Origin of the sequence: Serratia sp. MYb239 (assembly GCF_002966855.1) — a bacterium.
GTDB classification, from domain to species: Bacteria; Pseudomonadota; Gammaproteobacteria; order Enterobacterales; family Enterobacteriaceae; genus Serratia_B; species Serratia_B rhizosphaerae.
Window position 1 is genome coordinate 1,144,339 of record NZ_CP023268.1, and the last position, 916,986, is coordinate 2,061,324.

General features: G+C 57.1%; 864 protein-coding genes, 15 tRNA genes, 2 other RNA genes, 11 pseudogenes, 1 riboswitch and 2 other annotated features (2 of these 895 cut by a window edge). Of the genes and pseudogenes, 495 read left to right on the plus strand and 397 right to left on the minus strand.

From position 1 onward, the window contains the following. From lipA to leuS, 13 genes are all read right to left on the minus strand, one after another. Positions 1–910 carry the 5' portion of a lipoyl synthase gene (gene lipA, locus CLM71_RS05420; RefSeq protein ID WP_105230098.1) on the minus strand. The gene continues 56 nt to the left of window position 1, outside the view, so only the first 910 of its 966 coding nucleotides appear in the window; it begins with the start codon at positions 908–910; its stop codon lies off the left edge, out of view. 235 nt (positions 911–1,145) lie between these two features. After that, positions 1,146–1,811, minus strand: a complete 666-nt coding sequence (gene lipB / locus CLM71_RS05425; protein ID WP_172606306.1) for a lipoyl(octanoyl) transferase LipB — start codon at positions 1,809–1,811, stop codon at positions 1,146–1,148. Positions 1,812–1,945: 134 nt separating this feature from the next. Further along, the gene (ybeD, locus tag CLM71_RS05430) at positions 1,946–2,212 is read right to left on the minus strand and encodes a DUF493 family protein YbeD (RefSeq protein WP_015671288.1); all 267 of its coding nucleotides are present in this window, start codon (positions 2,210–2,212) and stop codon (positions 1,946–1,948) included. Between the two features lie 102 nt (positions 2,213–2,314). Further along, complete coding sequence (gene dacA / locus CLM71_RS05435) at positions 2,315–3,526, minus strand: D-alanyl-D-alanine carboxypeptidase DacA (protein ID WP_105230099.1); 1,212 nt, start codon at positions 3,524–3,526, stop codon at positions 2,315–2,317. 173 nt (positions 3,527–3,699) lie between these two features. Then, entirely contained in the window at positions 3,700–4,764 is a 1,065-nt protein-coding gene (gene rlpA, locus CLM71_RS05440; RefSeq protein WP_105230100.1) for an endolytic peptidoglycan transglycosylase RlpA, read from the minus strand. 10 nt (positions 4,765–4,774) lie between these two features. Next, positions 4,775–5,887, minus strand: a complete 1,113-nt coding sequence (gene mrdB, locus CLM71_RS05445; protein WP_105230101.1) for a peptidoglycan glycosyltransferase MrdB — start codon at positions 5,885–5,887, stop codon at positions 4,775–4,777. A 6-nt stretch (positions 5,888–5,893) separates the two neighbouring features. Next, the gene (gene mrdA, locus CLM71_RS05450) at positions 5,894–7,789 is read right to left on the minus strand and encodes a peptidoglycan DD-transpeptidase MrdA (RefSeq protein ID WP_105230102.1); all 1,896 of its coding nucleotides are present in this window, start codon (positions 7,787–7,789) and stop codon (positions 5,894–5,896) included. A 39-nt stretch (positions 7,790–7,828) separates the two neighbouring features. Further along, positions 7,829–8,299, minus strand: coding sequence for a 23S rRNA (pseudouridine(1915)-N(3))-methyltransferase RlmH (gene rlmH, locus CLM71_RS05455; RefSeq protein WP_015671293.1), 471 nt, complete (start codon positions 8,297–8,299; stop codon positions 7,829–7,831). Positions 8,300–8,302: 3 nt separating this feature from the next. Continuing rightward, positions 8,303–8,620: a ribosome silencing factor gene (gene rsfS, locus CLM71_RS05460; protein WP_015671294.1), complete on the minus strand. Its 318-nt coding sequence runs from the start codon at positions 8,618–8,620 to the stop codon at positions 8,303–8,305. 60 nt (positions 8,621–8,680) lie between these two features. Then, the gene (gene nadD, locus CLM71_RS05465; RefSeq protein ID WP_105230103.1) at positions 8,681–9,343 is read right to left on the minus strand and encodes a nicotinate-nucleotide adenylyltransferase; all 663 of its coding nucleotides are present in this window, start codon (positions 9,341–9,343) and stop codon (positions 8,681–8,683) included. Next, positions 9,333–10,367: a DNA polymerase III subunit delta gene (gene holA, locus CLM71_RS05470; RefSeq protein ID WP_105230104.1), complete on the minus strand. Its 1,035-nt coding sequence runs from the start codon at positions 10,365–10,367 to the stop codon at positions 9,333–9,335. The genes nadD and holA overlap by 11 nt, the downstream gene beginning before the upstream one ends. After that, positions 10,364–10,924 carry an LPS assembly lipoprotein LptE gene (lptE, locus tag CLM71_RS05475; RefSeq protein WP_105230105.1) on the minus strand — a complete coding sequence of 187 codons (561 nt, stop codon included), beginning with the start codon at positions 10,922–10,924 and terminating at the stop codon, positions 10,364–10,366. Before lptE ends, holA begins: the two co-directional genes overlap by 4 nt. Positions 10,925–10,938: 14 nt before the next feature. Next, on the minus strand, positions 10,939–13,521 hold the full coding sequence (gene leuS, locus CLM71_RS05480; protein ID WP_105230106.1) for a leucine--tRNA ligase: 2,583 nt from the start codon (positions 13,519–13,521) through the stop codon (positions 10,939–10,941). Positions 13,522–13,783: 262 nt separating this feature from the next. On the opposite strand from leuS, the gene CLM71_RS05485 reads away from it, so the two are divergent. After that, positions 13,784–14,266, plus strand: coding sequence for a zinc ribbon-containing protein (locus CLM71_RS05485; RefSeq protein ID WP_105230107.1), 483 nt, complete (start codon positions 13,784–13,786; stop codon positions 14,264–14,266). 45 nt (positions 14,267–14,311) lie between these two features. Here CLM71_RS05485 and CLM71_RS05490 read toward each other — a convergent pair whose 3' ends face one another. From CLM71_RS05490 to miaB, 15 genes are all read right to left on the minus strand, one after another. Continuing rightward, positions 14,312–14,725, minus strand: coding sequence for a putative T6SS immunity periplasmic lipoprotein (locus CLM71_RS05490; protein WP_105230108.1), 414 nt, complete (start codon positions 14,723–14,725; stop codon positions 14,312–14,314). Positions 14,726–14,729: 4 nt separating this feature from the next. Next, entirely contained in the window at positions 14,730–15,146 is a 417-nt protein-coding gene (locus tag CLM71_RS05495; RefSeq protein WP_234008616.1) for a putative T6SS immunity periplasmic lipoprotein, read from the minus strand. 68 nt (positions 15,147–15,214) lie between these two features. Further along, on the minus strand, positions 15,215–15,640 hold the full coding sequence (locus tag CLM71_RS05500; protein WP_105230110.1) for a putative T6SS immunity periplasmic lipoprotein: 426 nt from the start codon (positions 15,638–15,640) through the stop codon (positions 15,215–15,217). A 176-nt stretch (positions 15,641–15,816) separates the two neighbouring features. After that, entirely contained in the window at positions 15,817–16,227 is a 411-nt protein-coding gene (locus tag CLM71_RS05505; RefSeq protein ID WP_105230111.1) for a putative T6SS immunity periplasmic lipoprotein, read from the minus strand. A 5-nt stretch (positions 16,228–16,232) separates the two neighbouring features. After that, the gene (locus CLM71_RS05510; protein WP_105230112.1) at positions 16,233–16,775 is read right to left on the minus strand and encodes a type IV secretion protein Rhs; all 543 of its coding nucleotides are present in this window, start codon (positions 16,773–16,775) and stop codon (positions 16,233–16,235) included. A 167-nt stretch (positions 16,776–16,942) separates the two neighbouring features. Then, positions 16,943–17,875 carry a pyrimidine-specific ribonucleoside hydrolase RihA gene (gene rihA / locus CLM71_RS05515; protein ID WP_105230113.1) on the minus strand — a complete coding sequence of 311 codons (933 nt, stop codon included), beginning with the start codon at positions 17,873–17,875 and terminating at the stop codon, positions 16,943–16,945. A gap of 101 nt (positions 17,876–17,976) precedes the next feature. After that, positions 17,977–18,702, minus strand: a complete 726-nt coding sequence (locus CLM71_RS05520; protein WP_105230114.1) for an amino acid ABC transporter ATP-binding protein — start codon at positions 18,700–18,702, stop codon at positions 17,977–17,979. Further along, entirely contained in the window at positions 18,702–19,376 is a 675-nt protein-coding gene (gene gltK / locus CLM71_RS05525) for a glutamate/aspartate ABC transporter permease GltK (RefSeq protein WP_105230115.1), read from the minus strand. The genes CLM71_RS05520 and gltK overlap by 1 nt, the downstream gene beginning before the upstream one ends. Then, on the minus strand, positions 19,376–20,116 hold the full coding sequence (locus tag CLM71_RS05530) for an amino acid ABC transporter permease (RefSeq protein ID WP_015671307.1): 741 nt from the start codon (positions 20,114–20,116) through the stop codon (positions 19,376–19,378). The genes gltK and CLM71_RS05530 overlap by 1 nt, the downstream gene beginning before the upstream one ends. A 237-nt stretch (positions 20,117–20,353) precedes the next feature. Beyond that, the gene (locus tag CLM71_RS05535) at positions 20,354–21,250 is read right to left on the minus strand and encodes an amino acid ABC transporter substrate-binding protein (RefSeq protein ID WP_105230116.1); all 897 of its coding nucleotides are present in this window, start codon (positions 21,248–21,250) and stop codon (positions 20,354–20,356) included. A gap of 345 nt (positions 21,251–21,595) precedes the next feature. Then, a complete protein-coding gene (gene lnt / locus CLM71_RS05540; RefSeq protein WP_105230117.1) occupies positions 21,596–23,125 on the minus strand; it encodes an apolipoprotein N-acyltransferase in 1,530 nt (509 codons plus the stop codon). A gap of 7 nt (positions 23,126–23,132) precedes the next feature. Further along, a complete protein-coding gene (gene corC, locus CLM71_RS05545) occupies positions 23,133–24,011 on the minus strand; it encodes a CNNM family magnesium/cobalt transport protein CorC (protein WP_105230118.1) in 879 nt (292 codons plus the stop codon). An 83-nt stretch (positions 24,012–24,094) separates the two neighbouring features. Continuing rightward, positions 24,095–24,568, minus strand: a complete 474-nt coding sequence (gene ybeY, locus CLM71_RS05550; protein WP_105230119.1) for an rRNA maturation RNase YbeY — start codon at positions 24,566–24,568, stop codon at positions 24,095–24,097. Further along, complete coding sequence (locus CLM71_RS05555; protein ID WP_015671312.1) at positions 24,565–25,620, minus strand: PhoH family protein; 1,056 nt, start codon at positions 25,618–25,620, stop codon at positions 24,565–24,567. Before CLM71_RS05555 ends, ybeY begins: the two co-directional genes overlap by 4 nt. Positions 25,621–25,959: 339 nt before the next feature. Then, on the minus strand, positions 25,960–27,384 hold the full coding sequence (gene miaB, locus CLM71_RS05560; RefSeq protein WP_105230120.1) for a tRNA (N6-isopentenyl adenosine(37)-C2)-methylthiotransferase MiaB: 1,425 nt from the start codon (positions 27,382–27,384) through the stop codon (positions 25,960–25,962). 303 nt (positions 27,385–27,687) lie between these two features. On the opposite strand from miaB, the gene ubiF reads away from it, so the two are divergent. Then, positions 27,688–28,863, plus strand: coding sequence for a 3-demethoxyubiquinol 3-hydroxylase (gene ubiF, locus CLM71_RS05565; protein WP_105230121.1), 1,176 nt, complete (start codon positions 27,688–27,690; stop codon positions 28,861–28,863). Positions 28,864–28,989: 126 nt separating this feature from the next. On the opposite strand, the gene CLM71_RS05570 is transcribed toward ubiF, so the two are convergent. From CLM71_RS05570 to nagB, 11 genes are all read right to left on the minus strand, one after another. After that, positions 28,990–29,064 (minus strand) — tRNA-Gln (locus tag CLM71_RS05570). A gap of 23 nt (positions 29,065–29,087) precedes the next feature. Further along, positions 29,088–29,164, minus strand: a tRNA-Met gene (locus CLM71_RS05575). A 39-nt stretch (positions 29,165–29,203) separates the two neighbouring features. Continuing rightward, positions 29,204–29,278, minus strand: a tRNA-Gln gene (locus tag CLM71_RS05580). A 47-nt stretch (positions 29,279–29,325) separates the two neighbouring features. Further along, a tRNA-Gln gene (locus tag CLM71_RS05585) sits at positions 29,326–29,400 on the minus strand. A 28-nt stretch (positions 29,401–29,428) separates the two neighbouring features. Next, positions 29,429–29,513, minus strand: a tRNA-Leu gene (locus CLM71_RS05590). Between the two features lie 8 nt (positions 29,514–29,521). Continuing rightward, positions 29,522–29,598, minus strand: a tRNA-Met gene (locus CLM71_RS05595). 219 nt (positions 29,599–29,817) lie between these two features. Beyond that, positions 29,818–31,482: an asparagine synthase B gene (gene asnB, locus CLM71_RS05600; protein WP_105230122.1), complete on the minus strand. Its 1,665-nt coding sequence runs from the start codon at positions 31,480–31,482 to the stop codon at positions 29,818–29,820. 356 nt (positions 31,483–31,838) lie between these two features. Beyond that, positions 31,839–32,591 carry an HAD-IIA family hydrolase gene (locus tag CLM71_RS05605; protein ID WP_015671317.1) on the minus strand — a complete coding sequence of 251 codons (753 nt, stop codon included), beginning with the start codon at positions 32,589–32,591 and terminating at the stop codon, positions 31,839–31,841. A gap of 58 nt (positions 32,592–32,649) precedes the next feature. Further along, positions 32,650–33,873, minus strand: coding sequence for an N-acetylglucosamine repressor (locus tag CLM71_RS05610; RefSeq protein WP_105230123.1), 1,224 nt, complete (start codon positions 33,871–33,873; stop codon positions 32,650–32,652). A gap of 23 nt (positions 33,874–33,896) precedes the next feature. Beyond that, entirely contained in the window at positions 33,897–35,036 is a 1,140-nt protein-coding gene (gene nagA / locus CLM71_RS05615; protein ID WP_105230124.1) for an N-acetylglucosamine-6-phosphate deacetylase, read from the minus strand. Positions 35,037–35,058: 22 nt separating this feature from the next. Continuing rightward, complete coding sequence (nagB, locus tag CLM71_RS05620) at positions 35,059–35,859, minus strand: glucosamine-6-phosphate deaminase (protein WP_105230125.1); 801 nt, start codon at positions 35,857–35,859, stop codon at positions 35,059–35,061. A gap of 333 nt (positions 35,860–36,192) precedes the next feature. Between nagB and nagE the strand changes: the two genes are divergently transcribed. From nagE to CLM71_RS05645, 5 genes are all read left to right on the plus strand, one after another. Next, on the plus strand, positions 36,193–38,226 hold the full coding sequence (gene nagE, locus CLM71_RS05625) for an N-acetylglucosamine-specific PTS transporter subunit IIBC (RefSeq protein ID WP_105230126.1): 2,034 nt from the start codon (positions 36,193–36,195) through the stop codon (positions 38,224–38,226). A 251-nt stretch (positions 38,227–38,477) separates the two neighbouring features. Next, entirely contained in the window at positions 38,478–40,145 is a 1,668-nt protein-coding gene (glnS, locus tag CLM71_RS05630) for a glutamine--tRNA ligase (protein WP_105230127.1), read from the plus strand. A gap of 587 nt (positions 40,146–40,732) precedes the next feature. Continuing rightward, on the plus strand, positions 40,733–42,178 hold the full coding sequence (locus CLM71_RS05635; RefSeq protein WP_105230128.1) for an OprD family outer membrane porin: 1,446 nt from the start codon (positions 40,733–40,735) through the stop codon (positions 42,176–42,178). A gap of 48 nt (positions 42,179–42,226) precedes the next feature. Further along, positions 42,227–42,568: a ChiQ/YbfN family lipoprotein gene (chiQ, locus tag CLM71_RS05640; RefSeq protein WP_105230129.1), complete on the plus strand. Its 342-nt coding sequence runs from the start codon at positions 42,227–42,229 to the stop codon at positions 42,566–42,568. 2 nt (positions 42,569–42,570) lie between these two features. Continuing rightward, entirely contained in the window at positions 42,571–45,234 is a 2,664-nt protein-coding gene (locus CLM71_RS05645) for a family 20 glycosylhydrolase (RefSeq protein WP_105230130.1), read from the plus strand. 114 nt (positions 45,235–45,348) lie between these two features. Here the strand turns inward: CLM71_RS05645 and fur are convergent, their stop codons facing one another. The 4 genes from fur to ybfF form a co-directional block, all read right to left on the minus strand. Further along, positions 45,349–45,795, minus strand: a complete 447-nt coding sequence (gene fur, locus CLM71_RS05650; protein WP_105230131.1) for a ferric iron uptake transcriptional regulator — start codon at positions 45,793–45,795, stop codon at positions 45,349–45,351. Between the two features lie 304 nt (positions 45,796–46,099). Then, a complete protein-coding gene (gene fldA / locus CLM71_RS05655; protein WP_105230132.1) occupies positions 46,100–46,639 on the minus strand; it encodes a flavodoxin FldA in 540 nt (179 codons plus the stop codon). 206 nt (positions 46,640–46,845) lie between these two features. Beyond that, positions 46,846–47,133: a LexA regulated protein gene (gene ybfE / locus CLM71_RS05660; RefSeq protein WP_105230133.1), complete on the minus strand. Its 288-nt coding sequence runs from the start codon at positions 47,131–47,133 to the stop codon at positions 46,846–46,848. Between the two features lie 250 nt (positions 47,134–47,383). After that, entirely contained in the window at positions 47,384–48,166 is a 783-nt protein-coding gene (ybfF, locus tag CLM71_RS05665) for an esterase (protein WP_105230134.1), read from the minus strand. A gap of 270 nt (positions 48,167–48,436) precedes the next feature. On the opposite strand from ybfF, the gene seqA reads away from it, so the two are divergent. The 4 genes from seqA to CLM71_RS05685 all read left to right on the plus strand — a co-directional run bounded on the left by seqA (position 48,437) and on the right by CLM71_RS05685 (position 51,771). Next, positions 48,437–48,970, plus strand: a complete 534-nt coding sequence (gene seqA, locus CLM71_RS05670; protein WP_105230135.1) for a replication initiation negative regulator SeqA — start codon at positions 48,437–48,439, stop codon at positions 48,968–48,970. A 75-nt stretch (positions 48,971–49,045) separates the two neighbouring features. Next, positions 49,046–50,689 carry a phosphoglucomutase (alpha-D-glucose-1,6-bisphosphate-dependent) gene (pgm, locus tag CLM71_RS05675; RefSeq protein WP_105230136.1) on the plus strand — a complete coding sequence of 548 codons (1,644 nt, stop codon included), beginning with the start codon at positions 49,046–49,048 and terminating at the stop codon, positions 50,687–50,689. A gap of 168 nt (positions 50,690–50,857) precedes the next feature. Continuing rightward, a complete protein-coding gene (locus CLM71_RS05680; RefSeq protein ID WP_105230137.1) occupies positions 50,858–51,466 on the plus strand; it encodes a PadR family transcriptional regulator in 609 nt (202 codons plus the stop codon). Further along, positions 51,466–51,771: a DUF3861 domain-containing protein gene (locus tag CLM71_RS05685; protein WP_105230138.1), complete on the plus strand. Its 306-nt coding sequence runs from the start codon at positions 51,466–51,468 to the stop codon at positions 51,769–51,771. Before CLM71_RS05680 ends, CLM71_RS05685 begins: the two co-directional genes overlap by 1 nt. A 5-nt stretch (positions 51,772–51,776) precedes the next feature. Here CLM71_RS05685 and kdpE read toward each other — a convergent pair whose 3' ends face one another. The 6 genes from kdpE to CLM71_RS05715 all read right to left on the minus strand — a co-directional run bounded on the left by kdpE (position 51,777) and on the right by CLM71_RS05715 (position 59,706). Further along, positions 51,777–52,466 carry a two-component system response regulator KdpE gene (gene kdpE, locus CLM71_RS05690; RefSeq protein ID WP_105233227.1) on the minus strand — a complete coding sequence of 230 codons (690 nt, stop codon included), beginning with the start codon at positions 52,464–52,466 and terminating at the stop codon, positions 51,777–51,779. A 12-nt stretch (positions 52,467–52,478) separates the two neighbouring features. After that, on the minus strand, positions 52,479–55,172 hold the full coding sequence (kdpD, locus tag CLM71_RS05695; protein WP_105230139.1) for a two-component system sensor histidine kinase KdpD: 2,694 nt from the start codon (positions 55,170–55,172) through the stop codon (positions 52,479–52,481). A gap of 78 nt (positions 55,173–55,250) precedes the next feature. Continuing rightward, the gene (gene kdpC, locus CLM71_RS05700; protein ID WP_105230140.1) at positions 55,251–55,817 is read right to left on the minus strand and encodes a potassium-transporting ATPase subunit KdpC; all 567 of its coding nucleotides are present in this window, start codon (positions 55,815–55,817) and stop codon (positions 55,251–55,253) included. Between the two features lie 18 nt (positions 55,818–55,835). Next, positions 55,836–57,905 (minus strand): potassium-transporting ATPase subunit KdpB, encoded by a 2,070-nt coding sequence (gene kdpB / locus CLM71_RS05705; RefSeq protein WP_105230141.1) that lies wholly within the window; start codon positions 57,903–57,905, stop codon positions 55,836–55,838. Positions 57,906–57,928: 23 nt separating this feature from the next. Continuing rightward, positions 57,929–59,617, minus strand: coding sequence for a potassium-transporting ATPase subunit KdpA (gene kdpA, locus CLM71_RS05710; RefSeq protein WP_105230142.1), 1,689 nt, complete (start codon positions 59,615–59,617; stop codon positions 57,929–57,931). Next, the gene (locus tag CLM71_RS05715) at positions 59,617–59,706 is read right to left on the minus strand and encodes a K(+)-transporting ATPase subunit F (RefSeq protein WP_105230143.1); all 90 of its coding nucleotides are present in this window, start codon (positions 59,704–59,706) and stop codon (positions 59,617–59,619) included. Before CLM71_RS05715 ends, kdpA begins: the two co-directional genes overlap by 1 nt. Before the next feature lie 401 nt (positions 59,707–60,107). Here CLM71_RS05715 and CLM71_RS05720 point away from each other — a divergent pair, with 401 nt between their 5' ends. From CLM71_RS05720 to nei, 11 genes and pseudogenes are all read left to right on the plus strand, one after another. After that, entirely contained in the window at positions 60,108–60,314 is a 207-nt protein-coding gene (locus CLM71_RS05720; protein ID WP_054305327.1) for a YbfA family protein, read from the plus strand. 189 nt (positions 60,315–60,503) lie between these two features. Continuing rightward, the gene (phrB, locus tag CLM71_RS05725) at positions 60,504–61,937 is read left to right on the plus strand and encodes a deoxyribodipyrimidine photo-lyase (protein ID WP_105230144.1); all 1,434 of its coding nucleotides are present in this window, start codon (positions 60,504–60,506) and stop codon (positions 61,935–61,937) included. Between the two features lie 23 nt (positions 61,938–61,960). After that, positions 61,961–62,941, plus strand: a complete 981-nt coding sequence (locus tag CLM71_RS05730; RefSeq protein WP_105230145.1) for an MBL fold metallo-hydrolase — start codon at positions 61,961–61,963, stop codon at positions 62,939–62,941. A gap of 66 nt (positions 62,942–63,007) precedes the next feature. Next, positions 63,008–63,751 carry a type 2 GTP cyclohydrolase I gene (locus CLM71_RS05735; protein WP_105233228.1) on the plus strand — a complete coding sequence of 248 codons (744 nt, stop codon included), beginning with the start codon at positions 63,008–63,010 and terminating at the stop codon, positions 63,749–63,751. A 261-nt stretch (positions 63,752–64,012) separates the two neighbouring features. Further along, positions 64,013–64,669, plus strand: coding sequence for a 5-oxoprolinase subunit PxpB (gene pxpB / locus CLM71_RS05740; protein WP_172606348.1), 657 nt, complete (start codon positions 64,013–64,015; stop codon positions 64,667–64,669). Next, positions 64,663–65,595: a 5-oxoprolinase subunit PxpC gene (gene pxpC, locus CLM71_RS05745; protein WP_105230147.1), complete on the plus strand. Its 933-nt coding sequence runs from the start codon at positions 64,663–64,665 to the stop codon at positions 65,593–65,595. Before pxpB ends, pxpC begins: the two co-directional genes overlap by 7 nt. After that, entirely contained in the window at positions 65,585–66,322 is a 738-nt protein-coding gene (gene pxpA / locus CLM71_RS05750; RefSeq protein ID WP_105230148.1) for a 5-oxoprolinase subunit PxpA, read from the plus strand. The genes pxpC and pxpA overlap by 11 nt, the downstream gene beginning before the upstream one ends. 91 nt (positions 66,323–66,413) lie before the next feature. Further along, a complete protein-coding gene (locus CLM71_RS05755) occupies positions 66,414–67,145 on the plus strand; it encodes a DUF969 domain-containing protein (RefSeq protein ID WP_105230149.1) in 732 nt (243 codons plus the stop codon). After that, positions 67,142–68,149, plus strand: coding sequence for a DUF979 domain-containing protein (locus tag CLM71_RS05760; RefSeq protein ID WP_105230150.1), 1,008 nt, complete (start codon positions 67,142–67,144; stop codon positions 68,147–68,149). The genes CLM71_RS05755 and CLM71_RS05760 overlap by 4 nt, the downstream gene beginning before the upstream one ends. Before the next feature lie 8 nt (positions 68,150–68,157). After that, a complete protein-coding gene (pcp, locus tag CLM71_RS05765; RefSeq protein ID WP_105230151.1) occupies positions 68,158–68,805 on the plus strand; it encodes a pyroglutamyl-peptidase I in 648 nt (215 codons plus the stop codon). Positions 68,806–68,867: 62 nt separating this feature from the next. Then, a pseudogene (nei, locus tag CLM71_RS05770) lies at positions 68,868–69,660 on the plus strand (endonuclease VIII). 67 nt (positions 69,661–69,727) lie between these two features. Here nei and CLM71_RS05775 read toward each other — a convergent pair. Then, complete coding sequence (locus tag CLM71_RS05775; protein WP_105230152.1) at positions 69,728–71,014, minus strand: citrate synthase; 1,287 nt, start codon at positions 71,012–71,014, stop codon at positions 69,728–69,730. 693 nt (positions 71,015–71,707) lie between these two features. Between CLM71_RS05775 and sdhC the strand changes: the two genes are divergently transcribed. From sdhC to pnuC, 28 genes are all read left to right on the plus strand, one after another. Continuing rightward, the gene (gene sdhC / locus CLM71_RS05780) at positions 71,708–72,097 is read left to right on the plus strand and encodes a succinate dehydrogenase cytochrome b556 subunit (protein ID WP_015671352.1); all 390 of its coding nucleotides are present in this window, start codon (positions 71,708–71,710) and stop codon (positions 72,095–72,097) included. Next, on the plus strand, positions 72,091–72,438 hold the full coding sequence (gene sdhD, locus CLM71_RS05785; RefSeq protein WP_105230153.1) for a succinate dehydrogenase membrane anchor subunit: 348 nt from the start codon (positions 72,091–72,093) through the stop codon (positions 72,436–72,438). The genes sdhC and sdhD overlap by 7 nt, the downstream gene beginning before the upstream one ends. Positions 72,439–72,441: 3 nt before the next feature. Beyond that, a complete protein-coding gene (gene sdhA, locus CLM71_RS05790; RefSeq protein WP_105230154.1) occupies positions 72,442–74,208 on the plus strand; it encodes a succinate dehydrogenase flavoprotein subunit in 1,767 nt (588 codons plus the stop codon). 17 nt (positions 74,209–74,225) lie between these two features. After that, the gene (locus tag CLM71_RS05795) at positions 74,226–74,942 is read left to right on the plus strand and encodes a succinate dehydrogenase iron-sulfur subunit (RefSeq protein ID WP_105230155.1); all 717 of its coding nucleotides are present in this window, start codon (positions 74,226–74,228) and stop codon (positions 74,940–74,942) included. 294 nt (positions 74,943–75,236) lie between these two features. Beyond that, a complete protein-coding gene (sucA, locus tag CLM71_RS05800; RefSeq protein ID WP_105230156.1) occupies positions 75,237–78,044 on the plus strand; it encodes a 2-oxoglutarate dehydrogenase E1 component in 2,808 nt (935 codons plus the stop codon). A gap of 18 nt (positions 78,045–78,062) precedes the next feature. After that, positions 78,063–79,277, plus strand: coding sequence for a 2-oxoglutarate dehydrogenase complex dihydrolipoyllysine-residue succinyltransferase (gene odhB, locus CLM71_RS05805; protein ID WP_105230157.1), 1,215 nt, complete (start codon positions 78,063–78,065; stop codon positions 79,275–79,277). Between the two features lie 119 nt (positions 79,278–79,396). After that, the gene (gene sucC, locus CLM71_RS05810; protein ID WP_105230158.1) at positions 79,397–80,563 is read left to right on the plus strand and encodes an ADP-forming succinate--CoA ligase subunit beta; all 1,167 of its coding nucleotides are present in this window, start codon (positions 79,397–79,399) and stop codon (positions 80,561–80,563) included. Continuing rightward, the gene (sucD, locus tag CLM71_RS05815) at positions 80,563–81,435 is read left to right on the plus strand and encodes a succinate--CoA ligase subunit alpha (protein WP_105230159.1); all 873 of its coding nucleotides are present in this window, start codon (positions 80,563–80,565) and stop codon (positions 81,433–81,435) included. The genes sucC and sucD overlap by 1 nt, the downstream gene beginning before the upstream one ends. Positions 81,436–82,107: 672 nt before the next feature. Continuing rightward, positions 82,108–83,676 (plus strand): cytochrome ubiquinol oxidase subunit I, encoded by a 1,569-nt coding sequence (gene cydA, locus CLM71_RS05820; protein ID WP_105230160.1) that lies wholly within the window; start codon positions 82,108–82,110, stop codon positions 83,674–83,676. Between the two features lie 14 nt (positions 83,677–83,690). Then, a complete protein-coding gene (cydB, locus tag CLM71_RS05825) occupies positions 83,691–84,830 on the plus strand; it encodes a cytochrome d ubiquinol oxidase subunit II (protein WP_105230161.1) in 1,140 nt (379 codons plus the stop codon). A 17-nt stretch (positions 84,831–84,847) separates the two neighbouring features. Next, complete coding sequence (cydX, locus tag CLM71_RS05830) at positions 84,848–84,961, plus strand: cytochrome bd-I oxidase subunit CydX (protein ID WP_105230162.1); 114 nt, start codon at positions 84,848–84,850, stop codon at positions 84,959–84,961. After that, on the plus strand, positions 84,961–85,254 hold the full coding sequence (gene ybgE, locus CLM71_RS05835; RefSeq protein ID WP_105230163.1) for a cyd operon protein YbgE: 294 nt from the start codon (positions 84,961–84,963) through the stop codon (positions 85,252–85,254). The genes cydX and ybgE overlap by 1 nt, the downstream gene beginning before the upstream one ends. 130 nt (positions 85,255–85,384) lie before the next feature. Next, the gene (gene ybgC, locus CLM71_RS05840) at positions 85,385–85,789 is read left to right on the plus strand and encodes a tol-pal system-associated acyl-CoA thioesterase (RefSeq protein WP_041412013.1); all 405 of its coding nucleotides are present in this window, start codon (positions 85,385–85,387) and stop codon (positions 85,787–85,789) included. Continuing rightward, positions 85,786–86,469, plus strand: coding sequence for a Tol-Pal system protein TolQ (tolQ, locus tag CLM71_RS05845; protein WP_015671365.1), 684 nt, complete (start codon positions 85,786–85,788; stop codon positions 86,467–86,469). The genes ybgC and tolQ overlap by 4 nt, the downstream gene beginning before the upstream one ends. A 12-nt stretch (positions 86,470–86,481) precedes the next feature. After that, on the plus strand, positions 86,482–86,910 hold the full coding sequence (tolR, locus tag CLM71_RS05850) for a colicin uptake protein TolR (protein ID WP_015671366.1): 429 nt from the start codon (positions 86,482–86,484) through the stop codon (positions 86,908–86,910). A 78-nt stretch (positions 86,911–86,988) separates the two neighbouring features. Further along, positions 86,989–88,107, plus strand: coding sequence for a cell envelope integrity protein TolA (tolA, locus tag CLM71_RS05855; RefSeq protein ID WP_105230164.1), 1,119 nt, complete (start codon positions 86,989–86,991; stop codon positions 88,105–88,107). A 132-nt stretch (positions 88,108–88,239) separates the two neighbouring features. Further along, positions 88,240–89,532 (plus strand): Tol-Pal system beta propeller repeat protein TolB, encoded by a 1,293-nt coding sequence (gene tolB, locus CLM71_RS05860; protein ID WP_015671368.1) that lies wholly within the window; start codon positions 88,240–88,242, stop codon positions 89,530–89,532. Between the two features lie 44 nt (positions 89,533–89,576). Beyond that, positions 89,577–90,092: a peptidoglycan-associated lipoprotein Pal gene (pal, locus tag CLM71_RS05865; RefSeq protein ID WP_105230165.1), complete on the plus strand. Its 516-nt coding sequence runs from the start codon at positions 89,577–89,579 to the stop codon at positions 90,090–90,092. A gap of 9 nt (positions 90,093–90,101) precedes the next feature. Then, on the plus strand, positions 90,102–90,872 hold the full coding sequence (cpoB, locus tag CLM71_RS05870; RefSeq protein WP_105230166.1) for a cell division protein CpoB: 771 nt from the start codon (positions 90,102–90,104) through the stop codon (positions 90,870–90,872). Between the two features lie 178 nt (positions 90,873–91,050). Continuing rightward, positions 91,051–91,126, plus strand: a tRNA-Lys gene (locus CLM71_RS05875). A gap of 32 nt (positions 91,127–91,158) precedes the next feature. Beyond that, a tRNA-Val gene (locus CLM71_RS05880) sits at positions 91,159–91,234 on the plus strand. 7 nt (positions 91,235–91,241) lie between these two features. Beyond that, positions 91,242–91,317 (plus strand) — tRNA-Lys (locus tag CLM71_RS05885). Between the two features lie 18 nt (positions 91,318–91,335). Next, a non-coding RNA gene (locus CLM71_RS05890) (RtT sRNA) lies at positions 91,336–91,456 on the plus strand. A gap of 70 nt (positions 91,457–91,526) precedes the next feature. Next, positions 91,527–91,602: transfer RNA gene (locus tag CLM71_RS05895), tRNA-Lys, on the plus strand. A 102-nt stretch (positions 91,603–91,704) separates the two neighbouring features. After that, a non-coding RNA gene (locus tag CLM71_RS05900) (RtT sRNA) lies at positions 91,705–91,841 on the plus strand. 664 nt (positions 91,842–92,505) lie between these two features. Then, complete coding sequence (locus CLM71_RS05905) at positions 92,506–93,675, plus strand: cupin domain-containing protein (RefSeq protein WP_105233229.1); 1,170 nt, start codon at positions 92,506–92,508, stop codon at positions 93,673–93,675. 233 nt (positions 93,676–93,908) lie between these two features. Further along, entirely contained in the window at positions 93,909–94,970 is a 1,062-nt protein-coding gene (gene nadA / locus CLM71_RS05910) for a quinolinate synthase NadA (protein WP_105230167.1), read from the plus strand. 26 nt (positions 94,971–94,996) lie between these two features. After that, on the plus strand, positions 94,997–95,722 hold the full coding sequence (pnuC, locus tag CLM71_RS05915; RefSeq protein WP_105230168.1) for a nicotinamide riboside transporter PnuC: 726 nt from the start codon (positions 94,997–94,999) through the stop codon (positions 95,720–95,722). Positions 95,723–95,762: 40 nt separating this feature from the next. Here the strand turns inward: pnuC and zitB are convergent, their stop codons facing one another. Genes zitB through CLM71_RS05930 form a run of 3 tightly spaced genes read right to left on the minus strand, consistent with a single transcriptional unit; the run spans position 95,763 to position 100,514 of the window. Continuing rightward, on the minus strand, positions 95,763–96,719 hold the full coding sequence (gene zitB, locus CLM71_RS05920; RefSeq protein WP_105230169.1) for a CDF family zinc transporter ZitB: 957 nt from the start codon (positions 96,717–96,719) through the stop codon (positions 95,763–95,765). A 25-nt stretch (positions 96,720–96,744) separates the two neighbouring features. After that, positions 96,745–99,912 carry a transporter substrate-binding domain-containing protein gene (locus CLM71_RS05925; protein WP_105230170.1) on the minus strand — a complete coding sequence of 1,056 codons (3,168 nt, stop codon included), beginning with the start codon at positions 99,910–99,912 and terminating at the stop codon, positions 96,745–96,747. Beyond that, entirely contained in the window at positions 99,909–100,514 is a 606-nt protein-coding gene (locus CLM71_RS05930; RefSeq protein ID WP_105233230.1) for a response regulator transcription factor, read from the minus strand. Before CLM71_RS05930 ends, CLM71_RS05925 begins: the two co-directional genes overlap by 4 nt. A gap of 211 nt (positions 100,515–100,725) precedes the next feature. On the opposite strand from CLM71_RS05930, the gene aroG reads away from it, so the two are divergent. Beyond that, complete coding sequence (gene aroG / locus CLM71_RS05935) at positions 100,726–101,781, plus strand: 3-deoxy-7-phosphoheptulonate synthase AroG (RefSeq protein WP_105230171.1); 1,056 nt, start codon at positions 100,726–100,728, stop codon at positions 101,779–101,781. 68 nt (positions 101,782–101,849) lie between these two features. Here aroG and gpmA read toward each other — a convergent pair whose 3' ends face one another. The 8 genes from gpmA to modE all read right to left on the minus strand — a co-directional run bounded on the left by gpmA (position 101,850) and on the right by modE (position 110,258). Next, positions 101,850–102,602 (minus strand): 2,3-diphosphoglycerate-dependent phosphoglycerate mutase, encoded by a 753-nt coding sequence (gene gpmA, locus CLM71_RS05940; protein ID WP_015671378.1) that lies wholly within the window; start codon positions 102,600–102,602, stop codon positions 101,850–101,852. A gap of 211 nt (positions 102,603–102,813) precedes the next feature. Next, positions 102,814–103,158, minus strand: coding sequence for a PsiF family protein (locus CLM71_RS05945; protein ID WP_105230172.1), 345 nt, complete (start codon positions 103,156–103,158; stop codon positions 102,814–102,816). 182 nt (positions 103,159–103,340) lie between these two features. Then, the gene (gene galM, locus CLM71_RS05950; RefSeq protein ID WP_105230173.1) at positions 103,341–104,387 is read right to left on the minus strand and encodes a galactose-1-epimerase; all 1,047 of its coding nucleotides are present in this window, start codon (positions 104,385–104,387) and stop codon (positions 103,341–103,343) included. Then, on the minus strand, positions 104,381–105,532 hold the full coding sequence (gene galK / locus CLM71_RS05955) for a galactokinase (RefSeq protein ID WP_105230174.1): 1,152 nt from the start codon (positions 105,530–105,532) through the stop codon (positions 104,381–104,383). The genes galM and galK overlap by 7 nt, the downstream gene beginning before the upstream one ends. Next, a complete protein-coding gene (gene galT / locus CLM71_RS05960; RefSeq protein ID WP_105230175.1) occupies positions 105,532–106,581 on the minus strand; it encodes a galactose-1-phosphate uridylyltransferase in 1,050 nt (349 codons plus the stop codon). Before galT ends, galK begins: the two co-directional genes overlap by 1 nt. Before the next feature lie 287 nt (positions 106,582–106,868). Further along, the gene (locus CLM71_RS05965) at positions 106,869–107,690 is read right to left on the minus strand and encodes a CPBP family intramembrane glutamic endopeptidase (protein WP_105230176.1); all 822 of its coding nucleotides are present in this window, start codon (positions 107,688–107,690) and stop codon (positions 106,869–106,871) included. Positions 107,691–107,903: 213 nt separating this feature from the next. Beyond that, complete coding sequence (gene modF / locus CLM71_RS05970) at positions 107,904–109,376, minus strand: molybdate ABC transporter ATP-binding protein ModF (protein WP_105230177.1); 1,473 nt, start codon at positions 109,374–109,376, stop codon at positions 107,904–107,906. Positions 109,377–109,466: 90 nt separating this feature from the next. Next, entirely contained in the window at positions 109,467–110,258 is a 792-nt protein-coding gene (gene modE / locus CLM71_RS05975) for a molybdenum-dependent transcriptional regulator (protein WP_105230178.1), read from the minus strand. Positions 110,259–110,583: 325 nt separating this feature from the next. Here modE and CLM71_RS05980 point away from each other — a divergent pair, with 325 nt between their 5' ends. The 4 genes from CLM71_RS05980 to modC all read left to right on the plus strand — a co-directional run bounded on the left by CLM71_RS05980 (position 110,584) and on the right by modC (position 113,444). Further along, a complete protein-coding gene (locus CLM71_RS05980) occupies positions 110,584–110,727 on the plus strand; it encodes an AcrZ family multidrug efflux pump-associated protein (RefSeq protein WP_071889351.1) in 144 nt (47 codons plus the stop codon). A 189-nt stretch (positions 110,728–110,916) separates the two neighbouring features. Then, the gene (gene modA / locus CLM71_RS05985; protein ID WP_105230179.1) at positions 110,917–111,690 is read left to right on the plus strand and encodes a molybdate ABC transporter substrate-binding protein; all 774 of its coding nucleotides are present in this window, start codon (positions 110,917–110,919) and stop codon (positions 111,688–111,690) included. Beyond that, positions 111,687–112,376 (plus strand): molybdate ABC transporter permease subunit, encoded by a 690-nt coding sequence (gene modB, locus CLM71_RS05990; protein WP_105230180.1) that lies wholly within the window; start codon positions 111,687–111,689, stop codon positions 112,374–112,376. The genes modA and modB overlap by 4 nt, the downstream gene beginning before the upstream one ends. Then, a complete protein-coding gene (gene modC / locus CLM71_RS05995; RefSeq protein WP_105230181.1) occupies positions 112,377–113,444 on the plus strand; it encodes a molybdenum ABC transporter ATP-binding protein ModC in 1,068 nt (355 codons plus the stop codon). A gap of 30 nt (positions 113,445–113,474) precedes the next feature. Here modC and CLM71_RS06000 read toward each other — a convergent pair whose 3' ends face one another. Beyond that, positions 113,475–114,296: a pyridoxal phosphatase gene (locus CLM71_RS06000; protein ID WP_105230182.1), complete on the minus strand. Its 822-nt coding sequence runs from the start codon at positions 114,294–114,296 to the stop codon at positions 113,475–113,477. A gap of 174 nt (positions 114,297–114,470) precedes the next feature. Here CLM71_RS06000 and pgl point away from each other — a divergent pair, with 174 nt between their 5' ends. The 3 genes from pgl (at position 114,471) to CLM71_RS06015 (ending at position 116,666) form a co-directional block, all read left to right on the plus strand. Then, positions 114,471–115,463, plus strand: a complete 993-nt coding sequence (pgl, locus tag CLM71_RS06005; protein ID WP_105230183.1) for a 6-phosphogluconolactonase — start codon at positions 114,471–114,473, stop codon at positions 115,461–115,463. Positions 115,464–115,767: 304 nt separating this feature from the next. Then, positions 115,768–116,310: a type IV secretion protein Rhs gene (locus CLM71_RS06010; protein ID WP_105230184.1), complete on the plus strand. Its 543-nt coding sequence runs from the start codon at positions 115,768–115,770 to the stop codon at positions 116,308–116,310. Between the two features lie 2 nt (positions 116,311–116,312). Further along, positions 116,313–116,666: a putative T6SS immunity periplasmic lipoprotein gene (locus tag CLM71_RS06015; RefSeq protein WP_105230185.1), complete on the plus strand. Its 354-nt coding sequence runs from the start codon at positions 116,313–116,315 to the stop codon at positions 116,664–116,666. Between the two features lie 180 nt (positions 116,667–116,846). On the opposite strand, the gene CLM71_RS06020 is transcribed toward CLM71_RS06015, so the two are convergent. After that, entirely contained in the window at positions 116,847–117,329 is a 483-nt protein-coding gene (locus tag CLM71_RS06020) for a kinase inhibitor (protein WP_105230186.1), read from the minus strand. 263 nt (positions 117,330–117,592) lie between these two features. Between CLM71_RS06020 and CLM71_RS24430 the strand changes: the two genes are divergently transcribed. Beyond that, positions 117,593–117,994, plus strand: a complete 402-nt coding sequence (locus CLM71_RS24430; RefSeq protein WP_105230187.1) for a YkvA family protein — start codon at positions 117,593–117,595, stop codon at positions 117,992–117,994. A gap of 3 nt (positions 117,995–117,997) precedes the next feature. On the opposite strand, the gene bioA is transcribed toward CLM71_RS24430, so the two are convergent. After that, positions 117,998–119,272 (minus strand): adenosylmethionine--8-amino-7-oxononanoate transaminase, encoded by a 1,275-nt coding sequence (bioA, locus tag CLM71_RS06030; protein ID WP_105230188.1) that lies wholly within the window; start codon positions 119,270–119,272, stop codon positions 117,998–118,000. A 90-nt stretch (positions 119,273–119,362) separates the two neighbouring features. Here bioA and bioB point away from each other — a divergent pair, with 90 nt between their 5' ends. From bioB to bioD, 4 genes are read left to right on the plus strand one after another with little or no spacing between them, the layout of a single operon-like run. Beyond that, a complete protein-coding gene (gene bioB / locus CLM71_RS06035) occupies positions 119,363–120,400 on the plus strand; it encodes a biotin synthase BioB (RefSeq protein ID WP_105230189.1) in 1,038 nt (345 codons plus the stop codon). Next, positions 120,401–121,552, plus strand: a complete 1,152-nt coding sequence (bioF, locus tag CLM71_RS06040; RefSeq protein ID WP_105230190.1) for an 8-amino-7-oxononanoate synthase — start codon at positions 120,401–120,403, stop codon at positions 121,550–121,552. Beyond that, positions 121,536–122,303 (plus strand): malonyl-ACP O-methyltransferase BioC, encoded by a 768-nt coding sequence (gene bioC, locus CLM71_RS06045; RefSeq protein ID WP_105233231.1) that lies wholly within the window; start codon positions 121,536–121,538, stop codon positions 122,301–122,303. Before bioF ends, bioC begins: the two co-directional genes overlap by 17 nt. Beyond that, positions 122,296–122,970, plus strand: coding sequence for a dethiobiotin synthase (gene bioD, locus CLM71_RS06050; protein WP_105230191.1), 675 nt, complete (start codon positions 122,296–122,298; stop codon positions 122,968–122,970). Before bioC ends, bioD begins: the two co-directional genes overlap by 8 nt. Positions 122,971–123,002: 32 nt before the next feature. Here bioD and CLM71_RS06055 read toward each other — a convergent pair whose 3' ends face one another. Beyond that, positions 123,003–123,713, minus strand: a complete 711-nt coding sequence (locus CLM71_RS06055; RefSeq protein ID WP_105230192.1) for an ATP-binding cassette domain-containing protein — start codon at positions 123,711–123,713, stop codon at positions 123,003–123,005. A gap of 1,161 nt (positions 123,714–124,874) precedes the next feature. Between CLM71_RS06055 and uvrB the strand changes: the two genes are divergently transcribed. After that, complete coding sequence (uvrB, locus tag CLM71_RS06065) at positions 124,875–126,887, plus strand: excinuclease ABC subunit UvrB (RefSeq protein WP_105230194.1); 2,013 nt, start codon at positions 124,875–124,877, stop codon at positions 126,885–126,887. Positions 126,888–126,998: 111 nt separating this feature from the next. Next, on the plus strand, positions 126,999–127,244 hold the full coding sequence (locus tag CLM71_RS06070) for a VF530 family DNA-binding protein (RefSeq protein ID WP_105230195.1): 246 nt from the start codon (positions 126,999–127,001) through the stop codon (positions 127,242–127,244). Positions 127,245–127,622: 378 nt separating this feature from the next. Here the strand turns inward: CLM71_RS06070 and yvcK are convergent, their stop codons facing one another. Then, complete coding sequence (yvcK, locus tag CLM71_RS06080; protein ID WP_105230196.1) at positions 127,623–128,540, minus strand: uridine diphosphate-N-acetylglucosamine-binding protein YvcK; 918 nt, start codon at positions 128,538–128,540, stop codon at positions 127,623–127,625. Between the two features lie 417 nt (positions 128,541–128,957). Continuing rightward, positions 128,958–129,096: riboswitch (molybdenum cofactor riboswitch) on the plus strand. Between yvcK and moaA the strand changes: the two genes are divergently transcribed. The 7 genes from moaA to CLM71_RS06115 all read left to right on the plus strand — a co-directional run bounded on the left by moaA (position 129,083) and on the right by CLM71_RS06115 (position 133,277). Then, positions 129,083–130,069: a GTP 3',8-cyclase MoaA gene (gene moaA / locus CLM71_RS06085; protein WP_105230197.1), complete on the plus strand. Its 987-nt coding sequence runs from the start codon at positions 129,083–129,085 to the stop codon at positions 130,067–130,069. It overlaps the preceding riboswitch by 14 nt. 29 nt (positions 130,070–130,098) lie before the next feature. Continuing rightward, positions 130,099–130,611 (plus strand): molybdenum cofactor biosynthesis protein B, encoded by a 513-nt coding sequence (gene moaB, locus CLM71_RS06090; protein ID WP_105230198.1) that lies wholly within the window; start codon positions 130,099–130,101, stop codon positions 130,609–130,611. 4 nt (positions 130,612–130,615) lie between these two features. Beyond that, positions 130,616–131,095 (plus strand): cyclic pyranopterin monophosphate synthase MoaC, encoded by a 480-nt coding sequence (gene moaC / locus CLM71_RS06095; RefSeq protein ID WP_105230199.1) that lies wholly within the window; start codon positions 130,616–130,618, stop codon positions 131,093–131,095. Continuing rightward, positions 131,092–131,337, plus strand: a complete 246-nt coding sequence (gene moaD / locus CLM71_RS06100) for a molybdopterin synthase sulfur carrier subunit (RefSeq protein ID WP_105230200.1) — start codon at positions 131,092–131,094, stop codon at positions 131,335–131,337. The genes moaC and moaD overlap by 4 nt, the downstream gene beginning before the upstream one ends. Positions 131,338–131,339: 2 nt before the next feature. Then, positions 131,340–131,792, plus strand: coding sequence for a molybdopterin synthase catalytic subunit MoaE (gene moaE, locus CLM71_RS06105; protein ID WP_105230201.1), 453 nt, complete (start codon positions 131,340–131,342; stop codon positions 131,790–131,792). A 128-nt stretch (positions 131,793–131,920) separates the two neighbouring features. Then, a complete protein-coding gene (locus tag CLM71_RS06110; RefSeq protein WP_015671410.1) occupies positions 131,921–132,631 on the plus strand; it encodes a Bax inhibitor-1/YccA family protein in 711 nt (236 codons plus the stop codon). Between the two features lie 202 nt (positions 132,632–132,833). Next, positions 132,834–133,277, plus strand: a complete 444-nt coding sequence (locus tag CLM71_RS06115) for a DUF2628 domain-containing protein (protein WP_105230202.1) — start codon at positions 132,834–132,836, stop codon at positions 133,275–133,277. A 37-nt stretch (positions 133,278–133,314) separates the two neighbouring features. On the opposite strand, the gene CLM71_RS06120 is transcribed toward CLM71_RS06115, so the two are convergent. The 6 genes from CLM71_RS06120 to cecR all read right to left on the minus strand — a co-directional run bounded on the left by CLM71_RS06120 (position 133,315) and on the right by cecR (position 139,438). Then, on the minus strand, positions 133,315–133,644 hold the full coding sequence (locus tag CLM71_RS06120; protein WP_105230203.1) for a hypothetical protein: 330 nt from the start codon (positions 133,642–133,644) through the stop codon (positions 133,315–133,317). A gap of 74 nt (positions 133,645–133,718) precedes the next feature. Then, positions 133,719–134,825 (minus strand): ABC transporter permease, encoded by a 1,107-nt coding sequence (locus CLM71_RS06125; protein WP_105230204.1) that lies wholly within the window; start codon positions 134,823–134,825, stop codon positions 133,719–133,721. 9 nt (positions 134,826–134,834) lie between these two features. Then, positions 134,835–135,989: an ABC transporter permease gene (locus CLM71_RS06130; RefSeq protein WP_105230205.1), complete on the minus strand. Its 1,155-nt coding sequence runs from the start codon at positions 135,987–135,989 to the stop codon at positions 134,835–134,837. Further along, positions 135,989–137,722, minus strand: coding sequence for an ATP-binding cassette domain-containing protein (locus tag CLM71_RS06135; protein WP_105230206.1), 1,734 nt, complete (start codon positions 137,720–137,722; stop codon positions 135,989–135,991). The genes CLM71_RS06130 and CLM71_RS06135 overlap by 1 nt, the downstream gene beginning before the upstream one ends. A 9-nt stretch (positions 137,723–137,731) precedes the next feature. Beyond that, complete coding sequence (gene hlyD / locus CLM71_RS06140) at positions 137,732–138,718, minus strand: secretion protein HlyD (RefSeq protein WP_105230207.1); 987 nt, start codon at positions 138,716–138,718, stop codon at positions 137,732–137,734. 12 nt (positions 138,719–138,730) lie between these two features. Next, a complete protein-coding gene (gene cecR, locus CLM71_RS06145) occupies positions 138,731–139,438 on the minus strand; it encodes a transcriptional regulator CecR (protein WP_105230208.1) in 708 nt (235 codons plus the stop codon). Positions 139,439–139,767: 329 nt separating this feature from the next. On the opposite strand from cecR, the gene rhlE reads away from it, so the two are divergent. Both rhlE and dusC read left to right on the plus strand, forming a co-directional pair. After that, positions 139,768–141,135, plus strand: coding sequence for an ATP-dependent RNA helicase RhlE (rhlE, locus tag CLM71_RS06150; protein ID WP_105230209.1), 1,368 nt, complete (start codon positions 139,768–139,770; stop codon positions 141,133–141,135). A 119-nt stretch (positions 141,136–141,254) separates the two neighbouring features. After that, complete coding sequence (dusC, locus tag CLM71_RS06155) at positions 141,255–142,202, plus strand: tRNA dihydrouridine(16) synthase DusC (RefSeq protein ID WP_105230210.1); 948 nt, start codon at positions 141,255–141,257, stop codon at positions 142,200–142,202. Here the strand turns inward: dusC and CLM71_RS06160 are convergent. The 3 genes from CLM71_RS06160 to ansP form a co-directional block, all read right to left on the minus strand. Then, positions 142,192–142,944: an arylamine N-acetyltransferase gene (locus tag CLM71_RS06160; RefSeq protein WP_105230211.1), complete on the minus strand. Its 753-nt coding sequence runs from the start codon at positions 142,942–142,944 to the stop codon at positions 142,192–142,194. The two genes, dusC and CLM71_RS06160, sit on opposite strands and share 11 nt — an antisense overlap. A 120-nt stretch (positions 142,945–143,064) precedes the next feature. Further along, positions 143,065–144,921: a hypothetical protein gene (locus tag CLM71_RS06165; protein WP_105230212.1), complete on the minus strand. Its 1,857-nt coding sequence runs from the start codon at positions 144,919–144,921 to the stop codon at positions 143,065–143,067. A 200-nt stretch (positions 144,922–145,121) separates the two neighbouring features. After that, positions 145,122–146,588, minus strand: coding sequence for an L-asparagine permease (gene ansP, locus CLM71_RS06170; protein WP_105230213.1), 1,467 nt, complete (start codon positions 146,586–146,588; stop codon positions 145,122–145,124). 700 nt (positions 146,589–147,288) lie between these two features. Between ansP and CLM71_RS06175 the strand changes: the two genes are divergently transcribed. Then, complete coding sequence (locus CLM71_RS06175; RefSeq protein WP_105230214.1) at positions 147,289–147,726, plus strand: MarR family winged helix-turn-helix transcriptional regulator; 438 nt, start codon at positions 147,289–147,291, stop codon at positions 147,724–147,726. 40 nt (positions 147,727–147,766) lie between these two features. Here CLM71_RS06175 and CLM71_RS06180 read toward each other — a convergent pair whose 3' ends face one another. Then, positions 147,767–148,204, minus strand: coding sequence for a PACE efflux transporter (locus CLM71_RS06180; RefSeq protein ID WP_105230215.1), 438 nt, complete (start codon positions 148,202–148,204; stop codon positions 147,767–147,769). A gap of 121 nt (positions 148,205–148,325) precedes the next feature. Between CLM71_RS06180 and CLM71_RS06185 the strand changes: the two genes are divergently transcribed. Together CLM71_RS06185 and CLM71_RS06190 are read left to right on the plus strand one after the other, a co-directional pair. Further along, positions 148,326–149,207 (plus strand): LysR family transcriptional regulator, encoded by an 882-nt coding sequence (locus CLM71_RS06185; RefSeq protein WP_105230216.1) that lies wholly within the window; start codon positions 148,326–148,328, stop codon positions 149,205–149,207. Between the two features lie 59 nt (positions 149,208–149,266). Then, on the plus strand, positions 149,267–149,893 hold the full coding sequence (locus CLM71_RS06190) for a LysE family translocator (protein WP_105230217.1): 627 nt from the start codon (positions 149,267–149,269) through the stop codon (positions 149,891–149,893). 248 nt (positions 149,894–150,141) lie between these two features. On the opposite strand, the gene CLM71_RS06195 is transcribed toward CLM71_RS06190, so the two are convergent. After that, entirely contained in the window at positions 150,142–150,696 is a 555-nt protein-coding gene (locus CLM71_RS06195; protein ID WP_105230218.1) for a DedA family protein, read from the minus strand. 90 nt (positions 150,697–150,786) lie between these two features. On the opposite strand from CLM71_RS06195, the gene CLM71_RS06200 reads away from it, so the two are divergent. The 3 genes and pseudogenes from CLM71_RS06200 to CLM71_RS06215 all read left to right on the plus strand — a co-directional run bounded on the left by CLM71_RS06200 (position 150,787) and on the right by CLM71_RS06215 (position 154,071). Then, positions 150,787–151,890 carry an adenosylhomocysteinase gene (locus tag CLM71_RS06200; protein WP_105230219.1) on the plus strand — a complete coding sequence of 368 codons (1,104 nt, stop codon included), beginning with the start codon at positions 150,787–150,789 and terminating at the stop codon, positions 151,888–151,890. 228 nt (positions 151,891–152,118) lie between these two features. After that, positions 152,119–152,989, plus strand: a pseudogene (gene pbpG, locus CLM71_RS06210) (D-alanyl-D-alanine endopeptidase). Positions 152,990–153,153: 164 nt separating this feature from the next. Then, a complete protein-coding gene (locus tag CLM71_RS06215; RefSeq protein WP_105230222.1) occupies positions 153,154–154,071 on the plus strand; it encodes a DUF808 domain-containing protein in 918 nt (305 codons plus the stop codon). A gap of 40 nt (positions 154,072–154,111) precedes the next feature. On the opposite strand, the gene CLM71_RS06220 is transcribed toward CLM71_RS06215, so the two are convergent. The 6 genes from CLM71_RS06220 to CLM71_RS06245 form a co-directional block, all read right to left on the minus strand. Further along, positions 154,112–154,636, minus strand: a complete 525-nt coding sequence (locus CLM71_RS06220) for a GNAT family N-acetyltransferase (RefSeq protein WP_172606304.1) — start codon at positions 154,634–154,636, stop codon at positions 154,112–154,114. Positions 154,637–154,743: 107 nt separating this feature from the next. Then, positions 154,744–155,772, minus strand: coding sequence for a MerR family transcriptional regulator (locus tag CLM71_RS06225; RefSeq protein ID WP_105230223.1), 1,029 nt, complete (start codon positions 155,770–155,772; stop codon positions 154,744–154,746). A gap of 132 nt (positions 155,773–155,904) precedes the next feature. Continuing rightward, the gene (locus CLM71_RS06230) at positions 155,905–156,717 is read right to left on the minus strand and encodes a MetQ/NlpA family lipoprotein (protein WP_105230224.1); all 813 of its coding nucleotides are present in this window, start codon (positions 156,715–156,717) and stop codon (positions 155,905–155,907) included. A gap of 113 nt (positions 156,718–156,830) precedes the next feature. After that, on the minus strand, positions 156,831–157,655 hold the full coding sequence (locus tag CLM71_RS06235) for a DUF1460 domain-containing protein (protein WP_105230225.1): 825 nt from the start codon (positions 157,653–157,655) through the stop codon (positions 156,831–156,833). A 101-nt stretch (positions 157,656–157,756) separates the two neighbouring features. Next, entirely contained in the window at positions 157,757–158,296 is a 540-nt protein-coding gene (locus tag CLM71_RS06240; RefSeq protein WP_105230226.1) for a GNAT family N-acetyltransferase, read from the minus strand. After that, complete coding sequence (locus CLM71_RS06245) at positions 158,296–158,763, minus strand: acyltransferase (RefSeq protein ID WP_105230227.1); 468 nt, start codon at positions 158,761–158,763, stop codon at positions 158,296–158,298. The genes CLM71_RS06240 and CLM71_RS06245 overlap by 1 nt, the downstream gene beginning before the upstream one ends. Positions 158,764–159,001: 238 nt before the next feature. Here CLM71_RS06245 and CLM71_RS06250 point away from each other — a divergent pair, with 238 nt between their 5' ends. Further along, positions 159,002–159,592: a Yip1 family protein gene (locus tag CLM71_RS06250; RefSeq protein WP_105230228.1), complete on the plus strand. Its 591-nt coding sequence runs from the start codon at positions 159,002–159,004 to the stop codon at positions 159,590–159,592. Between the two features lie 58 nt (positions 159,593–159,650). Here the strand turns inward: CLM71_RS06250 and CLM71_RS06255 are convergent, their stop codons facing one another. Further along, on the minus strand, positions 159,651–160,502 hold the full coding sequence (locus tag CLM71_RS06255) for a DMT family transporter (RefSeq protein ID WP_105230229.1): 852 nt from the start codon (positions 160,500–160,502) through the stop codon (positions 159,651–159,653). Between the two features lie 424 nt (positions 160,503–160,926). Between CLM71_RS06255 and CLM71_RS06260 the strand changes: the two genes are divergently transcribed. Beyond that, positions 160,927–161,805: a dihydrodipicolinate synthase family protein gene (locus CLM71_RS06260; protein WP_105230230.1), complete on the plus strand. Its 879-nt coding sequence runs from the start codon at positions 160,927–160,929 to the stop codon at positions 161,803–161,805. Between the two features lie 118 nt (positions 161,806–161,923). Here the strand turns inward: CLM71_RS06260 and CLM71_RS06265 are convergent, their stop codons facing one another. The 14 genes and pseudogenes from CLM71_RS06265 to CLM71_RS06330 all read right to left on the minus strand — a co-directional run bounded on the left by CLM71_RS06265 (position 161,924) and on the right by CLM71_RS06330 (position 172,248). Then, complete coding sequence (locus CLM71_RS06265) at positions 161,924–162,187, minus strand: immunity protein (RefSeq protein WP_105230231.1); 264 nt, start codon at positions 162,185–162,187, stop codon at positions 161,924–161,926. Then, complete coding sequence (locus tag CLM71_RS06270) at positions 162,187–162,639, minus strand: S-type pyocin domain-containing protein (RefSeq protein WP_234008618.1); 453 nt, start codon at positions 162,637–162,639, stop codon at positions 162,187–162,189. Before CLM71_RS06270 ends, CLM71_RS06265 begins: the two co-directional genes overlap by 1 nt. A 252-nt stretch (positions 162,640–162,891) precedes the next feature. Beyond that, complete coding sequence (locus CLM71_RS06275; RefSeq protein ID WP_105230232.1) at positions 162,892–163,164, minus strand: hypothetical protein; 273 nt, start codon at positions 163,162–163,164, stop codon at positions 162,892–162,894. Further along, a pseudogene (locus CLM71_RS06280) lies at positions 163,161–163,421 on the minus strand (colicin); the annotation flags it as partial. The gene CLM71_RS06275 and the pseudogene CLM71_RS06280, both read right to left, overlap by 4 nt. 234 nt (positions 163,422–163,655) lie before the next feature. Beyond that, a complete protein-coding gene (locus CLM71_RS06285) occupies positions 163,656–163,919 on the minus strand; it encodes an immunity protein (RefSeq protein WP_105230233.1) in 264 nt (87 codons plus the stop codon). A gap of 2 nt (positions 163,920–163,921) precedes the next feature. Next, positions 163,922–164,404, minus strand: a pseudogene (locus tag CLM71_RS06290) (klebicin D activity protein); the annotation flags it as partial. 227 nt (positions 164,405–164,631) lie between these two features. Beyond that, a complete protein-coding gene (locus CLM71_RS06295; protein ID WP_105230234.1) occupies positions 164,632–164,922 on the minus strand; it encodes a hypothetical protein in 291 nt (96 codons plus the stop codon). Between the two features lie 25 nt (positions 164,923–164,947). Beyond that, a complete protein-coding gene (locus CLM71_RS06300) occupies positions 164,948–165,373 on the minus strand; it encodes an S-type pyocin domain-containing protein (RefSeq protein ID WP_234008621.1) in 426 nt (141 codons plus the stop codon). A 248-nt stretch (positions 165,374–165,621) separates the two neighbouring features. Next, positions 165,622–165,912, minus strand: coding sequence for a hypothetical protein (locus tag CLM71_RS06305; protein WP_105230235.1), 291 nt, complete (start codon positions 165,910–165,912; stop codon positions 165,622–165,624). 16 nt (positions 165,913–165,928) lie between these two features. Beyond that, positions 165,929–167,941, minus strand: a complete 2,013-nt coding sequence (locus CLM71_RS24095; protein ID WP_234008622.1) for an S-type pyocin domain-containing protein — start codon at positions 167,939–167,941, stop codon at positions 165,929–165,931. Between the two features lie 98 nt (positions 167,942–168,039). Further along, entirely contained in the window at positions 168,040–169,167 is a 1,128-nt protein-coding gene (locus CLM71_RS06315; protein WP_105230236.1) for a tail fiber domain-containing protein, read from the minus strand. Positions 169,168–169,469: 302 nt separating this feature from the next. Further along, positions 169,470–171,188 carry a D-lactate dehydrogenase gene (dld, locus tag CLM71_RS06320; RefSeq protein ID WP_105230237.1) on the minus strand — a complete coding sequence of 573 codons (1,719 nt, stop codon included), beginning with the start codon at positions 171,186–171,188 and terminating at the stop codon, positions 169,470–169,472. 56 nt (positions 171,189–171,244) lie between these two features. Next, positions 171,245–172,048, minus strand: coding sequence for a type I methionyl aminopeptidase (map, locus tag CLM71_RS06325; RefSeq protein WP_105230238.1), 804 nt, complete (start codon positions 172,046–172,048; stop codon positions 171,245–171,247). Next, positions 172,045–172,248, minus strand: coding sequence for a ParD-like family protein (locus CLM71_RS06330; protein ID WP_105230239.1), 204 nt, complete (start codon positions 172,246–172,248; stop codon positions 172,045–172,047). Before CLM71_RS06330 ends, map begins: the two co-directional genes overlap by 4 nt. Before the next feature lie 192 nt (positions 172,249–172,440). Between CLM71_RS06330 and ddlA the strand changes: the two genes are divergently transcribed. Both ddlA and CLM71_RS06340 read left to right on the plus strand, forming a co-directional pair. Then, the gene (ddlA, locus tag CLM71_RS06335) at positions 172,441–173,547 is read left to right on the plus strand and encodes a D-alanine--D-alanine ligase (RefSeq protein ID WP_105230240.1); all 1,107 of its coding nucleotides are present in this window, start codon (positions 172,441–172,443) and stop codon (positions 173,545–173,547) included. Between the two features lie 155 nt (positions 173,548–173,702). Beyond that, on the plus strand, positions 173,703–175,601 hold the full coding sequence (locus CLM71_RS06340; protein ID WP_105230241.1) for a methyl-accepting chemotaxis protein: 1,899 nt from the start codon (positions 173,703–173,705) through the stop codon (positions 175,599–175,601). 42 nt (positions 175,602–175,643) lie between these two features. Here the strand turns inward: CLM71_RS06340 and CLM71_RS06345 are convergent, their stop codons facing one another. Next, complete coding sequence (locus tag CLM71_RS06345) at positions 175,644–176,435, minus strand: ABC transporter substrate-binding protein (protein ID WP_105230242.1); 792 nt, start codon at positions 176,433–176,435, stop codon at positions 175,644–175,646. Between the two features lie 28 nt (positions 176,436–176,463). Continuing rightward, entirely contained in the window at positions 176,464–177,618 is a 1,155-nt protein-coding gene (locus CLM71_RS06350) for a methionine aminotransferase (protein ID WP_105230243.1), read from the minus strand. Between the two features lie 115 nt (positions 177,619–177,733). Between CLM71_RS06350 and CLM71_RS06355 the strand changes: the two genes are divergently transcribed. From CLM71_RS06355 to CLM71_RS06365, 4 genes and pseudogenes are all read left to right on the plus strand, one after another. Then, a complete protein-coding gene (locus CLM71_RS06355; protein WP_105230244.1) occupies positions 177,734–178,654 on the plus strand; it encodes a LysR substrate-binding domain-containing protein in 921 nt (306 codons plus the stop codon). A 95-nt stretch (positions 178,655–178,749) separates the two neighbouring features. Then, entirely contained in the window at positions 178,750–181,047 is a 2,298-nt protein-coding gene (gene bglX / locus CLM71_RS06360) for a beta-glucosidase BglX (protein WP_105230245.1), read from the plus strand. 43 nt (positions 181,048–181,090) lie between these two features. Continuing rightward, positions 181,091–181,231, plus strand: a pseudogene (locus CLM71_RS24205) (recombinase family protein); the annotation flags it as partial. Between the two features lie 90 nt (positions 181,232–181,321). After that, entirely contained in the window at positions 181,322–182,203 is an 882-nt protein-coding gene (locus tag CLM71_RS06365; protein ID WP_105230246.1) for an aminoglycoside phosphotransferase family protein, read from the plus strand. A gap of 275 nt (positions 182,204–182,478) precedes the next feature. Here CLM71_RS06365 and CLM71_RS06370 read toward each other — a convergent pair whose 3' ends face one another. The 6 genes from CLM71_RS06370 to CLM71_RS06395 all read right to left on the minus strand — a co-directional run bounded on the left by CLM71_RS06370 (position 182,479) and on the right by CLM71_RS06395 (position 187,219). Continuing rightward, positions 182,479–182,781 (minus strand): hypothetical protein, encoded by a 303-nt coding sequence (locus CLM71_RS06370; RefSeq protein ID WP_105230247.1) that lies wholly within the window; start codon positions 182,779–182,781, stop codon positions 182,479–182,481. Beyond that, positions 182,778–183,413 (minus strand): AAA family ATPase, encoded by a 636-nt coding sequence (locus tag CLM71_RS06375; RefSeq protein ID WP_105230248.1) that lies wholly within the window; start codon positions 183,411–183,413, stop codon positions 182,778–182,780. The genes CLM71_RS06370 and CLM71_RS06375 overlap by 4 nt, the downstream gene beginning before the upstream one ends. A gap of 377 nt (positions 183,414–183,790) precedes the next feature. Then, positions 183,791–184,684, minus strand: coding sequence for a LysR family transcriptional regulator (locus CLM71_RS06380; RefSeq protein WP_105230249.1), 894 nt, complete (start codon positions 184,682–184,684; stop codon positions 183,791–183,793). A gap of 50 nt (positions 184,685–184,734) precedes the next feature. Further along, positions 184,735–185,919 carry an MFS transporter gene (locus CLM71_RS06385; protein WP_105230250.1) on the minus strand — a complete coding sequence of 395 codons (1,185 nt, stop codon included), beginning with the start codon at positions 185,917–185,919 and terminating at the stop codon, positions 184,735–184,737. Between the two features lie 301 nt (positions 185,920–186,220). Further along, positions 186,221–186,523 carry a DUF1330 domain-containing protein gene (locus CLM71_RS06390; protein ID WP_105230251.1) on the minus strand — a complete coding sequence of 101 codons (303 nt, stop codon included), beginning with the start codon at positions 186,521–186,523 and terminating at the stop codon, positions 186,221–186,223. A 3-nt stretch (positions 186,524–186,526) separates the two neighbouring features. Beyond that, positions 186,527–187,219, minus strand: a complete 693-nt coding sequence (locus CLM71_RS06395) for a GntR family transcriptional regulator (protein ID WP_105230252.1) — start codon at positions 187,217–187,219, stop codon at positions 186,527–186,529. A 420-nt stretch (positions 187,220–187,639) separates the two neighbouring features. Between CLM71_RS06395 and CLM71_RS06400 the strand changes: the two genes are divergently transcribed. The 6 genes from CLM71_RS06400 (at position 187,640) to CLM71_RS06425 (ending at position 193,980) form a co-directional block, all read left to right on the plus strand. Next, a complete protein-coding gene (locus CLM71_RS06400) occupies positions 187,640–188,242 on the plus strand; it encodes an amino acid synthesis family protein (RefSeq protein WP_105230253.1) in 603 nt (200 codons plus the stop codon). Next, positions 188,217–189,041 (plus strand): alpha/beta fold hydrolase, encoded by an 825-nt coding sequence (locus tag CLM71_RS06405; protein ID WP_105230254.1) that lies wholly within the window; start codon positions 188,217–188,219, stop codon positions 189,039–189,041. Before CLM71_RS06400 ends, CLM71_RS06405 begins: the two co-directional genes overlap by 26 nt. Next, complete coding sequence (locus CLM71_RS06410) at positions 189,031–189,960, plus strand: flavin reductase family protein (RefSeq protein WP_105230255.1); 930 nt, start codon at positions 189,031–189,033, stop codon at positions 189,958–189,960. The genes CLM71_RS06405 and CLM71_RS06410 overlap by 11 nt, the downstream gene beginning before the upstream one ends. Positions 189,961–189,979: 19 nt before the next feature. Further along, positions 189,980–191,017, plus strand: coding sequence for an LLM class flavin-dependent oxidoreductase (locus CLM71_RS06415; RefSeq protein WP_105230256.1), 1,038 nt, complete (start codon positions 189,980–189,982; stop codon positions 191,015–191,017). Between the two features lie 11 nt (positions 191,018–191,028). Then, positions 191,029–192,498, plus strand: a complete 1,470-nt coding sequence (locus CLM71_RS06420) for an aldehyde dehydrogenase (protein ID WP_234008623.1) — start codon at positions 191,029–191,031, stop codon at positions 192,496–192,498. Between the two features lie 87 nt (positions 192,499–192,585). Next, positions 192,586–193,980 carry a cytosine permease gene (locus CLM71_RS06425; protein WP_105230257.1) on the plus strand — a complete coding sequence of 465 codons (1,395 nt, stop codon included), beginning with the start codon at positions 192,586–192,588 and terminating at the stop codon, positions 193,978–193,980. A 20-nt stretch (positions 193,981–194,000) separates the two neighbouring features. Here CLM71_RS06425 and lsrK read toward each other — a convergent pair whose 3' ends face one another. Further along, complete coding sequence (gene lsrK, locus CLM71_RS06430) at positions 194,001–195,566, minus strand: autoinducer-2 kinase (RefSeq protein WP_105230258.1); 1,566 nt, start codon at positions 195,564–195,566, stop codon at positions 194,001–194,003. A 182-nt stretch (positions 195,567–195,748) separates the two neighbouring features. Between lsrK and lsrG the strand changes: the two genes are divergently transcribed. After that, positions 195,749–196,042, plus strand: a complete 294-nt coding sequence (gene lsrG, locus CLM71_RS06435) for a (4S)-4-hydroxy-5-phosphonooxypentane-2,3-dione isomerase (protein ID WP_105230259.1) — start codon at positions 195,749–195,751, stop codon at positions 196,040–196,042. 37 nt (positions 196,043–196,079) lie between these two features. Here the strand turns inward: lsrG and CLM71_RS06440 are convergent, their stop codons facing one another. The 3 genes from CLM71_RS06440 to CLM71_RS06450 are packed head-to-tail and all read right to left on the minus strand — an operon-like array spanning position 196,080 to position 197,776. Then, positions 196,080–196,736: a DUF799 domain-containing protein gene (locus tag CLM71_RS06440; RefSeq protein ID WP_105230260.1), complete on the minus strand. Its 657-nt coding sequence runs from the start codon at positions 196,734–196,736 to the stop codon at positions 196,080–196,082. Next, the gene (locus CLM71_RS06445) at positions 196,733–197,089 is read right to left on the minus strand and encodes a DUF4810 domain-containing protein (RefSeq protein WP_105230261.1); all 357 of its coding nucleotides are present in this window, start codon (positions 197,087–197,089) and stop codon (positions 196,733–196,735) included. Before CLM71_RS06445 ends, CLM71_RS06440 begins: the two co-directional genes overlap by 4 nt. A gap of 15 nt (positions 197,090–197,104) precedes the next feature. Continuing rightward, positions 197,105–197,776: a CsgG/HfaB family protein gene (locus CLM71_RS06450; RefSeq protein ID WP_105230262.1), complete on the minus strand. Its 672-nt coding sequence runs from the start codon at positions 197,774–197,776 to the stop codon at positions 197,105–197,107. 252 nt (positions 197,777–198,028) lie between these two features. On the opposite strand from CLM71_RS06450, the gene CLM71_RS06455 reads away from it, so the two are divergent. Further along, positions 198,029–198,943 (plus strand): helix-turn-helix domain-containing GNAT family N-acetyltransferase, encoded by a 915-nt coding sequence (locus tag CLM71_RS06455; protein ID WP_105230263.1) that lies wholly within the window; start codon positions 198,029–198,031, stop codon positions 198,941–198,943. A gap of 81 nt (positions 198,944–199,024) precedes the next feature. Here CLM71_RS06455 and CLM71_RS06460 read toward each other — a convergent pair whose 3' ends face one another. Further along, entirely contained in the window at positions 199,025–199,282 is a 258-nt protein-coding gene (locus CLM71_RS06460) for a YdgH/BhsA/McbA-like domain containing protein (protein ID WP_105230264.1), read from the minus strand. Positions 199,283–199,863: 581 nt separating this feature from the next. On the opposite strand from CLM71_RS06460, the gene CLM71_RS06465 reads away from it, so the two are divergent. After that, positions 199,864–200,508 (plus strand): TetR/AcrR family transcriptional regulator, encoded by a 645-nt coding sequence (locus CLM71_RS06465; protein WP_105230265.1) that lies wholly within the window; start codon positions 199,864–199,866, stop codon positions 200,506–200,508. 15 nt (positions 200,509–200,523) lie between these two features. Here the strand turns inward: CLM71_RS06465 and CLM71_RS06470 are convergent, their stop codons facing one another. Then, on the minus strand, positions 200,524–200,961 hold the full coding sequence (locus CLM71_RS06470; protein WP_105230266.1) for an acetyltransferase: 438 nt from the start codon (positions 200,959–200,961) through the stop codon (positions 200,524–200,526). A 269-nt stretch (positions 200,962–201,230) separates the two neighbouring features. Between CLM71_RS06470 and CLM71_RS06475 the strand changes: the two genes are divergently transcribed. Both CLM71_RS06475 and CLM71_RS06480 read left to right on the plus strand, forming a co-directional pair. Beyond that, positions 201,231–202,334, plus strand: coding sequence for a suppressor of fused domain protein (locus CLM71_RS06475; protein WP_105230267.1), 1,104 nt, complete (start codon positions 201,231–201,233; stop codon positions 202,332–202,334). Between the two features lie 31 nt (positions 202,335–202,365). Then, complete coding sequence (locus tag CLM71_RS06480) at positions 202,366–202,893, plus strand: cysteine hydrolase family protein (protein WP_105230268.1); 528 nt, start codon at positions 202,366–202,368, stop codon at positions 202,891–202,893. A gap of 35 nt (positions 202,894–202,928) precedes the next feature. Here CLM71_RS06480 and CLM71_RS06485 read toward each other — a convergent pair whose 3' ends face one another. From CLM71_RS06485 to CLM71_RS06495, 3 genes are all read right to left on the minus strand, one after another. Next, positions 202,929–203,801, minus strand: a complete 873-nt coding sequence (locus tag CLM71_RS06485) for an NAD(P)-dependent oxidoreductase (protein ID WP_105230269.1) — start codon at positions 203,799–203,801, stop codon at positions 202,929–202,931. A gap of 126 nt (positions 203,802–203,927) precedes the next feature. Then, a complete protein-coding gene (locus tag CLM71_RS06490; RefSeq protein ID WP_105230270.1) occupies positions 203,928–205,283 on the minus strand; it encodes an MFS transporter in 1,356 nt (451 codons plus the stop codon). A gap of 183 nt (positions 205,284–205,466) precedes the next feature. Beyond that, positions 205,467–206,372 carry a GntR family transcriptional regulator gene (locus tag CLM71_RS06495; RefSeq protein WP_105230271.1) on the minus strand — a complete coding sequence of 302 codons (906 nt, stop codon included), beginning with the start codon at positions 206,370–206,372 and terminating at the stop codon, positions 205,467–205,469. A gap of 142 nt (positions 206,373–206,514) precedes the next feature. Here CLM71_RS06495 and CLM71_RS06500 point away from each other — a divergent pair, with 142 nt between their 5' ends. The 6 genes from CLM71_RS06500 (at position 206,515) to CLM71_RS06525 (ending at position 211,909) form a co-directional block, all read left to right on the plus strand. Beyond that, a complete protein-coding gene (locus CLM71_RS06500; protein ID WP_105230272.1) occupies positions 206,515–207,543 on the plus strand; it encodes a zinc-binding alcohol dehydrogenase family protein in 1,029 nt (342 codons plus the stop codon). Between the two features lie 138 nt (positions 207,544–207,681). Then, on the plus strand, positions 207,682–208,515 hold the full coding sequence (gene phnC / locus CLM71_RS06505) for a phosphonate ABC transporter ATP-binding protein (protein ID WP_105230273.1): 834 nt from the start codon (positions 207,682–207,684) through the stop codon (positions 208,513–208,515). A 61-nt stretch (positions 208,516–208,576) separates the two neighbouring features. Continuing rightward, positions 208,577–209,509 (plus strand): phosphonate ABC transporter substrate-binding protein, encoded by a 933-nt coding sequence (gene phnD / locus CLM71_RS06510; RefSeq protein ID WP_105233237.1) that lies wholly within the window; start codon positions 208,577–208,579, stop codon positions 209,507–209,509. Positions 209,510–209,585: 76 nt separating this feature from the next. Beyond that, positions 209,586–210,449 (plus strand): phosphonate ABC transporter, permease protein PhnE, encoded by an 864-nt coding sequence (gene phnE / locus CLM71_RS06515; protein WP_105230274.1) that lies wholly within the window; start codon positions 209,586–209,588, stop codon positions 210,447–210,449. After that, the gene (gene phnE, locus CLM71_RS06520; RefSeq protein WP_105230275.1) at positions 210,449–211,345 is read left to right on the plus strand and encodes a phosphonate ABC transporter, permease protein PhnE; all 897 of its coding nucleotides are present in this window, start codon (positions 210,449–210,451) and stop codon (positions 211,343–211,345) included. The genes phnE (CLM71_RS06515) and phnE (CLM71_RS06520) overlap by 1 nt, the downstream gene beginning before the upstream one ends. Positions 211,346–211,444: 99 nt before the next feature. Continuing rightward, the gene (locus CLM71_RS06525; protein WP_105230276.1) at positions 211,445–211,909 is read left to right on the plus strand and encodes a DUF1456 family protein; all 465 of its coding nucleotides are present in this window, start codon (positions 211,445–211,447) and stop codon (positions 211,907–211,909) included. A 61-nt stretch (positions 211,910–211,970) separates the two neighbouring features. Here CLM71_RS06525 and CLM71_RS06530 read toward each other — a convergent pair whose 3' ends face one another. Next, positions 211,971–212,627 carry an SH3 domain-containing protein gene (locus CLM71_RS06530; RefSeq protein ID WP_105230277.1) on the minus strand — a complete coding sequence of 219 codons (657 nt, stop codon included), beginning with the start codon at positions 212,625–212,627 and terminating at the stop codon, positions 211,971–211,973. After that, a complete protein-coding gene (locus CLM71_RS06535) occupies positions 212,624–213,082 on the minus strand; it encodes a DUF5675 family protein (protein WP_105230278.1) in 459 nt (152 codons plus the stop codon). The genes CLM71_RS06530 and CLM71_RS06535 overlap by 4 nt, the downstream gene beginning before the upstream one ends. Before the next feature lie 543 nt (positions 213,083–213,625). Here CLM71_RS06535 and atzF point away from each other — a divergent pair. The 8 genes from atzF (at position 213,626) to urtE (ending at position 225,369) form a co-directional block, all read left to right on the plus strand. After that, entirely contained in the window at positions 213,626–215,458 is a 1,833-nt protein-coding gene (gene atzF, locus CLM71_RS06540; RefSeq protein WP_105230279.1) for an allophanate hydrolase, read from the plus strand. A 2-nt stretch (positions 215,459–215,460) separates the two neighbouring features. Continuing rightward, complete coding sequence (gene uca, locus CLM71_RS06545) at positions 215,461–219,081, plus strand: urea carboxylase (RefSeq protein ID WP_105230280.1); 3,621 nt, start codon at positions 215,461–215,463, stop codon at positions 219,079–219,081. A 10-nt stretch (positions 219,082–219,091) separates the two neighbouring features. After that, positions 219,092–219,799 carry a GntR family transcriptional regulator gene (locus CLM71_RS06550; protein WP_105230281.1) on the plus strand — a complete coding sequence of 236 codons (708 nt, stop codon included), beginning with the start codon at positions 219,092–219,094 and terminating at the stop codon, positions 219,797–219,799. 23 nt (positions 219,800–219,822) lie between these two features. Then, on the plus strand, positions 219,823–221,091 hold the full coding sequence (urtA, locus tag CLM71_RS06555; RefSeq protein ID WP_105230282.1) for an urea ABC transporter substrate-binding protein: 1,269 nt from the start codon (positions 219,823–219,825) through the stop codon (positions 221,089–221,091). A 96-nt stretch (positions 221,092–221,187) separates the two neighbouring features. Beyond that, positions 221,188–222,768: an urea ABC transporter permease subunit UrtB gene (gene urtB / locus CLM71_RS06560; protein WP_105230283.1), complete on the plus strand. Its 1,581-nt coding sequence runs from the start codon at positions 221,188–221,190 to the stop codon at positions 222,766–222,768. Then, positions 222,768–223,844 carry an urea ABC transporter permease subunit UrtC gene (gene urtC / locus CLM71_RS06565; protein WP_105230284.1) on the plus strand — a complete coding sequence of 359 codons (1,077 nt, stop codon included), beginning with the start codon at positions 222,768–222,770 and terminating at the stop codon, positions 223,842–223,844. The genes urtB and urtC overlap by 1 nt, the downstream gene beginning before the upstream one ends. Beyond that, positions 223,841–224,647, plus strand: a complete 807-nt coding sequence (urtD, locus tag CLM71_RS06570) for an urea ABC transporter ATP-binding protein UrtD (RefSeq protein WP_105230285.1) — start codon at positions 223,841–223,843, stop codon at positions 224,645–224,647. The genes urtC and urtD overlap by 4 nt, the downstream gene beginning before the upstream one ends. Before the next feature lie 23 nt (positions 224,648–224,670). Further along, positions 224,671–225,369, plus strand: a complete 699-nt coding sequence (urtE, locus tag CLM71_RS06575; protein ID WP_105230286.1) for an urea ABC transporter ATP-binding subunit UrtE — start codon at positions 224,671–224,673, stop codon at positions 225,367–225,369. Between the two features lie 47 nt (positions 225,370–225,416). Here urtE and sseA read toward each other — a convergent pair whose 3' ends face one another. Further along, positions 225,417–226,262 (minus strand): 3-mercaptopyruvate sulfurtransferase, encoded by an 846-nt coding sequence (gene sseA / locus CLM71_RS06580; RefSeq protein WP_105230287.1) that lies wholly within the window; start codon positions 226,260–226,262, stop codon positions 225,417–225,419. A 474-nt stretch (positions 226,263–226,736) separates the two neighbouring features. Here sseA and CLM71_RS24435 point away from each other — a divergent pair, with 474 nt between their 5' ends. From CLM71_RS24435 to CLM71_RS06600, 3 genes are all read left to right on the plus strand, one after another. Beyond that, positions 226,737–226,982: a tlde1 domain-containing protein gene (locus tag CLM71_RS24435; RefSeq protein WP_105230289.1), complete on the plus strand. Its 246-nt coding sequence runs from the start codon at positions 226,737–226,739 to the stop codon at positions 226,980–226,982. Then, positions 226,960–227,217 carry a hypothetical protein gene (locus tag CLM71_RS06595; protein WP_105230290.1) on the plus strand — a complete coding sequence of 86 codons (258 nt, stop codon included), beginning with the start codon at positions 226,960–226,962 and terminating at the stop codon, positions 227,215–227,217. The genes CLM71_RS24435 and CLM71_RS06595 overlap by 23 nt, the downstream gene beginning before the upstream one ends. A 247-nt stretch (positions 227,218–227,464) precedes the next feature. Beyond that, positions 227,465–227,890 (plus strand): NUDIX hydrolase, encoded by a 426-nt coding sequence (locus CLM71_RS06600; protein ID WP_105233238.1) that lies wholly within the window; start codon positions 227,465–227,467, stop codon positions 227,888–227,890. On the opposite strand, the gene CLM71_RS06605 is transcribed toward CLM71_RS06600, so the two are convergent. Continuing rightward, entirely contained in the window at positions 227,817–228,368 is a 552-nt protein-coding gene (locus tag CLM71_RS06605; RefSeq protein ID WP_105230291.1) for a DUF523 domain-containing protein, read from the minus strand. The two genes, CLM71_RS06600 and CLM71_RS06605, sit on opposite strands and share 74 nt — an antisense overlap. A gap of 339 nt (positions 228,369–228,707) precedes the next feature. Between CLM71_RS06605 and CLM71_RS06610 the strand changes: the two genes are divergently transcribed. Continuing rightward, entirely contained in the window at positions 228,708–229,847 is a 1,140-nt protein-coding gene (locus CLM71_RS06610) for a Gfo/Idh/MocA family protein (RefSeq protein ID WP_105230292.1), read from the plus strand. 124 nt (positions 229,848–229,971) lie between these two features. Here the strand turns inward: CLM71_RS06610 and CLM71_RS06615 are convergent, their stop codons facing one another. After that, positions 229,972–231,456: an MFS transporter gene (locus CLM71_RS06615; RefSeq protein WP_105230293.1), complete on the minus strand. Its 1,485-nt coding sequence runs from the start codon at positions 231,454–231,456 to the stop codon at positions 229,972–229,974. 144 nt (positions 231,457–231,600) lie between these two features. After that, entirely contained in the window at positions 231,601–232,641 is a 1,041-nt protein-coding gene (locus CLM71_RS06620) for an NAD(P)-dependent alcohol dehydrogenase (RefSeq protein ID WP_105230294.1), read from the minus strand. 146 nt (positions 232,642–232,787) lie between these two features. Between CLM71_RS06620 and CLM71_RS06625 the strand changes: the two genes are divergently transcribed. From CLM71_RS06625 to CLM71_RS06655, 6 genes are all read left to right on the plus strand, one after another. Further along, positions 232,788–233,834 carry a fatty acid desaturase gene (locus CLM71_RS06625; RefSeq protein ID WP_105230295.1) on the plus strand — a complete coding sequence of 349 codons (1,047 nt, stop codon included), beginning with the start codon at positions 232,788–232,790 and terminating at the stop codon, positions 233,832–233,834. Between the two features lie 147 nt (positions 233,835–233,981). Next, complete coding sequence (locus CLM71_RS06635) at positions 233,982–234,914, plus strand: ABC transporter substrate-binding protein (RefSeq protein ID WP_105230296.1); 933 nt, start codon at positions 233,982–233,984, stop codon at positions 234,912–234,914. Between the two features lie 82 nt (positions 234,915–234,996). Then, positions 234,997–236,157, plus strand: coding sequence for an ABC transporter permease (locus tag CLM71_RS06640; protein ID WP_105230297.1), 1,161 nt, complete (start codon positions 234,997–234,999; stop codon positions 236,155–236,157). Beyond that, positions 236,154–237,092, plus strand: coding sequence for an ABC transporter ATP-binding protein (locus tag CLM71_RS06645; protein ID WP_105230298.1), 939 nt, complete (start codon positions 236,154–236,156; stop codon positions 237,090–237,092). The genes CLM71_RS06640 and CLM71_RS06645 overlap by 4 nt, the downstream gene beginning before the upstream one ends. Continuing rightward, positions 237,089–237,829 (plus strand): ABC transporter permease, encoded by a 741-nt coding sequence (locus CLM71_RS06650; RefSeq protein WP_105230299.1) that lies wholly within the window; start codon positions 237,089–237,091, stop codon positions 237,827–237,829. The genes CLM71_RS06645 and CLM71_RS06650 overlap by 4 nt, the downstream gene beginning before the upstream one ends. A gap of 62 nt (positions 237,830–237,891) precedes the next feature. Further along, positions 237,892–238,668: a phosphate/phosphite/phosphonate ABC transporter substrate-binding protein gene (locus CLM71_RS06655; protein ID WP_105230300.1), complete on the plus strand. Its 777-nt coding sequence runs from the start codon at positions 237,892–237,894 to the stop codon at positions 238,666–238,668. A 12-nt stretch (positions 238,669–238,680) separates the two neighbouring features. On the opposite strand, the gene CLM71_RS24100 is transcribed toward CLM71_RS06655, so the two are convergent. The 3 genes from CLM71_RS24100 to CLM71_RS06665 form a co-directional block, all read right to left on the minus strand. Then, positions 238,681–238,854 carry a hypothetical protein gene (locus CLM71_RS24100; protein ID WP_172606301.1) on the minus strand — a complete coding sequence of 58 codons (174 nt, stop codon included), beginning with the start codon at positions 238,852–238,854 and terminating at the stop codon, positions 238,681–238,683. Between the two features lie 120 nt (positions 238,855–238,974). Then, positions 238,975–239,469, minus strand: coding sequence for a DUF2878 domain-containing protein (locus CLM71_RS06660; RefSeq protein ID WP_105230301.1), 495 nt, complete (start codon positions 239,467–239,469; stop codon positions 238,975–238,977). Positions 239,470–239,643: 174 nt separating this feature from the next. Continuing rightward, the gene (locus CLM71_RS06665) at positions 239,644–240,297 is read right to left on the minus strand and encodes a metalloregulator ArsR/SmtB family transcription factor (RefSeq protein ID WP_105230302.1); all 654 of its coding nucleotides are present in this window, start codon (positions 240,295–240,297) and stop codon (positions 239,644–239,646) included. 103 nt (positions 240,298–240,400) lie between these two features. On the opposite strand from CLM71_RS06665, the gene CLM71_RS06670 reads away from it, so the two are divergent. After that, positions 240,401–241,876, plus strand: a complete 1,476-nt coding sequence (locus CLM71_RS06670) for an MFS transporter (RefSeq protein ID WP_105230303.1) — start codon at positions 240,401–240,403, stop codon at positions 241,874–241,876. Positions 241,877–241,962: 86 nt separating this feature from the next. On the opposite strand, the gene ompC is transcribed toward CLM71_RS06670, so the two are convergent. Then, positions 241,963–243,060, minus strand: coding sequence for a porin OmpC (ompC, locus tag CLM71_RS06675; protein ID WP_105230304.1), 1,098 nt, complete (start codon positions 243,058–243,060; stop codon positions 241,963–241,965). A gap of 302 nt (positions 243,061–243,362) precedes the next feature. Between ompC and CLM71_RS06680 the strand changes: the two genes are divergently transcribed. Together CLM71_RS06680 and dinG are read left to right on the plus strand one after the other, a co-directional pair. After that, positions 243,363–244,016, plus strand: coding sequence for a glutathione S-transferase family protein (locus tag CLM71_RS06680; protein ID WP_105230305.1), 654 nt, complete (start codon positions 243,363–243,365; stop codon positions 244,014–244,016). A gap of 103 nt (positions 244,017–244,119) precedes the next feature. After that, entirely contained in the window at positions 244,120–246,321 is a 2,202-nt protein-coding gene (gene dinG / locus CLM71_RS06685) for an ATP-dependent DNA helicase DinG (RefSeq protein ID WP_105230306.1), read from the plus strand. On the opposite strand, the gene CLM71_RS06690 is transcribed toward dinG, so the two are convergent. Beyond that, a complete protein-coding gene (locus CLM71_RS06690) occupies positions 246,318–246,755 on the minus strand; it encodes an Lrp/AsnC family transcriptional regulator (RefSeq protein WP_105230307.1) in 438 nt (145 codons plus the stop codon). The two genes, dinG and CLM71_RS06690, sit on opposite strands and share 4 nt — an antisense overlap. Positions 246,756–246,891: 136 nt before the next feature. On the opposite strand from CLM71_RS06690, the gene CLM71_RS06695 reads away from it, so the two are divergent. From CLM71_RS06695 to CLM71_RS06715, 5 genes are all read left to right on the plus strand, one after another. Further along, positions 246,892–247,830, plus strand: coding sequence for a DMT family transporter (locus tag CLM71_RS06695; protein ID WP_105230308.1), 939 nt, complete (start codon positions 246,892–246,894; stop codon positions 247,828–247,830). Between the two features lie 41 nt (positions 247,831–247,871). Further along, complete coding sequence (locus tag CLM71_RS06700) at positions 247,872–248,504, plus strand: LysE family translocator (RefSeq protein WP_105230309.1); 633 nt, start codon at positions 247,872–247,874, stop codon at positions 248,502–248,504. 72 nt (positions 248,505–248,576) lie between these two features. Further along, entirely contained in the window at positions 248,577–248,948 is a 372-nt protein-coding gene (locus tag CLM71_RS06705) for a DUF1493 family protein (protein WP_370446974.1), read from the plus strand. Between the two features lie 143 nt (positions 248,949–249,091). Next, positions 249,092–249,604 (plus strand): GrpB family protein, encoded by a 513-nt coding sequence (locus CLM71_RS06710; protein ID WP_105230310.1) that lies wholly within the window; start codon positions 249,092–249,094, stop codon positions 249,602–249,604. A gap of 287 nt (positions 249,605–249,891) precedes the next feature. After that, complete coding sequence (locus tag CLM71_RS06715) at positions 249,892–250,431, plus strand: DUF2058 domain-containing protein (RefSeq protein WP_105230311.1); 540 nt, start codon at positions 249,892–249,894, stop codon at positions 250,429–250,431. A 65-nt stretch (positions 250,432–250,496) separates the two neighbouring features. On the opposite strand, the gene CLM71_RS06720 is transcribed toward CLM71_RS06715, so the two are convergent. The 11 genes and pseudogenes from CLM71_RS06720 to CLM71_RS06775 all read right to left on the minus strand — a co-directional run bounded on the left by CLM71_RS06720 (position 250,497) and on the right by CLM71_RS06775 (position 258,474). Next, positions 250,497–251,195 carry an RluA family pseudouridine synthase gene (locus CLM71_RS06720; protein WP_105230312.1) on the minus strand — a complete coding sequence of 233 codons (699 nt, stop codon included), beginning with the start codon at positions 251,193–251,195 and terminating at the stop codon, positions 250,497–250,499. Positions 251,196–251,430: 235 nt separating this feature from the next. Further along, complete coding sequence (locus tag CLM71_RS06725) at positions 251,431–251,841, minus strand: ASCH domain-containing protein (protein WP_187043446.1); 411 nt, start codon at positions 251,839–251,841, stop codon at positions 251,431–251,433. Between the two features lie 123 nt (positions 251,842–251,964). Continuing rightward, positions 251,965–252,348, minus strand: a pseudogene (locus CLM71_RS06730) (transposase); the annotation flags it as partial. A gap of 209 nt (positions 252,349–252,557) precedes the next feature. Further along, on the minus strand, positions 252,558–252,905 hold the full coding sequence (gene yajD / locus CLM71_RS06735) for an HNH nuclease YajD (protein WP_105230313.1): 348 nt from the start codon (positions 252,903–252,905) through the stop codon (positions 252,558–252,560). A 100-nt stretch (positions 252,906–253,005) separates the two neighbouring features. Next, positions 253,006–253,269, minus strand: a complete 264-nt coding sequence (locus CLM71_RS24210; protein ID WP_234008624.1) for a hypothetical protein — start codon at positions 253,267–253,269, stop codon at positions 253,006–253,008. A gap of 44 nt (positions 253,270–253,313) precedes the next feature. Continuing rightward, a pseudogene (locus CLM71_RS24215) lies at positions 253,314–253,457 on the minus strand (LysR family transcriptional regulator); the annotation flags it as partial. 69 nt (positions 253,458–253,526) lie between these two features. Then, positions 253,527–254,321, minus strand: a complete 795-nt coding sequence (locus CLM71_RS06750; RefSeq protein ID WP_105230314.1) for a hypothetical protein — start codon at positions 254,319–254,321, stop codon at positions 253,527–253,529. Between the two features lie 563 nt (positions 254,322–254,884). Then, positions 254,885–255,907 carry a methionine synthase gene (locus CLM71_RS06760; protein WP_105233241.1) on the minus strand — a complete coding sequence of 341 codons (1,023 nt, stop codon included), beginning with the start codon at positions 255,905–255,907 and terminating at the stop codon, positions 254,885–254,887. 29 nt (positions 255,908–255,936) lie between these two features. Further along, a complete protein-coding gene (locus tag CLM71_RS06765; protein WP_105230316.1) occupies positions 255,937–256,914 on the minus strand; it encodes a DUF1852 domain-containing protein in 978 nt (325 codons plus the stop codon). Between the two features lie 305 nt (positions 256,915–257,219). After that, on the minus strand, positions 257,220–257,576 hold the full coding sequence (locus CLM71_RS06770) for a cyclophilin-like fold protein (protein WP_105233242.1): 357 nt from the start codon (positions 257,574–257,576) through the stop codon (positions 257,220–257,222). A gap of 100 nt (positions 257,577–257,676) precedes the next feature. Beyond that, complete coding sequence (locus CLM71_RS06775) at positions 257,677–258,474, minus strand: carboxymuconolactone decarboxylase family protein (protein ID WP_105230317.1); 798 nt, start codon at positions 258,472–258,474, stop codon at positions 257,677–257,679. A 672-nt stretch (positions 258,475–259,146) separates the two neighbouring features. Here CLM71_RS06775 and CLM71_RS06780 point away from each other — a divergent pair. From CLM71_RS06780 to CLM71_RS06795, 4 genes are all read left to right on the plus strand, one after another. Beyond that, positions 259,147–260,178 carry a LacI family DNA-binding transcriptional regulator gene (locus tag CLM71_RS06780; protein WP_105230318.1) on the plus strand — a complete coding sequence of 344 codons (1,032 nt, stop codon included), beginning with the start codon at positions 259,147–259,149 and terminating at the stop codon, positions 260,176–260,178. Positions 260,179–260,358: 180 nt separating this feature from the next. Further along, the gene (locus tag CLM71_RS06785) at positions 260,359–261,096 is read left to right on the plus strand and encodes a gluconate 2-dehydrogenase subunit 3 family protein (RefSeq protein WP_105230319.1); all 738 of its coding nucleotides are present in this window, start codon (positions 260,359–260,361) and stop codon (positions 261,094–261,096) included. Positions 261,097–261,112: 16 nt separating this feature from the next. After that, positions 261,113–262,885, plus strand: a complete 1,773-nt coding sequence (locus CLM71_RS06790; RefSeq protein WP_105230320.1) for a GMC family oxidoreductase — start codon at positions 261,113–261,115, stop codon at positions 262,883–262,885. Between the two features lie 10 nt (positions 262,886–262,895). Then, positions 262,896–264,212, plus strand: coding sequence for a cytochrome c (locus CLM71_RS06795; protein WP_105230321.1), 1,317 nt, complete (start codon positions 262,896–262,898; stop codon positions 264,210–264,212). 136 nt (positions 264,213–264,348) lie between these two features. Here the strand turns inward: CLM71_RS06795 and CLM71_RS06800 are convergent, their stop codons facing one another. After that, the gene (locus tag CLM71_RS06800; protein WP_105230322.1) at positions 264,349–264,759 is read right to left on the minus strand and encodes a tautomerase family protein; all 411 of its coding nucleotides are present in this window, start codon (positions 264,757–264,759) and stop codon (positions 264,349–264,351) included. Positions 264,760–265,090: 331 nt separating this feature from the next. On the opposite strand from CLM71_RS06800, the gene CLM71_RS06805 reads away from it, so the two are divergent. The 5 genes from CLM71_RS06805 to CLM71_RS06825 all read left to right on the plus strand — a co-directional run bounded on the left by CLM71_RS06805 (position 265,091) and on the right by CLM71_RS06825 (position 274,553). Continuing rightward, a complete protein-coding gene (locus CLM71_RS06805; RefSeq protein WP_105230323.1) occupies positions 265,091–265,981 on the plus strand; it encodes an oxidoreductase in 891 nt (296 codons plus the stop codon). A gap of 257 nt (positions 265,982–266,238) precedes the next feature. Further along, a complete protein-coding gene (locus CLM71_RS06810) occupies positions 266,239–269,796 on the plus strand; it encodes a hypothetical protein (RefSeq protein ID WP_105230324.1) in 3,558 nt (1,185 codons plus the stop codon). 613 nt (positions 269,797–270,409) lie between these two features. Continuing rightward, positions 270,410–271,420, plus strand: a complete 1,011-nt coding sequence (locus CLM71_RS06815; RefSeq protein WP_105230325.1) for a LacI family DNA-binding transcriptional regulator — start codon at positions 270,410–270,412, stop codon at positions 271,418–271,420. Between the two features lie 108 nt (positions 271,421–271,528). Beyond that, the gene (locus CLM71_RS06820; RefSeq protein ID WP_105230326.1) at positions 271,529–272,950 is read left to right on the plus strand and encodes a glycoside-pentoside-hexuronide (GPH):cation symporter; all 1,422 of its coding nucleotides are present in this window, start codon (positions 271,529–271,531) and stop codon (positions 272,948–272,950) included. 241 nt (positions 272,951–273,191) lie between these two features. After that, positions 273,192–274,553, plus strand: coding sequence for a NosD domain-containing protein (locus CLM71_RS06825; RefSeq protein ID WP_105230327.1), 1,362 nt, complete (start codon positions 273,192–273,194; stop codon positions 274,551–274,553). 146 nt (positions 274,554–274,699) lie between these two features. On the opposite strand, the gene CLM71_RS06830 is transcribed toward CLM71_RS06825, so the two are convergent. Further along, entirely contained in the window at positions 274,700–275,179 is a 480-nt protein-coding gene (locus CLM71_RS06830) for a GNAT family N-acetyltransferase (RefSeq protein WP_105230328.1), read from the minus strand. An 87-nt stretch (positions 275,180–275,266) separates the two neighbouring features. On the opposite strand from CLM71_RS06830, the gene CLM71_RS06835 reads away from it, so the two are divergent. Both CLM71_RS06835 and trpS read left to right on the plus strand, forming a co-directional pair. Continuing rightward, on the plus strand, positions 275,267–276,199 hold the full coding sequence (locus CLM71_RS06835) for a LysR family transcriptional regulator (RefSeq protein ID WP_105230329.1): 933 nt from the start codon (positions 275,267–275,269) through the stop codon (positions 276,197–276,199). Positions 276,200–276,501: 302 nt separating this feature from the next. Further along, positions 276,502–277,506, plus strand: coding sequence for a tryptophan--tRNA ligase (gene trpS, locus CLM71_RS06840; RefSeq protein WP_105230330.1), 1,005 nt, complete (start codon positions 276,502–276,504; stop codon positions 277,504–277,506). 106 nt (positions 277,507–277,612) lie between these two features. Here trpS and CLM71_RS06845 read toward each other — a convergent pair whose 3' ends face one another. Continuing rightward, positions 277,613–278,569, minus strand: a complete 957-nt coding sequence (locus CLM71_RS06845) for a nitronate monooxygenase family protein (protein WP_105230331.1) — start codon at positions 278,567–278,569, stop codon at positions 277,613–277,615. Positions 278,570–278,671: 102 nt separating this feature from the next. Between CLM71_RS06845 and CLM71_RS06850 the strand changes: the two genes are divergently transcribed. Further along, positions 278,672–279,541: a LysR family transcriptional regulator gene (locus CLM71_RS06850; protein ID WP_105230332.1), complete on the plus strand. Its 870-nt coding sequence runs from the start codon at positions 278,672–278,674 to the stop codon at positions 279,539–279,541. 164 nt (positions 279,542–279,705) lie between these two features. Here the strand turns inward: CLM71_RS06850 and CLM71_RS06855 are convergent, their stop codons facing one another. The 3 genes from CLM71_RS06855 to CLM71_RS06865 all read right to left on the minus strand — a co-directional run bounded on the left by CLM71_RS06855 (position 279,706) and on the right by CLM71_RS06865 (position 283,182). Beyond that, complete coding sequence (locus CLM71_RS06855) at positions 279,706–280,506, minus strand: histidine phosphatase family protein (RefSeq protein ID WP_234008625.1); 801 nt, start codon at positions 280,504–280,506, stop codon at positions 279,706–279,708. Between the two features lie 410 nt (positions 280,507–280,916). After that, positions 280,917–282,086, minus strand: coding sequence for an MFS transporter (locus CLM71_RS06860; protein WP_105230334.1), 1,170 nt, complete (start codon positions 282,084–282,086; stop codon positions 280,917–280,919). 166 nt (positions 282,087–282,252) lie between these two features. Further along, complete coding sequence (locus CLM71_RS06865) at positions 282,253–283,182, minus strand: LysR family transcriptional regulator (RefSeq protein WP_105230335.1); 930 nt, start codon at positions 283,180–283,182, stop codon at positions 282,253–282,255. 167 nt (positions 283,183–283,349) lie between these two features. Here CLM71_RS06865 and ybiB point away from each other — a divergent pair, with 167 nt between their 5' ends. Together ybiB and CLM71_RS06875 are read left to right on the plus strand one after the other, a co-directional pair. Further along, positions 283,350–284,303 carry a DNA-binding protein YbiB gene (ybiB, locus tag CLM71_RS06870; protein WP_105230336.1) on the plus strand — a complete coding sequence of 318 codons (954 nt, stop codon included), beginning with the start codon at positions 283,350–283,352 and terminating at the stop codon, positions 284,301–284,303. Between the two features lie 62 nt (positions 284,304–284,365). After that, positions 284,366–286,219: a M3 family metallopeptidase gene (locus tag CLM71_RS06875; RefSeq protein WP_105230337.1), complete on the plus strand. Its 1,854-nt coding sequence runs from the start codon at positions 284,366–284,368 to the stop codon at positions 286,217–286,219. A gap of 16 nt (positions 286,220–286,235) precedes the next feature. Here CLM71_RS06875 and CLM71_RS06880 read toward each other — a convergent pair whose 3' ends face one another. Further along, a complete protein-coding gene (locus CLM71_RS06880) occupies positions 286,236–286,871 on the minus strand; it encodes a flavin reductase family protein (protein ID WP_105230338.1) in 636 nt (211 codons plus the stop codon). A gap of 142 nt (positions 286,872–287,013) precedes the next feature. Here CLM71_RS06880 and rlmF point away from each other — a divergent pair, with 142 nt between their 5' ends. Then, on the plus strand, positions 287,014–287,979 hold the full coding sequence (rlmF, locus tag CLM71_RS06885) for a 23S rRNA (adenine(1618)-N(6))-methyltransferase RlmF (protein ID WP_199776399.1): 966 nt from the start codon (positions 287,014–287,016) through the stop codon (positions 287,977–287,979). 84 nt (positions 287,980–288,063) lie between these two features. On the opposite strand, the gene CLM71_RS06890 is transcribed toward rlmF, so the two are convergent. Then, the gene (locus CLM71_RS06890; protein ID WP_105230340.1) at positions 288,064–289,122 is read right to left on the minus strand and encodes a nitronate monooxygenase family protein; all 1,059 of its coding nucleotides are present in this window, start codon (positions 289,120–289,122) and stop codon (positions 288,064–288,066) included. Positions 289,123–289,211: 89 nt separating this feature from the next. Between CLM71_RS06890 and CLM71_RS06895 the strand changes: the two genes are divergently transcribed. Beyond that, positions 289,212–290,099, plus strand: coding sequence for a LysR family transcriptional regulator (locus CLM71_RS06895; RefSeq protein ID WP_105230341.1), 888 nt, complete (start codon positions 289,212–289,214; stop codon positions 290,097–290,099). A gap of 36 nt (positions 290,100–290,135) precedes the next feature. Here the strand turns inward: CLM71_RS06895 and glnQ are convergent, their stop codons facing one another. The 5 genes from glnQ to dps all read right to left on the minus strand — a co-directional run bounded on the left by glnQ (position 290,136) and on the right by dps (position 293,591). After that, a complete protein-coding gene (gene glnQ / locus CLM71_RS06900; RefSeq protein WP_105230342.1) occupies positions 290,136–290,858 on the minus strand; it encodes a glutamine ABC transporter ATP-binding protein GlnQ in 723 nt (240 codons plus the stop codon). After that, complete coding sequence (gene glnP, locus CLM71_RS06905) at positions 290,855–291,514, minus strand: glutamine ABC transporter permease GlnP (RefSeq protein WP_105230343.1); 660 nt, start codon at positions 291,512–291,514, stop codon at positions 290,855–290,857. The genes glnQ and glnP overlap by 4 nt, the downstream gene beginning before the upstream one ends. A 103-nt stretch (positions 291,515–291,617) precedes the next feature. Continuing rightward, on the minus strand, positions 291,618–292,358 hold the full coding sequence (glnH, locus tag CLM71_RS06910; protein ID WP_105230344.1) for a glutamine ABC transporter substrate-binding protein GlnH: 741 nt from the start codon (positions 292,356–292,358) through the stop codon (positions 291,618–291,620). A 343-nt stretch (positions 292,359–292,701) separates the two neighbouring features. After that, positions 292,702–292,968, minus strand: a complete 267-nt coding sequence (locus tag CLM71_RS06915) for a DksA/TraR family C4-type zinc finger protein (RefSeq protein ID WP_105230345.1) — start codon at positions 292,966–292,968, stop codon at positions 292,702–292,704. 119 nt (positions 292,969–293,087) lie between these two features. Further along, positions 293,088–293,591 (minus strand): DNA starvation/stationary phase protection protein Dps, encoded by a 504-nt coding sequence (gene dps, locus CLM71_RS06920; protein WP_105230346.1) that lies wholly within the window; start codon positions 293,589–293,591, stop codon positions 293,088–293,090. 602 nt (positions 293,592–294,193) lie between these two features. Here dps and CLM71_RS06925 point away from each other — a divergent pair. Then, positions 294,194–295,402, plus strand: a complete 1,209-nt coding sequence (locus tag CLM71_RS06925) for an aldose 1-epimerase family protein (RefSeq protein ID WP_105230347.1) — start codon at positions 294,194–294,196, stop codon at positions 295,400–295,402. Between the two features lie 47 nt (positions 295,403–295,449). Here the strand turns inward: CLM71_RS06925 and nanQ are convergent, their stop codons facing one another. Continuing rightward, positions 295,450–295,923: an N-acetylneuraminate anomerase gene (nanQ, locus tag CLM71_RS06930; protein ID WP_105230348.1), complete on the minus strand. Its 474-nt coding sequence runs from the start codon at positions 295,921–295,923 to the stop codon at positions 295,450–295,452. A 90-nt stretch (positions 295,924–296,013) separates the two neighbouring features. Continuing rightward, positions 296,014–296,901, minus strand: a complete 888-nt coding sequence (gene rhtA / locus CLM71_RS06935) for a threonine/homoserine exporter RhtA (protein WP_105230349.1) — start codon at positions 296,899–296,901, stop codon at positions 296,014–296,016. Between the two features lie 398 nt (positions 296,902–297,299). Between rhtA and ompX the strand changes: the two genes are divergently transcribed. Further along, on the plus strand, positions 297,300–297,818 hold the full coding sequence (ompX, locus tag CLM71_RS06940; RefSeq protein WP_105230350.1) for an outer membrane protein OmpX: 519 nt from the start codon (positions 297,300–297,302) through the stop codon (positions 297,816–297,818). An 85-nt stretch (positions 297,819–297,903) separates the two neighbouring features. Here the strand turns inward: ompX and CLM71_RS06945 are convergent, their stop codons facing one another. The 6 genes from CLM71_RS06945 to ltnD all read right to left on the minus strand — a co-directional run bounded on the left by CLM71_RS06945 (position 297,904) and on the right by ltnD (position 303,582). Then, positions 297,904–298,443 carry a GNAT family N-acetyltransferase gene (locus tag CLM71_RS06945; protein WP_105230351.1) on the minus strand — a complete coding sequence of 180 codons (540 nt, stop codon included), beginning with the start codon at positions 298,441–298,443 and terminating at the stop codon, positions 297,904–297,906. 76 nt (positions 298,444–298,519) lie between these two features. Then, a complete protein-coding gene (locus tag CLM71_RS06950; RefSeq protein WP_105230352.1) occupies positions 298,520–299,878 on the minus strand; it encodes a GntP family transporter in 1,359 nt (452 codons plus the stop codon). A gap of 119 nt (positions 299,879–299,997) precedes the next feature. Further along, positions 299,998–300,777 (minus strand): HPr family phosphocarrier protein, encoded by a 780-nt coding sequence (locus tag CLM71_RS06955; protein ID WP_105230353.1) that lies wholly within the window; start codon positions 300,775–300,777, stop codon positions 299,998–300,000. Between the two features lie 2 nt (positions 300,778–300,779). After that, positions 300,780–301,412, minus strand: a complete 633-nt coding sequence (locus CLM71_RS06960) for an aldolase (protein WP_105230354.1) — start codon at positions 301,410–301,412, stop codon at positions 300,780–300,782. Beyond that, the gene (gene otnK, locus CLM71_RS06965; RefSeq protein WP_304573722.1) at positions 301,409–302,668 is read right to left on the minus strand and encodes a 3-oxo-tetronate kinase; all 1,260 of its coding nucleotides are present in this window, start codon (positions 302,666–302,668) and stop codon (positions 301,409–301,411) included. The genes CLM71_RS06960 and otnK overlap by 4 nt, the downstream gene beginning before the upstream one ends. Further along, complete coding sequence (gene ltnD / locus CLM71_RS06970; protein ID WP_105230356.1) at positions 302,668–303,582, minus strand: L-threonate dehydrogenase; 915 nt, start codon at positions 303,580–303,582, stop codon at positions 302,668–302,670. The genes otnK and ltnD overlap by 1 nt, the downstream gene beginning before the upstream one ends. Before the next feature lie 266 nt (positions 303,583–303,848). On the opposite strand from ltnD, the gene ygbI reads away from it, so the two are divergent. From ygbI to CLM71_RS07010, 8 genes are all read left to right on the plus strand, one after another. Then, a complete protein-coding gene (gene ygbI / locus CLM71_RS06975) occupies positions 303,849–304,613 on the plus strand; it encodes a DNA-binding transcriptional repressor YgbI (RefSeq protein WP_105230357.1) in 765 nt (254 codons plus the stop codon). Positions 304,614–305,066: 453 nt separating this feature from the next. Then, positions 305,067–305,849, plus strand: a complete 783-nt coding sequence (locus tag CLM71_RS06980) for a winged helix-turn-helix domain-containing protein (protein ID WP_105230358.1) — start codon at positions 305,067–305,069, stop codon at positions 305,847–305,849. A gap of 187 nt (positions 305,850–306,036) precedes the next feature. Further along, the gene (locus tag CLM71_RS06985) at positions 306,037–306,681 is read left to right on the plus strand and encodes a response regulator transcription factor (protein ID WP_105230359.1); all 645 of its coding nucleotides are present in this window, start codon (positions 306,037–306,039) and stop codon (positions 306,679–306,681) included. A 613-nt stretch (positions 306,682–307,294) separates the two neighbouring features. Then, positions 307,295–307,828: a fimbrial protein gene (locus CLM71_RS06990; RefSeq protein WP_105230360.1), complete on the plus strand. Its 534-nt coding sequence runs from the start codon at positions 307,295–307,297 to the stop codon at positions 307,826–307,828. A gap of 52 nt (positions 307,829–307,880) precedes the next feature. After that, positions 307,881–308,615 carry a molecular chaperone gene (locus tag CLM71_RS06995; protein ID WP_105230361.1) on the plus strand — a complete coding sequence of 245 codons (735 nt, stop codon included), beginning with the start codon at positions 307,881–307,883 and terminating at the stop codon, positions 308,613–308,615. A 95-nt stretch (positions 308,616–308,710) separates the two neighbouring features. After that, positions 308,711–311,251, plus strand: coding sequence for a fimbria/pilus outer membrane usher protein (locus CLM71_RS07000; protein WP_370446997.1), 2,541 nt, complete (start codon positions 308,711–308,713; stop codon positions 311,249–311,251). 10 nt (positions 311,252–311,261) lie between these two features. After that, positions 311,262–312,617, plus strand: a complete 1,356-nt coding sequence (locus CLM71_RS07005; RefSeq protein ID WP_232251639.1) for a fimbrial protein — start codon at positions 311,262–311,264, stop codon at positions 312,615–312,617. Further along, the gene (locus CLM71_RS07010; protein WP_105230363.1) at positions 312,617–313,348 is read left to right on the plus strand and encodes a molecular chaperone; all 732 of its coding nucleotides are present in this window, start codon (positions 312,617–312,619) and stop codon (positions 313,346–313,348) included. The genes CLM71_RS07005 and CLM71_RS07010 overlap by 1 nt, the downstream gene beginning before the upstream one ends. Before the next feature lie 53 nt (positions 313,349–313,401). Here CLM71_RS07010 and CLM71_RS07015 read toward each other — a convergent pair whose 3' ends face one another. Continuing rightward, positions 313,402–315,441: a choline transporter gene (locus CLM71_RS07015; protein ID WP_105230364.1), complete on the minus strand. Its 2,040-nt coding sequence runs from the start codon at positions 315,439–315,441 to the stop codon at positions 313,402–313,404. 403 nt (positions 315,442–315,844) lie between these two features. On the opposite strand from CLM71_RS07015, the gene betI reads away from it, so the two are divergent. From betI to betA, 3 genes are all read left to right on the plus strand, one after another. Beyond that, positions 315,845–316,441, plus strand: coding sequence for a transcriptional regulator BetI (gene betI, locus CLM71_RS07025; protein WP_105230366.1), 597 nt, complete (start codon positions 315,845–315,847; stop codon positions 316,439–316,441). A 22-nt stretch (positions 316,442–316,463) separates the two neighbouring features. Further along, a complete protein-coding gene (gene betB / locus CLM71_RS07030) occupies positions 316,464–317,936 on the plus strand; it encodes a betaine-aldehyde dehydrogenase (protein WP_105230367.1) in 1,473 nt (490 codons plus the stop codon). Positions 317,937–318,095: 159 nt separating this feature from the next. Next, on the plus strand, positions 318,096–319,763 hold the full coding sequence (gene betA / locus CLM71_RS07035) for a choline dehydrogenase (RefSeq protein ID WP_105230368.1): 1,668 nt from the start codon (positions 318,096–318,098) through the stop codon (positions 319,761–319,763). Positions 319,764–319,862: 99 nt separating this feature from the next. On the opposite strand, the gene CLM71_RS07040 is transcribed toward betA, so the two are convergent. The 3 genes from CLM71_RS07040 to CLM71_RS07050 all read right to left on the minus strand — a co-directional run bounded on the left by CLM71_RS07040 (position 319,863) and on the right by CLM71_RS07050 (position 323,071). Beyond that, positions 319,863–321,485: an FMN-binding glutamate synthase family protein gene (locus tag CLM71_RS07040; protein ID WP_105230369.1), complete on the minus strand. Its 1,623-nt coding sequence runs from the start codon at positions 321,483–321,485 to the stop codon at positions 319,863–319,865. A 256-nt stretch (positions 321,486–321,741) separates the two neighbouring features. Continuing rightward, entirely contained in the window at positions 321,742–322,332 is a 591-nt protein-coding gene (locus CLM71_RS07045; protein WP_105230370.1) for a LuxR family transcriptional regulator, read from the minus strand. A gap of 22 nt (positions 322,333–322,354) precedes the next feature. Further along, positions 322,355–323,071, minus strand: coding sequence for an EAL domain-containing protein (locus CLM71_RS07050; protein ID WP_105230371.1), 717 nt, complete (start codon positions 323,069–323,071; stop codon positions 322,355–322,357). A 638-nt stretch (positions 323,072–323,709) separates the two neighbouring features. Here CLM71_RS07050 and CLM71_RS07055 point away from each other — a divergent pair. From CLM71_RS07055 to CLM71_RS07075, 5 genes are all read left to right on the plus strand, one after another. Next, entirely contained in the window at positions 323,710–324,306 is a 597-nt protein-coding gene (locus CLM71_RS07055; protein ID WP_105230372.1) for a fimbrial protein, read from the plus strand. Positions 324,307–324,364: 58 nt separating this feature from the next. After that, positions 324,365–325,066, plus strand: coding sequence for a molecular chaperone (locus CLM71_RS07060; RefSeq protein ID WP_105233244.1), 702 nt, complete (start codon positions 324,365–324,367; stop codon positions 325,064–325,066). An 11-nt stretch (positions 325,067–325,077) separates the two neighbouring features. Next, positions 325,078–327,573, plus strand: coding sequence for a fimbria/pilus outer membrane usher protein (locus tag CLM71_RS07065; RefSeq protein WP_105230373.1), 2,496 nt, complete (start codon positions 325,078–325,080; stop codon positions 327,571–327,573). Then, positions 327,564–328,553 carry a fimbrial protein gene (locus CLM71_RS07070; protein ID WP_105230374.1) on the plus strand — a complete coding sequence of 330 codons (990 nt, stop codon included), beginning with the start codon at positions 327,564–327,566 and terminating at the stop codon, positions 328,551–328,553. The genes CLM71_RS07065 and CLM71_RS07070 overlap by 10 nt, the downstream gene beginning before the upstream one ends. Before the next feature lie 70 nt (positions 328,554–328,623). Continuing rightward, positions 328,624–329,238 carry a fimbrial protein gene (locus CLM71_RS07075; protein WP_105230375.1) on the plus strand — a complete coding sequence of 205 codons (615 nt, stop codon included), beginning with the start codon at positions 328,624–328,626 and terminating at the stop codon, positions 329,236–329,238. A gap of 88 nt (positions 329,239–329,326) precedes the next feature. Here the strand turns inward: CLM71_RS07075 and CLM71_RS07080 are convergent, their stop codons facing one another. The 4 genes from CLM71_RS07080 to CLM71_RS07095 all read right to left on the minus strand — a co-directional run bounded on the left by CLM71_RS07080 (position 329,327) and on the right by CLM71_RS07095 (position 333,617). After that, entirely contained in the window at positions 329,327–329,782 is a 456-nt protein-coding gene (locus CLM71_RS07080; RefSeq protein ID WP_105230376.1) for a helix-turn-helix domain-containing protein, read from the minus strand. A gap of 342 nt (positions 329,783–330,124) precedes the next feature. Further along, positions 330,125–331,711 carry a malate:quinone oxidoreductase gene (locus tag CLM71_RS07085; RefSeq protein ID WP_105230377.1) on the minus strand — a complete coding sequence of 529 codons (1,587 nt, stop codon included), beginning with the start codon at positions 331,709–331,711 and terminating at the stop codon, positions 330,125–330,127. 445 nt (positions 331,712–332,156) lie between these two features. Further along, positions 332,157–332,861, minus strand: a complete 705-nt coding sequence (locus tag CLM71_RS07090; protein WP_105230378.1) for a glutathione S-transferase N-terminal domain-containing protein — start codon at positions 332,859–332,861, stop codon at positions 332,157–332,159. A gap of 75 nt (positions 332,862–332,936) precedes the next feature. After that, positions 332,937–333,617 carry a helix-turn-helix transcriptional regulator gene (locus CLM71_RS07095; RefSeq protein WP_105230379.1) on the minus strand — a complete coding sequence of 227 codons (681 nt, stop codon included), beginning with the start codon at positions 333,615–333,617 and terminating at the stop codon, positions 332,937–332,939. An 88-nt stretch (positions 333,618–333,705) separates the two neighbouring features. Between CLM71_RS07095 and CLM71_RS07100 the strand changes: the two genes are divergently transcribed. The 7 genes from CLM71_RS07100 to CLM71_RS07130 all read left to right on the plus strand — a co-directional run bounded on the left by CLM71_RS07100 (position 333,706) and on the right by CLM71_RS07130 (position 339,162). Next, complete coding sequence (locus tag CLM71_RS07100; RefSeq protein WP_105230380.1) at positions 333,706–334,050, plus strand: antibiotic biosynthesis monooxygenase; 345 nt, start codon at positions 333,706–333,708, stop codon at positions 334,048–334,050. A gap of 371 nt (positions 334,051–334,421) precedes the next feature. Then, entirely contained in the window at positions 334,422–335,279 is an 858-nt protein-coding gene (locus CLM71_RS07105) for a YPO3983 family protein (protein ID WP_199776405.1), read from the plus strand. Continuing rightward, positions 335,263–335,727, plus strand: a complete 465-nt coding sequence (locus CLM71_RS07110) for a DUF943 family protein (protein ID WP_199776406.1) — start codon at positions 335,263–335,265, stop codon at positions 335,725–335,727. The genes CLM71_RS07105 and CLM71_RS07110 overlap by 17 nt, the downstream gene beginning before the upstream one ends. A gap of 86 nt (positions 335,728–335,813) precedes the next feature. After that, positions 335,814–336,278 carry a DUF943 family protein gene (locus tag CLM71_RS07115; RefSeq protein ID WP_105230383.1) on the plus strand — a complete coding sequence of 155 codons (465 nt, stop codon included), beginning with the start codon at positions 335,814–335,816 and terminating at the stop codon, positions 336,276–336,278. 70 nt (positions 336,279–336,348) lie between these two features. Beyond that, the gene (locus CLM71_RS07120) at positions 336,349–336,798 is read left to right on the plus strand and encodes a DUF943 family protein (protein WP_370446998.1); all 450 of its coding nucleotides are present in this window, start codon (positions 336,349–336,351) and stop codon (positions 336,796–336,798) included. 49 nt (positions 336,799–336,847) lie between these two features. Then, the gene (locus CLM71_RS07125; RefSeq protein WP_105233246.1) at positions 336,848–337,321 is read left to right on the plus strand and encodes a DUF943 family protein; all 474 of its coding nucleotides are present in this window, start codon (positions 336,848–336,850) and stop codon (positions 337,319–337,321) included. 209 nt (positions 337,322–337,530) lie between these two features. Beyond that, positions 337,531–339,162 carry an ABC-F family ATPase gene (locus tag CLM71_RS07130; RefSeq protein WP_370446976.1) on the plus strand — a complete coding sequence of 544 codons (1,632 nt, stop codon included), beginning with the start codon at positions 337,531–337,533 and terminating at the stop codon, positions 339,160–339,162. A 71-nt stretch (positions 339,163–339,233) separates the two neighbouring features. Here CLM71_RS07130 and moeB read toward each other — a convergent pair whose 3' ends face one another. Together moeB and moeA are read right to left on the minus strand one after the other, a co-directional pair. Beyond that, positions 339,234–339,995, minus strand: a complete 762-nt coding sequence (gene moeB / locus CLM71_RS07135) for a molybdopterin-synthase adenylyltransferase MoeB (RefSeq protein ID WP_105230385.1) — start codon at positions 339,993–339,995, stop codon at positions 339,234–339,236. 2 nt (positions 339,996–339,997) lie between these two features. Beyond that, the gene (gene moeA / locus CLM71_RS07140) at positions 339,998–341,236 is read right to left on the minus strand and encodes a molybdopterin molybdotransferase MoeA (RefSeq protein WP_105230386.1); all 1,239 of its coding nucleotides are present in this window, start codon (positions 341,234–341,236) and stop codon (positions 339,998–340,000) included. A 113-nt stretch (positions 341,237–341,349) separates the two neighbouring features. Between moeA and CLM71_RS07145 the strand changes: the two genes are divergently transcribed. From CLM71_RS07145 to gsiD, 6 genes are all read left to right on the plus strand, one after another. Further along, complete coding sequence (locus tag CLM71_RS07145) at positions 341,350–341,886, plus strand: DUF924 family protein (RefSeq protein ID WP_105230387.1); 537 nt, start codon at positions 341,350–341,352, stop codon at positions 341,884–341,886. Positions 341,887–342,208: 322 nt separating this feature from the next. Further along, on the plus strand, positions 342,209–343,168 hold the full coding sequence (locus CLM71_RS07150; RefSeq protein ID WP_105230388.1) for an isoaspartyl peptidase/L-asparaginase family protein: 960 nt from the start codon (positions 342,209–342,211) through the stop codon (positions 343,166–343,168). Positions 343,169–343,183: 15 nt separating this feature from the next. Further along, positions 343,184–345,061: a dipeptide ABC transporter ATP-binding protein gene (locus tag CLM71_RS07155; protein WP_105230389.1), complete on the plus strand. Its 1,878-nt coding sequence runs from the start codon at positions 343,184–343,186 to the stop codon at positions 345,059–345,061. Positions 345,062–345,080: 19 nt separating this feature from the next. Further along, positions 345,081–346,613, plus strand: coding sequence for a glutathione ABC transporter substrate-binding protein GsiB (gsiB, locus tag CLM71_RS07160; RefSeq protein ID WP_105230390.1), 1,533 nt, complete (start codon positions 345,081–345,083; stop codon positions 346,611–346,613). 56 nt (positions 346,614–346,669) lie between these two features. Beyond that, positions 346,670–347,590, plus strand: a complete 921-nt coding sequence (gene gsiC, locus CLM71_RS07165) for a glutathione ABC transporter permease GsiC (protein ID WP_105230391.1) — start codon at positions 346,670–346,672, stop codon at positions 347,588–347,590. A 2-nt stretch (positions 347,591–347,592) separates the two neighbouring features. Continuing rightward, the gene (gene gsiD, locus CLM71_RS07170) at positions 347,593–348,504 is read left to right on the plus strand and encodes a glutathione ABC transporter permease GsiD (RefSeq protein ID WP_105230392.1); all 912 of its coding nucleotides are present in this window, start codon (positions 347,593–347,595) and stop codon (positions 348,502–348,504) included. Positions 348,505–348,549: 45 nt separating this feature from the next. Here gsiD and fghA read toward each other — a convergent pair whose 3' ends face one another. The 3 genes from fghA to CLM71_RS07185 are packed head-to-tail and all read right to left on the minus strand — an operon-like array spanning position 348,550 to position 351,460. Continuing rightward, positions 348,550–349,392, minus strand: a complete 843-nt coding sequence (fghA, locus tag CLM71_RS07175) for an S-formylglutathione hydrolase (protein WP_105233247.1) — start codon at positions 349,390–349,392, stop codon at positions 348,550–348,552. Between the two features lie 19 nt (positions 349,393–349,411). Continuing rightward, entirely contained in the window at positions 349,412–350,539 is a 1,128-nt protein-coding gene (locus CLM71_RS07180) for an S-(hydroxymethyl)glutathione dehydrogenase/class III alcohol dehydrogenase (protein WP_105230393.1), read from the minus strand. 30 nt (positions 350,540–350,569) lie between these two features. After that, positions 350,570–351,460, minus strand: a complete 891-nt coding sequence (locus CLM71_RS07185) for a LysR family transcriptional regulator (RefSeq protein WP_105230394.1) — start codon at positions 351,458–351,460, stop codon at positions 350,570–350,572. A gap of 105 nt (positions 351,461–351,565) precedes the next feature. On the opposite strand from CLM71_RS07185, the gene CLM71_RS07190 reads away from it, so the two are divergent. The 7 genes from CLM71_RS07190 to yeiB all read left to right on the plus strand — a co-directional run bounded on the left by CLM71_RS07190 (position 351,566) and on the right by yeiB (position 360,220). Beyond that, positions 351,566–352,723: a YbfB/YjiJ family MFS transporter gene (locus CLM71_RS07190; RefSeq protein ID WP_105230395.1), complete on the plus strand. Its 1,158-nt coding sequence runs from the start codon at positions 351,566–351,568 to the stop codon at positions 352,721–352,723. Between the two features lie 347 nt (positions 352,724–353,070). Beyond that, positions 353,071–353,733 (plus strand): GTP cyclohydrolase I FolE, encoded by a 663-nt coding sequence (folE, locus tag CLM71_RS07195; RefSeq protein ID WP_105230396.1) that lies wholly within the window; start codon positions 353,071–353,073, stop codon positions 353,731–353,733. Positions 353,734–353,971: 238 nt separating this feature from the next. Then, the gene (locus CLM71_RS07200; protein ID WP_105230397.1) at positions 353,972–355,012 is read left to right on the plus strand and encodes a TAXI family TRAP transporter solute-binding subunit; all 1,041 of its coding nucleotides are present in this window, start codon (positions 353,972–353,974) and stop codon (positions 355,010–355,012) included. Then, the gene (locus tag CLM71_RS07205; protein ID WP_105230398.1) at positions 355,009–356,964 is read left to right on the plus strand and encodes a TRAP transporter permease; all 1,956 of its coding nucleotides are present in this window, start codon (positions 355,009–355,011) and stop codon (positions 356,962–356,964) included. The genes CLM71_RS07200 and CLM71_RS07205 overlap by 4 nt, the downstream gene beginning before the upstream one ends. 15 nt (positions 356,965–356,979) lie before the next feature. After that, a complete protein-coding gene (locus CLM71_RS07210; RefSeq protein WP_105230399.1) occupies positions 356,980–357,696 on the plus strand; it encodes a FadR/GntR family transcriptional regulator in 717 nt (238 codons plus the stop codon). Between the two features lie 2 nt (positions 357,697–357,698). Continuing rightward, positions 357,699–358,889: an L-2-hydroxyglutarate oxidase gene (lhgO, locus tag CLM71_RS07215; protein ID WP_105230400.1), complete on the plus strand. Its 1,191-nt coding sequence runs from the start codon at positions 357,699–357,701 to the stop codon at positions 358,887–358,889. Between the two features lie 149 nt (positions 358,890–359,038). Beyond that, positions 359,039–360,220, plus strand: a complete 1,182-nt coding sequence (yeiB, locus tag CLM71_RS07220) for a DUF418 domain-containing protein YeiB (protein WP_105230401.1) — start codon at positions 359,039–359,041, stop codon at positions 360,218–360,220. 38 nt (positions 360,221–360,258) lie between these two features. Here the strand turns inward: yeiB and sanA are convergent, their stop codons facing one another. From sanA to metG, 7 genes are all read right to left on the minus strand, one after another. Next, positions 360,259–361,002, minus strand: coding sequence for an outer membrane permeability protein SanA (sanA, locus tag CLM71_RS07225; protein ID WP_105230402.1), 744 nt, complete (start codon positions 361,000–361,002; stop codon positions 360,259–360,261). Between the two features lie 174 nt (positions 361,003–361,176). Beyond that, on the minus strand, positions 361,177–362,874 hold the full coding sequence (locus CLM71_RS07230) for an NAD-dependent malic enzyme (protein ID WP_105230403.1): 1,698 nt from the start codon (positions 362,872–362,874) through the stop codon (positions 361,177–361,179). A 221-nt stretch (positions 362,875–363,095) separates the two neighbouring features. Then, entirely contained in the window at positions 363,096–363,980 is an 885-nt protein-coding gene (cdd, locus tag CLM71_RS07235) for a cytidine deaminase (RefSeq protein WP_105230404.1), read from the minus strand. Positions 363,981–364,113: 133 nt separating this feature from the next. After that, complete coding sequence (locus CLM71_RS07240) at positions 364,114–364,809, minus strand: CidB/LrgB family autolysis modulator (RefSeq protein WP_105230405.1); 696 nt, start codon at positions 364,807–364,809, stop codon at positions 364,114–364,116. Continuing rightward, positions 364,809–365,216: a CidA/LrgA family protein gene (locus CLM71_RS07245; RefSeq protein ID WP_105230406.1), complete on the minus strand. Its 408-nt coding sequence runs from the start codon at positions 365,214–365,216 to the stop codon at positions 364,809–364,811. Before CLM71_RS07245 ends, CLM71_RS07240 begins: the two co-directional genes overlap by 1 nt. 111 nt (positions 365,217–365,327) lie before the next feature. Continuing rightward, complete coding sequence (locus CLM71_RS07250) at positions 365,328–366,563, minus strand: MFS transporter (protein ID WP_105230407.1); 1,236 nt, start codon at positions 366,561–366,563, stop codon at positions 365,328–365,330. Positions 366,564–366,788: 225 nt separating this feature from the next. Beyond that, on the minus strand, positions 366,789–368,822 hold the full coding sequence (metG, locus tag CLM71_RS07255; RefSeq protein ID WP_105230408.1) for a methionine--tRNA ligase: 2,034 nt from the start codon (positions 368,820–368,822) through the stop codon (positions 366,789–366,791). A 178-nt stretch (positions 368,823–369,000) separates the two neighbouring features. On the opposite strand from metG, the gene apbC reads away from it, so the two are divergent. Next, positions 369,001–370,113 carry an iron-sulfur cluster carrier protein ApbC gene (gene apbC / locus CLM71_RS07260; protein WP_105230409.1) on the plus strand — a complete coding sequence of 371 codons (1,113 nt, stop codon included), beginning with the start codon at positions 369,001–369,003 and terminating at the stop codon, positions 370,111–370,113. Between the two features lie 54 nt (positions 370,114–370,167). On the opposite strand, the gene CLM71_RS07265 is transcribed toward apbC, so the two are convergent. Then, the gene (locus CLM71_RS07265; RefSeq protein ID WP_105230410.1) at positions 370,168–370,803 is read right to left on the minus strand and encodes a phosphatase PAP2 family protein; all 636 of its coding nucleotides are present in this window, start codon (positions 370,801–370,803) and stop codon (positions 370,168–370,170) included. 218 nt (positions 370,804–371,021) lie between these two features. On the opposite strand from CLM71_RS07265, the gene udk reads away from it, so the two are divergent. The 4 genes from udk to dcuC all read left to right on the plus strand — a co-directional run bounded on the left by udk (position 371,022) and on the right by dcuC (position 375,795). After that, on the plus strand, positions 371,022–371,663 hold the full coding sequence (gene udk, locus CLM71_RS07270; RefSeq protein ID WP_015671637.1) for a uridine kinase: 642 nt from the start codon (positions 371,022–371,024) through the stop codon (positions 371,661–371,663). Positions 371,664–371,788: 125 nt separating this feature from the next. After that, complete coding sequence (gene dcd, locus CLM71_RS07275; protein ID WP_105230411.1) at positions 371,789–372,370, plus strand: dCTP deaminase; 582 nt, start codon at positions 371,789–371,791, stop codon at positions 372,368–372,370. A 34-nt stretch (positions 372,371–372,404) separates the two neighbouring features. Beyond that, entirely contained in the window at positions 372,405–374,246 is a 1,842-nt protein-coding gene (gene asmA / locus CLM71_RS07280) for an outer membrane assembly protein AsmA (protein WP_105230412.1), read from the plus strand. Between the two features lie 190 nt (positions 374,247–374,436). Beyond that, entirely contained in the window at positions 374,437–375,795 is a 1,359-nt protein-coding gene (dcuC, locus tag CLM71_RS07285; RefSeq protein WP_105230413.1) for an anaerobic C4-dicarboxylate transporter DcuC, read from the plus strand. A gap of 33 nt (positions 375,796–375,828) precedes the next feature. On the opposite strand, the gene CLM71_RS07290 is transcribed toward dcuC, so the two are convergent. Then, positions 375,829–377,412 carry a TerC family protein gene (locus tag CLM71_RS07290; RefSeq protein WP_105230414.1) on the minus strand — a complete coding sequence of 528 codons (1,584 nt, stop codon included), beginning with the start codon at positions 377,410–377,412 and terminating at the stop codon, positions 375,829–375,831. Positions 377,413–378,083: 671 nt separating this feature from the next. Here CLM71_RS07290 and galU point away from each other — a divergent pair. The 32 genes from galU (at position 378,084) to gndA (ending at position 419,149) form a co-directional block, all read left to right on the plus strand. Further along, entirely contained in the window at positions 378,084–378,983 is a 900-nt protein-coding gene (gene galU / locus CLM71_RS07295) for a UTP--glucose-1-phosphate uridylyltransferase GalU (protein ID WP_105230415.1), read from the plus strand. A 47-nt stretch (positions 378,984–379,030) separates the two neighbouring features. Next, the gene (locus tag CLM71_RS07300) at positions 379,031–379,924 is read left to right on the plus strand and encodes a UTP--glucose-1-phosphate uridylyltransferase (RefSeq protein WP_105230416.1); all 894 of its coding nucleotides are present in this window, start codon (positions 379,031–379,033) and stop codon (positions 379,922–379,924) included. Between the two features lie 297 nt (positions 379,925–380,221). Further along, positions 380,222–381,358: a polysaccharide export protein gene (locus CLM71_RS07305; RefSeq protein WP_105233248.1), complete on the plus strand. Its 1,137-nt coding sequence runs from the start codon at positions 380,222–380,224 to the stop codon at positions 381,356–381,358. Between the two features lie 21 nt (positions 381,359–381,379). Then, on the plus strand, positions 381,380–381,814 hold the full coding sequence (locus CLM71_RS07310) for a protein tyrosine phosphatase (RefSeq protein WP_105230417.1): 435 nt from the start codon (positions 381,380–381,382) through the stop codon (positions 381,812–381,814). A 17-nt stretch (positions 381,815–381,831) separates the two neighbouring features. After that, a complete protein-coding gene (wzc, locus tag CLM71_RS07315; protein ID WP_105230418.1) occupies positions 381,832–384,006 on the plus strand; it encodes a tyrosine-protein kinase Wzc in 2,175 nt (724 codons plus the stop codon). 389 nt (positions 384,007–384,395) lie between these two features. Beyond that, on the plus strand, positions 384,396–385,799 hold the full coding sequence (gene wcaJ / locus CLM71_RS07320) for an undecaprenyl-phosphate glucose phosphotransferase (protein ID WP_105230419.1): 1,404 nt from the start codon (positions 384,396–384,398) through the stop codon (positions 385,797–385,799). Positions 385,800–385,824: 25 nt separating this feature from the next. Beyond that, positions 385,825–386,889 carry a dTDP-glucose 4,6-dehydratase gene (gene rffG, locus CLM71_RS07325; protein ID WP_105230420.1) on the plus strand — a complete coding sequence of 355 codons (1,065 nt, stop codon included), beginning with the start codon at positions 385,825–385,827 and terminating at the stop codon, positions 386,887–386,889. A gap of 21 nt (positions 386,890–386,910) precedes the next feature. Then, positions 386,911–387,780 carry a glucose-1-phosphate thymidylyltransferase RfbA gene (gene rfbA, locus CLM71_RS07330; RefSeq protein WP_105230421.1) on the plus strand — a complete coding sequence of 290 codons (870 nt, stop codon included), beginning with the start codon at positions 386,911–386,913 and terminating at the stop codon, positions 387,778–387,780. A gap of 1 nt (position 387,781) precedes the next feature. Continuing rightward, positions 387,782–388,318 carry a dTDP-4-dehydrorhamnose 3,5-epimerase gene (gene rfbC, locus CLM71_RS07335; RefSeq protein ID WP_105230422.1) on the plus strand — a complete coding sequence of 179 codons (537 nt, stop codon included), beginning with the start codon at positions 387,782–387,784 and terminating at the stop codon, positions 388,316–388,318. Beyond that, positions 388,315–389,178 carry a dTDP-4-dehydrorhamnose reductase gene (gene rfbD, locus CLM71_RS07340; protein ID WP_105230423.1) on the plus strand — a complete coding sequence of 288 codons (864 nt, stop codon included), beginning with the start codon at positions 388,315–388,317 and terminating at the stop codon, positions 389,176–389,178. The genes rfbC and rfbD overlap by 4 nt, the downstream gene beginning before the upstream one ends. A 31-nt stretch (positions 389,179–389,209) precedes the next feature. Beyond that, a complete protein-coding gene (locus tag CLM71_RS07345; protein ID WP_105230424.1) occupies positions 389,210–390,082 on the plus strand; it encodes a glycosyltransferase in 873 nt (290 codons plus the stop codon). 121 nt (positions 390,083–390,203) lie between these two features. Then, positions 390,204–391,394 carry an O-antigen ligase gene (locus tag CLM71_RS07350; RefSeq protein WP_105230425.1) on the plus strand — a complete coding sequence of 397 codons (1,191 nt, stop codon included), beginning with the start codon at positions 390,204–390,206 and terminating at the stop codon, positions 391,392–391,394. Between the two features lie 46 nt (positions 391,395–391,440). Further along, positions 391,441–392,289 (plus strand): glycosyltransferase, encoded by an 849-nt coding sequence (locus CLM71_RS07355; RefSeq protein WP_234008626.1) that lies wholly within the window; start codon positions 391,441–391,443, stop codon positions 392,287–392,289. A 14-nt stretch (positions 392,290–392,303) separates the two neighbouring features. After that, positions 392,304–392,888 (plus strand): phosphoribosyltransferase, encoded by a 585-nt coding sequence (locus CLM71_RS07360; protein WP_105230427.1) that lies wholly within the window; start codon positions 392,304–392,306, stop codon positions 392,886–392,888. Next, entirely contained in the window at positions 392,885–393,496 is a 612-nt protein-coding gene (locus CLM71_RS07365; RefSeq protein WP_105230428.1) for a haloacid dehalogenase-like hydrolase, read from the plus strand. The genes CLM71_RS07360 and CLM71_RS07365 overlap by 4 nt, the downstream gene beginning before the upstream one ends. Before the next feature lie 188 nt (positions 393,497–393,684). Beyond that, positions 393,685–395,166 carry an MOP flippase family protein gene (locus CLM71_RS07370; RefSeq protein WP_105230429.1) on the plus strand — a complete coding sequence of 494 codons (1,482 nt, stop codon included), beginning with the start codon at positions 393,685–393,687 and terminating at the stop codon, positions 395,164–395,166. A gap of 2 nt (positions 395,167–395,168) precedes the next feature. After that, entirely contained in the window at positions 395,169–396,125 is a 957-nt protein-coding gene (locus CLM71_RS07375; RefSeq protein ID WP_105230430.1) for a polysaccharide pyruvyl transferase family protein, read from the plus strand. Next, positions 396,122–397,105, plus strand: coding sequence for a glycosyltransferase (locus CLM71_RS07380; RefSeq protein ID WP_105230431.1), 984 nt, complete (start codon positions 396,122–396,124; stop codon positions 397,103–397,105). Before CLM71_RS07375 ends, CLM71_RS07380 begins: the two co-directional genes overlap by 4 nt. Positions 397,106–397,226: 121 nt before the next feature. Continuing rightward, positions 397,227–398,723 (plus strand): hypothetical protein, encoded by a 1,497-nt coding sequence (locus CLM71_RS07385; protein ID WP_105230432.1) that lies wholly within the window; start codon positions 397,227–397,229, stop codon positions 398,721–398,723. Between the two features lie 447 nt (positions 398,724–399,170). Next, the gene (locus CLM71_RS07390; RefSeq protein WP_370446977.1) at positions 399,171–400,832 is read left to right on the plus strand and encodes a type I secretion system permease/ATPase; all 1,662 of its coding nucleotides are present in this window, start codon (positions 399,171–399,173) and stop codon (positions 400,830–400,832) included. Positions 400,833–400,880: 48 nt separating this feature from the next. Then, a complete protein-coding gene (locus CLM71_RS07395; RefSeq protein ID WP_105230434.1) occupies positions 400,881–402,212 on the plus strand; it encodes an HlyD family type I secretion periplasmic adaptor subunit in 1,332 nt (443 codons plus the stop codon). 59 nt (positions 402,213–402,271) lie between these two features. Next, positions 402,272–403,591 carry a TolC family outer membrane protein gene (locus CLM71_RS07400; RefSeq protein WP_370446999.1) on the plus strand — a complete coding sequence of 440 codons (1,320 nt, stop codon included), beginning with the start codon at positions 402,272–402,274 and terminating at the stop codon, positions 403,589–403,591. Between the two features lie 206 nt (positions 403,592–403,797). After that, complete coding sequence (gene galE, locus CLM71_RS07405; RefSeq protein WP_105230436.1) at positions 403,798–404,814, plus strand: UDP-glucose 4-epimerase GalE; 1,017 nt, start codon at positions 403,798–403,800, stop codon at positions 404,812–404,814. A 612-nt stretch (positions 404,815–405,426) separates the two neighbouring features. Further along, positions 405,427–406,839 carry a mannose-1-phosphate guanylyltransferase/mannose-6-phosphate isomerase gene (locus tag CLM71_RS07410; protein ID WP_105230437.1) on the plus strand — a complete coding sequence of 471 codons (1,413 nt, stop codon included), beginning with the start codon at positions 405,427–405,429 and terminating at the stop codon, positions 406,837–406,839. 14 nt (positions 406,840–406,853) lie between these two features. Further along, the gene (gene cpsG, locus CLM71_RS07415; RefSeq protein ID WP_105230438.1) at positions 406,854–408,227 is read left to right on the plus strand and encodes a phosphomannomutase CpsG; all 1,374 of its coding nucleotides are present in this window, start codon (positions 406,854–406,856) and stop codon (positions 408,225–408,227) included. Between the two features lie 11 nt (positions 408,228–408,238). After that, a complete protein-coding gene (locus CLM71_RS07420; RefSeq protein ID WP_370447000.1) occupies positions 408,239–409,024 on the plus strand; it encodes an ABC transporter permease in 786 nt (261 codons plus the stop codon). Continuing rightward, positions 409,024–410,241 (plus strand): ABC transporter ATP-binding protein, encoded by a 1,218-nt coding sequence (locus CLM71_RS07425; RefSeq protein ID WP_105230440.1) that lies wholly within the window; start codon positions 409,024–409,026, stop codon positions 410,239–410,241. The genes CLM71_RS07420 and CLM71_RS07425 overlap by 1 nt, the downstream gene beginning before the upstream one ends. Then, complete coding sequence (locus CLM71_RS07430) at positions 410,238–411,530, plus strand: bifunctional 2-polyprenyl-6-hydroxyphenol methylase/3-demethylubiquinol 3-O-methyltransferase UbiG (protein WP_105230441.1); 1,293 nt, start codon at positions 410,238–410,240, stop codon at positions 411,528–411,530. The genes CLM71_RS07425 and CLM71_RS07430 overlap by 4 nt, the downstream gene beginning before the upstream one ends. Positions 411,531–411,532: 2 nt before the next feature. After that, on the plus strand, positions 411,533–415,171 hold the full coding sequence (locus CLM71_RS07435) for a glycosyltransferase (RefSeq protein ID WP_105230442.1): 3,639 nt from the start codon (positions 411,533–411,535) through the stop codon (positions 415,169–415,171). 100 nt (positions 415,172–415,271) lie between these two features. Continuing rightward, positions 415,272–416,417: a glycosyltransferase family 1 protein gene (locus tag CLM71_RS07440; RefSeq protein ID WP_105230443.1), complete on the plus strand. Its 1,146-nt coding sequence runs from the start codon at positions 415,272–415,274 to the stop codon at positions 416,415–416,417. Further along, the gene (locus tag CLM71_RS07445) at positions 416,410–417,543 is read left to right on the plus strand and encodes a glycosyltransferase family 4 protein (protein WP_304573760.1); all 1,134 of its coding nucleotides are present in this window, start codon (positions 416,410–416,412) and stop codon (positions 417,541–417,543) included. The genes CLM71_RS07440 and CLM71_RS07445 overlap by 8 nt, the downstream gene beginning before the upstream one ends. 199 nt (positions 417,544–417,742) lie before the next feature. After that, positions 417,743–419,149: an NADP-dependent phosphogluconate dehydrogenase gene (gene gndA, locus CLM71_RS07450; protein ID WP_105230444.1), complete on the plus strand. Its 1,407-nt coding sequence runs from the start codon at positions 417,743–417,745 to the stop codon at positions 419,147–419,149. 98 nt (positions 419,150–419,247) lie between these two features. On the opposite strand, the gene hisIE is transcribed toward gndA, so the two are convergent. The 9 genes from hisIE to hisL all read right to left on the minus strand — a co-directional run bounded on the left by hisIE (position 419,248) and on the right by hisL (position 426,526). Next, complete coding sequence (hisIE, locus tag CLM71_RS07455; protein ID WP_105230445.1) at positions 419,248–419,862, minus strand: bifunctional phosphoribosyl-AMP cyclohydrolase/phosphoribosyl-ATP diphosphatase HisIE; 615 nt, start codon at positions 419,860–419,862, stop codon at positions 419,248–419,250. Further along, positions 419,856–420,632: an imidazole glycerol phosphate synthase subunit HisF gene (gene hisF / locus CLM71_RS07460; RefSeq protein WP_105230446.1), complete on the minus strand. Its 777-nt coding sequence runs from the start codon at positions 420,630–420,632 to the stop codon at positions 419,856–419,858. Before hisF ends, hisIE begins: the two co-directional genes overlap by 7 nt. Beyond that, positions 420,614–421,351: a 1-(5-phosphoribosyl)-5-[(5-phosphoribosylamino)methylideneamino]imidazole-4-carboxamide isomerase gene (hisA, locus tag CLM71_RS07465; RefSeq protein WP_105230447.1), complete on the minus strand. Its 738-nt coding sequence runs from the start codon at positions 421,349–421,351 to the stop codon at positions 420,614–420,616. The genes hisF and hisA overlap by 19 nt, the downstream gene beginning before the upstream one ends. 5 nt (positions 421,352–421,356) lie before the next feature. Continuing rightward, on the minus strand, positions 421,357–421,947 hold the full coding sequence (hisH, locus tag CLM71_RS07470) for an imidazole glycerol phosphate synthase subunit HisH (RefSeq protein ID WP_105230448.1): 591 nt from the start codon (positions 421,945–421,947) through the stop codon (positions 421,357–421,359). Continuing rightward, positions 421,947–423,014, minus strand: a complete 1,068-nt coding sequence (gene hisB, locus CLM71_RS07475) for a bifunctional histidinol-phosphatase/imidazoleglycerol-phosphate dehydratase HisB (protein WP_105230449.1) — start codon at positions 423,012–423,014, stop codon at positions 421,947–421,949. The genes hisH and hisB overlap by 1 nt, the downstream gene beginning before the upstream one ends. Next, complete coding sequence (hisC, locus tag CLM71_RS07480; RefSeq protein WP_105230450.1) at positions 423,011–424,099, minus strand: histidinol-phosphate transaminase; 1,089 nt, start codon at positions 424,097–424,099, stop codon at positions 423,011–423,013. The genes hisB and hisC overlap by 4 nt, the downstream gene beginning before the upstream one ends. Continuing rightward, positions 424,096–425,403, minus strand: coding sequence for a histidinol dehydrogenase (gene hisD, locus CLM71_RS07485; RefSeq protein WP_105230451.1), 1,308 nt, complete (start codon positions 425,401–425,403; stop codon positions 424,096–424,098). Before hisD ends, hisC begins: the two co-directional genes overlap by 4 nt. A gap of 4 nt (positions 425,404–425,407) precedes the next feature. Next, positions 425,408–426,307, minus strand: coding sequence for an ATP phosphoribosyltransferase (hisG, locus tag CLM71_RS07490; protein WP_105230452.1), 900 nt, complete (start codon positions 426,305–426,307; stop codon positions 425,408–425,410). 69 nt (positions 426,308–426,376) lie between these two features. Then, positions 426,377–426,503: a sequence feature (His leader region), on the minus strand. Then, complete coding sequence (gene hisL / locus CLM71_RS07495; RefSeq protein ID WP_101495319.1) at positions 426,479–426,526, minus strand: his operon leader peptide; 48 nt, start codon at positions 426,524–426,526, stop codon at positions 426,479–426,481. (Overlaps the previous feature by 25 nt.) Positions 426,527–426,754: 228 nt before the next feature. On the opposite strand from hisL, the gene CLM71_RS07500 reads away from it, so the two are divergent. Next, positions 426,755–427,579, plus strand: coding sequence for an SDR family oxidoreductase (locus CLM71_RS07500; protein ID WP_105230453.1), 825 nt, complete (start codon positions 426,755–426,757; stop codon positions 427,577–427,579). On the opposite strand, the gene CLM71_RS07505 is transcribed toward CLM71_RS07500, so the two are convergent. Next, positions 427,572–428,471, minus strand: a complete 900-nt coding sequence (locus CLM71_RS07505) for a LysR family transcriptional regulator (RefSeq protein ID WP_105230454.1) — start codon at positions 428,469–428,471, stop codon at positions 427,572–427,574. The two genes, CLM71_RS07500 and CLM71_RS07505, sit on opposite strands and share 8 nt — an antisense overlap. Positions 428,472–428,709: 238 nt before the next feature. On the opposite strand from CLM71_RS07505, the gene speB reads away from it, so the two are divergent. Next, entirely contained in the window at positions 428,710–429,642 is a 933-nt protein-coding gene (gene speB, locus CLM71_RS07510) for an agmatinase (protein ID WP_105230455.1), read from the plus strand. 56 nt (positions 429,643–429,698) lie between these two features. Beyond that, positions 429,699–431,087, plus strand: coding sequence for a sodium:solute symporter (locus CLM71_RS07515; RefSeq protein WP_105230456.1), 1,389 nt, complete (start codon positions 429,699–429,701; stop codon positions 431,085–431,087). Between the two features lie 48 nt (positions 431,088–431,135). On the opposite strand, the gene rimO is transcribed toward CLM71_RS07515, so the two are convergent. From rimO to CLM71_RS07530, 3 genes and pseudogenes are all read right to left on the minus strand, one after another. Continuing rightward, positions 431,136–432,464: a 30S ribosomal protein S12 methylthiotransferase RimO gene (gene rimO, locus CLM71_RS07520; protein WP_105230457.1), complete on the minus strand. Its 1,329-nt coding sequence runs from the start codon at positions 432,462–432,464 to the stop codon at positions 431,136–431,138. Between the two features lie 288 nt (positions 432,465–432,752). Then, a pseudogene (locus tag CLM71_RS07525) lies at positions 432,753–432,851 on the minus strand (magnesium transporter); the annotation flags it as partial. A gap of 79 nt (positions 432,852–432,930) precedes the next feature. Beyond that, positions 432,931–433,350, minus strand: a complete 420-nt coding sequence (locus tag CLM71_RS07530; protein WP_105230458.1) for a GNAT family N-acetyltransferase — start codon at positions 433,348–433,350, stop codon at positions 432,931–432,933. Between the two features lie 129 nt (positions 433,351–433,479). Here CLM71_RS07530 and CLM71_RS07535 point away from each other — a divergent pair, with 129 nt between their 5' ends. Then, the gene (locus CLM71_RS07535) at positions 433,480–434,586 is read left to right on the plus strand and encodes a PQQ-dependent sugar dehydrogenase (RefSeq protein ID WP_105230459.1); all 1,107 of its coding nucleotides are present in this window, start codon (positions 433,480–433,482) and stop codon (positions 434,584–434,586) included. Here CLM71_RS07535 and CLM71_RS07540 read toward each other — a convergent pair. From CLM71_RS07540 to CLM71_RS07555, 4 genes are all read right to left on the minus strand, one after another. After that, on the minus strand, positions 434,578–435,198 hold the full coding sequence (locus CLM71_RS07540) for a glutathione S-transferase family protein (RefSeq protein WP_105230460.1): 621 nt from the start codon (positions 435,196–435,198) through the stop codon (positions 434,578–434,580). The genes CLM71_RS07535 and CLM71_RS07540 overlap by 9 nt on opposite strands. A gap of 79 nt (positions 435,199–435,277) precedes the next feature. Beyond that, positions 435,278–435,934: an HAD family phosphatase gene (locus CLM71_RS07545; protein ID WP_105230461.1), complete on the minus strand. Its 657-nt coding sequence runs from the start codon at positions 435,932–435,934 to the stop codon at positions 435,278–435,280. 158 nt (positions 435,935–436,092) lie between these two features. After that, positions 436,093–437,238: a PLP-dependent aspartate aminotransferase family protein gene (locus CLM71_RS07550; protein WP_105230462.1), complete on the minus strand. Its 1,146-nt coding sequence runs from the start codon at positions 437,236–437,238 to the stop codon at positions 436,093–436,095. Positions 437,239–437,252: 14 nt separating this feature from the next. Continuing rightward, positions 437,253–438,620, minus strand: a complete 1,368-nt coding sequence (locus CLM71_RS07555) for a cystathionine beta-synthase (protein WP_105230463.1) — start codon at positions 438,618–438,620, stop codon at positions 437,253–437,255. 444 nt (positions 438,621–439,064) lie between these two features. On the opposite strand from CLM71_RS07555, the gene CLM71_RS07560 reads away from it, so the two are divergent. Further along, positions 439,065–440,270, plus strand: a complete 1,206-nt coding sequence (locus CLM71_RS07560) for a serine hydrolase (RefSeq protein ID WP_105230464.1) — start codon at positions 439,065–439,067, stop codon at positions 440,268–440,270. Positions 440,271–440,316: 46 nt separating this feature from the next. Here CLM71_RS07560 and CLM71_RS07565 read toward each other — a convergent pair whose 3' ends face one another. The 6 genes from CLM71_RS07565 to CLM71_RS07590 all read right to left on the minus strand — a co-directional run bounded on the left by CLM71_RS07565 (position 440,317) and on the right by CLM71_RS07590 (position 447,138). Next, entirely contained in the window at positions 440,317–441,684 is a 1,368-nt protein-coding gene (locus CLM71_RS07565; protein WP_105230465.1) for an L-serine ammonia-lyase, read from the minus strand. A gap of 89 nt (positions 441,685–441,773) precedes the next feature. Next, positions 441,774–443,072, minus strand: a complete 1,299-nt coding sequence (locus CLM71_RS07570; protein ID WP_105230466.1) for an HAAAP family serine/threonine permease — start codon at positions 443,070–443,072, stop codon at positions 441,774–441,776. 930 nt (positions 443,073–444,002) lie between these two features. Beyond that, complete coding sequence (deoR, locus tag CLM71_RS07575) at positions 444,003–444,767, minus strand: DNA-binding transcriptional repressor DeoR (RefSeq protein ID WP_105230467.1); 765 nt, start codon at positions 444,765–444,767, stop codon at positions 444,003–444,005. Positions 444,768–444,914: 147 nt separating this feature from the next. Further along, the gene (gene deoC, locus CLM71_RS07580; RefSeq protein WP_105230468.1) at positions 444,915–445,595 is read right to left on the minus strand and encodes a deoxyribose-phosphate aldolase; all 681 of its coding nucleotides are present in this window, start codon (positions 445,593–445,595) and stop codon (positions 444,915–444,917) included. 185 nt (positions 445,596–445,780) lie between these two features. Continuing rightward, complete coding sequence (ybjG, locus tag CLM71_RS07585; RefSeq protein WP_105230469.1) at positions 445,781–446,386, minus strand: undecaprenyl-diphosphate phosphatase; 606 nt, start codon at positions 446,384–446,386, stop codon at positions 445,781–445,783. Positions 446,387–446,391: 5 nt separating this feature from the next. Continuing rightward, complete coding sequence (locus CLM71_RS07590) at positions 446,392–447,138, minus strand: phosphatase PAP2 family protein (protein WP_105230470.1); 747 nt, start codon at positions 447,136–447,138, stop codon at positions 446,392–446,394. A 231-nt stretch (positions 447,139–447,369) separates the two neighbouring features. Between CLM71_RS07590 and eco the strand changes: the two genes are divergently transcribed. Next, a complete protein-coding gene (gene eco / locus CLM71_RS07595) occupies positions 447,370–447,879 on the plus strand; it encodes a serine protease inhibitor ecotin (protein WP_105230471.1) in 510 nt (169 codons plus the stop codon). A gap of 81 nt (positions 447,880–447,960) precedes the next feature. Here the strand turns inward: eco and idi are convergent, their stop codons facing one another. The 4 genes from idi to CLM71_RS07615 all read right to left on the minus strand — a co-directional run bounded on the left by idi (position 447,961) and on the right by CLM71_RS07615 (position 451,161). Then, a complete protein-coding gene (gene idi / locus CLM71_RS07600; RefSeq protein ID WP_105230472.1) occupies positions 447,961–448,506 on the minus strand; it encodes an isopentenyl-diphosphate Delta-isomerase in 546 nt (181 codons plus the stop codon). 23 nt (positions 448,507–448,529) lie between these two features. Continuing rightward, positions 448,530–449,438 carry a UbiA family prenyltransferase gene (locus CLM71_RS07605; protein WP_105230473.1) on the minus strand — a complete coding sequence of 303 codons (909 nt, stop codon included), beginning with the start codon at positions 449,436–449,438 and terminating at the stop codon, positions 448,530–448,532. A 217-nt stretch (positions 449,439–449,655) separates the two neighbouring features. Beyond that, positions 449,656–450,561 carry a UbiA family prenyltransferase gene (locus tag CLM71_RS07610; protein ID WP_105230474.1) on the minus strand — a complete coding sequence of 302 codons (906 nt, stop codon included), beginning with the start codon at positions 450,559–450,561 and terminating at the stop codon, positions 449,656–449,658. Positions 450,562–450,780: 219 nt separating this feature from the next. Continuing rightward, positions 450,781–451,161 carry a DUF4354 family protein gene (locus CLM71_RS07615; protein ID WP_105230475.1) on the minus strand — a complete coding sequence of 127 codons (381 nt, stop codon included), beginning with the start codon at positions 451,159–451,161 and terminating at the stop codon, positions 450,781–450,783. 363 nt (positions 451,162–451,524) lie between these two features. Here CLM71_RS07615 and CLM71_RS07620 point away from each other — a divergent pair, with 363 nt between their 5' ends. From CLM71_RS07620 to CLM71_RS07630, 3 genes are all read left to right on the plus strand, one after another. Continuing rightward, positions 451,525–453,027, plus strand: a complete 1,503-nt coding sequence (locus CLM71_RS07620) for a phospholipase (RefSeq protein WP_105230476.1) — start codon at positions 451,525–451,527, stop codon at positions 453,025–453,027. After that, positions 453,024–453,797: an ankyrin repeat domain-containing protein gene (locus CLM71_RS07625; RefSeq protein ID WP_105230477.1), complete on the plus strand. Its 774-nt coding sequence runs from the start codon at positions 453,024–453,026 to the stop codon at positions 453,795–453,797. The genes CLM71_RS07620 and CLM71_RS07625 overlap by 4 nt, the downstream gene beginning before the upstream one ends. A 113-nt stretch (positions 453,798–453,910) precedes the next feature. Further along, a complete protein-coding gene (locus CLM71_RS07630; protein WP_105230478.1) occupies positions 453,911–454,351 on the plus strand; it encodes a hypothetical protein in 441 nt (146 codons plus the stop codon). A gap of 344 nt (positions 454,352–454,695) precedes the next feature. Here the strand turns inward: CLM71_RS07630 and CLM71_RS07635 are convergent, their stop codons facing one another. Both CLM71_RS07635 and CLM71_RS24355 read right to left on the minus strand, forming a co-directional pair. Beyond that, complete coding sequence (locus CLM71_RS07635; RefSeq protein ID WP_105233250.1) at positions 454,696–456,384, minus strand: aspartate:alanine antiporter; 1,689 nt, start codon at positions 456,382–456,384, stop codon at positions 454,696–454,698. Between the two features lie 10 nt (positions 456,385–456,394). Then, entirely contained in the window at positions 456,395–456,523 is a 129-nt protein-coding gene (locus CLM71_RS24355) for a hypothetical protein (RefSeq protein WP_255414271.1), read from the minus strand. A gap of 167 nt (positions 456,524–456,690) precedes the next feature. Between CLM71_RS24355 and CLM71_RS07640 the strand changes: the two genes are divergently transcribed. Then, on the plus strand, positions 456,691–457,080 hold the full coding sequence (locus CLM71_RS07640) for an inner membrane protein YbjM (protein ID WP_105230479.1): 390 nt from the start codon (positions 456,691–456,693) through the stop codon (positions 457,078–457,080). 28 nt (positions 457,081–457,108) lie between these two features. Here CLM71_RS07640 and CLM71_RS07645 read toward each other — a convergent pair whose 3' ends face one another. Next, on the minus strand, positions 457,109–457,372 hold the full coding sequence (locus CLM71_RS07645; protein WP_105230480.1) for a GrxA family glutaredoxin: 264 nt from the start codon (positions 457,370–457,372) through the stop codon (positions 457,109–457,111). Positions 457,373–457,602: 230 nt separating this feature from the next. Here CLM71_RS07645 and CLM71_RS07650 point away from each other — a divergent pair, with 230 nt between their 5' ends. The 5 genes from CLM71_RS07650 to rlmC all read left to right on the plus strand — a co-directional run bounded on the left by CLM71_RS07650 (position 457,603) and on the right by rlmC (position 461,408). Beyond that, positions 457,603–457,902 carry a YbjC family protein gene (locus CLM71_RS07650; protein WP_105230481.1) on the plus strand — a complete coding sequence of 100 codons (300 nt, stop codon included), beginning with the start codon at positions 457,603–457,605 and terminating at the stop codon, positions 457,900–457,902. A gap of 32 nt (positions 457,903–457,934) precedes the next feature. Further along, complete coding sequence (gene rimK / locus CLM71_RS07655) at positions 457,935–458,837, plus strand: 30S ribosomal protein S6--L-glutamate ligase (RefSeq protein WP_105230482.1); 903 nt, start codon at positions 457,935–457,937, stop codon at positions 458,835–458,837. A gap of 157 nt (positions 458,838–458,994) precedes the next feature. After that, positions 458,995–459,480, plus strand: coding sequence for a YbjN domain-containing protein (locus CLM71_RS07660; RefSeq protein ID WP_105230483.1), 486 nt, complete (start codon positions 458,995–458,997; stop codon positions 459,478–459,480). 219 nt (positions 459,481–459,699) lie between these two features. Then, positions 459,700–460,179 carry a YbjO family protein gene (locus CLM71_RS07665; RefSeq protein ID WP_105230484.1) on the plus strand — a complete coding sequence of 160 codons (480 nt, stop codon included), beginning with the start codon at positions 459,700–459,702 and terminating at the stop codon, positions 460,177–460,179. Between the two features lie 98 nt (positions 460,180–460,277). Beyond that, entirely contained in the window at positions 460,278–461,408 is a 1,131-nt protein-coding gene (gene rlmC / locus CLM71_RS07670) for a 23S rRNA (uracil(747)-C(5))-methyltransferase RlmC (protein WP_105230485.1), read from the plus strand. Positions 461,409–461,438: 30 nt separating this feature from the next. Here rlmC and CLM71_RS07675 read toward each other — a convergent pair whose 3' ends face one another. The 6 genes from CLM71_RS07675 to CLM71_RS07700 form a co-directional block, all read right to left on the minus strand. Beyond that, positions 461,439–462,173 (minus strand): arginine ABC transporter substrate-binding protein, encoded by a 735-nt coding sequence (locus CLM71_RS07675; RefSeq protein ID WP_105230486.1) that lies wholly within the window; start codon positions 462,171–462,173, stop codon positions 461,439–461,441. A gap of 201 nt (positions 462,174–462,374) precedes the next feature. Further along, a complete protein-coding gene (gene artM, locus CLM71_RS07680) occupies positions 462,375–463,043 on the minus strand; it encodes an arginine ABC transporter permease ArtM (RefSeq protein ID WP_105230487.1) in 669 nt (222 codons plus the stop codon). Then, positions 463,043–463,759, minus strand: a complete 717-nt coding sequence (gene artQ / locus CLM71_RS07685) for an arginine ABC transporter permease ArtQ (RefSeq protein ID WP_105230488.1) — start codon at positions 463,757–463,759, stop codon at positions 463,043–463,045. Before artQ ends, artM begins: the two co-directional genes overlap by 1 nt. A 9-nt stretch (positions 463,760–463,768) precedes the next feature. Continuing rightward, complete coding sequence (gene artJ, locus CLM71_RS07690) at positions 463,769–464,500, minus strand: arginine ABC transporter substrate-binding protein (protein WP_105230489.1); 732 nt, start codon at positions 464,498–464,500, stop codon at positions 463,769–463,771. A gap of 36 nt (positions 464,501–464,536) precedes the next feature. After that, entirely contained in the window at positions 464,537–465,265 is a 729-nt protein-coding gene (gene artP, locus CLM71_RS07695; protein ID WP_105233251.1) for an arginine ABC transporter ATP-binding protein ArtP, read from the minus strand. A 257-nt stretch (positions 465,266–465,522) separates the two neighbouring features. Beyond that, positions 465,523–466,071 carry a lipoprotein gene (locus CLM71_RS07700; protein WP_105230490.1) on the minus strand — a complete coding sequence of 183 codons (549 nt, stop codon included), beginning with the start codon at positions 466,069–466,071 and terminating at the stop codon, positions 465,523–465,525. Between the two features lie 250 nt (positions 466,072–466,321). On the opposite strand from CLM71_RS07700, the gene CLM71_RS07705 reads away from it, so the two are divergent. Together CLM71_RS07705 and CLM71_RS07710 are read left to right on the plus strand one after the other, a co-directional pair. Then, entirely contained in the window at positions 466,322–466,645 is a 324-nt protein-coding gene (locus CLM71_RS07705; protein WP_105230491.1) for a heavy metal-binding domain-containing protein, read from the plus strand. Between the two features lie 53 nt (positions 466,646–466,698). Next, complete coding sequence (locus CLM71_RS07710; RefSeq protein WP_105230492.1) at positions 466,699–467,529, plus strand: N-acetylmuramoyl-L-alanine amidase; 831 nt, start codon at positions 466,699–466,701, stop codon at positions 467,527–467,529. Here CLM71_RS07710 and CLM71_RS07715 read toward each other — a convergent pair. Further along, positions 467,524–468,534, minus strand: a complete 1,011-nt coding sequence (locus CLM71_RS07715) for an NAD(P)-dependent oxidoreductase (protein WP_105230493.1) — start codon at positions 468,532–468,534, stop codon at positions 467,524–467,526. The genes CLM71_RS07710 and CLM71_RS07715 overlap by 6 nt on opposite strands. Positions 468,535–468,689: 155 nt before the next feature. After that, a complete protein-coding gene (locus CLM71_RS07720; protein ID WP_105233252.1) occupies positions 468,690–470,129 on the minus strand; it encodes a DUF2867 domain-containing protein in 1,440 nt (479 codons plus the stop codon). 166 nt (positions 470,130–470,295) lie between these two features. Here CLM71_RS07720 and CLM71_RS07725 point away from each other — a divergent pair, with 166 nt between their 5' ends. After that, positions 470,296–470,640, plus strand: a complete 345-nt coding sequence (locus CLM71_RS07725) for a DUF1294 domain-containing protein (RefSeq protein WP_105230494.1) — start codon at positions 470,296–470,298, stop codon at positions 470,638–470,640. Between the two features lie 10 nt (positions 470,641–470,650). Here CLM71_RS07725 and ltaE read toward each other — a convergent pair whose 3' ends face one another. The 5 genes from ltaE to CLM71_RS07750 all read right to left on the minus strand — a co-directional run bounded on the left by ltaE (position 470,651) and on the right by CLM71_RS07750 (position 477,360). Further along, complete coding sequence (gene ltaE, locus CLM71_RS07730; protein WP_105230495.1) at positions 470,651–471,667, minus strand: low-specificity L-threonine aldolase; 1,017 nt, start codon at positions 471,665–471,667, stop codon at positions 470,651–470,653. A gap of 57 nt (positions 471,668–471,724) precedes the next feature. Next, positions 471,725–473,446, minus strand: coding sequence for a ubiquinone-dependent pyruvate dehydrogenase (poxB, locus tag CLM71_RS07735; protein ID WP_105230496.1), 1,722 nt, complete (start codon positions 473,444–473,446; stop codon positions 471,725–471,727). Between the two features lie 146 nt (positions 473,447–473,592). Further along, on the minus strand, positions 473,593–474,597 hold the full coding sequence (gene hcr / locus CLM71_RS07740; protein WP_105230497.1) for an NADH oxidoreductase: 1,005 nt from the start codon (positions 474,595–474,597) through the stop codon (positions 473,593–473,595). Between the two features lie 54 nt (positions 474,598–474,651). Next, positions 474,652–476,301: a hydroxylamine reductase gene (gene hcp / locus CLM71_RS07745; protein WP_105233253.1), complete on the minus strand. Its 1,650-nt coding sequence runs from the start codon at positions 476,299–476,301 to the stop codon at positions 474,652–474,654. A 162-nt stretch (positions 476,302–476,463) separates the two neighbouring features. Next, positions 476,464–477,360 (minus strand): lysine exporter LysO family protein, encoded by an 897-nt coding sequence (locus tag CLM71_RS07750; RefSeq protein ID WP_105230498.1) that lies wholly within the window; start codon positions 477,358–477,360, stop codon positions 476,464–476,466. Between the two features lie 187 nt (positions 477,361–477,547). Between CLM71_RS07750 and CLM71_RS07755 the strand changes: the two genes are divergently transcribed. Then, positions 477,548–479,206 (plus strand): ATP-dependent endonuclease, encoded by a 1,659-nt coding sequence (locus CLM71_RS07755; protein ID WP_105230499.1) that lies wholly within the window; start codon positions 477,548–477,550, stop codon positions 479,204–479,206. A 21-nt stretch (positions 479,207–479,227) separates the two neighbouring features. Here CLM71_RS07755 and CLM71_RS07760 read toward each other — a convergent pair whose 3' ends face one another. Next, positions 479,228–480,178, minus strand: a complete 951-nt coding sequence (locus tag CLM71_RS07760; protein ID WP_105230500.1) for a VirK/YbjX family protein — start codon at positions 480,176–480,178, stop codon at positions 479,228–479,230. Positions 480,179–480,201: 23 nt separating this feature from the next. Here CLM71_RS07760 and CLM71_RS07765 point away from each other — a divergent pair, with 23 nt between their 5' ends. The 3 genes from CLM71_RS07765 to macB all read left to right on the plus strand — a co-directional run bounded on the left by CLM71_RS07765 (position 480,202) and on the right by macB (position 485,534). Next, positions 480,202–482,235 carry a hypothetical protein gene (locus tag CLM71_RS07765; protein ID WP_234008627.1) on the plus strand — a complete coding sequence of 678 codons (2,034 nt, stop codon included), beginning with the start codon at positions 480,202–480,204 and terminating at the stop codon, positions 482,233–482,235. A gap of 240 nt (positions 482,236–482,475) precedes the next feature. Continuing rightward, positions 482,476–483,588, plus strand: coding sequence for a macrolide transporter subunit MacA (gene macA / locus CLM71_RS07770; protein ID WP_105230502.1), 1,113 nt, complete (start codon positions 482,476–482,478; stop codon positions 483,586–483,588). Further along, positions 483,588–485,534 carry a macrolide ABC transporter ATP-binding protein/permease MacB gene (gene macB, locus CLM71_RS07775; RefSeq protein WP_105230503.1) on the plus strand — a complete coding sequence of 649 codons (1,947 nt, stop codon included), beginning with the start codon at positions 483,588–483,590 and terminating at the stop codon, positions 485,532–485,534. The genes macA and macB overlap by 1 nt, the downstream gene beginning before the upstream one ends. A gap of 77 nt (positions 485,535–485,611) precedes the next feature. On the opposite strand, the gene cspD is transcribed toward macB, so the two are convergent. Next, positions 485,612–485,833 (minus strand): cold shock-like protein CspD, encoded by a 222-nt coding sequence (gene cspD, locus CLM71_RS07780; RefSeq protein ID WP_015671737.1) that lies wholly within the window; start codon positions 485,831–485,833, stop codon positions 485,612–485,614. A 335-nt stretch (positions 485,834–486,168) separates the two neighbouring features. Here cspD and clpS point away from each other — a divergent pair, with 335 nt between their 5' ends. Further along, a complete protein-coding gene (clpS, locus tag CLM71_RS07785; RefSeq protein ID WP_105230504.1) occupies positions 486,169–486,489 on the plus strand; it encodes an ATP-dependent Clp protease adapter ClpS in 321 nt (106 codons plus the stop codon). 27 nt (positions 486,490–486,516) lie between these two features. Continuing rightward, the gene (gene clpA, locus CLM71_RS07790) at positions 486,517–488,796 is read left to right on the plus strand and encodes an ATP-dependent Clp protease ATP-binding subunit ClpA (RefSeq protein WP_105230505.1); all 2,280 of its coding nucleotides are present in this window, start codon (positions 486,517–486,519) and stop codon (positions 488,794–488,796) included. Positions 488,797–489,010: 214 nt separating this feature from the next. Here the strand turns inward: clpA and infA are convergent, their stop codons facing one another. The 5 genes from infA to trxB form a co-directional block, all read right to left on the minus strand. Then, positions 489,011–489,229 (minus strand): translation initiation factor IF-1, encoded by a 219-nt coding sequence (gene infA / locus CLM71_RS07795; protein ID WP_002211347.1) that lies wholly within the window; start codon positions 489,227–489,229, stop codon positions 489,011–489,013. A 126-nt stretch (positions 489,230–489,355) separates the two neighbouring features. After that, positions 489,356–490,060, minus strand: a complete 705-nt coding sequence (aat, locus tag CLM71_RS07800; protein ID WP_105230506.1) for a leucyl/phenylalanyl-tRNA--protein transferase — start codon at positions 490,058–490,060, stop codon at positions 489,356–489,358. 19 nt (positions 490,061–490,079) lie between these two features. Next, a complete protein-coding gene (gene cydC / locus CLM71_RS07805) occupies positions 490,080–491,816 on the minus strand; it encodes a cysteine/glutathione ABC transporter ATP-binding protein/permease CydC (RefSeq protein ID WP_105230507.1) in 1,737 nt (578 codons plus the stop codon). A 2-nt stretch (positions 491,817–491,818) separates the two neighbouring features. Further along, a complete protein-coding gene (gene cydD / locus CLM71_RS07810) occupies positions 491,819–493,585 on the minus strand; it encodes a cysteine/glutathione ABC transporter permease/ATP-binding protein CydD (RefSeq protein ID WP_105230508.1) in 1,767 nt (588 codons plus the stop codon). Between the two features lie 187 nt (positions 493,586–493,772). Further along, entirely contained in the window at positions 493,773–494,744 is a 972-nt protein-coding gene (trxB, locus tag CLM71_RS07815) for a thioredoxin-disulfide reductase (RefSeq protein WP_105230509.1), read from the minus strand. A gap of 659 nt (positions 494,745–495,403) precedes the next feature. On the opposite strand from trxB, the gene lrp reads away from it, so the two are divergent. From lrp to CLM71_RS07850, 7 genes are all read left to right on the plus strand, one after another. After that, positions 495,404–495,898 carry a leucine-responsive transcriptional regulator Lrp gene (gene lrp, locus CLM71_RS07820; protein WP_004928318.1) on the plus strand — a complete coding sequence of 165 codons (495 nt, stop codon included), beginning with the start codon at positions 495,404–495,406 and terminating at the stop codon, positions 495,896–495,898. Positions 495,899–496,018: 120 nt separating this feature from the next. Then, positions 496,019–499,666 carry a DNA translocase FtsK 4TM domain-containing protein gene (locus tag CLM71_RS07825; protein WP_105230510.1) on the plus strand — a complete coding sequence of 1,216 codons (3,648 nt, stop codon included), beginning with the start codon at positions 496,019–496,021 and terminating at the stop codon, positions 499,664–499,666. A 186-nt stretch (positions 499,667–499,852) separates the two neighbouring features. Further along, positions 499,853–500,464: an outer membrane lipoprotein chaperone LolA gene (gene lolA, locus CLM71_RS07830; RefSeq protein ID WP_015671745.1), complete on the plus strand. Its 612-nt coding sequence runs from the start codon at positions 499,853–499,855 to the stop codon at positions 500,462–500,464. A 67-nt stretch (positions 500,465–500,531) separates the two neighbouring features. After that, positions 500,532–501,818, plus strand: coding sequence for a replication-associated recombination protein A (locus tag CLM71_RS07835; protein WP_158684859.1), 1,287 nt, complete (start codon positions 500,532–500,534; stop codon positions 501,816–501,818). 109 nt (positions 501,819–501,927) lie between these two features. Beyond that, a complete protein-coding gene (gene serS, locus CLM71_RS07840) occupies positions 501,928–503,220 on the plus strand; it encodes a serine--tRNA ligase (RefSeq protein ID WP_105230512.1) in 1,293 nt (430 codons plus the stop codon). Between the two features lie 275 nt (positions 503,221–503,495). Further along, positions 503,496–503,912, plus strand: coding sequence for an NUDIX domain-containing protein (locus CLM71_RS07845; protein WP_105230513.1), 417 nt, complete (start codon positions 503,496–503,498; stop codon positions 503,910–503,912). A 294-nt stretch (positions 503,913–504,206) separates the two neighbouring features. Beyond that, on the plus strand, positions 504,207–505,358 hold the full coding sequence (locus CLM71_RS07850; protein WP_105230514.1) for an MFS transporter: 1,152 nt from the start codon (positions 504,207–504,209) through the stop codon (positions 505,356–505,358). 50 nt (positions 505,359–505,408) lie between these two features. On the opposite strand, the gene pflA is transcribed toward CLM71_RS07850, so the two are convergent. The 4 genes from pflA to ycaO form a co-directional block, all read right to left on the minus strand. Then, a complete protein-coding gene (gene pflA, locus CLM71_RS07855) occupies positions 505,409–506,149 on the minus strand; it encodes a pyruvate formate lyase 1-activating protein (RefSeq protein WP_105230515.1) in 741 nt (246 codons plus the stop codon). Positions 506,150–506,431: 282 nt separating this feature from the next. Continuing rightward, positions 506,432–508,714, minus strand: coding sequence for a formate C-acetyltransferase (pflB, locus tag CLM71_RS07860; RefSeq protein ID WP_105230516.1), 2,283 nt, complete (start codon positions 508,712–508,714; stop codon positions 506,432–506,434). Positions 508,715–508,765: 51 nt separating this feature from the next. After that, entirely contained in the window at positions 508,766–509,623 is an 858-nt protein-coding gene (gene focA / locus CLM71_RS07865; RefSeq protein WP_105230517.1) for a formate transporter FocA, read from the minus strand. Between the two features lie 422 nt (positions 509,624–510,045). Then, a complete protein-coding gene (ycaO, locus tag CLM71_RS07870; protein WP_105230518.1) occupies positions 510,046–511,809 on the minus strand; it encodes a 30S ribosomal protein S12 methylthiotransferase accessory factor YcaO in 1,764 nt (587 codons plus the stop codon). 549 nt (positions 511,810–512,358) lie between these two features. Here ycaO and CLM71_RS07875 point away from each other — a divergent pair. From CLM71_RS07875 to lpxK, 10 genes are all read left to right on the plus strand, one after another. Beyond that, positions 512,359–514,776, plus strand: coding sequence for a membrane-bound PQQ-dependent dehydrogenase, glucose/quinate/shikimate family (locus tag CLM71_RS07875; protein WP_197951694.1), 2,418 nt, complete (start codon positions 512,359–512,361; stop codon positions 514,774–514,776). A 240-nt stretch (positions 514,777–515,016) separates the two neighbouring features. Then, a complete protein-coding gene (gene ansB / locus CLM71_RS07880) occupies positions 515,017–516,063 on the plus strand; it encodes an L-asparaginase 2 (RefSeq protein WP_105230519.1) in 1,047 nt (348 codons plus the stop codon). Positions 516,064–516,405: 342 nt separating this feature from the next. Continuing rightward, positions 516,406–517,491: a 3-phosphoserine/phosphohydroxythreonine transaminase gene (gene serC / locus CLM71_RS07885; protein WP_105230520.1), complete on the plus strand. Its 1,086-nt coding sequence runs from the start codon at positions 516,406–516,408 to the stop codon at positions 517,489–517,491. A gap of 109 nt (positions 517,492–517,600) precedes the next feature. Further along, the gene (aroA, locus tag CLM71_RS07890; protein WP_105230521.1) at positions 517,601–518,887 is read left to right on the plus strand and encodes a 3-phosphoshikimate 1-carboxyvinyltransferase; all 1,287 of its coding nucleotides are present in this window, start codon (positions 517,601–517,603) and stop codon (positions 518,885–518,887) included. 265 nt (positions 518,888–519,152) lie between these two features. After that, complete coding sequence (gene cmk / locus CLM71_RS07895; RefSeq protein ID WP_105230522.1) at positions 519,153–519,842, plus strand: (d)CMP kinase; 690 nt, start codon at positions 519,153–519,155, stop codon at positions 519,840–519,842. Positions 519,843–520,035: 193 nt separating this feature from the next. After that, complete coding sequence (gene rpsA / locus CLM71_RS07900) at positions 520,036–521,709, plus strand: 30S ribosomal protein S1 (RefSeq protein ID WP_041411759.1); 1,674 nt, start codon at positions 520,036–520,038, stop codon at positions 521,707–521,709. 63 nt (positions 521,710–521,772) lie between these two features. Next, on the plus strand, positions 521,773–522,057 hold the full coding sequence (ihfB, locus tag CLM71_RS07905) for an integration host factor subunit beta (RefSeq protein ID WP_015671760.1): 285 nt from the start codon (positions 521,773–521,775) through the stop codon (positions 522,055–522,057). A gap of 321 nt (positions 522,058–522,378) precedes the next feature. Beyond that, the gene (locus CLM71_RS07910) at positions 522,379–524,517 is read left to right on the plus strand and encodes a DNA internalization-related competence protein ComEC/Rec2 (RefSeq protein ID WP_105230523.1); all 2,139 of its coding nucleotides are present in this window, start codon (positions 522,379–522,381) and stop codon (positions 524,515–524,517) included. 35 nt (positions 524,518–524,552) lie between these two features. Then, positions 524,553–526,301: a lipid A ABC transporter ATP-binding protein/permease MsbA gene (gene msbA / locus CLM71_RS07915; protein WP_105230524.1), complete on the plus strand. Its 1,749-nt coding sequence runs from the start codon at positions 524,553–524,555 to the stop codon at positions 526,299–526,301. Beyond that, positions 526,301–527,281: a tetraacyldisaccharide 4'-kinase gene (gene lpxK / locus CLM71_RS07920; protein WP_105230525.1), complete on the plus strand. Its 981-nt coding sequence runs from the start codon at positions 526,301–526,303 to the stop codon at positions 527,279–527,281. The genes msbA and lpxK overlap by 1 nt, the downstream gene beginning before the upstream one ends. Position 527,282: 1 nt before the next feature. Here lpxK and CLM71_RS07925 read toward each other — a convergent pair whose 3' ends face one another. Further along, on the minus strand, positions 527,283–528,689 hold the full coding sequence (locus tag CLM71_RS07925) for a VOC family protein (RefSeq protein WP_105233255.1): 1,407 nt from the start codon (positions 528,687–528,689) through the stop codon (positions 527,283–527,285). Between the two features lie 541 nt (positions 528,690–529,230). On the opposite strand from CLM71_RS07925, the gene CLM71_RS07930 reads away from it, so the two are divergent. Beyond that, complete coding sequence (locus tag CLM71_RS07930) at positions 529,231–529,440, plus strand: cold shock domain-containing protein (RefSeq protein ID WP_015671765.1); 210 nt, start codon at positions 529,231–529,233, stop codon at positions 529,438–529,440. A gap of 220 nt (positions 529,441–529,660) precedes the next feature. After that, positions 529,661–529,882: a cold-shock protein gene (locus tag CLM71_RS07935; RefSeq protein WP_105230526.1), complete on the plus strand. Its 222-nt coding sequence runs from the start codon at positions 529,661–529,663 to the stop codon at positions 529,880–529,882. A gap of 80 nt (positions 529,883–529,962) precedes the next feature. Here the strand turns inward: CLM71_RS07935 and CLM71_RS23895 are convergent, their stop codons facing one another. Beyond that, positions 529,963–530,106, minus strand: coding sequence for a hypothetical protein (locus CLM71_RS23895; protein WP_158684790.1), 144 nt, complete (start codon positions 530,104–530,106; stop codon positions 529,963–529,965). On the opposite strand from CLM71_RS23895, the gene CLM71_RS07940 reads away from it, so the two are divergent. The 3 genes from CLM71_RS07940 to kdsB all read left to right on the plus strand — a co-directional run bounded on the left by CLM71_RS07940 (position 530,107) and on the right by kdsB (position 532,567). Beyond that, positions 530,107–531,333 carry a winged helix-turn-helix domain-containing protein gene (locus CLM71_RS07940; RefSeq protein WP_105230527.1) on the plus strand — a complete coding sequence of 409 codons (1,227 nt, stop codon included), beginning with the start codon at positions 530,107–530,109 and terminating at the stop codon, positions 531,331–531,333. It abuts the gene before it with no gap. Between the two features lie 305 nt (positions 531,334–531,638). Next, the gene (locus CLM71_RS07945; protein WP_105230528.1) at positions 531,639–531,821 is read left to right on the plus strand and encodes a Trm112 family protein; all 183 of its coding nucleotides are present in this window, start codon (positions 531,639–531,641) and stop codon (positions 531,819–531,821) included. Next, positions 531,818–532,567 (plus strand): 3-deoxy-manno-octulosonate cytidylyltransferase, encoded by a 750-nt coding sequence (gene kdsB, locus CLM71_RS07950; protein WP_105230529.1) that lies wholly within the window; start codon positions 531,818–531,820, stop codon positions 532,565–532,567. Before CLM71_RS07945 ends, kdsB begins: the two co-directional genes overlap by 4 nt. Before the next feature lie 92 nt (positions 532,568–532,659). Here kdsB and elyC read toward each other — a convergent pair whose 3' ends face one another. Then, positions 532,660–533,433, minus strand: a complete 774-nt coding sequence (elyC, locus tag CLM71_RS07955; protein WP_105230530.1) for an envelope biogenesis factor ElyC — start codon at positions 533,431–533,433, stop codon at positions 532,660–532,662. Between the two features lie 151 nt (positions 533,434–533,584). Here elyC and cmoM point away from each other — a divergent pair, with 151 nt between their 5' ends. The 7 genes from cmoM to CLM71_RS07990 all read left to right on the plus strand — a co-directional run bounded on the left by cmoM (position 533,585) and on the right by CLM71_RS07990 (position 544,319). After that, positions 533,585–534,370, plus strand: coding sequence for a tRNA uridine 5-oxyacetic acid(34) methyltransferase CmoM (cmoM, locus tag CLM71_RS07960; RefSeq protein WP_015671771.1), 786 nt, complete (start codon positions 533,585–533,587; stop codon positions 534,368–534,370). Next, positions 534,367–535,689, plus strand: a complete 1,323-nt coding sequence (mukF, locus tag CLM71_RS07965; RefSeq protein WP_105230531.1) for a chromosome partition protein MukF — start codon at positions 534,367–534,369, stop codon at positions 535,687–535,689. The genes cmoM and mukF overlap by 4 nt, the downstream gene beginning before the upstream one ends. Further along, positions 535,670–536,398: a chromosome partition protein MukE gene (mukE, locus tag CLM71_RS07970; RefSeq protein WP_105230532.1), complete on the plus strand. Its 729-nt coding sequence runs from the start codon at positions 535,670–535,672 to the stop codon at positions 536,396–536,398. Before mukF ends, mukE begins: the two co-directional genes overlap by 20 nt. Beyond that, positions 536,395–540,849: a chromosome partition protein MukB gene (gene mukB, locus CLM71_RS07975; protein ID WP_105230533.1), complete on the plus strand. Its 4,455-nt coding sequence runs from the start codon at positions 536,395–536,397 to the stop codon at positions 540,847–540,849. Before mukE ends, mukB begins: the two co-directional genes overlap by 4 nt. A 211-nt stretch (positions 540,850–541,060) precedes the next feature. After that, complete coding sequence (gene ldtD / locus CLM71_RS07980; protein ID WP_105230534.1) at positions 541,061–542,872, plus strand: L,D-transpeptidase; 1,812 nt, start codon at positions 541,061–541,063, stop codon at positions 542,870–542,872. Between the two features lie 185 nt (positions 542,873–543,057). Beyond that, positions 543,058–543,606, plus strand: coding sequence for a YcbK family protein (locus CLM71_RS07985; RefSeq protein ID WP_105230535.1), 549 nt, complete (start codon positions 543,058–543,060; stop codon positions 543,604–543,606). A gap of 65 nt (positions 543,607–543,671) precedes the next feature. After that, a complete protein-coding gene (locus CLM71_RS07990) occupies positions 543,672–544,319 on the plus strand; it encodes an MBL fold metallo-hydrolase (protein ID WP_105230536.1) in 648 nt (215 codons plus the stop codon). 78 nt (positions 544,320–544,397) lie between these two features. Here CLM71_RS07990 and CLM71_RS07995 read toward each other — a convergent pair whose 3' ends face one another. The 6 genes from CLM71_RS07995 to CLM71_RS08015 all read right to left on the minus strand — a co-directional run bounded on the left by CLM71_RS07995 (position 544,398) and on the right by CLM71_RS08015 (position 552,004). After that, positions 544,398–545,588, minus strand: coding sequence for an amino acid aminotransferase (locus CLM71_RS07995; protein ID WP_105230537.1), 1,191 nt, complete (start codon positions 545,586–545,588; stop codon positions 544,398–544,400). A 246-nt stretch (positions 545,589–545,834) separates the two neighbouring features. Continuing rightward, complete coding sequence (gene ompF / locus CLM71_RS08000; RefSeq protein ID WP_277871614.1) at positions 545,835–546,935, minus strand: porin OmpF; 1,101 nt, start codon at positions 546,933–546,935, stop codon at positions 545,835–545,837. A 302-nt stretch (positions 546,936–547,237) separates the two neighbouring features. After that, positions 547,238–548,638 carry an asparagine--tRNA ligase gene (asnS, locus tag CLM71_RS08005; protein WP_105230538.1) on the minus strand — a complete coding sequence of 467 codons (1,401 nt, stop codon included), beginning with the start codon at positions 548,636–548,638 and terminating at the stop codon, positions 547,238–547,240. Positions 548,639–548,841: 203 nt separating this feature from the next. Continuing rightward, positions 548,842–550,047 carry a nicotinate phosphoribosyltransferase gene (gene pncB / locus CLM71_RS08010; protein ID WP_105230539.1) on the minus strand — a complete coding sequence of 402 codons (1,206 nt, stop codon included), beginning with the start codon at positions 550,045–550,047 and terminating at the stop codon, positions 548,842–548,844. Between the two features lie 256 nt (positions 550,048–550,303). Beyond that, positions 550,304–550,735, minus strand: a complete 432-nt coding sequence (locus tag CLM71_RS24440) for a GGDEF domain-containing protein (protein WP_370447001.1) — start codon at positions 550,733–550,735, stop codon at positions 550,304–550,306. 3 nt (positions 550,736–550,738) lie between these two features. After that, positions 550,739–552,004, minus strand: a complete 1,266-nt coding sequence (locus CLM71_RS08015) for a GGDEF domain-containing protein (protein WP_370446978.1) — start codon at positions 552,002–552,004, stop codon at positions 550,739–550,741. Positions 552,005–552,427: 423 nt separating this feature from the next. Between CLM71_RS08015 and pepN the strand changes: the two genes are divergently transcribed. After that, positions 552,428–555,043, plus strand: a complete 2,616-nt coding sequence (pepN, locus tag CLM71_RS08020; RefSeq protein ID WP_105230540.1) for an aminopeptidase N — start codon at positions 552,428–552,430, stop codon at positions 555,041–555,043. Positions 555,044–555,120: 77 nt separating this feature from the next. Here pepN and ssuB read toward each other — a convergent pair whose 3' ends face one another. From ssuB to ssuE, 5 genes are read right to left on the minus strand one after another with little or no spacing between them, the layout of a single operon-like run. Then, entirely contained in the window at positions 555,121–555,894 is a 774-nt protein-coding gene (ssuB, locus tag CLM71_RS08025; RefSeq protein ID WP_105230541.1) for an aliphatic sulfonates ABC transporter ATP-binding protein, read from the minus strand. Then, the gene (gene ssuC / locus CLM71_RS08030) at positions 555,894–556,685 is read right to left on the minus strand and encodes an aliphatic sulfonate ABC transporter permease SsuC (protein WP_105230542.1); all 792 of its coding nucleotides are present in this window, start codon (positions 556,683–556,685) and stop codon (positions 555,894–555,896) included. Before ssuC ends, ssuB begins: the two co-directional genes overlap by 1 nt. Positions 556,686–556,695: 10 nt before the next feature. Beyond that, positions 556,696–557,844, minus strand: a complete 1,149-nt coding sequence (gene ssuD, locus CLM71_RS08035; protein WP_105230543.1) for an FMNH2-dependent alkanesulfonate monooxygenase — start codon at positions 557,842–557,844, stop codon at positions 556,696–556,698. Positions 557,845–557,860: 16 nt separating this feature from the next. Then, positions 557,861–558,835 carry a sulfonate ABC transporter substrate-binding protein gene (locus CLM71_RS08040; protein WP_370446979.1) on the minus strand — a complete coding sequence of 325 codons (975 nt, stop codon included), beginning with the start codon at positions 558,833–558,835 and terminating at the stop codon, positions 557,861–557,863. A gap of 32 nt (positions 558,836–558,867) precedes the next feature. Continuing rightward, entirely contained in the window at positions 558,868–559,440 is a 573-nt protein-coding gene (gene ssuE / locus CLM71_RS08045; protein WP_105230545.1) for an NADPH-dependent FMN reductase, read from the minus strand. A gap of 310 nt (positions 559,441–559,750) precedes the next feature. Between ssuE and pyrD the strand changes: the two genes are divergently transcribed. Beyond that, positions 559,751–560,761: a quinone-dependent dihydroorotate dehydrogenase gene (pyrD, locus tag CLM71_RS08050; RefSeq protein WP_105230546.1), complete on the plus strand. Its 1,011-nt coding sequence runs from the start codon at positions 559,751–559,753 to the stop codon at positions 560,759–560,761. A 235-nt stretch (positions 560,762–560,996) separates the two neighbouring features. Then, positions 560,997–561,545 carry a cell division protein ZapC gene (locus CLM71_RS08055; protein WP_105230547.1) on the plus strand — a complete coding sequence of 183 codons (549 nt, stop codon included), beginning with the start codon at positions 560,997–560,999 and terminating at the stop codon, positions 561,543–561,545. A 2-nt stretch (positions 561,546–561,547) separates the two neighbouring features. On the opposite strand, the gene CLM71_RS08060 is transcribed toward CLM71_RS08055, so the two are convergent. Continuing rightward, complete coding sequence (locus CLM71_RS08060) at positions 561,548–562,651, minus strand: YcbX family protein (RefSeq protein WP_105230548.1); 1,104 nt, start codon at positions 562,649–562,651, stop codon at positions 561,548–561,550. A 103-nt stretch (positions 562,652–562,754) separates the two neighbouring features. Between CLM71_RS08060 and rlmKL the strand changes: the two genes are divergently transcribed. The 7 genes from rlmKL (at position 562,755) to CLM71_RS08095 (ending at position 571,669) form a co-directional block, all read left to right on the plus strand. Beyond that, positions 562,755–564,875: a bifunctional 23S rRNA (guanine(2069)-N(7))-methyltransferase RlmK/23S rRNA (guanine(2445)-N(2))-methyltransferase RlmL gene (rlmKL, locus tag CLM71_RS08065; RefSeq protein WP_105233257.1), complete on the plus strand. Its 2,121-nt coding sequence runs from the start codon at positions 562,755–562,757 to the stop codon at positions 564,873–564,875. Positions 564,876–564,880: 5 nt separating this feature from the next. Further along, positions 564,881–566,785 carry an ABC transporter ATP-binding protein gene (locus CLM71_RS08070; RefSeq protein ID WP_105230549.1) on the plus strand — a complete coding sequence of 635 codons (1,905 nt, stop codon included), beginning with the start codon at positions 564,881–564,883 and terminating at the stop codon, positions 566,783–566,785. A 76-nt stretch (positions 566,786–566,861) separates the two neighbouring features. After that, positions 566,862–568,172: a membrane integrity-associated transporter subunit PqiA gene (pqiA, locus tag CLM71_RS08075; protein WP_370447002.1), complete on the plus strand. Its 1,311-nt coding sequence runs from the start codon at positions 566,862–566,864 to the stop codon at positions 568,170–568,172. After that, positions 568,159–569,805 (plus strand): intermembrane transport protein PqiB, encoded by a 1,647-nt coding sequence (pqiB, locus tag CLM71_RS08080; RefSeq protein WP_105230550.1) that lies wholly within the window; start codon positions 568,159–568,161, stop codon positions 569,803–569,805. The genes pqiA and pqiB overlap by 14 nt, the downstream gene beginning before the upstream one ends. Next, on the plus strand, positions 569,802–570,362 hold the full coding sequence (gene pqiC / locus CLM71_RS08085) for a membrane integrity-associated transporter subunit PqiC (RefSeq protein WP_105230551.1): 561 nt from the start codon (positions 569,802–569,804) through the stop codon (positions 570,360–570,362). The genes pqiB and pqiC overlap by 4 nt, the downstream gene beginning before the upstream one ends. Positions 570,363–570,634: 272 nt before the next feature. Next, entirely contained in the window at positions 570,635–570,802 is a 168-nt protein-coding gene (rmf, locus tag CLM71_RS08090; protein WP_004964703.1) for a ribosome modulation factor, read from the plus strand. Positions 570,803–571,201: 399 nt separating this feature from the next. Then, the gene (locus tag CLM71_RS08095) at positions 571,202–571,669 is read left to right on the plus strand and encodes a hypothetical protein (protein ID WP_158684791.1); all 468 of its coding nucleotides are present in this window, start codon (positions 571,202–571,204) and stop codon (positions 571,667–571,669) included. A gap of 98 nt (positions 571,670–571,767) precedes the next feature. Here the strand turns inward: CLM71_RS08095 and fabA are convergent, their stop codons facing one another. Beyond that, a complete protein-coding gene (gene fabA / locus CLM71_RS08100; RefSeq protein WP_015671798.1) occupies positions 571,768–572,286 on the minus strand; it encodes a bifunctional 3-hydroxydecanoyl-ACP dehydratase/trans-2-decenoyl-ACP isomerase in 519 nt (172 codons plus the stop codon). A gap of 68 nt (positions 572,287–572,354) precedes the next feature. Then, entirely contained in the window at positions 572,355–574,103 is a 1,749-nt protein-coding gene (locus CLM71_RS08105) for a Lon protease family protein (RefSeq protein WP_199776401.1), read from the minus strand. 208 nt (positions 574,104–574,311) lie between these two features. Here CLM71_RS08105 and matP point away from each other — a divergent pair, with 208 nt between their 5' ends. Then, positions 574,312–574,770 carry a macrodomain Ter protein MatP gene (gene matP / locus CLM71_RS08110; RefSeq protein WP_105230554.1) on the plus strand — a complete coding sequence of 153 codons (459 nt, stop codon included), beginning with the start codon at positions 574,312–574,314 and terminating at the stop codon, positions 574,768–574,770. Positions 574,771–574,881: 111 nt separating this feature from the next. On the opposite strand, the gene ompA is transcribed toward matP, so the two are convergent. Continuing rightward, entirely contained in the window at positions 574,882–575,949 is a 1,068-nt protein-coding gene (ompA, locus tag CLM71_RS08115) for a porin OmpA (RefSeq protein WP_105230555.1), read from the minus strand. Between the two features lie 361 nt (positions 575,950–576,310). Next, positions 576,311–576,823, minus strand: coding sequence for an SOS-induced cell division inhibitor SulA (gene sulA, locus CLM71_RS08120; protein WP_105230556.1), 513 nt, complete (start codon positions 576,821–576,823; stop codon positions 576,311–576,313). A 230-nt stretch (positions 576,824–577,053) separates the two neighbouring features. On the opposite strand from sulA, the gene CLM71_RS08125 reads away from it, so the two are divergent. Beyond that, positions 577,054–577,659: a TfoX/Sxy family DNA transformation protein gene (locus CLM71_RS08125; protein ID WP_105230557.1), complete on the plus strand. Its 606-nt coding sequence runs from the start codon at positions 577,054–577,056 to the stop codon at positions 577,657–577,659. Positions 577,660–577,701: 42 nt separating this feature from the next. Here the strand turns inward: CLM71_RS08125 and yccS are convergent, their stop codons facing one another. Beyond that, a complete protein-coding gene (gene yccS, locus CLM71_RS08130) occupies positions 577,702–579,837 on the minus strand; it encodes a YccS family putative transporter (protein WP_105230558.1) in 2,136 nt (711 codons plus the stop codon). A 26-nt stretch (positions 579,838–579,863) separates the two neighbouring features. Then, complete coding sequence (locus CLM71_RS08135) at positions 579,864–580,316, minus strand: YccF domain-containing protein (RefSeq protein WP_105230559.1); 453 nt, start codon at positions 580,314–580,316, stop codon at positions 579,864–579,866. 159 nt (positions 580,317–580,475) lie between these two features. Here CLM71_RS08135 and helD point away from each other — a divergent pair, with 159 nt between their 5' ends. Beyond that, positions 580,476–582,530: a DNA helicase IV gene (helD, locus tag CLM71_RS08140; RefSeq protein ID WP_105230560.1), complete on the plus strand. Its 2,055-nt coding sequence runs from the start codon at positions 580,476–580,478 to the stop codon at positions 582,528–582,530. 36 nt (positions 582,531–582,566) lie between these two features. Here the strand turns inward: helD and CLM71_RS08145 are convergent, their stop codons facing one another. Together CLM71_RS08145 and CLM71_RS08150 are read right to left on the minus strand one after the other, a co-directional pair. Then, a complete protein-coding gene (locus CLM71_RS08145) occupies positions 582,567–583,025 on the minus strand; it encodes a methylglyoxal synthase (RefSeq protein ID WP_105230561.1) in 459 nt (152 codons plus the stop codon). 138 nt (positions 583,026–583,163) lie between these two features. After that, positions 583,164–583,718, minus strand: coding sequence for a DUF2057 family protein (locus tag CLM71_RS08150; protein ID WP_105230562.1), 555 nt, complete (start codon positions 583,716–583,718; stop codon positions 583,164–583,166). Positions 583,719–584,009: 291 nt separating this feature from the next. Here CLM71_RS08150 and CLM71_RS08155 point away from each other — a divergent pair, with 291 nt between their 5' ends. Continuing rightward, entirely contained in the window at positions 584,010–584,423 is a 414-nt protein-coding gene (locus CLM71_RS08155) for a CoA-binding protein (protein ID WP_105230563.1), read from the plus strand. A 54-nt stretch (positions 584,424–584,477) separates the two neighbouring features. Here CLM71_RS08155 and hspQ read toward each other — a convergent pair whose 3' ends face one another. Further along, the gene (gene hspQ / locus CLM71_RS08160; protein WP_054305511.1) at positions 584,478–584,795 is read right to left on the minus strand and encodes a heat shock protein HspQ; all 318 of its coding nucleotides are present in this window, start codon (positions 584,793–584,795) and stop codon (positions 584,478–584,480) included. Positions 584,796–584,873: 78 nt separating this feature from the next. Continuing rightward, positions 584,874–586,064: a 23S rRNA (cytosine(1962)-C(5))-methyltransferase RlmI gene (gene rlmI / locus CLM71_RS08165; protein ID WP_199776408.1), complete on the minus strand. Its 1,191-nt coding sequence runs from the start codon at positions 586,062–586,064 to the stop codon at positions 584,874–584,876. A 242-nt stretch (positions 586,065–586,306) separates the two neighbouring features. Here rlmI and yccX point away from each other — a divergent pair, with 242 nt between their 5' ends. Then, complete coding sequence (yccX, locus tag CLM71_RS08170) at positions 586,307–586,585, plus strand: acylphosphatase (RefSeq protein ID WP_105230565.1); 279 nt, start codon at positions 586,307–586,309, stop codon at positions 586,583–586,585. A gap of 11 nt (positions 586,586–586,596) precedes the next feature. Here the strand turns inward: yccX and tusE are convergent, their stop codons facing one another. Then, the gene (gene tusE, locus CLM71_RS08175) at positions 586,597–586,926 is read right to left on the minus strand and encodes a sulfurtransferase TusE (protein WP_054305514.1); all 330 of its coding nucleotides are present in this window, start codon (positions 586,924–586,926) and stop codon (positions 586,597–586,599) included. Between the two features lie 145 nt (positions 586,927–587,071). Between tusE and CLM71_RS24220 the strand changes: the two genes are divergently transcribed. Next, complete coding sequence (locus tag CLM71_RS24220) at positions 587,072–587,455, plus strand: alcohol dehydrogenase catalytic domain-containing protein (RefSeq protein ID WP_234008628.1); 384 nt, start codon at positions 587,072–587,074, stop codon at positions 587,453–587,455. Continuing rightward, positions 587,452–588,156, plus strand: a complete 705-nt coding sequence (locus CLM71_RS24225) for a zinc-binding dehydrogenase (protein WP_234008629.1) — start codon at positions 587,452–587,454, stop codon at positions 588,154–588,156. The genes CLM71_RS24220 and CLM71_RS24225 overlap by 4 nt, the downstream gene beginning before the upstream one ends. 68 nt (positions 588,157–588,224) lie before the next feature. On the opposite strand, the gene yccA is transcribed toward CLM71_RS24225, so the two are convergent. Further along, a complete protein-coding gene (gene yccA / locus CLM71_RS08185) occupies positions 588,225–588,881 on the minus strand; it encodes an FtsH protease modulator YccA (protein WP_015671816.1) in 657 nt (218 codons plus the stop codon). Positions 588,882–589,109: 228 nt separating this feature from the next. Here yccA and CLM71_RS08190 point away from each other — a divergent pair. From CLM71_RS08190 to CLM71_RS08265, 16 genes and pseudogenes are all read left to right on the plus strand, one after another. Then, positions 589,110–589,197: transfer RNA gene (locus tag CLM71_RS08190), tRNA-Ser, on the plus strand. 882 nt (positions 589,198–590,079) lie between these two features. After that, positions 590,080–590,577, plus strand: a complete 498-nt coding sequence (tssB, locus tag CLM71_RS08195; protein WP_105230566.1) for a type VI secretion system contractile sheath small subunit — start codon at positions 590,080–590,082, stop codon at positions 590,575–590,577. A 33-nt stretch (positions 590,578–590,610) separates the two neighbouring features. Then, complete coding sequence (gene tssC / locus CLM71_RS08200; protein WP_105230567.1) at positions 590,611–592,158, plus strand: type VI secretion system contractile sheath large subunit; 1,548 nt, start codon at positions 590,611–590,613, stop codon at positions 592,156–592,158. Positions 592,159–592,170: 12 nt separating this feature from the next. Then, positions 592,171–593,511, plus strand: a complete 1,341-nt coding sequence (gene tssK / locus CLM71_RS08205; RefSeq protein WP_105230568.1) for a type VI secretion system baseplate subunit TssK — start codon at positions 592,171–592,173, stop codon at positions 593,509–593,511. Next, the gene (gene tssL / locus CLM71_RS08210; RefSeq protein ID WP_105230569.1) at positions 593,508–594,182 is read left to right on the plus strand and encodes a type VI secretion system protein TssL, short form; all 675 of its coding nucleotides are present in this window, start codon (positions 593,508–593,510) and stop codon (positions 594,180–594,182) included. Before tssK ends, tssL begins: the two co-directional genes overlap by 4 nt. Further along, a complete protein-coding gene (locus tag CLM71_RS08215) occupies positions 594,179–595,897 on the plus strand; it encodes an OmpA family protein (protein WP_105230570.1) in 1,719 nt (572 codons plus the stop codon). Before tssL ends, CLM71_RS08215 begins: the two co-directional genes overlap by 4 nt. Position 595,898: 1 nt before the next feature. Beyond that, positions 595,899–596,390 (plus strand): type VI secretion system effector Hcp, encoded by a 492-nt coding sequence (hcp, locus tag CLM71_RS08220; protein WP_105230571.1) that lies wholly within the window; start codon positions 595,899–595,901, stop codon positions 596,388–596,390. A gap of 275 nt (positions 596,391–596,665) precedes the next feature. Further along, positions 596,666–597,298, plus strand: a pseudogene (locus CLM71_RS08225) (Clp protease N-terminal domain-containing protein); the annotation flags it as partial. A 118-nt stretch (positions 597,299–597,416) separates the two neighbouring features. After that, the gene (locus tag CLM71_RS08230; RefSeq protein ID WP_370447003.1) at positions 597,417–599,711 is read left to right on the plus strand and encodes an ImcF-related family protein; all 2,295 of its coding nucleotides are present in this window, start codon (positions 597,417–597,419) and stop codon (positions 599,709–599,711) included. Continuing rightward, positions 599,711–601,303, plus strand: a complete 1,593-nt coding sequence (tssA, locus tag CLM71_RS08235; RefSeq protein WP_105230572.1) for a type VI secretion system protein TssA — start codon at positions 599,711–599,713, stop codon at positions 601,301–601,303. Before CLM71_RS08230 ends, tssA begins: the two co-directional genes overlap by 1 nt. A 43-nt stretch (positions 601,304–601,346) precedes the next feature. Then, entirely contained in the window at positions 601,347–603,101 is a 1,755-nt protein-coding gene (tssF, locus tag CLM71_RS08240) for a type VI secretion system baseplate subunit TssF (RefSeq protein ID WP_105230573.1), read from the plus strand. Further along, positions 603,065–604,150 (plus strand): type VI secretion system baseplate subunit TssG, encoded by a 1,086-nt coding sequence (gene tssG, locus CLM71_RS08245; protein ID WP_105230574.1) that lies wholly within the window; start codon positions 603,065–603,067, stop codon positions 604,148–604,150. Before tssF ends, tssG begins: the two co-directional genes overlap by 37 nt. Beyond that, positions 604,128–604,673, plus strand: a complete 546-nt coding sequence (gene tssJ, locus CLM71_RS08250) for a type VI secretion system lipoprotein TssJ (protein WP_105230575.1) — start codon at positions 604,128–604,130, stop codon at positions 604,671–604,673. Before tssG ends, tssJ begins: the two co-directional genes overlap by 23 nt. 72 nt (positions 604,674–604,745) lie before the next feature. Then, positions 604,746–604,931, plus strand: a pseudogene (locus tag CLM71_RS08255) (phosphatidate cytidylyltransferase); the annotation flags it as partial. 24 nt (positions 604,932–604,955) lie between these two features. Further along, complete coding sequence (tssE, locus tag CLM71_RS08260; protein ID WP_105230576.1) at positions 604,956–605,411, plus strand: type VI secretion system baseplate subunit TssE; 456 nt, start codon at positions 604,956–604,958, stop codon at positions 605,409–605,411. Between the two features lie 35 nt (positions 605,412–605,446). Next, positions 605,447–606,799 carry a VasL domain-containing protein gene (locus CLM71_RS08265; protein WP_234008632.1) on the plus strand — a complete coding sequence of 451 codons (1,353 nt, stop codon included), beginning with the start codon at positions 605,447–605,449 and terminating at the stop codon, positions 606,797–606,799. Positions 606,800–606,831: 32 nt separating this feature from the next. Here CLM71_RS08265 and hpxO read toward each other — a convergent pair whose 3' ends face one another. Next, positions 606,832–607,986 (minus strand): FAD-dependent urate hydroxylase HpxO, encoded by a 1,155-nt coding sequence (gene hpxO / locus CLM71_RS08270; RefSeq protein WP_105230578.1) that lies wholly within the window; start codon positions 607,984–607,986, stop codon positions 606,832–606,834. Positions 607,987–608,320: 334 nt separating this feature from the next. Here hpxO and CLM71_RS08275 point away from each other — a divergent pair, with 334 nt between their 5' ends. The 5 genes from CLM71_RS08275 to CLM71_RS08295 all read left to right on the plus strand — a co-directional run bounded on the left by CLM71_RS08275 (position 608,321) and on the right by CLM71_RS08295 (position 611,881). Continuing rightward, positions 608,321–609,703, plus strand: coding sequence for a nucleobase:cation symporter-2 family protein (locus tag CLM71_RS08275; protein WP_105230579.1), 1,383 nt, complete (start codon positions 608,321–608,323; stop codon positions 609,701–609,703). Next, on the plus strand, positions 609,681–610,181 hold the full coding sequence (gene uraD / locus CLM71_RS08280; RefSeq protein WP_105230580.1) for a 2-oxo-4-hydroxy-4-carboxy-5-ureidoimidazoline decarboxylase: 501 nt from the start codon (positions 609,681–609,683) through the stop codon (positions 610,179–610,181). Before CLM71_RS08275 ends, uraD begins: the two co-directional genes overlap by 23 nt. Further along, entirely contained in the window at positions 610,178–610,510 is a 333-nt protein-coding gene (uraH, locus tag CLM71_RS08285; RefSeq protein ID WP_105230581.1) for a hydroxyisourate hydrolase, read from the plus strand. The genes uraD and uraH overlap by 4 nt, the downstream gene beginning before the upstream one ends. A 258-nt stretch (positions 610,511–610,768) precedes the next feature. Then, positions 610,769–611,443, plus strand: coding sequence for a hypothetical protein (locus CLM71_RS08290; protein WP_234008633.1), 675 nt, complete (start codon positions 610,769–610,771; stop codon positions 611,441–611,443). A gap of 9 nt (positions 611,444–611,452) precedes the next feature. Further along, positions 611,453–611,881, plus strand: a complete 429-nt coding sequence (locus CLM71_RS08295; protein ID WP_234008634.1) for a hypothetical protein — start codon at positions 611,453–611,455, stop codon at positions 611,879–611,881. A 91-nt stretch (positions 611,882–611,972) separates the two neighbouring features. On the opposite strand, the gene CLM71_RS08300 is transcribed toward CLM71_RS08295, so the two are convergent. Beyond that, the gene (locus CLM71_RS08300) at positions 611,973–613,442 is read right to left on the minus strand and encodes an NCS1 family nucleobase:cation symporter-1 (RefSeq protein ID WP_105230583.1); all 1,470 of its coding nucleotides are present in this window, start codon (positions 613,440–613,442) and stop codon (positions 611,973–611,975) included. A gap of 144 nt (positions 613,443–613,586) precedes the next feature. Here CLM71_RS08300 and CLM71_RS08305 point away from each other — a divergent pair, with 144 nt between their 5' ends. Genes CLM71_RS08305 through puuE form a run of 3 tightly spaced genes read left to right on the plus strand, consistent with a single transcriptional unit; the run spans position 613,587 to position 616,017 of the window. Continuing rightward, positions 613,587–614,303: a GntR family transcriptional regulator gene (locus CLM71_RS08305; RefSeq protein ID WP_105230584.1), complete on the plus strand. Its 717-nt coding sequence runs from the start codon at positions 613,587–613,589 to the stop codon at positions 614,301–614,303. Continuing rightward, on the plus strand, positions 614,303–615,046 hold the full coding sequence (gene hpxA / locus CLM71_RS08310; protein WP_105230585.1) for an allantoin racemase: 744 nt from the start codon (positions 614,303–614,305) through the stop codon (positions 615,044–615,046). The genes CLM71_RS08305 and hpxA overlap by 1 nt, the downstream gene beginning before the upstream one ends. Positions 615,047–615,072: 26 nt before the next feature. After that, entirely contained in the window at positions 615,073–616,017 is a 945-nt protein-coding gene (puuE, locus tag CLM71_RS08315) for an allantoinase PuuE (RefSeq protein ID WP_105230586.1), read from the plus strand. Positions 616,018–616,397: 380 nt separating this feature from the next. Here puuE and hpxZ read toward each other — a convergent pair whose 3' ends face one another. Genes hpxZ through hpxW form a run of 4 tightly spaced genes read right to left on the minus strand, consistent with a single transcriptional unit; the run spans position 616,398 to position 619,957 of the window. Then, the gene (hpxZ, locus tag CLM71_RS08320) at positions 616,398–616,784 is read right to left on the minus strand and encodes an oxalurate catabolism protein HpxZ (protein ID WP_105230587.1); all 387 of its coding nucleotides are present in this window, start codon (positions 616,782–616,784) and stop codon (positions 616,398–616,400) included. Further along, entirely contained in the window at positions 616,781–618,178 is a 1,398-nt protein-coding gene (locus tag CLM71_RS08325) for an AtzE family amidohydrolase (protein ID WP_105230588.1), read from the minus strand. The genes hpxZ and CLM71_RS08325 overlap by 4 nt, the downstream gene beginning before the upstream one ends. Further along, complete coding sequence (hpxX, locus tag CLM71_RS08330) at positions 618,175–618,363, minus strand: oxalurate catabolism protein HpxX (RefSeq protein ID WP_105230589.1); 189 nt, start codon at positions 618,361–618,363, stop codon at positions 618,175–618,177. Before hpxX ends, CLM71_RS08325 begins: the two co-directional genes overlap by 4 nt. A 10-nt stretch (positions 618,364–618,373) precedes the next feature. Next, entirely contained in the window at positions 618,374–619,957 is a 1,584-nt protein-coding gene (gene hpxW, locus CLM71_RS08335; protein WP_105230590.1) for an oxamate amidohydrolase, read from the minus strand. 155 nt (positions 619,958–620,112) lie between these two features. On the opposite strand from hpxW, the gene hpxU reads away from it, so the two are divergent. The 7 genes from hpxU (at position 620,113) to hpxK (ending at position 626,541) form a co-directional block, all read left to right on the plus strand. After that, complete coding sequence (hpxU, locus tag CLM71_RS08340; protein ID WP_105230591.1) at positions 620,113–620,952, plus strand: MurR/RpiR family transcriptional regulator HpxU; 840 nt, start codon at positions 620,113–620,115, stop codon at positions 620,950–620,952. Positions 620,953–621,188: 236 nt separating this feature from the next. After that, positions 621,189–621,974: a transporter substrate-binding domain-containing protein gene (locus CLM71_RS08345; protein WP_111737344.1), complete on the plus strand. Its 786-nt coding sequence runs from the start codon at positions 621,189–621,191 to the stop codon at positions 621,972–621,974. Positions 621,975–621,985: 11 nt separating this feature from the next. After that, positions 621,986–622,651 carry an amino acid ABC transporter permease gene (locus CLM71_RS08350; RefSeq protein ID WP_105230593.1) on the plus strand — a complete coding sequence of 222 codons (666 nt, stop codon included), beginning with the start codon at positions 621,986–621,988 and terminating at the stop codon, positions 622,649–622,651. After that, complete coding sequence (locus CLM71_RS08355) at positions 622,651–623,307, plus strand: amino acid ABC transporter permease (protein ID WP_199776409.1); 657 nt, start codon at positions 622,651–622,653, stop codon at positions 623,305–623,307. Before CLM71_RS08350 ends, CLM71_RS08355 begins: the two co-directional genes overlap by 1 nt. Then, the gene (locus tag CLM71_RS08360) at positions 623,288–624,025 is read left to right on the plus strand and encodes an amino acid ABC transporter ATP-binding protein (RefSeq protein WP_105230595.1); all 738 of its coding nucleotides are present in this window, start codon (positions 623,288–623,290) and stop codon (positions 624,023–624,025) included. The genes CLM71_RS08355 and CLM71_RS08360 overlap by 20 nt, the downstream gene beginning before the upstream one ends. A gap of 15 nt (positions 624,026–624,040) precedes the next feature. Beyond that, positions 624,041–625,282: an alanine--glyoxylate aminotransferase family protein gene (locus CLM71_RS08365; RefSeq protein ID WP_105230596.1), complete on the plus strand. Its 1,242-nt coding sequence runs from the start codon at positions 624,041–624,043 to the stop codon at positions 625,280–625,282. Beyond that, positions 625,279–626,541 (plus strand): allantoate amidohydrolase, encoded by a 1,263-nt coding sequence (gene hpxK / locus CLM71_RS08370; protein ID WP_105230597.1) that lies wholly within the window; start codon positions 625,279–625,281, stop codon positions 626,539–626,541. Before CLM71_RS08365 ends, hpxK begins: the two co-directional genes overlap by 4 nt. A gap of 33 nt (positions 626,542–626,574) precedes the next feature. Here the strand turns inward: hpxK and CLM71_RS08375 are convergent, their stop codons facing one another. The 5 genes from CLM71_RS08375 to CLM71_RS08395 all read right to left on the minus strand — a co-directional run bounded on the left by CLM71_RS08375 (position 626,575) and on the right by CLM71_RS08395 (position 633,590). Then, a complete protein-coding gene (locus CLM71_RS08375) occupies positions 626,575–627,873 on the minus strand; it encodes a cytochrome c (protein WP_105230598.1) in 1,299 nt (432 codons plus the stop codon). Between the two features lie 23 nt (positions 627,874–627,896). Continuing rightward, a complete protein-coding gene (locus CLM71_RS08380) occupies positions 627,897–630,149 on the minus strand; it encodes a molybdopterin cofactor-binding domain-containing protein (RefSeq protein WP_105230599.1) in 2,253 nt (750 codons plus the stop codon). Continuing rightward, the gene (locus CLM71_RS08385; protein ID WP_105230600.1) at positions 630,149–630,622 is read right to left on the minus strand and encodes a (2Fe-2S)-binding protein; all 474 of its coding nucleotides are present in this window, start codon (positions 630,620–630,622) and stop codon (positions 630,149–630,151) included. The genes CLM71_RS08380 and CLM71_RS08385 overlap by 1 nt, the downstream gene beginning before the upstream one ends. A 225-nt stretch (positions 630,623–630,847) precedes the next feature. After that, entirely contained in the window at positions 630,848–631,381 is a 534-nt protein-coding gene (locus CLM71_RS08390) for a GDYXXLXY domain-containing protein (protein ID WP_105230601.1), read from the minus strand. Continuing rightward, the gene (locus CLM71_RS08395) at positions 631,371–633,590 is read right to left on the minus strand and encodes a DUF2157 domain-containing protein (RefSeq protein ID WP_105230602.1); all 2,220 of its coding nucleotides are present in this window, start codon (positions 633,588–633,590) and stop codon (positions 631,371–631,373) included. The genes CLM71_RS08390 and CLM71_RS08395 overlap by 11 nt, the downstream gene beginning before the upstream one ends. Positions 633,591–633,865: 275 nt before the next feature. On the opposite strand from CLM71_RS08395, the gene CLM71_RS08400 reads away from it, so the two are divergent. The 5 genes from CLM71_RS08400 (at position 633,866) to lpxO (ending at position 642,561) form a co-directional block, all read left to right on the plus strand. Beyond that, complete coding sequence (locus CLM71_RS08400) at positions 633,866–634,621, plus strand: A24 family peptidase (RefSeq protein ID WP_105230603.1); 756 nt, start codon at positions 633,866–633,868, stop codon at positions 634,619–634,621. Positions 634,622–635,719: 1,098 nt separating this feature from the next. After that, positions 635,720–637,807: an AAA family ATPase gene (locus tag CLM71_RS08405; protein ID WP_232251650.1), complete on the plus strand. Its 2,088-nt coding sequence runs from the start codon at positions 635,720–635,722 to the stop codon at positions 637,805–637,807. Between the two features lie 122 nt (positions 637,808–637,929). Continuing rightward, the gene (gene pqqU, locus CLM71_RS08410; RefSeq protein WP_105230605.1) at positions 637,930–640,080 is read left to right on the plus strand and encodes a TonB-dependent receptor PqqU; all 2,151 of its coding nucleotides are present in this window, start codon (positions 637,930–637,932) and stop codon (positions 640,078–640,080) included. A 561-nt stretch (positions 640,081–640,641) separates the two neighbouring features. Then, on the plus strand, positions 640,642–641,430 hold the full coding sequence (phoH, locus tag CLM71_RS08415) for a phosphate starvation-inducible protein PhoH (RefSeq protein ID WP_105230606.1): 789 nt from the start codon (positions 640,642–640,644) through the stop codon (positions 641,428–641,430). A gap of 228 nt (positions 641,431–641,658) precedes the next feature. Next, entirely contained in the window at positions 641,659–642,561 is a 903-nt protein-coding gene (lpxO, locus tag CLM71_RS08420; protein WP_105230607.1) for a lipid A hydroxylase LpxO, read from the plus strand. A gap of 65 nt (positions 642,562–642,626) precedes the next feature. Here the strand turns inward: lpxO and chaA are convergent, their stop codons facing one another. Next, a complete protein-coding gene (gene chaA, locus CLM71_RS08425) occupies positions 642,627–643,727 on the minus strand; it encodes a sodium-potassium/proton antiporter ChaA (RefSeq protein ID WP_105230608.1) in 1,101 nt (366 codons plus the stop codon). 314 nt (positions 643,728–644,041) lie between these two features. Continuing rightward, complete coding sequence (locus tag CLM71_RS08430; RefSeq protein WP_105230609.1) at positions 644,042–644,860, minus strand: siderophore-interacting protein; 819 nt, start codon at positions 644,858–644,860, stop codon at positions 644,042–644,044. 59 nt (positions 644,861–644,919) lie between these two features. Between CLM71_RS08430 and CLM71_RS08435 the strand changes: the two genes are divergently transcribed. The 3 genes from CLM71_RS08435 (at position 644,920) to cbl (ending at position 647,128) form a co-directional block, all read left to right on the plus strand. Further along, positions 644,920–645,243, plus strand: coding sequence for a hypothetical protein (locus CLM71_RS08435; RefSeq protein ID WP_105230610.1), 324 nt, complete (start codon positions 644,920–644,922; stop codon positions 645,241–645,243). Then, positions 645,237–645,914 (plus strand): gamma-glutamylcyclotransferase, encoded by a 678-nt coding sequence (locus tag CLM71_RS08440; protein ID WP_105230611.1) that lies wholly within the window; start codon positions 645,237–645,239, stop codon positions 645,912–645,914. Before CLM71_RS08435 ends, CLM71_RS08440 begins: the two co-directional genes overlap by 7 nt. 260 nt (positions 645,915–646,174) lie before the next feature. Beyond that, positions 646,175–647,128 carry an HTH-type transcriptional regulator Cbl gene (gene cbl / locus CLM71_RS08445; protein WP_105230612.1) on the plus strand — a complete coding sequence of 318 codons (954 nt, stop codon included), beginning with the start codon at positions 646,175–646,177 and terminating at the stop codon, positions 647,126–647,128. 47 nt (positions 647,129–647,175) lie between these two features. On the opposite strand, the gene CLM71_RS08450 is transcribed toward cbl, so the two are convergent. The 4 genes from CLM71_RS08450 to CLM71_RS08465 form a co-directional block, all read right to left on the minus strand. Continuing rightward, a complete protein-coding gene (locus tag CLM71_RS08450; protein WP_105230613.1) occupies positions 647,176–647,973 on the minus strand; it encodes a DNA/RNA non-specific endonuclease in 798 nt (265 codons plus the stop codon). Between the two features lie 181 nt (positions 647,974–648,154). Further along, entirely contained in the window at positions 648,155–650,149 is a 1,995-nt protein-coding gene (locus CLM71_RS08455; protein ID WP_105230614.1) for a choline BCCT transporter BetT, read from the minus strand. Positions 650,150–650,474: 325 nt separating this feature from the next. After that, positions 650,475–651,935: a TrkH family potassium uptake protein gene (locus CLM71_RS08460; RefSeq protein WP_105230615.1), complete on the minus strand. Its 1,461-nt coding sequence runs from the start codon at positions 651,933–651,935 to the stop codon at positions 650,475–650,477. Between the two features lie 126 nt (positions 651,936–652,061). After that, positions 652,062–652,682: a LysE family translocator gene (locus CLM71_RS08465; protein WP_105230616.1), complete on the minus strand. Its 621-nt coding sequence runs from the start codon at positions 652,680–652,682 to the stop codon at positions 652,062–652,064. A gap of 69 nt (positions 652,683–652,751) precedes the next feature. On the opposite strand from CLM71_RS08465, the gene CLM71_RS08470 reads away from it, so the two are divergent. Beyond that, positions 652,752–653,678, plus strand: a complete 927-nt coding sequence (locus CLM71_RS08470; protein ID WP_105230617.1) for a LysR family transcriptional regulator — start codon at positions 652,752–652,754, stop codon at positions 653,676–653,678. Here CLM71_RS08470 and CLM71_RS08475 read toward each other — a convergent pair. Next, on the minus strand, positions 653,675–654,250 hold the full coding sequence (locus CLM71_RS08475; RefSeq protein WP_105230618.1) for a helix-turn-helix domain-containing protein: 576 nt from the start codon (positions 654,248–654,250) through the stop codon (positions 653,675–653,677). The two genes, CLM71_RS08470 and CLM71_RS08475, sit on opposite strands and share 4 nt — an antisense overlap. A 77-nt stretch (positions 654,251–654,327) precedes the next feature. Between CLM71_RS08475 and CLM71_RS08480 the strand changes: the two genes are divergently transcribed. Further along, the gene (locus tag CLM71_RS08480; RefSeq protein ID WP_105230619.1) at positions 654,328–655,242 is read left to right on the plus strand and encodes a DMT family transporter; all 915 of its coding nucleotides are present in this window, start codon (positions 654,328–654,330) and stop codon (positions 655,240–655,242) included. Between the two features lie 46 nt (positions 655,243–655,288). On the opposite strand, the gene cycA is transcribed toward CLM71_RS08480, so the two are convergent. Further along, positions 655,289–656,689 (minus strand): D-serine/D-alanine/glycine transporter, encoded by a 1,401-nt coding sequence (gene cycA / locus CLM71_RS08485; protein WP_105230620.1) that lies wholly within the window; start codon positions 656,687–656,689, stop codon positions 655,289–655,291. Positions 656,690–657,489: 800 nt separating this feature from the next. Between cycA and CLM71_RS08490 the strand changes: the two genes are divergently transcribed. Continuing rightward, entirely contained in the window at positions 657,490–657,837 is a 348-nt protein-coding gene (locus tag CLM71_RS08490) for a DUF4377 domain-containing protein (RefSeq protein WP_105230621.1), read from the plus strand. Between the two features lie 185 nt (positions 657,838–658,022). Then, positions 658,023–658,451 (plus strand): universal stress protein, encoded by a 429-nt coding sequence (locus tag CLM71_RS08495; RefSeq protein ID WP_105230622.1) that lies wholly within the window; start codon positions 658,023–658,025, stop codon positions 658,449–658,451. A gap of 36 nt (positions 658,452–658,487) precedes the next feature. Here CLM71_RS08495 and CLM71_RS08500 read toward each other — a convergent pair whose 3' ends face one another. The 5 genes from CLM71_RS08500 to CLM71_RS08520 all read right to left on the minus strand — a co-directional run bounded on the left by CLM71_RS08500 (position 658,488) and on the right by CLM71_RS08520 (position 664,717). After that, complete coding sequence (locus CLM71_RS08500; protein WP_105230623.1) at positions 658,488–659,501, minus strand: Ldh family oxidoreductase; 1,014 nt, start codon at positions 659,499–659,501, stop codon at positions 658,488–658,490. Positions 659,502–659,517: 16 nt separating this feature from the next. Beyond that, a complete protein-coding gene (locus CLM71_RS08505) occupies positions 659,518–661,083 on the minus strand; it encodes an APC family permease (RefSeq protein ID WP_105230624.1) in 1,566 nt (521 codons plus the stop codon). Positions 661,084–661,120: 37 nt separating this feature from the next. Continuing rightward, positions 661,121–662,710 carry an aldehyde dehydrogenase (NADP(+)) gene (locus CLM71_RS08510; RefSeq protein WP_105230625.1) on the minus strand — a complete coding sequence of 530 codons (1,590 nt, stop codon included), beginning with the start codon at positions 662,708–662,710 and terminating at the stop codon, positions 661,121–661,123. 55 nt (positions 662,711–662,765) lie between these two features. Beyond that, positions 662,766–663,686, minus strand: coding sequence for a dihydrodipicolinate synthase family protein (locus CLM71_RS08515; protein ID WP_105230626.1), 921 nt, complete (start codon positions 663,684–663,686; stop codon positions 662,766–662,768). A 194-nt stretch (positions 663,687–663,880) separates the two neighbouring features. Beyond that, positions 663,881–664,717: an AraC family transcriptional regulator gene (locus CLM71_RS08520; protein WP_105230627.1), complete on the minus strand. Its 837-nt coding sequence runs from the start codon at positions 664,715–664,717 to the stop codon at positions 663,881–663,883. 326 nt (positions 664,718–665,043) lie between these two features. Between CLM71_RS08520 and CLM71_RS08525 the strand changes: the two genes are divergently transcribed. The 5 genes from CLM71_RS08525 to CLM71_RS24105 are packed head-to-tail and all read left to right on the plus strand — an operon-like array spanning position 665,044 to position 668,803. After that, positions 665,044–665,994, plus strand: coding sequence for a 4-hydroxyproline epimerase (locus tag CLM71_RS08525; protein ID WP_105230628.1), 951 nt, complete (start codon positions 665,044–665,046; stop codon positions 665,992–665,994). Next, a complete protein-coding gene (locus tag CLM71_RS08530) occupies positions 665,991–667,106 on the plus strand; it encodes an FAD-binding oxidoreductase (RefSeq protein ID WP_105230629.1) in 1,116 nt (371 codons plus the stop codon). The genes CLM71_RS08525 and CLM71_RS08530 overlap by 4 nt, the downstream gene beginning before the upstream one ends. Continuing rightward, the gene (locus tag CLM71_RS08535) at positions 667,103–667,351 is read left to right on the plus strand and encodes a 2Fe-2S iron-sulfur cluster-binding protein (RefSeq protein ID WP_105230630.1); all 249 of its coding nucleotides are present in this window, start codon (positions 667,103–667,105) and stop codon (positions 667,349–667,351) included. The genes CLM71_RS08530 and CLM71_RS08535 overlap by 4 nt, the downstream gene beginning before the upstream one ends. After that, positions 667,344–668,603, plus strand: coding sequence for an FAD/NAD(P)-binding oxidoreductase (locus tag CLM71_RS08540; RefSeq protein ID WP_105230631.1), 1,260 nt, complete (start codon positions 667,344–667,346; stop codon positions 668,601–668,603). Before CLM71_RS08535 ends, CLM71_RS08540 begins: the two co-directional genes overlap by 8 nt. Before the next feature lie 47 nt (positions 668,604–668,650). Further along, on the plus strand, positions 668,651–668,803 hold the full coding sequence (locus CLM71_RS24105; RefSeq protein WP_172606292.1) for a hypothetical protein: 153 nt from the start codon (positions 668,651–668,653) through the stop codon (positions 668,801–668,803). Positions 668,804–668,816: 13 nt separating this feature from the next. Here CLM71_RS24105 and CLM71_RS08545 read toward each other — a convergent pair whose 3' ends face one another. Further along, complete coding sequence (locus CLM71_RS08545; RefSeq protein ID WP_370446984.1) at positions 668,817–669,155, minus strand: hypothetical protein; 339 nt, start codon at positions 669,153–669,155, stop codon at positions 668,817–668,819. 634 nt (positions 669,156–669,789) lie between these two features. Here CLM71_RS08545 and CLM71_RS08550 point away from each other — a divergent pair. After that, positions 669,790–670,221 (plus strand): hypothetical protein, encoded by a 432-nt coding sequence (locus CLM71_RS08550; protein WP_105230633.1) that lies wholly within the window; start codon positions 669,790–669,792, stop codon positions 670,219–670,221. Between the two features lie 46 nt (positions 670,222–670,267). Here the strand turns inward: CLM71_RS08550 and CLM71_RS08555 are convergent, their stop codons facing one another. Beyond that, a complete protein-coding gene (locus CLM71_RS08555; protein WP_105230634.1) occupies positions 670,268–670,492 on the minus strand; it encodes a DUF2594 family protein in 225 nt (74 codons plus the stop codon). Between the two features lie 718 nt (positions 670,493–671,210). On the opposite strand from CLM71_RS08555, the gene uvrY reads away from it, so the two are divergent. The 6 genes from uvrY (at position 671,211) to CLM71_RS08585 (ending at position 674,743) form a co-directional block, all read left to right on the plus strand. Beyond that, positions 671,211–671,867 (plus strand): UvrY/SirA/GacA family response regulator transcription factor, encoded by a 657-nt coding sequence (uvrY, locus tag CLM71_RS08560; RefSeq protein ID WP_105230635.1) that lies wholly within the window; start codon positions 671,211–671,213, stop codon positions 671,865–671,867. Continuing rightward, complete coding sequence (gene uvrC / locus CLM71_RS08565; RefSeq protein WP_105230636.1) at positions 671,860–673,692, plus strand: excinuclease ABC subunit UvrC; 1,833 nt, start codon at positions 671,860–671,862, stop codon at positions 673,690–673,692. The genes uvrY and uvrC overlap by 8 nt, the downstream gene beginning before the upstream one ends. Before the next feature lie 57 nt (positions 673,693–673,749). Next, positions 673,750–674,298 carry a CDP-diacylglycerol--glycerol-3-phosphate 3-phosphatidyltransferase gene (gene pgsA / locus CLM71_RS08570; protein ID WP_105230637.1) on the plus strand — a complete coding sequence of 183 codons (549 nt, stop codon included), beginning with the start codon at positions 673,750–673,752 and terminating at the stop codon, positions 674,296–674,298. A gap of 144 nt (positions 674,299–674,442) precedes the next feature. Further along, positions 674,443–674,518: transfer RNA gene (locus CLM71_RS08575), tRNA-Gly, on the plus strand. Positions 674,519–674,573: 55 nt separating this feature from the next. Continuing rightward, positions 674,574–674,647 (plus strand) — tRNA-Cys (locus CLM71_RS08580). Positions 674,648–674,657: 10 nt separating this feature from the next. Next, positions 674,658–674,743 (plus strand) — tRNA-Leu (locus CLM71_RS08585). Between the two features lie 103 nt (positions 674,744–674,846). Here CLM71_RS08585 and CLM71_RS08590 read toward each other — a convergent pair. The 12 genes from CLM71_RS08590 to CLM71_RS08650 form a co-directional block, all read right to left on the minus strand. Continuing rightward, on the minus strand, positions 674,847–675,857 hold the full coding sequence (locus CLM71_RS08590) for a tyrosine-type recombinase/integrase (RefSeq protein WP_105230638.1): 1,011 nt from the start codon (positions 675,855–675,857) through the stop codon (positions 674,847–674,849). Then, positions 675,857–676,096 carry a DUF4224 domain-containing protein gene (locus CLM71_RS08595; protein ID WP_370446985.1) on the minus strand — a complete coding sequence of 80 codons (240 nt, stop codon included), beginning with the start codon at positions 676,094–676,096 and terminating at the stop codon, positions 675,857–675,859. Before CLM71_RS08595 ends, CLM71_RS08590 begins: the two co-directional genes overlap by 1 nt. A gap of 43 nt (positions 676,097–676,139) precedes the next feature. After that, complete coding sequence (locus tag CLM71_RS08600; protein ID WP_105233261.1) at positions 676,140–676,484, minus strand: hypothetical protein; 345 nt, start codon at positions 676,482–676,484, stop codon at positions 676,140–676,142. Positions 676,485–676,665: 181 nt separating this feature from the next. After that, positions 676,666–677,058, minus strand: a complete 393-nt coding sequence (locus CLM71_RS08605) for a hypothetical protein (RefSeq protein WP_105230639.1) — start codon at positions 677,056–677,058, stop codon at positions 676,666–676,668. Further along, positions 677,058–677,363, minus strand: a complete 306-nt coding sequence (locus CLM71_RS08610; RefSeq protein ID WP_105230640.1) for a hypothetical protein — start codon at positions 677,361–677,363, stop codon at positions 677,058–677,060. Before CLM71_RS08610 ends, CLM71_RS08605 begins: the two co-directional genes overlap by 1 nt. Beyond that, the gene (locus CLM71_RS08615) at positions 677,363–677,569 is read right to left on the minus strand and encodes a hypothetical protein (RefSeq protein ID WP_105230641.1); all 207 of its coding nucleotides are present in this window, start codon (positions 677,567–677,569) and stop codon (positions 677,363–677,365) included. The genes CLM71_RS08610 and CLM71_RS08615 overlap by 1 nt, the downstream gene beginning before the upstream one ends. After that, entirely contained in the window at positions 677,566–678,627 is a 1,062-nt protein-coding gene (locus tag CLM71_RS08620; RefSeq protein WP_105230642.1) for a DGQHR domain-containing protein, read from the minus strand. Before CLM71_RS08620 ends, CLM71_RS08615 begins: the two co-directional genes overlap by 4 nt. After that, positions 678,624–679,262, minus strand: a complete 639-nt coding sequence (locus CLM71_RS08625) for a 3'-5' exonuclease (RefSeq protein WP_105230643.1) — start codon at positions 679,260–679,262, stop codon at positions 678,624–678,626. Before CLM71_RS08625 ends, CLM71_RS08620 begins: the two co-directional genes overlap by 4 nt. Then, positions 679,262–679,792, minus strand: a complete 531-nt coding sequence (locus tag CLM71_RS08630; RefSeq protein WP_105230644.1) for a hypothetical protein — start codon at positions 679,790–679,792, stop codon at positions 679,262–679,264. The genes CLM71_RS08625 and CLM71_RS08630 overlap by 1 nt, the downstream gene beginning before the upstream one ends. A gap of 474 nt (positions 679,793–680,266) precedes the next feature. Next, positions 680,267–680,554, minus strand: a complete 288-nt coding sequence (locus CLM71_RS08635) for a DNA-binding protein (RefSeq protein WP_105230645.1) — start codon at positions 680,552–680,554, stop codon at positions 680,267–680,269. Positions 680,555–680,987: 433 nt separating this feature from the next. Further along, entirely contained in the window at positions 680,988–681,374 is a 387-nt protein-coding gene (locus CLM71_RS08645) for a hypothetical protein (protein ID WP_234008635.1), read from the minus strand. Between the two features lie 44 nt (positions 681,375–681,418). After that, entirely contained in the window at positions 681,419–682,069 is a 651-nt protein-coding gene (locus CLM71_RS08650; protein WP_105230647.1) for a S24 family peptidase, read from the minus strand. A 99-nt stretch (positions 682,070–682,168) separates the two neighbouring features. Here CLM71_RS08650 and CLM71_RS08655 point away from each other — a divergent pair, with 99 nt between their 5' ends. The 10 genes from CLM71_RS08655 to CLM71_RS08705 all read left to right on the plus strand — a co-directional run bounded on the left by CLM71_RS08655 (position 682,169) and on the right by CLM71_RS08705 (position 688,330). Beyond that, the gene (locus CLM71_RS08655) at positions 682,169–682,366 is read left to right on the plus strand and encodes a Cro/CI family transcriptional regulator (RefSeq protein WP_105230648.1); all 198 of its coding nucleotides are present in this window, start codon (positions 682,169–682,171) and stop codon (positions 682,364–682,366) included. A gap of 28 nt (positions 682,367–682,394) precedes the next feature. After that, on the plus strand, positions 682,395–682,919 hold the full coding sequence (locus tag CLM71_RS08660; RefSeq protein WP_105230649.1) for a YmfL family putative regulatory protein: 525 nt from the start codon (positions 682,395–682,397) through the stop codon (positions 682,917–682,919). Positions 682,920–683,114: 195 nt separating this feature from the next. Continuing rightward, positions 683,115–684,023, plus strand: a complete 909-nt coding sequence (locus tag CLM71_RS08670) for a conserved phage C-terminal domain-containing protein (RefSeq protein WP_105233262.1) — start codon at positions 683,115–683,117, stop codon at positions 684,021–684,023. Continuing rightward, complete coding sequence (locus CLM71_RS08675; protein WP_158684792.1) at positions 684,004–684,741, plus strand: ATP-binding protein; 738 nt, start codon at positions 684,004–684,006, stop codon at positions 684,739–684,741. The genes CLM71_RS08670 and CLM71_RS08675 overlap by 20 nt, the downstream gene beginning before the upstream one ends. After that, on the plus strand, positions 684,738–685,085 hold the full coding sequence (locus tag CLM71_RS08680; protein ID WP_105230652.1) for a hypothetical protein: 348 nt from the start codon (positions 684,738–684,740) through the stop codon (positions 685,083–685,085). Before CLM71_RS08675 ends, CLM71_RS08680 begins: the two co-directional genes overlap by 4 nt. Beyond that, the gene (locus tag CLM71_RS08685; protein ID WP_105230653.1) at positions 685,082–685,651 is read left to right on the plus strand and encodes an MT-A70 family methyltransferase; all 570 of its coding nucleotides are present in this window, start codon (positions 685,082–685,084) and stop codon (positions 685,649–685,651) included. Before CLM71_RS08680 ends, CLM71_RS08685 begins: the two co-directional genes overlap by 4 nt. Further along, positions 685,648–686,019 (plus strand): RusA family crossover junction endodeoxyribonuclease, encoded by a 372-nt coding sequence (locus CLM71_RS08690; protein WP_105230654.1) that lies wholly within the window; start codon positions 685,648–685,650, stop codon positions 686,017–686,019. The genes CLM71_RS08685 and CLM71_RS08690 overlap by 4 nt, the downstream gene beginning before the upstream one ends. Then, on the plus strand, positions 686,016–687,002 hold the full coding sequence (locus tag CLM71_RS08695) for a DUF968 domain-containing protein (RefSeq protein ID WP_105230655.1): 987 nt from the start codon (positions 686,016–686,018) through the stop codon (positions 687,000–687,002). Before CLM71_RS08690 ends, CLM71_RS08695 begins: the two co-directional genes overlap by 4 nt. 51 nt (positions 687,003–687,053) lie before the next feature. Next, a complete protein-coding gene (locus CLM71_RS08700) occupies positions 687,054–687,452 on the plus strand; it encodes an antiterminator Q family protein (protein WP_105230656.1) in 399 nt (132 codons plus the stop codon). A 146-nt stretch (positions 687,453–687,598) separates the two neighbouring features. Continuing rightward, positions 687,599–688,330, plus strand: a complete 732-nt coding sequence (locus CLM71_RS08705; protein ID WP_158684793.1) for a hypothetical protein — start codon at positions 687,599–687,601, stop codon at positions 688,328–688,330. Positions 688,331–688,422: 92 nt separating this feature from the next. Here the strand turns inward: CLM71_RS08705 and CLM71_RS08710 are convergent, their stop codons facing one another. Further along, complete coding sequence (locus CLM71_RS08710; RefSeq protein ID WP_105230658.1) at positions 688,423–688,782, minus strand: helix-turn-helix transcriptional regulator; 360 nt, start codon at positions 688,780–688,782, stop codon at positions 688,423–688,425. Positions 688,783–688,847: 65 nt separating this feature from the next. Continuing rightward, positions 688,848–689,108: a type II toxin-antitoxin system RelE/ParE family toxin gene (locus CLM71_RS08715; protein ID WP_105230659.1), complete on the minus strand. Its 261-nt coding sequence runs from the start codon at positions 689,106–689,108 to the stop codon at positions 688,848–688,850. 168 nt (positions 689,109–689,276) lie between these two features. Between CLM71_RS08715 and CLM71_RS08720 the strand changes: the two genes are divergently transcribed. From CLM71_RS08720 to CLM71_RS08875, 32 genes are all read left to right on the plus strand, one after another. Then, positions 689,277–689,525, plus strand: a complete 249-nt coding sequence (locus tag CLM71_RS08720; RefSeq protein WP_105230660.1) for a phage holin — start codon at positions 689,277–689,279, stop codon at positions 689,523–689,525. 2 nt (positions 689,526–689,527) lie between these two features. Then, complete coding sequence (locus tag CLM71_RS08725) at positions 689,528–690,007, plus strand: lysozyme (RefSeq protein WP_105230661.1); 480 nt, start codon at positions 689,528–689,530, stop codon at positions 690,005–690,007. Continuing rightward, positions 690,004–690,381 carry a hypothetical protein gene (locus CLM71_RS08730; protein WP_234008636.1) on the plus strand — a complete coding sequence of 126 codons (378 nt, stop codon included), beginning with the start codon at positions 690,004–690,006 and terminating at the stop codon, positions 690,379–690,381. Before CLM71_RS08725 ends, CLM71_RS08730 begins: the two co-directional genes overlap by 4 nt. Before the next feature lie 153 nt (positions 690,382–690,534). Next, positions 690,535–690,819 (plus strand): hypothetical protein, encoded by a 285-nt coding sequence (locus CLM71_RS08735; RefSeq protein WP_105230662.1) that lies wholly within the window; start codon positions 690,535–690,537, stop codon positions 690,817–690,819. Between the two features lie 163 nt (positions 690,820–690,982). Continuing rightward, a complete protein-coding gene (locus tag CLM71_RS08740; protein ID WP_105230663.1) occupies positions 690,983–691,246 on the plus strand; it encodes a DUF1378 family protein in 264 nt (87 codons plus the stop codon). Between the two features lie 81 nt (positions 691,247–691,327). Beyond that, entirely contained in the window at positions 691,328–691,882 is a 555-nt protein-coding gene (locus CLM71_RS08745; protein WP_105230664.1) for a hypothetical protein, read from the plus strand. Positions 691,883–692,067: 185 nt separating this feature from the next. Continuing rightward, positions 692,068–692,277, plus strand: a complete 210-nt coding sequence (locus tag CLM71_RS08750) for a hypothetical protein (protein ID WP_105230665.1) — start codon at positions 692,068–692,070, stop codon at positions 692,275–692,277. A gap of 9 nt (positions 692,278–692,286) precedes the next feature. Beyond that, positions 692,287–693,747 carry a glycosyltransferase family 2 protein gene (locus CLM71_RS08755; protein ID WP_105230666.1) on the plus strand — a complete coding sequence of 487 codons (1,461 nt, stop codon included), beginning with the start codon at positions 692,287–692,289 and terminating at the stop codon, positions 693,745–693,747. Beyond that, on the plus strand, positions 693,729–694,319 hold the full coding sequence (locus CLM71_RS08760) for a hypothetical protein (protein WP_105230667.1): 591 nt from the start codon (positions 693,729–693,731) through the stop codon (positions 694,317–694,319). The genes CLM71_RS08755 and CLM71_RS08760 overlap by 19 nt, the downstream gene beginning before the upstream one ends. Continuing rightward, positions 694,312–694,680 (plus strand): HNH endonuclease, encoded by a 369-nt coding sequence (locus tag CLM71_RS08765; RefSeq protein WP_105230668.1) that lies wholly within the window; start codon positions 694,312–694,314, stop codon positions 694,678–694,680. The genes CLM71_RS08760 and CLM71_RS08765 overlap by 8 nt, the downstream gene beginning before the upstream one ends. Before the next feature lie 171 nt (positions 694,681–694,851). Beyond that, positions 694,852–695,307, plus strand: coding sequence for a terminase small subunit (locus CLM71_RS08770; RefSeq protein ID WP_105230669.1), 456 nt, complete (start codon positions 694,852–694,854; stop codon positions 695,305–695,307). Further along, positions 695,307–696,968 carry a terminase large subunit gene (locus CLM71_RS08775; RefSeq protein ID WP_234008650.1) on the plus strand — a complete coding sequence of 554 codons (1,662 nt, stop codon included), beginning with the start codon at positions 695,307–695,309 and terminating at the stop codon, positions 696,966–696,968. Before CLM71_RS08770 ends, CLM71_RS08775 begins: the two co-directional genes overlap by 1 nt. A 58-nt stretch (positions 696,969–697,026) precedes the next feature. Next, positions 697,027–698,970, plus strand: a complete 1,944-nt coding sequence (locus CLM71_RS08780; protein WP_105230671.1) for a phage major capsid protein — start codon at positions 697,027–697,029, stop codon at positions 698,968–698,970. A 203-nt stretch (positions 698,971–699,173) separates the two neighbouring features. After that, on the plus strand, positions 699,174–700,526 hold the full coding sequence (locus tag CLM71_RS08785) for a phage portal protein (protein WP_105230672.1): 1,353 nt from the start codon (positions 699,174–699,176) through the stop codon (positions 700,524–700,526). Further along, positions 700,519–701,412 carry a phage portal protein gene (locus tag CLM71_RS08790; RefSeq protein ID WP_105230673.1) on the plus strand — a complete coding sequence of 298 codons (894 nt, stop codon included), beginning with the start codon at positions 700,519–700,521 and terminating at the stop codon, positions 701,410–701,412. The genes CLM71_RS08785 and CLM71_RS08790 overlap by 8 nt, the downstream gene beginning before the upstream one ends. A 3-nt stretch (positions 701,413–701,415) precedes the next feature. Next, positions 701,416–701,742, plus strand: coding sequence for a head-tail connector protein (locus tag CLM71_RS08795; protein WP_105230674.1), 327 nt, complete (start codon positions 701,416–701,418; stop codon positions 701,740–701,742). A 67-nt stretch (positions 701,743–701,809) separates the two neighbouring features. Then, on the plus strand, positions 701,810–702,019 hold the full coding sequence (locus CLM71_RS08800; RefSeq protein WP_105230675.1) for a hypothetical protein: 210 nt from the start codon (positions 701,810–701,812) through the stop codon (positions 702,017–702,019). 5 nt (positions 702,020–702,024) lie between these two features. After that, entirely contained in the window at positions 702,025–702,375 is a 351-nt protein-coding gene (locus CLM71_RS08805; RefSeq protein ID WP_105230676.1) for a phage head closure protein, read from the plus strand. Next, complete coding sequence (locus CLM71_RS08810; protein WP_105233264.1) at positions 702,368–702,853, plus strand: HK97-gp10 family putative phage morphogenesis protein; 486 nt, start codon at positions 702,368–702,370, stop codon at positions 702,851–702,853. The genes CLM71_RS08805 and CLM71_RS08810 overlap by 8 nt, the downstream gene beginning before the upstream one ends. Continuing rightward, entirely contained in the window at positions 702,850–703,215 is a 366-nt protein-coding gene (locus CLM71_RS08815; protein WP_105230677.1) for a DUF3168 domain-containing protein, read from the plus strand. The genes CLM71_RS08810 and CLM71_RS08815 overlap by 4 nt, the downstream gene beginning before the upstream one ends. Positions 703,216–703,274: 59 nt before the next feature. After that, positions 703,275–703,772, plus strand: a complete 498-nt coding sequence (locus tag CLM71_RS08820) for a phage tail tube protein (protein WP_105230678.1) — start codon at positions 703,275–703,277, stop codon at positions 703,770–703,772. 48 nt (positions 703,773–703,820) lie between these two features. Continuing rightward, positions 703,821–704,201, plus strand: coding sequence for a phage tail assembly chaperone family protein, TAC (locus CLM71_RS08825; RefSeq protein ID WP_105230679.1), 381 nt, complete (start codon positions 703,821–703,823; stop codon positions 704,199–704,201). Between the two features lie 47 nt (positions 704,202–704,248). Next, complete coding sequence (locus CLM71_RS08830) at positions 704,249–704,467, plus strand: phage tail protein (protein ID WP_105233266.1); 219 nt, start codon at positions 704,249–704,251, stop codon at positions 704,465–704,467. 92 nt (positions 704,468–704,559) lie between these two features. Next, positions 704,560–704,916 carry a hypothetical protein gene (locus CLM71_RS08835; protein WP_105233268.1) on the plus strand — a complete coding sequence of 119 codons (357 nt, stop codon included), beginning with the start codon at positions 704,560–704,562 and terminating at the stop codon, positions 704,914–704,916. Positions 704,917–704,973: 57 nt separating this feature from the next. Continuing rightward, positions 704,974–707,400 carry a phage tail tape measure protein gene (locus CLM71_RS08840; protein WP_105230680.1) on the plus strand — a complete coding sequence of 809 codons (2,427 nt, stop codon included), beginning with the start codon at positions 704,974–704,976 and terminating at the stop codon, positions 707,398–707,400. Beyond that, positions 707,400–707,870, plus strand: coding sequence for a hypothetical protein (locus CLM71_RS08845; RefSeq protein WP_105230681.1), 471 nt, complete (start codon positions 707,400–707,402; stop codon positions 707,868–707,870). The genes CLM71_RS08840 and CLM71_RS08845 overlap by 1 nt, the downstream gene beginning before the upstream one ends. Further along, positions 707,867–708,349 carry a DUF1833 family protein gene (locus tag CLM71_RS08850; RefSeq protein WP_105230682.1) on the plus strand — a complete coding sequence of 161 codons (483 nt, stop codon included), beginning with the start codon at positions 707,867–707,869 and terminating at the stop codon, positions 708,347–708,349. Before CLM71_RS08845 ends, CLM71_RS08850 begins: the two co-directional genes overlap by 4 nt. Positions 708,350–708,359: 10 nt before the next feature. Then, complete coding sequence (locus tag CLM71_RS08855) at positions 708,360–708,740, plus strand: nitrite transporter (RefSeq protein ID WP_105230683.1); 381 nt, start codon at positions 708,360–708,362, stop codon at positions 708,738–708,740. Continuing rightward, positions 708,737–711,820, plus strand: coding sequence for a host specificity factor TipJ family phage tail protein (locus CLM71_RS08860; RefSeq protein ID WP_105230684.1), 3,084 nt, complete (start codon positions 708,737–708,739; stop codon positions 711,818–711,820). The genes CLM71_RS08855 and CLM71_RS08860 overlap by 4 nt, the downstream gene beginning before the upstream one ends. A gap of 58 nt (positions 711,821–711,878) precedes the next feature. Continuing rightward, on the plus strand, positions 711,879–713,687 hold the full coding sequence (locus CLM71_RS08865) for an SGNH/GDSL hydrolase family protein (RefSeq protein ID WP_111737277.1): 1,809 nt from the start codon (positions 711,879–711,881) through the stop codon (positions 713,685–713,687). Between the two features lie 3 nt (positions 713,688–713,690). Continuing rightward, positions 713,691–714,401 (plus strand): hypothetical protein, encoded by a 711-nt coding sequence (locus tag CLM71_RS08870; RefSeq protein WP_105230685.1) that lies wholly within the window; start codon positions 713,691–713,693, stop codon positions 714,399–714,401. Between the two features lie 500 nt (positions 714,402–714,901). After that, complete coding sequence (locus tag CLM71_RS08875) at positions 714,902–715,135, plus strand: hypothetical protein (RefSeq protein WP_105230686.1); 234 nt, start codon at positions 714,902–714,904, stop codon at positions 715,133–715,135. A 341-nt stretch (positions 715,136–715,476) separates the two neighbouring features. Here the strand turns inward: CLM71_RS08875 and CLM71_RS08880 are convergent, their stop codons facing one another. The 5 genes from CLM71_RS08880 to CLM71_RS08905 all read right to left on the minus strand — a co-directional run bounded on the left by CLM71_RS08880 (position 715,477) and on the right by CLM71_RS08905 (position 718,477). Next, a complete protein-coding gene (locus CLM71_RS08880) occupies positions 715,477–715,740 on the minus strand; it encodes a hypothetical protein (protein WP_105230687.1) in 264 nt (87 codons plus the stop codon). Positions 715,741–716,183: 443 nt separating this feature from the next. Then, on the minus strand, positions 716,184–716,399 hold the full coding sequence (locus CLM71_RS08885; protein ID WP_105230688.1) for a hypothetical protein: 216 nt from the start codon (positions 716,397–716,399) through the stop codon (positions 716,184–716,186). A 97-nt stretch (positions 716,400–716,496) separates the two neighbouring features. After that, on the minus strand, positions 716,497–716,685 hold the full coding sequence (locus CLM71_RS08890) for a hypothetical protein (RefSeq protein ID WP_105230689.1): 189 nt from the start codon (positions 716,683–716,685) through the stop codon (positions 716,497–716,499). Between the two features lie 1,035 nt (positions 716,686–717,720). Continuing rightward, positions 717,721–718,092, minus strand: coding sequence for a hypothetical protein (locus tag CLM71_RS08900; RefSeq protein WP_145961138.1), 372 nt, complete (start codon positions 718,090–718,092; stop codon positions 717,721–717,723). Positions 718,093–718,132: 40 nt separating this feature from the next. Further along, complete coding sequence (locus CLM71_RS08905) at positions 718,133–718,477, minus strand: hypothetical protein (protein ID WP_158684794.1); 345 nt, start codon at positions 718,475–718,477, stop codon at positions 718,133–718,135. A gap of 262 nt (positions 718,478–718,739) precedes the next feature. Between CLM71_RS08905 and CLM71_RS08910 the strand changes: the two genes are divergently transcribed. The 3 genes from CLM71_RS08910 (at position 718,740) to CLM71_RS08920 (ending at position 722,496) form a co-directional block, all read left to right on the plus strand. After that, complete coding sequence (locus tag CLM71_RS08910; RefSeq protein ID WP_234008638.1) at positions 718,740–719,501, plus strand: nucleotidyltransferase domain-containing protein; 762 nt, start codon at positions 718,740–718,742, stop codon at positions 719,499–719,501. Positions 719,502–719,806: 305 nt separating this feature from the next. Next, entirely contained in the window at positions 719,807–721,009 is a 1,203-nt protein-coding gene (locus tag CLM71_RS08915) for a BRCT domain-containing protein (protein WP_158684795.1), read from the plus strand. A gap of 401 nt (positions 721,010–721,410) precedes the next feature. After that, complete coding sequence (locus CLM71_RS08920; protein ID WP_234008639.1) at positions 721,411–722,496, plus strand: substrate-binding domain-containing protein; 1,086 nt, start codon at positions 721,411–721,413, stop codon at positions 722,494–722,496. A gap of 37 nt (positions 722,497–722,533) precedes the next feature. On the opposite strand, the gene hemB is transcribed toward CLM71_RS08920, so the two are convergent. Beyond that, positions 722,534–723,502, minus strand: a complete 969-nt coding sequence (gene hemB / locus CLM71_RS08925; RefSeq protein WP_172606290.1) for a porphobilinogen synthase — start codon at positions 723,500–723,502, stop codon at positions 722,534–722,536. Between the two features lie 191 nt (positions 723,503–723,693). After that, on the minus strand, positions 723,694–723,912 hold the full coding sequence (locus CLM71_RS08930; RefSeq protein ID WP_105230695.1) for a hypothetical protein: 219 nt from the start codon (positions 723,910–723,912) through the stop codon (positions 723,694–723,696). 409 nt (positions 723,913–724,321) lie between these two features. Here CLM71_RS08930 and CLM71_RS08935 point away from each other — a divergent pair, with 409 nt between their 5' ends. After that, complete coding sequence (locus tag CLM71_RS08935; RefSeq protein WP_232251653.1) at positions 724,322–724,567, plus strand: hypothetical protein; 246 nt, start codon at positions 724,322–724,324, stop codon at positions 724,565–724,567. Positions 724,568–724,701: 134 nt separating this feature from the next. Here the strand turns inward: CLM71_RS08935 and proP are convergent, their stop codons facing one another. Continuing rightward, positions 724,702–726,225 (minus strand): glycine betaine/L-proline transporter ProP, encoded by a 1,524-nt coding sequence (gene proP / locus CLM71_RS08940; RefSeq protein WP_105230697.1) that lies wholly within the window; start codon positions 726,223–726,225, stop codon positions 724,702–724,704. A 361-nt stretch (positions 726,226–726,586) separates the two neighbouring features. On the opposite strand from proP, the gene CLM71_RS08945 reads away from it, so the two are divergent. From CLM71_RS08945 to CLM71_RS24360, 5 genes are all read left to right on the plus strand, one after another. Then, a complete protein-coding gene (locus CLM71_RS08945; RefSeq protein ID WP_105230698.1) occupies positions 726,587–727,201 on the plus strand; it encodes a hypothetical protein in 615 nt (204 codons plus the stop codon). 160 nt (positions 727,202–727,361) lie between these two features. Next, a tRNA-OTHER gene (locus tag CLM71_RS23900) sits at positions 727,362–727,456 on the plus strand. A gap of 106 nt (positions 727,457–727,562) precedes the next feature. Next, positions 727,563–727,862, plus strand: coding sequence for a hypothetical protein (locus tag CLM71_RS08950; protein ID WP_105230699.1), 300 nt, complete (start codon positions 727,563–727,565; stop codon positions 727,860–727,862). Positions 727,863–727,985: 123 nt separating this feature from the next. Further along, the gene (locus CLM71_RS08955; RefSeq protein WP_105230700.1) at positions 727,986–728,489 is read left to right on the plus strand and encodes a YlaC family protein; all 504 of its coding nucleotides are present in this window, start codon (positions 727,986–727,988) and stop codon (positions 728,487–728,489) included. Between the two features lie 69 nt (positions 728,490–728,558). After that, complete coding sequence (locus CLM71_RS24360) at positions 728,559–728,690, plus strand: hypothetical protein (RefSeq protein ID WP_015671916.1); 132 nt, start codon at positions 728,559–728,561, stop codon at positions 728,688–728,690. A 463-nt stretch (positions 728,691–729,153) separates the two neighbouring features. Here CLM71_RS24360 and CLM71_RS08960 read toward each other — a convergent pair whose 3' ends face one another. From CLM71_RS08960 to mdoC, 3 genes are all read right to left on the minus strand, one after another. Next, on the minus strand, positions 729,154–730,875 hold the full coding sequence (locus CLM71_RS08960) for a potassium/proton antiporter (RefSeq protein ID WP_105230701.1): 1,722 nt from the start codon (positions 730,873–730,875) through the stop codon (positions 729,154–729,156). A 281-nt stretch (positions 730,876–731,156) separates the two neighbouring features. After that, a complete protein-coding gene (locus tag CLM71_RS08965) occupies positions 731,157–731,381 on the minus strand; it encodes a hypothetical protein (protein ID WP_105230702.1) in 225 nt (74 codons plus the stop codon). 353 nt (positions 731,382–731,734) lie between these two features. Then, on the minus strand, positions 731,735–732,868 hold the full coding sequence (gene mdoC, locus CLM71_RS08970) for a glucans biosynthesis protein MdoC (RefSeq protein WP_105230703.1): 1,134 nt from the start codon (positions 732,866–732,868) through the stop codon (positions 731,735–731,737). Positions 732,869–733,127: 259 nt separating this feature from the next. On the opposite strand from mdoC, the gene CLM71_RS08975 reads away from it, so the two are divergent. From CLM71_RS08975 to CLM71_RS08990, 4 genes are all read left to right on the plus strand, one after another. Next, on the plus strand, positions 733,128–734,696 hold the full coding sequence (locus tag CLM71_RS08975; RefSeq protein WP_172606289.1) for a glucan biosynthesis protein G: 1,569 nt from the start codon (positions 733,128–733,130) through the stop codon (positions 734,694–734,696). After that, positions 734,689–737,250, plus strand: coding sequence for a glucans biosynthesis glucosyltransferase MdoH (gene mdoH / locus CLM71_RS08980; RefSeq protein WP_105230705.1), 2,562 nt, complete (start codon positions 734,689–734,691; stop codon positions 737,248–737,250). Before CLM71_RS08975 ends, mdoH begins: the two co-directional genes overlap by 8 nt. A 141-nt stretch (positions 737,251–737,391) precedes the next feature. Further along, positions 737,392–737,637 (plus strand): YceK/YidQ family lipoprotein, encoded by a 246-nt coding sequence (locus CLM71_RS08985; protein WP_105230706.1) that lies wholly within the window; start codon positions 737,392–737,394, stop codon positions 737,635–737,637. A 108-nt stretch (positions 737,638–737,745) separates the two neighbouring features. Continuing rightward, positions 737,746–738,786 (plus strand): IS630 family transposase, encoded by a 1,041-nt coding sequence (locus tag CLM71_RS08990; RefSeq protein WP_004966524.1) that lies wholly within the window; start codon positions 737,746–737,748, stop codon positions 738,784–738,786. Between the two features lie 10 nt (positions 738,787–738,796). On the opposite strand, the gene CLM71_RS08995 is transcribed toward CLM71_RS08990, so the two are convergent. Continuing rightward, entirely contained in the window at positions 738,797–739,342 is a 546-nt protein-coding gene (locus CLM71_RS08995; RefSeq protein ID WP_105230707.1) for a GNAT family N-acetyltransferase, read from the minus strand. Between the two features lie 47 nt (positions 739,343–739,389). After that, on the minus strand, positions 739,390–739,767 hold the full coding sequence (locus tag CLM71_RS09000) for a MysB family protein (protein ID WP_105230708.1): 378 nt from the start codon (positions 739,765–739,767) through the stop codon (positions 739,390–739,392). Positions 739,768–740,225: 458 nt separating this feature from the next. On the opposite strand from CLM71_RS09000, the gene CLM71_RS09005 reads away from it, so the two are divergent. Beyond that, a complete protein-coding gene (locus CLM71_RS09005) occupies positions 740,226–740,624 on the plus strand; it encodes a VOC family protein (protein ID WP_105230709.1) in 399 nt (132 codons plus the stop codon). Positions 740,625–740,670: 46 nt separating this feature from the next. Here CLM71_RS09005 and CLM71_RS09010 read toward each other — a convergent pair whose 3' ends face one another. The 5 genes from CLM71_RS09010 to CLM71_RS09030 form a co-directional block, all read right to left on the minus strand. Beyond that, positions 740,671–742,224: a peptide MFS transporter gene (locus tag CLM71_RS09010; RefSeq protein WP_105230710.1), complete on the minus strand. Its 1,554-nt coding sequence runs from the start codon at positions 742,222–742,224 to the stop codon at positions 740,671–740,673. Between the two features lie 462 nt (positions 742,225–742,686). Further along, on the minus strand, positions 742,687–743,925 hold the full coding sequence (gene mdtG / locus CLM71_RS09015) for a multidrug efflux MFS transporter MdtG (RefSeq protein ID WP_105230711.1): 1,239 nt from the start codon (positions 743,923–743,925) through the stop codon (positions 742,687–742,689). 190 nt (positions 743,926–744,115) lie between these two features. Then, complete coding sequence (locus tag CLM71_RS09020) at positions 744,116–744,400, minus strand: YciI family protein (RefSeq protein WP_105230712.1); 285 nt, start codon at positions 744,398–744,400, stop codon at positions 744,116–744,118. 106 nt (positions 744,401–744,506) lie between these two features. Further along, positions 744,507–745,427, minus strand: a complete 921-nt coding sequence (locus CLM71_RS09025) for a Kdo(2)-lipid IV(A) acyltransferase (RefSeq protein ID WP_105230713.1) — start codon at positions 745,425–745,427, stop codon at positions 744,507–744,509. Positions 745,428–745,688: 261 nt separating this feature from the next. Beyond that, a complete protein-coding gene (locus tag CLM71_RS09030) occupies positions 745,689–746,786 on the minus strand; it encodes an NADH:flavin oxidoreductase/NADH oxidase (protein WP_105230714.1) in 1,098 nt (365 codons plus the stop codon). A gap of 207 nt (positions 746,787–746,993) precedes the next feature. Here CLM71_RS09030 and CLM71_RS09035 point away from each other — a divergent pair, with 207 nt between their 5' ends. Continuing rightward, positions 746,994–748,049 (plus strand): rhodanese-related sulfurtransferase, encoded by a 1,056-nt coding sequence (locus tag CLM71_RS09035; RefSeq protein ID WP_105230715.1) that lies wholly within the window; start codon positions 746,994–746,996, stop codon positions 748,047–748,049. 56 nt (positions 748,050–748,105) lie between these two features. Here the strand turns inward: CLM71_RS09035 and CLM71_RS09040 are convergent, their stop codons facing one another. Continuing rightward, complete coding sequence (locus CLM71_RS09040; protein ID WP_105230716.1) at positions 748,106–748,684, minus strand: YceI family protein; 579 nt, start codon at positions 748,682–748,684, stop codon at positions 748,106–748,108. 24 nt (positions 748,685–748,708) lie between these two features. Continuing rightward, positions 748,709–749,263, minus strand: coding sequence for a cytochrome b (locus CLM71_RS09045; RefSeq protein ID WP_105230717.1), 555 nt, complete (start codon positions 749,261–749,263; stop codon positions 748,709–748,711). 483 nt (positions 749,264–749,746) lie between these two features. On the opposite strand from CLM71_RS09045, the gene CLM71_RS09050 reads away from it, so the two are divergent. Further along, a complete protein-coding gene (locus CLM71_RS09050; protein ID WP_232251674.1) occupies positions 749,747–750,760 on the plus strand; it encodes an AI-2E family transporter in 1,014 nt (337 codons plus the stop codon). 37 nt (positions 750,761–750,797) lie between these two features. On the opposite strand, the gene CLM71_RS09055 is transcribed toward CLM71_RS09050, so the two are convergent. The 6 genes from CLM71_RS09055 to pyrC form a co-directional block, all read right to left on the minus strand. Beyond that, a complete protein-coding gene (locus CLM71_RS09055) occupies positions 750,798–751,418 on the minus strand; it encodes a LuxR C-terminal-related transcriptional regulator (protein ID WP_105230719.1) in 621 nt (206 codons plus the stop codon). A 190-nt stretch (positions 751,419–751,608) separates the two neighbouring features. Beyond that, entirely contained in the window at positions 751,609–752,724 is a 1,116-nt protein-coding gene (gene solA / locus CLM71_RS09060) for an N-methyl-L-tryptophan oxidase (RefSeq protein ID WP_105230720.1), read from the minus strand. Positions 752,725–752,863: 139 nt separating this feature from the next. Further along, positions 752,864–753,118 (minus strand): biofilm formation regulator BssS, encoded by a 255-nt coding sequence (bssS, locus tag CLM71_RS09065; protein WP_015671938.1) that lies wholly within the window; start codon positions 753,116–753,118, stop codon positions 752,864–752,866. Between the two features lie 215 nt (positions 753,119–753,333). Further along, entirely contained in the window at positions 753,334–753,612 is a 279-nt protein-coding gene (locus CLM71_RS09070) for a hypothetical protein (protein WP_105230721.1), read from the minus strand. 149 nt (positions 753,613–753,761) lie between these two features. Then, positions 753,762–754,001 carry a DNA damage-inducible protein I gene (gene dinI, locus CLM71_RS09075; RefSeq protein ID WP_105230722.1) on the minus strand — a complete coding sequence of 80 codons (240 nt, stop codon included), beginning with the start codon at positions 753,999–754,001 and terminating at the stop codon, positions 753,762–753,764. Between the two features lie 76 nt (positions 754,002–754,077). After that, positions 754,078–755,127, minus strand: coding sequence for a dihydroorotase (gene pyrC, locus CLM71_RS09080; RefSeq protein WP_105230723.1), 1,050 nt, complete (start codon positions 755,125–755,127; stop codon positions 754,078–754,080). A gap of 200 nt (positions 755,128–755,327) precedes the next feature. Between pyrC and CLM71_RS09085 the strand changes: the two genes are divergently transcribed. Then, positions 755,328–755,615 (plus strand): putative quinol monooxygenase, encoded by a 288-nt coding sequence (locus CLM71_RS09085; RefSeq protein ID WP_105230724.1) that lies wholly within the window; start codon positions 755,328–755,330, stop codon positions 755,613–755,615. Between the two features lie 52 nt (positions 755,616–755,667). Here CLM71_RS09085 and rne read toward each other — a convergent pair whose 3' ends face one another. Then, a complete protein-coding gene (gene rne / locus CLM71_RS09090; protein WP_105230725.1) occupies positions 755,668–759,012 on the minus strand; it encodes a ribonuclease E in 3,345 nt (1,114 codons plus the stop codon). A 665-nt stretch (positions 759,013–759,677) separates the two neighbouring features. On the opposite strand from rne, the gene rluC reads away from it, so the two are divergent. Continuing rightward, entirely contained in the window at positions 759,678–760,637 is a 960-nt protein-coding gene (gene rluC / locus CLM71_RS09100; protein WP_105230727.1) for a 23S rRNA pseudouridine(955/2504/2580) synthase RluC, read from the plus strand. 3 nt (positions 760,638–760,640) lie between these two features. Here the strand turns inward: rluC and CLM71_RS09105 are convergent, their stop codons facing one another. Then, positions 760,641–761,222, minus strand: a complete 582-nt coding sequence (locus CLM71_RS09105; RefSeq protein ID WP_158684796.1) for a nucleoside triphosphate pyrophosphatase — start codon at positions 761,220–761,222, stop codon at positions 760,641–760,643. A 142-nt stretch (positions 761,223–761,364) separates the two neighbouring features. Between CLM71_RS09105 and yceD the strand changes: the two genes are divergently transcribed. The 15 genes from yceD to CLM71_RS09185 all read left to right on the plus strand — a co-directional run bounded on the left by yceD (position 761,365) and on the right by CLM71_RS09185 (position 774,628). After that, on the plus strand, positions 761,365–761,886 hold the full coding sequence (gene yceD / locus CLM71_RS09110; RefSeq protein ID WP_105230728.1) for a 23S rRNA accumulation protein YceD: 522 nt from the start codon (positions 761,365–761,367) through the stop codon (positions 761,884–761,886). Positions 761,887–761,902: 16 nt separating this feature from the next. Then, the gene (rpmF, locus tag CLM71_RS09115) at positions 761,903–762,070 is read left to right on the plus strand and encodes a 50S ribosomal protein L32 (protein ID WP_015671947.1); all 168 of its coding nucleotides are present in this window, start codon (positions 761,903–761,905) and stop codon (positions 762,068–762,070) included. A gap of 12 nt (positions 762,071–762,082) precedes the next feature. Beyond that, the gene (gene plsX, locus CLM71_RS09120; protein WP_105230729.1) at positions 762,083–763,117 is read left to right on the plus strand and encodes a phosphate acyltransferase PlsX; all 1,035 of its coding nucleotides are present in this window, start codon (positions 762,083–762,085) and stop codon (positions 763,115–763,117) included. A gap of 6 nt (positions 763,118–763,123) precedes the next feature. Beyond that, positions 763,124–764,077 carry a beta-ketoacyl-ACP synthase III gene (locus CLM71_RS09125; protein WP_105230730.1) on the plus strand — a complete coding sequence of 318 codons (954 nt, stop codon included), beginning with the start codon at positions 763,124–763,126 and terminating at the stop codon, positions 764,075–764,077. Between the two features lie 16 nt (positions 764,078–764,093). Further along, the gene (gene fabD / locus CLM71_RS09130; protein ID WP_105230731.1) at positions 764,094–765,023 is read left to right on the plus strand and encodes an ACP S-malonyltransferase; all 930 of its coding nucleotides are present in this window, start codon (positions 764,094–764,096) and stop codon (positions 765,021–765,023) included. A gap of 11 nt (positions 765,024–765,034) precedes the next feature. Continuing rightward, positions 765,035–765,769 carry a 3-oxoacyl-ACP reductase FabG gene (gene fabG / locus CLM71_RS09135; RefSeq protein ID WP_105230732.1) on the plus strand — a complete coding sequence of 245 codons (735 nt, stop codon included), beginning with the start codon at positions 765,035–765,037 and terminating at the stop codon, positions 765,767–765,769. Between the two features lie 154 nt (positions 765,770–765,923). Continuing rightward, a complete protein-coding gene (gene acpP, locus CLM71_RS09140; RefSeq protein ID WP_015671952.1) occupies positions 765,924–766,160 on the plus strand; it encodes an acyl carrier protein in 237 nt (78 codons plus the stop codon). A gap of 79 nt (positions 766,161–766,239) precedes the next feature. Further along, a complete protein-coding gene (gene fabF / locus CLM71_RS09145; protein WP_105230733.1) occupies positions 766,240–767,481 on the plus strand; it encodes a beta-ketoacyl-ACP synthase II in 1,242 nt (413 codons plus the stop codon). A 123-nt stretch (positions 767,482–767,604) separates the two neighbouring features. Next, entirely contained in the window at positions 767,605–768,402 is a 798-nt protein-coding gene (gene pabC, locus CLM71_RS09150) for an aminodeoxychorismate lyase (RefSeq protein ID WP_105230734.1), read from the plus strand. A gap of 12 nt (positions 768,403–768,414) precedes the next feature. Further along, the gene (gene mltG / locus CLM71_RS09155) at positions 768,415–769,434 is read left to right on the plus strand and encodes an endolytic transglycosylase MltG (RefSeq protein ID WP_105230735.1); all 1,020 of its coding nucleotides are present in this window, start codon (positions 768,415–768,417) and stop codon (positions 769,432–769,434) included. Then, positions 769,424–770,062 (plus strand): dTMP kinase, encoded by a 639-nt coding sequence (gene tmk / locus CLM71_RS09160; RefSeq protein ID WP_105230736.1) that lies wholly within the window; start codon positions 769,424–769,426, stop codon positions 770,060–770,062. The genes mltG and tmk overlap by 11 nt, the downstream gene beginning before the upstream one ends. Continuing rightward, positions 770,062–771,072, plus strand: a complete 1,011-nt coding sequence (gene holB / locus CLM71_RS09165) for a DNA polymerase III subunit delta' (RefSeq protein WP_105230737.1) — start codon at positions 770,062–770,064, stop codon at positions 771,070–771,072. The genes tmk and holB overlap by 1 nt, the downstream gene beginning before the upstream one ends. A 13-nt stretch (positions 771,073–771,085) precedes the next feature. Beyond that, on the plus strand, positions 771,086–771,862 hold the full coding sequence (locus tag CLM71_RS09170) for a metal-dependent hydrolase (protein WP_105230738.1): 777 nt from the start codon (positions 771,086–771,088) through the stop codon (positions 771,860–771,862). A 340-nt stretch (positions 771,863–772,202) separates the two neighbouring features. Continuing rightward, positions 772,203–773,636 carry a PTS glucose transporter subunit IIBC gene (gene ptsG / locus CLM71_RS09175; protein WP_105230739.1) on the plus strand — a complete coding sequence of 478 codons (1,434 nt, stop codon included), beginning with the start codon at positions 772,203–772,205 and terminating at the stop codon, positions 773,634–773,636. Between the two features lie 572 nt (positions 773,637–774,208). Further along, positions 774,209–774,628, plus strand: coding sequence for a hypothetical protein (locus tag CLM71_RS09185; RefSeq protein WP_105230741.1), 420 nt, complete (start codon positions 774,209–774,211; stop codon positions 774,626–774,628). A gap of 298 nt (positions 774,629–774,926) precedes the next feature. Here CLM71_RS09185 and zinT read toward each other — a convergent pair whose 3' ends face one another. Next, a complete protein-coding gene (gene zinT / locus CLM71_RS09190; RefSeq protein ID WP_105230742.1) occupies positions 774,927–775,577 on the minus strand; it encodes a metal-binding protein ZinT in 651 nt (216 codons plus the stop codon). 113 nt (positions 775,578–775,690) lie between these two features. Continuing rightward, a complete protein-coding gene (locus tag CLM71_RS09195; protein WP_105230743.1) occupies positions 775,691–776,437 on the minus strand; it encodes an SDR family oxidoreductase in 747 nt (248 codons plus the stop codon). Positions 776,438–776,536: 99 nt separating this feature from the next. Between CLM71_RS09195 and CLM71_RS09200 the strand changes: the two genes are divergently transcribed. From CLM71_RS09200 to CLM71_RS09245, 10 genes are all read left to right on the plus strand, one after another. Next, positions 776,537–776,920, plus strand: a complete 384-nt coding sequence (locus CLM71_RS09200; RefSeq protein ID WP_105230744.1) for a helix-turn-helix domain-containing protein — start codon at positions 776,537–776,539, stop codon at positions 776,918–776,920. A 177-nt stretch (positions 776,921–777,097) separates the two neighbouring features. Beyond that, positions 777,098–777,544 (plus strand): hypothetical protein, encoded by a 447-nt coding sequence (locus tag CLM71_RS09205; RefSeq protein ID WP_105230745.1) that lies wholly within the window; start codon positions 777,098–777,100, stop codon positions 777,542–777,544. 152 nt (positions 777,545–777,696) lie between these two features. Beyond that, a complete protein-coding gene (hinT, locus tag CLM71_RS09210; protein WP_015671968.1) occupies positions 777,697–778,047 on the plus strand; it encodes a purine nucleoside phosphoramidase in 351 nt (116 codons plus the stop codon). A 14-nt stretch (positions 778,048–778,061) separates the two neighbouring features. Then, the gene (locus CLM71_RS09215; RefSeq protein ID WP_105230746.1) at positions 778,062–778,451 is read left to right on the plus strand and encodes a YcfL family protein; all 390 of its coding nucleotides are present in this window, start codon (positions 778,062–778,064) and stop codon (positions 778,449–778,451) included. 24 nt (positions 778,452–778,475) lie between these two features. After that, a complete protein-coding gene (lpoB, locus tag CLM71_RS09220) occupies positions 778,476–779,069 on the plus strand; it encodes a penicillin-binding protein activator LpoB (RefSeq protein ID WP_105230747.1) in 594 nt (197 codons plus the stop codon). After that, positions 779,050–779,904, plus strand: a complete 855-nt coding sequence (thiK, locus tag CLM71_RS09225) for a thiamine kinase (RefSeq protein WP_105230748.1) — start codon at positions 779,050–779,052, stop codon at positions 779,902–779,904. The genes lpoB and thiK overlap by 20 nt, the downstream gene beginning before the upstream one ends. 49 nt (positions 779,905–779,953) lie before the next feature. Next, positions 779,954–780,979 (plus strand): beta-N-acetylhexosaminidase, encoded by a 1,026-nt coding sequence (gene nagZ / locus CLM71_RS09230; RefSeq protein WP_105230749.1) that lies wholly within the window; start codon positions 779,954–779,956, stop codon positions 780,977–780,979. 65 nt (positions 780,980–781,044) lie between these two features. Next, positions 781,045–781,587 carry an alpha/beta hydrolase YcfP gene (ycfP, locus tag CLM71_RS09235; RefSeq protein WP_105230750.1) on the plus strand — a complete coding sequence of 181 codons (543 nt, stop codon included), beginning with the start codon at positions 781,045–781,047 and terminating at the stop codon, positions 781,585–781,587. A gap of 332 nt (positions 781,588–781,919) precedes the next feature. Beyond that, on the plus strand, positions 781,920–783,224 hold the full coding sequence (locus CLM71_RS09240; protein ID WP_105230751.1) for an NAD(P)/FAD-dependent oxidoreductase: 1,305 nt from the start codon (positions 781,920–781,922) through the stop codon (positions 783,222–783,224). Between the two features lie 362 nt (positions 783,225–783,586). Continuing rightward, on the plus strand, positions 783,587–784,138 hold the full coding sequence (locus tag CLM71_RS09245; protein WP_172606288.1) for a glycine zipper 2TM domain-containing protein: 552 nt from the start codon (positions 783,587–783,589) through the stop codon (positions 784,136–784,138). A 95-nt stretch (positions 784,139–784,233) separates the two neighbouring features. Here the strand turns inward: CLM71_RS09245 and mfd are convergent, their stop codons facing one another. Further along, positions 784,234–787,710 carry a transcription-repair coupling factor gene (gene mfd, locus CLM71_RS09250; RefSeq protein WP_105230753.1) on the minus strand — a complete coding sequence of 1,159 codons (3,477 nt, stop codon included), beginning with the start codon at positions 787,708–787,710 and terminating at the stop codon, positions 784,234–784,236. 239 nt (positions 787,711–787,949) lie between these two features. Between mfd and lolC the strand changes: the two genes are divergently transcribed. Genes lolC through cobB form a run of 5 tightly spaced genes read left to right on the plus strand, consistent with a single transcriptional unit; the run spans position 787,950 to position 792,917 of the window. Next, positions 787,950–789,152 (plus strand): lipoprotein-releasing ABC transporter permease subunit LolC, encoded by a 1,203-nt coding sequence (gene lolC / locus CLM71_RS09255; RefSeq protein WP_105230754.1) that lies wholly within the window; start codon positions 787,950–787,952, stop codon positions 789,150–789,152. Further along, a complete protein-coding gene (gene lolD / locus CLM71_RS09260; RefSeq protein WP_105230755.1) occupies positions 789,145–789,849 on the plus strand; it encodes a lipoprotein-releasing ABC transporter ATP-binding protein LolD in 705 nt (234 codons plus the stop codon). The genes lolC and lolD overlap by 8 nt, the downstream gene beginning before the upstream one ends. Further along, the gene (lolE, locus tag CLM71_RS09265) at positions 789,849–791,096 is read left to right on the plus strand and encodes a lipoprotein-releasing ABC transporter permease subunit LolE (protein WP_105230756.1); all 1,248 of its coding nucleotides are present in this window, start codon (positions 789,849–789,851) and stop codon (positions 791,094–791,096) included. The genes lolD and lolE overlap by 1 nt, the downstream gene beginning before the upstream one ends. Positions 791,097–791,152: 56 nt before the next feature. Beyond that, the gene (nagK, locus tag CLM71_RS09270) at positions 791,153–792,067 is read left to right on the plus strand and encodes an N-acetylglucosamine kinase (protein ID WP_105230757.1); all 915 of its coding nucleotides are present in this window, start codon (positions 791,153–791,155) and stop codon (positions 792,065–792,067) included. 13 nt (positions 792,068–792,080) lie between these two features. Then, the gene (gene cobB / locus CLM71_RS09275) at positions 792,081–792,917 is read left to right on the plus strand and encodes a Sir2 family NAD+-dependent deacetylase (RefSeq protein WP_105230758.1); all 837 of its coding nucleotides are present in this window, start codon (positions 792,081–792,083) and stop codon (positions 792,915–792,917) included. A gap of 83 nt (positions 792,918–793,000) precedes the next feature. Here the strand turns inward: cobB and potD are convergent, their stop codons facing one another. The 4 genes from potD to potA form a co-directional block, all read right to left on the minus strand. Next, on the minus strand, positions 793,001–794,047 hold the full coding sequence (gene potD / locus CLM71_RS09280; RefSeq protein ID WP_105230759.1) for a spermidine/putrescine ABC transporter substrate-binding protein PotD: 1,047 nt from the start codon (positions 794,045–794,047) through the stop codon (positions 793,001–793,003). A gap of 207 nt (positions 794,048–794,254) precedes the next feature. Next, entirely contained in the window at positions 794,255–795,031 is a 777-nt protein-coding gene (gene potC, locus CLM71_RS09285) for a spermidine/putrescine ABC transporter permease PotC (protein WP_105230760.1), read from the minus strand. After that, a complete protein-coding gene (potB, locus tag CLM71_RS09290; RefSeq protein WP_105230761.1) occupies positions 795,028–795,888 on the minus strand; it encodes a spermidine/putrescine ABC transporter permease PotB in 861 nt (286 codons plus the stop codon). Before potB ends, potC begins: the two co-directional genes overlap by 4 nt. Then, positions 795,872–796,987, minus strand: coding sequence for a spermidine/putrescine ABC transporter ATP-binding protein PotA (gene potA / locus CLM71_RS09295; RefSeq protein ID WP_105230762.1), 1,116 nt, complete (start codon positions 796,985–796,987; stop codon positions 795,872–795,874). Before potA ends, potB begins: the two co-directional genes overlap by 17 nt. Before the next feature lie 353 nt (positions 796,988–797,340). On the opposite strand from potA, the gene pepT reads away from it, so the two are divergent. From pepT to CLM71_RS09310, 3 genes are all read left to right on the plus strand, one after another. After that, complete coding sequence (gene pepT / locus CLM71_RS09300) at positions 797,341–798,573, plus strand: peptidase T (protein ID WP_105233278.1); 1,233 nt, start codon at positions 797,341–797,343, stop codon at positions 798,571–798,573. 73 nt (positions 798,574–798,646) lie between these two features. Continuing rightward, positions 798,647–799,741, plus strand: coding sequence for a malate/lactate/ureidoglycolate dehydrogenase (locus tag CLM71_RS09305; RefSeq protein ID WP_105230763.1), 1,095 nt, complete (start codon positions 798,647–798,649; stop codon positions 799,739–799,741). A 44-nt stretch (positions 799,742–799,785) separates the two neighbouring features. Further along, complete coding sequence (locus tag CLM71_RS09310; protein ID WP_105230764.1) at positions 799,786–800,532, plus strand: trans-aconitate 2-methyltransferase; 747 nt, start codon at positions 799,786–799,788, stop codon at positions 800,530–800,532. A gap of 59 nt (positions 800,533–800,591) precedes the next feature. On the opposite strand, the gene CLM71_RS09315 is transcribed toward CLM71_RS09310, so the two are convergent. The 9 genes from CLM71_RS09315 to rluE form a co-directional block, all read right to left on the minus strand. Then, positions 800,592–801,713, minus strand: coding sequence for a cupin domain-containing protein (locus tag CLM71_RS09315; protein ID WP_105230765.1), 1,122 nt, complete (start codon positions 801,711–801,713; stop codon positions 800,592–800,594). 108 nt (positions 801,714–801,821) lie between these two features. Then, positions 801,822–803,276, minus strand: coding sequence for a two-component system sensor histidine kinase PhoQ (gene phoQ / locus CLM71_RS09320; protein WP_105230766.1), 1,455 nt, complete (start codon positions 803,274–803,276; stop codon positions 801,822–801,824). Between the two features lie 5 nt (positions 803,277–803,281). Continuing rightward, entirely contained in the window at positions 803,282–803,953 is a 672-nt protein-coding gene (gene phoP, locus CLM71_RS09325; RefSeq protein WP_015671991.1) for a two-component system response regulator PhoP, read from the minus strand. A 233-nt stretch (positions 803,954–804,186) separates the two neighbouring features. Beyond that, positions 804,187–805,557, minus strand: a complete 1,371-nt coding sequence (purB, locus tag CLM71_RS09330; RefSeq protein ID WP_105230767.1) for an adenylosuccinate lyase — start codon at positions 805,555–805,557, stop codon at positions 804,187–804,189. 21 nt (positions 805,558–805,578) lie between these two features. Further along, a complete protein-coding gene (gene hflD / locus CLM71_RS09335; RefSeq protein WP_105230768.1) occupies positions 805,579–806,205 on the minus strand; it encodes a high frequency lysogenization protein HflD in 627 nt (208 codons plus the stop codon). Positions 806,206–806,384: 179 nt separating this feature from the next. Next, positions 806,385–807,497 carry a tRNA 2-thiouridine(34) synthase MnmA gene (gene mnmA / locus CLM71_RS09340; protein WP_105233280.1) on the minus strand — a complete coding sequence of 371 codons (1,113 nt, stop codon included), beginning with the start codon at positions 807,495–807,497 and terminating at the stop codon, positions 806,385–806,387. Positions 807,498–807,594: 97 nt separating this feature from the next. Continuing rightward, positions 807,595–808,041: an NUDIX hydrolase gene (locus CLM71_RS09345; RefSeq protein ID WP_105230769.1), complete on the minus strand. Its 447-nt coding sequence runs from the start codon at positions 808,039–808,041 to the stop codon at positions 807,595–807,597. 9 nt (positions 808,042–808,050) lie between these two features. Continuing rightward, complete coding sequence (locus CLM71_RS09350) at positions 808,051–808,401, minus strand: lysozyme inhibitor LprI family protein (RefSeq protein WP_105230770.1); 351 nt, start codon at positions 808,399–808,401, stop codon at positions 808,051–808,053. 19 nt (positions 808,402–808,420) lie between these two features. Then, the gene (rluE, locus tag CLM71_RS09355; RefSeq protein WP_105233284.1) at positions 808,421–809,047 is read right to left on the minus strand and encodes a 23S rRNA pseudouridine(2457) synthase RluE; all 627 of its coding nucleotides are present in this window, start codon (positions 809,045–809,047) and stop codon (positions 808,421–808,423) included. A gap of 132 nt (positions 809,048–809,179) precedes the next feature. Here rluE and icd point away from each other — a divergent pair, with 132 nt between their 5' ends. The 5 genes from icd (at position 809,180) to CLM71_RS09380 (ending at position 814,292) form a co-directional block, all read left to right on the plus strand. Continuing rightward, positions 809,180–810,433 carry an NADP-dependent isocitrate dehydrogenase gene (gene icd / locus CLM71_RS09360; protein ID WP_105233282.1) on the plus strand — a complete coding sequence of 418 codons (1,254 nt, stop codon included), beginning with the start codon at positions 809,180–809,182 and terminating at the stop codon, positions 810,431–810,433. Positions 810,434–810,656: 223 nt separating this feature from the next. Then, positions 810,657–811,079, plus strand: coding sequence for a translesion error-prone DNA polymerase V autoproteolytic subunit (gene umuD / locus CLM71_RS09365; protein WP_105230771.1), 423 nt, complete (start codon positions 810,657–810,659; stop codon positions 811,077–811,079). Further along, the gene (gene umuC / locus CLM71_RS09370) at positions 811,079–812,347 is read left to right on the plus strand and encodes a translesion error-prone DNA polymerase V subunit UmuC (protein WP_105230772.1); all 1,269 of its coding nucleotides are present in this window, start codon (positions 811,079–811,081) and stop codon (positions 812,345–812,347) included. Before umuD ends, umuC begins: the two co-directional genes overlap by 1 nt. 510 nt (positions 812,348–812,857) lie before the next feature. After that, positions 812,858–813,127, plus strand: a complete 270-nt coding sequence (locus CLM71_RS09375) for a hypothetical protein (RefSeq protein WP_105230773.1) — start codon at positions 812,858–812,860, stop codon at positions 813,125–813,127. A gap of 442 nt (positions 813,128–813,569) precedes the next feature. Then, the gene (locus CLM71_RS09380) at positions 813,570–814,292 is read left to right on the plus strand and encodes a phosphatase PAP2 family protein (RefSeq protein WP_105230774.1); all 723 of its coding nucleotides are present in this window, start codon (positions 813,570–813,572) and stop codon (positions 814,290–814,292) included. A 70-nt stretch (positions 814,293–814,362) separates the two neighbouring features. Here the strand turns inward: CLM71_RS09380 and CLM71_RS09385 are convergent, their stop codons facing one another. Then, positions 814,363–814,653: a Bor family protein gene (locus CLM71_RS09385; protein WP_105230775.1), complete on the minus strand. Its 291-nt coding sequence runs from the start codon at positions 814,651–814,653 to the stop codon at positions 814,363–814,365. A gap of 671 nt (positions 814,654–815,324) precedes the next feature. On the opposite strand from CLM71_RS09385, the gene CLM71_RS09390 reads away from it, so the two are divergent. Beyond that, a complete protein-coding gene (locus CLM71_RS09390) occupies positions 815,325–816,329 on the plus strand; it encodes a hypothetical protein (protein WP_158684797.1) in 1,005 nt (334 codons plus the stop codon). Between the two features lie 320 nt (positions 816,330–816,649). On the opposite strand, the gene CLM71_RS09400 is transcribed toward CLM71_RS09390, so the two are convergent. From CLM71_RS09400 to CLM71_RS09415, 4 genes are all read right to left on the minus strand, one after another. Further along, complete coding sequence (locus tag CLM71_RS09400; RefSeq protein WP_105230778.1) at positions 816,650–817,915, minus strand: cysteine desulfurase-like protein; 1,266 nt, start codon at positions 817,913–817,915, stop codon at positions 816,650–816,652. After that, the gene (locus tag CLM71_RS09405) at positions 817,912–818,490 is read right to left on the minus strand and encodes a 2OG-Fe dioxygenase family protein (protein WP_232251658.1); all 579 of its coding nucleotides are present in this window, start codon (positions 818,488–818,490) and stop codon (positions 817,912–817,914) included. The genes CLM71_RS09400 and CLM71_RS09405 overlap by 4 nt, the downstream gene beginning before the upstream one ends. 498 nt (positions 818,491–818,988) lie before the next feature. After that, positions 818,989–819,237, minus strand: coding sequence for a CsbD family protein (locus tag CLM71_RS09410; protein ID WP_105230780.1), 249 nt, complete (start codon positions 819,235–819,237; stop codon positions 818,989–818,991). 408 nt (positions 819,238–819,645) lie between these two features. Next, on the minus strand, positions 819,646–820,260 hold the full coding sequence (locus CLM71_RS09415; protein WP_105230781.1) for a winged helix-turn-helix domain-containing protein: 615 nt from the start codon (positions 820,258–820,260) through the stop codon (positions 819,646–819,648). A gap of 319 nt (positions 820,261–820,579) precedes the next feature. Between CLM71_RS09415 and CLM71_RS09420 the strand changes: the two genes are divergently transcribed. Continuing rightward, on the plus strand, positions 820,580–821,005 hold the full coding sequence (locus CLM71_RS09420) for a universal stress protein (RefSeq protein WP_105230782.1): 426 nt from the start codon (positions 820,580–820,582) through the stop codon (positions 821,003–821,005). Between the two features lie 278 nt (positions 821,006–821,283). Further along, positions 821,284–822,039 carry an SDR family NAD(P)-dependent oxidoreductase gene (locus tag CLM71_RS09425; protein WP_105230783.1) on the plus strand — a complete coding sequence of 252 codons (756 nt, stop codon included), beginning with the start codon at positions 821,284–821,286 and terminating at the stop codon, positions 822,037–822,039. A gap of 37 nt (positions 822,040–822,076) precedes the next feature. On the opposite strand, the gene CLM71_RS09430 is transcribed toward CLM71_RS09425, so the two are convergent. Genes CLM71_RS09430 through puuD form a run of 4 tightly spaced genes read right to left on the minus strand, consistent with a single transcriptional unit; the run spans position 822,077 to position 826,190 of the window. Then, on the minus strand, positions 822,077–823,357 hold the full coding sequence (locus CLM71_RS09430) for an FAD-binding oxidoreductase (RefSeq protein WP_105230784.1): 1,281 nt from the start codon (positions 823,355–823,357) through the stop codon (positions 822,077–822,079). A gap of 11 nt (positions 823,358–823,368) precedes the next feature. After that, on the minus strand, positions 823,369–824,859 hold the full coding sequence (puuC, locus tag CLM71_RS09435; protein WP_105230785.1) for an aldehyde dehydrogenase PuuC: 1,491 nt from the start codon (positions 824,857–824,859) through the stop codon (positions 823,369–823,371). A gap of 15 nt (positions 824,860–824,874) precedes the next feature. After that, complete coding sequence (gene puuR, locus CLM71_RS09440) at positions 824,875–825,432, minus strand: HTH-type transcriptional regulator PuuR (protein ID WP_105230786.1); 558 nt, start codon at positions 825,430–825,432, stop codon at positions 824,875–824,877. After that, positions 825,429–826,190, minus strand: coding sequence for a gamma-glutamyl-gamma-aminobutyrate hydrolase (gene puuD / locus CLM71_RS09445; protein ID WP_105230787.1), 762 nt, complete (start codon positions 826,188–826,190; stop codon positions 825,429–825,431). The genes puuR and puuD overlap by 4 nt, the downstream gene beginning before the upstream one ends. Positions 826,191–826,408: 218 nt before the next feature. On the opposite strand from puuD, the gene CLM71_RS09450 reads away from it, so the two are divergent. The 4 genes from CLM71_RS09450 to CLM71_RS09465 all read left to right on the plus strand — a co-directional run bounded on the left by CLM71_RS09450 (position 826,409) and on the right by CLM71_RS09465 (position 831,002). Beyond that, complete coding sequence (locus CLM71_RS09450) at positions 826,409–827,827, plus strand: glutamine synthetase family protein (protein ID WP_105230788.1); 1,419 nt, start codon at positions 826,409–826,411, stop codon at positions 827,825–827,827. 126 nt (positions 827,828–827,953) lie between these two features. Beyond that, positions 827,954–829,324: an APC family permease gene (locus CLM71_RS09455; protein WP_105230789.1), complete on the plus strand. Its 1,371-nt coding sequence runs from the start codon at positions 827,954–827,956 to the stop codon at positions 829,322–829,324. Positions 829,325–829,446: 122 nt separating this feature from the next. After that, positions 829,447–829,719, plus strand: a complete 273-nt coding sequence (locus tag CLM71_RS09460) for a hypothetical protein (protein ID WP_105230790.1) — start codon at positions 829,447–829,449, stop codon at positions 829,717–829,719. Between the two features lie 407 nt (positions 829,720–830,126). Further along, positions 830,127–831,002: a nucleoside-specific channel-forming protein Tsx gene (locus CLM71_RS09465; RefSeq protein WP_105230791.1), complete on the plus strand. Its 876-nt coding sequence runs from the start codon at positions 830,127–830,129 to the stop codon at positions 831,000–831,002. Positions 831,003–831,052: 50 nt separating this feature from the next. Here the strand turns inward: CLM71_RS09465 and CLM71_RS24115 are convergent, their stop codons facing one another. Then, positions 831,053–831,229 carry a hypothetical protein gene (locus tag CLM71_RS24115; RefSeq protein WP_172606286.1) on the minus strand — a complete coding sequence of 59 codons (177 nt, stop codon included), beginning with the start codon at positions 831,227–831,229 and terminating at the stop codon, positions 831,053–831,055. A gap of 495 nt (positions 831,230–831,724) precedes the next feature. Here CLM71_RS24115 and CLM71_RS09470 point away from each other — a divergent pair, with 495 nt between their 5' ends. Both CLM71_RS09470 and CLM71_RS09475 read left to right on the plus strand, forming a co-directional pair. Continuing rightward, entirely contained in the window at positions 831,725–832,255 is a 531-nt protein-coding gene (locus CLM71_RS09470; RefSeq protein ID WP_105230792.1) for an anti-virulence regulator CigR family protein, read from the plus strand. Between the two features lie 122 nt (positions 832,256–832,377). Continuing rightward, positions 832,378–832,905: a chorismate mutase gene (locus CLM71_RS09475; protein ID WP_105230793.1), complete on the plus strand. Its 528-nt coding sequence runs from the start codon at positions 832,378–832,380 to the stop codon at positions 832,903–832,905. A 10-nt stretch (positions 832,906–832,915) separates the two neighbouring features. On the opposite strand, the gene CLM71_RS09480 is transcribed toward CLM71_RS09475, so the two are convergent. From CLM71_RS09480 to hutC, 4 genes are all read right to left on the minus strand, one after another. Beyond that, on the minus strand, positions 832,916–834,454 hold the full coding sequence (locus tag CLM71_RS09480) for a serine hydrolase (RefSeq protein WP_105230794.1): 1,539 nt from the start codon (positions 834,452–834,454) through the stop codon (positions 832,916–832,918). Between the two features lie 276 nt (positions 834,455–834,730). Next, positions 834,731–835,534, minus strand: coding sequence for an N-formylglutamate deformylase (gene hutG, locus CLM71_RS09485; protein ID WP_105230795.1), 804 nt, complete (start codon positions 835,532–835,534; stop codon positions 834,731–834,733). Continuing rightward, positions 835,531–836,751 carry an imidazolonepropionase gene (gene hutI, locus CLM71_RS09490; RefSeq protein ID WP_105230796.1) on the minus strand — a complete coding sequence of 407 codons (1,221 nt, stop codon included), beginning with the start codon at positions 836,749–836,751 and terminating at the stop codon, positions 835,531–835,533. The genes hutG and hutI overlap by 4 nt, the downstream gene beginning before the upstream one ends. A gap of 269 nt (positions 836,752–837,020) precedes the next feature. Continuing rightward, positions 837,021–837,770 (minus strand): histidine utilization repressor, encoded by a 750-nt coding sequence (hutC, locus tag CLM71_RS09495; protein WP_105230797.1) that lies wholly within the window; start codon positions 837,768–837,770, stop codon positions 837,021–837,023. Positions 837,771–837,944: 174 nt separating this feature from the next. Between hutC and CLM71_RS09500 the strand changes: the two genes are divergently transcribed. From CLM71_RS09500 to CLM71_RS09510, 3 genes are all read left to right on the plus strand, one after another. Next, positions 837,945–839,315, plus strand: a complete 1,371-nt coding sequence (locus CLM71_RS09500) for a formimidoylglutamate deiminase (RefSeq protein WP_105230798.1) — start codon at positions 837,945–837,947, stop codon at positions 839,313–839,315. Beyond that, on the plus strand, positions 839,315–839,875 hold the full coding sequence (locus tag CLM71_RS09505) for a HutD family protein (RefSeq protein WP_105230799.1): 561 nt from the start codon (positions 839,315–839,317) through the stop codon (positions 839,873–839,875). The genes CLM71_RS09500 and CLM71_RS09505 overlap by 1 nt, the downstream gene beginning before the upstream one ends. 79 nt (positions 839,876–839,954) lie before the next feature. Then, complete coding sequence (locus CLM71_RS09510) at positions 839,955–840,956, plus strand: LacI family DNA-binding transcriptional regulator (protein ID WP_105230800.1); 1,002 nt, start codon at positions 839,955–839,957, stop codon at positions 840,954–840,956. A 36-nt stretch (positions 840,957–840,992) separates the two neighbouring features. Here CLM71_RS09510 and CLM71_RS09515 read toward each other — a convergent pair whose 3' ends face one another. The 11 genes from CLM71_RS09515 to galB form a co-directional block, all read right to left on the minus strand. After that, a complete protein-coding gene (locus tag CLM71_RS09515) occupies positions 840,993–842,435 on the minus strand; it encodes a glycoside hydrolase family 32 protein (RefSeq protein ID WP_105230801.1) in 1,443 nt (480 codons plus the stop codon). Further along, a complete protein-coding gene (locus CLM71_RS09520) occupies positions 842,432–843,682 on the minus strand; it encodes an MFS transporter (protein WP_105230802.1) in 1,251 nt (416 codons plus the stop codon). Before CLM71_RS09520 ends, CLM71_RS09515 begins: the two co-directional genes overlap by 4 nt. A gap of 152 nt (positions 843,683–843,834) precedes the next feature. Further along, the gene (locus CLM71_RS09525; RefSeq protein ID WP_105230803.1) at positions 843,835–845,145 is read right to left on the minus strand and encodes an MFS transporter; all 1,311 of its coding nucleotides are present in this window, start codon (positions 845,143–845,145) and stop codon (positions 843,835–843,837) included. Between the two features lie 150 nt (positions 845,146–845,295). After that, the gene (locus CLM71_RS09530; protein ID WP_105230804.1) at positions 845,296–846,585 is read right to left on the minus strand and encodes a c-type cytochrome; all 1,290 of its coding nucleotides are present in this window, start codon (positions 846,583–846,585) and stop codon (positions 845,296–845,298) included. Then, positions 846,582–848,198, minus strand: a complete 1,617-nt coding sequence (locus CLM71_RS09535) for a GMC family oxidoreductase (RefSeq protein WP_105230805.1) — start codon at positions 848,196–848,198, stop codon at positions 846,582–846,584. Before CLM71_RS09535 ends, CLM71_RS09530 begins: the two co-directional genes overlap by 4 nt. Further along, positions 848,191–848,712, minus strand: a complete 522-nt coding sequence (locus tag CLM71_RS09540; RefSeq protein ID WP_105230806.1) for a sugar dehydrogenase complex small subunit — start codon at positions 848,710–848,712, stop codon at positions 848,191–848,193. The genes CLM71_RS09535 and CLM71_RS09540 overlap by 8 nt, the downstream gene beginning before the upstream one ends. A 23-nt stretch (positions 848,713–848,735) precedes the next feature. Next, entirely contained in the window at positions 848,736–849,140 is a 405-nt protein-coding gene (locus CLM71_RS09545; RefSeq protein WP_234008652.1) for a heme-binding protein, read from the minus strand. Positions 849,141–849,368: 228 nt separating this feature from the next. Beyond that, positions 849,369–850,256, minus strand: a complete 888-nt coding sequence (locus CLM71_RS09550; RefSeq protein ID WP_105230808.1) for a DUF1932 domain-containing protein — start codon at positions 850,254–850,256, stop codon at positions 849,369–849,371. A 16-nt stretch (positions 850,257–850,272) separates the two neighbouring features. After that, positions 850,273–851,352, minus strand: coding sequence for a 4-oxalomesaconate tautomerase (locus CLM71_RS09555; protein WP_105230809.1), 1,080 nt, complete (start codon positions 851,350–851,352; stop codon positions 850,273–850,275). A gap of 1 nt (position 851,353) precedes the next feature. Further along, on the minus strand, positions 851,354–852,067 hold the full coding sequence (locus CLM71_RS09560) for a 4-carboxy-4-hydroxy-2-oxoadipate aldolase/oxaloacetate decarboxylase (RefSeq protein WP_105230810.1): 714 nt from the start codon (positions 852,065–852,067) through the stop codon (positions 851,354–851,356). Continuing rightward, positions 852,064–852,804 (minus strand): 4-oxalmesaconate hydratase, encoded by a 741-nt coding sequence (gene galB, locus CLM71_RS09565; RefSeq protein ID WP_105230811.1) that lies wholly within the window; start codon positions 852,802–852,804, stop codon positions 852,064–852,066. Before galB ends, CLM71_RS09560 begins: the two co-directional genes overlap by 4 nt. Before the next feature lie 128 nt (positions 852,805–852,932). Here galB and CLM71_RS09570 point away from each other — a divergent pair, with 128 nt between their 5' ends. Next, on the plus strand, positions 852,933–854,156 hold the full coding sequence (locus CLM71_RS09570; RefSeq protein ID WP_105230812.1) for a LysR substrate-binding domain-containing protein: 1,224 nt from the start codon (positions 852,933–852,935) through the stop codon (positions 854,154–854,156). Here the strand turns inward: CLM71_RS09570 and aroQ are convergent. The 5 genes from aroQ to pckA form a co-directional block, all read right to left on the minus strand. Continuing rightward, positions 854,153–854,584, minus strand: a complete 432-nt coding sequence (gene aroQ / locus CLM71_RS09575; protein ID WP_105230813.1) for a type II 3-dehydroquinate dehydratase — start codon at positions 854,582–854,584, stop codon at positions 854,153–854,155. The genes CLM71_RS09570 and aroQ overlap by 4 nt on opposite strands. 10 nt (positions 854,585–854,594) lie before the next feature. Then, a complete protein-coding gene (locus CLM71_RS09580) occupies positions 854,595–855,428 on the minus strand; it encodes an amidohydrolase (protein WP_105230814.1) in 834 nt (277 codons plus the stop codon). Then, positions 855,425–856,687 (minus strand): gallate dioxygenase, encoded by a 1,263-nt coding sequence (locus CLM71_RS09585; RefSeq protein ID WP_105230815.1) that lies wholly within the window; start codon positions 856,685–856,687, stop codon positions 855,425–855,427. The genes CLM71_RS09580 and CLM71_RS09585 overlap by 4 nt, the downstream gene beginning before the upstream one ends. Positions 856,688–856,711: 24 nt before the next feature. Further along, positions 856,712–858,091 carry an aromatic acid/H+ symport family MFS transporter gene (locus tag CLM71_RS09590; RefSeq protein WP_105230816.1) on the minus strand — a complete coding sequence of 460 codons (1,380 nt, stop codon included), beginning with the start codon at positions 858,089–858,091 and terminating at the stop codon, positions 856,712–856,714. A gap of 290 nt (positions 858,092–858,381) precedes the next feature. Continuing rightward, positions 858,382–860,001, minus strand: a complete 1,620-nt coding sequence (gene pckA / locus CLM71_RS09595; protein WP_105230817.1) for a phosphoenolpyruvate carboxykinase (ATP) — start codon at positions 859,999–860,001, stop codon at positions 858,382–858,384. 492 nt (positions 860,002–860,493) lie between these two features. Between pckA and CLM71_RS09600 the strand changes: the two genes are divergently transcribed. Further along, positions 860,494–861,840, plus strand: coding sequence for a 2-hydroxycarboxylate transporter family protein (locus tag CLM71_RS09600; protein WP_105230818.1), 1,347 nt, complete (start codon positions 860,494–860,496; stop codon positions 861,838–861,840). A gap of 147 nt (positions 861,841–861,987) precedes the next feature. Here CLM71_RS09600 and CLM71_RS09605 read toward each other — a convergent pair whose 3' ends face one another. Beyond that, positions 861,988–862,197, minus strand: coding sequence for a hypothetical protein (locus CLM71_RS09605; protein WP_105230819.1), 210 nt, complete (start codon positions 862,195–862,197; stop codon positions 861,988–861,990). A 165-nt stretch (positions 862,198–862,362) separates the two neighbouring features. On the opposite strand from CLM71_RS09605, the gene CLM71_RS23905 reads away from it, so the two are divergent. Continuing rightward, positions 862,363–862,527: a hypothetical protein gene (locus tag CLM71_RS23905; protein WP_158684798.1), complete on the plus strand. Its 165-nt coding sequence runs from the start codon at positions 862,363–862,365 to the stop codon at positions 862,525–862,527. A gap of 28 nt (positions 862,528–862,555) precedes the next feature. Here the strand turns inward: CLM71_RS23905 and yniD are convergent, their stop codons facing one another. Further along, positions 862,556–862,648 (minus strand): small membrane protein YniD, encoded by a 93-nt coding sequence (gene yniD / locus CLM71_RS24235; protein ID WP_370447004.1) that lies wholly within the window; start codon positions 862,646–862,648, stop codon positions 862,556–862,558. Positions 862,649–862,984: 336 nt separating this feature from the next. Between yniD and CLM71_RS09610 the strand changes: the two genes are divergently transcribed. Beyond that, complete coding sequence (locus CLM71_RS09610) at positions 862,985–863,377, plus strand: ASCH domain-containing protein (protein WP_105230820.1); 393 nt, start codon at positions 862,985–862,987, stop codon at positions 863,375–863,377. 4 nt (positions 863,378–863,381) lie between these two features. After that, the gene (locus CLM71_RS09615) at positions 863,382–863,984 is read left to right on the plus strand and encodes a hypothetical protein (protein ID WP_105230821.1); all 603 of its coding nucleotides are present in this window, start codon (positions 863,382–863,384) and stop codon (positions 863,982–863,984) included. Positions 863,985–864,036: 52 nt separating this feature from the next. Here the strand turns inward: CLM71_RS09615 and CLM71_RS09620 are convergent, their stop codons facing one another. The 4 genes from CLM71_RS09620 to yebS all read right to left on the minus strand — a co-directional run bounded on the left by CLM71_RS09620 (position 864,037) and on the right by yebS (position 869,825). Next, positions 864,037–864,285, minus strand: a complete 249-nt coding sequence (locus CLM71_RS09620) for a DUF1480 family protein (RefSeq protein ID WP_105230822.1) — start codon at positions 864,283–864,285, stop codon at positions 864,037–864,039. A 159-nt stretch (positions 864,286–864,444) separates the two neighbouring features. Continuing rightward, a complete protein-coding gene (gene rsmF / locus CLM71_RS09625) occupies positions 864,445–865,884 on the minus strand; it encodes a 16S rRNA (cytosine(1407)-C(5))-methyltransferase RsmF (RefSeq protein ID WP_105230823.1) in 1,440 nt (479 codons plus the stop codon). Positions 865,885–865,975: 91 nt separating this feature from the next. Next, positions 865,976–868,609, minus strand: coding sequence for a PqiB family protein (locus CLM71_RS09630; RefSeq protein ID WP_105230824.1), 2,634 nt, complete (start codon positions 868,607–868,609; stop codon positions 865,976–865,978). Further along, positions 868,578–869,825: a membrane integrity lipid transport subunit YebS gene (yebS, locus tag CLM71_RS09635; protein WP_105230825.1), complete on the minus strand. Its 1,248-nt coding sequence runs from the start codon at positions 869,823–869,825 to the stop codon at positions 868,578–868,580. Before yebS ends, CLM71_RS09630 begins: the two co-directional genes overlap by 32 nt. Before the next feature lie 240 nt (positions 869,826–870,065). Between yebS and CLM71_RS09640 the strand changes: the two genes are divergently transcribed. The 4 genes from CLM71_RS09640 to CLM71_RS09655 all read left to right on the plus strand — a co-directional run bounded on the left by CLM71_RS09640 (position 870,066) and on the right by CLM71_RS09655 (position 874,031). After that, complete coding sequence (locus tag CLM71_RS09640) at positions 870,066–870,563, plus strand: GAF domain-containing protein (RefSeq protein WP_105230826.1); 498 nt, start codon at positions 870,066–870,068, stop codon at positions 870,561–870,563. Between the two features lie 96 nt (positions 870,564–870,659). Continuing rightward, positions 870,660–871,349: an RNA chaperone ProQ gene (gene proQ / locus CLM71_RS09645; RefSeq protein ID WP_105230827.1), complete on the plus strand. Its 690-nt coding sequence runs from the start codon at positions 870,660–870,662 to the stop codon at positions 871,347–871,349. A gap of 19 nt (positions 871,350–871,368) precedes the next feature. Continuing rightward, the gene (prc, locus tag CLM71_RS09650) at positions 871,369–873,417 is read left to right on the plus strand and encodes a carboxy terminal-processing peptidase (RefSeq protein WP_105230828.1); all 2,049 of its coding nucleotides are present in this window, start codon (positions 871,369–871,371) and stop codon (positions 873,415–873,417) included. A gap of 191 nt (positions 873,418–873,608) precedes the next feature. Next, positions 873,609–874,031 (plus strand): lysozyme inhibitor LprI family protein, encoded by a 423-nt coding sequence (locus CLM71_RS09655; RefSeq protein ID WP_105230829.1) that lies wholly within the window; start codon positions 873,609–873,611, stop codon positions 874,029–874,031. A 194-nt stretch (positions 874,032–874,225) separates the two neighbouring features. Here CLM71_RS09655 and CLM71_RS09660 read toward each other — a convergent pair whose 3' ends face one another. Then, positions 874,226–874,468 carry a hypothetical protein gene (locus CLM71_RS09660; RefSeq protein WP_105230830.1) on the minus strand — a complete coding sequence of 81 codons (243 nt, stop codon included), beginning with the start codon at positions 874,466–874,468 and terminating at the stop codon, positions 874,226–874,228. Between the two features lie 353 nt (positions 874,469–874,821). Between CLM71_RS09660 and htpX the strand changes: the two genes are divergently transcribed. After that, a complete protein-coding gene (htpX, locus tag CLM71_RS09665) occupies positions 874,822–875,700 on the plus strand; it encodes a protease HtpX (RefSeq protein ID WP_105230831.1) in 879 nt (292 codons plus the stop codon). A gap of 59 nt (positions 875,701–875,759) precedes the next feature. On the opposite strand, the gene CLM71_RS09670 is transcribed toward htpX, so the two are convergent. Next, positions 875,760–877,133 (minus strand): MFS transporter, encoded by a 1,374-nt coding sequence (locus CLM71_RS09670; protein WP_105233286.1) that lies wholly within the window; start codon positions 877,131–877,133, stop codon positions 875,760–875,762. A 202-nt stretch (positions 877,134–877,335) separates the two neighbouring features. Here CLM71_RS09670 and kdgR point away from each other — a divergent pair, with 202 nt between their 5' ends. The 3 genes from kdgR (at position 877,336) to CLM71_RS09685 (ending at position 879,103) form a co-directional block, all read left to right on the plus strand. After that, positions 877,336–878,127: a DNA-binding transcriptional regulator KdgR gene (kdgR, locus tag CLM71_RS09675; RefSeq protein ID WP_105230832.1), complete on the plus strand. Its 792-nt coding sequence runs from the start codon at positions 877,336–877,338 to the stop codon at positions 878,125–878,127. A 191-nt stretch (positions 878,128–878,318) separates the two neighbouring features. Next, the gene (locus CLM71_RS09680) at positions 878,319–878,777 is read left to right on the plus strand and encodes an STM2901 family protein (protein ID WP_105230833.1); all 459 of its coding nucleotides are present in this window, start codon (positions 878,319–878,321) and stop codon (positions 878,775–878,777) included. Then, entirely contained in the window at positions 878,771–879,103 is a 333-nt protein-coding gene (locus CLM71_RS09685; protein WP_105230834.1) for a DUF1493 family protein, read from the plus strand. Before CLM71_RS09680 ends, CLM71_RS09685 begins: the two co-directional genes overlap by 7 nt. A 47-nt stretch (positions 879,104–879,150) precedes the next feature. Here the strand turns inward: CLM71_RS09685 and phnR are convergent, their stop codons facing one another. Continuing rightward, a complete protein-coding gene (phnR, locus tag CLM71_RS09690; RefSeq protein WP_105230835.1) occupies positions 879,151–879,870 on the minus strand; it encodes a phosphonate utilization transcriptional regulator PhnR in 720 nt (239 codons plus the stop codon). 145 nt (positions 879,871–880,015) lie between these two features. Between phnR and phnW the strand changes: the two genes are divergently transcribed. Together phnW and phnX are read left to right on the plus strand one after the other, a co-directional pair. Next, positions 880,016–881,119, plus strand: coding sequence for a 2-aminoethylphosphonate--pyruvate transaminase (gene phnW, locus CLM71_RS09695; RefSeq protein WP_105230836.1), 1,104 nt, complete (start codon positions 880,016–880,018; stop codon positions 881,117–881,119). Between the two features lie 9 nt (positions 881,120–881,128). Continuing rightward, on the plus strand, positions 881,129–881,938 hold the full coding sequence (gene phnX, locus CLM71_RS09700; protein ID WP_105230837.1) for a phosphonoacetaldehyde hydrolase: 810 nt from the start codon (positions 881,129–881,131) through the stop codon (positions 881,936–881,938). A gap of 58 nt (positions 881,939–881,996) precedes the next feature. Here phnX and CLM71_RS09705 read toward each other — a convergent pair whose 3' ends face one another. The 5 genes from CLM71_RS09705 to hxpB all read right to left on the minus strand — a co-directional run bounded on the left by CLM71_RS09705 (position 881,997) and on the right by hxpB (position 886,914). Next, entirely contained in the window at positions 881,997–883,388 is a 1,392-nt protein-coding gene (locus CLM71_RS09705) for an L-cystine transporter (RefSeq protein ID WP_105230838.1), read from the minus strand. A 180-nt stretch (positions 883,389–883,568) separates the two neighbouring features. After that, a complete protein-coding gene (locus CLM71_RS09710) occupies positions 883,569–884,117 on the minus strand; it encodes a metal-dependent hydrolase (protein WP_105230839.1) in 549 nt (182 codons plus the stop codon). A gap of 202 nt (positions 884,118–884,319) precedes the next feature. After that, a complete protein-coding gene (kduD, locus tag CLM71_RS09715; RefSeq protein WP_105233288.1) occupies positions 884,320–885,081 on the minus strand; it encodes a 2-dehydro-3-deoxy-D-gluconate 5-dehydrogenase KduD in 762 nt (253 codons plus the stop codon). An 81-nt stretch (positions 885,082–885,162) separates the two neighbouring features. Further along, complete coding sequence (gene kduI / locus CLM71_RS09720) at positions 885,163–885,999, minus strand: 5-dehydro-4-deoxy-D-glucuronate isomerase (protein WP_105230840.1); 837 nt, start codon at positions 885,997–885,999, stop codon at positions 885,163–885,165. 249 nt (positions 886,000–886,248) lie between these two features. Next, on the minus strand, positions 886,249–886,914 hold the full coding sequence (gene hxpB, locus CLM71_RS09725) for a hexitol phosphatase HxpB (protein WP_105230841.1): 666 nt from the start codon (positions 886,912–886,914) through the stop codon (positions 886,249–886,251). A 226-nt stretch (positions 886,915–887,140) separates the two neighbouring features. Here hxpB and CLM71_RS09730 point away from each other — a divergent pair, with 226 nt between their 5' ends. After that, positions 887,141–887,701, plus strand: a complete 561-nt coding sequence (locus CLM71_RS09730) for a YniB family protein (protein ID WP_105230842.1) — start codon at positions 887,141–887,143, stop codon at positions 887,699–887,701. A 55-nt stretch (positions 887,702–887,756) separates the two neighbouring features. Here CLM71_RS09730 and CLM71_RS09735 read toward each other — a convergent pair whose 3' ends face one another. After that, on the minus strand, positions 887,757–888,626 hold the full coding sequence (locus CLM71_RS09735) for a fructosamine kinase family protein (protein WP_105230843.1): 870 nt from the start codon (positions 888,624–888,626) through the stop codon (positions 887,757–887,759). A 239-nt stretch (positions 888,627–888,865) separates the two neighbouring features. On the opposite strand from CLM71_RS09735, the gene CLM71_RS09740 reads away from it, so the two are divergent. Next, complete coding sequence (locus tag CLM71_RS09740; RefSeq protein WP_105233290.1) at positions 888,866–890,353, plus strand: PLP-dependent aminotransferase family protein; 1,488 nt, start codon at positions 888,866–888,868, stop codon at positions 890,351–890,353. Between the two features lie 10 nt (positions 890,354–890,363). On the opposite strand, the gene CLM71_RS09745 is transcribed toward CLM71_RS09740, so the two are convergent. The 6 genes from CLM71_RS09745 to ghoS form a co-directional block, all read right to left on the minus strand. Further along, a complete protein-coding gene (locus CLM71_RS09745) occupies positions 890,364–891,254 on the minus strand; it encodes a DMT family transporter (RefSeq protein ID WP_105230844.1) in 891 nt (296 codons plus the stop codon). A gap of 99 nt (positions 891,255–891,353) precedes the next feature. Further along, complete coding sequence (locus CLM71_RS09750) at positions 891,354–892,223, minus strand: metal ABC transporter permease (RefSeq protein ID WP_105230845.1); 870 nt, start codon at positions 892,221–892,223, stop codon at positions 891,354–891,356. Beyond that, positions 892,223–893,092, minus strand: coding sequence for an iron/manganese ABC transporter permease subunit YfeC (gene yfeC, locus CLM71_RS09755; protein WP_105230846.1), 870 nt, complete (start codon positions 893,090–893,092; stop codon positions 892,223–892,225). Before yfeC ends, CLM71_RS09750 begins: the two co-directional genes overlap by 1 nt. Then, on the minus strand, positions 893,092–893,991 hold the full coding sequence (locus CLM71_RS09760; protein ID WP_105230847.1) for a manganese/iron ABC transporter ATP-binding protein: 900 nt from the start codon (positions 893,989–893,991) through the stop codon (positions 893,092–893,094). The genes yfeC and CLM71_RS09760 overlap by 1 nt, the downstream gene beginning before the upstream one ends. Beyond that, positions 893,988–894,926 (minus strand): metal ABC transporter substrate-binding protein, encoded by a 939-nt coding sequence (locus tag CLM71_RS09765; RefSeq protein ID WP_105230848.1) that lies wholly within the window; start codon positions 894,924–894,926, stop codon positions 893,988–893,990. Before CLM71_RS09765 ends, CLM71_RS09760 begins: the two co-directional genes overlap by 4 nt. Positions 894,927–895,037: 111 nt before the next feature. Next, positions 895,038–895,337: a type V toxin-antitoxin system endoribonuclease antitoxin GhoS gene (gene ghoS / locus CLM71_RS09770; RefSeq protein WP_105230849.1), complete on the minus strand. Its 300-nt coding sequence runs from the start codon at positions 895,335–895,337 to the stop codon at positions 895,038–895,040. 109 nt (positions 895,338–895,446) lie between these two features. On the opposite strand from ghoS, the gene CLM71_RS09775 reads away from it, so the two are divergent. From CLM71_RS09775 to CLM71_RS23920, 20 genes are all read left to right on the plus strand, one after another. Further along, complete coding sequence (locus CLM71_RS09775; protein WP_105230850.1) at positions 895,447–896,115, plus strand: transglycosylase SLT domain-containing protein; 669 nt, start codon at positions 895,447–895,449, stop codon at positions 896,113–896,115. 309 nt (positions 896,116–896,424) lie between these two features. After that, the gene (locus CLM71_RS09780; RefSeq protein ID WP_105230851.1) at positions 896,425–897,150 is read left to right on the plus strand and encodes a gluconate 2-dehydrogenase subunit 3 family protein; all 726 of its coding nucleotides are present in this window, start codon (positions 896,425–896,427) and stop codon (positions 897,148–897,150) included. A gap of 2 nt (positions 897,151–897,152) precedes the next feature. Beyond that, entirely contained in the window at positions 897,153–898,937 is a 1,785-nt protein-coding gene (locus tag CLM71_RS09785) for a GMC family oxidoreductase (RefSeq protein ID WP_105230852.1), read from the plus strand. Between the two features lie 12 nt (positions 898,938–898,949). Next, positions 898,950–900,287, plus strand: coding sequence for a cytochrome c (locus tag CLM71_RS09790; protein ID WP_105233293.1), 1,338 nt, complete (start codon positions 898,950–898,952; stop codon positions 900,285–900,287). Positions 900,288–900,484: 197 nt separating this feature from the next. Continuing rightward, positions 900,485–900,967 carry a type VI secretion system tube protein Hcp gene (locus CLM71_RS09795; RefSeq protein WP_105230853.1) on the plus strand — a complete coding sequence of 161 codons (483 nt, stop codon included), beginning with the start codon at positions 900,485–900,487 and terminating at the stop codon, positions 900,965–900,967. Between the two features lie 39 nt (positions 900,968–901,006). Beyond that, positions 901,007–901,867, plus strand: a complete 861-nt coding sequence (locus CLM71_RS09800) for a hypothetical protein (RefSeq protein ID WP_145961132.1) — start codon at positions 901,007–901,009, stop codon at positions 901,865–901,867. A gap of 439 nt (positions 901,868–902,306) precedes the next feature. Next, positions 902,307–903,590, plus strand: a complete 1,284-nt coding sequence (locus CLM71_RS09805; RefSeq protein ID WP_105230855.1) for an HAAAP family serine/threonine permease — start codon at positions 902,307–902,309, stop codon at positions 903,588–903,590. Between the two features lie 151 nt (positions 903,591–903,741). Next, complete coding sequence (locus CLM71_RS09810) at positions 903,742–904,875, plus strand: ABC transporter substrate-binding protein (RefSeq protein ID WP_105230856.1); 1,134 nt, start codon at positions 903,742–903,744, stop codon at positions 904,873–904,875. Positions 904,876–904,961: 86 nt separating this feature from the next. Continuing rightward, entirely contained in the window at positions 904,962–905,138 is a 177-nt protein-coding gene (locus CLM71_RS23910; RefSeq protein ID WP_158684799.1) for a hypothetical protein, read from the plus strand. A gap of 157 nt (positions 905,139–905,295) precedes the next feature. Continuing rightward, a complete protein-coding gene (locus tag CLM71_RS09815) occupies positions 905,296–906,864 on the plus strand; it encodes a right-handed parallel beta-helix repeat-containing protein (protein ID WP_105230857.1) in 1,569 nt (522 codons plus the stop codon). Between the two features lie 274 nt (positions 906,865–907,138). Beyond that, a complete protein-coding gene (gene thrS / locus CLM71_RS09820; protein WP_105230858.1) occupies positions 907,139–909,067 on the plus strand; it encodes a threonine--tRNA ligase in 1,929 nt (642 codons plus the stop codon). A gap of 3 nt (positions 909,068–909,070) precedes the next feature. Next, positions 909,071–909,622: a translation initiation factor IF-3 gene (infC, locus tag CLM71_RS09825; RefSeq protein WP_015672100.1), complete on the plus strand. Its 552-nt coding sequence runs from the start codon at positions 909,071–909,073 to the stop codon at positions 909,620–909,622. A gap of 98 nt (positions 909,623–909,720) precedes the next feature. Further along, positions 909,721–909,918, plus strand: a complete 198-nt coding sequence (rpmI, locus tag CLM71_RS09830; RefSeq protein ID WP_004931418.1) for a 50S ribosomal protein L35 — start codon at positions 909,721–909,723, stop codon at positions 909,916–909,918. Positions 909,919–909,961: 43 nt separating this feature from the next. After that, positions 909,962–910,318, plus strand: coding sequence for a 50S ribosomal protein L20 (rplT, locus tag CLM71_RS09835; RefSeq protein WP_004931417.1), 357 nt, complete (start codon positions 909,962–909,964; stop codon positions 910,316–910,318). Positions 910,319–910,432: 114 nt separating this feature from the next. Next, positions 910,433–910,556 (plus strand) — a sequence feature (Phe leader region). Then, positions 910,438–910,482, plus strand: a complete 45-nt coding sequence (gene pheM / locus CLM71_RS24120) for a pheST operon leader peptide PheM (protein WP_121626058.1) — start codon at positions 910,438–910,440, stop codon at positions 910,480–910,482. Its footprint overlaps the feature before it by 45 nt. Positions 910,557–910,696: 140 nt before the next feature. After that, the gene (gene pheS, locus CLM71_RS09845; protein ID WP_105230860.1) at positions 910,697–911,680 is read left to right on the plus strand and encodes a phenylalanine--tRNA ligase subunit alpha; all 984 of its coding nucleotides are present in this window, start codon (positions 910,697–910,699) and stop codon (positions 911,678–911,680) included. Positions 911,681–911,694: 14 nt separating this feature from the next. Continuing rightward, positions 911,695–914,082 carry a phenylalanine--tRNA ligase subunit beta gene (pheT, locus tag CLM71_RS09850; RefSeq protein ID WP_105230861.1) on the plus strand — a complete coding sequence of 796 codons (2,388 nt, stop codon included), beginning with the start codon at positions 911,695–911,697 and terminating at the stop codon, positions 914,080–914,082. A gap of 4 nt (positions 914,083–914,086) precedes the next feature. Next, positions 914,087–914,383 (plus strand): integration host factor subunit alpha, encoded by a 297-nt coding sequence (ihfA, locus tag CLM71_RS09855; protein WP_054307187.1) that lies wholly within the window; start codon positions 914,087–914,089, stop codon positions 914,381–914,383. A gap of 603 nt (positions 914,384–914,986) precedes the next feature. Continuing rightward, positions 914,987–915,457 carry a hypothetical protein gene (locus CLM71_RS09865; RefSeq protein ID WP_145961130.1) on the plus strand — a complete coding sequence of 157 codons (471 nt, stop codon included), beginning with the start codon at positions 914,987–914,989 and terminating at the stop codon, positions 915,455–915,457. Further along, positions 915,435–915,653: a hypothetical protein gene (locus tag CLM71_RS23920; RefSeq protein ID WP_145961129.1), complete on the plus strand. Its 219-nt coding sequence runs from the start codon at positions 915,435–915,437 to the stop codon at positions 915,651–915,653. Before CLM71_RS09865 ends, CLM71_RS23920 begins: the two co-directional genes overlap by 23 nt. An 87-nt stretch (positions 915,654–915,740) precedes the next feature. On the opposite strand, the pseudogene CLM71_RS24240 reads toward CLM71_RS23920, so the two are convergent. Then, positions 915,741–915,986 (minus strand): annotated as a pseudogene (locus CLM71_RS24240) (Presumed portal vertex protein); the annotation flags it as partial. A 161-nt stretch (positions 915,987–916,147) separates the two neighbouring features. Between CLM71_RS24240 and CLM71_RS09870 the strand changes: the two are divergent. After that, positions 916,148–916,986, plus strand: partial view of an MFS transporter gene (locus tag CLM71_RS09870; RefSeq protein ID WP_105230864.1) — the 5' portion only. The gene runs 349 nt beyond the window's last position; the window shows 839 of its 1,188 coding nt (coding positions 1–839); its start codon is at positions 916,148–916,150; the stop codon falls past the right edge of the window.

Here is a 916,986-nt window from a genome sequence, read left to right on the forward strand (position 1 = left end):
ACGGACCGCACGCCGCGTGGGTAAAGCCCATCGCCAGCGCTTCTTCTTTCATCTCTTCAAACTCCGCCGGGCTGACATAGCGCTGTACCGGCAGGTGGTGGCGGCTTGGCTGCAGGTATTGACCCAGCGTCAGCATGGTGACGCCGTGACGGCGCAAATCACGCATCACTTCAATAATTTCTTCGTTGGTTTCCCCCAGACCGACCATCAGGCCCGACTTGGTCGGAATATCCGGGTGTGCTTCTTTAAAGCGCTCCAACAGCTTCAGTGACCACTCATAGTTGGCGCCCGGGCGCACCTGGCGGTAAACACGCGGCACGTTTTCCAGGTTGTGGTTGAAGACGTCCGGCGGCGTCGCCGTCAGGATATCCAGCGCGCGATCCATACGGCCGCGGAAGTCCGGCACCAGGGTTTCGATTTTGATGTCCGGATTTTTAGCGCGAATGGCGCTGATGCAGTCGGCAAAATGCTGGGCGCCGCCGTCGCGCAGGTCGTCGCGGTCAACGGAGGTGATCACCACATAGCGCAGCGCCATATCGGCGATGGTTTGCGCCAGTTTTTCCGGTTCGTTGGCGTCGGGAGCAACAGGACGGCCATGAGCCACGTCGCAGAACGGGCAGCGACGGGTACAGATAGCGCCGAGGATCATAAAGGTGGCGGTACCGTGGTTAAAACATTCAGACAGGTTAGGGCAGGAGGCTTCTTCACAGACCGAATGCAGACCATTCTTACGCATTGCGGCCTTGATGCCCTGAATCCGCGTTGAGTCGGCGGGCAGTTTGATTTTCATCCACTCGGGTTTACGTAACAGCTCCTGCCGTTCGGTGACCACCGTTTTGACCGGGATCAACGCCATTTTGTCTGCATCGCGGTATTTGACGCCGCGTTCCATCTGAATTGGTTTACTCATAGTCGTGCAGGTTCCAGTTACGAAACTCGACTTTTGTTTTTATCTTTTAAGATCAATAAATTAAAAAGCCGTAGTAAGAAGTAGGTAAAAACTTGGCGATACTATACCACTTTTACCGCGATCCATTCAGCCCCTGTATCGCGCTGGGGCGTGTGCGCCATTATACGCGTTCTTACGGCTTTGCCGTAGTTAAGCGGGTGCATCCCGTGCGGTCAGGGAAAGAGGGCGGGCAGCGCTACAGATAATCACCTAAAGCCCAACTGCCCGTTTCAACCTGCCGATAGCCGAGCTGGCGGACAAACTCCTGCACCAGAACCGGCGCCACGTCCTCCAGCGACACAGCGGGCGCCAGCGCGCTGACCTGGGTCATCTGCATGCCGGCATAACCGCAGGGGTTGATGCGCTGGAACGGGCCAAGATCCATTGCCACATTGAGCGCCAGACCGTGGAAGGAGCTGCCTTTGCGGATGCGCAGCCCCAGCGAGCAGATTTTCTGGTCGCCGACGTATACGCCGGGTGCGTCAGGGCGCGCGCGTGAATCAATATGGAAGTGGGTGAGGGTATGCACCACGGTGTCTTCAATCGCGCTGACCAGTTGGCGGACGCCGATTTTATTGCGCTTGAGATCGACCATCACGTACATCACCTGCTGGCCGGGGCCATGGTAGGTGACCTGGCCGCCGCGATCGCTTTGAATAACCGGGATATCGCCGGGCATCAGCACGTGTTCCGCTTTGCCGGCCTGGCCTTGGGTGAAGACCGGGGAGTGCTGTACCAGCCACAGTTCGTCCGTGGTGTTTTCGCTGCGGCGATCGGTGAAGTTGTGCATGGCCTGGGAGACTGGCTCATAGGGTTGCAGCCCCAGCTGACGGACTATGATCTTATCGTGTTGCACGGGCATCGTCAGGTTACAGAAGTGGTGCGGTCATTATATCGGGCGCTCCGGCCGACGACCAGCGTTTAGCGCCCCAAAAATGCGCAACCCGGGCGGACTGGCGTCGGACCCGGGTTGGTCAGTCGTAGTGTCTGTGGCGATTACAGCACCATACGGACAATCTCAATGTTGCCCAGCTCTTCATACAGCTTCTCCACCTGGTCGATATGGGTGGCGTTGATGGTAATGGAGACGGAGTGGTAGTTACCTTTGCTGCTCGGTTTAATCTGCGGATTATAATCACCGGGCGCGTGGCGCTGCACCACTTCAACTACCTGGTCAACCAGCTCAGGCTGTGCCAGCCCCATCACCTTGTAAGTAAATGAGCAAGGGAATTCGAGCAGTTCGTTCAGTTTCGTTTTTTGCATGTGCGGGCGCTCCAGCGTGACATCTTTTCTAAATTATAACTCCCGCCGGAGCGGGAGTTAGTGTTATTTACCATATGGGGGCGTTTTTGCCGGTTTCAAGCGTTAGCCGAACCAGTGGTGGAACATCAGCTTGATGTAGTCCACCAGACGACCGAAGATGCCGCCTTCTTTCACTTCATTCAGCACCACCAGCGGACGCTGGTCGATGGTTTTGCCGTCCAGCTGGAAGTTGATGCTGCCCACGACCTGATTTTTGGTCAGCGGCGCGTGGATTTCCGGCGTGTTGAGCACGTAGCTGGCTTTCAGATCTTTCATCCGGCCGCGCGGAATGGTCAGGTAAACGTCTTTGTCGACGCCCAGCTCAACGCGGTCGGCGTCGCCGAACCATACCGGCTCAGAGGCGAACTCTTTACCTGCCTTCAGCGGTGCGACGGTTTCAAAGAAACGGAAGCCCCAGGTCAGCAGTTTTTTACTTTCGGTTTCACGGCCTTTATAGGTATGGCCGCCCAGCACGGCGGAGATCAGACGCATCTGGCCTTCGGTGGCGGAGGCCACCAGGTTGTAGCCTGCAGCGTTGGTATGGCCGGTTTTGATGCCGTCGACGTTCAGGCTTTTATCCCACAGCAGGCCGTTACGGTTGACCTGACGAATGTTATTAAAGGTGAACTCTTTTTCTTTATAGATGGCGTACTCATCCGGTACGTCGCGGATCAGCGCCTGGCCGATCAGCGCCATATCGCGCGCGGAGCTGAACTGCCCGTCGGCATCCAGACCGTGTACGGTCTTGAAGTGGGTATTTTTCAGACCTAACTGCTGAACGTAGTTGTTCATCAGGTTGACGAACGAATCCTGGCTGCCTGCCACGTAGTCGGCCATCGCCACGCAGGCGTCGTTGCCGGACTGCAGGTTGATGCCGCGCGTCAGTTTGGAGACCGGTACGCGATCGCCCGGCTTCAGGAACATCAGTGAAGAACCTTTGAACACCGGGTTGCCGGTCGCCCAGGCGTCTTGCCCGACGGTGACCAGATCGTCCTGGCCGATCTTACCGGCTTTCAGCGTCTGGCCGATGACGTAGCTGGTCATCATTTTGGTCAGGCTGGCCGGGTCGCGACGCGCATCCGCATTGGATTCCGCCAGTACCTTACCGGAGTTGTAATCAATCAGGATGTAAGATTCCGCATCAATTTGCGGAACACCCGGGATCATGGTTTTGAGATTAGCGTCTTCGGCCTGCGCGCTGCTGGCGGCGCCCATGGCGATAACGGTGCTGAGCGCGATGCCCTTGATTAAGCGAAAAGAAGTTACATTTTTCATGATCTGGACTACAACATCCGTGAAAGTAAGTTAAAAACGTGCCTCACTATAGCAGATGGGATCCCGGCAGGCATTAGCCAATCCTCTGACCGATCGCGGTTTTTACATTTTTAGCTGCGAGAACGTATTTCAACTAAAACTGCGGATCGGCGCGAGCCTGCCGGACGCCATGCTTAAGGTGCGGCGGTGACAAATGATTGTTGTTGCGCTTCCGCGACCAGCCGCTGCTGCAGCGCCAGCGCCTGCTGACGATCGCTGAACGGGCCGAGCTGTACGCGATGTACGGCGCCGTTGACGGATACGCTGCCCGGCACGCCGAACTGCTGGCTGAGTTTCTGCTGCCATGCCTGCGCGCGTGCGGCGTCGCTTAACGCCCCCACCTGAACAACATAGCCGGCGGTTGACGCGGAAGCGGCGGTTGCGGCGCCGGCCGTGGCGGACGCTGCAGCGGCTACCGGCGCCGACGAGGACGCCGCGGCGCTGTTGCCGGCCTGAACGTCGCCGGGGGCCGTGCCGATCAGGCCGCCGTTGCTGCCGGTTTCGGCAGTGGCCTGGCCGTTGGTCAGGCTGCTGTTATCAATGGCGCGTACATTGTTGTTGTTCAGCGCCGGCGCGTCTTGTTGCACCGGGGTACCCATGGCGCCGCTGCTCAGATTCGGCCGCGCGGGCAGGGCATAGCTCTGTTTGGCGACGGTGGTGCCGACGGTGCCTGGCCCGCTCAGCGTACCGTCCGGAGCGACGTTGATAAAATCAACTTTCACCCGCGTATTGTTCGACAGATTCAGGCGGTCGGCGGCGGCTTTCGACAGGTCGATAATGCGCCCTTTCACGTAAGGGCCGCGATCGTTGACGCGCACCACCAGCTGACGGCCGTTGGCCAGGTTGGTGACGCGCACGTAGCTTGGGATCGGCAGCGTCGGGTGCGCCGCGCTCAGGGCATAGGGATCAAACGTTTCGCCGATGGCGGTGCGGTTGCCGCTGGACTCTTCGCCGTACCAGCTTGCCAGCCCGGTCTGTGAGAAATTCTGCGGGTTTTTGACGATGCGGTAGCTGTCGCCGTTCACTTTATAATCCTGCAGCGTGCCCGGGTTATAAGGTTCATAATGAGGCTCCACGCCGCTGATTTCGACCACCGGGCCGTTATAGGGCGCGGCGGGCGGCGCCTGCTGCTCATCAGTGGTGGCACAGGCGGAAAGTAATACCGCTGCCGCGCCGATCCAAAGCCATTCCTTACGCATTACTCACCTCTTATAAACTCTTAGACAGCATTTTACGGTGCGTGTGAATCGACATGATGATGCCGAACCCAGCCATAAGTACGATCAGCGCCGATCCGCCGTAACTGACCAGAGGCAAAGGTACGCCAACTACCGGTAAAATTCCACTCACCATGCCAATGTTAACAAATACATAAACGAACAAAATCAGCATCAGACCGCCGACCATCACCCGGCCGAAGGTGGTCTGGGCTTTGGCGGCGATCATCAGGCCGCGGATAATCACCAGCAGGTACAGCGCCAGTAGCACCAGCACGCCGACCAGCCCCAGTTCCTCGGCCAGCACCGCGAAGATAAAGTCGGTATGGCGCTCCGGCAGGAACTCAAGCTGCGACTGGGTGCCGTGCAGCCAGCCTTTGCCGGACAGGCCGCCGGAGCCGATAGCGATTTTCGACTGAATAATGTGGTAGCCCGCCCCCAGCGGATCGCTTTCCGGGTCGAGCAGCATCATCACGCGGTCGCGCTGATAGCCGTGCATCAGGAAGAACCATAGAATCGGAATAAATGCCGCCAGCAGCAGCGCGGCGATGGCGATCAGCTTCCAGCTCATGCCGGAGAGGAACAGCACAAACAGGCCGGATGCGGCGATCAGAATCGAGGTGCCCAGATCGGGTTGTGCGGCGACCAGCAGGGTCGGCAGGAAGATCAGCACCAGCGCAATGCCGGTATTTTTCAGCGACGGCGGACAGACGTCGCGGTTCATAAAGCGCGCCACCATCAGCGGCACGGCGATCTTGGCAATTTCCGACGGCTGAAAGCGCACAAAGCCGAGATCAAGCCAGCGCTGTGCGCCTTTACTGATCTGGCCGAAGGCGTCGACCAGTATCAGCAGGATGACGCAGAAGATATACAGGTAGGGCGCCCAGCTTTCATAGACGCGCGGCGGGATTTGCGCCATCACGGCCATCACGATCAACCCCATCACGATTTGGCCGATCTTGCGCTCCATCATGCCGAGATCCTGGCCGCTGGCGCTCCACATCACGAAGGCGCTGTACACCAGCAGGGCGAGAATCAGCAGCAGAAACGTCGGGTCTATATGGATCTTGGTCCAGATCGAGCCCTTTTTTTGGCTTTCGGTCATGGTCTGTTAGTCACCTTCTGAGCCGGGCGCCGCCGGCGGCGCGTCCGGTAATTGCGTATTGTTGTCGCCCAACAGGATATGATCGAGAATCTGGCGGGTTATGGTGCCGACCGCCGGGCCGGCGCCGCCGTTTTCCAGGATGATCGCCACCGACACCGTCGGGTTGTCATAAGGGGCGAACGCGGTCATCAGCTTATGGTCGCGCAGATGTTCCGCAAGTTTGTGGGCGTTATAGGTTTCGTAACCAAATACCTGTGCGGTACCCGATTTCGCCGCGATTTTATAAGGGGCGCCGGCAAAAAATTTGCGCGCCGTGCCGTTGGCGCGATTGGCAACCCCGTACATACCGTCTTTGGCAATTTCCCAGAAGCCGGAGTGGATATCTCCGATTGGTGCCTGAGCTTCCTGGCGGAACGGCACCAGGGAACCGTTTATTTTTTTGCTGTGCAGCAGGTGCGGCGTTTTTACCACGCCGTCATTAATCAGCGTATTTTGCGCTTTTGCCATTTGGATCGGCGTGGCGGTCCAGTACCCCTGACCAATGCCCACCGGAATGGTGTCGCCCTGATACCACGGTTTTTTATAGCGTTTGAGTTTCCATTCACGGGTCGGCATCAGGCCGGAACGCTCTTCGGACAGATCGATGCCGGTATATTGGCCGTAGCCGAATTTTGTCAGCCAGCTGGACAGGCGGTCAATGCCCATATCATAAGCCACCTGATAGAAATAGGTATCGGCGGATTCTTCCAGCGCCTTGGTGACGTTCAGACGGCCGTGCCCCCATTTTTTCCAGTCGCGGTAGCGCTTTTCCGAACCGGGCAACTGCCACCAGCCCGGGTCGAACACAATGGTGTTTTTGGTGATGACGCCGGCGCTCAGTGCCGATACGGCGATATAGGGTTTTACCGTCGAAGCCGGCGGATAGACGCCCTGTGTGGCGCGGTTGATCAGCGGCCGGTTCGGGTCGTTCAGTAACCCCTGATATTCCTTATTGGAAATGCCGTCGACAAACATGTTCGGGTCGTAGCTTGGGTTGGATACCATCGCCAGAATTGCGCCGGTACGCGGATCGCTGACCACCACGGCGGCGCGGCTGCCGACCAGCAGTTGTTCGATATAACGCTGCAGGTTGAGATCCAGCGTCAGATAAATATCCTGGCCGGCGGAGGGCTGCTGCTCATGCAACTGGCGGATCACCCGGCCGCGGTTGTTGACCTCGACCTCTTCATAGCCGGTTTTGCCGTGCAGCGTATCTTCATAATAGCGTTCGATGCCCAGCTTGCCGATATCATGGGTGGCGGCATAGTTGGCCAGCTTCTCTTCTTTGTTCAGGCGTGCGACGTCGCGGTCGTTGATTTTCGATACATAACCGATAACGTGGGTCAGGGCCGAACCGTAAGGATAGTAACGGCGCTGGTAGCCTTTGACCTCAACGCCGGGGAAGCGGAACTGGTTGACGGCGAAGCGCGCCACCTGCACTTCGGTCAGCGCGGTTTTCACCGGGATAGAGACGAAACGGCGCGAGCGTTTACGCTCTTTTCTAAAGTTGGCGATATCGTCATCGGTCAGATCGACCACCGGGCGCAGCGCCTGCAGCGTGGCCTCCAGGTTATCGACTTTTTCCGGCATCAGCTCAAGCTGATAGATGGTGCGGTTGAGCGCCAGTGGCGTGCCGTTGCGATCGTAAATAATACCGCGGCTGGGCGGGATGGGCACCAGTTTGATGCGGTTTTCGTTAGAGCGGGTGCGGTAATCCTCAAAGCGAACAATTTGTAAATTATACATATTGGCAATCAGGATGCAGATCAGCACCAGAATGACCAAAAACGCCACCAGGGCGCGGCGTACAAACAGGGCTGATTCAGCCGAATAGTCGCGAAAAGGGTTACGTTCTATTTTCATCCCGCTGCTTTATTTCACTCTGTCACGATCACCACCGGTTTACTCCCGGTGGTAAGGATGATTGGTGGTAATGCTCCAGGCGCGGTACAGGCTTTCCGCCACCAGAACGCGCACTAACGGATGCGGCAGCGTCAGCGGCGAGAGCGACCAGCTCTGCTCCGCCGCGGCTTTGCATGCCGGAGCCAGCCCTTCAGGCCCGCCGATCAGCAGGCTGACGTTGCGGCCGTCCTGCTTCCAGCGTTCCAACTGCTGCGCCAGCTGCGGCGTATCCCACGGTTTACCGGGGATATCCAGCGTAACAATTCTATTACCTTTGCCGACGGCCGCCAGCATTTGTTCGCCTTCCTTTTCCAGAATGCGTTTGATATCGGCATTTTTGCCGCGCTTGCCCGCCGGGACTTCGGTCAGTTCAAACGGCATATCTTTCGGAAAGCGGTGCAGATAATCCATAAAGCCGGTCTGCACCCAGTCCGGCATTTTGGTGCCAACTGCGACCAGTTGCAATTTCACCGCTTAGCTCCAGAGTTTTTCCAGTTCATACAGCCGGCGGCTTTCTTCCTGCATGACGTGCACGATAACTTCGCCCAGATCGACAACGATCCAGTCGGAGGCCTCCTGGCCTTTCATGCCGTGCAGATCCATACCTGCGGCGCGGGACTCTTGCACCACGTGGTCGGCGATCGACATTACGTGACGCGTAGATGTGCCGGTGCAGATGATCATACAGTCGGTGATGCTGGATTTACCCTGAACGTTCAGAGCGATAATATCCTGGCCTTTAAGATCGTCGATCTTGTCGATAACGAAGTCTTGGAGCGCTTTACCTTGCAAAGGTTCCCCCTGGGATGGTGAGCTTGAAAAATAGCGGCGCAGTATATCATGCGCCTATCGCTAACGATATAAACCCTGTAATTCGATATAACGCTGCACCGAACGCGGCAGTAAGTCATCACAGCTGGCGCCCTGGTGGCGGCGCTCACGAATTTCGGTGGCGGAAATTTCCAGCAGTGGCGTATCCGCCAGATACAGCGAACCGTGCGGCCGGCTGCGGAGCGCTGCCGGATCGCCGACGCGGTGGGCTTCCAGCCAGCGCTGTAGCGTCGGTGTTTCCATATGGTCGTTGTAACCCGGGCGGGCCAGCACCAGCAGGTGGCACAGGCTGAGCAGGTCTTGCCAGCGTTGCCATTTATGCAGGCTCAGCAGCGAGTCTTGGCCGATAATAAACGCCAGCGGCTGAGCCGGGCCACGTTCCTGACGAATCGCTTCCAGCGTTTCGACGGTATACGACGGCGTGGTGCGGTGCAACTCGCGGTCGTCAACGGTAAACAGTGGGTTGTCGGCAATCGCCAGCTCTACCATTTTCAGCCGCTGCCGGGCATTGGCTTCCGGCTGCGGGCGGTGCGGGGGCACATGGTTCGGCAGCAGGGCAACCTGGTCCAGCCCCACTTCCCGGGCCAGCGCCTCAACCGGCCGCAGGTGGCCGTAATGGATGGGATCGAACGTACCGCCGAACAGCGCGTGCAGCCCGGCGGCTGCGGGTGTGTTAGTAGACATCGGAAAAACTCGTAGCCAGCGGTTTACCGCAGATCAACATCGACAGGGATTCCAGTTCCGGCCAGACCGACTGGCCGTAATCCTGCTTGAGGGTGACCTCAATATGCGCCAGCAGCCGTACCGCCTGCTGCAGCTGCGCGGCCGACAGGCGCTGCAGCGCCTGGGTCACCAGGTTACGGCGGTTTTGCCACACCTTATGCTGGTCGAACAGCGTACGCAGCGGCGTTGTCGCCATCCGGCGCTGCAGGGTGAGCAGTTGCATCAGTTCGCGCTGCAGCGTGCGCAGCAGGATCACCGGTTCGACATCTTCCTGACGCAGCTGCTGCAGAATATGCCAGGCGCGCTTGCTTTTGCCGGCCAGCAGGGCATCGAGCCAGTGATACGGGGAAAAGTGCGCGGCGTCATTGACCGCCTGCTCAACGCGCGGTAGCGTCAGTTTGCCGTCCGGATGCAGCAGGGCCAGACGCTCCAGCGCCTGCGCCAGCGCCAGCAGGTTACCTTCGTAGCAGTAGCACAGCAGCTGATTGGCCGGCTCGTCCAGTTCCAGCTGCATCGCTTTGGCGCGCTTGGCGACCCAGCGCGGCAACTGCGCCTGTTCCGGCGTCTGGCAGGTGACGTAGACGCCGTTTGTGCCCAGCGCCTTGAACCAGGCGCTGTTTTCCTGCGCTTTGGTCAGCCGCGGGCCGCGCAGCATTAGAATGATATCCTCGTGCAGCAACGCCGCCAGTTTGACCAGCTGTTCGCCGATCGGGGCGGTCGGGCCGTTTTCCGGCAGGATCAGCAGCAGCGTTTGCCGGCTGGCGAACAGGCTCATCGATTGACAGATACTGAAGATGGCGTCCCAGTCGGTATGGGCGTCAAGGGAGATGCTGTAATGTTCGCTGAACTGTTGCTGCACTGCCGCCTGACGAATCAGGTCCTGGCTTTCCTGCAGCAGCAGCGGCTCATTACCGCACAGTAGATAACAAGCGCGCAGCCCCTCTCGGAGCTGCGCGGCAAGTTGTTCAGGATAGAGACGGGTCATTGCGCTGGGCGGCTTTCCGCGTTTTTATCGGCCGCCGCGGCCTGCTGCTGGGCTTCTTCTTCCGCAGCATGCACCGTCAGCAGCTTACGCACCAGCTGTTGCGCCGCCTGCTCGCGCATTTCCTGCAGGATTATCTCCTGCTCGGAGTCTTTCGCCAGAGCGGTCAGCGGGTTATCGAAGAACGAACGGAAGACTTTGGCATTGAGCGGATAAATATCGTGGCCCGGAATCAACACCTGCGCATCCACCGTCATCACCATCTGGTACTCGGCGGTCTTACCGTCCTGGAAGATAGACACGGTATCCTGCCCTTGTGAGGAACTGACGATGCGCAGCGACGGCACATCTTTACGCGTCGCGTCTTTCACAATGGTTACGCCGTTGGCGCGCAGCTGTGCGCGTACCGCGCGGGTCAGCGGACCGTATGGGTCATAGCTGTCCAGCATCAGCGTTTTCATCTCTGATGGTACCTGCGTGGTGCCACGCAGGTGATAACCGCAGCCGGCGGTGATCAGCACCACCAGCCCCAGCAACAACGTTGTAATACGAAGTCGCACAACCCCTCCTTGTGTTAACCCACAACCAGGTTAAGCAATTTGCCAGGAACGTAGATCACTTTACGAATTGTGACTCCGTCCAGATATTTAGCCACCAGATGCTCTTCGGCGGCGCGTTCACGCACTTGTTCTTCGCTGGCATCGGCCGGCACGGTAATTTTAGCGCGTACCTTGCCGTTAACCTGTACCACCACCAGTTTGGAATCTTCCACCATTGCGGCGTCATCGGCAACCGGCCATGGCGCGACGTCGATATCACCTGCGCCGCCCAGCGCCTGCCACAGGCTGAAGCAGACGTGCGGGGTGAACGGATACAGCATGCGCACCACCGCCAGCAGGGCTTCCTGCAGCAGAGCGCGATCCTGTTCGCTGTCCTGCGGCGCACGGCCCAGCTTGTTCATCAGCTCCATCACGGCGGCGATCGCGGTGTTGAAGGTCTGACGACGGCCGATATCGTCGGTGACTTTGGCAATGGTTTTGTGGACGTCGCGACGCAGCGCTTTCTGCGCGTCGTTCAGGTCTGCCGCGTCAAGCGGCTGTACCGCGCCTTTTTCCACGTGGTCATAGGCCAGTTTCCACACGCGCTTCAGGAAGCGGTTTGCGCCTTCCACGCCGGATTCCTGCCATTCCAGCGTCATTTCCGCCGGTGACGCGAACATCATAAACAGACGCACGGTATCGGCGCCGTATTTTTCCACCATTTCCTGCGGGTCGATGCCGTTGTTCTTCGACTTCGACATTTTGCTCATGCCAGCATAGACCAGTTCACGGCCTTGCGGATCGGTCGCTTTGGTAATACGGCCTTTTTCATCGCGCTCGATGGTGGCGTCTACCGGAGAAACCCAGTTGCGCTCGCCATTGTTGCCGGTGTAGTAGAAGGCATCCGCCAGCACCATGCCCTGGCACAGCAGGCGTTTCGCCGGCTCGTCAGAATCCACCAGACCCGCGTCGCGCATCAGCTTGTGGAAGAAGCGGAAGTACATCAGGTGCATGATGGCGTGTTCGATGCCGCCGATATATTGATCGACCGGCAGCCAGTAGTTGGCCGCGGCCGGATCCAGCATGCCCTGATCGTACTGCGGGCAGGTATAGCGCGCGTAATACCAGGACGATTCCATAAAGGTATCGAAGGTGTCGGTTTCACGCAGCGCCGGCTGGCCGTTGACGGTGGTTTTCGCCCACTCGGCGTCGGCTTTGATCGGGCTGGTGATGCCGTCCATCACGACGTCTTCCGGCAGCAGCACCGGCAGTTGATCTTCTGGCGTCGGCATCACGGTGCCGTCTTCCAGCGTCACCATCGGGATTGGCGCGCCCCAGTAGCGCTGACGGGATACGCCCCAGTCGCGCAGGCGGTAGTTGACCTTGCGCTGGCCGACGCCTTTTTCCACCAGTTTATCGGCGATGGCGTTAAAGCCGGCGTCGTGATCCAGGCCGTCAAATTCGCCGGAATTGAACAGCGCGCCTTTTTCCGTCATGGCTTCGCTGCTGATGTCCGGCTGGCTGCCGTCAAGGTTCAGGATCACCGCTTTGATCGGCAGGCTGTATTTGGTGGCGAACTCCCAGTCGCGCTGGTCGTGCGCCGGTACCGCCATCACTGCGCCGGTGCCGTATTCCATCAGCACGAAGTTGGCGACCCAGATCGGCAGTTTTTCGCCGCTCAGCGGATGGATGGCATACAGGCCGGTGGCCATGCCTTTTTTCTCCATGGTCGCCATATCGGCTTCCGCCACTTTGGTGTTGCGGCATTCTTCGATGAATTCGCCCAGCGCCGGATTATTCAGCGCGCCCTGTTGCGCCAGCGGGTGGCCAGCGGCGACTGCGACGTAGGTGGCACCCATAAAGGTGTCCGGGCGGGTGGTGTAGACGGTGACGTTTTCGTCGCTGCCGTCGACGTCGAAGGTGATTTCCACTCCTTCGGAGCGGCCAATCCAGTTACGCTGCATGGTCTTGACCTGCTCAGGCCAGTCTTCGAGCTGGTCCAGGTCATTCAGCAGCTGGTCGGCGTAATCGGTGATTTTGATAAACCACTGTGGGATCTCTTTGCGCTCGACTTTGGTATCGCAGCGCCAGCAGCAGCCGTCGATCACCTGCTCGTTGGCCAGCACCGTCATATCGTTCGGGCACCAGTTCACCGCCGAGGTTTTCTTGTAAACCAGGCCTTTTTCATACAGCTTGGTGAAGAACCACTGTTCCCAACGGTAGTAGTCAGGCTTGCAGGTGGCGATTTCGCGATCCCAGTCGTAGCCGAAGCCCAGCAGTTTCAGCTGGTTCTTCATATATTCGATGTTGTCGTAGGTCCACGGCGCCGGCGCGGTGTTGTTTTTTACCGCGGCGCCTTCCGCCGGCAGGCCGAAGGCGTCCCAGCCGATAGGCTGCAGCACGTTTTTACCCAGCATGCGCTGGTAACGGGAGATCACGTCGCCGATGGTGTAGTTACGCACATGGCCCATGTGTAGGCGACCGGAAGGGTAAGGCAGCATGGAGAGGCAGTAGTATTTCTCCTTGCTGGCGTCTTCGGTCACTTTAAACGTCTGTTTTTCTTGCCAGTGGCTCTGTACGTTCGATTCTATCTCTTCGGGGCGGTATTGCTCTTGCATGGCGGCTGGTGGTCCTGTTAAGAAAGCAGCTACGTCCGTAGCATTTTGTTTAGTATTTAGATCCGCATAGCATAGCTGATAAGACCTGTTGGCAACAACTCCAAGCGCCGCCGTTGGCGCGTATTTCGCAAAAAGAAAGCGACATCCGGACACTGGTCGCGAAAATCCCGCCATTAGCCAAGAGACATCAGCCGTTTACGACTAAAATAAGAAAAGATGGCTTAAGGGGAAATCCTGTCACTGGGTTCATTGAGGAGAAGCTATGAACAAGGTTGCTCAGTATTACCGCGAACTGTTGGCGTCGCTGACCGAACGTTTGAAAAATGGCGAACGAGACATTGACCAACTGGTCGCCAGCGCCGAAAAACGGCTGGATGAAGCCGGAGAGCTGACGCGCGATGAAGTGGCGCAGCTGAAGCAGGCGGTGCGGCGCGACCTGGAAGAGTTTGCCCGCAGCTATCAGGAAAGCCGCGAGGAGTTCACCGACAGCGTGTTTATGCGGGTGATCAAAGAAAGCCTGTGGCAGGAGCTGGCGGACATCACCGATAAAACCCAGCTGGAGTGGCGCGAAGTGTTTAAGGATGTCAGCCATCACGGCGTGTACCACAGCGGCGAGGTGGTCGGGCTGGGTAATCTGGTGTGTGAGCAGTGCCACCACCATCTGGCGTTTTACACGCCGGAAGTGCTGCCGCGCTGTCCGAAGTGCGGGCATGACCAGTTTCAGCGCCGGCCGTTTGAGCCTTGATAGCGTCAGCGGCCCGTAGGTTGAAGGGCCGCTCTGGCAACACCTCTAATAAAGCGGCGTGGTTTGCAGCTTGCCGTTGAGACGCCATAGCGAAAAACTCGCGCCGTATATCCGGGCAGAGGGTTGAACGCCCCGTTTCTTTTTCTCAGGTGATTCCAGGATAACCATAAAGTTATAGGCTTTTCCCGCTGCAAATGCGTAATTGAAATCAGTAACGCATCGTCCTGCTGACGCGCTCACCGCCAGCCCGTATTTTTCTAACGTATTGTTATCGCTGCCGACTTCATTAATACGTATCGTTACGATTTGTTCATCCGCTTCGGGCTGAACAATCACGCACACCTTGTTTGCCACGGTAGTGATTGGCGCTTTATAGTGCTTTGGCCTGGGATCGTTGAGGTGCACGCAGCCGGTGAGTAACGATATCGCGGTGATTAAAGTCCTTTTTATTATCTGTATGGATTTAATTGATAGAGCTTATAACCAGTTCACCATCCCTCTCTTTTAAAGTGAAGCTAACGTCATATAAGCGGGCTGCCGGCACGATGCCTTTTCTCTTTTTATCTTGTGAACGCAGGGTAATGGAAACATTGTAAGTATGGCTGGCTCTAAACGGATAGTTGTATGTTGGTATGCATTTATCGGCTGAAACCGTTAAGCCGTCGCCATCATAATGTTTGTTAAATATGCTTTCATCGTTACCGGGTTCATCAATACTCAGGGAGACCATTTTTTCATCCCCTTCGGGCTGAATTAACACGCAGATGTGATTGGCAACGACCACCACGGATGCGTTATAGATCTTCGCGCGTGGATCGCCAAGGTGGAAACAGCCGCTAAGGAGTGAAGCAAGGGTAAGCAGCATAGGTATCTTTTTCATAGTTATCATTGTAATAAGGTTTTGATAAAATTATGTTTTTCCATTGCTTGCGTCTTATCGGTGCCGACTTAATTTATAGAGCTGATAACCAGCTCGTCATCCTTACCCGTTAAGGTGAAGCTGGCGCCATATAAGCGAGCGGCCGGCACGATGCCTTTGCTTTTTTTATCTTGCGAACGTAGGGTGATGGAAAGGGTGTAAGTATGACCGGCTCTAAACGGATAGTTGTATGTCGGTATGCATTTATCGGCTGAAACTGCTAAGCCGTCGCCATCATAATATTTGTTAAATATGCTTTCATCGTTACCGGGTTCATCAATACTCAGGGAGACCATTTTTTCATCCCCTTCGGGCTGAATTAACACGCAGATGTGATTGGCAACGACCACCACGGATGCTTTATAGATCTTCGCGCGTGGATCGCCAAGGTGTAAACAGCCGCTAAGGAGTGAAGCAAGGGTAAGCAGTATAGGTATCTTTTTTATAGTTATCATTGTGATATAAGGTTTTCGAGAAAGAGGTATTTCCCAACGGTTACGTCAATCGCTGAACTCGTTACATTGCATGTGCTATAACCAAGCGCGCAGCGGCAAAGGGCTGCTCACCCCATGGCGTTTTATCTATTTTGGCGGAGTTTATTCTGTGCTATTACCTCTTTATCCACGTAAAGTTAATTGATAGAACTGACAACCAGCTCACCATTCTTGTCTGTTAAAGTGAAGCCGACGCCGTATGCGCGTCCTGAGGGTACGATACCTTTCCTCTCTTTATCTCGTGATTGCAGGGTGATGGAAATGGTGTAAGTATGGCCGGCTTTAAACTGATAGTTGTAGGTCGGTATACATTTATCAGATGAAACTTTTAATCCGTAATCATCAAAAACCTTGTTGAACCCGTTTTCTTTTTTACCTATTTCCTCGATATTCAGTGTGATCATTTTTTCATCGCCTTCAGGTTGGATTAATACACAAATTTCATTGGCAATGATAATTGCGGATGCATTATAGAGTTTTACGCGTGGATCATTGAAGTGGAAGCATCCGGTAAGCAGGATGGGTACAGTTAACAATATTTTTTTCATCGTTATCACCGTTGCTTAAAAAAATGAGATAAAGTGTATTTATACTTATGGGAGATGTATTTATCGGAGACGCCACGGAATTTTATCATGTTGCCAATGTTTTTTAACCACATGTCATACCCCCAGTTTTTAAGGTAAAAGTAGTCCGCGATGATAGAGGCTTGCTGTTCCATAGGATAGTCCTTAAGCCTTCTTTTGCCATCCAGGCGGTAAGTGTAATCCGCAATCCAGCTGAAAAGCCCGCGACTTCTTACCCACATGCCATGCTGATATTGCCATACATGTGCGAGTTCGTGGATAAAAGTATGCTGGCTGATTATTGGTGCAACTGAAAAATCTGGCTTGTAAAGTTCTTTTCTAAACCAAAGTTCACCATTTGGCGCCATCGCCGTATGGCTGGCCTGCAGGCCAAAGGGGAGGTAGCTGTCGCAGTGAACCCTCACGGTATTATAAATAATTGAGTTTCCAAATATTGAACGGGCCAATATTATCTCGCCGAGCGTCAATGGTCGGCTAATGCCTTCCTGTATCTCTGTTGTTTGCTTCACTCTTGGGACTCCCTGTCCAGAATAAAAGCGGATAAAACTATTTTTACTCCATAGCGTCAATAGCGGAACGCGTTACCTTTTTTATCACTATGACGGAAATAGCAAGCCGGGCCGTATCTTTGGCCCGGTTAAATAGCGCTATTTATTTCTTCGTTATGCGAGAGGAATTAATAACGCGTCAGACAGTCTAGCAATAGATCAATAAAGCCGGCCCGATCGATATTGGTCAGCACCTGCACGTTGGGCGTTTTGCCGGTTTGTTGCAGATCGTCCACCACGGTTTGTCCCAGGGTATATTCGCCTTTGGTTTCCACGCCGACCCAGCGTTCGCGGCTGTCAAACAGCTCTGGCGCCAGCAGCCAGGCGATGGTGCACGGGTCGTGCATCGCGGCGCCCGGCAGCCCGCGCGGGTGGTTGAGGTATATCGGCAGGTAGAAGTCGAGCATCTCGGCTACCGCCTGTGCCACCGGGTTGGCGATGGCGCGGATGCGCTCTGCCTCCTGAGGCAGCACAAACGCCTGATGGGTGACGTTGAGGCCCGCCATGGTCAACGGCACGCCGGACTGCAACACCATTTCCGCCGCTTCCGGATCGACGTAGATATTAAATTCGGCCACCGGCGTGGCGTTGCCGCCGTGAAGCGCGCCGCCCATAAAGACGATGCGCTCGATGCGGGGCTTGAGGTCGGGGTACTGCGCCAGCAGCAGGGCGATATTGGTCATCGGCCCGGTAACCACCAGCGTGATCGGTTCCGGGCTGGTGCGCAGCAGGCTGGCGATCAGTTCAACCGCGGTGTGCGGCGCCGGTTTGATGCCCGGCGTCGGTAAATGGGTGTTGCCCATACCGGTGCTACCGTGTACGTGCTCTGCGATCACCAGCTCGCGCAGCAGCGGTTTGGCAGCGCCGGCGGCGACCGGGATATCTTCCCGCTGCATCAGCGTCAGCAGGCCGAGGGCGTTATGCAGGGTTTTCTCCGGCGTCTGGTTGCCGGCGGAGGTGGTGATGGCCTTGATGTCCAGCTGCGGCGCGCGCAGCGCCATCGCCAGCGCAATGGCGTCATCAAGTCCGGGGTCGCAATCGATAATAATAGGGCGTGGCATCGTGTTCTCTCTGCTCTTTTGGATTTACTCCGAGCATCGGATCAAACCAGGCGGGATACAAGGACTTTTAATGCGCCCCGGACGGGGCGCATGGGGGGAGATCAGTGCAGAATTTTCGCCAGGAAGTCTTTGGCGCGATCGGATTGCGGGTTGTTAAAGAACTCGTCCTTATCACGATCCTCAACAATTTTTCCTTCATCCATAAAGATCACCCGGTTGGCTACTTTACGGGCGAAACCCATTTCGTGGGTGACCACCATCATGGTCATGCCTTCCTGCGCCAGTTCCACCATTACGTCCAGAACTTCGTTAATCATCTCCGGATCCAGCGCTGACGTCGGTTCGTCAAATAGCATGGCGATTGGGTCCATACACAGCGCGCGGGCAATCGCCACGCGCTGCTGCTGGCCGCCGGAAAGCTGCGCCGGATATTTATCCGCGTGGGCGGTCAGCCCGACGCGTTTGAGCAGCGCCTGGCCTTTTTCACGTGCTGCCGCCTTGTCGCGCTTCAGGACTTTTACCTGCGCCAGGATCAGGTTTTCGATGATCGACAGGTGCGGGAACAGCTCAAAATGTTGAAATACCATGCCGACTTTGGCGCGCAGCTGCGCCAGATTGGTGGATTTCAGGTTCACCTGGGTGTCGTTGACGCGGATTTCTCCCTGCTGGATCGGCTCCAGCCCGTTAACGGTTTTGATCAAGGTCGACTTGCCTGAGCCTGAAGGACCGCAGACCACGACGACCTCGCCTTTTTTTACTTCTGTGGAGCAGTCGGTCAGCACTTGAAAGTGACCGTACCACTTGGAAACATTTTTCAGGGAAATCATCAAACAGTCCTTTTCTTCAAATAGCTTACCAGCGCCGAGGCGGCAATGCTGATGACAAAATAGACAAAGCCGGCGAACAGGATCATTTCCACCTGCGTGCCGTCACGTTCGCCGATGGTCGACGCGGTACGGAAGAAGTCAGCCAGGCTCAGCACGTAAACCAGCGAGGTATCCTGGAACAGTACGATGCCCTGCGTCAGCAGCAGCGGCACCATGGCGCGGAACGCCTGCGGCAAAATCACCAGCTGCATCGACTGCCAGTGGCTCATGCCCAGCGCTAATGCGGCAGAGGACTGGCCGCGCGATACGCTTTGGATCCCCGCGCGGATAATCTCCGAGTAGTAGGCGGCCTCGAACAGCGAAAAGGCTACCATAGCCGAAATCAGACGAATATCGGTTTGCGGCGACAGCCCAAGAACCTTTTGTAATAAGCTAGGCACGACCAGATAGAACCACAGCAGCACCATCACCAGCGGCACTGAGCGGAACAGGTTGACATAGAGCGTGGCGAACCAGCTTATCGGCTTAAACGGCGATAAGCGCATGACCGCCAGCAGCGTTCCCCAGATGATGCCGAAAATAACCGCCGTCACGGTGATTTTCAGGGTGATCACCATGCCCTGCAGCAGATAGGGGAAGCTTGGCACAATCGATGCCCAGTCAAATTCGTACATTATTTACTCCCCATATTGCCAGGCAACTGCACTTTACGTTCCACCATGCGCATGATCAGCATAATGACGGCGTTGATGCCGATATAGGCCAGCGTAATTGCGGTAAATGATTCATAGGCGTGAGCGGAGTAGTCCAGCAGTTTGCCGGCCTGTGCGGCCATATCCACCAGACCGATGGTTGAAGCGATGGCCGAGTTTTTCACCAGGTTCAGCATTTCCGATGTCATCGGCGGTACGATCACCCGGTAGGCGTTCGGCAGCAGCACGTAGCGGTAGGTTTGCGGCAGCGTCAGCCCCATCGCCAGTCCGGCGGCCTGTTGCCCGCGCGGCAGGGATTGAATCGCGGCGCGCACCTGCTCGCAGACGCGGGCGGCGGTAAACAGCCCCAGGCACAGCATGGAGGAGACAAAAAACTGTACGTTCGGGTCAAGCTCGGTTTTAAACCACATGCCGAGATCGGGCGGCAACAGTTCCGGCACCACCAGATACCAGGTAAAGAACTGCACGATCAGCGGTACGTTGCGGAACAGCTCAACGTAGACGGTGCCGATACCGGACAGGAAACGGTTGGGAACGGTGCGCAGAATACCGAACAGCGAACCGACAAAGAAAGCGATGATCCATGCGCAGACGGAGAGGGCGACCGTCACCTGAAAGCCGGACCAGATCCAGCCCAGGTAGGTGGTATTGCCGAACGGCGCCTGCTGCAGGAAGATCCCCCAGTTCCAATCTATTGACATAAAAAACTCCGATAAGCCGATCTACCCGTCACCATTCGCGTTACCGGGGCGGTAACGTGTGGGGGTATGAAACATTGACGGCTGTCTGACGTCGGGCGCCGCGGCCAGTTAGTCTGGCTCAGTTAGGCAGTCCGGCGTCGGGGGAAAATACGGCAGGGGAACGACCTGCCGTATACCTGTCTGTCCCGCCGTCAACGGGGCGGGTTCGGCGTTGCCGCCGTGCCCGCTTTGTTGTTATTAGTTCAGAACCTTATCGTTAGGGGCTTTGAACAGCTGCTTCATATCGTCGGACAGTTCAAAGTTCATATTCAGATTTTTTGGCGGTATAGGCTGTTTGAACCACTTATCAAACCATTTGGCGGCTTCACCGGAGGTTTGCGCCTGGGCGATGGTGTCATCAACCAGCTTTTTGAAGTCGGCATCGTCTTTACGCATCATACAGCCGTAAGCCTCTTTCGACTGCGGCGTGCCGATGATCTCCCATTGGTCCGGCTTCTTGGCTTTGGCGCGTTCGCCGGCCAGCAGGGCATCATCCATCATAAACGCCACCGCGCGGCCGCTTTCCAGCGTGCGGAAAGAGTCGCCGTGATCTTTGGCGCTGATGATGCGCATTTTCATCTGATCCTTATCGTTCAGCTTGTGCAGCAGCACTTCAGAGGTGGTGCCGGAGGTGACCACCACCGGTTTGCCGGCCAGATCTTTGAAGTCTTTCACGTCGGAGCCTTTTTTCGCCAGCAGGCGGGTGCCGACGATAAAGATGGTATCGGAGAAGGCGGCCTGTTTCTGGCGCTCGACGTTGTTGGTAGTGGAACCGCACTCGAAGTCATAGGTGCCGTTTTGCAGCAAAGGAATACGGTTTTGCGAGGTGATAGGCAGCAGCTTCACCTTCAGGTCGGGAGCGTTGAGCTTTTTCTTGATGGCGTCGATGATTTGGTTTGAGTAGGTCTGAGAATAGCCCACCACTTTCTGCTGGTTGTCGTAATAGGAGAAAGGAACTGAAGATTCACGGTGACCGACAACGATCACGCCGTTGTCTTTGATTTTCTTCAGCGTACCGGTCAATTCTTCCGCGTGGGCTACGCTGCCTGCCATCCCAATCAGCAGTAACGATAACGCCAGTTTACGCATGTGCATGGTCCAACTCCTTGCTGTTGTGGTGGTTCTGACGAAAGCGCGTCAGAGTGAAAATGGTTGTTTATTGCTCACATTATAAAGATAGTCTTAGAACAGATTACCGTTAGAAAATAGCCGATTGTGAACAAAATGAAACCAATATGTTTCGTAATTTGAGACATCACGCGCACCAAATAGATGCAATAAAATCCGGCGGCACCGTTATGGTGCGGCGGATTTGCCAGGCCGCGTCATCTCAGGTAACGCCGACGCGCAGGCAGAATAAACAAAGCAAGGAGCATGCCAGGAGAGAGGGGAAGGGCTGAAGAAAGGGGGGACGCGCGGCGGCATCCCCCGTGAGGCAGATTAACGGCGGCGCAGGCCGAACAACAGCGCCAGGCCGCCCAGCAGGGCGGTAATCACCCACAGCGGCAGGCCGCCGAAGCGGGCGTACGGCGTGATGCCGGTGGTCGGGGTCACCTTCACCTCCAGCACCTGGCGGGTGAACTGCGGAAGCTCGGCGATGACGTCGCCGGTTGGTCCAACCGCGGCGGTGACGCCGTTATTGGTGCTGCGCAGCAGCGGCCGGCCCAGCTCCAGGGCGCGCATGCGCGCCATCTGGAAGTGCTGCCACGGGCCGATAGAGTGGCCGAACCAGGCGTCGTTGGAGATGGTCAGCAGGAAGTTGGTATTCGGACGGAAGTTGTCGCGCACCTGCTGGCCCAGCACGATTTCATAGCAAATCGCCGCCGTCAGATCGTAGCCCTGCACCTTGAGCGGCGACTGGACATAATTGCCACGGCTGAAGGAGGACATGGGTAAATCGAAGAACGGCGCCAGCGGCCGCAGCAGCGTTTCCAGCGGCACGAATTCGCCGAACGGCACCAGGTGGTGTTTGTTGTAGCGGTCGGCGGCCGGGTAGCGGTACGGCTCTTTTTCACCCAGAACAATCACGCTGTTAAAGTATTCCGTGCCCTGCCGGGTGGCGCGGGCGTCCACAATGCCGGTGATCAGGCTGCTGTGTTTGGCGCGCACCAGATCGTCCATCATGGTCAGAAAACCGTTCTGGTTGCTTTCCACGTCGGGAATGGCCGACTCCGGCCAGATAATCATCGACGCTTTGCCCACGTAAGGACGGGTGGCGTCCAGATAGGCCTGCAGTGTACTGACCAGCGCCTGCGGATCCCACTTCAGAGACTGGGCAATGTTGCCCTGCACCATGGCGACGTTGACCGCCTTGTCGGGCTGCGGGGTAAACCAGTGCAGCTGACGCAGCGGCCACGGCAGCAGCAGCATGGCGACGGCGATCGCCGCCGGCAGGATGCGGCGCCGTGCGGCGGCGTACACCAGCAGGCCGCTCAGCGACATCAGCACAAAGGTGATGCTGTCGACGCCCAGCAGCGGCGCCAGGCCTTTCAGCGGGCCGTTGATCTGGCTGTAGCCGAACTGCAGCCAGGGGAAGCCGGTCAGCACCCAGCCGCGCAGGAACTCGGTGACCTGCCACAGCGCCGGGGCGGCGACCGCCAGCCGCAGCCAGTGGGTTTGCGGCCAGAGGCGCGTCAGCAGGCCGGCAAACAGCCCGGTGTACAGGGAAAGGTAGGCGGCAAGCAGCGCCACCAGGAAGATATTGACGGCGAACGGCATCCCGCCGAAGTCGGCGATGCTGACGTACACCCAGTTGATGCCGCTGCCGAACAGCCCCATCCCCCAGATAAAGCCGAGCAGCGCCGACTGCCGCACGCTGCGGTTAAGCGTGACCGCCAGCAGTCCGCACAGGGAAACGATGGCCGCCGGCCAGAGATCATAAGGAGAAAACGCCAGCGTGCCGCAGGCGCCGGTCAACAGCGCCAGCAGGGCGCGAACCCGCTGGCGATCGAATAAAGAGGCGTTGGCCATGTGAAATTTAGTCTTCCAGTTTCGGTTGCGGAGCGTTGTCCGGAATTTTTACATGAACCTGGATGATACGTCGACTGTCGGCCATGGCAACTTTAAACAGGTAACCTTCGATTTCAATGGTTTCCCCGCGGGTTGGCAGATGGCCGAAGGCCTGCATGATCAGGCCGCCGATGGTATCGACCTCATCATCGCTGAAGTGGGTATCGAAGGCCTCGTTGAAGTCTTCAATCGCGGTCAGCGCGCGCACGGTGTACATATGGCGGCTGAGCTGGCGGATATCACGATCTTCCTCATCGTCATACTCGTCTTCGATTTCACCGACAATCAGTTCCAGAATGTCTTCAATGGTTACCAGGCCGGAAACGCCGCCGAACTCGTCGATGACGATCGCCATGTGGTAACGCTGGGAGCGGAACTCCTTCAGCATGCGGTCGACCCGCTTGCTTTCCGGCACCACCACCGCCGGGCGCAGCACCCGGTCGATACTGAACGGCTCGGACGCTGCGCGCATAAACGGCAGCAGATCCTTGGCCATCAGAATGCCTTCAATATGGTCTTTGTCTTCGCTGATCACCGGGAAGCGCGAGTGGGCGGACTCGATGATCACGTCCAGACACTCCTCCAGCGGCTGGTTGCGCTTGAGCGTGACCATCTGGGAGCGGGGGATCATGATATCGCGCACCCGTTGCTCGGCGATATCCATCACCCCTTCCAGCATGTCGCGGGTATCGGGGTCGATCAGATCGTTTTGTTCGGAGTCGCGGATCAGTTCGACCAGATCGTCACGGTTTTTCGGTTCGCCGTGGAATAACTGGTTAAGGAGCAGAGTAAAAAAACCCTTCTTGCTACTGGGGCTGTCGTTGCTTTGTGAATTGTCGTCGCTCATGGCGTTTTAGTTAATATCACTCATGTCAGAGTAAGGGGTTAGCGACAGCCTCGCGCACGAGGCTGTGGGGTAAGCAGCTAACGTTAAGTGGGATCTTTTTCCGCCAGATAGGGGTCGGGATAGCCCAGCCCCTGCATGATGTCGGTTTCCAAAGATTCCATTTCTTCGGCTTCATCATCGTCGATGTGGTCATACCCTAGCAGATGAAGGCAGCCGTGAACAACCATATGCGCCCAGTGCGCCTCCAGGGCCTTACCCTGTTCGTTCGCTTCCTGTTCAACCACCTGCCGGCAGATGATCAGATCGCCCAGCAGCGGCAGTTCGATGCCCGGCGGCGCTTCAAACGGGAAGGAGAGCACATTGGTCGGCTTATCTTTGCCGCGGTAGGTCAGATTCAGATCGTGACTTTCCGCTTCGTCCACCAGACGGATGGTGACTTCTGACTCGGGCTGAAACTGCGGCAGCACGCTCTCCAGCCAGCGCTGGAAAGCGGCTTCTTCCGGCAGGCCGGCGGCGTTTTCACAGGCAATCTGTAAATCGAGAATCACCTGGCTCATGGCGTCTCCTGCTCGGAGGCCAGCTGCGCCTCGCGCTTGCGCTGTTCGGCGAGCGCTTCTTTGCGCTTTTGCTCTTCGGCTTCCCAGGCTTCATAGGCGATGACCACGCGCGCCACCACCGGGTGACGCACCACGTCTTCGCTGTGGAAGAAGTTGAAGCTGATCTCTTCCACCGCGGACAGCACTTCCACCGCATGGCGCAGGCCGGATTTCTGGTTGCGCGGCAGGTCGATCTGCGTCACGTCGCCGGTAATTACCGCTTTGGAGTTGAAGCCGATGCGCGTCAGGAACATCTTCATCTGCTCGATGGTGGTGTTCTGGCTCTCATCCAGAATGATAAAGGCATCGTTCAGCGTACGGCCGCGCATATAGGCCAGCGGCGCGACTTCGATCACGTTGCGTTCGATCAGCTTTTCAACGCGCTCAAAGCCCAGCATTTCAAACAGGGCGTCGTACAGCGGGCGCAGGTAAGGGTCGACCTTCTGACTGAGATCCCCCGGCAGGAAGCCTAGCTTCTCGCCGGCTTCGACCGCCGGGCGCGTCAGCAGAATGCGGCGCACTTCCTGACGCTCCAGCGCGTCGACGGCGGCGGCCACCGCCAGGTAGGTTTTACCGGTACCGGCCGGGCCGATGCCGAAGGTGATGTCGTGGTCGAGAATATTGGCGATGTACTGCGCCTGATTCGGCGTACGCGGTTTCACCATACCGCGCTTGGTTTTGATGTTCACCGCTTTGCCGTAATCCGGCACGCTGTCGGCGACCTGTTCCAGCACGCGGCTTTCTTTGATCGCCAGATGAATCTGTTCCGGGTCGATATCGGGGATCACGCCGCGGATCGGCGCCGTATCCACATACAGATGACGCAGAATATCCGCAGCGGCCACCACGCAGGGGTTTTTACCGACCAGTTTAAACCGGTTGTCACGGCGGCTGATTTCAATCCCCAGCCGGCGCTCGAGCTGTTTGATATTGTCATCAAACGGGCCGCACAGGCTGAGCAAACGCTGATTGTCTGCGGGCTCTAACAGAATTTCTTGTGTTGCGACGTTCAAACTATTCCTCTAGGTCACATCGGGCCTGTTGATGTCACGTTGCGCGTACGGGACGCGCGCGTTCAGGGCAAAGCCTGAGTCACATATATCCTGAATAACGTCTCCGGCAGCGAAGCCGAAGTAAGACGGATATACGATGAATTATTCATGGTGCGCGGCAAGCGCGCAAGTTTACCCCTGATCTATCTGTGCGCCAGCGCAGGAATTCAAGGGGAAATGATGAAAAATGCGGCCCACTTCGCCGCGTGAGCGGTGAGAAAGCGGCGCCCTTTCTTATCGGCATGCACAATAAAATAGCCGGGCAAACGCCCGGCCAGGTTACCGTTACCGCATTGGCGATTAAGGCTGATAAGTGCCGACGCCCAGCTCGTCTTCCTTGCGGGTGCGGGCAATCACCGACTGCGGAGATTCGTGCACGCGCAGATCCATCTGCTGTTCGGTTCGCACCACGACGCCGCGCAGCGAGTTTGCCAGTACTTCGGTAATTTCTACGTCGACAAACTGGGCGATCATGTCCGGCGTGCCTTCGAAGTTGACCACTCGGTTGCACTCGGTGCGGCCCGCCAGCTCCATCACATTCTTGCGCGAGGTACCTTCGACCAGAATGCGCTGCACGGTGCCCAGCATACGGCGGCTGAACTGCCGCGCCTGCTGGCTGAGACGATCCTGCAGAATGTACAGGCGCTGTTTTTTCTCTTCTTCGCTGACGTCGTCCACCATGTCGGCGGCCGGCGTGCCGGGGCGCGATGAGTAGATAAAGCTGAAGCTGGTGTCGAAGTTAACCTCGGCGATCAGGTTCATGGTCTGCTCGAAATCGGCCTGAGACTCGCCCGGGAAGCCGATGATAAAGTCGGAGCTGAGCTGGATATTTGGCCGGGCCTTGCGCAGCTTGCGGATAATCGCCTTATATTCCAGTGCGGTATGCGCACGCTTCATCATGGTCAGGACGCGGTCTGAACCGCTCTGCACCGGCAGGTGCAGGTGGCTGACCAGCTCCGGCGTATCCTCATACACCGCGATGATATCGTCGGTGAACTCGATCGGGTGGCTGGTGGTGAAGCGGATGCGGTCAATACCGTCGATGGCCGCCACCAGGCGCAGCAGTTCGGCGAAGGTACAGATCTCGCCGTCGTAGGTGGCGCCGCGGTAGGCGTTGACGTTCTGGCCCAGCAGGTTGACCTCACGTACCCCTTGCGCCGCCAGCTGTGCAACTTCAAACAGCACGTCGTCGCTCGGGCGGCTGACTTCTTCGCCTCGGGTGTAAGGCACCACGCAGAAGGTGCAGTATTTGTTGCAGCCTTCCATGATGGACACAAAGGCGGTCGGGCCTTCGGCGCGTGGTTCCGGCAGGCGGTCGAATTTCTCGATTTCCGGGAAGCTGATATCGACGATCGGGCTGCGGGTACCCTGAACGTGGTTAATCATCTCCGGCAGGCGGTGCAGCGTCTGCGGCCCGAAAATCACGTCGACGCAGGGCGCGCGCTGGCGAATATGGTCGCCTTCCTGTGAGGCGACGCAGCCGCCTACGCCGATAATCAGATCCGGGTTCTTTTCTTTTAGCTGCTTCCAGCGGCCCAACATAGCGAAAACTTTTTCCTGCGCTTTCTCGCGGATTGAGCAGGTATTCAGCAGCAGCACGTCCGCCTCTTCGGCGTTTTCGGTCCATTGGTAACCGTGCGTGCTTCCCAGTAAGTCTGCCATTTTGGATGAATCGTATTCATTCATCTGACAGCCCCAGGTTTTGATATGTAGTTTCTTGGTCATCGAATAGCCATTATCAGTGCGAAGCGAAATTAAGCTGCATTATACCCAAAATCATTCAGGCTGCAGGGAGACGGCAACGCAGCGAATTCCCGGGAACGTACCGTGCGCGGCTGCCGTGAGCCTGCGCCTCTCTTATGACGGGGATAGCGACATTGCAGAGGGGCATTGTAAACACTTGCCGCGGCGGTGACCAGCGCGGGGAAACGCTCCTGCGACCTGAAGCCGGATGAAAAATCCGGTACACTAAGGGCAACACGCCGCGCAGGGTGGAGCGGCGCTCACCAACCAACAAGCATAACCAACATGAAGACTTCTCAAACAGAGTACGACGTCGCCGTGGTCGGCGGCGGCATGGTCGGCGCGGCCGCCGCGCTGGGGCTGGCGCAGGCCGGATTTAGCGTGGCGCTGCTGGAGCATCAGGCGCCGGCGGCGTTTGATCCGCACAGCGCGCCGGATCTGCGGATTTCCGCCATTGGCTGTGCCTCGGTCGCTCTGTTGAAACAGCTGGGCGCCTGGCAATCGCTGGCGCAGATGCGCTCGGCGCCGTACCGCCGGCTGGAAACCTGGGAGTGGGAATCGGCGCGGGTGGCGTTCGACGCGGCCGAGCTGGGCCTGCCCGAACTCGGATTTATGGTGGAAAATCGCCTGCTGCAGCTGGCGCTGTGGCAGCAGCTGCAGCACTGTGACACGCTGCATTGTCCGGCCAGGCTGCAGGCGCTGCAGCGCGGGGAGGGCGCATGGCGACTGACGCTGGATGACGGAGAGACGCTGACGGCGCGGCTGGTGGTCGGTGCCGACGGCGCGCACTCGCAGGTGCGCACGTTGGCGGATATCGGCGTCAGCGGCTGGCAGTATCGTCAGTCCTGCATGCTGATTACCGTGCAGACCGGCGCGCCGCAGCAGGATGCCACCTGGCAGCAGTTTTTCCCTTCCGGGCCGCGCGCTTTTCTGCCGCTGTATGACGACTGGGCCTCGCTGGTGTGGTACGACAGCCCGCAACGCATTCGTCAGTTGCAAAGCATGCCGATGGCGCAGCTGGAGCAGGAGATTGCCGCGGCGTTTCCGGGGCGGCTCGGCGCGGTGAAGGCGCATGCCGCCGGATCGTTCCCGCTGGTGCGCCGCCATGCCCAGCGTTACGTCCTGCCGGGGCTGGCGTTGGTCGGCGACGCGGCGCACACCATCAACCCGCTGGCCGGGCAGGGGGTTAACCTGGGTTACCGCGATGTCGACGCGTTGCTGAACGTGCTGCTGGAGGCGCGCGAGCGGGGTGAGGAATGGTCGAGCGAGGCGGTGCTGCAGCGCTATCAGCGCCGGCGCCGCGCCGACAACCTGCTGATGCAGAGCGGGATGGATCTGTTTTATACCGCCTTCAGCAATCGCCTGGCGCCGCTTGGCGTAGCGCGCAATCTGGCGCTGATGGCCGCCGAACGCGCCGGGGGGCTGAAACAAAAAGCGCTGAAGTATGCGCTGGGCTTATAAGCTGTCGGGCAGGCACCGTACGGCGTGATAAATAGAAGGTCGGGACTCCCGGCCTTTTTCTTTGTTTGCATGCTAAAGGCAGCAGCAGAAAAGCAAAAAGCCCACCGAAGTGGGCTTTTCTAAATGTGGCTGGGGTACGAGGATTCGAACCTCGGAATGCTGGAATCAGAATCCAGTGCCTTACCGCTTGGCGATACCCCAATTGTTGAAAGCAAACTTAGCAATGGTGGCTACGACGGGATTTGAACCTGTGACCCCATCATTATGAGTGATGTGCTCTAACCAGCTGAGCTACGTAGCCGCGCTAAATATTGCTTTATCGACTTGCAGGTTGTTTGTATGGCTGGGGTACCTGGATTCGAACCAGGGAATGCCGGTATCAAAAACCGGTGCCTTACCGCTTGGCGATACCCCAACAACCGTTACAAATCTTTCCTGCTGACCGCCTTCCCAGAGAGAAGATGGCTGGGGTACCTGGATTCGAACCAGGGAATGCCGGTATCAAAAACCGGTGCCTTACCGCTTGGCGATACCCCATCAGCAGAGCCGACGACGATGAAGAGAGTGGTGCGGGAGGCGAGACTTGAACTCGCACACCTTGCGGCGCCAGAACCTAAATCTGGTGCGTCTACCAATTTCGCCACTCCCGCAAAAAAGATGGTGGCTACGACGGGATTCGAACCTGTGACCCCATCATTATGAGTGATGTGCTCTAACCAGCTGAGCTACGTAGCCATCTTTTTTCGCGCTACCTTCATCGGCGTTGCGGGGCGCATTATGCGTATATGACCGATTTGCGTCAACAAGTTTTTTGCCGAAAAAGCGTTGCAGGGTGCCGTTTGTCTGGGTTGTGAACAGTATGGCGATAAAATCGGCAATTCATTCAATTTATGGTTTAAAACATCAACAAAAAGGCGAACCCGCAGGTTCGCCGTCATGTTGATATATAGCCGTTTACTGATAAGCGGACTGGTGTACGCCGACGGCGCGGCCGGACGGATCGTCCATTTTTTTGAATGATTCGTCCCACTCAATCGCCTTGGCTGACGAACAAGCCACCGACGGGCCGCCCGGCACGCACTCGGCGGCGCTTGGCAGTGGGAACAGCTCTTCGAAAATCTCACGGTACAGGTAGCCTTCTTTTGACGTCGGCGTGTTGTACGGGAAACGGAAACGTGCGTTTTCAAGCTGTTGGTCGCTGATTTGCTGTGCAGCCACCTCTTTTAGTGTATCGATCCAGCTGTAGCCCACGCCGTCGGAGAACTGCTCTTTCTGGCGCCAGGCCACGCTGGCCGGCAGATAGGACTCAAAACACTCGCGAATAATGTGCTTTTCCATTTTGCCGTTGCCGCACATTTTATCCTGCGGGTTGATGCGCATCGCCACGTCGAGGAATTTCTTGTCGAGGAACGGCACGCGCGCTTCAACGCCCCAGGCGGACATCGCCTTGTTGGCGCGCGCGCAGTCAAACATATGCAGCGCCAGCAGTTTACGCACCGTCTCGTCGTGGAATTCGTGCGCGTCCGGCGCCTTATGGAAGTAGAGGTAGCCGCCGAAGACTTCGTCGGCGCCTTCGCCGGACAGCACCATCTTGATGCCCATCGCCTTGATCTTGCGCGACATCAGATACATCGGCGTCGAGGCGCGGATGGTGGTGACGTCGTAGGTTTCAATGTGATAGATCACGTCGCGGATGGCGTCCAGACCTTCTTGCACGGTGAAGTGAATTTCATGGTGCACGGTGCCGAGGTGGTTGGCCACCTCTTGCGCGGCGCGCAGATCCGGCGAGCCTTGCAGGCCGACGGCAAAGGAGTGTAGCTGAGGCCACCAGGCTTCGCTGCGCTCCTGATCTTCCACGCGGCGCGCGGCGTATTTTTTGGTGATGGCGGAAATTACCGACGAGTCCAGGCCGCCGGACAGCAGCACGCCGTAAGGCACGTCGGACATCAGGTGGCTTTTTACCGATTCTTCCAACGCATTGCGCAGCGCATTGGCGTCGGTGACGCTGTCTTTAACGCTGTCGTAGTCAAACCAGTCGCGCTGGTAGTATTGGCGGATCTCGCCGTCCTGGCTCCACAGGTAACTGCCGGCGGGGAATTCTTTAATGGTGCGGCAGACCGGCACCAACGCCTTCATTTCCGAGGCGACGAACAGGTTGCCGTGCTCATCAAAGCCCATATACAGCGGGATAATGCCGATATGATCGCGGCCGATCAGGTAGGCGTCTTTTTCCGCGTCATACAGCGCGAAGGCGAACATTCCCTGCAGATCGTCGAGGAACGCCGGGCCTTTTTCCTGATACAGCGCCAGGATCACTTCACAGTCGGAGCCGGTCTGGAACTGATAGCGGTCGCTCAATGCGTCGCGCAGCGCCTGGTGGTTATAGATTTCGCCGTTTACCGCCAGAACGTGAGTATGTGCCGCGTTATACAGCGGTTGCGCACCGTTATTAACATCGACGATCGACAGACGCTCATGCGCCAGAATGGCTTTATCGCTGGCGTAAATGCCGGACCAGTCCGGGCCGCGGTGGCGCATCAAACGAGACAGCTCGAGCGCTTTTTTACGCAGCTCAGCAGGATCGGACTTCAGATCGAGCACACCGAAAATAGAACACATACAAACTCTCCTAAACGACTTTTCTGGGACTGTGATGTTGTTTTTGCTGTTATACGCAGCCGGGACGATGGCTACGGGGTGTTTATGAAAATGCGCCAAAAACGACGTCGGGCGCAAGCGTTTTCATATTCAGGAGAAAAATAGTTATCGGTGATGGGGTGAAAATTAGCGGATATTTATATTTAAGCGCTATTTTTTGAGGATTCGTTAAATAAATCGCGCTACTGGTGGTTTTTTCAGCACCCTGCAGCGGAAAAAATAAAGCCGCAAACAGGCTATCGGTGTCAAATAAATAAAACTCAACGTACTGGCGGGGGTTACATGATACGACGGCGGGAACCCCGCCGTCGTGACGATCAGAACAGGTCGATATCGGCAACCGACGGGAAGATATAGGTCGGGCGGAACGGCATGCTTTCAATATCGTTTGGCGTGGAGACGCCGGACAGCACCAGAATGGTTTCCAGGCCGGCCTGGAAGCCGGCCAGAATGTCGGTGCGCAGGTTATCACCGACGATCACCGTCTCTTCCGAATGGGCCTGCATCTTGTTCAGCGCGGCGCGAATAATCCACGGGCTGGGTTTACCGACGTAAAATGGTTTGCGGCCGGTGATCTTTTCGATCGGGGCGCACAGCGCGCCGCAGGCCGGGACAAAGCCGTGGCCGTGGGTATCCGGGTTGGTGGCGATAAAGCGCGCGCCGTTACTGACGAAATAGGCGGCCTTGTGGATCATCTCCCAATTGTAGGAGCGGGTCTCGCCGACAATCACAAAGTCGGGGTTGATATCGGTGATGGTGAAGCCGGCTTTGTACAACTCGTGAATTAACGCGCCTTCACCGACCACATAGGCTTTTTTACCTTCCTGACGGCGCAGGAAGTCGGCAGTGGCCATCGCCGAGGTATAGAACGCGCTTTCCGGCACGTCCAGGCCGGCGGCGGCAAAGCGGTTGGCCAGATCCTGCGCGGTCTGCGACGGGTAGTTGGTCAGCACTACCAGCGGCATGCCCTGCTCCTGAATGCGCGCCAGAAAGCGGTCGGCGCCGGGAACGGCGGTGTTGTCATGCATCAGTACGCCGTCGATATCACAGATTACGTTTTTAATCGTCATGGTGGGGGGATCTCATCAAGAGGGCGGAGGGCGTGATGCCATCCGCCTGAAAATAGGGTCAGCTTTCCAGTAAGCGCTGCAGCAGCACGCCGTTGAGCATGGCGCGCTTGGCCAGGGCGAAGGCGCCGATCGCCGAACGGTGGTCAAGTTCCGAGGTCACTACCGGCAGGTTTTTACGGAAATCTTTCAGTACCTGATTATTGATGCAGCTTTGTATCGCCGGCAACAGGACTTTGTGCGCTTCGGTAATTTCGCCGGCGATCACCACTTTTTGCGGGTTAAACAGGTTGATGGCGATCGCCACCGCTTTGCCCAGGTAGCGGCCGACGTGGTCGATAACTTCGCCGGCCAGCAGGTCGCCGCGGTTGGCGGCCTTGCAAATGGCGTTGATGCCGCAGTCGTCCGGCGACAGCAACTTGCTGGGATAGCCCTGCGCCAGCAGCTGACGCACCCGCTGTTCAATGGCGGCATTGGCGGCGACGGTTTCCAGACAGCCGAAGTTGCCACAGTGGCAGCGTTCACCGAGCGGGTCGATTTGAATATGGCCGATTTCGCCGACGTTGCCGTTATTGCCGAGGAAGATCTGGCCGTTAACGATAATGCCGGCGCCGGTGCCGCGGTGCAGCCGCACCAGAATGGAGTCTTCACAGTCGCGCGTGGCGCCGAAGTAGTGTTCGGCCAGCGCCAGGCTGCGGATATCATGGCCGACGAAGCTGGTGACGTTGAAGCGCTGCTGCAGGTTATCGACCAGCGGCCAGTTATCGACGCCGATGTGTGGCATATAGCGCACCACGCCGAGCGACGGATCGACCAGCCCCGGCAGGATCACCGAAATGGCGATCAGCTCGCGCAGTTTGCGTTGATAGCTGGCGATAAACTGCTCGATGGCGTTGAACAGGGCGTTTTCCAGCGTCTCCTGCGTGCGTTCCGGCAGCGGGTAGTGTTCTTCACCGAGCGATTTACCGCTCATATCATACAGGGTGATGGTGGCATCGTGCCGGCCGAGACGCACGGCGACGGTGTGAAACTGGCGGGTTTCGCTGACGATGGAGATAGCGCGGCGGCCGCCGGTGGAGGCTTGCTGATCGACCTCTTTGATCAGCCCGCGCTCCAGCAGCTGGCGGGTAATTTTAGTCACACTGGCGGGGGCAAGTTGGCTAAGTTCGGCGATCTGAATGCGCGAGATTGGCCCTTGCTGGTCAATCAGGCGATATACTGCTGCGCCGTTAAGCTGTTTAACTAAATCTACGTTGCCTATCTGTGCCTGTCCGCCAGTGCTCATTAATAAAGTTACTCGCTGTCTGATTAAACCTCGTTACCGTTAACGAGCGTTTTAGTAATGGTGAAATCGCGGGTAAAGGCGGTCAGGTTCGCCACTTTACCGGCTTCGATACTGCCCAAACGCTGGTCTACGCCGATGGCGCGCGCCGGATAGAGCGTAGCCATACGCAGGGCCTCATCCAGGGCGATGCCGACATGCTCCACGCTGTTTTTCACCGCGTCGATCATCGTCAGCGCAGAACCACTCAGGGTGCCGTTCTCATCCACGCACAGCCCGTCACGATAGTATATGGTTTTACCGGCGAAAATAAATTGATCAATATCGGCGCCCGCCGGCGCGGTGGCGTCGGTAACCAGCACCAACTTATCACCTTTCATGCGCTTGGCGTTACGGATACTCGCCCAGGCGACGTGATGGCCGTCGGCGATGATCCCGGTATACACTTCCGGCGTATCGAAAATCGCGCCCATCAGCCCCGGCTCGCGGCCGGTAATATACGGCATGGCGTTATACAGGTGGGTGGCGAAGCTGATGCCGGCGGCAAAGCCGGTGCGCGCCTGCTCATAGGTGGCGTTGGAGTGGCCGGCGGAGACGATGATGCCCGCGTCGCGCAGCTGGGTGATAAAGTGCGGCTCCACCATTTCCGGCGCCAGCGTCACCTTGGTGATGACATCGGCGTTGGCGCACATATAGTCCACCATCTCTTTGTCCGCGCGGCGGATAAAGGCCGGGTTGTGGGTGCCTTTTTTCTGCGGGCTCAGGTAAGGCCCTTCCAGGTGCAGGCCGAGCGCCTGATTACGCTGTTTTTTCAGATAAGCGCGCATCACTTCGATGCTGTGCTTCATAAATTCGTCGCTGCTGGTGATCAGCGTCGGCAGGTAGCTGGTGCAGCCCGATTTTTCATTGGCGTGCTGCATGATCTCCAGCGTCTCTTCAGAGATGGCCTCCAGCGCGTCGTTAAACTGCACGCCGCCGCAGCCGTTCAACTGAACATCAATAAAACCGGGGGCTAACAGGGCGCCACCCAGGTCGCGCGTTTCGATGCCGGCCGGCAGTTCGGCCAGCGGGCAGACTCGTTCAATCAGGCCGTCGGCAATCACTACCGCATGGTCATCAAGCACGTCGTGGCCGGTGTAAATACGGCCGTGGGTTAAAGCGAACATGTAGCCCCCTACAAACAAAAAATTAAAGATTCTTCACGCTTTCCGCTTCCAGTTCACGGAAGTACTTAACGGTTTTGACCTTCAGCTCCATGGTGGACGGTTCGTCGCACACCACGATGGCTTTGGCGTGCAGCTGCAGGCAGCTGATGGTCCACATATGGTTGACGTTGCCTTCCACCGCCGCTTCCAGCGCCTGCGCCTTGGCGTGGCCGGTCACCAGAATCATCACCTCTTCCGCATCCAGCAGGGTACCGACGCCGACGGTCAGGGCGTATTTCGGCACCTGGCTGACGTCGCCGCCGAAGAAGCGCGAGTTGGCGATGCGGGTATCTTCGGTCAACGTTTTAATGCGGGTGCGGGACGCCAGCGAAGAGGCCGGTTCATTAAAGGCGATGTGGCCGTCAATTCCCACGCCGCCCATAAACAGGTGAATTTTACCGTAGGCTTTGATTTTCTCTTCATAGCGGCGGCATTCGGCATCGACATCCGGTGCGTTACCGTTCAACAGGTTGATGTTTTCACTCGGGATATCAACGTGATCAAAGAAATTACGGTACATGAAGGTATGATAGCTTTCCGGGTGCTCCTGCGGCAGGCCAACATATTCATCCATATTGAACGTCACAACGTGCTTAAAGCTTACTTCACCTGCTTTGTGCATCGCAATCAGATGTTTGTAGGCTTCCAGCGGGGTGCCGCCGGTCGGCAGGCCCAGCACGAACGGACGCTCCGCCGTAGGGTTGAAGGCATTGATGCGTTGTACGATATGGCGGGCGGCCCATTTGCCTACTTGTGCGGTATCTTTCAGTGGGATAAGTCTCATCATACACCTCTTGGGTAAGTAAACTATGGCTATACTGAACGAGCCCTGTCAGAAGGCTTAAGCCTAATTCAGCTTTGTTGTTTCTGCGTTAGGGAGCCTCAGTATCGATTTTTTTAATGATAAAATAAGTTTTGTGCGATGGCTAGCAATGCCGCCGTTAATCTGACCTTTTTGGTGATTCAAATCACAAAAGGGGAGGTTTTAATTTGCGATACGAATTAATTTTTTTACACTCCGCATAGTAATGTGTGCCATGCGTATTTTTAAAAAAGGCAGTGAGGCTTCTCAATAAACTGCCAATAGGGTCCGCTCGCGGATGAATAGGGGGAAAAGGTGAACATTCTTAGTTATTTACAAAAGGTGGGGCGCGCCTTGATGGTGCCGGTCGCCACGCTGCCGGCCGCCGCGATATTAATGGGCGTCGGCTACTGGATTGACCCGGTAGGCTGGGGCGGCGACAACGCGGTCGCCGCTTTCTTTATTAAGTCTGGTTCAGCCATTATCGACAATATGTCGGTGCTGTTCGCCATTGGCGTCGCCTACGGGATGTCGAAGGATAAGGACGGCGCCGCTGCGCTGACCGGCTTTGTCGGCTTCCTGGTGTTGACTACCCTCTGTTCGCCGGCTGCGGTATCGATGATTCAGAAAATCCCGCTGGATCAGGTGCCAGCCGCGTTTGGTAAAATTGAAAACCAGTTCGTGGGGATTCTGGTGGGGATTATCTCCGCCGAAATCTACAACCGCTTCAGCAGCGTCGAGCTGCCGAAGGCGCTGTCGTTCTTCAGCGGCCGCCGTCTGGTGCCGATCCTGATCTCCTTCCTGATGATTCTGGTCGCCTTTATCCTGATGTACGTCTGGCCGCTTATCTTTAACGGTCTGGTGAACTTCGGTGAATATATTCAGAAAATGGGGTCGGTCGGTGCCGGTCTGTATGCCTTCTTCAACCGCCTGCTGATTCCGGTCGGCCTGCACCATGCGCTGAACTCGGTGTTCTGGTTTGACGTGGCCGGCATCAACGATATTCCTAACTTCCTCGGCGGCCAGCAGTCTATTGAAGCCGGCAAGGCAGTAGTGGGCATTACCGGTCGTTATCAGGCGGGCTTCTTCCCAATCATGATGTTCGGCCTGCCGGGCGCGGCGCTGGCGATTTACCACTGCGCGCGTCCAGAGAACAAGGCTAAAGTGGCGGGCATCATGATGGCCGCGGCGTTTGCCGCCTTCTTCACCGGCATCACCGAGCCGCTGGAGTTCTCCTTTATGTTTGTGGCGCCGGTGCTGTACGTGATCCACGCGATTCTGACCGGTATTTCCGTCTTTATCGCCGCCAGCATGCACTGGATTGCCGGCTTCGGCTTCAGCGCCGGCCTGGTGGATATGGCGCTTGCTTCCCGCAATCCGCTGGCCACCCACTGGTATATGCTGATCCCGCAGGGGCTGGTGTTCTTCGTTATCTACTATGCGGTGTTCCGTTTCACCATCACCAAGTTCAACCTGATGACCCCGGGCCGCGAGCTGGCGGTCGCCGGTGATGAAACCGACGGTTACGATGTTGACGCCGCCGCCGGGAAAGATGAAAACGCCACCACCACGCTGGCCCGCCGCTATGTGAGCGCGATTGGCGGTTCCGATAACCTGACCGGGATTGACGCCTGCATCACCCGCCTGCGTCTGAATGTGAAAGATTCTGCGCTGGTGAACGATGCGCTGGCGAAACGCCTGGGCGCCTCCGGCGTGATTCGCCTGAACAAACAGAGCGTCCAGGTGATTGTGGGGACGCAGGCCGAGCTGATTGCCAGCGCGATGCGCGGCGTGGTGGCTGCCGGCCCGGTAGCCGCCGCCAGCGTGCCGACGACGCCGCCGCAGGCTGACGCGAAGCCGCAGGCGGTACCTAACGCGCCGCAGGCCGTGGTGCTGGAAGCGATGGTTGCGCCGGTCAGCGGCGAGGTTGTGGCGCTGGCTCAGGTGCCGGACGAGGCCTTTGCCAGCAAAGCAGTAGGCGACGGCGTGGCAATCCGACCAACCGACAGCACCGTAGTGGCGCCGGCAGACGGCACGGTAGTGAAAATCTTCAACACCAACCATGCCTTCTGCCTGGAAACCGACAAGGGCGTTGAGCTGGTGGTGCATATGGGCATTGATACCGTAGCGCTGAACGGCCAGGGCTTTAAGCGCCTGGTGGAAGAAGGCGTCGAGGTGAAAGCCGGCGAGCCGGTGCTGGAGATGGATCTTGAGTTCCTGAATGCCAATGCACGCTCGATGATCAGCCCGGTAGTAGTCAGCAACGTGGATGATTACGCCGGCCTGGATGAACTGGCAAGCGGTAACGTGGTTGCCGGCCAGACCCGGCTGTACGTGATCAAAAAATAACGGTTTACCTGAGCAGTACCTGATTGGGTGTCAACGAGTCATGACGGGACGCACCCGACGTTTGGCGGGAAGAGAGCAATCTCTTCCCGCTTTTTTATTGGGCGGCGGGGGACCAGTTGCACTTTCGCGGTGCAATGGCGCATGATGGGGCAGTTATCATCTTTTTTGCTGAAACTAACGGTTGTTTCCAAGCGTGGCTTGTTGGATCATAGGCGGTTATGTGAAGCACTTTGCATTTGAGGAATAGTGAAATGAGTGAGGCTGAAGCCCGCCCAACCAATTTTATCCGTCAGATCATCGATGAAGATCTGGCGTCAGGGAAGCACTCGACGGTTCATACCCGCTTCCCGCCTGAACCTAATGGCTATCTGCATATCGGCCATGCGAAATCCATCTGCCTGAACTTTGGCATCGCCAAGGATTACCAGGGGCAGTGCAACCTGCGTTTTGACGATACCAACCCGGTGAAGGAAGATCTCGAGTTTGTTGACTCCATCAAGCATGACGTAGAGTGGCTGGGTTTCCAATGGAGCGGCAACGTTCGTTACTCCTCTGACTATTTCGACCAGCTGCACCAGTATGCCGTTGAACTGATCGGCAAAGGCCTGGCCTACGTTGATGAACTGACGCCGGAGCAAATTCGCGAATATCGCGGCACCCTGACCGCGCCGGGCAAAAACAGCCCGTACCGCGATCGTACGGTGGAAGAGAACCTGGCGCTGTTCGAAAAAATGCGTAACGGCGAGTTTGCCGAGGGCACCGCCTGCCTGCGCGCCAAAATTGATATGGCCTCGCCGTTTATCGTGATGCGCGACCCGGTGCTGTATCGGATCAAGTTTGCCGAACACCACCAGACCGGCAACAAGTGGTGCATCTATCCGATGTACGACTTCACCCACTGCATTTCCGATGCGCTGGAAGGCATTACTCACTCGCTGTGTACGCTGGAGTTCCAGGATAACCGCCGTCTGTATGACTGGGTGCTGGATAACATCACCATTCCTTGCCACCCGCGTCAGTACGAGTTCTCGCGTCTCAACCTTGAGTACGCCATCATGTCGAAGCGCAAGCTGAACCAGCTGGTGACCGAGAAGATCGTGGAAGGCTGGGACGATCCGCGCATGCCGACCGTGTCCGGTCTGCGCCGCCGCGGCTATACCGCCGCCTCTATCCGCGAATTCTGTCAGCGTATCGGCGTGACCAAGCAGGACAACAACGTTGAAATGATGGCGTTGGAGTCATGCATCCGCGACGATCTGAACGAGAACGCGCCGCGCGCCATGGCGGTGCTGGATCCGGTTAAAGTGGTGATCGAGAACCTGCCGGCGGATCAGGTGGAAACGGTGACCATGCCTAACCATCCGAACAAGCCGGAAATGGGCAGCCGCGAAGTGCCGTTCAGCCGCGAAGTGTATATAGACCGCGCTGACTTCCGTGAAGAAGCCAACAAGCAGTACAAGCGTCTGGTATTGGGCAAGGAAGTGCGCCTGCGTAATGCCTATGTCATCAAGGCAGAGCGCGTTGAGAAAAACGATGCCGGCGACATCACCACCATCTTCTGCAGCTACGATGCAGAGACGCTGAGCAAGGATCCGGCCGACGGCCGTAAGGTGAAGGGCGTCATTCACTGGGTGTCGGCGGCGCATGCCGTGCCGGCGGAAATCCGCCTGTATGACCGCCTATTCAGCGTGGCAAACCCGGGGGCGGCGGAAGATTTCCTGGCTACCGTTAACCCTGAGTCGCTGGTGGTCAAGCAGGGCTTTGTGGAGCCAAGCCTGGCGCAGGCGCAGCCTGAGCACGCCTACCAGTTTGAACGCGAAGGCTATTTCTGTGCCGACAGCCGCGACTCTTCGGCTGAGCATCTGGTGTTTAACCGCACCGTGGGCCTGCGCGACACCTGGGCGAAAGCGGGCGCGTAAACCGCTATTACGGCCATCTCGCTGATTAAAGCGCAACTTCGGTTGCGCTTTTTTTTGCTTTTTCCGCCGATACATTAATATTATTGCAGTAATTGCGCGTCGTTTTATTTTTTACAGTACCCCTCAGGCGCAAACAGTGCCTGCTATTTTTTATTCGTCGCATTTTCTTTGTTAGATGTAAAATAAATTTATATATTCGTGATGAAAAATAATAAAAATAAGAGAGCGCTCTCTGATCTTGGTTGTTTTGTGATCTTGCCAACGCTGAAACCATTCAACTAGCCGGCTGTTTGTCGAATATCTATTTTTATTTTTGATTTTATTGTGTTTTTGTATCATCCCTCGCTATTTTTTCACTGAGTAACAAATCCTCATCAATATGTGCTCCTTGTCATACTTTGACAAACTTATTGTATTTTCCATTTGATAATTCGCGTCGCGAAAAATAGTCTGTGATTAGCAATAAATGCTGTGGGGTTTTCCGACGGCAAAAACTTTTTACCCATCTCGGGTTTTTTATTAGCGGTCGTTCGAGGCAGTGATGGGCAGCGGCGGCCGCGCTTTTTATGTCAAAGAGGAATTTCATTATGGCTACGCACGGTGTTCGGCGTAATACGCTGACGCTTGCTGTCGCGGGCGCGCTGTTGGGGACAGGGCTGGCGATGCCCCCGGCAGCGCAGGCAGCAGGGTTTATCGAGGATTCCACGCTAAGCGGCGGCGTGTATTACTGGCAGCGCGAACGCGATCGTAAAGATTTAAATAAAACCAAAGAGATGACCAGGCCGGACGGCAGCAGCGTCACGGTCAATAACCCCGATTACAACAGCTATACCACCAATCTGTCGCATGCAACCGCCAACCTGAGTCTGGATTTCAGTTCCGGCTATGCCTGGGACATGCTGGGTCTGGATATTGCCGCCTTCAGCGCGATTGAAATTGCGGAAAGCAAAGACAGCGGCCACCCGAACGAAATCGCGTTCTCCAGCAGCAACCGCACCTATGACGAAACGTATCAGGGTGATAAGGGCGGGGTGAGCCTGTACAAAGCCGCCGCCAAACTCAAATATGGTCCGCTCTGGGCGCGCGCCGGTTATATCCAACCCAGCGGCCAAACGCTGCTGGCACCGCACTGGAGCTTTTTACCGGGCACCTATCGCGGCGCGGAGGCCGGCGCCAATTTCGACTACGGTGATGCCGGCGCCCTCAGCTTCTCTTATATGTGGACCGATAAATATAAGGCTCCATGGCATATTGAGATGGATGACTTCCGCCAGAATGACAGGAAAACGTCGGTTTCCTATCTGCACTCTATTGGCGCCAAATATGATTTCAAAAACGATCTGGTGCTGGAAGCGGCCTTTGGTCAGGCGCAAGGCTATGTGAACCAATATTTCGCCAAGGCTGCCTATCAATTTGAACTGTTCGGCAACCCGCTCACCACCAGCTATCAATTCTATGGCGCTGAAGACCGCATCAGCGACAAACAGGATCCTAACAGCATTTACGACGGGCTGGCCTGGCTGCAGGCGCTGACCTTCGGCTACACCACCGGCCAGTTTACCTGGCGTCTAGAAGGCACCATGGTCAAGGCCGAAGGTAACCAGGGCTACTTCCTGCAGCGTATGACGCCGACCTATGCCTCCTCGAACGGTCGCCTGGATGTGTGGTGGGACAACCGTTCCGACTTTAACGCCAACGGCGAGAAAGCGCTCTACGCCGGAGTGATGTACGACCTGAGCAAATGGAACCTGCCGGGCTGGGCGGTCGGCGGCTCTTACGTCTACGCCTGGGACGCCAAACCGAGCACTAACCCGATTTACGATCAGAACCAGCGTCTGAAAGAGAGCGCCTACAGTCTGGATGCGATGTACACCGTGCAGGAAGGGCGCGCCAAAGGCACGTTATTCAAGCTGCACTTCACGCAGTATGACAACCACTCCGATATTCCGAGCTGGGGCGGCGGCTACGGCAACATCTTCCAGGATGAGCGCGACGTCAAATTTATGGTTATCGCACCGTTCACCATTTTTTAATCGCTGCCTTGGCTTTGCGGCCGGGGCGGGATGACAGGGGACAGTTTCATGAAAAAACGCATGTTGGCGGTAACCGTGACGGTAGGGTTGGCGGGCTGCGTACAGCCGCAGGCGGCGCCGGAAGACGGCCGCTTACGGCAGGCATACGCCGCCTGCATCAATACCGCAGAAGGCTCGCCGGAAAAATTGCAGTCCTGCCAGGCGGTGCTGGATGTCTTGCGGCAAGAGCAACAGCACCAGCCGTTTGCTGAACAGGAAACGGTACGCGTGATGGATTACCAAAAATGCATTCAGGCGCTGCACAGCGGCGACGGCCAGGCGTATCACGAGCGCTGCGGCAAGCTGTGGCAAGAAATTCGGGCGAATAACCACGATGACCAAGGAGTCTGAAGATGAACAGATTTAAACTGAGTGCCCTGGCCGTATTGGCGGCGACTGCCGGCATGTTCGGCGCGATCGGCAACGCCATGGCGGATCAACCGCTGGTGGATCGCCTCAGCCAGCTGAAGCTGAATATCAAAATGCTGGACAACCGCGCGGCCGACAGCGGCGTGGATTGCGCCAGGCTGGGCGCCGACTGGGCGGCCTGCAACAAGGTGCTGATCACGTTGGCCAACGACGGCCAGGCGATTACCGCCAAAGATTGGGCGATCTATTTCCACAGCCCGCGGCAGACGCTGGAGGTGGGTAACCAACAGTTCCGCATCACTCACCTGACCGGCGATCTGTACAGGCTGGAGCCGACCGACGCGTTCCGGGGCTTCCCGGCCAACCAGGCGGTGGAAATTCCCATCGTGGCCGAATACTGGCAGCTGTTTAAGACGGATTTCCTGCCGCGCTGGTATGCGACTTCCGGCGATGCCAAGCCGAAAGTGCTGACCAACACCGATACCGAGGATCTGGATCGGTTCGTGGCGCCGTTTACCGGCGATCAATGGAAGCGCACCAAAGAGGATAAAAACGTGCTGATGACGCCGGCCTCGCGCTTTACGCGTAACGCGGACCTGCAGACGTTGCCGGCCGCCTCGCTGCGTGGCCAGATCATCCCGACGCCGGTGTCGGTGCAGGTCCATGCGCAGGATATCGATCTTGGCAACGGCGTGGCGCTGGCGCTTGGCGCCTTGGATCAGGCGACGGCGAACGTGGTGCGCGATCGTTTTGCACAGCTTGGCGTGGCGAGCGCGGCGGCGGGCTACCCGATAAAGACTGAGGTAAATCCGGCGTCGTTCAGCGGAGAAATGGCGCAATCCGGCGCCTATACGCTGACGCTGGGCGAGAAAGAAGCGCGGGTTACCGGTTTTGATCAGAGCGGGGTGTTCTACGGCCTGCAGTCAATTCTGTCGTTGATCCCGCTGCACGGCGATAAAAAGATTGCCACGCTGGAGGCGCGCGACGCGCCACGCTTTGCCTATCGCGGCCTGTTCCTCGACGTGGCGCGTAACTTCCACCATAAAGATGCGGTGCTGCGCCTGCTGGATCAAATGGCGGCCTATAAGCTGAATAAATTCCATTTCCACCTGACCGACGATGAGGGCTGGCGTATTGAAATCCCCGGCCTGCCGGAGCTGACGGAGGTTGGCGGACAGCGCTGCCATGACCTGAGCGAAACCACCTGTCTGCTGCCGCAGTACGGTCAGGGGCCGGATGTGTACGGCGGTTTCTTCTCGCGTCAGGATTACATCGACATTCTCAACTATGCGCAGGCGCGCCATATTGAGGTGATTCCGGAAATCGACATGCCGGCGCATGCCCGCGCGGCGGTGATCGCCATGGAGGCGCGTTACAAGAAACTGCATGCGCAGGGCAAACAGCAAGAAGCGCAGGAGTACCGGCTGGTGGATCCGACCGATACCTCGAACACCACCTCGGTGCAGTTCTTCAACCGCCAGAGCTACCTGAATCCATGTCTGGACTCTTCCACCCGCTTTGTTGACAAGGTGATGGGGGAAATTGCCAAGATGCATCAGGAGGCGGGACAGCCGATCGGCACCTGGCACTTTGGCGGCGACGAGGCGAAAAACATCCGGCTGGGTGCCGGCTATACCGATGTGAAGAAGCCGGAAGCGGGCAAGGGCATGCTTGACCTGAGCAAAGAAGACAAGCCATGGGCGAAGTCACAGGCCTGCCAACGGCTTATCGACAGCGGCAAAGTGGCGGATATGGCACATCTGCCGAGCTACTTCGGTCAGGAAGTCAGCAAGCTGGTGAAGGCGCACGGCATCGATCGGATGCAGGCCTGGCAGGATGGCCTGAAAGATGCCAAGGACGCCAAAGCGTTCGCCACCTCGCGCGTGGGCGTCAACTTCTGGGATACCCTGTACTGGGGCGGTTTTGACTCGGTGAACGACTGGGCCAACAAGGGCTATGAAGTGGTGGTTTCCAACCCGGACTATGTCTACCTGGACTTCCCGTATGAAGTGAACCCAAACGACAGCGGCTATTACTGGGGCACCCGCTTCAGCGATGAGCGTAAAATCTTCAGCTTCGCACCGGACAATATGCCGCAAAACGCCGAAACCTCGGTTGACCGCGACGGCAATGCCTTTACCGCCAAGAGCGATAAGCCATGGCCGGGAGCGTATGGCCTGTCCGCCCAGCTGTGGAGCGAGGTGGTGCGCACCGATCCGCAGATGGAGTATATGATCTTCCCGCGTGCGCTGTCGGTGGCCGAACGCGCCTGGCACCGTGCCGAGTGGGAACTGGACTATCAGGCGGGCCGCGAATATAAGGGCGGTGAAACGCAGTTTGTCGATACCAAAAAGCTGGCGCAGGAGTGGCTGATTTTTGCCAATATTCTGGGGCAGCGCGAACTGGCCAAGCTGGATGCGGGCGGAATCCGTTACCGTCTGCCGGTGCCGGGCGCCCGTATTGTCGGCGGCAGGCTGGAGGCCAATATTGCGCTGCCGGGCTTGACGATCGAATATTCGACCGACGGCGGTCAGCGTTGGCAGCGTTATGATGATGCCGCCAGGCCGGCGGTGCAGGGCGAAGTGCAGATTCGTTCGGCAAGCCCGGATGGCAAGCGCTTTAGCCGCGCGGAGCCGGTAGCGGCTTAAGTCAACGTCTGCGGCGCCCGAGCGGTATAACGGTGGGCGCCGCAGCTCACCCACGAACGGCAGGCATAAAAAAACCGCCGTGCGGCGGTTCCTGTTTACGCTGGCAGGCCAGACTTATTTTTTGTTATGCAGCGTATCGTTTTCACGGCAGTCACCGCTGGCACAGTGGCCGTACAGGTACAGGCTGTGGTTGGTGAGTTTGATGCCGTGCTGTTTGGCGATATCGCGCTGACGTTGTTCGATAGACTCATCGCTGAACTCGATCACTTTTCCGCAGTCCAGGCAGATCAGGTGATCGTGGTGATGCTGTTGGGTCAGTTCGAATACTGACTTGCCGCCTTCGAAGTTATGGCGCGTGACGATACCGGCGTCGTCGAACTGGTTCAGTACGCGGTAAACCGTCGCCAGACCAATTTCTTCGCCCATGTCGATCAGTTTCTTATACAAATCTTCCGCACTGACATGATGGCAAGCCGGATCTTGCAGCACTTCCAGGATTTTGAGTCGCGGAAGCGTGACTTTTAAGCCGGCCTTCTTCAATGCGGTGTTGTTGTCAGTCATGCGGATTCAGTCCTGTTACTATGCTAATCAGTTGAGGCATTGTTGCCTGTGGCATCGGTCGGCACAAAGCGTTAATAGCGTCTCATTATAGAACCGGTTGCCCTAAATGGAAACCGCCGGTTGTTAACAAAAGCCTACTGCGCCGTTACATGTTGCGCGTGCAACATCTTGATGAATGGGATAAACGGAGCCAAAGTCTACCGTGACGGGGAGGGAAGTTACTAATATGTAGCTTCTATTGCTTCAATCCGTGATGCCGATAACGGCCCTGTCGGTCTGCAGGGCCTTGCATCGCGAAATGGCATCAGCCGATGATATCGGCCAGGCTCAGCTCTTCGACGATCTGTTTGACCCAGGCTTCCACGCGTTCGTTGGTCAGCTCCGGCTGGCGGTCTTCATCAATGGCCAAGCCGATAAAGTTGTCGTCGTCCGCCAGGCCCTTGGAGGCTTCGAAATGGTAGCCTTTGGTCGGCCAGTGGCCGACGATGGCGGCGCCGCGTGGTTCGATAATATCGCGGATGGTGCCCATCGCGTCGCAGAAGTACTCGGCGTAGTCTTCCTGATCGCCGCAGCCGAACAGCGCAACCAGCTTCCCGTTGAAGTCTATTTCTTCCAGCGTCGGGAAAAAGTCGTCCCAGTCACATTGTGCTTCACCGTAGTACCAGGTCGGGATGCCCAGCAGCAAAATGTCGAATGCGTCCAGATCTTCTTTGCTGCTTTTGGCGATGTCGTGAATCTCAGCAACATCATCGCCGAAATCTTTGCGAAGGAGCTTTTGAATCATCTTGGCAATGTTTTCAGTATTGCCCGTGTCGCTGCCAAAGAAAATGCCTACGTTAGCCATATTGCGTATAACCTTTCAATTCAATAAATTACAATACGTTTCGCCTGCTGATCGCATCGGTATCGTTGTAAAGTGGCGTCATGGTAGAGACCAGGGTCCCACCGGTAAATGCCTATCATGCCAGAAATTTGTTCCGGGGTTTTATCGCGTTCATGCGATGCCGGAAAGTAAGGCGGCGTTAAGCAGGCGCTATCCCCGCGCCGCGTTCACGACGACGGCTGTTCGTCCGCCAGCTGCGCCAGCAGCATTTGCTCGATCAGTTCGCTGCGGCTGATGTTGCGTTGTTCGGCCAGCTTGTTCAGCGCTTCCACCGCATCCGCGTTGATTTTCAGTTCCACACGCCGTAACCCGCGTACTTTATCGCGCCGTAACTGATTACGCTTATTGATTCTAAGCTGTTCATCACGGGATAACGGGTTGGTTTTCGGGCGCCCCGGACGGCGTTCATCTGCGAACAGATCCAGCGTCGTGCGATCCGTTTGTTCTTTTGCCATAGGTAGCGGTACTGCAAGGGAATTAGCATCAAAAAGCGATGATATGCTTCCGGACGCTGTGGTTAATACCGTTCAGGTCATTACAACCTAAGCCAACTTTGCCACCAATCTGGCGCCGGACAGCACGCTGAGGATGGCGGCAAAAATTATAGCGCGCCATCTTACCCCAGCTGGCGTCGCAACGACAATGCCTAACTGAGGCGCAAACGCGCTAAGCCGTTATCTTTAGCGCGTTTTTTCACCACCTGCGTTATGGTTCGGCTAAAAAGCGGTGAATCGCGCGCAGTACGGCCTGCGGTTTTTCCGCGTGCACCCAGTGTCCGGTGCCGGCCACCTCATAGGCGCGCGCCTGTGGGAACTGGCGCGCAATAGCGTCACGGTAGCTGTTTTGCACATATGGCGATAGCCCGCCGCGGATAAACAGAATCGGATGAGGCCAGGCGGGCACGTCGTGCCAGCCGATGATCGCCGCGTAGTTGGCAATCAGCACCGGCAGGTTGAAGCGCCACTCTCCCTGATGAAAGGATTTCAGCAGGAACTGAATCACGCCTTCTTCATCCAGATAGTCGCGCATCAGCTGCGCCGCCTGTTGGCGCTGGGTGACGCCGGCGTCGCTGACCGCTGTCAGGGCGGCGAAGATTTCGTCATGGCGGCGGGTTTGGTAGTCCACCGGCGCAATGTCGATCGCCACCAGACGTTCGATGCGCTCCGGCGCCAGCGCGGTCAGCGCCATGGCGGCCTTGCCGCCCATGGAATGGCCGATAACGATGGCGCGCTCAATCCGGAGGTCGTCCAGCAGCGTCAGCAGATCCTGCGCCATCGCCGCGTAGCTCATCTCGTCAGAGTGCGGCGACAGGCCGTGGTTGCGCATATCCACTTTGATGACGCTGTGTTGCTGATTTAAGTCGCGCGCCAGCACCCCGAGGTTGTCGAGATTGCCGAACAGGCCGTGGATCAGCAGGATAGGAAGGGTATCGGCGTTCTCCGACTGTGCGGCCAGCAATTGATAATGTAATTTCATCGCGAAGTTCATGATCTTGAGAGGTTCTGATAGGGTATCATACTCATTATCTGCAAAGGTGATGGATTGGCAGTGCTGACGCATCCCGTTATCCACCGTATTTCCCGCGCGCCGGCCGGCGAGGGCAGGATAAAAAATGACGGGGATATAGGTAATAGTCTGCTTTTGCCTGAGAACGGCACTTTGTTGTGTCTGCCCCCACGCTTTTAACTTTATAATCCCTCGGCTTGAAGACAGAACCTGGCTTCGGGCTTTAAGTAGAAAACACAGTACTGGATAAAGATGAAAACTATTGAAGTCGACGAAGAACTTTACCGTTATATTGCCAGCCACACGCAACATATCGGGGAAAGTGCGTCCGATATTTTACGGCGTATGTTGAAGTTTTCCGCAGGGCAACCTGTGCGTAGCGCAAGCGTAGTGGCCCAGGGTCAGGAGCCGGAAAAAGCGGCGGCGCCACGCCCGCGCGATCGCGTACGCGCCATGCGCGAACTGCTGCTGTCGGATGAATACGCCGAGCAGAACAAAGCCGTAAATCGCTTTATGCTGGTACTTTCTACGCTGTACACCCTGGATGCGGCCGGTTTCGCCATGGCGACCGACGCGTTGCATGGCCGTACCCGCACCTATTTTGCCGGCGATCAGCAAACGCTGCTGGCAAATGGAACGCACACCAAACCGAAACACGTTCCGGGTACGCCTTACTGGGTGATCACCAATACCAATACCGGCCGTAAACGCAGCATGATCGAGCACATCATGCTGGCTATGCAGTTCCCGACGGAGCTGACAGAAAAGGTTTGCGGGACTATTTGATTTAGCGAACTGCTCGTCTCGGCGGCCGCGGCGTCATTGCGCCTGGCTCCCGAGAAGAGAAAGGGAGAGATGTTGATGGCGAACCATCCACGTGCCGGGCAACCGGCTCAGCAAAGCGATCTGATTAACGTGGCGCAGCTGACGTCGCAGTATTATGTGCTGCAGCCGGAAGCCGGCAATGCCGCCCATGCGGTGAAATTCGGCACGTCCGGTCACCGTGGCAGCGCCCAGCGCCACAGTTTTAATGAAGCGCACATTCTGGCGATCGCTCAGGCGATTGCCGAAGTGCGTCGCCAGCAGGGCATCACCGGCCCGTGCTACGTGGGTAAGGATACGCACGCCCTGTCTGAACCGGCATTTATCTCGGTGCTGGAAGTGCTGACCGCCAACGGCGTGGATGTTATCGTCCAGGAGAACAACGGCTACACGCCAACGCCGGCGATTTCCAACGCCATCCTGAGCTACAACAGCAAAGGCGGCGCGCAGGCGGACGGCATCGTTATCACGCCTTCCCACAACCCACCGGAAGATGGCGGCATCAAATACAACCCGCCTAACGGCGGCCCGGCCGACACCAATCTGACCTCGGTGATTGAAAAACGCGCCAACGAACTGCTGAGCGCCAAACTGCAGGGCGTACAGCGTCAGTCGCTGGAGAAGGCCTGGAACGGCGGTCATCTGCACGCGCAGGATCTGGTGCAGCCGTATGTTGAAGGGCTGGTGGACGTCGTTGATATGCCGGCCATTCAGAATGCCGGCCTGAAGCTGGGCGTCGATCCGCTCGGCGGCTCCGGCATCGCTTACTGGCAGCGTATCGCCGAGCATTACAAGCTGGACCTGACGCTGGTGAACGACGCCGTCGATCAGACCTTCCGCTTTATGAGCCTGGACCACGACGGCGTGATTCGCATGGACTGCTCCTCCGAATCGGCAATGGCGGGTCTGCTGGCGCTGCGCGACAAGTTCGATCTGGCGTTTGCCAATGACCCGGACTACGACCGCCACGGCATCGTGACGCCGGCTGGCTTGATGAACCCGAATCACTATCTGGCGGTGGCGATCAACTACCTGTTCCAGCACCGTCCGCAGTGGGGCGCCGACGTTGCCGTCGGTAAAACGCTGGTGTCCAGCGCGATGATTGACCGCGTGGTGGCCGATTTGGGCCGCAAACTGGTGGAAGTGCCGGTCGGCTTCAAATGGTTCGTTGACGGTCTGTACGACGGCAGCTTCGGCTTCGGCGGCGAAGAGAGCGCTGGCGCGTCCTTCCTGCGTTTCGACGGCAAGCCGTGGTCTACCGACAAAGACGGCATCATTATGTGCCTGCTGGCGGCGGAAATTACCGCGGTGAGCGGTGAGAACCCGCAGCGTCATTATGACCTGCTGGCGGCCCGCTTCGGCGCGCCAAGCTACAACCGTCTGCAGGCGCCGGCGAGCCACGCGCAGAAAGCGGCGCTGTCCAAGCTGTCTCCAGAGATGGTGCAGGCCGACACGCTGGGCGGCGATGCCATCACCGCACGTCTGACCGCAGCACCGGGCAACGGCGCGTCGATCGGCGGCCTGAAGGTGATGACCGACAACGGCTGGTTTGCGGCGCGTCCGTCCGGTACGGAAGAGGCCTACAAAATCTATTGCGAGAGTTTCCTCGGGGCGGAACACCGCCAGAAAATCGAGCAGGAAGCGGTGGAGATCGTCAGCGAAGTGCTGTCCTCCGCAAAATAATCCCCCCGCAGTAATAGAAAAAAGCGCTGTTTTTACAGCGCTTTTTTTATGCCCGCAATTTAGATATATCTAACCACGATATTTTCCTTGCCGATTTAGATATATCGATCTAGATTAGATATATCGGACTTGATTCGATATATCTAAAAAACCTGAGAGGTAAGCATTATGTTTCATCGATTCCGTTCGGATCGCTTCTGCGATCGTCATGGTGAAATGCATGAACGCCACTTCCACCATCATCGCGCCGGGCGTCATGCGATGGGCGGCCACGGCAGTAAACTGCACCGCCTGTTTGAACACGGCGAACTGCGTATGGTGCTGCTGGCGCTGGTTGAGCGCAAACCGAGCCACGGCTATGAATTAATCAAGGCGATTGAAGAGGCCTCCTCCGGCCTGTATGTGCCAAGCCCCGGCGTGATCTATCCGACGCTGACGCTGCTGGAAGAACAGGATTTCCTGGAAGCGGAAACCTCAGGCAAAGGGCGCAAGAACTACCGGATCACGGATGCCGGCAGAGCGGAACTGGCGCAGCATCAGACCACGGTAGACGTGATTTTCGCCCGCCTGGCCGGTGCCGGCCTTCGCCGCGAAGGGAATCTGGCGGAAGGCATTGCCGACACCATGCATCGTCTGAGGTGCGTGCTGCGCGGCAATATGATGCGCGCCGATCTGACCCAGGAGCAGGTTGAGCGTATTAACCAGGCGCTGCTTGAAGCGCTCGGCCGTATTGAGGCCGAAGTGGCCACACATGACAACGCAGAGGAGCAAGCCTGATGCCGGGACACCGTTTTCGTATTACCGTTGAGGCGCTGAGCGACCGTAAAGGCGCGCCGGTAGAAAAGACGCCGCTGGTGTTTGAAGTGGAAAATCATGACGACATTCTGGAGATTGTCGAACGCATCCAGGGGCGGGAGGATTTGGCCTTCGGCAAGGAAAAAAGCGCCGCCTTTGCCGTCGGGTTGAAACTGTTTTCCGAGGTGATGATCGAAAACCGTAAACATGCGGTGTTTGCGCCGCTGCGCGACGCATTCAAAGCGTTTATGGTCGGTCTGAAAAAAGGGCCGCAGGCGGGGGAATAGCCGGCTTAGGGCATAAAGCGGTAGCCGACGCCGGTTTCGGTCAGCAGATGCTTGGGGCGCGCCGGATCGGCCTCCAGCTTCTGCCGCAGATGCCCCATATAAATGCGCAGGTAATGGCTGTGTTCGACGTAGTTCGGCCCCCAGACGTGGCTGAGCAACTGGCGCTGGGTCAGCACCTTGCCGGCGTTGGCCAGCAGTTCGGCCAGCAGACGGAACTCAATCGGCGTCAGATGCAGCTCTTCGCCGCCGCGCGTGACCTGGCGGTTAAGCAGATCGACGCTGACGTCGGCAAAGCTGACCTGCGGGCTTTCCTGCTGGCTGCCGGCATGGCGGCGCAGCGCCACCCGCACCCGCGCCAGCAGCTCGCCGATCCCGAAGGGTTTGCTGAGATAGTCGTCGGCGCCGGCGTCCAGCGCGGAGATTTTATCTTCTTCCGCCAGGCGGGCGGACAGCACGATGATCGGGATGCTGCTCCACTGGCGCAGATCGCGGATAAAACTCAGCCCGTCGCCGTCGGGCAGCCCCAGATCGAGAATAATCAGGTCCGGCTTGCGCGTGCCGGCTTCAATCAGACCCCGCTGCAGCGTATCGCTTTCAAACACCCGCAGTCCTTCCGTCTCCAGCGCGCTGCGGACAAAGCGCCGGATCTCTTTCTCATCTTCCACGATCAGAATGTTAATCGGGGTCATGCTCAACATTGTCCTCGGTTATAAATCGAAGTCTGCGCCGTCCATTTCCGGCATGCTTTCCAGCGGCAGCAGAAACTTGAAGCTGGCGCCGCCGTGGTTGCCGTTATCCGCCCAAATACGCCCGCCGTGCAGCTCGATAATGGCGCGACAGATCGCCAGCCCCAGACCGACGCCGGGAATGGCGGATTCTTTATCGCCGCGAGAGAATTTGTCGAAGATATGCTGCCTTTGCTCGGCGGGAATACCGGGGCCGTTATCCCAGATTTCCACCTCCAGCCACTCCGGCAAAGTGCGGGCGCGAATACCGATAATAGCATCCTGTCCGGCATATTTATCGGCATTTTCCAACAGGTTGGTGAATACACGCTCCAATAAACTACCATCGCAGTTGATCAGCACCATTTCATCGGGCAGCTCCACCTTGACCTCATGCTGGTTGAAGATCGGCTCCAGCATATGCAGCGACGCGCCGACGATCTCCTCCAGCGACTGCCACTCTTTGCGCAGGATAAAACCGCCGGACTGAATGCGCGCCATATCCAGCAGATTATTCACCAGCCGGGTTGTGCTCAACACCTGCTGGCGGATCTGGCTGGCCTGCGGGGCGTGCCGGGATCCTTCTGTCGCCAGGTCCAGCGTAAGAATTTCCGCCTGGCCGAACAGCACCGTCAGCGGCGTGCGCAGATCGTGCGACAGCGCTGCCAGCAGCGAGTTGCGCAGCTGCTCGCGTTCGGTATCCAGCCGCGCTTGCGCGGCGCTGCGCGCCAGTTGCTGACGCTCCAGCGCGCTGGCGATCAGCACGCTGAAGGTTTGCAGCAGCCGCTGCTGTTCCGGCACCATCAGCTGGCGCAGATTGTTCGGCTCGATCGCCAGCAGGCCGAAGGTGTGCTGCGAGGTTTTCAGCGGCAGCAGTTGGTAAGGCACGCCGGGCAGCGTATCGGTGCCCGCGCCGGCGGGCTGCCCTTTGTCATAGCTCCAGCGGGCGATGGCCTCATCCACCGACAGCAGACCGCCGTCCTGGCCGACCATTTGCCGCAGCTGGCCGTCTTCCTGCGGCAGCATCAGCACGGTTTTGGCGTGAAAACTGCTGGAAAGGAAGTGACGGCTGGTGCTGGCGACGTCTTCGGCGGTCAGCGCCTGGCTCAGGCCGTGCGACATTTCATACAGGTGTCGCGCCCGCTGTTCGCGGTAGCGCGCCACGCGCGCCTGATAACGCACGCCGGCGGTGAGGTTACCGATGGTGATACCGACGGTCAGCATCACCGCGAAGGTCAGCAGATACTGTACATCGCTGACGGCAAATGACCAGTGCGGCTGGACAAAGAACAGATCGAAACTGGCGACGTTAATCACCGCCGCCAGCACCGATGGCCAGCGGCCGAAAAACAGCGCGACAATCACCACGCCGAGCAGATACACCATCACCAGGTTGGCCTGATCGAATCCCGGCAGCAGCCATTGGGAGAGCAGGGTGATCAGCGCGCACAGCGCGAACGCCACCGCGCAGCCGCGTAGCTGCATGCGCCACTTATCGCTGAAGCTGCGGTTATCGGGTTCTTTCAGCACGCTCGGCGGGCGCTCATCCTCCAGCGCCACGATCACCAGATCGAGGTCTGGCCCTAACTGGCCGAGACGGTCGGCGAAACTGCTGCGGAACTTCCAGCGCTGTTCACCGCGCCGGCCGATAATAATTTTACCCAGATTATGTTCACGGGCGTAACGCAGCACCGCGCGCTCTTCCGACGGTGCGGCCAGCGTGGCGGTCTGTGCGCCCAGTTCCTGCGCCAGACGCAGCGCGCGCAGAATGGCGCGCCGACGGCTTTCCGGCAGCCGGTGCAGCTTGGGGGTTTCCACATAGACCGCGTGCCAGTGGCAGCCGAGCCGCGCCGCCAGACGGGCGGCAATGCGCACCAGTTTTTCGCTGCCGCTGTTGTGGCCGACGCACAGCAAAATGCTGTCGCGGGTGTGCCAGACCTTCTCCTGCCCCTGGGTATCGCGGAAGGCGCGCATCTGGTCGTCCACCCGGTCGGCGGTGCGGCGCAGCGCCAGCTCGCGCAGGGCGATCAGGTTGCCTTTGCGGAAGAAGTGCTCAATGGCGCGCTCGGCGTGGCCGGGCAGGTAGACCTTGCCCTCATTCAGCCGCCGCTGCAGGTCGTCTGGCGGCAGGTCGACCAGCACCACTTCGGTGGCCTGATCGAAGACGTGGTCGGGCACGGTTTCGCGCACCCGCACGCCGGTAATGCCGCCGACTACGTCGTTCAGGCTTTCCAGGTGCTGTACGTTGACGGTGGTCAGTACGTCGATGCCGGCATCCAGCAGCTCCTCCACATCCTGCCAGCGTTTGGGGTGACGCGAGCCGTGGGCGTTGCTGTGGGCCAGTTCATCCATCAGGATCAGCGCCGGATGGCGCGCCAGCGCGGCATCCAGATCGAACTCACGCACCACGCGGCCGCGGTGCTGAATCCGTTTTTGCGGCAGCACGCTCAGCCCGTCCAGCAGCGCGGCGGTCTCATTGCGGCCGTGGGTCTCCACCACCCCGATCAGAACGTCAAGGCCCAGAGCGCGTTGCCTCTGGGCTTCTTGCAGCATGGCGTAGGTTTTACCGACGCCGGCGCAGGCGCCGAAAAATACTTTCAGACGGCCGCGAGGTTTTTCGTTGGCGACCGCCAGCAGGCTGTCCGGATCGGGGCGCTGCTGTTCATCATCAACCATGAAAACTCCTTGTCTGGCAACGCAAAATGGGTTCGCCGCGGCGAACCCGTACAGAAAGGGACATGCCTGTCGCGTTTATTACAGCGCGTCCAGCGCCATATTCAACTGCAGCACGTTGACCGTGGTCGTGCCGAGAAAGCCCGGCGCGGGTCGTTCGCTGTGTTCGGCGATTAACCGCGCCACCCGGGCCGGCGGCAGATGGCGGGCGGCGGCGACGCGGGCCAGCTGGTACTGCGCGGCGGCGACGGAGATCTGCGGGTCGAGGCCGCTGCCGGAGGCGGTCAGCAGGTCGACCGGGATCGGGCCGCGCATGGTCGGGTTGGCCTGACGCAGCAGGGCGGCCCGCTCGGCGAAGGCGTTATCCAGCGCCGGGTTTGACGCCGCCAGATTGCTGCCGCCTGACGCTTCGGCATTATAGGCCGAATCGGCGGTGGCGGAAGGGCGGCCCCAGAAATAGCGCGGCTGGGTAAAATTCTGGCCGATCAGCGCCGAACCGGCCAGTTTGTCGCCATGGTACAGCAGCGAGCCGTTGGCCTGCTGGGAAAATAGCAGCTGCGCCAGGCCGGTGGTCAGCAGCGGATAGGCGATACCGGTGAGCAGCGTCAGCAAAATCAGCATCACCAGCGCAGGACGTAAATAAGACATGGTGTTTCTCCTTAACGGTTAACCGGCGATATGCAGCAGCGTCAGCAGCAGGTCAATCAGCTTAATGCCGACGAACGGCACCAGCAGGCCGCCCAGCCCGTACAGCCACAGGTTGCGGCGCAGCAGCGCCGCCGCGCTCATGGCTTTGTAGCTGACGCCTTTAAGCGCCAGCGGGATCAGGAACACAATCACCAGCGCGTTGAAAATCACCGCCGACATAATGGCCGACGACGGCGAATGCAGATGCATAATATTCAGCGCGTTCAGCTGCGGGTAAGTGGCGGCAAAGGCGGCCGGAATAATGGCGAAATATTTCGCCACGTCGTTGGCGATGCTGAAGGTGGTCAGAGAGCCGCGCGTCATCAGCATCTGTTTGCCGATATGCACCACCTCAATCAGCTTGGTCGGGTTGGAGTCCAGATCGACCATATTACCGGCCTCTTTCGCCGCCTGAGTGCCGGAGTTCATTGCCACCGCCACGTCGGCCTGCGCCAGCGCTGGCGCATCGTTGGTGCCGTCGCCGGTCATCGCCACCAGCCGGCCTTCCGCCTGATACTGGCGGATCAGCGCCAGTTTGGCTTCCGGCGTTGCTTCGGCCAGGAAATCGTCCACCCCAGCCTCGGCGGCGATGGCGGCGGCGGTCAGCCGGTTGTCGCCGGTGATCATCACCGTTTTGATCCCCATGCGACGCAGTTCGGCAAAGCGTTCTTTGATGCCGCCTTTGACGATGTCCTTCAGCGCCACCACGCCCAGCACCCGCGCGTCTTCCGCCACCACCAGCGGCGTGCCGCCGGTGTGCGCCACGCCTTCCACCAGCGCGTCGATCTCCGGCGGGAAATGGCCGTTGTTGGATTCCACGTGGCGGCGGATGGCGTCTACCGCGCCTTTGCGGATAACCCGCTGCTGTACATTGACGCCGCTCATGCGGGTCTGCGCCGAGAAGGGCACAAAGGTGGCATTGAGCGTCTGTAAATCACGTTCGCGCAGGTTGAAGCGCTGTTTTGCCAGCACCACGATGCTGCGGCCTTCCGGCGTTTCATCCGCCAGCGATGACAGCTGCGCGGCGTCCGCCAGTTGTTGCTCTTCGATGCCGGGAGCGGGCAGAAACTCGGAGGCCTGACGGTTGCCGAGGGTGATGGTGCCGGTTTTGTCCAGCAGCAGCACGTCCACGTCGCCGGCGGCCTCCACCGCCCGGCCGCTGGTGGCGATCACATTGGCGCCGAGCATGCGGCTCATGCCCGCCACGCCAATCGCCGACAGCAAACCGCCGATGGTGGTGGGGATCAGGCAGACCAGCAGCGCCACCAGCACGGTGATGGTGACCACCGCGCCGCTGCCGGCGGCGGTGACGCTGTAGTGTGAGAACGGCAGCAGGGTAGCGGTTGCCAGCACGAAGACGATGGTCAGCGCTACCAGCAAAATGGTCAGCGCCACCTCATTCGGCGTTTTCCGTCGTTTGGCGCCTTCGACCATGGCGATCATCCGGTCGAGGAAGGTTTCCCCCGGGTTGACGCTGCACTGGACGATCAGCCAGTCGGACAGCACGCGGGTGCCGCCGGTGACCGAGGAGAAGTCGCCGCCGGATTCGCGGATCACCGGCGCGGATTCGCCGGTGATGGCGCTTTCATCCACCGATGCGCCGCCTTCCAGCACTTCGCCGTCGCAGGGGATGGTGTCGCCGGCCTCCACCAGCACCACATCGCCTTTACGCAGGCTCTGCGCCGCAACTTTTTCCTGAGCCGCCTCGCGCTGCGGCTGCGCCAGTTTCTTGGCCCAGCTGGTTTTTTTGCTGCCTTTCAGGCTTTCCGCCTGCGCTTTGCTGCGGCCTTCCGCCAGCGCTTCGGCGAAGTTGGCGAACAGCACGGTAAACCACAGCCACAGCGCCACGCTGCCGGTAAAGGCGGCATCGCCGCTGCTATAGCCGGCCAGCATGCCCAGCCAGATCAGGGTGGTGAGCAGGCTGCCGAGGTATACCACGAACATCACCGGGTTACGCCATTGGGTGCGCGGGTTCAGCTTTTTCACGGCGTCCAGCAGCGCGTTACGCACCAGCGCCGGTTCAAATAGCGCGCGTTGTTTGCGAGTCATAACTATTTCTCTCTAAGAAGCCGTTAATGGGCCAGCCAAATGTGTAAATGCTCGGCCACCGGGCCCAGCGCCAGCGCAGGGATAAAGGTCAGGGCGCCGACCAGCAGCACGGTGCCGATCAGCAAGCCGACAAACAGCGGCCCGTAGGTTGGCAGAGTGCCGTTCCCCGCCGGCTGACGTTTTTTGGCGCACAGTGAACCGGCTATCGCCAGCACCGGCAGAATCACGCCGAAGCGGCCGACCAGCATGGCGAAGGCCAGCAGCAGGTTATAGAACGGGGTGTTGACGCTCAGCCCGGCGAAGGCGCTGCCGTTGTTATTGGCCGCAGAGGAGAAGGCGTACAGCACTTCGCTCAGCCCGTGGGCGCCGGGGTTGAGAATGCCGCTGCGCCCGGCAGCGGTCGCCAGCGCCAGTGCGCTGCCCAACAGCACCAGCGTCGGCGTCACCAGAATCGCCAGCGCGGTCATTTTCATCTCATAGACGTCGATCTTTTTCCCCAGGTACTCCGGCGTGCGACCGATCATCAGGCCGGCGATAAACACCGTCAGCAGGACGAACAGCAGCATGCCGTACAGCCCGGAGCCCACGCCGCCGAACACCACTTCACCGATTTGCATCAGCCACATCGGCACCATGCCGCCCAGCGCGGTAAAGGAATCATGCATGGCGTTGACCGCACCGCAGGAGGCGGCGGTGGTGACTACCGAGAACAGGCTGCTGGCGAGGATGCCAAAGCGCGACTCTTTGCCTTCCATATTGATAATGCTGTCGGCGCCGGCGGCGCTCAGGTGCGGATTGCCTGCCAGTTCGGCGTACATCACCACCACCACCGCAACGACGAAAATCAGCGACATCGCCCATAGCAGCGTATGGCCCTGACGGTTTTCACCGACGGCCTGGCCGAAGGCGAAGCACAGCGCGCTGGGGATCAGGAAGATCGCCAGCATCTGCACCATATTGCTCAGCGCGGTGGGGTTTTCGAACGGGTGCGCCGAGTTGGCGCCAAAGAAACCGCCGCCGTTGGTGCCGAGCATTTTGATCGCTTCCTGAGACGCCACCGGCCCCATCGGCAACACCTGCTGACCACCTTCCAGCGTGGTCAGATGCAGATAGGGCGACAGGTTCTGCAGCACGCCCTGGCTGACAAAAAACAGCGCGATGAGCAGCGAAAGCGGCAGCAGCACGTACAGCGTAATACGCCAGATATCCAGCCAGGCGTTGCCGATGGTGGCGCTGGAACGGCGGCTGAACGCGCGGATCAGCGCAAACGCGACGGCGATGCCGCTGGCGGCGGACAGAAAGTTCTGTACCGTCAGGCCAGCCATCTGGCTGAGATAGCTCAGGGTGTTTTCACCGCTGTAGGCCTGCCAGTTGGTATTGGTGACGAAGCTGACGGCGGTGTTCAGCGCCAGATGCCAGGACATCCCCGGGAAGCCCTGCGGGTTGAGCGGCAGCGCGCCTTGCCCCATCAGCAGCGTCATCAGCAGGATGATGCCGAGCAGGTTGAAGAGCAGAATCGCCAGCGCATACTGGCGCCAGTTCATCTCCTCCCCGCGGCTACCGCTGCAGACGCGGATAAACTGTTCGCTGTGACGCAGCACGGGCAGCGGCTCGCCTTCAATCAGGCGTGCCAGAAAATAGCCCAGCGGGCGTGACAGAAGCAGCAGAACCAGCAGGAAGCTGGCGATAAACAGAAAGGCTGACGCAGCCATCAGAACTCCTCCGCGTTGAACAGGGCGTAAACCAGATAGCCCAACAGCAGCAGAACCAACAGCGTGCCGGCGATAACGCTGATACTCACGGGACACCTCCACAGGTGACGATTTTTGATAGCGGCAGTGTAGGAAGGCGGATAGAAAGAAGATGAAAAAATCGCGTTGCAGGCTGTAAAAAAAGTATAAAAACGTCTGAATAATCGGCGCTTTTGCGGCATAGGGCGGGTCAGGAGGAGAGCGAGGCATCATCGTTGTGTCAGATAACCATAAGGTAACCAATGTTTAGTTAATAATTAACCATCCTGTAACAAACTTTCAGTATAAAGAGCAATATGCGCTTTTTTCGTGTAATTTAGTGGTCGGATGAGTAGTAAATTTTCATCAGGTGCGCTAAAATTTTGCGCAGTTACCAAATCATCCGTTTATCTGTTTTTACGTCGTCGCTGTGCCTGACGCTATGCAGCCGGCGTGTTTTAAGGAGGTTCGCATGTCTACTTATCAAGCTTATCCATTGCATCGGATTCTCCTGCGCCGCGGCGCAGTGATCCTGGCTGGCGTGCTGGCTCTGCCGGTGATGCTGTTCCGCTCCGATCGCGCGCGTTTTTACAGCTATCTGCACCGCGTCTGGTCAAAAACCAGCGATAAGCCGGTCTGGCTGCAACAGGCGGAGCTGGCGTCCGGCGATTTTTACTAAGCCGCGCTTTTCCCCTGCAACCCTCGCCTTGGCGAGGGTTTTTTTATGTCCGCAGCCGGCAGGCGTCATCGTCTTAACCGCCGAATTCTTCTATACTTTTAGTATTGTTTAACGCAGCGGTAACCGCTCGTTCGGTTGTTGTGCCGTCCGGCGTCGCGCGTAATTGATGGCATCGATAGAAGGATGGTTATGACCACCCATTTGGTCTGGCTGCGCAATGATTTGCGCATCACGGACAACAAGGCATTGCACGCCGCCTGCAGCGATCCGCAGGCGCAGGTGGTGGCGCTGTTTATCACCACGCCGCAACAGTGGCGGCAGCACGAGATGGCGCCGCGGCAGGCGGCTTTTATTTACGCCAACCTGCTGCCGCTACAGTCGCAGCTGGCGCAGCGCGGTATTCCGCTGGTGGTGCATCAGTGCGATGATTTTGCCGACTCGGTGCGCTGGCTTACGGACTATTGCCGCACCACCGGCGTCGATGCGCTGTTTTACAACCGGCAGTATGAACTGAATGAGCGGCGGCGTGACCGGCAGGTTGAAACCGCGCTGGCGGATACGCTGACCTGTCACGCGTTTGATGACGCGCTGTTGCTGCCGCCGGGCAGCGTGCAGACCGGCAACGGTGAGATGTATCAGGTTTATACGCCGTTTCGTAAGGCGTTTTTGCAGCGTCTGTACAGCGCCGATGTACGCTCCCTGCCGGCGCCAGCGGTGCGTGCGAGCGGTGCGATTGCGCCGGCGGCGGCGCCGGTTCCGTTTGTTGATCCTGATGCCGCATGGGATGCGGCGGCATTCCCGCCGGGTGAGGAACACGCCTTGCGCCGGCTGCGCACTTTTTGCCGCGAGCAGGTGCAGGACTACCGACAGCAGCGCGACTTTCCGGCGCTGGACGCCACCAGCGGCCTGTCGCCGTATCTGGCGATAGGCGTGTTATCGCCGCGTCAGTGCGTCAATCGCCTGCGGCTGACCTGTCCTGACCTGCTGGAGCAGCCGGACGGTGGCGCGTTTACCTGGCTGAATGAGTTAATCTGGCGTGAATTTTACCGCCATCTGCTGGTGGCTTATCCAGCCCTGTGCCGCCATCGCCCCTTTATCGGCTGGACGGACGCCGTTCGCTGGAATCCGGACGCCGGGGCGCTACAGGCTTGGCAGCAGGGGCGCACCGGCTACCCGATTGTCGATGCGGCCATGCGGCAACTGAATAACACCGGATGGATGCATAACCGTTTACGGATGATCGTGGCCAGTTTTCTGGTGAAGGATCTGCTGATCGACTGGCGAGCCGGCGAGCGCTATTTTATGCGCCAGCTGCTGGATGGTGATTTCGCCGCCAATAACGGCGGCTGGCAGTGGGCGGCGTCGACCGGTACCGACGCGGCGCCTTATTTTCGCATCTTTAATCCGACGACGCAGGGCGAACGTTTTGATCCGCAAGGCGCTTTTATCCGTAAATGGTTGCCCGAACTGGCGGAAGTACCGGACAATGAACTTCATCATCCCCATCGCTGGGCGGAAAAGCAGGATATTGCGCTGGCGTATCCGCCGCCGATTGTCGATCACCGCGAGGCGCGGTTGACGACGCTGGCGGCGTTTGAGGCGGCGAAACGCGGAGGGGATTAACGGTCACCGCAAGGAGCAAGCTTATGTTGAAGAAAATACTGGCCGTCTGTCTGAGCGGCTATTCGGCGCTGGCGCTGGCCGGGTTTGATGTGGTGGCGCTGGGCGTCGACGGCGGCGTCAGCGACGGCAACCTGACCTCTTATCTTATCCGCAGCGACAGTCAGACGCAGTACGTGGCATTGGACGCCGGCTCGCTGCTGCCCGGCATCGGCAAGGGGTTGGAAAAAGGCAGTTTTCCGCAGGTGACGCCGGAAGCGGCGGCGCCATATACGCCGCAGGGCCATATTTTCCGGCGGCTGATTGGCGCCTATTTTATCAGCCATGCGCATCTGGACCATCTGGCCGGGCTGATTATCGCGTCGCCGGAAGATGGTAAAAAAACGGTGTATGCCTCGAATGACACGGTACTGACGCTGCGCAACCACTATTTCAACTGGAAGAGCTGGCCGAACTTCAGCGACTCCGGCAACGGCCAGCGCCTTGGCACCTACCGGCTGCAGCCGGTGCGTGAACAGCAGCGCTTCACCTTCGGCACCACCGGGCTGAGCGGGGTGATGTATCCGCTCAGCCATGCGGGTTATCACTCTTCGATGGTGCTGCTTGCCGATCGCACGGGCGCTTTCGCCTACTTTGGCGATACCGGGCCGGACGCGCTGGAACAGTCGCGCCAGCTGGACAGCGTCTGGCGGGCGCTGGGGCCGCTGGTCGCCAGTAAAAAGCTGAAGGGCATGATTATTGAAACCTCTTACCCCAATGAGGTGTCAGACAGCAAACTCTATGGCCATCTCACCCCGGCCTGGCTGCTGAAGGAGCTGAAAAATCTGCAAAAATACAGCGGTGGCGACGGTTCGCTGGCGGGACTGCCGATCGTTATCAGCCACATTAAACCGAGCCTGCAGCAGGGCGAAGACCGGCGTGCGATGATTCAGCAACAGCTGGAGCAGGCCAACGATCTGGGTGTTAAATTTATTTTTATGGCGCAGGGCGATCGCCAACAGTTTTAACGTCGCTCCCCATTGTCCGGGACTGCCGGCGTTGGGACCCACGCACTATGTTGAAGAGAGATGAGTATGCATAACCTCGATCTGGAAAGCTTGATAAACAATGTACTTAACAGCGCCGCGTTTCAGGACTATGCGCCAAATGGCCTGCAGGTCGAAGGACGGGAAAACGTACAGCGCGTCGTCACCGGCGTGACCGCCTGCCAGGCATTGCTGGATGCGGCCGTGGAACACCAGGCCGACGCCATTTTGGTGCATCACGGCTATTTCTGGAAGAACGAGGCGCCGGTGGTGCGCGGTATGAAGCGTAACCGGCTGAAGACGCTGCTGGGCAATGATATCAATCTGTACGGCTACCACCTGCCGCTGGATGCGCATCCGCTGCTGGGCAATAACGCCCAGCTGGCGCAGCTGCTGGATATCCGCGTGCTCGGTGAGGTTGAGCCGCTGGTGCCGCATGGCGAATTTGAACAGCCGCTCAGCGGCGCAGAGCTGCAGCAGCGTCTTGAAGCGCGTCTGGGACGCCCGGTTCTGCACTGCGGCGACAATGCGCCGGCGGAAATCCGTCGCGTTGCCTGGTGCACCGGCGGCGGTCAGGGCTTTATCGACAGCGCCGCGCGTTTTGGCGTCGACGCCTTTATCAGCGGTGAAGTCTCCGAACAGACCATTCATAGCGCGCGTGAAATGGGCATTCACTTTTTCGCCGCCGGGCATCACGCCACCGAGCGCGGCGGCGTCAAGGCGCTGGGCGAGTGGCTGGCCGAACATCATGGCCTTGATGTGACCTTTATCGATATCCCGAATCCCGCCTGATTTTCCCCCAGGGTTCAGCATGCTGAACCCTTTTCGTTTTTTATACCTTAAATAATTCGAGTTGCAGGAAGACGGCAAGGGAAGGAAACCCGATGAGCTGACTCAGGTCAGTGATTCGGGTGACTGAGCGCCGCCAACGCACCTGCAATTTGATGTATGACAGCTATATATCCTTATTTTTACAGGGGTTGTTGTGTTGACAGCCGGCCTGCGCTCGCGCATAACTGATACGTTTTGCAAACAATAATAAGGAGAGTAATGGTGCAACGAGCACAATATTACCTATTGGGTGAAAGGGCGATCGTGCTTGAATTGGCACCGCCGGTGACGCTGCCCAGTCAGCAGCGGATCTGGGCGTTGGCAGAAAAATTTGCCCATCACCCACATGTACAGGAAGTGGTGCCGGGTATGAATAACCTGACGCTGTTGCTACAGACGCCACAGGCGGATATCGCCGCGCTGCTGGAGTTGCTGCGGCAGGGTTGGGAGAGCAGTGAAACGCTGGTGCCGCAGGCGCGGGAAGTGGATATTCCGGTGATTTACGGCGGGGAGATGGGGCCGGATCTGGATGAGGTGGCGCGCCATACCGGCATGACGCCGCAGCAGGTGGTGGAGTGCCACGCCGCAGCGGCGTATGTGGTGTATTTCCTCGGTTTTCAGCCGGGTTTTCCTTATCTCGGCGGTATGCCGGAGCAACTGACGGCGCCGCGCCGGGCGGAACCGCGCCTGAGCGTGCCCGCCGGTTCGGTCGGCATCGGCGGCAGCCAGACGGGCATCTACCCGCAGGCTGCGCCGGGCGGCTGGCAGCTGATCGGCCGTACGCCGCTGGCGCTGTTTAATCCGCAGAACACGCCGCCGACGCTGCTGCGTCCGGGAGACAGCGTGCGTTTTGTGCCGCAGCGGGAGGGCGTATGTTAAAAGTATTGCGTGCCGGCATCTATACCACGGTACAGGATCTGGGGCGAAACGGCTTCCGCAGCCTGGGCGTCAGCCAGGGCGGAGCGCTGGATACGCCGGCGCTGAAAATCGCCAACCTGCTGGTGGGCAACCGTGCGGACAGCGCCGGGCTGGAGATTACGCTGGGGCAGTTCAGCGCTGAATTTACGCAGCCTGGCTGGATCGCGCTGACCGGCGCCGGCTGCGACGCGCTGCTGGACGGCAAACCGCTGTGGACCGGCTGGCGTTATCCGGTGAAAAAGGGCCAGCAGCTGGTGCTGCATAAGCCCAGACACGGCATGCGCAGCTATCTGGCGATCGCCGGCGGCATTGCGGTGCCGGAGGTGCTGGGTTCGCGCAGCACCGATCTGAGAACCGGTTTTGGCGGTCTGGCAGGACGAAAACTGCAGGACGGCGACCAATTGCCGCTGGGGGAGAGCGAGAACCTGCCGAGCAAGCCGTTCGGCGTCAAGCAGCTGTTGTTTAATAACCGCATCCGTGCGCTGCCGGGGCCGGAGTATCAGGAGTTCAGCGCAGCAGCACGGGAGGCGTTCTGGCGTACGGCGTGGCAGCTGAGCCCGCAGAGCAACCGCATGGGCTACCGCCTGCAGGGCAGCGCGGAGTTAACGCGCGCCACCGCGCGGGAAATGCTGTCGCACGGCCTGCAGCCGGGCGTGGTGCAGGTGCCGCATAACGGCCAGCCGATCGTCCTGATGGCGGATGCGCAGACCACCGGCGGCTACCCGCGCATTGCCTGTGTGATCGAAGCCGATCTCTATCATTTGGCGCAGATCCGTCTGGGGGAGCCGGTGCACTTTATTCCCTGTTCTCTGGAAGACGCGCAGCGCGCCAAAAAAGAGCAGGATCTGTTTATCCAACAAATTGCCTGGGGGCTACATGCTCGTTGATTTAAATGCCGATCTGGGGGAAGGCTGCGTTAATGACCAGGCGCTGCTGCAACTGGTCAGCTCGGCCAATATCGCCTGCGGTTTCCACGCCGGCGACGCGCAGACCATGCGCCAGTCGGTGCGCTGGGCGCTGCAGTATGGCGTGGCGATTGGCGCGCATCCCAGCTTTCCCGACCGGGAAAACTTTGGCCGCACGCGTATGCAACTGCCGGCGGAAACCGTCTATGCGCAGGTGGTGTATCAGCTGGGGGCGCTGGCCGCGATCGCCCGGACGGAAGGCGGGGCGATGGTGCATGTGAAGCCGCACGGCATGCTGTACAACCAGGCGGCGGTGGAGCCGGCATTGGCGGACGCGATCGCCCGGGCGGTCAAGGATGTCGATCCGGCACTGCGGCTGGTAGGGCTGGCGGGCAGTGAGCTGATCCGCGCCGGGGAGCGCCTGGGGCTGACGACCCGGCAGGAAGTGTTTGCCGATCGCGGCTATCTGGCCGATGGCACGCTGGTGCCGCGCGGGCAAAGCGGGGCGCTGATCGAAGACGAACAGCAGGCGCTGCAACAAACGCTGGAAATGGTGCGCCATCATCGGGTGCGCAGCATTGACGGCAAATGGGCCGCGGTGCAGGCGGAAACTGTCTGTCTGCACGGCGACGGCGAGCATGCGCTGGAGTATGCCCGCAAACTGCGCGCCAGCTTTGCCGAACAGGGCATCAGCGTCAGCGCAGAATAACAATAAAAAACTAACACAACACAACAAACACAGGCCTTCGACCCGCAGCCTTTTGGCTGCGGGCGGAGTGCTGGGCAAGAGGAAATACACAATGGATCAGGTTGTTAATTACTGGCCGCTGATCGGCATTGCCGTGATCGTGGTCGGTTTTATTCTGCGTTTTAATCCGGTGCTGGTGGTGATCGTTGCCGGCCTGGCTACCGGGCTGGCGGCGATGATGCCGCTGACGGAAATACTGGAAAGGATGGGCGAAGGGTTTCTCAACACCCGTAACCTGTCGCTGATCCTGCTGTTGCCGCTGGCGGTGATCGGCACGCTGGAGCGCCACGGGCTGAAAGAGCGGGCGCAGGCCTGGATCGCCAGGATCAAAAGCGCCACCGCCGGCCGACTGCTGATCGTCTACCTGTTTGTGCGTGAAATTACCGCGGCGATGGGGCTGACCAGCCTGGGAGGCCACCCGCAGATGGTGCGTCCGCTGCTGGCACCGATGGCCGAAGGGGCGACGGAAAACCGCTATGGTGAACTGCCGGAGCGCGTGCGCTACCGCCTGCGCGCCATGTCGGCGGCGACCGATAACGTCGGGCTGTTTTTCGGCGAGGATATTTTCGTCGCCTTTGGCGCGATTATTTTTATGCATAACTTTATGCTGGAGTCCGGCGGCATTCAGACCGAACCGCTGCATATCGCGCTGTGGGGCATACCGACGGCGATTTTCGCCTTCCTGATCCATGCCTTCCGTCTGTATCGCATGGACAAGCGGCTCAGTGCCGAACTGGCGCAGCTTAATCAGGCGGCGCTGCAGGCCAAAGGAGAGGCGCAATGAACTTCCAACTGCAATATCTCTACTGGCTGGCCGGGATTATCCTGCTGATTGTCGCCGTGATGTCGCTGCGCGACCGCGCCAACCCGCGTCGTTTTACCACCGGCTTATTCTGGGGACTGTATGGCCTGGTGTTTATGGTCGGCGACTGGACCTATGATTTGTTCGGCGCCGGCGAAGAAGCCCGGCGACTGCTGCATATCGTCATCGGCGCGCTGGTGGTGCTGATGGCGCTGATTGCCGGCCTCGGCGGGGTGCGTCTGGGCAGTTACCATCAGCGCACGCAGCAGCAGCGCGAAGAGAGCGCCAAACGCCTCGGCAACCGGCTGTTTGTACCGGCGCTGGCGATCCCGGTAGTGACGGTGATCGGGGTGCTGCTGTTCAACAATATTCCGGCGCTGCAAAGCGCGGTGTTTGGTCCCGGCAACCACTCAACACTGATTACGCTGTTCTCGATGGCGGTGGGGGTGATCCTCGGCGGCGTTATTGCGGTGAAAATGACCCATGAACGCGTGGCGCAGCCGCTGCAGGAAGCGCGCCGGCTGCTGGATTCCATCGGCTGTGCGTTTATTTTGCCGCAGATCCTCGCCATGCTGGGGCTGCTGTTTACCAGCGCCGGGGTAGGTACGGCGGTGGCGCACCTGACGCAGGAATACCTGGCGGTGGATAACCGTTTTATCGCCGTGGCGGTTTACGCGGTCGGTATGGCGCTGCTGACCATGGTGATGGGCAACGCGTTCGCGGCGTTCCCGATTATCACCGCCGGCGTCGGCATTCCGATTCTGGTGTTGCAGCACGGCGGCAATCCGGCGGTGATGGCGGCCATCGGGATGTTTTCCGGCTACTGCGGCACGCTGATGACACCGATGGCGGCCAACTTTAATATCGTACCGGCGGCGCTGCTGGAGCTGCCGGACAGAAATGCGGTGATTAAGGTGCAGGTGCCGACCGGCGTCCTGTTGCTGACGGTGAACGTATTTCTGCTCTATTTCCTGATGTTCCTGTAGGAGAACGCATGCAACATACAGTATTGATTACCGGTTTCGAGCCGTTTGACGGTGAGCATGTCAATCCTTCCTGGGAAGTGGTGAAGCAGCTTAATGATATGGAGCTGGGCGGCGTGCGCGTGGTGGCGCGCCAGCTGCCGTGCGTATTCGGCGAAGCGTTGGACGTGCTGAATGCGGCGATTGATGAACTGGCGCCGCAGATGGTGTTGGCGGTCGGCCAGGCCGGCGGACGCTGCGATATTTCGCTGGAGCGGGTGGCGATCAATATCAATGATGCGCGCATCCCGGATAATCAGGGGCAGCAGCCGATCGATGAACCGATCGTCGCCGACGGGCCGGCGGCCTATTTCAGCACGCTGCCGATCAAGGCGGTGGTCGACAGCATGCGCGAGGCCGGCATTCCGGCCTCGGTGTCGCAAACCGCCGGCACCTATGTGTGCAACCATGTGATGTACGGCCTGCTGCACCGGCTGCGCGGCCAGCCGGCGATCAAGGGCGGGTTTATTCATATTCCCTACCTGCCGGAACAGGCGGCGGCGCATCCGGGCCAGCCGAGCATGGCGGCCGGCACCGTGCTGTTTGCGCTGGAGCTGGCGATCTCCGTCGCCCTGCAGGTGGAGCACGATCTGAAAGTGTCGGGCGGCGCCACGCACTAAGTGCAGTGATAGCATCAGGGCGTCCTCAGCGGCGCCCGTTACCGTAAACCAAGGAGCAGTGTATGCCAGAAGGACCGGAAATACGTCGGGCGGCGGACACGCTGGCGGCGGCGATTCTCAATCAGCCGTTGCGTGATGTCTGGTTCGCCTTCCCCCCAGTTGCAGCACTATCAGGCCGAGCTGATCGGCGAGCGGGTGACCGCTATTGAGACGCGCGGCAAGGCGTTGCTGACCCATTTTTCCAACGGACTGACGATGTACAGCCATAACCAGCTGTACGGCGTGTGGAAAGTGGCGGCGGCGGGGGAAACGCCGGCCACCAAACGTGATTTACGCGTGCGGTTGGAGACGGCGCAGCAGGCGATTTTGCTGTACAGCGCCTCGGACATCACCCTGGGGCCGCGCGGCGAGATTGAGCAGCATCCCTTTTTACAGCGTATCGGGCCTGACGTGCTGGATGAACGACTGACGGCGCAGCAGGTGGCGGAACGGTTGCTGTCGCCGCCGTTCCGCCGGCGTCAGCTGGGGGGCATGCTGCTGGATCAGGCCTTTCTGGCCGGGCTGGGCAACTATCTGCGGGCGGAAATTCTCTGGCAGGCGCAGCTGGCGCCGCAGCACCGGCCGCAGGATTTGACGCCTGAGGCGCTGCAGCGGTTGGCACAGGCGCTGCTGGCGGTTCCGCGTCTCTCTTACCACACGCGCGGACAGGTGAATGACGATCGTCACCACGGCGCGTTGTTCAGTTTTAAGGTGTTCCACCGCAGCGGCGAGCCGTGCCCGCGCTGCGGCGCGATGATTGAAAAAACGATGCTGTCATCGCGGCCGTTTTATTTCTGTCCGGTCTGCCAGCGTTAGCGCAGCGCAAAAAAAAGCGCCGCCCGAAAGGGCGGCGCCGTGCTGCTTTATGTAGGGTAAAGCGGCATTATTTCAGCTGGGATTTGAAATCACGCTCGGCGTAGCCGGTGTACAGCTGGCGCGGACGGGCGATTTTGATGCCCTCGTCGTGCATTTCGTTCCAGTGTGCGATCCAGCCGATAGTACGCGCGATGGCGAAGATAACGGTGAACATGGAAGACGGAATGCCCATTGCCTTCAGGATGATGCCGGAGTAGAAATCGACGTTCGGGTAGAGTTTCTTCTCGATAAAGTACGGGTCGTTCAACGCGATGTGTTCCAGCTCCATCGCTACCTGCAGCAGGTTATCGTCTTTCTTGTTCAGCTCTTTCAGTACTTCGTGGCAGGTTTCACGCATTACGGTGGCGCGCGGATCGTAGTTCTTGTACACGCGGTGGCCGAAGCCCATCAGGCGGAAGGAGTCGTTTTTGTCCTTGGCGCGTTTGATGAATTCCGGAATGTGCTCAACGGTGCTGATCTCTTCCAGCATTTTCAGCGCGGCTTCGTTGGCGCCGCCGTGCGCAGGCCCCCACAGGGAGGCGATACCGGCCGCGATGCAGGCGAACGGGTTAGCGCCGGAGGAGCCGGCGGTACGCACGGTAGAGGTGGAGGCGTTCTGCTCGTGGTCGGCGTGCAGGATCAGGATGCGATCCATTGCGCGTTCCAGTACCGGGTTCACCACGTACTCTTCACACGGCGTGGCAAACATCATATGCAGGAAGTTGCCGGCATAGGACAGGTCGTTGCGTGGGTAAACGAACGGCTGACCCAGGGAGTATTTGTAACACATTGCCGCCACGGTCGGCATTTTGGACAGCAGACGGTAGGCGGTGATTTCACGGTGACGCTCGTTGTTGACGTCCAGCGCATCGTGGTAGAAGGCCGCCAGCGCGCCGGTCACGCCGCACAGCACCGCCATCGGGTGTGAGTCGCGACGGAAGCCACGGAACAGATGGGTGATCTGGTCGTGGATCATGGTGTGGCGGGTAACGGTGGTTTTGAAGGTTTCAAACTCTTCCGGCGTCGGCGTTTCGCCGTACAGCAGGATGTAACACACTTCCAGATAAGAGGATTCTTTCGCCAGCTGCTCGATAGGGAAGCCGCGGTGCAGCAACACGCCTTTGTCGCCATCGATAAACGTGATTTTGGATTCGCAGGAAGCCGTGGAGGTGAAGCCGGGATCGAATGTGAAATAACCTTTGGAACCGAGGGTGCGAACATCAAGGACATCAGGGCCCAGGGTTGGGCTTAGTACGCCGAGCTCAATGGGAGCGTCACCGTTTGGTACGGTTAGCGTCGCTTTCTTATCAGTCATTTACTGTCTCCTTAGCGCCTTATTTTAATAATCACTAACAACCGAAATACCTTAATTCTCCGCACGTTGCCCGCAAAAATGGTATGCGGGCACAAACTCTGTGAGCAACTACGCAATAATGCGGTTAGGGTACAGAGCGCTGACCCCGGCGCGTCCATTTTGCGGCATAATAGGCGGCGAAACGGAAATCACTGGGTTGACCAGGCGAACGAGACGGGTGGTCGGTTGTTAACGATTTATTGAATTCGTTATTTTCTGTTGATCATTACCTACGACGTGTTCGGGGTTTTTTAACCGAATACACTGTTGCATAACTTCTACGTGGGGGGAAGTGTATCCGGCGACCTATAGCGCATCATAGGGCCTTTTGTGCCCCTATATGTAATGGAAATGTTGATCTCTTGTCAAATCAGATAATTAATTTTGTACTAAATGTGAAGTTTGTGATCTAAATCACTGTTCGGGGGAAATGTCCCCAAAGGGATTGTATGGGAATTGTAATCAGAATGTGATCCTCCTATACTGCCGCCAGGTCTCCGGATTACCCTGAAGTAGGAGCACCCAGCGTTATAACAATGCGCCGTTTAAGCACAGAGGATGTCGATGTTTGAGCGCGTGACGTGTAAGGGTTTTGGCTCTTAACGCTGTCTGATCCCCACCCAGGCCCGGAGGAAGGAAAATAATAAGAGCTGTGTGGGCAAAACCGTGAAAAAACAAAGACCTGTCAACCTGGATCTGCAAACGATCCGGTTTCCCGTAACTGCGATAGCGTCCATCTTACACCGAGTCTCTGGCGTAATTACCTTCGTTGCCGTGGGTATTCTCCTCTGGCTGCTGGGCACGTCTCTCTCTTCCCAAGAGGGATTCCTGCAGGCTGCCGCCATCATGAATAGCTTCTTCGTCAAGTTCATATTTTGGGGAATCCTCACTGCGCTGGCCTATCACATTTGCGGTGGCGTTCGTCACTTGTTAATGGATTTTGGCTATATCGAAGAGAGTTTAGCGGCTGGTCAGCGTTCTGCCCAGGTGGCATTCGTTCTGACCGTTGTGCTGTCAATTCTGGCTGGAGTCCTCGTATGGTAAACAATGCTTCCGCATTAGGGCGCAGCGGCGTACACGACTGGTTGTTACTGCGTGCTTCCGCTATCGTCATCACCCTGTATGTCCTCTATATCCTGGGCTTTGTCGTCACGGCTCCGGACATCACCTATGAAATCTGGCGTGGTTTCTTCGCCACCTCTATTACGAAAGTCTTCACCGTGTTGACCTTGCTGTCGATTCTGGCGCATGCCTGGATCGGTCTGTGGCAGGTGCTGACGGATTATATCAAGCCGTTGGCGTTACGCCTGGTGCTGCAACTGGCGGTGGTCGTCGTGTTGCTGGTCTATTTACTGTACGGAACAATCGTAGTGTGGGGTGCGTAAAAAATGAAACTGCCAGTCAGAGAGTTTGATGCAGTTGTTATCGGTGCTGGTGGCGCAGGTATGCGCGCGGCGCTGCAAATTTCCCAGTCGGGCTCAACCTGTGCCCTGCTGTCCAAAGTTTTCCCGACCCGTTCCCATACCGTGTCCGCACAGGGCGGCATCACCGTCGCGCTGGGCAACAGCCACGAAGATAACTGGGAATGGCATATGTACGATACCGTCAAGGGTTCCGACTATATCGGCGACCAGGACGCTATCGAATACATGTGTAAAACCGGCCCGGAAGCGATTCTGGAGTTGGAACACATGGGCCTGCCGTTCTCCCGTCTGGACGACGGCCGTATTTATCAGCGCCCGTTCGGCGGCCAGTCGAAAGAGTTCGGCGGCGAGCAGGCGGCGCGCACCGCGGCGGCGGCTGACCGTACCGGCCACGCCCTGCTGCACACCCTGTATCAGCAGAACCTGAGAAACCATACCACTATCTTCTCCGAGTGGTACGCGCTGGATCTGGTGAAAAACCAGGACGGCGCCGTGGTCGGCACCACCGCCATCTGCATCGAAACCGGTGAAGTGGTGTACTTCAAAGCCAAAGCGACCATTCTGGCCACCGGCGGCGCAGGCCGTATTTACCAGTCCACCACCAACGCTCACATTAATACCGGTGACGGCGTCGGCATGGCGATCCGCGCCGGCGTACCGGTGCAGGATATGGAAATGTGGCAGTTCCACCCGACCGGCATCGCCGGTGCCGGGGTTCTGGTGACCGAAGGCTGCCGCGGCGAGGGCGGTTACCTGCTGAATAAACACGGCGAGCGCTTTATGGAGCGTTATGCGCCGAACGCCAAAGATCTGGCGGGCCGCGACGTGGTTGCGCGCTCGATCATGATTGAAATCCGCGAAGGCCGCGGCTGCGACGGTCCGTGGGGCCCGCACGCCAAGCTGAAGCTGGACCACCTGGGCAAAGACGTGCTGGAATCCCGCCTGCCGGGCATCCTGGAGCTGTCGCGCACCTTTGCGCACGTCGACCCGGTGAAAGAGCCTATTCCGGTTATCCCGACCTGCCACTACATGATGGGCGGCATCCCGACCAAAGTGAGCGGTCAGGCGCTGACCGTCAACGAGAAAGGCGAAGACGTCGTCATTCCCGGCCTGTTTGCCGTTGGCGAAATCGCCTGCGTATCGGTGCACGGCGCCAACCGTCTGGGCGGCAACTCGCTGCTTGACCTGGTGGTGTTCGGCCGTTCCGCCGGCATGCATCTGCAGGAGTCTCTGGAAGAGCAGGGCGCAAGCCGCGACGCCAGCGAATCCGACGTGGAAGCGTCGCTGGATCGCCTGAACCGCTGGAACAACACCCGTTCCGGCGAAGATCCGGTAGAGATCCGCAAGGCGCTGCAGGCCTGTATGCAACACAACTTCTCGGTGTTCCGTGAAGGTGATGCGATGGCGAAGGGTCTGGAAGAACTGAAAGTCATTCGTGAACGTCTGAAGAACGCACGCCTGGACGATACCTCCCGCGAGTTCAACACCCAGCGCATCGAATGCCTGGAATTGGACAACCTGATGGAGACCGCGTATTCCACCGCCGTGTCGGCCAACTTCCGTACCGAGAGCCGTGGCGCACACAGCCGCTTCGACTACCCGGAACGTGATGACGCCAACTGGCTGTGCCATTCGCTGTATCTGCCGCAATCGGAAAGCATGGCGCGTCGTGAAGTGAACATGCAACCGAAACTGCGCCCGGCATTCCCGCCAAAAGTGCGTTCTTACTAATTCGCGGAGATCGATGGATGAAACTCGAATTCTCAATATATCGCTATAACCCGGATGTCGACGACGCTCCGCACATGCAGGACTACACGCTTGAGGCGGAAGAAGGTCGCGATATGATGTTGCTGGATGCGTTGATCCAACTGAAAGAGAAGGATCCGACGCTGTCGTTCCGCCGCTCATGCCGTGAGGGCGTGTGCGGTTCCGACGGCCTGAACATGAACGGCAAAAACGGCCTGGCCTGCATCACCCCGATTTCGTCGCTGCGCAAGGGCAGCGGCAAAATCGTCATTCGTCCATTGCCGGGTCTGCCGGTGGTGCGCGACCTGGTGGTGGATATGGGGCAGTTCTATACCCAGTATGAAAAAATCCGGCCTTACCTGCTCAACGACGGCAAAAATCCGCCGGCGCGCGAGCACCTGCAGTCGCCGGACGAGCGCGCCAAACTGGACGGCCTGTATGAGTGCATTCTGTGCGCCTGCTGTTCGACCTCTTGCCCGTCGTTCTGGTGGAACCCGGACAAATTCATCGGCCCGGCCGGCCTGCTGGCGGCATATCGTTTCCTGATCGACAGCCGTGACACCGAAACGGCAGAACGTTTAGACGATCTGGACGACGCTTTCAGTGTTTTCCGCTGCCATAGCATCATGAATTGTGTCAGTGTATGTCCTAAAGGCTTGAACCCGACCCGCGCTATCGGGCATATCAAGTCGATGCTGCTGCAACGCAGCGCATAACAGGCAAGTGATATCGCGCCGGAGCCGTTGGCCCGGCGCAATATTGGCAGGAAGCCTCTAAAAACTGACCCGTGACTGCGGCAACATGCAGTCAGGTTCCTCCCGCCGGTTTTTAGAGGTTCCTTGTAAGGGACCGCAAGGTCCAAACAGAACGTAAACAATCCCCGAGTGCCGGCGCTTGCGCCGTAACGAGGGAAGATACGTCGAGTGAACCGTTTTACGGCAAACCGTTTTAATCACGGTAATTATGTTAACCACGGCGAAAACTGAAGCTTTAAAGCTTAAGGGATCATAATGCAGAACGGCGCAATGAAGGCCTGGCTGGATTCCTCCTATCTGGCGGGCGCGAACCAGTCTTACATAGAGCAGCTCTATGAAGACTACCTAACCGATCCGGGCTCTGTCGAAGATAGCTGGCGTTCCATTTTCCAACAGCTCCCAACCGCGGGTGTCAAACCCGATCAACTTCACTCCCAAACTCGTGAATACTTCCGCCGTCTGGCGAAAGATTCTGCGCGTTACAACGGCAGCATCAACGATCCGGACACCGATGCCAAACAGGTGAAGGTCCTGCAGCTGATTAACGCCTTCCGCTTCCGCGGACATCAGCATGCCAACCTTGACCCGCTTGGCCTGTGGAAACAGGACGCAGTCCCTGACCTCGATCCTGCTTACCACAACCTGACCGAAGCCGACTTCCAGGAAACCTTCAACGTGGGTTCTTTCGCCATTGGCAAAGACACCATGAAGCTGGCGGATCTGTATGAAGCGCTGAAGCAGACTTACTGCGGCTCTATCGGCGCGGAATACATGCATATCACCAATACCGAAGAAAAACGCTGGATCCAGCAGCGTATCGAATCGGTGGTTGGCCATGCCAATTTCAGCAGCGATGAGAAACGCCGTTTCCTGAACGAGCTGACCGCTGCGGAAGGCCTGGAACGTTACCTGGGCGCTAAGTTCCCGGGGGCGAAGCGCTTCTCCCTCGAAGGCGGGGACGCGCTGGTGCCGATGCTGAAAGAGATGGTGCGTCACGCCGGCAAGAACGGCACGCGCGAAGTGGTGCTGGGCATGGCTCACCGCGGCCGTCTGAACGTGCTGATCAACGTGCTGGGTAAAAAACCGGCCGACCTGTTCGACGAGTTCGCCGGTAAGCATAAAGAACACCTCGGCACCGGTGACGTGAAATACCACCAGGGCTTCTCGTCCGACGTGGAAACCGAAGGCGGCATGGTTCACCTGGCGCTGGCGTTTAACCCGTCGCACCTGGAGATCGTCAGCCCGGTGGTCATGGGCTCCGTACGCGCCCGTCGCGATCGTCTGGATGAAGCGCGCAGCAACATGGTGCTGCCGATCACCATTCACGGCGACGCCGCGATTACCGGCCAGGGCGTGGTGCAGGAAACCCTGAACATGTCTCAGGCGCGCGGCTATGAAGTGGGCGGTACGGTGCGTATCGTCATCAACAACCAGATTGGTTTCACCACCTCCAATCCGCAGGATGCGCGCTCCACCCAGTACTGTACCGATATCGCCAAGATGGTGCAGTCGCCGATTTTCCACGTTAATGCTGACGATCCGGAAGCGGTGGCGTTTGTTACCCGTCTGGCGTTGGATTTCCGTAACACCTTTAAACGCGACGTCATGATCGATCTGGTTTGCTATCGTCGTCATGGGCACAACGAGGCCGATGAGCCGAGCGCAACCCAGCCGCTGATGTATCAGAAGATCAAGAAACACCCGACGCCGCGTAAAATCTATGCCGACGTGCTGACCGAACAGAAAGTCGCGACGCTGGAAGATGCCACGGAAATGGTCAATCTGTATCGCGATGCGCTGGACCGCGGCGAGTGCGTGGTGGAAGAGTGGCGTCCGATGAATCTGCACTCCTTCACCTGGTCGCCGTATCTGAACCACGAGTGGGATGAAGAATACCCGAGCAAGGTTGAAACCAAGCGTCTGCAGGATCTGGCAAAACGTATCAGCAGCGCGCCGGAATCGGTAGAGATGCAGTCGCGCGTGGCGAAAATCTACGCCGATCGCGCTGAAATGGCGGCGGGTAACAAGCCGTTTGACTGGGGCGCGGCGGAAACGCTGGCCTACGCGACGATGGTCGATGAAGGCATTCCAATTCGTCTGTCGGGCGAAGATGCCGGCCGCGGCACCTTCTTCCACCGTCACGCGGTGGTGCACAACCAGAAAGACGGCTCTTCTTATGTGCCGCTGTCTAACGTGCACGCCGGCCAGGGCGAGTTCAAAGTCTGGGACTCCGTACTGTCTGAAGAGGCGGTGCTGGCGTTCGAATACGGCTACGCCACGGCAGAACCACGCACTCTGACCATCTGGGAAGCGCAGTTCGGCGACTTCGCCAACGGCGCTCAGGTGGTGATTGACCAGTTCATCAGCTCCGGCGAGCAGAAATGGGGCCGTATGTGCGGCCTGGTGATGCTGCTGCCGCACGGCTATGAAGGCCAGGGGCCGGAGCACTCCTCCGCGCGTCTGGAGCGTTATCTGCAGCTGTGCGCAGAACAGAATATGCAGGTCTGCATCCCGTCCACGCCGGCTCAGGTTTACCATATGCTGCGTCGTCAGGCGCTGCGCGGTATGCGCCGTCCGCTGGTGGTGATGTCGCCGAAGTCTCTGCTGCGTCACCCGTTGGCGATCTCTTCGCTGGATGAACTGGCGAACGGCACCTTCCTGCCGGCGATTGGTGAAATCGACGAGCTGGATCCGAAGGCGGTGAAACGCGTCGTGCTGTGCTCCGGCAAGGTGTACTACGACCTGCTGGAACAGCGTCGCAAAAATGGCCAGAAAGACGTCGCCATTGTCCGTATCGAACAGCTGTATCCGTTCCCGCACCAGGCGGTGCAGGCGGTACTGGAGCAGTATTCGCACGTCCATGACTTCGTCTGGTGTCAGGAAGAGCCGCTGAACCAGGGCGCCTGGTACTGCAGCCAACACAATTTCCGTGAAGTGATTCCGTTCGGAGCCTCTTTACGTTACGCCGGACGTCCGGCCTCTGCTTCTCCGGCAGTGGGTTATATGTCCGTACACCAGAAGCAGCAGCAGGCTCTGGTTAATGATGCGCTGAATATTGATTAAAAATTTAAGGGAAAGCTAATGAGTAGCGTAGATATTCTGGTTCCTGACCTTCCTGAATCGGTTGCTGATGCGACGGTAGCGACCTGGCATAAAAAACCGGGCGACAGCGTCGAGCGTGACGAAGTTCTGGTGGAAATCGAAACCGATAAGGTGGTGCTGGAAGTGCCGGCCAGTGAAGCGGGCGTGCTTGACGCCATCGTGGAAGAAGAAGGCGCCACCGTGCTTTCTCGCCAGATCCTGGGCCGTATCCGTCCGGGCGCCAGCGGCGACAAACCGGCAGCAGAACCGGCTAAAGCGGCGGAAGCCGCTCCGGCAGCGCAGGCTGCTCCAGCCGCTGCGGCAGAAGAAAGCAATGATGCTCTCAGCCCGGCGATTCGCCGTCTGATTGCCGAGCACGACCTGGACGCCAGCGCCATCAAAGGCAGCGGCGTCGGTGGCCGTATCACGCGTGAAGACGTGGAAGCTCACCTGGCGAACGGCGGCAAGAAAGCGGCCCCGGCCGCAGAAGCCGCGCCTCAGCCGGCGCTGAGCGCCCGTTCTGAGAAACGTGTGCCGATGACCCGTCTGCGCAAGCGCGTGGCCGAGCGTCTGCTGGAAGCGAAAAACAGCACCGCCATGTTGACGACCTTCAACGAAATCAACATGCAGCCGATTATGGATCTGCGTAAGCAGTACGGCGAAGCGTTCGAAAAACGTCACGGCGTGCGTCTGGGCTTCATGTCCTTCTACATCAAGGCAGTGGTAGAAGCGCTGAAGCGTTACCCGGAAGTGAACGCGTCTATCGACGGCGATGATGTGGTTTACCACAACTACTTCGATGTCAGCATCGCGGTATCCACGCCTCGCGGCCTGGTGACCCCGGTTCTGCGCGACGTAGACACCATGTCGATGGCTGAGATCGAGAAGAAAATCAAAGAGCTGGCGGTCAAAGGCCGTGACGGCAAATTGAAAGTGGAAGAACTGACCGGCGGTAACTTCACCATCACCAACGGCGGCGTCTTCGGTTCTCTGATGTCTACGCCGATCATCAACCCACCGCAGAGCGCCATCCTGGGCATGCACGCCATCAAGGATCGTCCGATGGCGGTCAATGGCCAGGTTGTGATTCAGCCAATGATGTATCTGGCGCTTTCTTATGACCACCGCCTGATCGACGGCAAAGAGTCCGTGGGTTATCTGGTGACGGTGAAAGAAATGCTGGAAGATCCGGCTCGTCTGCTGCTGGACGTGTAGTAACCCTTGCCTGGGCGCGGCTTGCCGCGCCCACACTCTGTGCTATGTGGCCGTTCCGTCATGCTCGCCTTTGCGTCCGTGACCCGGCTAAAACTTCAGACTTGAATGGATAGAACATCATGAATTTACACGAATATCAGGCAAAACAGTTGTTTGCTCGGTATGGTATGCCGGCACCAACCGGTTATGCCTGTACTACACCGCGTGAAGCAGAAGAAGCCGCATCCAAAATCGGCGCCGGTCCGTGGGTAGTTAAATGTCAGGTTCATGCTGGCGGCCGCGGCAAAGCCGGCGGCGTTAAAGTGGTAAACAGCAAAGAAGATATCCGCGCTTTCGCTGAAGCCTGGCTGGGCAAGCGTCTGGTGACCTACCAGACTGACGCGCTGGGCCAGCCGGTTCACCAGATCCTGGTTGAAGCCGCTACCGATATCGACAAGGAACTGTACCTGGGCGCGGTAGTTGACCGCGGCACCCGTCGCATCGTGTTCATGGCGTCTACCGAAGGCGGCGTGGAAATCGAGAAAGTGGCGGAAGAGACCCCGGAACTGATCCACAAAACCACCATCGATCCGCTGGCGGGCCCGCAGCCTTACCAGGGCCGTGAGTTGGCGTTCAAACTGGGCCTGACCGGCAAACAGGTCAGCCAGTTCGCCAAAATCTTCATGGGTCTGGCGACCCTGTTCCTGGAGCGTGACCTGGCAATGGTTGAGATCAACCCGCTGGTGATCACCAAGCAGGGCGACCTGGTGTGCCTGGACGGCAAACTGGGCGCGGACGGCAACGCACTGTTCCGTCAGCCGGAACTACGTGAAATGCGCGACCTGTCTCAGGAAGATGAGCGTGAATCACGTGCGGCGCAGTGGGAACTGAACTACGTGGCGCTGGATGGCAACATCGGCTGCATGGTTAACGGCGCAGGTCTGGCGATGGGCACCATGGACATCGTGAAACTGCACGGCGGCGAACCGGCCAACTTCCTGGACGTGGGCGGCGGCGCAACCAAAGAGCGCGTGACCGAAGCGTTTAAAATCATCCTGTCCGACGACAAGGTGAAAGCGGTTCTGGTGAACATTTTCGGTGGTATCGTGCGTTGCGACCTGATCGCCGACGGTATCATTGGCGCAGTGGCCGAAGTGGGCGTTAATGTCCCGGTGGTGGTGCGTCTGGAAGGTAACAATGCCGAACTGGGCGCCAAGAAACTGGCGGACAGCGGTCTGAATATCATTGCTGCGACCAGCCTGACTGATGCGGCTCAGCAAGTTGTTGCGGCAGTGGAGGGTAAATAATGTCCATTTTAATCGATAAAAACACCAAAGTAATCTGCCAGGGCTTCACCGGTAGCCAGGGGACCTTCCACTCCGAGCAGGCTATCGCTTACGGTACCAAAATGGTCGGCGGCGTAACCCCGGGCAAGGGCGGTACTCAGCATCTGGGCCTGCCGGTCTTCAACACCGTGCGTGAAGCGGTAGAAGCCACCGGTGCGACCGCGTCCGTTATCTACGTGCCGGCGCCGTTCTGTAAAGATTCTATCCTGGAAGCCATTGATGCAGGCATCAAGCTGATCATCACCATCACCGAAGGTATCCCGACGCTGGATATGCTGACGGTGAAAGTGAAGCTGGACGAAGCCGGCGTGCGCATGATCGGGCCAAACTGCCCGGGCGTGATCACCCCAGGCGAATGCAAAATCGGCATCATGCCGGGCCATATCCACCTGCCAGGCAAAGTCGGCATCGTTTCCCGCTCCGGCACCCTGACCTATGAAGCGGTAAAACAGACTACCGATGCCGGTCTGGGCCAGTCTACCTGTGTGGGTATCGGCGGCGACCCGATTCCTGGCTCCAACTTTATCGACATCCTGAAAATGTTCCAGGAAGATCCGCAGACTGAAGCGATTGTGATGATCGGCGAGATCGGCGGCAGCGCGGAAGAAGAAGCGGCCGCGTATATCAAGGATCATGTGACCAAGCCTGTTGTGGGCTACATTGCCGGCGTTACCGCGCCGAAAGGCAAGCGCATGGGCCATGCCGGTGCGATCATCGCCGGTGGTAAAGGCACCGCGGATGAGAAATTTGCCGCGCTGGAAGCTGCCGGTGTGAAGACCGTGCGTAGCCTGGCGGACATCGGCGATGCAGTAAAAGCGGTTCTGAAGCGCTAATCTGCCACCGAATTATAATATCTCGACATGTTTGGCCGCCTTTATGGCGGCCTTTTTTATTGTTAGACAGGTTAAAACCGTAGAATCTGCGATCAATGTCTCAATTTAGTCTATGATTAATTAACGAAAGCACAATGGATAACGAAACTCACTGCTACACTTTTAATGGAAATAAAAGGTTAATATAAATCGCAATATAATAGCCAAAAAATACAATAAGCCCCTTTACGGGCTACATTTGTTTAACACAAAAATATCAATAAAAAACAATTAAACCATTGCGTAACATACCCCCAAGAAAAATATGCGAAATCGTGTGATGAATCTGGAAATAAAGTTCAGATAGGCTTAAATTGTCCCAGATCAAATTAAAGGTGTGTACTCCTTTTGGTTAGCTTTTGACCTGTAACCAAAAGTCCAACCCGCGTCACGTAAAATACTATTTATTGTGTGGGTTTAGGCGAGTATCATCATACTGTCACTATGAACCGTTGATCTTGTTGTATTTGTTGCCCATCGTCGGTTTTCAACATACGGTTGAAAGCAGAGTCATGGGTTCGAACTTGTTGTTTTTTATGGCATTCACTGCGGGGCGTTATTGTTTACTGCGTCATCGGGCGTAAGAGCAATAACCGCAATTCGGAGTCTTCCTGCGAGGAGCAAGGAGTCAAGATGTTTGATATTGTCGAACTGTCGCGCTTACAGTTTGCTTTAACGGCGATGTACCACTTCCTATTTGTCCCATTAACGCTTGGCATGGCGTTTCTGTTGGCAATTATGGAAACGGTATATGTGCTGTCTGGCAAACAAATCTATAAAGATATGACCAAATTCTGGGGCAAGTTATTTGCAATAAACTTTGCCTTGGGTGTGGCCACCGGTTTGACCATGGAGTTCCAGTTCGGGACCAACTGGTCATATTTCTCTCACTACGTCGGCGATATCTTCGGGGCCCCTCTGGCCATCGAGGGTCTGATGGCGTTCTTCCTTGAATCGACGCTGGTCGGCCTGTTCTTCTTCGGCTGGGATCGGCTGGGCAAGGTGCAGCACATGGCGGTCACCTGGTTCGTCGCCCTGGGCTCCAACCTGTCCGCGCTGTGGATCCTGGTCGCCAACGGCTGGATGCAGAACCCTATCGCTTCGGACTTCAACTTCGAAACCATGCGTATGGAGATGGTCAGCTTCTCGGAGCTGGTGCTGAACCCGGTCGCGCAGGTGAAGTTTGTTCACACCGTCGCCGCCGGTTACACCACCGGCGCCATGTTCGTGCTGGGCATCAGCGCTTACTATCTGTTGAAAGGCCGCGATGTGGCGTTCGCCAAACGCTCCTTCGCCATTGCCGCCAGTTTCGGCATGGCTGCGGTATTGTCCGTTATTGTGCTGGGTGATGAATCCGGTTATGAAATGGGCGACGTGCAGAAAACCAAGCTAGCCGCTATCGAAGCGGAGTGGGAAACGCAGCCTGCGCCGGCGGCCTTTACGCTGTTCGGCATCCCCAATCAGGACAAGCAGGAAAACGCCTTCTCCATTCAGATCCCGTATGCGTTGGGCCTGATTGCAACGCGCTCCGTCGATACCCAGGTCACCGGCCTGAAAGATCTGATGGCGCAGCATGAAGTGCGTATCCGCAATGGGATGAAAGCCTACCAACTGCTGGAAGAGCTGCGCGCCGGTAATACCGACCCTAACATCCGCGCCGAATTTGACAAGACCAAGCAGGATCTGGGCTACGGTCTGCTGCTGAAGCGCTATACCCCGAACGTCTCCGACGCGACGGAAGCGCAGATCGCGCAGGCAACCAAAGACTCCATTCCACGCGTTGCGCCGCTGTACTTCGCTTTCCGCATCATGGTGGCTTGCGGCGTGCTGATGCTGGCTATTATCGGCCTGTCTTTCCTGAGCGTGGTGCGCGGTCGCATCGGTCAGAAAAAATGGCTGCTGCGTGCGGCGCTGTACGGTATTCCTCTGCCATGGATTGCGGTAGAAGCGGGCTGGTTTGTGGCGGAGTACGGCCGTCAGCCGTGGGCCATCGGTGAGGTGCTGCCGACCGCAGTGGCGAACTCTTCCCTGACCGTCGGCGATCTGTTGTTCTCCATGGGGCTGATCTGCGGCTTGTACACCCTGTTCCTGGTGGCTGAAATGTACCTGATGTTCAAGTTTGCACGTCTGGGGCCAAGCAGCCTGAAAACCGGCCGCTACCACTTTGAACAACCGACTGCCTCCGTGCAGCAGGCGCGCTAAACAGGAGTCCACGTATGTTTGAGTATGAAGTACTGCGATTTATCTGGTGGGTGCTGGTTGGCGTACTGCTGATCGGTTTCGCCGTCACCGATGGCTTCGATATGGGCGTCGGCATCCTGGTGCGGCTGATCGGGAAAACCGATACCGAACGCCGCGTGATGATTAACTCTATCGCTCCGCACTGGGATGGTAACCAGGTGTGGCTGATCACTGCCGGCGGCGCGCTGTTTGCCGCCTGGCCGATGGTGTATGCCGCAGCGTTCTCCGGTTTCTACGTGGCGATGATCCTGGTGCTGGCGGCGTTGTTCTTCCGCCCGGTCGGTTTCGACTACCGCTCCAAACTGGAAAGTACGCGCTGGCGCAACATGTGGGACTGGGGCATTTTTGTGGGTTCCTTTGTGCCTGCGCTGGTGTTCGGCGTGGCATTCGGCAACCTGCTGCAGGGCGTGCCGTTCCACATCGATGAGTATCTGCGTCTGTTCTACACCGGCAACTTCTTCCAACTGCTGAATCCGTTCGGTCTGTTGGCGGGCGTGGTCAGTCTGACAATGCTGATTGCTCAGGGCGCCACTTACCTGCAGATGCGCACCACCGGCGAAATCCATCTGCGCTCCCGCACGGCGGCACAGATCTCGGCGCTGGTGATGGCGGTATGCTTCCTGCTGGCGGGTATCTGGCTGGTGAAAGGCATCGACGGTTACGTGATTACCTCGGCGCTGAATACCGCTGCGGAGTCCAACCCGCTGCGTAAAGAAGTGGCGCATCAGGCTGGTGCATGGTTGATTAACTTCAACAACCATCCGCTGCTGTGGGCGCTGCCGGCGCTGGGCGTGATTCTGCCGCTGTTTACCATCCTGTTCTCGCGGATGGAAAAGAGCGCGCTGGCGTTTGTCGCCTCATCGCTGACCATTGCCTGTGTGATTCTGACCGCCGGCGTGACCATGTTCCCGTTTGTGATGCCTTCCAGCACTAACCCGAGCATGAGTCTGACCATGTGGGATGCAACGTCCAGCCTGCTGACGCTGAAGGTGATGACCGTAGTGGCGATTATCTTCGTGCCTATCGTTCTGGCGTACACCAGCTGGTCGTACTACAAAATGTTTGGTCGCCTCGATAAGAACTTTATCGAAAACAACAAGCATTCGCTGTACTAAGGATAAGGAGCTAAATCATGTGGTATTTTGCCTGGATTCTCGGCACGCTTCTTGCCTGCGCTTTTGGCATTATTACGGCGCTGGCGCTTGAACAGAGCGAAAAAACGAAAGCACAGCAAGACGGTGAGTAATGAGTTCGTTAACCGATAAACTGTACGCCATCGCTGACAAGGGCCCGGTCCGGGTCCTTTCCCTGGTCTTTGCACTGGCGCTGGCCGGCTGCGTGTTCTGGGATCCGACGCGCTTCGCCGCGCGCACCAGTTCACTGGAGATCTGGCAGGGGCTGCTGCTGATTTGGGCGGTTTGCGCCGGCATGGTTCACGGTGTCGGTTTCCGGCCTCAGCGCATGCGCTGGCGGGCGTTTTTCGCGCCGCTGCCGGCGCTTGTCATCCTGGCGGCAGGATTACTTTACGTTTCTTTATAAACTGCTGTCATTCCTTTGATTATGGGCCCCTGCGGCCCATAATTATTTTCGTTCCCTCCTTGCAACCCATTCCCAACCCGATCTCACTTGCGTATAGTAACAGCGTTAAATTGCCTTGCTGGGAAGTAGAGTGAGTAATACGTTATTTCGATGGCCGGTACGCGTTTACTACGAAGATACCGATGCCAGTGGCGTGGTTTATCATGCCCGCTATGTCGCTTTTTTTGAAAGAGCGCGCACCGAAATGCTGCGTCAACATGACTTTCATCAACAGCAGCTGCTCAGCGAACATGTCGCTTTTGTGGTCCGGCGTATGACGGTGGATTACCTGTTGCCGGCGCGGCTCGATGAGCAGCTGGAAGTGCAGAGTGAAATCACCCAGCTGCGCGGGGCCTCTCTTACCTTTGCCCAACGCATAGTCAATTCAGACGGCGCGCTGCTGAGTCAGGCCGATGTGTTGATTGCATGCATTGATCCACACCAAATGAAGCCACGAGCGCTTCCTAAGTCTATTGTCGCGGAGTTTAAGCAGTGACTGACATGAACATCCTTGATCTATTCTTGAAGGCGAGCCTGCTGGTTAAGCTTATCATGTTGATTCTGATATGCTTTTCAGTGGCCTCTTGGGCAATCATCATCCAGCGCACCCGCATCCTGAATGCGGCGACGCGCGACGCCGAAGCCTTCGAAGACAAATTCTGGTCGGGCATTGAGTTGTCCCGCCTGTACCAGGAAAGCCAGGCGCGCCGTGACAGCCTGGCCGGTTCGGAGCAAATTTTCTACTCCGGTTTTAAAGAGTTCGCCCGTCTGCACCGTGCCAACAACCATGCGCCGGAAGCCGTGATTGACGGCGCGTCGCGTGCGATGCGCATTTCAATGAACCGCGAACTGGAAACGCTGGAAACCCATATCCCGTTCCTCGGCACCGTCGGCTCCATCAGCCCGTATATCGGCCTGTTCGGCACCGTGTGGGGGATTATGCACGCCTTTATCGCGCTGGGCGCGGTGAAGCAGGCAACCTTGCAGATGGTTGCGCCGGGGATCGCCGAAGCGCTGATCGCCACCGCCATCGGTCTGTTTGCCGCCATCCCGGCCGTGATGGCGTACAACCGCCTTAACCAGCGCGTGAACAAGCTTGAGCAGAATTACGACAACTTTATGGAAGAGTTCACCGCCATTCTGCATCGTCAGGCCTTCTCCAGCGACAGCAAATAAGTAGGGGGTTGTATGGCGAGAGTACGTGGCCGTAACCGTCGGGAGCTGAAGTCGGAAATCAATATCGTTCCGCTGCTGGACGTGTTGCTGGTGCTGTTGCTGATCTTTATGGCGACGGCGCCGATCATCACGCAGAGCGTGGAGGTCGATCTGCCGGACGCTACCGATTCCAAAACGGTGTCCAGCGATGATAACCCGCCGGTGATCCTGGAAGTCTCGGGCGTCGGGCAATACACCATCGTGGCCGATCATGACCGCATGGAACTGTTGCCGCCGGAACAGGTGGCGGCAGAGGCTAAATCGCGGCTGGCCGCCAACCCGAAAACCGTCTTTTTGATCGGTGGGGCGAAGGACGTGCCGTACGATGAGATTATCAAAGCGCTGAATATTCTGCATCAGGCGGGCGTCGCTTCCGTTGGGTTGATGACCCAGCCAATTTGAGCATAGGGCGATGGATAATCCGGCTCCTGTCCTGCGGGGCAGGTGTCTTATCCATACGCCCGTTTTTGGGAATCTATTTTGGTAAAGGCAACTGAGCAAAACGATAAGCTGAACCGCGCCGTTATTGTTTCGGTCGTTCTGCACATTGTATTGATTGCCCTGTTGATTTGGGGATCGCTGCACGAAAACGCCGAAATGAGCGCCGGCGGCGGCGGCGATGGCGCCGTGGTCGGCGCCGTGATGGTTGATCCGGGTGCGGTGGTGGAACAGTACAACCGGCAGCAACAGCAGAGCAACGACGCCCAGCGTGCGGAGAAGCAGCGGCAGAAAAAGGCGGAGCAACAGGCCGAAGAGCTGCAGCAGAAGCAGGCTGAAGAGCAGCAGCGCCTGAAGGCGCTGGAACAGGAACGTCTGACGGCGCAGGAAAAAGCGGCGGCAGAAAAAGCCGCACAGGCCGAGCAGAAAAAGGCGGCGGAAAGCGCGGCGGCGAAGGCCAGAGAGCAGCAGAAAGTGGCGGAGCAGGCCGCCGCCAAGGCGAAGGCCGAAGCGGACAAGATAGCCAAGGCGCAGGCGGACGCGAAGCAGAAAGCCGAAGCGGAAGCCAAGAAGCAGGCTGCTGCCGATGCTGCGGCGAAGAAAAAGGCGGAAGAGGCCAAGCGAGCGGCAGAAGCGAAAGCCGCAGCGGAAGCCGAGAAGAAAGCTGCCGCCGAAGCACAGAAAAAAGCTGCGGCCGAGAAAGCCGCCGCCGCCAAGAAAGCGGCGGAAGCCAAGAAGAAAGCCGCAGCGGAAGCCGCCAAGCAGTCGTCTGAGGTTGAAGACCTGTTCGGTGGCCTGGCGGACGGCAAGAATGCGCCGAAGAGCAGCGGCAAACAGCAGGGTGAAGGCAAGGCTGCCGGTAAAGGCAACGCCAAAACCGCCGGTGCCAGCGGCGCGGATATCAGCGGTTATATGGGGCAGATTCAGGCGGCGATCCAGAGCAAGTTCTATGACGCCAGCTCCTACGTTGGCAAGACCTGCGATCTGCGTATCAAGCTGGCGCCCGATGGTCTGCTGAGAAGTGTGGAGTCGGCCGGCGGCGATCCGGCGCTGTGCCAGGCGGCGGTTGCGGCAGCGCGCCAGGCGCGTATTCCTAAACCGCCGAGCGACGCCGTTTACCAGCACTTTAAGAATTCGACCCTTGAATTCAAGCCGCAATAACGGTGGAGTACGTGCGTAATCTTGCAAGGATGTACTAAGGTAACCAACAGGGATCATGTAGTTTTGTTTGCGTTGGTTTGTTAAAATTCTGCTAATTTATCGCAGGCATTCCGCCTGGATAAGGGAGATGAGATGAAGCAGGCATTTCGAGTAGCGCTAGGTTTTTTGATTCTGTGGGCCTCCGTGTTGCACGCGGAAGTTCGCATTGAAATCACCCAAGGGGTCGACTCCGCGCGGCCTATTGGCGTGGTGCCGTTTAAGTGGGCAGGTCCGGGCACGCCGCCGGAAGATATTGGCAAGGTTGTTGCGGCGGATTTACGCAACAGCGGCAAATTCAATCCGATCGACACTGCGCGTATGCCGCAGCAGCCGACCACCGCGTCTGAAGTGACGCCGGCGGCCTGGACTGCGCTGGGCATTGACGCCGTGGTGGTGGGCCAGGTTCAGCCAGGGGCGGACGGCAGCTATCTGATTTCTTATCAGCTGGTGGATACCTCCGGCGCGCCAGGCACCGTATTGGCGCAGAACCAGTATAAAGTGACCAAACAGTGGCTGCGTTATTCCGCGCATACCGCCAGCGACGAAGTGTTTGAGAAGCTGACCGGCATCAAGGGCGCCTTCCGTACGCGCATCGCCTACGTGGTGCAGACCAACGGCGGGAAATTCCCGTATGAGCTGCGCGTGTCCGACTATGACGGCTACAACCAGTTCGTGGTGCACCGTTCGCCAGAGCCGCTGATGTCGCCAAGCTGGTCGCCGGACGGCAGCAAGCTGGCGTATGTCACCTTTGAAAGCGGTCGTTCCGCACTGGTGGTGCAGACGCTGTCTAACGGCGCAGTGCGTCAGATTGCTTCTTACCCACGCCACAACGGCGCGCCGGCCTTCTCGCCGGATGGCAGCAAGCTGGCGTTTGCCCTGTCGAAAAGCGGCAGCCTGAACCTGTACGTGATGGATCTGAATTCCGGGCAGATGACCCAACTGACCAACGGCCGCAGCAACAATACTGAACCGGCCTGGTTCCCGGACGGTCAGTCGCTGGCGTTTACCTCCGATCAGGGCGGTCGCCCGCAGATCTATAAAATGAGCGCCAGCGGCGGTGCCGCGCAGCGTCTGACGTGGGAAGGCGCTCAGAATCAGGATTCTGAAGTCAGTGCAGACGGTAAATTCCTGGTGATGGTGACCACCAATAACGGTGTGCAGCACATCGCCAAACAAGATCTTGGATCGGGAGCCGTTCAAGTATTGACGGACACGTTCCTGGATGAAACGCCAAGTATCGCGCCAAACGGCACTATGGTGATCTATAGCTCCACGCAAGGTATGGGCTCTGTATTGCAGCTGGTATCGACCGATGGGCGTTTCAAAGCGCGTCTTCCGGCCACTGATGGACAGGTAAAATCGCCTGCCTGGTCGCCGTATCTGTGATGCATGTGTAAATATGTATGGCAAACTATAAAAGGATCAAAGAAATGCAACTGAACAAAGTGCTGAAAGGGCTTCTGCTGGCACTGCCAGTTCTGGCTGTAGCAGCTTGTAGTTCTAACAAAAGCGCCGATAACGATCAGTCTGGTATGGGCGCGAACGGCACTACCGGTATGGAAAGCGGCAGCAGCAACCTGTCTTCCGAAGAGCAAGCGCGTCTGCAGATGCAAGAACTGCAGAAAAACAACATCGTTTACTTCGGTCTGGACAAGTATGACATCTCTTCTGAGTTCGCTCAGATGCTGGATGCGCACGCGACTTTCCTGCGTAACAACCCATCTTACAAAGTGACCGTAGAAGGTCACGCGGATGAGCGCGGTACGCCGGAATACAACATCGCCCTGGGCGAGCGTCGTGCTAACGCCGTGAAAATGTACCTGCAAGGTAAAGGCGTTTCCGCTGACCAGATCTCTATCGTTTCTTACGGTAAAGAGAAACCAGCCGTACTGGGTCACGACCAAGCGGCTTACGCTAAAAACCGTCGTGCCGTTCTGGTTTACTAAGAGAATCGCATGAACAGTAACTTCAGACGTCATCTGTTGGGTCTGTCGTTGCTGGTTGGCGTAGCGGCCCCTTGGGCCGCTACTGCCCAAGCGCCAATCAGTAATGTCGGCTCCGGCTCGGTCGAAGACCGTGTCACCACGCTTGAGCGTATTGCCAATGCTCAGAGCCAGCTCTTGAACCAACTCCAGCAGCAAGCCTCCGACAACCAGCGTGATATCGATTCGCTCCGTGGTCAAATCCAGGAGAGTCAATATCAGCTCAATCAGGTCGTAGAGCGCCAAAAGCAAATCTATGATCAGATCGACAGCCTCGAGCAGGGCGGTGGTCAGAGCGCCTCTGCGCCGGCAGCGTCTGCTGCGGCAGGCGCGGGTAGTGCTGCGGCTTCTTCTGCAGCGCCTGCCAGTAAGGGCGATGAAAACAGCGATTACAACGCCGCTGTTTCGCTGGCGCTGGAGAAAAAGCAGTACGATCAGGCGATCCCAGCCTTTCAGAGCTTCGTAAAGCAGTATCCCAAGTCGACTTACCAGCCGAACGCCAACTACTGGCTGGGGCAGTTGTTTTACAACAAGGGTAAGAAAGACGATGCGGCCTACTATTTTGCGGTGGTGGTGAAAAATTACCCGAAATCGCCAAAGGCCTCTGACGCGATGTACAAGGTCGGTATCATCATGCAGGAAAAAGGGCAGGCTGATAAAGCCAAAGCCGTGTTCCAGCAGGTGGTTAAACAGTACCCGAACAGCAGCGCAGCCAAACAGGCGCAAAAGCGTATTGCTGGCTAATTTGGCAGAAAATAAGCCCAGAAGTTGGTCGATACGACCGATTTTTGGGCTTGATCGCATGAAGAACCAGCAGTTGAACCTGATGCGTAAAAATTTAGGTTGCGCTGCTGAGATAAAACAGTAATATATGCCGCCGTTGCCCAGACATCTCGCAAGATGTTAAAGCAGCAGGGAAATTGGGTCGTTAGCTCAGTTGGTAGAGCAGTTGACTTTTAATCAATTGGTCGCAGGTTCGAATCCTGCACGACCCACCAATTTCCAGAAGTAGTGCAGTAACCACTTTAGTGGGTGATTAGCTCAGTTGGTAGAGCATCTCCTTTACACGGAGGGGGTCGGCGGTTCGAGCCCGTCATCACCCACCACTGCAGTGGGTCGTTAGCTCAGTTGGTAGAGCAGTTGACTTTTAATCAATTGGTCGCAGGTTCGAATCCTGCACGACCCACCAATTTCTAAAGAATTGGTAGTAAAGTGGAATCGGACAGGATGAGAACCGTAAGGTTCGAGTCTCGCGGCAGCGAGACAACATCACGTAGTGATGGCCCGAAGGGCGAGGCGCAAGCCGAGTAATCCTGCACGACCCACCATTCTTAACGAATGGGTGAGCAGTAAAATGGGAATCACGCTTTATAGCGTTCAGCAGTACACCACGTCAGTGGGTCGTTAGCTCAGTTGGTAGAGCAGTTGACTTTTAATCAATTGGTCGCAGGTTCGAATCCTGCACGACCCACCATTTCTAGAAAGTATTCCCAATCTTAAATATCTCAGCAATGTCATCGCATAGTGCACGAGTCGTGTAGGTGAGACAAAAGCGTTTACGCTTTTGAACAGCGCTTGCGCTGGCCCGAAGGGCGAGTCTCGAAGAGACGAGTCACCTGCGTTCAGGTTCGAGCCGAGCGAAGCGAGACGACAACGCGTAGCGTTGCCCGTAGGGCGAGGCCGGAGGCCGAGTCAATCCTGCACGACCCACTATTTCTAGAAAGTATTCCCAATCTTAAATATCTCAGCAATGTCATCGCATAGTGCACGAGTCGTGTAGGTGAGACAAAAGCGTTTACGCTTTTGAACAGCGCTTGCGCTGGCCCGAAGGGCGAGTCTAGAAGAGACGAGTCACCTGCGTTCAGGTTCGACAAAATCGCCGGGAGTGATTTTGAACAGCGCTTGCGCTGGCCCGTAGGGTGAGTCTCATGGATGAGACGAGTAATAAGCGAAGCGAGACGACAACGCGCAGTGTTGCCCGCAGGCCATCAATTCAACACACCCCACTATTTCTAAAATTTATGTCGTGCATCTCTTTCTTATCACCTGTCGCTTCATTCACGTAATTTCCCATATGGCAATAAAAACAACCTAGCTAACAAATATAATTTAATCTCGTTGATGGTTTATTTATATTTCCGCTTCAGATAAGTAATTTCCATTTGGTGATTATTTAAAAGCGCATAAAATAATAAAAATCGCACTCACTTATTAACAAAAAGAAACAAAGCAAAAGGCGGGAAGTGCTTCATTCATTACTACGCTTTAATGGTCGCCGAAAATTCTATTGCGTGACACGCCTTATTTTACTTCCGATCTTATTGCTGCAGCGCCTGGTATTCTGCAGGCGTTCGCCATTGCTTTGGAGAAAGATGATATGTTATCGCGTCGTGATATCTTGAAAGCCTCCGCCGTTAGCGCGGCCGCCGCCGGTATGATCGGCGGCATGGTGAAGTCCGCCGTTGCCGATGATCACCGCAATATTGTGCCGCCCAGCAGCTACCAGCCGCCCGCCGATGCGCGGGGCGTGTATAAATACAAATTCACCGACAGTAAAAAGCGCAGCCTGCCCAGCGGCTGGGCGCGGGAAGCCACCGTTGAACAGTTCCCGATTTCTGAAGGCGTAGCCGGGGTTGATATGACGCTGGAGCCTGGCGGCGTACGCGAGCTGCACTGGCACGCTATCGCCGCTGAATGGGCCTTTATGCTGGAGGGGCGGGCGCGCATTACCATTATCGATCCAGAAGGAAAATGTGAGGTGGCGGATTTTGGCCCCGGTGATGTGTGGTATTTTCCGAAGGGCTACGGCCATTCCATTCAGGCGCTGGCTGAGGGCGCACATTTTATTCTGGCTTTCGATAATGGTCACTTCTCCGAATTCGGCACATTCAGTATTACCGACTGGGTGGCGCATATGCCGAAAGAAATATTAGAAAAAAGCGTTAATATGCCGGCATCAATATTCTCCAAGGCCAAACAGGGCGAGGCTTATATTGTCGGCGGAGCGGTACCGCCGGCGTTGCCGTTAGCTAAAAATGACGGAGGCCTGAATAATTCGCCGTTAACGCACCGTTATCAATTAATGAAACAGAAACCGTTCTTTGAAAATGACGCCGGCAGCGTGCATTTGGTGTCGTCAAAAGAATTTCCTATTTCCACCACCATGACCGGCATTATCGAGATCGTCAAACCCGGTGCAGTACGCGAACTGCATTGGCACCCGAACGCCAATGAATGGCAGTATTATATTTCCGGCAAGGGGCGTATGACGGTATTCAGTTCGCACGGTCATGTCCAAACCGAGGAGTACGCGCCTTCCGACGTCGGCTATGTGCCGCAAGGGTTCGGTCATTACATTGAAAATCTCGGCGACGACGATCTGAAGGTGCTGATAGTGCTGGATAACGGCATCTATCAGGACATCTCTCTGTCCGACTGGCTGGCGAAAACTCCGGCTTACCTGCTGGCGGACAACTTCAATAATCAGGTTGAGGACTGGCAGGCGCGGCCGAAGGACAAGTTGGTGATGTCGCGCCGCAGAAAGTAACGGCAGCAAGAAAAGCGGCAAGCGCCGGTGACAGGCTGGCGTTTTCCGTTCCCCCACTCATATTCATTGACCCTCAAAGTTTCAACGGTTAAACAAAAATCGTCTATAGACGAAAATTAGAGCGACTTTTGTCTTTTGTTTGGGTATTTTGTTTAGTATATAAAACATTGGGGCAGGGCAACCGCAGGCGGCGGTTGCGACAGGTTCTCCAGACTAGCACAGAGATGACAGTGATGAGTGAAATGTTTGACGCCAATGCGGCAATCTACCCGTTCCCAGCCAAACCGATACCGCTCGACCAGGCGGAAAAGGCCTTCTACCGTGAGAAAATCAAAACGCTGTTGAAGCAGCGCGATGCGGTGATGGTGGCCCACTATTACACCGACCCGGAAATTCAGGCGCTGGCGGAAGAAACCGGCGGCTGCGTTGCCGATTCGCTGGAGATGGCGCGTTTCGGCAGCAACCACCCGGCCTCAACTTTACTGGTGGCGGGGGTGCGCTTTATGGGGGAAACGGCGAAAATTCTCAGCCCGGAAAAGCGGGTGCTGATGCCGACGCTGCATGCTGAATGTTCACTCGACCTCGGCTGCCCGGAGGCGGAGTTCAACGCCTTTTGCGATAGTCATCCGGATCGCACCGTGGTGGTCTACGCTAATACATCAGCGGCGGTAAAAGCGCGTGCCGACTGGGTTGTCACCTCCAGCATTGCCGTTGAGCTGATTGAACATCTCGACAGCCTCGGGGAGAAAATTATCTGGGCGCCGGATCGCCATTTGGGCAACTATGTTCAAAAACAGACCGGGGCCGACGTCCTGTGCTGGCAGGGCGCCTGCATCGTCCATGATGAGTTTAAAACCCAGGCGCTGATGCGCATGAAGGCGCTCTATCCCGAGGCGGCGATTCTGGTGCATCCGGAATCGCCGCAGGCGGTGGTTGATTTGGCCGACGCGGTCGGCTCTACCAGCCAGCTGATTCAGGCGGCGCAGAATTTACCGCAGCGGCAGCTGATCGTCGCCACCGACCGCGGCATCTTTTATAAGATGCAGCAGGCATGCCCGGACAAAGAGCTGTTTGAGGCGCCGACCGCCGGTGAAGGGGCGACCTGCCGCAGCTGCGCGCACTGTCCGTGGATGGCGATGAATGGCCTGAAGGCGATTGCCGACGGGTTGGAGCAGGGCGGTGCGCAGCATGAAATTTTTGTCGATGGCGCGCTGCGGAAAAAAGCGCTGCTGCCGCTGAACCGCATGCTGGATTTTGCCGCAACGCTGAAGATGCAGGTAAAAGGAAACGCCTAAGTTAACCCGATGAAAAGGAAGGCCCGATGAATTTTTTTAGTACCAGCAACATCATGGTGCATATCCCGCTGGGGGCGGGTGGCTATGACCTGTCCTGGATTGAGGCGATAGGCACGCTGTTCGGTCTGTTGTGCATCTGGTACGCCAGCCAGGAAAAAATCATCAACTATCTGTTTGGTCTGATCAACGTGACGCTGTTTGCGGTGATCTTCTTCCAGATTCAGCTGTACGCCAGCCTGCTGCTGCAGCTGTTTTTCTTTGGCGCCAATATCTATGGCTGGTATGCCTGGAGCCGGCAGACGGCGGAGCATCAGGCCGAGCTGCAAATTCGCTGGATGCCGCTGCCGAAGGCGCTGGGCTGGGGAGCGGCGTGTGTGGCGGGCATCCTGCTGATGACCTTTAACATTGACCGCGTTTTCGCCTGGCTGACGCAGGCGGCGGTGACGGTGATGCAGGCGCTGGGGCTGCCGGTTGAACCGCCGACGCTGCAGCCGGACGCTTTCCCGTTCTGGGATTCGACGATGATGGTGTTGTCGATCGTGGCGATGATTCTGATGACGCGCAAATACGTGGAAAACTGGCTGCTCTGGGTGGTGATTGACGTGATCAGCGTGGCGATTTTTGCCTACCAGGGCGTGTACGCCATGGCGCTGGAGTATGTCATCCTGACTCTGATCGCACTGAACGGTTCCTGGCTGTGGATCCGTAGCGCGGCCGACCGAGGGTCACGGCCGCTCTCCTCCCACTCTTGATCTTATCGCTCCCGCGCCGGCCGGTGCGGGAGCGCCCTCGTCAGTGGTGATGGCCCAGGTGCGAGTGTGAATGTGTGTGCTCACTCGCTTCCGGCGCCCGGTTGATGCCGCAGTCCGGCGTATCGCAGTGTTGGTATTCCATTTGGATGGTCACGTGACCAATCTGATAATGCTTAAGCAGATAAGCTTCAATGCGGCGCAGCAGGCCATCGTGGTCGTGCGGCGGAATCACCTGAGCATGCAGCGTCATTAGTTTTTGTTCGCCGATCTGCCAGACGTGAACATGATGAATATTACGCACCTCGGCGATATTCAGGCACAAATCCTTCTGCAGTTTGACGATATCGACCTCCTGCGGCGTACCTTCAAGCAGCTCGTGGAAGCTCTCTTTCAGCAGGCGCCAGGCGCTGCGCACCACCAGACAGGACACCAGCACCGATAAAATGGGGTCAATCGGCGTCCAGCCGGTGGTGAGGATCACAATGGCCGCGGCGATGGCGCCTACCGAGCCGAGCAGATCCCCCAGTACATGCAGCGCCGCAGCGCGCACGTTAATATTTTTCTCTTCATTGCCACGGTGCAGCAGCCAGAAAGCGAACAGATTCGCCAGCAGGCCGGCGACGGCGATAATCAGCATCGGCGTGCCCATAACCGGCTGCGGTTCGAAGAAACGCCGGATGGCCTCCCACAGAATAAAGATAACGATCGCCAGCAGCGCCGCCGCGTTAAGAAACGCCGCCAGCGTGGTCAGCCGCAGGTAGCCGAAGGTGTGGCGGGCGTTGGGTTTACGCTGTGAAAAGTGCACCGCCATCAGCGCCACCAGCAGTGCGGCGGCGTCGGTCAGCATGTGTCCCGCATCGGCCAGCAGCGCCAGCGAGCCGGAAAGCAGGCCGCCGATGGCCTCGGCCACCATAAACCCGGCGGTGACTAAAAAAGCGGTTAGCAGGCGTTTACTATTGCTGTTTTTCGGCAGATGAACGTGTGGGGTTTCTGACATCTTATGTCCTTATTTAACGTGATACTCAATCATTCATCGTCGGCGCGGCGGCGTCCAGCTGCGTTAACAGCTGCGCCACGGCGGCGTCGATCTCAGTATAGGCCTCTGCGGCGAATTCTCCGCGCCTGGCGGCGTCGATCGCCTGCTGGCAGCGCTGCGCCGGTATGCCGAGCTGCAGCATCAGCAGGCTGCCCTTAATACGGTGCGCCGCCTGGCCCAGCGCCAGCCAATCCTGCCGTTGCGCCGCCGCCTGCAGTCGTTGGCGATCGGCCAGCAGGGTAGTGCGCAGCGTGGATGCCAGCCGCTGTTGCATGGCTACATTATCGCCGCCGAGCACCGTTAGCTGGTTTTTTAGGTCAGTAAGGGCTAACTGGGGCTGGGTAAAGCGGCTGTTTTCGGCTAAAACCTGTTCAATCACCGCCAGGGAAATCGGCTTGGTGAGAAAATGGTCAATATGCACCTGCCCGGCGGGAATGCGGGTAAACTCCTGCACGTCGGCGGAACACAGCACGATGTGGCAGGCAGGCAACCCACGACGCCGTTCATCGCGGCGGATCAGGCGCGCCAGCGTCAGGCCGTCCGGGCGTGGCATATTGTAGTCGATAAACAACAGTTCGAAGGGCTGTTGGCGGTGGGCCTGCAACAGCGGGTAACCGTGTTCAAACAGCGCCGGCTGCAGAGCGAAATGGCGCAGCTGACGTTCCATCAGCAACAGATTGGTCGGATGGTCGTCAATCAGCGCGACCCGCAGCGACGGTGAAAAACGTCGCGCCGGCGCGGCGTCCTGCGGCGGCGGCGTGATGGCCTGCGCCGTGGCGGCCGGCAGCGTCACATCAACCTGTGTACCCACGCCTGGCTGCGAGCGCAGGACAATCGCGCCGCCCATCTGCTCGACAATCTCTTTACAGATCGACAGTCCCAGCCCGGTGCCCTGCACAGAAATACGCTGTGCGCCGCGTGCCCGGTAAAAGGGTTGGAACAGCTTGTCCAGCTCATCGGCGGCGATGCCGCAGCCGCTGTCGGCGACGCTCAGGTGCAGCGTGCCGTCTTGCCAGGCCAGACCAACCTCAACGTAGCCGCGCGTGGTGAACTTAATGGCGTTATTTATCAGGTTGTTGGCGATCTGAAGTAAACGCTCACCATCGATAGTGACGGCGTCGGGCAAGCTCTCATCAAGACGGACGCGGAAGGTCAGCGCCTTGTTGCCGAGCAGCGGCCGGTACAGCGCCTGCAGATGTTCTCCCCACGGGCGCAGCGCCAGCGGCTGGGGCGCCAGGGTGAGCGAGCCGCTTTCCAGCTTGGCGTAGTCCTGCAGATCGTTCAGCAGATTCAGCAGCGAGGCGGCGGAGCTGTAAATCACCGGCAGCCCTGCCGGCGTCGGCGTTTTTTTCAGCTCCAGTTCCAGCAGGCCGAGGATGGCGTGCATCGGCGTGCGCAGTTCATGGCTGACCGTCGCCAGAAATTTACTCTTCCTGCGGTTTTCCGCTTCGGCCTGACGGCGCGCCTGTTCTAGCCGGCGGTGCTCGCGCTGCTCACGGCGCTGCTGCCGGTAGCGGCGCACGATCCACAGCAACAGCAGCAGAATAATCACCGCCAGCAGCGTCAGCAGCCAGGTGGTCTGCGGCGGCATGCGGTTATCGTTCACCGCGTCGATCAGGCTGCTGCGGTCGACAATCCAAGTCTCACGCAGCGACCGCAGCGTCTCCGCCGGGATCTGCATCAGGTTCTTATCCAGAATGCCGAGCAGCAGGGGCCGATCGGGACGTACGCCGAAGGCGATAGGATAGGCGATATTATTGGCGGGAAAGGCCAGCCGGATGGCGCCGGAATAGCGCGACAGCGCCAGGAAGTTGGCGGAAATGACATTGTCCACCAGCGCGTCCACCCGGCCGTTCGCCAGCGCGTCATACAGGCTTTTGGCGTCGCTGAATGCGATTGCCTGATTGCCGGCAGGGATAAGACTGCGCCCGAGGTCGCCCTGCACAAAGCCGATGCGTTTGCCCTGCAGCGCGGCCCAGCCGGCGATATTTTCGGCGTAGCGACCGACGTAGACGCCCCATAACGCGCGATGGACCGGCATACTGGCGCTGTAATGGGCTTTGGCGTCGGCGGTGAGCGGCAGCGCGGCGCGCATCAGCGCCTGGCCGCTGCTGACCAACGCGTCGGCCTGCTCGGCGTTGCGTGCCCAGACCGGGGTAAACTGCAGGCCGCTGTTTTGACCGATGGTATTAAGAATATCGACCAGATAGCCGCGCGGCTGGTTATCGGCGTCGCGATAGACAAAGGGGAAGTTATTCTCAACGGCGGCATAGGGCACGCTGCGGTGCGCGGCGACCCAGTTTTTCTCCATCAGCGTCAGATCGGCGTTGCCGGTATCCAGATAGCTGGGGATTTTTTTACTCCAGCGGCTCTGCAGGCTGTTCATCAACTCCATCGGCGTATCGGCGATGGCGTTATTCAATGAATCAATGAGCCTGGCGTCGTTCGCGGCGAAGACAAATGACAGGCTGCCCAGGTTGATGGCGCTTTCCACCTGGTAAAGCTGCCCTAATTGCAGCTGATCGATAATAAAACTGGCGCTGGCGTCATCGGCAATAAAGTAATCATCGCTGCCGTTAAGCAGGGCGTAGACCGCCTGAAAATTATTGTCATAGCGCTGTACCTGAGAGGTGACGCCCTGCAGCGCCGTGCCGGCCTGCATATCGGTCAGGGCGCCGATGGCGACGCGCGCGGTTGCCGAGTTGAGCATCACCGGCCGGTTATTGTTGCGATCGCGCAGTACCCGCAGGTTGCTGGCGTAATAGGGGTGCGACAGCTGCAGCGGGCCGGATACGGCCTGCCGGGGTATGCCGTACAGCAGGTCGATCTCCCCGCGCTGCAGCGCCTGCTGTAGCCGGGTGAGGTTGGCGAAGCCGAGAACCTCGAAGCGGATGCCGGTCACCTGCTGAATGTAGTCGAGGTAGTCGGCGTTCAGCCCATACAGATCATCATCCACGATGATGTTATAAGGGCTGGTGTTTTCGCTGATAATGCCTACGCGCAGCATCTTACCGCGCCAGGGGTTTTTCTCCCGCGCCAGCAGCATGTCATTCGGCAGCGACAGATTGCTGACCAGATGATAGCGGGGCGGCTGCGCGGCCAGCGCCGAGGCGCACAGCGCCAACAGGCTGAACAGCAGAATCAGGCGTTTCACGGCGCCAGCTCTTTAAACACTGCCGCCAGCTCCAGCAGATTTGCCGCACCGGTTTTGCGCAGAATATTTTTCTTGTGGGTGCTGACGGTTTTATTGCTGATATTCAGCATCTCGGCAATCTGCAGGTTTGATAGTCCCTTGCTCAGCAGGGCGAGCACCTGCAATTCTTTGGCGGTTAACGACGGGCCGGGACCGTTCTCTTCCTGCTCGTCGCCGAGCGACGGCGGGAAAACGCGTTCCCCCTGCATCACCTGTTCAATACAGCGCACCAGCTGTTCCAGCGATGCGCCCTTATGGACAAAACCGCTGGCGCCGGACTGGTAGGCCAGACGCGCATACAGCGCTTCCTCCTGCGCGGTATAGATGATGATACGCTGTTGCGGGTAGTGGCGGCGGATCTTCTTCAACAGCTGCAGGCCGTCAACCTGCGGCAGGCCGATATCCAGAATCAGCACGTCGCAGCGCTGCCGGCTGAGCCAGGTGAGCGCTTGGCTATCGTCCGGCTGCGCCGTCAGGACGTAGGGATGGCCGGATTTTATCAGCGCCGCTTCCAGTGCGACATGAACCAACGGGTGATCGTCAACCAGTAACAGGGAAAGCATCGTCATGTTCGTCTATTGTCCAGCAGGGGCCTGAGAGTAGCATAGCGAAAAAGGAGGTCCTGCGCCGCCGTTATCTGACAGCACAATCTGCTGCCAAATCGGTGGTTAAAAGTCAGCAGGGCAAAGTGATTTACAGCGCCTGCCGCACAGGCTAGATTGGTTGGATCCGCGCATTGCGATATACCCCTTCTTGATACCGAATGGAAAAGTTATGAATTACCAAAACGACGATTTACGCATCAAAGATATTAAGGAACTTTTACCCCCTGTCGCGTTGCTGGAGAAGTTTCCGGCCACGGAACAGGCGGCAGAGACGGTGTCGCTGGCGCGCAATGCGATTCACAACATTCTTAAAGGCAGCGACGACCGCCTGCTGGTGGTGATCGGCCCTTGCTCCATTCACGACACGCGCGCTGCCAAAGAGTACGCGCAGCGTCTGCTGCAGCTGCGCCAGGAGCTGAACGGCGAGCTGGAAGTGGTGATGCGGGTTTATTTTGAGAAACCGCGCACCACCGTGGGCTGGAAAGGGCTGATCAACGATCCGCTGATGGACAACAGCTTCCAGATCAACGAAGGCCTGCGTCTGGCACGTAAGCTGCTGCTGGATATTAACGACAGCGGCCTGCCGGCGGCGGGCGAGTATCTGGACATGATTACGCCGCAGTATCTGGCGGATCTGATGAGCTGGGGCGCGATCGGCGCGCGCACCACCGAATCGCAGGTGCACCGTGAACTGGCTTCCGGTCTCTCCTGCCCGGTGGGCTTCAAAAACGGCACCGACGGCACCATTAAGGTGGCGATCGACGCCATTAACGCCGCCGGCGCCGCGCACTGCTTCCTGTCGGTCACCAAGTGGGGTCATTCGGCGATCGTCAACACCGGCGGCAACGGCGACTGCCATATTATTCTACGCGGCGGCAAAGAGCCGAATTACAGCGCGGAACACGTTAAAGCGGTGAAAGAGGGGCTGAGCAAGGCCGGTCTGCCGGCCAATGTGATGATCGACTTCAGCCATGCCAACAGCAGCAAGCAGTTCAAGAAGCAGCTGGACGTCAGCGCCGACGTCTGCCAACAGATTAGCGGCGGTGAAAAGGCGATTATCGGCGTGATGATCGAGAGTCATCTGGTGGAAGGTAACCAGAGCCTGGAAAGCGGTGAACCGCTGGTGTACGGCAAGAGCGTCACCGATGGCTGCATCGGCTGGGAAGATACCGAAACCGTGCTGCGCGATCTGGCGGCGGCGGTGAAGGCGCGCCGCGCCCGCTAAGCCCGCAGGCTGACGCATAAAAAAAGCCCCCGGTGTAAACCGGGGGCTTTTTTACGTCAGGGCGGCAATTACTTCGCTTTGCCCTGGTTGGCTACCGCAGCGGCTTTAGCGGCGATTTCGTCCGCGTTGCCCAGGTAGTAGTGTTTGATTGGCTTCATGTTCTCGTCGAACTCATACACCAACGGCACGCCGGTTGGGATGTTCAGTTCGAGGATCTCATCTTCGCTCATGTTATCCAGGTATTTCACCAGCGCGCGCAGGGAGTTGCCGTGGGCGGCGATGATCACGCGCTCACCGCTCTTGACGCGCGGCAGGATCTCTTCGTTCCAGTAAGGGATAACGCGGTCGATGGTCAGCGCCAGGCTTTCGGTCAGCGGCAGCTCTTGCTCGCTCAGGGATGCATAACGCGGGTCGTGGCCAGGGTAGCGCTCGTCATCTTTGGTCAGCTCCGGCGGGGTAACGGCGAAGCCGCGACGCCACTGTTTTACCTGCTCGTCGCCGTATTTCTCTGCGGTTTCCGCTTTGTTCAGGCCCTGCAGCGCACCGTAGTGACGTTCGTTCAGTTTCCAGGATTTCTCGGTCGGCAGCCAGGCCTGATCCAGCTCATCCAGGATGTTCCACAGGGTGTGGATCGCGCGCTTCAGTACGGAGGTGTAAGCGAAGTCGAAATTGAAACCTTCATCTTTCAACAGTTTGCCTGCTGCTTTCGCTTCGGTGCGGCCTTTATCGGACAGGTCAACATCGTACCAACCGGTGAAGCGGTTTTCGTTGTTCCACTGGCTTTCGCCGTGACGCACCAGAACCAGCTTAGTTACAGCCATAGCTTAACTCCTTAATAATCTGACATTTCAATGATAACGAAAATCATTATATTGCCGCGGCCGGTGGCTCGGCAATCGATAGTGCTTAACCATAGCCAATTTATTGCCGTTAAGTAAGATCTGAAAGGATGAAAAAGCTGAATCGTTCAAGCGTGGGGAGAGTGCGGCGCGCGCGGGGGAAAATGCGGCGCGCCGTGGGAAAAGCCGGCAATCAGGCGGCTTTTTTCAGACAGCTGCTCATAAAGGTTTTACGCGCGTCGCCCTTCAGGCTTTGCTTGGCGGCGTCGGCATTACAGCCTTTCATTTTCTGCTGTTGCGGCGTCAGCGCTTTACCGGCGGCCTGATGGCCTTCGGCTTTCAGGCAGGTGCTCATGAAGGTGGTACGATCGGCGCCCTTCAGCGATTTGGAAGAAGCCTGTTGATTACAGTCGGTCATACGTTTTTGTTGGGCGGCCTGCGCCGGAGACGGAGCTTTTTTTGCCGGGGCTTCTGCAGCCATCAGGTTGGCGCTCAGCAGCAAACCTGCCAGTAACGGAAGTGCAGTAATCAGTCGCATAGGTGTTCCTTCAGCTATTAACCGGCCGGAATGGCCGAAAATTGTGACGCAGCACAGGATGTTGTGCTTATCACGGTAGGCTGATTTTAGTGCGCGTACGGGTATAAAGGAAGGAACGGGGCGGCAGGAAAAGGGTAAGCATTTATAACAACACGCCCCGCGCTGCGGCGCGGGGGCGTCGGTTAACGCGGGGAAAACAGATAGCGGGTGATGCTGTGATAGTTTTGTCCCGGTTGTAGCCAGCAGCTGGGCTGCGGCCATTCCGGGTGGTGCGGGCTGTCCGGCAGAAATTCGCTTTCCAGCGCCACGCCGGCGTAATCGCCGTAGCTGCCGCCGTCGCGCGCCGGCGTGCCGGCAAGATAGTTACCGCTGTACAGCTGCAGCGCCGGTGCAGTGGTGAAAACGTGCATTTCCAGCCGGCCGTCCGCCGAGCACAGCCGCGCCGCCGGTTTATCCAGCGCCAGACAGTCGCGCTGCAGCAGATAAGCGTGATCGTAACCCTTCACCCGCTGCTGGGCGGCATCACGCAGCAGATCCTGCGCCAGTGTTTTAGGCTGGCGGAAATCCATGCCGCTGCCGTCGACCGCCGTCAGCGCCGCGCTGGGGATCCCCTGCTCATCGACCGGCAGGTAATGATCCGCGTTGAGCTGCAGCGTCTGCTGACGCGCGTCTTGTCCGGCGCCGTCCAGATTGAAATAGGCATGGTTGGTCAGGTTGACCGGGCAGGGACGATCGGTCTGCGCCTGGTAGTCGATCTCCAACTGGTGGTCGTCCGTCAGGCGGAAGCGGGCGCTGACCTGCAGATTGCCGGGGAAGCCCTGATCGCCGTCGGGCGAATGCAGCTGATACGTTACCTGCTGCCGATCCTGCTGGGCAATGTGCCAGCGGCGGGCGTGGAAGCCCTCCGGCCCGCCGTGCAGCTGGTGCGGCCCCTGATTGGCCAGCAGCGCCAGCGCGCCGCCGTCCTGCGGCAGGCTGGCGTTGGCGATGCGGTTGGCGTAGCGGCCTACCGTAGCGCCGAGATAGGCGCTTTGCCGCAGATAGTCGGCAGGCGTGGCGCAGCCGAGCAGCACCTCACGCGTTTCGCCGCCGCTGAGCGGCAGCCGCGCTGAGAGCCAGGTCGCGCCCCAATCCATCAGCGTTACCGTCATCCCGCCGGCGTTGCGCAGGGTGGTTAAGGTAAACGGCCGGCCATCCGGCGCACGTTGTTCTTCAGCGATGTTCAGCATGAGCCGGCTCCTGCGGATGCGGTGCAGACATAGAAGGTTTCCTGCAGGCCGTTGGCCCGCAACGGGTACTCCCGTTGTACCGCCGCACGCACCGGTTCAACCAGCCGCTGCGGCATCAGCGCGACGATGCAGCCGCCGAAGCCGCCGCCGGTCATACGCACGCCGCCGTGTTCGCCGATCGCCGCTTTGACAATCTCCACCAGCGCGTCGATCGGCGGCACGGTGATTTCAAAGTCATCGCGCATGGAGGCGTGCGACTCGGCCATCAATTGCCCCATCCGGGCTAAATCACCGCAGGCCAGCGCCTCGGCAGCGGCCAGCGTGCGGGCGTTCTCGCTGATAATATGGCGCGCACGTTTGGCGACCAGCGGGCCCATCTCATGCTCGCGGGCGTTGAACTGTTGCTGGCTGACGTCGCGCAGCGCCTTGACGCCAAAGAATCCGGCGGCCTGTTCACACTGCTGGCGACGGGTATTGTATTCACTGTCGACCAGCCCGCGTTTGACATTAGAGTTGATGATCACCACCGCTACGTCGTCCGGCAGCGGCACCGCGCGGGTCGCCAGTGAACGGCAGTCGATCAGCAGCGCGTGATCCGGCTGGCCGAGCGCGGAAATCAGCTGATCCATAATGCCGCAGTTGCAGCCGACGAACTGGTTTTCGGCCTCCTGGCCGTTCAGGGCCAGCGCGACGCCGTCGAGCGGCAGCTGATACAGCGTCTGTAAGGCCTGGCCGACGGCCACCTCCAGCGAGGCGGAAGAGCTGAGACCGGCGCCCTGCGGCACGTTGCCGCTGATCACCAGGTCGGCGCCGCCAAACTTGCCGTTGCGCTGCTGCAGATGCTTCACCACGCCGCGCACGTAGTTGGCCCACTGCAGCTGCTCATGCGGCACGATCGGCTGGTCGAGGGCGAATTGATCTACCTGATGATCATAATCGGCCGCCAGTACGCGGATCTGACGATCGTCGCGCTTGGCGATGCTGATCACGGTCTGATAGTCGATGGCGCAGGGCAGTACAAAGCCGTCGTTATAGTCGGTGTGTTCGCCGATCAGATTGACGCGCCCCGGCGCCTGTACGGTGAGGGTCGGTGCGTAACCGAAATGCTGGGTAAAAACGCTCTGGGTCAATTCTTGCAAACGCATTATTGGGCTCCGGCTTCACGGTAATGGATATCGCTGACCGCCCGCAGACGTTCGGCGGCCTGTTCGGCGGTCAGATCGCGCTGGGTTTCCGCCAGCATTTCATAGCCCACCATAAATTTACGCACCGAGGCGGAGCGCAGCAGCGGCGGATAGAAGTGGGCGTGCAGTTGCCAGTGGCGGTTATCGGCGCCGTTAAACGGTGCGCCGTGCCAGCCCATCGAATAAGGGAAAGAGCACTGGAACAGATTGTCATAGCGGCTGGTCAGCTTTTTCAGCGCCACGGCCAGATCGGCGCTTTGCGCCGCATCAAGGTCGGTCAGGCGTTGCCGTGCGCTTTTCGGCAGCAGCAGAGTCTCAAACGGCCATGCCGCCCAATAGGGCACCACCGCCAGCCAGTGATCGGTTTCCACCACCGTGCGGCTGCCGTCCTGCTGTTCGCGTCGGGCATAGTCCAGCAGCATCGCGCTGTTGTGTTGCTGATAATAGTCGCGCTGCAGCCGGTCTTCACGCTCGACTTCATTTGGCAGGAAGCTGTTGGCCCATACTTGTCCGTGGGGGTGCGGATTGGAACAGCCCATGGCCGCGCCTTTATTTTCAAACACCTGCACCCAGGGGTAGTTGCGGCCCAGCTCGGCGGTTTGTTCCTGCCAGGTTGCTACCACCAGCTCCAGCGCCGGCAGACTAAGCTGCGGCAGCGTTTTGCTGTGGTCCGGCGAAAAGCAGATCACCCGGCTGGTGCCGCGCGCGCTTTGGCAACGCATCAGCGGATCGTCGCTTTCCGGCGCCTGCGGCGTATCGCTCATTAGCGCGGCGAAGTCATTGGTAAACACGTAGGTGCCGGGATAGTCCGGGTTTTGGTCGCCGGTAACGCGCGTATTGCCAGGGCACAGGAAACAGTCGGGATCGTGCTGCGGCAGGCTTTCCTGCGCGGGCGCTTCCTGCTGCCCCTGCCAGGGACGCTTGGCGCGATGGGGGGAAACCAGCACCCATTGGCCGGTCAGCGGATTGAAGCGGCGATGAGGGTGAACGATAGGATTAAAATCCGTCATAGTCATTCCTTCGGCATCTTTTATACGTAGTGGTAACGATTACACTGCGTATTATTCGGCCATTCATTGGATAGCGTCAGCTAAATAATGGCTAAAAGATAGCATATTTGCGAGCATGAAAAGGTGATCCAGAGCGAAAAATGGAATCGTTTACATTAAGGTAAGGATCTTTACCACAGAAGGAGCCGGTGCAACAGCCCTGGCCTTTTCGTATGGAGAAATCAGGTGTGTGGTAGCGTTTTCATCCATAGTATCCGCCGACAGACGAGCGCTGCCGGCGGCGGGGATTAAGGATGCTGATAGAACGGATAGGTAAAGAACAGCAGATGCGTCATATTCAGGCCAAAGTGCAGTGCGATCGGCACCCACAGGCGTCCGCTCCACATCCAGGCCAGGCCATACAACAGCCCGGCCAGCGTGGCGAAGATCGCCATCAGCATGCCGGACGGGAAGTGTGCCGCGCCAAACAGCAGGGCGGCGATCACCAGCGCCGGCCAGGCGCCCAGCCACTGGGTCAGCCGCTGCTGCAGGTAGCCGCGAAACAGCGCTTCTTCCGCCATCGATACAAAGAACAGGTTGGCCATCATGAAAGGCAATATCCAGCTTGGGAAGTGGCTTTCCAGCTTCAGGCCGCCCAGCGCCACCGCCAGCAGCAACAACAGCGGCACGCACAGAATCAGCAGCAGCCAGGCCAGGCTGCCGACGTTTTTCGCCGCTTTGCCGCTGTTGAACAGCGTCGGCAAACAGGCGAACAGCAGGAACGGCAGCAGCGCCTTATCAAAGTTATAGCGCAGCGTATAAGGCGCGCTGAGCGGCCCGGCCTTACTGCCGTCCACCATCAGCTGATTGTTGATGCCGGGCACCAGGTGCAGAAACAGCGCCAGACTGCTGGCGAGCAGCAGGACTTCCAGTGCGACGGACAGCCCGGCGTTGGCGCGGTAGTGATGACGCAGCCCGGCGGCCAGAGCGATAACGGCCAGGTACGCGGCTCCCTGCGGCGTCAGAATCTGATGATAGATGCCCATACCGGCCGATGCCGCCAAAATCACCCAGGCGATCAGACGGTTAAACGGCAGAAAAAATAGTGCAGTCGACAGTACGCCCCACATAACGATTATCCCTTTAACATAAATATGCGACACCCGCTTTCAAAGACCGCCATGACTCCGCCGGAATACTGCCGCCGGCCGGTCAAATGGAGATTAGGCGGATAGTAACACAAGCGAATCGCGCTGAAGGTCGGTGCAGTGAGGAAAAGTGAGCGCCTGGCTACGGTGTTTGCCGCGCAGCCAGGCGGGGCGGCCCCCGCCTGATGAAAAAAATTACTGCAGCGGCTCTTGCTGATAACGGTAACCGTCGCCGGAGGGGATAAAGCTTAAGCGGTGGGTAATGCACTGCGGGGCGTCTTCCGCGTGGTGCGAGACAAACAGCAGCTGGGTGGTGCCTTCGCCGATCAGCACATCAATAAAACGGCGCACCAGCTGGCGGTTAAGCGGATCCAGCCCCTGCAACGGTTCATCCAGGATCAGCAGAGCCGGGTGCTTCACCAGCGCACGAGCGATCAGCGCCAGGCGTTGCTGCCCCCAGGACAGGCTGTGGAACGGTGTTTCGCCCTGGGCGCCGCCCAGCCCCAGCAGCTGCAGCCACTGTTCGCTCAGTTGGCGCTGACGATCGGATACCGCCTGATAGATGCCGATCGAGTCAAAGAAACCGGAAATGATCACGTTGCGCACGCTGCTGCTGACGCGGTACTCTAGGTGCAGGCTGCTGCTGACGTAGCCGATATGACGTTTGATCTCCCAGATGGTTTCACCGCTGCCGCGGCGACGGCCGAACAGGGTCAGATCGTTGCTGTAGCCCTGTGGATGATCGCCGGTGATCAGGCTGAGCAGCGTAGATTTACCGGCGCCGTTCGGGCCGACGATCTGCCAGTGCTGGCCGGGATCCACCTGCCAGCTGAGACGATCGATGATGGCACGATCGTTATAGCTGACCACGCCGTCGCGCAGTACGATCCGCGGCTGATCCACCGGCAGGGCAGGCTGCTGTTGCGGATCCTCGCTTTCCGGCAGCGCCAGACCGGCGAGGTTTTCACTGTGCGCCAGCTGCGCCACCAGCGCGTCGGCCATCACCTGTTGGCGCGGGCCCTGGCTGGCCAGCGTGCAGTCGGCCAGTACGCCGACCTGCTGAACAAAGTCGGGGATTTCGTCAAAGCGGTTTAACACCAGCACCAGGGTATAGCCCTGTTGCGCCAGCTGCGCCAACAGTTCGGCCAGCTGGGCGCGCGAAGCGACGTCCAGCCCGTCAAACGGCTCATCCAGAATCAGCAGGTCCGGTTGCCCCATTAGGGCGCGGCACAGCAGCGTTTTGCGGGTTTCGCCGGTGGAGAGATATTTAAAACGGCGCTCAAGCAGCGCGCTGATGCCGAACTGCGCCGCCAGCTGTGCGCAGCGCGCCGGATACGGATGTTCTTCCTGAATAATCTCGGCGGCGGTGCGGCCGGTATCTTCTTCGTCAGGGCTGAGCAGGTCGGTATTGTTGCGTTGCCACTCATCGCTGAGCATTTTCTGCAGCTGTTCGAAAGAGAGGCGCACCGGCTGCTGAAAGTCGCCGTGGCGTTCGCCGCGCAGCAGCGGCAGCTCATCAGCCAGCGCACGGGCCAGCGCCGATTTGCCGCTGCCGTTGGCGCCGACGAACGCCCAACTGTCGCCGGCGCGGATCTCCAGCGTCTCCAGCGACAGGGTGCGGGTATCGCTTAAACGAAATGAACCTTGCGAAATGCGCAATGACGACATCACTTATTCCTTTTTTTGCAACTCTTTGGTTTAGAAATAAGCGCATCGCCGGCGGATGTCAATTGACAAAAATGCAACGACACATTGCATTCAGCACAGCGTCGCGATAATCACCCGATCGGCATTGAACAGGGCGTTAACCGGCATCTCCGGCTGCAGTTGCAACTGCTGCAGCTGCTGATTGTCCAGCGTCGCACACAGCGTTTCACCGCCGGCGAGGGTAACCAGCACTTCGCTGTACGCGTCGCCGGGCTGAATATGGGCGACCCGGCCGGGCAGTACGTTATCCGCCGCGTCGTCGCCGGCGTCATCGGTGCTGAGCGTCACCCAGGGGGCCTTGATCAGCGCCAGCACTTCTTTGCCCGGCGCCAGTTGCAGGCGGTCGGCGCTCTGTTCGGTGACGGCGGCGGTCAGCCGGGTGTGGCCGTCGGCCAGCAACAGCTGAATGTGTTGCTGCACCTGTTGCTGCTCGCGCGCCGTCACGGTGGCGAAAAACTGGTTGCGGGCGCTGGTTTGCAGGGAGAAGCGTGAGATGGCCGCCAACAGGCTGTCCAGCGGCAGCCGATCCTGCTGCAGCACGTCGAAGGCTTTCTGCTGAATTTGCCCCAGCAGATCGTACAGCTGGATCAGCCGTTGCCCATAGTGGGTCAGCTGTGCGCCACCGCCGCCTTTACCGCCGGTGGCGCGCTCCACCACGGTCTGTTCCGCCAGTTGATTCATCTCATTGATGGCGTCCCAGGCGCTTTTATAGCTGATGCCTGCCAGCTTGGCGCCCTGGCTGATGGAGCCGGTATGGGCCACCTGCTTGAGCAGGGCGATGCGGCGCGGGTCGGCAAACAGTTTTTGCTGCAGTTTTAATGTCAGAAGTATTTCGGCCTGCATGGTACGTTCCGTAGGCTGCAAAAAAGTGGCTATCCGCCGCGGTGCGGGCTTCCGGTTATAGGGCGGAGAGGCGGCGCTGGCGCGATATATGATGCGCTATTGTCACCGATCTGACGACAATGCGCCAAATATCGCATTATTTTTTCCCGCGTTGAGGTAGCATAGCCGAATATTTCAGCACGTTTGGCTGAGGACTTCGGGGCCACAGCCGCTACAATAACCCTGTTTTTAACGTGAATTTCCGATACCGTAAAGCGACAGCCGCAAACGTGTCAGCCACCGGATTCAGGCCGTCGTTCAGCAAGGCAGTATAAGTGAGGCGAGTATGTTGGAATTATTGAAAAGTTTAGTATTTGCTGTAGTTATGGTTCCCGTAGTCATGGCGGTGATCCTCGGTTTAATTTATGGTCTGGCGGAAGTGTTCAACATCTTCTCCAAAGCCGGTCCGGCGAAAGAAAAACGCAGCTGATTTTCCCTTCTCCACTCCCTGCCGCGCGATGCGTGGCGGGGAGTTCAAGTTTTTTTCCTTATTGCCGATATCTCTTGACGACCACCGCGGAACTGGGCCGACAAAGCGCATGACAAGCCGCAGTCTATCGTTATATTATTTTTTATATAACGAATGCAATCCGTCCTGCGACGGGGGAGATAATTAACAATGAAACAGCAATGGACTCGGTGGCTGGGCGGTGCGGTATTGGCGTCCGGTCTGGTGATGCAGGCGTCTGCCGCGGACAAGGTGACCGTATTCGCCGCGGCATCGCTGACTAACGCGCTGCAGGAGATTGCTACGCAGTATCAGCAGGGCAAAGACGTGCAGGTGGTTTCCTCATTTGCTTCCTCTTCGACGCTGGCGCGGCAGATTGAGCAGGGCGCGCCGGCCGATCTGTTTATTTCCGCCGACCAGCAGTGGATGGACTATGCCATCGACAAGCAACAGATGGTCAAAGACAGCCGCTACACGCTGCTGGACAACGATCTGGTGCTGATTGCCGCCAAAGACAGCAAACTGGATAAGGTGGCGATCACGCCGCACACCGACTGGCAGAAATTGCTCAATGGCGAGCGTCTGGCGGTTGGCGATCCGGATCACGTGCCGGCCGGTATTTACGCTAAAGAAGCGCTGCAGAGCCTGAAAGCCTGGCCGCAGCTGGCGCCGAAACTGGCGCGCGCCAACAATGTGCGCAGCGCAATGGCGCTGGTGGAGCGGCAGGAAGCGCCGCTGGGTATTGTTTACGGCTCTGATGCGCTGGCCAGTAATAAAGTGAAGGTGGTCGGCGTATTCCCGGCGGACAGCCACAAACCGGTGGAATACCCGATGGCGATGGTCAAAGGCCACGATAGCCCGACGGTCAGCGCGTTCTATACCTACCTGAAAAGCCCGCAGGCGGCGGCGGTGTTTAAACGTTACGGATTCTCTCCACGGCAATGATTCTGAGCGAGTATGAGTGGCAGGCGCTGGCGCTGAGCCTGAAGGTCTCCAGTCTGGCGGTGGTTTGCAGCCTGCCGCTGGGCATCTTGACCGCCTGGATTCTGGTGCGCCGTAATTTCCCCGGCAAATCGCTGCTGGACAGCATTATCCATCTGCCGCTGGTGCTGCCGCCGGTGGTGGTCGGCTACCTGTTGTTGATTGCCATGGGACGGCGCGGGGTCATCGGTGAGTGGCTGTATGACTGGTTCGGCTTCAGCTTTAGTTTCAGCTGGCGCGGCGCGGCGCTGGCGTCGGCGGTGGTGGCGTTTCCGCTGATGGTGCGGGCGATCCGCCTGGCGCTGGAGGCGGTGGACCGGCGCCTGGAACAGGCGGCGCGCACGCTGGGCGCCAGCCCGTGGCGGGTGTTTTTCACCATAACCCTGCCGCTGTCGCTGCCGGGGGTGATTGTCGGCGTGGTGTTGGCCTTCGCCCGCTCGCTGGGGGAGTTTGGCGCCACCATAACCTTTGTCTCCAATATTCCCGGTGAAACCCGCACCATTCCGCTGGCGATGTACACCCTGATTGAGACGCCGGGGGCGGAGGGCGCCGCCGCGCGCCTGTGCGTGATTGCCATCGTGCTGTCGCTGTGTTCGCTGATGGCGTCCGAGTGGCTGGCCCGCTGGGGCCGCAAGCGGATGGGAGGCTGAATGTTAGAATTGGATTTCAGCCAGCGCCTCGGCGATCTGCAACTGCAGGTCAAAGAGAGCCTGCCGGCGCAGGGCATCACGGCAATTTTCGGTCTGTCCGGCGCGGGGAAAACCTCACTGATCAACGCGATCGGCGGCCTGACCCGGCCGGACAGCGGGCGCATTGTCCTGAACGGACGCACGCTGGTGGATTGTGAACGCGGCCTGTGTCTGCCGCCGGAAAAACGCCATATCGGCTATGTGTTTCAGGATGCGCGCCTGTTCCCGCACTACCGGGTGCGCGGTAATCTGCAGTACGGCATGGCGGCGTCGATGCGCGCCCAGTTCGATAATATCGTCGACCTGCTGGGTATCGGCGCGCTGCTGGGTCGCCTGCCGCTGACGCTTTCCGGCGGCGAGAAACAGCGGGTGGCGATCGGCCGCGCGCTGCTGACCGCGCCAGAGCTGCTGCTGATGGATGAGCCGCTGGCGTCGCTCGATCTGCCGCGTAAGCGCGAGCTGCTGCCGTATCTGGAGCGGCTGGCGCAGGACGTCAATATCCCGATTCTGTACGTCAGCCACAGTATGGATGAAATTCTGCGGCTGGCCGGCCAGGTGATGGTGCTGGACCGCGGTCAGGTGCTGGCCTGCGGCGATCTGGAGGCGGTGTGGGCCAGCAATGCGCTGCGGCCGTGGCTGCAGCGGGAAGATCAAAGCAGCGTGCTGAACGTCAGCGTGATTGAACACCATGAGCGCTATGCGATGAGCGCACTGCGGCTGGGGGACCAACGCCTGTGGGTCAGCGCGGTGGATGCGCCAATCGGCACGCAGCTGCGTATCCGTATCAATGCCGCCGACGTTTCGCTGGTGCTGCAGGCGCCGCATAACAGCAGCATCCGTAATATTCTGCCGGCCAAGGTGATAGAGTGCCTGGAAGTCGGCGGGCAGATAGAGGTGAAACTGTTGGTCGGCGACAGCGTGCTGTGGGCACGTATTACCCCGTGGGCGCGTGATGAGCTGGCGATTAAGCCGGGCCAGTGGCTGTATGCGCAGGTAAAAAGCGTCTCAATCAGCCGCGAAGCGCGTTAAGCCCTCTCCGGGCGGAGAGGGCGCACGGTGTCAGGCCAGGACGCGGCTGCGGATAACCTCGGCGATGCCGGGCTGCAGGTGATCGGCGATGGTCAGATCGGCGCGCTGTTTGATTGCCTCGTCGGCATTGCCCATCGCCACGCCGAGGCCGGCGGCTTCCAGCATGCTCAGATCGTTGTAGTTATCGCCGAAGGCCACCACCTGATCCATCGTCAGCCCCTGAGATTCCACCCACTGACGCAGGCGTTTGCCCTTGCTGTTGCCGTTCTTGGCGATATCCACCTGATCGTGCCACGACCATTCGCAGGCCAGCCCCAGCTCTTTTTCCACCGTTTCGGCAAACTCGCGCAGAGCCGCGGTATCGGCATGCGAGGTGGCGAATTTCCAGATTGAGCGCGCATCGTCGGCGGCCTGAGTCAGGCTGTCGACCTGCAGCAGCGTCGGGCGCTGTGCGGGCGGCAGCTTCTCAGCCCAGGCCAGCGAACGGGTCACATGGCCGCTGGGCTCCTGATACAGCATCGCATCGTCCACATACATCAGGCCGTGGATCCCGCTCTGCCTGAGCATCTGCAGCACCTGCTTGGCCTGCTCTTTCGGCAGCGGATCGGCCGCCAGCACCTTTTGCTGCTGGAAGTCATACAGATAGGTGCCGTTGCAGCAGATAGCCGGCGTGTCCAGTTCCAGCGCCTGATAAAACGGATGAATGGCGACGTGATGGCGGCCGGTCACCACTACCACTTTGACGCCGGCGGCGCGCGCCGCCGCCAGAGCTTCCAGCGACTGCGGCAAGATACGTTTTTGGGTGTCCAGCAGGGTGCCGTCCAGATCGAGGGCGATAACGCGGTAGGTCATAGATGTCTCGAATAATTAGTATGGAAATTAATCCGATAGTACACCCGATCACCGACGGATAAAACCACAGGGAATTTGCTGATTCGCCAGGCTTGTTATGTCTCATTTGTCAGGTAAGCTAGAGAAAACCGATTGAGATGAAACCGGTTTCTCTTTTTCTCGTAAGGAGCCAACATGAAGCAAATCGTTTATGTCGCCAGCCCGGAAAGCCAGCAAATCCACGTCTGGCAGTTGGATGACGCCGGCGCGCTGGCGCTGCTGCAAACCGTCGAGGTGCCGGGACAGGTACAGCCGATGGCGATTCACCCGGACCGCACCCATCTGTACGTAGGCGTACGCCCGGCGTTTGGCGTGGTGAGCTATCGCATTGAGCACGACGGCACGCTGCAGGAAGCGGGCATGGCGCCGCTGCCGGGCAGCCCGACGCACCTCTCCACCGATTTGCAGGGCCGTTATCTGTTCGCCGTGTCCTACAGCGGCAACAACGCCACTATCAGCCCAATCGGCCACGATGGCGTGGTGACCGCGCCGCTGCAGCAGCTGGACGGCCTGACCGCGCCGCACTCCGCCAATATCGATCCGACCAACCAGCTGCTGCTGGTGCCGTGTCTGAAAGAAGACCGCGTGCGTCTGTTTGATCTGAGCCTGGACGGGAAGCTGACGCCGCACAGCCAGCAGAGCGTGGCGACCGCCGCCGGCGCCGGTCCGCGTCATATGGCGTTCCACGACAACCAACGCTACGCCTACCTGGTGAATGAGCTGGACAGCACGGTGGACGTGCTGGCGATTGAGGACGATGGCAAGCGCTACACCACGGTGCAGACCATCAACGCGATGCCGGCGGACTTTGAAGGTACCTGCTGGGCGGCGGATATTCACCTCACGCCGGACGGCCGTTTCCTGTATATCAGCGACCGTACCGCCAGCATTCTGAGCGCCTTCGCGGTATCGGCGGACGGCAGCACGCTGAGCGTTATCGGCCACTACCCGACCGAGCAGCAGCCGCGCGGCTTCAATATCGATCACAGCGGCCGCTTTGTGCTTTCCGTCGGGCAAAAATCCGACCACCTGGCGGTGCATGCCATTCAGGCGGACGGCAGCCTGAAGGATCTGGCGCGTTACCCGGTAGGCAAAGGCCCGATGTGGGTCAGCGTGCTGGCGAAGTAAGCCTGCCGCAGGGGGGGACGGCTTTTAGTATGGCTAAAGATGCCCTCTATAGGCTGATATATTATCCCGGCTCCGGCCGGGATTAATTTTTGGCTTTTCTGCCGAATGTGATGCACAGCATGGCAATGATTGCCGCTGGTATCGCGCAGAGTGTGAGCAGGGCTAACGCCTCCATATCGCCGTAGGTTTCCGCTGTTAATGGCTAAAGGGGAAAGATCATTACACATAGCTGCTATTGTCCGTCTATAGACTCTTTCAACTAATGATTTTACGATGTAGATAAATCATACAAGGAGAGTGGTTTATGAGCGCACAGGCTGAGGAAGGAACATTACGCCGAATGACAATAGGCGAGATTGCAATGGCTCGTCGGGTTTTCGGTGATTCGATAGTTTATAGTCGTGTCTGGATTCATTGTGATAGTTATTTACCGTTCGGTTTGCAGAAACAAAACTATGCTATGACCCCCAATGGGGAACTATGGTACAGAAAGTCAATGTACAGAGATGATTTTTCTTCGAACTCAGTTTTTGTCGAAGATAAATATGTTTTTATTCATGAATTAGCGCACGTATGGCAACATCAGCATGGGCAATGGGTTAGACTGCGGGGTGCTTTTAGCTGGGCTGCTGAATATACGTATAGACTAGATAAATATAAGTTGACAGATTACTCTCTAGAGCAGCAAGCATCTATTCTTGCTGATTATTGGTTGCTGCTGGTTTATGGAATCGATAAATGGTATTTCTATCAGAGAGCAGGGCAAATGGGAAAATACAGGGGGGTGGACAAGATGAGAAATATACCTTCGCTTTATCAGAAAATAGTGAGTGGGAAAGGACGGTAATCATGAAAAACAGGATTCTGTTGGCTGCCGTGTTTTTCTTGACGGGATGTCCTGGCCCTGGTGATCGAATGGTAGATCGAGAATCAACAACAGTGTTAATTAAAGATAATCATGTTTGTGTGGTGTCGCCACTGGAACCACAAGAGCGGATTACGGCTATTCAAATAAACAGTGATAAAAGCGAACCTCTTCACAAGATCTTTGATGATAAACCTGTTTATGTCCCTAAGGGAGAATGCCTGCCCCTGTTCGGATTTAAATTTACACCTGATGAGCGGTATTCAATCGCTTATAATGTCAAATCTGAGGAACCAGAATCATATTTAGTAACGGCTGAATTTACTGCCGCACATTGATAATACAGATGTTATAAAATATTTTGAGCGTGTTATCGATCTGTCCCGATGGCGGTAGGTGTTCCTGGCGTATACTTTGTGCACAAAGGAAGGATTTGTGCACTCCATGATTTACACCTGAATTTAAGAAAGAGGCCGTCTGTCAAATCGCGGAGCACGTCTGCCGCGCTCCGCGATCTATTAGCTGTAGTGCACCGTCAGGCTGGCGCTGCCCAGGCTGTGGAAGTGCACGTTGAAGCCGACCATCGCGCCGCTGGCGTTTGCATCGACCTCAATGCTCTCGACATCCAGCGCGTGTACGGTGAACTGGTAGCGGTGGCGTTCTCCCTGCGGCGGTGCCGCGCCGCCGTAACCGGCCTGGCCGAAATCGGTGCGGGTCTGAATCGCGTCGGCGGGCAGTCCCGGCTGGCCGGAGCCGGCGCCGGTCGGCAGTTCATTCACGTCGGCCGGAATATTGGCGACCACCCAGTGCCACCAGCCGGAGCCGGTCGGCGCATCGGGGTCGAACAGGGTAACGACGAAACTCTTGCTGCCCGCCGGCGCGCCGCTCCACGCCAGATGCGGCGACAGGTTTCCCCCCTGATAGCCCATACCGTTAAATACCTGCGCCTCCGGCATGGTGGCGCCGTCCTGCAGGTCATTGCTGTATAAACGAAAAGTCATGCTGGTTTCCTGTTGACGAATAAAGCGAACCTTCAAACTAGCCCGTTTTACCGTCCCGGCACAACCCCGGCGTGGCGCTGATAGCCGGCGCCGATAACAACGATTTACAGTTTGGCAACATTGGCGGTTGCGCGCCTGGCGGATTGTGCATAGAGTTAAACGCTGAATTTACCGTCTGACGCCCGCCGCGAAGAGATCACGCCGGCCGTGCGGGCGAAACCGTTAACAGACCGTAAGGCTGCCCATCCTGTAATGACGTCATCATGATTTCACTGAAAAAACGTACGCCGTGGTTTGGCTGGCTGCGCCGTTGGGCCAAAGGCATCAAGCGCGATATTGTGGCGCTGTGGCTGGCGGCACGCGACCGTCGCACGCCGTGGTACGCCAAGCTGATCGCGCTGCTGGTGGCGGGCTATGCGGTATCGCCGATCGATCTGATCCCCGACTTTATCCCGGTGCTGGGCTATCTGGACGACGTGATTCTGGTGCCGCTGGGCATTATGCTGGCGGTGCGCCTGATCCCGAAACCGCTGATGGAGGAGCTGCGGCGCAAGGCACAGCAGCGTATCGATAATCCACGCGGTCGTTTCGCGATGTTAATGATTATCCTGTTGTGGATCGGTGCGCTGGTTTGGCTGGCCCGTTATCTGGACCAGCACTGGTAATACTCAGTCCGCGATGGCCGTGATGGCATCGGTCAGACGGCTGAGCTGTTCGGGCCGGATAATGTACGGCGGCATCAGATAAACCAGCTTGCCGAACGGCCGGATCCACACGCCGCGTTCTACAAATTCCCGCTGCACCTGCGCCACATCCACCGCCTGCTTCATCTCCACCACGCCAATCGCTCCCAGCACGCGCACGTCCGCCACGTTGGACGCGGCCTTCAGCGGCAGCAGCTGCTGCTGCAACTGCTGCTCGATCGCCGCGACCTGCTGCTGCCAGTGGTTTTCCGTCAGCAGCGTCAGGCTAGCGTGGGCCACCGCGCAGGCCAGTGGGTTGCCCATAAATGTCGGGCCGTGCATAAAGCAGCCGGCGGCGCCGTTGCTGATGGTTTCCGCCACGTGGCGGGTGGTCAGCGTGGCGGACAGCGTCATATAGCCGCCGGTCAGCGCCTTGCCCAGGCACAGAATATCCGGCGTAATGCCGGCGTGTTCGCAGGCGAACAGTTTGCCGGTGCGGCCAAAGCCGGTAGCGATCTCATCGGCGATCAGCAGCACATCGTAGCGGTCGCACAGTTCCCGTACCCGGCGCAAATAGTGCGGATGATAAATACGCATGCCGCCGGCGCCTTGCACCACTGGCTCCAGGATCACCGCGGCCACCTCGCCGGCGTGCTGTTCAAGCAGCGCGGCGAAGGGGGCGATATCCTGTTCATCCCACTCATCGTCAAAACGGCACTGCGGCGCCGTGGCGAACAGATGCGGTGTCAGGTAGCCCTGATACAGGCTGTGCATCGAGTTATCCGGATCGCACACCGACATCGCGCCAAAGGTATCGCCGTGATAGCCGTGGCGCAGCGTCAAAATGCGCTGGCGTTTTTCACCGCGCGCCTGCCAGTACTGCAGCGCCATTTTCAGCGACACTTCCACCGCTACCGAGCCGGAATCGGCTAAAAACACGCATTCCAGCGCGGATGGCGTCATCTCCACCAGTTTGCGGCACAGCGCGACGGCCGGCGGATGGGTGATGCCGCCGAACATCACATGCGACATGTTTTCAAGCTGCCGGACGGCGGCCTGATTCAGCTGCGGGTGGTTATAACCATGGATCGCCGCCCACCAGGAAGACATGCCGTCCACCAGTTTACGGCCGTCGGCCAGCTGAAGTTCCACGCCGGACGCCGCCTCTACCGGATAGCAGGGCAGCGGGTGGCTCATCGAAGTGTAAGGGTGCCAGATATGGCGCTGATCGAAGTCGAGATCGGCGGGAGACAGAGACATAAGTTGTAAACCAAATCAATTACAGAATGGTTGACAGTATATCCACAATATCTAAACTGACGACACTTTTTTTGCTTTGGAGACGCCGTGATGGCCGACCGTATTCACTGGACAGTGGGGCAAGCCCAAGCCCTGTTTGAGAAGCCGCTGCTTGAGCTGCTGTTTGAAGCGCAAACCGTACACCGCCGGCACTTTGACCCGCGTCAGGTGCAGGTCAGTACGCTGTTGTCGATTAAAACCGGCGCCTGCCCGGAAGACTGTAAATACTGCCCGCAAAGCTCGCGTTATAAAACCGGGCTGGAAGCGGAGCGCCTGATGCAGGTCGAGCAGGTGCTGGATTCGGCGCGCAAGGCGAAAGCCGCCGGCTCAACGCGTTTTTGCATGGGCGCGGCGTGGAAAAACCCGCATGAGCGCGATATGCCGTATCTGCAACAGATGGTGCAGGGCGTGAAGGCGATGGGGCTGGAAACCTGCATGACGCTGGGCACATTGGACGAATCTCAGGCCGGGCGTCTGGCGGAAGCGGGGCTGGATTACTACAACCACAACCTGGATACCTCGCCGGAATTCTACGGCAATATCATCACCACCCGCAGCTATCAGGAGCGTCTGGATACGCTGGACAACGTGCGCGACGCCGGGATTAAAGTGTGCTCCGGCGGCATCGTCGGCCTGGGGGAGACGGTGCGCGACCGCGCCGGCCTGCTGGTACAGCTGGCCAACCTGCCGAAGCCGCCGGAGAGCGTGCCGATCAACATGCTGGTCAAGGTCAAGGGGACGCCGCTGGCGGATAACGAAGACGTCGATCCGTTCGACTTTATCCGCACCATCGCGGTGGCGCGCATTATGATGCCGTGCTCATACGTACGCCTGTCCGCCGGGCGTGAGCAGATGAATGAGCAGACGCAGGCGATGTGCTTTATGGCCGGCGCCAACTCTATTTTCTACGGCTGCAAGCTGCTGACCACGCCGAACCCGGAAGAAGACAAGGATCTGCTGCTGTTCCGCAAGCTGGGGCTGAACCCGGAGCAGACCGCGACCGAACACGGCGACAACCAGCAGCAGCAGGTGCTGGCGCAGCAGCTGCTGACGGCGGATAACGCCGAGTTTTACAACGCGGCGCCCTGAATGAGCTGGCAGCAACGCATTGAGCAGGCGTTAACCGAGCGGCGCGCGAGCGCCGCTTATCGATCGCGTCAGGTTAACCAGGGCGGTAACGGCCGCCATATCCAGCTGCATCAGCAGCGCTACCTCAATTTTTCCGGCAATGACTATCTGGGGCTGAGCCGGCACCCGGCGGTGATCGACGCCTGGCAGCAGGGGGCGCGGCAGTACGGCGTCGGCAGCGGCGGTTCCGGCCACGTTACCGGCTTTTGCGAGGCGCATCAGCAGCTGGAGCAGCAGCTGGCGCAGTGGCTCGGTTATCCGCGCGCGCTGCTGTTTATCTCCGGCTACGCCGCCAATCAGGCGCTGCTGGCGGCGTTGATGCAGGCGGATGACCGAATTCTGGCGGACAAACTCAGCCATGCCTCGCTGTTGGAAGCGGCCGCTCACTCACCGGCGCAGCTGCGGCGTTTTCGCCATAATCAGCCGGCGGCGCTGGCTGATTTACTGGCCAAACCCTGCGGCGGCCAGCAGTTGGTGGTGACGGAAGGCGTATTCAGCATGGACGGCGACAGCGCGCCGCTGGCGCAGCTGCAGCAACTGAGCCGACAGGCCGGCGCCTGGCTGATGGTGGACGATGCGCACGGCATCGGCGTCCACGGCGAACAGGGGCGCGGCAGTTGCTGGCAGCAGGGGGTGCGGCCGGAAGCGCTGGTGGTGACGTTTGGCAAGGCGTTCGGCGTCAGCGGAGCGGCCATCCTGTGCGATGAGCCGCTGGCCGAGTATCTGCTGCAGTTCGCCCGTCATCTGATTTACAGCACGGCGATGCCGCCGGCGCAGGCTTGCGCGCTGCAGGCGGCGCTGCGCTGCGTGCAGCAGGGCGATGCGCTGCGCAGTCGGCTGCAACAGCATATTGCGCGTTTCCGCCGCGGCGTGGCCGACCTGCCGCTGACGCTGAGCGATTCGCAGACCGCGATTCAGCCGCTGCTGGTGGGGGACAATCAGCGGGCATTGACGCTGGCGCAGCGCTTGCGCGAGCAGGGGCTGTGGGTCAGCGCCATTCGTCCGCCGACGGTGCCGCCGGGCGGGGCGCGTTTGCGGATTACGCTGACCGCGGCGCATCAGGCGCAGGATATCGATCGGTTATTGGAGGTGCTGCATGCCGTCAGTGAATGACGCGGTTAACAAACAGGCGGTCGCCTCCGCCTTCAGCCGCGCGGCGGACAGCTATGACGCCGCGGCGGTGCTGCAGCGCGAGGTTGGCGAGCGCTTACTGGGTATCGGCGCTACGCATCCGGCGCGGCAGGTGCTGGACGCCGGGTGCGGCACCGGCTATTTCAGCCGCCGCTGGCGGGAACTGGGCAGACAGGTGACGGCGCTGGATCTGGCGCCGGGCATGCTGGCGTTTGCCCGCAGCCAGCAGGCGGCGCAGCACTATCTGCTGGGAGATATCGAGCATATCCCGCTGCCGGATGCGGCGGTCGATCTCAGCTTCAGCAGCCTGGCGGTGCAGTGGTGCAGCGATTTGGCGCGCGGTCTGGCGGAACTGCGCCGCGTGACGCGGCCCGGCGGGCTGGTGCTGTTTTCCACCCTGGCGCAGGGGTCGCTGCATCAGCTGGGGGATGCCTGGCAGCAGGTCGACGGCGAGCGCCATGTGAATGATTTCCTGCCGCTCGCGCAGATTGAGGCCGCCTGCGCGCCGTATCGTCACCGTATGGAAGCGTGCTGGCAGACGCTGCATTACCCGGATGTGATGACGCTGATGCGCTCATTAAAAGGCATCGGCGCCACTCATCTGCATCAGGGACGTGATGCGGGGCTGCTGTCGCGCCGCCGTCTGACGGCGCTGCAGGCGGCTTACCCGCGTCAACGCGGCGAATTGCCGCTCAGTTATCATGTGGTTTATGGAGTGATTTATTGTGATTAAACGTTGGTTTGTGACCGGCACCGATACCGAAGTGGGTAAAACCATCGCCAGCAGCGCGCTTCTGCAGGCGGCAAATCTGGCGGGCTACCGCAGCGCCGGTTATAAACCGGTGGCGTCCGGCAGCGAGATGACGCCGCAGGGGCTGCGTAACGAGGATGCGCTGGCGTTGCAGCGCCACAGCGGCGTGGCGCTCTCCTACGAGGAAGTGAATCCTTACACCTTTGCCGAACCGACGTCGCCGCATATCGTCAGCGCCGATCTGCGCCAGCCGATTGAATTTACGGTGATGTCATCCGGGCTGCGGCGGCTGGAGCAGCGCGCCGACTGGCTGCTGGTGGAAGGCGCGGGCGGCTGGTTTACGCCGCTGTCGCCGACGCAGAGCTTCGCCGACTGGGTGGTGGGCGAGCAGCTGCCGGTGATTCTGGTGGTGGGGATGAAACTGGGCTGCATCAACCATGCGCTGCTGACCGCGCAGGCGGTCCGTCAGGCGGGGCTGCCGCTGGTCGGCTGGATCGCCAACGATATCGCGCCGCCGGGCAGGCGTCATCAGGAGTATCTGGCGACGCTGCACCGCCTGTTGCCGGCGCCGATGCTGGGGGAAATTCCCCATCTGGCAGGCATTGCGCAGCAGCCGCTGGGCCACTATCTGGATCTGTTATTATTGTAAACGGCGGCGGGCCATGCGCCCGCGCCATCGCATCATACCGTCAGATAGGCGTCAATCAGAGCGTCATCCAACTGCGCCAGCGTGCCGTTCGCCACGTTGCGCCCCTGATCCAGCAGAAAAAAGCGATCGGCCAGACGGCGGATCAGCGTCAGGCGATGTTCCACCAGTAAAATGGTCATGCCCCATTCCCGATTCAGACGCTGTACGGCAGCGCCAATCTCGCTGGCGATCGACGGACGCATGCCGGCGGTCGGCTCATCCAGAATCAGCAGCTCCGGTTCCCGCACCAGCGCGCGCGAGATCGCCAGCTGCTGCTGTTCCCCTACGGATAAATCGCCGGCGCGCCGCAGGCGCATCGCCGCCAGCGTGGGAAACAGCTGGTAAATCAGCGGCGGGATATGCTGCGGCGACGGTTTGCCAGCCAGCAGGGCCACCTGTAAGTTCTCCTCGACGCTGAGCTGCGAGAAGATCTGCTGTCCCTGCGGCACGTAGGCGATGCCCAGCGCCGCGCGCTGCTCCACCGCCTGCGGCAGCAGGTTTTTCGGCGCTTCGTCGGCGCGTTGCCAGGTCATGCTGCCGCTGACCACCGGCAGATGGCCGACAATACAGTTAAGCAGCGTGGTTTTACCGACGCCCTTACGCCCCAGCAGTGCGGTGCACTGGCCGCGCGGCAGCTCCAGATTGATATCCCACAGGGTGTGGCTCTGTCCATAAAACTGATTGACTGAACGCAGGCTCAACATACGGCATTCTCCTTACCGGTCGGTTGTTCACTCATGCCATCAGGGCAATAGTTGTGGCATTGCCCTGCGCGACTGACGCTTGCTTTCCCGAGTGTTTTAACGTTCAGAACAAAATGCCGCCCGAAACGCGGCAAAACGGCGGCGGAGTCAGGCAAAAAGGGCGTTTTTCAGCGTTCTATTGTGCTGTTATCCCCGTTTGTCGTTACTGCTGGCCGGACTGCGTGAAGCCGGCAGGCCGGTTGGCCCGATGTTCCCGGCCGATGACTGGCCTTATCGGTCGACCGTTATTTCAGATAGCAACTCCCGGGCCAATTTTTTCCTCCGGCGTGAAAAGGCATAATTGTTATCGTCATGTTAAGCTTTCCCCGCGCTGCGGCGGGCTTGTCCCGCCTGGATAAAATGACGGCAAAAGTTAAAACGGACGTTTTTTGCACTACGGCGGTGCTGCGGCGAAACCTAATGGTGCAATAGCGTTGGGGTTATCGGCGGCGTCACCCGGCGATCTGGCCGAATGCGCCGTTGGCAATGGGGGCTTTTAGTCTTTATAGGTATAAACAAAGCCATAAAAGTGTCAAAAAATAACTAAAAAAGCGATTTGGGATCGTTTCAAGGGCAAAAAGTGTTTTTTCTGTAACTCCCGTGGCTGGCGGGGTGGTGTGAGTTATCCACTATTCCTGTGGATAACCTTGTGTATTAGATTTAGAAAAGCGGCGGGAAGCGAGAGCGGACGCGGCTTCTGTTCCCATTGTCCGGATTCTCGTCTTTTTGATAAAATCATTTGATATCAATAAATTAACTAAAATCAAGACGTAGTGTAAGCGGTTAATGTCGTATGTGTGATTTTTAGCCACCCTGCTACCAAGAAGTTAATTTGTCGCGCGATCTGGGGATAAATCTGTTATTGACAATAAAAATGTCACCGAAGCGTAACCTTGACGGTGCAGCGGCGATCGTTCCCCTGCGGTAAGACCACGAATCCGCTTGAAGCTGGTTTTATATCCAGTATCATAGGGGCTGGCGAAAAACGCCGCGGCTTTCCATACTTATTGGCTGCCCGGCGTGCCGACGCGGCGCTCTGCAACGTTAGCCACAGCGCAACCAGATTTGCCGGCGCCGCTCGCATATGTCTCCTTGCCGCAACGCCAATGACTTTGGGTATCTATGAGTAAACTATTCAAACTGCATTCAGACTTCAAACCGGCCGGCGATCAACCGGAAGCGATCCGCAAGCTGGAAGAGGGGCTGGAGGACGGGCTGGCGCACCAGACGCTGCTGGGGGTGACCGGCTCGGGGAAAACTTTCACTATCGCCAACGTGATTGCCGACCTTAACCGGCCGACGATGGTGCTGGCGCCGAACAAAACGCTGGCGGCGCAGCTGTACGGTGAGATGAAAGAGTTCTTCCCGGAGAATGCGGTGGAGTATTTTGTCTCCTACTACGACTATTACCAGCCGGAAGCCTACGTGCCCAGCTCCGACACCTTTATTGAAAAAGACGCCTCGGTTAACGAACATATCGAGCAGATGCGTCTTTCCGCCACCAAGGCGCTGCTTGAGCGGCGCGATGTGGTGGTGGTGGCCTCGGTGTCGGCGATCTACGGCCTGGGCGATCCGGATCTGTATCTCAAGATGATGCTGCACCTGACCCAGGGCATGTTGATCGACCAGCGCTCGATCCTGCGCCGGCTGGCTGAGCTGCAGTACACGCGCAACGATCAGGCGTTCCAGCGCGCCACCTTCCGGGTGCGCGGCGAGGTGATTGATATCTTCCCGGCAGAGTCCGACGAGCTGGCGCTGCGCGTCGAGCTGTTTGACGATGAGGTGGAGCGCCTGTCGCTGTTCGACCCGCTCACCGGCCAGGTGGAGCGGGTGGTGCCGCGTTTTACCATCTACCCGAAGTCGCACTACGTGACGCCGCGCGAGCGCATCCTGCAGGCGATGGAGGAGATCCGTGTCGACCTGGCGGAGCGGCGCAAGGTGCTGCTGGCCAACAACAAACTGCTGGAAGAGCAGCGGTTGTCGCAGCGCACCCAGTTCGATCTGGAGATGATGAACGAGCTGGGCTACTGCTCGGGCATTGAAAACTACTCGCGCTATCTCTCCGGCCGCCAGCCGGGCGAGCCGCCGCCGACGCTGTTTGACTACCTGCCGGCCGACGGCCTGCTGGTGGTGGACGAATCGCACGTCACCGTGCCGCAGATTGGCGCGATGTTCAAAGGCGACCGCTCGCGCAAGGAGACGCTGGTGGAGTACGGCTTCCGGTTGCCGTCGGCGCTGGACAACCGGCCGATGCGCTTTGAGGAGTTTGAGGCGCAGGCGCCGCAGTCGATCTACGTATCGGCCACGCCGGGCAAATATGAGTTGGAAAAATCCGGCGGCGACGTGATCGATCAGGTGGTGCGTCCGACCGGCCTGCTGGATCCGATCGTCGAAGTGCGGCCGGTGGCCACGCAGGTTGACGATCTCTTATCCGAGATCCGCAAGCGCGTGGCGATCAATGAGCGGGTGCTGGTCACCACGCTGACCAAACGCATGGCGGAGGATCTGACCGAATACCTGGAAGAGCACGGCGAGCGGGTGCGCTATCTGCACTCGGATATCGACACCGTCGAGCGTGTCGAAATCATCCGCGATTTACGTCTGGGCGAGTTTGACGTGCTGGTCGGCATCAACCTGCTGCGGGAAGGGCTGGATATGCCGGAGGTCTCGCTGGTGGCGATTCTGGACGCCGATAAAGAGGGCTTCCTGCGTTCCGAGCGCTCGCTGATTCAGACCATCGGCCGCGCCGCGCGTAACCTGAACGGCAAGGCCATTTTGTACGGCGACAGGATCACCGACTCGATGGCGAAGGCGATCGGCGAAACCGAACGCCGCCGCGCCAAGCAGCAGGCGTATAACGAAGCCAACGGCATCGTACCGCAGGGGCTGAACAAGAAGATTGGCGATATTCTGCAGCTGGGCCAGCCGTCGTCGCGCGGCAAAGGCAAAGGGAAGGGCAAGGCGGCGGAGAGCGCGGCGCAGTATCAACAGCTTACGCCGAAAGCGCTGGAGCAGAAAATTCGCGATCTGGAAGCGCAAATGTACACCCACGCGCAAAACCTGGAGTTTGAACAGGCGGCGGCGCTGCGTGATGAAATCCATCAGCTGCGCGAGCAGTTTATCGCCATCTCCTGACGCAGACATTGCCGGCCCGTGGCGGCCGGCGATGAAAATCCTTGTCGCGCCCGGCAAAGCTGATTATGGTGTGCGGCCCATTGACCCGGCGACAGATATCGAGCAACCGCTATGAGCGCACACAATTCCAAAGATCCGCTGCACGGCATTACGCTGGAGCAACTGCTGAACAAACTGGTGGAATACTACGGCTGGGAAGAGCTGGCCGACCGTATCCGCATCAACTGCTTCAGCAACGATCCCAGCATCAAATCCAGCCTGAAGTTTTTACGCCGCACGCCGTGGGCGCGCACGCAGGTAGAGGAGCTGTATATCCATATGGTTAGCAGCAACCCCTGGTATACCCGTCATACTTAAAGCTGCAGGTGCGTTGGCTGCGCTCAGTCACCCGAATCACTGACCTGAGTCAGCTCATCGGGATTTCTTCCCTTGCCGCCTGCCTGCAACTCTAATTATTTAGGGTATATACCCGCGATACTTAAAGCTGCAGGTGCGTTGGCTGCGCTCAGTCACCCGAATCACTGACCTGAGTCAGCTCATCGGGATTTCTTCCCTTGCCGCCTGCCTGCAACTCTAATTATTTAGGGTATATACCCGCGATACTTAAAGCTGCAGGTGCGTTGGCTGCGCTCAGTCACCCGAATCACTGACCTGAGTCAGCTCATCGGGATTCCTTCCCTTGCCGTCTTCCTGCAACTTGAATTATTTAGGGTATGCCAAAGGAAAGACTGACCGCTAACGCCGTGTCGCCAGCTGGTTCAGCGCCTGGTCGATCGCCTGGCGCAACAGTTGACGATCGTGGCGGTAAGGAATATCGCTGGCTTCCAGATTCTGCTGAATCACCAGACGATCCTGTACCGATTGCGTATTGGTCTGCGGGCCGACGATCAGCGCGTCGACCATGACACGGCCGATTTTCGCCTCCATCAGCGCCAGCTTGTCGCGCAGCGACAGCGAGGCGGCGGCGACGCTCAGCTCTTTACCCAGATTGTCGATATAGATCATGCTGGCGCTGCTGCGGCGCAGGGCGCGGGCCAGATCCTCAAGCAGCAGCAGCGGCATCAGGCTGGTCAGAAAACTGCCCGGCCCAATCAGGATCAGGTCCGCCTGCGCGATGGCCTCCATGGCTTCGCGGGTGGCGTTGACGTGCGGTGACAGCATCAGCTCCTGCGGCATATCGGTAAGCTGATCGACGTTCACTTCACCGTAAACGTGGTTGCCTTCGTGATCGTGCGCCATCAGATCCACCGGCTGCTCCGACATCGGGATCAGCGCCGCATCCACCTTCAGCAGATTGCGGATCAGATTGATAGCCTCCAGCGGGCGTACGCTGAGGTGATCCAGCGCCTTCAGCATCAGATTGCCCAGGTTATGGCCGGCCAGTTCGCCGTTGCCGCTGAAGCGGTATTCAAACATCGCGGAAGCGACGCTGGGCTCGGTAATCAGCTGGTTGAGGCAGTTGCGGGTATCGCCCCAGGCGATGCCGCCTTCCGAGCGACGGATGCGGCCGGTGGAGCCGCCGTTATCGGTGGTGGTGACGATGCCGGTCAGACGCGAACCCAGAGAAGAAAGCGATGACATCACGCGGCCAAGGCCGTGGCCGCCGCCTAATGCGACGACGCGGTCCAGATCGGCCAGGGTACGATTACGCATAACATTCCTTATACCCGACGTTATGTGGACGCCGCAGGTAATATTAATTTTTTATACCCATCATATTTTAAGCTACCGGCGTGTTGGCTGCGCGCAGTCACCCGCATCACTGACCTGAGTAAGCGCATCGGGATGCCACCTGCCTGTAACTCGAATTATTCAGGATATATATAACGGACAGATAATCGGCATAAAGTAGCGGATTTGAGTGAAAAAGGCGAAAAAGAGTGTGATTCGGGTGATTTTAGTCAATTCCGCTGGCTGAGCGGCGGTTATGATAGGCGCACGGCGTTCAATAGCCTAAAAGCGCTATATACACAATTACATAGCGAAACGGCGCGTTGGCTATTCGCCGCGTTTAGCGCTAGAATTTTGCTGAAAACCACGGTTTCATTGCGGTTGCTGCGGCAATTCGCGTTGAGATCACAACTCCTAGCCCCTGCGCCTACGTCGTTTTGCGATATGGCGCCCGGGCCGTGGCGAAGTCAGCCACCAGGGTGCGAGATAGAAATGTCCGCATCTCCCGTATTTGGAAAGGTGTTATGGTGCCCCAACTTACCGATGCTTTTGAGCGCAAGTTCTATTACCTGCGCCTGTCGATTACCGACGTGTGCAACTTCCGTTGCACGTACTGTCTGCCGGACGGCTACCAGCCGAGCGTCAGCCCCAAAACCTTCCTGTCGCTGGATGAAATCCGCCGCGTCAGCCGTGCGTTTGCCGAACTGGGCACCGAAAAGGTGCGCTTGACCGGCGGCGAACCCTCGCTGCGCCGCGACTTTACCGAGATCATTGCCGCCGTACGGGAAAACCCGGCGATCCGTCAACTGGCGGTCACCACCAACGGCTACCGGATGGCGCGCGACGTGGCGCGCTGGCGTGACGCCGGTCTGACGGCGATCAACGTCAGCGTCGACAGCCTGGATGCGCGCCAGTTTCACGCCATTACCGGTCAGGACAAGTTCCGCCAGGTGATGGCGGGCATCGACGCCGCCTTCGAGGCCGGCTATGACAAGGTGAAGGTGAACGCGGTGCTGATGCGCGACGTCAATCACCAGCAGCTGAATACTTTCCTGGCCTGGATTAAACCGCGGCCGATCCAACTGCGTTTTATTGAGCTGATGGAAACCGGCGAGGGCGGCGAGCTGTTTCGCCAGCGCCACGTTTCCGGCGAGGTGATCCGCCGGCAGCTTGAACAGCAGGGCTGGCAGCGCCAGCCGCGCGGCCGCAGCGACGGCCCGGCGCAGGTGTTCCGCCATGCGGACTATCAGGGGGAAATCGGCCTGATTATGCCGTATGAGAAGGATTTCTGCGCCAGCTGCAACCGGCTGCGGGTTTCCGCCATCGGCAATCTGCACCTGTGCCTGTTCGGCGAGCAGGGCATCCCGCTGCGCGACCTGCTGGCGGAAGATCGCCAGCTGGAGGTGCTGAAACAGCGCATCCAGAGCGGCCTGCTCAGTAAGAAGCAGACGCATTTTCTGCACCAGGGCGACAGCGGCATTACGCAGAATCTGTCGTTTATCGGCGGCTGAGTCCGCCGTATCTTCAGGGAGCATCCTCTATGAGTCATGCCAGCAGTGAATTTCTTGCGGCGCGTATCGCCGTTCTGACCGTTTCCGACAGCCGCAGCGCCGCGGAGGATACCTCCGGCGACTATCTGCAGCAGGCGGCGCAGGAGGCCGGGCATCAGGTGGTCGCGCGCGCGCTGGTCAAAGACAATATCTATCAGATCCGTGCGCAGGTTTCGGCCTGGATCGCCAGCGACGAGGTGCAGGCGGTGCTGATCACCGGCGGCACCGGTTTTACCGCGCGCGACAACACGCCGGAGGCGCTGACTCCGCTGTTTGACCGCCAGGTGGAAGGCTTCGGCGAACTGTTCCGCATGGTGTCCTACGAAGAGATTGGCACCGCCACCATTCAGTCGCGCGCGGTGGCCGGCATCGCCAACCAAACGGTGATTTTCGCTATGCCGGGCTCGACCCGAGCCTGCCGCACCGCCTGGGAGCGCATTATTGAATCGCAGCTGGACGCGCGTAACCGTCCCTGCAACTTCCAACCCCATTTAAAGAAATAACGCCATGAGTCAGTTAACCCACATTAACGCCGCCGGCGAAGCCCATATGGTGGACGTCTCCGCCAAGGCGGAAACGGTGCGTGAAGCGCGCGCCGAAGCCTTTGTCGAGATGCAGGCGGCGACGCTGGCGATGATCGTCGAAGGTCGTCATCACAAAGGGGACGTGTTCGCCACCGCGCGCATCGCCGGCATTCAGGCTGCCAAACGCACTTGGGAGCTGATCCCGCTGTGCCACCCGCTGATGCTCAGCAAGGTGGAGGTCACGCTGGAGGCGCAGCCGCAGCATAACCGGGTGCGGATTGAAACCTGCTGCCGCCTGACCGGCAAAACTGGCGTCGAGATGGAAGCGCTGACCGCGGCGTCGGTTGCGGCGCTGACCATCTACGACATGTGCAAGGCGGTGCAGAAAGATATGGTTATTGGCCCGGTGCGGCTGCTGGCGAAAAGCGGCGGAAAATCCGGCGACTTTGAGGCGGCATCATGATTGATATTCTGTTTTTTGCTCAGGTGCGGGAGCTGGTCGGCACCGATAAGCTGCGTTTGCCGGCGGAATTCGCCACCGTCGAGTCGCTGCGTCAGGCGCTGTGTCTGCGCGGCGATCGCTGGGCGCTGGCGCTGGCGGCCGACAATTTGCTGCTGGCGGTGAACCAGTCGCTGGTGGCGGCGGAACACCCGCTGAGCGCCGGCGATGAAGTGGCGTTCTTCCCGCCGGTAACCGGAGGCTGAGGGTGGACAACAGTCGTATTCGCGTCCAGCGCGCGTTATTTAATGTCGGCGAGGAGTATGCCTGGCTGGCGCAGTGTGATGATGACGGCGCGGTGGTGACCTTTACCGGCAAGGTGCGCAATCACAATCTGGGCGACAACGTCAGCGCCCTGACGCTGGAGCACTATCCCGGCATGACCGAAAAAGCGCTGGCGGAGATCGTCGTCGCGGCGCGCGAACGCTGGCCGCTGCAGCGGGTCAGCGTGATCCACCGCATCGGCGAAATGTTCCCCGGTGATGAGATCGTGTTTGTCGGCGTCACCAGCGCCCACCGCAGCATGGCCTTTGAGGCCGCCGAATTTATCATGGACTACCTGAAGACCCGCGCACCGTTCTGGAAGCGTGAAGCCACCGAGCAGGGCGAACGTTGGGTTGAAGCGCGCGACAGCGACCAGCAGGCGGCAAAACGTTGGTAAATCAACGGTAAACGGCGGCAATAAATCCACACTTTTGCTCACGGCCGCCGCCGATATTCTGTGATACGCTTATTACAGGTGGGGGAATGGCCCTCGTACAGTTGTTTCACAAGTAAAAGGTAACCGTCATGGACCGATATCCACGCTCCAATGGTTCTATCGTCGAACGCGCCGGCAGCGGCATTCAGGCCTATATGGCGCAGGTGTACGGCTGGATGACCTGCGGCCTGCTGCTGACCGCCTTCGTCTCCTGGTATGCGGCCAACACGCCGGCGATTCTCAACTTCATCTTCTCCAGCCAGATTACCTTCTTTGGCCTGATTATCGCCCAGCTGGCGCTGGTCTTTGTCATTTCCGGCATGGTGAACCGGCTGAGCGGCGCGGTGGCGACCTCGCTGTTTATGCTCTATTCGGCGCTGACCGGGCTGACGCTGTCCAGCATCTTTATCGCCTATACCTACACCTCGATCGCCAGCACCTTTGTGGTGACCGCCGGGATGTTCGGCGCGATGAGCCTGTACGGTTACACCACCAAACGCGACCTCAGCGGTTTTGGCAGCATGCTGTTTATGGCGCTGATCGGCATCGTGCTGGCGTCACTGGTGAATATCTGGCTGAAGAGCAGCGCGCTAATGTGGGCGATCACCTATATCGGCGTGGTGGTGTTTGTCGGGCTGACGGCGTATGACACCCAGAAGCTGAAGGCGATGGGCGAACAGCTGAACGCCGATGATAAAGACAGCTTCCGCAAGTACGCCATCGTCGGGGCGCTGACGCTGTATCTGGACTTCATCAACCTGTTCCTGATGCTGCTGCGTATCTTTGGCAACCGCCGCTAAAGTGCCGGATGGCCGGCGGCCATCGCAAGTTATCAATATTTCTGCATAAAAGCCCTGGCAACAGGGCTTTTTTACGCCCATCCGCGTTACATAATATAAACGAATAATCAATAATACATTGACATTACTTATGTCATTGCGTTGAATAATCGCGCTACAGGATGGTAATCATTAAATTTTGTGATGATAGAAAGAGGATTTTATGAGTCAGGATAAAGAGCTTAGCCCTAAGTGGCGGGCGCGTTTTGATTTTTTTGATAGCGTCGGCGGCGATATTACCTCCCCGGAATACCGCAAGAAAATTAAAGAAATTAGCTTCTTTGGGCGCATGAAGTACATATTTAATTTCTTCGCCTTTTTCTTCGGCATTATCTATATGTGCATTCTGGGCCTGTGGAAAAAGGGGCTGGTACTGTTTGTCGGCGCTGGCGTGCTGAACGTGATTGTCGCCATGGTGGAGTATGCGAACGGCGGCCATTATGATTCGGTCTACCGTGCGTTGAATATTTGCTATGCCGGCCTTTGCGCTACGGTGGCCAACTATGCCTATTACCTGAAGGAAGTGCGGGGGATCCAGGGCTGGAACCCGTTTGAAGGCTTCAGCAAGCGTTCAGCGGCGAAAATTGCCGCCCGTCGCGAAGGGTAAAGCTGACAAAAGAGGCCGTGTTCGCGGCCTCTTGGGTTTATCCTGCCATCGTCACCGCGATGATTAACAGATACAGCGCAAACAGCACCAGCGAAAACAACAACGCCAGCGCCGCACGCCATTTCAGCGTCGATTTGAACAGCCCGACCAGCGACAGGTAAAACACTATCAGGTTGGCGAATAGGTTGATGCCTATCAGACCCAGCACCACCAAGGCCAGCCAGGCGGTAATCTCTTCCGGTTGCAGCAGGCCGATCAGACCGACCGCAGCCAGAATCAGTATATTGACCCCGGTCAGCCGAAAGGCAAAGCGGACCATATTATCGAATTCGTTATTCTTAACCTTGACGGCATTTTCCTGAGACAAATCGCGCTCTCCTTTGGCGATAAAGATAAAAACTCCCACGTAGCCTAGACGGTGGCGGGACGGTCCGCCAGTCGTCAGGCGATTTTCCGCCGGAACATGGCGTAGGCGGCGCTGCCGGTGGTGACGGTAATCACCAGTAGCGGCCACAGGCTGCCCCAGATGATGTCAAAGCTGGCGTCTTTCAGGTAAATCTGCTTGGTGATGTCGGTAAAGTGGCGGATCGGATTGGCCCAGGTCAGGTTCTGCAGCCAGACCGGCATATTCTCCACCGGCGACACGTAACCCGACAGCAAAATGGCCGGCATCATAAACACAAACATGCCGATAAACGCCTGCTGCTGGGTGGCGCACAGCGCTGAAATCAGCAGCCCGAATCCCACCAGCGACAGGCCGTACACCAGCATGGTGAAATAGAACAGCAGCAGCGAACCGGCAAACGGAATCTGGTACATAAAGATGCCGATCAGCAGCACGATCGAGGCCTGAAAGGTGGCGACGATCAGCGCCGGCACCGCCTTGCCGATAAAGATTTGCCAGGTGGTGAGCGGCGAAACCAGCAGCTGCTCCAGCGTGCCCTGCTCACGTTCCCGCGCCACCGACAGCGAGGTGACGATCATTACGCCGACGGTGGTGATCATCGCAATCAGCGACGGCACGACAAACCATTTGTAATCCAGGTTGGTGTTATACCAGTTGCGCACCACCAGCTCGCTATTGTTGGGTTTTTGCCGTCCGTTCAGCAGCTCCTGCTGATAGTCCTGCACGATCTGTTGCACATAGTTGGCGGCGATCTGTGCGCTGTTGGAGTTGCGTCCGTCGAGAATCAGCTGCAGCGGCGCGCTGTTGCCGTTGGCGATATCGCGTGAAAACTGCGCCGGAAAGCGGATCAGCAGCAGCGCGTGCTGATTGTCGATGGCGTGGCGGATCTCCTGCGGGCTGTGCAGCATCAGCACGTGGGTAAAGGCCTTGGCCTTGGCGAAGCGCTGGGTCAGTTCAACCGAGGCCTGACCATTATCTTCGCTGTACACCGCGATAGTGGCGTTGGTCACCTCCAGCGTGGCGGCAAACGGAAACAACAGCACCTGCAAGATAACCGGCAGCACCAGAATGGCGCGGGTTTGCGGGTCGCGCAGCAGCGACTGCATCTCTTTGACTATCAGTGTCCAAAGGCGATGAAACATCTCAGGCTCCTAGTCCAGACGTCGCTGGGTTTTCCAGGCGGTCAGCCCGATAAACAGCACGGCGGAGGCGATTAAAAACAGCAGATTGATCAGCAGCATGCTGCCGATATTGCCCGCCAGAAACAGCGTTTTCAGCGTGCTGACGAAATAGCGTGCGGGAATGATATAGGTGACGGCGCGCACCACCGCCGGCATGCTGTCGATCTGAAAGATAAAGCCGGACAGCATGATGGACGGCAGAAAGGCGGCGTTCAGCGCCACCATCGCGGCGTTGAACTGATTACGCGCGATGGTGGAGATCAGCAGCCCCATGCCCAGCGCGCTGATGAGAAACAGGCTGCTGATGACAAACAGCAGCAGCAGCGAGCCGCGGTAGGGCACGCCGAACACCCACACCGCCACCACCATGCACAGCAGCATGGCGAGCATGCCGAGGACATAGTAGGGCACCAGTTTGGAGAGCAGCAGCTCGCTGCGCGTCACCTGCGTCGACAGCAGGGCCTCCATGGTGCCGCGCTCCCACTCGCGCGCCACCACCAGCGAGGTGAGGATGGCGCCGATCACCGTCATAATGATGGTAATGGCGCCGGGGATAATAAAGTGCTGGCTGATGGCCGCCGGGTTGAACCAGTAGCGCATCTGCACCTCAATCAGCGGTTTGTCGTCGCGCCCGCGATCTTCGGCGCGCTGCTGCTGCCAGATCTGCCATACGCCCTGGGTATAACCCTGTACGAAGTTGGCGGTGTTCGGTTCGCTGCCGTCGGTGATCACCTGGATCGGCGCGCTGTCGAACGGCCGCGCCATACGCCGGGCGAAATCGACCGGGATCACCACCAGGCCGCGGATCTCGCCGGCCTGCATCTTGCCGATCAGCGCCTGGCGGTTATTGCTGATGGTCGGATCGATATAGGGCGATCCGGCAAAGGCGTTGACCAGATCGCGCGCTTCTTCGCTCTGTTGCTCCACCAGAATGCCGAGGCGCAGCTTGCTGGAATCCAGGTTGATGCCGTAGCCGAAGATAAACAGCAGCAGCAGCGGGATCAGAAACGCGATCAGCCAACTGCTGGGATCGCGCAGGATCTGCCGCGTCTCTTTCAGACACAGGGCGCGCACCCGGCGCCAGGAGAAGGCGCTGTCGCTGCCGATAGTAGGATTATCGTTCATCACCGCTCCTCCCGGTCGTAACTCTGCACCAGTTCGATAAACGCCTGTTCCATTGACGGGTTGGGGTTTTGCTCGTTGGCAACCCGCTGCTTCAAATCATCCGGCGTGCCGGCGGCGATGATTTTGCCGCGATACACCAGCCCGATGCGATCGCAGTATTCCGCCTCGTCCATAAAGTGGGTGGTCACCATCACCGTCACGCCCTTGTCCACCATGCCGTTGATATGCATCCAGAATTCGCGGCGGGTCAGCGGGTCGACGCCGGAGGTGGGTTCATCAAGAAACAGAATGTCCGGCTCATGCATCAGTGCGCAGGCCAGCGCCAGCCGCTGTTTGAAGCCGAGCGGCAGCGCATCCGGTGCCTGATTGATGATCGGGGCGAAGTTAAAGGCGGCGGACATTTCCGCCATTTTCTGCCGCTGTTTTTTACCGCTCAGGCCATACACGCCGGAGAAAAACTTAAGGTTCTGCGCCACCGTCAGGTTGCCGTACAGCGAAAACTTCTGCGCCATGTAGCCCAGATGCTGACGCGCCTTACTGGAGCTGGTTTTCAGATCCATCCCCAGCACCAGCGCCTTGCCGTCGCTCGGCACCAGCAGGCCGCACATCATTTTGAAGGTGGTGGATTTGCCGGCGCCGTTGGGGCCGAGCAGGCCGAAAATCTCGCCGCGCTTCACCTGAAAGTCCACATGATCGGTGGCGGCGAAGTCGCCGAACTTTTTCGTCAGGTTCTGCGCTTCAATCACGGTTTCCGTGCTGTCGCCGCTGACGGACGGCATAATCGCCGCCAGCGCGGATTTGCTGTTCGGCCCGCCGCCGAGCAGATCGATAAACGCATCCTCAAAGCGCGGTTCTGCTTCGCTCAGCGCGACGTCGGGAATATTAAGATCCTGCAGCACCTGCTGATGATCGGCGTCCGGTTTCAGGATCAGCCGCAGGTATTTGCCCTGGATCACGCCGTCGGTCACCGTCGGCAGACAGATCGCCTGTTGCAGCAGCGCGCGGTGACTGCCGGCCGGCGCCGCCAGCAAAATGCTGCGCCCTGCCATGCGCCGGGTCAGCGTCTGCGGCGCGCCGCTGAACAGCAGCTGGCCTTCGTTCAACAGCAGCACTTCGCGGCACTGTTCGGCTTCGTCGAGGTAGGAGGTGCTCCACAGGATCAGCATGCCGTCGTTGGCCAGTTCGTGCACCATGCGCCACAGCTCACGGCGTGAAATGGGGTCGACCCCGACGCCCGGCTCGTCCAGCAGCAGCACCTGCGGTTCGCCGATCAGCGTACAGGCCAGCCCCAGCTTCTGCTTCATCCCGCCGGACAGTTTGCCGGCCAGCCGGCCGGTAAAGCGGGTGAGATCGGTAAATTCAAGCAGGCGCTGAAAAGTGGTGCGACGCGCTTCGCCGGTGACGCCGCGCAGATCGGCATACAGCGTCAGGTTTTCCATCACGGTCAGATCTTCATACAGGCCAAACTTCTGCGGCATATAGCCCAGAATGGCGTGCAGCCGGCGATCGTCAGCGATCGGGTCCAGACCGGCGACCCGCAGCGTGCCGGCGCTTGGCTTCAGCAGCCCGGCCAGCATGCGCAGCAGGGTGGTTTTCCCCGCGCCGTCCGGACCGACCAGCCCGGTAACCGCGCCGCTGCGCAGTTGGGTCGTCAGGCTGGCGACCGCCGGTTTTTCCAGATCGGGAAAGCGTTTTTCCAATCCCTCAAGATCAATGGTGTGGCCCTGTTCCATCATTTTTCCCTAAGGTTGAGAAAAATGCAGGGTGACCGGCATGCCCTGACGCAACGCGTCATCCGGGTCGCTGACGATCACCCGCAGGCGATACACCAGATCGGTGCGTAAATCGGTGGTTTCCACGCTTTTCGGCGTAAATTCGGCGGTCGGCGACACAAAACCGACCTTGCCGTGGTACGGCTTGCCCGGCCGGCTGTCGGTATACAGCGTCATTTCGCTGCCCGGCACCGCCTTGCCGAGGTCGGCTTCGCTGACGTAGGCGCGCACCCAGACCGGCTGGGTCAGCGACAGGGTAAATACCGTACTGCTGGCGCTCAGCATGGTGCCGGGCTCCACCGCGCGGGTCAGGATGGTGCCCGCCGACGGCGTGGTGAGTTGGGTGTCCTGCAGGTCCAGTTTGGACTGGGCCAGCGCCGCGCTGGCCTGCGCCAGTTCTGCTTTGGCCTGTTCAATCTCCTGCGGTCGGTTGCCGCTCAGGTATTGCGACAGTTTATCTTTCGCCGCCTGCAGATTGGCCTGCGCCTGATTGCGGGCGGTGCGCGCATCTTCCAGCGCATCGGCGGAGGTGGCCTTTTTCGCCCACAGCCCTTGCTGACGCTGTAAAAAACTGTTGGCGTAGTTGAACGCTGACAGTTTCTGCGCCACTTCGGAGCGCACCTGGGCGATCTCCTCATCACGATAGCCGGCCTGCAGCAGCGCCAGCTTGGCCTGCGCGCTGCCGACGTTGGCCTGCGCCTGCAGCAGGGCGTTCTGATACGGGCCGTCGTCGAGTTTGCCGAGCAGTTGGCCCGGCTTGACGGTATCCCCTTCGTCAACCGTCAGCGACGCCAGCCGGCCGCTGACGCGGAACCCCAGATTCACGGTGCGGATATCGACATTGCCATAGAGGGTCAGCGGCTTCGCCTGCCGCTGTTCGTAATACCAGATGCCGGCCGCCATGGCGGCGATCACTATTGCTACGACCACCACCAGGGTAACGCGTTGCTTGTTCATATCTCTCCCTGCCTATAACGGTAAAACGTCGGGGCCGTTGCCGTAACGCTGGCGCAGGCCGTTAACCAGTAAATCAATATGTTCCGCCAGCACGGCGGCGACCTGCTTTGCCTCTTGTACGCCGATCTGCCGCCAGCCGGCTTGCCGGCGGATGGTTTCCCGCGCCACGCGAAACGACAGCACTTCGCCGAGCAGCGCATGGGTGTGCAAAATCACTTTGGTGGAGCCGGCCTCCAGGCCGGTGTAGGCCGCCAGCAGTTGGCTCAGCTTACCGTGCAGCGGCGCCACCACCTGCTGGTGAATCAGCGGATAGGCGTCGGTGGGGGAGAGCTGCTCACGCGACATGATTTTGCTGAGGTTGAGCGTGTGGGTCTGGGTCATCAGCTCGCTGAAGGCCAACAGGCCGCGTTTCAGATGCTGCAGGTACAGTTCGGGGTGGCGCTGTTCGGCCGGCAGCAGCCACAGGCGGTCAATTTCGTCCGCCAGCGGTTGAAAGGTCTGCTGAATAAAGTCGGCGATCCACTGGGCGACCGCCAGATACAGGCCTTCTTTGGAGTTGAAATAGTAGGTGATGGCGGCGATATTCTGCCCGGCGCGCTGGGCGATGGCGCGGGTGGTGGCGCCCTGCAGACCGTATTCGCCGAAGACTTCTATCGCGGCGGCAATCAGCTGCTGCCGCGCCTGTTCGCCGCGTGGGTGATGATTTCCTGCAGAAGACATAGGCATGCTACCCGCAAAAGTTAATCAATCATTTGATTAACTTTAGACCTGAGCGGACAAAATGCAAGCGAAAAGCGCGGCGGATATTTTCGGGTGAATCAGCCGATTAGCGGCATAATGTGCGCTGCCCGGCGAAATTTACCTTTTCTTGTTCGACATCTGTTACAATCGCCCGCCTGGTGCACTTGCAGTTTGTGCCAATCCCTCGTGGTATGCCGGGGATATGCGAGCGATAATGCCGCTGTCCCTATGCCCCGTCTGATCATCCTCCCGGGAAACTGCACCGAACATTTGTTTAGGTTAGGGGGGAGCTGGAGCTTTTCTCTACTATGTCATTTGAAACCCTCGGCTTGAGTGCCGAAATCCTGCGTGCCGTTGAAGAACAGGGCTATCGCGAACCTACGCCGATTCAACGTCAGGCGATCCCGGTAGTGCTGGAAGGACGCGACCTGATGGCCAGCGCCCAGACCGGCACCGGCAAAACCGCCGGCTTTACCCTGCCGCTGCTGCAGCTGCTGAGCAGCAAACCGAGCGCGGTGAAAGGCCGCCGCCCGGTGCGCGCGCTGATCCTGACGCCGACCCGTGAACTGGCGGCGCAAATCGGCGAGAACGTCCGCGCCTACAGCCAGCACCTGCGCCTGCGCTCGCTGGTGGTGTTCGGCGGCGTCAGCATCAACCCGCAGATGATGAAACTGCGCGGCGGGGTGGATATTCTGATCGCCACGCCGGGCCGCCTGCTGGATCTGGAACATCAGAATGCCGTCGATCTGTCCAACGTGGAAATCCTGGTGCTGGACGAAGCCGACCGCATGCTGGATATGGGCTTTATTCACGATATTCGCCGCGTGCTGGCCAAGCTGCCGGCGAAACGTCAGAACCTGCTGTTTTCCGCCACCTTCTCCGACGATATCAAGGCGCTGGCCGGCAAACTGCTGCACAACCCGGCATCGGTGGAAGTGGCGCGCCGCAACACCGCCTCCGAGCAGGTGACGCAGCACGTTCACTTTGTCGACAAGAAGCGCAAGCGGGAACTGCTGTCGCAGATGATCGGCGAAGGCGACTGGCGTCAGGTGCTGGTGTTTACCCGCACCAAACACGGCGCCAACCATCTGGCCGAGCAGCTGAATAAAGACGGCATCACCGCTGCCGCGATCCACGGCAATAAAAGCCAGGGCGCACGTACCCGGGCGCTGGCTGATTTTAAAGACGGCCGTATTCGCGTGCTGGTGGCGACCGATATCGCGGCGCGTGGTCTGGATATCGACCAACTGCCGCACGTGGTGAACTATGAGCTGCCGAACGTGCCGGAAGACTACGTGCACCGCATCGGCCGCACCGGCCGTGCGGAACGCACCGGCGAGGCGATATCGCTGGTGTGCGTCGACGAACACAAACTGCTGCGCGATATCGAACGCCTGCTGAAGCGCGAAATTCCGCGCATCGCCCTGCCGGGTTATGAGCCGGATCCGACCATCAAGGCGGAACCGATCATCAACGGCCGTCAGCAGCGCGGCGGCCGCGGTAACGGTAACCCGGGACGCGGCAACGGTAACGGCGGCGGACAGCGCGCGGCCAACGGCGGCGGTCAGCGAGACAACCGCGGCAACGGCGCCCAGCGCGCCCGTCCGCAGGGCGAAGGCAAACCGCGCAGCGGCGCGCCGGCCCGTCGTCCGCGCCGTAGCCGACCGGCGGAGTAAACGCCCGCAGCATGCATCAGGCCGCCGTTTATCGGCGGCTTTTTTGTGTCGGCAGAGGCTTGTCTGCGCCGGGCGGCACTCGTATTATGTCTGATCTTTTTTTGCAGGGTGGTTGAATAATGCGCGTTTTACTGGCGCCGATGGAGGGGGTTCTCGACTCGTTGGTGCGTGAACTGCTGACCGAGGTGAACGATTACGATCTGTGCATCACCGAGTTTTTGCGCGTGGTCGACCAACTGCTGCCGGTCAAGTCGTTTTACCGTCTCTGCCCGGAGCTGCGCCACGCCAGCCGCACCCCCTCCGGCACGCTGGTGCGCATCCAGCTGTTGGGGCAGCACCCGCAGTGGCTGGCGGAAAACGCCGCCCGCGCGGTGGCGCTGGGCTCCTACGGCGTCGATCTCAACTGCGGCTGCCCGTCAAAAACCGTCAACGGCAGCGGCGGCGGCGCGACGCTGCTGAAAGACCCGGAACTGATCTACCGGGGCGCCAAAGCGATGCGCGCCGCCGTGCCGGCCGAGCTGCCGGTAACGGTAAAGGTGCGCCTGGGCTGGGACACGCCGCAGCACAGTCTGGAGATCGCCGATGCGGTGCAGCAGGCCGGCGCCAGTGAACTGGTGGTGCACGGTCGCACCAAAGAGGACGGCTATAAAGCCGAGCGCATCAATTGGGCGGCCATCGGCGAAATCCGCCGCCGCCTGAATATCCCGGTGATTGCCAACGGTGAAATCTGGGATTACGCCAGCGCCCGCCGCTGTATGACAACCACCGGCTGCGATGCGGTGATGCTGGGGCGCGGCGCGCTGAACATCCCCAACCTGAGTCGGGTGGTGAAATATAACGAGCCGCCGATGCCCTGGCCGCAGGTGGTGCAGCTGCTGCAAAAATATGTGCAGTTGGAAAAGCAGGGCGATACCGGTCTGTACCACGTGGCGCGCATCAAACAGTGGCTGGGCTACCTGCGGAAAGAGTACGCCGAAGCCGGCGACCTGTTCGCCCAGGTGCGTGCGCTGAAGAGTTCCGGGGAGATTGCGCAGGCGATTGCCGCCTGCGCGGCCGCTATAGCCTGATGGCGAAGTGACGCAGCAGCGCCGCGCGCCGCTGCTGCTCGTCATGCAGCGTGCTTTCCGTACGCTGATGGTCGGCGGTAATAATCAGTTTGTTATCGCTCAGCGTAATGCGCCCGTTGGCGGTGGGGCGGGAGCAGATAAGCCGCTGGGTAAACCCAGACTGCGGCGAATGGCTGTGGTAGTGGCACATGGCGTCAAACTCATCGAACTCGCGCGGCTGCAGCGTAAAGCGATACAGCGTTTTGGCATGTGAGTTGCGATCGCCGTTACGCCGCTCCAGATAAAAATAGTCGCCCTCCTGCTCCAGATGAAAGGTGCCGCTGGCCTGCGGCTGCGGCGTATCATCCAGGGTCAGCGGCGTCAGAAAGGCGTCGCCGAAGCCGACGTCCACCAGATAGGGTCGGTCCAGCGTGACGATCAGCGCCAGATGGTCAAACGGCGGGCCGAAGTGGCCGTCGCGGGCGCGCACCTCACCGGCAACCGCCGTCACCGTAAAACCGAGCTGCCGCAGCAACGCGGCGAACAGCCGGTTCAGTTCATAGCAGAAGCCGCCGCGCCGGCGGTTGATCACCTTGTCGAACAGCGCCTGTTCGCGCAGGTCGATGCCCTGATGGTAAATAATACTCAGATTTTCAAACGGCACCGCCAGCATATGGCCGTGGTGCAGGCGTTGCAGCGTGTCCAGATCCACACGCGGCGTGGCGTCAAAGGCGATGTGTTGCAGGTAGCGTTGAATATCCACGGTTGCGCTCGCAGAAAAGGGGCCAATAGCCACAACATAGCGGGCTTTATTCCCCGTCGGGAATCAATACGTGCGGTGAGTGGGAAAATGCCGCCCCGGGCGGGGCGGCGCAAGTAACGGTTACCAGGACTTGTTGGGATTGCGGGAAACGATGTTGATCCGCTGGCACAGCAACTGGCTGATATCCAGCGAGGCCGGGCTGGCGGCGCTGCCGGCAAAGCCTTTCAGGGTGATCACGATACGCGCGTAGTTGGCATAGCCCTCAGGCAGCGGCAGATACTCATCGGCATTTAACGCGGTAATGCGATCCGACGTCAGGGTGAGCGGCGTGCCGGCCGTAAGCGTACCGGCGCGGCCCCACTGACAGGTTTTCTCACGGATGGTGACGGCGCCGGCATCGCCCTGCAGATCGTAGCGCCCCCAAAAGGTGTTGATGGCGATGTCCGGGTTGCCTGTTCCCTGCGGGTTGGTCAGCGTACAGCGCCACAGCACCAGATCGTCTTTGGCTATCGGCAGGTACAGCGCAATCTGCTTCGCCTTATCGCCCCCCGTTTTGGTGGTGGCGGTAATCACGCCATTTTGCAGCGTCAGCGCCAGATCCGAACTTTCGGTCTGCGAGATGCGCGTGCCGCTGGCGGCGTATACATTGTTGAGCTGTAACGCATTGGCTTCTTTCCACGCCGGTTCCGGCAGATGGTTCACCCCATCGCCGAGATACAGCATGCGCCACATATTGACGTGCCCCGGTGCGCCGATGTTTTTCATCTCAATATGGCCGTTCGACCAGCCTTTCTTGATATCGGCATTGATCAGATCGAAGCCGTCGATATAGCACTTGCCGTTTTTTTCCTCCGATTTATCAAAGAAGAAATAGTCGACGTATTGATAGGGCTGGCCGACAACGACCTTACCATTCTTGTCCGTCGAGGTGTCCGCCAGGCTGGTTTTCACGCTGTGCCAGATGCTGTCTTTAATCTTCACTTTGGCGCCGTTGCTGCTGGTAAATACCGGGCGGTAGTTGCGCGAATGCTCATTGCCCCATTCAAAGTGGCAGTCTTTAAAGTTCAGCGTGCCGCCCCGCAGATCGAACAGGCCATGGTCTTTATTGGTCTCGGCCAACTGATCGGTTTCGTTGTTAAAGCCGCTGTAATCAAAGGAACAATCGCGGAAGAACAGGGTATGCACGCCCTGATAATGGTTTCTGTTGCTGCCGAACAGGCTTTTGTAAAACACGATTTTTTCACCGGCGTTGCTGGCGCTTTGCGACCAGATCGGCCAGTTACAGCTGCTGACCATGATGCTGTGCCAGCTTTGGATATAGGCGTTGTTGCCAAAGAGGATGCCCTTATGCAGGTTGCTGAGCCAGACGTTTTGCACCAGCAGCTGTGCGGCGGGTTTACCAAAGACGTTCACGGCGTCGGTATAGACGCACAGGCCGCTCAGACCGCCGTTTTCACTGCGATTGCCGACGATGCGCAGGTTATAAATCGCCGGCGCACCCATGCAGTAAAGCACGCGTACGCACTCGGTGGTTTTTGAGTCCGGATTGCGAAAGTCGAGGATGGTGCCTTTAAAGTCGATAGAGTTTTTCCACAGCTTTAAATAGGCGGTGGTTTTACAGACGCGCACGCCGCCCGGCCCGATCAGGGTAATGCCGGCCGGGGTGCTGGGAATTTGCACCGAGCCCCATTCCTTTTCATTCACCTGCAGGAAATTATTGGCGCGGGTGATGGTTAACGCATAGTCGTCCGCATCACCTGGCTCATACCACCAGTCGATATGGTAATCGCCGTTGTTGATATTGCGCTTCCAGCGACGCTTTTTGCCGTCGTGTAATACGGTGGCGCCGTTATCCGGGCTGGTGAGATCGTTATCGTCGCGGGTAAACAGGCCATGATGGTAGCGGTTTTCAATCATGAGCGCCGTTTCATCACCGCTATAGGCCTGCAAATCTGCGTAGTCCGGAAGAGAGATCATAGCTATTTCCTCGTGTGTTCGCCGCACTGGGCGTAGTGGATTGATTAACTTTCGTTAACCCGTTCATGGATGATTGGGATACGTCAAGTTACGCCAACGGAGGGCGGGGAATAAGCGATGGCGGTTGTGTGGCGGCTCAGCGCGCTGGGAAGGGGAGTGCGGGAAAACGGGGGCGAGCGCCGCCCCCGGAAAGAGTCTTGTTATTTCAGGGATTGCTGTTCATGGGCCTGCTGCTCTAGCCGCACCTCTGCGGCGCGTTTACGCAGGCCGAACCAGCCGAGCAGCAGCAGGATGGCCAGCAGCGGAATGGTGGCGACGGTCCAGGTGCCGTTCGGGTAATCGAACGCCATCATCACCACCACCACCGCCAAAAACAGCAGCGTCAGCCAGGAGGTGAACGGCGCGCCCGGCATTTTGAAGCTGACCGGTTTGGCCTTGCCCTCTTTGATGGCTTTACGCAGGCGCAGCTGGCAGACGATGATAAACACCCAGGAGGTGATAATGCCCAGCGAGGCGATGTTCAGCACGATTTCAAACACCTGCGACGGCACCAGATAGTTGAGGACCACGCCGATCACGTAAATGCCGCAGGTCACCAGAATGCCGGCGTACGGCACCTGCTGGCTGCTCATTTTGGCCATAAACTTCGGCGCGGAACCGCCCATCGACAGCGAGCGCAAAATACGGCCGGTTGAGTACAGACCGGAGTTCAGGCTGGACAGCGCGGCGGTCAGCACCACGATATTCATGATGGTGCCGACGTAAGGCACGCCGAGCTTGCTGAAGAAAGTGACGAACGGGCTCTGGCCGGCCTGATAGGCGTTCCACGGCAGCAGCAGCACCAGCAGCACCACGGAGCCGACATAGAACAGGGCGATACGCCAGATCACGCTGTTTATCGCCTTCGGCAGCATTTTTTCCGGGTCTTTGCATTCGCCGGCGGCGGTGCCGATCAGCTCAATGCCGGCGAAGGCGAAGATGACCCCCTGCACCAGCACCAGCGCCGGCAGCAGGCCGTGCGGGAACAGGCCGCCGTTATCGGAAATCAGGTGCAGGCCGGTGGTGTTGCCGTCAACCGGCTTGTCCAGGCCGAGGAACACCACGCCGACGATCAGGAACAGCGCAATGGCCGCCACCTTGATCAGCGCAAACCAGAACTCCATTTCGGCGAACCATTTTACGCCGATCATATTCATGGTGGCGACGATGCCCAGCGCGCCGAGGGCGAACAGCCACTGCGGCACGTCGGCGAAGGTGCCCCAGTAATGCATATACAGTGCGACGGCGGTGATATCGACGATGCCGGTCATCGCCCAGTTGAGGAAATACATCCAGCCGGCGACGTAAGAGGCCTTTTCGCCGAGGAACTCACGCGCATAGGAGACAAAACTGCCGCTGGAGGGGCGGTGTAGCACCAGCTCGCCCAGCGCGCGCAGAATAAAGAACGAGAAGATGCCGCAGGTTAGATACACCAGCGCCAGTGCCGGACCGGCCAGTTCCAGGCGTCCGCCGGTGCCGAGGAATAAACCGGTGCCGATGGAGCCGCCGATGGCGATCATCTGGATTTGCCGGTTGCCCATGCTTTTGTGATAACCGGATTCATGGGAGTCCAACCAACGTCTTCTGGCCGCGTGTTTATCATGCGCGGATTTTGTGTGTGATTTCATTATCCGTCCTGTTTCCTGTCTATTGTTGAGCCCGCTCAACAGCTAAGCAAACGATTGCGGTCGCAACCGCTATAAGAATGAAGTCATGGCATCACTCTTGTTGTTTATTGTTTGTACACAAATCATTAAATAACGGCGAGGCATGCTACCTTTTCTGCTTAAACGAGGCAAAAAATAAGAGAGTTAAATCGTTATTAAGTGTGTTTATTTTTTAATCTTGTTAAAAAGATGTTGTTTATCATATCGATAGATAGAGCGGCAGGATATTAACAGAAAAAATTGAATTGTGATTAACTTCTCACTATTAACCCTCAATCTTAGCAAGGTAATATATTCTTCAGCGTTCAGGAGGCCGGGGAAAATATATTTATCGGACTTTTCCCGACGTATCGTGATAATGCTAGCGCACCGTCATGTACGGCTTACCCTGCGCTGAAACCACAGGCTATATTGCGTCCAGTGAAACCAACGCCTCTACCGTGCGGTGTCACTGTGTTCAGCGCTCGCCGTTTCTGGTCAGCAAAAGTATTCCACTACTTTATAGTCCGCCATTATTTTGTGTGGAAATTATATTTAATATATTGAATTTAAAGGGTATTACTGAGCTGGTCAACAGGTCGGATCTCTCATACAATGGTCGGGTAGCACCACACAGCAAAAAGATATTTATAACGATAAAATCGATCGTAGAGGACATATTATGGGCGACCAATCACCTATCACGCTTGATAAGTTGATGTGCTTTGCCGTGTATTCGACCAATCTGGCGTTGAACCGCGTGTATCAGCCATTACTGGATGAGATGGGCCTGACCTATCCGCAATATCTGGTATTGATTTTACTACTGGAACAGGACGGGCTGACCGTCGGCGAGATAAGCGAACGGCTGTTTATTGACGCCAGCACCACCACGCCGTTGCTGAAACGGCTGGAAAGCCACGGCTATGTGGTACGGGTGCGCAGCAGTGAGGATCAGCGGCAGGTGCACGTGCGGGTAACGCCGCAGGCGCGGCAGCTGCGTGAGGGCATCGACAGCCTCTATCCACAGTTGCTGTGTTCGGCCGGGCTGGATGAAACACGGCTGCGCGGACTGAAGCAGGAGCTGGAAGCGGTGCGCAGCGCGCTGACGGCGCGCTGAGCTATCCGGGCCGTTACGCCAGCGCGTAACGGCTGACCGGTCAGGCGGACTCTTCCGCCGGCAGCGCCGAAGCCGGCAGGCCGAACAGCTTATCGAACGCCCAGTTATAGACGAAGGTGTAGCACGGAAGAATGACGATCAGCGCCATATCCAGCAGCAGCGCCTGCGTCAGCGAAATCCCCATCCACCAGGCAATCAGCGGAATCAGGTACACCACCAGCGTCAGTTGAAAACCGACGGCGTGCAGAATGCGCCGTTTCACCGTTCGGGTGCGCGATGCCTGGCGGCTCTCCCACCATTCAAACAGGCAGTTATAGATAAAATTCCAGCTGACCGCGATGGTGGTGATGATCACCGCCAGCGGCCCGGTGTTGCTGGGGGCGCTGCCGGACAGCAGCGCTAATCCGAGCGCGGAAATCGTCATGCCGATAATTTCATAGGCGGTGACATAAACCAGTTTGCGTTTGACGCCTTGCATGTTGCCTCTCTCATTGATTGTTCTGACCGGGGTGACGCCCGGCGTATCGGCGGCTAAGATAACGTCAACCTTATTGATAGAAAAAGTCAGGAGCTGTCAGTTTTTCTGACAGGTAGCGGGTATGAATTTCACCAGCGACAATATTGAGCTGTTCTTGGCGGTACTGGAGCGCGGTTCGTTTTCCGCCGCCGCGCGCGCACTGCGGCGCGTGCCTTCGGCGGTCAGCATGGGGATCGCCAATATGGAGGCTGAACTGGGCTTTCAACTGTTCGATCGCTCACACCGCGAGCCGACGCCGACCGCCATGGCGTTGGCACTGGCGCCGCACGCACGCCTGATTGCCGATCAGCTGAAACAGCTGCAGATCCACGCCATTGAACTGTCTCAGGGGCTGGAGAGCACGCTGTCGATCGGCGTGGCGTCGGACATCAATACGGAAAAGCTGCTGGCGGCGGTGAAAACCTTGTCCGAACGTTATCCGCTGTTGAATATCGAGTTGCTGAGCGCGCCGCAGGACGAGGCGCTGCATCTGCTGCATCAGGGGCGGGTGAGCGTTTGCCTGGCGTTTGGCGGGCTGAACGTCAATATCAAGGAGCAGTTCCATTTTGTCGGCAGCGAGTCGCTGATCGCCACGCTGTCGTCGCGGCATGCGGCGTTGGCGCAGGGCGGGGAGCGTCTGTTCCTGGAGGATCTGGTCAACGTGCGCCAGATCGTAGTTGCCAGCCGGGATCTGCCGATGGCCGATCTGCGGCCGCGGGTGGCGGAAACCTATTGGCGCACCGACAGCCTGCAAACGGCGCTAAACATGGTGGAGGCCGGGCTGGGGTGGGGCAACTTCCCGCAGTCGCTGATTGCGCCGCTGCTGGCACAGGGGCGGCTGACGCGGCTGACGTTTAAAAACACCAAAAATGAGCTGCGCCTGCCGATGCACCTGATCTGGCTGAAAAACCAGCCGCTGCAAAAAGCCGCACGCGAACTGGTGGCGCTGATGCAGCAGAAATAATGCCTTGCCTATTTTGTCGCCTGAGGCATAAATAAGAAAAATATTGCGGAGGGCCGGCGGTGACAGAAGAAACCTTATTATCCGTTTTGAGTATTACCGGGGCGATTGCGTTAGGGGCGATGAGCCCAGGGCAGAGCTTTATTCTGGTTGCCCGCACGGCGGTGGCTTCTTCGCGGCGTGACGGCATGGCCGTTGCGCTTGGCATGGGGGTCGGCTGCGCGGTTTTCGCCCTGCTGGCGTTGCTGGGGCTGCAGTCGTTATTGCTGGCGGTCCCCTGGCTATACGGCGCGCTGAAAGTGTTTGGCGGCGCCTTCCTGGTCTATCTGGCGATCAAGATGTTGCGCGGCGCGCGGCAGCCGCTGTCGCTACAGGGCGGTGATGGCGTACGCCTGGGGGCGCGTAAAGCGTTTACCACCGGGCTGCTGACGCAGCTTGGCAACCCGAATACCGCGATAGTCTTTGGCAGCATATTTGCCGCACTACTGAGCCATCGCATCGCGCCGGTGATGTATTTGCTGCTACCGCTGATTGCTTTGCTGGTCGATCTTGTATGGTATGCGTTTGTGGCTTTTGTACTGTCGTCGCCGCGTCCGCGTCAGATCTACCTGCGTTTTAAAGCCTGGTTTGACCGTGTCGGCGGCGGCGTGCTGGCGCTGCTCGGGCTGAAGCTGATGCTGAATAAGTGATTGATAACGGGTTGATGCCGGTAGTCTGTAAGAGTAAACGTTGTGACAGGCATCAACGGCTGTTGCGGCTGAAGGTTTTATCCGGTTGGCTAACTCTCTGCCGATAGAGGCGCTGGCGACATTCTCTGCGATAGCCGCCGTTACTCGGATGTCCGGCGGCAATATCGCTAACATAAAGTCGTTAGAAGAACTCCAGTATTTTCTGGGGACTTACAGGGGCGATAGAGAATTACTCGACACTGTCTTGGTTATCGTTGGCGCCACCAGCGGCGCGCCAGCCACAGCGCGGCGGCAACGGCGGCCAGCAGCAGCACGACGAACAGCTTATTATGGAAGCCGTTAATCACGCGCTCCAGCGCCTGACCGCCGAAATACCCCAGCAGCACGAAGATCGCTGACCACAGCAGCGCGCCGAGAATATTCAGCGGCACAAAGCGCGAAGGCGGCAGCCGGCTGGCGCCGATCAGCACCGGGCCGATAATCCGGAAGCCGTACATAAAGCGTACGCCAATCACAAACAGCATCGGATGACGGGCAATCAGCCGCTTGGCGCGGTTGATGCGCTGACGCTGGCTTTTCAGCCGGGCGATGGCCCGGCCGCCGAAGCGGCGGCCGGCAAAATACAGCAGCTGATCCCCCAGCGTGCCGCCGAGCGCCACCACCGCCATCACCCAGGGCAGATGCAGCAGCCCCTCGTGCGCCGCGATGCCGCCGAGAAGGGTGATGGTTTCCCCTTCAGCCAGACAGCCGATAAACAGCGCCCAGTAACCATAATCCGTAATATAGTGGGCCAAATCGGTCATGGTGATTCCTTATCTTATGACTATCACAGGCTAAGTATACTCGCCCTGGCCGAGGCTGTGCGGCAGGGGCGTTCACTCAAGGAGTAAACAATGTATCAGGATTTTGACCGCGAACTGGCATGGGCGATGCGCCATATGCCGCGTACCCGTGCGGCGGTGGCGGCGCTGCCGGATCTGCAGGGCGTGCGGCTGGCGTGCAACATGCATCTGGATCTGAAAATGGCGCCGCTGGTGGCCGGCCTGCTGGAGAAAGGGGCGGAGATTTACCTGACCACCTGCAACCCGACCACGGTGCAGGATGACGTGGTGGCCTGGCTGACGCAGCGGGGCGCGCAGGCGCACGCCTGGCGCGGTATGTCCGACGCCGACTGGTCCGACTCTTTCGACCGCGCGCTGGCCTGGGAGCCGACGCACCTGTGTGAGATGGGCGCGGATCTGACCACACGGCTGCATCAGTCGTCCGGCGGGTCGCAGATTAAAGCCGGGCTGGAGGCAACCGGTTCGGGCATCAGCCGTCTGAACGGTGTGTCGCCGCGCTATCCGATTTTCAACTGGGACGATCTGCCGGTGAAAGAGGGGCTGCATAACCGGCATATGGTCGGCCTGACCGCCTGGCACACCTTTTTCCAGACTACCCACCTGACGCTGCATGAAAAACAGGTGCTGGTGATTGGCTACGGGCTGGTCGGGCAGGGCGTGGCCGCGGCGGCCAGGGCCTATGGCGGGCAGGTGACGGTGGCGGAAGTGGACCCGGCGCGTGCGTTACAGGCGCGCTATGACGGCTGGACGGTGATGGATTTAGATCAGGCGGCGTCGCAGGCGGAGGTGATCGCCACCGCCACCGGGGCGAAAAACGTGTTGTCCGCCAGCCAGTTGGCGCAGCTCAGGGACGGTGCGTTTATTCTCAACGTCGGCCATGTGGCGGAAGAGATTGACGTCGCCTTCCTGCAGCGCCTGCCGCATCAGGAACCAATGCCGTTTGTCGACGCCTATCGGCTGGGGGACAAAACGCTCTATCTGCTGGCGAACGGCTCGATGTTTAATCTGACGGCCGGCTACGGCGACAGCCTCAACGCCTTTGACGTCACGCTGGCGGTGATGGCGGCCGGCATCGGCCATATTGTCGGCGACGGCGCGGCACAGCCGGCGGGGCTGTATCTGCTGCCGCAGTCGGCCTGGCAGCCGGCGCTGTAAAACGGCCAGACCGCGGGCGTGAGCGCCGCCGCGCCCGTGGTTTAAGCCGTATGATCCCGACAGAATTTGTCACAAATGGGCGTTAATAATCACGGTGCCAACTCCATACGCCTCCCTTATACTTTCCTGCAGTTTTTTCTCATCATCCCTAAATTCAGCAACAGAGTAATACATGTGAAAATCCGAGTTTTGGTTCTGACTTTGCTGGCCCTGCAGGCCGGCGCGGGACTGGCGCCGCAGGCGCTGGCCAGCGAAAACACCGCCTCGCTGCATGCGACGCAGCCTGAAACTGGCTTCCGGCAGCGCCATGGTGGTGGATATGCAAAATCATAAAGTGCTTTATGCCCGTAACCCGGATGAAGTGGTGCCGATCGCCTCGATCACCAAACTGATGACGGCGATGGTGACGCTGGATGCGCACCTGCCGCTCGACGAAATGCTGAAGGTGGATATTCATCAGACGCCGGAAATGAAGGGTGTCTATTCGCGGGTGCGGCTGAACAGCGAAATCAGCCGTAAAGAGATGCTGCTGCTGGCGCTGATGTCGTCGGAAAACCGCGCCGCCGCCAGCCTGGCGCACCACTATCCGGGCGGCTACAACGCCTTTATCAAGGCGATGAACGCCAAGGCCAAAGCGCTGGGCATGACGCATACCCGCTATGTGGAACCTACCGGGCTGTCGATTCATAACGTCTCCACCGCCCGCGACCTGACCAAGCTGCTGCTGGCCACCAAGCGCTACCCGCTGATCGGTCAGTTGAGCACCACCGCCGAGAGCACGGCGACCTTCAAGGATCCGAGCTACAGCCTGCCGTTCCGCAATACCAACCATCTGGTTTACAACAAAAAGTGGAATATTCAGCTGACCAAGACCGGCTTTACCAATCAGGCCGGGCACTGCCTGGCAATGCGCACCATGATCGGCAACCGTTCGGTGTCGCTGGTGGTGCTGGACGCCTTCGGTAAATATACCCACTTCGCCGACGCCAGCCGGCTGCGCACCTGGATTGAGACCGGCAAAGTGGTGCCAGTGCCCGCCGCCGCCCGCGACTACCGCCGGCAGAAAGACGCCCGCCTGGCGAATAACGACGCCGAATAACCCGCCCGCCCGTCGCTGCGGCGGCGGGCGCAATGCTTTACCTTTCCGTACACGGCATCGACTTATCGGCTATTATCTGTAAGTCATCACTCCCATTAATGATTCAGCGGTATTGCTGACGGGGAGCGGGCGCGTATTTTTTCGTAGCAGAAGGATAACTCACATTGGCTGGAAGTAGCTTACTGACCCTGATTGATGACATCGCCTCGTTATTGGACGATGTCTCGCTGATGAGCAAAATGGCGGCGAAAAAGACCGCCGGGGTATTGGGGGACGACCTGGCGCTGAACGCGCAGCAGGTCACCGGCGTTAAGGCCGACCGGGAACTGCCGGTGGTGTGGAACGTGGCGAAAGGCTCGTTTATCAACAAGGCGATCCTGGTACCGCTGGCGCTGCTGATTGGCACTTTTGCGCCCTGGGCGATCACTCCGCTGCTGATGATTGGCGGCGCCTACCTGTGCTATGAAGGCTTTGAGAAGGTATTTCACAGCCTGACGCATAAGCCGGAACAGGGGGAACAGCGTGAAGCGCTGAATCCGAACGAGGACGTAGCGGCCTATGAAAAGCGTAAGGTAAAGGGCGCGGTGCGCACCGACTTTGTGCTGTCCGCCGAGATTATCGCCATTACTCTGGGCACCGTGGCCGGCGCCAGCTTTACCCAGCAGCTGATCGTGCTGTGCGGCATCGCCATTGTGATGACCATCGGCGTGTACGGCATCGTTGCCGGCATCGTCAAACTGGACGACCTGGGGCTGTATTTAAGCCGTAAAAGCAGCGCGCTGGCGCGCAGCATCGGCAGCGGCATTGTCAGCGCCGCGCCGTTCCTGATGAAAACGCTGTCGATCGTCGGCACCATCGCCATGTTTATGGTGGGGGGCGGTATTCTGACCCACGGCCTGCCGGCGGTGCATCACCTGTTTGAAGACTGGGCGGCGCATATTGCGGTCGCACCGACGTTTGACCATATCCTGCAGGGCATCGTGCCTTCGCTGCTGAACGTGGCGTTCGGCTTTGTCGCCGGCGGCGTGGTGTTGCTGCTGGTATCGATGATCGGCGCGGTACGCGCGCGTTTTAAAGCTTAACCGGAGCGGCGGGGGTGTGCCCTGCCGCTTAATCTTTCGGTCAACGATCGCCTTGCCCTAATGCTCGCTGCATAATGTGTGTATCCCGCCAACTGCCGAATTTGAATCCGACCTGGTTCAGGGTGCCAATGCTGCAAAATCCCAATTTCCGATGGAGCTCCAGCGACGCGTGATTATTGGCTGAATCACCGATGACTGACAGCATTTGATGCCATGGCCCGCGTTCACAGCGGGCAATCAGCGCACTGAGCAGCGCATGGCCTATGCCTTTGCCTTGCATATCTGGCGCTATATACACTGAATCTTCAATGGTAAAGCGGTAAGCAGGACGTGGTCGATAAGTCGCGGCATAACAGTAGCCGACGATCTGCTCGTCCAGTTTCGCCACCAGCCAGGGTAATCCGGCTGTTTGTACGCGATCGTGACGCTGGCGCATCTCTTCTAAAGTGGGCGGCACTTCTTCAAAAGAGCCGGCGCCGTGCAGAACATGGTAAGCATAGATTTGTGTCACAGCGATCAATGTTTCATGAGTCGCATCAGTAATGGTCAGCGCGGCCTGCTGCATGATAGCTCCATGTTTTCGATATAAATCAGCGGATAATTGAATGATGCGCCGCGCTGACCGGCAAGATAAATATTGTTTTACTCTCTTGTGATAATCAAAAGTAATGGCTACTCGCCGCGCATCAGATTGGCGACCGCCTCGCGCAGATAATCCAGCAGCGGCGGCGTCAGCCAAGTGCCTTCGCTTAGCGTCGGCTCCTGCTCCATGGCCTGGCGGATTTTCATCTGCGTCGCCGGGTTGTCGCCGGCGTAGGAGCGGAACAGCGCCAGCCATTCAGCGGCCAATTGCCGGGCCTGCCCGCTGTCCGGTGCGATACCGTCGTTGAGAGCAGAACGGAGGCGGGCTATCAGCGCCGGCCACTCCTGTATGCGGTCGAAATAGTGTTTGCGGACATAGGCATACTCATCTTCATCCAGGTATTTCTGGTAAATCGCCAGTTTGGTTTCGGCAAATGCCTGGGTGATGTAATCGGTCATGGCCGGCGTGATACCGGTCTGCTCGCGCATTGAGGGTTCATCGGCATGCATGGTGTTGAGACGTGTGAGAAACGCCGGGTTGCCGGCGGTGTCGCGCTCCAGGGCCAGCATCCAGCGGCGTGCAATGCGCTGCGCCTGCGGATCTTGCGCCGGCGTGCCATTTGCCATCAGTTCACATACCTGCTGCACCATGGTCGCCCACTCTTGCTGGCGTTGCGTATCGGCCTGATAAAACGGCAGCTGCGCCAGTTCATCGGCGGTGAAATATTTATCGTACATGGTCATTAACTCCAACGTTGTCAGCCAGTCGTTCAGATCCGGCTCATCACCCGCCGTCAGTTGCGTATGCATCGCTTGCAGGCGATCGCGCAGCGCGGTGATTTGCGTCAGCTGTTGGTTCAGCATGTCAATCTGGCGGCTCAGCACCGTGGGTAGCGCCAGATCTGAACGTTCCAGAATCGCCCCGACCTCGGCCAGCGTCATTCCCATACGGCGTAATGCCTGGATATGATGCAGGCGGGCGATATCGGCCCGGTTATACAACCGGTAGCCGGCGTCGGAGCGCGCAGAAGGGACCAGCAAACCAATGCTGTCGTAGTAATGCAGTGTGCGAACGGTAATACCAGAACGGCGCGCCAGTTCGCCGACTTTCAATAACATAGAGTGCTCCTCCCTTGTGCGTGCAGAGAGACTAAAGCCTGACGCGGCGTGAGGGTCAAGCGGGAAGTGGTGTTTTTTTTACGGGAAAGATTATGGGGAGGCCGCGCTGGCGCGGCCTGGCCTGCAGGAGCGTTACCAACCTTTGACGGCGCCGCCGTTAAAGATCTTTTCCGCCGCCGCTGCGACTTCATCCGACTGATAAGCCTTAAGGAACTCCTGCACCTTCGGCGCATCCTTGTTGTCTTCGCGCGCCACAACGATATTCACGTACGGCGAATCCTTGTCCTCAATAAAGATGCTGTCTTTGGTGGGGGTCAGCCCGGTCTGGTTGATGTAGGTGGTGCTGATAATCGCCACGTCGACGCTCGGGTCGTCCAGCACCTGCGGCAGCTGCGCGCCTTCCAGCTCGATAATGCGGTAGTTGTGCGGGTTGGCGCTGATATCCAGCGCGGTGGGCAGCAGGCCTTTACCGGGTTTTAACGCGATCAGCCCGGTTTTCTGCAGCAGCAGCAGCGCTCGCCCGAGGTTGGTCGGGTCGTTGGGAATGGCGATCACCGCGCCGTCCCGCAGCTGATTGACCGATTTAACCTTTTTCGAGTAGCCGGCAATCGGGAAGACAAAGGTGTTGCCGACCGCCGTCAGATGATAGCCGCGGTCTTTGTTCTGCTGCGCCAGGAACGGACGGTGCTGGAAGACGTTGGCGTCCAGCTCGCCCTTATCGGTGGCGTCGTTGGGCAGCAGGGCACCGCTGAAGCCGAACAGCTCGACCTCCAGGCCATATTTTTCCTTGGCGACCTGCTTCGCCACCTCCGCCACGTCCTGCTCGGCGCCGTTAATCACGCCGACCTTGATATGGTGGCGATCGTCTTGCCGATCGCAGCCTGCTAACAGCAGCGAGGCCGTCATGGCCGCCGCCAGTATGGCGCAACGCCGGTAAATTGCCATCGAACACTCCCTGAAACAACAATAAAATCAGTCAGTTTTAGCAACCAGATAAACGCAGACGCCGCAGGAAGTCAAACCCGGCTTTAGCACAAGGAATGATAAAATATAACCGCTTAGCGCGGACGCAGAACCACAATGCCCGGCGCGCTGCTGATGTAGTCGATAAACGGTGAATCCACCACTTTACGGTTTTCCTTACGCGACGAGGCGTTGCGTAAAACCGGCCCGGTCGGCGTCATGATATAGATGCCGACGTGGGTGACGTCCAGCCCCTCCAGATTGGTGTAGATGCCGATGTAATCGCCGGTGCGCAGCCGGCTGAGCAGCCGGGCATCGACATATTCGCTGGGAATATAGCTGATGCGGCGCGTGGCGTTCGGCAGCCCCGGCAGATACTGGCCGCCGTCGGCATTGCGGTTCAGCACTTTGCTCAGCGTGATGGCGTGCGGGCTGAGGTCGGTGGTGATGTCATCGGCGCGGACGGCTGGCTGATAGGCCCAGTCGCTGAAAAAGTGTTTACGGGTCAGGAAACCGACCTCGCCGTTACGGTAGCGGGTGGCGATCAGCTGCCGGACAAACTGCGCCTGGTCATCGGCATGGCGCAACGCTTCGACATAGTCCAGGTAGGTAAAGCAGTCCAGTCCGCGAAAATCAATCACCAGCCGTTCCGGCGTAGCGGCGTCGCCGATTAGCCTATCGGCGACGTAAGGCACGTCGAGAAACTGGCGGGACAGCCGTTCAATGACGGCGCCATCGTCCAGCGTCGGCATTGATTTACGCAGCGCCAGCAGGCGCTGCAGCCGGGCTGAGGTGATATCGTCAATGTTCACTTGGGTTTCCGCGGGTTGTGCAGGATGCGGCGAAGACGCGCCGCCGTCCGGCGTGCCGGCACAGCCGGCCAATACGACCATTAACAACCATGGAGCGACCTTGCTCATTTCCCCCTCCGTTGGCGGCGTGGTTGATTGAGAGAAGCATCGTTTTCACGTTAGCGGACATAAACTAAACCGCAGTGAAACCGTACACCTGTTGTGCCCGCTTAATAACCGACCTCGTTATTGAACGGCAGATACCAGAATAGCGCGATTTCATGGTCGGCAATATCCGGCTGGCCGCGGTACAACAGATGGTCGATGCCGCCGAGGGTAAAGCCGTAGCGCTGATAGCAGCGGCAGGCGGCCAGATTGTTGTTCTGGGTTTCCAGCATCAGCCCGGCGGTATCGCGTTCGCGCGCCCACTGCTGCGCGGCGTCCAGCAGCGCGCTGCCGATGCCGTTGCGCCGTGCGCTGCGGCTGACCGCCACCTCTTCAATCAGGGTGTAGTCGTTCCAGTTTTTACTCAGCGTGATATGGCCGACCGCCACGCCGTCGCGCAACGCCAGAAAGGTGTCACCTTCGTCGTTGATAAAGGGCGCCAGCGGGTAGTGTTTGCGATACGGCGCCACCGGCTGGGTAGGCCAGCGTTCGACCGGCGTGCCAAAGGCCGGCTGTGCATAGCATTCGACGTAAAAGGTGAAATCGTTATTTTCCAGATAGCCGGCGGGCAGGTCGGTGATGCGTTCAATCCGGACTGCATTCATCAGGGCAGCTCCCTCAGTAGCCGGGCGGGGTTGCCGGCGTAAATGCCTTTGCGGGTGATATCGCGGGTCACCACGGCGCCGGCGCCGATGACCGCACCGTCGCAGATGCGCACCGGTAAAATGGTGGCGCCGGAACCGATTGAGACCCGGTTGCCGATGTGCGTATGGCCCCAGTTCGCCGGGTCGGCGTCAGGGGCGCCGCTCTGGAAGCGGTCATTGGCGAACATCACGCCGTGGCCGACAAAGCACTCCTCGCCCAGCGTCACATATTCACAGAGAAAACTGTGCGACTGGATCTTGCTGCGGGCGCCGACGGTGACGTTTTTTTGTATTTCGACAAAGGGGCCGACGAACACCTCGTCCCCCAGGGTGCAGCCGTACAGATTACAGGGTTCGACCACCAGGACGTTTTCACCGTAGGTGATATCCGCCAGGCCGCTCTGGCGGGTGCGAAGTTTTGCGGTCATGGGCGTGCTCCTTCCTTTCGGATTGATTATCGGCCGGTCACAGCGTGGCGGCACGATAACAGCTTGATTATAGAGTAAACCCTCTCCGCGCTCCGATGGCGAACGTTTTTTCACCCAAAGACTATAATAAATGGCAGGGGGAGAGCCCCGTGGCCGCAACCCTCATACGGACGCGCGGTTCGTCAGAGGAGTGTGATTCCCGCCGGGCGCGGCCGACGGCGAGATGAGGAGGTGTCTCATGATCAATCATGTTTGGGGGCTGTTGGCGCATCCCAGCACCGAGTTCAAAGAAATCAAGCGCGAGAACGAAAGCGTCTCGCATCTCTATACTCACCACGTTTTGCTGATGGCGCTGATCCCGGTGGTGTGCGCATTTATCGGCACCACGCAACTGGGCTGGCTGTCCGGCGAGGGGCACGCGATTCGGCTGGATATGGCGACCGCGCTGTATACCGCCGTGGCCTTCTACCTGTTGATGCTGGCGGGCGTTGCGGTGATGGGCAAAGTGATCCACTGGATGGCGCGGCGTTATGAAGCGCGGCCGAGTCTGCACCGCTGTATGGTGTTTGCCGGCTATGTCGCCACGCCGATGTTCCTCAGCGGCATTGTGGCGCTGTATCCGGTGGTGTGGCTGTGCCTGTTCGTCGGGGTGGTTGGCCTGTGTTATTCCGGCTATCTGCTGTATCTCGGCATTCCGCACTTCCTGAATATCGACAGTCAGGAAGGGTTCCTGTTCTCCAGCTCCACCTTTGCCATCGGCATCCTGCTGCTTGAGCTGCTGCTGGGGCTGACGGTGCTGCTGTGGGGCTATGGCTCCTGGCTGTTCTGACGCCGAAACCGAGTGATAAACCCCCTTGCGCCGTCTGGCCGAGGGGGTTTTTTACGTATTACGCCTTGCGGAACACCAGCATCACGCCGAGCACGATGCCGGCCATGCCGAGCAGGCTCAGCGCCGCCAGCCGGTGGCCGAGCAGCAGATAATCCAGCAGGGCGGTAACCGCCGGGATCAGGTAAAACAGGCTGGTGACCTGCACCAGATTACCGCGCTGGATCAGCCGGTAGAGCAGGAAGGTGGCCAGCACCGAGATCACCACCGCCATCCACAGCAGCGGCAGTATAAAGCCCGGCCGCCATTCGACATGCAGCGGCGCGAACGGCATTGCCAGCGCGCATACCAGCAGCCCGACGGCGTACTGCAGCGGCAGCACAGCCAGCGGCGACTGCTGCATACCTTTTTGCAGCAGGGTGCCGAGGGTCATGCAGCCGAGCGCGACAAAGGCGCAGGCGATGCCAAACGGTGAAAAGTGCGCCACCTTGATGCTCTGATACACCACCAGCGTCAGGCCGCCCAGCGCCAGCAGCAGCCCCAGGCCGCGCAGCCCGCCGCAGCGCCGTTCGGTAACGAACTGGGTGATGATCGGCTGTACGCCGAGCAGCGTCGCCAGGACGCCGGGGGTGACGCCCCATTCCAGCGCCAGCAGATAGGCGGTTTGGTAGCAGCCGATCATCAGCAGACCGATCAGCGCCACGCGCCAGCGACTGCCGGCGTCGGGCAACAGACGTCGCTGCCACAGCCCGATCGCCGTCAACAACGCCAGGGCGATGGCGCAGCGGAAGAATAAAAACACCAAGGCGGAGGCGTGCTCCAACCCCCAGCGGGAAAAAATAGCGCCGCTGCTCCACAGCAGCACAAACAGCGTCGCCATCGCGGCATTGGCTGATTGGGAAATAACTCGCATGTGATGTCACCTGTCGTGAACATTACCAACTCCGGCATACGCAACGGCCTGCGCCAACGCGCATGAATATTGTCCGGAGAATAAGATTGAGGGTGGTTTTAACGCACAACCACGGCGTGCGGCGGCGAAACCACGGTAGCGACGACGGCTACCACGACAGATGACAGGGCGGGAGGGGCGATGGCGGCACACGGCGCAACGGTGGCCGGAGCGGTCGCTGAAGCTGGGTCGGTGACGTGTGTGAAATCGCGCATTAAATGCCCTGATAATTGAACAAGCAGTCTGATGAAACTAATGTGTTCAGGTGGCTTTTGCAATCATAAATTATCCGGGATGTGGTAAATATCGCCATTTATTATACTGACCGTTGTGTTTATTATAATGACCGCTGGCGCGTTTTCCGCACTTATCACAGGAGCAAGTCATGTTTACAGGTCTGAGCGCTTTTCCGCTGACCCCGGTGACCCCTTCGGGGATCGACGAAAAAGGTTTTGTGAATATCCTGGCCCGGCTGACCGAGGCCGGGGTTGATTCGCTGGGCGTCTTAGGTTCCACCGGCAGCTATGCCTATCTGACGCATGAGCAGAAAAAACGCGTCACCGCGCTGGCGGCGCAGCACGCCGGCGGCATTCCGCTGATGGTTTGCATCGGCGCTTACGGCACGGAGCAGGTTCTGCAGCTGGCCGACGATGCGCAGACGGCGGGCGCCGATGCGCTGCTGCTGCCGGTGCTGTGCTATCAGTCGCTGACGGATGATGAAGTTTATGCGCTGTATGAAACCGTAGCGCGCCATAGTTCCGTGCCGCTGTGCGTGTATAACAACCCGCGCACCACCCGCTTTGAGTTTTCCGATGCGTTACTGGCGCGCGTCGCCGCCCTGCCGGGCGTGCAGTCGATCAAAATCCCCGGCGTGCAGGCGGAGCCGGTGCGAATGCAAAGCCTGCGGAAGATACTGCCGGCGGAAATTGCCATCGGCGTCAGCGGCGATGAGTTTGCCGGGCAGGGGCTGAATGCCGGCTGCGAGGTGTGGTATTCGGTGTGCGGCGGCCTGTTCCCGCACAGCGCCAGACAGATTGTCGACGCCGCGCGGGCAGGGGACAGCGGGCGCGTTAGCGAGCTGGTTGCGCGGCTGGAACCGTTGTGGCAGTTGTTCCGCCGGCATGGCAGCATCCGCGTGATGGCCGTCGCCGCCGGTATTCTCGGGCTGAGCGACATCGACTGCCTGCCGCGTCCGCTGCAGCCCTTGCCGGCCGAAGCCTGCCGCGATATCGCCGCGGTAATGACGCAGTTGGAACTGCGCTAAGCGGACGGGGCGAACGGATTTAAACTACGGGTAATATCTCCGCAAATGAAAAAGCCCGGCAAACGTGAGTTAGTCGGGCTTTGTGCAATCTATCATGATGAAACAGCGTCAGCGGCGATTATTCGATACCGTACTTTTTCTCGGTGACGAACTTTGGTTCTTTCCAGTTGGGACCTTTCTCCGGTAGTTTCTTTTCCGTCTTCATTAATTTGCCTTCTTTGAATAATCGTTGATGAGTCCGTAGTAATTCACCATTTGCAATGACTTCAAATTTGTAGCGTACGTACATACGGTCGATACTGGGGTAAGGTGTTCGTGGGGAAAAATGCAAAAGAACATCTTCTACGCTTTCATTTTTGTAAATCCCTTCAAGATCTAGCATTATGTTCCCTCCTCTGCTTTGCGATATGCTTCTTCTGCTTCAGGTGTATATAAAGATTGAGTTCGTTCATCTATTTTATAGTCTTCTAGGGGGGCTGCATGGGTATTATTCCAAACTTCATCATAGTTTTCTGGGATCTCCCCATCTTTAATCCCTAGGTTCTGATAACGCTCCAATTCCCTAATTTCATGGGTATAAAAACGCTTGTCGGTCTCCATCGCCTGTAGCTTACCCTGCAAAACTTTCTCCAGTCGGTCAATCATCACCTTGTTTTCGGGGGAGTCCTCAGACCGTCCGGTATGCAACCTCACCTTATCCACGTCTGCCCGGTCGATGTTGGCCGTTCTCCAGTCCAGATTCTGGATAGGGCCACCGGCTTGGTCGGTATCGTAGTCACGTCCGCTGTATTTTCCTTTGGCATTGGTCTCTCCATAAATTCCGCTCAGTATCACATAAATTGGTTCAGCTCTGCATCCGGCTGCCGGTAAATGAAATCCTACAGTCGCAGGAGGAGCGCAACTATTGCCAATTTATCAACTGATTTGATTTCTCATGGATTTTTCATTAATCGTACGAATGTTAAGATGTCAGCTACGCTGATGATGGTTGCTTAAAATAGACGAACGACACAGATAAAAAGCCCAAAAACGTGAATTTTTGGGCTTTGCGAAAAAAACATGAGGATGAAAGATTGTCAATGACGATTATCCGATGCCGTATTTTTTCTCGGTGACGAATGCGGGCGCTTTCCAGTTTGGGCCTTTTTTAACAAGCATTTTTTCTCCCCATTCGACAATCCCATTACTGCGCATATCTTCAAAAACTTTCAATAGTTCTCCATTTCCAATAACATCAAATCGGTAACGAACAAAGAAATTATCCAACTGCGGATAACCGATCCCTCTTGTCGAACCAGCGAAGAAAGACACCGCATCGCATATACTTTCCTTTTCAATCATAGACTTAAAATCAATCATAGTTCTTCCCTCTTAGCTTGCTCCTCTGCCGCTTTGATTGCTTCAGGAGTATACAAAGGTTCATTTCGTTCATTTATTTTATAGTCTTCTAGGGTGGCAGTATGCGTATCCACGCCTGCCTGGTTGATGTTGGCCGTTCTCCAGTCCAGGTTTTGGATAGGGCCGCCGGATTTGTCTGTATCGTAGTCACGTCCGCTGTATTTTTCTTTGGCATTGGTTTCGCCATAAATTCCGCTCAGTATCACATAAATTGGTTCAGCTCTGCATCCGGCTGCTGATAAGTGAAATTCTGCAGCGACGGGAGGGACACAACCATTGCCAATTTATCACCTGATTTGATTTCTCAGATTTTTTCATTAATCGTAAGAATGCTAAGATATCAGCTACGCTGATGATTATTGCTTAACATAGATGAACGACACAGATGAAAAACCCCAAAAATTGACTTTTTGGGCTTTGAGAAAAATATGATGATAAATCATTAATGGCGATTACTCGATGCCGTATTTTTTCTCGGTCACAAATTTAGGTTCTTTCCAGTTCGGTCCTTTAATCGTATGGCCTTTATCGTCTTTAGTTAGTTTACCTTCCTTCACCAGCCGCTGATACGTTGACAGTAATTCGCCATGCTCTATCACCTGGAATTTATAATTAACATACATCCGATCAATTCCTGGGTATGACGTTATGGGTGCAAAGTGTAAAAGCACATCTTCAACACTTTCACTTTTAATAATATTTTCAATTGGTGACATTACTAACCTCCGTTGAGTTTTTTTAACTCAGCTTTTTCATAAGCTTCCTTGGCCTCTGGTGTATAAAGAGGGTCGGTTTTCTCATTCACTTTATAGTCTTCAAGTGTAGCCGTATGTGCATCATTCCAAACTGATTCATCTTCTACCCCATCAGGAACTCCTAACGCACGGTAGCGCTCTAGTTCGCGTATCTCATGAGTATAATAACGTTTGTCGATATCTGTAGGCTTTAGTTCCCCCTTAAGGATTTTCTCCAATCGGTCGATCATCACCTTGTTATCGGGTGAGTCACCAAAGCGTCCTGTATGCAGTTTCACTTTGTCTACGCCGTCGCGGTCAATGGTGGCAGTTTTCCAGTCCAAATTTTGAATTGGTCCGCCAGCTTTATCTGGATTATAGGGGCGTCCGCTGTGTTGACCTTTGGCATTGGTTTCTCCATAAATTCCGCTCAGTATCACATAAACCGGCTCAATGCCGCTTCCGGCTGCCGGTAAATGAAATCCTACAGCCGCAGGAGGAGCGCAACTATTGCCAATTTATCAACTGATTTGATTTCTCATGGATTTTTCATTAATCGTACGAATATTAAGATGTCAGCTACGCTGATGATGGTTGCTTAAAATAGACGAACGACACAGATAAAAAGCCCAAAAACGTGATTTTTTGGGCTTTGCGAAAAAAAAACATGAGGATGAAAGATTGTCAATGGCGATTATCCGATGCCGTATTTTTTCTCGGTGACGAATTTTGGTTCTTTCCAGTTGGGACCTTTTTTACATTTTGCTCCATAGACTCTTTCTAAAACTACCTGTCCAACTTCCTCAAGATGCTTCATTTCATGAATTAGTTTTATGTTATATGACTCATATTTTTCACCTGCTTTATATCTGCCAAAAAATCGGTCGATAGATGGGTATGCCATGCCATTTTCTTCTTGTCCAACCAGAAAGATAATAACATCTCCCATAGTCTCATTTTTAACCATTGAATTATAATCTATCATTTCAATACCTCTGCATTTATTTGTTTCATTTCAGAGCCTCTGGCGTATATAACAGGTTTTCATCAGAACTAAGCTGGTAATCTTCTAATGTTGCTGTGTGAGTATTATTCCAGACTTCGTAGCTATTTTTTTGGGTGGTGCCATCAGGAATACCCAACGCCCGGTAGCGCTCCAATTCCCTGATTTCATGGGTGTAAAAACGCTTGTCGGTATCCGTTGCCTGTAGCTTACCCTGCGAAATTTTCTCCAGTCGGTCAATCATCACCTTGTTTTCGGGAGATTCCATAAACCGTCCGGTATGCAACCTCACTTTATCCACGCCTGCCCGGTCGATGTTGGCCGTTCTCCAGTCCAGGTTTTGGATAGAGCCGCCGGCTTTGTCGGCATTGTAGTCACGTCCGCTGCATTTTTCTTTGGCATTGGTTTCTCCATAAATTCCGCTCAGTATCACATAAATCGGTTCAGCTCTGCATCCGGCTGCTGATAAGTGAAATTCTGCAGCGACGGGAGGGACACAACTATTGCCAATTTATCACCTGATTTGATTTCTCAGTGGGTTTTTCATTAATCGTATGAATGTTAAGATGTCAGCTACGCTGAGGATGATTGCTTCAAATAAACGAAAGATACAGATAAAAAAGCCCAAAAATTGAATTTTTGGGCTTTGTGAAAAACATGATAGTAAATCATTAATGGCGATTATTCGATACCGTATTTTTTCTCGGTGACGAACTTTGGTTCCTTCCAGTTAGGGCCTTTTTTATATCCAGAACCATAGGTTTTTGCTGAAAATACCTGGCCAGCCTCTTCAAGTTCCTTCATTGTATGTATTAGTTTTATGTTATATGACTCATATTTTTCAGCTGCTTTATATCTGCCAAAAAACAGGTCAATGGATGGATATGCCATGCCCTCTTCTTTTCGTCCAACTAGATAAAGAATAACGTCTGCCATATTTTCATTTTTAACCATTGCATTGTAGTCTATCATTTTAATACCTTTACATTTAGTTATGTGCGTTGAGAGCCTCTGGTGTGTATAACAGGCTTTCATCAGAACTAAGCTGGTAATCTTCTAATGTTGTTGTATGAGTGTTGTTCCAGACTTCGCCTTCATTTTCTGGAACCGTACCATCAGGAATACCCAACGCTCGGTAACGTTCCAACTCCCTAATTTCATGGGTGTAAAAACGCTTATCGGTATCCGTTGCCTGTAGCTTACCCTGCAAAATTTTCTCCAGTCGGTCAATCATCACCTTGTTTTCGGGAGATTCCATAAACCGCCCGGTATGCAACTTCACCTTATCCACGCCAGCCCGGTCGATGTTGGCCGTTTTCCAGTCCAGATTCTGGATAGGGCCACCGGCTTGGTCGGTATTGTAGTCACGTCCGCTGTATTTTCCTTTGGCATTGGTTTCTCCATAAATTCCGCTCAGTATCACATAAACCGGCTCAACGCCGCTGCCGGTGGCATCCGGCTGCCAATAGATGAAATCCTGCAGCGGCGGGATATCACCGGCCGGAAAGGTGGTGGTGACGATACTGTCCGCCTGCCGCACCTCCGTGCCGGTATGCACCGGCGTCACCGGCACCGGTGCATCGTTACCGGTGTGGGATGGTGCGGTAGGGCCGACCGGCACCGGGTTGACCAAAATGGTTCGCGACGGCGCCCCGGCCATTGCCGGCAGCGTTATCCTGTCCAGGCCGGTCTGTTCATCACGCACCGGTCGGTACACCGGCACGCTGGCAGATACGCCGCCGGCCCCGGTTTTGACAAGATACACATTCTGCTGCCCATGATCATCCGTTGCGATAAAGCCACGGACCGGCAAATCGACCACATCCATTTCCGGCTGAACGGCGGTTTTACCGGCAGCGAACAAACCTGCCTGCGTGGCAAACATCTTAATATCGCGGCCGGGAACGTGGTCGCTGCCTTCCCCGGCCTTGCCCGGCCAAAAACCGACCACAAAGGCGCCGACCGTCGCACCGACGCTACTGACCGTTGCCACCTCGGCTACGGCGACCGCGCCTCGCCACATCGCGCTGGATACCCAGCCAGCCAGCTCGCTGGCCGTTGTCATTACGCCGTTTGCCACCGTTGACAACTGCACCATACCGGGCGCGCGGTTCAGCACCATGGTACCGGCCGTCATCAAGGCGGCAGTGGCGGCGTTGGCTTTTTCCGGCGTGTAGGTGGGAGTATCCCGTACCCCCGCTGTGGCAAACAGCGCTTGGCGGGCCTCCTCCGCTTTTCTGGCTTCTTCCGCCTTACGGGCTTGTTCAATCTCTATCCTGTTTTTTATCTCAGTCAGGGTGTTTTTCTTATTATTTGCATCTTCTGTAATTGTTTTTACCCGATCGAGATATGAAATGAGCTTATTTTTTACCTCAATCTCTTCGCTGATTTTAGGGGGGACAGTTTCATTCCATAACTTGATGAACCATGGCCCCGTTGTTGATATCGCCACATCAATCATGGCGGCAGATTTGTCGATAAAGTTCGCGAGTTTATAGCGATGCATGAAGTCCTTAAACGTGTCTTCAGCCTCCTGTGTTTTCCGATTGGCAATATTTCCGTCTCGATTTTTTAAATCGATATTAATCTGTAATGCATTAACAGAATCCTGTAGAGCATTAGCCAGCGGGTTAATTTCAGGATGATTAATCAATCCGCTATTTTTTAAGTCAGCAAGTAACGCACTGGCCTCATCTCTGGTTTGATCTGCATGCAGTGGGTACGCATTGCTGGCCTGTTCCAGGATTTGATTTATTTGTTTCTGGCTCTCTCGCAGATAATATAAGCCGGTAAATGTTAATTTGTTCGGGTCATAAGCTATGCTGCCGCCGCTATTCGGTCTGCTGCCGATACCTGGCCAGGGAACATAAACAGGGAAAGATATTCCGGGATAGATTCCGCCGTTTCCTACGGGGCTGTTTGGGCCACCGGTGATGGTGATAATAGGGCGGCCTCCGGCATCATGCGGTATGCCATTGAGGTAATATGCGGGTGTTGCCATAACAACATCTCCTTGATTTCCTTATACATAGTCAGATGTATATGCAGTGAAATATTTTTATTGAATTTGGCCGTATGCTTGCCGATGTTTCCGCTCTGTTAGCCGGCAAGTGTTTTTTCCAGAGCCGCGATGCGCGTCTCCAATGTGATGCGGGCTTCCTGTTCTTCCTTAAGCGCCTCAACCAGCAGCGCCACGACGCCGTTGATATTGATGCTGCGGGCGTCTTTCAGAACGCTGCCGTCATTCATGGTCAATTCGGTTTGGGTGACGGACTGTGGCAAGACATTTTCCACTTCCTGGGCAATCACACCGGCTTCCGGCATGCCCTGCTTGAAGTAGGTATAACCGCTGATTGTGGTCAGCTTCTCCAGCGCGCCTGAGATTTTCGTGATATCCGTTTTCATGCGGGCGTCGGAGCTGCTGTTCCAGGCACCGTTGGTGTAAGCATGGCCGTCGTTGCGGAATTCATACCAGCCTTGTGCGCCGCCGTTGGCTACATGCAACCCCATAAAATGGTGTTGGCCAATGCGTTCATAATGGTATAGGTCGGCAAAGAGATCGTCTTTCCCCTGCAGGCGCATGGCATTGGTAATTCGGTCGGCATTGTTATTGGTGTCGAAGTTACCGGCAGCGACAATCCAGCCATAAGGATTACGCTTTACTAATTGTCCCACCGATAACTCGGCATTGGCTCTCACCTGGATTTCGTTCCAGTTCCCTTGCCAATCGCGGTAAGAAAGCAACCCATAATCCTCTTTGCCGGCGACGACCCGCGATCCCATCAACATGGTGGTGGTGACATTGCCGCTGGTGAAATTGGCGCTGACATCTGCGGCATAATAAATTTGTCCGTTGATTAGCGGAGCCGGTCCGGTGGTCTTGGTGGAAATACCGGCGTTATGCGAGATCATTGCGCCGCCGGAGATATCAACACCGTTGCGCAGCGATACTCTGCCGGAGGCAAGATTGAATGAGAAAGGACGCAAGGTGTTCCACGAGCCATTTTGAGCCTGGCCGCTCGGCGTGGTCAGCGCGTAAAAATCCTTACCGTCGTTACGCAATATCACGCCGGTGTTGCCGTTTGCCAGACGGAAACCGTTTGGTGATTTGGCGACGATCTCGCCGTCGCTGATGACGCGTTTGCGCAGCGTGGATAACGCTTTCAGTTCGCTAATGTCATCATTCACACCGTTCAGCACTTGTGCATTTTTCTTGGCTTCAGTCATGATAATTCCCTCTTTATAACTTCCTTTTGTAACGGATAAATGGCCTCTGGTTTTTCTGGCTAAACCACCGGATTGAGCAAGGTGCCGCCAGTGCCGGTATATGCATAACTGTATACATGTACAGTATGTTGCTGTTGTATTGAGTGATTAGCAAACGGTAATGATGATCATTTTTTGTGTGGTGGCTGGGACAAACGGGGGAGAAATGCGGGAGCAGAGTAAGAACACGGCGGTTGCCGGGGAAGGGCGGAGAAAAAACGGCCATGCCATGATGGCGGTGGCCGTTTCTTGGCGGCATGCGGTTACGGCTGCTGCTCGCCCCAGTTTTTCAGCTTGCTGGTCTTGCCGAGGCCGGGGTTAAAGCTGTTGGTCGGGTCGGCCTGGCGGTAAAACGCCTGCAGATCGGGCTTCGCCTGATACAGGTGGCCGACGTTGTGTTCGGCGGGATATTCCGCGCCGCGCTGGTCCAGCAGCGCCAGCATCTGTTGTTTCAGCCGGTGGCAGTCGACGCCTTTTTTCACCACGTAGTCCTGATGGAACACGTGGCACATAAAGTGGCCGTAGTAGAGTTTATGCACCAGCTGGCTGTCGATCTCCGGCGGCAGGGTTTCAAACCAGTCGGTGTCGTTACGGCGCAGGGCGATGTCCAGCGCCAGAATATCCTCCACCTTGTCGGCGTGTACCGCGTGGTAGCGCACGGCGGCGCCGGCGGCGGCAAAGCGGTGCAGGAAGGCTTTTTTCCCTTCCTCCGCGCTGCAGACAAAGAAGTCGCCTTCCGCCTCGCTAAAGTATTGCTTCAGGTAGGCGTAGGCCTCATCGGTGCCGTCGCCGGCCATCTTCAGCAGCAGGTGGTGTTCAAAACGTTCGCGGTATTCCTTGATGCGCTTGGGCAGATGGCTGGGGGCCAGATGGCTCAGCCCCTGCATCACCCGGTCGGTCAGGTTGTGCGGCAGCAGCGGCAGCTTGTTGAAGGTGGCGTCCATCTTGCCCTTCAGCGTGAAGAAACGCGGCATCTGATCGGTGCCGAGTTTGTCGATCATCAGGAAGGTGTCTTTGCCGTACACCTCGGCAATGTCGAAGATATCGCGGTGCATATACTCGCCGGCCACCGGCAGATTCTCAAACTGGCTCAGCATATGGCGGCGCAGCTCGGTCAGCACCGCGGTGTTGTTGGTGCCGATATAAAACACCTGCTCGCGGCTCTCTTTTTCAAAGGTATCGAGGCGCACGGCGAACACCGCCAGCTTGCCGGCACAGCCGGAAGCCTCATACAGCCGGCGCTTGTCGGCGTTGAAGCGGGAAGGAGTGTCGGCATCGACGTCGCGCACCCGCACGGCGTACTCATTGTCGGAGGCGCGCAGCTCGCCGTACTCGACGTCTTCCGGCCGGTAGTCGCCTTGCTCCAGCCGGGTGAGGATCTCTTCCGGCGTGTCGCCCAGCTGAATGCCGAGATGGTTGACCAGCCGCAGCTGACCGTCGGCGTCCAGTTGGGCGTACAGCGCCAGTTCGGTATAGGCCGGGCCACGCTTGACCAGCGAGCCGCCGGAGTTGTTGCACACGCCGCCGATCACCGACGCGCCGATACAGGAGGAGCCAATCACCGAATGCGGTTCGCGGTCGTAAGGCTTCAGGCACTTTTCCAGATGGTTCAGAGTGCTGCCGGGGAAGGCCACCACCTGCTTGCCCTGAGCAAGCACCTGAATATGGTCAAGGCGCAGCGTGCTGATAATCACCACATCGCGCCCGTAGTCGTTGCCGCTGGGGGTGGAGCCTTCGGTCAGGCCGGTGTTGGCGGCCTGCATAATCACCACCTTATCGGCATCGACGCACGCCTGCAGCACCTGCCACAATTGCAGCAGACGGGTCGGGAACACCACCGCCAGCGCCTGGCCCTCGCCGGAGCGGAAACCCTTGCGGTAGCGCTCGGTGCTGCGCGCATCGGTCAGCAGCTGCGGGCCGCCGACGATCTGTTTCAACTGACTGATAAATGCCTGCTGGTCACTGCGGGCGCTGTGCGTCATGCCGATCTCCCTGTCAGATTAAGGTTGCCGCCGCCGGGACGGCAAACGGTGAAGAATCACCTTCCTTTATAGCACTCGAGATAACCGTTTTCGCGCTCTTCGTCGCGCAGCGTCAGAATTTCCACCCCGTCGCCGGTCACCGCCACGGTATGCTCCCACTGGGCGGACAGCTTTTTATCGCGGGTGACCACCGTCCAGCCGTCTTTTTTCTGTTTGATGCGCCGGTCGCCCTGGTTGATCATCGGCTCTATGGTAAACACCATGCCTTCCTGCAGCGTCATGCCGCTGCCCGGCTGGCCGAAGTGCAGCACCGCCGGCTCTTCATGCATATCGCGGCCGATGCCGTGGCCGCAGTATTCACGCACCACGCTGTAGCCGGCTTTTTCGGCGTGCTGCTGGATGGCGTGGCCGATATCCCCCAGCGTCGCGCCCGGCTTCACCGTGCGGATGCCGGCCCACATGGATTCATAGACGTTATTCACCAGCCGTTTGGCCACCGGTGTGGTCTGGCCGATGCAGTACATCTTGCTGGAGTCGGCGATATAGCCGCCGTTTTCCAGCGTAATATCGACGTTGACGATCATACCGCTGCGCAGGATTTTGCTGGCGGAGGGCACGCCGTGGCAGATCACGTCGTCAATCGAGGTGTTCAGCACGTAGGGAAAGTCGTACTGTCCTTTGCTGGCCGGGCGTGATTGCAGTTCGTCGACGATAAAGGCCTCGGCGCGGTCATTGATCTCCATGGTGGAGATCCCCTCGCGGATCACGCCGTCGAGCATCGCGAACACTTTTGCCAGCAGCGAGCCGGCGTGGCGCATTTTGGCGATTTCATCCGGCGTTTTGATCACAATCTGTTTCACTCAACCATCTCCTTCAGCGTTAACGCATTCTCTTTCATCATTTTCTTTACCAGCTGCGGGTAGGTCAGTTCCGGGTGGAACTCCGCCAGCATGCCGATTTTGATCCAGTACTCGGCCTGCGCGTTAATGGAACGCGTCATGGTCAGGCTGGCGAGCCGCAGATCGTCGTGCAAGACGTCGGAGATTTTCACAATGCCCATCGTGCTGCTCCTTAGGTTAAAGACGATATGAAGTGTATATGCTTTATATACATTGCGTTTGGCGATCTGTGGCAGAGGCCGGCGGGCGTTAATGCTCGGAATTTTCTGTTAAAGGGCGATTGCCGCGGCTGAATAATGCGTTTATTGTAATAATTGACTTGTTTGCATCACTTTTTCAGAAGGATTTCAGGCGTGACTAAACGACGTGTTGGCGTAATTTTTGGTGGTAAATCGGCGGAGCATGAGGTTTCGCTGCAGTCGGCAAAAAACATTGTCGATGCCATCGACAAAGAGAAGTTTGACGTCACGCTGCTGGGCATCGACAAGCAGGGGCAGTGGCATATTAATGATGCCTCCAACTACCTGCTGCATGCGGAAAACCCGGCGCTGATCGCCCTGAACCACTCCAACAAAAACGTAGCGCTGGTGCCGGGGCAGGAGAGCAGTCAACTGATTGAGGCTGACAGCGCCAACGTTATCGGCCAGCTCGACGTGGTGTTCCCGATCGTGCACGGCACGCTGGGGGAGGACGGTTCGCTGCAGGGGCTGCTGCGGATGGCGAATATCCCGTTTGTCGGCGCCGGCGTGCTGGGCTCGGCGGTCAGCATGGATAAGGACGTCACCAAACGCCTGTTGCGCGACGCCGGGCTGGAGGTGGCGCCGTTCGTTACCCTGACGCGCAGCAACCGTGCGCAGTACAGCTTTGCACAGCTGAGCGAACAGCTGGGGTCGCCGCTGTTTATCAAGCCGGCCAACCAGGGCTCCTCCGTCGGCGTCAGCCGGGTCAGCGACCGCGCAGGCTATGAGCAGGCGGTGGCGCTGGCGTTCAGCTTCGACCATAAGGTGCTGGTGGAGTCGGCGATCGTCGGCCGCGAGATTGAGTGCGCGGTGCTGGGCAACGACCAGCCGCAGGCCAGCCTGTGTGGTGAAATCGTGCTGAGCGACGAGTTCTACTCTTACGATACCAAATACATCAACGAACAGGGCGCGCAGGTGGTGGTGCCGGCGGCAATCTCCGAGCCGGCCAGCGACAAAATCCGCGAGGTGGCGCTGCGGGCGTTCCGCGCGCTGGACTGTCTGGGCATGGCGCGGGTCGACGTGTTCCTGACCGCCGATGAGCGGGTGGTGGTCAATGAGATCAACACGCTGCCCGGCTTCACCAATATCAGCATGTATCCGAAACTGTGGGCGGCCAGCGGCATGAGCTACAGCCAACTGATCACCACCTTGATCGAACTGGCGCTGGAGCGCCATCAGCAGGATCGCGCGCTGCACAGCTCGGTGTTCGAGCGCGACTAAACAGCTTGCTATCCGGGCGTCGCCTGCGGCGTCCGGTCATTTCTCGTCGCTATTTTTGATCTTGAACAAGATTCCCTCACTCTGCAGTCAATAACTCCGTTTACCCACCGATAACCCTTCCATATGACGTTAAACGGGTAAAGGAGTCAGCATCCATGTCGTGGATGAATCACATTTCAATGAAGATGAAGCTCTTTGTGGCGTTGCTACCGATGCTGCTGGCGCTGTGCTGGTTTGTCGGCTCGGGCATGGTCACGCGCATGGAAACGCAGCGGCAGATGGACAACCTGGGGCAACTGATCGCACTGGCCGGCAGCGTCGGCGGCGTGATTGATGAACTGCAGAAAGAGCGGGGCATGAGCGCTGGAGTGCTGGCGTCAGCTGGGAAAAACTTCACCGCCGAGCTGGCGGCCCAGCGCAAACAGACCGACAGCGCGGTGGCGGTTTTCCGTCGTGCGCTGGCCGGCGATCGGCAGAGCGCGGGCGATAACGCCCGGATGTTGGCGGCGTTCAACGATCGCCTGCAAGCGCTCGATGCCGTTCGCTCCCGGGTCAGCGGGCTGGATATCAACGCCGCCGACGCCGTTGCGGTGTATACCGCCGCCATCCGCGATCAGCTGCGCTTTGTCGGCGGGTTGAGCCAGCTGTCATCGTCCGGCGAGCTGGTCAGCGAGCTGGCGGCTTACTACAGCCTGCTGAACCTGAAAGAACAGGCCGGCCTGGAGCGGGCGCTGCTGGCCGGCGTCTTTGCTGCCGATCGCTTCGGCAACGGCCAGTATCGCGCGCTGAGCGCGGTGGTGGCGCAGCAGGCGGCCTGGCTGACGGCCGCCCAGCGCCTCAGCAGCCCGGCGCTGGCGGCTGCGCTGGAAAAATCACAACAGGCTTCTGCGGCCCAGGCCGCCTTGAGATTGCGTGATACCGCGTTTGCCCGTGCCGAGCGCGGCGGATTCGGCATCGACCCGACGCAGTGGTTCAGCGCGCAGACCGCGCGGATTGATGCGCTGCACCAGTTGGAAAACGGCGCCGTCAGCGCGCTGCAGAACACGGTATCCCAGCTGTCGGCGCAGGCGCGCGGCGACTGGCAGCGCTTTTTGCTGATCGGGACGCTGGCGCTGGCCGCCGCCTTGTCGATCGCCGTCGTGGTCGCCAGACGCCTCCACCGTCATCTGGAGGGGACGCTGGGCACCATCCAGCGGATGGAAAGCGACTTTACCCTGCGTCTGGCGGTGCCGGGCAGCGATGAGCTGTCGCGGCTTAACGCGGCCTATAATCAGGCGATCGGCAATATTCAGCGGATTATTCAGCAGATCAACGTCGGTGCCGGGGAGTTACGCACCACCAGCGGCGATATCGCCGTCGGCAACCAAAATCTGGCGCAGCGCACCGACGAGCAGGCGGCGTCGATCGTGGAGACGGCGGCGAGCATGGAGCAGATCGCCACCGCCATTGCCCACACCGCCAGCAACGCCGGCGAAGCGGAGCGGTTGATTGGCGCCATGACGCAGGAGGTGCAGGAGGCCAGCCGCATCGCCGATGACGCCAGCCAGAGCATGGTGGCGATCCGCGCCTCCAGCGAACAGATCGCGCATATCGTCAGTTCGATTGACGATATTTCGTTTCAGACCAACCTGCTGGCGCTGAATGCGGCGGTAGAGGCCGCCCGCGCCGGCGAGTCGGGGCGGGGCTTCGCCGTGGTTGCCGCCGAGGTGCGCAATTTATCGCAGCGCTGCACGCAGGAAGCCAACCGCATCCGTGCGCTGGTCGGCCAGAATATGGAGCAAATCGGCGAAGGGGTGGCGCGGGTGGCCGACTCAAACAGTGCGCTGCAGGCGGCGGTGGGCAACACCGGGCAGATGCGGCAATACGTCAGCGATATCGCCCACGCCGCGCAGGAGCAGACGCTCGGCGTGTCGCAAATCCAACAGGCGCTGAATCAGCTCGAACAGGTGACTCAGCAAAATGCCGCGCTGGTGTCTGAGGTGGCCGCCGCCAGCCAGGTGCTGGACGAGCAGGCGGAAACGATGGCCGCGCTGGTGCATTCGGTGGGGAAATAACACCGGACGGGCCATCGCCGCTGGCGCGTGGCTACGCCAGTATTACTTCGCCGTCTGCGGCTGCACGGACACGTCAATATCGCCGAAATACTTTTTCGCCAGTTTATCGACCGTGCCCTGCTGCTGCACCTGCTCAATGGCCGCGTCCAGCCGCTGTTTCAGCGCGCTGTCCTGCTTGCGCAGCCCGAAGGCGATGCCGGAGCCGAAAATCTTCGCGTCCTGCACCGTGTCGCCGACGAAGGCAAAGCCTTTGCCGTCCGGGCGGGAAAGGAAACCGCTCTGGCCGGCGGGCGCCATAATCAGCGTGGCGTCGAGCCGTCCGGCGCTCAGGTCGAGGTATACCTGATTCTGATCCTGATAGGAGACCACCTCGACGCCCTGCGGCGCCCAGTGCGCCTTGGCGTAGTTTTCCTGAATCGACCCCTGCAGCACGCCGACGCGCTTGCCGGCCAGCGCTTTGGCGTCGGGCGTCAGCCCGCTGTCGGCTTTGGCGATCAGCCGGTTGGGAACCTGATAAATCGCCCGGGTGAAGGCGATGGCCCGCTTACGCTGTTCAGTGATGTTCATCGCCGAGTTAATCGCATCAAACTTGCGCGCCTGCAGCGCCGGAATCAGGCTGTCGAACGAGGTTTCCACCCAGCTGCAGCTCAGCTTGGCGGCGGCGCAGACCGCGTTGCCCAGATCGATATCAAACCCCTCCAGCTCGCCGCTGGCGGATTTGGACTCAAACGGCGGGTACAGCGCCTCAACGCCGAAGCGCAGGTCGGCGGCCTGCGTTGCGCCGGCGGCAAGCAGACAACCGGCGGCCAGCAGTGTTTTCAGTGTGGTGTTCATCGCGGTTTCCTCAGTGGCGTGCGGTCGGTTATACGGTGTGCAGACGGCGCGCGCCTTCGCGCAGCGTCTGGTCATCTTTGGCGAAGCTCAGGCGAATAATGCCGGTGTCGGCGCCGTCGCTGTAAAAGGCCGACAGCGGGATGGCGGCGACTTTCGCCTCGCGGATCAGCCGTACGGCGAAGTCGTTGTCGCTCTCCTGGCTGAAGGCGCTAAAGCGCGCCAGCATAAAGAAGCTGCCGGCGCTCGGCAGCAGCTCAAAGCGTGAGCCTTGCAGCGCCGCGGCCAGCAGATCGCGCTTTTGCTGATAGAAGGCGGCCAGCCCGAGATAGCTCTGCGCGTCGGCCAGCGCTGCGGCAAAGGCGTACTGCATCGGCGTGTCGGCGGAGAACACCAGGAACTGATGCACCTTGCGGATCTCCGCCGTCAGCGCCGCCGGCGCCAGGCAGTAGCCGATGCGCCAGCCGGTAACGTGATAGGTCTTGCCGAACGACGAGACGATCACGCTGCGTTCCGCCAGCTGCGGATGGCGCGCCATACTGTGATGCTGCGCGCCGTCGAACACCACGTGCTCATACACCTCGTCCGACAGAATCACGATATCGGTATCGCGCGTCAGCGCGCTCAGGCGCGCGATGTCCTGCTCGTCGAGCAGCGCGCCGGTCGGGTTATGCGGGCTGTTGATAATGATCATCCGCGTGTTGCCGTTGATGGCGGCGGCGACCTCATCCCAGTCAATACGCAGATCCTGCAGCGACAGCCGGACGGGCACCGGCCGCGCGCCCTGCAGCCGCACAATGGGGGCATAGCTGTCGAACGCCGGTTCGAAATAAATCACCTCGTCGCCGCGCTGCACCAGCGCGCTGATGGCGGCGTACAGGCCTTCGCTGGCGCTGGCCAGCACCGTGATTTCCGCGTCGGCGTCGTAGCGCGCGCCGTACAGACGCTGCGTTTTTTCCGCCAGCGCGTGGCGCAGGGCGGCCACGCCGCTCATCGGCGCATACTGGTTATGACCGGCGCGCATGGCTTGCTCGGCGTCGTTAATCAGCTGCGGCGCGCAGCCGAAATTCGGCGCGCCCTGCGCCAGATTCAGCGCCTGATGTTCGGCGCTCAGCTGGCCGATCACGGTAAAAATGGTGGTGCCGACGTCCGGCAGTTTGGAACGGGGTGAACAGGCGCTCTGCATGGCGGCTCCGGATCAAGCAAGTGGGTTGAGTGATTAAGCATCAGCCGTTATGGCGCGACAAGAGAAACTTTGTCATGCTAGCCATGCGTTCCGATCATGGCTGGAGAGGCCCACGATGCCCACGACGTTACCTTCGCTCGACGTGTTGAAAACCTTTGTTGCGGTGGCGCAACGGCTGAATTTTACCCATGCCGCGCAGGCGCTGCATCTGACGCAGGGGGCGGTGAGCCGGCAGATCCTCGGCCTGGAGCAGCAGCTTGGCTATCCGCTGTTCAGCCGCCATGCGCGCGGGCTGGCGCTGACGCCGCAGGGCGCGCAGTTGCTGGGGCCGGTGCGCCAGGCGCTGGGGCAGTTGGCAGACGCCGTCGCCCGCGTCGGCGCCCAGCCCGGCACCCTGCGCATCAAGTGCCCGACCTGCGCCATGCGCTGGCTGTTGCCCAGAATTATTCGTTTGCAGAATGAACGGCCGGAGCTGCATATCGAACTGACCGCTTCGGTGTCGCACCGGCTGGATTTTGCCGGCGAGCAGTTTGACGCGGCGGTGACCTTTGGCGCGCCGCCGGGCAAGCGGCTGACGGCGCACCCGCTGTTTGACGAGGTGTTAACGCCGGTTTGCACGCCGGGCTACCTGTCCGCCGCGCCGCAGCTGGCGGAGTTGGCGGAGAAAACCCTGCTGCACCCGACGCGCGACCGACGCGACTGGCTGCGCTGGCTGAAGGCGGCCGGCGGCGCGGCGCTGCCCTCGCGCAAGTCGCAGCATTTCGACACGCTGGATCTGGCAATGAGCGCAGCGCTGCAGGGGTTGGGCATCGCAATTGGCGATCTGTGCCTGCTGGAGGAGGATATTCAGGCGCGGCGCATCGTGACGCCGTTTGCGCTGAGCGTCGCCAGCGGCGCCGGCTACTATTTGGTCTATCCTGAACGTACGCCGTCGCCGGACGGACTGGCCCTGCTGACGGATTTTCTGACGCAGGAGGCGGCGCACAGCCGCGCCCGGCTGACGCGCTATCTGGCGACGACGGCTAACAGCTTGTAACCATAACGGTTTCAACGCGGAAAAAGAGTGTGGCACACTCCCTGATTACCTGTTTACTTTCCCGCCCGCGGCGGGAACCTGCCTGAGATAACAATATGAAATGGCTTTGTACAGTGGGTTTGGTATCCGGTCTGGCGATCAGTCCGGTCTTTGCGCAGGAGAGCGGCGCAACGCAAGGAATCAATGTTCAGCAGCGCGATGCGTTCGTCAGCAAGCTGATGAAGCAGATGACGCTGGAAGAGAAAATCGGCCAGCTGCGTTTAATCAGCGTCGGGCCGGATAATCCGAAAGAGGCGATCCGCGAAGGCATCCGCAAGGGGCAGATCGGCGCGATTTTCAACACCGTCACCCGGCCGGATATCCGCGTGATGCAGGATCAGGCGATGCAGCTCAGCCGTCTGAAAATCCCGCTGTTTTTCGCCTATGACGTGGTGCACGGCCAGCGCACGGTGTTCCCCATCAGCCTGGGGCTGGCCGCCAGTTTCGATCTGGACGCTATCGCGCTCAGCGGGCGGGTCTCCGCTCAGGAGGCCAGCGACGACGGCCTGAATATGACTTTCTCGCCGATGGTCGACATTACCCGCGACCCGCGCTGGGGCCGGGTGTCGGAAGGCTTCGGTGAGGACACCTGGCTGGTGTCGAAAATCGCCAAAGTGATGGTGGACGCCTACCAGAACGGCGATCCGGCCAAGCCCGGCTCGGTGATGGCCAGCGTGAAGCATTTTGCGCTGTATGGCGCGACCGAAGGCGGACGCGACTACAACACCGTGGATATGAGCCCGCTGCGCATGCAGCAGGATTACCTGCCGCCGTACAAGGCGGCGGTAGACGCCGGCAGCGGCGGGGTGATGGTGTCGCTGAATTCGATTAACGGCATTCCCGCTACCGCCAACCCCTGGCTGCTGAAGGATCTGCTGCGCAATCAGTGGGGCTTTGACGGCATCACCATCAGCGACCACGGGGCGATTAAAGAGCTGATCAAGCACGGCGTGGCGCAGGACCCGCGTGATGCGGTGCGGCTGGCGATCACCTCCGGCGTTGATATGAGCATGAGCGACGAGTATTACGACAAGTACTTGCCGGGGCTGGTGAAAGAGGGGCGGGTGCCGGAGAGCGACATCGACCGCGCCTGCCGTGACGTGCTGAACACCAAATATGAGATGGGGCTGTTCAAGGATCCGTACGTACACCTTGGCCCGGCCGGCTCCGACCCGCAGGACACCAATGCCGAAAGCCGCCTGCACCGCGCCGAGGCGCGCGACGTGGCGCGCCGCACCCAGGTGCTGCTGAAAAACGATAACCAGACGCTGCCGCTGCGCAAGCAGGGCACCATTGCGCTGGTGGGGCCGATGGCCGACAGCCAGCGCGATATGATGGGCAGCTGGTCGGCCGCCGGCGTCAGCAAACAGTCGGTGACTCTGCTGCAGGGGATGAAAAACGCGGTCGGCGACCAGGCGAAAATCATTTACGCCAAAGGGGCCAACATCACGCAGGATAAAAGCATCATTGATTATCTGAACCTGTACGAGCCGGCGGTGGTGTTCGACCCGCGGCCGCCGCAGCAGATGATTGACGAAGCGGTGAACGCCGCCAAGCAGGCTGACGTAGTGGTGGCGGTGGTCGGCGAGTCGCAGGGCATGGCGCACGAGGCGTCGAGCCGCGCCGATATCACCATTCCGCAGAGCCAGCGCGACCTGATCAAAGCGCTGAAGGCCACCGGCAAGCCGCTGGTGCTGGTGCTGATGAACGGCCGGCCGCTGGCGCTGGAGTGGGAGAGCCAGCAGGCGGATGCGATGCTGGAAACCTGGTTCAGCGGCACCGAAGGCGGCAACGCAGTGGCGGACGTGCTGTTCGGCGATTACAACCCGTCCGGCAAGTTGCCGATGACTTTCCCGCGCTCCGTGGGCCAGATCCCGATGTACTACAACCATCTGAACACCGGGCGGCCGTTTAACAAGGAGAATCCGGGCAAGTACACCTCGCGCTACTTTGACTCGCCCAACGGCCCGCTGTATCCGTTTGGCTACGGCCTGAGCTATAGCCGCTTCACGCTGTCGGACTTCACCTTGTCCAGCCCGACCATGGCGCGCAACGGCAAAATCACCGCCAGCGTGACGCTGAAGAACAGCGGCAACTACGACGGCGCCACCGTGGTGCAGCTGTATCTTCAGGACCAAACCGCCTCGGTCAGCCGGCCGGTGAAAGAGCTGCGCAATTTTAAGAAAGTGACGCTGAAGGCCGGCCAGTCGACTACGGTAGAGATGCCGATCGATGAAAACGATCTGAAGTTCTACAACGCCAGCCTGAAGTGGGGCGCGGAGCCGGGCAAATTTAATGTGTTTGTCGGCCTGGATTCCGCTCAGACGCTGCAGCAGAGCTTTACGCTGAAGTAAACGCCGCGCCGTGCCGTAACGGCCCGGCGTGATTCCGCTTATATTGAAAGGCATCCGGTTTGGGGGCAGGCGCGTTATTGACAGAAATAGCGTGCTGGTTCTTCGCAAAAATAGAACTGGTGTAATGAATATCGCCCGTTCCACCGTTTATAAAATTTTGGAAGACGCTAATATAACTAAATAGCTTTGTTACATAGCTTAAAAACTGATGTTTAAAATATCAGTGATCTTTTTATAAAGATGTTCACTAAATTTCAGGGTTTATAATAAATCAATGGATATCAACCGGTTACTTGTTTCTGAGCTTATATCTGCCCAGTTTCCTCAGTGGGCTAATCTTGCCATATGGCCTGTGGAAACGAGTGGATGGGATAACCGGACTTTCCATTTAGGGAATGATATGCTCGTCCGCTTACCAAGCGCAGCTCATTATGCCGGGCAAGTGGAGAAAGAACAGGAGTGGTTACCGAAACTGGCCCCGTTTTTGCCTAATAAAATCCCTGTCCCTTTAGGAATGGGCTCACCAGGCGAGAATTATCCCTGGAAATGGTCCGTTTACCGATGGATTGAGGGGAAAACGGTTGCTTCATCCCCTGAAGTTGACCTCTGTGTGCTTGCTAAAGATTTAGCAAATTTTCTTGTCTCACTCCAGGCGGTTGACTCAAAAGATGGACCTGTTGCAGGGCCTCAAAATTTTTATCGCGGTGGTTCTGTTGCTGTATACGATTCAGAAACCAGACAGGCCATCAGGGTATTAAGCAATAAAGTACATTCAGGTCTGGTGACAGAAATATGGGAAGCCGGCAGCTCTCAAACCTGGTCAAAAGAGCCGGTTTGGGTTCATGGTGATATAAGCGCAGGAAATTTGTTAATTACTAACAATCGGCTGGATGCAGTTATTGATTTTGGACAGTTATGCATCGGTGATCCTGCATGCGATCTGGTTATTGCCTGGACATTATTCGATGCTGAAAGCAGGCAGGTATTCCATGATGCTCTTTTGCCTGATTCGGGCACATGGGCACGTGCCCGCTCCTGGGCTCTATGGAAGGCATTAATTGTGATGACAAATGCCGCTCAGACTAATGTTGTTGAGGCAAAACAAGCATATCGGACATTCGAAAACATTCTTGCTGAATATGGTTTAAACCACTAACCCTACAAGGATGCCAGTTTAAGAAAGATAACAATAAGTGAAAAGGATATTTGATGGGTTATTTTGTTTTTTGTCGAATCTAATCAATAGATTATGCTCTTGCCGTACGTTTTCGCTCCATTGGCCTTCGACCCCTTGGGTTATCGCGCCGCAGACTGGCGGCGCATGTCGTTCAAGCTGTGAAGCTGCTTAACTGCCAGCCTAATGTTTTAATAACTTATTAAGCTGGCAGTTTATCAGGCTAAGACGCGCATTTGTCGGCGTGACAGACGGCGTCAGGATTTCTTCAGTAATTCCAGCAGGTGGTTCTCGCTTTTTTCCGTCAGGCCGTCGATGGCCAGCTTGATGATATCGGAACGGGTGACGCGCACGATGCCGTTGCGCGCCGCCAGCACGATCATCGCGTCAATGGCTTCGACGTGGCTGTCGGTCAGGCTGACGGACAGCGCCTTATAGGTGCGCTTGCGCCCCTGCGGTTTGGCCTCGGCGGCTGACGCCGGCACCTGCAGCGTATGCGAGGTGGCGCTGTTGATAAACTCATCTTCCGTCATGCGCTGGCTCGGCGTACGTTTTTTCATAAAATCACCTCTTTCACCAGGCTGGCGATTTCGTGCTGCGCTTTTTCGTTGTGCGCTTCATGAATGGTTTTTGCTTCGCCCCAGGCATCGCGGTAAATCTTGCGGTCGCACAGGCGGTTGCCCACCAGCTTGAATTCCGGGTATTCGCTCAGCACTTCCGCCGCTTCGTTGGCCTCGTTAATGAAGATATTGGTCGGACACATATTGAGCACAATATAGCCTTTGACCTTCTCATTATACTCCTGCGCGGTGGAGAACATTTCCGACAGGTAGCCGATGGTGTCGAGATCCATCTGCGAAGGGCGCAGCGGTGAGAGGAACAGATCGGCGGCCAGCAGGCCAGAGCGCAGCTCGGCGCTGTCGCGGCCGGCGGTGTCGACAATCACATAGTCATAGTGGCGGTCCAGCTCCAGCAGGGTCTCTTTGATTTTGCCGGAGGCGGCGACCACCGGAATATGCGGCAGGCCCTCAACGTTCTGGCGATCGTTGTACCAGGTCATGATCGATTTTTGGTCATCGGCGTCGACGATAATTGCCGTCTTGCCTTCCTTGAGTATCAAATATCCGGCGATGTTTACCGCCTTGGTGGATTTTCCTACGCCGCCTTTTTGCGAACCAATCAAAACAATCATGCTGCCATCTCTCAAGTTATTAAGCTGTTAACTTATTAAGTTATTAGCTTGACAGGTTGATAATCTAACGGGTTAGTCAGAACGAATAGCCACCAATATGCCTTAACTTGCACAGGTTGCCAAGCCGCTATCCGGTTAACTTAAGAGGTTATTCTGCTGCTAACTTATTAGCTGAGCAATTGGGAAAGTTCTGGTTCGTGTGGGGAATCACTGTATGCCCAATTAACTTAATTATTTAATAACTTATTAAGTTAATGGGTTAATGGGTTAATGGGTTAATGGGTTAATGGGTTAATGGGTTAATGGGTTAATGGGTTAATGGGTTAATGGGTTAATGGGTTAATGGGTTATTGGCTTGGTGGGACGCACGGTGCCGCTCAGGCAAAGTGTTCTATCGCCCATTCGATAAATACCCGCAGCTTGCTGCTCAGGTGACGATTGGACGGGTAGACCACGTAGGTGGGTTCCGCCGGCGGCTGCCAGTCGTCGAGAATGCTGACCAGCTCGCCGCGCGCCAGATGCGGCTGCGCCATAAAGCTCAGCGTCTGCACAATGCCCAGCCCGGACAATGCCGCGGCCAGCAGCGTGCCGCCTTCGTTGACGCTGATTTGATAACGGTGCTGGATCTCAAACTGTCGGCCCTCTTCGACAAAACGCAGCGGCTGGATGCGATCGTTTGCCGCGTGCCGGTAGTGCGCCAGCGGAAAGCCCTGCTCCAGCTCGGCAGGATGGCGTGGCGTACCGTAGCGCGCCAGATAGCCCGGCGTGGCGCAGGTCACCCAGCTCAGGTTGAACAGCCGGCGGGCGATCAGACTGGAGTCCGCCAGCGGCCCGCTGCGGATCACGCAGTCGGCGTTGTCATTAATCAGACTGATTTGCCGGTCGCTGACGCCAAGGTCGATCTGAATCTGCGGATAGCGGGCGAAGAAGTCCGGCAGCGCCGGCAGCAGCAGCTGACGCGCGGTACTGCCGCCGACGTCGATGCGCAGCACCCCCTGCGGCGAGCTTTGCGATTCGGTCATGCAACCTTCCATCTGCTCCAGCTCCGCCAGCCATTTTACCGTGCGGCGGTAATAGCATTCGCCTTCCGGCGTGACCGCCACGCTGCGGGTAGTGCGCTGCAGCAGCTTGGTCTGCAGGTGATTTTCCAGGCTGCGGATCAGCTTGCTGACGGTGGCTTTCGGCATCCGCAGCGCATCGGCGGCGCGGGTAAAGCCGCCGGTTTCAACGACGCGGATAAAGACGCGAATCGCCAGTAAGTGATGATCCATGCTGCTCCTGAGTTATGTCAGGGCGCGACGCGGCGCGCCCGTAATGCGGGTTAACACTGTTTAGCGCCAACCCGGTCGGAACGCAAGGATAAACCGAACACCAGCGCTGCCGACAGGATCAATGCGCCGCCGAACAGCATGGCGCTGCTGACCCCTTGCCAGTCCACCACTTCGCCGCCGAGCAGCGCGCCGGAGGCCAGCGCAATCTGGATCACGCACACCAGCAGCGCCTGCCCGGCTTCCGGCGCCTGCGGCACCGCGGCGAACATCCAGTTGGCTGTGCACACCGGCACGGCGCCGAAGGCCAGCCCCCAGATCAGCACCATCAGCGTGGCGCCGGCCACGCCGCTTAACAGCGGCGAGACGATCAAAATCCCCGCCAACATCACGGCGATCAAAATACAGGTAGCGCGCAGGCTGTGCTCCGCCAGGCGTTCGCCGGCGAAGGTGCCCAGCAGGCCGATGGCGCCATAGGCCAGCAGCTGCAGGGAAATGGTCGACGGACTGAGGACAAACACCTGTTGCAGCAGCGGACGCAGGTAGGTGTAAGCGGCAAAGTGGCCGATAAACAGCAGCACGATGGCGAGCAGCCCGATCCGCGCCAGCGGCAGGCGCAGCGGCAGCAGCAGATCGCGCACGGTGACCGCGCGCGACGGCGGTACCGGGGTCAGCAGACGCAGTTGCGCCGCCAAAACCAGCAGCGCCAGCGCCGCGCTGCCGAAGAAGGCGCTGCGCCAGCCGAAGGTATCGCCGATCAGCGCGCCGGCGGGCACGCCGCATACCGCGCCGACCGAAATACCGCTGAGGATCAGCGCGGTGGCGCGCCCCTGGCTGCTCTCCGGCACCAGATGGCGGCCGTAGTTGGCGGCGAACGACCAGAAACCGCCGACGCAGACGCCGAGCAGCACCCGGCCGAGCAGCATCATCGGGAAGTTGACCGCCAGCGCGGAAACCAGATTGGACACAATCAGCAACAATGACAGCCCGAGCATCAGCAGGCGACGATCGAGGCGTCCGGAGGCCAGACTCAGCAGCGGTGCGGCGACGGCGGCCACGATGCCGGGCATGGTGACCATCAGCCCGGCGGTGCCGGTGCTGACGTCCAGCGACGGGGCGATATTGGTCAGCAGGCCGATGGGTAAAAACTCGGTGGTGACCATCACAAAACAGGCGACCGTCAGGGAGAAAACGGCGGCCCAGGGCGAGTTTGCAGGCTTATCTTTATTATTCAGCATAGTAGCGATTATCTCAGCGGGTGCATGCCAACGGGTGATGGCATCTTGAAGTGACTGAGATCGCAATTTACGCAGTGCGCCGCGGCGGATAAATATCTTCGCTGTGGTTACACTGTTTATCGTGGTGGATAATTTAACCCGATGAAATGCCGATATTTATTTTCTTATTTGTGATTTTTGGATATTGATATTTCCTTGATTGATAACGCTCGCGCCAAGGGCCGATCCGGCAACTGACCTTTGACGCGCTGGGGAAGGTCGCGGACGGAGCGTATCCTCCCGCCGGTTATGTGGAGCGACGCTAGGCCTGCTGCGTGATGTTCAGCCCATCCACAATCGTAATCATCACCTCGGCGCAACCCGTACGCGCCTGCTTTGCCCGCTGATAGGCCTCGGAGCGGTAACAGGCCAGCGCGCTCTGGTAGTCGTCAAACTCAATCAGCACATGCTTGGTAAAGGGCGCGCCCTCCAACGATTCGGCCTGTTCGCCGCGCGCCAGAAAACGCGCGTTGTACTGACGGAACGCCTCGGGGGCGGCGGCCATATATGCCTGATAACGTTGCGGATCTGTCACCGTGACGTGGGCAATCCAGTAAGCGGGCATCGGTTACTCCTGTGGTTGCAGTATCAGCCTGGCCAGCGCGGAGGCTTCGGTCAGGTGCTCAAACACTTCCTGCTTCGCCTGCGCCGGGTCGTTTTTCTCAATCGCATTGAAGATGCGCGTCATGCGTTCATAACCCGCCACCTGCCGCTCATGGGTTTTTAGCGTCAGCGCCCGCAGCCGGCTGATGCGGCTGTTGAGGCGCTGCACGATCTCCCAGGCGATGGCGTGCCCGGCGACGTCGAAGATGGTTTTATAAAACTCCTGCGAGGCGTCGACGCGCTTGATGTCATCCTGCTCGCGGGAGGCGCGGTCGATGTGCAGCAGCTTCTCGTGCAGCAGTTTCTTATCCTTGCTTTTGGCGTGCAGCGCGCAGTCGTGCGCGGCTTCCTGCTCCAGCAACAGGCGGATATTGTAAATCTGTTCGGCAATCTCCCAGGTGAGGATCGCCACAATCGGCCCTTTTTTGGGCAGAATCTCAATCAGTCCTTCCGCTTCCAGATAACGGATCACCTCGCGCACCACGCTGCGGCTGACGCCCAGCTCCTCGCTGAGCGTTCGTTCCACCAGCCGGTCGCCGGCGGCGAAGTAGCCGGAAATAATCGCGCGGCGGACGTTATTCAGCGCCAGTTCACGCAGCGTCAGCGGCGCGTTTTCAATCTTCAGTGGGGTGTGCGTCATCCTGTCGGTCTCTCTCATCGGTATCACTTCCTTGGCTATTACTCTTAGCACCTTTTCCCTGAACAATGCAATGTTGTTCTGATGGTATACCAAACGCCATGCCGGCGAAAAAGGAAATCAGGCGTAGATCACAAATTCATCACATCGGTAAAAAAATCTCCTCACCACTATAGCCTATCCGGCGAAAAAGGCGGCGCAGCGCGGTTTTTGTCCGCCATGTCGCCCGCAGTTTACGGTGCGCAGCCGATCGGGCCGGGCAGAGACGCCGTCATTTTTCTCCGGATTTATACCGTTGAATACGCACTGTTTTTTTGCACATCCTCGCTTATTTTTGTCGGTTGATATTATGGTATACCAAACTTTGACATGGCGTATTTTCCGATGCTATACCCCAAATCGCTCACTCATTAACATTTGATTTACTTTTTGAGGAACCCTATGCATCCGATGATTCGTAAAACGCTGGTGTCTACCGAAACGCTGTATATCGACGGCGGTAAAGCGGCGGCCAAACCCCTAGTGATGATTGCCGCCGCCGCGGTGATTAAGAACCCCTGGGCCGGTCAGGGCTATGTGGAAGACCTCGGCCCGAAAATCCGTGAACTGGCGCCGGTGCTCGGCGAGCTGCTGACCGGGCTGATTGTGAAAGAGGCCGGCGGCGGCGAGCGGGTGGAGGCCTTCGGCAAATGTGCGGTGGTCGGGATGGACGGCGAGCTGGAGCACGCCTCGGCGCTGATCCACACGCTGCATTTCGGCAACCACTATCGCCATGCGGTGCAGGCCAAAAGCTACCTGGCGTTCAATAACACCCGCGGGCCGGCCAACGCGCCGATCCTGATTCCGATGATGCAGAAGAATGACGAAGGCAGCCGCGAACACTACCTGACCTATCAGTTCGCCATCGCCGATGCGCCGGCCGGCGATGAAATCGTCGTGGCGCTGGGCGCGGCGTTAGGGGGGAGACCGCATCACCGTATCGGTAACCGTTATCAGGATCTGAAAGAGCTTGGCCACGATGCGCAAAACCCAGCGGCTGTCTGAATTCAACCTGCAGGCGAGCTACCTGGAAGCAGGCCAGGGCGAGCCGCTGCTGCTGATTCACGGCGTGGGCATGAACGCCGACGCCTGGGAACCACAGTTCAGCGCCCTGCAGGCGCAGTTTCACGTCATCGCCGTGGATATGCCGGGGCATGGCGGAAGCGACGGCTTTACCCATGCGCCGACGCTGCAGGATTACGTGGCGTGGATGGCGGCGTTTCTGCGCACCCGTCCGCAGCAGCGCTTTGCGGTGGCCGGCCATTCGATGGGGGCGCTGATTGCCGCCGGGCTGGCGATCGACCATCCGGAGCTGGTCAGCCACGCGGTGGTGATGAGCGGCGTTTATCAGCGCAGCGAGCAGGCGCGCGCTGCGGTGCTGCAGCGTGCCGGTGAACTGGCGCGCGGCGATGCGCAACTGGACTCGCCGCTGGCCCGTTGGTTCAGTGATACGCAGGAACAGGCGGCGCTGCGGCGGCGGGTCAGCGGCTGGCTTAATCAGGTCAGTCGCGACGGCTACGCCAAGGCGTATCAGGCGTTTGCCGCCGGCGATGCGGTCTATGCCGGCCGCTGGGGCGAAATACTTTGCCCGGTGCTGGTGCTGACCGGCGAGCTGGACGCCAACTCCAGCCCGGCGATGGCGCGGCAGATGGCGCTTGCGGCCCCGCAGGGGCAGGCGGTGATCGTCAACAACGCGAAACATATGGTGAATCTGACGGACGCGGCGCGGGTCAACGAGGAGCTGCTGGCCTTTTTAACCCCGACGCACCGGCACGCTACGGCAGGAGTGAACGATGGACATTGAACAACGCAGACAACTACGTGACGCCTTCGGCGCCTTTATGACCGGAGTGACGGTGGTCACCGGGCTGGATGCCGACGGGCAGCCGATTGGTTTTACCGCCAACTCCTTTACCTCGGTATCGCTGGATCCGGCGCTGCTGCTGGTCAATATCGACAAGCGCTCGGCCAATCTGGCGAACTTTACCGACGGTGCGCACTTTGCCGTCAATATTCTGGCCGAACAGCAGAAAGAGACGTCGAATATTTTCGCCCAGAAGGTGGACGACCGTTTTGCACAGGTGGCATGGCGACGCAGCGCCGCCGGCGTGCCGCTGCTGGACGGCAGCTCGGCCTGGTTCGAATGCGAACGTTTTCAGGTGGTGGACGCCGGTGACCACGTGATTCTGATCGGCAAAATCAGCGCCTTTGACTCCAGCGGCACCGCCGGGTTGGGCTACTACCGCGGCGCCTACTTCACGCCGGCGCAGAACGCCGAATCGCTGGTCAGCGGGCCGGAAGTGGTGGTCAGCGCGCTGATTGAATTTGACGGCAGCGTGGTGATGGTCAAACAGCAGGACGGGCGCTTCCGCCTGCCGTCACGGTCGGTGGCCGGGCGCAGCGTCGGCGACAGCCTGACGGCGCTGCTGCAGGAGCTGGCGCTGCCCGCCAGCCCGGGCTTTGTTTACTCCATTTATGACGACCGCCAGTCGAACAGCCAGCATATTGTCTTCCTGTGCGCGCTGCCCAGCGACGCTGGCGACAGCGTGCCGCAGGGCGAACAGGCCTGCTGGCTGCCGCTCGCTCAGACGGCGACGCTGCCGATTGATGATGCGGCGCTGAAGTCGATGCTTAACCGCTTCGTGCGTGAAAACTCGGTGGGCAATTACAGCATTTACTACGGCGATGAGCACAGCGGTGCGATCAAACGATTTGCCAGCTGAGGCTGGGCGGGAGCGAACGATGAAACTGTCTTTATTTATCCATATGGAACGAACCACCCCCGATGAGCCGCAGGAGCAGCTCTACGAACAGATGATGGAGCTGTGCGAAATCGCCGATCGCGGCGGCGTACACACCATCTGGACCGGGGAGCACCACGGCATGAATTTTACCATTGCCCCCAATCCGTTTATCAATCTGGTGGATATTGCCCACCGCACCCGGCAGGCGCGTCTGGGCACCGGCACGGTGATTGCGCCGTTCCATCACCCGGTGCGGCTGGCCGGCGAAGCGGCGATGACCGATCTGATCACCGACGGGCGGCTGGAGCTGGGGATTGCCCGCGGCGCCTACAGCTATGAATACGAGCGCCTGATGCCGGGGCTGACCGCCTGGGAGGCCGGGCAGCGGATGCGCGAGCTGATCCCGGCGGTGAAGAAACTGTGGCAGGGGGATTACGCCCATCAGGGCGAGTACTGGTCTTTCCCGTCGACCACTTCGGCGCCGCAGCCGAAACAGCAGCCGCATCCGCCGATCTGGGTGGCGGCGCGCGACCCGAACAGCCACGAATTTGCGGTGAAAAACGGCTGTAACGTGCAGGTGACGCCGCTGCATCAGGGGGAAGAGGAGATCGTCCGGCTGGTAACCTGCTTTAAGGACGCCTGCCGCGAATATGCGCCGCAGCAGCCGCTGAAAATCATGCTGCTGCAACACGGCTATGTGGCCGAGGACGAGGCGGACGCCCAGTTGGCGGCGCAGGAACTTAACCGCTTCTACCATTATTTCGGCGCCTGGTTCAAGAATGAGCGCCCGGTCAGCCAGGGGTTGATCAAGCCGCTGAGCGACGAGGAGATGGCGGCCAATAGCTATTACAACGCAGAGATGATGCGCAATAACCTGGCGATCGGCACCGCCGATGAGGTGGTGGCGCGACTGAAGAAATATGAGCAGATGGGCTATGCGGAATTTGCCCTGTGGATCGACAGCGGAATGTCCTTCGCGCGGAAAAAAGCCTCGCTGGAGCGCTTTATCCGCCATGTAATGCCTGAGTTTCACTGAGGCGGGAGGAAATGATGGAGTCGTTTGATCTCTATATTAACGGGCAGTTCGAGCCGGGCGCGGCGCGCTTTGACTCGCTGAACCCGGCGACCAGCGAACCCTGGGCCAGCGTGGCCGAGGCGCACGAGGCGGAGGTGGATCGCGCGGTGGAGGCTGCCTGGCAGGCGTTTCACCGCCCCGAATGGCGCAATATGACCGCCGGCGCGCGCGGCAAACTGCTGATGAAACTGGCGGATCTGGTGGAGGCCAACGCGGCGGAGCTGGCGCGGCTGGAGACGCTGGACAGCGGTAAAATCATCCGCGAAACCCGCGCGCAGATCGCCTATGTGGCGGAGTATTACCGTTATTACGCCGGGCTGGCCGACAAGATGGAAGGGCACGTGCTGGCGATCGATAAACCGGATATGGAAACCTGGGTGCGCCGCGAGCCGGTCGGGGTGGTGGCCGCGGTGATCCCGTGGAACAGCCAGCTGTTTTTGTCGGCGGTGAAGATTGGTCCGGCGATCGCCGCAGGCTGCACGCTGGTGGTGAAAGCCTCCGAGGCCGCCCCGGCGCCGCTGCTGGCCTTCGCCCGCCTGATCGATCGGGCCGGTTTCCCGCCCGGCGTGTGCAATGTGATCACCGGTTTTGCCGAACGCTGCGCGGCGCCGCTGACGCGCCATCCCAAAGTAGACCGCATCGCCTTTACCGGCGGCGCGGAAACGGCGCGCCATATCGTGCGCAACAGCGCCGAGAACCTGGCCAGCACCTCGCTGGAGCTGGGCGGTAAATCGCCGTTTATCGTCTTTGAGGACGCCGATCTGGACAGCGCCGCCAACGCGCAGGTGGCGGCGATTTTCTCGGCCTCCGGCCAGAGCTGCGTTGCCGGCTCGCGCCTGCTGGTGGCGGAAAGCGTCAAGGACGCGCTGCTGGAGCGGCTGCTGGCGAAGGTGCGCACTATCGTCATCGGCTGTCCGCAACAGCCGGAAACCCAGTTCGGCCCGCTGTGCACCGCGCGGCAAAAGGCGCTGATCGAACAGGTGGTTGAACGTTCGCTGGCGCAGGGCGCCCGGCGGCTGACCGCCTCGCAGCCCATCGACGGCCCCGGTTTTTACTACCCGCCGACCATCCTGGACTGCAGCGACTGCCCGCAGGCGGAGAGCGTGACGCGCGAGCTGTTCGGCCCGGTGCTGTCGGTGCTGAGCTTCCGCGATGAAGCCGAGGCGATCGCCCTGGCGAACGCCACGGAGTACGGGCTGGCGGCCGGGGTGTTTACGCAAAACCTGACCCGCGCCCACCGGGTGACCCGCCAGCTGCGCGCCGGCGTGGTGTGGCTCAACACTTACCGCGCCGTTTCACCGCTGGCGCCGTTCGGCGGCTACGGCCAGTCCGGCTTCGGCCGCGAAGGCGGCATGGAGGCGGCGCTGGAGTACACCACCAGCAAAACCGTCTGGTTACGCACCAGCGATGCGCCCATCGACGATCCCTTCGTGATGCGCTAGCCGTCCCGCTTCCCCTCCCCGCTGCGGGGAGGGGCTGCCTTACCCTCTACCCGATAAAAAATATAACGGTGTAAACCGGAGGATGTTATGCGTTCTCAAACACAACCAAGCGGCCTGATCGAGGATAAATCCATCGATTATGTGCCGGCCTCGGAGCGCCACGGCGAGGTCAAAAGCCTGTTCACCCTGTGGTTCTGCACCAATATCGCGCCGCTGGCGGTGGTGACCGGCGCCATCGCCACCCATACGTTTGGGCTGAATATTCTGTCGGCGATGACGGCGATTATCGCCGGGCATATGTTCGGCGGCGTCTTTCTGGCGCTCACCTCGGCGCAGGGGCCGCAGGTGGGCATTCCGCAGATGGTGCAGAGCCGCGCCCAGTTCGGCCGCTACGGCTCGCTGCTGGTGATCGCCTTTACCACGGTGATTTATCTCGGCTTCTTTATTTCGAACATCACCCTGTCCGGCAAGGTGATCAATAACGTCCTGCCGGCGCTGCCTGTCCCGTACGCCACGGTGCTGGGGGCGCTGTTGGCGACCGCCATCGGCGTGGTTGGCTATAGCTTTATCCATAAAATCAACAAGCTGGGCGCCTGGATTATGGGCGCTGCGCTGCTGCTCGGCATGGCGGTGATGCTGACGCAGCCGCTGCCCGGCGATTTCTGGCTGCGCGGACGTTTTTCGCTGAGCGGCTGGTTTGCGACGTTTTGCATCGGCGCGGTCTGGCAGATCAGCTTTTCGCCGTATACCTCAGACTATTCGCGCTACCTGCCCGCCGAGGTGGGGATCCGGCGGCCGTTTCTCTATACCTGGCTGGGCGCCTGCTGCGGCACAATCCTGGCGTTTCTGTTCGGCATGGTGGCGGTCAATCTGGTGGGCGGCAACGTTGAGGCGATGGCGGCGGTGCGGCAGGCCACCGGCTGGCTGGGGCCGGTGCTGATGGGGCTGTTCCTGATCAATATCATCTGCCATAACGGCATGAATCTCTACGGCGCGGTGCTGTCGCTGATTACCGCGGTGCAGACCTTTATGCCGCGCTGGCAGCCCAACGCGCAGGTGCGGGTGCTGTTTTCCGCACTGGTGCTGCTCGGATCGGTGCTGGTGGCGCTGGCGGCGTCGGCCAATTTCGTCAGCTTCTTTATCAATCTGATTCTGGCGCTGATCGCGGTGCTGATCCCGTGGTGCATGATCAACCTGATCGACTTTTACCTGATCCGCAAGCAGCGCTACGATATCGAGGCGATTTTCCGCGCCGACGGCGGCCGTTACGGCCTGCTGAACGGGCGGGTACTGGCGGTGTATTTCGTCGGCATCGTGGTGCAGCTGCCCTTTATGGAGAACGCCTTTTTCAGCGGGCCTTATTCGCAGCTGGTTCCCGGCGCGGATATCTCCTGGGTGATCAGCCTGGTGGTCACCGGCCTGCTGTATCCGCTGTGCTGCTGGCGCAGCGATCTCCGCCTGGCGGCCGCGCCGCGCGAGTAAGCGTTTACCGGAGCCGGGCGTTACAGGCCCGGCGCTTTCCACAGCGAGGTGGTCAGTCCGTGGTCCACCAGCGTCAGCTGGTCGGCGTACACCTCCAGCCAGTTCTCTTTCTGCCGCTGATACAGCGCATGGTGCTCCGCGTTGGGCTGATACTGGCACTCCCAGCGCACCAGACGTTCGCCGGTGGCTGCCAGATCGTCGAACAGCCCGGCGCCGACGCCGGCGGCGATGGCGCAGCCCAGCGCGGTGGCCTCTTTCACCACCGGTACCCGCACCGGCAGCCCGGTGACGTCGCTGAGGATTTGGCTCCACAGCTTGCCTTTCGCACCGCCACCGGCAAACACCAGCGCCGGCGGCTGTACGCCGGAAAACTGCGCGATCTGCGCCAGGTTGCAGGCGGCGACGATCGCCGCGTTCTCCTCCAGCGCGCGGAACAGCGTCTGCTTGTTACAGCGCTGCGGATCCAGCGACATATTGATAAAGGAGGGCGCCGCGTGGTACCAGCTTTTAAAATGCATGGCGTCGGAAAATATCGGCGTCACGCCGTAGGCGCCGGGCGGCACCCGTGCCGCCATCTCCTCCAGCAGCGTATAGGCATCGACCCCCAGCCGTTCGGCCAGCAGTTTCTCCTCGGCGCAGAAGGCATCGCGGAACCAGCGCATGGTCAGGCCGGTGAAAAAACTGATCGCTTCGGCCTGCGCCATACCGGGGATCACATGCGGGTTAATACGGATATTCATCGCCGGATCGGTCTGCGGCTGCGGCAGATTGACGATTTGCTGCCAGAACGTGCCGCCCAGCACCGCGGTTTGCCCGGCCTGCACAACCCCCAGCCCCAGACAGCCAAGCTGCACGTCGCCGCCGCCCATCACTACCGGGGTGCCGGCCGCGAGGCCGCTTTGCCGCGCGGCCTCGTTGGTGACCCGCCCCAACTGGCTGCCGGTTTCCCGGACCGGCGACAGCAGATCGGCGCGCAGGCCGGCCATATCCAGCAGCGCCGGCCGCCAGTCGCGACGGGCTAAATCCAGCATGCCGGTGGTGCCGGCGTTAGAGGGATCCACCGCCAGCTCGCCGCTGAGACGGTTGGCCAGCCAGTCGCTGATCATGGTCATCGTTGCCGCCCGGCGGTAGATGTCCGGGCGATGGTGCGCCAGCCACAGCAGACGCGGCATGGCGCTCAGCGCCAGCGTCTGGCCGGCGTAGCGGTAAACTTCCTGCTCAAACTGATGGTTATGCAGCGCCTTCAGATCGCTGACCTCACGGCTGGCGCGGGCGTCGACGTTGGCGCAGGCCCAGACGGCGTCGCCGTTGCGGTCGTACAGCACAATGCCTTCGCGCATTGAGCAGCAGGCGACGGCGCGGATGTCGCCCGGCCCGGCGTCGGCGCGTTCAAGCGCCTGTTGAATGCAGCGGCAGGTGAGCCGCCAGTTATCGGCCAGGTCAAACTCCATGGAGCCGGGCACGTCCGGCAGCGCCAGATGTTGCCACTCCGCCTGTCCGTAAGCGATTTGTCGGCCTTCCAGATCGAAAATCACCGCCCGAATGCTGCCGGTCCCTGCGTCTAATGCCATCAACAAGTTGCGCATAATTCACACTCTTCGCCAGCCAGATCTTAACTATAGATGGCGTTACCGGGCGGCGAGGGGGCGGAGACGGGGGCGCGGTGACAGAACTGTGAGGCGCGCTGCAAAATCGGCGGGGCGGGGCGGCAATCGCGGCGCGGGCGCCTAGGATTGGGGAGTCAACCCGCGCATTTTAAGGAGCCGTTATGCACGTCACGCTGGTGGAAATCAACGTTAAGCCGGATAAGGTGGAAGAGTTTATCGAGGTGTTTCGCGCCAACCATCTGGGGGCGATCGCCGAACCGGGCAATCTGCGCTTTGACGTGTTGCAGGATGAAACCATCCCGACTCGTTTCTATATTTACGAAGCCTACCGCGATCAGCAGGCGGTGGATGCGCACAAGCAAACTCCGCACTATCTGCAGTGCGTGGAACGGCTGGAGGCGCTGATGACTGGCCCGCGCAAGAAAACCACTTTTATCGGCCTGATGCCGGCGTAAAAAAACGGGCAGCTGTGTTGCCGCTGCCCGTGTCAGGTTAACGCTGGCTGGCGTAATGCGGCGAGCGTGGCCCGTACAGAATTGCGCCGTCATGGCCGGCGGACAGCAGACGGGTGTTGGTGATAGCGCCAACATCGAAGCCTTTGTCGCTGAGCGTATTGGCGATTTGCGCGATGGCCGCGTTGATCACCATGCCGAGCAGGCCGGCGCCGCTGTTGTTGCTGTTCTCGTTGCTGGAAGCGGTAGCGCTGCCCGACCACAGCGCCTTGCCGTTACGCAAATCGAGCAGGCGCGCGTTTACGGTCACGCGGGTTTCGCTGTCGATCACCCGATAGCTGGTGCCGTACTGCACAATGTCCAGATACAGCACCGCGTCGGCGCCGAAGATCTGATGCAGCTTCTGCAGACTGACGGCGCGGATATCGTTTGCATTGCTCAGGCCGTTTTGCTGGAAGGTTTCCTCAACCACCGCGACCGGGAACACGTAATAGCCGGCTTCAGCCAGCGGCAGGGTAGCGGTGGACAGCACGCTGTGGCTGGCTTTGACATCCGGTGACTGGTTGACCGGCGGCGGAACCAGAATCGAGGCCGGCTTGCTTTCGTGAAATGCCGCATAATCATACGGCGCTTTCTTGGCGCAACCGCTCAGCAGCAGAACCGCTGTAGCGGCAACTAAACCGAGTATCCGTTTCATTTAAAACTCCCTTTATCCTTGGCCATCAGGAAATCCATAAATCTGGCGGATTCCGGGAACAGGCGTTTTTCCGTATTGAATTCGGTAAAAGCCTGATCCGGACGGCCGCTTTTGGCGTACAGCAGCCCCAGCTGCGCATGCAAGCCGGGCGGTACCGCCTTATTTTTGGCGCGGGAGGTTTCAACGGTCTGGTTCAGCGTCGCGATCTGTTGTTCCGTGCTAACGCCATCCTGTTGATAATACTGATAAAGTGTAGTCTGATAATGATCCCAATTGTACAGCGTTTTTGGCGCGGCGCAGCCGGCCAGCAGGGTTGCTGCCAGCAGCACCCCACTTATATTTTTTATGGTCATTGTTGCACTAATCCGTTAGTTGGTCGGGCGCCATGCGCCGCTTTCGATGCCGTTGACTAAATTGTTCACTGCTTCGCGTACGGCCAAATCCAGTACTTTGCCGTTCAGGGTCGAGTCATAGCTGGCGGTGCCGCCAAAACCGATGATCTCACGGTTAGACAGGCTGTATTCGCCGGCGCCCTGGGTGGCGTAAACCACCTCGGAAGTCTGAACGTTCACTACATTCAGATTTACCTTGGCATATGCCACCTGCGATTTACCGCGGCCGAGAATGCCCCATAGCTGATGATCGCCCACTTCTTTGCGGCCGAATTCGGTCACGTCGCCGGTGATCACGTAGTTGGCGCCTTTCAGCGTTTGTTTTTGCCCCTTCAACCCGGCTTCGGTCTTCAGCTCAGCCATATTGGCGCGATCGAGCACGTTAAAACGGCCGGTCTGCTGCAGGTGAGTGATCAGAATGGTTTTTGACTGGTTGCCCAGGCGATCCACGCCGTCGGAGAAGATGCCGTTCATATAGCTGGAACGGTTATCAAATTTACCGACGGCGATCGGGCTACGTGGCCCCTGATAGTGGCTCTGGTAGGAAGCCACTTTCGGCACGTCCAGTGAACGGGAAGATTCTGTTGCACAGCCGGCCAGCAACATGGTGGAAAGGGCAAGAGAACCCAATACGAGTGATTTTTTCATAGAAATGAAATCTCTCCTTGATGATAAAACACGGCAGCTTTGCCAATGATGAATGTCAAAAGTCCGGCGATCGCCGGCTTTCAACGCGCGTATTCTAGCAGAAGCCGCAGGGGGTTAATCGTCGGAATAACGTGGATGAATAAAATAAATTCCTTCACCTCTTCATGGATATACGTTATCTTGCTCATCAATTAGGTAACACTATCAACTAATTTCACTTTGTCATCTATTCAACCAAGGAAGATAAATACCGTGGAGATCCGTGATTTTCGGGCGTTGTCGCGCCGTCTGGTGCGTGAACTGGGGATGTTGAACAAGCAGAGCAACGGTTCGCGCTTTTCACCGTTGCAGATTCACCTGATGATTGAAATCAAGGAACAGCCGCTGGGGGTGATGGAGCTGGCGGCCAAACTGTGCATCGATAAGGCCAGCGCCAGCCGGGCACTGCGTTCGTTGGTCAGCGCGCAGATGATCGAGACGGTTGAACACCCGCATGATAAACGCCACAGCCTGCACCGTCTGACCCGGCAGGGGAAACACACGCTGGCGCTGATTGACAGCGATGCCGATAACTTTATGCAGGCGGCGCTGGCGCAGTTGGACGATGATGAACGGGCGGCGACGGTGGCGATGATGCGTAAGTTCAGCGGCGCACTGGCCGGCGCGCGCAAGCAGCGGCAGGCCGAACTGCGGGTGCGGCCGATTTGCGCCGCAGACGATGCGGCGATGGCGCAGCTGATCCGCGACTGTTTCCGTGAATACGGTATGGACACCATGGAGGGCGTCAGTCTGCACGATCCGGATCTGGAGCGGCTGACTGAGGTGTATCAACGCAGCGGCGGTCATTACTGGGTGGTGGAACGGCAGGGGGAAATCGTGGGCGGCGCCGGCATTGCGCCTCTGCTTGGCGGCGAAGCGGATTACTGTGAACTGCAAAAGCTGTTTTTCAAACCCGAAATCCGTGGCTTGGGGATGGCGCGTTACATGGTGGTGCAGGCGATGCGCGCGGCGCGAGCCGCCGGTTACCGCTACTGCTATCTGGAAACTACCGAACAGCTAAAAGAAGCGCTGGGGCTTTATCAGTCGCTGGGCTTTACGCTGCTCAGCGAACGGCGCGGCGCGACCGGTCATCACGGCTGTTCCATCTATATGTTGAAGCCGCTGTAAGGGGCTCTTTCCCTGCGCCAGCCTGGCGCAGCAACGCAAAAGGCGGCTTACGCCGCCTCTTTGCATCTCAGACTCAAACGATTAGTTATAGATAATCGCGGTGCCGTGCATTTTGTTGTTACCGGTTGTCGAGGTGATCTGGAAGGATTTTGCCCCGGCTTTATCGGCTTCTGCCGCCAGTTTGTTTTCCAGGCTGGTCAGGTTGGTTGCGCCGCTGGCGTTAACCACGCCGACTTTCTGCATATTGGCCGGCTGGCTGTCTACCAGTTCTGCGGCAAAGCTGCCGAATGATACGGTGGTAAGGGCTACGGCGGCGATGGTCATTTTCAGGCTTTTCATAATCTTCTTTCCTATCACAAGTTGAATATGGTTGTTGTTTCGCGGAGCGTTAAATTAATTAACGATCGATAATTTAATGTTAGTGTGACCCAGGTCACTTTGCAAGCATTTTTTTAATGTTCATTAATTAAATGGTGTCGGCCGAGCTTGCGGCGGCCGGCGCCATTCAGCGTGAATGGCTGGTAATGTATTGTTATAAAATTATTTTTCCCTGGTGTTGATGGCGTCTGTTGGCGTTGGAGAACTGACATTCCACGGCATGCGGCAGTGAAATTGCCGTTCAGGGCCATCAGCCGTTACCGCCAGCGCGGCGTTTTATCACAACGGCAGGCTGCGACAGCACGACCATCCCGCCGGTGTTAAAAGGGCGGGAGCTGCTATCACGGTGAGTTATTTTATTTATTTCAATTGATTATGTTTTTATGAAGGTGTACCAATAACAACGTTGGCGTTGGCTGCGGTATTAGATAACGTTCGATAACTAAATGTTAGTCGCTTCTCGACGCCGTCGCAATATTTTTTTATAATGAGCGTTAATTTAATTTGGCGGCGCAGACGCGGCGCGCAAGATGAGAGGGATTATGACTATCAAAGAAGAGGTCGCTGCAAAGAAAACCCGCGGCAGACCGAAACAGTTTGATCGCGACCTGGCACTTGACCGCGCACTGGAGCTGTTCTGGCGTCACGGTTATGACGCCACGTCATTGGCCGATCTGGTCGAGGTCACCGGCGCCAAAGCGCCGACGCTGTATGCAGAGTTCGGCAATAAAGAGGGGATGTTCCGCGCGGCGGTGGAACGCTACCTGAGCAAATACACCACCTGCACCAACCAACTGCTTGAACAGCCGCAGCCGATCGCCGAAATCATCGATGCCTATGTGCGCTCCTCCGCGGAAGTGTTTACCGATCCGGAAACGCCGTCCGGCTGCTTTATGGTGTGCGCCTCCGCTGCGCTCTCCTCGTCGTCGGACGACGTCGCCCAGATGCTGCTGCGTAAGCATCATGCGCAGGAAGCCAGCCTGAAGGCCTGTTTCGACCGCAAGGTGCAGCAGGGGGAACTGCTGGCGAAAACCGACACCGCGCTGCTGGCGAAATATGTGATGTGCACCATTGAAGGCATGTCGGTGCAGGCGCGTGAAGGGGCGAGCCGCGCCGAGCTGCTGCGCCTGGTAGATACGCTGATGATGCTCTGGCCGCGCCTGAGCCAGGTGGGCAACCCGGTCTGAGCCTGCCCCGCGCAGTCAGCGCGGGGAAAGCGCCATATGCAGCAGCGGGTAGGGGTTGCCCTGGCCGTCCAGCGGTGAGCGTCCTGTCACCACAAAGCCGTAGCGCTGGTAGAAGCCTACCGCCTGCGGGTTTTGCTCGTTCACATCCAGCACCAATCCGTCGTGGCGCGCCTGCGCATGGTTCAGCAGTGCGCTGCCGACGCCCTGGCCGCGCTGTCCGGCATCGATAAACAGCATCTCCACCTTATTATCATCCAGCGCGATAAAGCCGTTGGGCCGCCCGGCGCTCTCCGCCACCCAGACGCCGAGCAGCGGCAGATAGTGCTCGACCAGCGGCTTGAACTCCGCCATCTGTTTTTCACCGATAAAGTGATGGGTGGCGCGTACCGAACGCTGCCAGATCGCCACCAATTGCGGATTGTCCGCCGGAATACGTTCTCTGATCGTTATCATCCCTGCCTCCTGGGGTAAACTGGCCTAAATGTACGCTGAAATAGCCCGCAACGAAAATCTCCCGGCGACGCCGCAGAAAAAATTTACGGAAAAATTCGCGTAATCGCTGAATTTTTGAGACTTTTACGCGTGATTGTGCGATGAAATGCGTTTTACACTGGCGAAAAGCAAAAATCCTTTTGTATCCTTGATGGTTGAAGCATCAGCTTTGACGATTTTGGACAGTGCGCGGCAGGCGATTGCCGCGCCGTGACCCCTATTGAGGTGATATGAACGAGTCATATGTACTTGCTGAAGTCAGTAATGATAACCAGACGCTGATGGCGGTGGTTCAGCAAGATCACCGGGCTGCCTATTTTTATATTTATCCCGCTGACGCCTTCAGCGAGCGTTTTCAGGTGCGCGCCTGCTGGCTGCGCAATCTGGAGGCCGCGCCGCAGCAGGAAGACCGCGCCGCGCTGGAGATGGGGCAGCCGCCGATGCTGGCCGCTGAGTTTTGCCGCAACCTGGAAGGTGAAGCGCCGCTGCAGCCGGACGGCCTGCAGGTTATCTGGAACGAGAGCGACGACGGCGCGGCGCTGTGGTATTACGGCCAGCTGCTGGCGGTGATCCCCGGCTGGAGCCTGTATATCGACCATTCGGTCTGCTATTCGGCCAGCTGCATTAAAGAAAGCCCGCTGGCCTACCCGCTGGGTTCCGCCTCCACCAACACGCAATATGCGCAGGCCGAGGCCACCCGCCAGTTCTGGCGGCGCTGGCAACGTGAAGAGGGCAACCCGTGGCCGACCATGCAAAGCGAGTATATGGCGCGCTATGAGCAGCATTTCGGCCCGTCGGTGAAGTATTACGCCATCGATCAGGGCAAGTGGCCACCGATGGCGATCTCCCAGCACGAGCGCGACGGCATCTACTATTTCCTCACCATGGGCGTCAGCATCCGGCCGATGCCGTGGATGGAGATCCTGTTTAATGACGACGCTTCCCTGTACCGGCGTATCGAGCTGGGGATCGCCATCGACGGCCAGTATATGACCGAAGAGAACGCGGTGCAGATGGCCAGCGCGCTGGCCGGCGTGGCGCACGTGCCTTGGGCGCAGATTACCTGGTTCGGCGAAGGGCATACGCTGGCGTCGGAAGTGGCGCCGCAGGGCTATGAAGGCTATCTGCTGTCGTCGTCGTTTTATCCGCACCAGCAGTATCTGACGCTGCCGCAGCAGCAGGGCGACCCGGTCAACCTGCTGTGGGCCAGCCCGGTGTTTGCCGGCGAGCGCGAGCTGGCGCAGGCAACGCCGAACGGCGGCCATGAGCTGGTCAGCCGGCTGCGCGAGCAGGGCGTCGATCACATCTTCCGGCCGCGCCAGCCGCTGGCGTGAGCAGGTTAACCCACGGATTAAGAGAGCGCTAATGAAGCCAGCATTATTGATTATTGATGTGCAGAAGGGACTGTTTGTGCCGCCGCCGGCGGATGCCGATGCGGTGATTGAGCGGATTAACCAGCTGAGCGCGCGGGCGCGTCAGTCCGGCGTGCCGGTGATCTTTGTCCAGCATCAGACTGCCGATCGGGAACTGGCGCATGGCAGCGACGGCTGGCAGATTGAGCCGCGTCTGCAGGTGGCAGACACCGATCTGCGGGTGGAGAAAACCACCCCGGATTCTTTCCTGCGCACCAATCTGCAGGCGTTGCTGGAGCAGCACGGCGTAACGCAGTTGGTGATTTGCGGCTACTCTACGGAGTACTGCGTGGACAGCACCACGCGCCGCGCGGCCGGCCACGGCTACCCGGTGGTGCTGGCGGCGGATGCACACACCAGCCATGATAAAGCGCACGCCAGCGGCGACTGGATCCGCAATCACCACAATGCAGCGCTGTCGGGTATGAAAAGCTTCGGCGTGCCGATCCGCGCGCTGCCCGCGGCGGAGATTCAGTTCTGAAATGAAGCGGAGCGCCGACGGCGCTCCGTTTTACCTCACAGGCCGCCGCGTCGCGCCGCCACATTGGCCAGCGCCGACCAGTCCAGTTCCCCCTCACCGTGGGCGATGGCATCCAGAAAATTATCTTTCAGCACGCTGGCGAACGGCATCGGCGTATGGCTGTTGCCGCCGGCCTCCAGCGCCAGACCTACGTCTTTCATCCCCAACGTCAGTTTAAACCCCGCCGGCTGATAGTTCTCCTCGGCGATCAGCGCGCCGTAGCCCTGATAGGCCGGGGCGGAAAACAGGGTGCCGGTCAGCATCTGCAGATAGTCCGCGCCGGATACGCCGTGATTGCGCACCAGCGCGCTACCTTCCGCCATCGCCTCAATGGCGCTTGCCAGCGTGAAGTTGGCGGCGATTTTGACGATATTGGCCTGTTCCGGCCGCTCGCCGAACGGCCAGGTGCGCTGCCCCAGCACGTCGAACAGCGGCTGCACCCGCGCCAGCAGGGCCGGGTCACCGGCGGCCAGAATATTCAGCCGGCCGGCGGCGGCAACGTCGGGACGGCCGAGCACCGGCGCTGCCAGATAGCCGATATTGTGCTGCTGATGCAGTTCTGCCAGCCGCTGCGCCAGCGCCACGGAGATGGTCGCCATATTGACGTGCGCCGCGCCGGGGCGCATCTGCGCCAGCAGGCCGCTTTCCACCACCACCTGTTCCAGCGCTGCGTCGTTGGCCAGCATGGTGATCAAGATATCAACCTCTGCCAGATCGGCGGGCTGCGCCGCCAGTCGTGCGCCGGCGTCGACCAGCGGCTGCGCCGCCTGCGGTGAACGGTTCCACACCGTCAGCGGGTAACCGGCCTGCAGCAGATTATGGGCCATGGCGCGGCCCATACCGCCCAGCCCGGCAAATCCGATTTTCATCATGCGCTCCTGTTGTGAGTTGACAGCTTAACCCTAGCGCAGCGCGGCGGGAACGCAACGCCGGCAATGTAACGTTTTCCTACCGGGGAAAAGGGCGGCGCAGAGGTGCGCCGCCGGCGGGGAGTATTACTGCGCGTCGGTGATCGGCTGTTTCACCACCAGCAGGTAGGAGAGCGCGCCGATCAGGGTAAAGCAGGAGCACAGGGTCAGCGCCAGGCTGAACGAGTGGGTGGTATCGAGGATCCAGCCGGTCACCACCGGCGCGAACGAGGCGAAGATAAAGCTGGCGAAGTTCTGGATACTGCCTACCGAGGCGGTCATGCGCGAGGTGACCGATACGTGGATCAGCCCCCAGCAGGAGGTGCCGGCAAAGTGGATGCAAAACAGCGCCATGCCGATCAGCGTCACCGCGCTGGTGGTGGTGGTGGCCTGCGCCACCACCGAGGTAAAGGCGGCGGACAGCAGCATCCCGGAGACGATGCACAGCTTGCGGCTTTTGACCGGCTCCATGCCGCGTCTGACTAAAAAGTCGGTCACAAAACCGTTGGACAGCATGCCGGCGGCGCCGAACAGAAACGGAATGGCGGCCAGCAGCCCGGTGCTTTTCAAATCCAGGTGGTAGGTGGTCTGCAGGTAGCCGGGCAGCCAGGCGAGATACAGCCAGGCGGTGTAGTTGATGCCGCTGAAGCCGATCATCATGCCCCACATGGTGCGGTTTCTGAACAGCGAGCGCCACTCTTTAAAGCTCATCGGCTCCCGGCGTGCGCTGACGCTGCCGGCGTTGAGGTAGCTCTGCTCCTGTGCGCTGAGGTCGATGTCCTGGCGGTTGCGGTACAGCATGTACCAGCCGATGGACAGGGCGATGCCCAGCAGGCCGATGGTGATAAACATGCCGCGCCAGCCGAACACCAGCATCATGGCGGTGAGGATCGGCGGGCTGATCGCCAGGCCGACGGTGGAGGCGGCGTTGAAAATGCCCATCGGCATACCGCGCTGTTTGATGTTGAACCAGTCATTGATCACCTTGACGCCGCAGGGGTTCATCGGCGCTTCGCCGATGCCCAGCCCGATGCGCACCCAGATAAACTGGGTAAAGTTCTGGATCATGCCGGACAGCGTCTGGAACAGCGACCAGATGAACATGCCGAGGCCCAGCATAATGCGCGGCCCCTTGCGGTCCAGCAGCGGGCCGCAGGGCAGCTGGGCGAGGCCGTAGGCCAGCGAAAAGGCCGACAGCAGCAGGCCGATTTCCGTACCGCTCAGCCCCATCTCTTCGCGGATGGTGGAGTTGGCGACCGACAGCGAACTGCGGTCGAGAAAGTTAATGATCGCGGCTAAAAACAGCAGCAGCATTGCGGTGGTCTGAATTTTCTTGATGCGCGCGGAACGCACCAGCGCGCCGTCGGGAGGCATGGGAACGATCGAATCGGCCGCATCCGGCTCTGTGGCCGTCGGGCGGGTAGCGGTATGAGTTTTTTCCATCATTGTCTCCAGAATTCCACGTTAATAATATTTATCGTTGGGGGCCCGGGATGCAGGGAATGCTTGGTCTGACCGCTAATCAGCCTAAATGGCGCATTTCGCGTCCGAATCCGGGGAGATCGGGTTCCGTGCGGCAGATAGGCTTTTACGGTTTTTTATCGGTTTTTTATTACCGAGCGGGCGTCAGGAGACGGTGTGGGCGAGGGAGCGGATCATCGATTGTTTGGCGCTGTCGAGGTGGCGGTGCAGCGCATGGGTGGCCTGCTGGTCGTTGCGGCAAATCAGCGCGCTGAGAATCGCCATATGCTCCTCAATGGCGATGATATTACGCTGCTTGAGGTCGCTGGCGTCCCACTGATAGTGGAAATGGAAGATGACCGAGATCACCTCCAGCGACTGGTTGAAGAACGGGTTATTGGCGGCGGAGAGGATCAGGCGGTGGAAGTCGCTGTCCAGCGCGGAGAACTGCCGGTAGTGCAGGCTGATATCGTCACGCAGCTCACGGTGGCGGCGCAGCAGCTCTCTGGCCTTCAGCCAGCGCGCATCGTCAGCCGGCAGGTTGAGAAAGCGCGACAGCGCATGGGTTTCCAGTATCTGGCGCAGTTCGAACAGCTGTTCGGCGTAATGCTGGTCGAAGGTTTTCAGGCACCACTGCCCGCGTTTGACGTTGTCGACCAACTGGTAGCGGCTCAGGCGCAACAGAAATTCCCGCACCACCGCCGGGCTGACGTTCATCTGGCGCGCCAGCTGCAGCTCGCTGAAACTGTCGCCGGCGCGCAGCTGTTGCTGGTTAATCAGCTGGAAAAACGCCCGTTCAAAGCGTTCGTTCTGCGCCTCCGGCGACTGCTCGCGGCAGTCGAAACACTCCTCCTCCTGCGGCAGACGGGCGATGACATAGCCGTCGGCCTGCGGCGCCAGTACGCCGGTTTGTTGAAAGTGGGCCAGCGCGTGGCGCACCGTGGTGCGGCTGATGTTGTACATCTCGGCCAGCGTGGCCTGAGAGGGCAGCGGCGAGGTCAGATGGCCCCGTGTCATGCCGTCAATCATCTGATTGATCACCATCTGCCGCAGGTTTTGTGTTCTGCTCATCACGTCTCTCGGCGGTTTTTTCCGGCATTTAAAACCAATTTAAAGCGGTTTATTTTGGACTGAGTCACACTTCCTTATGCTGAAGTCCTGGCGTGGGCGTTTTTTATTGAATAACAAACGCCAGATCACGGGAGGAGTCATCATGGCCACAATGAATACATTGATTTGTCAGCAGCCGAAGCAACTGGTTTATCAACAGCGCCCGGTGCCGGAACCGGCGGCGGGCGAAGCGCTTTTACAGATACACACCGTCGGCATCTGCGGCACCGACATTCACGCGTGGGCGGGGAATCAGCCGTTTTTCGCCTATCCGCGCGTGCTGGGCCATGAAATTTGCGGCCATATCGTCGGCCTGGGCGCGGACGTTGCAAACTGGCGGGTCGGGCAGCGGGTGGCGGTGATGCCTTATCTGTCCTGCGGCAGCTGCGGCGCCTGTCAGAGCGGCCGCGGCAACTGCTGTGAAAATATTTCGGTGATCGGCGTGCACCAGGACGGCGGTTTTTGCGAATACCTCAGCGTGCCGGTCAGCAACCTGCTGGCGGTCGACGATCTGGCGCCCGAAAGCGCCGCGCTGATTGAACCGTTCGCCATCAGCGCCCATGCGGTGCGGCGCGCGGCGGTGGCGCCGGGCGAGCAGCTGCTGGTGGTGGGCGCCGGGCCGATCGGGCTGGGGGTGGCGGCGATTGCCCACGCCGACGGCGCGCAGGTGGTGGTGGCCGATACCAGCGCGGAACGCCGCGCCCATGTGGCGCAGGTGCTGGGGGTTGCGACGCTCGATCCGGCGGACGCCGGCTTTGACGCTGCGCTGCGCGCGCAGTTTTCCGGCATGCTGGCGGCCAAAGTGATTGACGCCACCGGCAACCGGCTGGCGATGAACAACTGCGTCAACCTGATCCGCCACGGCGGCAGCATTGTGTTCGTCGGGCTGTTCAAAGGGGAGTTCAGTATCGACGACCCGGAGTTCCATAAAAAAGAGACCACCCTGATGGGTAGCCGCAACGCGACGCATGAAGATTTCTCCAAAGTGGGGCGGCTGATGGCGGCGGGTAAAATTCGCGCCGAGATGATGCTGTCGCACCATTTTGCCTTCGACACCCTGGCCGAATGCTATGAGCGTGACGTGATCAACAACCGCACGCTGATCAAAGGAGTGATTCACTTCCACAAGTAATGCTGCTTTTCGCCCGGCTATCCGGGCGATACATCACGCCGTCGTCACCTCCCCGCCATAAAACCATCATCCCAATGTCATAAATTTATCCCTAAATAGGTGCCCATCACGAATCGCCAACCTAATGAGATACGGCATATGGCTCAGGCACTGTTAAAACTGGCACCGAGCGAATTCCCGCCCGTGCAGACCCGTACGCGGCGCAAAGTTCTGGAAGTGAAAGGATTGGGCAAAGCCTATAAGGCGCAGCAGCGGGTGCTGGACGATATCAATTTTTCTCTGCACGCCGGCGAGTTTGTGGCGGTGATCGGCCGCTCCGGCGCAGGGAAATCGACCCTGCTGCACACCCTGAACGGCACCATTCCTTCCAGTTGCGGCGAGATGCTGCATATCGATCCGCAGGGCGTGGCGCAGGACATCGCCCAGCTGTCGGCGCGTCAGATGCGCAGCTGGCGCGCCCGCTGCGGCATGATTTTCCAGGATTTTTGCCTGGTGCCGCGGCTGGATGTGATCACTAACGTCTTGCTGGGGCGGCTCAGCCACACCTCGACGCTGAAATCCTTCTTCAAAGTCTTCGACGACGCCGACCGGGCGCGCGCCATTGAACTGCTGCAGTGGCTCAATATGCTGCCGCACGCCTTGCAGCGGGCGGAAAACCTGTCCGGCGGCCAGATGCAGCGCGTGGCGATCTGCCGCGCGCTGATGCAGAACCCGCAGATTCTGCTGGCCGATGAGCCGGTGGCGTCGCTGGATCCGAAAAACACCCGGCGCATTATGGATGCGCTGCGCAAAGTAAGCGAAGACGGCATCGCGGTGATGGTCAACCTGCACTCGGTTGAACTGGTGAAAGAGTACTGCGGGCGGGTGATCGGCATTGCGCAGGGCAAAATCATTTTTGACGGCCACCCGTCGCAGCTCGACGAACAGATTCTGCAGCAACTGTATGGCGAGGAAGTCAGCCAGATCCATTGATCGCCGGAGAGCGGCTTGTGCATTTTTACCGTTACTTTTACACACACAGGGTTATGAGATGATGAAAAAAATAGCGATGCTGAGCGCGCTGGCAAGCGGCGTGCTGATGGCCTTCGGCGCGGCGGCGGCGGATGCGCCCAAAGAGCTGAATATGGGCATTCTCGGCGGGCAGAATGCCACCCAGCAGATTGGCGACAACCAGTGCGTGAAGCAGTTTTTTGATAAGGAATTGGGCGTAGACACCAAACTGCGCAACTCCTCCGACTATTCCGGCGTGATCCAGGGGCTGCTCGGCGGCAAGATCGATATGGTGCTGAGCATGTCGCCGGCGTCGTTCGCCTCGGTATACCTCAAGGATCCGCAGGCGGTGGATCTGGTGGGGATCGCGGTTGATGACGTCGACAACTCGCGCGGCTATCACTCGGTGGTGATCGTCAAGGCCGACAGTCCGTATCAAAAGCTGGCGGATCTGAAAGGGAAATCCTTCGGCTTTGCCGATCCGGATTCCACCTCCGGCTTTTTGATGCCGGATCACGACTTTAAAAAGCAGTTCGGCGGCAACGCGGATAACCAATACAACGGTTACTTCTCCAGCGTGACCTTCTCCGGCGGCCACGAACAGGACATTCTCGGCGTGGTGAACGGTCAGTTTGACGGCGCGGTGACCTGGACCTCGATGATCGGCGACTACAACAGCGGCTACACCAGCGGCGCCTTTACCCGCCTGATCCGCATGGACCAGCCGGATCTGATGAAAAAGATCCGCATTATCTGGCAGTCGCCGCTGATCCCGAACGGCCCGATCCTGGTGCGCAGCGCGCTGCCGGCGGAGTTCAAAACCAAACTGGTCGCCGCCATCAAGAAGCTGGATAAAGAAGATCACGCCTGCTTTGTGAAGGCGATGGGCGGCAAGCAGCATATCGAAGACACCACTCTGGCGGAGTACCAGCCGGTGATCGACCTCAAACGCGCGCTGGCGAAGGGCGAGCGCTGATTCTCTTCCGTACTCCGGCGTCTTGCACGCGCCGGAGTACGGACAGCCATTTTTTTACGACGGATGGACATCCACGTTGAATACCGATTTTGCGCATTACTATCAGCGGATCCGCAGCAAGCAGAAGCGTGAAACGCTGCTTTGGTCGCTGCTGCTGGTGGGGCTGTACCTCGGTGCCGGTACGCTGGCCGAGTTCAATCTGCATACCGTCTGGGTGTCATTGCCCAACTTCTTCGATTATCTGGCGGAAACCGTGCCGGTGCTGCACTGGCGGCTGCTGTTTGCCGACGGGCATACCGAAGGATCGCTGGCGTACTGGGGTTACCGGCTGCATATCCAGCTGCCGCTGCTGTGGGAAACCCTGCAGTTGGCGCTGGCGGCGACCCTGTGCTCGGTGCTGGTGGCGGGGGCGCTGGCCTTTCTGGCGGCGAATAACACCCACAGCCCGGGGTGGCTGCGCTTCGCCATCCGCACGCTGGTGGCCTTCCTGCGCACCATGCCGGAGCTGGCCTGGGCGGTGATGTTTGTGATGGCGTTCGGCATCGGGGCGATTCCCGGCTTTCTGGCGCTGGCGTTGCACACCATCGGCAGCCTGACCAAGCTGTTCTATGAGGCGCTGGAAACCGCGTCGTCGAAGCCGGTGCGCGGCCTGGCCGCCTGCGGCGCCACTCCGCTGCAGCGCATGCGCTTCGGCCTATGGCCGCAGGTGAAGCCGGTGTTTATGTCCTACAGCTTTATGCGGCTGGAGATCAACTTCCGTCAGTCGACCATCCTCGGGCTGGTGGGGGCGGGCGGCATCGGCCAGGAGCTGATGACCAATATTAAACTGGACCGTTACGATCAGGTCAGCATGACGCTGCTGCTGATTATCGTGGTGGTGTCGCTGCTGGATTACAGCTCCGGCAAACTGCGTCAACGCGTGGTGGAGGGCGGAAAATAATGTTCGAGCAAACCGTAAGCACGGAACGGCTGCACACGCTGCGTCAGCAGCACCGGGAGATCTTCAGCCAGCAGCGGCGCTATCTGCGCACTCTGGCGCTGGTCGGCGCGGGGTTTGTGCTGTACTACCTGCTGTTTTTCCACTTCTTCGGCATCTCCTGGCCGCAGTTTCTCACCGGTTGCCAGCAGCTCGGCCGCTACTTTATGCGCATGTTCGTCTGGCACGATTTTTTTAACTGGCCGTTCGGCTACTACTTCCAGCAGATCTTTATCACCCTCGGCATTGTGTTCGCCGGCACGCTCACCGCATCGCTGATTGCGCTGCCGCTGTCGTTCTTTGCCGCGCGCAACGTGATGGCCACGCCGCTGCTGCGGCCGGTCGCCGCCGTGGTGCGCCGTTTGCTGGATGTATTACGCGGCATTGATATGGCGATCTGGGGGCTGATCTTCGTGCGCGCGGTGGGCATGGGGCCGCTGGCCGGGGTGCTGGCTATCGTGATGCAGGACGTCGGGCTGCTGGGCAAACTGTATGCCGAAGGGCACGAGGCGGTGGAAAAATCGCCGGGGCGCGGCCTGACGGCGCTGGGGGCCAACGGCCTGCAGAAGCACCGTTTCGGCATTTTTACCCAATCCTTCCCGACTTTTCTGGCGCTGAGCCTGTATCAGATTGAGTCCAACACCCGTTCGGCGGCGGTGCTCGGCTTCGTCGGCGCCGGCGGCATCGGCCTGGTGTATGCGGAAAATATGCGGCTGTGGAACTGGGATGTGGTGATGTTTATCACCCTGGTGCTGGTGGTGGTGGTGATGACGATGGATAAAATCTCCTCGCTGCTGCGCAACAAATATATCATCGGCGAAGATATCCCGCTGTACCAGGCGAAACGCCAAATCGATTGAGAAACCACGCGCCTGTCCCTATACTGCCGCACTTATTCTGACGTGCGGCAGTCGTTTTACCCGCTGCACGTCATCCGATTACCCGTTAAAGGCAATGCCATGATTAACAATGACGTCCTGCGCAGCGTGCGTTACATGCTGAAAATCAACGACGTAAAAATGGCGGACATCGCCAAACTGGACGGTTTCGACGTTGACGCCGCAGCGATGGGCGCTTACATCATCAAGGAAGGCGAACCGGGCTTCCAGAAGTGTCCGGATGAGGTGATGGGGCATTTCCTCAACGGCCTGGTGTTCTTCAAGCGCGGCAAAGACGATAAATTTCCGGCACCGCCGCTGGAGCTGCCGATCACCAATAACCTGGTGTTGAAGAAGCTGCGCGTGGCGTTTGAACTGAAGGACGTCGACCTGTTCCAGATTTTCACCGCGGTGGATTTCCGCATCTCCAAGCCGGAGCTGAGCGCGCTGTTCCGCAAGCCGGGCACCAAGAACTATCGTCCGTGCGGCGATCAGATGCTGCGTTACTTCCTGAAAGGGCTGGCGCAGCGGGTGCGCGGCGAGTAACGCGCGCGGAATACGGTATCTCGGCGCCTCCTGAGGGAGGCGCTTTTTTTTTTGCGGCGCGCTAGTTGAGCGGCTGCAGATGGCGCAGTTCAATATAGCCGCGCGTCTTGCCCATCGGCGGCTGGTTGGCGGCATCATAGAGTGCGACCTGCACCCAGTCGGCGTTGACCTGCCTGATTTGCACCAGTGGCCGGTCGCCGGAGAGTTGGGCGACGGCCTCGGCGCTGCTATCGGGCGCGGCTCTGAGCACGGCGCCGCCGTCGTCCGCTTTTAGCTGATAGCTGAGCAGCCAGGGGTAGGACTGACAGCCGCTTTGCTTTTCCAGTTGTTCAATATCGAAAGGCTGCGGCGCTTTGGGCGTAAATGCGGCCTTTTGCGCCTCATAAAAGTCCAGGCCGCACTCGTTATATGCGGTTGACTCGCTAACCTTCAGCGTACCGTAATACTCCACGTGCCCCTGCCGCCGGGCGATAAACTCCGGGTGATCCTGCTGCAGCCGTTTGAGATCGAGAGCGGGCTGGCGCAGGTTGATGACTTTTCCCTTGGCGGCCGACGACTCATCCGGGAAGAAACGGTATGTCAGCTGCGGCTGATTGACGTCTTCATGCCAGATAGGCAGCCAGTAGGCCTGCAGCACGCCGTTGAACGTCTGCGCTTCGGCCAGCGCCGGCTGCACGCCGAGGGACAGCAGCAGGGCGAGCATCAGTTTTTTAATCATAATCCCTCCGAAGTGGTGCAGCCAGAATAGCAAGATTTGATCGTCAGGCTGAAATTACTGATTCCTTTGCTGGTGATAAAGTTTTGCAGCTCTTTTAACTTTTTGACGCTGTTGCCGACAAAATCAACTCCCCTGGATGAGCCAATCAGCAGGCATCCGTCGGTATCGCGGGGGAAGTTGCCGTTGTGAATTAAGATATTGCGGGATTCAGGGACGGTCGCATTAAACAGCAGCGGGACAGGATTATAGGGGCTGACCGTAGGAATACTGCTGTAATGCCATTTTATCGAATAATTCCCCTCGGGAATTCTTTTCCTTTGGTATGATTCTTGAGTATCAGGCCCGGGCCTTTCTAAGAAGTATCCTTTAATAGAGCTGCCGGTGATCTCATAGCTGCTTATCGTAGAGTTATCTGTTTGCCAGATGCGGGTAATGATAATTGTATGCTTTGCCATAATTAATATCCTTATTTATATACCTTGTCCTGTGGGGTGATGATTTCCTGATGCTTTTCTAGAGGGGGTCTTACTATAACAGGCTAACAACTGAATGAAAAAACTAACTGGTGTCCGGTGGTGATTTTCGTATTATTCTGTTAAGTATTGATGGTGTGATTACCGTTTTTATTCTTGTGCTTTAATGGAGTTAATTAAGTGGTGGTTGGTGTATTAATATTTAGGCGTAGGTTTGTGGTTGTTTAATTATAAATTAATATATTTTAATGCTCCGGTTTTCCCGTTACTGATTCCGCCAATCTATAAATATACTGAGGCCTCTCCGATGTTTATCAATGGATAGCGAAAGGTAAATACACGGGCATCTGATCGATAGGCGTTTTTCTGCACCTTTTTTGTTCATCACCTGCGCGCCGTTGGTGCGCGTTTTTTGCACTCGCCGCGCATTGTTTTTAATTAATCATTTAAAATCAAATAAATAAAAAACTGGCACGGGCGTTGCTCTGCTGGATTCAATCTTGTGTACTAGATGGAATTCAGCCGATGACCCAGCCTGTTAAGCAACACGGATTTACCCTCAGCGAGTGGCAGCGCTACTACCAGACTCAGCCAGCGGCGGAGCGTATCGCCTGCGTCGCCGCCACGCTTTCTCAACTTGTCGCCAGCCTTGACCGTAACGACAACGCCTGGATTTACCTGCCCGACGCGCGGCAGTGTGAGGCGCAGTATCAGCAACTGGCGCAGCGCCTGGCGGCGGTAGCCGGGGACCTCAGCCGCCTGCCGCTGTTCGGCGTGCCGTTTGCGGTTAAAGACAACATTGATGTCGGCGGCTGGCCAACGTCGGCGGCCTGCCCGGCATTTACCTATCAGGCCGATGAGGATGCCGCCGTCGTCGCCAGGCTGCGCGCCGCCGGCGCTGTCGTTATCGGCAAAACCAACCTCGATCAGTTCGCCACCGGTCTGGTCGGCACCCGTTCGCCGTATGGCGCGGTGGTGAACAGCTTCAATCCGCAGTATGTCAGCGGCGGCTCCAGTTCCGGCTCGGCGTCGGTGGTGGCGCGCGGGCTGACGCCGTTTGCACTCGGCACCGACACCGCCGGCTCCGGCCGCGTACCGGCCGGGTTTAATCATATCGTCGGTTTAAAACCAACCAAAGGCTGGCTGTCGAACCGCGGCGTGGTGCCGGCCTGTCGCCTTAATGACTGCGTCTCCATCTTTGCGCTGACGGTGGCCGACGCTGCTTGCGTCGCTGAACTGGCCGGCGGCTATGATGCCGACGACGCCTATTCCCGCGTGAATCCACAGACGGCGCCGGCGGATCTGCCGGCCGCGCCGCGCTTTGCCGTGCCGGATGCGCCGTCGTTCTGCGGCGACCCGCAGGCAGAGCAGGCGTTTCAGGCGGCGCTGACGCAGCTGCGGGAGGGCGGCGCGCAGTTGGAAACGATCGATTTCACCCCGTTCCGTCAATTGGCGCAGCAGCTGTACGAAGGGCCGTGGGTGGCCGAGCGCACCGTGGCGGTGGCGGGCATGCTCAGCGATGACCCCGAGGCGATGGACCCGGTGGTGCGCGATATTGTCGGCAACGGCCTGCATTACAGCGCCTGCGATGCCTATCGTGCCGAATACCTGCGCGCCGAGCTGGCGCGTGAGATCAACCGGCTGCTGGCGCAGTTCGACGCGCTGGTGGTGCCGACCTCACCGACGATCCGCACGCTGGCGGAAATGGCGCAGGAGCCGGTGTTGTTCAATTCGCAGTTCGGCACCTACACCAACTTCACCAATCTGGCCGATCTCAGCGCGCTGGCGCTGCCGGGGGCGCTGCGCGCCGATGGCCTGCCCGCCGGCATCACGCTGATCGCGCCGGCCTGGCACGATCGCGCGCTGGCGGCATTCGGCCAGCGCTGGCAGCAGCAACTGGGGCTGTCGCTCGGCGCTACCGGGCGTGCGCTGCCGGCACAGCCGCCGCTGGCGCCTGCGGCGCAGCATGTGCGCGTCGCCGTGGTGGGCGCGCACCTTCGCGGTATGCCGCTCAACGCGCAGCTGACGCAGCGGCAGGCGGTGCTGGCGGAGCAGACCACCACCGCGCCGTGTTACCGGCTGTATGCGCTGGCCGATACGCAGCCGCCGAAGCCGGGTCTGGTGAAAACGGAGGACGGCGCGGCAATTGAGGTGGAGCTGTGGGACATCCCGCTGGCGCGCTTTGGCGAGTTTGTTGCCGAAGTGCCGCCGCCGCTGGGCATCGGCACGCTGCTGCTGGCGGACGGGCGACGGGTGAAAGGCTTTATCTGCGAGCCATGGGCGCTGGCAGGGGCGACGGATATTACCGCATTTGGCGGCTGGCGCGCATATCGCGCCGGCGCAGAGAAGGAGGCTTGAGCATGTTTACCACCGTATTGATTGCCAACCGCGGCGAAATCGCCTGCCGTGCGATCCGCACCTTGAAACGTCTGGGCGTGACCAGCGTGGCGGTTTACTCCGATGCCGACCGCAATGCGCCGCACGTGAGCGCAGCGGATCACGCCGTGGCGCTGGGGGGCGACAAGGCCGCCGACAGCTATCTGCGCATTGACAAAATTCTGGCGGCGGCGGCGCAGACCGGCGCGCAGGCGATCTACCCCGGCTACGGCTTCCTGTCGGAAAGCGCCGAATTTGCCGATGCCTGCGCTGCGGCCGGCGTGGCGTTTATCGGCCCGACGGCGCAGCAAATCCGCGAGTTCGGCCTTAAGCACCGGGCGCGTGAACTGGCGGCGGCGGCCGGGGTGCCGATGACGCCGGGCACCGGCCTGCTGGCGAATGTGGAAGAGGCGGTCAGCGCGGCGGCGCGCATCGGCTATCCGGTAATGCTGAAAAGCACCGCCGGCGGCGGCGGCATCGGCCTGACGCGCTGCGATAACGAAGCGGCGCTGCGCGAGGCCTATGACGGCGTCAAACGCATGGGTGAACAGTTTTTCCGCGATGCCGGCGCGTTTCTTGAGCGCTTTGTCGACCGGGCGCGCCACGTCGAGGTACAGATTTTCGGCGACGGTCAGGGACGGGTGGCGGCGCTGGGCGAGCGCGACTGCTCGCTGCAGCGCCGCAACCAGAAGGTGGTGGAGGAGACGCCCGCGCCGCATCTGCCGGCGGCGACCCGTCAGGCGCTGCATCAGGCGGCGGTGGCGCTGGGGGAATCGGTCAGCTATCGCAGCGCCGGGACGGTGGAGTTTATCTATGACGCCGGGCGCGATGAGTTCTATTTCCTGGAGGTGAACACCCGTCTGCAGGTGGAGCATCCGGTGACGGAGATGGTGACCGGCCTGGATCTGATTGAGTGCATGCTGCAGGTGGCGGCGGGCGATGAGCCGGACTGGACGGCGCTGCTGCGCGCACCGCGCGGGGCGGCGATCGAGGCGCGCATTTATGCGGAAGATCCGCTGAAGAACTTCCAGCCCAGCCCCGGCGTACTGACCGAGGTGGCGTTTCCGCCGGAGACGCGCGTCGACGGCTGGGTCAGCAGCGGCAGTGAAGTTTCCGCGTTTTATGACCCGCTGATCGCCAAACTGATCGTCTACGGCGAGGATCGGGCCACGGCGCTGGCGAAGATGCAGCAGGCGCTGGATGCCACGCGGCTGCACGGCATCGCCACCAACCTGGACTATCTGCGCCAGGTGGTGGCGACCGACGCTTTCCGCGCCGGCGAGGTCTGGACCGGCCTGCTGGACGAATTCGTCTATCAGCCTCACTGCATCGAGGTGCTGCAGCCCGGCACTTACAGCAGCGTGCAGGACTACCCCGGCCGCCTTGGCTACTGGGATATCGGCGTGCCGCCGTCCGGGCCGATGGATGATTTCGCCTTCCGTCTGGCGAACCGCATCGTCGGCAACCATCCGAGCGCCGCCGGGCTGGAATTTACCCTGCAGGGGCCGACGCTGCGCTTCCATTGCGACGCCACCATTGCGCTGACCGGCGCCGACTGCCCGGCGACGTTGGACGACGTGGCGCTGGAGTACTGGCGGCCGGTGGCGGTGCGCGCCGGGCAGGTACTGACGCTCGGCCGCGCCAGCCACGGCTGCCGCACTTACCTGGCGGTGCGCAACGGCATTGACGTGCCGCTCTATCTGGGCAGCCGCTCCACCTTCGCGCTTGGCCAGTTCGGCGGCCACGCCGGCCGTACGCTGCGGGTGGCCGATATGCTGTCCGTCGCCCGGCCTCAGCTGCCCGCCAGCACCACGCCGGCGCCGATCGCCGCGCCGCAGGCGCTGGACGCCAGCCTGATCCCGCAGTACGGCGAGGTCTGGCATATCGGCGTGCTGTACGGCCCGCACGGCGCGCCGGACTTCTTCACCGAGGAATCCATCGACGCCTTCTTCGCCAGCGAATGGCAGGTGCATTACAACTCCAACCGGCTGGGCGTGCGCCTGTCCGGACCGAAGCCGGCGTGGGCGCGGCAGGACGGCGGCGAGGCCGGCCTGCACCCGTCCAACGTGCACGACTGTGAATACGCCATCGGCGCGATCAACTTTACCGGCGATTTTCCGGTGATCCTGACCCGCGACGGGCCGAGCCTCGGCGGCTTTGTCTGTCCGGTGACCATCGCCCGCGCGGAGCTGTGGAAAGTAGGGCAGGTGAAGCCGGGCGACCGCATCCGCTTTCACCCCATCAGCTTCAAGCAGGCGCAGTCGCTGGAGCAGGCGCAGCTCGGCAGCATTGAGGCGCTGGCGGCGGTAAAAGCCATCTCGTTGCCGCCGCCGTCGCTGGCGCCGACGGGGACGGTGTCGGCCGCGGTGCTGGCACGCCTTGAGGCGGATAACGGCCTGCCGGCGGTGACCTATCGCCAGGCGGGGGACGGCTACCTGCTGATGGAGTACGGCGACAACGTGCTGGATCTGGCGTCGCGTCTGCGTATCCATCTGCTGATGCAGTCGCTGCAGGCGCAGCCGATAGCCGGCGTTGAGGAGCTGGCGCCCGGCGTGCGTTCGCTGCAGATTCGTTATGACAGCCGCATCATCGCTCAGCAGGAGCTACTGTCGCGGCTGCTGACGCGCGAGCGCTCGCTGGAGGACGTCAGCAATCTGAAGGTGCCGACGCGCATCGTCCATCTGCCGATGGCCTTTGAGGACAGCGCGACGCTGGACGCGGTGGAGCGTTACCGGCAAACCGTGCGCGCCGAGGCGCCGTGGCTGCCGAATAACGTCGATTTTATTCAGCGCATCAACGGGCTGAGCCGCCGTGAACAGGTGCGCGACATCCTGTTTGACGCCAGCTACCTGATTCTCGGCCTGGGCGATGTGTATCTCGGCGCGCCCTGCGCGGTGCCGCTGGACCCGCGCCATCGCCTGCTGAGTTCGAAATACAACCCGGCGCGCACCCACACCGCCGAAGGCACCGTCGGCATCGGCGGCATGTATATGTGCATCTACGGCATGGATTCGCCGGGGGGCTATCAGCTGGTCGGGCGTACGCTGCCGATCTGGAACAAGTTCCTGACCAATCCGCAGTTCAGCGCCGGCGAACCGTGGCTGCTGCGCTTTTTCGATCAGGTGCGTTTTTACCCGGTCAGCGAGCAGGAGCTGGAGGCGCAGCGCGAGGCGTTCCGCGCCGGCCGCATGACGATCCGCATAGAGCACAGCGAGTTCGACTTTGCCGAGTACCGCCGCTTCCTGGCGGATAACGCCGGCGAGATCGACGCGTTCCGCCAGCGGCAGCAACAGGCGTTCACCGGCGAGGTGGCGCGCTGGCAGACACAGGAAAGCGAGCCGGAAGCGCAGCTTTTGCCGGCGGCGGATGAAGAAGAGGTGGACGGCGATCTGGTCAGCGCCGACCTGAACGGCAACGTCTGGAAGGTGTTGGTCGAGCCGGGCCAGGCGGTGGCCGCCGGCCAGCCGCTGATCGTGGTGGAGGCGATGAAAATGGAGCTGGCGGTCACCGCGCCGCGCGCCGGGGTGATCAAGCGCATCGGCTGCCAGCCGGGGCGGCCGGTCGGGCCGGGCGACGCCTTGCTGTGGCTGGAACGTGCCGGATGAGGAGACCATGATGCAACTGACCAATAACCGCCATAAGGCGCGGCCGGAGGGGCTGGCGGAGCGCATCTACCAGCAGCTGAAGGATGACATTTTCGATTTTCGCCTGCTGCCGGGCGACCGCTTCAGCGAGAGCGAGATTGCCGGGCGGATGGCGGCCAGCCGCACGCCGGTGCGTCAGGCGCTGTTCCGGCTGGAGCGGGAGGGCTACGTCGACGTGCATTTCCGCAGCGGCTGGCAGGTGCGGCCGTTTGATTTTGACTATTTCGAACAGTTGTACGACCTGCGCATCGTACTGGAGCGGGAGGCGCTGAAGCGTCTGTGCGCCCGCCCGGCGGGCGAGACGCCGCCGGCGCTGGCGGAGCTGACGCGTTTTTGGATCGACGCGCCGCGCCTGGAGGACGGCAAAAGCGTCTCGCGGCACGACGAACAGTTTCATATGGCGCTGGTGGCCGCCGCCGGCAACGGCGAGATGGCGCGTATTCACCGCGACGTCACCGAAAAAATCCGCATCATCCGCCGGCTGGACTTTACCCAGGATCAACGGGTCGATGCGACCTATCAGGAACACGCCGCGATTCTGCGGGCCATTTCGCAACGTCACACCGAGGAGGCGCAAACGCTGCTTAGCGATCACATTGCCGTCAGTAAGGCCGAAGTCCGAAAAATAACCCTGCACCGCCTGCATCAGGCGCGTTTACAGCAGGGGCCAGCGTCTTGATCACTTTCACCAGGAGTCGAATTATGCCACATCGTCATTTTATCAAAGCCTGCGCCCTGTCCGTCAGCCTGCTCGGCATCGGGCTGGCGTGGAGCGCACAGGCCGCCGACACCATCAAGGTCGGCATTCTGCACTCGCTGTCCGGCACCATGGCCATTTCGGAAACGCCGCTGAAGGACGTGGCGCTGATGACCATTGACGACATCAACGCCAAGGGCGGGGTGCTGGGGAAAAAGCTGGAGCCGGTGGTGGTCGACCCGGCCTCCAACTGGCCGCTGTTCGCCGAGAAGGCGCGCCAGCTGCTGACTCAGGATAAGGCGGCGGTGGTGTTTGGCTGTTGGACCTCGGTATCGCGCAAATCGGTGCTGCCGGTGTTCGAGGAGCTGAACGGCCTGCTGTTCTATCCGGTGCAGTATGAAGGGGAGGAGATGTCGCCGAACGTGTTCTATACCGGCGCGGCGCCGAATCAGCAGGCCATTCCGGCGGTGGAATATCTGATGAGTGAAGACGGCGGCGGCGCCAAGCGCTTCTTCCTGCTGGGCACCGACTACGTTTACCCGCGCACCACCAACAAGATCCTGCGCGCCTTTTTACATACGAAAGGCGTACAGGATAAGGATATCGCCGAGGTCTATACGCCGTTCGGCTATAGCGATTATCAGACCATCGTCGCCAACATCAAGAAATTCGCCGCCGGCGGCAATACGGCGGTGATCTCCACCATCAACGGCGACTCCAACGTGCCTTTCTATAAAGAGCTGGCCAATCAGGGCATCAAGGCCACCGACGTGCCGGTGATCGCCTTCTCGGTCGGGGAGGAGGAGCTGCGCGGCATCGATACCAAGCCGCTGGTCGGCAATCTGGCGGCGTGGAACTACTTCCAGTCGCTGGATAATCCGACCAACCAGAAGTTTGTCGCCGAGTGGCGCGCCTATGCCAAGGCGCACAACCTGCCGAACAGCGCCAATGCGGTCACCAACGATCCGATGGAAGCGACCTATGTCGGCATCCATATGTGGGCGCAGGCGGTGGAAAAAGCCGGCACCACCGACGTCGATAAGGTGCGCGCCGCGATGGCCGGCCAGAGCTTTGCCGCGCCGTCGGGCGTGACGCTGACGATGGACGCCGTCAACCACCACCTGCACAAGCCGGTGATGATTGGCGAAATTGAAGACAACGGTCAGTTCAACGTGGTGTGGCAGAGCGAGCAGCCGCTGCGCGCGCAGCCGTGGAGCCCGTATATCGCCGGTAATGATAAAAAGTCTGACCGGCCGGTGAAAGGGGGCAATTAAGCGTGCCGCGTCGCCGGCGTGCGGCTTGTCGCGCCCGCTGACGCACCGACAAACGACAGGGGCCGGACGTTCCGGCCCCGACAGAGGGGCAGCCCGATGCAATCTTTATTTTTATCCCGACTGCGGCCACTACTCTGGCTGCTGTGCTGCCTGCCGCTGTGGGCGCAGGCAGGATCGGCCGGCGATTTCGCCGCCGCCGGCCGCAGCCAGCAGGCCAAATTACTGCAGGGCTGGGCGAGCGCGCCCGATGCCGCACGCCTGCCGCTGTTACGGGCGCTGAAACAGGAGAACCTGGCGGTGGACGCCGCCGGGCGCGTATTTACCCGCCAGAACGGCGCCTGGACGCCGCTGGAAGGAGACGCCGCGCCGCAGGGAACGCCGAAAAAAGTGCGGCTGAATAACCGGCTGCGCATTCTGACCGCCAACGCGCTGGCGGCGCAGCAGCTGGTGAGCGGCGATAAGGCGGCGCGACTGCAGGCGGCGCAGACGCTGCAGCGTGACGCACAGCGCGCCCAGCGGCCGCTGCTGCGGCAACGGTTGACGCAGGAGCAGGATGAGGCGGTGCGCGAGGCGCTGCGCATCGCGCTGGCCAATCTACAGCTGAGCGATGCCGATCCGCAGGTGCGTCTGCAGGCGGTGCAGCTGCTGGGCGAATCGGGCGATCCGCAGACCCAGGCGCGGCTGCAGGCGCTGAGCGAAGCGGACGGCGAGCCGGACGCCGCGGTGCGCGCCGCCGCACAGCAGAGCCTGGCCAGCGTCAAACAGCGGCTGATGATCGGCGATCTGCTCGGCCAGGCGTTTACCGGCCTGTCGCTGGGGTCGATCCTGCTGCTGGCGGCGCTCGGGCTGGCGATCACCTACGGCCTGCTCGGGGTAATCAATATGGCCCACGGCGAGATGCTGATGCTCGGCGCCTACGCGGCCTATCTGGTGCAGGGGGCGTTCCAGCAGCTGGCGCCGCAGTGGCTGGCGTTCTATCCGCTGGCGGCGCTGCCGGCGGCGTTCGCCGTGACCGCCGGTATCGGCATGCTGCTTGAGCGCACGGTGATCCGCCACCTCTACGGCCGGCCGTTGGAAACGCTGCTGGCGACCTGGGGCATCAGCCTGGTGCTGATCCAGCTGGTGCGGCTGCTGTTCGGCGCGCAGAACGTCGAGGTCGCCAACCCGGCCTGGCTGTCGGGCGGTATCCAACTGCTGCCGAATCTGGTGCTGCCGTGGAACCGCATTGCGGTAATCGTGTTTGTCGCGCTGGTGCTGCTGCTTACCTGGCTGCTGCTGAACAAAACCCGTCTGGGCATGAACGTGCGCGCGGTGACGCAAAACCGCGCGATGGCCGCCTGCTGCGGCGTGCCGACCGGGCGGGTGGATATGCTGGCCTTCGGGTTAGGCTCCGGCATCGCCGGGCTGGGCGGCGTGGCGCTGTCGCAGCTGGGCAACGTCGGGCCGGAACTGGGGCAGGGCTATATCATCGACTCGTTTCTGGTGGTGGTGCTCGGGGGCGTCGGACAGCTGGCCGGCACGGTGGCGGCGGCGTTCGGCCTCGGCATCGTCAATAAAATTCTTGAACCGCAGATTGGCGCCGTGCTGGGTAAAATCCTGATTCTGGCGCTGATTATCCTGTTTATTCAGAAACGTCCTCAAGGGCTGTTCGCCCTGAAGGGCAGGGTGATTGACTGATGAGCCAACCATTAACCCTTAGCGGCGTGCAGAAAGCGCCGCGTACGGCGCTGACCCTCGGCACGCTGCTGGTGCTGGCGCTGTTAATCATGCCGTTTCTGGCGCTGCTGCCGGCCACGCACCCGCTGGCGATCTCCACCTACACCCTGACGCTGACGGGAAAAATTCTGTGTTACGCCGTGGTGGCGGTGGCGCTGGATCTGGTGTGGGGCTACGCCGGGCTGCTGTCGCTCGGCCACGGCCTGTTCTTTGCCCTCGGCGGCTATGCGATGGGCATGTACCTGATGCGTCAGGCGGCCGGCGACGGCCTGCCGGCGTTTATGTCGTTTCTGTCGTGGAGCGAACTGCCGTGGTTCTGGAGCGGCACGCAATATTTTGCCTGGGCATTGTGCCTGATCGTGCTGGCGCCGGGCGTGCTGGCGCTGGTGTTCGGCTACTTCGCCTTCCGCTCAAAAATCAAAGGGGTGTACTTCTCCATCATGACGCAAGCGCTGACCTACGCCGGCATGCTGCTGTTTTTCCGTAACGAAACCGGCTTCGGCGGCAATAACGGCTTTACCGGCTTCACCACGCTGCTGGGGGCGCCGATTACGGCGACCGGCACCCGCGTGGCGCTGTTTCTGGCGACGGTGCTGCTGCTGATCGTCAGCCTGGGATTGGGGTTTGCGCTGGCGCGCAGTAAATTCGGCCGCGTGCTGACGGCGGTGCGCGACGCGGAGAACCGCCTGACGTTCTGCGGCTATCAGCCGCGCGGCTTCAAGCTGTTTGTCTGGACGCTGTCGGCGGTGCTGTGCGGGCTGGCCGGTGCGCTGTATGTGCCGCAGGTGGGCATTATCAATCCCGGCGAGATGTCGCCCACCAACTCGATCGAGGCCGCCATCTGGGTGGCGCTGGGCGGACGCGGCACGTTGGTCGGGCCGCTGCTCGGCGCGGGCATCGTCAACGGCGCCAAGAGCTGGTTCACCGTGGCGATGCCGGAGTACTGGCAGCTGTTCCTCGGGCTGATGTTTATCGTGGTGACGCTGTTTCTGCCGCAGGGCGTGATTGGCCTGCTGCGCCGGAGGAAATCATCATGAACGCCATGCAAATGACCGATGAGCTGTTTACCCATCCGCTGCCGGCCGATAAGCGCCGCGGGCAGACCGATCCGGTGCTGCAGCTGGAGAGCATCAACGTCAGCTTCGACGGCTTCCATGCGCTGCGCGATCTGTCGCTGCAGATCGGCGTCGGCGAACTGCGCTGTGTGATCGGGCCGAACGGCGCGGGCAAAACCACGCTGATGGATGTGATCACCGGCAAAACGCGGCCGGACAACGGGCGGGTGTTTTACGATCAGACGCGCGATCTGACGGCGATGGATCCAATCCGGATCGCGCAGGCCGGCATTGGCCGCAAGTTTCAAAAACCGACGGTGTTTGAAGCGCTGACGGTGTTTGAGAACCTGGAGATCGCGCAGAAGAACCCCAAGTCGGTGTGGGCCTGCCTGCGCGCCAGACTGAGCGGCGAGCAGCGCGACCGCATCGAGCAGATGCTGCAGACGCTGCGGCTGACCAGCCAGCGTCACCGGCCGGCAGGGCTGCTGTCGCACGGCCAGAAGCAGTTTCTGGAAATCGGCATGCTGCTGGTGCAGGAGCCGCATCTGCTGCTGCTGGATGAGCCGGCGGCCGGCATGACCGATGCGGAAACCGAATACACCGCCGAACTGTTCAAATCCCTGGCGGGCAGCCATTCGCTGATGGTGGTGGAGCACGATATGGGATTTGTCGAAGCCATCGCCGATCGCGTGACGGTGCTGCATCAGGGGCAGGTGCTGGCGGAAGGTTCGCTGGCGCAGGTGCAGGCTGACGAACGGGTGATTGAGGTCTATCTGGGCCGCTGAGGCGCATTAAAGAGGAAAGCGTGATGTTGCAAGTGAACGAGCTGAACCAATATTACGGCGGCAGCCATATTCTGCGCGGCGTCTCTTTTGAGGCGCGGATTGGCGAAGTGACCTGCCTGCTGGGGCGAAACGGCGTGGGTAAAACCACCCTGCTGAAATGCCTGATGGGACTGCTGCCGGCGAAAAGCGGCGACATCTGCTGGCAGGGACAGCGCATCAATGGGCGCAAAACCCATCAGCGGGTGCAGGCCGGCATCGCCTATGTGCCGCAGGGGCGCGAGATTTTCCCACGGCTGACGGTGGAGGAGAACCTGCTGATGGGGCTGTCGCGCTTTGCCGCCGCAGAGGCGAAACGCGTGCCGGACAGCATTTATCAGCTGTTTCCGGTACTGGCGCAGATGAAGCACCGGCGCGGCGGCGATCTGTCCGGCGGCCAGCAGCAACAGCTGGCGATCGGCCGGGCGCTGGCCTGCCGGCCGAGCCTGCTGATCCTGGATGAGCCCACCGAAGGCATTCAGCCGTCGGTGATTAAAGAGATCGGCGCGGTCATCAAACAGCTGGCGGCTCAGGGGGAGATGGCGATCCTGCTGGTGGAGCAGTTTTATGATTTTGCCGCCGAACTGGCGGACAGCTATCTGGTGATGGCGCGCGGCAGCATTGTGCAGCGCGGCGCGGGCGCCGATATGGAGCAGGAGGGCGCCAGGGCGCTGGTGGCGATTTAAACGACCCGCCGCCGCGATGGAAACGTCCGGCGGCGGGCACGGCGGGGTTACTTGGTGGCTATCGGCTGCTTGCCGTCCAGCAGGCCCCATTCGCTCCAGGAGCCGTCATACAGCCTGACCTGCGGCGCGTCCAGCGACAGCAGGCCGAACGCCAGTACCGCCGCGGTAACGCCGGAGCCGCAGCTGACGATGATCGGGCCGTTAATATCGACGCCTTTGGCGCTGAAGGTTTCCCGCAGCGCCACCAGCGATTTGACGCGGCCGTTTTCCAGCAGCTCGCCGTAGGGAATATTGATGCTGCCGGGAATATGGCCGCGGTGCAGGCCGGGACGCGGTTCCGGCGCGTCGCCGTAGAAGCGGGCGGCGGCGCGCGCGTCGAGGATCTGGATATCGCTGCCCAGCGCCTGCTCCACCTGCGCCATGTCAACCACCGCCGCCGGGTTGAAGCTGGCGTTAAACACGGCGGCCGGCCGTTTGGCGGGGCCGCTTTCCAGCGCGTTGCCGCGCGCCGTCCAGCCGCTCATCCCCTCGTCCAGCACGTAAACCCGTTTGGCGCCGAAGTTGCGGAAGGTCCACCAGCCGCGCGGGGCGGAAAACTGGTTGCCTTCATCATAGAACACCAGCGTGCTGTTTTCGCTGATGCCCAGCTCGCCTGCTGCGCGGCTGAAGGCCTCGGCGTCCGGCAGCATATGCGGCAGCGTGCTGCTTTTGTCGGCGACGTCGTCGATATCGAAATAGACCGCGCCCGGCAGATGCCCGCGCTCAAATTCGGCGCGCATATCTTTTTTCGGCGTCAGGCCCGCCGGCGACATGCGCACGTCGACCAGCACCAGATCGGCATCGTGGAGATGTTGTTCAAGCCATTGTGGGGTAACCAGAAAAGGAGAGTTCATTGTGATTGTTCGTCCGTCATGAAAACCGATTTTTACTATACCCTAAATTGCCCCGCTTGCATTATGGCGCGCTCGTCCAGGCTACCCTTGTCACCCCAATTAATGGACATTCACAAACAGGATCGGTCTGATTGTCTTGAGTGATCTTTAACCATTAATATGAGGGGTTTTAACGACATGGAGAGTTAAATTAATGCAAATTTGCAGAATGGATTATAACGATGTGTCCGCCGACAGACGGCGTTTAAAACTCCACGTTTACGGAGTAGGCGTGTTCCCGGTATTCAGTGGTGTAGAGCCAGTCACCAACATAGCGCAATGCGCCTATAAGAAGAATGCAGCGCTGCCGGTTGGCACTTATTGGATAGTCGATCGCCCATCGGGAAGCCTCCGTAATCGGCTACAGACTTTATTAAGGATTTCAAGAACGGCACCAATCATGATGAATGGTTTGGCCTCTATAGCGCCAGTACCATGAGTGATTCTGTGTTTGTTTACGGTTCAGAACGTGGAGCGTTTAGGCTTCATCCCTTACGACCTGATGGCAGCGGAGAGTCACACGGTTGCATAACTTTCTATAACATCCCAGACTTTCAACTTGTTAGGAAATCACTACTTCAGCGAAAGAAGATCCAGGTTCCCGGTGGGCGCGGACTCATGTCTTATGGCAGGGTTGAAGTGATGGGAAGGGCTGATTATGCGTCATGCGACATTGATTAATCTATGCATTTGGCTTGCCTGTCTTGTCGCGGCATTCTTCATTGTATTGTTTCCGCTGGGTGGCCTACTGGATTACCTGTCACAAGCCACCAATCATGTATTGAATATTACAGGGTTAGGCTTTGCTGACGGTGAGGCCGATCCCTCATTCCTCTGGGTGCTGGCGGCGCTTATGCTGGTTGTAGCGGCTATTCTGGTGAGTGTGGTCAATTGGGTCAGGGGTAGGTTCAGGTAGGCAAAGGGAAGGACGCCCAGATCGCCCTGATGCACCATTCTTAATCCTTTGCATCAGCCGCGGCCTGAAACATGTCGCAAACTGCACGCAGCAGGATCATAGCCAGTGCACTGAATTTCAAAAAACCGTCACGCGGGGAAGATTGCTGACGAAATAGTCCGGCCTGCGGGTGATAAGGTCAGGACAACCGTCGTATGAAGAACACGATGACGTAAAGCTGGGCGGCTATTGAGGCGGAGGAAAGATGATGGCGGAGCAGGATTTTGGCGGTGCAAAGATCGCGCTGCTGCATCAGGGACAGGTGCTGGTCTACCGGCGCGACTGCCGTGACGATATACCGTGGCCCGGCCAGTGGGATCTGCCCGGCGGCGGGCGCGAAGGGGCGGAGACGCCGCTGCAGTGCGTGCAGCGGGAAACCTACGAGGAGTTCGGCCTGACGATCGCCGCCGCCCAGGTGCGCGAGCAGCGTCGTTATTCCGGACGGCAACCGGGGGACGCGGCCACCTGGTTTATGCTGGGCGATCTCAGCGCGCGGCAGATCGCCGCCGTGCGCTTTGGCGATGAAGGCCAGTATTGGCGCATGATGCCGATAGAGGAATTTATTCACCACCCGCAGGGGATTGCCCATCTGCGTCAGCGGCTGGCGGCGCTGCTTGCCGCTCGTACTCGCTGACGCGGGCGACCAGCGCTGCGATCTGCCGGTCGGAAAACACCTCAATGCCCTGTTGCCGCAGCAGGGCGGCGGTAACCCCGCTGCCGGGTTTGCTTTGGCCGCTGAAGCTGCCATCGTAGATCAGCTGGCTGCCGCAGGAGGGGCTGCCGTCGGTCAGCAGCGCAAAGCGGCAATCGTGGCGGCGTGCGGTCTCCAGCGCCAGCTGCGCGCCCAGCAGGTAGGGGGCGGTAACGTCGGCACCGGTGGTTTCACGCACCTGCGCCCGCTGGGCGAGCACCGCAGTGCCGTCGGCATCGGGGCTGATTTCCGCCGCCGGACGCGGGGTGGAGAAGCCCGCCGCCAGCTCCGGACAACACACCACCAGGCGTCCCTCGCGCTGCCAGCGCGCCAGCGTGGCGTCCAGCAGCGGCTTATCGGAACCGTTATAGCGTACTTTGAAACCGGCCAGGCAGGCGCTGATTAAAATCTTCGGCGACATTCATCTTATCTCTGTGGATCGTGACGGTTGTGCGGACGACGCGCGTCCGCACGCGCGGTTTTATCCTAACAGAAGCGGCGTGACGGCGCATGCCCTGGCGCTGCGGATAACGTGAAACAGATGTACCGTTTTTGCCGTTAATTTGATGCGCTTCCGCATCGGCGCGATCGCCGTTTCAGCCGTTCATACGGGAACCATGAACGGCGTCACGAATATCAGTTTTATTACCTCGGCCGCTTGTTGTTGGAATATTAATTCCATATAAATCTTCTTTAGATTTTTTATTTCACAAGAAGGGATCGCCGAGTCGTTCGGCAGGTCAGGCGGGAGGAAGAGAGGATGAAACAGGTTCGTATCGGATTGATCGGCACCGGCTATATCGGCCGCTGCCATGCCATTGCCTATGCGCAGGCGGGCACGGTATTCCCGCTGAAAGGGGAGCTGGTGCTGGAGATGCTGGCGGAAGTGACGCCGGAGCTGGCGCGTCAGCGCGCCGCGGAGTTCGGCTTTGCACGCGCCACCGACGACTGGCGGCAGCTGGTGGCCGACCCGGCAATTGACGTGGTGGATATCTGCGCGCCGAACTTTCTGCACAAGGAGATGGCGCTGGAGGCGATTCGCCACGGCAAACACGTCTATTCAGAGAAACCGCTGGCGCTGGACGCCCGCGACGCGGCGGAAATGGTGCTGGCGGCGCGCCAGCGCGGGGTGAAAACCCTGGTGGGCTTTAACTATATGAAGAACCCCACCAGCCAGCTGGCGCGTGAAATCATCGCCAACGGCGAGATTGGCGAAGTGGTGCATTTTTACGGCACCCATAATGAGGATTATCTGGCGGATCCGCGCACGCCGATTGACTGGCACTGCCGCAAGGCCAGCGCCGGATTGGGGGCGCTGGGGGATCTGGCGGCGCATATCGTCAATATGGCGCACTATCTGGTGGGCGATATCAGCGCGGTGTCCGGTGATATGCAGACGGTGATCAAACAGCGTCCGGATCCGAACGACCCATCAAGGCTGTGCACGGTGGAGAACGAGGATCAGGCCAGCGCGCTGGTGCGCTTCGCCAATGGGGCGATGGGCACCATTGAAACTTCACGTATCGCCTGCGGCCGCAAAATGGGGCTGACCTATGTGGTGACCGGCACCAAAGGCACGCTCAGCTATACCCAGGAGCGGATGGCGGAGCTGAAGCTGTACCGCCACGACGAACCGGCGGAGCGGCAGGGGTTTAAAACCCTGCTAGTGGGGCCGAAACACCCGGACTACGCGGCCTTCTGCATCAGCGCCGGTCACGGTATCGGCTTTAACGATCAGAAAACCGTAGAGGTGCGTGATTTGGTCAACGGCATCGCTGCCGGCGATCGCATGTGGCCGGATTTTGAGGAGGGCTGGAAGGTCTCCTGCGTGCTGGACGCCATCGCCGAATCCGCCGGGCAGCGCAGTTGGGTGGAGGTGCAGGATCGGTTAAATTACTAACTGAACAACTTGATAGCTTAATAACTTGTCAACTTATTTTGTTATCAGCTTGGCAGGCTGCCGCGTTATCAGGCCGGCAGCCTGCCCCGTCAGACAAACGGGTAATGCACGCTGTGTGGAGGACTTAAACCGGGCGGAAATCCTCGGCGTCGACGTCATAGCCGGCCGGCTCCCAGCGGATGGCCAGCAGGGCAACCAGCCCGACCAGCGGCGCCAGGGCAATCACCCAGAACACGCCGGTGCCCAGCGCGGCGGACAGCACCGGAAACAGGAACAGCGACAGCGTGGAGCTGGCGCGCATCAGCGTCTGGTTAAAACCGACGCCGACGCCGCGCAGCGAGGTGGGGTAGCTCAGCGAGGCGAAGGTCATGCTGTGCGAACCGGGGCCGAAGCCTTGGCCGAGCAGGAACAGCGCCAGCATGCCGATGGAGAAGGCCGCTTCGCCGCCGTCGTCCGGCAGGCCGACCAGCGCCAGCCCAAGCAGCGCCGCCAGCTGGCAGGCGTAGCCCAGCACCGTCATTTTCCAGGCGCCGAAGGTCGGCACCAGACGCACCGCCAGCAGGCCGCCGGCGAAGGCGAACAGCAGGTTCAGCGCCAGCGACACCAGAATGGTGCTGAGCATCGACTGGGCCAAAAAGGTGGAGAGGATCACCGGCAGGCCGAAGGCGACGGCGTTATAGGCAAAGGAAGAGGCGATGGCGATGGTGGTCGCCAGCACGGTGCGCCGCAGGTACACCCCTTTCAGCAGTTCGCCGTAGTTGCGCCAGGCCGCGCGTCTGGCCGGCGCCGCCGGCGTGCGCTCGGCCTCTTCGGCCACCTGGGCATGGATATTGTAGGAGCGGCGCAGGATGGCGGCGGCGCCCTGCAGATCGCCCTGATTGGCGGCCCACACCGGCGATTCGCTCATATAGCGGCTGCGGATGGCGATAATCAACAGGGCGGGCACCGCGCCGAAGCCGAGGATCAGCCGCCACAGCCAGTCGGTGTGGCCGTCCGGCAGCACCGCATACAGCAGCAGCACCAACAGGTAGGAAATACTGATCGCCGCATACCAGGTCGGGCACCACATGGCGATGCGCGCCGCCTTGTTGCCGCGGCCGGACAGGCGGGAGAATTCGGCCAGAAACGCCATGGCGACCGGCAGATCGATGCCGACTCCCAGCCCCATCACGAAACGCGCGCCGCCGAGCACCCACTCATTCGGCGCAAAGGCGCAGGCCAGCGCCGCCACCACAAAGAAAAACATATCGGCCATAAATACCCGGTAGCGGCCGATTTTATCGGTCAGGTAGCCGCCGATAAAGGCGCCGATAATTGCGCCGAAGGTAATGGCCGAGGCCACCAGCCCGGTGCCGGTGGGGGACAGGCTGAACTCGCGCGCCACGTCCTTGATGCCGAACGCCAGCGCGCCCAGATCGTACGCGTCGAGAAACACGCCGCCCAGCGCGATGGCGACCACGATGCGCGCATCGCTGCGTTTGGCCGCGCCGCTGTTGACCAGCCGCGAGACGTCGGCGGCATTGCGGATGGTGACGCTTGCTGCGCCGGCGCTGTCGGCGTTCCCTGCAGAAGAAGGTGCGGCAGAGGGGGCCGCTATGTCTGTCGTCATAATAATAATTTTCTGATAGGCAAAGCATCGAGCTTAGCGGCGCGCACGCGGGGAAAACCAATGCTTTCTGGTTATAAGCATACAACCGGAAGATGTTGAAAAATCATCATGTTAAATAATATTTAACCGTTGACTCCGCAGGGATTAGTCAAAGCGAATCACCGCTTTGATCGCCTCGCCCGTCTGGGCGGCGTCCAGCGCCTGATTGATGGCCCCGAACGGGTAGAAGCGCAGCAGCCGGTCAAAGGGAAAATGGCCGCTGCGCCACTGCGCGATCAGATAAGGGATAAACTGTTGCGGCACGGCATCACCCTGAATCACGCTGATAATCCGCCGATCGTGAGAAAATTTCACCACGCCGCCGCCGGTCAGCAGCGCCAGCGTGCCGCCACGGCGTAGCCGCTGCCATGCCGCCTGTATGACGCCGTGTTCGCCGGTGGTGTCGATCACCGCATCCAGCGCGGGCAGCTGCGCAATCTGCCGCACGTCGCTCAGCGTTTGCGTAGCCCCCAGTTCGCCGGCGCAGGCCAGACGCTGGCGCTGATGGTCCAGCGCGACGATGGCGGCGGCGCCGCGTAGTTTTGCCGCCATCACCGCCGCCAGACCGACGGGGCCGACGCCGAGGATCAGCAGCCGCTGGCCGGCCTGCAGGTTCAGCGAATTGATCACCGTCCCGGCGCCGGTCTGCAGCCCGCAGCCGAGCGGCGCCAGGGTGGCCAGCGGCAGATCGCCTGCGACCCGCACCAGGTTGCGCTCGTTTGCCAGCGCGTGGGTGGCGAAGGCGGACTGGCCGAAGAAGTGGCCGTGCAGCGGCGGCAGATAACCGCTGCTGCCGTCCAGCCGCTGGAAGTCGAAGTTAAGCCGCCAGAAGTGTTCGCAGCCGGCCGGATGGCGGCGGAGGCAGGAGGCGCAGCGGCCGCAGGAGTGGTAGGAGAGCACCACCGCATCGCCGGGTTGCACCGCACGCACCGCGTTACCGACGCGTTCGACGATGCCGGCGCCCTCGTGGCCGAGAATTGAACCGGCGGCGACGCCGCTGCGGCAGCTGAGATCGGTATGGCAGATGCCGCAACCGGCCAGACGCACCACGACCTCGTCAGCCCGCGGCGGCCGCAGGCGCAGGGGAGCAAAGCGTAAGGCGCCGCCCGGCGAAGTGGTCACGGCGGCGCGGCGTTTTCCGGTCATGGAACCTCCGCTCGCATTGACGCGCAGCGTTAAGTATAGCCCTTGCCGCTGCGTCGTTTTTTCACTTAGCTTTGCCGGTTTCGTTATTTGGCGCGCCGATCCGCCTCGCTGATACTGGATGAAATTTTTCACTGCGAGTCGTCAGCATGCCTAAATCCGCCGGTCACTGCCACTATCTGCACGCCCGTCAGCGCCGCTGGATTCAGCGGCTGCGCCGGCAGTGGTGGTGGCGGCTGGAGCTGCCCACCTGGGGCGTCATCGTGGCGGTGTACGGCGGCTGGTTTCTGACGGCGGCGTACTGGCGCGTGCTGGGGCCGTGGCTGGCGACGCCGCTGCTGATCCTGTTCACCACCGGCTATCTGTCGCTGCAGCATGAGCTGATTCACGGCCACCCCACGCGCCGGCCATGGCTGAATCAGCTGTTCGGCCTGCTGCCGCTTGCGGTGTGGTATCCCTATGGGCTGTACCGCGACACGCATCTGCGCCATCACCGCAACCCGCACCTCACCGATCCGCGGCGCGACCCGGAAAGCTACTATTTCACCCGGGCGCAGTGGCGGCGTTTTCCCCGGCTGTTGCCGCGGCTGGCGGCGCTGCGCAACTGCCTGCCGGGGCGGATGCTGCTGTCGCCGCTGTGGGATATCGGCCTGCTGACGGCCGACGCGCTGCGGCGCATGGCGGCGGGGGACGGGCGCACGCTGGCGATGTGGCTACTGCATGGCGCGCTGCTGGCGTGGCTGCTGTACTGGCTGCAGCGGCAGGGCATTGCGCCGTGGTTTTATCTGCTGCTGGTCAGCTACCCGGCGCTGGCGATCGGTAAAATCCGCTCATTTTACGAACACCGCGCTGAACGCGATGCGGCGGCGCGCTCGGTGCTGAATGAGGCCGCCTGGCCCTGGCGGCTGCTTTTTCTCAATCTGAACTATCATTTAGTACATCACGATTTACCCGGGCTGCCGTGGTACGGCCTGCGCAAGGTCTATCTGGCTGACTGCGACGCCTACCGGCGGCGCAGTCAGGGATTTGTGGTGCCGGGGTACGGCAGCTGGTTCAAACAGCATGCCGTTACGCCGCTCGACGTCGGCGTGCATCCGTTTCTGGCGGGCGCCGGCGGTAAGGGGAACCAGAACGCCGCCGGCGCTACGGCGGCAATCTTGAGCGCGCGCTGGAAGCGCGTTTTATACCCAAAATAATTCGAGTTGCAGGAAGGCGGCAAGGGAAGGAATCCCGATGAGCTGACTTTGGTCAGTGATTCGGGTGACTGAGCACAGCCAACGCACCAGCGGCTTGAAGTATGACGGGTGGAGCGGTTTTTATAAAACAGACAAGAGGACGACACCATGGCATTTCTCTCCCCGCGCGGACGTTTTCTGGCGTTGGCGCTGAGCCTGCTCACTCTGGCCGCCGGCGGCGCACAGGCGGCGGATTCGGTACGCGTCGGCTCTAAAATCGACACCGAAGGTTCGCTGCTGGGCAATATTATCGTGCAGGTGCTGGAAGCCAACGGCATCAAAACCACCAACAAACTGCAGCTGGGCACCACCAAGGTGCTGCGCGGCGCAATTACCGCCGGCGAAATTGATATTTACCCGGAATATACCGGCAACGGCGCTTTCTTCTTCGCGGATGAAAAAGATCCGGCGTGGAAAAATGCGCAGGCCGGCTTCGCCAAAGTGAAACAGCTTGATTACGACAAAAACAAACTGGTGTGGCTGGACCCGGCGCCGGCCAACAACACCTGGACCATTGCGGTGCGTCAGGACGTGGCGGCGGCCAACCAGCTGAAAACGCTGGCGGATCTGGGCAAGTGGATTAACGGCGGCGGCACGTTCAAGCTGGCGGCCTCGGCAGAGTTTATCGAGCGGCCGGACGCGCTGCCGGCGTTCCAGAAAGCCTACGGCTTTACGCTGAAGCAGGACCAGTTGCTGTCGCTGGCCGGCGGCGATACCGCGGTCACCATTAAGGCGGCGGCGGAACAGACCTCCGGCGTGAATGCCGCCATGGCCTACGGCACCGACGGCCCGGTGGCGGCGCTGGGCCTGCAGACGCTGGCGGATCCGCAGGGCGTGCAGCCGATCTATGCGCCGGCGCCGGTGATCCGCGAAAGCGCGCTGGTACAGCATGCCGCTATCGCCACGCTGCTGAAACCGGTGTTCGCCTCGCTGGACGGCCCGACGCTGCAGCAGCTGAACGCGCAGATTGCGGTGGAAGGGCAGGACGCCAAACAGGTGGCGGCGAACTACCTGAAGGCGAAAGGCTTTGTCAAAGGCTGACAACGCGCGATGAACGAACGCGCCGGGGAGGCGCTCCTTTCTCCCCGGCGACGCGGATACACCAGGATGCCGGAGCGTTTCTTTGACTACCGTTCTAAAAAACCGCGTGCTGTTGACGCTGTTTCTGCTGTTACTTCTCGCGGCGTTTGGCCTGCCTTTCCTCAGCTATGCGCCCAACCGCCTGCTGTCCGGGCAAACTATTTCACTGCTCTCCCTGCTGCACGGCCGCGCGCTGTGGCTGCTGGCGCCGCTGCTGGCGCTGGCGGCGCTCAGTCTGCTGCCGCCGCGGCGCGTTTATGCGTTGCTGACGGTGCTGGCCGCCTCGGCGTTGCTGACGCTGAGCCTCTGGCTGAGCGGCGATGCCGCACGTCAGCTGGCGCAGAACGGCTCGGCGCTGGCGCGCACCTCCTGGAGCGGCGGCTGCTGGCTGACGCTGGCGCTGTGCCTGCTGATGGCGGCGAATGCCATGGAGCGCATCACCGCCTCGCCGCTGTGGCGCATTGTCGGCAATACCCTGACGCTGGCGCCGGCGCTGTGGCTGCTGTTCAGCCAGCAGTTGGATGCGCTCTCGCTGCTGAAGGAGTACCACAACCGGCGCGAAGTGTTCGACGCCGCGCTGTGGCAGCACCTGAGCATTCTGCTGCTGACCGTGCTGCCGACGCTGGCGATTGGCGTGCCGCTCGGCGTGCTCTGTTTCCGCTCGTCGCGCTGGCAGACTCCGGTGTTCTCCACGCTCAACATTATCCAGACGGTGCCGTCGATCGCGCTGTTCGGCCTGCTGATCGCGCCGCTGGCCGGGCTGGCGGCGGCGTTCCCGTGGCTGGCGCGCCACGGCGTCAGCGGTATCGGGCTGGCGCCGGCGATCGTCGCGCTGGTGATGTATGCGCTGCTGCCGCTGGTGCGCAGCGTGACCGCCGGGCTGCAGAGCGTGCCGGCCAGCGTGATTGAGTCCGCCCGCGGCATGGGCATGACGCGCGGCCAGATCTTTGCGCGCGTGCAACTGCCGCTGGCGTTGCCGCTGCTGCTGACCGGGGTGCGTATTCTGGCGGTGCAGACGGTGGGCATGGCGGTGGTGGCCGCGCTGATTGGCGCCGGCGGCTTCGGCGCCATCGTGTTTCAGGGGCTGCTGAGCAGCGCGCTGGATCTGGTGCTGCTCGGGGTGATCCCGGTGATCGTGATGGCGGTCGTGGTCGACTCGCTGTTTAAACTGATAATTTCAATGTTGGAAGCAACCCGCCGATGATTAACTTTGACCAGGTAAGCAAACTGTTTCAGGGCAAAGCCGCGGTGGATGATTTGTCGCTGAATATCGCCGCCGGGGAATTTACCGTGCTGATCGGCACCTCCGGCTCCGGTAAATCCACCACCCTGAAAATGATCAACCGCCTGATTGAGCACGATAAAGGCAAGATCTATTTCGCCGGTGAAGAGATCCACAAATTCAAACCGCAGGATCTGCGACGCCGTATGGGCTATGCCATTCAGTCCATCGGGCTGTTCCCCCACTGGACGGTGGAGGAGAACATCGCCACCGTGCCGCAGCTGCTGAAGTGGCCGCGGGCGCGCATCCGCGATCGGGTCACGGAGCTGATGGAGCTGCTGCATCTTGATCCGGCGCTGTTCCGCCGCCGCTATCCGCACCAGCTGTCCGGCGGGCAGCAGCAGCGGGTCGGCGTCGCCCGGGCGCTGGCGGCCGACCCCGAAGTGCTGCTGATGGATGAGCCGTTCGGCGCGCTCGACCCGGTGACCCGCGCCGCGCTGCAGGCGGAGGTGGCGCGCATTCATCAGCTTTCCGGCCGCACCATCGTGCTGGTGACGCACGATATCGACGAGGCGCTGGCGCTGGCGGACCGGGTGGTGCTGATGGACGCCGGCCGGGTGGTGCAGCAGGGCACGCCGCTGGAGATGCTGACCCGTCCGGCCAATGATTTTGTGCGCGACTTTTTCGGCCGCAGCGATCGCGGCATCAAACTGCTGGCGCTGGGCTACGTCGGCGAGCGGGTGCGTCCCGGGCAGGCCGACGGCGAACCGATCAGCACGGCGATGAGCCTGCGCGAGGCGCTGTCGGTGTTTGTCGCCCGCGGCAGCGACTGCCTGCCGGTGGTGGACGAGCAGGGCGCGGCGCGCGGCGTGCTGCATTTTCACGATCTTCTTGCCCCGCAGCAGGCCCTGTCATGAGCGGGCGTCTGCGGCGCTGGCTGCGCGACCCGCTGCCGTGGGCGACGGCGCTGCTGCTGGCGCTGGTGTTCGGCATGAACCAGCTGCACGGCCTGTTCGCCTACTGGTTTCCCGACCTGCAGCGGCCGGTCTATCAGCAGGACAGCTTTATTGCGCTGTTGCTGGCTCACCTGACGCTGGTGGGGATTTCCAGCCTGATTGCAGTGCTGATCGGCGTATCGGCCGGGGTGGCGGTCACCCGGCCGGCCGGGCAGGAATTTCGTTCGCTGGTGGAAACGGCGGTAGCGGTGGGGCAGACTTTCCCGCCGGTGGCGGTGCTGGCGGTGGCGGTGCCGGTGATGGGCTTCAGCGAGCAGCCGGCGATTATTGCGCTGGTGCTGTACGGACTGTTGCCGATTCTGCAGGGCACGCTGGCCGGTATCGGTGCGGTGCCGCCCGCTGCGCGGGAAGTGGCGACCGGCGTCGGCATGAGTCCCTGGCAGGTGCTGTGGCGCGTCGAGCTGCCGCTGGCCGCGCCGGTGATCCTCGCGGGCATCCGCACCTCGGTGATCATTAATATCGGCACCGCCGCCATCGCCTCGACGGTCGGCACCAAAACCCTCGGATCGCCGATTATTATCGGCCTGAGCGGGTTTAATACCGCCTATGTGATTCAGGGCGCGCTGGTTGTGGCGTTACTGGCTATCATTGTTGATAGGGTGTTTGAACGTTGGGTAAGGCATATCCGTCATGGCTGACGCGGCGTTGGCTGTTCTGCCGCCGTGCAGACCATCAGGATAGACGGGATGGGGGAGTGGCGATGCAAGTATCTTTACCGATGTACGGCGTGACGCATCAACAGGTGGAACCGTTCTGGCGTGCGCTGCGCGCCAGGCTGCAGGCCTACGGGCTGGAAGCGCCGGAGACGCTGACGTGGCCGCAGGATTTGGCGCGGCACTGGCGGCAGCCGGACTTGCTGCTCAGCCAGACCTGCGGCTACCCGCTGGTGGCGTATCTGCCGCAGGTGCAGGTGATCGGCACCTATCACTATCGGGTCGAGGGCTGCAACGGCCCTAATTACAGCAGTTGGCTGGTGGTGCGGGAGGACGATCCCGGCGAACGGCTGGCCGACTTTCGCGGCCGCACGGCGGCGTATAACAGCACCGACTCACAGTCCGGCTATAACAGCCTGCGGGCGCTGATCGCGCCGCTGGCGCAGGACGGGCGTTTCTTCGGCAAGGCGCTGGCTTCCGGCGCGCACTACCAGTCGCTGAAGATGATCCAGCGCGGCGAGGCGGATATTGCCGCCATCGACAGCGTCAGCCTGGAACTGCTGCGCCGGGCGCAGCCGGAGGCGCTGCACGGGGTGAAAATCATCGGCCGCACCGCCTCGGTGCCGGGACTGCCGCTGATCACCGCCGCAGGCACATCGCAGGGGCAGGTGGAAATCCTGCGTGCGGCGGCCAATGAGATGGTCAGCGATCCGGCCAGCGATAGCCTGCTGATTGGTGATTTCAGCCTGGTGCCGCGGGCGGACTATCAGGTGATTGCCGAACTGGAACGGCAGGCCGCCGCTGCCGGCGTCACGACGCTGTAGGCGGCCTGACGTTTAACGATCTTGCGCGACCGGCGCCGGCGTAACGGACGGAGCGGCGCTTTCGCTGCTGGCTTCCGGCTGCGGCGTGGTGGAGCGGGTGTAGATATTCAGGCCGGCGAGGAATACGCCGCCGAGGGAACCCAGGGCGCACAGGGCGATAATGATGACGAACGCTTTTTTCAGCATGGGGCGGTTTTCGCAGGTTACTTAAAACAGCGGGAGATTATAGTCCCTGCGGCGGCTTTAGTGAAATGTTAAAAGTCCGCAACGTTAGCGCGGACAGGCGGGTTCGGGCGTACCGGGCGTTTATGCGGCGTTGCGGCGCCGCGTGAGCGCCCAACTGACGGCGGGCAGGTAGACGGCCCAGCCGACGGAGAGCGCCAGCAGCAGCAGGTCCGGGGCGATCAGCGGCGTGAACGCCTTTAACTTCCAACTGAGCAGATAGCTGAGCGGCCCGGCGACCGCGCCGAATAGGGCTGTCGGCCAGGCGGAGGCGCGGATCAGCTGCATCAGCCAGCACCACCAGCAGCCGAAGGCGAGCCACAGCGCCATCATCCAGACGGGCACGCCGGTGCTGCCGCCAAACTGCAACACGCCGCTGTAACACCAGAATGCATCCATCGCAATGCCCGCCAGCGCCGCCAGCACTGCCCATTTGCGCCGCACCTGCGGGGTCAGCGCCAGCGCGGCCACGGCGCCAATCGCCAGCACCAGCGCCGCCCGGTCGCGCGCGAACAGCGCCAGCCCCCAATAGGCGCCAAAGCACAGCGTGATCAGCCAGAACCCGGCATGCAGCTTCATGGTGCGGAAAACCGTTGGTGCAAAGAGGGGGAGCGGGAGCTAAGCGGGGGCTGGTGCTGAGTGGTCATTACGTCTCCTGGTTGATGCGCGCGGCGGCGGGGCAGCGCTCAACGTAGTATAAGTAGACGTGATGGAACAATTGCTCGGTCTCCTAATTTTCCCGCACAGGGTGCGTTATAAATCAGAAATACGGTAGGCGCAGCGGCGAGAGCCAGCCAGGACGTGCTCGATACGCTCCACCTGCGCCTGCAGCACCTCACGGAAAATACTGAGTTCGGCGCGGCAAAAACCTTGACATACGCTGGCGGCGGCGCAAATCGGGCAGTGGTTTTCCACCAGCTGATAGCTGCCGTCTTCCAGCGTGCACCATTCGGCCATATAGCCTTCGTGGCAGCGCACCTTCGCCAGACGGGCGACGCGCTCCTGCAGGGTGACGGCGCCGATCATCGCCTGTTTATAGTTGATGCGCGTCTCTTGCTCGCGGCTTTCAATCAGGACGTCAAGCGCCTGCTCCCCGAGCTTGTCGCGCACGGTGCGCAGCAGTTGCACCGTCAGTTCAGGGTGCGAGTCCGGGAACTGGGCGTTGCCGGCGGGGGTCAGGTGCCACAGCTGCACCGGGCGGCCGACGCCGCGGGTTTCGGCACGTGCTTCCACCAGGCCTTCTTTAGCCAGCTTAACGAACTGTTGACGCGCCGCTTCACCGGTGGTGCCCAGCACTTTGCCGGCCTCGGTGGCCTGTTGCGGGCCGCGGGTTTTCAATAGCTTCAGTAAACGGTCGCTGACAGATTGTGCGGTGCACTCGCCATTTTCCAAGCTTATTCTTGACATATTTCTCCGCCTTGCCCTTAATTATTCCAAGATAACGCTTGTTAAATTTAACGCAATCTCACCCTCAACTCAATGCCTATACTCTGAAAACAGGACGCTGAACGTGATAACTGGTGCTAAAAGTGGCTGGCGAGACTTGTTCTCCGGCAAAAATACAGCGAGTGCGACTGCGTTGTCATTGGGGGTAGCGCTCCATGCGATTAACATTCTGGTGGCGACCACCATTTTACCGTCGGTGGTGCAGGATATCGGCGGGCTGAATCTGTATGCCTGGAATACCACGCTGTTTGTTGTGGCATCGATTATCGGTTCCACCCTGTCGGCACGCCTGCTCAGCGGGTATGGCGCACGTCACGCCTACCTGACGGCATCGCTGTTTTTCATGTTTGGCGCGCTGCTGTGCGCGCTGGCGCCGTCGATGCCGGTGATGTTGATCGGCCGGACGGTGCAGGGGTTTGGCGGCGGGATGCTGTTTGCGCTGTCCTACGCGATGATCAATCTGGTGTTTCCGCCGTCATTGTGGCCGCGCGCTATGGCGCTGATTTCCGCCATGTGGGGAATTGCCACGCTGATCGGCCCGGCGATCGGCGGGATTTTTGCCGAGCTGCACGCCTGGCGCTGGGCGTTTGGCATGTTGTTGCCGATCATGGGGGCGTATACGGCGTTCACCTTCATGATTCTGCCCAAAGGCAAAGCGCAACTGGCGGCGACGCCGCTGCCGCTGGCGCAGCTGGGACTGCTGGCGGCGTCGGTGCTGATCGTTTCCGCCGGCAGCCTGGCGGACAGCCTGTGGCTCAACGGCGGCGGTATGGGGTTGGCGCTGTTGCTGATGGTATGGCTGCTACGGCGTGAAAAACACGCCCGAGCCCGGCTGTTGCCGCATGGCGCGCTGCGGCGCGGTTCAACGCAGGCGTCGCTGTACCTTACCGTGTCGTTATTGGTGATCGGCATGACCAGCGATATTTTTGTCCCGTATTTTCTGCAGATCCTGCACGGGCAGTCGCCGCTGAGTTCCGGTTATATTACGGCGACGATCGCGGCCGGCTGGACGCTGTCGGAGATCGTCAGTTCCGGCTGGCGCGGCGCGGGCATCCGCCGGGCGATCGTCAGCGGGCCGCTGTTGGTGCTGTTGGGGTTGCTGGGGCTGATGCTGTTTATGCCGACGCCTTCCGGCGGTGGCTGGGCGGCGCTGGCACCGCTGATCGCGTTGTTAACGCTGCTGGGGTTTGGCATCGGCATCGGCTGGCCGCATCTGCTAACGCGTATCCTGCAAACCGCGCCGGCGTCGGACAAAGATATTGCCGGCGCGGCGATCACCACGGTGCAGCTGTTTGCCACGGCGTTTGGCGCGGCATTGGCCGGCATGATCGCCAATCTGGCCGGTCTGAACGCGTCGGGCGGCGTTGAAGGCGTCAGCGCCGCCGCTCGCTGGCTGTTCCTGCTGTTTGCCATTGCGCCGCTGACGGCGATCTATTACGCCTGGCGCTGTGCCTATCCCGGTGTGACAGCGGACGAGGCCGTTGCCAATCCGGAGGCGGATGAGTGTACGGATGAAAGAGCGCCGGCGGCCGGAAAATAAAAAAGCCGGGCGCAGCCGGCCCGGCAAAGTAACGCTGGAAATCAACTGGCCGCAGCCACAAGAGACGCAGTGGTGGTTACGTGCGTTTAGAACTGATACACCAGGCCGACGGCGACCACGTCGTCGTCTGACAGGCCCAGTTTATTGTCGCTGTCGAGCTGGTTGATTTTATAATCCACATAGGTGGACATGTTTTTATTGAAATAATAATAGGCGCCGACGTCGATATATTTCACCAGATCGGCATCGCCGATATTTTCAATATCTTTGCCTTTCGACTGGACATAGCCAATGGACGGGCGCAGGCCGAAGTCGAATTGATATTGCGCCACCACTTCAAAGCCCTGTGCCTTATTGGCGAAGCCTTTTACCGACGTGCTGCTCTGGTTAATGGTCGCGGTGCCGGAAATTGGCACGATATTACGGCTTTCTGAATAGGTGGCCGCCAGGTAAAGATTATTGTTGTCATATTTGACGCCGGCCGCCCAAATATCCGCTTTATCGCCTTTACCGTAATCACCCAGTTTCTGCGCGCTGGTGCGGTTGGAAGAGGCGTAGGCGGCGCCGACGCTCAGGCCGTCAGTTACTTCGTAGCTGGATGACAGGCCCCAGCCGTCGCCGTTGGCCTTGCTGGCCGCACGGTCGTCGTTCTCATTTTTGCCCTGGTACTGGACGGCGAATTTCAGCCCGTCCACCAAACCGAAGAAGTCGTTGTTACGGTAGGTGGCGACGCCGTTGGTGCGGCCGTTCATAAAGTTGTCGGTCTTGATATAGGCATCGTCGCCGAACTCCGGCAGCATATCGGTCCAGGCGCCGACGTCGTAGATAATGCCGTAGTTACGGCCGTAGTCGACGGAGCCGTAATCGCCGAACTTCAGGCCGGCGAAGCCGAGGCGGGTTTTAGTATCCTTGCTGCCTTCAGATTCGGCGTGGTTGACGGCGACGTGGTATTCCCACTGGCCGTAACCGGTCAGTTGGTCATTAATTTGCGTCGAGCCTTTAAAGCCAAAACGGACGTAAGATTTATCCCCGTCGCTGTCGGCGTCGTCGGAAAAATAGTGTAATCCTTTTACTTTGCCGTACAGATCCAGTTTATTGCCGTCTTTATTATAAATTTCTGCTGCGTAAGTCGAAGGTGCAATGAAAAGCGCCGGAATAATAACGGCGAGAAGATGACGTTTCATAATTGTCCCTGCTTTTTTTGAATGAAAAGGCTATCACCAGTATTTATGACTGTTATTTAGTCGGCTGCCGGAATGATTGCAGCGCAGATTTTTTACCAAGGTTGTGTGATGCATTTATGACAAAATATTTATATTTGTGCTGAGTGATGAAAAACCGAACGGGAAAGGCGGGGGCGGCTGGTCTACAGTTAAACCTAGCGCGGCCGCATGTTCTCTCTGCAGTGACGGCGCGCGCGAAACAGCCTAATCGGCCTGCGTAAGCGCAGCGGATGCGCCCTGATCCCTGCCGTTACGGAGGAGTTATGCGTGATACATACACCTTGCTCGGCTGCCGCGGCTGCGGTTCGACCATCGTCGCCGCCGCGCTGGAGCTGACCGGCTTTCCCTGGGGCTATGAAGAGGTGGACTACGCGGCGGACAGCCCGGAGCGCGAGCGTCTGCTGCGGCTCAATCCGCTGGGGGAAGTGCCCACCCTGATTCTGCCCAATAATGAAGTGATGACCGAGAGCGCGGCGATCGTGCTGCTGCTGCATGCGCGCGCGCCCCACGCGGAACTGGCGCCGGAGGCGGGCGCGGCGACGCTGCCGCGTTTTTTACGCTGGCTGATGTTTATCAACAGCGCGATTTACCCGACCTTCACCTATGGCGACCACCCGGAGACCTGGCTGCCGAAGACCCGCCACCCGGAACGGCTGGAGGAGGCGATCGCCCCGCGCCGCGAACAGTTGTGGCTGCAGTGCGCCGCAGCCGCCAGCGACGCCGGGCCGTGGTTTCTCGGCCGCACCTTCAGCGCGCTGGATTTGTACATCGCCGTGATGTGCAACTGGCGGCCCGGCCGCCGCTGGTTCCTGCAGCACTGCCCGCAGCTGACCGCCATCGCCGGTCGGGTGGAGCAGTTGCCGCTGCTGAATGCGCTGTTCCAGGCGCATTTCGACCATGTTGCGCCGCTGGAATAATGCGCGGCGCAGCGCAAAGCGGACGATGCGTTGCTTCGCCGTGCTGACGGCGCGCGTCGTCTGTGGGACAATAGCGCCATCATTTCGTTTAGATAAGAGTTGAATGGCGCTCACCTCCGCAGTAAAAGATCAGATCGGCAAGTGGTACAAAGCCCTGCAGCAGCAAATACCGGACTTTATTTCCCGCGCACCGCAACGGCAGATGATTGCCGAAGTCGCCAAGACGCTGGCGGGCGATTATTCGCGCCATCTGGCGATTGAAGCGCCGACCGGCGTCGGCAAGACGCTGTCGTACCTGATTCCCGGCATCGCCGTCGGGCGCGACGAAGGCAAACCGCTGGTGGTCAGCACCGCCAACGTGGCGCTGCAGGACCAGATTTACAGTAAAGACCTGCCTCTGCTGAAGAAAATCATCCCGGACTTAAAGTTTACCGGCGCGTTCGGCCGCCGGCGCTACGTCTGCCCGCGCAACCTGGCGGCGATGGGCACCGACGTCGCCGAGCAGGGCGATCTGATGCTGTATCTCGACGAGGATGAGCTGGCGCCCTCCAACGGCGAAGAGCAGGCGTTGTGCCAGAAACTGTCCAAATCCCTGGCCCGCCACGAGTGGGACGGCCTGCGCGACCACTATTCGCTGTCGATTGACGACACGCTGTGGAGCAAGCTGAGCACCGACAAGGCCAACTGTCTGGGGCGTAACTGCCACTATATTCGCGAGTGCCCGTTTTATCTGGCACGCAAAGAGATTGAGAGCGCCGACGTGGTGGTCGCCAACCACGCGCTGGTGATGGCGGCGCTGGAGAGCGAATCGGTACTGCCTAACCCCAAAGAGCTGCTGCTGGTGCTGGACGAGGGCCACCACCTGCCGGAGGTGGCGCGCGACGCGCTGGAGATGGAAGGGGAAATCACCGCGCTGTCCGCCAACCTGCAGCTGGATATGATCGTGCGGCAGGTGGAGCTGTGCATGACCCAGTACCGGCCGAAGAACCCGCCGGGGCTGGCGAACATCGAACGGCTGAAAAACCACTGCGAGGAGCTGCGCGAGCTGATGCAGGGCTTTGAGCATCAGGTAAGCGCTTACCTACCGGGAGACGGCGCGGCGGCGGAGCACCGCTTTGAGATGGGCGCGCTGCCGCCGGAGATGGTGGAGAGCTGCGCGCGGCTGTTCAAACTGACCGACGGGCTGCGCGGGCTGGCGGAGTTTATCCTCAATGACCTGAGCGAACAGACCGGCAAGCACGATATTGTGCGCCTGCACCGCACGATTCTGCAGATGAGCCGCACATTGGGTTATCTGGAAGCGATGAGCAAGCTGTGGAAGCTGGCGGCGATGGATAAATCCTCCAACGCGCCGATCTCCAAATGGGTCACGCGCGAGGTGCGCGATAACGTTACCCATCTGTATCTGCACTGCGTCGGCATCCGCGTCAGCGACCAGTTGGAGAAGCTGCTGTGGCGCAACGTGCCGCACGTGGTGGTGACCTCGGCGACGCTGCGCTCGCTCAACAGCTTCGCCCGTCTGCAGGAGATGAGCGGCCTGAACGAAAAGGCCGGCGACCGCTTTGAGGTGCTCTCCTCGCCGTTCAACCACGTCGAGCAGGGCAAAATCGTGATTCCCGCCATGCAGTTTGAACCGTCGATGGCTAATGAAGCGCAGCATCTGGAAGAGATGGCGCGCTGCTTCCGCGCCGAAGTGGCCGGCGGGCAGCACAAAGGGATGCTGATTCTGTTCAGCAGCAACCGGGCGATGCAGACCTTCCTTAGCTACGTCACCGATTTACGGCTGATGCTGCTGGTGCAGGGCGATCAGCCGCGCTACCGGCTGGTGGAAGAGCACCGCAAGCGGGTGGAGAAGGGTGTGGCCAGCGTGCTGGTGGGGTTGCAGTCTTTCGCCGAAGGGCTGGATCTGAAGGGCGAACTGCTGACGCAGGTGCATATTCACAAAATCGCCTTCCCGCCGATCGACAGCCCGGTGATCCTCACCGAAGGCGAGTGGCTGAAAACCCTGAAGCGCTATCCGTTTGAAGTGCAGAGCCTGCCCAGCGCCTCGTTTAACCTGATCCAGCAGGTCGGCCGGCTGATCCGCAGCAATCAGTGCCATGGCGAAATCATGATTTACGACCGCCGCCTGCTGACGAAAAACTACGGCTCACGCCTGCTGGCGGCGCTGCCGGTGTTCCCCATTGAACAGCGGGCGGTGCCGGAGGCCGACAAGGCGCATCTGGCGGCGCTGAAATCGGCCGCCGACGCGGCCAAAAAAGAGAAAAAGAAGGGCAATCCGTTCACCCGCCGTCGCCGCCGTTAAACGGCCAGCGGCGGCAGGCGGCGCTTCACCGGCGTGGTTTTTACAATCGAGGTATTGCTCTGCGCCTGCTCGGCCAGCCGATCCAGGATCTGATCGAGCTGCTCCAGCGAGCGCGTCGCCAGCCGCACGATAAAGCAGTCCTCACCGGTTACCTTGTCGCACTCCACCACCTCCGGGATGGCGGCAATCATCTGTTCCACCTTCTTCAGCATGCCCGGCAGCGGCTTGAGGCGCACCAGCGACTGAAAACTGTAGCCCAGCGCCTGCAGATTCACGTTCAGGGTGTAGCCCTGAATCACGCCGCTCTCCTCCAACCGCCGCAACCGTTCTGAGGTGCTCGGCGAAGACAGCCCCACTTTGGCGCTCAGCGTTTTCAGCGACATGCGCGCATCCTCCGCCAGCAGCGCCAGAATTTGGTGATCGATAATATCCATAGCAACCTTGTTAGGTAAGTAATGTATTCAGCCTTTAATAAAAAGGAAGTTAAGCATATCTGCCTGATTTTGGCTATGGAGCGCAGCGGCAAAAGGTTGCAAGCTAATGCAATCACTGACGCAGGGGATACAGACGATGAAGGCAGAGATAAAACGCGGTTCGCTGGAGATGGTGGCAGCGATGCTGATTTCCGGTTCGATTGGCTGGTTTGTGCTGATGTCCGGCCAGCCGGTGATTAACGTGGTGTTCTGGCGCTGCGCCATCGGCGCGCTGGCGCTGTTGCTGGTGTGCGGCCTGCTCGGACAGCTGCGTGCGCCGGGGCTGCGGCGGGCGACGCTGCTGACTGCCGTTGCCGGCGGCATGGCGCTGGTGATGAACTGGCTGCTGCTGTTCAGCGCCTACCGCTATGCGTCGATCTCCATCGCGACGGCGGTGTATAACACCCAGCCGTTTATGTTGGTGGGGCTGGGGGCGCTGTTTCTGGGGGAAAGGCTGACGGCGCGCAAGCTGCTGTGGCTGGCGCTGGCCTTTGCCGGCATGATGCTGGTGGTGCTGGCGCAGCCGCAGCAGGCGGGCGCGGGCGGCCAGTATCTGTGGGGGATTTTGCTGGCGCTGGGGGCGGCGTTTTTCTATGCGCTGACGGCGCTGGCGGCCAAGCGCCTGACCGGTACGCCGCCGCAGTTGATCGTGTTGATTCAGGTCAGCGTCGGCGCGCTGATGCTGCTGCCGCTGGTGGACTTCCACGCCGACGCCAGCGCCGGGCAGTGGAGCATGCTGCTGGCGCTGGGCGTGGTGCACACCGGGCTGATGTTTGTGCTGTTGTACGGCGCCATCCAGAAGCTGCCGACCCACCTGACCGGTTCGCTGTCGTTTATCTACCCGGTCGCCGCCATGCTGGTGGACCGCTGGGCCTTTGCGCACCAGCTGTCGCTGGCGCAGCTGGCCGGCGCGGCGCTGATTCTGCTGGCCGCCGCCGGGATGAACCTGCTGGGCGAACGCCGTCGGCCGCAGCCTGCGGCTGAAAAATGCGGCATTGCGCACGCCGAAACTGGAAAAACGCCGTCGCTGAGGTAGATTAATAACTTGCTCATTTGGCTAACCTTATTGGGAACATCATGATCGACATCTCTACCTTAGCGCTGTTTTCCGCCGCCAGTCTGGCGCTGACCGTCACCCCCGGGCCGGATATGCTGCTTATCGCCTCGCGCAGCATCAGCCAGGGGCGACGCGCCGGCTTCGCCTCACTGGCGGGGATTCAGCTTGGCACCTATTGCCACGCGCTGGCGGCGGCGCTGGGGCTGTCGCAGCTGTTTGTTGTCATGCCGCTGGCCTATGACGCGGTGCGCGTGATGGGGGCCGCCTATCTGCTGTATCTGGCGTGGAAAACGCTGCGTTCGGGCGGCAGTCTGCAGGCTTCCGCCGGTCTGGCGCCGGTGGCGGTCGGACGCATCTTCCGTCAGGGGCTGTGGACCAATATTCTTAACCCCAAGATGGCGCTGTTTGTGCTGGCGCTGTTCCCGCAGTTTATCAACCCGCAGGCCGGCTCGGTGGTGGTGCAGATGCTGGTGCTGGCGACGGTGCTGAATCTGGTGGGGCTGGCGGTCAACGGCGGCGTGATTATGCTGGTCAGCGGCATGAAGAACCGTTTCGCAGGCCGCTGTATCAACGCGCGCTGGCCGAACTATCTGCTGAGCGGAGTGTTCGCCGCGCTGGCGTGCAAGCTGCTGCTGTCCAGCCGGCAGTCGTGAGGGAAGGCCTCCGTTTACGGGGGCCGTAATTGCTGCCGGTGGAGCAGGGCGGTGGCAGGTTAAGGATGACAGATGATGGACAAAAAACCGGACAACGCCGATATCGGCCAGCAAGTTTTTGATTGGTACGATGCGAAGTGGAACCTGCGCACGCCTTTCAGCAAGAAGAAACCGCTGACGTCAGACACCAGCCTGTCGACGGGCAAGTATCCCTGGATCTGGGAGGATGGCCTGGAAATCATGGAAGAGTATTTTGAGTTGTTCAATGTTGACAGCTCAGGGTTTAACTTTATGAAGTATTGGCCGCAGGAAATCAGCGTAACCTCCGCTGTGATTGCCTGGCTTTGCCCCTGGGGTAAGAGGAAAAAATATCAAGAGCCTGAAGCGCTTACCATTGCCATGCTGATGGAGTCTGCCAGGGCGGGAAGGTGGGTGGATGGGTAGTTTGGTTTCTCTGCATAGGGACTTGCTATTATTTCGAAGCAATCCTATTCAACAGTCGGCTTCGTGCCAGGAGCGGACGTTGTCGCCTCAATGTACTTTAGCTACTCTTATGCTAATAATTTGACGGAAAAGAAGAGGCATTCATGCGGGAAATCGTTGTGGAGCCATACGATGAAAAATGGCCTGCTATGTTTAACGCTGAAAATTTTCTGCTACAAGCATTGCTTGGTGACGTGGTTAGGAAGATTCATCATATTGGCAGTACGTCAGTGCCTGGCCTTTCAGCAAAGCCAGTGATTGATATACTTCTGGAAGTTGCCGATATCAACCAACTGGATAAATGCAACTCTGCAATGGTCGACGCCGGATACGTTTCTCGCGGTGAAAACGGCATTGCAGGACGCCGGTACTTCATTAAGGGAGGGGATCAGCGTAGCCATCAAGTGCATGCGTTTTCAGTAGGGGACATTCAGATACTAAAACATCTTTCTTTCCGCGATTATCTGAGGAAAAACAGTGATATTGCAAGTGATTACGCTGAGATAAAGCGTACAGCAGCATTGCTATGTAAGAATGATGCACATCGTTATAGCGCATTAAAAACGAACTTTATAGAGCATCATCTGCAACGTGCTCTGATTGATCTGGAACGATAGATATTGAGTTTGCCACTGTGATGTTTTGTTTAACATAATGCAAATGCCCTATCTTAGGGAGTAACTTGCCCGCCAACTTTTCCTATATGCGTTATGAAACGTCCGCACCTCGCTCATAGCTGCCGCTTAGCTTTATGTCGGGCGTGGACATTGCACTCAGTTCACTCCCGCCCCGGCTCACTCCTCTCAGCTCTCCCCACTCCCCGCCCAAACCACACAACCCTAGCCCCCCCTCCACCAATGCCGCTATAATCCCCACAAATTTCTCAACGGGTTCAGAAACGAAGATGGCAAAACTCACCTTACAAGAGCAGCTGCTGAAGGCAGGGCTGGTGACCAGCAAAAAGGCGGCCAAGGTCCAACGCACGGCGAAGAAATCACGGGTTCAGGCGCGTGAGGCCAGAGAGGCGGTGGAAGAGAATAAAAAAGCGCAGCTGGAGCGCGATAAGCAGCTCAGCGAGCAGCAAAAGCAGGCGGCGTTAGCCAAAGAGTACAAGGCGCAGGTGAAGCAGCTGATTGAGATGAACCGCATCGTGCCGGCAAAGGGCGATATCGGCTTTAACTTCACCGATGGCAGTCTGATTAAGAAAGTGTATGTGGATAAGACCACGCAAACCCAGTTGATCAGCGGCCGTCTTGCCATCGCGCGTTTGGCCGTTGATAGCAACGGTGAGAGTGAATACGCCATTATCCCCGCCAGCGTCGCCGATAAAATTGCCCAGCGCGATGCAAACAGCATTGTGTTAAACAGCGCGCTGAGTGAGGAAGAGCAGGATGAAGACGATCCGTATGCCGACTTTAAAGTGCCTGACGATTTGATGTGGTAAGCACGTGTTGCCGCTGCCGGCGTATGGAAAGTCCTGACGGACTTTTCATACCGCAGCCGACGTGGTCAGAACGGGCAGGCATGCCGGATATTAAGTGCTTCCCCACTGACGGGATGAACAATATGCAGCTCGCTGGCGTGCAGCATCATCCGCGGCGTCCGTTCGGTGCCCGGCAGCAGCAGGCCGCCATACAGGTCGCAGCCCAGAATCGGGTGGCCCAGCAGCTGGCAGTGAATGCGTAACTGATGAGTACGCCCGCTCTCCGGGATCAGCTGTACCCGCGTCACCGGCAGTAACCGCCCATCCTCCACCGTATGTTCAACACGTTCGATGACCCGATAGCGGGATCTGGCGGGTTTACCGTGGGTTGAGCAAATCGACATCAGCGGGAACAGCGCCGGGTCTTTGGCTATCGCTGCGTCTATCACCCCTTCGTCGTTGTCCAGATGCCCGCAGAGCAGAGCGCCGTACACCTTGGTTACCGTGCGCTGGCTGAACTGCCGGCAGAGGGCGGCATTGATTGCCTTATTGCGGGCAATCACCATCAGCCCGGAGGTGCCGAAATCCAGGCGGTGAACCAGCGTACAGCCGGGGAATAGCTGTACCAGCCGATGATGCACCGAATCGAGATTTTGCGGATTTTTGCCGGAGAGGCTGAGTAGCCCGGCGGGTTTATTAATTATCGCCAGGTGATCGTCCTGATAGAGGATGTCTATCTGCTCATGGCACGGCGGGGCAATAAAGGTATCGATAATCGTAGACATCAGGCTGCCCGGGGGGAGAGTGGCAGCGGATAATAGCGGATTTCCCGCCGGTTGGCGAATCCGCGCTTCGCCTGATGTCTTTTAAATCGCAGCGTCCGCTCCTCGCCCTGAGACATTCAGCAAGTTTTTATAGCCTCAGTAAGGGCAAACTTTTATCCTTTGAGGGCGAGTAAATATTTTGCGTCGTCGTAACAGTTGCCGTTCTTTCACTCGCCATAAAATGCAACTGCCAGTTTCACAGAACCTCAACCACCTCAAATTCTTCTGTGATCAGCTCCATATCATCAGAAAAATAACCTTCCCGAGTAAAAAATCGCTGATGCTCTTTCCGCCAGTACTCGAGACTTAAATCGCCTTCGCCCTCTTTTCGGGCAAACTCCTCGGTAACATCACAAAAGCGCACCAGTCGCATCGAAACCAATCTGATAACACATACAGGTATATTCTGACCATCAAGGATGATGTTATGGCTCCCAATTTTGGGTGCAGACTCTTCCTGCTGATAAGATGAAAAAGATCCACATGAGGCCGTTTTAATCCCTTTTATAATAAGGGTCGCGAGTTCGTTGGCCAGCTCTTGACTATCCCCCACTTGCCAGGCATTTGCGCCTGGATACTTCATTTTTAATACATCAATCTCAGACATCAGAAGACCTTCTTAATCGCATGTTAACAAAGAAATTCCATACATTTTTTGAGTATGATTTGGCCTGACATTAACATTGATGCTTACGTATTGGTATCTAGTTCAAGCTCCATGTCCTGAGGTATTCACATTGTCGGGTTTAATGGCTTTTATCTTTTGGGGATAGCGCAGCATTAGCTCTAATGCCAGCTCGGCATCCTGCGGGTCATCTTTAGCGCCGCTAGGCGGGAAAGCTTGCCGGTAATGAGCCAGGGACAAAGCGTGGACAGGGAAAATGGTGATAAACAGGTATTTTTGTAGCGCGAACACCACTGAGCCTTTTTTGAGTCCAACAGCGACTGCAATCTTACCGTTCACTTTTCATTCAACGCTTTCAGCCAGATATCAAGTGCTTCCGGCGTATGTTCAATTACATGAAAAACACGTTCACCGTTTTTAACCTGAACATAGACTGGACTGACCACAGTCCAGATCAACATGTGCAGCAAACTGATTAATCGTAGTCATCACCAACTCCTTTTCATCGGGGATTGGTATGCATTCCATGTTCTTCGAAAGAAAAGCGGCGATCATCACATGATTCCCGCTCAATATTCGTAACCAGTAAGCGCATATCCTGAATCACTTCAAAGTGTAATTCTCAGGGTACGAATGGCTATACCTCGCCCATAACCGCCTGATGGGGTAGCCCAAGTCAGCAACTGACAGACCCGCTCTTATTTCTTCTTGTTTATCATTGCCTGTAGCTCGGCAAACGGGTTGTAGGTGGCCGCGCCGACATCTTTCTGCGCGTCTTCCCCCGCCACAACGGTGGTGCCGTACTGGTCGGCTTCCGTGTACTTCGAGTGCTCGTGATCGTGGCAGTACAGGCACAGCAGCTCCCAGTTGCTGCCGTCTTCCGGGTTATTGGTGTGATCGTGATCGATATGGTGAACCGTTAATTCACGCAGGTTTGAATAAACAAACTCCCGTGAGCAGCGCCCGCATACCCACGGATAGATTTTGAGTGCTTTTTCACGGTAGCCGCTTTCCAGCCGCGCGTAGTTTTTGGGGATAAAAGCCATTGCCGATGTTACCTGTTAGCAAGAAATAATAGTCACAATATATCCCAAAACGGGACGGCAGGAGAATATTACGTCTACTGGCCGTGGGCGTCAGCGCCCGTCATGATGTCGATGCTGGGCAGTCCACACAGAGAGCCCAGGTGGCACAGTAGAACGTCGGCTGTTTGCTCAGCGCGGATGAAGGCGGGGCTATGGCCGCGATGCGCCGGCAGCGGCTTGTTACTCTGACTTTCTTTAAGGTGTTCTGTTCGGGACGGATCAGCCGCAGGGCAATATCGGCATCATTGCGCACCACCGATGCGGTATTTACACCGGTGATAAGCTCCAGAGTGATGTCGGGATAGCGGGCCAGGAAGCGTGGCAACGCCGGAATTTTTTTCAGCCGTTCTCGGTAATTTCAGGCAGCAATTACTCGATCGCGCGGCTGATGCTTCTGACCCTCCGTGGGATAAAGCGCGCATCGGGATAGGCGGCATAAAGGAAGCGGTCAGGTAACCGGTGGTCTGGCAATACGCTGACCAGCTCGCCAGATTGCAGCGTCCTGGCTATCAAACGCCATGGAGTCTGGTGGCGTGCTTTCCTGTTATGCATTTCTGCCTATCGCAAAAGCGGCAGTGAACATTATATTTCATTAGGTTTCTCTTGAGGGGATTCCTCTTGACCATTAGGCGGTCTGATAATCAATTTACGATTTATTTTACTCAACGTCTGGTGGAAGATGTTAACCAGAATATCTTTCACTGAAAGGCTTAAAATGATGGCTAGTCCATCGCCGTTTACATAGCCGGGGTTTGTCTCTATAAAAAATTTAGCGTCACTACTTATATCCCCTTTCGGTTTTTTTTCGACACGGGTTGGCCCTAGTCCATCGTTATGAATCAAGACGCCATTTTCTTTTTTTATCTCCAGATCAAACTTATTGAGTAATGTCTCACACAGATCCTTCATCGGTCTATTTTGGTGCGCATTTTCCTTTGTTGGCCATGCTTTATTTCTGTTGCAACCTTTCTTGAGTATTGAACAATAGCTGGAGGGGTGGATGCATAGTTCAAAGAAGAGTGATTTTCTTGGGGTGCGTAACATCTCTGAAATCACAAATCTTAAGTAGGTTAATTTAACGATGTTTTTGTTTCTGTAATCTTTCAATAACCCGACCTGACTGCGAAAAACGTTTAACTTTTTTTTATCTATTTCTATTTCGTATCGCTGCATGCACATAAAGCCAACGGGGATCCTATCATCATAATAAATGGCAATCTTGCTGATGGTCGCGGCAGGGTGGATGTACGCCGAGATGATGTCATCTGACGTGATGTTACCGGGAGGGGAGAATATTTTTTCGTGCAGATCGCTGAGTAAGTTGACAACATTCTTTCCATAAATTTCATTTTTTTCGAAAATCTTCACGTGTAGCATGAAACCCCCATATTAATATTTAAATAGTACGCAAATTGAACGCAATCTTCTTAAAGGTGCTAATGGTGTCATCAACTTAATTATTGGTATTTCTGCTTATCCCGCTTTTGTTTACTCCAATCCGCATGTCAAAGGCCTTCAATAAGGGAAGGAAAATCACACAAATGTTAAGATTGTTTTAACTATAGTAAAGCCTGGCCAGTATGGCTAGTTTTGACCTGACTGACGCCATACGCTGGCGGCTGGCATGGTGTATAGGCCATCGCCGTACTGCACTGTGGCAGGGGCGTGGCGATCGGCGATACGCTGCATAACGAGCGGCGTCGGATGCTCTATGCATCAGGTTACGAACCGGGGGATTGGCGGGGGATGGACGTTAAATGGTCAAGTGCTTCTTATGATTGTCGTTGCAATTGTTATCAGTACTTCTCTGTTGTTCCCTGGGGGTCAGGATGATAAGGATGTGCCGGCAGCCGGTACCCTAAACGACATGGCGGGCAGAAAAAATCAGGCGATCGCTGCCGATCGCCTGATATGGGGTGCGCCTGGCAACGCGCGCTGGCTTACAGCTCGCGGCGGATGATTTCCGCGCCGGCGCTTAACGCGCGCAGCTTGCCGCTGGCGACCTGACGGGCCAGCGGCGCCATGCCGCAGTTGGTTGACGGATAGAGCTTGTCGGCATCGACGAACTGCAGCGCTTTACGCAAGGTATCGGCCACTTCCTCGGGCGTTTCGATAACGTTGGTCGCCACGTCAATGGCGCCGACCATCACTTTTTTGCCGCGAATCAGTTCCAGCAGATCCATCGGAACGTGCGAGTTGTGGCACTCCAGCGAGATGATGTCGATATTGGATTTTTGCAGCTTGGGAAACGCTTCTTCATACTGTCGCCACTCGGAACCCAGCGTCTTCTTCCAATCGGTATTGGCTTTGATGCCGTATCCGTAGCAGATATGCACCGCCGTTTCACATTTCAGGCCTTCAATGGCCCTTTCCAGCGCGGCGATGCCCCAGTCGTTCACCTCATCAAAGAAAACGTTAAACGCAGGCTCGTCAAACTGGATGATATCGACGCCGGCGGCTTCTAACTCCTTGGCTTCCTGATTGAGGATTTTGGCAAATTCCCAGGCCAGCTTTTCACGGCTTTTATAGTGGTTATCATACAGCGTATCGATCATCGTCATCGGGCCGGGCAGGGCCCATTTAATCGGCTGTTTGGTAAGCTGGCGTAAGAATTTGGCGTCTTCAACAAACACGGGTTTCTGGCGTTCCACGGCGCTAACCACGGTCGGCACGCTCGCATCATAACGATTACGGATTTTAACCACCTGACGCTGTTCAAAATCAACGCCGCTCAGGTGTTCAATAAACGTGGTGACAAAGTGCTGACGCGTTTGCTCACCGTCACTGACAATATCAATCCCTGCCCGCAGCTGATCGTCCAGAGACAGGCGCAGCGCATCCTGTTTACCCGTGATTAACTCTTCATTTTGCAACTTCCAGGGAGACCACAGCGTCTCAGGCTGCGCCAGCCAGGAAGGTTTAGGCAGGCTGCCGGCGGTGGAGGTCGGGAGCAATGTTTTCATAATCAGATAGCCTTCTATTTTTTGGTTAATCAAAGCGCGTAGTTAGCAGACCATTGCTCAAGAATATTCTGGTATGGTTTGATAAAGTGCTCTTCGGTAAATTTTCCCTGCTCGATAGCCAGCCGGCTGCGTTCTTCCCGGTCATAAACAATTTTCGTCAGCGAATGGTCCTGATTATTCAGGCTGGGCTGGTAGCACAGACCGGCGGCAGAGTTCGCATTGTAAATCTCCGGGCGGTAAATCTTTTGGAACGTCTCCATCGTGCTGATGGTGCCGATTAACTCCAGGTCAGAGTAATCACGCAGTAAGTCGCCGGAGAAATAAAATGCCAACGGCGCAACGCTGTTTGGCGGCATGAAATAGCGCACCTGCAGGCCCATTTTTTTGAAATATTGGTCGGTCAGCGAAGAGCGATCCTGCCGGTACTCGATGCCCAATACCGGGTGCTGGTTGCCCGTCCGGTGATAGGTGTCTTTGTTTGAGATGCTTAAACAGATCACCGGTTGTTTTTTAAAGCTTTCCTGATATTCGCGTGAGTTAACGAAGTATTTGAAGATGTTGCCGTGCAATACGCCAAAATTCTCCGGAATGTTGAAGTCTGCTTTGTTTTTGTTGTGATCCAACAGCAACACGCTGAAGTCATAATCACGCACGTAGGAAGAGAAATTATTGCCGACGATACCTTCAATACGTTCGTCGGTTTTCTTGTCGACGATATGGGTTTGCAATATTTCAATCACGGGGAAAGCCGCACCGCTCCCCTCTATGCGCATCTCAACGGAAATAATGTCCAGCTCGACAGCATAACGATCGCTTTTCGGGTTATCCCAATAGGCCAGGTTATTGAAGCGATTGTTCATCATCGTGAGCGTATTGCGCAGGTTTTCCTGGCGGTTTTGCCCTCTGGCCAGGTTGGCAAAGTTGGTGGTGATACGCGTGCTTTCGGCAGGGTTATAGTTTTCATCAAACTGGCTGCGCTTAATCGTAAATGTAAAATCTTGAGTCATCGTGATCTTGCATCCTGGGTTCTGACGTGAAAACTGGATGGATTCTCGGAGGTTCCGGGGAATGCCGGTTTCTCGTTTATCCGTCTTCATGTTGTCAATTCGTTAATATTGCATAATTTATGCCAGAGCCATGGGAGGAGTGAAAGCGACTTAATTTCATAACAACATGAGCCATCTTCATGTTCTGGGGGAGGCGGGGAGCGGCTGGCTGCGCAACGCGATGAAAGGGCGCGGCCTGATGCTTGACTGCGCCCCGTTGACGTATGCAGGGGGATGCCGGCCGGCTGCATGATGTCGTACTGTCGTTACTGTTTTTCAACCCGGGTTATGCGGACTTCTGCCGAGCCTGATTGCTGTAATGCTGCCAGCCCTTCGTCGATGCGCCCGAGTTTTATCAAACCTGGTGAATGACGAAAGTCCTGGCGAAATATCGCTAAATTTCCCCAGGGGATGTAGTACGCAATATCACCGGTAGCCGGTGTGATTGCCGGCAGCGTATTTGCCTTATTGAGCTTGTCCGGCAGCCATGCGACTTTTTCAACTGCGCCATAGTCTTCCATCTTGACCGTGAGCGGCAGCATCGCCAAAAACTCCCGGGACGCCGGGTTATCCTCAAGCGAGCCAATCACCGTCTTGCCGTGATAATTAAATTGAATCTTCACCGTCTTCTCCCCGGCGTTCACATTTGCTACAAAAACCAACATCAGGAGAAAAAGGGTACATATAGCCGTCCTCATCGCTTCTCCTTAAATTACCGATTGCTTAGTTCGATACGCGGGCGCGCAGCACGTCACCCACAACCGGCGCGGCAGAAAACGCATTCGGCCATCCGGCATAGAAGGCGGCCTGAGTGATGATTTCACCGGCTTCTTCAGCCGTCAGGCCATTGTCCATTGCCCGGTTAAGGTGATAACCAATTTGCGCGCTCTGGCCCGATGCGATTAATGCACTGACCGTCACCAGGCTTCGGTCCCGGGGTTTGAGTGCAGGGCGCTGCCACAGCTCCAGAAAGAGCGGATCGGCGGTAAATTTGACCAGCCCGGGGGAGACGGGGCCGACATTTTTTTCCACGGTTGCTGAACGCTGCTGTTCAGCCTCCTGATTGAGCGGCAAAAGCGCAGGAGAGGCTTCGGGCAGCGTCGCCGCGCTGACCCCGCGCGCCTGGAAGATCTCTTTTGTCACCGCAATTGCCGACATCGCATTCGGCCAGCCGGAATAGAAAGCAAGATGGGTGATAATTTCCGAGACTTCCGCCGCCGTCACGCCGCTGTCGAGCGCGACCCCGACATAGTGCCTGAGCTCGGCGGGCTGGTTTCTGGCAATCAGCATGGCGACGGTGACGATGCTGCGATCGCGTGGCGAAAGCTCGGTACGCAGCCAGAGGTCATCAGCCATAACTTCATTGCCGAAGTGGGCCAAGGCCGGGGAAACGGCGTGTATATCGGCGACGGAAAGGCTTGATGGGGTAATCTTCAACATGGTTTCACCTCTTTTTTCATCGGCATGCGCAAAATCTGCGAGAACCAGCGATATCGCTGCAGCCGCTATCACTTTTTTCATCGCAACATCTCCTTGGCGTTCAATTGATAGACGTCTGGCGCGGGTATCCCGGCAATTGGCTGCCAGCCCAATACGTTATTGGCAGTAAGGTTAGGGCAGCGGCCGCGGCGGAACCAGTAGCCGTTATCGAATGGAGTTGTGAATTTTTTTCATCAATGGCCGTAAGCCGTTAAAGAGCGAGGGAGAAACTCTTTAACTCGCTCGATCAACAGGTGCAGGCCCGTCGGTAACGGGGGCTGGCTGGAGTCATAGATACGGAATCCCGGCCCGAAGGCAGCCTGGTCGGCAAGTGCCCGTTGCAACCACTTGCTTGCGTTAATCAATAGAAAGTGGGTCACGGGCTACCAACGCCGGACAACCCCTCATCAACGCTTGGATTACAATTGTTAACAATTGCACCGCTAAGTATTAACATTAACGAGTAATTAATTAACTAATTGATTTAAAAATATTTTTACGAGAGGTGCGGCAGGCGGCGTGTTTACACCTCTTGCTACCGTTGGCAATGCACCGTTGCCAACGGTAGCAACGAAAAATATAATCCTCACATCAACACCAATAAGGGCGGTGTTGATTGACAAAGAGTTCTCAGCGTCCGCCAGGGATTTGGCGTGTAAGCCTGATTAATTTATGCTGTGCCGTATGATGCGTCCGTAATCAATGTGAATCAGCATGAAAGAAAAAAAAGGCAATCCAGACAGAAAGTTTCAGCAATCGACAGCAGATGACGTTGCAAAGTTGGCAGGCGTTTCAAAATGGACAGTGTTGCGCGCTTTTAAAGATAACGCATCGATTTCAGCTGAATCGCGAGAGGCCGTTCTTGCCGCTGCCTCGCAGCTAGGGTTCCGGCCCAATTTACTGGCACGCAGTTTGAAACAGCGACGCACAAAGATCATTGGGGTAGTGGCTGATGAGTTCAGCAATCCTCATACGCTGCGGATGCTCAAAGAGGTCACGCAGCGCCTGAACGAGCGTGGTTATATGACTCTGCTCTTAAACATAGAGTCGCCAGAAAATTATCAGTCTGTATTGCAAATGGCAGGGCAGCTTCATGTTGATGGTCTGATCTATCTTGCCACCATCGTGAGTGATGAATTGCTGGTGGTCGCTGAATCGTTGCACCATATTCGCGCAATTCACGTCTTTAGAAATACGGACAGTGCGGAAGTCGAAGTTGTCAACATTGATGGTTTTAAAGCGGGTCAGACATTAGGACAGGTCTTGCTCAAAGAAGGCTATCAACGCTTTGGTTATATGAAGGGGCCCGATACGTCATCCAATCATTTGCTGAGACTGGAAGGCTACGAGGCATCACTAGCGTTAGAAGGTAAAAAAGTAGACGTTGTTTTAGTCGCTGGACGTTACGATAGAGACTTCGCCTATCGCTGCATGATGAACTATCTCAAAGAATCAACGGAGCATGACCGCCTTGATGCATTGTTTTGCGAGAACGATGTGCTTGCATTTGGCGCGATACAGGCAATAAGAGACTTTGATGCAGACCTTCAGATTGGCGTTGTAGGGTTTGATGATATCGATGAAGCCCATTCCAGCACGTGGGAGCTGACCAGTTGGAATCAGCGGGCAGACCTTCAGGTTGCCGAAGCAATTAATCGCCTGATCGATCAGCAGTCAGATCCCGATGGTGAATGGCAATTTGGTGAGCTGCGTTTACGGCGTTCACATATTAAAAAGCAGAAATAATAAATCAACGATGCGCCATGTAAAACATGGCGCATAAACGAGGAGCGCCGGCTGCAAAAATAATATTTATAAAGTTCACTTCTAAAAAATAATTACTACTGTCTATCAGATACGCTCTTCTGAGTTTTTATCAGTGAGTTTATTTATGTGGTCAGTGATTCTTCTCGTCTGGAGCATGGTATGAAGCGTAGAAGTTTTATTAAGGCAGGGTTAATTCTGGCTGGAACAGGAACGGCCGCCTCCATATTTACCCCCGCAGGTGCCGCGGAAAGAAAAAATGTTCTGAATGGCGGTAAAATTTGGCGTGCGAAAGAGACCCCATTGCCGACCCCCGCAGATCCTACGCAGCGTTTATTTTTTAATGCGCGTGAGTATGCATTGGTTACCGCTATCTTTGACCGACTAATCCCCGCGGATGAGTTAAGCGTAAGCGCATCTCAGGCAGGGTGTGTTGTCTTTATCGACAATCAGCTTGCGGGAGATTATGGCAAAGCCAAATGGAAATATAATCAGGGCCCATTTGAAAACGGTACCGAGTCTCAGGGCAACCAAAGCCCTTATTCTCCGGCGGAAATCTACCGTAAAGGTCTTCAGGAACTGGATACACACTGTACGCGCTTATTTAATAAATCTTTCACCGAACTCTCTCATGATATGCAGGATGCTTATTTAGAGAAGATGGAGTCCGGTGAGTTTACATACCCGACATTCAATTCGGAAGTATTATTCGGACAGTTCCTGGCCAATGTTCAGGAAGGGTTCCTTGCCGATCCTATTTATGGCGGCAATCGCAATATGGTCGGGTGGAGAATGATTGGGTTCCCGGGGGCACGTTACGACTATCGTGATTATGCGCCTTTAAAAGGACAGAAGCTAAATATCGAACCTATCAGCATCATTCAACTCCTGAAAGCGTAAATAGACAAGGCAGATTATGAATTACACCAGACCTAAGGCCGATGCGGTCATTATTGGCCTCGGATGGGCCGGCTCGCTTATGGCTGAAGAGCTGACCCGGGCAGGATTAAATGTTGTCGCAATTGAACGCGGCCCGTGGGAGCAGACGCAAACCAATTTCTCTCCTGCTATTGCAGCTGATGAACTGCGCTACGGAGTACGACGTGAAATATTGAAGCCCCCTCGCGTTGAAACATTAACCTTCCGTAATGACAGCAGCCAGAAAGCACTGCCGGCGCGTGACTGGAATGCCTTCCAGATGGGGTATAGCGTTGGGGGAGCGGGTAAGCACTGGGCCGCCAATGCCTGGCGTTTTAACCCTTCTGACTTTGAAATGGCTACTCGCCTGCGCGATCGCTACCATAATATGAAACTTGCCGATGGTCTCATCGTTCAGGACTGGGGCGTGAGCTACGCCGAGCTGGAGCCATTCTATGACCGTGTCGAAAAAATCGCGGGCATCTCGGGTAAAGCCGGCGTCATTAATGGGGTCACGCAGAGCGGCGGTAACCCATTTGAAGGCAGCCGCAGCAGTGAATATCCCACACCCCCTCTGATCCGCTCTCACTGGAACGACAAGTTTCATCAGATCACTGAAAAGATGGGTTTCCATCCATTCCCTATCCCGGCCGGAACCATTGGCGCACCTTACACTAACCCGTTGGGTGTGAATCTTGCCCCATGTACGTATTGCGGCTACTGCGGTTTCTACGGATGTGGTAACTGGTCTAAGTCTTCACCTAATGTGTGTGTTATTCCTGCGCTTATGGACCGGACCAACTTCACACTGCTGACTGAATGTACCGCGCTTTATATCGATAAAGCGGAAGATGGCAAAACAGTCACCGGGGTGACCTTCCGTGATTCTGACGGTAATACCGGCTTCCAGCCTGCCGATATTGTCTGCCTGTCGGCATATCAGTTAGACAACGTCCGTTTGTTGTTATTGTCCAAAATTGGTAAAGCCTACGACCCTGTAACAGGGGAGGGGACGCTAGGCCGCGCTTACAACTATCAGACCATGTCGATGGGTTACCTGTATTATGAAAATGAACATATGAACCCGTTCATTTCCACCGGGGCCTTGTCAACGCAGATTGATGACTTCAACGGCGATAATTTTGATCACTCCGGCTTAGGTTTCCTTGGCGGGGCGGGGATTCAGGCGCTGTCAGATCAGGGAACACCTTTGAGCATGACGGATCGCCTGCCGCCAGGCAGTAAAATGTGGGGCTCCGCATGGAAAAAAACGTTCCAGAAGAGCTACCAAAACTATGCCAAAATTCAAGGGCAAGGCACGTCTTACTCGCACCGGGATTCCTATCTGTCGCTTGATCCCAACTATAAAGATGAGAATGGCCAGCCATTACTGCGTCTGACCTTTGACTACAACCAGAACGACAGGCTGATGGCGCGTTTCATTCGCGATCGCATAGAGGATATCTGCAAAGTATCTGGCGCCACATCGTGGGAGACGGAAGCCTTCCCTGATAAGCATAATTCACCTTTCCGTGCCTATGACAGCTCACACACCATTGGTGGTGCAGTCATGGGGCTTGATCCGGCCACGTCCGTACTTAACCGCTACCAGCAGCATTGGGATGCGCACAACCTGTTTGTTCTGGGAGCGTCTTCTTACCCAAATAACGGCGGATATAACCCAACGATTACGCTCAGTGCACTCACGCTATGGACCGCTCACGCCATCGTTAATGACTATCTGAAAAATCCGGGTTCACTGGTGCGATAAGGAGAATATCATGGGTAAGAAAATGCGACGTGTCGCCTATGGGATCGTGTCAGTGGCGGTACTGGGGGCGGTTGGCTATACCGCATGGGTGCAGTACGGGCTGCACAAAAGCTATCCTCAAACGGTACAGATTTCTTCAGGTCCTGCCCTGCAGGAACAAATCAAACGCGGTGAGTATGTATCGAGACTGTCGGATTGTACCGCCTGCCATACGGCTGAAGGGGGGAAACCTTTTGCTGGTGGTTATCGGCTTAATACGCCGTTTGGCGCAATTTTGTCATCGAACATCACTTCTGATCCTGAAACCGGTATTGGTGGCTGGACTCAGGAACAGTTTGACCGTGCAGTTCGTCACGGTATTGGCTCACACGGGTATTTGTATGCCGCAATGCCATACAATGCCTATGCCAAGCTGACGGACCAGGATTTAGCGGACCTGTGGGCGTATATTAAAACCATTCCGCCGGTTAAAAATAAAGTGGTGGAAAACCAGTTACCTTTCCCGTTCAACCAGCGTTGGACACTGGCTGGCTGGAATTTGCTGTTCTTTAAAGATCGTGTGTTTGAGCCCAAGGCAACAGCCAGTGAGCAGTTTAATCGCGGTGCTTATCTTGTTGATGGTCCGGGGCATTGTGCATCATGCCACACAGCCAAAAACCTGTTGGGTGGAGATACTTCTGCCTACTTGCAGGGGGGAGCGTTACAAGGTTGGTATGCGCCGGATCTTACTGCCAATCCTCATTCCGGCCTTGGGAAATGGAGTGAAGAAGATATCGTGTCTTATCTGCGTTCAGGCACTAACAAGATTACGGCGTCATCAGGCCCAATGACCGAAGCGATTGAGAATTCAACGCAGTACATGACAGATGATGATTTGAAAGCCATTGCGCAATATTTAAAAGCGCTGCCCGCATCAGAGGCCCCGGCGCCAACGCCGTTATCCAGCGACAATACAGCCATGATGACGGGTAAAAAAGTGTATGAATCTCAATGCAGCGCGTGCCATGTCTCGAACGGCTCTGGCGTGCGTAATATGATTCCCTCACTGTCTGGTAATCCTCAGGTCAATTCACCTGATCCATCAAGCCTGGTGAATGTGGTGCTCAACGGTACTGACGGGCCATTAACGCATGCTAATCCGACGGCTGCCGGTATGCCTGCATTTTCGCAGAAGCTTTCAGACAGTAATATTGCTGACGTCATGACCTATATTCGCAACAGCTGGGGCAATGCGGCGGCACCGGTTTCTGCCCGGCAAATTGAGAAAGCCCGCTTAGACCTGCAGGCCAAACCTTGGCTGGGTGAGTCGATGCACGGCAAAAAATAGTATTTAACGCCGATCTAATCTGACAGTCACCGGTTCTGCTGGTATCTGTCAGATTACATCCGGCTTAAATCTTTTCAGCCCGGATAGGTTTCCCCTCAATTGCGCGTTACTGCGGGAGAGGCCACGATAAATAGCGTTATTTTTTGTAAAATTCGTCTTTATGCTGGTATCGATACTCTTGCGTGATCCCCGTGTACCCATATGATGCCGCTTTACAGTCGATGATATGAACGTTCGACTGGGGGTGTAAGTTACCGATTGCCTGCTCCATCGCGTTGTAAATTGCTTTTTGGTATGCCGCTTTCTGGTCTTTACTGCAGGTTTCATCCACGACGGTCACTTCAAGCCTGAACGAATTTTTACCCCATTCAGCCAGACTTTTACCATCAATGAACCAGTCCTCATCATCGACATGTCTCACAATGACCATGGTTTCGAAGCTGTTTTTGTTTAAAACATCGCATGTGATCCGAGTCGCTAAACGTACACATTCTTTGGTTAATGTTTGATTCTTTGAGCCAGACAGCGTCAGGGTAATTCCAGGCATAACATGTCCTTAATCAGGTGTTTATATCGGATAAACTATTACAGGAACAATAGGTTATTCATTATCTTATACACTATTGAAATGGAGTAATCGAGTTCGTGAGCGCCATGCGTTAAGGTCCGCGTATCGTCTGGCTGTCCAATGGTGTTACGGTACAGACGTCGGCATCGAACGAATGGTTTTACCGAGGGCAACATTCCTTCCCTGGTCGCCTATTACTTCGTCTGCCCGTGAGGTCTCATATCATCAAGTTTCGTTGCTGGCTGCTGATATACGCTCTCATTGTCGCCGGCACGCTGATGATAGGTTAATCAAATCAGGAGAACGCCATATGTCTGACCATCCCACGCTTGCCCTTCTCGGGCCGGGTGCTATCGGCACCACCATCGCCGCGTTACTGCATAAGGCTGGCCGAACGCCGGTCCTTTGCGGGCGTAGCGCGCATCCGCAGTTAATTTTGCGTCACGATGAGGGGGAAGTCGTGGTGCCCGGGCCGGTATTGAGCGATCCGGCGGTGATCCGCCATCCGTTCGATCTGGTGTTTGTCGCGGTGAAAACCACCCAGGTTGCTGACTGCGCCGGCTGGCTGGCCGCGCTGTGCGACGAACATACCGTCGTCTGCGCGTTGCAAAACGGCGTCGAGCAGGCCAGCCAGTTGACGCCCTACGTCAACGGCGCCCGGGTGCTGCCTTCGGTCGTGTGGTTCCCGGCGCAGCGCGAGCCGGATGCCTCCGTATGGCTGCGTGAAAAACCGCGTCTTACGCTGCCCGATGTGCCGCAGGCGCAACGATTTGCGGATGTGCTCGGCGGCACAGGCTGTGCGGTTGAACTGTCCGCCGATTTTGTCTCCGTCGCATGGCGCAAGCTGTTGCAGAACGCGGTCGCGGGCCTGATGGTGCTGGCTAATCGCCGTGCCGGGATGTTCGCCCGGGAGGATATCACCGAACTGGCGCTGGCCTATCTGCGCGAGTGTCTGGCCGTTGCGCGTGCGCACGGCGCATCACTGAGCGATAACGTTCCGCAGGAGATCGTGGAGCGTTTTCATCGCGCCCCTGCGGATTTGGGCACCTCAATACTGGCTGACCGACAGGCCAACCGCCCGCTGGAGTGGGATATCCGCAACGGCGTGATACAGCGTTATGGCCGCGAGCAGGGGATCCCCACGCCGATCAGCGATGTGCTGGTGCCGTTGCTGGCGGCAGGGAGCGAGGGGCCAGGCTGAAGCGTCGGGGGATTAGACGGCGACCCGTTGAATTATGGCAGAGTGGGTATTGTTCCGCTTGGGGGGCGGCTGTGTGCCAGAAGCGGAAGTAGTTAATAATAGTCTATATGGATCAACGGGGAGCAGGTCAATACAGCAAATCAAAATTTGAAACTCAGATAGACTCGCCTTGTAAATGGAGTATTATCATGTTAATAGACGATATTTATTGCATATGTCAAATGCAAAACAATTAAAACTCAGTCAAGGACAAATAAATGTCTAAGTTTAGCAGTTATGAATATTCACCCTATGAGACACGAAAGATATTACGTACTAGGTTTACATCTAATCTGACTGTAACAAATACACATCCACGAGAAATCAACGAAGAGAATCTGGTAGATGATATTCTGGCAGTGGATTATCTGTCTAAAACGGACATAAAAGATAATGCATATTTAATCACTTCGAAGTCAGACTACGAAAACACTAAACAGCCACAACATATTGATATTTCGTTTGACGAATTGATTAGTCAAGGCTGGGTCAAGTTAGTATGGGGCAAGTTACGGAACATCGGAAATGTCAGAAAAAATATCTATAGCGTTAAGGATGATAAATATTCAGCCATAAAATCACTGCTCCTCAGTCTTGGCAAAAAAACGTATACCATCGTCGCGGATGCAGATGGAGAAAACGAAAAGACTCAAGTATTTGATCATGACAACTTTAGCTGCCTTTCTCCCGCGTGGGTTGCCGCAAGATTATGGGAGATTACGCTTAACCAGTCTCAGAACAATGCTGATGCATTGAAAAAATGGCTTTCACTTTGGAGTTTATTAGATAACCCTCCGGTTGTATCCAGCATTGCTTGGCGTAAACAAGATGCTCAGACACTCATCCAGACTATCCTTGCAGAACTTAAGCAAGAAAAAGGGTTTACACGATGGGATAACTGCATAGAAGTTCTGGAACGTGAATATACAATACTTAAAGAACTCACGTCGCACCCTGTTTATTACCATGTTAAAACACCTCCCTCTACACTGGTCGGAAAAGCTATCTGGTCAGAGTCCAGAGAAGTGGAAGGTTACTTTTGGGAATCGTTTGATACTTATGGAGAAATGCATAATTTAATGCATCTGTTATTACTTCAGATAAACAATGATATCCACTGCAAAGTCCCTCATTATTTAATTGAACCTCTAATAGATATGTCTGCCGAGTACTGTGAAATGCTGTTTTCAATGTTGCTTCAGACGAAAAACATGCCCGCCCTATTGGTTGATATTTTGTTCTACCCGCCGAGCTCAGCTTTAGCTTATTTGCTCATCGCAAAATGGCCAATACACACTGGAGCATGGGATCGCAAACTCGTTGAGACTGATTTGCAGCACGCTCGTGAAGCGTGTATTGATGATGCATTAAGCATTCTGACAAGGCACGTATCACTCGGCAGTACTCCACCCTCAGAGATGGCTGACCTTTACAACTGGTTGATAGGTAACAACAGTGAAAAATATATTGATAACCTGAAAACAGTAGACTTAACCATAATAAATTTTAGAAAAGCATTAAGTCAGTTAGACAGGAATATCATATTTGCTATGATTTCGCATCTTTTGGAACATCATGAAATAGCAGGTATTTATTCTCCGGAATTCGCCACGCTGCTGGATTTATGCTCCACGGGGCAGCTTGAAGAAAAAATAGATGCGGGAAAAATTCTCAAACTTTACTCGGATTCATTGCTGAAAGATACAATCGGAAGATCTGTTCACAGGATAGGGAGCGACGAAGCTAACGCTCTTCATAAAATATTAAAGTCAAGCGAAGACACATATGAAGCTTTTCTGTATCCATTTGATGTCACTGCTCTTATAAAAAAAATAAGCGAAGACGATAATATATACTCTGAAGTAGATAAAATTGCACATTCACTCAGAACTCATATTCGTATTTTATGCAGGGCGCTTTCGAAATCTGATGCTCAGTCTAAAACACAAATAGTTAACTCATTGATAAAATATGTAAAATCTGGAGCTTTATTACATAAAGAAAAAGGACGAATAGATGCATTTTCCCCGCGTTTTGATCGTTATATATCTTCACCCTCATATATAACTATGGCTTTTGATCTTTCGATTGCGTTACACCTGATTAACGCTGAGCAGCAGAATTATCTGGTTAACGCAATATGTGAAACTGATGAACCTAGTATGTTAGCAACATTACTTCCAATTGTTCCTTTCTCCTTGCGGAGTAAGATAACCAAAAGAATCAATGAATTAACACCTGAAGATGCAGGTGAGATTTATTCCCTGACAGATATGCAGTCGAGGATAGATGAACTGCTTACAGCCGGTGCTGTTACTGCCGCAGAAGCTTATATGAAATCTGAACGAAATTTAAAAACACTGGGGAAAGTAAGAGGCAGAGAAATACTTCGTTTGCAGTACGATCTCCGATTGATGTTTTTAAAGAAAGAATGGGAGAAAATAATTAACCACCCGATACCCGCAGACATCACCCCGCATGAAAAAGATGAGGCAAGCGACGTTTTGGCTCACTTTCGCGCGCTCGCATTCCTATCTTGTGATACACCCAATCCGATATTTTCTCGCAATGAATTCGAAAGGTTGTTTAATAAACAGCCCTCGATTGCACGGGTGACAAACTGGCTTGCAGCAGAACTGAAAATATTAATTCAAGGCGACACATTCGAGCTACTTACAGGAGAAGCTTACAGCGCAGGAGTGGCCGCAGTTTCTAAGCTGGAAGCAATGTTATCCAAAGTAACGGAAGATAATAACAATGAGACATTAAAGTGTAACACAGCCCTGCTATACCTAGTACTCGGTGAGACAGAGAAAGCACTTAATATTCTATCTGGCTTTCAATTCATTATGCTGCAGGATACTGCTTCAGCATATAAGGCAGTATCCTATTACAGACTTGGCAGACTCCTAGAAGCAAACGCAGCGCTTGATACGGCAGAACATATTTTTGGTATCACTGGCGTATTGGCGGCTGCCAGAAATTATATAGCCAAGGGCTCTGTAGCGCTTTCTTTGCCTCAAGTCATTCTTACGGAAGATATTATTAAAGTGGTTTCTTCTGCAATTTTGAAATTCAAAGATATGAATCCTGATAATAAAGCGGAGATATTAAAGCAGAAGAAGAACTCCTTTGCTGAGGTTTTAGTTGATCACGTAAGAGCAGCTTCTGGCTCGCTTATAGCATTAGTTCCAACAATGAAGCAAATAACAGTAGATGGTTGTGAGGATGATTTATCCGCTTTATTCAGGTATTTTTTATCCGGCCGGCTTGAGTTTTTAGGCTGGACCGTTACAGAACAATCACGTGGCGGATACAGTGGTAATCTCAACCCCGGAGAACGGGATTTGACTATTAGCTGGGGAAGCACCGAGCTGTCCGTCATTGAAGCTGTTATTTGTAGTAAACCTTTGACCCAAGATACTCAAAAAGCTGATTTGCTTAGCCATTTTCAGAAATTACTGGGATACACGCATAGCAGGGTTATGTTCCATATAACCTACGCTTACATTGAAGATAAAACTGGTATTTTGGAATTTCTGAAAACCAGCGCCAAAGAACATTCTCCTGATGGTTTTAATTTTATGGGTCTCGAAGATATACCCCATACTGATTCTCGCCCACCTGGGTTTATTGCGTCCTACAGGGGAGATTTTGAAATCTTTCAGGTAGTGTTTTTGATACTGAATATGGGACAGCAAAGGCAAAAGCGTGCAGCAAAAACTGCTGCCGCAACAAAAAGAAGAAAAGCGCCAAAAAAAATTGAGGCCAAATAAGAATGTGCAGCTAATGTCACTGTTTTTTGGCATTAGCTCAGATTTACCATACATTAACCATGTGCTGGCTTTTGGGGAAGCCGGACTCGTTTCAGGGCGTGCTGCCCCTCAGCTGGTAGAACGAGCGTATATTCGCATCTCCCATTCCAGGAATCATGCAGCTTTCACATCCATCGCCTACAAAAGGTAAGTAAACGGGTTCAGAGTAATTGGACTTGGAAGGACAGTTTTTAACAGGAATGCTAACTGTACAGCCCCCCGAAATTCGACTCCCTCCTTCCAAGCTGCCCATTCAAACTATTTTTTACACCATTGATGCCTGTAGTAGTTAATGTTGAGCAGGTCACTGTTAGCAATGTCCGTAGATCGCTCATAGCAGACCAAGAGCGATTCGACGGCGGTTTTGTGCCAGAAGCTGAATTCATCATTGGGCTGCGAAGCTGTGGCCGCTCCTCAACACAGCCTGGGTGCCTGGATAAGCGACGGCACCCCAAGCTGAATTGCGCGACTAAGCGCGGATTCATGTAACGCGGCAACATGTGAACTGGCTTACATTTTTGACCTTCATCACAATTTATAGTGACGCCATGGTTAAACGACGCATCTCATTAACATGGCATCGATTAAGGACGTAGCAAAAAAAGCGGGGGTCTCTACTGCTACCGTATCACGAGTGTTGAATCACCACCCCAGTGTGATGCCGGAAACACGTCAAGCAGTACGTGATGCAATGGATTTCCTGTGTTATGTGCCAAGTAAGAGCGCGTTTCAGTTGAGTGGTAAATGTTCCGGGCTGATTGCCGTGGTTGTGCCAAACCTTGTCAATCCTCACTTTTGCGAGTTACTGGCGACGTTTGAAGAGGAAGCAAGGTACATTGGAAAATCGGTGATCGTTAAGACCCACCAGAATCAACCTCTGCAGGATAAGCAGATCATCCACGCTTTAATTGGTATGGGGATCGACAGTTTGCTGTGGGTTCCGACAGAAGCAGAGGCCGAACTTTCGGAGTGGTTAACCGCCACCCATATTCCGGTTGCGGTGGTGACACAGGTTTCACGCTTTTTTAATTCCGTCTCTATTAACCAGAGTAAAGGTGCGGAAAGTATCGCGGAACACTTCATACAAAGCGGGCATACCACATTTGGCTTTGTTGCCCAGGAAGGTGTCGATAATCGCAAGGTTTACGCCTGGAGTAAAAAAATTACCGGGCAGGGGTTAAATCTGGCTAAAGAAAATCAATTCTGGATAGCGAAAGGTGAAGGGGAAAAAACATCTGGCCATATCGGTATACTGGATGAGGTTATCGAAAAGCTGTCTGCCCGGAAAAATGTGTGCACATCTCTTTGGGTCTATAATGACGTTGCCGCCAGTTATATTATCGACGGGTTAAAAGAAAAAGGCGTGGCTGTTCCTCAGGATATTGCTATTGCCAGTTTCGATAATACCTTGCTGGCGCAAACTAAAGGGATAACCAGCGTTGCCCAGCCGATAAAAGAAATCGCACACCTGGCATTTCAGATGGTTAATAACGAGAAAAAACAGGAGAGCATCGAAATGTATGAAATTGTCTCCCGGCTGATTATCCGCGAGAGTAGCGTGACTATTAATATTACGACGCTTTAATATCTGCATGTCTCCATTTAATGTTGTTGGAAATTTATTACCAGCACTGACTCTGGTGATAATAACCAGCGTCTAAATTTTATGACCGGGCACTATTGAGGTGATTTTATGTCTGCGACTGCCATGGAAAAGCAAAGCGCTTACGGAAAGCTGCGTCTGAAAGAAAAGATCGGTTACGGTATGGGTGACGCCGGATCCTGTATGATCTGGAGCGTACTGGCGCTGTATCTGACATGGTTTTATACCGATGTCTATGGGCTGGCTCCCGGCGTCGTAGGAACATTATTTCTGGTGATCCGTATTTTTGACGCCTTCAGCGATCCGATCATGGGGGCGATTTGCGATCGTACACAAAGTCGATGGGGTAAATTCCGTCCCTGGCTGTTGTGGATGGCGGTGCCATTTGGCCTGGGCGCCATACTGATGTTCACCACGCCCGACCTGAGCATGAACGGAAAAATCATCTATGCCTGGCTCACTTATCTGATTATGTCGTTGATTTATACCGCTATCAATATTCCCTATTGCTCGGTAGCGGGCGTGATTACACTGAACCAACAGGAGCGGCTGGGCTGTTTGTCATGGCGTTTCTTTCTGAATGGCCTGGCGACGCTTATTGTCTCTTCCTCCATTTTGCCGTTAACCGACTGGCTGGGTAACGGCAATCGCGCATCCGGCTTTCAGCTGACGATGATGATCATGGGTGGTGCCGCGACGCTGATGTTCCTGTTCTGTTTTTCCAGTATTAAAGAGCGCGTTGTTTCGATTAAGTCCAACGACTCGTTAATGAAAGACCTGAAAGATATCGCTAAAAATGACCAATGGCTGTTGATGATTTCAATTACCTTTCTGAATGTTTTTCCGGCGTTCATTCGTGGCGCTGTCACCATTTATTATGCGACCTACGTGATGCAGGCTTCCGTCGGCTTTATTACCTTTTTTATGGCGCTCGGCGTCGCCTGCAATATGCTGGGCAGTGTCATCGCCAAACCGCTGACCGACCGTTTTGATAAGGTTAAACTGTTCCGAAATATTAATATTATTCTCGGTATTCTTTCCTTCGCGCTGTGGTTTGTCGACCCGAAATCCCTGGTGCCACTGCTCACGCTCTTTGTGATCATTAATATCCTGCATTTAATCCAGTCCGGCCCTATTCTGTGGGCGATGATGTCAGACGTTGACGACTACGGCGATTGGAAGTTCGGCAAGCGCCTGACCGGTATCTCTTTTGCCGGTAATCTGTTTATGCTGAAAATGGGATTGGCGGTAGCCGGGGCGATCGTTGCCTGGATATTGTCATATACCGGTTATATCGCCAATAAGCCGGAGCAAAATGCACAAACTATCCAGGGCATTATTATCATGTTCTCGCTACTGCCGATGGTGAGTTATTTTATCAGCGCATTTATGGTGCGCTACTTCAAGTTGAACAACATTTTTATCGAAAAGATAAAAGTCGATCTCGCCAAACGCGAACTGGAAAAGGGTGCGCTTCAACCGCAGGCGCTTAAAGATGTTCCCGTCCATTAAGGTCAAGCAACGCCGCGTATTGACGTATGGCTAAAAGAAACAAGATCTGAACGTAAGCGGGTTATTCAAAATAAACATGGCCCTGGATCATTATGCGTATTGTCTGGGGCGCATGGCGGGATGAGAGTGCCTGCCATGCGGCGCATCGGGGAACCTTACCTCAATATCACTGGCCTTACGCGAAGAGATCGCATCGCGCACTGCATGTTTTTCGTATTACCGTCACAGGAGGATTTAACACATGTCGAGTAGCAACTATTACGATGTCACCGAGTGGAAGGAAGGGAATCCGTATCAGGATATTGGTGAGGTCATTAATAGCATTATCGCAGATATTAAAGCCAGGCAAACGGATGCCGACATTAATAACGGCGGAAAGCCCGGTGCAGTCATCTATATTCCACCGGGTGATTATCCTCTTCTTACCCAAGTGGTGATAGATATCAGCTATCTGAAAATCATGGGGTCCGGGCATGGTTTCACCTCTTCCAGTATCCGTTTTAATACGCCGGAGAGTGAATGGAAAAACTGGCACGAAGTGTGGCCGGGAGGCAGCCGCATACTCGTTGAGATGCAACCGGCAGCAGGCGGGGAGGCGTCTGCCGGGGCTGCCTTCTATATCGAACGCAGCGGAGACCCGCGGATAAGTTCTGTCGAGTTTGCTGATTTCTGTATTGATGGGTTGCACTTTGTGGACGATGGCTCAGGGAATGACGATCCTGAAAATACTTATCTCAATGGTAAAACAGGTATTTATATTGCCAGTGCGCAGGATTCATTCCGTATCAGCGGCATGGGGCTGGTGTATTTAGAGCATGGTGTCACTATTTATAACGCTGACGCGCTGGCGATACATAATAACTTCATTGCTGAATGTGGCCACTGCATTGAGCTGCGCGGCTCGGGGCAGGCATCGAAAATAACCGACAATCTCATCGGTGCCGGTTACAGGGGATATTCCATTTACGCACAAAATTTTGGCGGTTTGCTTATCACTGCCAATAATATTTTCCCGCGCGGAAAAAGCAGCATTCATTTTTCCGGCGTAGTGCGTTCCTCTGTCAGCAATAATCGGCTCCATTCATTTTATCCGGGCATGCTGGTCTTTGAAGACAACTGCGCAGAAAACCTGGTGTCGGCCAACCATTTCTTCCGTGAGCGCGAACCCTGGGCTCCGATGCAGGCTTACAACAACGGCTTGGATGATTTATACGGACTCCTTTATATCAGTGGCGACAATAATTCGATTATTGCCAATCATATATCGGAGACTATAGATACCCAGTATATTACCCCGTCAGGCGCCACCCCGGTGATAATCCGCGTGGTGTCCGGGCAGGGGAATCATATTTCAGATAATCATATCGTTGCCACCACCGAAACGTCACAAGCCCATGATGCGGCCGCAAGTGCTTGTTTCTCCACGCAGGTAAGCGCGTTGCTGGCGACTGACGGACTGGCAGCGCTTGATGTCATCACCGTGCGGATCGAAAAAGAGTCCCGGCAAAATATTGTCCTGGATTCAGGCAGTGATGCTCAGGTCGTGCTGGACAGGGCGGTGAATGCCTTCAGGGCCACTCCCGTTCCGGGCCAGAGCTGTTAATGGGGGTTGTCCGTACGGATACCGGAGCCTGAAAAGCAGCACAAACTTTCTCAAAAAGGCGGGCGGTGTGCCCGCTCTCAACGGCTTATAAAAATAGCAAAGTCCGAACACGCTTCCCGCTGCGGGACTTTATTGCCGCACCGTTCTTACGATTCGGCAAATTTCAGCAGCGCTTCACCATCAAGGCGATAGCGTACCCATTCGGACTGCGGCAGCGCGCCGATGCTCTGGTAAAAATCAATGGCGGGCTGGTTCCAGTCCAGCACGCTCCATTCAAGGCGGCCGCACTGCCGTTTCACCGCGCATTGCGCGATATGCTTCAGCAGCGCGCTGCCCGCACCTTGGCCGCGATAGTCAGGGGAAATATACAAGTCTTCCATATAAATACCGTTACGTCCGAGCCAGGTGGAATAGCTGGTGAAGAAAACGGCATACCCGACGATTTTACCTTCCATCTCACCGATCAACGCTTCGGTGTTACTGCCTGCGCCAAAAAGGGTTTCCCGGATTTCATCCGGCGTGGTGACCACTTCTTCCGGGGCTTTTTCATACACCGCCAGCTCATAGATCATGGCGTAAATGGCGGCAGCATCTTCCGGGCGGGCCTGACGAATCGTGATACTCATGGGTTTCCTGTTCTCTCTGCGGGGGACATTGATGGCGCTAAGCATAAGGGGTATTGTCAGAAGAATTAAGTGCAATGAAATCACCCAATGATGAATATTATGCATCCGGCGCTGAGGCGTCTTGATTTAAACCTTCTGCCGGTTTTTGACGCGGTTTATCGTCACCGTTCCGTGCGTCTGGCGGCGGATGAACTGGCGATGAGCACATCGGCGCTGAGCCATGCGCTGTCGCGGCTGCGTATCGCCCTCAACGATCCGTTATTTTACCGCGAAGGCCACCGTATGTGCCCCAGCGTATATGCCACGCAGCTCGCGCCTTCTATCGCTTCGGCACTGAAATTCCTCAATCAGGAGCTGACGCCGCCGCCGGAGTTTGCCGCCGCCGCCAGTACGGAGTGTTTACAAATTGCGATTACGGATTTTACCGCGTTGTGTATTTTCCCCGTCCTGATGCAGCAACTGCAGCACGAAGCGCCCGGCCTGCGCTTTGAGCTACTCTATTTGCCGCACAGCCCGGCGCTGACGGAATTGCTGGCGGGCGAAGTGGATCTGGCGCTTGGGTTCAGCACGCCGGATGATATCCGCCATCCGGAACTGGAAGAGATCGGCTGGTTTGAAGATGAGTATGTTGTCATCAGCAACACCCGCCGGACACGGCTGACGCTGGAGGATTATCTCGCCGCCCGGCATCTGGTGGTGACGCCCTGGAATGAGAAACGGGGCGTGCTGGATTTACAGCTTGAGCAGATGGGCTATACGCGGCAGATAGCGATCAAAACGCCATCGATGCTCAGCGCGCCGTTTATCGTTGCGCAAAGCGATTTGCTGATGGCGATTCCCCGGTTTGCCGCAGAGACGCTGATGCCGGCAACGGATATCAGGATTTTTGCATTACCGTTTGCGATACGCCCGTTTGAAGTGAAGATTTATTCCCATAAACGGAGTGGTAAGCGCGGCGCGACGAACTGGCTGAAAGAGAAACTGCAGATGCTGGCGCAAGAGGTTAACGCAGGGCGGTGAATGCGGAAAGTCTGTGGGGCACCGGGCGTGAGTCGTTTGGTCGCGGAAGCGGCGTGTCTGGGCACCACGAACGGCGGCTTTAAAAGATAGAGCATCTCCGGTCACTTTACGCCTATATCCAGTCATGATAAGTTCGGATGATGAATACAAAACACGTTATCAGCGTTTTCAGTCATAACCTGTGGTGGCTGCCTTCTTAAAGGCGGCCTGAATGTGTATTCCCCATTTTCAAATAACCGCCGAAAGGGCGGTTATTTGCTTTGATAAGACCCCTTTTCGGCCTGAGGCTTAAGGAGTCTTATATGAATGACCAAACCATTATTCTTACCGGCGATCGCCCAACCGGCCCGCTGCATCTGGGCCACTTTGTCGGCTCGCTGCGCCAGCGTGTGGCCCTGCAACATGATTATCAACAGTATGTGTTGATCGCCGACCTCCAGGGGCTGACAGATAATGGCAGCAATCCGCAAAAAATTCGGGACAATATTCCTGAAGTGCTGGCCGATTATCTCGCTGCGGGTATCGATCCCTCGCTCACGACCATTTGTCTGCAATCTGCGCTACCCGCCCTTGCCGAACTGACCGCGCTTTATATGAACATCGTTACCGTGGCGCGCGTGGAGCGTAATCCAACGGTAAAAAATGAGATTGCACAGAAAGGTTTTGCCCGTTCATTACCGGTCGGCTTTCTGGTCTATCCCATCAGCCAGGCGGCGGATATTACCGCCTTCAAGGCCAGCAGGGTCCCCGTCGGCGATGATCAATTACCGATGATCGAACAGACCAACGAAATCGTGCATAAGATGAACAGCCTGTTTCCCGAACCGGTATTACGCCACTGCAAGGCCATGTTGAGCGACACCGGCCGCCTGCCGGGGATCGACGGCAACGCCAAAATGTCCAAATCGCTGGGCAATACTTTGCTTCTTTCCGCCAGCGAGGAGACCATCCATCGCGCGGTTAGCGCAATGTACACCGACGAAAAACACCTAAAGGTGACCGATCCGGGGCAGATAACCGGCAACATGGTATTCACCTATCTGGATGCGTTTCACACGGATAAAGCGAAAGTCGCAGAGATGAAAGCGCATTATCAACGGGGCGGACTGGGTGATCGGGCATGCAAAAATGAGCTGGAGACGTGTTTGCAGGAGCTGATTGCCCCTATGCGCGAGCGGCGTGCGACTTATATTCAGGACAAAGGCATGCTGATGGCACTGTTGAAACAGGGCAGCGAACGAGCGCATGAAGTCACGCAGCGCACCTTACAGGAAGTGAAGCGGGGGCTGGGCGTGCCGGTATTCTGAGTGTGAGTCGAGCCGTTTAGCCAGGCGTCTGAATAGTGGTGAGACGGCTCAATGCTGGTGATGTGAGGGAGCGTAAAGGTCCGCTTTTCGCAAAGCGGACGCTGCCTTAAAAGTCTTGCATAAGATCGGAAACGATTTCTGCGGCCGGACGAACCGATTTGATGACGGAAATACCCGTGCCTGTGGAGACGACCCCTTGATCAAAATTGCCGAGCCGCATGGCCTGCCACAAAGAGTGGTATCCGTTCATTACCTTAAACATGGTTTCACGGTCGGTGCCCTGCGCTTCTAATTCTGCCAGCTTCGGGCTCAGAGTGGTGGGCAGGGTGCGGTAATACGCCGGCAGCGTACGGAAAAGCAGCAGATCTTCAGCGCTCGACTCTACAATCAGGCGTTTGACTTTCTCATCTGCGGGGTTTTCCAGGGCCGTCAAAAACAGGCTGCCGGCAAATACTCCTTCCGCTCCCAATGCCATGGCGGCACGCACACCCCGCACATCAGCTATACCGCCGGCGGCAACGACCGGGATTTTTACGCTATCCGCGATCATTGGCACGATACTGAACGTCCCCGTCACGCGGGATGGCACGGTGCCCCCTTCGTCAAAACCGGTTGCAATGATGATGTCGGCCCCTAATTTCTCTGCCTCTTGCGAATTGGCGATAGTGGGCGTCAGGGCACGGTAAAGCATTTTTATGCGGTGACTTTTAAAAAAATCATATATTTCAGCGTCCAGCACTTCATTGATCAGTACTACTTCCACGCCTTCTTCAACGAGCATTTCTGCGGTTGCTCGCCAGAAGCTCATATCAGGTCCGTTAATTAACGTTGCGGCAAAAGGGTTTTCCGTCAGTTCTTTTACTTTTCTGATCTCCTCCCGCATGCGATCCAATGCAACATAACGCGAGCCGGGCAGGCTGTCTTGCCCGGCGTGTGGCCCCAGCGTGCCCAGCCCTCCGGCGTTTGAAACGGCAGCGACGAGTTCAGCATTGGTCAGAAAATACAAGGGGGCCTGTATGAGCGGATAGCGGATATGCAAGCGTTCAGTGATGCGGTTATTCATTGTTCAACCTTGGTAAAAATCAGACAGGTGAAATATTACCCTTTGCAAAATGGAATGGAATCACCAAAAATGAATACATGATTCCCAAATATAGAAAGGAAAGTGGACTTTAACGCAACGAAATTGTTCATCGCGGTGGTGAATGCAGGCAGTTTTTCTGCGGCCAGTGACAGAATGGGTGTGCCGATCTCAACCTTGAGCCGAAAAATCAATGAGCTTGAGCAGGCGTTAAACGTACAGCTCCTGGAACGGTCGAGGCATGGGGTTAAGCCAACCTATAAAGGACAACAGTTCTTTGAACAGGCGCGTCTGGGCGTCGAGCTGCTGGAGGATGCACAAAAATCGGTAACCTCAGCCCACACATTACAGGGCAAATTACGTCTGTCTGTCCCCCCTAACTTCTCACTCTGGTGGGATTTACTGCTCGAATTTCAGCAGCGTTATCCCGATATAAAAGTATTTTGTCATTCAAGCGAAAGAGTCGTCGATTTGTTTGAGGATGGCGTCGATGTGGCGCTCAGGATGGGTAACTTAAATATCGATGATGTGATTGCCAAACCTGTCATGACGGTGGAGTCTTTGTTTGTGGCAAGCCCCAAACTATTAGCGCGTTACGGCACGCCAAAGACGCTGGCTGAAATGGCCCGGCTGCCCGTTGCCGGCTGGGAAAGTCTGAACCATGGTTTTTTTGAATGGGACTCTGGCTCAGAAAAGGTTAAATACGAGCCATTCTTTTCCACCAATAATGCACAGGCATTGATTCATTATGCCTTGAGTGGCATGGGCGTCTCACAGCTACTGGATTTTTCAGCCAGGCCCTGGCTGGAAAGCGGGGAGCTGGTGCAGCTTTTACCCGGGACGGTTAAACAAACCCTGCCGTTACACCTTATCTATGCCCGCCATAAACATCCTTCAGCACTTGTGCGGGCTTATCTGGATTTTTGTGCTGAGTGGGTGGGAAAGCTGAAGTAGCGTTGCAACAACGATGTCCGTTCGCTATGACCGCCGCTCCATTCGTTGCCTGAAGGTGCTGTGCCTTCAGGCAACGAATGGCGTGTGACAGACAAGATCGCCGGCGGATGGCCGAGGCAGCATGCCGGGCCCACGCGCTATGAGCAATCCGGCTCGGTGTGTATTTAATGGGAACGCTTGGCGTCGGCGGCGTCGATAATTTTTTTCCCTGCCTCGACATAACGCATATCCCCGATATCTTTAACCTGATACTTCCCATCGCGGTATTCTATTTTGACGGCGGCCGCATTCCCCATCCCTTTATTTTTCAGCGGATCGTTCGTCATATCTGAAATCATAATACCGATAGACATCCCGGAGGATACCGCCAATACATTTTTATCATGGTGCTGAAGCGCATCTTTGACCATCATGCCCAGCGCCGATTGCATACGGTCTCTGACCTGGCCTGCGGTTTCAGCATCATGCTTCTCATCAGCCTTACTGATAGCATCCGCCAGTTCTGTCAGGGACATTTTCCCTTGCTGACGCAGTTCAGTCATTGCACTATCGCTTTTTAAGCCCAGCGCTTTACCTGCCGCCGTATTCATTTCGTTATTGGGTAAGCCTTCGAAGCCGCCAAAAAATACTTCGCGTAATGCTTTAAGTTCTTTAGGAGCCGCCTGGCTATTTTGGCTTTGCATGATCAACGATAATGTTTCCCGCTGTCTTCCAAGATCGCCGGAATAGTATTTTTTGAAACCGATGTCTTTGCTGCCGGCGCCGAATTGACGGGCCACTTTTTCGCCTGCTTGTGTCAACGGTGTATCTGACCATCCCTGAACGCGGTCATACAGGTTAAATATTGTTTGGCCGTGACGGACGAAATAGATATCCACACTGCCTTTGCCATAATCCTGCAATTTTGCCATGGCCGAACCCGATAGCAACATTAACGTTGCCAGAACAGATGCTGTTTTTTTCATTTTTATATCCAGGATGTTTGCCATAAAAATGTAATATAAAATAATGAATTACAGAGGGCTGCAACTGAGATCACAAAAATGAATGTGTCGCTGTAAATCTATAATTACCCCCCGTTATCACGTGGGGAACTGGTGTGTAATAAATATGACGTGGTGCTCTTTATGGCGATATGTTTCAGCGATGAGCGTGCCATTTAGTTTTAAGGCATTCCTCTAAGATTCAGTTTATTTAAATAATTTTTCCAAGTGATTATTGTGGGTGAGATACAACGGTATACGTTAATTTTACGTAAGGCCGGTTTTAAAGCGGTTCTGTCAGCATCTAATGGGTAACGTTCAGCACAATTGCGCATACCCGTTCTGGCCAGTAAGTTATTAAGACGCTTTTACTGGCCAGCGGTGTGCCTCGATTAATGCAGCTCTGCCGTTTGCCCGGTTTTGTCCGTCAGGCCGGATAATACGGCCAAGATCAGCGCAACGACGGAAAGTCCAGCGCCCGCCCAGTTAGGCGACTGCAGGCCGAAACCCGCGCCAATAACGGCGCCGCCCAGCCAGGCGCCAATGGCGTTACCAAGGTTGAAAAGGCCAATGTTAACGGCGGCGGCCAGCGTGGGCGCACCCGCTGCCCGCGCTTTATCCATCACCAGCTTCTGGATCGGAGAAACGGTTGCAAAGCCGAACGCGGCCATCAGGAAAATACAGACGGCCGACATGGCCTGGCTGTGGGTGGTAAAGTTAAAAATCAGTAGCACTATGGCCTGGGCCGCCAGCGTGATATACAGCATCGGCATCAGAGCACGGTCTGCATATCTGCCCCCCAGTTGGTTGCCGACAAACAGCCCCAGTCCGAACAGCAGCATCAGCCAGGCAAGGCTGCTTTCGCTGTAGCCAGCCTGTTCCGTCATCATGGGGGCGATATAGGTTATGGAGGTAAAGAACGCGCCCGGCCCGAAGACGGTAATGCCCATGGCAAGCAGCACATTGACGTTTCTGAAGGCATTAAACTCATGGGCGAAGTTATGGTTCTGCGGACGGGGCTGGTGCGGGATCAGCATACCAATGCTGATAACGGTAACGATGCCAATGACCGCAATCGCCATAAAGGCGTCACGCCAGGAAAGGTGCTGCCCAATCCAGGTGCCGGCGGGCACGCCGATCAGGTTGGCTACGGTCAGGCCCATAAACATGAATGCGATTGCCCGCACGCGCTTCGAGGGCGTAACCATATCTGCCGCAATGATCGAGCCGATACCAAAGAATGCACCGTGGGTCATAGAGGTAATCACTCTGCCCAAAATGGCGATGCCCAGCGTGGGCGCAAATGCCGTAACAAGGTTACCGGCGACAAATAACGCCATCAGGAAGACCAGCATGGCTTTACGCGGTACTTTGGAGCCCAGAATAATCAGGGCCGGCGCCCCGACAAATACCCCCAGCGCGTAGGACGTAGCCAGGTTGCCGGCAACGGGAATGCTGACGTTAAAATCGGTGGCGATCACGGGGAGAAGGCCGGCAATAATGAATTCAGTGGTACCAATACCGAATGCACCTATCGCCAGAGCCCAGAGAGCAAATGGCATAACACATATCCTGTCAGTAAAATATTTACGTTAAGCTGCCCGTCGTCATTGGGCCGGCCTCCGGCAAAAACCGGGTGGGCGCCGCAGTGGCAGCAGGGCAGTCAGAATATAAGTTTGCCGAAAGTTGATAAACAGCTCTGAAATCGCCTGAGCGTTGACAAAAATTCTACTTCAGGTCGCCAAAATACCCCTCAGAAGATTTTGTAAGCAGTTCATCAACGATGATCCGCACCTTGGGAATAAGATGCCGGGTTCGGGGCCAGATGACGTTAAGCTCAACCGGGTCGGGCATATGATCCGCCATTACCGTCACGAGATGGCCCGCGTCGAGATGACTCTTCACCATCGACTCCGGAAACTGCGCAATACCCGCTCCCGCCAGGCAGGCCTGGAGCATGGCGTCTCCGTCACTGATCTGGTGCGCCGCAGCAGAGATAAATTTCACTTCTCGTTCTCCCGCCGGGCGCAGCCGCCAGGCAAGGGGGGCTCCCCGCCGGTAGCCCATAATACAGCTGTGCGCTTTTAGCGCCTCCGTGTCCCCGGGCACACCGTACTGCTCAAGATAAGCGGAAGAGGCGCACAGTATGAGGCGCTGCCGGCCCAGGCGCCGGGCGATCAACGCATCGGTACTCTGAAGTTCTCCCAGGCGCAGCACGAGGTCAACGCCTTCCTCCACCGGGTCGATCAGACGATCGTTAAAAGTCAGAGCGAGTCGCAGAGCCGGATAACGGCTAATCAGCTCAAGCAGTACCGGCATCATCAGGTTCCGGCCAAATGACGCCGGCATATCTATCCGGACGGTACCTGCGGGGTTGTCCTGACGCTTGCTGAGCGTGTTTTCCGCAGAGTCCAGGATTTCCAGCGCCGAAAGGCAGCTTGTGAGATAGGCTTCCCCGTCACTGGTCAAACTCAGTTTACGCGTGGAGCGGTGAAACAGTCGCGTTCCCAGCCGCACCTCAAGCCTGGCCACGCTTTTACCGACCGCGGACTTTGTAATGCCCAGCTGCTCTGCGGCTTCAGTAAAACTGCTCGATTTTGCCGTAATGACAAAATGTGTAATGCCCCGCAGGGATTCTGCTGTAAATCCGGTAGACATAATGTTGACTCAGGAGTGGTTAATAACGCATTTATCGATGTGTAATTCTATACCAGGCCTGAGTCAGTGCGTAAACAACGCGCCGGCCACTGCCGGAGTGTTGGGATGAGGTTGAGCGCGACGGCAGATAGCGTATGCTAATTATTATCGCATTGAAGGAAAGCCTTATGGATTACAGCAAAATTATCAAAGAAATAGGGCGCGGCAAACTGCACGCGCGCAGTCTGGACCGGGAAACGGCGCGCCAGCTGTACCAGGCGATGCTGGCCGGCGAGGTGCCGGAGCTGGAACTGGGCGGCGTGCTGATCGCTTTGCGCATCAAGGGCGAGGCGGAAGAGGAGATGCTTGGCTTTTACCAGGCGATGCAGCAGCAGGTGACGCAGCTGCAGCCGCCGGCGGGGCGGCCGATGCCGGTGGTGCTGCCGAGCTACAACGGCGCGCGCAAGCAGGCCAACCTGACGCCGCTGCTGGCGCTGTTGTTGGCGCGGGTCGGGCTGCCGGTGGTGGTGCACGGCGTGGTGGACGATGCCACGCGCGTTACCAGCGGGGAAATTTTTCAGGCGCTGGGGATCAAGGCCGCCGCGGACGCCGCAACGGCGCAGCAGCAGCTTGATGGCGGCGAGGCGGTATTTATGCCGGTGACCGCGCTGTCGCCGGCGTTGGAGCGTCAGCTCGGTTTACGCTGGCGCATGGGGGTGCGCAACAGCGCCCATACGCTGGCCAAGCTGGCGACGCCGTTCGGCGAGCATGACGTGCTGCGCCTTGCCAGCGTCTCTCACCCGGAATACGTGGATCGCGTTGGCTCGTTTTTCCGTCAGATCGGCGCGCGCGGCCTGCTGATGCACGGCACCGAAGGCGAGGCCTACGCCAACCCGCAGCGCTGCCCGCAGATTCATTTTATCGCCGACGGCGAACAGCGCGTGCTGCTGGAGCGTCCGGCGCTGAATGAAACGCCGGCCTTACCGGCGGCGAAAGACGCCGAGACCACCGCGCGCTGGATTGAGCGCTGCCTGGCCGGCGAGGTGGCGATCCCGCAGGCGCTGGCGCTGCAGGTCGCCTGCTGTCTGGTGGCGACCGGGCAGGCGACGACGCTGGAACAGGGGCTGGCGCGGCTGGCGTAACGCCATTTTGCTTTTCACCTCAGGGGCGGGCGTGTCCCGCTTCGCCACAGGAAAGGACGGTTATGCAACAGGCTCTCGATTACTTTAATCAGTTAAATCAGGACTATCTTCAGGTGCACCAGACCAAGGAGGAGTTGTTCTGGCAGCAGTATATGGGCACCGGCGCCGATGACGTGTCGGCGCGCTTTACCGCGGCGGAAAGCGCCTATAAGCGCTTTATCGGCGAGCCGCGCCGCCTGGCGGAAATCCGTCAGCTGCTGGCGCAGTTGGAAGAGGAAACGCCAAGCGAGGCGCTGCGCGCGCTGCAGCACGGCCTGAACGGCTGGCTGCGTTTCTTTGACTGCAACGCGGTGGAAGATCCCGAGGCGCAGAATTTATTGGATCAGATCATCGCCGCCGAGGCCGATCTGTTCGATCGTCGCAAAGCCTATCCGGTCACGCACCTGAACGCGCAGGGCGAGCGGGTGGCGGCGTCGCTGGGCGAGCTGCTGACCAATCAGGCGACCAACGAAAATGAGGCGCACCGACGCAGTTCACAGGACGCGCTGCGCGATCTGGAACAGTGGCTGCTGCACAACGGCCTGCCGGAACTGATCGGCCTGCGCAACCGCTTTGCGCGCCAGATGGGCTACCGCAACTACTTCGATTACAAGGTGAATAAAACCGAGCGCATGACGCCGGAACAGCTGTTCGCCATTCTCGACCGCTTTGAGCAGCAGACCCGCGAGGCTAACGCGCACAGCCTGCGGCAGCTGGCGGAGCAACAGGGCGAACAGGCGCTGCAGCCGTGGAACATCCGTTTTGCCAGCGCCGGCGACGTTACGCGGCAGCTCGATCCCTACTTCCCGTTCTCGCAGTCGCTGGAGCGCTGGGTGAACAGCTTCAAGCGGCTGCATATCAGTTTCCGCGGCGCAGCGCTGAATCTGGACCTGCTGGTGCGGCCGGGCAAATATGAAAACGGCTTTATGCACGGCCCGGTGCCGCCGTTCGTGCAGCAGGGGCAGTGGCTGCCGGCGCAGATTAACTTCACCAGCCTGGCTCAGCCGGGGCAGGTGGGCAGCGGCGCCTACGGCCTGAATACCCTGTTCCACGAGGGCGGTCATGCGGCGCATTTTGCCAATATCGCGCAGAACGCGCCGTGCTTCTCGCAGGAGTTTCCGCCCACGTCGATGGCCTATGCGGAAACCCAGTCGATGTTCTGCGACAGCCTGCTGGACGACGCCGACTGGCTGAAGCGCTATGCGAAAAACGCCGCCGGCGAGGCGGTGCCGGATGCGCTGATCAAGGCCGGCATCGACGCGCGCCAGCCGATGCGCGCCTTTAACGAACGTCATATTCTGCTGGTGCCTTACTTTGAGTGGGCGCTGTATCAGTGGGATGACGCGCAGCGTACGCCGCAGGCGATAGCACAGCTGGCGCGTGACGTTGAGCAGCGGATCCTCGGCGTCAGCGGCAGTCCGCGCCCGACGCTGGCAATTCCGCATCTGTTGTCGCTGGAGTCGGCCTGTTCGTATCAGGGTTACCTGCTGGCGCTGATGGCGGTAGAGCAGACGCGCCACTTCTTCCTGCAGCGTGACGGCTACCTGACCGATAACCCGGCCATCGGCCCCGATCTGGCGCATCACTACTGGCTGCCGGGCAACAGCGTCAGCCACGACGACACCCTGCGCAGCCTGACTGGCGAAGGCTTTAACCCGGACTACCTGGCGACGGCCTGCAACCAGACGGTGGAGCAGGCCTGGCAGGCGGCGCAGCAGACGATGGCCGCGGCGGCGGCGCGTCCGCAGCCGGCGGCGGATTTCAATCTGCAGGCGCATATCCGCGTGGTGGATGGCGATCGCGTGCTGGCGGATAACGCCGACGGCGACGCGCAGATGTGCCGCGACTTTGCCGCAGCGATAGAGGAACGCTCGTAAGCGGCGTGCGGGCGCGTTACTTCAGCGCGTCCGGGCGCACCAGATCGAAACGGTGGCTTTCCTCGATGGCGTAGTACGCCGTCGGGCCGCCGGCGCGCAGGATCGGCTGTGCGGCGGCGGTCTGGTAGACGCCGTGCTCATCCAGCAGCGCGCGCTCGATATGCACTGCCACCACTTCCCCCAGCACCAGCCAGGTATCGACCTTGTCGCCGGCTGCGCTCTGCAGCTGGATGCACTGGCTCAGCCGGCACTCAAAGTGCACCGGACTTTCCGCCACCCGGTCGACCTTGACCTTGCGGCCGGCCAGCGGCGTCAGGCCGGCGAAGGCGAATTCATCCTCATGGCGCGGCAGCGACGCCGAGCTGTTGTTCATCGCCTCGGCCAGCGGGCGGGTCGCCAGATTCCAGACGAATTCGCCGGTTTCCACGATATTGGCCACGCTGTCTTTCCAACCGGAGCTGGCGAAGCCGATGATCGGCGGCCGGTAGTTGAAGCAGTTAAAGAAGCTGTAGGGCGCCAGATTACGCTGTCCGTCGGCGCTGACGGAAGAGATCCAGCCGATCGGGCGCGGCCCGACAATGGCGTTCAGCGGATCGTGCGGCAGACCGTGGCCGGCGGCGGGTTCATAGTAATAACGTGATTCACTGCTCATGTTGTCTGTGCCCTCCCGGGCTGAATGGCGGCATCCTGACGGATAAAAACCCCTTTATTCTGGCGTGTTTCTCGCAGGCTGCAAGTTTACCCGGCGAATATGCTATCTTATGCCGCAGTTCCCGCCAGTAAGAGTACGTCAGGTGCAAAAAAAGAAAACCTTCCCGCAGCAGAAAAACGGCCTGCATCCCCGCAACCGCCACCGTTCCCGTTATGATTTTCCGCAGCTTATCGCCAGTTGTCCGGCCTTGGCGCCGTTTGTCACGCCGAATCAGTGGGGCGATGAGTCGGTAGACTTTGCCGACCCGGCGGCGGTGAAAATGCTGAACCGCGCCCTGCTACAGCATTTTTACGGCATCGAGCACTGGGATATTCCGGCCGGCTATTTGTGCCCGCCGATCCCCGGCCGCGCCGACTACCTGCATCATCTGGCGGATTTACTGGCGGCCGGTAACGGCGGCGCGATCCCGCGCGGTAAGGGCGTGGCGATCCTCGATGTCGGCGTGGGTGCCAACTGCATTTACCCCATCGTCGGCGTGCGCGAATACGGCTGGCGTTTTACCGGCTCCGAGGTCGAGAGCGGGGCGCTGCAGTCGGCCAAAATGATTGTCGCGATGAACCCGCAGTTGAAAAACAGCGTGCGTCTGCGGCAGCAAAAACAGCCGGAGCGGATTTTTGACGGCATCATCGGCGCTGCCGAGCGCTTCGATGCTACGCTGTGCAACCCGCCGTTCCACGCTTCCGCCGAGGAAGCGCGCGCCAGTACCCGACGCAAGCTGCATAAGCTGGGCAAAGGCGAGGTGGCGGCGCAGCCGGTGCAGAATTTTGGCGGCAAGAACAATGAGCTGTGGTGCGCGGGGGGCGAAGAAGCCTTCGTGTGTGCGATGGTGGCGGAGAGCGTCGGTAAAGCGCAAAACTGCCTGTGGTTCACCTCGCTGATTTCCAAAAGCAGCACGCTGCCGGCGGTCTATCAGGCGCTGCGGCAGGCGGGGGCGGTGGAAGTGCGCACCGTTGAGATGGCGCAGGGGCAAAAAATCAGCCGCTTTGTCGCCTGGACGTTCCACACGGCGGAGCAGCAGGCCGCCTGGGCCGCCGAACGCTGGCGCTGATCCTGTCCCGTTTACGCGCCGGCATCCTCGCCGGCGCAAATAGTGTCCCGACTGTTCTTTCCTTTTCGCCGGCTTGGGTGATGCTCAGCCGGCCTGCCACTCGGCGACCAGCGTTTGCACCAGCTGCGCCGCGGGCATTTCCCGCGCCAGCGTTGCGCCCTGGCCGGCCCACTGGGCGCCGAACCCCGGCTCGCCCCGGGCGGCGGCAGCGGCGGCAAGCGCTTTGCCCAGCGCATAGGTCAGCGGGTAGGGCGGAATGCTGTCCTGCGCGACGTCGCGGGTAAACCGGCAGAATGCGTTATTGATGCATCTGGCCGGCCGGCCGGAGATGGCGGAGACCATCACCGTATCGGCGGCCTGCGGGCTTTGCAAACTGCGGCGGTAAGCCTGATTGGCGGCGGACTCCGGACACAGAATAAACGCGGTGCCCATCTGGACGCCGGCCGCGCCCAGCTTCAGCATCGCGGCCATCCCCGCGCCGTCCATAATGCCGCCGGCCGCAATCACCGGCACGTCGGTGACCCGCCGTATCGCCTGCACCAGGGTAAAGGTGGTTAGCCGGCGGTCGTCATCCTGCAGATTAAACTGGCCGCGGTGCCCGCCGGCCTCAATCCCCTGCGCCACAATAAAGTCAATCTGGCTGGCCGCAATCCGGCTGGCTTCTTCCGGCGTGGTGGCGCTGGCGAAGGTGACGATACCGTGCGCTTTTAACCGGGCGATAAACGCGGTGGACGGGATGCCGAAGTGGAAGCTGACCGCCGCCGGGCGCAGGGTTAACAGCACTTCCAGCATGCGCGCGTTATCCTGGAACGTTTGGTAGATCTCGCTTAATTTAGCGGGCGGCTCGGCGCCGTACTGGCGGAACAGCGGCGCGAAGCGTTGGATCCACGCCTGCTCCAGCGCCGCATCGCGCTGCACCGGCGGGTGGCAGAATACATTGACGTTTATCGGCCCGGCCGTCAGCGCCTGCGTTTTGCCGATCATCACTTCCGCCTGCTCCGGCGTGGAGGCGCCGACGCTGATGGAGCCTAACGCGCCGGCGTTGCTGACTGCCGCCGCCAGCTCAGGGGTGGAGACGCCCGCCATCGGCGCCTGAACCAACGGGTACTGCAGATTAAGCCGGGTACACAAAATGGTTTTCATCGTTACACCTGCTTGAGTTCACGGTAAGGTAGATAAAATCTCGTGTAGAGACTTAAAAATCAATATCGTTTTCAAAATGAGAATGAAAGATGAACCATACTTCACTGGAAATCTTCAAAGTGGTGGCGGAAGAGCTGAGCATTAACCGTGCCGCCCGACGGGTGGGGCGGGTTCAGTCCAACGTCACAACGCGCATCCAGCAGCTGGAAGAAGAGCTGGAGGTTCAGCTGTTTATCCGTGAGAACCGGGCGTTGCGGCTGTCGCCGCAGGGCAAGAAATTTCTGACGTATACCAAAAGAATGCTCAGCCTGGCGGAGGAAGCACGCCAGTCTCTGCATCCCCACAGCCCGAGCGGCCAACTGGCGTTTGGCGCGATGGAGTGCACCGCCGCCAGCCGGCTGACGCAGCCGCTGGCGACGTTCAGCCAGGCCTGCCCGGCGGTGCGGCTGAGCTTTACCACGCTGCCGACGCGCCAGCTGACGGAAAAGGTGCAAGAGTGGGAACTGGACTGCGCGCTGGTGGCGCTGCCGGCTGATGAAGAAGGGGAGGTGATGTGCCCTGACGGACTTGCCTGCCAGCCGATGTTTGTCGAGCGGCTGATGCTGCTGCAGGCGGCGGAAGGCTGCGACGCCGGGAATGGGCGCACCGCCCGGAAGCTGGCCGCCTTTGTTGACGGCTGCACCTACCGGGAAATTGCTCTGCGCCTGCTGGCCGGCGGCACGGGCGATCGACCGCCTGAGGTGCAGGCAGTCGGTTCTTACCATGCGATGCTGGCCTGCGTCGCGTCGGGCAGCTACTGCTGTGTGCTGCCGCAAAGCGTGCTTGAGCTGCTGTCGCTGCCGGCGGGGCTGAGCGTGACGCCTGCCGGAACGGCCGTTACCCAGTTTATCTGGCGGTCGGAGAGCCGTTCGCCGGCGGTGGAAAGTCTGCGCCGCACGCTGCTGGCGACGTCCAATATGGCGGAGATGTCACGGTGATGAGGGGGCCGGCCGTATGCCGGCCCCGTACCGGCGTCAGGAAACGTGCTGCAGGAACTCCTGCAGGCGCTGGCTTGGCGGGTGATTGATCAACTGATGCGGATCGCCGTCCTGCGCGATGCGCCCTTTGTCGATAAAGATCAGCCGCGAGGCCACCTTCTCGGCAAAGCCGACTTCGTGGGTGACGATCACCATGGTCATGCCCTCCTCGGCCAGATCCTGCATCACCTTCAGCACCTCGTGGCGCAGTTCGGGATCGAGCGCCGAGGTGGGTTCGTCGAACAGCATCATTTTCGGTTTCACCGCCAGCGCGCGGGCGATGGCCACACGCTGCTGCTGGCCGCCGGACAGTTCGGACGGATAGTGATGCGCGCGCTCCGCCAGCCCGACCTTTGCCAGCAGCTCACGCGCCAGTTTATCGGCGTCGGTTTTACTCAGGCCGCGTACGCGGATCGGGCCGAAGGCGACGTTTTCCAGCGCCGTCAGGTGCGGGAACAGGTAGAACTGCTGGAACACCATCCCGGCTTCCTGACGGATCAGCCGTTCGTCGACGTGCGGATCGTTGGCCTTTAAGCCGTCGACGATCAGATCGCCGGCGGTGATCTCTTCCAGTTTATTGATGCAGCGCAGCAGGGTGGATTTGCCGGAGCCGGATGGCCCGATAATCACCACCACTTCCCCCTGATCGATCTTCAGGTCGATATCGTGCAGCACCTGGGTTTGCCCGAAGTGCTTAGAGACGTTTTTAAATTCAATCACAGGATTTTCATCCTTCTTTCCAGACGACGCAGCACAAAGCTCAGCACCAGCGTGATGATCAGATAAATGACGGCGACGGCGCTCCAAATTTCCAGCGCGCGGAAGTTGCCGGCGATGATTTCCTGCCCCTGACGGGTCAGTTCGGCGACGCCGATGACGATAAACAGCGAGGTGTCCTTAATGCTGATAATCCACTGGTTACCCAGCGGCGGCAGCATGCGGCGCAGCGCCAGCGGCATGATCACATGGCGGATGGTTTCGCGTCGCGACAGGCCGAGCGCCAGCCCGGCTTCGCGGAAGCCGTTATGAATTGACAGCACCGCGCCGCGGGTGATTTCGGCAATATAGGCGCCGGAGTTGATCATAATGGTCACCACCGCGGCGGTGAACGGGTCGATGCGCAGGTCGGTAAACGCCATGGGCAGGGCGAAGTAAATAAACATCACCTGCACCACGATCGGCGTGCCGCGGATCACTTCGATAAAGACCAGGGCGATATGGTTGGCGATCCAACCGCCGTAGGTGCGGGCGAAACCGGCGATGAGGCCGATAATCAGGCCGCCAATCAGACCGAGGACCGAAATCCACAGGGTCATCTTGGCGCCTTCTAACAGAATGGGCAGGGCGGGCCAGATGGCGCTCCAGTCGAACTGCATGGTGTTTACTCCCGGTGTTCCCCAATGGGGGATCAGAGACAACAGCACACGGCGGGCCGGGTGACGACGCCGCCGTGTGCGATGAACACGCGGTCAGACGTGATTATTTGGGTTCGCTACCGAACCATTTTTTATAGATTTCGTTGTAGGTGCCGTTTTCACGCAGCGTTTTCAGCGCGCCGTTGACCTTCTCGCGCAGATCGCTGCCTTTCGGGAAGGCGATGCCGTATTGCTGTGCTTCCAGCGAGTCGCCCACCGTTTTGAATTTGCCGGCGCCGGCGGTCTTGATAAAGTACAGAATGTTCGGCGTGTCGTGCACCACCGCGTCGGCGCGTTTGGTGCCCAGCTCCATATAGGCGTTGTCGATATTCGGGAACTGGCGCAGATCCTTGGTTTTGACGTGTTCCTTCACGTAATCCACCGAACCGGTGCCGCTTTTCACCGCCACCACTTTGCCGTTCAGGTCGTTGACGTTTTTCACCTCGTCATTATCGGCGTTGACCATCACCAGCAGGCCGCTTTTGTAGTAACCGTCGGAGAAATCGATGGCTTTCTGGCGCTCTTCGGTAATGGTGATGCCGGCCAGCGCCACATCAACGTTTTTGGTCTGCAGCGCCGGGATGATGCCGCCGAAGTCCATCGGCTTCAGGCTGTAGTCCAGCTTCAGCTCTTTGGCGATGGCGGCCCACAGATCGATATCGAAACCGACGTATTGGTTACCCTGTTTGAATTCGAAAGGAACGAAGGCGGTGTCGGTGGCGACCACCAGTTTGTCTGCTGCGTGAGAACTTACGGCAAAGGCCAGCGACAGGGCGGCCAGCGAGGTTTTAAATATTGACTTCATGAGAGGAATTTCCTGTACAGGTTGTGATTGACCCATTTTTTTATTGCATTATCGCCATGAAATAATCGTGCCACGTCTGCGATTTCTATAAAAACAAAGGGTTAAGATGTGATGTTGTGCCGTTACGGCGAGTTATTATGATTACGCTCTCAACGGGTGCCCAATAATGATGCGGGCGATCGCCGTTGGTGCGTTGGCTTATGATTAACTAAAAAGTGGTGGCAAAACAACCGAAAGTTAACAATTACGCATCAATACTGATAACTAAATCTAACTTTTTGGCGCAACGCAGGGGATGTCGCAGCGCAAAAAAACCGCTCAGGTGGCCCTGAGCGGGGGAAGATTAGCGTAGTTGGCTGTCTTTACTGCCGCGGCGGTTGTACAAACTGCCGGCAGCGTGTTTTTTATCCAGCGCGTTCTGGCAGTTCAGGCAGTAGCGTACGCCTTGTAAAGCCTGGCGGCGCGCCAGCGGGATTGCTTCCCCGCACTCCTGACAGTATTGTTCGCTTTCGCCGTGTCCCAGCGCCTGCCGGGCGCGCTGTACGGCGTCGTCGACGGTGGAGTCGATTTGATCCTGAACCGCGCCGTCTGCCGCCCATCCGCTTGCCATAAGCCACCTCCTGCCGTAAAAGACCTCTCAACAGAATATGGTGTTTTTTTCGCCGATTTCAAGCGTGGTTCGCAGATGACAACAGGCTGACGCCGCAGCGACAGCCTGTATAAGCAGGGTTATTCGATATTGGCTTCAATAAACCACAGGAATTTATCCAGATCGCGCGAAGCGGCGGTAAAGATATCTGCGGTGTCTTCGTCATCCACGGCGCTGATTGCCTGGCGGATGTCGTTCGCCACGATGCCGTAACGGTCGGCCAGCGCTTTCAGGTGTTCCTGTACGCTGTGGATATGGGTCGGGTAGCTTTTCAGCGGCGTGGCCGCGTTGACGGTCTGCACGGTGCCCAGCGCAATGCCGCCCAATTGGACCACGCGCTCGGCGAAGATATCCAGATGATCGGTAATCGCGGTGCGGAAGCCGTCGAGCATTTCATGTACGGCGATAAAGTTTGCGCCGCGCATGTTCCAGTGCGCCTGTTTGGTGATTAGCGACAGGTCAATAAACTGTGTGAGCTGGTGGTTCAGGATGCTGATAGTTGCCAGCTTGGTTTTGTCATCCATATCATTGCGGGTATACAGAAGGTCAGAAGATTTCGTTTTCACCAGTTTTGCGGTACTCATAAAGATATCCTCTTAAATTGTTGTCCCAAATTCATTACGGAATAATTATAGCAGCGTCGGGTTATTTTATCGGCTGATAAAGGCTATGGATTAAATAGGCGGAGGCAATGTAATGGCGTGTTGGTGTTAAATCAATGTTAATACTGCCTCTGTTTTATTTATTGATAAATAGTGATTTTTTATTTTAAGTGGTATGTGGAGGCATTATTTATCGGGTGTTGCTTTGGCACGATGTTTAATGACTCGTTGATAATCAACGGATAAGTTCTTCTCCCACGGTTAATCATCCTGGTTATGTTTTTTAAACCAGCATCAAGGCGATATGCTGTTTTTGAGAACATCCTCTCCGTGCGTCGTGCGCGTCCGAGACGTCAGGCTGCGGCGCAGCGCTGACACCGTTCAGCTTTATGGTGATATTTGGCACGTTTTATCTGCAACAGGTCATTTCCATTCACAATAAAACTTGCATCAGATAACGTCTGAACGCCTTGCCTGCCGCCCATTATAGGAAGAGTGACTCGCTTCGCATTTTCAGCACCGGTGAAAATCTACTTTGTTACTGCTTTAGCTAAAACCTTTCAGCTAACCACAAGGGCAGAATAATGAAGACGCTAACCGCAGTTTCAATCGCTATCTCTTTGATTTCAGGTTATGCCTCTGCGCAAACCATCGTGTTGACCGACAGTGAAAAAGGCATTGAACAGGGTAACTGGCAGACCGACAGCCACAAGCTGAAGCTGGGCGGCGCCGATTTCAGCCTGCGTCAGCAGGTGTTGCACGGTGGCAAACAGGAGGGGTCGAAAGTGATTACCCTGACCAGCCCCGGTGGGTTGACCATCGCGCTCAGTCCGACGCGCGGCATGGATATTCTGCATGTCAACGGCGCCGGCGTACGGCTGGGGTGGGATTCGCCGGTTGACGAGGTGGTTAACCCGGCCTATATCAATCTGGAAAGCCGCAACGGTCTGGGCTGGCTGGACGGCTTTAATGAAATGATGGTGCGCTGCGGCTTTGCATGGACGGGGCACCCGGGCGTTGAGGACGGCACGCTTTATACGCTACACGGCCGCGCCGGCAATACGCCGGCTTCCAAAGTGCTGGTGGAGATTGATGAAAAAGCGCCATATACGGTGCGCATCCGCGGTTTGCTGAAGGAAAACACCTTTAAGAAAAGCAACCTGGAAACCTGGACCGAGCTGCGCTACGTGCCGGGAAGCACCTCCTTTACCATTGAAGATAGCCTGACCAACCGTGCGGACTACCCGCGGGACTATCAGATCATCTACCACAGCAATTTCGGCAAGCCGTTACTGGAAGAAGGCGCGCGATTCAACGCGCCGATCAAGGAGATCTCGCCGTTTAATGACTATGCCCGCGCCGGTTTGAAAAACTGGTCGCAGTATCAGGGGCCGACCAAAGGCTTTGATGAGATGGTGTTTAACATCGTGCCTTACGCCGATGCCGAGGGGAAAACCCTGGCGATGCTCAGCAACCGGCAGGGCGATCGCGGCGTTTCTATCGGCTTTAATACCCGTCAGTTGCCGTTGCTGACGCTGTGGAAAAACACCGATACCGAGCGGCAGGGCTACGTCACCGGCATTGAGCCAGGCACCAATTACGCTTATCCGGTAAACATCGAGCGCGAACAGGGGCGTATCAAACAGCTGCAGCCGGGGCAGAGCACGCAGTTCGCGCTGACCTACACCCTGTTGCAGAATGCGCAGCAGGTTAAGCAGGCCGAGGAGCGGGTCAAGGCGCTGCAGGGCGACCGCGATGTCAAACTGGTGGCGCAGCCGATAGCGGTGGAATAAGGAAAACGCCGTCAGGCCGGCGTAACGGCTGGCCTGACGGCATGGCGTTAGAAATCATACGGCGGTTCATAGAGCACTTTGACGATCGCTTTCTTGATGTGTTGTGGGCTTTGCAGCTGACAGCCGGCTTTATGAGGTTCAAACGGGAAGAACAGCACGAACATGCCGGGCGTCATATGCAGCGTCTGCCACGGGCGGCGGATATCGGCCCGCTGACAATCCTGCTGCTGCTGATAGGCCTCACAGTGGATCTCGCTGCCCGGCAGGCCGTAGTCGATACGCTCCTCACCGCTCAGCAGTATCTGGATATCCAGATACTGGTAGTGCAGTTCGGCGCGTTTTTGTTCGGCAGGTTCGGTGGTTAGTTCGACCACTTCCATAAAGATGCGATCGCCGTCAATGTTATGGCGTCCCAGGGGCAGATTAGGCAGATCTTGCTGACGTACCTGCGTCAGAATGTCAGCCAGATCTGAAGACAGTCCCTGTCCATAACGGGGATTAAATAAACTATTTAAAATCATTCAGCTTCTCCGTTCCGTCGATAAAATTCCTATACTTATTGTGGCTATTTTATCGACGAAAAACAGTTAAGCCGTCCGCAATCCGATGATTTAAGGCAGACTTTCAATACGCGGTTTGGGCTTGATGGTCAGCGTCGCGCCCATGGAGGCAGTGATAATGGCGCTCAGCGCCAGCCATTGCACCTGCGTCAGGTGCTCGCCAAGGAAAAGCATGCCGGAAAATGCCGCCATCGCCGGCTCCAGGCTCATTAAGGTGCCGAAGGTGCGCGCCGGGATTTTCGGCAGCGCGATAATCTCCAGCGAGTAGGGCAGCGCGGTGGACAGAATAGCGACGCCCAGCGCCAGCGGCAGGATATCCACGTTAAGCAGCGCCGCGCCGGTGTGCCAGGCGCCGATGGGCGCGAACACCAGGGCGGCGATCAGCGAGCCGACCGCCACGGTGCCCGGGCCATGATCGCCGCCGGCTTTCTGACCGAAAATGATATATACCGCCCAGCAGGCGCCGGCGCCCAGCGCACAGGCGGCGCCAAGGGGGTCGATGCCGCCGACGCCGTGGCCGAACGGCAGCAGGAAGATCAGCCCGGTGATGGCCAGCGCTACCCAGACAAAGTCGATCGCCCGGCGGGATGAGAACATTGCCACCGCCAGCGGGCCGGTAAACTCCAGCGCTACGGCGATGCCCAGCGGTACGGTGCGCAGCGACAGATAAAACAGATAGTTCATCGCCCCCAGCGCCAGGCCGTAAATCAGCAGCGGCAGGCGGTTACCGGCGCAAAAACGCATGCGCCATGGGCGGAAGATAATAAACAGGATCAGCGTGCCGATGCTCAGACGCAGCGTGGTGATCCCTTCGGCGCCGACCAGGGGAAACAGACTTTTCGCCAACGAGGCGCCGCCCTGAATCGACACCATGGCGACCACCAGTAAACACACCGGCAGCAGTATAGAAGACGCTTTTGCAGAAACCGACGAGGACATCCTTTTAAGCCTTATTATGCATTCCCGCAGCAGGGGAGATCGGAGAAAAACCAGACAGGCCTCAGTGTAATGAATCGCCGACGTTCTGTCTGCGAAATAGCGTACTGAGGAGATTTTTAAACGGTTTGTTTAAGTAAAACTGGTGCGTTAGCACAAAAAGTGCGCATTTTATTAAGAAAAATCTGGATATTAAGTAGGTGATTTTTGTCACGCTTGAGGATAGAATACGTCCGAAAATTAAGCGAAAAGAAGCGGATACAATGTTCTTGTAATTTTCTGTTACACGATATCAAGTGTTAGACACTCAAATCGGGGCAGAGTTTCACGCTAATTTTTGTTATATTTTCATCGTATAGACAAATGGATGTACTTAATAATAAAACGCGTTTGAGGTGGTTATGAAAAAAATTGCATGTCTTTCAGCAGTAGCAGCTTGTGTATTAGCAGTGACCGCAGGTACCGCGTTCGCTGGCCAGAGCACCGTAACCGGTGGCTACGCTCAGGGCGATTTCCAAGGCGTTGCTAACAAAGCTGACGGCTTCAACCTGAAATACCGTTACGAGTTCGACAACAACCCACTGGGTGTGATCGGCTCTTTCACTCACGTAGAGAAAGACCGTGCTGAGAACGGTACTTACAACAAAGCTCAGTACAACTCTATCACTGCAGGTCCTGCTTACCGTTTCAACGACTGGGCAAGCATCTACGGCGTGATCGGTGTGGGCTACGGTAAAAACGTTGCTAACGCACAAGACGGTTCTCACCGTGGCGGCAGCAGCGACTACGGCTTCACCTACGGTGCTGGCCTGCAGTTCAACCCAATCCAGGAAGTTGCTCTGGATGTTGGTTACGAGCAGAGCCGTATCCGCAACACCGACATCGGTATCTGGAGCGTTGGCGTAGGCTACCGTTTCTAAGAATTATCGTTAGCGGCCTGCCATCGGCAGCCGTTTACGACAAAAAATCCGCCTTCGGGCGGATTTTTTTTGCCTGCGGATCGGCTCAGAGCGTCTGCTCCATCACCAACACCGTCCGCTGATGGTATTCGGCGCGGTGGGTTTCACGAAAGCCCAGCTTATGCGCCAGCTTAATCGAAGGCTGGTTGTGCGGTGAAATGATGCACTGCGTTCTGCCGCCCGGCAGCGCAGTTTTCCCCCAGGCCAGCACCGCCCGCAGGGCCTCCGTCGCGTAGCCCTTGCCGTGGGCGGCAGAGCACAATGTCCAGCCCATCTCCGGGGCCTCCAGCGCCGGTGTGATATCGCGCTGATAGTTGGCGAAGCCGAGGCTGCCGATAAACTGGCCGCCGTGTTTCTCCCGCACCGCCCAGTAACCGTAACCCAGCAGTTGCCAGTGGCCGATATAGCGCAGCAGGCGTCCCCAACTCTCTTCTCGATCGCGCGCGGCGCCGCCGCCAATATAGCGCATCACCTGCGGATCGGCGCTCATCGCCGCCACGGCGTCGAAGTCATTCAGGGTATAAGTGTCCAGGATTAAGCGTTCGGTGGTGAGGCGGGGAGCTGCAGTAAAGCGGGGTGAATTCATGATTCCTTCTCTCTGAAACGTTGCGGGCGCACACGGCGCGCCCGCTGGGGAAAAGATAAGGTGTGAATTCAGTATGCTATATCAGCAGCCATAAAAGCCAGGTAAACAGGAAACCGCTGACGCTGAGTAGGGTGGTCAGCACCGTCCAGGTTTTCAGCCCGTCGGCGACCGACAGGCCGAGGTATTTGGTGACGATCCAGAAGCCGGAGTCGTTTACGTGCGACAGCCCCAGCCCGCCGAAGCAGGTGGCCAGCGTCACCAGCACCAGTTGGAGGTGATTAAGCCCGCCGACCGCTTCCGACAGCAGCCCGCCGGTGGTCAGAATCGCCACCGTCGCGGAACCCTGCGAGGCGCGCAGCGCCAGCGAGATGATAAACGCCGCCGGGATCAGCGGCAGGCCGATGGTGGTCAGTACCTCGGCCAGCGCCTTGCCGACGCCGGATTCCACCAGCACTTTACCGAATACCCCGCCGGCACCGGTCACCAGAATCACCACGGCGGCGGTCGGCAGCGCTGCGCCCATCACGTCGCTGGTATGCTGCAGGCTCCAGCCGCGACGCACCGCCAGAAAATAAAAAGCCAGCGCCAGCGCGATCATCAGCGCCACCGCCGGCGACCCCAGCAGCGCCAGCGTATCGCGCAGGCCGGAACCCGGCTCGAGCAGCGTGGCGGAGACGGTGCCGGACATAATAATGGCGATGGGGATGATAATCAGCGCGGAGATCAGCCCGGCGCCCGGCGGGTTGAGGCGGTCGCTGAGCGGCGCGCTGTTCTCCGGTGCGGCCAGCTGCAGCTGTTCCAGCACCTCGACCGACAGCGGGTAGGATTTGCGGTTGAGGTAGCCGGCGACGACGTAGCCGATAATGCCGACCGGTATGCAGATCGCCAGGCCGATAATGGTCAGCCAGCCGATATCGCTGCCGAGCAGGCCGGCTGCCGCCACCGGGCCGGGATGCGGCGGCAGCGCCACGTGCACCGTCAGCATCACGCCGGCCATCGGCAGGCCGAATTTGAGCGGCGACACCTTCGCCACCTTGGCGAAGCCGTAAATAATCGGTGCCAGAATAATAAAGCCGACGTCGAAGAACACCGGAATACCGAGGATAAAAGCCGCCATGGTCAGCGCGGCGACGGTGCGCTTTGGCCCCAGCGCCTGACTGAAGCGCTGCGCCAGCGACTCAGCGCCGCCGGAGTGCTCGATCATGCGCCCCAGCATCGCCCCCAGGCCGATAATAATCGTGACCGAACCAAGCACGCCGCCCATACCGGCGGTCATTACGCCCATCACTTCGCCGGTAGGGATGCCGGCGGCCAGCGCCACCAGCAGGCTGACCGCCAACAGCGCGATAAACGGCTGTACCTTGGCCTTGATCACCAGCAGCAGGAGCAGCATGACGCCGGACAGCGCAATTAACAGTAACATTGTGGTAGACATGGTGTTGCCTTTAAGCAGGATCCCCGCATTTTCGGGGTACAGAAGCCCAGGCGCCGCGATCGCCGGGGAACCGGCGATACGGGCGCACGTATTGTTATAGGGTGTGGCTGCGTTAACGGTTACAGATAGGGTCTGACCCACGCCAGCCCGGCGTCGGTTGCCGCGCGCGGCTGGTATTCACAGCCGATCCAGCCGCCGTAACCGAGGCGGTCCAGCTGTTCGAACAGCCAGGGGTAATTCAGCTCGCCGCTGTCCGGTTCGTGACGATCCGGCACCCCGGCGATCTGGATATGGCCGTAGCGCCCGGCCAGCGCCTGCATCAGGCCGCTGATGTTGCCGTCCACCAACTGCGCGTGGAAAAAGTCGAACTGGATAAACAGATTAGGGCGATCGACCTGCGCCTGCAGCGCCGCCGCCTGATGCTGGCTGGAAAACAGATAGTTCGGCTTCACCTGCGGGCTGAGCGCCTCAATCATCACGTTAACGCCGTGCGGCGCGAACGCGTCGGCGGCATAGCGCAGGTTGTCGATAAAGGCCGTGCGATAGGCCGCCGGATCCGCGCCGGCGGGTACCACGCCGGCCATCACGTGCACGTTGGGGCAGCCCAGCGCCAGCGCATACTCCAGCGCGCGGTCGATATCGGCGCGCGCCTCGGCTTCACGGCCCGGCAGCGCCGCCAGGCCCCATTCGCCGGCGGCGGCGGCATCGCCCGGCGCGGTATTGAACAGCACCTGCTGCAGGCCGTGCTGACGCAGCTGTTCCGCCAGCTGCTCGGCGGGGTAGTCATAGGGGAACAGAAACTCGACCGCTTTAAAACCGGCGTCGGCTGCGGCGGCGAAGCGATCCAGAAACGGCAGTTCGGTGAACATCATCGATAAATTGGCGGCAAATTTAGGCATGATCAGCTCCGTAACTCGGCAATTTCATCATCGGTCAAATAACGGATCGGGCGGTCGCCGAGGGTGAAAATCAGCTTCGCCGCGTCCTCCATCTCTTCGGTGTTATCCGCTGCGGCGCGCAGGTCTTTCCCGGTCACCACCGGCCCGTGATTGGCCAGCAAAAAGGCGCGGTAGGACGGCGCCAGCCGTGCCAGATCCTCGGCCAGACGTTCATCGCCGGGGCGGTAGTAAGGTACCACCGGCACCTGGCCGACGCGCATCACCACATAAGGGGTGAAGGGTTTGAGGGCATTACGGGTGTCCAGCCCCTGCAGGCAGGAGAGGGCGGTCAGATAGGTGCAGTGCAGGTGAACCACCGCTTTGCATTCCGGGTTATTCAGGTACAGCGCGCGGTGGAAGCTGATCTCTTTCGACGGCTTGTCGCCGGAGATCCATTCGCCGTGCAGGCTGACCTTGGACAGGCGTTCTGCCTGCAGTTCGCCCAGGCAGGAGCCGGTCGGCGTAGCCAGCAGGTTGCCGTCCGGCAGCAGCAGCGACAGGTTGCCCGCCGAGCCGGTGGCGTAGCCGCGCTGGAAGAACGAAGCGCCGAGGCGCACCATCTCTTCGCGCGCCTGTTGTTCGGTGGTGTGCGTCATAGCGGGAACTCCGTTTGTGCTCTGGCAAAGAAGTTTTCGTCGCCGAAATTGCCGGATTTCAGCGCCAGGGAGACCGGTTGTTCAATGGCGCGCACCCAGGGTACGCCGGGAGAAATGCACGGGCCGATATGGAAGCCGCGGATGTCCAGCGCCTGTGTCACCACGCCGGAGGTTTCGCCGCCGGCGACGATAAAACGCCGGAAGCCGGCCTGATACAGCCTCCGCACCAGCGCGGCGAACAGCGCTTCGACCGCCTGGCTGGCGGCCTCGACGCCGTATTGCTGCTGGGTCTGCCGCAGAGCGTCCGGCTCGGCGGTGGCATACAGCAGCGGCGCGAGATCGCCGCTCTGTTGCTGCACCCAGTCGCTCAGTTCGCGGGCGTAGCGCTCACGCTCGGCGTCGCTGATGCAGCGCGCCACATCGATGGCCTGCGCCGCCGCCTGCTGGCGGTAACGGACGACCTGTTTATTGGTCATGGTAGAGCAGGAGCCGGACAGCACCACGGCCTTCTCCCCCTGCGGCGCGCCGGCGGCCTGAGCCTGCGTCTGGCCCGGCTGCGCCCACTGGCGGGCCAGGCCGATCGCCAGGCCGGAGCCGCCGGTGACCAGTTTCATGTCCTTCAGTGCTGCGCCCTGGGTCAGCAGGTGTTGTTCATTCAGCGTATCAAGCACCACATAGCGTACACCCTGTTGCGCGAGCTGCTGCAGCCGCTCGCGCACGCCGTCGGCGCCGGTATCCATGGCGGCGGCGTCGATCAGTCCGCAACGGCCGCTGGCCTGCGCTTCCATCAGCCGCAGCAGGTTGCTGTCGGTCATCGGTGTGACCGGGTGGTTGCGCATGCCGGATTCAGACAGCAGCTGATCCATCACGAACAGGTAGCCCTGATAGACGGTGCGGCCGTTAACCGGCAGCGCCGGTGAGATCACCGTTTGGCTCTCTCCCAACGCATCGAGCAGCGCATCGGTCACCGGGCCAATATTGCCGCGTGCGGTGCTGTCGAAGGTGGAACAATACTTGAAGTAAAACCGTTGGCACCCCTGACGCCGCAGCCAGTCCAGCGCCTGCAGCGATTGTTCGACCGCCTGTTCGGCCGGGCAGGAACGCGATTTAAGGCTGATCACCACCGCCTGTGCGTGCACGGCGTCGTCGTTGTCCGGTACGCCGTTCAGCTGTACCGTCGACAGGCCATTTTCCACCAGAAAGCTGGCGATATCGGTGGCGCCGGTAAAATCATCAGCAATTACGCCAAGCAACATTATGGCAACTCCTGTTTTTGCGGCAGTTCAATGCCGGTGAAGATTTTGATCACTGCGCTGTCGTCTTCTTTACCGTAGCCGGCGTTGCTGGCGGAGGTAAACATATTCAGCGCGGTGGAAGCCAGCGGCAGCGGGAAGTGCAGCGCCTTGGCGGTGTCGGCTACCAGTCCCAGATCCTTGACGAAAATGTCCACCGCCGATTTTGGCGTATAGTCGCCGTCGACTACGTGGCGCATACGGTTTTCAAACATCCAGGAATTACCGGCGGCGTGGGTAACGACGTCATACATCACATCCAGCGGAATACCGGCGCGGGCGGCCAGCGCCATCGCTTCGGCGCCGGCGGCGATATGCACGCCGGCCAGCAGTTGGTGAATGATTTTCACCGTAGCGCCGAGGCCGATTTCGTCGCCGACGCGGTACACTTTGCCCGCCACGGCGTCGAGCAGCGGCTGCAGCCGGGCGAAGGTGGCTTCACTGCCGGCGGCCATTACCGTCATCTCTCCGGCGGCGGCTTTGACCGCGCCGCCGGAAACCGGCGCATCCAGCATCGCCAGCCCCTGCGCGGCCAGACGTTCGGCGATATCGGCGGCGTCGGCGGCGGAAATGGTTGAGGAGACCATCACCGGCGTACCGGGTTTCAGCTGCCCGGCCAGACCGCGCTCGCCAAACAGGATCTGTTTGACCTGGGCGGCATTCACTACCAGCAGCATCACCGCGTCCAGTTCGGCGGCAAAATCATCGGCGCTGGCGGCAACCTGTTTTGCTCCTGCCTGTTGCAGGGTGGCGCGCGCCTGCGGATTGAGATCGACGCCGTAGGTGGTTAAGCCGGCGTTGATACAGGATTGCGCGGCGCCCATGCCCATGGAGCCGAGGCCCACGATGCAAACGGTATAGTTAGCGGCTTGTGTCATACTGACTCCGTGTTAATTTTAGTGATATTTTGTTCTCATGTGTTAAATGTAAGCGTTTTTAAGCGCGTTTATGGTGACCGTCTTCACGAAATTTAACGAATAATGGCGCGGGATTAACGGCGATGTATCAGGCTGAAAGTGGTAATTATTTGTTTAATTGACAAATTATGGGTTTGCCATACTTTTATACCCGGTGCGACGTTTGCTGCCGCAGAACGAAAATTGACGTAAAATCACAATAATTATCAGCCGTAAGGAGAAGCCCTGTGATTCCGGTAGAACGCCATCAACAAATTCTGGCCCTGGTTGCCGAGCGCGGCGTGGTCAGTATCGCCGAGCTGACGGAGCGGCTGGCGGTGTCGCATATGACCATCCGGCGCGATCTGCAGAAGCTGGAAGAGCAGGGGGCGGTGATCGCGGTATCCGGCGGGGTGCAGGCGGCCGAACGGTTGGCGATTGAACCGTCGCACCAGGATAAGGAAGGAATGTTCAGCCAGCAGAAGGCGGCGATCGGTGCGCTGGCGGCCAGCCTGATTCCGGCCAACAGCTGTATTTATCTGGATGCCGGCACCACCACGCTGGCGCTGGCGAAGCAGATAGGTGAGCGCGGCGATTTAACGGTGGTCACCAACGATTTTGTGATAGCGGCTTACCTGCTGGAAAACAGCCAGTGTGAGCTGATTCACACCGGCGGCACGGTATGCCGGGAAAACCGCTCCTGCGTGGGAGAGGCCGCGGCGCAGGCGCTGCGCCAGTTATTTATCGATCTGGCCTTTATTTCCGCCTCCTCCTGGAGCATGCGTGGCCTGTCGACGCCGAGCGAGGATAAGGTGGCGGTGAAAAAGGCCATCGTTGACGCCAGCCGGCGGCGTATTCTGCTGAGCGACACGTCAAAATACGGCAAGGTGGCCACCTATCTGGCGCTGCCGATCGCGGTGTTTGACGCCATTATTACCGACAGCCATCTGCCCGACACCGCCCAAACTGCTATTCAGCAGGCGAATATCACTCTGCATATGACCGGCGAGTAGCCGGGCAATATTCTGGTGCTTTCTGGCCCGACCATGAGCGCGTTGCAGGCGGTTGTGGAGATACGGGCCAGCGCGGCCGCATTTTCTGCTGCGCCAGGGGCTGAACGCATGAAGCCGTGCGCGATATTTATATTAAATTTTGTGGTTAATGGGGGATTAACCTTACTTTTTAGCTTAAATTTTATTAAATGCCCTATAAAAAACTAACTTTACCGATATTGGCTTTTGAATATATCCATTCGGATTGCCTTTGTATACTCTACCCGAATGTGGCAAGAAAATTCCTATTGTTGCCGGTGGTGATTACAGGTATTAAATTCCCGTTTTTATTCATTTTGAACGCAACGTTTTCTCTTATCATCAACGCGGCCGGCAACGCATTTAACGTGGTTTTGGGTTAACATCCGCCTGGCATTTTTTGCTAACGGTGAATGCTTGAATATAGTAGGCAATATGAAATATAGAATTAATGGACAGATTCTTTTTGATACGGACAGCGGCAGCCTGGGATTGGAGGGATTCCCGGAAGAATCGCTGGCTATTTCTAATCCGTCAAAGCGGCTATTGCTTTTACTTATTGCGCACCACGGCGAGCAGGTCAGCCGCGAGTTGATATTCCGCAAGGTGTGGGATGATTATGGCATGGTGTCCAGTAATAATAACCTTAACCAATGCGTGAGCAAATTACGGCGGGTGCTGAAAACGTTAGGTATTGATGACGAAGTCATTATTACCGTACCCAAAGTCGGATTTATGCTGGCGCATAATATCACGCTGGAGACGGATGAACCGCACATCACGCCGCCGCAGAGCATAGCCGCCGAACAGGGTGAGCGGCGCGCCGTATCCTGGCGCAACGCCGGGCGGCGTTTGCGTACGGGCGTGGCGTTTGGTGCGTTGCTTTTGTTGGTTATCAGCGTTGGCATCTGGCTGATTTATCGTAACAGTGCGGTCAGACAGGAGCGTTTAATTGGTGAGGTGAATAACTGCAAGGTATTTTTATCGGCGCCGCGTGCTGCGCTGAATGGTAATGCGGATCAGGTTAACGATATGCTCGCGTATATTAATGCCAATCCTGAATCGTGTAAGAGCGGCGAATATTTACTGTTGCTCAGCAGTAATCAGGTAGGGTCCTATATTAAAGGCGTTTCCCGGCTGTTTATTTTGAAATGCCGGGTGGCGCGAGAATACCGTGTTGAGGTGTGCCGCAGTCAGAAAGACGGACCGCTGTTTTAGTCCACGCAGCGGAATAACACATTTACCGTGTTTTATGGATCTCATTATAACGAATTATTAACATTGCGCCGGCTGTCAACGGCAAACCATTCTTCAGGTATATATTATTTGTTTTCAGGTGCTGTATTTATTATATGACCGTAGGCTAACGTACCGTGGCCGATAAGTTTTATCGCACGAGGGGAAAATGAAAAATAACGATCGGAGCCGCCATTTTATTTTATATGATGCGATGCCGTGGGTTGGCATGGGGCTGGAGGCTTTTCTACGCCCGCTGAGTGCGACGACTCAACCGGTTGCCAGCCTCAGCGAGCTGAAGGCGATACTGATGCAGCAGCCCCGGCAAACGGTGATTATGGAGCTGTACGGTGCGCAGGAGTGCCTCTATGACGGCCTCTATTTTATACTGCATGAGAAAGCCTTCTGGCCGAATACCCCCTGGGTGGTGCTGACGGATATCGAGAATCACAGCGTTTTGCGCCTGCTGGCGTCGATACCGGATAGCGTACTGGTATCCAAACGCGACGGCTTAGAGGCGATTTTGGACGCCATCTCTGCGGCGCATCATGCCGTGCACTATCTCAGTCCGGCCATCCGGCGCAGTATCGCCGGCCAGCAGGAGAGCGGAACGTTCAAGCACCTGTCCGGCAGTGAATGGCGCATCCTGGCGTTAATGGCGGCGGGCTTCTCTGCCAAAAGCATCGCGACCACCACCTATCGTTCCTACAAAACGGTGAGCACGCATAAACTGAATATCATGCATAAACTTGGCCTTAATCAGAGCGGCTTTATCCACCTGCTGCTTTCTCTGCGTACGCGTTGGCCGTGCTGAACGGTCGCTAATACTGCGGGGGCTTCCGGTGTGATAGCGTTGCCCCGCTTGCCTTCCTTTCTCCTGCTGCCTTCTCCTGCATTCGGTGCGCCAGCGCATCACCGTTCCGGCCATGGGTTCGCCATGGCGCGGGATTGGCTTGCCATAATATCCGTTTTATCTGAACGACATGCGCGCTATTCATGACCGGAAGGCCGCTCTGTCGGCGGCTGAAAAAAACGACCGACATGTCGGTTAATTAAGCATAAACAACAGAAGCGGAATCTACGGTGAAATCCCATTTGATGGAATTTATTTATTAATATCCGAAAATAACCGCTTATTGTCGATATTTAAATCTAAATATTTGCGTTTTTATAGTTAATGAATCTATTGATTGAGTTTCGATATAAGATTTTTCTCGTCAAGGCAGGCTAATCAATACAAGGGGCGCTTGGCGCATTTTCAAAGATTGGCTGGCCGCGATGTAGTCAGTTTATTCCCGTTTTTCAGCGTGCTGTAGCGGGGATAAGCCGTATGTCGCCAAAGGAAAGTGCATGACTCTAGGAATCGGCGGAAGGGAACATTGTTCAACGACCCGCCTCATACTCAACTTGAAGGGAAATTACATTCTATGACTATCACCAAAATCGCTCTCGCTGTTGCCGCCATGATGCTGTCCGGCGTCGCCGCCGCCGCCAACAATACCATTCAGTTTCAGGGCGAAGTCTCAGACCAGACCTGTACCGTGAGCATCAACGGCAATGCCTCCACCCCGGTGGTGCTGCTGCCGACGGTATCCAAGGCTGACCTGGCGGCCGCCGGCGCCACCGCAGGCCAGACGCCGTTTACCATCGGCCTGACCGGCTGCACCGCCGATGCAGCGAACGCCACCGCCGTTAAAACGGTATTCGTCGCCAACAACCTGACCGCCGACGGCCGGATGGGCAACACCGGCAGCGCGACCAACGTTTCGCTGGAGCTGATTGATCCGGCAACGCCGGCTGCGCCGCTGGATCTGAGCGGCCAGGCGGGGACGCCGGGGTTGAGCCTGGCGGCCGGTGCGACCTCCGCCTCTTATGACTTTGCCGTGCGTTACTACTCTGAGGGCAGCGCGACCGCCGGGTCGGTATTGGGCAGCGTGCAGTACGCGGTGTCGTATCAGTAAGCGTATTTCCCCTTCCGCCAGTGCGGAAGGGGGTTTTGCAGAGGCAGCTTATATGACGATCAAGGGATTTTGTCAGTCGTTTTGTCTTGTCGCCGCGCTGCTGGCCGGGCCGGCGATGGCCAGCGTGGTGATGCTGAATACGCGGGTGATTTATCCGGCGGACGCTCAGTCGCAGACCGTACAGTTCACCAACCATAGCGACATCCCCTATGTAATGCAGATGTGGACCGACGTGAATAATCCGTCGTCAACGCCGGAAAATGCCGACGGGCCGTTTGTCACGGTGCCGGCATTGTTCCGCGTTGAGCCGAAGACCGGCCAGTCGGTCCGGCTGGTGTTTACCGGCAAGGATCTGCCGCAGGACCGTGAGTCGGTGTTCTATCTGAATTCGGCGCAAATCCCGCCGAAAAACGCCGTCAACGGCGCCGAGAACCAGATGCTGGTGGTGCTGCGTAACCGGGTGAAAATTTTCTATCGGCCGAAGAATTTGCCGGGTAATGCAGACGGCGTCGGCGGACAGCTGCGCTTTTCCCTGCGTCAGCAGGGCGGGCAGTGGCGGCTGAATGCCTATAACGATTCCAGCTATTACGCCTCGGTAATTGGCGCAGCGGTGCTGGTCGGCAAGCGGGCCGTGCCGTTCAAAACGGACATGATCGCACCTAAATCACAGGCCAGCTGGCCGTTATTGACGCGTACGCCGTCGCCGGCCGGCGCGCAGAAAGTCACATTTACCCTGATCAATGACTACGGTGGCCATATCAAGGCGGAAGCGCGTCTGAGTCAATAAAACGCGCGGTGCGGTTTTGCACGTAAGGGACTGAAGGGATGCAAACAACAATCACATATTCCGGCAGCGCGCGGAAGAGTGCGTCGCCAGGCGTGATGCCTGGCTGCGGCGCGCGTCTTAAACCGCTGGCGTTGACGCTGGGGCTGCTGACGCCGCTTGCGGCCGGCGCCGGGCAGTTTGAATTTGACGACAGTATGCTGGTGGGCAGCGCGGGTCAGCAGAGCCTTGCCCGCTTCAGCCGTGCAAATACGGTGACGCCGGGCGACTATCAGGTCGATATTTTTATCAACGGCGCTTTTCTCTCCCGCCAGACGCTGACGTTTACCGCGCAACCCGGTCAGGACGTCGTTTTCCCCTGTTTTAGCCGCGACGCGCTGATTGCCGCCGGCATATTAGCCGTCAATATTAAAAGCAGCGCCGAACAGGCCACTGCCAATCCTTGCCTGCCTCTGGAACAGCAGGTCGCCGGTGCCGGCAGCCGCTTTGATTTTGCCCGCCTGCGGCTGGATATGTCCGTGCCGCAGGCGCTGATGAAGCGTGTGGCGCGCGGTTCAGTGCCGCCTGAGGAGCTGTCCGTTGGCGAAACGCTGGGGTTCGTCAATTACGACAGCAACTATTACCGCAGTAAAAGCAGCGGTACGACCAGTGACTCGACCTATCTCGGGCTGAACGCCGGCTTTAACCTGGGGCTGTGGCAGCTGCGTCAGCAGTCGAGCTATACCCGCTACACCAGCGACCATGCCCCTACGCTCAGCAGTTGGAAGTCGGTGCGCACCTACCTGCAACGGCCGCTGCCGGCGCTAAACAGCCAGCTGACGCTGGGCGACAGTTTTACTTCCGGCAACCTGTTCAGCAGCCTCGGTTTTCGCGGCGTGCGGCTGGAAACCGACGATCGCATGCTGCCGGAGTCGCAGCGCGGCTATGCGCCGACCATCCGCGGCGTGGCGTCGACCACCGCCAAAGTGAGCATCACGCAGGCCGGCACGCAGATTTATCAGACCACGGTGGCGCCGGGCGCCTTTGTGATTGACGATCTCTATCCCACCAGCTATCAGGGCGATCTGGTGGTGGAAATTCAGGAAGCCGACGGCCGGGTGTCGTCATTTACCGTGCCGTTTTCGGCGGTGCCGGACTCTTTGCGCCCGGGGCGCTCACGCTTCAACCTGTCGGCCGGGCAGGTGCGCAACCTGGGCGACAGCGATGATATGTTCGCCGAACTCAGCTACCAGAGCGGGTTGAGCAACGCCGTGACCGCCAATAGCGGCGTACGCATTGCCGACGGCTATCAGGCATTGCTCGGCGGCGCGGTGCTGGCCAGCCGCTACGGCGCGCTGGGGATCAACGCGGTGTATTCGCGCGCCGATATGTGGGGCGATACGCTGGACGGCTGGCGCGTCGGTGCCACCTACAGCCGTACCTTTACCCCCACTAACACCACGCTGGCGCTGGCGGGCTACCGTTATTCCACCGAAGGCTACCGCGATCTGGGCGACGTGCTGGGGCTGCGCAACGCGCGCGATCGCGACGCGGTCTGGAGCTCCAGCACCTATCAGCAGAGCGAGCAGTTTGTCGCCACCGTCAGTCAGGGGCTGGGGGCGTACGGCCAGCTCTATTTTTCCGGCTCGACCAGCAGCTACCGTGGCGGGCGCGGACGCGACACGCAATACCAACTGGCGTATTCGCACAGCTACCGCAGCCTCAGCTATAACCTGTCGCTCAGCCGTCAGCAGACCGGCAGCACCCGCTATGGCCTGCAGGATGCGACCTATGTTGCGAGCGGCACGACGCAAAACGTGGTGATGCTGTCGGTATCACTGCCGTTGGGCAGTGGCTCGCGCTCGCCGATTCTGTCGGCCGGCGTCAGCCATCAGAGCGGCGATCGCGGCTATAGCCATTATCAGTCGGCGCTGTCCGGCACGCTGGGCGACGACCAGAGCCTGAGCTATGCGCTGAACGGCGCGTATGACACGGCCGGCGCCGGCAGCAGCTTCGGCGCCAACCTGACCAAGCAGACGTCGGTCGCCACGCTGGGCGGCAACCTGTCCCACGGTAAACATTACACCCAGGGCGGCCTGAGCGCGCGCGGCGCGCTGGTGGCGCATGCGGGCGGCGTCACCCTCGGGCCGTACCTGAGCGATACCTTTGCGCTGGTGGAAGCGGAAGGCGTCAGCGGTGCGGAAGTGATGAACGGCATGGGGGCGAAGATCGACCGTTTTGGCTACGCCATTGTGCCGTCGCTGGTGCCTTACCGTTACAACGACGTCACGCTGGACGCCAAAGGGGCGGAAAACGTCAACGCCGAACTGACGGAGAACCAGCAGCGCATCGCGCCGTACGCCGGGGCGGCGGTGAAAGTGCGCTTTAAAACGCTGGAAGGCTACCCGCTGCTGATCAGACTCAGCCCGTCCGGCGGCGTGCTGCCGCTCGGCGCTAATGTGTATGACGAGAACAATGCGGTGGTCGGTTTGGTCGGCCAGGGGAATCAGGTTTATGCCCGGGCGCAGAAAGCCCGTGGCGAGCTGCGGGTGAAATGGGGTGAGTCGGCCGGCGCGCAGTGCACGCTGCGCTACGACTTACGCGCTCAGGCTGTGAAACAGTCGCTTTATCGTCTGGCGTTGCCATGCGCGGGCCAGTAACGAACGGATAATGATGATGAACATATTCTCGCGCGCCGCGCTGCTGATGCTGGCCGGCAGCGTGTGGCTCGGTCAGGCGCAGGCGACCTGCTACCGGATTACCGCCACCAACACTAACGCCAGTTCGAACTATTATACCGATCCGAGTAAAGGCATCGGCGCCGCCTGGAGCGGCTCGACCGATACCTCCGGCTCTATCGGCACACTGCCGACGACGGTAAATATCAATAACAGCCTGTTTCAGCCGGACGGTACGCCGATCGCCAGCGGCACCGTCAGCGCGCTGGAGGCCGGTTCCGGCAGCTACAGCGCCGATCAGATCCTGTTCCGCTGTACCGCCGATGAGGCCGGTAAGCTGTATGAATACTATGCCACCAACGGCGACTCGGAGTGGGCCGGCAAGGTGGAGGTCGGAGCGGCGTCCGGCCTGCCGGAAACCTACCGCACCTATGCCAACGGCATGGCGCTGCGGGCCACCAATCTGGCGACCGGCGAATACTATTCCCGCTACTGGAAAGCGCGGCCGTTAACCAACCTGGAAACGGATTCGCAGGGATGGATATTGGTGAAAGCCAAGAACTTCAGCGATACGAAGGTGGAGCTGTTCCGCCTGAGCAACTCCACGGGGCCGATGACCACTACCGGCGTCTATCCCCAGTCGCAGCCGGCCACCTATATCGCTTTTCAGGGCGGCGGGCTGTCGCCGTCCCTGAGCGTCGGCGCGGATTCGCTATCGCAATTCAGCGGCTGGTACGGCGCCTGGCCCGGCGCGGTGAACCTGTATAACCGGTTATATATTCGCCGCTCCGCCACCTGCTCGGTAACCAATGTGACGCCGCTGGTGCGCTTTACGCCGATTACCGCCACCCAGTTGCGCGCCGGTGAAACCCGCCAGATGCCGATAACCATTCAGTTTGACTGCCAGACCGGTACGCCAGCGACCAGCGGCGTCGGCGCATTTGCCAGCGGCATCGCCGCCAACCAGACGGCGATGGGCATTCTGGTCAACCCGGCGAATGCCGCCGCGGCGGTGGCGGAAGGCGTAGGCACCGCCGGCTCCGGCGTCAGCTATCTGCTGTCGGACGGCTACGGCGTCGATCCGAACGTCGCCACCGGCGTCGGCATCCGGATTTCCCGCCCCGGCGGCGCGATATTAAACCTGCTCAGCACGCTGAGCGGTGCGGTGGCCGGCGGCAACCGCGCCGGCTGGTATCCGGTGCTGGATGACGCCAGCGCCGGGGCGGTAACCAACGGGGTGACCCGCTACAGCAAAACCCTGACCGCCACGCTGCAGGCGCTGCCGGGAAAAACGGTCACCGCCGGCAGCGTGAGCGCCAGCGCCCAGGTGATTATTCAGGTGCAATAATGATGATGAAATGTTTGAAGGCCGCTTTGTGCGCCTGGCTGGGCCTTGGCGGTTACGCATATGCCGGGGTGATTGTCGAGTCGTCGCGCGTGGTATTTGCCGCCGCCGATCGTGAACGCTCGCTGCTGTTGGTCAACGGCAACGACTATCCGGTGGTGGTGCAGACCTGGGTGGACGACGGCGCGCCGGACGGAACGCCGGAAACGGCGGGCGAGGTGCCGGTGATGCCGTTGCCGGGCATTTTCCGGCTGGAGCCGGGGGAGAAGAAAAACCTGCGCCTGCTGGCAACGCAGGTGGCGCAGCCGTCGGATCGTGAATCGCTGTACTGGCTGAACGTGTATGAAATCCCGCCGACCGATGCGCATTTGCCGCCGGGCGTATCGGCGCTCAAAGTAGCGGTGCGGCTGCAGCTGAAGCTGTTCTACCGGCCGGACGGGCTGCAGGGGCTGGCGGAACAACTGGCGGCGCGTCAGCGTTTCAGCCTGACGCGGCTGCCGGGCAAGCTGATGCTGACGGTGAGTAACCCGACGCCGCTGTACGCCACCTACGGTCAGGCGCAGCTGAATGGCGACGGCCGACAGACGGCGTTGGCGATCGGCATGCTGGCGCCGTTCGCCAGCAAAACGCTTGATGTGGATGAGCAACGCGACGGCCGGCCGGCGAGCGTCAGCTATGTGCTGATCGACGATGACGGCTACGGCGTCGCCGAGCGTGCCGTACTGAAGCCATAAAAAAGGCGCGTCATCAAGACGCGCCTTTTAGCGATCGCAGCCGGATGGCGGCGTTACATATCCGGGAAGGTCAGGGTATTGCCCGGTGCTTCACGGTGAATATGCAGGAAGTTCAGGTGTTTTTCGTACTGGTCGAGAATATCGCCAATCACCTGTTCTTTGCTGTAGTCCATCAGGTCGTTGCCCTGGGTGCCTTCCATCAGGAAGGTTTCCAGACGGTAGTAGTGCGACTTGCCGGAACGAGCGCGATAGGTGAAGCCCGGTACCGAATAGCGCTGCGGCCAGATCTGGTAGATAAAGTTTTGCTCTTCCCCCAGATGCACCAGCAGCTCCAGGTGCGGCAGGCGCTCTTCTTCCATCGGCGGCACTTCGTTGAACTCCACTTTTGCGCCGCGCAGCTCCAGCTCACGCGCCACTTCCTGCATCGCCGGGAGGCAGACGCGATCCAGCATTTTCTGCGTGTACTTGGTGCCCGGATAGTTCATCACGCGCGACAGACGTTGTTTCCAGTTCAGCACTTCATTGCTGGAGGCCGGCGTCGGCGCCGAGGTGCTCAGCGCACCGGCCTTGCGGTAATCCTCAACCTTCAGCGATTTATACAGCCCGGCCATCACGAAGAAGATCACAAAGCTGAACGGCAGCCCCATAATCACCGTGGCGTTCTGCAGCGCGGAGACGCCGTTGGTCATCAGCATGCCGATGGTCAGCAGGCCGATGGTGACTGACCAGAAGATACGCAGCCAGTTCGGCGCATCGTTATTGATATCGCTCAGCCGTGAGGTGAAGTTACCGAGCACCAGCGAGCCGGAGTCCGCCGAGGTAACGTAAAACAGCAGGCCGGTGATGGTGGCGACCGAGGCGCTGAAGGTGAAGGCCGGGTACTGGGCCAGCAGGCTGTAGAAGCCGTGCGCCGGGTACTGCATCACTTCCTGAGCGAACGCGGTGTTGCCGTGGATAATCTGGTACAGCGCGCTGTTGCCGAAGATCGACAGCCACAGCAGGGTAAACACGAACGGGATGATCAGCGTACCGACCACAAACTGGCGGATGGTGCGGCCGCGGGAAATACGCGCCAGGAACAGGCCGACAAACGGCGACCAGGCAACCCACCAGGCCCAGAAGAACAGCGTCCAGTTGTTCATCCACTCTACCGGGCGGTCAAAGGCGAAGCTGTTGAGCGTCATGCCCATAAAGCGGTTGATGTAATCGCCGACGTTGAGCACCAGCGCGTTGAGCAGGAACTCGGTGTCGCCGAAGAACAGCACGAACGCCATCAGGCCGACCGCCAGCCAGACGTTCAGCTCCGACAGGATGCGGATGCCTTTATTCACCCCGGAGGTCACCGAGATGGTCGCCATCACTACCGACAGCAGGATCAGCGCGCTTTGCACCGTCAGGTTTTCCGGCAGGTCAAACAGCACTTTCAGCCCGTAGTTCAGCTGCACCACGCCGATGCCGAGGGTGGTGGCGATACCGAAGATGGTGCCGACCACCGCGGCGATATCCACGCTGTGGCCGATCGGGCCGTTGATGCGCTTGCCGAAGATCGGGTACAGCGCCGAGCGGATGGTCAGCGGCAGGTTATAGCGGTAGCTGAAGTAGCCGAGCGCAATCCCCATCAGGGCGTACATCGCCCAGCCGGTCAGCCCGTAGTGGAACAGCGTCCAGACCATCGCCTGCCGTGCGGCTTCCAGCGTCTGGCCCTGGCCTTCCGGCGGCATCATATATTGCGTGACCGGTTCGGCGACCGAGAAGAACATCAGGTCGATGCCGATACCGGCGGCGAACAGCATCGCCGCCCAGCTCATCAGGCTGAATTCAGGTTTGGACTGTTCCGGCCCGAGCTTGATCGAACCAAAACGCGAGGCGGCGATACATACCACGAATACGATATACAGGGTGGCGGCCAGCAGGTAATACCAGCCGAAGGTTTTGGACACCCAGTTCAGGGTGCGGGTAAGCCAGGTTCCGGATAAATCAGTGAAGAAAATCGTCATCAGCGAGAAGGCCAGGATCAGCCCCGCCGAGACGAAGAAAACCACAGGGTTCAGTCTGTCCTGCTGCGGTTTTGAGGAGGTGTCGTGTGTTGTCATCGTCTTCCTCTGGTGTTTAACAACTGAGTAGAATCGAGCCTTTCGTCGGCGGCGTTCACCTCCGGCGAAATACGGCAGACAGCCCGACGGCAATCATTACCTTTGCTTTCTAAAAATTACCGCCGCAACTCTTTAGCGCAGCAAAAAACACTGCGCGGCGGGAACCGCTTACAGCCACTGATTTTGGTCAGGTTTGTTAAATACCTCACAAAAATCAGCCAGTTCCACAACCGAATATTACACTTTAGTAACCAAGCGGTAATAAAATATATGCAATTTTTATTGAACGTTCAATCAAAAAAAAGTTTAATAGTCAGGCGACGTTTCTTAATTTTTGCTAAAAACTGCCATACTTGGGCAGGAAACGCCGTCTTACAGAAGACCTGTTTTGAGAGTCGGAGCCATGCCAAAAGTAGGAATGCAGCCGATACGAAGGCAGCAGTTGATTGATGCCACGTTGGCCGCAGTAAACGATGTCGGAATGCATGATGCCACTATCGCGCAGATTGCGCGTCGGGCCGGCGTGTCGAACGGCATTATCAGTCATTACTTCAAGGATAAGAACGGCCTGCTGGAAGCGACGATGCGCTATTTGATCAGCCATCTGGGCGAGGCAGTCAGGCGGCGATTACAGGCACAGACAGACCAGAGTCCGGCTGCGCGTCTGCAGGCGATTGTCGCCGGCAACTTTGACGACAGCCAGATCAACAGCGCGGCGATGAAAACCTGGCTGGCTTTTTGGGCCAGCAGTCTGCATCAGCCGCAGCTCAACCGGTTGCAGCAGGTTAACGGACGCCGGCTGTATTCCAATCTGAGCGCCGAATTTCAGCGCGCGCTGCCCAAAGCGCAGGCGCGGCTGGCGGCAAAAGGGCTGGCGGCACTGATTGACGGCCTGTGGCTGCGCGCTGCGCTGCGCGGCAGCGAGTTTAATCAGGCCAAGGCCATCGCGCTGACCAGCGAATACATTATGTTTCAGCTCCGGGGGCATACGCCGCCCTGAGGACAGCAATAAAGGAGAACCTATGTCCCGTTTTGGCTTACAGAAGCTCTATATTCATGGTGCCTATGTAGACAGTACCGAGGGTAAAACTTTCAACGCAGTCAACCCGGCCAACGGCGAAACGATCGCCGAAGTTCAGGCCGCCAGCGCTGAAGACGTCAACCGGGCGGTGGCGAGTGCAGCCAGCGGACAGCAGGTGTGGGCGGCGATGACGGCGATGGAGCGTTCGCGCATTCTGCGCCGTGCGGTGGATATCCTGCGTGAGCGCAATGACGAACTGGCGGCGCTGGAAACCCTCGATACCGGGAAGGCGCTGTCGGAAACCACCGCGGTGGATATTGTCACCGGCGCCGACGTGCTGGAGTATTACGCCGGCCTGATCCCGGCGATCGAAGGCCAGCAGATCCCGCTGCGCGACTCCTCATTTGTTTACACCCGCCGCGAACCGCTGGGCGTGGTTGCCGGCATCGGCGCCTGGAACTATCCGATCCAGATCGCCCTGTGGAAATCGGCGCCGGCGCTGGCCGCTGGTAACGCGATGATCTTCAAACCGAGCGAAGTCACTTCGCTGACGGCGCTGAAGCTGGCGGAAATCTACACCGAAGCCGGCCTGCCGGACGGCGTGTTCAACGTGGTGACCGGCAGCGGCGCGGAAGTGGGCCAGTACCTGACCGACCATCCGGGCATCGCCAAAGTGTCCTTCACCGGCGGCGTAAAAACCGGCAAGAAGGTGATGGCCAACGCTTCCAGCTCGACGCTGAAAGAAGTCACCATGGAACTGGGCGGTAAATCGCCGCTGATCGTGTTTGACGACGCCGACCTGGATCGCGCGGCGGATATCGCCATGATGGCCAACTTCTACAGCTCCGGCCAGGTGTGCACTAACGGCACGCGCGTCTTTGTGCCGGCGGCGCTGAAATCCCAGTTTGAAAGCAAAATCCTGGAGCGCGTGCAGCGTATTCGCCTGGGCGACCCAACCGACCCGGCGACCAACTTCGGCCCGCTGGTCAGCTTCCCGCATATGGAATCCGTGCTGAGCTTTATTGAAAGCGGCAAGAACAGCGGCGCGCGCCTGCTGTGCGGCGGCGAACGCGTAACCGACGGCGAGTTCGGCAAGGGCGCTTACGTGGCGCCGACGGTGTTTACCGACTGCAGCGACGAGATGGAAATTGTGCGCGAAGAGATCTTCGGGCCGGTGATGAGCATCCTCAGCTACGACAGTGAAGAGGAAGTGATCAAACGCGCCAACGACACCACCTACGGTCTGGCGGCCGGTCTGGTGACCCGCGATCTGGCGCGCGCCCACCGGGTGATTCACCAGTTGGAAGCCGGCATCTGCTGGATCAACACCTGGGGTGAGTCACCGGCCGAAATGCCGGTCGGCGGTTACAAACACTCCGGCGTCGGTCGTGAAAACGGCCTGACCACGCTGGAGCACTACACGCAAATCAAATCGGTGCAGGTTGAACTGGGCGACTTCGGTTCCGTGTTCTGATCCCCACCGTCGCATTCAGGCTGCGGCGCCGTTCGCCGCAGCCTGAATACCCGGGCTATGCCCGTCTTTTTACGTCAAGCAACGCTATTTTGACTGCACAGTATGCGGGCCTGCAGGCCGTTTGCATCACTCAGCTATATCAATGAAAGGAGATAATTGATGGAATACGATTACATCATTATCGGGGCCGGTTCCGCCGGTAACGTATTAGCCACCCGTTTAACCGAAGACGCCGACGTGAGCGTCCTGCTGCTGGAAGCCGGCGGCCCGGATTACCGGATGGATTTTCGTACGCAGATGCCCGCGGCGCTGGCCTTTCCGTTACAGGGCCGCCGTTATAACTGGGCGTATGAAACCGATCCTGAACCGCACATGAACAACCGCCGCATGGAGTGTGGGCGCGGCAAAGGGCTGGGCGGCTCCTCGCTGATTAACGGCATGTGCTACATTCGCGGCAATGCGATGGATTTTGACAACTGGGCGAAAGCGCCGGGTCTGGAAGACTGGAGCTACCTGGACTGCCTGCCGTACTTCCGCAAGGCGGAAACCCGCGATATCGGGCCGAACGACTACCACGGCGGCGACGGCCCGGTCAGCGTTGCCACGCCGAAGGCCGGCAATAATGAACTGTTCCACGCGATGATCGAAGCGGGCGTACAGGCCGGCTATCCGCGCACCGACGACCTGAATGGCTATCAGCAGGAAGGCTTCGGGCCGATGGACCGCACCGTCACGCCGAAAGGCCGCCGCGCCAGCACCGCGCGTGGTTATCTGGACCAGGCGCGCCCGCGGCCGAATCTGACCATCGTTACCCATGCGCTGACCGATCATATCGATTTTGCCGGCAAGCGTGCGGTGGGCGTCAGCTACCTGAAGGGCGACGGCAATGAACTGCATACGGCGCGTGCGCGCAAAGAAGTGCTGCTGTGCGCCGGCGCTATTGCCTCGCCGCAAATTCTGCAGCGCTCCGGCGTAGGCCCGGCGGCATTGCTGAAGCAGCTGGATATTGATGTGGTGCACGATCTGCCGGGCGTCGGCGAGAATCTGCAGGATCACCTGGAGATGTATCTGCAGTACGCCTGTAAGAAACCGGTATCGCTGTATCCGGCGCTGCAATGGTTCAACCAGCCGAAAATCGGTGCGGAATGGCTGTTCAACGGCACCGGCGTCGGCGCCAGCAACCAGTTTGAGGCCGGCGGTTTTATCCGCAGCCGCAAAGAGTTTGACTGGCCGAATATTCAGTACCATTTCCTGCCGGTAGCGATTAACTACAACGGCAGCAACGCGGTGAAAGAACACGGTTTCCAGGCGCACGTCGGTTCCATGCGTTCGCCGAGCCGCGGCCGGGTGCAGGTGAAATCGAAAGATCCGCGCCAGCATCCGAGCATTCTGTTCAACTATATGGCGACCGAACAGGACTGGCAGGAGTTCCGCGATGCGATCCGCATCACGCGCGAAATTATGGCGCAGCCGGCGCTGGATGAGTATCGCGGCCGGGAGATCAGCCCGGGGCCGGAGGTGCAGACCGACGAACAGCTGGACGCCTTCGTGCGTGAACATGCAGAAACCGCCTTCCACCCGTCCTGCTCGTGCAAAATGGGCGAAGATGAGATGGCGGTGGTAGACGGCCAGGGTCGGGTGCACGGTATGGAAGGGCTGCGCGTGGTGGATGCCTCCATTATGCCGCAGATCATTACCGGCAACCTGAACGCCACCACCATTATGATCGCCGAGAAAATCGCCGACCGTATCCGTCAGCGCACGCCGCTGCCGCGCAGCACGGCGGATTACTACGTTGCCGGCGACGCGCCGGTGCGCAAGCAGTAATCAATTTCCCTCTTCGCCGCCCGGCGAGGAGGGAATATTCCCCCGGCGCGTCCTGCACCGGGGTTATTTCCCCGTTTTACCCGGGGCATCACCGATACGTTAAGCCGACAGGGCGACCGCCTGGTCGAAGCTGCTTGGCGTTGCCATACGCCACATGCGGGCGTAAAACTCACTTTTAATCTCTTTTTCCAGCAGCGCGCCCGGTTCCAGATAGTAGTAGATATCGGCGTAGACCTTGATTTCCGTCGGGGTGATGCGGCGCAGCATATGGTGCGACGTTAGCTGTTCCGGACGGCTGACGCCCGCCGCCGCCAGCATTTCGGCCAGCGCCTTCACCGTATTCTGGTGGAAGTGGTACACCCGCTCCGCTTTATTCGGCACCACCAGCGCTTTCTGCCGCAGCGGATCCTGCGTGGCGACGCCGGTCGGGCAGTGGTTGGTGTGGCAGCTTTGCGACTGGATACAGCCGACGGCGAACATAAAGCCGCGCGCCGAGTTCACCCAGTCGGCGCCGAGCGCCATCACGCTGGCGATATCAAAGGCGCTGATGATTTTACCGCTGGCGCCGATCCTGATGCTGTCGCGCAGGCCGCAGCCAACCAGCGTGTTGTGCACGAACAGCAGCCCTTCGCGCAGCGGCATGCCCATATAGTTGGACAGTTCCAGCGGCGCGGCGCCGGTGCCGCCCTCTTTGCCGTCAACCACGATAAAGTCCGGCAGAATGCCGGTGTGCAGCATCGCTTTGACAATGGCGACGAACTCCCACGGGTGGCCGATGCACAGTTTAAAGCCGACCGGTTTGCCGCCGGAGAGCTGCCGCAGCTGCTGGATAAAGTGCATCATTTCGATCGGCGTTCGGAAGGCGCTGTGCGAAGAGGGGGAAATGCAGTCCTGCCCTTCAGGCACGCCGCGGGTAGCGGCGATCTCCGCATCAACCTTTTTCGCCGGCAGAATGCCGCCGTGGCCCGGCTTGGCGCCCTGGCTGAGCTTGATTTCAATCATGCGCACCTGCGGGCTGGCGGCCTGTTCGGCGAAGCGCTGCGGATCGAAGTGTCCGTCGGCGGTGCGGCAGCCGAAATAGCCGCTGCCCAGTTCCCAGACCAGATCGCCGCCGTGTTCCCGGTGATAACGGCTGATGCTGCCTTCGCCGGTGTCGTGGTAAAAGTTGCCTTTGGCCGCCCCGAGGTTTAGTGCGCGGATAGCGTTGGCAGACAGCGCGCCGAAGCTCATGGCGGAGATGTTGAAGATGGAGGCCGAATAGGGCTGGGTGCAGTCCGGGCCGCCGATGGTGATGCGGTAGCTGGTGGGATCGGCGACCGGCACCGGGCACATGGAGTGACCGATGCACTCATAGCCGGTTTTATACACGTCGATAATGGTGCCAAAGGGTTTATCCCCCATCTGGTTTTTCGCCCGGCGGTAGACTAGCGAACGCTGGGTGCGTGAAAAGGGGATCTGCTCGTCATCTTCTTCCAGCAGATACTGGCGCAGTTCAGGGCGGACAAATTCGAAGAAGAAACGCAGCCGGCCGATAATCGGGTAGTTACGGCAGATGGCGTGGCGCTGCTGGCTGAGGTCATACAGGCCCAGCGCGGTCAGGGCGATAAACGCCAGGGCGGGCAGCCAGAACCAGGGCTGTTCCAGGGCCATAAAGAAGAAGGCCAGCGCCAAGATAATGCTCAGCATAAAGCAGGTATAACGGCTGAATAAGGATGATTTCATAACATCTCCTGATGTTTATTTTTAATCCAGACGACAATGCTGATAGAAGCGGCGAAGAAAGCGAAAAACGCCATCATGCCAGCGGGAAATCCCGTGGTGGAAGAGTAACCAAATTGCGGCGACAGGATGTGGCTGTTACTGCTTGTTTACTTGTTGTTACATTAATTTAACTTAATCGGTGGCGTTGGAGAAGGCATCGATCCGCATGCTTGGCAGGCGGGTAAGAAGGAAGGGGGCGCGAAGACGCCCCTTCAGATTATTTGGCCGCAACAAAAATGCTGCTCATGCTGCGCAGGCGCAGCTTGCGCATGGCGCTGTATTTCTGAGAAAAGATGGTTTTTGGATGCGTGCCGCGCTTTTGCGCGATACACAACAGGCTGTCGCCGCGCAGCAGGTTAAACAGCACGTCGCTTTCCGCCGGGCTGAGCTCACGGGTTTTCTGCACCCGGATGCCGCCGGCCATCGGGCTGTCGAACAGCTGCTGCAATTTTTCTTGCAGCGAATAAAGCGGCATGCGCGCGGAGATCAGTTCGACCGTGATCCCCAGCACCGACAGCAGATTGACCACCCGTTCATCGTCGTAGAACACCACAATGCGGGTATTGCTGCGATAACCGTTGTGCATGGCGACCAGGCTCTCGATAACATTGACGCTCTGCTCCAGGTTCTGCGAGGTAAAGATCAGCGCGATGTCATGTTTGACGATCTTCTCCGCCTTGGCGCCGCCGTGCATAAAGTCGGAAAACAGGCGGATATCATATTGGCCGTAATGTTTTTTCAACAGCACGGACAGGCCGACGTAGCTGTATTTACACTCACTAATGACAAGGACATTATTTTTAGGCATAAGGGCTGACCCCAACAATAAGTTAGAAGTATTCAGCTGTCAGAAGCGAATTTAAGTCCCTGATGTCGGACTCCTTCCACAGCTTTCCTTGCAGTGCGTAATAGGGCATTTCGTTCAACCACCTTTTATGGTCGGGCGTTTCCACACCTTCGATAATGACCTTATAATTATTCAGGTAAAAAAAACGCAGTAATGCGCGCATTAAACCTTCGCCGCCGGGCCGTTGCATAAAATTCCACAACAGGAAGCGGTCGAGTTTAACGAAACGGAAACGGCTGTTATAAAGTGCGGAAAAGCCCGCGTAGCCGGAACCAAAATCATCAAGCCAAAACGAATATCCCTCCAGCGTCGGATCGAGGTGGACGCGATCTTTTACCAGGCGCGTCGCGCTTTCGCTGATTTCAAAATGGATGCAACGTATGGACTTTATTCTTTCTGCAAACTGGCTGCTGGCTAATGAAGCCAGTGAGTGATCGTCAACATTTAGCGTGACAATCACCTGATGTTGATTGAACCAGGCCTGATATTTCTCTATCAGTTCGACCTGCTCTTGCAGGATTTCGATGCGGGTCAGGCCGTCCGCGCTTTTGAAGAACTGCTCCGGCGAGCAATGAGCGAATACGCTGTCCAGGGTAAAACGCGACAGGCATTCAACGGCGATCAACTGCCCCGTTCTGGTGAACATCGGCTGAAAGGTAAAATAGATACCGTTATTTCTCTCTATAAAAGAAGTGCTCATTTACCAATCCTTGGATTGAATTACAGTTCATTGTTTTTTAACTGGTTAATAATTTATTTGGCAGGTTTTATTGGTAAGATTCTTATTTATAACCGCCTTTGCCTTTTCTTTGGTGAAGTGGGTGTCAAAATACATGCCTGATTTTCACTTCTCTTTTAAAATCAGAAAAGTTGCACTCATCGCTCTGCCGTAATGCACTGATTTAACGTTAACTTGCCGTTAGTTTTGTTTATCTCCCGTGTAAAATACAGACTATTCCTATCTTTTAGAATCGTCAATATCGATCGATGGGTAATCGTTGATAGATTTTTCCTATCAAGGAGGCATTTATGAATGTTATAAACGATTTTAATTTATTGGGGTGGTGAGACTAGGATACTTCCGAAATGGAACATGTTACGGCGGAATTAAATCTATTCCTCGTGATTCTGTCGTTTATAACTTCGGAATTCTACCTATAGGTAGTGACAAATATTGCCTGCAAATATGGATATTTAATGTATTGCCTGGGTGACAGTCAGCATTTCCATTTTAGTTAACGCATAGTGACGGGACGGCAAGATTGTATTCCTTAATCTTCTGTGCGGACTAACGACTATATCAATCATTTTCGATAAATTCCGACATAGGATATTACAATGAACAAAGTATTACTCTCCGCAGTAGCGACCGCTTTTCTGGGAATGTCTGCCGCACACGCTGCATCCGAAAATGTTGGCGGCGGTCAGGTTGACTTCTACGGTAAAGTAACCGACGTATCTTGTACTGTTTCTGTTAACGGTCAAGGCAGCGACGCCAGCGTTTACCTGTCGCCGGTAAGCCTGAGCGAAGTGAAAAACTCAGGTGCCAACACTTACCTGAAACCTAAGTCTTTCACCATTGACGTTACCAACTGCCAGGCGGCCGATACCGAAGTCAGCGCTGACAAACTGGGCGTTAACTGGACCGGCGGTAACCTGCTGACCGGCGCAAGCGGCACCACCGCAGGCTACCTGGCCAACACCGAAGGTACCGGTGCGCAGAACATCCAACTGGTGCTGTCTGCTGACGATGCGAAAAACCTGACCAACAAAATCATCCCAGGCGATGCCAACCAGAAAGCAGCGACCAGCGTTGCTGACCTGGACGGCGGCAAGCGCTTCACCTACTACGTAGGCTACGCTACTGCGACCCCAGACACCGTAACCAGCGGTGTGGTCAACAGCTACGCGACTTACGAAATTACCTATCAGTAATAATCTTTTGCTGAACAAAAGCGGCAGCGCGTCTGCCGCTTTCATTTCTGAGGTTATGATGAAATTTATTGCCCTTTTTTTCTGTTTCATTTTCAGTTTCTCTGCTTCCGCCAACAATATTATCGCTAACGGCACGCGCTTTATTTATCCGGGAAATGAAAGAGAAATAACGGTGCAGCTGTCCAACTCAGCTGATCGACCGGCGCTGGCGCAGGCCTGGCTGGATAATGGCGACGCGAATGCCACGCCGGATACTATCGTGACGCCTTTTTTAATTACGCCGCCAATTTCCCGTGTGGATGCGAAAAGCGGTCAGACCCTGCGTATTAAGCTGGCGAATAAATCTGGCCTGGCGACGAATAAAGAGAGCCTGTGGTGGCTGAATATTCTGGAGATCCCGCCAAGCAATACCGAGCGCCAGCAGGAAGGGCAGAACGTACTGCAGCTGGCGATTCGCTCACGCTTTAAATTCTTCTATCGTCCGAGCGGGTTGGGCAATCGCGACGCCGCGCCGCAGCAGCTGGTGCTGAAGGCGGCGGGTAATAGCCTGACGCTGAATAATCCGACGCCGTTTTATATCACCGTGACCAAGGTTTCACGCGATGGCAAAACGGCGCTGAACGAACGCACTCTGATGCTGGCGCCGCAAAGCAGCGGAACGCTGAACACCAAGACGGCGTTCAAAGCGGGCGAAACTCTGGTTATTAACAATATCAATGATTACGGCTCAGACGTTGCCATTAAACTCGCGGTAAAATAGGGATATTTCAAATGAAACAGTGGGTGCCGATAAAAGCATTGGGTTGCAAGCTCTCTGTGACGATCGTGGTTTCGGCTTGTATTTCTCCGGCCGGCGCGGCGGAGCCGCAGGAAAATCAACAGCCGCTGTATCAATTTAACGATGGCTTTATCGTCGGCAGCAAGGAGAAGGTCGACCTGACGCGCTTTAGCACCGTAGCGATCAGCGAGGGAACCTATTCCGTCGATGTCTACACCAACGATGAGTGGCGCGGGCGTTATGACCTGCAGATCACCCGCGATAAACAGTCCAAACTGGGCGTCTGCTACACCGCCAAAATGCTGTCGCAGTTTGGCGTGGCGGTGGAGAAACTCAATGAGGCGCTGAGCAAAAATCCTGAGTTTTGCGGCCGCCTGAGCGAGTGGCGCCAGGATGACAACCTGAAAGACAACTTTAACCAGTCTTCGCTGCGTCTGGATCTGTCGGTGCCGCAGATCTATGAAAACCGCATGTACAAAGGTTATGTAGCGCCGGAGTTCTGGGACGAAGGCGTCCCGGCGCTGAATCTGGCCTATACCGCCAACTACTACAACAACCATGTCTCTTCCGCGCAGGGTTCAGATGACTCCAGCGCTTATCTGGGCATCAATGCGGGTTTCTCCTATGACGGCTGGCTGCTGAAACACATCGGCAACCTGGATTGGCAGCAGCAGCGGGGCAGCACGCGCTGGAACTCCAACCAGACCTACCTGCAGCGGCCGATCCCGCAGATGAAGTCGATCTTTACCGGCGGCCAGTTCTTTACCAACGGTGAGTTCTTCGACAGCGTGGGGCTGCGCGGGGTGAACCTGGCGACCGACGACAACATGTTCCCGGACGGCATGCGCTCCTATGCGCCAGAGATTCGCGGCGTGGCGCAAAGCAACGCCCTGGTCACCGTGCGCCAGAGCGGCAATATCATTTATCAGACCTCGGTGCCGCCCGGGCCGTTTAACATCAACGATGTGTATCCGTCCGGCTATGGCAACGATCTGGAAGTGACGATCAAAGAGGCCGATGGCTCCGAGCAGCACTTTAACGTGCCTTACTCGTCCGTTACCCAACTGCTGCGTCCGGGCATGATGCGCTATACCTTCGCCGTCGGTAAGGCCGACGCCGATGACCTGCGTAATAAGCCGGCGATTGTGCAGGGCACCTATCAATATGGCGTGAATAACCTGTTCACCGGCTATTTCGGCGTCAGCGGTTTTAACGACTATCAGTCGGTGCTGCTGGGCAGCGGTATCAATACCGGTATCGGCGCGCTGTCGCTGGATATGACGCAGTCGCGCCTGAAGCTGAAAGATGAAGATAAAACCGGCCAGAGCTTCCGCCTGAGTTTTAACCGCATGTTCTCCAGCACGCAGACCAGCATCGTACTGGCGGCGTACCGCTACTCCACCAAGGATTATTACAACCTGAGCGATGCGCTGTACACCATCGACAGGGAGAAGAGCGGTAATAACCGCGAAATCTGGCGGGAGAAAAACGGCTTCAGCTATACCGTCAACCAGGATCTGCCGGAAGGCTGGGGCGGCTTCTACTTTACCGGGCGGATTGCCGACTACTGGAACCGCAGCGGCACCGAGAAGCAGTATCAGCTGAGCTACAACAACATGTGGGGCCGCATGACGTATAACGTCGGCGTGCAGCGTGTCTACTCGGCCAATAACGGCGGCAACAACAAAGACGATCGCATTTCGCTTAACTTCAGCTATCCGCTGTACTTCGGCGAAAACCGCCGGGCGAACCTGAATTCGAACACCGTCTTCAACAATTCGCACTTCGGCAACTCGCAGGTGGGTCTGAACGGCTCCTTCGGTGAAGAGAACAACCTGAGCTACGGCGTGACCACCTCGGTGGCGCGCGGCGGCGACCACAACGTCGGCCTGAACGGCAGCTATCGCGCGCCTTATTCGACGCTGACCGCCAGCTACAGCCAGGGCGAAGGCTATCGTCAGAGCGGCCTGGGCGCCAGCGGCTCACTGATTGCCCACGGCGGCGGGGTGACGCTGTCGCCGGAAACCGGCACCACCATGGCGCTGATCGAAGCCAAAGACGCCAAGGGCGCGATGCTGCCCGGCTCGCCGGGCACCCGGGTGGACGGCAACGGCTATGCGGTGCTGCCTTATCTGCGGCCGTACCGTATCAATGCGGTGGAAATTAACCCGAAAGGCAGCTCGGAAGACATCAACTTTGAGAAGACCGTTGCGCAGGTGGTGCCGTATGAGGGCAGCATCGTGAAGGTGAAATTCAACACCACCGTTGAGAAGAACCTGAACTTCCGCGCGCGGCAGAGCAATGGCGAACCGCTGCCGTTCGGTGCGGATATCGTGGACGAAAACGGTAAATATATTGGCGTCGTGGGCCAGGGCAGCACGCTGTTTATCTCCTCGGACACCGCGAAGCAGGCGGTAATCACCTGGAGCAACGGTCGGTGCACTATCGCCCTGAACCCGGCCTCAACTAAGGATGCGGTATGTCAGTAAAAAATCTCTGTCGTTGGCTGGTGGTGATTGCCGCTCTGGCCGCCGGGCAGGCCTATGCCGCCTGTACCCGCTACAATACGCCGACCGTGCAGCTGGATATGGTGGTCGGCCGTGTGGTGGTGGACCCGAACGCGCCGATTGGCTCGGTGCTGTATGAAAAGAGCTGGACCATGAGCCAGAGCGGCATCAACTACTACTGCACCGGCCGCAACGACTTTTCCGCCAGAATTGTCGCCACCGGCGTGCAGGATCTGGGCAACAAGGTATATTCCACCAACGTGCCGGGCATCGGGCTGCGTTTCCGCCGCGGCGGGTCGATCCAGTTCACCTATCCGGAGGTGAAAAACTTTGATGGCGGGCGTGGTACGCGTTACTACCTGGCGGGTTCTACCTTTACTCTGCAGGTGATCAAGACCGCGGCGGTAACCGGCAGCGGCAGCGTTGCCAGCGGTAAATATACCTCGTACGACTATGTATACGGCTCCAACCCGATTCTGGAAACTTACCTGAGCGCCAATGCGCTGACCATCGTTTCGCCGTCCTGTACGGTGATGGGCGGCAATAACTTCAGCGTGGATATCGGCGCGATTAAAACCAGCGACCTGAACGGCGTCGGCACCTTTGCCGGCGGGCGAAAATTCCCGATTCAGCTGCAGTGCAGCGGCGGCGTCAGCGTGGCCGGCTATGCCAACGTCAATATGACCTTTGACGGCAACCTGGCGACCGGCACTGCGCTGAGCCAGGGGGTGCTGAAAAACGAGCGAACCGACAGCAGCGCGGCGCAGGGCGTCGGCGTGCAGGTGCTGGACAGCCGGATGAACCCGCTGCAGTTTAAAAAGGCGTATAACGTCGGCCGTCTGGCAAATAACCAGATGCAGTATATCGACCTGTCGTACACCGCGCGTTTTTACCAGTACCTGTCGAAGATTACCTCCGGCGCGGTTGAAGCCCATATGGTGTTTAACCTGACCTACGACTAACGGAAACGGACTCGCCTCCGTCCGGGCGCAGCGCCTCTGCCTGCGCCCCTGTATATAAAGGAACGCTATCATGAAACGCTGTGTATCATTGCTGATTGCCGGAATGGGGTATTGCGCGCTGGCACAGGCTGCGACGCCGAATGCCGACGGGGGCCGGGTGGATTTTCTGGGCAAAATCACCGATACCTCCTGCTCCGTCTCGGTCAACGGCCAGGGCAGCGACGCCAACGTTTATCTGGCGCCGGTCTCGCTGCAGGAAGTGCATAACCGTGGCGCCGGCGCTTATCTGAAGCCGAAGTCTTTTACCATTCAGCTGAGCAACTGCCAGATTATGGAAGGCTCTGCGGAAACGCTCTCGGAGGCCGATCTGCGTAACATCAGCGTCAGCTGGGTGGGAGGCAATCTGCTGCAGGGCGCGAATGAGGACGCCGGCTATCTGGCGAACAGCCTGAGCGACGGCGCCAGTAATATTGCGCTGGCCCTGTCGGTAAACGGTAACGATACCCTGGACAAGTCGAATAAAATTATTCCGGCCGATCCGGATCAGAACAGCGTGCAGCCGGAGATCGGCGCCAAGGACGTCGGCACCTTTACCTATTACATCGGCTATGTGACGCAGGCGCCGAAAAAAACCACCTCCGGGCCGATTCATAGCTACGCTACCTATGAGATTCGCTATAACTAACTGATCGTCCGGCCGCGTAAGCCACAAACAATCAGGGCGCCGTTATCATGACGGCGCCCTTTTTTATCGGCGGATACGGCGGGTGAGGCTAGCGCTGCCCCATCCAGTTGCTGCATTTGCCGTCGACGCACTGTTTGGCGTACAGCAGCTGTAGCCCCGGCGAGTCCTGATGTTGTGCCGGCTGCGCAGCGGCAGGCAGCGGCGCATCGTCAAAGCTGCCCCAGTCGCTGCGACGGTAAACCGCCGGCGTTTTGCCGAACTGTTTTTTGAACGCACGGGAAAACGAGGGTTGGGAATCAAAATGATATTGCAGGGCGATATCCAGGATCGGGCGCGGCGTCGATCGCAGCGCCTGAGCGGCTTTCGACAGCCGGCGTTCGCGGATGTAACTGCCGAGGGCGTGGCCGGTGGTGCTGCGGAACATGCGTTGCAGGTGCCATTTGGAGTAGCCCGATTTTGCCGCCACGTTATCCAGCAGCAGCGGTTGGTCCAGGTGAGTTTCAATCCAGTCCAGTAAGTCGTGAATGATATTGGCGCGATCCATTATTTAAATTCTCCCGCAGGTACGACATTCAGATCTCAAGAGATAAGGCGTCGCCATTCATACGTAAAACCGGTGTTTCAGGTATGAACAGGCTAATTATCCAAGTTTGTGCTTTGATAATAGGCGGGCAAAATCCATTACGCAAGAGGGAACTTGGTAAATCAGGGGAGCGAAAAATGCTCCGCTGGCGGTAGGGGCATATCAAGGCGATATGAGTGATTGCCGGTGGCATTGAATATTCCCGCGAATCCGACGAGATAATACGGCATAAAAAATGCCAGTCAGCGTTGACTGACTGGCATGTGCGGTTACCGGAGCGGGGCCGTTGCCGGCCGCGTAGGTTTACTGCGCTTCAGCAGCTTCCGGTTTCACTTCAACATAGTTCAGCTGCAGCGTGTTGCTGGTGTAGCTGCGGATCTTGTTGGTCATTTCCACGTTGCCGTTCAGCTTTTGGCCGTAGGACGGGATGATCTCTTTCAGCTTGGCCTGCCACTGCGGCGTTGCCACTTTGTCTTTGAACACTTTTTCCATCAGGTGCAGCATGATTGGCGCAGCGGTGGAAGCGCCCGGTGACGCGCCCAGCAGTGCGGCGATGCTGCCGTCCTGCGAGCTGACCACTTCGGTGCCGAACTGCAGCACGCCGCCTTTATCAGCATCTTTCTTGATGATCTGTACGCGCTGGCCGGCGGTCCACAGTTTCCAGTCTTCCTGCTTGGCGTCCGGGTAGTACTCTTTCAGCGCGGCAAAGCGATCGTCGTCGTTCATCATCAGCTGACCGACCAGGTATTTCACCAGATCGAAGTGATCCAGACCGACGTGGGTCATTGGCATCAGGTTTGAGCTGTTCATGGAAACGATCAGATCAAACAGCGAACCGTTTTTCAGGAATTTGCTGGAGAAGGTAGCGAACGGTCCGAACAGCAGCACGCGTTTGCCGTCCAGCATACGGGTATCCAGGTGCGGTACCGACATTGGCGGGGAACCGACGCTGGCCAGGCCGTAGGCCTTCGCCAGGTGCTGATTGGCAACTTCCGGGTTGCTGGTAACCAGGAACTGACCGCCGACCGGGAAGCCGCCGTAGCCGTCTGCTTCCGGAATGCCGGACTTCTGCAGCAGGTGCAGCGCCGCGCCGCCGGCGCCGATAAACACGAACTTGGCGTTGGTGGTGGTTTCTTTACCGCCGTTGTTCAGATCGGCGATGGTCACCGCCCAGCTGTTGTCCGGGTTGCGTTTGATATCGCGTACTTCATGGCCCAGGCTCAGGTTGAATTTTTTGTCTTTGGACAGGCTGTCCACCAGCTGATGGGTGATCACGCCGAAGTTAACGTCGGTGCCCAGCGGCATGCGGGTGGCGGCGATTTTCTGCGCCGGATCGCGGCCTTCCATCATCAGCGGCGCCCACTGTTTGATCTGCGCAGGGTCTTCAGAGTACTCCATCCCGCGGAACAGGGTGCTGTGCTGCAGCGCGGCGTAGCGTTTGCGCAGGAAGTTGATGTTATCGTCTCCCCAGACAAAGCTCATGTGCGGCACGCTGTTGATAAAGGATTTCGGATTGCCCAGGACGTTATTTTTGACCTGATAAGACCAGAACTGGCGGGAGATCTCGAAAGATTCGTTAACGGTCACCGCTTTGCTGATATCGATGGTGCCGTCTTCTTTTTCCGGGGTGTAGTTCATTTCGCAGAACGCGGAGTGGCCGGTGCCGGCGTTGTTCCAGCCGTTGGAGCTCTCTTCCGCCACGGAGTTCATGCGCTCGACCATATCGATGGTCCAGTCCGGCTCCAGTTCATGCAGGTAAGTGCCCAGCGTGGCGCTCATGATACCGCCGCCGATCAGCATAACGTCGACGTTTTTATTTTCTGCGGCGACGGCCTGCTGGCCAAGGCCGAACAGGTTGGCGCAGAAAAACAGAACGAGTAATTTTCTCATTAAATTAAATCTCTTTTGTGTAAATTCTACTCATTGCAGGTGAAAGAATTTATCGGTAATAACCCTGGATATTCGTGAAAACGCGCATTGTCCTCGGCGCGTAAATAGCGATAAGCCCTTTTTGTTAACAGGGTATTTAACGAAAAGTGGCTTATTCGTAGCGACGCTGAAGAGCAAATGTGCGGTTCACGTTTACTGGCGGGGTATTATTCTTTACAGGAATGTTAAAAACTACTTTTGTAACTAAAAAAAGTTTCAAAACTTACAGAAAATATAAGGTTTAATGCGAATTTAATTTAAGTTTTGCAGTAATTGTATTATTTGCCGGCTAAGCATCCCCTCTTTGCCGGCAAATTAAGCGGTGAAGCGTATGCGGCGTCTAATTGCCAGCCGCGTCAGGTAACAAAAAGATAACGGCCGCCGGGCAGGCGACCGGTGATACGGCTTATGGTCGCGCCGGGATGTTCAGGCCGCGCTGCACCGCCGGGCGTTCCAGACCGCGCTCCAGCCAGGCGCCGACGTGGGGGAAGCTGTCGAACGACACCAGTTCGCGCGCTTCGTAGAAGCCAATCAGGTTGCGCACCCAGCCGAGCAGGGAAATATCGGCGATGGTGTAATCTGCACCCATGATCCACTCGCGGTTTTCCAGCCGCTCATTCAGCACGCCGAGCAGGCGCTGCGACTCCTTCTGATAGCGCTGCAGCGGGCGTTTGTCTTCATATTCGCGTCCGGCGAACTTGTGGAAGAAGCCGAGCTGGCCGAACATTGGCCCTACCGCCGCCATCTGGAAGAATACCCACTGGATGGTTTCAATGCGCTGTACCGGATCCTGCGGCAGGAACTCACCGCATTTCTCTGCCAGATACAGCAAAATGGCGCCGGATTCGAACAGCGCCAGCGGTTTGCCGTCCGGCCCGGCCGGATCGAGGATCGCCGGGATTTTGCCGTTGGGGTTCAATGACAGAAACTCCGGCGTCCAGGTTTCGTTCTGGCTGATATCAATCAGATGCGCCTCATAAGGCAGGCCGGTCTCTTCCAGCATGATCGACACTTTGACGCCGTTGGGCGTCGGCAGGGAATAGAGCTGTAGCCGTTCCGGATGCTGCGCCGGCCAGCGGGTGGTGATGGGAAATTCGGTGGCATCAAACATAGTGGCTCCTCACGTTAGACGGGGGCACAGGTCGGCGCCCGCAGGGTACAGTAATAAGGCTAGCGCAGCGCGCCGTTACAGCGATATGCCAAAATGTGCGGCCAGCGCTTTTTTTCCCGCCGGCGTGATGTGCAACTGACGGCTATCGAGCTGTTTGCGCACCCAGCTGCGCCGTTCGAAGGCGGCCAGCAGCGCTGCGCCCAGCGCGCCGCCCAGATGTTCTCGTCGTTCGCTCCAGTCCAGGCAGCCGCAGGCGAAACGGCGGCGGGAGGCGGGGAGCGCACAGTCGACCCCCAACCGTTCCAGCGCGCTGCGTCCTTGCGGCGTTAGCTGATAGTCGTCGCCGCACAGCCACTCCTGCGCAAACAGCCGGTTATGCAGGCTGACCGCTACCTCGCCGGCCATATGGTCATAGCAGGTGCGGGCCAGCTGCAGCGCCGTCGGCGTGCTGCTTTTCACCACCGGTCGCGGCGCGCCCGCCAGCGCCATCAGCGATTCCAGCGCGGCGGCCACTTCGCCGTCCGCCAGACGAAAATAGCGGTAGCGCCCCTGTTTGACGCAGGCGATCAGCCGCTGATCCTGCAACCGCGCCAGATGGCTGCTGGCGGTCGACGGCGCCACATCGACCGCGACGCTCAGTTCCGTGGCGGTATAGGCGCGGCCGTCCATCAGCAGGCACAGCATACGCGCCCGCGAACGGTCGGCGATAGCGGCGCCGATTGCCGCCAGCCGCTGGTCGATTTCATCGTGATGCATATTTCGCTCCATGGCGAAGTGTCGTGGTAAGGATGAGTTTAGGCTGGCGTCAGCTTATCGACAAGGCGCGCTGCGCCGGGAGGAAAAGATGATTGCGGTAATCTTTGAATTGCACGCGGCCGAAGGGCGGCAGGAGACCTATCTGGCGATGGCGGCGCAGCTGAAGCCGCTGCTGGCGCAGATTGACGGCTTTATTTCCATCGAACGCTTCCAAAGCCTGGCCGAGCCGGACAAACTGCTGTCGCTCTCCTTCTGGCGTGATGAAGAGGCGGTGCGGCAGTGGCGCAATCTGGAGGCGCACCGTGCGGCGCAGGCGCGCGGCCGCGATGGCGTATTGCACGATTACCGGCTGCGGGTAGCGCAGGTGGTACGTGATTACGGCGACAGCCAACGTGAACAGGCGCCGGCGGACAGCCGGCAGGCGCATGGCTGATTGCGCATGCGCAAAAGAAGGAGGGCGGTTGCCGCAGCGGCGCGCATCGACGGCATTGCTGTGATGGGGAAAAGGAGGCACCGGTGGCGGCAAGAGAAACATCGGCCGCCCTGTGTTTCTGAAAATAACCACGGTTCCCCATGATGCAGTAATGAAACGTTGGCCGTTGTTTCTTAATAAAGGAAGCGTCAGGGGGAAGAGCCGCCTCCGGAGGCGATGAAAATCCAGGAATAAACTTATCTTTTTGGTGTTAATAGCAGCATGAATCCTGTTTTTCGCCGCAGTTGTGTGCAATATCTATACTAAGTTTGGCTGCTGAGTATCATTCGCTTGTGACGATCATTGGACGATGACACAAGGAATGTATCATGATGGCTGCACTGCAGTTCCCCTGCACGATATTTAAAACGCAAAAGCGCATGGACGATTACGGAGCGAGCGATATGCGTTGTGGAGACCTGTCCGCATCACAGCTAAAAACGCATTTTCGACTGGCGGACGTTTCCGCCACCGTAGACCCGTGGACGCTGACCAGAAAACGTCTTCACCAGACGCACCCGCGCGCCTATGCGATGGTCAGCCGCCTGTCCGCCCCGCAACAGACGCTGACCCGCCGGGAGTGCGCCGCCATACTATTTGATGAGCTGCGCCAGCTGTCGCGGATGTTTGCCCTTTATGGCCCCTATAAGTACCTGATCGGCAAAATGATCGACCATCTGCAATACGGCAACGGCACACCGTTTGCCAGCCCGCATCTGGACAGGGCGTTGAGGGAGCATATTTTGGGGGATGTCTCAAAAAACAGCACTTTTCTCTTATTAAGAGAGATAATTAAAGAAAATATTGATTGGGAAAAAAAGTGTTATCCTGAGAAACTAAAGGAAGAGCTAAGAGATGCGGTGCTTAGAGGAAGGCTTCCAAAATTTGATAGATTTCAGGATAACTTTAATGGGATGGGTATCACTATCCATGATACTTGGGCAACTCATATCACCATAAAATCTCTACATATTGATGATAACCGTTACCATGCTGTTATACATTACAAAGTGCAGGATCACTTTGGATTGGATAATGATGATATTTCAAAGTTTAAATTTAAGCAGTTCCGGTTTTTCCGTATATGGTTTGTACTTCAACGATTCAATCAGTTTGGATTCAAACCATTTATGACTAACATGGAAACAACGATAGAAATCATTAGCGGGTATAATCGAAATGATAAGTAAGAAAATAATCAATGTACTGCTTGGTATTCTTTGTACATTTTTAGGGTACATGTTTTGGTTATCAATTCGTCATGTAGATATAGTCGCGGTTCATCAAAAAAATAACTACAGTGATGTTTTAGTTAGAGGGTTTCCTGTTACTGACAAGGGAAAAATCCAGTGGTGGTTTGAAAATAAGGATAAGCTAAAGAATCAGTATAATATCCCGCAGCCTGCATCCTACGGTGGCTTTACCGTGACCTTCTGGTTGTTTGGTGATGGCTATCAGGAGGAGGGTAAGTATGATCGTCTGTGTTTCGATGATATGCCAACCAAGAAAAACTGTATTGATAAAAACTTGCTGATGATGGTCAGGTACGCTAAAAGTACCGGCCTGTCTTTTCGGTTGGATGGTGGGGTGTATCGCATAAAGGGAAATGGTGAAATGATAAAAGAGAAATATAAGTAGATATACTCATCTACTTTACATGGTCGATATTTAATTAATGGAAATTATATTAATAACAATATCGATAAGTATCATGGAAGATATCAATGACTGTTATAAATAAAAAACGAAATGAATTTTTACTACTAGTAGTCGGTGTTCTAGCAGTTTATATCGCCTGGTGGTTTTCACGCCCGGTTAAAATCGTGGCGGTTCATGAGGATAGGCACTTTAGCTCAGTGTTGGTCAATAACTTCCCGCTTACTACCAGGGGGAAAATAGAGTGGTGGTTGCAGCATAAGGATATGCTAAAAGAGCGCTATGGCATCCCCAAACCGGCATCTTATGGTGATTTTAGCGTGAATTTTTGGTTGTTTGGTGACGGCTATAAAGAGGAGGGTAAGTACGACAGACGCTGCTTTGATGATATGAAAACCAAGGTGAACTGTATTGAAAAAAATATCGTTTTCTCTGTAAGTAAAAGTGAGAATCTGGGTGTTATTTTTGTTGTGGAAAACGGGATATACCGAATCGATAAAAACGGTAAGATAGCAAAGGTAAATATAGACTAAGGATGATGATTTAGCTTTATCCTGCATGGAGGATTCAGGGAGGAAAACCATGTCGATAAGATCTATGGATATGAGGGTTAAGTTAGTCCTGTTAGTGATGGCCGGTGTTGTAATTGGTTATGCCTCCTGGTTGTTATTACGCCCGGTTAAAATCGTGGCGGTTCATGAGGATAGGCACTTTAGCTCAGTGTTGGTCAATAACTTTCCATTTACCACCAGGGGGAAAATAGAGTGGTGGTTGCAGAATAAGGATATGCTAAAAGAGCGCTATGGCATCCCCAAACCGGCATCCTATGGTAATTTCAGCATCACTTTCTGGCTGTTTGGTGACGGCTATAAAGAGGAGGGTAAGTACGACAGGCGCTGTTTTAATGATATGAAGACCAAGGTTAATTGTATTGAAAAGGATATCGTTTTAAATGTGCGCAATAGCAAAAATATGGGTGTTGTATTTTTTGCGAATGGAGGAATATACCGAATCGATAAAAACGGTAAGATAGCAAAGGTAAATATAGACTAAGGATGATGATTTATCTTTATTCTACATGGGAGAGTCAGGGAGGAAAACCATGTCGATAAGATCTACGGATATGAGGGTTAAGTTAGTCCTGTTAGTGATGGCCGGTGTTTTAATTGGTTATGCTTTTTGGCTTCTTTTGCGACCGGTAGAGATTGTTGCCGTTCATCAGGATGATGATTTTAGCGCTGTGTTAGTCAAGAGTTTTCCACTTACCGATAAGGGAAAAATATCTTGGTGGATGAAAAATAAGGATAGGCTGAAAGAGCGCTACGGCGTTCCGAAACCGGCGCCCGATGGCAACTTCTACATCACATTCTGGCTATTTGGGGATGGCTATAAAGAGGAAGGCAAGTATGACAGACGCTGCTTTGACGATATGAAGACCAAGGTTAATTGTATTGAAAAGGAGGTGGTTTTTTCAGTCAATAACGATAGTCGCAACCGAATCCATTTTACGACATACAGTGGCGGCGACTATCTGCTGACGGATAACGGCGAAGTGGTTAGCTATGAGTACCGGTAATTAACGCTTTTATCGCGAGCGAACTTCCCCGTTGGATCGGCCAGCAACCAATCGCACGTCAGCCTCCGTAGCAGCACGCCACCGGCAGCACGTTTCGTCGCTCACCGTCGGCTAATCCACATTGTCAGCCATGCATCATTCCCCCCCACTGGCCGCGTGTGGTAAAAATGAACACACTATGGGCGATCCCGGCGGCCCGTTGTGGCATAATGCGCGCCAAATCACATTCCCAATTAAGAGCGAGCGTTGTGTTAAGTACTAACAACATCACTATGCAGTTCGGCAGTAAGCCGCTGTTTGAAAACATTTCCGTCAAGTTTGGCGGCGGTAACCGTTACGGTTTGATCGGCGCCAACGGCTGCGGCAAATCCACCTTTATGAAGATCCTCGGCGGCGATCTGGTGCCGAGCGGCGGCAACGTTGCGCTCGACCCGAATGAGCGTCTGGGTAAGCTGCGTCAGGATCAGTTCGCCTTTGAGCAGTACAGCGTGCTCGATACCGTGATCATGGGCCACACCGAGCTGTGGGAAGTGAAAGAAGAGCGCGACCGCATCTACGCGCTGCCGGAAATGAGCGAAGAAGACGGCTATAAAGTGGCCGATCTGGAAGTTGCCTACGGCGAGATGGACGGCTACAGCGCCGAAGCGCGCGCCGGCGAGCTGCTGCTGGGCGTTGGCATTCCGGTGGAACAACACTACGGCCCGATGAGCGAGATCGCCCCGGGCTGGAAACTGCGCGTGCTGTTGGCGCAGGCGCTGTTCTCCGATCCGGAAATTCTGCTGCTCGACGAACCGACCAACAACCTGGATATCGACACCATCCGCTGGCTGGAGCAGGTGCTGAACGAGCGCAACAGCACCATGATCATCATTTCGCACGACCGTCACTTCCTGAATATGGTGTGCACCCATATGGCGGATCTGGATTACGGCGAACTGCGCGTCTACCCGGGTAACTACGACGAATATATGACGGCGGCCACCCAGGCGCGCGAACGTCTGCTGGCGGACAACGCCAAGAAGAAGGCGCAGATTGCCGAGCTGCAGTCGTTTGTCAGTCGCTTCAGCGCCAACGCCTCCAAGTCCAAGCAGGCCACCTCGCGCGCACGTCAGATCGATAAGATCCAGTTGGACGAGGTAAAAGCCTCCAGCCGTCAGAACCCGTTTATCCGCTTCGAGCAGAACAAGAAGCTGTTCCGCAACGCGCTGGAAGTGGAAGCGCTGACCAAGGGCTTCGACAACGGTCCGTTGTTCAACAAGCTGAACCTGATGCTGGAAGTCGGCGAGAAGGTCGCGGTGCTGGGTACCAACGGTATCGGTAAAACCACATTGCTGAAAACGCTGGTGGGCGATATGCAGCCGGACAACGGCAGCGTCAAATGGTCGGAAAACGCCAAGATTGGTTACTACGCCCAGGATCACGAATATGAGTTCGATGAGACGCTGACGGTATTCGACTGGATGAGCCAGTGGAAGCAGGAGAACGAAGACGAGCAGGCGGTGCGCAGCGTGCTTGGCCGTCTGCTGTTCAGCCAGGACGATATCAAGAAGAAAGTGAAGGTGCTGTCCGGTGGTGAGAAGGGGCGTATGCTGTTTGGCAAGCTGATGATGCAGCGTCCTAATATCCTGATTATGGATGAGCCGACCAACCACCTGGATATGGAATCCATTGAATCGCTGAACATGGCGTTGGAAATGTATGAAGGCACGCTGATCTTCGTTTCCCACGACCGTGAGTTCGTCAGCTCGCTGGCAACGCGCATTCTGGAAATCACCCCGAACAAGGTGATCGACTTTACCGGCAACTACGAAGACTATCTGCGTAGCCAGGGTATTGCCTAATCCCCTGACGGATTAACGGCGCGGCGGGTGCACTTCAGGCGCCCGCCGCGCCGTCTCTCTCTTTTCCCCGCTTATTCGGCCTCTGCGCCGCACACCTCGCACTGCGGGTTCTTCGGCAGTTTCATTTCGCGGAACTGCATGCTCATGGCGTCAAACATCAGCAGTTTTCCCACCAGCGGCTGCCCGTAACGGGTCAGCAGTTTGATGGCTTCCATCGCCTGCAGGCTGCCGATGGTGCCGACCAGCGGCGCCATCACGCCGGCTTCCACGCAGGTCAGCGCGGTGTCGCCGAACAGCCGGCTCAGACAGCGGTAGCATGGCTCGCCCGGCTGATAGGTGAACACGCTCAGCTGGCCCTCCATACGGATGGCCGCGCCGGAAACCAGCGGCTTGCGCTGCGCGTGGCACAGGCGGTTCAGCTGATCGCGGGTGGCGACGTTATCGGTGCAGTCCAGCACCACGTCGCAGGCGGCGATCATCGCCGCCATCTGTTCATCGTCCGGTTGCTTGTCCACGGTGTCGATCGCCACGTGCGGATTCACTTCGGCCAGCGTTTGTCGGGCCGAGGCCACCTTGCTCATGCCGATGCGCTGGTCGCTGTGCAGGATCTGGCGCTGCAGGTTGGAGAGCGCCACGCTGTCGAAATCCACCAGCGTCAGCCGGCCGACGCCGGCGGCGGCCAGGTAAGGCGCCGCCGCGCAGCCTAACCCGCCCAGGCCGACGATCAGCGCATGGGAGGCTTTCAACTGCTCCTGCCCGTCGAAGTCGAAGCCGCGCAGGACGATCTGGCGGTTATAGCGCAGGGTTTCGGCATCGGTTAATTCCGGCAGCATGATCAGCTCCTCAGCAGCGCATTAAACGGCTCGATCTCCACCATCTCGCCGGCGGCAACGGCGCCGCGTTCACGCTCCAGCACGATAAAGCAGTTGCCCTGGCTGAAGGAGCTGAATACGTGCGAGCCTTGGTGGCCGGTGGTGCTGACCTCCAGTTCACCCTGCGCATTGCTGGCGAACAGCCCGCGCTGAAAGTCGAGGCGGCCCGGCGATTTCTTCAGCGGCGTCAGGGCGCGGGCGCGCAGGCGTGGCGGCATACGCCATTCGCTGTGGCCGGCCAGTTTTGCCAGCAGCGGCTGCACCAGCTGATAGAAGGTCAGCGCCGCGGAGACCGGGTTGCCCGGCAGGCCGCAGAACCAGGCGTGCTGCAGTTTACCGAAGGCGAACGGTTTGCCCGGTTTGATCGCCAGCTTCCAGAAGCCGACCTCGCCCAGTTCGTCGAGCATCTGTTTGGTGTAATCGGCCTCGCCGACGGAGACGCCGCCGCTGCTGATCACCACATCGGCCTCACTGTCGGCCTGCTTGAAGACAGCGCGCAGCGCCGTCTGATCGTCGCGGATAATGCCGAGGTCAAGCACCTCGCAGCCCAGCTGTTCCAGCATCAGGCGCACGGCAAAACGGTTGGTGTCGTAAATCTGGCCTTCCTGCAGCGGCTGGCCGACCGGCTGCAGCTCGTCGCCGGTGGAAAACACCGCCACTTTCAGTTTGCGCATCACACGCAGTTCGGCAATCCCCAGCGAGGCCAGCAGCGGCAGCTGCGCGGCGCCCAGCTTCACCCCGGCGGGCAGTACGCTGGCGCCCTGGCGGATATCTTCGCCCGCCAGACGGATATTCTGCCCGGCGTGCACCACGGCGTTGAAACGCACGCCGTCGTCGGTCACTTCCGCCTGCTCCTGCATAATCACCGCTTCGGCGCCGGCCGGCAGCGGCGCGCCGGTCATGATGCGCACGCAGCTGTGGGCGGGCCATGCGTCATTGAAAGGGGCGCCGGCAAACGCCTTGCCGGCCACCGGCAGCGGGGCGTTGGCGTTGAGGTCGCCCAGGCGCACCGCGTAGCCGTCCATCGCCGAATTGGCGAACGGCGGCACGTTGAGTGGTGAGATCACCGGCGTGGCGGTAATGCGCCCGGCGGCGTCGGTCAGCGCCACGGCTTCGGTTTCGCTCAGCGGCGTCACCTGGCTGAGCATGTTGTCCAGCGCCTGTTCAAGGGAAATCAGATCGGCAGTATGGCAATGGTCCATAAAAAAGAACTCCATAATCAGAGGGCGCGAAAATATCGGCGAAGTGGGTCTATTATGGCAGATAACCCCTGACGGGAGAATGACCCGGCTAATCACGCGTGAAGGAGAAAAAGATGCATAAGCAGGTGATAGATTTCTGGTTTGAAGAGATTGATCCGGCGATGTGGTTCCGCAAAGACGATGACTTCGATCGTCAGCTGCATCAGCGTTTTTCCGCACTGTGGCATGCGGCGGCGGCGGGGGAGCTGGCCGCCTGGCGCGATAGCATCGAAGGCCGGCTGGCGGAGGTGATCGTGCTCGATCAGTTCAGCCGCAATCTGTTCCGCGGTACGCCGCGCTCATTTTCCTGCGACGGCATGGCGCTGATTCTGGCGCAGGAGGCGATACGCAGCGGCGAGTGCGAACAGCTGACGCCGGTGCAGCGCGGCTTTCTTTATTTGCCGTTTATGCATTCGGAATCGCCGCTGATTCATCAGCAGGCGCTGGCGCTGTACCAGGAATTAAATAACCCCGAACAGCTGGATTATGAAGTGCGCCATAAGGCGATTATCGATCGGTTCGGCCGTTATCCGCATCGCAATGCCATTTTAGGCCGCCGCAGCACGGCGGAAGAAGAGGAATTTTTACGCCAGCCCGGTTCGTCATTTTGACGGCATAAAGAGGCAAAATAATGCCCCACGTCCCGCCCGGCGAATAGTTTTTCGGCAGGCGGGACGTGGGGCCGTGATATTTGTCTGCACGCGCGGCCAATAAAGCCCTGTGGCCGGCGACTGTGCCATTTTGTTTAATTAACCCGCTGTTTTTATTCCATAAAAAAATATTTATGCGCAAAAGAATCTAATAAAAAGTTAGGCGGTACGCCACGGGGATGAAAGGCTTTACATCACCCGCTGCGCTAAATATAGTCAAAAAAGAATAATAATCGTCCCGTCATATCAATGGGATCTGAGCGTTAAGACAGGGTGACAGGCCATGAGCAAACCAGTGATTGCCATTCACGGCGGCGCGGGCGCAATCAGCCGTGCGGCAATGAATGCGGAGAAAGAGCAACAGTATATTCAGGCATTATCGTCCGTGGTGGCGGCCGGGCAGGCGGTGCTGGCCGACGGCGGCAGCGCGCTGGACGCGGTGACCGAGGCGGTCAGGCTGCTGGAAGAGTGCCCGTTGTTCAACGCCGGCAAGGGCGCGGTGTTCACCCATCAGGGCACCCATGAGCTGGACGCCTGCGTGATGGACGGCCGCGGCTGCGACGCCGGGGCGGTCGCCGGCGTCAGCCGGGTGCGCAATCCGGTGCTGGCGGCGCGCGCGGTGCTGGAACAGAGCCAGCACGTGATGTTTGCCTGCGACGGGGCGGAAAAATTCGCCGCCGCCCACGGTCTGGAAATGGTGGAGCCGGAATTCTTTTTTACCCAGGAACGCTTCGATCAACTGCACCGCGCTCAGGCGGAGCACGGCCGGGTGCTGCTCGATCATGACGGCGCCGCAGCGCTGCATGACGATCCTATCGATCCCGATCGCAAATTCGGCACCGTCGGCGCGGTGGCGCTGGACGCCGCCGGCAATCTGGCGGCGGCCACCTCGACCGGCGGCATGACCAACAAACAGGCGGGGCGCATCGGCGATACGCCGATCGTCGGCGCCGGCTGTTACGCCAACAATGCCACGGTGGCGGTTTCCACCACCGGCACCGGCGAAACCTTTATGCGCGGCGTCACGGCCTATGACGTTTCCGCGCTGATTGAGTACGCCGGCCTCAGCCTGCAACAGGCGACCGACAAAGTGGTGATGGAGAAACTGCTGCAGCTGGGCGGCAGCGGCGGGCTGATCGCCGTCGATCGCCACGGCAATATCGCGCTGCCGTTTAACAGCGAAGGCATGTACCGCGGCTTCGGCTATGTCGGCGATGCCCCTTCGGTGGGCATCTACCGTTAACCGGCCGGAGGCGGTATGAGCGAAAACATTCTCGAACCGGCGTCGGCCGGCAGCCTGATATTGCCACCGCAGCGGGTGCTGTCGGTGCGTGACCTCCGCGTGCGCTTTCACAGTGAAGACGCGGTGGTGGAGGCGGTGCGCGGCGTCAGTTTTGACGTCGACCGGGGCGAAACGCTGGCGGTGGTCGGCGAGTCCGGCTCCGGCAAGTCCGTCACCTCGCTGGCGCTGATGCGGCTGGTGGAGCAGGGCGGCGGGCAAATCGTCGGCGGCAGTATGACGCTGCGGCGCCGCAACGGCGACATTCTGGATCTGGCGGCGGCGCGGCCGCGTACCCTGCGCACGCTGCGCGGCGCCGATATGGCGATGATCTTTCAGGAACCGATGACTTCGCTGAATCCGGTATTTCCGGTGGGTGAGCAGATCGCCGAATCCCTGCGTCTGCATCAGGGCATGGATCGCCGTAGCGCGCGTCAGGAGGCGTTGCGCATGCTGGATCTGGTGCGTATTCCCGAAGCGAGAAACGTGCTTGACCGCTATCCGCACCAGCTGTCCGGCGGCATGCGTCAGCGGGTGATGATCGCCATGGCGCTGTCGTGCAAGCCGGCGCTGCTGATCGCCGATGAGCCGACCACCGCGCTGGACGTCACCATTCAGGCGCAGATCCTGCAGCTGATCCGTCTGCTGCAGCAGGAAATGCAGATGGGCGTGATATTTATCACCCACGATATGGGCGTGGTGGCGGAAATGGCCGACCGCGTGCTGGTGATGCGGCAGGGCGAAAAGGTTGAAGAAAACGCGGTGCGCCCGCTGTTCAGCGCGCCGCAGCATCCCTATACCCAGGCGCTGCTGGCGGCGGTGCCGAAGCTCGGCGCGATGGCCGAGCGCGACCTGCCGGCCAAATTCCCCCTGCCGGGCGAGGCGGAGGAGGGAGCGGTGCAGGACAGCGTGCCGCCGGGCGCCGCGCCGATCCTGCAGGTAGAGAACCTGGTGACGCGCTTTGACCTGCGCAGCGGCATCTTCAACCGGGTGACGCGGCGGGTGCATGCGGTGGAGAACGTCAGTTTCGATCTCTATCCCGGCGAAACGCTGGGGCTGGTGGGGGAATCCGGCTGCGGTAAATCCACCACCGGGCGTTCGCTGCTGCGGCTGGTGGACAGCCAGCACGGCACCATTACCTTTGACGGACAAACCGTCAATCAGCTTAAAGGCTCTGCGTTGCAGCATCTGCGGCGCGATATTCAGTTTATTTTCCAGGATCCGTATGCCTCGCTGGACCCGCGCCTGACGGTGGGCTTTTCCATTATGGAGCCGCTGCTGGTGCATAACATCGCCCGCGGTGAGCAGGCGCAGCGGCGGGTGGCCTGGCTGCTGGAACGGGTGGGGCTGCGGCCGGAGCACGCGCAGCGCTATCCGCACGAGTTTTCAGGCGGCCAGCGCCAGCGTATCTGCATTGCGCGCGCGCTGGCGCTGAACCCGAAAGTGGTGATCGCCGACGAGGCGGTATCGGCGCTGGATGTCTCCATTCAGGCGCAAATTGTGAACCTGCTGCTCGATCTGCAGCGGGAGTTCGGCATCGCCTTCCTGTTTATTTCTCACGATATGGCGGTGGTGGAGCGCGTCAGTCACCGCGTGGCGGTGATGTACCTCGGCCAGATTGTCGAGATCGGCCCGCGGCGGGCGGTATTCGCCAACCCGCAGCATGCCTATACCCGTAAGTTGATGGCGGCGGTGCCGGTGGCCGATCCGCGTCATGTGCAACATCGCCAACCGCTGTTGGCAGATGATATTCCCAGCCCGATCCGCGCGCTGGGGGATGAACCCGTTACCGCACCGCTGGTGGAGGTTGGCCCGGGACATTTTGTCGCGCGCCACCCGATTGCCGGTGCCTATTAGCTCCCAGGAGAAAAGCAACATGACTCAGAAACGTAGTGTATTGGCCGTTGCCGTGCTGCTGGCCGCAGTCGGCAGCAGCCCGGCGTGGGCGGCGAAGGATGCGGTGATCGCCGTGGCGTCCAATTTCACCTCGCTCGACCCTTACGATGCTAACGACACGCTATCGCAGGCGGTGGCGAAGTCGTTCTATCAGGGGCTGTTTGGTTTTGATAAGGATATGAAGCTGGTCAACGTGTTGGCGGACGGCTATCAGGTCAGCGACGACGGCCTGAGCTATACCATCAAGCTGCATCCGGGGGTGAAGTTCCACGACGGCACTGACTTTAACGCTGAGGCGGTGAAGGCGAACCTGGACCGCGCCAGCAATCCGGACAGTCACCTCAAGCGCTATAACCTGTTTAAGATGATCGACAAGACCGAGGTGATCGATCCGCTGACGGTGAAGATCGTGCTGAAGACGCCGTTCTCGGCGTTTATAAACAACCTGGCGCACCCGGCGGCGGCGATGATCTCGCCGGCGGCGCTGAAGCAGTACGGCAAACAGATCGGTTTCCATCCGGTGGGCACCGGCCCTTACCAGTTTGAAACCTGGAACCAGACCGACTTCGTTAAAGTGAAGAAATTTGCCGGCTACTGGAAGGCGGGGCAGCCGAAGCTGGACAGCATCACCTGGCGTCCGGTGGTGGATAACAACACCCGCGCGGCGATGCTGCAAACCGGCGAGGCCGACTTTGCGTTCCCGATCCCGTACGAGCAGGCCAAGGTGCTGGAGAAAAACGCCAAGCTCAATCTGGTGGTCGCGCCGTCGATCCAGCAGCGTTACATCAGCATGAATGTGACGCAAAAGCCGTTCGATAACCCGAAGGTGCGCCAGGCGCTGAACTATGCCATCAACAAAGAGGCGCTGATCAAGGTGGCCTTTGCCGGCTATGCCGCGCCGGCGCAGGGGCCGCTGCCGCCGACCATCGACTTCGCCGCCCGCTATCAGCCGTGGCCGTATGACCCGGCTAAGGCGCGCGAACTGCTGAAAGAGGCCGGTTACCCGAACGGTTTCAGCACCACGCTGTGGTCATCCCATAACCACAGCACCGCGCAGAAGGTGCTGCAGTTTACCCAGCAGCAGCTGGCGCAGGTGGGGGTGAAGGTGAAGGTCACCGCGATGGACGCCGGCCAGCGTGCGGCGCAGGTGGAGAGCGTCGGGGTGAAGGACACCGGCGTGCGGATGTTCTATACCGGCTGGTCGGCTTCCACCGGCGAGGCGGACTGGGCGCTGTCGCCGCTGTTTGCCAGCCAGGCGGCGCCGCCGAAACAGTTCAACACCGCGTTTTATAGCAATCCGCAGGTGGATAAGGACTTGAGCGATGCGCTGGCGACCACCGACCGCAGCAAAAAGCAGCAACTGTATAAGGACGCGCAGGATCGCATCTGGGCCGACGCGCCGTGGATTTTCCTGGCGACCGAGCGTCTGCTGTCGGCGAACAGCAAGCAGCTGAGCGGGTTCTACGTGATGCCGGACACCTCGTTCAGCTTTGACGACGCCGATCTGAAATAACGTGCGGCGCAGGGGCGCGGTTTGCCCCTGCGCCCCGGCTGTTGCTGGAATCTGTGATGCTGAATTATTTTATTAAACGACTGTTGGGGCTGATCCCGACGCTGCTGATCGTCGCGGTGCTGGTCTTTCTGTTCGTGCATCTGCTGCCGGGCGATCCGGCGCGGCTGGCGGCCGGCCCGGACGCCGACGAGGCGGTGGTGCAGCTGGTGCGTCAGGATCTGGGGCTGGACAAGCCGTTGCCGCAGCAGTTCGCGCACTTTTTTATCAACGCGCTGCAGGGCGACTTCGGCCATTCGATGGTGTCGAAACGGCCGGTGAGCGAAGAGATCGCCACGCGCTTTATGCCGACCTTCTGGCTGACCGTCGCCAGTATGGCGTGGGCGGTGATCTTCGGCATGGCGATCGGCGTGGCGTCCGCCGTCTGGCGCAACCGCTGGCCGGATCGTCTGGGCATGACGCTGGCGGTGTCCGGCATCTCGTTTCCGGCGTTCGCGCTCGGCATGCTGCTGATGCAGATCTTTTCCGTCGATCTGGGCTGGCTGCCGACGGTGGGCGCCGACAGCTGGCGGCACTATATTCTGCCGTCGATCACGCTGGGGGCGGCGGTGGCCGCGGTGATGGCGCGCTTTACCCGCGCGTCGTTCGTTGAGGTGATGCAGGAAGATTATATGCGCACCGCGCGCGCCAAAGGGGTGCGCGAAAGCCGGGTGGTGATTAAACACGGGCTGCGCAACGCGATGATCCCGGTGGTGACCATGATGGGGCTGCAGTTTGGTTTTCTGCTGGGCGGTTCGATCGTGGTGGAAAAGGTCTTCAACTGGCCCGGTTTGGGGCGGTTGCTGGTGGATTCGGTGGAGATGCGCGACTACCCGGTGATTCAGGCCGAGGTGCTGCTGTTCTCGCTGGAGTTTATTTTGATTAACCTGTTGGTGGATATGCTGTATGCGGCAATTAACCCGGCGATACGTTACCAGTGAGGATGCGCATGATTAACTGGCGACGCAATGCCGCGCTCAAGGCGATGCCGCAGCTTGATCCGCACGCGGTGCGCACTCCCTGGCACGAGTTTTGGCGGCGTTTCCGCCGTCAGCGCGTGGCGCTGCTTGCCGGGCTGTTCGTGCTGCTGCTGGTGGCGGCGGCGCTGTTTGCGCCCTGGCTGGCGCCCTATGACGCCGAAAACTATTTCGATTACGACCGGCTGAACGAAGGGCCGTCGCTGGTGCACTGGCTGGGGGTGGATTCGCTGGGTCGCGATATCTTCAGCCGGGTGCTGATCGGCGCCCGCATTTCGCTGGCCGCCGGCGTGTTTTCCGTGCTGGCCGGCGGCGCGATCGGCACGCTGTTGGGGCTGCTGGCCGGCTATTACGAGGGCTGGTGGGACCGCATTGTGATGCGCATCAGCGACGTGCTGTTCGCCTTTCCGGGTATTTTGCTGGCGATCGGCGTGGTGGCGGTGATGGGCAGCGGCATGACCAACGTGATCGTGGCGGTGGCGATTTTCAGCATTCCGGCGTTTGCCCGGCTGGTGCGCGGCAATACGCTGGTGCTGAAGCGGCTGACCTATATCGAGTCGGCGCGCAGTATCGGCGCCTCTGACCGCACCATTTTGCTGCGGCATATTCTGCCCGGCACCCTCTCGTCGATCGTGGTCTATTTCACCATGCGCATCGGCACCTCGATCATTAGCGCCGCCAGCCTGTCGTTTCTCGGGCTGGGCGCGCAGCCGCCGACGCCGGAGTGGGGGGCGATGCTGAATGAGGCGCGCGCCGATATGGTGATCGCGCCGCACGTGGCGATCTTCCCCAGTCTGGCGATTTTTCTGACCGTGCTGGCGTTTAACCTGTTGGGTGACGGCCTGCGCGACGCGCTGGATCCGAAGCTGAAAGGGTAAAGCGGCAGGAATAACGCCGCCCCGGACGGGGCGGCGGCCGGCGCATCAGCGGAACAGGTGTTCGGCGTGAAAGCGCAGGTGGTCTTCGATAAAGGTGGCAATGGTGAAGTAGCTGTGATCGTAGCCCGGCTGGATGCGCAACGTCAGCGGCCAGTCGCGCTGGCGCGCCAGTTCGGCCAGCTTGGCCGGCTGCAGCTGATCCGCCAGAAACTGATCGTCGTCTCCCTGATCGACCAGCACCGGCAGTTTTTCCGCACCGCTTGCCAGCAGGTGGCAGCTGTCGTATTGCAGCCACTGGCTTTCGTCATCGCCCAGATAGGCGCGGAAGGCGCGACGCCCCCACGGCACCTGACAAGGGTTGACGATTGGCGCAAATGCCGAGGCGGAGCGATAACGCTGCGGGTTGCGCAGCGCCATGATCAGCGCGCCGTGGCCGCCCATCGAGTGGCCGAAGATCGACTGGCGATCGCTGATGCTGAAGTGCTGGCGGATCAGCGCCGGCAGCTCCTCGCTGATGTAGTCATACATGCGGAAGTGACGATCCCACGGCGCCTGGGTGGCGTTGAGATAGAACCCGGCGCCCTGGCCGAGGTCGTAGCCTTCGTCGTCCGGCACGTCGTCGCCGCGCGGGCTGGTATCGGCCATCACCAGCACCAGCCCCAGCTCGGCGGCGATGCGCTGCGCGCCGGCTTTCAGGGTGAAGTTCTCGTCGTTGCAGGTCAGCCCCGACAGCCAGTACAGCACCGGCGGCGGGTTGTCATCACGCGGCGGCGGCAGGTAGATGCTGAAGGTCATCGGGCAGTTCAGGGTCTGCGCCGTATGACGGTAGCGTTGCTGCCAGCCGCCGAACATTCGGTGTTCTTCAAGCAGTTCGAGTGATGTCGTCATAATCAATTCGCCTCCTTGCTCAGCGCTTAGCGAAATGCACCACGGAACGGATCGATTTGCCTTCGTGCATCAGATCGAAGGCGTCGTTAATCTGCTCCAGCGGCATGGTGTGGGTGATAAAGTCGTTCAGCGCGAATTCGCCGTCCAGGTAGCGCTGCACGATACCCGGCAGCTGTGAACGGCCTTTGACGCCGCCGAATGCAGAGCCGCGCCAGACGCGCCCGGTCACCAGTTGGAAGGGACGGGTGGCAATCTCTTCGCCGGCGCCGGCCACGCCGATAATCACCGATTCGCCCCAGCCTTTGTGGCAGCACTCCAGTGCGGAACGCATCACGTTAACGTTGCCGATGCACTCAAAGGAGAAGTCCACGCCGCCGTCGGTCAGCTCGACGATCACTTCTTGAATCGGCTTGTCATAATCCTGCGGGTTGATCAGATCGGTGGCGCCCAGCTTGCGCGCCAGATCGAATTTGCTGGTGTTGATGTCGATGCCGATAATGCGGCCGGCGCCGGCCATCTGCGCGCCGATAATCGCCGACAGGCCGATGCCGCCGAGGCCGAAAATGGCAACCGTATCGCCCGGCTGAACGTTGGCGGTGTTGATGACCGCGCCCATGCCGGTGGTGACGCCGCAGCCCAGCAGGCACACTTCTTCCAGCGGCGCTTCTTTGCTGATTTTCGCCAGCGAGATTTCCGGCACTACGGTGTACTCGGAGAAGGTGGAGGTGCCCATATAGTGGAAGATCGGCTGGCCGTCTTTAAAGAAGCGGGTGGTGCCGTCCGGCATCAGGCCCTTGCCCTGAGTGGTGCGGATCGCCTGGCACAGGTTGGTCTTGCCGGATTTACAGAACTTACACTCGCCGCATTCCGGCGTGTAGAGCGGAATAACGTGATCGCCGACGGCGACGCTGGTGACGCCTTCGCCGACCGCCTCCACCACGCCGCCGCCCTCATGGCCGAGGATCGCCGGGAAGACGCCTTCCGGATCTTTGCCGGACAGCGTATAGGCGTCGGTATGACAGACGCCGCTGGCGACGATCCGCACCAGCACCTCGCCTTTTTGCGGCGGCATCAGATCGACTTCTTCGATCTTCAGCGGTTGGTTGGGGCCCCAGGCTACGGCCGCGCGGGTTTTGATCATCTCCATCATCGTCTCCTCAGTGATCTTGGGTAAGGGTTAGGCAGGTTCATGTTGTGTTTGCGGCATTTCAGCCAGTTCAATAATCAGTTGTTTCAGCGCGCGCACGTTGGGGCTGAAGGCGTCGCGCCGCCACAGCAGCCAGGTGGCGGTCTCGGCGATATCGTCGGGCAGCGTGTGCACCTTCACCCGCTCATGGCCGGGCAGCAGGGTGAGCACCGAATGCGGGATCATCGCCAACCCGGCGCCGCTGGCCACGCAGGCCAGCATCGCGTGGTAGGACTGGATCTCCATCACCTGACCGGGCTGCGCGCCATCGCGTTTGTACCAGGCTTCCAGCCGCAGTCGGTAGGAGCAGCTGGGACGGAAGGCGAACAGCGTCTCTCCGCGCGCGTCCTGCGCGCTGTGGATATCGGCATGGTCAAGGCTGGAAATCACCACCATATGTTCGGCGAAGGCGATGCAGCCGTTGAGTTCGTCATGCTGGAGCGGGCCGTCCACCAGCGCCGCCGCCAGGGTGCCGGCGCGCACGCGCTCGGTAATCTCCCCGGAGGTGTCGGTGACCAGCGACAGGGAAACCTGAGGATAGCGTTGGTGGTAAGCGGCCAGCAGAGTGGGCAGACGGGTGGCGGCGGTGCTTTCCATTGAGCCGAGGGCAAAGGTGCCCGCTGGTTCGCCGGCGTGGGTGATGCTCAGCGCTTCTTCGCTCAGCGCCAGAATACGGTTGGCGTAACACAGAAAGTTGTGCCCCATCGGCGACAGCCGCAGGCGCTGTTTCTCACGGATAAACAGATCGGTGCCCAGCTCCTGTTCAAGCTGGCGCAGGCGGGTGGTCAGGTTCGACGGCACCCGGTGCAGCAGTTCGGCCGCGCGGGCGACAGAGCCGGTTTCGGCGACGCTGCAAAACATACGAAGCTGGGTCAGATCCATACCGTTCTCTTTTCGTAAGCAACTTTGTGATGATTATTCAGTTTTTGTGAGTGTAATGCGACGGCATGATAGTGGCAACTTTCTTTTCACTATCGGGATAATGTTATGGCGCTCAAAATAGCCTTAAGCGGCTTTATCGCTTTAATTGTAGCAATGGGCATCGGCCGCTTCGCGTTTACGCCGCAGGTGCCGCTGATGATTGTCGAACACCAGTTAACGCTGACCAGCGCCGGGCTGGTGGCGGCGCTGAACTATCTGGGTTACCTGTGCGGCGCCTATGACGCGATGCGCGCCAGCCGCCACGTTGAACGCCGCCTGTGGCTGGGCGTGTGGGGCGCGGTGGCGCTGACGCTGCTGTCGGCATGGGCGGAAGGCGCAGTGTGGCACGGCGCGCTGCGTTTTGTTATCGGTTGGGCCAGCGGCTGGGCGATGGTGCTGGTGGCGGCCTGGACCAACGAGCGTCTGGCGCACTACGGCCGCCCGGCGCTGAGTGCGGCGGTCTTCGCCGGTCCCGGCGCTGGAATTTTTATCAGCGGCATGCTGGCGGTGGCCATCCACAGCCTGGCGCTGAGCGCGGCGCAGGCCTGGCTGCTGTACGGCGTGGCGGCCCTGGTGTTGGTAGCCACTATCAGCTTCAGCCTGCCGCGCGCGGGGGAGATGCAGCGCGCTGAAGCGGCGGCGGAGCCGCTGCGGCTGACGGCGGCGCTGAAACGGCTGGTGTGGAGCTACAGCCTGGCGGGCTTCGGCTATATTCTGCCGGCGACCTTTTTGTCGCAGATGGCCGCCGAGCGTTTTCCCGGCAGCCTGTTCGCCCAGTTCGTCTGGCCGATTTTCGGCGGTGCGGCGGTGCTGGGGATTATCATCGGCATCCTGACCCGCCATCGCCTGACCACCCAGAGCCGGCTGGCGCTGACGCTGTGGGTGCAGGCGCTGGGCGTACTGTGCGCCGAAGCGCTGCCGGGCGTCAGCGGGCTGCTGTTGGGGGCGCTGTTAACCGGCGGCGGTTTCCTCAGCGTGGTGCAGCTGTCGATTCAGCACGGCCGCGAGCTGGCGCCGAACCATGCCCGCTATATGGCCGGGCTGCTGACCACCGGCTACGCCGTCGGCCAACTGGCGGGGCCGATGCTGTCCGCGCTTTCCACCGCGCTGACCCAGAGCCTGGAGCCGGCGCTGTATGTGGCGACGCTGGGGCTGGTGGTGGCCGGGCTGCTGGTGATCAAAATCCCCGCACGCGCCGCGCGACGCCAGCTGGCGGGGGAGTGAGGGAGCGGCGGCAGGTATTTCTGCCGGGCAGATGCGGATTTTTCATCGCTGGTTGAAACACAATCACTGGATAAACGTCTCACTCTCCTCTACAGTGGGGGCAAAATCTTGATCGGGTTCACGCTCTATTCTTCCTCCTTTCAAGTTGCCGGCGCGTTGGCTGCGCTTCTTATTCCCTGCTGTTTAGTGCGCTAAGCGGCTGAGGAAAGTTTGTTTGCCAGCCGCCAGCATCCGGAGTCTGGCGGACAGAAGCCATGCGGAACCCTTGCAGTTATAAAGAGAGTAGCCCCGAACGTTGGGTGGCCGGCCGGCCACCTGCGCAAGGGCCACCTGCTGGAGACACACAAATGACGACACTCAGTAAAGAAGCGGCTCTGGTACACGCAGCGCTGGAGGCTCGCGGCCTGGAAACCCCGCTGCGCGGTGAAATGTTGGATCGCGAAACGCGTAAGCGGCGTATTCAGGAGCACATGACGGAAATCATGCAGCTGCTGAACCTCGATCTGACCGATGACAGCCTGGCGGAAACCCCGCATCGCATCGCCAAGATGTATGTCGATGAGATCTTTTCCGGTCTGGATTACGCCAATTTCCCGAAGATCACCGTCATTGAAAACAAAATGAAGGTAGATGAAATGGTGACGGTGCGTGATATCACCCTGACCAGCACCTGCGAACACCATTTTGTCACCATCGACGGTAAGGCCACCGTGGCCTATATCCCGAAAGACGGGGTGATCGGCCTGTCCAAGATCAACCGTATCGTCCAGTTCTTCGCCCAGCGTCCGCAGGTGCAGGAGCGTCTGACCCAGCAGATCCTGATCGCGCTGCAAACGCTGCTTGGCACCAACAACGTGGCGGTGTCCATTGACGCGGTGCACTACTGCGTGAAGGCGCGCGGCATCCGTGACGCCACCAGCGCCACCACCACCACGTCACTGGGCGGGCTGTTCAAGTCCAGCCAGAACACGCGTCAGGAGTTCCTGCGCGCGGTGCGTCACCACCAGTAACGCACGATAAACCGGCGCGCTCGTTCTGAGGGCGCCGGCCGTTTTTCCCCGCTTTTTCCCGCATTTTCAATTCCGCTGCCGATCTTTTATCTGCGTCACATTCCTGTCGCCGCATCGCCCATTTTTTGCTCATCCCGATCACAAATCCGCCAATGGCGGTTAGCTAAACGAATTTGTCATGTTGTATACAAGTTTAGGTAAATGTTTTCTATTTGTTTCAAAACATCGGGTGAATTTAATGAAAAATAGAAAAATCAAACTGTTGCTGTTCGCCTCTGCGGCCGTTGCCGTGGCGGTACTGGCGGTCGTCGGCAAAATAGAGAATGAAAACAAGACATTCCTGTCCGTAGCGACCGCCTCAACCGGGGGAACGTATTACCCGATGGGGGTCGGCCTGGCTAATGTCTGGAGCACCCGGCTAAAGCCTGATGGTATTCAGGTGACCGGGCAGTCTTCCGCCGGCTCGATCGAGAATATCGATCTGCTGCAGAAGGATGAGGCCCAACTGGCCATTTTGCAGAGCCTGCTGGCGGTTGAGGCCTATCAGGGCGTGGGGAACTTTGCCGGGCGCGCCTACGGCGACCTGCGCTCTATCTCCATGCTGTGGCCCAACGTCGAGCATTTTGTGATGCTGGAAAGTAAGGTCAAGGACGGCACGCTGAACGACATTGCCGGCAGCCGTTTCTCGGTAGGGCCGCAGGCCAGCGGCACGGAGCAGTCGACGCTGGTTATCCTGCGCGGCGTCAACATGAGCAAGAAAAACATTTCGCCGGAATACCTGGGCTATGGCGACACCGTCTCGGCGATGCGCGACGGGCGGCTTGACGGCGGCGCGCTGCCTGCCGGCGTGCCTGCCGCCGCGGTGACCGATATGTACGCCAGCGGCGTGCCCTCACGCATTCTGGAAGTGACCGATGAGCAGATGGCCAGCATTAACGCCGTCGCCAACGCCTGGTTCCGCTTCGTGATTGCGGCGGATACCTACCCGCGGCAAACCAAAGCGGTGGCGACCATCGCGCAGCCTAATATTCTGGTCACCACGCGCGGCATTGATGACAAGATTGTCTATGACCTGACCAAGGCGATGTTTGAGAACCTGCCGGAAGTGCATCAGGTGCACAGCGCGGCCAAAAACATCTCGCTGGAAAATGCCCTGAAAGGGGTGTCGGTGCCTCTGCATCTGGGGGCGTACACCTATTTCCGTGAAGCCGGGGTTAATATCCCCGCCGAGCTTATTCCACCAGAAGCGCGCGCCGATCGCGCTACGGAGGCGCTATGAACACCACGCCCTTGACGCCGCAGCCGGATACCTCGCTGGATAAAGAGGCGGGCGCCGGCAGCCGCCCGCTGGCCGGACGCTATGCGCTGTTCGCCACCGTGCTGGCGATCGCGATTTCGCTGTACGCCGTTTATTCCAACGCGTTGGCCAATACCCAGGAGTTTTATCGCAATACCACCTTCCTGACCGGGATTCTGGTGCTGGGCTTTATTTTGTTCCCGTTCTCCAAAAAGCACGCGACGGCCAAATTTAACGCCTGGGACTATCTGTTTATCGTGCTGACGCTGATCGGCTACGGCTATTTCTATTTTAACTATCTCGACCTGCACGTGGTGCGCAAGAGCCTGCCCAATACCACCGACTACCTGATGGCGGCGCTGGGCATCGGCGTACTGTTTGAGGCCGCGCGCCGCACCACCGGCCTGTTTATTCCCAGCCTGGCGACGTTCGCCATTATCTATGCGCTGTTTGGCCAGTATTTTATGGGCATCTTCGGCCACAGCGGTTTTTCGGTCGAGCGATTGCTGTACCGGCTGTTTATGACCAGCGAAGGGATTTTCGGCATTACCCTGTCGACCGCCGCCACTGCGATCGCGGTGTTTATTCTGTTCGGCGCGTTTCTCAGCGTCAGCGGCGCGACGCAGCTGTTTAACGATCTGGCGCTGGCGGTGGCCGGGCGTCGTCGCGGCGGCCCGGCGCAGGTGGCGGTGATCTCCTCGGCGCTGACCGGATCGCTGAGCGGCAGCGCGGTCGCCAACGTCGCCACCACCGGCACCTTTACCATTCCGCTGATGAAAAGCATCGGACTCACGCCAAAATTCGCCGGCGCGGTCGAGGCGACGGCGTCAACCGGCGGCATGATCATGCCGCCGATTATGGGCGCGGCGGCGTTTATCATGGCCGGCTTCCTCGGCATCTCTTACACCACCATCGTGATTGCCGCCATCGTGCCGGCGCTGCTGTACTACGCGGCGCTGATTATCGCCATCGATCTGGAGGCCAAAAAGCAGGGGCTGAAGGGCATCAGTAAGGAAAATATCCCGCAGGTGAAAGCGGTGCTGAAGGCGCGCGGGCTGCTGCTGTTGCCGCTGTTTATCGTGATTGGCGCCTTACTGCTGGGTAAAACGCCGATTTACGCCGGCTTTCTGGGGATCGTCGCCATTATCGCCGCCAGCTGGCTGACGCCGGACAGCGCGGTGCGCATGACGCCGAGAAAAATCGCCGAGGCGCTGAATGAAGCGGCCAGAGGATCGATTCAGGTGACCATCGCCTGTGCGGCGATCGGGGTGATCATCTGCGTGGTGACCATGACCGGCATCGGCTCGACCCTGGCGTTTAATATTGTGTCGATGACCAACAACACGCTGTGGATGATTTTGCTGGTGGTGATGCTGGTGTGCATCGTGCTGAGTATGGGGCTGCCCTCCACCGCGCTGTATATCGTGGTGGCGGTAACGGTGTCGCCGATTCTGATCAAGGCCGGCGTGATGCCGCTGGCGGCGCATTTCTTCGTGTTCTGGTTTGGCGCGCTGTCCAATATCACGCCGCCGGTGGCGCTGGCCAGCTATACCGCCGCCAGCATTGCCCGCGCCGATCCGATGCAAACCTCCTGGGAGGCGGTGCGGCTGGCGCTGCCCGGTTTTATCATCCCGTTTATTCTGGTGTATAACCCGATGCTGCTGATGCAGGGGGACGCGGTGAATGTGCTGTCGGTGATCCATATGGTGGCCACCGCGCTGGTGGGCATCTATGCGCTCTCCATTGCCAGCGCCAACTTCTGGCTGATGAAGGTCCACTGGCTGGAGCGCGTGCTGTTTACCTGCGCCGCCATTCTGCTGATTAAGCCGGGGCTGATGACCGACCTTGGCGGGCTGGCGCTGATTATCTCTGCCGGCACCCTGCATCTGCTGCGTTTCAGACGGCGTTCGGCCGCGCCGGAGGAGTCGGCATGATTTACGGGGAGGAGCATGATCAATAAAGTCACCAGACGAAAAGCGTCTCACCAGGTACTGGCGCAGCTCAAGGCGGGCATCCATGACGGTACCTATCCGGTGGGAAACAAGCTGCCGTCGGAAAATGAACTGGCCGACGCCTTCGGCGTCAGCCGTGCGCCGGTGCGCGAGGCGCTGGGTATTCTGGAAGTCAGCGGCATTATCTCTTCCCGCCAGGGCGGCGGCCACCGGGTTGAGCAGCATTCGCTGCTCAGCAAGTACGAACCGCTGGTGATGGAGGTCGCTGACCGCAGCGAGGTGGAGTCGCTGCTGGAGATGCGCGAGGTGATCGAACAGCAGGCGGCTGCCATGGCCGCGCAGCGACGCAATGCGCAGGACCTGCAGAATATCGAGCAGGCTTTCCTGGACTTCCGCCATACCACGCTGCACGAAGGGCAGATCGGCCATCAGCAGGATTATCTGTTTCACCGCGCCATTATGCAGGCTTCACACAATCCGTTTTTTGTCCAAATCCTCGACAACATGCATGAGCTGTATCTCGGCGTGCTGGTGTATTCGCTCAGTCACAACCTGGGACGGGCCGACGAGCGTCAGCGGGTGATCGATGAACATGAACGGGTGTGGCTGGCGATTAAGGCCGGCGATGCGGCGGCGGCGGCCGGCAATATGCAACATCACCTGAGTAACGTGCGCGGCAAGCTGCGCAGGCTGGAACAAGAGGGAAAGGCATAACCATGTATGACGTAATCATTATCGGCAGCGGGCTGGTGGGGCTGGGCGTCGCCCATGCGTTGCAGGAACACAATCCGCACCTGAAATTGCTGATTGTGGATAAAGAGTCCGGCCCGGCGGCCCACCAGAGCGGCCATAACAGCAATGTGGTGCACTCCGGCATCTACTATAAGCCCGGCAGCCTGAAGGCGCGCCTAGCCAGGCAGGGCAACCAGAGCATGTTTGCCTTCTGCCGTCAGCATGAGCTGTATCATGACCGCTGCGGCAAGGTGATTGTCGCCACACAGTTGAAGGAGCTGGAGTTGCTGGAGAATATCTACCGGCGTGGTCTGGAGAACGGCCTGGCGGTGCACCGCCTGTCGGCCGCCGAACTGCGCGAGCGGGAACCTCATGTCAACGGGCTGGAGGCGCTGCTGGTGCCCGACGCCGGCATCGTCAACTATGCGCAGGTGGCCGCCAAACTGGCGGACATCATCCGGCAGCGCGGCGGTGAGATTCACTTTGACCGGCAGGTGGTGGGGATCGCAGAGCGCAGCGACGGCGTCGAGGTACAGACGCCGGGGCAGAGCTATCAGGGAAAATGGCTGGTCAACTGCGCGGGGCTGTTCAGCGACCGCATTGCCAAACTGGCGGGCTATGACACCGGCATGAAAATTGTGCCGTTTCGCGGTGAATACTTTGTGCTGAACAGTGAAAAAAATTATCTGGTCAATCACTTGATTTATCCGGTGCCGAACCCGGACTTTCCCTTCCTCGGCGTACATTTCACCCGTATGCACAACGGCAAACGGGACGTGGGGCCGAACGCGGTGCTGGCATTCAAGCGCGAGGGTTACCGCAAATGTGACGTCAGCCTGCGCGATCTGGGCGAAGTGCTGAGCTATCGCGGCTTTTGGAAGATTGCCGGCCAGTATATGGGGGAAGGGCTGGCGGAGGTGCGGCGCTCGCTGTCGCGCCGCCGGTTTACGGAAAATGCCCGCCAGCTGATTCCGGCGCTGCAAGAGCAAGATATTCAACCCGGCCCCGCCGGCGTCCGGGCGCAGGCGCTGACCGCTGACGGCAAGCTGGTGGACGACTTCCACTTCGTGACCGGCCGCCGTTCGCTGCACGTGTGCAATGCGCCTTCCCCGGCGGCGACCGCTTCGCTGGAGATTGGCCGCGAAATCGTACGTCAGCATCTTGCTCACCTGTAATTGTCCGCAGCGCCAGCGAAAGGATGGCATATACGCTATTTTTAATGCTTAATATAGCGCCCCCATCCCGCCGGGTGCGGGGCGAATTTGCCGGTATGGCCCTGCGCCTGCGGGCGTATTTTTATCGGATTGAATAACAGCGGTATCCCATGAACCCTCCTGCATCGGCGCCGCTGCCGCGTATTGCCACTCTGGACTGCGCGCGCGGCATCGCCATTCTCGGTATTTTGCTGATGAACATCAGCGCCTTTGGGCTGCCGAAAGCGGCGTATCTTAACCCGGCCTATCAGGGCCAGCCTGTACTGTCTGACGCCTGGGCCTGGGCGCTGCTGGATCTGTTTACCCAGGCCAAATTTTTGGCGATGTTTGCGCTGCTGTTCGGCGCCGGGCTGCAGCTGCTGTTGCACCGCGGCAAAGGCTGGATCCGCGCGCGTCTGACCTGGCTGGTGCTGTTCGGGCTGGGGCACGGCATCTTTTTATGGGACGGCGATATTCTGCTGGCGTACGGCCTGATCGGGCTGGTGTGCTGGCGGATGATCCGCGAAGCGAAAGACACCTTTACCCTGCTGAAAACCGGCGCGGTGCTGTATGGCATCGGCGTTACGCTGCTGCTGCTGTTAAGTTTTGCCACCGATGGTACGCCGGGTAGTTTCTGGCAGCCAAGCCCGGCCGAGCTGCAGTATGAACAGCTGTGGAAACTGCAGGGCGGGTTTGAGGCCTGGCGCAACCGGGTGGATCTGCTCTCATCCAGCCTGCTGGCGATCGGCGCGCAGTACGGCTGGGAACTGGCGGGGCTGATGCTGTTCGGCGCCGGTCTGATGCGCAGCGGCTGGCTGCGCGGCCACTTTGCGCCGGCGTACTATCGGCGGCAGGCGGCCTGGCTGATTCCGCTGTCGCTGCTGATCCAGCTGCCGGCGGTGGCGCTGCAGTGGCACCTGCAGTGGGATTACCGCTGGAGCGGTTTTCTGCTGCAGGTGCCGCGCGAGCTGGGCGCGCCGCTGCAGGCGATGGGCTATCTGGCGCTGTGCTACGGCTTCTGGGGACATCTGGCAAGATGGCCGGTCGGACGTTGGCTGACGCAGGTCGGCCGTATGGCGCTCAGCAATTATCTGCTGCAAACGCTGATTTGCACCACGCTGTTCTACCGTTTTGGCCTCTACCAGCAGCTTGACCGTTGGCAGCTGGTGGCGATTGTGCCGCTGGTGTGGCTGGCGAACCTGTGTTTTTCACAGCTGTGGCTGCGCTATTTTGAACAGGGGCCGGCAGAGTGGCTGTGGCGCCGGCTGACCGCGCTCGGCGCCGGCGAGGGAGAGCGCCATCTGCGGCGATAAGGAAGATAAAAACGGCCGGCATTATGCCGGCCGTTGGCTTATTTGGCCTGCGCTTTTTGCTTTTCCGCCGCCAGTTTCTGCTCCAGTTCCACCAGCTGTTCCGGCGATACCGCCGGATAACCCTGGGCATCTTCCGGTACTTTATGCATGGCGGAGATCGGGATCAGCGGCCCGAGGAAGCGCGGCTCGCGCTTGAGGATGTACAGGTCGTTCAGCGCACTGAGGCGGGCGAAGATTTCACGCACGCGCACCGTCAGCATATTCTTGGGCGAAGGAACGGCGAAGCACTGCGCCTGGATGCCCATATGCAGGGCGATAAACAGCGCCCGCTCGCAGTGGAAGCGCTGGGTGATAATGGTAAAGTCGTTGGCGTCGAACACTTTACGCGTCCGCACGATCGAATCCAGCGTACGGAAACCGGCGTAGTCGAGCACGATATCGCTGGGTGCTACGCCGGCGGCGATCAGATCGCGCCGCATGGTCATCGGCTCGTTATAGCTCTGCAGCGCATTGTCGCCGCTCAGCAGCAGATACTTCACCTTACCGCTGTTGTAGGCGTTGATTGCCCCCTGCATGCGGTAACGGTAATACTGATTAATCACCCCGGTGCGGTAATATTTGGCGGTGCCGAGCACCACGCCGACCTGGCGATCCGGCAGCTGTTGCACCTCTTCGTAGATATAGGGCGCGGTTTTCCAACTGATCCAGCGATCGAGCGCGATAGCCGCTAACATCAGCGCCACGGCGATGACGAACAGGCTAATTATCAGGCGTTTCCACATGTTTTGGCCTTACGCGCATAAATCTGAAAAAAAGGTGGATCAAGGCTACTTTACCTGACAATTTGACGCAAGCGCTCCACCTGCCGATGCGGGGAGTGCATGGCACTTTTTGTTGGCGGCGGACTCAGGGAGAGGAAAAACCGGCCAGACGAATGCTGGCCGGCGGGGTGTTGATTAGAACGAGGTACGCTTGTAGCTGCGGTACTGCGGACGCCAGAAGTTGTGCTCAATCGCTTTGGACAGCGCTTCTTCAGACGTTACCACCGCCACGCCCTGCAGCTGTGCGGCCTTGCCCACTTCCATGGCGATGCATTTCGATACGCCCTGAATATCGTCGATATCCGGCAGCAGTGCGCCGTAGCCGTCGGTCGCCAGCGGCGAACAGTCGGCCAGCGCGCGGCTGGCGGCCATCAGCATCGAGTCGGTGACGCGCGACGCGCCGGAAGCCAGCACGCCGAGACCGATCCCCGGGAAGATATAGGAGTTGTTGCACTGGGCGATCGGATACTGGCGATCGCGGTAGCTGACCGGCGCGAACGGGCTGCCGGTGGCTACCAGCGCGGCGCCGTCGGTCCAGTTGATGATATCTTCCGGGCGCGCCTCAACGCGGGAGGTCGGGTTGGACAGCGGCATGACGATTGGCCGCGGGCAGTGCTGATGCATTTCGCGGATCAGTTCTTCGGTGAACAGCCCCGGCTGGCCGGAAACGCCGATCAGAATGCTTGGTTTGGCGTTGCGCACCACGTCCATCAGTGAAATGGCATCGTTGCTGACGTTCCAGTGCGCCAGCGTTTCGCTCTTTTGCACCAGTTTGCTCTGGAAGTCGAGCAGGTTCGGCAGTTTGTCGGTCAGCAGGCCGAAACGGTCAACCATGAACACGCGCGCCCGCGCTTCGTCTTCACTCAGGCCTTCCGACTTCATCTGGGCGATAATCTGCTCGGCGATGCCGCAGCCGGCGGAACCCGCGCCGAGGAAGGTGACGGTCTGGTCGCGCAGCCGGCAGCCGGCGGCGCGGCTGGCGGCGATCAGGCTGCCGAGCGTGACCGCGGCGGTGCCCTGAATATCGTCGTTGAAGCAGCAGATTTCGTCGCGGTAGCGGTTCAGCAGCGGGGTGGCGTTATTCTGCGCGAAGTCCTCGAACTGCAGCAGCACGTTCGGCCAGCGGCGTTTGACCGCCTGAATAAATGCTTCGACGAATTCATGGTACTCCTCGCCGGAGATACGCGGGTGGCGCCAGCCCATATACAGCGGGTCGTTCAGGCGCTGCGGGTTGTTGGTGCCGACGTCCAGCACCACCGGCAGCGTATAGGCCGGGCTGATGCCGCCGCAGGCGGTGTACAGCGACAGTTTACCGATCGGAATGCCCATGCCGCCGATGCCCTGATCGCCGAGGCCGAGAATACGCTCGCCGTCGGTGACAACAATCACCTTCACGTTCTGCTTGGTGGCGTTTTGCAGCATGTCGTCGATGCGGTCGCGGTTCGGGTACGAGATAAACAGCCCGCGCGCGCGGCGATAGATATCGGAGAAGTGTTCGCAGGCCTCGCCGACCGTCGGTGTGTAGATGATTGGCATCATCTCGCTCAGGTGCGAGTCCAGCAGGCGATAGAACAGCGTTTCGTTGGTGTCCTGGATGTTGCGCAGGTAGATATGTTTGTCGTTGTCGTTTTTGAAATCTTGATACTGGCGGTAGGCGCGCTCGACCTGTTCTTCGATGGTTTCTACCGCTTCGGGCAGCAGGCCGTGCAGGTTGAAGTGGCTGCGTTCATCTTCGGTGAAGGCGCTGCCTTTGTTAAGTAACGGAAATTCCAACAGAATCGGGCCGGCATAGGGGATGTACAGCGGGCGTTTGCTTTCGTATTCAAGTTCCATCAGTTCACTCTTAGACGTATCAGATTGTTTTTATCACCGCAGATCCTAAAAGATACGGGAAATATGTACAGTAATTGTTACCGGATCATGAGGGAAGTTGTGCTAATTATCGACGATCAAAGACTTATTTAACTAAAAAAAGTGTTTTCAGACGTAAATGGCATTGTATTCAGCGGGAAGGACTGTTAATTGCGGGGCCGGACAGCCCCGCGATGACAGAATTAGAAGGTGAGATGTTGCAGCGTCTGGCAGCCGAGCGCGGCCAGCAGGGCGCGGGTGGCGTCTTGCTGACTGAAAACGGCGTTCTGCGCTTCCGCCAGCACCGCGCGGCGGATTTGCCGGCAGTCGCCGCCGGACATGTTCAGCAGAACCAGCGCGGCCTGCAGCGGTGGCAGGCTGGGGTTGAAGGCGGCGTTTTCCGCGTAGCGGCCGGCGTAAATGTTGCCGTCCGCCGTTTCCAGCGCTACGCCGCTGTGGGCCTGGCTATAGGGCGCGTGGCTGCGGTTGGCGGCGTCGAGCGCGGCGATCTCCAGCGCGTCGCTCAGCGCCAGCCGGTGACCGTGATCTTCCGGGTCCATCAGCAGGGTGTGAATATCCAGATCGCGCGGGCCGAATGAATCCGGCAGATAGTGGCTGAGCGTGGCGGCCGGACGGCCCGGCAGCTGGATGCGTAGATCGCCGCCGCTGTTCAGCTCATTCATAAACTGGCGGCAGTGGCCGCACGGGGTGTAGTTGACGGTGATGGCGGCCAGCGCCGTTTCGCCGCGCAGCCAGGCGTGGGTGACGACGCACTGCTCGGCATGCACCGTCTGCTGCATCGGCGCGCCGCCGAACTCCATATTGGCGCCGAAATAGAGGTTGCCGCTGACGCCGCGGGCGATGGCGCCGACGTTAAACTGAGAAATCGGGGTTAACGAGCAGGCCGCGGCCAGCGGCAGCAGGGCAAACGCCAGGGCATCATCGTCCAGCCCGCTGTGCTGCTTGATTGCTTCAACCTGATCGGCGCTGAACATGGCCGGAAAGTCAGGTGCGTCCAGATAAGGCTGCAGGGCGGATTGCAATGTGTCGGGCAGGGTGCTGAAAGCGGTGTGAAAACGTGGATGCATAGAACGTCTCTCCAGTGTTAACGGGAGGACATTCTAGGCAGCCTTTATCGAATAAAATGTGATTTACATCTACTTATTGATGAAATTGATGTAATGAGTGATGAATTTGCGCGATATATCGCAAGTTTTTGCCTCAGGCAAACAGGTGCAATAGCACCGGGAATAAAAACGGCGCCAGCAGTGAAGTGATGATGCCGCAGATCACCAGCGCCAGTGAGCCGAAAGCGCCTTCCTGATAATCCAGCTCCACGCAGCGGGCGGTGCCCAGCGCGTGCGAGGCGCTGCCCATTGCCAGACCGCGGGCGGATTTGGTGGTGATCTTCAGCACGTTGAACAGCGTATGGCCGAGCACGGCGCCGAGGATACCGACAAAAATCACGCACACCGCGCTGATGGCCGGAATGCCGCCGAGCGACTCCGCTACCGCCATGGCGATTGGCGTAGTGACCGATTTAGGCAGAATCGACGCGGCGATTTCCGGCGTAGCGCCCATCCACAGGGCAATGGCGCCGCCGCTTATCATGGCGGTGATGCTGCCGATAAAGCACACGGCGATAATCGATTTCCAGCGGGCGCGGATTTGATGCAGCTGTTCATACAGCGGGAACGCCAGCGCGACTACCGCAGGCTGCAGCAAATCGTTGAGGATTTTGCTGCCCTGAAAATAATCTTTATAGGGGATGCCGGTTATCAGCAGCAGCGGAATGATCGCCGCCATCGAGACCAGCAGCGGATTGAGCAGCGGCATCTTCAGTTTCTGCGCCAGTTTACGCGCGGCGAAAAACACCACCAGGGTTAACGGCAACGACCACCAGAGGTTATGCAGCATTACTTATCCCCCTCGGCATTATCCTGTTTGCCGACCAGAGGCCGTTCACGATGGAAATAGTGGGAGGAGTAGCCCACTGTCACCAGTACGATCAGGGTACTAACGGCGCAGGCAACCACCAGCGGCGCCAGATGGTCGAAGATCTCCCGGTAATATTGCATCACGCCGACGCCGATGGGCACAAACAGCAGCACCATATAGCGGATCAGCAGGTTGCAGCCGGGGCGCACCCAGGCGGCCGGCAGCAGCTGCGAGGCCAGCAGGGCGAACAGCAGCAGCATGCCGAGGATACTGCCGGGAATGGCGATCGGCAGCAGGGCGGAAACCGCATTGCCGACCAGCAGACACAGATAAATCAAAGCGAATGCTCTAAGGTATTGCCAACATGATGTGAGCATCTTGTTCATAAGCCTTCCTGTTTAACGGATGCATTCATCATACAATTAAACTGTGATCTACGCCACATAACCAACCATGAATAATCGTTATCTCAACCATGCCCATCCGGGCTATTGACGTTATGGGTTAATTGTAGATGACTCCTGTTCGACCAACGGCTGCGCCGACTGACGCTGCGCCAGCCGGTGGCCCAGGCAAAAGAACAACAGGCTGAACAGCGCTGCGGCGATCAGCATGGCAAACATCAGCGGCGGTGCGGCGTAGCTGAGCAGAAAACCGCACAGCACCGGGTTGATCGCGCCGCCGAGGTTACTGAGGTTCTGCATGCCGTAGTAGCTGCCTTTCAGGTGCGCCGGCGCAATAAAGTCGATAAACATGTATTCCACCGGGATGACGATAATTTCGCCCAGGGTGAAGACTGCCATCGCCAGCGCCCACAGCCACAACGAGTGCCCGGCCAGGGCGAAGCCCAGCAGGCCGATCGCGAAGAATAACGTGCCGAATGCCAGCCAGCGCAGCATATTGTCCTGACGCATACCGCGGCTCATCAGATACTGCAGCGCGATCACCATGCAGGCGTTAACCAGCATCACCAGCCCGATAACCCGGTACGCGAACTCCGCACTGGTGGCGATAATCAGATACTGCGACAGATAGCCGGTAAACTGACCGAATACCACCGCGCCCAGCGTACTGCCGAGGGTAAAGTAGAGCAGCCGGTGGTCGCGGCGCAGGATGCCAAACGTCTGGCGAAAGTTGGCAGGCAGGGGCGCGGTGGTGCCTGCCGTTTTCGGCGGCTGTTGCGGCTGCCGCAGGCGGAAATGCAGCACGATAACCACCAGCAGCGTCAGGCCGCCGGACAGGTAAAACGGCAGCAGAACCCCGAAGCCGGCTACCCAGACGCCAAGCGAGGAGCCGACCGCCCAGCCGACGTTGATCAGGGTGTAGTTGATGGAGAAGACGCGCGTACGCTGCGCAACCGGCAGCCATTCGGCAAAACAGGCCTTGATGGTAATATTCAGCACCGAATAGGTGGTATGCAATACCGCCAGAATCGCCACCATGCCGCCGGGCCGTGCGATCGACGGCATCAGAAAGAAGCTCAGCCCGTACAGCAGGATGGCGGCGATCATCAGCGTATTTTTGCTGAACTTGTCCACCAGATAGCCGCCGTACAGGCTGGTGATGATGCCGATGCTCAGGCTGCAGCCGAGGACGATGCCAACGCCGGTGGGCAACAGGCGGAAGTGTTCGCTCAGGTAAATGGCGATAAACGGCAGCGTGATGCCGCGGCCGATGGTCAGCACCAGCGAGGTGGCCAACAGCGTATTGATCAGCGGGGGGAATCCCTTCATAACAGCACCTGTGGATGCATACGGTCGTCAAATTGGAGTTGATAACATAGCCCATTGGCGGCGGCTGGCGGTACGGAAAGTGCGAAACGGTGGCAATCTCCGGCGTGGAGGGGAATGGCAGGATAAAACATCCCTTTCAGGGGGATTTTTTTGGTGAAAATATGGCTATTTATCGGCCATAAAAAAGGGCCGAGCTGGCTCGACCCTTGGTGTGTGATAACGGCGTTACTTCACCTGCATGCCCGGCTGCGCGCCGCTGTCCGGGCTCAGCAGGAAGATTTCCTTCCCGCCCGGGCCGGCGGCCATCACCATGCCTTCGGAAATACCAAAGCGCATTTTGCGCGGCGCCAGGTTGGCGACCATGATGGTCAGACGCCCTTCCAACTGCTTCGGATCCGGGTAAGCGGAGCGGATGCCGGAGAAGATCTGACGGTTTTCACCGCCCAGATCCAGCTGCAGCTTCAGCAGTTTGTCCGAGCCTTCAACGAAATCGGCGCTTTTGATCAGCGCGATGCGCATATCAACCTTGGCGAAGTCGTCAAAAGTGATGGTGTCCTGGATAGGGTCGTCCGCCAGCGGACCGGTGACTGCCGGCGCCTGGCTGGCGGCCATATCTTCTTTGGAGGCGTTGACCATGTCGTTAACCTTGTCGAGCTCGATACGATTGAACAGCGCCTTAAAGGCGTTGACCTGATGATTCAGCAGCGGCTGCTGCACGCTGTCCCAGCTCAGTTCGCAGTTCAGGAATTCTTCGGCGCGCTGCGCCAGCGACGGCAGCACCGGCTTCAGGTAGGTCATCAACACGCGGAACAGGTTGATGCCCATCGAGCAGATGGCCTGCAGGTCGGCGTCGCGGCCTTCCTCCTTCGCCACTACCCAAGGCGCCTGCTCGTCGACGTAGCGGTTGGCCAGATCCGCCAGCGCCATGATTTCACGCACGGCACGGCTGAACTCGCGGCTGGCATAGGCGTCGGCGATGCTGGCTGCTGCGTCGGTAAAGGTCTGATACAGCGCCTGATCCGCCAGTTGGTCCGCCAGTCGGCCGTCGAAACGCTTCTTGATAAAGCCGGCGTTGCGTGACGCCAGGTTGACCACCTTGTTGACGATATCGGCGTTGACGCGCTGCACGAAATCTTCCAGGTTGAGGTCGATGTCGTCGATGCGTGAAGACAGCTTGGCGGCGTAGTAATAGCGCAGGCAGTCGGCGTCCAGATGCTTCAGGTAGGTGCCGGCCTTGATAAAGGTGCCGCGCGATTTGGACATCTTGGCGCCGTTAACCGTCACGTAGCCGTGAACGAACAGGTTGGTTGGCTTGCGGAAGTTGCTGCCTTCCAGCATCGCCGGCCAGAACAGGCTGTGGAAATAGACGATGTCTTTGCCGATAAAGTGATACAGCTCGGTGGTGGAATCCTTGCGCCAGAACTCGTCGAAGTCCAGATCGCCGCGCTTGTCGCACAGGTTCTTAAAGGAGCCCATATAGCCGATTGGCGCGTCCAGCCAGACGTAGAAGTATTTGCCCGGTGCGTCGGGAATTTCGAAGCCGAAATAGGGCGCGTCGCGGGAGATGTCCCACTGGTGCAGGCCGGATTCGAACCACTCCTGCATTTTGTTCGCCACCTGCTCTTGCAGCGCGCCGGAGCGCGTCCACGCCTGCAGCATTTCGCTGAAGGACGGCAGGTCGAAGAAGAAGTGTTCGGAGTCGCGCATCACCGGCGTGGCGCCGGAAACCGCAGACTTCGGCTCGATCAGCTCGGTCGGGCTGTAGGTGGCGCCGCACACTTCGCAGTTGTCGCCGTACTGATCCGGTGATTTGCACTTCGGACAGGTGCCTTTGACAAAGCGGTCCGGCAGGAACATGCCTTTCTCCGGATCGTACAGCTGAGAAATCGTCCGGTTCTTGATAAAGCCGTTCTCTTTCAGGCGGCGGTAGATCAGGCTGGACAGCTCGCGGTTCTCATCGCTGTGCGTCGAGTGGTAGTTGTCGTAGCTGATGTTGAAGCCGGCGAAATCCTGCTGATGCTCCTGGCTCATTTCGGCAATCATATCTTCCGGCGAAACGCCCAGCTGCTGGGCTTTCAGCATGATTGGCGTGCCGTGCGCGTCGTCCGCACAGATGAAATGAACTTCGTTGCCGCGCATTCGTTGGTAACGAACCCAGATATCTGCCTGGATGTGCTCGAGCATGTGGCCGAGATGGATGGAACCATTTGCGTACGGTAGCGCGCACGTCACCAATAATTTTTTCGCGACTTGAGCCATAGTTAAGAACTTGCTTTCTGTAGTGAGTAAAAAGGGCCTTCGATGTTAACCGATCGCACGCCTCGCGGCTAGGGCTATACCACGATGGCGACGTTGCGGTGCGAGTCAGCGCGCCTGAGTTCTGGTATGCTTGAGATTGACGCTATTCACTTGCATTTATTTCAATCGAGGAGCCGGGATGAACGCAAAATCCCCTGAGCAGACCAACCCCGAAGTTCTGCGCGCCCTGGTGACCGGTGTACTGGCCGCCTTTGAACACCCGACATTAAAAAATAACCTGACGGCGCTGAAAGCGATTCACCACTGCGCGCTGCTGGACAACGTGCTGCATATCGAACTCGCCATGCCGTTTGCCTGGAACAGCGGCTTTGCGGCGCTGCAGGACAGCGTCAGCGCGGAATTGCTGCGCGTGACCGGCGCGCAGGCTATCGACTGGAAACTGAAACATGACATCGCCACGCTGAAGCGCGCCAACGCGCAGGCCGGCGTCAACGGCGTGCGTAATATCATCGCCGTCAGCTCCGGCAAGGGCGGGGTAGGCAAATCCAGCACCGCGGTAAACCTGGCGCTGGCGCTGGCGGCGGAAGGCGCCAAGGTCGGCATCCTGGATGCGGATATCTATGGCCCGTCGATCCCCAACATGCTGGGTACGGAACATGAACGCCCGACCTCGCCGGACGGCCAGCATATGGCGCCGATTATGGCGCACGGCCTGGCGACCAATTCCATCGGCTATCTGGTGACCGATGACAACGCCATGGTCTGGCGCGGGCCGATGGCCAGCAAGGCGCTGATGCAGCTGTTGCAGGATACCCTGTGGCCGGATCTGGATTACCTGGTGCTGGATATGCCGCCGGGCACCGGCGACATTCAGCTGACGCTGTCGCAGAATATCCCGGTCACCGGCGCGCTGGTGGTCACCACCCCGCAGGATATTGCACTGCTGGATGCGGCGAAGGGCATCGTGATGTTTGAAAAAGTCCAGGTGCCGGTATTGGGCATTGTGGAAAACATGAGCGTGCATATCTGCAGCAACTGCGGACATCATGAGCCGATCTTCGGCACCGGCGGGGCGGAGAAGCTGGTGGAGAAATACCACAGCCGCCTGCTGGGACAAATGCCGCTGCATATTTCGCTGCGTGAAGATCTGGACCGCGGCCAGCCGACGGTGGTAAGCCGTCCGGACAGCGAGTTTGCCGAGATGTATCGCCAACTGGCGGGACGCGTGGCGGCGCAGATGTACTGGCAGGGAGAGGCGATCCCGACGGAGATTGCGTTCCGCGCGGTGTGAGCCGCCTGCAACAAAATAAAAAAACCGGCTGCGCGCCGGTTTTTTTATGCTGAATTATTTCAGAAGGTTATGCAAATCTGCTCGGGTATAGGGGCGTTCCCGATCCGCCAGGGTGACCGCTATTTTTTCCAGCAGGCTTTGCGTTGGCGCCGGCTGGCGGTGACCCATCAAGAGCACCGGCAGCGCCAGCAGAATCAGGGTTTTGACCGCGCCAAGCCGCGGCGGGCTGCTGCGGCGCTGCAGCAGCAGGAACAGCGTGCTGGCGGAGAGCCCCAGTATCAGGCCGGTGACCACTTCAGAGGTGGAGTGGACGTGGATGACCAGCCGCGACCAGCCGATGGCGAGCGGCAGCAGATAGCCCAGCAGCACCGCGATGCGCCGCAGCAGCGGGCGGCTACCGGCGCTTATCAGCCACAGAAATGCCGGCCAGATGCTGGCGGAGAGCGCCGAATGGCCGCTGAAGCCGGTAAAGTCGTACTCGGCGCTGCCGATGCCCCAGCCGATAAAGGCCAGTTTGGAGGCGCAGACGATTGCGCCGACGCCGCCGAAGATAAAGCCCCACTGCCAGCCGGCGCGGCGGGTCGTGGCCGAAGAGAGCAAGACGAGGAACAAAATGAAAGCGGTGGGCAGCAGCAGCATGCTGTCGCCGAAAAAGGTCAGAAAATGCCAATCCAACGGGAAATTCTCCATTTACTCACTTATCCCGCTAATCGGAATAATGCGTTTGGCCGTGAGTTTACCCTGTGTTGCAGCGTCGCCCAATCGACAAAGTTCCTAAATACGGCTGAAAAAACACGGCATTTCGTCGCCGCAAGGCGACAATAGAGTGGCGCGGCGGGCGCTTACTCCCTATAATTGTCGCGTTTTATGTCCCCCCTAACACACTACGAATTCAGGTCTTTAATTTTATGACTGACAAGCCGCATCAGTGCGTCATTATTGGTATAGCTGGCGCATCTGCCTCCGGGAAAAGCCTTATCGCCAGTACGTTGTATCGTGAACTCCGCGAACAGGTCGGCGATGAACACATCGGCGTGATCCCTGAAGACAGTTACTACAAAGACCAAACCCACCTGACCATGGAAGAGCGGGTCAAAACCAACTACGACCACCCGAGCGCCATGGACCACAGCCTGCTGTTCCAGCATCTGCAGATGCTGAAGGCGGGCAAGCCGATCGAGCTGCCGCTGTATAGTTACACCGAACACACGCGTAAAACCGAAACGGTGCATCTGGAGCCGAAAAAGGTGATTATCCTGGAAGGGATCCTGCTGTTGACCGACCCGCGTCTGCGCCAGGAAATGAACTTCTCCATCTTCGTCGACACGCCGCTGGATATCTGCCTGATGCGTCGCATGAAGCGCGACGTCAATGAACGCGGTCGTTCGATGGATTCCGTGATGGCGCAGTATCAGAAAACCGTGCGCCCGATGTTCCTGCAGTTTATCGAACCTTCCAAACAGTATGCCGACATTATCGTGCCGCGCGGCGGTAAGAACCGCATTGCGATCGATATTCTGAAAGCCAAAATCAGTCAGTTCTTTGAATAATCCGACGCCGGGCCGGAGCGTTGTTTTCTGGTCCGGCGTCAACTATTTACGTCCTGACGTAGACCTTTCGCCCTTTGTATGGCAATTTTTGTTGTTTACGCGCCTTCTTGATGGAGAGAATAGAGATGAGACTGTGCGACCGCGATATCGAAGCCTGGCTGGATAGCGGGAAACTGGCGATTACGCCGCGACCGCCGATTGAGCGCATTAGCGGGGCCACAGTGGATGTCCGTTTGGGCAACCAGTTCCGCGTATTCCGTGGCCATACCGCCGCTTTTATCGATCTGAGCGGGCCGAAGGATGAAGTCAGCGCGGCGCTGGATCGCGTGATGAGCGATGAAATCGTGTTGCCTGAAGGGGAAGCGTTCTTCCTGCACCCGGGCGAACTGGCGCTGGCGGTGACGCTGGAATCGGTCATGCTGCCGAATGATTTGGTCGGCTGGCTGGACGGCCGCTCTTCACTGGCGCGTCTGGGGCTGATGGTGCACGTCACCGCGCACCGTATCGATCCCGGCTGGCACGGGCGCATTGTCCTGGAGTTCTATAATTCAGGTAAGCTGCCGCTGGCGCTGCGTCCGGGCATGCTGATCGGCGCGCTGAGCTTTGAGCCGCTCTCCGGCCCTGCCGCCCGGCCTTACCACAGCCGCGAAGATGCAAAATATAAGGACCAGCAGGGTGCTGTAGCCAGCCGCATCGACAAGGACTAACGGCGTGCGGACGCCGTGCTGACAAGAGGAAGGCATGAGACGATTACTGACGACTTTGGTGATTTTACTGGTAGTGCTGGTGGCAGGGATGTCTGCGCTGGTGCTGCTGGTCAACCCGAATGAATTCCGCAGCTACATGATCAAAAAGGTCGAACAGCGCAGCGGGTATCACCTGACATTAGACGGTGATTTACGCTGGCACGTTTGGCCGCAGCTGAGCATTCTGTCCGGCCGCATGACGCTGACCGCGCCAGGCGCCAAAGCACCGGTTGTCAGTGCGGACAATATGCGTCTGGATGTCAAACTGCTGCCGCTGATCTCTCACCAGCTGTTCGTAAAGCAGGTGATGCTGAAGAACGCGGTGATTCGTCTTACGCCGGACTCTGAAGAACAGAGCCTGCCGGATGCGCCGATTGCGCCGGGCGGCAACAATGCTGAAGAGTCACCCGCCGCGAGTTGGAAATTCGATATTGATAATCTGCAGGTGGTGGATAGCCTGCTGATTTGGCAGCGCGCCAATAATGAGCAGATTAACGTCCGCGATATCAACCTCTCGCTGCAGCGCAGCGGCGACCGCCAGGCAGAGCTGGAACTGAACAGCCGTATCAATCGCGATCAGCGCGATCTGAGCATCAACCTGACGGCCGAGCTGGATCTGAGCCAGTATCCGCGTCAGGCCAGCGCCACGGTCAGCCAGTTCAACTATCAGCTTGAAGGCGCCGATATTCTGGTGGGCGGCATTAAAGGTCAGGGGACGCTACAGGCGCTGTATCAGCAGACGCCGCGCCGGGTGACGCTCAACCAGCTGCAGATTAGCGCCAACGACAGCCAGTTTGCAGGCAGCGCCAGCGTCGGTCTTGGCGATATTCCTGACTATGTCCTGAACCTGAGTTCGCCGAACCTGAATCTGGACGCGCTTTCCGGCTGGCATAACAGTAGCGGCGGCAGCGACGCGCAGCCGGTGCGGGCGATGACCGCCGGGCCGGTGATTGCCAGCGGCACGGAGCAGCAGCGGGATCTGCAGGCGCTGCGTGATTTTGATGCCAAGCTTGACTTGAGTGCCGAGCGGCTGACTTACCGCGGTATGGATATCGCGCATCTGAAACTGCAGGCCGATAATCAGCGCGGCAACGTGACGATGCCAACCCTGAAAGGGCAGGTTGCCGGCGGTGATTTCTCCTTACCCGGCTCGCTGGACGTGCGTGGCGATAAAACCGTCGCCCAGGTACAGCCGCGTTTGCAGCAGATTGACCTGGCGACAGTATTTAAAGCGTTTGATATTCCATCATTTATGACCGGAACCCTGACGATGAACGGCGCACTGAGCGGCGATCGTCTGGCCGTCGACGCCTTGCTGCATAGCTGGCAGGGCAGCGCGCAGCTGGCGGTGGCCAATGCCCAATTGCACGGGCTGAATATTCAGCAACTGATTCAGCAGGCGGTGGCGCGCAATGAGCGGGGCGTGCGTGGGCAGGATAAGTACCAGCGCTATACCGAGGTGCAACAGCTGGCGGCCAAGGCGAACCTGAACCACGGAGCGGTGACGCTGCGTGAACTGAATGCGCAGTCATCGCTATTGAACTTTAACGGCGGCGGCCAGCTGAACCTGCCGGAGAAGCAGTGCGACATTACGCTGAACGTACAGGTGACCGGCGGCTGGCAGGGAAGCAGCAAACTGATAGAACAGCTGCAGAAAACGCCGATCCCGTTGCGCGTGTACGGGCCGTGGCAGCAGTTGAACTATCAGCTGAAGGTCGATCAGGTTCTGCGTAACTCCTTGCAGGATCGCGCCAAGGATGCGCTGAACAAATGGGCCGAAAAGAATAAAGAGTCCCGCAGCGGGCAAGATCTGAAAAAACTGCTCGATAAGCTGTAAGACCTCTGTCGATGCGGGCTGAACTACGGCCCGCATCGGCGTACAGTTTTCCCGCCATCTATCGTTTTTCCCTGATAGTTTCTGATTGCAACTTTGATAAAAATCATATTCCCGTATAGTTAATTTGGGCACAGTGGAGCGTGGTTCTGCGGGCCGTCATGGGCAGCTAATAATTATACGTAGAGGGTTTATGATTGAGCTTCTGATTGGGGTTGGGGTAGCGGCAGGCGTCGTGCGCTATATCATCAAAGGGTATTCGGCCACCGGCGTGCTGCTGGTCGGCGGATTGATACTGTTGATCATCAGTGCGCTGATGGGTAAAAGCGTGCTGCCGGCCAGCGCAAGTTCAACCGGCTGGCGCGCCACGGATATTATTGAGTACGTCAAAATCCTGCTGATGAGTCGCGGTGGCGATCTCGGCATGATGATCATGATGCTGTGCGGTTTTGCCGCCTATATGACGCATATCGGCGCTAACGATATGGTGGTCAAGCTGGCCTCCCGCCCGTTGCAGATGATCAACTCCCCTTATGTACTGATGGTGGCCGCCTATATTGTTGCCTGTCTGATGTCGCTGGCCGTGTCGTCGGCGACCGGGCTGGGCGTGCTGCTGATGGCGACGCTGTTCCCGCTGATGGTCAATGTGGGCATCAGCCGCGGCGCGGCGGCGGCGATCTGCGCCTCGCCGGCGGCGATCATTCTGGCTCCGACCTCCGGCGATGTGGTGCTGGCGGCCAAAGCAGCGGAAATGCCGCTGGTGGACTTCGCTTTTAAAACCACGTTGCCGATCTCCGTGGCTGCCATTGCCTGTATGGCCATTGCACACTTCTTTTGGCAGCGCTATCTGGACAGGAAAAGCAACGAACAGCATCACGTGATGGACGTCAGCGAGATTGTGACGACGGCGCCCGGCTTTTACGCCATTTTGCCCTTTACGCCGATCCTCGGCGTGCTGGTTTTCGACGGCAAGTGGGGGCCGGAACTGCATATTATTACCGTGCTGGTGCTGTGCATGCTGCTGGCCGCGCTGATTGAGTTTATCCGCAGCTTTGACGCCAAAGCCGTGTTCAGCGGGCTGGAAGTGGCTTACCGCGGCATGGCGGATGCGTTCGCCGGCGTGGTGATGCTGTTGGTGGCGGCAGGCGTCTTTGCCCAAGGGCTGAGCACCGTCGGCTTTATCAGCGGTCTGATCGATACCGCGCAGTCCTTCGGTACCGGCGGCATTATCATGATGCTGGTGCTGGTGACGATTACCATGCTGGCGGCGATGGCCACCGGTTCCGGTAATGCGCCGTTTTACGCGTTTGTGGAGCTGATCCCCAAACTCGCCGCGCAAATGGGCGTCAATCCGGCTTACCTGGTAATCCCAATGCTGCAGGCTTCCAACCTTGGCCGCACGCTGTCGCCGGTTTCCGGCGTGGTGGTCGCGGTTGCGGGGATGGCGAAAATCTCGCCGATGGAAGTGGTCAAACGCACCTCGGTGCCGGTGATCGTCGGGCTTATTGTGGTGATTGTCGCCACTGAAATCCTGGTGCCGGTACGGCTGTAACGTTCTTGCGCCGGGCGTGCGGCGCCCGGCTATTTACACTTCGTAATCAGGGTCCGGCTGCTGAAGCGGGGTGATTTTCACCTTGATAATGCGGTGGCTGCTGATGTACAGCGGCTCAAACAGATAGTCGCCAATGGTCAACTGCTCGCCTTCCTGTGGAATACGCTGACAGTGCTCCATCAGCAGCCCGGCCAGCGTATGGTACTCTCGTTTTTCCTCCAGCGGCAGCGGCAGGTAAATTGTCAGATCTTCCAGTGGCATATAGCCGTTGGCTATCCAGCTGCCGTCTTCCAATTGCTCAATATCATGCCGTGGATCCAGCTCTTCACCAGCCTCCGGCAAATTGCCGGCAATGGTCTCCATCACGTCGGTGAGGGTGACTACGCCTTCCACCGAACCGAACTCGTCGACGACAAAGGCAAAGTGGGTTTGCGCCTGGCGGAACTGTTCCAGCGCGCCGAGCAGCGTCAGCTGTTCCGGGAAGATCAGCGGCTGATGGATCAGCGTGCGCAGATCAAGCTCCTGCTGAGCCAACTGCTGTTTCAATACGTCGATGGTGTGTATCACACCGAGCGGTTCGTCACTGGCGCTGTCTTCGGCCACCACGATGCGCGTGTGCTGGTTTCTTTCCAATAGCTGCCTGAGCTTTTCCTGCGGATCGTTGAGCTCCAGGTATTCAACATCATGACGCGAGGTCATGATGCTGCTGACGGTGCGCTGCGCCATGCCCAGCACCCGCTCAATCATATGACGTTCCTGCTGGTTGAAAATCTCTTTCCCTTCGTCGCTGTCAGGGATCAGCTGCGCGGCGTCGCGGTCGATTTCCGCATCTTCATGCCTGCCGCTTAACATGCGCAATACCGCTTCCGCCGTGCGTTCACGCAGCGGCCGCACCTGCGACAGGAAGCGGCGACGGTTAAACTGCGCCAGCTGGTTAAGCGCTTCAATCATCACCGAGAAGCCGATGGCCGCGTACAGGTAACCTTTCGGAATGTGGTAGCCGAAACCTTCCGCCACCAGGCTGAAGCCGATCATCAGCAGGAAGCTGAGGCACAAAATCACAATGGTGGGGTGTGCATTGACAAAGCGCGTCAGCGGCTTGCTGGCCAACAGCATCAGACCGATCGCGATACACACCGCCAGCATCATCACCGCCAGGTGATCGACCATGCCGACTGCGGTAATCACCGAATCCAGTGAGAAGACCGCATCCAATACTACGATTTGCGCCACCACCGGCCAGAAGCGGGCGCCTTTACGCCGGCCATGCTGTTCTTCGTCTTTTCCTTCCAGCCTTTCGTTCAGCTCCATGGTGGCTTTAAACAGCAGGAAGATACCGCCGACCAGCATGATCAGATCGCGGCCGCTGAACGGATGGCCGAGTACGGCAAACAGGGGTTTGGTCAAGGTAGCCAGCCAGGAAATGGAAGCGAGAAGCACCAGACGCATCAGCAACGCCAGCAACAGGCCAACCACCCGCGCCTTGTCGCGCTGCTCTTTGGGGAGCTTCTCCGCCAGAATGGCTATAAACACCAGATTGTCTATCCCCAGGACGATTTCCAACACCACCAGCGTGGCCAAACCTGCCCAGATTGTCGGATCGGCGATCCATTCCATAAGTCTGATTATACCTTTGAGTTTACGGGGCTATCCCCATAAAGAAGGATGCGTGCAGCTCAAGAAAAATTCAACTGTCACTCTGAGGTGAGGCGGGAAAAATCGGGGGGGGTGCAGCCTAGAGAAAGATGGAATGCATTGGCGGTTATCCGCACGACAACCGGTTATTTCATAACCTACCGAACGCTATAGCTTTAAAATAAAGTCTTATTTATCATTTAATTATGATAAAATTTTGCAGGAAAAGTAGGGATATTTCCGGCAATAAGTAGTCTTATTCTGAAAAGACTTGTCTGACCCTATCTAAGGCTTGTTTCAGTAAGTCATTAGTATAAGAATCTTAGCCATATATAAAAGTGAACAAGTATCACCGTTTCGTTATAAAGGACGTAGAGCTTTTTTACTTTTTTGTGACATGCTCTGCATTAAATGCTCCAGAGCACATGGGTTGACTGACCAGGCGTGATGGGAATCATCCGCCTGCCACATGAACGTGTATACAGTGCATTGGTAGCTGAAAGCCAAGGGCGGTAGCGTGCCTGAACGCTTTTTCCTCGACAATTCGGATTCTCTCCCTTTGTGACATGGATTTTTCCGATATCCCCCGTTGGAGTGCTGATTTAGCCTGTATGCGTGGCTCTATATTTTGTAATTTGTTGGTGGATTAAAGCATGCAAAAGAGACTGAAAGCAGTGATTCCGGTAGCTGGATTGGGTACGCGAATGCTGCCTGCAACGAAGGCTATTCCTAAAGAAATGTTGCCGGTGGTCGATAAGCCACTTATCCAATATATCGTCAGTGAATGTGTGGCTGCTGGGATCAAAGACATTGTTTTAGTTACCCACTCTTCCAAAAATGCGATTGAAAACCACTTTGACACCTCTTTTGAGTTGGAAGCTGTATTGGAATCGCGGGTCAAGCGTCAACTGTTGGCGGAAATTCAGGGGATCTGCCCGCCGGATGTGACGGTGATGCAGGTGCGTCAGGGGCAGGCTAAAGGCTTGGGCCATGCGGTATTGTGTGCTAAACCGATGGTAGGCGATGAGCCTTTCGTTGTCTTGCTGCCGGATGTTTTGTTGGATGATGCTACGGCTGATCTGCGTAAAGAGAACCTGGCTAAAATGCTGCAGCGTTTTGAGCAGACGGGCTATAGCCAGATTATGGTTGAGCCGGTGCCGGAACAGGACGTGTCTAAATATGGCGTGGTGGATTGCGGCGGCGCATCGCTGGCGGCTGGTGAAAGTGCGCCAATGACCGCGGTGGTGGAGAAGCCAGCCCGTGAAGAAGCACCATCTAACCTGGCCGTTGTCGGGCGCTATGTGCTGTCGGCGGATATCTGGCCGCTGTTGGAGAAAACGCCACCGGGCGCCGGTGACGAAATCCAGTTGACCGATGCGATTGCTATGCTGATGGGGCAGGAAACCGTAGAAGCCTTCCATATGAGTGGTCAATCACACGATTGCGGTGATAAATTGGGCTATATGAAGGCCTTCGTACAATATGGTCTGCGTCACGCTTCCGAAGGTGAAGGTTTCAGCCAGTGGCTGAAGCAGACTCTGGAAAGCAAATAGTTTCGCTGTTGGCTTAAAAACGGTCACAAGATTGAAAGAGGATTACTATGACGAAGTTGAAAGCTGTCATTCCCGTTGCCGGTCTCGGCATGCGTATGCTGCCGGCAACGAAAGCCATTCCTAAAGAAATGTTGCCGATCGTCGATAAGCCGCTCATTCAGTATATCGTTAATGAGTGCGTTGCTGCCGGGATCAAGGAGATTATCCTGGTAACGCATTCATCGAAAAATGCCATTGAGAATCATTTCGACACCTCATTTGAGCTGGAGGCGATGCTGGAAGCGCGTGTTAAGCGTCAGCTACTTGATGAAGTGCAATCTATTGCGCCGAAAGGGGTAACGCTGATGCATATTCGTCAAGGGCAGCCAAAAGGTTTGGGGCATGCGGTATTGTGTGCCAAGCCGCTAGTCGGTGATTCACCTTTCGTCGTGTTGTTGCCGGATGTGCTGCTTGATGATGCGCGCGCTGATTTGAGCAAGGATAACCTGCCACATATGATCGCCCGTTTCGAACAGACAGGGCTGAGTCAGGTACTGGTGCAGACGGCAGACGAACATGTGCTGCATGATTATTCGGTTGTCGAATGTGAAGCAGATACGCTGAAACCGGGTGAAACTTCCCGAATGACGTCCATTATTGAGAAACCGAGCCGCGATGTGCAGCTGAAATCTAACTATTCGGCGGTGGGGCGTTATGTGCTTAATGCTGATATCTGGCCGGTTTTAGAACAAACCGAACCGGGCGCGTGGGGGCGTATCCAGCTCACTGATGCGATCGCAGGACTGTTAAAGCAGCAGCCGGTTGAGGCGACCGAATTGGTAGGGGAGTCGTTTAATTGCGGTGAAAAAATGGGCTATTTGCGCGCATTTGTCACCTATGGTTTACGCCATCCGACCCAGGGAAAAGCGTTTCGCGCATGGGCTGAACAGTTAGCGCTGTAGTACTGGTAACTCTGCTGTTCGCAGATATCAGCTGGCTATGCGCTTGATTTTTGAACATGCTTGGTGAAAGGACATTCAGACTGCCGTACTCTTTCATCGAGCATTTGTGTAATAATGCTTTTCAGTTGTTCTTGCATAGCAGATTTGAATTCAACGTTTGTTCAATGGGTACGTATGAACTAATACATATGGACGATTGACTGACTAATCATTTTGCTGAGTGCCGTAATAAACGCCATGGCCGGCTTGGGACTTAGCACAGCAACCATTTTTTACTTTGAAAGTGATGATAATTCGATGGCAAAAAAACAATGGAAACTGATACCTCTTTTGGTGTCGATCAGTGTGATCAGCGGTTGTACACTCGTGCCCGGCTCTCACCTTTCAACCAGTGGAAAAGATGTGGTCAAGCAGCAGGATAGCGATTTTGACATCGACAAACTGGTTAATATTTATCCTATGACCCCTTCTCTGGTTGAGAAAATGCGACCGAAGCCGGTTGTAGCTCAGCCTAATTCTGCGCTAGAACGCGAGTTGCAGAATTATCAATATCGCATCGGCGTTGGTGACGTATTGATGGTTACCGTTTGGGATCACCCTGAACTGACTACGCCGGCTGGCCAATATCGTAGCGCCAGTGACACCGGTAACTGGGTGAACTCTGACGGTACTATTTTCTATCCCTATATTGGCAAAGTGAAAGTCGTTGGCAAGACAATTAGTCAAGTGCGCAGTGATATTGCCAATAGGTTGGCGCAGTACATTGAAAGCCCACAGGTCGATGTCAGCATTGCTGCCTTCCGCTCACAAAAAGTGTATGTGACGGGTGAAGTAGCCACCTCCGGCAAGCAGGCTATTACCAATGTGCCGTTGACCGTGATGGATGCCATTAACGCTGCGGGCGGCCTGGCGGAAAACGCCGACTGGCGTAATGTGGTATTGACGCATAACGGCAAGGAAAAACGCATTTCTTTGCAGGCGCTGATGCAGCGCGGCGACCTCTCTCAGAATCATCTACTTTATCCTGGCGATATTCTCTATGTTCCTCGTAACGACGATCTGAAAATTTTCGTTATGGGCGAAGTGAAAAAACAGACTACGTTGAAAATGGACCGTAGCGGCATGACGCTGACTGAGGCGTTAGGAAATGCTGAAGGTATGGACCAATCGATGTCTGATGCTACCGGGGTATTTGTTATTCGACCACTGCGTGGTACGGAAGGTAGTAAGCTGGCAAACATCTATCAGCTGAATGCTTCAGATGCTGCGGCCATGGTCATGGGTACGGAGTTCCATCTGCAGCCTTACGATATCGTTTATGTAACCACTGCACCTGTCGTTCGTTGGAACCGTGTTATCAGTCAATTGGTGCCAACGATCAGCGGCTTTAACAATCTGAGCGAAGGTTCATTGCGCATTCGCAATTGGCCATAGAGTGTAGATAGGTGACAGCATATGTTTGACTCGATATTAGTCGTTTGTGTCGGTAATATTTGCCGTTCCCCTACTGGGGAGCGGTTACTGAAAAATTTATTGCCAAACAAGAAAATAGCTTCAGCGGGATTAGGTGCTTTGGTTGATAAGCCCGCAGATGTTACTGCCGCAGATGTTGCATTGGTGCACGGTGTTTCCCTTGAAGGGCATAAAGCACAACAGCTGACTGCGGAAATGTGTCGTGAATACGATCTGATTTTGGTGATGGAGAAGGGGCACATTGATTCGGTTTGCCGTCTAGCACCAGAAGTAAGGGGTAAAACAATGCTCTATGGCCACTGGCTTCAACAAAGAGAGATTGCGGATCCTTATAAACAGTCTCGTGAAGCCTTTGAGTTTGTATATGGCCTCCTTGATAAATCGGCCCAGAAATGGGTTCATGCATTAAGTCGTTAAGTCAATCAGGATTACCAATGGCAGATAAGAATAGAGTAAATGTGTCTCAAAATGACAGTTCCGATGAACTGGACATCGGTCGTCTATTGGGGGAACTGATTGACAACCGCTGGCTGATTATAGGTATTACGGCAATTTTCCTGACTTTCGGGATTATATATTGTTTGTTTGCAACGCCGATATACAGTGCCAACTCTATTGTTCAGGTTGAGCAAAATGTTGGTAACAAGTTGTTGAGCAATATTAATCAGATGTTGCCTTCCGGCCAGCCTGAATCGGCACCCGAAATTGAACTGCTGAAATCCCGTATGATCCTGGGGAAAACCGTTGAAGATCTGAATTTGACTACGGATATTCAGCAGGACTATTTCCCAATTTTTGGTCGAGGTTTGGCGCGTCTCATGCATGAGGAGCCGGGGCAACTGGCTGTATCCAAATTTAGTGTGCCAAAGAGTTGGGATTCTCCTGAACTGACGCTTACTGTCGACAGCGCAACGGGATACACCATCAGTAAAGATGGCGATGAGTTGTTTAAAGGTAAAGTCGGTGTATTTGCTCAGGAAAAGGGCGTCTCAATTCTGGTCAGCGATATCGTTGCAGAGCCGGGTACAAGTTTCACCATCAGGTCTAAAACCTTTTTGTCAGCAATCAATCAGTTGTCTGAGCAGTATGATGTTGTCGATCAAGGTAAAGATACCGGCGTATTAGGTTTGACGCTGACGGGTGATAATCCTGTTCTGATCCAAAAAATTCTCGACAGCATTACGCGTAATTACCTTGAGCAAAATATCGAGCGTAAATCGGAAGAAGATGCAAAAAGCCTGGTCTTCTTGCGTATGCAGTTGCCGAAAGTACGTGCCTCGCTGGATAGTGCTGAAGACAAGTTAAGTCGTTATCGTCAGCAAAAAGACTCCGTTGATCTGTCGATGGAAGCTAAGTCTATCCTTGACAGTATTGTCGCTGTGGAAAGTCAGTTAAATGAACTGACGTTCAAAGAAGCTGACATTTCCAAATTATATACCAAAGAGCACCCAGCCTATCGTGCATTGACCGAGAAGCGTAAGACACTGGAAGAAGAAAGGGACCGTCTCAACAAACGTGTCAATGCAATGCCTGAAACGCAGCAGGAAGTGGTGCGTTTAAGCCGTGATGTGGATTCCGGCAAAGAGGTTTATATGCAACTGCTTAATCGTGAGCAGGAGTTGAATATCTCTAAAGCCAGCACCATTGGCAATGTTCGTATTGTTGACCGTGCCATGACGGCTGATAAGCCTGTTAAACCGCGAGAGGCCATTACCTTATTTTTAAGCATTGTACTGGGGGGATTGGTTTCTTGTGGCTATGTATTAGTCCGCGTATATCTACACCGTGGTATTGAGAGTCCTGAGCAGTTGGAAGCTATGGGGATCAACGTTTATGCGAGCGTGCCGCTTTCCGAATGGCAGCGTAAACGTGATATGGAATTGATCTCTAAACTGAAAGGTAAGAAAAAGAATGCGGATGCCGACTCACTGTTGGCTTTTGGTAACCCAGCTGATCTGGCAATTGAAGCGATTCGCAGCCTACGTACCAGTTTGCATTTTGCGATGATGGAGGCAAAAAATAACGTGCTGATGATTTCCGGCGCCAGTCCTGGCATCGGTAAAACATTTATCAGCGCTAACTTAGCGGCTGTTGTGGCACAAACCGGACAGCGCGTGCTGTTAATCGATAGCGATATGCGTAAGGGGTATGTGCATGAACTGATTGGTGCTGACGGTCATAAAGGGCTGTCAGGCGTATTGGCAGGAAAACTGTCGATTGACAATGCGGTTCAGCACACGGAATCCAATGTGTTTGATTTTATCTCGCGCGGCCAGATTCCACCGAACCCTTCTGAATTGCTGATGCATCGCCGTTTTGAAGAAGTTTTAAACTGGGCTTCTGAAAATTACGATCTGGTATTAGTGGATACACCGCCAATCCTAGCGGTAACTGATGCGGCGATTATCGGTAAGCACGCAGGAACATCATTGTTGGTTGCTCGATTCGAATTGAACAGTCCAAAAGAAGTTGAAGTGAGTATCAGACGTTTTGAACAAAATGGCATTGAAATTAAAGGTGTGATTCTGAATGCTGTAGTTCGTAAACTTTCCAACTACTATAGCTATGGTTATGATCACTATAGTTATGATTATAACTCACAAAAATAAAAAACTGATGACCGGTATCGATTCGATACCGGTCATTATCAGGAGTGATGCTAATTAAAAATCAAGCTCCCGTGACTGAATGTAAAACCTTATTCGCCATGAATCTGATAATATCTTTCGCAAACCTTCTGTGTATTATATATCTGTTGGGTGTTGGAAATAATACTTCATCAATAGACCCTTCTTTTGGTTAATTTGTTAAATTCAACCCTATAGTTTTCCAGCCATATGCTGGTGGTGTTTATATGATGTGACTCAAGTTATTTTTTTTGACTCTTTTATGAAAAAATATAAATATCTAATATATGCAGCAGGCAGTATTATATACGTTAAAAATAAACTAATGTGCCCATACGTCTTTGGCAAGTTAATGGGGAAAGAGATAAATAATGAATGAATCAACTAGAAGCATGACGCACTCCAACGCTTCAATTATCTCAATGCTACAGCGTTTTTCCGATATATTCAGTATGCTGGTTGGTATGACGTTGGTAGGTTATATTTCTCATCAGAAGATCGACCTTGCCCACGGTATTGTAGCTTTGGTTTGCTTGGTTATTTTTCAAATGATCGGGGGGATGACCGACTTTTATCGTTCGTGGCGTGGCGTTAGTTTCAGATTGGAGTTGCAGTTTTTATTAAGGAACTGGTTGTTAAGTGTTATCTTTACAGTTTGTATTATCACGTTTATCAAAGAAATTGATATCGCACTGAAATTTTATGTTTTGTGGTTCTTTTTATCGTTAGTACTATTTGTATTTTTCCGTACATTTATTCGTGTTATTCTTGGACACCTGCGAAAAATGGGTTACAACAACCGTGAGGTTGTCATGGTTGGTGATCTAGCTTCTGGTATACATTTAGCTGAGAGTATCAAGAATGCACCTTGGCTTGGACTGAATCTGGTGGGATATTTCTCCACAAATGGGAAGGTTCAGGGATACGACAAATTGGAAATGAATCATTTGGGAAATATTGATGAATTGATTGCCCAGGTGAATAAAAATAATATAGATCGAGTCTATATAGCATTGCCGATGGAGAAGTCAAAAGAAATTAACTATATTCTTTCTGCATTGTCCGATAGCACATGTACGGTGATGTTGATTCCAGATATTTTCACCTTTAATGTATTACACTCCAGAAGCGAAATGATTTACGGTGTACCTGTCATTTCTCTGTATGATACGCCGATGAGCGGTGTAAACATGGTGCTGAAACGTATCGAGGATATCATATTCTCTACTTGTATTCTTTTGTTTATTTCTCCGGTATTGTTGACCATTGCTCTTATCATTAAGGTAACATCACCCGGACCTATCTTGTTCAAGCAGTTGCGCTACGGTATTGATGGGCGGGCGATTAAGGTATGGAAATTTCGTAGTATGACTGTGATGGAAAATGGTGACAAAGTCGTTCAGGCGAAAAAAGGCGATAGTCGCATCACGCCATTTGGTAGTCTGTTGCGCCGCACTTCATTGGATGAACTACCTCAGTTTTTTAACGTGATTACTGGGGATATGTCGATTGTTGGCCCTCGCCCTCATGCCGTAGCTCACAATGAACAATACCGCAAATTAATCAAGGGTTATATGCTTCGTCATAAGATGAAACCAGGTATTACTGGATGGGCACAAATTAATGGCTGGCGCGGTGAAACGGACGTATTGGAGAAAATGGAAAAACGGGTTGAATATGATCTCTACTATATTCAGAACTGGAGTTTGTGGATGGATCTGAAAATTATATTCTTGACCGTTTTTAAAGGTTTTATCAACAAGTCAGCGTATTAATTGATAATTATAAATTGAGGGTGTTATGAATATTATCGTTACCGGTGGTGCTGGTTTTATAGGTTCAGCGGTGGTTCGCCATATTATTAACGATACCACGGATGAAATTCTGGTTGTAGACAGTCTTACTTATGCGGGGAATCTGGAATCGCTAAAAATAGTCGCCGACAACGCGCGTTTTAAATTCGAACATGTTGATATCTGTAACCGTAGCGAACTGGACCGCATATTTAGTGAGTTCAAACCTGATGCGGTGATGCACCTGGCGGCCGAGAGCCACGTAGACCGTTCGATCGATGGTCCGGCAGCATTTATTGAGACCAACGTAGTTGGAACCTATACGCTGCTGGAAGCGACGCGTCAGTATTGGAATACGCTGGATGGCGATGCGAAGCAGGCGTTCCGCTTCCACCATATCTCTACCGATGAAGTCTACGGCGATCTGCACGGCACTGATGATTTGTTTACGGAAACCACGCCATACGCGCCAAGCAGCCCATATTCAGCGTCAAAAGCCTCCAGCGACCATCTGGTTCGAGCGTGGCTGCGTACTTATGGGTTGCCGACTATTGTGACCAACTGCTCGAATAACTATGGCCCTTATCATTTCCCGGAAAAACTGATTCCTCTGGTTATCCTAAATGCGCTGGATGGTAAACCGCTGCCAGTATATGGCAACGGCGCTCAGATCCGTGACTGGTTGTATGTGGAAGACCATGCGCGTGCGCTATACAAAGTGGTGACCGAAGGCGAAGTCGGTGAAACCTACAATATCGGCGGGCATAACGAGCGTAAAAATATCGAGGTTGTGCAAACTATCTGCCGTCTGTTGGATGAGCTGGTGCCGAACAAGCCAGCAAACGTCACCCTTTATGAAGACTTGATCACCTACGTTGCTGACCGTCCTGGTCACGATATGCGTTATGCGATCGATGCGTCCAAAATTGACCGTGAGTTGGGTTGGAAACCGCAGGAAACCTTCGAAAGCGGCATCAAAAAAACTGTGGAATGGTATCTGGCTAATGAAGCCTGGTGGAGCCGTGTTAAAGATGGTTCTTATGCCGGTGAACGTTTAGGACTGACCCGCTAATTTTTAACTAGGAGTTTCATTATGAAAGGTATTGTCTTAGCGGGTGGCTCTGGCACACGTTTATATCCAATTACTCGCGGTGTTTCAAAACAACTGCTGCCTATCTATGATAAGCCAATGGTGTATTATCCGATCTCCGTGCTGATGCTGGCTGGGATTCGCGATATCCTGATTATTTCCACACCAGAAGATATGCCTTCCTTCCAGCGCCTGCTGGGTGACGGCAGCCGCTTTGGTATTAATCTGAGCTATGAAATTCAGCCAAGTCCAGACGGCCTGGCACAGGCGTTCCTGATTGGCGAAGAGTTTATCAATGGCGATCGCTGCGCGCTGGTATTGGGCGATAATATCTACTTTGGCCAGAGTTTTGGTGCCAAATTGGAAAGTGTCGTTGCGCGTAATGAAGGTGCTACGGTATTCGGCTATCAGGTTATGGACCCAGAGCGCTTTGGTGTCGTTGAATTTGACGATCGGTTCCGTGCGCTGTCGCTGGAAGAAAAACCATCGGTGCCAAAATCCAACTGGGCGGTGACCGGCCTCTATTTCTATGACGAAAACGTTGTTGAAATGGCGAAGCAGGTAAAACCTTCTTCACGCGGTGAACTGGAAATCACCACGCTGAACCAGATGTACCTGGATCAGGGCAAGCTGAACGTTGAGCTGCTGGGCCGTGGTTTTGCCTGGCTGGATACCGGTACCCACGACAGCCTGATCGAGGCGTCGCAGTTTATCCACACCATTGAAAAGCGTCAGGGCTTCAAAGTGGCGTGTCTGGAAGAGATTGCTTTCCGCAAGGGCTGGCTGTCACGTGAGCAGGTAGCCGATGAGGCTAAGCTCCTGAGTAAAACGCTGTATGGGCAATATCTCGCACATATCATCCGGGAGAAATAACATGCAAGTAACTGATAGCAAAATTAGCGGCGTCAAAATTATTCAACCTAAGGTGTTTGGCGACGCGCGCGGTTTTTTCCTGGAAACTTTCGAGAAAAAACGCTACCAGGAAATGCTGAATATCGACCTTGATTTTGTGCAGGATAACCATTCGCGTTCTGCCAAGGGCGTGTTGCGAGGTTTACATTTCCAAAAGGTGAATCCTCAGGGCAAGCTGGTGCGTGTGGTACGGGGAGAAGTCTTTGATGTCGCCGTCGATATTCGTCCTGACTCGCCGACGTTCGGCCAGTGGGAAGGAGTGATCCTGTCGGAAGAGAACAAGACCCAATTTTGGGTGCCGCCAGGTTTGGCACATGGTTTTGTTGTACTGTCCGATATTGCAGATTTCGAATATAAGTGCACCGATTATTATAATCCTAGCCATGAAGGGTGTTTGTTGTGGAATGATCCTGATGTAGGAATTGAATGGCCACTTGAAAATCCGTTGCTATCTGAAAAGGACAAAGTGGGTAAACTGCTCAAGGAGTTGGTGAAATGAAAGTATTGCTAACCGGTTCGAAGGGGCAGTTGGGGAGCTGTTTTCAAGACCGTTTGCCTCAGGGGTGGGAGGTTTGGGCGACAGACTCAGAGCAACTGGATATCACTGACGGTGTGAAAGTCCACGAGGCTGTATTACGTTTTAAGCCCGATGTTATTGTGAATGCAGCAGCTTATACCGCTGTTGATAAAGCCGAATCTGAACATGAGCTGGCGGCTTTAATTAACGAGATTGGGCCGTGTAATCTGGCTTTGGCGGCAAAAGAGGCTGGGGCGCGTTTAATTCACGTATCTACTGATTATGTCTTTGATGGTTCGGCAAAGACACCCTATGTTGAAAGTGCGGCAACCAACCCTCTTGGTGTTTATGGCAAAACCAAGTTAGCAGGTGAACAGGCCGTGATAGCTGCTCTACCGGACGCAATTATCATTCGTACGGCTTGGGTCTATAGCGAGTACGGAAATAACTTTGTTAAGACCATGCTGCGTTTGGGTCAGGAACGGGACTCCTTGGGGGTTGTTTCAGATCAATATGGTTGCCCTACTTACGCGGGGGATATTGCTGCCGCAATTATTGAGCTTTTAAAGAATAATGTTAAAGGTGGTATTTACCATTATTGTGGTTCAGAGGATATGAGTTGGTTTGACTTTGCCAAGAAAATTTTCGAATTGGCTAGTGAAACTCAGCTTCTAAATAAAAATGTCATTGTTAATAGTATAGGCACAAAAGATTTTAAAACTTTAGCTGCAAGGCCCCAATATTCTGTCTTATCAAATGAAAAGATTGGTAAGGTTGGCGTGCATGGAGTTAGTTTATCCACAAGTCTCATATTCGTTTTGCATAGAATCAAAAATAAATGACAGTTAAGATATTTGTTATTGAGAGGGATGTATGAGCGTCAACATTAACGTTGAAAATTTTGAAAATGATTTGCCCAAGGTAAGTGTTTATATTTCAACCTTCAATAGACTTGAGCGATTGAAGAGGGCAATTAGCTCGGTTAAGGCTCAAGACTACGCCAATATAGAACTCCTCGTTTGTGATGATGCATCTACGGATGGAACACAGGATTTTATGAATGACCTAGTGAAAAATGATACTAGTGTCATTTATTTGCGTAACGAGAGTAATAAAGGAGCTTGTGCGACAAGGAATCTTGGGATATTCCGTGCAACAGGAAAGTTTATTACCGGATTAGATGATGATGATGAATTCTCTCCCGATCGTATCAGTTACTTGGTTAACCGTTGGAAAAATAAATATTCTTTTATCTGTTGTGATTTTATAGAGCAATTTTCTGATGGGAAACAGAAAGCATTCTATAATAAAAATGAAGACACCTACTTTGCCGATTACAAAGCAATGCTATTTGACAATGTTGCATCTAATCAGATATTTACATTGACGTCTCGTTTAAGAGATATAGGTGGCTTTAATCCTGAAGTGAGACGTTTGCAGGATTGGGATACTTGGCTACGATTATCCTTCAGATACGGTGGTTTTTTACGAACTAAAGAAAAGAAATATGTTATGCACCACGATCATGGTATTAATGATGAAAGGGTGTCGAAAAGTTACCCATTAAGTCATGCGTTGACAGACTTATTGTCTAGGAATAACCATATGTATCAAGGTAATGATAATAGATATATGCACTTTCTTATTGATATGAGTAATAAGAAAGCATCTTTACCACGTGCTGCCTATTGGAGTTTAATTAAACTAAACCCCAAGTTTATTGTTAAGAAATTGATAAACAGATAAGACAGTGCTAATTGCATAAAAAAATGTTATGATATGTTGTTATATATTGAATCATCTATTATTGACGTTTGATTGTTAACCAACATAGAGCATTTTTTTTAGTTAAACGAAGATGGCAAATATGTCTAAAATAAACTCTAGTTTTTTTATTAAATCTACAATATATCTACTTATTTTACGTAGCCCATTAATTATAGTTTCGATCATATTTTATCTTTTTACTCAAAAGAAAATATTTGCCAGATTTGCAATCGCCATTGTGCCTTATTTGATTTTCTTAGTTGCTGCTGCATTGTACTCAATGCAGATGAATAATAATATAGGTAATATATTTGGGCATGCGCGAGATATTTTGCTTGCAGCTATTGTTGCCCTTTTTCTCATCGAGTGCGGTCGTTATAGTATTTCCAATAGAGAGATAATTTATAACTCGCTAAAGATATGTTTATCATTCATTGGGGCTGCAAAGATATTTATTCTCGTCTTTGCTGTTGTTACAGGGATTAGTGCCTTAGATATCATCACTTGGATTCGTGATGCGTGGGATATAAGCATGATGAAGTTGGGGGTAGGAGATACCTTCCTAACCCGCCTTCAAATACCGATGGATTCGGTAGTGCCCATTATGCTTTATTTTATAACTAAAGATTTGATCTTGGGTCGGGGTGGTGCGGCAACGAAATACATCTTTATTTTGTTGATAATATCACTTGCGTTGACCTTATCTCGTGCTTTTTGGGCGCAGGGTGTATTCTTTATCGGGTTGGCAGTTTTGCTTGAGGCGAGCTTCTCCAAGATAGTTAAAATATCCGTGCTTACCATGATCGTTATTGGTATTGTTCTCTTCTTTACCCCTGTAGGGGATGTGATATTTACGCTTATCGATTCTCGTTTGAACAATAGCAAAATAAACTCTGCTTCAGACCAAGAGCGTATATTCCAGAATCGTGCCTTATTTAATGCTATATCTACGCACCCGCTGTTGGGGCATGGGATGGGATATTTTATTCCTAATGCATTGAGATCGACAACAACACCATATCTGTATGAGACACAAACACTCTCTATTGTGATGGACTTTGGTATTATTGGTGCCAGTGTATTACTTTTCCTTTTTCTGTCCGGTTGTATTATGAATGCTCTGAACGTCAATGGTGTAAAAAGTGTAAAGAATCTCTTTATGCCATTAGTCTGCTTCACTGTTTGGTTACTTTCTGGTTCTGTCAATCCGTTTCTATTCGGTGCGTCTGGAGGGATCATTATTTTCTTATTTACAAGATTTCATTTTATTGATGACTTTCATAGAGATTAATTAACAACATACTATATGTCATAAGGTGCTGGTTTTAGAATGATAAATGGAAAATATTATGAGTAATAAGTGTCTTGTTATTGTCGTGACATATAATAGTGAAAAACATATTCAGTGGTGTGTCAGTGGGTTAGATAACATCGAGAGTGAGGTGGAAATTCGCATTGTGGATTCTGGTTCAAAGAATCCGAATTATTTAGACTCTGTGGTGTCAACAAATAAGATCAGTGTAATTAAAGAAGAAAATATTGGATTTGTCGCCGGCAATAATCGGGCTCTTTATGATATTGATGAATTTGACTGGGTACTATTCTTAAATCCAGATGCACGTATTGATAAAGAGTCGATGGAAAAACTATTGACCTTTGCTACGCAGTCTCCGCAGCATGAGTCTACAGGGATGTTTACCGTACCATTAGTACGGTACGATATAGCTAACATGAAATCGCTAAACGTTTTTGATTCTGTAGGACTTGGCTGTAACTACTATGGCCGCTGGTATGACATTAAGGCGAATGAACCGGTAGTGACGTTGAGCGAGGAGTTTACTTCTGTTGAAGGCATTTGCGGCGCTTTTATGCTTACGAGGACATCGGCTCTAAAAAAGTGCTTGGATTCTACCGGTGGTATGGGATTTGAGCGTTCCTATTATATGTATAAAGAGGATGTTGAAATCTCTCAACGCTTTATAAGGTCGGGGTGGGACTTGATTGTTTACAATGCTTGTACTGCCTATCATTGCCGAGGGTGGAATTCTTCACGGAAAGCTGTTCCTTATTGGGCGCGATGGCATTCGGCAGTTAACGATGTAGATGTTGCAAGGAAGTATAAGTGGCGTGCATTACCTATGACATTAGGCAAGCTGGTTTGGGTTAAATATTTTGAAAAAAAATAGATTGTGAGGTTTTAATGAAAGTTATTACGGTGTTAAACTCCGACTTTGATAACCTATGTTTTCAGCTTGCTGACAAAATCAATTCTGGTTATTCGCCAGACTTAATTGTTGGTGTGGCAACCGGCGGTGAATTTGTTGCTAAAAAAATCGCTGAACGCTTGAATGTTCCAACATTAATAATTAAACGCCAGCGTGGCGCCACAAAATACAAGACTAAGTTTAAAATATCAAAGTTGCTTCCTTTACTTCCTGAGTTTATTAACAATAAACTCAGAGTCTTTGAGGTAAAGTATAATGAGTGGGTATTCAACAAAAAAGGTCGAGTTGTTAACTCTGGTAAAGTTATTTTCAAAGAAGGTGATGCTGAGCAGTTAAAAAAAAGTAAAAATATTATTTTAGTTGATGATTCAGTTGACAGCGGTGGTACTTTTGTCGATTGCATTAACTTCTTGAATAATCATTGTAAACAAGAAACGGTTATCAAAACAGCTGCATTGAATGTGACATTCTCAGATCCGGTAGTAAAACCTGATTTTTGCATGTATGAAGAAATTCTGCTGCGTTGTCCGTGGGCAAATGATGTGGCTGTGAAAAAATGAAATATATTGCCTATGACCTCGATGGAACTTTAATTAAATTTAACACATTCAAAGTCTGGGTTATCTTATCGTTTATACTTTCCTTGATTTTTTTCAGAATACCCTTCCTGAAGAAATTTATCGGGCTGGTAAAGTCAAGGAAGCAAGGCGATTTGGACCGACTCGGGTTTAAAATTTCTTTGCTAGCACTCCAGGTTAACTCTACTTTTTGGAGTAAAGTAGGCAGTGTGTATGGGGGGTGTCTGGCAAAGTATTTTCTTCGAAAAGATTTGCTGGCATTGCACAAAAGTGCAGAACGTTGCCTTGCAACGGCTGCGCCGGATATATATGCCATTCCATTTTCTAAAAAGTTGGGGCTATTTAAGACTGTTATATGTTCTCATTTTGTTTCCGATAGTGGTGATTATATCGAGACTTTGAATGAGGAGAAAAAAAATGCAGTGTTGAATGATTTCTCTTCCCATCCGGATATTTTATTTACCGACCATTATGATGATCTGCCATTGATTCAGATGTGTAAGTTCTCTTATTTGGTTTCACCTGATAAATCGTCAAAAGAAAAGTTCATCAGGGTATTATCCGTAGATGCTTATAAAATAATTGATTGATTATTCCGCCACCTCATTGTGAGGTGGCGGAATATATACTCCTGTCTTACATGCTATATAAAAGTGGTTGGTTTTATATTTGTGAGAAAATTGCAGTGTAAAAATCGCCTTGGAAAAACCAATTAGTTATATAGCATCATTTTTTGTTTTTTATTGGCAAGGTTGAGGGTTCATAGGTCGAGATAATTATGAGTCTACGAGAAAAAACGGTCAGAGGGGCTAAATGGTCAGCCATATCAACAGTGACTATTATAGGCCTCAATTTTTTACAGTTGACGCTACTGTCACATATGATAGACCGGAGCGAATTTGGTCTGTTGACGATAGCTATGGTGGTAATAACTCTGGCTGATACCATTTCAGACTTTGGTATATCTAATTCAATTATACAGAAGAAAGACATTACACAGACACAACTGACTACACTGTACTGGCTCAATGTGGGGATTGGCGTTACGGTTAGCGTGGTTGCCTTTGCCACAAGTGGTTGGATTGCCGCCTCACTGCGCGTACCAGATTTAGAGCCGCTGATTAAAATTATCTCTGTTGCTTTTCTCTTGATCCCACATGGGCAACAGTTTCGTGCATTGATGCAGAAAGAGCTTAATTTTTCAGCTATCGGTAAGATTGAGTCGTCTTCTTACCTGTTGGGATTTATTACAACTCTAACCCTGGCAACAATCTATCCATTTGCTATAGTGGCTATGTATGGCTATCTGGTTAACGCTGCCGTCAGAACGTTATTGTTTGCGTATGCCGGTCGTAATATTTATCGGCCAAGTATGAGGTTTGCTTTCTCTGAGGTGAAGTCAAATATTAAATTTGGTGCTTATCTGACAGCCGACAGTTTGGTCAACTTTGTCAATACAAACGTATCTACTGCAATATTGGCCCGTACCTTAGGTACCATTGCTACCGGGGGGTATAACCTAGCCTACAATGTTGCCGTTATGCCTCCGACAAAATTAAATCCAATCATCACTCGGGTGTTGTTTCCTGCATTTGCAAAAATTCAGGATGACAATGCTAAACTTAAAGATTCATTTTATAAGTTGATATCTCTAGTTGGCATTATTAATTTTCCGGCTTTGCTAGGGTTGATGGTGGTGGCTCATAATTTTATCCTTTTTATTTTTGGTGAACGTTGGGTGTTTATTACACCGATACTACAGATATTGTGCGTTGTCGGTCTGTTGCGTTCCATCGGCAATCCTATCGGTTCATTGTTGATGGCCAAGGCCAGGGTAGATATAAGTTTTAAATTTAATTTATTTAAAACGCTATTATTTATCCCAAGCATGTTGGTTGGCGTTAAACTTGGTGGTGTGGTAGGTGTAGCGCTAGCGTTCCTTGCTGTTCAGGTTATTAACACTTATCTGAGTTATTTTATACTCATAAAGCCTGTTTTAGGGGAAAGCTATCGCCAATATGTTGAAAGCTTGTGGTTGCCGTTTAAATTAACTGTACCAACGGTGATCGTAAGTTGGTGTGTTGGTTATTTCATGCCGGTTACTGTCTCGACGACGGTAACTTTATTCTTACAAATACTGCTTGGCCTTTTTGCTTTTGTTATAACAATTTACTTCAGTAAGGCACCGCTGATTAATGAGGTGAAGTTACAGCTAATCAAAAGTGAAAAATTACGTAAAATGTTTAGAGTGGAATGCTAAAAATGGAAAGAATGCAAGTTTTGAAAGACAATTTGTCTGTTATTGAAAAGGTGGTTCCTCGTGGTAGTGAGATTATTTATCTGGATTACCCGTTACATTTGAATGTTGGTGATTTATTAATTCTTAAGGGTGCTGAGCAGTTCTTTAAAGAAAATAACTATAAGGTTATTACGCGCCATTCAGATAACACCAGTATGCGTTTTGTTGAGAAGACGAATTCCATTCCTGAACATGTCGTTATTGTACTGCACGGCGGGGGCAATTTCGGTGATTTATACCCAGCTCACCAGCGCCTGCGCGAAGCCGTCGTGAAAAAGTTCAAGAATAATAAAGTTATCATTTTGCCACAGACTGTTCATTTCAAAGATAAGGCTAATTTGCTCAAGTCGGGTGAAATTTTCAAGCAACATCCAAATTTAACTATTTTTTGCCGCGATACCAATAGTCAGGAAATTCTCAAAGAGTATTTTTGCGATAATGTTTTCCTCTGTCCAGATATGGCACAATCGCTGTGGAATGTTTTCCCGCAGCAAAAGGGTAGTGACATTAAGAAAAAAGCGATGTGGATGATCCGTCGAGACATTGAAAAAACCGATCTGTCCGCGTTGGGGGCAAGCGCTGAGCCAAGCGAATTTATTGATTGGTATGATATCTGTACAGACGGTGACCGCCGTTTTATGAAGTTTATGCATTTGCTTGAAAAGCTTAACCGACATATTCCGGGTAATTTATTCCCTACGAATACTATGTGGTATGGCTATACTGATAAATTGGTTGAACGTGTTAACCAACGCTTTATGTCACATGAGTCAGTTATTACTTCGCGTATGCATGGGCATATTCTTTGTTGCCTGCTGAAAATGAATACTCAGCTTATTGATAACTCTTATGGGAAAAACTCCGGATATTATGAATCCTGGACGAAAGGCGTGCCTGGCTGTGAGTTGGTTAAATTATGACGAATAATCTTGTCAAGATATCTGTCGTTATACCGGTTTATAACGTCAAAAATTATGTTCAGGAAGCCGTAGACTCCATCCTTGCGCAAACTATTGCCCCGTATGAAATTATCATTGTTGATGATGGTTCAACAGATGGCTCCGGAGAACTGCTCGACGAGTGCTATGGCCATTTGGATACAGTCAAGATTGTCCATACTGAAAACCATGGCTTAGGCGAGGCAAGAAATGAGGGGAGTCGCCATGTAACCGGCGACTTCACCTACTATTTTGATTCAGATGATATTGCGGTGCCAACATTGTTGGAAACTTTCCTGAATATCTACCGTAACCATCCTGATTTGGATATATTTTGCTTCTCGGCCGATTCATTTTTTGATACGGAACCAGCGGTTAAACAACCGTTACCCCATTACGACCGTAAAATGGATAGAGTATTTCCAGATGCGATTACAGCATTTAATACAATGTCGGGTTATGGTGTTTTTTATCCAAACGCTTGGATGTATGTATTCCGCTCTCGTTTGATAACGGATAATAATATCTGGTTTGAGCCTATCATCCATGAGGATGAAGAGTTTACGCCGCGTTTATTCTTATCAGCCGGCAAGATTGCTGTATCACGTGCGTTCCTATTCAAACGCAGAGTGCGCGCCGGTTCTATAATGCAAAGTGGTCGTGGTGAGCGTAATGTAATAGGTTACATTGCGTGTATTAAAGCACAAGAGCAGCTGCGACAAAGTGTCATTAATGCTAAAGTCAAAAGGCATCTTAGCGATAGAATTGCGATAAATATCATTTCTATAATGAATATTATCAAAGATGGTCAGCTTAAATTAAGTGATGACGTGGCTAAGCAACTGAGTGAGTTGAAGGAAAGAAATAAATCAATGATGGTAACATTGTCTCACTCAAGTCCGTATGCCTATAAAATACTTTCATTCGTTAAACGCCGAATAAATAGAATTATCTATGCCTGAATGTTAAAAACTGTCCCAGTGGCGTAGGCCATTGGGATCACTTTCGATATGGACATTTTCAATGTGATGAACCTTTGGGGCAGAGATCTGATTGCTATAAGTAAATTTATGGAGAGGTAATATGAAATTGTACCCCATTTCTGCTACAAATGTGTTGAGCGCGTCCTGTCTGTGTATTGCATTAAGCTCGGCATCTGCATTTTCGGCGCCGAATACAGCAATGTATTACACCGAAATGAAGAAAACACGTGAAGACCTAAGTGATAACACGTCGCAGTATGTTTATGATAAGTTGATGCGTCGTGAACTTTCACGTGCATCGGCGACTGATGGTGTAGATTTTGGTGTGCATGGTATGGAGATTCCGGCAGTAAAATCTAATCGGGATCGGAAAAATGTCGAAAAAGCCTTTGAGCTGTTGTCGCGGGTAGGTGTCAATAGCTTGCGTAGTGCGGAAACTGCCTGGCACCGGGTTGCAGATAAAGAGGGTAATCCAACCAATTTTACTGAGGTTGATTTCCAGCTTAAAATGGCCAAAAAATATGGCATGACGCATAATTTTCTTATTGGTTACCCTCCAGCAAAGTATACGGTCGGACATAACAAATTATCGGCCGTTGCACCTCAATACTACGATAAGTACAAAAATTATCTTGATGTAACCTTAAAGCATCTGGCTGGTTATAACGTTAAATATGTCGAGTTGGGTAATGAAGTTGACGCACCGAGTGTGTGGTGGATAAACTCTACACCGGCAATGTACGTCAATGAAATGAAGATGCTCAAGCAGGCAATACAAAAATCAGGGCAAAATATCAAGACAGTGGCCTTCTCCGCAACGTATTCACGCTCACCATTTAAAGGCGGGTTAAGTGGCGGGCGGCGGTTTGTTGAGAAAAGTTTTAAACTTGGCATTAATAATTATGCTGATGCTTACTCTATTCATCATTATGTTTTTGGTGCGGATGATTTGCCAGATTATATGCGCTCAATGGCGAGTAAGTATGGTGGCGGAAATAAACCTATCCTCGATACAGAACAGCTCGATACGAGTTCTGCAGGGCGCTATAAATCAAACCCGTATGACCTCGTTAAACTATTTGCGCGCGGTTATTATGTTTATGGGATGAAACGTGTTGATTACTTTATGGCAAAAGATCGTTTCATCAATAATAAACTGTATTACTTTGGCCTTTTTGATGAGCAATGGAAGCCGAAGTTAAGGCTGTTGGCATACGCGATGGCCGTTGATGCAATGAAAGGTAAACACCTGCTCTTCATGGCCAGTCCGGCGAAAGATGTGGAAGCCTATGTATTGCAAAACAATGCCAATAAATCAGGTAAAAAGTACACCATCCTGATGTGGAAAAATTCGTTTAATAATGGCAAGGCGACGCCTGTTATAGTGAAAGGAATCAAGGGCAATGTCACCATTGAGAACTGGAACCTAGACCTTGTCAACCAGACTGATGCCTCAAAGGGTATTAATTTGGATGAAAAACCTATCGCAATATATACCGATGAGAAACCGGACTGGCAGCCTGTAGATAATAAATACTTCTCTTCTAATTTGCCGACCGTCGCGGAGAGTCGTTCACCGATGCCTAGTGATAAATGAATGCATATGCATCAATATATTCATGGTTGTGACATAAACGGTATTTTTGACTGTTAATCTCTTGATAGGCAGAGTTTTTACTCTGCCTATTTTTTATTCTTTTTTCGGTTGAAACATATATAAAATGTTTTTTTATTCATCAGTTTTAGCTGTGAGACTAATCATTAAGTTGTAAATCTTTATTTTTGAAATTTTTCCTTCCTGAAACCTTGCCATATCCCAATCCCTCTACCATAGTTAATCTCAGTTCATGCGCGCTGCGTTGCCTGGTTATTTTATAACCAGGCAACGCAGCGCCGTCAGTTAAACTACCAACCATAACCGTAGTTTGTAAGAGGGATTAGTGTGACCCCAACGTTACCCTACAATGAGATAGCTGCTGTAATACGTGCGCGTAGCAAGGTATTCTGGACTCTAGGTATATTCACTGCGTTAATTAATTTATTGATGCTAGTGCCGTCCGTTTATATGTTACAGGTTTATGACCGCGCACTGCCTTCCCGTAACGAAATTACGTTATTGATGCTGACGCTGATTATGTTATCCATGTTTGGTGTAATGGCATTGCTGGAGTATGTGCGTAGCATGGTGGTCATACGTATAGGCAGCCAGTTGGATATGCAGCTGAATACGCGAATTTATACCGCAGCGTTTGAGTCTAATCTGAAAAATGGCTCCTCAGACGCAGGGCAAATGTTGAATGATTTGACCACCGTACGCCAATTTCTCACCGGCAGCGCGCTCTTCGCCTTCTTTGATGCTCCCTGGTTCCCCATCTATCTCCTCGTTATTTTCCTCTTTAATCCGTGGTTGGGTTTGTTTGCGCTGATTGGTTCGCTGCTGCTGATTGCGTTGGCCGTGATGAACGAAGTGCTGTCCCGGAAACCCTTAGGGGAGGCCAGCAAGCTGTCGATTATGTCCGGCAACCTGGCAAGCACCAACTTACGCAACGCCGAGGTGATTGAAGCTCTCGGGATGTTACCGAATCTGAAGCGCCGCTGGTTTGGTCTGCACCAGCGTTTTCTGAATAATCAGCGTATTGCCAGTGAACGTTCGGCGCGTGTTACGTCGATCACCAAATTCGTACGTCTCTCCTTGCAGTCGCTGGTGCTTGGCCTGGGCGGCTGGCTGGCGATTGACGGGCATATCACTCCCGGCATGATGATTGCCGGTTCCATTCTGATGGGGCGAACGCTGGCACCGATTGAACAGGTGATTAACGTCTGGAAAAGTTACAGTTCAGCCAAGCTTTCTTATAACCGTCTGGTGCAGCTGTTGGACGCTCATCCGCAACGCGGCGAAGGAATGTCGTTACCACGTCCGGTCGGTGAACTGTCCGTGGAGAACGTCACCGCGGCGCCTCCGGGTTCGCAGGTGCCGGCCGTGTTGCATAACGTGAGTTTTGCTCTGCAGGCGGGAGATGTGCTGGGCATCATCGGCCCGAGCGCGTCAGGAAAATCAACGCTGGCGCGTCTGTTGGTGGGAATATGGCCGGTATCTTCCGGCATTGTGCGCCTTGATGGCGCCGATATTTACCAATGGAACAAAGATGAGCTGGGGCCGCATATCGGCTATCTGCCTCAGGACATTGAACTGTTTGCCGGTACTATCGCTGAAAACATTGCCCGTTTTAATGAGGTTGATGCCGAGAAAGTCCTGGAGGCAGCCAAACTGGCCGGCGTGCATGACATGATCCTGCGTTTCCCTAAAGGGTACGATTCTATTATCGGTAATGGCGGTGCCGGACTGTCCGGCGGTCAGAAACAAAGGATCGGCCTGGCGCGGGCGCTGTATGGCGAGCCGTCATTGGTGGTGCTCGATGAACCGAACTCCAACCTGGATGATGTCGGGGAGCGAGCGCTTAACCACGCGATTCAGACGCTTCATCAGCGTAAAACCACCGTGGTGTTAATTACCCACCGTACCAATTTGCTCTCAATGACCAACAAATTGCTGTTGCTGACCAACGGCCAGGTTAATGCGTTTGGCGGCACTCAGCAGGTGATTCAGGCGCTTTCACAAGCGCAAAAATCGCCGGTGCAGCCGAATGCCCAGGCGGTCAACGGCGAACTTGAGCAAGAAAATACGGCAAAAACACAGACTCATTAAAATTGGTGTACATCCCGGCAGCGGCCGGATGTGTTTGAAGGAGTGGTAATGTCTACGCAAATTAGTGATGCAGGGAGAGCGAATAACGGCCTGCTTCCTCTGGATGAACGGCGTTACACCCGGATGGGGTGGATGGTCATTCTGATTGGGGTGGTGGGTTTTTTAGCCTGGGCAGCGCTGGCGCCGCTGGATAAAGGGGTGGCCTCTTCCGGTTCGGTGATTGTGTCCGGCAACCGTAAAACGGTACAGGCGCCGGCCAGCGGCATCATCAAAAATATTCTGGTGAGCGAAGGTGAGAAGGTCAAAGCCGGTCAGGTGCTGGTGAAGCTCAGCCAGACGCAGGTTCAGGCGCAGGTGGATTCCTTGCGCGATCAATATTACACCACGCTGGCGTCGGTAGGGCGACTGCTGGCCGAGCGCGATGGCCATGAGAACGTCACCTTCTCCCCGATACTGAAGGCGGTGCAAAAAGAGCCGCGCGTAGCAGAGATTTTGTCGCTGCAGCAGCAGCTGTTCACCTCCCGCCGTCAGGGGCTGAAAAGCGAGATCGATGGTTATAAGCAGTCGATGGACGGCATCCGCTTCCAACTGAAAGGCTCGAAGGATTCTCTGGCCAATAAAAGAATTCAGCTGTCCACCCTGCGCGAACAGATGAACAGCATGAAGTCGCTGGCGGCCGACGGCTATTTGCCGCGCAACCGCTATCTGGAAATTCAACGTCAGTTTGCCGAAGTCAACGGTGGTATTGACGAGACTCTGGGACGTATTGGTCAGTTGGAAAAACAGCTGTTGGAGTCGCAGCAAAAAATTGACCAGCGTTTGGCCGATTATCAGCGGGAAGTTAGAACGCAGCTGGCGCAGTCGCAGATGGATACCAGCGAATATCGCAACAAGCTGCAAATGGCGAACTTCGATTTGGGCAACACCGAGATCACCGCCCCGGTCACGGGCACTGTCGTGGGGCTGAATATCTTTACCCAGGGCGGCGTTGTGGCGGCGGGCGATCATCTGCTGGATGTGGTGCCAAGCCAGGCGACACTGGTGGTGGATGCCCGTCTGAAGGTAGATCTGATCGATAAAGTCTATAACGGCCTGCCGGTCGACCTGATGTTTACGGCATTTAATCAAAATAAAACGCCGAAAATCCCCGGCACGGTGACGCTGATTTCCGCAGACCGTCTGGTGGATAAAGCCAATGGCGAACCTTACTACCAGATGCGGGCAACGGTGACGCCGGAAGGGATGAAGCTGTTGAACACTGAGGAAATCAGGCCTGGTATGCCGGTGGAAGTGTTTGTGAAAACGGGTTCTCGCTCTCTGTTGAGCTATTTGTTCAAACCTATTTTGGATCGCGCTCATACTTCATTGACTGAGGAATAATTTTGATTCGATTTCCATGGAAGGTGACCGGCCTGGCGGTCGGTCCCTTATTACTGGCGATGTCTGCGCCGGCCCATGCATTGGGAATACTGGACGCCTATGCGTTAGCACTTGAGAAAGATCCGACTTATCAGGCGGCATTGAAGGAGAAACAGGCCGGAGATGAGAATGAAAAGATCGGTCGGGCAGGACTGCTGCCTCAGGTTTCACTGAGTTATCAAAATGCACCGCGTAACTGGCAGACACAAAAGTATCAGCAGTCGGATATTTTTGGTCGGGTTTCTGATGTCACCAAGCGGCAGCAGTACCGCAGTTATGCTGGCTCGGTCACCCTGACGCAGGCATTATTCGACTATGAAGCCTATGCACGTTATAAGGCTGGCATTGCGCAGACCTTGGTGTCGGATGAACGCTATCGCGGCAAGCTGTTCGATTTAGCGGTCAGGGTCATCACGGCGTACGTGGAAGTGGCGTATGCCAAGGATCAGATTGCGTTGGCGGTAGCGCAGAAAACCGCCTATCAAGAACAGCTGGCGCTCAACGATCGCCTGCTTGCTGCTGGCGAGGGGACGGTAACCGATCTGTCTGAAACCCAGGCGCGTTATAGCCTGGCGGTGGCGCAGGAGATTGAAGCGCGCGATGCGTTGGACTCTGCTCAGCGGGATTTGGAAGTGATTATCGGCGTCCCGCTGGAACAGCTGGACGGCCTGCAGATTCTAAAACCCGGCAAGTTCAACGTGGTTCCCCTGAGCCCGTCAAAGTTTGAGGACTGGCAGAAACTGGCGCTGAAAAATAATCCCGAGCTGGCGGCCTCGCGTCATGGGGTCGATGCGGCCAAGTATGACGTGGAGCGCAATCGCGCCGGCTTTATGCCGCAGGTGCAGCTGTACGCATCGCACTCGGAAAACGACTCCAGCAGCGATAACACCATTAACCAAAAATACCGTACTGATAGCATCGGTCTGCGTGTCAGCATGTCGCTTTACTCCGGCGGTGGAGTTGCTGCCTCGACGCGTCAGGCGGCGGCCCGCTATGGTCAGGCGATGTATGAGATGGATGCGCAGGTAGGTACGACGCTCAATGATTTGCGTAAGCAATATAATCTGTGTATCAGCAGTCGCGCGAAGCTGGCAGCTTACGAGCTGGCGGTGAAATCGGCCACCACCCAGGTTGAAGCTACGCGTAAAAGCGTGCTGGCCGGACAGCGCGTTAACGTGGACGTTCTGAACGCCGAGCAGCAACTGTACTCCGCCCAGCGCGATCTCGCGTCGGCAAAATATACCTACATCAAGTCCTGGATTTCGCTGTTGAGTGACTCCGGAACCTTTGATGAGAAAGACATCAAGCGCATTGCGCAATATTTCACCCATTCATCTTGACCAGTATCCGAATGGCCGGGGGACGATTGCCCGGCCACTCGGTCTTATCTGAAAACCTCTCTTTATCACCCCGGTTAGTAACACGAACGGTTATAGTAGCCACCGGTTTCAGACGTGTTTAATATCCAAAATAACCGTTGGGTGTAAAGTAGTAACGGTACACCTTCAATCTTGGCGCGGGTAAGCGCACATTTTAAGGAGCGATCATGGCAATTTTGGTTACCGGTGGGGCTGGCTATATTGGCTCGCACACGGTTTTGGCATTGCTTGAGCGTGGGGAAGAGGTTGTTGTTTTGGATAATCTGTCCAACTCATCAAAAGAATCCCTGCATCGTGTGGAGCAGTTGACCGGCAAAGCCGCAGTGTTCCATCAGGGCGATATTCTTGATGAACAATGCCTCAAGCATATCTTTGGCACTCATCAAATCACCTCCGTTATCCATTTCGCCGGTCTGAAGGCCGTTGGTGAGTCGACGCGTAAACCGTTGGAATACTATCAAAACAATGTGGCCGGTACGTTAGTGCTGCTGCAGGCGATGCGTGACGCCGGCGTACACCAGTTTATTTTCAGCTCTTCGGCTACGGTGTATGGCGCCAACTCTCCGGTTCCTTATGTGGAAACTACGCCGATCGGCGGCACTACCAGCCCTTACGGCACGTCAAAACTGATGGTTGAGCAGGTACTGCAGGATTTTGCCAAGGCTGAACCGCAGTTCTCAATCATTGCGCTGCGTTACTTCAACCCGGTCGGCGCCCATGAGTCAGGGCTGATTGGCGAAGATCCTAACGGTATCCCCAACAATCTGCTGCCTTATATCTCCCAGGTTGCCATCGGTAAGCTGGAAAAGCTGGGCGTATTCGGCGGCGATTACCCAACCAAAGACGGCACCGGCGTGCGCGATTATATCCATGTGATGGACTTAGCCGATGGCCACCTGATGGCGATGGACCATTTAAACAATATCAATGGATTCAAAGCATATAATCTGGGCGCGGGAGTGGGTTACTCGGTGCTGGAAATGGTGAAGGCGTTTGAGAAAGCCTCAGGCGTAACGATTCCTTACCAGATCCTGCCGCGTCGTGATGGCGACTTACCGGCGTTTTGGGCTGATGCCAATCTGGCGAAACGTGAGCTGGGTTGGGAGGTACAGCGTGGTATTGACGCGATGATGCGTGATACCTGGAACTGGCAGAGTAACAATCCGCAGGGCTACCACTCATAATAATTTTCAATAAGTTCAGGTATACCTGTGCGCTCCGGCCACATATCTAAAAATGTGGCCATTTTCATTAAGATGTTTCCTTACTCACATTAAAATAAATCATGCTAATTATATTAACGCTAACGCTTTGTTGGTAGGGACTCTTCTGCTTGTTTTTTGAGCGAAAATATTCAGATAAGCCTGAAAGAAAGGATAATATACAGGTGTTTTGATGGGTAAGGTGGTAGCATACGCAGCAAAAATATTTTGCTGTTACATTATATACACTGCCATCATTAAGGCTATGTGACATCTTGTGCTATGCAAGGGAGGCAAGCTGCGGGCACTTGATGTGGGTATATAGAAAAAATTGTATTGATATCAGTTTATTGGTAGCTGAAGAGCCAGGGGCGGTAGCGTGTTCGACCTCATGCTGCTTATCTGGCGGCGGTAAGATTGAGCGATATCATTCCATCGCATTTTCTGATGATTCACAATGGATTAGAAGCGATTTGATGTTTTTTTCAATAAAGTCAGTTGATTAATTTTGATAGCACAGCGATAGAACGTGATGTATCGGTTTAGGCAAATGTATGGCCTGAGCTATATAGCAAGCGTTAGAAAGGATAAAAAATGTTACTACCAGTCATTATGGCGGGCGGTACCGGCAGTCGTTTGTGGCCGATGTCCCGTGAACTTCACCCTAAACAATTTTTGCGGCTGCACAGCCTGCATTCGATGTTGCAGGAAACGTTAAAACGGCTTGATGGGGTGGAGATCAGTGAGCCAGTCGTAATATGTAACGAAGATCACCGCTTTATGGTGGCGGAACAATTGCGTCAGATTGATTTGTTGTCCCACAATATCATTCTTGAGCCCGTGGGACGAAATACAGCTCCTGCAATTGCTCTTGCGGCCCTGAATGCTGTAAAACAGGGTGATGACCCCATCATGTTAGTACTGGCTGCTGACCATATCATTAAAGATACCGAGGCATTCCACCACGCTATTGAAGCCGCCATGCCGTATGCCGAGAGTCAGAGTTTGGTGACGTTTGGCATTGTGCCGACGGGGCCGGAAACGGGGTATGGCTATATTCAATGTGGCAAGCGCTGTAGTGAAGGTTCCACCGCCGCCAGCGTAAAACGTTTTGTGGAAAAGCCCGACCTTGCCACGGCTCAGAGTTATGTCGACTCGGGGGAATATTTCTGGAATAGCGGAATGTTCATGTTCCGTGCCAAGCGTTACCTGGAAGAGCTTGAGCAGTTCCGGCCAGATATTCTGGCTGCGTGTCGCCATGCACTGAATGGGGGCGAATGTGACAAAAACTTTATCAATGTGCAGCACGCCGCCTTTGCTGCCTGCCCGGATGAGTCTGTCGACTATGCGGTAATGGAAAAAACACATGATGCGGTGGTGATCCCCCTAGATGCTGGTTGGAGCGATGTTGGCTCATGGTCCGCATTATGGGAGGTTAGTCAGAAGGACAGTGCGGGGAACGCACTGACGGGCGATACTTTCCTGCATAATACCCATGATTGTTATATCAATACTGATGAAAAATTGGTGGCTGCCGTCGGCGTAGACAATCTTGTGATTGTGAATACGAAAGATGCCGTATTGGTTGTTGATAAGTCGAAAGTTCAAGATGTTAAAAAAGTGGTTGAACATCTGAAGAAAAATAAACGTAGTGAATACAGAAGGCATCGTGAAGTTTATCGACCTTGGGGTATAAGCGATCTATTAGTCGCGGAAAAGCGTTTTAATGTTAATCGCATCACGGTGAACCCTGGTGAGGCATTTTCTTTGCAAATGCATCACCATCGTACTGAGCATTGGGTTGTACTCTCGGGCACGGCTAAAGTAACAACCGGAGATAAGACGTTCTTACTTACTGAAAATCAGTCAACTTTTATTCCCATTGGTGTTGTTCATAGATTAGAAAACCCTGGAAATATACCTTTAGAGCTGATTGAGATCCAATCAGGCTCTTATTTGGGGGAAGATGACATTATTCGTATTAAAGATCATTACGGTCGTTGCTAATTTTTGAGGTTTTAATGAGTGGGTTAACCTGTTTTAAAGCATATGATATTCGTGGGAAGCTCGGCGAAGAATTGAATGAAGATATCGCCTATCGTATTGGTCGGGCTTACGGCGAATATTTAAAACCGCAGCGTATTATTGTTGGCGGGGATGTACGCTTAACGAGCGAAGCGCTGAAATTGGCCTTGGCAAGCGGACTGCAGGATGCTGGTGCTGATGTATATGATATTGGTATGAGCGGAACTGAGGAGGTTTACTTCGCTACTTTCCATTTGAATATGGATGGTGGTGTTGAAGTGACAGCCAGTCATAACCCAATGAATTATAACGGTATGAAGCTGGTTAAGGCCAATGCTCAGCCGATCAGTGGGGATACCGGATTATTGGCAATAAAAAAACTGGCGGAAGAGAATGCTTTCTCCCCAGTTGATGCGGAAAAACGTGGCAGCTATCAGAAAATCTCTGTGATTGAACAATATGTTGATCACATATTAGGCTACATTGATATAGCCGCACTCAAACCTATGAAGTTGGTGATCAACTCAGGTAATGGTGCTGCGGGGCATATTATTGATGAAATAGAAAAGCGTTTTAAGCGTGATAATATCCCTGTGGAATTTATTAAAATTCATCATCAACCTGACGGCCACTTTCCTAATGGTATACCTAACCCCTTATTACCAGAATGTCGTGCTGATACGGCAAATGCCGTTGCCGCACATCAGGCTGATATGGGGATTGCTTTTGACGGGGATTTTGATCGTTGTTTCCTGTTTGATGAAAAAGCGAACTTTATTGAAGGCTATTATATTGTTGGTCTGTTGGCAGAAGCTTTCTTGCACTGCAATCCAGGCGCTAAAATTATTCACGATCCTCGTTTGTCTTGGAACACGATTGATATCGTTAACCAGGCTGGCGGCACACCGGTAATGTCGAAAACGGGGCATGCATTTATCAAGGAGAGAATGCGCGCAGAAGACGCCATTTATGGTGGGGAAATGAGTGCGCACCATTACTTCCGTGATTTTGCTTATTGTGACAGCGGTATGATTCCGTGGTTGCTGGTCGCTGCGTTGACGTCGGCGAAAAACAAGGCGCTTAGTCAATTAGTGGAGGCTCGTATGCAGGCCTATCCTGCATCTGGCGAGATAAACCGCAAACTGACAGATGCTGCGCTCAAGATAGCGAATATTAAAGCTATTTATGAACCAGAAGCGTTGCGGGTCGATTTGACCGACGGCATCAGCATTGAGTTTTCAGATTGGCGCTTTAATTTGCGAACGTCTAATACCGAACCTGTTGTTCGCTTGAACGTTGAGTCAAAAGGTGATGTTGAGTTGATGCGGGTTAAAACGCAAGAGATCCTGGATCTACTGGGTGGAGAGTAACAATGAAAGAGATGTTATTAGCCATCTACAATTACCGTGGCTTTATCTGGAGTAGTATCAAACGGGACTTTCAGTCCCGTTACCAAACAAGCATGTTGGGGGCGTTATGGTTGGTGTTGCAGCCCTTGGCAATGATTTTGGTCTATACGTTGGTCTTTTCTGAAGTTATGAAGGCAAGAATGCCGGATAACACGGGACCTTTCGCCTATAGCATTTATCTTTGCTCTGGGGTACTGACCTGGGGGCTGTTTACTGAAATCTTGGATAAAAGCCAAAGTGTATTTATCACTAATGCCAATTTGATAAAAAAACTCAGCTTCCCAAAAATCTGCCTGCCGGTGATTGTAACTGCATCGGCGATTTTGAATTTCGCAATAATATTTAGTCTTTTCATTGTTTTTCTTGTTTTTACCGGTAATTTCCCAGGGGTTTTATTCTTCTCCGTGCTGCCCGTGTTGGCGCTACAGGTATTGTTTGCCGTTGGCTTGGGGATGACTCTCGGGGTTATGAATGTATTTTTCCGTGATGTCGGCCAGTTTGTCGGCGTACTGCTGCAGTTTTGGTTCTGGTTTACCCCTATTGTTTATGTGTTGAACTCCTTACCTGAATGGGCGCGTAACTTGTTAATGTATAACCCTATGGCGAGGGTAATGCAGTCTTATCAGTCGATATTTGCCTATCACCAGCAGCCTAATTGGTATTCGCTATGGCCTGTCTTGGCTCTGGCCGTAATATTCTGCGCGTTCGGAATGAGGCTGTTTAGGAAGCATGCTGCAGATATGGTGGATGAGCTATAATGAGCTATATAAAAGTACATAATGTAGGCAAGGCCTATAAACAATACTCGTCCAAAACGGGGCGTCTGGTTGAGTGGCTCTCTCCGTTTAATACCGTAAGACATAAATTGAAATGGATTCTCCAGGATATCAGCTTTAATGTCGATCCTGGCGAGGCGCTGGGTATTATCGGTATTAACGGGGCAGGGAAAAGTACACTATTAAAACTAATCACAGGAACGGCCAAACCGACTTGTGGTGATATTGAGTTATCAGGCCGGGTTGCAGCATTACTCGAATTGGGAATGGGGTTTCACTCCGATTTTACTGGCCGTCAGAATGTGTATATGTCTGGTCAGTTATTGGGGATTTCTGTTGAGAAAATCACGGAACTGATGCCGGATATTGAGGCCTTCGCTGAGATAGGCGATTATATTGACCAACCGGTCAGGGTCTACTCTAGTGGTATGCAGGTGCGTTTGGCGTTTAGCGTAGCGACTGCAATACGTCCAGATATTCTCATTGTTGATGAAGCCCTATCGGTTGGCGATGCTTATTTCCAGCATAAAAGTTTTGAACGGATCCGTGAGTTTCGTAAATTAGGTACTACGTTACTGCTTGTTTCCCATGATAAACAGGCAATTCAGAGCATTTGTGACCGGGCTATTTTACTTAATAAAGGTAAAATAGAGATGGAAGGTGAGCCTGAATCTGTGATGGATTACTATAATGCTCTGCTTGCCGATAAACAGAACCAGTCTATCGTTCAGGTTGAAAATAATGGGAAATTGCAAACTCGTTCGGGAACCGGTGAAGCGAGTATTGTGGATATTTGCCTGCTGAATAACGACGATGAAGTCATTGAAATGGCGACGGTAGGCCAACCTGTTCGCTTGCAAGTTAAAGTAAGCATCAATGAAGCCCTTCCTGAATTGGTGGTTGGCTATCTGATTAAAGATCGATTAGGGCAACCGGTATTCGGAACCAATACTTATCATCTCCGACAGCCTCTTTTCAGCCTTGAGGCGGGTGGATCAAGAACGTTTTCGTTCTCTTTCCCGGCCAATTTGGGTGTAGGGTCGTATTCGGTTGCGGTGGCCTTACATACTTCGGGCACCCATGTCGGCAAGAATTATGAATGGCGTGATTTAGCCGTTGTTTTCAATGTCGTGAATGCAGATGAGAAAGAGTTTATTGGGGTAGCCTGGTTGCCACCTAAGTTGGAGATTTTTGAATGAGTGGTGATTTCTATCGCGCTTTTGAGGAAAAGCACAGGGGAAGCGTGCAAGACATCAAGCAGCGTTTATCTGTGTATCTTCCATTCATCACGACGTTGGCCAAAACGTATCCTTCTGTAGAGGTTGCGGATGTCGGTTGTGGCCGTGGGGAATGGCTTGAAACATTAAAGGAGCACGCTATTCCTGCAATCGGGGTAGACCTTGACGATGGCATGTTAGAGCGGGCGTTACAGGTTGGTCTGAATGTAAAAAAAATGGATTGCCTGGCGTTTCTTCAGTCGTTAGAAGATGAGAGTCTGCTGGCGATTACCGGTTTCCATATTGCTGAACATCTGCCTTTTGATATTCTGCAATCATTGGTCAAAGAGTCGCTTCGTGTCCTCAAGCCTGGCGGCCTGCTGATTTTGGAAACACCGAACCCTGAAAATGTGAGTGTTGGCACCTGTTCTTTTTATATGGATCCTACCCATAATCATCCATTACCGCCTCCACTGCTTGAATTTATCCCAAACTACTACGGCTTTCAGCGGACGAAAGTCTTACGTCTGCAAGAGAAATCGTCGTTGAGAGATGCGGACGTATCACTTGGTCTGGTCGATGTGTTGAAGGGTGTAAGCCCTGATTACGGTATGATTGCTCAAAAAGAGGGCGATAAAGGCATTACCAGTGGATTGGACCCTTACTTCAGCAAAGAGTATGGGGTAACGCTTGATGGGCTAAGCAACCTCTATGACCAACGGTTAACTGAGCAATTTAAAAAGTTAAATAAAGCACGGCGTAATCAGTCTGTTAGGCTCGATGATGTCGAGAATCAGCTGGAACTTTTCCAGGTTCAGTTAGAAAAATCACACCATGAACTGCTTGCCGTTTATGCCCATAATCAAAGTTTGCAACAACAACTCTTTGATGTACATAGTAGCAATTCTTGGCGTGTGACATATCCGTTACGCTGGTTTTCCAGCCAGATCCAGGCTGTCCGTGAGGAAGGGATTAAACGTCGTGGGCGTAAGGCTGTCAAGAAAGTACTTAGGAAAGTCATTAATACAACCCTTGCGTTATTCCATGAGCATCCAAAGTTTAAAGGTTTTGTGCTCTCCAGTGCCAGAAAATTAGGTGTTTATGCATTATTACAGTCTGTTTTTCGGCGTGTTTTACATTCTGCACCTGGCGCCCATGCAGATATGATGACGAATGAACGTCATGTTGTGTATCAGGAAAATATGACGGGCAGAGCTATTGATATCTATGAACAGCTGAAGAATGCAAAGAATAAGAGGCACGGAGAGTAATAATGCGTATTGTTATTGACTTGCAAGGGGCTCAAACAGAAAGCCGTTTTCGTGGTATTGGGCGATATACGATTTCTATCGCCAAAGCAATTATCCGTAATAACAAAAAACATGACATATATATCGCCTTGTCCGCGCTGTTTCCTGAAACCATTGCTGGTTTAAAGGAACAGTTCAGTCAGTTGATTCCCGCTGAAAATATTGTTGTTTGGTATGCGCCTGGACCGGTAAGGGCAATGGAAAAGGATAATGCTTGGCGGAGCGAATGTGCGGAGTATATCCGCGAAGCACTTTTGCACAATCTTAATCCTGATATTGTTTTTATCACGAGTTTGTTTGAAGGCCATGTAGACAACGCCGTGACTTCTATCAAAAAGCTCTCTCCGAAGACTAAAGTGGCGGTGTTGCATCACGATCTTATTCCGTTGGTGCAGTCAGATATTTATTTACAGGATGATGTTTATAAAGAATATTACCTGAAAAAAATAAAGTGGTTAAAAAAGGCCGATCTACTGCTGACCAACTCGGACTATACCTCTTCAGAGGTGGAAGAGTGGTTGGATATTCCTGCGGAAAATGTATGTACAATTTCTGCGGCGACAGAGGAGCACTTCATTGTCAGTGATGTTTCCACCGATGAGTTCTCCGCACTTAAACAACGTTATGGCATTACCCGTGATGTTGTTCTCTATGCGCCAGGAGGCTTCGATGCCCGTAAGAACTTCAAGCGTCTTATAGAAGCTTACAGCAAACTCGCACCAGCGTTGCGTGAACAGAACCAGTTGGTGATAGTCAGTAAACTGTCAGACAGCGATCGTAGCTATCTGCAGTCTATTGCCCGCAATATGCAGTTGCGTGACGATGAGATGATACTGACGGGGTACGTGTCTGAACATGACTTAGTTGTCTTTTATCAGCTGGCTAAGCTTTTTGTCTTTGCTTCTTTACATGAAGGTTTTGGCCTGCCAATTTTAGAAGCGATGACATGCGGTGCTGCGACGATAGGTTCTAATGTTACCAGCATCCCTGAAGTTATCGGTTATGAGGATGCACTGTTCGACCCATATTCTGTCGAATCGATTGGAAAGAAACTCGATCAGGCATTAAGCGATGAGGCATTCCTTGCCAGGCTTAAGCAGCATGCCGCCGAACAGGCGCGCAAATTCTCCTGGGATTATGCTGGCATTACCGCATTGGCTCGTTTTGAACAATTGGTGGCGAGTACGAATGAACATGTGGCAGACAGTGTGGCTACTGCTGAGGTGATTTCGGCTATTTCGGCTATTCAATGCCGCCAGGAACCGACGGATAACGATTTGCGTGCGGCAGCTGAGGCTCTGGACCGCAACGTTAAGCTCGCGGAGTTGCAGGGGCTGGATTTGACATCCCTATCCTGGCGTGTGGAAGGACCTTATGACAGTTCATACAGCCTGGCTTTGGTGAACCGTGAGTTTGCACGCGCACTTAACCAGCGTCAGGTAGAGGTTCTCCTGCACTCCACGGAAGGGCCGGGCGATTTTGCTCCGGATGAGGCGTTTCTCAATGAGAAAAATAATGCCGATCTTAAAGCATATCATTTACGTGCCCAGCAGCAGGGTAATCAGTCTGTTAATGTCCTGAGCCGTAATATATATCCGCCGCGGGTGAGTGGAATGAATGCGGATGTGAAACTTCTTCATTGTTATGCCTGGGAGGAGAGCGGTTTTCCACAGGGTTGGATCAGTAACTTCAACCGTGAGCTGGATGCGATCCTCTGTACTTCCGAGCACGTTCGCAAGGTCTTGATTGATAACGGGACCAAGGTGCCCGTTTTTAACGTAGGTAATGGCTGTGAACATTGGGAACGGATTGCCAGCGGAAAGAAACCCCAGTTAGAGGCTAAGGCGTTTAAATTCCTGCATGTCTCTTCGTGTTTCCCGCGCAAAGGCGTACAGGAGATGCTGGCGGCTTATGGAGCTGCTTTTACCGCCGATGACGATGTCTCGCTGATTATTAAAACGTTCCCTAACCCGCATAATGAAGTTCATGATTGGTTACAGCAAGCCCAGACGAAGCATAACAATTATCCTCACGTCATCATTATTGAGCAGGATATGCCTGAACAGGATTTGAAGGCGCTGTATGAATATTGCGATGTGTTAGTGGCACCAAGCTGTGCCGAAGGCTTCGGTTTACCGGTTGCAGAGGCCATGCTCAGTGGGTTGCCGGCAATAACCACCAACTGGAGCGGACAGCTTGATTTTTGCACATCCGACAACGCGTGGTTGGTGGATTACCAGTTTGAACGAGCAAAAACCCATTTTGGCCTGTTCTCTTCATCTTGGATCAGTGCAGATATCAGCGATCTTGCCAAGGCAATGCAACAGGCTGTGGCGGCAGGAGAGAAGCAGTTAAGCGTTATGGCGTCGAAGGGACGTGAACTTATTCTGCGCCAGTTTACCTGGGAAGATGTCGCACAACGTTCAAAGAACGCGGTGGCTACGTTACGATCGCGTTTTGAGCTGTCTCAGGAAGAGGCCCGTATCGGCTGGCTTTCAACCTGGAATACCAAATGTGGGATTGCAACCTATTCACAGCATTTGGTCGCTGATATGCCCAGCGATCACATCGTGATCTTTGCGCCTATGGCAACTGACTTGGTGCGTACGGATGAAAGTAATGTCCTGAGAGGCTGGGCGATTGGCAAAGAAACCAATTATCTTGATGAATTGGATACTCAGATTGAGTCCTTACGGTTAAATACCCTGGTTATTCAGTTTAACTATGGGTTCTTTAATCATCGGGAACTATCGGCGTTTATTGAAAGGCATCACCGTGCGGGGCGGGTGATTGTTATGGCGATGCACTCGACGGTCGATCCGCAGGAGAAGGAACCTCACTGGAATTTCCGATTATCGGAAATGAGCGACGCGCTCAAAATGTGTGACCGGCTATTAGTGCATTCCATTGCGGATATCAATCGCCTGAAACAGTTGGGGGTCGTCGATAATGTGACGTTATTCCCACATGGTGTGATTAATTACCCTGCTCCGGATAACACCAAACGTGATGGGTTACCACTGGTGGCCAGCTATGGCTTCTGTTTGCCGCATAAAGGCTTGAAAGAGCTTATTGAGGTTGTCGCGCAACTGAAAGAGCGGGGTACACCGGTCAGATTAAGATTAGTCAATGCTGAATACCCGGTTAGTGAGTCCGCTGAACTGGTTCGTGAGTTGAAAACTACCGCCGACAAATTGAATGTCGGGGAGTTGATTGAGACACATCATGACTTCCTCGATGATAAAGAGAGTCTTAATTTGCTCTCAGATGCTGATTTGCTGGTTTTCGCCTATCAGAATACCGGTGAGTCAGCCAGTGGTGCGGTTCGGTATGGTATGGCGACGCATAAGCCTGTGGCCGTGACGCCGTTGGCTATCTTTGACGATCTCGGCGATGCAGTCTTCAAGTTTAAGGGGACGTCGACGAGCGATATCGCTGAAGGTATTGCTGACATTATCGCCGATCTTGCGAGTGCTTCTGAAGGCGCGGTTGCCACACAACGGCGAGCCGATGCATGGCGGGAGCAGCATGATTATCATGCGGTGGCAAGAAGGCTTGAGAACATGTGTACGGGGCTGTTGAGAGCCAAAAGCTTCAAGTAGTGCGTTGAACGCAGCCTTTTCAATACGGCAGGGGCTATGCCGTTGCCGTATTGAATCTATCATGCACCAGGCATAAATATTCCATGGAATATGATTTTAGATGAAAATAATTCTTTCTGTTGAGCCGATCAAATTCCCGCTGACAGGCATTGGCCGGTATACTTATGAACTGGCAAAAGGCTTGCAAAGTAGCTCCGAAATTGAGGAGCTTCATTTTTTTTCCGGCACACAGTTTTTGTCCGAGATCCCTACGGCGAAAAACACCTCTGATGGCTCACACCGGTTAAAAAAAATTGTACAGAGTAACTCTCTGGCGATCGAGGCCTATCGGCTTCTTATGCCGTTGCTGAAGAAAAAGGCATTGCGCGGTTCTGAACGCTGTCTTTTCCATGGCCCCAATTTCTTTCTTCCCCCATTTTCTGGCCCTTCGGTTGCGACATTCCATGATTTGTCGCCATTTAAATGGGCGCATTGCTTTGATCCTAAAAGAAACCGCTTTACCAAGAAAGAGATGCTGAGCGCTTTGTCTCGAGCGAATGGTCTTATAACGGTATCAAATTATATTCGTAATGAAATTCACGATTACTTTGATTACCCGCTTGAGAAAATTCATACGGTTCACCTGGCCAGTTCTCCCGATTTTTATCCACGGACGAATGAACAGGTCTCCGGCGTTTTGCAAAAATTTGGTTTAAACTATAAAGGTTTTACCTTATTTGTCGGGACCATTGAGCCACGAAAGAATATTATTTCTTTGATTCGTGCCTATAGACAGTTACCCGTGCAGTTGCGTAAATCCTACCCGTTGGTTCTATCCGGCTATAAAGGATGGCGTAATGATGACATTATGCAGGAGATCGAACGAGGAGAACGGGAAGGTTGGCTGAAATACTTAGGCTTTGCTGCAGCGGAAGAATTACCGCTGTTATATGCTGCCGCCAATCTGTTTGTTTTCCCTTCACACTACGAAGGTTTCGGGCTGCCGGTGTTGGAAGCAATGAGTTCGGGGACGCCCGTTATCTGTTCTAACAGTTCTTCATTACCAGAGGTCGCAGGAGACGCTGCGATGACGCATGTTCCCGAAGATGTGGATATGTTAACACTGCTCATTACACAAGGATTGACTGATGAGCCATGGCGTAAAGATGCGGTTGCAAAAGGATTAACGCATGCAGCAAGCTTTTCCTGGCAAAGTTGTACTCGCCAAACGTTAGACGTTTACCAAAAATTGGCCGATAATGATTAAAGTACTTCATTTTTATAAGACTTATTATCCGGATTCTTTCGGTGGTATTGAGCAGGTGATATACCAGCTTGCTGAAGGTGGGGTTGAAAAAGGCGTGTCGACAGAAGTGCTGTCTGTAACACCGTCGGATAAAGATAGCTGTGAAGTTATTTCTCGGCATGTGGCGCATAAAATAAGACAGGATTTCTCGATCGCCTCCAATCCGTTTTCTTTCCGGGTAATAAAAAAGTTTCGAGAGTTAAGTGAACAGGTTGATATTATCCACTATCATTTCCCATGGCCTTATATGGATATTGTTCATTTTCTCTCTGGGGTAAAAAAGCCGACGGTTGTCAGTTATCACTCTGATATTATCCGACAGAAAAAACTGTTGCATATTTATAAACCACTGATGCATCTTTTTTTGAAAAAAGTAGATTGTATTGTGGCAACGTCGCCGAACTATGTGGCTACCAGCGATGTGTTGGATATCTTTAAAGATAAAGTCACTGTTATTCCTATCGGTTTGGATAAGGCGACCTATCCTATTCCGGAACAGAGTCGGTTGGATAAGTGGCAACAAAAAATCGGCCAGCCCTTCTTCCTGTTTATCGGTACCTTACGCTATTACAAAGGGTTGCATATTCTGCTTGAGGCGGCGACTGGCGCGCCTTATCCGATAGTGATCGTTGGTGCCGGGCCCATTGAAAATGAACTGCGTGAGCAGGCCCAACAATTGGGATTGAAGAATGTTCATTTCCTTGGCGCTTTGCCAGATGAGGATAAAACAGCGTTATTGATGCTGAGTTATGGCATTGTTTTTCCATCTCATCTGCGTTCTGAGGCCTTTGGGATTTCGTTGCTGGAAGGTGCCATGTACCGTAAGCCAATGATTTCTAGTGAAATAGGTACCGGAACAACGTTTATCAACATTGATAATCAGACCGGGTTGGTTATTCCGCCGTCGAATCCTTCTGCATTACGTAAAGCTATGGATAAACTATGGTCCGAACCGAAGCTGGCAGAGGAGTTTGGCAATAAGGCGTATGAACGTTACGAAGCCAAGTTCACATCGCGACAAATGGTTGGTGCATATGCGGAAATTTATACACGGCTTCTGTCCGAATCTGACGATGAGCTTGCGTAAGGATTCCGAGCTGTCATCCTGAATGATGTTACGCACGCTTGATTTACCCAATAGGTTGCTAGCTATCGTGTTTTGTTACGTAACCTATCGCACCAATCACTACCCACCACCCGCAAACCTGAGTTAACATGTGGGCCACATCACAAAACCTGTTAGCCGAGAGCTGTTAGCAGGGTTATCTTCAGACAGGAGTTACTAAATGTCCAAGCAACAAATCGGCGTTGTCGGCATGGCGGTAATGGGCCGCAATCTGGCACTGAACATCGAGAGCCGTGGCTACACCGTTTCCATCTTCAACCGTTCAGGCGATAAGACTGACGAAGTGATTGCTGAGAACCCAGGCAAAAACCTGGCGCCTTACTACAGCGTTGAAGAGTTTGTTGAATCGCTGGAAAAACCGCGCCGCATTTTGCTGATGGTAAAAGCGGGCGAAGCGACCGATAAGACCATTGCTTCCCTGACTCCGCACCTGGATAAAGGTGACATCCTGATCGACGGCGGCAACACCTACTATCAGGACACCATTCGTCGTAACCGCGAGCTGTCTGACCAGGGCTTCAACTTTATCGGCACCGGCGTTTCCGGTGGTGAAGAGGGCGCGCTGAAAGGGCCTTCCATCATGCCTGGCGGCCAGAAAGAAGCTTACGAGCTGGTTGCGCCAATCCTTGAGAAGATCGCTGCCGTCGCCGAAGGCGAGCCTTGCGTGACCTACATTGGCGCAGACGGTGCCGGTCACTATGTGAAAATGGTGCACAACGGCATCGAATACGGTGATATGCAGCTGATTGCCGAAGCCTACTCGCTGCTGAAGCAGGCGCTGAACCTGAGCAACGAAGAGCTGGCGGATACCTTTGCCGAGTGGAACAAAGGTGAGCTGAACAGCTACCTGATCGACATCACCAAAGACATCTTCACTAAAAAAGATGAAGAAGGTAAATACCTGGTTGATGTGATCCTGGATGAAGCGGCAAACAAAGGCACCGGTAAGTGGACCAGCCAGAGCTCGCTGGATCTGGGTGAACCGCTGTCGCTGATCACCGAATCCGTCTTCGCGCGTTACCTGTCCTCACTGAAAGAGCAGCGCGTTGCCGCCTCTAAAGTGCTGACCGGCCCGCAGGTTGCGGCCTTTAGCGGTGATAAAGCCGAGTTTATCGAGAAAGTACGTCGCGCACTGTACCTGGGCAAAATCGTTTCCTATGCACAGGGCTTCTCTCAGCTGAAAGCGGCTTCCAAAGAGAACAACTGGGATCTGAACTACGGCGAAATCGCCAAGATCTTCCGTGCCGGCTGCATCATCCGCGCCCAGTTCCTGCAGAAAATCACCGATGCTTACGCGGAAAATGCCGATATCGCCAACCTGCTGCTGGCGCCGTACTTCAAGCAGATTGCCGACGACTATCAGCAGGCGCTGCGTGACGTGGTTTCTTATGCGGTACAGAATGGCATCCCTACGCCGACCTTCTCCGCGGCTATCGCGTACTACGACAGCTACCGTTCTGCGGTGCTGCCGGCTAACCTGATCCAGGCTCAGCGCGATTACTTCGGTGCGCATACCTACAAACGTATCGACAAAGAAGGCGTGTTCCACACCGAGTGGATGGAATAATCGTCACTTTTGCTGCCGGGGCCTCGTGCCCCGGCTGATAAAAAAGCCGCAGCGGTTTAATCCTCTGCGGCTTTTTCTTTATCTGGACTTTTGCGCGCTTATTTTGCGTGACGCTCGCGCAGCCGGCCGATCACCGTGCTCAGATCCAACTGTTGGTCCTGCAGCAGCACCAGCAGGTGATAAATCAGATCCGAGGCCTCGTTGGTCAGCTCTTCGCGGTCATTCACCGTCGCCGCCAGCGCGGTTTCCACGCCTTCTTCGCCCACTTTCTGCGCGATGCGCTTGGTGCCGCTGGCGTACAGACTGGCAGTATACGAGCTTTGCGGGTCGGCATCCTTGCGCGCCGCCAGCAGCTGTTCCAGCTGATACAGGAAGGTCCAGTCGCTGGCCGCCGGGTGGAAGCAGCTGCTGTTGCCCAGATGGCAGGTCGGGCCGATAGGCTGCGCCAGAATCAGCAGCGTATCGTTATCGCAGTCCGGCGTGATGCTGACCACGTTGAGGAAATGCCCGGAGCTTTCGCCCTTGGTCCACAGGCGCTGTTTGGTGCGGGAGTAAAAGGTCACCTTGCCGCTGGCTTCGGTGGCTGCCAGCGCTTCCCGGTTCATATAGCCCAGCATCAGCACCTCGCCGGAAACGGCGTGCTGTACGATGACCGGCATCAGGTTATCGGTTTTTTCCCAGTCCAGCCGGGCTTTCTGTTGTTCGGTTAACACACGCGAATCTCCACGCCGTTATCGGCCAGGAACCGTTTCAGTTCGCCGATATTGATGATTTGTTTATGGAACACCGATGCCGCCAGCGCGCCGTCGACGTTGGCGTCGCGGAAGGCCTCCAGGAAGTGGGCCATGGTGCCGGCGCCGCCGGAGGCGATCAGCGGCACATTGCACACTTCACGTACGCGGCGCAGCTGTTCCAGATCGTAGCCGTTGCGAACGCCATCCTGGTTCATCATGTTGAGCACGATTTCCCCGGCACCCAGCTTTTGCACTTCCTGCACCCAGTCCAGCGTCTCCCACTGGGTGACGCGGGTACGGCTTTCATCGCCGGTATATTGGTTGACGTGGTACTTACCGCTGTTTTCGTCATACCAGGTGTCGATGCCAACGACGATGCACTGCACGCCAAAGCGATCGGCCAGCCGGCCGATCAGGCTCGGATCCGCCAGCGCCGGCGAGTTGATGGAGATCTTGTCGGCGCCGAACGACAGGATCTGGCTGGCGTCATCGGCACTTTTAATGCCGCCGGCGACGCAGAAGGGGATATCGATCACTTCCGCCACGCGCGACACCCAGCTTTTATCCACCACGCGGCCGTCGCTGGAGGCGGTAATATCATAGAACACCAGTTCGTCTGCGCCTTCTGCGGCATAGCGCTGCGCCAGCGGCACGATATCGCCGATGATCTCGTGGTTGCGGAACTGCACGCCTTTCACCACTTGCCCGTCTTTCACATCCAGACAGGGAATTATCCGTTTTGCCAGCATGCGATGGCCTCCTCAACGCTAAATTTACCTTCCAGCAGCGCCCGGCCGACGATAACACCTTCCACGCCGCTGTCGCGCAACGCCGCGATATCATCCAGCCCGCCGATGCCGCCGGAAGCCTGGAAGGCCACCTGCGGGTAGCGACGGCTGATTTCCTGATACAGCGCCACGTTGGAGCCGGCGAGGGTGCCGTCGCGTGAAATATCGGTGCACAGCACGTGTTTCAGGCCGTAGGGCAGAAACTGCTCGACCACCTGCTCCAGCGTGGCGTCAGAGTTTTCCTGCCAGCCGCTGATTGCCACCTGCTTGCTGCCGGCGGCGTCGATACGCACATCCAGCGCCAGTACCAGCGCATCCGCGCCGTAACGTTCAAACCAGCTTTGCACCAGCGCCGGCTGTTTCACGGCGGTGGAGCCAATCACCACGCGGCTGGCGCCGGCTTCCAGCAGGGATGCCACGTCCTGTTCACTGCGGATGCCGCCGCCGACCTGTACCGGCACCGTTACGCCGTCCAGCAGCTGACGCAGCAGCGGCAGCTGACGGGCGCTCGGATCTTTCGCTCCGGTGAGATCCACCAGGTGCAGCACCTGCGCGCCCTGTTGCTGATAATCCTGCAGGCGCGGCAACGGATCGCTGCCGTAGTCGCGCTGCTGGCCGTAATCGCCCTGATGCAGGCGTACCACCTTGCCGTCGATCAAATCCAATGCGGGGATAATCATGCTGCCTACATCTCCAGAAAGTTTTTCATTAACTGCGCGCCGGCGGCTCCAGAACGTTCTGGGTGAAACTGCACGCCGAAGAAGTTGTCTTTTTGCACGGCGGCGGTGAAGGGTGCGCCGTAGTTCGCCTGAGCAATTGTGTTTGGGCATATTGGCATCGCATAGCTGTGGACGAAGTAAAAATAGGCGTCGTCATCGATGCCGCGGAACAGGTGGCTGCCGGCCCGGGCGGAAACCTGGTTCCAGCCCATATGCGGCAACGGCAGGCCGCCGGCGTGCATCTGTTTCACCTGCGTGTCGATCACTCCCAGCGTGTTGACGCCGCCGTTTTCTTCGCTGCTGTCCGCCAGCAGCTGCATGCCGAGGCAGATACCCAGCACCGGTTGGGTACAGGCTTTGATAAGTTCAATCAGTTCGCGCTGCGCCAGCTGCTCCATCGCGGCTTTGGCGGTGCCGACGCCGGGCAGAAACAGCTTGTCGGCGCGCAGCACGATCTCCGGGTCGCGACTGACTTCAGGCTGGTAACCCAGCCGCCTGACCGCATAGTTGACCGAAGAGAGGTTGGCGCAGCCGGTATCCAGAATGACCACGTTCATCACAGCACTCCTTTCGAGCTGGGCAGCGTATTGCCGTCCACGCGAATCGCCTGGCGCAGGGTGCGGCCAAAGGCTTTAAACAGGCTTTCAGCCCGGTGGTGATCGTTTTTGCCTTTGGTTTTCAGGTGCAGCGTGCAGCCCATGGTGTAGGAGAGCGAACGGAAAAAGTGTTCGATCATCTCGGTGCTTAAATCGCCGACGCGCTGATAGTTGAACTCGGCCTTATATTCCAGGTGCGGCCGGCCGGAGATATCCATGGCGCAGCGCGCCAGGCACTCGTCCATCGGCAGCATAAAGCCGAAACGAGCGATGCCGCGCTTGTCGCCCAGCGCCTTGTGCAGCGCTTCACCCAGCGCCAGTGCGGTATCTTCCACCGTGTGGTGATCGTCGATATACAGATCGCCGTTGACCTGAATGTTCATGCGGAAGCCGCCGTGGGTGGCGATCTGATCCAGCATATGATCGAAGAAACCGACGCCGGTCTTGATCTTGCTGTCGCCTTCGCGATCCAGCCAGACATCCACTTCGATCTGCGTTTCCTTGGTGGCGCGGTTAACGTGCGCATGGCGATCGCGCTGGGTCAGTTGGCGGGTAATCGCCGGCCAGTCCAGAGCGCCGCGCTGGTACAAAAGACCCTGAATGCCCATATTTTCCGCCAGCTGGATATCGGTCTGGCGGTCGCCGATCACATAGCTGTGTTCGCTATCGACCACGCCCGGCTGCAGGTAACGTTCCACCAGCGCGGTCTTTGGCTTGCGGCACTCGCAGTTGTCCGCCGGCAGATGCGGGCAGATCAGCACCTCTTCAAAGCGAATCCCTTGCGAGCTCAGGAGCTGCATCATCAGGTTGTGCGGCGGATCGAACGTTTCCTGCGGGAAGCTGGCGGTGCCGAGCCCGTCCTGATTGGTGATCATCACCAGGGTATAACCTGCCGCCTGCAGCGCCAGCAGGGAAGGGATCACCGCCGGCTCCAGCGCCAGCTTATCCAGGCGATCGACCTGGAAATCTTCAGGGGGTTCGGCGATCAGCGTGCCGTCGCGGTCAATAAACAGATATTTCTGGCTCACAGTGGCTCCTGGCGAGTCGTGGTGGTTCCGGGCAGCGGGCGCAGCGCGTCAATCACGCGCTGGCATTCATCTTGGGTGCCTATGGTGATGCGCAGGCAGCCGGACAGCCCAGGCTGTTTGTTTTGGTCTCGTAAGATAATGCCCTGATCCCACAAGGTTTTAAACACATTGCTGGCGGCGGTGAAGCGTACCAGCAAATAATTGCTGTCGCTGGTGAAGACCTGTTCGACGCAGTCGCACGCTTCCAGCGCTTGCTGTAGCCACAGACGGTTGCCGGCAATCTCGCCGACGCGCTGACGCATCAGGCGCAGGCCTTCGGCGCTGAGCGCCTGGGCGGCGATATCCGCCACCGGGCTGGAGAGCGGGTAGGGGGCGATCACCTTCAGCAGCAGAGCAATCAGATCCGGGTTCGCCAGCGTAAAGCCGCAGCGCAGTCCGGCCAGCGCAAAGGCTTTGGACAGGGTACGCAGGATCGCCAGGTGCGGATAATCACTGAGCCAGCCGGCTACGCTGGCCTGCGGGCAAAACTCGATATAGGCTTCGTCAACCGCCACAATGGCTTTGCCTTTGGCCATCTCCAGCAGCGCACGCAGCGAATCCGGGTCCAGCAGGTTGCCGGTCGGGTTGTTCGGGCTGCAGACATAAATCAGTTTGACGCCGTCGAGGTTGGCGGCAATCGCCGGCAGATCGAGCTGCCACGCTGCCGTGGTTTGCACGGTGCGGTGCTCGACGCCAAAGGTTTCGGCGCTGACGCCGTACATGCCGTAGGTCGGCGGGCAATATAAAACGGCGTCTTTCCCCGGTTCGCAGAAGGCGCGAATCAGCAGTTCGATACTCTCATCCGCGCCGCGGCTGACCAGCACCTGATCCGGGCTGACGTCGGCATACTCGGCATAGCGGGCGATCACCTGCGCCGGCTGACACTCCGGGTAGCGGTTCAGGTTTGCGGCTGCCGGCTGAAAGTCGGGCGCCAGCGGATACTCATTGGCGTTGAGCCACACGTCGCCGCTGCCGCCGAGACGGCGCGCCGACTGGTAGGGCGTCAGATCGCGCACGTTCTGGCGCGCCAGATTTTCAATGCTCATGCTTGCTCCTTCAGCGCGGCGACGCGCAGGGTCACGGCGTTTTTGTGGGCGATCAGCTGTTCGGCGGCGGCCAGCCGCTCAATGGTGGCGGCCAGATTCATAAAGCCCTGCGGCGTCAGTTCCTGCACCGTCATGCGCTTTTGGAAATCCGCCAGCCCCAGGCTGGAGCAGGTGGCGGTGTAACCGTAGGTCGGCAGCACGTGGTTGGTGCCGGAGGCGTAATCGCCAGCGGATTCCGGCGACCAGTCGCCGAGAAACACCGAGCCGGCGCTGGTAATGCTGTCGACCAGATCGCGCGCGTTGCGCGTCTGAATGATCAGGTGCTCCGGGCCGTAGCGGTTGCTGATGCTGACGCATTCGGCCAGATCGCGCGCCACAATCAGACGGCTGGCGGCCAGCGCCTGACGGGCGGTTTCCGCACGCGGCAGCGCCGCCAGCTGCTGTTCTACCGCTTCCGCCACCGCCCGCGCCATCGCGGCGTCCGGCGTCAGCAGAATCACCTGCGAATCCGGGCCGTGCTCCGCCTGCGACAGCAGATCGGAGGCGACGAACGCCGGCGTGGCGCCGCCGTCGGCGATCACCAGCACTTCTGACGGGCCGGCCGGCATATCGATCGCCGCGCCGTCGAGACGCTGGCTGACCTGGCGTTTGGCTTCGGTGACGAAGGCGTTGCCCGGCCCGAAGATTTTATCGACCTGCGGTACGGACTCGGTGCCGAACGCCATGGCGGCAATCGCCTGCGCGCCGCCGACCTGAAACACTTCCTGCACGCCGCACAGCTGCGCCGCATACAGAATCTCATCGGCGATCGGCGGCGGCGAGCACAGCACCACGCGGCGGCAGCCGGCGATGCGCGCCGGGGTCGCCAGCATCAGCACGGTAGAAAACAGCGGCGCGGAGCCGCCGGGGATATAGAGGCCGACCGAATCAATCGGCCGCGTCACCTGCTGGCAGCGCACGCCCGGCTGGGTTTCAACATCAACCGGCGGCAGTTGCTGCGCATTGTGGAAGGTGGTCACGTTGCCGACGGCGACGGCCATCGCCTGCTTGATATCATCATCTAACCGGGCGGCGGCCGCGGCAATCTGCTGCGGCGTGACGCGCAGGGCGTCGACCTCGACGCTGTCAAACTTGGCGCTGTACTCGCGCAGGGCGCGGTCGCCGTTGCTTTTTACATTGTCGAGGATGCCGCGCACCGTGGCGCTGATACTGTCCGAGGCGGAAATTGCCGGACGCATCAGCAGGGCATCGCGCTGTTCGGCGCTGCAGTCGGCCCAGTTGATGGGGGTATTGAAGTCAGCCATGGCGTTACTCCATCATCTTTTCGATTGGCAGCACCAGAATCGAGCTGGCGCCGAGCGCCTTCAGCTTCTCCATGGTTTCCCAGAACAGGGTCTCGCTGCTGACCATGTGCATCGCCACGCGGTTCTGCGCGCCGGCCAGCGGCAGAATGGTCGGGCGCTCGGCGCCCGGCAGCAGCGCAACGATCTCTTCCAGACGTTCGCTTGGCGCGTGCAGCATGATGTATTTGGATTCCCGCGCCTGGATCACCCCCTGAATACGGGTCATCAGGCGGTCGATCAACTGCTGCTTGGCGGCCGGCATGTCGCCGTCGCGCTGAATCAGGCAGGCCTTGGAGCGGTAGATGACTTCGACTTCGCGCAGGCCGTTGGCTTCCAGCGTGGCGCCGGTTGACACCAGATCGCAGATGGCATCCGCCAGGCCGGCGCGCGGCGCGACTTCCACCGAACCGTTCAGCAGGCAGGATTTAAAGCGTACGCCCTGTTTGTCGAGGTACTGTTTCAGCAGGTGCGGGTAAGAGGTGGCGATGCGGGCGTCTTGCAGGCTTTGCGGGCCGGTGTAGTCGGTATCGAGCGGAGCGGCCAGCGACAGGCGGCAACCGCCGAAATCCAGACGGCGCAGGGTGGTATAACGTGGGTCTTCGCCCTGTGCGCGGCGGGTCAGCAGCTCTTCTTCCAGTACGTTTTCGCCGATGATGCCGAGGTCAACCACGCCGTCCATCACCAGGCCGGGAATATCGTCATCACGCACCCGCAGAATATCGATCGGCATGTTTTCCGCGAAGGCGATCAGGCGTTGCTGCTGCAGGTTGATTTTAATCCCGCAGCGCGCCAGCAGCTCCTGCGACTCGTCGCTCAGGCGGCCCGACTTCTGCATGGCGATTCGTAAGCGTGTTTTGTCCAGCATGGTAACCTCTGTTTAATCTGTAATTTTATGAATTTATTGTAAAAAATACTTTTCTGTCTGTCCGGGGGCAAAAAAAAACCCTCGGAAGAAATCTTCCGAGGGCTCTCTCTTACAATCTGCGCGCCGCTGGAAGATTTAAAAACCGTCTCCCAGCACTCATCGCCTGAAAGACTAGTCAGGATGATGGTGATGATGGTGGCTGAACTGAATGCGCGTCATGTGTAATCTCGTTTTAGGTCATGAATAACTGAATTGCTAATTAACCTAAACTATAGGTTATGGAGAGCGCAACTCTTTTTTACGGTCATAAATTTAATTTATTGAAACAGGTTCAGTTATTAGCTATACGCCGGTTGACCTAACCCGACAGGGCGCTGATTGCCACGCTGCCGCGACTGGCGTAGCCTTGATAACCGAAGTGCGCCGTAATCTTCAGGAGAGGAAGAGATGAAAAAAGTCGCCATTGTTGGCCTTGGCTGGCTGGGCATGCCGTTGGCACTGTCATTGATAAGCCGCGGGTTTGAGGTGGTGGGCAGTAAAACCACCCCGGACGGCGTGGAAGCCGCGCGTATGAGCGGTATTGAATGCTATTTGCTGGCGCTGACGCCGGAGTTGGAATGCGAGCCGGACGACCTGGATGCGCTGCTGCAGGTCGATGCGCTGGTGATCACGCTGCCGGCGCGCCGCACCGTTGAAGGCAGTGAAAACTACTTCAACGCGGTGCGCATGCTGGTGGACAGCGCGATGGCCTACGGCGTATCGCGGATTATTTTCACCAGCTCAACCTCGGTGTACGGCGACGCCGCCGGCATGCTGAGTGAGGATTCGCCCGTCAATCCGATAAGCCCTTCTGGCCGCGTGCTGGCGGAGCTGGAGCGCTGGCTGCATGAGTTGCCCAATACTTCGGTGGACATTCTACGCCTGGCCGGGCTGGTGGGCGCAGAACGCCATCCGGGCCGTTTTCTGGCCGGTAAGGTAGAAGTGAAAGGCGGTTCGCAGGGGGTCAACCTGGTGCATCAGGATGATGTGATTGCCGCTATTCAGCTGCTGCTGACGTTGCCGCAGGGCGGGCATATTTATAACCTGTGCGCGCCGCGCCACCCGCAGAAACGCGAGTTTTATCCTCAGTTGGCGGCGCAATTGCAGCTTACGCCGCCGCAGTTCGCGGCAGAAGCGGATCAGCCGGCGCGGCTGGTGGACGGCAGCCGGATTTGCCGGGAACTGGGGTTTGTTTATCAGCACCCGGATCCGGCGCGGATGCCGGTCAGCTAAGCGTGCCGCCTTGGCGCTGCAGATCCTCCAGCAGCGCCGTCAGGGCATCCTCCGTCGGCTGCGGGCGGGTCGCCAGGCTGAGCGTCGCCTGATAGCTCAGCGGCGGGCCGCCAAGCTGGCGCAGCTCGCCCCGTTCCACCCAGCGTGCGGCGTAGTGCGTGGGCAGGTAGCCGACATATTCGCCGCTGAGGATCAGATGCACCACGCTCTCCATATGGAAGGCGACGGCGCCGAGATCGGCGGGCGCCAGCGGGCACAGCTGCTGCGCCAGCAGATAGCCGCGCTGTATCCAGCGTGCATTCTCGATTTGTTCCCGGCCGGGGTTGGGCTGGGTAAATAACGGATGATCGCTGCTGCAGTAAACCGCCTGCGTTTCCGCCAGCCAGGGGCGGTAGCTCAACGCCGCCAACTGCTGGCCGAAATAGCCGATGCCCAGATCCAGCTGGCGGTTCAATAATCCCTGTTCAATTTCGCCCGGCGAGCAGATGCGGCAGTGCAGCTGCACGTCCTGCCGGCGCTGCAAAAACTGTTTGAGCGCCTGGCTGAAGGGGCTGCCGGGCAGCGACGCCAGGTTATCGACCAGCCCGATCTGCAGATCGCCGGTCAGCAGGCCGTTCAGCGACTGGCTGACGCGGGTGAAATCACGGGCGGCGCTGAACAGCGTCCGGCAGGCGATCAGAATACGTTCTCCCTTGGGAGTGAGCATAAACCCCGAACGCCCGCGCTGGCACAGGCGAAAGCCAAGGCGGGTTTCCAGCGTGGAGAGGTGGGTGCTGATGGTCGACTGATTCATCTGCAACGGTTCCTGCGCGGCGCTGACGCCCTGCGCCTGCGCCACCGCGACAAATACCCGCAACAGTTTGAGATCGATATCGCTAAGATTGGTCAGCATCGCCCCTCCGCTCGCCACCGCGTTTAACCATCAAATAACATCCTCATCAGTGCTGAAAACCCCGCCCCAAGCGTCTTCTTATGTCATATAACGGAAATGAAAAGCAATAAGACGTTATAAAGCATCGATTTTATCAATGCTTACATTGGTATCTGAGGATGGTAACTCGCCGATACGCCGGTTAGCGTGTGAATGTTACTTAAATGTTGCAATTACAGCGCTAATGTGAGGAGAAACTATGTTCAACCAACCCCAGGGCGGCAATGAGATGCCGCGCTTTGCCGGCACCCCGACCATGATGCGCCTGCCGGCCGCCGAGAGCGCGCAGGGACTGGATGCGGCGTTTGTCGGCGTGCCGCTGGATATCGGCACCTCGAACCGCAGCGGCACGCGTTACGGGCCGCGGCAGATTCGCCAGGAGTCGGTGATGATGCGCCCGTACAACATGGGCACCGGCGCGGCGCCGTTCGAGCGGCTGCAGGTGGCCGACCTGGGCGATGTGGCCACCAATCCGTATAACCTGGCGGACAGCGTGCGGCGCATCGAACAGGCCTACGACGCCATCATACAGCATGGCTGCATTCCGTTGACGCTGGGCGGCGACCATACGCTGACGCTGCCGATCCTGCGCGCGATGGCGCGCCGGCACGGGCCGGTGGGGCTGATTCATGTGGATGCGCATGCCGATACCAACGACAGCATGTTCGGCGAACAGCTGGCGCACGGCACGACGTTTCGCCGCGCCCATGAAGAGGGGCTGCTGGACGCGCGCCGGGTGGTGCAGATTGGCCTGCGCGGCAGCGGTTACGCGGCCGATGACTTCGACTGGTCGAGCCGTCAGGGGTTCCGCGTGGTGCAGGCGCAGCAGTGCTGGCACCGCTCGCTGGAGGGGCTGATGGCGGAAGTGCGTGAGCAAATGGGCGACGGCGCGGTGTATCTCAGCTTTGATATCGACGGCCTGGATCCGGCATTTGCGCCGGGCACCGGCACGCCGGAAGTGGGCGGGCTGTCGGTCTGGCAAGGGCTGGAAATTGTGCGTGGCTGCCGCGGGCTTTCGCTGGTGGGCGGCGATCTGGTCGAGGTTTCTCCGCCGTATGACAGTTCCGGCAATACCGCGCTGCTGGCGGCGAATTTGCTGTACGAGATGCTGTGCGTGCTGCCGGGGCAGTGAGCCGGCAGCCGTTACGGGCGGAAAACTCATATCTATCCTGATAAGACGAGGGGTCTATGAATCTCGATCTGTTGACCATCGCCATCTATTTTCTGGTTATCGGCGCGGTGGGCTGGCTGGGCATACGCAAAGCCGCCACCAAAGAGGATTATCTGGTTGCCGGGCGCAATCTGGGGCCGGGGCTGTATCTCGGCACGCTGTCTGCGGTGGTACTGGGCGGCGCGTCCACCATCGGCAGCGTCAAGCTGGGTTACAGCTACGGCATTTCCGGCGTTTGGCTGTGCGCATCGCTGGGGGCGGGCATCGTGGTGCTGAGCACCCTACTGGCCAAACCGTTGCTGCAGCTGAAGGTGTATACCGTTAGCCAGGTGTTCGCCCGGCGTTATCACCCGGCAGCGCGGGTGACCAGCGCGGTGATTATGCTGGCCTACGATCTGATGGTGGCGGTCACCTCGGCGATTGCCATCGGCAGTGTAATGCAGGTGATGTTCGGCCTGTCGCTGGTGACGGCGATTCTGCTGGGCGGCGGCGTGGTGGTACTGTATTCCACGCTGGGCGGCATGTGGTCGCTGACGCTGACCGATATTATTCAGTTTATCATTATGACCGTCGGCATGATGCTGGTGCTGCTGCCGATGAGCATCGGTAAAGCCGGCGGCTGGCAGGCGTTCAGCCAGCGCCTGCCGGACAGCTATTACCAGCTGTCGTCGATCGGCGGCGATACCATCATCCTGTTCTTTATGATCTATTTCTTCGGCATTTTAATCGGGCAGGATATCTGGCAGCGGGTCTTTACCGCCCGCAGTCCGACGGTGGCGCGCTACGCCGGCCTGGGGGCTGGCATTTACTGCGTGCTGTACGGCGTGTGCGGCGCATTGATCGGCATGGCGGGAAAAATCGTGCTGCCGTCGCTGGAGAATGCCGACGGCGCTTTTGCCGCCATTACGCAGGCGGTACTGCCGGCCGGGGTCAGCGGGCTGGTGGCCGCCGCCGCGTTGGCGGCGCTGATGTCCACCGCCAGCGCCTGCCTGCTGGCGTCCGCCACCATTACGCTGGAGGACGTCTTGCCGGTGATTCGGCGGCGTCCGGCGGCCGGCCTGCGCAGCGGGCGCTGGATCACCTTGCTGATGGGCGTACTGATGCTGGGGCTGGCGCTGTTGGTGCACGATGTGCTGGCGGCGCTGACGCTGGCCTATAACCTGTTGGTGGGCGGCATGCTGGTACCGTTGGTGGGGGCGATTTTCTGGCCGCGGGCCACCAGCGCCGGCGCGATAGCCAGCATGTTGGCGGGCAGCCTGACGGCGATTGGCTTTATGTGTTATCAGGGCATACAGGCGAACAGCCCGATTTACGGCGGCCTGATCGCCGGCGCGTTGGCGTTTGTGATCGGCAGTCTGGCGACGCGGCCGCAGACGGCGGCGGGGCAGGCGATTTTGTCCAAGTAAGCGACGGAGCGGGGCGGCGTTGGATGATGCCGCCCCGTATCGTTAAGGTCAGACGCGGCTGCCCCACAGATCATAGTCGTCGGCGTGGTCGATTTTCACCTTGACGATATCGCCCACGTTCACGTCGGTTTCGCCGTTCAGGTACACCGCGCCGTCGATCTCCGGCGCATCGGCCATACTGCGGCCAATCGCACCTTCCGCGTCGACCTCATCGATCAGCACCAGCAGTTCGCGGCCCACTTTTTCCTGCAGGCGCTGCGCCGAGATCTGCTGCTGCAGCTGCATAAAGCGGTGGTAGCGCGCCTCTTTGACCTCTTCCGGCACCGGGTCCGCCAGTTCGTTGGCTGCGGCGCCTTCCACCGGGCTGTACTTGAAGCAGCCGACGCGGTCCAGCCTGGCCTGCTGCAGGAAGTCGAGCAGCAGCTGGAAATCCTCTTCGGTTTCCCCCGGGAAGCCGACGATAAAGGTGGAGCGCAGCGTCAGTTCCGGGCAGATCTCACGCCAGCGCTTGATGCGCTCCAGCGTGCGTTCGACCGCGCCCGGACGCTTCATCAGCCTGAGGATTTTCGGGCTGGCGTGCTGCAGGGGGATATCCAGATACGGCAAAATCTTGCCGGCGGCCATCAGCGGGATCACCTCGTCCACGTGCGGGTACGGGTAGACATAGTGCAGACGCACCCAGACGCCGAGGCCGGCCAGCTGTTCGCACAGGCTGACCATGCTGGTTTTGACCGGCTGGCCGTTCCAGAAGCCGGTGCGCTGTTTGACGTCCGCGCCGTAGGCCGAGGTGTCCTGGGAGATCACCAGCAGCTCTTTGACGCCGGACTCCACCAGGCGTTTGGCTTCATCCAGCACCGAGCCGATAGGACGGCTGTCGAGATCGCCGCGCATCGACGGAATAATGCAGAAGGTGCAGCGGTGGTTGCAGCCTTCGGAGATTTTCAGGTAGGCGTAGTGCTTCGGCGTCAGTTTGACGCCCTGCGCCGGTATCAGGCTGGTGAACGGGTTATGCGGCGGCTTCGGCACATAGTGATGAACGTGCGACAAAATCTGCTCGTAGCTGTGCGGCCCGGTAATTTCCAACACCTTGGGATGCACTTCGCGGATTTGGTCTTCTTTGGCGCCGAGGCAGCCGGTGACGATCACCTTGCCGTTCTCATGCAGTGCTTCGCCGATGGCTTCCAGCGATTCTTGCACCGCGCTGTCGATAAAGCCGCAGGTATTGACGATCACCAGCTCGGCGTCATCGTAACGCGGCACCACCTGATAGCCTTCGTTACGCAGTTCAGTGAGGATGCGTTCCGAATCCACCAGGTTTTTTGGGCAACCTAACGAAAGAAATCCAACTTTAGGCGGCTTGCTTGCTACATTGCTCATAGGTCAAAAATAAATCGTTATTATGGTTAGGTTGCGGGATTTTACACCAGGTTAAAAATAAAGCTCCAGTTCTATCTGCAGTGGGCTAAGTGGGCGTCAGGCTTAGAGAAAATTCCTAGCTGAGCGAATATCCATAGGGCCGTGACAGCCTAATAAACCGGCGAACGCCTGATGGCGGAGAATGGATTATCCCCCGCCGGTGAGGACCGTTCCGGAGACACCCGATGCCGCCCATCGCAACATGCTGGGGCATCGTCCTGACGCCCTCATTTTTCAGGGTGCTTACAGCCAGCAGGCCAGCTCTTTCACCACCTCGTTTTGTTTTACCGTCAACAGCGCCAGATTGACGTGCATGGCATTGGTCAGCATTTCACGCATATCGTCGATGGTGACGTCGCCTAAGCGCTTGCCCGCTCTATAGGCGACGCTGTTGACCATCCTGGTTTTGCTGTCCATTTGCCCGCCGTTAATCAATCAGCGTTTTAGTCAGAAAATAGCACTGGTGCTCCAGCGGATAGTTTTCCAATGTCATCTGCACCTGATAGCCCAGCTTCTGGTAAAACGGCCGCGCCTGAAAGCTGAAGGTATCCACGCGGGCATAGCGGCAGCCGCGCGCTATCGCCTGCCGTTCGGCCGCCAGCATCACCTGGCGCCCCAGGCCGCTGCCGCGCTGAGTTTCTGCCACCCACAGCCAGTCGATACTCAGCCAGTTGCCCCAGGTGACGGCGGTCAGGCCGGCTACCACCTGGCCGTCATCGTCTTTGGCGTAAACGCTGAGCGGCTTGCGCAGGCTGGTATCGATAAACGGCCGGTTGTACGCCATCAGCCCCTGGCGCACGGCGTCCAGCGTCTCGTCACTCATGGTTTCTGTTACGGTGATATTCATGCTTGCTCCTTGTGCTTTTCTTAACTTAAGCACAGATAAAGCCAAAGATAAACGGTCAGCCGGCGGCAGCGCGGGTAGGCTGGGCTACACTGAAAAGGCGCTGATAAATAAGGGGGATGCATGTTTCGAATGACCCGAACGACATTACTGACCGGCCTGCTGCTGAGCGGCGGCGTGCAGGCCGCGCCGGAAGTAACCCAACTGCAGGAGCGGCTGGAGTACCCGTGGTCGCTGGCGTTTTTGCCCGCCCAACAGGGGATGCTGATTACCGAGCGGCCCGGCCGTTTACGCCTGTGGCAACAGGACAACGGGCTGTCGGCGCCGATTGACGGCGTACCGCAGGTCTATGCGCAGGGACAGGGCGGCCTGCTGGATGTAGTGCTGGCGCCGGACTTTGCCAGCAGCCGGCGGGTGTATCTCAGCTTTGCCGAAGCCGGGGACGACGGTAAAGCCGGCACTGCGGTGGGCTACGGCCGGCTGAGCGACGATAAGCGCCGGCTTGAGGGTTTCCGCGTCATCTTCCGCCAGCAGCCGAAGCTGTCGGTGGGTAACCATTTCGGCGGCAAGATGGTATTTGACCGTCAAGGGATGCTGTTTGTCGCGCTGGGGGAAAACAACCAGCGGCCGACGGCGCAGGATCTCGACAAGCTGCAGGGCAAGGTGGTGCGGCTGACCGCCGAGGGCAAGCCTGCACCGGGCAACCCGTTTGCCGGCCAGCAGGGTAAAAAGGCGGAGATTTGGGCGTACGGTATCCGCAACCCGCAGGGGCTGGCGATCAATCCGTGGAACGGCGCGCTGTGGGAACATGAACACGGCCCGCGCGGCGGCGATGAGATCAATATTCTGCAGCCGGGGAAAAATTACGGCTGGCCGATCGCCACCTACGGTATCAACTACTCCGGGCAGCCGATTCCGGAGGCCAAGGGGCAATATGCAGCGGGAACGCAGGCGCCGGCGCACTACTGGCAGGTGTCGCCGGGCATCAGCGGCATGGCGTTTTATGATAACCCGCGCTTTGGCGGCTGGCAGCATTCGCTGTTTATCGGCGCGCTGGCGCAGAAGGCGCTGATCCGACTGACGCTGGTGGACAATAAAATCGTGGCGGAAGAGCGGCTGCTGGAGGATCGCGGCGAGCGGATCCGTGAGGTGCGCAGCGGGCCGGACGGTTATCTGTATCTGTTAACCGATGAAAGCAACGGCAAACTGCTGCGCGTAGGGGAAGGCCCGTCAGGTTAACGGCGTCATAACGCCGCTGCGGTAGGCCGGGCGGGCGCAGAGCTGTTGGTACCAGCGCTCCATATTGGGGCGCTCTTGCCGTTCGATCGGCATTTCGAACCAGGCGTAAATAAAGCTGCCGAGCGGTATATCGCCGATGCCGAACGCCTCGCCGGAGAGATAGGGCTGCTGCCCCAGTTCCTGTTCGACGATATCAAAGCACTTTTCCAGCGCGCCGATCGCCGCCTCAATCTTCAGCATATCGCGCTGTTCCGGCAGGGTGCGCACCAATCCCCAAAATACCGTGCGGAACGGTTCGGTCACGCTGGCGGTGTTCCAGTCCATCCATTTCTCCGCAGCCGCGCGCTGTTGCAAATCCTGCGGGTAAAACGGCGCGTCGCCGTATTTCGCCGCCAGATAGCGCACGATGGTGTTGGACTCCCACAGCACAAAATCATCGTCCTGCAGCAGCGGCACCAGGCCGTTCGGGTTGAGCGCGCGGTACTGCTGTTCATTGACTTTGCCATAGGCGCCGCCGGCGTTGATATGCTGGTAGCTTAGCCCCAGCTCGGCGGCGCACCAGCGCACTTTGCGCACGTTGTTGGAATTCTCTCGGCCCCAGATCGTCAGCATGCTATGCCTCCAGATAGACGGTGTGATTGCGTGCTTTATTCCTACGCCACAATCTGGCATTTGTCACCCGGAGTTTACGTCAGCGCGTCCAGCGGCAGATTTCCCAGCCGTTTTGCTGCGCCAGCGTCTGCAACTCGGCGTCGGGGTTAATCACCGCCGCATGGTCGGCATACTCCAGCATCGGCCGGTCGTTCAGCGAGTCGCTGTAGGCGTACAGCTGCCCGAAATGCCGCTGCGGATGCTGCGCCAGCCACGCCTCCAGGCGGATTACTTTACCCTGCTGATAGGTCATGGTGCCGTAGGTGCGGCCGGTAAAGCGGCCGTCGTCCACCTCAACGCCGATCGCCAGCGCGCCGTCGGCGCCCAGCTGTTCGGCGATGGGGGCCACCAAATGCTCGCCGGTGGCAGAGATTACCAGGATGTGGTCGCCGCGGCTGCGGTGCCACTGCAGACGCTCATGCGCCGCGGGGTAGACGCGTGGCAGAATATCACGGCGGATGTAGCGCGCCACCCAGCCGGCGACGGTCTGGACGCTGCGCCCGGCCAGCGGCGACAGCGTGGCCTGCATATACTGCTCCATCGACAGTTTGCCCTGATAATAGTGCTGCATCAGTTGCTGTTCCTGCGTGGCCAGCTCTTCCGGCGCAAACCCCTGGGAAACCAGCCAGCGGATCCACAGGCTGGCGCTGTCTTCATTAATCAGGGTTTCATCCAGGTCGAACAGGGCTAAGTCCATCGGTTTTTCTCCGGTCGGGTGGCAGTGCGCTTAAGGATAGCGGATTCGCCGCTGACGATAAAATTGCGCCGAGCTTAAGGAATATTGATGACGCTGATATGACGGCCGGCGTCCCCGGCCGGGCGGCCGGGGAGCGTGGGGAGGGTAAAGTAAAAAGTTTATTCCGCCAGCGCCTGCTGCAGATCGGCAATCAGATCTTCGGCGTCTTCAATGCCGACCGACAGGCGCAGAAGCTGCGGCGTGATACCGGTCTTCAGCCGCTGTTCCAGCGGAATGGAGGCGTGCGTCATGCTGGCGGGCTGGCCGATCAGGCTTTCCACGCCGCCCAGGCTTTCCGCCAGCGTAAACAGGGTCAGCCGCTGGATGACCCGTCGCGCGTAGTCATCATCGCCGCGTAGCCGCAGTGAAATCATGCCGCCAAACTGGCGCATCTGCCGGCCGGCCAGAGCGTGCTGCGGATGGCTGGTTAAGCCCGGATAGTAGACGTTTTCCACCTGCGGCTGCTGTTCCAGCCATTGGGCGATGTGCAGCGCGCTGGCGCTGTGGCGATCCATCCGCAGCGCCAGGGTGCGGATGCCGCGCAGGGTGAGGAAGCTGCTGAACGGGTCGAGGATACCGCCCACCGCGTTTTGCAAAAAACCGAGCTGCTCCGCCAGCTGCGGGTTATCGCCGACCACCGCCAGGCCGGCCACCACATCGGAGTGGCCGTTCAGGTACTTGGTGGCGGAGTGCACCACCACGTCGAACCCCAGCTCCAGCGGGCGCTGCAGATACGGCGAGGCGAAGGTGTTGTCCGCCACGCTGATCAGACGGTGCCGCTTGGCGATCGCGGCGATGGCCGCCAGATCGGCCAGCTTCAGCAGCGGGTTGGTCGGGGTCTCCACCCAGATCATTTTGGTGTCGGCTTCGATCGCCTGCTCCAGCGCCGTCGTGTCACCCGGAGCGACATAGGTGACGCGCAGTCCGGCCGTGCGGCTGCGTACTTTTTCCAGCAGGCGGTAGGTGCCGCCGTACAGGTCGTCGACCGCCACCAGATGGCTGCCTTGATCCAGCAGTTCCAGCACCGTGGAGCAGGCGGCCAGCCCGGAGGCGAAGGCATAGCCGCGGCTGCCGTTTTCCAGCTCGGCAATCGCATTTTCCAGCGCGCTGCGGGTCGGGTTGCCGCTGCGCGAATATTCATAGCCGGTATGTTCGCCCGGCGCCGGCTGGGCATAGGTGGAGGTGGCATAAATGGCCGGCATCACCGCGCCGGTGGCGTCCGGCGTATAGCCGGCATGTACGGTCTGGGTGGCAAACTTGGTCATAGCAGAGTCCTTGATTAACGGAGTTTTTGGCGCCAGGCGTTCAGAACGTCGGTGCGGGTGATAAGGCCGAGAAAGCGCTCGCCGTCGAGAATGACCGCCACGTGGCCGTGATTGAAGGTCGCCAGCAGCGCCTGCGGGTCGGCGTCTTTTTGCAGCGTCTGCACCTGACGGGTCATGGCCTGTCTGGCCGGCAGGCGAAAGTTGCCGGCGTCGGCCTGCAGGGTATGCAGCAGATCCCACTCATCGATCAGGCCGACCAGCCGATCGTTGTCCAACACCGGCAGTTGAGAGATGTCGTACAGACGCATGCGGGCGTGCACCACCGCCAGCGTATCGTCCGGCGCGGCGGTTACCGCGGCGTTTTCATCGTGGCGGTAAGCGATCAGATCGCGCAGATCGCCAAACTGGGAAGTGGCCAGCAGCCCCTGCTCCTGCATCCAGCGGTCGTTGAACATTTTGGACAGGTATTTATTGCCGCTGTCGCAGACGAACGTCGCCACGCGCTGCGGCTCGGTCTGCGCCCGGCAGTAGCGCAGCGCGGCGGCCAGCAAGGTGCCGGTGGATGAGCCGGCCAGTATGCCTTCGCTCTGCAGCAGCTGGCGTGCGGTGGTGAAGGCTTCCCGATCGTCGATGCGGTAGGCGGCCGCCACCTGGCGAAAGTCGCTGAGCGGCGGTACAAAGTCTTCGCCGATACCTTCTACCAGCCAACTGCCTGCCTCCGTCACATTTCCGCTGTCGAGATAGTCCGCCAGAATGGAACCGGCGGGATCCGCCAGCACAAAACGGGTGGTGGGGGAAACCTCGGAAAAGTAGCGGCTCAGCCCGCTCAGGGTGCCGCCGGAACCGACGCCGACCACGATGGCATCAACGTCGTGATCCATCTGCCGCCACAGTTCCGGCGCGGTGGTGGCGGTGTGCGCCGCCGGGTTGGCCGGGTTGTTAAACTGATCGATATATAAGGCGCCCGGCGTTTCGTCCGCCAGGCGCTGGGCGTAATCCTGGTAATAGGCCGGGTGCCCTTTGCCGACATCTGAACGGGTCAGCACTACGTTGGCCCCCAGCGCACGCAGGTGGAAAATTTTCTCGCGGCTCATTTTATCCGGCACCACCAGCGTCAGGCGGTAGCCCTTCAGCGCGGCGACCAGCGCCAGCCCCAATCCGGTATTGCCGGCGGTGGCTTCAATAATGGTGCCGCCGGGCTGCAGTTTCCCGTCGCCTTCGGCCTGTTCGATCATCGACAGCGCGACGCGATCTTTGATAGATCCACCGGGGTTTTGGTTCTCCAGTTTGATAAACAACCGGCAGGGGCCGGTATCAAAGTGCGTCAACTCCAGCATCGGCGTATTACCGATCGTCGCGAGCGCCGATTGTGCGATGGCCATGTTTTCCCTCCAGAATAATGTGCGTTACTCGCCGTTATTTGGATGATAGCTCTGCCTGTTTGTCCGGTTAAAAGAACAAATAACTGCTATATATGCCATTATAGAATATATTAATTCGATTTTTGGCCGTTCAGGCATAAAGATGTTTGGATGCTTGGCCGTGTAGCCGTCAGTGGGGTGAAAAAACAGCGTCCGGATAGCTTTTTCGACAATTTGCGCGCGAAAGCGTACAGTTATGTAAAAATGCTGAAATTTCATGCTAATCCCTGCAAAAATAAGACGAATCTAATAAACTCTTAGCACAGCCTTGGCCGGGCGATAACCCGTAGCAAGGGAACACGCGGCAGGGCGCGGGTGCCCGGGACCTCTCGCTGATTTGGCTGATGTAACGAGTTTGAACGGTAACGCGATTTCAATAAATTGAATGGACACTCTGGCGACGACATGATGAAAACACATTTAGCTTCTCCGATGAAAAAGCTGACCTTCGGCGTCGGCTTCCTGTTATTGGCAACGCCGGCCGTGCAGGCCGCCGCGCCGCCGGCGGCTCCGCAGGTTGACGCCAAGGCGTTTATTCTGATGGATTACAACAGCGGCGCCATTCTGGCGGAAGGCAACCCGGATACCCGGCTCGACCCGGCCAGCCTGACCAAAATCATGTCCAGCTATGTTATCGGCCAGGCGATTAAGGCCGGCAAAATCAAGCCGACCGACTCGGTCACCGTCGGTAAAGACGCCTGGGCGACCGGCAACCCGACGCTGCGCGGCTCTTCCCTGATGTTTATCAAACCGGGCGATCAGGTGCCGGTGATGGAACTGAACAAAGGTATCGTGATCCAGTCGGGCAACGATGCCAGCATTGCGCTGGCGGATTACGTGGCCGGCAGCCAGGATGCGTTTGTCGGGCTGATGAACAACTACGTCAAACACCTCGGGCTGAAAAATACCCACTTCCTGACGGTGCACGGACTGGATGCGGAAGGGCAATACAGCACCGCCCGCGATATGGCGCTGTTGAGCCAGGCGCTGATCCGCGATGTGCCGGATGAGTATGCGCTGCATAAAGAAAAAGAGTTCACCTTCAATAAAATCCGCCAGGTGAACCGCAACCGCCTGTTGTGGAGCTCTAATCTGAAAGTGGACGGGATTAAAACCGGTTATACCAGCGGTGCCGGCCATAATCTGGTGGCCTCGGCGGCCGAAGGGCCGATGCGGTTGATTTCTGTGGTGCTGGGCGCGCCGAGTGACCGCGTGCGTTTCGGCGAGAGCGAGAAGCTGCTGACCTGGGGCTTCCGTTTCTTTGAAACCGTAACGCCAATCAAGGCGGATAAACCGTTTATCACCCAGCGCGTCTGGTACGGCAAGCAGAGCGAAGTGCCGCTGGGCGTGGCGAAAGACGCGGCGATCACCATTCCTAAAGGGCAGATGAAAAACCTGAAGGCCAGCTATAAGCTGAATTCCGCCACGCTGGAAGCGCCGCTGGCGAAGAATCAGGTTGTGGGCACCATTGATTTCCAACTGGACGGTAAGACCGTCGATCAGCGTCCGCTGGTGGTGATGGAGGAAGTGAAAGAGGGCAACTTCTTCAGCCGCATCTGGGATATGGTAATGATGAAAGTGACCCAGTGGTTCGGCAGCATTTTCGGCTGACCGCTAACGGGGAAATAAAAAAGGGCGCATGATGCGCCCTTTGCGATCAATTACAGGCCACCACCTTGATCGCCAGCCCGCCCTGTGAGGTTTCGCGGTACTTGGCGTTCATGTCCTTGCCGGTTTCATACATGGTTTCAATCACCTTATCCAGGCACACCCGCGGCTCGCTGGTGCGGCGCAGCGCCATCCGTGCGGCATTGACCGCCTTCACGGCGGAAATGGCGTTGCGTTCGATACAGGGCACCTGCACCTGACCGGCCAACGGATCGCAGGTCAGCCCCAGATGATGTTCCATGGCGATCTCCGCCGCAATACATACCTGCGCCGGGCTGCCGCCCATCAGCTCCGCCAGCCCGGCGGCGGCCATCGAGCAGGCGACGCCGACCTCGCCCTGGCAGCCGACTTCCGCGCCGGAAATTGAGGCGTTCATTTTGTAGAGCGCGCCGATCGCGCCGGCAACGAGGAAGAAGCGGCTATAGGAATTGGTATTAACCGGCCGGATAAATTTATCGTAATAGGCCAGCACCGCAGGAATAATCCCGCAGGCGCCGTTGGTGGGGGCGGTCACCACCCGCCCGCCGGCGGCGTTCTCTTCGTTGACCGCAAAGGCGAACATATTGAGCCAGTCCACCACGTTCATCGGGTCGGTGTTGTTCTTATCGCCGGTCACCAGTATGCGGCGCAGGGCGGCGGCGCGGCGTGGTATTTTCATCGGGCCGGGCAGCAAACCTTCAGTATTCATCCCGCGTTCGATACCGGTGCGCATCACCTGCCAGATGGCGGCAAAGTGGGTCTCAATCTCTTCCCTGTCGCGCAGCGCCAGCTCGTTTTGCATTACCAGTCCAGACAGCGACAGGCCGGTGTCTTTACAGTGCTGCTGCAGATCCTGCGCGGAGCGGAACGGATAGGGCAGCGGCAGCGCCTCGGCAGAGGCCTGGCCGAAATGCGCTTCATCGACAATAAAACCGCCGCCGATGGAATAGTAGGTTTTGTCATGCAGCAGCCGCTCGCCGTCGAAAGCGCGGATGCGCATGCCGTTTTCATGCAGCGGCAGGTTATCGCGGTGGAAGTTCATGCTGGTCGCCAGCGGGAAATCCACCTCGTGGCAGCCGTTCGCCAGCGCCAGGCGGCCGGTTTGTTCCACCTGGCGGATAAAACCGGGGATGGCGTCGATATCGACGTCATGCGGTAAATTGCCCGCCAGCCCCATGATAATCGCCAGATCGGTGTGGTGCCCCTTACCGGTCAGGGACAGCGAGCCGTAAACGTCCACCACCAGACGGGTGGCGTCCATCAGCTGCTGATGAGCGATAAGATCGTCGATAAACTGCTTGCCGGCTTTCATCGGGCCGACGGTGTGGGAACTGGATGGACCGATACCGATTTTGAAAATATCGAAAACGCTGACCATAGTCTCGCCTCCTTCTTCAGGTGTCAGGCGGTAAATACAGAATAAGGGAATGGTGCAAGCCGGCGCATGGCGCGCCGGCGGGAGTGTATTTAGCTAAACAGAGAGTACAGGATGGCCGACATGGCGATCAGGCCCATCAGCACCACGAAGGCGTTGCTGATATGGCCGGCGTATTTACGCATCGCCGGTACTTTACGGATGGCGTACATCGGCATCAGGAACAGCAGCATCGCGATAATCGGGCCGCCCAGGGTTTCGATCATGCCCAGAATGCTTGGGTTCAGCGTGGCGACAATCCAGGTAGTGACCAGCATAAAGATGGCGGTGATGCGGTTCAGTTTGCCGCTGCTGATGGTTTTGCCACGGGTTTTCAGCGATTTGCTGACGATGCCGTTGAAACCTTCACGTGCGCCGAGGTAGTGGCCCAGGAACGATTTGGTGATGGCGACAAAGGCGATAACCGGCGCGATGTATTCAACCATCGGGTTGTTAAAGTGGTTGGCCAGGTACGACAGAATAGAGATGTTCTGCGCCTTGGCTTCCGCCAGGTCGGCCGGCGACAGGCTGAGTACGCAGCTGAACACGAAGAACATCACGGTCAGCACCATCATGATGTGTGCGTAGGCCAGAATGCGCGAGCATTTTTTCTCGGCGTCCGCGCCGTACTCTTCGCGTTTCGCCACGGCAAAGGCGGAAATAATCGGCGAGTGGTTAAAGGAGAACACCATCACCGGGATCGCCAGCCACAGCGTCATCATCAGGCCGTGGCCCATCCCGGTGCCGGCGCCTGACAGGGAGACGTTTTCGAAGATAGCGCCGGTCCAGTTAGGGATCAGATACAGCGCCAGCAGCATTAGCACGGCAACAAACGGGAACACCAGAATACTCATGGTTTTGACGATGGCCTGCTCACCAAAACGCACGATAGTCATCAGGCCGACGATCAGAATCAGTGACAAAATGGCGCGCGGCGGAGAGGCCATGCCCAACTGATGGGTAATGAAACTGTCGACGGTGTTGGTGATGGCGACGCTGTAAACCAGCAGGATAGGGTAGATGGCGAAGAAGTAGAGCAGGGTAATCAGCTTACCGGCGCTGATGCCGAAGTGTTCTTCCACCACCTCGGTGATATCTTCGCCCGGATTTTTGCCGGACAGGACAAAACGGCACAGGCCGCGGTGGGCGAAGAACGTCATCGGAAACGCGATGATGGCCATGATAATCAGCGGGATTAAGCCGCCGATCCCGGCGTTGATGGGCAGGAACAGCACGCCTGCGCCGATGGCGGTGCCGTACAGGCCCAACATCCACATGGTATCGCTTTTACGCCAGGTACTGCTGGAACCCGATGCTGCCGAGACAATCGTGCCGGTCTGTGTAGTGTCCATAAATATCTCCGAAGTGAACACGTTAATTTAAAAGCAAAGTCAAAAATTTACGTTAAAGCCGAAAGCCGTAAATCAGTCAACGGCTGCCGGTTAAATCAGGCGTTTCTTGCGGGGATAAAGGAACCTCCCCCTGGTTATTTATTGTGCTAATTATCGTGGCGATGAACTAACACTAAAAATCATGCCGCCCAGGTTAGGCGGAAAATAGAGTATTAACTCGGAAGATTCTTGTCTCCCGTTTTTGATGGCAGAAAGATAGCGATTTCCAGCATAAACAACCGTGATCACGCTCTCAAATGCGATATATATGCGGTAAATACCCATTTTGTTAAAATTTTATTTATTAAATGTTCGCCTTCGTGAAGCATTATGCTTTATTGTGTTTTTTTATTACTGCATGCTTTATCCGGCTCTTTACCGTCATGACCGGATAAAACGCTGCCTGTGCACAGAAGATGAGCAATATATTTTAAGCAGTGGTCGGGATCTAGCTAAAAACGAGGATTAAGCGGGTTTAGTGATGGCGATCACATCATGCTATTAGATGGTGTTTTATTAACGAATTGATTATTAACGTATAAATTGGATTTTTTTGTGTTGGTGCAAACAGGAGGAATGGTTTATTCCCGGCAGGGAATGCTTAATCATTCATCATATAAATTTGTGCTGTTGGCGCCACGGTTGGTAATAAATCACTTTTTTGGTGTTATACCGACCAATTATCAACGATCGAAATCAGGCGAAAAATTCACCGCCCGCTTATGCCGTCGTACACTATTTTGTCATTATTCCGCGCAGAGAAAATAATAACTGCCGTTACCGGTTGCAATTTATTAACGTATTGGCCAATCAGGATGGGATTAATGGTAATTTAATTGCGGATAATTTGTACTAGAGGGCCGCTGAGCCGTGCTCAGCGGCCTGAACGGCTCAGTAGCGAAGGGGGATGGCGTGCTGATTGAAGAAATCGCTGAATTCGGCGTCGGGGCGCTGGTCGGTGATCACTTGGTCAAACAGGGTCAGCGGGCCGATGCAGGCCGGCTTCACCTTGCCGAATTTGCTGTGATCGGCCACCAGCACCTTACGTTGCGCCGTCGCCAGCGCCCGGTGCTTCATATCCAGCTCGTCAAAGTTAAAGCAGCTGGCACCCTGCTGCAGGCTGAGGCCGGCGGCAGAAATAAAGGCGATATTGGGGCAGATGCTGTCCATTTCGTTGCGCTGGCCGATACTGCTGAATATGTAGTTATTCGGCTTGAATTCGCCGCCGCACAGGATCACTTTACACTGCGGTTTATCCTGCAGGGCCAGGAAGGTGTTCAGCGAGTGGCAGACGCCGGTGAAGGGCAGGTCGTCGGCAATGGCGTCGATAATTGCCGGCGTGGTGGTGCCGCAATCAAAGAACACCGTATCATTTTCAGCGATCAGCGGGGCGGCCAACAGGCCGATGCGCCGTTTCTCACTCACCTGCTTGGCTTTTTGGTCAGAAACAAAGTAATGGGTCACGCCGTTGTTGCGCGGATCGGTCACCACGTAGCCGCCCAGCAACACCACCGCCGCAGGTTCGGCGCTGAGATCGCGACGGATGGTCATTTCCGATACCCCCAGCAGCGCTGCGGCTTCTTTTAAGTGGATCTTGTCAGAACGCTTTAACACCTGGACTAATCGATTGATGCGTTCTTCGCGCCGCGTTTCCATTCGTTGCTCCCGTCGGTTTAGAGATAAAGAGATATCCGTGGCGGCCCAGGGCCAGATACAACAATGCGGAGCAGTGCGTACTACGCATTACCCCGCATCAGTCAACAAATGCGCCCGGTTACTGCAAGTGCGCCGGGGGCGTTGCTATCAATAGCTGCCGGCGGCGGCCTGCTCGCCGGATACGATGGCTACGCCGGAACTGGTGCCGATACGCGTGGCGCCGGCTTCGATCATCGTTTTGGCGGTCGCGCGGTCGCGTACTGCGCCGGAGGCTTTCACGCCCATTTCGCTGCCCACGGTAGCGCGCATCAGTTTAACGTGCTCTTCACGAGCGCCGCCGGTGCTGAAGCCGGTTGAGGTTTTGACAAAGGCGACGTCAAGTTCACGACACATTTCACACACTTGCACGATTTGCGCGTCGCTGAGCAGGCAGGTTTCCAATATTACCTTCAATGGGATAGCCGCGCAAACCTCACGCACGGCGGCGATATCGGCTTTGACATCCTCCAGCATGCCGCTTTTCAGCCAGCCGACGTTGATGACCATATCGATTTCCTGCGCGCCGGCGGCAATCGCCGCTTTCGCTTCAAAGGCTTTGGTGACGGTCAGGCCCGCGCCCAGCGGGAAACCGATCACCGAGCAGACTTTCACCGTGCTTTCCTGCAGTAACTGTGCAACCAGCGGGACGTAACCGGAGTTCACGCATACCGCGTAGAAATTGTGCTGCTGCGCTTCTTCACACAGTTTGCTGATTTGCTGCTCGGTGGCGTCCATCGCCAGCAGGGTATGGTCGATGTAGCTGGCGTAATCAATGTTTTCGCTAGTCATTGCGCTTCCTCTGAATGGTTAGTGCTGAATGTTAGAATAATAACATCCACTGCCCGTAATTATAGCCATGATTCGAGTTTTTACCACATTTTTAGCGGGATTTTGTTATTTAAATAACATGGCGGTGCTGAAGGGAAGAAACCGGCAGGGGGATATAACGGCGGGGCCAACGGCCCCGCGCGGGATTACTCTTTGATCCACCCTTTACGGATAGGGAAGGCGAACAGGAAACGGTACAGGCGTTCCAGCCGGGCGGCGATCGCGCTGCCGAACAGGTTCCACACCAGCTGCGCCACCAGGCAGCCCACCATACCAAGCAGGAAACCACCTACCATATCCAGCGGCCAGTGTACGCCAAGGAAAACCCGCGACCAGGCGATGGCGACGGCGATAACCATCAGCACAATGCCGGACCACAGCCGGTGCCAGCATAAAAATGCCATGGCAAAGGTGAATATGGCGGTACCGTGATCGCTGGGGAAGGAGCTGTCCGGCGCATGATGCAGGAAAGTGTAGCCGATGCCGGCGACGAAGGGGCGTTCGTGCGGCAGCAGCATACCGATGGCGGCAGAGGTAAGAATGGCGAACGCCAGGGCAATGGTGGTTTTAGCCACCACTTCGCGCTGTGAAACCAGCGCGTCTTTCGGCCCCCAGAACCACAGGCCGACGATCAACAGCGGAACGATGGCGATCACATCGCGCGCCAGGAAGATCGCGACATCGAGCGACCATTTGGGCGAGGCCGGGGTCGCGTTAATCCAGGCGAAAAGAAGATAGTTCAACTGCTCCATGATATTTACCTCGTCTTGCGGCGAACAATGCCGCTAACCCACCAATAAACAGCCAATTGGCTGAACCAAACCCACCAACCTGCCCACAGGTTATGGGAAAAAAAGTGTGCGCCGCGCATCACCTGACCAAAGCCCATCAGCAGCCCCAGGGCGATGCCGGCGCCCCAGCAGGCATAAGCCACTTTCGGCCGCCGGGGATAAAACAGAAAAAACAGCGCCATCACGGCAAAGCCGCTGGAAGCGTGCCCGCCGGGAAAGCAGCGGCCGGGACCGGGGTTGGCCGGCAAGGCGCCAAACAGCGGATATGACATCGCCTGCCCGCCGTATTGCACCAGATCCCACGGACAAGAGTGCGCGCTGGTGGACTTCAGGATGCCGACCACCAGTGGTCCGACGCCGACCAGCGCCATGCACAGGATCAGCCGGGCATGGCGCCGGTAAATACCCCACAGCAGCGCCAGCACCGAGGCGGCGATCACGCCGATCTTCAGGAGGCGGTGGTTGATCGCGTCCAGCCAGGCGTTATGCTGCCAGGGGAAATGCCCGCTGGCGCTGTCGAACCAGCTATTGCTGATGGCCCAATCCAGGCTTTCATCACGCGACAGCCATAAAAATAGCAACCCACTGACAATTAAGCTAAAAACTTGCCAACGGTAAAAGGATGGCGCCAAGGAGTAAATAGAGCCATTCTTAAAGTGTTTGGCCGTTGAGGGTTGATTTAATAAAGATTGGGATGGTTTTTCGGGCGCCATGCGTCAGCCTGTCGTTAGTCATCGGTCAGATTACGGTAAATCCCCCGGCTTAAGAAAACCTTAGTGTGGCAATATATTGAGTATGCGAATGGTTTTTATTCTGTCATTTATCATCGTTTCAGTGGTTATTCCTTTTGATTTATCAATGTAAAGAAGATTAAACCATTGGAAAGTGTTGCTATAGTGTATTAGTTTATGTCTGGTTTTCAGTATGAATCATAGGGAAAGAACATGAAAAAGATCTCCTTGTTAGTAGCCGGCATGATGATGGCTGCTTCTGCCGGTGCGGCGACCAACGCGACTGAAAAGGCCGACATCAGCCAGCAGCCGCTGGAAAAGATTGCCCCTTACCCGCAGGCGGAAAAAGGCATGACGCGTCAGGTGATTTACCTGCCGAAACAGGAGCATGAAGAAAACTATAAGGTTGAGTTGCTGATCGGTAAAACGCTGCAGGTTGACTGCAACCATCATGGGCTGGGCGGCAAGCTGGAAAGCAAAACCCTGTCCGGCTGGGGCTACGACTATCTGGTGCTGGATAAACTCTCCGGCCCGATGAGCACCATGATGGCCTGCCCGGACAACACCAAGCGCGAAGCCTTCGTGACGGCAAATCTGGGCGATGCCGCCATGCAGCGTTACAACAGCCGTCTGCCGATCGTGGTCTATGTGCCGCAGGATGCGGAAGTGAAGTATCGTGTCTGGAAGGCTGAGGATGCGGTCAGCGACGCGGTGAAGAAGTAACTGCCTTGCCGGCGCGTATTTATCGCTCCAGCTAAATGTGAGGCGGGCCTTGTTCCCGTCTCCGTTTCCTACCGATGCATATCAGGCTAACGCGCCGATTCTTTTCAGCAGTTCCGGCTGCTGCAGCTGTAGCGCCATCCACGGGGAAAACACCTGAGGAACGGCGTTAATGGCGCCTATCACCTGTTCGATACCGACCCAGGCATACTCCATCACTTCAAGCGGATTAGGCTGCGGCTGCGCATCGCTGCGCGCGACGTAGATTGGGCAAAATTCATTTTCCATCACGCCGGAGGCATCGGTGACGCAGTACTGGAAGTGGGAAACCACCAGTTCCGGCAGGCTGATGGTCAGGCCCAGCTCGAAGGCGGCGCGACGCGCTATTGCATCGCTTTGGCTTTCACCGGGCTGCGGATGGCCGCAAAACGAGTTGCTCCAGACGCCGGGCCAGGCGGTTTTGTTAAGCGCCCGCCGGGTAATCAGCAGTTCCCCTTTGCGGTTAAGCACATAGCAGGAAAAGGCCAGATGCAGAGGCGTCTGATTGGTATGCACCACGGCTTTATCCATTGTCCCACTCTGATGGAAATGCTCATCCAGCAAAATAACCTGCTCATGATGTTCAGGCATGGTTTTCTCCATGGTGTGCTCGGTTAACGGCTGATATACACGGCAATAATGGAAATACACACCAGGGTGTACCAGTATTCCCACAGTCGGTAGGTGAAATGGTCATAGCGGCTGTCGGCATCTCTTTTGCAAAGACGCGCTGAGACGAACAATAAAATAAGCGCGGATCCTATCTCAAACAGGGACAGGGCGCTAGCGTTGCCGCTCTGTTCACCGGGCATAAACAGCGTGTAGTGGGCAATAACGATGGAAAGCAGATAGGCGACGGCAATGATTATTTTTCCCTTGCGCATGCCGTACACCAGCGGAAAGGTTTTTCTGCCGATGCGCGCGTCGCCTTTAATGTCCCTGAAATCCTGCGTGGTGATCATATAGCTGGTCATCAGCAACAGCGGCAGCAGCCAGTCGGCAATCTCCCTGAACGGCACGCCGGCGTTGTGAGCGGCGACCGGCAGCTGCGTCAGTATGCCCAGCGAAACAAAGACGTTCTTCAACAGCCAGTTATTGCTCCACGGCGTATAGCTGTATACCAGTGAGCACAGTATCCAGAACAGCACCCAGCCAATCACGCCGAGGTAAAGACCATAGGCGAAAAACAGCAGGGCGAGAACGGCGGCGCGGATTTTGGCCGACTTCAGCGTGATGACCTGGGCCGCCAGCGGACGGTCCGGCTTATTGATTTTGTCTTCTTCAATACCAAATATCTGGCTGTTGATATCGGCGATATAGATATGAAAATAAGCATAAATAAAGGTAGCCAGAATACTGGATATTATTGCCTGCGTTCCCATCCCCCGGGCGAGGCAGAGCGACAGCGTAAATAACGTTGGCGCGATAATGCCGATCCAGACGTTGTTCCTGACAAAACGCCAGGATAACCACAGCTCAAACACCGCGTCCCGGCGTTTTTGGATGCTGACATTTTCAATCATGCTGCATCCTTGGCAAAGCGGCAGACGTGCGGTGCATAGCGGGAGTCTCTCATGGCGGAAATGCGGATGATAAAACATTTAGTTTAGAAATATTTATGTGTCAAGCTATCCCGGGATGGGATAATGAATCTGATTATTATTTGAACTGAAATGAAAATGATACCGGGGAACCTGTGCGCTGGGTGGAAGGGGGCGTCTTGAGCAGTGCGATTGCTGGCTACCGGCTGATATAAAAGGCAAACATGGAAATACACACCAGCGTGTACCAATATTCCCACAGGCGGTAGGTAAAATGGTCATAGCGGCAGTCGGCGTTTTGTTTGCACAACCGCGCTGCGACACATAATAAAATTAACGCGGATCCGCTCTCGAAGAGCAACAGCGCGCCGCTGCTGCCGTTTTCACCTGGGATAAACAGCGTATAGTGGGCGATAACGATAGAGAGCAGGTAAGCCAGCGACAGGGCGATCTTGGCCGCACGCATGCCGTAAACCAAGGGAAAAGTCTTCCTGCCGATGCGTGCATCACCTTTTACATCGCGGAGATCCTGCGTAGTGATCATATAGCTGGTCATCACCAGCAGCGACAGTAGCCAGTGAGCAACTTCTATGAACGGTACGCTGGCGTTGTGGGCGGCGACCGGCAGCAGCGTCAGTATGCCCAGCGCGACAAAGAGATTTTTCAGCAGCCAGTTATTGCTCCACGGTGTATAGCTGTACAGCAGGACGAACAGTACCCAGAGCAGGGTCCAGCCAATGACGCCGAGGCAGATGCCGTAGGCAAAAAACAACAGTGTGAAAATGACAGCCCTGATTTTCGCCGACGCCAGCGTAATGATTTTTGCCGCCAGCGGGCGATCCGGCTTATTGATTTTATCTTCTTCAATGCCAAATATCTGGCTGTTGATATCAAAGACGTAGAGGTGAAGATAGGCATAAACAAATGATGCCAGGGTGCTGATGGCGATTTCCATACCGGGCAGACCTTTGGCTGCACAGAGCGCCAAAGTAAACAGTGTCGGCGCCACGGCGCCCGCCCAGATATTGTTTTTGACAAAGCGCCAGGACAGCCATAGTTCAAACATCACCCCGCGACGTTTTTGGATGCTGATATCTTCAGCCATATTGCATCCCCGGCGAAGCGATAGACGCATGGCCCATAGCGCGACTCTCATCTTGTTAACATAAAATTTATCACAGTTTTAGGTGAGTAATATTTATGTGTCAAGCTATCCCGGGACGGGATAATGAATCTGCTTATTATTTGGCTTGTAGCGGTAAGAAGACCGAAAAAACTACGGGAAGGAAAGGGAAAAGCAGCCATGCAAGGCTGCTTGAGCGGATTATTGACAATCGTCGGTAATTTTTACCAGGGCTGCGTTGTAGACCGCGGCGTTGTCAGCGGCAAATACGGCGATGCCCTTCACCAGCTTGCCGTCCTTCAAGGTGCCGGTGGTTAATGCCTCATCAACCGTATCGAGCTTGAAGGCCTTGTTATCCGGCGAGTAGGCCTTCAGGCAAAGTGTTGATAAATCGATATCGTCTCCGGACAATTTTGCCAGGGCGACGTCAAAGGTTTTGGTGTAGGCGTCTTTGCCGCCAATGGATATGGAGCCGGTCGACTTCTCTGTCGCATATACCGCAATATTCCCAGGGGTAGCCGCGTTTGCCGCGAAACAGAAGCCGGCCAGGGCGAGAGATGCAACCATCGTAGAAATTTTCATAGCTAGTCCTTTATGTTGATTTATGTCTCAGTCACACACTACGTATGCAGGATACGTTTCTTAATGATATCCGGTCTGGGTTAAACCGTGGGTAAAAGGGGGGGGGGACTGGGTTATGTGACTTATCACTGAAAGCGCTCGATGTTACGTCACATTCAGACTCATACAATCCATCCGGGAAGTATTCTTATCAAAAACGCATAGATAAACAGCACAATTTATCTATTATACAACCAAGCGTTCGATACCTTATGTGCAGTCGGCAATGGCTGATTGTTATTCGAAAAAATTGACGACCTTAACGCTACCGAGTGTGAATGCCTGTATGGGCAGGCGGAGTCGCTGCAAAGGAACCGATGCAAAATGTTTTCCAGCTTGAAGTTGCTGTATATCACCGATGATTTAATTTCACCTGATGAATTTCCCCGGATAATCAGTCCTGCCAGTGCATGCCATGAACTGTCATACATGCCGGAAAGCGATATTCTGTCACTCTTCACCGGTTTTAAAGGTGGCGAGCGGATACGCCGTGAAATCGGTTTCACTCATGAGGGAATGAGCTCCAACCTACGCGGAAAGGTGCAGAGTGCCTTGCTGATAGGCGACATTGTGGCGATTGAAACCCGTCCGGGCGTACTGGCGACGATAGGGCCATTTTACGCTGACACGGAAGGCTATCTGAGACCGCAGGGGCGACAGGAACCCAACTACCGGGTGGATGAGATAATAAGGCGCTATGAGGAGGCCGTGAAGTCTTATGGTGGACGTCGGGCGCGACCGTCAGTTTTTCCGGCACAGGTAGCGCGGGAAAAACCGACACTGGAACCGGATGAGCTGACGAAGGGGGGAAGGGTTTCCCGGGAGGTGGCGGCTGGTTCTATGACCAAAGCGGAGCGTTGGCAGGAGCGAAAATATCTGATTGGGCGAGGGCAGAGGAGTATCTACCCGGATGCTCGTATCGCCTCAGAACGACTGGCCGAAAACAATGTTGCCGTCGAGAAGGCAAAACTGGCTGAGAATGTCTACAAAACAACCAACCCGCTCAGGGATACCCCGGGTGTTCCGGAGGGGTGGAAGGATATCAGTAATGATAATAATGCTCTGAGTAAAATTGGGCTAAAAAGAAAGATGCTCTTTGATAGTGAGGAAACACCTGATTTTCTGGCAAGGGTATATCAACCTGATAGCAGTGTTTTTGGCGACGATATGAATCCGACGGTTGTGTTCAGAGGGTCAAGAGCGCCAGAGTTTCCTGAGGGATCTAGTATTGCAACAAAAAAAGCACTAGATGGCGATCTGTCAGGAATAAAAAATGTAAATGACTGGATAAATAATGGCGCCCAAGCTTCTGGCATAAATTCAGAATATTATAAAAGGGCTGTCGATATTGGGGCTAAAATATCAAAATATCCCAATATTGATATTTCAGGGCATTCATTAGGTGGAGGGATGGCCTCGGCTACATCAATGGCCAGTGGAAAGCCTGCATGGACATTCAATGCTGCCGGACTTAACAGCGGAACTGTTGAAAAATACGGAAGTGAAATCCTTGGTGCTACCAGTAATATACAGGCCTATCGGGTTGAAGGTGAATTATTAACTACACTGCAAGAGGTTAATAACGAAAGTGATTATGCGCTGATAAAAAATTCCCTGCCTGAATCGCTGCAAAAACCGTGGGGAGTAGCGTTACCGTTCACTTTAAAAGAGTGGCTATCGCTTGCATTGCCTAAAGCTGCCGGTATACCGCACACGCTTCCCGGCGGAACAGGAACATTGCTTGACAAACACGGTATAGACCAGACAATAAAGCTGATTGAAGACCAGAAAGATGATGATGTTGCCACTATCAGGGGGAGAATATGAGCAGGGTGATAATGGCAATGGCGTTAATTTTTTCTGTTTTTATGGTGCAGGGGTGTAAGAAAAGTATGGAATATGAACCAAAGGATTTTTTTGACGGCAGCCAGCTGGAAATCGCGCAGCTGATTTATGACGGCGATGAAGCGAAATTGAAGCAGAGGCTTCCATCCGTCAGCAAGGAAGAGCTGAACCGGCCGGCAAAAGCAGAAATGACGCTGTTATTCTGGTCGGTGCTGAACTCGATCTATGATAAAACTGCTCAGGGAAGACTTAGAATTATTACGGATTTGGTTAAGTCTGGCGCAGACCCATTGCAACCAAGATCAAAAGGAGGAAGCAGCCCGGCGGAGTTTGTCCTGAAAGGCGACAAGGGGGTTTGGATAAAAGCGATGCTTGACGGCGGGTTATCTCCTAATGCCAAAGATAAAACCTTTAATGAACCAATTGTATTTGAAACATTAAAAGCGAAAAATACTGAAACTTTAAAAACAATGCTTGAGTACGGTGCTGATATAAATATAAAAGACTCATTGGGCGATACTCTATTGATAGAATCGGTAGATTCTTATTCATTTGACCATGCAATTCTTTTGCTGGAAAAAGGTGCGGACGACAAAATCAAGGGCAATTCAGGGTGGACGATGGGGAATCAGTTGCAACGATTTATAAATAGAGGTCAAGGAGATGCTGATGATAAGGATAAAATTGAAAAAATAAAAGAACTATTAATTAAGAATGGTGGGGATTGGCCGCCTAAACCCGTGGGGGAATAGGGGGTTACAGGAAAAGATGCTGCATTTACATGTGGCATCCCTGCTCAAACAAGATTAAATGATGTTATCATTGGCTTATCGTAAATTTATTTCCCATAAAAATATTATATAACATGATCAAAACACATAAATATCAAATCAGCCTATATGGCATGCTGCTTGGCGCGCTGGCCTTGCTTATTAGCCTGTTTCATTTCAATTATCCGTTAGCGACCAAGCCGCCGCTGGAAGTCAGCGTGGCGGAGAAAGTTTCATCTATCAAAAACGGCATTTTAGCCGGCCTGAAAGGTCAGGAACCGCCGGTGACAGAGAAACGAACTATCGATATAGATAACATACTGAATAGCGCGACCATCGGTCTGGCGATCGTTGCGTTGGTGCTTGCTTTTATCGGAGGGATTCGCAAAGAGAACGGCTGGGGAGTTGGCGGAGCGCTGTTTTTTGGCGGGGGGACGCTGGCCTTCCATGCGATATTGTTCGGCGCCGGGCTGATCTTCAGTATCATCATACTGGTCGCAGTATTATGTTTTCTGTTCGCTTTTTTCCCTGGTTAGCCGGTCGTAACTTTTACGGTCTCCTGCTGCATGGGCGCGAGATCGAAAGCACCATCGCACGTGCTGACGTCAGCCTGTTGCATCGCTCTCCCCCTGAACTGGAGCGAGATTTTTCCCGACCTTCCAGTGAGTTTCCCAGGCAAAATGCTTTCCCGGTGGTTTTCAGGCAACAAAAAACCCGATAATCTTGAACCTAAAAAGGCGGGATTATCGGGCTCCACAAAATGGGGACATCAAAGAAAAGCAGTGGCACTAATTAAGACTACCACCCGATCGAAAAGTTCTGCCGAATGATAAAAATTTCAAAAATATTTCGCCGCTAAATTTCCTCTGCGCCCGCGCCGTCAGCCCAGTATCCCCGGCCATAGCACCACAATCAGCGAACCTGCCAGCGTTAACAATACGTTAGCAATGGCATAGGTGCCGGCGTAGCCGAGAGCGGGGATGTTGCTGCGGGCGGTGTCGCTGATGATGTCCATCGCCGGGGCGCAGGTGCGTGCGCCCATAATTGCGCCAAACAGCAGGGCGCGGTTCATGCGCAACACGTAGGCGCCGAACAGGAAGCAGAGCACCACCGGCACCAGGCTGACGAGCAGGCCGGCGACCAGCATTTGCCAGCCCACGGCGCCCAGGCTGTGGCCGATACCGGCGCCGGCGCTCAGGCCGACGCCGGCCATAAACACCATCAGGCCGAACTCTTTCACCATATTCAGCGCCCCCTGCGGGATATAGCCGAAGGTCGGGTGGTTGGCACGCAGGAAGCCGAGCATGATGCCCGACATCAGCAGCCCGGCGGCGTTGCCGATGCCGAACGAGAAGTTGCTGAACTGGATGGTGATCTGACCAATCAGCAGGCCGATAATAAAGAAGGCGCAGAAGGCCAGCAGATCGGTCACCTGGCTGTGGATGGAGATAAAGCCGATCTTCTCCGCCACGCTTTTCACCCGGCGCGCGTCGCCGCTGACCTGCAGCACGTCGCCTTTATTCAGCACGATGCTGTCATCAATCGGCATTTCAATCTGGCTGCGAATCACCCGGTTCAGGAAGCAGCCGTGGTCGGTCAGTTTCAGCTGGCTTAAGCGCTTGCCGACCGCATTGCTGTTTTTTACCACGATCTCTTCGGTGACGATACGCATGTCGAGCAGATCGCGGTCGAACACTTCCTTGCCGTTACGGAAGCTGGGATCCAGGCGCGCATGCGCGTCCGGGTAGCCCACCAGCGATATTTCGTCGCCGACCTGCAGCACGGCGTCACCATCCGGGTTGGCGAGAATACCGTTGCGGCGGATGCGTTCGATATAGCAGCCGGTCTGGCGGTAAATGCCCAGTTCGCGCAGATTTTTGCCGTCTGCCCAGGCCACCAGCTCCGGACCGACGCGGTAGGCGCGGATGACCGGCAGATAGACTTTACGCTGGCTGTCGGTATCCAGGCCGCGCTCGCGGGCGATTTGCTGCGCCGAGGTCGGCAAATCCTGGTGCTGCAGCTTGGGCAGATAGCGCGCGCCGAAAATCAGACTGACCAGACCAATAAGATAGGTTAACGCATAGCCCAGGCTAAGATGATCCTGTGCGGACAGCAGCGCCGGTCCGTTGGTAATGGTATTGCGCAGCGTATCGCCGGCGCCGACCAGCACCGGTGTCGAAGTCATGGAGCCGGCCAGCATACCGGCGGTCAGGCCGATGTCCCAGTGGAACAGCTTGCCGAGGCCGACGGCCATCACCATCGCCGTACCGACCATCACCAGCGCCAGCATCAGGTAATTTTTGCCGTCGCGGAAAAAAATCGAGAAAAAATTCGGCCCGGCTTCGACGCCGACGCAGAAGATAAACAGCATAAAGCCCAGGCTGAGCGCTTCGGTGTTAATGGCGAAGTTGTGCTGGCCAAGCAGCAGGGAGACGACCAAAACGCCAATGGAACTGCCGAGTTGCACAGAGCCAAGGCGAAGTTTTCCGAGGCAGAGCCCCAGGGCGAGTACCACAAACAGCAACAGGATGTAGTTGCCGTTTAACAAACTAGCGACGTTTATGTTCACAGGATGTAACTTATTGTTTACCAGTAAGTGCTTGATATGGCTGGCTATAAAAGATAAATTCAGCCATATAAATAGTTGGATAAAAACGATACCCATCGCCAACCCGCGAAAGGTGCATCGCTTCCTCGATCAGCGGCATTATTCTAGTCTCTCTGACGCAGGACAGCCAGCATTAAGCTGAAAATGAACGCTGCCTTTTGCATTTAACTCTCTTTTTACCAAGGAAAATTTGTCGGCTCAGGCCGCCGTGGTTCGCGTGCGTCGTCGTGATATGGCGCCCGTTGTTGCATTTCTGGGAGGAGCAGGATGGTTAGCTATCGGTATTGGGGCGGGTTCAGCAGCTGTTTTTTGTTGTTCTGCCTGATCTTTCTTGGTCAGAATAATTCGCTGGAGCAGCCGCATCATGGCGAAACCGGCCTGTTGCTGTTTACCATTCCCGGCTTTATCGCCAGTTACCTTGCCAGTAAAAAACGCCTGATCTGTCCGCTGCTCGGCGCGTTGTGCGCGCTGCCGCTGTGCCTGGTGGTGCGCCACTTCTGGCTGATGTCGACCCAGTCGTTCTGGCAGGAGTTGGCCTACGCCACCAGCTCGGTATTCTGGTGCCTGTGCGGTGCGCTGCTGTTTCTCTTTTTCCGCAGCCTGCGCCAGATGTTACAGCTCCGGCAAAGAACCCTCGGCAATAAAAAAGGCGCCTGAGGCGCCTTAATATAGAATGTGAACCGGCTTACTGGAACAGGTTCAGGTTTTCTTTCGCGTATGCTTCAAACTCGGTGCAGCCGCCAATGTGCTGTTGATCCAGGAAGATCTGCGGCACGGTTTCTACCGGCTTACCGACGGTTTTTTCCAGATCGGCCTTGGTGATGCCTTCCGCGTGGATATCAACATAACGGAAGTTGAAATCGTCACGTTCTTCAGTCAGTTTTTCCGCCAACTCTTTCGCACGGACACAATAAGGACAGCCAGGACGCCCGAAGATTACTGCAAACATGAGATACTCCTCGTTGTTATTCAAGAATTTACCGCTATTGCAACGACATCCCGTCGGTCAGAAAAAGACCTCAGTCAACGCATTACTCAGGTGCAATGGCGCCTACTATGCCTGTTGGCGTTGCTAAAAAAAAGCAGGATTTGCCTGTTAATCTGATTTACGCCGCCTATCGGATGGCCTCGTCGGCAGGAATTCACTACACTGTGCGCAATATGTCTGGAGATGAAAACATGCGTTCATTTGGTGAGTTACCCCGCCCGATATTGGTGCTGGAAGGGCTGGGGATCGTGCTGCTGATTCTGGCTTATCTGAGCATTCATGGCTATGTTCAGTTGCCGGGGGCGCTGTCATCGCAGGCTGCTGCGGTGGCGATGATTTTCCTCGGCGTGGCGCTGATGCTGCCGGCGGCGGCCCTGCTGGTCTGGCGCGTGGCGCATGGGTTCGGCCCGCTGATGCGCGGCGGACTGCCGCCGGAAAACGATCGGCGCAAGCCGCCGCAACAGCAACAGAAACGCGATCCGCGCGATTAAGCGTCGGTGGCGATTTGGGGTGACGAGATAAATTGAACATTGTCATTCTTTCGTGTGACAGCACGTTGTACTCCTGCCGGCGCCTGCGCGCCGCAGCGGAACGGCGCGGGCACCGCGTTGAGGTGATCGATCCGCTCTCCTGCTATATGAATATCAACCCGGCCGCGCCCACCATCCACTATCGCGGCCGTCAACTGGCGTGCTATGACGCGGTCATTCCGCGTATCGGCTCCGCCATTACCTTTTACGGCAGCGCCGTGCTGCGGCAGTTTGAACTGCTGGGCTGTTATTCGCTGAATGAGTCTGCCGCGATTACCCGGGCGCGCGACAAGCTGCATTCCCTGCAGTTGCTGGCGCGTCAGGGGATCGATCTGCCGATTACCGGCTTTGCCCACTCGCCGGATGATACCGGCGATCTGATCGAACTGGTCGGCGGCGCGCCGTTGGTGGTGAAACTGGTTGAAGGTACACAGGGCATCGGCGTGGTGCTGGCGGAAACGCGGCAGGCGGCGGAAAGCGTGATTGATGCGTTTCGCGGGCTGAAGGCGCACATTCTGGTGCAGGAGTACGTGCGCGAGGCGCAGGGACGGGATATTCGCTGTCTGGTGATCGGCGGACAGGTGGTGGCGGCGATCGAACGTCAGGCTAAGGCGGGGGAGTTCCGTTCCAATCTGCATCGCGGCGGCACGGCGCGCAAGGTGAGCATTACGGCGCAAGAGCGCGCAGTTGCCATCAAGGCGGCGACGACGTTGGGACTGGATATTGCCGGCGTCGATATTTTGCGTGCCGATCGCGGCCCGCTGGTGATGGAGGTGAATGCCTCACCCGGACTGGAGGGGATAGAAACCGCCACCGGGCTGGATATCGCCGAGATGATGATCGCCTATATTGAACAGCGTGCAGCACGCGGTATTTGCCCTGAAATTAAGCTATAACCAGTAAAAAATAAGGGAGTAGCGCTATTTACCCGTGTTTTTTACATGGCTAAGCGCGCCTTTATTGAATTAAGCCTGATTGATCGTGGCATCATGGATGAATATTCCGTAAGCTATGCGCCTTTCGCGTTTTTGAATATTGTGAGGCTGGTACCCTATGGATTCACTCATCGTCCCCGATTTGGCGTTATTACGACGTTGGCTGGACCAGTTGGGCATTTCATTTTTTGAATGCGACTCCTGCCAGGCGCTGCATCTGCCGCATATGCAGAATTTTGACGGCATTTTCGACGCCAAGATCGATCTGGTGGACGGGGTGATCCTGTTCTCCGCGCTGGCGGAGGTGAAGCCGACCGCGCTGATCCCGCTGGTTGCCGACCTCAGCCAGATCAATGCCAGTTCGCTGACCATCAAAGCGTTTGTGGATGTTCAGGACGACAACCTGCCCAAGCTGATCGTCTGTCAGTCGCTGAGCGTGGCCGTCGGCATTACGCTGGAACAGTTCGTGCACTTTATGCAGCAGGGCGAAGAGCAGGTCTCGATGGTGATTCTTGAGGCGCGCGCCAACGATCTGCTGTTTATGGGCGAGGGCGAGGAAGAAGAAAATCCGGCCGCCGCCATGCGCCAGCCGATGCTGCACTAATTCTGTCTTTGACGACGCATCGCCCAGTATGGCGATGCGTTGACGCTACCCCGTTATCCCTCTATTGCCAATCTTCACGTTACATCGCGATCGTGCGTTTTATCCTGGCCTGCCGTAGCTGAATCCTGTCAAACCTGCTATTTTTTGTAATTATTATTGCAAATGAATTAACTGGCTCTTATACCGATTATTACTGATATTTCATCGCGGAATACGGATATGTCAGAGATGCTGAAAAGCAAGCAGGGAACCCTGAGAGCGCAAACGGATGTCCCAGTGGCGGTATTGATCGCCGGTACGGCAATGGTGGCGATTAAATGTATTAGTATCCTACTGCTGCTGGGGGAGCTGGGGCTGTCCGGCCTGAGCGAGTTTGTCAGCACCAGCGCGCAGGCCTGGGATTCTACGCTGATTTTTCTGGCCGGTATCGTAATGCTCTGCCTGCAAATTTACTGCGGCTTTGCCGTGATGCGCGGTAAAAATGGTGGGCGCTGGGGCTATGTGGTCTGTCAGGCGCTGGTGGTGGGCTATCTGCTGTTGGCGACCATCGGCAGCGTCTTTCCCGAGGTGTTTACCGTGGACGGCGAAACCAACACCCAGATTATGCATACCCTGATTCTGGAAAAAATCCCCGACGTGGTGATTCTCGGGCTGCTGTTCCTGCCGGTGGCCAGCCGCCGCTATTTTTCCCGTCGCTGAGGGCCGCGCGGATAGCGTCAAGAAGGTTGGGGATAAGGGCGTAGGGTGCTAAACTCTGCGCCCTTATTTTTTTATTCGTCGATCCCTACGGTTAATCTATGCATTGCGCGTTGTATACGGCCGGCAGTTGCCGTTCCTGTCAGTGGCTGGAAAAGCCTTATCCGCAGCAGCTGGCTGATAAACAGCAGCATCTGCAGGCCCTGCTGTCCGAACGCGAAGTCGGGCAGTGGCTGACGCCGGTTGCCGGCGCGCTGAGCGCATTCCGCAATAAGGCGAAAATGGTGGTCAGCGGCAGCGTGGAGCGCCCGCTGCTGGGGATGTTGCACCGCGACGGTACGCCGGTCGATCTGTGCGCCTGCCCGCTGTATCCCGCCAGTTTTGCGCCGATGTTCAACGTGCTGAAAACCTTTATCGCCCGCGCCGGGCTGACGCCATACAACGTGGCGCGCAAACGCGGCGAGCTGAAATATCTGCTGCTGACGGAAAGCACCGGTAACGGCGGGGTGATGCTGCGTTTTGTTCTGCGTTCGGAGAGCAAACTGGCGCAGCTGCGCGCCGTGCTGCCGTGGCTGCAGCAACAGCTGCCGCAGCTGCGGGTGATTTCCGTGAATATTCAGCCGGTGCATATGGCGATTATGGAGGGCGATCGGGAAATCATCCTGACCGAGCAACAGGCGTTGGAAGAGTGCTTCAACCAGGTGCCGCTGTATATCCGCCCGCAGGGCTTTTTCCAGACCAATCCGCAGGTGGCGGCGTCGCTGTATGCCACGGCGCGCGACTGGGTGCGTGAGCTGGGCATCGACAGCATGTGGGATCTGTTCTGCGGCGTCGGCGGCTTCGGTTTACACTGCGCACAGCCGGAAACGCGTCTGACCGGGATTGAGATCAGCGCGGAGGCGATTCGCTGTGCGCGCCAGTCAGCGGCGACGCTGGGACTGCAGCGGGTTGATTTCCAGGCGCTGGACTCCACCCGTTTCGCCACGGCGGAAGGAGACGTGCCGCAGCTGGTGGTGGTGAACCCGCCGCGACGCGGCATTGGCAAGGAACTGTGCGATTACCTGCAGCGGATGGCGCCGGACTATCTGCTCTATTCCAGCTGTAATGCACAAAGCATGGCGCAGGATATGGCGCAGCTGCCGGGGTATCGGGTTGAACGGGTGCAGCTGTTCGATATGTTCCCGCATACCGCGCACTACGAGGTGCTGACGCTGCTGGTGCGGGAGAAGTAATCAGCCCGGCGAACCGGGCTGCACTTGCGTTTACTGCGGGAACCACTTGTTGCTGATGGCCTGATAGGTGCCGTCAGCCTTGATCGCCGTCAGCGCCGCGTTCAGTTTGTCCAGCAGCGCCTTGTTATTCGGACGCACCGCAATCCCCAGGCCGGTACCGAAGTATTGCGCATCGGTGATATGCTCGCCGACCGGCGCCAGCTGCGGGCTGTTTTTCAGCCACTCATTCACCACCGCGGTATCGCCGAAGACGCCGTCAATACGGCCGTTTTTCAGCTCCAGAATGGCGTTCTGGTAGCTGTCGTAAGAGACGGTGTTAATCTCCGGGTGCTTATCCTGCATATATTTCTGGTGGGTGGTGCCGTTTTCCATCCCGACCTTTTTCCCCTTCAGTTCAGCCAGCGAGGTGTACTTGCCTTTCTGCGCGATCACAATCGCCGAGTTGGCGTAGTACGGCTGGGTAAAGCTCACCTGCTTGCTGCGCTCCGGCGTGATGTCCATCCCGGAGATCACCGCATCGAACTTTTTGAACTTCAGCGCGGCGATCAGGCTGTCGAAGGCCTGATTGGTGAAGGTGCATTCCGCCTGCATCTGTTTGCATAACGCTTTCGCCAGATCGATATCAAAGCCGACGATTTGGTTATTGGCGTCTAATGACTCAAACGGCGGATAGGTAGCGGAGGAGGCGAAACGGATGGTGTCGGCCGCCTGAGCGCTGAAGGTCACGCCGGCCAGTACGGCGGCGGCAAGCAGTAATTTTTTCATGCGGAAACTCCTGTCTGAACATTGATTTTATTATCGCCGCCATCGTTTGATTTTTCTGACAATATCCCGAGGAGGGACGCTGACGGTGCTGGCGATAACCATGCCATTGAGTGAATTAATATGCAATAAAAATGATTAAAAATTGTTACTGGCGGGGCGGGTAAGACAGCCCTGCACGGCGGCAGGGCTGGGTAAGCGGGCTTAGTTGCGGCGTTCAAAGGCCAGCGCGCGGCGTTCAACCAGACGCATCAACAGCGTCAGCAGGCCGTTGACCACCAGGTAAACCAGGCCGGCGGCGCCGAAGACCATCACGTCATAGGTGCGGCCGTACATCAGCTGGCTGTAACCCATCACTTCCATCAGCGTGATGGTGTAGGCCAGCGAGGTACTTTTAAACACCAGCACCACTTCGTTGGAGTAGGAGGATAGGGCGCGCTTAAAGGCGAACGGCAGCAGAATGCGCATCGACTGCCGGCGCGACATGCCCAGCGCTTCACAAGACTGCCACTGGCCGGCGGGAATGGCCCGCACCGCGCCGTAAAACAGCTGCGTGGTATAGGCGGCGCTGTTCAGCGCCAGCGCAATCATGGCGCACAGCCAGGGCTGCGACAGCAGATTCCACAGCCACGGATAGTCGCGGATCGCCGGGAACTGTCCTGGCCCGTAATAGATCAGGAAGATCTGCACCAGCAGCGGCGTACCGGTGAACAGCGTAATGTAGATCTTCACCAGCGACGACAGCAGCGGCGTTTTCAGTGTCAGGATCGCCGTCAGGATCAGCGACAGCACCAGCGCGACCAGCAGCGCCGCCAGCGTCAGCGTCAGGCTGGTGTGCAGGCCCTTGATGATTTCCGGTAAGTATTCCAGCATCAGACCGGCCCCCGCTCAAAACGTGTGGTGCGCAGTTCGATCCGCTTGAGAATAAACTGGCTCAACAGGGTGACCAGCAGATAGATGGCGGCGGCGATCACGTACCAGGTGAACGGCTCCTGCGTGCGGGTGGCGATGCTTTTGGTCTGCAGCATCAGGTCGTTCACGCTGATTAACGACACCAGCGCGGTATCCTTCAGCAGCACCAGCCACTGGTTGCCGAGGCCGGGCAGCGCATGGCGCCACATCTGCGGCATAATCAGCCGGAAGAAGATTGCCGCCTTGCCGAGCCCGAGCGCCTGGCCGGACTCCCACTGCCCCTGCGGCACCGCTTTCAGCGCGCCGCGCAGCGTCTGCGAGGCATAGGCCGAATACAGCAGCGCCAATGCGATCACCCCGCACAGGAACGGGCTGACTTCGAAGCTTTCAATGTCGACCTGCACCGGCACGGCAAACAGGCCGAAGTTCAGTTCAAAACCGTCAGACAGCGTCAGCAGCAGCTGTGAGGAGCCGAAGTAGATAAACAGCACCACCAGAATTTCCGGCAGGCCGCGCAGCAGCGTGACCCAGGCGGTGCCGAGCCAGCTGACAAGCTTCCAGCGCGCGGACTCCCACATGGCGAACAGCATCGCCAGGACCAGCCCGAGCGCCAGCGCGCAAACGGCAAGGCCGACGGTCATCCCGGCGGCGGTTGCTAAAGGTTGAATTTCATTCATTGGGATCGATTACTGCTGGAACCATTTTTTGTAGATGGTTTCATAGGTCCCATCCTGTTTGATCTTATCCAGGGCGGCGTTGAACTTGCCCTGCAGATCGCTGTTTTTCTGACGTACGGCGATGCCCAGACCGGTGCCAAAATAGTTTTTATCCGTCACCTTGTCGCCCACTGCGGCCAGTTGGGCGTTCTGCTTCAGCCATTCGTTAACCACGGCGGTATCGCCGAACACGGCGTCGATACGGCCGTTTTTCAGATCGAGCACCGCATTCTGGTAGCTGTCGTACGGTACGGTGGTGATGTCGCTGTGCTGATCCGTCAGGTATTTCTGGTGCGTGGTGCCGTTTTGCACGCCGACGCGTTTGCCTTTCAGCGCGGCGACATCGGCCACTTTACCTTTTTGCGCGATAAACAGGGCGGAGTTGTCGTAGTAAGGTTTGGTGAACAGCACCTGTTTTTCACGCTCCGGCGTGATATCCATACCGGCCATTACCGCGTCAAAGCGTTTGAACTTCAGGCCCGGGATCAGGCTGTCGAACGCCTGATTGCTGAAGGAGCACTCCGCCTGCATCTCTTTGCACAGCGCGTTGGCCAGATCAACGTCGAAGCCCTGAATTTTGTTGTCGGCACCGATAAACTCAAACGGTGGGTAGGAGGCTTCGGTCGCGAAACGAATCTTGTCGGCGGCAGAGGCGGAAACGCTGATGCCGGCCAATACGGCGGCGATTATTAGTTTTTTCATCGCAAACTCCCCTAAAACTGGTCTGGTGTAGAAAAATTAGTGTGATAAATAACTGGCGAATTCGCTGGTTTGCGGCTGTGCGAAGCGGCTGGCGTCACCCTGTTCCACGATGCGGCCGTTTTCCATGTACACCACGCGGCTGGCGGTCTTGCGCGCCACTTCTACCTCGTGGGTGACGATCACCTGGGTAATGCCGGTGCCGGCCAGCTCGCGAATAATACTGACGATCTGCGCGGTGATTTCCGGATCCAGTGCGGCGGTCGGCTCATCAAACAGCAGAACCTGCGGCTCCATCATCAGCGCGCGGGCAATGGCGACGCGCTGTTGCTGGCCGCCGGACAGATGCAACGGAAAGCGATCGGCAAAATCGCTCAGGCGCAGACGCTTGAGCAGTTTGTCGGCACGCGCCATCGCCTGCGCCTTGCTCAGGCCCAGCACGCGGCACGGTGCTTCAATCAGGTTTTGCACTACGGTCAGGTGAGGCCACAGGTTGTACTGCTGGAATACCATGCCGACGTTTTGGCGCAGTTCGCGGATGGCTTTTTCGCCCGGCGCCTGCTTAAAGTCAAACTGGTTGCCGGCGATCTGCAGCTGGCCGGAACGCGGCATTTCCAACAGGTTCAACACCCGCAGCAATGAACTTTTCCCCGCGCCGCTTGGGCCAAGCAGCACTAAGGTTTCCCCTGCTGGGCAATCCAGCGTGATGTCAAACAGCGCCTGGTGTGCGCCGTAAAAGCAATTTATATTTTTTAGTTGAATACTCATGCGCTGGAATTGAATAGACATTGATGCCGCAAATGTTAACTTCCACAGAATACTTATGCAATCATTGTGAGTTAAAATTTATTAATGTACGGCGGGATAGTAAAAGAATAGCACAACATACCGCAGTGCAAGCGGGAAGGGGCGGTTTGTCGCGCAGTGTGTGAAGTGGCTAGCGAATTTGATGTGTTCGCTCAAAAAATGAGCAAAATCAAGGTGGTTAATCGGCCGGCGACGCGGCGCCGGCCCGGGTAGAGCAATCAGTCGTGTTCCAGCACCTGGCGCAGCGTGCCGCTGGCGGCGTGCTGCGGCACGTTCAGGTAGCGGATATCATCCACCACCCAGCAGGTGCCTTCGCGCACCATCAGCACCTCGTTCTGCCACTCTTTGGCGCTGCTGTCGCCATCTTTCTTATAGCTCAGCTGTACGCGCAGCGGGATGTTCTTGGCGTCGGTATTCGGGATGGAAGACGCGCTGGCTACGCTGGCGCTGGTGGCGCCTTCGGCATTGCCGGTGAACAGTGCGCCAGCGCCGGTCTGCGGCGCTGCTTTCTGGTTAGCGCCCAGCAGTTCCTGATACAGAGGCTGGCTCAGGTAAGGCTGCAGTTGCGCCAGGCGGTTGCTGTCCGGCAGTGTGGTACTGCCCTGTTCCAGACGCAGATCGTAAAATTTCTGCGCCACGCTGTCCGGGCCGCCTTCAATGCATGCGCCGCTGCGCGCGCCGATGTCCTTATAAGCCGGTTCTACGGTGGTACAGGCGCTCAGCGCCAGTGCTAAAGGTAAAACAGCCGCAATCGTTTTTGTTTTCATCTCACTACCTTATGTGAAAGTCTCTACCATGAAGAGCAATAGCTTACAGTATAAATGCGTTTTTCAGCCTTGCATTCGTACTCTGTGCCATCCGCTTTCAGAACATACTGTAAAACCGGCGGTCATATTTTTTGCAGGCTTGAAGCTGTATCCGCGTGGGTTACACTGGGTTGTCCGGTTTTTCCCGGTAACTGCAGATAGCGCCTATTATCCTGGCGAGCACGACCATGAATCAAGCAAGGAGTTTTTGATGCAAATTTCTACTACCCCGACCCTGGAAGGGTTCACCATTACCGAATACTGCGGCGTCGTCACCGGTGAGGCGATTTTGGGCGCCAACATTTTCCGCGACTTTTTCGCCGGCGTGCGTGATATCGTCGGCGGCCGTTCCGGCGCTTATGAAAAAGAGCTGCGCAAGGCGCGCCAGATTGCGTTTAAAGAACTGGAGGAGCAGGCAAAGGAGCTGGGCGCCAATGCGGTGGTCGGGGTGGACATCGACTATGAAACGGTGGGTAAGGACAGCAGCATGTTGATGGTCAGCGTCAGCGGCACTGCGGTAAAAATCAGCCGTTAAGATCTGTCAGCCCGGCGCGTGCGCCGGGCTTTGCGTGCCACAAGGAGTGAAGCATGGCTAGATGGATAGGGATCGTCGCGGTGCTGCTGGCGGGCTGCCAGGCTTCAGGGCCGGGCACCACCGTCGACCGCGGCGACTATCAGCTGGAAACGTTGCACCAGGCGAAGGGCGCCGACCAGCGCATTCGTTTTCTGGTGATGCACTATACGGCGGAAGATTTCCATACCTCGCTGAAGACGCTGACCGACGAGCACGTCAGCGCCCACTACTTGCTGCCGGCCCATCCGCGGCGCGAGTACGCCAGGCCGACGGTTTATCAGCTGGTGCCGGAGTCGATGCGCGCCTGGCACGCCGGAGCCAGCAGCTGGCGCGGCCGTACCCAGCTGAATGACACCTCGATCGGCATTGAGATCGTCAACCGCGGCTTCAGCCGCAGCATGTTATTCACCCGCTGGCAGCCTTACAGCGCCGAACAGATTGCGCTGCTGATCCCCTTAAGCCGCGATATTATTCGCCGCTACGATATTCAGCCGGTGGATGTCGTCGGCCACAGCGATATTGCGCCGCAGCGCAAGCAGGATCCCGGCCCGTTGTTCCCCTGGAAAACTCTGGCGGAAGCCGGCATCGGCGCCTGGCCGGAGCAGACGGATGTGCAGCGTTATCTGGCGGGGCGTGACCCTCATGCGCCGGTGGCGCTGTCGGCGTTGCTCGATAAGCTGGCGCGCTATGGCTACGGTATTGACCCGCAGTGGGATGAGCGGCAACAGAAAAGGGTGCTGGCGGCATTCCAAATGCATTTTCGGCCCGCCGATTACCGTGGCGAGCCGGATGCGGAAAGCGAGGCGATTATCGACGCGTTACTGCATAAATACCACGGCTTATAGGCCGTGTAGCTTGCCGTGCTCTTTCAGCCAGCGCGCGGTGCGCATTACGCCTTCTTCCAGCGACACCACCGGCCGATAATCCAGTTCCTGCTGCGCGCGGCTGGTATCCAGCGTCAGGTCGAAGTTGAGCTTGGCGACGCCGTAGTGGGTGAGTACCGGCTCTTTTTCACTTTTGCTGCCGAGCTTTTCCATACCGCGCGCCATCATATCGAGCATTGCGTAGGGGACGGAGCGGATGCGGCACTTCATACCCAGTTCGTCAATTAACAGCTGCACCACGTCATGCAGCGGCCGAGGCTGCTGGTTGGTGATGTTATAGGCGCGGCCGGACGGCGTATCCTGTTTCATGGTCGCCAGCCACATAGCGTGCACTGCGTTTTCCAGATAGGTCATATCCACCATCGCCGCGCCGCCGCGCGGCAGCAGCAGATTGCCGTAGTGTTTGATCATATGCAGCAGGCGCGGCAGCATCACGTTATCGTGCGGCCCGAACAGCCCCTGAGGGCGTAAAATGGTGAAATGGGTCTGCGGGTTGGCGAGCGCCAGCCGCTGGATAACCTGCTCACCGGCCGCCTTGCTGCGGGCAAACTCATTGGCGTAACGCGCCGGGCGGAAATCTTCCGGGATATTGCGGTGGTGGTGGTAGTCGAAGTAGATCGCCGGCGAAGAGATATGGATAAATTGTGAGACGCCATACGCCGCCGCCCATTCGCCCAGCCGGCGGGTGGCGCGCACGTTGGCCAGCTCAAAAGCCTCTTCGGTGCCCCAGGGAGAGGTAAAGCTGGAGCAGTGCCACAGCACGTCCACTTCCGCCAGCATCGCCTTCGCCTGCGAGGAAACCAGATTAGTGAGATCGGCCTGAATGAATTCGGCGCCCATTTTTTCCAACAGGCGGCCCATGGCCCGGTTGCGACCGGTGGCACGTACTTGTATGCCCTGGCGACGCAGATATTCCACGGCGTTACGGCCTAGTCCACTGCATGCACCGGTGACCAATACCTTCATAACAAACTCTTTCTCACCAAAAAACAAAGCGCTGGCGGCGTATTGCCGTTTCCCAGCAAATAAGGTGCCATTCTTTCGTGATTTTGGGCGCTATGCAATCGGAAAGGGACGATCCACCGCGGTAAACTGTGCGGTCGATCGACAAATGAACAACGTTACGGCAAATTGTGGTCTTCCTGCTCCGCCAGCCGGACGATCCGTTTGGCCATGCCACGGAAAATAAACAGGTGGGCCGGCATCATGGCGAACCAGTAAAGCAAGCCGCTAAAACCGGCCGGGTGCCACCAGGCGCGCACGTCGAGGGTACGGCGGTTACCGTAATCCCTGATGCTGAACGTCAGCCGGCCAAGGCCGGGTGCCTTCATGCCGAACAGCAGGGAAAGCGTGCGTTCCGGCTGCAGAGCGATGACCTTCCAGCCGTCAATCATATCGCCGAGCTGCAGCGTCTGGCGCGGCGGGCGACCGTAGATCACCCCGTTGCCGGTCAGGTCGTCCATGCGCGCGCGGATCTGCCACAGCGGGTTGGCGTAGAAGTAGCCCTCTTTGCCGCCCAGCTGCTGCACCACCTGCCAAAGGGCGGCCGCCGAGGCCTGCGTCTCCAGCGTATGGCCGGCCTGTTTCGGGTAAAAGCCGTACCCCGGCCGCCAGCGCGCCCGCGCGGCCGGATCGTAGCCCCAGTCGGCGCTGTCTGTTATTTCCGCTTCGCGCTGCAGGGTCTCTTTCACCGCTTCATCAAAGGTTTGTAGCGACTGCGGAATCAATGCCTGCAGCGGTCGGCCGTCGGCGGGCAGATCGTGCTTTAGCCCCTGGATCAGCGCGCGGGCGATCGAGGTGGGCACCGAGGTGATCAGGCTGATGAACCAGACCGAGATAAGGCGCGTCGGCAGCGGGATCGGGATCAGCCAGCGTCTGCGGCCGCTAATGGCAATAAAACGTTTGAGCATGGTCTGATAGCTGATGTATTCCGGCCCCGCCGCGTCGAAAGTGCGGTGATCGTCGGCCGGGTGCCGCAGCAGTTCACTCAGATAGGTCAGCAGGTTCGGCAGGGCGATCGGGGAAGACTTTGAACGCACCCAGCGCGGCGGCGTCAGCAACGGCAGGTTATAGACCATGTCGCGCATCACTTCGAACGCTGCCGAACCCGGCCCGACGATAATGCCGGCGCGCAGTTCGGTGACCGGAATGCCGCTCTGGCGCAGAATTTCTCCGGTAAGACGGCGGGCAATCAGGTGCGGCGAGCTGTCCTTCTGCGGCTGCAGCGCACCCAGGAAGATCACCTGCCTGACGCCGGACTGGCGCAGGGCGTCGCGCAGGTTCTGCGCCGCCTGGCGCTCTTTTTCAATAAAGTCGCGGCCGTCACCCATACCGTGGACCAGATAGTAGAGCGTATCGATCTGCCACAGCGCCGGCGGCAGCGTGTCCGGCTGACAGACGTCGACGTACTGGCAGTGCACATGCGGCCAGTTTTGCGCCTGCAGCCATTCAAGACGACGGGCGGCGGCGATAACCTCATGCCCCTGCGCCGTCAGGTGGGGGATCAGGTTCTGCCCGATATAACCGCTGGCGCCAAGGACCAGAATACGTTGATGGCTCATCAGCACGACCTTATGCAGTGAAAGTAGGGAACGGTATCCTGAATGCTGTGGGTTATAGCATGCCAAAATCGGGCTATAAATGCACTTTTTGTAGGGATAAATGGCGTATTGCAACGACCCGTCGCAGGCGTCACACTACGCGCCGTTGCTTTAGCTGGAGTGAATCATGCGGCTTAATGCGGTGTGTTATGGTTTGTTGGCGTTAGCCCTGGCGGTTAGCGCATTTCTCCCGCACCCCTGGTGGGCGGGGTTGTTACTGCTGAATGGGCTGACGCTGGCGCTGTATGGCGCCGATAAGCTGGCGGCGATCAAAGCCTGGCAACGGGTGCCGGAGATCACGCTGCTGACGTTTGGCTTGATCGGCGGCTGGCCGGGAGCGCTGTGCGGCCAGCGGCTGTTCCGGCACAAGACGCAGAAACAGCCGTTTAAAACCTGGTTTATCGTCAGCGTCCTGCTCAACGTGGCGGCGTGCGGCGCGGTGTGGTACGCCGTATACGGCCGCTTCCTCTAACCCGCGAGGCTCAGGCGTGCCGTTGTAAAAACTCGCGCCATAGCTCGACCACCTGCTGCAGATCCTGCCGGCTGACGTCGAGGTGGGTGACAAGACGCGTCAGCGGCCCGCTGCCGATCAGCACGCCGCGCTCGCGCATCCACGGGCTGAGCTGCGCCGCCTGTTCGGCGGACTGACGGATATACAGTATGTTGGTCTGGGCGCCCGGTTCGACGATCGTGAGCCCGAGATCGCGCAGCTGCTGTTCCAGCCAGCGGGCGTTGTCGTGATCCTCCTGCAGCCGGGCGACGTTATTTTCTAACGCATAGCGGCCCGCCGCCGCCAGAATGCCGGCCTGACGCAGGCCGCCGCCGGTCATTTTGCGCCAGCGAATGGCGCGCTGAATAAATTCGGCGCTGCCGCACAGCAGCGATCCCACCGGCGCGCCGAGGCCTTTGGACAGGCAGAGGGTGAAGGTATCGCAGTATTGCACAATCTTGTGCAGCGGCACGTTGAGCGCCACCGCGGCGTTGAAAATGCGCGCGCCGTCGATATGCAGCGCCAGCCGCCGCTCGCGGCTGAACTGCCACGCCTGTTCCAGATAGGCGAGCGGCAGTACCTTACCGCTGATGGTGTTCTCCAGGCTGAGCAGCCGGCTGCGGGCAAAGTGAATATCGTCGGGTTTGATGGCGGCGGCAACGTTGTCCAGCGGCAGCGTGCCGTCGTCGTCGGCTTCGATCGGCTGCGGCTGAATGCCGCCCAGCACCGCCGCGCCGCCGGCCTCATATTTATAGTTATGCGCCTGCTGGCCGACGAGGTATTCATCGCCGCGCTGGCAGTGGCTGAGCAGCGCCACCAGATTGGCCTGAGTGCCGCTGGGTAAAAACAGCGCCGCCTCTTTGCCGGCCAGCCGCGCCGCTTCATGTTGTAGCGCGTTGACCGTGGGGTCATCGCCGTAAACGTCGTCGCCGACTTCGGCATTGGCCATCGCCTGGCGCATGGCGCTCGTGGGTTGCGTGACGGTATCGCTGCGGAGATCGATCAGCATGAGTATCCTTGCAATGGTTAAGGGCGACGCAGCAGGCCGCGCCGCCGACAGGGCGGATTAACGCCGCCAGTTGGTTTTGGCCAGTTCGACCACTTCGTCGCCGCGGCCGTTAATGATGGCGCGCAGCATATACAGGCTGAAGCCTTTGGCCTGTTCGAATTTGATCTGCGGCGGCATCGCCAGCTCCTGTTTGGCGGTCACCACGTCCAGCAGCGCCGGACCGGGGTGCGCCAGCATCTCCTGCAGAGCGCCATCCAGCTCTGAGGCTTTTTCAACCCGGAAGCCTTTAATGCCGGCCGCGTTGGCGATGGCGGCAAAATCAGGGTTATGTAGATCGGTGCCGTCGGTCAGGTAGCCGCCGGCTTTCATCTCCATCGCCACAAATCCCAGTACGCTGTTATTGAACACCACCACTTTGACCGGCAGCTGCAGTTGCGCCAGCGATAAGAAGTCGCCCATCAGCATGGTAAAGCCGCCGTCGCCGCACAGCGCCACCACCTGTTTATCCGGCGCGGTGGCCTGAGCGCCGATGGCCTGCGGCATCGCGTTGGCCATGGAGCCGTGGTTAAACGAACCAAGCAGCCGGCGTTTACCGTTCATCTGCAGGTAGCGGGCCGCCCAGACGGTAGGCGTGCCGACGTCACAGGTGAAAATGGCGTCGTCGGCGGCATGGCGGCTGATTTGCTGCGCCAGATACTGCGGGTGAATCGGCTGGCTATCGTTGCAGGTTGCCAGGCTGTCGAGATCCTGACGCGCGTTGCGGTAGTGCTCCAGCGCCTTATTCAGGAATTTGGCGTCGTTCTTGGCCTCCAATTGCGGCAACAGGGCGGAAAGGGTGGTTTTTATATCGCCCACCAGTGCCATATTTACCGGGCAGTGCGCGCCGATGCTGCCGGGGTTGATATCCACCTGAATGATCGTGGCGTTGGTGGGGTAAAAGGCACGGTAGGGGAACTGGGTGCCGAGCAGCACCAGCGTGTCGGCATTCATCATGGCGTGATAGCCGGAGGAGAAGCCGATCAGGCCGGTCATGCCGACGCTGTACGGGTTGTCCCACTCAATATGCTCTTTGCCGCGCAGCGCGTGCACGATCGGCGCCTGCAGCAGTTCGGCCAGTTTCACCACTTCATCATGAGCGCCGGCGCAGCCGCTGCCGCACATCAGGGTAATATTTTTCGCTCCGTTCAGCGTTTCCGCCAGTCGGTTAAGCTCGCTCATCGGCGGCTGCACCAGCGGCAGCGCCGGGGTCTGCCAGACTACTTCGGCGTCTTCCGGCGCCATGCGCAGCGCCACGTCGCCGGGCAGAACCACCACCGATACGCCACGGTTAAGGATCGCCTTGCGCATGGCAATCTCCAGCACGCGTGGCAGCTGTTCCGGGTTGGAGACCAGCTCACAATAGTGGCTGCACTCGCGGAACAGCTCCTGCGGATGGGTCTCCTGGAAGTAGCCGCTGCCGATCTCGCTGGAAGGAATATGGGCGGCGATCGCCAGAACCGGCACGTGATTGCGGTGGCAGTCGAACAGGCCGTTGATCAGATGCAGGTTGCCCGGCCCGCAGGAGCCGGCGCACACCGCCAACTGGCCGGTCAGCTGCGCTTCCGCGCCGGCAGCAAAGGCGGCCACTTCCTCGTGGCGGGTGCCCAGCCATTCAATCGTACCCATGCGGTGCAGGCTGTCGCTCAGGCCGTTCAGCGAGTCGCCGGTGACGCCCCAAATGCGTTTGACGCCCGCCTGGTCCAGGGTTTTGGCAATCAATGTCGCTACGGTTTGCTTCATAGTTCCCCCAGTGATGGTGGTATCCCCGGCGTTTAACTACGGGGATATAAAGGTCTTCTCAGCTTAGCAAGCTTCGGGGATTACAATAGAACGGGATGAGGAATAGTTTTCGCCAATAAGTGCCCCGCGAAAAACGGGGCGCGGGATCAGGCGAGGGTGACGTCGCCGTGCAGTTGGCAGCTGCAGGCCAGTACGTAACCCTGGGCGATCTCTTCCGGCGTCAGCGTCATGGTGCTGCTGGTGGTGTAGTCGCCGTCGAGCACGCGGGTTTTGCAGGAGCCGCAGACGCCGGCGCGGCAGGCGGCGGTTACCGGCAACCGATGGGATTCCAGAGCCGCCAGCAGCGTGCTGCCGACCGGTGCGCGGAACTCACGCAGCGGCCGGCCGATGCGCAGCGCCAGCGTATTGTCCGCTTGCCCGGCGTTTTCCGCCGGCGTGTGAAACTGCTCTTTATGCAGGCGTGCGGGCGGTACGCCCAGCGCCAGGCACAGCTGTTCAACCTGCGCCATATAGGGGACCGGGCCGCAGGTCATCACCCGGCGTTCGGCGATATCCGGTACGTGCTGCCGCAGTACTGCGTCGCTGATGCGTCCGCTGAGAAAACCGGGCTGCGCACGGTGTTCGGCCATCAGCGTCAGTTTCAGCGACGGGTGTGCGGCGCACAGCTGTCGCCACTGTTCGGCGAAGATCACCGCCTCCGGGCTGCGGACGCTGAAGATCACCTGCACATCGCACGCCGGGCGGTTCGCCGCCAGCCAGCGGCACATCGAGATAATCGGCGTGACGCCGCAGCCGGCGGCCAGCATTAAATAGCGTTCGGCGGGGTGCTGCACGCAGCTGAACTCGCCCTGCGCGTCGGACAGCCATAGCGTATTGCCAGGGCGTACTTCCTGCGTCAGCCAACGCGAGCCGACGCCGTCCGGCAGGCAGCGCACGCTGATGCTGAGGAACGGGCTGAGCCCCGGTGAGGAAGAGAGGGTATAGGCGCGCAGGGTATCTTCGCTGTTGCGGATGCTTACCAGCGCGAACTGACCGGGCTGATAAGGGTAAAAATCGTGGCAGATCAGGTTCAGCGTCCAGACGTCGGCGGTTTCCTGCCGGATGGAATGCACCTGCATGCGGTTCGGACACAAAGAATGGGGTTGGGTCATAAGGCACCTCACTGCGGACGGGGCGCATTTTGCCGCCCCGTAAAAATGACGGAATCAGCCCAGAATGGCCTGCAGATCCTGTTGGACGGTGGTGATCGGACGCATACCGAATTTATCGTTGAGGATCGTCATCAGGTTGTCGGTCAGGAAGCCCGGCGCGGTCGGGCCGGTAAAGATGTTTTTCACCCCCAGCGCCAGCAGCGTCAGCAGGATGACGATCGCTTTTTGCTCAAACCACGACAGCACCAGACTGAGCGGCAGATCGTTGACGCCGCAGCCTAGTTTCTCAGCCAGTTTTACCGCCAGCATAATCGCAGAATAGGCGTCATTGCACTGGCCGACGTCCAGCAGGCGCGGCAGGCCTTCCAGCGTGCCGAAATCCAGTTTGTTAAAGCGGTATTTGCCGCATGCCAGCGTCATAATCAGGCAGTCCTGCGGCACCGCGCGGGCGAAGTCGGTGTAGTAACTGCGTTCACCGCGGCTGCCGTCGCAGCCGCCGACCAGAAACACATGACGCAGTTTTTTGCGGCTGACCAGATCGATCACCGTATCGGCGGCGTTGAGCAACGTCTGGCGGCCGAAGCCCACGGTGATCAGGTGCTCTATCTCGCTGTAGGGGAAGCCGGCCATGCCCTGCGCCTGGCGGATGATGGCGGAAAAGTCATCGCCGTCCAGGTGATTGACGCCCGGCCAGCCAACGATGCTGCGGGTCCAGATACGGTCGCCGTAATGGCCGACGTTCGGGTCAATAATGCAGTTGGAGGTCATGACGATCGGGCCGGGGAATTTGGCAAACTCCACCTGCTGGTTTTGCCAGCCGCTGCCGTAGTTGCCGACCAGATGTTTGAATTTTTTCAGTTCCGGATAGCCGTGCGCCGGCAGCATTTCGCCGTGGGTATAGACGTTGACGCCCTGGCCTTCAGTCTGTTCCAGCAGCATGCGTAAGTCTTTCAAATCATGGCCGGAAATCAAAATTGCTTTACCGGCCACCGGCCGCACGTTGACCGAGGTGGGCTGCGGATCGCCATACGCGTCGGTTTCTCCTCGGTCGAGGATCGCCATCACGCCGAAGTTCATGTGGCCGATGGCCATGGCATTGCTCAGCAGGGTGTCGACGTCGCGCGGTTGGGTGCCCAGCCAGGCCATCAGCCCGTGATACTGGGCATAGATCGCGTCATCGTACTGGCCGAGAACGTGGGCGTGCTCCATATAGGCTGCGGCGCCTTTGAGCCCGTACAGGCACAGCATACGCAGGCCGTGCACGTCGTCCCCCACCTCGGCCTTATCCTGATCGAGAGCAAACTGCGCCGCCTGTTGCAGCAGGCTGTCGATATCATCGCCGGCCAGCTGCAGCGCCGCCAGCGGATGGTCAACCGTGACCGACGGTTCCAGCAGACGGCAGCGCGCCGCCAGCGTATCGCGCAGCGCGATGGTCTCCCGCGCGTAGCCGATAATGCGCGCCGAGTCGAAGTTGACGTTGGTCAGTGTGGAAAAGAAAGCGCGCGGGGCGAAGCTGTCGATCTGGTGGTCGATAATGCCCAGCGCGCGCGCCTGCAGCGCCCAGGCGGACAGGCCCTGCAGCGCGGCGACCAGCAGATCCTGCAGATCGGAGGTTTCGGCGGTTTTGCCGCACATGCCTTGCGCATAGGCGCAGCCGTTGCCGGCCGGGGTTCGGATGGTTTGTTCACATTGCACACAAAACATAATCGCGTCCTTTTTAAAGTTGCATTTTAAATGCTTGTTTTGGAGCATAGATCGGCAACTGCCGGGGCAAAAGCGTTTTGTCGGAAAAGTGACGTAAGTTTGATTTAACGCAAAATAGCGTGCGGATGAGAACGATTCCGGGGGGAATGCCCCCGGAAACGGTCAGGAGAACAGGGCGATCAGTACCGGCGCCATCAGGCTCAGCAGGAAGCCGTGGACGATGGCCGGCGGTACGATCTCCAGGCCGCCGCTGCGCTGCAGCACCGGCAGGGTGAAATCCATCGAGGTGGCGCCGCACAGGCCCAGCGCCGTCGAGCGGCTGCGGCGGATAAGCGTGGGGATCAGCATAATCGCCACCAGTTCGCGCAGCAGATCGTTAAAGAAGGCGGTGCTGCCGAGTACCGGGCCGTAGGCGTCGCTGATCAAAATGGCGGACAGCGAATACCAGCCAAAGCCGGAGGCCACCGCCAACCCGGCTTTCACCGGCACCCCCAGCAGCCAGGCCGCCAGCGCACCGCCGGCCAGCGCGCTGATGGCCACGACCACGCCGACCAGCATGCCGCGGCGGTTAACAATGATCTGCCGCAGCGTCATACCGCTGTTGCGCAGCTGAATCCCCACCAGAAACAGCAGGAAAATCAGCGCGTACTCGCTGCCGGCAGTGGCGTAGTGCAGCCAGGGCCACTGCGTCAGGCCGAGCAGGAAGCCAATCAGCACCACGCCGCACAGTTGCAGCGACTCTAACGCCATATGCAGGCGTGAGGGCAGCTTCTCCTGTTTATGCGTGCTGCGCCACGGCAGTTTGCGCTCCAGCAGGTACAGCGCCAACGCGTTGGCGAGGAAGATGCAGAGGAAAAACGCGGCGGTGTATTGGAAGATCAGCAGCAGATTACTGCTGAGGTTTTCCAGAAACGCCAGACTGATGCCCATTAAAAACAGAATAACGTACACCATCCGGCTGAGCAGACGGTTGATGCTCTGGATAAGGCGATGGCTGTGCAGCGGGATAAGGTAGCCGGCGATCAGCGGCACCAGAATGATCAACAGTCCTGAATACATGACGACAAAATTTCCTTGCTCAAATCGCCACGGCAAGTGCCGTGCGACCGCAACAGGCTAATCAAAACCCTCTTCAGAGTAAAGTAGCAGATTTACGCGCGTTTGCTTGACCTGCGGGGGGATTGTTGACCATGCTCAGAGTCGTCATTCGACAGAGAGTGGCGAAGGTTCGCACGGGAGGCGACAGATGTACTTAGAACGCATTGAGATTGTAGGTTTCCGTGGCATTAATCGGCTGTCGCTGACGCTGGATGACAACACGCTGCTGCTCGGAGAAAACGCCTGGGGTAAATCCAGCCTGTTGGATGCGCTGACGCTGCTGCTGGCGCCGGAAGAGACGCTGTACCGCTTCGAAACGCATGACTTCCACTTCCCGCCCGGTGATGAAGCGGCCAAGGAGCGCTACCTGCAGATCATTTTTACGTTCTGTGAGAAGGACATCGGGCATGCCCATCTGCCGCGCTATCGCCATCTATCGCCGCTGTGGGTCAAGGCGGAGGATGGCCTGAGCCGCATCCATTATCGCTGCGAAGGGGAGATGACCGATGATGACACGGTGTGTACCTGGCGCAGCTTTCTGGATGCCGACGGCAACCCGCTGTTGCTGCATCATATCGACCGGCTGGTGCGCAGCATTATTCGCATTCACCCGGTGCTGCGGCTGCGCGATGCGCGCTTTATCCGGCGTCTGCGCCCCAGCTCGCTCGGCGATCGGTTGCCTGCCGATAACGAGGCGCTGGCGCAGCAGCTTGACCAACTGACGCGTGAACTGGTGCGCAACCCGCAGAAACTGACCAATGGCGAGCTGCGTCAGGGGCTGGCGGCGATGCAGCAACTGCTGGAGCACTATTTTTCCGAGCAGGGTTCACACGTCGCCGGGCCGCGACGACAGCGCCGGCAGCAGGAGCAGCAGGCGTGGCGTTCGCTCGATAATATCAACCGCATGGTGGCCGAGCCGAACAGTCGCAGCATGCGGCTGATTTTGCTGGGCATGTTCTCGACGCTGCTGCAGGCCAAGGGGAATGTGAAGCTGGAACCTCATGCGCGCCCGCTGCTGCTGGTGGAGGATCCGGAAACCCGCCTGCATCCGATTATGCTGTCGGTCGCCTGGGGATTGCTGAATCAGCTGCCGCTGCAGCGCATCACTACCACCAACTCCAGCGAACTGGTATCGCTGGTGCCGGTGGTGCACGTCTGCCGGCTGGTGCGCGAGTCCGGCCGGGTGGCGACCTATCGCCTTGGGTCACGTGGTCTCGGGCCGGAAGACAGCCGGCATATCGCCTTCCATATCCGGTTTAACCGTCCTTCTTCGCTGTTCGCCCGCTGCTGGCTGCTGGTGGAAGGGGAGACCGAAGTATGGCTGCTGAACGAGCTGGCGCGGCAGTGCGGGCATAATTTTCAGGCCGAGGGCGTCAGGGTGATTGAATTTGCCCAGTGCGGGTTAAAACCGCTGCTGAAGTTTGCCCGGCGGATGGGGATTGAGTGGCATGCGCTGGTGGATGGCGACGAGGCCGGCAAAAAGTACGCCAATACCGTGCGCAGCATGCTGGACAATCATGAGGATAATGAACGTGACCGTCTGACGGCGCTGCCGGCGGCGGACATGGAACACTTTATGTATAAAGAGGGATTCAGCCCGGTGTATCACCGGGTGGCCTCGGTGCCGGTTAACGCTCAGATGCCGATGCGCAAGGTGATCCTGAAAGCGGTGCACCGCGCCTCGAAGCCGGATCTGGCGATCGAAGTGGCGATGCAGGCGGGCGAGTGGGGCACCGACGCGGTGCCGGCGCTGCTGAAAAAAATGTTCTCACGGGTTATCTGGCTGGCGCGCGGCCGGGCCGACTAGCCGCGGCCGCCGGCCATGCTCTCACCGGGAAAAATGCGCGGCCAGCCCCTGTTCCAGCGCGTCCAGCAGTTGATAGCGGCGGCGGTATTCCGCGCGTTTTTTGCTGGCGACCTCCTCCAGCGGTTTGCGGGCGATGCGTTCCGGCAGCAGGAAGTAGCCGCCGGGCAGCGGCCGGGCCGCCATCGACAGCCAGAACTGGTCATAATCGGCATGCAGCAGGTCGCGCTTTTTGTTTTTATAGCGCCAGTTCTGGTAAATATGACTGCCGTTGCCGACGGCCACCACTTGCTGAATCCCCAGATGGCGCGCCAGGTGGCACACCCCTTCCAGCACCAGCCGTTTGGGGAACAGGCCGTGGCAGGCTTTAGTCGCATGCTGAATCTCGCTGTGCGGCACGTCAACGTTTGCTCCCTGCAGACCGCCGATAAACAGCGTACTCTTTTGCCGGAAATGCATCAGGGTGAAGGTGATTTCCGCCAGCATAATGCCCGCGGCGTTGCGCAGCAGCAGCGTAGTTTCTCCCTCCTTGTTCAGCTTATCGATCGCCGCCAGTTCCAGCGTCACCGTCTCGCCGTTTTTATCCGTCGCGTGGCTTAACACCAGCGGCTGTGTTCCCAGGTGCCCGTGCAGCATTTTCCCCGGCATGCGCTGGGCAATCAGATCGTAGTGGTCGCGCAGCGCAAACAGGCCGTCGAGTTTGCTCATATTGGCCGCCAGATACGGGCGGTGCAGTTTGCACGGCAGGTTGGGCTGCGCGCGCAGGATGGTTTCCAGCAGCGGGTTGTCCGCCAGCGTGTTCATCAGCCCGCTGGTGGTCTGCCAGTTCAACAGAGAACGGCTGAGGAACTTCAGGCGAAACGAGGTTTTGCGCCAGCACTGGGCGGGCGCCATGCTGCCGCTTAGCAGCGCGGTGATTAACCGTTGGCCGTTCATCGGCTGGCTGGCGACGAGCGGAAAGCTGAATTGTGACATGGTGAAGTCCTTGACGATATTGAATGGCGCTATTTCATCAAGGGGTGACTAAACGGCAGTTCAATATTGCCGGTGCGGTATTAGGAATATTCATTATGTTGAGCTGCGGTTTAACGATCGCTGTGTGCCAAGGCTCTGAATGCGATGTTGTTGTGTGGTTAATAGTAGGTTTCCATTTTGTATTAAATATTGCGGCGTCTGTTTACATTGTTATCTCACTCAACGCAGTAAGACAGGAGCAATATATGGACAAGCAAACGCCGGTTACTTATGAAGATGTGATGAGCCGCGGTGGATATACCCCCGTTGGTTATTTTAAAGACGGCTTTTATATTGAATCACATAATCAGGCGCTGTATTTAGAAAGTAGTGATAAATATGTCGCTTGGCGGGGCAATTTGCCATATGAGTTGAAACCAGGCAAGACGCCGGAAACAGATGGAATAAAGGAAGTTGATGGAATGTATGGCTACAGTCCGAATGCCTGGGTAGATGTCAGTAATCTGATGCCGTCGATCCGACTGGATAATATGGTGCTGGTGGAAGATTTCTTCCATTTGGTCACTGACGATGGCGACTGGACGCCGGCGGCCCAGGCCGCGCTTAAGCATGCGTTTGATAATAAGCTTAATAAAGTTTGGTCATTTCAAAGGATGGCGTTTAAATCACCGTTGCGCATTGATAATTGGGGCCGGGGATTGGAAGTACGTTTTGCAAATGTAGAAGCGCATAAAAATTTCCCTGTTTACACGGACTGGAAAAACGCAACGCCACTGATTCTGATTGGCGGAAGTTCCGGGGGTGGGATGGTTGCTCTTGAAATCCATATTGGCTATATGAACGGTAAGACAGTTGCAAATGGCATATCTGTGCAAGGGCCAGGCTGCGGCGGTTCGCGGATTCATATTGGTCGAGCGATTGACTGTAATATTGTGTATGACTGCAGTCGGCAAACGCATCCTTCAGCCTCTAACTTTATTACCGGCGATTATTGGCATCGGGGAAATATGGGAGCTTACTTCGCCAGGGGGACGTCCGGCAAGCAACCTGTTGCAGAAGGGCATAAACTTTCCGTCGGTTTTATTACCGGGATGATTTATGGCGGTTCTCTGTGGAGAAATGGTTCGCAGTATGGGCAGATTTCCGGCGATGCAGACTTCAATGGCCGATATTTATCGGAAGTGACCCTGTCCGGTAATTCATTTACTGGGCTGGAGCGCGGCGCCGAAATTTCTAACGGTACGGCAAGCGGTGAAGTGTTGGCCTTCTATGCACAAACCGCGGGCGTCTATAAAGTTCTGATTATCGAGAAAGTTAACGTGTCCGGCGGTAATAGTTCCTTTGCCACGGGCGATAAGTTGACCTCCGGTTCATGGAGCGGTGAAGTGTCTGCCGTACGCACCGCAGAGCAGGGGCAGCAGTTCTATTTTGATATCATCCTCGATTTTTATGGCAGCGCCTTTGCCAAAATTGATGTGGACTGTGGTTATCTGGGCGGTATTGTTGGCCATTCTCTGCATAGTTGCTCCCTGAACTATAAGAGTTCGTACTCGGCATATACCAACTCGATGAACGGCGCGCAGTGGGTGCATTCCGGTTCAACGATGACGCTGCGGGACAGTTACCTGAATAAAAACGTCTTGGACAGCACCGCTGATTTTGTGGCGCCGGGCGGCCATCTGTTTATGCGCAATTATCGGACCTATGGTTCCGAGTTTGCCGCAACGTTTGCCCCGGGTAAGCCAGTGACTATTCGCCAGTTCAAACATATTGGCAGTACCAATGCCCCGGGTATGAAAGATATTTATGAGGTGCAGATGTTTGGCCCTAATAGCCGGCTAAAGGGGCTCTGTGCAAGTTTTAAAGTGGCGGTATCGGGCGAAGATTTGGAAATTTTTGAGAGTACAGTCACGGATGCTTCCCGGGTGAAAGTTATTCCTGTCGTTGAAAGGGATCAGGAAGAACCGAACAATATTGATAAAATTAAGCTGTTTGTGCAGGTACAGCAGGATTCGCCAAATACCTTCCCGCTCTACTTTACCTTCAACAGAAAGTAACAGGGCGGTAAAACAGCAGGGGTGATCTTTACCCTCAAGACGGCCGGGAGCGATCCCGGCCGTCTTTTTTTCGCGTCGGGAATATGTGATTTGATCGCGGATAATCGGTTATAGTGCGCGTTAATTGACTAAAGAGCGCGCGTAACGGCGGGATGAAATACCGGGATCGTGGGAATTTGTCCGCTGAAGCGTTCACAATGCGCGATCATCTCCGGTAAAAACAAAAGGATATACCACTTTATGAAGTTTATGGGACGTCTACGACGCAGGACGATCGTCATCGTGGGACTGGTGGTTATCGCCGTGGCGGCATTCTGGTTTTTCCGTCAGCCGGCAGCGGTGGACTATAAAACGGTGAAGGTGGCCAAGCGCGACCTGCAGCAAAACGTACTGGCGACCGGTCAGCTGGATGCGGTACGCAAAGTTGACGTCGGCGCGCAGGTCAGCGGCCAGTTGGAAAGCCTGACGGTTGAAATTGGCGATAAAGTGAAGAAGGGCCAGCTGCTGGGGGTGATCGATCCGCAGCAGGCGCAAAACAGCATCCGCGAAAGCGAGGCGATGCTGCGCGAACTGCATGCACAGCTGCAGCAGGCGCAGGCCGAGCAGCATCTGGCGGCGGTCACCCTGCAGCGCAATCGCGCGCTGTCGCGTGTGCAGGCGGTATCGCGTCAGGATTTGGATAAATACACCAGCGAACTGGCGGTGAAAAAGGCGCAGGTGGAGAGTATCAAGGCGCAAATCGCCCGTAATCAGGCCAGCCTGGATACGGCCAAAATCAACCTGGCCTACACCCGCATCGAAGCGCCGATGGACGGTGACGTGGTGCAGATCACCACCCTGCAGGGGCAAACGGTGATTGCGGCGCAGCAGGCGCCGAACATTCTGACGCTGGCCGATCTCAGCACCATGCTGGTGAAGGCGCAGGTGTCCGAAGCCGACGTTATTCACCTGAAGCCGGGGCAAAAGGCCTGGTTTACCGTGTTGGGCGACCCGAACAAACGCTTTGACGGCGTGCTGAAAGACATTCAGCCGACGCCGGAGAAGGTCAACAACGCCATCTTCTACTATGCCCGTTTCGAGGTGCCGAACCCGCAGGGGCTGTTGCGTCTGCAGATGACCGCACAGGTGCACATTCAACTGGGCGGCATCAGCCAGGCGATGGCGATCCCGCTGGCGGCGCTGGGCGAGCAAATTGCCGATAACCGCTATTATGTGGCGGTGCTGAAGCAGGGCAAGGAAGAGAAGCGCGAAGTGACCATCGGCATGCGTAATAATATAGACGTGCAGATTGTCAAAGGGCTTGGGGTCGGCGACGAGGTTATCGTTAACCGCGGCGGCGCGGAGGCCAACTGATGGCAACGCTGCTTGAGCTGAGCGGCATCTGCCGCAGCTATCAGTCTGGCGAACAGACCGTCGAGGTGCTGAAGAACGTGACGCTGAGCATCGACGCCGGCGAAATGGTGGCGATTATCGGCGCTTCCGGCTCCGGCAAATCGACGCTGATGAACATTCTCGGCTGTCTCGATAAGCCGAGCGCCGGCACGTACCGCGTGGCGGGGCAGGATGTGGCCACGTTGAACGGTGATGCCTTGGCGGCGCTGCGGCGTGAACATTTCGGCTTTATCTTCCAGCGCTACCATCTGCTGCCGCATCTGAGCGCCTCGCACAATGTCGAGGTGCCGGCGGTGTATGCCGGGCTGGGCAAAGCGGCACGGCGCGAACGCGCCACGGCGCTGTTGCAGCGGCTGGGATTGGGGGAGCGCGTCGCGTACCAGCCGAGCCAGCTGTCCGGCGGGCAGCAGCAGCGCGTCAGTATCGCCCGGGCGCTGATGAACGGCGGCCAGGTGATTTTGGCGGATGAGCCGACCGGGGCGCTGGACAGCCACTCCGGCGAAGAGGTGATGGCGATCCTCAAGCAGCTGCGCGAGCAGGGGCATACGGTGATTATCGTCACGCACGATCCGACGGTGGCGCAGCAGGCGGAGCGGATCATTGAAATTCGCGACGGCGAGATCATTAACGACTCCCGGCCGGCAGGCATGCCGAATCCGCAGGCCAAGTCATTGGATCTGGCGACGCCGGCGCCCTCCTGGCAGCAGGCGAGCGGACGTTTTCGCGAAGCGCTGGTGATGGCCTGGCGTGCGATGGCGGCGAATAAAATGCGCACCATGCTGACCATGCTGGGGATTATCATCGGCATCGCCTCGGTGGTCTCCATTCTGGTGATCGGCGACGCCGCCAAACAGATGGTGCTGGCGGATATCAAATCGATCGGCACTAATACGGTCGATATCTATCCGGGCAAAGATTTTGGCGATGACGATCCGGCCTATCGTCAGTCGTTGAAGTATGACGATCTCGATGCGCTGCGTGAACAGCCGTACGTCGGCGCGCTGTCACCGACCATCGGCAGCAGCATGCGGCTGCGCATGGGCAATGTGGATGCGGCGGCGAATGTGACCGGCATCAGCGAACAGTTTTTCCGCGTCTACGGTATGACATTCAACCAGGGGAGCGGCATCGACCAGCTGCAGGTGCAGTCGCAGGCGCAGGTGGTGGTGATCGACGCCAATACCAAGCGCCGTCTGTTCCCGCATCAGAAAGAGGTGGTCGGCGAGGTGATTCTGGTCGGCAATATGCCGGCAACGGTGGTGGGCGTCGCCCAGGAGAAGCAGTCGATGTTCGGCAGCAGCAAAACCCTGAGCGTCTGGGTGCCGTACAGCACCATGGCCAACCGGCTGATGGGCAATGCCTATTTTGATTCGATCACCGTACGCATCCGCGACGGCTACAACAGCCAGGAGGCGGAGCAGCAGCTGACGCGCCTGCTGACGCTGCGCCACGGCAAGAAAGACTTCTTTACCTACAACATGGACAGCCTGGTGCAGACCGCAGAGAAAACCACCCGCACCCTGCAGCTGTTCCTGACGTTGGTGGCGGTGATTTCGCTGGTGGTCGGCGGTATCGGGGTGATGAATATCATGCTGGTGTCGGTCACCGAGCGTACGCGTGAAATCGGCATCCGCATGGCGGTCGGCGCGCGTTCCGGCGACGTGCTGCAGCAGTTTCTGATTGAAGCGGTGCTGGTGTGTCTGGTGGGCGGTGCGCTGGGCATCGGCCTGTCGTTCGCCATCGGCCTGCTGGTGCAGCTGGTATTGCCGGGCTGGCAGATAAGCTTCCCGCCGGCGGCGCTGCTCAGCGCGTTTATCTGTTCCACCGGTATCGGCGTGGTGTTCGGCTATCTGCCGGCGCGCAATGCCGCCCGTCTTAACCCGATTGATGCGCTGGCGCGAGAATAAGGACCGTCCGGCGGTGATGAAAAATGCCAGTCACCGATGTGGCTGGCATTTTGGTAGGGCGGCGGCATGCGCCGCCTTCAGGTTACCGCTTCGCTTTCCAGCGGCTCAATCAGGCTGGCGTGGTTGCCCTTCGGGCCTTGATGCACGTCGAATCTGACCTGTTGACCGGCTTTCAGCGTCCGGTAACCATCCATTTTGATCGTCGAATAATGAGCGAAAATATCCTCGCCACCGCCTTCCGGACAGATAAAGCCGAAACCTTTGGCGTTATTGAACCATTTAACAGTACCCGTCTCCATGTTTCTACATCCCTCGCAACGCTATTTTAAGTGAGATGAATAACTGATTTTCAGATGAGCCAAAAAGTGGTTAAAAGACCAGCAGCTCACGAAATTACACTCTAGAACATCTGATCATCACGTCAAGCGATCGGCTTTTGACAAGGGACGGCAGTTCCTCAAAGTTTGAAGCAGGTAACGCTATTGCCATGCAATCGACGTCGATCGCCGCCGTTTTTATCGGCGCTTTCCCTGCGGCGAAGAGAGGGCGAAGATGATAAAATAGTAGAGATCCCCGTTTGAATAACCTGAATGCGCCCCCATATCTTGGGGTAGACAAGAGAAGATGAGCAGCGATGGGCAATAGCAACGATTGGCTGAATTTTGAACACTTGGCCGAAGAAAAACAAATCGATGCGGTAAAACCGCCGTCAATGTATAAAGTTATACTTAACAACGACGATTACACTCCGATGGAATTTGTGATTGACGTTCTGCAAAAGTTCTTTTCTTATGATATTGAACGCGCAACGCAACTGATGCTTACGGTGCACTATCAAGGCAAGGCGATCTGCGGTGTGTTTACCGCCGAGGTGGCGGAGACCAAGGTCGCTCATGTGAACCGTTACGCGAGGGAGAACGAGCATCCGTTGCTTTGTACGCTGGAAAAAGCCTGATTAAGGCAATCTATTGGGGAGGTGCTTATGCTCAATCAAGAACTGGAACTCAGTCTCAACATGGCTTTCGCCAGAGCGCGTGAGCACAGACACGAGTTTATGACCGTGGAGCACCTGTTGCTGGCGTTACTGAGCAACCCTGCCGCGCGAGAAGCGCTTGAGGCATGTACGGTGGATCTGGCGGCGTTGCGCCAGGAGCTGGAAGCCTTTATCGAACAAACCACGCCGACGCTGCCGGCCAGCGAAGAAGAGCGCGACACCCAGCCGACGCTCAGCTTCCAGCGCGTGCTGCAGCGTGCGGTATTCCATGTGCAATCCTCCGGCCGTAGTGAAGTATCCGGCGCCAACGTGCTGGTGGCGATTTTCAGCGAACAGGAGTCGCAGGCGGCCTATCTGCTGCGCAAGCATGACGTCAGCCGTCTGGACGTGGTGAACTTTATTTCGCACGGTACGCGTAAAGACGAACCGGGCCAGGCGCCGAACAACGCGGAAAACCCGATCAACGAAGAGCAGTCCGGAGGGGAAGACCGTATGGAAAACTTCACCACCAACCTCAATCAGCTGGCTCGGGTAGGCGGCATCGATCCGCTGGTCGGCCGCGACCGCGAACTGGAACGCGCGATTCAGGTACTGTGCCGCCGCCGCAAGAACAACCCGCTGCTGGTGGGGGAATCGGGCGTGGGTAAAACCGCGATTGCCGAAGGGCTGGCGTGGCGTATCGTTCAGGGCGACGTGCCGGAAGTGATGGCGGACTGCACCCTGTATTCACTGGATATCGGCTCGCTGCTGGCGGGCACTAAATACCGCGGCGACTTCGAGAAGCGTTTCAAGGCGCTGCTCAAACAGCTGGAGCAGGATCAGAACAGCATCCTGTTTATCGATGAGATCCACACCATCATCGGCGCCGGGGCAGCCTCCGGCGGGCAGGTGGACGCCGCCAACCTGATCAAACCGCTGCTGTCGAGCGGCAAGATCCGGGTGATCGGATCCACCACCTATCAGGAGTTCAGCAATATCTTTGAGAAGGATCGCGCGCTGGCGCGCCGCTTCCAGAAGATCGATATTACCGAACCGACGCCGGAAGAGACCGTGCAGATTATCAACGGTCTGAAAACCAAATACGAAGCGCATCACGATGTGCGCTATACCGCCAAAGCGGTGCGTGCGGCGGTGGAGCTTTCGGTGAAATACATCAACGACCGTCATCTGCCGGACAAGGCGATCGACGTGATTGATGAAGCCGGCGCGCGCAGCCGTCTGATGCCGGTCAGCAAGCGCAAGAAAACCGTCAACGTGGCGGATATTGAATCCGTGGTGGCGCGCATTGCGCGCATTCCGGAGAAAACCGTCTCGGCGAGCGACCGCGATGTGCTGAAAAATCTGGGCGACCGTCTGAAGATGCTGGTGTTCGGTCAGGATCCGGCTATCGAAGCGCTGACCGAAGCGATCAAAATGAGCCGCGCCGGTCTGGGGCATGAGCGTAAGCCCGTCGGTTCCTTCCTGTTCGCCGGCCCGACCGGCGTCGGTAAAACCGAGGTGACGGTACAGCTGGCGAAGGCGCTGGATATCGAGTTGCTGCGCTTTGATATGTCCGAGTATATGGAACGTCATACCGTCAGCCGCCTGATTGGCGCGCCTCCGGGCTATGTCGGCTACGATCAGGGCGGCCTGCTGACCGATGCGGTGATTAAGCATCCGCATGCAGTGGTGCTGCTCGATGAGATCGAGAAGGCGCACCCGGACGTGTTCAACCTGCTGCTGCAGGTGATGGATAACGGTACGCTGACCGATAACAACGGCCGTAAGGCCGACTTCCGCAACGTGATCCTGGTGATGACTACCAACGCCGGGGTGCGCGAAACGGAACGTAAATCCATTGGCCTGATTGAGCAGGACAACAGCACCGATGCGATGGAAGAGATCAAGAAAGTGTTTACGCCGGAATTCCGTAACCGTCTGGACAACATTATCTGGTTCAACCATCTGTCAACGGCGGTGATCCAGCAAGTGGTCGACAAGTTTATTGTCGAACTGCAGGCGCAGCTGGACGCCAAAGGCGTTTCGCTGGAGGTCAGCGATGAAGCGCGCGACTGGCTGTCGGTGAAAGGCTATGACCGTGCGATGGGCGCGCGTCCGATGGCGCGGGTGATGCAGGAAAACCTGAAGAAACCGCTGGCGAATGAGCTGCTGTTCGGTTCTCTGGTGGATGGTGGTTCAGTGAAGGTTGAGCTGGATCCGGATACCCAACAGCTGACCTATCACTTCCTCAGCGCCCAGAAGCGCAAAGCGGATGAAGGCGTGCATTAATCCGGCAACGGTATGATGCGGTAATAAAAAAAAGCGATGCTTCGGCATCGCTTTTTTATGCGCCGGACAGCGCGCAATGAATATGAGTGAGCCCTCTCAGTTTACCTACGCACTTGCAACTCAGTGCTGAACGCTGCGGCGGGGGTAAACGGAAAGGGCTCAGGGCGGGATTTACATCCTCAGCGTCGCCACGGACTGGCGACCGGTCAGCCGATTAACGGCTACGGAAGACAATGCGGCCTTTGCTCAGGTCGTACGGGGTCAGCTCTACAGTGACTTTGTCGCCCGTCAGGATGCGGATATAGTTTTTACGCATTTTACCGGAGATATGAGCGGTAACCACGTGCCCGTTTTCCAATTCAACGCGGAACATGGTGTTCGGCAGCGTATCAAGAACGGTGCCTTGCATTTCAATATTGTCTTCTTTGGCCATCGAATCCTCTAGGTGTAACTACCTTAGTTTTTAACCGGCAAGATAATGCCGAAAAACCCACATTATGTAAAGATGTGTCGGTGAACAATGCACCGTTTCCGCAAATTAGTTTGTCGGTGAGGACGGTTAAACCTGCTGTGGGGGTATCACTTGCGCCGCCCAGCACTCTGCCGCCAACGGTCGGCGCTGAAGCTCGCTGAGCTGCTGTAAAAAACTGCGCCGGGAAATTTCCCTCGCGCCAAGCGAGGCAGTGTGCGCGTTCAACACCTGACAGTCAATCAATTCCCCGCCAAAAGCGGCAAAATGACGGCAAAACGCCATCAGCGCGCATTTTGAGGCGTTGGTGACGCGGCTGAACATTGACTCGCCGCAGAACAGCGCGCCCTGAGCGACGCCATACATGCCGCCGACCAGTGCGTCATCTTGCCAGACCTCGACCGAATGGGCGTAGCCCAGACGGTGCAGATGCAGATAGGCGCGCTGTACCTCCGGGCCGATCCAGGTGCCGTCCTGCGGCCGCTCGGCGCAGGCGGCAATCACCGCGGCGAAGTCATGGTTCAGCGTAATGCGGAACGGGTCGGCGCGCAGGAAGCGTTTGAAGCTGCGGCTGATATGACGCTCGGCCGGGTATAACACCGCGCGCGGATCCGGCGACCACCACAAGATCGCCTCGCCCGGCGAATACCAGGGGAAAATGCCGCGCTGGTAAGCGGCCAGCAGGCGTGGCGCGCTCAGATCGCCGCCAATCGCCAGCAGGCCGTTAGGATCGCGCAGCGCGCCCTCCGCTGAAGGGAAGGCGACGGAGTGCGGCGACAGTTTCACTATGCGCATATCACCTCTTAGCGTCGCGTTACAGCGAGACGTTGCTGATACGTTGGCGGAACTGGGCATAGCGCCCGCGCTGGCGCAGCAGCGTGGCGTGATCGCCTTGTTCGACGATATGGCCGCCGTCCATCACGCAGATGCGGTCCATATGCTCCAGGCCGTACAGGCGGTGGGTCACCAGGATCAGCGTTTTGCCCTGACAGTGCTGACGCAGCAGCGCCAGAATCTGTTGTTCGGTCTCAGCGTCCAGCCCTTCGGTTGGTTCATCCAGCAGCCACAGCGGTGCTGAATGCAACAGCGCGCGGGCGATGCCCAGACGCCGCTGTTCACCGCCGGACAGCTGACGGCCGCCTTCGCTGAGCCAGGCGTTCAGCCCTTCGTTTTCCAGCAGTTTGTCTAGCCCGACCTGGCTCAGCGCCTGTTGCAGAGTTTCGTCGTCCGCCTCCGGCGCCGCCAGCCGCAGGTTTTCACGCAGCGTGTCGCTGAAGACATGCACCCGCTGGCTCACCACCGTGGTCATGGCGCGCAGCGTACTTTCATCGTAGCGGGCTAACGGCTGGCCGTTGAGCAGAATATCGCCGCCGTCGGCGTCCCAGGCGCGCGTCAGCAGCTGCAGCAGCGTGGACTTGCCGCAGCCGGTGCGTCCCAGCAGGGCGATATGCTCCCCGGCGGCGACTTCCAGTTCAACATTCTGCAGTACCGGCTGCGGTTGCCCCGGATAGGTAAAATCAATGTGGCGCAGTTGCAGCGTCGCGCTGGCCGCTGTTGCAGGGCCGGCTACGGGGAAATCGACGGTGGGCTGCTGTTCGATCAGCTGTTTTACCCGGGTGGCGGAGGCGATCACTTGGCCGAGATGCTGAAAAGCGGCGGCAACCGGCATCAGCGCTTCAAACGAGGCCAGTCCGGCGAATACGAACAGCGCGATCAACGCTCCGGGCTGGCTATTGCCGCCGACGCCGCCGGCGGTCAGCCAGAGCAGCAGCGTCACCGTCAGCCCGCCGGCTAAAATCATCAGCGCCTGCGCCATACCGCCTAATGATGCCTGCTGCCACTGGCGGCGCTGCCAGCGCTGTTCAATCTGATCGAGCGTGTGGCGGAAATCGTTTACGGCGCCGAACACCACCAGCTCGGCCTGGCCCTGCAGCCAGGCGGTCAGCCCGGTGCGATATTGGCTGCGCAGGGCGGTCAGTTCGCTGCCGATCGGTTTGCCGGCGGAGTAAAACAGCGGCGGCACCAGCAGCAGCAATAACAGCAGAATGCCGCCGAGAATCAGCGCCAGCGTCTGGTCGACAAAGCTCAGGCCAAAGGTGACGACCACGATCACCACGGCCGCGCTGATCAGCGGTGACATTACCCGCAGGTACAGATGGTCCAGCGTATCAACGTCGGCCACCAGCCGGTTTAACACCTCGGCCTGACGGAAGCGGGCGATGCCGCCGGGCGATAGCGGCAGAATCTTGCTGAAGGTGAAGACCCGCAGGTGCGCCAGCACCCGGAAGGTGGCGTCGTGGCTGACCACGCGCTCGGCGTAGCGGCCGGCGGTGCGGAAGATCGCCGCGCCGCGTACGCCGGCGGCAGGCAGCATATAGTTAAAGGTGAGCAGTCCCGCCAGCCCGGCCAGCGACGAGGCGGCGAGGAACCAGCCGGACAGGGTCAGCAGGCCGATGCTGGCCAGCAGAGTGATAATCGCCAGCACGATGCCCAGCGCAATCAGGAACCCATGGCGGCGGTATAGCGCCAGAAACGGCAGTAAAACGCGCATGATTATAGCTCCCCGCTGCGGTGTGCGATTAAGGTGGCGAACAGCCCCGGCTGGGCGCTCAGGCTGGCGTAGTCGCCCTGTTGAACGATCTTTCCGTTATCCATGACCCAAATCTGGTCGAAATCCTCGGTATCTTCCAGCTGGTGGGTGACCAGCAGGGTAGTTTGGCGCCGTGACGCGGCATTCAGCGCCTGCATCACCAGACGCTCGCTGTGGGCATCCAGGCTGGCGGCCGGCTCATCCAGCAGCAGCAGCCGACGCGGGCTGATTAACGCGCGGGCGACGGCCACCCGCTGCGCCTGGCCGACCGACAGGCGGGCGGCGCTGTCGCCAAGCTCCGTCTGCAGCCCCTGTGGCAACTGCGGCAAGAACTCGCTGACGTAAGCCTGTTCCACCGCCTGCAGTAATTGCGGTTCATCGGCCTGCGGATTACCGAGCAGAATATTGTCGCGCAGCGTTTGCGCCGGCAGATGCGGGTTTTGCCCGACCCAGCCCAGCTGTCGCCGCCAGTTCTCAGCGTTCAGTTCGCGCAGTTCGTTGCCGTTTACCGTCAGGGAGCCGCGGTAGGGCAGGAACCCCAGCAGCAGATTCAGCAACGAGCTTTTGCCCGCGCCGCTGAGGCCTACCAGCGCGATGCGCTGATTAGCGGGCAGGGTGAAGGTCAGCGGCCCTGCCAGTACGACGCCCTGCGGCGACAGAATTTCCAACCGATCGGCGGCCAGCGTGAGCGGGATTGCATCGTCCAGCGTCAGTGTGCCCTGACCGATCTGTTCGCCTTCTGCATTGAGGAAGGTTTCCAACGCCTCTGCGGCGCCGACCGCCTGCGCCTTGGCGTGGTAAAACGCGCCCAGATCGCGCAGCGGCTGGAAAAATTCCGGCGCGAGCACCAGCACTAAAAAGCCGGAAAACAGCGTCACGCCGAGGCCGTAACTGCCGAAGTTCAGATCCCCCAGATAAGAGAAGCCAAAATAGACCGCGACCACGGCGATTGACAGGGAGGCGAAAAATTCCAGTACCGCAGAGGAGAGAAACGCCATGCGCAGCACTTCCATGGTGCGGCGGCGGAAGTCTTCGGAGGAGCGGGCGATCTGCGCGGTTTCCGCCTGCCCGCGGTGGAACAGGCGCAGGGTGTCCAGCCCGCGCAGCCGGTCGAGGAAGCTGCCGCTCAAGCGCGCCAACGCGACAAAGTTACGGCGGTTGGCATCGGCGGCGCCCATGCCGACCAGCGCCATAAACAGCGGGATTAACGGCGCGGTCGCCAGCAGGATCAGCCCGGCGGCCCAGTTAATCGGAAAAACGGCGATTAGGATCAGCAGCGGGATAAACACCGCCAGATACATTTGCGGCAGGTAGCGCGAGTAATAATCCTGCATATCTTCGATCTGTTCGACGATTATCGTCGCCCAACTGCCGGCCGGTTTACCCTGCACCCAGGCCGGGCCAAGCTGCTGCAGTTTGTCCAGCACCTGCCGGCGTATTTCCCGCCGCAGTACCTGGCCGCCAATAAAACCCACCCGTTCCCGCAGCCAGCTGAACAGCGCGCGCAGGACAAAAGCGGCGGCCAGCCAGATAAATGATGAGGTCAGCTGTTCGCGGGGCGTATGGTCGATGATTAAGGCATGGAGCAGTGAAGCCAGCAGCCAAGCCTGCGCTACGATTAACAGGCCGCTGCACAACCCCAGCAGCATGGAAAGGCGCAACCACCGCTTGGCCAGCGTGCTTTGCGTTTTAAGCCATTGGGTCAACTGGTGCTGTCTGGTTTTTTTCATTGGGAGTATCTGCGTCGCCGACGCCTGTTGGTACAGGCCAGGTTAACATGCTGTTAAAAAAGTGTTTTCTTCAACGTTGAAGGACACAAGTGAAGCTCAATGTTACCTCGTCACCGTGCAGGCTGAAAAGAAATAAGGCGGCCTTTTGGCCGCCTTATTTGTCAAGTTAGGTCATGTTTGGCTGGGATCAGCAGACTTCCGCCTGTGCGATGCCGTCGAGATAACGCTCGGCATCCAGCGCCGCCATACAGCCGGTGCCGGCAGAGGTAATCGCCTGGCGATAGATATGGTCCATCACGTCGCCGGCGGCGAACACGCCCGGAATGCTGGTCTGGGTCGCATTGCCGTGAATACCGGACTGCACCTTGATATAACCGTTTTCCAGCGCCAGCTGATCGCCGAAGATGGCGGTGTTCGGGCTGTGGCCGATGGCGATAAATACGCCGGCAACGGCCAGCTCCTGCGTTTCGTTTTCCTGCTTGGTGCTGCGGATGCGTACGGCGGTAACGCCCATTTCATCACCCAGCACTTCGTCGAGCTGATGATCGGTATGCAGCACGATGTTGCCGTTTTTCACTTTCTCCATCAGCCGGTCGATCAGAATTTTCTCTGAACGGAAGCTGTCGCGGCGGTGGATCAGATGCACTTCCGCGGCGATGTTGGACAGATACAGCGCTTCTTCAACGGCGGTGTTGCCGCCGCCGACCACGGCGACTTTCTGGTTGCGGTAGAAGAAGCCGTCACAGGTTGCGCAGGCGGAAACGCCTTTGCCCTTGAAGGCTTCTTCGCTTGGCAGACCCAGATAGCGTGCGGAGGCGCCGGTAGCAATAATCAGCGCGTCGCAGGTGTACTCGCCGCTGTCGCCGGTCAGGCGGAACGGACGCTGTTGCAAATCAACGCCGTTGATATGGTCGAAGACGATCTCGGTCTGGAATTTTTCCGCATGCTCGCGCATACGTTCCATCAGCGCCGGGCCGGTCAGGTCGTTGGCGTCGCCCGGCCAGTTCTCCACGTCGGTCGTGGTGGTCAACTGACCGCCTTGCTCTACGCCGGTAATCAACACCGGCTGCAGGTTTGCACGCGCGGCGTACACCGCTGCGGTGTAGCCCGCCGGGCCGGAGCCCAGAATCAATAACTTGCTATGTTTAGCCGTGCCCATGAATAACCTCTTTTCCCACGATGGCGGACAATGGCATCGATTGTAGGGAAAATAGTGAAGTAAAAAAAGCACCTGTAACGGTTGTTATCGATTTGTCTGATAGTTGCGGACTATTAATTCTAATATCGAGGTAAAAAACACCGGTGTCATTACCGCACTCTGGCCTACGAGGGCTAAAACGGTGCTTTTCTCTGCGTCATGCCGCGATGGCGGCGCTTTTTAACCCAGCGGTTCATAACTAAAAAAGGGGTTAACGCTTTTCTCGACGGTACGTTCTTCTGATTTTGCTTCTTTTACTTTGACAATCCGCTGCGCATTTGCGAAAACATCAGAGGAAGAAGAAATTATCCCCGCAGCAACAGCCGATCGTTCGCCTTTTCATCATCAGGCGGGCGCCGGGCAGGGCAGGGGGGATTGCGCCTTAAACAGGCGCGCTTCTTTCTTAACGATGAAGATCGTTTTATCGCCGCGCGCAGAGTTTGACAGACAGGCTGTGACGCGGCAAAAGAGGATAGTGAAGAAGCATTGTGTGCGGCAGATTGCTCTGCGCAATCGACTGCATATAACAAAAATCGGGTCTTCGCTTGAAACAAGTCCCTACACAGTGACGTTGGCTAGGGTTTGGCAAGTGTAAGGAAGAAATAAGAGAGACAATAATAATGGCAGACAATAAGAAACGCCCGGGTAAAGATCTTGACCGTATCGACCGCAACATCCTCAATGAGTTACAGAAGGATGGGCGTATTTCGAACGTTGAGCTTTCTAAGCGCGTGGGGTTATCCCCAACGCCATGCTTGGAACGCGTACGTCGTCTTGAGCGTCAGGGGTTCATTCATGGCTATACTGCATTGCTGAACCCGCACTATCTGGATGCATCACTGCTGGTTTTCGTGGAAATCACGCTGAACCGCGGCGCGCCAGATGTGTTCGAGCAATTTAACTCGGCAGTACAGAAGCTTGAAGAGATTCAGGAGTGTCATCTGGTGTCCGGTGATTTCGACTATCTGTTGAAAACCCGCGTGCCGGATATGTCAGCTTACCGTAAGCTGCTTGGCGAAACCTTACTGCGTTTGCCGGGGGTCAACGACACCCGCACCTACGTGGTGATGGAAGAAGTGAAACAGAGTAACCGTCTGGTTATCAAAACACGGTAAGGTGCAGGTGCAAAACCTGATTAAATTCGTTACACTCCTGTTTATTCATACAGTTTTGGCGCCGGGGAAACAACTCGGCGCTGTTACTCTATCCGCTAACAGGAACCTGGAGAGCCTTTCTTGAGCCAGGAATACACAGAAGATAAAGAAGTTACCTTGAAGAAACTCAGCAGTGGCCGTCGGTTGTTGGAAGCTGCGTTGATCGTGGTGGCGATTTTTGCCGTTTACCTCATGGCTGCGCTGGTCAGCTTCAACCCGTCTGATCCCAGCTGGTCGCAGACGGCGTGGCATGAGCCGATTCATAATCTTGGCGGCGGCGTGGGCGCCTGGCTGGCCGATACGCTGTTCTTCACCTTCGGGGTGCTCGCTTACGCGATCCCGCCGATCGCGCTGATCTTGTGCTGGGTTGCCTACCGGCAGCGCGATACCCGCGACTATATTGACTATTTTGCGCTTTCACTGCGCCTGATCGGCACGCTGGCGCTGGTGCTCACCTCGTGCGGGCTGGCGGCGCTGAATGTCGACGATCTCTATTACTTTGCCTCCGGCGGCGTGATCGGCAGCCTGCTGAGCAACGCGATGCTGCCGTGGTTCAACGGCATCGGCGCGACGCTGGCGCTGCTGTGCGTGTGGGCCGCGGGCCTGACGCTATTTACCGGCTGGTCATGGCTGGTGATTGCCGAGAAGATCGGCGGGGCCGTATTGGGCATCGCCACCTTTATGACCAACCGTTCGCGCCGTGACGATCGCTATCGTGACGATGAAGACGACTTGTACGCCGAAACGCCGGAAAACGACGGCAAGGGCGCAGCGGCCGCCGCCAGCGCAGCAGCTGCCGCGCATACGGCCGATGCCGATGACGTGCTGTTCAGCGCGCCTTCCGTAAAAGAGAGCGCTCAGCCGTCTGCCGATGCCGATGAAACGGCGGATCCGCTGCTCAGCGGCCTGCGAGCTAATGACGACGATGAGGTCTCGGACGTGGCTAACGCGGCGACCAACGCTGCTGCGCCGGCGTCTGAAGAGATTTCGCCGGCCGCACCGGCCGCTGCTACTTCCTCAGAGACTGCGGCTCCAGTGGCTCCAGTGGCTCCAGTGGCTCCGGCGACGCCGGCAGCTGCGCCTGCGGTGACGACGGCGCCAGCCGCGCCGGCCTCCGTGAATCAGCATCCGATGAGTGCGCAGCCGGAAGATAACGCGCCGCCGCTGTACTCGTTTGAAATTCCTGAAGAGACGCCGGTGCCGAAAACCCCGCGTCCGGCAGAGATTCAGCAGGGCGATGATGAGCCGCGTCTGGGGGACTGGAACCGGGCAACGGCGCCTCAGCAGCCTGCCGCCTCGCCGTTTGATTTCTCGGCGGCGCCGGCAGAGAGCGGGCACAATAATGCAGTTCCGGACGTTACTGACGGGGCTGCATCATCCGTCGCCGCCGCCAAACCTGCAATGGATGCCGCTGCTGCTGCGGCGGCGGCAGCAGCCGCGGCCAATACGTTTATGCCGGCGTTCAGCGCCACCAGTGAAGGCAATACCCAGGTAAAACAGGGTATTGGCCCTGAGCTGCCGCGCCCTAATCCGGTGCGTATCCCGACGCGTCGCGAGCTGGCTTCTTACGGCATCAAACTGCCTTCGCAGCGGATGGCAGAACAGGAGCAGCGCAAGCAGACTGCAGAACCTGCGCCGAATAACGCCGCCGTGAACCCTCAGGATGACGAGGCGATGCAGGAAGAAGCGCTGCGTCAGGCGTTCGCCGCACAGCAGAACCAGCGTTACGGCGCGGATTATCAGCATGACCATGTCGATCCTGTCGCGAACGCCGCTGATGACGAGGATGCTCTGCAGGAAGAGGCATTGCGCAAGGCGTTCGCCGAGCAGCAGCAGGCGCGCTACGGCGCGACTCCGCAGCCGGAAGCGCCGGTTACCCCGCAGCCGGTAGAAACCAACAACGCCTTCAGCTTCTCGCCGGTCGATGATCTGGTGGATAACGGCCCTGATGAGCCGCTGTTTACCCTGTCGCCGCACGAAGAGCCCGCCGCACCGTCGCCGTATGACGGCAGCGTGGCGCAGCCGCCGCATGAGCAGCCCTACCAGACTCAGCAACAGGCTTATCAACAGCCTCAGGCGCCGGAATCTCAGGGGCAGCAGCAGCCTTATCACGGGCAGCAGCAAGCTCAGCAACCGTATCAGCAGCCGCAGCAGCAACCGGCTCAGCAGGCCGCGCCGCAGCAGTCGGCAATGGACAGCCTGATTCACCCGTTCCTGATGCGTAACGATCAGCCGCTGGAGAAACCGACCACGCCGCTGCCGACGCTGGAACTGCTGACCGAAGCGCCGAAAGATATTGAGCCGGTGGATACGTTCGCGCTGGAACAGAAGGCGCGTTTGGTGGAAGCCAGCCTGGCGGATTACCGCGTGAAGGCCGAGGTGGTGGATATTCTGCCGGGGCCGGTAATCACCCGTTTCGAACTGGATCTGGCGCCGGGCGTGAAGGCCGCGCGTATTTCCAATCTGTCGCGTGACCTGGCGCGTTCGCTGTCTACGCCGGCGGTGCGCGTGGTGGAAGTCATTCCGGGCAAGCCGTATGTCGGTCTGGAACTGCCGAATGCCAAGCGCCAGACGGTTTATCTGCGTGAAGTGCTGGACTGCCCGGCATTCCGCGATAACCCGTCGCCGCTGTCCATCGTACTGGGCAAGGATATTTCCGGCGAGCCGGTGGTGGCCGATCTGGGCAAAATGCCGCACCTGCTGGTGGCCGGTACCACCGGTTCCGGTAAGTCGGTCGGCGTTAACGCCATGATTCTGAGCATTTTGTATAAAGCCACGCCGAAAGACGTACGCTTTATCATGATCGATCCGAAAATGCTGGAGCTGTCGGTTTACGAAGGTATTCCGCACCTGTTGACCGACGTGGTGACCGACATGAAAGATGCGGCCAATGCGTTGCGCTGGTGCGTAGCGGAAATGGAGCGTCGCTATAAGCTGATGTCCGCGCTGGGCGTACGTAACATTGCCGGCTATAACGAGCGCGTCGACCAGGCGGAAGCCATGGGGCGTCCGATTCCGGATCCGTTCTGGAAACCAACGGACAGCATGGATATTACGCCGCCGGTACTGGAGAAAGAGCCGTATATCGTGGTGATGGTCGACGAGTTTGCCGACCTGATTATGACCGTCGGTAAAAAGGTCGAAGAACTGATCGCCCGACTGGCGCAGAAAGCGCGTGCGGCGGGGATTCACCTGGTTCTGGCGACCCAGCGTCCGTCGGTGGATGTGATCACCGGCCTGATCAAGGCCAACATCCCTACGCGTATCGCCTTTACCGTATCGAGCAAGATTGACTCCCGCACCATTCTCGATCAGGGCGGCGCAGAGTCGCTGCTGGGGATGGGCGATATGCTGTACCTGGCGCCGAACTCGTCGATTCCGGTGCGCGTGCACGGCGCCTTTGTGCGCGATCAGGAAGTGCATGCGGTGGTCAAGGATTGGAAAGCGCGTGAGCGGCCGCAATATAAGGAAGGTATTATCAGCGGCGGCGACGATGGCGAAGGCGGCGGCGGTCTTGACGGTGACGAAGAGCTGGATCCGCTGTTCGATCAGGCGGTCGAGTTCGTGGTGGATAAGCGCCGAGCCTCAATTTCCGGCGTACAGCGTCAGTTCCGCATCGGCTACAACCGCGCGGCGCGCATCATCGAGCAGATGGAAGCGCAGGGGATCGTCAGCGAGCAGGGGCATAACGGTAACCGTGAGGTGCTGGCTCCGCCGCGGCACGAATGATTGCCGAGGATACATTGAGAAATTCAAGGGCCGCTTTGCGGCCCTTGTGCAAAGAAGGGTAAACCCGTCTTTTCTCGGAATATTGCGCGTTCAGCCCGCCGCCGGCTTCCGGTAAAGTGGAGGCGTGAAAAGTTTTCCTGATGACGCCGTTTGGCGGTCAACGCATTTGAAAAGGTATCTGGAATAATGAAAAAACTGTTAGTTGCATGTTGTCTGCTTTCGGGGTTCGCTTCCACTTCCGTGCTGGCCGATGCGGCGCACGATCTGCAGAGCCGTCTGGCGAAAGTGAATAGCTTCCATGCCAGCTTCAGCCAGACCGTCACCGGCGGCGACGGTTCCGCCGTGCAGCAGGGGGAAGGCGAACTGTGGGTCAAGCGCCCTAATCTGTTTAACTGGCATATGACCTCACCTGATGAGAGTGTGCTGGTGTCCGATGGCGAAACGCTGTGGTTCTATAATCCGTTTGTTGAGCAGGTAACGGCAACCTGGCTGAAGAGCGCCACCGGCAATACGCCGTTTATGTTGATCACTCGCAACAATCCAAGCGACTGGAAGCAGTACAACATTAAGCAGAAAGGTGATGATTTCGAACTGACGCCGAAAAGCAGCAGCGGCAATCTGAAGCAGTTTGCGATCTCCGTGACCAACAGCGGCACCATCAACAGCTTCGCCGCCGTAGAGCAGGATGGCCAGCGCAGCGCCTATACGCTGAAAAGCCAGCAAAATACCGCGGTTGACGCCGGCAAGTTTAAATTTACCCCGCCGAAGGGGGTGACGCTGGACGACCAGCGGCAGTGAGGTATGCGTGAGTAATAATTTGTCGCTCGATTTTTCCCAAAATGAATTCCAGCCTCTGGCCGCACGTATGCGGCCAACCACGCTGGCGCAGTATATCGGCCAGCAGCATCTGCTGGCGCCGGGTAAGCCGCTGCCACGCGCCATCGAAGCGGGGCAGCTGCACTCGATGATTTTGTGGGGGCCGCCGGGAACGGGAAAAACGACGCTGGCAGAGTTGATCGGCCGCTACGGGCAGGCCGATGTCGAGCGTATTTCCGCCGTGACGTCCGGCATTAAAGAGATCCGTGAGGCAATTGAGCGCGCGCGGCAAAACCGTGATGCCGGCCGTCGCACCATTTTGTTTGTCGATGAGGTGCACCGTTTCAACAAGAGTCAGCAGGATGCGTTTCTGCCGCATATTGAAGACGGTACCATCACCTTTATCGGCGCAACCACCGAAAACCCTTCGTTTGAACTGAACTCGGCGCTGCTGTCGCGTGCGCGCGTGTATCTGCTCAAGGCGCTGACCGCTGACGATATCGGCCAGGTGCTGGATCAGGCAATGAACGATAAAGAGCGTGGCTTTGGCGGCCAGAATATCGAGCTGCCGGACGATACGCGACATATGCTGTCTGAATTGGTCAGCGGGGATGCCCGGCGGGCGCTGAACAGCTTGGAAATGATGGCTGATATGGCGGAACTCAATGCCAAAGGCGTGCGGGTACTCACCCCTGAGCTGCTGAAAGAGGTTTCCGGTGAACGCAGCGCGCGCTTTGATAATAAGGGCGACCGTTTTTATGACCTGATCTCCGCACTGCATAAGTCGGTGCGCGGTTCGGCGCCGGATGCGGCGCTTTACTGGTATGCTCGTATTATTACCGCCGGCGGCGATCCGCTGTATGTGGCGCGCCGTTTGCTGGCGATTGCCTCGGAAGACGTCGGCAATGCCGATCCGCGCGGCATGCAGGTGGCGATTGCCGCCTGGGACTGTTTTACCCGCGTCGGGCCGGCGGAAGGCGAGCGCGCCATCGCCCAGGCGATTGTCTACCTGGCCTGCGCGCCGAAAAGCAATGCGGTGTATACCGCCTTTAAAGCCGCGATGCGCGATGCGAAAGAGATGGCAGATTATGATGTGCCGGAACATTTACGCAACGCACCGACCAAGTTGATGAAAGAGATGGGGTTGGGCGCGGAGTACCGTTACGCCCACGATGAGCCCAACGCCTACGCCGCTGGCGAGGACTACTTCCCGCCGCAAATGGCCAATACGCGCTACTACCAGCCGACCCGTCGCGGGTTGGAAGGTAAAATTGGTGAAAAGTTGGCGTGGCTTGCGGAGCAGGATCAAAATAGCCCGACAAAACGCTACCGCTAGCGTTGCCGTTGCGGTAAGGTTAGCGGGTATCACTTTCCTTTTATACGGCACTCAATCCGCCGTATAAGACAACAAATTTTCTTTCAATAACAACAAGCACAGGATTAGCATGCTCGATCCCAATCTGCTGCGTAATGAGCTAGACGCAGTCGCCGAAAAACTGGCTCGCCGTGGTTTTAAACTCGATCTGGATTTGCTGCGTTCTCAGGAAGAGCGCCGCAAGGTTTTGCAGGTAGAAACAGAAGCGCTGCAGGCAGAACGTAACTCCCGATCGAAATCCATCGGCGCAGCGAAAGCGCGTGGGGAAGATATCGAGCCGCTGCGTCGCGAAGTAAGCGAGTTGGGTGACAAGCTGGACGCCGCCAAGGCGGAGCTGGACAAGCTGCAGAACGACATTCGCGATTACGCGCTGACGCTGCCGAACCTGCCGGACGACTCTGTGCCTAATGGCAAAGACGACAGTGAAAACCAGGAAATCAGCCGCTGGGGTGAACCACGCGCTTATGATTTCCCGGTGCGCGACCACGTTGACCTGGGTGAAATGGCCGGCGGGCTGGACTTTGCCTCCGCGGTAAAACTGACCGGCTCCCGCTTTGTGGTGATGAAAGGGCAGATTGCCCGCATGCACCGCGCCCTGGCGCAGTTTATGCTGGATCTGCATACCGAGCAGCACGGTTACCTGGAGACCTACGTCCCTTACCTGGTTAACCACGCAACGCTGTACGGTACCGGCCAGCTGCCAAAATTCGGTGACGATCTGTTCCACACCAAACCGCTGGAAGAAGAGTCCGACAGCAGCAACTATGCTCTGATCCCAACGGCGGAAGTGCCGCTGACCAACCTGGTTCGCGATGAGATTTTGGAAGAGGAAGCGCTGCCGCTGAAAATGACCGCGCATACGCCGTGTTTCCGCGCCGAAGCGGGTTCTTACGGCCGTGATACGCGTGGCCTGATCCGCATGCACCAGTTTGACAAGGTTGAGATGGTGCAGGTCGTGCGTCCGGAAGACTCCATGAATGCGCTGGAAGAACTGACCGGCCATGCGGAGAAAGTGCTGCAGCTGCTGAACCTGCCATACCGTAAAGTGCTGCTGTGCACCGGTGATATGGGCTTCGGCGCCTGTAAGACCTACGATCTGGAAGTGTGGCTGCCGGCACAGGACACCTACCGCGAAATCTCCTCATGTTCCAACATGTGGGATTTCCAGGCACGGCGTATGCAGGCGCGTAGCCGCAGCAAGACCGAGAAAAAACCACGTCTGGTGCACACGCTGAACGGTTCAGGCCTGGCGGTTGGCCGTACGCTGGTTGCCGTACTGGAAAACTACCAGCAGGCAGACGGCCGTATTCAGGTGCCGGAAGTGCTGCGTCCGTATATGGGCGGTCTGGAATTTATCGGCTGATAGCGGAATTGAAAGCGCTGAGGGTAATGTTCGGCGCTGAAGTTTTGCTTGACCGGTCTATTTAACAAGGGTTCATGTCTTCGGGCATGAACCCTTGTCAGCGAATAAACGGACCATAATGCGTTCGTCTCCACCATGTACGGTATTTCTGCCGCTTTTGCCTCTGTTGACGTTACCATCGTGATGCGTATCGTGCCTGGTGCCGTCTGCGTTCTCTGCCCTGAGCCACCGGCGTCGTTTGAACATGTATCTGATCTGGATTGAGAGGTCTGAAAATGAATAACAATGTTGCAGCCAAGAATATTGATAAACTGGGTTGGGTTTATATCCAGAATAAAAAAATTCTGATGGCGCGTTCATATAACAAAGCTGCTTTTTATATTCCCGGCGGTAAGCGGGAAGCCGGAGAAAGTGACCAGGCGGCGCTGGTCAGAGAAATTAATGAAGAGCTCTCCGTCGATTTAATTAATGACAGTATCGTTTTGCTCGGGGAGTTCAAAGGGCAGGCCGACGGTAAGGCGGAAGGCATAGTGGTGAATATACGCTGTTTTACCGCTGACTTTAACGGCGAGCTTAAGGCTAACGCCGAGATTGAAGAGATCGCCTGGCTCACGTATGCGGATCGGCATCGTTGCTCTGTCGTCTCGGTACAGGTATTGAATGCGTTAAAAGACATGCAGTTGATTGACTGACTTTATTTCTTCTGCATTGATCTAATCTATGGCGCATGCGATAGCGATAAGCACGCCACGTGGCGGCGTAAGCCGTCACTGTGTCGCTCGGCATCAGGGAGTGGCGAAACGTATTTACATCTAAGAGTAACCCGCTTGGTTAACCGTGTTTCACCACTTCTTGCCGCTGATTTCAGGCAACAGGCCGTAGCTGAAAACAAATCGTGCGGTCGAACGCTAACTGCTGATTGACTTTTTTATCGCCAGTGGCATGATGCGCGCACTCTCATTAGCTTGCTCGGTCTCAAGTTCACTATGTACGCATACTCCCGCCCAGTGCTCCTCTTGCTCTGCGGCTTGTTGTTGCTCACGGTTTCTATTGCCGTACTGAATACGTTAGTCCCTCTTTGGTTAACCCATGCTCAATTGTCAACCTGGCAAGTGGGGATGATCGGTTCTTCTTATTTTACCGGCAACCTGGTCGGTACCATGCTGGCCGGTAAGCTGATTAAGCGCATTGGCTTTACCCGCAGCTACCATCTTTCCTGTCTGCTGTTTGCCGTCGCGACGGCGGGCATGACGCTGTCGCTCGACTTCTGGAGCTGGCTGGGATGGCGCTTCTTTGCCGGCATCGGCTGCGCCTGGATTTGGGTGATCGTTGAGAGTGCGCTGCTGCGCAGCGGCACTCAGACCAACCGTGGTCAGCTGCTGGCGGCCTATATGACGGTGTATTATCTCGGTACGGTGGTGGGCCAGTTGCTGCTTGGCATGGTCTCTTCCGAGCTGTGGAACGTGTTGCCATGGGTGACGGCGATCGTGATTAGTGCCATGCTGCCGATGCTGTTTGCCCGGGTAAATAGCGCCGATGACGAACCGCAGCAGGCGGCGGTATTGCCGATGCTGAAACGCCGCAGCGCGCGCCTGGGAATTAACGGCTGCGTGATTTCCGGTATTGTACTTGGCTCGCTGTATGGCCTGATGCCACTTTACCTGTCTCATCAGGGCTTCAGCGATGCGGATGTTGGCTACTGGATGGCGCTGCTGGTTAGTTCCGGCATTATCGGCCAGTGGCCGGTCGGTAAAATGGCCGATCGCTATGGACGCCTGCTGGTGTTACGCGTTCAGGTATTTGTGGTGATTATCGCCAGTATGGCGATGCTCGGAGGCTACGCGATGGCGCCTTCGCTGTTTATTCTGGGTTGCGCCGGCTTTACGCTGTATCCGGTAGCGATGTCCTGGGCATGCGAAAAAGTGCAGTCTCATGAGCTGGTGGCGATGAATCAGGCACTGTTAATGAGCTATACCATCGGCAGCCTGCTTGGCCCGTCGATGACGGCGATGCTGATGCAGAATTACTCCGATCAGCTGCTGTTTGTGATGATCGCCGCGGTGGCGCTGGTCTATCTGGTGATGCTGTTGAAGAAACAGAAGCCGGACCATCACCACACGCCGTTTGCTGCGGCCTGATAGCGAAAACCCGGCCAGATGCGCCGGGTTTTTTATGCTGTACTGCGTAATTAATAGATCACTTTGTGGCCGTAGCCTTCCAGAATGCCTTTGACCCGATCCATGGTCTCGGCCTTAGGCGGATGCACGCCGTCCAGCTTGTACTCTTCGCCCATGGCGATCCATTTATGCTTGCCTAGTTCGTGATAGGGCAGCAGCTCGATCTTTTCGATATTCGTCATATCCTTGGTGAATTCGCCCAGCAGGTGGGCGGACTTATCGTCATCTGACCAGCCCGGCACTACCACATAGCGGATCCAGGTGCGCTGGTTGCGCTTCGCCAGATAGCGGGCGAATTCCAGCGTGCGGTGGTTGGAAACACCCACCAAGTTCTGGTGAATATCGTCATTCATCTGTTTCAGATCGAGCATCACCAGATCGGTTACGTCCAGCAGCTCGTCGATTACCGGATCGTAACGGCGCACGAAGCCGTTGGTATCCAGACAGGTATTGATGCCTTCCTGATGACAGGCGCGGAACCAGTCGCGGACGAATTCAGCCTGCAGAATCGCCTCGCCGCCGGAGGCCGTTACACCGCCGCCGGAAGCATTCATAAAGTGGCGGTAGGCGACGGCATCTCTCATCAGCTCTTCCACGGTCACTTCTTTGCCGCCGTGGGTATCCCAGGTATCGCGGTTATGGCAGTACAGGCAGCGCATCAGGCAGCCCTGGAAAAAGACGATAAAGCGAATGCCTGGGCCGTCAACGGTGCCGCAGGATTCGAAAGAGTGGATACGGCCAGTTACTGACATTGCGGGTTTCTCCAATATTGACTGTCAGGCGCAGTCTAAAAATAGGCTTACGGTCGTCAGTCAGGTATCAGCGATGCAGCAGCGGGAAATCCGGCTGCCGGAGGGGAGAGATGCCTGTTGACCGGCCGTTTGCCGGATCACTGTTTTGCCGGATGTCCACTGAGTATAGATACCTGGCAAAACAGACTCGCGGGAGTCAGGAGTATTGCATGTTAAAAGGGCCGGTTATCCCGGCCCCGGTTGCCTGTGCCGGCCGGGCTTCGCCCGGCGTTGGCAAGGATATTACATGGTTTGCGTGAAGGTACGGGTGATAACGTCCTGCTGCTGCTCTTTGGTCAGCGAGTTGAAACGCACCGCATAACCGGATACGCGGATGGTCAGCTGAGGATATTTCTCAGGATTATCCATCGCGTCCAGCAGCATTTCGCGGTTCATCACGTTCACGTTCAGGTGCTGACCGCCCTCGATTGCGGCTTCATGGTGGAAGTAGCCGTCCATCAGGCCCGCCAGGTTGGTTTTACGCACGTCGTCATCTTTACCCAGTGCGTTCGGCACGATGGAGAAGGTATAGGAAATACCGTCTTTCGCATAGGCGAACGGCAGTTTCGCCACCGAGGTCAGAGAGGCAACGGCGCCTTTCTGATCGCGGCCGTGCATTGGGTTGGCGCCCGGACCGAATGGTGCACCGGCGCGACGACCGTCTGGCGTATTACCGGTTTTCTTGCCGTACACCACGTTGGAGGTGATGGTCAGCACGGACTGGGTTGGCACCGCATTGCGGTAGGTGCGCAGTTTCTGAATTTTCTTCATGAAACGTTCCACCAGATCGCAGGCAATGTCATCAACGCGCGGATCGTTGTTGCCGAACTGCGGATATTCCCCTTCAATCTTGAAGTCTACCGCCAGGCCGTCTTCGTCGCGGATGGTGGAGACTTTCGCGTACTTGATGGCGGACAGGGAGTCGGCAGCGACGGACAGACCGGCGATGCCGCAGGCCATGGTGCGATACACATCACGGTCGTGCAGGGCCATCAGCGCCGCTTCATAGCTGTACTTGTCATGCATGTAGTGAATGATGTTCAGCGCAGTGACATACTGTTTCGCCAGCCAGTCCATAAAGTGATCCATGCGATCCATGACTTTGTCATAGTCCAGCACTTCGTCCATCATCGGCGCTTCTTTCGGGCCGACCTGCATTTTCAGTTTTTCGTCAACGCCGCCGTTGATGGCGTACAGCATGGTTTTCGCCAGGTTGGCGCGTGCGCCGAAGAACTGCATTTGCTTACCGACCACCATCGGGCTGACGCAGCAGGCAATGGCATAGTCATCGCTGTTGAAGTCAGGACGCATCAGATCGTCGTTTTCATACTGTACGGAAGAGGTGTCGATAGACACTTTCGCCGCGAATTTCTTGAAGTTGAGCGGCAGTTTTTCCGACCACAGAATGGTCATGTTCGGTTCCGGAGACGGCCCCATGGTGTACAGGGTGTTCAGGAAACGGAAGCTGTTTTTGGTCACCAGCGTACGACCGTCGACGCCCATACCGGCCAGAGATTCGGTAGCCCAGATTGGGTCGCCGGAGAACAGCTCATCATACTCAGGGGTACGCAGGAAACGCACCATGCGCAGCTTCATCACCAGGTGGTCGATCAGCTCCTGTGCCTGCTCTTCAGTCAGTTGGCCGGCCTTGATGTCGCGTTCAATGTACACATCCAGGAAGGTGGATACGCGGCCGAAGGACATGGCGGCGCCGTTTTGCGATTTCACCGCGGCCAGATAGCCGAAGTAGGTCCACTGCACCGCTTCCTGGGCGTTTTTCGCCGGTGCGGAGATGTCGTAACCGTATTTGGCGGCCATCTCTTTAATCTGGCCCAGCGCGCGGTGCTGCTCAGAGATCTCTTCGCGCAGCTGGATGGTCATTTCCAGGTCTTCGCCGTTTTCCAGTTTATCCTGCAGGGAGTTGAACTGGTTTAATTTGTCCGCCATCAGGAAGTCGATGCCGTACAGCGCCACGCGGCGGTAGTCGCCGATAATGCGGCCGCGGCCGTAGGCGTCCGGCAGACCGGTCAGCACGCCGGATTTACGGCACTTCAGGATATCTTTGGTGTAGACGTCGAACACGCCCTGGTTGTGGGTTTTACGGTATTCGGTAAAGACCTTTTTCAGCTGTGGATCCAGCTCGCGGCCGTAAACCTTACAGGAGCCTTCAACCATTTTGATGCCGCCGAACGGGATCAGCGCGCGTTTCAGTGGTGCTTCGGTCTGCAGGCCGACGATGGTTTCCAGCTCTTTGCTGATGTAGCCGGCGTCATGAGAGGTAATCGTGGAGGCGACGTCGGTGTCGAAATCAACCGGCGCGTGGGTGCGGTTTTCCAGTTTGATCCCTTCCATGACCTTGTCCCACAGCGTGGTGGTCGCCTGCGTAGCGCCGGCCAGGAAGGACTCATCGCCTTCATACGGCGTGTAGTTTTTCTGGATGAAGTCACGGACGTTGACTTCGTTCTGCCAGTCACCGTTGCTGAAACCTTCCCAGGCTTGGGCTAATTTCTCGTTAAGTTCGGTCATGTTACACCTACCTTCTAATTGTGGAGTTCGGATCCGACGTGGCGATGCGGTTTAAGGCTGCTTGTCGCCACGCAGATAAATTACCCAGTAAGTCAAACCAACCAGCAGACCGCCGCCGATGATGTTGCCGAGGGTGACGGGAATCAGGTTGTCGAAGATAAAGTTGCTTACGGTCAGATGAGCAAAGTGCTCGGGTGCAGTCCCTACGGCTTGCCAGAATTCCGGCGTGGCGAAGTGTTTAACCACAATACCCATAGGGATCATAAACATATTGGCGATGCTGTGTTCAAAACCGCTGGCGACGAACATGGCGACCGGCAGAACCATGGCGAACATTTTGTCCATCAGGCTACGGCCGGAGTAGCTCATCCATACCGCCAGGCAGACCATCAGGTTAGCCAGAATGCCGAGGCAGACGGCCTCGATAAATGTGTGGTGCAGCTTGTGGTCGGCGGTTTGCAACACGTTCAGCCCCCACAGGCCGTTGGCCGTCATATATTCGCCGGAGAACCAGATCAGGGCGACGAAGAACAGTGCGCCGATCAGGTTACCAATATAGACGTTAAGCCAATTGGCCGCCAATTGACGCCAGGTGATGCGGCCGCTGGCCTTGGCGATAACGATAAGCACGGTGGACGTGAACAGATCCGCGCCGCAGACGACAACCAGCATCAACCCCAGTGAGAAACAGATGCCGCCGACCAATTTAGCCAGGCCGAACGGGACTTCGGCGGTGCCTGTGGTGGCGGTGATGTAGAACACGAATGCGATAGAGATGAAAACGCCGGCGGTGATCGCTAAATAAAACGTTTTTAGCGGATGTTTGGTCGCTTTATAGATGCCGGCGTCTTCGGCGACTTTCGCCATCGCGGCAGGTAACAGCAAATCAAAAGGGTTGTCAGCTTTCACGCCAGTTCTCGCTCAAAAGGGTTATAACAACGCAATGAGATACTAGCAAAGCGGTATGGGGTAAAAGTTGATTTGGATCATGAGGCGCCGAAGTAAAACGGCGTAAAGGCGTATTATTTACGTGGTTTTTGTGGTTAATTTATTGAATTTTTTATAAAAAATATTTTTTAAGTTTTGCAGTTATTTTTTAATTAGCGTCTTTGGCTGGTTATCTGCCGGTTAAATAATTTCATTAAATAGGGACTAAATGCATATTTAAGAAATGGGTGTTAATTATTATTTCACCTTCACGTAACAAATCCATCGTCGTGATGTTTTATGGCGGTTTACGCAAAAAAATGCATGGCGTTGTTCAGGTTAAAAATCGAGGGTGAGAGGGGAAAATAGCCGGGCGGCAGCGATGATGCCACCCGGCTTAGGCGTTAGGCGTTTGCCCAGTGGCGACGCTTGGCCTGCTGCAGCTTCTCATAGGCCGCCAGCAGCGCCTGATGCGCCGGCAGCGCCTGCAGATCGCTGTCGATGGCGAACAGCCCGTTGAAGCGCTCTTCACCGCTCATGGCGGCGGAGGCGGCATCCACGGCGTCCTGGCCGTACATTTTGACGAACGCGCTGTGGTACTGAGCCGGGTCGCGCTCCGGCTCCTGCGCGAGCAGCAGCAGCGTTTGCAGGCAGCGATAATAGTTGCTGCGCTGCGGCGTAAATACCGAGGCGTTGAACTCCTGCGTCCATTCCGCCCAGATCAGCGCTTGCTCCATATCGCCGCCGGCCAGTGCCAGCATGGACTTCAGTTCGCCGACGCGCAGGCTGTACCAGGCGTTGTCTTTGCCGGAGGCAATGCCCAGCAGTTCACGTACGCGGGTGAAATCGTCCAGCCCTTCGTCATCCAACTGCTGCAGCAGCGCCAGATATTCTTCCGGCTGCCAGTCGCTGTCAGGCAGCGCCAGCAGGGTGTCGCGCAGATGAGCGCCCATGCTGTTGTTGGCCAGCAGCAGATCTTCCGCCGGGTAGATATCGGACATGCCCGGCACGATGATACGGCAGGCGTAAACGCCAAGGTGCTCGTAATCGGCGATGTACACTTCGGCGTCTTCCTGCTGGAAGATGGCCATCAGCGTGGCGAACTCTTCCTGCGTGCTGCCGCTGAAGCTCCAGTCGGCGAACGGGTAGTCGGCGTCCTGTTTGAACATATCCCAGGAGATCAGGCCGCTGGAATCGATAAAGTGGGTTTCCAGGTTGGCATGTTCCGCCACTTCTTCATCATCAAAGGTTGGCGCGGTGAACACGTCCAGATCTTTCAGGCTGCGGCCCTGCAGCAGTTCGGTCACCGTACGCTCCAGCGCGACGCCGAAGTCCGGGTGGGCGCCGAAGGAGGCGAAACAGGTGCCGTTGGCCGGGTTGAACAGCACTACGCAGATTACCGGGTACTTGCCGCCCAGCGAAGCATCATAGGAAAGGATCGGGAAGCCTTCCTCTTCCAGCTTGGCGATGGCCTCAACCACGCCAGGGTAGCGGTTCAGCACCTCGGCCGGAATTTCCGGCAGGCTGATGGATTCGGCGATGATGCGGTTCTTCACATAGCGCTCAAACACTTCAGACAGTCCCTGTACGCGCGCTTCGTTTGCGGTGTTGCCGGCGGACATGCCGTTGGACACGTACAGGTTGCCGATAATGTTCATCGGAATATAAACCGTTTCCTGATCGGACTGACGGGTAAACGGCAGGGCGCAGATGCCGCGTTCACCGTTGCCGGACTGCAGATCGATCAGATCGCCGGCGCTCAGTTCCTGTTCCGGATCGTAGAAGGCGTGCAGGCGCGGATCGAGGATACCCGCCGGCAGCGAGTCGTCCGCCGGGATCGGGAACCATTTTTCGTTCGGATAGTGGACGAAATCGCCGTTGGCGATCTGTTTGCCCAGGTAGAAGTCGGCAAAGAAATAGTTGGTCGACAGACGTTCGAAGTATTCGCCCAGCGCCGACGCCAGCGCCGCTTTTTTGCTGGCGCCCTTGCCGTTGGTGAAGCACAGCGGGCAGTCGCGGTCGCGGATGTGCACTGACCAGACGTGCGGTACCGGGTTGAGCCAGGAGGCTTCTTCAATATTGAAACCCAGATCGCTCAGTTTCTGTTGGAAACGGCTGATGGAATCTTCCAGCGCGGCGTCTTTACCGGGGATAAAAGTTTGCGTCATTGTCTTCACTTAAATGTTTGGAGATAGCAGGTGATCTTAACCATTTCTCTGTTTTGCCGGTAATGAACAAGCAGAGAGGTGCCAGGTGTCAGTGTTTTCCGAGACTCGCATCCGTGCAGCAGCGTGCGAGGTGGAGGCAAGGCGGCGCACACGCCGGCGCCTTGGATCATAAGGCGTTATCTTCTCATACGTCGGGCAGCAAAGGGTAGGCTCAGTCGCGGCAATATTTCTATGTTATTGAATTTATAACCACTGGCCGGGCATTTTTTTCGTCAGCGCCGCGGAGGGAGTGTGGACTTGCCTGGCGGAGCGGTTTTTCCTGGCGTGTCATCGTGCGCGCAACGTGGTTGAGAGTGCTAAATGATAGGGGGATACGCTAACTGTCTGGTTTGTTGTGTTTTATTTGTAATACAAATAAATGTACACAAAAATAACAACTATGTATAATTGTATTACAAATATCTCACGGTGTGCGCCGTGAATGTTAATTTTCTCATAACATTGTGAGCGAAATTGACGGTTATTCGATGTTGGTAAAAGGAAAGAAAAATGCACGCTCCACAGCAGAGCACCGGTAAGCGCTGGTTCTTTACCGCTTATCGCCTGCTTTTTGTCATACTCAGTTTTTGTATCGGTCTGTTTTTTGTTATCTGGGGAGGAAAACTGGTTTCGTTAGGCGGTAGTGCGTATTACCTGCTTGGCGGCCTGGCCTATCTGATTATCGCCGTTTGTTTTCTCGTCCGCAGTAAACATACCTTCTGGCTCTCCCTCATCACCTTCTTCCTGACGCTCTGTTGGGCGCTGTATGAAGTACAGTTCAGCTATTGGGGCCTGGTGCCGCGGCTGGTGGTACCGGCGCTGTTATTGATGCTGAGCCTATGGCTCATCCCGACGCTGCCGCAAACCGGCAACGGCCGACGCCGTCTGGCGAACTGGGGTGGCCTGGGCATTTTTGTGGTGCTGCTGGCGACGTTGGTGGCGGCGTTTTATCCGCATAATGTTATTCGCAACGACGTGACGCTGAGCAAGCCTGACGCGCAGGCCAAGCCGGCAACGGGTGAGGATGATTGGGAATTCTTCGGGCGTAGTGCGTCCGGCACGCGTTTTGCGCCGTATACGCAAATCACGCCGGAAAACGTTAAAGATCTCGACGTTGCCTGGGTTTACCACACCGGTCGTCGTACCACCGGCAGCGGCATCGGCGTGGATGAAAATACACCGCTGCAGGTGGGCAATGTGCTTTATTCCTGTACGCCGGAAAACCTGATCACCGCGCTGGACGCGGACAGCGGTAAAGCGCTGTGGAAATTCGACCCGCAGGCAAAAACGGCGGAGCATGTCACCTGCCGCGGCGTCGGCTATTACGACGCTAATAAAGACGACAGCCTGAGCGCTAGCGAAAAGAGCACGCCAGCGTTGCAGCAGTGTCCGCAGCGTATCCTGGTTTCCACCGTTGACGCACGTTTTATGGCGCTGAATGCCCGTACCGGCGAACTGTGCCCGGGATTTGGCGATAACGGCAGCGTCGACCTGAAGCAAGGCATGGGCGATACCGAAAACAGCAAACGCTATCACCCGACGGCGGCGCCGGTGGTGATGGGGCATATCGCCATTATCGGCGGCTGGGTGCGTGATATTGTGCACGGCGAGCCTTCCGGCGTGGTGCGCGCGTTTGACGTGCGTACCGGCGACGTGGCCTGGGCCTGGGACGTCGGCCAGCCGGAAAATGTCACCGATCCGGTAAAAGGGCGCGCCTATACGCTGGAAACGCCGAACGTTTGGACGATCCCAAGTTTCGATAAAGCGCTGAACCTGGTCTATCTGCCGACCGGCAACGGTCCGCCGGATTACTGGGGCGGCGATCGTAACGAAGCGAAAGAGAAATACGGTTCGGCCATCGTGGCGGTCGATGCCAGTACCGGTCAGACCAAATGGGTTTACCAGACCGTTCATCATGATGTCTGGGACTACGATTTACCGTCGCAGCCGGTGCTGTTTGATGTGAAGAATGAGCAGGGGGAAACTATTCCCGCGCTGATTCAGACCACCAAAACCGGCCAGATCTTTGTGCTGGATCGCCGTACCGGCAAACCGGTTACGCAGGTGGAAGAGCGGGCCGTGTCGCAGGAAGGTGTGGCGGAAGGAGAACGACTGTCTGCCACGCAGCCTTTCTCGGTCGGCATGCCGCAAATCGGCGTCGAGCCGCTGACGGAAAAATCGATGTGGGGCGTCTCGTCCTTTGACCAGTTGTTGTGCCGCGTCAGCTTTAAAGAGTCGGCTTATCATGGTATGTACACACCGCCGTCGGAGAAGCCGTATATCGAGTGGCCAAGTCTGCTCGGCGGAATGAACTGGGGAGGTATCTCAATTGATGAGCGTAGCGGGCTGATGTTTGTCAACGATATGCGTATGCCATTGCGTATGTCGCTGGTCAGAAAAGAGGACGTTGCGAAATATAAAATCTCCACCGACGAAGTCCCCGGTTTTATGGGGACGGTGCGTCCGCAGATCGCCGGGCCTTACGGCGGCGTACGTATCGATATCCTGCAGTCGGCGCTGGGCGTGCCGTGTAATACGCCGCCGTTCGGCACCATGACCGCCATCGATTTGCACAGCAAAAAGCTGGTATGGCAGGTACCGATGGGCTCGGTACAGGATACCGGGCCGCTGGGCATGAAAACCCATATGCCGATCCCGCTGGGGATGCCAACCCTGGGCGGCCCGACTGCCACCGCCTCCGGACTGGTGTTCTTTGCCGGCACGCAGGATTACTATCTGCGCGCACTGGATTCGGCAACCGGTAAGGAACTGTGGAAAGCGCGTCTGCCGGTCGGCGCCGTCGCCGCGCCGCTGATTTACCAGTCACCGAAAACCGGTAAGCAGTATGTGGTGATTTCCGCCGGGGGCAGCAGCCATTCGCCGGACGTGGGCGATTACATCATTGCCTACGCCTTGCCGCAGCATTAATCGCCTGTCAGCAACCGCCGAACGCGTCTGCGTTTGGCGGTTTTTTTCGTTTATCTAGCCGCCAAGCCGCATCTCCTTCCTGTCTTTCCCCACGCCGTACGCCCGCCCATCCATCATGTCATTCTGGTCAACTAAACTTGCCGCTGGATCAGGAACATGTCTTATAAAGCGCCGTATCTATCACGGTTTTTATTATGATAAAGGCGATAATTCAGCGGGTTAATTAATTCGGGGGATGTAATGAAAATGTTCAAACGTAGTCTCTTGGCGCTTTTGCTGGCTGGAATCAGCGGTTCGGCGTTGGCGCTGCCGACGGTCACTATTCTGGCGACCGGCGGCACCATTGCCGGCGGCGGTGAATCGGCAACCAAATCCAATTATCAGGCGGGCCAACTGGGCGTAGAGGCGCTGGTCAATGCCGTGCCGCAGCTGAAAGAAGTGGCAAACGTTCAGGGGGAACAGATCGTTAATATCGGTTCGCAGGATATGAACGATGAGGTTTGGCTGAAGCTGGCGAAGAAAATCAATGCCGACTGCGCTAAAACCGATGGTTTTGTGATTACCCACGGCACCGACACGCTGGAAGAAACCGCCTATTTTCTCGATCTGACGGTGAAGTGCGACAAACCGGTGGTGATGGTCGGTGCCATGCGTCCGGCGACGGCGATGAGCGCCGACGGGCCGTTCAACCTTTACAATGCGGTGGTGACCGCGGCGGACAAGCAGTCGGCCGGACGCGGGGTGCTGGTGGCGATGAATGACAGCGTGCTGGATGCGCGCGACGTCACCAAAACCAGCACCACGGCGGTACAGACCTTCCAGTCGCCAAACTACGGCCCGTTGGGGTTCATTCATAACGGTAAGATAGACTACCAACGTACGCCGCAGCGTAAACATACCCGCGCTACGCCGTTTGATGTCAGTAAACTGGATAGCCTGCCGAAAGTGGGTATTGTCTACAGCTATGCCAACGCGTCGGATGCGCCGGCCAAGGCGCTGATTGATGACGGCTATCAGGGCATCGTCAGCGCCGGTGTCGGCAACGGTAACCTTTATAAAACGCTGTTTGATACGCTGGCGACCGCGGCGCATCAGGGCGTGGCCGTCGTTCGCTCCTCCCGCGTGCCGACCGGCGCCACCACGGAGGATGCGGAAATTGACGACGCCAAATACGGGTTTGTCGCTGCCGGCACCCTGAACCCGCAGAAAGCGCGTATTTTGTTGCAACTGGCGCTGACGCAAACCCGGGATGCGGCGCAGATTCAGCAGATGTTTAACCAATATTGACAGTCATGATGTAAAAGGGCCGCGCCGGCCCTTTTTTCGCCGCTCCGGCGAGCGTGGCGGACGGATAATAAATGAGCCAGCCTTACGCGAAAATGCAGCACAAAAATCTGTGATAAACCGCTGAATTAGCCGCCATCATTGATTTTTGGTATAAAAAAAGTGGTTCACAGGGTGACATCGCTGAGAAGGGCGCTGGGCGTTTTCTTTTCGTGGATGAATAAGCGTTGCAGCCGGGGGGCGCGAGTGATAAAACCGATGTGCTGGATGTCACACTTATCCGGCGTCGGGCGTATTCAGTCAGCCAGGCAAATTTGGCGAAATAAGTGAATGTGGTGAGGGGAAATGACTCAGGTTTATAATTTTAGTTCTGGCCCGGCAATGCTGCCGGTGGAAGTTTTGCGTCGCGCGGAACAGGAACTCTGTAACTGGCACGGCCTCGGAACATCGGTGATGGAAATCAGTCACCGCAGTAAGGAGTTTATTGCGGTTGCCGAGCAATCCGAACAGGATCTGCGCGATCTGCTGAAAATCCCCTCGAACTACAAGGTACTGTTTTGCCACGGCGGCGCCCGTGCACAGTTTGCCGCGCTGCCGCTGAACCTGCTGGGCGACAACGCCAGCGCCGACTATATCGACGGCGGCTACTGGGCGCAGAGCGCTATCAAAGAAGCACGGAAATATTGCACGCCGAATGCTATTGATGTGAAGACCGAGGTCGACGGCCTGTCTGCTATTTTGCCGATGAACGAATGGCAACTGAGCGACGATGCGGCCTATGTGCATTACTGCCCGAATGAAACCATCGACGGCATCGCCATCGATGAAACGCCGGACTTCGGTGACAAAGTGGTTATCGGCGACTATTCCTCCACCATTCTTTCCCGCCCGCTGGACGTCAGCCGCTTCGGCGTTATCTATGCCGGCGCGCAAAAAAACATCGGCCCGGCGGGTTTGACGCTGGTTATCGTGCGTGAAGACCTGCTGGGCAAAGCGCGGCGTGAAGTGCCGTCCATTCTGGACTACACCGTGCTGGCCGAGAACGGCTCGATGTTCAATACTCCGCCGACGTTTGCCTGGTATCTGTCCGGTCTGGTGTTTAAATGGCTGAAAGAGCAGGGCGGCCTGATCGAAATGCAAAAACGCAACCAGGCCAAGGCCGAGCTGCTGTACGCCGCGATTGATAATTCCGACTTCTATCGCAGCCGGGTGGCGCCGTCCAACCGTTCCTGGATGAACGTGCCGTTCCAACTGGCCGACGGCGCGCTGGACAGCGTGTTCCTCAGCGAAGCCGAGGCCCTTGGCCTGCAGGCGCTGAAGGGGCACCGCGTGGTAGGCGGCATGCGCGCCTCTATCTACAATGCGATGCCGCTGGCCGGCGTACAGACATTGACCGATTTTATGGCAGACTTCGAGCGTCGCCACGGTTAATTGCCGTTTCCCGTCTATGACGGGAACATTGGCTGTTGTTGCATGCAAGCGGCTCCGGCATTATTACCGGAGCCGTTTCGTTTATCAGATTTGGAGAGTATTTTTTCACATGGTGGATTCCCTGACGTTACAACCGGTTGCCCTGGTCAATGGCACCGTCAACTTACCCGGCTCCAAGAGCGTATCCAATCGGGCTCTGCTGCTGGCGGCAGTGGCGCAGGGTACGACCCGTTTGACCAACCTGCTCGATAGCGACGATGTGCGGCATATGCTGAACGCGCTGCAGGCGCTGGGGGTCAGCTATCAGCTCTCTGCCGATCGCACTGAATGCACGGTTACCGGCGTTGCCGGGCCGCTGCAGGCTGCACAGCCGCTGGAGCTGTTCCTCGGTAATGCCGGCACCGCCATGCGTCCGCTGGCCGCCGCGCTGTGTCTGGCCGCCGGGGACGTGGTGCTGACGGGCGAACCGCGGATGAAAGAGCGGCCGATCGGCCATCTGGTGGATGCCCTGCGCCAGGGCGGCGCGCAGATTGATTACCTGGAGCAGACCGATTATCCGCCGGTGCGCCTGCGCGGCGGCTTCCGTGGCGGCGATGTCACCGTTGACGGTAGCGTATCCAGTCAGTTTCTGACCGCGCTGCTGATGACCGCGCCGCTGGCGCAGCAGGATACCCATATCCATATTAAAGGCGATCTGGTCTCCAAGCCGTATATCGATATTACGCTGCACCTGATGAAAACCTTCGGGGTCGACGTCAGCCATGACAACTACCGCGTGTTCCGTATCGCCGGGGGCCAGACCTACCGCTCGCCGGGGGACTACCTGGTGGAAGGCGATGCTTCTTCGGCTTCCTATTTCCTGGCGGCGGCGGCGATCAAGGGCGGTACGGTGCGCGTGACCGGGATTGGCCGCAACAGCGTGCAGGGCGATACCAAATTTGCCGACGTGCTGGAAAAAATGGGCGCGCATATCACCTGGGCAGACGATTACATTGAGTGTCGTCGCGGCGAGCTGAAAGGCATCGATATGGACATGAACCATATCCCGGATGCGGCGATGACCATTGCGACCGCCGCGCTGTTTGCCGACGGCCCGACCACTCTCCGCAATATCTATAACTGGCGGGTGAAGGAAACCGATCGCCTGACGGCGATGGCCACCGAACTGCGCAAAGTCGGCGCGACGGTTGATGAAGGCGAAGACTATATCCACGTCGTGCCGCCGGCCAAACTGCAGTTCGCCGAGATCGGCACGTATAACGATCACCGCATGGCGATGTGCTTTTCCCTGGTGGCGCTGTCGGATACCCCGGTGACCATTCTCGATCCGAAATGTACCGCGAAAACCTTCCCCGACTATTTCGAGCGGCTGGCCAGCATCAGCCAGCCGGCATAATCCTTATCAAGGCCCCGTTCGGGGCCTTTCTTGTCTTTTACGGCGGCGAAGCCCGGCGTTTCTTCTATACTTTTTGCCCATTGGTGGCCTTATTTTCGGCAACCGGGCGTATGCAGGGTAACAGTTCAGGCCGTTGCAGCGTATAATACGCCACCGAACCCGCCCCGACTGGGCTGGGTAGCAGGTTGGTCCGGCGCCGGTCAGTGTTACAGCAGTGGCGGCGGCTCGGACTCTGCGAGGTTTTTTACCCGAAGGAGAACGCAACATGACGGCTACAGCCCCGGTGATTACCGTTGATGGACCAAGCGGCGCAGGCAAGGGCACACTGTGCCAGGCATTGGCCGAATCGCTTGGCTGGCGCCTGCTGGATTCCGGCGCGATTTATCGCGTGCTGGCCCTGGCTGCGCTGCATCATCAGGTTGATATCACGTCAGAGGAGGCGCTGGTTCCGCTGGCCGCACATCTTGACGTCCGGTTTGTCGCGGAGAACGGCAAGCTGCAGGTGATTTTGGAAGGTGAGGACGTCAGTAATGAAATCCGCACCGAAACCGTTGGCAATACGGCCTCTCAGGCGGCGGCATTCCCGCGGGTGCGCGAGGCGCTGCTGCGTCGGCAGCGCGCGTTTCGCGAAGCGCCGGGCCTGATCGCCGACGGTCGCGACATGGGTACGGTGGTTTTCCCCGATGCGCCGGTTAAAATTTTCCTCGACGCCAGTTCTGAAGAGCGCGCGCATCGCCGTATGCTTCAGTTGCAGGCGAAGGGCTTTAATGTTAACTTTGAACGTCTTTTAGCCGAGATAAAGGAACGGGATGACCGTGACCGTAATCGGCCGATAGCGCCGCTGGTGCCGGCTTCCGACGCTCTGGTGCTGGACTCGACCAGCATGTCGATTGACGACGTTATCCGGCAGGCGCTGACATATGCGCAGGAAACACTGGCGTTGCCGCAGCAATAAGCGCGGCGACGTAGCGTTATTTGCAAATTTGTCATCTGATTGACATAGCAGTATCATGATATATCGGGTAAAATTTTACCCCTGTAACCTTATAACCCTGTCGGCATGGAGCCAATGGCGGGGTATGTTAAACAACCCCATTCGGCGGGACGCTAAATGGACGTTAAATCAAAGAACCCTGAAGATTATCAACATGACTGAATCTTTCGCTCAACTTTTTGAAGAATCCCTGAAATCAATCGAAACCCGCCCAGGTTCCATCGTGCGCGGCGTTGTTGTTGCTATCGACAAAGACGTAGTACTGGTTGACGCCGGTCTGAAATCTGAGTCCGCCATCCCGGCAGAGCAATTCAAAAACGCCCAGGGCGAACTGGAAATCCAGGTTGGTGACGAAGTTGACGTTGCTCTGGATGCAGTAGAAGACGGCTTCGGTGAAACCCTGCTGTCCCGTGAGAAAGCTAAACGTCACGAAGCTTGGATCACGCTGGAAAAAGCTTACGAAGACGCTGAAACTGTGACCGGTGTTATCAACGGCAAAGTTAAAGGTGGTTTCACTGTTGAGCTGAACGGCATCCGCGCGTTCCTGCCAGGCTCCCTGGTTGACGTGCGTCCAGTACGCGATACGCTGCACCTGGAAGGCAAAGAGCTTGAATTCAAAGTGATCAAGCTGGATCAGAAGCGCAACAACGTTGTTGTTTCTCGCCGTGCGGTCATCGAATCCGAGAACAGCGCAGAGCGCGATCAGCTGCTGGAAAACCTGCAGGAAGGCATGGAAGTTAAAGGTATCGTTAAGAACCTCACTGACTACGGTGCATTCGTTGATCTGGGCGGCGTTGACGGCCTGCTGCACATCACTGACATGGCTTGGAAACGCGTTAAGCACCCAAGCGAAATCGTCAACGTGGGTGATGAAATCACCGTTAAGGTACTGAAGTTCGACCGCGAGCGTACTCGTGTTTCCCTGGGCCTGAAACAGCTGGGCGAAGATCCATGGGTTGCTATCGCGAAACGTTACCCAGAAGGCACCAAGCTGACTGGTCGTGTCACCAACCTGACTGATTACGGCTGCTTCGTAGAAATCGAAGAAGGCGTTGAAGGTCTGGTACACGTTTCTGAAATGGATTGGACCAACAAAAACATCCATCCGTCCAAAGTTGTTAATGTGGGCGACGTTGTGGAAGTTATGGTTCTGGACATCGATGAAGAACGTCGTCGTATCTCCCTGGGCCTGAAGCAGTGCAAATCCAACCCATGGCAGCAGTTCGCGGAAACCCACAACAAGGGCGACCGTGTTGAAGGTAAAATCAAGTCTATCACTGACTTCGGTATCTTCATCGGCCTGGACGGCGGCATCGACGGCCTGGTTCACCTGTCTGACATCTCCTGGAACGTTGCAGGCGAAGAAGCAGTACGTGAATACAAGAAAGGCGACGAAATCGCAGCGGTTGTTCTGCAGGTTGACGCAGAGCGCGAGCGTATCTCCCTGGGCGTTAAGCAGCTGGCTGAAGACCCGTTCAATAACTACCTGTCTATGAACAAGAAAGGTGCTATTGTTACTGGTAAAGTCACCGCAGTTGACGCTAAAGGTGCTACAGTTGAATTAGCAGGCGGCGTAGAAGGTTACCTGCGTGCATCTGAAGCCTCTCGCGACCGCGTTGAAGATGCAACTCTGGTTCTGAACGTAGGCGACGACGTTGAAGCTAAATTCACCGGCGTTGACCGTAAGAACCGCGTTGTAAGCCTGTCCGTACGTGCTAAGGACGAAGCTGACGAGAAAGATGCTATCGCGACTGTTAACAACAAACAGGAAGAAGGCAACTTCTCTAACGCAATGGCTGAAGCTTTCAAAGCGGCTAAAGGCGAGTAATGACGGGGGGGCGGTGTTTCCCGCCCCCGATACGGTAGTTTAGCTGCAAAGCTTGGAGGAACTATGACCAAGTCTGAACTTATTGAAAGACTTGCTGGCCAGCAATCTCATATCCCGGCGAAGGCCGTTGAGGATGCAGTGAAAGAGATGCTAGAACATATGGCTGCGACATTGGCTGATGGCGAGCGCATCGAGATCCGCGGATTCGGCAGTTTTTCTCTTCACTACCGTGCCCCGCGCGTTGGTCGTAACCCAAAAACCGGCGATAAGGTTGAGTTGGACGGCAAGTACGTTCCTCACTTTAAACCGGGTAAAGAGTTGCGCGATCGCGCCAATATCTATGGCTAATTGCCCATAGCGTTATTGCTTGTAAAGAATATAAAACGGTGCCTGTTGGCGCCGTTTTTTTTTACCTCTAACGCAGTCTGATGACAGACGATATACCGTCAGCTTCTCCTGTGGTTACTTCCTGATTTTGCGCATTGTCGCGCATCCTTAACGTAAGGCTTGCTCAATAGAAATTAAGCCTGCGCTGTGTATTCCGTTACTCGTTTTTTGGCCGATAACCGACGGAGTATCAACGTACTCTCCCTGCAATCATGATGTGTTTACCGGGAGAGCATTATCAAAATTTCCGTAGATATTGCCGCCATTGCTCTGGTGCTGGGGATGGCGCCGCTGCTGTTCTTGCCGCAGTTGCCGGCACCGTTGTTGATTGCGGGCCTGGCGTTGGTGATGGTGTACTGCTGGCGACAAACGCCATCGGCGTATTGTCAGTATGTCGCCTGGCTGCTGTGCGGGTTTATGTTGGCCTGCGGCAGTGCGCAGCAGCTTACGCGCCAGATCTCTGTGTTAAGCGGTAAGCCGCTTAATCTGACGGTCAGCGTTGCCAGCGTCGCGCTGGCTGACCACGAACCGGGAAAGGTGCTGTTTCGCATTGAGCAGGTCAATGGCCGTTGGCTGTTCCCGGCGTTGTCATTTAGCGCTTACTGGAAATATGCGCCGTGGTGTGCCGGGCAACGCTGGCAGCTTAAAGCGCGTTTACGTCCGGTACACAGCCGCTTGAATCAAGGTGGCTTTGACAGCCAACGCTGGGCGATGGCGCGTCGTCAGCCATTGAGTGGTTATGTACAGTCCGCCGCATTGCTTGATGCGCAGTGCAGCTGGCGCCAGCGTATTGTCAGCGCGGCACAGCAGCGTACGGAAGGATTATCTCATCAAAGTACTTTACTGGCGCTGGCGTTTGGCGAACGCGCTCTGCTGAGCCAGACGGAACGGAACCTGTTTCTTAAAACGGGCATCGCGCATTTAATGGCGATTTCTGGCCTGCATATTTCACTGGCGGCCGTGCTGGCGGCGCTGGGATACGTATGGCTGGCTGGCGCTCAGCCGCCGGCGGTGCGTGCGCTGCTTGCGCTGACGCTCTGGACGCTGGTGCGTTTGCGGGGCATCTGCTGTACCCCATGGCAGATTTGGCTGTGGTGCGTTTGTCTGATTCTGTTGAGCGATCCGTTAGCAATATTGTCCGACAGCTTTTGGCTGTCGGCACTGGCGGTAGCGGCCTTGATCTTCTGGTTTGAATGGGCGGCGCTGCCATCACCTTTCAATGCTGGTTGGTATTGGGCACCGCTGCGTTGGCTGCATATTCAACTCGGTATGACACTGTTACTGATGCCGATGCAGTTCGGGTTGTTCCACGGCGTGACCTGGACGTCATTGCCGGCTAACCTCTGGGCGGTGCCGATTGTATCGTTGCTCAGTGTCCCCATGATTCTGTTTGCTATTATCGCCGGGGCCGGGAGCGCCGCGGCGGGTTGGTTCTGGCGCTGGGCCGATCTGTCGCTGACATGGGCCATCTGGCCGTTGCCATGGCTGGAGCAGGGATGGCTGCGCGTAGGCAGTGCGCTGCTGCCGTTCAGTGCGCTGGGTTGGTTAAGCGTGGTCGGCTGGCGTTTACGCTGTTGGGTAAATTCCCCCGGCGGCTGTATCGCCGTATTGCTCTGTTGCCTGACGTGGCGTGAGCGTCAGGCAGATTATCGCTGGCGCGTCGACATGCTGGATGTGGGGCATGGCCTAGCGGTGGTGATCGAACGTGACGGCAAGGCGGTGATGTATGATACCGGCGATCGCTGGGCAAGCGGCAGTATGGCCGAGCGGGAGATTCTGCCCTATTTGCATTGGCGCGGTATTGAACTGGAGGCAATTATTATCAGCCACAGTCATCAGGACCATATGGGCGGACTGAGTGCGCTGCAACGGGCCTTTCCGAAAGCGGCGGTGTATTCTCCTTTGCATGCCGCTGGTCATTATGCCTGTGTGCAGGGGCAACAGTGGCGATGGCGTGGGCTTAATTTTCGCGTGTTGTGGCCTCCGCAGCGCCTGAAGCATGTGGGCAATGATGATTCCTGTACGATTCGCGTCGATGATGGAAGATTCAGCCTGCTGTTAACCGGCGATTTGGAAGCCCGAGGGGAGTCGGCATTGCTGAAACAGCGCGCCGAGTTACCGTCCACCTTGCTGCAGGTGCCGCACCATGGCAGTAAGACCTCATCTACGCCGCCATTTCTGCGGGCGGTGGCGCCGGCCGCGGCGTTAGCCTCCGCTTCCCGCTACAATCAGTGGCGCCTGCCTGCGGAAAAAATCATCAGGCGTTACCGTTCCTATCGCATTGCATGGCATGACACTTCACGCTCCGGGCAGTTGAGCGTGCTGTTTTTCGACAATGATTGGCAAATTAAAGGCTTTCGTGAGCAATTAATGCCCCGTTGGTACCATCAGCGGTTTGGAGAAAGGGGGGATAATGAGTAAAATAGGCCGCTATTTCTTCCGATGCTGGTATTTGCATGATGAATGATAAAGATCTCTCGACCTGGCAGACATTCCGTCGCCTGTGGCCGATGATCACCCCTTTCAAAGCAGGATTGATTGTCGCTGCTATTGCGCTGGTTTTGAACGCTGCGGGCGACACCCTGATGTTATCCTTGCTCAAACCTCTGCTGGATGACGGCTTTGGTAAAGCAGACAGCAGCGTTTTGGTGTGGATGCCGCTGGCCGTGATCGGGCTGATGTTGATGCGCGGCGTAACCAGCTTCATTTCAAGTTATTGTATTTCCTGGGTATCTGGGATGGTCGTGATGCATATGCGCCGGCGGCTGTTTGGCCATATGATGCGTATGCCGGTATCCTTCTTTGATCAGCAGTCTACCGGTACATTGCTGTCGCGTATTACCTACGATTCCGAACAGGTAGCCTCGTCATCTTCCAGTGCGCTGGTGACCGTGGTGCGTGAAGGCGCTTCAATCATCGGCCTGTTTATCATGATGTTCTACTACAGCTGGCAGCTGTCGCTTATCTTGATCGTACTGGCGCCGATTGTTTCTATCGCTATCCGCATGGTCTCCAAGCGTTTCCGTAATATCAGTAAAAACATGCAAAATACGATGGGGCAGGTGACCACCAGCGCCGAGCAGATGCTGAAAGGACATAAGGAAGTTCTGATTTTCGGCGGCCAGCAGGTGGAGACCGAACGTTTTAATACGGTCAGTAATCGCATGCGTCAGCAGGGAATGAAACTGGTTTCCGCCTCATCGATTTCCGATCCAATCATTCAGCTGATTGCCTCGCTGGCGCTGGCTTTCGTCTTGTTCGCCGCCAGCTTCCCCAGCGTGATGGAGACCCTGACAGCGGGTACCATTACCGTGGTGTTCTCCTCCATGATTGCACTGATGCGTCCGCTGAAATCGCTGACTAACGTCAATGCTCAGTTCCAGCGCGGTATGGCGGCCTGCCAGACGCTGTTCTCCATCCTGGATATGGAACAGGAAAAAGATACCGGCACGCGCGAAATCAAGCGCGCCAAAGGGGATGTCGAGCTGCGCAATGTCACCTTCTACTACCCGGGGAAGGATACGCCGGCGCTGCGTGATATCAACCTGACGATTGAGGAAGGCAAGACGGTCGCCTTGGTCGGACGCTCCGGCTCGGGTAAATCGACGATTGCCAATCTGCTGACCCGCTTCTATGACATTCAGCAAGGCGAGATCCTGATGGATGGGCACGATTTGCGTGAATACACGCTGGCGTCGCTGCGCGATCAGGTAGCTCTGGTGTCGCAGAACGTCCATCTGTTTAACGATACTATCGCCAATAATATCGCCTATGCGCGTGAAGACCGTTATAGCCGTGAAGATATTGAGAAAGCGGCGCGAATGGCTTACGCCATGGACTTTATCGAGAAAATGGATCAGGGTCTGGATACGGTGATCGGTGAAAACGGCGTGATGCTTTCCGGCGGCCAGCGCCAGCGTATCGCCATCGCCCGCGCTCTGCTGCGCGATTGCCCGATACTGATCCTGGATGAAGCTACCTCGGCGCTGGATACGGAATCCGAACGTGCGATTCAGGCGGCGCTGGACGAACTTCAGAAGAACCGCACCTCGCTGGTTATCGCCCACCGCCTGTCCACCATTGAAAAAGCGGATGAGATTTTGGTGGTTGAGGACGGCCGTATCGTCGAGCGTGGCGAGCACGCTGATTTGCTCGCGAAGCAGGGTGCTTACGCGCAGCTGCATCGCATGCAGTTTGGTGAATAATGATCGAACGTATCTGGTCCGGCAGTTCGCTGCTCTACCTGCTGTTACTACCGCTCTCCTGGCTGTATGGCCTGGTGAGCGGGCTTATTCGGCTGAGCTACAGGCTCGGCTGGCGTAAAAGCTGGCGCGCGCCGGTGCCGGTGGTGGTGGTGGGTAACCTGACCGCCGGCGGCAATGGCAAAACGCCAACGGTTATCTGGCTGGTCGAACAGCTGCAGCAGCGTGGTTACCGGGTTGGCGTGGTTTCCCGCGGCTATGGCGGCAAATCGGCGGTTTATCCGCTGGTGCTGAATGCACAGACGACGACCCGGCAGGCCGGGGATGAGCCGGTGTTGATCTATCAGCGCACCGCGGCTCCGGTGGCGGTATCGCCCAAGCGTACGGAAGCGGTACAGGCGCTGTTGGCGCAGCACGATCTTGATCTGGTGATTACTGATGACGGCCTGCAGCATTATGCGTTGCAGCGCGACGTTGAGCTGGTGGTGATTGACGGCGTGAGGCGTTTTGGCAACGGCTGGTGGCTGCCGGCCGGGCCGATGCGCGAGCGCGCCAGCCGTTTGCAGAGCGTTGATGCCTGCATTACCAACGGCGGGGTGGCGCAGCCGGGTGAGATCGCCATGAAGCTACAGGCGCGTGACGCGGTAAATATTGCTACTGGCGAACGGTTGCCGGCGGCGCAGCTGCCGCAGGCGGTTGCGATGGCGGGCATTGGCCACCCGCCGCGTTTTTTTGCCACGCTGGAAAAGCTGGGCGTTAACGTCGCGCGGGAAGTGGCGTTTGCCGATCATCAGGACTATAGCCCAGAGCAGCTGCAGGCGCTGGCCTCACCGGGTCAGACGCTGTTGATGACGGAAAAAGACGCGGTTAAATGCCGCGCCTTTGCTCAGGATAACTGGTGGTATTTGCCGGTTGACGCCGTTTTTCCCGAAGAACAGGCCGCATCACTGCTGCAACGTATCGAATCCCATCTGAAGAAGTAAATCAGGCCTCCAGCGCGCCAAGCCCCAGCGCTTGCGCGCAGGCCTGTAGTGAACGCTGCTGCGTTTGCCGGTACAGCGTCAGTTCATCCACCACTTTCATGCCGAGCGCCTGCTCAAAAGCGCTGCGGCTGGAGGTGGCATTATAATGTGCCTGCGCGTTGTCTCCCAAATTTGACTGGAAAATGCCGGCGGCGCTGACCGGCAGAAAATCTTCATACACCAGCGGCTGGAAGCGGATGTAATCCTCAGTGATTAACTGCTCCAGCGTCCAGCTGTCATCCAGACGTTCCTTCGCCGCCAGCCCGAGTTCGGTAGGGAAGTAGCGGAACCAGGCCAGGCGTTGCTCGCGCAGCGTCGGATAGTCATCCGGGAATGCGCGGAAGTTGTCCTGCAACAGTTGGTAATAATGCGCCGCATTGCCTTCGCTTGGCGTGGTCTGCAGCGCATCGTTGGTTGCCTGCAGCAGGCGATCATACAGAGCGCGGCCTTCGGGCGTCAGTGCGACGCCGCGTTGCTCTATCTCGCCAAAGCGCGCCGTGTGTTGTCCCATTACGGCGGCGCCGTCGCTTTCAACAAAAGCTACCTGTTCCACCAGTGCTTTAAAGCTGGTTTGCCGCAGCAGAATCGGGCAGCGGCGACGGGGCGGGCCTTCGATAACGGCTTTAGGCGTGATCCCCCGTTGCGGCATGGTGCTCTGCGCCGCATCAATATCCAGTGTGCGCGGCGTCAGATGGTTAATGTGCGGCCCTTTAAAGGCCACCACATCGGCAATCAGCCGGTGTTGATCGTGTAGCTGTTGGTATTCGGCGGCGCTGACGGTAGCCTGGCGGTGCCAGCGGAAGGTTTCCAGCGCCTGTTCAACAAATTCGTCTGCCTGCTCAGCGGTCAATCCGCCCTGGTTTTCATGTTGCTCGATCAGCGCCAGCGCTCGGCCGGTGAAAATATGGCGGCGTTCCAGCAGGCGTTGCGCCAGCGCACGCAATTCAGGCTGCTCAATCAGCTCCAGACGTAATAATGAGGTGAATACGCGGAAAGGGCTGGCCTGAAGATCCTGTTCGTGAACGGCGCGAAAGGCGGTGGAATGTACCGGTACGCCCGCCGGCGCCAGATCGTAATAACCAACAGGCGACATGCCCATCACGTTGAACAGCCGGCGTAATGTCGTCAGTTCTTCAGCCGTGCCGACGCGGATGGCGCCATGACGCTCCATGGCCAGGCGCTCTATTTCACCGGTGATTTGTAACTGATGTGCCAATTCGCTATCGCTGCTCAGTACCTGGCGGTTGGTCTCAGCTACCAGACTTAATAGCTCACCATAGAGCGGCACCTCTTTTTGATACATTTCCGACATCGCCAGAGAGAACCGGCTGCGGATTTCATTGGGTGAAACGAACTGCTGGGCAGTCATGCGCATCGCTCCTTTGTTCAGTTTTATCTGAAAAATGACGGTTCCGGTGAAAGTGCTGCCGATCATGCCGTTCACCTTGTTATCACTCCAAGTTTAGTCATCGGGTTATGGATTTGTTATATGTTGCGTAACCATATTAGATTTTTATGCGTTAGCTCTCATTTGCGGCATCGGGAGCGCCATTCAAGCATCAAAAAAACGGCGAGGCGGGTTTTCTTTACCGTACTTTGCAAAAAATAATTCGATACTAATCATGGGTATAAAATTAAATGACACGCAGGGATAAAAATAGTGTGAAAACCCCCTTGTGTAATCTGGGGTTTTATGAGTAAATGAATTCGGCCTGTGATTCAGACCTATTTATGTACGAGACAAGATTTAGAAGTTTAGGTAATCAGTTTACTAAGCAGTTCCTCCATAAACGTTATCATTCGATTCCGCTTCAAAGACGAACCTTCTAAGTACCTCCCATAAGTAATGTTTCTGCAATGGCCAAAATTGCCTTATGGCAGGTTTTGTAAATATTTAAAAGGTAAATGTAATGTCTAAGAAGACCGGTCAGGTTAAGTGGTTCAATGAGAGTAAAGGTTTTGGTTTCATTGAGCAGCAAGACGGCGGCAAAGATGTATTCGTACACTTCTCCGCAATCATGACCGATGGTTTCAAGACCCTGGCTGAAGGCCAGCGCGTTGAGTATACCATTGAAGACAGCCCGCGCGGGCCGGCTGCCGCCAACGTTGTTGCTCTGTAAGTTTTACAGGAAATAGCGTATAGAGATCTTGATACAACCTTGATGAGGCGCTTGCCGAGTCATGCGGAAGATATTAAGTTCAATAAGCCCGCCGTTGTGCGGGTTTTTTATTTGTTGCTCATGAGAGGTTTGTTACGAAAAACTTTAGGATGGGCGGTTAGCATCCAGACAATAATAACAAATAGCGTTGTTACGGATGCCCGAAAGAAAGGAAATAATTATGTTTAAAAATACAATGTTAAAAATGGGCCGTGTAAAATGGTATGACCAAGCCGCAGGCTACGGTGTGATTTTACCGGTTGACGGCAGCGATGAAATTTATGTGAACCGTCGAGCTATCGCCAATACGAAAAACAAGTCATTAAATGAAGGTCAGAACGTTGAGTTCTCGATCTGTCGCAGCTCACACGGGCTGTCCGCCGCAGACGTTATCGCGTTCTAAGGCATCCTCCTTCCTCGCCAGTGCCGGTGTCGCCACCCCCTCGCACTGGCGAAGAAAACATCAAACTCTTCTTCATTCCATCATAGCTCTTTAACCATTGCCATGATCATTGGCAAGCAGCCGCCTAGCCCTGATATTTTCGCATCTCCCTGATGCACACGCTGAAGAAAAATGAGCAAACTTCCACTATTCTCAAGCGATTGATTAATCACCTGGATATCCATATGTCCGTTCCGGTTATTTCACTGGCCGCAGCCCGTGCGCTGCATCTGGCCGCTCAGGGGTTGTTGACGCCGGCGAAACGCAAAGCCGGGCCAGAAGATGTGGTCGCCGCCATTCAACGCATGGGGCTACTGCAAATTGATACCATCAGCGTTGTTGCCCGCAGCCCTTATCTGGTGTTATTCAGCCGGCTGGGGGATTATGCGCCACAGTGGCTGGAGCAGGCGCTGGCCGGCCGACAGCTCTTTGAGTACTGGGCGCATGAAGCCTGTTTTCTGCCGATTGAAGACTTCGCCCTATTGCGTCATCGCATGCTGAACCCGCAGGGGATGGGATGGAAGTATTCGCAGGAGTGGGTGGAAAAGCATCAGGGTGCGATTAACGATATATTGAGCCATATCGCTGCAAACGGGCCGCAGCGCTCGGCGGATTTTAACGCGCAGAAGAAGGGCGGTAACGGTTGGTGGGAGTGGAAACCGGAGAAGCGTCACCTTGAAACGTTGTTTACCGCCGGCAAGCTGATGGTGGCCGAGCGACGTAATTTTCACCGGGTTTATGATTTGACCGAACGCCTGTTGCCGGACTGGGATGATGCCAGACAGGCATTGTCCGAAGAAGAGGCGCGCCGGGTGATGTTGGCACGTACCTGTCGCTATCTGGGGATTTTTAAAGCGGAGTGGCTGGCTGACTATTATCGCCTGAAGCGCGTTGCGCCTAAAAAACTACTCCAGCAGCTGCAGCTACAGGGCGAGATCCTGCCGATAAAGGTTGCACAGCTGTCGGGCGATTTTTATCTGCACCATTCACTGGCTGAGGCGCTGCCGCTGGCCGAGCAGAACAAGCTGCGCTCACGGGTCACCACGCTGCTTTCGCCGTTTGATCCCGTGGTGTGGGATCGCCGCCGGGCGCTGGAATTGTTTAATTTCGACTATCGACTGGAATGCTATACGCCGAAAGGAAAGCGGCAGTATGGCTACTTTACGTTACCGGTGCTCAATCGCGGCGAACTGATTGGGCGCATCGATGCGAAAATGCATCGGCGAACCGGGGAATTTGAGGTGATCAGTTTCCATCTGGAGCCCGGTGTTCGTATGGGCAAGCAGCGCTGTCAGGATCTGTTTCAGGCTATTAGCCGTATGGCGAAGTGGCACGGCGCTGGGCGAGTCAGACTGAGGGCGGTACCGGGAGCATTGCGTGAGCAGTATGGCGAAATTTGGCAAGTGGGATAACGAACGGCGTTGTTTCTGGGGGGGTAAAACGAGTGACATCGCCGTTCGTTACAGGCTTGGCCCCTTAGGCGCTGAAATTAGCGAACAGGGCGATAATTTTATTGATACGTTTCATCATTGGCAGGTGCTTGCATAATTGTGTGACTTACGTCACAAATATTACGCCTGCTTGGCGGGCAACACAACCCCCACGCCATTTTGGCGAAAAGCACAGCAGTAAAACCAGCAATGATTAACCTGCGCTGGCGCGTTATGTTATTCTCATGCACATTCCCCACAGTCATATCTCTCCCCATGGAGGAAGCATGGATCACCGTTTGCTTGAAATCGTTGCTTGCCCGGTCTGCAACGGAAAACTGTACTTTAATAAAGAAAATCAGGAATTGGTCTGCAAGCTAGACGGCCTGGCGTACCCGTTACGTGATGGTATTCCGGTGCTGCTGGAAAACGAAGCGCGTACGCTGTCGCCGGATGAGAAGCAAGCATGAGTTTCATCGCAATAATTCCGGCTCGTTATGCATCGACTCGCCTGCCGGGTAAACCGCTGGCGGATATCCACGGGAAGCCGATGGTGGTGCATGTGATGGAGCGCGCGCGTGAATCCGGTGCCGAGCGGGTGATTGTCGCCACCGATCATCCCGACGTTGCCCGTGCGGTCGAGGCCGCCGGCGGTGAGGTGTGCATGACCCGCGAAGATCATGAGTCCGGCACCGAGCGTCTGGCGGAAGTGATCGAGCATTACGGTTTTGCCGATGACCAGATCATCGTCAATGTGCAGGGGGATGAGCCGCTGGTGCCGCCGGTGATTATTCGTCAGGTGGCGGAAAATCTGGCGGCGAGCAGCGCCGGTATGGCCACGCTGGCCGCGCCGATTGAAACGGCGGAAGAGGCGTTTAATCCGAATGCGGTGAAAGTGGTGATGGATGCCGAGGGCTACGCGCTCTATTTCTCCCGCGCCACCATCCCTTGGGATCGTGAGCGTTTTGCGCAGTCTAAAAGCGCGATTGGCGATAACCTGCTGCGTCATCTCGGTATTTATGCCTACCGCGCCGGTTTTGTCCGCCGCTATGTCAGCTGGGCGCCAAGCCCGCTGGAAAAAATCGAGCTGCTGGAGCAGCTGCGGGTGCTGTGGTACGGCGAAAAGATTCACGTCGCGGTGGCAAAGGCCATCCCGAGCGTCGGCGTAGATACCGCAGAAGACTTGCAGCGCGTGCGCGACAGCCTTAACACGTAGATTTCCCTGAGCTTACCGGCCGTTCGGTGCCGGTAAGCTTGCTCACCGTTTTAGTTTCCACCCGCGTTTGCGTAAAGCGAAGTCATTTGCTCTTATTCTTCAATCTTCTCGCCATTTCCCTTTAAACGCTGCCACAAACTGCCCAGGGTTTCGTACCAGGCGCGTTCGCTATGGCTGAGGAACATGGCGGAAGGCAGTACCCGATCCCAGATATTCAGCGGTGAAGTGATGGCCAGCTGGTTGGCCGGCGCCGGGATGGGCCGCAGCCCCTGCGCCTCGAAAAAGCGCATGGCGCGCGGCAGATGGTTGGCGGAGGTCACCAGCAGAAACGGCTGCCGGCCAATCAGTTTGGCGACCTGCGCCGCCTCTTGCTCGGTATCCACCGGGCGATCCAGCACCACGATATCGCGGCGCGGCACGCCCAGGCTTTCCGCCACCCGCGCTGCGGTTTCCGCATTGCTCAAGGTATTAGCGCCGCGCGCGCCGGTAAACACCATTTTCGCGCCGGGATGTGCAAGATACTGCCGTACGCCTTCGGTAACCCGCGGCAGGCTGTTGCCGATCAGGTTTGAGCTGGGCGCCCAGTCCGGATTGAAAGTGTAACCCCCGCCTAAAACCACGATATAATTGACCGGGTCATGACCGCGATAGGTGGCGTAGGTGGATTCAATCGGCCGCAGCAGCCGATCGGCGACCGGCTGCAGGCTGAAAAGCAGTAAAAACAGCCAGCTCAGGCTGAGAATTACTTTCCCGCTTTTCTGCCAGCGGGTGAACCACAGCAGCAACAGCGCCAGCGCCATCAGTAACAGCAGGGCGGGCAGCGGCATCATGATGCCGCCAATAAACTTTTTCAGGTTGAACAGCATTAAAAATCCGGTCCTTTTGGGCGAAAAAACGACATCCGGGCACATTCCGGCCGTAAGAAGATTTATTCTATGCCAGTCTGTGCCAAAATAGCAGGTTTGGTGGGGAGCGTGTTGCCCCCCGGCAGGATAAGATCAACGGAGCCGTAGTCCAATGCAGGATCGCAATTTTGACGATATTGCGGAAAAGTTTGCGCGTAATATTTACGGCACCACGAAAGGCAAAATCCGCCAGGCGGTAGTTTGGCAGGATCTGAATACGCTGCTGGCGCAACTGCCGCAGCGTCCATTGCGTATACTTGATGCCGGCGGCGGCGAAGGCCATATGGCCTGCCAGCTGGCGGAATTAGGACATCAGGTGTTGTTGTGCGATCTTTCTGGTGAGATGATCCAACGCGCCGCGCAGTTGGCGCAGCAGAAAGGTGTGAGCCAGAACATGCAATTTATACAAAGTTCGGCTCAGGAGATCGGTCAGCATTTGGAACAGCCGGTCGATCTGATATTGTTCCATGCTGTGCTTGAATGGATCGCAGAACCGCAGGCGGCATTGCAGGCGTTGTATGACTGTCTGCGGCCTGGCGGCGCGCTGTCGCTGATGTTTTTCAACGCCAACGGCTTGTTGATGCGTAACGTGGTATTGGGTAATTTTCAATTGGTCAATCCCGAAGTGAGACGGCGCCGCAAGCGTTCGCTGTCGCCGCAATACCCGCATAGTCCGCCGTTGGTCTATGGCTGGCTGGAACAGCTGGGCATGCGCATCAGCGGTAAAACCGGCGTGCGCGTGTTTCATGATTACCTGCAAAGCAGGCAACTGCAGACACAAAAATTTGAAGAGTTATTGGCGCTTGAACAGCACTATTGTCGGCAGGAGCCGTACGTGAGTTTGGGGCGCTATATTCACGTCATGGCGCATAAACCAAACCTGAAGGACGAACTATGAGTGAATTTTCCCAGACTGTACCCGAACTGGTCGCCTGGGCACGGAAAAATGATTTCTCTATTTCGCTCCCTACGGAGCGTCTTGCGTTTCTGCTTGCGATCGCCACGTTAAATGGCGAGCGGCTGGACGGCGAGATGAGCGAAGGTGAGCTGGTTGATGCATTTCGCCATGTCAGCAAGGGTTTCGAACAGACGCATGAAACGGTGGCGATCCGCGCCAATAATGCGATTAACGACATGGTGCGCCAGCGCCTGTTGAACCGTTTTACCAGCGAACTGGCGGACGGCAATGCCATTTACCGTCTGACGCCGCTGGGCATCGGCATTACCGACTACTATATTCGTCAGCGTGAATTCTCAACGCTGCGCCTGTCGATGCAGCTGTCGATTGTCGCGCAGGAATTGAAACGCGCGGCGGACGCCGCTGAAGAGGGCGGCGATGATTTCCACTGGCATCGCAACGTCTTTGCGCCGCTGAAGTATTCGGTGGCGGAGATCTTCGACAGCATCGATATGACCCAGCGCGTGATGGATGAGCAGCAGCAGGGGGTGAAAGAAGATATCGCTGCACTGCTGAACCAGGACTGGCGCGCCGCGATCTCCAGCTGTGAGATGCTGCTGTCGGAAACCTCCGGTACCCTGCGTGAACTGCAGGATACGTTGGAAGCCGCCGGCGACAAGCTGCAGGCGAATCTGCTGCGTATTCAGGAATCCACGTTGGGCGATGCCGAACTGGCCTTTGTCGACAAACTGGTGTTTGACCTGCAAAGCAAACTGGATCGCATCGTCAGTTGGGGGCAGCAGGCGATCGACCTGTGGATCGGCTATGACCGCCACGTGCACAAATTCATCCGTACCGCGATCGACATGGATAAAAACCGTGTGTTTGCGCAGCGTCTGCGCCAGTCGGTGCAAAACTATTTCGACAACCCGTGGGCGCTGACTCACGCCAGTGCCGATCGCCTGCTGGATATGCGCGATGAAGAACTGGCGCTGCGCAGCGATGAGGTGACCGGGGAACTGCCGCCGGATCTGGAATATGAAGAGTTCAGCGAAATCCGCGAACAGCTGGCGGCGATGATCGAACAGGCGCTGAAGGTTTATCAGGAACAACAGTTGCCGCTCAATTTAGGGGCGGTCATGCGCGATTATCTGGCGCAATATCCGCGCGCCCGTCACTTCGACGTGGCGCGTTTAGTGGTCGACCAGGCGGTGCGCCTTGGTGTGGCTGAAGCTGATTTTTCAGGGTTACCGGCCGAGTGGCAGGTAATCAATGATTACGGAGCCAAGGTACAGGCCCATGTCATCGACAAATATTGAACACATTATGCCAGTAAAACTGGCGAAGGCATTGTCCAACCCGCTGTTTCCGGCGCTGGACAGTCAACTGCGCGCAGGGCGCCATATCGGCATTGACGAGCTGGACAACCACGCATTTCTGATGGATTTTCAGGATGAACTGGAAGAGTTCTACGCGCGCTACAGCGTCGAGCTGCTGCGTGCGCCGGAAGGCTTTTTCTATCTGCGCCCGCGTTCCACGACGCTGATCCCGCGTTCGGTGCTGTCCGAGCTGGATATGATGGTCGGTAAAATTCTCTGTTACCTCTATCTGAGCCCGGAACGTCTGGCGCACGAAGGCATTTTCAGCCATCAGGAGCTGTACGACGAGCTGCTGAGCCTGGCGGATGAAAACAAGCTGCTGAAGTTCGTCAACCAGCGCTCCACCGGCTCTGACCTTGACCGGCAGAAGCTGCACGAAAAGGTACGCACTTCCTTGAACCGTCTGCGCCGTCTGGGCATGGTCTATTTTATGGGCGGCGACAGCAGTAAATTCCGCATCACCGAGGCGGTATTCCGCTTCGGCGCAGATGTGCGCAGCGGTGACGACCCGCGTGAAGCACAGCTGCGTATGATCCGCGACGGCGAGGCCATGCCGATTGAAAACAGCCTGTTGTTGAATGATGAGCAAGAAGGCGAAGAGCAAACGGCAGATAACACGCCGGATAGCGCAGAGGATGAACAGGAATGATTGAACGCGGTAAATTTCGCTCGCTAACGCTGGTTAACTGGAACGGCTTCTTTGCCCGCACCTTTGATTTGGATGAGCTGGTCACCACGCTGTCCGGCGGTAACGGGGCGGGGAAATCCACCACCATGGCGGCCTTCGTCACCGCGCTGATCCCCGATCTGACGCTGCTGCATTTTCGTAACACCACCGAAGCCGGCGCGACCAGCGGCTCGCGCGATAAAGGCCTGCACGGTAAGCTGCGCGCCGGGGTGTGTTACTCGACGCTCGACGTGGTCAACTCGCGTCATCAGCGTGTGGTGGTCGGCGTGCGTCTGCAGCAGGTTGCCGGCCGTGACCGTAAGGTCGATATCAAGCCGTTCACCATTCAGGGGCTGCCGACCTCGGTGCAGCCGACGGAAATTCTGACGCAGACGGTCGGCGAGCGCCAGGCGCGCGTGCTGTCGCTGCCGGAGCTGAAAGAGCGGCTGGAAGAGATTGAAGGGGTGCAGTTCAAGCAGTTCAACTCCATCACCGATTATCACTCTTTGATGTTTGATCTGGGGATTATCCCAAAACGCCTGCGCTCTTCCGCCGACCGCAGCAAGTTCTATCGTTTGATCGAGGCCTCGCTGTACGGCGGTATTTCCAGCGCCATTACCCGCTCGCTGCGCGACTACCTGCTGCCGGAAAACAGCGGCGTGCGCAAGGCGTTCCAGGATATGGAAGCCGCGCTGCGGGAAAACCGCATGACGCTGGAAGCGATCCGCGTCACCCAGTCCGACCGCGACCTGTTCAAACACCTGATTTCTGAAGCGACGTCCTATGTGGCGGCGGACTATATGCGCCATGCCAACGAGCGGCGTATCCATCTGGACAGCACGCTGGTGCTGCGTAACGACCTGTTCGGCAGCCGGAAACAGCTGGCGGCGGAGCAGTACCGCCACATAGAGATGGCGCGTGAGCTGGCGGAGCAGAGCGGTGCGGAGTCCGATCTGGAAACCGATTATCAGGCAGCCAGCGATCATCTGAACCTGGTGCAGACCGCGATGCGTCAGCAGGAGAAGATCGAGCGCTATGAAGCCGATCTGGAAGAGCTGACCTACCGGCTGGAAGAACAGAATGAAGTGGTGGCCGAAGCCGGCGAACAGCAGGAAGAGTACAGCGCGCGCGCCGAGGCGGCCGAGCTGGAAGTGGATGAGCTGAAAAGTCAGCTGGCCGATTACCAGCAGGCGCTCGACGTGCAGCAGACCCGCGCCATTCAGTATCAACAGGCGCTGCAGGCGCTGGAGCGCGCGCGTTCTCTGTGCCAGCTGCCGGAGCTGAGCGCGGACAATGCCGAACAGTGGCTGGAAACCTTCCAGGCGCGCGAGCAGGAAGCCACCGAAGCGCTGTTGATGTTGGAACAGAAGCTGAGCGTGGCCGATGCCGCGCACGGCCGTTTTGAACAGGCTTACCAGCTGGTGTGTAAAATTGCCGGTGAAGTCAGCCGCAGCGATGCCTGGCAGACCGCGCGCGAAGTGCTGCGCGACTGGCCGTCGCAGCAGCACCAGGCGGAGCGCGTGCAGCCGCTGCGTATGCGTCTGAGCGAGTTGGAGCAGCGTCTGCGCTCTCAGCAGGACGCCGAGCGTCTGCTGCAGGAATTCTGTAAACGCCATGGCCAGGACTATCAGGCAGACGACCTCGATGCGCTGCAACAAGAGCTGGAAGAGCGGCTGGAGTCGCTGTCGCAGAACGTCAGCGAAGCCGGCGAACGGCGGATGGAAATGCGTCAGGAGCTGGAGCATCTCCAGCAGCGCATCCGCGAACTGACCGCCCGCGCGCCGGTGTGGCTGACGGCGCAGGACGCGCTCAGCCAACTGAGTGAACAAAGCGGCGAACCGCTGGAAAGCAGCCAGCAGGTTACCGAATATATGCAGCAGCTGCTGGAGCGTGAGCGTGAAACTACGGTTGAACGCGACGAAGTAGCAGCCCGCAAACGCGAAGTCGACGCGCAGATTGAGCGTCTTAGCCAGCCGAGCGGCGCGGAAGATCAGCGTCTGGTGACGCTGGCCGAACGTTTCGGCGGCGTACTGCTGTCGGAAATTTACGACGATGTCACCATCGACGATGCGCCTTACTTCTCCGCGCTGTATGGCCCGTCCCGCCACGCCATCGTGGTGCCGGACCTGTCGCTGGTGCGCGAAATGCTGGAAGGACTGGAAGATTGCCCGGAAGATCTCTACCTGATCGAAGGGGATCCGCAGTCGTTCGATGACAGCGTCTTCGCCGTTGAAGAACAAGAAAAAGCGGTGGTGGTGAAAATCGCCGACCGCCAGTGGCGTTACTCCCGCTTCCCGGAAGTGCCGCTGTTTGGCCGCGCCGCGCGTGAAAAACGTCTGGAAGTCTTGCATGCCGAACGTGAAACGCTGGCGGAACGCTACGCGACGCTGTCGTTCGACGTACAGAAAATCCAGCGTTCTCATCAGGCGTTCAGCCGCTTTATCGGTAGTCATCTGGGCGTTGCCTTTGATACCGATCCGGAAGCGGAAATCCGTACGCTGAACGGTCGTCGCACGGAGATCGAACGTGCGCTGAACAACCATGAAGCGCAGAACCAGCAGCAGCGTCAGCAGTACGAGCAGGCGAAAGAGGGGCTTTCTGCGCTGCATCGCTTGACGCCGCTGGTTTCGCTGTTGAACGATGACACCTTGCAGGACCGGGTGGAAGAAATTCAGGACGAGCTGGACGAGGCGCAGGAGGCTGCGCGCTACCTGCAGCAGCACGGCGTTGCCCTGAATAAACTGGAGCCGCTGGTGTCCGTGCTGCAAAACGATCCGGAGCAGCATGAACAGCTGCAGCAGGATTATCAGCAGGCGCAGAATACTCAGCGCCAGGCGAAGCAGCAGGCCTTTGCATTGATCGAGGTGGTGCAGCGCCGCGCGCACTTTAGCTATACCGACTCGGCCGGTATGCAAAACGCCAATAACGATCTCAACGACAAACTGCGCCATCGACTGGAGCAGGCGGAAGCGGAGCGCAGCAGCGCCCGTGAGCAGCTGCGTCAGTATCAGAGCCAGTTTACGCAGTACAGCCAGGTATTGGCCTCGCTGAAAAGCTCTTATGAAGCCAAGCGCGATATGCTCAAAGAGCTGAGCCAGGAGCTGGTGGATATCGGCGTACAGGCCGATGCCAACGCCGAAGCGCGCGCGCGTCAGCGCCGCGACGAGCTGCATGCGGCACTGAGCAACAACCGCGCGCGGCGTAATCAGCTGGAGAAACAGCTGACCTTCTGCGAAGCGGAAATGGACAGCCTGCAGAAAAAACTGCGCAAGCTGGAGCGCGACTATCATCAGCTGCGTGAGCAGGTGGTGACCGCCAAGGCGGGCTGGTGCGCGGTGATGCGCATGGTGAAAGATAACGGCGTGGAGCGTCGCCTGCACCGCCGCGAGCTGGCCTATATGGACGGCGACGAGCTGCGCTCAATGTCGGATAAGGCACTGGGTGCGCTGCGTCTGGCGGTGGCGGATAACGAACATCTGCGCGACGTGCTGCGTCTGTCGGAAGATCCGAAGCGGCCGGAACGCAAAATCCAGTTCTATATCGCGGTGTATCAGCATCTGCGCGAGCGTATCCGTCAGGATATTATCCGCACCGACGACCCGATTGAAGCCATTGAACAGATGGAGATCGAGCTGAGTCGTCTGACCGAAGAGCTGACCAGCCGCGAGCAGAAACTGGCGATCAGTTCCAAAAGCGTGGCGAATATCATCCGCAAGACCATTCAGCGTGAGCAGAATCGCATCCGCATGCTGAACCAGGGGCTGCAGGCCGTATCCTTCGGCCAGGTGAAGAGCGTGCGTCTGAACGTCAACGTGCGTGAAGCGCATGCGACGCTGCTGGACGTGCTGTCCGAACAGCAGGAGCAGCATCAGGATCTGTTCAACAGCAACCGCCTGAGCTTCTCCGAGGCGCTGGCTAAACTGTATCAGCGGCTGAATCCGCAGATCGATATGGGTCAGCGCACGCCGCAGACCATTGGTGAAGAGCTGCTGGATTACCGTAATTACCTGGAGCTGGAGGTGGAAGTCTTCCGCGGCTCTGACGGCTGGCTGCGTGCGGAAAGCGGCGCGTTGTCGACCGGTGAGGCGATCGGTACCGGTATGTCGATTCTGGTAATGGTGGTGCAGAGCTGGGAGGAAGAATCCCGTCGCCTGCGCGGCAAGGATATTTCTCCGTGCCGTCTGTTGTTCCTCGATGAAGCGGCGCGTCTGGATGCTAAATCCATCGCCACGCTGTTCGAGCTGTGTGACCGTCTGGAAATGCAGCTGATCATCGCGGCGCCGGAAAATATCAGCCCGGAAAAAGGCACCACCTATAAACTGGTGCGTAAGGTGTTCCAGAATCAGGAGCATGTGCACGTGGTGGGGCTGCGCGGTTTTGCCAATGAGCCGCCGGCACTGGGGGCCAGCCCGGCAGAGACGCCGCAGGTTTAAAACACCCTAAAAATCTGAAAATAGCCGCCCCAGGGTGGCTATTTTTTATTGGCTATGGATGATAGTGCGTTTTCCAGTGTTGGCGCTCTGGGACGGGCCGTATCCGGCGGACGCTTTTGTCGGCTTGATGCAACTCCATTTATTTTAGGTATATACTTAAATTAATCAGTAATTTTTATCATATTTTTTGTGAGCAGAGAGGGGGCAAGGGATGTTGCTTAAAGAAAGTAACAGGGTACGACGTTTGGCGCTGAGCTGCGCTATCGCATGTAGTTTTGCCGCGTCACTACCCGCATGGGCAACTACGCCCGGATTGTCCGCGGGTTCCTCCGCCACGACAGTGGCGCAAAGCCGTGCAGAGCTGATGTCGGCGCTGCCGCGCGGCGTTACGCCGCACTACCTTGCCGCGCTGGCCCCGCTGTATGCGGCCAACCAGATGCAACCGATGTGGCAGGATCGTGAAACGGTGCAGCAGTTCCAGCAGCAGCTGGCCGAGCTGGCGATTTCCGGTATTCAGCCGCAGTTTAATCAATGGGTGAAACAGCTGACCGACCCGGCGATTAGCGACATGGGGCGTGACATTGTGTTGTCGGATGCGATGCTTGGCTATTTGCAGTTTGTCTCTTCCATCAGCGCCAACGGCAATCAATGGCTGTACAGCAATATTCCTTATAAGCTGGCCACGCCGCCGGCAACCGTGATTAACCAGTGGCAGCTGGCGGTGCGCCAGAGCAAAACGCTGCCTTATATTGAATCACTGGCGCCGCAGCATCCGCAATACGCGAAGATGCATCAGGCGCTACGTGACCTGCTGACCGACAGCCGTCCTTGGCCGCATCTGGCCAGCGGCCCGACGCTGCGTCCGGGGCAAACCAGCAGCGACATCCCCGCGCTGCGTGAAATTCTGCAGCGCACCGGCATGTTGTCCGCAAGCGCTGGCAACATGCCGCAGAGTCAGGAGCCGGCAATGGTGAATAGCACCGCGCCGGTGGTGGATGATGACCAGTCGGTTGATGAAGAAAAGCTGCGCGAGAACCGTGCTGCGGTGGTGAGTCCATCATCGGCGTCGGTGAGCTCGGATGAAGGCGGCATGCTGCAGTCCGCCGCCAGCGGCGACAGCCTGTACAGCGACGAGCTGGTTGAAGGCGTCAAACGCTTCCAGAAATGGCAGGGGCTGAGTGCGGATGGTCTGATCGGGGTGCGCACGCGTGAATGGCTGAACGTGTCGCCGCAAACCCGTGCCGCATTGCTGGCGCTGAATATTCAGCGTTTGCGTATTCTGCCGGGGCGGGTGAACAACGGTATTATGGTGAATATTCCCAACTACTCGCTGGTTTATTATCGTGATGGGAGTGAAGTGCTTTCGTCGCGGGTAATCGTCGGCCGTCCAAGTCGTAAAACGCCATTGATGAGCAGCGCGCTGAATAACGTGGTGGTTAACCCGCCGTGGAATGTGCCGACGACGCTGGTGCGTGAAGATATTGTGCCGAAGGCGATGCGTGATATTAATTACTTCCAGAAACACGGCTATACGCTGTTGTCCGGCTGGAGCAATGATGCGCAGGTGATTGATCCGTCAACGATTGACTGGAGTTCGATCTCCGCCCGTAATTTCCCGTATCGTATTCGTCAGGCGCCGGGTGCCACTAACTCGCTGGGCCGTTTTAAATTTAATATGCCAAGTTCGGATGCTATTTATCTGCATGACACGCCGAATCACAGCCTGTTTAAAAAAGATATTCGTGCGCTCAGTTCCGGCTGCGTACGGGTAAATAAAGCCTCGGTGTTAGCCAATATGTTGTTGCAGGATGCCGGTTGGAACGATAGCCGTGTTTCTTCCACCCTGAAGCAGGGCAATACCACTTTCGTTAATGTACGAGGGCGTATTCCGGTTAAATTGTATTATTTAACGGCGTGGGTTGCCGATGACGGACAGCCACAATTCCGTACAGATATTTACAATTACGATAATACTGTGCGATCGAGCGCACAAATTTTGTCCCAGGCAGAAAAATTGCTGTAATAAATGCAGTAATTTTAACTAAGTAACGGTCTGAATATTCGAACCTGATACAGGCACTCGCTGTCAGAGTGCCTGTAAGCCGCGCCGCATCATGGGTTGACTCAGGCGGCGTGGGCGGTTAAGGTTCAGGCAGTGCGCTTTTTTGTGCATATTTTTTTGATATTCTTGCCGGGTCTGATAGAAACATGGACAAAATTGATCTTCACCGCCGTAAATGGCTGGCGTTGGGTGGCGCCGCGATGGGCATGGCTTTACTTCCGGGTCAAGCATTTGCCAGCCTTTCTACTTCTCGCCCTCGTATTCTTGTAGTAAATAACCTGCATACAGGCGAATCACTTAAAGCCGAATTCTTCGATGGTAAAAATTATAATAAAGAAGAATTGGTGCGCTTAAATCACTTGTTCCGCGATTTCCGTGCGAATAAAGTTAAATCGATCGATCCGCAGTTGTTTGATCATCTTTATCGTCTGCAGGGGATGCTGGGCACCACTAAACCGGTACAGCTGATTTCCGGTTACCGTTCCCTGGGGACGAACAACGAACTGCGTGCGCGCAGTCGTGGCGTTGCCAAACATAGCTACCACACCAAAGGCCAGGCGATGGATTTCCATATCGAAGGCATTCAGCTGAGCAACATCCGCAAGGCGGCGTTAAAAATGCGTGCGGGTGGCGTAGGCTATTATCCGCGTAGCAATTTCGTTCACATCGATACCGGGCCGGTGCGTACCTGGTAATCGCTGTGCCTCTGGATTGAGAGAGCGCCGGCCGCAAGGTCCGGCGCCGTTGTCGTTGGAGCTTTATGAAATACCAAATTATCCCTGTCACGGCGTTTAGCCAAAATTGTACGCTGATCTGGTGTGAGCATACGGGGCAGGCCGCGCTGGTGGATCCCGGCGGCGAAGCGGAAAAGCTGAAGGCGGTGGTGCGGGATGCCGGCGTGCAGCTGACGAAGATTTTATTGACGCACGGACATCTCGATCATGTCGGTGCGGCGGCGGAGCTGGCGGAACATTATCAGGTGCCGATTATCGGGCCGGATAAAGAGGATGCGTTCTGGCTCGACGGCCTGCCGGCGCAAAGCCGGATGTTCGGGCTGGAAGAGTGCGCGCCGTTAACGCCGACCCAGTGGCTGGCCGAAGGCGACAGCGTGCAGCTGGGCGATATGACGCTGGATGTGCTGCACTGCCCGGGACATACGCCGGGGCACATTGTGTTTATCAATGATAAGGCGCGGCTGGCGTTGGTCGGCGACGTATTATTCAACGGTGGCGTGGGGCGCAGCGATTTCCCACGCGGCGACCATCAGGCGCTGATTGCCTCTATCCGCAATAAACTGTTGCCGCTGGGGGATGATATGGACTTTATTCCGGGGCATGGGCCGATGTCGACCTTCGGCCATGAACGGCAGACCAATCCGTTTTTGCGTGAGCAGCCAGAGGCGTGGTAATAAGCCGTATTTTCCGGCGTGAATAACAGTAAAAGGGGCGCAGAGCGCCCCTTTGTTACATCTGATGCTTATTATGGCTTACAGCACGGCGACGATGGCTTCGCACAGCGGCGCCATATTATCCGGCGTCATGCCTGCGACGTTAACGCGGCCGGAGTTCACCGCATAAACGCCGAACTCTTCGCGCAGGCGCAGTACCTGATCTTTGGTCAGGCCGCTGAACGAGAACATGCCGTTTTGATTAATGATAAAGCTGAAGTCCTGCTGAGCGCCTTTTTCCTGCAGGGTATTCACGAACAGCTGACGCATGCGGTGGATACGCTGACGCATATCGGCCAGCTCTTGCTCCCAGATGGCGCGTAGCGCGTCGTTGCTCAGGATGGTGGCAACGATCGCCGCGCCGTGTGATGGTGGGTTGGAGTAGTTGGCGCGGATTGCCGCTTTAACCTGACTGAAGGCGCGATCGGCGGTTTCAGCATCGGCGGCGACGATGGTGCAGGCGCCGACACGTTCATTGTACAGGCCGAAGTTTTTCGAGTAGGAGCTGGCGACAATCAGCTCTTTATGTTTGGCGGCAAAGATACGCAGACCCTGCGCGTCTTCTTCCAGACCTTTGGCAAAGCCCTGGTAGGCGAAATCAAACAGCGGCAGCCAGCCTTTGCTTACCGACAGCTCAGCCAACTGGCTCCACTGCTCCGGCGTTGGGTCGATGCCGGTCGGGTTGTGGCAGCAGCCGTGGAACACGATCACATCGCCGGCCTGCGCCTGTTGCAGGCTGTTCAGCAATCCGTCGAAGTCCAGCGCGTGGTTGGCGGCGTCATAGTAGTTGTATTCCAACACTTCCAGACCGGCAGCGGAGAAGACGTTCTTATGGTTTGGCCAGCTTGGGTTGCTGACCCACACGCGTTTAGCGTCGGTTTGATTGGCGATAAAGTCGGCCGCTACGCGCAGGGCACCGGTACCACCAGGCGTTTGCGCGGTGCGTGCACGCTTGTCGGTAATGATAGGGCTGTTTTTGCCGAACAGCAGCTCTTGTGTGCAGCTGGCAAACGCAGGGATCCCCTCAATGCCGAGGTAGTTTTTGGTGGTCTCATTTTCCAGCAGGTATTGCTCCGCTTTTTTCACACTGGTCAGCACCGGCGTTTTGCCGGTTTCGTCTTTATAGACGCCGATACCCAGGTTGATTTTGTTCGGACGGGCGTCCGCGCGGAAAATGTCGGTCAGACCCAGAATCGGATCGGCAGGTGCTGCAGCGATTTTTTCAAACATGTCAGATGCTTCCATAGCTTAGCGTTAAGCGGATAGAGGCATCAGGGTAGCGCCAGTCGTGCGCTTTGCCAACCGTTTGCGAGAAAAACACCTCGAACTTGTGAGGAAGGCAGATTCAGCACGAAAAATGACGGTAAAGGGGCGGCAGGCAGCATAAAAAGTTGTCGGCGGCGGAAAAAGAAAAACAGGGCCGAAGCCCTGTTTTTAACTTTGCCGGAGGTTGATGGCCGGCAGGCGGAACAACAATTAGAACTGGTAAACCAGACCAACGGCAACGATGTCGTCGGTGTTCAGGCCCAGTGGGTTGTTGTCGTTCAGCTGGTTGATTTTGTAATCAACGTAGGTGGACATGTTTTTGTTGAAGTAGTAAGTCGCACCAACATCAACGTATTTGATCAGGTCAGCATCGCCGATGCCTTCGATGTCCTTGCCTTTAGACTGCACGTAGGCGATGGACGGACGCAGACCGAAGTCGAACTGGTACTGAGCAACCAGCTCGAGGTTTTGCGCTTTGTTGGCAAAACCGGTGAAGCCACGGTGCGAGCTGCCGACTTTGTCATTTTCAATATAAGTCGCGTTACGGGTTTCACCGTACATTGCCGCCAGGTAGACGTTGTTGGCGTCATACTTCATCGCCGCTGCCCACTGCTCGGCGCGGCCTTCGCCACGGCCATAGGTGGCATTGGTTTGTTTGTCGGTACGGTCAGAAGACGCGTATGCAGCAGAGAAGCCTACGCCAACCGGCAGTTCGTAAGTGGTGGAGATACCCCAGCCGTCGCCGTTGGAACGTTTGATATCATCATTACGCTCGTTTTTGCCCTGGTACTGCAGGCCGAAGTTCAGGCCGTCAACCAGACCAAAGAAGTCGTTGTTACGGTAAGTCAGCAGACCGGTAGAACGGCCAACCATAAAGTTGTCGCTGCCGGCAGAGTCGCCGCCGAATTCAGGCAGCATATCGGTCCAACCCATTGGGTCGTAAACGATGCCGTAGTTACGGCCGTAGTCCAGGGAGCCGTACTCGGCGAATTTCAGACCGGCAAAGCCCAGACGGGTTTTGTTGCCGTTTTGCGCGTCGCTGCCGCCTTCGCTGTTGTTGGCTTGAATGTTGTATTCCCACTGGCCGTAGCCGGTCAGTTGGTCATTGATTTGGGTTTCACCTTTGAAGCCGAAACGAACGTAAGACTGGTCGCCATCATCGCTTTTGCTATCAGAGAAGTAGTGCAGGCCGTTAACTTTACCGTACAGATCCAGCTTGTTACCGTCTTTATTATAGATTTCCGCTGCGTTTGCTGCACCAGCAGCCAGCAGCGCAGGAATTACCACTGCAAGAATGTTGCGCTTCATCATTATTACCCTCATTGGTGTTATTCGGACACCTTTGCCACTGCCGCCAATAATTCTTTAGGGAACTATTGTTGATAGATTGGTGTCGTCCTGTGTCTGAAGGCAGTGTTCCATTCAGCGCAGGGTTAATCTAGGGTTAAGATGCTACTAATGTCTTAAAAACGTTTCCAAAAGAAAATATATGTAACTAAATATTAATGAAATGGAACTTTGTGAGCTGCGTCAAGAATAAAAAATGCGAAAGGCCAGCAGAGCTGGCCTTTGTTTTGTAACAAAATGGTAGTGAATTTGTTTAGCGTTGCTAATTAAAAGCTTGCGTTACGTGGGGTACGCGGGAACGGAATCACATCACGCACGTTTTGCACACCGGTCACATAGGCGATTAAACGCTCAAATCCCAAACCGAAGCCGGAGTGCGGCACGGTGCCGTAACGACGCAGGTCGCGGTACCACCAGTAGTCTTCTTTATTCAGCCCCATTTCAGCCAGGCGCTGATCCAGCACGTCCAGACGCTCTTCACGCTGGGAACCACCGATAATTTCGCCGATGCCCGGTGCCAGTACGTCCATGGCGGCGACGGTTTTGCCATCGTCGTTCATGCGCATATAGAACGCCTTGATATCCTTCGGATAGTTCTTGACGACCACCGGTGCCTTGAAGTGTTTCTCCGCCAGATAGCGCTCATGCTCGGAAGACAGATCGATACCCCAGGATACCGGGTTTTCGAAGGTCTGACCGGAGGCCAGCAGGATATCGATGGCGTCGGTATAGTCCACCTGAGCGAAATCAGAAGATACAAATCGTTTCAGACGTTCAACGGCGTCTTTGTCTACGCGCTCGGCAAAGAACTGCATGTCGTCGGCGCGCTCGTCCAAGACCGCCTGGAAGACATATTTCAGCATGCATTCGGCCAGCGCTGCGGAATCATCCAGCGTTGCGAAGGCGACTTCCGGCTCAATCATCCAGAACTCCGCCAGGTGACGGCTGGTGTTGGAGTTTTCTGCACGGAATGTCGGACCAAAGGTGTAAACTTTCGATAACGCACAGGCGTAAGTTTCACCGTTCAACTGCCCGGAAACGGTCAGGAACGCTTCTTTACCGAAGAAATCTTCGCTGAAATCGACCGCGCCTTTATCGTCGCGCGGCAGGTTTTCCAGATCCAGCGTGGACACGCGGAACATTTCACCGGCGCCTTCAGTATCGGATGCGGTGATCAGTGGGGTAGAGACCCAGAAATAACCGTTTTCATGGAAGAAGCGGTGGATCGCCTGCGCCAACGTATGGCGTACGCGCGCCACGGCGCCGATCAGGTTGGTGCGCGGGCGCAGGTGCGCCACGTCACGCAGATATTCGATGCTGTGACGTTTGGCGGCCATCGGATAGGTATCCGGATCGTCGACCCAGCCGACCACCTTGATTTCAGTCGCCTGCAGCTCAAAGCTCTGGCCTTCGCCAGGCGAGGCGACAACTTTGCCGGTCACTTCAACCGAGCAGCCGGTGGTCAGGTGCAGCACTTCATCCTGATAATTCGGCAGAGAATTATTAACGACGGCCTGTAACGGATTAAAGCAGGAGCCGTCATAAACGGCGAGGAAGGAGATACCGGCTTTAGAATCTCTTCGGGTACGCACCCAGCCGCGCACGGTGACTTCACTGTCAACCGCAGCACGCCCTTGCAGCACGTCGCATACAGGCACTACGCTCATAAATTTCTCTCTTAAATTGATTTGATAAAGAAATAGCTTACAACCCAAGACAATGGGGGTCTTGCTATGTTACTTGCCGCAGTGCAGAGCACAAGTAGAAATCGCCAGATTGGCGCAACATTTCTGTCTTGTCGTGGCGGATAGGGGCGGGAAGGGTAATAAAGAAGAGAAAGCCGGCTGAAAACTCACCCGGCTTAATACTGTTAACTGGCCTTTTTCACCAGCGGCAGGTCAAAGGCCTTGCGCAATGCTTTAACAAACGCCTGATCCTGACAGATGGTTTTTCCCGGGCTGTCGGAGAGTTTCGCCACCGGTTTGCCCTTGCACTCCACCAGTTTGATCACGATATTCAGCGGTTTGACGCCGGGAATATCGCAGGTCAGGCGCGTACCGATGCCAAATACCAGATTAATGCGGCGATCGAAGCGGCGGTAAAGCGCCAGCGCTTTCTCCAGATCGAGATTATCGGAGAACACCAGCGTCTTGCTCATCGGGTCGATGTCCAGCTTCTGGTAGTGGGCGATGGCTTTCTCGCCCCATTCGAACGGATCGCCCGAATCATGGCGCAGCCCTTGATAGCGCTCGGCAAACTGCGGCCCGAAGTCACGCAGGAAAGCGTCCATGGTGATGCAGTCGGTCAGGGCAATGCCGAGCCGATCCGGATATTCGTCCAGCCAGGCCTGCAGGGCAGCGCGCTGGCTGTTGGCCAGCACCGGACTTATTTGCTGATGCGCCTGAAACCATTCATGCGCCTGGGTACCTACCGGCGCCAGCCCCAGTTGGTGAGCCAGACCGTAGTTGCTGGTGCCGACCAGATAAGGGAATTCCTGCTGCAGCGTGCTGACGATCGCCTGCTGTACCGGCTGTGAGAAGCGGCGACGGGTGCCGAAGTCCATCAGTTTGAAGCGAGAAATATCAATATCCTGCGTCATTTGCTGGAACTGTGTCAGTTTGCTGCGCAGTTGCGCGACCGCCATCGCAGGCGTGACCTCCGGCGAGCGGTGGCGGTGCACCACTTCGCTGATTACCGCCAGCAGCGGCACTTCCCACATAATCACTTCGCGCCACGGCCCGGCAATGCGGATCTGCAGTTTGCCATCCCGGTTGTCGATAGTGACCTGCTGCGGATCGTAACGGAAATCGCGCAGCCAGTTAAGGTAATCCTGTCGGAAGAAAGGCAGACCGGAGAGATACTGATATTCCGCCTCGGTCAGCGCCAATTGCTCCATCAGCGCAACCTGCGCACGGATTTCGTCGGCGTACTCGCCCAGCAGTTCGTCGCCACGGCAGCGGAATTCTGCCGCGACATCGATCGCGGGATAGCGATGGAATACTGCCTGTTGCATATGAAGCTTATAAGCATCGGTATCAAGCAGTGATGTCAAAATCGGGGAAGCGTATTGAGTCATAGCGCGTTACAGCATCCTCGTCAGGGCGCGTCTCCAAATCCGGATAATCATAAAAGATGGAGGAGTATACCCGGATTATCCTGTTATTGAAGCGCCATCACACCATAAATCAGGGGAACGGGTCGAGGATTAAACGTGCGCTTATGCGCCGGTGTGTCGCAGTGGTGAAAAGAAAAGGCGGATAAACCAATAAAAGTGAATCACTTAGTCTAATTAGCGATAAAAATTATAAGGTTAATTATTTTAAACAACGCTTTTACCGGCAGCCCGAACCGGTGTTGATCGCCACTCGATCCTTGCCGTTTTTCTTACAAAAGTAGAGCGCCTCATCGGCCAGTTTTATTGCGCTTTGCAGTTGATGCGGGGACGCGACTGCGGCGATGCCGCAGCTGATGGTAAAGCGGACGGGCTGCCCGTCGGGCACCGGCAGCCGCAGCCGCTGAACCCTATGGCGCAGCTTCTCCAGCACCGCTCTGGCGTCCGGCAGCGCACAATGGTGCAGCAGGATGGCGAACTCCTCACCGCCGTAGCGACAGAAGATATCTTCGGCGCGGAAGGCGTGGCGCATCAGATCGGCAAAGGCCACCAGCGCCAGGTCACCGATGTTGTGGCCGTAGGTGTCGTTAAGGGCTTTGAAGTTATCGATGTCGATCAGGCAAAAGGCCAGCGGATAGCCGGCGGCGGGCAGCTGTTAGGCTTCACGAAAGAAGCGGCGACGGTTGTAAATGTTAGTGAGCGGGTCGAGATAGGAGGAGGACTCCAGCTCTTTAATCAGCGCGTGTTTCTCCTGCTCCAGACGCACCTTTTCCAAATGATATTGCTTGAGCTGATTGATGGCATCAGTGATGGCGATCAGCTCCTGGCTGTAAAACACTTCCGGCGCATCAATCGCCATGTTGCCTTGCGAAAGATGCTGGATATTGCCTTGCGTTTTAGTCAGCCAGCGGCTGATGTTGGAACAGAAAATCAGGGTCGGCATCAGCAGAAACAGGGCGAGCAGCCCGGCAAAGGCGATCAGGCCGTTAATTGCCGTCTGGCTCTGATACATTTTTTTGCGGCATTTCTCGATTTCCAGATCAAAGCTGCGCTGGAAGAACTGCTGAGACAGCCGGTCCAGCTCTTTGACGTAGGCGTAAATGCGTGTGGCATCGAGCTCTTTGCCATGGGCCATCGACGCATAGAGCTCGCCGGCCAGGCCGTTGGTCTGCTGTGGAGAAAGATTTTCCAGCAGTTGGTTGATAATACGGCTGACCTGCGGGTCGCTATAGACCATTTCCATAAACAGCAGGCGTGAACTCAGCACGTTCAGTACGCCGGTCAGCTGGATGGTTTTCAGGTAGGATTCTTTGTCATTCAGTCCGTTGAGTTTGATATCAACAAGTTGATCGATGATCTCGGTCAGGGTGATATTAAGCTGGTTGTTCAGGCGTATGGACTCAAGGAATAAAAAAGCATCGGCATTCAGGATGCGGCTTTCATAGGTATAGCTGTAATAATCCATGCTGGACTGAGTAATGTAATAAGCGCTGTTGATATTGAATAAATTACGAATTTGATTATTCATCGGCGCTAATTGCTGCGTGTCGTTATTCAACATTTTTTCCAGCAGATTCAGCATTGAGCGGATGTCGATTTTTTGCTGGGTTGTTAATTGTTGTCGGGCGTCAGAGTCGGCATAGCGGCGTATCTGCTGGATTTTGTTACGCGTTTGCCGTTCGGTTTCCTGCCAGAGCGCAGGTTCCAGCGCCGGGTTAACCAGACTCAGGCGTTTTATCCTATGCAGCCGCAGACTATTTTGAAATGCTCCGGAAACGTCTTCTGAGTGCTGAGTCTTACTCAGGTTCCAGGCGCTGTCATTATATTGCTCTTTGGCCTCTGACCACTCATCGCAAATTGAAATGGTGAACGAGGCGGTTAATAGAAAAGTAAAAAAATAAATAAGATATTTAACTTTCATAACAACCGTGCGTCCTCGTGCCTGGAGTCAGAATGATACCACCGCCGTGGCGCATGTGTTTAATCATCTTAATCATCGGGATCGGAAAATAATACCGATAAACAATCAGGCGGCGTGGTTTATACAATGATTGCCTGCCCGCCGGCGGATTTACCTGAACGAATGGCTGCGCATGGTGAGATTATTAGCATAACGTGCTGTTTTTGTCTTTGCGTGCCGTCAGACTGGCCAACAGCCGCTGACAGAGGATGATCCGCTGCGCATTTCTCTCGTCCGGAGGTGGTGGTCTCTGGGTTTTTTCCGTGGCTGTGATACAGTTTATTTACAATCCGGGCCGCGGCTACGCTGGGCGCTAGCGCGCCGTGCCGAGCAGGCGAATCGCGGTCCGTTATCCGTTACTCACTGAGACGTCAAAGGGTTTGTATGACACAACAGCCACAGGCGAAGTATCGCCATGATTATCGCGCGCCGGATTACACCATCACCGACATTGATTTGGATTTTGATCTGCACGCCGACACCACGCGCGTCACCGCCGTCAGCAAAGTGAAACGTCAGGGCGCTGCTGGCGCACCGCTGGTGCTGGACGGTGAAGATGTGACGCTGGTGAGTCTGCAAATTGACGGGCAACCCTGGGAGGCGTATCGCCTACAGGACAACCAGCTACTCATTGATGGTTTGCCAGAACAATTTACTATTACCATCGTTAACGATATTCACCCGGCGCAGAACAGCGCGCTGGAAGGTCTGTATCTGTCCGGCGAGGCGCTGTGCACCCAGTGCGAGGCGGAAGGGTTCCGTCACATTACCTACTATCTGGATCGTCCGGACGTGCTGGCGCGCTTCACCACCCGCATCACGGCGGATAAGCAGCGTTATCCGTTCCTGCTGTCCAACGGCAACCGCATCGGCGAAGGCGAACTGGACGATGGTCGCCACTGGGTACACTGGCAGGATCCGTTCCCGAAACCCTGCTATCTGTTTGCACTGGTCGCCGGCGATTTCGACGTGCTGCGCGACAGCTTCGTGACCCGTTCAGGGCGTGAGGTGGCGCTGGAACTGTTTGTCGATCGCGGCAATCTTGACCGCGCCGACTGGGCGATGACCTCGCTGAAGAACTCGATGAAATGGGACGAGACCCGTTTCGGCCTGGAGTACGACCTCGACATCTATATGATCGTCGCGGTGGACTTCTTCAATATGGGCGCAATGGAAAATAAAGGGTTAAACGTCTTTAACTCCAAATACGTGCTGGCGAAAGCGGAAACCGCGACCGATAAGGATTACCTGAATATTGAAGCGGTGATCGGGCATGAGTATTTCCATAACTGGACCGGCAACCGCGTTACCTGTCGCGACTGGTTCCAGCTCAGCCTGAAAGAGGGCCTTACGGTATTCCGCGATCAGGAGTTTAGTTCGGATCTGGGGTCGCGGGCGGTCAATCGTATCGATAATGTGCGCGTAATGCGCGGCGCGCAGTTTGCGGAAGACGCCAGCCCGATGGCGCACGCGATTCGTCCGGACAAAGTGATCGAGATGAACAACTTCTATACCCTGACGGTGTATGAGAAGGGCTCTGAAGTGATCCGCATGATGCACACGCTGCTGGGTGAGGAGAACTTCCAGAAGGGGATTCAGCTCTATTTTGAACGTCACGACGGCAGCGCGGCGACCTGTGACGATTTCGTGCAGGCGATGGAAGATGCTTCCAATGTCGATTTGTCCCTGTTCCGCCGTTGGTACAGCCAGTCCGGCACGCCATTGTTGACGGTGCGTGATGATTACGACGCCGAGCAGCAGCAGTACCGTCTGCAGGTCAGCCAGCATACCGCACCGACCGCCGATCAGCCGCAGAAGCAGCCGTTGCATATTCCGCTGGATATTGAGCTGTACGATCCTGAAGGCAACGTGATTGCGCTGCAGAAGGATGGCCTGCCGGTTAATAACGTGCTGAACGTGACCGAGGCGGAGCAGACCTTTATTTTTGACGGCGTTGAGCAGCGTCCGGTACCGTCGCTGCTGCGCGAATTCTCCGCGCCGGTGAAGCTGGACTATCCGTACAGCGACGGGCAACTGACCTTCCTGATGCAGCATGCACGCAACGACTTCGCACGTTGGGATGCGGCGCAAAGCCTGCTGGCGACCTACATCAAACTGAATGTGGCCAAACATCAGCAGCAACAGCCGTTGTCGCTGCCGTTGCACGTGGTGGATGCGTTCCGGGCGGTATTGCTGGATGAGAAACTGGATCCGGCGCTGGCCGCACAGATCCTGACGCTGCCGACGGAAAATGAGATGGCTGAGCTGTTCAGCGAAATCGATCCGGATGCGATCGCTGCGGTGCATGAAGCGATCACCCGCTGCCTGGCGCAGGAGATGGCCGACGAGTGGCTGGCGGTATACCATGCCAATAAAACCGACGGCTATCGCGTTGAGCATGGTGATATCGCCAAACGTGCGCTGCGCAATACCTGCCTGCACTATCTGGCCTTTGGCGATGTGCAGCAGGCCGATAAGCTGGTGGCTGCGCAGTTCCGCCAGGCGGATAATATGACCGACTCGCTGGCGGCACTGGCGGCGGCGATGGGCGCACAGTTGCCTTGCCGCGACGCGCTGATGACGGCGTTCGACGAACGCTGGCACCAGGATGGTCTGGTGATGGATAAGTGGTTTGTCCTTCAGGCCACCAGCCCGGCGGCTGACGTGCTGAGCACGGTGCGCGGCTTGCTGCAGCACCGTTCGTTCAGCCTGAGCAACCCGAACCGCACCCGTTCGCTGGTGGGAGCGTTTGCCTCGGCGAACCCGTCGGCGTTCCATGCGCCTGACGGCAGTGGCTACCAGTTCCTGGTGGAAATCCTCAGCGATCTCAACACGCGCAACCCGCAGGTGGCGGCGCGTCTGATTGAACCGTTGATCCGTCTGAAGCGTTATGACGCCGGCCGTCAGGCGCTGATGCGTAAAGCGCTGGAACAGCTGAAAGGGCTGGAAAACCTGTCCGGCGATCTGTTTGAGAAGATTAGCAAGGCGTTAGATGCCTAATTTGTCGGGCTGTGGTTGCCCGGTATGATAGAAACGCCCGATGTGACCATCGGGCGTTTTTTTTAGCGGCAGGAAAATCAGTTCGCTGCCCGGCGCGCCGGTTCCGCAGCGGTTGCCGGCGACAGCACCCGTTCAAGAATCTGTGCCTCCAATTCGGCCAGCCTGGCCGAGCCTTTGCGGCGCGGTCGCGGCAGATCGATCGCCATATCCAGGCCGATGCGCCCTTGCTCAATCAGGATCACGCGGTCCGCCAGGGCAATGGCCTCGCTGACGTCGTGGGTGACCAGCAACACCGTAAAGCCATGCTGTTGCCACAGATTTTCAATCAGCCCCTGCATGTCGATACGCGTCAGTGCATCCAGCGCGCCCAGCGGCTCGTCCAGCAACAGCAGACGCGGCCGGTGGATCAGCGCACGGGCCAGGGCGACCCGCTGTTTCTGGCCGCCAGAGAGTGCCGCCGGCCACTCGTCGGCCCGTTCCGCCAGGCCGACCGCCGTCAGCGCCTGCAGCGCCGCATTGCGCCAGTCGCCGCGCAGACCGAGGCCGACGTTATCAATGACCTTTTTCCACGGCAGCAGACGTGCATCCTGAAACATCAGCCGGGTATCCTCTTTAACGCTGCTTAACGGCGCGCTGCCGCTGAGCAATGCGCCGCTGCTGGCGTTTTCCAGCCCGGCCAGCAGACGCAGCAGGGTGCTTTTACCGCAGCCGCTGCGGCCGACCACGGCGACGAACTGGCCGGCGCTAATGCGCAGCTGCAGATTATCCAGCACCGTGCGGTTGCCGTAACGTTTAGCGATGGACTCCAGGGTGACGGGAGTCCCCTGAGGAATTCGGGTTGGCGTCGTCATCATGCATCCCCTTGTTTCAGTTGATAAGACGGGTGCCAGCGCAGCCACAGGCGCTCAAGCCACTGTGCGCTGACGTCCGCCAGTTTGCCGAGCAGGGCGTAGAGCACGATGGCCACCACCACAATGTCGGTTTGCAGAAATTCGCGTGCGTTCATCGCCAGATAGCCGATGCCGGAATTGGCCGAAATGGTTTCGGCGACGATCAGCGTCAGCCACATCAGCCCCAGCGCAAAACGCACGCCGACCATGATGGAAGGCAGCGCGCCGGGCAGCACCACCTGGGTAAACAGGCGGAAGCCGCTCAGGCCATAGCTGCGCGCCATCTCCAACAGGCCGCGGTCGATATTCTTGATGCCGTGATAGGTGTTGAGATAAATCGGGAACAGGGTGCCGAGAGCCACCAGAAAAATCTTGGCCGATTCATCAATGCCGAACCACAGGATCACAAGCGGGATCAGCGCCAGATGCGGAATGTTGCGCAGCATTTGCACCGAACTGTCCAGCAGGCGTTCGCCCCAGCGGGACAGGCCGCTGATCATGCCCAGCAGTAAGCCAAGGCTGCCGCCGATGCTAAAACCGATCAGCGCACGCCAGCTGCTGATGGTGAGGTGCTGCCAGAGCTCACCGTTTTGCGTCAGCGTCCAGAACGCCGTCGCCACGGCGCTGGGTGCCGGTAAAATGCGGTTGGAAAGCCAGCCGGCTTCGACGGCGATCTGCCAGAAAACCAGCAGGGCGATCGGCAGGACCCAGGGTGCCAGACGGTGCAGCAGACGTTGTGTGCGATGGCTCATAGCATGCTCCTTAGCTTTGCGACGCCCGCTGCGGCGCGTAGATATTGGCGATGACTTCCCCCTGAGGCGTGACCGGACGCAGCGGCGTCGGCGCGGCGTTTTGTGCGACGTCCAGATGCGGGAACAGCAGTTCGCCTACGCGATAGGCCTCTTCCAGATGCGGATAGCCGGAAAGAATAAAGGTGTCGATGCCTAAATCGGCATACTCCTGGATGCGCTGCGCCACCGTCGGGCCGTCGCCCACCAGCGCGGTGCCGGCGCCGCCGCGCACCAGACCGACGCCCGCCCACAGGTTCGGGCTGATCTCCAGGTTATCTTTCTTGCCGCCGTGCAGCGCCGCCATGCGCTGCTGACCAACCGAATCGAAGCGGGCGAACGCCTGCTGCGCATCGGCGATGGTTTTATCGTCAAGATTGGCGATCAGACGATCGGCGGCGCGCCAGGCCTCTTCGTTGGTTTCACGCACGATCACGTGCAGGCGGATGCCGAAACGCACTTTGCGTCCTTTGGCTGCGGCTTTGGCGCGCACCTCGTCCAGTTTTTGTTTCACCTGCTCCGGCGGCTCACCCCAGGTCAGATACAGTTCCACCTGATCGGCGGCCAGATCCTGCGCGGCAGCCGACGATCCGCCGAAATAGAGCGGCGGTCGCGGCTGCTGCACCGGCGGGAACAGCAGTTTGGCGCCTTTTACCTGAATATGCTTGCCGTTGAAATCGACAGTTTCACCTTCCAGCACCCGACGCCAGATATGGGTAAACTCCGCCGAGGCTTCATAGCGTTCCTCATGGTTAAGGTGCAGCCCTTCGGCCGCCAGTTCGTCCGGGTCGCCGCCGGTGACCAGATTAAACAGCGCGCGGCCGTTGGAGAGGCGATCCAGCGTTGCCGCCTGCCGCGCCGCCAGCGTCGGGGAGATAATGCCGGGACGCAGCGCCACCAGGAATTTCAGCCGTTGCGTGACGGGGATCAGCGACGCCGCCACCAGCCAGGAGTCCTCGCAGGAACGTCCGGTCGGGATCAGGACGCCGCCGAACCCCAGGCGGTCTGCTGCCTGAGCGATCTGCTGCAGATAGCCATGATCGACGCTGCGCGCTCCTTCGCTTGATCCCAGATAGTGGCCGTCGCCGTGAGTGGGCAAGAACCAAAAGATATTCAGACTCATAAGAAGCTCTCCTCAATTATTGGGCGCTGGGGTGCCAGACGCGTTGTGAAATATCCAGCTTTACCGGCACCAGACGGTTGGCATAGAACAGATCGGCAGTTTGCTGCTGGGCTTTGATGGTGTCAGCATTGAGCGGCGTAATGGTGGTCACCGGCCGATGATCCAGGTAGGCGGCGATCACCGGCTGCGGTAGGCCGATGGTCTTGGCCAGCAGGGTGATACTCTGTTCGCGATCGCTGCGGGACAGCGCGTCAGCCTGCGTCAGCACCTTCAGCACCTGCTGAATAAACGGGCCGTTGGCTTCGGTATACGGCCGGGCGGCCAGATAAAACGAGCCGGTCTGGTTGAGCTTGCTGCCGTCGGTGAGCACCCGCACGCCGCCCTGCAGCAGCGCCGCAGAGTAGTAGGGATCCCAAATCGCCCAAGCGTCGACGTTACCCTGCTGGAAGGCGGCGCGGGCGTCTGCCGGGGTCAGGTATACCGGCTGAATATCCGTAAATTTCAGGCCGGCCTGCTGCAGGGCGCGCAGCAGCAGGTTGTGCGAACTGGAGCCTTTCTGAAAGGCGACTTTATGCCCTTTCAGCTCGGCGACGTCATGGATCGGACTGTTTTCCGGCACCAGAATCACTTCCGCCTTAGGCTTGGGTGGCTCGACGCCGACGTACAGCAGATCGGCGCCGGCGGCCTGCGCAAAGATCGGCGGAATATCGCCGGTGCTGCCGACATCAATACTGCCGACGTTCAACGCCTCCAGCATTTGCGGCCCGGCGGGGAATTCGGTCCAGCTGATTTTGGTATCCGGGAAACGCTGCTCCAGCAGACGGTGGCTTTTTGCCAGCACCAGACTGACGGAACCTTTTTGGTAACCGATGCGCAGCTGCTGGGGGCCGGGATCGGCCATGGCGCTGTGGGCACCAACGCCCAGCGCCAGAATGGCCGTCAGCGACGTGGTGTGCAGCCAGCGGCGCCAGGAAGAAAATCGCGTCATCATTATTTTCCTTATGGTGGTGTTAATCGCCAGGGTCAGGATTGCGCCGGCAGCAGCTCTGGCGCGGGAGAAGGCGCAGGCTGGCGACGGCTCAATGCCAGATAGAAGTTGTCCAGCGCCTCTTCCAGCCGCAGCGCCACCGCATCGCTGGGCGTTAACCGCTCGCCCTGTGACGTCAGTTGGCCGTCATCGGCGAACACGCCGTGCAATACCTCCTGGGCTTTTAACGCCGATAACACCGGCTTTAAGGCATAATCCACCGCCAGCATGTGGCCGATAGAGCCGCCGGTGGCCAGCGGTAGCACCACTTTGTGTTCCAGCGCGCGTTCGGGCAGCAGATCCAGCAGGGTTTTCAACGCACCGGAAAACGATGCCTTATACACCGGGGTGGAGATCAGCAGCCCGTCGGCCTGCGCCAGGCGGGCGGCAAAAGTTTTAATCGTCGGGCTGTTGAAGTTGGCGCGCAGCAAGTCTTCCGCGTCGAAGTCATGCAGGGTGTAGGGCGTCACTTCAACGCCGCGGCGCTGCAGCCACTGTTGGCCAATATTCAGTAACCCCGCAGAACGGGAGGGGAGGCGCGGGCTGCCGGCCAGGGTTATAACGTGCATAACCAATCCTTATAACTAAAAGTTAGGTTTAATGAGTAAAAGATGAGTAAGTGTTTTAAAGCTAACAGCAAAGCGGCCGGTTTTTTAAATCTCATTTTTGGCTTTGGTTATGCGGAAATACGCATTGGCGATGTGCGGCGGGAGCGGCGGGAAAACGGTTGCGTAAAAAACGCCTTTTTTGCGCGGAATCAATTCCAATTACGTCGGGGATCCCGGATAATATGCCCCCGGTTTGTAACTAACCCAATAGCGTTCGGGATGCGGCGGCCACTTCCGCATCTTGGGGATAACCGGGAAATCAGGAGAGTACATGTACTACCCCCTCATCAGGAAAGCGTTGTTCCAGCTCGATCCAGAGCGCGCGCATGAATTGACCTTCCAGCAACTGCGCCGTGTGACCGGCACCCCTTTCGAATTTCTGGTGCGCCAGTCGGTGCCGACCAAACCGGTAACCTGTATGGGGCTGTCTTTTAAGAATCCGCTAGGGCTGGCCGCCGGTCTGGATAAAAACGGCGAATGCATCGACGCGCTGGGCGCGATGGGCTTCGGTTTTATTGAAATCGGCACCGTGACGCCGCGCCCGCAGCCGGGCAACGACAAGCCGCGGCTGTTCCGCATTGTTGAAGCTGAAGGCATTATTAACCGCATGGGCTTTAATAACCACGGTGTGGACAACCTGGTTGAGAACGTCAAAAAATCCCATTTTGGCGGCATCCTGGGGATTAATATCGGCAAGAATAAAGATACGCCGGTAGAAGAGGGTAAAGACGATTATCTGATCTGTATGGATAAAGTTTATCCGTATGCCGGTTATATTGCGATCAACATCTCTTCACCGAATACGCCGGGATTAAGATCCCTGCAGTATGGTGAAGCGCTGGACGATCTTTTGGCAGCGGTTAAAAATAAGCAGGCGGAGTTACATGAGCGCCATCACAAATATGTGCCGGTAGCGGTAAAGATCGCGCCGGATCTTTCTGAGGAAGAGTTGATCCAAATTGCCGACAGTTTGGTTCGCCATAATATTGATGGGGTCATCGCCACCAATACCACGCTGGATCGTAAACTGGTGCAGGGATTAAATTACTGCGAGCAGATGGGGGGGCTGAGCGGCCGTCCCGTCCAGTCGCTCAGCACCGAGGTGATCCGTCGCCTGTCGCAGGAAATGCAGGGCAAGCTGCCGATTATCGGCGTCGGCGGAATTGATTCTCTGACCGCCGCGCGAGAAAAAATAGCGGCGGGGGCGACGCTGGTGCAAATTTATTCCGGCTTTATCTACCATGGTCCGCGTTTGATTAAAGATATCGTTAACCATATCTAATATTTTTTTCCTTTCAGACCTTGTCGGGGGTTTATTTATTCCCCCGGCTCGTCTATATTTTGTTCATTAGCCTAAATATCGTTCGCGGAATTATCCGATGTTTAGGCAAGATTTTAGGTGGTAGAATCACCCTTTGGGGTAAATTATATGCCTGAGGCGAGAAGCGGCGCATAGCGAGCGCGGCTTCTTTTTGTGCCGGGCATATTCGTTGGCGAGTGGCGATAAAGGACAAACGATGAAGATAAAACCTGACGATAATTGGCGTTGGTATTTCGACGCCGAACACGACCGGCTGATGCTTGATTTGGCCAACGGGATGATCTTTCGTTCGCGTTTTCCGGCCAAGATGCTGACGCCGGATGCATTTGACGAATGCGCGTTTTGCGTTGAGGACGCCGCGCTGTACTTTACCTATGAAGAGCAGTGCAAACGCACCAAACTCAGCCATGAGCAGCGCGCGGAGCTGGTGCTGAATGCGCTGGTGGCCTACCGTTTCCTCAAGCCGCTGATGCCGAAGAGCTGGCATTTTGCCCAGCAGCATTTCCCGCTGCAGCCGAAAAACGGCGAGCTGGTGGCGGTGAAAGTGATGGACAGCGGACATGACGCGCGGTTGCTGGTGGTGGAAGCCGGCGATAACGCCAGCCTGTGTTTACTGGCGCAGGGCCAACTGACGGTAGCAGGACGCACCATGGCATTCGGCGACGCCATCAAGGTGATGCACGACCGCCTGAAACCCTATTCGCACGATGCCGATACCGCCCCGGCGTACGACAGAGCGGTCTGAGCCTAACTTAACGTCAGATCGCTTTTGGGTATACAGCTGCAGGACAGAATCGTGCCGTCATTCGCCAGCGCGCTTTTCGTCAGCGGTGCCACTTCGCCTTTGACCAGCGTCATTTGGCAGGTTCCGCAGATCCCCGCCCGGCAGGAGTAGGGAACGCGGATGCCTTGCTGTTCCAACTGCTCCAGTAAAATCTGCTGATTGTTGCCGCTAAACACCTGACCCTGATAGTCGATGGTGAGGCTTTGCGCCTGGTTTTGCGGCGCCTGCACCTTTTCGGCCACCTTGCCGGCGTGGTAAGGACGCGGTGGTTTATTCGACAAGACCTCTACCGCGTCGCCAACGCGGATAATACCGCTGTTGCGGGCAATCATATTCTGACCGAAATCCACATCGCCGTTATCCGCCGTGCGGAAGCCCTGCAGCGTTGTCAGCGGCTCGCCGCTCGGGTGCTTGCGTCCGCGTTCGGTACTGACGGTCGTCAGCACGCAGCGGCTGCACGGTTTGACCAGATCGAACATCACCTCGCCCACGCGGATCACTTGCCAGCCGTCTTCGGCCCAGGGCGCTGCGCCGCTCACCACCAGATTCGGACGGAACTGCTCCAGCTTGATGCCGGCAGGGCAACGCTGCTGCAGATCGCGGAATGAGGCTTCATTAATCAGCAGGAACGGATAGCCGTCGGCAAAAGACAGCGGCACCTCCGGGTGTTTTTTGACGCGCCGGGTCAGTTCCGGCCCGAGCCAGCGCAGCTGTACGTCTCGCTGGAAATAGCCGCTCAGCCACTGGTTGATGGCCGCCGGCGCCACCCGGGCGGTGAAATGGTTGCCCCACACTTCGGTCGGCTGCTGCTCGGCGGCAAAGTCGTCAAAGCGAATCGTCGCGCTGTCGCCGTCGGGTGCCGTCAGATACAGGCCGTCCGCCAGCAGCGCCGGCGTGAACAGCACCATCTGCGGATATTGCCGCGCGGTGATAAAGGTTCCGTCGGGGCTGGTGATCATAAAGCTGCGATCGAACGCCAGCCCGTGGTTCGCCACCTGGGCGTGGGAGAGCTGTAAACCGCGTAAAGATTTCACCGGATGGACGTAAAGCCGAGAAAGCGTGATCACCCTTGCCTCCGTGGGTTTTGTAAATAGGGAGGAGCAACTTTATGACAAGCGGTGCGGATTAGCTATAATGCGCAACAATTTTCTTTTTGGTGATAAGTACGATATGAACTCTTTGTTTGCTAGCACAGCGCGTGGATTGGAAGAACTGTTAAAAAGCGAACTGGAGCGGCTTGGCGCCCACGCCTGTAAAGTCGTGCAGGGCGGGGTACATTTTCAAGGCGACGATCGTCTTCTGTACCAAAGTCTGCTGTGGAGCCGCCTGGCTTCACGCATTTTGCTGCCGCTGAATGAATTCCGCGTGCACAGCGATCTGGATCTCTACCTTGGCGTGCAGGCGATTGACTGGATGTCGATTTTCGGCGTGGATAAAACCTTCGCCGTCCACTTCAGCGGCGTGAACGAAGAGATCCGCAACAGCCAGTACGGCGCGCTGAAAGTGAAAGACGCCATCATCGACAGTTTTACCCGCAAAATCGACCAGCGCCCGACCGTGGCGAAACAGCAGCCGGACATCCGGATAAACGTCTTCCTGCAGCGCGATATGGCCAGCGTGGCGCTCGATTTGAGCGGCGAAGGCCTGCACCAGCGCGGCTACCGCGATCTGACCGGCCAGGCGCCGCTGAAAGAGACCCTGGCGGCGGCGATCGTGCAGCGCTCCGGCTGGCAGCCGGGCACGCCGATGCTGGATCCGATGTGCGGTTCCGGCACCTTACTGATCGAAGCGGCGATGATCGCCGCCGACCGCGCACCGGGGCTGCATCGCCAGCACTGGGGCTTCAGCGCCTGGAACGGCCACAACGCCGAGCTGTGGCGTGAAGTGGTGGCGGAAGCGCAGGTGCGCGCCCGCCGCGGACTGCAGGAAACGACCTCGCGCTTCTTCGGTTCGGATATCGATCGCCGGGTGATTGACATGGCGCGCGCCAACGCCCGCCGTGCCGGCGTCGCTGAACTGATTACTTTTAACGTCAATGACGTCAGCAAGCTGCACAACCCGCTGCCGGAAGGCCCGGCAGGCACCGTACTCAGCAACCCGCCGTATGGCGAACGCCTGGAAAGCGAACCGGCGCTGATTGCGCTGCACAACATGCTGGGGCGCGTTATGAAGAGCGCATTCGGCGGCTGGCAGCTGTCGCTGTTCAGCGCTTCACCGGAACTGCTGAGCTGCCTGCAGCTGCGCGCCGAGCGCCAGTACAAGGCCAAAAACGGCCCGCTGGACTGCGTGCAGAAAAACTATCAGCTGGCGGAAAGCCCGCAGGGCAGCGGCGGCATTCAGGTGGCGGAAGATTTCGCCAACCGGCTGCGTAAAAACGTCAAAAAGCTGGATAAATGGGCGAAGCAGCAGGGGATTGAATGCTATCGCCTGTACGACGCCGATCTGCCGGAATATAACGTGGCGGTGGATCGCTACGGCAGCAAGGTGGTGGTGCAAGAGTATGCGCCACCGAAAACGGTCGATGCGCAAAAAGCGCGCCAGCGACTGTTTGACGTGATCAACGCCACGCTGGCGGTATTGGATCTGCCGTCCAACCAGCTGGTACTGAAAACCCGTGAACGGCAGAAGGGCAAAAACCAGTATGAGAAACTGGCGCAGAAGGGCGAGTTCCTGCTGGTGGAAGAGTTTAACGCCAAGCTGTGGGTCAACCTGACCGACTATCTGGATACCGGCCTGTTCCTGGACCACCGTATCGCGCGCCGTATGCTGGGTGAGATGAGCAAAGGGAAAGATTTCCTCAACCTGTTTGCCTATACCGGCAGCGCCAGCGTCCACGCCGGCCTGGGCGGCGCACGCTCCACCACCACGGTCGATATGTCGCGCACCTATCTGGAATGGGCGGAGAAAAACCTGCGCGCCAACGGACTGACCGGCCGGCAGCACCGATTGATACAAGCAGATTGCCTGTCATGGCTGCATAATGCTGCCGAACAGTTCGACGTGATCTTTATCGATCCGCCGACTTTCTCCAACTCCAAGCGGATGGAGAACACCTTTGACGTTCAGCGCGATCATCTGGCGCTGATGACGGATTTAAAACGGTTGCTGCGCCGTAACGGCACCATCATGTTCTCGAATAACAAGCGCGGTTTCCGCATGGATCTGGACGGGCTGCAGGCATTGGGGCTGGAAGCGAAAGAGATCACCGCTCAGACGCTGTCGCAGGATTTTGCCCGTAACCGTCAGATTCACAACTGCTGGCTGGTCACCCATGCCGGCGAAGGAAAATAATTACTATGTCGTTAATTAGCATGTCCGGCGCCTGGCTGTCGTTCAGCGATGCGCCGCTGCTGGACAACACCGAAATTCATATCGAAGACAACGAGCGCGTGTGTCTGGTCGGGCGCAACGGCGCCGGTAAATCCACCCTGCTGAAAATTCTCGGCAAAGAGCAGCCGCTGGATGACGGCCGGGTGATTTACGAACAGGATCTGATTGTTGCGCGCCTGCAGCAGGATCCGCCGCGCAATATCGGCGGCACGGTGTTTGATTTTGTCGCGGAAGGGGTGGCCGAACAGGCCGAACACCTGAAAGCCTATCACGCGATCTCTCACGAGGTAGAGCAGGATCCCAGCGAAAAGAACCTGGCGAAGATGGCGAAGGTCATGGAGATCCTCGATCACCACGGGCTGTGGCAACTGGACAGCCGGATCGCCGAAGTGCTGGCGCAGCTGGGGCTGAACGGCGAAGCGCAGCTGTCATCGCTTTCCGGCGGCTGGCTGCGTAAGGCGGCGCTGGGGCGCGCGCTGGTCAGTTCGCCGCGCGTGCTGCTGCTGGATGAGCCGACCAACCACCTGGATATTGAAACTATCGACTGGCTGGAAGGCTTCCTGAAAGAGTTCCAGGGCAGCATCATCTTTATCTCCCACGACCGTTCGTTTATCCGCAATATGGCGACGCGCATTATCGATCTGGACCGCGGCAAGCTGGTTTCCTGGCCGGGCAATTACGATCAGTATCTGCTGGGCAAAGAGGAAGCGCTGCGGGTGGAAGAGCTGCAAAACGCCGAATTCGACCGCAAACTGGCGCAGGAAGAGGTGTGGATCCGTCAGGGCATCAAGGCGCGCCGTACCCGTAATGAGGGGCGCGTGCGCGCGCTGAAGGCTCTGCGTATGGAGCGCGCCGAGCGTCGCGAAGTGATGGGCACCGCCAAGATGCAGGTGGAAGAGGCGACGCGCTCCGGCAAAATCGTCTTTGAGCTGGAGAACGTCAACTATCAGGTTGGCGATAAAGTGCTGGTGCGCGATTTTTCCGCCCAGGTGCAGCGCGGCGACAAAATTGCGCTGGTCGGGCCGAACGGCTGCGGCAAAACCACGCTGCTGAAGCTGATGCTCGGCCAGTTGCAGGCCGACAGCGGCCGCGTGCACTGCGGCACCAAATTGGAAGTGGCCTATTTCGACCAGCACCGCGCGGAGCTGGATCCTGAACGTACGGTGATGGACAACCTGGCGGAAGGCAAGCAGGAAGTGATGGTCAACGGTCGTTCACGCCATGTGCTCGGCTATCTGCAGGACTTCCTGTTCCATCCGAAACGGGCGATGACGCCGGTGAAGGCGCTGTCGGGCGGTGAACGCAACCGCCTGCTGCTGGCGCGGCTGTTCCTGAAGCCAAGCAACCTGCTGATCCTCGATGAACCGACCAACGATCTGGATGTAGAAACGCTGGAGCTGCTGGAAGAGCTGATCGACGGCTATCAGGGCACCGTACTGCTGGTGAGCCACGATCGTCAGTTCGTGGACAACTCGGTGACCGAGTGCTGGATTTTTGAAGGCAACGGCGTGATTAACGCCTTTGTCGGCGGCTATTATGACGCCCACCATCAGCGCGCCACCGCCAAACCGATCCGTCAGGCCGCGCCGGTAGCTCAGAGCAAGCCGGCGGAGAAAAAAACCGAGCAGCCGAAGAAGTCTGCGACCAAACTGAGCTATAACTTGACGCGTGAGCTGGAACAATTGCCGCAGCGTCTCGAACAGCTGGAAAAGGAGATTGAGGCGTTACAGGCCGAAGTCAGCGATGCTGATTTCTTCTCGCGTCCCCATGAGGAGACGCAAAAGGTGCTGAGCGATTTGGCCGCCGCCGAGCAGGCGCTGGAAAGCGCGTTTGCCCGCTGGGAAGAACTGGAAGCGATGAAAAACGGCTGATTGGCTCAATCTGGCCCGCGAGCTGCTGCGGGCCGGGTTACAGCATTGAGCGTTGATGTTGTTAAGGAGGAAAATGGTGTGTTCCCACGAAAATCACCAGCAGCATAGCCATTCGTTGCACGGCGAGCAGCAAGATGGCCTGATTTTGTGTCCGCAATGCGACATGCTGGTGGCTATGCCGCCTTTGCCCTATGGCAGCAAAGCGGTATGTCCACGCTGTAAAACTCAGCTCAGCACCCGCTGGGATGAACCGCGTAAACGGCCGATCGGCTATGCGCTCAGCGCGCTGTTTATGCTGCTGGTGGCTAACCTGTTCCCGTTCGTCAATATGCGCGTGGCCGGCATCGTCAGCGAAATCAAACTTATCCATATTCCTGAAGTGATGGTGGCGGAAGATTACGCCAGCATGGCAACGCTGTTTATGGTGTTTGTCCAACTGATCCCGACATTTTGCATGCTGGCGATTATGCTGCTGTGCGGCAGGGTGAGACTGCCGCAGGGGCTGAAGGTGTGGATGGCGAAAGTGCTGTTCCAGTTCAAAACCTGGTGCATGGTGGAGATTTTCCTGGCGGGGGTGCTGGTCAGTTTCGTCAAACTGATGGCGTACGGCGATATCGGCATCGGCACCAGTTTTATTCCTTATTGCCTGTTCTGCCTGTTGCAGGTGCGCGCTTTCCAGTGTGTGGACCGCCGCTGGCTGTGGCAGGACATTGAAGCGGCGCCGCCTGTCGCACAGCCGGTCACGGTCGGCAAGACCGGTATGCGCCAGGGGCTGCGTTCCTGCCGCTGCTGCACCGCGATTCTGCCGGCGGAGCAGCTGCGTTGCCCGCGCTGCCACTCGCAGGGTCATGTTCGGCGCAATAATAGCCTGCAGTGGACTATGGCGCTGCTGATCACCTCATTTATTCTGTATATCCCCGCGATGCTGATGCCGATTATGGTGACGGAAGCGCTGGGCAATAAAATGCCGTCTACCGTGATGGCCGGGGTGATTTTGCTGTGGAGCGACGGCTCTTATCCGGTCGCCATGGTGATTTTCATCGCCAGTATTATGGTGCCGAGTCTGAAAATGCTGGCGATCGGCTGGCTGTGCTGGGATGCCAACGTTAAAGGAAAACAGCGTGCGGACAGTGAACGCATGCACCTGATTTATGAAGTCGTAGAGTTTGTTGGCCGTTGGTCAATGATCGACGTGTTTGTCATCGCCGTACTTTCGGCGTTGGTACGAATGGGACAGTTGATGAGTATTTATCCTGCTACCGGCGCACTGCTGTTCGCCCTGGTGGTGATCCTCACGATGTTTGCCGCCATGACGTTTGATCCCCGCCTGAGCTGGGATCGCGTAAATGAAACAATAAAGAAGGAGCCGCAAGGTGACGGAAAGTAATCATAGCATCGCGGATGTTGAAAAGATTAAGCGCTGGTCGCCGGTGTGGATTATTCCGATCGTCACCGCGCTGATCGGCGCCTGGATCCTGTTTTACCATTTCAGCCATCAGGGGCCGGTGGTGACCTTATATACCACGACGGCGGAAGGGCTGGAGGCGGGTAAAACCAAAATCAAAAGCCGCAGCGTAGATGTCGGCACCGTCGAGAGCGTGACGCTGAGCGACGACCTGAATAAGGTGCTGGTGAAGGCGCGGCTCAACGCCGGCATGAATAAACTGCTGCGTCAGGATTCCGCCTTTTGGGTGGTGAAGCCGCAAATCGGCCGTGAGGGGGTCACCGGTCTCGGCACCTTGCTCTCCGGCGCCTATATTGAGCTACAGCCTGGCAGCAAGGGCGATGCGGGTAAAGAAGAGTACCAATTACTGGATGCGCCGCCGCTGGCCTCTCCGGATGCCAAAGGGCTGCGTATTGTGCTCGACAGCGATAAGTCCGGCCAGCTGAACGCCGGCGATCCGGTACTGTTCCGCGGCTATCGCGTCGGCTCGGTGGAAACCAGCTACTTCGACCCGAAAATTCGCGCCATGCGTTATCAGCTGTTTGTTTCCGCGCCTTACGATCAGTTGGTGACCACCAATGTCCGCTTCTGGAAAGACAGCGGGGTGACGTTCGACATGTCGGCGCAGGGCATGCGGGTTGAGATGGGATCGCTGACTACGCTGTTCAGCGGCGGCGTCAGCTTTGACGTACCGCAGGGCTGGGAGCGCGGCGCGAAGGCGAAAGAGAAATCCGTGTACGAGCTGTACGAGAACCAGCGCAGTATCCAGGATTCGCTGTATACCGTGCATAAAGATTACCTGATGTTCTTCTCTGATTCGGTACGTGGTTTGCAGCCTGGCGCGCCGGTTGAGTTCCGCGGCATCCGTCTGGGGACCGTTGCTCAGGTGCCGTTCTATAAAGAAGGCCTGGAGCAGAGTCTGAACAACGATTATCGTATTCCGGTGCTGATCCGCATCGAGCCGGATCGCTTCCAGAAACAGCTGGGTAAAGACTTCGATATGGAGCAGCATCTGAAGGACGCCGAGTCCCGCGGTTTGCGTGCGTCGCTGAAGTCCGCCAACCTGCTGACCGGTTCGCTGTATATCGATCTGGACTTCTACCCGCAGCAAAAAGAGTGGAAAGGGCCGCATACAATGTTCGGTTATCCGCTGTTGCCGACCACCAGCGGTGGCCTGGCGCAAATTCAGCAGAAGCTGATGCAGACGCTGGACAAGATCAATGCGATGCCGCTGAACCCGATGATCAACGAAGCGACCAAAACGCTGGCGGAAAGCCAACGCACCATGCGTGAAACGCAGGAAACCATGAAGTCGCTGAACGAGATTATGTCCAGCAAGGCGATGAAAGATCTGCCGCAGGATATGCAGAAAACGCTGCAGGAACTGAACCGCAGTATGAAAGGCTTCCAGCCGGGTTCTCCTGCCTACAATAAAATGGTGGGTGATATGCAGCGTCTGGATCAGGTATTGCGCGAACTGCAGCCGGTGCTGCGCACCCTGAATGACAAGAGCAATGCATTGGTGTTTGAAGCCAAGAGCAGCGACGATCCTCAGCCGAAGAAGGCCAAACAATGATGAAATGGATTCCGGTAACTCTGGCGCTGTTGCTCAGCGCCTGTAGCAGTACGCCACAGAAAACCTACTATCAGCTGCCGGCGATGAGCGCGCCGGCGCAGCAGGGAAGCGTCGCCTCGGCGTCGCGCCAGCTGTGGCTTGAGCACGTCGGCGTGGCGGATTATCTGGCGCAGAACGGCGTGGTGTATCAGACCAATGACGTGCAGTACGTGATTGGTCAGAACAACCTGTGGGCCAGCCCGCTGGATCAGCAGCTGCAGCAGTCATTGGTCACTAACCTGAGCAATGCGCTGCCGGGCTGGCTGGTTTCCTCGCAGCCGATGAGCAGCGATCAGGATGTACTGAACGTGACGATCACCGGTTTTCACGGTCGCTATGACGGTAAAGCGATTATTCGCGGCGAATGGGTGCTGAACCGCCACGGACAGATGATCAAGCGGCCGTTTAGTCTGGCGCTGACGCAGAGCGAAGATGGCTATGATGCGTTAGTTCGTACGCTGGCCACCGGCTGGCAGCAGGAAGCGCAGACCATTGCCGCCCAGCTTGGTCGTTTTTGATGGCATAAGTGCAGCTTAAATGCTCTAAGCGAACGCCAGCGGCTCATTGCTTGATGACCCGCTGGCGTTTTTTTGATAAGTTTCAATATATTAGTGCGATTCTCGCGTTATCAGCCACTTAGCGATTTCTGTGTATATAGCTCACAAATATGACACTGGCGTGAAATTTGCGCATTGATCTTCACGTCAAATCGCGCTATTGGTTATTCGTGGCTGCACAAAAAGTGGCCGCTGTTTTCTTTCCAGCAGACCAAGAATGAGGGAAACGAGGCATGAAGAGACAGAAGCGAGATCGTCTGGAACGGGCACAGTCCCGTGGTTACCAAGCAGGTCTTTCAGGGCGTTCCAGGGAACTTTGTCCCTACCAGTCTTTAGACGCCCGGGCCAATTGGCTGGGAGGTTGGCGACAAGCCATGGAAGACAGGGCTGTGACCGCTTAAGCGGCTCTCTGTCATGAAGAAGGAGTGACCTCCGCCGGTGCGCGGAGGTTTTCGTTTCTGCCTCCGGGCAACGCTACCGTACGCGATCGTCATTTAAACCGCCTTTCCACACCTCCTCGCAAAAAATGCCGAATAATTTGCTTCACCACCCTTACTTAACTCCCCTTTTATGTTATCAAGGTCATACAAAGTTATTATATAACAATGATTTGCACGGTGAATTGCCGTGTCGGCTTTATATGATGCAGTGATAATGTCTAACAAAAAGATGACGGTGGTAAGGGGCGCGATGCTGAAAATTAACGCAGTCAACGCTATCCCCGGCCTGATGGAGAACGCGTAAAGCCTGGTGAGAACGGGGCTTTATACAGAGAAGGGAAACTTAGATAGGAAAATAACATGGCGATTAAATCAATTCGTTTTCGCGCGGAAGTACTCGAGAGTCCATTGACCGTCCCCGAATTGGGCGGCGGTTTGTTGCCTTTTGCGGCGCCGCCGCATGTTTCTGGCCCGGCCGACGTAGAGATTATGATGGCGAAGGTGTCTGACTCGATATTCAGTGCGGCCGGCAGCAGCGCTGCGGCTATCCAGGGGCAGATCGTGTTCAGCCAGGCATGTAAGACGATGGTAGGCTACTTTAGCGGGGCGCGGGCGGTGGCGGATGATACGCTATTTGCCACGTCGCATCCGGATATCGGCATCCGACTCTCTTGTATCGGCAGGTCCATCTTTCCGGAACAGGGGCAGAACTTCCCGCTGGTTGGCGATATGCTGGTGTTTGAGGCGATGCTGGTCTCATTAAATGACCAGGTCAGGCCGGGGATGATTGAGGCGCGGATTGAGTTTCACTACGGCAGCGATTGGTAGTGCGGTAATTGCGCATTAAAAAAGCCTCGCTAAGCGAGGCTTTCTTGTATCGCATGCGTTTGTGCAGTGCGGCGGCCGGGGAAGCCGCCGTCTGGCCATCAGAACGCCGTGGTGTCCTTGAACAGGCCCACTTTCAGATCGGTGGCGGTGTAAATGACTTCACCGTCGACCAGTACTTCACCGTCGGCTACGCCCATAATCAATTTACGGGTGATAACGCGCTTGAAGTTGATGCGGTAGGTCACTTTTTTCGCGGTAGGCAGAACCTGGCCGGTGAATTTCACCTCGCCGACGCCCAGCGCACGGCCTTTGCCTTCGCCGCCAAGCCAGCCGAGGTAGAAGCCTACCAGCTGCCACATGGCGTCCAGACCCAGGCAGCCTGGCATGACCGGATCGCCGATAAAGTGGCAACCGAAGAACCACAGGTCCGGATTGATATCCAGCTCTGCTTCAACGTAGCCTTTACCGTGTGTGCCGCCTTCTTCTGTCATTTTGACCACGCGGTCCATCATCAACATGTTACCTGCCGGCAACGGCGGGCCGCCGGCGCCAAACAGCTCGCCACGGCCGGATGCTTCGAGGTCTTCTTTCGTATAGGAGTCGCGTTTATCTACCATGTTCTCAGTAAACCTTATTTTAATGAAGGACGAAGATTAGCGAACACGTGTACGCCGAACAAGTCCGATCAGCCGTGGTTAAACCAGTTGAGCCAGCGTAAACACCATGGACGTTGCCGTTCCTGCGGGTTCACCTGCGCTATCCGTTCCTGAATCGCCGCCAGTAAATTTGGCTGCTGTTCATCGGTATAGAGGCAACCCGTTAATAATGGCAAGGTTTCCGCTACGCTGTCCACCGCCCACAGGTGGAATTGTTCTTCGCGCACCGCATCGACCACATCCTGACGCAGACACAGATGACGGACGTTGGCCGCTGGCAAAATAACGCCTTGCTTGCCCGTCAGACCGCGACGTTGACAGACGTCGAAGAAACCTTCGATTTTTTCGTTGACGCCGCCGATAGGCTGGACGTTACCAAACTGGTCGACGGAGCCGGTGACGGCAATCTGTTGGTTAATCGGCTGCTGCGACAGGGCGCTGATCAGTACGCACAGTTCGGCCAGCGTAGCGCTGTCGCCGTCGACTTCACCGTACGATTGCTCAAACACCATAGAAGCGGAAAACGGCAACTGTTGATCCAATTCCAGCTCGGAAATCAAAAATGCCTGCATAATCATCATGCCCTTGGCATGCAGGTTACCGCCCAGCTCCGCCTTGCGCTCGACGTCGGTGAATTCACCGTCGCCGAGGTGAACCACACAGCTAATACGCGAGGGTTCGCCGAAACTGCCGGGATGTCCGGGATAATCCAGCACCGACAGGCCATTAATCTGGCCGATCGCTTCGCCTTCGGTTTGGATCAGGATCTGGCCTAGCTCGATATCATCCTGCATGCGTTCGGCCAGGTAGCTTTCGCGCCATTGGCGGGTGGTCAGGGCGGCATTGAGTGCTTTGGCGGTAATCAGGCCTTCTTCGGCATAGAGCGACGCTTCAGACAGCTGCTGGCCTAGCCAGGTCGGTGAGAGCGGCAGGCTGGCGCAATCGCCGCTGTAGCGTATCGCCTGAGTCAGCAGAGGGGGCCAAACGTCGGCGGCCAGCGCCGGCAACTGCCGTTCGGCCGCCAGAGTATTCACATAGCCGCACCACAGCGTCATATCTTCATCGTCGGCGAGCTGCAGCTCTTCTTCATATTCGCCGTACATCGCCAGCTCGCTGATTTCCGGCTCCATATCATGGAAGTCGGCCAGCCCAAGGCGGTCCCCCACCACAATAAGACGCATCTCCAACGGCATCGGAGGAATAGTGACCGGCAGCGGACGCGTTTCATCCGGGGAGAACCATTGGAATTGGCGTTGGCCGATCATCTGCTTCAGACGCAGCCACATCAGGGGCTGTGCCAGCAGGGTACGCGCGGAGAGGATCAGTACGCCGCCGTTGGCGCGGTGTATCAACCCAGGCGCCAGGGTAATGTTGCCTTGCTGCAGACGCGCGCAGCCGAACAACTGTTCAGGCTCAACCCATTCCTGGAAAATGCAGGCGCCGCCGGCGGCAAACGGCTCATCGCCCTGGCTGGCTGGCTCTACCTGAACCTGACCGTTGTGCACGGTGTAATGGCTGCCGGGGCAGCTTGGCTGCTGTGGCTGGCGCTGTGTGACCGCACTCGCAATTAATGCCAGATATTCACGGTTTTCCTGCGCCTTAAGCAGCATAAAACGGGGTTGAGAACGTGGATGGCAGAATAACGTCAGGGCATTATCCAGCCGGGGCTGCAGCGCAGCAAAGGTGACGGGCGCCAACTGAGCAGCAGAATCGAATATCGCCTGGTAAGGCGCAACGGCAGGCAACAAAGATTGCCATTCAAGTCGGTTATTGGTCAAAGTGTTAGATGCAATTATCAAAAAGTGAAACAGCGATTATACAAGAATAACGTCAGCTTGATACAGTGGAGTGCCGCTTGATGTCCGGGAGTTTGACATCGGGCGACGACTGTGTAAAAAACAGTCTGTCAGAGGTTTTAATTGCCGGGGAAATTCGGCGTAAAGCTGTTATGCTTATTGAAGTTACGCGGTCACTGAAGAGCTCACGATGAAATATCAGCAACTGGAAAACCTGGAGAGCGGTTGGAAATGGAAATACCTGGTGAAGAAGCACCGGGAAGGGGAACTTATCACCCGCTACATTGAAAACAGCGCTGCGCAGGACGCGGTTGACGAGCTGCTGAAATTGGAAAACGAGCCGGTTAAAGTCCTGGCCTGGATTCATGCACATATGAACCCTGCGCTTGATAACCGGATGAAACAGACCATTCGCGCCAGACGCAAGCGCCATTTTAATTCCGAGCATCAGCATACGCGTAAAAAATCCATCGATCTGGAGTTTTTAGTGTGGCAGCGTTTGGCGGCGTTAGCCCGTCGTCGCGGCGTGACACTGTCGGAAACGGTGGTGCAGCTGATTGAAGATGCCGAGCGAAAAGAGAAGTATGCCAGTCAGATGTCGTCGTTAAAACAGGATCTGAAAGCGATCCTGGGCAAAGACGAAGAGTAGGGATAGCAGCGAACGATAAAGCCGGCCGCGCGCCGGTTTTTTTGTGGCGCTAACCGGATACAGACGAAAAAAAACCCCGCAGCGCGGGGTTTTTTATTAAGAAGAGGTAACTTAAGCCTGTGGCTGAGTTACAACGTCTTTAACGCCTTTAACTTCGATTTCTACACGGCGGTTCGGTGCCAGGCACTCGATCTGTGCTTTGGTAGCACGGCCGTTTTTGTAACCGCAGCTATCGGTAACTTGGTTAGCTTCGCCCATGCCACGTGCAGAGATTTTGTCTGCAGGGATGCCTTTAGAAACCAGGTAGTCAACTACGCTGCGAGCGCGGTTTTCAGACAGACGCTGGTTGGATGCATCTTTACCAACTGGGTCAGTGTAGCCCAGAACAACTACGGAACCGTCTTTAGGATCCATAGAGCTCAGCTGGCTGTACAGCTGATCCAGAGCCTGCTGGCCTTCTGGTTTCAGAGTTGCTTTACCGAAGTTGAACAGAACGTCAGACTTCAGAGTGAAACGCTTGGTTTCAACAACTGGAGCTGGAGCTGGCGCTGGTGCTGGAGCTGCTTCGTCCTGACCGAAACGGTAAGAAACGCCCAGGCTCAGCATGGTGTTGTCTGGACGTGCGCCCACGGTGCCTGCGTCGCCGATGTTGCTAACGAACTGATAATCCAGGCGGGTAGCCCAGTTTTTGGTCAGTGCGTATTCAACACCAATCGCAGCCAGCGGAGAAACGCCGGTGTCGTGGTTGCTGATGCGGGTGCCATTGCCAAAGTTAGCTTTGGAATCTGCACGCCATACCATACCACCCAGACGGGTGTAGATGTCCAGATCGTCAGCGATTGGGTAGCTCAGTTTAGCTGCCAGCTGAACGCCCTGTGCCTTGAAAGCACCGTTGTTCACGCTGCCTTTGTAAGGCATACGGCCCAGCCAGTCATAGCCCAGCTCGAAGCCCAGGTATTGGTTCGCCTGGTAACCCAGGAACGCACCAGCACCCAATTGGTTTTCATGGATAGGGCCGTTACCGGTACCGGTGTAGCCGTTGCCATAGAAACCTACGTCATGATACTGGGACCAGCCCAGTTTAGCACCGGTGTACCAGGTGTTATCTTTTGGGGCGGCTTGCGCTACGGTAGCGAAACCGGCCAGTGCCACTGCTAATGCGATAGCTGTCTTTTTCATTTTGCGCCTCGTTATCATCCAAATAGGCAATGAGCTTTAAAGCTGATTTTTAAGCCCTTGGTTAAATTCCTTCGCCAAGGTTTGTGCCCTCGTTTGTTACTCTCCAGTTTTTTACTGGCGTTATAGAGCAACCTTGGCGATGTAAAGTCTACAACGTGGCGCGAAAGTTACAAGTGTGATGTGATAAAGCTCTAAAAAAAAACGCAGAAATAGTCATATTTGCTAACAAATTTAGGCGTATTTTTAGCCGATTTTTTGTTCAGGCAGGGGCGTGGAACCGCGTCTGCTCTCGCTTTGTGCATGATCCCCCAAAGGTTCCATTTTCGGGGGATAAAAATGATGGGAAAAATCCTAAATTTACTTAATGATACAAAGAAGAGTGAATTTTTAGGGTCGGAAACTGTCCCTGAGCCGGGATAGTGTCACGCTGAGGACGCATAATAAAGCCGTATGCATGACCCTGTTCAGCCGCTCGCTGTAATTTTAGACGATCTTCAGCGCTTAGCTCAGGAAGCCAACCGAGCACGGCGCTGTAGTTCCCCGTCAGCAACGCTTTTTCCATCGCATCGACCGTGTTAACCGGGCTGATCTGGCTTAATTGTACGACTTTATCTGCAGGCAGGCCAGAGCGCTGTAGCCACAGCTTGCTGAGTTTCTGCTGCGGCGTCAGCCATAGCAGCCAGCGCGACTGGGTGGCTAACTGCTGCAACAGCGGCAATAATAGAAGCTGAGTGACCGCGGGCTGATGCTCGTTGTAAACAAATTCACCGATCAGGCCATTTTCGTTGGCGCTGCCCGCAGAGGCATCCGGCGCACCATTCAGGGTAAACGCGTTATGGCTGCGATGGGCTTTGTGAAGTGATTGAGTACGCATGTGATATCCCGCCTGTAGTTGTACTGTATGTATATACAGTATCCGCAACGTATCCCGAGATCAAGTCAATTTTTCGTCATGCCTCGCATATTTGTGAACGCTTTTTGTACGCAATGGATTTGTGATTGGCAGTGCAGACATTAATGCGTATTTTTCTATTACGTGTTCTCGTAAGTTTTATCTTATTGATTTTAATTATGATTGACTGAGAAGCCACATAGGAGAATGTTATGCATGGAAGAACCATAGCAAGAGTCGCACAGGCGAAAGCCTGTTTTGACGCATTGGGCAATATTACTACCCGCTCGCAGTTTGGCGGCTATGGATTACTGGCTGACGGCGTCATGTTCGCCGTCGTTGCCGACGGCGAGATGTATTTGCGCGCCACAAAAAGCCTGGAGCCCGAGTTTCGCTCGCGCGGCATGGTCAATATGGTGTACTCAAAGCGCGGCGTGCCGATCATTATGCGCTATTACTGGGTCGACCATCAGCTGTGGGGGGAGCCGCAGGCGCTGTTTGCGCTCGCCTGGCAGGCGAAACGCGAGGCGAGCAAAGAGCTACAGAGCCGCAGTCGCGGCAGCAGGCGCCTGAAGGGCTTGCCGAATATTGATGCCGGCCTGGAGCGTTTGCTGTGGCGGGTGGGGATACGCGACGTCTATGATTTACGTTTGCAGGGGGCCAGAGGATCGTTTCTGAAGCTGATGCTGCAGCAAAAGAACCTGGGGCTGAAGGCGCTGCTGTCGTTGGCCGGCGCGATTGCCGGTTATCATCACGCTGCGTTGCCTGAAGAGATTCGCGGAGAACTGAGCGAGTGGTTCAATAAAGAAGTGTCGTAAGGCGCGTTAGCTGCTGTAACGCGCCTTACCATGGTTACAGGCTCATTGTGATTGCCCGATCTGCGCGTTCAATGACGTCAGCTCCGGCAGAAGTTCAACAACCAGTCCTATTTGCTGTAGTACCAATTGCTCTTTGCTTTCTGGTTCTGGCGTCAGTTGCGCGATGCGCGCGGACAGTTTTTCCAGTGCCAGGTTGATGCGCTGAGCATCGGCTGCGTCGTGTTGCAACGCACCGTCTACGTAGCAAACGGCATCGTTCAGCACGTTGAACACGTCGATATTGGTCAGCCGTTCACGATGAGCCCCCAGCGCCGAAATATAACTCAGGAGCGTATGGTTGAGGCATAGCAGCCGGAAGGCCGCCTCCTGCGTTGCTTTATCGGCTTTGGGGTCCGCAGACATATTGGAAATCACCGACGCCAGTTCCGCATCGCTGTTGTGGGCGTCGCGGCGGGCAATGCGGTAAGGCAGACCGTTATTTTTACCTTCGTGATACTGAACCAGAATCGCGTCCAGGTAGCGGCAGTCGGCATTCAGCGTTTTGCTGACGACGGCGGGCAACTGACGAAAACGCCAGTCCGGCCAGATAAAGGTCACGGCCGCCCAGGCGATGGCGCAGCCCAACAGCGTGTCGTAAACGCGCGGGGCGGCGACTTCGAAGCCTTCCCCAAGCAGGTTGAAGCACAGCAGCACTAATAAGGTAATAAACATGGTGGCGTGTGCATACTGCACCGTGCGGAAGGCGAAGAACAGCACGCCGCTGATCACGATCAGCACCAGTTGGCCTTCGATCGACGGGACAAAGTACAGGATCGGCAGGCCGATCAGAATCCCCGCCAGGGTGCCGATAATACGCAGAGCCAGCCGCCGCCGGGTGGCATTATAGTTGGGCTGGCAGACAAACAGACTGGTAAGCAGGATCCAATAACCGTGCCGCATGCCGGTCAACTGAATAAACGCATAACCGATGCACAGCACCACCGACATGCGGATGGCATGGCGGAACAGCGCCGATTGCGGTGTCAGGTGGCGGCTGATGCGCAGGCGGATATCGCTCCAGCCGGTCAGTCGGTCGTCCGACAGGCTGTTCTCTTCCTCCTGGCCGTTGGCCAGCGCCTGTTCCGATTCAATATTTGCCAACTGGGCGTCAATCGCCCGCAGATTTTTCAGCAGGTGAGACAGCGCCTTGGTCAGTTCGCGGTTATCCGCATTGACGGCGATGCGCGACAGGGCTTCTTCAATACGGGTAAACGCCGGCTCAAAGCGGCTGTTATGCTGGTATTTCTGCCGCAGCAGAATCGATTGCGCCAGTTGCTGGCAGGCGCGGGCCTGTTTACTGAGCAGCCGCTGGAAGCGGAACAGAATATCGCTGTGGCGGAACTGTTTGCTCAATGCCTGGTACTGAACGTGCGATGAACTGGCGCGCTCATGGATGTCCTGCGCGACAAAATAGTAATGCAGCGTGCGGCGGGTGCCGCGCTGACCGCGATCGCCTTTCAGGCGCGTCAACAGCGACATCTTGGTCTGATTCAGCGTGCTGACCAGGCTGCTGTTGGCCATGGCGACGTCCATCCACGGCAGGTCGGCGTCTTTCTCGGCGTCCGGGTCGAACAGGTTGGCCTTGGCGTCCAGGTAGTTGGCCAGTTGCTGATAGCAGCGCGCCAGGTTCTCCTGCAGCGGACGGATAGGAAACAGCAGGTGGCCTACCAGCGTCAGCAGGTTATACCAGACCGCACCGACAATCAGCAGAATAGGTTGCTGGTACCAGATGTCGTACATCGAGGTGCCGAGCATGGCGTACACCGCGATCAACAGGGCGCCGAACGCGATGGTGGCATAGCGTTGCCCCAGCGCGCCCAGCAGAATAAAACCGCAGGTAGACAGCGCCAGGCCCAGAATAAACAGCCAAGGGTAGGGGAACAACAGTTCGATCGACGCGGAGGCGATAAAAAAGCAGACCAGCGTAATCAGCAGATTACGCAACCTGCCGGCGAGCCGGTCATCCAGATCGGCGAGGGCGGCGGCGACCACTCCCAGCGTCAGAGGAATGGTGAGCTTGGGAACGCCCAGCCACCAGGGAACGGCGGTAGTGCCGACCAGAGCGATAAAAATACGCAGGTTGTAAAGCAGACTGCTGTTGTAGGCATAACGACGCAGCGCCGGTGCAAAAGCAAGCACAAAAAACTCCTCAGACGGAGAAAAAATTAACGTTGTTGATATTGGCGACGCGCATTTTCGCTTCTGGCCTGCTGAGCCATTTCGACGGAAACCACCCGGCGTCCGACCGGCCATAGCGCAATGGCGGCGATTTTAAAGTTGGCGATACCTACCGGGATACCGATAATGCTGATGCACTGGGCGATGCCGGCGGTAATATGCGACAGACACAGCCACCAGCCAAAGCAGATCAGCCAGAACACATTGAGCAGCGAACCGCCGGCGGAAAGCAGCGCATTGCTTTTTTCCGGGTACAGTTCGTTAACGCTGATTGCCTCATTGCCGTAAGGCAGGAACGAGAGCTTGGTGATCTCCCAGCAGGAGCGTGTCAGCGGCAGGGTAAAGATTAAGACGATACTGACCAGGGTGGCGAACAGCCACGCCAGGGTCGTGAAAAAACCGCCTAACACAAAATTCAGAATATTCAGTACAGTACGCATGGTTGGGACTCTGCTCTAATAATGGTCAAACCGCCAGGCGGTTGCGTTTGCTATCAAAACGTAGAAACTATTCTACCCTTTTTTTAGCGCTAGAGTGTCACTGCTTATCACAGGTAAACTGGCAACTCTCCAATCTCAATAGAGTCATGGCACGCCGATATGGAACTTAAAGCGACATCGCTGGGAAAACACCTGGCTCAGCATCCTTATAACAGAGTACGACTGTTGCATGCCGGCGTTGAGGTCAGCGGTGAAAAGCATGAATATCTGATCCCGTTCAATCAACTGATTGAGGTCCGTTGTAAACGCGGCATTGTCTGGGGCGAACTGGAGTTCGAACTGCCGGACGAAAAAGTGGTGCGCCTGCATGGCACCGAATGGCAGGAAACGCAGCGTTTCTACCACTATATGCTGCAGGCCTGGCAGCGCTGGAGCGCCGAAATGAGCGAAATCAGCGCTGGCGTGCTGCAACAGCAGGTGGAAAATATCCAGCGAATTGAGCAGCAGGATAAGTGGTTCAAGCGCTCGGCGCTGGGCAAACTGCAGCAGCAGATCCGCGAAGCCTTCGGCGCGCTGCCGATGCCGGCGGCACGTCTGGAAAGTTTTGACAACTGCCGTGATGATTACCGACTCTGCCAACAGTGGCTGCAGCAGGGGCCGCACAGCGTCGCCGAACGTAACCGGCAGTGGACGGAGCGGATGCTGGCGGAACATGCTGATTTCTTCCAAACGGTGGAAACTTCACCGCTGAACGTCTCGCAAAGCCGGGCGGTGGTTAATGGTGAAGACTCGGTGCTGGTGCTGGCCGGGGCCGGCAGCGGCAAAACCTCCGTGCTGGTGGCGCGCGCCGGGTGGTTGCTGCGCCGACAGGAGGCCGCGCCGGAACAAATCCTGCTGTTGGCGTTCGGCCGGCAGGCGGCCGAAGAGATGAACCAGCGCATAGAAGAACGTCTCGGCGTCAGCACGATTCAGGCGAAAACCTTTCACGCGCTGGCGCTGCAGATTATCCAGCAGGGCAGCCGCAAAGTCCCCGTCATCAGCAAGTTGGAAACCGACAGCAAGGCCCGGCGTGAATTACTGATCGCCAGCTGGCAGCAGCAGTGCGCGGAGAAAAAAGCGCAGGCGAAAGGCTGGCGCCAATGGCTGACGGATGAACTGGAATGGGAAGTGCCCGAAGGGGATTTCTGGCAGGATCGGCGTCTGGCGTCACGTTTGGCGGGACGTCTGGAGCGTTGGCTGGGGCTGATGCGTATGCACGGCGGCAGCCAGGCGGAAATGATCGAGCAGGCGGATGACGAAAACCGCGATCTGTTCTCCAAACGTATCCGGCTGATGGCGCCGCTGCTGAAAGCGTGGAAAAGCGCGCTGAAGGCGGAGGGGGCGGTTGATTTTTCCGGCTTGATTCATCAGGCGGTCTCCATTCTGGAGAAAGGGCGCTTCGTCAGTCCCTGGAAGCATATTCTGGTGGACGAGTTTCAGGACATTTCGCCACAGCGCGCGCAACTGCTGGCCGCACTGCGTAAACAAAACACGCAGACCTGTCTGTTTGCCGTCGGCGACGACTGGCAGGCTATCTACCGTTTCAGCGGGGCGGAGCTCAGCCTGACCACCGCATTTGCCGATAACTTTGGCGCCGGGGCGCAGTGCGCGCTGGATACCACCTATCGCTTCAACGAACGTATCGGCGATATCGCCAACCGCTTTGTGCAGCAGAATCCGCATCAGCTGAAAAAGCCGCTCAACAGCTTAAGCAAGGGCAACAAGAAGTCGGTGGCAATATTGCCGCAGGAGCAACTGGAAAACCTGTTGGATAAGCTCAGCGGTTACGCTAAGCCTGACGAGCGCATTTTGCTGTTGGCGCGCTACCACCATTTAAAGCCGGAGGTACTGCAGAAGGCCGCCACCCGCTGGCCGAAGCTCAATCTCGACTTTATGACCATTCATGCCAGTAAAGGTCAGCAGGCGGAGTATGTCATTATCGTCGGGCTACATGACGGCAACGACGGCTTCCCGGCAGTGGCGCGTGAGTCGGTGCTGGAAGACGTGTTGCTGCCGCAGCTGGAAGATTTCCCGGACGCGGAAGAGCGGCGGTTGTTGTATGTGGCGCTGACGCGCGCCAAACATCAGGTGTGGCTGCTGCAGGATCGCGAGCGGCCGTCGGTATTTGTCGAACAGCTTCATGAGCTGGGCGCGCCGCTGCAGAAAAAACCGTAATCGCCGGGCTGCGGCAGGCGGCCCGGCAGTTAACCGTTATTTCAGGCGTTCTTGCAGATAACGCTGATAGTCGGGAATGGTGATGTCCACAGCCTGCGTGAACAGTGAAGAGCCAATCAGGAAATCGGCGGTGGCGCGGTTGGTGGCCACCGGGATATTCCACACCGTCGCCAGACGCAGCAGGGCTTTGACATCGGGGTCATGCGGCACGGCATTCAGTGGATCCCAGAAGAAAATCAGCATATCAATCTTGCCTTCCGAGATCAGCGCGCCGACCTGCTGGTCGCCGCCCATCGGGCCGCTTAGCATACTCTGTACCGGAATGCCGCTGGCGCGCTGGATCAGGTTGCCGGTGGTGCCGGTGGCGTAAAGCTGATGCTGGGCCAGCGCCGATTTATGTTCTTCGACCCACCGCAGCAAATCCTGTTTGCGGTGATCGTGCGCCACCAGGGCGATATGTTTACGTTCCTCAATCGTGCGGGTAGTCACTTCCATTGCAATATCCTTGGCTTACCGAATCATACTCAGCAGATTACTGAAACTGCATTTTTCTGCCTAGCGTTTACGCGTTGAAAATCATGATAAAGTGACATTCGCCAGCCTTTGCCGTCATTTTGTCCGGCAAAAGCGCCATTATGGGGTACGCCAGGGCTTGCCGGGGGATAAGTTATCCTGGTCATTGGCGCTCTGGCTGGCAAAGGCCGGGACGGCGGCCGGGTGCGGCTGGCGGTTATAGTCGGCGACGGTTTTTTCCAGCCGCTCATTGGCGTACGGCGGGGTAATGAGCAGAATATCGCGTTTTGCCGGCAGCGCCTTTCCCTGTTGATCGATCACCTGATAATTTTGCTGCTGCTCAAAGCGCTGGCCATCCTGCTGGCTGTCGATCGGGGGGAGTTTAATCGCCACCGCGCTGACGTTATGCGAGTTGAATGCCACCAGCATCAATGGCGACGTGTATAGCGAAGGCGGCTGCGTTGCCGCGTGCAGGGGTTTACTGACCTTAAACAGGAGTTGATGCTGCCCGCCGTTTAATTCGAGACTGTCAGCGCCTTTTAACAGCGAGCCGGTCATCTGTTTGCCGTCAACGACCAACAGTTCGATATCCGGGGAGAGTTTCAGGGTCGTAGCTACGGCCGACAGGCTCAGGCAAACGCCGAGCAATCCCGTAACCACCAGACCAAATTTCATTCGTTATCTCCTTATCTGCAGGCATGCTTTCTATTGTTGAGGAGCGGACACAGTGTGTCAAAATTTTTCCGTCAGCCGCTACGAGTTACATTTTGTCATTTTTATTGATGTTTGGACACATAATCCGCAGCCGACGAGCGGTTGATTCCTTCAGACCGCAAAAAATCCTCAGGGTTGCAGCGTTTGTCATTTTTATCTGAGGCTTATCGCACAGGTTTATCGACTGCCAAGCCGCGCTTTTGGGTATAGACTAAACGGCAGGCACTACCCGCCAATAATCAGGAGAGCGAGATGGACGATCGTGAGATTGCCGAGGTGTTGCGGCAGGTGAAAAGTATTGCGCTGGTCGGCGCCAGTGATAAACCCGCGCGTGCGAGCTATGGCGTCATGGCCTATCTGTTGTCGCAGGGCTATCAGGTTACGCCGGTAAGCCCGAAGCTGGCCGGGCAGACGCTGCTGGGGCAGCAGGTTTATGCCAGCCTGGATGATATCCCCCATCCTATTGATATGGTCGATGTCTTTCGCAATGCGGAAGCGGCCTATGGCGTGGCGCAGGAGGCGATCGCTATCGGTGCCAAGGTACTGTGGCTGCAGATTGGCGTGATTAATAGCCAGGCGGAAGAGCTGGCGCAGGCGGCCGGGCTTAAGGTGGTGATGGACCGTTGCCCGAAAATCGAAATCCCGCGTTTGGGGCTGGAGCGATAAAAACGCAGGGCCCGGCGTAGTAGCGGGCCCTGCAGGTTTCTCAGGCCGTGATGCTTAGTTGCGCAGGCGGGGCGCCTGCAGTTGACTGCGGATGGACTCCGCCAGCTCATCGAGCGACGGCTGCTCCGGATGCGCATCTTGTTCTTCACCCGCCAGTTGCGCTTCCGCCAGATAGGTATGAACCGGCTGGCCTTCTTCATCTTCCATCACGACGTGGTACCACGGCGCGGAACGTAAATCGTCGTTGGCGGCGATTTCGTCAGCTTTAGGTTGTTCCAAAGAGTATTCCGGGTCGATATCAATCACGACGCCCAGATACCCCAGCAGTTTATGACGAACCTGTTGTCCGATACCGAATTTGCTGGCAATCATGGTGACCTCCTGAGAAACAGTTTTTTTGCCCGCTCCTTTGCATATCATCGATATGGGGGCAAAACGGTCTATTTCAAGTTACATCACCCGGCATGCAAACCCTTTCAGATACAACCCTTCCGGATAGGTGGCGATCACCGGGTGATCGGCAGCCTGCCGATACTGCTCTATAAATTGTATATCACAACCGGCGTCGACAGCGGCGTCAGCCAGGATTTTTTGGAACAAATCGGTTGCCATCAGCCCCGAGCAGGAGAAACTCAGCAAGATCCCGCCTGGGTTCAGCAGCTGCAGTGCCAACATATTGATATCTTTATAGCCCCGGCAGGCGCTGGCCAGCTGGTTCTTATTTTCGACGAATTTCGGCGGATCCATAATGATCATATCGAACTTTTCCCCCTGATTGCGATAGTTGCGCAGCAGTTGGAACACATCGTCGCGCACGAACTCCGCCTTGCTGACATCCAGCTGATTAAGCTCGACGTTCTGGCGGGCCACGTCCAGCGCCGCCTGCGAAGTATCAACGCTGATCACCTGGCTGCAGCCGCCCATCAGGGCCGAGACGGCAAAGGCGCCGGTATAGGAGAAACAGTTCAGCACGCGGCGGCCGGCGGCAAAATTACGCGCGGCCAGGCGGCTGTCGCGCTGATCGAGATAGAAACCGGTTTTGTGTCCCTGCTGAATATCGACCAGCAGCTTCATTCCGTGTTCGGTAATCGGCAGCAGTGCCGGCGGCAGTTCGCCCAGCACCGGGCCTTGCGTCAGCGGCAGGCCTTCCTTTTTACGCACCGCCACGTCGGAGCGGTCGTAAATCGCACATTCCGGGTAGCAGTGCTGCAGGGCGGAGAACAGCGCCGCGCGTTGATATTCGGCGCCGGCGGACAGCAGCTGCAGCACCAGGAAATTCTGGAAGCGGTCAATGGTAATGCCCGGCATGCCGTCAGATTCGCCGGCGATCAGGCGGTAGCCGTCCAGTCCGTCGCGTTTGGCGACCCAGTCACGCCAGTTTTGCGCCTGCTGTAAACGGCGGATAAAGAACGCGATATCAACCGCTTCATCCTGCTGGAAAGTCCAGACGCGCGCGCGGATTTGCGATTCCGGCGAATAGGCGCCGCGGGCCAGCCATTTTCCCTGACAGTCGTGGATATCGATGGTTTCACCGGAAAGCGGCTTGCCTTCGATGCGTTGAACCGCTCCGGAGAAGACCCAGGGATGACGACGAAGTAAGGATTTTTCACGTCCTTTGGCGAGAAACAGGCGCATTATGATTACTCTTTCAATACGGTGGATGACGACGGATAGGTCATTATCAGTCAAAATGACATCATCATCGCCGGGCAAGGACGCCACAGGCGATGTTGGATGGCTGTCCGGCGCAGGGCGCAACGGCCATCATGTCGGGCTAGTTTACGTGATTTGTTAGAATAATCCGACTACGTTGTGGTATCCCGCCGGCGGCGGCGGGAAATGACTAAGGAATAACCCGGTGAAGTTGCAGCAAAGGGGCAGTGATGACGCAGATTTGTAGAGTGGCGTATGTCTACGGCATGGTGCAGGGCGTGGGTTTTCGTTACAACACACAGGTTAAGGCGACGGCGTTGGGCCTGAACGGCTATGCGCGCAACCTGGATGACGGCAGCGTGGAAGTGCTGGCGTGCGGGGAACAGCTGCAGGTTGAGGCGCTGATCGACTGGCTGAAGCAGGGCGGCCCACGCAGCGCGCGCGTTGACCGCGTGCTGGTGGAGCCAAGCGGCGAGCAGGCCCTACAGGGGTTTACGATTCGCTACTGAGCACCGGCGGATTAGATACATTTGACCGGTTTGGGCAGGCCGGCAATTTTGGTCGCCTGTTTGGCCGGGCCTTTCGGGAACAAACGGTATAAATAGCGGCTGTTGCCTTTCTCTTCGCCGTACTTTTGCGCCATGGCTTTCACCAGCATGCGAATTGCCGGTGAGGTATTAAACTCCTGATAGAAATTACGTACAAAACGCACCACTTCCCAATGCGCGTCCGTCAGGACAATCTCTTCCTGCGCTGCTAACAGCGGCGCCAGGCCTTCATGCCAGTCGGCGCTGTTTTTCAGGTAGCCCTGCGCATCGGTATCAATAATCTGACCTTCAAACTCCAACATACTGCCTCAACGGGTAACTGATCACGTTGCGCAGTCTAGCAAATTTTAACGGCAGCAAACACCAGCGCCGGCGTTGACTACACTCAGGTTGGGCGTCTTATGTGCCCGACTGCCTCCCACTCACCTGAGCGTTAAGGAAGCTGACATGAGTATGATGAAAGCCGCTGCCTTTATTGAGAAAGGGCGTATTGAGCTGGTTGATAAGCCTATTCCTGCCCCCGGTCCGAATGATGCGTTGCTGAAAATTACCACCACCACCATTTGCGGCACGGATATTCATATTCTGAAAGGGGAATATCCGGTGTCCAGGATGCTGACCGTGGGCCATGAGCCGGTTGGGATTATCGAAAAGCTGGGCAGCAACGTGAAGGGCTACCGCGAGGGACAGCGGGCGCTGGCCGGCGCTATTTGCCCCTCGTTTACCTCCTATCCCTGCCAGGACGGCTACCCCGCGCAGGATGGCTCGCATCTGGCGGGATGCGCCTGCCACGGTTATAAGCCACCGCCGGCTGGCGCTTTGGCAACGTGATTGACGGCACCCAGGCGGAGTACGTGCTGGTGCCGGATGCCGAGGCAAACCTGGCGCCGATTCCTGACGGCCTGTCCGATGAGCAGGTGCTGATGTGTCCGGACGTGATGTCCACCGGCTTTAAGGGCGCGGAAAACGCCGGTATCAAGATAGGCGATGTTGTGGCGGTGTTTGCTCAGGGGCCGATTGGCCTGTGCGCGACAGCAGGCGCGCGTCTGCGCGGCGCCAGCCTGGTGATTGCCGTCAGCAGCGCGCCGGAGAAGCTGGCGATGGCCGGACGGCTGGGAGCCAATGTGCTGCTGAATTACAAACAGGTCGACGTGGTGGATGATATCCTGAAAATTACCGGCGGGCGCGGCGTGGATGCCAGCATTGAGTGTCTGGGCACGCAGCGCACCTTTAATCAGGCGCTGCGGGTGCTCAAACCGGGCGGCACGCTGTCCAGCTTGGGCGTCTATAGTGACGATTTGCAATTGCCGGTCAGCGCCATTGCCAATGGGCTGGGGGATCACACCATCCGCACCGCGCTGTGCCCCGGCGGCAAAGAGCGGATGCGCCGAATGATGAACGTGGTGCAGCATGGCGGCCTGGACTTGACGCCGCTGATCACCCATCGTTTCCCGCTTGATGAGATCGCTGACGCCTACCGGCTGTTTGCAGAAAAACGCGACGGCGTGATTAAGCTGGCGATTAGCGCCTGACGCCGGTCGTTAAACGTAAAAAAGCCCCCGCACAGGCGGAGGCTTTTATCATCGTGCTGGCTGCCGCATCAGTTGCTGCGGGCGAAGCCCAGAATGCTCAGCAGGCTGATAAACATGTTGTACAGCGAGACATACAGGCCAACGGTGGCGCGGATGTAGTTGGTTTCGCCGCCGTGGATGATGTTGCTGGTTTCCCACAGGATGGCGCCGGCGGAGAACAGAATAAACAGCGCGCTGATTGCCAGGTGCAGAGCTGGGATCTGCAGGAACAGGTTGGCGATCACCGCCACCAGCAGCACCACAAAGCCCGCCATCATCATCCCGGACAGGAACGACATATCCTTACGGGTGGTCAGCACGTAGGCCGAGCAGCAGAAGAACACCAGCGCGGTGCCGCCCAGCGCCAGCATAATCAGGTCGCCGGCGCCGGCGTTCAGGAACGAGCTGAGGATCGGGCCCAGGGTATAACCCATAAAGCCGGTCAGCGCGAAGGCGGCCAGGATGCCCGCCGGGCTGTTGGCCAGCTTGTGCGTCAGGAACATCAGGCCGTAGAAACCGACCAACATCAGCAGCAGACCCGGCGCTGGCAGCCCCAGCATGGTGCTGGCGGTAGCGGTCAGCGCGGAGAAGCCCAGCGTCAGGGAAAGCAGGAAGTAGGTATTGCGCAGCACTTTGTGGGTGCTGAGCAACGAATCGCGCGAGGATGAGACGACAGTGCGGTCCATATAATGATCTCTCTTATCAGGTCATCACAAAATTAGTTACGATGATAAATAGTGCAAGCGATTGATTAAAGTTTGTTTACCAATCTTTACCCTTAGTCATCATTGGCGCAACGGTGTACGATTTGCTGCTTTATTCGGCGGGCGGCGGCAGCGTGCTGGTTTTTCGCGCGGTTGAACGGGCGTGGACTTTACAAGCCAACATACTGTGTTTATAGTTCGCCTCATTACGGAGGGGTGGCCGAGTGGCTGAAGGCAACGGTCTTGAAAACCGTCGACGGGAAACCGTTCCAGAGTTCGAATCTCTGCTCCTCCGCCATATTACAGACCCCAGGCTTAGCGATAAGCCTGGGGTTTTTCTTTATGGTCTGCCGCCAACCATTGCGCAGACTCTACGCGATGCCCGCCTGGGCTGCTTTATCTTCGAACGTTGATAGCCTGCAGACAACAATATCACCGCTGCGTATGCATGCTATTGGTGCGGGGCGGAATGAGCCTATTTCTTCCCCTCACCAAAACCCCGCCGTTTAAAACCGGCATCTGCCTGCCATAAAAAACGCATCAGCCTTTCCTTTCCATAGCCGGCAATTACATTCGTGATAGGGCTAATCATATCGGCAGCAATAATAAGCTTTCTTTAGATGAAAAACGATTAATCTCATTAAATGGAATAGCGAGATGAGGTGGCGATGGAATAGTTTTTTTAGTTTTATCGTTAAGGACAATAAAAATAGGAATCGATGTCTCATTTTTTGAAAAAAATGAAATCTAGGATATTTCTTTTTTATTAAGCATAGTTTGTACAATTCGTGAGGTTAAGAGTAATTGATCATTTTACCTCCGCCCTTATCCCGCAAGGGGTAGATGGGTGGTGGTAGGATTTTTCTTGTAAATCAACTTGATGGTTCCTTTCTTGTTGCTGACTCTGAAAGAAATAATTTGTTACATATAATGATTTTCAATAATACCTCTAACATTTTTAAACTCCGGCACATAGGTAATTATCTGATGTTCGGTTTTTCAGAAAAAAAACCTATAACCACGTGTCGTTCATGGATGGAATGCGCTTGCTGTGGCCCGGTTATTTATCTGCGCCGCAGGACCTCTACAGGGATGTGCCATATTGGCAACTCAGCCTTATTCTTTCTATTCATCAGCGGCATTGAGCGTTTCTATTTATTTTGTAGAACAGGGATAGCCAATGTCTAACTCATACCAGTCCGAGATCCCCAAGGCCCGCGTTAATATCAAGCTGGACCTGCATACCGGCGGCGTCCAGAAAAAAGTCGAACTACCCCTCAAGCTGATGGTGGTGGGGGATTACAGCAACGGGAGTGAACAACGCCCGCTGTCCGAGCGCGAAAAGATCAACGTCAATAAAAACAACTTCGACAGCGTGCTGGCCGAATTCTCCCCGTCGGTCAACCTGGCGGTGGAAAACACCCTGGCCGGCGACGGCAGCGAAGAAAACATCAGCCTGACGTTCCGCGAGATGAACGACTTTACCCCGGAGCAGGTCGCCCGCCAGATCCCTCAGCTGAAAGCCATGCTGGCCATGCGCAACCTGCTGCGCGACCTGAAAGCCAACCTGCTGGACAACCAGACGTTCCGTAAAGAGCTGGAAACCATTCTGCGGGATCCCGCCCTGAGCGCGGAACTGCGCGATGAACTGTCCGCCCTGGCGCCGGCGCAGCCGTAACGGCCGCGATATTTAACGGATTAACGAGAGAAAATGCTGATGTCTGTAAAAAATGAAAATGCTGCCGGCGGCGAAAACGTGGTGTTGGAACGTCCGCAGGCGGGCGGTGTGTATGCGTCCCTGTTTGAAAAAATCAACCTGAACCCGGTGGCGTCGCTGAGCGCGCTGGACAGCTGGCAGGATAACCAGATTATGTCCGACGCCACGGCGGACGAACGCGTCACCGCCGCGATGCAGATCTTTCTGGAGCGTCTGAAGCAGTCCGGCACCAGGGTGGAAAAGCTGGACAAAACCCTGCTGGATCACCACATTGCCGAACTGGATCAGCAAATCAGCCGCCAGCTGGACGCGGTGATGCACCACGAAGACTTCCAGCGGGTGGAATCCCTGTGGCGCGGCATGAAGTCGCTGGTGGACAAAACCGATTTCCGTCAGAACGTCAAAATCGAACTGCTGGATCTGTCGAAAGACGATCTGCGCCAGGACTTTGAAGACGCGCCGGAAATTGTACAAAGCGGGCTTTACCTGCAGACCTACGTCGCCGAATACGACACGCCGGGAGGCGAGCCGATCGGCGCGCTGATCTCCGCCTATGAGTTCGACGCCTCCGCCCAGGATATCGCGCTGCTGCGCAATATCTCCAAGGTGTCCGCCGCGGCGCATATGCCGTTTATCGGTTCCGCCGGGCCGAAATTCTTCCTGAAAGACAAGATGGAAGACGTCGCCGCGATTAAGGATATCGGCAACTACTTTGACCGCGCCGAATACCTCAAGTGGAAAGCCTTCCGGGAAACCGATGACGCGCGTTATATCGGCCTGGTGATGCCGCGGGTGCTGGGCCGCCTGCCGTATGGCCCGGACACCGTGCCGGTGCGCAGCTTCAACTATGTGGAAGAGGTGAAAGGGCCGGACCACGATAAATACCTGTGGACCAACGCCTCCTTCGCGTTCGCCGCCAATATGGTGCGCAGCTTTATCAACAACGGCTGGTGCGTGCAGATCCGCGGCCCGCAGGCGGGCGGCGCGGTGCAGGAGCTGCCAATCCATCTCTACGATCTGGGCACCGGCAACCAGGTGAAAATCCCGTCGGAAGTGATGATCCCGGAAACCCGCGAATTTGAGTTCGCCAACCTGGGCTTTATCCCGCTGTCGTACTACAAAAACCGCGACTACGCGTGCTTCTTCTCCGCCAACTCCGCGCAGAAGCCGGCGCTGTACGACACCGCGGACGCCACCGCCAACAGCCGCATCAACGCGCGGCTGCCGTACATCTTCCTGCTGTCGCGCATTGCGCACTACCTGAAGCTGATCCAGCGCGAAAACATCGGCACCACCAAGGATCGCCGTCTGCTGGAGCTGGAGCTGAACACCTGGGTGCGCAGCCTGGTGACCGAAATGACTGACCCGGGCGATGAGCTGCAGGCTTCGCACCCGCTGCGCGACGCCAGGGTGGCGGTGGAAGATATCGAAGACAACCCGGGCTTCTTCCGCGTGAAGCTGTATGCGGTGCCGCACTTCCAGGTGGAAGGGATGGACGTCAACCTGTCGCTGGTATCCCAGATGCCGAAGGCGAAAGCATAAGGCGGGCAACCGGTGAAGATTGAACAGCCACTATGGGGGCGGGGGATCATGATCTCGCCCCAGCATTTTCAACAGCAGGCGGCGCATGCGGCCTGGAGCGCTGAAAGTATCGCTCAGATGGGGCTGAATCACCCATGGGGGGTGTTCGAGGCCGTATTCGACGCGGATATGCTGAAACTGGGCCGCCTGCAGGCCCAGCATTTACACCTGCGCTTTCAGGACGGCACGCTGGTTGACACGGCACAGGCCGATCCGCTGCCGCCGGCGCTTGCGCTTGACGGCGAACGTCAGGACGCCGTGGTAGTGCTGGCCCTGCCGTTGCTGCGCGCTAATGGCGGCAACTGCCTGAAGCCGGATGAGACGGCGGAGCGTCCGGTGCGCTACCGCCAGCGCTGGCGTGACGTGCGTAACCAATACGGCGACGACGATCGCCAGATCGCCGTGATGCAGGCAGAGCTTACCCTGCGCTTTGCCCATCAGAATAACGGCGATTACCTGACCTGCCCGGTGGCGCGCCTGTTGCAGGATTCGCAGGGAAACTGGGTAATTGACGAAGCGTATCTGCCGCCGCTGTTAGCGATGCGGGGCAGCCGCTGGTTGATGACCCAACTGGAACTGCTGATGACGCAGTTACGCGCCCGTCTGATCCGCCTGATGGCCATGCGTCGGGAGAGTAACGAGCGCATGGCGGACTTTGCCGTGGCGGACGTCTCGCTGTTCTGGCTGCTCAATGCCCTGAACAGCGCGGAACCGGTGCTGGGGCAGTTTCAGCATTTTCCGCAAAGCGCGCCGGAGCGGCTTTATCCGGAGCTGGCGCGTCTGGCCGGCAGCCTGCTGACTTTTTCTCTGGATCATCAGCTCAGCGCCATTCCTGCCTGGCGGCATGAGCAGTTGAATGCGGTGTTCCCGCCGCTGTTCGCGCTGCTCGGCGAGCTGCTGGAAGCCAGCCTGCCGTCACGGGTGATGGCGATTGCGCTGACGCACGACAAACGGCTGCGCCAGTGGCAGGCGCGCTTGCAGGAGCCGCGTCTGCATGAAGGGGCGGATTACTACCTTTCCGTGCGTTCGCCACTGCCGGCGGCGCAGCTGCAGGAGCAGTTTCCGCGTCAGTGCAAAGTGGGCAGCCCCGATTATGTGACCAGCCTGGTGAATACCTCCCGTCAGGGGATCCCGCTGAAACCGCTGAGCCATGTTCCGGCGGCCATCCCGCTGCGGCTGGAGAACCAGTACTTCTCGCTCGATCTGGCACACCCCGCAGCGCAGGAGATGCTGACCAGCGGCAGCTGTATGTTTTACGTCCCGGGCACGCTGGGCGAGCCTGAGCTTGAACTGTTTGCGGTGCTGAGAACATGAGTGAAAAACAAGAGTGCGACATCGATGCGCTGTTGCAGAACACCTGGCTGCAGGTCATCAGCCTGCGCCATGGTCCGTCGTTTAATGATGGGGACGGCCGCGTGCTGTGGGAGCGCTGCGTGGCGGACGTTGAGCAGGTCCAGCAGGCGCTGCGGGAGGGCGGCTGCGACGAGGCAAGCCGCCGGCATATTCTCTATGCCCAGTGCGCATTGATTTATGAGGCGGTCAAAGGGCGCGGCGTACAGGATGATGCGTGCGTGCAGTGGTATGACATGCCGCTGCAGGGGCATTTTCTCGGCACCATCGATGCCGGCGACACGCTGTGTGACCGGATGCGCGATGTGCTGCGTGAGCCGGCGCCTGACAGCGCGGTGCTGACCTGTTTCCACCGGGTGATGCTGCTGGGGTTCCTGGGCGGATACCGTTCATTGAACGATCCCGAGCGGGAGAAGCTGCTGCAGGCATTGCACGACCGTGTTCCGCCGTTTGGCTATCCGCAGACGACGCCGGTGTTGGCCGGGGTTAAAGGCGGTCGCGGGATGAGCGGCTGGTTTGCCGCCTGGCCGGTGCGCATCGGCTGCGCGCTGCTGGCGCTGGCCGCGCTGTGGTGGGGGCTTGATCGCTGGCTGGATACGCTGTTGGTCACGCTGCTGCCGGGAGCGGTGCAATGAGTTCCGCGCTACGGCGGGGGCTGGCGCTGTGGTGCGTACTGCTGACCGCGAGCGTGAGCCTGGTTTTTTTACCCGTCTCCTGGCCGGTCGCGCTCCTGCTGACGCTGCTGGTCGGGGGCGCGCTGATGGCGACGCTCTGGCTGACGCGTCGCCATCCGGAGCCGGAGATCGCCGCCTCGCTGGAAAATTTGCCTGAGGCGAGCTGGAAACGGCCGGTGGTGCTGGTGTGCGGCGATTTGCCCCGGCAATGGCCGGCAGCATCAGCGGTGCTGACGATGGCGGAAGGCTGCTGGATCCGGATTGAGTCGCATCAGGAGCTGCTGCGGACCGCCCGCCAGCTGCTGCAGATGCGGCCGGCCTGGGGGCGTCAGCTTGCGGTGATGGTCACCCTGTGTCCGCAGAGACATAACGATACGGAACGCTTGACCAGCCATTTGCTGGCGCTGCGCTGGCAGATAAGCCAGCTGCGCAGAAAGAGCCGCCATGCCATACCGCTGGTGCTGCATGCTCAGGCTGGCTGCGCCATGTTGCCCGAGCCGCTCTGGCAGGCGGCCATGGCGGGTGAACCCGTTTGCGTATGGCGGGAATCGGCGGCGCCCGTTTCGGTCGCCGCCTGGATGAACAGCGGCGGTGAGAGGGCGGCGCGGCAGCAGATTGTACTCAACGGACTGATGGCATGGTTTGAACAGTCTGTGACGGCGCTGTTTACCCATGAAAACCCGGACGCGCCCGCCGTTGCGCCGACGGCTGTCTTATGGGGGCTGGGGCCGTCAGTTGACGGTGCGCTGCCGGCATCGCTGTGGCGCGAGTGGTTACGCCGCCATACCGCGCTGAGTCAGGTTGACGGCTGGCAGCCAGCGGCAGCCACAGATCCGGCGCGAATGCCGCTGCCCGATTTTATTTTGCCTTTACTGCCTGCAGGAGACGGATTAACGCCGCGCCAGCGGGCAGGGCGCAGCGGACTGGCGATGTTTACCCTGGCGGTGGCCGTCGCGCTGTGCGGCAGCGCCTGGAATAACGCGCAGCTGCTAAAGCGCCTGGCTTTTGATATCCGCCACTATCACCGCATCGCCATGGAGGATTACGGGCCGAAGGCGGAGGCGGTAACCAGGCTGCGTCTGAACGCCTCACTGCTGGACGACTATGCGCGCAACGGCGAACCGCAGCGTTTGGGGCTGGGGTTGTATCGCGGCGAACGCCTGCGAACGCCGCTGCTGGACGCGATTCGGTCGTATGTTCCGCCACCGGCGCCGCCGCCAGACGTTAAGCCCGAGGCGCCGGCGCCGAAAATTGTCCGCCTCGACAGCATGTCGCTGTTTGACTCCGGCAAGGCGGAGCTGAAAGCCGGCTCGACCAAAATGCTGGTCAACTCGCTGGTGGACATCAAGGCCAAACCGGGCTGGCTGATTGTGGTCAGCGGCCATACCGACAACACCGGCAAGGCAACGCTGAACCAGCGGCTGTCGTTGCAGCGCGCCGAGGCGGTGCGCAACTGGATGCGTGATACCGGCGACGTGCCGGAAAGCTGTTTTGCGGTGCAGGGCTATGGCGCAAGCCGTCCTGTCGCCGACAACGATACGTCGCAAGGCCGTGCGCTTAACCGACGTGTCGAAATCAGTCTGGTGCCGCAGGCGGATGCCTGCCGGCTGCCGGACGCAACCCCGCCGTCATCATTGGAAGGTGACGGCGTTGATAACAACGAGTGGAGAAAATGAAATGGCAATTCCTGTTTATCTTTGGCTGAAAGACGACGGCGGCGCGGACATTAAAGGGTCGGTGGACGTTCAGGATCGCGAAGGCAGCATCGAGGTGGTGGCGCAGGAACACAACCTGTACATCCCGACCGATAACAACACCGGCAAGCTGACCGGCACCCGCATCCATACGCCGTTCCTGTTTACCAAGGAAATCGATGCCTCCAGCCCGTACCTGTACAAGGCGGTCACCACCGGCCAGACCCTGAAGTCGGCGGAGTTCAAATGGTACCGCATTAACGATGCCGGCCAGGAAGTGGAGTACTTCAACACCAAACTGGAGAACGTGAAGGTGGTGAAGGTGAATCCGCTGATGCACGACATCAAGGATCCGTCGTTTGAAAAGCATAACCACCTCGAGCGGATCGAGCTGCGTTACGAAAAAATCACCTGGACCTACAAAGACGGCAACATCATTCATTCCGACTCTTGGAACGAACGCGCTACCGCGTAATGCCCCGTCATACTTCGCGCCGCAGGAGTGCTGGCAGCGTTTGCTGACTCCGGTCACAGAATCCCTGGGATAGGCAAACCTGCCGTCTCCCTGCGACACGAATGATGAGGTTAACAGCCTGTGCGGACAGGTTTCCTGTCCGCTTTTTTTCCTGAGCATCCGGCATCCGGGCGTTCAGCAAAGAGATCACAATCCGGCAATCTGACCTGATGCGCTTTGGTACACAGCGATGGGCGGTAGCGTGCCCGGGAACCGATTAATCAAGAGAGAGAATTATGGAAAATTCAGCCGTCCTGTTACGTCGTCTTAACCCTTATTGCGCCCGCGCCCTGGAAGGGGCGGCGTCGCTGTGCCAGACCCGCGCGCATGCGCAGATCCAGCCGGAACACTGGCTGTTGAAGCTGCTGGAGCAGGGCGAGGGTGACCTGACGGTGCTGGCGCGGCGTTACGAATGGAATATGGATGAGATCTGGCAGGCGCTGCTGAACTGGCTCGATGGCCTGCCGCGCTCGGTACGTGGGCGGCCGGAACTGGCGGACAGCCTGCTGACGCTGATGCAGGAGGCCTGGTTGCTGGCCTCGCTGGCCGGCGAGACGCAGATCCGCAGCGTTCACCTGCTGACGGCGCTGGTAGGCAAGCCCGCGCTGGCGCGCTGCGACGGCCTGTGGCCGCTGCTGACGCTGGGGCAGAGCCAGCTGGAGCGCCTGCGCCCGCTGCTGGATGCGCAGTCGGAAGAGCGTCCGGAGGTGCAGCAGGCGGCGGAACTGACGCAGACCCGCGCCGAGGTAACGGAGCCTGCGGCGGACGCCGACCTAAAGGCGGGCGAACTCTCCCCGGCGCTACAGGGCGCGCTGGATAAATTCACCCTCGACGTGACCGCCAAAGCGCGGGCCGGCAGGCGCTCACCCTGGCGGCGCGCACCCGCATGCCGTTACCTTCTCGGACGCCTGGCAGGGCATCCTTGATGACCGCGTCCGCGGCCGCCGGGTCGGCATGGCCTGGGAACAGACGCTGGCGCTGGCGGTGATGGCCGGCATCGGGCTGTGGGCCGTGGGGATGACGATTTCCTTCGTTGCCAACCGCCAGCAAATCGTCACGGTGGCGGACAAGGCGCAGGCGCTGGTCGCCCGACCGGCGGTGACGGATGCGCAGCTCGGCGCTCTGCATGCGTTGCGTAACGACGCCGGCCGTCTGCAGCAGCATAGCCGCGCAGGCGCGCCCTGGTATCAGCGTTTCGGGCTGGATCACAATCCGCAGCTGCTGGCAGCGATGCTGCCCTGGTACGGCGTGGCGAATAACCGCCTGATCCGCGATCCGGCCGGCGACGCGCTGCGGCAAAAGCTGACCCAGCTGGTGAATTCGCCGCCCAACAGCCCGCAGCGCATCGCGCTGGCCAAACCCGGCTACGATCGGCTGAAGGCCTGGCTGATGATGGCGCGCCCGGATAAGGTTGACGCCGCTTTCTATGCGCAAACCCTGCAGGCGGTGCAGCCTGCGCCCCGCGGTATTTCCCCCGGGCTGTGGCAGAGCCTGGCGCCGGACCTGTGGGCCTTCTATATCGCCGAGCTGGCTCATCAGCCCGGCTGGAAAATTACCCCGGATGCGGCGCTGGTCAGCCAGAGCCGTCAGGTGTTGCTGCAGCAGATCGGGCGTCGCAACGCCGAAAGTACGCTGTATGAGAATATGCTCAAATCGGTGCGCCGTAACTTTGCCGATCTGCGGCTGGAAGATATGACCGGCGGCACCGATGCCCGGCGGCTGTTCGACAGCCGGGAGGTGGTGCCGGGGATGTTCACCCGTCAGGCCTGGGAAGGGGGCATTCAGCAGGCGATAGAGAAGGCGGCCAAAGCCCGGCGCGATGAAATCGACTGGGTGCTGAGCGACAGCAGCCAGGGCGTCGCGGCGGATATTTCGCCGGAAGCGTTGAAGGCCCGCCTGACGCAGCGTTACTTCACGGATTTTGCCGGCAGCTGGCTCGGTTTCCTCAACGGTCTGCACTGGCAGCCGGCCAGCACCATTGCCGATGTGACCGACCAACTGACGCTGATGAGCGACGTGCGGCAGTCGCCGCTGATTGCCCTGATGAATACGCTGGCCTGGCAGGGGCAAACCGGGCAGAAGGGCAAGGCGCTGTCCGATTCGCTGCTCAAGTCGGCGAAAGAGCTGATCCACAGCGACAGCCGGCCGGTCATCGATCAGAGCGCGGCCGGGCCGGTTGGTCCGCTGGATGAGGCCTTCGGCCCGCTGCTGACCCTGATGGGCAAAAATCCGACCGGTCAGGTGATGGCGGCCGATGGCACCCTTAGCCTGCAAATCTACCTGACCCGCATCACCCGCGTGCGGTTACGGCTGCAGCAGGTGGCCAGCGCCTCGGACCCGCAGGAAAAGATGCAGACGCTGGCGCAGACGGTATTTCAGGGCAAAAGCGTCGATCTGACCGACACCCAGCAGTACGGCAGCCTGATGGCCGCCAGCCTCGGCGAGGAGTGGAGCGGCTTCGGGCAGACGATGTTCGTCCAGCCGCTGACGCAGGCCTGGGAAACCGTGCTGCAACCGTCCGCCGCCAGCTTGAACGGCAAGTGGCGCAGGGCGGTGGTCAGCAACTGGCAGAGTGCCTTCGATGGCCGCTATCCGTTCGCCGCCAGTAAAAGCGAAGCCTCGCTGCCGATGCTGGCGGAGTTTATCCGCAAGGATACCGGCCGCATTGAACGTTTTCTGACGCAGGAACTGGGCGGCGTCCTGCATAAAGAGGGCAGCCGGTGGGTGGTGGATAAAACCAACAGTCAGGGGCTGAACGTGAACCCGGCGTTTCTGAAGGCCGTCAACCAGCTCAGCCAGCTGTCGGACATTCTGTTTACCGACGGCAGCCAGGGGATCGGCTTTGAGCTTCAGGCCCGTCCGACGCCTCAGGTGGTGGAAACCACGCTGACTATTGACGGCCAGAAACTGCGTTACTTCAACCAGATGGCGGAATGGCAGGCTTTCCGCTGGCCGGGAGATACCTATAAGCCGGGCACCATGCTGACCTGGAGCAGCACCAACGCCGGCGCCCGATTGTTTGGCGACTACGGCGGCACCTGGGGCTTTATCCGCTGGCTGGAGCAGGGCAAACGGGGCCAGCTGGATCGCAGCCGGTGGATGATGAGCTTCAGCGCGCCGGATGGCCGCACGCTGCAGTGGGTGCTGCGCTCACAGTTGGGCAGTGGCCCGCTGGCGCTGCTGCAACTGCGCAACTTTACCCTGCCGGGGCAGATCTTCCGCGTGGCTGAGCAGGCGCTGGCGGAATCTATGGATGATGTTGAGATGAACGGAGTGAAGTAATGAGCCAGCTGCAAAATTTAGTGGCCGCCTGCCAGGCGGATGACGGTGAGCTGATACAGCAGGCGCGTCGCTATGTGCAAGAGTGGCAAAACTGGCTGCAGCCGCTTTCTGCCGAAAATCCCACGGGGGAAGACCCTGGCTACGATGATGATTTCCAGCGTATCCGGGAGGAGGTCAATCAGCTGTCCGGCATTGATACCGACCTGATTTGCCAACTGGCGGAAAGGCTGTTGACGCAGCGCTGCAAGGATATTCGTGTCGTGACCTTCTACATCTGGGCGCGCCTGCACCAGGACGGCGAGGCGGGGCTGGCGCAGGGGCTGGAACTGCTGGCCGCGATGCTGCAGCAGTTTGACGGCGGGCTGCACCCGCAGCGCGAGCGCAGCCGTAAAAGCGCGCTGGAGTGGCTGGGCAGCGGCCGGGTGCTCGACAGTCTGTTCCTGTACCCGGAGGTTGATCCGGCCACGATGCGGCGCGTAACGGGCGCGCTGTTGCTGGTAGAGCAGGCCATGGAGCGTTGGGATGAGGCGAACCGCCCCCGGCTGTCGGCGCTGTATCAGGCGTTGGAAACGCGGCTGGCGCAAAATGGCGGCGCCGGCACGCTGGTGCCGCAGACCAGCCGTGAAGAAAACGCGGAGCCGGCGTCCGCCGGCACGGCGCTGCCGACGGCGCATGCCGTGAATTCAGGGCGCGATCTGCTCGACCAGGCAAAAATGCTGGCGAAGTATCTGCGCGATTGCGAAGGGGGCTGGCTGGCCGGTCATCACCTGATGAAAAGCGTCCGCTGGGATACCTTAACGGCGCTGCCACCGCTGGATGCCAGCGGTCGCACGCGCCTTGCTGCGCCCAAGCCGGATCACCGTGCGCATCTCAAGCGGCTGTACCTCCAGCAGAGCTGGGCGGAACTGCTGGAACTGGCGGACAACCTGTTTGCTCAGGGAGTTAACCATCTGTGGCTGGATGTGCAGTGGTACATCTGGCAGGCGCTGCAGAAAACCGATGCGGACGCGGTGCGGGCGGACATTATCAGCCGCGATTTGCGGGGCTTGCTTAGCCGTTTGCCGGGGCTGGAGTCGCTGGCGTTTAATGACGGCACGCCCTTTGCCGATGAAGTGACGCTGGGCTGGATTAACCAGCAGGTGCTGGACGATCCCACGGGCTGGCATGAGGGGCCGCTCAGCGTCGCGGTGGCGGATGGTGACCTGCTGACGCTGGAGCCGGAAGTGCTGGCCAGAGCCGACAGCGACGGCATTGAAGCCGCGCTGGGCTGGCTGCAGGCGCGGCCGGGCGTCACGTCGCCGCGCGATCGCTGGCTGCAGCGCCTGCTGATGGCCAGAGTCACGGAGCAGTACGGCAAAAACGAGATGGCGCTGCATCTGCTGGGCGAACTGGACAACAGCGCTCAGGCGCTGACGCTGAGCCAGTGGTCGCCGGACATGGTCTTTGAGGTTAAAGCCCGGCGCCTGAAGCTGCTGCGCCAGAAGGCCGCGCGTAGCGAGGCGGATAAAGCCCGCCAACAGCCGGTGATGGACGCGCTGCTGGCCGGCCTGATCGCCATCGACCCGGCGCGCGCCGCGGTACTGTGCGGCTGAACGCTTTTTTGCAATCACACTCACCTCAGATAATCAGGTTTTTATGGACGATCTAACCCTGCGTTATTACGACGCCGAAATGCGCTACCTGCTGGAAGCCGGCGAAGAGTTTGCCCAGGCTCACCCCGAACGCGCGGCGATGCTTGGCCTGGACCGGGCCGGCGCGCGCGACCCTTACGTCGAGCGTCTGTTTGAGGGCTTTGCCTTTCTGATGGGGCGGCTGCGCGAGAAACTGGATGATGACCTGCCGGAGCTGACCGAAGGGCTGGTCAGCCTGCTGTGGCCGCATTATCTGCGTACCATCCCGTCGATGTCGGTGGTGGAGTTCACCCCGGACTGGCGGGAAATGAAAGAGAAAATGGGCATTGCCAAAGGTTTTGAGGTGCTCTCCCGGCCGATTGGCGAAAAGGGCACGCGTTGTCGCTACACCACCACGCAGGAGCTGTGCCTGCAGCCGCTGTCGCTGGAAACGGCTACGCTGACCACGGACCCGGACGGCCGCTCGCTGGTGCGGCTGCGCTTTAACTGCAGCAGCCTGGCGGACTGGAGCCGTATCGACCTCCGCTGCATCCCGCTCTACCTGAACGCCGACGCGCCGCTGGCCTGCGCCATGCATCAAGCTTTCACCATGAATGTCGCCCGTATGCGGCTGCGGCTGCCGGGTGAGACCGACAGCCGGCCGCTGGAAGGCCATTTTACGGCGCTGGGCTTTGGTGATGATGACGCCCTGTGGCCAGCGGGCAACAGCAGTTTCAGCGGCTATCAGCTGTTGTTGGAGTATTTCACCTTCCGCGAGAAGTTCATGTTCACCGGTCTGAAGGGGATGGACGCCGTGGCGCTTCCGGCGCAGCTGGCGTGGTTCGAGATCGAGGTGGTGCTGGCCGAGCGCTGGCAACACGACTTTACCTTTACGGAACAGCACCTGCGGTTACATTGCGTGCCGGTGATCAACCTGTTTCCGCTGGAGTCCGATCCGCTGACGCTCGATTCGCTGCAGACCGAATACCTGCTGCGCCCGATGCGGGTACAGGACGGCCATACCGAGATTTACTCGGTGGATGCGGTGGTGTCGTCCGGCAACCATACCTATGTGCCGTTTGCCAGTTTTCGCCATAAGGGCGGCATGTTGCGCCATGAGGCGCCGGAATATTATTACCACACCCGCGTGCGCCGGGGGCCGTCCGGGCTGTATAACACCTGGCTGATCCTGGGCGGCGAGGCGTTCGATAACCATACGGTGCCGGCCAACGAAAGTCTGTCGCTGGCGCTTACCGGCACCAACGGCCAGCTGCCGCGGCGGGCGCTGCAGAGCACGGTGCTGGATACGGTGATGAAAACCACCGCGGCCAGCATTCGGGTGCGCAACCTCTGTGCGCCGACGCAGCCCTGCTATCCGCCGGACCGGGACCGTTTTCACTGGCGCGTACTGAGCCATCTGGGCAGCAATTTCCTGTCGATGATGGATAACGCCGAGGTGCTGCGCGGCACTCTGGCGCTGTATGAGTGGACCGATAGCGAGATGAATCGCCGCCGGCTGGAGGCGATTGTCGATGTCCGCCACGGCGAGACGGCGCGTTTTGAACAGGGGCACCTGCTGCGGGGCGTGCAGATTGAGGTAACGCTCGACAGCCAGGGCTTTGCCGGCCACGGGGATATTTGTCTGTTCGGTGAAATGCTGAGCCGTTTTTTTGCCCTCTATACCGATATCTATCTGTTTAACCGCCTGATCATCATTTTGCAACCGACCGGAGAACGTCTGGAATGGGAAGAGAAACACAATCGCCGCATTCCCGGCTAACTCCCCGCCTGGAAGCCGAACTGACGCGAATAAATTTTTATCGTTTCTGCCAGCTGCTGGAAAAGTGCCATCCGCAGCGTCCGCCGTTAGGGGCGACCAGTAAACCGGGTGACGATCCGCTGCGGCTGGTGCCCCATCCGGGCATGGGGTTTCCGGCCAGCGAACTGAAAGCCGTTGAATATCATGAAGAGGATGCGCATGCGCCGCCGAAGGTGCGCACCACCTTTATGGGGCTGTACGGCGTCGATTCACCGCTGCCGACCGCCTATCTGGACGATATTACGCAGCGCAGGGAAGGGCATGAGGCGCTGCAGGGGTTCCTCGATATTTTCAACCACCGCATCCTGACCCAGTTTTACCGCATCTGGCGCAAGTATTCCTACCCGGCCACCTTTGAGTCCGGCGGCGCCGACGCCATCTCTCAGTCGCTGCTGGGGCTGGTGGGGCTGGGGATCCCGGGCACGGCACATCATATCGCCACCCCGGTCTCGCGCTTTCTGGCGCTGTTGGGCGTACTGCGCCTGCCGGGGAAAACCCAGGAGGGTCTGCAGGCGCTGGTGCAGCTGCTGGCGCCGCACACCCGCGTGTGCGTCAGTCCTTATTGCCTGCGGGCGGTGGCGGTCGAGCGGCCGCTCGGCTTTGCGGATGATGACGATTTTTTGCTGGACGGCAACCAGGTGCTGGGTGAAGAAGCGATGGACACCAGCAGCCAGTTGTTGATTGAACTGGCTACCGACTGCGAGCGGGAGGTTTTGGGCTGGATGCCGGACGGACAGCTCTATCAGGATTTTCTGGTGATGCTGCGGGTTTATCTGGGCTGGCGCTTTAAGGCCCGCATCCGGCTTGCCGTCAGCACCGGCCTGCTGGCGGCGCCGGCGCTGGGCGAAGCGCCGCTCTGGCTGGGAATGAACGGCGTGCTCGGTGTGGCAGACGAGGCGCTTCCCGCAGATATTCCCCGGACTTTTACCACGGAACTCGGCTGTTACAGCGGCCTGCAGCCGGCAGTCACAATACAAGGAAACCGACGTGTTGCGTACCAATTTGACTAAAACCGCTTGTCTTCTGCTGCCCGTCATGGCGTTCGGCCTTGCAGGGTGCGGCCTGACCCAGAGCGTTACCGATGGCGCCAAATCGACCGTGACGTCCATTTTTTATAAAAAAATAAAGGTGTTGCATCTGGATTTTGTTGCCCGTGAGGCGCTGAATACCGATGCGCGCGAGAGCAATTCCGCGTCACAACCGCTGATGATTCGCGTTTATCAACTGCGGGATCGTAAAGCCTTCGACACGCTGGTCTACCGGCAACTGCTGAAGGAGGATGAAACGCTGCTGACCGGCGATCTGCTCGCCCGCCGCGATGTGGTGCTCAAACCGGGCAATGCCGCCATTCTTGATATGCCAATGGATGCCGCAGCGAAATTTGTGGCCGTCGTCGGGCTGTTCCGCCAGCCGGATATGGAGAAAAACAGCTGGCGGCTGGTGTTGCCACGCGAAGCGCTGGATCCGGATACGGCGCGCGTTTTAGCGGCGGATGGCAACAGCCTGACGCTGCTGTCGGAGCGGGAGACATAGCGGCAACGCGTCGTGCGGCTATCACCCGTGAGTAAACGAAAGGCCGTCGTTGGCACCGGCGGCCACCAGACATTGAGAATCCTGATCGCTCTGCTGGGCTTTGCCGGCGGGCTGTGTATGTCGGCGATTAAGCGCGATCGCGGCGTCAAGGATTTCGGCGCGATGATAGAAGGCCACGGTGGCATGATGGACCGCATCGACTCCCTGTGCTTTGCCGCGCCGGTATTTTTCCACCTCGTCAGATTTTACTTCACCTGATGCGCCCACCCTTAAGGAGAACCTATGACACAGGCCCACAACGCCCCCTCTTTATACGACATGCTCTACGGCAATTTTACCGGCGGCCTCGACCTGCCCCTGGTCAGCGAAGAAAACCAGGTGATTTTGTCGGTACTGGATAATCTGCAGCGCATCCTCAACGCCCGGGCCGGCACGCTGGCCCATCTGCCGGACTACGGCCTGCCGGATATGAGCAAAATCCTGCAGGGCATGCCCGGCACGGCGCATCAGCTGATGACCACGCTCTCTGAGGTGCTGCTGAAGTATGAGCCGCGCCTGAAGAGCATCAGCGTCGTCATGCTGGAACAGACGGCGCCCGGCGAACTGCGCTACGCCATCGACGCCGAGCTGAAAGGCCTCGGGCTGGTGCGCTACGGCACCGAATTTATGCCGGAGGGCAAAGTCTTGCTGCGGCATCTGAAGCAACAACAACGCATTAATACCACGCCCGCTTATTAATTTTCCTCTCTCTAATTTCTAACGGAACCATTCCCGTGAACAAGGATAAACACCTTAAAATCGGCGGCGACCCGCGCGCGCTGCCGGACTACGCCGTGCTGCGCGATGAATTGATGAAACTGTCCCACCCGGCGCGGCCGGACGTTGAATGGCGCACGGTGGAGTCGCTGTGCCTACGGCTGTTTGAACATAACGGCGTGGATCTGCAAACCGCAGCCTGGTATACGCTGGCGCGGGTGCATATTGCCGGGCTGGCGGGCATGCAGGAAGGGCTGGCGCTGGTCAATGTGCTGACGGCCTACCAGTGGTCGGTGATGTGGCCGACCAATGTGCATACGCGGGTGGAGATTATTACCGGCCTCAACCAGCGGCTGCAGAATGTGTTCCGCACGCTGGCGCTGGACGACCGCGATGAGTTGGAACGGCTGTATCAGCTGGAAAAGAGCCTGGAACGGCTGGCGGAGACGCTGGCGCGCCATGAGCTGCAACAGGCCAGCCGTACGGAAGGGATGCAGTTGCGGATCCGGCAGGCGATTGCCCGGCTGGAAAATATGCCGCGCGATGCATGGCAGCAGCCGGCCGTCGCGCTGCCGCCGCAGGCGGTGGTCAGCCACGCCGATGAGCCGGCCGCTGCGGAGCCTCTGGTCTTGGTGGTGCCGCCGGAGCCGGCGGAGGAGAGGGTGGCAACAGCGCCGCGCGGCGTGCGCCCCGTCAGGGCGTTTCTGGCCGGCGCCTGTAGCGCGCTGCTGGCGGGCGGGCTGCTGCTGTGGGGCTGGCACAGTCTGAGCGCGCCGTCAGCGGCGGAGCAACAGCTGACCGCCTCGCTGACGCCGCTGCCGGGCACGCTGAGCAGGGAGCAGCTAGGCGCGCTGCGTCATCTTTCATTAACGTCGCCGCCGCAGGCCGATGCGTTAACGGAGCAAACCCGTCAGCAACTGCAGTGGCTGATGGCGCTGCCGCCGGACTGGCCGCTGCGTTATGGTCAGCAACTGATTGAACAGGCGCAGGCCTTGTGGCCGGATAATCCCGAGGTGGCGGAAATGCAGCAGGCGTGGCGGCAGCATCTGGAGGCTAACGCGCTGCCGGCAACCTCGCTCCTCGGCTGGCGCGACGGGATGCAGAAATTGCAGCAGCTGACCAGCCGGCTGAACGGGCTGGATGAAAAGCACGGTAAATATATGACCGTCAGCGAGCTGAAATCGTCGGTGTTCGCCATCACCCAAGCGTTTAACCGCCATCCGCCGGCGGAAGAACGCCTGCGGCGCTATAGCGCCGGCCGCTCAGAGGCGCAGCGCAAACAGGCGGCAATGGCGCTTGAGCAGCTGCAGACGCGCTACTTTTTACAACAGTCCGCCGGCGCGGAAAAGAGGCCGGGCGAGGTGCGGTAACGCAGCGCGACGCCGCCGGGCGCATTCTGTTCTCAGCCGAGCGGGCCGCCCTGGATGGTGTCGCACAGGCCGTTGATAATGTGCTCGCCGCTCTCTTGCTGCAGCTCCTGATACCACGCCTGCGTCAGCGCCATATCTTTGCCGTGGGTAATATCGCAGCGCTTACGCGCCTTGAGCACCAGATCGCGCACCCGTTCGCAGCGCCGGCTTTCGTACTGCTGCAGCGCTGCGGCGATATCGCGGTGGGTGCGGAACGCGTCGCCAAGCACCACCGCGTCCTCCATGGCAGCGCAGCCGCCCTGGCCGATATCCGGCGTGGTGCTGTGGGCGGCATCCCCCAGCAGCGCGATCCTGCCGCGCGTCAGCCGCTCGAACGGTTCAATGTCGTGGATCTCGATGCGGTTGGTGGTGGCCGGATCCAGCGCGGCGATCAGCCGCTGCACCTGCGGCGCCCAGCCGCTGAAGTAACGGCGTAAATCGGCGCGCAGCGTGCTGCGGTCTTCCGCCAGCCCGGCCGGCAGCGGCACGTCAAAGAAGAAATAGAAGCGTCCGTCGGCCACCGGCATCAGCGACACCCGTTTGCCTTCACCGACAAAGGTCGTCCACTGATCAGCCGGCGCAATGGCTTCATCAATCTCCACCAGTCCGTTCCAGTTGACATAGCCGGCATAGCGTCGCTCCGGCGCATAGCCCAGCACCGCCGGACGCAGCGCCGAACGGCTGCCGTCGGCGGCAATCAGCACATCGCCGCGCGCGCTGGAGCCGTCGCCGAAGCGGACGGTTACGCCGTCGGCATCTTCCTGCGCCTCGGTGACGCGTTTGCCGAACTGCACGCGGTCACGGCCCCAGAAGTCCAGCATCTCCCGCTGCAGCTCGGCGCGCGATACCGGGCAGGGGCGGCCGGCGACGCGTTCAATCAGCGGCGCCAGGCTAAAGCGCGTCATAATCGCGCCGCTGCGGTACTCCTGATAGGCCATTGAACGCATCGGGCCGCCGTAGGTTTCGATAATCTCTCCCATCCCCAGATGCTGCATGCATTTCACCCCGTTGGGCCAGATGGAAATGGCCGCGCCCACCGGTTTAATCTCCGTTACGGCTTCAAAAACCTCACACTCAATGCCCGCCTGTTGCAGCGCGACCGCCGCGCTGAGCCCGCCGATGCCGGCGCCAATGACCAATGCTTTCATGATGTCCTCCTGTAGATCCGGTCATAGGCCCGAGCAATTTGCGTACCACATCGGCATTTGCCGTCGCAGCGCGCCGGATGCGGCAGCGTTGCACCATAAAGCAGCATTTCGGGGGAGTCTTTGCCTGTTTATGAATCATAAGTTTCTTGATGTTGGTTTGTGAACCCAACGTTTCAGTGGCGGAGAAAAAGAGAGGGAACGGCTATTTTCGAGGTTAATCGATTGATAAAAAATAAAAATATGGTTTTTTGACGCCCGATCCGCTGCACCGGCGACAAGCTGGCCTGTTTTGTGCACACCTCAGGGGAAAGCGTATTTACTGAGGGATAATGGCATGTCAGACGAGAAAAACAGCACGCTGCTTTACGGTCTTGAACAGCGCATTCCGCCGCTGCCGGCATTTTTTAGCGCGTTGCAGCACGTACTGGCCGGGCTGGTCAGCATTATTACCCCGCCGCTGCTGATCGGCGCCACGCTGGGGCTGGAGGCGTGGATGCCCTACCTGATCAGCATGTCGCTGCTGGCCTCCGGCATCGGCACGTTTCTGCAGTCTAATCGGGTATGGGGGATTGGCGCCGGCATGATCTGCATGCAGGGCACCAGCTTTGCGTTTCTTGGCGTGTCGGTGGCCGGCGGTCTGTGGGTGAAACAGCAGGGTGGCGGGCCTGAGGACATTATGGCGATGCTGTTCGGCGTCAATTTTGTCGCCGCGCTGGTGCCGGTGGTCGTCAGCCGTTTTATTGAACCGCTGAAGAAAATCTTTACGCCGGTGATCACCGGCAGCGTGATTGCGCTGATCGGCATCAGCCTGATTAAGGTGAGCGTGATCAACTGGTGCGGCGGCGAGGGGGCAAAGGATTTTGGCAGCATGAGCAATATCGGTCTGGGAGGGCTGACGCTGGGGGTGATTGTGCTGCTGAGCTGCGTCGGTAACCGCTGGCTGCGGCTGGCGTCGATCGTAGTAGGCATCGCCGCGGGTTGCCTGGCGGCGGCGCTGACCGGCAACTTCCATCCGGCGCCGATCGGTGAAACCTGGTTCCGGCTGCCGGCGCTGTTCCCGTTCGGCTTCCAGTTCAACAGCGCGATCTTTTTGCCTATCGCGCTGGTGTCGCTGGTGTGTATTCTGGAGGCGGTCGGCGATCTGACGGCCAACAGCCTGATCTCCCGACAGCCGATCGATAACGCCGCCTTCCGCAGCCGGCTGAAGGGCGGCATTCTGGCCGACGGCGTGAGCTGTATGATCGCCGCGATGCTGTGCGCCTTCCCGAACACCACCTTTGCGCAGAACAACGGCGTGATTCAGATGACCGGCGTCGCCAGCCGCTATGTCGGGCGCTATATGGGCGTTATTCTGATCCTGCTGGGGCTGTTCCCGCCGTTTGGCGAGCTGCTGCGCCAGATCCCCACGCCGGTGCTGGGCGGGGCGACGATGGTGATGTTCGGCTGTGTGGTTGCCGCCGGCATCCGCATCATCACCCAGAACCCGCTGACGCGGCGCACGATGCTGATCGTCGGGCTGGCGTTCGGCATCGGCCTCGGTATTGAGGCGGTGCCGGCGTTTCTGACCCATTTCCCGCCGCTGGTCGGCAACCTGTTCGGCTCGGCGGCCACCAGCGGCGGTCTGGTGGCGATTATCCTTAACCTGATTATGCCGGAAGAGAAACATGACGCAGTCGTTAGCAACAGGAGTCACGATGAACGTGCTCGAACGCTTTAACCGTTTACCGCTTGATGCGGCCATTGCGCTGCTCAGCCCCTGCGTGGCGATCCCGGACTGGGCGTCGGCGCTGGTGCAGGCGCGCCCCTATGCCGATCGCGCCGCGCTGCTGGCGCGGGCGGGGGAACTGATGCAACACTGGGGCGACGCCGAGCTGCAGCAGGCGATGAGCGCCCATCCGCGCATCGGCGAGCGGCCGACGGGCAGTCAGGCACACGCCGCCCTGTCGCGGCAGGAGCAGGCGTCGGTGGATCGCCATGATGCAGAGCTTGCCGAGGCGCTGCGCACGGCCAATACGCAGTATGAAGCGCGCTTTGGCCGGGTCTTTCTGATCCGCGCCAAAGGACGCAGCGGCGCGGAGATTCTGCAGGCGTTGCGCCTGCGTCTGCACAATAACGAGGCGCAGGAGCGGCAGGCGTCGCTGGCGCAGCTGCGTGAAATTACCTTACTCAGACTGGAAGGAGTGATCGGCGCATGAGCAATCTGAGCAGCCATATTCTGGATATTTCTACCGGCCGGCCGGCCGCCGGCGTCGCCGTGCATCTGGCGCGTTATGAACACGGCGACTACCAGCCGCTGGCGAGCATGCTTACCGACGCCAACGGCCGCATCGCCGCCTTTACTCCGGCGGTGCTGCCGGCGGGGCGCTATCGCCTGACGGCGGACATCGGCGACTGGTTTACGGCCGCCGGACGGCAGACGCCCTATGTCCACGCGCAAATCGAGCTGATGCTCAGTGAGGAGCAGCACTATCACCTGCCGTTTTTAATCGCCCCCGGCGGTTGGTCAACCTACCGCGGCAGCTGAGCGTCAACGACAAACAGAAGATGTCAAAAAGGCCGCCTTCGCGGCCTTTTATATGCACCGAATGGCATAATTTATATGAAACAAAAGTTAAGCATTACGTTAGGCAACGACAGTCACCTAAACAGTGCTGGCAGGGGTGAACAACGAGAACGACGGGGCGTTAGCAGCCTGAGACGAGCAACGACAGTCCGGCAAAGTGGATTGCAGTAAAAATGTCCATTATGATGACCCAGGAAACATTCAACAGGGAATCATGACATGACAGTTGGATTTATTGCCGATGAGCCAGGACGCTTTTACACCTTCCAGTCAAAATTACCTTCCGGTGAATACTTCGAGTTCAGCCCCCGTAACCCTCCCCTGAATGCTAAGCCCATTGTAGATGATGAAAGCGGGATGTGTATTGGCTATTCCGTGGCGCAGGCTCCCGGTTTGTGGCGGATTTATGATGCTGATGGCGTGTTCGTCAGACTGGAAGAGGCGCCATTAGAAGCTCCCCTGATTGACCCAACAGACCTCGCTTTAATTGCCTTTGGTGCATTCCGCCTTTTTCGGGTTGGTAAAGCATTGTTGGAGAGTGGCGTAAAAACGGCTGTAACGGTAAAACTTAGTCAGGCTACCATTAGCATCTTGCGTGGTCGCCTGAAAATGGGCTTATCAGCTCGTGCTATCAGGATGAGTGAGTCATCGGCAAAACATATGCTCACACCCGGTCGCTATGTGCCTTTGCAGATTCAGGAAAAGGTCATTCGTTATGGTACCAGAACGGCAGACCCACGGAAAAAACCAGGGATTTTCCGGTACGAAGCCCGCATATATAAGCTTGTGGAAGATAGACAAAATAAGGGCAGTTATATTTACAAATCATACCGTCTTGAGGTTTTGGTCAGGGAAGCTGACTGGACTATCATGCACTTTCAGTACATGCCGTAAGGGGGAATAGTGATAGATATCACAAGCGGTACCAGGCATCTTAAGTTAACGCCTTATGAAAGGTTATCTGAGCCAGAGGAGCCAGACTATAGCCGCATTATGGTGTGGGTTGAATTTTCTGTCCCCGGGCTAAAAACTGAGTTTGCGGCAGAGTTTTTTGTTGGTCAGTTGGAGCAGTTCAGGAAAGAGGTGCATGGATTCCAGCAGGCTCTGAAAAACGGAATAAAATTTAAGGATATTGATTTATCCTCGGCATTTGAGCAGGTAACGCTGAAATTTCACCAGTTACACTTTGCCGGAGCCGTTGGGGTCAGCATGGTGCTGAAACCTGAAGACCATGCTGACAGCGTCACGCTTGAGGATTCCTTCGATATTGATGAGAGTTATTTTCCAGAGCTACTCTCAGGTCTGGAAGAAATCATTTCATGGCAGAATTGATAATGTCAGAGGTGAGGGCTGAAAGTAAAAAACCACCTGCTTAGCAGGTGGTTTTTTTACACCTGATTGCCGGGCGTTCGGCCCGGCGGCATTACTCCTTCGGCAGCAGCGCCTTGGCGCTGAAGCGCGGCGCGGCGGCCTGCTGCTCATCGCGCGCCAGCCAGCGGTAGGCCAGCGCGCCCAGCGCCACGCCGATAAACCAGCTGAAATTGGCGACCGCATGCAGCGACGGAATAAAGCTGAGGATAACGCCGACGGTGACGGAAGGCAGCAGGGCGGCGATGGCTTTCGGGTTAAAGCCGTGGCGATACCAGTATTTACCTGCCGGCGTGTCGTTGAACAGGTCATCCACCGACAGCTGTTGACGTTTAATCAGGTAGAAGTCCGCCAGCAGAATGCCGAACAGCGGGCCGACAAATGCGCCCAGCACGTCCAGCGTGTAGTGGATCAGCTCCGGTGAGTTAAACAGGTTCCACGGGGTCAGCAGCACCGATCCCACCGCGGCGATCATGCCGCCGGTGCGGAAGCTGATTTTTTGCGGCGCGCAGTTGGAAAAGTCGAACGCCGGCGAAACGAAGTTGGCGACGATATTGATGCCGATGGTTGCGGTGATCATGGTCAGCAGGCCGATCGCCACCGCCAGATCGTTGCCGACGCGGCTGACCGTTTCAATCGGGTCGGTGATCATATGGCCGAACAGCGACTGGGTGCCGGAGACGATCACCACCGTCACCAATGAGAACAGCAGAAAGTTGAACGGCAGACCCCAGCGGTTGCCGCGGCGCACTTCATTCATATTCTTCGCGTAGCGTGAGAAGTCGCCGAAGTTGAGCAGCGGGCCGGAGAAGTAGGAGACCACCAGCGCGGTGGCGGTAATCATCTGCCAGGCCTGCTCGCCGGCGGTCAGGGATTTGCCGGCCAGGGTAAAGGAGATGCCGTCCGGCCCGGTCTGATAAACAATCCAGCCCGCCAGCGCCAGCATCACCACGTACACCGCCGGGCCGGCAATATCGATAAAGCGCTTGATGGCGTTCATGCCGTGCCAGAATACCATCGCCTGCAGCAGCCACATCAGCGCAAAGCAGATCCAGCCGAGGTAAGAGAGGCCGAGCAGCGAATCGGCGGTGAGCGCCGCCAGCGACGGCCAGAACTTCAGCGCCACCAGCATCAGCGCGTTGGCCGCCAGATAGGTCTGGATGCCGTACCAGGCGAAGGCGATCAGCCCGCGGATCACCGCCGGGATATTGGCGCCGAACACGCCGAACGCCTGACGGCAGATTACCGCATAGGGCACGCCCGCCATCTGGCTGGGCTTCGCCACCAGATTGGCGCACAGCTGCACGATGCCAATGCCCGCCAGCAGGCACAGCAGCACCTGCCAGCTTGCCAGCCCAAGGGTAAAGAAGCTGGCGGCGACCACGTAACCGCCCATGCTGTGCACGTCCGACATCCAGAACGAAAAGATATTGTACCAGCTCCAGTTCTGATCGCGGGTCGGCGCCAGATCCTCATTGCACAGCCGCGGGCTGTAACCCTGACGCGTAGTTTGTCTGTTTGGCATGAAATCTGCTCCTCTGATGAAAACCCTGTTGAGGGGGGATAGCCACGCTGAAGCAGGATTCAGGCCAGAATGCGTAATTTTGTATACAAAAAATTATTTTTATGTATACGATTTGATGCGCAAGAGTTAATCAGGAGTGAGGTGATGAAAAACGAAAACCGCCTGGAAACGGCGTCCGGCCTGCATGACAAGGATGAGTCCATCTATCAGGCGTTGATGAACGCCATCGTTGAACATCAGCTGCCGCCGGGCAGCAAACTGCCGGAAGAGGCGCTGTCCGAGGTGTTCGGCGTCAGCCGCACCGGTATCCGCAAGGCGCTGCAGCGGCTCGCGGCGGTGCAAATGGTGCAGCTGGCGCCCAAGCGCGGTGCATACGTCGCCAGCCCGACGGCGGAGGAGGCGAAAGATATTTTCCGCACCCGCACCCTGCTGGAGGTGGCGAACCTGCCGGACGTGCTGGCGCGCTGTCAGCCGCCGCATCTGGCGGCGCTGGAGGCGATTATCCGCGATGAGCAGCAGGCGCACGAGGAGCATGACGGCCCGGCGGCTATCCGCCTCTCCGCCGCATTCCATATTCAGCTGCAGGCGATCTCCGCCAATGCGGTGTTGACCGAGATGGTGACGCGGCTGTGCCAGCGCTCCTCGCTGGTGATTGCCGCCTGGGGCGCGCCGTGGCGGCAAGGCTGCCGCTGCAATGACCATGAACGGCTGATTGCACTGCTGCGGCAGCGGGATTTGCCGGCGCTCAGCGCCGCCGTCGAACAGCATTTTGACCATATTGTCGCCAGCCTGCGCTTTGAACGTGCGGAACTGGGCCATCCCGATTTTGTCCGGCTGTTCGCCGCCTATAAGGAGCAATGATGTCCGCAGTATGTATACAAGTGATCAACCCCAATACCGACCCCGGCATGACCGAAACCATTGGCGCGGCCGCCCGCGCCGCTGCAGCGCCGGGCACCGAAATTCTGGCGGTGTGCCCGGCGGAGGGCGTGCCGTCGATTGAAGGCCATTTTGATGAGGCGGTTGCCGCGATCGGGGTGCTGGAACAGATCAAGGCCGGCCGCGAGCGCGGCGTCGACGGGCACGTGATCGCCTGTTTCGGCGACCCCGGCCTGCTGGCGGCGCGTGAACTGGCGCAGGCGCCGGTGATCGGCATTGCCGAGGCCGCCATGCATATGGCGACGCTGGTCGCCACGCGTTTTTCCATCGTCACCACATTGCCGCGCACGTTGATTATCGCCCGCCATCTGCTGCGTCAGTACGGCTTCAGCGAACACTGCGCCGCGCTGCACGCCATCGACCTGCCGGTGCTGGCGCTGGAGGACGGCAGCGGACGGGCGCAGCACATGGTGCGTGAACGCTGTATTCAGGCGATGCGGCAGGACGGCTGCGGCGCGATTGTGTTGGGCTGCGGCGGTATGGCCAGCCTGGCGCGAGAGCTGACGCAGGAGTTGCGCATGCCGGTGATCGACGGCGTCGGCGCGGCGGTGAAAATGGTCGAATCGCTGGCGGCGCTGGGGCTGTCGACCAGTAAATACGGCGATCTGGCCTGGCCGGAGCGTAAGGCGCTCAGCGGAAAATTTCAGTCATTACATCCATGCTAACTATTCAGGGGGCAACAGCTCAGCGTATGAATCAACAGCCAGACACCCTTCACCCGGACTACCCGCGCGATATGCGCGGCTACGCCGGCCAGCCGCCGCATGCCGCCTGGCCGGGGGAGGCGCGTATCGCCGTTCAGTTTGTGCTGAACTTTGAAGAAGGCGCGGAAAACCACGTGCTGCACGGCGATGCGGGTTCCGAGCAGTTCCTGTCCGATATCATCGGCGCCGCCAGCTATCCGGATCGCCATATGTCGATGGATTCGCTGTATGAGTACGGCAGCCGCGCCGGTTTCTGGCGTATTTATCAGGAGTTCCGTCGGCGTGAACTGCCGCTCACCGTGTTCGGCGTGGCGATGGCGCTGGCGCGCAATCCGGAGATTGTCGCGGCGATCAAGGCCGCCGACTATGACGTGGTCAGCCATGGCTGGCGCTGGATCCACTATCAGGATATGGCGATCGACGACGAGCGGCGTCACCTGCAGCAGGCGGTGCAGGTACTGACCGATCTGTTCGGCAAAGCGCCCACCGGCTGGTATACCGGCCGCGACAGCCCGAATACCCGCCGGCTGGTGGCGGAGCACGGCGGCTTTGATTATGACAGCGACTACTACGGTGACGATCTGCCGTTCTGGAGCGAGGTGACGTGCGGCGACGGCACGCGCAAGCCGCATCTGATCGTGCCGTATACGCTGGATGCCAATGATATGCGCTTTGCCACCGCGCAGGGTTTTAACACCGCCGAGCAGTTCTATACCTACCTGCGTGACAGTTTCGACGTGCTGTATGAGGAGGGGGCGACCTCGCCGAAGATGATGTCGATCGGCATGCACTGCCGCCTGCTGGGGCGTCCGGGGCGTTTCCGTGCGCTGCAGCGTTTTCTGGACTATATCCAGCAGCACGATCGCGTGTGGATCTGCACCCGTCAGCAGATCGCCGACCACTGGCGGCGAGTGCATCCCTGGCGGGGATAGCTAGAATTTAAGATTATTAATGCCAACGCCGGTTGTTAAATGGCCCGGTGATGACAGATTCGGGTGTTGACCTTTAGCGCGTATCACGGGCTGCCGAACAAGGAACCTGAGCCAGGGGCAACCGGACAGGGATGTCCGGTTGAGGCGGCACAGGCAGGGATGCCTGTAGAGCCGACCCGCCCGGCGACGGTGACGCAGAGAGGGAACCTGCGAAGCAGGCAGAACGTGCCTAAGCGCGGGCGCGGGTGCAGGGGCCGCGCCTACGGCCCCTGCAATTGCCGTTCATTATCGTGACAGAAAAATGCCGATCGTTTACGGCAATTCCATTTACGCCGTCCTTGCATAAATTCTCGTCAAACCTTGCCGACAAAGTTTTACGGTTACTCCATTAAACTTACCTGCGCCGCAACAATCCGCCAGCCGCAGGGGAAACGCACCCAGGTCTGCTGCTGACGGCCGATGCGCGTGCTGCCCTCACGGGTGAACTCGGTGCTGCAGACCGCGTAATCCTCGCCGAACGTCACGATACGGGTATTTTGCAGCCTGCGCGCCAGCCCGGCGGCGGGGCGCGCCGCGCGGAAAGCGCGGATATCGCCGATGCCGTACAGATTCTCGCCGGCGCCCAGCCGCACCGTGCGTTCGCTGTGCCAGAACAGCTCGTCCAGCACGGCGATATCGTTGCTGACCAGCGCCTGCTCGTAGCGGTCAAACGCGGCGGTCACTTCGGCCAGCGTCAGGGGATGGTTAATCTCTGGGGGCGTGATCATGCGGCTACCTCCGCGGCATCGGCCACCGCAATGCCCAGTTGTTCCAGCGCGGCGGCGGCGCGCAGGCAGGCTTGTTCGTTAAACGGCGCGGCAATCAGCTGCAAACCGATGGGGCGTCCGGCGGCGGTGCGCAGCGGTGCGCTGACCACCGGCAGCCCGAGAAACGATATCGGCTGCGTCAGCATGCCCATGCTGGCGCGTATCGGCAGCGGCTGGCCGTTAATGTCCATCTCCTGCGCGCCGATCGGCGTTGCACAGCACGGCGTCGCTGGCGCTAGCAGCACGTCGGCATGGCGGAACAGGGCCATAAACTGCTGCTGCGCATGGCGGCGGAAGCGCTGCGCCTGCACGTACCAGGCGGCGGGGATCATCGCGCCGGCGAGCAGGCGCTCGCGTGAATGCGGCTCGAAGCGCGCCGGCTCGCGGCGTAGGGCGGGCAGATACTGGTTGCCGCCTTCGGAGGCGCTGAGGATAAAGGCTGCGGAGCGGGCCAGTTCCGCTTCGGGGAACATCAGCTCATCATGCGCTTCCAGCGCCCGGGCGGCACGCCGCAGCGCGTCGCGGGCGTCGTCATCGCACCAGGTGGTGAAATAACCGCCGAGCACCGCGCAGCGCAGGCCCTCCATACCGCGCGTCAGCTGCATGGCGGTCAACTGCGCCGGGCGTTCTGCCTGAAAGGCGTCCTCCGGGTCGCGGCCCTGCAGCGCATCGTATACCGTCGCCAGATCGCTGCAGCGGCGGGCAAAGGGGCCGATATGGTCGAGGCTGGCGACAAACGGCTGAGTGCCCGCGCGCGACAGCCGGCCGAAGGTCGGTTTCAGGCCGAAAATGCCGCACAGCGAGGCCGGCACGCGAATGGAGCCATTGGTGTCGGAGCCGAGGGAGAAGTGCACCGTGCCGGCGGCGACCGCCGCCGCTGAACCGCCGGATGAACCGCCGGCGATGCGCTGCAGATCGTGCGGATTACGGGTGGCGCCGTAGTGGCTGTTTTCGGTAGTGAAGCCGTAGGCGTAGGCATCCATATTCAGCATGCCGGACAGCAGACCGCCGGCCTGCCGCAACTGACGCACCGCCCAACTGTCGGCCGCGGCCGGCGGCCGCTCGCTGAACAGCTGCGCGCCTGCCAGCGTGGTGTGCTCCGCCACGTCAAACAGGTTCTTCACCGCATAAGGGACGCCTGCCAGCGGCGGCAGCGGCTGGTGTTGCCGTCGCAGCGTATCAATCTGCGCCGCCTCCGCCAGCATCCGCTGCGCGGTGACCGTGGTCCAGGCGTTGATCTGCGGATTGACGCGGGCGATATCGTCAAGCGTGCGGCGGGCGATCTCCTGTGCGCTGAGTTCGCCGTTGCCGAGCGCCCGCTGAATATCGCGGATGCTTAACTGATGTAATTTCATGCCTGATACACTCCTGCAACCTCCAGCCGTTCATCGAGCGGAAACGCCATCAGCGGCTCCGCCAGCGCGGCAATGCGGATAAACTGGCGCTGTAGTTCTGCGCGCCGCTCATCGTCCAGCTCCAGCATCAGGATTTGTTCCATCTGGGCGAGGTAGGCGCGCCAGTCCGGGGGTAAATGAGTCATGCTGTTCTCCTTAAAAGCCGGCGGCGCTGCCGTTGCTGCGTGGGTCGAATGCCCCTTCCAGCAGGCCGTCCGGGTGGCGGACAATGGCGCCTGCGTGCCCCATGGCCTCGGTGAAGTCGGTAAGCACCTCCACCTCATGCCCAAGCGCACGCAGGCGCGTAATGATTTCCGGCGGGAAGCGGCCTTCCAGCTTGAGCGACTCGGAGCTTTGCCCCCAGGTGCGCCCCAGCAGCCAGCGCGGCCGGCTGATGCTCTCCTGCAGCGACGCGTTTTGCAGTACGTAGCGGGTGAAGAGCGCCGCCTGCGTCTGCGGCTGACCGTCGCCGCCCATTGAACCGTACACCATCACGCGGCCGTCGTTCAGGCGCGCGGCGGCGGGGTTGAGGGTGTGGAACGGCTGCTTGCCCGGCGCCAGCGCCAGCAAATGCTGCGGATCCAGGCTGAAGGCGGCGCCGCGGTTTTGCCAGACGATGCCGCTGTCCGGCAGTACCACGCCGCTGCCGAATTCGTGATAGATACTCTGAATAAACGAGACGGCGAGGCCGCTGTTGTCGATCACGCCCATCCACACCGTATCGCCCGGGCCTTTGCCCGCGCCCCACGGGGCTGCCTGCCGTTCGTCCACCCGCGCCGCCAGCGCCTGCAGCGCCGCCGGTGCGAGCAGCGCCTGGCTGTCGCCGGTCAGACTGTCGGGGTCGGTGATATGCGCGTCGCGCAGGCCGAAGGCCAGCTTGGTTGCCTCGACCAGACGGTGGATGGTTGTTGCTTCGTCCGCGTCGGCCATTGCCAATCGATCGCTGATGCCGAGGATCGCCAGCGACGCCAGCCCCTGGGTCGGCGGCGCCAGGTTCCAGACCTCTCCCTGCCGGTGCTGCAGCCGCAATGGCCGGCTGCGGCGCGCGCGGTGCCGCTGTAAATCCGCCAGCGTGACGGGCATACCCAGCTGCGCCATGCCGGCCGCCAACCGCTCGGCCAGCGCACCGCGGTAAAAGCTGTCCAGTCCGTCCTGCGCCAGCTGCCGCAGGGTGGTCGCCAGCGCCGGCTGGTGAAAACGGCTGCCGGCCTTCGGCGGCATCCCTTCGGGCAAAAAGGCGTCGGCAAAGCCTGGCTGGTCACACAGTTCGGCGTATTTCGCCTCACTGGCGGCGGCCTGCGAGGCGGTGACGGGAATGCCCGTCGCGGCATAGTCAATGGCGTCCGCCAGTAGGTGCGGCAGCGGCAGTGAACGTCCGCACAGCTCGGCGGACACGCGCAGCGCCTCATCCCAGCCGCTGACGGTGCCGGCGACGGTCAGCGCCGCGCGCGGGCCGCGATGGGGAATGTGTTTCAGATCGGCATAGGCCGCCGGCGTGGCGAGCGATCCTGCGGCGCCGCTGGCGTCGATCGCCACCGGTTCACCGTCCGGCGGCACGATCAGCCAGAAACCGTCGCCTCCCAGCCCGTTCATATGCGGGTAGACCACCGCGATAGTGGCGGCGGCGGCCACCATCGCTTCGATAGCGCTGCCGCCTTCCCGCAGTACCGCCAGCGCGCTCTGGCTGGCCAGATGGTGCGGCGTAACCGCCATCCCGCGGGTCGCTACATTACTCTGCATGGATCGTCCTCGTGGTTATCGTCTGCCGTCGAGGTTGCAAAAGTTGTTCCATCTCTGCGTAACGGGCGGCGTCAGAGAAATTTTTTGCGCGCCGGCGTGCACGATGGCGACCTTTGCGGCTATAGTCCGGTGAAACGAAAGTTACAGAGGCCGTGATGCAACAGCTTGATGAACGTTTAAAGGCGCAGTACGCCGCCCTGTCGCCGCAGGAGCAGCGCGTGGCGGATTTTATCTTTGACCACTTTAATGACCTGATCAGCTATAACAGCGCGGAGCTGGCGCGGCTGAGCGGGGTGTCGAAGGCGACGGTCAGCCGTCTGTTCAAGCGGCTCGGCTATGACAAATACAAAGATATGCGCGATGAGCTGCGCACCCTGCGCCAGAGCGGCATGCCGCTGACCGACAACCGCGACGCGGTGCAGGGCAACACGCTGCTGGCGCGCCACTATAAGCAGGAAATGGCCAACCTGACCCAGTGGGTCAACGCCATCGACGCGCAGCAGTTCGCCGAGGCGATCGACGCCCTGGCGAACGCGCGCCGCATCATTATTATCGGCATGCGCAATGCCTATCCCGCGGCCCTGCACCTGCGCCAGCAGCTGCTGCAGGCGCGCGGGCAGGTGCTGCTGCTGCCGCAGCCGGGGCAGAGCCTGAGCGAAGAACTGGTGGACGCCTCGGCGCAGGATCTGGTGGTGATGGTGGCGTTCCGCCGCCGTCCGCGCATTGTCCGCCCGCTGCTGCAGCAGTTGCAGGCGGACGGCGTGCCGGTGCTGCTGCTGTGCGAGCCGCAGGCGCACAGCCTGTTTCCGCTGACGCGCTGGCAGCTGTGCGCGCCGCTGGACAGCGTGTCCGCCTATGACAGCTATGCCGCCGCCAACAGCCTGATCAACCTGCTGGCGAATGCGCTGTTGCATCAGCTGCTGGACAGCGGGCGCCCGCGTATTCATCAGATCGCCACCCTTTACCAGCAGTTGGACGAACTGGAACAGCGTTAACGGGGCGCCAGCATGGTGCTTTGCCTTATTTTGGTGCGCAAAGGTTAGGGGGACATCACGATGAGTGCCGTTGCATTGCCGTCCTGACCCTCCTTCCATACTGAAAAACAGCCATTTACTTTGCGGGCGTCGTTTCTTTACGGCGTCAGCGTCGCGTCGGCCGTGATTGGCACATTAGTTGCAGAATTGGTTTTATGGAACCTTTTGTTTCATGCTAATTTTACGGGGAAATGCTAATGAGAAGAATCATCATCGCACTGGCCGGCGCCGCCTGTCTGCTGGCTAACATTGCCGCGGCGCAGGCCGACCAGTGGCAGCGGATTGAGCAGCGCGGCGCTATCCGCATTGCGGTGCCGCAGGACTTTCCGCCGTTTGGTTCGGTGGGCACCGATTTGCAGCCGCAGGGCTATGACATTGATATGGCGCGCTACCTGGCGCAGCAGATGAAACTGAAGTTGCAGCTGGTGCCGGTCAGCAGCGCCAACCGGGTGCCTTATCTGCAGACCGATAAGGTCGATCTGGTGATTTCCAGCCTCGGTAAAAATGCCGAGCGGGAAAAGGTGATGGATTTTAGCCGCGCCTATGCGCCGTTCTTCCTCGGCGTGTTCGGCCCGAAAACGGCACCGCTCAGCGATGCCGCCGCGCTGGCCGGCCACAGCGTCGGCGTGACGCGCGGCGCGGTAGAGGACATGGTGCTGAGCGCCATTGCGCCGGCGGCGGCGCAGATTAAGCGCTATGAAGACAATAACACCACGTTGTCGGCGTATCTGTCCGGCCAGGTGCAGTATGTCGCCACCGGCAACCTGGTGGTGGCGGCCATCAGCCGGCAAAACGCGGCCAAAGCGCCGGTGGCGAGCTTTATGCTGAAAGATTCTCCCTGTTTTATCGGCCTGAGAAAGGGCGAGCCGGCGCTGAAGGCCAAGGTCGACGCGCTGATTGAACAGGGCATCAAGGACGGCACGCTGAATGCGCTGTCCGAGAAGTGGCTGAAAGCGCCGCTGCCTGCCAGCCTCACGCTGTAAGGCGCACCGTCATGACGCAACAATTGGATTTTTCCGCACTCTGGCCGTACTGGCCGGAGCTGCTGGCGGGGCTGTGGGTTACCGTACAGCTGACGCTGCTGGCGACCTGCGGCGGGCTGGCGCTCGGCATCGTCGGCGCGGCCATTCGCAGCGGGCGCGCCGGCTGGCTGAGCCGCCTGTGGGGCGCCTATGTTGAGCTGATCCGCAATACGCCGTTTGTGGTGCAGCTGTTCTTTATCGTCTTCGGCCTGCCCAACCTGGGGCTGAAAATGACGGCGGGCGAGGCGGCGCTGCTGGCGATGGTGGTCAATCTGGGGGCCTACAGCACGGAGATTGTCCGCGCCGGCATTCAGGTGACGGCGAAAGGACAGTGGGAGGCCGGACGCGTGCTGGGGCTGAGCCGCGGCCAGACGTTCTTGCGGGTGGTGCTGCCGCCCGCGCTGCAGCGTATTTATCCGGCGCTGGTCAGCCAGTGCATTATCGTGATGCTGGGGTCGTCGGTGGTGTCGCAGGTCTCCTATGAGGAACTGACCTTCGCCGCCAGCCTGATCCAGTCGCGCACCTTCCTCAGCTTCGAGGTGTATCTGGTGACCACCGGCCTCTATCTGTTGCTGTCCGTCGCCATGCGTCAGCTGATGATGGCGGCGGGGCGTAAATGGCTGGGGGTGGCGGCATGATGGCCTCTTTTACCGACTGGGATATCGTGCGCAACCTGCTGCTGGCCGGCCGCTGGACGGTGCTGCTGTCACTGACGGCGTTTATCGGCGGCGCGCTGGTGACGCTGCCGCTGTTGCTGCTGCGCCTGAACGGCGGCCGTCGGCTCGGATTGCTGATTCGCGGCTACAGCGCCCTGTTTCAGGGCACGCCGCTGCTGATGCAGCTGTTTCTGGCATTCTTCGGCGTTGCGCTGTTCGGCGTGGACGTCTCGCCGTGGACGGCGGCGGCGCTGGCGCTGACGTTTTACACCAGCGCATTTTTGCTGGATATCTGGTACGGCAGCATTCGCGCCCTGCCGAAGGGGCAGTGGGAAGCCGCGCGCTGCCTCGGCCTGTCGTTCGGCCAGACGCTGTGGCGGGTGGTGGCGCCGCAGGCGCTGCGCATCGCCATCGCGCCGACGGTGGGCTTCGCCGTGCAGGTGGTGAAGGGCACGGCGCTGGCGTCGATCATCGGATTTGTCGAGCTGACCAAGGCCGGCACCATGCTGACCAACGTCACCTACCAGCCGTTCAAGGTCTTCGCGCTGGTGGCGCTGGGCTACTTTGTTTTGTGCTATCCGCTGTCCCGCTACAGCCGCTATCTGGAGAATAAATTCAATGCCGCTCATCACCATTAATCAGGTGCAGAAGTATTACGGTGACAACCACGTGCTCAAGGGCGTCGATCTGGATATTGCGATGGGGGAAGTGGTGTCGATTATCGGCCGCAGCGGCTCCGGCAAAAGCACGCTGCTGCGCTGTATTAACGGGCTGGAAGGCTACCAGGAGGGCAGCATCAAACTGGGCGGTATGACCATTACCGACCGCGACGCGCAGGCGCGGGAAATCAGCCGCTCGGTCGGCATGGTGTTCCAGAGCTTCAACCTGTTCCCGCATATGACGGCGCTGGAAAACGTGATGCTGGCGCCGCGCCGGGTGCTGAAGAAAAGCGCGGCGGAGTGCCGCGAACTGGCTGCCCGCATGCTGGAGAAGGTCGGGCTGGGCGACCGGCTGGATTTCTCCCCCGCCAGCCTGTCCGGCGGCCAGCAACAGCGGGTGGCGATCGCCCGCGCGCTGGCGATGTCGCCGAAGGTGCTGCTGTGCGATGAAATTACCTCGGCGCTGGACCCGGAGCTGGTCGGTGAGGTGCTGAAAGTGTTGGAGCAGCTGGCGGCCGAGGGCATGACGCTGATTCTGGTGACCCATGAAATGAATTTTGCCCGCGAAGTGGGCGACCGCGTGGTGTTTATGCATCAGGGGCGCGTCTGGGAGCAGGGCGACGGCAACACGCTGTTCGCCAATCCGCAGACCCCTGAGCTCAAACAGTTTATCTCCTCCGTGCGCGGTCTTAACTAACGAAAGGAAAACACGATGGCTATCGCTCAATATTCGCAAATCAATCCGCCGCCGCGCCTGCTGATGGGGCCGGGGCCAATCAATGCCGATCCGCGCGTACTGCGCGCCATGGCGAGCCAGTTGATCGGTCAGTACGATCCGGCGATGACCCACTATATGAATGAGGTGATGGCGCTGTATCGCGGCGTGTTCCGCACCGAAAACCGCTGGACGATGCTGGTGGACGGCACCTCGCGCGCCGGGATTGAAGCGCTGCTGGTGTCGGCCATTCGCCCCGGCGATAAGGTGCTGGTGCCGGTGTTTGGCCGTTTTGGTCATTTGCTGTGTGAAATCGCCCGCCGCTGTCGCGCCGAGGTGCACACCATCGAGGTGCCGTGGGGCGAGGTGTTTACGCCGGATCAGATTGAGGACGCCATCAAGCGCGTGCGTCCGCGCCTGCTGCTGACGGTGCAGGGGGATACCTCCACCACCATGCTGCAGCCGCTGGCGGAGCTGGGCGCTATCTGCCGCCGTTACGACGTGCTGTTTTATACCGACGCCACCGCGTCGCTGGCGGGCAATGCGCTGGAGAGCGACGCCTGGGGGCTGGATGCGGTGTCGGCTGGCATGCAGAAGTGCTTGGGCGGCCCGTCCGGCACTTCGCCGATTACTCTCAGCCCGCGCATGGAGGCGGAGATCCGCCGCCGCAGGTGCGTGGAGGCGGGGATCCGCACCGCGGCGCACCAGGACGGCGAGGAGGAGATGATCTACTCCAACTACTTTGATCTGGGCATGGTGATGGACTACTGGGGGCCGGAGCGGCTCAACCACCATACCGAGGCCACCTCGGCGCTGTTTGCCGCCCGCGAGTGCGCGCGTCTGATTCTGGAAGAGGGGCTGGATAACGGCATCGCCCGCCATAAGCTGCACGGCGATGCGCTGCTGAAAGGCGTCCAGGCGATGGGGCTGGAAACCTTCGGCGATCTGCGCCACAAGATGAATAACGTGCTGGGGGTGGTGATCCCGGCGGGGATCGACGGCGATCGGGTGCGTCAGCTGCTGCTCAATGACTTCGGCATTGAGATCGGCACCTCCTTCGGCCCGCTGCACGGCAAGGTGTGGCGCATCGGCACCATGGGCTATAACGCGCGTAAAGACTGCGTGATGACCACCCTGAGCGCGCTGGAGTCGGTGCTCAATCACCTGAAGTTCGCCACCACGCAGGGCGCGGCGCTGCAGGCGGCGTGGGATCACTACGGCAGCGGGGATGCGGCATGAGCGAAACGCTGACTGCGCAGACGACGGACATGCAGGCCGCCGAGCGCGTGATGACGCGCGCCGACCGGCTGGCGGCGCTCAGCGAAACGCCGGACGGCCTGACGCGCGTCTACCTTTCGCCGCAGCATCTGCAGGCCAACCGGCTGGTGGGACGCTGGATGGCGGAGGCGGGGATGCAGGTCTGGCAGGACGCCGTGGGCAATATCTGCGGGCGTTACGAGGGCGAACAGCCCGGTGCGCCGGCGCTGCTGCTCGGATCGCATCTGGACACGGTGCGCAATGCCGGGCGCTATGACGGCATGCTGGGGGTGCTGACGGCGATCGAAGTGGTGCAGGCGCTGCAGCTGCAGGGGCGTCGTCTGCCGCTGGCGCTGGAGATCGTCGGCTTTGGCGACGAAGAGGGCACGCGCTTTGGCATTACGCTGCTCGGCAGCCGCGGCCTGACCGGCAGCTGGCCGGACGATTGGCTGGCGCAGACCGACGCGCAGGGCGTCAGCGTGGCGCAGGCGATGCGCGACGCCGGGCTGGATCCGGCGCAGATTCATCAGGCGGCGCGCGCCGCCGGTGAAATCGTCGCCTATCTGGAACTGCATATCGAACAAGGCCCCTGCCTGGAGCAGGCGGGGCTGGCGCTGGGGGTGGTGCAGGCGATCAACGGCGCGCGCCGTCTCAACTGCTGCTTTACCGGCGAGGCCGGCCATGCGGGCACGGTGCCGATGCAGCAGCGTAAAGACGCGCTGGCCGCCGCCGCCGAGTGGATGGTGTTTGTCGAGCGCACTGCCGGCCTGCAGGGCGGCAACCTGGTGGCCACGGTCGGCGATGTGCAGTGCGCGCCCGGCGCGGTGAACGTGATCCCCGGCGAGGTCAGGCTGTCGCTGGACATTCGCGGCCCGCAGGATGCGCCGCTGGCGGCGCTGCTGCAGACGCTGCTGGCCGAGGCCGAGGCGATTGCCGGGCGGCGTCGGCTGCGTTTTGACGCCCAGGCGTATTATCACATCGGCGCCACCCCGTGCGACGCGCGGCTGCAGACGGCGCTGGAGCAGGCGGTGCGGCAGGTGCAGGGACGTTCACTGTCGCTGCCGAGCGGCGCGGGGCATGACGCCATCGCTATGGCGGAACGCTGGCCGGTCGGTATGCTGTTTGTGCGTTGCAAGGGAGGGATCAGCCATCACCCGGCGGAAGCGGTGACGACGCCGGACGTGGCGTTGGCGATTGCTGCCTACCGTCAGGTGGTGACGGATCTGGCGCAGGGAGAGTAACGTCCCGGCCCGCTGCGGGCCGGGAGCGGCGGATTACCGCGCGTTGCGCAGCGCGGTCACCCGCTGTTGCAGATCCGGCCAGGCGGCTTTGCCCGCCTGCTCGGTGCGCAGGTAGTTCAGCAACACGGCGATTTGCCGGTCGCTGAGGTGGCCGGCGAACGCCGGCATGGTGCCGAGCGCCGGCGTGGCGGGGGCGGCAATGCCGTTCAGCACCACGCGGATGGCGTTGTCGGGGCTGGCGTCGTTCAGGTTGGTATTGAGCGCCAGCGCCGGACGCACCCCGGCCAACGGCGCGCCTTCCGACTGCGCATGGCAGGCCATACAGGCGCCGGAATACAGGCGTGCGCCCTCCGAGGCCAGCGTTTTTGCCTGCGCCTCGCGGTGCAGCAGCTGCTGTTTCACCGTGGTCTCGTCGTCGCCCGGCTGCGGCTGATTGAACGAGGCCAGATAGACGGCCATCGCCTGCAGATCCTCTTCCGGCAACTGCGACAGTCCCTCATTCACCACCGGGCCCATCGGGCCGGCGGCCACGCCGTGATTGGCGGAATAGCCGCTGCGCATAAAGCCCAGCAGATCGGCGTAATTCCAGCTAATCGGCGCGTTGGAGTGCGCGGTCAGCGCCGGCGCGTTCCAGCCTTCGGCGACGCCGCCGGACAGATGCGCTTTGCCGCCCTGTTCGGCAAACAGAATATTGCGCGGCGAGTGGCAGGCGCTGCAGTGGCCCAGCCCTTCGGTCAGGTAGGCGCCGCGGTTCCAGGCCTGGTCGTGCGCCGGATCGGGCTGCATGGCGCCGGGCTGCAGAACCAGCCAGTTCCAGGCGGCGATCCCCTGTCGGATATTGAACGGGAAGTTCAGCCTGGTTTCCGGCGGCTGGTAGCGCACCGGCGGCTGCGACATCAGCCAGGCGTACAGCGCCTGCAGATCCTCATCGCTGGTGCGGGTGAAGGAGGTGTACGGGAACGCCGGGTACAGATAGTGGCCGTCGCGATCGACGCCGTGGCGCATGGCGCGCTCAAAGGCCGGATAGCTCCAGCTGCCGATGCCGGTTTCGCGATCCGGCGTGATATTGGTGGAGTAGATGGTGCCGAACGGGATCGTCATCGCCAGGCCACCGGTATTGCGTTCACCGCCGGGGCGGGTATGGCAGACGGCGCAGTCGCCGAGCGCCGCGAGCTTTTTGCCGCGGGCGATCTGTTCGGCGCTGAACGTCTGGTGATCCGTCTCCTTCAGCGGGGCGATGGACGGCTGCCAGCTGGCGATGCCGGCGCCAACTGCGGCGATGGCGACAACCGCAGCGCCCCAGCCGAGAACTTTTTTGCTTTTACTCTTCATGGTGGTTTCCTTGCCGTCGGGCGTCAGTGAGCGGAGGTCAGGGCCTGCAGAATGCGTTCGGGGGTGAACGGCACTTCCCGCAGGCGGACGCCCAACGCGTCAAACAGCGCATTGGCAATGGCGGCGGCGCTGGGCACCGAGGCAGACTCGCCGGCCCCCATCGGCGGCCGATCGGGGTTATCCAGCAGTTGCACATCCACCTCCGGCAGTTCGTCAAAGCGCAGAATCGGATAGCCGCCCCATTCCAGTGAGGTGGTGCCGGCGCCGTCAAAGGTGGCGAACTCCTTGAGCACGCGGCTGGTGGACTGGATCACGTTGCCGTGCACCTGATGACGCACGCCGGCCGGATTGACGATGCGGCCGCAGTCATGGGCGACAAACACCTTCTTCACTTTTACCTGTCCGGTGCGGCGGCTGACCATGACGTCGCACACCCAGGCGGCCCAGGCGGCGCCGAAGCCGGGGAATTTGCTGTGGAAATAGCGGGCGTAGGCGAAGCCGCGGCCGCTGACCCACTCCTGCGAGGCGGGCGCCGGATGACGGTGCGCGCGGCCGGGCTGCCAGTCGGCCTGTTTTTTCAGCGCGTCGATCAGCGCCAGCGCGCGCGGATCGTCAAGGTAGCGCAGGCGGTAGGCGATGGGATCGTCGCCCGCCAGATAGGCCAGCTCATCGATCCAGGACTCATGGGCGAACACGTTCGGCAATGCCGACACGCCGCGCATCCAGGAGGCGCGCACGATCGGTGCGGCATCCTGCGCCACAACGCGCATATGCGGGTAGCGATACTGCGGGATGGCGGTGCGGTCGCCCATTTGCTGGACGTCAGCCTGATTGGCGACCTTGCCGCTGAGCACCAGCGCCAGCGTCACGGCGTTGTTGGAGGGATAGCAGGTTTTAAAATCATAGGCGGCCACCTGATGTGCGGCATCCAGCCCGCCGCGCACCCGGATCAGCTGCGCGGTGCCTTTTGGTTCCCAGCCGTTTTCCTGTTCGCGCATCAGCTGCACCCGCACCGGTTTGCCCACCGCCTGCGACAGCAGCGCGGCGTCGGCGCTTACGTCGTCAGCGCCGTTGCGGCCATAGCAGCCGGAGGCGTCCAGACGCTGGATATGCACCTGTTCGTCGGTCAGATCCAGCAGTTTGGCGATGTCCTTGCGCAGGTCGTGCGGATTCTGGCTGCCTGACCAGATCTCCGCCTGGCCGTCGCGCACGTCGGCGACCGCACAGGAAGGGCCGATGGAGGCGTGCAGATGGAAGGGCCACAGATAATCGGCGTTCACCGGCGTGGGCAGCGCGCTGATAATCTGCTCGATTCCGGCGTCGTCCTGCAGCATACGGTCCTGTTTCGGGTGCGTCGTCAGCGTATCGTGCAGGCCGGCGGCCAGATCGGGCAGCCCCTGCCAGTCGCGCCAGGTGACCCGCAGCTGGTTCATCGCCGCGATGGCCTGCTCTTCGCGCTCGGCGATCACGCCGATAAAATCGTTAATCACCACCAGCTTGACGATGCCCGGCAGGTGGGCGATAGATGCCGCATCGACGGACACCAGCGCCTTGCCGAGCGGCGCGCTGCTGTCGGCGCCGGCATACGGCGGGCGAATCACCCGGCCGTGCAGCATGCCCGGCACACGCACGTCGTGAACGTAGCTCAGTCCGCCGGTAACTTTGGCGGGAATATCCACGCGCGCTACGGGCCGGCCGACATAGCGGCTTTGGGCGTGCTCCTTCAGCGGCGCCGTGGTATCCAGCGGCAGGTGCAGATCCTGGCCGCGCGCCAGTTCGCCGTAGCTCAGACGGCGCGCGCGGTTGGCGCGCTCGAACACATAGCCGCGCTCGGCGGCCAGCTGGTTTTCCGGCAGGTTGAACGCCCGCGCCGCCAGCTGCAGCAGATGTTGGCGTACCTGCGCCGCCGCCTGACGCAGCGGTATCGAGGTGACCTGGATGGTGGCGCTGGCGATGGTCGGCCCCTGATTCGGCGTGCGGCGCGTATCGCCGAGAATCATGGTGACGGCGGCCAGATCGACATCCAGCTCATCGGCGACGATTTGGCTGAGGGCGGTTTTCACCCCGGTGCCGAGATCGACGTGGCCGTTAAAGGCGGTGACTTTACCGTCGGCGGACAGCGCAATAAAACTGTCGACGCGGTCGGGCGGCGGTGAGGCCGGGCGTGGGGCCGGCGTAGCCGACAGGGCGTCGAATGAGACCGGCAACAGGCTGCTGACCATCACCAGTCCGCCGGCCTGCAGTAAACGGCGGCGGGTGATTTCCATGCTGTTCATCACGCGTTACCCCGCTCGGCCAGAATCTGTTTGGCGCGTTCCGCCGCCCGCAGAATTTCAATATGCGTGCCGCAGCGGCAAAGGTTGAAGGCCAGTTCTTGCTTGATGGTCTGTTCGTCGGCCTGCGGTTCGCGTTCAAACAGCGCCACCAGCGTCATGATCATGCCGTTGGTGCAGTAGCCACACTGGGCCGCCTGTTCATCAATAAAGCCCTGCTGTACCGGATGCAGATGTTCGGCGTTGCCGATGCCTTCCAGCGTGGTGACCGATTTGCCGACCACGCTGGCGGCGTTAACGGAACAAGAGCGGGCGGCGACGCCGTCGATCAGTACGGTGCAGGCGCCGCATTCGCCCAGGCCGCAGCCGTATTTCGGGCCGTTCAACGCCAGATCGTTACGCAGGATGTAAAGCAGGGGAGTGTCGCGGAGGCTATCGTCGAGCGGTATCATCCGTCCATTGATTTGGATGTTCATTGGGTATTTTCCTGGTCAATAAAATGCCGGCATCAATGCCAGCCAGTGCTAAAACGAGCTGATTTATCGAGTTATATGCGTTTGAGATAATACGTTAACTAATCGTTAATTAACTTAACAATTTGTGGGGAGTTGACGGGGAGCGGATGGATATTAAGGAGTATTTTATGGGGCGCGTTTATATGTTAAGCCCGCGGCCGACGTGACGTCAGCCGCGGGGAGAGGTTATGGCAGAATGCGCCGGCCGTCGGCGTCACGCAGATAGGTCAGCAGCGCGGTGCCGTCCCGATCGACGCGAAACTCGCCGTAACGCGCCTGAGCGAATCTATCGCCGTGCCCTTCCTGGAAAAAGTAGCTCGGCGTGCCGATCTGCAGCCCGGTGGGGGACAGATGGTACTGCATCAGGATTTGCTGTGGCTTCAGCGGTTCCCCGCGATAAAAATGCGCGTTGACCGCGTGCCGTTGCGCATCCAGTTCGACCACCAGTTGGCCACTGGTCGCCGGCGCCTGGCAGCCACCGACCCAGCAGGCTTGCTGCAGCTGGCGTACCTGCGCCCGTAGCGGCGCGGCCAGCGCATAGTCCAACGCCATATAGTCGCCCTGCATCAGCGAGCGCGGGTCGACCGGCGCCAGTTGCAGGATGACCACGCGGCCCTGTTTGAGCAGCCGTTCTTTTTGGTAAATCGACAGATTGACCAGCAGCAGCGCCGCCAGCACTACGGCGGCGGTCAGCCATTTGATGACGGATTTAGTCTGCATGGTTACCTCCCTGCGCCTGCCATTGTTTGACCCACATTGCCAGCAGCAACAGCACGACGCCGCTGACCATCAGCAGCAGCGCTTTGTGCAACAGCGAGATGCCGAGGAAGTAGTACCAGTCGCTCAGGTACAGCAGCAGATAGCCGCCCGCCGTCGCCAGCAGCAACCGGCTGCCCAGATAACGCGCGGTCAGCAACAGCAGCAGCCCCAGACCCAGGCCGGGAGAGAACAGGGCGATAACGCCGCAGAACAGCGCCGCAGGCAGGTAGACCGGCACCGCGTCGGCGGCGGTGCGCTGCGTATAGGCCAGCGCGCTGCCGATCAACCCCACGGCGATGCCGATGCCGAGCATGGTCGCCAGCATGGTGCTGCCGGAGGACGGGCCGAAAATATCGCTCAGCAGGTTGTGGTGGATAGCGGCCAGACACAGCGCCATCAGCCCGGCGGGAATGCCGTAGCGCCATGCGCCGTCGCCCGTCGCCGGCCGCGATGCGTTGCGGATAACCTGTTGCAGCCAGCCGGCCAGCAGCAGTGCGACCAGCAGCGCCGTCAGGCCGATAGCCAGCGCCGACGGCAGATAGCGGCTGCTAAAATAGCCCAGCGACTGTACCAGCAGAAAGACCCCGAGGCAGACCGCCATCAGGCGATACAGCGCGTTTGGCATCGCCCACGCCATGACCGCCAGTACCGGCAGGAAACACAGCATTTTCAGCATGATGCTGGGTTGCGCATAGTCGTCGCCGATCAACATAATCGCCAGATAAAAGCCGTAGGTGGCGGCGATGGCCCAGGCCATGCCAATCTGCTGCTGACCGATCGTCGGTTTGCGCAGCCACAGAGCGGCCGGCACGGCCAGCAATGCCGAGTAGAACGCCAGTGAAGCGCCGTTGAGCGATCCAAGCAGGCCAACCGCATACAGCACCAGAACGAGCAGCATCAGGATAATCATCGCCGCCAGCCAGCCACCCAGCGTCAGCGCGAAGCGCAGATACCAGGGCAGCCGTTCGGAATGATCGAAATTTGCCACGGCCGCTGCCTGCCGGGCGTTCAGCAACTGGCGCTGTTGCAGCGCCTGCAGCAGCGCGCCGACCTCATCCGGTGCGATATCCGGCGCCTGTTGCGGGTACATCTCACGCCGCCAGCGCAGCAGGCACGCTCCGCACAGCGTCAGCCACAGCGCCATCAGGCCGCAGATCAACATCGGGTGGCCGATCCCCCAGGCGATAAGCAGCAGAGCTTCGGTCTCCCAAGAGAAGTACAGCAGCTGCAGAATCACTACGCCGCCCACCACCATCAGGCTGGCCATGCCGAGGGTCAGCATGCACAGGTCCGGCCGGCGGTGGCGGTAAAAGACGTAACCTATCAGGAGCAACAGCGCCCAGGGTACGATTATCAGACGGTTGTCCGCGCTGCTCCAGTCCAGCACCGTGCCGGCCACCCAGAAGGTGAGTGTCAGCAGCAGGTAGCCGGCCATCAGGCGCGACGGCCAGCGCTTGGCCAACCACGATGTCGGCTGCCGGCGGCGCGCGGCGCCGGCCAGGGCCTCGCGCAGTATCAGGCACAGCAACTGAGCGGCGAGGTAGGCGTACAGCAAGCCGTCTGCTGACCAGGGGAAGCGTTGCCAGGCGTTGTCGCCAATCAGCAGTAACGCCTGGTTGGCGTAGTAGAACTGAAAGGCGAGATTGGCGACCGCCCAGGTGCAGATCCACAGGCCGTTCTGACGCCCCAGCAGCGCCAGCGGCAGCAGCACCAGCGCCCAGGCGCGGAACAGTTCCCAGCTGTCGGCGCCGGTCTGATAAGTTTGTCCGTACAGCGCCAGCAACCCGCCGAAACTCAGCCCGACAGCCAGCAGCGCCATACGCGCCAGCGTCTGTCGCCAGCGCCAGCAGACGACGATCACCAGTGCCAGAATCCAACCTTCCACCAGGGCGAATTTCGCCATCTTGGGCATGGCCGCCCAGTTCCAGGCGATAAAGAAAATTATCCCGCAGACCAGCGCCAGCAGGCCGAGCAGCGTGAGCGCACCCAGCAGAAAATGACGCCAGCCGGGGAGATCGGGGCGCACGCCGCAGTACAGCAGAATACGTTGATAGGCGCTAGCGGACAGCCTGTCGCCATCCGGCGATGAGCGTTGCAGTGCGCCGAGCGTGCGGCACACATGTTCTGCCGCGCCGGAAGGCATGCGGGCAGGGTGATACGACGAATCCATACAGACTTCCTTGCCGTGGTGACGATTGACCCGGCGGAGCATAAACCCCCCGCCGCTGTCGGTTAAAAATGCGCTGCAGATGCCGTGCTCGCAGCGCCGTGCTGAACTACCAGTTTACCTTATAAATCACGATCGTGCGGCTGGTGAGAGCGATGGGACAACGCGGCGCTCGGATATTTGCTGTAAAAGGCGCATCTGAACTGAGTTCTCTCCGTACCTACGGCGGAGAAAATACGGCAGCATGACGGAAAGGGACGATTGACGGGAGATGATGGATGGATACTTTCACTCGCCTGGCCGCTGCTTACCCGGAATGCTGGCTGGGGTTACTGATGCTGTCGGGCTGGGCCGTCGGCAGCGTGATGAGCCGGGTGGCGCGGCAGCTGCCGCCGTTACTGGAACACCGCTGGCGGCAAGCTGCGCTGCGGCAGTTGAATTTACCTGCGGCGGATGAGGAGGTAGGGTTATGGCGGCGTGTGGGCAAACGTACGCCCGGAAGTGGCTGCTCGCCGGCTGCGCTGGCGCATGCGCTGCTGTTTATGTTGGTGGGACTGTGGCAGCCGCCGGGATGGCCGCTGTTGGCGCTGCTGCTGTTTTGCACGCTGGTATTAACGCTGTCGATTATTGATTTCAATACAATGCTGTTGCCGGATGTGTTGACGCTGCCTCTGCTGTGGTTGGGCCTGTTGTGCAATCTGAACGGCTGGTTTGTACCGTTGGAGCAGGCGGTTATCGGCGCCGCTGCCGGCTATATGGCGCTGTGGCTGCTGTTTTGGCTGTTCAGACTGGGCAGCGGTAAAGAGGCGCTGGGCTACGGCGATTTTAAACTGACGGCGGCATTGGGCGCCTGGTGCGGCTGGCAAAGCCTGCCGAACCTGCTGCTGCTGGCGGCAGGCGGCGGCCTGGCGTATAAACTGTTGCGATACGGCTGGAATAAGCATAGCGCGCAACAGCCGCTGGCGTTTGGCCCCTGGCTGGGGATGAGTGGACTGGTAAATTTGCTGTTTTTTATTGTGCCGATAAATTATTAACGCATTATCGGCGATGCGTATCAGGCATAATTATAAAAAAACAGATCCATCGGATCTATATATTTCACGGCTAAATACATAACGTTTTTTTTAGTTTTCTGTTAACAATAAAAACGCATGGCGATTGTTGTCGGGAAAAACAGGACTTTTCTTATTTAACGTTTTATTCCTGCATTCGTTAATGATTCTCACCACCCTGACGCGATCTCTTTACGCCTGTAATCACGCGCCCTGCCTGATATCGTCTGGGGAGAATCTTAATAATCAGAATGCTGGTGTTAACGGTCAAAGCAGGCGTGTTGAAATATTTCCTTACATATTTTCAATTCCTTTCATATGTCATAGCTTTTTAAACTTATGTCTATAGGTATTTGTCCTAATTATTTTCTTCGCGGCGGACTGAAAGGATTTCCGGTATTCATAATATTTATGAAAGTTTTTATCGGTGCCGCCAGCGAGCGAAGATAAATAATTTTTTTGGGGCGAACGCCATATTGGCGTAATTAAGTCAGCCTGCACGCAGGCTGACAAGTTTATCAGATACAGGATTGGGGAAATACGCCCATGTTGTACGGTTTATTGCCAGAGACCATTGGCTTGACGTATCCGCTTTATTTCAGGACGGCAGCCTGTTCGCCAGGGCGCCGCGTGCGGCCGGGAGTACGGTGTCGGTCAGGCGTCGGGCCGCCGTTATTCTTCACGCCTCCTACCCACGCAAAACTTCAGACCGCAGACACAGGGCTAATCGGGTCAGGCAACCGATCGGCCGGCGATGTCTTGGGTTAAGCCGCGGGAAGCGCCGCTTAACCCTGCAGAGAGTGCCCCATGGAATGGGATTTACGCTATACGCTAACAAAACGCGCCGGTAGGGAGAAGTCTGCCCGGCGTCAGCAAACAAGGAAGAGCATTATGACAACGCATTTAGCCTATTGGCTGCGACGCTTGAGCCCCGATAGCATGCGGACGGCTGCCGGGACGCTGTTGAGTCTGGATGATATGCCGCTGAAGTGTGCACCGTCGTGGCCGGATAGTCAGTCGGACGGTAATCAGAGCTGCGGTTTTTCGTCCCAGGAGTCACCTTTTGCCAGGATTACGGATATGACGGAATGTGAGTGCTCAGCGCTGTTGGATCAATTCACCCTGGATATTACTGCGAAAGCGCAAACCAGACAGCTCGATCCGGTATTGGGCCGTGATGCCGAACTGCGTCAGATCGTTGATGTGCTTTCCCGCCGGCGTAAAAACAACCCGATCCTGGTTGGCGAACCGGGCGTTGGCAAAAGTGCGCTGGTGGAAGGGCTGGCGCAGCGTATTGTGGAAGGCAATGTGCCGGACGGTCTGAAAAATATGCGTATCCGCAGATTGGATGTGGCGCTGCTGCAGGCGGGGCCTGGCGACCTTTCTGCTTTCACGCTGCGGCTGCTGCAGCTGGTTGACGCCATACGCCGTTCGCCGCAGCCGATACTGTTGCTGATTGACGAGGTGCATACGCCGGTGGGCGTCGGCGAGTCGGCCGGCAGTGAAGAGGTGCTCAAGATATTGAAGCCGGCGCTGATGCAGGGAGAGCTGCGCCTGATTATTACCGCCAACCGGCAAGAGTATCAGCAGCATGTCGAGTGGGACACGGCGCTGGGGCACTGCCTGCAGAAGGTCAGCGTCGATGAACCGGATGATGAGACCGCCTGCCTGATGCTGCGGGCGCTGAAAGAGCGTTACGCCCAACACCACGGCGTCTACATCCAGGACTCGGCGCTGAAGGCGGCGGTGGTGCTGTCGCGTCGCTATCTGTGCGGCCGTCAACTGCCCGATAAGGCGGTGGATCTGTTGGATATCGCCAGCGCCCGGGTGCGGATGAGCCTGGAGGTCGAACCTGCGCCACTGACGCAGATCCGCGCGGAACTGGCGGCGCTGGCGATGGAGCAACAGGCGATTGAACAGGACGAGGCGCAGAGTGACGAGGTCGATCCGGCGCGGCTGGCGGATATCTGCGACCGTTGCCAGTGGCTGCTGCAGCAGCAGGCAAGTCTGGAGCAGCAGCTGCGGCAGGAGCAGCTGCTGGCGCGGCAACTGCTGACGGCCCGGCAGGCGGAGCGCAGCGATGAATGCATGGTGTTGCAGCAGCAGTTGGCGGCGCTGCAGGCGTCCGTTCCTCTGCTGTCGCTGGATGTGGACGCCCGCATGGTGGCGACGGTCATCGCCGACTGGTGCGGCATTGAGCTAAGCAGCCTGTTAAAGGATGAGCGCAGCTGTTTGCTGCAGCTTGAACAGCGCCTGACCGAGCAGGTGATCGGACAGGAGTCGGCAATGAGCGCGCTGGCGCAGCGACTGTATACCGCCTTAACGCAGCTGCGGCTGGAGAATGGGCCGCTGGGGGTATTTTTACTGCTGGGGCCGGCTGGCGTGGGCAAAATGGCGAGCGCGCGGGCGCTGGCCGAGAATCTGTTCGCGGACGATGCCTCACTGTTGACCCTCAATATGGCGGAGTATCAGGAAGCGTGCGCGGTAAAGCATCTGATCGGGGGGCATGGCGAGCAGGCGGAGGAGGAGGGGACGTTAACCGAAGCGGTGCGGCTGCGTCCTTACAGCGTCGTGCTGCTGGAAGAGGTGGAAAAGGCCCATGGCGAGGTGTTGAAGTTGCTTTGTCAGCTGTTTGAGCGCGGTTCTCTGCGTGACGGCCAAGGGCGGCTGATTGATTTTCACCATACGGTGTTCCTGATGAGCAGCGAGCTGGGGCGCGAGCAGCTGCATCAGCAACTGGCAACGCAGCCCGATGCGACGGACGCCGAGCTGAGCACCGCGCTGCAGCCGATTCTGCGCGCGCGCTTTCAGCCGGCGCTGCTGGCTCAGGCGCAAGTGCTTATCTACCGTCCGCTGGACGTCGAGGCGTTGCGGCGGATTGTCGCCAGCAGGCTACAGCAGATTATGCAGCGGCTGCGGCAGCGTTACGATCTGCGCTGCGTTGTCGATGACAGCCTGAGTGATGCGCTGGTGTCGGCCGGCCTGCAGGCGGAGGGCGGCGTGCGCCATATCGACAGCGTGTTGAATCAGCAGATTTTGCCGACGGTCTCACGCCAGTTGCTGCAGCGCCTGGAGGAGCATCGCAAGCCGCAGCAGCTGCAACTGGCTTATGACGCACGGCAGGGCGTTGTGCTGAATTTTGACGTTGGTACGGGCTATCAGTGCTGAGGCGCCGGGGAGAAAACGGAGGCGTCATAACGATTTGTACACTGCCTGCGGCAATATTCGTATATATTGCCGTTTGCATCTGATTGTTACAGCGTCCTTCTCTATTTTTACGGCATTCACATATGAAACCTATTTCCGGGAATACCTGCGCCGCTGCGGTGGCGCTGCTGCCTGTTTTATGGCCGGCGATCGCCGGCGCGGCGTCAGGGGCCGATGACGAGGCGACCGTGGTGGTTACGGCCAAGCGCAGCGGCCTGTCTGAACTGAGTACGCCGGCGGCGGTCAGCGTGGTTAACGGCGAGCAGTTGCGCGACGCCAAACCGCAAATCAACCTGTCGGAGAGCCTTGGCGTCGTGCCCGGACTGCAGGTGCAAAACCGCCAGAATTACGCGCAGGATCTGCAGCTGTCGGTACGCGGTTTTGGCGCGCGCTCAACCTACGGCGTACGCGGCGTGCGGATTTATGTTGACGGAATTCCCGCCACCATGCCGGACGGACAGGGGCAAACCTCAAATATCGATTTGGCGTCGGCCGATAAAGTGGAAGTGCTGCGCGGGCCGTTCTCCGCGCTGTATGGCAACGCCTCCGGCGGGGTGCTCAACGTTGAAACGCAGACCGGCCGCCAGCCGAACCGCGTTGAGGCGGGCATGTACGCCGGCAGCTATGGATCCTGGCGTTACGGCCTTAAGGCCAGCGGCGCCACCGGCGACGGCAGTCAGGCCGGCGACGTCAACTATGCCGTATCCGCGACGCGTTTTACCACCGAAGGCTTCCGCGAGCACAGCGGCGCGCGTAAAAATCTGGGCAACGCCAAACTGGGCGTGCGTCTGGATGATGCCAGCACCCTGACGCTGCTGTTTAACAGCGTCGATATCAACGCCGACGATCCTGGCGGCCTGACGCGGGAAGAGTGGCAGGATAATCCGCGCCAGGCGCCGCGCGCCGAGCAGTTCAATACGCGAAAAACCGTGTCGCAGACCCAGGGCGGCCTGCACTATCAGCGACAGTTCGGCGACAGCGATGATCTGAGCGTGATGATGTATGCCGGTGAACGGGAAACTACCCAGTACCAGTCGATACCGGTATTTGTCCAGCAGCGCAGTGCCCAGCAGCCCGGCGGGGTGATTGTGCTGGCGCGCCACTATCAGGGCATTGATACGCGCTGGACGCACCGCGGCGCCATCGCCGCCGTGCCCTATACCCTGACCGGCGGCCTGAACTACGAAACCATGACGGAACAGCGCAAGGGCTATGAAAACTTTGCCGAGGTGAACGGCGTGCAGCAGCTGGGTGTGAAGGGCAATCTGCGCCGTGACGAGCGTAACCTGATGTGGAACCTCGACCCGTATCTGCAAAGCTCCTGGCAACTGACGCCGCGCCTGACGCTAGACGCCGGCGTGCGATTCAGCACCGTCAACTTTGACTCCAATGACCACTTTATTACCCCCGGCAACGGCGATGACAGCGGCAACGCCCGCTATCACCAGTGGTTGCCCGCCGGCGCACTGCGCTATGCGCTGGCGGACGGCTGGAATATTTATGCTGCCGCCGGACGCGGTTTTGAAACGCCGACCATCAATGAGCTCTCTTACCGGCCGGATGGCACAGCCGGCATGAACTTCGATCTGCAGCCGGCCGTCAGCGATACGCTGGAAGTGGGCAGCAAAACCCGCATCGGCAACGGGCTGCTGACCGCGGCGCTGTTCCAGACCGATACCCGTAATGAGATCGTCACCGCCAACAGCAGCAACGGACGCAGCAGCTACAAAAACGCCGGCCAGACACGCCGCCGTGGCCTGGAGTTGGCGCTGGACCAGCAATTTGGCGAGGCGTGGCGGTTAAACATGGCGTGGACGCTGCTGGACGCGCGCTATCGCGACGATATTTGCGGCGATGCCGCCTGCTCGGCGGATAAGTTTATCGGCCGCGGCAACCGTATTCCGGGCATCGCCCGCAATATGGGTTATGCCTCGCTGGCGTGGGCGCCGGAGCAGGGCTGGTATGCCGGCGCTGAAGTGCGTTATATGAGCGATATCCAGGTGAATGACGCCAACAGCGCCCAGGCGCCGTCTTATACTACCGTTGGTCTGAACAGCGGTTACCGTTATCCGCTGGGCAACTGGCTGGTCAACGTTTTTGGCCGGGTCGATAACCTGTTTGACCGTGACTACGTGGGCTCGGTGATCGTTAATGAAGGCAACGGGCGCTTCTATGAACCGGCGCCGGGGCGTAATTGGGGCGGCGGCGTAAGCGTTTCTTATTCGTTCGAATAATAGCCGATAGCATGCCGGACGGTCGGCATGCTATATTAATACCGCCGCTCAAAAAATAAGCGGAACTATGGGCCGATGCTGGAAAAATAAATTTTTTTACATTTAAGCAACGCAGACTGGCGTATTGTCATTATACTGTAATCATCTGGCGGTAGTTTTCACACGGTGCACAGCCCGAGGCTGTAAATAACACTGCGGGGATCGCTAATGGTAAAGTCCTGGTTGGGGCTACAAAGAAAAAATAACATCACCTCCCTGATTTCTCGTTGTAACGAGGGTTCTCTCTCCGACTCTCTTTTTCTCGCTACTTTCTACCCTGTCACGCGCAACGCCATACTTGCTCATTCCGTTTATTTCGTCTCTTCGTCCGGTGAATCTCGGCATAATAACGCGGCTGCAGGTTTACTTTATCCATTGGCTTGTCCCCGCTCTTTTCGGGCCGTCGCCCGCAGGGCCGAGATATATATTGGCTTGAAGGAGGCCAAAACCTAATACGTGTGTGAAACATTCATCGCGCGTGAATAACGCTGCGGTAGGTGAAACAAACTGTAAGGTGCCACTATGGGAAGACAGAAAGCAGTGATCAAAGCACGTCGTGAAGCGAAACGCGTAATTCGTCGTGACGCTCGCAGTCATCGCCAGTTGGAAGAAGAAAGCGTGACTTCGCTGGTGCAAATGGGTGGCGTTGAGTCTATCGGCATGGCGCGGGATAAGCGCGATAGCTCACCCATCGAGGCGCGAACCGAGGCTCAGGGTCATTACTTGTTAGCCATAGAAAATAAACAGTTGATCTTTGCCACCGGCGAAGCCGGGTGCGGCAAAACCTTTATCAGTGCGGCGAAAGCGGCGGAAGCGCTGATTCATAAAGAAGTGGATCGCATTATTGTCACCCGTCCGGTGTTGCAGGCGGATGAGGATCTTGGCTTTTTGCCGGGGGATATTTCCGAGAAGTTTGCCCCTTATTTCCGCCCGGTGTACGACATTCTGCAGCGTCGGCTGGGATCGTCTTTCCTGCAATATTGTCTGCGGCCGGAAATCGGCAAGGTTGAAATTGCACCTTTCGCCTATATGCGCGGGCGGACATTTGAAAACGCGGTGGTGATTCTGGATGAAGCGCAGAATGTTACCACCAGCCAGATGAAAATGTTCCTTACCCGTCTGGGGGAAAACGTGACGGTGATCGTCAACGGCGATATTACCCAGTGCGACCTGCCGCGCGGGGTAGAGTCGGGCCTGAATGATGCGCTGCAGCGTTTCGAGGAAGATGAAATGGTCGGTATTATTCGCTTTGATAAACAGGATTGCGTACGTTCCGCACTGTGTCAGCGTACGCTGCACGCCTACAGCTAACCTCCCGCTAACCCGAGTAAAAAGGCCGCTATGCGGCCTTTTTTATTGCCGGCGAACAATCTGCACTTTGTTGAGTTATTGTGTAATTTTTTGTGGTTTATTGTATAGAAAATCATTTCTACACTGTTGATGATGATTGGCTGTACACCTTGCCGTCTCGCGGCAAGGAACGGGTCCTGCGCCGGCCTGGCTCAGGGATGGCTATGTATATTATTCTGATGAAAAACAATGAAATATATCGTTTTAATTCTGTTTATTTTATGCGTGGTTTATGTGCATTATCGTGGTCGGGTTCGTTACGGTTTCTGGCGCCAACTGGCTGACCATTCGACCTTCACCGCACCGCTGAACGTCTTTATGTACCTCTTTTCCCGCGTGCCTACCACGCCGTATCTGCCGCAAGAGCTGTTCCCGGAGTTACAGGCGCTGCGCGACAATTGGCAGACCATCCGTGATGAAGGCCGCCAGCTGATGGCAATCCAGCAAATCAAAGCGTCCGATAAATATAATGACGCAGGCTTTAACTCCTTCTTTAAAACCGGCTGGAAGCGCTTTTATCTGAAATGGTATGAGGACAGCCATCCTTCGGCGATGACGCTGTGTCCGCAGACCACCGCGCTGCTGCGTACGCTGCCGTCGGTCAAAGCTGCGATGTTTGCCGAGCTGCCGGACGGCAGCCGCCTGCCGCGTCACCGCGACCCTTATGCAGGCTCGCTGCGCTATCACCTGGGGCTGATTACGCCGAACGACGACCGCTGCTTTATCGAGGTGGACGGCGAGCGCTACAGCTGGCGCGACGGTGAGGACGTGCTGTTTGACGAAACCTATCTGCACTACGCGGAAAACAAAAGCGGGCAGAACCGCCTGATTCTGTTCTGCGATATTGAACGGCCGATGCGCTACCGCTGGACGCAGCGGGTGAACCACTGGCTGGGACGCCATCTGATGAGCGCCGCCACCGCGCCGAATGAAGCGGGCGACCGTACCGGCGGCGTCAACAAAGCCTTCAAGTATATCTACGCCATCCGTCGGGTAGGAAAACGGCTGAAGGCCTGGAATAAAACGGTGTATTACATCATTAAATGGCTGCTGTTCGGCGGTATCGCCGTGGGGATTTTCTGCGCGCTGTAGCCGGCGGAAAAACAAAAGGGCTGAACGTGGCGTTCAGCCCTTTTTTCATGCCGTTATCGTCGGGATCAGGCGAAGATGGTCAGCATATAGGCGGCGAACAGCGCCAGGTGGGCGGTGCCGTTCAGCACGTTGGTGCGGCCGGTGGAGAAGGAAATCTGGCACAGGATCAGCACCGTCAGCATTACCACCATATGCGGCGCCTGCAGGCCGAAGATCAGCGTCTGGCCGGTCAACGTGGCGATAATGGTTACCGCCGGCACCGTCAGGGAAATAGTCGCCAGCACCGAACCGAAGAACAGATTCATGGCGCGCTGCACCTGGTTGTTCAGCACGGCGCGCAGGGCGCCCAGGCCTTCCGGCGACAGGATCAGCAGCGCTACCAGGAAGCCGGTGAACTGAGCCGGCGCGTTCACTTTGGTCAGCAGGCCTTCCAGCGGGCCGGCATTGAATTTGGTCACCGCGATCACCGCCACCAGATGCACCACCAGCCAGGCGGCGTGCCACAGGCTGCTGTGGGAGGACGGTTTTCCGTGGTGCGGGTCGCCATCGTCGTCTTCATGCTCGTAGACAAACAGATTTTGGTGCGTTTTCGTCTGGATCAGCAGGAACACGCCGTACATGGCGGCGGAGATCATGGCGACCAGCAGCGACTGGCCGGTGCTGAAATTGCCGCCCGGCAGGGCGCTGGGCAGCACCAGCACGATCACCGCCAGCGGGAAAATCGCCATCAGATACTGTTTGATGCCGCCGAGGTTGACGTACTGGGTGGCGAATTTACGTCCGCCCAGCAGCAGGGCAAAGCCCACCAGACCGGCGGTGACGATCATGATGATGGAATATAGGGTGTCGCGCATCAGGGCCGGCGCGGCATCGCCGGTCGCCATCAGCGCGGAGATCAGGCTGACCTCCAGGATCACCACCGACAGGCTGAGGATCAGCGAGCCGTAGGGTTCGCCCAGGCGGTGGGCCAACACGTCGGCATGGCGCACGACGCTGAAGGCACTGCTCAGAATACCGAACAGAGCGAGAATATTAATGCCGACGATCAGCGGGAAGTTGCTGGTGTCGCTCCACAGGTTCAAGACAACCAGCGCAGCGATCGGAAAAATCAGGGAATACTCGGTATGGCGGGATTTAGATCGGCCAGGATCGTGTTGCGACTTCATGGATGGTACGTCTCCTTTCTCGAACTGCAGGTTCCCGGCTGTGTGCTAATCATCTGTATAACCGACGATTTCGCGTATCACGGAAGATACTTAATCATAGGATATGCTGACTGGATTGCACCGTGGGAATAGTGATGTTGTGGTGTTATGAGCAAGAAAAAACTTGCTTTATGTGACATAGGGTAACAAAAAAACCGCAGGGGATGCGGTTTTTTTTACTTACTTTTACGCAGCTAAGCGATTTTTTATCATTAACCCGCTAAAAAAATCAGTTAACGAAGAATTTCCTCGTCAATACACGCAGGTTGAACGTATCAGGAATCAATATTGTCCATGATTTCATGGCGTGTCTCATGATAACCCTCTTCATTTAGCCCCTCACGCCAGTAAGGTACTGCATAAAGCTGATTACGCTCACATTGACGCTCGCGGCGAAGGTAGCGACGCAGGGTGACCACCAGTTGATCCTCGCCGGCCAGCCAGAAATGCGTATGGCCGGCGGGCAGTGGCTGCGCGCAGAACTGGGTAATCAGCGCTGCGGTTTTATCGGTGCCGCCGATAATCCAGCTCAGCTCAAAACCGGCCGGTTTGCGCAGGTCGAGGGCATCGGCGCTGCTGTCGACGCGGATAAAGGCGTGTCCTTCGCTGCGCGCCGGCAGATTTTCCAGCAGGGCGGCGATGGCCGGCAGCGATGAGGGATCGCCCGCCAGACAGTAAAAGTCAGCCTCCGGCAGCATCGGTTTCGGCCCGCCGGGATTGCTGATGCCGATGATGTCGCCGGCTTTGGCGTTACGGGCGAAGCTGACCGCCGGGCCGTTATGGTCGTGCATGGCGAATTCAATATCGATTTCACCCTGTTCCGGGCGAATGGCGCGTACGGAGTAGGTGCGCACCAGCGGGCGTACGGCGTCCGCCGCCCAGACCGGGCCATTTTCGGTCAGGCGCGGCAGATCGGGCTGGCTTTGCCCGGCGCGCGGCAGAAAGACTTTGATATGCGCCGCGGCGGCGTTGGCCGGGTAATACTGTAAATCGTCGGCATAAAAGGTGATGCGACGCAGGTGCGGCGTTACGTCATGAACGCGGGCAACGCTGATTAAATAGGGGGCGCGGGTGCGGGGTGCTTCGGTAGTCACGGCGTTCTCCTGTTGTCGTTGTGGCGGCAGTATACCACGACCATTGATAATGAGAATCGTTGCCAATTAATGGCGCACCGTTTGCCAAGGCCGTGGTTTACTTCCCGAATAACGTTGCGGGATATTTTTGCCCGGTGGCGTTGAGCCGATATATGCGGTTTATCTGTCTGACTGGCAAGGGGGGAAATATTATTGCTGCTGTGTACAAATACTTTTGCCGGCTAAAAAGCGCCGCAGACTTGATTGCCGCTGCGGAAAAGAATAGTGTCATTATCTGGCGGACAAATAGTGAACTAATAAAATTCCGTACAGATAGCGATATGTTTAAATCAGTGGCGAAGGGGAGCGCTGGTGCTGCTACCCGGGAGGTTGATCGGTGTTAACGCGAGATTTTCTGCAACAGGCAGATTGCAAAACGGCATTTGGTACGATTGAAGAGACGCTGTTGCTGACGCCGGAACAGCGGGCAGAATCGCTGGCGCACACGCTGGCGCAGCGGCCGGACAGCGGCCCGGTCTGGGTCTTTGGCTACGGCTCGCTGATGTGGAACCCGATTTTTGAAGCGGAAGAGGTGCAGCCCGCTACCCTGCAGGGTTGGCACCGGGCGTTCTGTCTGCGCCTGACCGCCGGGCGCGGCACCCAGCATCAGCCCGGGCGCATGCTGGCGTTGAAAGCCGGCGGGGAGACCAGCGGCCTGGCTTTCCGCCTGCCGGAAGCGCATCTGGATGACGAGCTGGCGCTGCTGTGGAAACGTGAAATGGTGACCGGCTGTTATCTGCCGACTTGGTGTGAACTGGCGCTGGACGGCGGCCGGAAGATCACCGCGCTGGCGTTTGTGATGGACGCGCAACATCCGCTGTTTGAAGCGGACACCTGTCATCAGGTGGTCACGCCGCTGATTGCCAGCGCCAGCGGCCCGCTGGGCACCAACGCCCAGTATCTGTTTGCGCTCGACCGCGAATTGAAAAACCACGGCATGCGTGATGACGCCATTGGCGAGCTGGCCAGCAGCGTGCGTCAGTGGCTGCAGCAGCATACGCCGGTTGCCGGCTGAAGCGACGACGCGTTTGATTATATCCAATCTCTATATTTAATAACCATCAGCAAGGGCGGTAAATAAACCGCCCTTTATTTATGGTTATCTATCTCGTTATTTTTCCTGACTTTTTATTGCCCTCGTTTTTTACACCGACAGGATGCGGCGTTTGCTTGGCGACTTATCGTGAAAAAGCATAACTAAAGGTTATTTCTTATTTGTGAGCCTGTCGCCGTCCCCGTATCAATATTGGGAAATCGTGTGCAATGGGGGACAGGATGAATTTCCAACAATTAAAAATTATTCGGGAATCGGCCCGTCGTAATTACAATCTGACCGAAGTGGCCAATACCTTATTTACTTCGCAGTCGGGGGTCAGTCGGCATATTCGCGAGCTGGAAGAAGAGTTGGGCATCGAAATATTTATTCGCCGCGGAAAACGCCTGTTGGGGATGACTGAACCGGGCAAGGAATTGCTGGTGGTGGCCGAGCGTATTTTGAACGACGCCAATAATATTCGCCGGCTGGCGGATGTGTTCAGCAGCAACGACAGTGGGCAGCTGCATATCGCCACCACCCATACTCAGGCGCGCTACAGTCTGCCGCGGGTGATTAAGGAGTTCCGCACGCTGTATCCGCGCGTACGGGTGGTGCTGAATCAGGGTACGCCGGAAGAAATTGTCGCCATGCTGGCTTCCGGGGAGGCGGATATCGGCATTGCCAGCGAGCGTCTGATGAACGATGACGCGCTGGCGGCGTTTCCGTATTACCGCTGGCACCACGCAATTCTGGTGCCGGAAAACCATCCGTTGACGCAGGCAGGGCCGCTGACGCTGGAGCAGTTAAGCACCCAGCCGCTGATTACCTACCGGCAGGGGATTACCGGGCGTTCACGCCTTGATGCGGCGTTTAAGGCGGCGGGGCTGACGCCGGACATCGCCCTCAGCGCGCAGGATTCCGACGTAATTAAAACCTATGTGGAGCTGGGACTGGGGGTAGGAGTGCTGGCCGATATGTCGTACGAGAAAGAGCGCGATCGCGGGCTGGTCAGCCTCAATGCCGAACACCTGTTTGAGCCGAATACCGTCTGGCTGGGGCTTAAGCGCAGCCAGCTGCAGCGCAACTACGCCTGGCGTTTTATTCAGCTGTGCAATCCGACGCTGACGCTGACGGAGATTAAAGATCAGGTGTTTTCCGCGCAGCTTGAACCGGTGATTGATTACCAGATTTAAGTTTTCTGATTGGCGGGAGCATGTGCCCCCGCCGTGGTTCCGCCGGGTTAGGCCTGGCAGCCCATCAGTTCGGGCAGGACGCCTGGCTTGGCCTTCAGTTTTTCCTGTACCGTATCCGGCAGACCGGCCCATAAAATCAGGCCGCTGCGTTTTTCCACTTCGCTGACGGTGGTGCGGAACTGGCAGAAGTCGGCGTCGCGCGGGGTATTCTGATCAAAGATAAAGGCGGCGTAGTGGTTCACCTCCGGGCTGTTGTTGATAAAAATCACCTTCCAGTAGCCGCTGGGAATGGTGTGTGATTTGTCGGTGCCTGGCAGTTTGCCGATCTCGCGCTCATACAGCGGGCCGGTGACGGTATACACCGAACTGACGTCGGCGCGGGCGATCAGTTTGCGTTCCTGCTCTTCCAGCGCCGCCCAGGATCCCTGATTGAGCGCGGATTTTTGCGGCGTGATATTGGAGAGATAGTTCAGCGATTCCCAGTCCGACACGTTCGCCAGCGAGGCCAGCGGCGCCTGATGGCCGCGATCCACCTGCAGCGCGGCGTTGGCGCCGGTGTAGTCGGCCGGGGCCAGAGTGTCCTGCGGCTCCAGCGCGGGGTCGGTTTTCCAGCTGCGGCTTTTGCCGCTGGCCAGCGTATCTTTGGTGATGTGGTAGGCCACCCAGTTGGCGAATTTGGTGCTGCTGTTGTTATTCAGCGTGTAGGCGTGGCGCACGATTGACACGTTGGTGCTGCCGCCGGTCGGGCAGCCGACGGCGCAGTTGTCGATTGATTCGGGCGTAGCGGCGAAGGTTTGCGCGCTGACGAGTATGGCGAACAGGGAGAAAAGTTGGTTCAAACGCATGGTGGCATCCTCAAATAAGTTAAGAAATACTGTATTTATTTACAGTGTTTTTAACCTATCGCAGCGTTATGAATACAACAATGCAACACATTGATGTTGGTGATGTGTTGTTGGGGATACATAAAAGAGAGGCGTTGAGGCGAAAAAAAACCGCCCCGGGAGGGGCGGTTGAGGTAGCGTTTTACCGTACCAGATGCAGGAAGTGCAGGTGCTTCTCATACTGGTCGAGAATATCGTGGATGATCTGTTCTTGCGTCCAGCCCATCACGTCATAATCCTGGCCGCCTTCCTTCAGGTGGATTTCCGCACGGTAGTACTTGTGCTCTTCGTCCCGCTCTTCATCGTTCAGCCCCGCCAGGGCGAAGGCCGGCTGAATATAGGCGCGCAGACGCACTTCATACACAAAGTTCAGGTCGTCGCCTAAATCCACTTCAAAGCGAATACGGTCGTCCTGCGAGTCGTCGATGGAGGATTCGGTGCTCTGTTTTACCAGCTCGGCTTCCACCAGCGTCATCGCCGGGTGCACCACTTCGCTGACAAAGCGCTTCACGTGCGAGCGTTTCGGGAAGTAGGCGATATTGCGCAGGCGTCGCTGCCAGGAGATCGGGTTGCGCGCAGCGGTCGGTGCGATGGTGGTGGTGGTCTGGCTGTCGCGCTTATGGGCGTCGACCCGCAGCGCTTTCAGCAGCCCGTAAATCGAGATCAGCAGGATGATGGAGAACGGCAGGGCGCTGGCGATGGTGACCGTCTGCAGTGCGCTCAGGCCGCCGGCAACCAGCAGTGCAATCGCCACTACGCCCATCAGCGCGGCCCAGAAGATACGCTGCCAGATTGGCGTTTTGTCGGAACCGCCCGAAGCCAGCGTATCAACCACCATAGCGCCGGAGTCCGCCGAGGTGACGAAGAACACCACCACCATCGCCATGGCGATAAACGACAGGATATTGGCGAACGGGAAGTGCTCAAGGAAGTTAAACAGCGCCAGCGAGACGTCGGTCTGCACCGTTGTCGCCAGATCGCGCGCGCCTTCAGCCATAATCAGATGGATGGCGCTGTTGCCGAAGAAGGTCATCCACAGCAGGGTGAAGCCGGCCGGAACAAACAGCACGCCGGTAACGAATTCGCGGATGGTGCGGCCGCGGGAAACGCGGGCGATAAACATACCGACAAACGGCGACCAGGAGAGCCACCAGCCCCAGTACAGCAGCGTCCAGCCACCCAGCCAGTTGCTGGATTTCGGTTCGTAAGCGTACAGGTTAAAGGTTTTGCTGACGATTTCAGACAGGTAGCCGCCGGTATTTTCCACAAAGGATTTCAGCAGCAGCACGGTCGGGCCGAGGATACCGACCAGCACCAGCAGCAGGATCGCCAGGCTGAGGTTCAGTTCGGACAGGATGCGGATGCCCTTGTCCAGCCCGGATACCACCGACAGCGTCGCCAGCCCGGTGATCACCACGATCAGCACCACCTGCACCGTTTCATTGATCGGCAGGCCGAACAGATGGTTCAGGCCGGCGTTGACCTGCAGCACGCCGTAGCCCAGCGAGGTGGCGACGCCGAAAACGGTACCGATAACGGCGAAGATATCCACCGCATGGCCCAGCGGCCCGTAGATGCGGTCGCCGATAATCGGGTACAGCGCCGAGCGCAGCGTCAGCGGCAGGCCGTGACGGTAGCTGAAGAACGCCAGGATCAGCGCCACGATGGCGTAAATCGCCCAGGCGTGCAGGCCCCAGTGGAAGAAGGTCAGACGCATGGCCTGTTTTGCCGCCTCCACCGTTTCCGGCGTGCCGACTGGCGGAGAAAGGTAGTGCATCACCGGTTCGGCGACGCCGAAGAACATCAGGCCGATACCCATACCGGCGGAAAACAGCATGGCGAACCAGGAGACATAGCTGAAGTCCGGCTGGGCGTGATCCGGCCCCAGCTTGATGTTGCCGTAACGCGACAGGCCCAGATAGGTGACGCTGAGCAGAATCAGCGCGACCGCCAGGATGTAGAACCAGCTGGCGTTGGTGAATATTCCTTGTTGTAGTGCTTTGAATTTACGATCGGCCAGCTCGGGATAGAGCGCGGCAAACGCCACCAGGACGATGATCAGTGCGGCGGAAATGAAAAATACCGGAGGATTGATATGGCTACGACGTGCCACGTTTTCAGTGTCGTTTTGGCTCATAGAATACCTTCTAGTCCGTTAGGGAGTGATATCCCCTTTATGCTTGAAACTGCATCTGTGTTGCAGACGGTTGCACCCAAATTATTGCTTCATTGAGATGCGCTCCCTTACCGTCGTGATGCAAGTCCAAATTATCTGGGATAAAGCGAGTAGTTGGAAATAACAACTCCAGAGAAAATAGCGTGAGTACGCCAGAAAAATAGTGCTGGAGGAGTATACACTAAAATTGACATAACTTGAATTTACGGGCTTTGAGGTTTTTTAACTTGTTGTTTTTAAATTGAAATGAAGGTTGCCTGTCGACAATGCCGACAGGCGGTGGCCATCAGAAACGCCAGAAGGTGCGGGAGCATAAAATCAGAATCGGGTAAATCTCCAGGCGTCCCAGCAGCATGGCGGCGCACATCAGCCATTTGGCGGGATCGGAGAGCGTGCCGAAGCCGGCCGCCGTTTCGCCAAATCCCAGGCCCATATTGTTGATGCAGGCGGCGACGGTAGCGAACGCGGTCATCATGTCATAGCCCATCAGGTTCAGCGCCCAGACGAACAGACAGCTGAACAGCACGTACAGAAAGAAAAAGCTCCATACCGATCGCAGTACGCGATCGTGCACGGAGGCGTCGCCAACCTTGATGGTGAAAATGGCGTTGGGGTGCACCAGCTGGTTGACCTCGTGACGGCTCACTTTATACATAATCAGAAAGCGCAGCGCTTTAATCCCGCCGCAGGTTGAGCCCACGCAGCCGCCGAAGAAACTGGCGCCGAGCAGCAGCAGGATGGCGTTGGTCGGCGTTTTGGCGTAGTCGGCGGTGGCGAGGCCGTTATCGGTCATCATTGAACTGGTGAGGAAAAAGCCGTGCACCAGCGCGTCTTTGATGCCGTACATCCCGGAGCGGTACAGTTCGGCCACCACAATGGCCACGATGATGGCCAGAACCAGCAGGAAAAAGCGCAGTTCGGGATTGCGGAGGAGCGGCTTCAGGCTGCGGCGGCTGATGGCGACGAAGAACAGGGTGAAATTGATGGCCGCCAGTACGGAGAAAATGCCGCCGACCAGCTCGATCGGCGCGCTGTCGAAATAGCCCAGGCTCTCATTACGGGTGGAAAAACCGCCCAGCGACACGGTGGACAGCGCGTGACACAGGGCATCGAACCAGGGCATGCCGGCCAGGCGAAACGCCAGGGTGCACAGTAACCCGAGTCCGAGATAAATCAGCCACAGATTTTTGGCCGTATCGGCCAGGCGTGGCGTCAGACGCTCCTCTTTAAACGGGCCGGGCATTTCCGACTGATACAGTTTGGCACCGCCGATCCCCAGCAGCGGCAGCACCGCCACCGCCAGTACGATAATCCCCAAACCGCCGACAAAATTCAGCTGCGCGCGATAGTAAAGGAAAGACTTCGGCACCGAGGAGACGTCGTTCAGCACCGACGCGCCGGTAGTGGTGATGCCGGATATCCCCTCGAACATCGCATCCACCAGGCTGATGTTTATCGTATCGTCGAGCCACAGCGGCAGGGCGCTGATAATGGAAAACAGCAGCCAGAACAGCACGATGATCAAAAAGCCGTCCTGGGTGCGCAACTGCACCTTCGACTGGCGGCTACTGAACCAGCCGAGGCCGCCGACCGATGCGGCGATCACCAACGTATAGAAAAAAGAGAAGATGCTTTTTTCTTTGTAGAGCAACGCCATTAATAACGGGGGAATCATGGAAAGGCTGTAGAGAACCACCAAAAAACTGCAAAGATGAACAACAATAACCAGTTGTTTTGTTTTAACCATGCTTGCGCCCGGGTTGCCGAAGGACTGTGCGTCAACACATTGATAGAAGTAGATATAGAATAGCGCGGACGATATAAAAATATCATAAAAATTATGTTATCTGCGTTTGTCCCGGCGCGGGTAGCGTCAGCGGCTCAGGTTACTCAGCGCCAGCAGCGCGCCGAACGTGATTAACAGCCCGCCGAACAGACGGTCGATGCCGCTGCGCAGGCGCAGAAAACGCGTGCTGATGGCCGGGGAGGAAAAGAACAGCGCCACGGCGCCAAACCACAGTATATGCGTCACCGAGATAAACAGCCCGTAACCGATCTGCACCGTCAGTGAGCTTTGCGGATTAACCACCTGCATAAACAGACTGACGATGAAAATGGTGGTTTTGGGGTTCAGCACATTGGTCAGAAACCCGGTTTTCAGTGCGCGCCATTCACCGATGTTGTGCGCAGGCGTTGCGGCGGGAGTCGGCGCCGTCGCCGCATGACGATACATCTGCAGGCCGAGATAAATCAGGTAGGCCGCGCCGATAAATTTCAGCACGGTGAATAGCCACAGCGAACGCTGAATCAACAGGCCGACGCCAACCAGCGTGTATCCCACATGGACCAGTACGCCAAGACCGATACCCAGCGCGCAGTAGAGTCCGGAGGCGCGTGAGCCGGTCAGGCTGTTGCGCGATACCATGGCGAAATCCGGGCCGGGGCTGATAACGGCGAGTAAAGTCAGGGTGACGACGGCAATAAGTTCAGTCATAGTGAGCCTGTATAAGTTATTGATCGGACAGGGCAGCATTGTTGAACGTCGCGGACAGGGAGACAAACGATGAAAACTGACGATATCGGTGAGTCCACCTCACGCAAAATCGGCAGAAATATTTCGCTGGGAGGGCTGCGTTGCTTTGAGGCGGCGGCCAGGCTGGAAAGCTTCACCCTGGCGGCGCATAGCCTGAGCCTGACCCATGGCGCCATCAGCCGGGCGGTGAGGGGGCTGGAGAATGAACTGGGGCTGGCGCTGTTCGAGCGGCGTCACCGCCGGGTCTATCTGACGGCGGCCGGACGTAAACTGTGGCAGGCTACCCAGCAGGCGTTCGATATTCTTGAACAGAGCGTGCAGGAACTGTATCAGCAGGCGCAAAACGCACCTATTGTGCTCTCCTGTGAGCCGACGCTGCTGATGCGCTGGCTGATTCCGCGCATACCGGAGTTTCTGCGCGCCCATCCGGCGATGCATATACAGCTGGTGGCCGGCGGCGGGGCGGTGACTTTTCAGGATGGCATTACGCTGGCGATTCGGCGCAATGATTTTGACTGGGGAGCGAATGTACACAGCATCCCGCTGTTTAGTGAAAAAATTGGCCCGGTGTGCAAGCCGGAAATGCTGACGCATTTTATTGAAGGCAGCCAGGTAGAGCCGCGTTTGCGCCACGATGCGGCGCTGTTGCAAACCGCCACCCGTCCCAACGCCTGGGCAGATTGGGCGCAGGCGCAGGGGATATCGATTGAGGGTATGCCACAGCAGCGTTTTGAGCATTTTTACTTCAGCCTGCAGGCGGCGGTCGCCGGGCTGGGCGTGGCGATCGGGCCGTGGCAGCAGGTACGTGACGATATCAGCGCCGGGCTGCTGGCGGCGCCGTTTGGTTTTCGCCACGACGGCAGCGGCTACAGCCTGCTAATGCCGCAGCCGGTGGCACCGGGCAGCGCGGTGGAAACCTTGCTGCACTGGCTGCAGGGCCAGTCGGCGGATGACTAAAAGGTTACGTTGCGGATAAAGCGTAAAGGGCTTTCGCCGTGGTTGGCGTAAGTATACTGCTGATCGCTGTTGAAGACGTGGGTATCGCCGGCGTGTAGCGTCAGGGTTTGCTGCTCCAGCAGCAGCGTCAGGCACCCCTCAATGACATAAACGATCTCGCGCCAGCCTTCGGCATCGGGCTGTGAGTGATACTGCTCGTGCGGCATCAGCGTCCATTGCCACAGCTCTACCCGCTGACGCGCCGGCACGCTGGCGGTAAAAATCGCCTGGCTGGCCGCCTGCTCGCCTTGCCAGGCCAGTTCGCCGACCAGATGGCTGCCGCGCGCCGCCGGCGCCTGAATCAGATCGCTGAAAGTGACCCCGAGCGCCGCCGCCAGCTTATCCAACACCGCCAGGCTGACGTTGCGCTCACCGGATTCAATGCCTGCCAGCATACGGCGGCTGACGCCGGACTGCGTCGCCAGCGCCATTTGACTCAGCCCTGCCTGCTGACGATAACCGCGCACGTTGCTGCTGAGGTATTGCAGCACCTGGGGAGCGTCGGGTTTACCATTGTGCACTATATTGCTCATTTTTCCGTGATGTCTCATACTGGCAGGATCTGTGCATTATATTGCACGTTGTGTTGATCAAGGGCAAGTCGACATCTATGAGCAAAACATCTTCTACTTCAGGCCTGTTGCTGAAAATCAGGCCGCAGGAAGCGATCCTGATTGTTATTACCATGATCTGGGGCGGTACGTTCCTGGCGATTCATTACGCCATGACGGTTAGCGGCCCGTTCTTTTTTGTCGGGCTGCGTTTTGGCGCAGCCGCACTGGCGTTAATGCTGTTTTCATTGAACAGCCTGCGCGGGCTGACCTGGTATGAATGCAAGGCCGGGATGCTGATCGGGGTGACGATTGCTGTGGGCTACAGCCTGCAGAGTATTGGCTTGCAGACCATCAGCAGCAGCCAGTCGGCGTTTATCACCGCGATGTACGTGCCGATGGTGCCGCTGCTGCAGTGGCTGGTGCTCAAGCGTTTTCCGGGCGTCATGGCGTGGATCGGCATTGTGCTGGCCTTCAGCGGCCTGCTGCTGCTGGCCGGGCCGAACGGCAGCGAAGTCAGCTTTAGCCTGGGAGAGACCGTTACGCTGATCAGCACCGTGGCGGTGGCGGCGGAAATCATACTTATCAGCGCCTATGCCGGGAAGGTGAACGTCAAACGGGTGACCGTGGTTCAGCTGGCGACCGCATCGCTGCTCTCTTTTATGATGATGCTGCCGAGCGGCGAAAAGGTGCCGGCCTATTCCGATTATTTACTGTACTGCGCCGTCGGTCTTGGGATCGCCAGCGCCCTGATTCAGCTCACCATGAACTGGGCGCAGCGCAGTATTTCGCCAACGCGGGCGACGGTCATTTACGCCGGTGAACCGGTGTGGGCCGGCGTGGTGGGGCGCATTGCCGGTGAGCGTCTGCCGGGAGCGGCGCTGTTGGGCGGGGCATTGATCGTGCTGGGGGTGATCGTCAGCGAATTGCGTATTCGACGGAAGAAAAAGCGCGAGGCGCTGGCGGAGAGTTAGAGCAGGACAGAATCAGGGGAGGCTAAGCCTCCCCTTTCAGTCAGTGTCAGGCTGCTTTTTTGTTGCGCGCCATCAGGTAGCCGATGCCCAGCAGCACGAACCACAGCGGGGTGGCCATCAGCGCCTGGCGCGTGTCGTCCTGCAGGGTCAGCAGCACCAGCACGAAGGCAAAGAATGCCATGCATACCCAGCACATCAGCTTGCCGGCCGGCATTTTGTAAATCGACTTTTGGTGCAGTTGCGGACGTCGCTTGCGGTACACCAGGTACGAACACAGGATTATCGTCCAGACAAACATGAACAGGATGGCGGAGACGGTGGTGACCAGGGTAAATACCGTCATCACGTTCGGGATCAGGTAAATCAGCACCACGCCGCCCAGCAGACAGATACAGGAGAAAGTCAGGCCGTTGGCTGGCACAGCGCGCTTGGACAGGTTGGCGAACGATTCCGGCGCGTCACCCTGTTGCGCCAGGCCGTACAGCATACGGCTGGTGGAGAAGACGCCGCTGTTGGCGGATGAAGCCGCAGAGGTCAGCACCACGAAGTTAATCACGCTGGCCGCCGCCGGCAGGCCGACCAGCATAAACAGCTCGACGAACGGGCTCTTGTCAGCCACCACGGAACTCCACGGCGTCACGGACATGATGACGATCAGTGAGAACACGTAGAACATGATGATGCGCAGCGGAATGGAGTTAATGGCGCGCGGCAGCGATTTTTCCGGGTCTTTGGTTTCGGCGGCGGTGGTGCCGACCAGTTCGATGCCGACAAAGGCGAAGACCGCGATCTGGAAGCCGGCGAAGAAGCCGCTGATGCCTTTCGGGAACATGCCGCCATCATTCCACAGGTGCGAGAGCGACGCGACGCTGCCGTTCGGCGACTGGAAGTGGGTGGCGATCATCACTACCCCGGTGATAATCAGGCCGATAATGGCGACGATTTTGATCATCGCAAACCAGAACTCCATCTCACCGAACATCTTCACCGTCGCCAGGTTGAGCGTCAGCAATACCAGCACGCACAGCAGCGAGACGATCCATTGCGACAGGCCGGGGAACCAGAACTGGGCATAGGCGGTGATCGCCACCACGTCGGCAATCCCGGTCACCACCCAGCAGAACCAGTAGGTCCAGCCGGTAAAGAAGCCGGCCCACGGACCGAGCAGATCGGCGGCGAAATCGCTGAAGGATTTGTACTGCAGGTTGGACAGCAGCAGCTCGCCCATCGCCCGCATCACGAAGAACAGCATAAAGCCGATGATCATATAGACGAAGATGATGGAAGGACCGGCCAGACTGATGGTCTTGCCCGAGCCCATAAACAGACCGGTGCCGATAGCGCCACCGATGGCGATCAGCTGAATATGGCGGTTGGTCAGGTTTCTGCGTAGATGATCGTCTGACGCCTCCGCGGCGTCGGCGGTAATTTTAGAGTGGTCTACCATCTGATGATGTCCTGTCTTACCTGTCATGAGTGAAATTATGAGCTCTAAATTGGCTCTTTCTTATACGTTTATCCGGCTGCCCGGTTTGAATTAAGGTAGTGTTACTAATTCACCCTTTTGCAACATGTTTACAACATTTAACGCCAAGGGGAAAGGTTGATTGTTTCTTGTACACAGGAGGTAAATCGGACCTTCAGAGGACGCAAGGTTACCTTCCGGCATAGCAAATTAACAGCCTTTGCGGGCGCTATCTTGTTGATATACCAATAGGTTAAATTTCTAGCATGAGAAAAACTAATGCGTAAAAACGTATCGCCGGCAATGGATGTCCGGCGCCTTTCCGCCGCCAGGTGCTGATGTTTGACGTGGCGACAGCGGAATGTGGCTTACGTCAGGCGGCGCTGGCTACGGAACGGCAGGCCGCTACAAATCATCAGCTTAGCCAATTTCTTTTAAGATCAGGCTGGCAAGAAGGCCGCAAATTTGTGCGATGCCACGCAAAATGACCGTTGCGTTTCACCGTGAATGCAGAAAGGTGATCTGGCGCAAATTTACTGCCTCGGGGAACGCATGCGCGGCTTTTTATCCCTATTTCTTGTCATGCACAAAATTTACGGCACCCGTGGTGGTGTGGCGAAATTTTAAGCAACTCAAGCATCAGGCACGACCAGATGGCTCATCTGCCTTTTGTCTTCATATCAATCTGATTGGCTGGATATGTCGTTAAATCTGGTTTTATATTTTGTTTGCAGACGAGCTATGTTGTTATCATGCCGCTTCGATCTCTGAGGAAACAAACAATGAAAAACAAATCATTAGCGCTCTTATTACTGGCCGGTCTGACCGGCTGCAGCCAGCCGTCAACGTCGCCGGAAGCGTCAGCGCCGGCCGCCGGCAAAAACGAAACCTTATACGTCAACAGCCGTCTGGTGGATTGCGTGGGCGTCGCGCCGATGAAATGCATGCAGGTGCGTCAGTCGCCGGATGCGCAGTGGGAGCTGTTTTACACCCAGATTGAAGGTTTCGAGTTTACCCCCGGCTATCGCTATAAACTGCAGGTAAACGTCAGCGAGCTGGATAATGTCCCAGCCGATGCGTCCTCGTTGCGTTATGTACTGGTCAAACAGCTGGAAAAAACCAAAGCATAAATATTGTGCCGGGGGCGGCGGTATGCGGCCTCCGGCGTGATCTTCTCGCCCGCCTTTTGTTAACGCCGCGCAAGCGGTGAAAGAGTATTAACCCCCGATCACAAAAAACCGACAAATCAATTCATCCGCATCGTCGTCAGCAGTAAGCTGGAAGCCACAGGGCTACCACCAAATAGGGATGACATATGTACCAGATGATTTTAGTACCGGTTGATCTTGAAGAGCCGCAACTGACGGACAACGCAATCAAGCATGTGGAGTATCTGGCCAAGGTTTCGGGCGCCAAGGTACACCTGTTTCATGCGTTGCCGGACGCATCGGCATTTGTCACTGCCTATTCGTTCGGCATTAAAGAATTTGAAAATCAGGCGGAAGTTAACGCGATCGACAAGCTGAAGAACATCATTTCGGAAATGGAGCTGCCGCTGGAGCGTCTGTCCTATACCATCAGTTTCGGTTCACCGCGTGATGAAGTGCTGCAGCTGGCCGACGAGATCGGCGCTGACCTGATCGTGGTCGGCTCACGGCGTCCCAGCGTGAAAACCTATCTGCTCGGCTCCAACGCTGCGGCGATCGTGCGCCATGCCAAAACCTCGGTGATGGTGGTCAGATAAGCGTAACCCCCTCTCCCGACGGGAGAGGGGGACGGTTTAACGGCACAGCGCCTCAATCTCATCGTACAGCGCCTGCGGCAGTTCGATGCCGTGCTGCTCGCTCAGCGGGCGCTGGCGAAAACGTCGTTCGCCGGGCAGCCGTGCGCCCTGTTGCCGCATATCGTTGAACAGCGTTTCGGCGTGGGCCAGATAGCTTGCCTGCTGCTCCCCCAAAAAGCGCTGCGGATCCATGGCGATAATCAACTCGCCGCCGTAAGGCGATGAACCGGTCTGATTATCAAACGCCAGTGACTCTTTACTGGTCATATCGCCGATTAACGGTCCGGCCAATAATTCCACCATCGCCGCCAGCGCAGAGCCTTTATGCCCGCCGAAGGTCAGCATGGCGCCGGCCAGCACGCTGGCGGCATCGGTTGATGGCCGGCCCTCTTTGTCGATTCCCCAGCCAGGCGGCAGCGGTTTGCCGGCGCGCCGGTGCAGCTCTATCTCGCCGCGCGCCGCGGCGCTGGTCGCCATATCAAACACAAAAGGCGGCTGCCCGGGGCGCGGCCAGCCAAAGGCGATAGGGTTGGTGCCGAACAGCGGCTGGCTGCCGCCGGCCGGCGTCACCCAGGCGTGGCTGGGAGTACAGGCCAGCGCCACCAGTCCTTGGTCGGTCAGCGGTTCGATATCGGCCCACAGCGCCGAGAAGTGTACGCAGTGGTTGATCGCCAGCGCGGCGATGCCGTTGTGTTTTACTTTGTCAACAAACGCCGGCAGCGCCCGGCGGTAGGCCACCAACGAAAAGGCGCCGTGGGCGTTGACCCGCATAATGGCGGGGGCGCTGTCGATAAGCTCCGGTTCGGCATCGGCGGAAACTTTCCCCATCTGCAGCGAGTGTACGCAGCCGAGAATGCGATACAGCCCGTGAGAGGCGCAGCCGTCGCGCTCTCCGGCGGTGACGTTCTGCGCCACCGCGTCGGCGTGTTCGGCGCTGAACCCGTTGCTGCGTAGTGCGCGCTGCGCTAAGTGGTAGGCCTGATCCAGCGTCAGGCGTACGCTTGCCGTCATGGTGTACCCTCCTTATTTACTCTTCTTCATCCCCGACAAAATTTGCCTGAGGTAAACAGGTATAGGCGCCCCAGTAGTAGATCGCCAATGCAATCACCGCCACCGTCAGGGTGTCCCATGGGTGGCCGATGGCGCCGATGCCGCCGAAACTGCCCAGATAGGAGACGATAATGATCAGCGCATAGAAGGCGACCAGCCACAGTGAGGAGTAAACCTGCTGGCGCAGACTGACGGCGTGTGTCGGCACCTGCTTTTTGAACAGGATATAGATAAGAAACATCAGGATCTGCAGGCCAAGCAGCCAGGAAATGGTGTTCCAGCCGGACCAGTAGACGATCAGCGCGGAAATAATAAACGACAGCGGACCGAGCACGCAGAAGCCGCGCACGAAAAACGGCCGCTGCAGATCCGGCGCGTTGCGGCGCAGCCCGGCGGCAGTAACCGGCGCGATGGCATAGCTCAGCACCAGCGCGGCGGATACTACGCCGATCAGCCGCTCCCAGGACGGGAACGGCAGCGTCCAGAAGATCGACAGCGCGAAGGTCAGCCACAGCGCCGGGCGCGGAATGCCGGATTCGCCGTCGACGCGGGTAAAAACTTTAAAAAAGGTGCCGGCGCGCGCCCAGCCGTAGACTACGCGCGGCGTGGCGTTCATGTAGATGTTGCCGGTGCCGCTGGGGGAGATAATCGCGTCGCTGACCACCAGAAACGCCAGCCAGCCCATGCCGAGCGTAATGGCGATATCGCGGTAGGGCAGCGAGAACTGCTTGCTGATGCCAGACCAGCCGCCGCTCAGCATCTCGGAGGGAATGCTGCCGAGAAAAGCCAGCTGCAGCAGGACATAGATCACCGTCGAGAGCAGTACGGAGAGGATCAGGGCGATGGGAATAGTGCGCTGCGGCTTTTGCACTTCGCTGGCTACCGAGATAATCGGCGTCAGCCCCAGATAGGCGAAAATAATGCCGCCGGCGGAAATTGCCGCCTCCACGCCGGCTGCGCCGTAAGGGGCGAAGCCCTGACTGTGCAGATTTTCCGGCTTAAAGAAGGTAAACAGCACCACTATCACCAGCAGCGGCACCAGGAATTTCAGAATACTGATGAAGTTGTTGGATTTGGCGAAGGTCTTCACGCTGTAATAGTTGAGCGCGAAGAACAGGCACAGCAAGAGCAACTGCACCAGCCAGCCGAGCAGCGTGGGATCGCCCGAATCCGGCTGGCTGAGGAAGGGAAACCAGGCGGCGGCGTACTGGCGGGCGGCGACGATTTCAATCGAGATCAGGCTGGAGAAGGCGATCAGCGTGATAAAGCCGAGTAGGTAGCCCATCAGCTCGCCGTGAGAAAATACCGGATAGCGGATGATGCCGCCGGCGCGCGGCAGCGCCGCGCCCAGTTCGCAATAGACAATGCCGAGCAGCAGCACCGCCAGCCCGCCGATCAGCCAGGAATAGATCCCCGCCGGGCCGGCGATGGATGAGACGTGGCTGGCGGCGAACAGCCAGCCGGAGCCAAAAATGGCGCCCAGGCCGATAAATGTCAGATCGGTGAGCGTCAGCTGCTTCTTGAATTTACCCTGTGTGGTCATGGTGGCTACCCTTTTATTATCTCATTGCAGGTGCGGTTCACAGCGGATCGCGCCGGTAAACGCCGTTTACCAGACGCAGCAAATTAAGCGGGTTTTCATCCTGCAGGGCAGGAGGCAGCAGCGACGGCGGCGCATTTTGCAGACAGACCGGTCGCATAAAACGCTCGATCGCCAGCGTGCCGACCGAGGTGCCGCGGGCGTCGCTGGTGGCGGGGTAAGGCCCGCCGTGCACCATGGCGTCGCAAACTTCCACCCCGGTGGGGTAGCCGTTAAACAGCACCCGCCCGGCTTTATGCGTTAAACAGGCCAGCAGCGGCGCGGCGGCGGTCAGGTCGGCGTCATCGGCCAGCAGCGTGGCGGTCAGTTGCCCTTGCAGCGCGTTCAGCGCCTGCTGCAGCTGTTGCTCGTCGTCCAGCGCCGCCACGATGGCGACCGGGCCAAACACCTCTTCCTGCAGCCGCGCATCCGCCGTCAACAGCAGCCGGCCTTCCGCCTGATACAGCTGCGCGCAGGCCTGATGGCCAGGGGCGTCACGCCGGCCGGCCAGGTGCGCGATGCCTGGATGCTGTTCCAGTTCGTTCAGCCCCTGATGATAATGGTGCAAAGTGGCGGTATTGAGCATGGTCTGCGGTTCGGCCGCTTCGATCTGTTGACTCAGCGCGGTGATAAATTGTTCAAGTGCCGGACTGCGCACGCCGAGGATCAAACCGGGCTTGGTGCAGAACTGGCCGCAGCCCAGAGTAACCGACGCCGCCAGCTGCTGTGCGATTTGCCGTCCGCGCTGCGCCAGCGCCTGCGGCAGCACGATCACCGGGTTGATGCTCGACATCTCGGCGAACACCGGGATCGGCTGCGGGCGCTGCTGCGCCAGATCGAACAGCGCGCGGCCCCCCTTGAGCGATCCGGTAAAGCCGACCGCCTGAATGGCCGGATGCTGTACCAGATCGGCGCCGATACGATCGCCGAAGATCATATTGAACACCCCGGCGGGCATCTGCTGCTGTGCTACCGCACGTTCGATCGCCTGTGCGATCAGCTCTGCGGTGGCCATATGGCCGCCGTGCGCTTTAAACACCACCGGACAACCGGCGGCCAGCGCGGCAGCGGTATCGCCGCCGGCAGTGGAGAACGCCAGCGGGAAATTGCTGGCGCCGAATACCGCCACCGGGCCGATGGCGGTGCGGTACTGACGTAAATCCGGGCGCGGCAGCGGCGTGCGTTCCGGCTGGGCGCTGTCAATCCGTGCGCCGATAACGTCGCCACGGCGCAGCAGTTCGGCGAACAGCCGCATTTGGCCGCTGGTGCGGGCGCGTTCGCCCTGCAGGCGCGCCGGCGGCAGCGCGGTTTCCTGCTGGACGACGGTAAAAAAGTCATCATCCAGCGCATCAAGTTGATCGGCAATGGCGTCAAGGAAGGACGCGCGCTGTTGGCTGCTGGTCTGCGCGTAGGCAATAAACGCTGATTGTGCCGCGAGTGCGGCGCAAGCGGCCTCGTGCCGACTGGCCTGATGGAAGCGATAGCCGGTGGGCTGACCGTTATCGGCACGCAGGCTGACAAGTTCAGCCGTGCCGCTGGCGACGCGGCGGCCGCCGATAAACTGCTTTCCGCTGAGGGTGGTGATAGGCATAGTGTCCCCGCTGTGGTTGCGGCGCCCCTGAATGCGGCAAGGGGCGCGTCAGGATTTACAGACCGACGTCCGGCAGCGCCGGACGCTGCGCCAGCGCCTGTTCGACGATGGCGACCACCTGCTGACGGGTTTCGCCCTCCAGCGCCAGACGCGGCGGGCGGGTGACCGCGCTGCCGCGGCCGACCAGCTCTTCACACAGCTTGATGCACTGCACCAAATCCGGCCGGGCGTCGAGGTGCAGCAGCGGCATAAACCAGCGGTACAGCGCCAGCGCCTCGTCAAAACGTTTTTGCTTCGCCAGCCGGAACAGCGTTTCCCCCTCGCGCGGGAAGGCGTTGGACATACCGGAAATCCAGCCTTCGGCGCCGACGGCGATACTTTCCACCACCACATCGTCCAGCCCGGCGAACAGCACAAAGCGGTCGCCGACCGTGTTGCGCAGATCGATAAAGCGGCTGGTATCGCCGGAGGAGTCTTTGAAACAGACGATGTTGTCGCAGTCCGCCAGCGAGATCAGGATCTCCGGCGTGACGTCGTTTTTATAAATCGGCGGGTTGTTGTAGACCATAATCGGCAGATCGGTGGCGGCGGCGACGCTGCGGAAATGCGCGGCGGTTTCGTGCGGTTTGGACGAATACACCAGGGCCGGCATCACCATAATACCGTCGACGCCAGCTTTGGCGGCCTGCTGCGCCATATCCTGCGCAAAGGCGGTGGTGAATTCGGCGATGCCGGCAATCACCGGCACTTTGCCTCGGGCGGCGTCTTTCGCCACTTCGATCACCGCCAGTTTTTCCTGTGCGCTGAGCGAGGTGTTTTCGCCGACGCTGCCGCATACCACCAGTCCGGAGACGCCGTCGTCAACCAGGTTGCTCACCACCCGGTGGGTGGCTTCCAGATCGAGAGAAAAATTGCTGCGGAATTGGGTGCTGACCGCGGGGAACACGCCGCTCCAGTTAATGGCTTTTTGGCTCATGCTGTTTTTCCTGTCGTCGAATGTGTTAATTGATGGTGAGTTATTGGTGAAATTCGATAACAGAGTGACCGGAATCCGCGGCGACGGCTTGACGCTTTTCGCCGTCGGGCATGACGAAATCAGCACAGTAAGCGGGCACAACGCCGGCCGTCGCGGTGAACGGAAAGCCGATAAACGGCTTAATATTGATGGCTTCAGGCGTGTAATGAAGTGCGGAAATCCCGCGGCGTCGAGCCGGTCATAGCTTTGAACTGACGGCTGAAGGCGCTGTGGTCGGTATAGCCGCACTGCAGGGCAATATCGGTAATCGGCGTATCGCCGGCCAGCAACGCGCTGGCCTTTTCCAGCCGTACTTTGTGGATCATCTGGCGTGGCGTCAGGTGGAAAATACGCTTGCAGTAGCGTTCGATCTGCGCCACCGACAGCCCGGTCAACGCGGTCAGTTCCTCCAGCGCAATTTGTCTGGCGTAATGCCGGCGGATATAGTCATCCAGCGCCGCCAGCCGCTGATAGGCCGGGTGGTTGGCCTTGGCCTCCTGCAGGTCGTGCGAGATGCCCGCCATGCCGATGATTTTGCCTTGGGTATCGCACAGCGCCAGCTTTTGCGTCAGGCACCAGCCGGTTTCGCGGCCGCTGTACAGGTGCATCTCCAGCTGATCCTGAATGTGTACGCCGTGGCGCAGTACGCGCAGATCCTGCTCGGTATAGCCGGCGCCGAGCTGGGCGGGGAACACATCGGCGGAGGTTTTTCCCAGCAGCGGCGCCACCGTTTTGAACCCGCAGCGCTTTGCCAGCGTCAGGTTGGCCAGCAGATAGCGGGCCTGGGCGTCTTTCAGGAAAAACACCACGTTGGGAATGGCGTTTAACAGCGGCGCAATCAGCGCCAGGGAATTGAGAACGCTGTGCAGGCTGTGGGGGCGCTGCTGCGCCAGACCGTCGCACAGCTGGCTGAGTTTTTCGACGGCAAAATCATCGTCGGCCGCTACTGCCATCATATCGGGCGCTGGCGGGGGATTGCTGGCTAAACGCATCGCAGTACCTTTCCTGTTGGCCGCTGAATTTAACGGTTTTGGATCAATATTAACTTTTATTTAACTTGGCAAGCGCCGACCGCCAAAACTGCGGATCACCGCATAATTTTGCGTCGCCAGGCTGCCTGTGGCGGCGCAGCGAACGCTCTGGCTGATTTAGCATAAAAATAACAGCATGATAAATAAGAGATTGTTATGGTTTTCCTCTCGTCGGCCGGGCGCGACTGTGCTGATTTCGCCATGCATCGCGCCGAAATGCATCAAGCCGGCGGCGGGAGATTCGGTCAGGCTGGCGTGAAGATTTCATCAACTCGCTGGAGATTCCGATGACCGATTCCACATCCATCACCGCACTGCGGGCGATTGATTCCCACACCGGCGGTGAACCTACGCGCCTGATCGTTGATGGGTTTCCCGATCTGGGCGACGGCAGTATGGCGGAACGTAAGGCGCTGTTTGCCGAATGCCATGACCACTGGCGCAGCGCCATTATTCTTGAGCCGCGCGGCAACGACGTACTGGTTGGGGCGCTGCTGTGCCGGCCCTGCTCGCCGACGGCCAGCGCCGGCGTGATCTTTTTCAATAATACGGGCTATCTCGGCATGTGCGGCCACGGCACTATCGGCCTGATGGCGTCGCTGGCCTATCTGGGCCGCATCCGCCCCGGCGACCACCAGATTGAGACGCCGGTGGGTACGGTCAGCGCCAGGCTGCATCAGGACGGCAGCGTGACGGTGCAGAACGTGCCGGCCTACCGCTACCGCCGCGCGGTGACCATCGAGGTGCCCGGCTATGGCAGCGTCTGCGGCGATATCGCCTGGGGAGGCAACTGGTTCTTTTTGATTGCCGGGCATGGCCTGGCGGTTGAGCGCGACAATATTGACGCGCTGACCGCGTTCAGCTGGGCGGTGCGGCAGACGCTGGATCTGGAGGGCGTGCGCGGTGAAGACGGCGGCGTGATTGATCATATCGAACTGTTTGCCGATGACGAACGCGCCGACAGCCGCAATTTTGTGCTGTGCCCCGGCAAAGCCTATGACCGTTCGCCCTGCGGCACCGGCACCAGCGCCAAGCTGGCCTGCCTGGCGGCCGACGGCAAGCTGGCGCCGGGGGAGATCTGGCGTCAGGCCAGCGTTATCGGCAGCGAGTTCCGCGCCAGTTATCAGCCGTTGGCGCACGGGATCCGGCCGTCGATTCGCGGCGAAGCCTATGTGTGCGCCGACAGCCGGCTGTTGCTCGACCCGCGCGATCCCTTTGTCTGGGGGATCCGCGCATGAAATGCGCCGACGTGATTGTGGTCGGCGCCGGGATTATCGGCAGCGCCTGCGCCTGGCAACTGGCGCGGCGGGGATTGCGGGTGGCGCTGGTGGATGACGGCCGGCCGGGGGCGACCGCGGCGGGAATGGGGCACCTGGTCTGCATGGATGACAACCCGGCCGAGCTGGCGCTCTGTGCCTATTCGCTGCGCCTGTGGCGCGAGCTGGCCGCCCAGATGCCGGCGCATTGCGCCTGGCGCGGCTGCGGTACGCTGTGGCTGGCGGAACATGACGATGAGCTGGCGCTGGCGGAGCAAAAACAGCAGCGGTTGGCCGCCGCAGAGGCGGAGAGTTATCTGCTCAGCGCCGGCGAACTGCGGCGACGTGAGCCGCAGTTGCGTCACGGCTTGGCCGGCGGGCTGCACGTTCCCGGCGACGGCATTGTATACGCGCCGAATGTGGCCCGCTGGCTGGTAGAGCAGGGGAAAGAGGCGATCGTGCGCTATCGCGGCAGCGCCGTGGCGCTGGAGCCGCAGACGGTTCTACTGGCCGACGGCACGCGGCTGACGGCCGATGCGGTGCTGCTGGCGTGCGGCTTGGCGGCCAATGCGCTGCTGGCAGAGCCGCTGCTGCGGGCCAAAAAGGGGCAGTTGGCGATTACCGATCGTTATCCGCCGCAGGTCCGTCATCAACTGGTTGAACTGGGGTACGGCGCCAGTGCGCACGCCAGCGGCGGAACCTCCGTGGCGTTTAATCTGCAGACGCGCCCCACCGGCCAGTTGCTGATCGGTTCTTCGCGTCAGTTTGATGTGCCGGACGACGTGTTGGATATGTCGCTGCTGGCGACGATGCTGCAGCGGGCGACGCAGTTTGTACCGTCGCTGGCGCAGATGAATATCATCCGCTGCTGGACCGGCCAGCGCGCTGCGTCAGCGGACGGGCTGCCGCTGTTGGGCCCTCATCCGGTTCATGACGGCCTGTGGCTGGCGCTGGGGCATGAGGGCCTGGGCGTAACCACCGCGCTCGGCAGCGCGGCGCTTATCGCTGACCGCCTGTTGCGACAGCGCCCGGCGATTGACGATACGCCCTACCTGCCGGCCCGGCTGCTGGCGGCTGAGGAGGTTTCCGCATGAGCAAGATTGCCATCACGATCGATGGAGAGCGCTTTTGGGTCAGGGCGGGCATCAGCGTTGCGGCGGCGTTGAGTATGACGCCGCAGCCGCATTGCCGCCGTTCGGTGACCGGGCAGCCGCGCACGCCGTTTTGCGGCATGGGCATTTGTCAGGAGTGCCGCGTCAGTATTAACGGCGTCCGGCGGCTGGCCTGTCAGACGCTGTGCCAGCCCGAAATGCATATTACCAGGAGCGACAATGGCTGATTTGTACGGAGAAATTGTGGTGATTGGCGCCGGCCCGGCCGGATTATCCGCCGCGTTGGCCGCCGCGCAAAGCGGTAAATCGGTGCTGCTGCTGGACGATAATCCACATCCGGGCGGGCAAATCTGGCGCGCCGGACCAGCGGTTGAACTGCCGGTTCTGGCGCGGCGCTATCGCCAGGCGGTGGCGGCGCAAAAGAATATCCGCTGGCTGCACGGCTGCAAGGTGGTGGCTTTGTGCGGCACGCGGCGACTGCTGTATGAAGATGCGCAGCACTGCGGGGTGATTGAGTATCGGCGTCTCATCTTGTGCTGTGGCGCGCGTGAACTGCTGTTGCCGTTTCCCGGCTGGACCCTGCCGGGCGTGACCGGCGCCGGCGGGTTGCAGGCGCAAATCAAACAGGGGCTGGACGTACGCGGCCAGCGGGTGGCGATTGCCGGCAGCGGCCCGCTGCTGCTGGCGGTGGCGGACACGGTGCGCAGGTCCGGCGGTAGGGTGGTGCTGTTGGCTGAACAGGCGCCGCTGCGGCGCACGGCACGTTTTGTTGGGGAATTATGGCGCTGGCCGGGCAAGCTGCGGCAGTCCGTGCGGCTGGTTAATGCGCGTTACCGCGGCGACAGCCGCGTGCTGGCTGCCCATGGCGAATCCCGGCTGGACAGTATTGAGGTGCAAGAGCACGGACGTGTGCGCCGCCTGGCCTGCGATCGGCTGGCCTGCGGCTATGGATTGGTGCCGAATATCGAACTGGCGCTGTTGCTGGGATGTCGGATCGAACAACAGGCGGTCGCCGTTAACGCACAGCAGCAGAGCAGCGTGGCACATATTTATGCAGCGGGGGAATGCACCGGCGTCGGGGGCAGCGAACTAGCGCTGGCGGAGGGGGCGATAGCCGGCTATGCAGCCAGCGGCGCGCCGACGCCGATGCGGGCGTTGCGGGTGCGTGAGCACTGGCAGCGTTTTGCCACCGCGGTCACGACGACGTTTCGCCTGGATCCCTCGCTAAAGTCTCTGGCGACGGCGCAAACCGTGCTGTGCCGTTGTGAAGATGTCATGCTGGGGCAGGTGGCCGGGCAGGCGGACTGGCGCAGCGCCAAACTGGCCAGCCGCTGCGGTATGGGCGCCTGCCAGGGGAAAGTCTGCGCGACGGCGGCGCGTTACCTGTTCGACTGGCCGCTGCCTCCGCCCCGGGCGCCGCTGACGCCAGCGCGCATCGAAACGTTGCTGTGCTGCATGGCGCGCGAATCCGACGTATAAAACTGCTACACTCAGGCATAATACTCCATGAAACAGGCGGATGATGAATGACTAATGCGCTGATTACACTGATATTATGCCTGTTGTTGGTGCCGCTGCTGCTATGGCTGATGGGCAAGGCATTATCGGCGGCGAAAGATAAGCCGCATGACAGCAAAAGCAAGCCGAAAACCGGTATGCCGCACGGCGACGACGAATAGGCTCAGACCGGGATTAGCCGCGCGGCCAATAGTAGACCTTTTCATACCAGCCTTTATCGTACATGCAGGATTTTATGGCGGCGTTGCGGGCATCTTTGTTGTTATCGCTGTGTAATGTGCGCAGCGTTGGCCGTGCTTCATAGCGATGTCCGTCCGGACAGGTTTTCTTGTTTTTCTTGCAGGGAACGTATTGATCGTTGTAATCGACCTCAACGTCTCTGACGACGTCGGGCGGAAATTGTTGATAGGCGCGTTCCTTGCATTTGGCATGTTCGGCCTGCCAGATTTTATTGCTGGCATCGCTGCGTTCCCACTGTACGCAGCCGGTGAGGAAAAGTGCGGGTATGATCATTAATAATCCGTATGTTTTCATTATATCCCTATTATTTTTTTATAATCACGCACGGACCCGGTCTCGACTAAGAATATTCTTCTTCAAGGGTTGCTGACGCTGATAAAAGCGGCGTGCTATAAATGGTTACCGAACCGGCTGAGGGTGCCAAGCTTGTATCGATGCGACAGCGGCTATGCCGTCGTCATTGTTTACAGACATCACCGTGCCGGTATCGTGTTGATAAAACCCGGGCATTATAGGTGAAATAAACTATTAGGAAAAATAACCGGAGGTTATATTATTCGGCTGATACTTTACCGCCTCATTCCGACCGTGGCGTGCCGAAAATATGGCAGGGAGTTAAGATAATTCTATTTGAATATCGAGGTAATTGAAAGTTATTCGGATAAAACTGAATAAGGGCGTATTTCCAGGTTGAATAGCTGGGCTGGAAAAATGCCGTGCGAGAGGTGCGGCCGACAGGGCGGGATATTGCTCTGAGTCCTTGCTGAATGCGGTATGAGCGATAGTCTGTAGGTAACATCAAGATGTTGTAGGGATTAATCTTATTTTTTTGCCTGGGGGCGGGATGCTTGGCGCAGGGAGGGATTATCTTGTTATTATCGGGGCCTATTTTTGTAAGGAGTTCAGGATGAAGCGTTACGCTGCGTTACTTATTTCCTCTGTGTTATTGTCCGGTTGCGCTACCCAGGCTGTACCGCCACAGGAGGCTAAATCCCCGCCGCCAAGCCGGCTGATGCTTTATCAAAACCTGCCGACTACGCCGTATGCCACGGTGGTTGTGGTGCGTGACAGCGGCATGCTGGCCGGAAGTTGCCGGACCGGTGTCTACGTTGACGGTGAGTTTGCCGCGTCACTGGCGACAAAAGAGAAGGCGGAGTTCCGCATGCCGGTAGGCAATCATGTGGTCAGCATTGGTCAGGATATGATCGAAAGCCACCTGTGCATCTGGCGCGAAACCGCCGGGCAGCAACCGATGACCCTGCGTGCCGGAGACGTCCGCTACCTGCGGATTGGCGGTGATATGCAGAGCGGTTTTATCCTGAAGCCAGGACGCGGTTAATTGCTCAGGCCGGTGCTGCATGACCGGCCTGTTTCCTCTATACTGCTTACTGGCGGTATGCGTGTTTGATCTGCTGCAGGCTGTTTTTAAACACTTCGGCCTGCGTCGGATCTTCAATCTGGGCAATAAAGCGCTCCAGGTTGATAATGACTTTGCCCGCATCGGCCTGACCAATCGATTTCAGTATTAGCGTTAAAGCGGCTTTCAGGCAGGCTACTTCAGTTGCCAGTGTTTCTGGGTTTGCGGACGTAGTGAAATCGATATTGCTCATTTTATCTCCTGAACTCTGCGGCCATAGCCGGAAAAAGGTGCGCAGTTGCGCCGGGCCGTCGCCGCATCATGCAGGCGTTAGCGCCGTTTTCTGCTGGCGAGTATAACATAAATTGCAGTTTCGCCAGTCACCTCTTCAACTGATGAATATTAATGATATTTATTATATCCAATGTTTATTGCACAGCAGTGAATAGGTATGTCGAATTAAGTCAGGAAAGTTGCGTTCGGGCATATTTCCAAATGCATAATAAGCACTTTTCATGCATGTTCCTGCAGCCGGAAGGGGCGGATTTATTGTAAATAGCGCCATTTTGCCGATACCTATCGCGGCAGAAACCTAAAGTGATAACGCTGCCGGCTGGCATGTGCTATTATAGCGCCGTGATTTTAAAGGGTTAATTCTCAGCGGAAAGAATGTTATTATTACGCTTGGTTATGATTGCCCGCGTTGATTTTTACTCAGGCGGAGCGCTTGCCGTATCCTTTGTTTTGTCAACGGTCTTTCGGTCAGGTATATGCGCTGTCGGATTTTTATCCGTCCGCAACGCCGCAAACTCGCGTCATCAGGTGTAAAAATACGAAAAATTAGGCCTGTTCCGCAGAGTTAATCGAGCATACATATTAATCTGTATTCATTCTTTGTTGAAAAACAAGTAATATCTATCGCGATAACAGAGATTGATTGCGTTACTCCCCTATTTTTTGGAGATTGTTCCTTGATTAGCGTTCTTCTTGTTGATGACCACGAACTGGTGCGCGCAGGGATACGACGCATTCTTGAAGATATCAAAGGCATAAAGGTTGTCGGTGAACTCCAGTGCGGCGAGGACGCCGTAAAATGGTGTCGCAACAATGTTGTTGATATCGTGCTGATGGACATGAATATGCCGGGTATCGGGGGGCTGGAAGCCACCCGTAAGATTGTGCGTTATGCACCCGACATCAAAGTCATCATGTTGACTATCCACACAGAAAATCCTTTGCCTGCTAAAGTGATGCAGGCGGGGGCCGCCGGCTATCTGAGCAAAGGGGCCGCGCCGCAGGAAGTGGTGAACGCCATACGTTCAGTGCATGCCGGGCAGCGCTATATTGCATCCGACATTGCGCAGCAGATGGCGTTAAGCCAGCTCGAGCCGGAAACCGAAACGCCGTTCAGCTGTCTTTCTGACCGCGAATTGCAAATTATGTTAATGATTACCAAAGGAAAGAAGGTCAACGAAATTTCCGAGCAGTTGAACCTCAGCCCTAAAACGGTAAATAGCTACCGCTACCGGATGTTCAGCAAGCTGAACATCAGCGGCGATGTGGAATTGACTCACCTGGCTATCCGACATGGATTGTTCAATGCGGAGACGTTGTTAAGCGGTGAATGATCGTTTTGATGCTAAAGCATTCCTTAAAACCGTAACCAGTCAGCCCGGCGTCTATCGTATGTATGACGCCGGCGGTACGGTTATCTATGTCGGTAAAGCCAAAGACCTGAAAAAACGCCTCGCGAGCTATTTCCGCACGCAGGTCGGCAGCCGTAAAACCGAAACCCTGGTTAAAAATATCGCGCAAATAGACGTTACTGTTACACATACCGAAACAGAAGCGCTGTTGCTGGAACATAACTACATTAAACTATATCAGCCGCGATATAATGTTCTTTTGCGCGACGATAAATCTTATCCGCTGATCTTCCTGAGCGCTGATACCCATCCGCGGCTGGCAATTCACCGCGGTGCCAAACACGCCAAAGGCGAATATTTCGGCCCGTTCCCTAACTCTTATGCCGTGCGCGAAACTCTGGCGCTGCTGCAAAAGCTGTTTCCCGTCCGCCAGTGTGAAAATAGCGTTTATCGTAACCGCTCTCGGCCCTGTCTGCAGTATCAGATTGGCCGCTGCCTTGGCCCCTGCGTCGCTGGCCTGGTGAGTGAAGAAGAGTACCGGCAGCAGGTTGACTATGTGCGGCTATTTTTATCCGGCAAGGATCAGCAGGTATTGCATCAGCTGATTGAGCGGATGGAAAACGCCAGCAAGGCGCTGAATTTTGAAGAAGCCGCGCGGGTGCGCGACCAGATTCAGGCGGTGCGCCGCGTGACCGAGCGGCAGTTTGTCTCCGGCCACGGTGATGATATGGATGTGATCGGCGTCGCCTTCGAGTCCGGTATGGCCTGCCTGCACGTGCTGTTTATCCGGCAGGGACAGGTGCTCGGCAGCCGCAGCTATTTCCCTAAAGTGCCGGGCGATACTGACCTCAGCGAAGTAGTGCAGACCTTTGTCGGCCAGTTTTATCTGCAGGGCAGCCAGTCGCGCACTTTGCCGACGGAAATTCTGCTGGACTTCACTCTGCAGGAAAAGGATCTGTTGGCCGCGTCGCTGTCCGAGCTGGCGGGGCGTAAGATCCACATTCAGAGCAAGCCGCGCGGCGACCGCGCTCGTTACCTCAAGTTGGCGCGCACCAATGCGGCGACGGCGTTAACCAGCAAACTGTCTCAGCAGTCGACGATTCATCAGCGTCTGGCGGAACTGGCGAAGGTTCTGCAGATGGATAATATTAGCCGGATGGAGTGTTTCGATATCAGCCATACGATGGGTGAGCAGACTATCGCTTCCTGCGTCGTGTTTGATGAAAACGGCCCGCTGCGTTCCGAATATCGTCGCTATAACATCACGGGCATTACGCCGGGAGATGATTACGCAGCGATGGCGCAGGTGTTGAGGCGCCGTTATGGCAAGGCGCTCGAAGAGAAAAAAGTTCCCGATGTGATCTTTATTGATGGCGGTAAGGGGCAGCTTGGCATGGCGCTGGAGGTGTTCGATTCGCTGGAGGTTAGCTGGGATAAAAGCAAACCGCGGCTGATTGGCATTGCCAAAGGCGCCGATCGTAAAGCCGGTCTGGAAACGCTGTTCTTTGTGCCGGCAGGCGAGGGAATTTCGCTGCCGGCGGATTCACCGGCGTTGCATGTGATTCAGCATATTCGCGATGATTCTCACAATCATGCCATCACCGGCCACCGCCAGAAACGCGCCAAGGTCAAAAATACCAGCGCGCTGGAGCTGATTGAGGGCGTGGGGCCGAAACGGCGGCAAACGCTGTTGAAATTTATGGGCGGCCTGCAACCGTTGATGAACGCCAGCGTTGAGGAAATTGCAAAAGTGCCGGGTATTTCACAAGCATTGGCAGAAAAGATCTATAATGCATTGAAACACTGAAGGCAATGTAGCAACATACTCTTAATTCCACTCCAGCCAGATAGTTACCGTAGCATTATGCAATTGAATATACCGACTTGGCTCACCCTGTTTCGCGTAGTTCTGATCCCATTCTTTGTGCTGGCATTTTATCTGCCGTTCAACTGGGCCCCGATGGTTTGCGCCGTCATTTTTGTGTTTGCTGCGGTAACCGACTGGTTTGACGGCTTTTTAGCCCGCCGCTGGAAGCAAACGACCCGCTTTGGCGCCTTTTTGGATCCGGTGGCCGATAAGGTGATGGTCGCCATGGCGCTGGTGCTGGTGGCGGAGCACTATCACGCCTGGTGGATTACGCTGCCGGCGGCGACGATGATTGCGCGTGAAATCATTATTTCTTCGCTGCGCGAGTGGATGGCGGAAATTGGCAAGCGCAGCAGCGTAGCGGTCTCCTGGATCGGCAAAGTTAAAACCAGCGCACAGATGTTGTCGCTGGTGGGGCTGTTATGGCGCCCTGACCGTAGCGTTGAGTATGCGGCTATCGGTCTGTTGTACATCGCGGCGGTGCTGACTTTCTGGTCAATGTTCCAATATTTGAACGCCGCACGTAACGATTTGCTGGAACCGTGATCGATTCGATGCAAAAATCGGCAAACGGCCGTGGTGGGTGAACAATTTTGTTGACTCATCACGTCAGGTAAGTAGAATGCATCGCATCAGACGGCAGCGATGATTTGCAGAAAGTTAGCAAAAAAATCAGTAAGTTCTGATGACGCGGGAATAGCTCAGTTGGTAGAGCGCAACCTTGCCAAGGTTGAGGTCGCGAGTTCGAGCCTCGTTTCCCGCTCCAAATTTTAGAAGGTTGGTTATTACCAGCTTTCAGCCTGAAAAGGCAAACAGAATACGGCGCGTTAACAAAGCGGTTATGTAGCGGATTGCAAATCCGTCTAGTCCGGTTCGACTCCGGAACGCGCCTCCAACTTTCCCGAGCCCGGGTGGTGAAATCGGTAGACACAAGGGATTTAAAATCCCTCGGCTTATGGCTGTGCGGGTTCAAGTCCCGCCCCGGGTACCATGGGAAACATCAGAATAATCAAAGCAATAAGCAGTGTCGTAAGCCGCCGAAAGGCGGTTTTTTTGTGCCTGAAACCGCCATTCATAATATCACTTCATAATATTCACTGTCCGCCGACAACCGGGACGATAGCTATTTTCCGGTTGTAGCGCGCAGTCTGTTCAACATTTTTATGCCCTGATATCGCCTGCTTCTCATAAATGTTCCCTTGCAAATCTGAGATTCCTTTAGCCTTCAGATCATGGAAAGTGAAGTCGAAGCAGAGGTGAGGGTATTTCAAACGAGCTTCTTCTTTGGCCTTTCTCCATCGACTGTTGAAACCGTCTCTTGTGTATTTATGTCCCGACGCCTGGTGCAGTACATAGAGGCTGCTCATTCCAGCGTTTAGTGGGAGGGCTTTAGCCAAATCTATAGCGGCAGCTAGACGATCAGACCATGCCTTTATCTGAGATACAGCTGTTTTGCTTTGCTTAATCAATATGCCTTCTGCAATAAGTTGGCTCTTTTTCATTTCCAATACATCGTTTTGGCGTGCGCAGCATAGGTAGGCCAGCTCCATGGCCACACGAACGACATCAGGAGAAATGCTGTATAGAGCGTCATACTCCTCATTCGTTATATATCGGTCACGGCCAGTCTCTTTGAACTGTTTAACCCCTTTCGTTGGGTTACCCTTCACATAACCACGTTCATATGCCCAGCGGAAGACTCGGGACATGAATGCCTTTTCGCGGTTCGCCTGAGTCCTGCTTTTTATGCCTCGCTTATCGAGATATTTTCTCACATGTTCCGGTTTAATATTATCTGGTGGCATTGCACCAAAAACCCCGATTATCTTTTTCGAGTATTTACGATAATCTTTCTGCGTTTCTACTGCTAATTCAAAGAAATCACCGGATTTGAAAAATTTATCAACGAGTCCTTCAAAGGTGGAGCCATTTGGCTTTTCTGTGATTAATGCCTCCCACGCAGCCCAAACTTGAGCCTGGGTACAGGTTCTATCACAGAGGCGTATATTTCCGCCTCCTTTGGGATGGTATTCATATGCAGAACGTCCGAGATAAACTCGTGGCGGCATCCATGAGTCTTCTTTATTCTTTCGTGCTCGAGCCATTAGTCGAGTGCTCCAAAGTCAGGCTGTGGACCGCTATCCACATTATTTAATACATTTCGATGAGAAAGAGGGTTATTGAAATGTGCCCATGTGGTACTCGGCTTCCCATCTTTCCTGGTGATGAAAAATATCCCTGAGGTTTTTAAAGCCTCGCACTGTTTTGATGCAATTTTATACCCTGTAATCCTCTCAATATCTGCTTCTGAAATGATCTCGTTTTCATCATGTGCTTTCATCATTCCCTCACACACCCGCCGCATACGGATTATCTATCGTGACATGTCACACAGTTATTTTTAAATCATGCCAGCCGTACGTCTGCCAGCATTCGGAATCACCGAGGAAGTAACACCCGGCAGGATCGCCGGGCAGCTTGTCTTTGCACTTCCCGCAGCAGCGTTCACTGAGCGCCGCCATTTGCTTTTTTAGTTCAGCGTTATCCTTCCTGATCAGCATCGTGATGTACTCGTCCATGTCGTACGGTTCCCGCTGTGGCCGGCGCACTGCGCAGTTCTCGCGTAGCATTTCCAGTTCTTGCTGGTCGAGCTTCAATTCGAACTTGGCCACGCCATCATTTTTTTGCCTTTCCCGCTGTGCGGCCTTTCTTTCAGCTGCTGTCTTTGCCATTATGAGGATCTCTAATAACCGTCCCAACTATCTGAATCGTCACGATTTCTATTTGAGATATACCGCGCGACCCCCGCTAAAATTAGTGTGTTTAGGATCAAAATAGCCACCGCTGGCCAACCGATCACTGGATATAACAGCATGACCGGGCTGGTGGCTATTGCGCTGATAATGAGCGTTTTCACGGCTTCATCTCCGGTGCTGGCGGGACGGTGAACAGAACTCGCTTCTCCCATCCCTCCAGGTTTTTAAGCGGCGTGTTAAATTCGTCATGGGTCACTTCCGCCCACGTGTATTGCTCTTGGCTGCCGTCGAGTATGCGCATCTGATACACAGGTACCGCCTCCCGTGCGGCCAGCTTTGTGAATGCGTCATTGAATCGTCCTTCGAAATGTTCTGCGCGCCGCCGCCAGTCACTCACTTCGCGCTCCAGCTCCGCGATGACACTATCCAGCGATGTTTTTTTGCGCCGTTCAGTGTCTAAATCTGCCTGAAGTTGAATAACCCATCGCGCCAGTTCGCCTTTCTCACCACTCAGTAACCGCAGGTTATCGAGCCGATATTTATCGATCATCACAACTCCCCATTTCGAAGGTCATCAGCGAAAGATAAAGCCTCTTGGCTTGCAGTAGCCCAATGCCGCTGAGCCTCGCGATCCGGGAATGAGCCATCACCAGCCCATGATTTGAATGCGGCAGCCAGTTTCTCTACGCCCCTGATCTCTGCCTCTGCGATGCGCTGATCTTTTTTAGCCATTGCCGTGTGTAATTTTTTCTTTGTCCACGCGACGTATTGCTTAATGGCGTCAGGGTCGGCGGAGTCGCAATCGACGAGATTTAACACGATTTCCTGCGCCAGCTCTTCCAGTTGCTTATTCATCAATCCTCCCAATACGTCAATTCTTCGGCCACCTGGTAATCAGCGTCTGCCTGGCACTGAAAATCCTCACCGCGCCCGCAATATTCATGGACGGTTATCTCTGCGTTCTCGCGACAAAATGCGCGGTGTCGCTTCTTATCCATTCCCCAACTTGCGGTGTTCTTGCGCCACGCTCTGTTGGCAAATTGCATTTGTGTCTTGCTCACGGTGTTTTCTCCTGTCCGGTAATGATCTGCACCAGGCGTTCAGCTGCCGCTTTTTGCGCAGAGACGTTAGCTATGACAGTCGGGCGCTCTTTCTCTGTATTCGCGCAGATGCCACCCCATGCTGATATCAGGAACAGATCTTCACGCTCCGCTGTCTCGGCATTAACGGCGAAATCGTCAATCATCCGTGACACGTCACGCGGGCTGTTATTTTCCAGCAGGCGGCTTACGGCATAACCGAAGGCGTTAATCATTACTGCGTGGAACTGGATGTAATCGCGTTTGTATTCGGCCTGATTCGTGCCATGGCGAATATCGCTGATGGCGGTGAAGTTAATCCACGCTTCCCAGATGGCTTCAATTTCGTCCTGTTGCAGCTGCTTGCCGCCAGCGTTGGCAAATTTTGCTGTGGCGTCACTGAGTGCCTTAAAGCTCACCCAGAGTCGGCTTTTGGCCGGCACCGCGTTATGCTCGAAATCAGTTATTGCAGAGAACACATCATGCGATGTTAGGAAAGCCACCATGCCCTGGGCATGTGCATCACGGCCGTTGTATGCCATGTTGATCGCTGCTGAAGGCTTCGATACGTTGTTGTTGATGTCAGAGAAGAACTGCTGGCGCGTTTTCAGGGGCAGCTGGTGGGTGAGCATAATCGGCACCATCAGTGACGTATCAGAATTGCGGCAAAATTCGCGGATGCCTGCTGCGCGGTGCTGCCCGTCGAACAGTTTAATCTCGGCGTCCATAGGGAATCGGACGACGCCGACGTTAGTGTTGCCGAACTCCTCGAATTCAATCTCCGAATCGCAGTTGCCAACCAGTGGTGGAACGATAAACGGTTCCTGATTCTCTGCCGCAGCAACCAGGTACTCGTAGAATTTTTTGACACGGCTCTGGTTAATTTCGCGCTGTGAACGTTCCAGCGTGTGGCCGACATTGTCAGATGCGAGCACGCGCGCCAAAGTGCGACCTGGAATGGTCATCAGAAGAGTGACCGTTTTCCCCTGCAGTCCACGGGATGCAGGGAACTCGAAAAAGTAATCGCCTACTTTGCTCACTTTGTTGTCTCCTGCAGCTCTGCGGCTACCTGCCGGCTATTCAGCTGATAGGCAATAGCCATTTGCTCAGCGTCGCCCATCGCGTCATGCAGGGAGTTATGCTTAACCATCGCGAAGCATGGCTGGTGGGTTTTCGGCAGGTAACCTTTGGTGCCTTTGGTCATGGCATCGATATAGGTCCGCACGTCACGCTTGCCGCCCCAATGCCACGGGCAAGTAAGCCCGCAGGTGCGGTATGCGTTTTCGAGAATGGAGCCATCAAAATCCGTTCCACGGAAAAACACGCGGGCACCAGGGTGCTGCTGGATCCATGATGAGAGATTAACCAGGGTCTGGCTCAGTGGCTCGCGATGGCCTGTCAGCGCTTCGTGAGTATCCTCGGATTGCTTTATCCACCATTTCTGGGTTTCGGCGCCGACAGTTCGGCCCTGCATTAATTGACCGAAAGTATCAACAAGGCCGTAAAAAGCCGTTTTTGAGTAGTCGGCAAGCTCCGGATCGCGAGCCACGTCAATGATTGAGTTTTGCACGCTGTCGATATCTTCAATATCAAAGGCAAATCCGCCAATTGAGAGGATCACAGCCGACGGCTGAACGTCCATTGTTTCTGTATCAATCGTGATTGTGTTGATCATCACAGCACTCCCCATTCGGTCAGCTCGTTGTAGCGCTCAATGAACATTGCGCGTGCCTGCACTGGCATCACTGGCGTGATCAGCATTTCGGCTGGCTCAATACCGGCAAGCATCGGCCATTCTTTTCCGTCGTCGATATCCAGCTCGCGGCGCTCGGTAGCAAGCATCACCAGGTCGGCATACTTAACGGCAATATCCATTACCAGCGGCAGACCAAAACGTTCACGGATCACCATGTCGATATGGCATTCAACCGCCTGGTAATCAGGCAGCATGCGTTTCAGTGGGGCGGGGATGTCTTTGCAGTATGCTTCAGTGGCATCATGCAGCAGCGCTTCCAGCGCGAACTCTGGCTCAACAATTTGGCTGCACAGAACGGAATGCTGCGCGACGCTGTAGAAGTTCGGCAGGTGGCCGGCAAAGCGACATTCATGCGAAAGTGCCTGGGCGATATCTTCAATGCAGATGCTTTCAACGTCCGGCGCCGCAAAGTTAAAGTGTTGGCCGGTAAATGTGGTAATCCACGACATACGTTATTCCTTCTCGCTGATTTTCGGCAAAGCGAAGCCCTGCCAGACCTGGCAATTTTTCGCAGATAGAAAATCGGGTTTTAGAAGGGGAGTCCGACAGCCCGCATAGCTGCGGATCCCGCGTTTCTCTCACAACTCAAGTGGTGCGCCGCGTCGGGGCTTATACTGTGTAAAGGTTTAAGGGGAAACCGGCACAGCGAACCACGTCAATTGTGAAAAAAGTGCGGCTGACACCAACCCATGGAACAGCCGCCAAATACTACACACAGCTTGCATTAGTTGCCGGATATCCGCGCTCGCTTTCGCTACGGTGGCCCCGGCAGGCCGCATTCATCACTATCAAAAAGAGCGGTACTCACCGTTACTGGCAACCTTCTCCGGGATTCAGACTGCCGTTGCCAAGGTGTTTAATATTTTTCTCTACCCGCGCTCTTTGATAGTGGCGCCCAGTCGGGCGCGGTGGTTGCAGCCTCATTAGTAAAAATAATTTTTTAGTGAGGCGAATGGGATCTCCATTTTTTCCGCTACCAGTCTTAACCCCATCCCGGCGCTATGTAGTTGGCGGGCCATTTCGATATCGGCTTCCGAATACTTTCGGCCGTGGTACGCGTCACCGCGTTTCCTAAGTTCAATCCCAACAACGGCTGCTCGTGCCCCGATTGATTTTGCCGTTCTGCCGAGCAAATGACCGATCTGTTTGGCAGTCAGGGTGCTGGCATGGTCTTTTAGAACCTTATCCTCTGCTGCACTCCATCGTTTCATGCTGAAACCCTCATTCGTTCAGTCTGTTTCGTGCGCCCCGTAGGGCGCGGTGGGTGTTAATAGCCGCGTTTTGCTTTGCGGGAGTAGAACAGCGCTGCTATTGCTGCAAATCCATCTGCACGAAGTTCACGGTAGAGAACCATGTCGTAACTTTTCATCGTGTAACCCTCTGCTGTGTACCTGGTTAGCGAATCATCCCGATCTTCGTGTGCCTCGGGCGGCTACTTCGTGGGCATCCTGCCTGTTCGCTGTTGATGGATTTAATGTAGGATATCTGACATTTTATGTCAATGATGTTTTGTAGGTAATCTTACATTTGCGTTTTTGGCTTTTGTCCGCTGGGGTAAGGAAGGGTATGGAGGAGGGGAGAGGGCACAAAAAAACCGGCGCTATGGCCGGATTTTAGGCTTAAGGTAAGTAATTTAAGAGATGATTATCCAAAGTTTTTAATAATAAAAACGGTAATACCAATGGCTAAAACTAAAACGAGGACTCTTTTCCACTCAATTTTAGTACCATCACCCACGGAGGAATCCGATAACGATGGGAGCATGGGAGCTGGCTCAACCTCACTTCCACAATGCTTACATTTTGATGCTTGTCGCTTAATCGGCTCTGCGCAGAAAGGACAATCTCTCAAATCACTGGAAGAAATTTCGATAATGTTACTATTTTTTGCTGGAATTATAAGTACATGAATAATAGCTACTATAAAAAGCAAAAATCCGTATACCCACCAACCGGCGAACGATCTTCCTTTACTTTGTGCAATAAATGCGGGTATTAGCCCGAGTAATGCGGCAATAACAATAATTCCCATTTCTTAATCCTGAGAGCTGTGTAGTCATTAATGATAATAGATAGTTAAAGTATGGAGTCTGTTACCGTATCGTTATCTACATGTCGTGATGCTTTCAGGATTCCGGCTACATACTGAACCTTCTGAACCTCAGCACGAGCCATGGTGATAGGGCGATGGTCTTGGTTGATGCTGTTAAACTGGTACTCCCCATCTCGGGTGTAGTTGAGCACTTTGATCATGTTGTGGCCATCACTGGTGCGCACAAACACTTCATCACCAGGGTGGACGGTGCTACCTGGTTCGATCAGCACGAACTCTCCTGACTGAATGCGAGGCCACATGCTGTCGCCTCTGACTCGTAATCCATAAGCATTAGGGTCATCGCTATAAATTTTGAGCCATCCACCACGGTATTCGACCATGTCGATCATGCCATCAACTCCTAAAACGGCATCACCAACTACAGGGACTAGCCCTGGCCGAACCTTGCCTACATATGTGATTTGTTCGTTGATATCTCCGCCATCCAGCAGCCAACCAGGATTGCAGTTTAGAGCAGCAGCAAGCGCCTGAAGGTTTTCACCACCAGGTTTATAGTCACCAGATTCCCAACCTGTGACTGTGACACGGTTTACCCCGACTCGCTTGGCTAAGGAGTCTTGAGTCAGCTTCAACTCTTTGCGTCGAGCTTTAATTCGATCATTCATTTCCATGTAGGCAATCCTACCATTTAGTAATGTAGGATTCCTTGACTCTTCAATGTAAGATATCCTACTATCGTTGTGTTCTATTCCCCTACCATAGAGACCGTTATGAAAAAAGATGATGTTATTTCCTACTTCGGTGGGGTTGGCAAGACAGCCAAGGCATTGGGTCTGTCGCATGCCTCCGTGTCGGGGTGGGGTGAAATCATTCCCAAAGGCCGGGCTTTTGAAATTCAGGTGCTGACCAGTGGCGAATTACTTGTCGATTTATCCCTTTACAAAAAGTCTACAGCCCCAGCGGCTTAACCAAAACCACAACAATCGGAGAAACATTGTGGATAACAAAGACTTCCCAACCCAGAGCGATATCACGGATGCAATGCACCGTTTGATCACGTCGTTCGCTGGTGGATATGAATCCATGGCGCAGGAGCTGGCGCACGATGGTACCCATAACGCGCTGCGTAACCGCGTCCGCCAAGTCGGTGGTCAGGTCGTGCCAATGGGTATGGCCATTCAGATGGAGCAGATCAGCGAGCGCACAGATATCACCGAAGCGATGTGTAAGCGCGCTGGTGGTGTGTTTGTGAGGCTACCGGAAGTTGGCCAGGTGGATAACGAAGAACTGCTGATCAAGTTCAACGAACTGATGGCGGCGCTGGGTGTGTTTGCCAAGGCGCACAACGACTTTACCGCCGACGGCGTGTTGGACGGCGACGAAAGCAAGAAGTTGAAAGCTAAAGGTTACCGGATTCAGACGCTGGTGGCGGAGATCTACGCCGTGACAGTGATGATGTTCGGAAAGGGTGACGCCCAGGATATGCGGTCCCGGGCGTCGGCGCATCAATTTAACGTGTGAGAGAAATTAACGCATGAACAGTTTACGCAATTTTTCGAGTGTTCCGCAACTGCGTTGCCGGCCAGTGTCCGGTGGTCGTAGTGCTGCGGCGTTTTCGTATGAGCTGAATGTACAGGGCTGCTGGATTTCCATCAACCACAGCTATGCCGCTTGGGTTGTGGGTAATGGGAAATTTTTAGCAGGAGGTTCTGCTGCATGAGTACGAAACTGACCGCATACGTGTGGGACGGCTGCGCGGCGGCAGGGATGAAATTATCAATGGTTGCCATTATGGCGCGCTTGGCAGACTTCTCTTCAGACGAGGGGCTGTGCTGGCCGTCAGTGAAGACGATCGCCCGTCAGATTGGCGCAAGCGAAAGCACAGTGAGTGCATCTTTGGCAAAGCTGGAAAAAGAGGGTTGGATAACTCGTCAGCAACGCAGAAAAGGCAACCGTAACACGTCAAGCATGACGCAACTGAACGTTGAAAAGCTGCAAGCCGCGGCAAACTCTCACCCTCCAAAATCTGAGGTGTCAAAATCTGAGGCATCAAAATTCGATGCATCAAAATCTGACACATCAAAATTTGACCCATCAGAATCCAAGAAAAAAGGGCGTTTTGACCCTCCAGAATCTGGATACGATCCGTCAGTAAATTCAAAACAAGATCCATCAGGTAAAAACACTCTTTGTCAGCCTGCTGTGCAGGCCGACCCGGAGGTGTTGATCACCGACCAGGCGAAGGACGTTTTAAAACACCTGAATCTGGTGACCGGCTCCCGCTATCAGACCTCGAAAAGCTCACTGGAGAACATCCGAGCACGGTTACGTGATGGGTTCACTGTCGAGCAACTCACGCTGACCGTCGATTACATGACGGCGAAGTGGGGCAACGATCTGGCGATGTCGGATTACCTGCGCCCAACCACGCTATTTGGACCAACCAAGTTTCCCGGATACCAGCAGTCAAGCACTGCATGGGACAAGAAGGGCCGGCCAGCCTGCATCAATGGCAAATGGCAGACCAGCACGAATCACCGAGTAACCCCAGCCACTGGCGCGATACCGCCGGGTTTCAGCAATGGCTTACCAGCAGGAGATGATCATGATGGCTTCGCAAACTGATGTGATGGCGCGCCTGATGGCGCTTAAGCCGGCGCATGTAAAACCGCTGTTCAGCACGGTGGAAGGCTGGAAGAAGTTTCAGGCTGAAGAAGCCATGAAGTCTAACCAGCAACTGACGGACCGGAACAGGCAGGCACGGATGGAAAAAATCATTGGGCGGTCTGGTATCCAGCCAATGCACCAGAAATGCTCATTCAGCAACTACAGCGTTGAATGCCCAGAGCAGCAGGCGGCACTGGATGCAGCCAAAGGCTTTGTGGCTTCGTTCGGCAAAAGTCATGGTGGCTTCGTATTTTCAGGGAATTGCGGTACTGGGAAGAATCACTTGGGCAGCGCCATCGCGAAGAACCTGATCAAGCGTGGCCACTCGGCAATGGTTATGACCGTATCTGAGCTGTTCGAAAACCACCGAGCCACGTTCAGCAAGGACAGCCCTGTGAAAGAGGCCGGTTTGCTCCGTGATCTCTGCAATATCGACCTGTTGGTGTTGGATGAAGTTGGGCTGCAGAAAGGCTCCGAGTACGAAATCAATCTGCTGACCAATATCGTTGATCGTCGCCAGCTGCAGCTGAAGCCCACGGGCATGCTGACCAATAAAAACTTCGATGAAATGGTGGCGATGATCGGCGAGCGAATCATGGACCGTCAAACCGATGGCGGCATTTGGGTGCCATTCACATGGTCCAGCATGCGTGGCCGTAAGGGGATGAAATCATGAAAAAGTTGACGATCGACGTTGACGTGTTTGAGAGCGAACGCATCAACAGCGGGATCCGCAAATTAGTTCTGGCCGGCCTACTGAAAGACAACCCAGAGAATCAGATGGGGCGAGTTATTCAGGCTGCAGCTGGTGCCAAATGGATGACGCTGCGCGAGCTGGAGAGGACCGTATTCATGATGTTCTTTGTGGCGGATACCCAGGCAGCCATCAGCGCGCGGCTTCGTGAAGTTAACCCAAAGGTCCATGGTTTGGTGAAAGAGCGCCGGGCAGTCAAGGATCCAGATACGGGCAAGCTGGTTTATTTCTACCGGCTGGTGGCTGCAGAGGAGCTGGTGGCATGAAGTATTCGCTGATTTATGCCGATCCGCCATGGAGCTACAAAGACAAATGCGCATCAGGGAAGCGTGGCGCCGGGTTCAAGTACCCGACAATGAGCGTTGCCGATATCTGCCGGTTGCCGGTGTGGGATCTGGCTGCTGAAAACTGCCTGCTGGCGATGTGGTGGGTGCCAACGCAGCCGGAGGAAGCGCTGCAGGTGATGCGCGCCTGGGGATTCCGACTGATGACGATGAAGGGCTTTACATGGCACAAGACGAACCTGCGCAAAGGCAATAACGCGCTGGGCATGGGCTGGATGACGCGCGCCAACAGCGAAGACTGCCTGTTTGCTGTACGCGGGAAGCTGCTGCAGCGCCATGACGCCTCGATCAGTCAGCATGTGACAGCAACACGCATGGAGCATAGCGCCAAGCCTGATGTATTCCGGGAAAAGCTGGTGCAGCTGGTGGGCGACGTACCACGCATTGAGCTGTTCGCCCGGCAGCAGGCTGATGGTTGGGATAGCTGGGGTAACGAGTGCGATCAGTCAGTTGTGCTGGTGCCGGGAAAGGCGGAGGTACCAGCATGATCCTGACGTTGCCATTTCCGCCAAGCGTAAACGGCTACTGGAGAGCGCCTAACAAGGGATCTCTTAAAGGCCGGCACTTGATTAGCGATAGGGGGAGAAAATTCAACAGTGAGGCGCTGGCGAGCATTCTTGAGCAGTTAAACCGTAAGCCGCGGGTGTTAACTTGTGATTTGGCCGTTTCAGTGGTGTTTTACCCACCGAGCCGCGCAAGGCGGGATCTGGATAACTACTTCAAGGCGCTGTTTGACGCGATGACGAAAGCGGGTATTTGGCTTGATGACAGCCAGATCAAAAAGCTGTCTGCGGAGTGGGGACCAGTGACGAAGGGGGGGAAGGTGGAGTTGCGGATCAGTGAGGTGGGCGTATGAGGGCATTGCTCAAATCGATCACCGTACCGGAGCTGGGGCAAATCATCCTGCGACCTGGCAAGGAGTTGCTGCCTCATCTGACGGGTCGTCTGTTGGTCTGCCGTGAGCCGAGCGAGTTTGCAAAGTTGCCATCTGGCGCGCTGCCGGCACCAGGGCAAGAGCTGGCTAACGATCCGCGTTTTACACCGTTCTATCAGCATGAGCGCGTTCTAATTGCCGCAGGGGGGATCAATTCGTTGGAGCACTGGGTTTCTCTGAAGCGTAGCTGCCAGATTGAAGGGGACCACACCCGCCACATGACGACGTTACGCTACGACAACAGCGCGATCAGGCTCTGCGAAGGGTGCGACAACCGCTTACGTGGGCAGTCTATCGAGAAATTACAGATAGTCGCTGACGCCAACAGAGCGGCATACATTCTCGAAACTGTGCGATCTCACTTCCTGCTCGACCAGGGGCATCAAGTGACCATGCCTGAGCTGTGCTGGTGGGCGGTGATGCGCGGTGTCGCTGACCTACTACCAGACGATGTTTGCTCTGCCTCTCTGCGCCTGCCACCAGCGAAGATCCACACCGGCGGCCGGAAAGAATCGGAGATAACGCACACGCCAGCGGCGCGCCAGGTTGTGGCTGAGAAGGTGAATAAAGCGGCAAAGACGCTGGTTATCGATCCGGAGCCGCCTAAGTCTTTCATGAAATTCCCAAAGAGGGAGCGCTGGGAAAGCAAGCCATACCTGAAGTGGGTTAAATCGCAGCCGTGCGCCGCTTGTGGCGGGACTGCTGATGATCCGCACCACATCATAGGCCACGGGCAGGGTGGCATGGCGACAAAAGCGCATGACCTGTTCACTATCCCGCTGTGCCGAAAACACCACGATTATCTACATCGTGACATGTCACGATTTGAAGAGGAGTACGGAAGTCAGATAGAGCTGTGGTTCAAATTTATGGACTGGTCATTGTCGGTCGGTTCAATCAAATAACGTGTGAGATATGGCGCGCCGGTATGCGGCCGGCCGCCGGGAGAAAAAAGCATGAGAGATATTCAGTTGGTGCTGGAACGTTGGGGGCAGTGGGCAAAAGATAACAGCGGGGTGGGGTACTCGCCGATCGCTGCAGGTTTTAAAGGGCTGTTGCCGGCAACAGGGAAAAGCAAAGATTCCTGCTGTGATAGTGATGGGCTGATCATTGACGGAGCGGTGGGGCGCTTGAAGAAGGTCAGGGATGAGCGGGAACTGGGGGTAATCATGCTGCACTATCGCTACGGGGTATCAAAGTCAGAGATAGCGCGCCGCTGGAAGATATCTGAGGGTAACGTTCGGCAGAAGCTGATGATGGCAGAGAGCTTTATCGAGGGATGCCTAGCGATGACCGGGGCCAGTTTGGAGATGGATGCGTGGACGCATAAATCAGAAATTTCAAAGGTGGCGTAAGATTCTGCTTTTCGTTACGAATTTCACGGGCTATTGTGATAAGAGTGGTTACGTAGTCACGTAGCTTATCAGCTTTCAAAACCTCGCACTGGCGGGGTTTTTTTGTCATTATATACGAGAGCATATGATGACAGTTGGTGATTAAGATGAGTTGGCTTGGGGTTCCTTTTTTAATCGATGTGAATGATATTGTTACTAGCAGTTCCTTATACATAAACCAAATTCCAAAAATTGAACTAGATTCGGTTTTTGATTGGCGTACTTTGATTGCTCCAATTTTATCTGCAGTGATACCAGCGGCTATCGCTGCTTACGCCATTATGCAGCAGAATAGAACTATAAAATCAGAAAGAGAAACTCAGAAAAATATAGCAACTGAAACCATTAGGGCTCAAATAATTGCATCTGGTAGGCAGGAGTGGATTAATAAATTTTCAGATATAATGTCTGAGTTTATATCACTGATAGAGCCGTTAATAGATGCGAGGAAAGAACTAGCCCTGCATTTTTCATACCTTGATAGCATTTCAAAGCAAGGTCAGGATACCCTTCTTAAAAATAAGAATGTTTCTGAGGCGTTCACATGTGGTGTAAATGATTTGAAGGATCGACACAAAACGCACTATGAAGTAAGGCAACAAATAAATGCAAGATTATCACGACTAAAGATGATGATGAATCCTCAAGAGGAATCTTGTATAAAAATAACAGAAATAATGGACGCTATAATCAATGACGTGTACGATTGTAAATATGAAAATAAGGAAGAGCTATCTGCTTTACTTTTAAAGGTAAAGTCCAGTGTGACCATGCTGACAAAAGAAACGCAAGCTTTTCTAAAATTAGAGTGGGATAGGGTTAAAAATGTTGAGTTATAAAAAATATAGCCAAAAGCCTACTAATTTTTGCTGCGATAGTGACGGTTTTCATTGCAGAAAAGCGTAAAAAAAGGCCCGTTAAGGGCCTTTGTTCATTGTGTCATTTGCTCTGGTCGGCAATCGTATAGTGCCGCAAGTTTTTCGCGGGTTTTTTTTTGTGGTTTTGAATCCACGGATTCCCACTGCGAAACGGCTGATTGTGTGGTACCGAGCCGTTCGGCTACCTCATATTGAGATAGCCCACGGTGAATACGCCAGGCGGCGATCAGGCTGACGTCCTGGTCAACCATGATTGATACGACATCATGAGGGATCACTTCGTCGTCGTTGTCGCCGGCACGGTATGGAACGTCCGCCCAATCATTACTGATGAGGCGTTCATATTCATCGATTGGCAGTACAACATACTGCGGTTTGCCTGCCACATCGTTAATGTATTGAGGTTTTGACATATTTCATTCCGGGTTGCTAAGAGTCGCGGTTAATGTCACCGAGGAAACTGGCGGGTTTCCCCGCCTTAGTAGGTTGTCGATGTTCTGCGCTTTACTTCCTGAATCGTGCAGATAACCGGTTCGCCATTTTCAATCTGGAAGATAACTCGGTAATCCCCGACCCTCATACGGTACTGGCTGTCGCTGCCTTTAAGCTTTTTGATATCAAGCTCAACCGCTGGGAAGGTGGTTAACTTACCGACCTTATCCTTAATGGCTTTCCGGTATCTTGTGTCTATCGAAATCAACTGTTTGGTTGCTTTCTTCGTCCACTGAACCGTTACCATGTTTCCTCGCTTGTTAAAGAGCATATCCGCTTGGGATGATTAGATAATAAGTTAATTATCTAATCATGTCAACGTATAGCTAATTATTTATCTAATGGCTGCCTCTGGGTGGCCTTTTTTCGTTTCTATCACCCGGAGACCGGGATAAGCCCCGGCAAGGGGGAAAGGATGAAGATAATCATGCCTGACAAAATCGCCACAGCGGTCGGGTATTGCTCATCGGGCGGCCTCATTTGCTGGGGTGGTATTGCGCGTTGGCTGCATGACCTCGACTGGAACCTGATCGCCGTCGTTGGCGGCTTTGTTATCGGCGTGGCGACCTTCGCCGTTAACGTCTACTTCAAAAATCGACAAACGAAGGCATATGAAGCTGCGCTAAAACGTGGGTATGTGACTGCGCCGCCGCAGAAGGACTAACCATGAACTCAGCATTGAAAAAGAAGCTGGTGGCTGCGGCTGGTGGTGGAGCTCTGGCGATCGCCGCAGTTTTAATCCCCAACTTCGAAGGTGTGGAACATCAGCCATATCGTGATGTGGTTGGAGTTCTGACTGTCTGCTACGGGCATACCGGCAAAGATATCATGCTCGGGAAAACGTATACCGAAGCCGAATGCCAGGCTCTCCTGAGCAAAGACCTTCACTCGGTGGCACGGCAAATTGACCCGTACATCAAGGTTGATATACCGGAACACACCAGAGCTGCTCTGTACTCGTTCGTCTACAACGTCGGCGCGGGAAACTTCAAGACCTCGACACTACTGTACAAGCTGAATCAGGGCGATACGCAAGGGGCTTGCGAGCAGCTGCGTCGCTGGACGTATGCCGGCGGCAAACAGTGGCGCGGACTGATGACCAGGCGTGAGATTGAGCGCGAGGTTTGCACCTGGGGGCAGCGATGAGCATCAGCTGGCGAACGATGGCTATAGGCCTGCTGCTGGTGGCCGTGGTAGTCGCTGGCCGCATAGCCAGTTACTACCGGGATAATTACCTGCAGGTGCAGAAGCAGGCTGAACAGCAGAAAAAAACGCTGGCGCAGCAGGCCGGGCTGATTACCACTTTGCGCGCGGATGACGCCCGTAATCGCACAATGATGGCAGAACAGCGACGCAGAGAGCAGCAGCTGCGCCAGCAGGGCGAAATTTACCAGAGGAAACTACGCGATGCACTTAAAGGTGATAAGTGCGGCAATAGCCCTATGCCTGCCGCTGTTGTTGAGCTCCTGCAGCAGAACACCGTCGCCGGCACGAGAACAGGTGATAAGCCTGCCCCCTGAAACAGTATTCGCTACGTGCGAGCAGCCAGAACTGCAGGGTAACACTTGGGGAGACGCCGTCAGCTACACGCTGGCGCTTCAAACCTCACTGAAAATATGCGCCGGCCAGGTGGCCACGCTTAATCAATGGCGGGAAGCCGCCGGGAGAAAACAATGAGCGAAGCTAAGCCGCAAGACGGCAGCACCGTGAAGGGATACCGCACCCTGACCGCCGACGATATCGCGCAAATGAATGAACTGAAAGAAATCAGTCGTAATTTTTGCGAGCAACTCGACCTCGAACGCACACACCTCTCCATGGAGGTGGTAGATGTTGGCTCCCTGGAAGATGCCAGCCGCAGTGAGGCAATGCGCTGCCTGGCTATCGCCCGCACCAAGATGCAGGAAGCCTGCATGTGGGCCTGCCGTGCGGTGGCTAGGCCTGATGCTGATTGCTAACTGACCGATAATAATTCCCCCGACAAGGAATGAGACAGTGAAGCCTAGCAGGAGGTGATCACGTCTTGGCAGCCGGAAAGACGGAAGTGGCGAAGCAACCCCGTGAGGTGTGGCAGCTGCTGCGAATCGACATACAGCCCATCGAGCAATCAAGGAAAAATCAATGACCTCGCTCCTTACGTATCTGAACTCCGTAATCATCACTCTTTTTCTTATCGCTGGCGGGTGGGTAAAGATCCGCAATTATTTCCGCGCAAAGGCTCAGGCCAAAGAGCAAACCAAGGCTAAAGCCCGGGAGGCGGCAGAAAAGGCGAAGGCTGATGAAATTGAGGCCGCGGTGCAGGCCCGGATGAAAGCCATTCAGGCGGACTCGTCACCGGTAAAGAACGCTGAAAGCACTGAAGACATTTCTCAGCCGGTAGGTTAAGCATTACAACAGGCATTCGACGAGTGCCTGTGATAATGCAATCAAATATACTCATCCAAAAGGCAATGAAATGAGGTTTTTATGGATGAGAAGGTAGCAGCACTTGCCGCTTTGCAGTCTGCACAGGATTCAGCAACATGGGCATATTGGGCCATGATAGGCACATGGTTCTCTGGAATAGCAACATTTTCAGCAGTTTGGATGGCTTTATATCTTGCAAACAGAAAGCCCAAGGCCATAGTGAAATGTAGTGTTTCCAGATCACTGTTTTTTATACAAGATGACTTCGGACTTGATACAGAAAGAGGAATTCAAATTAAGGTGGTTAATCAAAGCCTCCATGCGATAACGATTTCATCAGTTGAATGGGAATATGGCGGTGATAGTGTAATTGCAAGTTACTTTTCAGACGTTAAGTCACATAAACTCCCTTCAAAGTTGGAGCATGGCGAAGAAGCTAGGTTTTGGATTCCTCTTTACCCTGATGAAAGGAACTGGCTGGAAAGGGTTGCTAAAGAGATTAGGGAACAAGGCCGAGACCCTGGCAAGGTTATTTGCTCGGTAGAACTAACAACCGGAGATAAATTTAAAATTAAGCCAGATAACGAAATAATTACTCTACTAAAAATATGTTAAACAGCTGCCTCGCTAATGCGGGGCTTTTTTGTACCTATTTTTCATCACAGAGCGCCTATCAGCCGGGTGCTGTGTAATGAGCGATAGACAAAGTCATCACCGGCACCCACCGCGCACCCAGCGCACTGGGCGGCTGGTGGCTTTTTTAATTTGTAAACCACTACCACCACCAATAGGAACACGCCATGTATACAGTAAAGATTGTTACAGCTAACCAGAACGAAATCCTTCACGCGGCTAAAAGCCTCGAATGGAAAGCTGCCGAGAAGACCATTTATGCCGATGAACATGCCGGTGAATCGCTGACGATAGCATTGCTACCTGGTGATACCGCTTATGTGGTAAACGGCAATAACCGGACGGTGGCCACGTACACCAACCCTGCAGATCATTAAGGGAACGCTATGCAGGTGATTATCGACGGTATTCAATATGAGCCTGCACAGCAGCAGGGATCATCACGGATTGGCATTGCTATCACGACCCACCAGCGGCCCGATGTTCTGAAGCGGGCCATTGATCAGCATATTAAGCATCTTCCGGCCGGCGCGCTGGTGGTCATTGTTGATGATGGCTCGATACCAGCAGCAGCGGCTCCTGCGGATATTAAACTTATCCGGCATGAAAAGTCGCTGGGGATTGTTGCATCAAAGAACGCAAGCCTCGAAGCGTTAATGAACGCCGGCTGTGAGCACCTATTTCTGTTTGACGACGACGCATGGCCTATTTCTGATGGATGGCATGTTCCATATATCGAGTCCCCTGAACCCCACCTGGCGTATCAGTTTCTCGATCTATCCGGCCCTCGCAAGCTGAAAGATATTGCCGTGCTTTATCGTGATGATCAGCATGTGTCTTATACCGGGCAGCGTGGTGTAATGCTGTATTACCACCGGCGCGCTATTGAAACGGTTGGTGGATTTGACCCGATTTATGGTCGTGGTATGTACGAGCATTCTGATCTTGCTTTACGTATCCATAATGCCGGGATGACGACGTGGGCGTATGCCGATGTTACGGGGTCTGAAAAGCTGATCCATTCGCTCGACGAGCATGATGCCGTTGTTCGTTCAGTTCCCAAAACTGACAGACAGTCGCTGGTGGAGCGTAACGTAAAGATCCACAACGGTCGGCGTGATGCTGGCTATACCGGTTATGCAGAATACCGGCAAAAGCGAGATGTTGTGATCACGTCGTTACTTACCAGTGAGCCTGATTCACAGCGCGGAACGCGTATGACACCAGACCCGCTGGTGCTATCGACTTGGGCTAAGTCAATTTCCGGCGCTGCAGCGGTGGTGCTGGCCGATCAGCTGACAACGCCGCCTGCCGGCGCCATGCTGGTTTCTGTGCCTGATGTAGCAATGAACGTATATTACCGGCGCTGGCTCCACATCTATCAATACCTGCGCGATCACCCGGAGTACCGGTTTGTGTGGTGCACGGATGGAACTGACGTTGAAATGCTACGCGAACCATGGGATGACATGGAGCCTGGCTATGTATATGTCGGCTCCGAACCAAAAACCTATGGTGATACGTGGGCAAAGGCAAAGCATCCCGAGCGTCTCTACCAGGACTTTATCGAAAATAACCGCGGCAGCGTGATGTTTAATGCTGGTCTGCTGGGTGGCTGCCGCGAAGACGTTATGGCATTTGCTCACGGTATTATTCGCCTGTATTACCGCATCGAAAGTTATCGCTTCTGGAAGATGGAGCAGGGTGCTAGCGCGGTCGGAGATATGATGGCCTTTGGCATGGTTGCCAAGTCTTTTGGCGACCGCGTCGTCACCGGGCCTCGCGTCCATACCGTCTTTAAAATGAACGGATTGGGGAAGGAGTACGCCTGGTGGAAACACAAATAGCCTTTGTGGTCGTTGGCCATCATGAGCGACGTGAGCAGGCCGCAGCATTAGCTGGCTCTCTGGGAGCTCATCTGCTGATTGATGAGGAACACCACGGCGCCAACTGGAATCACCGGCGCGCGATGGAATATGCAGCCAAGCAGAGTCAGCGTGTCGTTGTTCTTGAGGATGACGCTGTTCCGGTTGCTGGCTTCAGCATGGTTGGTCAATGGCTGGATATGTTTCCCGAGCACCTGATCAGTTTCTATCTTGGCACCGGCCGGCCGCCACAGTATCAGATGGAGATCGCCGTTAAGTTGATTGCGGCCGACAGAACAAGGCAAGACTACATCGAAATGCATCGCCTGATCCACGGTGTCTGTTACAGCATGCCGCGCCAGCATATACCCAAAGTGCTTGCAAAATGGGATAGCAAAAAAGCTGCGGATTATGCTGTCGGCGATGCGTATGGCGGACAGGTTATCTACCCGTGCCAGTCGCTTGTTGATCATGCAGACGGCATTCCCGTTGAGCGTGCTAAGGATGGCTTGCCCCGCAATGAGCGCCGTCGCGCCTGGAGGTTATATGGCTAAATTGACAACGTTACAGCCACGATTGAAAGCGATGGATACCCGGCGCATAAAGCCTGTATACGGTGAGAAGCGCCGGGTAAGCGGTAGCGCTCGATATAACATGAAGCGTCAGATCTACGTCCGCGACGGTGGTCACTGTTGCATGTGCGACCGGGTTGTTGACCTGCACGATAGCGAACTGGATCACCGCATCGCTTTACAGTTTGGGGGCAATAATGATGCATCGAACCTCTGGACATTATGCACCGAATGCCATGCCGGAAAATCAGCGCGTGAGGCGTCAGCAGGACAGCCTGACGAAGAGGCATTGAAGCATCAGGTTCCATCGGGTGACGAGTCGAGCCGCTTCATTGCGTTTTGAGTGAACCTGCCGATTCAGGTTTGTGATGGTTTCATGATGAAATCACTTCATTTGAAATGATAATTATTATCAAATAGGCCGGGGGGGGAGGGGGAAAAAGTAAACCTCGATCCCCACGGACACCGCGCCCCCTCTCACGCGCAGAAAAAATCCCCCTTCAGAGGTGTAAACATGTTAACAGGACAGAAGCGCAAGTTTGCCTTGGCGCTGATGTCCGGCTCCACTCAGACCGCCGCGGCCATTGAGGCTGGGTATTCTGAGAAATCAGCTCGGTCGAAGGGCTCGCAGCTGGCTAAAGACCCGGGCGTCATCGCGTTTATGGAAGAGCAGCGAGGAAAAAGCGCTCACGCGTCGCCGGTTTCTGATAGTGCCGCTGCTAAAAATCGACCCACCGAAAACGTCACCTACGACGATCCGCTCGATTTTCTCAAGTCAGTAATGAACGACCCGGCAAAAGACATCGACACCCGAAAGGATGCCGCAAAGGCGATGTTGCCTTATATCCATCCGAAAAAAGGCGAGGGCGGCAAGAAAGATGCCCGCAATGCTGCGGCAAAAGTGGCGGCAACTGCCAGCAAATTTGGCGCGATGGCGCCGCCAAAGCTGGTTGTCAATAACAAGGGGTAATTATGGCGGAATGGACAACAGCCTGCTTGGATTGGGAAAAGAGGCTGGTGGATAGAACGTCGATAATTCCCCCACCGATTTTTGCTGACCAGGCCGAGCATGCACTGAGTATTTTCAAGGAACTCCGAGTTTCGGATCTTCCCGGTAAACCAACGTTTGGTGAGTGCTCTGAAGAATGGGTTTTCGACTTTGTAAAGGTCATATTTGGAGGGTATGAGGCTGAAACTGGCCGACAGCTTATCCGGGAATATGGGCTGCTTATTTCCAAGAAAAATACAAAATCGACCATCGCAGCAGGAATTATGCTCACCGCGCTGATCTTATGCTGGCGTGAGGATGAGGAACATTTGATCCTGGCGCCGACAAAAGAGGTTGCTGATAACAGCTTTAAACCTGCAGCGGGGATGATTCGTGCTGATGAAGAGCTATCTGACATGTTTCAGATTCAGGATCATATCAGGACGATTACGCACCGCGTTTCACGTAACACGCTGAAGGTTGTGGCGGCTGATACTGACACCGTTTCTGGCAAGAAGTCCGGGAGGATCTTGGTTGATGAACTCTGGGTATTTGGCAAACGACAGAACGCAGAGGCCATGTTCATGGAGGCTTTGGGCGGCCAGGTTTCTCGTAATGAAGGATGGGTAATTTTCCTGACAACCCAGAGTGATGAACCGCCGGCGGGAGTTTTCAAAGAGCGGCTTGACTATTGGCGTGATGTGCGCGATGGGAAAATTAAGGATCCAAAAACGCTCGGTATTTTGTACGAGTTCCCGGAAAGGATGGTCGAAAACAAAGACTATCTGCTGCCAGAAAACTTCTATATCACCAACCCGAATATCGGGCGTTCTGTCAGTGATGAGTGGATTGAAGATAACCTGCGGAAAAACCAGACAAAGACAGACGGAACGTTGCAACAATTCCTGGCTAAACACCTCAATATAGAAATTGGGTTGAATCTGCGTACCGACCGATGGGCTGGCGTAGACGTCTGGGAGCAACAAGCCCGGGTTGTTACGCTGGATGACATTATCACGCGTTCTGAGGTGGTGACAGTTGGGATTGATGGCGGTGGCCTTGATGATTTGCTGGGCTTTGCAGTCATTGGCCGTGATAAAGAAACGCGAGAATGGCTGTGCTGGTGCCATGCATGGGCGCATAAGATAGTTTTTGAACGACGTAAAAGCGAAGCCTCCAGGCTCCATGACCTGAAAAAAGCCGGAGACCTCACGATTGTTGAGTTTATAGGCCAAGATACCGATGAGCTTGCCGGTATCGTTGCTCGTATTTACGAAGCCGGCCTGCTCGACAAAGTCGGTGTTGACCCGTCTGGCGTTGGCTCAATACTTGACGCGTTGACCGTTGAGGAAATCCCTGCAGATGATGTAGTTGGCATCAGCCAGGGCTGGAGGTTGGGGGGAGCGATCAAAACCACCGAGAGGAAGCTTGCCGAAGGCGTCCTTATACATGGTGGCCAGCCATTAATGACATGGTGTGTGAGTAATGCACGGGTTGAGCCAAAAGGCAACGCCATCCTCATAACAAAACAGGCCAGCGGGAAGGGCAAGATAGACCCGCTGATGGCCATGTTCAATGCAGTCTCGCTGATGGCTCTCAATCCAGAAGCGAAAAAAAGAGACTACCAAGTATTTTTCATATGACAACAACGTCAGCAACAGACCCGCTCCGGCGGGTTTTCTCGTTTCTGGAGGTCAGTAAATGACGCTTAATCGCGCATGCACCCTCATGAAAGTGAAAGCGATCAACGAGGATGAACGGGTTATTACCGGCATCGCGTCTACGCCTTCACCTGATCGAGACGGTGACATTATGGAGCCAGACGGCGCCAAATTCCGCAGCGATACCCCATTTCTTTGGCAGCATGACCGGTCACAGCCGATCGGCAGCTGCACACCACGAATGGTGAAAGAGGGATTGGAAATCACCGCGAAGCTGGTGAAACCGACTCCGGATATGCCTTCGCTGCTTATTGCCCGTCTCGATGAGGCTTGGGCGTCGATCAAGTCAGGTCTGGTTAAAGGCCTTTCTATCGGATTCAGGCCTATTGAATACGCCTTCATTGATGACGGCGGTATCCGTTTTCTTTCCTGGGATCTGCTGGAGGTATCAGCAGTCACCATTCCGGCAAACGCCGAATGTTCTATCCAAACCGTTAAGTCATATGACCGCCAGTTACTCGCCGCGTCCGGCAAAGATAAACCGGTGGTTAAGGCTAATGCTACCGCTGGCGCTACAGCAAAAAAATCAACTGAAATTAAAGGAAAAACTATGAATATCGCAGAGCAGATTAAAAGCTTTGAAAGTAAGCGTTCGGCGCTGGCGGCATCCTTGGAAGATATCATGTCCAAGGCTGCAGAAGAGGGCCGTACCCTGGACGTTGAAGAAGAAGAGCAGTATGACAACACGTCATCAGAGGTTAAATCTGTTGATGCCCACCTGAAGCGCCTGCGTGATATGGAAGCTTCTTATGCAGCAACGGCTAAACCGGTGAATGCAAAGGCTGCAGCCAGTGGCACCGTTAATACTGTGATCAACAATGCACCCGGTATTATCCGTGTTGAGCAGAAGCTGGAAAAAGGTATTGCGTTTGCGCGCTTCGCTAAATCTTTGGCAGCCGCCAATGGTAGTCGCTCAGAAGCGCTGGAGATTGCCCGCAAACAATACCCTGATGATGCAAAACTCCATCATGTGTTGAAAGCGGCCGTAGGGGCGGGTACTACTACCGATCCGGCATGGGCCGGCGCGTTGGTTGAGTACCAGGAATATGCGCAGGATTTTGTTGAATACCTGCGTCCGCAGACCATCATCGGCCGATTTGGCCAAGGTAATATCCCGGCGCTGCGTAATGTTCCATTTAATGTGCGCATTCCTGCGCAAACTTCGGGCGGTTCCGCAAACTGGGTTGGTCAGGGTAAGGCGAAGCCACTGACCAAGTTTGATTTTGCATCCATTACTTTCGGTTTTGCCAAAGTAGCGGCGATTGCGGTTCTGACTGATGAACTGATCCGCTTCTCCAATCCGGCAGCTGATGCGTTGGTGCGTAACGCACTGGCCGAAGCTGTTATTGCCCGTTTGGATACTGACTTCATCGATCCAAACAAAGCTGAAGTAGCCAACGTTTCTCCGTCGTCTATTACTAACGGCATCGCAGCAACACCTTCTACTGGCAATCCAGACGACGATGCCGCCGCCGCCTTCGGTCAGTTTATTACTGCAAACCTGCAGCCGACAGGTGCCGTCTGGCTAATGTCAGGCACTACCGCTTTGGCTCTTTCACAGCGTAAGAACGCGCTCGGTCAGAAAGAGTATCCAGAAATGACACTGCTGGGCGGTACTTTCCAGGGCCTGCCTGTCATTGTTTCTCAATACGTCGGTGACCTGCTGGTTCTGGTTAATGCCCCGGATGTCTATTTGGCTGACGACGGTGGTGTAGCTGTTGATATGTCGCGTGAGGCTTCTCTTGAAATGCAGAGTGAGCCAACTGGCGATAGCACTACGCCGACGCCGGTTGAACTGGTATCAATGTTCCAGACCAACAGTGTTGCGGTTCGTGCCGAACGTTGGATTAACTGGAAGCGTCGTCGCACAGCTGCAGTAGCCGTTATTACTGGTGTTAACTACAGCTCAATTCCATCCAGCTAACACGGGAGGGCGGGGGAAACCCCGCCGTTTTGCATGGCAAAAATCAGGTACCTACAGCGCACACACGATTCAATCCCTGGGGATGAAAAAAACGTGGATGATCAGTGTGCCAGAGTGCTGGTGCTGCTGGGCAAAGCTGAGTACACCGGTATGAAGCGTGCTGGTGGTCGTCCGAAGAAAAATAAGCGTGTGGGGAACGGCTGATGTGGAATCCTTTTCGTCGCAAAGAAAAATCGCTGCAGCAGCCATCCGGGCAGGGAAATTGGCAGAGAATTTTCTCGTTTATCCATGAGCCGTTTTCCGGTGCCTGGCAAAAAAACCTTGAAATAAATGACAAAACCGTCACTTCGTTCTATGCGGTCTTCTCCTGTATTTCATTGATAGCCAGTGATATTGCAAAGATGCCGGCAGGCCACCAACGCCGGGATTCTAAAGGGGTGTGGCAAGAACAACGAACAGGCCGTGTGTCAGCCCTGCTTAAAAAGCCGAATGCATTCCAGAACAGTATCCAGTTTTTCGAAAGCTGGGTGAACTCAAAACTGTGCCATGGCAATACCTACGTCATGAAGATCCGTAACTCTGCTGGCTCCATTGAAGAGCTTAGGATTTTGGATCCGCACAAGGTTACCCCGTTGGTTGCGGACGACGGTTCAGTTTTTTATCAGATCAGCCCTGAAAATATTAGTGGCCTAACCGAACAGGTCACTGTGCCGGCCCGGGAAATTATTCACGACCGCTTTAATTGCTTATTTCACCCCCTGGTTGGGCTGTCGCCGATCTATGCTGCTGGTTTGGCCGCGATGCAAGGGCACCATATCCTTGAGAATTCGACATTCTTTTTCAAAAATGGTGGTAAGCCGAGCGGTGTGATTGAGGTACCAGGCACACTGAGTGAGGAGAATGCAAAAAAAATAAAACAGGCTTGGGATAGCGGTTATACCGGTGAGAACGCCGGTAAAACGGGGATACTGAGCAATGGCGCCAAATATGTTACCACTGTTGTCTCAGCGGCTGATGCTCAGATGGTTGAGCAGTTGAAAATGGCAGCAGAAATTATCTGTTCAACGTTCCATGTCCCGGCGTACAAAGTGGGTGTAGGGGAACCCCCATCATTCAACAACATTGAGGCACTTGAGCAGCAGTATTACTCACAATGTTTGCAGATCCTCATTGAGTCCATAGAAGTTCTGCTGGATGAAGCGCTTGAGCTTGAAGGAGATGCAGAAACAGAGTTTGACGTTAACGCATTACTCCGTATGGACACTGAGCGCCGGATCAAAACATTAGGCGAGGCGGTGAAAAATACCATTATGTCGCCCAATGAAGCGCGCAAAAAAGAGAATTTACCCCCTGTTCCTGGCGGTGATTCTCTTTACTTACAGCAGCAAAACTTCAGTCTGGAAGCGCTGGCACGGCGTGATGCTTCAGAAAATCCATTTGATAGCCCCTCAAAGCAACCTAGCAGTGAGCCGCTGGCTGATGACGGTAAATCCTTGTCTCCTGCTGAGATGGTGGCGGCAAAAGCGATGATCAGGGGAATTATGAAATATGAATGAACGTGAATTATCTCTGATAAAGGCCATCAGCGAGGAGTTTGGGGCGGTAATTAAGTCTATGCGTCAGGAGTTTACGAGTGAATTATCCGCTCAACAGCTGGCGTTTGAAGAGAAAATTACCGAACTCACCCTATCTATCGCAGAACTGAAAGAGGCTCCCGATATTGAGACGCGGATCGGTGAGGTCGTTGGCCGTCTAGAAATTCCCGCGGCACCGGAGCTGTCGGACATTAAATCAATGGTTGATGAGGCTGTTACCGCGGCGATGCCTCCGCCGGCGCAGGATGGACAGAGTATCACCGTTGACGATGTACGGCCGATGCTCGAAGAGCTGGTGAACACTGCTGTTGCAGAAATTCCGGTACCGGTGGCACCGGAGGTGCCGGACATAAAGTCGATGGTTGATGAGGCTGTTACCGCGGCGATGCCTCCACCGGCGCGCGATGGTGAAGATGGTCGTGATGCCCTGCAGATTGAAATATTGCCAGACATTGACGCGGAAAAGAGCTATCCGCGCGGAACATATGCCACTCATAGCGGCGGGCTTTGGCGGTCATTTGAAAAGACCGCAGGCATGCGCGGGTGGGAATGTCTGGTGGATGGTATTACTACAGTTGATATTGAGCAGGATGATCATCGCCACTTTACTGTAACAGTTGAAAGATCCTCAGGCTCCAGTACCAGTAAGTCTTTCGATGTTCCCGTTATGATCTACCGCGGGGTGTTTAAGTCCGGTGCTGATTATCGCCCAGGAGATACGGTGACGTGGGGCGGTTCATTGTGGCATTGCGATGAAACTACATCTGATAAACCCGGTGAAACTGGCTCCAAAGGGTGGACATTATCAGTGAAGCGAGGCCGTAATGCGTCCGCTGGCGGGAGATAAGCCATGATTGAACTGGTAGCCCTTGAAGAAGCGAAAATGCATCTGCGGATTGATGAGGATTATTCCGATGCCGATCTGACGTTGAAGATTCAGTCCGGTAGTGCTGCGCTGCTCGCATATCTGAAAGACAACAGAAAATTGGTTGTTTCGGATGATGGAAAGCTGATTGATGGTGAGCCTTTGTACCGGGTTAAGACGGCGCTGTTGGTATTGCTCGGGTATCTTGACCGTAACCGTGGTGGTGAAGAAGAAGATAAGCTGAAACAGGGAGAACTGCCGTTCTCTGTTTCGATGCTTATTTACGATCTGCACTGCCCAACAATTATGTGAGGGCTTATGGCTTGTGAAGGATGTCGCCGGCGCCGTGAATGGTTAAAAAAGTGGACGAGGATTGCCTATGAACGAGCAACAGGTAAGCGAATTGATAGTAGCGCTGCGGGAACAAACGCAGGCGCAAAAGGAGCAGACCGCAGCGTTAAACCTCCTGGCTGAATCTAATAATGCACTCTGCAATCTAATTTTGCAGACGTTGATGGAGGAAGGGGAGCCGTCAGAACTTGTTAGCGATCTGCGTCCAACTTATCTCAATGGGAAACCGATAGGGTAAGAATTATGCATGCAGGAAAACTGAGGCACCGCATTATTCCTCAAAAGAGGGTTTCATCCCAGGATCCTGTTACCGGCGAAGTTGTTACGCAGTGGGTTAACCTCGTCAATTCCACTTCTGACGGCGGTATATATGGGGAGGTCGTTGCAGCATCGGCGAGAGATTTTGTTGCCGCCCAGGCATTCCAGAATGCCGTAACAACAAGGATAAAGATCCGGTTCCGTGATGATATTTTCCCGCAGTGTCGGATCCTCCATCGCGGGAAAATTTATAACGTCGAGGGCGTTCTCCCAGATCCAGATAGTGGGCTGGAATACTTAACGTTGCCGTGTTCGGATGGGGTGAATGATGGTTGACCGCATTAATTATCGCCTTACTGGTATCGACGAATTTCTTGGAAAGCTTGATTCTGTTAGCTATGACTTGAAACGAAAAGGCGGCCGGGCTGCTTTGCGCAAGGCTGCAAATGTGATCGTCAATAAGGCGAAAGATAATGCGGCGCGTGTTGATGATCCTGAAACCGGCCGGCGTATTGCTGACAACATAGCATTGCGCTGGAACGGTCGGGAATTCAAGCGAACCGGTAACTTGGCTTTTCGAATTGGTGTTCTCCACGGAGCCGTCTTGAAAAATCACCCGGACAAAGCCAGGAATGCACCGACCCCTCACTGGCGGCTCCTTGAGTTTGGTACGGAAAATATGCGGGCGCAACCTATTATGCGGCCGGCGGCCGAAGAGGGAGCCGTTCCTGCGATAAATACGTTTGCTGTCGAGTATGAGAAATCCATTGATCGAGGCATTGCTCGGGCGAAGAAGCGAGGTGTAAAACCATGATGGCACCGATCTTCGCTATATGTTCCGGTAGTGATGAAGTAAGGGCATTGCTGGGTAGTGAACCCGTCCGTTTATACCCGTTCGGGTTGCATGACGATACGGTCATCTATCCATATGCCGTGTGGCAAAACATTTCTGGTGATCCAGAAAACTATCTTAACCAGCGTCCCGACGCTGATCGCTACTCCCTGCAGGTGGATATTTACGCAGACACCGCCGCGGGGTGTGTAGCCGTTGCCCGGGCATTACGCGATGCTATTGAACCTCATGCATACATTACCCGCTGGGGTGGACAGACGCGTGATGCAACCACAAAGCGGTATCGCTATTCATTCGATGTTGATTGGATAGTCAGACGCTAATCCTCCTTATTTTCAACATGCCGGCCTTGCGCCGGTTTTTTTATGACCGGAGAAAACTTATGTCTGTTCTGACACAAGGCACGCAGTTCTACGTTCTCGCTAATGGTGTTGTCAGCGAGGTTGAATGTATTACATCTTTCACGCCGGGTGGAAACCCCGCAGATCAGATTGAAGATACCTGTTTAAGTGAGCGTAAAAGCCGAACTTACTTAAAAGGTTTGCAGACTCCTGGCCAAGCATCAGTAACGCTGAATGCTGATCCTAAAAATGCCAGCCACTTAATGTTGCATCAGTTGGCAGAGTCTGATGATGAATCCAAGTTGACCTTTGCTCTGGGATGGTCTGATGGTGAGTCTTCACCATCTATTGCCGAACCTGGCGATCCTGACGCAGTGGATGGTCTACTGCTTCCTTCTGACCGGACGTGGTTTGTTTTTCAGGGATATGTCAGCGATTTCCCGTTTGATTTTCAAGCCAACGCGGTGGTCACCACCACTGCAACTATCCAGCGTTCTGGCCCTGCTGTGTGGATCCCCAAAGCAGAGCAAACCAGTTAATCAAGCCGGGGTATTTCGCCCCGGCAATTCATATTTAATGGTGATGAAATGATACTTACGTTGGATGCTTTGAAAGAAAATGGAGCCTTTACCGGCCGACCAATCGAAAAGAAAATTTCGTGGAAACAGGGTGATAAGGAGTTTACCGCGACGGTTTATGTTCGTCCTGCTGGGTACCATTCGGCAAAATCTGACATCCTCTCCCATGGTGGTAAGAACGATGCTATCGCTGGCCGCATTGCTGCATCAATCTGTGATGAAAGCGGTAAACCAGTTTTCACCCCTGAAGATATTACCGGCGAAGCTGATCCAGAACGTGGCGCGCTTGATGGTTCACTCACTGTTGCATTGCTGGTGGCCATTCAGGAAGTTTCCGAAATGGGAAAGACAGCGAGCTCACCGGAGAAGAAGAAATCTGGTGCGAATTAGTGCTTAACGGGATCGGGGGGAGAACTATCGCGGAAGCCCAGGAGAGGATGAGTATTAACGAGTTCTGGCTATGGGGGAAATATCGCGATAAGTATGGCGGTCTGAACCCGATCATGCGTACTGAGTGGGCTGCTGCACTGGTTTCAAGCACGATTGCAAATGTGAACAAGGGCAAGGACACACCGGCGTTCAAAGTCACTGACTTTGCTCCTCACATTAATGAGAAGCCAGTAACGCTTGATGATGCCATGGAAGAGTGGAGGTAATTTACTCATATTTAATATGGGGATAACCTAATTTGAACATTTCCACGCAAGGCGTTAGGATGTTTCCGATTGCAATCAAAGGAAACTTTAAAATGAAAAAGGTGTTGGCGTTAGCCTTGGGGGCTCTTCTACTTTCTGGGTGTACTGTGCGTGTTGCTGATATGACGGTAGCAAGTACGAAAAACTACAACCTTAATGGTGGGAAATTTGTTACTGGCAAAAGGGTTACTGCCGAAGACAGTTATCCCGTGGTGATCTTCCCTCTGGGGATCCCTAACGTAAAAACAGCGGCAGACCGAGCCATTGAGAAAGACAAGTGTGCCGTTGGGTTGACTGATGTAGTGGTTACTCAGCTCAATCATGCTTTCCTGTTTGGTAAGATTGGCCTCCGTGTCGAGGGCAACTTGATCATTGATAGAAGTCAGCCTGGTTGCGAAAGCGCAAGCTGATTTATCACCTTTGTGACGAACCCCGCCCCGGCGGGGTTTTTTATTGTCGGAGTCGGTATGGCCAGCAAATCTCTTGGTACTTTGACTATTGATCTTGTCGCCAAGGTCGGTGGGTTTGTTTCTGGCATGGATAAGGCTGAAAGAGCGTCAGATAAGTGGCGCAAGCAAGTACAAAAAAACGTCGAGGGAGCGAGCAAAGCATTAGCTGGGATGGCTGCTGCTGCCGCCGCTGCTGGTACCGCCGTTGGTATCGCTGGGTATCAGTTGTTGAAGTCTACATCTAACCAGATGGCTGAAGCTGATCGCTGGGCAAAATCATTGAATATGTCAACTCAGGAACTGCTTGCATGGCAATTTGCAGCTGAGAAGGCTGGTTTATCTGCCGATAACATGGCGGATATATTTAAAGATTTAGGCGATAAAATTGGTGATGCAGTATTAAATAAATCAGGGGAAGCTGTAGATGCATTGAATGCATTAGGACTATCTGCTGATAAATTGTCTAAGGTATCACCAGATAAGCAGCTGTTGGCAATAGGTGAAGCATTAGGGAAGATAAATACCAACGCAGAGAAAACAACCATACTTGAAAGTATGGGTAACGATCTTTCAAAGATGTTGCCGCTGTTTGATAATAATAACGAGAAATTAAAGCAATTTATCCAGTTATCGAAAGATTATGGTGTTGCCCCTGACCCTGATTCAATCGATGATTTGGTGAAAGTAAATACCCTTTTTGAGAATATGGAGTCTCAAGTTAAAGGGTTAAAAATAGAGATTGCTTCAGGTCTGGCTAAAGTCGATTTATCCCCATTGCAGGGCTCTCTTGATAAACTTCAAGATGTTTTGACTGACCCTCAGGTTTTGCAGGGCATTGTTAATCTCGTCAGTGAAGTTGCGGAGCTTGCCGGGTGGTTAGTGAAAGCTGCTGCATCTGCTGGTGATTTGGCTGTTAAAGTGTCGGCAAGGCATCAGGGCGTCTTTGGAACATTTTCGGATAATAATGTCCCTGCGATGCAAGAACGTATAAAATTTTTGCAGATGCAGGCTGATAACGCTAAACCCGGCGGGACATGGCTTGGTAATATCCTTGGTAATGATGATAGCTTGGAGCATTATCAGACGGAGATAGCAAAGTTACAGGGACAAATCGAAAAGGTAAACAATAGCGCCAGAGGTGCAATGAAATTGCCTCTTGGGCAGGCTACCATTGGTAATGGAGAGTATTCTCTAGGAAGTGGAGAATCGAATGGTAAACCAAGTGCACCTAAAATACCCAAATCATCTGGTTCGTCTAAGGCTATCGAGAGCGCATTCAAATCTACTGAGCAAAGCTATATTAGGCAAATTGCATTAACTGACCAATTAAATGGAAAAACCAAAGAAGCGACAGAACTTGAAAAATTACGGTTGGATATTTCATCTGGTAAGCTTGTTGGTATTAATAAGCAGCAGCAGGCCAGGCTAGAAGGTCTTGCCGCTGAAATTGATAGATTTAAGCTTCTGGAAAAATACCAGGGTCTTCAGGAAGAGCTATTAACCCCGGAAGAGAAACTTCTCGAGTCAACGCGTGAGAGGGTAAAGCTTCTCAAGGATGCCAAAGATGCTGGACTGACGAATGATGATGACTATGCCAAGGCTTCGAAAGCCATTGCCAATAACGCTTTTGAAAAGGCGCCGGAGTTTGGCGGCATTGATCCGATGTTCGGTGGCCAGCTCGGTGAGCTGAGAAAGGTCGATAAAGCTCAGGGAGAACTTGAGGAGTGGTACTCAACGCAACTCAATATGCTCGATGAGTATCGCCAGTCACAGTCTGAACTCAATGAACAGTGGGACGCAAAAGAACTCGAACTGCGTAAGCAGCATGCAGATAGCCTACAATCTCTCAATGACCAGCGTAACCAGCTGATGCTAAGTAGCGTCAGTGATGGGCTTGGCTCAGTAGTCGATGTCACTAAATCTGCTTTTGGTGAACAGTCGGCTATCTATAAGGCGGCATTTGTCGCCCAAAAGGCTGCGGCTATCGCTCAATCGGCTATTGCTATTCAACAAGGTATTGCAATGGCTGCTGCTAACCCATTCCCTCTTAACCTGGCTGCTATGGCCTCTGTTGCTGCGGCAACGGCAGGTATAGTTTCAAACATATCTGCGATTGGCATGGCTCACGATGGATTGGATAGTGTTCCAGAGACAGGTACCTGGCTGTTGCAAAAAGGTGAGCGTGTTACCACAGCCAAGACCAGCGCAAAGCTGGATGCCACGCTTGATCGAGTCGGCAAACAATCCGTATCTGGTGTAATGCCCGTTAATAATATCGTAGTGAATGGTGATCCTGATAAAAGCACTATTCGCGCGATAGAAGAAGCTGTTGCCCGGGGAGAAAAACGGGTTTATGGCCGGGTTACCGGGGATGTAGCAACAGGGCGAGGTGATATGTCAAAAGCTCTTATGGCGGGATGGAACACCAAACGGAGGGCCAGCTGATGGCGTTAACATCCAATATCAATTACCCGCATGACTATTTACCCATGGCTTTACAGGAAGGGTATGCGTTAAAGCCAATCAGTCCGTTGCTCCGTACAGATATGGTAACCGGACGCGCGCGACAGCGCCGGCGATATACATCAACGCCGACACAAACGACGGTTTCCTGGTTGATGAATGACGTACAGGGAATGACGTTTGAAGCATGGTTTAGAGATGCATTATCGGATGGTTCTGCATGGTTCAATATGGTGCTCCGTACCCCGATCGGGGTTAAACCGTATCTGTGCCGGTTCACCGATATTTATGATGGCCCGGTATTGACCGGCGGTAAATACTGGCAGTACAGCGCCACGCTTGAACTCTGGGAGCGGCCTATTCCTGATGCGGGATGGGGCAACTTCCCTGAATTTTTAGCGGGGCAAAGTATCATCGACATGGCATTGAATCGGGAGTGGCCAAAAGCATGACGATATTAAATCGGTTCTATGCGTCGTCTGGTTCTGAGGTGCTGATAAAGACACTGGAGGTTAAGGTAGGGGATTCCACGTACTGGTTAACCAACGGCTGGGATGATATTACGGCAACATTAGAAAATGGTGTGCAGGTTACGTTCGAGGCGTGTGGCATTGAGTTATCGCTTCCGGCAAGAAATGCGGATGGAACCCAGGATCTAAAGTTTGCCATCTGTAACATCGACGGGAAGGTTTCAAACACGATCCGGGCTGCTCTTGATGGTCAGGAGATTGGAACGCTCACATATCGGCATTATCTTTCGACCGATTTGTCGGCCCCTGAGTCACCCCCTTTTACCCTAACGATAAAATCAGGCTACTGGACGCCGATAGTTGTTCAGATCACCGCAGGTTATATGAACGTGCTTGATTCTGCGTGGCCGCGGAACCGCTATACGCTCCCTGACTATCCGGGACTTCGGTACATTTCGTAAGGACTACCCTATGTTTGATCCTGATAAATACCTTTCAGTTACCTGGCTGAAGGGCGGTCGTACTTTTCCTAATCTCGACTGCTTTGGCATCGTTAATGAAATCAGGCGTGACCTGGGGCTCACTGTTTGGCCTGATTTTGCCGGTATCACTAAGGATGGTAATGGCCTCGACCGAGCCGCGCGATCTTTTATGGGTGATCTTAATAGATGTGAACCTTGCGAGGGAGCCGGCATCGCCTGTTACTCAGGGAGTGTGGTAACGCATGTGGCGATCGTCGTCAATATCGATGGTGTGTTGCATGCTGCGGAATGTAATCCGAACTCAAACGTAACGTTTTTGCCGTTAACACGTTTCATGCGCCGTTTTGTAAAAGTGGAGTATTACCAGTGACGATACGCGTTTACCCTTCCAGACTTCCTGGTGATCCGCTAGAGACTCATGAGCATAAGGCCATGACGTTGCACCAATGGCTGGTGGGCAACGTGTCGGGGTATGAGGCGGATATGCGTCATCCGATCGTTGTTGAAGTGAATCATAAAGCCATCCCTGCAGCAGAATGGCCGCTTTGCTACGTTAAGCCAGACGACGATGTCCGTATCTATCCAGTTCCGTATGGTACTGGATTGGAAATCGCTGTGTGGGCAGCTGTAGCAGTCGCTGTGGCATCGGCAGCTTATTCATTGATCATGATGTCGCAGTTAAGTAAAGACGGCATGTCTTCGACGGCAAACGGGGATTCACTTGATCTGACGCCGGCAAAGGCGAACTCGGCAAAGTTGGGGGATCCGATACGAGAAGTGTTAGGGCGGACTCGAGTCTTTCCTGATTACCTTGTGCAGCCAGTCAGCCGTTTTGACAAGGAAAACCCGCAGATCTACAGGACAGAAATGTTCCTGTGTATTGGCGTCGGCAATTTCGTTATCAACCAGTCATCGATAAAAATCGGCAATACCCCGGTAGGAAGCTTTGGCGATGACGTCAGTTTTACGATATACCCGCCGGGAGCGGATGTTAGCGCTGATCGTCGTACTGAAAATTGGTATTCATCAACAGAAGTTGGCGGAACAACGTCAGGAACTGCCGGCCTTGATCTGGCATCAACCGGGCCTGATTCGGTAAGCATCACCGCCGACGCTATCAGCGTATCCGGCAACAGCCTGACAGTAGTCGGCGGAACGACTGATGATAATGGCGATGCGGTGATCCCCGACTCCTGGGTTGTTGGTACTGATCTTACTATTCAGGTTCCAGATACCTATACCGTGGCAATAGAGGGCGGCAGCAACGTTATTTATGGTGATTTTGCGGAGCTAAAACCTTCTGTTGGCCAGTCCGTCTCTGTTACGTGGAATGCCACCAGGCTGGATTTGTTCATTTCTGCCCATGAGCCTGGCAAGCCTGCAATACCGGGTGAAGGGGGGAATGCCGCCAGTATTACCGCATCTGCGGCGCCAACGACTTATGACTTCAGCACTACGCCATTGTCCTTTACGTTGACTTGGGGAGGGGCGAGTTACGTAATTTCGTTGTCGGCAAACTATGTGACCATGTCAGGCTTGACTGATGAAATTGCAGATCAGCTTTCTGGTTCTGGTCTAGACGTCGTTGCCGTAGATACCAAGATTGTTATCAGAGAGAAAGAAAGCCCATTCAGCGGTAACAGCATTGGATATACCGTTTTGCCGGAGGTGCTCTTCGGCAGTGATCCAGCAGTTGTTGCCGGCACCGCATCAACGGGAGGAACGCCGGCAGTCAGCGAGCATATCGCGCTAGCATGGGGAAGTACCGGTGGCGATCCATTTGTTGGTATCCCTACGGGGCTACAGCGGATTGCCATTGGTTTAAAAGGGTACCATTTCCGTATTACGGAGATTGATGGTCTGACGCTAAGCGTTGAACGTCTGATAGAAAATTCAGATGGTTCGAAAACCGTTGATAGTGGATGGCCAGGATTTACCAGCCGAACGTTACTCGATTCCACGGTTACCGGCCTTAATGATAAGTATGACTGGATGGGGCCTTTCTTATGCTGCCCTGACAGCGAGAAAACCAGTGAAATTGAACTGAACTTCGTCTACCCGCAGGGACTTTGTGACGTAGGAAGTAAGGACGGCGCTATCCACTGGCATGACATTGAAATGACGGTTCAGTACCGATTATCCAGCTCTGAGGAATGGACAAGCGTCAAGATAAAGCACGGCAACAATACTGTTAATGAAGTCGGTTATACCGAAACAATCACGTTCCCGACCGCCGGTAATTATGAAGTGCGCATGAAACGTGATACGCCAGTCTGGGGAGGGACGACCCGAGAGTCTGTGCAATGGCAGTCGATGAGAGCGAAGTTATCGGAACGCCCAACAAGCTACCGAGATGTTACTACTATCGCGTTAACGATCCGCACCGGTAACCGACTGGCTTCCCAATCTGATCGGCGAGTGAATATGGTGGCTACTCGCCTCTATGATGGCCATACATCGAGGAGTATCAGCGGCGCCATATTCCACGTATTGAAAAGTTTGGGATATACCGATGACCAGATCGATTACCAGACAATCAATACGCTGGAAAGCACATACTGGACACCCCGTGGAGAAACGTTTGACTGGGCGGCCGGCGCTGACTCAACCAGCGCTCTGGAGGTTTTGCAGAAGATAGCAACTGCAGGGATGGGCTATTTTCTTCTCAGTGATGGTTTGGCATCCGTGGGTCGTGAAGGTGTAAAAAACTGGTCAGGGGTAATTAGCCCACAGGAACAAACAGAGGAGCTGCAGACCAGTTTTAAAGCACTTTCCCAAGATGATTTCGACGGGGTTGATGTCACTTACGTTAATGGGACGACCTGGGCGGAAGAAACTATCCAATGCCGGTTTGCAGATAACCCTACAGCGTTAAAAGTAGAGAGCTATAAGCTGGATGGCGTCAGTGATCCTGACAACGCATACCGCATCGGCATGCGTCGCTTAATGAAATACCGGTACCAGCGACTTAACCATTCGACGAGCACGGAAATGGATGCATTGTGCTACAACTATGGCGATCGGATTGTGCTGACTGATGACATTCCCGGAAGCCAGACAATCAGCTGTCTGATCGTCGAAGAGCAGCATGACGAAAATACGGTGCATATTCACGTTAGTGAGAAGCTTGATTGGGCGTTTAATAACCCCCGTTGCATCATACGTTTCCAGGATGGCTCTGCCTCATCGCTGCTGGTGGCATCACGCGTTGATGATTATACGCTGGCCGTGGATAACACGGATGATGTACGCCTTGATGAGTGGATTATGGATGATCCAGCGATAGAGCCTCCGCGGCTTATCTTCTGCTCATCAAGTCGCGTCGGCTACGACGGTATTTTCGACTCAATAGAGCCAGGATCAGACGGAACCACTCAGATCAAAGCCCTGCAATACACCCCCCTGATTTATCAATATGACGACGCCACTTATCCGGGCAACGTCCAGTAACTGACTTCCGCATTAACTAACCCGCTTCCGGCGGGTTTTTCTTTATCTGGAGTAGCAGATGACAACTTACAAAACCGGTAACCCGGTAGGTTCTGCGGATCCTCGTGACCTTTATGACAACGCAGAAAATTTTGATGTAGCGATGCTCGCTCCGGGCGCGGTGTGGGTAGACCGCCTGGGTAATGACCGAGTCTCCTGGGAAGGATTTAGAAGTCTTGTAGCTCCATTAGGCAAGGCAATGACTATGGAACAAGCTGTCGAAGCTGTCAGTTCGGGTGAAATACAAGAGGGTGGCTATGTTTTCGTTTATGCCGAATATCCGAAGATAGCGGAACAGTACAAGAATGTTGGCGGGAAACTGGTGAAGCAAGGGCCATTCATTGCCGACGGAAATTATATCAGGGAGATCAGCAACCGGACAGGCGGTATCTATACCGTCAACGCGGAAGATGGTCGCCATATTTTTGCGGATCCAAAAGGGCGTATGGCCTTGGAGATCCAGGCCGATGGGGCAAAAAATCTCTACGGCAATTCACTGGCGTACACGATGGCAATTGCGGAGAAAATGACGATGGGCAGCGTAGATCAGATACCGGCTGACGACTCTGATTATGTGTGGGGTATTGCGGGGAAAAATCAGCACACGGCTGTAGGGTTTCGCCGCTCAAAAAAAACGTTTGAGCTTTATGGTGTACCCATCACGACCCAGCGCGGGCTGATGCCAAATGATGTATTCAGTATTGGCGACTCGATTACCGCGTTCGGACAGGCGTCATCCGGCAGCAACGCAACCGGAACCATTTATCGACCGTTGATAAATGCCCAATGTTGGGCCGGCTGGGCAATGTTAATGACTGGCGGTCGTTATCGATTCGTGGGAATGTCTGCGACCGGTGGTTACACTGCGTCACAGATCCTGGCAACGCATGTGCCGAAAGCCATTGCTGCGAAGCCAACATTTTGCATCGTCCTTGCCGGACGAAACGATGTCGTGAAGCATATCGATATCGAGAATGTGACAATCCCCGCGATGACCCAAATTTATCAGCAGCTGCGATACGCCGGGATCATCCCAATTGTCTGCACAATGTCTGCTCAGTCCGGGAATACGGATGAAATGAATATTGCGCGCTACAAAATTAACGCGTTTTGCCGGGCTTATGCAGCTAAATATGGGTTGCCTCTAGTCGATTTGCACACAGCAACAACTGACCCGTTAACTGGTGAGTGGAAAAGCGGATACAACCAGGTGCGTTCTGACGGAAGCTTAGACCCATCGCACCCAACCCCTCTGGGCGCCCAGGCAATGGGTAAAGCAGTTGCAGATGCAATGGTCGAGTGGCAGGCACCTAATACCCCGCGTAAGGCGGTATCGGTGACAACGCCAGATAACAGCGACAACATTCTCCCAAACCCGTTGTTCATTGAGCATACGAATGGGGTTCCTGCTGGTTGGGAGGTTGATGAGTCAGGAACGTATAGCGTTGTTGATGATCCGGACATCCTGGGGAACGCATTTGTCATGACCGGTAGTGGTTCTTCAATTGCCGCAGGCCGCCGGACATTGCCGGTCATTGAGGGGCAAAAATACGGGTTTGGGGTAGAAGTCAAAATGGCGGCTAACTCTTCGAGCTGGGTGTCTTGCTATGTTGTTGCCGGCGCCTCCGCTGAGGATACTGCAGATACTGTCTACCTTGCCGGCATCCGGAACTGGAAATTATCAACCGATGGGTATGGATATTTTTACTTTGATTTCACGGCACCCAGCGGGTTTGACGAAATCACCATCGTAACTAAAGCACAAGACGGCACTCTGCAGATCGCGCAGGGTGGACTGTTCACCATTGCAGATACAACCGAGGTTTAAAAAATGCCGCTCTATATTGACCAAAGTGCAGACTATGACGTGAAGTACCCGCCGGCGTTTCCTGTTATGTCGATGAATGACCCCGCCAGCTTCGGTACCTACTCCATGGCATCGCGGCGTGACTTCAGCGGCCGCGGTAATGATCTGATCACTGCCGCTTCGTTTAATACCCAAGGCATGGTGGGAACGAAGGTTGGCTCCGCTGCTGAGATCCCCGTTGTTGAACCGGACGCACTCACCGTCGTTATGGCAATTAACCTACCTGCCAATCCGGCAGAGGCCCGGAACATTATTTCCACGTTATCACCGGCCGTCGCGCCGTGGGTAGGTTTCCGATTAACTCAGGGAACCAATGGCGTGGGAACCATCCGTGTTGCTACCGGTGTGACCGATCCGGCTTCTACGACCGGGCTGGATATTGGTGGGATTACTGGTGGATGGACGGCGTTTGCCTTCACCATCTCTGATTCGAAAATTGCATTTCTACGTGGTTCCGGCGCCAATGGAACGGCAGACATTACAGCCGGCCGGGCAAAAAGCGGTAACACTATCTTTCTGAATGGTGCACCGGCTGGCAGTCAGATCACCGACGGCGCTGATGGAACGTATGGCGGCGTGGCGGTTTATGAAAGGGAAATGACGCTGCAGGAAATGGCCGCGCAGATTAACAATATGCGCGTGTTCATGGCCACAAAGGGCGTGGTGGTGCCATAAGAAAGCCGGGCGATATGCCCGGCTATTTTTTTTGCTTATGTGTGTGGTAATCCCATTCGGCGTGCGCCCATATAAGGATCATGGCACAGCTGGAAATGAACATGACATCGGGCCAGTGGGGGAGTCCCGAGATAAGGGAAAGCGCAGACACAGCGGCGCCGAGTCGAACGAATGCTTTAATGAAGTTATTCATGCTGTTCCTGCAGTAAATAAAAAGCCCATGGGGTGTTGCCATGGGCATAGTGGGGGATAGATTCCCTGGTGCTGTTGTAGTTGGTCTGTGCTCAATTGTTACACGATTGGTAAGTTAATTAACAATTGGTTGTATAGATCGGTTTTATCGCATCGATCGGTGAAAACGATCAAGTTGTATAGACCGCTTCACTTATAGAGGGACAAGTTGACCCTTATGCTCTTGGATTGGCATCGGGAATAAAATGTTGTGAGCTTGGGGTCTATACTGATGGTCTTATTGGTTTCTAGATGATCCGGGAGAAAACATGACGGAAGAGCGCGCAAAGCAGATCGTTAATCTCATTGGCCAGATAGTGTTGGGGTTGGTCAAAGAGGGAAGGGATATTACCAAGGACAATATCCTGATGCAGCTTGAGTGGCGCCGCGGTGTGTTTGATGATTCGATATACCGAGAAATTTACACGCAAGCTATCCAGGCTATCAACGCTGATGTGTTGATACAGACGTATCCTGACCTCTATTGCCTGACAAAGCATTAACGTGGATAAAAAAGGCCCGGTACGGCACCGGGCTATCAGGTAGGCATATGTCGAGGCTATAACTGCCCTTAACGAAGAGTATAGATGGGGATAAGAAACCGTCAATTCAGCTGTCTACTGACCACTTCGAGGTCTTGAAAATTTAAACGCTGACCCTATCTAAAATTTGCTGCCCCGTCGCCGGCCTCGTAGTGTTCACATGGGTTGAACATCGGCAGGGGCAGCGTCTTTAGGTGGTGACCACATGGACAAAAATCCATGCATAATGTCGGATATTTCTAAGACTTTCAAATTGTTACCCTTGCCGCGAGGTGGTGACCACACCAATCTATTACCAAGATTTAATCCACTAGGTGCACAGCGTTGTTTTCTATGCCAGCCTCGATGTAATCGACGCGTTTCTGCAGTTCGTGGATCAACTCTTTAGCGACCTCCAGACGTATCATTATTTCTTGGTCTGGGTAGTCATTTTCTTTATCTGGGCATACATAGGACATCGTATCTACGAAGGATGACTGCAGTAACACAAATCTGCCGTAGGCACTGTGGTCTGTCTGGAAACCAGTTAAAAGCCGCATACCAATGATATCGTCTTTATGTGACATTTTCTTCCCTATGGATATATGCTGTTTGTATATACAGTATCCTGCTGTGATGGGGCGTCAATTTGTTCATAACTTTCGGATGTTCTATCTTATATGTTGTTGAAAGTAATAGAAAATTAATAACGAGTTAGTTATGAAGATTACATCTATCATATTGATTACAAACAAATACAACCACGATTTAAAATCCCTCGGCTTATGGCTGTGCGGGTTCAAGTCCCGCCCCGGGTACCATGGGAAACATCAGAATAATCAAAGCAATAAGCAGTGTCGTAAGCCGCCGAAAGGCGGTTTTTTTGTGCCCTTAAAACATCATTCAGAAAATGCTGTCAGTATCCCGGATGATCGTGCCGTTTGCCTTAAGCTCGCTTCCACATCATAGGAACAGGATGTTAAAAAGCGCATGGAACTACGGCTGCGTGTTTACAACGCCGGGAGCGCGGTTATCTGTTTTTCTTTCTTACCATCGTCGAGAGGCATTTTGCTATCAGGCCTACGGCAAAGCCGATAATGCCGATAAATGCGATATCCAGGCCGGCACCAAAAGCTAATGGCATCTCGCCACTATCGGTGCTGCCGGGGAACTCTACGCTGAGAATAGACATGGCGATGCCGATGATAAAAACGATGCCGCACAGGGAGTAGTAAAGCTTGACCATATAGTCCTCAGGTTAGCGCTCCCTACACGGGGAGCGATAAGCGTGATGTTGTTCAATCTGCTACGTTTGATCTGGTTGCCAGCTCACTTGGCTGTAATCAGTTTTCATATCGATAGGCTTCGGTGCAAAACAGCACGACGTCAGGAAGACGCCGTTGGATAGCGTCTTTGACCGCCACGCATTCCGAGCGGGTCGGGTAAACCGTTTCAGTAGCCAATAGTGCGTCGCACGCATCATAACCACAAGGGCTGACCAGCAGAACAAACCCGAGCAGGCTTCCAATCATTGCTGATACTCCAGGTTGGGTGATGGAGATTCTGAGCGATTGGTATGGTGGTAACATAATCAACCATGCCGGAGGTTTCAATGGTTGGTTATTGTACGAGGGGCTGTCGGGTTATCAAAGGTGGCTTATAACAATGTTATTTCAATAGGTTACTTATCGCCTGTGTAGTTATTAAGTCTATAGGCCGTGAGTTTAAAATTTCTTGATTGATGGTGGCCGCAGGGGGATCCGCGGCGTCAACACCGAGTCTTTTTACTCGCCGTTCCCAGTGTGGATTATATCAAGCGGAGATACCGATAAACCTCGGTGTCTTTGCCTGCTGGGTCAACATTCAGAATGATATTCCTGGGCCGCTGAGAGTGATGTTATCCGAACCAAAGTTAGGGTTTTCGCCCCTACGTGCTCGGATTTTTTCATCCTTGGTCGGCTTATGCGTTGCCGCCTGGTCTGGTTGTTCACCCGGCTTTTTCTCGCATCCAAAACCTTGGCAAACCGAGGGCGATGATAGTGATATTCCATCACTGGAACAGGCATTGAGTAATGCAGTCATCAGCAATATAACTATAATCCTAAAGTTCATTTGTCATCCATTAACATTGATTGAATAAATAAAAAATATATCACCCTTATGCTTTACTGGCTATCCTATTACGACGTGTTTTTATCTCGGATTGCCTATGTGGTCAGCCTTTGAATCCATAGCGATAATAATTATTTGTGAATGTGATAACGTGGCTTAACTGTTTATAAAGGGTAACGGCATCGCAGGCCAACCAGTAACATGGGTAATAATGCGTTAGAGATGGTGCCATGAGGCGTTTTTTATTGTCTGTGGAACGTCTGAGGCAAAAAAATCCCCTCGCAAGGAGGGGAAAGGCATCAACACCAGGGAAAATCTTTCACTGACGATGATACGGGAGTCTATATTTTCGAATTTGATTTATGTCAATGAATCTGTTGCAAAAATGCATCGGCAGTATGAGGTTTTATGCCGTATTGTATGTTGAATAAAGGTCGTTCCTGGTCTATGGCATGTTAGTGATAACGCGGAAGCTTGATGGCATGTGTCGTAAAGGTGTCTATGTCTTTGCAGACCACGGGGTTAGTGCTGCCGGCATAAAAAAAGACATGCAGATGCTTCTCGGGGAAGTACACAAGGTCATCGCCATTGCGAAAGCTGATTACCCGAAAAGGCGAGCCTTCCGCCGTTTTATTGCGTTTTACACCCGCCGCAACCTGAAAGTGGCGTTCAGCCCATTCCAACGTGGTCAGGCCATAGTTAAAGCGCGTGACCGTCATCAAGGCCCGTTCTGGGCAATCTAGGCGTAATACGCTTGCAGTGTGTCCCAAAACGGGTGTCAGGATGCAAATCAGGCTGGCTGTGGCGATATTCAATGTTTTTAACACGTTTCCCCCGTACAGAATAAATAGATGATGGCTTGGTGGGTCAGCCGTGTGGACGCGTGCTTCCCTGGTAAGGCGTCACCGTATGGTTCGGCTCAATCACCTTGCTGAAGAAGGCATCGGGATCGGCGCTGAATTTGAAGCGTTGGAAGCGGGTATAGGCGATGTGCGCAACATCGTAGGCTTGCCCGTCTTTGATTACGGTAACCGTATTTCCCGTTTTTGCATCGGCGCATAGCTGAACGGCCGTGATATGTTTGCCTGCCAAGTGGGTGAATTGGCATTGAGGATCGGGGGTGAAGGGGGCGCTTTCCTCCCTGGCGCAGGCGGCGAGGGTTGAGGAGAGGAAAATGCAGGTGAGTATAAGCGTCGCTTTGCTGCGCGGCATGGCCGGAGATCCTTCTGGTATTGTCGGTTATTGGATAAAGGATATAAAAATCAAAAAGAAGTAGCAGCCTTGAATGTGAAGGCTCTCCGAGTCTATCTCATGGTATGCGCTTGCTCTGGACAGACCACGCAGGTAAGACCCCGCGATTGCTTTGTGAGCGCCCGGCAGCGTTTTGGGTTTATGATTCGTCTTCTTTGTAATACAGTCATTAGGATACGCGTTTTCTCCCCATAGGCGCCGGACGCCTTTCCGGAAGATGATAATGGCTGTCGATCATAATGGATATATCACCACACCCTGTGCGGTCACCTTCCAACCTGCGTTTGGATGCGTTATTGATGACGCGGTACGTCAGCTGACGAAAACGCTGGGCGGCGTTATCCATAGCATCTATGTGTATGGCAGCGTTGCACGGGGGAAAGCGACGGTGGGGAGCTCGGATCTGGATCTCTGCATCATATTTCATCGCCCGGTCCTGCCGGATCAGGACACTGCGCTGGCGTCTGTCCGTGTGAAGCTTGAGAAGGCGCACCCCGTTGTCAGCAAGATTGATTTTGACTGCGGCATCCTGTCAGAGGCATTGGCGGCAGAGTACCGGCACAGTTGGGGTTATTGGCTAAAACATCATTGTCGCTGTGTGTATGGTGTGGATCTGACCGAGCAGTTTCCTCGTTTTAAACCTTCACGAGCCATTGCCATGGCGGTAAACGGGGACTATATCAACGTGTTGAACGGCTATATCGCGCGTATTGAACATGCGGACGATGTTAATCAGTACGCGCGCTTACGGCAGTCGGCGGCGAAGAAACTGATCCGCGCCACAAGTTTGTTTCGCGGCGAGTGTGATAGCGACTGGCCGGACACGCTTGAAGAGCATGCGATAAAGTTTATCCGTCAATACCCGGAGCTAACGGACGAGATCGATTACTTCCTTAAGCAAAGTAAAAATACAGCAGGGCGAGACGGTGAATTTATCGCTCGGTTGCGGGCGGTAATGAGGCAACTGGTTCAGTTGGAAAATTAGGGGAATGCTCAACGTGTGATATTACTCATAATCTAGGTATATTGCTTTGTGTTGTTATATTTATTTTATGATTGATTAATACTTTTTTCCTCCCAAGGCATGTCACTATATCATTGTCATGGTTTTTATTTCCCATCTGTTTTTTTTGCGTACAAATCGTGTGCTGTTTACTTCCGGTTAATATGGGTTAAGATTGCCAGGTTGTTAAATTTATTTATTGAATAACTAACCTTAATGAAAATCGATTGGACATAATGCCAATCGGAAAAGGACAGTGTGATCCGGGAAGATAATGATAGGTGATAATGATGTTTGACCTGAAGAAAACAAACAATAGGGAAGCATTTTTTCTTTATTCGAATGCGGAAGGGAATGTGTCTAAGCATGCGGTCATGAACGTGGTCAACAAAGGCGATTATATTCAGGGGTATTCGGTCAGTCGCCGCAGTTATCGAACATTCAGAAAAGAGCGCATTGTGACAATGTTTGATACTCAAGCTGAACTGGAGGCGTTCGACCTGGCATCGGGATGCCGCGATAGCGTTGAGCCGGCGCCTATCTCACGCAGCCAATTATCACAAAACGGCAGTCTGGAAATTTGTTTTACGGGGTTTAATAAACAGGAAAAGGATGAGCTTACCGCTCTTGCCGCTTCGTCTCGGCTTAAAGTGAGAAGCGGTGTGACGGCTAAGCTGACGTTTCTGTGCTGTGGCGCTAATGCGGGCTGGCGAAAAATCGAGGAAGCAAATGCCAAAGGTGCGCTGGTTCTGAGCGGCGATCAGTTCCGGAATTTTATGGCAACCGGGGAAATTCCCTATAAATCCGAAGAAGTTGACAGCATACACACTGAAAATGACGCAACCGACCTCGATAAGTTGCAGGCTCTGAAGGAGAACATGGCCGCTACGTTTAATACGCTAAGGTCCTTGCCGCGCAGCAATATTTTAATTGCGCAATTTGTCGACGGTTATGCGGTCGGCTGGCGCTTTGCCGTGAAGTCCGTGTTCAAAGAGGCATTAGATATCAAACAAACGACGGCGGTCTTTGATGGCTATAAGTATGAAACCTGGACGCAGGGGAATCGCTACGCGTTTCATCGCGGTGATGCGTTCTATAGCGATAAACTCGGTTATTCGGACTGGCCAGCATTTTTAAAACTCAAACATGCCGCTATTTTAAAGGTCCGGTTTGAGTGCTTTGCGGGTTATGAAACGGTTGCGACGCTGGATGGCCTTTTTTCCGGCGATTTTGTTCCGGAACATCTGATTACCGAACCCAAAGTATTTGACCGCCTGCCTCTGCGCATTGAAAGTCAGTCTTACGACCCGGGGACGCTGGTTATTGATGTGTTACGTCCGACGCCGGATCAGGAGCGGGTTGAGCGGGTTGAAACGCTGTCTTTAACCCAGGATGAGTTTATCGCCCTGTTGCAAACGGGATATTACTGGAAAAAAGAGAAAGGGCATGCGCCGGCGAGGATAGATATCCTGGGGGAAGACGGCGTATAAAGGGCTGCCTGCATCGGTAACGGCGCCGCTTTATATGAGGTTGACGCTATTATCTTATTGACCCGGCTTCCGGCTGGTGCCGGCATTCTGTGCTTCAGGACGCAGCCCTTTCTGCCGGGGAGTATGGCACATAGCGCATGGCAGAGAGTGTAGCGGGTATGGTTGATTTTGTTTGTTATTGGGATTATTCCCATTGAATTTATGTATTAATTTGTAATTGATGATGTTATGTTACCGCTCGTCGTACAAAGTATGACAGGGAATGTCAGCAACCTTACTCCATTGGTTCTTTGTACGACGATTTAATCATTCCCGTCAAAAACGGTTTACCTTTCCTAATCTGCCCCGAGAATAACATGCACCGGCGGTGCGAACTCACCGGCTGGTCATCACTTTAGCCGATGGGGTATAATTTTTGTCTTCCTGCCCTGGTGCAAGTGGTTTTCATGTCTTCTTCAATTAAAAACAGCGTTAAGCGCCCGACCCTTGCCGAGGTCGCCGAGCTGGCCGGCGTTTCGCTGGGCAGTGCTTCACGGGCGTTATCGGTTCCCGAAAGGGTCAAACCTGCGACGCTGCAGCGCGTTCGTTCTGCCGTTGAGCAACTGGGCTATGTGAGCAACGGGGCTGCGCGTGCGCTGGCCTCCCGGCGCACTTATACCATCGGCGCCGTTTTCCCCACGATGTATAACCAGGCTTTTGTCGATGCCTTACAGACCTTACAGGCAACGCTGTGGTCGATGAATTATCAGGTCATTTTGGCAACGCATGAATATCAGGCCGAGCGCGAGTTTGACGTGATCAAAACGCTGGTGGAACGCGGCGTTGAGGGCATCGTTTTGGTGGGTTCTACGCATGAGGAACGGGTTTATGAGCTGCTGCGCCAGCGCCAGCTGCCGCTGGTTCTCACCTGGCAGATGGATGAGCCTCCTTATGGTGTCAGTATCGGTTTCGACAACTGGCATGCAACATATCGGATGGCGCAGGAGGTGATTGCGCTGGGTCATCAGACTATCGCCGTGGTCTGCGGCAGCCAGGCAAACAATAACAGAAGTCGTCAGCGCGTTGGCGGCATTGTGCAGGCGATGAAAGAACGCCGGTTACGGTTAGACGAGTCGCGGATAGTTGAGGCGCCATTCACCATTGAAGGCGGGCGAGAGGCTGCCCGGCGACTCCTGGCCGATGGTAAACCACCGACGGCCATTTTGTGCATGACAGATGTACAGGCGCTGGGCGTGCTTAATGAGCTTGAGCAGGCTGGCTGGCGGGTGCCGCAGGATATATCGGTAACCGGGATGGACAACATTGAGTTTTCTGCGCTGACGCAGCCCGCATTAACGACCATTGACGTGCCGTCGCGCGATATTGGCACATTGGCCGCCCGGCGCATTGTCAGCATGGTGGAGCAAACAACGTTTACCGGGCGTGCCGAATTGGCGTGTTCTCTGATCTTCCGGCAAAGCCTTGCGGCGCCGAGGGAAACGACATAACGGCGTGACGTGGGGCCGCGCCGTTATGCCGTGCCGTTTACAGCCCTTGCTGCGCCAGATCGGCGGCGAAGTAAGAGAAGATAAAGTCCGCGCCGGCGCGTTTGATTGACGACAGCGACTCGCGTACCACCTGAGCTTCATCGATCGCGCCCGCGGCAGCGGCGAATTTAATCATCGCGTACTCCCCGCTGACCTGATAGGCCGCAACCGGCAGAGTGCTGGCGTTGCGGATATCGCGGATGACATCCAGGTAATAGCTGGCCGGTTTAACCATCAGCGCGTCAGCGCCTTCGGCTTCGTCAATCAGCGACTCGCGCAGCGCTTCCCGCCGGTTCATCGGGTTCATCTGGTAGGTTTTACGATCGCCTTTCAGTTCGCTGCCGCCGGCCTCGCGGAATGGCCCGTACAGGGAAGAGGCGAACTTGGTGGAATAAGAGATAATGCCGGTATTGCCGAAGCCGGCTTCGTCCAGCGCCTGACGGATGGCCTGAACCTGGCCGTCCGCTGCGGCAGAAGGGGCGATAAAGTCCGCGCCGGCATGTGCCGCCGCCACTGCCTGTTTCTGCAGGTTCAGCAGCGTTGCATCATTGTCGACGGAGTGGTCGTGGACCACGCCGCAGTGGCCGTGGGTGGTGTATTCGCAAAAACAGGTGTCCGACATCAGGATCATTTCCGGCACGGTATCTTTGCAGATACGGGCCATACGCGACACCAGACCGTTCTCGTCCCAGGTATCGCTGCCGATATCGTCTTTATGGTGAGATACCCCGAATGTCATAATGCTGCGAATACCGCTTTTCGCGTATTTTTCCAGCTCAAAAGCCAGTCTGGATTCAGGGATGCGTTTGATGCCCGGCAGTGCGTTCAGCTCCAGATATTCCGAGGTGCCTTCCTCAACGAAGATAGGCAACACCAGGTCGGACAGCCGTAATTCATCTTCCTGGAACAGGGAGCGACGCGCCTCGGAACTTCTCAGGCGGCGCAGGCGGGTTGGCAGGGAATTCATAATAACCTCTTTGTGAAGCGCTTTATTGCATGCAGGAAACATGCGCTGATGTCGGAGAAAAATAAATGAAGCGCTTCAATTTTTCAAGCCGAGCCGCATTTTTTGACTGTTTCACGCTGTGGCGGGGAGATGAATTTGAAGGCGGGCGGGGATAAACAACGCCCCGAACGGGGCGAGGTGATAATAGGGGCTCAGAACGGGAAGCTGGCCACTTTAGGCATGCTAGGGTTGCCCATGGCAATGATAAAATTATCATTGTCTTTGATGATATTTGCGCCTTTCTCACGGCATATCATCGTCAGCTCTGAAACATCATCAGCGCTAACCGCATAATCGAGCCTGATGCGTTTTGCTTTCCCTGTCGAGATGGCAACTTTAGCTTCTTTCTTGCTTTTAACGGTAATCGACATAATAACCTTTTATTTCATATTGTTAAAAGTAATGGTTTACCAAATCGGCTGTAGCAAGCTAGCTTTCTGGATGGCCATAGGCAAGATAAAATCGGTAATCTGCCAAAAAAACGTGAAGTTTGTCGCATTTATAATATTTATAATGCGAAATATCGGCATGATTGTTGCGCATGGATTATTAGACGGCCGCTACAATAATTAGAATTCATTGTTTTTATTGTGGTTAAATATAGCGGTAAGCATGTGGGGTGCGAAAAATCTTAAACATTAGCGTCAGGGCTTTATATGCTTGCCGTTTGCTAGGAAAACTCTTATTGTTCGACTAACTGTGTGAAATATTGTCCTTTTTTATCCTGTTGTAATCGCTGGATAATGATATCTACTACAGGATAGTCCAGCGGCGTTTGTTTTGAGAGAAAATTTAAAAATGGTTGATTACAGTCTGTACGGGATGCCGCAAGATAATGCCAAAATCTACCGGGAAAAGCTGATGGTTATTTTCGGTGAGAGCGTGTTGCATTTGATTTCGTCACAACGCATGGTGAATAAAGATAATATTATGAAATATCTGGTGCAGGAAATTGAGCGTCAGCCGGAAGATATTCAAAAATATTATCGCGTTGCTCTGGAAACCGTCGGCGTTCATGCGCGTTGAATAAATAGCGAAAAGAAAAACCATTTTATCATTAATTCTGCGCTGCAGGATTTAACCTGCGTTACTAGCTTGGTAATGTGCGGCGAGCAACATAAAAAAACCACCTCGTTTGAGGTGGTTTTTGTTGCTGACGATTAGTCCAGCTTTGGATGCTGATCGATCAGCGCCTGTTTCCTTTTTTCAAGCGCTTTGATTTGTTCTTCCAAATCGCCAATTTCATCGCTGATGTTTTCAACCTTCTGTTCGATATTATCGTAGGTTTCCTGTAACAGCTCCTTGGCCTCGGAACGGTCTGACGCGGCCGGCGTTGCACCACGCAGCGGTTTGTTGGCGGTTTCTTTCATATACAGGCCGGTCAGCAGGCCGACGACGGCGACCACCATCAGATAATAGGCCGGCATATACAGATTGCCGCTGGACTCGACCAGCCAGGCGGCAACGGTTGGCGTTGCGCCCGCAACCAGTACGGAGATGTTGAACGAAATAGCCAGTGCGCTATAGCGGATATGTGTCGGGAACATGGCCGGCAGTGTTGATGCCATAACGCCGGTAAAGGAGTTAAGCAGCACCGCCAGAACCAGCAGGCCGACAAAAATCAAACCGATGACGCCGCTGTTGATCAGCATAAAGCAGGGGATCGCCAGTAACATCAGGCCGATACTGCCGCCGATCACAAACGGTTTACGGCCGATGCGGTCGCTGGTCAGGCCGATCACCGGTTGTACAAACAGCATGCCGATCATGATGGCGATGATAATCAGGACGCCGTGGCTTTCCGAATAGTGCAGGTTGTGCGACAGATAGCTCGGCATATAGGTCAGCAGCATGTAATAGGTGACGTTGGTGGCAATAACCAGCCCCACGCAAACCAGCAGGCTGCGCCATTGTTTGGTCGCGATCTCTTTAAAGGAGGCGCGCGGCGGATTCTGCAGCGCGTCACGATCGCCCTGTTCCATTTTGTCGACATGCTGTTGGAACGCAGGCGTCTCTTCCAGTGCGTGACGCAGATACAGGCCGATGATGCCGAGCGGCGCCGCGAGGAAGAAGGGCAGACGCCAGCCCCAGTCGAGGAACTTGGCTTCGCCGACAATGCTGGAAATCAGCACCACGACGCCGGCGCCAAGCACGAAACCGGCGATAGAGCCAAAATCGAGCCAGCTGCCCATAAAGCCGCGTTTGCGGTCCGGTGAATATTCGGCGACGAAGATGGCCGCGCCGGAATATTCACCACCCACCGAGAAGCCCTGTGCCAGTTTGGCCAGCAGCAGCAGGATCGGCGCCCAGATGCCGATGCTGGCATAGGACGGGATCAGCCCGATACAGAAGGTGCTGATCGCCATAATAATGATGGTGACGGAAAGTACCTTTTGGCGACCGAACTTATCCCCCATGGCGCCAAAGAACACGCCGCCCAACGGGCGTACCAGGAACGGTACCGAAAAGGTCGCCAGCGCGGCGATCATCTGCACGCCGGGAGAGGCGCCGGGAAAGAACACCTGTCCAAGGGCATAGGCAACAAAGCCGTAAACCCCGAAGTCAAACCACTCCATCGCGTTACCGAGCGCGGCGGCGGTAATGGCTTTTTTCAGCTTGCTGTCGTCAATAATGGTTATGTCGTTAATATGTAGCGGTTTATGTCGTTTTCTTCTTAGCTTCATAGCATCATCCCTTAAATATTGAGTTGAACGTGAATCAACCGTTCCCGTTCCCGTTTTTCTGCCCAAACATTAACTCTTCTAATTTTAGTGTGCCGTTGGCACTTTGGAGTCCCTCAATCATTAAACTGACTATTTTGTTGAAATTTGACCTATTTCCCCATTGATATGTCACTTGTGTGATTAATAAAAATCCATATATAGCTTAACGTTATATGTGATGGGGATCAAATCTAGCAATTTTGTTTATCAATACGGACGTATAAATAATTACGCAAGATCGGCAGCAAGCGCATGAATAGCCAAGGTAAAAGAGGTTACGGCAGGTAACATACCCCGCGTGAATATAATAACGGAAGTGACTATGCAGTACCGTACTAACCTCAATATTATTGTAAAAAAACTCTCTTTCTTTCTGCTCTATTCAGCAACGCTGGCCGTGCTGATGGGGCTGATTTTTATTGATGTTTATTGGCTACATAACTTTGTCTATGAAATGTCGTTGACGGAGCTGATGCAGGAACTGTTTCTTGCCGCTATCGCGGTCGGTTTCTTTGTCTCCGCTCGTCGCCATGTCGAGTATCGCGCTGCCAGGGTATTGATTGGCGGCTTCTTTCTGTGCATGTTGATTCGCGAACTGGATTTTGTGTTCGATTATCTGCATCACGGCGCCTGGGTGTGGTTTGCTCTGCTGAGCACGGTGCTCTGTCTGGGATACGCGGTTCGCCATGCTGCTTCGGCGCTGCATGGGTTAGCCCATTTCTTTAACCATCCGAGCTACGGCATGATGTGTGCCGGCTTACTGTGTATTCTGGTGTTTTCCCGTCTGTTCGGCATGCACCTGTTATGGGAAGGTTTACTGCTGGATGGTTATGACCGGGTGGTAAAAAATATGGTGGAAGAGGGGTGCGAATTGGTCGGCTATGCATTCTGCCTGTTTGCTACCTGCCAGTATCTGGCGAAACCCCGCCAGATGTGACGCCGCTTGCGGTAATGGCCGACCCCGATGTTTTTCTCAGTGAATAGTTATGCCAGGTTTGACTATATACTGAGATTTATCTGTAAAATATCCCTCTGCCAGTGATTTGTCTTGTACCCACGGCGACGTTATGGATAATGTCGCCAAAGCATAGGGGAGTGCGCTATTAACTCAGTTGGCAGAGTGATTGGTTTTAACATGCTTTATTGGCTACAAAATTGATAGACGCGGGTTCGAGTCCTGCATAGCGCGCCATCTTCCCGCTCTTTAGGCGTCCACCGTCCACCGTTACTTTTCGCATATCGATCCTTTGCTAGACTGTTATTAAGGCAGGCTTTCTGTCTGATAACCGGAGGTCGATATGTCTGAATCCGCTCAACTGCAGGAACTGATGCAACGTATCGCCGTGCTGGAAGCGCGGGAGAAGGCGCTGACTGCGGAATCCAATGCTTACCAGGCGATCCTGACGACCCTGTTGGGTAATCTGGATAAATCGTTGCGTGATAATGTTATCGGCATGATCGATCGCGCCCATGAAATTGCCTATGCACGTGCGATCCAACGCGGCAACGCCGTGCAACAGGACAGGATCAAACAGGCGGATGACGTTGCGCAGCGGATGTTTATGTTTGCCCAGGGCAAAGCCTCGCAGCCGCGTTAGCTCCACCTATAACAGTTGCCGGTTTTTAATTGCTTAACTGCTATACCTGGGGAAACTGTACTTGTGTTAGCGTGAAGGGTAACGATTGATAGCCATTTTGCTCTCAGGCTAAGGCAGTAAATTATGGACGCGATAAAAAACATTCTGGTGAAAGAGATCGAGCTGATCAACCAGCGGGAAGGGCGTGACGGTAAGCCGCGTTTCAACAGCGAATTTGCCCGTAATCACCGCTATCTGTGTCTGGCGATGTTCGCCGGCTATTTCGCCGTGATTGCCGTGATGTATCCGGTGCCCTATTTAGGGCTTGGGGCGCTGCTTGGCTTTACCGCTTTTGTGCTGTTTATGTTTGCCATGTTGCTGATGGAGATCAAGCCCGTTTACCGCTTTGAAGATATCGGCGTGCTTGATTTACGCGTTTGTTATAACGGCGAGTGGTACTTTACCCGCGCGCTGCCGTCCCATGCGGTGGCTGATTTGCTGGCGGAACCGTCGATTAGCCCGCTTTTGAAAGCGCGCGTACGCGAAATTTTAGCCAACAAGGGCGAGGTCGATTTCTATGACGTCTATGATTTGGCCTACGGTAAAAAACTGCATACGCCCGCCGCATCGGTTGCTCTGGTCAACTAAGGGTTGCGTCGACACCGAGGTCGATTATACTCAGCGTTTGAGCCTGTAAAGAAGCATGAGGAAGTTGCGATGAGTGATGAGATTTTTGATTTTGATATTGACGCCGAACTCGCGAAAGCAGAAAAAAAAGCGGCGGAGAAGGCCAGTGAAGTGCCTGACATCCTTGAGGATGAGGCGGACTGCGAAGGCTGCAAAATTTAATCGCCATTGCCAATAAAAAAACCGCCGCGGCGGTTTTTTTATTGGCGGCGGTTTAGTCAAGGATGAACGCCCAGACCAGAAAACCGATAACCACGGCGAGGCAGAGCGCTGAAACGCTGAGCAACACCTTACCTAAAATATCTTTGTCTTTCCCGTGCTGTGCCACGATAAATTATCCAACTATAAGTTTATGAACCAAATCGGCAATGCCCAGGTTCAAACCAACCAATACTAATGCTAAAACCAGCATTGCTGAAACGAACTTTTTCCCGTTATTCACGTGATACCTATCCCGTCGTTTTATCGTTCTTTGCAGCAGTCGGGCAGGCCGACCACTGTTGATTAAGAACTTACTTACGGTCAGAAGTTCCCCATTTGGTTGTCAGACGGGCTAAGCATGCTGATGGTCGGGAGAGGATGGCGGAAAACGGCGGCGCGGAAGCGCGCCACCGGTGCGTGAAGGTTAATCGGCGTCGATTTTTACCCCGATCTTACTGACGATATTGCCGTCCATTTCTGCAATGGTCCAGGTCAATCCATCCCACTCGACCTGGTCGCCGACTACCGGTTCCCCGCCGATCATCTGTATCACAAACTGGCCCAGCGTTTGCTGTTCATCGATACCATCTTGCAGATTCAGCCCGTAAACCTGGGAGATATCGCTTAAACGCGCGTCCGACTGCAGTATAAAATCGCCGAAGAAACGTTCGTCCAGCGTAACGGCCGGGGCCTGGCTAAACAGTTTGCCCAGCGCCGGCAGATCGTGTTCATGGCCGATAACGCACAGAATATCCTGCTCGCGCAGCCGCGTACTGCCGCTGGGGTGCAGCAGCTCTTTACCACGGAACAGGGCGGCGATACGGGTGCCCTGCGGCATTTTCAGCTCGCGCAGTGCGGCGCCGACGCACCAGTTTTCCGCTGAGAGCTGATAAACGAACTGCTCCCACTGATTTTCCGGGTGTATATCCAACCCGACGCGCGAGATTGGCGCCAGCGCCGGCGGAACCACCACTTTGGCTTTTTTCGCCGCCAGCGTCAGCGTGGTGCCCTGCAGCAGCAGCGAGACCAGCACGACGAAAAAGGCCACGTTGAAGAACAGGTGCGCATTGGGCAGGCCGGCCATCATCGGGAATACCGCTAAAATAACCGGCACCGCGCCGCGCAGCCCCACCCAGGAGATAAAGATGCGTTCACGCAGGGTAAAGTTGCGGAACGGCAGCAGGCCGATAAATACCGACACCGGGCGTGCGAACAGAATCATCCACAGCGAGAGCAGCAGCGCGGGGATGGCGATTGGCAGCAGGTTGCTTGGCGTCAACAGCAGCCCCAGCACCAGGAACATGCCGATTTGGCTGAGCCAGGCCAGCCCGTCGAAGGTTTGTACAATACCGTGCCGGTTGCGGATAGGGCGGTTGCCCAATGTCAGACCGCACAGGTACACCGCCAGAATACCGCTGCCGTTGAGCGCGGTGGTCAGGGCGAAAATCAGGATACCGCCGCTGACGGCCAGCAGAGGATATAGCCCTTCCGGTAATTTAATGCGATTGATCAGCCCCAGCAGCAGCCAGCCGCCGCCAAGGCCGAAGACGATACCCATGCCGAATTGCTGCAGCAGATGCAGCAGGAAGTCCCAGCTGATCATGGTTTCACCGGCGGAGATCATGGCGATCAGGGTAATGGTGAGGAACACGGCCATGGGATCGTTACTGCCGGATTCAATCTCCAGCGTGGAGCCGACGCGTTCGTTCAAACCTTTCCCGCCGAGCAGTGAAAACACCGCAGCGGCATCGGTTGAGCCGATAATCGCGCCGATCAGCAGCCCCTGAATCAGATCGATATTAAACAGCCAGGCGGCGGCCAGGCCGGTCAGGCCGGCGGTAATCACCACGCCGACGGTCGCCAGCGATAGGGCGGGCCATAAGGCGACGCGGAAGGAGCTGACGCGGGTGCGCATGCCGCCATCCAGCAGAATGACGGCCAGGGCCAGGTTACTGACCAGATAAGCGACCGGATAATTGTCGAAAGGGATGCCGCCGAGGCCGTCAACGCCGGCCAGCATGCCAATCGCCAGGAAAATAACCAGAATAGGGATGCCGAGGCGTGAAGAGAATGAACTGAGCAGGATACTGGCTCCTACCAACACAGCGCCGATGATAAACAGGTTGTTGATCGTGCTGGCATCCAAAATAACGTTCTCCTTTGGCTGGGGTAAGGCGGTACGCGGCTGCGTGCGGCAGGTTAATGATAGCCTGTTTTCAGGGTAAAACGCTAAGGATGATTTGCGGCTGTTTAGTGATTATTGCTTTTTTTTAGGGGAAATAGGATAAACCAGCCAAAATTGTCGGTGTTCGGACTTTTATATAGCTATATCAGATGATTGGAAAGCCAGGTTTGCTAATAAAAGCACGGCGGGCGGCAAAACCATTAAACCTGAATCAGGTTTAATGGTTTGCGACTAGAGCTGCATTAATGGTCGAGGGATTGTAGGGCGCGTTTGATTAATTCCGCCGCCAGCTTCCTTTCCGCTTCGGAAACGCCATCAAGATTGAAGTGGGACAGGTCGTGCACCAGTATGCTGCGATCCTTGCCGCTTATCGAGGCGTCCAGCGCGGAGAGCAGCCTGCCCAGGATTTTAAGTAATGTGGCATTGGCTGGTGCGGCGTCTTGGGCCGTGGTGTTTGGGTCGGTCATTGAAAAATCCTCTCTGTCGTGACGGAAGGGAGATGCTGCTGACGCTGTCTCGGCGACGGCGCTTTCCCTTAGGGTTCAGTGAGCCCAATCGCTACCGTGAGGCAGGGATGTGGATTTCCATTTACTACGCAGCGGCGTTCGCCGTTTGCACGCTTACTGTGCCGTAATTGTCAGCCGGCCTGCGAGCAATGCGTGCGCTTTGGTCATCGATAGCTGCGAAAGTAAATTATATGCCGTTTAACGAATTTAGGGAGGGAGAGGTGAGGTGAGGAACAACATGGGGTAATAAACCCCATGTTGTGGCAGGGAGAACGTCGCCGAGATTAGGATGATTCTTGAAAATGCGCCTCGGCTTACTTCTGTGGTTTGCCGGAAAACAGGAAACGCAGCAGCGGTACGCGCTTATGCGCTTCATACAATATAAAAGCCAGGCCGAAGACAAATACCAGGCCCACCAAGAATCCCACAATATTATTACTGATATATGGCGTAACGAAAGCGCCGTACAGCAGCGTCAACGGGTGGTGCACCAGATAGATAAATAAGGAAGCGTTCACCAGATAGGTGATACGTGGCGAGTGATAGTTCAACAGCCGGTGGCCGAATGAAAACACCACGTTGGTCATCAGGATGCCCAGCACGATCTTGATCAGGACTTCCACTTCAAACATCAGGTCGCTATGAGCCAGCAGCTTCTGGTTCAGCATATAGGCGATAAACAGCAACAGCGCGCCCAGCACCGCCTTGGGTGAAGGGGTGAGGAAAATCTCTTTTAACCAGGCGTATTTGAAGGCATAGGCGCCGAGGAGGAAGAACGGCAGGTAGAACAGCGTTTCCATCACCACAAAATTGAATAGACCGTTGCCGGGTAGTTGCGGAGCGGTAATTAAAATAATCCGGTGCGCCGCCGAATAGGCTATCCCGTAGATAAAGAAGTACAGTGAGATCTTTCCTAAACTGTTCATATTATTTATCGGGAACGGCGCGATAGGCGTTTTTATCGCCTTAATTTTCCGGAACAGGTAAAAAGCGGCGCAGGTGAGCAGCGACAGCGTTAATAAAAACCATAAATGGGACACTAACTCCCAAACGGCAACGTTAATTTTCTGATAGAGGTCAAACCCGTCCCAGCCGTCCAGTTTATGCGTCGCATATTTCAGCAGGAAAAACTGCGGCAGGGTAATTAAGGGGATGGAGCTTAACAGCGGGATGGCCACCCGCTCCAGCCGCACCTTGAGCCAGCGTTTACGTTCATAACGCTGGTACAACATAAAGGAGAAGTAGCCGGAGATGATGAAGAACACCTGCATACGGAAAGCGTGGATGACATCGTTCAACACCGTTAATGAAAATGATGGCGTGAGGCTATTCACCGACCAGGTATGGCTGGAGTAAATCAGAGAAAGATGAAAAGGGATGCCGAGCAACATTAAATATGCCCGGATAGAATCCAGGAAAAACTCGCGCTGGTTGTTTCCGTTAGTCATAAGATACCGCAGATAGTTTTTATTGAGTCTTCTTTAACCTGCTTATTAATCAAGCATGGGTTAAATCTCATTTCAGACCCTACTATATCACCTCATAATTTTCCATAGCGTCTTGCGCGCAGGCTTGCTACGCTGGGCTTCGTCAGCTGCCTAAACTCTGAGCCATAAACATGAACCAATCATTTATCATGTTGTCGGATAGCTGAATAATCCATTAATATGGATTTTAAATGATTTGAGCACACGAATAGGGGGGGATGTGCCAGTTAATATTTTATCCAGACAACCACGCGCCGTGAGCGTTCGTTGGTTAGGTGCCACCGTGTTGTTAACGCTGTTCAGCTCGCAGGCGTGGGCCTTTACGCTTGATGATGTCGCCAAGCAGGCGCAGGAGTTGGCAGGAAAGCGTTTTGAAGCGCCGAAGAGCAACCTTCCTTCTCAGTTCCGCGACATGAAGTTTGCGGACTACCAACAGATCCAGTTCAATCACGATAAAGCGTATTGGAACAAGCTGAAAACCCCGTTCAAGCTTGAGTTTTATCATCAGGGCATGTACTTCGACACGCCGGTGAAAATCAACGAAGTCACCGCGACCACGGTCAAACAGATTAAATATAGCCCGGATTACTTCAACTTCGGCTCGGTGAAACACGATCCCGAGTCGGTGAAGAACCTGGGCTTTGCCGGTTTCAAAGTGCTGTATCCGATCAACCGTGCGGATAAGAACGATGAAATCATGAGCATGCTGGGCGCCAGCTATTTCCGCGTGGTGGGTAAAGATCAGGTGTATGGTCTGTCCGCCCGCGGTCTGGCGATCGACACCGCGCTGCCTTCCGGCGAAGAGTTCCCACGCTTCCGCGAATACTGGATCGAACGGCCGAAGGCGGGCGACAAACACCTGGTGATTTATACGCTGCTGGATTCACCGCGCGCTACCGGCGCCTACCGTTTTGTGGTCTATCCGGGCCGCGACACTGTGGTGGACGTACAGTCCAAGGTGTTCCTGCGTGATAAAGTGGGCAAGCTGGGTATTGCGCCATTAACCAGCATGTTCCTGTTCGGGCCGAACCAGCCATCGCCGATGATGAACTACCGTCCGGCGCTGCATGATTCCAACGGTCTGTCGATTCATGCCGGCAACGGCGAATGGATCTGGCGTCCGCTGAATAATCCGAAGCACCTGTCCGTCAGCACCTATACCGTCGAGCATCCGAAAGGCTTTGGTCTGCTGCAACGCGGTCGCGACTTCAAAGACTATGAAGATCTGGACGATCGTTACGATCAGCGTCCGAGCGGCTGGATTGAACCGCGCGGTGATTGGGGCAAGGGTAAGGTTGAGCTGGTGGAGATCCCGACCGCTGATGAAACCAACGATAATATCGTGGCCTTCTGGACGCCGGACGTGCTGCCGGATGCCAAAACGCCGCTGGCGCTGAACTATCGCCTGCACTTCACCCGTGATGAGGACAAACTGCATTCACAGGATATTGCCTATGTGAGCCAGACCATGCGCTCCACCGGCGATGTGAAGCAGTCCAACCTGATTCGCGAGCCGGACGGCAGCGTTGCTTTCCTGGTGGACTTCGTCGGTCCGGTCCTGAAAGGCCTGGATGAGAAAACGCCGGTGGCTTCACAGGTGAGTGTCGGTGATAACGGTGAAATGGTGGAAAACAACGTTCGCTATAACCCAGTGACTAAAGGCTGGCGTCTGACGCTGCGTGTGAAAGTGAAAGACGACAAGAAACCTGTAGAAATGCGTGCAGCACTGGTTAATGGTGATAAGACCCTGTCGGAAACCTGGAGCTATCAGCTACCTGCCAATGAATAAGTCTACTCAAACTGCCCAGGATTATCTTGCGGCAATGCCTCTGACCGCTGAGCGGTCAGAGGCGCTCAATCAGCAACTGGCCGCCGATGGCGGCCAGTCTTTGGAAGCGCTGCACCGCCAGATGGGTGCTGAAGACGCTAACGTCGCCACGCTGCCGGAAGACGATATCGCGCTGGCTTCGGTTAAAAGCCGCATTGAAAACGCCTGGCCGGATGCGGTTGACGACGAAAACTTTGATACCGATGCGGAAGGGCGCGCCATTCTGAAAGCGACGCCGCCGATCAAACGCACCAGCATGTTTCCGGAAGCCTGGCGCACCAACCCGGTGGCGCGCTTTTGGGACTCTTTGCTGGGCCGATCGCCGCACAATCGTCACGCCAGCAAAGAAGAGGCCGACGCGGAAAACCGCTGGCGTATCGCGGGCTCCATGCGCCGCTATGTATTGCTGGTGCTGATGTTGGTGCAAACCGGTATCGCCACCTGGTATATGAAAACCATTCTGCCGTATCAGGGCTGGGCGCTGATCGACCCGATCGCCATGCTCGACCAGGATCTGATGCAGTCGGTGCTGCAGTTGCTGCCTTATGTACTGCAAACCGGCATCCTGATTTTGTTCGCCATTCTGTTCTGTTGGGTATCGGCGGGCTTTTGGACGGCGCTGATGGGCTTCCTGCAACTGCTGATCGGCAAGGATAAATACAGCATCTCCTCCACCATCAAGGGCGATGAGCCGATTAACCCAGAACACCGCACCGCGCTGATTATGCCGATCTGTAATGAAGACGTTGAACGCGTTTTCGCCGGTCTGCGTGCGACTTACGAGTCGGTCAAGGCGACCGGGCAGCTGGATCATTTCGATATTTACGTGCTGAGCGACAGTTACGATCCCGATATCTGCGTCGCGGAACAGAAAGCCTGGATGGAACTGTGTCGCGATGTTGACGGCCACGGGCGTATTTTCTACCGCCGTCGTCGTCGTCGTGTGAAGCGTAAAAGCGGCAACATCGATGATTTCTGCCGTCGCTGGGGTGGTGATTACAGCTACATGGTGATTCTGGACGCGGACAGCGTGATGAGCGGCGAGTGCCTCACCGGGCTGGTGCGTCTGATGGAAGCCAACCCGAACGCCGGCATCATTCAGTCTGCGCCGAAAGCCTCCGGTATGGATACGCTGTATGCGCGCGTTCAGCAGTTTGCGACGCGGGTCTACGGGCCGCTGTTTACCGCCGGTCTGCACTTCTGGCAGTTGGGTGAGTCCCACTACTGGGGCCACAATGCGATCATCCGCGTCAAACCGTTTATCGAGCACTGCGCGCTGGCGCCGCTGCCGGGTGAAGGTTCGTTCGCCGGGTCGATTCTGTCCCATGACTTCGTCGAAGCCGCGCTAATGCGCCGTGCCGGCTGGGGGGTGTGGATCGCCTACGATCTGCCGGGCAGTTATGAAGAGCTGCCGCCTAACCTGCTGGATGAACTGAAGCGCGACCGCCGCTGGTGTCACGGCAACCTGATGAACTTCCGCCTGTTCCTGGTGAAAGGCATGCACCCGGTGCACCGCGCGGTGTTCCTGACCGGCGTGATGTCTTACCTGTCTGCGCCGCTGTGGTTTATGTTCCTGGCCCTGTCGACGGCGCTGCAGGTGGTGCATACGCTGATGGAGCCGCAGTACTTCCTGCAGCCGAGACAGCTGTTCCCGGTATGGCCGCAGTGGCGTCCGGAGCTGGCGATAGCGCTGTTCTCCACCACGCTGGTGCTGTTGTTCCTGCCGAAGCTGCTCAGCGTCGTTTTGATCTGGGCGAAGGGCGCGAAAGAATACGGCGGTGCATTCCGCCTGCTGATCTCGATGCTGATGGAAATGCTATTCTCGGTGCTGCTGGCGCCGGTGCGCATGCTGTTCCATACCGTGTTTGTGGTCAGTGCCTTCCTCGGCTGGGAAGTGGTGTGGAATTCGCCGCAGCGTGACGATGACGATACGCCGTGGGGCGAAGCGTTCAAACGTCACGGTTCGCAAATGCTGTTGGGTCTGGTCTGGGCCGGCGGCATGGCGTGGCTGGATCTGCGCTTCCTGTGGTGGCTGGCGCCGATCGTATTCTCGCTGATTCTGTCGCCGTTCGTGTCGGTGCTCTCCAGCCGCGCGACGCTCGGCCTGAAGAGCAAGCGTGGCAAGCTGTTCCTGATCCCGGAAGAGTACTCGCCGCCGAAAGTGTTGGTGGCGACCGAGGAGTATCTGCAGCAGAACCGCGCTCGTGCGCTGCGTGACGGCTTTATGCACGCGGTGGTGAACCCGTCCTTCAATGCGTTGGCAACAGCGATGGCGACGGCGCGTCACCATCTGCGCGCGGCGATTGAGCGTGCTCGTGAGGAGCGGGTCAATGAGGCGATGCAGGTTGGTCCGGAAAAACTGGAAAAACTGAAGCGTCTGGAATTGCTCAGCGATCCGGTGGCACTCTCCCGCCTGCATCAGCGCGTTTGGCAGCAGCCGGAAGGTGAGGGCTGGCGGACGTATTATCAGCAGTTACCGCATAATGCGCAGGCTCATCCGGCCGGGCAGCGCTAAGCGCCGGTTTGGATGCCTAACGGAAGGACGCGTTGTTACGCGTCCTTTTTTTATGGCGCTTACATAATGCTGACATTCTGTGTGCCGGTCATCATGTTACACTGCGCGCCGGTATTATCAGGCGACGGATAGGTTAAGAGAGTGAAAACAGGTTTCTTGCTGCGGGTGGCGTTATTAACGCTGGGCGTCATGACGCTGTCCGGCTGCGGCAGTATTATCAGCCGTACGGTGCCCGGTGCCGGCCATGGCCATCAATATTACCCGGGCGTACAGTGGGACCTGCGTGACACGCCCTGGCGCTATCTGACGGTGATTGATGTGCCGCTGTCGATGGTGGTGGATACCTTTATGCTGCCGTTTGACGCGCAGCACGGGCCTTATGAGTAGCCTGCCTAAATAGCTGCGCGGAATAGTAGATCACTTTGAGGGAACTCAGTCCGGATTGTGCGATCTGATCAATCGCTGAATATCCCAAATCACTAACCGGACTGAGCGATGCCGATCATAGCACCTATTCCCCGTGACGAACGACGCCTGATGCAGAAAGCAATCCATAAAACGCACGATAAAAATTATGCCCGCAGGCTGACTGCCATGCTGATGCTACATCGGGGTGACCGCGTCATCGACGTTGCCAGAACGCTCTGCTGTGCCCGTTCCTCCGTCGGACGCTGGATTAACTGGTTCACGCAGTCAGGTGTTGAAGGCCTCAAATCACTCCCCGCAGGGCGTTCCCGTCGCTGGCCTTTTGAGCATATCTGCACGTTATTACGTGAGTTGATAAAACACACTCCCGGTGATTTTGGCTATCAGCGTTCACGCTGGAGTACCGAATTGCTGGCAATAAAAATCAATGAGATAACCGGATGTCAGTTACATGCCGGGACCCTTCGCCGCTGGCTGCCATCGGCCGGGATGGTATGGCGCAGGGCCGCGCCAACTCTGCGTATCCGTGACCCGCATAAGGATGAAAAGATGGCGGCAATCCACAAAGCACTGGACGAATGCAGCGCAGAGCATCCGGTATTTTATGAAGATGAGGTGGATATCCATCTTAATCCCAAAATCGGTGCGGACTGGCAGCTACGCGGGCAGCAAAAACGCGTGGTGACGCCGGGACAGAACGAAAAATACTATCTGGCCGGAGCACTGCACTGCGGCACGGGCAAAGTCAGCTACGTGGGCGGCAACAGTAAAAGTTCGGCGCTGTTCATCAGCCTGCTGAAGCGGCTTAAAGCGACGTACCGGCGGGCGAAAACCATCACGCTGATCGTGGACAACTACATTATCCACAAAAGCCGGGAAACCCAGCGCTGGCTGAAGGAGAACCCGAAGTTCAGGGTGATTTATCAGCCGGTTTACTCGCCGTGGGTGAATCACGTTGAGCGGTTATGGCAGGCGTTGCACAACACGATAACGCGCAACCATCAATGCCGTTCAATGTGGCAACTGCTGAAAAAGGTACGGCATTTTATGGAAACCGCCAGCCCATTCCCCGGAGGAAAACATGGCCTGGCAAAAGTGGAGCGGTATTAGGCGCAGCTATTTAGCGGGTGGCGAATGCCAGCAGGGAATAGCGCTTGCCCCGGCAGGTAAATGTCGTTACCACCGTCATACCCAGACCTTGCTGATGGGCGGCGAGCGAATGCGGGTTAGCGTCGTCAATAAATAAAATACCCAGATCGAACGACGCCCGCGTATGGTTTTTTACCGCCGCAAACAGTTGTTTCAGCACCCCTTTGCCGCGCCAGCGTTGGTCCAGGCAAACCGGGCCGTAGAGAAAATAGCGCTGCTGCTGAATCGGCCGGTTGTCAAAGTGCTGTGCGTCCAGTGCGGCCAGCATGGCGTCGACGACCTCAGGGCGAGGCTGCATATGCGCCTGCGTCAGGCAGACAAAGCCGGCCAGTTGTCCTTCCGCGTCCGCCACCAGAATGCCTAGCTCCGTATTGATGTGCGCAAGCTGGGCTTCATCCATTTTCGAAACGATAAATCCTTGTCGCCGCCGTTCAGCGCTGAGATGCTCCGGCACGTTTTGCGCCTGCAGCGCGAGAATGGCGGGGTAATCGGCGGGCTGGGCCGGTCTGATGATCATTGTCGCTCCTTCAATTCTGTCGCAGCCGCTGAGTGCTTATGGACGTGTTAGCGGTCATCATCCCATTCGTCGGCCGCGGTTTTCCCCTCTTCGGTATCTAACGGCGGTTCCAGTTGGAAATCGTCGTCGTCCCATTCATAAAGGGTGTTTTCGTCCAGCCACTCTTCGCGGATCTCTATGTCGTCATAGTCGCCGGCAAAAATGGCCTGGGCGGCGGCGCCGCTGCGCAGCGGCAGGCACTCCGTCGACGCGCCTTCTTCGGCAAAAAACTCCGCCTGCCACATGATATCACCATCCAGCATCACGTATTTTTGCAAATTGAACTGTTGCGCCGCCGGCGGTTCGTCACCTTCCCCGTCGGTGGACTCAATAAAGGCTTCGCGCGCTGCTTCAATCGCTTCTTCCAGCGTGTCATACAGGTCCATAATCGTCTCCGGTCACAGTGTGTTGGGTTGGCGAGCTTCAGGGGCTGAAGCTGGATGACAGGCGTCAAAATTAATTGTTGTCGCCGTCGCGCAGGATGCAAATTTTTTATGCATTATTTTTTATGTTACCGCTGGCGACGTTATATTGGGTAAGGGTGTAATGAGAGGGGGAATAAAGGAAAAAATGAGCTGCGCTCATTCGTACTTAATAGAGATGGCTGAGCTGGAATCAAGATATTTTATGTAATGCTTTGATTAAAATGGTTATTGAAGTTAATTTTGTTTTTTTTCGAACGTTAGCGTCATTTGACGGATGAAAGGTGAGGTTTTCCAGATAAACGTCTTCCCGGACAGCCATTATTTACCTGAGCATAGTAGTCTGGCGACAATAATCACTCACTTGCGGTTTTTTGTTAATACCATCAGGCCGGTGACGGAGTATTTACTGAGGAGAAACCATGCTGCCTAAAAATACCGTTCTGCGTATAGCACGGCCCACCGATCGGCTGCAGCCTATTGCGGCCATGTATTGCGATGGCCTGGGATTTAGCCGGTTAGGGGAGTTTTACGATCATCAGGGTTTTGACGGTGTGATGCTGGGGCATCCGCACCATGCCTATCACCTCGAGTTTACCCATCATCGCGGGGAATCGGCGGGGCATGCGCCAAGCAAGGACAATTTATTGGTGTTCTACCTGCCAGATGCCTCCGAATGGCAGGCGCAGTGCCGGCAAATGCTGGCGGCGGGCTTTAACCGGGTTAGCGCCTATAACCCGTACTGGGATATTAACGGTCAGACTTTCGCCGATCTGGATGGTTATCGTGTCGTACTGCAACGGCAGACGTGGCAGGCATAAAAAAGCCGGCGCGTAATGCGCCGGCCGGTGCGAAAACTCAGAGCGATCAGACGCTGGTGGCCGGTTGCTGCTCGCTGCTGGTTTTGGTATTGGCCAGCATGCGGCGAATCGGCACAATCAGCAGAGTCAGCACGGCGGCGCAAATCAGCAGCGCGATGGAACAGCGGGCAAACAGCTCCGGCAGTGAGTCCAGCTGGTCCGCTTTCACATGGCCGCCGATCAGGCCGGCCGCCAGGTTGCCGAGCGCGCTGGCGCAGAACCACAGGCCCATCATCTGCCCGCGCATTCTCTCCGGCGCCAGCAGCGTCATGGTCGCCAGCCCGATAGGGCTCAGGCACAGTTCTCCCAGCGTCAGCATCAGAATACTGCCCACCAGCCACATAGGAGATACGCCGGCGCCGTCGTTGCTCAGAACGTGCTGGGCGGCCATCATCATCAGCCCGAAACCGGCGGCGGCGAACAGAATGCCAATCACAAATTTCGTGATGCTGCTCAGTTGGACTTGCTTACGCGCCAGCGCCGGCCATAGCCAGCTGAATACCGGCGCCAGCAGGATAATAAACAGCGCATTGATGGACTGGAACCAGACCGCCGGGATTTCGAAATCACCGATCATGCGGTTGGTGTAGTCATTGGCGAACAGGTTGAACGAGGTCGGCTTCTGCTCAAAGGCGGACCAGAAGAAGGCGGCCGAAACCAGCAGGATAAAGCACACCAACAGGCGGGCGCGTTCTTTGCGGTTCAAACCGGCGAAGGCAAACAGGTAAATAAAATAGAGCGTCACAGAAGCGGCGATGACGTAAACCAGCATGCTGGCGACGGCCACCGGGTTAATCACGATCGTGCCGTTGGCGACCAGCATGGTCAGCGCCACGATAACCAGCGCGATGGCTCCCAGCCAGGTGCCCACGCCGTTTTTCTTCACGACAGGACTGTTCCAGGTAGAATCCAGCCCCACTTCTTTGTCGTAGCGTTTCATTGCCGGCACGGCGAAGATGCGGAAAATCACCAGCGCCACCAGCATACCGATACCGCCGATGCCAAAGCCCCAGTGCCAGCCGTGCGATTTGATCAGCCAGCCGGAAATCAGCGGCGCGATAAATGAGCCCATATTGATGCCCATATAAAACAGCGAGAACCCTCCGTCGCGGCGGGCGTCGCCTTTCTTATATAGCGTACCGACCATCACCGAGATACAGGTTTTGAACAGCCCGGAGCCCAGCACGATCAGCATCAGGCCGATAAAGAACAGCGGGTTGCCCATAATAGCGGACAGGGCTATCGACAGGTGGCCGAGAGCGATCAGAATCGAACCGTACCAGACGGCTTTGCGCTGCCCCAGCCAGTGATCGGCCAGCCAGCCGCCGGGCAGTGCGGCCAGGTACATACTACCAGCGAAGATACCGACGATAGCCGACGCGTTTTCGCGCGCCAGTCCCATTCCGCCTTCATAAACCGTGGCGGCCATAAACAGAATCAGCAGCGGGCGAATGCCGTAAAACGAAAAGCGTTCCCACATTTCGGTGAAGAACAGTGAACCGAGCGGGTATGGATGGCCGAAAAAGGTCCGGCTTTCTTGTTGGTTGCTAGAGGATTGCATAACGTATTCCCAATAAAGTCTGCCGATTGCACCGGCTTATAGTGTGGTATGTATATGTTGTTAAGCGTGATAATTCCGCAAAAGCGGGTTACCGGACAAAACCGCGGCCGCAACGCCCGTATGCCGTGGAAAGCGTCGCGACCCTTTCTTCACTTAGCAGAGTGCAGGCACTCTGCGTGATATTATTCAGCCATTTGATAATCGACTGTTGGTTTTGTCTAGTACCTGTATCCCATTTATTAGATGAAAAGTCGACAAACATCTACTTTTTTAGTTTTTATGTTGGCAAAGCGGTAAATGTGATTGACAGGGCGTTTATTGAGCAGTTTTTTTAATTGTTTTTATAAACAATTGGATAGGTGGTTTCTTTATCGCGACTGGCGATCAGCGGCGACGAAACGCCATGAATAATGAAAGTGCTGAAAATGGCCGCTAATGATAAAAAATAGTGCGGGCTGCGGATTATGGTTCTTCTTGCAGCTGTTTTTCCTGCGGGCGTTTGGGACGACGCTGCAGACAGCGCCACGAATAGAGCGCGTTGAACATCACCACCAGCGCCGTCACGCCGAATACCGCCCGAAAACCGTAGCTGGCGGAAACCGCCGCGCCGAGCAGCGGGCCGGTGACGTTGCCGACGTCACGGAAGGATTGGTTATAGCTGAAGATGCGCCCGGCCACCTGATTGCTGCTGTTGTAGATTAATAGCGTCTGAACCGCAGGCAGCAGGGCGCCGTCGGCGGCACCCAGCAGGAAACGCAGCACCGCCAGCTGCCATGGCGTCTGCACAAAAGCCATAGGGATCAGCAGCAATACGGAGAACAGCAGCATACAGACGAGAATACGTTCCGGCCCGATGCGATCGCCCAGCCTCCCCAGACGCGGTGCGCTGATTAACGCGGCAACGCCGGGCACGGAGGCGATCAGCCCGCTGACGAACGCCAGGTTATGGATATCGCCGGCCAAATCGCGCACGTACAGCGTCAGGATCGGTGCAATAGAGCCGGTGGCGATCTGAATAATCATGGTGGTCACGAACAGCGCCAAAATCAATCTGGGGTTTTTCAGCGAGGCAAACACCTGACGGGCGTGCAGCATATCTTTCCGTTGTACCGGGGTGAACTGTTCCCTGACGAAAAACAGCGTCAGCATAAAGCAGATAAACAGGACGGCGGCGGTGATATAGAACACCGGGCGCAGGCCGTACTGGTCGGCTAACAGGCCGCCGATCAACGGACCGATCAATGCACCGCTGACGCCGCCGGTTGAGAGGGTGCCCAGCGCCCAGCCGCTGCGGTTGCGCGGCACCTGGGTGGCGATCAGCGCGTTGGCATTGGGAATAAAGCCGCCGAGCAGGCCGAGCACCGCGCGCAGCGCCAGAAACTGCCAGATGTTTTGCGCCATACCCATCAGCGCCATCACGATGGCCATGCCCAGCGCGGAGCGCAGCAACATCAGTTTGCGCCCACGCCGGTCGGCCAGTCCGCCCCAGAAAGGCGAGGCGACGGCGGAAAACAGGAAGGTAATGCTGAACACCAGCCCGGACCACAGGTTCAGCGCCTCATGCCCGGAGACGCCAAGCAATTCGACGTAGAGTGGTAAAAAGGGCATGACCAGGCTGAAGGCGGCGCCGGTAAGAAAGCAGCCGAGCCAGGCGACGAAGAGGTTGCGTTTCCAGTTAATAGGTTCTGATACCGGAGCCATGGGTTACCGTAACAGCAGAAGAAGAGGCAGGCGATGGCGCTGCGGCCAAGGCAAAAAAGTTAGCCTGCTCAGTATGCGCCTTCGATGCGCGGACTTCAAATGTGTTCGGGACGGAGAGACGGAAAAATAAAATAAAGTTTCAAAAATAAAACAGGGTGCGATCCCGCGCTGAGCGGCGCGGGAGGGAGAATTACAGGTTGAGCAGGTTGCTGAAATCTTCGCCGGCGGCGGTTACCGCCAGTTCGGTCACCTCGTAGTTCGCCACCGCGGTAAACGGATCCTGCGCCAGAATGGCGTCCAGCTGTGAACGTGCCATCTGTTTGGCGAGGATTACGCCGCCGTTGCGCGGGTTTTTACGCCCGGCGGCAATAAAATCACCTTGGGCGAAATATTTTTTCAACCAGGCGATATGCCCTTCAAGATGGCTGTCGACTTCTTCAATCGGGCGATGGTAGGTCAGACTGACAATATACATGATGCGCTCCACGGTTAGCGTAGGTTCGAAACCTTTACCTTCACACTGTTTCGCCCGCGGCTCAAGCCATCAGGCATAAAAAAACCCGCCGTCAGGCGGGTCATGTTTAATACAGCGAGGGTTCACCTTCCGGGCGGGTTTTAAAACGGCGGTGCAGCCACATATATTGGTCCGGCGCCAGCAGAATGCCGTGTTCCACCACCTGGTTCATCCGGGTGGCGGCGCTCAGTTCGCTGTCCAGTGGGAAATCTTCCACCGCTGGCTGAATCAGTAACTCATAACCCTGGCCATCCGGCAGACGACGTGGAGCGAAGGGGATAATCGCCGGTTTGCCCATCCGCGCCAGCATATAGCTGCCGGTGGTGGTGGCGGCGTTGTCTACGGCAAACAGCGGAGCGAAGACGCTGCTGCGCGGGCCGTAGTCGTGGTCCGGCGCATACCAGATGATATCGCCCTGTTTGAGCGCGCGGATCATGCCTTTAATATCTTTGCGGTCCAGCATCGATTTGTTGGAGCGCATCCGTCCCCAGGTTTGCAGCCAGTCCAACAACTTATTGTCATGCGGGCGATAAACGCCGATGCCGGGGTTATAGATACCGAAAATACGGGCGCCCAATTCCAGCGTTAAAAAATGCAGGCCGATCAGCAAAACGCCCTGTTGGTTGTCGCGTGCCTGCTGGATATGTTCCAGCCCTTCAGGGCGGCACCAGCGTTTGATGCGCCAGTCCGGCCAGAACCAGGCCATGCCGGTTTCAAACAGGCCCATGCCGACCGACTCAAAATTCTTCACTACCAGCGCATCACGCTCCGCCTGCGGCATATCCGGGAAACACAGCGTCAGATTCCGTTGCGCGATGACCACGCGGCGCTTCAGAAAACGCATGGAGAAACGGCCCAGCGAGGTGCCGAGGCGGTAGATGACGGGATAAGGCAGCAGTACCAGCAGGTATAACAGGCCAATGCCAAACCAGGTTAGCCAATAACGCGGATGCAGCAGGGAACGATTAAACGAAGGAAGTTGTGTCATGTATTCTCAGCTTTTTGGTAATTATTGGTGTCATAACAGCGAATTAGCATGGTCCGTTGCCCGAATGGACTCTGTGCACGCGTATCATTTTCTGCCGGTAATGGCAGTTATTGTGGCATTTTCTGGCGTGACAGGAAAATCCTGAATTAGGTTATGGTGCGCTCTGTGGCGTATTTTCCCGCGTTTGGCGATAGCGGAGGGGGGAGAATTCGGCCATTAGCCTGACTAACGGCCGAATGATGTTGCCTCAGGGGAGCGCGCTTAGCCGTTGCTGAACAGCCCTTTCAGCACGTGAGGCTCTGAACGCCAGTACTGCGGCGGCGCGCTGGCTTTTGCACCCAGCTTGGCCGCAGCGTGCCACGGCCAGCGCGGGTTGTACAGAATGCCGCGCGCCAGCGCCACCATATCGGCCTGGCCGGTGGCGACGATCGCCTCGGCCTGCTCCGGTTCGGTGATTAAACCAACGGCGATGGTCGGCAGGCCACCCTCGCGCTTGATGGTCTCGGCGAAGGGCACCTGATAATTCGGGCCGACGGGAATTTGCTGCTGCGGTGACAGGCCGCCGCTGGAGACGTGAATATAGTCGCAGCCCAGCTCTTTCAGCGCCTTGGTCAGCGCTACCGACTGTTGCTCATCCCAGCCGTCCTGTACCCAGTCACTGGCGGAGATGCGTACGCCGACGGCTTTGTGCGCCGGGAATACCGCACGTACCTCGCTAAAAATCTCCAGCAGCAGCCGCATACGGTTGGGCAGTGAGCCGCCATACTGGTCATCGCGCTGGTTGGCCAGCGGCGACAGGAACTGATGCAGCAGATAACCGTGGGCGCCATGCAGCTCAATCAGCTCAAAGCCCAGGCGATCGGCGCGTTTGGCCGCGTCGACGAACTGTTGCTTCAACTGGGCGATTTGCGACAGGCTCATCGCCTCCGGTGCTTCGTCGTCGGGATGGAACGGCGTTGCGGAGGGCGCGATAGTTTGCCAGCCGCCGTTTGCCTGGCCTATCTGGCCACCGCCTTCCCAGGGCACTGCGGTGGATGCTTTACGTCCGGCGTGGCCTAACTGAATGCCCAGCGGCATAGTGGCGTGCTGTTTGACCGCATTGACGACCTCGGCCAATGCCTGTTCAGTGGCGTCGTCCCACAACCCCAGGTCCTGCGGCGAAATGCGCCCTTCCGGCGATACCGCCGTTGCTTCGACAATCAGCAGGCCGGCGCCGGACATGGCCAGGCTGCCGAGGTGCATGGTATGCCACGGCGTCGCGGCGCCCTGTTCGGCAGAATACTGGCACATCGGCGCGATAATGATGCGGTTCGGCAGGCTGAGTTTCCCAAGGGAAATCGGTTTGAATAACTGGCTCATTGATATCCTCTTTTCAGGTCGCATTGAATAGCGTGCTCACACTATCCACATGTGGATTTGTGAACTGCATCAAGTTTAGCAGCCGCAAAGATGGCCGGGCAGTTCATGATGTGCTGCCGGATATTTTCAGGTATGATGTGCGCCGCGCGCGGCCCCGGAAGGGGGGCGCGGCAATAACTCACCTCAGAAAGAACAGGAACGTACACCATGCCAGTGTTACATAACCGAATCTCCAATGAGGAACTGAAGGCGCGCATGCTGGCTGAAACCGAGCCGCGCACCACGGTTTCTTTTTATAAGTATTTTACCATCGATGATCCCAAAGCCTTTCGCGACAGCCTGTACATTCAGTTTGAAAAACTGAAGGTGTTTGGCCGCATTTATGTGGCGAAAGAGGGCATCAACGCACAGATCAGCGTGCCGCAGAATAATTTTGAGGCGTTTAAAACGGCGCTGTTTGCTGCACATCCGGCGCTGGATCAGGTGCGTTTGAACATCGCGCTGGAAGATGACGGTAAATCCTTCTGGGTACTGCGCCTTAAAGTGCGTGAGCGCATTGTTGCCGACGGTATCGACGACGGCAGCTTCGATCCCTCTAACGTGGGTGAGTACCTGAAGGCCGATCAGGTCAATGCGATGATTGACGATCCGAATACGCTGTTTGTCGATATGCGCAACCACTATGAGTACGAAGTGGGGCATTTTGAAAATGCTATCGAAGTGCCTTCCGACACCTTCCGCGATCAGCTGCCGATGGCGGTGGAAATGCTGCAGGAGCAGAAAGACAAAAATATTGTCATGTACTGCACCGGCGGCATCCGCTGTGAAAAAGCCAGCGCCTATATGCTGCATAAAGGCTTTAAAAATATTTATCACGTGGAAGGCGGCATCATTGAGTACACCCGTCGTGCAAAAGAGCAGGGGTTACCGCTGAAGTTTATCGGCAAGAACTTCGTGTTCGACGAGCGTATGGGTGAGCGAATTTCGGATGATGTTATCGCTCACTGCCATCAGTGCGGCGCGCCGTGCGACAGCCACACCAACTGTAAAAATGACGGCTGCCATCTGCTGTTTATCCAGTGCCCGAGCTGTGCCGCCAAGTTTGAGGGCTGTTGCAGCGAGATCTGTCGTGAAGAGTTGAAACTGCCCCGCGAAGAGCAGCGCGCGCGCCGCGCCGGGCGGGAGAACGGCGTGAAGATCTTCAACAAATCGAAAGGGCTGTTGCAGACCACCATGCATATTCCGGCGCCGGAAGACGAATAATCCTGGCCGGATGGGGATAACAGAAGGGCGCGGTTATACCGCGCCCTTGTTTTTTATTACTTTTCGCGAACGCCTTCGACGGAGATGATCAGTTCAACCTCTTGTGAGGCCGGGCCGAGATCGGTGGTAATGCCGAAGTCTTTCAGCTTGATTTTACCGTTGGCTTCAAAGCCGGCGCGGTAGCCGCCCCATGGGTCGTTGCCCTGGCCAATCAGCTTGGCGTCCAGCGTAACCGGCTTGGTGACGCCGTTAAGGGTCAGATTGCCGACTACGGCGTAGCCTTCGCCGTCTTTTTTCACTTCGGTGGATTCAAACTTCGCCTGCTTGTTTTTTTCCACGTTGAGGAATTCGGCGCTGCGCAGGTGCTTATCACGTTCCGCATGGTTGGTGTCTACGCTGGCGGTGTTGATGGTGACGCTGACTTTATCCTTGGAAGGGTCTTTCTCATCGAAAGTGAAGGCGCCGTCAAAATCTTTGAAGGTGCCGTACAGCCAGCTGTAGCCGAGATGCTGGATGCGGAATTGAACGAAGGCGTGCTGCCCCTGCTTGTCGATTTTGTAGTCGGCGGCCAGCGCGGAACCGGCGCTCAGTAACAGTGCGCCTGCGGTCAGGCCTAATACGGTCTTTTTCAACATGGTTATCTCCATTATTCCAAGAGGTTAATCGGCGCTGCGACCCAGCATCCGTTTCAAAGTGACATCACGATCCACAAAGTGATGCTTAAGCGCGGCCAGAGCGTGCAGTACCGACAGTACGACAACGGTCCAGGCCAGATAAAGGTGAATCGTACCGGCGGTATCGGCCTGTGCACCCATGCCGCTGATACTGGCGGGAACATCGAACCAGCCGAACACGCTGATCGCCTGGCCGTCGGCGGTGGATATCAGATAGCCGCTGATAAGAATAGCGAACAGAATGACGTACAGCGCCAGATGCGCCAGTACGGCACCGACGCGGGTAATGCGGGAATAGCTGGCCAGCGGTTTTGGCGGTGGAGAAATCAGACGCCAGACAACGCGCACCACCATCACGATAAACAGCAATACGCCGATACTTTTATGGATCTCCGGCGCCTGGTGATACCACACGTCGTAATAGCCCAGCGTGACCATCCATAAGCCAAGCGCAAACATGCCGTACACCACAAGAGCAACCAACCAGTGGATCAAAATAAACAGATGACCGAAACGGTCGGGGGTATTTTTCCAAAGCATCGGACTTCCTTAATTCCTTATTGCCGGCTGCAATATTTAACATGAAAAAACATAAAATCAATAATAAATTTAACTATGTTACGACTTAATAATATTAGTCAGTGGATTTGCACAAGATCGGATAAATTAATCAAAGGAATCGTTGAACCGGTAAGGAAAAAGAGACGGTTAATTCTCGTTTGTGAATTGAAATAAAAAGATTTTCTATTTTATTGTCAGTTTTTGTCATGTTGCGTAAATTCTGCAGGGGCATTCGGCAACGCGCTTTTTCGGCCGGAGATACGTTGCCACCGCTGTCCTGCGCCCGCTGATTTTCTGTGCGGATGATATTATAAATACTGATGATTACCCCGCCGCCTGATGCAGAGTTTGTTAAAATCAATCCTTCAATGGCTTGCGCCGTGTCTGCGCATTATCGGGAAAAGAAAGGATGTTATCTTGAGCCGGAATTTATTCATCGATCGCCCGTTACGTCTGGCGATTATGCTGGCGATGATCGTGGTGATCCTTGCCGGGATTAAAACCTCTTCGGAAATTGTGGTGCCGTTTTTGCTGGCGATCTTTTTAACCATCGTGCTAAACCCGCTGGTTACCCGCATGGAGCGATGGCGGGTGCCGCGTATTTTGGGCGTGATGCTGTTGGTGACGCTGGTGGTGATAGTCCTGGTGATGTTCATCGGCATGATGGGGGCGTCGCTGAATGAGTTTGCCCGTTCGCTGCCGCAGTATCGTGGCATGATGGCGGAGAAAATGCATGAATTGCAGCGCTATGCGGACCGTTTCAACATCGTGATTTCGGCGGAGGCGATCGTGCATTATATCGATCCCAGCGCCACGATGAATCTGGTGACGCGCATGCTGAGTCACCTTTCCGGCGCCATGACCAACATTTTCCTGCTGCTGATGACGGTGGTATTTATGCTGTTTGAAGTGCAGCTGCTGCCGGCGAAGCTGCGGCAGGTATTGAGCAGGCCCACTCAGGGCATCGCCAACCTGCAGCGGGCGGTGCAGGGGGTGACGCACTATCTGGTGATTAAAACGGCGATTAGCCTGGCGACCGGTATTATTGTCTGGGTCTTTTTGGCGATTATCGGGGTGCGCTTTGCGTTTATCTGGGGGTTGCTGGCCTTCCTGCTCAACTTTATTCCCAATATCGGCTCGGTGATCGCCGCCGTGCCTCCGTTGATTACCGCGCTGTTATTTAACGGTTTTGGCGATGCATTGGTGGTGGCCGGCGGTTTTGTGCTGATCAACCTGGTGATTGGCAACATCCTCGAGCCGCGGGTGATGGGGCGCGGTCTTGGTCTGTCGACGCTGGTGGTCTTTCTCTCTCTGATTTTTTGGGGATGGCTACTGGGACCGGTGGGGATGCTGCTGTCGGTGCCGCTCACCATCATTGCGCGCATTGCACTGGAAGCCAGTGAAAACGGCCGGAAAATAGCGGTAATCCTGGGCGATGGCCGGGATGAGCACGCTCCGGATCGCCAGGCAGAATAAGTGCGGTGTTAGCGCCTTTGGCGCGGCTGGGAGCTTCTCAGCCCGCCATCCGCACCATGGTGCGCAGGCCGGCCGCATCAGGGGGATAAAAAAAACGCAGTATGTTGTACAGCGAATAAAACTCAAGCCGGTTACGGGCGTTAATCTTCTCTGTGATATGGCGTTTATGCACATAAACGGTATGTGCGCTGATCTGCAGTTTACGGGCGATCCGATAGTTTGGTACCTCGGCCATCCAGTACTTCATTACCGTCAACTCCTGCGGACTGAACAGCGAGTGCAGACTGCTTTCCATTAACGCATTCGGCGTATCGCGCAGGATGCGCAGTGCTTTGGGCAGTGCCCCCTTATTGAACAGAAACGCATTATCGGCAATGCGCATCGGCCGATCGCTGTAAGGATAGGGAGTGTCGAGGTAAATAAACAGCACGGCCCCGGCACTGCCGTCGATTAATGTTTGTAACCATGGGTCGTCTTGATTTGGCCGGCAGTAGTTGGTCAGATTCAGCAGAATATGCGTAGGGTTACAGCTGGGGAGGCATTGTACCGCAGCGCTGAGCGTAGCACAGCAGGTAACGGTATTGGCGGCATTGTCGGCCAGATAGCTGGCAATACCGAGACGGGTATAACCGCATTCGTCCACGACGAGTAGTTTCATGCTGACATCCTTGTGATCGGGCAAATAATACCGGGTACTACAAGGTTAAAATAGGGGGGACGTCAGCGGCAATCAATTCGGAAATCCGGATTGTTGCGTGAGCTTTTTCCGTGGATAGATTTAAAGGGGCGAGGATGAGAGGGAAAGGCCGCAGCCGATGCGGACAAAGGCTGCGACTGTGTTGGCGTCTTTAGTTAAAACGCTGCAGCGAGAACGGTGCCAGATCGAATGGGATGGTTTTATCCTGCGCAAACAGCGCGGCGATTTCACCCAGCGCGCTGGCGAATTTAAAGCCGTGGCCGCTGAGCCCGGTGATTACCATCATATTTTTACTGCCGGGCACGGTATCGATAATAAAGTCTTCATCCGGGCTCATGTCATAGGTACAGACTTTGCCGTGCAGACACACGCCGACGCCGGGCAGATGCTGGCGCAGGAAATTAAACACTTCGCTGCCGTCGCTGGCGATGCTGCCGAATGCCTTGCGCTGTTGCGGTGTCTCAATCGGCTGGCCGCCATTGTGCTTGCCGACCTTCAGACCGTCGTTATCAGCGGGGAAACCGTAATAGTGGCAACCGTCCTGTGCTTCAACGGTAAAGGCCGGGAACCGGTTGGGTTCGCTGTAGCGTCCGTCGGCCTGATGCCAGGAAAATACTTTACGCAGCGGCGTGATAGGCAGCTGCGGCAACAGCGCTTTGACCCAGGTACCGGCGGCGATCAGAACCTTTTTCGCCTGATAGCTACCTTCTGCCGTAGTGACTTCAACGCCGCCGTCAATGGTGTTAACCGCCGTTACCGGGCAGTTAAACAGCTGGCTGCAACCGGCCTCTTTCGCCAGGCGAATATATTGTCTGATGGCCTGCTCGGAGCGCAGAAAGCCGGCATCCGGTTCGAAGACGCCGACATAGTGCGCCGGTGCGCTGAACTCCGGCCAGCGCTGTTGTACCTCATCGGCGCTCAGCAACTGAGTATTCAGGCGGAAAGTACGTGCGCTTTGTCGGGCGTTGGCGATAAATTCGGCGTCTTTGGGCCCCAGGTTAAGGACGCCGCAGGCGTGAAACAGCTGCTCGCCGCTGTCCCGCGTCAGACCATTCCACAGCGCCTGTGCGCGCAGCAATAACGGGACATATTTTTCACCTTCGCCGTAGGCATGGCGAATAATACGCGTATTGCCGTGGTGGCTGCCGTTGCTGTGCGGGGGGATTTCGCTGTCGACCATCAGCACTTTCAATCCTGCCTGCGTGGCGTAGTAGCCGGCGGCGGCACCAACGGAACCGCTGCCGACGACGATTAAATCATATTCCACGTAACCTATCCTCACTGTTGCGCTTTGCTGAACCCAGCATGATAAAAGGTTGGGCGCGCCAATGCACCCGTTGTCGGCGGCAGATAAAGAAAAAGCGCCGGGAATGAGCACCGGCGCTTAGGACGTTTGGCTTAATGAATCAGTGTTTCTTACGGTCAAGATCCTGGTATTCCGTTGATTCAATTTTTGCGATGCCCGCCTCTAGGATATTTATCAATTGTCGGGCGACATCTGTGGTTAACCAAAGCGTTCTGTCTACTTGGGCTTCCTCGGGCGTTTGGTCTAGCGAAGACAGGTAATGAAGGCGTATCATCATGGCGTCGTAAACGTCAACGGTGCTGATATCCCATCCAACAAGCGGGTGTGTCTGAATAACTTCATCATTTCTGTCCATAAAGACCCCTTATTGAGTAGTAACTAACGCGAGTGACTAACGAGGATCGATGCGGCTCATCTTCATGAGGAGCTTTTACAGTATACGCTTGGTGGCTGACTGCCGCGGGCTTTTCCTGCGAAAATTTGTCAAATAATCGCTTATTTGCGCAATAATTCAGCAAAAAAGAGGGGCGGCTTGCCGTTTTATGGAACGACAAGCCGTAGAACGGCAGTTTATTCTGCTGCAGGAGAAACGGCGGGAGGCTGAAGATGTTTTTCCAGTTCGGCTGCCAGCTGGGCGAAGTGCTGTTGCGTTTCGGCATCGCGATTTTGGTTTTGCGCTTCCAGCTTCAGGCTATGGATCAGCAATTGGTTAGCTTTGTCATCCAGCCCGAAGGCCAGATAGGAGAAGGCGACTTCCAGCACGCTAAGGCGCCGTTTTTGATCGGCAATAACCGTCAGCAGTTCGCCGAAGGTCATTGCTTCTTCTGATTTTTCTTTGTCCAGGGCCATGGAAAGAGACCTCCTGTAGTAATAGCGCCCGCACTCACCCTTATTACAGATCAGATGGCATTTTTATGCCAGCACATTTCAACTCGCTTTGCCGATTGCAGGCATAAAAAAGCCGGAGAGCGACCTCCGGCAAAAACAGCATTGCAGTATTATTCGGCACTGAACCAATCGTCGGCGCTTTCCCAGGTTTCCTGGAGGATCTCGGCGATCAGATCTTTATCTGTTTTGACGCCGCCGAGTACGGATAGCCCGTTGGCGCCGGAATACCTGACCTGAACCACCGTATCTGGGAACTGACGGTTAATCCGTTTGCTCAATTCGCCGTTCAGGGCTTCAATTGCCCCCGGCGGCAGCGGCCTGGTCTTATCTATGGTTACTTCAACACGCATAATTGCCCCCGAAGTTATCTACTGTTTATTTATACAGTTAATGAGGTTCGGGAGCAAGAGGGTAAATTAAAAAAGATTAGCTGGCGGTCACCGTCCAGTTAACGCTTTCACCGGCCAGGAATGGCACGATGGATTCATTACCCAGAGCAATCTCTTCAGGCTGAACGGAAGGGATTCGTTGCAGCTCGATAAAGTCTTCGTTGACCGGCAAGCCGTAGAAACGCGGCCCGTTGAGTGAGCAGAAAGCTTCCAGGTGCTCCAGCGCGCCTAACTGCTCAAACACCGTGGCATAGGCCGGCATGGCGCTTGGCGCATTGAACACGCCGGCGCAGCCGCAGCTGGATTCTTTGCGGTGCTTGGCGTGCGGTGCGGAATCGGTGCCGAGGAAGAAACGGTCGGAGCCGCTGGCTACCGCCTTGCGCAGCGCTTCCTGATGGATATTGCGCTTGAGGATTGGCAGGCAGAACAGGTGCGGACGGATGCCGCCAACCAGCATATGGTTACGGTTAAACATCAGGTGCTGTGGCGTGATGGTGGCGCCCAGGAAACGATCGCCGGCCTGTACATATTCGGCTGCATCTTTGGTGGTGATATGTTCGAAAACGATTTTCAGCTCCGGGAAGCTGCGGCGAATCGGCTCCATTACCTGGGCGATAAAGCGGGCTTCGCGGTCGAAGATATCTACGTCGGCATCGGTAACTTCACCGTGGATTAACAGCGGCATACCGATTTTCTGCATTTGTTCAAACAGCGGATAGATGCCTGTTACATCGCTGACGCCGTGGTTAGAGTTGGTGGTGGCGTTAGCAGGATAGAGTTTGGCGGCGGTGAAAATACCTTGCTTAAACCCTTCTGTCAGCACGTCGGCCGACAGGGTGTCGGTCAGGTAGCAGGTCATCAGCGGGGTAAAATTGTGTTCCGCAGGCACCGCCGCCAGAATGCGGTCGCGATAACGCTGTGCGGCGTCAAGGGTGGTGATCGGCGGAGCCAGATTCGGCATTACAATCGCGCGGCCGAATACCTGGCTGGTATAGGGCAGGACCGTTTTCAACATCTCATCATCACGCAGATGGATGTGCCAGTCGTCAGGGCGGCGAATTTTCATGGCTTGAGGTTGTGCTGTCATGGTGCAAGGCTCCGGCGGTCAGAAATACGTCTAAGTAAAAGCGAATAATGGGGGTTATTCACGCCGGGGTATAAGCATAAGCGGAAAGCGTTTCTGATGCATCTGTTTGTTAACCAAAGTTGAAAACAATAGGGAAACGGGCGCATAGTAATCGTGTTGACGATGATTTTTGCTACTTTTTATTCCTACAGGAGGATGAAATGGAAATTCGCGTGGTTGCCACTTTGCAGGCTAAAGCGGAGTTTATTGATGACGTTAATGAAGCGGTGCATCAGATTATCGATGCCAGCCGCCAGGAACTGGGAAATCTGCAGTACGATCTGCACCGCGAGCTGGATAAACCCGGCACCTTTGTATTCTTTGAGCGCTGGGCCAGCGCGGAGGCACTGAACAAACATAATGCCACCGAACACTTCCAGCATTTTGTCCGTCAGATTGACGGCAAGCTGGATTTGCTGGATATCAAGCAGCTGAAAAAAATAGCCTGAATATCGTGCAATAAAAAACCCGCCAATCGGCGGGTTTTTTTCACGGTTTAACTTAATCGTTAACCGGCTGTGGCTTGGTGGCCGGGGCGGTGGCCTGGTTTACCGCCGAGTGGCCACCGGCGCTGCCTTTGCCTTCAAAATCAAAGGCCGGACGCTGCCAGTCACTGTGCTTCGGCGCTTCCGGCTGATAAGCCGGGGCAGGCGCTTTGGTCATCGGTGCGCTGGCGATGTGCTTGTAACGCGTCTCTGCCGGCTGAGCCGCGATGACTGGCGCAGGGGCTGCCGCTGCCTCATCGCTTGCCGTCTGCGGAGCTGGTTCGCTGACGACCGCTTCGGCTGGCGCCGCAATGGTCGGTTCCTCAACGGCCTTCTCTGCAGCTACCGCTTTTTCTTCAGCTTCTTCAACGGCAGTTTCGTCGGCTGCCGGTTCAGCGGCGGCAGGCACAGGCTGCTCTTCAGGCTGAGCCGGGGCCGGTGTGGCCTCAGCCGCAGGCTGAACATCGCTGGCGACGTCGGCCGGTGCCTCAACGGCTGCCGGCTGCGGCGCTTTGGCCTCTTCCTGCAGTGGCGCGGCAACTGGCGCACTTTCAGCCGATTCGACGTTAGCGGCGGCGACTGGAGCCTGAACCTCTTCCTGGGCGGCGACGATTGCCGGCGCAGCAACGCTGGCGGCAACTTCCGCTACCGGCTGCTGTTCAGCTGTGACGCTAGGCTGGCGCTTAACCTCAGTCTCTTCAACCGCTTGCGCAGCTGTTGTGACAGGGTAACCGATCCAGACCTTGCCAGACGCCATTTCCGGAGAGGCAAACGCAGCCGTCAGCGGCATCGGCGACTGGGTCGGATAACGCTCGTCGCGGTAACGACGACGACGCTGGCCGCTCACGCGCAGATGACGCGGTGAACGACGTGAGCGGCGCGGCATGCCGTTTTCACCGTTACGGTTTTCCTGCGTGTCTTCTTCGCCGGTGGTGGCTACGGTTTCCGGCAGCAGTTTAACGCTGTCGTCTGCCGCAGGCGCTTTGGCTTCCTCAGCGGTTTCCGCCGGTGCTTTTGGCGCCAGCAGCTCTTCCGCAGCGCGCTGCAGTTCTTCTTCTGCTGACAGGATACGCACCTTCTGCGACAGCTGGCGGCGTTGACGACGCTGAGCCGGTTGCTGATGGCGCTCTTCCTTATCTTCTTCAGCGGCAGCTACCGGTGCGACGGTGGCCTTCTCCTGCTGCTTCGCTTCTTGCTGTGCCTGGCGCTTCTCTTCCTGACGACGACGCTGACGCTCGGCGCGCTGCTCGCGGCGCTGCTGCTGTTGCTCTTCGCGCTGCGCTTTTGCGGCTTCATCAACTGGCGCATCGCTGGCTACCGGCGCGTTATTCGCGGCGTTACGGCGATTGCGGCGCTGCTCGTCACGAGATTCGCGGTTATCGCGTTCGCGTCCTTCACGGTTGTCGCGTTCACGGCCTTCACCGCGCTCCTTACGCTCACCACGCTCATTGCGATCGCTACGTTCACCACGCTCGCCACGTTCACCGCGCTCGCTACGTTCACCGCGCTCTTTACGGCCAGAGCCCTGACGACGCTGATTACGACGATCCTGACGACGGTTCTCGCCGCCGCTGCTTTTCGCGGTTTCAACCGGTTTCTCTTCCGCAACGGGCTGCGGCTCTTCACCGGCGAACAGCGATTTCAGACCGCTGAAGAAGCGGCTGAGCAGGCCTGGCGCTGCGGCTGGCGCAGCCGGCTGGCTGGCGGTCGGTTTCTTCGCCGTGGCGGGTTCAGCCGCCGGCGGCGGCGCATCGGCGGCCAGAGAGAAGGAAGCCAGCGCCGGTTGTTCCGGACGCTTACGTTCCATCGGGATCTCTTCCGGCGGCTGCGCCATCTCTTCTTCATGCAGCTTCGGCAGCAGATAGCTCAGGGTTGGCGTTTCTTCGCCTTTACGCACGCGCAGTACTGAGTAATGCGGGGTTTGCATCTGATCGTTCGGCACGATGACGGCTTTCACGCCGGCCTGACGTTTTTCGATGGCGCTGACGGATTCACGTTTTTCGTTCAGCAGGTAAGAAGCAACCTGAACCGGCACGATGGCGTGCACCTCTTTGGTGTTTTCCTTCAGCGCTTCTTCTTCAATCAGACGCAGGATGGACAGCGCCAGCGATTCGTTGTCACGCACGGTGCCGGTGCCGTTACAGCGCGGGCAGACGTGGTGGCTGGACTCGCCCAGCGACGGGCTGAGGCGCTGACGGGACATCTCCAGCAGGCCGAAGCGGGAAATACGGCCGATCTGAATGCGTGCGCGATCCTGACGCACCGCATCACGCAGGCGGTTCTCTACTTCGCGCTGGTGGCGTACCGGCGTCATGTCGATAAAGTCGATGACGATCAGGCCGCCAAGGTCGCGCAGGCGCAGCTGACGGGCAATCTCATCCGCTGCTTCCAGGTTGGTGTTGAATGCGGTTTCTTCGATATCGCCGCCGCGGGTGGCGCGTGCGGAGTTGATGTCGATCGCGGTCAGCGCTTCGGTGGTGTCGATAACGATGGAACCGCCGGAAGGCAGGCGCACTTCACGCTGGAAAGCGGATTCGATCTGCGACTCAATCTGGTAGTGGCTGAACAACGGGATTTCACCGCTGTACATTTTAATTTTGCTGCTGAAGTCCGGGCGTCCCAGCGCGGCAATGTGTTCTTTCGCCAGATCGAGAATTTTCGGGTTATCGATCAGGATTTCACCGATGTCAGGACGCAGGTAATCGCGGAAGGCACGGACGATAACGTTGCTTTCCTGGTGAATCAGGAACGGTGCAGGGCGGCCTTCGGCGGCTTTCTTGATGGCTTCCCAGTGCTTGAGACGGAACGACAGGTCCCACTGCAGCGCTTCGGCGGATTTGCCGACGCCGGCGGTGCGGACGATCAGGCCCATGCCGTCGGGCAGTTGCAGTGAAGAGAGCGCTTCTTTCAGTTCGGTGCGGTCGTCGCCCTCGATGCGGCGGGAAATACCGCCGGCGCGCGGGTTGTTCGGCATCAACACCAGATAGCTGCCGGCCAGGCTGATAAAGGTGGTCAGAGCGGCGCCTTTGTTGCCGCGTTCTTCTTTATCAACCTGTACGATCACTTCCTGGCCTTCGCGCAGCACATCTTTGATGTTGGGGCGGCCATGGGAGGAATAGCTGTTAGGGAAGTATTCGCGGGCGATTTCTTTAAGAGGAAGGAAACCATGTCGTTCTGCGCCGTAGTCAACAAACGCTGCTTCAAGACTTGGTTCGATACGGGTGATTTTGCCTTTGTAAATGTTCGCTTTTTTCTGCTCATGACCCGGGCTTTCGATATCCAAATCGTACAGCCGCTGTCCATCTACAAGGGCAACACGCAACTCTTCCTGTTGAGTTGCGTTAATCAACATTCTTTTCATCTTAACTTACTCGTTATTTTTTACATTATCGACAGAGCTGCGGGCAATATATCCGTCATCGTTCAGGTTGCCTTGCGTCGCGGCCTTCTCTCGCATCCGCCCATGTTGCCGGACGTGTGCGCGGTCGCCGCTTTAGCGCCACCTGAATTATTTGGGCATAACCTCTATGGCCGGGTTAAAACCGAAAACCCCGTGTCTTCTCGCAAAGTCGTCAACCTCCCGGTTGTCGCCTGCATAGGGGCGCATTATCTCGGTAAGCCTGTTTTTCTTTGTGAAAAACAGCACTTTTACTCGGGGAATAGCCTCTGATTTACGTCGACAGATCACATTCCATTTGCCGGCCAAGCTGCAACCCGCAGCCCGCTAATTGTTTGATATCGCATTACGTCTTACGCCATTGCTGCGTTTTTGCGTTATCAGACAAACCTTGGTAATTCCGCATTTTACTCTGCTTTAACGAGAATCAACGCGGAAAGCGAACTCATTATTCCACTGCTGATACCGTTATAGCAAGGTGACTTTGCCTTAACTGCGGAAGAAATCGCAAACGATCAAACCGGCTTGCTGCCTTATTGTTCACTGCGGCGACTTCCGCACTCAGACTGACAGTTAAGCATATAAAAAGAGGTGGCGCTATTTACCTGCTGTATTTAGAATCCCGCCCCATGAAAACGAACAATCCTGCAGTACAATTCATCACGGTTTCTGACGACGAAGCGGGTCAGAGAATCGACAATTTTCTGCTTGCCCGCCTGAAAGGCGTGCCGAAGAGCATGATTTACCGCATCGTGCGCAAGGGCGAGGTGCGGGTCAACAAAGGGCGCATCAAGGCGGAATATAAATTGGCGGCCGGCGACGTGGTGCGCGTACCGCCGGTGCGCGTGGCCGAGCGCGAAGAGGCGCCGGTGTCCGCCAAACTGGATAAAGTGGCGGCGCTGGCCGACTGCATCCTGTATGAAGACGACCATGTGCTGTTGCTGAACAAACCGTCCGGCACGGCGGTGCACGGCGGCAGCGGCCTGAGCTTCGGCGTGATCGAAGGGCTGCGCGCGCTGCGTCCGGAAGCACGCTTCCTGGAGTTGGTGCATCGGCTGGACCGCGATACCTCCGGCGTGCTGCTGGTGGCGAAAAAACGCTCGGCGCTGCGTGCGCTGCATGAGCAGCTGCGGCTGAAAACCATGCAGAAGGATTACCTGGCGCTGGTGCGCGGCCAGTGGCAGTCCCACTGCAAAGCGGTGCAGGCGCCGCTGCTGAAGAATATTCTGCAAAGCGGCGAGCGGGTGGTGCGGGTCAGCAGTGAAGGCAAACCGTCCGAAACCCGCTTTAAGGTGGAGGAGCGCTTCGCGTTCGCCACGCTGGTCAAGGCCAGCCCGATCACCGGACGCACCCACCAGATCCGCGTTCATACGCTGCACGCCGGCCACCCGATCGCCTGTGACGATCGCTACGGCGACCGGGAGTTTGACCGCCAGCTGGCGCCGACCGGCCTGAAACGGCTGTTCCTGCATGCGGCGGCGCTGCGCTTCGAACATCCGGCCAGCGGCGAAACGCTGCGTATTGAAGCGCCGATGGATGACCAACTGCGCCACTGCCTGAAGCAGCTGCGCAAACAGGCGCAGCAGTAAGCATTATGCCAGCGGGCTGACCCCTTCGGCCCGCAACATCTCCAACAGGGTAATCAGCGGCAGCCCGACCAGCGCGTTGGGATCGCGGCCCGTCAGTTTGTCGAATAGGGCAATGCCCAGCCCCTCACTTTTGAAACTGCCCGCGCAGTTCAGCGGCTGTTCGATACGCACATAGTTGGCGATCTCCTCCGCGCCGAGAGGGCGGAAATGCACCTGATACGGCTCGCAGACCGCCTGAAGATGCTGCGTGCGGCTGTTGTACAGCGCCAGGCCGGTATAGAAGGTGACGATATTGCCGCTGGCCTGGCGCAGCTGTTCACAGGCCTGCTGCTCGCTGTGCGGCTTGCCCGTAATCTGTCCGTTCAGCACGCACACCTGATCGGAACCGATGATCAGGCGATCGGGGTAGGCGTCCGCCAACGCCTGTGCCTTGGCGGCGGCCAGCCGCAGCACCAGCGCTTCGGCGCTTTCGCCCGGCAGGGGGGCTTCATCCACCTGCGGCGCGGCGGTGATAAAGGGCAAATGCAGTTTTTCCAGCAGCATTTTGCGGTAAGGGGAGGTGGAGGCCAGAAGAAGTTGTTGCATAATTTTTTTCGTAAACCGTAGCGTAAATGGTGGCAGCATTTTAAACTGTCGGCCGCTGCGGAAGCGAATATTGGTGAAAGGTGCCGTTTTCACGGCCTTTTTCTTTGACTCTATGTCGTTACAAAGTTAATATGCGCGCCCTATGCAAAAGGTAAAATTACCCTTGACCATTGATGCGGTACGTACCGCTCAGAAACGCCTGGACTATGTTGGTGTCTATGCGCCTGAGCAGGTTACCCGTGTTGCCGAGTCCGTGGTCAGTGTGGACAGCGATGTTGTCGCTGAATTGTCGTTTGATATCGACAACCAGCGTTTGGCGGTTATCACCGGTCAGGCAGATGTCACGGTCACGTTATCGTGTCAGCGCTGCGGCGAGCCGTTCCAGCATCATGTACACACAACATATTGTTTTAGCCCGGTCGTCAATGATGAGCAGGCTGAGGCATTACCGGAAGCGTACGAACCGATCGAAGTTGACGAGTTTGGCGAAGTCGATCTGTTGGCAATGATTGAAGACGAAATTATTCTTTCACTGCCTGTCGTTCCGGTACATGAATCTGAACACTGTGAAGTGTCCGAAGCGGACATGGTATTTGGCAAACTGCCTGCAGAGGCGGAGAAACCGAATCCGTTTGCCGTATTAGCCAGTTTAAAGCGTAAGTAATCGAGGAGTAAGGTCCATGGCCGTACAACAGAACAAACCAACCCGTTCCAAGCGTGGCATGCGTCGTTCACACGATGCGCTGACTACGACTACCCTGTCTGTAGACAAAGCATCTGGTGAAACCCACCGTCGTCACCACATCACTGCCGACGGTTTCTACCGCGGTCGCAAGGTTATCGGCTAAGTTAGCGATACCTTGACTCGTCTAACCCTGGCGTTAGATGCTATGGGCGGGGACTTCGGTCCCTGCGTCACAGTGCCTGCTTCATTGCAGGCACTGGCCTCTAATTTACAACTCCATCTTCTGCTAGTCGGCGATCCCGACGCAATCTCTCCCTTACTCGCCAAAGCCGATCCGCATTTGCTGGAGCGTCTGCACGTCGTGCCCGCTACATCGGTAATCGCCGGCGACGCCAAGCTTTCTCAGGCGATCCGCGCCAGCCGCGGCACGTCTATGCGCGTGGCGCTGGAGCTGATAAAAAACGGTGAAGCGCAGGCGTGCGTCAGCGCCGGCAATACCGGCGTGTTGATGGGGCTGGCCAAACTGTTGCTCAAGCCGCTGGACGGCATTGAGCGTCCGGCGTTGATGACGGTGCTTCCGCATCAGCAACATGGTAAAACAGTGGTGCTCGATCTGGGCGCGAATGTGGAATGCGACAGCACGATGCTGGTGCAGTTTGCCGTGATGGGCGCCGTGATGGCGGAAGAGGTGGTCGGTATCTCACAGCCGCGCGTGGCGCTGCTGAATATCGGCGAAGAAGAGAGCAAAGGTTTAGATAATATTCGCGAAGCCGCCGCTGTATTAAGAAAAACTCCGACAATCAACTATATTGGTTATCTGGAAGGCAATGATCTGCTCACAGGTAAAACCGATGTTATGGTCTGCGACGGCTTTGTCGGCAATGTTACGCTGAAGACAATGGAAGGCGTAATAAGGCTATTTTTATCGCTGCTGAAATCGTCAGGCGACGGTGGCAGGCAGGCGTGGTGGTTAAAATTGTTGGGCCGTTGGTTACAAAAACGGGTGGCGAAACGCTTCGGCCACCTGAACCCCGACCAGTATAATGGTGCATGTCTGTTAGGATTGCGGGGCACCGTAATCAAGAGCCACGGCGCTGCGAACCAAAAGGCGTTTGCGGTAGCTATTGAACAGGCTGTGCAGGCGGTGCAGCGGCAAATCCCCAACCGGATTGCGGCGCGCCTTGAGGCTGTATTACCCAAGAGTGACTGATCGTACATGTATACAAAGATTCTCGGTACGGGGAGTTATTTACCCGTACAAGTGCGCACCAATGCTGATTTAGAAAAAATGGTGGATACCTCGGACGAGTGGATTGTAACGCGTACCGGTATCCGTGAGCGTCGTATCGCCGCCGCTGATGAAAGCGTGGCGACCATGGGCTTCGAGGCGGCGTCCAATGCGCTGGCGATGGCCGGCGTGGCCAAGGAAGATGTCGGTCTGATTATTGTGGCGACCACCACATCCAGCCACGCCTTCCCGAGCTCTGCCTGCCAGATTCAGAATATGCTGGGCATTAAAGACTGCGCGGCGTTCGATCTTGCGGCGGCCTGCGCCGGGTTTACCTATGCGCTGAGCGTGGCCGATCAATACATCAAAAACGGTGCGGTGAAGCATGCGTTGGTGATTGGCGCTGACGTGCTGTCGCGTACGCTGGATCCTGAAGACCGCGGCACCATCATCCTGTTCGGCGATGGCGCGGGCGCGGTGCTGCTGGGGGCTTCCGAGCAGCCGGGCATCCTGTCCACCCATCTGCATGCGGACGGCCATTATGGCGATCTGTTGACGCTGGCGTACAAAGACCGTCAGGATAAAGACAAGCCGGCGTATGTCACCATGGCGGGCAATGAAGTCTTCAAAGTGGCGGTCACCGAACTGGCGCATATCGTCGATGAAACGCTGAACGCCAACAACCTGGACCGCAGCGAGCTGGACTGGCTGGTGCCGCATCAGGCCAATCTGCGCATCATCAGCGCGACGGCGAAAAAACTGGGTATGGGGATGGACAAAGTGGTGGTGACGCTCGACAGACACGGCAACACCTCCGCCGCCTCGGTACCTGCGGCGCTGGACGAAGCCGTGCGCGATGGACGTATTCAGCGCGGCCAGCTGGTGCTGCTTGAAGCTTTCGGCGGCGGCTTTACCTGGGGTTCGGCGCTGGTTCGTTTCTGATTGACAGGAAATAAAAATGACGCAATTTGCTTTTGTTTTTCCGGGCCAGGGGTCGCAGACCGTTGGCATGCTGGCCGAACTGGCCGCTGAATTTCCCGTTGTTGAGCAGACGTTCAGCGAGGCATCTGCTGCGCTGGGCTACGATCTGTGGCAACTGGTGCAGCAGGGCCCGGCTGAAGAGCTGAATAAAACCTGGCAGACGCAGCCTGCGCTGCTGGCCGCCTCGGTGGCGATTTTCCGCGTATGGCAGCAGCAGGGCGGTAAAGCGCCGGTGCTGATGGCGGGCCACAGCCTGGGCGAATATTCTGCGCTGGTGTGCGCCGGCGTTCTGGATTTCCAGGAGGCGGTGCGTCTGGTCGAGCTGCGCGGCAAACTGATGCAGGAAGCGGTGCCGGCAGGCACCGGCGCCATGTACGCAATTATCGGCCTGGACAATGACGCCATCGCCAAAGCCTGCGCCGATGCGGCCGAAGGGCAGGTGGTGTCTCCGGTTAACTTCAACTCGCCGGGTCAGGTGGTGATTGCCGGTAATAAAGAAGCGGTCGAACGCGCAGGTGCGGCCTGTAAAGCGGCCGGCGCCAAGCGCGCGCTGCCGCTGCCGGTCAGCGTGCCTTCCCACTGTGCGCTGATGAAGCCGGCGGCCGACAAACTGGCCGTAGCGCTGGAGGCGGTGACCTTCAATACGCCGCAGATCCCGGTGGTGAACAACGTCGACGTGAAGATCGAAAACGATCCGCAGGCGATCCGCAGCGCGCTGGTGCGTCAGCTGTACAGCCCGGTGCGTTGGACGGAAAGCGTAGAATTTATCTCAGCGCAGGGCGTGAGCTCTCTGCTGGAAGTCGGCCCGGGCAAGGTGCTCACCGGCCTGACCAAGCGCATCGTTGACACGATGACGGCGGCGGCGATCAACGATCCCGCCACTCTGTCGGCGGCGCTTGCACAATAAAGAGGAAAACAATGAGCTTCGAAGGAAAAGTTGTTCTGGTCACCGGCGCCAGCCGCGGTATTGGCCGTGCTGTTGCGGAATCGTTTGTTGCGCGCGGCGCCAAGGTGATCGGCACGGCGACCAGTGACAAAGGCGCTGAAGCCATCAGCGACTATCTGGGCGCGAGCGGTAAAGGGTTCAAATTGAACGTGGTTGATGCGCAATCTATCGACAGCGTTTTAGAATCTATTCGCGCAGAATTTGGCGAAATCGACATTTTAGTGAATAATGCCGGTATTACGCGTGATAATCTGCTGATGCGTATGAAGGACGATGAGTGGCAGGATATCCTGGACACCAATCTGACTTCCGTATTCCGTCTGTCAAAAGCGGTAATGCGAGCTATGATGAAAAAGCGTTTTGGCCGTATCATCACCATCGGTTCCGTGGTTGGCACCATGGGGAACGCAGGGCAGGCAAACTATGCGGCGGCTAAAGCCGGCCTGATCGGCTTTAGCAAGTCCTTGGCACGTGAAGTTGCTTCTCGTGGCATTACGGTCAACGTCGTGGCGCCCGGTTTTATTGAAACGGACATGACACGGGCGTTGACAGAAGAACAGCGTGCAGGCATTTTGGCATCTGTACCGGCTAATCGTCTGGGGGATGCTAAAGAAATCGCCAGCGCTGTTGCATTTTTAGCCTCTGATGAGGCTGGCTATATCACCGGTGAGACCTTACATGTCAATGGCGGCATGTACATGGTCTAAAAAATGCGAAAACCATTTGCGTTATTTGAGGTAAAAACCGCAAAATAGCGTAAAATCGTGGTTTGACCAGCCGGGATTTAGTTGCATCTTTTTCAACATTTTATACACTACGAAAACCATCGCGAAAGCGAGTTTTGATAGGAAATTTAAGAGTATGAGCACTATCGAAGAACGCGTTAAGAAAATCATTGTTGAGCAACTGGGTGTTAAAGAGGACGAAGTGGTAAATAGCGCTTCTTTCGTTGAAGACCTGGGCGCCGATTCTCTTGACACCGTTGAACTGGTAATGGCACTGGAAGAAGAATTCGACACCGAGATTCCAGACGAAGAAGCTGAGAAAATCACTACTGTTCAGGCAGCTATTGATTTCATCAACGCTAGCCAGCAGTAAGCGAACATATCTAGGCGGTCACTCGACCGCCTAAGTTTTTCTATCCTAGTGTCATATTATCCCTCCTTGGAGGACAAACGTGTCTAAGCGTCGAGTAGTTGTGACTGGACTGGGCATGTTGTCTCCTGTCGGCAACACGGTCGAGTCCACATGGAACGCACTTCTTGCCGGTCAGAGTGGCATCAGCCTGATTGACCATTTCGATACTACTGCCTATGCAACCAAGTTTGCCGGCCTAGTAAAGAATTTTAATTGCGAAGATTTCATCTCCCGCAAAGATGCGCGCAAGATGGATCTGTTTATCCAGTACGGTATTGCTGCCGGCATGCAGGCCATGCAGGACGCCGGGCTGGACATCACCGAGGCTAACGCCTGCCGTATTGGCGCCGCGATTGGCTCCGGCATTGGCGGCCTGGGTTTGATTGAAGAAAACCACAGTTCGCTGGTTAACGGCGGTCCGCGCAAGATCAGCCCGTTCTTCGTGCCGTCGACCATCGTTAATATGATTGCTGGCCACCTGACCATCATGTATGGCATGCGTGGGCCGAGCATTTCGATTGCCACCGCCTGTACTTCCGGCGTGCACAATATCGGCCATGCGGCGCGTATCATTGCCTACAATGATGCCGACGTGATGCTGGCCGGCGGGGCGGAAAAAGCCAGTACGCCATTAGGCGTAGGCGGCTTCGGCGCCGCACGCGCGCTCTCCACCCGCAATGATGATCCGCAGGCCGCCAGCCGCCCTTGGGATAAAGACCGTGACGGTTTTGTTCTGGGCGACGGTGCAGGCATGATGGTGCTCGAAGAGTACGAACATGCGAAAAAACGCGGTGCTAAAATTTATGCGGAAGTGGTCGGCTTTGGTATGAGCAGCGATGCCTACCACATGACGTCACCACCGGAAAACGGCGCGGGCGCTGCATTGGCGATGGCGAATGCCCTGAGCGATGCCGGCCTGAATGCCGGACAGATCGATTATATCAATGCTCACGGTACCTCTACCCCGGCAGGCGATAAGGCCGAGGCAGAGGCGGTGAAATCGATATTTGGCGCCGATGCCGCACACGTGATGGTAAGTTCGACAAAATCCATGACCGGTCACCTGTTAGGGGCGGCGGGGGCGATTGAGTCGATCTTCACCGTGCTGGCGCTGCGCGATCAGGCCGTGCCGCCAACCATCAACCTGGATAACCCGGATGAAGGTTGCGATCTGGACTTCGTGCCGAATGAAGCGCGTCAGACCAAAGATATGGAGTACACGCTGTGTAACTCCTTCGGTTTTGGCGGCACCAACGGCTCGTTGATTTTCCGTCGCGTGTAACGTGGTTGCACTCTAGATTAAAAGCCCGGTTTATACCGGGCTTTTTTACGTCTGTCGTCCGGGATCTGGCCCGCTGCGCCTGTTATCCTGTACGCCGAGATACGGGAAGCAGGGGAAAGTGCTATGTACTGGATTAATGGAACGCAGAGTGACGCGCTGGCGGCTGGCGACCGCGGTATACAGTTCGGCGACGGCTGCTTTACCACCGCACGCGTGGTTGATGGCCGGATAGATCTGCTGTCCTGGCATCTTGAACGCCTGCAGCAGGCATCACAGCGCCTGCTGCTGCCGTCGCTGGACTGGGCGGCACTAGAGCAGGAAATGCGTCAGGCGGCAGAATCAATCCCGCTTGGCGTGGTCAAAACCATCGTGACGCGGGGCGTCGGCGGGCGCGGCTATAGTCCTGCCGGCTGTGAGCAGCCAACCCGTATCGTGTCATGCGGTGCGTATCCGCAGCACTACCTGCAGTGGCGCGAGCAGGGCGTCAGCCTGGCGCTAAGCCCGGTGCCGCTGGCGCGTAACCCGCTGCTGGCGGGCATTAAACATCTGAACCGGCTGGAACAGGTGTTGATCCGTGCGCATCTTGAGCAGACTGACGCCGACGAGGCGCTGGTGCTTGACACCGCAGGGCTGCTGGTGGAATGCTGTGCGGCTAATTTATTCTGGCGTAAGGGGAAAGCGGTATATACCCCCGATTTGAGTCAGTCGGGCGTGGCGGGTTTAATGCGTCGCCGGGTGATTGAGTTACTGACGGACAGCGAATATACGCTGCATTACGTCGCCGAGCCGCCGGAAACGCTGGCGGCGGCAGAAGAGGTGTTGATCAGTAACGCGCTGATGCCGTTATTGCCGGTCAATACCGCCCATTTGTGGCGCTATGATTCGCGCCAGCTTTATGAGTTTTTACGACACCAAATTTAACCAGGCCGATTAATGAAGAAAGTAAAGTTTGTTGCACTGCTCGTCGTCGTGATTTTGGCCCTGCTGTTCTGGGGCTATCAGAAGGTTGAACGCTTTGCCGATACGCCGCTGGCGATTAAGCAGGAGACTATCTTTAAACTGCCGGCGGGTACCGGACGGGTGGCGCTGGAAGGGCTGCTGGTGCGCGACAAACTGATCCGCAGCGGCAAATGGTTCCCGTGGTTGCTGAAGATTGAGCCGAAACTGGCGGAGTTTAAAGCCGGTACCTATCGTTTCACCCCGGGGATGACGGTACGCCAGATGCTGGAGTTGCTGGCCAGCGGTAAAGAAGCACAGTTCAACGCACGTTTTATCGAAGGATCGCGCCTGAGCGACTGGATGAGTATTCTGCAGCAGGCAAAATACCTGAAGCATACGCTGGCCGGTAAAAGCGAGGCGGAAATCGCCGCTGCGCTGGGCATGCCGGAAGATGCGCATCCGGAAGGGCGTCTGTACCCGGATACCTATTCCTATACCGCCGGCATGAGCGATATCGCTCTGCTGAAACGAGCCCATGTGCGGATGGAAAAAGCGCTGGACGACGCCTGGCAGAAACGTGACAAGGCGCTGCCGTATAAAACGCCGGAGCAGCTGCTGACCATGGCCTCCATCATCGAGAAAGAGACCGCCGTGGCGGCGGAGCGCGGCAAGGTGGCGTCAGTATTCGTCAACCGCCTGCGCATCGGCATGCGGCTGCAGACCGATCCGACGGTGATCTACGGCATGGGCGCGCGCTATACTGGCACCATTACCCGTAAGGATCTGGATACGCCGACGGCCTATAACACCTATACGATCAGCGGACTGCCGCCGACGCCGATCGCCATGCCGAGCCAGGCATCGCTGACGGCGGCGGCACAGCCGGAAAAAACGCCTTATCTCTATTTTGTTGCTGACGGCAAGGGTGGGCACACCTTTACCACCAATCTGGCCAGCCATAATAAGGCGGTGCGGATTTATCGCCAGCTAGTGAAGGAAAAGAATGAAAAGTAAATTCGTGGTCATTGAGGGGCTGGAAGGCGCAGGGAAAACCACCGCACGCGATACGGTGGTCAGCGTATTGCGCGAGCACGGTATCGACGACATGGTCTTTACCCGTGAGCCGGGCGGTACGCCGCTGGCGGAAAAACTGCGCGATCTGTTTAAGCGTGGCTATGAAGGCGAACTGCCCACCATCAAGGCGGAAGTGCTGATGTTATATGCGGCACGGGTGCAGCTGGTAGAAACGGTGATTAAACCGGCTCTGGCGCGCGGCGCCTGGGTGGTTGGCGATCGTCACGACCTGTCGTCACAGGCCTATCAGGGCGGCGGTCGTGGCGTCGACCCGCAGCTGATGGCGTCGCTGCGGGATACCGTGCTGGGTGATTTCCGCCCCGACTTAACCCTGTATCTCGACCTGCCACCGCTGGTTGGGCTGCAGCGCGCGCAGGCGCGCGGCGCGCTGGACCGCATTGAACAGGAGGCGCTGCCGTTCTTTGAACGCACGCGCGAGCGCTATCTGCAACTGGCCGCGGCGGATGATTCGATCGTCACCGTGAATGCGGCGCAGACGCTGGAACAGGTCACCGCCGACATTCGTCAATGCGTCAGCGTGTGGCTGCAGCAACAGGAAACGGCCTGATGAATTGGTATCCGTGGCTGAATACGCCCTATCGGCAACTCGTCGGGCAATATGCCGGCGGGCGCGGCCACCATGCGCTGCTGCTGCATGCGGCGGCCGGCAACGGCGACGACGCGCTGGTGTACGGCATCAGTCGCTGGCTGATTTGCCAGCGGCGCAACGGGGAAAAAAGCTGCGGAGAGTGCCACAGCTGTCGCCTGATGATGGCGGGCAGCCATCCGGATTATCACGTGTTAGCGGCGGAAAAAGGGAAAAGCAGCCTGGGTATCGAACCGGTGCGTCAACTGAGTGAAACCCTGTATGCCCATGCGCAGCAGGGCGGCGCCAAAGTTGTGTGGTTGCCGCAGGCGGAACAGCTGACCGAGGCGGCGGCCAATGCGTTGCTCAAAACGCTGGAAGAGCCGCCGGCGCACACCTATTTTCTGTTGAGCTGCCGTGAGCCGTCCAACCTGCTGGCAACGCTGCGCAGCCGCTGTCTGTACTGGCACCTGTCCAGCCCTGATGAAGCGCTGAGCCTGCAATGGCTGGAGCGGCAGGGAGCGGCCGGTACTCAGACGGAGCGTCTGACGGCTTTACGCCTGCATGACGGCGCGCCGCTGGCTGCCGAACGTCTGCTGCAGCCGGAACGCTGGCAGCAGCGCAGCGCGCTGTGTACGGCGCTTGGCAATGCGCTGCAGTCGCAGGATATGCTGCAGCTGTTGCCGCAGTTGAACCACGATGAAGCCGCCGAGCGGCTGCACTGGCTATGTGCGCTGTTGATGGACGCTATGAAGTGGCAGCAGGGCGCTGCGGCGTTTGTGCTCAACCAGGATCAACAGCAGCTGGTGCAACTGTTGGCGGCGCGGTTAAGCAGCAGCTCGCTGCAGCATAGCGTGCAGCAGTGGCTGCACTGCCGGCATCAATTACTCAGCGTGGTGGGCGTTAACCGTGAACTGCTGCTGACCGAACGTCTGCTGGGCTGGGAACAGATGTTCACAGCCAGCGGCTATACTCATCCTCATTCGCTGTAAAGAGTTAAAAATTATGTTGTTAGTCGATTCTCACTGCCACCTCGACAGCCTGGACTATCAGGCGCTGCACCAAAACGTGGACGACGCGCTGGCGAAGGCCAAAGCGCGCGACGTGGGCTATGTGTTGGCGGTCGCCACCACTTTGCCGGGTTACCGCTCGATGACGGCACTGATTGGCGAGCGCCCTGACGTGGCGTTCTCCTGCGGCGTGCACCCGTTAAACCTGGAAGGGGGCTATGACTACGCCGAGCTGCGCCAGCTGGCGGCGGCGGAACAGGTGGTGGCGCTGGGGGAGACCGGGCTGGACTATTTCTACCAGAAGGATAACTGGGCGCTGCAGCAGGAGTCGTTTCGTCAGCATATCCGCATTGGCCGCGATCTGAACAAGCCGGTGATTGTGCATACCCGCGATGCACGGGAAGACACGCTGGCGATTCTGCGTGAAGAGCAGGTGCAGGAGTGTGGCGGCGTGCTGCACTGCTTTACGGAAGACCGGGCGACCGCCGAAGTGTTGCTGGATCTGGGCTTCTATATCTCCTTCTCCGGCATTGTTACCTTCCGTAATGCCGAGCAGCTGCGCGATGTGGCGCGCTATGTGCCGCTGGATCGTATGCTGGTGGAAACCGACTCGCCTTATCTGGCCCCGGTACCGCACCGTGGCAAAGAAAACCAACCGGCCTACGTACGCGACGTGGCTGAATATATGGCGGTTCTGAAAGGCGTAAGCCTGGAAGAGCTGGCCGCCGCCACTACCGCCAATTTTTCTCGCTTATTTCACATCAAATTCTGATTCATGACCTAGGCTTAGGTTGCCGCCACGATGCGCGGGAATTATTTTAACTCTCGTAATTAATCGGCTGAACGGGTAAGGTTCCTCCCCCGTTCGGCCCGTTAACGGATGCGTATTCACCTTTTTTTACAAAAAACCGCCAATTTCAGAAATAGTACAGGGGTTATTGATTGAAACGTGACTGCCATCAAACAATGTCCGAGGTATTTATTTTACTCTGCGTAAAAATTCAAGGGGTGCTCAGACACCCTGAATTGTAGAGGGTTTCCTTCCTCCTCTGCAGCGCGAAAATCGCGCAACAAGAAGTCGCTAAGCCTATTACTCAGGAGCACACTCAACTATGTTCAAAAATGCATTCGCAAACCTGCAAAAAGTAGGTAAATCGCTGATGCTGCCGGTATCCGTACTGCCTATTGCAGGTATCCTGCTGGGCGTCGGTTCAGCCAACTTTAGCTGGCTGCCCGCGGTAGTCTCGCATGTGATGGCGGAGGCGGGCGGTTCCGTGTTCGCCAATATGCCGTTGATCTTCGCCATCGGCGTTGCGCTGGGCTTCACCAATAACGACGGCGTTTCCGCGCTGGCGGCGGTAGTGGCTTACGGCATCATGGTGAAAACCATGGCGGTGGTGGCGCCGCTGGTGCTGCATCTGCCGGCCGAAGAGATTGCCGCCAAACACCTGGCGGATACCGGCGTGCTTGGGGGGATTATCTCCGGCTCCATTGCGGCCTATATGTTTAACCGCTTCTTCCGTATCCAGTTGCCGGAATACCTCGGCTTCTTTGCCGGTAAACGCTTTGTGCCGATTATCTCCGGCCTGGCGGCGATCGTGCTGGGCGTGCTGCTCTCCTTCATTTGGCCACCAATCGGCAGCGCCATTCAGACCTTCTCGCAGTGGGCGGCCTACCAGAACCCGGTAGTGGCGTTCGGCATCTACGGGGTTGTTGAGCGTTCTCTGGTGCCGTTTGGTCTGCACCATATCTGGAACGTGCCGTTCCAGATGCAAATCGGCGAGTTCACCAACGCGGCGGGCCAGGTGTTCCACGGCGATATTCCACGCTATATGGCGGGTGACCCGACCGCTGGTAAACTGTCCGGCGGCTTCCTGTTCAAAATGTACGGTCTGCCGGCGGCGGCTATCGCCATCTGGCACTCGGCGAAGCCTGAAAACCGCGCGAAAGTGGGCGGCATCATGATCTCCGCGGCGCTGACCTCGTTCCTGACCGGGATTACCGAACCGATCGAATTCTCCTTCATGTTCGTGGCGCCGGTGCTGTATGCGATTCACGCGATTCTGGCCGGCCTGGCGTTCCCGATCTGTATTCTGCTCGGCATGCGCGACGGCACCAGCTTCTCACACGGTCTGATCGACTTTATCGTACTGAGCGGCAACAGCAGCAAAATCTGGCTGTTCCCGATCGTCGGCATCGTTTACGGTCTGGTGTACTACACCATCTTCCGCGTGCTGATTGCCAAGCTGGATCTGAAAACCCCGGGTCGTGAAGACAGCTCTGCTGACCAAAGTGCGCAGGGCGGCACGGAAATGTCCGCTGCGCTGGTGCAGGCATTCGGCGGCAAAGACAACATCACCAACCTGGATGCCTGTATCACCCGTCTGCGCGTCAGCGTGGCCGACGTGTCCAAGGTTGACCAGGCCGGTCTGAAGAAACTGGGCGCCGCCGGCGTGGTGGTTGCCGGTTCCGGCGTTCAGGCCATCTTCGGCACCAAGTCCGATAACCTGAAAACCGATATGGATGAATATATCCGTAATCACTGATTCAGACAGGCATCAACGGAGGGAGGCGAAAGCCTCCCTTTTTTATTTATTATATAATTGATTTATTAATGCTTTCCATTTCCAGTGTCCACATGGTGTCCGCGGTGAGCACGAAAGTGGTTAATGCAGGGCGATCTGGTACTAATAGCGTTTGGTGTGTTTCGTATTCTTCGTACAGGGCGGGCACTGCTCGAGGCTGGCACGAAGGCCGCTATCTCTGTGAAACTCAGTAATGCAACGATGAGTTTTCTACGTGGACGCCTAAAGTTAGGGCTGTCGGCGCGAAACCTAAAGGTTACGGAAACCGTTGCTCGACGAATGAGAGACCCTGGGCGTTTTGTACCATTGCAAATCCAGGAGAAAGCTATCCGATATGGTGTTAGACGTCCCGACCCTCATGGAGTGACAGGACAGTTTGTTTACCGTGCAGAAATGAACAGACTGGTTAAACGCAAGGTGGGCGACCAGATTCAATATGTACGTACACGTTATAAACTGCACGTGGTCGTCAGAGAAAAAGATTGGACGATTACGCACTTTCATTACGACAACCTCCTCTGAGAAAAGTGATTATGTTTGAGATAAAAGCAGACGATTCCCTGTTTAGATTCACGTTCGTTGAAAGATTGGAAGAAATTGAAGACAGAAATCAAGATCTGATTATCTGCTGGTTGGAGGTGCAGGGATCGGGCATGAGCCTGCAATGCGAGTGCGAGTTTAGTCTGTTTGATATTAAGACATTACGCGATCAATTAGAGCAGTTTTATCAGTCTTTATCACAAGGGCGCTTTCCTAAAGAGATCGACTATTCTCCTCGTGTTCCAACGTTTAATTGTGAAATTGTCCAGGCTAAAGATACTGACACCATAGGTTTCAACTTCAAGGTTTGCCCGAGTATGTTGACCTTATGGACCATGCAAGGAGGGATGCTCATCGATCAGAGCTATTTCCCCGGTCTCATTGCTGGCTTGAATGACATACTTAGTAATTGACTATAACGAAAAGAGCCCCGCGATAGGCGGGGCTTCTTCTTAAATGAGAGGTTGAACTGATCGCGCCCGTAGTGGGATGTGGGGAACGCGTCCTGCGGGATAAAGTCTGATGGTATTGTAAGTATCCCGCATAATCGAACCATTCACATTGAGAGATCTTCCGGCATACTCATCATTACCAATGAAGGAGATCGCCATGCGTAAAGCCTGTGTTACTAAGCATGAAATCAGCACCGTACACCGTAATTAGATTGCCTGAATCCCGGTGAACCGGCAGGTCATCATCCGGCCTTAGCCTTCAGTGATGCAGCATTTCGTCCACCACCTGCTTCCCTTCCAGTTGATACGGGTAATAGGTCGGCCAGTTATCCATCTCCTTCAGCAGCGCCTCCTGAGAGGTATTTCCCATAAAGATATGGTAGTGGGCCGATTTGCGCGGGCCGATAGTATGGTCGCTGAACTGCACGTATTTAGGCGCCTGGCTGCCGGCATCCTGGCATTCGAACAGGTAGCGCACGCCTTTCTTGCCTGACGTATAGGTCAGGATTTTATGGCCGGCATAATCGTATTTGCAGCTGCTGACTTTATCGCCGCGGTGAAATTCCATCACGCCGTTTTCAATGCCTATGGTGTCCACATCTGTGGCGTACCCTTGGCGATAATAGGCTTTCACCTCGGCGAAGGTTTTGCTCTTGTCCTTTTCCGCCTTCTTTTTAAATACCGGGTCGAGATCGCCGTTTAGCAGATAAGGGTACACCGACTGCCAGACGCCATCCCAATCGCTTAGCGTTCTGTCCTGCACCTGCTTATCGTCAAAAACGCCTGCGGCGGCCTTCAGCTCGACGTCCGTCATCGGCTTACCGTGTGAATGATGGGCATGCGCCAGTGCCTGGCTGCTGATAAGCAGCGTTCCCAGCGCGAGCGCCAACTTGCCAAAATGAATCGTCACCGTATATCTCCCAGCGATATAAAAAATGAAAAGTTACAATATAACATAACAATTATCGACGCAACGGTGACGTTGTACACTCAGAGGGCGGACGGAGGTGACTGCCGCTGCGGCTATAAATTGCCCACGCCGCCGTCCATCTGTAGTTCAGTGCCTACCATAAACGCCGACTCATCAGAGGCGAGGAAGACCGCGCCTTTGGCTAACTCCCAACTGGTGCCCATCCGGCCAATCGGCACCAGCGCGCGGATCTCGTCCTTCAGCGTTTGTTCATCCTTATCCTGCAGCCCCAGCTTGCCGAAGGCCGGCGTCTCGGTGGGGCCGGGGCTGAGGCTGTTCACGCGGATGCCGCGGGTATGCAGCTCGCCGGACAGGGTGCGCGCCAGCGACAGCAGGGCGGCTTTGCTGGCGGCGTAGACGTTGCTTTGCGGCAGACCGATATGGGCGCTGACCGAACCGCACAGAATAATCGACGCCGGGTTGGCCAGCAGCGGCAGCAGCGCCTGGATCAGGAAAAATGGCCCCTTGAGGTTGGTATGCATCAGGCGGTCGTAGCCCTGCTCGTCCCACCGCTCCAGCGGCTGGTGGGTGACGTCGCCGGCGTTGATATACAGCACGTCCAGACGCGGCCAGCGCTGTGCCAACTGCTGCGCCAGCTGGCGCTGTTGGGCAATATCCCCGGCGTCATTTTGCAACGCGATCGCTTCGCCCAACTGCCGTTGCGCTTCCTCCAGGCCGCGTGACGAACGGCCGGTTATCGCCACGTTGGCGCCTTCGGCAATAAACTGACGGGCGGTTTCCAGCCCGATGCCGCTGGTTGCGCCGGTAATCAGCGCGTATTTGTCTGCTAATCGTGTCATTACGGTTTCCTCCTGCTGAGCTTGCTGGCATTATTTACGGCAAAACTATCCTTTGCATAGTAGGTACCGAATGGATACTAAGGCGCCGGGAGGTATGAAATGACGGGTTCCGCGCATAGCGAGCAGGAAAAAAATTTGGCGGCGCTGCCGGCGGTGGGGCAGCCGTGCCCGATGGTGGATTTTGTTAATTTGTTGTCCGGCAAGTGGGCGATACCGATTTTGTACCGTCTGATCCTGATGGACGCGCCGGTGCGCTTTGGTGAACTGCAGCGCGCCGTGGCGCCGATTGCACAAAAGGAGCTGACGCGTCAGCTACGCCAGTTCGAACGACGCGGTCTGGTGACGCGACAAATATTTCCGGAAGTGCCGCCGCGGGTGGAATACCAGATTACCCCGCTGGGCAAGACGCTGCGCCCGACGCTGGATTCGCTGGCCGACTGGATGCGCAGCCATGCGCCGCAGTTAATTACGGATAAGAAATAGCTTATTTATATGGATATTAATTGGCGATAGAGGGGAAATAGCCTTTTATATAACATGAAACCCTAACTTGATGGCCTATTTATTCGTTTGAAAAATAGGCATATTATCCCCTTTTTCCGTATCCCGCTTGTGGAGATGATCCTTGGGACCAGTATTGGATTCAACAAGGAATTAATTATGCAAACCGGCATGGTTATTAAATGGGGACATCGGCTACTGACGGTCGTTTTGCTAATACTGGTCGCCGCGCTGGGCGGTTATCTCTATGTTACGACTGCATCGTATGATGACATCCTGTATAGCAAAAAACAGCTGACGGACGAAATGTGGCTCTATATTACCCAGTATCAGCGGGCGGGGGCGACTGACCGCGAGGTTTACCGCTACTATTTGAACCGGGACATTCGTGAGGCGCCGCTGGCGATTCTGGAGCAGAGCGCGCCATTTTTGACGGCCGATCGTCCTGATGCGGTGGTGAAGGGTGACGGAAACCGGGTAAGCATCAACTTCACCGGTAAAGTGTATTCTTTCACCAATTCGGCGTTCTTCTATGGTGATAACAATGCGGTGCCGATGATGCCTACTCTCGACTTTTCGGCGCAGGGGGTTAGCGCCTGGCGTTAAAAGAAAGAAAGGGTGTGCCAGTACCTCACGAGGCCGGGATTGTCTGATTCTGCGCCACTCGATGTAGAAAGTGCGCAATCAGGTTGAAAGCGGTAGAATTTGTCACTCATACTGCGTATACCTTTTTCTTTAACGCTAACAAGGAATTCCAGATGGCCGAAGAAACGATTTTCAGTAAAATTATCCGCCGTGAAATCCCTGCCGATGTGGTGTATCAGGACGAGCTGGTGACCGCTTTTCGCGATATCGCGCCGAAAGCGCCGACGCATATCCTGATCGTGCCGAACGTACTGATCCCGACGGTGAACGACGTGACCAGCGAGCATGAGGCGGCGCTGGGGCGGATGATGACCGTGGCGGCGAAAATTGCCGAGCAGGAAGGCATCGCCGAGGATGGCTACCGCCTGATCGTCAACTGCAATCGCCACGGCGGCCAGGAGGTCTATCATATTCATATGCACCTGGTGGGCGGCCATGCCCTCGGCCCTATGCTGTCACACTGATTGAGGAAGCCGCCATGCGCTATCACAAACCGCTGCGTTGCCTAATGGCGCTGGCGCTGCCCGCCGCGATACTGATGGGCTGCAGCAGCCCGCAGGGGATCGCGGTTAATGAACGACAGACGGTGGTGATGGAGCCATCGGTGCTGACCGCCGGCATTTTGGCCGACAGGCCGGTGGTAAATGATGCCTCCGGTAGAGTGATCGCTACCGCGGTGCTCAGCAATACGCAGCCGACCTCGGTCACTCTGCGCTACCGTTTCTATTGGTATGACGACCAGGGGCTGGATATTCGTCCGTTTGAAAAACCGCGCGCCATTACCATCGCGCCGAATGCGACGGCGCAGGTTTATTCGATTAATGGCAACTTTGATGCCAAGCGTGCGCGCCTGTATCTATTTTTATAATCCTCGGGCCAGTTGGAGAAAATAATGAAAAAGTATCTGTTTGTGGCAGCGGCCGCGTTGGTATTGACCGGTTGTCCACAGCGTCCGCCTGAACAGCCGGAACCGCCGGCGACGATCACGCCGGTGACGCCGGAGGAGACGACGCCGGTACCGGAGCAGCCGGAGCCGCCAACCTCGGAACCGGTGCCGCAGCCGCCGAAGATTCAGAGTTTTAACTGGCTGGGCAGCGTACAGCCGCTGATTGCGCAGATGCTGAAAGCCGATGGCGTGACGCCGGGCAGCGTGCTGCTGCTCGATAGCGTGAAAAATAATACCAACGGTTCTTTGCAGACCGGCAAGGCGACCGCGGCGTTGCACAAAGCGCTGGGTGCCAACCAGACCTTTACCGTGGTGCCGCAGGCGCAGCTGACCAGCGCCAAACAGACGCTGGGACTGTCGGCGGAAGACAGCCTGGGTTCACGCAGCAAGGCGATTGGCCTGGCGCGTATTGTCAACGCGCAATACGTACTGTACAGCGACGCCAGCGGCGATGTGAAGTCACCGCAGTTGGATATGCAGCTGATGCTGGTGCAGACCGGCGAAATCATCTGGTCGGGCAATGGCGCGGTTAAACGCTGAGGCCGAGCTGCAGCAACTCTTGCAACACAAACTGCCGGCGGTGAAAACCGCCGGTAGTCGTTTCAGCCCGGTAGCCGGCCTGACCGGTGAAAGCTGGCGTATCCAGACCGCCGATGGCGCAGTGCTGCTGGCGCGTCAGCAGGGGGCGGAAAAAGCGGTGCTGGGGGTCAACCGCCGGCGCGAAGCGCGCGTGCTGCGGCGCAGCGCCGGGGCGTTGGGGCCACAGCCGCTAGCGCAAGATCGGCGCTGGCTGGTGGTGGAATGGCTTGCTGGTGACGTTGTCACTAGCGACGGTTTTGAGCATTATCGGCAAGGGGGCGAACTGGCGGCGCTGATTGCCACGCTGCATCGCCGGCCGCGCAGCGGTTATCGGCTGAATCTGCCGGCCCAATACCGACGCTATTGGCAGCAGCTTGACCGGCGACGCATTACTCCGGCCTGGCTGCGCTGGCAACGCCATTTTTTGCAGGCGAAGCCGCCGCGGCCGCTGAAGCTGGCGCCGCTGCATATGGATATTCACCCGGAAAACTTAATAAAACAGCAGACGCGGCTGCGGCTGATTGACTGGGAATACGCCGGCGACGGCGATGTGGCGCTCGAACTGGCGGCCCTGTTCCGTTTCAATCAGTGGTCTGCCGCCGCGCAGCGTGAGTTTTTGCAGCAGTACGCTCGCCAGGGCTATCACGACCTGACGGCGCTGAGCCGCCAGGTGCAACGCTGGCTGCCATGGGTTGATTACCTGATGCTGATGTGGTTTGAAGTCCGCTGGCAGCAGAGCGGCGATGCGCAATTTTTGCGTTGCGCCGCAGCGCTGCGCCAGCGTTTTTGTTTATGATCCCTGTTTCTGTATGAATTAATGAAGTGAGGTGGCCGTGGGCCCAGTAATGTTAGACGTCGCCGGCTATGAGCTGGATGCCGAAGAGCGCGAAATTTTACAGCATCCGCTGGTGGGCGGCCTGATTCTGTTTACCCGCAACTACCACGATGCGCAGCAGCTGCGCGAGCTGGTGCGGCAAATCCGCGCGGCGTCCCACGATCGGCTGGTGGTGGCGGTCGATCAGGAAGGCGGTCGCGTACAGCGTTTTCGCGACGGTTTTACCCCTCTGCCGGCAGCGCAGTCCTTTGCCGCCCTCAATAACGCGGCGGAAGCGGGGCGGCTGGCGCAGGAAGCCGGTTGGCTGATGGCGGCGGAGATGATCGCGCAGGATATCGATATCAGCTTTGCGCCGGTGTTGGATATCGGCCACGTCAGTGCGGCGATTGGCGAGCGCTCTTTCCATCAGGATCCGACGCAGGCGTTGGCGATGGCGGAGCGCTTTATTCAGGGGATGCACAGCGCCGGCATGCGCACTACCGGCAAGCATTTTCCGGGGCATGGCGCGGTCAGCGCCGACTCGCACAAAGAAACCCCACGCGATCCGCGCCCGCTGGCGACCATCCGCAATCACGACATGTCGATTTTCCGCGCGCTGATTGAGCGACGGCTGCTGGATGCGGTGATGCCGGCCCACGTCATCTATACTGAGGCCGATCCGCGTCCGGCCAGCGGTTCGCCGTACTGGCTGAAACAAATCCTGCGTCAGGAGCTGGGCTTTGACGGCATTATCTTCTCTGACGATCTGTCGATGGAAGGCGCGGCGATCATGGGCAGCTATGCCGAACGCGGCCAGGCGGCGCTGGATGCCGGCTGCGATATGATTCTGGTGTGCAACAACCGCGCCGGCGCGGTCAGCGTGCTGGATAACCTGTCCCCGGTCAAAGTTGATAAGCTCAAGCGGCTGTATCATCAGGGACAGTTTACCCGTCAGACGCTGCGCGACTCCGAACGCTGGAAGCAGGCGCATCAGCAGCTGAGCGCGTTGAGCGACCGCTGGGAAGCTTACAAACAGCGCGGCGAGGTTAACCCGTAAGGGCGTCGTAATACGGCGCTGCCGGCGAGGGCCGACCTGGCCCTCCGTTTATTGCGAGGATCCACATGATTATCTATTTGCATGGTTTTGATTCCACCAGTCCCGGCAATCATGAGAAGGTGCTGCAGCTGCAGTTTATCGATCCGGACGTACGCTTTATCAGTTACAGCACCCTGCACCCGCGCCATGATATGCAGCATCTGCTGAAAGAGGTCGACAAGGCGGTGCAGCAGGAAGGAGACCGGCAGGCGTTGATCTGCGGCGTCGGGCTGGGCGGATTCTGGGCGGAACGCATCGGCTTTCTGTGCGGCATCCGTCAGGTGGCGTTTAACCCGAACCTGTTTCCGCAAGAGCATATGCACGGCAAAATCGACCGGCCGGAAGAGTACCTGGATATCGCCACCAAATGCGTGGCGGACTTTCGTGAAAAGAACCGCGATCGCTGTCTGGTGGTGCTATCGCGCCATGACGAGGTGCTGGATAGCCAGCGCAGCGCCGATCTGCTGCACAAATACTACGAAATCGTCTGGGACGAGCAGCAGACGCACAAGTTCAAAAATATCTCCCCGCACCTGCAACGCATCAAAGCCTTCAAGACCCTCGCGTAACAGTTCCATAACGCACTGCCCGGCCGCGATTATTATCCAGACGAAGGATAATTCGCGGCTTTTATTATTGTTCTGGCAAATATGTCAGTGGCCAACGGCGGCGCAAAAAAATGTGACCTGACGCTAACTATTTGAATCGCAATCGTCAAAAAAGCTCCGCGTCCAGCCTTTAAGCAAAAAAGTTTGATATGCATCAATTATGGTATGACCAAATAACCTCCCATGCTATTCTGGCCGCAGATTGCAGGTTTATTTTACGCGAACCCCATGTATTCTAAGGATATTATTTGTTTACCCTTGGATAACAAATGGTTCACATTTAGAGGGTTATTTTGACAATGCCAATCAAGAAAATCGTCATTGTGGGCGGCGGTGCCGGAGGCCTGGAGCTGGCGACCAGCCTGGGGCATAAGCTCGGCCGTAAAAACAAGGCCGAGGTTACTCTGATCGACCGTAATCACAGCCACCTGTGGAAACCGTTGCTGCACGAAGTGGCGACCGGTTCTCTGGATGACGGCGTCGATGCGCTGAGCTACCTGGCCCACGCCCGTAATCACCACTTCAGCTTCCAACTTGGCTCGCTGACCAATATTGACCGGGACAACAAAACCGTCCAGCTGGCGCAAATTTGTGATGAGCAGGGCGACGAGCTGGTGCCTGAACGTGAGCTGTCTTACGACATCCTGGTGATGGCCCTGGGCAGTACCTCGAATGATTTCGGCACGCCGGGCGTGAAGGATAACTGCATCTTCCTGGACAACCCGCACCAGGCGCGGCGCTTCCATAACGAAATGCTCAACCTGTTCCTGAAGTTCTCGGCGCAGCCGGGGCAGCAGGAGAGCGTCAATATCGCCATCGTCGGCGGCGGCGCCACCGGGGTTGAACTGTCGGCGGAGCTGCACAACGCGGTGAAACAGCTGCATAGCTACGGCTTTGAGGGCCTGGACAACAGCGCGCTGAACGTGACGCTGGTGGAAGCCGGCGAGCGCATTCTGCCGGCGCTGCCGCCGCGTATTTCCGCCGCCGCGCATCAGGAGCTGAACAAGCTGGGCGTGCGGGTATTGACCAACACCATGGTCACCAGCGCGGAGCACAACGGCCTCAATACCAAAGGCGGCGAATTTATTCAGGCCGATCTGATGGTATGGGCGGCGGGCATTAAAGCACCGGACTTTATGAAAGAGATCGGCGGGCTGGAAACCAACCGTATTAATCAGCTGGTGGTTGAGCCGACGCTGCAGACCACGCGCGATCCGAACATCTTTGCTATCGGCGACTGTGCTTCTTGCCCGAAAGAGGGCGGTGGCTTTGTACCGCCGCGCGCCCAGTCGGCGCACCAGATGGCGTCACGCTGCGGCAGCAATATTCTGGCGCTGATTAACGGCCAGACGCTGAAGCCCTATGTCTATAAAGACCACGGCTCGCTGGTTTCACTCTCTCGCTTCAGCACCGTCGGCAGCCTGATGGGCAACCTGATGCGCGGTTCGATGATGGTGGAAGGACGTATTGCGCGCTTTGTTTATATCTCACTGTATCGTATGCATCAGGTGGCGTTGCACGGTTATATCAAAACCGGCCTGATGATGCTGGTGGGCGGCATCAACCGCGTGATTCGTCCGCGTTTGAAAATGCACTGATTTCACCATATTGCGCTATCCAACCCACGCCGTTGCGACCGCGTGGGTTTTTTTATTTTCGCGTCAGGCCGATGTTTGCCATGCTGGTACAGAGGCAGCATAAAATCGGGCGCTTTCCCGCCACAACCTTAGGATTCTTCCTAAACAAGCCACAATCACACATTTTCCCGCATCTTTGGTTACTTCGTCTTATTGCAGCAACAATAAGGATTGTGCAGACTTTGACGTGTTTACAGACGGCGCAGCACGCACGCCGTAAACCGGGAGGCCCGTGCCGCCAATGCGCAAAATAATAAGCGCGGTGCAACGTTGGTAACACACCCGGTGCAAAATGCGTGGTAACAATTTCAGGAGGATTTCCTGTGAACAAGTCAATGTTAGCCGGTGTAGGTATCGGTATCGCAGCTGCTCTGGGTATTGCTGCCGTTGCCAGCCTGGATGTATTTTCTTCCGGCCCACAATACGCGCAGGTTCTCAACGCCAAGCCGATTAATGAAACCATCAAAACGCCGCGGCGTGAATGCCGCAACGTGACGGTCACCCACCGTGCGCCGGTGCAGGATGAGAACCGCATTGCCGGTTCCGTGCTGGGCGCCGTAGCCGGCGGGGTTATCGGCCACCAGTTCGGCGGCGGTCGCGGCCGCGACGTAGCGACGGTGGTCGGCGCGCTGGGGGGCGGCTATGCCGGCAACCAGATCCAAGGGTCGATGCAGAACAACGACACCACCACCAGCGTGCAGCAGCGCTGCAAAACGGTGTACGACAAATCGCAGAAGCTGCTGGGCTATGATGTGACCTACAAGATCGGCGATCAGCAGGGCAAAATCCGCATGGATCACGATCCGGGCACTCAGATCCCGCTGGATAAGAGCGGTCAGCTGATCCTGAACCGCACCGATACCACACAGGCCTGATGCTTTGACGCCACTTCGGCGTCAAAAAAAACCCGCAGCCAACGTCACCGTCGGCTGCGGGTTTTTGTTTGCCCGCGCTGCGGGCTGCGGCTGTTTTACGCCAGCGTATGTTCGCGGCAGGCGCTCAGCAGATCCTCGATAAACTTCAGCCGTTTGGCCCGGTCGGTCAGATCGAGCATAAACTTCAGCTTGGTGGGGCCGTCCAGCCGGTAGATCTGCGGCTGGCTCTGCAGCAGGCCGATCAGGTAACCGGGATCGACGCGGTTCTTTTCGCCGAACTCGACAAAGCCGCCGCGTTCGTTAACCTCAATTCGCTTGATGCCCAGCGTCTGCGCATGCTGACGCAGCGCGGCGCTGTGCAGCAGATTGCGCGTGGCATCCGGCAGTTTGCCGAAGCGGTCGATCAGTTCCACCTTCAGTTCTTCCAACTCGCCGTCATGCTTGGCGCTGGCGATGCGTTTGTACAGCGACAGACGGGTGTTGACGTCCGGAATGAAATCGTCCGGCAGCAGCGCCGGCATACGCAGTTCCACCTCGGTCTGGCTGCTGGTCAGGTCCTCCAGCGACGGCTCCCGTCCCTGTTTCAGCGCATCCACCGCGCTTTCCAGCAGCTCCATATACAGCGAGAAGCCGATGGTGGTCATCTGCCCGCTCTGGTCTTCTCCCAGCAGTTCGCCGGCGCCGCGGATTTCCAGATCGTGCGTGGCCAGCGCGAAGCCGGCGCCCAGATCTTCCAGTGTGGCGATGGCTTCCAGGCGTTTATGGGCGTCGCTGCTCATCGCTTTCGGATTTGGCGTCAGCAGGTAGGCGTAAGCCTGATGGTGCGAACGACCGACGCGGCCGCGCAGCTGGTGCAGCTGCGCCAGACCGAAGCGGTCGGCCCGTTCGATGATAATGGTGTTGGCGCTGGGAATATCGATGCCGGTCTCAATAATGGTGGTGCAGACCAGTACGTTAAAGCGCTGGTGGTGGAAATCATTCATCACCCGCTCCAGATCGCGCTCGCGCATCTGGCCGTGGCCAATGGCGATGCGCGCTTCCGGCACCAGCTCCGCCAGCCGTTCGGCTGCTTTCTCGATGTTTTCCACGTCGTTGTACAGGTAGTAGACCTGGCCGCCGCGCAGCGTCTCACGCAGAATCGCTTCGCGCACCACCAGGCTGTCGTATTCGCGCACAAAGGTTTTTACCGCCAGACGGCGCGCCGGCGGGGTGGCGATAATCGACAGATCGCGCATGCCGCTCATTGCCATATTCAGCGTACGCGGGATCGGCGTCGCGGTCAGCGTCAGAATATCTACGTCGGCACGCATCGCTTTGATGCGCTCTTTGTGGCGTACGCCGAAGCGGTGTTCTTCGTCGACGATCAGCAGCCCCAAATCTTTCCAGCGCAGATCGCTCTGCAGCAGCTTGTGGGTGCCGATAACGATATCAACCTTGCCGTCCGCCGCGTCGTCCAGCACCTGCTGTTGCTCTTTAGCGCTGCGGAAGCGCGACATCATCTCAATACGGATTGGCCAGGTGGCGAAACGGTCGCGGAAGTTGTCGAAGTGCTGTTGCGCCAGCAGGGTGGTGGGCACCAGTACCGCCACCTGCTTGCCGTTCTCCACCGCCAGGAAGGCGGCGCGCATTGCCACTTCGGTTTTGCCGAAGCCCACGTCGCCGCACACCAGACGGTCCATCGCCAGTGGCTGGCACATATCGCTCAGCACCGCATTGATCGCCTGTTCCTGATCGGGCGTGGTTTCAAACGGGAACGTCTGGCAGAACAGCTGATACTGTTCGCGGTCGTGTTTAAAGGCGAAACCGGCTTTGGCCGCGCGCTGTGCGTAGATATCCAGCAGTTCGGCGGCGACGTCGCGCACTTTCTCTGCCGCTTTCTGCCGCGCCCGCGACCAGGCGTCACCGCCGAGTTTATGCAGCGGGGCATTTTCATCGGCGCCGCCGGCATAGCGGCTAATCAGATGCAGCGAGGAAACCGGCACGTACAGCTTGTCCTCACCGGCGTAGGACAAAATCAGGTATTCCGCTTTGATGCCGCCGGCTTCCAGCGTGGTCAGGCCGACATAGCGACCGACGCCGTGCTCAAGGTGCACCACCGGCTGGCCGGGGTGCAGCTCCGCCAGGTTGCGGATCAGGGTATCGGTATTGATGGTGCGGCGGTTATCCTGCCGACGTCGGCTGACGCGTTCGCCCAGCAGGTCGCTTTCGCAAATCAGCGCCCGCTGGCGCATCGCATCGAGGAAGCCGCGTTCGGCGGCGCCGACCATCATATAACGGCCGTTGTCGTCGGCCTGATCCAGCCGCTGAATCAGGCTGGTGCCCAGCTTGATGCGGCCGAGCAGATCCTGCAGCGTCTCACGCCGGCCCTCGCTCTCCACCGAGAAGATCACGCTGCCGTCAAAACCTTCGATAAAGCGGCGCAGGTTATCCAGCGGCGCTTTTTGCTGCGCCTGTACCGCCAGGTCGGGCAGGCTTTGGTAGTCGAGATTGGTGTTGCCCGCTTTGGCTGGCAGTGCCTCGGTTTTCAGCGCCACGCGCGGCCAGGCCTTCAGCTCGGCGAACAGGGCGTCGACGCGCAGCCACAGGGTGTCCGGCGCCAGCAGCGGGCGCATCGGGTCGACGCGGCGGCTCTCATAGCGCTGATTGACATCCAGCCAGAAGCGCTCGGCAGCGCTCTCCAGGTTGCCGGTATTAACCAGCAGGGTATTCGCCGGCAGATAGCTGAACAGCGACGGCAGCGGCTGGCTGAAGAACAGCGGCTGCCAGTATTCGATACCGGCGGGCCAGCTGCTTTTGCTGACCTGCTGGTAAATATGTTCGGCGTCGCGGCGCACTTCAAACTGTTCACGCCACTGGCTGCGGAACAGTTCGATAGCGTTTTTATCGGTCGGGAATTCGTGCGCCGGCAGTAGGTTGATCGACTCGACCTCGCTCAGCGTGCGCTGAGTGTCGACGTCGAAAATGCGCAGGCTGTCGATTTCGTCATCAAAGAAATCGATACGGTACGGTTCGTCGCTGCCCATCGGGTACAGATCGAGCAGGGCGCCGCGGGTGGCAAACTCGCCGTGCTCCATCACCTGATCGACGCTGCGGTAGCCGGCCTGCTCCAGCTGGGCGCGCAGTTTATCCCGCGACAGCCGCTGACCCTTATTCATCACCAGCGCATGGCCGTGCAGGAACTCATGCGGGCAGACGCGCTGCATCAGCGTGTTGACCGGCAGAATAATAATGCCGCGCGCCATGGTCGGCAGATGGTACAGGCTGGAGAGACGGGCGGAGATAATCTCCTGATGCGGCGAGAAGCTGTCGTAAGGCAGCGTTTCCCAGTCCGACAGCGTGGTGACCATCTGATCGGTAAACTGCTGGATCTCATCGCGCAGACGCAGGGCATTTTGCATATCCGGCGCGATCAGCATGATAGGTCCGTCGTGGCGTTCGGCGATTTCGGCGCACTCAACGGCGCAGGCCGAACCGGTCAGCTGACCCAGCTGGCGTAAATCCCCTGCGCGGTTCGGCAGGTCATAGCGGGAGGTAAGTGCTGCGGAACGACTACGGTTATCGGAAATGCTCATCAGGTATCTTTTGATCTGTAAATTGACGGTGATCCGGCGTCGACAGGCGGCGCTTTTGTTTGCTTTATACTAGCCCACTGGCCGGCAAACTGACATAGGCAAATGGGCTTAGTGACGGTTAATTAACCCGCATGCGGCCGCTCTGGCAGAATAAAAGCCGCCGAACGGTTCCCTAATCGGCGCGGAGCCTTTATTATCCATGATCACTTTGCTTAAGCTACGGCCACAAAACGGATTTCATGTATCAACCTGTCGCGTTATTCATTGGCCTGCGCTACATGCGCGGGCGGGCTTCAGACCGCTTTGGCCGGTTTGTCTCCTGGCTTTCCACGATCGGCATTACGCTGGGGGTGATGGCGCTGGTCACCGTGTTATCGGTGATGAACGGCTTTGAAAGAGACCTGGAAAACAACATTCTGGGCCTGATGCCGCAAGCGCTGGTCACCACTCCGAGCGGGTCGGTCAATCCTCAACATCTGCCGGCCTCTGCGGTGCAGGGGCTGCGCGGCGTGACTCGCGTGGCGCCGCTGACCACCGGCGACGTGGTGCTGCAAAGCCCGCGCAACGTGGCGGTCGGGGTGATGCTTGGCGTCAACCCGGACGAAGCCGATCCACTGACGCCGTTTCTGGTTAATGTCAAACAGCAGGCGCTGCAGCCTGGCGGGTACAACGTCATTCTGGGCGAAGTGCTGGCCGGCAAATTGGGCGTCAAACGCGGCGACAGGCTGCGTCTGATGGTGCCGAGCGCCAGCCAGTTTACCCCGATGGGGCGCATTCCCAGCCAGCGCGTGTTTACCGTGGCCGGCACCTTCCATGCCAACAGCGATGTGGACGAATACCAACTGCTGGTCAATCAGCAGGACGCTTCGCGTGTGATGCGCTACCCGGCAGGCAATATCACCGGCTGGCGCCTGTTCCTGCAGCAGCCGCTGGCGGTCGACAGCCTGAGCCAGCAGGCGTTGCCGCAGGGCGCAAGCTGGAAAGACTGGCGCGATCGCAAAGGCGAGCTGTTCCAGGCGGTGCGCATGGAAAAGAACATGATGGGGCTGCTGCTGAGCCTGATCGTGGCGGTTGCCGCCTTTAATATCATTACCTCCCTCGGCCTGCTGGTGATGGAAAAGCAGGGCGAAGTGGCCATCTTGCAAACCCAGGGGCTGACGCGCCGCCAGATTATGGCGGTGTTTATGACCCAGGGCGCCAGCGCCGGGATTATCGGCTCGCTGCTCGGTACGCTGCTGGGCGTGGTGCTGGCGCTGAACCTGAATACCATTATGCCGGCGCTTGGCGCGCTGATTGACGGCGCGTCGCTGCCGGTGGCGGTTGAACCGCTGCAGGTGACGATCATCGCCGTCGCGGCGATGGCGGTGTCACTGCTGTCCACGCTGTACCCTTCATGGCGCGCCGCCGCCGTTCAACCCGCTGAGGCTTTACGTTATGAGTAACCATCCTTTGTTGCAGTGTGACAACCTGTGCAAGACCTATCAGGAAGGCAATCTGCATACCGACGTGCTGCGAAATGTCAGTTTTGCCATGCAGCCCGGCGAGATGATGGCGATTGTCGGCAGCTCTGGCTCGGGGAAAAGTACGCTGTTGCACCTGCTGGGCGGGCTGGATTCACCGACCTCCGGCAGCGTGGTATTCAAGGGGCAGGCGATGAATTCACTGTCATCCGCCGCCAAGGCCGAACTGCGTAACCGCGAGCTGGGCTTTATCTATCAGTTTCACCACCTGCTGCCGGACTTTTCCGCGCTGGAAAACGCGGCGATGCCGCTGCTGATCGGCGGCGTTAAGCCGGCGCAGGCGCAGGAGAAAGCGATGGAAATGCTGGCGGCGGTCGGGCTGGATAAACGCAGCAAACACCGTCCGTCAGAACTGTCCGGCGGTGAACGCCAGCGGGTGGCGATCGCCCGTGCGCTGGTGAATAATCCGTCGCTGGTGCTGGCGGATGAGCCGACCGGCAACCTGGATCACCGCACCGCCGACAGCATTTTTGACCTGCTGGGGGAGCTGAACGTGCGTCAGGGCACCGCGTTTCTGGTGGTGACCCACGATCTGCAGCTGGCCAAGCGTCTTAACCGCCAGCTGGAAATGCGCGACGGTCATTTGCAGGCGCAGCTGACGCTGCTGGGGGCCGAGTAATGCGCGCATTGCCTCTCTCACTGCTGACGGCGCTGCGTTTTAGCCGCGGTCGGCGGCGCGGCGGCATGGTGTCGCTGATTTCGGTGATCTCCACCATCGGTATTGCGTTGGGCGTGGCGGTGCTGATCGTCGGCCTGAGCGCGATGAATGGCTTTGAGCGCGAGCTGCAGAACCGCGTGTTGTCGGTGGTGCCGCACGGGGAAATCGAGCCGGTGAATCAGCCGTTTAACGGCTGGCCGGCGATGATGCAGCGGGTGGAAAAGGTGCCGGGCATTCTGGCCGCCGCGCCGTATATTAATTTCACCGGCCTGATGGAAAACGGCGCCCAGCTGCGCGCGGTGCAGCTGAAAGGGGTCGACCCGGCGCAGGAAGCGAAGCTCAGCGCGCTGCCGAAGTATGTGCAGGGCGACGCCTGGGCCAACTTCAAGGGCGGCGAACAGCAGGTGATTCTGGGTAAAGGCGTCGCCGACGCGCTGGGCGTCAAGCAGGGCTCCTCTGTTACGGTGATGATCCCCAACAGCGATCCGCAGATGAAATTGCTGCAGCCGAAGCGTATTCGCCTGCATGTCAGCGGTATTTTGCAGCTCAGCGGCCAGCTGGATCACAGCCTGGCGATGGTGCCGCTGGCCGATGCGCAGCGCTATCTGGACATGGGTGACAGCGTCACCGGCATCGCCATCAAGGTTAACGACGTGTTCGCCGCCAATAAGCTGGTGCGCGACGCCGGCGAGGTGACCAACGCCTACGTTTATATCAAGAGCTGGATCGGCAAGTACGGCTATATGTACCGCGATATTCAGATGATCCGCGCCATCATGTATCTGGCTATGGTACTGGTGATCGGCGTGGCCTGCTTCAACATCGTTTCCACGCTGGTGATGGCGGTGAAGGACAAGAGCGGCGATATCGCCGTGTTGCGTACGCTGGGCGCCAAAGACGGCTTTATCCGGGCGATATTCGTCTGGTATGGCCTGCTGGCGGGGCTGGTGGGCAGCCTGAGCGGCGTGGTGGTCGGCATCTTTGCCTCGCTGCAGCTGACGAATATCATCAAGCTGATTGAAAAGATGGTCGGTCATTCATTCTTGTCCGGCGATATCTATTTTATCGACTTCTTACCGTCGGAGCTGCACTGGCTGGATGTCGTCATCGTGCTGGCGACCGCGATCGTGCTCAGCCTGCTGGCCAGCTGGTATCCGGCGCGACGCGCCAGCTGTATCGATCCGGCGCGGGTGCTAAGCGGTCAGTGATCGGGTTAAAAATGGGGCGCAGTGATGCAGCCCCATTTTTTTACGTGAGGTAACGGATGTTCTACGGTTTTGATATGGGCGGCAGCAAAATTGAGCTGGGGGTGTTCGACGCCGACCTGCAACGCATCTGGCAAAAGCGCGTGGCGACCCCGCGGGACGACTATCGCCAACTGCTGGCGACGCTGCGTGATATGACGCTGGAGGCGGACGCCGTCTGCGGCGCTGCCGGGCAGGTGGGTATCGGCATTCCCGGTTTGCCTAACGATGATGACGGCACGCTGTTTACCGCCAACGTGCCGGCGGCGATGGGGCAGGCGCTGCCGCGCGATTTGGCGGCTCTGATTGGCCGGGAAGTGCGGGTGGAAAACGACGCCAACTGCTTCGCGCTGTCGGAGGCGTGGGATAAGGAGTTCCGTCGCTATCCGGTGGTGTTCGGGCTGATCCTCGGCACCGGCGTGGGCGGCGGCCTGATCGTCGACGGCAAGGTGGTGTCTGGCCGTAATCATATCGCCGGCGAATTCGGGCATTTGCGTCTGCCGGTTGATGCGCTGGAAGTGCTGGGGCGTGATATACCTCGCGTTGCCTGCGGCTGTGGTCATCATGGTTGCATTGAAAATTACATATCAGGCCGCGGATTTGAGTGGCTGTACGCGCATTTTTATCAGCAGCGCTTGTCTGCGCCGCAAATTATTGCGCATTATCAGGCCGGTGAGCCGCAGGCGCAGGCTCACGTTGAGCGTTTTCTCGATCTGCTGGCGATTTGTCTGGGCAATTTACTGACCGTCATCGATCCGCATCTGGTGGTGATTGGCGGGGGATTATCGAATTTTGCAGCGATCTACCAGGCGCTGCCGTCACGTCTGCCGCGCAGCCTGTTGCGCGTGGCGAAGATGCCGCGGATCGAACCGGCGCGCTATGGCGACGCCGGCGGCGTGCGTGGGGCGGCGTTTCTCAACCTGGCGGATCATTGAATAAGGAGTAGTTATGCGTACGCGCCATCGGCTGCATCAGTTTCGCAAGAGCAAACATGTGCTGCACCAACGTTTTCGTTCGCGGATTTTTCACCGCGATACCATGGCGGCGGCGGAGTTGAAAAAGCCGTTTGTGGTGGTGTTGACCGGGGCAGGTATTTCTGCGGAATCCGGCATTCGCACCTTCCGCGCAGCGGACGGTTTGTGGGAAGAGCACAAGGTGGAGGACGTGGCGACGCCGGAAGGTTTCCAACGCGATCCGGAGCTGGTGCAGGCGTTTTACAATGCGCGCCGCCGCCAGCTGCAGCAGGATGATATTGCGCCGAACGCCGCGCACCGTGCGCTGGCCAGTCTGGAAGAGTGGCTGGGGGATAACTTTCTGCTGGTTACGCAAAATATCGACAATCTGCACGAGCGCGCCGGCAACCACCGGGTGGTGCATATGCATGGAGAACTGCTGAAGGTGCGCTGCACGCAGTCCGGCCAGGTGGTTGACTGGCCCGGCGATCTGAGCGTCGACGACCGCTGCCACTGCTGCCAGTTCCCGGCGCCGCTGCGCCCGCACGTGGTGTGGTTCGGCGAAATGCCGATCGGTATGGACGATATCTATCAGGCTCTGGAGAGGGCAGATTTCTTCGTCGCTATCGGCACCTCCGGACATGTGTATCCGGCGGCCGGGTTTGTGCATGAGGCGCGGCTGAGCGGTGCGCATACCATGGAACTGAATCTGGAGCCGAGCCAGGTGGAAAGCCAGTTTGCCGAGAAGCATTACGGGCCGGCCAGTGAAGTGGTGCCGCGCTTTGTGCATAAATTTCTGATGGGGAAGATTGAACGCGCCGATCGGCCGTAACCCTGTTGGCGTCGCTGCAGCGCTGGCAGCGGAGGAAACAAGACCGGGCATTGCGCCCGGCCTGAATCAGCCAGAGGCTGGCGTTAGCGGCCGGCCTTCAGCTTCTGGAACTGGGTTTCGTACAGCGTGCTGGCGTCGCCGACGTCGTTCTGCCATTCGCCGTTTTTGATCACTGCTTCGTCCGGATACAGTGACTTATCGTTGGCAATGTCCGGCGGCAGCAGTTTTTTCGCGGCCAGATTCGGCGTTGGGTAACCGATGGTTTTCGCCACCTGCACGGCAATTTCCGGCCGCAGCAGGAAGTTGATCAGCTTCAGCGCGCCGTCGACGTTTTTGGCGTTAGCCGGGATCGCCAGGCTGTCCATCCAGAAAATACCGCCTTCCTTCGGCCAGACAATCTCCAGCGGCGTGCCGGCCTGACGGGCGACAAAGGCCGAGCCGTTCCACACCATGCCCAGGTTGACTTCCCCTTCCATAAACGGGTTGCCCGGGTTGTCGGAGTTAAAGGCCAGCACGTTCGGCATCAGCTTTTTCAGCTCGTTATAGGCGGCTTCAATCTCTTGCGGATTGGTGGTGTTGCCGGAATAGCCCAGTTTCCGCAGCGCCATCTGGAACACTTCGCGCGCGTCATCGGTCAGCAGCAGGCTGCTTTTGTACTCCGGCTTCCACAGGTCGGCCCATGAGGTAATGGTTTTCGGGTCGATCTCGTCGCTGTTGACGCCGATGGCGGTGGCGCCCCAGATATACGGGATGGAATAATCGTTATTCGGATCGAACGGTTTGTTCAGCAGGTTGGGATCCAGATCCTTAAAGTTGCTGAGCTTGCTCTTGTCGATCTTCTGCAGCATGCCTTCCTTACTCATCTTGGCGATGAAATAGGTGGAAGGCACCACCAGATCGTACGCGCCGTCTTTATAGGTCTTCAGCTTGGCGTACATGCTTTCATTGGATTCATAGGTGGAATAGATCACCTTAATCCCCGTTTCTTTGGTGAACTGATCGAGCAGGCCCGGCGGCACATATTCAGTCCAGTTATAGAAATAGAGGGTTTTGCCGTCATCGGCGGCGGTTGCAGAGCCGATGCTCAGTGCCATCATCCCGGCTGCGAGCAGGTGTGACCACTTTTTCATGCAGCGTATCCTTCAGCAGTTATCGCGTTTAACAGTATAGGCCGAATAGCGGCGCGGCGGTCCTATACCCCAGAGAGCGGCCATTATAGGCGGCGGGCGGCGCGGGGTAAAGGCGGTTATCCCCTTGGTAAATAGCGGCTTTTAGTCTGGAAAACGGGACGGCAGGTGAGAAACGGACACATTCACAATTGGAATGTGTCCGTTCGATTATTTGACGTTGCGATCGCGCAGGATCAGCTGGCTGGCGAGCACCAGCACCAGCGACATCAGCAGCAGAATGGTGGCGAGGGCGTTGACCTCCGGCGAGACGCCGACCTTGACCATCGAATAGATCTTCAGCGGCAGGATCTCATAGCTCGGCCCGGTGACGAACGAAGACACCACCACATCATCCATCGACAGGGTAAAGCTCAGCAGCCAGCCGGCGGCGACGGCCGGCATCGCCAGCGGCAGGATGATTTTGCGCAGGATCGTCACCTCGCCAGCGCCGAGGTCGCGCGCCGCTTCCAGCATTTTGACGTCGAAGCCTTTCAGCCGCGAGTAGACGGTCACCACCACAAACGGCAGGCAGAAAGTGATGTGCGAAAACAGCAGCGACCAGAAGCCCAGCGAGATGCCCAGTAGCATAAACAGCACCAGCAGGGAGATCGCCATCACGATATCCGGCGACATCATCACCACAAACAGCATACCGCTGACGAATGGCTTGCCGCGGAAGCGGTAGCGGTACAGCGCCACCGCGGTCAGCGAGCCGATCAGCGTGGCGAAGGTGGCCGACAGCACCGCCATGGTCAGCGAGTGGCCCGCCGCCTGCAGCAGACTGTCGTTGTTGAGCAGGGTCGAGTACCAGTCGACGGTAAACCCTTGCCAGTTGATGCCAAAGCGCGATGCGTTGAACGAGTTGACGATCAGAATCACGATCGGAATATATAAATAGGCGTAAATGATGGTCATAAAACCACCGCGTAGCAGGCGTCCGATCATTCCAGTTCCACCTTCTTGTTCAGCAGCTTCGCCGCGCGGTAGTACACCAGCAGCATCAGGCCCATGACCAGCGTCAGGCAGATGCTGGTAGCAGCGCCAAACGGCCAGTCGCGAATATTCAGGAACTGGCTCTTGATCACGTTGCCGATCAGCAGGTTTTTCGCGCCGCCCATCAGGTCCGCAACGAAGAACAGCCCCATTGCCGGCAGGATCACCAGCAGGCAGCCGGCGATAATGCCGGGCATGGTCAGCGGCACGATGATGCGGATAAAGGTCTGCAGCTTGCTGGCGCCGAGATCGCGCGCCGCTTCCAGACAGGATTTATCCAGTTTCTCAATGCTGGAGTAGAGCGGCATCACCATAAACGGCAGCAGAATATAAATCAGTCCCAGCACCACCGCTTCGGAGGTGTACATGATGCGAAACGGTTTGTCGATCACCCCCAGCCACAGCAGGAAATCGTTCAGATAGCCGCGGGTGCTGAGGAACAGCTTCAGGCCGTAGATGCGGATCAGCGAGTTGGTCCAGAAGGGGACGATCAGCAGAAACAGCAGCAGCGGCCGCACCTTCTGCGGCAGGCGCGCCAGAATAAAGGCGAACGGATAGCCGATCACCAGGCAGCACAGGGTGGCGATCACCGCCATATTCAGCGAGTGCAGCAGCACTTCGGCGTACAGCGGATCGAACAGCCGGGTGTAGTTATCCAGCGTGAACACCATCTGAATCAGATTGGCGTCGTCGCGGGTCAGGAAGCTGGTGCCGATAATCATCAGGTTCGGCATAAACACGAACAGCACCAGCCAGGCGACTACCCCGGTAATCACCACATTCTGGAACAGTTTACGCGAGGTCTTCATCGGCCAGCACCACCTCCCAGCTTTCAACCCAGGTCACCGCCATTTTCTGATTCAGCGAGTGGTCGACGTCCGGATCGTCTTCGTTAAAGAATTCGCTGACCATGACCATCTTGCCGTTTTCCAGCTCGACGACCGAGTCCAGCGTCATTCCCTTGTAGTTACGTTCGCGCACATAGCCGATCAGGCCGTCGACCTGCTCGGCGCCGTTGATCTCCTCAACGCGCAGATCCTCCGGCCGCAGCAGCACTTTCAGGCGCTGGCCGGCGCTGACCGGCAGGCTGGCGTAGATATCGCATTCGCGCCCTTCGACGTTGGCGCGCACCCGCTGCGCGTCGATGCGTTGCAGCACGGTGGCGTCAAAGATATTAATCTCGCCGATAAAGCTGGCGACAAACAGGTTGCGCGGCTCTTCGTAGATCTCGCGCGGCGTGCCGTCCTGCTCAATGCGGCCTTCGCGCATCACCACGATGCGGTCCGACATGGTCAGCGCCTCTTCCTGATCGTGGGTGACGAAGACAAAGGTGATGCCGAGCTTGCGCTGCAGCGCCTTCAGCTCGTTCTGCATCTGTTTGCGCAGCTTATAGTCCAGCGCCGACAGCGACTCATCCAGCAGCAGAACCTTGGGTTTATTCACCACCGCGCGGGCGATGGCGACGCGCTGCTGCTGGCCGCCGGACAGCTGGCTGGGACGCCGCTGTGCAAAGGCCTCCAACTGCACCATGCGCAGCGCTTCTTCCACCCGCGGGGTAATCTCCGCCGCCGGCGTTTTCTGCATCCGCAGGCCGAAGGCGACGTTGTCAAACACCGTCATGTGCGGGAACAGCGCGTAGCTCTGGAAGACGGTATTGACGTGGCGGTGTTCGGCCGGAATGTCGGTAATATCCAGACCGTCGAGCACGATCTGGCCGCTGTCGACATCTTCCAGGCCGGCGATCAGGCGCAACACGGTGGTTTTACCGCAGCCGGAGGGGCCGAGGATCGTCAAAAACTCGCCGTGATTAATGGTGAGGTCAAGATCGCTGATGATGGTTTTGCCGTCGAATCCTTTGCTTAACGCTTTCAATTCAACAAGTGGCTTCAGAGAGGATTTCTCAGTCATTTATGGTGTCACTCTATCCCGTGAACTCTTGCAGATAGAACCGCCGCTGGAAAAGACTGCGAGAGCTGGCGAAATACCCCGCCGTACAAAAGCTCAAAACCAGTGGCGCCGCTCGAAATTTTTAGAGCGCGCATGATAGACGCTGTGGCAGTGAATTGAAAGCCGAACCGCCGGCAACGCGCTGATTTTTACCATTATAGCCGCACTATACGACAATTTAACGTATTCATTACGCCAATAAATCATTACCGACGGTAATGATTCTCACTAATTCTGGTTAAAAATGACCTGACGCAATATTTCCCGCCAGGCGCTTTAGCATAATGACTTGCGATAATCTGAAGGGCGCCATCATGGATAAACTACTCGATCGTTTTTTTAACTACGTCACCTTTGATACGCAATCCAAAGCGAACGTTAAACATGTGCCAAGTACGGACGGGCAGCTGAAACTGGCGCGCGCGTTACAGCAGGAGCTGCTGGCGCTGGGTTTTGCGCAGGTGATGCTCAGCGAACACGGCTGCGTCACGGCGACGCTGCCAGCCAATGTCGCCTGGCCGGTGCCCGCCATCGGATTTATCTCCCATCTTGATACCTCGCCGGACGTCAGCGGCAAACAGGTGAATCCGCAAATTGTGGAGAATTATCGCGGTGGTGATATTGCGCTGGGCATCGGCGATGAGGTGCTGTCGCCGGTGCGCTTCCCGGTGTTGCATCAACTGCTGGGGCAGACGCTGATCACCACCGACGGCAAAACGCTGCTCGGGGCGGATGATAAGGCCGGCATTGCGGAAATCATTACCGCCATGGTGCGTCTGCGGCAGCAGCAGATTCCGCACGGGGATATCCGCATCGCCTTTACGCCCGATGAAGAAGTCGGCAAAGGGGCCCGCTATTTTGACGTCGAGAGCTTTGACGCCGCCTGGGCCTATACCATTGACGGCGGTGGCGTGGGGGAGCTGGAGTGTGAGAACTTCAACGCTGCCTCGGCGTTGGTGAAGATTGTTGGCAACAATGCGCATCCCGGCAGCGCCAAGGGCGTGATGGTCAACGCGCTGACGCTGGCGACCCGTTTCCACCAGTGTCTGCCGGCGGATGAGACGCCGGAAAACACCGCGGATTATCAGGGCTTCTATCATCTGAGCAGCATCAAGGGGCAGGTCGACCGCGCCGAGATGCACTATATCCTGCGCGACTTTGAGCGCGACGGCTTTGCCGCCCGCAAACGTCAACTGATGGCGGCGGCAGAGTTGGTGGGCAAAGGGCTGCCGCGTGAGTGCCACATCGACGTCACCATTGAGGACAGCTACTACAACATGCGCGAGCTGGTGGCTGAGCATCCGCACGTGGTGGAACTGGCGCAGCAGGCGATGCGCGACTGCGGAATTGAGCCCATCATTAAGCCGATCCGCGGCGGTACCGACGGCGCGCAGCTCTCTTTCAAAGGGCTGCCATGCCCCAATCTGTTTACCGGCGGCTACAATTTCCACAGCAAACACGAATTTATTACACTGGAGGGGATGGAGCAGGCGGTGGCGGTGATTATGCGTATCGCGACCCTGACGGCGGAACGCGCCAAAGGTTGATGAGTTGTTAACTTGCCGCAATTAATTTTTGTGCCTAGGGTTGAGTAACATTTTGCACAAGGAGATTTGCGGCATGAGTTCTGAGTATCGTATCGGCAGCCAGGGATTAGGGCGGTTTGTTCAGGCGATCTGGCGCCATACCGGCAGTTCCGCCCGTGAGGCTGAGCTGGTGGCGGAACACCTGGTGCAGGCCAATCTGGCCGGGCATGATTCGCACGGCGTCGGCATGATCCCGCGCTATATGTCATCGCTGGCGCAGGGGCATCTGCAGCTGAATACCCATGTCAGGGTGGTGAAGGATGCCGGCGCGGTGCTGACGCTGGACGGCGGCAAAGGATTTGGTCAGGTGGTCGCCAGCGAAGCGATGGAGCTCGGTATTGAACGGGCGCGCCAGCTGGGAATTGCCGCCGTGGCGCTGCACAATGCCCACCATATCGGCCGCATCGGCCACTGGGCGGAGCAGTGCGCGCGTGCCGGCTTTGTTTCTATCCATTTCGTCAATGTGATGGGCGATCCTATGGTGGCGCCGTTTGGCGGCAGCGACCGCCGCTTCGGCACCAACCCTTTCTGCATGATTTTTCCTCGTCCTGGCCAGGCGCCGCTGTTGCTGGACTTTGCCACCAGCGGCATTGCTTACGGCAAAACGCGCGTTGCGTACAACAAAGGCCTGACGGTAGCGCCCGGCTATCTGATCGATGAGCAGGGCCGGCCGACCAACGAACCAAAGGTAATGCATGAAGCGCCGTTTGGTTCTCTGCTGCCGTTCGGCGCTCATAAGGGCTATGCGTTGGCGACGCTGTGCGAAATTCTGGGCGGCGCGCTGTCCGGCGGACAAACCACCCATGATGATACGCTGCAGGTAACCAACGACGCGATCATCAACGGCATGACCACCATTATTCTCAACCCGGACGCCTTTGAAGCGCCGGCAATGCAGGCTGAGGCTGAAGCCTTTGTTGACTGGGTGAAGGCTTCGCCGGAAAGCGGCGACGAGCCGATTCAGGTGCCGGGCGAGTGGGAAGAGATGAACCGTGCGCTGCGCCTGCAGGATGGTATCCCGATTGATGCCAATACCTGGCAGCAGATTTGCGCCGCGGCGCAGACGGCCGGCATGCCGCAGGCCGAGCTGGAAGGCTATCGCGCGCTGGCACGGGCTGACTCCGTGTAATACGGCTGACGTCGACTGTTCGGAAAAATATAGGGGAACACGGAATGCAGCAGTTTAATACCCATGCGCAGGCTTATAACGCGGTGCGCAGCAAGATTAGCTATCCCGATGCGTTGTATGCGTCGTTGGCGGCCAGAGCGCCGGCGCATAACGCTGCGCTTGATATCGGCTGCGGCAACGGTGTTTCTACGGTGCGTCTGCAGGGGCTGTTTCAGCAGGTGGAAGGCTGCGATATCGGTGCGGCGCTGATCGAGAAGGCGCGGCAGAACTACCCGGCGCTGACTTTCAGCGTCTGTGCTGCGGAAGATTTTGCGCCTGCCCGCCGTTTTGACCTTATCACCAGCGCCACGTCGTTTTATTGGATGGATCGCAAGGCGGTGCTGATGAAATTGCCGGCGTGGCTGAATCCCGGCGGGCTGTTCTGCGCGTACAAATATGATTTTCCGCTGGCGTACGGGCCGCTGCGTGATTTTATCGAGCGGGAACTGGTGACCAACTGGGCGCGTTACCGCGATCCCCGGCTGACGCAGTACGATGACACGCTGGAAATAATGCAGGGCTGCCGCCACCTGCAGCAGGCCCGACGCGAGGTGTTCGCCAATATCATTTTCCTGACGCCGGAAGAGGTGGCGCTGTTCTTTTTATCCACCAGCTACGTGACGCGCTATATCGAAGAAGAGGGCGGGCAGGCGTATATCGAACGGTTCAGCGCCGCGGTGCGGGAGATTGCGCGGTCGGAGAGCGTGGCGATGAACTTTGATATTCATGCGTTTACCGCCGTGCTGGGCTAGGCTGCCGGCGAAAAAAAGCCCCCGGAATCGGGGGCTGATAAATGAGCCTACAGGCGGCGTCAGTCGTTAAAATACCAATAGCCGTTGTTGATCAGCGCGGTCAGCAGGGCGAGGAAGGACGGATCGTCGACCGCATCGCCCAGCAGCTCGGCATCGACGCTGAAGTGCTGGCACAGAGCATCGGCAGCCTGCAGATGTTCGGTATCAATCAGCTCCCCGTTGACGAAACACCGATCGCCGACGCGTAATACGCGCAGGCCGCCCAGACGCTGCAACGCTTCACCCTGTTGCAGCAGCTCGTAGATTTCACCGGCCTGATATGGCGGCTCCGGCGGTGCGACGTCGAGCTCGTGGCGCGACTGAGAAATAAACTCGCCGAACCAGTGCTGGAAGTGCTCCGGCTGCTGTACCAGATCCAGCATCATCGCGCGCAGCGCGTCCACTTCCTGCGGCAGTACCTCGGCCGGGTGCTCGCGCAGCTGAATATCGGGGTCGCCATAGCGTTTGCTGCCCAGTTCGCGCGCCAGTACGTAATCGGCGAAGCCGCTGATCAGCTCCCGGCCGTTGGGCGCACGGAAACCAACCGAATAGTTAAGCGCGTTTTCCAACGCGTAGCCTTCATGCGGGAAGCCCGGCGGAATATAGAGAATATCGCCCGGCTCCATCTCTTCGTCGATAATGGCGTCGAACGGCTCTACCTGCAGCAGGTCCGGATGCGGACAGTGCTGCTTCATCGGCACTTTTTCCCCGACGCGCCAGCGGCGGCGGCCGGTGCCCTGAATGATAAATACGTCATATTGGTCAAGGTGCGGCCCTACGCCGCCGCCCGGCACCGAGAAGGAGATCATCAGATCGTCCATGCGCCAGTCCGGCAGTTGGCGGAACGGGCGCATCAGCGCGGAGGATGGCTCGTGCCAGTGGTCCACCGCCTGCACCAGCAGCGACCAGTTGTTTTCACCCAGGTGGTCATAGCTTTCGAAAGGCCCGTGCGCCACCTGCCAGCGCCCGTCCTGATGGCTGACGACTCGGCTGTCTACCTCATTTTCCATTGCCAGCCCGGCCAGTTCGTCCGGAGAGATCGGATCGATAAAGTTTTTAAAGCCGCGCTTGAGAATCACCGGACGCTTTTGCCAATAACGCTGCAGAAAATCGCGCCAGTCCAGATCTAATTGATAATCCATGTTGTATTCCAGGAGAGGAGTGTGCCTGTAGAGGATTATATACTCTTCGCCGCTGAAGCTGCAGCATTGTCGGCAGAGATCCGGCGCGTGGCGCGCCGGTGTGCGGGATTATTCGCCATGCGTATCGTACTGGCGGGCAAAAGTAACCATCATGCGCGCGCCGCCGAGCGGGCTGTCGGCAATAGTGATCTCCCCGTCGTACTGTTCGATAATTTCCGCCGCCACCGACAGGCCCAGCCCCTGGCCGGGGCTCAGGGTGTCGACGCGCTGGCCGCGTTGAAAAATCAGCGTGCGCTTGCTCTGCGGGATGCCGGGGCCGTCATCATCCACCATAAGGGTCAGGTGTTCATCGGAGTGCAGGGTGGTGACCTCAACAAACTCCAGACAGTATTTACAGGCGTTTTCCAGCACGTTGCCCATTACTTCCATAAAGTCGTTTTTCTCGCCGATAAAGGTGACCTCCGGCGAAATATCCAGCGTAATCACCACGCCCTTACGCTGGTACACCTTGTTCAGCGCCAGGCTCAGGCTGTCGAGCAGCGCCGGCACCGAGTGGATCTCCCGCGTCAGCACCGTCTGCCCGGAGTTGATACTGGCGCGGTGCAGGTAATAACCAATCTGCTGCGAGATGCGGCCGATCTGTTCGAGCATGATCGGCTCCGCTTCTTCAATGGTGGTCTGCTTGCCGGAACGCAGCGAGCGCAGCGTGGTCTGCAGCACCGCCAGCGGCGTCTTCAGGCTGTGGGTCAAATCGGACAGCGTGGTGCGGTACTTGGTGTAACGCTGGCGTTCGTTGCGTAACAGAATGTTCAGGTTGCGCACCAGGCCGCGCAGTTCACTGGGGGGATTTTCATCCAGCTGATCGCGTTCGCCGTTTTCCAGATCGCCGACCTGATGGATCAGCGTTTTTATCGGCCGCAGGCTCCAGTAGGCTGCCAACCACAGCAGCGGCACCACCAACAGCAGATTGGCCAGCAGCACATAGCTGAACCACTCCCACACCACATCCGAGCGCTGCAGTTCCTGCGGAATGGAGTCGACCACCACAATGGTCAGCGCCGGCAGGCGCGCGGTGGCGGCATAGGTATTGACCGCCACCGAGTGGGTTAGCGCATTTTGGTCGGACGCGTCATAGTCTTTCAGCTGATCCTGCGCTTTGGGGTTGTCGCCCAGTACTTCGCTGCTGATGCGGGTGTCGGTGTCGATTTCATAAAACCCGGCATCTTTCAGCCATTTTTTATCGATCAGCCTTTCCAGCTCGGGCATCTTGCGCTGGCTCCACAGCAGATGGCCGTGCTCATCATAGATAAACACCAGCGTCGGGGAGTTAAGATCGATATCGGGCGGAATGGCGATGGTGAGTTTTTGGTCCTTCCACTGGGCCAGGCTGAAAAACAGATTGCTTTCGCTGCGCAGCAGACGGAAGGCGGTTTTGTCGAAACTGACAATGTAGCCGACTACCGCCACCAGCCCGTAGGAGAGCGACAGCGCCAAAATGACGCCGGCGGTCGCCATCAGAAAGCGGGCGCGCAGCGAGAACGGCTTTTTATCCCTGTTGAACATAACACTCACTTAATGTCGAAGCGGTATCCCTGGCCACGCACCGTGGTGATCACTTCCTGCGGATGCTCGGCCTGGAGCTTTTTACGCAGACGGCCCATCAGCACGTCGATAGTGTGGCTTTCGCGCAGCTCGGCGTCGGGATAGAGCTGCAGCATCAGCAGATCTTTGCTCACCACCTTGCCGGCGTTGCGGATCAGCGTTTCGATAATGGTGTATTCGAACGCCGTCAATTTGATCTGCTGCTCGTTAACGCACAGTTCGCGGCGCGACAGATCGATCTGGAAGGGCGGCAGCACGATGACCTGTGAGGCAAGGCCGCTGTTGCGGCGCATCAAGGCCTGCATGCGGGCGATCACCTCTTCCAGATGGAAAGGTTTGGTGACATAGTCGTCGGCGCCGGCTTCCAGCACCGCCACTTTGTCCTGCCAGCTTTCGCGGGCGGTCAGCACCAGAATCGGCAGTTTGACCTGATGGGCGCGCCAGCGGCGGATCAGCGCCAGTCCGTCCTCACCCGGCAGGCCGAGGTCGACAATGGCGATATCCGGCGCGTGTTCCTGCAGAAAATAATCTGCTTCTTTGCTGTCTTCCGCCGCGTCGACCTGATGTCCCATCTCGCGCATCTGTACCGAAAGGTGATGACGCAGCAGACCATTATCTTCAACCACCAGTATTCGCATCGATAATCTCCTGTTTTCGCGCGGGTGCGGCTCCAATCACCCAAATTATATAGGTATCACGCAATTAAGCACGGTTTTCCCGGATTGCGGCTTAATTATCGGCAGCGACCGGTAAACGTTGACTCAACGACGGTGGGGTGAAGCTTAACCAAACTTAAACGGATAGAACGTGGCGACGGCGGGGCGATAAAAAAGGCGGCCCGGAGGCCGCCTGGCTGCGTACGGGCGCAGGATTATTTCAGTTCGTCCACCATGGTGGTGGCGCGGCCGATATAGTTGGCCGGCGTCATTGCTTTCAGACGGGTTTTCTCGTCTTCCGGCAGCGCCAGGCCGTCGATAAACGCCTGCATACCGGCGGCGTCCACGCGTTTGCCGCGGGTCAGCTCTTTCAGCTTCTCATACGGTTTTTCAATACCGTAGCGGCGCATCACGGTCTGGATCGGCTCGGCCAGCACTTCCCAGTTGTGGTCCAGCTCATCCAGCAGGTGCGCCTGGTTCACTTCCAGCTTGCTGATGCCCTTCAGGGTGGACTGATAGGCGATTAGCGCATAGCCGATGCCCACGCCCAGGTTGCGCAGTACGGTGGAGTCGGTCAGGTCGCGCTGCCAGCGGGACACCGGCAGTTTGCTCGCCAGATGGCCCAGCACGGCGTTAGCCAGGCCCAGGTTGCCTTCGGAGTTTTCGAAGTCAATCGGGTTGACCTTGTGCGGCATGGTAGATGAGCCGATCTCGCCGGCGATGGTCTTCTGCTTGAAGTGGTTCAGCGCGATGTAGCCCCAGATATCGCGATCGAAGTCGATCAGGATAGTGTTGAAGCGGGCGATGCAGTCGAACAGTTCGGCAATGTAGTCGTGCGGTTCGATCTGGGTGGTGTACGGGTTCCAGGTAATGCCCAGCGAGGTGACGAACTCTTCGCTGAAGCGGTGCCAGTCCACTTCCGGGTAGGCGACGATGTGGGCGTTATAGTTGCCGACGGCGCCGTTGATTTTACCGAGGATCTCGACGCGCTCCAGCTGGCGGTACTGACGCTCCATGCGGTAAGCCACGTTGGCCAGCTCTTTGCCTACGGTAGACGGCGTGGCCGGCTGGCCGTGGGTGCGGGACAGCAGCGGAATATCGCGGTATTCCTGCGCCAGCTTGGCGATGGCGTCGATAGTCTGACGCCAGTAAGGCAGCACCACATCCTGGCGGGCGGTGCTCAGCATCAGCGCGTGGGACAGGTTATTGATATCTTCGGAGGTACAGGCGAAGTGGATAAACTCGGACACCGCATGCAGGGCCGGCACCGCCGCCACTTTTTCCTTGAGAAAATATTCGACCGCCTTCACATCGTGGTTGGTGGTGCGTTCGATGGTTTTGATGCGCTGAGCGTCTTCTTCGCTGAATTCTGCAACGATCTTGTCGAGGAAAGCGTTTGCGTCGGCGTCAAAAGCAGGAACTTCCTTGATTTCTGCGCAGGCCGCCAGTTTTTGCAGCCAACGTACTTCAACCTGTACGCGGAATTTCAGCAGGCCGAATTCGCTGAAAATGGTGCGCAGTGCGCTGACTTTATCACCGTAGCGTCCGTCAACGGGGGAAACGGCGGTCAGTGAGGATAATTCCATCGGTAGCAACTCCTGGGAAAATTAACAATGAGCAACGATATTTTGCGCCTGTGTGAACAGACGATTACGGGAAAACATTAACTGCAGGCGGCTGCCGCCGACCTGTTGCCACAGCACGGCGGCGCGGATGCCGGCCAGCAGCGTGGCGCGCACTTTGGCCTGCACCTGGCTGTTTTGTAAAATGGCCGGTGAACCGGTGACCTGAATGCGCGGCCCCAGCGGGCTGACCACGTCGACATAGATGCCGGCCAGGGCGCTGATAATGGTGTCGGATTCCAGCTCGAAATGCGCCAGCTGACGCTCCAGCTGTTCAAGGCGTTCGCCGAGGGTATTCATCGCCTGTTTGTTGGCGTTGAGCTTGCGTTCCAGCACCATCAGGCTGATGGTGTAGCGGGTCAGTTCGGCGCCGGGGCCTTTATTATTGGCGTTCAGTACGCCCATCAGCGTTTCCAGACCGACTTTCAGATTACGTTCTTCGCCGCCGAATACCGCCAGCGTAGAGGAGGGGTTCATCTGCAGCAGGCTGCTGAGCGAGGTGTGCAACGCGTCGCGGTCGCATTGCCCTTCATGCGCGAGCTGCTGAACCAAACGCGCTGACTGGCTGATTCCGGCCATGGCCAACGTGATGTCATAATAATTCTTCGCCACGAATACTCCTGTATACGGTACATGGCTTACGGTGACAGGCTGCGTGACGGCAAAACGATAACCTTTGCCCGCGCCGGTAACGATAATGATCGTGAATGTTGCAAATCATGCCATAAAACGCGGGCTAAACCCAGCGCGCATTACCGGCGCGCCGGGCCGGGTGCCGGCTATACCGCGGCTTAACCTTCCTCGAGCGGCAGGCGTTGTTCGATAATGCCGCCGCCCAGGCAGATTTCACCCTGGTAGAACACCGCCGACTGGCCGGGCGTCACCGCCGCGACCGGTTCGTCAAAGCGCACTTCGATGCGTTGATCGTCGATCGGCGTGATGGTGCACGGCAGATCCTGCTGGCGGTAGCGGGTTTTCACCGTACAGCGCAGCGGGGCGGTCAGCGGTTGGCGATCGACCCAGTGCAGCTGTTGGGCGATCAGACCAAGCGACATCAGGCGCGGATGGTCGTGACCCTGGGCGACGATCAGTACGTTGTTGGCGACGTCTTTGTCGACCACGTACCACGGATCTTCGCTGCTGTCTTTCATGCCGCCGATGCCGAGCCCTTTACGCTGGCCCAGCGTGTGGTACATCAGCCCCTGATGCTGGCCGATGGTCTGACCGTCGACGGTCATAATCGGGCCGGGCTGCGCCGGCAGATAGCGGCCGAGGAAGTCGCGGAACTTACGTTCGCCGATAAAGCAGATGCCGGTGGAGTCTTTTTTCTTGGCGGTGACCAGCTCCAGCTGTTCGGCGATGCGGCGCACCTCCGGCTTTTCCAGCTCGCCGACCGGGAACAGGCTTTGCGCCACCTGCTCATGGCTCAGGGTATACAGGAAATAGCTCTGGTCTTTGTTGCCGTCGACGCCGCGCAGCAGACGGCTCTTACCGTCAACGTCCTGGCGACGCACATAGTGGCCGGTAGCGATATAGTCGGCGCCCAGATCTTCGGCGGCGAACTCCAGGAAGGCTTTAAACTTGATTTCTTTATTGCACAGGATGTCCGGGTTCGGCGTGCGGCCGGCCTTGTACTCTTCCAGGAACAGCTCGAATACGTTGTCCCAGTATTCCGCCGCGAAGTTGACCGTATGCAGCTCAATGCCGAGTTTGTCGCATACCGCCTGGGCATCGGCCAGATCGGTCGCTGCGGAGCAATACTCTTCGTCGTCGTCTTCCTCCCAGTTCTTCATAAACAGCCCAGCGACCTGGTAGCCCTCTTGCTGTAACAGATAGGCGGTAACGGAAGAGTCGACGCCGCCGGACATTCCGACGATTACTTTTTTCTGGCTGTTGTCTGACATGGGGATCTCACGAACTTGAACACGAACCGTGCTGATAAAAAAACAGGCGCAGGATTTTAACACGATGGCGGCCTGCGCGCACGGCACTTATTGTGCTTCAGTACGGCCAGTTAAAACTGCCGATCAACGAAAGCGGGTAGCGCTCGGGCTGCCGGTAGCAGCGCAGGCTCTCCGCCACCAGCGGTGAGCGCAGGTTGGGGGCGTGCAGAATCTCGTCGGCGCTGAGCCACAGGCAGCGGTCGATATCGCTGTCCTGCGGCGCGGTAGGCACGATGGCTGGCAGTTCGACGACGAAGCAAAAGCGCAGGAACGGCGTGCCGTCCGGCGCGATCCACTGGTGCATTTTCAGAAACGACTGCGGCGCGGCGCGGATGCCGGTCTCTTCCCACAGTTCGCGTTCGGCGGCCTGCAGCAGCGTCTCTTCGGCCTCCAGGTGGCCGGCGGGCTGGTTCCACAGCGCCTTGTGGTTCACGGTTTCTTCGACGATTAAAAACTTGCCGGCGGCGTGCACCACGTTGGCGACGGTAACGTGCGGTTTGAACATGGTGTCTCCTTACAGCGGTCGGTCGATTTTGTTGTAAATCGCGTCCAGCTCGCCGATGCGCTGCCGGTAGCTGTTGCTCAGACAGCTGACGTCGCTGCCGCACTGTTTACGTTTTGCCAGCCAGCTGTTTTGCCGATCCTGCATTTCGCCGCGAAAACCCATGGCGAACAGGCCGCGCAGAAACTGATATTTGGTGGCCATTTCAACGTCTTTATCGCTCAGCGAACGGCTGGCGCAAATCGCCTGTTCATCCTTTGAGGCCGCTTTGCGGCAATCAAAACTGGCGGCCTGCGCGCCGGCGGCGCACAGCAGCGTGGTTAACAGCAGCGTGGTTAATAGCAGGGTACCTAACGTTTTCATGGCGCAACTCTCCGATTGGCTACGGTGAATCCGTGGTTTTCCATTCACCAGGTTGTAAATCGCCTAATGAAAGATTCCCCATACTGTAGCGAATCAGACGCAGGGTAGGGAACCCGATATGCGCCGTCATGCGACGCACCTGACGATTTCGCCCTTCATACAGCGTAATTTTCAACCAGCTGGTGGGGATGCTTTTGCGTTCGCGGATCGGCGGCGTACGCGGCCACAGCCACGCGGGCTCCGCCACCCGCTCGACGCCGGCGGGCAGGGTGGGACCGTCCTTCAGCGTTACGCCGCTGCGCAACTGCGCCAGATCGCTCTCCTGCGGAGAGCCTTCTACCTGGACGTAATAGACTTTGCCGGTGCGCTTGCCCGGTTGGGTGAGCTGCGCCTGCAGTTTGCCGTCGTTGGTCAGCACCAGCAGCCCTTCGCTGTCGCGGTCCAGGCGCCCGGCGGCGTAGACGTCATTAAAGGGAATAAATTCCTTCAGCGTGCTGCGGCCGGCCTCATCGGTGAACTGTGGCAGCACATCGAAGGGTTTGTTGAATAACACAACCCGGCGCGGCCCCGGCGGGACGGGGCGTTTGGCGCTATTCGGTCGGCTGAATCGTTTAACTTGGTGTTTTTTAACAGGGAATTTATTCATATCTATTGTACTTGCGGATGATAGGCGCATTATAACTGAATCCGTTTCGGATTGGCGCGGATTGAATATTCGAGTAGTATTGACATGCATCTTACAAAGCATTAACAAAAATTGCGCTTGAAGGAGAGGTTGATGGAAAGCAAAGTAGTTGTTCCGGCAGAAGGTAAAAAAATTACGGTCGATGCCCAGGGTAAACTGGTTGTTCCGCATAACCCGATCATTCCGTTCATCGAAGGCGACGGTATCGGCGTTGACGTGACCCCTGCCATGATTAATGTGGTTAATGCTGCAGTTGATAAGGCTTACCACGGCGAGCGTAAAATCTCCTGGATGGAAATCTACACCGGCGAAAAATCTACCCACGTTTACGGGAAAGACGTGTGGCTGCCGGACGAAACTCTGGACCTGATCCGCGATTACCGCGTTGCCATTAAAGGCCCACTGACCACCCCGGTCGGCGGCGGTATCCGTTCTCTGAACGTTGCCCTGCGTCAGCAGCTGGATCTGTATGTCTGCCTGCGCCCGGTGCGCTACTATCAGGGCACCCCTAGCCCGGTTAAACACCCAGAATTGACCGATATGGTGATCTTCCGTGAAAACGCCGAAGACATCTACGCCGGTATCGAATGGAAAGCCGGTTCTGCCGAAGCGGATAAAGTGATCAAATTCCTGCGCGACGAAATGGGCGTGCAGAAAATCCGTTTCCCAGAGCAGTGCGGCATCGGCGTGAAGCCATGTTCAGAAGAAGGCACCAAACGTCTGGTGCGTGCGGCGATCGAATACGCGATCACCAACGACCGTGACTCTGTGACTCTGGTTCACAAAGGCAACATCATGAAGTTCACCGAAGGTGCCTTCAAAGACTGGGGCTACGAACTGGCGCGCGAAGAGTTCGGCGGCGAACTGATTGACGGCGGCCCGTGGCTGAAAATCAAGAACCCGAACACCGGCAAAGAGATCGTGGTTAAAGACGTGATCGCCGACGCCTTCCTGCAGCAGATCCTGCTGCGTCCGGCGGAGTACGACGTGATCGCCTGTATGAACCTGAACGGCGACTACATCTCTGACGCACTGGCTGCGCAGGTTGGCGGCATCGGCATCGCGCCGGGCGCCAACATCGGCGACGAGTGCGCGCTGTTCGAAGCTACCCACGGCACCGCGCCAAAATATGCCGGCCAGGACAAAGTGAACCCAGGTTCCGTTATCCTGTCTGCAGAAATGATGCTGCGTCACCTGGGCTGGTTCGAAGCAGCCGACCTGATCGTTAAAGGCATGGAAGGCGCTATCGCCGCCAAGACCGTGACCTATGACTTCGAACGCCTGATGGAAGGCGCTAAACTGCTGAAATGTTCAGAGTTTGGCGACGCTATCGTCGAACACATGTAATGTGTTGAGCGTTTGACCGAGCGGGAGCCTGATGGTTCCCGTTTTTTTATGCAAATTGCAGCGGTATGGGGTCAGTCCGAGATAACGGTAGAGCCTCATTTCCATCCATAAAATCTATCTTTCTTTACCGATCAGTACCCTACATTTCTAAGTAATATCCGAACTTCCCTCCGCTAAAATCTTGCGCTTACACTGTATAAAAACACAGTGTAAAGGCGACATTATGACTCTCTTTTTTCCAACGCCAAACCCGGTAAAACTTGAACTTCCGCTGTTCTCTGACAAGGTGCCCGCTGGTTTTCCCAGCCCTGCAGCGGATTACGTCAGCTCGCGAATCGATCTGAACGAATACTGTATCAGCCATCCCAATGCGACATATTTTCTCTATGCGACCGGCGACTCGATGCTTGAGGCGGGGATCACCGAAGGCTCGATGCTGGTTGTCGATCGCAGCATTGCCCCGGCACATGGCGATATCGTCATCGCGTGTATTGCCGGGGAGTTCACGGTAAAGCGTCTCTGTTTGCATCCGCGCGCCCAGTTGGAGCCAATGAATGCAAAGTATGAGCCGATCGTTCTACATGATGATGGGGATAGCCTGGAAGTGGTGGGTGTTGTCGTGTCTTCGATTACGAGGCTCAAATAATGTATGCGCTCGCGGATGTGAACAGCTTTTACGCGAGTTGCGAAACGCTGTGGCGCCCGGACCTGCGCGGCCGTCCGGTCGTCGTTCTCTCAAATAATGACGGCTGCGTGGTGGCCAGAAGCGAAGAAGCAAAGGCTCTCGGCATTAAAATGGGCGTGCCTTACTTTAAGGTTAAGCACCCTTTTGAGCGTGCCGGAGGCATTGCCTTCAGCAGCAATTATGAGCTGTACGCGGATATGTCGATGCGCGTGATGTCTGTACTTGAAGGGGTGGCGCCGCGCGTTGAAATTTACTCGATCGATGAGAGCTTTATGGATCTGACCGGTGTGCGTCACTGCGTTGATCTGGCAACCTTCGGCCGCCAGGTGAGGGCGAAAGTGCTGCGCGATACCGGCCTGACGGTAGGTATAGGCATTGCCCAAACCAAGACGCTGGCAAAGCTTGCCAACCATGCGGCAAAAAAGTGGCCGGGGACCGGAGGCGTGGTGGATCTGTCCAGCGTCGGACGCCAGCGCAAACTGATGGGGCTGGTGTCTGTCGCAGAGGTTTGGGGCATCGGCCGGCGGATAGCGAAAAAGCTGCAGGTCATGGGGATCGATACGGCGCTGCAGTTAGCCGATGCCAGCACGGCAATGATACGAAAGAATTTTAGCGTGGTGATAGAAAAAACGGTGCGTGAGCTGCGCGGCGAACCGTGCCTGGAGCTTGAAGAGTTTGCGCCAACGAAGCAGCAGATTCTCTGCTCGCGTTCGTTCGGCGAGCGTATCACTGAATATGACGATATGCGCCAGGCGATCTGCATGTACGCGACGCGCGCGGCGGAGAAACTACGTGGGGAGCATCAGTACTGCATGCACATCAGCGCCTGGCTCAAAAGCAGTCCGTTCGCCATCAATGAGCAATATTACGGTAACTCGGCAAGCATAAAACTGAGCACGCCAACGCAAGATACCCGCGACATTATTGCTGCAGCCATGCGCTGCTTTGACGCTATCTGGCAGCCCGGACATCGCTATCAAAAAGCGGGCGTCATGCTGCAGGACTTCTTCAGCCACGGCGTAGCGCAGCTGGGGTTGTTTGATGAGTACCAACCGCAGCATAACAGCGAACGGTTGATGAGCGTTCTGGATCGTATCAATAACTCGGGTCGGGCAAAACTGTGGTTTGCAGGGCAGGGAATGTATCAGCAGTGGTCGATGAAACGTGAAATGCTGTCGCCGGCGTACACGACGCGTGTGAGTGATTTGCCACAGGCAAGAGTGTGCTAAAATGCGCGATTATCGGTTATCAAAAAACCATAGCAGGTGTTTTAAACTCAGTGAGTTACGGCTATTACCTGGATGCCAAAGTATTGTTTTAAGACACGGTAGGGAAAGAGCTTTAGCGTCCAATGGACAATTCAATCTGCAATTTTTGTCAAAACATTATCAATCAAAGCGTCTTCCAAAAACTCTCGTTCACACCGTTAGAGTTTCCAGTTTTTATCACGATTGCCGTGATAGCGGTTAGTCTGTTTTTGATGATTATAGCCATGCATAAATCAGGCCTTTATTTCTGACTCGCTAGATAAAGCCTTTTGCCATGTGGGTACTGCTGATTAACGTTGGCAGCCTACCGGATCCTCAACCATCCCTAAATGAAGGCAAAGTCGGCGCATATCAATGAACTAATAGCGAGTGCCGGACTCCAATGTGGATATAGGAATGTGACTCCATGGATGCGTGAATAACGGCAAGCCTGTTTTGGTTGCAAAAGTATACAAAGTGGATTGTTACTGCATGAAAAAATTGGCTTTTTACAAATTTATAATCGGGTGGGGCACGGCAAATCTGGGATACGCATTTGCATTTTTATGGCTGTTTATTGTATGGGTAATTGCATCACATACCGTTTTCCGTCATGAAGATTATTTTCATTTTAAAAAGATACTTTTTAATATTATTACCTACGGTTTCAACACCTGGCTGGATTTTGCTGCTTTGTACTCAACGATATTTGCCTTGTTATGGGCGCTGATTTCGGTTTATAGGCGTAAGTCCGTAAGCTGATAAATATTCTGGCTGATACTGTGACAATTATTAACCTTCTTCTAAGGCAAGGATCAGCCTTGGAAGTTACCGGCCTGGTCTCTGTTGTCATTCTGATGCGGTAGTGTTTTGGTAAATTAAGCGTTATGGTCACTTTTGTGAATAATCCCTTCCGGGGAAAACTATGCAACCCATCATAAATATACCCGTTTGACTCTTCACGATATTGCTTATTTTTATTCTGGTACTGATTTTCTTGGCCGGTGTGGCTACGGGGAAATACTGTATGCGTCTGGCAATAGGATTTTTCATGCCATCTGCCTGCACTCTGTAAATGGTTATATCAATATTTATCTGTTAAGTAACAATGTCTTGCTGTAAGTGCTAATAGCATATTTTGTTAAGCGCCAGCGCTGGCGTACCCCTAACGTTTGCAGCGGGACTTGTTAAAAAGGATAAAACGATGCAATTACATTTTAAAAAACGCGTTGCCGTATGCTCAATGGCTGCTCTGTTGTTCTCCGCCTCCGGCGCATTTGCTGCGGAAAGTCATGGGTTTTTAACGCCTGAAACCGCACCTGACAGCCTGCAGATATTACCGCCGCCGCCGGCGGAGAATACCACGGCGTTTTTAAACGATAAGGCCGCCTATGAGACGGGCAAGACGCTAAAAGATGCGCAGCGTCAGGCATTGGCGGCCAGCGATGCGGACTATAAAAATATCTCTGCCGCTTTTTCCGCCGCCTTTGGCGAAGAGATTTCGCAAGAGAAAATGCCGGCTCTCTATGCGCTGCTTCAGGGCGTCCTGCAGGACAGCCACGACTATGCGATGAGAGCCGCCAAGGATCACTATATGCGCGTGCGGCCTTTTGTGGTGTACAAGGACAGCACCTGTACGCCGGAGAAGGATAAATCGATGGCGAAAACGGGGTCCTATCCTTCCGGACACGCCTCATTCGGCTGGGCGACGGCGCTGGTGCTGGCGGAGATCAATCCGGCTCGCGAAACCGAGATACTGAAGCGGGGTTATGACTTTGGTCAGAGCCGCGTGGTGTGCGGCGCTCATTGGCAAAGCGATGTAGATAACGGACGTTTGATGGGCGCGGCAGTGGTGGCTGCGCTGCACAGTAATCAAGGTTTTACCGATGCGTTGGCCAAAGCCAAGGCGGAGTTTGGTAAACGGTGAGGTAGGGATTATTTGCTACTGAGAATGACAGCCCGCTTAGAGCGGGCTGTTGTTAATTTGCCGCCGCGTTTTATTGAGCGCAATAAATACGAGCTTCGCGCGGGGTATAGATGCCGAAGGTCACAATGCCCAGCAGGATATTCGGGAAGGTTTGCTGCACTTCGGTGCGTACCACTTTGTCTGCGCCGCCGCATACCGCAGCTGCATCAATGGCTTTCTTCTGGCCAATGCCGGAGACAAAGAAGTGGTGAGTGGTCGTCTGCTTAGGTACAGCGACAGTCTCGTGTTTCATGGTGAACGTTTGCTGTGCACAGCCGGTAACCGTCATGGCAAGCACTACGGCGGCGAGTAATTTTTTCATTATTTTCAATTCCCTTTTAACTAATCAATATAAAGCGCAAGGATAATGCCATGCTTACAGAAATTTACAAGTGTGGGTGACAATAAATAGCGTGCTAATCGAGGAGGTTCGCGCGGTAGAGAGCGGCAACGTAGGGCTGCGCCAACAACCCTTTTTTTAGCACTATGCGTAACCTATTGATATTTAATGGGCGTCTGAGCGGGCGTAAAAAAAGGGTATCAGCGGCTGAAAAGGGGAAAAAGCTTTAATTATTAATCCGCTGGCCTTAAACTCTAACAGTTCACTGCCGTACAGGCAGCTTAGAAAGCATTCTCCGCCGCCAGCGTATCACGCTCAGCGTTCACTGCCGTACAGGCAGCTTAGAAAAATGTTTGGGAGTCGATAAAAAACGGCTGGGCGTTCACTGCCGTACATGCCATTGATATAAGACCTGATTGTTTTGCACAGTACAGTAGGTGAGAATTAACTGATAAATGCGAAGAGATAAATGTGCTACTCTCGATGAATAATCGGTATTTTTATCTATCACTGGCTGTTTTTTTAGCTTTTAAATTAACTAGTCGATCCATTACGAAGTGCTACACTTTGACTTTTTGGTTAATGTGCGATGGAGCATAGGTATGAAGTATAGGAAAAAAAGGACTACGAGTATACGTGAAAGTTTGGACTTTATGGTTGATATGGTAAAAAAATATTTCCCTGTATTGGTGGTATTTTCTACATTATACGGCTCTTTATTGTTGTTTAATTATTGCGTGGATTACAGCGTCCCATTCATAAATGTCTACACTGCAAATTACATGCTGGTTTTTGGTATATTGTCCCTTGTAATTATTATGTCCGTTTTAGTTTTACCTATCACATTGACTTTCACTGGGGAATTTCTTGCGGAGAAAGAACATGATCGTTTGGTAAGTGGTTTGACACAGTGTATTTTCCGAGATAAAGAATTGCTGGTGTATTTTTTTATTAAAATATTTCAATTCTCATCATTCGGATTATGTTTGTACTTTGACTCTTTGCCAGTTTATTTTTATTCTTCGATTGTCTTTGTCTTAAGCGTAGTTGCGGCCATTATTACCTTTAAAGATTTTAAAGGGGAGAGGCTCAGGTCTGTTGTTTCATTTTTGTTCTATTATACGATAGATACTCTGATATGTTTTTCTATTCTAATTACTATTTACCTTCTTTTTCCTGCGGAAATCAAAAGCATTAATAATGTATTGAAGGCATTGGTCGTGGTGGCGGTCTTTATCGCTTTATCTATGTCTTCTGGCCCATTTAAAGGGAAGGGCGCTGTTAAAACAAAAAATATCATGAAAAAGAACAGACATGCTGTTAGAAGTATGGTTATTGTCCTTATCGTGGCGGAAGGTATATTTGCCAGCCCTTTTTTGATGTCAGATTTTATTGCGCCGAGGGTATCCTCTGTCATAGGGTTTGGTAATTTAAATGAGTGTTTTTATGCCAAGGATTTGACGAAGTATGACATACCGCAGGATATGGTGTCTCAAACCATTCGAATCGATATCGTGAAGTTATCTATTGTGGCAAGAATAGGTGGTGAATACTATATCACAACTCGATTGGGCGAGAAGGCGGGCTTTAAGTTTGAAGCAGACAAACTAACAGAGGTTGCGTGTCCTATGGGGCTTGTAAAAAAATCATTGATATGAAGAATTGCGTAGGGAGTGGAAATGTTAAATAAAATATCTGCTATTCTAAGCTTACCGTTAACCCTGTTGTGTGTGTCGCTCTCATCAATGACAATTATGGGAGAACACAACTCGCTGGTTGATGTTTTCCTGTCGGTGATTGTTTTTTTTGGTTTTCTTAATCTATTCCGGATAGCAGGAAAGTTGATCGCCTGGTTTAATGGGAACGCTAACCAGGCATAGACATGAAGCGAGCCTCTGCTATTTCTGCCGGTCAGATAAATAACGGGAACCCTAGGGTTCCCGTTATTTATTGGTCATTATCGCGTGGCGAAAGGGGATTAACGCCCATCCACGGCTGCCGGGCTGTCCGCCTCGGCCAGCGCATCCTCCAGCACCTCGAACAGGCGGTCGATCTCCTGGCGGGTGTTGTAATGCATCATGCCGATGCGCAACACGCCGCCATGCTCTTGCAGGTTGAGCTGCCGTATCAGTCCCTGCGCGTAAAAATGCCCGCTGCCGGCGCAGATATTATGCCGGCCTAACAACATGGCGATCTGCTCCGGCGAGAAGTCCTTAAAGGTTAAGGCAAAGGTCGGCGTGCGGCGCGTGCTGTCTGGTTCGGGGTAGCCGTAAAGCCGAGCGCCTTCCAGCTGTCGTAAGCGCTGCAGAAAATAGCGGCACAGATCTTCTTCATGTTGGTGGTAAGCGGCGAAACTCTCCTGCAGACGCTGCCTTAACGGTGCGCCCGGCGTGCCCCACTGTGCCAGATAGTCAATGGCCGCTGTGACGCCGGCCAGTCCCTCAAAGCTCTGGGTGCCGGTTTCAAAGCGTCCCGGGCCGATATCGGTTGCTGGCTCCACTTTATACGGGCGCAGGCGTTGTAACCACTGCGGGGCAATATAGGCCATACCGATATGCGGGCCGAAAAACTTATAGGCGGAGCAGACCAGGAAGTCGCAGCCCAGCGCCTGTACGTCGATCAGGTTATGCGGCGCATAGTGCACGGCATCAACGTAGACCTGTGCGCCGACCCGCTGCGCGGCGGCGGTAATGGCCCGGATATCCACCACGCTGCCGGTCACGTTGGATGCGTGCGTCACCGCCACCAGCCGGGTTTTGTCGTTGATCTGCGCGCACAGGCGCTCGGTGTCCAGCGTACAGTCCTCAGGGCGCAGCGGAATATGATGAACGATAGCCTGTTTATCCTCCGCCGCCTGCTGCCAGCTGGAGACGTTGGCGTAGTGATCCAGCGCAGTGACGATAATCTCATCGCCGGGCTGCCAGTCGCGGCTGATGATGCGGCTAAGGTGGAAGGTCAGCGACGTCATATTCATGCCGAAGACGATATTATCGGGCGAGGGGGCGTTTAGTAGCGCGCGTACCGATGCGCGCGCGTTATGCATCACCTGTTCCGTCATCTGGCTGGAAAAGTAGTGTCCGCCCAGGTTGGCGTTATAGCTGCCGAGGTAGCCGGTCATTTTTTCCAGTACGCTGTGGGAAACCTGGGAACCGCCGGGGCCATCGAAAAAGATCGCCGGCTTATCCTGATAGTGCTGCGACAGCGCGCCGAACTGCGCGCGTGCTCGCTCGGGGGTAAACGTCATGCGTGCTCTCTCCGTGCGGTCAGAATCAGCAGATCCAGGTGTCCTTCTTCTCCCGGCGCCACGGCGGTGATCGGCGCGAAGTAATGCCAGAGCTTATTGTCCGCCAACAGCACGGTTTCACTGTCCGCCAGTACGCGCCTAAAGAACGGCATGCTGCGATTATCGTCGTACAGCATAACTTCACCGCCGACAATATTGTGCCGGTTGATGGAGGCCATGGCGATATGCTCGAAGCCGTCCTGATGGATCCCTTCCGGCGCCACCGGGGTCTCATTGTAAATCGCCACCACGCGCATCTGATGGATCTCTATTTTTGCGCCGTCGGGCAGGCCGTTAACGTCTGCAAACAGGGCACACATCTCCGCCATGCCTTCGCTTTGCAATACGGCGCTGTCAATCGGCTCGAAGTGGCGGACTACGTTGCCCTGAAAGTGGTTGAATTCATCCGACTGTACGAAGTTACGTTGCCCGATATCCTCAACCTGATTATTACGGAAGGTTATGACAGAGTAGCGGCGTAAGCGGTATTTACCATCCGCATGCTGGGTATGGGGTAAATCAGAAAACGACGGCATTAATTGCTGCGTAGCTTGACGGCTTAGGCTAGTCATACTTACTACATTCTCGTGTCCAGGTAACATAATCACCTCTAATATGAATTAATACTGACGTTATAGGGAGGAATTCCGATTAAATTGTAGACGACCCTGCGGCGATATCAATTTTGCGCCGATGTTACGGATCCGGGCTGGGCAGCGAAGGGGGGCGGAAACTGTAAACGAGGATGAACGATGCAGATATGGCGCGGCATTAAACGCCAGCCGCAGTGACATCGACGGTCGCAGCAGCGGTGGCGTTATGGCGCAATAACGGGGGAAACGGCAGCGATGCAGGCGTGGTCAGGCGCGGAGTTTTCTGCGCCAGATTTTCCACAGGGAAATGCCGGCGACGGCGACAATCGCCACCAGGTTAAGCGCGATGGCGACCGGTAAATATGCCAGATAGTCCAGTGATTCCATTGCCCACCTCCGATAAAAAAGGCCCGCAGGCCTTGTTATTAGATGTCGTCGTTGTTATTTGCGCCCAAGCAGGTAGCCAAAAACGACGCCGACGGCAGCGGCCACCGCCACGCCGGCCAGCGGGTTTGATTCCACCCGGTGTCTGACGACATCGGCGCCGTCGCGGACCGCATAACTGGCCTGCGAGGCATATTTACGGGCCGCACCTTTTATCTCATGCTCCGGTGAACCCGTGGCTTCACCAAACGCTTCTTGCGCAGCACCGGCAACTTCTTTTGCTTTATCTTCAGCTTTACCAAACATATTCGCTCCTTGTGATTGTAGGCCCAACACTGAGGATAGCAGAGCGTGCAAAGATTGCTCGCTGGCAAATGGCCGGGGGATGATGAATGACGTCGGGTAGTGGTAACGCTGGGCGGGCGCTGCTGCGCAGAAATTGTTCGGGGAGGGGTATCAGTGCCAGAAAAGAAAAAAGCCCTTCAAATAGAAGGGCAAAAATACAACAACACCAGGGAAAAGGTAATTAGATTACCTTCAGAAAGTATAGGTTTTTTGAGACATGAGTTTCAATATTTTAATTGATGCATAAATGCATCACTATGATGAATTTATATAGGTCAGTAGGCGAATGAGGTTGGTGCAGGAATAGAGTAACGGGCGGTCTGGCAGATTGCCTGCGGATGGCCCAGCATATATGCCGGGCCGGGGAAGCTAGTGGGGTGTGCGAAGAGATACCGTCGACAGCCGCGGTGTCTCCGCTGGCGGGACGGCGCACAGCGCGGCCTGTCCCCGTGTGGAATTCAATAATGAAAGCGATGCCGGCCTGCTCTGGTAGCTGTTATATAAATGAAAAATATTAAAAAAGAGAGAAAACATCAGCAGTAAACCAACGAGTAGCGCGGAGTAAAACAGTTTTTTTTTGATTTTTTTCCTGCTGCGTTTGTCGGGCGCGGGCGGATCGCCAGGCACCGGCGGGTGTAGATTAATTTCTTCTATCTGGATGACGTGAGAGATCCTCAGTCCTACTTTGGGAATGGTTTCAATAATATTTTTATCGATGCCCATATTTTTGATAATGCGACGCAATATACTCAAGCATTGATTGAGATTATTATTACTGGCCTGCAGACCGTATTCATCCCAGACTTTTTCCAGAATGGTCTCCCGCTCGACGATATGTCCTTTATTTTTGATCAGTAAGGTAAACAGTCTGGCTGCGGCGCTGGAAATGGCAACAATGCTATCAGCCTGGTTATGTCGGTAAAGTCCTGTATCTTCCGGACTAAAGATAATGCTCCCTTCAATGCGATAAATCACCTGACTCATCTCATGTGCTCTCCTGGAAAACGTATCGGTATTTCAATAAGAATAATCTTATGTGATTTCTTTGGGCTGTTTCTTGATCGTGAGCAAAAACGCAATGGCTAATTTATGTCGCGAAATAAGTTATATAATTTAGTGTGTGATAATAACATCCGGTGTTAATAATTAAATTATTATAAAACCAGCGCTAGTTTTTATCCGTGTATTTTCCCTGCGCGGATAAAACAGGAATGCCGGGTAGGGCTGGCCTACACTTAATGTATCGGCATGGCATGCTGAACGCGGAGGTCCTTTGTCAGGGTAATACGGAGGGCAAGCAATCATGGCATATCAACATATTGTGGTAGCGACGGATCTGGGAGAAAACGCGACGCAGTTGCTGCAAAAAGGCGCCGAATTGGCCAGCGCGTTGCGCGCCAAGCTCTCTCTGATCTACATCGACATCCATCACACCGGCTACTACGCGGAGCTGGGGATCGGCGCTTACAATTATACCGATCAAAAATTCTCTGAGCGGGCGGCGAGCATTCTGGAGTCGTTCAGAAATCAGACGCCGCATCCCATTGCAGAAGTGATCATCGGCCGCGGCGAATTAAGCGAGGAGTTAAACAATGCGGCGCAGGCCAAGGGATTTGATCTGATTATTTTTGGCCACCACCACGATCTCTGGAGCCGTCTATTTTCCGCGACGCGCCAGGCGATCAATACGCTGCAGATAGACGTATTAGTGATCCCTATCGATAACTGATTGCCATCGCCGCCGCCAGGGAAGCGCCGGCGGTGATGCCATTTATTCCTCTAAGCAATTAAACGCCTGCTTTTAATTTCATCCATGGATAATAATATCAAGACGATAGCGGCCAAATAAGCGGTTTTGTTTAGCGAGATCATAGAAAATCTTTATTACCTCTTTTGGGTTATAAAATCGCACATTTTGTCTTTCCCGCCGTGATGTGCGGAATTACCCTGTGAATGATTATTAATTTTTATGATTAATGCGAAGTTAATTCACACGGAGGAGGTGTTATGCGCTTTGACAATAAAGTGGTGATCATTACCGGGGCGGGGAATGGCATGGGGGAAGCGGCAGCGCGCCGTTTTGCCGCAGAAGGGGCCACGGTAGTGCTGGCGGACTGGGCCATTGATGCGGTGGATGCGGTGGCGGCCTCGCTGCCGGCCGGTAAGGCCCATGCGGTGCATATCGATGTCTCCGACGCCGAGGCGGTAGAAACCATGATGAATGAGATCGCCGCGCGCTTCGGCCATATCGACGTACTGCTGAACAATGCCGGGGTGCATGTGGCCGGCAGCGTGCTGGAAACCAGCGTCGCCGACTGGCGGCGCATCGCCGGGGTGGATATCGACGGCGTGGTGTTCTGCTCTAAATTCGCGCTGCCGTATTTGCTGAAAAGCAAAGGCTGCATTGTGAATACCGCATCGGTCTCCGGCCTGGGCGGCGACTGGGGCGCGGCTTACTACTGCGCGGCGAAGGGCGCGGTGGTTAATCTGACGCGCGCCATGGCGCTGGATCATGGCGGCGAAGGCGTGCGGGTGAATGCCGTTTGCCCAAGCCTGGTGAAAACCAATATGACCAACGGCTGGCCGCAGGAAATCCGCGATAAGTTTAATGAGCGGATTGCGCTGGGACGCGCGGCGGAGCCGGAAGAAGTGGCGGCGGTGATGGCGTTTCTCGCCAGTGAGGACGCCAGTTTTATCAACGGCGCCAATATTCCGGTCGACGGCGGGGCGACGGCTTCCGACGGTCAGCCGAAAATTGTCTGAAGTGTAATAACGGCCCGGCTTGCCGGGCCTGTTTCTTTTAAACGCCGATCCGATCGCGTAGCGTGTAGTAAGCCGCGCCGATGGCGGTAAACGGAATTTGCAGGTTGCGGCCGCCGAAGAACGGCAGGTGCGGCAGCTTGGCGAAGGCGTCGAACCGTTCCGCATCGCCGCGCAGCAGCTCGGCGATCAGCTTGCCCGCCAGATGGGTACAGGTCACGCCGTGGCCGCTGTAGCCCTGCATGTAATACACATTATTCTCCAGACGGCCAAACTGCGGCATGCGCGACAGCGTCAGCAGGAAGTTGCCGGTCCAGCGATAGTCGATGCGTACGCCTTTGAGCTGCGGGAAGGTTTTCAGCAGTTTGGGGCGGATCAGGTTGTCGATATCGTCCGGGTCGCGCGCGCCGTAGACCACGCCGCCGCCGTACAGCAACCGGTGATCGGCAGTAATACGGTAATAATCCAGCAGGTAGTTACAGTCCTCCACGCAGTAATTTTGCGGGATCAGCGACTGGGCCACCTCCGGCGCCAGCGGCTCGGTGGTGACCACCTGGGTGCCGCAGGGCATGCTGCGCTTGGCCAGCCGCGGCTCCAGCTTATCGCCGAGGTAGGCGTTGCCGGCGACGATTACATAGCGGGCGCTGACCTGGCCGTGGGCGGTGCTGACCAGTGCCGGATCGCCGTGGCGGATATTGGTGACCGCCGACTGCTCAAAGATCCGCCCGCCTTGCAGGCGGATGGCTTCCGCTTCCCCCAGCGCCAGATTCAGCGGATGAATATGCCCGCCGCTGTGGTCGAGCAGCGCGCCGACGTAGCGATCGCTGGCCACCTCCTGGCGGATGCGGTCGGCGTCCAGCAGCTCCAGCTGGGTATTGCCGTAACGCTCCCAGTGGCCTTTCTGCTCGATCAGCATGTGGTACTGCTTGTTGTTCAGCGCGGCGAAAATCCCGCCGGGACGGTAATCGCACTCGATGGCGTAGCGTTTGATGCGGCTGCGGATAATCTCCGCCCCTTCAAACATCATGCTGCCCAGCAGGCGGGCGCTGTCGGCGCCGTAGCGCTGTTCAATCACGTCGATATCGCGGCTGTAGGAGTTGACCAGTTGGCCGCCGTTGCGGCCGCTGGCGCCAAAGCCGATGCGCGCCGATTCCAGCACCACCACGTCGTAGCCGGCCTCCACCAGAAACAGCGCCGATGAGAGGCCGGTATAGCCGCCGCCGACGATGCAGACGTCGCACTCGATGGATTCATTCAGCTGCGGATAGGGCTGATGCGGGTTGGCGCTGGCCGCATAGTAACTTTTTACGTGTTCGGTCATCTTTTCAATCCTTATTCCAGCGAAATCCAAGTGGTTTTCAGTTCGGTAAATTTGTCCAGCGCATGTAACGATTTGTCGCGGCCGTTACCGCTCTGCTTGTAGCCGCCGAAGGGCACCGTCATATCGCCGTCGTTGTAGTTATTGATAAATACCGAGCCGGCCCGCAGCTGGCGAGCCAGGCGATGAGCGCGTGACAGATCGCGCGTCCACAGCGCGGCGCCGAGGCCATAGTCGCTGTCGTTGGCCAGTTCGATGGCCTGCTGCTCGCCGTTGAACGGGGTGACGGCCAGCACCGGGCCGAAGATCTCTTCGCGCGCCACCTGCATGGTGTTATCCACCTGGGTCAGCACGGTCGGGCCGAGATAAGCGTCATGCGGGCCGCTGCCGCGCCCGTCAAGAAACAGCGTTGCCCCTTGATCGAGCCCTTGTTTAATAAAGTCGGCGACTTTGGCGCTGTGCCCGCTGTCAATCAGCGTGCCCATCTGCGTGTCGGGATCCAGCGGGTTGCCGGGCGTAAAGGCGGCGGCGTGTTTGTGCAGCGCCTGCAGGAACGGCTGTTGAATGCTCTCTTCCACCAGCAGACGCGTGCCGGCGATGCAGACTTGCCCCTGATTGTAGAAAATGCCCGCGGCGGCGGCGCGCGCCGCTTTATCAATATCCGGGCAGTCGGCGAAAATGATATTGGCGCTTTTGCCGCCGGCCTCCAGCCAGACGCGCTTCATATTCGATTCGCCGGCGTAAACCATCAGCTGTTTGGCCACCAGCGTCGAACCGGTAAAGGTCAGGGCATCGACATCAGGATGCAGCGCCAGCGCCTTGCCGGCGTCATGGCCAAAGCCGCTGATGATATTGAGGACGCCGTCCGGCAGCCCGGCCTGCTGAGCCAGCTGGCCGAGATAAATCGCGCTCAGCGGCGATTTTTCCGATGGCTTCAGCACTACGCTGTTGCCCGTCGCCAGCGCCGGGCCGAGCTTCCAGCAGGCCAGCAGCAGCGGAAAGTTCCATGGCGTAATGGCGCCGACGACGCCGACCGGTTCACGTTCAATCAGGGCCAGCGCATCGGCACCCGTCGGGGCGATCTCGCCGTACACCTTATCAATGGCTTCGGCGTACCAGCGCAGGCAGCGGGCGGCGCCCGGTATATCATCCCGCAGGCTGTGGCGGATTGGCTTGCCGGTGTCCAGCGTCTCCAGCAGCGCCAGGGTTTCCGCATGCTGCTCTATCTGCTCCGCCAGCGCCAGCAGCACGGCTTTGCGCCGGGACGGCGCGGCGCGCGACCAGTCGCCGCGCTCAAAGGCGGCGCGTGCGGCGCTGACCGCCAGCCCGACATCGGCGCTGCCGGCGCGGGCAGCCTGCGTCAGTTCGCGCTGCCCGGCAGGATCCTCCACCGTAAAGGTGCCCCCTTCAGCGGCCGGCTGATAGCGGCCATTAATAAACAGTCGGTTCTCAATAGTCAGGGCCTGTGCCCGTTGCTGCCAGTACTGCAAGTGGTGGAAATCCATACCTTGCTCCGTTAATCAGAATGTCGTCGGCGTATGCGCGCTGACGATGCGGCAAATGCGCGTTGAAGTGTTGCTGAAGCTGTGGGGAATACCGGTGTTGATGGCGTAGCTCTGGCCGGCGTTCAGCGCGTAGTTCTGCCCGTTGACCTGCAGCACCACTTCGCCTTCCAGCAGCGTACCGATCTCTTCCCCTTGGTGTTTAATGCGTTCACCGGTGGTGGTGCCCGGCTCGTAGGTCTCTATCATCATCGCCAGCGTGCGGTTGGGGTCGCCGTTATGGATCAGTTTCATCGAGACGCCCTGGCTGCCGATTTCAATCAGATTTTCCTGGTCGATCACAATTTGCGGTTCAGCCGGCTTTTCCGGTTCGGCAAAAAATGCCGACAGCGACAGCCCGTAGACCGTCAGCAGCTTCTGCAACGTGCTGATGGCCGGGCTGACCTTGTCCTGTTCGATGGTGCTGATCGCGCTGTGCGTCAGTCCGGACAGCTCCGCCACGCGGCGCTGCGACAGGCCGAGCTGCTGACGGATTTGTGCCAGCCGTTTTCCCGGCGCCAGACTGATTTCGCTCATGGGCGTGGTTCCTTGCGATACGCCCGGCAGGCGTCGATAAACCCGGCAAACAGCAGACGCGAGAGGGCGTATTCGTCGCTGTTCCACTCCGGGTGCCACTGCACTCCCAGAGCAAACGGCTGGTCACGAATGCTGATGGCCTCGACTAGCCCGTCGGCGGCGTGCGCTTCGACGCGCACGCTGGGGCCGAGGGTTTTGGCGCCCTGACCGTGCAGCGAGTTGACCCAGAAGCGGTTGCAGTCCGGAATCAGCTGCGACAGCAGCCCGCCTTCGCGCACGATGACTTCATGGGCGGGGGCGTACTGCTGCTCCAGCGGCAGTTCATGATCTTCGCGGTGCTCCTGCAGTTCCGGCAGTTCATACAGCCGGCGGTGCAGCGTACCGCCGGTCGCCACCACCATTTCCTGCATACCGCGGCAGATGGCGAAAAGGGGAATGCGCCTGTCGAGCGCCAGACGAATCAACGCCAGGCTCAATGCGTCACGGCCGGGATCGGCGTCAGGCTCATCGCCGTTTTCACCATAAAGGTGCGGCTGCACATTACTGGGGCTGCCCGGCAGCATAATGCCGTCGAGGCGCGGCAGCAGATCCGCCAGAATTTCCGGCTCCGCCAGGGCGTGCGGCAGGGCGACCGGCAAACCGCCAGCGGCCAATACTGCATTCAGGTATTTTTCTTGCAAGGTCTGCGTTGGATGCTGCTTTAACCTGTGGCGACACATCACCACGCCGATAACTGGTCTGTTAAATATATTGCCCATTGTCTTCCCCTTGGCCTGTTCGAAATTATGAACGAGATGGCGTAAAAGTAGCCTTTTTGTTCAATATTAACTAAATCTAGCAGCGGGGTGGGCAATATTCAAACCATAATTAACACTTGAAAAACATTTTTGTTGCATCTATGTTTCATTGGGTGGAAATTATATTGAGCAGTACGGTCGTAATCATCGATAGCAACCTCAACAACGGCGGGTGACTCATGCAGACCAATATCGTAGCAGTGGAAAACTTTGTGCAGCACAATGAAGAACGGCGAAGTACCACCTTCCAGCGGGAGGTGAATCATTATCTGGAACGTTATCCCTTAACCCAGCATATTGATGTCCTGCTGACCGATCTGAACGGTGGTTTCCGCGGCAAACGCATTCCGGTGGCGGGCTTGAACAAATTGGAGAAGGGGTGCTATTTTCCGGCTTCGGTATTCGCCATGGATATTCTGGGTAATGTGGTGGAAGAAACCGGGCTGGGGCAGGAACTGGGGGAGCCGGACCGGGTATGCGTGCCGGTGCCGGGCACACTGACGCCCTCCGCCAGCGACCCGCAGTATATCGCCCAGGTACAGCTCACCATGTTGGATGAAGATGGCACTCCCTTTGACGTTGAACCACGCAATGTGCTGAACCGGATTTGGCAGCGTTTGCGGCAGCGCGGGCTGGCGCCCGTGGTAGCGGTAGAGTTGGAGTTCTATCTCATCGATCGCCAGCGCGATGCGGAAGGCTATCTGCAGCCGCCGTGTGCGCCGGGTACTCAGGAGCGCAACACCCAGAGCCAGGTTTATTCGGTCGATAACCTGAACCATTTTGCCGAGGTGCTGAGTGAAATCGATGAGCTGGCGCGGCTGCAGGGCATCCCGGCCGACGGCGCGGTGGCGGAAGCCTCACCCGGCCAGTTTGAGGTGAATCTTCATCATACCGGCGACGTCCTGCAGGCCTGCGACCATGCGCTGGCGCTCAAGCGCCTGATCCGCACGGTGGCGGAAAAGCATCATATGCAGGCCACCTTTATGGCGAAGCCCTATGAAGAGCATGCCGGCAGCGGGATGCATATCCATATCAGCATGCTGGACGCCGACGGCGAGAATGTGTTCGCCGATGAGCAGGGCGAAGATTCCGCGTTGCTGAAGCAGGCGCTGGCGGGGATGATCGCGCTGATGCCGTCCTCGATGGCGCTGCTGGCGCCGAACGTCAACGCCTATCGTCGCTTCCAGCCGGGGATGTACGTCCCGACCCAGGCTTCCTGGGGGCATAACAACCGCACCGTGGCGCTGCGTATTCCCTGCGGCGATCGCGACAGCCACCGGGTGGAATACCGCGTGGCCGGCGCGGATGCCAACCCGTATCTGGTGATGGCGGCGCTGCTGGCGGGCATTGTGCACGGTCTGGAAAACCCGCTGCCGCTGCCTGAGCCGGTCACCGGCAACGGTCTGGAGCAGGAAGGGCTGCCGTTCCCGATCCGCCAGAGCGACGCCCTGGCCGCCTTTGCGCAGCAGCCGCTGTGGAAAACGTTGCTTGGCGAACGCTTCAGCCATGTGTATCTGGCCTGTAAAAACGATGAGCTGCTGCAGTTTGAGCGTCTGATCACCGAAACCGAGATTGAGTGGATGTTGAAAAACGCCTGATCTGCTTAATGTCACGCACCGCGCGCGTCTGGCGCATTTCGCCGGCTCTCCTGTGGCCGGCGAGGCCGCGCGCCCGGTAACTGCTATTCCTAATCAGGCGTACAGGACGCCGACGAGGAACGACCCATGACGGCAGAGGCCATCGACTGTAACGGCGCGGCGAAACCGCAACTGCGTAAATCGCTGAAGCTATGGCAAGTGGTAATGATGGGGTTGGCATATCTGACGCCGATGACGGTGTTTGATACCTTCGGCATTGTGTCCGGCGTGACCGACGGCCACGTGCCGGCGTCGTATCTGTTTGCGTTGGCCGGCGTGCTGTTTACCGCCATCAGCTATGGCAAACTGGTGCGCCAGTTTCCTACCGCTGGCTCGGCCTACACCTACGCGCAAAAGGCGATCAACCCGCACGTCGGCTTTTTGGTCGGCTGGTCGTCGCTGCTGGATTACCTGTTTTTGCCGATGATTAATACCCTACTGGCAAAAATCTATCTGACCGCGCTGTTCCCCGAAGTCCCTCCGTGGGTGTGGGTGGTCGGCTTTGTGTTGATTATGACCGCCATCAATCTGAAGAGCGTCAACATCGTGGCGAACTTTAATACGCTGTTCGTGCTGGCGCAGGTGATGATCATCGTGGTGTTTATTGTTCTGGTGATACACGGGCTGCATAAGGGGGAAGGGGTCGGCACCGTCTGGAGCCTGCAGCCCTTTATCAGCGAAAACGCACACCTGCTGCCGATTATTACCGGCGCCACCATCCTCTGTTTTTCATTCCTGGGCTTTGATGCGGTCACTACCCTGAGCGAAGAAACGCCTGACGCTGCCCGGGTGATCCCGCGCGCCATTTTCCTCACCGCGCTGTACGGCGGCGTGATCTTTATCAGCGTGTCGTTCTTTATCCAGCTGTTCTTCCCCACCATTGAACGCTTCAAGGAGCCGGACGCGGCGCTGCCGGAGATAGCGCTGTACGTGGGCGGCAAGCTGTTCCAGTCCATTTTCCTCTGCACCACCTTTATCAACACCCTGGCCTCCGGTCTGGCGTCGCATGCCAGCGTTTCGCGTCTGCTGTACGTGATGGGGCGCGATAACGTCTTCCCGGAAAAACTGTTTGGCTATGTGCATCCGAAATGGCGTACGCCGGCGCTGAATGTGCTGCTGGTTGGCGCCGTGGCGCTGTCCGCGCTGTCGTTCGATCTGGTCACCGCCACCGCGCTGATCAATTTTGGTGCGCTGGTGGCCTTTACCTTCGTCAATCTGTCGGTGATCAGCCACTTCTTTATCCGCGAAGGGCGCAATAAAACCTGGAAAGATCGTTTCCAATTCCTGTTCCTGCCGCTGGTGGGGGCGCTGACCGTCGGCGTGCTGTGGCTGAACCTGGAGAAAAGTTCGCTGACTATGGGGCTGTGCTGGGCCGGGGCGGGCGTGATTTATCTGGCGTACCTGACCCGGCGTTTTCGCCAGCCGCCGCCGCAGTTTGAGCGCCAGCCGTTGCCGTAATTGTTCGCCTTGCGCGCCGTATTCCGGCGCGCAAGGCGCGCGGTTTTCGTGCGTAAACAGCGCCCTGGCGGGGAAATTAGACTAAGATCATATAACGTCTTCTTGCTGAAGGAACGTGAACTATGCGCAGTGATATCCAGTTTCTTCCCCAGCCGGCGATTGACGATCAGACGTTTATGTACGGCGATACCGTACGGCTGACGACGGCTAATTTACGGCATGAATATCAACTTGATGTAAACATCCTGCGCCGCGCAGGCCGGCAGATATATGGCGCAGTGGTCGCCGCCGCGCCGAAAACAGACATCCCGCCGCAGGAGTGGGAGATTGCACGCGGCGACGAGGTGGTCTTCCGTGAGGAAAATATCGCCAAGGCGGTGCCGGGCGCACGCTGAGGCCGTTGGCTCAGCGCGTGCGGCATCCTGTATCACACATCTCAGTTCGTCGGCGGCACTGGCTTGCCGACGAAACATCGCCGCCTCTCCATCACCGTTGCTTATCCTTGATGTGCTCTCCGTCCGGCTGACCGTCGTGCGCCATGCTATTGCCTGAAAAAACACCACTGATGATAAAAATCACATTGATTATGAATTTTCGTGAAACATAATTTGACAAATGTGAAAGCAATCGATTACCTATTCGCAAAACAGGTGGTTAGATCACAGATTCCTACCATCGGAGGTTTCTATAATGCGCCGGTGAGTTGAGTGGGTAACGCTTGTTTACACCCTGTAGGGTTCAGACTTATTTGTCATCTTTTTCTAACGGGCAGCGAATAGCCCTTTAAGCATGTGGTAATAAAATGAAAAAAATAGCTCTTGCAGCAGGCGTACTTCTTGCGGCGTCTTACAGTGCAGCATCAGTGGCGGATAGCAAAGACAGCGAGTTTGTCTCGGATTGGTGGCATCAAAGTGTGAACGTGGTGGGCAGTTACCATACTCGCTTCGGGCCACAGCTTAACAACGACGTCTATCTGGAATATGAAGCCTTCGCCAAGCACGAATGGTTCGATTTCTACGGCTACATCGACGTGCCGAAATTCTTCGGCGTTGGCAATACGCCGGACCGTGGCATCTGGGATAAAGGTTCGCCGATGTTTATGGAGATCGAACCGCGTTTCTCCATCGATAAGCTGACCGGCACCAGCCTGGCGTTCGGACCGTTTAAAGAGTGGTACTTCGCCAACAACTATATCTACGATATGGGCCGTAACAAGGCTTCGCGCCAGAATACCTGGTATATGGGCCTGGGCACCGATATCGATACCGGCCTGCCGATGAACCTGTCGATGAACATCTACGCCAAGTATCAGTGGCAGAACTACGGCGCGGCCAATGAAAACAGCTGGGACGGCTACCGCTTCAAGATTAAGTACTTCGTGCCGCTGACCCAGGTATGGGGCGGTAACCTGAGCTATATCGGCTTCACCAACTTCGACTTCGGCTCCGATCTGGGCAAGGATGATTTTACGGTGAACGGCCGTCAGGCGCGCACCAGCAACTCCATCGCCTCCAGCCATATCCTGGCGCTGAACTACGACCACTGGCACTACTCGGTAGTGGCGCGTTACTTCCATAACGGCGGCCAGTGGCAGGATGGTGTGGATATCGGCACGCCGCAGGGGCCGATCAAGTCAACCGGCTGGGGTTACTACCTGGTGGTGGGTTACAACTTCTGATCCCGCGCAAAACAAAAAACCCCGCATTGCGGGGTTTTTTGTTTCATTACTTAGGCGTCCTGGCTGGGCAAGTGTTTGACCGGCATAAATAACCGCCCTTTAATGACATAGCATTCATTGTCGATCCACTTGATGATTTGTTCACAGCTTACGCCTTCCGCTTGTGCATAACGGCTAAGGTCGCCATTGAAATGCCGCGTGATGTATTCCATGAGTGTCATTTGCATTGCTTTTGCTCCTGAGCGCCCGCGCACGGCCTGCTGGCTCGTCACGGGAGGTAAGGTTTCTCCGGGAACAAATTTAAGATATTGACAACAAAATCTCAACACTTAGTTTTGTTAAGGGTATTGATAGCAATAGAAAAAAGGTCCCGCATACCGCGCGGGAAACGGATGATTCATAGACTGTATGGATGAAATAAAACTGCGTGAGGCGCGTCATGGTTGCCGGGAAGGCTCCTGACAATGGCGCGTAGTTCAAAACTACTGGAACACCGGCGGCGTCGCAAGTACATTTTGGTTATGATGGCGCGGAAGCTGAATAATTATGCGTTGATACGCTTTTATCGCCGGACAACGGGATAATCTGCCAGCAGACCGATGATAAGCGCCTGCGTATGGACGATTAGGACAGCAACGCCGAAATATAAGAATTTTCCTCATTCTTTATGGGGTAAATTATACTTATAGTCAGCACAATTCCCCAACCGAGGATGTATCAACATGAAAAAACGTCGTATGACCATCACGGCACTGGCGCTGATCGCTTCTCTGGGCGTCAGCAGCGCGCCGGTCTTCGCCGACAAAGGCGGTAACGGCAACGGCGGTAACGGCCATGGCAACAGCGGTAACCACGGCAATAAGGGTTACGATGGCAAACATGGCAATGGCAATGGTAAAGGCAACGGTAACGGCAAAGGCGTTAGCGACGAGCATGGCAACAAAGGCAAGCGCGGTAATAGCGCGGACGACCATGGCCTGGTGCGGGTCGACCTGTCCTATGACCGCGCCCGCTCGCTGGCGCTGAACTACGGCCTGACCGGTTACCAGTCGCTGCCTCCGGGGATTGCGAAAAATCTGGCGCGCGGCAAGCCGCTGCCCCCGGGCATTGCCAAGAAAACCGTACCGGCATCGCTGCTGGGCCAGCTACCGCACTATCCGGGCTATGAGTGGCGCGTGGTGGGCGATGACCTGGTGCTGATCGCCCTGAGCACTGCGCTGGTTGCATCGGTGATTAACGGCGTGTTTGACTAAGCCGTTTTACCCTGATCAGGCCCCGCTTATGCGGGGCTTTTTTATGTGGGGGTAAAATTATGTGACCTGCCGAAAGCGGTGAACTATATTTGCCGGATGCTTAATGGGATAACTGAGGAACTATGCTGAAAATCTGTCTGATGGCGGGGCTGCTGTGCAGCTGTTCCGCGTTTGCCGATAATAGCGCGTCGATCGCCGACGTGGTGAACCAGCGTCTGGCGCTGATGAAAGACGTGGCCGGCTATAAGGCGCAGCAGCATTTGCCGATTGAGGATCTGGCGCAGGAGGGCAAAGTACTGGCCAACACGCAGGCGCAGGCAGAAAAGCTGGGGCTGGAGCCGCAGTCCGTGAAGCCGTTTATCGTTGCGCAGATGGATGCGGCCAAGGCTATCCAGTACCGCTACCGGGCTGACTGGCTGGCGCAGCCGGAGACGGGCTGGCAGCCGCAGCCGCTGGATAAAGTCCGGCCGGAGATCGCCCGCCTGAGCGACAAAATCCTGCAGCGGCTGGTGCAGCGCCTTCGGCAAGGGCCGATCGCCGAGAACGAGCGCCAGGAATTTATCCAAACCATCCAACAGGTTAATTTGACCGCTGCGGATAAGCAGCGGCTGTTTGACGCGCTGTTAATGGTCAAACTCAACGGGCGCTGAGCAGGGCGCGTTATTCCGCATGGTTGCCGGTGCTGCGCCTGAAGGTCAGCACCCGGCTGCGCTCGGCGATCAGGTCAACGCTGTAACCGCGGAAATAGAGACAAAAACGCTTTAGCCACGGTCCGTCGCGGCTTTCAACCAGCATGCGGCCGTCGCCCAGCGGGCTGAGGGTGCCGGTATGCGCCGCCGGGCCGACGCCGATATGCACCTGGTCGCCGCGGATCTCAAAAGCGGTGCGGTAGTGCGGGTGGTACCAGGTGCCCTGCACATGCGACAAACAGCGGCCGCTGGTCTGTACCGGCCAGAAGGTACGGGCGACGTGGCCCACTTCTCCTTCAATGTTTTCGCCGTTCCATTTCAGCCGCATTGGCCGCTGGGCGCTGAGCGAAACCGCATAACCGTCCCCCGCCTGATACAGCGTCTCCGGACAGCCAAGATAGGCGACATTACCGTTGTTGACCTCCAGCCAGTACGGTTCTGCCAGCGTCGCGTAGATGCCGTCAGGAATGGCGCGGCTGCGCGGCGGCAGTGGTTCACCCAACAGGGCGGCCATCACCTGCAGGGCGATGCTGGCGCTGTCGCAGTCTTCGCGGTTGGCCACCAGCGCCATACCGGCCTGTCGTTCCGGCGCCAGCAGGAAATAGGTTTTATAGCCGGCATGAGAGCCGCCGTGGCCCAGTAACACATGCGGACCGAGCGGGGTGCGCGCCAGTCCCAGCCCGTAGGCGCTGGGCTGGCCGTTTGTCAGATAGCGCGGCGCGCTCAGCTGCTGCAGCACGCCGCTGGCCGGGCCGCGGTCGCCAAGCAGCGCCTGCAGCCAGCGGGTCAGATCGCCGAGGCTGCCGGCCAGGCTGCCCGAGGCGGAGAGGTGCAGGCCGGCGCTGCTCTGTTGCCAACCCTGCGGCGTGCGCCAGTAGCCGGGCGCCAGGCCGGGGACGATGTCGAACCAGCTTTCCGGCGCCTGCCAGCGCAGTTGCAGCGGCTGTGCAATATACTGCTGAACCAACTGCTCAAAGCGGTAGCCCCGCTCCTGCAGCGCCGCCTCCACCAGACGGTAACCGGTGTTGCTGTAGCTGATTTCGCTGCCCGCCGGGAAGTTCAGGCGCTTCAGCCCCTGGATGAACGTCATTACCGGCTCCGCGTGGCTGACGCTGTAGCCGGAGATGCCGAGCAGCCCGAGCGTTTCACGCACGTCGGGCAGGCCGCCGGTCATATCCAGCGCCTGGCCGACGCTGACTGCGGCCGGCTCGCCGCGCAGCTGCGGCAGCAGTTCTCCCAGCGTCTGGTCGAGGCGCAGCGAACCCTCGGTCGCATTCAGCGCCAGCGCGGCGAAGATATGCTTGGTCAGCGACGCGTAGCGCACCACGCTGTCGGCGCTAAAGGGTTCGCCGCGCGCCAGATCGGCCAGACCGGCGCACGCCACCGCCTGTGTGTGTTGTGCATCAAACAGGGTAATAGCGCCGCCGGGGTCGCCCGGCAGGCGCCAGCCGGCCAGTAAGCGCTCGGCCGTGGCCCGGGCTTCACGCCAGCGTAGCTGGGTGTCAGACATAGTTAGCCTCCAGAGTTCAATGATACGGGGCGCAGAACGCCGCTACCGCCGGTTTGTACGCGCAGATAAAGGACGCCATCCGGTCTGTTATATCACCGTCTAATCGGTGCTTTTGGCTCGATTGTGGCGCAGCAGAGCGGCCGGCATCCGCTGTTTTGTGCGGTGTTGGCGGCAGATCGGAGAAGTTTGTTGAAATTTGCGATACAGAGCGCAGATTACGCCGTTTAGGCGGGGGAGTTGCAGCCCGGCAAAGATTCTCCGGGCCGATCGGGCGGCTCAGCGTTGCTGCGCGCCCCAGTCGATCATGCTGTCGATCATCCGGCTCAGCAGTTGCTGCAGCGGCGCGGCGCGCGCGGCGTCGAAGGCGAACGGATACTGCTCGGACATATAATTGACCTGCGCCAGTTCCAGCTGCACCGCATGCTGGTTTTCCGCCGGTTTGCCGTAGGCGCGGGTGATATAGCCGCCTTTAAAGCGTCCGTTCAGCACATGGCTGAACTGTTGCTGCCGCTCGCAGCAGCTCACCAGCCGGTCGCTGAGCGCAACGGCGCAGCTGGCGCCATCGTTGGTGCCCAGGTTGAGATCCGGCAGCTTGCCGTCGAACAGGCGCGGAATCACCGAGGCAATGGAATGGGCGTCAAACAGCAGCGCATAGCCGTGCTGCGCCTTCAGCCTGGCCAGCTCATCCTGCAGCTGCTGGTGATACGGCTGCCAAATCTGTTGCAGATAGCCGGCGCGCTCCTGGTCATCCGGCGCTTTGCCGGGCAGAAAGCTGGGTTCGCCGTTAAACAGTACGTCCGGATACAGCCCGGTGGTGGCGGTGCTGTAGAGCGGTTTATCGTCCGCCGGGCGGTTGAGGTCGATAACAAAACGCGAGTAATTACCTACCAGAATGCTGGCGCCAAGGTCGCGGGCAAAGTCATACAGCTGAGGAATATGCCAGTCGGTGTCCGGCAGCGCGCGCGCGTCTGGCGTCAGCCCGGCCTCAACGGCCGGCGTCAGCTGTGTGCCGGCGTGAGGAATACTGATTAACAGCGGCAGGCTGCCGGTTTGGAAATGGAACGGATCGCGAATGGTCATTGACGTATTTCTCCTCGGAAAATCACCGTGCAGGGCAGCTGTCCGCTCAGCCAATAAGTCAGTTCAGCCGGCCGGGACAGCGGCCAGTGGACGAAGTCCGCCACCTTGCCGCTTTCCAGCGAGCCGTGGCTCTCCTGCAGCCCCAGCGCCCGGGCGGCGTGCAGCGTGACGCCGGCCAGCGCCTCTTCCGGCGTCAGGCGGAACAGGGTGCAGGCCATGTTCATCATCAGCCGCAGCGACAGCGCCGGCGAGGTGCCGGGGTTGGCGTCGCTGGCGATCGCCATCGCCACCCGGTGTTTGCGGAACAGTTCGATCGGCGGACACTGGGTTTCACGCAGCAGGTAGTAAGCCCCCGGCAGCAGCACCGCGACGGTGCCGGCGGCGCCCATCGCCTGCGCGTCCTGCTCGGTGGCGTATTCAAGATGATCGGCGGACAGCGCATGATGACGCGCTGCCAGAGCGCTGCCGCCCAGTGCGGACAGCTGCTCGGCATGCAGCTTCACCGGCAGCCCGGCGCGTTCGGCGGCGGCAAACACTTTTTCCACCTGCTGCGGCGAAAAGGCCAGATGTTCGCAGAAGGCGTCGACCGCATCGGCCAGGCCGGCGCCGGCGGCTTGTGGAATAATGGTGTCGCATACCAGATCGATATAGTCATCGGCGCGGCCGGCATATTCCGGCGGCAGCGCGTGGGCGGCCAGACAGGTGGTCTTCACTTCTACCGGCAGCGTGTCGGCCAGCCGGCGCGCCACCCGCAGCATTTTCAGCTCGCTTTGCGGCGTCAGCCCATAGCCGGACTTGACCTCCACGCAGGTCACGCCTTCCGCCAGCAGCGGGCGCAGGCGGAACTGCGCCTGCTCCAGCAGTTGCTGTTCCGAGGTGTCGCGGGTGGCGTTGACGGTGGAAATGATTCCGCCGCCCTGCGCGGCGATCTCGGCATAGCTGACGCCGTTCAGCCGCTGTTCAAATTCCGCGCTGCGGTCGCCGCCGAACACCAGATGGGTATGGCAATCCACCAGGCCGGGGGTAATGATGCCGCCTTCGAACTTCACCGTCTCATCTGCGGTAATCGCCGGGCGTGCAGCGTATTCGCCAATCCAGACGATTTTACCGTCGCGCACCGCCATCGCGCCGTCGTGCAGAATATGGTATTTGCCTTCGCGCATGGTGACGATATCCGCCCCGTGCCACAGGCTGTCGCAGTGAATCTCGCTGGTCATCGTTGTCCCGCCTTGCTTGGTTGTATATACAATTAAACACAAGCTAGCGCATTCATCAACGGTCGACAAGAGGTAGCAGGGATAATTTGTTACGGAAATGTGATCGCTATACCCTAAATAATTCAAATGGCAGGAGGGCGGCGAATGAAAGAATCCCGATACGCTTACACCGGTCAGTGATTCGGGTGACTGAATGCAGCCAACGCACCTGCAATTTGCAGTATGGCGGGGATAAACGGCGGGGCGGCGTGGCGCCCCGCGCGGAGGGATTAAACGTCGAAGCGTCCAAACAGCTGATAACGGCTGCCGGGATACAGCAGCCGCGCCGAGGTGACCACGGTTTTGCCTGACCAGGTGCGGCGATGGATCAGCAGGCAGGGTTCGCGCTCTTCCAACTGCAGCAGCTCGCGCTCCTGCTTGCTGGCGACCACCGCCTCGACGATATGCTCGCCGGCGGTCAGGGGCGCGGCCTGCGTCAGGTAGATATAAGGCGTCACCCGATCGAAATCCTGCTGAAGATAGTCGGGTGCGGCCAGCGGGTTGACGCAGCGGTTTTCCAACTGCACCGGCATCTCGTTTTCATAGTGGACGATCTGCGAATAGAATAGCTGCTGTCCCGGTGCTATGCCCAGCGCGGCGGCCTCTTCATCGCTGGCGGTGCGCGCCGTCACCTGTAGTATCTTGCTGCTGTGGCGGTGACCGCGGGCGGCGATTTCATCGGCGATGTTATGCACTTCCAACAGCGCGGTGTGCGCTTTGGCCTCGGCGACAAAGGTGCCGACGCCCTGCATTCGCACCAGAAAGCCTTCGCTGGTCAGCTCACGCAGCGCACGGTTGATGGTCATACGGCTGACGCCCAGCTCCGCCACCATTTCGCTTTCCGAGGGCACGCGCTGGTGCGGCTGCCAGTGGCCGGCGCGGATCTGATCCACGATCGCCTGTTTCACCCGCTGGTAGATGGGGGCGGGGGTATCGCTCATGGCCGTAGCCAGTTGTAACACGCTCTGTTGATCAACCACGACGTTAACCTCGTCAAATAAAAAAATAATAACATCAGTTTACTGTTGATTAGGGCATCTGTATATGTATATACAAGTAATAGCCGATTCTCCAGATTAATGTTACCGGCTTGAAACATTTACCTGTGCGCGCGCTGCGCGCTTTCGCCGTTACACCAACGTTGGAATATTGCTATGCCTGCTTACTACGCTAAACGCGCACTGCTTCCCACCGGCTGGGCGCATGCCGTCCGGCTGGACGTCGACGCTCACGGTTTTCTTACCCAGGTTACCCCGGATGCCAGCCCGGAAGGCTGTGCGTTGCTGCATGGCGACGTGGTGCCCGGGATGCCGAACCTGCACTCGCACGCGTTTCAGCGGGTGATGGCGGGGCTGGCCGAGGTGGCGGGCGATCCGCAGGACAGTTTCTGGACCTGGCGCGATCTGATGTACCGCCTGGTGCAGCGCCTGACGCCGGAGCAGGTCGAAATCATTGCCCGCCAACTGTATATCGAAATGTTACAGGGCGGCTATACCCAGGTGGCGGAGTTTCATTATCTGCATCATGACGCCGACGGCAAGCCATACGCCGACCGTGGCGAAATGACCGGCCGCCTCAGCCGCGCCGCGCAGCAGGCGGGGATCGGCATGACGCTGCTGCCGGTGTTGTACAGCTATGCCGGCTTCGGCGCGCAGCCGGCGCAGGCGGGGCAGCGGCGCTTTATCCAGGATGTGGACAGCTATCTGACGCAGCAGCAGGTTATCACCCGTCAGCTGGCGGGGCAGCCGCTGCAGAATCAGGGGCTGTGCTTCCATTCGCTGCGCGCGGTGGAACTGTCGCAGATGGAGCAGGTGCTGGCGCAGGCCGATAGCACGCTGCCGGTGCATATCCATATCGCCGAACAGCAAAAAGAGGTGAACGACTGTCTGCAGTGGAGCGGCCAGCGCCCGGTGGCGTGGTTGTATGAGCATCTGCCGGTCGACAGCCGCTGGTGTCTGGTGCACGCCACCCATCTGGATAACGCCGAGCTGGAGCAACTGGCACACAGCCGGGCGGTGGCGGGGTTGTGTCTGACCACCGAGGCCAATCTGGGCGACGGCATCTTCCCCGGCGACGCCTACCTGCAGCGTCAGGGACGCTGGGGCATCGGTTCGGACAGCCATGTCTCGCTGAATGTGGTGGAGGAGTTGCGCTGGTTCGAATATGGCCAGCGCCTGCGCGACCGGCGCCGCAATCGTCTGACGACGGCGGAACAGCCGTCGGTGGGCGATGTGCTGTATCAGCAGGCGCTGCAAGGGGGGGCGCAGGCCTGCGGCGCGCCGATCGGCCGGCTGCAGAGCGGCTACCGCGCCGATTGGCTGGTGCTGGACGGCGACGATCCGTATCTGGCGGCGGCGCCGGACGCGGCGATCCTCAACCGCTGGCTGTTTGCCGGCGGCAAGGCGCAGATCCGCGACGTGTTTGTTGCCGGAGCGCAGGTGATTGAGCAGGGGCGCCATGCGCTGCAGCAGCAGAGCCGCGCCGAGTTTATGCAGGTGCTCAAAACTTTCCAGCAGGAGGCGTGATGCTGATTAACCGGTTTGATTTTGCCGACCTGCCGGTCAGCCCGTGGCGCAACGGCGGCGGAGAAACGCGTGAAATTGTCTGCCAGCCGGCAGACGGCGTCGATTTCGACTGGCGGGCGAGTATCGCCACCATCGCACAGGACGGGCCGTTTTCCGCCTTCGACGGTATCGACCGTTCGATTACCCTGCTGGAGGGCGACGGCGTCCACCTGTTCGGCGACGGCATTGACCACCGGCTGGAGACGGCAGGCGAACCCTTCGCCTTCTCCGGCGATGCGGCGCTGCAGGCGCGCCTGCTGGGGGGCATCAGCCAGGATTTTAATATCATGACCCGGCGCGGACGCTGGCGCGCCACGGTGCGGCGGCTGACGGCGGCGTGTGAGCTGCCGGCCGCCCACGCCGGCGTCTGGTATGTGCTGCGCGGCGAATGGCAGTTGCCGGCAGAAACCCGGCTCGGCGCCCGGCAGGGCGGCTGGTGGCCGGAGGCGGCACATGGCGGGCAGGCCGCACCGTTGAGCGCGGATGCGTTGGCGCTGTGGGCCGATCTCAGCCGGGTGTAAACGGCGGTAGTCTCTGCGGCTGAGTTATGGGATTATGCGAGGTCTCGTTTCATTTCCCAGTCAAGGCAGAGAAGGGTACATGGCTTCGCTGAAAGACGTTGCAAAACTGGCCGGGGTTTCGTTGATGACGGTATCTCGCGCCATCAACGAGCCTGATAAACTGCGGGCGGAAACCTACCGCCGGGTGAAGCAGGCCATCGATCAACTGGGCTATGTGCCGGATCTGGCCGCCCGCCGCATCCGCGGCGACGGCGGCCGGGTGCAGACCATCGGCGTACTGGCGCTGGACACCGCCACCACGCCGTTCTCGGTCGAAATGATCCTGTCGATAGAAAAAACCGCGCGCGAACATGGCTGGAACAGCTTTGTCGTCAACCTGTTTGACGATGAATCGGCGGAGCATACGGTGGATCTGCTGCTGGCGCACCGGCCGGACGGCGTGATTTTCACCACCATGGGGCTGCGCCAGGTGACGCTGCCAGCCAAGCTGCTGGATAAGCGGCTGGTGCTGGCAAACTGTTTCAGCCGTACGCAGCGTATCGCCAGCTATATCCCGGATGATGAACAAGGGCAGTATGACGCGGCGCGCGCGCTGCTCGACAAAGGCTACCGCGCGCCGCTGTGTATTTATCTGCCGGAAGACGTGCCGGCGGCGACGCTGCGCCGACGCGGGCTGGAGCGCGCCTGGCGGGAGGGCGGCGGCGATATGGCGCAGCTGCGGCAGTACCACCTCAACCTGAGCGGCGGCGATGAGCATTACCGTGACTGCGTCGAACTGTTGGCGCGCCATTTCGCCCCCGGGCGGCAGGAGTGCGACGTGGTGGTGTGCGGCAACGACCGGGTGGCGTTCCTGGTGTACCAGACGCTGCTGGCGCAGGGCTGGCGCATACCCCAGCAGGTGGCGGTGCTGGGCTATGACAACATGGTGGGGATTGGCGAACTGTTTCAGCCGCCGCTCACCACCGTTCAACTGCCGCACTATGAACTGGGCCGCCAGGCGGCGCTGCACCTGATCGAGCAGCGTGAGCACCGCGACAGCGTCAAGGTGCCGTGCCCGCTGCTGCTGCGCGCGTCGCTGTAGCTTTTCTGCATGGCCCGGCAGCGCGGGCCGCACAGATTATTGCCAGATGCTGTTCAACGTCCAGCCGGCGATCGCGGGGAAATGCGCCTCGCCGCTTTCGGCAAACAGGCCGGGCCGGCAATCGCCGTCCTGCGGATAGATGCGGCTGGTCAGACAGGTTTCGCCGTCATTGACAAACACTTCCAGCGAAGAGCGATCGATAAACAGCCGCAGCTGCAGACGGTCGCCGGCCGGCAGCGGCACGCTGCGGCAGCCGCACAGCGCCGGATCGTCGCTGAACCGCTCAAGCACCAGCCGGTGCGCCTGATTATCCACATACAGTCGCGCCGCGTCGCCCAGGTTTACGCCGTAGCGTTCGGCATCGCTGCCGGTCAGATCCAGCGTCAGCAGCAGTTCGTGCAGCGCATCCCCCAGCGGCAGATGCTGGTTGCGGCAGCGCACGGCGTCAAACTGCCGTGCTTCGCGGCGCAGCGCCGTCAGTTCGCGCGCCGGCTGCATGCGCACCTGCCCGGCGGCGCTGAGCGACAGTTCGCGCGGCAGCGTCAGCGCGCCGGCCCAGCCGTGCGCCTTGCTGGGCATCGGCGATTCCCACATATCCATCCAGCCGAACAGCAGGCGACGGCCATCGGCGGCGGTGAAGGTCTGCGGCGCATAGAAGTCGTGCCCGGCATCCAGCTCGCTGAACGGCTGGGTCACTTCAAAGGCCTCGCCCGGCTGCCAGTTACCGAGCAGGTAGCCGCTCTGGAAGAGGTTGCGATAGCGGTAGCCCTGCGCCGCCAGTCCCTGCGGGGAAAAAATCATCAGTTGGCGTTCCCCCAGCGGGAAGAAATCCGGGCACTCCCACATATAGCCCTGCCGGGCATGCTCGGCGGCGGCCAGCACCCGTTCAAAGCGCCAGTCGCGCAGATCGTCGGAACGGTACAGCCATACCTGGCCCAGATCGCTGTCTTTGACGCCCACCACCATCCACCACTGCTCATCTTGCCGCCACACTTTCGGATCGCGAAAATGCATGATGCCCGCCGGCGGCGTCAGCACCGTGCCGTGCTTGGTGAAATGGATGCCGTCCTCGCTGGTAGCCAGGCACTGCACCTCGCGCAGCTTTGAGTCGTCACCCGGCTCGCCGAGCCAGACATGGCCGGTATACAGCAGCGTCAGTACGCCGTGGTCATCGACTGCGCAGCCGGAGAAGCAGCCGTCGCGGTCGTCGGCGTCGCCGGGCGCCAGCGCGATCGGCTGATGCTGCCAGTGCACCAGATCGCGGCTGGTGGCGTGTCCCCAGTGCATCGGCCCCCAATTTTCATCGAAGGGGTGATGCTGATAAAACGCATGGTATACCCCGTTGATGAAAATCAGTCCGTTGGGGTCGTTAATCCAGCCGGCCTGGGCGGCCAGGTGGAAACGCGGATACAGGTCGTCCTGACGCGCGGCGTGCAGTTTTTCTACGGCGTGATCGGCCTGGGCTAAGAGTTCTTTCATTGGCTTGGCTCGCTTAAGGGATGAATGTTGTGCTTACCGCCGGCGGTTTCGCCGCGCAGCAGCCAGCAGGAGAGCAGGGTGGTGGCGGCGACCACGCCGCCCATCAGCAGGTAGGTGTCGGCAAAGCCGATACGGTCATAGCCGTAACCGGCCAGCGGTGACAGAAAGCTGGCCATCACCTGAGTAATAAACTGGAATCCCACCAGATACAGCGTGGAGGAGAGGCGGCTGTCGAAGCGCGTGGCGATATATTTGAAAATGGCGATCAGCAGGATAGGCAGTTCAACGGCGTGCAGCAGCTTCATCAGGGAAATCAGCAGCGCGCCGCTGACCAGGCCGGAGCCGAGCATACGCAGCGTCATCACGGCGCCTGCCAGCAACAGCCCTTGCTTGGCGCCAATGCGGTTAACCAGCAACGGCGCCAGGAACATGCCGCCGGCCTCCAGAAATACCTGCAGTGAATTAAGAAAGCCGTACATCTCGTTGCCCTGCTGCGGCGTGGCGAACTGGGCGGCGAAATAGACCGAAAACTGCTGGTCGAACACGCTATACACGCTGATGCCGAGTACAAAGATTGCCAGCGCCCAGAAGCCGGGCAGGCGCAGCAGCGCCACGGCGTCCTGCAGTCGCAGATTTTCCGCTTTGCCGTACTCCAGCTCGGCCATGGCGTTGGCCTTCAGCTCGCGCACCTGGCTGAGCAGCAGCAGGAATACCACTGCGGACGCCGACGCCAGCCAGAAATTGATGTCCGGGTCGATATTAAAGATAAAGCCGGCCAGAAAGGTGGCGCAGGCCCAGCCGAGCGAGCCCCACATGCGGGCGCGGCCGAATTCAAAGCCGACGATGCGGCTGACGCGCTCAGTATAGGACTCCAGCGCGCCGATGCCGGCATAGAAGGTGGCGCCGATAAACACGCCGCCGACCAGCGCGCCCAGCAGCAGGTTGCTTGCCAGCAGCGGGGCGTAGACATAGATAAAAAACGGGCCGGTCAGCAGCAGCATTACGCCGAGGTACTGCAGCAGGTGTTTGCGCAGGCCGAGTTTGTCCTGAATAAAACCGTACAGCGGCTGGGCGCACAGCGCCACCAGCGAGATGGCAGAGAAGATGAGTCCGGTTTCCGCGCCTTTCAGGCCGATTTTTTGGCTCAGCCACAGTGAAATCAGCGAAAAGCTGGATGACCAGGTAAAGAAAAAGAAGAACAGCAGGCCACTCAACAGAAAGTAATATTTTTTTGTTTTGCGGTTCATGATGATGCCCCGGTGAAGGAAGATAGCCTGATTGTTAACGTTAACTTTGTTTGGCTGGAAGTCATCTTACGCGATGATTGCGATGTTAATCACAAAAGTTAACGTTAACATTTTGGCGTTGTGATCGCTATCACGTCTGGTCGGCTGAGGGGTTAGGCCGCGTCGAGCGGGCGCAGGTGGTCGTCGCGCCGCAGCGTCATCAGCGCCAGCAGGCTGATCAGTGAGGTAGCCACCACGTAATAGGCCGGAATATCGATATTGCCGGTTTCACGAATCAGACCGGTGATAATCAGCCCGGCGGAGCCGGAGAACACCGCGTTGGACAGCGAATAGGCCAGCCCGAGCCCGGTATAGCGCACTCGGGTGGGGAACATCTCTGCCAGCATCGCCGGGCCGGGGCCGGCCAGTAGCCCGACCACCGCGCCGGCCACCAGCACCGCCGCACCTTTTTGCCACAGCGCCGCGCCGGCGTCCTGCAGCAGATGCAGCAGCGGAAAGGTAAACAGGATCACCGCGCTGATGGCGCCGATCATCACCGTTTTACGCCCCAGCCGATCGCTGAGGATACCGGCCGGCAGAATGGTCAGGGCAAAACCGACGTTGGCCAGCACGGTGGCCGCCAACGCCTGTTGCAGCGTGGCGTGCAGCGAAGTTTGCAGATAGGTGGGCATCACCACCAGAAAGGTGTAGCCGGCGGCCGACCAGCCCATCATCCGGCCAATGCCGACGGTTATGGTTTTGACCACGACCAGCGGCGCGGCGGACGCCGGGCGCTCGGCGGCGGCGGGCCGTTGCTGCGCCCGGGTGAAGCTGGGCGTCTCCTCCAGTTTTAGCCGCAGCCACAGCGCTAGCGCGCCGAGCGGCAGCGCCAGCAGGAACGGGATGCGCCAGCCCCAGTCGTGCAGCTGCTCGTGGCTGAGCAGCGCGCTGAGCAACGCCACCAGCCCGGCGCCTGCCAGCAGCCCGAGCGCTACGGTCAGCGACTGCCAGGCGCCGAAGCGGCCGCGTTTGCCGGGCGGGGCGAACTCGGTCAGCAGTGCGACCGCACCGCCGAACTCACCGCCGGCGGACAGCCCCTGCAGCATACGCAGCAGCGTCAGCAGTAGCGGGGCGGCGACGCCGATTGACCCATAGGTCGGCATCACGCCGATCAGCGCGGTGGTCAGCGTCATCAGCAGCACCACCACGATCAGCGTCGGCCGCCGGCCGATACGATCGCCGATACGGCCAAAAATCACCGCGCCGATGGGACGGCAGAAAAACGCCAGCGCAAAGGCGGCATAGGCGAGGATCAGGCTGGTAACGGCATTTTCGCCCTGCAGGGTGAAGAAGTTGGCGGCGATCACCGTGGCCAGAAAGCCGTACACGCCAAATTCGTACCACTCAATAAAGTTGCCGACCGAACCGGCCAACAGCGCCTGACGTGAGCGGCGGCTGTCCATCACTGCGGAGTTTGCTGTCATGCTGATCCTTAACCAATCATCCGGGGGGCAGAACAGGGCATTTGGTTTGCCTATGGATTATTTAGACGCTGCCGGGCACAACAAGCAATGCGTTTTTATCAGAAATGCGAGTGCGCCCCCTCCGGTTGAGGGGGCGCAAAAATGCCGGGCTTACGGCCGGTCGCCCTGCAGCACCGTCGGCGGCTGCGGCAGATTGGCATCCTGCCGCTGGCGCGCCACCTGTTCGGCGCTGGCGTTGGCCGCCGCCGGGTTGCCGAACTGGCGGTTGACGTAGTTGCTCAGCGTCGCCACCTCGTCATCCCTCAGCTCGCCGGCGAAGGCCGGCATCAGGATTTCCCCCTGCTGCATATGGCGCTGTACGCCACCGAGGATCACCGCCACCAGGTTTTTATTGTCCGCGGCACCGGTGCTGCCGTGGTGCAGCAGCGATGGATAGGCGTGGAAACCGCTCCCCTTGCCGGCGCCGTCGGCACCGTGACAGCTGGCGCAGTGGCGGTTGAACAGCGCCGCGCCGGAGGCCTCGCCGCCATTGCCGCCGCGCAGCGTCAGGTAGTCCTGCGTCGGCTGTCCCCAGGCGTCGCGGGCCTTGCGCTGTGCATCATCGGCGATGGGCTTTACGCTGCGCAGATAGGTCGCCATGGCGTGCAGATCGCTGTCCGGCAGGTATTGCAGACTGTGCTCGATGGCCTCCGCCATCGGCCCGGCGGCCGATGCGCGCCCGGCGACGTTGCCGGTTTTCAGGTAGTCGACCAGCTCCTGCTGCGACCAACTGCCGATGCCGGCGCGTTTATCCGGCGTGATGTTATACGCCGTCCAGCCGCCGAGGTCGCCGCCGGCAAAGGCGTTGTCCTCGTCCATCCCCATGGTGAGAGTGCGCGGCGTATGGCAGGTGCCGCAGTGCGCCAGCGCTTCCACCAGATAGCGGCCGTGGTTCCATTCGTCGCTTTTGGCCGGGTCCGGCCGCAGTTCGCCGGCGCTGAAGTTAAACAGCTTCCATAACCGCATGCCCCAGCGCTGGTTGAACGGGAAAGCCAGATCGGTGCGCGGCGTCGCCTGATGCACCGCCGGTTGCGCCAGCAGGTAGGCTTTGATCGCCAGCACGTCGTCGCGCTTCATTTTGGTGAAGGCGTCGTACGGCATCGCCGGGTAGAGCTGCTGGCCGTTTTTACCCACGCCGTCGCGCACCGCCGCGACGAATTCGTCATCGCTCCAGTTACCGATGCCGAACTGCTTGTCGGCCGAGATATTGCTGCCGTAAATCACGCCGAACGGCGTGCTGACCGGATAGCCGCCGCCAAACGCCGGGCCGCCCGGCGCGGTATGGCAGGCGGTGCAGTCGGCGGCGCGCGCCAGATATTCGCCGCGCTTGATCAGCGCATCGTCACCGTGCGCCCACAGCGGCGCGGCGCTCAGAAACAGCGCCAGTAGCGTCTTCTTCATGCCATGCCTCCCTGCAGACTGCTCAGCACGCTGTCCGCCATGCGCAGCGCCAGCGCCACGCCGGTTAGCGTCGAGTTGACCGTGGAGGCGGAAGGCATGATGCCGGTGCCGGCGATAAACAGGTTGGGGTGGTCGTGGCTGCGGCAGTCGCCGTCAACCACCGAATCGCGCGGATCGCGCCCCATCATCATGGTGCCGGTGATGTGCTGGTTGTTGTCATAAACGCCGCGCCGGCTGTACAGCGCCTCGCTGCCGCCCATCTGTTTGACGATACGCCGGAAGTCGACCATCGACTGGTCGTAGCCGCGGTGCACATACTCCGGAAAGCGGTAGTAGACTTCCAGTTTGGGGATGCCCCAGGCGTCTTTCTCGGTTTTGCTCAGCTGCACGCGGTTTTCCGGCTCGGGCAGCATCTCCAGCAGGCATTTCAGCTGTACGTAGCGTTCGGACTGGAACGCCAGCTTTTCATTCAGCGCCTTGCCGTAATAGCCCTGACGGATCAGGCGCTCGGTGAGGTAGCGCACCGGCGAGGTGTTGGCCAGATCGACCCGCAGGGCTGAACGCTGCGCCCGGAACGCGCCGTCGCGCAGGTTGTTGATGCTGCCGGGCCGCATCGGCCCGCGGCCGAACCATACCGGTTCGTCGGCGTAAAATTCTACCGAACTGCCCGGATGATCCATCAGATTACGGCCGACCATGCCGGAACTGTTGGCGATGCCGTGGCGATAACGTTCGCTGCTGGACAGCAGCAGGATTTTCGGGCTTTCAATACCGTTGGCGGTCAGTACGAAGCGTTTGCCGCTGACCCGGTGGCTGTGTTTATTGCGATCCAGATAGTGCACCGCCACGATATTACCCTTGTCGTCGGCCTCAATACGGTACACCACCGCATTGGCGACGATGCGCACGCCGGCCTCCAGCGCCTTGCGGGCGGAGATGCCGCCGTGATACTGGGCGTCGATCGGGCAGACCGGCATACAGTTGTTATTACCGCAGCAGGCCGGGCGACCGTCGTAGGGAACGCTGTTGCGCGCCTGCGGGCCGATGCCGACCTCATAACCCAGCCCGGCGACGCGCTGTTTAATCCGTTCAAAACCGTAAGGCAGCGGGATCCCCGGCAGCGGGTAAGGGCGCGAGCGCGGCGAGTCCAGATCGCTGTCGCCGGAAACCCCCATCTGGTATTCGGCCTCGCAATAGTAAGGCTCCAGATCGGCGTAACCGATCGGCCAGTCGCGGCCTACGCCGTACAGGCTCTGCAGGCGCATATCGTTCGGCAGCAGGCGGAACGCCTGCCCGGCCCAGTGCCAGGTGGTGCCGCCGATACCGCGCAGATACTGGGCGCGGTAGGGGTCCGGCCCTTTTTGGATCAGGTAGTTGTTATCGCTCGGCACGAATTTGGGCTGCGGCGCCCAGGGCTGCGGCGGAAACGGTTCGGTAAAATCGCCCTTGAACGGCGAGTTGCGGAACAGCTCCACCGCGTTGTCACGTTTAATCTCCGGGCCGGACTCCAGCATCAGCACCGAGGCGCCGGCCTGCGCCATCTTTAATGCCGCCAGCGAGCCGGCAATACCGGCGCCGATGACCACCACGTCGGCACTTAATGAATCAGGCATGGTTATTCTCCTTATGCGGCGGTCGGATCCAGAAATTTGGCTCGCCCGGGCAGTAACTGGGGGGCGTTAATGAATCGCGCACCAGTTGATAGCTGACGATGTTTTCGAAGGCGATGCATTCAGGCTGGGCGGCATCGCCGATAACGCCGAGATACCAGCCGCCGATCAACGCGTGATACAGGCGCGTCAGCGGTGCGGCATGCTGTTTCAGCTGTTGTTGCAGGGCTGCGCCGTCCTGGGTGCCGTGTTGCTGCAGCAGCGTTGCCAGCGCGTCGAGCAGCGGATTCAGCTGCGGGAAGCGCGGCAGCAGCGCCTGATACAGCCGCTGCGCCAGCTGCGGGTCGGGCAGCGGCATACCGGTCAGCGAACGAGAGACGGTGAGAAAAGCGTCCGGCAGCGATGCGGCGTCAGGCGCCGCCAGCGCGGCACGTCCCAACAGGTTTTGCGCCAGGACGCCGGCCGCCAGCAACCCCGCCGAGCCGAGCACCAGCCGGCGGCGTGAAAGAGCGATCATAGAAAGGTTCCTTTTGGCAGGGGTTACTGCAGCGCGGAGGCGGCGGTTTGCGAAGCCTGATTATCCAGCTCTTGTTTTGGCGTGCTGACGCCGACCGCGCCGACCACGTCGCCGCCAAGCGTCAGCGGGTAGCCGCCGCCGAGCGCCACCGCATGCGGGATGGCGAGCACGGTGGTTTCGCCGTTTTGCAGCCGTTGCATAAACGTCAGTGAAGGCGTGCGGTAGAGAGCGGAGGTGCGCGCCTTGCCGAGCGCGGCGTCCACACAGCCGAGCGGCGCGCCGTCAAAGCGTTGGAACGCCAGCAGCAGGCCGGCGCGATCCACCACGGCGACGCAGCCGACGCTATGCTGCGTTTGCAGGCTGTGGCGCACGTTGTCGATCACCTGATTGGCCTGCTGATTGGTCAGCGGCGCGACGGGTGCCGCCATGGCGTGGCCGGCGCTGGCAGAGAGCAGCGCGCCGGTTAACAGGAGCATTTTTTTCATTACGGTGTTTTTCCAGTGCCAAGAGAGAAGTCATCGGAGCGTGCGGGCGGGGTCACCATGCTGCGGCTTGCCCGCGCGTCCTGTTTTTATGTACCTTTTGGTTCAAAATACTTTGTTGTTAGTTTGTTAACAATGTGAATTTAACGAAAATAAATCGTTATTTGATGCCGATCACAATTTGCCGTAGATCGCCTCAAGTGCTTGTTGCCAAACGAAAGGTTCCAGTTGCGAATAGCGGATATTTTGCGCTTTCATCGCGTCGACCAGCCCCTGCTGCGATAACACCGTCGCGCGGCTTTGGTGCGGTTCCACGCCAACGTCCTGCAGCGTTTTCACCACTTCCCCCATCTCCTCGGCGCGGCGTTGCCCGTGCTCCGCCACCCGGCTAATCAGGTAGTGGGGCAGCCGCTCGTCCCAGCCCAGCGACGGGAAACTGGCGTGCAGCGAATCGAGCACCGGCCGTTCGACGCCGTAGCGGCGGGCGGCGTGCAGGCATTCGACGGTCAGCGCCTCCAGCCCCTTGATCATCACGCTGCGGCACATTTTGATCGCCGAGGCCTCGCCGATGCGATCGCTGTGAATCCTGGCGTTAAATCCTAACGGCTGCAGCCGGGCGCCGCCCTCGGCCGCCGCCGGGCCGCCCAGCAGCAGCGGCGTTTGCAGCCGCTTGGGCGGCACCGGCGCCATTACCGCAACCTCGACATAGCGCGCGTCGCTGGCTTGCTCAATCGCCGCAGCGGCGGCGCGTTTGGTATGGGGGGCGGCGGAGTTCAGGTCGAAAAAGTACTGGCCGGCGCGCAGCAGCGGAGCACACTGCGTGGCGACCGCCAGCGTATTGGCGGCGGTGACGACGGAAAAAATCAGCTCGGCGTCGGCCAGCGCCGCCGGCAGTTGTTCGGTCAGCGTGCAGCCGCAGCGCTCGGCGGTGGCGAGCATCGCCGGCGTAATGTGCTGGTCATAGGCGGTAACGCATGCGCCCTGAGCGCTCAGTGCCTGAGCCAGAATGCTGCCGACTTCACCGAAGCCGATCAGCGTGACCCGTGGGGTAAAGGTGGTCATCAGTTTCTCCCTATGGTTAGGCCGGCCAGATCGCGCCGGGAATGCACACCTCACCGGCGAAAATCAGCCGGGCGGTACGCAGCAGGCCGGCCTGTGTCAGTTCGCCGGCGGGCGTGCGGGTCAGCAAGACGCTGAATTCGCCGCTGGGATGCTCCACGCTGACGCGCTGCTGTTCATCGTCGCCTGCCTGAGCCAGCGGCTGCGCCACGCTGCCCGCCAGCAGACAGGCGCTGGCGACGCTGACCGCGCCCAGTACGCCGATCGAGGCGTGGCAGCGGTGGGGAATAAAGGTGCGGCTGCTGACGGCGCCGCCGGCGCGCGGCGCGGCCAGCAGGGTCATTTTCGGCACGCTGCGCTGGCTGACGTCGCCCAGGTTCATCAGCGGGCCGGCCTGCAGGCGAATGTGCTCCAGCCGCTGTTTGAGCTGTTGGTCGGCATCCAGCTGGTCGCGGCTTTCGTAGCCGCTGCGGCCGAGATCCGCTGCGCGCAGCAGTACCACCGGCATGCCGTTGTCGATACAGGTGACCGCCACGCCGTCAATCTGGTCGCAGGCCCGGCCGGTCGGCAGCAGAGCGCCGCAGCTGGAGCCGGCGATATCGCGGAAGGTCAGTACAATTTCGGCGGCGCTGCCGGGCACGCCGTCGATGGACAGATCGCCGTCGTAGCGCACCTCGCCGTCCGGCGTGGGGATGTGCGCCACCGCCACCTGGCCGGTGTTCTGCATAAAGATGCGCACTTCGGTGAACGCCGCGTCGGTGGCCACCAGGCCGCGCTCGATGGCGAACGGCCCGACCGCCGCCAGAATATTGCCGCAGTTCTGGCCGTAATCCACCACCGGGCGGTCGACGTTGACTTGAGCGAACAGATAGTCGACGTCGGCGTCTGCACGCTGCGAGCGGCTGACGATCGCCACTTTGCTGGTCAGCGGATCGCCGCCGCCGAGGCCGTCGATTTGACGGATATCTGGCGAGCCCATCGCCGCCAGCAGTACGCGGTCGCGCGCCGCCGGCTGTGACGGCAGGTCGTCCGCCAGAAAGAATGCGCCTTTTGAGGTGCCGCCGCGCATCAGCAGGCAGGGGATCCGACGTTGGCGCATGTTACTCCTCCAACTGGTCCAGTGAGTCGTAGTAGGTCAGGCCTTTTTCCGCCAGACGCGGCCGCATCTGGTAAATATCCAGCCCCAGCTCGCCGTTGGCCATCCGCAGGCGCTTGCTCTCCTCCAGCTCGGCGCGGCGGCGGCTGGCCGCCAGCGTCGCTTCGGCCTCGGCATGGCGCACCACCACCACGCCGTCATCGTCGGCGACCACCGCATCGCCCGGATAAATCAGCTGCCCGGCGCACACCAGCGGCACATTGACCGACCCCAGCGTCTCCTTCACCGTGCCCTGCGCATACACCGCCCGCGACCAGACCGGGAAGCCCATTTCACGCAGCGTGCGGGTGTCGCGCACCCCCAGATCGGCCACCAGCCCGCGCACGCCGTGCGCCTGCAGCGAGGTGGCCAACAGATCGCCGAAGTAGCCGTCGATGCAGGGGGAGGTCGGCGCCACCACCAGAATATCGCCAGGCCGGCACTGCTCGACCGCCACGTGGAACATCCAGTTATCGCCCGGCGCCGCCAGCACGGTGACCGCATTGCCGGCGATCCCGCGATCCTGCTGAATCGGCCGGATGGCCGGATCGAGCAGCCCTTTGCGACCCTGCGCCTCATGCACCGTGGCGACGCCGAACGCCGCCAGCGCCGCCAGCGTGGCGTCGCTGCTGCGCGGGACAGAACGCACCACCACGCCTTTTTTACCGATGATGCTCATGCCAGATCCTCCGTCACCCGCGGGAAAATGCTCTGATAGCCTTCGCCATACACGATGTTTTTGCCGCTGGTGATGCCGACGTTGCGCTTGGCCTGTACGCCGCGCTGCTGGGCGACGCGGGTGTAGTACTCCCACAGGTGTTCCTGGCCGGCCATGCACTGAATTGCCTGATATTTTTTATCCCATACCGAGGTGATATCCAGCAGCACGTCCGGTTTCCATTCACACTGCTCCGGCTGGTGGGGTTCAAACAGGTACACCGGCGGCGCGGCGACGATCGGCTCGCCCGGCCGGTAGCCTTCCGCCTGCGCGATAATGCGCGCTTCCTGCGTCAGGTTGCAGGCCAGCGGGTGATCGTAGTTGTACGGATCTTTTTGCGAGTGGGTCAGCACAAAGTGCGGCTGCACCCGGCGGAACACGTCCGCCAGGCGGAACAGATGCTCTTTATCGGCGCGCAGCGGGTAGTCGCCCATATCGAAGAATTCGATGCTGGCGCCGAGGATTTCGGCGGCGGCGCAGGCTTCTTCCCGGCGGGCAGCCTTCACTTTTTGCTCGGTCATCTCGCCTTTGCGCCACAGCTTGGCCGATTCGCCACGCTCGCCGAACGACAGACAGACGATATGCACCTGATAACCCTGCTGACCGTGCAGCGCAATGGCGCCGCCGGCGCGCCAGACAAAGTCGGCGGAATGGGCGCTGACCACCAGGGCGGTTTTGTTTGCGGTTATCTCACTCATGTTCGGATTCCTTGGCTGATTGGAGTGAGCTCATGCTGTCAGTTTCCCGCGTCGGCGGATAATTCATTTGATTGCAGCAGGTATGCGTTTTATTTATATTGCCTGCATCGCCGCCCGGGAGGTTGAGCATGGACTATGAAGAAGACGCGCTGACAAACCTGATGCAAATCAGAGCATTCAGCCAGGTTGTCACGCAGGGCAGCGTTTCGCGCGCCGCCGATGAGTTATTCAGAACACAGTCGGCCATCACCCGGTCGATTCGCGATCTGGAGCAAAAACTGGCGGTGCCGCTGTTTGAGCGTCATGCCAGCGGCATGCTGCTGACCGATTTCGGCAAGTGCGTGCTGCCGCGCGCGCGGCGGGCGATTGCGGAACTGCATCAGGTGCCGGCGCTGCTGGCGCGTCTGCTGGGTAAAGGGGCGGCGCGTACCGACAGCGAACCGCTGTACCTGTTTAACGTACGCCGGCTGCAGATTTTCGTCTGCCTGTGTGAAACGCGGCATATGCAGACCGTGGCGACGCTGCTGGGCCTGAGCCAGCCGGCGATCAGTGCGGCGCTGAAGGTGCTGGAAAACGGCGTCGGCACGCCGCTGCTGGAGCGGACGCCGCACGGCATGGTGCCTTCGCTGGCCGGACGGGAAATTGAGGCCAACATCCGGCGTGCGCTCAATGAGCTGCACCATATTCCGGCGGATATCGCCGCCCGGCGCGGGGTGCTGACCGGCGCGGTGCGGGTCGGCGCGCTGCCGCTGGGGCGTACCCGGCTGCTGCCGCAGGCGATTGTCCAGCTGACCTCGCGCTATCCTGGCGTCAGCGTAGTGACCAACGAGAGCGCGTTTTCCGCGCTGGCGTCTGAATTACGCTCCGGCGATATCGATTTTATTTTTGGCGCGTTACGCGCCAGCGATTATGCGGCGGATGTGTACAGCGAAACGCTGTTTACCGAAGAGATGGTGCTGCTGGCGCGTCGCGGTCATCCGCTGGCGCAGGCCGGGCTGCAGCCGGCGCAGCTGAAGGGCGCGCGCTGGGTGCTGCCGCGCTCGGCCACCCCGGCGCGGCGTCTGTTGGACGACTGCTTTCTGGCGATGGCGATGCCGCCGCCGTCGCCGGTGGTGGAAACCGGCGATCTGGCGCTGGTGCGCGGGCTGTTGCTCAATTCAGATATGCTGGCGGCGGTGTCGGCGCACCAGCTGGAGCATGAACTGGCGTCGGGGGAGTTGGTGCAGCTGCCGCTGGCGCTGCCCAACACCGGCCGCGCCATCGGCCTGACGTTCCGTACCGGCAGCCTGCATTCGCCGGCGGCGCAGGCGCTGATCGACAGCCTGCGCGCGCAGTGCGCCGGTATCGGTTAAAGCAGGCTGGCGGCCTGCATCAGCGCGTAGCGGTAGCCTTGAATGCCAAAGCCGCAGATCACGCCTTGCGCCACATCGGACAGGTAGGAGTGGTGGCGGAACGGTTCGCGCTTGTGCACATTGGTGATATGCACTTCAAACAGCGGCAGGGCGACGGCGGTGACAGCGTCACGAATCGCCACCGAGGTGTGGGTCCAGGCAGCCGGATTGATCACCAGCGCCTGCGCCTTGCCGCGCGTCTCCTGGATCCAGTCGATCATCTGCCCCTCGTGGTTGGTCTGCAGAAATACCAGTTCCACATTCAGCTCGGCGGCCGTCCGGCGGCATAGCGCTTCGATAGTGGCCAGCGTGTCATGGCCGTAGGTTTCCGGTTCGCGGCTGCCCAGCAGGTTGAGGTTGGGGCCGTTAAGCACGTAAATGGTTTTCATCGTCTCTCCGTTAGTCAGTAAAACCAAACAGGCGCTGCGGCGTGTGCCACAGAATCTGTTGACGCGTCTGCGCGTCGGGGAACAGGCTTTCGCACAGCATCAGCAGCGTGCCCATGTCCATCCGTTCGGTGGCGCGCAGGAACGGCCAGTCGGAGCCCCACATGCACTTCTCCGCGCCGTAGGCGGCCAGCAGCGCCTGCACATAGGGCTGCGCGTCGGCGAACGGGTAGTGCTGACGGGAAAACTTCGCCAGCCCGGACAGTTTCATATACACATGTTCACGCTCCGCCAGCTGCAGCAGCGCCTGAAAGGCCGGCTGCTCCAGCCCGGCGTCGACGTCGGGGCGGCCGCTGTGGTCGAACAGCAGTCTGGCGCGGCTGCGCCGCAGCAGCGGCAGCAGTGCCGGCAACTGGTCATCCTGTACCTGAATCTGCGCGTACAGCCCCAGTTCCGCCAATTGCGCCATCAGCCGGTCAAGCTGCAGAAACGGCGCGACGCCGAGCATGGCGACGTTGAGGGCGATGCCGACCACGCCCTGCGCCTGCAGTTGCGCCAGTGATTCGCTGCTGCTGTCGAACGGCACCACCGCGATGCCCTTATGGCGGCCTTCACCGCCGGCCAGCGCCGCCAGCAGGCAGCGGTTGTCGGTGTTGTAGCCCGAGGTGGGGCCGACAATCAGCGAATGGCGAATGCCGTAGGCCTGCATCACCGCGCGGTAGTGGGCCAACGTCGCCAGCTCATGGCCGGCCGGTTGATAGGCGCTGTCCGGCGCATAGGGGAAATGACCCGGGTCGAACAGGTGGTGGTGGCAGTCGATCTTCGGCTGGCTAAATAGTGTTGTCATGCGTCTTTCCCCGCGACCGAATACAGCACCTGCTGGTTACGCGTTTTCTGGAACTCCTCCAGCGTTTCGCCGCGCATGGCGGCGTAAATATGCAGGTTGGAGCTGCCGACCACCGCGCCCAGCTTCTCCAGCAGGAAGAAGCTGACGCCGTAGTGGATCATCGCCCGCCAGTCGAGTTCGCGCAGCATGCGCTGTTCTTCGTCACTCAGCGCCGCCTGATCAAACAGCGCCTGCTGCTGCTGAAGGAAACGGGCGCGCCAGTCCGGCTGGATCAGCCGGTGCAGAAAGCGGTTGATGCGCAGCGCCTTCAGGCTGCGGGCATGGGTGAACGGGTAGGTGCCCGGCAGTTTTTCCACGCCGGCCAACTGCTGATTGATTTTGTCGCGCTGGCGCTGCTGCACGTCGACCGGCGCTTCGCGCGCGCGGTTTTCCAGAATCAGCGTGGAGATGCCGGTCATCGAGGGCAGGTAGTAGGCCTCATGCAGTTTTTCCACGTTGGCGGAGAGCGCGCCGCGCATAATCAGCCACATAATCACCTCCGCCCCTTCCAGGCCGCCGAGGGTGGCGTATTCCGCCAGGGTGATGTCGGTCAGGCGCTGCGGATCGTTCACCAGCATATCGGCAAACTGAGCGTCCCATTCCGGGTTATTGAAGCCGCAGCGTTCGCCGTGCACCTGATGCGAGACGCCGCCGGTGGCGACCACCGCCACCTTCAGATCTTCCGGGAAACTTTCGATCGCCCGCCGTAGCGCCTGGCCCAGTTTATAGCAGCGACGGGCTGACGGGATTGGGAACTGCAGCACGCCGACCTGCAGCGGCACTACCCGGGTCGGCCAGCCGCTATCCTGCCAGGGCAGCAGAGCGGACAGCGGTGAGAACAGGCCGTGGTCCAGGGGTTTGTCCTGGAAGAACGCCATATCGAATTCGTCCGCCATCAGACTGGCGCCGATATGCTGGGACAGCGCCGCATGGCCGGCGACGGGCGGCAGATCGCGCGGCCCGCCGCCTTCGTCAGCGACGGCGTAGCTGTCGTCAATCCCCAGCGCAAATGCTGAATAGTGGTCGAAGAAAAATGACGTGACGTGGTCGTTGAATACGTACAGCAGCACGTCGGGCTTTTTCTCCGCCAGCCATTGCTGCATCGGGGCGAAACCGTCGAAAATCGGCGCCCAGGCGCTCTCCTGCTGTTTATTGTGATCCACCGCAAAGCCGATGGTGGGGGTGTGGGACACGGCCAGTCCGCCAATGATCGTTGCCATCCTGTTACCTCTGTCTGAAAGTGTTTACCGGTTATTCATGGTGCGCGACAGCGCTGGCAGGTCGTTAAGGCCAATGCCTTTTACCCTTTCCGCCGGACGCGCGTGCTGATGATTGATAATGGTGATCGCCGCCAGCAGAGCCGGGGTGGCGAGGATAATGAAAATGCTGGTGGCGCCGGGGAACATCCCCAGCAGCACGCCGCCGAGCGATGAACTGATAATTGCGCCGCTGCGGCCGATGCCGTGCATCCAACTGACGCCGGTGGCGCGCTTCTCCGTCGGGTAGAACGCCGGGGAGAACGCCTGCAGGCCGGTTTGCGCGCCGTTGATGCATACCCCGCTGATAAACACCAGCACCGCCAGCGCCGTCGGGCCAAAGCCCCAGATGCCCTGCGCCAGCAGGCAGCACATGCCCATCAGGTAGAACAGGGCGATCACCCGTTTGGCGACGAAGCGATCCATCAGGTTACCCACCAGCAGCCCGCCGATGGTGCCGCCCAGCTGAAATAAGCCGGCGATAATCGCCGCGCGCTCCAGCGAAAAACCGGCGCCGCGCACGATGGTCGGCAGCCAGCCGTTGAGCAGATAAATCACAAACAGCCCCATAAAATAGGTGAGCCACAGTACCAGCGTGCCTCTGGCGTAGCCGTTGCTGAACAGTTGCAGCACCCGGGCCTTCTTGGCGATCGCCGGCGTTTTCAGCACGAAGGTGGTGCCGGCGCTGAATACGCCGCCGGCGCGCCGCAGGATGCGGGCGATTTTGTCTTTATGTTGGTTGCGCACCACCATATACAGGGTGGATTCCGGCAGGATCCACATCAGCAGCGGCAGCATCAGCAGCGGCAGCAGGCCGCCGAGGAACAGCACCGATTTCCACCCCAGGCTCGGCAGCATGCCGGCGGCGATAAAACCGCCGGCGCCGGAGCCGATATTAAAGCCGCTGTACATCAGGGTGATCATCAGGCTGCGGCGGCGCTCCGGCATATATTCGGACACCAGCGTCACGCAGTTGGGCATCACCGCCCCCAGCCCGAGGCCGGTAAGAAAGCGCAGCACGGCCATTTCCAGCGGGGTGCGGGCGAAGGTGCTGAGCAGGCTGAACAGCGAGAAACAGAGGATCGACAGCAGCAGCACTTTCTTGCGGCCGAAGCGGTCGGAGTAGGGGCCGGCGATCAGCGCGCCGAGAGCGACGCCGAGCATCGCCGCGCCGAGGATCGGCCCCATTTCGCCCCGTGAAATGCCCCAGTCTTCGATCAGCGCCGGGGCGATAAAGCCCATCACCGCGGCGTCGTAACCGTCGAACATAATGATGATGAAGCACAGGATTAATACCAGCCACTGATAGCCGGAGATGGGGCGCGAATCGATCCACGCTTTGACGTCAACAATGTTGTGGTTGCTCATCGGGTACGCTCTCTGTTTTTTTTATTAATATGTGATCGGATTAAAACTTTGGCCGCAGGCCGGAAACGTATTGGATGAGCGTCAGCCGATGTGTTTTAAATGTTTATAGCATTAAATTGATTTGTATCAATGAATTATCTTAATTGTTGCTGACGCCTCGCTAACCACGTTAGGGAGTGCGCCGCAGGTTGTCTGCCGGAAAATGATTAACGAGGTATGAGTTTTATTTATTTGTCTGGGCGACGGAAATAAAAAGGGCGCAGTGATTGCGCCCTGTCGAGGTCTGCGGGTTAGCGCTGCGGGCCGGCGGCCAGCAGGCGTTCTCCCGCCGGAGTGACGGTGTATTTGGCGAAGTTATCGATAAAGCGCTGCGCCAGATCCTGCGCTTTTTCCTGCCACAATGATTCGTCGGCGTAGGTTTTACGCGGGTCGAGAATCGCCGGGTCGACCCCCGGCAGCGCGGTTGGCACCGCCAGGCCGAAGATCGGCAGGGTGATGGTGTCCGCCTGCTCAATTTCGCCGCTGAGGATGGCGTCGATAATGCCGCGCGTATCCTTGATTGAAATGCGTTTGCCGCTGCCGTTCCAGCCGGTATTGACCAGATAGGCCTGCGCGCCGGCGGCCTCCATGCGTTTTACCAGCACCTCGGCGTACTGCGTCGGGTGCAGCGTCAGGAAGGCGGCGCCGAAGCAGGCGGAGAAGGTCGGCGTCGGCGCGGTGATGCCGCGTTCGGTGCCCGCCAGTTTGGCGGTGAAGCCGGACAGGAAGTGATACTGCGTCTGCTCCGGCGTCAGGCGGGAGACCGGCGGCAGCACGCCGAAGGCATCGGCAGTCAGGAAGATGATTTTCTGCGCGTGGCCGGCCTTGGACACCGGTGCGACGATGTTGTCGATATGGTTAATCGGGTAGGAGACGCGGGTGTTCTCGGTTTTTGAACCGTCGTCAAAATCGATGCTGCCGTCGGCACGCACCGTGACGTTTTCCAGCAGCGCGTCGCGGCGGATCGCCTGATAAATTTCCGGTTCGGCCTGCGGCGACAGTTTGATGGTTTTGGCGTAGCAGCCGCCTTCGAAGTTAAACACGCCGTCGTCGTCCCAGCCGTGTTCGTCATCACCGATCAACTGGCGCTTCGGATCGGTGGACAGGGTGGTTTTGCCGGTGCCGGACAGGCCGAAGAATACCGCCACGTCGCCCTGTTCGCCGACGTTGGCCGAGCAGTGCATGGAGGCAATGCCTTTCAGCGGCAGCAGGTAGTTCATGATGGAGAACATACCCTTTTTCATTTCGCCGCCGTACCAGGTGCCGCCGATCAGCTGCATGTGCTCCGTCAGGTTGAAGGCGACGAAGTTTTCCGAGTGCAGCCCCTGCTGCTGCCAGTCCGGATTGGTGCATTTGGCGCCGTTCAGCACCACAAAATCCGGCTCAAAGTCCGCCAGTTCGGCATCGCTTGGCCGGATAAACATGTTCTTCACAAAGTGTGCCTGCCAGGCGACCTCGGTGATAAAGCGCACTTTCAGACGCGTATCGGCGTTGGCGCCGCAGAAGGCGTCAACTACAAACAGGCGCTTACCGGACAGCTGATCGCCTACGCGGGATTTCAACTGCTGCCAGACTTCCGGCGACATCGGCTGATTATCGTTTTTGCCGGTGCCGCTGTCCGACCACCAGACGGTGTCGCGCGTGACGTCATCACGCACAATATATTTATCCTTTGGTGAACGACCGGTAAATTCGCCGGTATCAACGGCGACCGCGCCGAGGTTGGTCAGGGTGCCGCGCTCCAGCGCCGGCAGATCGGCGCGGGTTTCCTCGTTGAACAGCAGTTCGTAATCAGGGTTGTAAACGATATCGCTAACCTGATGGATACCGTAGCGGGCGAGGGTTTGTGGGGTTACAGCGGTTGAAGACATAGTCTACTTCCTTATCATACCTTTCGGTGTGACGCCGTCGTTGTGTAAACCGCCGGGTCAGCTACCTGAGGTACCGTTATCGTGTGTCCGACGGGCTAACGACGAGGCGTAACGGCATCGGACGTTTTATTTTGCTGACCGGATTCAGCCGTGCTATTTCCGGTTCTTATTTCTGCAAATCAGCAGTTATTTGCCGACTCCTATAACATGGGAGCAAAAATAATCCCGCTTAATTTAATTACAAAATGCTGACGATAATTAATTAACGCCAAGCTTGGCGGAGTGTCACACTATTTAATTTCGACGGATTAATTTTGTTCTGCTTTTTTATTTTTTATCATATCTTCGGCCTTGTCTACTGTTTTATCTACCTCTAATAACCCGGCGCATATCGATGTGCTGGTCAGTAACCTCATGTTTTTATTTATTAATTATTTTCATTTGGGCGAGTTCGGCCCATGATTTATCAGACACTTGCGGGTAAGGTGAATAATGAAACAGATAAATGTTGAACTCGGTCGTGACAAAGTCACGCCACAATCAGACTCGTCCGGAATAATATGGAAAATACGGAGGATGGATATCGGCACGGTGCCGATTGCGCTGTTTGTCACTATTTGCGCCATCGTCGGTACTTCGGCCTACGCCAACTTTTTACCGAAAAACATGATCGGCGGATTGGCGATCATCATGACGCTGGGTTTTGCCCTGGCGCAGTTGGGAAAGTCTATTCCGCTATTGCGGGAAATTGGCGGCCCGGCGATTTTATGCCTGATGGTGCCGTCGGTGCTGGTCTATTTTAACGTCTTTCAACCCAATGTGCTGGCGACCGTTAATCTGCTGATGAAAGAGGCCAACCTGCTGTACTTTGTGATCGCCAGCCTGGTGGTCGGCAGTATCCTCGGCATGAACCGGACGATCCTGATTCAGGGGATGATCCGCATGTTCGTGCCGCTGCTGGCGGGGACGCTGGCTGCGGTGGCGACCGGGCTGCTGGTGGGGCAGCTGTTTGGCTACAGCGTTTATCACACCTTCTTTTTTATTATCGTGCCGATTATCGGCGGGGGCATCGGCGAGGGGATTTTGCCGCTGTCGCTGGCCTACTCGGCGATCCTCGGCGCCACGCCGGACGTGTATGTCGCGCAGTTGGCGCCGGCGGCGGTGCTGGGCAATATCTTCGCCATCGTCACCGCCGGCGTGCTGGCGCGTATCGGCATAAAACGTCGCACGCTGAGCGGCGACGGGATGCTGATTCGCTCTGCACAGGATAACGCGTTGTTCACGCAGCAGGAGAGCGGCGGCGCGGTTAATTTCCACTGGATGGGCGGCGGTTTACTGGTGATTTGCGCCTTTTTTATCGTCGGCGGACTGTTTGAACATCTGGTGCATATTCCCGGCCCGGTGCTGATGATTCTGTTTGCGGTATTGTGCAAATACTGTCGGATTATTCCCGCCAATATGGAGAGCGGTGCGCACAGTTTCTATAAATTCGTTTCCGCCGCGCTGGTGTGGCCGCTGATGATTGGCCTGGGCATGCTGTATGTGCCGCTGGAGAACGTGGTGGCGGTATTCTCCGTCGGCTATGTCATCGTTTGTGGTTCGGTGGTGCTGTCGATGGGGTTGGTGAGTTTTCTGATTGCGCCGCGGCTGAAGATGTTCCCGGTGGAGGCGGCGATTGTCACCTGTTGCCATAGCGGGCTGGGCGGCACCGGCGATGTGGCGATTCTGTCGGCATCAAACCGTATGGGGCTGATGCCGTTTGCGCAGATCGCCACGCGTATCGGCGGGGCATCGACGGTAATTGGCGCGACGCTGTTGCTGGGCTGGCTGTCACGCTGAGGTAATCTCAGGAAAAAAATCAGTTTTTTCTACGTAATGCCGATAATTCTGATTAAATTTTCAGATTGTTCGTGAGATAATTTTTCCAGACGTCTGGGCTTGCATACCTTGGATGTCTGCCGAGTCGCCAGCCATACGGTTGGCGATTCATTCTCCCCCTTTGAGCATATTAATTGCCGCGCCCAGCAGAATACGCTGCTCAATATCCTGACAGGCCGCCGACTGGCGCGCCAGCTGCCTGGCCAAGGTTTCCACCGACAGCGCTTCGCCGCGATGGCGCAGCTGCATCACGCCGTCGCCGATCAGGCGGGCGACTTCGTCCCAAACGGGTTTTATCTCCTGCTCCGAGAACTTCATCGTTAACCTCGGTCGGTGATTTTTTGCTCAATGTAGCAGTTGGCCGACACCAGCGCCAGCGCCGCACGCGCTAACCATAAAACCGGAAGTATAAAAATCAAACCGTCAGTATTTCTTCTGCTTTTACCGTTCAATACTTAAAGCGTCGTACAGCGGGAGGGGAAAATGATGAGTCTGGTGGAGCAACTGGCGGAGTATTACCGCACATCGCGCACGGCGGAAGTTCAGCATCCGCTTTGTCGCTGGTGGCTGCCGCAGGGAGAAGAACGCGTAGCCTATTTACGTGAATTGCTGGAGCCGACGGCCAGAAAGCCTGTCGCCCGGCACTAAACCGCTAAGCGGTCGGCCTGCCGGTCGCTTAGCCGAAGGCAATCGCCGCCCAGCGCAGTAACAGCAGGGCCAGACAGATGCCGAGCAGCACCAGCAGCATTTTGCCATGCTTGGCGCGCATACGTTTGGTGACCAACAGTGCCTCCTCGTGCTTCAGACGCTGAGAAAACCGATGCTCAGCCCGATGACAACCAGAACAACCAGCGTGACGGCTTGCAATAAGTCGCTGAAGGTATCGTCGGGGTCTTTGCCGCACTCTTTCATAATACTACTCGCCTAAGGCTATTCGCCAGCCGTGAATGAGTCCCCAGTATGCCTGCCATAACGCGGCGGGCACAGGGCATTTCCGTAAATATCAGGTAAAGACTGGTCGGCGGCGCTTGAGCGAAGCTGCGACGCCCCGTCGGGTTTGTAGTATGCTCGCGGTATCAATACGCTTTCTGACAGGCAGACAACCATGGCCAAGGTAATACCGGCACACTATGAGCAGGCGGAGCGCTGGGCGTTCGGCGATAACGAAGAATTAGCGGATGAGCTGGTGCAGCTGATCCTGAACGGCAGCAAGACCGCCACCTGTTCCAATCTGGATGAGGACGGCATTCCACAGGCCGGCGATATTTTCGTGGTGGTGGACGGCCGGGGGGAACCGGCCTGCGCGATCAAACTGACTTCGGTCGATGTGCGCAGTTACGATCAGGTTGATGAAGCGCACGCCTTCGCCGAAGGGGAAGGCGACCGCACGCTGGCCTACTGGCGCCGCGAGCACCGGCGCTTCTTTGAGGCCTACGATATGTTTGCGCCGGATATGACGCTGATCCTGATGCATTTTACCGTGGTTGAGGCGTTTTAGACCGATGTGCGCGGTGCCGTATTGTTGCCAGTGGGCGACGCCGGAACTGGCGGCCGATCTGATTGCCGGCCGCGCCACGCTGGCAGATGATCCGAACTGGGCGGCCAGCGGCGCGCTGGAACAGGCGGAATACCTGGAATGGGCCAACCACGTGTGCGGCATGGCCTGTCTGCGGATGATTCTGCTTCACCGGGACGGCAGCGCGCCGCCGCTGCTGGCATTGGCGCGGCGCAGCCTGCCATACGGCGCCTATGTGCGGCAGGACGACGAACGGATAAAGGGGCTGATTTATGCGCCTTTTGTTCGTTACGTGGACGAACATTTTGCGCTGCAGGCGGCGGTGCAGGTCGATATGACGGCCGCACAACTGCCGGCGCTGCTTGCCGAGTGGCGCTACATCATTGCCTCGGTGCATCCCTCCATCCGGCAGCCGCTGCAGACGCCGCCGCAGCGGGGCGGGCATCTGGTGCTGATCACTGCGGCGCCGGCGGGGCGGCTGCAGTTCCATAACCCGTCTGGCGATCGTCCGGAAACGCAGGAAAACGTGACAATGTCACCTGAAGCGTTCGGCCGATTTTTCGCCGGGCGCGTTATCACGGTGAAATAAAAAACGCGCTGCGTTCGCCGCGCAGCGCGTCTGTGACTCTCCTTATCGCCGTTCAGCCGATACGCATAATCCAGGCGTCCTGCTGACGATCATAATGCTGTTTATACAGCAACAACTGCTTACCGTTTAGCGTGGCGGGAATGCTGGTGTGCTCGTCCCAGCCATCCAGTTGCATGCACAAATCCGGGTCCGATTTGCATGGAATGGTCAGCAGGCCATTGCTCTCCGCCTGTTCGGCGGCAGCGGAATGAATGGCATCATCGACCTCAAAACTGCCTATTTTCACTACGGATACGCTCATGAATACTCCTTTTCAGCCAGATGCAGGAGGTATGACCAGCTGGCCCGTCATCAATGAGCATAGACAAAGGTGCACAAAATGTCACCGAAAAATTTTATCTGCCGCGAGGGTGGCGATGGCGGCCGGTTTGCCGCCATCGTAAGCGTGAACGAAAGGAGATTACTGGTGGAAATCGAGCGCGCCGTCGCGTACCAGTTCCCGGGGCAGGTTGTTTTTAATCCGGCTGCCGATGCGTTTGGCGATGCCCAGCGGCTGTTGCTGGTAGGTGACGATACACTCATCGCCCTGCGGCGGCGCGTCTGGATACAGATCGCGGCCGTGGTACCACTCCTGCGCCAGCGCTGCGTCCAGCTCGAACGCCTGCGGCCCCTGGCCGTCCGCCAGCGCGATCGCCGCCTCATGCTGCCAGCGGTAACCTTTGGGGAAGCGCTCGGCCAGCTTCAGGCCGATGCGTGAGAAGCGCACTTTGCCGATCAGCGCTTCCAGCGCCCTTGGGAACAGCCAGATCTCTTTGTCGCGCGTCCACAGGGCATGGGCGGCGTCATCCCAGGCCAGGCCGGCGGCGTTGGCAGCCTGGCGCACCAGCTCGCCGTCTTTGCGCGACATCGGCGTGAAGGGGAATTTACCCACCTTATAGGTCGGTTTCGCCAGCGCCGGCACCGAGCGGTGCTTGCGCAGGCGGGCGACAAAAAAGCCTTCGCTGTCGTAGATTTGCGGGAACACGTGCAGGAAACCTTCCTCCGTCAGCGCCTGTGGCGCGCCGGGGAACAGATCGCCCAGCGGCTCGATGCTGACCGCATCGCCATAGCTGGCCAGCAGGCTCTGGATCACCGCCTGGTTCTCCTGCGCATTCAGGGTGCAGGTGGAGTAGACCAGTACGCCGCCCGGCGCCAGCGCGTGGAACGCGCTGTCAATCAGTTCGCGCTGCGTTTCGGCGATGTCGGCGACGCTCTCCGGCGACCAGTTGCTCATGGCGTCGGGGTCTTTACGCACTACGCCTTCGCCAGAGCAGGGCGCGTCCAGCAGGATGGCGTCAAAGGCTTCCGGCAGGGCGGCGCCGAACACCCGGCCGTCAAAATGGGTCAGCGCGCAGTTGCTGACCCCGCAGCGGCTGACATTAGCATGCAGCACTTTGACCCGGCTGGCGGCGTATTCATTGGCGACGATGCCGCCCTGATTATGCATCAGCGCGGCAATCTGGGTGGTTTTTGAACCCGGAGCGGCGGCGACGTCCAGCACCCGGGTCGGCGTCTCACCGCTGGCAAACAGCGCGCTGACCGGCAGCATGGAGCTGGCTTCCTGGATGTAAAACAGGCCGCTGAGGTGTTCGGCCGCGCTGCCCAGCCGCAGACTTTCATCGTCGCGGGCGATCCAGAAGCCCTCGGCGCACCAGGGAATAGGCTCTAATTGCCAGTCGTACTCTTTTACCCGCGTCAGAAAGTCGGCGACGCTGATTTTCAGCGTATTTACGCGCAGGCTGCGGCGTAACGGGCGTTGACAGGCGGCGATAAAATCGTCCATTGACAGATCGGCGGGCATGATAGCGCGTGTGGCGTCGAGAAACGCCGGCGGAAGAAATACGGAAGCAGTTTTAACCACAGAAAACTCTTGCGAGAAAATAAGAAGGAAGGAGAAATTGTAGCACAGAGCCGCAAAAAAACGGGGCCTGTTGTTACAGGCCCCGTTAAGGTTAATCGCGTGGGATGGCGGTTCCCCATGCTTTCCACCCCTTCGGCTCTTCCGCATTAAGCATGAAGTGCTTGCCGGCGGCGGCTTTTGGCGCCAGCGGGATGGTCGGCGGCGTGGCGAAGGCGATACCGCCACGGATAAACTGCTGGAAGGTGCCGCTCTTGATGACGCCGCCGGTCAGGCCGAACTGCAGGTTATAGCCGGAAGCCAGCCAGAACACGCTGTTGTTACGCACCAGATGCTGATATTTCTTGCTGATGCGCAGGGCGACATGCACCCGGTCGGACATCGCGCCCAGATAGAAGCCGGTGACGGTGCCGACCTCAACGCCGCGGAACAGCACCGGCGTGCCGATCTGCAGCGAGCCGGTTTCGGCAGCGTCAAGCACCACGCTCAGGCCGTCCTGATAGCGCGAATCGGTAATGCTGGCTTCCTGCAGCTCAAAGCTGCGCAGCGGACGGCTGCTGCGGCCCGGCTCAACGTTAATATACGGCTGCAGCAGGGTATCAAGGTTATTGACCCCGGCGGCGGAAATCTCCGGCGAGACGATGGAGAAGCGGGTACCGAAGCGGGCGAAGTTGTTCACGTATTCCGGATACAGCACGGCTTTCGCCAGCACCTGGGTGCGGTCAGGCGACAGCTGCATCGACTCCACCTGGCCGATATCGATGCCCAGATAGCGGATCGGCATACCGGCGGCCAGTTTGCTGGCGTTATAGGTGCGCAGGGTGATTTGGCTGCCGACCGCGCGGGCGGCGGTTTCATTGCTGTACAGCACCCGCTTGTCGCCTTTGCCCAGCGCCACGCCCTGCAGGTTATCGAAGCTGATCGCGCCTTTCAGCGCCCGGTTCAGCGGTGAAGCCTGCACCGTCAGGCCGCTGCCGCTCAGTTGGACTTTGGCGCCGCCTTCGGCCCAGAAGACGGTCTGCTTGCCCAGCAGTTTGCGGTATTGCGGGTCGATATACACATCGACCTCAAACGCATTGGCTTTCGGGCGGATGTCGAGAATTTCGCCCACCTGGAACTTGCGGTACAGCACCACCGAGCCGGATTGCACGTCCGGCAGGCTGGAGGCGGTGAGCGTCAGCGTCGGCGCCGGCGCATTGCCGGTGATGCCCGCCTTGGCCTTGTCGCTGTTGGCGTACAGCGGATACTGCGTTGCCGGTTCGCCACGGCTGCCGGGAATAATGCGGATGCCGCCGTCCAGCCACTCCTGGGCGCTGGCGCCGACCACTTCCATCCCGTCCAGCCCCAGCTTGACGTCCAGGCGGCTGTTGACCACAAACTTGCTGTCTTTGTGCACCAGAGCGCGGTACTGCGCGTCGACGGCGATGCGGAAGGTGACGCCGCTGTTGGTCAGCGTGCGGTTCAGCACCTGGCCGACCTTGATACCGTGAATAATCAGCGGCTGGCCGACGTCAATGCCGTAACTCTGCGGCGCATTCAGCGACAGGGTGAGCACGCCCGGCTGCTGCAGCAGCGTTTCGCTGCTGTCGAGCACGTTGAAGTGGTGCTGCGGTTCGCCGTCGCCCGGGATCAGCTCCAGCGTGTTGCCGGTCAGCAACTGGCTGAGTTTGGCGTCATTCAGGCTGATTTTCGGGCTGCGCATGGCGATGCGCGTGCCGCTGCGCATCAGATCCACCACCGACGGGTCGATGGTCAGTTCACCGGTCACTTTGTTGTCCGGCTGCAGCGTCAGTTTGGTCAGGGTGCCGACCTGCAGTCCCTGATAGATCAGCGGCGTATGGTTGGCGCTCAGGTTATTGCCGCTCGGCAGATCCAGCGTGATACTGACGCCGCGCTGGCTGCGGGCCAGGTCGGGGTACAGCTGATAGCTCTGGTCGGCCTTGGCCTGCTGGCTCTTTTCCGGCGAGTCGAAGGCGATGGCGCCGTTGACCAGCGCCGCCAGGCTCTCCATCTGTACCGAGGCGCCCGAGAGGTTGAAGTCGCCCTTAAAGCCGGAGACGTTCCAGAAGCGGCTGTCGGTTTTCACCAGATTGGCGAAGCGGCGGTCGATCAGCACGTCGATGGTGACGCCTTTATTACCGTTGGCGATGGTGTAGTCGTACACCTTGCCGACCGGAATTTTACGGTAATACACCAGTGAGCCGGTATTCAGCGAACCGAGATCTTCCGCATGCAGATGAATCATCAGCTCGCCGGTATTGAGCCGGTATTTGGGTTGAGTATCGAGCGCGGAGAAGTGGGTCTGCGCCTTGCCGCTGCCCGGCATCATGCCGATATAGTTGCCGCCGACCAGCGCATCCAGCCCGGAAACACCGGCCAGCGAGGCCTTCGGCGTCACCAGCCAGAACTGGGTGCCGTCGCGCAGTGAATCTTCCAGCTCGCTTTTGATGCTGGCCTCAACCACAATCTTGCCCAAATCTTCGCTCAGCCGGATCGACTGGACGGTGCCGACATCCACGCCCTGATAGCGTACCGGCGTGCGGCCGGCGACGATGCCCGCCGCCGATTGGAAATCGATGGTGATGGTGGTGCCGCGCTCCTGAAAATTGTTGTACACCAGCCAGCCGGCGATCAGCAGGGCGATAAACGGCAGTAACCAAAAAGGTGAAATGCGGCGTTTGTTTTTAACCCGCGCTTCAGTCGGCGTATTCGGCGTTTCCTGTTGCATGTGCATCCCAAATCAGTCGGCTATCCAGCCACTCAACGGCAAGAATAGTTAAAATGACCGCAGAGCCAAAGTAAAAGGCTGCCGGTCCCATAGTAAATGACAATAATTGTTCGCGGTTAACCAGCGACATCATCAAGGCGATAACAAACAGATCGAGCATTGACCAGCGGCCGATCCATTTCACCAGCCGCAGCAGGCGAATTCGGGTTTTCAGGCTGTGGCAGGTCTTGAAGTGTATGCTGAACAGCAGCGTGATCAGTACGATAACCTTGGTAAACGGCACCAGGACGCTGGCGATAAAGACGATCGCGGCGATAGGCATATTGCCGGAGGTGGCCAGCGACACTACGCCGGAGAAGATAGTGTCTTCCATGCGCGCGCCGTTGGCGTAAATAATGGAGATCGGCAGCAGGTTGGCCGGCAGCAGCAGAATCATCGCGGCGATCAGCGCCGCCCAGGTCTTCTGCAGGCTGTGGGGCTGGCGATGGCACATCGGAATATGGCAGCGTGGGCAGCGGCCGCGCTCGTCCGGATAGCCGGTAAAGTGGCAGGAGAGGCAGACGTGCAGCGCGTTTGGCGCACCTTCCGGCTGGTGCTGCGGGTAGTAACGCTCCCACAGCTGTTCCAGATTCATATGAATCAGCGTCAGGATGCTGAGCAGCGTCAGCGCCAGGTAGGCCAGCAGCGCGTTGCCGGCTTCGATATCGGCGTACTCTTTGACTTTAATCGCCGCTACCGCCATGCCGATCAGGTAAATATCCAGCATCACCCACTCTTTTAACCGCTCCAGCATTAGCAGCACCGGGCGCAGGTTCATCCCCAGCCGATGGCCGATGCGCAGGTAAAGCAGCGACAGCGCTAATGTCAGCGGTGCGCCAATCGTGCAAAACGCTACCATGCTGGCTGTGATAGGATCGCCCTGACGGCTCATCTGCCAGATGCCTTCCAGCAGGCTGGCGTGAATCGGCGTACCAAGCAGGCGAATGTTAATCAGCGGTTCGGCAAAGGCAAACGGCATCAGCAGCAGCATGGTGACGGCCATGGCCGTCAGCCGCGCCATCGACCAGTCGCGGCCGTTGACCACTTTGGCGTTGCAGCGCGGACAATAGGCCGCCTGACCGCCGTTCAGCGCCGGCAGCCTGAACAGCAGATCGCATTCGCAACAGCGCTGGTAGCGCGCTTTGGAAAGGGGGGCGGTGATTGCCTGTATTTTCATCGTCAACAATAGCTCTGAAGCCCGCCGGTTTACTTAGCGTAGCTGGAAAATTACGCTGCCTTTGCCCAAGGGAGAAAAAAGCGCGGCAAAGCGCGGTTTATGCGAGGCAAACATACCCTGTCGGACGGGGTTTTGTGAAGTAACAGATGATTAACCTTGTGACTATACGCATTTAATGCTTATTTTATAGGGGTTAAGCCCCGGGCTTGAAGTTATCTACAGCGTTTTAATGGTTATTACATGACAAAAGAACAATTCTACGCGGAATTCAAACGCGATCTCTGTGCGTTGTTGGATGGTGAAACCAACTTTATTGCTGCGCTCTCCAACGCCAGCGCGTTGATTAACGAACGCCTGGACGCGGTGAACTGGGCCGGTTTCTACCTGATGGACGGCCAGCAACTGGTGCTGGGGCCGTTCCAGGGCAAGATCGCCTGCGTGCGAATCCCCGTGGGTAAGGGCGTGTGCGGCACTGCGGTGTCGGAAAACGCCGTGCAGCGCGTTGGTGATGTCCATGCCTTCCCGGGACACATCGCCTGTGATGCCGCCAGCAACGCCGAAATCGTGCTGCCGCTGGAAGTCGGCGGTCAGGTTATCGGCGTTCTCGATATCGACAGCACAGTTTATCAACGCTTCGACGAACAGGATGAAGAAGGCCTGAAAGCAGTGGTGGCGGGGCTTTGCGCACAGCTGGAGCAGTGCGATTGTGCGAAATACGTCACTGTAGCGGCAAGTTGATCTACGGTTAACGTGGCATTTAGCGATGGCGTCATTATAATGACGCCTGTTCATGCCTGCGGCTTGTTGGCAACACCGTTGTAATCAGGAAATTTCATGGAAAATCAACCTAAGTTGAACTCTAGTAAAGAAGTTATTGCTTTTCTTGCCGAGCGTTTTCCGCTCTGCTTTAGCGCCGAGGGCGAAGCACGTCCGCTCAAAATCGGTATTTTTCAGGATTTGGTGGAGCGCGTGCAGGGGGAGGAAAACCTGAGCAAGACGCAACTGCGTTCTGCGCTGCGCCTGTATACCTCCAGCTGGCGTTACCTGTACGGCGTAAAAGTCGGCGCGCAGCGCGTTGACCTGGACGGCAACCCGTGCGGCGAGCTGGAACAGCAGCACGTCGACCACGCGCGTCAGCAGCTTGAGGAAGCCAAAGCGCGCGTTCAGGCCCAGCGTGCCGAGCAGAACGCCAAAAAGCGTGAGGCCGCCGGCGATGCCGCAGCGCCGCGCCGTCCGCGTCCCGCAGGTAAAAAACCGGCTGCACGCCGCGAAGGCGCCGCAGTGGAAAACCGCAAGCCGCGTCCTCAGCAAGCCCGCAAGCCTCGCGCTGCCAAAGAAGAAAGTCAGCAGCGTCATGTACCCGTCACGGATATCTCCGCACTGCAGATCGGCCAGGAAATCAAGGTCAGAGCAGGCAAGAGCGCGATGGATGCTACCGTACTCGAAATCGCTAAAGATGGCGTACGTGTACAGCTCTCTTCCGGTCTGGCGATGATTGTGCGCGCAGAACACTTGCAGTTCTGATACGGAGGCCAACTAAGGCATGAACAAATTTGTCAGATTAACGGCAGTCGCTGCCTTGATGTGGGCTGGCGTCAGTTACGGTGCGGATACCGCCAACATCCGCATCGACCAACTGCCGCAGCTGCATCAGGAACCGCAGCATGCTACGGTGAGTGAGCGCGTTACGGCGCGCTTCACTCGCTCTCATTATCGTCAGTTTGCGTTGGACGCGGAGTTTTCAGGCAAGATTTTCGATCGCTACCTGAATATGCTCGACTACAACCACAACGTTCTGCTGGCCTCCGATGTCGCGCAGTTTGCCGATAAGCGCACCGCCTTCGGCGAAGAGCTGAAAACCGGTAAGTTGACCACGTCATACGCGCTGTTCAACCTGGCGCAGAAGCGCCGCTTCGAACGTTACACCTATGCGCTGTCGTTGCTGAAAAAACCGATGGATTTCACCGGCAACGATACGATCGACGTCGACCGCAGCAAAGCGCCGTGGCCGAAAGACAAAGCCGAACTTGACCGTCTGTGGGATGCCAAGGTCAAGTACGATGAGCTGAGCCTGAAACTGGCCGGCAAAAATGATAAGGAAATTCGCGAAACGCTGACCAAGCGTTATCAGTTCGCGATCAAGCGTCTGACGCAAAGCAACAGCGAAGACGTGTTCCAGCTGGCGATGAATGCCTTTGCGCATGAAATCGACCCGCATACCAACTATCTCTCTCCGCGCAATACCGAACAGTTCAACACCGAGATGAGCCTGTCGCTGGAAGGCATCGGCGCGGTATTGCAGATGGATGACGATTATACCCTGATCAACTCGATGGTGCCGGGCGGCCCGGCGGCGAAAAGCAAGTCGATTACCGTTGGTGACCGTATCGTCGGCGTCGGCCAGACCGGCAAGCCGATTGTCGATGTGATCGGCTGGCGTCTTGACGATGTGGTTTCCCTGATCAAAGGGCCGAAGGGCAGCAAGGTACGGCTGGAAATTCTGCCGGCCGGCAAGGGCAGCAAAACCCGCGTGGTAACCCTGACGCGTGAACGCATCCGCTTGGAAGACCGTGCGGTGAAAATGACCATCAAGACCGTCGGCAAAGAGAAAGTCGCGGTGCTGGATATTCCCGGCTTCTACGTCGGGCTGACCGATGACGTCAAAGTTCAGTTGCAGAAGATGGCCAAGCAGCACGTCAAGAGCGTGATTATCGATCTGCGCACCAACGGCGGCGGCGCGCTGACCGAAGCGGTGTCGCTGTCCGGTCTGTTTATCCCGAGCGGCCCGGTAGTGCAGGTGCGTGATAACAACGGTAAAATCCGCGAAGATGCGGATACCGACGGCGTAACCTATTACAAAGGGCCGTTGGTGGTGATGGTTGACCGTTTCAGCGCTTCCGCGTCGGAAATTTTCGCGGCAGCGATGCAGGATTACGGTCGTGCGCTGATCGTCGGCGAGCCGACCTTCGGTAAAGGCACCGTGCAGCAATACCGCTCGCTGAGCCGTATCTACGATCAGATGCTGCGCCCTGAGTGGCCGGCGTTGGGGTCGGTGCAGTACACCATCCAGAAATTCTATCGGGTGAACGGCGGTAGTACCCAGCGTAAGGGCGTGACGCCAGATATCCTGATGCCGACCGGCGTCGATCCGGCAGAAACCGGTGAAAGCTTCGAAGACAATGCGATGCCGTGGGACAGCATTAACGCTGCCACCTACGGTCGGGTTGGCGATCTGAAGCCGTTTGAGCCGGCACTGCTGAAGGATCACGAGCAACGCATCGCCAAGGATCCGGAGTTCCAATACATTGCGCAGGATATTGCTCACTACAAGGCGCTGAAAGACAAACGTAACATCGTCTCGCTCAATCTGGCCCAGCGTGAGAAAGAGAACCATGACGATGACGCTACGCGCCTGAAGCGGATTAACGAACGCCTGCAGCACGCCGGCAAGAAGCCGCTGAAGTCGCTCGACAACCTGCCGAAAGACTACAAAGAGCCGGATCCGTATCTGGATGAAAGCGTGCATATTGCGCTGGACCTGGCGCATCTGGAACAGGGGCAGCCGGCCCAGCAGGTTGCCGCCGGTAAATAGTTTCTGGCCGATGAACGTAAAAAGCGCACCTTAGGGTGCGTTTTTTTATGGGCGTAAGTTCAACAAATTGTGATAGGGGCTGTAGTCCAGCCAGCGATTATTGGCTATAGAGGATGACCGGCGTATGACATGGAATGTATGACTTCAACGGCGAAGGGCGGTGCGGTGAGGGTTAACGAGGGAGCGAAAGGATGAAAAGATATGGCATTATCATTTTGGCCTGTATGCCGGTTTTTTCCGGTGCCGGGGCCGTTTCCGACATTGAAGGGTTGATATCCAAGGATCCTGCGGCATGCCGGAAGATAAATGTTAATAAAAACTATCCGGCATTATTGGCGTGCGTCACGCGTTTATCTGCACGTTCTGAGCAGAGGCTTAACGCGCGGTTGGCGGAAATAAGAAAGGATCTGGCGGTACTCGGGGATGTTGAGTATCGCGCCGCTTTTGAAACTGCGCAGACATCCTGGGAGGGTTATAGAACCGATTATTGCGCTTACATCACTATGGGAATGGACAGGCGCGGCAGCGCTTTTAAATATCAATCTGACTTCTGTAGCGCGTCAGAGAACTACCGGCGCTTAGATACGCTGGAAGGAGAGCCGTCAGCTAGCTAATCATAGTCGGTGCGCAATCTTGCCGGATGGCCTGCTATGACTTTCCGACGCATAGGGCGGCACTGCGGCAGCCAAGTTTTCAATCCATCGGGCGGTCATCAGCGTGCAGAGATCAGGATTTGTCCTTGCGGCGCCAGTCCCATTCGGCATGAGCCCAGATAACGATCATCGCACAGCTGGAAATAAACATCACGTCAGGCCAGCGGGTGAAGCCAGTGGCGACAGAAACAACGGATATCACGCCCGCTAATCGTATAAAACCTTTGTTTAACATCATAAATATACTCTTCCAATCCGTTGTGACCGTGGGTCTTATCAGACTTTTTCCAGTTGTTTTCTTTGTGTTTAGCTGTAAATATCGATTTATCTGCCAGACTGAGTGAAGCAATATGCGTCTCTTTCGTTTGACCTGCGCGGCGATCGTTATCGTCGGGCATATTATGCTGCTTTTTAATCTTCCATCGTGATTATGCTTCACGGAAGAGGGTAAAGCCCCGCCATACGTTTGCCGCCGTTACCTTATCACGTTATACCGCCTTGCCATCAAGCGGCAAGTGCGGCATGGCCGCATAAAAAACCTGCAATTGCCGCGGGTTTTCTCTAAAACTTCCCCGTCAGCCGCAACAATCGTTTACAATTCGTAAATCCGGCGGGAAACGCCGTTTTTGTAAAGTTTCGTATTTTTAGTGGGTTAATGGCTTTTCTGGCTTGAAACTGTGCCGGATGCCCATACTTGCTAAAGTATCTACAGCAGCGTCTTGTTAACATTTTATGAGGAAGTAAACATTTTATGATGCGTATAGCTCTGTTCCTGCTCACCAACCTGGCGGTGATGTTGGTTTTCGGGCTGGTGCTCAGCCTGACAGGAATTCAATCCAGTAGCGTTCAGGGCCTGATGATCATGGCCGGTTTGTTTGGTTTCGGCGGTGCGTTTGTCTCCCTGCTGATGTCCAAATGGATGGCGCTGCGCTCCGTCGGCGGGGAAGTGATTGAACAACCGCGTAATGAAACCGAAAACTGGCTGTTGGAAACCGTACGTCGTCAGTCTCAGCAGGCAGGCATTGCTATGCCGCAGGTGGCGATTTACCACGCGCCGGATATCAACGCCTTCGCCACCGGTGCGCGTCGTGACGCGTCGTTGGTCGCGGTCAGCACCGGTTTGCTGCAAAGCATGAGCCGTGATGAGGCGGAAGCGGTTATCGCCCATGAAATCAGCCACGTCGCCAACGGTGATATGGTGACCATGACCCTGATCCAAGGGGTGGTGAACACCTTCGTGATCTTTATCTCGCGTCTGTTGGCGCAGGTGGCCGCTGGCTTCCTGGGTAACCGTGACGGTGAAGGGGAAGGCAACGGCAATCCGATGATCTACTTCGCGGTTTCCATGGTGCTGGAGCTGGTGTTCGGTATTCTGGCGAGCATTATCACCATGTGGTTCTCGCGTCACCGTGAATTCCATGCGGATGCCGGCTCGGCCAAACTGGTGGGCCGTGAGAAGATGATTGCTGCGCTGCAGCGTCTGAAAACCAGCTACGAGCCGCAGGAAGCGGGCAGCATGATGGCGTTCTGCATTAACGGTAAATCCAAAACCTTCAGCGAGCTGTTCATGTCGCACCCGCCGTTGGACAAGCGTATTGAAGCGCTGCGTTCCGGTCAGTATCTGAAGTAATCCAGCATCACTAAAAAACCCCGGCTTGCCGGGGTTTTTTTATGTCACAAGGTGACGATTTAGTGCGCAGCGGCGCGCGGCTGACGGATGCGTAAGGCGCTGACCAACGCGGCACAGGTGGCGCAACTGCCGGCCAGCAGCAGCGATGCATGTGTGCCGTTCTCCGGAAACAGGTTGAACATCAACGCCACCAGTGCGGCGCCGGAGGTCTGACCCAGCAGGCGTGCGGTGCCCAGCATGCCGCTGGCCCCGCCGCTGCGGTGACGCGGCGCCGAAGAGATGATGGTGTGGTTGTTTGGCGACTGAAACAGGCCAAAACCGATGCCGCACAGCGCCATCCGCCAGACGATGTCCAGATCGGCCGGGTTCTGCGGCAGCGTCGCCAGCAGGAATAATCCAAGAGCGAACAGGCCGAGTCCCAGCGCGCCCAGCAGCCCGGCGTGGACATGTTCAATCAGCCGGCCGGCAAGCGGCGCAACTGCCACGATCGCCAGCGGCCAAGGCGTCAGCAGCAGACCGGTGGCGACTTCGTCACGCCCTAACACCTGCTGAAGAAAGAACGGCAGCGACACCATTGCCAGCATTTGGGCGGCGAACGAGCAGATTGAGGTGCCCATCGACAGCGCAAAGATCGGGATACGCAGCAAATCGACCGGCAGTAACGGCGCGCTTTGCTGCAACTGACGGCGCACGAAAAACCAGCCAATCACCAGCAGGGCGGCCAGTTCCGCCGCCACCAGCGTCAGACTCTGACCTTGGGCGAAGCCGCTGAGGGCGGCGATCAGCAAACCAAAGGTCAGCGCATTCATCACGGCGCTGAGCGGGTCAAAGCGCCCGCGGCTTTTCTGGCTGTTGGCCGGCAGATAGCGCATGCCCAGCAGCCACGCTGCCAGACCGATCGGCAGATTTATCGCGAACAGCCACGGCCAGGAGGCGAACGATAAAATGCCAGCGGCAACCGTTGGCCCGGCGGCGGACGAGAAGGCGACGATCAACGCGTTAATCGCCAGGCCGCGGCCGAGGTAACGCTGCGGATAGATAATGCGGATCAGCGCGGTATTGACGCTCATGATGGCTGCGGCGCCAAACCCTTGCAGCACGCGAGCAATAGTCAGGGTAGTCAGGCTGTCGGACAGGGCGCAAAACAGCGACGTCAGGCTAAAAACCAACAGCCCCCATTGGTAGATACGGCGGTAGCCGAGCAAGTCTCCCAGCGAGGCCAGCGACAGCAGCGAGACGGTAATGGCCAGCTGATAAGCATTGATAACCCAGATAGAGTTGGCCGCGCTGGCGTTAAGGTCGCGGGCGATAGTGGGCAGCGCAACATTGGCGATGGCCCCGTCGAGTACGGAAACGGTGATGCCAAGGGCAATGGCCAGGATTGCGCCGTAGCGCTGCGGCACGGGCAACCCGTCAGAGCTGGAGAGTGTCATAGTGAAATCATAGATAAACGTGCGGAATGTGACCATGCTAACAATTTTTACGCTAATTGTATCTGCCCGATGGCGGCTAATTGTAAACAGCAGTGAGCGGCTAGCGCTTATTCTGCGGGTTACATTGCACAGGATTAAGCGCTCCGCTTATACTGAAACCCTTGTTTAAATTTCTTAAAACGGAAATAGGCTGGGATTGTTGATGGCGAATACGGATCTAGATAAACAACCGGATGCGGTTTCATCGGTGCTGAAAGTGTTTGGTATTTTGCAGGCGCTGGGTGAGGAACGCGAAATCGGTATTACCGAGCTTTCTCAGCGGGTGATGATGTCCAAAAGCACCGTTTACCGTTTTCTGCAAACCATGAAATCATTGGGCTACGTGGCGCAGGAGGGGGAGTCGGAAAAATACTCCCTGACGCTGAAGCTGTTCGAACTGGGCGCCAAATCGCTGCAGAATGTGGATCTGATCCGCAGTGCGGATATCCAGATGCGCGAACTGTCGCAACAGACCCGCGAGACAATCCATCTGGGCGCGCTGGATGAAGACAGTATCGTTTACATCCATAAAATTGATTCTTTATACAATTTGCGCATGTATTCCCGTATCGGTCGCCGTAACCCGCTGCACAGTACGGCGATCGGCAAAGTTCTGCTGGCGTGGCGCGATGAGGCCGAAGTGGGCGATATTTTGTCGCAGATCGAGTTCACCCGCAGCACGGCGCATACCATCACCAGCGCGGCGCAACTGCTGCCGGTGCTGACGCAGGTGCGCCAGCAAGGATTTGGTGAAGACGTGGAGGAGCAGGAAGAAGGGCTGCGCTGTATCGCGGTGCCGGTGTTTGACCGCTTCGGCGTAGTGATTGCCGGCCTGAGCATCTCGTTCCCGACCATCCGCTTCTCCGAAGAGGCGAAGGCCGGCTATGTGCGTCAGTTGCACCATGCGGCGCGTATTATTTCCGAACAGCAGGGCTATCACGACTACCTGTTCTGAGTGCGTGCCGTATAAGGCGATGATGAGCGCCTGCCGATGACCGAAAAACCTGTCTTCACGACAGGTTTTTTTATATTTCTTGCTGAGCCCAATTCAGTATCACCACCAACCCGAGAACGCTCTGATTGTCTGCCGGTTTTCTGAGCGTTAGTATCTTTTACCAGGAGAACAACAAAGGGAAAGCACGGTAAATGGACACGATTGAAGAATTAGGTGGGCGCTATTTCTATGCGGGGAGATATCATCTAAGCATCGGTGAGCTGTTTTTCATGATCTTCTGTGAAGAGACAGCTAACCAATTAGGCATTCAGGATGTTGGGGCGGTTGCCGCTATCTTGGGGGGATTCAATGTTTCAAAAACCCGGGGCAAATTTAGAGGAAATATTACTGATACCTCCTATGTTTCCCGGGGGGCTCGTAAGGTATTCGGCAACAAAACTTTTCCCGGTAATATAAAATTACCGTCTGTTGTTGGAGGATATCCTCCCTCTACAATGAGAGTTATTTTAACGCGTAAGTTGGGAACATTTGTGGGACGCGCTGTACCTGTCCTTGGGTGGATTATTTTGGCGAAAGACATTACCGAGATTTCTTTTCGGACGGTGGTTAAGTACAACACTATTGCCCGTGGGAGTGACAAGCTATGGTAACGGAGCAGGAGGTTTTAGATTTTTTCCGCGATGAGTTATCTGTTCCTCTTACCTGGACGATGAAGATGGTTCCGCTTGAACTGGACACTATGCTGCAGGACTACGCTGTAGGTGACGAATTCTTCTATGCGATTGAGGACTACGCTGAAAAATTCGATGTAGATGTATCGTCCATCGATATGCGCTACTACTACCCTTGGGAAAATTTATCTCGTTGGGAGCGTTGGACCAAATACCAAAAAGCTGATGTAGAAAAGACCAGAAAGCCTTTAACCGTGCGTATGTTCGCCGAGTCTGCCAAGGCCGGGCGTTGGCTGTATGATTAACTGACGCTGACTCCATCATGCGCCGATTCCACTTCCATGCATGACGTTTACTGTGTATCGACCTCAATACGCAGGCTGTCATGGCGCCAGTACTCAATATCAAAATCAAGAATGTGCCCGTGCCGATCGTAATTCAGACGGCGCAGCAGCAGGGCGGGCAGGCCGACCATTGCCCCCAGCGCGGTGGCGGCTTCGGGCGGCAGCGCGGTGGGGTAAAACGACAGGTGCATGCTGCTGTAGAGCAGTTGGTAATGCTGCTGATAAATCTCGGTCAGGCTGCCGTTCAGATCGTGCTGCAGCAGCCCCGGCACCCGCTGCGGTAAACAGTGGTTCTCGCAATAACAGATGGCCCGTTCGTCGGCATAGCGCACCCGGCGCAGCAGGTAGATCCGCGCGCCCGGTTCGAGCGCCAATGCCTGTCCCACCTCCGGCGATGCGCCGACGTGTTCCCCCGCCAACAGCGCAGTGCGCGCCTGCCGTCCCTGTTCCTGACATAAACGGTGAAAATTGGTGTTCTGCGTCGGGTCCAGTCGCAGCCGTTCGGGCGTGACAAACCAGCCGCGGCGGTCGGCACGATAGATGGCGCCGCTGGCCTCCAACTGCGCCAGGCTTTCGCGAATGGTGATACGCGTAGTGGAAAAGGCCGCGCACAGCTCCCGTTCGGAGGGCAGCTTATCCCCGGCCTTCAGCGCACCGCTGCTAATCCGTGACTGTAACTGCGCTTTGATCTGCAGATAGTGGGGGAGATCGCCCTGAGGGTGTTTCATGTTATCTCGCTATGGCATGTCGGCAGGCTCCATTATACATGCCCGGATGAATTTTTTGTTTCAGGGCCGGTTGGCGTTTGACCTGTGGAATGCTTAACCGGCACAATGCGCGCATCTGGTATAGACCAATCGGAAGGGTAAAAAGATGAACGATCGCGATTACCTGCTGTTGACGCCCGGCCCGCTGACCACCTCTGATACGGTGAAGCAGGCAATGCTGTTCGACAGCTGTACCTGGGATGAGGATTACAATATCGGCGTAGTCCAGACGATTCGCGCCCGCCTGGAAACATTGGCCACCGCCTCGTCCGGCTACACCTCGGTGCTGCTGCAGGGCAGCGGCAGCTATGCGGTGGAAGCGGTGCTGGGGACGGCGCTCGGCGCGCAGGATAAGGTGCTGGTCGTCAGCAACGGCGCTTATGGCGCGCGAATGGCGGAGATGGCGGCGCTGATGGGCATCGATCACCACTGTTATGACTGCGGAGAAGTGGCGGAACCGGACGTGGCGGCGATGGAAGCGCTGCTGCTGGCCGATGCGCGCATCAGCCATATCGCAATGGTACATTGTGAAACCACCACCGGCATGCTTAATCCGTTGGCGCAGGTGGCGGCGCTGGCGGCACGCCGGGGGAAGACCTTTATCGTTGACGCGATGAGCAGCTTCGGCGGCATTCCGCTGGACGTGGAGGAGTTGGGGATCGATTTTCTGATCAGCTCGGCCAACAAATGCATTCAGGGCGTGCCGGGTTTCGCCTTTGTGATCGCCCGGCGCAGCGAACTGGAAAAATGCGCCGGCCGTTCGCGTTCTCTGTCGTTGGATCTGTATGCCCAGTGGCGCTGTATGGAAGACCACGCCGGAAAGTGGCGCTTCACCTCACCGACCCACAGCGTACTGGCTTTTGCGCAGGCGCTGCGTGAGCTGGATCTGGAAGGCGGTATCGCCGCGCGCTATGCGCGTTATGGTGAAAACCAGCGCCGGTTGGTGGCGGGGATGCGCGTACTGGGGTTTGAAACCCTGCTGGATGATGCGCTGCACTCGCCGATTATCACCGCGTTTTACTCCCCACGGGCGGAAGATTACCGCTTCGGCGAGTTTTACCAACGTTTAAAACGCCAGGGGTTTGTTATCTACCCCGGCAAAGTGTCGCACAGCGACTGTTTCCGTATCGGCAACATCGGCGAGGTCTATCCGCAGGATATCGACCGTCTGCTGGACGCCGTCGGTCGCGCCATGTACTGGCAACAATAAGGAGTTGTGATGCAACAGGTTAACGCCGTTATTCTCGACTGGGCCGGCACTACGGTGGATTTTGGCTCCTTTGCACCGACACAGATTTTCGTCGAGGCCTTCCAACAGACCTTTGGTATCGCCATCACTCTGGAGGAGGCGCGTATTCCGATGGGGTTGGGCAAATGGCAGCATATCGAGGCGCTGGGCAAACTGCCCGGGATTGACGCCCGCTGGCGGGCAAAGCTGGGGCGCTCAATGACTCCTCAGGATATCGATGCGCTGTACCAGGCGTTTATGCCGCTGCAGATTGCCAAGGTGGTGGATTTCGCCGAGCCGATTGCCGGCGTGCCCGAGGTGATTGCCGAACTGCGGCGGCAGGGTATAAAAATCGGCTCCTGTTCCGGCTATCCGCGCGCGGTGATGGACGTGCTGGCGCCGGCCGCCGCTGCACGCGGCTATGCGCCGGACTATTGGGTGGCGACGGACGATCTGCCTGCCGGCGGCCGCCCGGGGCCGTGGATGGCGCTGCAGAATGTGATTGCGCTGGGCGTCGACGCCGTCGGCCACTGCGTGAAGGTGGATGATGCCGTGCCGGGCATTGCCGAAGGGCTGAATGCCGGCATGTGGAGCGTGGGGCTGGCGCTGTCCGGCAATGAGTTCGGTGTTCAGTGGCAGGAGTACCAACGGATGGATGCCGCCGAGGTAGCGCGGCGGCGTGGGCTGGCGGCGGAGAAGCTCTATGCCGCCGGCGCCCATTACGTGATTGACACGCTGGCGGAGTTGCCGGGCATATTGGACGCGATCGACCGGCGGCTGGCAAACGGCGAGAGGCCGTAGCGGCAGGCATAAAAAAACCGGCGCACAGGGCGCCGGTTTTTTTTGTTGTGACGGGGAATTACTGGTGGGCCAGTTCCACGTCGTCTTCGCTGTCCATCACCGACTTGTCGGTTTGTTTCATCAGCTGGCTGGTGACGGTACCGGCGGTCATTGAACCGCTGACGTTCAGCGCGGTACGGCCCATATCGATCAGCGGCTCAACGGAGATCAGCAGGGCGACCAGCGTGACCGGCAGGCCGAGCGCCGGCAGTACGATCAGCGCGGCGAAGGTGGCGCCGCCGCCCACGCCGGCAACGCCTGCGGAACTGACGGTGACAATACCAACCAGCGTGGCAATCCACATCGGATCCAGCGGGTTGATGCCAACGGTTGGCGCAACCATAACCGCCAGCATCGCCGGATACAGGCCGGCACAGCCGTTCTGGCCGATGGTGGCGCCGAACGATGCCGAGAAGCTGGCGATTGACTCCGGCACGCCCAGGCGACGGGTCTGCGCTTCCACATTCAGCGGAATGCTGGCGGCGCTGGAACGGCTGGTAAAGGCGAAGGTGATCACCGGCCACACTTTACGGAAGAATTTCACCGGATTAACGCCGGTAAAGCTCAGCAGCAGCGCATGTACGCCGAACATAATCGCCAGGCCGAGGTAGGAGGCGACCACAAAGCTACCCAGCTTGATGATTTCATGAATGTTGGAGCTGGCAACCACTTTGGTCATCAGCGCCATCACGCCGTATGGCGTCAGCTTCATCACCAGGCGCACCAGCTTCATCACCCAGGACTGCAGGGTATCGATAGCGGTCAGGACGCGCTGGCCTTTCGCCTGATCGTCCTTCAGCAGCTGCAGCGCGGCCACGCCGAGGAAGGCGGCGAAAATCACCACGCTGATGATCGAGGTCGGGCTGGCGCCGGTCAGATCGGCAAACGGGTTTTTCGGCACGAACGACAGCACCAGCTGCGGCACCGTCAGGTCGGCGACTTTACCGACATAGTTGCTCTGAATAGCGGCCAGACGCGCGCTTTCCTGCGTGCCCTGCACCAGACCTTCGGCGCTCAGGCCGAACAGGTTGGTGACCAACACTCCCACCAGCGCGGCGATCAGCGTGGTGAACAGCAGCGTGCCGATCGACAGGAAACTGATCTTGCCGAGTGAGGAGGCGTTATGCAGCTTGGCGACCGCGCTCAGGATCGAGACGAACACCAGTGGCATGACAACCATTTGCAGCAGTTGCACATAGCCGTTGCCGACAATGTTGAACCAGCTGATGGATTCTTTCAGCAGTGGGTTTTCCGCACCGTAGATCAGCTGCAGCGCCAGGCCAAACACTACGCCGAGCACCAGACCTACCAGTACTTTTTTCGCCAGGCTCCATTGCTTATGGCGGGATTGCGCCAACAGCAAAAGGAGGGCGACAAAAACCACCACGTTAATGACGAGCGGTAAATTCATCCCCGTGTCTCCAAATCTTTTCTTATATAAAAATGGCTACGCACCAGTGTGTAGCGATGTAAATATCGTAACAGTTTGCCGGGGTGCGGGCTTATACCCAAATGGAATGTTATATAACTTTTGTTTTTAATTTGATTAAGATTACGGCAAATGGGTGATAAAACGGTCGGTTTTTTGTGATCACCATCTAATATTTTTCAACTGTTCAAAATATGACTGCACCGGAATGGTGCAGCCGCCCGGCCAGTAAATGGCAAAGGCGACCAGTGCGAGGCACAACACGCGCTCCAACTGATTACCCTGCTGCGAATTGAGCAGAGGCAGACGAAAGCGCCAGCGGCAGGGCCAGAGCAGCGGCACGCCGGACGGCGTGAGCATATCGGCGACCAGGTGACTGAAGTAGCCGATAATCATGGCGTGCAGCGCATCGGCGGGAATGGGCCAGCTGCGCGGTACGTTCAGCTGGAACAGCATCATGCCGCCGGCGATGGCCAGCAGACTGTGGGTGAAGCCACGGTGGCCAAAGGCGCGGGCGATCGGCTTGGCGATCCAGCTGAGGCGCTGGCCGAGCAGCGATTTGGGATGATCGATATCAGGCAGCAGTGAGGTCAGCAGGGCGGCGGGGATGATATGCCACCAGTCGCCGTCGGCGAGTACCGGCGTCACTTCCGCCTTCTTGGCGAAGATCGCGCAAGCGACAGAAAAAATAAGGTGTCCTTCCGCGGTCATGCTGGTTGCTATTCCGACTGGTAAACTGGTAATTTATCCAGTATATGGGGATTTTCCCAGTAATGGAATAGGTGACGCTGTAACTAATTGTTTGTTTTACTCTGCTTTACAAAGAGTTGGGTGCTTTTGTATGGGGGGAGCCTGCTTTTCCGTCAGCGATATGCCGGCCGGCAACCGTGCGCCAGCCGGTAAACGTCACGTTTTAGCGCGCCAGCCAGCCGCCGTCCACTGCCAGCGTGTAGCCATTGACATAGTCAGACGCCGATGACGCCAAAAAGACCACCGGCCCCATCATATCCTGCGGCACGCCCCAGCGGCCGGCGGGAATACGCTCCAGTATCTCCTGATTACGCCCCGCATCGGCCCGCAGCTGCTGCGTGTTGTTGGTGGCCATATAGCCGGGCGCCAGAGCGTTAACGTTGATGCCGTGTTTGGCCCACTCGTTGGCCAGCAGGCGGGTCAGACCCATCACCGCGCTTTTGGAGGCGGTATAAGAAGGCACGCGAATGCCGCCCTGGTACGACAGCATGGAGGCGATGTTGATAATTTTACCGCCGCCGCCTTGCTGGATAAACTGCCGGGCCACCGCCTGCGACAGGAAAAACAGCGTCTTGGTATTGATATTCATCACGTCGTCCCAGTCTTGCTCGCTGAAATCGAGTGCGTCTTCCCGGCGGATAATTCCGGCGTTATTCACCAGAATATCGATATGGCCGAATTCGGCGACGGCGCTGTCAATCAGCGCGGGGATGACGTCGGTACGGCTGAGATCGGCATGCAGCTTGAGAAAGCGCCGGCCCAGCGCGCTGATCTGTGCGCTGGTGTGTTCGGGATCGCTGCGGTTGACGCCGATAATATCGCAGCCGGCCTGTGCCAACCCGACTGCCATACCTTGGCCGAGCCCGGTGTCGCAGCCGGTTACCATGGCGACTTTGCCGGTTAAATCAAAGGAATTGATGGTCATAGACATATTCTCTCGCCGTGCGGTCTGGCCGCACGGACAGGGTTGCAGCTTGACGGCCGGCGCAGAGGCCGGCGGCGGGGGTTAGCGCAGCTCGCTGACGGCCAGGTGGTCCATATCGCCGAACACCTGATTTTCGCCCACCATGCCCCAGATAAAGGTGTAGCGCTTGGTGCCGACGCCGGCGTGGATCGACCAACTGGGGGAGATCACCGCCTGTTCGTTGTGCACCAGCAGATGGCGGGTCTCCTGTGGCTGCCCCATCATATGGAACACCGCGGTTTCATCTTCCATATCGAAGTAAAAGTAGACCTCCATGCGCCGTTCATGGGTATGGCACGGCATGGTGTTCCACAGGCTGCCGGCGGCCAGCTTGGTCAGCCCCATCGTCAGTTGGCAGGTCGGCAACACGTCGGGCACGATAAATTTGTTGATGGTGCGCCGGTTGCTGGTGGCGTCGTCGCCCAGGGTCTGCGGCGCGGCGTCGTCCAGGGTGATTTTCTTGTTGGGATAGTGGGTATGCGCCGGCGCACTGTTGTAATAGAACTTGGCCGGTCGTTCGGCGTCAACGCTGCGGAACGTCAGCTGTCGGGCACCCTGGCCGATATACAGCGCTTCTTCCGTGCCGATCTCGTAACTGTGCCCGTCGACCTCGATCAGACCGGCACCGCCGATATTGATGATGCCCATTTCCCGCCGTTCGAGAAAGTAACTGACGCCCAGCTGTTTACCGACCTCATCGCCGATGGTGACGCTTTGCCGGCGCGGCTGGATGCCGCCGATGATAATGCGGTCAATATGGCTGTAGGTCATGGTGTACTGGTCGTCCTCGAAAATCTTTTCAATCAGAAATTCGCGGCGTAATCCGGCGGTGTCGAGCTGTTTGGCGTGATCGCTGTGAATGCTTTGACGGACGTCCATCTCAGGGCCTCGCTGTGGTGAGGGGGAGAAAACGCCGGGCGGCTGGTGTGCTGTGTGGCAGTGACAGCAAAACCACCGCCCGGCGTTTTCTGTGGTGTTCACAGCATAGAGCGGTCGGTATGCGAATTCAATAAAAATGAAATAACGTTTTATTTATTTTTTGACGTGGGTCGACGTTTTTAAAACTGAACGCCCCCGCACGTGCCGGCAGAACGGCGTGCGGGGGCGGGCGCAGAAAGAGGGTAATCGTCAGGAAAGGTGAGACGGCGTCAACTGCTCCAGCGACGTCAACTGATAGTCAGCCAGTGCCCAACGCGCATCCTGGCGATACTCTGCGGCCGGCACCACGATAGAGCGCATGCGCGCCGCCTTGGTGGCGATCATGCCGTTGAATGAGTCCTCCAACGTAATGCAGCGCAGCGGATCGCTGCCCAGCCGTTCGGCGGCAATCAGATATACTTCCGGGTGCGGCTTGCTGTACGGCAGAAATTCTGCGGAAACCAGCTGGTCAAAATAGTGTTCCAGACCGAACATATTCAGTACCTGTTGCTGCATATGCAGCGGCGAGGCGGAAGCCAGACCGATATTCAGATCGAGGCTGCGGCAGAGCTCCAGCGCCTGCGTAACCCCCGGCAGCAGCGGGCGGCGTTCCTGCACCAGCTCAATGGCGCGCTCAATAATGCGGGCGGAAACCTGCTCCCGCGACGCCCCCTGCCACGGCATGGCCTGATACCACATCTCTACGACCAGATCGATGCGCAGCCCCAGGGTATCCGGCAGTTTGTCACGGTCGGAAAGATCCAAGCCGAGCGAACCGAAAATATCCAGCTCGGCCTGCAACCATAAGGGTTCTGAATCAATTAGTAAGCCGTCCATATCAAAAATTGCGCTTTCAATGCGTTGCGAATAAGCCATTAGTGCGTTAACTCCTGCCGATACGGTGGATGGGATCTCTGCGCTACTCTACCATTGCCATCGCCGCGACCAAAATCGCCGCTCCGGACGCAGCGCCAGCCTGCTGGACAAACGGCTGTTTGTGGGCGCGGCCGTGGTGCCTGTGTAAAGAAAACGGTGGGCTTGGCCGGGCAACTACGGGTAAACTCGCGGTTTATTACCGTTGCGTCGTTAACAAGGGGAACACATGACGTATCAACAGGCAGGGCGTATTGGCATTATCAAACAAATTCTGGGGTGGGTGCTGTTTATCCTGGCGTTAGTGTCGACGCTGATTTCATTGCTGAATTTTGTTTACCAATACAGTGAAAAAACTAAAGGCATCAATGCGGTGGTGATCGACTTCGTGCACGTCATCGTCGATATGGTGCGTTTCAATACGCCATTCCTTAATCTGTTCTGGTATAACTCGCCGGTGCCGGGGCTGGATAAGAGCCTGTTCAGCGGCGGCAACCTGATGTTTATTATTATCTACCTGCTGATTTTCGTCGGTTTGGCGCTGCGCGCTTCCGGCTCGCGTATGACGCGGCAGGTGAAGTTTATCCGCGAACGGCTGGAGGACCAGCTGATTCTGGAGCAGGCGAAAGGGACGGAAGGACTGACGCGCGAACAGCTGGAGTCGCGTATTTCGCTGCCGCATCACAGCATTTCCCTGCAGTATTTCCCGCTGTATGTGTTGCCGGTGACGATTGCGGTGGTGGCTTATTTCGTGATTAGCCTGCTGGGCAAACTGGCCGCCGGCGCGTAACGCCCGGCGACGGAAGAGTGATGATATAAACGGGGCCTGAAGGCCCCGTTTTACGTCAGGCGTCCTGCGGATGCAGCAGTGCGTCGATGGCCTGCTGCGCCGCCACCAGATGTTGCCCGCCGAACAGGTTGCTACGGTTGAGCAGGTAGTAGAGCTGGTACAGCGGCTGACGCTTGATAAAGTCCGTCGGCAGCGGCCAGACGCTTTGGTAGCCGTCGTAGATCTGCGGCGGCAGATTCGGGTAGAGCGGCAGCATCGCCAGATCGCACTCCCGGTCGCCCCAGTAACAGGCGGGGTCAAACAGTACCGGCCTGTCGCGGGTCATGGCGCAGTTGGCCGGCCAGAGATCGCCGTGCAGCAGTGAGGGCTGCGGCTGGTGGTGTTGCAGACGCAGATAGACGATATCCACCAGCTCATCAATATCGCCGAAGGACATGCCTTTCTCCGCCGCCAGCTGCAGCTGCCAGCCGATGCGCTGTTCGGCGAAGAATTCCGCCCAGCGACGCTGCCAGGCGTTGGGTTGGGGTGAGGTGGCCAGGTGGTTATCGAAGTCGAGGCCGAACTGCGGCTGTTCGCTCCAGCGGTGCAGGTTTGCCAACTGCTGTCCCAGGCAGTAGGCGCCGTGCGCTTCCAGCGGTTTGAGCTCCAGATGCTCCAGCAGGAGAAAGCTGTAGTCGCGATCGCTGCCCACGCCATACACCTCCGGTACGCGCACCGTTTTACTGCGGGCCAGCAGCGCCAGCTGATCGGCTTCGGCGGTAAAAACAGGCAGTAACTCACGGGCGTCGTTTTTCACGAACACCTCGCTGTCACCGTAACTCACGCGCCATGCCGGGTGGATTTCGCCACCGGGCAGTTCAGTCCTTTCGCGGATTTCTGCGCTGCCAAGATGTTCACTTAACAGACGGCTAACGGCTTGCCACATGGTATTCCCCCCTCTGTGTTGCCTGCTGTTTGAATAGCTTAGCGTCTTTAACGGCGTGAAAACTCGATGTGGCGCACAGCCGGCATTAATCTTTCTCCGGTTTTTACCGCCCGCCATCAGCTCAAAGTATATACGCTATTGATTAATTTAAATACAGTTCGCCGCTGTGGGATTTTTGTCCGCGTCGGGTATGGCGGCTGGGCTATACTGACGCGGTGTTTTTTCAGACGGTTATCGCGATGCCACGCAAAGCCAAACTTATTGAAATCCCTGCTATCGGCCCCCTTGATCGGCAGGCCGGGTCACTTAGCCGCCAGCTGTCGCAGGCGCTGAGGACGGCGGTGCGGCAGGGGAAGCTGCAGGCGGGCGATCCCCTGCCTTCTACGCGTGCGCTGGCCGTGGCGCTGCGTCTGTCGCGTGGTACGGTGTCCGTCGCCTATGAACAGCTGATCGCCGAAGGCGTACTGACGGCACTGGCCGGGTCGGGAACGCGCGTGGCGCCGATTGATTCGCCGCCGCCGGCATCGGCGGTGTTGCCTGGCGCCCAATGCGGCGAGCCGGCGCTTTCTGAGCAGGCGCAGGCGTTCGCCCGCTTTGCCGGTGGTTTGAAACCGCTGTTGCCTGCTCCGTTTACCGTGTCGCTGCCTGTCGGTGATACGGCGCCGGGGGATATCTGGCGTCGACTTGGCAACCGGGTGCGCGCGCGCGGGCCGGGCGCGCCGGATGGCTATGGCGATCCGTTGGGGGCGCTGCCGCTGCGTCGCGCAATCTGTGAGTATGTGCGTCAGTCGCGTTCGGTAATTTGTACGCCGGAACAGATTGTGGTGACCTGCGGCACCCAGCAGGGCTTGTATCTGGCGGCGCAAATTTTACTGGATGCCGGCGATCGCGCCTGGGTCGAGGATCCTGCCTATCCCGGTGTGACCGCGTTGTTCTCGACGGCGCTGCGCGACCGGCAGATGGTGCGGGTGCCGGTCGGCGCAGACGGTATCGATGTCGCCACCGGCAGGATGATGGCGCCCGATGCCAGGGCGGCGTTTGTCACGCCTTCGCACCAGTACCCGCTGGGAATGCCGATGAGTATGGCGCAGCGCAGCGCGCTGTTGGCCTGGGCCCGTGAAACTAACGCCTGGATTGTGGAGGACGATTACGACAGCGAGATGCGCTATGACGGCCATCCCTTTCCTGCGCTGCAAGGGCAGGATCCGGCGCGCGTTATCTATCTGGGCACCTTCAGTAAGGTGCTGTTTCCTTCGTTGCGACTGGGTTATGCCATCGTGCCGCCGCTGCTGGTCGGCGCATTTTGCGGCGCGCGTATTTTGATGGACAGGCATCCGCCGAATGCTGACCAGTACGTGCTGGCGCAGTTTATGGCGGAGGGGCATCTGGCGCGCCACCTGCGGCGGATGCGCAGTCTGTATGCGGAAAAACGGCGGGTGGTGATCGACGCCGTCGGCCGGCATATTAACGCCGAACTGGCGGAGCTGCAGCCCTGCGATCAGGGCATGCATATGGTGCTGTGGCTGCGGCGCGGGCTGGACGATCGGCATGTCGAACGGTTGGCGCAGGAGGCCGGCGTGTCGGTACGGGCGCTGTCGTCGATGTATGCCGCCGGCCGCGGACGTACCGGGTTGATTCTCGGCCTGGGCGGCTACAGCGACCGGCAGGTGGAGCAAGCGGTCATCACGCTGAATAGCCTGTTGCTGACGGCCAGCCGGTGCGGATGAGTGTGCGGCGCTAGCGGGCGAAGCGTTTGGCGCCCACGACGCACAGCAGCACCCCGGCCATTACGGCAATCATCGCCGGTTGTACCTGTTCATGCAGCAGCAGCGCCGCCAGCAGCAGGCCGAAAAAGGGCTGCAACAGTTGCAATTGACCGACGGCGGCGATGCCGCCCTGCGCCAGCCCGCGATACCAGAAAATAAAACCGATCCACATACTGAACAAAGACACATAGGCCAGTGACAGCCAGGCGTCTGCGCCGGCTTTTGGCCAGGAGGCCGGAGCGTAAAGCAGCGTCAGCAGGATGGTGGCCGGCAGCGCCAGCGTCAACGCCCATGAGATGGTTTGCCAGCCGCCGAGGCGGCGCGACAGCACCGCGCCTTCGGCATAGCCCAGTCCGCACAGAGCGACCGCCCCCAGCATCATCAGGTCGCCGAACCCGGAGCCTGCGTTGCTGTGGGTCAGGGCAAACGCCGCCACCAGCGCGGCGCCGGCGACGGAAAAGGCCCAAAATTTTATATTCGGGCGTTCTCTGCCGCGCCAGACGGCAAAGCAGGCGGTCATCAGCGGCAGCAGGCCGATATAAACCAGCGAGTGCGCCGACGTCATATGCTGCAGCGCCAGGGCGGTGAGCAGGGGGAACCCCGCGACCACGCCAACGGCGACCCACAGCAGCGGGATCAGGTCGGCGCGTGCGGGGCGCTGTTGCCTGGTCAGCAGCAGGGCGCACAGCGCCAGACAGCCGGCAATGCCGGCGCGGATGGCGGTGAGAAACAGGGGATCAAAGGCGGAGACCGCCAGCCGGGTGGCGGGCAGCGAACCGCTGAAAATCAGCATGCCGATAAAGCCGTTAACCCAGCCGGAAGGCGGGACGGCGGCAGATAACGGTTTGGTCTGGCTGTTCATACAATGGCGCTCCACGACGTTAACAAAACCTGAACAGCGCCATTTTGCGGTTTAACCGGCCCAGGGAAAGGGCCGGTTATCACCATTTTTATTAGACCATTATTCAGCAGCGCGCGGCGGTTCCAACGTAGCGGAGGCGTGACGGCGTAACGTACGCCAGCGGCTGTACAGCAGCGCCAGCACAAACAGCACCGCCTGTACCAGCACGATGCAGGGGCCGGTAGCGCCGTCTATCTGAAAACTGATCAGCGTGCCGAGTACGCAGGAGAAGACCGACGCCACGATGGCGACCAACAGCATGCGATCAAAACTGCGGCACAGCAGGAAGGCGATAATGCCCGGCGCGATCAGCATGGCGATCACCAATATCACCCCCACCGCCTGCAGCGCGGCGACGATGGTCAGCGCCAGCAGGCACAGCAGGCCATAGTGCAGCAGTTTGACCGGCAGGCCGACGGCGCGCGCGTGGCTGGGATCGAAGCAGTACAGCATAAAGTCTTTGCGTTTCAGCAACACCACCGCCAGCGTGATGCCGGCAATCCACAGCGTTTGCCGCAGCTCGCCGTCGGTAATGCCGAGCATATTGCCGAACAGAATATGACTGAGGTGCTGGTCGGTATCCACCCGTGAAAACAGCACTAGGCCGAAGGCGAACATGCCGGAAAACACGATGCCCATTACGGTGTCTTCTTTGACCCGGCTGTGCTCTTTCAGATAGCCGGTAGTCAGCGCACAGAAAATCCCGGACAGAAAGGCGCCGATGGCCAGCGGAATACCGGTGACGAACGCCAGCACAATGCCGGGCAGCACCGCGTGTGAAATAGCGTCGCCCATCAGCGACCAGCCTTTGAGTACCAGGTAGCAGGAGAGCACCGCACAGACGACGCCGGTGACGATGGCGGCGATAATCGCCCGTTGCATAAACGGGTAGGCGAACGGTTCGCTCAGCCACTGATAGAGTATTTCCATCACGGCTCCTCCTCCTGATGGTTGTCGACATGTGCGACCCGGCGTCTGGACGCCAGCAGGCCATGTTTGGGCGCCAGCACGAACGCCAATAAAAACACCAGGGTTTGCAGCGTGACGATCACGCCGCCGGTAGCGCCGTCGAGGAAGAAGCTCAGGTAGGCGCCGCCGGCGCTGGTCAGCGCGCCGATGCACAGGGCGATGACGATCAGACGGCTGAAGCGGTCGGTCAGCAGATAGGCGGTGGCGCCGGGGGTGATCACCATGGCGATCACCAGTATCGCCCCGACGGTTTGCAGCGCCGCGACGGTGCAGGCGCTGAGCAGGGTGAAAAACAGAATTTTCAGCCGCAGCGGCGACAGACCGATGGACACGGCGTGGTTTTCGTCGAAGAACACCGCCAGCAAATCTTTCCACAGCAGACAGAGGATCAGCAGCGATACGCCGATGATAATTTCCACCTGCAGCACGTCTTCATCGGCGATGCCGAGAATATTGCCGAAGATAATCGACTGGACGTTGACCGAGGTTGGGTTGAGAGAAACGATCAGCAGGCCGGCGGCGAAAAAGGTGGAGAAGATAAAGCCGATAATTGCGTCTTCGCGCAGGCGGGTGATATGGCGCACCAGCGTCATTGCCAGCGCCGCCAGCATGCCGGTGAAGAAGGCGCCGGCAGCGTAGGGCAGCCCCAGCGCGTAGGCGCCGGCAACGCCGGGCACCACCGAGTGCGACAGCGCATCCCCCATCAGCGACCAGCCTTTCAGCATCAGATAGGCGGACAGGAAGGCGCAGGCGGCGCCGACGATAGCGCTGACCCAGATGGCTTTCACCATGTAGTTGTAGTTAAAAGGTTGCAGCAGGATTTCCAACATCAGGACTGTTGCTCCTCTTTCCCTTTCGGCTGGCTTTTGGCCGGCGGATCGCTTTTGCTGTGGCCGTAGAACACCGCCGGACGTTCGTCGTCGGTCAGTACCGTCAGGGTGCGCGGATCGTTGTCGTCGTGCAGGTCGGGGCCGGAGAGGTTGATATGGCGCAGTACGCCGCCAAAGGCCTGTTCCAGATTGCTCTGGGTGAAGGTGGTCGCCGTCGGCCCGGCGGCCAGTACGGTGCGGTTGATCAGGATCACCCGGTCGCAGAACTCGGGCACGCTGCCGAGGTTATGGGTGGATACCAGGATCAGGTGCCCTTCGTCACGCAGCGCCCGCAGCAGGTCGATAATGGCGTTCTCGGTTTTCACGTCGACGCCGGTAAAGGGTTCGTCCAGCAGCAGCACCGTGCCTTGTTGCGCCAGCGCGCGCGCCAGAAACACCCGTTTTTTCTGGCCGCCGGACAGTTCGCCGATCTGGCGGTGGCGCAGGGCGGTCAGCCCCACGCGCTCCAGCGCGCTGGCAACCCGTTCCCGGTCTTCCCGCGTAGGGATACGCAGGAAGTTCATTTTGCCGTAGCGCCCCATCATCACTACGTCCTCGACCAATACCGGAAAGTTCCAGTCCACGTCTTCGGTCTGCGGCACATAGGCGATCAGGTTTTTCTTCAGCGCTGCGGCGATCGGCTGGTCGCTCAGCGATACCTGGCCGCGGGTGGGGCGCACCAGCCCCATAATGGTTTTAAACAGCGTCGACTTGCCGCTGCCGTTGACGCCGACCAGCGCGCAGATGGCGCCGCCGTCGAGGGTAAAGCTGGCGTCGTAAATGGCGGTGTGGCCGTTGTTATAGGTCACGGTGACATCGTCGACGCGCAGCGCTGGTCGGATAAATGCCTCTGCGCTCATTGATTAAATCCTTTGGCGATGGTTTGCACGGTGACGTTCAGCAGGTCGATATAGGTAGGCACCGGCCCGTTGCTTGCTGAGAGTGAATCGACATACAGCACGCCGCCATACTGCGCGCCGGTCTCTTTGGCGACCTGTTTGGCCGGTTTATCGGAAATGGTGCTTTCGCTGAACACCACCGGGATCTGGTGGCTGCGCACCGCGTCGATCACCCGGCGCACCTGCTGCGGCGTACCCTGTTCATCGGCGTTGATTGGCCACAGATAGATCTCTTTCAGCTGATAATCTTTCGCCAGATAGCTGAAGGCGCCTTCACTGGTAACCAGCCAGCGCTGGGCGGCGGGAATGCGCGCCAGGCGTTCACGCAGCGGCGCATCGAGCGCGGCGATCTTCTCACTGTAGGCTTTGGCATTGCGGTTGTAAGTCTCCGCATTGGCCGGGTCGTATTTCACCAGCGCCTTGCGGATGTTTTCGATATACACCAGCGCGTTGGTGGGGGACATCCAGGCGTGCGGGTTGGGGTTACCGTTGTATGGTCCTTCACGAATCGGCAGCGGGGTGATGCCCTCGGTGACGACGGCAGCGGGCACCTGCTTGATATTTTCAAAGAAGCGCTGGAACCAGCGCTCCAGGTTCATACCGTTCCATAGGATTAAATCGGCGTGTTGCGCCTTGACGATATCGCGCGGGGTGGGCTGATAGTCGTGGATCTCTGCGCCGGGTTTGGTGATTGATTCCACCACGGCGGCGTCGCCCGCCACGTTTTGCGCGATATCCTGAATAATGGTAAAGGTGGTCACCACGCGCAGTTTTTTCTCCGCCAGCGCGGCGGGGCTGAGCAGGACGCTGGCGCACAGCAGGGCGCTCAGAGTTAACGGCGTAGCGGCGCGGGCGAACCGGCGCAAGAAGGGGGATACGTGATATTTCAGCGACATGGTGACTCCCTGTAAGTTAAATGAAAATGATTATCAATATCAGTTGGGCGCAGGTCAAGCATCATGTGTCGCTGATGGCAGATTATTTTCATCGGATTAACGGCGGTGGTTTTATGTATCCTCATGTAACTGTCTGACATATTCATCCCAGACGAGCAACCTAACCTGCGGCGTTTTTCCCAACGCAACCTGCCCCAGCCCCTGCGCCAGTTTTTCGATATCCTGTTGATTCAAAGCGGTAATAATCGCATAGCTGTTGCTGCCCAGCTCGTGAGAAACGCCGTTTTCATCCACCACCGTGGTGGTGAAACCTTCCCGGGTCAGCTGGCCGGTCAGCTTCGCCAAATCGGTTAATCCGGCTTCCTGATAGTGAAAAGTCACCACAAAACACGTGGTTGCCGATTGACTCATAAATCACCTCTTGGTATATGGATAGCTTGAGAATAGACCAAAAAAGTGATGCAGGCGTCCTTACCCGTTGTTTATGCGACGCAACTCATTGAAAGGAGTATAGGATTCCGTGAGAACCAAGATTGGTTGCCTGATGGCAATTACGCTTTTAGCGGGCTGTGCGAAAGACCCGCAGACCACCAACAGCACAACGGGCGTTGGCGGCACTTCTTCCGGGGGCTGGCTGCAGCCGCCGTCGCAGCAGCAGACTGCGAGCAACCACACCGGCACGCCGGTGGCGTACAGCGATTATATTCGCCAGGCCGCCAGCAATTACGGCGTTGATGAAAACCTGATTAAAGCCATTATTCAGGTGGAATCCGGTTTTAATCCCCTGGCGGTGAGCAAGTCGAATGCGGTAGGGCTGATGCAGCTTAAGGCGTCGACTGCCGGGCGTGACGCCTATCGGATGAAAGGGCGACGCGGGCAGCCGAGTTCGCGGGAGCTGAAAGATCCGGCGGTGAATATCGATCTGGGCGCGGCCTATATCAATATCCTGCAGGCACAGTTGGCCGGGATCAACGATCCGAAAACCCGGCAGTACGCCACCATCGTCTCTTACGCCAACGGCGCGGGCGCCATGCTGCGTACGTTTTCCTCGGACCGGCGTGTGGCGGTCAACCGCATTAATCAGCTGACTCCGGACGAGTTTTACCAACATATTCAAAAGAAACATCCGGCGCCGCAGGCACCTCGTTACCTGTGGAAAGTGACCACCGCCTATCAGGCGATGGAATAGTCTGCGTCAAATGTTACAAACCGGTTGCAAAGTGACCGGTTTTTCTCCCTTTAGTAGCTAAAAAAAGCGACCAAGCTCCCATTTCTAATCATTCCTGCCGAGAATCATGAAAAAACCGCACGAAAAGTTCATGCGGTTCAATAAGGCAATTCTTTGCGCTCATTCAATAAGTTACCGGTAACATTTTTGCTAAAGTTTACTTTATGACCTTCAATAAATAGACAAAAAGGTTACAAAATATTTTTAAAACCCGCATCAACCGCACGGTTGAGGTTAAATAGTTGTGATTATATTTGGATGGAATGTGATATGTCGGACAATAAAACTAACAATTCTCGGCGCGATTTCTTATTGAAATCGGTGACCTTGATTCCTGCAGCGGTGATCGGTGGCAGCAGCGTTGGCGCGCTGACGGCTCCCGCACCGGCCGTTGCCGCTGATGACGCACCAAAAAACAATGACTACCAACCGACCTTCTTCACGCCTGAAGAGTGGGCCTTTATCAACGCCGCTGTGGCGCGTTTGATTCCGGCCGACGATCGCGGTCCGGGCGCGCTGGAAGCCGGCGTGCCGGAGTTTATCGATCGTCAGATGAATACGCCGTACGCTACCGGCTCCATCTGGTATATGCAGGGGCCATTCAACCCTGACGTGCCGAAAGAGATGGGCTACCAGCTGCCGCTGGTGCCGAAGCAGATTTATAACCTGGGCATCGCCGAGGCGGACGCCTACAGTAAAAAACAGCACGGTAAAGTGTTTGCCGAGCTGACGGATGCGCAGAAAGATGCGCTGCTGCAAGAAATGGAGGCCGGTAAAGCGGCGTTCGAGCAGCTGCCGTCCAAACTGTTTTTCTCTTACCTGCTGCAAAACACTCGTGAAGGTTTCTTCAGCGATCCGATCCATGGCGGTAATAAAGACATGGTCGGCTGGAAGCTGATTAATTTTCCGGGCGCTCGCGCCGACTTTATGGACTGGGTTGAGCGAGGGGAACGTTATCCCTTCCCGCCGGTATCAATTCGTGGGGAAAGGGGATAACAATGGCAACGCTAATGAAGAAAAAGGACGTGGTAATTGTCGGGTTTGGCTGGGTCGGCGCCATTATGGCGAAAGAGCTGACCGAAGCCGGGTTGAATGTGGTGGCGCTGGAGCGCGGCCCGATGCGCGATACCTATCCGGACGGCTCTTACCCGCAGGTGATCGACGAACTGACCTACAATATTCGCCGTAAGCTGTTCCAGGATCTGTCGAAAAGCACGGTCACCATTCGCCACAACAGCAGCCAGACCGCGGTGCCTTACCGCCAGCTGGCGGCGTTCCTGCCGGGCACCGGCGTCGGCGGCGCCGGCCTGCACTGGTCGGGCGTGCATTTCCGCATCGATCCGATCGAACTGCGCATGCGCAGCCACTATGAAGAACGCTATGGCAAAAACTTTATTCCGAAGGATATGACCATCCAGGATTTCGGCGTGACCTACGACGAACTGGAGCCGTACTTCGATAAGGCGGAGAAAGTGTTCGGCACCTCCGGCACCGCCTGGTCAATCAAGGGTAAAGTGGTCGGCGAAGGCAAGGGCGGTAACCGCTTTGCGCCGGATCGCTCCGACGACTTCCCGCTGCCGGCGCAGAAAAACACCTATTCCGCGCAGCTGTTTGAAAAGGCCGCGCGCGAGGTGGGGTATCACCCGTACAACCTGCCGTCCGCCAATACCTCGGATTCCTATACCAACCCGTACGGCGCGCAGATGGGGCCATGCAACTTCTGCGGTTTCTGCAGCGGTTATGCCTGCTATATGTACTCCAAAGCCTCGCCGAACGTGAATATCCTGCCGGCGTTGCGGATGGAAAAACGCTTTGAACTGCGCACCAACGCCAACGTGCTGAAAGTGAACCTGACCGACGATAAATCGCGCGCCACCGGCGTGACCTATGTCGACGCGCAGGGGCGTGAAGTGGAACAGCCGGCCGATCTGGTGATCCTGGGCGCCTTCCAGTTCCACAACGTGCATCTGATGCTGTTGTCCGGCATCGGCAAGCCGTACGATCCGGTGACCGGCGAAGGCGTGGTGGGGCGTAACTTCGCCTATCAGAACATGACCACCATCAAGGCGTTCTTCGACAAGAATGTGCACACCAACCCGTTTATCGGCGCGGGCGGCAACGGCGTCGGGGTGGATGACTTCAACGCCGACAACTTCGACCATGCGAAAGAAGGCTTTGTCGGCGGCTCGCCGTTCTGGGTCAACCAGGCGGGCACCAAGCCGATCTCCGGCGTCCCTACGCCTGCCGGTACGCCAAACTGGGGCAGCGAGTGGAAAGCGGCGGTGGCGGACTCTTACACCCACCACGTATCGATGGATGCTCACGGTGCTCACCAGTCTTACCGCAACAACTATCTGGATCTGGATCCGAACTACAAAAACGTGTTCGGTCAGCCGTTGCTGCGCATGACCTTCGACTGGCAGGAAAATGACATCAAGATGGCGCAGTTCATGTTCAACAAGATGGAACCGATTGCCAAGGCGATGAACCCGAAACATATCATCGGCAGCCCGAAAAATGCCGACAGTCACTTTGATACCACCAGTTACCAGACCACCCATATGAACGGCGGCGCGGTGATGGGGGAAGATCCGAAGACCAGCGCGGTTAACCGTTACCTGCAAAGCTGGGATGTACACAATGTGTTCTCTATCGGCGCGTCGGCCTTCCCTCAGGGGCTGGGCTACAACCCGACCGGCACCGTTGCGGCGCTGGCGTACTGGTCTGCGCGCGCGATTCGCGAACAGTATCTGAAGAACCCGGGCCCACTGGTGCAGGCATAAGGACGGCTGATGATGAAAGCAATTATTCCCGCACTGGTCGCCAGTGCTCTGAGTTTCTCTGCGTTCGCGCAGGACGCCACGGTCAGCAGCGAGCTGATCAAGCGGGGTGAGTATCTGGCGCGCGCCGGTGACTGCGTAGCCTGCCACACCAACGGCAAGAGCGGCAAAGAGTTTGCCGGCGGCCTGGCGATGGAGACGCCGATCGGCACCATTTACTCCACCAACATTACGCCGGACAAGAAAACCGGCATCGGTGATTACAGCTTCGAAGATTTTGACAACGCGGTACGCAAGGGCGTCGCTAAAAACGGCAGTACGCTGTATCCGGCGATGCCGTTCCCGTCGTTTGCGGTGATCAAAGAAGACGATATGCGCGCCATGTACGCCTACTTTATGCACGGCGTGCAGCCGGTGGAAGCGGCCAATAAGGATTCCGACATTCCGTGGCCGCTGTCGATGCGCTGGCCGCTGAGCATCTGGCGCGGCATGTTTGCGCCGTCGCCGGCCGATTTTGTCGAAGATACGAAAGCCGATCCGGTGGTGGAGCGCGGTCGTTATCTGGTTGAGGGGCTGGGCCACTGCGGCGCCTGCCACACGCCGCGCAGCATTACCATGCAGGAAAAGGCGCTGAACGAGAAAGAGGGCGACGACTACCTGTCCGGCAGCAATGCGCCGATTGACGGCTGGGTGGCTTCCAGCCTGCGCGGTGAGAACAGGGACGGCCTGGGCAGCTGGAGCGAAGCCGAGCTGACCGAGTTCCTGAAAACCGGCCGTAACGACAAGGCCATCGTGTTCGGCGGCATGAGCGATGTGGTTGAACACAGCCTGCAGTACCTCAGCGACGAAGACCTGACTGCCATCGCCCGCTACCTGAAAACGCTGCCGCCGAAAGGCGGTAAGCAGCAGGCTGCGCCGGTGGAAGACAGCGTCGCCAAAGATCTGTGGCGCGGCGACGACAGCAAGCCGGGAGCGGCGCTGTATGTGGATAACTGCGCGGCCTGCCACCGCACCGACGGCGTGGGCTATAAGCGCGCCTTCCCGGCGCTGAAAGGCAACCCGGTGGTGCAGACTGAGGACGCGACCTCGCTGATCCATATCGTGCTGACCGGCAACACCACGCCGGCGGTGAAGGGCGCGGTGTCCAACATCACCATGCCGCCGTTCGGCTGGCGTCTGAACGACCAGCAGGTGGCGGACGTGGTGAACTTTATCCGCACCAGCTGGGGCAACAAGGCCGGCGCGGTCAGCGCTGCAGATGTTGCCGCGGTGCGTAAGGACCGCTCAATGATCCGCAATGAGAAAGAGATGGGCAGCGCTGCGGTGCCGGATCATCCGGACGCGCATAAGTAACGGCGATTGCTTACCGATAAATGTTCAGGCCCCGTAAGGGGCCTTTTTTATGGCGTTGTCCGCTGAGGTTAATCCGATAATCACCCGCGCTATTGCCACGGGGAATACCCGTGTCAAATTTTGACCAATTGCCGGGTTGCATATCGATTATGAGGCTAATATATTAAAAAATTGTCATTATTTTGGTGGAAAATGTTATGGCGATAGATATGTTTTTAAAGGTTGAAGGTATTGAAGGCGAGTCGAAAAACGCCAAACATCTCAAATGGATTGATGTTGTCTCCTTCAACTGGGGCGCGAAGCAGCCGGGCAATGTCGCCGTAGGCGGCGGCGGAGGCAGCGGCAAAGTCAACTACCAAGACCTGACCATCCAGGCGCTGATCGATAAATCCACTCCCGCACTGCTGAAATACTGTTCTACCGGCAAACACCTTCCCAAACTGCAATTATCCATCTGCAAATCAGGCGGCCAGGAAATCGAATACACCAAGATCACGCTGGAAGAAGTGCTGCTTACCGCCACCGAGTTTATCGGCCAGTCTTACGGCGCCACGCTGGGCATGGCGTATTCGTTCCAGGCGGGCAAGGTTTCGCTGGAGTACAGTGAGCAAACCGCCGACGGCGGTAAAGGGCCTTCTTCCATTGCCGGCTGGGATATCAAACAGAATAAAGAAGTTTGATTAACCGGCTGTCGATTGTGACAGCTTAACGGAGTCGTTATGGCATTTCTCAAAGCGCATGAAATAGCAGGGTTAACGGTCAGTCCTACAGGTGAACTTAACGTAGATGCAAATTTCCTCACCCCGGAGGTCATGAGGGAAGCGCAGATAATCGTCGGTTCGATGACGCCGGATCAGGTTTCCAAACTGACCAAAGTGTCGGAAAGCCAGATCGCCTTCACCCTGAATGACTACCGCGATAAGATTAATAAACTGCAGAACACTGACAGGGAGCGCGGCGGCACCCGGCCGGGCGGCACGATTTCACATATCGACAACCGCATTTCGTTGCCGATGATGCCGCCAAGCTGGGGGATCAAGGCCCAGTATCTGGATAACGTCAGCAAGGTAGCCGGCGGCGGCGCGACGCTGGTGGCTGCGGGCGCGATGCTGTTTAGCCTGGGGGCGGGGGGCGCCGGCAGTATTTTAGGCCGCAGTTTGCTCACGGCCGGCACCGGAGGCGCCACCGGTTGGGTGACGCACTTCGTCACCAAGAAGATCCAGTCCGTTAACCAGATTGCGGGCTATCTGAAGAGCCTGGCGGAGATGTACAACACCACGCACAACTCGCTGCTTGAGTTCAACAAGGAAATCCGGCGCAAAAAAATCGCCTATGCGCGTGACAATAGCGCCAATGCGCAGAGTTTTGAAGATAAGGTGATGCAGGATAACGATATCTATACCCCCGCCGAAAAAGCGGAGATGGATACCTTGATGCGCGCCTTTGTCGGTAATGATTACCAGAGCGTGAAGATTACCGGCGACAGCGTACGTTTCATCGAGTTCAGGTTCGTGCGCGGGGACTCGCTGACTGTGAGCAAGACTGCGTATAGTCACCTGGCAGATTTGAAATTCTCTTAATGCTTACCTGCATACGACGACGCGAGCGTATGACGCTGCGCCGTCGTGTCAAGGATATGCCCACCCGATGATGCGCCGCGCGCGTCAGTGAGTAAACCGCGGCTCTTTCTCCTGATGTTCTAATGGGTTACCGCCGGCGTAAAAATCAGCAGCCTCGGCCTTCGCCCGGTTCTCCCTGATACTTTCCCTGCTTTTCGCGTAAACCGTGCATGATTATGCTGAACCCGTACGGGAACTATGGATTAATCGTTCACGAAGCGCGCAGTTAACCGCATAAACATAGACCCATCCTGCATTTTTAATTATCCTTTGCCGTCCTTTCAACAGGCAATAATATGATTTCATTGATTAAATCATTGAATTATAAAATAAAATATCACGGAGAAGGAAGTTCCGTTGAGCGCAATCGTTGTCGTTACAGATTAAGGTAAGCTGTCTCATGAGTACTATTTCTCCGGATTCCGGCGCTCTGGCGGTCCCGCCATCGTCGCGTTGGAACAAAACGGACACCGTATGGATGTTCGGTTTATATGCCACGGCGGTCGGCGCCGGCACGCTGTTTCTGCCGATTAACGCCGGCCTGAACGGCCCGCTGGTTTTGTTGCTGATGGCGCTGTTCGCGTTTCCGCTGACCTATCTGCCGCACCGCGCCCTGAGCCGGTTTGTGTTGTCCGGCTCCAGCCGCGACGGCAATATCCATGATGTGGTGGTGGAGCACTTTGGCGTGCTGGCCGGTAAAATTATCATGGTGCTCTATCTGCTGGCGTTTTTCCCGATCGTGCTGGTGTACAGCATTTCGATCACCAATGCGCTGAACAGCTTCCTGATCCACCAGTTCCACGTCACGCCGCCGCCGCGCCTGTGGCTGAGCCTGGCGGTAGTGGTGGTGCTGAACCTGGTGCTGCTGCGCGGTAAAGACGGCATTGTCGCCGCCATGGGGATGCTGGTCTTCCCGCTGCTGGTGTTCCTGATGGGGATTTCGCTGTATCTGATCCCGAGCTGGAATACTGCGCATTTCACCCAGGGGCTAATGAGCACGCAGTTTGATAGCCCGTCGCTGTGGCATTCGCTGTGGCTGGCGGTGCCGGTAATGGTGTTCTCCTTCAGCCATGCGCCGATCATCTCTTCCTTCGCCTCGACGCAGAAAAGCCTGTACGGCGATAAGGCGGAGCGCCGCTGCGCGCGCATTATGCGCTATAGCTATGTGCTGATCTGCGTCACCGTGCTGTTCTTTGTCTTCAGCTGCGTGTTGAGCCTGTCTTACCAGGATATGGAGCAGGCCAAAGCGCAGAACATTACCGTGCTGACCACGCTGGCGAACAAGTTCTCCAACCCGCTGATCGCCTACCTGGGACCGATCATGGCGATGCTGGCGATGGCGAAATCCTACCTCGGCACCTCGCTGGGCGTTACTGAAGGGGCGACCAGCCTGATTGACGGCGTCACCCGGGCGCTGGGTAAGCCGCTGAGCTCACGTGCCACGCACCGTATTTCGGCGGTGGTGCTGTTCCTGCTCACCTGGGCGGCGACGGTGTGGAACCCGAGCGCGCTGCATATTATCGAAACCATCAGCGGCCCGCTGATCGCAGTCATCCTGTTTATCCTGCCGATGTATGCGGTGCGTGCGGTGCCGTCGATGCATAAGTACCGCGCCCTGAGCAATATCTTCGTCTTGGTGATGGGATTGATTGCCCTGTCGGCGCTGATTTACGGCCTGATGTAATACCGCCGGCGCATCGCAGGATGCGCCGGTTTCTTTTGATGGTTGTTAACACCTGTTTGCAATTCAGCCGCTGAAAAACGCCGTTGATTTTTGATAATAAAAGTAATTCTCATTATGCTTTCCTGGTTGATATTTTACTAAGGAGCAGCGTGTGTCCCGTCGAATTATTCCGCTGGTGTTAGCCTGCGCCAGCGTTTTCTCCGCCCAGGCCCTGGCGACCCAATATCCGTTAACCTTAACCGACACCTCCGGCCAGCGTGTGACGCTGAAGCAGGAGCCGAAGCGCGTCGTGGTGCAGGACGGCCGTGATATTCTGACGCTGGCGCTGCTGGACCGCGCCGATCCGTTCAGCCGGCTGGTAGCCTGGAATAACCTGCTGAAAAAGAGCGACGGGGCAACCTGGGACATCCTGAAAAGCAAATGGCCGGCGGCCAATAACATCCTCGATATGGGCTTTAGCGACCATGGCGAGGTCAATCTGGAAAGCGTGATCGCCAAACAGCCTGACCTGATGATCGCCCAGCTGCGTTCGAAACCCTCGCTGGAACAGACCGGCGTGCTCAAGCAGCTGAAAGCGCTGGGGGTGCCGGTGCTGTTTATCGATACCATGCTGAAACCGGTGGAGAATACGCCGAAAAGCGTGACCTTACTGGGCGAGGCGCTGGATCGTGAACCTGAAGCCAAGCAGTACACCGACTTCTATCAGCAGCACTATCAGAATATCGTAGCGAAAACTAAGGCCATCGAACCCAAGCCGCTGGTGTTTATCGAAGCGAAAGCCGGGCTGAACGGCCTGGAGTCCTGCTGCTTTACCCATGCGCATGTCGGCTGGGGCGGGCTGGTGGAAGCGGTCGGCGCGCGTAATATCGGCTCTGAGCTGCTGCCCGGCGCCACCGGCGACGTTTCGCTGGAGAAAGTCATCAGCATGAAGCCGCAGGTGTATATCGTGTCCGGCTCGCAGTGGGCGACAAAAACCAACGCCGCAGTGCCGTTTGGTTACGGCGTCACGCAAAAGCAGGTGGACGACGCCTTTACCCGGATGAAGCAGCGCCCGGGCTTTGCCCAGATTGACGCGGTTAAACAGGGGCGCTTCTACGGTATCTACCATAACTTCTATAACCATCCGTACAATATTGTCGGGCTGGAGTATCTGGCGAAATTTATTTACCCGGCGCAGTTCAAAACGCTGGATCCGGCGCAGACCTATAGCGACATCCTGAAGAACTTTACCGAAGTGCCTGAAGGCAAGGGCGTACTTGGCGCTCAGGCGCCGGGCGGCAAGTAACCTGACCGGAAAAACGGGAGGGCGCCGCGCTTTCCCGTGGCGCCAGGGCCGGCGGTCTTTGCCGGCACGAATCGATAAGCCAGAAAATGACTGAAATAATTGCCAACGTCATCATTAATATTGTCGGCACGTTGCTGACGTTCCTTTGTGATATTACCGAACTGGTATTTTCCTGCCTGAAAGGACCGCTGTGGCGGCGGTTGTTAATTTCCCTGCTGATTTTCCTGGCGATGCTGGGCGGACTGTTGTGGTGGGGGCGTTAATGACGCGATAGCCGTTGTTGTGTGGGGTCACAACATACCGGATTGGCTCGGTTTTCTGCCGTATTTCCTCTTAAATGCTCTGAGGCTTCCAGGCGCGTTGGCCGGGCAAGCGTAGTCATGACGTTTATACAGAGCAATATCGACGAGGAGAGTCAATATGGAACATGTTCAGACGGGAAACCAGGAACGGTATGCCGTTGCGGGCGAGGGAAATTATACCCCAGAAATGTTCGGCGCCGCCGGTGACGGTGTGGCCGACGACCGTACAGCGATTCAAGCGGCGATTGATGCGGCACATCAATCTTATTTGTTGCACGGGACGCCCTGTCTCGTGACGCTGGGAGCGAGAACGTATATCGTATCGAAAAACCCGGCCTCAACCACGATTGCCGGCGAGGTCTCGGCTGGTTTTGGCTGCCTGAATATGCGCTCGGGCGTGACGCTGTGCGGCAGCGGGACGATTAAATTGATGCCCGGTACGGCAGGTACCGTCCCGGGCGCGATCGTGACCAACTGGAGCGGTGCTTGCACCGATATCAGCATTGCAGGGATCACCATTGACGGTAATGCCTCCCAGGTCAGCGCGTTAAGTATGGTGGCGATCAATATCGTCGATTCCCGACGAGTCCGCATTCATCAGGTCCGGGTTCATAACAATAACGTCGGTAGGGCCGGCGGTATTTATTTACGTAGAAGCGGCAGCTCAACCTCAGCATATGGTTGTCAGGAGAGCATGGTTACCGCGTGCTATGTACAGGATGTCGCCTATATCGGTATTCAGGCAGAGCGCCCTGACGGGATTATCATCTCGGGGAACTACGTGATGAATACGGGGGATAATGGCATTGATATTGAAGGTAATACGCCGGAAAGCGCTTCCGGTACCGCCCGCCAGATGAATATTACCGGCAATATATTAAGAAATAACAAGAACGGTATTTTTATCGAATCCTGCTCGGGTGCCGTTATCAACGCGAATGACATCGCTGAGGTAGCGGGGATTGGCATTGTCAGCAACCGAATCAATTCCGGTTCATTTAATAACGTGATTACCGGCAACAGAATTGCAGGTACGGCCAGTAACACGGCCTACGGTCTGAGGGTGATTAATAGTTCTGGCAACTGTTTGATTCAGAGCAACTATTTCACCAGCCTGCAGAGCGCGATCAGGCTCAACGGCATGGCAACGCGGGTATTCATTGGTGAGAACACCCATGCTGATATTGAGCGATTTATTGTCCAGCTGGATGCAACGACGGACTATCCAGTTGCGGCCCTCAGAAGCCTGGTTGCCCGGCAGTTCATTATGGGCGGACAGAAAAACGGCTTTCCGGCATTGATGTCGCCGCTGGGCAGCCCGGGGAACTTCCCTAACCGTTTCTCGATAGGTACCTGCGATCGCGGGCATTTTTCTGACTTAAACGGGGCGGGAGAAATCAACTTCGCGCGCGGCAGCCTGATGTTGCAATATCACCCAGATTGGAAAGGATACGCCTTATATAATTACCGCGGCGACGGCTATACGGAAATTTTGGCCACGGCGGCCGTGCCGGGCGAATATCTCCTGATTAACGGCGAAACCTACCTGGTGGATGCGGGTCATACTCCGAGTCAAAGAAGAGTGAAGCGCTGGGATGGCAGCCGTTATGCGGATGGCGATTGGAGAAGCTATTTAGATCGGGATTATCAGGGCGAGATTAAACGCCGTGAGTGGGGAACGCTTTAACTTCCCTTAATGATGCCCGGCGTATGAGACCGGGCATTGCTGCGTTTTCATCCGGGGGCTGGGAAGTCACGGGTAGAAGTCCGCCCGCTCAAGGTGATACACTGTCCGGCGTTATGGCGTCACACCAGCGGCACATCGCAAATTCTGTGCCGGTGCGTGTATATATTTGGCAGAGTGAAGCTAAATAGCGCCAATAACTCATCGATGTTAAACAAAAATGTTTTTCTATATGTGATCTGTCGTGTGGGTCACCACTGTAGATAAGGAATTATTAATGCCTGTTATTACGCTTCCTGACGGCAGTCAGCGTCATTACGACCACGCCGTATCCCCCCTGGACGTTGCCCGCGATATCGGCCCTGGCCTGGCGAAAGCCTGTATTGCCGGCCGTGTGAACGGCGAGCTGGTCGATGCCTGCGATCTGATCGAGTCCGATGCGCAACTGGCGATTATTACCGCCAAAGACGAAGAGGGGCTGGAGATTCTGCGCCACTCCTGCGCGCACCTGCTGGGTCATGCTATCAAACAGCTGTGGCCGGACACCAAAATGGCCATCGGCCCGGTGATCGACAACGGTTTCTACTATGACGTTGATCTGGACCATACCCTGACGCAGGAAGACCTGGATCTGCTGGAAAAGCGGATGCATGAGTTGGCCGACAAGGATTATGACGTCATCAAGAAAAAGGTCAGCTGGCAAGAAGCCCGCGACACCTTCGCCGCCCGCGGCGAAAGCTACAAAGTGGCGATTCTGGATGAGAACATCAGCCGCGATGACCATCCGGGCCTGTATCACCACGAAGAATACATCGACATGTGCCGCGGTCCGCACGTGCCGAACATGCGTTTCTGCCACCACTTCAAACTGCAGAAAACCTCCGGCGCTTACTGGCGCGGCGACAGCAAGAATAAAATGCTGCAGCGCGTCTACGGTACCGCCTGGGCGGATAAAAAGCAGCTGAACGCCTACCTGAAGCGTCTGGAAGAAGCGGCCAAGCGCGACCACCGTAAAATCGGCAAGCAGCTCGACCTGTATCACATGCAGGAAGAGGCGCCGGGCATGGTGTTCTGGCATAACGACGGCTGGACGATTTTCCGCGAGCTGGAAGCCTTTGTGCGCGTGAAGCTCAAAGAGTACCAGTACCAGGAAGTGAAAGGTCCGTTTATGATGGACCGCGTGCTGTGGGAAAAAACCGGCCACTGGGATAACTATAAGGACGCAATGTTCACCACCTCTTCGGAGAACCGTGAATACTGCATCAAGCCGATGAACTGCCCGGGCCACGTGCAGATCTTCAATCAGGGCCTGAAGTCCTACCGCGACCTGCCGCTGCGTATGGGCGAGTTCGGCAGCTGCCACCGCAATGAGCCGTCCGGCTCGCTGCACGGCCTGATGCGCGTGCGCGGCTTCACCCAGGACGACGCCCACATCTTCTGTACCGAAGATCAGGTGCGCGCCGAAGTGAACGACTGCATCAAGATGGTCTACGATATGTACGGCACCTTTGGTTTCGACAAGATTGCGGTGAAATTATCCACCCGTCCTGAGAAACGCATCGGCACCGACGAAATGTGGACCCGAGCGGAAGATGACCTGGCGGCCGCGCTGACTGAAAACGGCATTCCGTTTGAATATCAGCCGGGTGAGGGCGCATTCTACGGACCAAAAATTGAATTTACTCTGCATGATTGTTTGGATCGTGCATGGCAATGTGGTACCGTGCAGCTCGATTTCTTCTTACCGGGCCGTTTAGGCGCTTCGTACGTTGGCGAAAACAACGAACGCGTGGTGCCGGTAATGATTCACCGTGCAATTCTGGGCTCCATGGAGCGCTTCATCGGTATTCTGACCGAGGAGTACGCCGGGTTCTACCCAACCTGGATCGCCCCTGTGCAGGTGGTGGTGATGAATATCACCGACGGTCAGTCTGATTACGTCCAGCAATTAACCAAAAAACTGCAAGATGCAGGCATTCGTGTTAAAGCGGACTTGAGAAATGAGAAGATTGGCTTTAAAATTCGCGAACATACTTTACGTCGGGTTCCCTATATGCTGGTGTGCGGTGATAAAGAGGTCGAAGCAGGCAAAGTTGCCGTTCGTACCCGCCGTGGCAAAGACCTGGGAAGTCTGGACGTAAGTGAAGTCGTAGACAAGCTGCTGCACGAGATTCGCAGCCGTAGTCTTCATCAACTGGAGGAATAAAGTATTAAAGGCGGAAAACGAGTTCAACCGGCGCGCCCTAATCGCATCAACGGAGAGATTCGCGCCCAAGAGGTTCGCTTGACAGGTTTGGATGGCGAGCAGATTGGTATTGTCAGTCTGAGAGAAGCTCTTGAAAAGGCTGAGGAAGCTGGCGTCGATCTAGTCGAGATCAGTCCTAATGCCGAACCGCCGGTTTGCCGAATCATGGATTACGGCAAATTCCTCTACGAGAAGAGCAAGTCGACGAAAGAGCAGAAGAAGAAGCAAAAAGTTATTCAGGTCAAGGAAATCAAATTCCGGCCTGGTACCGATGATGGCGACTATCAGGTCAAACTACGCAACCTGATTCGCTTTCTGGAAGACGGCGATAAAGCCAAAATCACCCTGCGTTTCCGCGGGCGTGAAATGGCGCACCAGCAGATCGGCATGGAAGTGCTTAACCGCGTCCGTAAAGACCTGTGTGAAGATATGGATCTGGCAGTGGTCGAATCCTTCCCTACGAAGATCGAAGGCCGTCAGATGATCATGGTGCTCGCACCCAAGAAGAAACAGTAAGGCTTCCAAGTAATCGAACCCGCGCAGCGCTTGCGTTGTGTGGGTTTTATTCGCCTCACTGATTCGTTGTTTAACAATGCGAAGTGGATTTAATTAAAATGCCAAAAATTAAAACTGTACGTGGTGCAGCCAAGCGCTTCAAAAAAACCGGCAGCGGTGGTTTTAAGCGTAAACATGCTAACCTGCGTCATATTCTGACCAAAAAAGCAACCAAGCGTAAACGTCACCTGCGTCCGAAAGGCATGGTGTCTAAAAACGATCTGGTCCTGGTTACCGCGTGCCTGCCGTACGCATAAGCCACATTTTTTGATTCAAGAATAAGACTTTAGGAGAGAGCATATGGCTCGCGTAAAACGTGGTGTAATTGCACGCGCACGTCACAAGAAAATCATGAAGCAGGCGAAAGGCTACTACGGTGCCCGTTCGCGCGTATATCGTGTTGCCTTCCAGGCAGTAATCAAAGCAGGTCAGTATGCTTACCGCGACCGTCGTCAGCGTAAGCGTCAGTTCCGTCAGCTGTGGATTGCACGTATCAACGCAGCTGCTCGTCAGAACGGTCTGTCTTACAGCAAGTTCATTAACGGCCTGAAAAAAGCCTCTATTGAAATTGACCGTAAGATCCTGGCTGACATCGCAGTATTCGACAAAGTGGCCTTCGGCGCACTGGTTGAAAAAGCGAAAGCAGCTCTGGCGTAAGTCAGTGGAAGAGGGAGCTTGCTCCCTCTTTTAATCTTTGCCCGCCGGGCAGGTGTTGACTTTTATTGAGCGCCGTTTTATCAATGTGGTTAAACCGCAACCAACAAGGTAATGCAAGCATGCACGCTGCTATTTTCCGTTTCTTTTTTTACTTTAGCGCCTGACTTCAGGAGGCTTTGCGCGTAAGAAAAGAAACGGAAAGTAGCGCCTAAGCCTCCCCTGTGGAGGCTTTTTTTGTTTGGGGCGAAGGAAAATGCATTTTTTTGCCCCAAAGGCGGACGAAAAGATAGATAACTACTTATTTATCAAGGTATTATTAAACGGTAATCCCTTAACGACTATTTAGCGGGCCACACCGGCCAGAGGAAGAGGAAAGCAATGCCACATCTCGCAGAGCTGGTTGCCAATGCCAAGGCAGCCGTAGAAGATGCCCAGGATGTTGCCGCGTTGGATTTGGTACGCGTCGAATATTTAGGCAAAAAAGGCCATTTCACCCTGCAGATGCAGTCGCTGCGCGAACTGCCGGCGGAAGAACGTCCGGCCGCAGGGGCGGTGATCAACCAGGCGAAACAGCAGGTTCAGGAAGCGCTTAACGCACGTAAAAACGCGCTGGAAACCGCGGCGCTGAACGAGCGTCTGGCGGCAGAAACCATCGACGTTTCCCTGCCGGGCCGTCGCATGGAAAACGGCGGCCTGCACCCGGTTACCCGCACCATTGACCGCATTGAAACCTTCTTCGGCGAGCTGGGCTTCTCCGTGGCGACCGGCCCGGAAATCGAAGATGATTACCACAACTTCGATGCGCTGAATATCCCGGGCCACCACCCGGCGCGCGCTGACCATGACACCTTCTGGTTCGACGCCAAGCGCCTGCTGCGCACTCAGACCTCCGGCGTGCAGATCCGCACCATGAAAAACCAGCAGCCGCCGATCCGCATCATCGCGCCGGGCCGTGTCTACCGTAACGACTACGATCAGACCCATACGCCGATGTTCCACCAGATGGAAGGCCTGATCGTCGATAAAGACATCAGCTTTACCAACCTGAAGGGCACGCTGCACGACTTCCTGAACAACTTCTTTGAAGAAGATCTGCAGGTGCGTTTCCGTCCGTCTTACTTCCCGTTCACCGAGCCTTCCGCCGAAGTCGACGTGATGGGCAAAAACGGCAAATGGCTGGAAGTACTGGGCTGCGGCATGGTGCACCCGAACGTATTGCGTAACGTGGGCATCGATCCTGAAGTGTATTCCGGCTTCGCCTTCGGCATGGGCATGGAGCGTCTGACGATGCTGCGCTACGGCGTGACCGATCTGCGCGCATTCTTCGAAAACGATCTGCGTTTCCTCAAACAGTTTAAGTAAGGCGGGAATATCACATGAAATTCAGTGAACTCTGGTTGCGCGAGTGGGTAAACCCGGCCATCAGCAGCGAAGCATTATCCGAACAAATCACCATGGCCGGCCTGGAAGTGGACGGCGTGGAACCGGTTGCCGGCGCGTTTACCGGCGTGGTGGTGGGCGAGGTGGTCGAATGCGGCCAGCACCCTAATGCCGATAAACTGCGCGTCACCAAGGTTAACGTCGGCGGCGAGCGTCTGTTGGACATCGTTTGCGGCGCACCGAACTGCCGTGCCGGCCTGAAAGTGGCGGTCGCGACCGTGGGCGCGGTGCTGCCGGGCGATTTTAAAATCAAGGCGGCGAAGCTGCGCGGCGAACCGTCCGAAGGCATGCTGTGCTCCTTCTCCGAGCTGGGCGTTTCCGACGATCACGACGGCATTATCGAACTGCCGGCGGATGCGCCGGTAGGCACTAATATCCGCGAATACCTGAAACTGGACGATAACGCGATCGAAATCAGCGTAACGCCGAACCGTGCCGACTGCCTGGGCATTATCGGCGTGGCGCGCGACGTCGGCGTTCTGAACCAGCTGGCGCTGAACGTGCCGGATATGACGCCGGTTGCCGCCACCATCGACGATACCCTGCCGATCCGCGTTTGTGCGCCACAGGCGTGTCCGCGCTACCTGGGCCGCGTGGTGAAAGGCATCAACGTCAAAGCGCCAAGCCCGCTGTGGCTGCGTGAAAAACTGCGTCGCTGCGGCATCCGTTCCATTGACGCAGTGGTGGACATCACCAACTACGTGCTGATGGAGCTGGGTCAGCCGATGCACGCCTTCGACCTGAACCGCATCAACGGCGGCATCAACGTGCGGATGGCGAACGAAGGGGAAACCATTACGCTGCTGGATGGCAACGAAGCCAAACTGCAGGCCGATACCCTGGTGATCGCCGATGACAAACAGGCGCTGGCGATGGGCGGTATCTTCGGCGGCGAACATTCCGGCGTGAACGAAGAGACGCAGGACGTGCTGCTGGAGTGCGCATTCTTCAGCCCGCTGGCGATTACCGGTCGCGCGCGTCGTCACGGTTTGCATACCGATGCTTCCCACCGCTACGAGCGCGGCGTGGATCCGGCGATGCAGTACCAGGCGATGGAACGCGCCACCCGCCTGCTGCTGGATATCTGCGGCGGTCAGGCCGGCCCGGTGATTGATGTGACGCATGAAGGCGAACTGCCGCAGCGCGCGACCATCACGCTGCGCCGTGAGAAGCTGGACCGCCTGATCGGCCACGTGGTGCCGAGCGAACAGGTGAGCGATATTCTGCGCCGTCTGGGCTGCGAAGTGACCGAGCAGGGCGATGACTGGCAGGCGGTGGCGCCGAGCTGGCGTTTCGATATGGAAATCGAAGAAGATCTGGTGGAAGAAGTGGCCCGCGTCTACGGCTACAACAATATTCCTGACGTGCCGGTGCGCGCCGATCTGGTGATGACCCAGCATCGCGAGGCCGACCTGACGCTGAAGCGTGTGAAAACCCTGCTGGTCGATCACGGCTTCCAGGAAGCGATCACCTACAGCTTTGTCGATCCTAAAGTTCAGGCGCTGCTGCACCCGAACGAAGAGGCGCTGATCCTGCCAAGCCCGATCTCGGTCGAGATGTCGGCGATGCGTCTGTCGCTGTGGACCGGCCTGCTGTCGGCGGTGGTGTACAACCAGAACCGTCAGCAGACGCGCCTGCGCCTGTTCGAAAGCGGCCTGCGCTTTGTGCCTGATAGTTCAGCAGATCTGGGTATCCGTCAGGATGTCATGCTGGCGGGCGTAATTGCCGGCCATACCCACGATGAACACTGGGATCTGGCAAGAAAGCCGGTGGACTTCTATGATTTAAAAGGGGATCTGGAATCTGTCCTGGAGTTGACCGGTAAATTATCCGAGATTCAGTTCAAGGCAGAGGCCAATCCGGCGTTACACCCGGGGCAGAGTGCGGCTATTTATTTACACGGTGAGCGCATCGGTTTCATCGGTGTGGTGCATCCGGAACTTGAGCGTAAACTGGATCTTAACGGTCGCACCGTGGTGTTTGAACTGGAGTGGGATAAGGTCGCAAGCCGCGTCGTGCCTCAGGCGCGGGAGATTTCTCGCTTCCCGGCAAACCGTCGTGATATCGCCGTTTTGGTGGCTGAAAACGTGCCGGCAGAAGATATTTTGGCGGAGTGTAAGAAAGTTGGCGCAAATCAGATAGTTGGCGTAAACTTGTTTGATGTGTACCGTGGCAAGGGCGTAGCAGAGGGTTATAAGAGCCTGGCTATCAGCCTGGTATTGCAGGATACCGCCCGTACACTGGAAGAAGAGGAGATCGCCGCTACCGTTGCAAAATGCGTAGAGGCTCTAAAACAGCGATTCCAAGCATCCTTGAGGGATTGAACCTATGGCGCTTACTAAAGCTGAAATGTCTGAACACCTGTTTGAAAAGCTGGGGCTTAGCAAACGGGATGCGAAAGATTTGGTAGAACTGTTTTTTGAAGAAGTCCGTCGGGCTCTGGAGAACGGTGAACAGGTCAAACTGTCCGGCTTCGGCAATTTCGACCTGCGTGACAAGAATCAACGTCCGGGGCGTAACCCAAAAACCGGCGAAGACATCCCAATTACGGCGCGCCGCGTGGTGACCTTCCGTCCGGGGCAGAAGTTAAAAAGCCGGGTGGAAAACGCGAGCCCGAAAAACTAACACGGGTAGTAACACTAAAAAGGCCGCTGATGCGGCCTTTTTCATGCCTTGTATCGCGGCACAGTTCATATAACACAATGAGTTAAAAAGAATGATAGTCCATGCAGGCACTTGAAAAACATTCAGATGTGGACACGATGCGGACGTTAAACTTCGACTTTTCCTCTTAGTGGATTGTATGAAATCGCATCTTGCAAAAAAACGATAGGCCATGACACCGGTGAGCCGTTGCGTGATATGGCGATGACGGCGTGGGCGTCGACGTGGCGCATTCCACAGTTTAAGCCGATTGGTGTGCCGACCATGGGCGCGTATCGCAATGAGGGCGCGGGTTTTGCGCCTTGTGGCGAGCTTCTGGTGCGGGTTGGTTGGATTCTTTCTTAAAATCGTTATTATGCTGTAATAATGCGCGATTAAGGAGGCGTTTTGTATGGATGCATATGGAATAGGTAAGGCTGTATTTGATGGTGTCGTATCGATACCCAAGGATGCATGGTTAGGGCTGGAAAGAACCTTACAAGACCTGAGGTTGAGCACAGACGGCCGCTACATCAACAACGGAACTTTGCCGACGATGCCCGGTTCGGTAGGGCATTACGCAAGTTGGTCAGTAATCCGCGCACATCGTGGGATATAGCGACCATCATCATCAATGACTGTCTTGATAAACTCCCGGATTCCGCAATACAAAAAATTTACGACAATATGTCAACCGGCGGGACGAAGCTTGCGTCACGTCAGGCCACGCAGTTATTTGTTGTCGGCTATATCACGAAAAAAATACTTGCTGATGCATTGTTGTCCGTTGCCATTTCCCGCATCACTCGAATGTCGGTCGGAGCCATTGCCGGTGGGCTGGTTATTCAGGGAATGATAGCGAGGGCTTCGGAGGCATCACGCAGGCTTCTTAATGATAACCCGCGTCTGTACTGGAAGCTGCGCCACCAAGATTTTGACATGCTGTATTTTCTTTTTGAGGGGATGTTAAAACCCTATATTCAACTGAGCCGCATGCATCATGCCGGTGATGGACGATTCGAACAGGTGTTAAATGAAATTGAACGTATGGGATAAGGTAAAATCGCTGTTTTATGGGCTTGTTCATACCCTTGTTCCTGTACTTACCGGGGGGATGGCGGTACTGGCGTGGGTGATTTTTATCGAGCATGAGTATTTTAAATATGTCGTGCCGGTGTGTGTGATAGTGGTCGGAAGCTTGATTGTCTTTCTTACCCCTGACCGTCGTTCAAACAGGAAAACAAACGATTAAAAAAACCGCCCTGCAGGGCGGTTTCGTGTGTTACTCGTCATCGTTATCGAGGGTATATTTTTTAAATCGGATCACTTCAATCCCCTGTCAGTTATTCAGCTCCTTGAAACGCGCGTTAGTTCATTATGAACAAAGACTGTTGCAGCTTTCTCCTCGTCGCCCATTGAGCCGACGTTTCCCTACTTGCCGTCCATCAGTTGATAGGTGATGCGACGGGCGTCGAACTTTCTTGATGGTGAAGACATTGCTTTTCGTTGCCACCTTGTTGAGCGACATGATTTTGATGCCGTCGGGATTACCATTCGGCGCGTAGGAATACAGATTTTTAAAGCTCTTAGCAAGATAGGATAACTATTGCGCTGTTCAGGATAATATTATTCGGTGACTGTGCTGTATATTAAAATATAGGCGGCTTAATCGCAGGTGTTTTTATATTCATGATAGATCTGAAAATAAATTAGGCGGTTTGATCAAAAATCAATGAGGGAAGAATTATGTGTTCAAGTCATTCTGATGAAAGAAGTGTTTTAATACTGATGATTGCAGTAGCGATTATTGGCTGTAATGCTTTCCTGCTCAGTCCTATCCTGAATGACATTGCCTCGAGCCTTTCGGTTTCGGTAGCACAAATAGCCAGAGCCATTGCGGCTTATGGTGGGGCTACCGCACTTTCCTCGTTATTCCTGGCTCCCTATGCCGCTATGATTGGTGTAACAAGGTCTATGCGTTATGCCGCAATGCTGATGGTGATGGGTATAGTGCTGAGTGCGGGCGCTACGACAGGGGGGATGCTTATTCTTGCTCAAGCGTTGACTGGGATTGCCGCGGGGCTGATGTTACCGGCGACTTATGCCATTACAGCGTATGTCGCGCCAGAGGGGGGCTCGTCGGCTGCCCTCGGTAAGGTAATCGCGGGGTGGTCGCTGGCGATGGTGGCGGGCGTCCCCCTTTCTGCCGCCATTTCTGACATGGCAAACTGGCGTATTGCATATGGCATTCTGGCTATAATGGGGGGGGTATTTTTATTCTTCAGCATAAAACTTCCTGAAATAGATACATCAGATGAGAGATCAGGGTTTTCATTTTATGCGTATCGCTCGAACCCCGAAATATTGATTGTTTTTTTGATTACTTTGCTTTACATGACATCATTTTATGGGGTGTACTCGTTTATTGGTACCTTTACCAGAAACAATTTTAATGATAACGCTACGTTAGCCAGTGGAGTTACCATGTTTTATGGTGTGGGTTTCGGTCTGGCAAGTATAAAATCAGGTTTAATTGATCGCTATAGTCCTAAGTCGATAGCCTGGTTAATATTTGTCGCTATATC

Excerpts from the sequence above, each read along its gene's own strand:
- lipB (WP_172606306.1), bottom strand. The coding sequence starts at position 1,811 with ATGCCCGTGCAACACGATAAGATCATAGTCCGTCAGCTGGGGCTGCAA.
- ybeD (WP_015671288.1), bottom strand. The coding sequence starts at position 2,212 with ATGCAAAAAACGAAACTGAACGAACTGCTCGAATTCCCTTGCTCATTT.
- dacA (WP_105230099.1), bottom strand. The coding sequence starts at position 3,526 with ATGAAAAATGTAACTTCTTTTCGCTTAATCAAGGGCATCGCGCTCAGC.
- rlpA (WP_105230100.1), bottom strand. The coding sequence starts at position 4,764 with ATGCGTAAGGAATGGCTTTGGATCGGCGCGGCAGCGGTATTACTTTCC.
- mrdB (WP_105230101.1), bottom strand. The coding sequence starts at position 5,887 with ATGACCGAAAGCCAAAAAAAGGGCTCGATCTGGACCAAGATCCATATA.
- mrdA (WP_105230102.1), bottom strand. The coding sequence starts at position 7,789 with ATGAAAATAGAACGTAACCCTTTTCGCGACTATTCGGCTGAATCAGCC.
- nadD (WP_105230103.1), bottom strand. The coding sequence starts at position 9,343 with ATGTCTACTAACACACCCGCAGCCGCCGGGCTGCACGCGCTGTTCGGC.
- holA (WP_105230104.1), bottom strand. The coding sequence starts at position 10,367 with ATGACCCGTCTCTATCCTGAACAACTTGCCGCGCAGCTCCGAGAGGGG.
- leuS (WP_105230106.1), bottom strand. The coding sequence starts at position 13,521 with ATGCAAGAGCAATACCGCCCCGAAGAGATAGAATCGAACGTACAGAGC.
- CLM71_RS05485 (WP_105230107.1), top strand. The coding sequence starts at position 13,784 with ATGAACAAGGTTGCTCAGTATTACCGCGAACTGTTGGCGTCGCTGACC.
- CLM71_RS05495 (WP_234008616.1), bottom strand. The coding sequence starts at position 15,146 with ATGAAAAAGATACCTATGCTGCTTACCCTTGCTTCACTCCTTAGCGGC.
- CLM71_RS05500 (WP_105230110.1), bottom strand. The coding sequence starts at position 15,640 with ATGATAACTATAAAAAAGATACCTATACTGCTTACCCTTGCTTCACTC.
- CLM71_RS05505 (WP_105230111.1), bottom strand. The coding sequence starts at position 16,227 with ATGAAAAAAATATTGTTAACTGTACCCATCCTGCTTACCGGATGCTTC.
- rihA (WP_105230113.1), bottom strand. The coding sequence starts at position 17,875 with ATGCCACGCCCTATTATTATCGATTGCGACCCCGGACTTGATGACGCC.
- CLM71_RS05520 (WP_105230114.1), bottom strand. The coding sequence starts at position 18,702 with ATGATTTCCCTGAAAAATGTTTCCAAGTGGTACGGTCACTTTCAAGTG.
- gltK (WP_105230115.1), bottom strand. The coding sequence starts at position 19,376 with ATGTACGAATTTGACTGGGCATCGATTGTGCCAAGCTTCCCCTATCTG.
- CLM71_RS05530 (WP_015671307.1), bottom strand. The coding sequence starts at position 20,116 with ATGTCAATAGATTGGAACTGGGGGATCTTCCTGCAGCAGGCGCCGTTC.
- CLM71_RS05535 (WP_105230116.1), bottom strand. The coding sequence starts at position 21,250 with ATGCACATGCGTAAACTGGCGTTATCGTTACTGCTGATTGGGATGGCA.
- lnt (WP_105230117.1), bottom strand. The coding sequence starts at position 23,125 with ATGGCCAACGCCTCTTTATTCGATCGCCAGCGGGTTCGCGCCCTGCTG.
- corC (WP_105230118.1), bottom strand. The coding sequence starts at position 24,011 with ATGAGCGACGACAATTCACAAAGCAACGACAGCCCCAGTAGCAAGAAG.
- ybeY (WP_105230119.1), bottom strand. The coding sequence starts at position 24,568 with ATGAGCCAGGTGATTCTCGATTTACAGATTGCCTGTGAAAACGCCGCC.
- miaB (WP_105230120.1), bottom strand. The coding sequence starts at position 27,384 with ATGACCAAGAAACTACATATCAAAACCTGGGGCTGTCAGATGAATGAA.
- ubiF (WP_105230121.1), top strand. The coding sequence starts at position 27,688 with ATGAAGACTTCTCAAACAGAGTACGACGTCGCCGTGGTCGGCGGCGGC.
- asnB (WP_105230122.1), bottom strand. The coding sequence starts at position 31,482 with ATGTGTTCTATTTTCGGTGTGCTCGATCTGAAGTCCGATCCTGCTGAG.
- CLM71_RS05605 (WP_015671317.1), bottom strand. The coding sequence starts at position 32,591 with ATGACGATTAAAAACGTAATCTGTGATATCGACGGCGTACTGATGCAT.
- CLM71_RS05610 (WP_105230123.1), bottom strand. The coding sequence starts at position 33,873 with ATGAGCACTGGCGGACAGGCACAGATAGGCAACGTAGATTTAGTTAAA.
- nagA (WP_105230124.1), bottom strand. The coding sequence starts at position 35,036 with ATGTTCGCTTTAACCCACGGCCGTATTTACACCGGCCACGACGTGCTT.
- nagB (WP_105230125.1), bottom strand. The coding sequence starts at position 35,859 with ATGAGACTTATCCCACTGAAAGATACCGCACAAGTAGGCAAATGGGCC.
- glnS (WP_105230127.1), top strand. The coding sequence starts at position 38,478 with ATGAGTGAGGCTGAAGCCCGCCCAACCAATTTTATCCGTCAGATCATC.
- CLM71_RS05635 (WP_105230128.1), top strand. The coding sequence starts at position 40,733 with ATGGCTACGCACGGTGTTCGGCGTAATACGCTGACGCTTGCTGTCGCG.
- chiQ (WP_105230129.1), top strand. The coding sequence starts at position 42,227 with ATGAAAAAACGCATGTTGGCGGTAACCGTGACGGTAGGGTTGGCGGGC.
- CLM71_RS05645 (WP_105230130.1), top strand. The coding sequence starts at position 42,571 with ATGAACAGATTTAAACTGAGTGCCCTGGCCGTATTGGCGGCGACTGCC.
- fur (WP_105230131.1), bottom strand. The coding sequence starts at position 45,795 with ATGACTGACAACAACACCGCATTGAAGAAGGCCGGCTTAAAAGTCACG.
- fldA (WP_105230132.1), bottom strand. The coding sequence starts at position 46,639 with ATGGCTAACGTAGGCATTTTCTTTGGCAGCGACACGGGCAATACTGAA.
- ybfE (WP_105230133.1), bottom strand. The coding sequence starts at position 47,133 with ATGGCAAAAGAACAAACGGATCGCACGACGCTGGATCTGTTCGCAGAT.
- ybfF (WP_105230134.1), bottom strand. The coding sequence starts at position 48,166 with ATGAACTTCGCGATGAAATTACATTATCAATTGCTGGCCGCACAGTCG.
- seqA (WP_105230135.1), top strand. The coding sequence starts at position 48,437 with ATGAAAACTATTGAAGTCGACGAAGAACTTTACCGTTATATTGCCAGC.
- pgm (WP_105230136.1), top strand. The coding sequence starts at position 49,046 with ATGGCGAACCATCCACGTGCCGGGCAACCGGCTCAGCAAAGCGATCTG.
- CLM71_RS05680 (WP_105230137.1), top strand. The coding sequence starts at position 50,858 with ATGTTTCATCGATTCCGTTCGGATCGCTTCTGCGATCGTCATGGTGAA.
- CLM71_RS05685 (WP_105230138.1), top strand. The coding sequence starts at position 51,466 with ATGCCGGGACACCGTTTTCGTATTACCGTTGAGGCGCTGAGCGACCGT.
- kdpD (WP_105230139.1), bottom strand. The coding sequence starts at position 55,172 with ATGGTTGATGATGAACAGCAGCGCCCCGATCCGGACAGCCTGCTGGCG.
- kdpC (WP_105230140.1), bottom strand. The coding sequence starts at position 55,817 with ATGTCTTATTTACGTCCTGCGCTGGTGATGCTGATTTTGCTGACGCTG.
- kdpB (WP_105230141.1), bottom strand. The coding sequence starts at position 57,905 with ATGACTCGCAAACAACGCGCGCTATTTGAACCGGCGCTGGTGCGTAAC.
- kdpA (WP_105230142.1), bottom strand. The coding sequence starts at position 59,617 with ATGGCTGCGTCAGCCTTTCTGTTTATCGCCAGCTTCCTGCTGGTTCTG.
- CLM71_RS05720 (WP_054305327.1), top strand. The coding sequence starts at position 60,108 with ATGTCTACTTATCAAGCTTATCCATTGCATCGGATTCTCCTGCGCCGC.
- phrB (WP_105230144.1), top strand. The coding sequence starts at position 60,504 with ATGACCACCCATTTGGTCTGGCTGCGCAATGATTTGCGCATCACGGAC.
- CLM71_RS05730 (WP_105230145.1), top strand. The coding sequence starts at position 61,961 with ATGTTGAAGAAAATACTGGCCGTCTGTCTGAGCGGCTATTCGGCGCTG.
- CLM71_RS05735 (WP_105233228.1), top strand. The coding sequence starts at position 63,008 with ATGCATAACCTCGATCTGGAAAGCTTGATAAACAATGTACTTAACAGC.
- pxpC (WP_105230147.1), top strand. The coding sequence starts at position 64,663 with ATGTTAAAAGTATTGCGTGCCGGCATCTATACCACGGTACAGGATCTG.
- pxpA (WP_105230148.1), top strand. The coding sequence starts at position 65,585 with ATGCTCGTTGATTTAAATGCCGATCTGGGGGAAGGCTGCGTTAATGAC.
- CLM71_RS05755 (WP_105230149.1), top strand. The coding sequence starts at position 66,414 with ATGGATCAGGTTGTTAATTACTGGCCGCTGATCGGCATTGCCGTGATC.
- CLM71_RS05760 (WP_105230150.1), top strand. The coding sequence starts at position 67,142 with ATGAACTTCCAACTGCAATATCTCTACTGGCTGGCCGGGATTATCCTG.
- pcp (WP_105230151.1), top strand. The coding sequence starts at position 68,158 with ATGCAACATACAGTATTGATTACCGGTTTCGAGCCGTTTGACGGTGAG.
- CLM71_RS05775 (WP_105230152.1), bottom strand. The coding sequence starts at position 71,014 with ATGACTGATAAGAAAGCGACGCTAACCGTACCAAACGGTGACGCTCCC.
- sdhD (WP_105230153.1), top strand. The coding sequence starts at position 72,091 with ATGGTAAACAATGCTTCCGCATTAGGGCGCAGCGGCGTACACGACTGG.
- sdhA (WP_105230154.1), top strand. The coding sequence starts at position 72,442 with ATGAAACTGCCAGTCAGAGAGTTTGATGCAGTTGTTATCGGTGCTGGT.
- CLM71_RS05795 (WP_105230155.1), top strand. The coding sequence starts at position 74,226 with ATGAAACTCGAATTCTCAATATATCGCTATAACCCGGATGTCGACGAC.
- sucA (WP_105230156.1), top strand. The coding sequence starts at position 75,237 with ATGCAGAACGGCGCAATGAAGGCCTGGCTGGATTCCTCCTATCTGGCG.
- odhB (WP_105230157.1), top strand. The coding sequence starts at position 78,063 with ATGAGTAGCGTAGATATTCTGGTTCCTGACCTTCCTGAATCGGTTGCT.
- sucC (WP_105230158.1), top strand. The coding sequence starts at position 79,397 with ATGAATTTACACGAATATCAGGCAAAACAGTTGTTTGCTCGGTATGGT.
- sucD (WP_105230159.1), top strand. The coding sequence starts at position 80,563 with ATGTCCATTTTAATCGATAAAAACACCAAAGTAATCTGCCAGGGCTTC.
- cydA (WP_105230160.1), top strand. The coding sequence starts at position 82,108 with ATGTTTGATATTGTCGAACTGTCGCGCTTACAGTTTGCTTTAACGGCG.
- cydB (WP_105230161.1), top strand. The coding sequence starts at position 83,691 with ATGTTTGAGTATGAAGTACTGCGATTTATCTGGTGGGTGCTGGTTGGC.
- cydX (WP_105230162.1), top strand. The coding sequence starts at position 84,848 with ATGTGGTATTTTGCCTGGATTCTCGGCACGCTTCTTGCCTGCGCTTTT.
- ybgE (WP_105230163.1), top strand. The coding sequence starts at position 84,961 with ATGAGTTCGTTAACCGATAAACTGTACGCCATCGCTGACAAGGGCCCG.
- tolR (WP_015671366.1), top strand. The coding sequence starts at position 86,482 with ATGGCGAGAGTACGTGGCCGTAACCGTCGGGAGCTGAAGTCGGAAATC.
- tolB (WP_015671368.1), top strand. The coding sequence starts at position 88,240 with ATGAAGCAGGCATTTCGAGTAGCGCTAGGTTTTTTGATTCTGTGGGCC.
- pal (WP_105230165.1), top strand. The coding sequence starts at position 89,577 with ATGCAACTGAACAAAGTGCTGAAAGGGCTTCTGCTGGCACTGCCAGTT.
- cpoB (WP_105230166.1), top strand. The coding sequence starts at position 90,102 with ATGAACAGTAACTTCAGACGTCATCTGTTGGGTCTGTCGTTGCTGGTT.
- CLM71_RS05905 (WP_105233229.1), top strand. The coding sequence starts at position 92,506 with ATGTTATCGCGTCGTGATATCTTGAAAGCCTCCGCCGTTAGCGCGGCC.
- nadA (WP_105230167.1), top strand. The coding sequence starts at position 93,909 with ATGAGTGAAATGTTTGACGCCAATGCGGCAATCTACCCGTTCCCAGCC.
- pnuC (WP_105230168.1), top strand. The coding sequence starts at position 94,997 with ATGAATTTTTTTAGTACCAGCAACATCATGGTGCATATCCCGCTGGGG.
- zitB (WP_105230169.1), bottom strand. The coding sequence starts at position 96,719 with ATGTCAGAAACCCCACACGTTCATCTGCCGAAAAACAGCAATAGTAAA.
- CLM71_RS05930 (WP_105233230.1), bottom strand. The coding sequence starts at position 100,514 with ATGCTTTCCCTGTTACTGGTTGACGATCACCCGTTGGTTCATGTCGCA.
- aroG (WP_105230171.1), top strand. The coding sequence starts at position 100,726 with ATGAATTACCAAAACGACGATTTACGCATCAAAGATATTAAGGAACTT.
- gpmA (WP_015671378.1), bottom strand. The coding sequence starts at position 102,602 with ATGGCTGTAACTAAGCTGGTTCTGGTGCGTCACGGCGAAAGCCAGTGG.
- CLM71_RS05945 (WP_105230172.1), bottom strand. The coding sequence starts at position 103,158 with ATGCGACTGATTACTGCACTTCCGTTACTGGCAGGTTTGCTGCTGAGC.
- galM (WP_105230173.1), bottom strand. The coding sequence starts at position 104,387 with ATGCTGAACATCGCTGAAGAACAACGTGCGCCGGATGGCCGGCCGTTT.
- galK (WP_105230174.1), bottom strand. The coding sequence starts at position 105,532 with ATGCGTTTGCAAGAATTGACCCAGAGCGTTTTTACCCAGCATTTCGGT.
- galT (WP_105230175.1), bottom strand. The coding sequence starts at position 106,581 with ATGACGGATTTTAATCCTATCGTTCACCCTCATCGCCGCTTCAATCCG.
- CLM71_RS05965 (WP_105230176.1), bottom strand. The coding sequence starts at position 107,690 with ATGTGGGGCGTACTGTCGACTGCACTATTTTTTCTGCCGTTTAACCGT.
- modF (WP_105230177.1), bottom strand. The coding sequence starts at position 109,376 with ATGTCGTCATTGCGCATTTCGCAAGGTTCATTTCGTTTAAGCGATACC.
- modE (WP_105230178.1), bottom strand. The coding sequence starts at position 110,258 with ATGCAGGCCGAAATACTTCTGACATTAAAACTGCAGCAAAAACTGTTT.
- CLM71_RS05980 (WP_071889351.1), top strand. The coding sequence starts at position 110,584 with ATGTTGGAATTATTGAAAAGTTTAGTATTTGCTGTAGTTATGGTTCCC.
- modA (WP_105230179.1), top strand. The coding sequence starts at position 110,917 with ATGAAACAGCAATGGACTCGGTGGCTGGGCGGTGCGGTATTGGCGTCC.
- modB (WP_105230180.1), top strand. The coding sequence starts at position 111,687 with ATGATTCTGAGCGAGTATGAGTGGCAGGCGCTGGCGCTGAGCCTGAAG.
- modC (WP_105230181.1), top strand. The coding sequence starts at position 112,377 with ATGTTAGAATTGGATTTCAGCCAGCGCCTCGGCGATCTGCAACTGCAG.
- CLM71_RS06000 (WP_105230182.1), bottom strand. The coding sequence starts at position 114,296 with ATGACCTACCGCGTTATCGCCCTCGATCTGGACGGCACCCTGCTGGAC.
- pgl (WP_105230183.1), top strand. The coding sequence starts at position 114,471 with ATGAAGCAAATCGTTTATGTCGCCAGCCCGGAAAGCCAGCAAATCCAC.
- CLM71_RS06010 (WP_105230184.1), top strand. The coding sequence starts at position 115,768 with ATGAGCGCACAGGCTGAGGAAGGAACATTACGCCGAATGACAATAGGC.
- CLM71_RS06015 (WP_105230185.1), top strand. The coding sequence starts at position 116,313 with ATGAAAAACAGGATTCTGTTGGCTGCCGTGTTTTTCTTGACGGGATGT.
- CLM71_RS06020 (WP_105230186.1), bottom strand. The coding sequence starts at position 117,329 with ATGACTTTTCGTTTATACAGCAATGACCTGCAGGACGGCGCCACCATG.
- CLM71_RS24430 (WP_105230187.1), top strand. The coding sequence starts at position 117,593 with ATGATTTCACTGAAAAAACGTACGCCGTGGTTTGGCTGGCTGCGCCGT.
- bioA (WP_105230188.1), bottom strand. The coding sequence starts at position 119,272 with ATGTCTCTGTCTCCCGCCGATCTCGACTTCGATCAGCGCCATATCTGG.
- bioB (WP_105230189.1), top strand. The coding sequence starts at position 119,363 with ATGGCCGACCGTATTCACTGGACAGTGGGGCAAGCCCAAGCCCTGTTT.
- bioF (WP_105230190.1), top strand. The coding sequence starts at position 120,401 with ATGAGCTGGCAGCAACGCATTGAGCAGGCGTTAACCGAGCGGCGCGCG.
- bioC (WP_105233231.1), top strand. The coding sequence starts at position 121,536 with ATGCCGTCAGTGAATGACGCGGTTAACAAACAGGCGGTCGCCTCCGCC.
- CLM71_RS06055 (WP_105230192.1), bottom strand. The coding sequence starts at position 123,713 with ATGTTGAGCCTGCGTTCAGTCAATCAGTTTTATGGACAGAGCCACACC.
- uvrB (WP_105230194.1), top strand. The coding sequence starts at position 124,875 with ATGAGTAAACTATTCAAACTGCATTCAGACTTCAAACCGGCCGGCGAT.
- CLM71_RS06070 (WP_105230195.1), top strand. The coding sequence starts at position 126,999 with ATGAGCGCACACAATTCCAAAGATCCGCTGCACGGCATTACGCTGGAG.
- yvcK (WP_105230196.1), bottom strand. The coding sequence starts at position 128,540 with ATGCGTAATCGTACCCTGGCCGATCTGGACCGCGTCGTCGCATTAGGC.
- moaA (WP_105230197.1), top strand. The coding sequence starts at position 129,083 with ATGGTGCCCCAACTTACCGATGCTTTTGAGCGCAAGTTCTATTACCTG.
- moaB (WP_105230198.1), top strand. The coding sequence starts at position 130,099 with ATGAGTCATGCCAGCAGTGAATTTCTTGCGGCGCGTATCGCCGTTCTG.
- moaC (WP_105230199.1), top strand. The coding sequence starts at position 130,616 with ATGAGTCAGTTAACCCACATTAACGCCGCCGGCGAAGCCCATATGGTG.
- moaD (WP_105230200.1), top strand. The coding sequence starts at position 131,092 with ATGATTGATATTCTGTTTTTTGCTCAGGTGCGGGAGCTGGTCGGCACC.
- CLM71_RS06110 (WP_015671410.1), top strand. The coding sequence starts at position 131,921 with ATGGACCGATATCCACGCTCCAATGGTTCTATCGTCGAACGCGCCGGC.
- CLM71_RS06115 (WP_105230202.1), top strand. The coding sequence starts at position 132,834 with ATGAGTCAGGATAAAGAGCTTAGCCCTAAGTGGCGGGCGCGTTTTGAT.
- CLM71_RS06125 (WP_105230204.1), bottom strand. The coding sequence starts at position 134,825 with ATGTTTCATCGCCTTTGGACACTGATAGTCAAAGAGATGCAGTCGCTG.
- CLM71_RS06130 (WP_105230205.1), bottom strand. The coding sequence starts at position 135,989 with ATGAACGATAATCCTACTATCGGCAGCGACAGCGCCTTCTCCTGGCGC.
- CLM71_RS06135 (WP_105230206.1), bottom strand. The coding sequence starts at position 137,722 with ATGGAACAGGGCCACACCATTGATCTTGAGGGATTGGAAAAACGCTTT.
- hlyD (WP_105230207.1), bottom strand. The coding sequence starts at position 138,718 with ATGAACAAGCAACGCGTTACCCTGGTGGTGGTCGTAGCAATAGTGATC.
- cecR (WP_105230208.1), bottom strand. The coding sequence starts at position 139,438 with ATGTCTTCTGCAGGAAATCATCACCCACGCGGCGAACAGGCGCGGCAG.
- rhlE (WP_105230209.1), top strand. The coding sequence starts at position 139,768 with ATGTCATTTGAAACCCTCGGCTTGAGTGCCGAAATCCTGCGTGCCGTT.
- dusC (WP_105230210.1), top strand. The coding sequence starts at position 141,255 with ATGCGCGTTTTACTGGCGCCGATGGAGGGGGTTCTCGACTCGTTGGTG.
- CLM71_RS06165 (WP_105230212.1), bottom strand. The coding sequence starts at position 144,921 with ATGATCTCTCTTCCGGACTACGCAGATTTGCAGGCCTATAGCGGTGAT.
- ansP (WP_105230213.1), bottom strand. The coding sequence starts at position 146,588 with ATGAAATCACACACAAAATCCGCGCATGATAAACACGCGGCCAGAAGA.
- CLM71_RS06175 (WP_105230214.1), top strand. The coding sequence starts at position 147,289 with ATGGGCGACCAATCACCTATCACGCTTGATAAGTTGATGTGCTTTGCC.
- CLM71_RS06180 (WP_105230215.1), bottom strand. The coding sequence starts at position 148,204 with ATGCAAGGCGTCAAACGCAAACTGGTTTATGTCACCGCCTATGAAATT.
- CLM71_RS06185 (WP_105230216.1), top strand. The coding sequence starts at position 148,326 with ATGAATTTCACCAGCGACAATATTGAGCTGTTCTTGGCGGTACTGGAG.
- CLM71_RS06195 (WP_105230218.1), bottom strand. The coding sequence starts at position 150,696 with ATGACCGATTTGGCCCACTATATTACGGATTATGGTTACTGGGCGCTG.
- CLM71_RS06200 (WP_105230219.1), top strand. The coding sequence starts at position 150,787 with ATGTATCAGGATTTTGACCGCGAACTGGCATGGGCGATGCGCCATATG.
- CLM71_RS06220 (WP_172606304.1), bottom strand. The coding sequence starts at position 154,636 with ATGCAGCAGGCCGCGCTGACCATTACTGATGCGACTCATGAAACATTG.
- CLM71_RS06225 (WP_105230223.1), bottom strand. The coding sequence starts at position 155,772 with ATGTTATTGAAAGTCGGCGAACTGGCGCGCCGTTCTGGTATTACCGTT.
- CLM71_RS06230 (WP_105230224.1), bottom strand. The coding sequence starts at position 156,717 with ATGGCAATTTACCGGCGTTGCGCCATACTGGCGGCGGCCATGACGGCC.
- CLM71_RS06235 (WP_105230225.1), bottom strand. The coding sequence starts at position 157,655 with ATGAGCAAGGTCGCTCCATGGTTGTTAATGGTCGTATTGGCCGGCTGT.
- CLM71_RS06240 (WP_105230226.1), bottom strand. The coding sequence starts at position 158,296 with ATGAATGCAGTCCGGATTGAACGCATCACCGACCTGCCCGCCGGCTAT.
- CLM71_RS06245 (WP_105230227.1), bottom strand. The coding sequence starts at position 158,763 with ATGACCGCAAAACTTCGCACCCGCCAGAGCGGCCTGGCGGATATCACC.
- CLM71_RS06250 (WP_105230228.1), top strand. The coding sequence starts at position 159,002 with ATGATCAATCATGTTTGGGGGCTGTTGGCGCATCCCAGCACCGAGTTC.
- CLM71_RS06255 (WP_105230229.1), bottom strand. The coding sequence starts at position 160,502 with ATGCGAGTTATTTCCCAATCAGCCAATGCCGCGATGGCGACGCTGTTT.
- CLM71_RS06260 (WP_105230230.1), top strand. The coding sequence starts at position 160,927 with ATGTTTACAGGTCTGAGCGCTTTTCCGCTGACCCCGGTGACCCCTTCG.
- CLM71_RS06265 (WP_105230231.1), bottom strand. The coding sequence starts at position 162,187 with ATGCTAGATCTTGAAGGGATTTACAAAAATGAAAGCGTAGAAGATGTT.
- CLM71_RS06275 (WP_105230232.1), bottom strand. The coding sequence starts at position 163,164 with ATGATTGATTTTAAGTCTATGATTGAAAAGGAAAGTATATGCGATGCG.
- CLM71_RS06285 (WP_105230233.1), bottom strand. The coding sequence starts at position 163,919 with ATGTCACCAATTGAAAATATTATTAAAAGTGAAAGTGTTGAAGATGTG.
- CLM71_RS06295 (WP_105230234.1), bottom strand. The coding sequence starts at position 164,922 with ATGATAGATTATAATTCAATGGTTAAAAATGAGACTATGGGAGATGTT.
- CLM71_RS06305 (WP_105230235.1), bottom strand. The coding sequence starts at position 165,912 with ATGATAGACTACAATGCAATGGTTAAAAATGAAAATATGGCAGACGTT.
- CLM71_RS24095 (WP_234008622.1), bottom strand. The coding sequence starts at position 167,941 with ATGGCAACACCCGCATATTACCTCAATGGCATACCGCATGATGCCGGA.
- CLM71_RS06315 (WP_105230236.1), bottom strand. The coding sequence starts at position 169,167 with ATGACTGAAGCCAAGAAAAATGCACAAGTGCTGAACGGTGTGAATGAT.
- dld (WP_105230237.1), bottom strand. The coding sequence starts at position 171,188 with ATGACGCACAGCGCCCGCAGTGACCAGCAGGCATTTATCAGTCAGTTG.
- CLM71_RS06330 (WP_105230239.1), bottom strand. The coding sequence starts at position 172,248 with ATGGGCATTGTGAAAATCTCCGACGTCTTGCACGACGATCTGCGGCTC.
- CLM71_RS06340 (WP_105230241.1), top strand. The coding sequence starts at position 173,703 with ATGTCGTGGATGAATCACATTTCAATGAAGATGAAGCTCTTTGTGGCG.
- CLM71_RS06345 (WP_105230242.1), bottom strand. The coding sequence starts at position 176,435 with ATGAACACCACACTGAAAACACTGCTGGCCGCCGGTTGTCTGCTTGCC.
- CLM71_RS06350 (WP_105230243.1), bottom strand. The coding sequence starts at position 177,618 with ATGCAGAGCGCCTGTTCACCCCGTTCCAAACTGCCGGACGTCGGCACC.
- CLM71_RS06355 (WP_105230244.1), top strand. The coding sequence starts at position 177,734 with ATGCCCACGACGTTACCTTCGCTCGACGTGTTGAAAACCTTTGTTGCG.
- bglX (WP_105230245.1), top strand. The coding sequence starts at position 178,750 with ATGAAATGGCTTTGTACAGTGGGTTTGGTATCCGGTCTGGCGATCAGT.
- CLM71_RS06365 (WP_105230246.1), top strand. The coding sequence starts at position 181,322 with ATGGATATCAACCGGTTACTTGTTTCTGAGCTTATATCTGCCCAGTTT.
- CLM71_RS06370 (WP_105230247.1), bottom strand. The coding sequence starts at position 182,781 with ATGAAAAAACGTACGCCGAGCCAGCGCATGACGGAAGATGAGTTTATC.
- CLM71_RS06375 (WP_105230248.1), bottom strand. The coding sequence starts at position 183,413 with ATGATTGTTTTGATTGGTTCGCAAAAAGGCGGCGTAGGAAAATCCACC.
- CLM71_RS06380 (WP_105230249.1), bottom strand. The coding sequence starts at position 184,684 with ATGGATCATCACTTACTGGCGATTCGCGTCTTTATCCGCGTCGTTGAA.
- CLM71_RS06385 (WP_105230250.1), bottom strand. The coding sequence starts at position 185,919 with ATGCTGAATAATAAAGATAAGCCTGCAAACTCGCCCTGGGCCGCCGTT.
- CLM71_RS06390 (WP_105230251.1), bottom strand. The coding sequence starts at position 186,523 with ATGCCCGCTTACTGGATTGCCCACGTCACGGTGACAGATCCGCAACGT.
- CLM71_RS06395 (WP_105230252.1), bottom strand. The coding sequence starts at position 187,219 with ATGAGAGAGACCGACAGGATGACGCACACCCCACTGAAGATTGAAAAC.
- CLM71_RS06400 (WP_105230253.1), top strand. The coding sequence starts at position 187,640 with ATGCATCCGATGATTCGTAAAACGCTGGTGTCTACCGAAACGCTGTAT.
- CLM71_RS06405 (WP_105230254.1), top strand. The coding sequence starts at position 188,217 with ATGCGCAAAACCCAGCGGCTGTCTGAATTCAACCTGCAGGCGAGCTAC.
- CLM71_RS06410 (WP_105230255.1), top strand. The coding sequence starts at position 189,031 with ATGGACATTGAACAACGCAGACAACTACGTGACGCCTTCGGCGCCTTT.
- CLM71_RS06415 (WP_105230256.1), top strand. The coding sequence starts at position 189,980 with ATGAAACTGTCTTTATTTATCCATATGGAACGAACCACCCCCGATGAG.
- CLM71_RS06420 (WP_234008623.1), top strand. The coding sequence starts at position 191,029 with ATGATGGAGTCGTTTGATCTCTATATTAACGGGCAGTTCGAGCCGGGC.
- CLM71_RS06425 (WP_105230257.1), top strand. The coding sequence starts at position 192,586 with ATGCGTTCTCAAACACAACCAAGCGGCCTGATCGAGGATAAATCCATC.
- lsrK (WP_105230258.1), bottom strand. The coding sequence starts at position 195,566 with ATGCGCAACTTGTTGATGGCATTAGACGCAGGGACCGGCAGCATTCGG.
- lsrG (WP_105230259.1), top strand. The coding sequence starts at position 195,749 with ATGCACGTCACGCTGGTGGAAATCAACGTTAAGCCGGATAAGGTGGAA.
- CLM71_RS06440 (WP_105230260.1), bottom strand. The coding sequence starts at position 196,736 with ATGAAACGGATACTCGGTTTAGTTGCCGCTACAGCGGTTCTGCTGCTG.
- CLM71_RS06445 (WP_105230261.1), bottom strand. The coding sequence starts at position 197,089 with ATGACCATAAAAAATATAAGTGGGGTGCTGCTGGCAGCAACCCTGCTG.
- CLM71_RS06450 (WP_105230262.1), bottom strand. The coding sequence starts at position 197,776 with ATGAAAAAATCACTCGTATTGGGTTCTCTTGCCCTTTCCACCATGTTG.
- CLM71_RS06460 (WP_105230264.1), bottom strand. The coding sequence starts at position 199,282 with ATGAAAAGCCTGAAAATGACCATCGCCGCCGTAGCCCTTACCACCGTA.
- CLM71_RS06465 (WP_105230265.1), top strand. The coding sequence starts at position 199,864 with ATGACTATCAAAGAAGAGGTCGCTGCAAAGAAAACCCGCGGCAGACCG.
- CLM71_RS06470 (WP_105230266.1), bottom strand. The coding sequence starts at position 200,961 with ATGATAACGATCAGAGAACGTATTCCGGCGGACAATCCGCAATTGGTG.
- CLM71_RS06475 (WP_105230267.1), top strand. The coding sequence starts at position 201,231 with ATGAACGAGTCATATGTACTTGCTGAAGTCAGTAATGATAACCAGACG.
- CLM71_RS06480 (WP_105230268.1), top strand. The coding sequence starts at position 202,366 with ATGAAGCCAGCATTATTGATTATTGATGTGCAGAAGGGACTGTTTGTG.
- CLM71_RS06485 (WP_105230269.1), bottom strand. The coding sequence starts at position 203,801 with ATGAAAATCGGATTTGCCGGGCTGGGCGGTATGGGCCGCGCCATGGCC.
- CLM71_RS06490 (WP_105230270.1), bottom strand. The coding sequence starts at position 205,283 with ATGGAAAAAACTCATACCGCTACCCGCCCGACGGCCACAGAGCCGGAT.
- CLM71_RS06495 (WP_105230271.1), bottom strand. The coding sequence starts at position 206,372 with ATGAGCAGAACACAAAACCTGCGGCAGATGGTGATCAATCAGATGATT.
- CLM71_RS06500 (WP_105230272.1), top strand. The coding sequence starts at position 206,515 with ATGGCCACAATGAATACATTGATTTGTCAGCAGCCGAAGCAACTGGTT.
- phnC (WP_105230273.1), top strand. The coding sequence starts at position 207,682 with ATGGCTCAGGCACTGTTAAAACTGGCACCGAGCGAATTCCCGCCCGTG.
- phnD (WP_105233237.1), top strand. The coding sequence starts at position 208,577 with ATGAAAAAAATAGCGATGCTGAGCGCGCTGGCAAGCGGCGTGCTGATG.
- phnE (WP_105230275.1), top strand. The coding sequence starts at position 210,449 with ATGTTCGAGCAAACCGTAAGCACGGAACGGCTGCACACGCTGCGTCAG.
- CLM71_RS06525 (WP_105230276.1), top strand. The coding sequence starts at position 211,445 with ATGATTAACAATGACGTCCTGCGCAGCGTGCGTTACATGCTGAAAATC.
- CLM71_RS06530 (WP_105230277.1), bottom strand. The coding sequence starts at position 212,627 with ATGATTAAAAAACTGATGCTCGCCCTGCTGCTGTCCCTCGGCGTGCAG.
- CLM71_RS06535 (WP_105230278.1), bottom strand. The coding sequence starts at position 213,082 with ATGGCAAAGCATACAATTATCATTACCCGCATCTGGCAAACAGATAAC.
- atzF (WP_105230279.1), top strand. The coding sequence starts at position 213,626 with ATGACCCAGCCTGTTAAGCAACACGGATTTACCCTCAGCGAGTGGCAG.
- uca (WP_105230280.1), top strand. The coding sequence starts at position 215,461 with ATGTTTACCACCGTATTGATTGCCAACCGCGGCGAAATCGCCTGCCGT.
- CLM71_RS06550 (WP_105230281.1), top strand. The coding sequence starts at position 219,092 with ATGCAACTGACCAATAACCGCCATAAGGCGCGGCCGGAGGGGCTGGCG.
- urtA (WP_105230282.1), top strand. The coding sequence starts at position 219,823 with ATGCCACATCGTCATTTTATCAAAGCCTGCGCCCTGTCCGTCAGCCTG.
- urtB (WP_105230283.1), top strand. The coding sequence starts at position 221,188 with ATGCAATCTTTATTTTTATCCCGACTGCGGCCACTACTCTGGCTGCTG.
- urtC (WP_105230284.1), top strand. The coding sequence starts at position 222,768 with ATGAGCCAACCATTAACCCTTAGCGGCGTGCAGAAAGCGCCGCGTACG.
- urtD (WP_105230285.1), top strand. The coding sequence starts at position 223,841 with ATGAACGCCATGCAAATGACCGATGAGCTGTTTACCCATCCGCTGCCG.
- urtE (WP_105230286.1), top strand. The coding sequence starts at position 224,671 with ATGTTGCAAGTGAACGAGCTGAACCAATATTACGGCGGCAGCCATATT.
- sseA (WP_105230287.1), bottom strand. The coding sequence starts at position 226,262 with ATGAACTCTCCTTTTCTGGTTACCCCACAATGGCTTGAACAACATCTC.
- CLM71_RS24435 (WP_105230289.1), top strand. The coding sequence starts at position 226,737 with ATGAGTGATTCTGTGTTTGTTTACGGTTCAGAACGTGGAGCGTTTAGG.
- CLM71_RS06595 (WP_105230290.1), top strand. The coding sequence starts at position 226,960 with ATGCGTCATGCGACATTGATTAATCTATGCATTTGGCTTGCCTGTCTT.
- CLM71_RS06600 (WP_105233238.1), top strand. The coding sequence starts at position 227,465 with ATGGCGGAGCAGGATTTTGGCGGTGCAAAGATCGCGCTGCTGCATCAG.
- CLM71_RS06605 (WP_105230291.1), bottom strand. The coding sequence starts at position 228,368 with ATGTCGCCGAAGATTTTAATCAGCGCCTGCCTGGCCGGTTTCAAAGTA.
- CLM71_RS06610 (WP_105230292.1), top strand. The coding sequence starts at position 228,708 with ATGAAACAGGTTCGTATCGGATTGATCGGCACCGGCTATATCGGCCGC.
- CLM71_RS06615 (WP_105230293.1), bottom strand. The coding sequence starts at position 231,456 with ATGACGACAGACATAGCGGCCCCCTCTGCCGCACCTTCTTCTGCAGGG.
- CLM71_RS06620 (WP_105230294.1), bottom strand. The coding sequence starts at position 232,641 with ATGACCGGAAAACGCCGCGCCGCCGTGACCACTTCGCCGGGCGGCGCC.
- CLM71_RS06625 (WP_105230295.1), top strand. The coding sequence starts at position 232,788 with ATGCCTAAATCCGCCGGTCACTGCCACTATCTGCACGCCCGTCAGCGC.
- CLM71_RS06635 (WP_105230296.1), top strand. The coding sequence starts at position 233,982 with ATGGCATTTCTCTCCCCGCGCGGACGTTTTCTGGCGTTGGCGCTGAGC.
- CLM71_RS06645 (WP_105230298.1), top strand. The coding sequence starts at position 236,154 with ATGATTAACTTTGACCAGGTAAGCAAACTGTTTCAGGGCAAAGCCGCG.
- CLM71_RS06650 (WP_105230299.1), top strand. The coding sequence starts at position 237,089 with ATGAGCGGGCGTCTGCGGCGCTGGCTGCGCGACCCGCTGCCGTGGGCG.
- CLM71_RS06655 (WP_105230300.1), top strand. The coding sequence starts at position 237,892 with ATGCAAGTATCTTTACCGATGTACGGCGTGACGCATCAACAGGTGGAA.
- CLM71_RS24100 (WP_172606301.1), bottom strand. The coding sequence starts at position 238,854 with ATGCTGAAAAAAGCGTTCGTCATCATTATCGCCCTGTGCGCCCTGGGT.
- CLM71_RS06660 (WP_105230301.1), bottom strand. The coding sequence starts at position 239,469 with ATGAAGCTGCATGCCGGGTTCTGGCTGATCACGCTGTGCTTTGGCGCC.
- CLM71_RS06665 (WP_105230302.1), bottom strand. The coding sequence starts at position 240,297 with ATGTCAAGAATAAGCTTGGAAAATGGCGAGTGCACCGCACAATCTGTC.
- ompC (WP_105230304.1), bottom strand. The coding sequence starts at position 243,060 with ATGAAACGTCATCTTCTCGCCGTTATTATTCCGGCGCTTTTCATTGCA.
- CLM71_RS06680 (WP_105230305.1), top strand. The coding sequence starts at position 243,363 with ATGCGTGATACATACACCTTGCTCGGCTGCCGCGGCTGCGGTTCGACC.
- dinG (WP_105230306.1), top strand. The coding sequence starts at position 244,120 with ATGGCGCTCACCTCCGCAGTAAAAGATCAGATCGGCAAGTGGTACAAA.
- CLM71_RS06690 (WP_105230307.1), bottom strand. The coding sequence starts at position 246,755 with ATGGATATTATCGATCACCAAATTCTGGCGCTGCTGGCGGAGGATGCG.
- CLM71_RS06695 (WP_105230308.1), top strand. The coding sequence starts at position 246,892 with ATGAAGGCAGAGATAAAACGCGGTTCGCTGGAGATGGTGGCAGCGATG.
- CLM71_RS06700 (WP_105230309.1), top strand. The coding sequence starts at position 247,872 with ATGATCGACATCTCTACCTTAGCGCTGTTTTCCGCCGCCAGTCTGGCG.
- CLM71_RS06705 (WP_370446974.1), top strand. The coding sequence starts at position 248,577 with ATGATGGACAAAAAACCGGACAACGCCGATATCGGCCAGCAAGTTTTT.
- CLM71_RS06710 (WP_105230310.1), top strand. The coding sequence starts at position 249,092 with ATGCGGGAAATCGTTGTGGAGCCATACGATGAAAAATGGCCTGCTATG.
- CLM71_RS06715 (WP_105230311.1), top strand. The coding sequence starts at position 249,892 with ATGGCAAAACTCACCTTACAAGAGCAGCTGCTGAAGGCAGGGCTGGTG.
- CLM71_RS06720 (WP_105230312.1), bottom strand. The coding sequence starts at position 251,195 with ATGTCTACGATTATCGATACCTTTATTGCCCCGCCGTGCCATGAGCAG.
- CLM71_RS06725 (WP_187043446.1), bottom strand. The coding sequence starts at position 251,841 with ATGTCTGAGATTGATGTATTAAAAATGAAGTATCCAGGCGCAAATGCC.
- yajD (WP_105230313.1), bottom strand. The coding sequence starts at position 252,905 with ATGGCTTTTATCCCCAAAAACTACGCGCGGCTGGAAAGCGGCTACCGT.
- CLM71_RS06750 (WP_105230314.1), bottom strand. The coding sequence starts at position 254,321 with ATGCTACACGTGAAGATTTTCGAAAAAAATGAAATTTATGGAAAGAAT.
- CLM71_RS06760 (WP_105233241.1), bottom strand. The coding sequence starts at position 255,907 with ATGAAAACATTGCTCCCGACCTCCACCGCCGGCAGCCTGCCTAAACCT.
- CLM71_RS06765 (WP_105230316.1), bottom strand. The coding sequence starts at position 256,914 with ATGACTCAAGATTTTACATTTACGATTAAGCGCAGCCAGTTTGATGAA.
- CLM71_RS06775 (WP_105230317.1), bottom strand. The coding sequence starts at position 258,474 with ATGAAAAAAGTGATAGCGGCTGCAGCGATATCGCTGGTTCTCGCAGAT.
- CLM71_RS06780 (WP_105230318.1), top strand. The coding sequence starts at position 259,147 with ATGAAAGAAAAAAAAGGCAATCCAGACAGAAAGTTTCAGCAATCGACA.
- CLM71_RS06785 (WP_105230319.1), top strand. The coding sequence starts at position 260,359 with ATGAAGCGTAGAAGTTTTATTAAGGCAGGGTTAATTCTGGCTGGAACA.
- CLM71_RS06790 (WP_105230320.1), top strand. The coding sequence starts at position 261,113 with ATGAATTACACCAGACCTAAGGCCGATGCGGTCATTATTGGCCTCGGA.
- CLM71_RS06795 (WP_105230321.1), top strand. The coding sequence starts at position 262,896 with ATGGGTAAGAAAATGCGACGTGTCGCCTATGGGATCGTGTCAGTGGCG.
- CLM71_RS06800 (WP_105230322.1), bottom strand. The coding sequence starts at position 264,759 with ATGCCTGGAATTACCCTGACGCTGTCTGGCTCAAAGAATCAAACATTA.
- CLM71_RS06805 (WP_105230323.1), top strand. The coding sequence starts at position 265,091 with ATGTCTGACCATCCCACGCTTGCCCTTCTCGGGCCGGGTGCTATCGGC.
- CLM71_RS06810 (WP_105230324.1), top strand. The coding sequence starts at position 266,239 with ATGTCTAAGTTTAGCAGTTATGAATATTCACCCTATGAGACACGAAAG.
- CLM71_RS06815 (WP_105230325.1), top strand. The coding sequence starts at position 270,410 with ATGGCATCGATTAAGGACGTAGCAAAAAAAGCGGGGGTCTCTACTGCT.
- CLM71_RS06820 (WP_105230326.1), top strand. The coding sequence starts at position 271,529 with ATGTCTGCGACTGCCATGGAAAAGCAAAGCGCTTACGGAAAGCTGCGT.
- CLM71_RS06825 (WP_105230327.1), top strand. The coding sequence starts at position 273,192 with ATGTCGAGTAGCAACTATTACGATGTCACCGAGTGGAAGGAAGGGAAT.
- CLM71_RS06830 (WP_105230328.1), bottom strand. The coding sequence starts at position 275,179 with ATGAGTATCACGATTCGTCAGGCCCGCCCGGAAGATGCTGCCGCCATT.
- CLM71_RS06835 (WP_105230329.1), top strand. The coding sequence starts at position 275,267 with ATGATGAATATTATGCATCCGGCGCTGAGGCGTCTTGATTTAAACCTT.
- trpS (WP_105230330.1), top strand. The coding sequence starts at position 276,502 with ATGAATGACCAAACCATTATTCTTACCGGCGATCGCCCAACCGGCCCG.
- CLM71_RS06845 (WP_105230331.1), bottom strand. The coding sequence starts at position 278,569 with ATGAATAACCGCATCACTGAACGCTTGCATATCCGCTATCCGCTCATA.
- CLM71_RS06855 (WP_234008625.1), bottom strand. The coding sequence starts at position 280,506 with ATGAAAAAAACAGCATCTGTTCTGGCAACGTTAATGTTGCTATCGGGT.
- CLM71_RS06860 (WP_105230334.1), bottom strand. The coding sequence starts at position 282,086 with ATGCCATTTGCTCTCTGGGCTCTGGCGATAGGTGCATTCGGTATTGGT.
- CLM71_RS06865 (WP_105230335.1), bottom strand. The coding sequence starts at position 283,182 with ATGTCTACCGGATTTACAGCAGAATCCCTGCGGGGCATTACACATTTT.
- ybiB (WP_105230336.1), top strand. The coding sequence starts at position 283,350 with ATGGATTACAGCAAAATTATCAAAGAAATAGGGCGCGGCAAACTGCAC.
- CLM71_RS06875 (WP_105230337.1), top strand. The coding sequence starts at position 284,366 with ATGCAACAGGCTCTCGATTACTTTAATCAGTTAAATCAGGACTATCTT.
- CLM71_RS06880 (WP_105230338.1), bottom strand. The coding sequence starts at position 286,871 with ATGAGCAGTGAATCACGTTATTACTATGAACCCGCCGCCGGCCACGGT.
- CLM71_RS06890 (WP_105230340.1), bottom strand. The coding sequence starts at position 289,122 with ATGAAAACCATTTTGTGTACCCGGCTTAATCTGCAGTACCCGTTGGTT.
- CLM71_RS06895 (WP_105230341.1), top strand. The coding sequence starts at position 289,212 with ATGAACCATACTTCACTGGAAATCTTCAAAGTGGTGGCGGAAGAGCTG.
- glnP (WP_105230343.1), bottom strand. The coding sequence starts at position 291,514 with ATGCAGTTCGACTGGAGCGCCATCTGGCCCGCCCTGCCCATTCTGTTA.
- glnH (WP_105230344.1), bottom strand. The coding sequence starts at position 292,358 with ATGAAGTCAATATTTAAAACCTCGCTGGCCGCCCTGTCGCTGGCCTTT.
- CLM71_RS06915 (WP_105230345.1), bottom strand. The coding sequence starts at position 292,968 with ATGGCAAGCGGATGGGCGGCAGACGGCGCGGTTCAGGATCAAATCGAC.
- dps (WP_105230346.1), bottom strand. The coding sequence starts at position 293,591 with ATGAGTACCGCAAAACTGGTGAAAACGAAATCTTCTGACCTTCTGTAT.
- CLM71_RS06925 (WP_105230347.1), top strand. The coding sequence starts at position 294,194 with ATGAAGACGCTAACCGCAGTTTCAATCGCTATCTCTTTGATTTCAGGT.
- nanQ (WP_105230348.1), bottom strand. The coding sequence starts at position 295,923 with ATGATTTTAAATAGTTTATTTAATCCCCGTTATGGACAGGGACTGTCT.
- rhtA (WP_105230349.1), bottom strand. The coding sequence starts at position 296,901 with ATGTCCTCGTCGGTTTCTGCAAAAGCGTCTTCTATACTGCTGCCGGTG.
- ompX (WP_105230350.1), top strand. The coding sequence starts at position 297,300 with ATGAAAAAAATTGCATGTCTTTCAGCAGTAGCAGCTTGTGTATTAGCA.
- CLM71_RS06945 (WP_105230351.1), bottom strand. The coding sequence starts at position 298,443 with ATGAATTCACCCCGCTTTACTGCAGCTCCCCGCCTCACCACCGAACGC.
- CLM71_RS06950 (WP_105230352.1), bottom strand. The coding sequence starts at position 299,878 with ATGTCTACCACAATGTTACTGTTAATTGCGCTGTCCGGCGTCATGCTG.
- CLM71_RS06955 (WP_105230353.1), bottom strand. The coding sequence starts at position 300,777 with ATGCCTAAATTTGCCGCCAATTTATCGATGATGTTCACCGAACTGCCG.
- CLM71_RS06960 (WP_105230354.1), bottom strand. The coding sequence starts at position 301,412 with ATGACGCACACCACCGAACAACAGGCGCGCGAAGAGATGGTGCGCCTC.
- otnK (WP_304573722.1), bottom strand. The coding sequence starts at position 302,668 with ATGTTGCTTGGCGTAATTGCTGATGATTTTACCGGCGCCACCGATATC.
- ltnD (WP_105230356.1), bottom strand. The coding sequence starts at position 303,582 with ATGACACAAGCCGCTAACTATACCGTTTGCATCGTGGGCCTCGGCTCC.
- CLM71_RS06980 (WP_105230358.1), top strand. The coding sequence starts at position 305,067 with ATGAAATATAGAATTAATGGACAGATTCTTTTTGATACGGACAGCGGC.
- CLM71_RS06985 (WP_105230359.1), top strand. The coding sequence starts at position 306,037 with ATGAAAAATAACGATCGGAGCCGCCATTTTATTTTATATGATGCGATG.
- CLM71_RS06990 (WP_105230360.1), top strand. The coding sequence starts at position 307,295 with ATGACTATCACCAAAATCGCTCTCGCTGTTGCCGCCATGATGCTGTCC.
- CLM71_RS06995 (WP_105230361.1), top strand. The coding sequence starts at position 307,881 with ATGACGATCAAGGGATTTTGTCAGTCGTTTTGTCTTGTCGCCGCGCTG.
- CLM71_RS07000 (WP_370446997.1), top strand. The coding sequence starts at position 308,711 with ATGCCTGGCTGCGGCGCGCGTCTTAAACCGCTGGCGTTGACGCTGGGG.
- CLM71_RS07005 (WP_232251639.1), top strand. The coding sequence starts at position 311,262 with ATGATGATGAACATATTCTCGCGCGCCGCGCTGCTGATGCTGGCCGGC.
- CLM71_RS07010 (WP_105230363.1), top strand. The coding sequence starts at position 312,617 with ATGATGATGAAATGTTTGAAGGCCGCTTTGTGCGCCTGGCTGGGCCTT.
- CLM71_RS07015 (WP_105230364.1), bottom strand. The coding sequence starts at position 315,441 with ATGACAACACACGACACCTCCTCAAAACCGCAGCAGGACAGACTGAAC.
- betI (WP_105230366.1), top strand. The coding sequence starts at position 315,845 with ATGCCAAAAGTAGGAATGCAGCCGATACGAAGGCAGCAGTTGATTGAT.
- betB (WP_105230367.1), top strand. The coding sequence starts at position 316,464 with ATGTCCCGTTTTGGCTTACAGAAGCTCTATATTCATGGTGCCTATGTA.
- betA (WP_105230368.1), top strand. The coding sequence starts at position 318,096 with ATGGAATACGATTACATCATTATCGGGGCCGGTTCCGCCGGTAACGTA.
- CLM71_RS07040 (WP_105230369.1), bottom strand. The coding sequence starts at position 321,485 with ATGAAATCATCCTTATTCAGCCGTTATACCTGCTTTATGCTGAGCATT.
- CLM71_RS07045 (WP_105230370.1), bottom strand. The coding sequence starts at position 322,332 with ATGCCTAAAAATAATGTCCTTGTCATTAGTGAGTGTAAATACAGCTAC.
- CLM71_RS07050 (WP_105230371.1), bottom strand. The coding sequence starts at position 323,071 with ATGAGCACTTCTTTTATAGAGAGAAATAACGGTATCTATTTTACCTTT.
- CLM71_RS07055 (WP_105230372.1), top strand. The coding sequence starts at position 323,710 with ATGAACAAAGTATTACTCTCCGCAGTAGCGACCGCTTTTCTGGGAATG.
- CLM71_RS07060 (WP_105233244.1), top strand. The coding sequence starts at position 324,365 with ATGAAATTTATTGCCCTTTTTTTCTGTTTCATTTTCAGTTTCTCTGCT.
- CLM71_RS07065 (WP_105230373.1), top strand. The coding sequence starts at position 325,078 with ATGAAACAGTGGGTGCCGATAAAAGCATTGGGTTGCAAGCTCTCTGTG.
- CLM71_RS07070 (WP_105230374.1), top strand. The coding sequence starts at position 327,564 with ATGTCAGTAAAAAATCTCTGTCGTTGGCTGGTGGTGATTGCCGCTCTG.
- CLM71_RS07075 (WP_105230375.1), top strand. The coding sequence starts at position 328,624 with ATGAAACGCTGTGTATCATTGCTGATTGCCGGAATGGGGTATTGCGCG.
- CLM71_RS07080 (WP_105230376.1), bottom strand. The coding sequence starts at position 329,782 with ATGGATCGCGCCAATATCATTCACGACTTACTGGACTGGATTGAAACT.
- CLM71_RS07085 (WP_105230377.1), bottom strand. The coding sequence starts at position 331,711 with ATGAGAAAATTACTCGTTCTGTTTTTCTGCGCCAACCTGTTCGGCCTT.
- CLM71_RS07090 (WP_105230378.1), bottom strand. The coding sequence starts at position 332,861 with ATGTTTGATGCCACCGAATTTCCCATCACCACCCGCTGGCCGGCGCAG.
- CLM71_RS07095 (WP_105230379.1), bottom strand. The coding sequence starts at position 333,617 with ATGCATCACGATGAAATCGACCAGCGGCTGGCGGCAATCGGCGCCGCT.
- CLM71_RS07100 (WP_105230380.1), top strand. The coding sequence starts at position 333,706 with ATGATTGCGGTAATCTTTGAATTGCACGCGGCCGAAGGGCGGCAGGAG.
- CLM71_RS07105 (WP_199776405.1), top strand. The coding sequence starts at position 334,422 with ATGGCTGCACTGCAGTTCCCCTGCACGATATTTAAAACGCAAAAGCGC.
- CLM71_RS07115 (WP_105230383.1), top strand. The coding sequence starts at position 335,814 with ATGACTGTTATAAATAAAAAACGAAATGAATTTTTACTACTAGTAGTC.
- CLM71_RS07120 (WP_370446998.1), top strand. The coding sequence starts at position 336,349 with ATGAGGGTTAAGTTAGTCCTGTTAGTGATGGCCGGTGTTGTAATTGGT.
- CLM71_RS07125 (WP_105233246.1), top strand. The coding sequence starts at position 336,848 with ATGTCGATAAGATCTACGGATATGAGGGTTAAGTTAGTCCTGTTAGTG.
- CLM71_RS07130 (WP_370446976.1), top strand. The coding sequence starts at position 337,531 with ATGCGCGCCAAATCACATTCCCAATTAAGAGCGAGCGTTGTGTTAAGT.
- moeB (WP_105230385.1), bottom strand. The coding sequence starts at position 339,995 with ATGCTGCCGGAATTAACCGATGCCGAAACCCTGCGCTATAACCGCCAG.
- moeA (WP_105230386.1), bottom strand. The coding sequence starts at position 341,236 with ATGGACCATTGCCATACTGCCGATCTGATTTCCCTTGAACAGGCGCTG.
- CLM71_RS07145 (WP_105230387.1), top strand. The coding sequence starts at position 341,350 with ATGCATAAGCAGGTGATAGATTTCTGGTTTGAAGAGATTGATCCGGCG.
- CLM71_RS07150 (WP_105230388.1), top strand. The coding sequence starts at position 342,209 with ATGAGCAAACCAGTGATTGCCATTCACGGCGGCGCGGGCGCAATCAGC.
- CLM71_RS07155 (WP_105230389.1), top strand. The coding sequence starts at position 343,184 with ATGAGCGAAAACATTCTCGAACCGGCGTCGGCCGGCAGCCTGATATTG.
- gsiB (WP_105230390.1), top strand. The coding sequence starts at position 345,081 with ATGACTCAGAAACGTAGTGTATTGGCCGTTGCCGTGCTGCTGGCCGCA.
- gsiC (WP_105230391.1), top strand. The coding sequence starts at position 346,670 with ATGCTGAATTATTTTATTAAACGACTGTTGGGGCTGATCCCGACGCTG.
- gsiD (WP_105230392.1), top strand. The coding sequence starts at position 347,593 with ATGCGCATGATTAACTGGCGACGCAATGCCGCGCTCAAGGCGATGCCG.
- fghA (WP_105233247.1), bottom strand. The coding sequence starts at position 349,392 with ATGACGACATCACTCGAACTGCTTGAAGAACACCGAATGTTCGGCGGC.
- CLM71_RS07180 (WP_105230393.1), bottom strand. The coding sequence starts at position 350,539 with ATGGAGATGATCAAAACCCGCGCGGCCGTAGCCTGGGGCCCCAACCAA.
- CLM71_RS07185 (WP_105230394.1), bottom strand. The coding sequence starts at position 351,460 with ATGGATCTGACCCAGCTTCGTATGTTTTGCAGCGTCGCCGAAACCGGC.
- CLM71_RS07190 (WP_105230395.1), top strand. The coding sequence starts at position 351,566 with ATGGCGCTCAAAATAGCCTTAAGCGGCTTTATCGCTTTAATTGTAGCA.
- folE (WP_105230396.1), top strand. The coding sequence starts at position 353,071 with ATGACGACACTCAGTAAAGAAGCGGCTCTGGTACACGCAGCGCTGGAG.
- CLM71_RS07200 (WP_105230397.1), top strand. The coding sequence starts at position 353,972 with ATGAAAAATAGAAAAATCAAACTGTTGCTGTTCGCCTCTGCGGCCGTT.
- CLM71_RS07205 (WP_105230398.1), top strand. The coding sequence starts at position 355,009 with ATGAACACCACGCCCTTGACGCCGCAGCCGGATACCTCGCTGGATAAA.
- CLM71_RS07210 (WP_105230399.1), top strand. The coding sequence starts at position 356,980 with ATGATCAATAAAGTCACCAGACGAAAAGCGTCTCACCAGGTACTGGCG.
- lhgO (WP_105230400.1), top strand. The coding sequence starts at position 357,699 with ATGTATGACGTAATCATTATCGGCAGCGGGCTGGTGGGGCTGGGCGTC.
- yeiB (WP_105230401.1), top strand. The coding sequence starts at position 359,039 with ATGAACCCTCCTGCATCGGCGCCGCTGCCGCGTATTGCCACTCTGGAC.
- sanA (WP_105230402.1), bottom strand. The coding sequence starts at position 361,002 with ATGTGGAAACGCCTGATAATTAGCCTGTTCGTCATCGCCGTGGCGCTG.
- CLM71_RS07230 (WP_105230403.1), bottom strand. The coding sequence starts at position 362,874 with ATGGAACTTGAATACGAAAGCAAACGCCCGCTGTACATCCCCTATGCC.
- cdd (WP_105230404.1), bottom strand. The coding sequence starts at position 363,980 with ATGCATCCACGTTTTCACACCGCTTTCAGCACCCTGCCCGACACATTG.
- CLM71_RS07240 (WP_105230405.1), bottom strand. The coding sequence starts at position 364,809 with ATGCTGCATAACCTCTGGTGGTCGTTGCCGTTAACCCTGGTGGTGTTT.
- CLM71_RS07245 (WP_105230406.1), bottom strand. The coding sequence starts at position 365,216 with ATGAACAAGATGCTCACATCATGTTGGCAATACCTTAGAGCATTCGCT.
- CLM71_RS07250 (WP_105230407.1), bottom strand. The coding sequence starts at position 366,563 with ATGAAGGGATTCCCCCCGCTGATCAATACGCTGTTGGCCACCTCGCTG.
- metG (WP_105230408.1), bottom strand. The coding sequence starts at position 368,822 with ATGGCTCAAGTCGCGAAAAAATTATTGGTGACGTGCGCGCTACCGTAC.
- apbC (WP_105230409.1), top strand. The coding sequence starts at position 369,001 with ATGAACGCAAAATCCCCTGAGCAGACCAACCCCGAAGTTCTGCGCGCC.
- CLM71_RS07265 (WP_105230410.1), bottom strand. The coding sequence starts at position 370,803 with ATGGAGAATTTCCCGTTGGATTGGCATTTTCTGACCTTTTTCGGCGAC.
- udk (WP_015671637.1), top strand. The coding sequence starts at position 371,022 with ATGACTGACAAGCCGCATCAGTGCGTCATTATTGGTATAGCTGGCGCA.
- dcd (WP_105230411.1), top strand. The coding sequence starts at position 371,789 with ATGAGACTGTGCGACCGCGATATCGAAGCCTGGCTGGATAGCGGGAAA.
- asmA (WP_105230412.1), top strand. The coding sequence starts at position 372,405 with ATGAGACGATTACTGACGACTTTGGTGATTTTACTGGTAGTGCTGGTG.
- dcuC (WP_105230413.1), top strand. The coding sequence starts at position 374,437 with ATGATTGAGCTTCTGATTGGGGTTGGGGTAGCGGCAGGCGTCGTGCGC.
- CLM71_RS07290 (WP_105230414.1), bottom strand. The coding sequence starts at position 377,412 with ATGGAATGGATCGCCGATCCGACAATCTGGGCAGGTTTGGCCACGCTG.
- galU (WP_105230415.1), top strand. The coding sequence starts at position 378,084 with ATGCAAAAGAGACTGAAAGCAGTGATTCCGGTAGCTGGATTGGGTACG.
- CLM71_RS07300 (WP_105230416.1), top strand. The coding sequence starts at position 379,031 with ATGACGAAGTTGAAAGCTGTCATTCCCGTTGCCGGTCTCGGCATGCGT.
- CLM71_RS07305 (WP_105233248.1), top strand. The coding sequence starts at position 380,222 with ATGGCAAAAAAACAATGGAAACTGATACCTCTTTTGGTGTCGATCAGT.
- CLM71_RS07310 (WP_105230417.1), top strand. The coding sequence starts at position 381,380 with ATGTTTGACTCGATATTAGTCGTTTGTGTCGGTAATATTTGCCGTTCC.
- wzc (WP_105230418.1), top strand. The coding sequence starts at position 381,832 with ATGGCAGATAAGAATAGAGTAAATGTGTCTCAAAATGACAGTTCCGAT.
- wcaJ (WP_105230419.1), top strand. The coding sequence starts at position 384,396 with ATGAATGAATCAACTAGAAGCATGACGCACTCCAACGCTTCAATTATC.
- rffG (WP_105230420.1), top strand. The coding sequence starts at position 385,825 with ATGAATATTATCGTTACCGGTGGTGCTGGTTTTATAGGTTCAGCGGTG.
- rfbA (WP_105230421.1), top strand. The coding sequence starts at position 386,911 with ATGAAAGGTATTGTCTTAGCGGGTGGCTCTGGCACACGTTTATATCCA.
- rfbC (WP_105230422.1), top strand. The coding sequence starts at position 387,782 with ATGCAAGTAACTGATAGCAAAATTAGCGGCGTCAAAATTATTCAACCT.
- rfbD (WP_105230423.1), top strand. The coding sequence starts at position 388,315 with ATGAAAGTATTGCTAACCGGTTCGAAGGGGCAGTTGGGGAGCTGTTTT.
- CLM71_RS07345 (WP_105230424.1), top strand. The coding sequence starts at position 389,210 with ATGAGCGTCAACATTAACGTTGAAAATTTTGAAAATGATTTGCCCAAG.
- CLM71_RS07350 (WP_105230425.1), top strand. The coding sequence starts at position 390,204 with ATGTCTAAAATAAACTCTAGTTTTTTTATTAAATCTACAATATATCTA.
- CLM71_RS07355 (WP_234008626.1), top strand. The coding sequence starts at position 391,441 with ATGGAAAATATTATGAGTAATAAGTGTCTTGTTATTGTCGTGACATAT.
- CLM71_RS07360 (WP_105230427.1), top strand. The coding sequence starts at position 392,304 with ATGAAAGTTATTACGGTGTTAAACTCCGACTTTGATAACCTATGTTTT.
- CLM71_RS07365 (WP_105230428.1), top strand. The coding sequence starts at position 392,885 with ATGAAATATATTGCCTATGACCTCGATGGAACTTTAATTAAATTTAAC.
- CLM71_RS07370 (WP_105230429.1), top strand. The coding sequence starts at position 393,685 with ATGAGTCTACGAGAAAAAACGGTCAGAGGGGCTAAATGGTCAGCCATA.
- CLM71_RS07375 (WP_105230430.1), top strand. The coding sequence starts at position 395,169 with ATGGAAAGAATGCAAGTTTTGAAAGACAATTTGTCTGTTATTGAAAAG.
- CLM71_RS07380 (WP_105230431.1), top strand. The coding sequence starts at position 396,122 with ATGACGAATAATCTTGTCAAGATATCTGTCGTTATACCGGTTTATAAC.
- CLM71_RS07385 (WP_105230432.1), top strand. The coding sequence starts at position 397,227 with ATGAAATTGTACCCCATTTCTGCTACAAATGTGTTGAGCGCGTCCTGT.
- CLM71_RS07390 (WP_370446977.1), top strand. The coding sequence starts at position 399,171 with ATGCTAGTGCCGTCCGTTTATATGTTACAGGTTTATGACCGCGCACTG.
- CLM71_RS07395 (WP_105230434.1), top strand. The coding sequence starts at position 400,881 with ATGTCTACGCAAATTAGTGATGCAGGGAGAGCGAATAACGGCCTGCTT.
- CLM71_RS07400 (WP_370446999.1), top strand. The coding sequence starts at position 402,272 with ATGTCTGCGCCGGCCCATGCATTGGGAATACTGGACGCCTATGCGTTA.
- galE (WP_105230436.1), top strand. The coding sequence starts at position 403,798 with ATGGCAATTTTGGTTACCGGTGGGGCTGGCTATATTGGCTCGCACACG.
- CLM71_RS07410 (WP_105230437.1), top strand. The coding sequence starts at position 405,427 with ATGTTACTACCAGTCATTATGGCGGGCGGTACCGGCAGTCGTTTGTGG.
- cpsG (WP_105230438.1), top strand. The coding sequence starts at position 406,854 with ATGAGTGGGTTAACCTGTTTTAAAGCATATGATATTCGTGGGAAGCTC.
- CLM71_RS07420 (WP_370447000.1), top strand. The coding sequence starts at position 408,239 with ATGTTATTAGCCATCTACAATTACCGTGGCTTTATCTGGAGTAGTATC.
- CLM71_RS07425 (WP_105230440.1), top strand. The coding sequence starts at position 409,024 with ATGAGCTATATAAAAGTACATAATGTAGGCAAGGCCTATAAACAATAC.
- CLM71_RS07430 (WP_105230441.1), top strand. The coding sequence starts at position 410,238 with ATGAGTGGTGATTTCTATCGCGCTTTTGAGGAAAAGCACAGGGGAAGC.
- CLM71_RS07435 (WP_105230442.1), top strand. The coding sequence starts at position 411,533 with ATGCGTATTGTTATTGACTTGCAAGGGGCTCAAACAGAAAGCCGTTTT.
- CLM71_RS07440 (WP_105230443.1), top strand. The coding sequence starts at position 415,272 with ATGAAAATAATTCTTTCTGTTGAGCCGATCAAATTCCCGCTGACAGGC.
- CLM71_RS07445 (WP_304573760.1), top strand. The coding sequence starts at position 416,410 with ATGATTAAAGTACTTCATTTTTATAAGACTTATTATCCGGATTCTTTC.
- gndA (WP_105230444.1), top strand. The coding sequence starts at position 417,743 with ATGTCCAAGCAACAAATCGGCGTTGTCGGCATGGCGGTAATGGGCCGC.
- hisF (WP_105230446.1), bottom strand. The coding sequence starts at position 420,632 with ATGCTGGCAAAACGGATAATTCCCTGTCTGGATGTGAAAGACGGGCAA.
- hisA (WP_105230447.1), bottom strand. The coding sequence starts at position 421,351 with ATGATTATCCCCGCATTGGATTTGATCGACGGCAAGGTGGTACGCCTG.
- hisH (WP_105230448.1), bottom strand. The coding sequence starts at position 421,947 with ATGAACGTGGTCATTCTGGATACCGGCTGCGCCAACCTCTCTTCGGTC.
- hisC (WP_105230450.1), bottom strand. The coding sequence starts at position 424,099 with ATGAGCATTGAAAATCTGGCGCGCCAGAACGTGCGCGATCTGACGCCC.
- hisD (WP_105230451.1), bottom strand. The coding sequence starts at position 425,403 with ATGGCTGACTTCAATACCCCCATCAACTGGGCCGACTGCAGCGCCGAA.
- hisG (WP_105230452.1), bottom strand. The coding sequence starts at position 426,307 with ATGCTGGACAAAACACGCTTACGAATCGCCATGCAGAAGTCGGGCCGC.
- CLM71_RS07500 (WP_105230453.1), top strand. The coding sequence starts at position 426,755 with ATGAAAAAAGTCGCCATTGTTGGCCTTGGCTGGCTGGGCATGCCGTTG.
- CLM71_RS07505 (WP_105230454.1), bottom strand. The coding sequence starts at position 428,471 with ATGCTGACCAATCTTAGCGATATCGATCTCAAACTGTTGCGGGTATTT.
- speB (WP_105230455.1), top strand. The coding sequence starts at position 428,710 with ATGTTCAACCAACCCCAGGGCGGCAATGAGATGCCGCGCTTTGCCGGC.
- CLM71_RS07515 (WP_105230456.1), top strand. The coding sequence starts at position 429,699 with ATGAATCTCGATCTGTTGACCATCGCCATCTATTTTCTGGTTATCGGC.
- rimO (WP_105230457.1), bottom strand. The coding sequence starts at position 432,464 with ATGAGCAATGTAGCAAGCAAGCCGCCTAAAGTTGGATTTCTTTCGTTA.
- CLM71_RS07530 (WP_105230458.1), bottom strand. The coding sequence starts at position 433,350 with ATGAATATCACCGTAACAGAAACCATGAGTGACGAGACGCTGGACGCC.
- CLM71_RS07535 (WP_105230459.1), top strand. The coding sequence starts at position 433,480 with ATGACCCGAACGACATTACTGACCGGCCTGCTGCTGAGCGGCGGCGTG.
- CLM71_RS07540 (WP_105230460.1), bottom strand. The coding sequence starts at position 435,198 with ATGCTGACGATCTGGGGCCGAGAGAATTCCAACAACGTGCGCAAAGTG.
- CLM71_RS07545 (WP_105230461.1), bottom strand. The coding sequence starts at position 435,934 with ATGGACTTAGCCCTGTTCGACCTGGATGAAACCCTGATTAATGAAGAC.
- CLM71_RS07550 (WP_105230462.1), bottom strand. The coding sequence starts at position 437,238 with ATGACCAAGTTTGCCACCCAGACCGTACATGCCGGCTATACGCCGGAC.
- CLM71_RS07555 (WP_105230463.1), bottom strand. The coding sequence starts at position 438,620 with ATGGCCATCGCACAATCGGCGCTCGCGACGATCGGTAATACGCCGATG.
- CLM71_RS07560 (WP_105230464.1), top strand. The coding sequence starts at position 439,065 with ATGATGAAAACACATTTAGCTTCTCCGATGAAAAAGCTGACCTTCGGC.
- CLM71_RS07565 (WP_105230465.1), bottom strand. The coding sequence starts at position 441,684 with ATGGTCAGCGTTTTCGATATTTTCAAAATCGGTATCGGTCCATCCAGT.
- CLM71_RS07570 (WP_105230466.1), bottom strand. The coding sequence starts at position 443,072 with ATGGACACTACACAGACCGGCACGATTGTCTCGGCAGCATCGGGTTCC.
- deoR (WP_105230467.1), bottom strand. The coding sequence starts at position 444,767 with ATGGAAACGCGGCGCGAAGAACGCATCAATCGATTAGTCCAGGTGTTA.
- deoC (WP_105230468.1), bottom strand. The coding sequence starts at position 445,595 with ATGACTAGCGAAAACATTGATTACGCCAGCTACATCGACCATACCCTG.
- ybjG (WP_105230469.1), bottom strand. The coding sequence starts at position 446,386 with ATGGAGCAGTTGAACTATCTTCTTTTCGCCTGGATTAACGCGACCCCG.
- CLM71_RS07590 (WP_105230470.1), bottom strand. The coding sequence starts at position 447,138 with ATGGCGCCCGAAAAACCATCCCAATCTTTATTAAATCAACCCTCAACG.
- eco (WP_105230471.1), top strand. The coding sequence starts at position 447,370 with ATGAAAAAGATCTCCTTGTTAGTAGCCGGCATGATGATGGCTGCTTCT.
- idi (WP_105230472.1), bottom strand. The coding sequence starts at position 448,506 with ATGCCTGAACATCATGAGCAGGTTATTTTGCTGGATGAGCATTTCCAT.
- CLM71_RS07605 (WP_105230473.1), bottom strand. The coding sequence starts at position 449,438 with ATGATTGAAAATGTCAGCATCCAAAAACGCCGGGACGCGGTGTTTGAG.
- CLM71_RS07610 (WP_105230474.1), bottom strand. The coding sequence starts at position 450,561 with ATGGCTGAAGATATCAGCATCCAAAAACGTCGCGGGGTGATGTTTGAA.
- CLM71_RS07615 (WP_105230475.1), bottom strand. The coding sequence starts at position 451,161 with ATGAAAATTTCTACGATGGTTGCATCTCTCGCCCTGGCCGGCTTCTGT.
- CLM71_RS07620 (WP_105230476.1), top strand. The coding sequence starts at position 451,525 with ATGTTTTCCAGCTTGAAGTTGCTGTATATCACCGATGATTTAATTTCA.
- CLM71_RS07625 (WP_105230477.1), top strand. The coding sequence starts at position 453,024 with ATGAGCAGGGTGATAATGGCAATGGCGTTAATTTTTTCTGTTTTTATG.
- CLM71_RS07630 (WP_105230478.1), top strand. The coding sequence starts at position 453,911 with ATGATCAAAACACATAAATATCAAATCAGCCTATATGGCATGCTGCTT.
- CLM71_RS24355 (WP_255414271.1), bottom strand. The coding sequence starts at position 456,523 with ATGCCGCTGATCGAGGAAGCGATGCACCTTTCGCGGGTTGGCGATGGG.
- CLM71_RS07640 (WP_105230479.1), top strand. The coding sequence starts at position 456,691 with ATGGTTAGCTATCGGTATTGGGGCGGGTTCAGCAGCTGTTTTTTGTTG.
- CLM71_RS07645 (WP_105230480.1), bottom strand. The coding sequence starts at position 457,372 with ATGTTTGCAGTAATCTTCGGGCGTCCTGGCTGTCCTTATTGTGTCCGT.
- CLM71_RS07650 (WP_105230481.1), top strand. The coding sequence starts at position 457,603 with ATGCGTTCATTTGGTGAGTTACCCCGCCCGATATTGGTGCTGGAAGGG.
- CLM71_RS07660 (WP_105230483.1), top strand. The coding sequence starts at position 458,995 with ATGGATTCACTCATCGTCCCCGATTTGGCGTTATTACGACGTTGGCTG.
- CLM71_RS07665 (WP_105230484.1), top strand. The coding sequence starts at position 459,700 with ATGTCAGAGATGCTGAAAAGCAAGCAGGGAACCCTGAGAGCGCAAACG.
- rlmC (WP_105230485.1), top strand. The coding sequence starts at position 460,278 with ATGCATTGCGCGTTGTATACGGCCGGCAGTTGCCGTTCCTGTCAGTGG.
- CLM71_RS07675 (WP_105230486.1), bottom strand. The coding sequence starts at position 462,173 with ATGAAAAAATTACTGCTTGCCGCCGCCGTACTGGCCGGCGTGACCTTC.
- artM (WP_105230487.1), bottom strand. The coding sequence starts at position 463,043 with ATGCTGGAATACTTACCGGAAATCATCAAGGGCCTGCACACCAGCCTG.
- artQ (WP_105230488.1), bottom strand. The coding sequence starts at position 463,759 with ATGAATGAAATTCAACCTTTAGCAACCGCCGCCGGGATGACCGTCGGC.
- artJ (WP_105230489.1), bottom strand. The coding sequence starts at position 464,500 with ATGAAAAAACTAATAATCGCCGCCGTATTGGCCGGCATCAGCGTTTCC.
- artP (WP_105233251.1), bottom strand. The coding sequence starts at position 465,265 with ATGAGTATTCAACTAAAAAATATAAATTGCTTTTACGGCGCACACCAG.
- CLM71_RS07700 (WP_105230490.1), bottom strand. The coding sequence starts at position 466,071 with ATGAAAACAAAAACGATTGCGGCTGTTTTACCTTTAGCACTGGCGCTG.
- CLM71_RS07705 (WP_105230491.1), top strand. The coding sequence starts at position 466,322 with ATGCAAATTTCTACTACCCCGACCCTGGAAGGGTTCACCATTACCGAA.
- CLM71_RS07710 (WP_105230492.1), top strand. The coding sequence starts at position 466,699 with ATGGCTAGATGGATAGGGATCGTCGCGGTGCTGCTGGCGGGCTGCCAG.
- CLM71_RS07715 (WP_105230493.1), bottom strand. The coding sequence starts at position 468,534 with ATGAAGGTATTGGTCACCGGTGCATGCAGTGGACTAGGCCGTAACGCC.
- CLM71_RS07720 (WP_105233252.1), bottom strand. The coding sequence starts at position 470,129 with ATGAGCCATCAACGTATTCTGGTCCTTGGCGCCAGCGGTTATATCGGG.
- CLM71_RS07725 (WP_105230494.1), top strand. The coding sequence starts at position 470,296 with ATGCGGCTTAATGCGGTGTGTTATGGTTTGTTGGCGTTAGCCCTGGCG.
- ltaE (WP_105230495.1), bottom strand. The coding sequence starts at position 471,667 with ATGCTGATCGATCTCCGCAGCGATACCGTCACGCAACCCACGAGCGCC.
- poxB (WP_105230496.1), bottom strand. The coding sequence starts at position 473,446 with ATGAAGCAAACCGTAGCGACATTGATTGCCAAAACCCTGGACCAGGCG.
- hcr (WP_105230497.1), bottom strand. The coding sequence starts at position 474,597 with ATGACCCAACCCCATTCTTTGTGTCCGAACCGCATGCAGGTGCATTCC.
- hcp (WP_105233253.1), bottom strand. The coding sequence starts at position 476,301 with ATGTTTTGTGTGCAATGTGAACAAACCATCCGAACCCCGGCCGGCAAC.
- CLM71_RS07750 (WP_105230498.1), bottom strand. The coding sequence starts at position 477,360 with ATGTATTCAGGACTGTTGATCATTCTGGTGCCGCTGATCGCCGGCTAC.
- CLM71_RS07755 (WP_105230499.1), top strand. The coding sequence starts at position 477,548 with ATGTACTTAGAACGCATTGAGATTGTAGGTTTCCGTGGCATTAATCGG.
- CLM71_RS07760 (WP_105230500.1), bottom strand. The coding sequence starts at position 480,178 with ATGTCACAATTCAGCTTTCCGCTCGTCGCCAGCCAGCCGATGAACGGC.
- CLM71_RS07765 (WP_234008627.1), top strand. The coding sequence starts at position 480,202 with ATGGCGCTATTTCATCAAGGGGTGACTAAACGGCAGTTCAATATTGCC.
- macA (WP_105230502.1), top strand. The coding sequence starts at position 482,476 with ATGAAGTTTATGGGACGTCTACGACGCAGGACGATCGTCATCGTGGGA.
- macB (WP_105230503.1), top strand. The coding sequence starts at position 483,588 with ATGGCAACGCTGCTTGAGCTGAGCGGCATCTGCCGCAGCTATCAGTCT.
- cspD (WP_015671737.1), bottom strand. The coding sequence starts at position 485,833 with ATGGAGACGGGTACTGTTAAATGGTTCAATAACGCCAAAGGTTTCGGC.
- clpS (WP_105230504.1), top strand. The coding sequence starts at position 486,169 with ATGGGCAATAGCAACGATTGGCTGAATTTTGAACACTTGGCCGAAGAA.
- clpA (WP_105230505.1), top strand. The coding sequence starts at position 486,517 with ATGCTCAATCAAGAACTGGAACTCAGTCTCAACATGGCTTTCGCCAGA.
- infA (WP_002211347.1), bottom strand. The coding sequence starts at position 489,229 with ATGGCCAAAGAAGACAATATTGAAATGCAAGGCACCGTTCTTGATACG.
- aat (WP_105230506.1), bottom strand. The coding sequence starts at position 490,060 with ATGCGCATAGTGAAACTGTCGCCGCACTCCGTCGCCTTCCCTTCAGCG.
- cydC (WP_105230507.1), bottom strand. The coding sequence starts at position 491,816 with ATGCGCGTTTTACTGCCGTTTCTGGCGCTATACCGCCGCCATGGGTTC.
- cydD (WP_105230508.1), bottom strand. The coding sequence starts at position 493,585 with ATGAAAAAAACCAGACAGCACCAGTTGACCCAATGGCTTAAAACGCAA.
- trxB (WP_105230509.1), bottom strand. The coding sequence starts at position 494,744 with ATGGGCACGGCTAAACATAGCAAGTTATTGATTCTGGGCTCCGGCCCG.
- lrp (WP_004928318.1), top strand. The coding sequence starts at position 495,404 with ATGGCAGACAATAAGAAACGCCCGGGTAAAGATCTTGACCGTATCGAC.
- lolA (WP_015671745.1), top strand. The coding sequence starts at position 499,853 with ATGAAAAAACTGTTAGTTGCATGTTGTCTGCTTTCGGGGTTCGCTTCC.
- CLM71_RS07835 (WP_158684859.1), top strand. The coding sequence starts at position 500,532 with ATGCGGCCAACCACGCTGGCGCAGTATATCGGCCAGCAGCATCTGCTG.
- serS (WP_105230512.1), top strand. The coding sequence starts at position 501,928 with ATGCTCGATCCCAATCTGCTGCGTAATGAGCTAGACGCAGTCGCCGAA.
- CLM71_RS07845 (WP_105230513.1), top strand. The coding sequence starts at position 503,496 with ATGAATAACAATGTTGCAGCCAAGAATATTGATAAACTGGGTTGGGTT.
- CLM71_RS07850 (WP_105230514.1), top strand. The coding sequence starts at position 504,207 with ATGTACGCATACTCCCGCCCAGTGCTCCTCTTGCTCTGCGGCTTGTTG.
- pflA (WP_105230515.1), bottom strand. The coding sequence starts at position 506,149 with ATGTCAGTAACTGGCCGTATCCACTCTTTCGAATCCTGCGGCACCGTT.
- pflB (WP_105230516.1), bottom strand. The coding sequence starts at position 508,714 with ATGACCGAACTTAACGAGAAATTAGCCCAAGCCTGGGAAGGTTTCAGC.
- ycaO (WP_105230518.1), bottom strand. The coding sequence starts at position 511,809 with ATGACGCAAACTTTTATCCCCGGTAAAGACGCCGCGCTGGAAGATTCC.
- CLM71_RS07875 (WP_197951694.1), top strand. The coding sequence starts at position 512,359 with ATGCACGCTCCACAGCAGAGCACCGGTAAGCGCTGGTTCTTTACCGCT.
- ansB (WP_105230519.1), top strand. The coding sequence starts at position 515,017 with ATGAAAATGTTCAAACGTAGTCTCTTGGCGCTTTTGCTGGCTGGAATC.
- serC (WP_105230520.1), top strand. The coding sequence starts at position 516,406 with ATGACTCAGGTTTATAATTTTAGTTCTGGCCCGGCAATGCTGCCGGTG.
- aroA (WP_105230521.1), top strand. The coding sequence starts at position 517,601 with ATGGTGGATTCCCTGACGTTACAACCGGTTGCCCTGGTCAATGGCACC.
- cmk (WP_105230522.1), top strand. The coding sequence starts at position 519,153 with ATGACGGCTACAGCCCCGGTGATTACCGTTGATGGACCAAGCGGCGCA.
- rpsA (WP_041411759.1), top strand. The coding sequence starts at position 520,036 with ATGACTGAATCTTTCGCTCAACTTTTTGAAGAATCCCTGAAATCAATC.
- ihfB (WP_015671760.1), top strand. The coding sequence starts at position 521,773 with ATGACCAAGTCTGAACTTATTGAAAGACTTGCTGGCCAGCAATCTCAT.
- CLM71_RS07910 (WP_105230523.1), top strand. The coding sequence starts at position 522,379 with ATGGCGCCGCTGCTGTTCTTGCCGCAGTTGCCGGCACCGTTGTTGATT.
- msbA (WP_105230524.1), top strand. The coding sequence starts at position 524,553 with ATGATGAATGATAAAGATCTCTCGACCTGGCAGACATTCCGTCGCCTG.
- lpxK (WP_105230525.1), top strand. The coding sequence starts at position 526,301 with ATGATCGAACGTATCTGGTCCGGCAGTTCGCTGCTCTACCTGCTGTTA.
- CLM71_RS07925 (WP_105233255.1), bottom strand. The coding sequence starts at position 528,689 with ATGACTGCCCAGCAGTTCGTTTCACCCAATGAAATCCGCAGCCGGTTC.
- CLM71_RS07930 (WP_015671765.1), top strand. The coding sequence starts at position 529,231 with ATGTCTAAGAAGACCGGTCAGGTTAAGTGGTTCAATGAGAGTAAAGGT.
- CLM71_RS07935 (WP_105230526.1), top strand. The coding sequence starts at position 529,661 with ATGTTTAAAAATACAATGTTAAAAATGGGCCGTGTAAAATGGTATGAC.
- CLM71_RS23895 (WP_158684790.1), bottom strand. The coding sequence starts at position 530,106 with ATGGATATCCAGGTGATTAATCAATCGCTTGAGAATAGTGGAAGTTTG.
- CLM71_RS07940 (WP_105230527.1), top strand. The coding sequence starts at position 530,107 with ATGTCCGTTCCGGTTATTTCACTGGCCGCAGCCCGTGCGCTGCATCTG.
- CLM71_RS07945 (WP_105230528.1), top strand. The coding sequence starts at position 531,639 with ATGGATCACCGTTTGCTTGAAATCGTTGCTTGCCCGGTCTGCAACGGA.
- kdsB (WP_105230529.1), top strand. The coding sequence starts at position 531,818 with ATGAGTTTCATCGCAATAATTCCGGCTCGTTATGCATCGACTCGCCTG.
- elyC (WP_105230530.1), bottom strand. The coding sequence starts at position 533,433 with ATGCTGTTCAACCTGAAAAAGTTTATTGGCGGCATCATGATGCCGCTG.
- cmoM (WP_015671771.1), top strand. The coding sequence starts at position 533,585 with ATGCAGGATCGCAATTTTGACGATATTGCGGAAAAGTTTGCGCGTAAT.
- mukF (WP_105230531.1), top strand. The coding sequence starts at position 534,367 with ATGAGTGAATTTTCCCAGACTGTACCCGAACTGGTCGCCTGGGCACGG.
- mukE (WP_105230532.1), top strand. The coding sequence starts at position 535,670 with ATGTCATCGACAAATATTGAACACATTATGCCAGTAAAACTGGCGAAG.
- mukB (WP_105230533.1), top strand. The coding sequence starts at position 536,395 with ATGATTGAACGCGGTAAATTTCGCTCGCTAACGCTGGTTAACTGGAAC.
- ldtD (WP_105230534.1), top strand. The coding sequence starts at position 541,061 with ATGTTGCTTAAAGAAAGTAACAGGGTACGACGTTTGGCGCTGAGCTGC.
- CLM71_RS07985 (WP_105230535.1), top strand. The coding sequence starts at position 543,058 with ATGGACAAAATTGATCTTCACCGCCGTAAATGGCTGGCGTTGGGTGGC.
- CLM71_RS07990 (WP_105230536.1), top strand. The coding sequence starts at position 543,672 with ATGAAATACCAAATTATCCCTGTCACGGCGTTTAGCCAAAATTGTACG.
- CLM71_RS07995 (WP_105230537.1), bottom strand. The coding sequence starts at position 545,588 with ATGTTTGAAAAAATCGCTGCAGCACCTGCCGATCCGATTCTGGGTCTG.
- ompF (WP_277871614.1), bottom strand. The coding sequence starts at position 546,935 with ATGATGAAGCGCAACATTCTTGCAGTGGTAATTCCTGCGCTGCTGGCT.
- asnS (WP_105230538.1), bottom strand. The coding sequence starts at position 548,638 with ATGAGCGTAGTGCCTGTATGCGACGTGCTGCAAGGGCGTGCTGCGGTT.
- pncB (WP_105230539.1), bottom strand. The coding sequence starts at position 550,047 with ATGACTCAATACGCTTCCCCGATTTTGACATCACTGCTTGATACCGAT.
- CLM71_RS08015 (WP_370446978.1), bottom strand. The coding sequence starts at position 552,004 with ATGAAAGTTAAATATCTTATTTATTTTTTTACTTTTCTATTAACCGCC.
- pepN (WP_105230540.1), top strand. The coding sequence starts at position 552,428 with ATGACACAACAGCCACAGGCGAAGTATCGCCATGATTATCGCGCGCCG.
- ssuB (WP_105230541.1), bottom strand. The coding sequence starts at position 555,894 with ATGACGACGCCAACCCGAATTCCTCAGGGGACTCCCGTCACCCTGGAG.
- ssuC (WP_105230542.1), bottom strand. The coding sequence starts at position 556,685 with ATGAGCCATCGCACACAACGTCTGCTGCACCGTCTGGCACCCTGGGTC.
- ssuD (WP_105230543.1), bottom strand. The coding sequence starts at position 557,844 with ATGAGTCTGAATATCTTTTGGTTCTTGCCCACTCACGGCGACGGCCAC.
- CLM71_RS08040 (WP_370446979.1), bottom strand. The coding sequence starts at position 558,835 with ATGATGACGCGATTTTCTTCCTGGCGCCGCTGGCTGCACACCACGTCG.
- ssuE (WP_105230545.1), bottom strand. The coding sequence starts at position 559,440 with ATGCACGTTATAACCCTGGCCGGCAGCCCGCGCCTCCCCTCCCGTTCT.
- pyrD (WP_105230546.1), top strand. The coding sequence starts at position 559,751 with ATGTACTACCCCCTCATCAGGAAAGCGTTGTTCCAGCTCGATCCAGAG.
- CLM71_RS08055 (WP_105230547.1), top strand. The coding sequence starts at position 560,997 with ATGAAGATAAAACCTGACGATAATTGGCGTTGGTATTTCGACGCCGAA.
- rlmKL (WP_105233257.1), top strand. The coding sequence starts at position 562,755 with ATGAACTCTTTGTTTGCTAGCACAGCGCGTGGATTGGAAGAACTGTTA.
- CLM71_RS08070 (WP_105230549.1), top strand. The coding sequence starts at position 564,881 with ATGTCGTTAATTAGCATGTCCGGCGCCTGGCTGTCGTTCAGCGATGCG.
- pqiC (WP_105230551.1), top strand. The coding sequence starts at position 569,802 with ATGATGAAATGGATTCCGGTAACTCTGGCGCTGTTGCTCAGCGCCTGT.
- rmf (WP_004964703.1), top strand. The coding sequence starts at position 570,635 with ATGAAGAGACAGAAGCGAGATCGTCTGGAACGGGCACAGTCCCGTGGT.
- CLM71_RS08095 (WP_158684791.1), top strand. The coding sequence starts at position 571,202 with ATGGCGATTAAATCAATTCGTTTTCGCGCGGAAGTACTCGAGAGTCCA.
- fabA (WP_015671798.1), bottom strand. The coding sequence starts at position 572,286 with ATGGTAGATAAACGCGACTCCTATACGAAAGAAGACCTCGAAGCATCC.
- matP (WP_105230554.1), top strand. The coding sequence starts at position 574,312 with ATGAAATATCAGCAACTGGAAAACCTGGAGAGCGGTTGGAAATGGAAA.
- ompA (WP_105230555.1), bottom strand. The coding sequence starts at position 575,949 with ATGAAAAAGACAGCTATCGCATTAGCAGTGGCACTGGCCGGTTTCGCT.
- sulA (WP_105230556.1), bottom strand. The coding sequence starts at position 576,823 with ATGCGTACTCAATCACTTCACAAAGCCCATCGCAGCCATAACGCGTTT.
- CLM71_RS08125 (WP_105230557.1), top strand. The coding sequence starts at position 577,054 with ATGCATGGAAGAACCATAGCAAGAGTCGCACAGGCGAAAGCCTGTTTT.
- CLM71_RS08135 (WP_105230559.1), bottom strand. The coding sequence starts at position 580,316 with ATGCGTACTGTACTGAATATTCTGAATTTTGTGTTAGGCGGTTTTTTC.
- helD (WP_105230560.1), top strand. The coding sequence starts at position 580,476 with ATGGAACTTAAAGCGACATCGCTGGGAAAACACCTGGCTCAGCATCCT.
- CLM71_RS08145 (WP_105230561.1), bottom strand. The coding sequence starts at position 583,025 with ATGGAAGTGACTACCCGCACGATTGAGGAACGTAAACATATCGCCCTG.
- CLM71_RS08150 (WP_105230562.1), bottom strand. The coding sequence starts at position 583,718 with ATGAAATTTGGTCTGGTGGTTACGGGATTGCTCGGCGTTTGCCTGAGC.
- CLM71_RS08155 (WP_105230563.1), top strand. The coding sequence starts at position 584,010 with ATGGACGATCGTGAGATTGCCGAGGTGTTGCGGCAGGTGAAAAGTATT.
- hspQ (WP_054305511.1), bottom strand. The coding sequence starts at position 584,795 with ATGATTGCCAGCAAATTCGGTATCGGACAACAGGTTCGTCATAAACTG.
- yccX (WP_105230565.1), top strand. The coding sequence starts at position 586,307 with ATGACGCAGATTTGTAGAGTGGCGTATGTCTACGGCATGGTGCAGGGC.
- tusE (WP_054305514.1), bottom strand. The coding sequence starts at position 586,926 with ATGTTGGAGTTTGAAGGTCAGATTATTGATACCGATGCGCAGGGCTAC.
- CLM71_RS24220 (WP_234008628.1), top strand. The coding sequence starts at position 587,072 with ATGAGTATGATGAAAGCCGCTGCCTTTATTGAGAAAGGGCGTATTGAG.
- yccA (WP_015671816.1), bottom strand. The coding sequence starts at position 588,881 with ATGGACCGCACTGTCGTCTCATCCTCGCGCGATTCGTTGCTCAGCACC.
- tssB (WP_105230566.1), top strand. The coding sequence starts at position 590,080 with ATGTCTAACTCATACCAGTCCGAGATCCCCAAGGCCCGCGTTAATATC.
- tssC (WP_105230567.1), top strand. The coding sequence starts at position 590,611 with ATGCTGATGTCTGTAAAAAATGAAAATGCTGCCGGCGGCGAAAACGTG.
- tssL (WP_105230569.1), top strand. The coding sequence starts at position 593,508 with ATGAGTGAAAAACAAGAGTGCGACATCGATGCGCTGTTGCAGAACACC.
- CLM71_RS08215 (WP_105230570.1), top strand. The coding sequence starts at position 594,179 with ATGAGTTCCGCGCTACGGCGGGGGCTGGCGCTGTGGTGCGTACTGCTG.
- hcp (WP_105230571.1), top strand. The coding sequence starts at position 595,899 with ATGGCAATTCCTGTTTATCTTTGGCTGAAAGACGACGGCGGCGCGGAC.
- CLM71_RS08230 (WP_370447003.1), top strand. The coding sequence starts at position 597,417 with ATGGCCGGCATCGGGCTGTGGGCCGTGGGGATGACGATTTCCTTCGTT.
- tssA (WP_105230572.1), top strand. The coding sequence starts at position 599,711 with ATGAGCCAGCTGCAAAATTTAGTGGCCGCCTGCCAGGCGGATGACGGT.
- tssF (WP_105230573.1), top strand. The coding sequence starts at position 601,347 with ATGGACGATCTAACCCTGCGTTATTACGACGCCGAAATGCGCTACCTG.
- tssG (WP_105230574.1), top strand. The coding sequence starts at position 603,065 with ATGGGAAGAGAAACACAATCGCCGCATTCCCGGCTAACTCCCCGCCTG.
- tssE (WP_105230576.1), top strand. The coding sequence starts at position 604,956 with ATGACACAGGCCCACAACGCCCCCTCTTTATACGACATGCTCTACGGC.
- hpxO (WP_105230578.1), bottom strand. The coding sequence starts at position 607,986 with ATGAAAGCATTGGTCATTGGCGCCGGCATCGGCGGGCTCAGCGCGGCG.
- CLM71_RS08275 (WP_105230579.1), top strand. The coding sequence starts at position 608,321 with ATGTCAGACGAGAAAAACAGCACGCTGCTTTACGGTCTTGAACAGCGC.
- uraD (WP_105230580.1), top strand. The coding sequence starts at position 609,681 with ATGAACGTGCTCGAACGCTTTAACCGTTTACCGCTTGATGCGGCCATT.
- uraH (WP_105230581.1), top strand. The coding sequence starts at position 610,178 with ATGAGCAATCTGAGCAGCCATATTCTGGATATTTCTACCGGCCGGCCG.
- CLM71_RS08290 (WP_234008633.1), top strand. The coding sequence starts at position 610,769 with ATGACAGTTGGATTTATTGCCGATGAGCCAGGACGCTTTTACACCTTC.
- CLM71_RS08300 (WP_105230583.1), bottom strand. The coding sequence starts at position 613,442 with ATGCCAAACAGACAAACTACGCGTCAGGGTTACAGCCCGCGGCTGTGC.
- CLM71_RS08305 (WP_105230584.1), top strand. The coding sequence starts at position 613,587 with ATGAAAAACGAAAACCGCCTGGAAACGGCGTCCGGCCTGCATGACAAG.
- hpxA (WP_105230585.1), top strand. The coding sequence starts at position 614,303 with ATGTCCGCAGTATGTATACAAGTGATCAACCCCAATACCGACCCCGGC.
- puuE (WP_105230586.1), top strand. The coding sequence starts at position 615,073 with ATGAATCAACAGCCAGACACCCTTCACCCGGACTACCCGCGCGATATG.
- hpxZ (WP_105230587.1), bottom strand. The coding sequence starts at position 616,784 with ATGATCACGCCCCCAGAGATTAACCATCCCCTGACGCTGGCCGAAGTG.
- CLM71_RS08325 (WP_105230588.1), bottom strand. The coding sequence starts at position 618,178 with ATGAAATTACATCAGTTAAGCATCCGCGATATTCAGCGGGCGCTCGGC.
- hpxX (WP_105230589.1), bottom strand. The coding sequence starts at position 618,363 with ATGACTCATTTACCCCCGGACTGGCGCGCCTACCTCGCCCAGATGGAA.
- hpxW (WP_105230590.1), bottom strand. The coding sequence starts at position 619,957 with ATGCAGAGTAATGTAGCGACCCGCGGGATGGCGGTTACGCCGCACCAT.
- hpxU (WP_105230591.1), top strand. The coding sequence starts at position 620,113 with ATGCAACAGCTTGATGAACGTTTAAAGGCGCAGTACGCCGCCCTGTCG.
- CLM71_RS08345 (WP_111737344.1), top strand. The coding sequence starts at position 621,189 with ATGAGAAGAATCATCATCGCACTGGCCGGCGCCGCCTGTCTGCTGGCT.
- CLM71_RS08350 (WP_105230593.1), top strand. The coding sequence starts at position 621,986 with ATGACGCAACAATTGGATTTTTCCGCACTCTGGCCGTACTGGCCGGAG.
- CLM71_RS08355 (WP_199776409.1), top strand. The coding sequence starts at position 622,651 with ATGGCCTCTTTTACCGACTGGGATATCGTGCGCAACCTGCTGCTGGCC.
- CLM71_RS08360 (WP_105230595.1), top strand. The coding sequence starts at position 623,288 with ATGCCGCTCATCACCATTAATCAGGTGCAGAAGTATTACGGTGACAAC.
- CLM71_RS08365 (WP_105230596.1), top strand. The coding sequence starts at position 624,041 with ATGGCTATCGCTCAATATTCGCAAATCAATCCGCCGCCGCGCCTGCTG.
- hpxK (WP_105230597.1), top strand. The coding sequence starts at position 625,279 with ATGAGCGAAACGCTGACTGCGCAGACGACGGACATGCAGGCCGCCGAG.
- CLM71_RS08375 (WP_105230598.1), bottom strand. The coding sequence starts at position 627,873 with ATGAAGAGTAAAAGCAAAAAAGTTCTCGGCTGGGGCGCTGCGGTTGTC.
- CLM71_RS08380 (WP_105230599.1), bottom strand. The coding sequence starts at position 630,149 with ATGAACAGCATGGAAATCACCCGCCGCCGTTTACTGCAGGCCGGCGGA.
- CLM71_RS08385 (WP_105230600.1), bottom strand. The coding sequence starts at position 630,622 with ATGAACATCCAAATCAATGGACGGATGATACCGCTCGACGATAGCCTC.
- CLM71_RS08390 (WP_105230601.1), bottom strand. The coding sequence starts at position 631,381 with ATGCAGACTAAATCCGTCATCAAATGGCTGACCGCCGCCGTAGTGCTG.
- CLM71_RS08395 (WP_105230602.1), bottom strand. The coding sequence starts at position 633,590 with ATGGATTCGTCGTATCACCCTGCCCGCATGCCTTCCGGCGCGGCAGAA.
- CLM71_RS08400 (WP_105230603.1), top strand. The coding sequence starts at position 633,866 with ATGGATACTTTCACTCGCCTGGCCGCTGCTTACCCGGAATGCTGGCTG.
- CLM71_RS08405 (WP_232251650.1), top strand. The coding sequence starts at position 635,720 with ATGACGGAATGTGAGTGCTCAGCGCTGTTGGATCAATTCACCCTGGAT.
- pqqU (WP_105230605.1), top strand. The coding sequence starts at position 637,930 with ATGAAACCTATTTCCGGGAATACCTGCGCCGCTGCGGTGGCGCTGCTG.
- phoH (WP_105230606.1), top strand. The coding sequence starts at position 640,642 with ATGGGAAGACAGAAAGCAGTGATCAAAGCACGTCGTGAAGCGAAACGC.
- lpxO (WP_105230607.1), top strand. The coding sequence starts at position 641,659 with ATGAAATATATCGTTTTAATTCTGTTTATTTTATGCGTGGTTTATGTG.
- chaA (WP_105230608.1), bottom strand. The coding sequence starts at position 643,727 with ATGAAGTCGCAACACGATCCTGGCCGATCTAAATCCCGCCATACCGAG.
- cbl (WP_105230612.1), top strand. The coding sequence starts at position 646,175 with ATGAATTTCCAACAATTAAAAATTATTCGGGAATCGGCCCGTCGTAAT.
- CLM71_RS08450 (WP_105230613.1), bottom strand. The coding sequence starts at position 647,973 with ATGCGTTTGAACCAACTTTTCTCCCTGTTCGCCATACTCGTCAGCGCG.
- CLM71_RS08455 (WP_105230614.1), bottom strand. The coding sequence starts at position 650,149 with ATGAGCCAAAACGACACTGAAAACGTGGCACGTCGTAGCCATATCAAT.
- CLM71_RS08460 (WP_105230615.1), bottom strand. The coding sequence starts at position 651,935 with ATGGTTAAAACAAAACAACTGGTTATTGTTGTTCATCTTTGCAGTTTT.
- CLM71_RS08465 (WP_105230616.1), bottom strand. The coding sequence starts at position 652,682 with ATGACTGAACTTATTGCCGTCGTCACCCTGACTTTACTCGCCGTTATC.
- CLM71_RS08470 (WP_105230617.1), top strand. The coding sequence starts at position 652,752 with ATGAAAACTGACGATATCGGTGAGTCCACCTCACGCAAAATCGGCAGA.
- CLM71_RS08475 (WP_105230618.1), bottom strand. The coding sequence starts at position 654,250 with ATGAGCAATATAGTGCACAATGGTAAACCCGACGCTCCCCAGGTGCTG.
- CLM71_RS08480 (WP_105230619.1), top strand. The coding sequence starts at position 654,328 with ATGAGCAAAACATCTTCTACTTCAGGCCTGTTGCTGAAAATCAGGCCG.
- cycA (WP_105230620.1), bottom strand. The coding sequence starts at position 656,689 with ATGGTAGACCACTCTAAAATTACCGCCGACGCCGCGGAGGCGTCAGAC.
- CLM71_RS08490 (WP_105230621.1), top strand. The coding sequence starts at position 657,490 with ATGAAAAACAAATCATTAGCGCTCTTATTACTGGCCGGTCTGACCGGC.
- CLM71_RS08495 (WP_105230622.1), top strand. The coding sequence starts at position 658,023 with ATGTACCAGATGATTTTAGTACCGGTTGATCTTGAAGAGCCGCAACTG.
- CLM71_RS08500 (WP_105230623.1), bottom strand. The coding sequence starts at position 659,501 with ATGACGGCAAGCGTACGCCTGACGCTGGATCAGGCCTACCACTTAGCG.
- CLM71_RS08505 (WP_105230624.1), bottom strand. The coding sequence starts at position 661,083 with ATGACCACACAGGGTAAATTCAAGAAGCAGCTGACGCTCACCGATCTG.
- CLM71_RS08510 (WP_105230625.1), bottom strand. The coding sequence starts at position 662,710 with ATGCCTATCACCACCCTCAGCGGAAAGCAGTTTATCGGCGGCCGCCGC.
- CLM71_RS08515 (WP_105230626.1), bottom strand. The coding sequence starts at position 663,686 with ATGAGCCAAAAAGCCATTAACTGGAGCGGCGTGTTCCCCGCGGTCAGC.
- CLM71_RS08520 (WP_105230627.1), bottom strand. The coding sequence starts at position 664,717 with ATGCGTTTAGCCAGCAATCCCCCGCCAGCGCCCGATATGATGGCAGTA.
- CLM71_RS08525 (WP_105230628.1), top strand. The coding sequence starts at position 665,044 with ATGACCGATTCCACATCCATCACCGCACTGCGGGCGATTGATTCCCAC.
- CLM71_RS08530 (WP_105230629.1), top strand. The coding sequence starts at position 665,991 with ATGAAATGCGCCGACGTGATTGTGGTCGGCGCCGGGATTATCGGCAGC.
- CLM71_RS08535 (WP_105230630.1), top strand. The coding sequence starts at position 667,103 with ATGAGCAAGATTGCCATCACGATCGATGGAGAGCGCTTTTGGGTCAGG.
- CLM71_RS08540 (WP_105230631.1), top strand. The coding sequence starts at position 667,344 with ATGGCTGATTTGTACGGAGAAATTGTGGTGATTGGCGCCGGCCCGGCC.
- CLM71_RS24105 (WP_172606292.1), top strand. The coding sequence starts at position 668,651 with ATGACTAATGCGCTGATTACACTGATATTATGCCTGTTGTTGGTGCCG.
- CLM71_RS08545 (WP_370446984.1), bottom strand. The coding sequence starts at position 669,155 with ATGATCATACCCGCACTTTTCCTCACCGGCTGCGTACAGTGGGAACGC.
- CLM71_RS08550 (WP_105230633.1), top strand. The coding sequence starts at position 669,790 with ATGAAGCGTTACGCTGCGTTACTTATTTCCTCTGTGTTATTGTCCGGT.
- CLM71_RS08555 (WP_105230634.1), bottom strand. The coding sequence starts at position 670,492 with ATGAGCAATATCGATTTCACTACGTCCGCAAACCCAGAAACACTGGCA.
- pgsA (WP_105230637.1), top strand. The coding sequence starts at position 673,750 with ATGCAATTGAATATACCGACTTGGCTCACCCTGTTTCGCGTAGTTCTG.
- CLM71_RS08590 (WP_105230638.1), bottom strand. The coding sequence starts at position 675,857 with ATGGCTCGAGCACGAAAGAATAAAGAAGACTCATGGATGCCGCCACGA.
- CLM71_RS08595 (WP_370446985.1), bottom strand. The coding sequence starts at position 676,096 with ATGATGAAAGCACATGATGAAAACGAGATCATTTCAGAAGCAGATATT.
- CLM71_RS08600 (WP_105233261.1), bottom strand. The coding sequence starts at position 676,484 with ATGGCAAAGACAGCAGCTGAAAGAAAGGCCGCACAGCGGGAAAGGCAA.
- CLM71_RS08605 (WP_105230639.1), bottom strand. The coding sequence starts at position 677,058 with ATGATCGATAAATATCGGCTCGATAACCTGCGGTTACTGAGTGGTGAG.
- CLM71_RS08610 (WP_105230640.1), bottom strand. The coding sequence starts at position 677,363 with ATGAATAAGCAACTGGAAGAGCTGGCGCAGGAAATCGTGTTAAATCTC.
- CLM71_RS08625 (WP_105230643.1), bottom strand. The coding sequence starts at position 679,262 with ATGATCAACACAATCACGATTGATACAGAAACAATGGACGTTCAGCCG.
- CLM71_RS08630 (WP_105230644.1), bottom strand. The coding sequence starts at position 679,792 with ATGTCGTGGATTACCACATTTACCGGCCAACACTTTAACTTTGCGGCG.
- CLM71_RS08635 (WP_105230645.1), bottom strand. The coding sequence starts at position 680,554 with ATGAAACGATGGAGTGCAGCAGAGGATAAGGTTCTAAAAGACCATGCC.
- CLM71_RS08645 (WP_234008635.1), bottom strand. The coding sequence starts at position 681,374 with ATGGGAATTATTGTTATTGCCGCATTACTCGGGCTAATACCCGCATTT.
- CLM71_RS08650 (WP_105230647.1), bottom strand. The coding sequence starts at position 682,069 with ATGGAAATGAATGATCGAATTAAAGCTCGACGCAAAGAGTTGAAGCTG.
- CLM71_RS08655 (WP_105230648.1), top strand. The coding sequence starts at position 682,169 with ATGAAAAAAGATGATGTTATTTCCTACTTCGGTGGGGTTGGCAAGACA.
- CLM71_RS08670 (WP_105233262.1), top strand. The coding sequence starts at position 683,115 with ATGAGTACGAAACTGACCGCATACGTGTGGGACGGCTGCGCGGCGGCA.
- CLM71_RS08675 (WP_158684792.1), top strand. The coding sequence starts at position 684,004 with ATGATGGCTTCGCAAACTGATGTGATGGCGCGCCTGATGGCGCTTAAG.
- CLM71_RS08680 (WP_105230652.1), top strand. The coding sequence starts at position 684,738 with ATGAAAAAGTTGACGATCGACGTTGACGTGTTTGAGAGCGAACGCATC.
- CLM71_RS08685 (WP_105230653.1), top strand. The coding sequence starts at position 685,082 with ATGAAGTATTCGCTGATTTATGCCGATCCGCCATGGAGCTACAAAGAC.
- CLM71_RS08690 (WP_105230654.1), top strand. The coding sequence starts at position 685,648 with ATGATCCTGACGTTGCCATTTCCGCCAAGCGTAAACGGCTACTGGAGA.
- CLM71_RS08695 (WP_105230655.1), top strand. The coding sequence starts at position 686,016 with ATGAGGGCATTGCTCAAATCGATCACCGTACCGGAGCTGGGGCAAATC.
- CLM71_RS08700 (WP_105230656.1), top strand. The coding sequence starts at position 687,054 with ATGAGAGATATTCAGTTGGTGCTGGAACGTTGGGGGCAGTGGGCAAAA.
- CLM71_RS08705 (WP_158684793.1), top strand. The coding sequence starts at position 687,599 with ATGAGTTGGCTTGGGGTTCCTTTTTTAATCGATGTGAATGATATTGTT.
- CLM71_RS08710 (WP_105230658.1), bottom strand. The coding sequence starts at position 688,782 with ATGTCAAAACCTCAATACATTAACGATGTGGCAGGCAAACCGCAGTAT.
- CLM71_RS08715 (WP_105230659.1), bottom strand. The coding sequence starts at position 689,108 with ATGGTAACGGTTCAGTGGACGAAGAAAGCAACCAAACAGTTGATTTCG.
- CLM71_RS08720 (WP_105230660.1), top strand. The coding sequence starts at position 689,277 with ATGAAGATAATCATGCCTGACAAAATCGCCACAGCGGTCGGGTATTGC.
- CLM71_RS08725 (WP_105230661.1), top strand. The coding sequence starts at position 689,528 with ATGAACTCAGCATTGAAAAAGAAGCTGGTGGCTGCGGCTGGTGGTGGA.
- CLM71_RS08730 (WP_234008636.1), top strand. The coding sequence starts at position 690,004 with ATGAGCATCAGCTGGCGAACGATGGCTATAGGCCTGCTGCTGGTGGCC.
- CLM71_RS08735 (WP_105230662.1), top strand. The coding sequence starts at position 690,535 with ATGAGCGAAGCTAAGCCGCAAGACGGCAGCACCGTGAAGGGATACCGC.
- CLM71_RS08740 (WP_105230663.1), top strand. The coding sequence starts at position 690,983 with ATGACCTCGCTCCTTACGTATCTGAACTCCGTAATCATCACTCTTTTT.
- CLM71_RS08745 (WP_105230664.1), top strand. The coding sequence starts at position 691,328 with ATGGATGAGAAGGTAGCAGCACTTGCCGCTTTGCAGTCTGCACAGGAT.
- CLM71_RS08750 (WP_105230665.1), top strand. The coding sequence starts at position 692,068 with ATGTATACAGTAAAGATTGTTACAGCTAACCAGAACGAAATCCTTCAC.
- CLM71_RS08755 (WP_105230666.1), top strand. The coding sequence starts at position 692,287 with ATGCAGGTGATTATCGACGGTATTCAATATGAGCCTGCACAGCAGCAG.
- CLM71_RS08765 (WP_105230668.1), top strand. The coding sequence starts at position 694,312 with ATGGCTAAATTGACAACGTTACAGCCACGATTGAAAGCGATGGATACC.
- CLM71_RS08770 (WP_105230669.1), top strand. The coding sequence starts at position 694,852 with ATGTTAACAGGACAGAAGCGCAAGTTTGCCTTGGCGCTGATGTCCGGC.
- CLM71_RS08780 (WP_105230671.1), top strand. The coding sequence starts at position 697,027 with ATGACGCTTAATCGCGCATGCACCCTCATGAAAGTGAAAGCGATCAAC.
- CLM71_RS08785 (WP_105230672.1), top strand. The coding sequence starts at position 699,174 with ATGTGGAATCCTTTTCGTCGCAAAGAAAAATCGCTGCAGCAGCCATCC.
- CLM71_RS08790 (WP_105230673.1), top strand. The coding sequence starts at position 700,519 with ATGAATGAACGTGAATTATCTCTGATAAAGGCCATCAGCGAGGAGTTT.
- CLM71_RS08795 (WP_105230674.1), top strand. The coding sequence starts at position 701,416 with ATGATTGAACTGGTAGCCCTTGAAGAAGCGAAAATGCATCTGCGGATT.
- CLM71_RS08800 (WP_105230675.1), top strand. The coding sequence starts at position 701,810 with ATGAACGAGCAACAGGTAAGCGAATTGATAGTAGCGCTGCGGGAACAA.
- CLM71_RS08805 (WP_105230676.1), top strand. The coding sequence starts at position 702,025 with ATGCATGCAGGAAAACTGAGGCACCGCATTATTCCTCAAAAGAGGGTT.
- CLM71_RS08810 (WP_105233264.1), top strand. The coding sequence starts at position 702,368 with ATGGTTGACCGCATTAATTATCGCCTTACTGGTATCGACGAATTTCTT.
- CLM71_RS08815 (WP_105230677.1), top strand. The coding sequence starts at position 702,850 with ATGATGGCACCGATCTTCGCTATATGTTCCGGTAGTGATGAAGTAAGG.
- CLM71_RS08820 (WP_105230678.1), top strand. The coding sequence starts at position 703,275 with ATGTCTGTTCTGACACAAGGCACGCAGTTCTACGTTCTCGCTAATGGT.
- CLM71_RS08825 (WP_105230679.1), top strand. The coding sequence starts at position 703,821 with ATGATACTTACGTTGGATGCTTTGAAAGAAAATGGAGCCTTTACCGGC.
- CLM71_RS08830 (WP_105233266.1), top strand. The coding sequence starts at position 704,249 with ATGAGTATTAACGAGTTCTGGCTATGGGGGAAATATCGCGATAAGTAT.
- CLM71_RS08835 (WP_105233268.1), top strand. The coding sequence starts at position 704,560 with ATGAAAAAGGTGTTGGCGTTAGCCTTGGGGGCTCTTCTACTTTCTGGG.
- CLM71_RS08840 (WP_105230680.1), top strand. The coding sequence starts at position 704,974 with ATGGCCAGCAAATCTCTTGGTACTTTGACTATTGATCTTGTCGCCAAG.
- CLM71_RS08845 (WP_105230681.1), top strand. The coding sequence starts at position 707,400 with ATGGCGTTAACATCCAATATCAATTACCCGCATGACTATTTACCCATG.
- CLM71_RS08850 (WP_105230682.1), top strand. The coding sequence starts at position 707,867 with ATGACGATATTAAATCGGTTCTATGCGTCGTCTGGTTCTGAGGTGCTG.
- CLM71_RS08855 (WP_105230683.1), top strand. The coding sequence starts at position 708,360 with ATGTTTGATCCTGATAAATACCTTTCAGTTACCTGGCTGAAGGGCGGT.
- CLM71_RS08865 (WP_111737277.1), top strand. The coding sequence starts at position 711,879 with ATGACAACTTACAAAACCGGTAACCCGGTAGGTTCTGCGGATCCTCGT.
- CLM71_RS08870 (WP_105230685.1), top strand. The coding sequence starts at position 713,691 with ATGCCGCTCTATATTGACCAAAGTGCAGACTATGACGTGAAGTACCCG.
- CLM71_RS08875 (WP_105230686.1), top strand. The coding sequence starts at position 714,902 with ATGACGGAAGAGCGCGCAAAGCAGATCGTTAATCTCATTGGCCAGATA.
- CLM71_RS08880 (WP_105230687.1), bottom strand. The coding sequence starts at position 715,740 with ATGTCACATAAAGACGATATCATTGGTATGCGGCTTTTAACTGGTTTC.
- CLM71_RS08885 (WP_105230688.1), bottom strand. The coding sequence starts at position 716,399 with ATGGTCAAGCTTTACTACTCCCTGTGCGGCATCGTTTTTATCATCGGC.
- CLM71_RS08890 (WP_105230689.1), bottom strand. The coding sequence starts at position 716,685 with ATGATTGGAAGCCTGCTCGGGTTTGTTCTGCTGGTCAGCCCTTGTGGT.
- CLM71_RS08905 (WP_158684794.1), bottom strand. The coding sequence starts at position 718,477 with ATGCCGCGCAGCAAAGCGACGCTTATACTCACCTGCATTTTCCTCTCC.
- CLM71_RS08910 (WP_234008638.1), top strand. The coding sequence starts at position 718,740 with ATGGCTGTCGATCATAATGGATATATCACCACACCCTGTGCGGTCACC.
- CLM71_RS08915 (WP_158684795.1), top strand. The coding sequence starts at position 719,807 with ATGATGTTTGACCTGAAGAAAACAAACAATAGGGAAGCATTTTTTCTT.
- CLM71_RS08920 (WP_234008639.1), top strand. The coding sequence starts at position 721,411 with ATGGGGTATAATTTTTGTCTTCCTGCCCTGGTGCAAGTGGTTTTCATG.
- hemB (WP_172606290.1), bottom strand. The coding sequence starts at position 723,502 with ATGAATTCCCTGCCAACCCGCCTGCGCCGCCTGAGAAGTTCCGAGGCG.
- CLM71_RS08930 (WP_105230695.1), bottom strand. The coding sequence starts at position 723,912 with ATGTCGATTACCGTTAAAAGCAAGAAAGAAGCTAAAGTTGCCATCTCG.
- proP (WP_105230697.1), bottom strand. The coding sequence starts at position 726,225 with ATGAAGCTAAGAAGAAAACGACATAAACCGCTACATATTAACGACATA.
- CLM71_RS08945 (WP_105230698.1), top strand. The coding sequence starts at position 726,587 with ATGCAGTACCGTACTAACCTCAATATTATTGTAAAAAAACTCTCTTTC.
- CLM71_RS08950 (WP_105230699.1), top strand. The coding sequence starts at position 727,563 with ATGTCTGAATCCGCTCAACTGCAGGAACTGATGCAACGTATCGCCGTG.
- CLM71_RS08955 (WP_105230700.1), top strand. The coding sequence starts at position 727,986 with ATGGACGCGATAAAAAACATTCTGGTGAAAGAGATCGAGCTGATCAAC.
- CLM71_RS24360 (WP_015671916.1), top strand. The coding sequence starts at position 728,559 with ATGAGTGATGAGATTTTTGATTTTGATATTGACGCCGAACTCGCGAAA.
- CLM71_RS08965 (WP_105230702.1), bottom strand. The coding sequence starts at position 731,381 with ATGACCGACCCAAACACCACGGCCCAAGACGCCGCACCAGCCAATGCC.
- mdoC (WP_105230703.1), bottom strand. The coding sequence starts at position 732,868 with ATGACTAACGGAAACAACCAGCGCGAGTTTTTCCTGGATTCTATCCGG.
- mdoH (WP_105230705.1), top strand. The coding sequence starts at position 734,689 with ATGAATAAGTCTACTCAAACTGCCCAGGATTATCTTGCGGCAATGCCT.
- CLM71_RS08990 (WP_004966524.1), top strand. The coding sequence starts at position 737,746 with ATGCCGATCATAGCACCTATTCCCCGTGACGAACGACGCCTGATGCAG.
- CLM71_RS08995 (WP_105230707.1), bottom strand. The coding sequence starts at position 739,342 with ATGATCATCAGACCGGCCCAGCCCGCCGATTACCCCGCCATTCTCGCG.
- CLM71_RS09000 (WP_105230708.1), bottom strand. The coding sequence starts at position 739,767 with ATGGACCTGTATGACACGCTGGAAGAAGCGATTGAAGCAGCGCGCGAA.
- CLM71_RS09005 (WP_105230709.1), top strand. The coding sequence starts at position 740,226 with ATGCTGCCTAAAAATACCGTTCTGCGTATAGCACGGCCCACCGATCGG.
- CLM71_RS09010 (WP_105230710.1), bottom strand. The coding sequence starts at position 742,224 with ATGCAATCCTCTAGCAACCAACAAGAAAGCCGGACCTTTTTCGGCCAT.
- mdtG (WP_105230711.1), bottom strand. The coding sequence starts at position 743,925 with ATGGCTCCGGTATCAGAACCTATTAACTGGAAACGCAACCTCTTCGTC.
- CLM71_RS09020 (WP_105230712.1), bottom strand. The coding sequence starts at position 744,400 with ATGTATATTGTCAGTCTGACCTACCATCGCCCGATTGAAGAAGTCGAC.
- CLM71_RS09025 (WP_105230713.1), bottom strand. The coding sequence starts at position 745,427 with ATGACACAACTTCCTTCGTTTAATCGTTCCCTGCTGCATCCGCGTTAT.
- CLM71_RS09030 (WP_105230714.1), bottom strand. The coding sequence starts at position 746,786 with ATGAGCCAGTTATTCAAACCGATTTCCCTTGGGAAACTCAGCCTGCCG.
- CLM71_RS09035 (WP_105230715.1), top strand. The coding sequence starts at position 746,994 with ATGCCAGTGTTACATAACCGAATCTCCAATGAGGAACTGAAGGCGCGC.
- CLM71_RS09040 (WP_105230716.1), bottom strand. The coding sequence starts at position 748,684 with ATGTTGAAAAAGACCGTATTAGGCCTGACCGCAGGCGCACTGTTACTG.
- CLM71_RS09045 (WP_105230717.1), bottom strand. The coding sequence starts at position 749,263 with ATGCTTTGGAAAAATACCCCCGACCGTTTCGGTCATCTGTTTATTTTG.
- CLM71_RS09050 (WP_232251674.1), top strand. The coding sequence starts at position 749,747 with ATGCTGGCGATGATCGTGGTGATCCTTGCCGGGATTAAAACCTCTTCG.
- CLM71_RS09055 (WP_105230719.1), bottom strand. The coding sequence starts at position 751,418 with ATGAAACTACTCGTCGTGGACGAATGCGGTTATACCCGTCTCGGTATT.
- bssS (WP_015671938.1), bottom strand. The coding sequence starts at position 753,118 with ATGGACAGAAATGATGAAGTTATTCAGACACACCCGCTTGTTGGATGG.
- CLM71_RS09070 (WP_105230721.1), bottom strand. The coding sequence starts at position 753,612 with ATGGCCCTGGACAAAGAAAAATCAGAAGAAGCAATGACCTTCGGCGAA.
- dinI (WP_105230722.1), bottom strand. The coding sequence starts at position 754,001 with ATGCGTGTTGAAGTAACCATAGATAAGACCAGGCCGCTGCCGCCGGGG.
- pyrC (WP_105230723.1), bottom strand. The coding sequence starts at position 755,127 with ATGACAGCACAACCTCAAGCCATGAAAATTCGCCGCCCTGACGACTGG.
- CLM71_RS09085 (WP_105230724.1), top strand. The coding sequence starts at position 755,328 with ATGGAAATTCGCGTGGTTGCCACTTTGCAGGCTAAAGCGGAGTTTATT.
- rne (WP_105230725.1), bottom strand. The coding sequence starts at position 759,012 with ATGAAAAGAATGTTGATTAACGCAACTCAACAGGAAGAGTTGCGTGTT.
- rluC (WP_105230727.1), top strand. The coding sequence starts at position 759,678 with ATGAAAACGAACAATCCTGCAGTACAATTCATCACGGTTTCTGACGAC.
- CLM71_RS09105 (WP_158684796.1), bottom strand. The coding sequence starts at position 761,222 with ATGCAACAACTTCTTCTGGCCTCCACCTCCCCTTACCGCAAAATGCTG.
- yceD (WP_105230728.1), top strand. The coding sequence starts at position 761,365 with ATGCAAAAGGTAAAATTACCCTTGACCATTGATGCGGTACGTACCGCT.
- rpmF (WP_015671947.1), top strand. The coding sequence starts at position 761,903 with ATGGCCGTACAACAGAACAAACCAACCCGTTCCAAGCGTGGCATGCGT.
- CLM71_RS09125 (WP_105230730.1), top strand. The coding sequence starts at position 763,124 with ATGTATACAAAGATTCTCGGTACGGGGAGTTATTTACCCGTACAAGTG.
- fabD (WP_105230731.1), top strand. The coding sequence starts at position 764,094 with ATGACGCAATTTGCTTTTGTTTTTCCGGGCCAGGGGTCGCAGACCGTT.
- fabG (WP_105230732.1), top strand. The coding sequence starts at position 765,035 with ATGAGCTTCGAAGGAAAAGTTGTTCTGGTCACCGGCGCCAGCCGCGGT.
- acpP (WP_015671952.1), top strand. The coding sequence starts at position 765,924 with ATGAGCACTATCGAAGAACGCGTTAAGAAAATCATTGTTGAGCAACTG.
- pabC (WP_105230734.1), top strand. The coding sequence starts at position 767,605 with ATGTACTGGATTAATGGAACGCAGAGTGACGCGCTGGCGGCTGGCGAC.
- mltG (WP_105230735.1), top strand. The coding sequence starts at position 768,415 with ATGAAGAAAGTAAAGTTTGTTGCACTGCTCGTCGTCGTGATTTTGGCC.
- tmk (WP_105230736.1), top strand. The coding sequence starts at position 769,424 with ATGAAAAGTAAATTCGTGGTCATTGAGGGGCTGGAAGGCGCAGGGAAA.
- holB (WP_105230737.1), top strand. The coding sequence starts at position 770,062 with ATGAATTGGTATCCGTGGCTGAATACGCCCTATCGGCAACTCGTCGGG.
- CLM71_RS09170 (WP_105230738.1), top strand. The coding sequence starts at position 771,086 with ATGTTGTTAGTCGATTCTCACTGCCACCTCGACAGCCTGGACTATCAG.
- ptsG (WP_105230739.1), top strand. The coding sequence starts at position 772,203 with ATGTTCAAAAATGCATTCGCAAACCTGCAAAAAGTAGGTAAATCGCTG.
- CLM71_RS09185 (WP_105230741.1), top strand. The coding sequence starts at position 774,209 with ATGTTTGAGATAAAAGCAGACGATTCCCTGTTTAGATTCACGTTCGTT.
- CLM71_RS09195 (WP_105230743.1), bottom strand. The coding sequence starts at position 776,437 with ATGACACGATTAGCAGACAAATACGCGCTGATTACCGGCGCAACCAGC.
- CLM71_RS09200 (WP_105230744.1), top strand. The coding sequence starts at position 776,537 with ATGACGGGTTCCGCGCATAGCGAGCAGGAAAAAAATTTGGCGGCGCTG.
- CLM71_RS09205 (WP_105230745.1), top strand. The coding sequence starts at position 777,098 with ATGCAAACCGGCATGGTTATTAAATGGGGACATCGGCTACTGACGGTC.
- hinT (WP_015671968.1), top strand. The coding sequence starts at position 777,697 with ATGGCCGAAGAAACGATTTTCAGTAAAATTATCCGCCGTGAAATCCCT.
- CLM71_RS09215 (WP_105230746.1), top strand. The coding sequence starts at position 778,062 with ATGCGCTATCACAAACCGCTGCGTTGCCTAATGGCGCTGGCGCTGCCC.
- lpoB (WP_105230747.1), top strand. The coding sequence starts at position 778,476 with ATGAAAAAGTATCTGTTTGTGGCAGCGGCCGCGTTGGTATTGACCGGT.
- thiK (WP_105230748.1), top strand. The coding sequence starts at position 779,050 with ATGGCGCGGTTAAACGCTGAGGCCGAGCTGCAGCAACTCTTGCAACAC.
- nagZ (WP_105230749.1), top strand. The coding sequence starts at position 779,954 with ATGTTAGACGTCGCCGGCTATGAGCTGGATGCCGAAGAGCGCGAAATT.
- ycfP (WP_105230750.1), top strand. The coding sequence starts at position 781,045 with ATGATTATCTATTTGCATGGTTTTGATTCCACCAGTCCCGGCAATCAT.
- mfd (WP_105230753.1), bottom strand. The coding sequence starts at position 787,710 with ATGAGCATTTCCGATAACCGTAGTCGTTCCGCAGCACTTACCTCCCGC.
- lolC (WP_105230754.1), top strand. The coding sequence starts at position 787,950 with ATGTATCAACCTGTCGCGTTATTCATTGGCCTGCGCTACATGCGCGGG.
- lolD (WP_105230755.1), top strand. The coding sequence starts at position 789,145 with ATGAGTAACCATCCTTTGTTGCAGTGTGACAACCTGTGCAAGACCTAT.
- lolE (WP_105230756.1), top strand. The coding sequence starts at position 789,849 with ATGCGCGCATTGCCTCTCTCACTGCTGACGGCGCTGCGTTTTAGCCGC.
- nagK (WP_105230757.1), top strand. The coding sequence starts at position 791,153 with ATGTTCTACGGTTTTGATATGGGCGGCAGCAAAATTGAGCTGGGGGTG.
- cobB (WP_105230758.1), top strand. The coding sequence starts at position 792,081 with ATGCGTACGCGCCATCGGCTGCATCAGTTTCGCAAGAGCAAACATGTG.
- potD (WP_105230759.1), bottom strand. The coding sequence starts at position 794,047 with ATGAAAAAGTGGTCACACCTGCTCGCAGCCGGGATGATGGCACTGAGC.
- potC (WP_105230760.1), bottom strand. The coding sequence starts at position 795,031 with ATGATCGGACGCCTGCTACGCGGTGGTTTTATGACCATCATTTACGCC.
- potB (WP_105230761.1), bottom strand. The coding sequence starts at position 795,888 with ATGAAGACCTCGCGTAAACTGTTCCAGAATGTGGTGATTACCGGGGTA.
- potA (WP_105230762.1), bottom strand. The coding sequence starts at position 796,987 with ATGACTGAGAAATCCTCTCTGAAGCCACTTGTTGAATTGAAAGCGTTA.
- pepT (WP_105233278.1), top strand. The coding sequence starts at position 797,341 with ATGGATAAACTACTCGATCGTTTTTTTAACTACGTCACCTTTGATACG.
- CLM71_RS09305 (WP_105230763.1), top strand. The coding sequence starts at position 798,647 with ATGAGTTCTGAGTATCGTATCGGCAGCCAGGGATTAGGGCGGTTTGTT.
- CLM71_RS09310 (WP_105230764.1), top strand. The coding sequence starts at position 799,786 with ATGCAGCAGTTTAATACCCATGCGCAGGCTTATAACGCGGTGCGCAGC.
- CLM71_RS09315 (WP_105230765.1), bottom strand. The coding sequence starts at position 801,713 with ATGGATTATCAATTAGATCTGGACTGGCGCGATTTTCTGCAGCGTTAT.
- phoQ (WP_105230766.1), bottom strand. The coding sequence starts at position 803,276 with ATGTTCAACAGGGATAAAAAGCCGTTCTCGCTGCGCGCCCGCTTTCTG.
- phoP (WP_015671991.1), bottom strand. The coding sequence starts at position 803,953 with ATGCGAATACTGGTGGTTGAAGATAATGGTCTGCTGCGTCATCACCTT.
- purB (WP_105230767.1), bottom strand. The coding sequence starts at position 805,557 with ATGGAATTATCCTCACTGACCGCCGTTTCCCCCGTTGACGGACGCTAC.
- mnmA (WP_105233280.1), bottom strand. The coding sequence starts at position 807,497 with ATGTCAGACAACAGCCAGAAAAAAGTAATCGTCGGAATGTCCGGCGGC.
- CLM71_RS09345 (WP_105230769.1), bottom strand. The coding sequence starts at position 808,041 with ATGTTCAAACCGCACGTTACCGTCGCCAACGTGGTGCACGCCGCCGGC.
- CLM71_RS09350 (WP_105230770.1), bottom strand. The coding sequence starts at position 808,401 with ATGAAAACGTTAGGTACCCTGCTATTAACCACGCTGCTGTTAACCACG.
- rluE (WP_105233284.1), bottom strand. The coding sequence starts at position 809,047 with ATGAATAAATTCCCTGTTAAAAAACACCAAGTTAAACGATTCAGCCGA.
- icd (WP_105233282.1), top strand. The coding sequence starts at position 809,180 with ATGGAAAGCAAAGTAGTTGTTCCGGCAGAAGGTAAAAAAATTACGGTC.
- umuD (WP_105230771.1), top strand. The coding sequence starts at position 810,657 with ATGACTCTCTTTTTTCCAACGCCAAACCCGGTAAAACTTGAACTTCCG.
- umuC (WP_105230772.1), top strand. The coding sequence starts at position 811,079 with ATGTATGCGCTCGCGGATGTGAACAGCTTTTACGCGAGTTGCGAAACG.
- CLM71_RS09375 (WP_105230773.1), top strand. The coding sequence starts at position 812,858 with ATGAAAAAATTGGCTTTTTACAAATTTATAATCGGGTGGGGCACGGCA.
- CLM71_RS09380 (WP_105230774.1), top strand. The coding sequence starts at position 813,570 with ATGCAATTACATTTTAAAAAACGCGTTGCCGTATGCTCAATGGCTGCT.
- CLM71_RS09385 (WP_105230775.1), bottom strand. The coding sequence starts at position 814,653 with ATGAAAAAATTACTCGCCGCCGTAGTGCTTGCCATGACGGTTACCGGC.
- CLM71_RS09390 (WP_158684797.1), top strand. The coding sequence starts at position 815,325 with ATGGTTGATATGGTAAAAAAATATTTCCCTGTATTGGTGGTATTTTCT.
- CLM71_RS09400 (WP_105230778.1), bottom strand. The coding sequence starts at position 817,915 with ATGACGTTTACCCCCGAGCGAGCACGCGCGCAGTTCGGCGCGCTGTCG.
- CLM71_RS09405 (WP_232251658.1), bottom strand. The coding sequence starts at position 818,490 with ATGCCGTCGTTTTCTGATTTACCCCATACCCAGCATGCGGATGGTAAA.
- CLM71_RS09410 (WP_105230780.1), bottom strand. The coding sequence starts at position 819,237 with ATGTTTGGTAAAGCTGAAGATAAAGCAAAAGAAGTTGCCGGTGCTGCG.
- CLM71_RS09415 (WP_105230781.1), bottom strand. The coding sequence starts at position 820,260 with ATGAGTCAGGTGATTTATCGCATTGAAGGGAGCATTATCTTTAGTCCG.
- CLM71_RS09420 (WP_105230782.1), top strand. The coding sequence starts at position 820,580 with ATGGCATATCAACATATTGTGGTAGCGACGGATCTGGGAGAAAACGCG.
- CLM71_RS09425 (WP_105230783.1), top strand. The coding sequence starts at position 821,284 with ATGCGCTTTGACAATAAAGTGGTGATCATTACCGGGGCGGGGAATGGC.
- CLM71_RS09430 (WP_105230784.1), bottom strand. The coding sequence starts at position 823,357 with ATGACCGAACACGTAAAAAGTTACTATGCGGCCAGCGCCAACCCGCAT.
- puuC (WP_105230785.1), bottom strand. The coding sequence starts at position 824,859 with ATGGATTTCCACCACTTGCAGTACTGGCAGCAACGGGCACAGGCCCTG.
- puuR (WP_105230786.1), bottom strand. The coding sequence starts at position 825,432 with ATGAGCGAAATCAGTCTGGCGCCGGGAAAACGGCTGGCACAAATCCGT.
- puuD (WP_105230787.1), bottom strand. The coding sequence starts at position 826,190 with ATGGGCAATATATTTAACAGACCAGTTATCGGCGTGGTGATGTGTCGC.
- CLM71_RS09450 (WP_105230788.1), top strand. The coding sequence starts at position 826,409 with ATGCAGACCAATATCGTAGCAGTGGAAAACTTTGTGCAGCACAATGAA.
- CLM71_RS09455 (WP_105230789.1), top strand. The coding sequence starts at position 827,954 with ATGACGGCAGAGGCCATCGACTGTAACGGCGCGGCGAAACCGCAACTG.
- CLM71_RS09460 (WP_105230790.1), top strand. The coding sequence starts at position 829,447 with ATGCGCAGTGATATCCAGTTTCTTCCCCAGCCGGCGATTGACGATCAG.
- CLM71_RS09465 (WP_105230791.1), top strand. The coding sequence starts at position 830,127 with ATGAAAAAAATAGCTCTTGCAGCAGGCGTACTTCTTGCGGCGTCTTAC.
- CLM71_RS24115 (WP_172606286.1), bottom strand. The coding sequence starts at position 831,229 with ATGCAAATGACACTCATGGAATACATCACGCGGCATTTCAATGGCGAC.
- CLM71_RS09470 (WP_105230792.1), top strand. The coding sequence starts at position 831,725 with ATGAAAAAACGTCGTATGACCATCACGGCACTGGCGCTGATCGCTTCT.
- CLM71_RS09475 (WP_105230793.1), top strand. The coding sequence starts at position 832,378 with ATGCTGAAAATCTGTCTGATGGCGGGGCTGCTGTGCAGCTGTTCCGCG.
- CLM71_RS09480 (WP_105230794.1), bottom strand. The coding sequence starts at position 834,454 with ATGTCTGACACCCAGCTACGCTGGCGTGAAGCCCGGGCCACGGCCGAG.
- hutG (WP_105230795.1), bottom strand. The coding sequence starts at position 835,534 with ATGACCATTCGCGATCCGTTCCATTTCCAAACCGGCAGCCTGCCGCTG.
- hutI (WP_105230796.1), bottom strand. The coding sequence starts at position 836,751 with ATGACCAGCGAGATTCACTGCGACAGCCTGTGGCACGGGGCGGATATC.
- CLM71_RS09500 (WP_105230798.1), top strand. The coding sequence starts at position 837,945 with ATGCCTGCTTACTACGCTAAACGCGCACTGCTTCCCACCGGCTGGGCG.
- CLM71_RS09505 (WP_105230799.1), top strand. The coding sequence starts at position 839,315 with ATGCTGATTAACCGGTTTGATTTTGCCGACCTGCCGGTCAGCCCGTGG.
- CLM71_RS09510 (WP_105230800.1), top strand. The coding sequence starts at position 839,955 with ATGGCTTCGCTGAAAGACGTTGCAAAACTGGCCGGGGTTTCGTTGATG.
- CLM71_RS09515 (WP_105230801.1), bottom strand. The coding sequence starts at position 842,435 with ATGAAAGAACTCTTAGCCCAGGCCGATCACGCCGTAGAAAAACTGCAC.
- CLM71_RS09520 (WP_105230802.1), bottom strand. The coding sequence starts at position 843,682 with ATGAACCGCAAAACAAAAAAATATTACTTTCTGTTGAGTGGCCTGCTG.
- CLM71_RS09525 (WP_105230803.1), bottom strand. The coding sequence starts at position 845,145 with ATGACAGCAAACTCCGCAGTGATGGACAGCCGCCGCTCACGTCAGGCG.
- CLM71_RS09530 (WP_105230804.1), bottom strand. The coding sequence starts at position 846,585 with ATGAAGAAGACGCTACTGGCGCTGTTTCTGAGCGCCGCGCCGCTGTGG.
- CLM71_RS09535 (WP_105230805.1), bottom strand. The coding sequence starts at position 848,198 with ATGCCTGATTCATTAAGTGCCGACGTGGTGGTCATCGGCGCCGGTATT.
- CLM71_RS09540 (WP_105230806.1), bottom strand. The coding sequence starts at position 848,712 with ATGATCGCTCTTTCACGCCGCCGGCTGGTGCTCGGCTCGGCGGGGTTG.
- CLM71_RS09545 (WP_234008652.1), bottom strand. The coding sequence starts at position 849,140 with ATGGCGGCACCCGTCGCGCCGCTGACCAATCAGCAGGCCAATCAGGTG.
- CLM71_RS09550 (WP_105230808.1), bottom strand. The coding sequence starts at position 850,256 with ATGACCACCTTTACCCCACGGGTCACGCTGATCGGCTTCGGTGAAGTC.
- CLM71_RS09555 (WP_105230809.1), bottom strand. The coding sequence starts at position 851,352 with ATGCGCCAACGTCGGATCCCCTGCCTGCTGATGCGCGGCGGCACCTCA.
- CLM71_RS09560 (WP_105230810.1), bottom strand. The coding sequence starts at position 852,067 with ATGAGCATCATCGGTAAAAAAGGCGTGGTGGTGCGTTCTGTCCCGCGC.
- galB (WP_105230811.1), bottom strand. The coding sequence starts at position 852,804 with ATGAGTGAGATAACCGCAAACAAAACCGCCCTGGTGGTCAGCGCCCAT.
- CLM71_RS09570 (WP_105230812.1), top strand. The coding sequence starts at position 852,933 with ATGGACTATGAAGAAGACGCGCTGACAAACCTGATGCAAATCAGAGCA.
- aroQ (WP_105230813.1), bottom strand. The coding sequence starts at position 854,584 with ATGAAAACCATTTACGTGCTTAACGGCCCCAACCTCAACCTGCTGGGC.
- CLM71_RS09580 (WP_105230814.1), bottom strand. The coding sequence starts at position 855,428 with ATGACAACACTATTTAGCCAGCCGAAGATCGACTGCCACCACCACCTG.
- CLM71_RS09585 (WP_105230815.1), bottom strand. The coding sequence starts at position 856,687 with ATGGCAACGATCATTGGCGGACTGGCCGTGTCCCACACCCCCACCATC.
- CLM71_RS09590 (WP_105230816.1), bottom strand. The coding sequence starts at position 858,091 with ATGAGCAACCACAACATTGTTGACGTCAAAGCGTGGATCGATTCGCGC.
- pckA (WP_105230817.1), bottom strand. The coding sequence starts at position 860,001 with ATGTCTTCAACCGCTGTAACCCCACAAACCCTCGCCCGCTACGGTATC.
- CLM71_RS09600 (WP_105230818.1), top strand. The coding sequence starts at position 860,494 with ATGAAACAGATAAATGTTGAACTCGGTCGTGACAAAGTCACGCCACAA.
- CLM71_RS09605 (WP_105230819.1), bottom strand. The coding sequence starts at position 862,197 with ATGAAGTTCTCGGAGCAGGAGATAAAACCCGTTTGGGACGAAGTCGCC.
- CLM71_RS23905 (WP_158684798.1), top strand. The coding sequence starts at position 862,363 with ATGATGAGTCTGGTGGAGCAACTGGCGGAGTATTACCGCACATCGCGC.
- yniD (WP_370447004.1), bottom strand. The coding sequence starts at position 862,648 with ATGCGCGCCAAGCATGGCAAAATGCTGCTGGTGCTGCTCGGCATCTGT.
- CLM71_RS09610 (WP_105230820.1), top strand. The coding sequence starts at position 862,985 with ATGGCCAAGGTAATACCGGCACACTATGAGCAGGCGGAGCGCTGGGCG.
- CLM71_RS09615 (WP_105230821.1), top strand. The coding sequence starts at position 863,382 with ATGTGCGCGGTGCCGTATTGTTGCCAGTGGGCGACGCCGGAACTGGCG.
- CLM71_RS09620 (WP_105230822.1), bottom strand. The coding sequence starts at position 864,285 with ATGAGCGTATCCGTAGTGAAAATAGGCAGTTTTGAGGTCGATGATGCC.
- CLM71_RS09630 (WP_105230824.1), bottom strand. The coding sequence starts at position 868,609 with ATGCAACAGGAAACGCCGAATACGCCGACTGAAGCGCGGGTTAAAAAC.
- yebS (WP_105230825.1), bottom strand. The coding sequence starts at position 869,825 with ATGAAAATACAGGCAATCACCGCCCCCCTTTCCAAAGCGCGCTACCAG.
- CLM71_RS09640 (WP_105230826.1), top strand. The coding sequence starts at position 870,066 with ATGACAAAAGAACAATTCTACGCGGAATTCAAACGCGATCTCTGTGCG.
- proQ (WP_105230827.1), top strand. The coding sequence starts at position 870,660 with ATGGAAAATCAACCTAAGTTGAACTCTAGTAAAGAAGTTATTGCTTTT.
- prc (WP_105230828.1), top strand. The coding sequence starts at position 871,369 with ATGAACAAATTTGTCAGATTAACGGCAGTCGCTGCCTTGATGTGGGCT.
- CLM71_RS09655 (WP_105230829.1), top strand. The coding sequence starts at position 873,609 with ATGAAAAGATATGGCATTATCATTTTGGCCTGTATGCCGGTTTTTTCC.
- CLM71_RS09660 (WP_105230830.1), bottom strand. The coding sequence starts at position 874,468 with ATGCCCGACGATAACGATCGCCGCGCAGGTCAAACGAAAGAGACGCAT.
- htpX (WP_105230831.1), top strand. The coding sequence starts at position 874,822 with ATGATGCGTATAGCTCTGTTCCTGCTCACCAACCTGGCGGTGATGTTG.
- CLM71_RS09670 (WP_105233286.1), bottom strand. The coding sequence starts at position 877,133 with ATGACACTCTCCAGCTCTGACGGGTTGCCCGTGCCGCAGCGCTACGGC.
- kdgR (WP_105230832.1), top strand. The coding sequence starts at position 877,336 with ATGGCGAATACGGATCTAGATAAACAACCGGATGCGGTTTCATCGGTG.
- CLM71_RS09680 (WP_105230833.1), top strand. The coding sequence starts at position 878,319 with ATGGACACGATTGAAGAATTAGGTGGGCGCTATTTCTATGCGGGGAGA.
- CLM71_RS09685 (WP_105230834.1), top strand. The coding sequence starts at position 878,771 with ATGGTAACGGAGCAGGAGGTTTTAGATTTTTTCCGCGATGAGTTATCT.
- phnR (WP_105230835.1), bottom strand. The coding sequence starts at position 879,870 with ATGAAACACCCTCAGGGCGATCTCCCCCACTATCTGCAGATCAAAGCG.
- phnW (WP_105230836.1), top strand. The coding sequence starts at position 880,016 with ATGAACGATCGCGATTACCTGCTGTTGACGCCCGGCCCGCTGACCACC.
- phnX (WP_105230837.1), top strand. The coding sequence starts at position 881,129 with ATGCAACAGGTTAACGCCGTTATTCTCGACTGGGCCGGCACTACGGTG.
- CLM71_RS09705 (WP_105230838.1), bottom strand. The coding sequence starts at position 883,388 with ATGAATTTACCGCTCGTCATTAACGTGGTGGTTTTTGTCGCCCTCCTT.
- CLM71_RS09710 (WP_105230839.1), bottom strand. The coding sequence starts at position 884,117 with ATGACCGCGGAAGGACACCTTATTTTTTCTGTCGCTTGCGCGATCTTC.
- kduD (WP_105233288.1), bottom strand. The coding sequence starts at position 885,081 with ATGACCATCAATTCCTTTGATTTAACCGGCAAAGTCGCCATGGTAACC.
- kduI (WP_105230840.1), bottom strand. The coding sequence starts at position 885,999 with ATGGACGTCCGTCAAAGCATTCACAGCGATCACGCCAAACAGCTCGAC.
- hxpB (WP_105230841.1), bottom strand. The coding sequence starts at position 886,914 with ATGGCTTATTCGCAACGCATTGAAAGCGCAATTTTTGATATGGACGGC.
- CLM71_RS09730 (WP_105230842.1), top strand. The coding sequence starts at position 887,141 with ATGACGTATCAACAGGCAGGGCGTATTGGCATTATCAAACAAATTCTG.
- CLM71_RS09735 (WP_105230843.1), bottom strand. The coding sequence starts at position 888,626 with ATGTGGCAAGCCGTTAGCCGTCTGTTAAGTGAACATCTTGGCAGCGCA.
- CLM71_RS09740 (WP_105233290.1), top strand. The coding sequence starts at position 888,866 with ATGCCACGCAAAGCCAAACTTATTGAAATCCCTGCTATCGGCCCCCTT.
- CLM71_RS09745 (WP_105230844.1), bottom strand. The coding sequence starts at position 891,254 with ATGAACAGCCAGACCAAACCGTTATCTGCCGCCGTCCCGCCTTCCGGC.
- CLM71_RS09750 (WP_105230845.1), bottom strand. The coding sequence starts at position 892,223 with ATGGAAATACTCTATCAGTGGCTGAGCGAACCGTTCGCCTACCCGTTT.
- yfeC (WP_105230846.1), bottom strand. The coding sequence starts at position 893,092 with ATGTTGGAAATCCTGCTGCAACCTTTTAACTACAACTACATGGTGAAA.
- CLM71_RS09760 (WP_105230847.1), bottom strand. The coding sequence starts at position 893,991 with ATGAGCGCAGAGGCATTTATCCGACCAGCGCTGCGCGTCGACGATGTC.
- CLM71_RS09765 (WP_105230848.1), bottom strand. The coding sequence starts at position 894,926 with ATGTCGCTGAAATATCACGTATCCCCCTTCTTGCGCCGGTTCGCCCGC.
- ghoS (WP_105230849.1), bottom strand. The coding sequence starts at position 895,337 with ATGAGTCAATCGGCAACCACGTGTTTTGTGGTGACTTTTCACTATCAG.
- CLM71_RS09780 (WP_105230851.1), top strand. The coding sequence starts at position 896,425 with ATGTCGGACAATAAAACTAACAATTCTCGGCGCGATTTCTTATTGAAA.
- CLM71_RS09785 (WP_105230852.1), top strand. The coding sequence starts at position 897,153 with ATGGCAACGCTAATGAAGAAAAAGGACGTGGTAATTGTCGGGTTTGGC.
- CLM71_RS09790 (WP_105233293.1), top strand. The coding sequence starts at position 898,950 with ATGAAAGCAATTATTCCCGCACTGGTCGCCAGTGCTCTGAGTTTCTCT.
- CLM71_RS09795 (WP_105230853.1), top strand. The coding sequence starts at position 900,485 with ATGGCGATAGATATGTTTTTAAAGGTTGAAGGTATTGAAGGCGAGTCG.
- CLM71_RS09800 (WP_145961132.1), top strand. The coding sequence starts at position 901,007 with ATGGCATTTCTCAAAGCGCATGAAATAGCAGGGTTAACGGTCAGTCCT.
- CLM71_RS09805 (WP_105230855.1), top strand. The coding sequence starts at position 902,307 with ATGAGTACTATTTCTCCGGATTCCGGCGCTCTGGCGGTCCCGCCATCG.
- CLM71_RS23910 (WP_158684799.1), top strand. The coding sequence starts at position 904,962 with ATGACTGAAATAATTGCCAACGTCATCATTAATATTGTCGGCACGTTG.
- CLM71_RS09815 (WP_105230857.1), top strand. The coding sequence starts at position 905,296 with ATGGAACATGTTCAGACGGGAAACCAGGAACGGTATGCCGTTGCGGGC.
- thrS (WP_105230858.1), top strand. The coding sequence starts at position 907,139 with ATGCCTGTTATTACGCTTCCTGACGGCAGTCAGCGTCATTACGACCAC.
- rpmI (WP_004931418.1), top strand. The coding sequence starts at position 909,721 with ATGCCAAAAATTAAAACTGTACGTGGTGCAGCCAAGCGCTTCAAAAAA.
- rplT (WP_004931417.1), top strand. The coding sequence starts at position 909,962 with ATGGCTCGCGTAAAACGTGGTGTAATTGCACGCGCACGTCACAAGAAA.
- pheS (WP_105230860.1), top strand. The coding sequence starts at position 910,697 with ATGCCACATCTCGCAGAGCTGGTTGCCAATGCCAAGGCAGCCGTAGAA.
- pheT (WP_105230861.1), top strand. The coding sequence starts at position 911,695 with ATGAAATTCAGTGAACTCTGGTTGCGCGAGTGGGTAAACCCGGCCATC.
- ihfA (WP_054307187.1), top strand. The coding sequence starts at position 914,087 with ATGGCGCTTACTAAAGCTGAAATGTCTGAACACCTGTTTGAAAAGCTG.
- CLM71_RS23920 (WP_145961129.1), top strand. The coding sequence starts at position 915,435 with ATGAAATTGAACGTATGGGATAAGGTAAAATCGCTGTTTTATGGGCTT.